The 674718-nt window shown below is 38.7% G+C and carries 546 protein-coding genes, 8 tRNA genes, 3 other RNA genes, 2 pseudogenes and 2 riboswitches; of the genes and pseudogenes, 234 read left to right on the top strand and 325 right to left on the bottom strand.

Annotation, left to right across the window (positions count from 1 at the left end):
- Positions 1-341: 341 nt before the first annotated feature.
- Positions 342-1145 (bottom strand): type I methionyl aminopeptidase, encoded by an 804-nt coding sequence (map, locus tag OQ268_RS08550; protein ID WP_265855703.1) that lies wholly within the window; start codon positions 1143-1145, stop codon positions 342-344.
- Between the two features lie 173 nt (positions 1146-1318).
- Between map and OQ268_RS08545 the strand changes: the two genes are divergently transcribed.
- Complete coding sequence (locus OQ268_RS08545) at positions 1319-1507, top strand: cold-shock protein (protein ID WP_265855702.1); 189 nt, start codon at positions 1319-1321, stop codon at positions 1505-1507.
- A 578-nt stretch (positions 1508-2085) separates the two neighbouring features.
- Here OQ268_RS08545 and OQ268_RS08540 read toward each other — a convergent pair.
- On the bottom strand, positions 2086-2565 hold the full coding sequence (locus tag OQ268_RS08540; RefSeq protein WP_265855701.1) for a hypothetical protein: 480 nt from the start codon (positions 2563-2565) through the stop codon (positions 2086-2088).
- A 194-nt stretch (positions 2566-2759) separates the two neighbouring features.
- Between OQ268_RS08540 and OQ268_RS08535 the strand changes: the two genes are divergently transcribed.
- From OQ268_RS08535 to OQ268_RS08520, 4 genes are all read left to right on the top strand, one after another.
- Entirely contained in the window at positions 2760-3836 is a 1077-nt protein-coding gene (locus OQ268_RS08535) for a PAS domain-containing sensor histidine kinase (RefSeq protein ID WP_265855700.1), read from the top strand.
- A 55-nt stretch (positions 3837-3891) separates the two neighbouring features.
- Positions 3892-4542, top strand: coding sequence for a response regulator transcription factor (locus OQ268_RS08530; RefSeq protein ID WP_265855699.1), 651 nt, complete (start codon positions 3892-3894; stop codon positions 4540-4542).
- 100 nt (positions 4543-4642) lie between these two features.
- Positions 4643-4894, top strand: coding sequence for a hypothetical protein (locus OQ268_RS08525; protein ID WP_265855698.1), 252 nt, complete (start codon positions 4643-4645; stop codon positions 4892-4894).
- A 41-nt stretch (positions 4895-4935) separates the two neighbouring features.
- Positions 4936-5706, top strand: a complete 771-nt coding sequence (locus OQ268_RS08520) for an SDR family NAD(P)-dependent oxidoreductase (protein ID WP_265855697.1) — start codon at positions 4936-4938, stop codon at positions 5704-5706.
- Between the two features lie 23 nt (positions 5707-5729).
- Here OQ268_RS08520 and mnmA read toward each other — a convergent pair whose 3' ends face one another.
- Together mnmA and OQ268_RS08510 are read right to left on the bottom strand one after the other, a co-directional pair.
- The gene (gene mnmA / locus OQ268_RS08515; RefSeq protein ID WP_265855696.1) at positions 5730-6821 is read right to left on the bottom strand and encodes a tRNA 2-thiouridine(34) synthase MnmA; all 1092 of its coding nucleotides are present in this window, start codon (positions 6819-6821) and stop codon (positions 5730-5732) included.
- A 461-nt stretch (positions 6822-7282) separates the two neighbouring features.
- Complete coding sequence (locus OQ268_RS08510; protein ID WP_265855695.1) at positions 7283-7507, bottom strand: CDGSH iron-sulfur domain-containing protein; 225 nt, start codon at positions 7505-7507, stop codon at positions 7283-7285.
- Between the two features lie 389 nt (positions 7508-7896).
- Between OQ268_RS08510 and OQ268_RS08505 the strand changes: the two genes are divergently transcribed.
- A complete protein-coding gene (locus OQ268_RS08505) occupies positions 7897-8727 on the top strand; it encodes a PRC-barrel domain-containing protein (protein ID WP_265855694.1) in 831 nt (276 codons plus the stop codon).
- A gap of 283 nt (positions 8728-9010) precedes the next feature.
- On the opposite strand, the gene OQ268_RS08500 is transcribed toward OQ268_RS08505, so the two are convergent.
- Together OQ268_RS08500 and OQ268_RS08495 are read right to left on the bottom strand one after the other, a co-directional pair.
- The gene (locus tag OQ268_RS08500; RefSeq protein ID WP_265855693.1) at positions 9011-9394 is read right to left on the bottom strand and encodes a hypothetical protein; all 384 of its coding nucleotides are present in this window, start codon (positions 9392-9394) and stop codon (positions 9011-9013) included.
- Between the two features lie 417 nt (positions 9395-9811).
- Positions 9812-9884: transfer RNA gene (locus OQ268_RS08495), tRNA-Lys, on the bottom strand.
- A 173-nt stretch (positions 9885-10057) separates the two neighbouring features.
- Between OQ268_RS08495 and OQ268_RS08490 the strand changes: the two genes are divergently transcribed.
- Positions 10058-11170: a formylglycine-generating enzyme family protein gene (locus OQ268_RS08490; RefSeq protein ID WP_265855692.1), complete on the top strand. Its 1113-nt coding sequence runs from the start codon at positions 10058-10060 to the stop codon at positions 11168-11170.
- A gap of 206 nt (positions 11171-11376) precedes the next feature.
- Positions 11377-11883 (top strand): D-glycero-alpha-D-manno-heptose-1,7-bisphosphate 7-phosphatase, encoded by a 507-nt coding sequence (locus tag OQ268_RS08485; protein ID WP_265855691.1) that lies wholly within the window; start codon positions 11377-11379, stop codon positions 11881-11883.
- An 84-nt stretch (positions 11884-11967) separates the two neighbouring features.
- Here the strand turns inward: OQ268_RS08485 and fsa are convergent, their stop codons facing one another.
- Positions 11968-12627: a fructose-6-phosphate aldolase gene (gene fsa / locus OQ268_RS08480; RefSeq protein ID WP_265855690.1), complete on the bottom strand. Its 660-nt coding sequence runs from the start codon at positions 12625-12627 to the stop codon at positions 11968-11970.
- 109 nt (positions 12628-12736) lie between these two features.
- An RNA gene (gene ffs, locus OQ268_RS08475) (signal recognition particle sRNA small type) lies at positions 12737-12836 on the bottom strand.
- Positions 12837-13243: 407 nt separating this feature from the next.
- On the opposite strand from ffs, the gene gltB reads away from it, so the two are divergent.
- The 3 genes from gltB to OQ268_RS08460 all read left to right on the top strand — a co-directional run bounded on the left by gltB (position 13244) and on the right by OQ268_RS08460 (position 20504).
- Positions 13244-17743, top strand: coding sequence for a glutamate synthase large subunit (gene gltB, locus OQ268_RS08470; RefSeq protein WP_265855689.1), 4500 nt, complete (start codon positions 13244-13246; stop codon positions 17741-17743).
- Between the two features lie 2 nt (positions 17744-17745).
- Positions 17746-19212 carry a glutamate synthase subunit beta gene (locus OQ268_RS08465; RefSeq protein WP_265855688.1) on the top strand — a complete coding sequence of 489 codons (1467 nt, stop codon included), beginning with the start codon at positions 17746-17748 and terminating at the stop codon, positions 19210-19212.
- A gap of 248 nt (positions 19213-19460) precedes the next feature.
- Entirely contained in the window at positions 19461-20504 is a 1044-nt protein-coding gene (locus tag OQ268_RS08460) for a metallophosphoesterase (RefSeq protein WP_265855687.1), read from the top strand.
- Here the strand turns inward: OQ268_RS08460 and OQ268_RS08455 are convergent.
- Positions 20490-21674 carry a sensor histidine kinase gene (locus OQ268_RS08455; RefSeq protein ID WP_265855686.1) on the bottom strand — a complete coding sequence of 395 codons (1185 nt, stop codon included), beginning with the start codon at positions 21672-21674 and terminating at the stop codon, positions 20490-20492. The two genes, OQ268_RS08460 and OQ268_RS08455, sit on opposite strands and share 15 nt — an antisense overlap.
- Positions 21675-21843: 169 nt before the next feature.
- Between OQ268_RS08455 and OQ268_RS08450 the strand changes: the two genes are divergently transcribed.
- A complete protein-coding gene (locus OQ268_RS08450; protein ID WP_265855685.1) occupies positions 21844-23319 on the top strand; it encodes a glycoside hydrolase family 130 protein in 1476 nt (491 codons plus the stop codon).
- 510 nt (positions 23320-23829) lie between these two features.
- Here the strand turns inward: OQ268_RS08450 and OQ268_RS08445 are convergent.
- Positions 23830-26100: a glycosyltransferase family 4 protein gene (locus OQ268_RS08445; RefSeq protein WP_265855684.1), complete on the bottom strand. Its 2271-nt coding sequence runs from the start codon at positions 26098-26100 to the stop codon at positions 23830-23832.
- A gap of 137 nt (positions 26101-26237) precedes the next feature.
- Between OQ268_RS08445 and ku the strand changes: the two genes are divergently transcribed.
- Positions 26238-27011, top strand: coding sequence for a non-homologous end joining protein Ku (ku, locus tag OQ268_RS08440; protein ID WP_265855683.1), 774 nt, complete (start codon positions 26238-26240; stop codon positions 27009-27011).
- Between the two features lie 52 nt (positions 27012-27063).
- A complete protein-coding gene (locus OQ268_RS08435; protein WP_265855682.1) occupies positions 27064-27309 on the top strand; it encodes a DUF3253 domain-containing protein in 246 nt (81 codons plus the stop codon).
- A 140-nt stretch (positions 27310-27449) separates the two neighbouring features.
- Here OQ268_RS08435 and OQ268_RS08430 read toward each other — a convergent pair whose 3' ends face one another.
- The 4 genes from OQ268_RS08430 to OQ268_RS08415 all read right to left on the bottom strand — a co-directional run bounded on the left by OQ268_RS08430 (position 27450) and on the right by OQ268_RS08415 (position 34526).
- A complete protein-coding gene (locus OQ268_RS08430) occupies positions 27450-28163 on the bottom strand; it encodes a class I SAM-dependent methyltransferase (protein WP_265855681.1) in 714 nt (237 codons plus the stop codon).
- 1605 nt (positions 28164-29768) lie between these two features.
- Positions 29769-29841 (bottom strand) — tRNA-Lys (locus OQ268_RS08425).
- A 424-nt stretch (positions 29842-30265) separates the two neighbouring features.
- Positions 30266-31111 (bottom strand): fumarylacetoacetate hydrolase family protein, encoded by an 846-nt coding sequence (locus OQ268_RS08420; RefSeq protein WP_265855680.1) that lies wholly within the window; start codon positions 31109-31111, stop codon positions 30266-30268.
- 187 nt (positions 31112-31298) lie between these two features.
- Positions 31299-34526 carry an amidohydrolase family protein gene (locus OQ268_RS08415; protein ID WP_265855679.1) on the bottom strand — a complete coding sequence of 1076 codons (3228 nt, stop codon included), beginning with the start codon at positions 34524-34526 and terminating at the stop codon, positions 31299-31301.
- A 72-nt stretch (positions 34527-34598) separates the two neighbouring features.
- Here OQ268_RS08415 and OQ268_RS08410 point away from each other — a divergent pair, with 72 nt between their 5' ends.
- From OQ268_RS08410 to rplT, 8 genes are all read left to right on the top strand, one after another.
- Positions 34599-36491 (top strand): RecQ family ATP-dependent DNA helicase, encoded by a 1893-nt coding sequence (locus OQ268_RS08410; protein WP_265855677.1) that lies wholly within the window; start codon positions 34599-34601, stop codon positions 36489-36491.
- A 58-nt stretch (positions 36492-36549) separates the two neighbouring features.
- Complete coding sequence (locus tag OQ268_RS08405) at positions 36550-37845, top strand: MFS transporter (protein ID WP_265855676.1); 1296 nt, start codon at positions 36550-36552, stop codon at positions 37843-37845.
- A gap of 31 nt (positions 37846-37876) precedes the next feature.
- A complete protein-coding gene (locus OQ268_RS08400) occupies positions 37877-38614 on the top strand; it encodes a (Fe-S)-binding protein (RefSeq protein ID WP_265855675.1) in 738 nt (245 codons plus the stop codon).
- A 118-nt stretch (positions 38615-38732) separates the two neighbouring features.
- Positions 38733-39632 (top strand): hypothetical protein, encoded by a 900-nt coding sequence (locus tag OQ268_RS08395; RefSeq protein ID WP_265855674.1) that lies wholly within the window; start codon positions 38733-38735, stop codon positions 39630-39632.
- A 393-nt stretch (positions 39633-40025) separates the two neighbouring features.
- On the top strand, positions 40026-41951 hold the full coding sequence (thrS, locus tag OQ268_RS08390) for a threonine--tRNA ligase (protein WP_265855673.1): 1926 nt from the start codon (positions 40026-40028) through the stop codon (positions 41949-41951).
- 17 nt (positions 41952-41968) lie between these two features.
- Positions 41969-42538 (top strand): translation initiation factor IF-3, encoded by a 570-nt coding sequence (infC, locus tag OQ268_RS08385; protein ID WP_051691975.1) that lies wholly within the window; start codon positions 41969-41971, stop codon positions 42536-42538.
- 29 nt (positions 42539-42567) lie between these two features.
- Complete coding sequence (rpmI, locus tag OQ268_RS08380; RefSeq protein ID WP_010600880.1) at positions 42568-42768, top strand: 50S ribosomal protein L35; 201 nt, start codon at positions 42568-42570, stop codon at positions 42766-42768.
- Between the two features lie 75 nt (positions 42769-42843).
- Positions 42844-43188, top strand: a complete 345-nt coding sequence (gene rplT / locus OQ268_RS08375; RefSeq protein WP_029285460.1) for a 50S ribosomal protein L20 — start codon at positions 42844-42846, stop codon at positions 43186-43188.
- Between the two features lie 167 nt (positions 43189-43355).
- On the opposite strand, the gene OQ268_RS08370 is transcribed toward rplT, so the two are convergent.
- On the bottom strand, positions 43356-44807 hold the full coding sequence (locus OQ268_RS08370) for a DUF294 nucleotidyltransferase-like domain-containing protein (RefSeq protein WP_265855672.1): 1452 nt from the start codon (positions 44805-44807) through the stop codon (positions 43356-43358).
- Positions 44792-45475: a 3'-5' exonuclease gene (locus OQ268_RS08365; RefSeq protein ID WP_265855670.1), complete on the bottom strand. Its 684-nt coding sequence runs from the start codon at positions 45473-45475 to the stop codon at positions 44792-44794. Before OQ268_RS08365 ends, OQ268_RS08370 begins: the two co-directional genes overlap by 16 nt.
- Positions 45476-45700: 225 nt before the next feature.
- Here OQ268_RS08365 and OQ268_RS08360 point away from each other — a divergent pair, with 225 nt between their 5' ends.
- The 19 genes from OQ268_RS08360 (at position 45701) to OQ268_RS08270 (ending at position 75855) form a co-directional block, all read left to right on the top strand.
- The gene (locus OQ268_RS08360; protein ID WP_265855669.1) at positions 45701-47986 is read left to right on the top strand and encodes a GH92 family glycosyl hydrolase; all 2286 of its coding nucleotides are present in this window, start codon (positions 45701-45703) and stop codon (positions 47984-47986) included.
- A gap of 366 nt (positions 47987-48352) precedes the next feature.
- Positions 48353-48961, top strand: a complete 609-nt coding sequence (locus OQ268_RS08355; protein WP_265855668.1) for a DUF4255 domain-containing protein — start codon at positions 48353-48355, stop codon at positions 48959-48961.
- A complete protein-coding gene (locus OQ268_RS08350; RefSeq protein WP_265855667.1) occupies positions 48958-50061 on the top strand; it encodes a hypothetical protein in 1104 nt (367 codons plus the stop codon). The genes OQ268_RS08355 and OQ268_RS08350 overlap by 4 nt, the downstream gene beginning before the upstream one ends.
- 17 nt (positions 50062-50078) lie before the next feature.
- Positions 50079-51863 (top strand): phage tail sheath family protein, encoded by a 1785-nt coding sequence (locus tag OQ268_RS08345; protein WP_265855666.1) that lies wholly within the window; start codon positions 50079-50081, stop codon positions 51861-51863.
- Positions 51864-51867: 4 nt separating this feature from the next.
- Positions 51868-53313: a phage tail sheath family protein gene (locus OQ268_RS08340; protein ID WP_265855665.1), complete on the top strand. Its 1446-nt coding sequence runs from the start codon at positions 51868-51870 to the stop codon at positions 53311-53313.
- Between the two features lie 22 nt (positions 53314-53335).
- Positions 53336-53770, top strand: coding sequence for a phage tail protein (locus OQ268_RS08335; protein WP_265855664.1), 435 nt, complete (start codon positions 53336-53338; stop codon positions 53768-53770).
- Between the two features lie 5 nt (positions 53771-53775).
- On the top strand, positions 53776-54231 hold the full coding sequence (locus OQ268_RS08330) for a phage tail protein (RefSeq protein WP_265855663.1): 456 nt from the start codon (positions 53776-53778) through the stop codon (positions 54229-54231).
- A gap of 2 nt (positions 54232-54233) precedes the next feature.
- Complete coding sequence (locus OQ268_RS08325) at positions 54234-54398, top strand: DUF5908 family protein (protein WP_265855662.1); 165 nt, start codon at positions 54234-54236, stop codon at positions 54396-54398.
- 2 nt (positions 54399-54400) lie between these two features.
- Positions 54401-55120 (top strand): CIS tube protein, encoded by a 720-nt coding sequence (locus OQ268_RS08320; RefSeq protein WP_265855661.1) that lies wholly within the window; start codon positions 54401-54403, stop codon positions 55118-55120.
- A 6-nt stretch (positions 55121-55126) separates the two neighbouring features.
- Positions 55127-56854, top strand: coding sequence for a type VI secretion system tip protein VgrG (vgrG, locus tag OQ268_RS08315; RefSeq protein ID WP_265855660.1), 1728 nt, complete (start codon positions 55127-55129; stop codon positions 56852-56854).
- A gap of 2 nt (positions 56855-56856) precedes the next feature.
- Positions 56857-57135 (top strand): PAAR domain-containing protein, encoded by a 279-nt coding sequence (locus tag OQ268_RS08310; RefSeq protein WP_265855659.1) that lies wholly within the window; start codon positions 56857-56859, stop codon positions 57133-57135.
- A 2-nt stretch (positions 57136-57137) separates the two neighbouring features.
- Positions 57138-57557, top strand: coding sequence for a GPW/gp25 family protein (locus tag OQ268_RS08305; protein WP_265855657.1), 420 nt, complete (start codon positions 57138-57140; stop codon positions 57555-57557).
- 3 nt (positions 57558-57560) lie between these two features.
- Complete coding sequence (locus OQ268_RS08300) at positions 57561-60848, top strand: baseplate J/gp47 family protein (protein WP_265855656.1); 3288 nt, start codon at positions 57561-57563, stop codon at positions 60846-60848.
- Positions 60849-64784, top strand: coding sequence for a hypothetical protein (locus tag OQ268_RS08295; RefSeq protein WP_265855655.1), 3936 nt, complete (start codon positions 60849-60851; stop codon positions 64782-64784).
- A gap of 12 nt (positions 64785-64796) precedes the next feature.
- Entirely contained in the window at positions 64797-68465 is a 3669-nt protein-coding gene (locus OQ268_RS08290) for a synaptonemal complex protein 1 (RefSeq protein ID WP_265855654.1), read from the top strand.
- Between the two features lie 9 nt (positions 68466-68474).
- A complete protein-coding gene (locus OQ268_RS08285) occupies positions 68475-69956 on the top strand; it encodes a contractile injection system tape measure protein (protein WP_265855653.1) in 1482 nt (493 codons plus the stop codon).
- Positions 69923-71302, top strand: a complete 1380-nt coding sequence (locus OQ268_RS08280) for an ATP-binding protein (RefSeq protein WP_265855652.1) — start codon at positions 69923-69925, stop codon at positions 71300-71302. The genes OQ268_RS08285 and OQ268_RS08280 overlap by 34 nt, the downstream gene beginning before the upstream one ends.
- Positions 71303-71305: 3 nt before the next feature.
- Entirely contained in the window at positions 71306-75292 is a 3987-nt protein-coding gene (locus OQ268_RS08275; protein WP_265855651.1) for an eCIS core domain-containing protein, read from the top strand.
- Between the two features lie 2 nt (positions 75293-75294).
- The gene (locus OQ268_RS08270) at positions 75295-75855 is read left to right on the top strand and encodes a hypothetical protein (RefSeq protein ID WP_265855650.1); all 561 of its coding nucleotides are present in this window, start codon (positions 75295-75297) and stop codon (positions 75853-75855) included.
- 44 nt (positions 75856-75899) lie between these two features.
- Here OQ268_RS08270 and OQ268_RS08265 read toward each other — a convergent pair whose 3' ends face one another.
- On the bottom strand, positions 75900-76892 hold the full coding sequence (locus OQ268_RS08265; protein ID WP_265855649.1) for an SH3 domain-containing protein: 993 nt from the start codon (positions 76890-76892) through the stop codon (positions 75900-75902).
- A 492-nt stretch (positions 76893-77384) separates the two neighbouring features.
- Here OQ268_RS08265 and OQ268_RS08260 point away from each other — a divergent pair, with 492 nt between their 5' ends.
- The 5 genes from OQ268_RS08260 to OQ268_RS08240 all read left to right on the top strand — a co-directional run bounded on the left by OQ268_RS08260 (position 77385) and on the right by OQ268_RS08240 (position 82390).
- Entirely contained in the window at positions 77385-78809 is a 1425-nt protein-coding gene (locus tag OQ268_RS08260) for a glycoside hydrolase family 125 protein (RefSeq protein WP_265855648.1), read from the top strand.
- A 188-nt stretch (positions 78810-78997) separates the two neighbouring features.
- Positions 78998-80182 (top strand): GAF domain-containing sensor histidine kinase, encoded by a 1185-nt coding sequence (locus OQ268_RS08255; RefSeq protein WP_265855647.1) that lies wholly within the window; start codon positions 78998-79000, stop codon positions 80180-80182.
- Positions 80179-80376, top strand: a complete 198-nt coding sequence (locus OQ268_RS08250; RefSeq protein ID WP_265855646.1) for a hypothetical protein — start codon at positions 80179-80181, stop codon at positions 80374-80376. The genes OQ268_RS08255 and OQ268_RS08250 overlap by 4 nt, the downstream gene beginning before the upstream one ends.
- 113 nt (positions 80377-80489) lie before the next feature.
- Positions 80490-81695 (top strand): sterol desaturase family protein, encoded by a 1206-nt coding sequence (locus OQ268_RS08245; RefSeq protein ID WP_265855645.1) that lies wholly within the window; start codon positions 80490-80492, stop codon positions 81693-81695.
- 2 nt (positions 81696-81697) lie between these two features.
- A complete protein-coding gene (locus OQ268_RS08240) occupies positions 81698-82390 on the top strand; it encodes a lysoplasmalogenase (RefSeq protein ID WP_265855644.1) in 693 nt (230 codons plus the stop codon).
- 173 nt (positions 82391-82563) lie between these two features.
- On the opposite strand, the gene pbpC is transcribed toward OQ268_RS08240, so the two are convergent.
- A complete protein-coding gene (gene pbpC, locus OQ268_RS08235) occupies positions 82564-84939 on the bottom strand; it encodes a penicillin-binding protein 1C (protein WP_265855643.1) in 2376 nt (791 codons plus the stop codon).
- 212 nt (positions 84940-85151) lie between these two features.
- On the bottom strand, positions 85152-90743 hold the full coding sequence (locus OQ268_RS08230; protein ID WP_456153993.1) for an MG2 domain-containing protein: 5592 nt from the start codon (positions 90741-90743) through the stop codon (positions 85152-85154).
- A 256-nt stretch (positions 90744-90999) separates the two neighbouring features.
- Here OQ268_RS08230 and OQ268_RS08225 point away from each other — a divergent pair, with 256 nt between their 5' ends.
- On the top strand, positions 91000-91422 hold the full coding sequence (locus tag OQ268_RS08225) for a nuclear transport factor 2 family protein (protein WP_265855641.1): 423 nt from the start codon (positions 91000-91002) through the stop codon (positions 91420-91422).
- 56 nt (positions 91423-91478) lie between these two features.
- Here OQ268_RS08225 and OQ268_RS08220 read toward each other — a convergent pair whose 3' ends face one another.
- The 3 genes from OQ268_RS08220 to OQ268_RS08210 all read right to left on the bottom strand — a co-directional run bounded on the left by OQ268_RS08220 (position 91479) and on the right by OQ268_RS08210 (position 95966).
- Positions 91479-91883, bottom strand: a complete 405-nt coding sequence (locus OQ268_RS08220) for a hypothetical protein (RefSeq protein WP_265855640.1) — start codon at positions 91881-91883, stop codon at positions 91479-91481.
- A gap of 72 nt (positions 91884-91955) precedes the next feature.
- Positions 91956-94520: a type I DNA topoisomerase gene (gene topA / locus OQ268_RS08215; protein ID WP_265855639.1), complete on the bottom strand. Its 2565-nt coding sequence runs from the start codon at positions 94518-94520 to the stop codon at positions 91956-91958.
- Positions 94521-94889: 369 nt separating this feature from the next.
- Positions 94890-95966 carry a serine hydrolase domain-containing protein gene (locus OQ268_RS08210; RefSeq protein ID WP_265855638.1) on the bottom strand — a complete coding sequence of 359 codons (1077 nt, stop codon included), beginning with the start codon at positions 95964-95966 and terminating at the stop codon, positions 94890-94892.
- Positions 95967-96281: 315 nt separating this feature from the next.
- Here OQ268_RS08210 and OQ268_RS08205 point away from each other — a divergent pair, with 315 nt between their 5' ends.
- A complete protein-coding gene (locus OQ268_RS08205; RefSeq protein ID WP_265855637.1) occupies positions 96282-96797 on the top strand; it encodes a glutathione peroxidase in 516 nt (171 codons plus the stop codon).
- Between the two features lie 306 nt (positions 96798-97103).
- Here the strand turns inward: OQ268_RS08205 and OQ268_RS08200 are convergent, their stop codons facing one another.
- Positions 97104-97595, bottom strand: a complete 492-nt coding sequence (locus OQ268_RS08200; RefSeq protein ID WP_265855636.1) for a YajQ family cyclic di-GMP-binding protein — start codon at positions 97593-97595, stop codon at positions 97104-97106.
- Between the two features lie 76 nt (positions 97596-97671).
- Here OQ268_RS08200 and OQ268_RS08195 point away from each other — a divergent pair, with 76 nt between their 5' ends.
- The 3 genes from OQ268_RS08195 (at position 97672) to OQ268_RS08185 (ending at position 101300) form a co-directional block, all read left to right on the top strand.
- Positions 97672-98256, top strand: a complete 585-nt coding sequence (locus OQ268_RS08195) for a hypothetical protein (protein WP_265855635.1) — start codon at positions 97672-97674, stop codon at positions 98254-98256.
- A 96-nt stretch (positions 98257-98352) separates the two neighbouring features.
- Positions 98353-100413 carry a polyphosphate kinase 1 gene (gene ppk1 / locus OQ268_RS08190; protein ID WP_265855634.1) on the top strand — a complete coding sequence of 687 codons (2061 nt, stop codon included), beginning with the start codon at positions 98353-98355 and terminating at the stop codon, positions 100411-100413.
- On the top strand, positions 100413-101300 hold the full coding sequence (locus OQ268_RS08185) for a Ppx/GppA phosphatase family protein (protein WP_265855633.1): 888 nt from the start codon (positions 100413-100415) through the stop codon (positions 101298-101300). Before ppk1 ends, OQ268_RS08185 begins: the two co-directional genes overlap by 1 nt.
- 161 nt (positions 101301-101461) lie before the next feature.
- Here OQ268_RS08185 and pgl read toward each other — a convergent pair whose 3' ends face one another.
- The 4 genes from pgl to OQ268_RS08165 all read right to left on the bottom strand — a co-directional run bounded on the left by pgl (position 101462) and on the right by OQ268_RS08165 (position 106080).
- The gene (gene pgl, locus OQ268_RS08180) at positions 101462-102187 is read right to left on the bottom strand and encodes a 6-phosphogluconolactonase (protein WP_265855632.1); all 726 of its coding nucleotides are present in this window, start codon (positions 102185-102187) and stop codon (positions 101462-101464) included.
- 94 nt (positions 102188-102281) lie between these two features.
- Positions 102282-103799: a glucose-6-phosphate dehydrogenase gene (gene zwf / locus OQ268_RS08175; RefSeq protein ID WP_265855631.1), complete on the bottom strand. Its 1518-nt coding sequence runs from the start codon at positions 103797-103799 to the stop codon at positions 102282-102284.
- Between the two features lie 22 nt (positions 103800-103821).
- Positions 103822-105237, bottom strand: coding sequence for an NADP-dependent phosphogluconate dehydrogenase (gene gndA / locus OQ268_RS08170; RefSeq protein ID WP_265855630.1), 1416 nt, complete (start codon positions 105235-105237; stop codon positions 103822-103824).
- Positions 105238-105333: 96 nt separating this feature from the next.
- Positions 105334-106080, bottom strand: coding sequence for an ROK family protein (locus tag OQ268_RS08165; protein ID WP_322973965.1), 747 nt, complete (start codon positions 106078-106080; stop codon positions 105334-105336).
- 631 nt (positions 106081-106711) lie between these two features.
- Here OQ268_RS08165 and OQ268_RS08160 point away from each other — a divergent pair.
- The 6 genes from OQ268_RS08160 to OQ268_RS08135 are packed head-to-tail and all read left to right on the top strand — an operon-like array spanning position 106712 to position 116245.
- Positions 106712-110038, top strand: coding sequence for a SusC/RagA family TonB-linked outer membrane protein (locus tag OQ268_RS08160; protein WP_265855628.1), 3327 nt, complete (start codon positions 106712-106714; stop codon positions 110036-110038).
- Positions 110039-110045: 7 nt separating this feature from the next.
- Complete coding sequence (locus OQ268_RS08155; protein WP_322973964.1) at positions 110046-111617, top strand: SusD/RagB family nutrient-binding outer membrane lipoprotein; 1572 nt, start codon at positions 110046-110048, stop codon at positions 111615-111617.
- 17 nt (positions 111618-111634) lie between these two features.
- Positions 111635-113143, top strand: coding sequence for a DUF5689 domain-containing protein (locus tag OQ268_RS08150; RefSeq protein ID WP_265855627.1), 1509 nt, complete (start codon positions 111635-111637; stop codon positions 113141-113143).
- A 58-nt stretch (positions 113144-113201) separates the two neighbouring features.
- Positions 113202-114614: a calcineurin-like phosphoesterase family protein gene (locus OQ268_RS08145; RefSeq protein ID WP_265855626.1), complete on the top strand. Its 1413-nt coding sequence runs from the start codon at positions 113202-113204 to the stop codon at positions 114612-114614.
- Between the two features lie 21 nt (positions 114615-114635).
- Entirely contained in the window at positions 114636-115529 is an 894-nt protein-coding gene (locus OQ268_RS08140; RefSeq protein ID WP_265855625.1) for a glycerophosphodiester phosphodiesterase family protein, read from the top strand.
- A gap of 26 nt (positions 115530-115555) precedes the next feature.
- On the top strand, positions 115556-116245 hold the full coding sequence (locus OQ268_RS08135) for a GDSL-type esterase/lipase family protein (RefSeq protein WP_265855624.1): 690 nt from the start codon (positions 115556-115558) through the stop codon (positions 116243-116245).
- Here the strand turns inward: OQ268_RS08135 and bioD are convergent.
- The 4 genes from bioD to OQ268_RS08115 all read right to left on the bottom strand — a co-directional run bounded on the left by bioD (position 116237) and on the right by OQ268_RS08115 (position 119350).
- Positions 116237-116845 carry a dethiobiotin synthase gene (bioD, locus tag OQ268_RS08130; protein WP_265855623.1) on the bottom strand — a complete coding sequence of 203 codons (609 nt, stop codon included), beginning with the start codon at positions 116843-116845 and terminating at the stop codon, positions 116237-116239. The two genes, OQ268_RS08135 and bioD, sit on opposite strands and share 9 nt — an antisense overlap.
- Before the next feature lies 1 nt (position 116846).
- Entirely contained in the window at positions 116847-117968 is a 1122-nt protein-coding gene (locus OQ268_RS08125; RefSeq protein ID WP_265855622.1) for an aminotransferase class I/II-fold pyridoxal phosphate-dependent enzyme, read from the bottom strand.
- A 75-nt stretch (positions 117969-118043) separates the two neighbouring features.
- Positions 118044-118496: a hypothetical protein gene (locus OQ268_RS08120; RefSeq protein ID WP_265855621.1), complete on the bottom strand. Its 453-nt coding sequence runs from the start codon at positions 118494-118496 to the stop codon at positions 118044-118046.
- Positions 118497-118573: 77 nt separating this feature from the next.
- A complete protein-coding gene (locus OQ268_RS08115; protein ID WP_265855620.1) occupies positions 118574-119350 on the bottom strand; it encodes an XRE family transcriptional regulator in 777 nt (258 codons plus the stop codon).
- Positions 119351-119483: 133 nt separating this feature from the next.
- Between OQ268_RS08115 and OQ268_RS08110 the strand changes: the two genes are divergently transcribed.
- Positions 119484-119834, top strand: coding sequence for a GIY-YIG nuclease family protein (locus tag OQ268_RS08110; protein WP_265855619.1), 351 nt, complete (start codon positions 119484-119486; stop codon positions 119832-119834).
- Between the two features lie 112 nt (positions 119835-119946).
- On the opposite strand, the gene OQ268_RS08105 is transcribed toward OQ268_RS08110, so the two are convergent.
- Together OQ268_RS08105 and OQ268_RS08100 are read right to left on the bottom strand one after the other, a co-directional pair.
- A complete protein-coding gene (locus OQ268_RS08105) occupies positions 119947-123120 on the bottom strand; it encodes a peptidase MA family metallohydrolase (protein ID WP_265855618.1) in 3174 nt (1057 codons plus the stop codon).
- A 143-nt stretch (positions 123121-123263) separates the two neighbouring features.
- Positions 123264-125714 (bottom strand): penicillin-binding protein 1A, encoded by a 2451-nt coding sequence (locus tag OQ268_RS08100; protein ID WP_265855617.1) that lies wholly within the window; start codon positions 125712-125714, stop codon positions 123264-123266.
- Between the two features lie 142 nt (positions 125715-125856).
- Between OQ268_RS08100 and OQ268_RS08095 the strand changes: the two genes are divergently transcribed.
- Positions 125857-126735, top strand: coding sequence for a polyphosphate kinase 2 family protein (locus OQ268_RS08095; RefSeq protein WP_265855616.1), 879 nt, complete (start codon positions 125857-125859; stop codon positions 126733-126735).
- Positions 126736-126741: 6 nt separating this feature from the next.
- Here the strand turns inward: OQ268_RS08095 and OQ268_RS08090 are convergent, their stop codons facing one another.
- Complete coding sequence (locus OQ268_RS08090) at positions 126742-127899, bottom strand: serine hydrolase (RefSeq protein WP_265855615.1); 1158 nt, start codon at positions 127897-127899, stop codon at positions 126742-126744.
- 170 nt (positions 127900-128069) lie between these two features.
- Positions 128070-128254: riboswitch (cobalamin riboswitch) on the top strand.
- Between the two features lie 95 nt (positions 128255-128349).
- On the opposite strand from OQ268_RS08090, the gene OQ268_RS08085 reads away from it, so the two are divergent.
- The 7 genes from OQ268_RS08085 (at position 128350) to OQ268_RS08055 (ending at position 134335) form a co-directional block, all read left to right on the top strand.
- Positions 128350-130230 (top strand): TonB-dependent receptor plug domain-containing protein, encoded by a 1881-nt coding sequence (locus OQ268_RS08085; protein ID WP_265855614.1) that lies wholly within the window; start codon positions 128350-128352, stop codon positions 130228-130230.
- Between the two features lie 39 nt (positions 130231-130269).
- Positions 130270-130860 (top strand): DUF6580 family putative transport protein, encoded by a 591-nt coding sequence (locus tag OQ268_RS08080; protein WP_265855613.1) that lies wholly within the window; start codon positions 130270-130272, stop codon positions 130858-130860.
- 94 nt (positions 130861-130954) lie between these two features.
- Complete coding sequence (locus OQ268_RS08075; protein WP_265855612.1) at positions 130955-131890, top strand: ABC transporter substrate-binding protein; 936 nt, start codon at positions 130955-130957, stop codon at positions 131888-131890.
- 9 nt (positions 131891-131899) lie between these two features.
- Entirely contained in the window at positions 131900-132586 is a 687-nt protein-coding gene (locus tag OQ268_RS08070; protein ID WP_265855611.1) for a Sir2 family NAD-dependent protein deacetylase, read from the top strand.
- On the top strand, positions 132576-133301 hold the full coding sequence (locus OQ268_RS08065; RefSeq protein WP_265855610.1) for a Dph6-related ATP pyrophosphatase: 726 nt from the start codon (positions 132576-132578) through the stop codon (positions 133299-133301). The genes OQ268_RS08070 and OQ268_RS08065 overlap by 11 nt, the downstream gene beginning before the upstream one ends.
- Before the next feature lie 128 nt (positions 133302-133429).
- Positions 133430-133918 (top strand): YMGG-like glycine zipper-containing protein, encoded by a 489-nt coding sequence (locus tag OQ268_RS08060; protein ID WP_265855609.1) that lies wholly within the window; start codon positions 133430-133432, stop codon positions 133916-133918.
- A 48-nt stretch (positions 133919-133966) separates the two neighbouring features.
- Positions 133967-134335 carry a Dabb family protein gene (locus tag OQ268_RS08055; protein ID WP_265855608.1) on the top strand — a complete coding sequence of 123 codons (369 nt, stop codon included), beginning with the start codon at positions 133967-133969 and terminating at the stop codon, positions 134333-134335.
- 272 nt (positions 134336-134607) lie between these two features.
- Here the strand turns inward: OQ268_RS08055 and OQ268_RS08050 are convergent, their stop codons facing one another.
- On the bottom strand, positions 134608-134859 hold the full coding sequence (locus tag OQ268_RS08050) for a hypothetical protein (RefSeq protein ID WP_265855607.1): 252 nt from the start codon (positions 134857-134859) through the stop codon (positions 134608-134610).
- A gap of 13 nt (positions 134860-134872) precedes the next feature.
- Positions 134873-135583 (bottom strand): DUF3291 domain-containing protein, encoded by a 711-nt coding sequence (locus OQ268_RS08045; protein WP_265855606.1) that lies wholly within the window; start codon positions 135581-135583, stop codon positions 134873-134875.
- A gap of 115 nt (positions 135584-135698) precedes the next feature.
- Between OQ268_RS08045 and OQ268_RS08040 the strand changes: the two genes are divergently transcribed.
- The 8 genes from OQ268_RS08040 (at position 135699) to OQ268_RS08005 (ending at position 141956) form a co-directional block, all read left to right on the top strand.
- The gene (locus OQ268_RS08040) at positions 135699-136175 is read left to right on the top strand and encodes a GAF domain-containing protein (protein WP_265855605.1); all 477 of its coding nucleotides are present in this window, start codon (positions 135699-135701) and stop codon (positions 136173-136175) included.
- 14 nt (positions 136176-136189) lie between these two features.
- Positions 136190-136798, top strand: a complete 609-nt coding sequence (locus tag OQ268_RS08035; RefSeq protein WP_265855604.1) for a DNA-3-methyladenine glycosylase — start codon at positions 136190-136192, stop codon at positions 136796-136798.
- 54 nt (positions 136799-136852) lie between these two features.
- Positions 136853-137341: a pyridoxamine 5'-phosphate oxidase family protein gene (locus OQ268_RS08030; RefSeq protein WP_265855603.1), complete on the top strand. Its 489-nt coding sequence runs from the start codon at positions 136853-136855 to the stop codon at positions 137339-137341.
- Positions 137342-137404: 63 nt separating this feature from the next.
- The gene (gene kynU, locus OQ268_RS08025) at positions 137405-138700 is read left to right on the top strand and encodes a kynureninase (RefSeq protein ID WP_265855602.1); all 1296 of its coding nucleotides are present in this window, start codon (positions 137405-137407) and stop codon (positions 138698-138700) included.
- Positions 138701-138703: 3 nt separating this feature from the next.
- Positions 138704-139564, top strand: a complete 861-nt coding sequence (locus tag OQ268_RS08020; protein ID WP_265855601.1) for a bestrophin family protein — start codon at positions 138704-138706, stop codon at positions 139562-139564.
- On the top strand, positions 139564-140466 hold the full coding sequence (locus OQ268_RS08015) for a histone deacetylase family protein (RefSeq protein WP_265855599.1): 903 nt from the start codon (positions 139564-139566) through the stop codon (positions 140464-140466). The genes OQ268_RS08020 and OQ268_RS08015 overlap by 1 nt, the downstream gene beginning before the upstream one ends.
- A gap of 33 nt (positions 140467-140499) precedes the next feature.
- On the top strand, positions 140500-141183 hold the full coding sequence (locus tag OQ268_RS08010; protein ID WP_265855598.1) for a pseudouridine synthase: 684 nt from the start codon (positions 140500-140502) through the stop codon (positions 141181-141183).
- Positions 141184-141221: 38 nt separating this feature from the next.
- Entirely contained in the window at positions 141222-141956 is a 735-nt protein-coding gene (locus tag OQ268_RS08005; RefSeq protein ID WP_265855597.1) for a hypothetical protein, read from the top strand.
- Positions 141957-141979: 23 nt separating this feature from the next.
- Here OQ268_RS08005 and OQ268_RS08000 read toward each other — a convergent pair whose 3' ends face one another.
- The 3 genes from OQ268_RS08000 to OQ268_RS07990 form a co-directional block, all read right to left on the bottom strand.
- Entirely contained in the window at positions 141980-143350 is a 1371-nt protein-coding gene (locus OQ268_RS08000) for an MATE family efflux transporter (protein ID WP_265855596.1), read from the bottom strand.
- Between the two features lie 75 nt (positions 143351-143425).
- Positions 143426-144055 (bottom strand): AlbA family DNA-binding domain-containing protein, encoded by a 630-nt coding sequence (locus OQ268_RS07995; protein ID WP_265855595.1) that lies wholly within the window; start codon positions 144053-144055, stop codon positions 143426-143428.
- A gap of 9 nt (positions 144056-144064) precedes the next feature.
- Positions 144065-144550, bottom strand: coding sequence for a DUF4442 domain-containing protein (locus OQ268_RS07990; protein WP_265855593.1), 486 nt, complete (start codon positions 144548-144550; stop codon positions 144065-144067).
- A 159-nt stretch (positions 144551-144709) separates the two neighbouring features.
- On the opposite strand from OQ268_RS07990, the gene OQ268_RS07985 reads away from it, so the two are divergent.
- On the top strand, positions 144710-144919 hold the full coding sequence (locus OQ268_RS07985; RefSeq protein WP_265855592.1) for a coproporphyrinogen III oxidase: 210 nt from the start codon (positions 144710-144712) through the stop codon (positions 144917-144919).
- Between the two features lie 217 nt (positions 144920-145136).
- Here OQ268_RS07985 and OQ268_RS07980 read toward each other — a convergent pair.
- The 5 genes from OQ268_RS07980 to OQ268_RS07960 all read right to left on the bottom strand — a co-directional run bounded on the left by OQ268_RS07980 (position 145137) and on the right by OQ268_RS07960 (position 148571).
- Positions 145137-145221 (bottom strand) — tRNA-Ser (locus OQ268_RS07980).
- Positions 145222-145315: 94 nt separating this feature from the next.
- Positions 145316-146305: a YihY/virulence factor BrkB family protein gene (locus OQ268_RS07975; protein ID WP_265855591.1), complete on the bottom strand. Its 990-nt coding sequence runs from the start codon at positions 146303-146305 to the stop codon at positions 145316-145318.
- Positions 146306-146314: 9 nt separating this feature from the next.
- The gene (locus OQ268_RS07970) at positions 146315-146728 is read right to left on the bottom strand and encodes an acyl-CoA thioesterase (protein ID WP_265855590.1); all 414 of its coding nucleotides are present in this window, start codon (positions 146726-146728) and stop codon (positions 146315-146317) included.
- Complete coding sequence (gene mltG, locus OQ268_RS07965) at positions 146728-147783, bottom strand: endolytic transglycosylase MltG (RefSeq protein ID WP_265855589.1); 1056 nt, start codon at positions 147781-147783, stop codon at positions 146728-146730. Before mltG ends, OQ268_RS07970 begins: the two co-directional genes overlap by 1 nt.
- 17 nt (positions 147784-147800) lie before the next feature.
- Entirely contained in the window at positions 147801-148571 is a 771-nt protein-coding gene (locus OQ268_RS07960; RefSeq protein ID WP_265855588.1) for a PASTA domain-containing protein, read from the bottom strand.
- A 213-nt stretch (positions 148572-148784) separates the two neighbouring features.
- Between OQ268_RS07960 and OQ268_RS07955 the strand changes: the two genes are divergently transcribed.
- From OQ268_RS07955 to OQ268_RS07945, 3 genes are all read left to right on the top strand, one after another.
- The gene (locus OQ268_RS07955; protein WP_265855587.1) at positions 148785-149771 is read left to right on the top strand and encodes a D-alanine--D-alanine ligase; all 987 of its coding nucleotides are present in this window, start codon (positions 148785-148787) and stop codon (positions 149769-149771) included.
- Between the two features lie 8 nt (positions 149772-149779).
- The gene (locus OQ268_RS07950) at positions 149780-150361 is read left to right on the top strand and encodes a Crp/Fnr family transcriptional regulator (RefSeq protein WP_265855586.1); all 582 of its coding nucleotides are present in this window, start codon (positions 149780-149782) and stop codon (positions 150359-150361) included.
- 109 nt (positions 150362-150470) lie between these two features.
- Positions 150471-150857, top strand: a complete 387-nt coding sequence (locus OQ268_RS07945; RefSeq protein WP_265855585.1) for a DUF983 domain-containing protein — start codon at positions 150471-150473, stop codon at positions 150855-150857.
- Between the two features lie 11 nt (positions 150858-150868).
- Here OQ268_RS07945 and OQ268_RS07940 read toward each other — a convergent pair whose 3' ends face one another.
- The 8 genes from OQ268_RS07940 to OQ268_RS07905 all read right to left on the bottom strand — a co-directional run bounded on the left by OQ268_RS07940 (position 150869) and on the right by OQ268_RS07905 (position 158254).
- Positions 150869-151624 carry a CPBP family intramembrane glutamic endopeptidase gene (locus tag OQ268_RS07940; RefSeq protein ID WP_265855584.1) on the bottom strand — a complete coding sequence of 252 codons (756 nt, stop codon included), beginning with the start codon at positions 151622-151624 and terminating at the stop codon, positions 150869-150871.
- Position 151625: 1 nt separating this feature from the next.
- Complete coding sequence (locus OQ268_RS07935; protein ID WP_265855583.1) at positions 151626-152150, bottom strand: hypothetical protein; 525 nt, start codon at positions 152148-152150, stop codon at positions 151626-151628.
- Between the two features lie 104 nt (positions 152151-152254).
- Positions 152255-152764 carry a hypothetical protein gene (locus OQ268_RS07930; RefSeq protein WP_265855582.1) on the bottom strand — a complete coding sequence of 170 codons (510 nt, stop codon included), beginning with the start codon at positions 152762-152764 and terminating at the stop codon, positions 152255-152257.
- A gap of 98 nt (positions 152765-152862) precedes the next feature.
- A complete protein-coding gene (locus OQ268_RS07925) occupies positions 152863-153639 on the bottom strand; it encodes a copper homeostasis protein CutC (RefSeq protein WP_265855581.1) in 777 nt (258 codons plus the stop codon).
- A gap of 32 nt (positions 153640-153671) precedes the next feature.
- A complete protein-coding gene (locus tag OQ268_RS07920) occupies positions 153672-154703 on the bottom strand; it encodes a N(4)-(beta-N-acetylglucosaminyl)-L-asparaginase (RefSeq protein ID WP_265855580.1) in 1032 nt (343 codons plus the stop codon).
- A gap of 57 nt (positions 154704-154760) precedes the next feature.
- Entirely contained in the window at positions 154761-155564 is an 804-nt protein-coding gene (locus tag OQ268_RS07915) for a nitrilase family protein (protein WP_265855579.1), read from the bottom strand.
- 22 nt (positions 155565-155586) lie between these two features.
- Entirely contained in the window at positions 155587-156732 is a 1146-nt protein-coding gene (locus OQ268_RS07910) for a methionine aminotransferase (protein WP_265855578.1), read from the bottom strand.
- 295 nt (positions 156733-157027) lie between these two features.
- Entirely contained in the window at positions 157028-158254 is a 1227-nt protein-coding gene (locus OQ268_RS07905) for a multidrug effflux MFS transporter (protein ID WP_265855577.1), read from the bottom strand.
- A gap of 163 nt (positions 158255-158417) precedes the next feature.
- Between OQ268_RS07905 and OQ268_RS07900 the strand changes: the two genes are divergently transcribed.
- A complete protein-coding gene (locus tag OQ268_RS07900; RefSeq protein WP_265855576.1) occupies positions 158418-159188 on the top strand; it encodes a queuosine precursor transporter in 771 nt (256 codons plus the stop codon).
- Positions 159189-159275: 87 nt separating this feature from the next.
- Here OQ268_RS07900 and OQ268_RS07895 read toward each other — a convergent pair whose 3' ends face one another.
- The 4 genes from OQ268_RS07895 to OQ268_RS07880 all read right to left on the bottom strand — a co-directional run bounded on the left by OQ268_RS07895 (position 159276) and on the right by OQ268_RS07880 (position 164785).
- On the bottom strand, positions 159276-160520 hold the full coding sequence (locus OQ268_RS07895; RefSeq protein WP_265855575.1) for a homoserine dehydrogenase: 1245 nt from the start codon (positions 160518-160520) through the stop codon (positions 159276-159278).
- Positions 160521-160598: 78 nt separating this feature from the next.
- On the bottom strand, positions 160599-161657 hold the full coding sequence (locus tag OQ268_RS07890; RefSeq protein WP_265855574.1) for a homoserine O-acetyltransferase family protein: 1059 nt from the start codon (positions 161655-161657) through the stop codon (positions 160599-160601).
- A gap of 33 nt (positions 161658-161690) precedes the next feature.
- Entirely contained in the window at positions 161691-163016 is a 1326-nt protein-coding gene (locus tag OQ268_RS07885; protein WP_265855573.1) for an O-acetylhomoserine aminocarboxypropyltransferase/cysteine synthase family protein, read from the bottom strand.
- A gap of 245 nt (positions 163017-163261) precedes the next feature.
- Positions 163262-163372, bottom strand: a riboswitch (SAM riboswitch).
- Positions 163373-163669: 297 nt separating this feature from the next.
- Positions 163670-164785 (bottom strand): trans-sulfuration enzyme family protein, encoded by a 1116-nt coding sequence (locus tag OQ268_RS07880; protein WP_265855572.1) that lies wholly within the window; start codon positions 164783-164785, stop codon positions 163670-163672.
- 124 nt (positions 164786-164909) lie between these two features.
- Between OQ268_RS07880 and OQ268_RS07875 the strand changes: the two genes are divergently transcribed.
- The 4 genes from OQ268_RS07875 (at position 164910) to OQ268_RS07860 (ending at position 168337) form a co-directional block, all read left to right on the top strand.
- Positions 164910-165404: a lipocalin family protein gene (locus tag OQ268_RS07875; protein WP_265855571.1), complete on the top strand. Its 495-nt coding sequence runs from the start codon at positions 164910-164912 to the stop codon at positions 165402-165404.
- A gap of 208 nt (positions 165405-165612) precedes the next feature.
- On the top strand, positions 165613-166806 hold the full coding sequence (gene mqnE, locus OQ268_RS07870) for an aminofutalosine synthase MqnE (protein ID WP_265855570.1): 1194 nt from the start codon (positions 165613-165615) through the stop codon (positions 166804-166806).
- A gap of 87 nt (positions 166807-166893) precedes the next feature.
- Positions 166894-167517: a histidine phosphatase family protein gene (locus OQ268_RS07865; protein WP_265855569.1), complete on the top strand. Its 624-nt coding sequence runs from the start codon at positions 166894-166896 to the stop codon at positions 167515-167517.
- Positions 167518-167611: 94 nt separating this feature from the next.
- Positions 167612-168337, top strand: coding sequence for a menaquinone biosynthetic enzyme MqnA/MqnD family protein (locus OQ268_RS07860; protein WP_265855568.1), 726 nt, complete (start codon positions 167612-167614; stop codon positions 168335-168337).
- Between the two features lie 80 nt (positions 168338-168417).
- Here the strand turns inward: OQ268_RS07860 and OQ268_RS07855 are convergent, their stop codons facing one another.
- The gene (locus OQ268_RS07855; protein WP_265855567.1) at positions 168418-168735 is read right to left on the bottom strand and encodes an HPF/RaiA family ribosome-associated protein; all 318 of its coding nucleotides are present in this window, start codon (positions 168733-168735) and stop codon (positions 168418-168420) included.
- Positions 168736-169121: 386 nt separating this feature from the next.
- On the opposite strand from OQ268_RS07855, the gene mutS reads away from it, so the two are divergent.
- Together mutS and OQ268_RS07845 are read left to right on the top strand one after the other, a co-directional pair.
- Positions 169122-171734 (top strand): DNA mismatch repair protein MutS, encoded by a 2613-nt coding sequence (mutS, locus tag OQ268_RS07850; protein WP_265855566.1) that lies wholly within the window; start codon positions 169122-169124, stop codon positions 171732-171734.
- A gap of 100 nt (positions 171735-171834) precedes the next feature.
- Positions 171835-172329, top strand: a complete 495-nt coding sequence (locus tag OQ268_RS07845) for a C40 family peptidase (protein ID WP_265855565.1) — start codon at positions 171835-171837, stop codon at positions 172327-172329.
- 50 nt (positions 172330-172379) lie between these two features.
- Here the strand turns inward: OQ268_RS07845 and OQ268_RS07840 are convergent, their stop codons facing one another.
- A complete protein-coding gene (locus OQ268_RS07840; protein WP_265855564.1) occupies positions 172380-173027 on the bottom strand; it encodes a YceH family protein in 648 nt (215 codons plus the stop codon).
- A 208-nt stretch (positions 173028-173235) separates the two neighbouring features.
- Between OQ268_RS07840 and OQ268_RS07835 the strand changes: the two genes are divergently transcribed.
- From OQ268_RS07835 to OQ268_RS07825, 3 genes are read left to right on the top strand one after another with little or no spacing between them, the layout of a single operon-like run.
- A complete protein-coding gene (locus tag OQ268_RS07835) occupies positions 173236-173859 on the top strand; it encodes a (2Fe-2S)-binding protein (protein WP_265855563.1) in 624 nt (207 codons plus the stop codon).
- Positions 173856-174842 (top strand): FAD binding domain-containing protein, encoded by a 987-nt coding sequence (locus OQ268_RS07830; RefSeq protein WP_265855562.1) that lies wholly within the window; start codon positions 173856-173858, stop codon positions 174840-174842. Before OQ268_RS07835 ends, OQ268_RS07830 begins: the two co-directional genes overlap by 4 nt.
- Positions 174842-176971 (top strand): xanthine dehydrogenase family protein molybdopterin-binding subunit, encoded by a 2130-nt coding sequence (locus OQ268_RS07825; RefSeq protein ID WP_265855561.1) that lies wholly within the window; start codon positions 174842-174844, stop codon positions 176969-176971. The genes OQ268_RS07830 and OQ268_RS07825 overlap by 1 nt, the downstream gene beginning before the upstream one ends.
- A gap of 72 nt (positions 176972-177043) precedes the next feature.
- Here OQ268_RS07825 and OQ268_RS07820 read toward each other — a convergent pair whose 3' ends face one another.
- The 4 genes from OQ268_RS07820 to OQ268_RS07805 all read right to left on the bottom strand — a co-directional run bounded on the left by OQ268_RS07820 (position 177044) and on the right by OQ268_RS07805 (position 180816).
- Positions 177044-178657 carry a S8 family peptidase gene (locus tag OQ268_RS07820; protein WP_265855560.1) on the bottom strand — a complete coding sequence of 538 codons (1614 nt, stop codon included), beginning with the start codon at positions 178655-178657 and terminating at the stop codon, positions 177044-177046.
- Positions 178658-178801: 144 nt separating this feature from the next.
- Positions 178802-179398, bottom strand: coding sequence for a DUF4142 domain-containing protein (locus OQ268_RS07815; protein ID WP_265855559.1), 597 nt, complete (start codon positions 179396-179398; stop codon positions 178802-178804).
- 100 nt (positions 179399-179498) lie between these two features.
- Positions 179499-180329, bottom strand: a complete 831-nt coding sequence (locus tag OQ268_RS07810) for an MBL fold metallo-hydrolase (protein ID WP_265855558.1) — start codon at positions 180327-180329, stop codon at positions 179499-179501.
- A 43-nt stretch (positions 180330-180372) separates the two neighbouring features.
- The gene (locus OQ268_RS07805; protein WP_265855557.1) at positions 180373-180816 is read right to left on the bottom strand and encodes a MarR family winged helix-turn-helix transcriptional regulator; all 444 of its coding nucleotides are present in this window, start codon (positions 180814-180816) and stop codon (positions 180373-180375) included.
- Between the two features lie 173 nt (positions 180817-180989).
- On the opposite strand from OQ268_RS07805, the gene OQ268_RS07800 reads away from it, so the two are divergent.
- Positions 180990-182219 (top strand): MFS transporter, encoded by a 1230-nt coding sequence (locus OQ268_RS07800; protein WP_265855556.1) that lies wholly within the window; start codon positions 180990-180992, stop codon positions 182217-182219.
- On the opposite strand, the gene OQ268_RS07795 is transcribed toward OQ268_RS07800, so the two are convergent.
- Complete coding sequence (locus tag OQ268_RS07795) at positions 182216-183229, bottom strand: LacI family DNA-binding transcriptional regulator (protein WP_265855555.1); 1014 nt, start codon at positions 183227-183229, stop codon at positions 182216-182218. The two genes, OQ268_RS07800 and OQ268_RS07795, sit on opposite strands and share 4 nt — an antisense overlap.
- Positions 183230-183564: 335 nt before the next feature.
- Here OQ268_RS07795 and OQ268_RS07790 point away from each other — a divergent pair, with 335 nt between their 5' ends.
- The 6 genes from OQ268_RS07790 to OQ268_RS07765 all read left to right on the top strand — a co-directional run bounded on the left by OQ268_RS07790 (position 183565) and on the right by OQ268_RS07765 (position 191800).
- The gene (locus tag OQ268_RS07790) at positions 183565-185394 is read left to right on the top strand and encodes a glycoside hydrolase family 2 protein (protein WP_265855554.1); all 1830 of its coding nucleotides are present in this window, start codon (positions 183565-183567) and stop codon (positions 185392-185394) included.
- Between the two features lie 26 nt (positions 185395-185420).
- Entirely contained in the window at positions 185421-187643 is a 2223-nt protein-coding gene (locus OQ268_RS07785; protein WP_265855553.1) for a glycoside hydrolase family 3 N-terminal domain-containing protein, read from the top strand.
- 191 nt (positions 187644-187834) lie between these two features.
- A complete protein-coding gene (locus OQ268_RS07780) occupies positions 187835-189319 on the top strand; it encodes a glycoside hydrolase family 30 protein (protein WP_265855552.1) in 1485 nt (494 codons plus the stop codon).
- 15 nt (positions 189320-189334) lie between these two features.
- Positions 189335-190162, top strand: coding sequence for an SDR family oxidoreductase (locus tag OQ268_RS07775; RefSeq protein ID WP_265855551.1), 828 nt, complete (start codon positions 189335-189337; stop codon positions 190160-190162).
- Positions 190163-190233: 71 nt separating this feature from the next.
- Positions 190234-191403, top strand: a complete 1170-nt coding sequence (gene uxuA, locus OQ268_RS07770) for a mannonate dehydratase (RefSeq protein WP_265855550.1) — start codon at positions 190234-190236, stop codon at positions 191401-191403.
- A gap of 163 nt (positions 191404-191566) precedes the next feature.
- Positions 191567-191800 (top strand): hypothetical protein, encoded by a 234-nt coding sequence (locus OQ268_RS07765; RefSeq protein WP_265855549.1) that lies wholly within the window; start codon positions 191567-191569, stop codon positions 191798-191800.
- A gap of 201 nt (positions 191801-192001) precedes the next feature.
- On the opposite strand, the gene OQ268_RS07760 is transcribed toward OQ268_RS07765, so the two are convergent.
- The 7 genes from OQ268_RS07760 to OQ268_RS07730 all read right to left on the bottom strand — a co-directional run bounded on the left by OQ268_RS07760 (position 192002) and on the right by OQ268_RS07730 (position 195969).
- Positions 192002-192075: transfer RNA gene (locus OQ268_RS07760), tRNA-Arg, on the bottom strand.
- 109 nt (positions 192076-192184) lie between these two features.
- Positions 192185-192622, bottom strand: coding sequence for a Fur family transcriptional regulator (locus OQ268_RS07755; RefSeq protein ID WP_265855548.1), 438 nt, complete (start codon positions 192620-192622; stop codon positions 192185-192187).
- Between the two features lie 9 nt (positions 192623-192631).
- Positions 192632-193081, bottom strand: a complete 450-nt coding sequence (locus tag OQ268_RS07750; RefSeq protein ID WP_265855546.1) for a hypothetical protein — start codon at positions 193079-193081, stop codon at positions 192632-192634.
- On the bottom strand, positions 193078-193518 hold the full coding sequence (locus tag OQ268_RS07745) for a hypothetical protein (protein WP_265855545.1): 441 nt from the start codon (positions 193516-193518) through the stop codon (positions 193078-193080). Before OQ268_RS07745 ends, OQ268_RS07750 begins: the two co-directional genes overlap by 4 nt.
- Positions 193519-194727, bottom strand: coding sequence for an ABC transporter permease (locus OQ268_RS07740; RefSeq protein ID WP_265855544.1), 1209 nt, complete (start codon positions 194725-194727; stop codon positions 193519-193521).
- On the bottom strand, positions 194727-195353 hold the full coding sequence (locus OQ268_RS07735) for an ABC transporter ATP-binding protein (RefSeq protein WP_265855543.1): 627 nt from the start codon (positions 195351-195353) through the stop codon (positions 194727-194729). The genes OQ268_RS07740 and OQ268_RS07735 overlap by 1 nt, the downstream gene beginning before the upstream one ends.
- Positions 195354-195579: 226 nt before the next feature.
- On the bottom strand, positions 195580-195969 hold the full coding sequence (locus tag OQ268_RS07730; protein WP_265855542.1) for a MerC domain-containing protein: 390 nt from the start codon (positions 195967-195969) through the stop codon (positions 195580-195582).
- 175 nt (positions 195970-196144) lie between these two features.
- Between OQ268_RS07730 and OQ268_RS07725 the strand changes: the two genes are divergently transcribed.
- The 3 genes from OQ268_RS07725 to OQ268_RS07715 all read left to right on the top strand — a co-directional run bounded on the left by OQ268_RS07725 (position 196145) and on the right by OQ268_RS07715 (position 199404).
- Positions 196145-198601: a TonB-dependent receptor gene (locus tag OQ268_RS07725; protein WP_265855541.1), complete on the top strand. Its 2457-nt coding sequence runs from the start codon at positions 196145-196147 to the stop codon at positions 198599-198601.
- A gap of 25 nt (positions 198602-198626) precedes the next feature.
- Complete coding sequence (locus tag OQ268_RS07720; RefSeq protein WP_265855540.1) at positions 198627-199067, top strand: PaaI family thioesterase; 441 nt, start codon at positions 198627-198629, stop codon at positions 199065-199067.
- 163 nt (positions 199068-199230) lie between these two features.
- A complete protein-coding gene (locus OQ268_RS07715) occupies positions 199231-199404 on the top strand; it encodes a hypothetical protein (protein WP_265855539.1) in 174 nt (57 codons plus the stop codon).
- 39 nt (positions 199405-199443) lie between these two features.
- Here OQ268_RS07715 and OQ268_RS07710 read toward each other — a convergent pair whose 3' ends face one another.
- The 9 genes from OQ268_RS07710 to trpS all read right to left on the bottom strand — a co-directional run bounded on the left by OQ268_RS07710 (position 199444) and on the right by trpS (position 211517).
- Positions 199444-200715, bottom strand: coding sequence for a nucleoside recognition domain-containing protein (locus OQ268_RS07710; RefSeq protein ID WP_265855538.1), 1272 nt, complete (start codon positions 200713-200715; stop codon positions 199444-199446).
- 167 nt (positions 200716-200882) lie between these two features.
- Complete coding sequence (locus tag OQ268_RS07705; protein WP_265855537.1) at positions 200883-203741, bottom strand: S9 family peptidase; 2859 nt, start codon at positions 203739-203741, stop codon at positions 200883-200885.
- Positions 203742-203921: 180 nt separating this feature from the next.
- Positions 203922-205721, bottom strand: a complete 1800-nt coding sequence (gene yidC / locus OQ268_RS07700) for a membrane protein insertase YidC (RefSeq protein WP_265855536.1) — start codon at positions 205719-205721, stop codon at positions 203922-203924.
- Positions 205722-205741: 20 nt separating this feature from the next.
- Entirely contained in the window at positions 205742-207358 is a 1617-nt protein-coding gene (locus OQ268_RS07695; RefSeq protein ID WP_265855535.1) for a CTP synthase, read from the bottom strand.
- A gap of 319 nt (positions 207359-207677) precedes the next feature.
- On the bottom strand, positions 207678-208217 hold the full coding sequence (locus tag OQ268_RS07690; protein WP_265855534.1) for a hypothetical protein: 540 nt from the start codon (positions 208215-208217) through the stop codon (positions 207678-207680).
- A 40-nt stretch (positions 208218-208257) separates the two neighbouring features.
- On the bottom strand, positions 208258-208821 hold the full coding sequence (locus OQ268_RS07685) for a hypothetical protein (protein ID WP_265855533.1): 564 nt from the start codon (positions 208819-208821) through the stop codon (positions 208258-208260).
- A 131-nt stretch (positions 208822-208952) separates the two neighbouring features.
- Positions 208953-209714 (bottom strand): 3-deoxy-manno-octulosonate cytidylyltransferase, encoded by a 762-nt coding sequence (gene kdsB, locus OQ268_RS07680; protein WP_265855532.1) that lies wholly within the window; start codon positions 209712-209714, stop codon positions 208953-208955.
- 107 nt (positions 209715-209821) lie between these two features.
- Complete coding sequence (locus OQ268_RS07675) at positions 209822-210436, bottom strand: deoxynucleoside kinase (protein ID WP_265855531.1); 615 nt, start codon at positions 210434-210436, stop codon at positions 209822-209824.
- Positions 210437-210518: 82 nt separating this feature from the next.
- Entirely contained in the window at positions 210519-211517 is a 999-nt protein-coding gene (trpS, locus tag OQ268_RS07670) for a tryptophan--tRNA ligase (protein WP_265855530.1), read from the bottom strand.
- A gap of 200 nt (positions 211518-211717) precedes the next feature.
- Between trpS and OQ268_RS07665 the strand changes: the two genes are divergently transcribed.
- The 6 genes from OQ268_RS07665 (at position 211718) to OQ268_RS07640 (ending at position 214824) form a co-directional block, all read left to right on the top strand.
- The gene (locus OQ268_RS07665; protein WP_265855529.1) at positions 211718-212446 is read left to right on the top strand and encodes a lysophospholipid acyltransferase family protein; all 729 of its coding nucleotides are present in this window, start codon (positions 211718-211720) and stop codon (positions 212444-212446) included.
- Positions 212443-212733, top strand: a complete 291-nt coding sequence (gene gatC, locus OQ268_RS07660) for an Asp-tRNA(Asn)/Glu-tRNA(Gln) amidotransferase subunit GatC (RefSeq protein ID WP_265855528.1) — start codon at positions 212443-212445, stop codon at positions 212731-212733. The genes OQ268_RS07665 and gatC overlap by 4 nt, the downstream gene beginning before the upstream one ends.
- A gap of 114 nt (positions 212734-212847) precedes the next feature.
- Positions 212848-213606, top strand: coding sequence for an ABC transporter ATP-binding protein (locus tag OQ268_RS07655; RefSeq protein ID WP_265855527.1), 759 nt, complete (start codon positions 212848-212850; stop codon positions 213604-213606).
- A 33-nt stretch (positions 213607-213639) separates the two neighbouring features.
- A complete protein-coding gene (locus tag OQ268_RS07650; RefSeq protein WP_265855526.1) occupies positions 213640-214188 on the top strand; it encodes a cob(I)yrinic acid a,c-diamide adenosyltransferase in 549 nt (182 codons plus the stop codon).
- A gap of 79 nt (positions 214189-214267) precedes the next feature.
- Positions 214268-214489 (top strand): DUF2795 domain-containing protein, encoded by a 222-nt coding sequence (locus tag OQ268_RS07645; protein ID WP_010603503.1) that lies wholly within the window; start codon positions 214268-214270, stop codon positions 214487-214489.
- Positions 214490-214665: 176 nt separating this feature from the next.
- Positions 214666-214824 carry a lmo0937 family membrane protein gene (locus OQ268_RS07640; RefSeq protein WP_109924584.1) on the top strand — a complete coding sequence of 53 codons (159 nt, stop codon included), beginning with the start codon at positions 214666-214668 and terminating at the stop codon, positions 214822-214824.
- A 129-nt stretch (positions 214825-214953) separates the two neighbouring features.
- Here OQ268_RS07640 and OQ268_RS07635 read toward each other — a convergent pair whose 3' ends face one another.
- The gene (locus OQ268_RS07635; RefSeq protein ID WP_265855525.1) at positions 214954-215619 is read right to left on the bottom strand and encodes a 2-C-methyl-D-erythritol 4-phosphate cytidylyltransferase; all 666 of its coding nucleotides are present in this window, start codon (positions 215617-215619) and stop codon (positions 214954-214956) included.
- A 68-nt stretch (positions 215620-215687) separates the two neighbouring features.
- Positions 215688-216737, bottom strand: coding sequence for a tRNA preQ1(34) S-adenosylmethionine ribosyltransferase-isomerase QueA (gene queA / locus OQ268_RS07630; protein WP_265855524.1), 1050 nt, complete (start codon positions 216735-216737; stop codon positions 215688-215690).
- 199 nt (positions 216738-216936) lie between these two features.
- Here queA and OQ268_RS07625 point away from each other — a divergent pair, with 199 nt between their 5' ends.
- Positions 216937-218181, top strand: coding sequence for an ABC transporter permease (locus OQ268_RS07625; protein WP_265855523.1), 1245 nt, complete (start codon positions 216937-216939; stop codon positions 218179-218181).
- An 86-nt stretch (positions 218182-218267) separates the two neighbouring features.
- On the opposite strand, the gene OQ268_RS07620 is transcribed toward OQ268_RS07625, so the two are convergent.
- Positions 218268-219464, bottom strand: a complete 1197-nt coding sequence (locus OQ268_RS07620; protein WP_265855522.1) for a pyridoxal phosphate-dependent aminotransferase — start codon at positions 219462-219464, stop codon at positions 218268-218270.
- Between the two features lie 112 nt (positions 219465-219576).
- Between OQ268_RS07620 and OQ268_RS07615 the strand changes: the two genes are divergently transcribed.
- Together OQ268_RS07615 and OQ268_RS07610 are read left to right on the top strand one after the other, a co-directional pair.
- Positions 219577-220563 carry a cation diffusion facilitator family transporter gene (locus OQ268_RS07615; RefSeq protein WP_265855521.1) on the top strand — a complete coding sequence of 329 codons (987 nt, stop codon included), beginning with the start codon at positions 219577-219579 and terminating at the stop codon, positions 220561-220563.
- The gene (locus OQ268_RS07610) at positions 220550-220999 is read left to right on the top strand and encodes an NUDIX domain-containing protein (RefSeq protein ID WP_265855520.1); all 450 of its coding nucleotides are present in this window, start codon (positions 220550-220552) and stop codon (positions 220997-220999) included. Before OQ268_RS07615 ends, OQ268_RS07610 begins: the two co-directional genes overlap by 14 nt.
- Positions 221000-221116: 117 nt before the next feature.
- Here OQ268_RS07610 and OQ268_RS07605 read toward each other — a convergent pair whose 3' ends face one another.
- The 6 genes from OQ268_RS07605 to OQ268_RS07580 all read right to left on the bottom strand — a co-directional run bounded on the left by OQ268_RS07605 (position 221117) and on the right by OQ268_RS07580 (position 225429).
- Positions 221117-221533, bottom strand: coding sequence for a VOC family protein (locus OQ268_RS07605; RefSeq protein ID WP_265855519.1), 417 nt, complete (start codon positions 221531-221533; stop codon positions 221117-221119).
- A 92-nt stretch (positions 221534-221625) separates the two neighbouring features.
- Positions 221626-221976: an MmcQ/YjbR family DNA-binding protein gene (locus OQ268_RS07600; protein ID WP_265855518.1), complete on the bottom strand. Its 351-nt coding sequence runs from the start codon at positions 221974-221976 to the stop codon at positions 221626-221628.
- Between the two features lie 127 nt (positions 221977-222103).
- The gene (locus tag OQ268_RS07595; RefSeq protein ID WP_265855517.1) at positions 222104-223477 is read right to left on the bottom strand and encodes an exonuclease domain-containing protein; all 1374 of its coding nucleotides are present in this window, start codon (positions 223475-223477) and stop codon (positions 222104-222106) included.
- A gap of 125 nt (positions 223478-223602) precedes the next feature.
- Entirely contained in the window at positions 223603-224232 is a 630-nt protein-coding gene (locus OQ268_RS07590; protein ID WP_265855516.1) for a hypothetical protein, read from the bottom strand.
- A 4-nt stretch (positions 224233-224236) separates the two neighbouring features.
- Complete coding sequence (locus tag OQ268_RS07585; RefSeq protein WP_265855515.1) at positions 224237-224599, bottom strand: response regulator transcription factor; 363 nt, start codon at positions 224597-224599, stop codon at positions 224237-224239.
- Positions 224600-224691: 92 nt separating this feature from the next.
- On the bottom strand, positions 224692-225429 hold the full coding sequence (locus tag OQ268_RS07580; RefSeq protein WP_265855514.1) for a LytR/AlgR family response regulator transcription factor: 738 nt from the start codon (positions 225427-225429) through the stop codon (positions 224692-224694).
- Between the two features lie 574 nt (positions 225430-226003).
- Here OQ268_RS07580 and OQ268_RS07575 point away from each other — a divergent pair.
- The 4 genes from OQ268_RS07575 to idi all read left to right on the top strand — a co-directional run bounded on the left by OQ268_RS07575 (position 226004) and on the right by idi (position 228726).
- Positions 226004-226282: a hypothetical protein gene (locus tag OQ268_RS07575; RefSeq protein WP_265855513.1), complete on the top strand. Its 279-nt coding sequence runs from the start codon at positions 226004-226006 to the stop codon at positions 226280-226282.
- Between the two features lie 202 nt (positions 226283-226484).
- Entirely contained in the window at positions 226485-227381 is an 897-nt protein-coding gene (locus tag OQ268_RS07570; protein WP_265855512.1) for a MerR family transcriptional regulator, read from the top strand.
- On the top strand, positions 227378-228214 hold the full coding sequence (locus tag OQ268_RS07565) for a phytoene/squalene synthase family protein (protein ID WP_265855511.1): 837 nt from the start codon (positions 227378-227380) through the stop codon (positions 228212-228214). Before OQ268_RS07570 ends, OQ268_RS07565 begins: the two co-directional genes overlap by 4 nt.
- Positions 228214-228726: an isopentenyl-diphosphate Delta-isomerase gene (gene idi, locus OQ268_RS07560; protein ID WP_265855510.1), complete on the top strand. Its 513-nt coding sequence runs from the start codon at positions 228214-228216 to the stop codon at positions 228724-228726. The genes OQ268_RS07565 and idi overlap by 1 nt, the downstream gene beginning before the upstream one ends.
- 190 nt (positions 228727-228916) lie before the next feature.
- Here idi and OQ268_RS07555 read toward each other — a convergent pair whose 3' ends face one another.
- Positions 228917-229297, bottom strand: a complete 381-nt coding sequence (locus OQ268_RS07555; protein ID WP_265855509.1) for a hypothetical protein — start codon at positions 229295-229297, stop codon at positions 228917-228919.
- Between the two features lie 104 nt (positions 229298-229401).
- On the opposite strand from OQ268_RS07555, the gene OQ268_RS07550 reads away from it, so the two are divergent.
- The 5 genes from OQ268_RS07550 to OQ268_RS07530 all read left to right on the top strand — a co-directional run bounded on the left by OQ268_RS07550 (position 229402) and on the right by OQ268_RS07530 (position 233310).
- Positions 229402-229590 (top strand): hypothetical protein, encoded by a 189-nt coding sequence (locus OQ268_RS07550; RefSeq protein WP_265855508.1) that lies wholly within the window; start codon positions 229402-229404, stop codon positions 229588-229590.
- Positions 229591-229684: 94 nt separating this feature from the next.
- Positions 229685-230476: a HipA family kinase gene (locus OQ268_RS07545; protein WP_265855507.1), complete on the top strand. Its 792-nt coding sequence runs from the start codon at positions 229685-229687 to the stop codon at positions 230474-230476.
- Positions 230454-230837: a DUF3037 domain-containing protein gene (locus OQ268_RS07540; RefSeq protein WP_265855506.1), complete on the top strand. Its 384-nt coding sequence runs from the start codon at positions 230454-230456 to the stop codon at positions 230835-230837. Before OQ268_RS07545 ends, OQ268_RS07540 begins: the two co-directional genes overlap by 23 nt.
- A gap of 29 nt (positions 230838-230866) precedes the next feature.
- A complete protein-coding gene (locus OQ268_RS07535) occupies positions 230867-232789 on the top strand; it encodes an IGHMBP2 family helicase (RefSeq protein ID WP_265855505.1) in 1923 nt (640 codons plus the stop codon).
- Between the two features lie 143 nt (positions 232790-232932).
- Positions 232933-233310, top strand: coding sequence for a response regulator (locus OQ268_RS07530; protein ID WP_265855504.1), 378 nt, complete (start codon positions 232933-232935; stop codon positions 233308-233310).
- Here OQ268_RS07530 and topB read toward each other — a convergent pair.
- The gene (topB, locus tag OQ268_RS07525) at positions 233303-235156 is read right to left on the bottom strand and encodes a DNA topoisomerase III (RefSeq protein WP_265855503.1); all 1854 of its coding nucleotides are present in this window, start codon (positions 235154-235156) and stop codon (positions 233303-233305) included. The genes OQ268_RS07530 and topB overlap by 8 nt on opposite strands.
- A gap of 166 nt (positions 235157-235322) precedes the next feature.
- Between topB and OQ268_RS07520 the strand changes: the two genes are divergently transcribed.
- Complete coding sequence (locus tag OQ268_RS07520) at positions 235323-235790, top strand: hypothetical protein (RefSeq protein WP_265855502.1); 468 nt, start codon at positions 235323-235325, stop codon at positions 235788-235790.
- Here OQ268_RS07520 and OQ268_RS07515 read toward each other — a convergent pair.
- Entirely contained in the window at positions 235778-236113 is a 336-nt protein-coding gene (locus OQ268_RS07515) for a MerR family transcriptional regulator (protein ID WP_265855501.1), read from the bottom strand. The two genes, OQ268_RS07520 and OQ268_RS07515, sit on opposite strands and share 13 nt — an antisense overlap.
- Positions 236114-236228: 115 nt before the next feature.
- Here OQ268_RS07515 and alaS point away from each other — a divergent pair, with 115 nt between their 5' ends.
- Entirely contained in the window at positions 236229-238847 is a 2619-nt protein-coding gene (gene alaS, locus OQ268_RS07510; protein ID WP_265855500.1) for an alanine--tRNA ligase, read from the top strand.
- A gap of 262 nt (positions 238848-239109) precedes the next feature.
- On the opposite strand, the gene OQ268_RS07505 is transcribed toward alaS, so the two are convergent.
- A complete protein-coding gene (locus OQ268_RS07505; protein WP_265855499.1) occupies positions 239110-239601 on the bottom strand; it encodes a hypothetical protein in 492 nt (163 codons plus the stop codon).
- A gap of 237 nt (positions 239602-239838) precedes the next feature.
- On the opposite strand from OQ268_RS07505, the gene gatB reads away from it, so the two are divergent.
- The 5 genes from gatB to OQ268_RS07480 all read left to right on the top strand — a co-directional run bounded on the left by gatB (position 239839) and on the right by OQ268_RS07480 (position 245979).
- Positions 239839-241305, top strand: a complete 1467-nt coding sequence (gatB, locus tag OQ268_RS07500; RefSeq protein ID WP_265855498.1) for an Asp-tRNA(Asn)/Glu-tRNA(Gln) amidotransferase subunit GatB — start codon at positions 239839-239841, stop codon at positions 241303-241305.
- 1 nt (position 241306) lies between these two features.
- The gene (locus OQ268_RS07495) at positions 241307-242419 is read left to right on the top strand and encodes a TlpA disulfide reductase family protein (RefSeq protein ID WP_265855497.1); all 1113 of its coding nucleotides are present in this window, start codon (positions 241307-241309) and stop codon (positions 242417-242419) included.
- A 103-nt stretch (positions 242420-242522) separates the two neighbouring features.
- On the top strand, positions 242523-243212 hold the full coding sequence (locus OQ268_RS07490; RefSeq protein WP_265855496.1) for a response regulator transcription factor: 690 nt from the start codon (positions 242523-242525) through the stop codon (positions 243210-243212).
- A gap of 214 nt (positions 243213-243426) precedes the next feature.
- A complete protein-coding gene (locus OQ268_RS07485) occupies positions 243427-244149 on the top strand; it encodes an RluA family pseudouridine synthase (RefSeq protein ID WP_265855495.1) in 723 nt (240 codons plus the stop codon).
- 39 nt (positions 244150-244188) lie between these two features.
- Entirely contained in the window at positions 244189-245979 is a 1791-nt protein-coding gene (locus OQ268_RS07480; RefSeq protein ID WP_265855494.1) for a chloride channel protein, read from the top strand.
- Between the two features lie 141 nt (positions 245980-246120).
- On the opposite strand, the gene OQ268_RS07475 is transcribed toward OQ268_RS07480, so the two are convergent.
- From OQ268_RS07475 to OQ268_RS07410, 14 genes are all read right to left on the bottom strand, one after another.
- Complete coding sequence (locus tag OQ268_RS07475; RefSeq protein WP_265855493.1) at positions 246121-247527, bottom strand: sigma-54-dependent transcriptional regulator; 1407 nt, start codon at positions 247525-247527, stop codon at positions 246121-246123.
- Between the two features lie 294 nt (positions 247528-247821).
- Positions 247822-248201: RNase P RNA component class A (gene rnpB / locus OQ268_RS07470), an RNA gene on the bottom strand.
- 57 nt (positions 248202-248258) lie between these two features.
- Positions 248259-248681: a c-type cytochrome gene (locus OQ268_RS07465; protein ID WP_265855492.1), complete on the bottom strand. Its 423-nt coding sequence runs from the start codon at positions 248679-248681 to the stop codon at positions 248259-248261.
- Positions 248682-248784: 103 nt separating this feature from the next.
- Complete coding sequence (locus OQ268_RS07460; protein ID WP_265855491.1) at positions 248785-249435, bottom strand: SCO family protein; 651 nt, start codon at positions 249433-249435, stop codon at positions 248785-248787.
- A gap of 55 nt (positions 249436-249490) precedes the next feature.
- Positions 249491-249883 (bottom strand): hypothetical protein, encoded by a 393-nt coding sequence (locus tag OQ268_RS07455; protein WP_265855490.1) that lies wholly within the window; start codon positions 249881-249883, stop codon positions 249491-249493.
- 2 nt (positions 249884-249885) lie between these two features.
- Positions 249886-250146, bottom strand: coding sequence for a YHS domain-containing protein (locus tag OQ268_RS07450; RefSeq protein ID WP_265855489.1), 261 nt, complete (start codon positions 250144-250146; stop codon positions 249886-249888).
- Positions 250147-250152: 6 nt separating this feature from the next.
- Complete coding sequence (locus tag OQ268_RS07445) at positions 250153-250614, bottom strand: hypothetical protein (RefSeq protein ID WP_265855488.1); 462 nt, start codon at positions 250612-250614, stop codon at positions 250153-250155.
- A 13-nt stretch (positions 250615-250627) separates the two neighbouring features.
- Positions 250628-251551 carry a transporter gene (locus tag OQ268_RS07440; RefSeq protein ID WP_265855487.1) on the bottom strand — a complete coding sequence of 308 codons (924 nt, stop codon included), beginning with the start codon at positions 251549-251551 and terminating at the stop codon, positions 250628-250630.
- Between the two features lie 9 nt (positions 251552-251560).
- Positions 251561-252607 (bottom strand): cytochrome-c peroxidase, encoded by a 1047-nt coding sequence (locus tag OQ268_RS07435; RefSeq protein ID WP_265855486.1) that lies wholly within the window; start codon positions 252605-252607, stop codon positions 251561-251563.
- A 5-nt stretch (positions 252608-252612) separates the two neighbouring features.
- A complete protein-coding gene (locus OQ268_RS07430; protein WP_265855485.1) occupies positions 252613-253464 on the bottom strand; it encodes an MbnP family protein in 852 nt (283 codons plus the stop codon).
- A 7-nt stretch (positions 253465-253471) separates the two neighbouring features.
- A complete protein-coding gene (locus OQ268_RS07425) occupies positions 253472-254470 on the bottom strand; it encodes a cytochrome-c peroxidase (RefSeq protein WP_265855484.1) in 999 nt (332 codons plus the stop codon).
- Between the two features lie 89 nt (positions 254471-254559).
- Positions 254560-255360, bottom strand: coding sequence for an MbnP family protein (locus tag OQ268_RS07420; RefSeq protein WP_265855483.1), 801 nt, complete (start codon positions 255358-255360; stop codon positions 254560-254562).
- A gap of 185 nt (positions 255361-255545) precedes the next feature.
- On the bottom strand, positions 255546-255920 hold the full coding sequence (locus OQ268_RS07415) for a hypothetical protein (RefSeq protein ID WP_265855482.1): 375 nt from the start codon (positions 255918-255920) through the stop codon (positions 255546-255548).
- Positions 255921-256106: 186 nt separating this feature from the next.
- Positions 256107-257843 carry a phospho-sugar mutase gene (locus tag OQ268_RS07410; protein WP_265855481.1) on the bottom strand — a complete coding sequence of 579 codons (1737 nt, stop codon included), beginning with the start codon at positions 257841-257843 and terminating at the stop codon, positions 256107-256109.
- 184 nt (positions 257844-258027) lie between these two features.
- Between OQ268_RS07410 and OQ268_RS07405 the strand changes: the two genes are divergently transcribed.
- Both OQ268_RS07405 and lysA read left to right on the top strand, forming a co-directional pair.
- Positions 258028-259341 carry an aspartate kinase gene (locus OQ268_RS07405; protein ID WP_265855480.1) on the top strand — a complete coding sequence of 438 codons (1314 nt, stop codon included), beginning with the start codon at positions 258028-258030 and terminating at the stop codon, positions 259339-259341.
- Positions 259342-259659: 318 nt separating this feature from the next.
- Positions 259660-260814, top strand: a complete 1155-nt coding sequence (gene lysA, locus OQ268_RS07400; RefSeq protein WP_265855479.1) for a diaminopimelate decarboxylase — start codon at positions 259660-259662, stop codon at positions 260812-260814.
- 55 nt (positions 260815-260869) lie between these two features.
- Here lysA and OQ268_RS07395 read toward each other — a convergent pair whose 3' ends face one another.
- From OQ268_RS07395 to OQ268_RS07380, 4 genes are read right to left on the bottom strand one after another with little or no spacing between them, the layout of a single operon-like run.
- Positions 260870-261082: a hypothetical protein gene (locus OQ268_RS07395; RefSeq protein WP_265855478.1), complete on the bottom strand. Its 213-nt coding sequence runs from the start codon at positions 261080-261082 to the stop codon at positions 260870-260872.
- Positions 261083-261132: 50 nt separating this feature from the next.
- Positions 261133-261942: a hypothetical protein gene (locus tag OQ268_RS07390; protein WP_265855477.1), complete on the bottom strand. Its 810-nt coding sequence runs from the start codon at positions 261940-261942 to the stop codon at positions 261133-261135.
- A gap of 18 nt (positions 261943-261960) precedes the next feature.
- Positions 261961-262341, bottom strand: a complete 381-nt coding sequence (locus OQ268_RS07385; RefSeq protein WP_265855711.1) for an SRPBCC domain-containing protein — start codon at positions 262339-262341, stop codon at positions 261961-261963.
- Between the two features lie 23 nt (positions 262342-262364).
- Positions 262365-263555, bottom strand: coding sequence for an acyl-CoA dehydrogenase family protein (locus OQ268_RS07380; RefSeq protein WP_265855476.1), 1191 nt, complete (start codon positions 263553-263555; stop codon positions 262365-262367).
- 111 nt (positions 263556-263666) lie between these two features.
- On the opposite strand from OQ268_RS07380, the gene OQ268_RS07375 reads away from it, so the two are divergent.
- Positions 263667-264029 (top strand): dihydroneopterin aldolase, encoded by a 363-nt coding sequence (locus tag OQ268_RS07375; RefSeq protein WP_265855475.1) that lies wholly within the window; start codon positions 263667-263669, stop codon positions 264027-264029.
- 6 nt (positions 264030-264035) lie between these two features.
- A complete protein-coding gene (locus OQ268_RS07370; RefSeq protein WP_265855474.1) occupies positions 264036-265445 on the top strand; it encodes an FAD-binding oxidoreductase in 1410 nt (469 codons plus the stop codon).
- Between the two features lie 42 nt (positions 265446-265487).
- Here the strand turns inward: OQ268_RS07370 and OQ268_RS07365 are convergent, their stop codons facing one another.
- Positions 265488-265979 carry an acyl-CoA thioesterase gene (locus OQ268_RS07365; RefSeq protein ID WP_322973956.1) on the bottom strand — a complete coding sequence of 164 codons (492 nt, stop codon included), beginning with the start codon at positions 265977-265979 and terminating at the stop codon, positions 265488-265490.
- 64 nt (positions 265980-266043) lie between these two features.
- On the opposite strand from OQ268_RS07365, the gene OQ268_RS07360 reads away from it, so the two are divergent.
- Together OQ268_RS07360 and OQ268_RS07355 are read left to right on the top strand one after the other, a co-directional pair.
- Positions 266044-266478 carry an Hsp20/alpha crystallin family protein gene (locus tag OQ268_RS07360; RefSeq protein ID WP_265855472.1) on the top strand — a complete coding sequence of 145 codons (435 nt, stop codon included), beginning with the start codon at positions 266044-266046 and terminating at the stop codon, positions 266476-266478.
- 187 nt (positions 266479-266665) lie between these two features.
- A complete protein-coding gene (locus OQ268_RS07355) occupies positions 266666-267982 on the top strand; it encodes a nicotinamide mononucleotide adenylyltransferase (protein ID WP_265855471.1) in 1317 nt (438 codons plus the stop codon).
- 5 nt (positions 267983-267987) lie between these two features.
- Here OQ268_RS07355 and OQ268_RS07350 read toward each other — a convergent pair whose 3' ends face one another.
- A complete protein-coding gene (locus OQ268_RS07350; RefSeq protein ID WP_265855470.1) occupies positions 267988-269010 on the bottom strand; it encodes a S66 peptidase family protein in 1023 nt (340 codons plus the stop codon).
- A 269-nt stretch (positions 269011-269279) separates the two neighbouring features.
- Here OQ268_RS07350 and OQ268_RS07345 point away from each other — a divergent pair, with 269 nt between their 5' ends.
- Positions 269280-270581, top strand: coding sequence for a DEAD/DEAH box helicase (locus tag OQ268_RS07345; RefSeq protein ID WP_265855469.1), 1302 nt, complete (start codon positions 269280-269282; stop codon positions 270579-270581).
- A 73-nt stretch (positions 270582-270654) separates the two neighbouring features.
- On the opposite strand, the gene OQ268_RS07340 is transcribed toward OQ268_RS07345, so the two are convergent.
- From OQ268_RS07340 to OQ268_RS07330, 3 genes are all read right to left on the bottom strand, one after another.
- Positions 270655-271938, bottom strand: coding sequence for an OmpA family protein (locus tag OQ268_RS07340; protein ID WP_265855468.1), 1284 nt, complete (start codon positions 271936-271938; stop codon positions 270655-270657).
- 435 nt (positions 271939-272373) lie between these two features.
- Positions 272374-272904: an RNA methyltransferase gene (locus OQ268_RS07335; RefSeq protein WP_265855467.1), complete on the bottom strand. Its 531-nt coding sequence runs from the start codon at positions 272902-272904 to the stop codon at positions 272374-272376.
- Positions 272905-272924: 20 nt separating this feature from the next.
- Complete coding sequence (locus tag OQ268_RS07330) at positions 272925-274076, bottom strand: galactokinase (protein WP_265855466.1); 1152 nt, start codon at positions 274074-274076, stop codon at positions 272925-272927.
- Positions 274077-274152: 76 nt separating this feature from the next.
- Here OQ268_RS07330 and OQ268_RS07325 point away from each other — a divergent pair, with 76 nt between their 5' ends.
- The gene (locus OQ268_RS07325) at positions 274153-275202 is read left to right on the top strand and encodes an aldose epimerase family protein (RefSeq protein WP_265855465.1); all 1050 of its coding nucleotides are present in this window, start codon (positions 274153-274155) and stop codon (positions 275200-275202) included.
- A 3-nt stretch (positions 275203-275205) separates the two neighbouring features.
- Positions 275206-275601, top strand: coding sequence for a DUF1398 domain-containing protein (locus OQ268_RS07320; RefSeq protein WP_265855464.1), 396 nt, complete (start codon positions 275206-275208; stop codon positions 275599-275601).
- A 65-nt stretch (positions 275602-275666) separates the two neighbouring features.
- Here OQ268_RS07320 and OQ268_RS07315 read toward each other — a convergent pair whose 3' ends face one another.
- The 4 genes from OQ268_RS07315 to ribD are packed head-to-tail and all read right to left on the bottom strand — an operon-like array spanning position 275667 to position 279097.
- Positions 275667-276530: a nucleoside phosphorylase gene (locus tag OQ268_RS07315; RefSeq protein ID WP_265855463.1), complete on the bottom strand. Its 864-nt coding sequence runs from the start codon at positions 276528-276530 to the stop codon at positions 275667-275669.
- A 47-nt stretch (positions 276531-276577) separates the two neighbouring features.
- Positions 276578-277192, bottom strand: coding sequence for an IMPACT family protein (locus tag OQ268_RS07310; protein WP_265855462.1), 615 nt, complete (start codon positions 277190-277192; stop codon positions 276578-276580).
- Positions 277182-278045 (bottom strand): DMT family transporter, encoded by an 864-nt coding sequence (locus OQ268_RS07305; protein ID WP_265855461.1) that lies wholly within the window; start codon positions 278043-278045, stop codon positions 277182-277184. Before OQ268_RS07305 ends, OQ268_RS07310 begins: the two co-directional genes overlap by 11 nt.
- Positions 278042-279097, bottom strand: a complete 1056-nt coding sequence (gene ribD, locus OQ268_RS07300) for a bifunctional diaminohydroxyphosphoribosylaminopyrimidine deaminase/5-amino-6-(5-phosphoribosylamino)uracil reductase RibD (RefSeq protein ID WP_265855460.1) — start codon at positions 279095-279097, stop codon at positions 278042-278044. Before ribD ends, OQ268_RS07305 begins: the two co-directional genes overlap by 4 nt.
- Positions 279098-279178: 81 nt before the next feature.
- Between ribD and prmC the strand changes: the two genes are divergently transcribed.
- Positions 279179-280042, top strand: a complete 864-nt coding sequence (prmC, locus tag OQ268_RS07295) for a peptide chain release factor N(5)-glutamine methyltransferase (protein WP_265855459.1) — start codon at positions 279179-279181, stop codon at positions 280040-280042.
- Here the strand turns inward: prmC and xerD are convergent.
- Positions 280017-280916 carry a site-specific tyrosine recombinase XerD gene (gene xerD / locus OQ268_RS07290; protein WP_265855710.1) on the bottom strand — a complete coding sequence of 300 codons (900 nt, stop codon included), beginning with the start codon at positions 280914-280916 and terminating at the stop codon, positions 280017-280019. The genes prmC and xerD overlap by 26 nt on opposite strands.
- Before the next feature lie 185 nt (positions 280917-281101).
- On the opposite strand from xerD, the gene aroQ reads away from it, so the two are divergent.
- Positions 281102-281515, top strand: coding sequence for a type II 3-dehydroquinate dehydratase (gene aroQ, locus OQ268_RS07285; protein ID WP_265855458.1), 414 nt, complete (start codon positions 281102-281104; stop codon positions 281513-281515).
- Positions 281516-281521: 6 nt separating this feature from the next.
- Complete coding sequence (locus OQ268_RS07280) at positions 281522-282241, top strand: peroxiredoxin family protein (protein WP_265855457.1); 720 nt, start codon at positions 281522-281524, stop codon at positions 282239-282241.
- On the opposite strand, the gene OQ268_RS07275 is transcribed toward OQ268_RS07280, so the two are convergent.
- Together OQ268_RS07275 and OQ268_RS07270 are read right to left on the bottom strand one after the other, a co-directional pair.
- Positions 282238-283251, bottom strand: a complete 1014-nt coding sequence (locus OQ268_RS07275) for a glycosyltransferase family 2 protein (RefSeq protein WP_265855456.1) — start codon at positions 283249-283251, stop codon at positions 282238-282240. The two genes, OQ268_RS07280 and OQ268_RS07275, sit on opposite strands and share 4 nt — an antisense overlap.
- Positions 283248-284129 carry a lysophospholipid acyltransferase family protein gene (locus tag OQ268_RS07270; RefSeq protein WP_265855455.1) on the bottom strand — a complete coding sequence of 294 codons (882 nt, stop codon included), beginning with the start codon at positions 284127-284129 and terminating at the stop codon, positions 283248-283250. The genes OQ268_RS07275 and OQ268_RS07270 overlap by 4 nt, the downstream gene beginning before the upstream one ends.
- 39 nt (positions 284130-284168) lie before the next feature.
- On the opposite strand from OQ268_RS07270, the gene OQ268_RS07265 reads away from it, so the two are divergent.
- The 4 genes from OQ268_RS07265 to bioB all read left to right on the top strand — a co-directional run bounded on the left by OQ268_RS07265 (position 284169) and on the right by bioB (position 288384).
- Positions 284169-284780: a WbqC family protein gene (locus tag OQ268_RS07265; RefSeq protein ID WP_265855454.1), complete on the top strand. Its 612-nt coding sequence runs from the start codon at positions 284169-284171 to the stop codon at positions 284778-284780.
- A 1-nt stretch (position 284781) separates the two neighbouring features.
- Positions 284782-285903 carry a magnesium/cobalt transporter CorA gene (gene corA / locus OQ268_RS07260; RefSeq protein ID WP_265855453.1) on the top strand — a complete coding sequence of 374 codons (1122 nt, stop codon included), beginning with the start codon at positions 284782-284784 and terminating at the stop codon, positions 285901-285903.
- Positions 285904-285964: 61 nt separating this feature from the next.
- On the top strand, positions 285965-287314 hold the full coding sequence (gene mgtE, locus OQ268_RS07255) for a magnesium transporter (protein ID WP_265855452.1): 1350 nt from the start codon (positions 285965-285967) through the stop codon (positions 287312-287314).
- A gap of 68 nt (positions 287315-287382) precedes the next feature.
- Positions 287383-288384: a biotin synthase BioB gene (gene bioB, locus OQ268_RS07250; RefSeq protein ID WP_265855451.1), complete on the top strand. Its 1002-nt coding sequence runs from the start codon at positions 287383-287385 to the stop codon at positions 288382-288384.
- A 58-nt stretch (positions 288385-288442) separates the two neighbouring features.
- Here the strand turns inward: bioB and OQ268_RS07245 are convergent, their stop codons facing one another.
- Entirely contained in the window at positions 288443-288853 is a 411-nt protein-coding gene (locus tag OQ268_RS07245; protein ID WP_265855450.1) for an organic hydroperoxide resistance protein, read from the bottom strand.
- Between the two features lie 386 nt (positions 288854-289239).
- Between OQ268_RS07245 and OQ268_RS07240 the strand changes: the two genes are divergently transcribed.
- The 3 genes from OQ268_RS07240 to OQ268_RS07230 are packed head-to-tail and all read left to right on the top strand — an operon-like array spanning position 289240 to position 293086.
- Entirely contained in the window at positions 289240-291657 is a 2418-nt protein-coding gene (locus tag OQ268_RS07240; RefSeq protein WP_265855449.1) for a gliding motility-associated C-terminal domain-containing protein, read from the top strand.
- A complete protein-coding gene (locus OQ268_RS07235) occupies positions 291657-292652 on the top strand; it encodes a PorP/SprF family type IX secretion system membrane protein (RefSeq protein WP_265855448.1) in 996 nt (331 codons plus the stop codon). Before OQ268_RS07240 ends, OQ268_RS07235 begins: the two co-directional genes overlap by 1 nt.
- A 2-nt stretch (positions 292653-292654) precedes the next feature.
- The gene (locus OQ268_RS07230; RefSeq protein WP_265855447.1) at positions 292655-293086 is read left to right on the top strand and encodes a hypothetical protein; all 432 of its coding nucleotides are present in this window, start codon (positions 292655-292657) and stop codon (positions 293084-293086) included.
- Here the strand turns inward: OQ268_RS07230 and OQ268_RS07225 are convergent.
- Positions 293076-295235 carry an FUSC family protein gene (locus OQ268_RS07225; RefSeq protein ID WP_265855446.1) on the bottom strand — a complete coding sequence of 720 codons (2160 nt, stop codon included), beginning with the start codon at positions 295233-295235 and terminating at the stop codon, positions 293076-293078. The two genes, OQ268_RS07230 and OQ268_RS07225, sit on opposite strands and share 11 nt — an antisense overlap.
- A gap of 805 nt (positions 295236-296040) precedes the next feature.
- Positions 296041-297252, bottom strand: coding sequence for a TCR/Tet family MFS transporter (locus OQ268_RS07220; protein ID WP_265855445.1), 1212 nt, complete (start codon positions 297250-297252; stop codon positions 296041-296043).
- A gap of 345 nt (positions 297253-297597) precedes the next feature.
- On the opposite strand from OQ268_RS07220, the gene gyrA reads away from it, so the two are divergent.
- From gyrA to OQ268_RS07205, 3 genes are all read left to right on the top strand, one after another.
- Positions 297598-300183: a DNA gyrase subunit A gene (gene gyrA / locus OQ268_RS07215; protein WP_265855444.1), complete on the top strand. Its 2586-nt coding sequence runs from the start codon at positions 297598-297600 to the stop codon at positions 300181-300183.
- 32 nt (positions 300184-300215) lie between these two features.
- Positions 300216-301304, top strand: a complete 1089-nt coding sequence (locus OQ268_RS07210) for a tetratricopeptide repeat protein (RefSeq protein ID WP_265855443.1) — start codon at positions 300216-300218, stop codon at positions 301302-301304.
- Between the two features lie 104 nt (positions 301305-301408).
- Positions 301409-302554 carry a tetratricopeptide repeat protein gene (locus tag OQ268_RS07205; protein WP_265855442.1) on the top strand — a complete coding sequence of 382 codons (1146 nt, stop codon included), beginning with the start codon at positions 301409-301411 and terminating at the stop codon, positions 302552-302554.
- Positions 302555-302848: 294 nt separating this feature from the next.
- Here the strand turns inward: OQ268_RS07205 and hemF are convergent, their stop codons facing one another.
- From hemF to OQ268_RS07060, 29 genes are all read right to left on the bottom strand, one after another.
- Positions 302849-303742 carry an oxygen-dependent coproporphyrinogen oxidase gene (hemF, locus tag OQ268_RS07200; protein ID WP_265855441.1) on the bottom strand — a complete coding sequence of 298 codons (894 nt, stop codon included), beginning with the start codon at positions 303740-303742 and terminating at the stop codon, positions 302849-302851.
- A 100-nt stretch (positions 303743-303842) separates the two neighbouring features.
- Positions 303843-305075 (bottom strand): MFS transporter, encoded by a 1233-nt coding sequence (locus OQ268_RS07195; protein ID WP_265855440.1) that lies wholly within the window; start codon positions 305073-305075, stop codon positions 303843-303845.
- Positions 305076-305320: 245 nt separating this feature from the next.
- Complete coding sequence (locus tag OQ268_RS07190) at positions 305321-305620, bottom strand: hypothetical protein (protein ID WP_265855439.1); 300 nt, start codon at positions 305618-305620, stop codon at positions 305321-305323.
- Between the two features lie 43 nt (positions 305621-305663).
- Complete coding sequence (locus OQ268_RS07185; RefSeq protein ID WP_265855438.1) at positions 305664-306221, bottom strand: hypothetical protein; 558 nt, start codon at positions 306219-306221, stop codon at positions 305664-305666.
- 185 nt (positions 306222-306406) lie between these two features.
- Complete coding sequence (locus OQ268_RS07180; RefSeq protein ID WP_265855437.1) at positions 306407-306829, bottom strand: hypothetical protein; 423 nt, start codon at positions 306827-306829, stop codon at positions 306407-306409.
- A gap of 108 nt (positions 306830-306937) precedes the next feature.
- On the bottom strand, positions 306938-308866 hold the full coding sequence (locus OQ268_RS07175; RefSeq protein WP_265855436.1) for a polysaccharide biosynthesis protein: 1929 nt from the start codon (positions 308864-308866) through the stop codon (positions 306938-306940).
- A gap of 19 nt (positions 308867-308885) precedes the next feature.
- Positions 308886-309944, bottom strand: coding sequence for a GNAT family N-acetyltransferase (locus tag OQ268_RS07170; RefSeq protein WP_265855435.1), 1059 nt, complete (start codon positions 309942-309944; stop codon positions 308886-308888).
- Between the two features lie 28 nt (positions 309945-309972).
- Complete coding sequence (locus tag OQ268_RS07165) at positions 309973-311010, bottom strand: GNAT family N-acetyltransferase (protein ID WP_265855434.1); 1038 nt, start codon at positions 311008-311010, stop codon at positions 309973-309975.
- A 33-nt stretch (positions 311011-311043) separates the two neighbouring features.
- Positions 311044-311541 carry a GNAT family N-acetyltransferase gene (locus tag OQ268_RS07160; RefSeq protein ID WP_265855433.1) on the bottom strand — a complete coding sequence of 166 codons (498 nt, stop codon included), beginning with the start codon at positions 311539-311541 and terminating at the stop codon, positions 311044-311046.
- The gene (locus OQ268_RS07155) at positions 311538-312509 is read right to left on the bottom strand and encodes a hypothetical protein (protein WP_265855432.1); all 972 of its coding nucleotides are present in this window, start codon (positions 312507-312509) and stop codon (positions 311538-311540) included. The genes OQ268_RS07160 and OQ268_RS07155 overlap by 4 nt, the downstream gene beginning before the upstream one ends.
- A gap of 12 nt (positions 312510-312521) precedes the next feature.
- Positions 312522-313328, bottom strand: a complete 807-nt coding sequence (locus OQ268_RS07150) for a phytanoyl-CoA dioxygenase family protein (protein ID WP_265855431.1) — start codon at positions 313326-313328, stop codon at positions 312522-312524.
- A gap of 48 nt (positions 313329-313376) precedes the next feature.
- Positions 313377-314531 carry a glycosyltransferase family 4 protein gene (locus OQ268_RS07145; RefSeq protein WP_265855430.1) on the bottom strand — a complete coding sequence of 385 codons (1155 nt, stop codon included), beginning with the start codon at positions 314529-314531 and terminating at the stop codon, positions 313377-313379.
- Between the two features lie 82 nt (positions 314532-314613).
- A complete protein-coding gene (locus tag OQ268_RS07140) occupies positions 314614-316017 on the bottom strand; it encodes a pectate lyase family protein (RefSeq protein WP_265855429.1) in 1404 nt (467 codons plus the stop codon).
- 214 nt (positions 316018-316231) lie between these two features.
- Positions 316232-317323, bottom strand: a complete 1092-nt coding sequence (locus OQ268_RS07135; protein WP_265855428.1) for an NAD-dependent epimerase — start codon at positions 317321-317323, stop codon at positions 316232-316234.
- A 109-nt stretch (positions 317324-317432) separates the two neighbouring features.
- The gene (locus tag OQ268_RS07130) at positions 317433-318509 is read right to left on the bottom strand and encodes a glycosyltransferase (RefSeq protein WP_265855427.1); all 1077 of its coding nucleotides are present in this window, start codon (positions 318507-318509) and stop codon (positions 317433-317435) included.
- A gap of 16 nt (positions 318510-318525) precedes the next feature.
- On the bottom strand, positions 318526-319425 hold the full coding sequence (locus tag OQ268_RS07125) for a glucosamine inositolphosphorylceramide transferase family protein (protein WP_265855425.1): 900 nt from the start codon (positions 319423-319425) through the stop codon (positions 318526-318528).
- A 12-nt stretch (positions 319426-319437) separates the two neighbouring features.
- Positions 319438-321282 (bottom strand): asparagine synthase (glutamine-hydrolyzing), encoded by a 1845-nt coding sequence (gene asnB, locus OQ268_RS07120; RefSeq protein ID WP_265855424.1) that lies wholly within the window; start codon positions 321280-321282, stop codon positions 319438-319440.
- A 19-nt stretch (positions 321283-321301) separates the two neighbouring features.
- Complete coding sequence (locus tag OQ268_RS07115; RefSeq protein WP_265855423.1) at positions 321302-322405, bottom strand: glycosyltransferase; 1104 nt, start codon at positions 322403-322405, stop codon at positions 321302-321304.
- A 3-nt stretch (positions 322406-322408) separates the two neighbouring features.
- Positions 322409-323011, bottom strand: coding sequence for a sugar transferase (locus tag OQ268_RS07110; RefSeq protein WP_265855422.1), 603 nt, complete (start codon positions 323009-323011; stop codon positions 322409-322411).
- Positions 323008-324285, bottom strand: coding sequence for a DegT/DnrJ/EryC1/StrS family aminotransferase (locus OQ268_RS07105; RefSeq protein ID WP_265855421.1), 1278 nt, complete (start codon positions 324283-324285; stop codon positions 323008-323010). Before OQ268_RS07105 ends, OQ268_RS07110 begins: the two co-directional genes overlap by 4 nt.
- A 30-nt stretch (positions 324286-324315) precedes the next feature.
- Positions 324316-325554 (bottom strand): O-antigen ligase family protein, encoded by a 1239-nt coding sequence (locus tag OQ268_RS07100; RefSeq protein WP_265855420.1) that lies wholly within the window; start codon positions 325552-325554, stop codon positions 324316-324318.
- Positions 325551-326645, bottom strand: a complete 1095-nt coding sequence (locus OQ268_RS07095) for a glycosyltransferase family 4 protein (RefSeq protein ID WP_265855419.1) — start codon at positions 326643-326645, stop codon at positions 325551-325553. Before OQ268_RS07095 ends, OQ268_RS07100 begins: the two co-directional genes overlap by 4 nt.
- A complete protein-coding gene (locus OQ268_RS07090; RefSeq protein ID WP_265855418.1) occupies positions 326645-327520 on the bottom strand; it encodes a glycosyltransferase family 2 protein in 876 nt (291 codons plus the stop codon). Before OQ268_RS07090 ends, OQ268_RS07095 begins: the two co-directional genes overlap by 1 nt.
- Before the next feature lie 14 nt (positions 327521-327534).
- The gene (locus OQ268_RS07085) at positions 327535-328692 is read right to left on the bottom strand and encodes a DegT/DnrJ/EryC1/StrS family aminotransferase (RefSeq protein WP_265855417.1); all 1158 of its coding nucleotides are present in this window, start codon (positions 328690-328692) and stop codon (positions 327535-327537) included.
- Positions 328689-330131, bottom strand: coding sequence for a lipopolysaccharide biosynthesis protein (locus tag OQ268_RS07080; RefSeq protein ID WP_265855416.1), 1443 nt, complete (start codon positions 330129-330131; stop codon positions 328689-328691). The genes OQ268_RS07085 and OQ268_RS07080 overlap by 4 nt, the downstream gene beginning before the upstream one ends.
- A 9-nt stretch (positions 330132-330140) precedes the next feature.
- Entirely contained in the window at positions 330141-331439 is a 1299-nt protein-coding gene (locus tag OQ268_RS07075; protein WP_265855415.1) for a nucleotide sugar dehydrogenase, read from the bottom strand.
- A complete protein-coding gene (locus tag OQ268_RS07070; RefSeq protein WP_265855414.1) occupies positions 331432-331980 on the bottom strand; it encodes a UpxY family transcription antiterminator in 549 nt (182 codons plus the stop codon). The genes OQ268_RS07075 and OQ268_RS07070 overlap by 8 nt, the downstream gene beginning before the upstream one ends.
- Before the next feature lie 333 nt (positions 331981-332313).
- Entirely contained in the window at positions 332314-334605 is a 2292-nt protein-coding gene (locus OQ268_RS07065) for a GumC family protein (protein WP_265855412.1), read from the bottom strand.
- A gap of 25 nt (positions 334606-334630) precedes the next feature.
- The gene (locus OQ268_RS07060) at positions 334631-335392 is read right to left on the bottom strand and encodes a polysaccharide biosynthesis/export family protein (protein WP_265855411.1); all 762 of its coding nucleotides are present in this window, start codon (positions 335390-335392) and stop codon (positions 334631-334633) included.
- 939 nt (positions 335393-336331) lie between these two features.
- Here OQ268_RS07060 and OQ268_RS07055 point away from each other — a divergent pair.
- The gene (locus tag OQ268_RS07055) at positions 336332-337012 is read left to right on the top strand and encodes an acetyltransferase (RefSeq protein ID WP_265855410.1); all 681 of its coding nucleotides are present in this window, start codon (positions 336332-336334) and stop codon (positions 337010-337012) included.
- 70 nt (positions 337013-337082) lie between these two features.
- Here the strand turns inward: OQ268_RS07055 and OQ268_RS07050 are convergent, their stop codons facing one another.
- Both OQ268_RS07050 and OQ268_RS07045 read right to left on the bottom strand, forming a co-directional pair.
- Entirely contained in the window at positions 337083-337475 is a 393-nt protein-coding gene (locus OQ268_RS07050; RefSeq protein ID WP_265855409.1) for a response regulator transcription factor, read from the bottom strand.
- Between the two features lie 43 nt (positions 337476-337518).
- On the bottom strand, positions 337519-338283 hold the full coding sequence (locus OQ268_RS07045; RefSeq protein WP_265855408.1) for a DeoR/GlpR family DNA-binding transcription regulator: 765 nt from the start codon (positions 338281-338283) through the stop codon (positions 337519-337521).
- Positions 338284-338443: 160 nt separating this feature from the next.
- Between OQ268_RS07045 and OQ268_RS07040 the strand changes: the two genes are divergently transcribed.
- The 3 genes and pseudogenes from OQ268_RS07040 to OQ268_RS07030 all read left to right on the top strand — a co-directional run.
- Positions 338444-340039 (top strand): glycerol-3-phosphate dehydrogenase/oxidase, encoded by a 1596-nt coding sequence (locus OQ268_RS07040; protein WP_265855407.1) that lies wholly within the window; start codon positions 338444-338446, stop codon positions 340037-340039.
- A gap of 20 nt (positions 340040-340059) precedes the next feature.
- The gene (gene glpK / locus OQ268_RS07035) at positions 340060-341550 is read left to right on the top strand and encodes a glycerol kinase GlpK (RefSeq protein WP_265855406.1); all 1491 of its coding nucleotides are present in this window, start codon (positions 340060-340062) and stop codon (positions 341548-341550) included.
- Positions 341551-341580: 30 nt separating this feature from the next.
- Positions 341581-342315, top strand: a pseudogene (locus tag OQ268_RS07030) (MIP/aquaporin family protein); the annotation flags it as partial.
- A gap of 183 nt (positions 342316-342498) precedes the next feature.
- Here OQ268_RS07030 and OQ268_RS07025 read toward each other — a convergent pair.
- The gene (locus tag OQ268_RS07025) at positions 342499-344700 is read right to left on the bottom strand and encodes a B12-binding domain-containing radical SAM protein (protein WP_265855405.1); all 2202 of its coding nucleotides are present in this window, start codon (positions 344698-344700) and stop codon (positions 342499-342501) included.
- 157 nt (positions 344701-344857) lie between these two features.
- Between OQ268_RS07025 and OQ268_RS07020 the strand changes: the two genes are divergently transcribed.
- Positions 344858-345574 carry a hypothetical protein gene (locus OQ268_RS07020; RefSeq protein WP_265855404.1) on the top strand — a complete coding sequence of 239 codons (717 nt, stop codon included), beginning with the start codon at positions 344858-344860 and terminating at the stop codon, positions 345572-345574.
- 21 nt (positions 345575-345595) lie between these two features.
- On the opposite strand, the gene OQ268_RS07015 is transcribed toward OQ268_RS07020, so the two are convergent.
- Positions 345596-346786 (bottom strand): BaiN/RdsA family NAD(P)/FAD-dependent oxidoreductase, encoded by a 1191-nt coding sequence (locus tag OQ268_RS07015; protein WP_265855403.1) that lies wholly within the window; start codon positions 346784-346786, stop codon positions 345596-345598.
- A gap of 53 nt (positions 346787-346839) precedes the next feature.
- Between OQ268_RS07015 and OQ268_RS07010 the strand changes: the two genes are divergently transcribed.
- Both OQ268_RS07010 and purE read left to right on the top strand, forming a co-directional pair.
- Positions 346840-347979 (top strand): 5-(carboxyamino)imidazole ribonucleotide synthase, encoded by a 1140-nt coding sequence (locus tag OQ268_RS07010; RefSeq protein ID WP_265855402.1) that lies wholly within the window; start codon positions 346840-346842, stop codon positions 347977-347979.
- A 54-nt stretch (positions 347980-348033) separates the two neighbouring features.
- A complete protein-coding gene (gene purE, locus OQ268_RS07005) occupies positions 348034-348531 on the top strand; it encodes a 5-(carboxyamino)imidazole ribonucleotide mutase (RefSeq protein ID WP_265855401.1) in 498 nt (165 codons plus the stop codon).
- Between the two features lie 44 nt (positions 348532-348575).
- On the opposite strand, the gene OQ268_RS07000 is transcribed toward purE, so the two are convergent.
- Positions 348576-349139, bottom strand: a complete 564-nt coding sequence (locus tag OQ268_RS07000) for a YqgE/AlgH family protein (protein WP_265855400.1) — start codon at positions 349137-349139, stop codon at positions 348576-348578.
- 45 nt (positions 349140-349184) lie between these two features.
- Here OQ268_RS07000 and pdxH point away from each other — a divergent pair, with 45 nt between their 5' ends.
- From pdxH to OQ268_RS06980, 4 genes are all read left to right on the top strand, one after another.
- On the top strand, positions 349185-349835 hold the full coding sequence (gene pdxH, locus OQ268_RS06995; RefSeq protein ID WP_265855399.1) for a pyridoxamine 5'-phosphate oxidase: 651 nt from the start codon (positions 349185-349187) through the stop codon (positions 349833-349835).
- Between the two features lie 130 nt (positions 349836-349965).
- Positions 349966-350862, top strand: a complete 897-nt coding sequence (locus OQ268_RS06990; protein WP_265855398.1) for a 3-hydroxybutyryl-CoA dehydrogenase — start codon at positions 349966-349968, stop codon at positions 350860-350862.
- A 31-nt stretch (positions 350863-350893) separates the two neighbouring features.
- On the top strand, positions 350894-351916 hold the full coding sequence (gene ruvB / locus OQ268_RS06985) for a Holliday junction branch migration DNA helicase RuvB (protein ID WP_265855397.1): 1023 nt from the start codon (positions 350894-350896) through the stop codon (positions 351914-351916).
- A gap of 183 nt (positions 351917-352099) precedes the next feature.
- Complete coding sequence (locus tag OQ268_RS06980) at positions 352100-353608, top strand: carbon-nitrogen hydrolase family protein (protein ID WP_265855396.1); 1509 nt, start codon at positions 352100-352102, stop codon at positions 353606-353608.
- A gap of 60 nt (positions 353609-353668) precedes the next feature.
- On the opposite strand, the gene OQ268_RS06975 is transcribed toward OQ268_RS06980, so the two are convergent.
- Entirely contained in the window at positions 353669-353875 is a 207-nt protein-coding gene (locus OQ268_RS06975; protein WP_265855395.1) for a hypothetical protein, read from the bottom strand.
- 152 nt (positions 353876-354027) lie between these two features.
- Here OQ268_RS06975 and queG point away from each other — a divergent pair, with 152 nt between their 5' ends.
- Both queG and OQ268_RS06965 read left to right on the top strand, forming a co-directional pair.
- Positions 354028-354930 (top strand): tRNA epoxyqueuosine(34) reductase QueG, encoded by a 903-nt coding sequence (gene queG / locus OQ268_RS06970; RefSeq protein ID WP_322973954.1) that lies wholly within the window; start codon positions 354028-354030, stop codon positions 354928-354930.
- A 60-nt stretch (positions 354931-354990) separates the two neighbouring features.
- On the top strand, positions 354991-355755 hold the full coding sequence (locus OQ268_RS06965; RefSeq protein ID WP_265855393.1) for a hypothetical protein: 765 nt from the start codon (positions 354991-354993) through the stop codon (positions 355753-355755).
- Here the strand turns inward: OQ268_RS06965 and OQ268_RS06960 are convergent.
- Together OQ268_RS06960 and OQ268_RS06955 are read right to left on the bottom strand one after the other, a co-directional pair.
- Positions 355752-357611: a M1 family metallopeptidase gene (locus tag OQ268_RS06960; RefSeq protein ID WP_265855392.1), complete on the bottom strand. Its 1860-nt coding sequence runs from the start codon at positions 357609-357611 to the stop codon at positions 355752-355754. The genes OQ268_RS06965 and OQ268_RS06960 overlap by 4 nt on opposite strands.
- A 69-nt stretch (positions 357612-357680) precedes the next feature.
- On the bottom strand, positions 357681-358634 hold the full coding sequence (locus OQ268_RS06955) for a 3'-5' exonuclease (RefSeq protein ID WP_265855391.1): 954 nt from the start codon (positions 358632-358634) through the stop codon (positions 357681-357683).
- Between the two features lie 171 nt (positions 358635-358805).
- Between OQ268_RS06955 and OQ268_RS06950 the strand changes: the two genes are divergently transcribed.
- Together OQ268_RS06950 and OQ268_RS06945 are read left to right on the top strand one after the other, a co-directional pair.
- Positions 358806-360779 carry a DUF3857 domain-containing protein gene (locus OQ268_RS06950; protein ID WP_265855390.1) on the top strand — a complete coding sequence of 658 codons (1974 nt, stop codon included), beginning with the start codon at positions 358806-358808 and terminating at the stop codon, positions 360777-360779.
- Positions 360780-362684, top strand: a complete 1905-nt coding sequence (locus OQ268_RS06945) for a DUF3857 domain-containing transglutaminase family protein (protein ID WP_265855389.1) — start codon at positions 360780-360782, stop codon at positions 362682-362684. It begins immediately after the preceding gene.
- Positions 362685-362829: 145 nt separating this feature from the next.
- Here the strand turns inward: OQ268_RS06945 and OQ268_RS06940 are convergent, their stop codons facing one another.
- Entirely contained in the window at positions 362830-364278 is a 1449-nt protein-coding gene (locus tag OQ268_RS06940) for an SDR family oxidoreductase (RefSeq protein ID WP_265855388.1), read from the bottom strand.
- A gap of 198 nt (positions 364279-364476) precedes the next feature.
- Between OQ268_RS06940 and OQ268_RS06935 the strand changes: the two genes are divergently transcribed.
- The 7 genes from OQ268_RS06935 to OQ268_RS06905 all read left to right on the top strand — a co-directional run bounded on the left by OQ268_RS06935 (position 364477) and on the right by OQ268_RS06905 (position 374087).
- Complete coding sequence (locus OQ268_RS06935) at positions 364477-365259, top strand: murein L,D-transpeptidase catalytic domain family protein (protein WP_265855387.1); 783 nt, start codon at positions 364477-364479, stop codon at positions 365257-365259.
- A gap of 97 nt (positions 365260-365356) precedes the next feature.
- Positions 365357-366157 (top strand): PorV/PorQ family protein, encoded by an 801-nt coding sequence (locus OQ268_RS06930; protein WP_265855386.1) that lies wholly within the window; start codon positions 365357-365359, stop codon positions 366155-366157.
- Positions 366147-368171: a helix-hairpin-helix domain-containing protein gene (locus OQ268_RS06925; RefSeq protein ID WP_265855385.1), complete on the top strand. Its 2025-nt coding sequence runs from the start codon at positions 366147-366149 to the stop codon at positions 368169-368171. The genes OQ268_RS06930 and OQ268_RS06925 overlap by 11 nt, the downstream gene beginning before the upstream one ends.
- Position 368172: 1 nt before the next feature.
- Positions 368173-370275, top strand: coding sequence for a ComEC/Rec2 family competence protein (locus OQ268_RS06920; protein ID WP_265855384.1), 2103 nt, complete (start codon positions 368173-368175; stop codon positions 370273-370275).
- A 61-nt stretch (positions 370276-370336) separates the two neighbouring features.
- Positions 370337-371113 carry an enoyl-CoA hydratase/isomerase family protein gene (locus tag OQ268_RS06915; RefSeq protein WP_265855383.1) on the top strand — a complete coding sequence of 259 codons (777 nt, stop codon included), beginning with the start codon at positions 370337-370339 and terminating at the stop codon, positions 371111-371113.
- 21 nt (positions 371114-371134) lie between these two features.
- On the top strand, positions 371135-371818 hold the full coding sequence (locus OQ268_RS06910) for a hypothetical protein (RefSeq protein WP_265855382.1): 684 nt from the start codon (positions 371135-371137) through the stop codon (positions 371816-371818).
- A 97-nt stretch (positions 371819-371915) separates the two neighbouring features.
- Positions 371916-374087 (top strand): S9 family peptidase, encoded by a 2172-nt coding sequence (locus OQ268_RS06905; protein WP_265855381.1) that lies wholly within the window; start codon positions 371916-371918, stop codon positions 374085-374087.
- Positions 374088-374278: 191 nt separating this feature from the next.
- On the opposite strand, the gene OQ268_RS06900 is transcribed toward OQ268_RS06905, so the two are convergent.
- Together OQ268_RS06900 and OQ268_RS06895 are read right to left on the bottom strand one after the other, a co-directional pair.
- The gene (locus OQ268_RS06900) at positions 374279-374989 is read right to left on the bottom strand and encodes a DUF3307 domain-containing protein (protein ID WP_265855380.1); all 711 of its coding nucleotides are present in this window, start codon (positions 374987-374989) and stop codon (positions 374279-374281) included.
- Positions 374970-375599 (bottom strand): hypothetical protein, encoded by a 630-nt coding sequence (locus OQ268_RS06895; RefSeq protein WP_265855379.1) that lies wholly within the window; start codon positions 375597-375599, stop codon positions 374970-374972. Before OQ268_RS06895 ends, OQ268_RS06900 begins: the two co-directional genes overlap by 20 nt.
- A 153-nt stretch (positions 375600-375752) precedes the next feature.
- Here OQ268_RS06895 and OQ268_RS06890 point away from each other — a divergent pair, with 153 nt between their 5' ends.
- The 4 genes from OQ268_RS06890 to pdeM all read left to right on the top strand — a co-directional run bounded on the left by OQ268_RS06890 (position 375753) and on the right by pdeM (position 381837).
- Positions 375753-376805 carry a ligase-associated DNA damage response exonuclease gene (locus OQ268_RS06890; RefSeq protein ID WP_265855378.1) on the top strand — a complete coding sequence of 351 codons (1053 nt, stop codon included), beginning with the start codon at positions 375753-375755 and terminating at the stop codon, positions 376803-376805.
- Entirely contained in the window at positions 376802-378403 is a 1602-nt protein-coding gene (locus tag OQ268_RS06885; RefSeq protein WP_265855377.1) for an ATP-dependent DNA ligase, read from the top strand. The genes OQ268_RS06890 and OQ268_RS06885 overlap by 4 nt, the downstream gene beginning before the upstream one ends.
- Before the next feature lie 225 nt (positions 378404-378628).
- Entirely contained in the window at positions 378629-381106 is a 2478-nt protein-coding gene (locus tag OQ268_RS06880; RefSeq protein ID WP_265855376.1) for a ligase-associated DNA damage response DEXH box helicase, read from the top strand.
- A 92-nt stretch (positions 381107-381198) separates the two neighbouring features.
- Entirely contained in the window at positions 381199-381837 is a 639-nt protein-coding gene (gene pdeM / locus OQ268_RS06875; protein ID WP_265855375.1) for a ligase-associated DNA damage response endonuclease PdeM, read from the top strand.
- Here the strand turns inward: pdeM and trxA are convergent, their stop codons facing one another.
- The 5 genes from trxA to OQ268_RS06850 form a co-directional block, all read right to left on the bottom strand.
- Positions 381838-382134 carry a thioredoxin gene (trxA, locus tag OQ268_RS06870; protein ID WP_265855374.1) on the bottom strand — a complete coding sequence of 99 codons (297 nt, stop codon included), beginning with the start codon at positions 382132-382134 and terminating at the stop codon, positions 381838-381840.
- Positions 382135-382196: 62 nt separating this feature from the next.
- Positions 382197-382811 (bottom strand): hypothetical protein, encoded by a 615-nt coding sequence (locus OQ268_RS06865; protein WP_265855373.1) that lies wholly within the window; start codon positions 382809-382811, stop codon positions 382197-382199.
- Between the two features lie 44 nt (positions 382812-382855).
- A complete protein-coding gene (locus tag OQ268_RS06860) occupies positions 382856-384190 on the bottom strand; it encodes a dihydrolipoamide acetyltransferase family protein (protein ID WP_265855372.1) in 1335 nt (444 codons plus the stop codon).
- Between the two features lie 47 nt (positions 384191-384237).
- Complete coding sequence (locus OQ268_RS06855; RefSeq protein WP_265855371.1) at positions 384238-385491, bottom strand: competence/damage-inducible protein A; 1254 nt, start codon at positions 385489-385491, stop codon at positions 384238-384240.
- 3 nt (positions 385492-385494) lie between these two features.
- Positions 385495-388170 carry a putative LPS assembly protein LptD gene (locus OQ268_RS06850; RefSeq protein ID WP_265855370.1) on the bottom strand — a complete coding sequence of 892 codons (2676 nt, stop codon included), beginning with the start codon at positions 388168-388170 and terminating at the stop codon, positions 385495-385497.
- Between the two features lie 74 nt (positions 388171-388244).
- Between OQ268_RS06850 and OQ268_RS06845 the strand changes: the two genes are divergently transcribed.
- From OQ268_RS06845 to OQ268_RS06835, 3 genes are all read left to right on the top strand, one after another.
- Positions 388245-389108 carry an N-acetylmuramoyl-L-alanine amidase family protein gene (locus OQ268_RS06845; RefSeq protein ID WP_265855709.1) on the top strand — a complete coding sequence of 288 codons (864 nt, stop codon included), beginning with the start codon at positions 388245-388247 and terminating at the stop codon, positions 389106-389108.
- A gap of 11 nt (positions 389109-389119) precedes the next feature.
- Positions 389120-389896 (top strand): N-acetylmuramoyl-L-alanine amidase family protein, encoded by a 777-nt coding sequence (locus tag OQ268_RS06840; protein WP_265855369.1) that lies wholly within the window; start codon positions 389120-389122, stop codon positions 389894-389896.
- A gap of 170 nt (positions 389897-390066) precedes the next feature.
- A complete protein-coding gene (locus OQ268_RS06835) occupies positions 390067-391020 on the top strand; it encodes an MlaD family protein (RefSeq protein ID WP_265855368.1) in 954 nt (317 codons plus the stop codon).
- Positions 391021-391196: 176 nt separating this feature from the next.
- Here the strand turns inward: OQ268_RS06835 and OQ268_RS06830 are convergent, their stop codons facing one another.
- The 5 genes from OQ268_RS06830 to OQ268_RS06810 form a co-directional block, all read right to left on the bottom strand.
- Entirely contained in the window at positions 391197-392102 is a 906-nt protein-coding gene (locus OQ268_RS06830) for a ribonuclease Z (RefSeq protein WP_265855367.1), read from the bottom strand.
- A gap of 69 nt (positions 392103-392171) precedes the next feature.
- Positions 392172-392549, bottom strand: coding sequence for an STAS domain-containing protein (locus OQ268_RS06825; RefSeq protein ID WP_265855366.1), 378 nt, complete (start codon positions 392547-392549; stop codon positions 392172-392174).
- Between the two features lie 35 nt (positions 392550-392584).
- Positions 392585-393529: a phosphoribosylaminoimidazolesuccinocarboxamide synthase gene (locus OQ268_RS06820; protein WP_265855365.1), complete on the bottom strand. Its 945-nt coding sequence runs from the start codon at positions 393527-393529 to the stop codon at positions 392585-392587.
- An 86-nt stretch (positions 393530-393615) separates the two neighbouring features.
- Positions 393616-393897 carry a hypothetical protein gene (locus tag OQ268_RS06815; RefSeq protein WP_265855364.1) on the bottom strand — a complete coding sequence of 94 codons (282 nt, stop codon included), beginning with the start codon at positions 393895-393897 and terminating at the stop codon, positions 393616-393618.
- A 61-nt stretch (positions 393898-393958) separates the two neighbouring features.
- Positions 393959-394918, bottom strand: a complete 960-nt coding sequence (locus OQ268_RS06810) for a PhoH family protein (protein ID WP_265855363.1) — start codon at positions 394916-394918, stop codon at positions 393959-393961.
- A gap of 103 nt (positions 394919-395021) precedes the next feature.
- On the opposite strand from OQ268_RS06810, the gene OQ268_RS06805 reads away from it, so the two are divergent.
- Positions 395022-395801, top strand: coding sequence for an SAM hydrolase/SAM-dependent halogenase family protein (locus tag OQ268_RS06805; protein WP_265855362.1), 780 nt, complete (start codon positions 395022-395024; stop codon positions 395799-395801).
- A gap of 261 nt (positions 395802-396062) precedes the next feature.
- A complete protein-coding gene (locus tag OQ268_RS06800; RefSeq protein ID WP_265855361.1) occupies positions 396063-396581 on the top strand; it encodes a hypothetical protein in 519 nt (172 codons plus the stop codon).
- A gap of 197 nt (positions 396582-396778) precedes the next feature.
- Here OQ268_RS06800 and OQ268_RS06795 read toward each other — a convergent pair whose 3' ends face one another.
- From OQ268_RS06795 to rpsO, 6 genes are all read right to left on the bottom strand, one after another.
- Entirely contained in the window at positions 396779-397729 is a 951-nt protein-coding gene (locus OQ268_RS06795) for a D-2-hydroxyacid dehydrogenase (protein ID WP_265855360.1), read from the bottom strand.
- A gap of 40 nt (positions 397730-397769) precedes the next feature.
- Complete coding sequence (gene serC, locus OQ268_RS06790) at positions 397770-398843, bottom strand: 3-phosphoserine/phosphohydroxythreonine transaminase (RefSeq protein ID WP_265855359.1); 1074 nt, start codon at positions 398841-398843, stop codon at positions 397770-397772.
- Positions 398844-399068: 225 nt separating this feature from the next.
- On the bottom strand, positions 399069-401465 hold the full coding sequence (locus OQ268_RS06785) for a TonB-dependent receptor (protein ID WP_265855358.1): 2397 nt from the start codon (positions 401463-401465) through the stop codon (positions 399069-399071).
- A gap of 189 nt (positions 401466-401654) precedes the next feature.
- On the bottom strand, positions 401655-402326 hold the full coding sequence (gene rpe, locus OQ268_RS06780; RefSeq protein ID WP_265855357.1) for a ribulose-phosphate 3-epimerase: 672 nt from the start codon (positions 402324-402326) through the stop codon (positions 401655-401657).
- 220 nt (positions 402327-402546) lie between these two features.
- Entirely contained in the window at positions 402547-404682 is a 2136-nt protein-coding gene (gene pnp / locus OQ268_RS06775) for a polyribonucleotide nucleotidyltransferase (RefSeq protein ID WP_265855356.1), read from the bottom strand.
- A gap of 176 nt (positions 404683-404858) precedes the next feature.
- Positions 404859-405143, bottom strand: a complete 285-nt coding sequence (rpsO, locus tag OQ268_RS06770) for a 30S ribosomal protein S15 (RefSeq protein WP_010600685.1) — start codon at positions 405141-405143, stop codon at positions 404859-404861.
- Between the two features lie 697 nt (positions 405144-405840).
- Between rpsO and OQ268_RS06765 the strand changes: the two genes are divergently transcribed.
- The 4 genes from OQ268_RS06765 to OQ268_RS06750 all read left to right on the top strand — a co-directional run bounded on the left by OQ268_RS06765 (position 405841) and on the right by OQ268_RS06750 (position 411495).
- On the top strand, positions 405841-406260 hold the full coding sequence (locus tag OQ268_RS06765; RefSeq protein WP_265855355.1) for an acyl-CoA thioesterase: 420 nt from the start codon (positions 405841-405843) through the stop codon (positions 406258-406260).
- 606 nt (positions 406261-406866) lie between these two features.
- Positions 406867-408291, top strand: coding sequence for an MATE family efflux transporter (locus OQ268_RS06760; protein WP_265855354.1), 1425 nt, complete (start codon positions 406867-406869; stop codon positions 408289-408291).
- 449 nt (positions 408292-408740) lie between these two features.
- On the top strand, positions 408741-410528 hold the full coding sequence (lepA, locus tag OQ268_RS06755; protein WP_265855353.1) for a translation elongation factor 4: 1788 nt from the start codon (positions 408741-408743) through the stop codon (positions 410526-410528).
- Between the two features lie 85 nt (positions 410529-410613).
- Positions 410614-411495, top strand: a complete 882-nt coding sequence (locus OQ268_RS06750; protein ID WP_265855352.1) for a bifunctional 5,10-methylenetetrahydrofolate dehydrogenase/5,10-methenyltetrahydrofolate cyclohydrolase — start codon at positions 410614-410616, stop codon at positions 411493-411495.
- Positions 411496-411637: 142 nt separating this feature from the next.
- Here OQ268_RS06750 and OQ268_RS06745 read toward each other — a convergent pair whose 3' ends face one another.
- On the bottom strand, positions 411638-411973 hold the full coding sequence (locus OQ268_RS06745; protein ID WP_265855351.1) for a Rieske (2Fe-2S) protein: 336 nt from the start codon (positions 411971-411973) through the stop codon (positions 411638-411640).
- Positions 411974-412079: 106 nt separating this feature from the next.
- Here OQ268_RS06745 and OQ268_RS06740 point away from each other — a divergent pair, with 106 nt between their 5' ends.
- The 3 genes from OQ268_RS06740 to OQ268_RS06730 are packed head-to-tail and all read left to right on the top strand — an operon-like array spanning position 412080 to position 415048.
- On the top strand, positions 412080-412703 hold the full coding sequence (locus OQ268_RS06740; protein ID WP_265855350.1) for a 7-carboxy-7-deazaguanine synthase QueE: 624 nt from the start codon (positions 412080-412082) through the stop codon (positions 412701-412703).
- Positions 412704-412741: 38 nt separating this feature from the next.
- The gene (locus tag OQ268_RS06735; protein WP_265855349.1) at positions 412742-414628 is read left to right on the top strand and encodes an OmpA family protein; all 1887 of its coding nucleotides are present in this window, start codon (positions 412742-412744) and stop codon (positions 414626-414628) included.
- A 3-nt stretch (positions 414629-414631) separates the two neighbouring features.
- On the top strand, positions 414632-415048 hold the full coding sequence (locus OQ268_RS06730) for a DUF6526 family protein (RefSeq protein ID WP_265855348.1): 417 nt from the start codon (positions 414632-414634) through the stop codon (positions 415046-415048).
- Positions 415049-415108: 60 nt separating this feature from the next.
- On the opposite strand, the gene OQ268_RS06725 is transcribed toward OQ268_RS06730, so the two are convergent.
- The 3 genes from OQ268_RS06725 to recQ form a co-directional block, all read right to left on the bottom strand.
- Positions 415109-415828: a YqjF family protein gene (locus OQ268_RS06725; protein ID WP_265855347.1), complete on the bottom strand. Its 720-nt coding sequence runs from the start codon at positions 415826-415828 to the stop codon at positions 415109-415111.
- Entirely contained in the window at positions 415828-416640 is an 813-nt protein-coding gene (gene kdsA / locus OQ268_RS06720; RefSeq protein WP_265855346.1) for a 3-deoxy-8-phosphooctulonate synthase, read from the bottom strand. Before kdsA ends, OQ268_RS06725 begins: the two co-directional genes overlap by 1 nt.
- 115 nt (positions 416641-416755) lie before the next feature.
- Positions 416756-418945, bottom strand: coding sequence for a DNA helicase RecQ (gene recQ, locus OQ268_RS06715; protein ID WP_265855708.1), 2190 nt, complete (start codon positions 418943-418945; stop codon positions 416756-416758).
- Between the two features lie 91 nt (positions 418946-419036).
- Between recQ and OQ268_RS06710 the strand changes: the two genes are divergently transcribed.
- On the top strand, positions 419037-420005 hold the full coding sequence (locus OQ268_RS06710) for a KpsF/GutQ family sugar-phosphate isomerase (RefSeq protein ID WP_265855345.1): 969 nt from the start codon (positions 419037-419039) through the stop codon (positions 420003-420005).
- Between the two features lie 14 nt (positions 420006-420019).
- Positions 420020-421111, top strand: a complete 1092-nt coding sequence (locus OQ268_RS06705) for a mannose-1-phosphate guanylyltransferase (RefSeq protein WP_265855344.1) — start codon at positions 420020-420022, stop codon at positions 421109-421111.
- Here OQ268_RS06705 and OQ268_RS06700 read toward each other — a convergent pair.
- Entirely contained in the window at positions 421108-421857 is a 750-nt protein-coding gene (locus tag OQ268_RS06700) for a DUF5995 family protein (RefSeq protein ID WP_265855343.1), read from the bottom strand. The genes OQ268_RS06705 and OQ268_RS06700 overlap by 4 nt on opposite strands.
- Positions 421858-421924: 67 nt before the next feature.
- Positions 421925-422692, bottom strand: a complete 768-nt coding sequence (gene rlmB, locus OQ268_RS06695) for a 23S rRNA (guanosine(2251)-2'-O)-methyltransferase RlmB (RefSeq protein ID WP_265855342.1) — start codon at positions 422690-422692, stop codon at positions 421925-421927.
- 200 nt (positions 422693-422892) lie between these two features.
- On the opposite strand from rlmB, the gene dnaB reads away from it, so the two are divergent.
- The gene (dnaB, locus tag OQ268_RS06690) at positions 422893-424458 is read left to right on the top strand and encodes a replicative DNA helicase (RefSeq protein WP_265855341.1); all 1566 of its coding nucleotides are present in this window, start codon (positions 422893-422895) and stop codon (positions 424456-424458) included.
- A 202-nt stretch (positions 424459-424660) separates the two neighbouring features.
- On the opposite strand, the gene chrA is transcribed toward dnaB, so the two are convergent.
- Both chrA and OQ268_RS06680 read right to left on the bottom strand, forming a co-directional pair.
- The gene (gene chrA, locus OQ268_RS06685) at positions 424661-425878 is read right to left on the bottom strand and encodes a chromate efflux transporter (RefSeq protein WP_265855340.1); all 1218 of its coding nucleotides are present in this window, start codon (positions 425876-425878) and stop codon (positions 424661-424663) included.
- A 16-nt stretch (positions 425879-425894) separates the two neighbouring features.
- Positions 425895-426230 carry a tetratricopeptide repeat protein gene (locus tag OQ268_RS06680; RefSeq protein WP_265855339.1) on the bottom strand — a complete coding sequence of 112 codons (336 nt, stop codon included), beginning with the start codon at positions 426228-426230 and terminating at the stop codon, positions 425895-425897.
- A gap of 61 nt (positions 426231-426291) precedes the next feature.
- On the opposite strand from OQ268_RS06680, the gene OQ268_RS06675 reads away from it, so the two are divergent.
- The 5 genes from OQ268_RS06675 to OQ268_RS06655 all read left to right on the top strand — a co-directional run bounded on the left by OQ268_RS06675 (position 426292) and on the right by OQ268_RS06655 (position 431442).
- Positions 426292-427029, top strand: coding sequence for an electron transfer flavoprotein subunit beta/FixA family protein (locus OQ268_RS06675; RefSeq protein WP_265855337.1), 738 nt, complete (start codon positions 426292-426294; stop codon positions 427027-427029).
- Between the two features lie 64 nt (positions 427030-427093).
- Positions 427094-428062 carry an electron transfer flavoprotein subunit alpha/FixB family protein gene (locus tag OQ268_RS06670; RefSeq protein ID WP_265855336.1) on the top strand — a complete coding sequence of 323 codons (969 nt, stop codon included), beginning with the start codon at positions 427094-427096 and terminating at the stop codon, positions 428060-428062.
- 65 nt (positions 428063-428127) lie between these two features.
- Positions 428128-428742, top strand: a complete 615-nt coding sequence (locus OQ268_RS06665) for a bifunctional nuclease family protein (protein WP_265855335.1) — start codon at positions 428128-428130, stop codon at positions 428740-428742.
- A gap of 181 nt (positions 428743-428923) precedes the next feature.
- A complete protein-coding gene (locus OQ268_RS06660; protein ID WP_265855707.1) occupies positions 428924-430309 on the top strand; it encodes a nucleoside permease in 1386 nt (461 codons plus the stop codon).
- 17 nt (positions 430310-430326) lie between these two features.
- A complete protein-coding gene (locus OQ268_RS06655) occupies positions 430327-431442 on the top strand; it encodes a DUF3667 domain-containing protein (RefSeq protein ID WP_265855334.1) in 1116 nt (371 codons plus the stop codon).
- A gap of 75 nt (positions 431443-431517) precedes the next feature.
- On the opposite strand, the gene OQ268_RS06650 is transcribed toward OQ268_RS06655, so the two are convergent.
- From OQ268_RS06650 to OQ268_RS06595, 12 genes are all read right to left on the bottom strand, one after another.
- Positions 431518-432807 (bottom strand): citrate synthase, encoded by a 1290-nt coding sequence (locus tag OQ268_RS06650; protein ID WP_265855333.1) that lies wholly within the window; start codon positions 432805-432807, stop codon positions 431518-431520.
- Positions 432808-432940: 133 nt separating this feature from the next.
- Complete coding sequence (locus OQ268_RS06645; RefSeq protein WP_265855332.1) at positions 432941-433474, bottom strand: DUF3347 domain-containing protein; 534 nt, start codon at positions 433472-433474, stop codon at positions 432941-432943.
- 101 nt (positions 433475-433575) lie between these two features.
- The gene (locus tag OQ268_RS06640; RefSeq protein ID WP_265855331.1) at positions 433576-434118 is read right to left on the bottom strand and encodes a hypothetical protein; all 543 of its coding nucleotides are present in this window, start codon (positions 434116-434118) and stop codon (positions 433576-433578) included.
- Between the two features lie 141 nt (positions 434119-434259).
- Positions 434260-434760 (bottom strand): hypothetical protein, encoded by a 501-nt coding sequence (locus OQ268_RS06635; RefSeq protein WP_265855330.1) that lies wholly within the window; start codon positions 434758-434760, stop codon positions 434260-434262.
- Between the two features lie 128 nt (positions 434761-434888).
- Entirely contained in the window at positions 434889-435806 is a 918-nt protein-coding gene (gene miaA, locus OQ268_RS06630; protein WP_265855329.1) for a tRNA (adenosine(37)-N6)-dimethylallyltransferase MiaA, read from the bottom strand.
- Positions 435799-436599: a hypothetical protein gene (locus tag OQ268_RS06625; protein ID WP_265855328.1), complete on the bottom strand. Its 801-nt coding sequence runs from the start codon at positions 436597-436599 to the stop codon at positions 435799-435801. The genes miaA and OQ268_RS06625 overlap by 8 nt, the downstream gene beginning before the upstream one ends.
- A 52-nt stretch (positions 436600-436651) precedes the next feature.
- Positions 436652-437014: a hypothetical protein gene (locus OQ268_RS06620; protein ID WP_265855327.1), complete on the bottom strand. Its 363-nt coding sequence runs from the start codon at positions 437012-437014 to the stop codon at positions 436652-436654.
- A gap of 48 nt (positions 437015-437062) precedes the next feature.
- Positions 437063-438151: an MBL fold metallo-hydrolase gene (locus tag OQ268_RS06615; RefSeq protein WP_265855326.1), complete on the bottom strand. Its 1089-nt coding sequence runs from the start codon at positions 438149-438151 to the stop codon at positions 437063-437065.
- A gap of 225 nt (positions 438152-438376) precedes the next feature.
- Entirely contained in the window at positions 438377-438556 is a 180-nt protein-coding gene (locus OQ268_RS06610) for a hypothetical protein (RefSeq protein ID WP_029285984.1), read from the bottom strand.
- Positions 438557-438718: 162 nt separating this feature from the next.
- Entirely contained in the window at positions 438719-439324 is a 606-nt protein-coding gene (locus tag OQ268_RS06605; protein ID WP_265855325.1) for a biliverdin-producing heme oxygenase, read from the bottom strand.
- 75 nt (positions 439325-439399) lie between these two features.
- On the bottom strand, positions 439400-439819 hold the full coding sequence (locus tag OQ268_RS06600) for a response regulator (protein WP_265855324.1): 420 nt from the start codon (positions 439817-439819) through the stop codon (positions 439400-439402).
- A 1-nt stretch (position 439820) separates the two neighbouring features.
- The gene (locus OQ268_RS06595; RefSeq protein ID WP_265855323.1) at positions 439821-442034 is read right to left on the bottom strand and encodes an ATP-binding protein; all 2214 of its coding nucleotides are present in this window, start codon (positions 442032-442034) and stop codon (positions 439821-439823) included.
- Positions 442035-442171: 137 nt separating this feature from the next.
- On the opposite strand from OQ268_RS06595, the gene OQ268_RS06590 reads away from it, so the two are divergent.
- Positions 442172-442540: a response regulator transcription factor gene (locus tag OQ268_RS06590; protein ID WP_265855322.1), complete on the top strand. Its 369-nt coding sequence runs from the start codon at positions 442172-442174 to the stop codon at positions 442538-442540.
- Positions 442541-442542: 2 nt separating this feature from the next.
- Here OQ268_RS06590 and OQ268_RS06585 read toward each other — a convergent pair whose 3' ends face one another.
- The 3 genes from OQ268_RS06585 to OQ268_RS06575 are packed head-to-tail and all read right to left on the bottom strand — an operon-like array spanning position 442543 to position 443896.
- Positions 442543-443352, bottom strand: a complete 810-nt coding sequence (locus tag OQ268_RS06585) for a mechanosensitive ion channel family protein (protein WP_265855321.1) — start codon at positions 443350-443352, stop codon at positions 442543-442545.
- A 5-nt stretch (positions 443353-443357) separates the two neighbouring features.
- On the bottom strand, positions 443358-443510 hold the full coding sequence (locus tag OQ268_RS06580; protein ID WP_265855320.1) for a hypothetical protein: 153 nt from the start codon (positions 443508-443510) through the stop codon (positions 443358-443360).
- A gap of 17 nt (positions 443511-443527) precedes the next feature.
- The gene (locus OQ268_RS06575; RefSeq protein ID WP_265855319.1) at positions 443528-443896 is read right to left on the bottom strand and encodes a SpoIIAA family protein; all 369 of its coding nucleotides are present in this window, start codon (positions 443894-443896) and stop codon (positions 443528-443530) included.
- Between the two features lie 147 nt (positions 443897-444043).
- On the opposite strand from OQ268_RS06575, the gene OQ268_RS06570 reads away from it, so the two are divergent.
- Positions 444044-445162, top strand: a complete 1119-nt coding sequence (locus OQ268_RS06570; protein ID WP_265855318.1) for an alpha/beta hydrolase — start codon at positions 444044-444046, stop codon at positions 445160-445162.
- 134 nt (positions 445163-445296) lie between these two features.
- Here OQ268_RS06570 and OQ268_RS06565 read toward each other — a convergent pair whose 3' ends face one another.
- The gene (locus OQ268_RS06565) at positions 445297-448647 is read right to left on the bottom strand and encodes a TonB-dependent receptor (RefSeq protein ID WP_265855317.1); all 3351 of its coding nucleotides are present in this window, start codon (positions 448645-448647) and stop codon (positions 445297-445299) included.
- A gap of 672 nt (positions 448648-449319) precedes the next feature.
- Between OQ268_RS06565 and lpdA the strand changes: the two genes are divergently transcribed.
- From lpdA to asnS, 8 genes are all read left to right on the top strand, one after another.
- Positions 449320-450708, top strand: a complete 1389-nt coding sequence (gene lpdA, locus OQ268_RS06560) for a dihydrolipoyl dehydrogenase (RefSeq protein WP_265855316.1) — start codon at positions 449320-449322, stop codon at positions 450706-450708.
- A 135-nt stretch (positions 450709-450843) separates the two neighbouring features.
- Positions 450844-451683, top strand: a complete 840-nt coding sequence (locus tag OQ268_RS06555) for an MBL fold metallo-hydrolase (protein WP_265855315.1) — start codon at positions 450844-450846, stop codon at positions 451681-451683.
- A gap of 64 nt (positions 451684-451747) precedes the next feature.
- Positions 451748-452107 carry a hypothetical protein gene (locus OQ268_RS06550; RefSeq protein ID WP_265855314.1) on the top strand — a complete coding sequence of 120 codons (360 nt, stop codon included), beginning with the start codon at positions 451748-451750 and terminating at the stop codon, positions 452105-452107.
- 185 nt (positions 452108-452292) lie between these two features.
- Positions 452293-452820, top strand: coding sequence for a ferritin (locus OQ268_RS06545; RefSeq protein ID WP_265855313.1), 528 nt, complete (start codon positions 452293-452295; stop codon positions 452818-452820).
- A gap of 427 nt (positions 452821-453247) precedes the next feature.
- Positions 453248-454693, top strand: coding sequence for a circularly permuted type 2 ATP-grasp protein (locus tag OQ268_RS06540; RefSeq protein ID WP_265855312.1), 1446 nt, complete (start codon positions 453248-453250; stop codon positions 454691-454693).
- Positions 454694-454703: 10 nt separating this feature from the next.
- On the top strand, positions 454704-455639 hold the full coding sequence (locus OQ268_RS06535; protein ID WP_265855311.1) for an alpha-E domain-containing protein: 936 nt from the start codon (positions 454704-454706) through the stop codon (positions 455637-455639).
- 41 nt (positions 455640-455680) lie between these two features.
- Positions 455681-456664, top strand: a complete 984-nt coding sequence (locus OQ268_RS06530) for a transglutaminase family protein (protein ID WP_265855310.1) — start codon at positions 455681-455683, stop codon at positions 456662-456664.
- Between the two features lie 179 nt (positions 456665-456843).
- Positions 456844-458292, top strand: a complete 1449-nt coding sequence (gene asnS / locus OQ268_RS06525; protein WP_265855309.1) for an asparagine--tRNA ligase — start codon at positions 456844-456846, stop codon at positions 458290-458292.
- 79 nt (positions 458293-458371) lie between these two features.
- Here the strand turns inward: asnS and OQ268_RS06520 are convergent, their stop codons facing one another.
- The 7 genes from OQ268_RS06520 to OQ268_RS06490 form a co-directional block, all read right to left on the bottom strand.
- On the bottom strand, positions 458372-459790 hold the full coding sequence (locus tag OQ268_RS06520) for a TolC family protein (RefSeq protein ID WP_265855308.1): 1419 nt from the start codon (positions 459788-459790) through the stop codon (positions 458372-458374).
- Positions 459774-461090, bottom strand: a complete 1317-nt coding sequence (locus OQ268_RS06515) for an HlyD family secretion protein (protein ID WP_265855307.1) — start codon at positions 461088-461090, stop codon at positions 459774-459776. Before OQ268_RS06515 ends, OQ268_RS06520 begins: the two co-directional genes overlap by 17 nt.
- A 12-nt stretch (positions 461091-461102) precedes the next feature.
- Positions 461103-462776, bottom strand: a complete 1674-nt coding sequence (locus OQ268_RS06510) for a peptidase domain-containing ABC transporter (RefSeq protein ID WP_265855306.1) — start codon at positions 462774-462776, stop codon at positions 461103-461105.
- A 1-nt stretch (position 462777) separates the two neighbouring features.
- Positions 462778-463458 carry a TetR/AcrR family transcriptional regulator gene (locus OQ268_RS06505; protein ID WP_265855305.1) on the bottom strand — a complete coding sequence of 227 codons (681 nt, stop codon included), beginning with the start codon at positions 463456-463458 and terminating at the stop codon, positions 462778-462780.
- A 198-nt stretch (positions 463459-463656) separates the two neighbouring features.
- Positions 463657-464151: a cytochrome c oxidase subunit 3 gene (locus tag OQ268_RS06500; protein ID WP_265855304.1), complete on the bottom strand. Its 495-nt coding sequence runs from the start codon at positions 464149-464151 to the stop codon at positions 463657-463659.
- A gap of 118 nt (positions 464152-464269) precedes the next feature.
- Positions 464270-464343 (bottom strand) — tRNA-Pro (locus tag OQ268_RS06495).
- 108 nt (positions 464344-464451) lie between these two features.
- Positions 464452-465456, bottom strand: a complete 1005-nt coding sequence (locus OQ268_RS06490; RefSeq protein WP_265855303.1) for an SDR family oxidoreductase — start codon at positions 465454-465456, stop codon at positions 464452-464454.
- A gap of 349 nt (positions 465457-465805) precedes the next feature.
- Here OQ268_RS06490 and OQ268_RS06485 point away from each other — a divergent pair, with 349 nt between their 5' ends.
- Positions 465806-466558 carry a LytR/AlgR family response regulator transcription factor gene (locus OQ268_RS06485; RefSeq protein WP_265855302.1) on the top strand — a complete coding sequence of 251 codons (753 nt, stop codon included), beginning with the start codon at positions 465806-465808 and terminating at the stop codon, positions 466556-466558.
- Between the two features lie 9 nt (positions 466559-466567).
- Here the strand turns inward: OQ268_RS06485 and OQ268_RS06480 are convergent, their stop codons facing one another.
- Together OQ268_RS06480 and OQ268_RS06475 are read right to left on the bottom strand one after the other, a co-directional pair.
- Positions 466568-468616 carry a tetratricopeptide repeat-containing sensor histidine kinase gene (locus tag OQ268_RS06480; protein ID WP_265855301.1) on the bottom strand — a complete coding sequence of 683 codons (2049 nt, stop codon included), beginning with the start codon at positions 468614-468616 and terminating at the stop codon, positions 466568-466570.
- Between the two features lie 481 nt (positions 468617-469097).
- Positions 469098-471521 carry an alpha-ketoacid dehydrogenase subunit alpha/beta gene (locus OQ268_RS06475; protein WP_265855300.1) on the bottom strand — a complete coding sequence of 808 codons (2424 nt, stop codon included), beginning with the start codon at positions 471519-471521 and terminating at the stop codon, positions 469098-469100.
- Between the two features lie 168 nt (positions 471522-471689).
- On the opposite strand from OQ268_RS06475, the gene OQ268_RS06470 reads away from it, so the two are divergent.
- The 3 genes from OQ268_RS06470 (at position 471690) to ssrA (ending at position 473817) form a co-directional block, all read left to right on the top strand.
- On the top strand, positions 471690-472085 hold the full coding sequence (locus OQ268_RS06470; protein ID WP_265855299.1) for a DUF1573 domain-containing protein: 396 nt from the start codon (positions 471690-471692) through the stop codon (positions 472083-472085).
- Between the two features lie 60 nt (positions 472086-472145).
- On the top strand, positions 472146-473345 hold the full coding sequence (locus tag OQ268_RS06465) for a pyridoxal phosphate-dependent aminotransferase (RefSeq protein WP_265855298.1): 1200 nt from the start codon (positions 472146-472148) through the stop codon (positions 473343-473345).
- Positions 473346-473451: 106 nt separating this feature from the next.
- Positions 473452-473817, top strand: a transfer-messenger RNA (tmRNA) gene (gene ssrA, locus OQ268_RS06460).
- A 940-nt stretch (positions 473818-474757) separates the two neighbouring features.
- On the opposite strand, the gene OQ268_RS06455 is transcribed toward ssrA, so the two are convergent.
- The 22 genes and pseudogenes from OQ268_RS06455 to OQ268_RS06350 form a co-directional block, all read right to left on the bottom strand.
- Positions 474758-475144, bottom strand: a complete 387-nt coding sequence (locus tag OQ268_RS06455; RefSeq protein ID WP_265855297.1) for a hypothetical protein — start codon at positions 475142-475144, stop codon at positions 474758-474760.
- Positions 475145-475270: 126 nt separating this feature from the next.
- Positions 475271-477295, bottom strand: a complete 2025-nt coding sequence (locus tag OQ268_RS06450) for an alpha-amylase family protein (RefSeq protein WP_265855296.1) — start codon at positions 477293-477295, stop codon at positions 475271-475273.
- A gap of 260 nt (positions 477296-477555) precedes the next feature.
- Positions 477556-478467: a ThuA domain-containing protein gene (locus tag OQ268_RS06445; protein WP_265855295.1), complete on the bottom strand. Its 912-nt coding sequence runs from the start codon at positions 478465-478467 to the stop codon at positions 477556-477558.
- A gap of 59 nt (positions 478468-478526) precedes the next feature.
- Entirely contained in the window at positions 478527-479711 is a 1185-nt protein-coding gene (locus OQ268_RS06440) for a glycoside hydrolase family 88 protein (protein ID WP_265855294.1), read from the bottom strand.
- Positions 479712-479713: 2 nt separating this feature from the next.
- Positions 479714-481225 (bottom strand): hypothetical protein, encoded by a 1512-nt coding sequence (locus OQ268_RS06435; RefSeq protein ID WP_265855293.1) that lies wholly within the window; start codon positions 481223-481225, stop codon positions 479714-479716.
- A gap of 2 nt (positions 481226-481227) precedes the next feature.
- Positions 481228-482391: an alginate lyase family protein gene (locus tag OQ268_RS06430; RefSeq protein WP_265855292.1), complete on the bottom strand. Its 1164-nt coding sequence runs from the start codon at positions 482389-482391 to the stop codon at positions 481228-481230.
- Complete coding sequence (locus tag OQ268_RS06425) at positions 482388-484859, bottom strand: glycoside hydrolase family 2 protein (protein WP_265855291.1); 2472 nt, start codon at positions 484857-484859, stop codon at positions 482388-482390. The genes OQ268_RS06430 and OQ268_RS06425 overlap by 4 nt, the downstream gene beginning before the upstream one ends.
- The gene (locus OQ268_RS06420; RefSeq protein ID WP_265855290.1) at positions 484859-485992 is read right to left on the bottom strand and encodes a glycoside hydrolase family 18 protein; all 1134 of its coding nucleotides are present in this window, start codon (positions 485990-485992) and stop codon (positions 484859-484861) included. Before OQ268_RS06420 ends, OQ268_RS06425 begins: the two co-directional genes overlap by 1 nt.
- Before the next feature lie 105 nt (positions 485993-486097).
- Complete coding sequence (locus OQ268_RS06415) at positions 486098-488731, bottom strand: glycoside hydrolase family 2 TIM barrel-domain containing protein (protein WP_265855289.1); 2634 nt, start codon at positions 488729-488731, stop codon at positions 486098-486100.
- 98 nt (positions 488732-488829) lie between these two features.
- Positions 488830-490575 (bottom strand): RagB/SusD family nutrient uptake outer membrane protein, encoded by a 1746-nt coding sequence (locus OQ268_RS06410; RefSeq protein ID WP_265855288.1) that lies wholly within the window; start codon positions 490573-490575, stop codon positions 488830-488832.
- Between the two features lie 11 nt (positions 490576-490586).
- On the bottom strand, positions 490587-493664 hold the full coding sequence (locus tag OQ268_RS06405; RefSeq protein ID WP_265855287.1) for a SusC/RagA family TonB-linked outer membrane protein: 3078 nt from the start codon (positions 493662-493664) through the stop codon (positions 490587-490589).
- Positions 493665-493702: 38 nt separating this feature from the next.
- Positions 493703-495424 (bottom strand): RagB/SusD family nutrient uptake outer membrane protein, encoded by a 1722-nt coding sequence (locus OQ268_RS06400; protein WP_265855286.1) that lies wholly within the window; start codon positions 495422-495424, stop codon positions 493703-493705.
- A gap of 1 nt (position 495425) precedes the next feature.
- A complete protein-coding gene (locus OQ268_RS06395; protein ID WP_265855285.1) occupies positions 495426-498623 on the bottom strand; it encodes a SusC/RagA family TonB-linked outer membrane protein in 3198 nt (1065 codons plus the stop codon).
- A gap of 772 nt (positions 498624-499395) precedes the next feature.
- On the bottom strand, positions 499396-500256 hold the full coding sequence (locus OQ268_RS06390; RefSeq protein WP_265855284.1) for an ROK family protein: 861 nt from the start codon (positions 500254-500256) through the stop codon (positions 499396-499398).
- A 7-nt stretch (positions 500257-500263) separates the two neighbouring features.
- A complete protein-coding gene (locus OQ268_RS06385; protein ID WP_265855283.1) occupies positions 500264-501442 on the bottom strand; it encodes a glycoside hydrolase family 76 protein in 1179 nt (392 codons plus the stop codon).
- Positions 501443-501468: 26 nt separating this feature from the next.
- Positions 501469-503823, bottom strand: coding sequence for a GH92 family glycosyl hydrolase (locus OQ268_RS06380; protein ID WP_265855282.1), 2355 nt, complete (start codon positions 503821-503823; stop codon positions 501469-501471).
- A 23-nt stretch (positions 503824-503846) separates the two neighbouring features.
- On the bottom strand, positions 503847-505052 hold the full coding sequence (locus tag OQ268_RS06375; RefSeq protein ID WP_265855281.1) for a glycoside hydrolase family 76 protein: 1206 nt from the start codon (positions 505050-505052) through the stop codon (positions 503847-503849).
- Between the two features lie 54 nt (positions 505053-505106).
- Positions 505107-506234, bottom strand: coding sequence for a SusE domain-containing protein (locus OQ268_RS06370; RefSeq protein WP_265855280.1), 1128 nt, complete (start codon positions 506232-506234; stop codon positions 505107-505109).
- Between the two features lie 13 nt (positions 506235-506247).
- Positions 506248-507870 carry a RagB/SusD family nutrient uptake outer membrane protein gene (locus OQ268_RS06365; protein ID WP_265855279.1) on the bottom strand — a complete coding sequence of 541 codons (1623 nt, stop codon included), beginning with the start codon at positions 507868-507870 and terminating at the stop codon, positions 506248-506250.
- Positions 507871-507894: 24 nt separating this feature from the next.
- Positions 507895-511044 (bottom strand): SusC/RagA family TonB-linked outer membrane protein, encoded by a 3150-nt coding sequence (locus tag OQ268_RS06360; RefSeq protein ID WP_265855278.1) that lies wholly within the window; start codon positions 511042-511044, stop codon positions 507895-507897.
- A 116-nt stretch (positions 511045-511160) separates the two neighbouring features.
- A pseudogene (locus OQ268_RS06355) lies at positions 511161-512528 on the bottom strand (sugar porter family MFS transporter); the annotation flags it as partial.
- A gap of 4 nt (positions 512529-512532) precedes the next feature.
- The gene (locus tag OQ268_RS06350; protein ID WP_265855276.1) at positions 512533-514308 is read right to left on the bottom strand and encodes a class I mannose-6-phosphate isomerase; all 1776 of its coding nucleotides are present in this window, start codon (positions 514306-514308) and stop codon (positions 512533-512535) included.
- Positions 514309-514703: 395 nt separating this feature from the next.
- Between OQ268_RS06350 and OQ268_RS06345 the strand changes: the two genes are divergently transcribed.
- From OQ268_RS06345 to OQ268_RS06320, 6 genes are all read left to right on the top strand, one after another.
- A complete protein-coding gene (locus OQ268_RS06345) occupies positions 514704-515438 on the top strand; it encodes a GntR family transcriptional regulator (RefSeq protein ID WP_265855275.1) in 735 nt (244 codons plus the stop codon).
- Between the two features lie 249 nt (positions 515439-515687).
- Entirely contained in the window at positions 515688-516440 is a 753-nt protein-coding gene (locus tag OQ268_RS06340) for an ImuA family protein (RefSeq protein WP_265855274.1), read from the top strand.
- Positions 516437-517933 (top strand): Y-family DNA polymerase, encoded by a 1497-nt coding sequence (locus OQ268_RS06335; RefSeq protein ID WP_265855273.1) that lies wholly within the window; start codon positions 516437-516439, stop codon positions 517931-517933. The genes OQ268_RS06340 and OQ268_RS06335 overlap by 4 nt, the downstream gene beginning before the upstream one ends.
- Before the next feature lie 12 nt (positions 517934-517945).
- Positions 517946-521176, top strand: a complete 3231-nt coding sequence (locus OQ268_RS06330; protein ID WP_265855272.1) for an error-prone DNA polymerase — start codon at positions 517946-517948, stop codon at positions 521174-521176.
- Positions 521177-521343: 167 nt separating this feature from the next.
- Positions 521344-523296, top strand: a complete 1953-nt coding sequence (locus tag OQ268_RS06325) for a glycoside hydrolase family 97 protein (RefSeq protein WP_265855271.1) — start codon at positions 521344-521346, stop codon at positions 523294-523296.
- 174 nt (positions 523297-523470) lie between these two features.
- Positions 523471-524184, top strand: a complete 714-nt coding sequence (locus OQ268_RS06320) for a DUF3891 family protein (protein WP_265855270.1) — start codon at positions 523471-523473, stop codon at positions 524182-524184.
- A gap of 128 nt (positions 524185-524312) precedes the next feature.
- On the opposite strand, the gene OQ268_RS06315 is transcribed toward OQ268_RS06320, so the two are convergent.
- From OQ268_RS06315 to OQ268_RS06300, 4 genes are all read right to left on the bottom strand, one after another.
- Positions 524313-525722 (bottom strand): TolC family protein, encoded by a 1410-nt coding sequence (locus OQ268_RS06315; protein ID WP_265855269.1) that lies wholly within the window; start codon positions 525720-525722, stop codon positions 524313-524315.
- Entirely contained in the window at positions 525709-528903 is a 3195-nt protein-coding gene (locus OQ268_RS06310) for an efflux RND transporter permease subunit (RefSeq protein ID WP_265855268.1), read from the bottom strand. The genes OQ268_RS06315 and OQ268_RS06310 overlap by 14 nt, the downstream gene beginning before the upstream one ends.
- Positions 528904-528991: 88 nt before the next feature.
- Positions 528992-530182 carry an efflux RND transporter periplasmic adaptor subunit gene (locus tag OQ268_RS06305; RefSeq protein ID WP_265855267.1) on the bottom strand — a complete coding sequence of 397 codons (1191 nt, stop codon included), beginning with the start codon at positions 530180-530182 and terminating at the stop codon, positions 528992-528994.
- A gap of 71 nt (positions 530183-530253) precedes the next feature.
- Positions 530254-530859: a TetR/AcrR family transcriptional regulator gene (locus OQ268_RS06300; RefSeq protein ID WP_265855266.1), complete on the bottom strand. Its 606-nt coding sequence runs from the start codon at positions 530857-530859 to the stop codon at positions 530254-530256.
- A gap of 385 nt (positions 530860-531244) precedes the next feature.
- Here OQ268_RS06300 and OQ268_RS06295 point away from each other — a divergent pair, with 385 nt between their 5' ends.
- A complete protein-coding gene (locus OQ268_RS06295; protein ID WP_265855265.1) occupies positions 531245-532441 on the top strand; it encodes a glycosyltransferase in 1197 nt (398 codons plus the stop codon).
- Complete coding sequence (locus OQ268_RS06290) at positions 532438-533262, top strand: glycosyltransferase family 2 protein (protein WP_265855264.1); 825 nt, start codon at positions 532438-532440, stop codon at positions 533260-533262. The genes OQ268_RS06295 and OQ268_RS06290 overlap by 4 nt, the downstream gene beginning before the upstream one ends.
- A 1-nt stretch (position 533263) precedes the next feature.
- Here OQ268_RS06290 and OQ268_RS06285 read toward each other — a convergent pair whose 3' ends face one another.
- The 35 genes from OQ268_RS06285 to OQ268_RS06115 all read right to left on the bottom strand — a co-directional run bounded on the left by OQ268_RS06285 (position 533264) and on the right by OQ268_RS06115 (position 588045).
- Positions 533264-534319: a glycosyltransferase gene (locus OQ268_RS06285; protein ID WP_265855263.1), complete on the bottom strand. Its 1056-nt coding sequence runs from the start codon at positions 534317-534319 to the stop codon at positions 533264-533266.
- A gap of 1 nt (position 534320) precedes the next feature.
- Entirely contained in the window at positions 534321-535649 is a 1329-nt protein-coding gene (locus OQ268_RS06280; RefSeq protein WP_265855262.1) for a bifunctional PIG-L family deacetylase/class I SAM-dependent methyltransferase, read from the bottom strand.
- Between the two features lie 2 nt (positions 535650-535651).
- Positions 535652-536782, bottom strand: a complete 1131-nt coding sequence (locus OQ268_RS06275; protein ID WP_265855261.1) for an acyl-CoA dehydrogenase family protein — start codon at positions 536780-536782, stop codon at positions 535652-535654.
- On the bottom strand, positions 536763-537866 hold the full coding sequence (locus OQ268_RS06270; RefSeq protein WP_265855260.1) for a glycosyltransferase: 1104 nt from the start codon (positions 537864-537866) through the stop codon (positions 536763-536765). Before OQ268_RS06270 ends, OQ268_RS06275 begins: the two co-directional genes overlap by 20 nt.
- 159 nt (positions 537867-538025) lie before the next feature.
- Complete coding sequence (locus OQ268_RS06265) at positions 538026-539381, bottom strand: alpha-amylase family glycosyl hydrolase (RefSeq protein ID WP_265855259.1); 1356 nt, start codon at positions 539379-539381, stop codon at positions 538026-538028.
- A gap of 136 nt (positions 539382-539517) precedes the next feature.
- On the bottom strand, positions 539518-540747 hold the full coding sequence (locus OQ268_RS06260) for a DUF2254 domain-containing protein (protein ID WP_265855258.1): 1230 nt from the start codon (positions 540745-540747) through the stop codon (positions 539518-539520).
- Positions 540748-541094: 347 nt separating this feature from the next.
- Positions 541095-542597 carry a glycoside hydrolase family 43 protein gene (locus OQ268_RS06255; protein WP_265855257.1) on the bottom strand — a complete coding sequence of 501 codons (1503 nt, stop codon included), beginning with the start codon at positions 542595-542597 and terminating at the stop codon, positions 541095-541097.
- A 90-nt stretch (positions 542598-542687) separates the two neighbouring features.
- Positions 542688-545381, bottom strand: coding sequence for a glycoside hydrolase family 2 protein (locus OQ268_RS06250; RefSeq protein ID WP_265855256.1), 2694 nt, complete (start codon positions 545379-545381; stop codon positions 542688-542690).
- Positions 545382-545488: 107 nt separating this feature from the next.
- Complete coding sequence (locus OQ268_RS06245; protein ID WP_265855255.1) at positions 545489-546100, bottom strand: acetate uptake transporter; 612 nt, start codon at positions 546098-546100, stop codon at positions 545489-545491.
- Positions 546093-546986: an ROK family protein gene (locus tag OQ268_RS06240; RefSeq protein ID WP_265855254.1), complete on the bottom strand. Its 894-nt coding sequence runs from the start codon at positions 546984-546986 to the stop codon at positions 546093-546095. The genes OQ268_RS06245 and OQ268_RS06240 overlap by 8 nt, the downstream gene beginning before the upstream one ends.
- Before the next feature lie 327 nt (positions 546987-547313).
- The gene (locus OQ268_RS06235; RefSeq protein WP_265855253.1) at positions 547314-548330 is read right to left on the bottom strand and encodes a LacI family DNA-binding transcriptional regulator; all 1017 of its coding nucleotides are present in this window, start codon (positions 548328-548330) and stop codon (positions 547314-547316) included.
- A 26-nt stretch (positions 548331-548356) separates the two neighbouring features.
- The gene (gene fucP, locus OQ268_RS06230) at positions 548357-549586 is read right to left on the bottom strand and encodes an L-fucose:H+ symporter permease (RefSeq protein WP_265855252.1); all 1230 of its coding nucleotides are present in this window, start codon (positions 549584-549586) and stop codon (positions 548357-548359) included.
- 71 nt (positions 549587-549657) lie between these two features.
- A complete protein-coding gene (locus OQ268_RS06225; protein WP_265855251.1) occupies positions 549658-550590 on the bottom strand; it encodes a prolipoprotein diacylglyceryl transferase in 933 nt (310 codons plus the stop codon).
- 80 nt (positions 550591-550670) lie between these two features.
- Entirely contained in the window at positions 550671-553709 is a 3039-nt protein-coding gene (locus OQ268_RS06220; protein WP_265855250.1) for a SusC/RagA family TonB-linked outer membrane protein, read from the bottom strand.
- Positions 553710-553767: 58 nt separating this feature from the next.
- Positions 553768-555531, bottom strand: coding sequence for a RagB/SusD family nutrient uptake outer membrane protein (locus OQ268_RS06215; RefSeq protein WP_265855249.1), 1764 nt, complete (start codon positions 555529-555531; stop codon positions 553768-553770).
- A 2-nt stretch (positions 555532-555533) separates the two neighbouring features.
- The gene (locus OQ268_RS06210; RefSeq protein WP_265855248.1) at positions 555534-558644 is read right to left on the bottom strand and encodes a SusC/RagA family TonB-linked outer membrane protein; all 3111 of its coding nucleotides are present in this window, start codon (positions 558642-558644) and stop codon (positions 555534-555536) included.
- Positions 558645-558688: 44 nt separating this feature from the next.
- Entirely contained in the window at positions 558689-559807 is a 1119-nt protein-coding gene (locus tag OQ268_RS06205) for a glycoside hydrolase family 43 protein (RefSeq protein ID WP_265855247.1), read from the bottom strand.
- A 38-nt stretch (positions 559808-559845) separates the two neighbouring features.
- Positions 559846-560835, bottom strand: a complete 990-nt coding sequence (locus OQ268_RS06200) for a DUF4961 domain-containing protein (RefSeq protein WP_265855246.1) — start codon at positions 560833-560835, stop codon at positions 559846-559848.
- 7 nt (positions 560836-560842) lie between these two features.
- Positions 560843-561274, bottom strand: coding sequence for a DUF5004 domain-containing protein (locus tag OQ268_RS06195; protein ID WP_265855245.1), 432 nt, complete (start codon positions 561272-561274; stop codon positions 560843-560845).
- A gap of 15 nt (positions 561275-561289) precedes the next feature.
- Complete coding sequence (locus OQ268_RS06190; protein WP_265855244.1) at positions 561290-563041, bottom strand: RagB/SusD family nutrient uptake outer membrane protein; 1752 nt, start codon at positions 563039-563041, stop codon at positions 561290-561292.
- A 329-nt stretch (positions 563042-563370) separates the two neighbouring features.
- A complete protein-coding gene (locus tag OQ268_RS06185) occupies positions 563371-564870 on the bottom strand; it encodes a sialate O-acetylesterase (protein WP_265855243.1) in 1500 nt (499 codons plus the stop codon).
- Positions 564871-564967: 97 nt separating this feature from the next.
- A complete protein-coding gene (locus tag OQ268_RS06180; RefSeq protein ID WP_265855242.1) occupies positions 564968-566488 on the bottom strand; it encodes a sialate O-acetylesterase in 1521 nt (506 codons plus the stop codon).
- A gap of 37 nt (positions 566489-566525) precedes the next feature.
- Complete coding sequence (locus OQ268_RS06175) at positions 566526-569471, bottom strand: galactose-binding domain-containing protein (protein WP_265855241.1); 2946 nt, start codon at positions 569469-569471, stop codon at positions 566526-566528.
- 25 nt (positions 569472-569496) lie between these two features.
- Complete coding sequence (locus tag OQ268_RS06170; RefSeq protein ID WP_265855240.1) at positions 569497-570612, bottom strand: glycoside hydrolase family 130 protein; 1116 nt, start codon at positions 570610-570612, stop codon at positions 569497-569499.
- A 26-nt stretch (positions 570613-570638) separates the two neighbouring features.
- Positions 570639-572858, bottom strand: a complete 2220-nt coding sequence (locus OQ268_RS06165) for a GH92 family glycosyl hydrolase (RefSeq protein WP_265855239.1) — start codon at positions 572856-572858, stop codon at positions 570639-570641.
- Positions 572859-572969: 111 nt separating this feature from the next.
- The gene (locus OQ268_RS06160) at positions 572970-573596 is read right to left on the bottom strand and encodes a hypothetical protein (protein ID WP_265855238.1); all 627 of its coding nucleotides are present in this window, start codon (positions 573594-573596) and stop codon (positions 572970-572972) included.
- A gap of 50 nt (positions 573597-573646) precedes the next feature.
- A complete protein-coding gene (locus OQ268_RS06155; protein ID WP_265855237.1) occupies positions 573647-574459 on the bottom strand; it encodes an alpha/beta hydrolase in 813 nt (270 codons plus the stop codon).
- Between the two features lies 1 nt (position 574460).
- On the bottom strand, positions 574461-576728 hold the full coding sequence (locus OQ268_RS06150) for a GH92 family glycosyl hydrolase (RefSeq protein WP_265855236.1): 2268 nt from the start codon (positions 576726-576728) through the stop codon (positions 574461-574463).
- A gap of 31 nt (positions 576729-576759) precedes the next feature.
- Entirely contained in the window at positions 576760-579096 is a 2337-nt protein-coding gene (locus tag OQ268_RS06145) for a GH92 family glycosyl hydrolase (protein WP_265855235.1), read from the bottom strand.
- Positions 579074-580465 carry an SGNH/GDSL hydrolase family protein gene (locus OQ268_RS06140; RefSeq protein WP_265855234.1) on the bottom strand — a complete coding sequence of 464 codons (1392 nt, stop codon included), beginning with the start codon at positions 580463-580465 and terminating at the stop codon, positions 579074-579076. Before OQ268_RS06140 ends, OQ268_RS06145 begins: the two co-directional genes overlap by 23 nt.
- A gap of 154 nt (positions 580466-580619) precedes the next feature.
- Positions 580620-583160 (bottom strand): glycoside hydrolase family 38 C-terminal domain-containing protein, encoded by a 2541-nt coding sequence (locus OQ268_RS06135; RefSeq protein WP_265855233.1) that lies wholly within the window; start codon positions 583158-583160, stop codon positions 580620-580622.
- Positions 583161-583163: 3 nt separating this feature from the next.
- Positions 583164-585317, bottom strand: a complete 2154-nt coding sequence (locus OQ268_RS06130; RefSeq protein ID WP_265855232.1) for a TonB-dependent receptor — start codon at positions 585315-585317, stop codon at positions 583164-583166.
- Between the two features lie 6 nt (positions 585318-585323).
- Complete coding sequence (locus OQ268_RS06125) at positions 585324-586223, bottom strand: ROK family protein (protein WP_265855231.1); 900 nt, start codon at positions 586221-586223, stop codon at positions 585324-585326.
- A gap of 86 nt (positions 586224-586309) precedes the next feature.
- Positions 586310-587119, bottom strand: coding sequence for a sterol desaturase family protein (locus tag OQ268_RS06120; protein ID WP_265855230.1), 810 nt, complete (start codon positions 587117-587119; stop codon positions 586310-586312).
- 8 nt (positions 587120-587127) lie between these two features.
- Positions 587128-588045 (bottom strand): sugar phosphate isomerase/epimerase family protein, encoded by a 918-nt coding sequence (locus tag OQ268_RS06115; protein ID WP_265855229.1) that lies wholly within the window; start codon positions 588043-588045, stop codon positions 587128-587130.
- 293 nt (positions 588046-588338) lie between these two features.
- Here OQ268_RS06115 and OQ268_RS06110 point away from each other — a divergent pair, with 293 nt between their 5' ends.
- Positions 588339-590489 (top strand): glycoside hydrolase family 31 protein, encoded by a 2151-nt coding sequence (locus OQ268_RS06110; protein ID WP_265855228.1) that lies wholly within the window; start codon positions 588339-588341, stop codon positions 590487-590489.
- Between the two features lie 48 nt (positions 590490-590537).
- Positions 590538-591299, top strand: a complete 762-nt coding sequence (locus OQ268_RS06105; protein WP_265855227.1) for an SGNH/GDSL hydrolase family protein — start codon at positions 590538-590540, stop codon at positions 591297-591299.
- Between the two features lie 125 nt (positions 591300-591424).
- Here OQ268_RS06105 and OQ268_RS06100 read toward each other — a convergent pair whose 3' ends face one another.
- The 4 genes from OQ268_RS06100 to katG all read right to left on the bottom strand — a co-directional run bounded on the left by OQ268_RS06100 (position 591425) and on the right by katG (position 598847).
- Positions 591425-592909, bottom strand: coding sequence for an SGNH/GDSL hydrolase family protein (locus OQ268_RS06100; protein ID WP_265855226.1), 1485 nt, complete (start codon positions 592907-592909; stop codon positions 591425-591427).
- A gap of 284 nt (positions 592910-593193) precedes the next feature.
- The gene (locus OQ268_RS06095; RefSeq protein ID WP_265855225.1) at positions 593194-594561 is read right to left on the bottom strand and encodes a sulfatase-like hydrolase/transferase; all 1368 of its coding nucleotides are present in this window, start codon (positions 594559-594561) and stop codon (positions 593194-593196) included.
- Between the two features lie 102 nt (positions 594562-594663).
- The gene (locus OQ268_RS06090) at positions 594664-595101 is read right to left on the bottom strand and encodes a sigma-70 family RNA polymerase sigma factor (protein WP_265855706.1); all 438 of its coding nucleotides are present in this window, start codon (positions 595099-595101) and stop codon (positions 594664-594666) included.
- 1469 nt (positions 595102-596570) lie between these two features.
- Positions 596571-598847: a catalase/peroxidase HPI gene (katG, locus tag OQ268_RS06085; protein ID WP_265855224.1), complete on the bottom strand. Its 2277-nt coding sequence runs from the start codon at positions 598845-598847 to the stop codon at positions 596571-596573.
- A 418-nt stretch (positions 598848-599265) separates the two neighbouring features.
- Between katG and OQ268_RS06080 the strand changes: the two genes are divergently transcribed.
- Both OQ268_RS06080 and OQ268_RS06075 read left to right on the top strand, forming a co-directional pair.
- The gene (locus OQ268_RS06080) at positions 599266-601350 is read left to right on the top strand and encodes a CehA/McbA family metallohydrolase domain-containing protein (protein ID WP_265855223.1); all 2085 of its coding nucleotides are present in this window, start codon (positions 599266-599268) and stop codon (positions 601348-601350) included.
- 242 nt (positions 601351-601592) lie between these two features.
- Positions 601593-601835 (top strand): hypothetical protein, encoded by a 243-nt coding sequence (locus OQ268_RS06075; RefSeq protein ID WP_265855222.1) that lies wholly within the window; start codon positions 601593-601595, stop codon positions 601833-601835.
- Positions 601836-601848: 13 nt separating this feature from the next.
- On the opposite strand, the gene OQ268_RS06070 is transcribed toward OQ268_RS06075, so the two are convergent.
- Positions 601849-602811: a glycoside hydrolase family 43 protein gene (locus OQ268_RS06070; RefSeq protein WP_265855221.1), complete on the bottom strand. Its 963-nt coding sequence runs from the start codon at positions 602809-602811 to the stop codon at positions 601849-601851.
- 220 nt (positions 602812-603031) lie between these two features.
- On the opposite strand from OQ268_RS06070, the gene folE reads away from it, so the two are divergent.
- From folE to OQ268_RS06050, 4 genes are all read left to right on the top strand, one after another.
- The gene (gene folE, locus OQ268_RS06065) at positions 603032-603679 is read left to right on the top strand and encodes a GTP cyclohydrolase I FolE (RefSeq protein ID WP_265855220.1); all 648 of its coding nucleotides are present in this window, start codon (positions 603032-603034) and stop codon (positions 603677-603679) included.
- On the top strand, positions 603676-604395 hold the full coding sequence (locus OQ268_RS06060; protein WP_265855219.1) for an SDR family NAD(P)-dependent oxidoreductase: 720 nt from the start codon (positions 603676-603678) through the stop codon (positions 604393-604395). Before folE ends, OQ268_RS06060 begins: the two co-directional genes overlap by 4 nt.
- A 29-nt stretch (positions 604396-604424) precedes the next feature.
- A complete protein-coding gene (locus OQ268_RS06055) occupies positions 604425-605036 on the top strand; it encodes a MarR family winged helix-turn-helix transcriptional regulator (protein WP_265855218.1) in 612 nt (203 codons plus the stop codon).
- Positions 605037-605104: 68 nt separating this feature from the next.
- The gene (locus OQ268_RS06050) at positions 605105-605941 is read left to right on the top strand and encodes a phytoene/squalene synthase family protein (protein WP_265855217.1); all 837 of its coding nucleotides are present in this window, start codon (positions 605105-605107) and stop codon (positions 605939-605941) included.
- 53 nt (positions 605942-605994) lie between these two features.
- Here the strand turns inward: OQ268_RS06050 and OQ268_RS06045 are convergent, their stop codons facing one another.
- The 9 genes from OQ268_RS06045 to OQ268_RS06005 all read right to left on the bottom strand — a co-directional run bounded on the left by OQ268_RS06045 (position 605995) and on the right by OQ268_RS06005 (position 619902).
- Entirely contained in the window at positions 605995-607152 is a 1158-nt protein-coding gene (locus OQ268_RS06045; protein ID WP_265855216.1) for a zinc-dependent alcohol dehydrogenase, read from the bottom strand.
- Positions 607153-607201: 49 nt separating this feature from the next.
- Entirely contained in the window at positions 607202-607402 is a 201-nt protein-coding gene (locus OQ268_RS06040; RefSeq protein ID WP_265855215.1) for a hypothetical protein, read from the bottom strand.
- A 239-nt stretch (positions 607403-607641) separates the two neighbouring features.
- Entirely contained in the window at positions 607642-609099 is a 1458-nt protein-coding gene (locus tag OQ268_RS06035; protein WP_265855214.1) for a RagB/SusD family nutrient uptake outer membrane protein, read from the bottom strand.
- Between the two features lie 4 nt (positions 609100-609103).
- Positions 609104-612157, bottom strand: a complete 3054-nt coding sequence (locus tag OQ268_RS06030; protein WP_265855213.1) for a SusC/RagA family TonB-linked outer membrane protein — start codon at positions 612155-612157, stop codon at positions 609104-609106.
- Positions 612158-612486: 329 nt separating this feature from the next.
- Positions 612487-613398, bottom strand: a complete 912-nt coding sequence (locus OQ268_RS06025) for a mechanosensitive ion channel family protein (RefSeq protein WP_265855212.1) — start codon at positions 613396-613398, stop codon at positions 612487-612489.
- 39 nt (positions 613399-613437) lie between these two features.
- A complete protein-coding gene (locus OQ268_RS06020; RefSeq protein WP_265855211.1) occupies positions 613438-615165 on the bottom strand; it encodes an APC family permease in 1728 nt (575 codons plus the stop codon).
- 337 nt (positions 615166-615502) lie between these two features.
- Positions 615503-615931, bottom strand: coding sequence for an EamA family transporter (locus tag OQ268_RS06015; protein ID WP_265855210.1), 429 nt, complete (start codon positions 615929-615931; stop codon positions 615503-615505).
- 183 nt (positions 615932-616114) lie between these two features.
- Positions 616115-617995, bottom strand: a complete 1881-nt coding sequence (locus tag OQ268_RS06010) for a 7TMR-DISM family protein (RefSeq protein WP_265855209.1) — start codon at positions 617993-617995, stop codon at positions 616115-616117.
- A 377-nt stretch (positions 617996-618372) separates the two neighbouring features.
- Positions 618373-619902 carry a DEAD/DEAH box helicase gene (locus tag OQ268_RS06005; protein ID WP_265855208.1) on the bottom strand — a complete coding sequence of 510 codons (1530 nt, stop codon included), beginning with the start codon at positions 619900-619902 and terminating at the stop codon, positions 618373-618375.
- Positions 619903-620214: 312 nt separating this feature from the next.
- Here OQ268_RS06005 and OQ268_RS06000 point away from each other — a divergent pair, with 312 nt between their 5' ends.
- On the top strand, positions 620215-621009 hold the full coding sequence (locus tag OQ268_RS06000; protein WP_265855207.1) for an SDR family NAD(P)-dependent oxidoreductase: 795 nt from the start codon (positions 620215-620217) through the stop codon (positions 621007-621009).
- A gap of 111 nt (positions 621010-621120) precedes the next feature.
- Here OQ268_RS06000 and OQ268_RS05995 read toward each other — a convergent pair whose 3' ends face one another.
- The 3 genes from OQ268_RS05995 to OQ268_RS05985 all read right to left on the bottom strand — a co-directional run bounded on the left by OQ268_RS05995 (position 621121) and on the right by OQ268_RS05985 (position 623795).
- Positions 621121-621894 carry a DNA-formamidopyrimidine glycosylase family protein gene (locus OQ268_RS05995; RefSeq protein ID WP_265855206.1) on the bottom strand — a complete coding sequence of 258 codons (774 nt, stop codon included), beginning with the start codon at positions 621892-621894 and terminating at the stop codon, positions 621121-621123.
- Between the two features lie 240 nt (positions 621895-622134).
- A complete protein-coding gene (locus OQ268_RS05990; RefSeq protein WP_265855205.1) occupies positions 622135-622887 on the bottom strand; it encodes a DUF72 domain-containing protein in 753 nt (250 codons plus the stop codon).
- A gap of 368 nt (positions 622888-623255) precedes the next feature.
- Positions 623256-623795, bottom strand: a complete 540-nt coding sequence (locus tag OQ268_RS05985; RefSeq protein ID WP_265855204.1) for a hypothetical protein — start codon at positions 623793-623795, stop codon at positions 623256-623258.
- Positions 623796-623944: 149 nt separating this feature from the next.
- Between OQ268_RS05985 and OQ268_RS05980 the strand changes: the two genes are divergently transcribed.
- Positions 623945-624835 carry a winged helix-turn-helix domain-containing protein gene (locus tag OQ268_RS05980; protein WP_265855203.1) on the top strand — a complete coding sequence of 297 codons (891 nt, stop codon included), beginning with the start codon at positions 623945-623947 and terminating at the stop codon, positions 624833-624835.
- A 378-nt stretch (positions 624836-625213) separates the two neighbouring features.
- Here the strand turns inward: OQ268_RS05980 and OQ268_RS05975 are convergent, their stop codons facing one another.
- The 16 genes from OQ268_RS05975 to OQ268_RS05900 form a co-directional block, all read right to left on the bottom strand.
- Positions 625214-628237, bottom strand: a complete 3024-nt coding sequence (locus tag OQ268_RS05975; protein WP_265855202.1) for a type I restriction endonuclease subunit R — start codon at positions 628235-628237, stop codon at positions 625214-625216.
- 6 nt (positions 628238-628243) lie between these two features.
- Positions 628244-628972, bottom strand: coding sequence for a hypothetical protein (locus OQ268_RS05970; RefSeq protein WP_265855201.1), 729 nt, complete (start codon positions 628970-628972; stop codon positions 628244-628246).
- Complete coding sequence (locus OQ268_RS05965) at positions 628965-630098, bottom strand: AAA family ATPase (protein ID WP_265855200.1); 1134 nt, start codon at positions 630096-630098, stop codon at positions 628965-628967. The genes OQ268_RS05970 and OQ268_RS05965 overlap by 8 nt, the downstream gene beginning before the upstream one ends.
- Position 630099: 1 nt before the next feature.
- Positions 630100-631494, bottom strand: a complete 1395-nt coding sequence (locus OQ268_RS05960; RefSeq protein ID WP_265855199.1) for a DUF262 domain-containing protein — start codon at positions 631492-631494, stop codon at positions 630100-630102.
- 69 nt (positions 631495-631563) lie between these two features.
- On the bottom strand, positions 631564-631881 hold the full coding sequence (locus OQ268_RS05955; RefSeq protein WP_265855198.1) for a hypothetical protein: 318 nt from the start codon (positions 631879-631881) through the stop codon (positions 631564-631566).
- A 15-nt stretch (positions 631882-631896) separates the two neighbouring features.
- A complete protein-coding gene (locus tag OQ268_RS05950) occupies positions 631897-633129 on the bottom strand; it encodes a restriction endonuclease subunit S (RefSeq protein ID WP_265855197.1) in 1233 nt (410 codons plus the stop codon).
- The gene (locus OQ268_RS05945) at positions 633119-634138 is read right to left on the bottom strand and encodes a virulence RhuM family protein (RefSeq protein ID WP_265855196.1); all 1020 of its coding nucleotides are present in this window, start codon (positions 634136-634138) and stop codon (positions 633119-633121) included. The genes OQ268_RS05950 and OQ268_RS05945 overlap by 11 nt, the downstream gene beginning before the upstream one ends.
- A gap of 1 nt (position 634139) precedes the next feature.
- Positions 634140-636479: a type I restriction-modification system subunit M gene (locus tag OQ268_RS05940; RefSeq protein ID WP_265855195.1), complete on the bottom strand. Its 2340-nt coding sequence runs from the start codon at positions 636477-636479 to the stop codon at positions 634140-634142.
- Between the two features lie 180 nt (positions 636480-636659).
- Complete coding sequence (locus tag OQ268_RS05935) at positions 636660-637178, bottom strand: thermonuclease family protein (RefSeq protein WP_265855194.1); 519 nt, start codon at positions 637176-637178, stop codon at positions 636660-636662.
- Positions 637179-637419: 241 nt separating this feature from the next.
- Positions 637420-638298, bottom strand: a complete 879-nt coding sequence (locus OQ268_RS05930; protein WP_265855193.1) for a hypothetical protein — start codon at positions 638296-638298, stop codon at positions 637420-637422.
- Between the two features lie 10 nt (positions 638299-638308).
- Entirely contained in the window at positions 638309-639307 is a 999-nt protein-coding gene (locus OQ268_RS05925; protein WP_265855192.1) for a hypothetical protein, read from the bottom strand.
- A gap of 136 nt (positions 639308-639443) precedes the next feature.
- Positions 639444-640196 carry a phospholipase D-like domain-containing protein gene (locus OQ268_RS05920; protein WP_265855191.1) on the bottom strand — a complete coding sequence of 251 codons (753 nt, stop codon included), beginning with the start codon at positions 640194-640196 and terminating at the stop codon, positions 639444-639446.
- An 80-nt stretch (positions 640197-640276) separates the two neighbouring features.
- Positions 640277-641338 (bottom strand): type I restriction endonuclease, encoded by a 1062-nt coding sequence (locus OQ268_RS05915; RefSeq protein ID WP_265855190.1) that lies wholly within the window; start codon positions 641336-641338, stop codon positions 640277-640279.
- 338 nt (positions 641339-641676) lie between these two features.
- Positions 641677-642342 (bottom strand): DNA-binding response regulator, encoded by a 666-nt coding sequence (locus OQ268_RS05910; RefSeq protein WP_265855189.1) that lies wholly within the window; start codon positions 642340-642342, stop codon positions 641677-641679.
- A gap of 10 nt (positions 642343-642352) precedes the next feature.
- Positions 642353-644017: a sensor histidine kinase gene (locus OQ268_RS05905; protein WP_265855188.1), complete on the bottom strand. Its 1665-nt coding sequence runs from the start codon at positions 644015-644017 to the stop codon at positions 642353-642355.
- Positions 644018-644106: 89 nt separating this feature from the next.
- Positions 644107-644331 (bottom strand): hypothetical protein, encoded by a 225-nt coding sequence (locus tag OQ268_RS05900; protein ID WP_265855187.1) that lies wholly within the window; start codon positions 644329-644331, stop codon positions 644107-644109.
- A 374-nt stretch (positions 644332-644705) separates the two neighbouring features.
- Between OQ268_RS05900 and OQ268_RS05895 the strand changes: the two genes are divergently transcribed.
- Complete coding sequence (locus OQ268_RS05895; RefSeq protein WP_265855186.1) at positions 644706-645863, top strand: hypothetical protein; 1158 nt, start codon at positions 644706-644708, stop codon at positions 645861-645863.
- A gap of 487 nt (positions 645864-646350) precedes the next feature.
- On the opposite strand, the gene OQ268_RS05890 is transcribed toward OQ268_RS05895, so the two are convergent.
- The 8 genes from OQ268_RS05890 to OQ268_RS05855 all read right to left on the bottom strand — a co-directional run bounded on the left by OQ268_RS05890 (position 646351) and on the right by OQ268_RS05855 (position 653536).
- Positions 646351-647091: an SDR family oxidoreductase gene (locus tag OQ268_RS05890; RefSeq protein WP_265855185.1), complete on the bottom strand. Its 741-nt coding sequence runs from the start codon at positions 647089-647091 to the stop codon at positions 646351-646353.
- Positions 647092-647169: 78 nt separating this feature from the next.
- A complete protein-coding gene (locus tag OQ268_RS05885; RefSeq protein ID WP_265855184.1) occupies positions 647170-648582 on the bottom strand; it encodes an MFS transporter in 1413 nt (470 codons plus the stop codon).
- A 590-nt stretch (positions 648583-649172) separates the two neighbouring features.
- Complete coding sequence (locus tag OQ268_RS05880; protein WP_265855183.1) at positions 649173-649736, bottom strand: polysaccharide deacetylase family protein; 564 nt, start codon at positions 649734-649736, stop codon at positions 649173-649175.
- A 175-nt stretch (positions 649737-649911) separates the two neighbouring features.
- Positions 649912-650655 (bottom strand): SDR family oxidoreductase, encoded by a 744-nt coding sequence (locus OQ268_RS05875; RefSeq protein WP_265855182.1) that lies wholly within the window; start codon positions 650653-650655, stop codon positions 649912-649914.
- Positions 650656-650665: 10 nt separating this feature from the next.
- Positions 650666-651562 carry an SDR family oxidoreductase gene (locus OQ268_RS05870; RefSeq protein ID WP_265855181.1) on the bottom strand — a complete coding sequence of 299 codons (897 nt, stop codon included), beginning with the start codon at positions 651560-651562 and terminating at the stop codon, positions 650666-650668.
- Positions 651559-652590: a zinc-dependent alcohol dehydrogenase family protein gene (locus OQ268_RS05865; protein ID WP_265855180.1), complete on the bottom strand. Its 1032-nt coding sequence runs from the start codon at positions 652588-652590 to the stop codon at positions 651559-651561. The genes OQ268_RS05870 and OQ268_RS05865 overlap by 4 nt, the downstream gene beginning before the upstream one ends.
- Positions 652591-652600: 10 nt before the next feature.
- Positions 652601-652897 (bottom strand): putative quinol monooxygenase, encoded by a 297-nt coding sequence (locus OQ268_RS05860; RefSeq protein ID WP_265855179.1) that lies wholly within the window; start codon positions 652895-652897, stop codon positions 652601-652603.
- A gap of 9 nt (positions 652898-652906) precedes the next feature.
- The gene (locus OQ268_RS05855; RefSeq protein ID WP_265855178.1) at positions 652907-653536 is read right to left on the bottom strand and encodes a nitroreductase family protein; all 630 of its coding nucleotides are present in this window, start codon (positions 653534-653536) and stop codon (positions 652907-652909) included.
- Between the two features lie 105 nt (positions 653537-653641).
- Between OQ268_RS05855 and OQ268_RS05850 the strand changes: the two genes are divergently transcribed.
- Complete coding sequence (locus OQ268_RS05850; protein WP_265855177.1) at positions 653642-654067, top strand: winged helix-turn-helix transcriptional regulator; 426 nt, start codon at positions 653642-653644, stop codon at positions 654065-654067.
- Between the two features lie 144 nt (positions 654068-654211).
- Positions 654212-654892 (top strand): GNAT family N-acetyltransferase, encoded by a 681-nt coding sequence (locus tag OQ268_RS05845; RefSeq protein WP_265855176.1) that lies wholly within the window; start codon positions 654212-654214, stop codon positions 654890-654892.
- Between the two features lie 1253 nt (positions 654893-656145).
- Here the strand turns inward: OQ268_RS05845 and OQ268_RS05840 are convergent.
- The 4 genes from OQ268_RS05840 to OQ268_RS05825 all read right to left on the bottom strand — a co-directional run bounded on the left by OQ268_RS05840 (position 656146) and on the right by OQ268_RS05825 (position 658679).
- A tRNA-Pro gene (locus tag OQ268_RS05840) sits at positions 656146-656219 on the bottom strand.
- 49 nt (positions 656220-656268) lie between these two features.
- Positions 656269-656342, bottom strand: a tRNA-Pro gene (locus tag OQ268_RS05835).
- A 91-nt stretch (positions 656343-656433) separates the two neighbouring features.
- Positions 656434-656520: transfer RNA gene (locus OQ268_RS05830), tRNA-Ser, on the bottom strand.
- A gap of 80 nt (positions 656521-656600) precedes the next feature.
- Positions 656601-658679 carry an HD family phosphohydrolase gene (locus tag OQ268_RS05825; RefSeq protein ID WP_322973945.1) on the bottom strand — a complete coding sequence of 693 codons (2079 nt, stop codon included), beginning with the start codon at positions 658677-658679 and terminating at the stop codon, positions 656601-656603.
- 118 nt (positions 658680-658797) lie between these two features.
- On the opposite strand from OQ268_RS05825, the gene OQ268_RS05820 reads away from it, so the two are divergent.
- The 8 genes from OQ268_RS05820 (at position 658798) to OQ268_RS05785 (ending at position 666699) form a co-directional block, all read left to right on the top strand.
- Complete coding sequence (locus OQ268_RS05820) at positions 658798-659655, top strand: SPFH domain-containing protein (RefSeq protein ID WP_265855175.1); 858 nt, start codon at positions 658798-658800, stop codon at positions 659653-659655.
- A 1-nt stretch (position 659656) separates the two neighbouring features.
- Entirely contained in the window at positions 659657-660181 is a 525-nt protein-coding gene (locus OQ268_RS05815; protein ID WP_265855174.1) for a hypothetical protein, read from the top strand.
- Positions 660181-660354 (top strand): Arc family DNA binding domain-containing protein, encoded by a 174-nt coding sequence (locus OQ268_RS05810; RefSeq protein WP_265855704.1) that lies wholly within the window; start codon positions 660181-660183, stop codon positions 660352-660354. The genes OQ268_RS05815 and OQ268_RS05810 overlap by 1 nt, the downstream gene beginning before the upstream one ends.
- 139 nt (positions 660355-660493) lie before the next feature.
- The gene (locus OQ268_RS05805; protein WP_265855173.1) at positions 660494-661672 is read left to right on the top strand and encodes an acetyl-CoA C-acyltransferase; all 1179 of its coding nucleotides are present in this window, start codon (positions 660494-660496) and stop codon (positions 661670-661672) included.
- On the top strand, positions 661673-662566 hold the full coding sequence (locus OQ268_RS05800) for a hypothetical protein (protein WP_265855172.1): 894 nt from the start codon (positions 661673-661675) through the stop codon (positions 662564-662566).
- 144 nt (positions 662567-662710) lie between these two features.
- Positions 662711-664306 carry a peptide MFS transporter gene (locus OQ268_RS05795; RefSeq protein WP_265855171.1) on the top strand — a complete coding sequence of 532 codons (1596 nt, stop codon included), beginning with the start codon at positions 662711-662713 and terminating at the stop codon, positions 664304-664306.
- 65 nt (positions 664307-664371) lie between these two features.
- Positions 664372-665853: a peptide MFS transporter gene (locus OQ268_RS05790; RefSeq protein WP_265855170.1), complete on the top strand. Its 1482-nt coding sequence runs from the start codon at positions 664372-664374 to the stop codon at positions 665851-665853.
- A 114-nt stretch (positions 665854-665967) separates the two neighbouring features.
- Positions 665968-666699 (top strand): polyprenol monophosphomannose synthase, encoded by a 732-nt coding sequence (locus OQ268_RS05785; protein WP_265855169.1) that lies wholly within the window; start codon positions 665968-665970, stop codon positions 666697-666699.
- A gap of 45 nt (positions 666700-666744) precedes the next feature.
- Here OQ268_RS05785 and OQ268_RS05780 read toward each other — a convergent pair whose 3' ends face one another.
- The 5 genes from OQ268_RS05780 to OQ268_RS05760 all read right to left on the bottom strand — a co-directional run.
- The gene (locus OQ268_RS05780) at positions 666745-667251 is read right to left on the bottom strand and encodes a YdeI/OmpD-associated family protein (protein ID WP_265855168.1); all 507 of its coding nucleotides are present in this window, start codon (positions 667249-667251) and stop codon (positions 666745-666747) included.
- Between the two features lie 225 nt (positions 667252-667476).
- Positions 667477-670491 (bottom strand): DNA polymerase III subunit alpha, encoded by a 3015-nt coding sequence (gene dnaE, locus OQ268_RS05775; RefSeq protein ID WP_265855167.1) that lies wholly within the window; start codon positions 670489-670491, stop codon positions 667477-667479.
- A 108-nt stretch (positions 670492-670599) separates the two neighbouring features.
- Positions 670600-671901, bottom strand: a complete 1302-nt coding sequence (gene dinB / locus OQ268_RS05770; protein ID WP_265855166.1) for a DNA polymerase IV — start codon at positions 671899-671901, stop codon at positions 670600-670602.
- Between the two features lie 379 nt (positions 671902-672280).
- Positions 672281-674239: an OmpA family protein gene (locus OQ268_RS05765; protein WP_265855165.1), complete on the bottom strand. Its 1959-nt coding sequence runs from the start codon at positions 674237-674239 to the stop codon at positions 672281-672283.
- Positions 674240-674282: 43 nt separating this feature from the next.
- Positions 674283-674718, bottom strand: a 436-nt coding sequence (locus tag OQ268_RS05760) for a type IX secretion system membrane protein PorP/SprF (RefSeq protein ID WP_265855164.1), incomplete at its 5' end; no start/stop codon positions are given.

Genomic DNA, 674718 nt, shown 5'->3' with positions numbered 1-674718 from the left:
TCAAAGTTCAGAGTTGAAAGTTCAAAGTTGAAAGTGAAAAGTTCAAGGTTCAAAGTGGGAAGTGCAAAGTAGATGGTTCAAATTATAAAACGTAACATTGGCGCTTAAGCATACATACTGAAACTATAAATACCTGGGGGTACTTGTTTAAACTTTCGCTATTCCGAAAATAACTTTACTGGCCCTGCCATCTAGGCCCGATGGGACGGAAATACTTTTTGTGGCATGCCCAATCCGCCGGCAACACCGCCCACAAAAAGATTGGAGGTACAGCGGGACCGAACCTAACATAAATGGCATTGAACTTGCCCTACTAATAACTGCAAGTAAAACGCGTAGCTTTAGGCGTAATAGGAGGTGTTGAGATTTCTATTTGCTTGTTCGGCTAGTTCGATAGGTTGATAGTTAGATAAGATTAACGCTTGCCCTTTTTTAACGCACACATCGTGTTCGAAATGAACAGAAGGTGATCCATCTGCGGTTCTAATGGCCCAGCCGTCTTCGTCTAGATAGACATCTTTTTTACCCATGTTAATCATAGGTTCTATGGCTAGGACTAAGTTTTCGCGAAGCAATGGACCTGCGCCTTTTTTTCCGTAATTTGGGACCTGAGGGTCTTCATGCATGTCTTTTCCAAGTCCATGGCCAACTAAATCTCTAACAACACCGTATCCATTCTTTTCGTTGTGGTGTTGTATGGCCCAACCAATATCGCCCATTCGTTTTCCAACAACGGCGTTTTCAATACCAAGGTAAAGTGATTCTTTTGTTATTTTTACCAGATCTAATACCTCTTTCGTAGTTTCGCCAATGATGAAGGTATAGGCATGGTCGCCATGAAAGCCATTCTTAATAGTTCCAATATCTACAGAAAGAATGTCGCCATCTTTTAATTCGTATTTCCCAGGTAGGCCATGTACTACCACATCATTTAATGAGGTGATGATATTCGATGGAAAACCATTGTAATTATAAAACGAAGGTATAGCATCATGATCTCTAATGTAAGTATTTGCAAGTTGATCTAGTGCGAGCGTAGTGATGCCTGGTTTAAGGATTTTGGCAATTTCTGCCAATGTATTACTTACCAGTTCTGCACTAATTTTCATAAGTGCTACTTCATCGTCTGTTTTATAAAATATCATGTGCAAATATAGCAAAAGCTACCTTAAGGGCTAAATTTGCCACAAAGTGTTTATTCAGAATTGTACGTTATTGCAACGCATACAAAATCTTTTATAAAATTAATGCGGTATGGTTTTATTTTAGGGATTTTAACAGTATTTTTATTTTATAAACTTAAAAGGAAATCATTACAATGAAAACAGGTACAGTAAAATTTTTTAATGCAGAAAAGGGATTCGGTTTTATTAAAGAAGAGGGCGGTTCGGAAATTTTTGTTCACGTTAGTGGATTGATCGATAAAATTAACGAAAATGATGTGGTAGAGTACGAGGTACAAGAAGGAAAAAAGGGGTTAAATGCGGTTAAGGTTAAATTAGCTTAATATAAATAATTGCTTTTAGATTTTTAACAGGCCTTAAAAGCCTGTTTTTTTTTTGATTAAGATTTAAATAAATCAATTAGTGGCAATAAAGAATACAAACTATCAGTTCGGCTCGTTATGCTCTGTTGATCTTTGCCGGTTGATAAAATACCAAAGCGTAATACCCCAGATTAATATTACGGTTGATATTCCTAATTCAGGGTCGGCTATTGAATTTGAAATGTAGATTAAGCCTGCTGTTATAAGACAAGCTATAAAGAAAATGGCTTTGTTTTTCATAACATCCTGATTTTAATGTGAATATAATTAAAAAAAGGATGAGAAACAATGGGTTTTTTCGAAAATATACGATTAATTTCTCAAAAGCTACTGGGATTTGAATAAATGCGATTTAAAAGATAACGTAAGTCTCTTTTAAAAAGTTAATTTACGTAGCAGATGGCTAACAGAAGCAGTAATCCGACAAAAACAGCGATTGCCATGAACTTATTTGATTCATCTATTTGCCTATGTCCTCTACCTTGATTCATTGTTTTTATTGAACAACAAAGTGCGTTGAGGTATTGTTTTGTTGTAGCTTAAATTTGTTGGGGTAGCTTCAGGTAGCTCTCAATAAGTTGATTTAGCTGTCTATCTGCAGTACCAACATCTTGCCTAACCAACTTATACTGCGACGAATTATACTTTTCTATGTATGTGGCTTCCCTTAAGTTGAACTTTAAATAACCTTGTTCGAAATACCTTTCTTCTACTTCGGAGGATGAGTCCATTGATCTAAACCATAGTTTAATAAGGGAACAAGATTTTTTCTCGAGATATAACCAATGGTAGATTTCTGATACATCTGCATGATCTGGTTTATCTGTCCGCATAATTTCCATTATAACGATTTCACTGGCTTCGAAGAGGTAAAGTATTTTATATAGAGGTGACATTGATGCAAAAATAACTTTCGAATTTGATATAAAGCGGATTTTCTCAAAATATAATGCCCCTAGAAATGCCGAAGTTCTCTTTTCTACTGGCAGATTGAAGGTGGTTAACAAGAATAATGTCATGTAAAAAACTTTTGTATCAACCAGAGAAATGATGGTTGACAACACCTCAAGGTAACTGTTTGGTATTCAATTCCCAGCTGGTAAAAAACGTCTATTGCACATAATAGCTAAACTTTCTTAGGATTTTTTTGTTTGAATATTGTTTCTTGCTAGAGAATAAATTTGATAAAACCACAGATTAAAATTATACGCTAATGCAAAATTTAGATAGCCTCTTTTGTCAATTGGGTGACATGTCTGTTGATGGATATTTTATTTATGATTTGGAAACGCATGCCCTCGTTTATTATAATGCGGGGTTTTCAAACATTCTTTCCAGAGACTTAGATGAGTTTAAACATTCCCCTTTGGAGTTGTTAGATATGATCCATCCGGATGATAGGGATTTGGTTGCGGATTGCTATGAGGAAATATTAACAGAATCAGGTTCCAGAAAATATGAGTTTAGATTGCTGCTTAAAGATGAAGTTGAGAAGTATGTTAAGCTAAGTGTCGGTAGGGTGAAGATTTCTGATAAGGCGGTCATTTGTGGGGTAATTGAAGATATTACCATTGATAAACATAATAAAATACATATTGAACAGATCAACTCCAGAAAAAATATTGCATTGGAAGTGCTATCACACGATTTAAAAGAACCATTTGGAATGATGAAAATGGCTGCTTCATCGATGGCAACAAATGTAGAGCAGCGAAGTGAAGCATATCTTGAGGAAGGATTAAACTTTATTATAGAGATGTGCGAGCGGAATTTAAAGATGGTTAGAAGTTTGATCAACCGTGAGTTTTTGAAATCTGCCGAGATTGAAATTAAAAAAGAACGGACGGATTTAATTTGGGAATTGAAAGATTTGATCCGTTTTTATAGGAGATCGCACTTAAAGGAGGAAAGAAATTTCTATTTGAATTGCAAATCAGATCGGATTTATTTAAGATTAGATACAATGAAATTTCTTCAGGTTTTGAACAATCTAATATCGAATGCGATAAAATTTACTCGAGAACAAGGTACCATAACCCTGGCCGCAGAAGAAAAGGAACAAAGTGTACTGATATCAGTATCTGATGATGGGATAGGAATCCCAAATGATTTGAAGAGTCATCTTTTTGAACGGTCGGCTATTGGCCTTAGGCTTGGTTTGAGGGGTGAAGAATCCCACGGATTAGGTATGGGAATAATTAAATCGATTGTAGATTTGCATGGGGGGAAAATTTGGTTTACCAGCGTGATTAATGAAGGTACAACCTTCTACATTGAACTCCCGAAATAAATAGCCCACATTATCTTATGCTTAACGAAAATAAATTAATACGCTAAAACTTAAAATGATTAAAATTATACTGGTAGAAGACCTCCAGATTGTTCGCAGGTCGTTATATGTATTGTTAAAACAACATCCAGACCTGGACGTTATTGCCGCTGTTGCGGGTGCAAAGGAACTTTTAACGCTTTTGGAAAATGGGGTAAGTGCCGATATTGTTATCTCTGATGTTTCTATGCCCGAGATGGATGGCATTGAGATGATTGCAGCGATTAAAAAAATTAAAGAGAGCATGCATGTTGTAATGCTATCTATTTTAGAAGATGAGAAATTTGCTGCCAAAGCTTTTGTTGCCGGGGCTAGAGGTTATCTCTCTAAAGATGTTGATGAAGCTGAATTGCTATTTGCGTTAAGACAGGTTATGGCAGGAAAACGATATCTATCAGCTGAACTAAGCATTGGGGTGCTGGAAAGATTCAATCACCAGCTTACCAATATGCCTGAAAAAGGTATGCCAAGGCTTGCGCTTTCTGATCGGGAGCAATTGGTTCTTGGACTTATTGCGAGTGGAATGACCAACCAGGAAATTGCTGAACAAGTTTTCTTAAGCAGGAGAACTGTAGAGGGTATCAGGCAAGCTTTGATTGATAGAACAGGTGCAAAAAATTCGGCGGCACTGATTCGCTTTGCGGTATTGAATGGTTATGTAAGCTAAGAATTTGGGGATTTTTAGCACACCACGGAAATTACATTGATTCATATTATATCTAAACACATTTTTTTCTTGCTAACATTTAAAGGAAAAATGAGGTTTAATGCAAACTTTCACCTTATTAAGTGGTTTGTTTGGTATGGAACTTACAGATCATCTTAAAGAAGATTATCCATCTGAGATTAAGGAAGTAAGGGGAAATGCTGATGCGCTTGCTATTACATTGGTAAAGGAAACCAATTTGAAAGATTTTATTGTAAAGCTAAAACTCCGATATAGAAATTTGATCCATCCTCGGGTTGTTTTTGTACGTAGCGAAGGCGAGCGTTCTGTGGAGAAAATTGTACTTGTTTAATCGTTTAAATTATATAATTAGCAAAATTGAATCATATGCAAATGGATCGTTTTAAAAACAAAACTGCTCTTATTACAGGAAGTAGTCAAGGTATAGGAGCCGCTTGTGCATTAAGACTTGCGAAAGAAGGTGCGAACATTATTTTAAACGGGAGAGACTTTGATGAGCGTGGTGAAAAGCTAATTAAGGAGATAGAAAATATGGGGCGCAAGGCGAAATTCATAGCTCAAGACATTAGCAAGACTGAAAATGTAGTAGCCTTAGTGAACGATGCAATTGCGGCTTTTGGCTCATTGGATATACTGATCAATAATGCGGGGCTCGAAACGAAAGCAAACTTTTGGGAAGTTACGGAGAAGGATTATGACCTTGTAATGGATACTAACTTAAAAGGTGTTTTTTTTGGAATTCAAGCATTCGTAAAGTATTGTATGAAGGACAAAGTTTCAGGAACGATTATTAATATGAGTTCCGTACACGAAGAAATTGTATTCCCTCATTTTGCTGCTTACTGCGCTAGCAAAGGCGGCTTGCGAATGCTGTGTAGGAATTTAGCTACGGAACTTGCACCGTTCAATATTAGAATTAATAACGTTGCTCCTGGTGCAGTTACTACTCCAATCAATCAGGATTTACTTAACAATAAAAAGCAGCTTGAACAGGTTTTGGAAAATATTCCGATGAAAAGGATGGGTACTGTGGAAGATGTAGCTGCTGTAGTAGCGTTCCTAGCATCTGAAGAAGCAGCTTACGTTACAGGCTCTACTTACTTTGTCGACGGCGGATTGACATATCACTACGAAGAGCAGTAATTAACCTTAGTTACTTTAAATAACTAGATAAGAAACCCACCGCCCAGTAAATCATTGCCTTCGTAAAAAACCGCCGACTGGCCTGGTGCAATGGCAGAAACATTGTGATCGAAGACTACTCGCATCTGGTCTTTTTCCTGTACAATAGTGCTTAACATTCCTGCATCCTTGTATCTTATTTTAGTGATTACATCGCTGAGCGGATCGTCAATACTGGCGTATTTGATGAGATTAATATTTCTAACCATAGCCTCGCTACGCTCTAATTCATCGGCTTTGCCTAATACAACAGTGTTGCTTTCTGGCAATATTCTGGTAACAAACATGGGTTCTCCGAAGGCAATACCTAAACCTTTACGCTGGCCAATAGTATAGAATGGATAGCCTTTATGTTGCCCTACTACCATTCCATTACTTAAAATGAAATTACCTCCCGCCACACGATCTTCCAGATCTTCCACTTTGTGTTTAAGAAAAGCACGGTAATCATTATCAGGAACGAAGCAAATCTCATAACTTTCCGATTTTTTTGCAAGCTCTTCCTGGCCCATATCTAGGGCCATTTGTCTTATATCTGCCTTTGCAAAGCTCCCTAACGGAAATTTCGTTCTAGAAAGATTTTCCTGAGATACTCCCCAAAGCACGTAGCTTTGGTCTTTGTTCTCGTCTTTGCCTTTAGAAATTACATATCTCCCGCTTTCTTGCTGGCGAATGTTCGCGTAATGCCCAGTTGCAATGAACTCACAATCTAGTTTGTTAGCCCGTTTTAGCAAAGCTTCCCATTTAATGTGCGTATTGCATAATACGCAAGGGTTTGGGGTTCTTCCAGCCAAGTATTCATCAACGAAGTTATCAATTACATAATCTCCGAATTCATTTCTAATATCTAAAATATAATGAGGAAAGCCATAGTTAACGGCGAGTGTCCGGGCATCATTAATGCTATCAAGCGAGCAGCATCCTGTTTCTTTACTACTCCCGCCGGCAGAAGCGTAATCCCACGTTTTCATTGTTAAACCAATGACTTCATAACCTTGTTCGTGCAACATTACTGCCGCCACCGAACTGTCAACTCCGCCACTCATGGCTACCAAAATTCTTCCGTGTTTACTCATCTTACTACTATTGCCTGCAAAAATAAGCTTTATTTATTGCACTTTATTTCTGTCAAGTCAGTTACTTGTAAAAACCGCTTTTCTCTTCGGATAACAGTTAAGGCTACTCAATTGACATACTTAGCTGGATTTATCTAGTATTCGAAGATCTTAACTACCATGCACAATATGGGCATATCCATGTTTTTGTAATAATTGCGAGGGTAAAAGATCTGACTTATTTTATCGAACGATTGTCAACTTTGACTCTCCATTGGATGCGAAGATGGTATGATAGATTCTTTTGTTTAATCTTTCCACATCAAAAGCTTTAGCCTAACGGGAAAAGCATCCTGAAAAGTTGAAAAAATGTATCCTTTGTTTTGGATGATTGTATAGGTGCCTGACGTGTAACCTCGCCATTCACTAAGGAAATAAAAGGATAAGACCTGGTGATTTTATCCTTTTATTTGGGGACCGTTTTACACTTTTTTTGGAGGTAAATCGAATGCAATCGCATCGTGTTCGAAGTGACCTCTGTGAGCTCCATCGCAAAAAGGCTTGTTCTTAGAAAGACCACACCTACAGATGGATACAATTTCTCTTCCTTGCAAACCATAAGCATTACCATTCTTATCGACAATCTCAAAATCACCTTCAATTTTTACCGACCCGTTGTTATTAATCGTTAATCTAGTTTTCGACATATTACTTTAGTTAGTTTGCTGCAAAAGTAATGGATTAGCCGTAGTTTTAAATTTATTTCTCAAAGTTTTAGTCACTTTCATCAAACAGCCGATATTTCGACAAATTGGATGCGATGGAATTGGCCTGATGACAAACTGAATAAATTCCTCATTTTTAAATCTTCGATGTCGAAAGCATGGGTAAATATTTGAGTATCCGTTTCCTGAATGATGGTTTTGATTAAAGACAGAAAATCCCTAGAAATAAGTAATGGCGAAAGAAGTAAAGGGGATTGATTTTTTATTTAAACTTTACAAAACCTGGCCACTTTTGATAAGGATCAAAACCATTTGAAATGGATCGTGTTGAAAAGATGGGTAAAAAGAATTACCCATTTAATTTACAAATTATGAACGCAAGAAATATTGAATATTTAAATCTTGAAGAACTATCGAGTGGTGATTACCGTGTTAATGATGGTGAAGCAGACATTACGGGCTGGATAGTTAAGGACGAAAGTTCAGCAGAAATAGGTAAAGTAAGGGATTTGTTGTTTGATCCAACACAAAACGCTATTCGTTATGTCATTGTTGATTTGAGGCCGGAGTTGGTTGGTGGGGAAGGAAAAGCTGTTTTATTCCCAATCGGATATGTAAATTTAGGTGATGATAAATCTGTAGTCTTACCTGTGATGCACGAGGGTCAGTACCAATCTATGCCTAATTATATCATTAATGAGGTTACCCGCGATACGGAGATGCAAATCAGAGCTGCCATTGGAAGTCCTGCGGCACTAAGAATTGAGGAAGAAATTGCTGAAGGAGCAACCGAAGATTTTTACCAACACCATCATTTTGATAGGGGAAACATCATCAGTAGGCACCAGTTTGCTGAACAAAGCAACCCATCTATTTTACCAGAGGAACGAGTAGAGGAATCGAATACGATACACGAATTGGTTGAGCGTTCATCAGGATTAAGTTCTGCAGAAGTAAATGCTGACTACCATTCTGAAAACGCAGATTATTTCGTAGTTGATACCACTTCTGGGAAATATGGTATTGAACCGCAAGATAATGGTACTTACCGCATTATTGATGGTGAAAGTAAAATTGGGGTAATTTATGCAGAAGCTGGCGAGAATGGTGTAAAGTGGCATACCATGGATGATTTGGAAGATAACTTTGTAAATACCATAGGTGAAGGCATTACAGCTTATCACAATCGTACCAGTTTATAACATAGACAGTAACACTTTTCGAGGATTGGTTCGGTACTGCTTCTATATAGCGTTACTGAACCATTTTCAAATCAAATTAACGCATTGCGCTTTGTTACGCTAGAAAATTTAAATTAGATAAGGAAGTCATCAACGTAAAAGTTATTAAAAGACTGTAGTTTTCACTTTAGGTAGTCAATATTTTACCATTGGCCCGAATTAGTAAACGATCATTCGACATTGACAGTTGGAAATCTACCTAGATAAAATTACACCTCAGTACTATTAGCGCTTCTGAGGTAATCTACCTTCTTATAAAGCGATATCCACAACCTTCGATACAAGGTGGATTCAGTGTAAGCATATTTGCCGTAGCTTTATATCTATAAACCAAAATAGTTTGATTTGCTTTTAAAGTGACCTCCATTCTTACACTATCTAAAATTCTGAAGGCGTTTAAATCTGGTAAAGCATCACCAGAGATGATGCCAGTTTTTGACAAGTTAAGAGATTTGTTTTCCTTCACCTTTTCATATTTTCCACTACCATCTCCCGGATCAAACAGCGTTTCAGTTAACTTCCAAGTACCATACACCTCACCAGGTCTATCACTAAGTGGGTTTTTGCCACACGAAAGCAGGACGATAATTGTTATACCAAGAACCATGTAAATTTTAAATTTTCTCATAACCAATCGATTTTATTTTAAAACGAAACCTTTAGGCCAATCGCTACAGCTCGATAGATATTTCAGTTAATTGCGGGGAAGTGTTTTCGAAATATCTATTGAGATAAAAGGGTTGCCAATTCAAGTTTACTGTTTTTCTGAAGTTCCAAAGTGCTTCCTAATAATACATATACCTTCAATAGTTCTCCTAATTGTAAAGTTGGTGATTATGAAAACCCTTTCTCGGAGGTATGTACCCTCGCATGAATGATAATATCATAAAAAACTTTCATTTCTGAAAGGTTTTTAGATCCTGGTAATCCCGCTGGGATTGGCTCAGACCCGCAACCCCGAACACAACCTTGAGCCTTTTACAAATCGAACCCGGGTTCGAATCCTTGTAACGAAAAAGCCTCCAACTTTCGTTAGAGGCTTTCGTGATCCCGCTGGGATTCGAACCCAGGACCACTACATTAAAAGTGTAATGCTCTACCAGCTGAGCTACGGAATCAACTTTTATTAAACAGTGTCTGTTTCTTTAAAGTGATGCAAATATAGCGTTCAAATGCTTTGGATGCAAATAAAAGTATTTCAAAACTGCTACTCTATTGATTTATAAGCTAATTAAATATTTATGTTCGGTTTTTTGTAGAAAATTTTTAATTTTAAAACTCAATAATTTGTATGTCATACCTGAAAAATGCCGTTGCTGTTGCTGTTGTTTGTGTTGTGTGGTCCTGCAGTGGGCCGAAAAAAGAAGATGACCTGAAGCGAAAACAGGATTCATTAGCATCTTGCGAGAAAAACTTACCCAGCAGATTTGGCGCCGTAAAAGATACATCGATTTTTAGTAGCCACAAGGTAAGCCATGATGGAATGGTATTTATAGACGCTGGTTCATTTAAGATGGGCGCTTCAGACCAAGAAGGAAGAGACGACGAATATCCTCAACACGAAGTTAAGTTGTCACCATTTTGGATCGATGCTACCGAAGTAACCAATGCAAGTTTTCAGAAATTTATTGATGAAACCGGATATGTTACTACAGCCGAAAAGAAGCCTGATTGGGAAGAAATGAAAAAGCAACTTCCACCAGGAACACCCCGCCCACCAGACAGTGTTTTTGTTGCCGCTTCCTTAGTTTTTTATCAGCCGCCCTCAATTACATCTCTAAATGATGCTTCGCAATGGTGGAGATGGGTAAAAGGTGCAGATTGGAGACATCCGCACGGACCGGGTAGCAGCATCAAAGGAAAAGAAAATTTTCCGGTAGTTCACGTATCCTGGGATGATGCTATGGCTTACTGCAAATGGGCGGGAAAACGTCTGCCGACAGAGGCAGAGTGGGAGTTTGCAGCAAGGGGAGGATTGAAAGATAATAAGTACCCTTGGGGCAACGAAGATATAGAAGCTGGCAAGGCAAAGGCAAATACCTGGCAAGGCAACTTTCCCATAAAAAATACCAATTGGGATGGAATCAAAGGGCTTGCCGCCGTTAAAACCTTTAAGGCCAATGGCTATGGCTTGTTTGATATGGCTGGTAATGTTTGGGAATGGTGCAGTGACTGGTACAGGCCAGATTACTACCAATCTTTGACCGAGGCTGTCACCAATCCTAACGGTCCAACAACCAGTTATGATCCAATGGAGCCTACCATACCTAAAAAAGTCGTTCGGGGAGGATCATTTATGTGCAACGCTTCCTACTGCAAGGGCTACAGGGTAACGTCACGGATGAAAACCTCTGTTGATACCGGACTGGAACACACAGGTTTTAGGTGTGTGAGCTCCAACTAGTATGCTTGTAAATCCGTAAGCATGCGTTGGTTAGTGGTGCATACGATCATACAATAGCAGTAAGCAGTTGCTTAGCGTTGCCAACAAGTAGATTTAACTATTTTATGTGTTTTTCGGGATTAAAACTGAGGCGTTTCCTTAGCATTTTTTTCTATTTTTGCCCACATGGGATGTAAGTGCATCATCCATTTACATTTTAATTGTTTATGAACAAAGCTATTTTTCTCGATCGTGATGGTGTTTTAAATCACGAGATTTACGACTATATCTGCAAAGTCGAAGATTTTCAGATCCTCAATTATCAGATACCAGTGCTAAAGAAGTTCTATGATGAAGGTTACTTGTTAATTGTAATTACTAACCAAGGTGGAATTGCGTTAAAGCGATACACTGAACAGGAATTAGCCATCATGCACCAAATGCTTAGGAATGCTTTTCTGGCTAAGGGTGCAGATATCGCAGGATTTTATTATTGTCCTCATCATCCCTCGGTGGGTGATGCATGTAAATGCAGAAAGCCGGCATCAGGAATGATCTTGGATGCCATCGACATGTACGACATTGATCCATCACAATCTGTCATGATTGGGGATAAGCCAAGGGATGTTGAGGCTGCAAATGGAGCAGGGGTGAAAGGAGTACTGATCGCTCCAGACGAGCAAATTGTTTACGAAAATATTAAAGAAGTTTTAAGTCGTCAGTCCCTAACTTAAATCTTCTCGAACACAAAAAATCCTGAATAGTTATTAATAATCATCAATTACTATTCAGGATTTATTTTTTCAGGATAGCAGGTATTATTTGCCAGCAGCCTTAGCATGATCTGCTAAGAACGTAGCTAAACCACTATCTGTTAATGGGTGTTTTAATAAGCCAACAATTGCTGCTAATGGAGCCGTAATTACATCTGCACCTAATTTAGCACAATTAACAATATGCAAAGGACCACGAATGGATGCAGCCAGGATTTGCGTTTCGTATCCGTAATTGTCGAAAATAGTCCTAATGTCTTCAATCAATATCAACCCGTCATTTGATATATCGTCTAAACGACCTAAGAAAGGAGAAACGTAAGTTGCACCTGCCTTGGCAGCTAATAAAGCCTGTCCCGCTGAAAATATTAAGGTGCAGTTAGTTTTTATTCCTTTAGATGAAAAATATTTAATTGCTTTTAAGCCATCTTTTATCATTGGAACTTTAACAACTATTTTCGGATTTAAGGCAGCTAATGCTTCACCTTCCTTAACGATTTCGTCGAAGGTAGTAGCAATCACTTCCGCACTCACATTAGCTTCAACAATGTCGCAGATTGCTTTGTAGTGGTTGATGACGTTCTCTTCTCCTGTAATACCTTCTTTGGCCATTAAGCTCGGGTTGGTGGTAACACCATCCAAAATTCCCAAATCATATGCTTCTTTGATCTGATCGAGGTTAGCTGTGTCTATAAAAAATTTCATGTTTATAAATTCTTAAAGTTTGAGTTTCAATGATATGAACCCTGAAGAATTTTATTTACCCTTCAGAGTCTACACCAACGTTCGTTGGTGGCACTAGGGAAAAAAGAAAAAAGGGCAAGCACCTTCTATCGCACCGCTACAACCTTCTACCCTTGCTATGTTCCCATCCTGGGGGAGTTCAAAGGGAGCTGGTCGTAAAAGACTTGCCCGGCACAAAGGTAGAAAAAGAAGTTGTTTTGCGAAATGCATTTTTCTGATTTTTTACCTCCTTACGCTATGTGGCTGATTGCTAAAACAATAAAATTTTCAAAAGATTTAGCTGCAATTATATTATCTCCAACTGCGGCAGGATAATTTACGCTAATGTTATATCCATTATATCATCAAATTCTTGATTAAAAACACGTCGCAGAACATCCAAAACAGTCGATTTAGCTCAAAACAAGGCATTATTAAAATGGCAATTAAACGATTATTATTTTGATAATTGACTAATTTATTTGCTTGTTATTGCGTAAAAACTAAAATTATTCTAAAAGTGATATTAACTCTGTAATCTGACTCCCGTTTTTTGTATCTTAGTGTTTCCTATACACTAACAACTAACGAGCAAAGAATGGAACCAAACAGTGGATTGTACGATGCGCAATTTGAACACGATGCCTGTGGCATTGGATTCGTTGCACATGTGAAAGGGCGAAAATCGCATCAAATCATCTCCGATGCACTTACTATTTTAGAGAATCTAGATCATAGAGGGGCATGTGGAGCAGAACCAAATACAGGCGATGGTGCCGGTATTATGATTCAGATTCCTCACGAATTTTTTTATGATGAATGTTTAAAAGCTGGCTTTAGTTTGCCGGAAACCAACAACTACGGCGTGGGTATGCTGTTTATGCCTAAAGATATCCGTTCAAGAGAAGAATGTAGAGAACTTATTTATCGTGCTGCAGAAAAATTGGGATTGGAAATTTTAGGGTTTAGAAAGGTGGATGTTGATACAACAGATATCGGAAACATGGCACTTTCTGTTGAACCTGAAATAGAGCAAGTTTTCATCGCCCGCCCATATACCATTAATCCGGGTGCCGATTTCGAGCGTAAATTATATGTATTTAAAAATTACCTCATCAAACTCATCGTAAACACCGTTAACGGGGGTAAAGACTTTTATATTGTATCATTATCTGCGCAAACAATTATCTATAAGGGACAACTTACGTCATTGCAGGTTCGCACCTATTTCAGCGATTTAAGCGATAAGCGGATGGTTTCTGCACTGGGTTTGGTGCACTCCAGGTTTGCAACAAATACTTTTCCATCATGGCGTTTGGCACAACCATTTCGCTTTATTGCCCATAATGGCGAAATAAATACCTTACAGGGTAACCTCAACTGGTTCAGGGCTGGTGTAAAATCCTTCGCTTCAGCATATTTTACACCGGAAGAATTGGATATGCTTCTTCCGGTAATCGACGAGACTAACTCTGATTCTGGCTGTTTAGATAACGTGATCGAACTTTTACTGCACGCTGGCAGAAGTTTACCGCATGTGTTAATGATGTTGGTACCAGAGGCATGGGACGGTAATGAAGACATGGACCCCCTCAAAAAAGCATTTTACGAATTTCACGCAACATTAATGGAGCCATGGGATGGTCCTGCTGCAATAGCATTCACCGATGGTAAAGTAATCGGCGCTACGCTCGATCGTAATGGTTTACGCCCATCGCGTTACGCAATCACTTCTGATGATCGGGTGATTATGGGTTCTGAAGCTGGTGCATTAGCTATCGATCAGAGTACCATCATCGAGAAAGGACGTTTAACTCCCGGTAAAATGTTTGTAGTAGACATGGAGCAGGGCAGGATTATCAGTGACACGGAAATTAAAACGCAAGTTTGCGGTAAAAGTCCGTATGCCGACTGGATTAATCAATACCAGATCCGTTTAGAGGAACTTCCCGAGCCAAGGGTAATGTTTACTGGTTTATCGGAAGAGTCTATTTTTAAATATCAGCAAGTATTTGGTTACAGCAGGGAAGATGTAGATCTTTTGCTTAAACCGATGGCTGTAGAGGGTAAAGAGCCAATTGGTTCTATGGGTACTGATACCCCACTGGCTATTTTATCCAAACGCCCGCAACACCTTTCCAATTATTTTAAACAGTTGTTTGCCCAGGTAACCAATCCCCCAATTGATCCCATTCGTGAGAAAGTGGTAATGAGTTTGGCGAGTTTTATGGGTAGCAATGGTAATCTGTTGGAAGAAAATCCGCTACAGGCACATTGCGTAGCCATTAAGCATCCTATTCTAACCAACCAGGAACTAGAGAAATTAAGAAGTATAGATACCGGCGTTTTCCAGGCAAAAACTTTGCAGACTTATTTTAGGGCAGATGGAAAGCCTGGTGCACTGGCAAAAGCCTTAGACCGACTTTGTCGCTACGCTGTAGATGCAGTTGAAGATGGTTTTCAGGTAATTGTACTAACAGATCGGGCTATAGATTCTGAACATGCCGCGATGCCATCTTTATTGGCAGTTTCTGCTGTCCACCACCACCTGATACGTAAAGGTTACCGTGGTGCTGTGGGCATTGTCATTGAGGCCGGAGATATTTGGGAAGTGCATCATTTTGCAACGCTGCTAGGTTTTGGTGTTACTGCCATCAACCCTTATTTGGCACTTGAAACAATTAGCGGTTTCGAAAAAGAATCAGGCTTGTCTGCCGCACAGTTGACTAAAAATTACATCTACGCGGTAAATAGTGGCTTACTAAAGATTTTCTCTAAAATGGGAATTTCTACCTTGCAGTCTTACCAAGGTGCGCAGATATTTGAAATTTTAGGCTTAAACAAACAGGTTGTAGACAACTACTTTACCGGTGCAGTTTCTCGTATTGGTGGCTTAGGTTTAGATGAAATAGCTAAGGAAACATTGGTGAAACACCATCGGAGTTTTGGTCCTGCCACGCAAACAGAAAATTTGTTGCCTGCAGGAGGAACATATAAATTCCGTCGTCGTGGTGAGGCGCATTTATTTAATCCACAAACGATACACCTTTTGCAAAATGCGACCCGTAAAAACGATTATCATATCTTTAAACAATATTCGAAACTGGTAAATGAGCAAACCCAACAAGCTTATACCATTCGTGGATTGTTTGATTTCAATTATTCACGCCCTTCAGTTCCATTGAATGAGGTTGAACCAACTGAAGCAATTTTGAAAAGGTTCGCTACAGGGGCAATGTCATTCGGTTCCATCTCACATGAGGCCCACTCTACATTGGCCATTGCCATGAACAGAATTGGTGGCAAAAGTAATACCGGAGAGGGAGGTGAAGATGAAATGCGTTATACTAAAATGGAGAACGGCGATAGTATGCGGTCGGCAATTAAACAGGTTGCTTCTGCTCGCTTCGGTGTTACAAGTTCTTATTTAACTAATGCTGATGAACTTCAAATTAAAATGGCTCAGGGTGCTAAACCTGGTGAGGGTGGCCAATTACCTGGTCACAAGGTGGATGATTGGATTGCCAAAGTTCGCCACTCTACTCCTGGAGTGGGATTGATTTCTCCTCCTCCGCATCACGACATCTATTCTATTGAAGATTTAGCTCAACTGATCTACGATTTAAAAAATGCAAACCGCACCGCAAGAATTAATGTGAAATTGGTTTCTAAAGCAGGTGTTGGAACTATTTCTGCAGGTGTTGCTAAGGCTCATGCCGATGTAATTCTGGTGTCTGGTTTTGATGGCGGCACCGGTGCATCTCCATTAACATCTATTCAACATGCCGGCTTACCATGGGAGCTTGGATTGGCAGAAGCGCATCAAACCTTGGTAAAAAATAAACTTCGTAACCGAATTGTATTGCAAACCGATGGGCAGCTTAAAACCGGTCGTGATATTGCTATTGCGGCACTACTTGGTGCAGAAGAATGGGGCGTTGCCACGGCAGCACTCGTTACCTCGGGTTGTATCATGATGCGTAAATGCCATCTTAATACTTGCCCTGTAGGTGTAGCTACGCAAGATCCGGAACTGCGCAAATTATTTACAGGCGATGCAGATCACGTAGTGAATCTATTCTATTTCTTAGCTGAAGAGTTAAGGGAAATCATGGCTGAACTGGGTTTTAGAACCATTAACGAGATGATAGGACAGGCAGATATCTTAAAAGTTAGAGAGTTACCAGCAGACGATTGGAAATTAAAATATCTTGATTTATCAGCAATTCTTTTCAAAGCGCCAGACAATGGCTTACCGCTCTACAACACCGAAGCGCAAGACCATGGTTTAACTCACGTACTCGATCATCAATTGATTGCCGCTGCACAGCCCGCCATTACACATAACGAGCCAGTGTTTGCCAGTTTTAATGTGAAAAATACCGACCGTTCGCTAGGTACGATGTTATCTAATGAGATTTCGAAAGTACATATGGGTGCTGGATTACCTCCGGATACAATCAACTTTAAATTTGTCGGGTCTGCCGGGCAAAGTTTCGGTGCATTTAATACACGTGGCGTAACCCTATCGCTCGAAGGAGAGGCAAATGATTACGTTGGTAAAGGTTTATCTGGTGCACGATTAGCCATATATCCATTCTCAAATGCAACATTTGTTCCAGAGCAGAATATCATCATTGGTAATGTGGCGCTTTATGGTGCAACATCAGGAGAATTGTTTGCCCGTGGTAAGGCAGGTGAGCGTTTTGCAGTACGTAACTCTGGTGCTACTGCTGTGGTAGAGGGAGTTGGCGACCATGGTTGTGAATATATGACCGGAGGTGAAGTACTTATTCTTGGCGATACCGGAAGTAACTTCGCAGCAGGTATGAGCGGTGGAGTGGCTTGGGTTTATGATGCCAATGGCACTTTTGCAAGGAAATGTAATAAGGAAATGGTTGATCTGGATCCCCTTCAGGCAGAAGACGAAGAAAGAATAATGGCATTGCTTAAAACACATATTCGCTTAACAGACAGTAAGGTAGCAGATTTTATCTTAAGCGATTGGAAAACCCAGTCAAACCACTTTGTAAAGGTATTCCCCAAAGAATACAAAGCAGTTTTAGCTAAACGCGGTCAACAAGTAAAAACACACTAACCATGGGAAAAGTAACAGGATTTCAAGAATACGATAGAGTTGCCCCCACAAGAGAAGCGGCTACAACTCGAGTAAAACATTACGGAGAATTTTTAAATGAATTGCCTCCTCAGGAATTAAATAATCAGGCTGCCCGGTGTATGGACTGCGGCGTTCCATTTTGTCAATCTGGTTGTCCGCTGGGCAACGTGATTCCAGAATTCAACGATGCCGTATATCAGGCCAAATGGGAAGATGCAGCGAATATTTTATTAAGCACCAACAACTTTCCCGAATTTACAGGTAGAATCTGCCCGGCACCGTGCGAATCGGCCTGTGTGCTGGGTATTAACCGCCCGCCCGTTTCAATTGAGGAAATTGAGAAACACATTATCGAAATTGCTTTTGAAAAAGGGTTTATCAAAGCGAAAAAACCTTTAATCCGTACAGGAAAAAAAGTAGCTGTGATTGGTTCGGGTCCGGCAGGTTTAGCGGCTGCTGCACAGTTAAATAAAGTAGGACATGAGGTTACGGTATTCGAACGCGATGATGCACCAGGTGGTTTGTTGCGGTATGGAATTCCTGATTTCAAATTGCAAAAAAACATTGTCGATCGCCGTATTGATTTAATGAAGGAAGAAGGCATCATTTTCAGGTGCAATGCGAATGTAGGCGAAAATATAGAGATAAGTACCATTCTTCGCGACTTTAGTGCGGTAGTTCTGGCCGGTGGATCTACAATCCCCCGTGATCTCCCCATTGAAGGCCGCAATGCGAAAGGGGTCCATTACGCTATGGACTTTTTAAAACAGCAGAATAAGCGTGTGGCCAATAGGGCTGTAGAGGTAGAGGATATATTTGCTTCTGGAAAAAATGTAATTGTGATAGGCGGCGGGGATACAGGTTCTGATTGTATCGGAACATCTAACCGACACGGTGCAAGTTCTGTTACCCAATTCGAAATTATGCCCATGCCGGCGCAGGCAAGAACTGAAAATATGCCTTGGCCAACCTACCCAATGCTACTTAAAAACACATCTTCGCACGAAGAGGGCGCCCAACGTGCCTGGTCGGTTAATACCAAAAAGTTTATTGCTGATGAGGCAGGAAACTTGAAAGCACTCCAGGTAATTGATGTGGAATGGGAATTGGATGCCAACGGCAGACCTGTAAAATTTAACGAGGTGGCTGGGTCTGAGCGAGATCTTCCTTGCGAACTTGTACTCCTGGCAATGGGATTTCTACATCCGCAGAAAGAGGGCCTGCTGGAAAAACTAGGCGTTGCGCTAGATAATCGTGGCAATGTGAATGCATCAGAACATACTTACCAAACTAATATTGCTAAAATATTCGCAGCCGGCGATGTTCGTCGCGGACAATCATTAGTTGTTTGGGCTATTTCTGAAGGTCGCGAAGCTGCCAGAAAGGTAGATGAATACCTGATGGGCAGTACCAAACTGGCATCGAGAGACGCTGTTGCATACGCTTAAATATTTTTAACGTTCTAATTTTTTTAGAGGATCGGGGGCTCAAATCCCGGTCCTTCTTTTTTATATAAAGCCGATGGGTCTTTTACTTCAGCGCAATCTCGATTCGTAACCATGAAGCGACTGCGATTGTTGACTTCATGCCAGATGGAAATGTTTCCGTTACAAGTTGGGTTTCGACTATATTTAGCTTAGTTTTAGCCTAAATGCGAAGATTATTACAAAAGTTGTTAGGTAACTGGGTTATCAGGATGGAAAACAAATTTGGTTCCCGGCCTAATCGTGAACGCATTCAAAATGCCTTAAGTTTGCTCTTCAAAACGATAGATACCCAACCTGGCAAGCGTGGTATTATTCTAGAAATCTCGGAACAGGATAAATTTATCATCTTCTCTGATCAACATAAAGGTGCCAGAGACTATGCAGACGATTTTTCGCTTGCGGAACCAAATTACATCCAGGCACTTGAATATTATAATAAGGAAAACTTCCACTACATTAACCTAGGCGATAGCGAAGAGCTTTGGGAAAATTTATTAGAGTCGGTAATCAACCATAATAAAGAAACTTTCGAAATGGAGAAGCGTTTCCTTAAGCGAGGTGCCTTTATCAAAGTTTTTGGAAACCATGATTTGTATTGGGATAACGATCCCCTTGCCGGGTTAAACCTGATGCGGATTTACGGTAAGAAGATTCCCATATACGAAGGGGTGATTCTTAAAATCGAAATCAAACATCAGCTGCTTAATATATTTCTTACCCATGGCCACCAGGGCGATTTGCAAAGTGATGGCAACTGGTTCAGCAAATGGTTTGTAAGCACAGTGTGGGCGCCGCTCCAATCTTACTTACAAATTAACCCGAACACCCCAGCATACGATAATCAGCTAAAAACCGTCCATAATAACATGATGTATAACTGGCAGGCTGAACAAAAAAACACAGCGCTGATTACCGGACACACGCATCAGCCTGTTTTTGCATCGCTCACCCATTTAGAAAGGCTTTACCTGGAACTTCAACAAGCCAATGCTTCGCATAATCAAGCATTGATAGCACAATTAAATGCAGAATTGAAGCTAACGGTCGCAGCAGGAGCGGACCCACCAGAATTAAAAACCTACAAACCCGGATATTTCAACAGTGGTTGTTGTTGCTTTAGCGATGGAGACATCACCGGCATCGAAATCGAAAACGGATTTATCCGGTTAATCAAATGGTCTTTCAAAAAATCAGGAAGCCCAGAGCGCATTTTGCTGGAAGAGATGCCCCTTGACAATCTACTTGATGGGTAACTCAACATAAAATGTCGTACCCTTGTTTGGCCCATCACTCTCTGCCCAAATACGCCCTTTGTGTAAATCTACCATCATCTTCGCTATGGCTAAACCGAGTCCATTGCCACGCTCGCTGCGTTCAGAAACGGTACTGAACTTGGCAAATTTTATAAACAAGCGGTTCAGGTCTTCTGGCGATAAACCCACACCTTCATCTTTTATAGAAACAGTTACCAAATTTTCCTTTACGATGAGACTTATGCCAATTAACGAACCGTAACCGCCGAATTTTATTGCATTAAGCAGCAACTGATCAAATAGATCCTTTAACTTCTCTCCGTCTCCATAGAGCGTGACTTGTTCCTTTGGCTCAAAAACCAGGGTCTGGTTGCGAAGGTTAAGTTCAGATTGCTGAGCGCATAGCTCATAAAGTACCTCATTTAAGTTTACTTTAGCTTTTTGCATCTTAGCTGTGCCATTTTCGTTTTTAGCTGAACTTAAAATGTTATTTAAACTGGCAACTATATTCTGCGATTGTTGATTAACCTTCGTTGCAATTTGAGCAACCCTGCCCTCGGTACCCGGCATTCGCCCAATCAACTCGGCCTGTAAAGAAATTGTGGTCATCGGGTTCTTAAGATCATGGATCAGCATATGCAAACGGTCATCATGTGCCCGCAAGGTTTTCCTTATCGCCTTCCGCAAAGCCAATTGCTCCATCACCACCACTGTAAGCTGTACCAGCATTTGTAACTGATGATCACTAATGTTATGGGGTTGATCATCTACAACGCATAAAGCACCCAATTGCAATCCAGCTGTGGTACACAGGGGTGCGACTGCCAAAAACCTAATCTCCAGGTCGCCAATTATTGGTTTGCTATCCCTTTCATTTTGCAACAGCAAATCTGAATATAAGGCAGCTTCCTGGTTTGGTAAAATAAGTTCAAAGATGCTGCCCGCACGCGCTACCTTTTGGGTTTTAAATTTTCCAGTACCTGCCTTCAAAAAAACTTCCTCTGCATCAATAAATGCAATGAAAGCATCTTTGAGGCCAAAAATGTTAGCCGCCAACGCGGCAATGGTATCAAAGAACGTTTCGGGTGGGGTGTCTAAAATATCATATTCATTTAAGCATCTTAATCTCACTAACTCGTTTGCTTCAGTTCTATTGTCTTGCTCAGGCATATTTACGGGCGGGAATTGTTTAAAATATGTGTGCTTTAGATCAAAACTGATGCCACGTTGCTTCGCGATTTAATGTCGAATATGTAAACAATTATCCTCGAAAAGAGTTATATACTTTTATGCATCAATTACGATTAAAGATGCATTCGGAAATCTAAACACAACAAAAATGAGATTATACATAGAGCGAAAACCGGTAAAGGTTAATCCTGATACGAAACGGGTAATAGCCCGCTTTTTTTTTAACGGAGAAGAAAGAGCACTTGAAGTCATCAGAAAAGTGCTGGAATTTTCCGACGATCGCGTGTTTGCGATCATTTCGCCGATTTTGCAGGAATATTCTAAACGCCATAGAAATATCACCAAAATTCTAAATCGCCACTGTAAAAAGCTCAAAAAACAGTTTACCATTCTGGGAACAGATATTGAAGAGTTGGATCCTTATACCCGTTTGCTTATCGGCGCATATTTTACCCACGAATACTCAATCGAGTCGGCGGCGTTTTTTAACCCCAGCATAATCGAGGATCCAGATCAGACCGATTTGGTAGAGGGCGAAAAAAGAGTTATTATAAGTTTTAGAGCGGTAGGCGAGGGCCACATTTCTTCCATTGTATTTAGGCGGGCGCTTATAGATAAGCACAACAACATCCAGGTTTTGCCTGTAGGTAATTATGTAGATGAAGCTGAAGTAGTTAAAAATGCTATTTATGTTAAAAAGCTTTTCTTTAAAAAAGCGGCCTATGCGCAAATAGATCCTACCGTGCTCGAAGAAATAGACGAGAAGCTGGAAGAGAAATTTGAATATACCAGTTTAAGTAATATCATTAAAGATGCAAAGAACCTCCACCAAGATAATGTTGCCCGTTTAATGGAGTACGACAAGGTGCTTTGGTTATCAGATACTTACCATACCATTTCGTTCTCTAAAGACACAGATATATCAGACCGGGTAATTTTCCCGATTTCTGAATTTGAAAGAAAAGGAATTGAAGATGCCCGTTTTGTTAAATTCGTTAAAGACGATGGCAAAATACTCTACTACGCCACTTATACCGCTTTCGATGGCTCTCTAATTATTCCTAAACTGGTACAAACATCAGACTTTTACGAATTCAAAGTCATTCCGCTTTATGGAGACGGTGCCCAGAACAAGAATCTCGCCCTGTTTCCGCGTAAAATTAACGGCAAATACGTGATGATGAGCAGGATAGACGGATGGAATAATTACCTGATGTTTTCTGATAAAGTGAATGTGTGGGAAAATCCAATCTTACTTAAACAACCACGTTACGACTGGGAATTGGTGCAAATTGGTAACTGCGGCTCGCCGATTGAGACCGATAAGGGATGGTTGGTTATTACACACGGCGTTGGGCCGATGCGTAGATATTGTATCGGCGTGGTGTTGTTAGATTTAGACGATCCGAGCAAAGAAATTGGACATTTAAAAGAACCATTAATCATTCCTAACAACGACGAACGTGAGGGATATGTACCGAACGTGGTGTACTCTTGCGGCTCAATTATCAGCAACGGAGAGCTGATCATTCCTTATGGTTTATCAGACTATAGCTCCTCTTTTGCCACGGTTAATTTAGAGTTGTTGCTTAATCGCCTACTCGAAAACGGAAAGACTGTATAATGTAAAGCTTTTAGCAATTAGAAAATGAGCGGGATTGTGTTTCATCGGGAAATGCAGTCCCGCTTTCTGTTACAATCTTTTTGCGATTGTGATGAGCAACGCTGAAAGTTTCAGCAGCAAAAAGTATTTACACGGCAATCGGGTTTAAACCGAGGGGTTCTAAGCACCCCCCCCAACCCCTGGGAGTTTTTCGCCCTCGATAACCATCAAGTTTTACCTAAGCGCATGGAAACCATGTATCAAGCACCGGCCGAAGTATTTAAACGGGATGGAAGCGGTATCGCCCAATTTTTCATTGGGCATTTAGCGTACAGCCCGGCTATCGCTACCGAAATACTATTGCCATTCATTTCCAAAAAAAAAACACTATTAGCGCTTATGAATTCTGCAGGTTGCATCTAGCGCTATTTATTCACCTGTAGATTAGCCACCCCTTTATGCGGCTTATTTGTGCATAAAAAAAGCCGATTTATCGCTAAATCGGCTTTGGAATATTGATGTTCTTTGGTGCTATACACGTTGGTCTACCTCAACAAGCGGGGAAGATAATGTTTCGTACTCGGCCTCGGCGGCTTTAAGCACCGCCAAATGTGAAACAAAGTATGCCAATGTACTTTCAGCGCCCTGATTTCGGTTAACGCTGTTGTACTGAAGGCCATCTGCACAGCCATGTGTTTCAAAATCGTAAAGTGGAATATGCAAACTGTTTTTTCCTAAAAACCATTCATAACTCATATGCATCTGGCTTAAATACTTGTCATCTTTAGTTACCTCATATGTTTTCGAATACAAGAGCACCATGGCCATTGTTTCTATCGCCTGCTGATCGTATATCGGGTTTTTACCATGCTTCTTCATCCAGCCAGCATTTCCAACCGGATTCAGGTAGCCATTCTCGAAAGAGAAACTATCTAAAAACGCAATGCTTTCCATGGCAATGTTGTAAGACTCCATACTGCCAACCACTTCATAATGATGTATCAAAGCCAGGGGAAGGATGGCGTTGTCGTAAGTTAAAATATCCTCGAACCAATGCCAGCTGCCATCTTTTTCAGTTTTGTAAGCATCAGTTAGCTGTTTAGCCAGTCGGTTGGCTTCCTTAAGCAAAAGCTCATCACCTGGATGCGTTTTTAGAAAGTAGCATAGGCCAATTAAGGTATTGGCCATACCCCTGAGGTGCTTTAAATCCTTAAAGTGTGGGATGGAATGAGAGAAAAGCTCTCTTCCGAATTCACGGTAAGAATTGTTTGGCGCCGCAGAAATTAAATAACCTAACGACCAGATAGTTCTACCGAAAGAATCTTCCGAACCTACCTCATCGAGGTAATTTCTATTGAAGCTTAAGAAGTTCCGGAAGTTTCCATCGTCTTTTTGCATGTACTGGATAAAGCTCAGGTAAATGGGCATCAACTTCAGCGCCTTTTGATTTTTATCTTGCTCGTAAGCCATCAGTGCCATAATCAAAGCCCTGGCATTATCATCAATGCAATAACCTTCTTTTAAATTCGGGATGCCAAAACGGGCATGCTGAATAATTCCGGTGTCGTCAGTTAAAAGCGAAATGTGGTTTAAGTTTAATGCAGGCATCCCCTCCACATCAATAATCGGTGGAATAACTCTTTGAGGCTTTTCGCCCGCTGCAACTGCAGCTTCCAAGGTATCTAAATAAACCTTGCCAATTGCAGGCCACCTTAGTTTAAGTCCGTAGTTAAAGGCGTTTTCCCTTAGCTTTTGGTATTTGTCACTATCGCCCAGCAATTCGTTTACAATCTTTGCCAGCGCCACGTGATCTTTAAAATCAAAAAGGCGCCCCCTGTTATCAGCCAATAATTCTTCTGCGTGCCAGTAAGGGGTAGAAACCACAGCAGCACCGGCGCCAATAGCGTAAGACAGTGTACCACTCGTAATTTGCGCCTCGTTTAAGTATGGCGTAATGTAGATCTGGCAAGCAGTAAGGTATTGATGCAATTCTTCTTCGGAAACAAATTTATTTACGAAGGCAATATTATTTTCTACGCCTAAGTCTTTTGCAAGGGTCTTGAGGCTATCCCGATATTCTTCGCCATTGTGTTTCACCACCCCAGGATGGGTGTTTCCCAAAATAACATAAAGTACATCTGGGTGTTGTGCCACAATGCTTGGCAAAGCCTTAATTACTGTTTCCAGTCCTTTATTTCTGCTGATTAATCCAAAAGTAAAAAGCACTTTCCTGTTTGCAAACAATGGGCTTTTTGCAATCTCGTTATTGGCAATGGGTTCCAAATCTGGCACGCCATGCTCAATAAGTTTTATCGCCTTACTAGGGATTTGATAAATACTGGTTAAAAACATCACCGCTTTTTTGCTCATCACCACAATTTTCGATGATTTGGAAGCAATTTCCTTGATAATGGTTTGCTGCATGAAATTCGGATCTTTCAATACCGTATGCAGGATGGTAATAAATGGTTTTTTTAAGCGATTGATAAATGACAATAGAAACACGCCGCTGTTACCACCGTAAATACCAAACTCGTGCTCAATAATGCAGGTATCGATATCGCTATTGTTAATGAAATCTGCCGCTTCTATATAATCCTGTTGGTTTTGTTGCCTGATTACGAATTTTACCTCCTTTGGGTATGCGTGTTCATTTAAGTCGTCAGATTCGTTCATGGCCACCACAAAACTCTTTTCTAAATCGTAGGTAGGGCTTAAACCGAGCGCATTTACTAAATTAGAATTAAAGGTAGCTAACCCACATTCGCGAGGTGGGTAAGTGGAGATATAGGCTATTTTCATATATGTATTTCGTAAGATTGACTATAGAAACAACATTGAAAATGCTAAATAGTTTTAGTAGCGCTATACTAAGAAACAGACACGCAAAACAAACGCTTTTAAAGCTTGTTACTAGGTAAATTCAAAATACTTATTATATGAGATCGATTTGGAAAGGTTCAATTGGCTTTGGACTGGTTAACATACCAGTAAAATTGTTTTCAGGTGTACAAACCACCCATTTAGATTTTGATATGCTTGATGAACGCGATCATGAAAAGATCCGCTACCAGCGGGTAAATGAAAAAACACATAAGGAAGTTCCTTTCGAAAAAATTGTAAAAGGCTTTTTCTTGAAAGATAAATATATCGTGCTAGATAAGCACGACTTTGAGGAGGCATCGCCCGAGAAAACCAAAATCATCGAACTCGAAAACTTTGTTGATATTAAAGAAATTAACCCGATTTATTATGAAACCTCATACTATACTGAGCCTGAGAAGCAAGGTAAAAAAGCCTACGCCTTATTGCTAAAGGCACTGGAAAAATCGGGTAAAGCCGGTGTTGCCCGTTTCGTATTAAGAAACACGGAAAATCTTTGCGTTATCCATCCCATGGACCATGTAATTGTGGTCACCAAAATCAGGTTCGAACAGGAGATCAGGAGTTTATCAGAGATTAACAAAGTCGACGATATTACCATCACAAAAAAAGAAATGGATGTTGGTTTGGCATTGATTAAACAGTATAGTTCGAAATTTGATTTAAGTGCATTTAAGGACGATTACAGTATAGAGCTGCTTAAAATTATTAAGGCAAAGGCAAAAGGCAAACGTGCTACGGTTAAAAAAATGAAGCCGCAAAAAGCTACCAGCGACGATCTATACGATCAATTGATGCAAAGTCTAAGTGGGAGTAAGAAAGGTGCTTAGTGATCACTTCTATTCAGATGCTGGTGTAATGATTGTCTAAATTTTTTTAATAATGTCTGAAGGACTAACCATTGCAGAAAAGATCTTATCTACCGCGGCACAGCGAGGACCCGAAAAAACTACTTGTCCCTCAGAAATTGCCCGCATGTTGTTCCCGGAGAACTGGCGTATGCACATGAAAGAAGTGCTACAAACCGCAATCGATTTACATCGGGATGGTAAAGTTGAAATAACTCAAAAGGGTGAAACCGTAGATGTAGATCATATTAAAGGACCTGTTAGGATTAGGATTGTTTAATCCATTCTGAATTTTGCTTAACGCGATATAAACACTAGTCCATTTTAGACTTACAAAGGCATATCGAAAATAAGATTTTTGGGTGACTGGCCAATTCTCCATTCGCAATAATTGCCTGTGGTCTTTATATCTGCATAAAATCAATTGCCCACCTTTTCGAAAAGTAAGAAATGTTGTAACGGTAAAAAGGCACCGTTCTTAACCAATTTAAATCCATTTGCCGCCAGTTCTTTTTTAGCTTGCCGAACACTCATTTTATGTTCAGGTTTAATAGCCACCGTTGGATCTTCCTCTTTATACTCTAACAAAAGAATTTGCCCCTTAGGTTTAAGCGCTTTCCTCAACGCCGCCAGATAGGCCTGCGGATGTTGCAGTTCATGGTAAACATCAACCATAAATGCCAGGTCGATACTATTGTCTGGAAGGTTTGGTGCCTTTTCAGTGCCCTTAATTACTGTAACATTTGAAAGACCATCTGCTGCTGCCTTTTTTTTCAGATAAGCAATGGCATCATCCTGGATTTCCACAGCATACACGCTACCTTTCGGAATTTTTTCGGCAACCCTAAACGTATAAAATCCAGACCCGGCACCAATATCAGCAACCACACTATTGGGTTTCAACGGGAGGGAAGCCAGGGCCAAACTTGTGTTCTCTTCTTCTGTTCTCGAATTCCGTTCTAACCATTCAACACCCTCGAAACTCATTACTTGAGCAATTTCTCTGCCCATGTAAATTTTGCCCGTTCCATTGGCCGACGGCCTTTTGTGTGTATAACTTGATTTGTCTTGCGCACAAGCCGAATGCATGGTCATAACGAAACACAAAGGAATTATAAGCTTTAGGATTTTCATAAGGTTTACTTTATAGGATGAACGAAGATTGGGACGTTAATGTTTGAATGCGGTAGCTTTTATTACGACTGTAGGTGAGGGTGCTATAGGTGGAATGTGGGGTAGTTGTTCTTCCTGACAAAGGAAACTCTTCTCCAATATACAGAAATTAAGCAAACAATGACACCATTATCTATACTTAATATAGTTACTTATAATCGACTGGAGAAGTGAGGGTTTAAATCTTGAAATGTATAATTAATTGATTTAAATATCCTAATTGTTATCTTCTTGTTTTTGATAGTTCTAATCCATTGAATATCTTTCATAATTTCCACTAACATTAGGGGGAGCTTAGAGATGAATATCACTTGGACTGCATATTTTCGATCCAACTAGCTAATTCGTCTATAGTAAACAATCTGCAATCAGACCAAAAGGATATTTATATAGGTGATGAGTTGTTGGAAAATCTGCACGATACTTTAAAAGATCAGGGATAAGTTGTGAAGTGAGCTGGATAACATAAGCATCTAAGGAGTTTTTTTTGGAGAATTTATGTAACTAGGTAAAGCTTTGAATAATGCTTCGAGAAGGAAGCAAAGTGCAAAAAAAAAATCGATTTGCCGTTTAAATAATTCATTTCTCCCTTATGGGTTAAATTTGTAAAATTTAAAAGATCTTGTAACTTATCAACTAGCCTACTGCAACCATCAACTAGCCTACTGCAACCATCAACTAGCCTACTGCAACCATCAACTAGCCTACTGCAACCATCAACTAGCCTACTGCAACTATCAACTAGCCTACTGCATTCATCAACTAGTCCACTGCAACCATCAACTAGCCTACTGCAACCATCAACTAGCCTACTGCAACTATCAACTAGCTTACTGCAACTATCAATTAGCCTACTGCATTCATCAACTAGCCTACTGCAACCATCAAATAGCTTACTGCAACCATCAACTAGCTTACTGCAACTATCAATTAGCCTACTGCATTCATCAACTAGCCTACTGCAACCATCAAATAGCCTACTGCAATCATCAACTAGCTTACTGCAACTATCAAGTAGCTTACTGCAACTATCAAGTAGCTTACTGCAACCATCAAATAGCCTACTGCGACAATAGATTAGCTTACTGCGTTCATCAATTAGCCAGTTATGTGATGAGAGGATAGTAGTAACTTAGATCTTCAGGATCACGGATAAGGCGCAAATGGACCATTAGGTACTAGTCGACTAACAAGAAGCTTGATCTACAGCAAATAATTAATCAAATTTTTCCGCTCTTTGCCGCGGGGCATCTCACTTTTTCCTTGATGAAAAAGTAAGCAAAAAATCAAGAAAGAACGATGCTTCCACCCTCAGGGCAAACACCTGGCCCGCCGTTCTTTCATCCCACCGCTCGAGGGATAGTGCTGGTAAATTGGGTTGAGGAGTTAATGAACGTTAGCTTGCGTCGTAATAATAAGGGCGGGGTATCATTAAGGTTTTCGTGATCCCGCTGGGATTGGCTCAGACCCGCAACCCCGAACACTACCTTGAGCCTTTTCCAAATCGAACCCGGGTTCGAATCCTTGCAACGAAAAAAAGCCTCCAACTTTCGTTAGAGGCTTTCGTGATCCCGCTGGGATTCGAACCCAGGACCACTACATTAAAAGTGTAATGCTCTACCAGCTGAGCTACGGAATCATTTCCTTTTGTTTAAGGAGGTGCAAATATAGAGATTAAAACTAATCAAGCAAATAATTTTTAAAAATATTTTTAAGCTTGTGCTATGCCATTCAAAATGTGCCTTGCAAGCTGCTGATTGATAGTTTTCTAAACTATTCTGTTAACAATTCACATCATTCCCGTTTGGATAAAAGCGTTGCCATTCCTTTACGAAGCGTATCATAAAATACCCAGAAAGTTCATGAACGGCATTCATACAAGACCACATACCTATCATACCGTATTGAAATACACAAGCCTTTGGGCAATAAACCCGATGGCGCCAAATAGCCCGCAGTGAGGCACGAACAAGGCTATAGGCAATAGCGGGACTGCCGAAGCCATATTAGGCTGGCTTTCATTTACTAAAAATCAAACTTTGCAATGCTATGAATTGCCCTGGTTAATAGGAGCGCACTGGTTGTTTACTGCTACCCAGGCCATCAATACCCAATTCCACCACGTCGCCAGGTTTAAGATACCAAGCTTCTGGCTTTTGACCAAGCCCTACGCCCGCCGGTGTTCCTGTTGTAATTACGTCGCCGGGTAGGAGCGTCATAAACTGGCTGATGTAAGAAACCAAAAATGGGACATTGAAAATGAGATTTGATGTATTGCCATCTTGTACAATTTTGCCATTTACGCTAAGCCAAAGGCGAAGATTATGTACATTTTCTATTTCGTCTGGCGTAGCAATAAATGGGCCGATGGGGGCAAAGGTGTCGCAGCTTTTCCCTTTCATCCATTGACCACCTCTTTCACTTTGAAATTCACGTTCGCTATAGTCGTTATGAAGCACATATCCTGCAATATGCTTTACTGCATCTGCTTCGCTGACGTAATTGGCTTTCCTACCTATCACAACAGCCAACTCAACTTCCCAATCGGTTTTTTTACTGTTTTTAGGGATGATTAAACCATCGTTAGGCCCAACAATTGCCGAGGTGGCCTTGAAGAACAAAATGGGTTCTGCAGGAATTGGCGAATTGGTTTCTGCAGCGTGGTCTCTGTAGTTTAAGCCCACACAAACTATTTTTGATGGTCGTGCCAGTGGTGGCCCAAGCCTTACTGATTGTTCTACTTCGGGAAAATCGCTTGTTTGTAAAGCTAATTTTAATTCTTCCAAAGGGTTGCCACCGAAAAACGTTTCGTTATAATCTGTAATCACCCGCGAAACATCGTAGTATTTCTCATTGATGATTACACCTGGTTTTTCTATGCCTGGCTCGCCAAATCGGATAAGTTTCATGGTGTTTTATTTAAAGCGATGAGGTGATACATTTTTTAACTAGGCATGGAAAGCATACCGTTTGAAGAAAACCTGTTAGAAGGATTATGGCTATAAAAAATCTTGCACTTATGCATCTTCTGGATCTAAAGTAAATTAACAGCTTGTGCCTGGCTTGCAAGCAGTTGTGTGCAGGCACAAACTGTTTTTAATCGCAATGCGGAACTGTAAATGTCCAGGTTTCAGATTCGCCCGTAGGCATCATAAGTCCGCTGTCTTTCATGTTTTCAAACCATAACTTGCTGCGTAACTTTTCTCTCGTTCCTACTTCATTCATAGTAGCACTATCATAAAGGCGACCATTGATCATTACAAATTTAATTTTCTCAGAGTTTCTGATATCGTCAAGTGGGTTGGCATCCATCACAACTAAATCGGCCAGTTTGCCTTTTTCAAGGGAACCAATTTCTTTGTCCATTCCCAGATATGCTGCGCCATTCAATGTTGCATTTCTGATGGCTTGCATGGGAGAGAAGCCACCTTGAACAAACATCCACAGTTCCCAATGCGCCCCTAAGCCCTGAATCTGGCCATGTGCACCTAAATTAACTTTGGTACCACCATCTGCAATTTGTTTCGTTGCCTTGGCAATATCGATGTGGTTATAGTCGCTATATTCGGATGTTGTTCTACGCCTTGCCCTTGCATCTATAATCGATCGTGGCGTGTAGGTCATTAACTTCTCATTCTCCCAAACATTGGTTCTATCGTACCAGTAGTTTTCGCCCCACTGTCCGCCATAAGCCACAATAAGTGTCGGTGTATACGCTACAGCTGTATTGTTCCAAAGCGTGGTTACATCTTTATAAACCGGCAAAACTGGAATACTGTGTTCGATGCCAGTGTGTCCATCTGCTACCATGTTCATGTTATGGAAGAAGGTAGAGCCGCCTTCTGGTACAACCTCCATTTTCAACTGGCGTGCGGCTTCTAAAATTTGCTGACGCTGTTCTCTTCTGGGTTGATTATATGATTTAACAGAAAAGGCTCCTACTGCTTTTAATCTCCTTAGATTCGCCAACGCATCTTCTAAGCTATTAATCACGACTTTAAAATCGCCATCGGCTCCGTATAAAATTGATCCGGTGGAGTACACCCTAGGGCCAATCATTCGTCCGGCTTTGAGCATTTCGCTCTGACTGAAAACCATTTCCGTATTGCTGGATGGATCGTGTGCGGTAGTTACCCCGAAGGCAAGGTTAGCCATGTAACTCCAATCAGTTTGCGGTGAAATACCATCCGGGCTAGTGCGTAGGTGTGCATGTACATCTACGATGCCTGGCATGATCGTTTTTCCGCTTACATCAACCACTTTGGCATTTGCGGGAATGTTAACTGCATCTGCTTTCCCTATTGCTGTAATTTTGTTTCCATCAGTTAAGATGGTGCCATTTTCAATTACTTCATCCCCTTTCATCGAAATAATTTTTGCCCCCTTCAAGGCAATGATGCCGGTAGGCACATCTGTTTTTAGAGAAAGATTAATGTCTATAGCGCTTGCCTGGGTTTTAGGCGTACTTCCATCGAAATTGAAAACGTTATTAACATCAATAGTAAAATATTTGGGACCTAAAGTCCAGTGCAACAACTTGCTATCGCCGCTCCATTGCATATAGGTTCCACCATCTGTGGTTACTTTTGCAACGGGAATAGCTTTGTTGCCTGCAGATGCATCTTGGGCCGTCCCAACATCAATCATCGGCGTGATATAAACATTAAAAAGCTCGTTGAAGGCCAACCATTTATTATCTGGACTTACCGCAAATTGGTTCGAATACTGGGAAGTGAAGTGCGTTCTTTCGTTAGCCCCGTTAATATCGATACTTTTTAAAGCTTTTTTGCCATCGGCATAACTTTGAAAGTAAATTCGTGTGTCTGCTTTATTGAATGATGGTTTTATTCCGTTTTCAGAAACCAGCGTTTTACTACCACCATTGGCCGGCATGATGAAAATTCCGGTTCCACGGCCATAATTGTAACCTAAAACGTCGTTACCGCTACCTTTTCTAAAAACAATTTTATCGCCTTTGTTGGCATATTGAGGAGAATAATAAAATCCTTTTTCGTCACTTAAGGTGATGGTTTTGCCTGATTTAAGTTCTGTTCGTTTGATTGCACCACGGAGCTCATCGCTCCAGGTAGTGTAAATGATAAATTTTCCATCAGGGCTGAAACTGGGTTCGAATTCAAAATCCAATCCGGTGCTTAATCGTTCAACTTTCCCGTTTGGCAACTCTTGCTTGTACAAATACCCGGCTGCGTTAAACACAATCATCTTTCCATCTGGAGATGTGGTAAGCTGCCGCAACATCTTTGCATTAAAATCCGTGCTATAAACATTTTGTTCAAAATGCAAAGCTTGCTGAACAGTTTGAATCGTATTTGCCTGAAATGGAATAATTGAATTGATAAGCGATCCGATTTCAACTTTTCTTATCTTACCTCGGGCATAAAAGATTAGGCTTTTGCTATCTGGTGTCCAGTTGAAGTTGGGATAGACGCCAAATATCGCCCAGGTTTCTTGCTGATCGTGTGAAAGCTCCTCGTTAATTGGCCATTCTTCACCGGTTTTAATATTCTGCACATATAAGGTAGATTTTAGTCGAACGCGTTTTACAAAGGCAATTAAATTTCCGTCTGGCGAAACTTGTGGCCTGCAGGCACCTCCTTGCTCATTAATCAGCGTAGTAAGTTTACCAGTGGTTAAATCCAGTTGGCGGATGGCATAAATGGTACCATTAGGATCTTTACTATATTCGAAATTAGGACCAGGGCTTACATCTTCACTAAAGTATAAATACCTGCCATCTGGCGATACATTTGGTTCGCCAGCATCTTGCTGATCATTTTTGCGTTTGGTTAGCTGTACACCATCTCCACCGTTGATATTGTACATCCACATTTCCCCGGCGCCTAAGGATCTACCAGCCGTATAGTGCTTCCGGGCAACGAGATATTCGCTATTCGGCATCCATGTAGCGTTGTTTAAGAGCCTGAAGGTTTCTTTAGTTACCTGCTTCTTATCGGTGCCATCCCGCTTCATAATCCAGATATTATCGCCCCCACTTTTATCGCTGGTATAAGAAATATACTTTCCATTTGGGCTGAATCGGGGCTGAACATCAAAGGCAATTCCACCACTAATTAGCTTCGCTACGCCTCCAGATATGGGCATGGTATAAATGTCACCTAGTAAGTCGAACACAATTTCTTGCCCATCCGGGCTTACATCCAGGTTCATCCAGGTGCCTTCATCGGTATTTAAAGTAAAATTTTTTGTCGTGCCTTGGTATTTTTCTATATCCCATTTCTTTTCCTGAGCTTGTACAGAAATAAATAAGATAGAAAGAAAACACAGGGTGTAGAGATGTTTCATCAATTTGAGGATTATTAGTGCTGCAATTTAGTAATATCAATAGGTTTTTTATAGTTTTGATACCGCGGATTTATGACAGCAATAGAGATTTTACAAAAATATTGGGGACATCAGTCTTTTAGACCGCTACAACACGAGATCATAAATGCCGTATTAGCGGGCGAAGATAGTTTGGCGCTTTTGCCAACCGGTGGCGGAAAATCCATCTGCTTCCAGGTGCCTGCATTGGTGAAAGAGGGAATCTGCATTGTTATTTCACCGCTTATTGCGTTGATGAAAGATCAGGTTGAAAACCTAAAAGCGAAAGGCATCGAGGCCGTAGCCATCTACGCAGGAATGGGAAAACGGGAAATAGATATCTTGTTAGATAATTGTATTTACGGGAAAATCAAGTTTCTTTATTTATCTCCCGAAAGATTACTATCTGAGTTGGTTCGCGTGCGGATTTCATACATGAACGTTAATCTCATTGCAGTAGATGAGGCACACTGCATTTCGCAATGGGGCTATGACTTTCGCCCGCCATACCTGCAGTTGGCTAAGTTGAGGGAAATACTTCCAGAAGTTCCGATTTTGGCGCTCACAGCCACCGCTACAGATTTTGTAAGGAAAGATATCGTCGAAAAGCTAGCGCTAAAGAATCCGCAGGTCTTTGTCAAAAGTTTTGCGAGGGATAACCTCAGTTACGTGGTGTTATCACATGAAGACAAGTATAAAAAACTGATTGATATCTGCAAGAATGTTAAGGGCACAGGATTGGTTTACGTGCGCAACAGAAGAGAGACAGCTGAGGTTGCAAATTTTATCAATCGGAACCATATCAAAGCCGATTTCTATCACGCGGGTTTAGAACGAGCAGTTAGGTTTCAGAAGCAGGAGGACTGGAAAGACAATAAAATAAGGGTAATGGTGGCCACAAATGCTTTTGGAATGGGTATCGACAAAGCAGATGTTCGGTTTGTGGTTCATTTAGACTTGCCAGAAAGTTTAGAAGCCTATTACCAGGAAGCAGGCCGTGCAGGTAGAGATGAACAACGTAGCTACGCGGTTTTGCTCGCCAATCCATCAGATGTATCAAGCCTCGAAGGTAGGTATATTAATAGCTTTCCAAATGCCGATGAAGTTAGAAAAGTGTACCATTACCTGGGGAATTATTTTCAACTGGCTTTTGGTGCAGGAGAGGGGGTAACCTTCACTTTCGATACAGCTGATTTTTGCAAACGTTTTAACCTGAGCGTTTTAAAAACAATCACTGCCCTTAAATTCCTAGAACACGATGGCTATATCACGCTTTCAGAAAGTGTTTTCCTTCCATCAAGATTAATGTTTCTAGTTGGACACGAAGATATTTACCGGTTTCAGATTGAAAATATTGCTTACGATGGAGTTATTAAAACCATCCTCCGTTCTTATGGTGGTGCTTTTGATGGCTTTGTAAAGATTAGCGAAGCAGACCTGGCCAAGCGTCTGGGCGTTTCTTTTAAAGATGTAGTTGTGTTATTAAATAGGTTACAGCAAGCAGAATTGCTTACTTACATTCAGCAAACCGACCAACCACAGCTGCAATTTACTCGCGAACGACTGGACATGGATCATTTCGATTTAGACGTAAAGTTTTTTGAGCAACGTAAACAGATCTTGCTTAGTCAGGTGGGTGCCGTAGCGAAATACGTAACAAGTTTAACTTGCCGGAGCATTCAACTACTGCAATATTTTAATGAGTACAACGCTCCTAAATGTGGCGTTTGTGATGTTTGTTTAGCTGAGAAAAAAGCTTACTCATCTTCGCAAATGCTCGCAGAAATAGAATTTGAAATTATTTCGTACTTGCAACAACAGCCTTTAGGTTTAGACGACCTCGTTAATCATATCAAAACCGGCAATGAAAACGAACGCATTAAAACCATTCAAGAATTATTAGATGCAAGCAAAATAAAATCTGATGGCAAGAAATACTACATTTGATTTTAGATTTGAAACTTGGCCTTACTCAATACCGTTTATTTATATTCAACGCTAATCCATGATAGAAAAGAACAATAAGAAAACCGTCCGCTCATGGGCTTTTTTCGACTGGGCAAACTCCGCTTATAATCTTGTTATTACATCCACTATCTTTCCTGTTTATTATGTGGCTATTACCACCACCGAAGCCCATGGAGATGAGGTAAGTTTTTTCGGGATCAAAATCATCAATACAGTGTTGTCAAACTATGCACTTGCTTTTGCATATCTCCTTATGGTATTACTGCTCCCGATTTTATCATCTTATGCAGATGCGAGGGGGAAAAAGAAATTCTTTATGCAGCTATTTACCTATGTGGGTTCCATTGCATGTATGAGTTTATTCTTCTTCAAATTGCAGACTTTAGAACTCGGCATCATCTGTTTTGTACTTGCTGCAATGGGTTATGTTGGCGGGGTAATGTTTAACAATGCTTACTTACCCATCATTGCATCAACAGATCATCAAGATCGCGTGAGTGCGAAGGGTTTTGCTTATGGTTACGTTGGCAGTGTTGTGCTTCAGTTAATATGTTTCGCATTTGTGCTTAAACCAGCGCTTTTTGGTATTACTGATAAGGCTTTGCCCGCACAAATATCCTTTCTATTGGTTGGGCTCTGGTGGGTTCTTTTTGCGCAAATCCCATTTAGGGCTTTGCCAGCAGACGTTCCCGCTGCTGCTTCTGTTGGTAAAGGTATCATCAAGAGTAGTTTCGGAGAGCTTGTTAAAGTGTTATCGCAATTAAAGCAAATGCGTTTTCTTAAAACTTATCTTATTGCTTTTTTCTTCTACTCAATGGGCGTACAAACCATTATGCTTGCTGCGGCTGGCTTTGGTGCCAAGGTACTAAAGCTAGAATCAAGTAGCTTAATTACGGTTATCTTAATTATTCAGTTGGTAGCTATTCTGGGCGCCTGGCTAATGTCTCTTCTTGCTAAAAAGATGGGAAACATCAATGTTTTAATTATTGTGGTTTTGATCTGGGTTGCCTGCTGTATTTATGGTTACAGTATTACTACAGAAATGCAATTTTATATTTTAGCCGCAATTGTAGGGCTTATTATGGGCGGTATCCAGTCTTTATCGCGTTCAACTTATTCCAAACACATTCCAGAAAATACCACTGAAACGGCGTCTTTCTTTAGTTTTTACGATGTTACAGAAAAGTTAGCCATCGTTATTGGCTTATTTAGCTTTGCCTATATCGAAAGCTTAACAGGCAATATTCGTTATTCAATAATTGCCCTAGCATCTTTTTTTATTGTAGGACTGGTGTTTTTAGCGCTGTTAAAAAAAATCGAAAACAAACATTAGCTAAAATCGTAAGTTTGTTGCCAGAAGTATTATGAAAGTAGAATTATTTATCCCTTGTTTTGTCGATCAATTATATCCTGAAACAGCATTCAATACCTTACGATTGTTAGAAAAATCTGGTTGCAAAGTAAACTACAATGCAAAACAAACTTGTTGTGGCCAACCTGCTTATAATGCTGGATATTGGGATGAAGCAAAAGAAGTTGGAACAAAATTTTTAAACGATTTTCCTGAAAATACTTACGTAGTGGCACCATCAGCATCCTGTGTAGGAATGGTTAAAGGCGGTTTTAACGATCTGTTTACCAATACTATCGTACATAATAAGTGTCGTACACTGCAGTCGAACATTTGGGAGCTATCTGATTTTTTAGTGAATGTGGCCAAAAAAGACTATTTCGGCGCCGAATTGGAAGGAAAAGCAGTATATCATGATTCTTGCAGCGCCCTCCGGGAATGTAAAATTAAAGATGAGCCACGCCAGTTGCTTTCTAAAGTGCATGGATTGGAAATGCTCGAAATCCAAGACCCCGACATGTGCTGCGGTTTTGGCGGAACCTTTGCCGTTAAATTCGATGCCATCTCATCAGCAATGGCACAGCAGAAGGTTAACAATGCACTGGCCCAAAATGCCGATTACATTATTTCTACCGATTTATCTTGCTTATTGCATTTGCAGGGGTACATAGACAAAAATAACCTTCCAATAAAAACCATGCACATCGCCGATGTGTTATGTAATGGTTGGTTAGAACCTATCGAGTATTAGCGTATTTACAGTTATAATTTGGTTTTAACATTTTTTAACAAGATTAGGCAATGATGTCTGATACCTTTGTTAAACCTTTTTCAAGTTTAGGCATCCAACAAGCAAATCATAAAACAAAATGAAAAAAATTTTTCTGGCGTTATTTAGCGTTTTAGCCATTGCATCTACCGCAGATGCGCAAAAGAAAACCTCTGGTGCCATTCAATTTGAAACCACCGTAGATCCGGCGGCAATGGCTTCTGCTAGCGGTATTCAAATCCCCGATCAGATGAAAGCAAGAATGCCTTCATCTAGTAAAAGCAATTTCGAGCTGTTGTTTAATGCAACCAATGCCAGTTATATGCCCGTAGAGGATGTAGAAGATAGCAATGGAGCAGGCGGCGGCGGTGGCGGCATTGGCAGAATGATGATGCGTTTCGGTGGAGGTGGCGGTAACCGTGAGTATTACTATACTTTTGCCGATCAAAAACTGACTGAGGTTTTCGATCTTAATGATACCACCTATTACATGCCTAGCCAGCTAACTTTGTCTACATCCGGGCCAGTGGGTTCATTTAGAATGGGCGGTAATCAAAACGATACCACAAAAGCAAAACCTGTTGCACCACCAAAAATAGAAGTAGTAAAAACCGATGCTTCCAAAAAAATAATTGGTTTCGATTGTAAAGAGGTAATCGTAAAATCTACCAGGTCTATAAAAATTATGGATATGGATAAAGAAGTAACAGAGGAAACACACATCTGGTACACTACCGATCTTGGTTTCAATTTCTCTCCAAATCCAAAAATGTGGACTGAAGGAACTGTTTTAGCTATCGAAGGTCGTGGAAATAGCACTGTAGCCAAAAGCATAGAATACAGAGGTGTAAGTGCTAAAGATGTTACGGCGCCCAAAAAAGCCAAACTCATCACCGAAGATGAGTATAAAACTAAAATGGAAAACATGATGAAACGTTTTAGACAAAACAGGCCAGCAGGTGGGGGTGGCGCTACCAGGTCAATTGTAATCGGTCAATAACCATCGTTTGGACATATTTTAACGCCTGTTCTAATTTATAGAGCAGGCTTTTTTTTTGAAGCGCAAAGCCAGTTATTCATAGGTTATTTTCTTCCTGCTGTTGTTTCAAATCCTCGCTGCGCTCCGGGTTTTCCACGTCCATCAGGGCTATTACACACCAGACTTTCGCCTATTTAAATGGATAAGCAATAGGGTCCAGATAGCTTTAATGTAATGCATTGGCCACCATCAATGTTTGGCAGAAGAGCGATTTTTCTTTGCACTTCCATACCAATAATTTCCTTATCTTCGCCACAACTAACAATCACTTGGTATGTGATTGAGAATTAATTTATTTTTAAACCGTTCCGAAATTTTAATCAACAAAGGATTAGGAACAAATCATAGTTGTAGATGATTAACATTACTTTACCTGATGGCTCCGTTCGTCAGTACGAAAAGGGCACTTCTGCCCATCAAATTGCATTATCCATTTCCGAAGGTTTAGCCCGCAACGTATTAGCCGCAGAGGTTAACGGCGAAGTTTGGGATGCTACACGCCACATTGAGGCTGATGCATCCGTAAAGTTGCTAACCTGGAATGATGCCGCCGGAAAATCGACATTCTGGCATTCCTCTGCCCACCTAATGGCCGAAGCGTTAGAAGCGCTTTATCCAGGTACTAAATTTGGTATCGGTCCGGCGATAGAAACAGGTTTCTATTACGATGTAGATTTTGGCGAGAAGGAATTTTCTTCAGATGATTTTAAAGCCATTGAAACCAAAATGATCGAGCTGGCTAAGCAAAAAGAAACCTTTACCCGCGAAAGCGTAAGTAAGGCTGATGCCATAAAATATTTCACCGAAAAGGGCGATGAATACAAACTTGATTTAATCGATGGATTAGAAGATGGTAAAATCACTTTTTATACTCAAGGTCAGTTTACAGATTTATGCCGCGGCCCACATATTCCAAACACCGGTTTTGTTAAGGCAGTAAAACTGATGAATGTTGCCGGTGCATATTGGCGTGGCGATGAAACAAAAAAACAACTTACCAGGATATATGGTGTAACCTTTCCGAAGGCAAGCGAGTTAACTGAATATTTAGCCATGATTGAAGAGGCTAAAAAACGCGATCACCGCAAGCTTGGCAAAGAGTTAGAATTATTTGCCTTCTCAGAAAAAGTAGGTATGGGTTTGCCGTTGTGGTTGCCGAAAGGAACGGCCTTGCGTGAGCGATTGGTGAACTTTTTAACTAAGGCGCAAGCTAAAGCTGGTTACGAGCAGGTTGTTACACCTCACATCGGCCATAAAAACTTGTATGTTACCTCCGGGCATTGGGAAAAATACGGTAAAGATTCTTTCCAGCCAATAAAAACACCACAAGAAGGGGAGGAGTTTTTCTTAAAACCGATGAACTGCCCGCATCATTGCGAAATTTATAAAACGAAACCTCGCTCTTATAAAGATTTACCTGTTCGTTTTGCAGAGTTCGGTACCGTTTATCGTTACGAGCAAAGTGGTGAGTTACATGGCTTAACACGTGTTAGAGGATTTACTCAAGATGATGCACACTTGTTTTGTATGCCAGAGCAAGTGAAAGACGAGTTCAAAAAAGTAATCGATTTGGTGCTCTATGTATTTAAATCTTTAGGGTTTGAAAACTATACGGCTCAAATTTCGTTAAGAGACCCAGATAATAAGGCAAAATATATTGGTTCTGATGAAAATTGGCGATTATCTGAAACAGCAATTATCGAAGCCGCTGCAGAGAAAGGGCTAAATACCGTGGTTGAATACGGAGAAGCTGCTTTCTATGGGCCAAAGCTCGATTTTATGGTTAAGGATGCCTTGGGTAGAAAATGGCAACTGGGAACCATTCAGGTAGATTACAATTTACCAGAACGTTTCGAGCTTGAGTATACTGGTAGCGACAACCAAAAACACCGACCGGTAATGATTCACCGGGCACCATTTGGTTCACTAGAGCGGTTTATTGCCGTATTAATAGAGCATTGCGCCGGAAACTTCCCACTTTGGTTAAGTCCGGAACAATTTATTATTCTTCCTATTTCAGAAAAATATGAAGATTATGCAAAAAAAGTTTTAGATGAACTAAATAATTCCGATATTCGCGGGCTGATTGACTTTCGTGATGAGAAAATCGGACGAAAGATCCGTGATGCTGAAGTTAAGAAAATCCCTTACATGCTCATTATCGGTGATAAAGAGATGGCTGAAAACAAAGTTTCAGTACGAAAACATGGTGAGGGAGATTTGGGCGAGATGACGTTGGAAGCATTCAACATAATACTAAGAAAAGAAATAACAGTTTAAATTAAATTAATACACATTTGGCATTAGGAAGACCAGGATTTAATAGGGGACCGCGTCCACCTTTTAAGAAAAAAGAAGCAGAACATAACATTAACCAGTACATTAAATCGCCTGAAGTGCGTTTGGCTGGCGATAATGTTGAACCAGGGATTTATCCTTTGGCCAAAGCTTTGGCACTTGCTGATGAACTGGAATTAGATTTGGTTGAAATCTCGCCAAATGCTGTTCCGCCAGTTTGTAGGATTATTGATTACAGCAAGTTTGTTTACGAACAAAAGAAAAAGCAAAAGGAAATTAAAGCCAATGCTAAACAAACTGTAATTAAGGAAATTCGTTTTGGTCCTAATACCAACGATCACGATTTTCAATTTAAACTAAAACATGCTGTAAGCTTTTTAGAGAACGGTGAGAAAGTTAGGGCTTATGTGCATTTTAAAGGTAGAGCAATTGTTTACAAAGAACAGGGAGAAATTTTATTATTAAAGTTTGCCCAGGCTTTGGAAGATGTAGGAAAAGTAGAATTGTTACCTAAGTTAGAAGGTAAACGTATGTTCTTAACAGTTGCACCTAAAGTAGCGAAAAAATAAAAATAGGTTTATAAATTAAAAAACAGGTTATGCCAAAAATGAAAACCAATTCCAGTGCTAAAAAGCGTTTTTCGCTTACTGGAACAGGTAAAATCAAAAGAAACAAAGCATACAAAAGTCACATCTTAACAAAGATGAGTACTAAACGTAAACGTGCGCTTGGAAATGCAGGAATTGTAACAGATGCAGATTCAGGTAACGTTAAACGTATGCTTTGTATCGGAAAGTAATTTATTAATTCACCAGGTATCAGGCTTTAAAGTTTCCGAGAAAAGGAACGCCGCTTACCAAAAAACAACAACAACATGCCACGTTCGGTAAACGCAGTAGCTTCGAGAAGAAGAAGAAAAAAAGTCCTAAATATGGCCAAAGGCTATTGGGGCGCAAGAAGTAAGGTTTTTACGGTTGCTAAAAACACAGTTGAAAAAGGTTTGCAATATGCATACCGTGACCGTAAAGTTAAAAAGAGAGAATTCCGCGGATTATGGATCCAACGTATTAATGCAGGTGCTCGTCAGCACGGTATTTCTTACTCTCAATTAATCGGTAAACTTGCTTCAAAAGAAATCGGTTTAAACCGTAAAGTATTGGCTGATTTAGCAATGAATCACCCAGAAGCTTTTAAAGCTGTAATTGATGCAGTAAAATAGAAATTTTCGCTTCGGCGACAATGATATTAAAAAAGGGAATCGATTCGGTTCCCTTTTTTTATTGGTTGCATTTTTCCGTAATTCCTGAGAAAAATACTTTAGGCAGTGTTATTTGATAAAGGGAAGTAAATGATAGCATTATTACTAAACTATGCTACAAAAGTAAGTTAGTTTAATGTGTTAGTGAATTTCATCCGCATGCCACTTTGGAAATTTAAGATAATCTTAAAGATTTCTACCAAGGTAACTTTCTCAATCTTTGTTAGGGAGTCTACCTCAATTAAATTGTTTGGCTCTGCATGTTGTTCAATGATCAGGTTTGCCTGGTGCTTTAATCGCAAAGCCATCAAATAATAGTAGGCATGGTTGAGGTCGTTATATTGTTGTTCGTTAAAAACATCGATTTGCTTTAGTCTTTTTAAGCGCTCACCAGTGTTTTCATTTTGAAAAATACGGTTTTGCAATGCGTATACCCGAGCCAGATCTACTATTGGTGTCATTGCTGTCTTAATATCAAAAACTTCTTTTTTTGCTATCTTTTGCGTTCTGATGTTCCTGAAGTAAGTTAGTGGGGGTACATACAGAAGGGCATTTTTTGCTAAATAAACATAGAACTTCTCAATGGGTTTCTGCAACTCATCATCTACGAAAGCCCGTAGCCTTTCCATTAAAGATAGGTCGCCATAAATTGCTCTGCAATCAAAAAATGCCGCAAATTTTACCGCAGTTTCTGGTAACGCTTCCTCTATCCAGTTTTTATAATTGTATTTCCAATGCGATAGGGAATGCGTCCAGTTGGGGTTCGTTGCCATATAGTCACCATCACAATATACAAAGCCCACATAATTAAGTTTATCCGATACCTGTGTCGCAAAATCCAGAAAATAGGATCTTACTTCAGCTCTTCTACTGTCCGTGGTGTCTTCGTATAAGATCGCATTATCCTGGTCAGTCTTTAAGCTCAATTCTTTTCGTCCCTCGCTGCCCAGCACCATAAACACGAATTTGACTGGCGGTGTGCCTAACTTAACAATGGTTTCTTCAATGATTTTAAAAGATATGGTATCAGCAATGGTTGTTACAATTTCGTTGACAATCTTTGCATGGACACCTCTGTCAAGTAATTGGGCAACGATATGCGGAACTTTTTGCCATTTGTTTTTTAAGTCTGATAAACTTGCAGCAGACTTTACCGATTGTATAAACACCAGTGGAGATTCTGCCTGCTCGCTCAACAACCTATTCCTGCTCAAAAAACCCACAAATGCACCATTATCCTCAACTAATAAGTATCTGGATTTTTTTCCAAACATCATCAGTATTGCTTCGTATACAAATGAATGTGGTGAAATGGTTACAATGTTCGGATCCATGATTGTACTCACCGAGACTTGTACGTCAAGTTGTTTCGCTATTACCTGATCACGCAAAATAATGTCGGTTATAAAACCTTTGAAGTTGCCTTCTTCATCTGTAATAAAAATACAGCTTGTTTTATTTTCCGCCATAATTTTAGCCGCCTCAAATATTGGGGTGCTGGCCATGCAGCTCACAATCTTTTTGAAAGTAATATCGCCAATCCTGGAAGTGTAAATGCGGTCTGCTAACTTATTATCCATGGAAAAAATCGTTTCGATAAGCGTTTAAGAAATGACTTCCTTCTATCTGCAAACGTCTCTGTAAAATTATGCTCTTGGGCATAAATGGAATTAACGCTAATCTTCTGAGTTGCTAAAAGGTAAAAAAATATTTTAGCGGTATGTTCGGCATCGGCAAGGGCATCGTGGGTATCATCCATTTCTGCATTAAATAGTATCCGGTAAAATCTTCCAAGTTTAAGAAATTTAATAGTAGGGTTGCGTACAAAGGCTGCACTCGCTTTCATCGTACAAAAAAATTGGGCTTGCTCGAATAGATTTGGCAGTTGTAATCTAAATAAGGAAACATTTACCATATGATAATCCAATTCAATAAAATGACCAATTACTAAAGGCTGGTATGCTAAAAAATCCAGGTTAAATATATTCATCACCTTTTCCAGGGGCTCACCATTGGTTTCCAGGAATTCGGGTGATAGCTTGTGAATCTTCTGTGCAGCTTTATCAATGATAATTCCATCCGCTTTAACGTAATAATTTTCTCGTTTAATTTCCTTAAAATTTCGATCAAATATGATCCACGCAATTTGAAGGATATGTGGCCAATTGGTCTCCGCAGAATAAGGTGCATCCCAATCTTTAGGCAAACCAGAAGTTTCAGTATCTACAAAAAGGTAAAAATCTTGCAATTGTAAAATAAATTATAATTAAACACCTAGCCCTGATACCAAATATAAAGAATTATGGCTTCATAATCCGTTAGCGTAACACTTGCAGGGATGCTAAAAGCAATATACAAGTTACATTTGTATTTTTTTGAATAATTAAAACGTTTTAGTGGTCTAGTCCATAAAGTTTAATGATATATTTTATACCTTAGGATTTTCAAAAACAAGCTCAATTCAATATCTATTATGATTAAAAAATTTCTCTTTTCATGTTGTATGCTTCCTGCCATGTTTGCTTCGGCGCAGCAGAATTTGGTACAGTATGTAAAACCAATTATTGGAACTTCGAAAATGGGACATACTTACCCAGGGGCTACGGTTCCTTTTGGTGCGGTACAACTGAGTCCGGAAACAGACACTTTATCTTATGAAGTTAATGGTAAATATAATGGCGACGTTTACAAATATTGTGCTGGTTATAAGTATGAAGACAAAACCATTGTAGGTTTCAGTCATACTCATTTTTCTGGTACAGGCCATTCAGATCTTGGCGATTTCTTGATTATGCCTACCCAAGGTAAGTTACAACTTAATCCTGGCACGGCTTCTAATCCAAAAGGTGGGTATCGTTCAGCTTACCAGCACGAGAATGAGAAAGCAGAAGCGGGCTACTACAAAGTAAAGTTAGATGACGATAACATTACAGCAGAGTTAACAGCTACCACACGGGTTGGGATGCATCAATATACCTTTCCGAAGTCAGATCAATCGCATATTATTTTAGACTTAATGGCTGGTATTTACAATTATGAAGAGAAAACCGTATGGACTTACGTTAGGGTTGTGAATGATACGCTCCTTACCGGATATCGCCAAACCAATGGATGGGCCAGGACCAGGACTGTCTATTTTGCCATGAGTTTTTCTAAGCCTTTTAAAAGCTACGGACGTAAAAGCTACGATGCAAAGCAAGCGTATAGAGGATTTTGGGGTAAGTTTAATCAGGAGCAAAACTTTCCGGAGATTGCAGGCAAAAAGATTAAAATGTTTTTTGACTTTGATACACAAGAGGGCGAAAAGATAAAAATAAAGTTTGCGCTATCTCCTGTTAGTCAAGAAAATGCACTGCAAAATATGCGTTCAGAAATTTCGGGATGGGATTTCGATCAGGTGAAAAAACAGGCGCAATCATCATGGAATAAAGAATTAAATAAGATTCAAGTCGCTACGTCTAATGATAATAAAATCAATTTTTATACCGCACTTTACCATGCTTTTATTAACCCAACTACTTATACAGATATTAATGGGGAGTACAAAGGGTTAGATCAAGGCGTTCATAAAGCTGATGGTTTCACCAACTACACCACTTTTTCTTTATGGGATACTTATAGGGCTTTGCATCCTTTTTTCAACATTATCCAACCAAGCCGTAGTGATGATATGGTGAAATCTATGCTAGCACATTACGATCAAAGTAGCCTGCATATGTTGCCTATTTGGTCTCATTATGCGAACGATAACTGGTGTATGAGCGGATATCATAGTGTTTCGGTTATTGCCGATGCGATTATTAAAGGCACTTACACGGGCGATCCGAATAAAGCATTGGATGCTTGCGTGGTAACTGCAAAGCACCGTGATTACGAGGGTATTGGTTTGTATATGGATAAAGGCTACATCCCGGCAGAGCGAAGTGGTGTTTCAGTTTCAAATACCTTAGAATACGCTTACGACGATTGGTCAATTGCCCAGCTTGCTAAGAATCTTAATCGAATGGATGTATACAATGAATTTATCAAGCGTTCGCAAAACTGGAGAAATAACTACGACAGTGCTTCTGGTTTTATGCGCCCACGTTTGGCTGATGGTAAATTCAAAAAGGCTTTTGACCCCAAAGACACAGAAGGGCAGGGCTTTATCGAAGGAAATAGCTGGAATTACAGTTTCTTTGTTCCACACGATCCTTCATCTTTAATAGAGGTAATGGGTGGCAAAAAGAAATTCGCTAACCGATTGGATTCATTGTTTAGTATGCACTTGCCTGATGAATTTTTTGCACATACCGAAGATATCACCAGGGAAGGGATTATTGGTGGATACGTGCATGGAAATGAGCCTGCACACCATGTTGCCTACTTATACAACTGGACTGACGAAGTTTATAAAGGACAGGCACAAATCCGGCATATCCTAAATATGCAGTACAAGCCAACCGCAGATGGGTTAGGCGGTAACGACGATTGTGGACAGATGAGTGCCTGGTACATGTTTTCAGCGATGGGTTTCTATCCTGTGGCACCAGGTTCAGACGTTTATCAATTGGGAAGCCCATTGGTAAACAAGGCTACCATTAACCTCGAAAACAATAAAACGTTTACAATAGAAGCAATGAATCAGAGCGATAAAAATGTATACGTACAGAAAGTAATCTTGAATGGTAAGGAAATCAAAGATCATAGCATCAAACATGCTGATATCGCAGAAGGTGGTAAGTTAACCTTTTACATGAGCGCTAAGCCAAAAAAATAAAATACGCTCCACATTGAGATCAAACCGCTGACTAAAATTCAGCGGTTTTTTTATGCTTTGTATTTTTTATAATACTGTAACTACTTGATTTTTATTTGTTTAATAATCTGTTTGATTTTGTTCCCCACATTCTTACGATCTTTTTTTATACTTTGTTTTGTCTTAACCATAACCAAAATGTTGATAACTAAATGATTAATTATTTGCTGAAGCGTTAAAAACAGGCTTAACATTCCTATTTGGAGTATTTTTTATAATTCTGTCGGTTGAAAACTTTTTTTTGTGATGTTAATAACTAATCGCACTCCAGTGCATAAGTTTATGATAATCACTTACTTGTCTAATGCTCACTCTATCAAAAAACAGATGATTAACACGGCTCTTGATTTTATTTCGAAAGAAGTTAATGCCCATCTCAACCACTTGGCTGGTACAACTGTAGATGATTATCTCGTGGTATCAAGTATCGTGTACGATGGGAAACTTGCCATTCCAGATAAGACATTGGGTCTAACTTTAATGAACATTGAAGAAGATCGATTTGCAAAAGATCAGCGGGTTACCGTAAGAAATGTTCAAGGAGATTTGGAGACCCGAAACCCGGATATTTACCTCAATTTATTTGTGCTTGTTTCAGCAAATTTTCACTATGAAGATACCGAAACACCGAGACTCGACTATCTGGAAGGCTTGAAAAGACTTTCCCAGGTGATTGCGTTTTTTCAAAGTAAAAGCGTATTTACGCAGTCAAATTCCCCAAGCTTAGCGGCGATAGATCGTAACATCGAGAAGCTTGCAGTAGAACTGTTCAGTTTCAACTTTGAACAGATGAACCACTTCTGGAGCATTATTGGTCACAGTTATTTGCCTTCAGTATTATATAAAATAAGGATGCTTACCATACAAGAAAATGTTCAGTTGGTTCCAGGTGGCATCATCGAGCGCATCCAACTCAACACAAAAACTAAATTATGACAGCTTACCGCAAATTTTTCTCGTTGAGTGTAAACCATAACTACTACGAAGATAATTTGTGTGAGGATCTATCCTTTATGCCAACAGCTGATAGCATGCGTATAATGCGAAACCAACATTGGCTATACAAGCCAATATCATCAGGGTTCGACCTAATTTGTGAAGTAGATGGCGACCTGAATGCCATAATAGAGATTGCAAAAACGCCGTTAACATTTGGAATTAAACTTAAGTCTGCAGCTAAGTTTTTGGGCATAACAAATTTACATAAATCGCCTTCAAAACAATTCGGTAGCAATAAGAAGATATACTTTACAAATACAGGTTTGGATCAGCGCCTCGAATACACCATTCTTGATGATGTTATTTCTAATGGCATTTACCTAGCGTTTATTGAAGAAGGCCATGAAAAGGTAAGTTTAAAAGTGAGTTCGGCAGCGAGCAGTAACCATATCGTTGAATACGATTCGGATGGAATGCCCATTTCAGGGCCATACGAAATAGCGAAAAACAATCAGAATCTATTTACCCGTTCACTTAACTTTTCAAAGCTGCCAGATGGCTTATATCAAATTTCAATTAAGAAATCAGCAGGAACAGGGGCAGACCTTCAGACCTACCAGGTTTATAAAAGCGCCGATTTGAGCAGTGCATCTATTTTTGGTGTTCTCGATCTTCGAATACCACCTGCAGATGATGTAATCACTGAAAATAAATTCCTGATGCAATTTATCAGGAAAGAGACCATTTGGAAATATTACATTGTAAATCGAACAGGAATAGACCTTGAGGATTTCAAATTACTTTTAAAGGATAATAGTAAGGATGGCACCCCAGAGGGAAATTCTGCCTATGCTAAGTACACATTTTCTGGCACAACTGTTCAGTCTTCAGATACCGAACCAATTAATAAAGTGGATGCAAACGAAAAAATCTTGTTTACGAGTAGCGCTAAAATTCCTTTTTTCAGTCGTGTAAAAACTGGATTGCAATTAACTAAAAAAGATCCCACCAACGAGGTAATTCTCATCAGTGATTTGCCTAACCCTAGGCCAGAAACGCAAGTTGGAGAGGAAAGTAAAATATACATATACGTTTAAAAAAAAACAAATACGATATGGCGCTAACATTCAAACATCCTGGAGTTTATGTTGATGAGATATCAACGATTCCATCATCCATTGCACAGGTTGAAACGGCAGTACCTGCTTTCGTAGGCTACACAGCCAAACGAGAGAAAAATGGCGTTGCTTTCGATATTAATATCCCGCAAAGAATTACTTCACTTCTTGAATATGAAATGTATTTTGGGAGCGGTTTCCCTGAAACTTTAGAGGTAATTATCGATGAACCTGATTTAGGATCGCAGGTACCCAAGGTTACAATTTCACCTGCAACAGCTTTATCGGGGTATGTATTGTACTACCATGTAAAAATGTTCTATGAAAATGGTGGTGGTACATGTTACGTTACCTCTGTTGGAACGTATAATGCTGGAGCACCCAATATTGATAAAACAGAACTTAAAAACGGTCTTATTGCTTGCGAAAAAGAAGATGAGGTTACGTTGCTGGCCGTTCCCGAGGCTACTGCCTTAACCGCTGCAGCTGAAACTAAAGAGCTGTATGATGCCATGCTATCTCAATGTTCAAAGCTGCAAGATCGCTTTGCTATCCTGGATGTAATACAACCAAATACACCAGCAACATTATTTCAAGTAGCGGATGCCTTTCGTAATGATTACGTGAGTGCCGATAATCTAAAATACGGAGCAGCATATTATCCTAGAATACAGAGTAGTGTTGTCTACAACCGGGTTGTAGATGAAATGATTTTAATTGCAGAAGACAACAGAGGTGGAGATAACCTTGGAATTTACAAGCCAGTTGGAGATGTTAAGAAACCAATAACAGACATCATAAAAGCCTCCGCTCAAACGGCTGTTGCTTCTACCGCTAAAATAACTATCAATGCCGATACCATTGATAGTCAATCTATAAGTATTGCTGGTATAAGTCTGGTTTTTGGTACGGAGGGTGTTTCGATTGCGTCATCCAATACAACTACAGCTAAAAATTTGAAAGATGCCATCAATAACAACGATGATTTGAAAACGATAATCGTGGCTGATTCCAGCGGAAAGGTAGTTACTATTACAGCGTTAAAAGCAGGAATATCGGGCAATGCCATTCCTATCGTTTACGATCCAAAGGGGGGAGCGGTAAGCATTTCTTTGGACGGTAACTTTTTACAGGGTGGCTTCGACGCTGTAAACTTTCCATTATTTTACCAGATCAAAAAGGCGCTTGATGGATATACGGTAGCACTTTATCCTTCAGGGATGGTGACAGGCGTTATGGCTCGTGTAGACCAGGAACGAGGGGTGTGGAAAGCTCCAGCTAATGTGAGCATTAGAACGGTAGACAAACCATTGCAGAATATTAGTGATGATGAACAGGATTACCTGAATGTTGACCCTACAAGTGGAAAAAGCATAAACGTAATTAGAAAGTTTGCAGGAAAAGGCACGCTAGTTTGGGGTGCAAGGACATTGGCCGGAAATGATAACGAATGGCGTTATGTTCCTGTACGCAGACTTTTCATAATGGTAGAAGAATCGGTTAAGAAAGCAACAGAATTCGTAGTTTTCGAGCCTAATGATGCAAAGACCTGGATGAGGGTAAAAACCATGTGTGAGAACTTTCTCAATCAATTATGGCGTCAGGGTGCATTGGCAGGAGCAAAACCAGAACATGCGTATTTCGTGAATGTAGGTTTGGGCATAACGATGTCTTCAATTGATATCCTGGAAGGCAGATTAATCGTTGAGATTGGAATGGCTGCTGTACGCCCGGCAGAATTCATCATTCTTAAATTTTCTCACTTACTAGCAAAATCATAAAACCATGGCAAAAAACTATCAAACTCCAGGTGTTTATATCGAAGAGATTAGTAAACTACCATCCGCTATTGCGCCAGTGGAAACTGCTATTCCAGCTTTCATGGGCAGAACTGAATTTGCCAGGGATGAAATAGGGAGTAATGTTTTGCCGAGTGCAGACAAACTACCAACACCCATACGAATAACTTCATTTTTAGACTATCAGCAACATTTTGGAGGTGCGAATGCAGAGACGGCCATTTTTGAAGCTACAGGTATGCCAACCATCACCGATTTGAAAGTCGGTGATGTGGTGCAATCCCGATCAATTACCTGCAATGTTAAAAAAGAGTCGGTAAGTGGAAAATACCTGTTTTATGCTATACAATTGCATTTTGGGAACGGTGGTGCACCTTGCTATATCGTATCTAGCGGTGATTATGATAGCAACTTTGATAATACTGCTGGCTCTGCTTGTTTGGATGCGATAGCGAAAGTGGATGAGCCTACCATCCTGGTTTTTACAGATAAGCATAACAGCATAACCAATTCAACCTCGGGCTACAGTACACTATACGATGCAGCTCTAGCACAGTGCAGGAAGTTGCAGGATAGAATTACCATTTTCGATCCCTGGGTAGTAACGGGCAATCCTTTTGATGATGCGGCAACCGTTCGTAAAGACATGGGTATGTCTGACTTAAAATATGGTTGTGTTTATTATCCATGGCTACAAACAACCCTGAATTATGGCTATAGCGAAGATTCAATTAAGATTAAACACGTTGTAAATGGTGGCCTAGGAACATATGATGGCAAGACATTATCCGCAATTCGTGCTATTGATCTAAATACGTACAGGTTACTAAAAGCCGAGGTGGAGAAGAATGTGATCGACCTTCCACCATCAAGTGCAGTAACCGGGATTATGGCAAGGGTAGATAATAACCGTGGCGTATGGAAGGCACCAGCAAATGAGAGTGTAAAAATGGTTTTGGGTCCTACTATTAAGGTTACGGCAACGCAACAAGAAGGTTTAAATGTTGATGCGTCGACTGGCAAGTCAATTAATGTGATTAGGTTTTTTACTGGGAAAGGAACAATAGTTTGGGGAGCAAGAACTTTAGCAGGCAACGATAATGAATGGCGATATATTTCAGTGAGGAGATTTTACAATTTTGTTGAAGAAAGCGTTAAAAAGGCAACAGAGTTTGTAGTTTTTGAACCTAATGATGCCAATACCTGGTTGCGGGTGAAAGCCATGTGCGAAAATTTTTTAAATCAATTGTGGAGGCAGGGTGCTTTGCAAGGTGCTAAACCAGATGATGCATTTTTCGTTAGAATCGGATTAGGTACTACTATGACTTCTTTAGATGTATTGGAAGGAAGGATGAATGTGGAAATAGGAATGGCAGTAGTGCGCCCCGCCGAATTTATCATCTTAAAGTTTTCCCATAAATTACAAGAATAGTACATCATAAATTTCCAACGATATGTCAAATAATTATCCATTGCCGGTATTTCACTTTCAGGTGGAATGGGGCGGTTCGAGAATTGGTTTTACAGAGGTGAGTGGCCTGACTGTAGAAACGCAATCAATTGATTATAGGGAAGGTAGCTCCCGTGAATATCACGTTACTAAAATGCCTGGCCTACAGCAATATTCGGCAATTTCAATGAAACGAGGTATCACTAAGGGAGATAATGAGCTTTTCCAATGGTTTAATACAGTTAGTTTAAACAAGATTGAACGCCGAGATTTAACCATAAGTTTACTTAACGAGAGTCATGAGCCGGTAGTGGTTTGGAAAGTTAGAAATGCATGGCCATCTAAAGTGGATGGACCAACATTAAACGCGACAGGCAACGAAGTGGCAATAGAAACGGTAGAGCTGGCTCATGAAGGGTTAAGTATAGAATTTACATAAACGCTATGTTGGCACCTTATCCACCTGTTGGTTTCCACTTCATTCTTAGAATTGATGGTTTGGAACTTGAATATCCTGGCATTGCCGATATTGGTTTTACCGAAGTAAGCGGACTCGATGCCCACATCGCAACAGAAGAATATAAGGAAGGTGGCGAAAATCGTTTTGCACATAAGTTGCCAACGGCGGTTGCATATAACAACCTGGTATTAAAAAGGGGGCTGCTAATCGGATCATCAGCATTGAAATGGTTTAAAGAATCTGTAGAAACATTTACATTTTCACCCAAAGACATCACGCTGCTTTTGTTAAATGAAGATCACCTTCCGCTGCAGGCCTGGAATTTTATTAATGCTTATCCTATAAAATGGACCGTAGAAGGTTTCAATGCACAGCAGAACGGAATCATTATCGAGAACATCGAATTTGCTTATCAATATTTCAGACGAATTAGTATTTAATCATGCCAGTAGAAATAAAAGAACTCAATATTACTGCAACTATTGTCAATAGCAGTAATACTGGAAATAACGCTAATGGCAATTCTGGCGGAGCGCTAAATAAACAAACATTCAAAAAGGCTTTGGCAGAATTGAAACAGCAGATTAAAAATAAAAATGAAAGATAGTTATGGCTTTAAGTCAGCTTTTTGGAGAATTAGGTAATTTAGAGAAGCTTATTGTGGATGTTTACACCACTGAAAACTTTTCGGGCTCTCCTTTAGAAAGTTTTCGGGTGTTGTACAACCCCAATACTTACTTTATTGAGTACAAAAACGAACTTGATAATAGTGTTCCTGCAAATGCAGCAGATGGAGTTGCGCAATTTAAATCGACTAAAGGAAAAGAATTAAAATTAGACTTGCTGTGGGATGCGACCTCTACATCCTATGCTGGTAGTTCTGCTTTTCAGGCCGATATACAAAAAGATAAGACAGTGCATAAGGCGATAGAGAAATTTATCGATAGCTGTTTCAAGATAAAAGACGACACTCACCGCCCCAATTATCTCAAGATTCATTGGGGCGAGCTTACCTTTCAAGGTATGCTTACAGCCATCAAAGTAACTTACACATTGTTTGATACCACTGGGAAGCCCCTAAGGGCGAAAACAGAGTGTACTTTTACAAGCTACACGTCGCTAGTTGAACAATCCAACGAGCTACAAAGAAATTCTCCGGATTTAACACATTATCGAAATGTAGAAGGTGATACCAAATTGCCGCTAATGGTACAACGCATCTATAATACAGACCGCTATTACTTGGAAGTTGCGAAGGCCAATGGCTTAAATAATTTTAGGAAATTAAAACAAGGATTAAATATTTCATTTCCACCATTGGATAAATAAAATGCTATGCCACAACCCACCGGATTACAAGGTTTTGATATCACCATAAATGGACAGGCATTGCCAAGTAGCGTAGGTATTCTGGAAATTTCGGTATCTAATGTGGTGAATAGCATCCCGAAGGCCAAGCTTGTTTTAATGGATGGAAACGCAGCTGCACAAACCTTCGATTTAAGCAGTGGAGATCTATTTGTTCCAGGTGCAGAAATTACAATTGCCGCTGGGTATGATGGGCAAACACATCAAATTTTTGCTGGCTTAATTCTTAGCCAAACGTTGAAAGTAGATGAGGGAGGGAGTAACCTCGAGATAGAATGTAGAGATCAAACCATAAAATTAACTGCAGGAAGAAAAAACAAGATATGGGAAGACACTACGGATGGAGATATAATATCCGAATTACTCGCGGCAAGAAACATAGCAGATGATATCAGTAGTTTGCAATTACAACATAAACAAATTGTACAATACAATTGTAGCGATTGGGATTTTATCATCACAAGAACCGAACTCAATGGAGCCTTACTCATTGTCGATTTGGGAAAGGTAATAGTTGGAATACCGGATTTTAACCAGTCAGTGATGGCCACCTATACGTATGGAACTGATATTTATGATTTTGAAGCCCAAATGGATGCCAGGACACAATATCCGGAAGCTGCAATGCACAGTTGGAATTATACCGATCAGGAGGTGCGTTCTGAAACTGCTTCATCGTCGATGCCGGTTATCCAAGGTAATTTAAGTGGAGAAGATTTAGCTGATGCTATAGGATGGGATAATAACAATTCATTCCATAGTGGCCAGCTTAGCGAGCCAGAAAGTGTTGCCTGGGCAGAAGCACAACTTTTTAGAAGTCGGCTTAATAGAATCACAGGCAGTTTACGTGTTCTGGGTAATGCCGAACTAAAACCTGGGTTAATGATTGAAATATTGGGTTTTGGTGATCGTTTTAACGGAAAATGCCTGGTAACCGGAATTCTGCATACATTCACAGGTGAAGCAGCATGGTACACACACATTCAGTTCGGATTAAATAAAGATCTTCATGCTTACAAGTTCGATGACATAATTGAAAAACAGGCATCAGGCATAATTCCACCCGTTAATGGACTACAGATTGGCGTTGTAACCCAGCTGGAAAGCGACCCCGAGGGAGAAAGCAGGATTAAAGTTCGACTGCCATTGGTAGCGCAAAACGGAGAAGGTATCTGGGCAAGATTGTCTGGAATAGATGCCGGAAATAACAGAGGTTGGGTATGGAACCCAGAAATAGATGATGAAGTAATTATAGGTTTTATCAATGATGATCCTCGTGATGCAATTATTTTAGGAAGTTTGTACAGCTCAAAGCATCCGCCGCACCTAGCACTTAAGGATGAAAATTTCCTCAAAGGTCTGCAAACAAAAAGTGAAATGAAAATCACCTTTGACGATGATAAGAAAATACTTCGGATCGAAACGCCAGCTGGCAATGAGGTCATCCTCGATGAGGAAGCTAAAAAAATAATGATCGCAGACCAGCATGGTAATAAAATCGAAACAGGCGATGGGGGCATCGTTATCGAGAGCATCAAAGACATCACACTTAAAGCATCTGGCGATATTAAAATTGCTGGAGTAAATGTTTCAGGTAAAGCCAGTGCACAACTAGGCTTGGTTGGCGACGGTGGAGCGGAGTTCAGTTCATCGGCAATAGTAAAAGTTAAAGGAAGTATGGTACAAATTAATTAGATATGCCAAATGCAGCAAGATTAGGGGATACAACTAACCATGGTGGAACGATAGTTGGCCCAGGAGTTTCAACGGTATTGATCGGAGGGCTTCCGGCAAGCGTTGTTGGTGATAATCACGTATGTGTGTTGCCGCCAAATTCACATCAGCCCACGGTTAGTGCTTTTCCTATGGGAAGCACAACCGTAACCATCGGTGGCATGCCTGCATTGCGCACTGGAGATGCCTGTATCTGTGGTGCTAGTGCAGTATTGGGTTGTTCAACTGTCTTAATTGGTTAGGTATGGAAAATGATAAGCTTTTTTTAGGAACCGGCTGGGCGTTCCCTCCTAAAATCACAAAGTATAAGGATGGAGGGCAATTCGGCACTGATATGGTTACGGCCTCGGTGGATATTAATCAGAGCCTGATTATACTGTTTGGTACAACAGTAGGGGAAAGAGTTATGCAGGCAGAATACGGCTGCAATCTCGAAGACCTACTCTTCGAGCCCATAAATGTAACGTTGGTAACCAGGATAACGGAAAGAATAAGACGAGCGATCGTTTACAATGAACCCAGAATAAAACTTGAAAAACTTGACGTATTCAAAAATGAGGAACTTGGAGTCATTAATCTGATTGTGGAATATACCATCAGAAGTACCAATACAAGAAATAATATTGTTTACCCTTTTTACTTAACCGAGGGTACAAATCTTTGATAAATGAGCGCCAATTGCAACAAAAATAGTGAACCAAGAAATGGTACCAACCGTTTAAATCGCTTTCCAAAAGCGTTGGATTCCAATTTTGTTGCCATCGATGAACGCGATCGAAGCGCACTTTATCGATTTGCAGATCGCCTGGGCGCTTACATTAACTATTATTATTATGATGGGATTGAAAAAAAAGATAACTGGCAGTCAGTTTTCAATTCCGCTGGCATTAAAAATAATGGCAACACCGAGCCGCACCTGGCGCTCTTCGATGCGTTTCTAGAATTGTATGCCATTGCGCAGAAAGATTTAAATCAGTTTACCGAAAAACACCTTAATTACTTCTTTGAGACTGTTTTAGGTTTTCAAAAAATCCCGGCAACCCCCGATCGTGTATATCTAAAAATAGAACTAGCCAAACACATCTCTGACTACGTTCTAACAGCTGGAGCGGCGTTCAAAGCTGGAAAAAATGCCGCAAAAAAGGATCAGTTTTATAAATTGCTGAATGATTTCAGCTTTAGCCATGCCGAAATAACATCTGTGAAATCAGTTTTGATCAATCAAAACAATAAGAGTCAAGTCTATGCTTCACCTATTGCCAATTCGGAAGATGGCTTTGGTGAAGATATTAAAAATGAAGATAAAAGTTGGAAACCATTCGGTTCGGTTGTACGTCCGTTAGCACCTCTCGGCTTTGCGCTAAGCTCCCCACTATTTAGGTTAGCTGAAGGGAAGAGAAAAATTACCATAACCATTGACTTCGTTTTAAGTGCCGCTGTAATACCTCAGCTATCAGCTGAAAATTTTGTGTGCCTCACATCTTCAGAAAAAGGATGGGAAGCCGTAAACGTCGTTTCAGCCGGCTTTATTTTGAGCAATAAATTGGAATTAGTTTTGTTTGCAGATGAAACAAAGCTACAGATTGTTGATTACAACAAGGCTTTACATCTTGAAGATTATCGATCGCCGTTTCCAGTGATCAAAATCTTGATCCAGCCAGATAGTAACATCTACAATTCACTCACCTTTGCCGCAATCAAACAAATCACTATTGCTACAGATGTTAAAGAAGTGAGAAATCTATTGGTGCAGAATAGTTTAGGGAAGCTAGATCCATCGAAACCAATGGAGCTTTTTGGAGCTATGCCTACAGTTGGTTCAAATTTCTATATTGGAAGTTCAGAAATTTTTCAGCATCGATTAAAATCACTCAAGTTGAATTTTGAATTTTTAAACTTACCAGGCATTGCATTTAATAAATATTACAAAGCTTATGCCCAACCATCGCTCATATCGCAAATAGCAGAAGTTGTGTTGGGTTTAAATACTGATAAGGTAAGTGCTGCAGCTGATGCAGTTTCGCAGGCTAAAAAGGCTGTTAAAAATAAAACAATATCGATTGAAGAAACTAAAAATACATTAGTTCAAAAAGAAGAAATCATAAGCAATAAGACACCAAGATATTGGGAAACTGAGGAATTCAGAACCTTGGTTAAAAATTATGTGAACAACAATAGCTTTAAAGCAGAAGTGTTTATTTTAGACAATAGAAGCTGGGTTCCATTGCCACCACCAACGCAAAAGGTAGATTTGTTTGGCACTTCAAACACTGCAGCACCTGCTGCAACATTCCAATCAGCACTAAATATACCTACTTCTTATGCAAACAATTACCAAACCAGCACTGGCGAAGGTTATGATCTCAATTCATCACGTGGATACTTGAAGCTTAGGTTTTCTGATGGTGATTTTGGGTATTCTGACTATCAACTGGCGCATACTCGTGCCATTTTGAATCATGTCAATGATGATCAATCTACCTTAGAATTGCCTAATGCACCTTACAAACCGCTCATCCAAAACCTTTACCTCGACTATTCCTGTGAAGAAATTATCGACTTTTCATCAGGCATCGCCAACCAAGCTTTTAAGGATGTGCCGCACAAATTTTTTGTTGTACATGCGTTCGGACCAGCCGAATTACACCCCGATTTAAATGCACAACCTATTTTTCTACTGCCAAAACTTGAAAACGAAGGCGAGCTTTACTTCGGTTTAGCCAATGCTGTAGTTCCGCAACACCTTAGTTTTTTAATTAAAGTGAGTGAAGGGACTGCAGATCCTGATTTTGAGAAAGCACGAGTAAGATGGTCGTACTTAAAAAATAATGTTTGGGTGGCTTTGGAAGATGCCGAAATCTTGCGAGATCAAACCAATGGCTTACTTACTTCAGGCATTGTTACTTTGGCTATACCAAAAAGTGCTACTACAGATAATACCATACTTTCATCTGGATTGATTTGGATAAGGGCTAGTGTTGAGAAAAATTATGCAGCCATTTGTGATATTATTTCGTTAACGACCCAGGTAGCAGAAGCGGTATTCGCTAACTATGATGATGTGCTGCCTGAGCAGACCTCAATTGCCGCTGCTACAATTTCAAAAACAAGTGAGCCTAACCCTGCTGTAAAGAAGATCATTCAACCCTTTGCTTCCTTTGGGGGTAGTGCGGCTGAGAGTGGGAAAGAATTTCATCTCAGAACAAGTGAACGATTAAGGCATAAGAAAAGAGCTATTTCACAATGGGACTATGAAAGGTTGATATTAGCTCAATTTCCAGAAGTATTTACTGCCAAGTGTATTAACAACTGTAATTACACCGGCACTGTAGGTAACTATAACTCGCTAGCGCCAGGCAAGGTTACTATAATAACGGTACCTAGTGTCTCTGTCCACCACTCTTCGAACCCGCTAAAACCTAAATTACCTAAAAATACTATTGAGGAAATCAAAGCATTCATCAATAAAAACAACAGTAGCTTTGCTGAAATCAGCGTTCAAAATCCTATTTACGAGGAGGTTAAAATCCATTTTCATGTTAAGTTAAAAACGGGATATGCTGAAAATGTGTACTTGCCACTGTTAAATGCAAGGTTAAGAGAATTGATATCGCCCTGGCTTTCCAATCAATTGGTACAGTTGGCATTCGGTGGGAAAATAGAAAAATCCAGTATCATTTATCACCTGGAACAGTTAAATTTTGTAGACTATATCACTTGCTTCAAAATGTATTTACTGCGTCCATCAGGTATGCCAGATATCTCAAATACCGATCTGGAATTTGCAGAGGCAGCAACTGCGGCCAGTGTATTAACATCTTATCCCAACCATACGATTATTAATATTGATGATTTGCAAAGTGGGAATGAAGCATGTGGGTGTAAAGACTGCGACGATAATGTGATTAAAACCAATAAACAAACCGATACCATAAACGAGTGTGGATGTAATTAGATGAATAATCAAAAAGCTATATCGAATAAAATTCCGCCATTGCAAAGTATGCAGTTTGATAGGCTGCGAGAGATTGGTTTAGCCCATATTCAGCAACTTAGTAAGGGCATTTGGACGGATTTCAATCTCCATGACCCCGGAATAACCACACTTGAAGCACTTTGCTATGCAATTACAGACTTAGGTTATCGCCTCACATTTGACTTACAAGATCTACTGGCTAGCAACCCAGATGATGGTGAAGTGCCTATCGACTTGAAAAATTTTTTTACCGCCAGGCAGATTTTGCATAGTGCTCCGGTTACTACCAAAGATTTTCGTAAGCTCTTGATGGATGTAAGCATTATTAAAGGAGAAGAAACGCTTGGTATAAAAAATGCCTGGGTAAAACCATCCGATACGGCTGAACAAAAATTGTTTATCAACCATCAACAAGATAAACTATCATATTTGCCTACCACAACTGATAACAACGGATTCTACGTAAGGGGTTTGTATAATTTTGTGTTGGAGTTTGATCATTCTACTGTATTTGGAGACCTGAATTCGAACACTTTAAATGGTGTTTACGTAACTAAAGAAGCCACCGACCAACAATTAGATGGAGTTGAAGTTAAAATAGATGTCCGTTTTTCAAGATGGGATGATTTGTCGATTGATTTAGATGAGGATGATCAGATCATCGCAAATATCAAATCAATAGAAATTAGGTTTGATGAACTACCCTCAGGGTATCAATTGAAAGCTAATTACGATAGCAATTGGAAAGTTAGCTTAAGTGGTACGAGGACAATTGCGGGTGTCTTGGTTGCACTGAATGGCCTGTCTTCTTTAAATAATCAGATTAATGATTTTATTTTTAAAGAGGTAAATGGAATTTTACAACGGTACAAGCAAAAGATATCTTTAGTAAAAGAAATTGTTACGCTTGCAGAGGCTAGACTTAACCAACATCGGCCGCTTTGTGAAGATTACCATCTAACCAAGGCATTAAAGATAGAGGAAATAGCCATTTGCGGAAACATTGAAATTGATCCCTTTGCCGATGCCTCGTTAGTTGCAGCGAAAATTTACTTTGAAATCTATAAGTTTTTATCGCCTAGTGTTTTATTTTACAGCTTGCCTGAAATGCAAGCAAAGCACAAAGCAATTGAAGATATCTTTGCCGGCCCGGCATTACTGCATGGATTTATTGATGATGATGAATTAGATGCTTCTGAACAGCGTTGTGCCATTCGTTCTAGCGACCTTATCCAAATAATAATGGATGTTGAGTTAGAGGGAAGAAAAGTTGTGAAGTCAATAAGTGGGTTGCAGCTAGCGAACTTCCCGGAAGATAATATTTCCAACATTGATCAACGAAGCGTGAAGTGGTGTTTAGAATTGGCTACAAATCAGTTTTATATACCTCGATTATCGCCAACACTCTCCAATTTGTCTTTCTACAAAAGTGCCTTGCCAATTGCTTTTGATGAAGACGCTATGATGCTTGAATATAATAGGTTTATTTCACAAGCAAGGAAGCGATATCCAATCAATCCGGTTTTGGATATTCCGATTCCCACGGGAGATTGGAGAGAAATTACCAGTTACACGTCAATTCAAGAAGATTTCCCTCAGGTGTATGGCATCGGCGCCAATGGAATACCGAACTTACCTGTTGATGCAGATGAACGTACGGAAAGAATTGTTAGTGCCAAGCAGTTCAAGGGTTTTCTGTGCTTTTTCGATCAGCTCTTGTATGGGTATCTGCAACAAATAAATGGACTGAAATTACTATTTAGCATGAGCCAGGAGGAAGATGAATATGGTGAGACACGCTTAAATAAAACATATTTTAATGCTTCCTTAATTAACGGTAATAACGAGATTGTACCTAGTGCTGTCGAGCAGCATATATTCAAGACAGACTATGATGCTCATCTTTCTAACATAACTGAAGACAAAACCACATTTGAAAACCGTAGGAATAGGTTTTTAGACCATATGCTCGCACGTTTCTGTGAGCAGTTTAGCGATTATGCATTAATTGCCTACACTTTAGATGGGCAAAAGGCAGGAGTGGAGCTGATAAAAGATAAGCTGTCTTTCTTAAATTCTTATCCTGAAATTAGTAACAATAGAGGCAAGGCATTCAATTACAAAACCGAGCTGTCCTGGCATGCTCAAAATGTATCTGGCTACGAAAAACGTGTTGCCTTGCTGCTTGGAATCAACCCACTAAAGGGTGATGGACTTCATTTCTCCAAAGCTTTCAGGATTTTACCTGTATCAGGAGTCTACAGAATAGAAAGCAAAGTTGGAGCCAAGCTTTACCTCGAAAATATTAAGCCCATAGCTACCCGAACCGATGCTAAGCTGCTCCTGGAAAAATGGATTAGTGCAGGCATCCACGAAAAGAATTATAGAATCTTAAAACATAGCTCAACCCACAAATTCAGCGTGTATTTGGTTGCAGATCATTTTACCGATGATGTGATTGCACAAAGCCATTATGATGGCCTAACAGCCGGCGCAGCGAAGTCTTTCGTTAAAGCCCATATTGAGCTCTGTCTTAATGAATTGTGTGAGAAACAGGGTTCAAGCAGGAGAAATTTAGCACTTCCGATATTAGATTATTTTGAGATCCTTACTCATACGGTAGACCACTCGAGCAGGCCATACCTGCATAAAATCAAATATCAGTTGTTCGATAAACCTATTGCTGATTCCACAGGAAAGGTTGTATTGGTAGGTGATGTGGAAGGGCCCGAAGTCCTTGGCAACGACGACGCTGAATCGATGCACCATACAGCTATTTCCTTATTTTGGAAAGTCATTAGATATGCTTCAGATGCAGATTATTATCGATACAATCCGGAGAACACACTAACTTATCAGGCAAATTATCATTTTGAAATAGTTGATCACTATGGAAACACGATCGCGAAGGATAGCGATAAAAACTATAACAAACCACTCGCTGATATATTAGAAAATAGCACCTATAAGCCTATTTTTAAAATTGTCGATTCACAGGATAATAATGGAACATATACGATAAAGAATACTGTTGCCATTGGGCCCAACATTAAAGTCGAAATTGATGAGACATTTCCCAGCAATGCACCCAATGGGAAATGTGTGTTCTCAGAAACCTTGCCAGTTCAGGTGGATCAATCCGGTAGGAGGATTATGGTTGGCGACCTAAATCTCAATGCCAGGATAAATGTTGGAGACGACATCAAGATATTATACGATGAATATAGTGTTGAAATTAAGGTTTATAAGTTAACTTATATCAATAACGAGTGGATGTTAATTACATCAACTCAAATTCCACCTGGCACTGCAACGCTAGTCCTTCGCAAAGTTTTTCCTATCAAAAGTATTAATCCAAAATCTATAATTATTAAAGCCGGAGGGGAAAAAGTTGCTGTAGAGAATCGTGTAAATTTCTTCAATAAGACCTTTATTAATGGCGAAGGTATCCACCTGGTTGAGCACCTGTTGTTAAGACCAAGAGTGTCTGGAGTAGATCGCTTAATGAATATTCATACTGATGTGGACTGTGAGCAATGTAAGATTGCAGATACCTACAGTTTTGTGATGACTGCCGTTTTACCCTACTGGCCAGACCGGTTTAGGGATCGAAATTTTAGGGCTTTTATTGAAAAAACACTCAGGCAGGAAGCACCAGCACATATTGCAATGAATATATGTTGGGTAAGCCCGCTACAAATGTATCAATTCGAAAAGGCGTATAAACTGTGGCTTATACAAGTTAACATGATCAATAATGATAACGAAGAGCGAGCAAAAGCCATGGAAGCATTAATCGTAATTATTCAGGAATTGAGAAGTGTCTATCCTGCCGGGAAATTGCATAGTTGCAAAGAGAACGAACAGCAGAAGAATACACTTGTTCTGAACCAAACCAATATTGGGATTTTTTAACATCAACAGGATATGGAACTTTTTAATACAACAACGGTTTTTGAGGAAAATCAGGTATTAACTGCAAATCAGCTAAATACCATGCAAGATTTTTTATTGCAGGAAAGCAGGCTTACCCGTACACGATTAATCGGAAGAGGCATTGCCTACGGACTTGAAGCAAAAGTTGACACTGAAAAAGTTAATATATCTAAGGGTGTGGGCGTTACCTCTTGGGGTTTTTTGATTTCATTGGGCGACTGCCAGCTTGGTTTTTATAAAGATTATGTTTTGCCTGATGGTTTGATCTATCCATATTTTAATGGTTTAGATGGAAAACAGGTTCCGTTAATTGAGTTGGTTTCGGCTGAACGTGCTGCTAATGCGGGTGCCAAACCTTTTGATGCGGGTTTAATATTGAGCAATTACGTAGTAGTTTTATTTCTGGAACCCGCTACAAAGAACCTCCAAAGCTGTTTAGGAAAAAGTTGCGACGATATAGGGATTGAGAAAACTTTTACAGTTCGAAAGTTGCTGATCAGTATTGATCAGTTGAATTATATCAATTTTGCAAATCAGAATGTTGGTGGTTCGTTATATCCCGGAATCTATAATCTAAAAACGATTGATCTTCCGAGAGCAGTGGTTTCCGCCGATAATCTGGCTACTTATGCATCCTTGATAAACAGCTACCTAAGCCCCGTGGCATCAGTAATAGATCAATTAACCGAGCAACTCGAGTTGATTTATCAATCGTTTCCCATTCTAAAAGCTGAATTCTATGCAGTAGACTTTGAAAGCATTAAGGCATCATGGCATGAAAAGTTATTGGATTTATCATCGCAATATTTAAATGGCGTTTCATATGGTTTCCAATATCTTTACGATGCTTTTGAAGATATAATTAAGTCTTATGAAGCCCTTAGATGCGCTATCATGCACTTAAATAGTAGTGTGTTACCTCAAGAAGATGCTTTTCCGTTACATCTAATGCTTGGCAGTGTGAGTTGTCCGCCTGCTTATAACCGGCAAGAGTTTGAATACGCTCCTTTATTTAATGATAACAAAGCTTGGAACAAGAAGGTGACCACAATTTTCGGAAGAACACTGGAAATGATTAACGGATTTTTTGATTATTTATCAAATAAAACACAAAAGTCAGCTTTGGTGACTCCAAGCAACGAAAAATGGCAATCAATTGGAAAGAGAGCGCTGCCAATTTATTTTAAACCAACCCAGCAAATGCTAAAGTTCTGGAATGAGTCGCTGTGTCATGGCTGCAATGATGAGAAGCCGCTAAGTTATCATTTTCAATTACCGATAGAGGCACAGGAGTATGGGTTGGCCAAAACAGAAGCCCCGCTTTACTATAATTTCAACGAATCAACCTTTCTGCGTGCAGAAGGCCATTTAGGACTACCACAAGAAACTGCGCTTAAACAATATAAAGCCATTCAGCGGAAATTTAATTTACCATTTAAGGTTAGAACAGTTTTTATTGGAGAAGGTAACGATACGAAAATGGATTGTAGCTATCCTGACCTGGATTTTCAATACGGAAATTGGAAAAATTCAATGTTGTTTTACCTTAATAATATCATTAAATATAGTAATCTGGCAGAGCGGATGACCGGTAATTTCGATGACCTGGCTAAAGCAATAGAGGATGCTTTCAATAATATTTCAGGTATTAAAACTGAAGCTCAACCGGCTACTGAGGCGCCCAAAACTGCACCCTCAACTACCACAAAGCCTGACGTTGCTTTTGAACGCATGAGGTTATTTTCAGATGTAAATAGAGGTTTCATCAAGATGGGAGCGCTTAGTGAGAATATAAACAGAACCAACTATGGCCGAATTACAGATACGAAAATAACCGCAGTGCAGGCAAAAGATGAAGTTCAGCGGGATGTTTTAAACTGGATGGCTAAGTTCAATAACGCCATTGAAGATTTAATAGCGAGCATTACGTTAAGCTTCTCAGATTTTAAGGATAATGATTTTAAAGCCAGATATAACGCATTTACTACAATCTATATCGATGGAATGAAAACGCTTGTTAAAATCATTAATCAGGAAAAAGACAAAGATTTACTTTCTTACTTAATGATGGCAGGGTTAGCGCATCGCGTAATTAACACCTTACTTATCAGGCCGTACCTAACTATTGGAACTCTTCTCGATATTCGAAAACAACGTAATGCTGCCCTTCGCATGAACAAATCGCTAAGCCAATACCTTAATGATGGTATAGCTGTAAATCATTTAGCTGGTGTTGAGAGTGGCAATACATTGTTGCTTCTTTATCATACAGGTAAAGAAAATAAGGCGGGAGATGTTAAACCCAGTCTCCCAGTAAAAAGTAAAAGCGCTATTCTTGAAGAATTAAAGGTCTCAGAAAAGACCATTCATGAAATGTATAAGGCGAAAATTGCTAGTTTAGAAGAGATCATAAATGCCAGAAAGGAAGAGATTCAAGTAGCGGAACGAGATCTCAAAAAGGCTTTGGACGTTCAAATTGCTGGTGTTAAAAACAGGATTGTACTAAACGATGATCAGGTTAAGAGAGCCGAACTTGAGCTGCAGAAAGAGTTGCTTAATAAAAAGAAACTATTAGTTAGAACAGTTTTATCCGAAAACCTGGCAAAAGCAGAAGAAGATATTAATAAGGCTTATAACGAAAAGATTTTGATGTTGCGTAAGAGTGCAGTCAAAAATGAAGCGAGCGAAATTAAGGAGGTTTCAAAAAATTTGCAATCAAACTTCGATGAGAAAGTACGAGCGGTTACGATCGAGGTAGATCGGTCTTCACTTGAAAAGATTGAGCTACAAAAAGAATATCAACAAAGGTTAGATTTAATCGAATTTAAACGCAACCAAGCTTCAGCTGCAGCGGATGAAGCTACTGATGTTAATCAAGAAATTCTTAAAACTAAATTCTACAACGTTTCTGATGAGAAGTTCCAAAAGAAATTTGCTGAATTGGTACAAAAGATAGGTACAACTGGGATCAAAAACCTTGGTACAAATGTGATTGCTGATTTTACTATCTATGAAGATGATAGCTGCTGTGAATGCAACCCGAAAAATGTAGCCAATAGGCCATTAACTCCTTTAGCGATGGATCAAGCTAGAGTAGTAGCGTATAATCGGTTGAAAACAACAACATCTAAAATACAAGTTTTAAACAACCTTTATGACCCCGCAGCTTTTGAGATTACATTAAAGTCCGAAGCTCGGTTTGGCACTCTAACATTTGAGGAAGAAGCTTACGAACCTGCACCATCAGCAAAACGTCAGTTGCTGGTTTACACCCTCGACCCTGATAAAGTTGACAGGAGAGCGCTTTCGCAAATGGTTGCTATTGATGAAGTGGAATATGGAATAAGGGAACGTAAAACCGATATTGAAGTGGGCACGGCAAAAATCAGCTTTTTCATCACCATTGGTAGCGTAAACACCACCACGTACGAGGTTTACGGCCAGGTAACGGGTGCGAAAAGCTATGCGGTAACTGTCAGACAAGCAAAGAATGTAGTTAAATCCCAGCAATTTGCCGGTGCGAATTTTACATTAACCCTAGAAGCGGGGGATTATGAAGTTACTGTAGCACCTACCATAGCTACCATCCCGCCGCAAAGCCAGAAGGTCACTATCGGCGAAAATGAAAATGTTTTAAATTTTGCATTTGGCAAAGTATAATGATCATCAATGGCAAAACATGTTATCCATACGCAAAGAATGTTACTGTCTCTCACGCATGAGCAGCATTGGCGACAGGTACAAACAAAGGTCAGTGAATTTTGCCAGAATGAGTTGCCTGGTATTTTCGACAAAGTTTTTAATGATTTTAGTAAAGAGGAAGATTTTCGAATTGATAAGCTGGATTTGAGGTTAGACGATATCGATATCAATCATTTATTGGAGTCATTACGCTATCAGGTATACAATCAGCTTGTCATTCAGCTAAAAGCATATCGGTCTGCTTCAAAACAAGTTGATAGGAAGATAATTCATCATCAACTAAAAGATGCTTTGGAATTTTCCCGATACAACAACATTCTTGAAGCCAGTACAGCAGCGACACCTAAATTATTGAAACAACAAAGTGATTTGTTCGACTCATTGCTGTACTACTGCGACTTCGGAATGAGACCGTGGTGGATGCCTAGCGAGGCAGAATTCAAACCTACATTGCTTTTGCTGAAATTGTATGATGATCGGTTACAATTTACACAATTGATTAGGACTGCCAAAGAATATCATTCTACTTTTAGGCGATTCAAAAATTTAATTACTAAAGCATTATTTTTTGGTCGGTATTTTCAATTTGATTTAGATGATCAATTTATAAGCTACTTTATATCAAATATAAAACAAGTATCATTTAATCAAATAGTTGATGGCTGGTTGCACGAAGAGACCATTGGTAAAGAAGAAATCCAATCGCGTGAATTTATAGCATGGCTAGATACAGTTATCATTAAGATTCCAGCGATAACAAGTGAAATACAGTCGATAGTTCATTCATTTTTAAGTAAATTAAATCATCAAAGTGGTGCAGTTTTACAGTTTGATTCTTTATACAGTATGATGAATAAAATTAGTGATGTTAAAAGTGGTATCAAAATAGCCGGTAATGAAGAAATTGCTTCTAAAGATCTTAAACAACCATATAAGAAGCTGGAATGGTCATCTTTGATAGTCTTTAATGGAGGATTAGTGCTTTTTTACCCTTTTTTAAAACAGCTGTTTACCAGGCTCTCGCTTCTGGAAGGTGAGTATTTCAAAGATACTTCATCGCAACACAACGCTGTATTATACCTGCATTACTTGGTGTATTCAATAGTTCCAGAAGATGAAAGCATGCTCCTGCTCAACAAAATTATTTGCGGCCTGCCACCTGAAACTGTTATCAATTTTAGTGCGGTTTCAATCACGCAAAATGAACAAGAAGAACTTAATGCCCTCAAAGATGCATTGATCACACAATGGACAACACTTAAAAGTACTTCTTTTGAAGGTGTACTGGCGGGCTTTGTTAGAAGGAATGGAGTTTTATCTTTTAAAGATGGAAATTGGCATTTAGCAATTGAGCGAAAAGGGGTAGACGTACTGCTTAATTCATTACCTTGGTCTATATCAATTATAACTTTTAAATGGAACAAATACTTGATACAAGTAGGCTGGTAAATACAGCGCTGGAAGCAAATGCGAAGGTTATCCAGGCCGAACTAAATTGGTTTGAGGAGGTGCTACAGCTCCGAAGTGCTATCAACTTTGGAAGTGCAGCGAGCGACGCAACAATTTTTGATGCGTTACCGCCTTCTATTGATCTCAATCAATCAACCTATGGGAGTTTTATTGCCCAGCATAATCTGGGCTTCGAAGAGCGTTTATTGCTTTTCCTTGCGATGGTAAGTCAGGTAAAACCACAATGCCTGGATATATTTCTTGTGCAAAATGCCAATACCGGGCAAATATTTACTGAATTCGGGGGGAGAAAGGGCAATGTATTTAGCGGTTTTTTACCAACTGCAGAGACGTTCTTGTTTCTTATGGCTGGAGACAATCTATCGAAACGATTTGATCTGTTGAAATACTTTGACGCCAAGCATCCATTGTTCGCCTTGAACGTATTAGAGTATGATCCCTTACCACCATATGAACCTATATCTAGTATTCCACTCCATATCAATAAAAACTGGTTTGAAGAATTCACTTCTGGTGAGCGCAGCAGGCCGCGATTTTCTACAGAGTTTCCTGCGCAGCTGATAGAAACCGCAATGGAAATCACAGACCTGGTTCTTCCTCAGCAGACCATGGAACAATTAGATTTAATAGATTCCTGGCTTAAGCATAATCAGACCTTAATGAACGATTTCGGTCTAAAGCAAAAACTCAAACCTGGATATAGAACCTTATTCTATGGTCAACCTGGAACAGGCAAGTCACTGGCTGCTGCACTACTCGGCAAAATACATGGACTGCCTGTGTACCGAATAGATTTGAGCCGAATTGTAAGTAAGTATATTGGTGAAACTGGAAAAAATCTTTCTAAAGTATTTGATGCAGCTGAAAACCAAGGCTGGATTTTGTTTTTTGATGAAGCCGATGCTTTATTTGGCAAGCGCACCAGTGTTAACGATGCTAGGGATCGTTATGCCAATCAAGAAACCAGTTATTTGCTACAAAGAATTGAAGATCACAATGGTTTAGTGATCCTGGCATCAAATTTTAAACAGAATATAGATCAGGCATTTCTAAGAAGATTTCAATCGATTATTGAATTTACTGTCCCGCAGGTGGACCAACGACTGAAGCTCTGGCAGCAAGGCTTTTCTCCGCTTACTAGATTGGATAGTAAGGTTAATTTAACAGAAATTGCTCAAAAGTTCGAGTTGTCTGGTGGTGTAATAATTAATGTTGTAAGGTATGCTACACTAAAGATGTTGAAGAATGGCCAAGGGGAAATTAAGCAAAAAGATATCATTGAGGGGATAAAAGCAGAATTAAAAAAATCGGGTAGAACAGTGTAATAAATGGGGTCGGCACTTGCATATGGCAATCACACTTTTAAGTCTGTTACACACAGCAGACCTGCAGCTGCTATTGTCCAGCCGAAGTTAAAAATTGGTGCTGTTAACGATCCCCAGGAGCAACAGGCAGATCAGGTTGCAGAGCGTGTGATGCGTATGCCTCAGCGCAGCGGGTTTACAATGGCAGGTTTCGATGGAACTGGTTCAAAGATGAACGTTCAAAGAAAGTGCAATTCTTGTAAAGGTAATGAAGAGATCGCTCGCAAGGAGGAAGAGATTCAAGGTATCGATCAGCCAGGTATGGTAAGAGCAAAGGGTGGTCCTGCATTTGTAGCTGGCGGGAACGCTCCGAGTATGGTACAATCAGGTATTGCAAGCACTAAAGGTGGTGGCACCAGTTTGCCCGCACACATCAACAATGATTTTAGTGGAAAGATGGGGGCAGATTTTTCAGGTGTTCGCATCCATGATAATATGCACGCCGCAAAGATGACTGCACATATTAATGCCAGAGCTTTTACTGTAGGTAATAATATCTATTTCAATAGTGGTGAATACAACCCGCACTCGCAATCCGGACGATTTTTACTTGCTCACGAGCTTACGCATACAATACAGCAAGGCGCCAGCGTGAAGCGCAAAACCGAAGAAACAATTCCGGAGACGCCAAGTGTGCAGCAGCCTGAGAGAATTGCTCGGTGTGCTTGTAATGATGAAAACATTCAACGATGGGAAATAGGGGATTGGTTGGCAGAAAGTGCGTGGGAAATTGTAGAAGAAATTGCGCCTCCCGCCTTTGTGGATCTGCTAAGGCAAATTAATAGTCAGGGAATTTTGAGCTTTATGCACGACAAATTGATGCAAAGTCTCGACAGCGTGTTTGATCGGTTTCCTGCAGCAGGCAATTTCATCAGCAATCTTATTACCGTTTTCGCGATGTTGCGAGAACGTGTATCTGCGATTATGCAAGCATTAATATCCGGAGATTGTGGTCCACTGCTTGCGGCAGCAAATGAATTGAAGGATGTCATTACCTCGATTGCTACAGATGCGTGGGCAGGGTTAACAGAGTTTGTGAGGCCTATTGGTGATTTCTTTTCAGGTCTTTGGAGTTCTTTTGGGGCACCCGTAGTAGACTGGCTTGGACAAACTGCTTCGGGTATATGGACCTGGATACAAGGAGTTGGCCAGAGCATCTGGGAATGGACTACCCCGGTGCGTGAATATGGATCGATGGCATGGGAGTGGGTTAAAGCAACCTTAGGCATTGGTACCGATGCAAATGGTGGAGAGAATGCCAGTGGTATTTTGCAGTGGATTACGGGTAAGGCAGAAATGGCCTGGATAACGATCAGGGAAACAGTAAGACCTGTAATAGAACCTGTACAACAGATTGCCAGTCAGGTAATGGAGATATTGCCGCTAAATGCAATATTCAATTTGAGAGATACGGTGGTTAATTTTGCTTCAGGAATAAATAGCATGGCAACTGCCATGGGTGATGACGGAAGTGGAGTTGCTGCCCAAGCACAGCAAACCTCGTTAAGGGAGGTGATTCTGCCCATGGTGCAGCTCAAGGTTGTCGAGGTCCAAGAAGGTATTCTTAATGCAGGATCGTGGATAGCACAAACAGTAGGAGGCTTCGCCCAGCAAATCACCTCTTTCTATCAATCCATTTCAGCTAGTGCAATATTTAGTAGCGTCGCTCCGGCAATTGGATGGATAAATGATGCTGCCTTAAGTCTGAGTACATGGATACAAACCGGCGTAGGCGCTCTATTCAGTTTAGCCAGCAATGGACTTGGTTATCTTGCCAGCTTTATACAGCCAATACTAAACGCTCTACAACGAATAATTGAGACGGTGAGCGACCTTGCAAACCGGGCTAGCGATTTTATTCTCGGACCTTTCATGCTTATACCCGAGTGCATTCGCATCCCGATAAAAAACTTTTTAATCGAACAGATACTGGCTAGAATTCCATTATTTAATCAGATTATGGCGATTGGCGATATTTGGGCAAGAGCACAACAAATTGTAATGACCATATTGTACCAGGTTTTTGTAGATGGAAATTTACCGGGTGCCATGTGGACCTTTTTTAGGGAGTTGCTAAGCCTGGTAGGTATTCCACCAGAACTTATTGTCTCTATTCTGGCAAATGCATCCCAAGCGGTAGTAGAGATTTTAGGGAATCCTGTTGGTTTTTTTGTTAATTTGCTGGGCGGCCTGAGACAAGGTTTTTCACAATTCTTTGGCAACATTTTTACACACCTGCTTTCAGGAGTAGTGAACTGGCTCACAGCAGAAATGCAATCAGTGGGTATTACACCACCAACAGACTTTTCTTTCGGTTCCATCTTCAATTTCATTTTACAAATTTTAGGGATAACGGTTGATAATATCTTCAACTTATTAGCCACAAGAATTGGTGAAGAACGTGCACAACGTTTGCGTGGCATGTTAGACATGGCCACAGGAGCATGGAGCTTTATAGCGGACGTCGTGGAACGGGGTCCGGCAGCAATCTGGGAGCGTATTCAGGAACAATTGAGTAACCTTTGGGATACGGTGGTGACAAATGTGGTGACCTTTATTAACGAGCGAATTATGGCACAGGCAACGGGTTGGTTACTCAGCTTGTTGGATGCCACAGGAATTATGCCAGTTGTTAACAGTATCCTGGCCATTTACAATGCCATAGAAAGCATGGTAGAATATTTTGTGCCCATTCTTCGAATCATTAACGAATACATTACCATGATAGCCGATGTAGCAAGAGGAAACATCGCGGGCGCAGCAAACTTCCTTGAAAATATTTTGGCAAGTTCGATGCCGGTCATGATCGGTTTCCTAGCCAATCAGTTTGGTCTTGGCGATATGGCTACAAGAATGCAAACAATACTAGAGGCCGTTAAGTTAAGAATCGATAATGGCATTCTATGGGTAATTGATCAAGCCATTAGTATTGGTGGGGCAATTATGAATGCCGGAAGGTCGGCTATAGATGCGATTAGGGGTTGGTGGAATAGGCGCAGGAATTTTGTTGCAGCAGACGGAGAACATCATGAAATGTACTATCAGGGTGAGGGAAGGGCTGCAGAGCTTTATGTTGCAAGTACAAATCCGCGTCCTGCACACTTGCTTATCAACATCTTACAGGCGCAGTATGAATCTGAAAATACCGGAAGGGGTGCTGTTAAAAAACAAAGAGCCGCGGAAGCAAGAGCGCTGTATGACAATGATATTGTACGTCTCCTAGCTTTGGTTAAAGCTTTGGATCAGCAGCCAGAAAACGAAGCGTTGATAGAGCAAAACCCTAACTATCAGGAGCTTTTGATTAAAGAAACACAATTGATGCAAATTCTATCTGAAATAATGGGAGAAGGTTCATTAGCAGATGTTAGAAGAAAATACCTGTATGAGGGCGCCGTTGGTACCTATACTGGTGTACCTACACCTACATTCGATAGTATTACACCAGATCATCAGCCACAGTGTGCAACCTTGAAAGCCGCATCGAGGATGGTTTTCGGTCCAGATAATCAATCTGTTTTTAATGAAGGAAATCCAATTTTTAACCTCACCAACGGCAGTCATTGCGGGGGGGCGTATGTTATTAATCTGCATAGTAACCGGCATAATTTTGGAGTTAGCCGAACATATGGCACTACGCCGCACACCGCAAATTTTATTGTGCGCACGCAACCTCAGTTAAGCATGGCACCTAATAGAAGGGCTGCTCAAGGGATTGTAATCAATGAACTAAGAACCGAACTCAATGCAGATGTGAGCCATATTAATAACAGGGTTATAAACATTGGTTTGGGTGGAGATAATGTATGGAGAGATATCGATGCCGACGATATGAATGGACTAACGCTATCGCTTTCCGACAAAACGGAACTTTACAATTATGTAAAAGCTAATATTGCCCAGGGGGAAAGACAGATCGCAAATCAGCCCTTAAATAATTTAATTACAGCATAACGATGGAAGATTTACAATCACTTTTCTCCAACCAAAAACCCATCAAAGCGCTTGAAAAAATTTTGAGACAGTATCACCACGTATTTGGATACTATCGCAATCAAGAAGGTTTGTTAATCTACAATGAGCGCATTACAAATAAAACGCAGATAAAATATTTGTTGCATGCTCAATCCGGATCATTGTTGCTGTTATATAATATGCACAACGAACAATTTTGGGATAATGCGGTGATCATCTATAACGACTCTTCGGGAGATCCCACCGCCATTGTAGCGAAATGTTTAAACGACTACATTAGTCTGCTATTTTATGGAGACGGCTTAATTTCCGAAGGACTCACCGCTGCAAGTTTGCATCGATTAGTACCTCAGGTTTATAAGTCGCCTCCAGAAGTTATATCGCAAGAAAAAATAACTTCGATAGCAGCATACACATCAGAAAACTATGCATATTTTCCAATGTTCAAAGCGATTTTGGTTGAGCAAGGATTTAAACCCATAGCCAATCCGATTAATTATATTTGGGATGCTATGAATATCACCGATTCATTATCACTTTGATTCGTACAGCTGATATGTTATGATTCTTATGGACGTTAGGGATACTACCTTATCGTTAAAAAGGTGGTCTTAACCCACTTGTTGTCGGTGTTAATTTTACTCCACCCGTTTTGCTGGTCTCTAATAAAAACTTCCTGGCCCTTGCTTAAACTCCCAACTTTTGGAAAGTTATTTTCTGCACCGCTCCGAACATTTAAAGTTGTTGCATTTACCGTAGCTAGCTTAACAGGTTTGGTATAGCTTGCATTAACCCAATGTTCTTGTGACCCTGATATCTTGTACCACCCATCTTTCTCCTGAAAAACACGCAGCACTGCGCCTAATAACGCTGGTGTTCTGTCTGCTACTTTTTTTGCCTGTGCATTGGGTTCTACCCTAATATTCAGGCTATCTGCCGTAACCAAAACATATTTTAATACGTTGCTTTCAGTAACACCTGAAATTACATTTCCATTGAGGGAGCTACTTACTAATGGTAGAAAGTTTTGCTGGCAATCTTCAACGCTATTCCCGCCAAAAAAATTAGTGCCCGGGCATGTTTTGTTATTCTTTGTTCCGTTATTTCTTGCGCCGGTACTTAAGTCGAACCAATGGTGATAAACTATTTTATCGGTATTCACTGGGATAGCAAATTTTTTACACAATGCTGCGGTTATGCTAATAATGGTTTCTCGGTGCTGGGGCGTCATGGTATCTTTACCTTTATCAAAGTTGCCAACATGTTCCATGCATATGGCATTAGAGTTGAAGCCGAGAATACATGCGGGTGATTTTTCTAAACTTCTTCCAGTAACGATAGATCCATCAGGAAAGGTTGTAAAGTGCTGCCCAATGTCTGCCCATCCATTTTCACTTACATGATAGTCTCGCATGCTTTTCTGCATTTCAAAGTGGTTGCTGCCCTTAAACTGGATGTAGCTTGGGCTCCATGTGTGGTGCTGTTGTAAATACAGAACGGTACGTGCAATCCGTAATTCACTAAGCCAGTTTTCAAATTCGTTAATGCTTAAATGTGTAAAGCCAAATTTAGTGTTCATTTTTTTTTGATTAGGGATTTATAAGGTGGCGATTACAGGATCTTGGATGAAAATTGGGCATTCTCTCCGCCATTTAAATATAATCAAAAATTTAATAACAAATTTTAAATCAATCAATTACACATAAGTGTGTATTCGTCTTTTTGATGTTATTATCATATATTATCTAGCCAAGCATTTTTTTTGGTTTCGTAGCTTTAGTTGGTTCGAATGACCGATACACGATGACAACCCTAGCTAGCTTTAAGTGGGCGGACAGGTTGGATTCTATTTCTACATCACATCCATCCATACGTTATATAAATCGATTTAGGAATATTACAATTGCCTTTTTTAATTTTGATGTTATGTAAATTATAATAATATTTGTGATAGCGCTAACCGAATAACTCTACAGCAATTAAGATTAAATTGAAAATCATGCGTTATCATTTTTAAGCATGATTGATATAAATTGAAAATATTGATAATCAAATCATAAACACAACATAAATGAAAAGACGAACCTTTCTACAAAACACTGCTTTTTTAGGCGCTGGAGTAGTTGCATCAAAATTCTCTTTCGCTGGTTCGCTGGCGGCAGATTTTCCTGTAGTGCGTGTTGCTGCAGGTAAAAGGCATTTCCAAAGTAAGGCTGTAGATTCAGCCATTAAAACTTTCCAGGCAAACGTTAAAAATCCTGAATTGGCCTGGCTGTTCGAAAATTGTTTCCCAAACACCTTAGATACCACTGTCTATTACGAAGAGAAAAATGGTCGTCCAGATACCTATGTTATTACCGGAGATATCGATGCCATGTGGTTGCGGGATAGCTCTGCGCAAGTATGGCCATATTTACAGTTTGTTAATGAAGATGAACCCTTAAAAAAACTAATCGCTGGTGTAATTATTCATCAAACACAGTGCGTTTTAAAAGACCCCTACGCGAATGCCTTTTACGGCGATCCGAATAAAGTAGGAGAGTGGAAGACCGACAAGACCACTATGCAGGCTGGCGTGCACGAACGGAAGTGGGAAATAGATTCGTTATGTTACCCTATCCGCCTGGCTTACCACTATTGGAAAAAAACAGGCGATAAAACCCCATTCGATGCCAACTGGAAAAAGGGGATTGAAGCGACGTTAAAAACCTTCAAAGAACAACAACGCAAAGAAAACAGAGGTCCTTATCATTTCCAACGCGAAACTACACAACCTACAGATTCACAGCCGATGGCAGGATATGGCTTTCCTGTTAATCCGGTTGGTTTAATCTGCTCAGCATTCCGCCCAAGTGATGATGCCACGATTTTTCCTTTCTTAGTACCGTCGAACTTTTTTGCGGTCTCCAGCTTAAAACAAGCTGCTGAAATGATCAAGGCGTTACAAAGCGATCAAGCACTGGAAAGCAACCTAATCAATCTTGCTAATGAGGTAAATGCAGCACTGCAAAAACATGCTATTGTAAGCCACCCTAAATATGGGAAGATTTATGCTTTCGAAGTTGATGGTTTTGGAAGTAGCTATTTAATGGACGACTCCAATGTGCCTAGTTTACTAAGCTTACCATATTTGGGGGCAATGAAAGTAGAAGATCCGATTTATCAAAACACCAGAAAATTTGCACTTTCAACAGATAACCCGTATTTCTTCAAAGGCACTGCGGCAGAAGGAATTGGTGGTCCGCATGCTGGCCAAGATATGATCTGGCCAATGAGCATCACTATGCGTGCCCTTACTTCTAAAGATGATGCTGAAATTAAAAAATGTATCGATATGTTAAAGAAAACGCATGCAGGCAAGGGCTTTATGCATGAATCTTTTAATAAAAACAATCCAGAGAATTTTACAAGATCGTGGTTTGCATGGTCTAATACATTATTCGGAGAGTTGCTTTGGAAAACTTATCATGAAAAACCTGCACTTTTAAAGGCATAACATTTTTCAGGAGATTGCATTTTTGTCTACGCTTTAAAGAGGGTGTAAATCAAACTTATAATGCAATCTCCTTCATTCTTCAATTTTATGGTTTGTGGCTATCAGCTGTTAAGTAACACATTTGTAACATGTCAAAATATCAGCTAAAAATATTTTTTTGTATTTTGCGGTATTAAGTCATCCTTACCTTGCAAAATCATCAATTAAATAGCTTTTCTCAAATCGAATCGATAAGTAAAGTTCCTGCCATTGCCAATATCTTAGAAATTGTTTGCAATACAACGGGCATGGGGTTTGCTGCGGTAGCAAAAGTGACCAGTTCCAATTGGACGGCCTGTATAGTTAACGATCGAATTGAATTTGGTCTTAAACCAGGCGATGAACTCCCCCTCGAAACTACGATCTGCAATGAAATTAGGCAGCATCAAAATCCTGTTCTGATAGAGCATGTTGCCGAAGATGAGCTTTTCTCTCGCCACCACACTCCCGAAAGATATGGTTTTCAAAGCTACATCTCCGTTCCTATTGTTTTAAAGAGTGGCGAGTTCTTTGGAACCCTTTGCGCTATTGACCCAAAGCCAGCAAAATTAAATAATGGTAGCACGTTAGAAACCTTTAAATTATTTGCTGAGTTAATCGCCTTTCATATCGACAGCATGGAGGAGCTATCGGCCGTAGAGAATAAACTGCAATACCAGATCGAGTTAGCAGATTTTAGAGAGCAGTTCATTGCAATTTTAGGACATGATTTGAAAAACCCACTTAATGCGGTTGCCAATAGTGCACAGCTTTTAGACAGAATTAATCAGGATGAACGCACACATAAGTTAGTAAAAATTATTCGTGATTCATCGTTTCGAATGAATGGACTAATCGAAAACATGCTTGATTTTGCGAGTGGGCGCCTTGGCGGAGGGATTTCTGTTGAAAGAACTGCCGATGAAGATCTGGAGGTTTTCCTTATCCAGGTAGTTGATGAAATAAAAGCCATCTTTCCAGATCGACAGATCGACACGTCGTTTAAGTTACATCATCCGGTAATTTCAGATGGCAAAAGAATAGCCCAACTATTTTCTAATTTGTTAGGCAATGCCATGAACTATAGTACTCCTGGAACTGCAATAGAAGTTATCGCAAACAGCACAGCTGATGGATTTACTTTAAGTGTTACCAATGATGGAAAGCAAATCTCACCTATAGTTATGAAGCACTTGTTTCAACCATTTTCTAGGGGAGCCGTTGCACCCAACCAAAAAGGCTTGGGCTTAGGCTTGTATATATCAGCGCAAATTGCCGAAGCTCATGGTGGCAAGCTAAATGTAACTTCTGAAGGAAACCGTACTTGCTTTACCTTGACCTTACCATCTATATGATTATCTTAAATAACGATGTTCCTACATCAACCGCTTTATCAGTTAAAATAGGAGATAAGGTAAGCGATGGAAAAAACTTAACCGGCATTGTATCAAATATTCAAATTGAAGAAACAGATGCATCACTGCTGCTGATTTTTAAACTTAATAGCGGCGAGGAGATCATTGTGAAAAAGATGCGTCAGGTTTGTTAATGATGTGTGTAAACATCTGGCTCAATTCTTAGCAAAAAGTAATCACCTTTTTATTTTTAAGAATAAATCGTTAACTTACTACCTCTCTAACCAAATATATTTTTTCAGTTCGAATGAAAGTGGATTACATTGCGTTATCTGTGCCGGTATTTTTTATACTCATTGGCATCGAGCTGACTTATACATTCTATAAAAAATTAAATTATTATCGCCTAAACGATAGCATTGCTAACCTCAGTCAGGGTATTGGCCAGCAGCTTACAGGTATCTTCATGAAAACAGCCCTATTTTTTGGGTACAAATTTATCTTCGAGCATTGGCGTATATTCGATATGCCTAAGGGTATTTGGGTTTGGGTGCTTTTGTTTATTGGTGTAGATTTTTTTTACTACTGGTTTCATAGAATGAGCCATCAAGTTAATGCACTTTGGGCTGCCCATATTGTTCATCACCAATCAGAAGAATATAACCTAACGGTTGCGTTACGCCAAAGTTGGTTTCAAGGTTGGTTCAGTTGGGTATTTTACCTTCCTCTTGCCTTTGTAGGTTTCGATCCCATCATGTTTTTAACGCTTAGTTCGTTCAATACGCTGTATCAATTCTGGATTCATACCCGGGCGATAAAATCTATGGGTGTGTTGGAGTATGTTTTTAATACACCATCTCACCACCGTGTACACCATGGCTCCAACCCAAAGTATATAGACAAGAATCATGCTGGCACATTAATTATCTGGGATAGATTATTTAATACCTTCCAGAAAGAAGAGGAGGAAGTTTTCTACGGCATCACCAAGCCATTGGCAAGTTTCAACCCCGTTTGGGCAAACCTTCACTATTGGGGCGATCTGATCGCTACGGCTCGTCGGTCTCCAAAATTAAGCGATAAAGTTAAGGTATTTATCAAACCACCAGGTTGGTTTCCCGCTCATCTTGGTGGTTTTCAACCCGCCGCTGAGGTAGATATTTCAACATATCACAAATACAATCCTTACTATGATGCCAAATTGAGCGGTTACGTCCTTTTGCAATTCACCATTGCTTTGGCTCTAGGTGCAGCACTTCTATTTTCCTATCAGAAAATGCAGATTGAACCTGTTATCTCGGCAACAATTTTTACAATTGCAACACTAGTTAGCTGTGGCGCACTGCTCGAACAAAAAAAATGGCAATTAATCTTCGAATATATTCGTCTGTTAATTAGCGTAATAGCACTTACGCTGCTAAAAGTGCCTGTAGGTCTTCTGGTAGTTCTTGCCGCTATTCAGGTAATATCGTTAATTTGGTTTTACAACCTGCAAAAAGGTAAACTTAAATAGGTATGAAAACCAAGTTATTTTCTTCAATTTTCGCATTAATATTCATTGTACAATTATATGCCGAAAGCGCTTCAATGCTGCCTCTAAAGAATACTACTAAACCACTCATTGTTATTTCGCTTCTTATTTGGCTAATTTCAGCTACAAAATTAAAAGGTCGTTTCCATAAACGCATTTTCACGGGTCTCATTTTTGCCCTCATTGGCGATGTGTTATTAATGTTTCAAACACAACATTCAAGCTATTTCACTTTCGGTTTGGTTGCCTTCTTAGTATGCCATATGGCTTATATCAGGGCCTTCATTCTCGATCATAAATCGAACCCCACCCAAAAAAATCCATATTTCCTTTGGGCAACAGGTGCACTGATTCTATTTTGTGTGGGCTTATTTTTTTATTTACAACCGTCTTTAGGTGGCTTGCAGTTTGCCGTTTTATGTTATGCAATTATCATTACATTTATGGCAATTATGGCTGTTAATCGATATAAAAAGGTTAACATGTTTAGCTTCCAAACAATTTTAGTTGGTGCCTTATTTTTCCTTTTTTCAGATAGTGTATTGGCTGTAAACAAATTTGCGCAACCAATTCCCCAAAGTGGTGTGCTCATTATAGCCACCTATATGCTTGCACAATTTTTAATCGTTTACGGCACAGTGGGTAGACAATTAATTGTTACTCGCACCGAAATTTAATTTTTTGGAAAGCAATGCCTGTTTTTATAGGTCTCGGCAGTCCTGCTATCGTTTCAATCTTTTTGTTAACGTTTATTATCTACTGATTGATTCCTGCTACAAAAAGGATTTCCACTTTATCAGGTTTATCAACCAAAACCTGTATAATAGATGTATGTAGCTAAATGCTAGCGCTACCTGTTTTTTTCCTTATTTAGTACCGTAAATGCTTGCACCAACCGTTCCCCGTTTTCATCAACCAATGTTAACGTATGTGTTCCCGGCTCTGGACTTATAGCCAGCTGATGAAAATTGACCGTTGTAGCAATATATTCCTGATCAATGTGCCAAAATATTTTTGAACGCTGATTGCGGTGCGCAGCATTCAGCACAACTTTACCTCTTGTGCCATCAAATTCGAGCGGAATGTATACGATTGCTCCATTTTTTGGGTAAATTAATTCCATTACGTTGTTTCCACCAAAGTTTTCGCAACCTGGTTTTAGTGGTGGCAGCGATTTGTAATTGCTATTTTTTATTTGGTAAAAGTATTCCATCGCTGGGGGCAAAATAAACCAATTTCTATGCACCATATTGGCAACACTTTCGCACTCGTCGGTTACCCGATAGGTTTCGGTACGGTCTAAATGAATTCGTTTGTGGAATGGACAAATAGCTGTTTTTTCTCCTGCAGTGGGTACCAATTCATCGGCCGTTTGAGTACAATATTCGCCAGCTTTGTAGCCGCTTTCCCTGCAAACTCTCATTTTTGCAAGTTTTGTATTTGGCGTTTCGAACCAAGGGCCTTTCGGTAGTAAATTAAAAATATCGAATAGTACGGGTGCCGCGGTTTCTACGCCAATAAGACCTGGCCTGCCTTCGCCATCTGCATTGCCCACCCACACGCATACCACATAATTTGGGGTAAGACCAATGGCCCAGGCATCTCTGAAACCGAAACTGGTGCCCGTTTTCCATGCAATTCGTTGAGATGATGAGAATTGTTCCCATAGCCCCTCATCTCCAGGCCGCATGACTTCTTCCATGGCATTAAAAGTTGCCCAAATAGATCCATGATCCAATAAAGAATTGCGCTCATAATTATCTGGTCCTTTCTTTTGCTGGTTAACGTATGAAGCAGATTCATAATCTTTTGGACTGTACTGCCCTTTGTAAGTGTTAAAATGATTAAGGGTCCTTGCCAAGCCCATATAGGTATTGGCTAGATCCCACATGGTAACTTCGCTACCTCCTAATATGAGCGATAAGCCATAGTGATCTGCTGGTTGATTGAGCGTAGAGATGCCCAGTTTTTTTAGCTTATCATAAAACCTTTCATACTTGTACTGTTGTAGCATCTTTACCGCAGGGATATTGAGTGAACGGCTCAACGCCTTGTCTGCGGCAATTGCACCGTCATAACCTAAATCATAATTTTGAGGAGAGTAACCGGCAATTTGAGTAGGAATGTCAGGTATTAAAGTATGTGGCAAAATAAAACCGTCATTTAACATACTTGCATAGAGCAAAGGCTTTAAGGTGCTGCCGGGGCTTCGTGGAGCTCTAATCATATCAACATGGCTTTGCAAATTAACTTCTTCAGGCTGATAAATATTTCCCACATAGCTAATTACCGAGCCCGATCGAACATCCAATACAAGAGCGGAAATATTGTTGATATCGTTTGCCCTATAGCGATTATTGTAACGCCTTAAGATCGTGTTGACCTTAAGTTGAACTGATTCGTTCAATGTAGATCGTATTCTTGTTGCACTTATTTCTAACTTCTTCCGCTCATTTTTAAAACGGTTAAGTAAATGTGGTGCATTTTGAGGTAGTTGCATCGGCTTTCCTGGCACTGGCTCCAGCTTAGATAAATTCGCCGTAAGTTGATCAATCATGCCTAATCTAGCCAGCTTATCCAATAGATCATTTCTTTTTTTTATCAACCTGGCGGTGTTTTTACCGGGATGGACTAAAGAAGGGCTATTCGGCAACACCGCCAAGGTTGCCATCTCACCCCAGGAAAGGCTCTGTGGCGCCCTTCCAAAATACCGCCAGCTTGCTGCCTCTAACCCTACAACGTTGCTGCCAAATGGTGCGTTAGCTGCATATAGCCCAATAATTTCGGCTTTTGAATATTTTACCTCCAACCTCAGTGCTAGAATTATCTCCAAAAGTTTTTGCCAAATATTTCGTTCCTGTTTTCTAGATAGGCGAATCACCTGCATGCTTAAAGTACTCCCGCCACTAACTACTCCTCTGGCGCTAATATTTTGCTTCATTGCTCTGCCCAGGGCTAAAAAATCAACTCCAATATGATCGTAGAATCTTTTGTCTTCAAACGCAATGATACACTGCTTAAACTTTACGGGAACAGAATCTGGAAGCGGAAACCTCCACTGTCCGTCAAGAGCAGTGGAGGCACTAAGTAAATTGCCATTGCTCGCTTCAATTACAAATGAAGTAGGCGAATGAAACAACCTGGCGGGTAAACTCAACAAAAAAATAATCAGCAGGGCAATGCAGCTTAAATCTGCAATAAAAAATAATCTCTCTTCTTTTATCATGCTTTAAACCAGGCATTTCCTGTTAATTGTTCAATAGCCGCTTGTAATTACTTCAATATATTACCGATGTATTCCGTATAAACAACGCAGTATCGGCATCTCGAAATTAAAGCTTATGCGCAAATTCAGCGAAATTGCTCCTTGCGATTTCAATGTTAAATAACCGAGTATTGTCATCAACCCTTGTTGCGCTTAGTCCTTTCCATTTCATTCTATTTAACAACCTCTACCCATTTGCCGTTCTGGGTTGCGGAAATTTCATTATTATACATGGCTTCACATTGCACAGCAGACAAGTAATATTTGCCTACGTAAGATGCATTCAATAAAACCTTAAATACTAAACGCTCATTTTCACGAATGTTAAAATAGGTAAATACCCGATCATCTCGAATGTCTTGATAACTAAAGGGAGATGAGGCTAAAATGCTTTGATTATCATTAACTCTGGTATTGATAATTTCCCACCCCGATGGGAAAATTTGTGTGAGTGCCATTTGTTCGTAGTAGCCCATTCTGCCTGGGTTTTTGATGCTCACCTCAGCATAGAAATCTGTTCCTTGCTTTATAGTAGTTGGATCAATCGCAGTACCATTCAAGCGTTTATAAGCAACCTCCATTTCTAGAATTTCCGGGCGGTTTGGTAGAAAGTTATTTTGGCCTGAAACTGGTTGGCCCTCTAAAACCAAACGTGCGAACAAAACATTGTTACCGTTATTGGTTACAGATGCAGTATTTCCTTTAAATGATACAGGTGTACTATTAAGGTATTGGTTACTGTTTATTGTTCCAGACTTACCATCTAACACGTATTGGTACTGTAGCTTATTCGATGATTGGCTCGTGCCACAAAACTTGGCAATGGCTAACAAACTGTACGCGGTAGTTTGTGTGCTATACCAGGTATTTTCACCAATTTTCGCTGCTAGCGGCTGTAATATGCTTGCTGCTTTGGCCTTTTGCCCAAGCAAAGTAAGCGTTTCCAGTATCATGGCCTCATCTCGTAGGTCTGAACCATAGGTTCCACCCAATTGTTTGTATGGCGCAACCGAAGTTGCTAAACCAGCTATCATGGTTTGGGCCACATTGTTTTGTCCGGCAAGCTTATAGGCCGCTGCAAGCCGCCACTTAGCTTGTGTAGAAAGGTATTCAAATGCTCTCAATCGATTCATTGCTGCAATTTCAGGTTTTCTGGCCAAGGCAAGCATATATAGCCGATAAGCCTGAGACAAATCTCCACCAAAGAAATTATTACTATTCGGCGCCCAATTAGTTGCCTTTGTTCGTTGATAGCGCAGCACTTCATCAAGTAAACCAACAGGAAGGTTATAACCTGCATCTTGTGCCTCCACTAAAAAGTGTCCTGCATAATTTGTTCCCCATTCATCAGCACCAGAATCACCTGGCCAATAAGATAAACCGCCATCGGTTGTTTGGAAACTTTTAAGCCTGTTGATGCCAGCTTTTATGTTCATTTCTATCTTTGACTTTTCCTGCTGACTAATTGCTGTTATCCGATCTAAATATAGTTGAGGAAAAATGCCAGAAGTGGTTTGCTCAATGCATCCGTGTGGATATTGAATAAGATAACTTAGGCGTTTCTTTAAGTTTAAAGCCGGAATAGATGATAACTCCAATGCGCCTGCGTTTGTACCAGACATCCCAATTGGTTGATAATTAATTGACCATTTTGTATGTGGCTGAATCGTTGCGGATACAACATTTGTTATGTATGGATTTGGGTTTCTAATATCCATTTCGACGTCGTAGACTGCCTTTTCCGCACCGCTCTGCACAATTACTTTCACTTTGGCAATACCCACATTATCCGGAGCCTTTACGTCAAAGTAGGCCATTTGCTCACCAGTTTTCTTATAATAAAGCTCTTGTCTGTTGTTGCCTTGGAGCTTTAAATTACTAGTTTGCACCTGTACAGAAACCTTTTTTAAGTTGTTTTCCATTGCGAAAACAGTTACTGGTAGCGTAAAGCTTTCTCCAGGGCCGATTACCCTTGGCAGGGTAGCTAACACCATTAGGGGTTTTTTTACCTGAACTGATTTTTCTGCAAATCCGTATGCGGCATCCTGGCCTGCAATTACCATTGCCCTAACTGCACCAATGTATTGGGGTAGGGTAAATTTATGTGTTTTGCTTTGTCCCCGACTTATTGTGTAAGGCCCCATAAATTTAACTACTGCCTTGAAGCGATTAGCCTTCGCAGGATTAAGGTTTTTATTAATGCTACCATCACCACCAATACTTAAAATGCGTTCGAGATTGCCTCCCCAGGCACCTAGTACATTATCAAACAAATCCCAGGATTTTACCCCTAAACCCTCCCTGGCATAAAATACACCATGCGGATCTGGTGTTTTGTAACGTGTTAAATCCAACAATCCTTCATCTACCAATGCAATAGTGTAGGTCATCGACTTACCGTTTTTTTCACCTACTGTGATGGTATTTTCAACCTCAGGTTTTATTTTATCCAACATCCTAATAGTGGGATTCAAAACAGTTTGAGGGTCTTCAACGAAGAGCGGTATGGCGCCATACATCCGAATGGGAAGGTCGTTAATGGTCTGTGCATGCGGTTGGAGCATGGTAATATTGGCAAAAACATTTGGCGCCATCTCTTTCTCAGCTTTAAACTTATACTGCGTTTGGCCAGCTTGGGTATTTATCCAGGTAGCTTTCAATACACGACTTCCATTTTCTATAGAAATCAATGCCCTTCCATTCTTCGCAGATGGAATTGTTAGCGTTATATCTTCACCGACTGTAAATTTCTGCTTGTTAGCTGTAAAAGATAACATTGATGCTTCCGTTGGGTTCGAGTTTTGTTCGCGTTGTGCCCAACCAGGCCAGTCTACATAAACCGATGTACCAGTTACATGTCCACCATTTAAATCTCTAACTAAAATTAGATAACGACCCCATTCTGGTTCATCAATACGCAAATTCCAATTCCCTTTTCCATTGGTAAGTTTTACCTGCCGAGTTTCGATAAGCTTGTTATATTCGTTTTGTGTGAAGTTAGCATAGGTATATTGGTCATCTTGTTCCCACCACCAACGCCACTGTGTCTTGTAAAGTTCCACCTGAACATTTTTGCTTCCTGATAGCAATTTTCCATCAGTATTTACATTTACAATTTCAACTTTGTGGTTTTTACCTGTTACCAACATCCCACTTAATCTATCTCCTTTTTCTGGACGAACGCCGAGGTAGTTGCTGTAAACGTGATATGGAATACTAAAGTTATCGATACTGAAATTCCCTCCAGGTTCGAAAACTTTAGTCGTGAAATTGGCCCGAAGAACGCCCGGAGCAGTGTTATTTTCATTTAGGTCTGTATTTATCTGGGCGCTCCCAGTTTCATCAAGCGTCCCCTCGAAAATCGTTTTTACTTGCGATTCAAACCTTACTGTTGGGTTATCGAAACTAAAATCGTCAAATCCTTTAAACTTTGTTTCAGTTGTATTTAGATTTACATCAACTTTTGCTTTCAAATTTTGCGCTGGTGTGCCAAATAGCCAGTTGACTTTCAGGGTTGCGGCGGATGTTCCAGCAGATAAGTAGGTTCTATTCCCAACATTGAAGTCGATTTTTAATTGGTTTGGCATTACCGTTTCTATTTTGAGCGTTTTGGTAAAGCTTGCACCACCAGCTTTTACTTTTGCTAACCAGTTACCAGTAGGAGAAGTGCTTTCTGTTGCAAGCTTGAAACTATAAAAACCATTAAGGGGTTTTCCGTTAATAAGACGTTTATAGAGTTGGCCTTGCGGGTTGTAAATTTCCATCGTTACCGGATAATGTGCCGGGAATTTCTTTAGCTTATCTTCCATAATAAAGGAAACAAATAAACTATCCCCAGGACGCCAAACGCCACGTTCGCCATAAATGAAACCTTTTAAACCATTTTGGACTACATCTCCTCCAACATCAAAACGGCTGAGGGGTAGTGAGCTTCCGTCATCCAGTTTCAAATATCCTCTTTCCGAACCTTGCCTGGCAATGAGTAAAAACGGATTGCGCTTAAGATCAAACCTCGCAAAGCCATCACCATCTGTTTTTGTAGTGAACATAATTTGCTTTTGGTAGTCCATCAGTTCCAGGCTTACACCGCTTAGTGGTTTGGCTGTTAGCAAATCCGTTGCTACAATCAACATACTATTGTCGTTCCCTCGTTTGGCTACCAATCCAATATTTGAGGCAATTAAATTTCTGCTTGCCCAACGTACTGCAGTATAGAAGGATGATTTGCAAGGGTTATCCTTGTCGCTCCAACGATAGTTATTAGGGTAAGAGTTATTATAACTTTGCCAAAATTCGTCATCTTCATCGATTTGATCTCCATAATAGTCACCATAGCTATCATATTCATTTTCATCATCATCATCAGAATTTGCACCATCCGAATTGCAATTAAAGGCATTATAAGACTTTCTGAAAGCAATAGTTACGCGATACATTGCACCAGGCTCAGTCCGAATCATTTTGTCTAGATCTAGCGTAAAACGATTTTTCTTATGTAGGTTAAGTGCCTTATCTTCATCAAGTCTGATGGTTTTCTGAAGAATTGGTTTTGCTACACGTCGCAGCTCGTTGCCATTGTTATATCCATTGGTTTGGAAAAATTGAGGAATGTTGTTTTCGTAGATTTTAATTACTGTAACATCTACTGCTTTCAAATTAACGGCCTCAAACGGTAATACTAATTTTCCGGTATTTGGAAGAATTGTGCCCGCACCCGCGATTGTTACCGCCGGTAGTTTATCTTCGAAAACCAGGTTAGCAGTTTTTCCAACAGATAAAGTTTTACCATTTATGTTCTCGATACCGCGACTTACGTTTAGCGCATAATTTCCTTTTAATTCTTCGGGTGCGTAAACTTTTACCTGGCTTGCATCAATGGTAAATCTTAAATCGCTCAAGTTACCAAATGAAATCATACCGGTTAAGTCTTGTCCAACCCCTACAGGCTCCGAAAACTGCACCAATGCATAATCTTCTTCACCTTGAACGGCTTTCATATTTAGAATTTCGAATTTATTTAGTGCGGGCACTCTAATGTTTTCTTCACCTTTCTGATCTGCGTCCAAAGCATCGCCATCCCAGCGTATTTTTAGCATCTGGTCTTTTTGCTTTTTCTTAATACTATCAATAGTAAATTGTGAAGTATTATTGGAGGGATCGTGCTGCCATTTAATTTTCAATTTCTGATCAAATTGTAGTTTGATAGTCTTCTCGATTTTATCGGATGTCTCTTGATCAGATGTACTTACCTCACCAGTTAATTTCATGTAATCTAAGGAGGTATTATTCTGAGAAACCAGCCCGTTTTGCGTGAGCATAATACCAGGAGAAATTACTTTAAATTTGAAATCGAAATTTTCTAGCTTTTTCTCTGTAGCTGAAACTTCAGACAAACGGAATGTGGCTTCGTATGTATTACCTGGCTGCAAAATTTCATCAGGTCGAAATTCCACTGTTTGTGGATCAATCCAGTACGTTTTCCCAGATATAGATGGGGAAAAATCAAAAAGCTCGCGAGCATCTGGTTTGCCCAAATCTTGCATTCCTGTTGCAGGATTTGTTAAATGAACCCTGATAAAACTCTTTTTCGAGATTGTTCCAGAGGTGTAGGCTTCAATGTATTTGGCATAGGCTTGTTTATCTTCATTGCTTTCTCTCTTTTTTTTGAAGAAAACAAATGCGATTGCAGCAATGGAGAGTGCCAGAAGACCTACAAATAAAAATTTCTTTTTGGAGGATGATTGGTAAGTAGATGGTTGTTCCATTTTAGAAATTGTGGTTGGTTGTACTAGAAAAGTAAGTAAATTTCTCATCAAAATACATGATGTTGAAAAGTTATTTATGTTAGTGCTTCCAATTGCTCTTGATGCCCCATATTTATGGTTTCGACTAGCAAGGAGGGTAGGTTTATCATCCGTTTACATCCTCAGTTAGCGTTACATAAACTGAAAATTGATACGACAGATTTGCTGCTTTGATCTGAATTGAATAAGTTTACATAGTCTAGCCATCTCTATAAAAATGATCAGGAAAATTATCTTAGTTTCTATTTTTTTAATGCTCGCTAACTTTTCATTTGCACAAATGGTAGAAGTAGAAACAACCGTAAGCAAGCTAAAGCAATTAATGATCCTGCCGGATAGTTTGGCATTAAATAAGCTTATCTCAAATCAATTGAGTTATGGGCATTCTAGCGGCAAAGTTCAAAATAAACAGGAGTTTATGCATTCGCTACTATCTGGAGAATCTGATTTCGTGGATATTGAGCTGAGTGATCAAAAGGTAACTATTGAAAATAACACTGCCTTGGTTAGACATACCTTGCTTGCCAAAACAAATGATAGAAATATCCCCGGTAATGTAAGATTATATATTTTACTCATTTTTACGAAGGAAAAAAACAGCTGGAAGCTGCTTGGTAGGCAAGCCGTAAAATTACCATAACTCTTATTGAAGATAACTCTGCCAGCATACCGAGATGCAGGAGTTAAAATAATAGATTACTTAATCATTACGCCGGGTCTATTTACCAACGGGATCTTCATCAAGTTCTCATCAACAATGCTTTCTGGCAAAAAGATAAATTTTTTGTCGTAAATCGTAGTGCCTATATAATAACTTAACCAATATTCATTCGTTAAGCCGAAAACTTCGGGATCAATAGATTCTACACCCTTGAAGTCATTCGCTGCCATATCGCCGATAAAATGCCTTAAGACAGAGGTTTTAACTTGCTTACCATCTTTTTCCCCATAACCTTTCGAACTGATTAAGACATTTGTAATGGGTTCGTTTTTTAGGTTAACAATGTACACTGTCCAGTTTTTCACTTCTGGAGTTTCGCCCATTAAAACAACCGCCATTGCGATATCTTCAACTGTATTTGCCGGTAAATCTGCTTTCAATTTTAATAAATTAACTTTTAACTAACGCTTCTTTTAATACAACGGTTATCTCGCTATTGAAATGCATTGTACTTATTTTTTCTTGGCAGCAGTAGCTTTTTTTGTAGGCGCTTTCTTTTTTGCGGGTGCCTTTTTCTTGGTTTCAAAAGCATTTGGAACTTGCTCAACAATCATTTTCTTAACTACTTCCAAATCAATATCTGCCAATTCTTCCGGTGTATATTTTTGTTTGGTAGTTTCATTATTGCGCAACTTCAACATTAACTTTCCGAAACGAATAAATGGTCCCCAACGGCCGTTTTCGATAGATATTTTCTCGGCTTCCCAAGTTTTAATGTAGCGGTTAGCCTCTTTTTCAACCTTCTTTCCGATCAAAGTCTCAATATCGCTTTGCGTCAAGTTGTCGAAATCGTAACCTTTTGCAGGGATGTTGATAAACAAGTCATTCCATTTAATAAAGGGACCAAAACGGCCTTTGCCCTTTGTAACTCCCAATCCTTCATAGTAGGCGATGGGCGCATCAGCATCCATCTTTTCCTGAATGATTTGCACTGCCCGCTCATAGGTAACAGAGAGGGGCTCTTCATTCTTTGGTAACGAGATAAATGCCTCACCCCATTTAACGTATGGGCCAAAACGCCCCACGCCAACGAGAACTTCTTTTCCTTCGAAATCTGGTAAAGTAAAGGGGAGTTTAAATAATTCAAGCGCATCATCCAAAGTGATCGTAGCCACCGATTGATTACGCATTAAACTGGCGTATTTCGGTTTTTCTTCTTCATCTAATTCACCAATTTGAACCAAAGGCCCAAATTTCCCTACCTTAGTATATACATTTTTACCGCTGGCGGGGTCTGTACCTAATAGACGTTCGCCAGTTGCACGTTCTGCAGTTTCTAAAGTGGTTTCTACCTCTGCATGAAATGGATTATAAAAAGCATGCAGCATCTTCGTCCATTCTTGCAAGCCTTGCGCAATCTCATCAAATTCCTTCTCTACCTTGGCTGTGAAGTTAAAATCGATAATGCCTTTAAAGTGTTCAACCAAGAAATCATTTACTACTTCACCGATATCTGTGGGGAAGAGTTTTTGCTTTTCCGCCCCGGTAATTTCCGTTTTATCTGCTGTTGATACTTTTCCATTTGCCAGGATAAATGATTTAAACTGACGCTGCTTACCATCCCGATCTTCCTTAACCACGTAACCTCTGTTCTGTACCGTAGAAATAGTAGGAGCGTAGGTAGATGGGCGGCCAATACCCAGTTCTTCTAATTTCTTCACTAAACTGGCTTCTGTATATCTTGCCGGCGGACGAGAAAATCTTTCCGTTGCCAACATTTCTTTTAACAATAGCACTTGTCCTTTAGCTAGTGGTGGCAAAATAGATCCGCCTTCTTTCTCTTCACCATCCTCCTCATCGGTAGATTCGAGGTATACCTTTAAAAATCCATCAAATTTTAAAACCTCGCCTTCAGCAACTAAATGTTCCTTTCTGGTAGAAGGGGTAATTTGAGCAGTGGTTTTTTCAAATAAAGCCTCACTCATCTGCGATGCGATAGACCGTTTCCAAATTAAATCATACAGTCGTCGCTCCGAAATGTCGCCATCTACTGTATGCTTGTCGAAATAAGTTGGGCGAATGGCTTCGTGTGCTTCCTGGGCACCGGCAGATTTTGTCCTGTACACCCGCTGTTGGTGGTATTGCTCACCATAGGCCGATTTTATCTCTGCAGCTGCTGCGTTTAAAGCCGTTTCAGATAAGTTTACAGAATCGGTTCTCATGTAAGTAATCTTACCTGCTTCGTAAAGTCTTTGTGCAACTTGCATGGTCCTTGCTACAGGAAAACCTAACTTCCTCGATGCTTCTTGTTGCAGGGTAGAGGTAGTGAATGGTGCAGCTGGATTTCTCTTTGCTGGCTTTGTTTCTAAGCTTGTAATCGCAAATTCGCCCGAAGCACAATCTTGCAGAAACTGCTCAGCATCTGCTTCGCTTTCAAAACGGTGCGGCAGTTCTGCCTTAACAACTTCCTTGCCCTTTCCAGTAGAGAATTGTGCCGTTATTTTAAATGCAGCGCTTGCGTTAAATTGTTGCACTTCTCTTTCTCTGTCAACAATTAATCTCACCGCAACAGATTGTACTCTGCCAGCAGAGAGCGATGGTTTCACTTTTTTCCAAAGCACAGGAGAGAGCTCAAAACCAACCAATCTATCTAAAACGCGGCGAGCTTGTTGTGCATTTACTAAATTATAATCAATTGTTCTCGGACTATCTATAGCTTTAAGTATCGCCGGTTTGGTAATCTCATGAAAAACAATCCGTTTGGTTTTTTCATTTTTTAATCCAAGTGTCTCAAAAAGGTGCCATGAAATTGCTTCCCCCTCACGGTCTTCATCGGATGCTAGCCATACCATCTCTGCATCTTTTGCTAACTTCTTAAGTTCGGCAACCAATGCTTTTTTATCAGCCGGAACCTCATATTTTTGAGCAAAATCGTTTTCGATATCAATCGCCATATCTCCCTTGGCTAAATCGCGGATGTGCCCGTAGCTAGATTTTACTAAAAAATCTTTGCCCAGGTATCCTTCTATAGTTTTAGCTTTTGCGGGTGACTCTACGATTAATAAATTTTTGGCCATGAAATAACGATTTTGTGCAAATAAAGCTATAATTAAAATATAAATCCAAAACTTAGTAATATTTAATACAATTTTTTTTTGAAAATATTAAATAATTGTGGTCAGTTTTTTGAGCCAGATTCATTTAAATGCTTGGTTTATATAGCTTTTATTTTTTGGAAAGCAATTGCAGTGTTCCAGCCGTTACGTTTAGCCCCGCTTTTCGTTTCAAATCCTCAACCTCGTTCCTCGGTTTCCGGGTTTTCCACTTCGCTCGGGTTTAGGTGGCCAATTTGTTCACATATTAGCATTGCCAAAAGCAATAGGTCAAAATTTATCGTTAGGAGCTTGTCGCTTCTCCATGGAGTGATTATTATGTTTAGATATGCACTAGTTGATTACTGCATTAATTTTTTGCCAAAGCGCATTATCAAATCCAGAAACGGCAAACTGGGGGTTAGCCAGATCAGATGCGTTACCCATTCTTACTACAACCATGTTCCGGCTTGGTATAACGTAAATGCGCTGGTCTGAAGCACCCATGGCAGCATACATATCGCTTGGCGCATTTGAAACTAGGCTGCCAGGAAAAACACTCTGGCTTCCAGGAACCATATAGCTGCTTTTTCCATTCAACCACCATAGATAACCATATGATGGATTAATTTTTTGAGAGGTGCTTATGCACTGTTTAAAGTAAGCCTCATTGATAATTTGCTCATTGCCCCATTTGCCTTTATTTAGTGCCAATAACCCAAACCGTGCCATACTTCGGGTATTACTATTATATATGTTAAAAATAACGCCGTCGCTCCAATAGCCATCCATGCCTATTTTATTTTTTAGCTTGGCATTAAAGTATGTTTCAAAAGGTTGTTTACTGGCTGCTGCCACAACATCCATCAATTTCTGAAATACATTTGCATAAGCCCAACGGCTTCCTGCATCGGCTACATAGGTTAGATTAGCCTTAATCACCAAATCATTTTCTTCACTCAGTCCAGAGGTCATCGTTAACAGGTTGCGCACAGAAATAAGGTTTTCCTTTGCTAAAGGTGCACTGGTCCAACCTTTGCCCAGGTATTGTGATGCTTGATCAGCTATAGTTAATAAGCCTTCTTGTTCTGCAATTCCTGTTACAGCGGCCGCTAAAGTTTTTCCCGCACTGTTCCACTGCCAGGTGGCACTGGCGCTATGCCCGTTGTAATATTCTTCCATTACAATTCTACCATTCACCAGAATCATAAACGACTTTGTGTTTTTTGCTGTGAGGTAGTTCCGAAGATCTGTAAGTGCGTTTTGATTCCAGCCTAAGCTAGCCATCGACTGTGTTTCCCATTCCGTTCCAACATTTCCCGGAAAATACATTGGCATTTCTGGTCCAGTTGGTTCTCCAGAATTTCCTTTTTTACATCCTTGAAAAAAAACTGCCAATACAGCGAATAAAAGAAGTATACGTTTCATCATTAGTTGTTTAGTTTGTACCTCTGAGACTTGTTTCAGTATTTGAGGTTTAATCGATATTATTTTTTCGCCATTTTTCGTATCGAAATGTGTTGCCTTTTATCAACTGAAAATTTTTTTAGTCAAAAACGACTAGTTATTTAGGTACAGCTAATACGACCGACATGATACTTTATTTCTTACTTACAGTCCATTTTTGTAAATAATGGTTGTGCAGTTAAGCCTAAAGCTAACACCTTACAAATTTATTACACTGAAAACCTAACTGAGAAAACTATTTGTACCTATATTCGTATATACAAAACAAAAAACACAGCGATGATCAGCACAATTCTAATTCTATTAAACTTTTTGGTTTCCAGTCCACCGAAAAACGTTTACGATTTCAGTTTCAAAACCATTGATGGTAAAGAAATTAAATTATCAAAATTTAAAGGCAAAAAAATCATGATTGTGAATACTGCCTCGAAATGTGGTTACACCCCACAGTATGAAGATTTAGAAAAGCTTCAACAAAAGTATGGCAACAAAGTGGTTTTAATTGGTTTCCCAGCAGGTAACTTTGGCGGTCAGGAATTTTCTACCAACGCGGAAATTAAAGAATTTTGTACTGGCAAATACAATGTTTCATTTTTGCTAGCCGAAAAAAGTAGCGTAAAAGGAAGCGACATTTCGCCGCTTTTCAAATACCTTACCTCGCAGACCAACACGGAAGAGCAAGGAGACATTAATTGGAACTTCGAAAAATTCTTGATTAATGAAAAAGGAGAGCTAGTACACCGTTTTCGCTCGAAAACTAAGCCGTTAGATGAGGCGATAGTTAAAAACTTGTAGTTATAAGCCAGGTGTCGCAACTTTATTAAAGTTTAGAAACCGATAAATTCATAAAGGTTAAATGGAACATAGCGTATGTTTTGTTTAACCTTTTTTGGTTTTATAACAGCGTTCCTGTGGTATTTTTATGTGCCAGGAATGTTGTCGTTGTTATTGATTGCTCTAGAAAGAGAAAGGGGCTTAAATCCTTAAGCCCCAAATAAACCAAACAAACTATTTATGAAGTTTATTTATAACGAATGATACTGATAAAAGTTTTAAAAAAAAAGTTTTTATCATAAGCCATTCAAACTATCATATACGGTGTTAATTTCTCATATTGATAAACTGCAGCGGCTGATCAAAATCTTCTGATCTGCATAAACTGATCACGGCTTGCAGATCGTCGATTTTTTTGGCGGTTACACGTACTTGGTCGTCCATAATAGCGGGCTGAACTTTAAGGCCACTTGCCTTAATTTTTGCAACTACTTTTTTTGCTGCTTCTTTGTCCAATCCTTCCTTTATCGAAATTTCTTTTCTTATCATGTTACCCGATGCTATATTTTCTTTCCCGAAATCCAAGCTCTTCGGATCGATGTTCTGTTTCATCATCCTGGAAGTAATAGCACCTTCAATAGCTTTCAAACGCATATCATCCTCGGTTAAAATTGTTACGATATTTGTTTTCTTATCCAGTTCTATAGTGCTTTTCGATCCGTTAAAATCAAAACGATTTAAAATTTCTTTTTTAGCATTATTGATTGCATTATCAAGGGTTTGTGCATCAACCTTACTTACAATATCAAAAGACGGCATGTTTTTAGCTTTAAATTAAAAAATTAACTAGATTTAATAGAAAATAAATCCATCTCACAAAAAAACGAAAAATTATATGAAAACCACCAAGACTAAATCTCAAAAAAAAGAGGTGAAAAAGGATGCAAAAAAACAGTTGGAACAATCACTAACTGCACAGTTTCTAGATGTGGTTATGAGTTTGGGTCATGATGCATCTGAAATAAGTACAGAAGTGGCCAAAGCAAGTAAGCGAGTGGCTAAAAAGCTTACTAAGAAATTCACCGTAATTAAGGCAGATGTTGGTCATAAAATTGATGGTATATTACACCAGCCAAAGGCGAAACCAAAGCAAGCAACTGCACCTGTTACTAAGGCGGCCAATAAGGCAGAAAAGGTAGTGAACAAAGCAATAGCTAAGGGTAAGCCTGTTGTTCAGAGTGTTAAAGTCGCTGCAATTGCATCGGCCGAGAAAGCTGAAAGTGCACTTAAGAAAACAGCAAATGAAGTGAAAGAAAGTTCGGCGAGATTAACAAAGTCGCAAAAACAAACAGAGCAGCAAGCCCCAAAAAAGGTAGCTCAAGTTAAGAAAACAGCAGTTGCGAAAGCAGTTGTGGCATTGGCACCAGAAAAGGCACCAAGGGCGGCAAATAAAACCGTTGCTAAACAGTCGAAAAAATAATTTGTTAACGTTAACGTGCAGATGAATTAACATGGAGTTAACAAATTAATTTGCAGTTTTGATCATCCCGGCTATGGAGGGATTTCTAATTTTTTAATGAGCAAAAAGAAAATACCTTTTTTTAACAGGGAAATAAGTTGGCTATATTTTAACGAGCGGGTACTGCAAGAGGCTGCCGATGAAACCGTACCCTTGATTGAGCGAATCAAATTTTTATCAATATTTTCTTCTAATCTTGAAGAGTTTTATCGAGTTCGGGTTGCCACAATGACCCGGCTAACCAATTTAAATGATAAGGCTAAGGCACTTTTGGGCTTTAATCCAAAAAAAATACTTAATGAGATTAAGAACATCGTTGTTAAGCAAGAGCGAAAATTCGATCAACTTTTTCAAGCCACACTGATTAATGAACTTGCGCAAAATCGCATTTTTATCTTAAACGATACCCAGCTCAATGTTAGCCGCGGAGAATTTGTCAAAAATCATTTTAGGGATAAGATTTTATCTAACATTGTTCCAATTATGTTGGATATGGATAAACCATTCCCCGAACTTAAAGACAGATACCTCTATTTCTTTGTAAAGCTTTCAAAAAAAGATACCAAGATAAGGGAAAAGTATGCCCTAATTGAGATACCGCCTAACTTACCCCGGTTTTTAGTATTACCGGAAACTAACGATCTCAAATTTATCATTCTTGCCGAAGATATTATCCGTTATTGCCTTGATGATATCTTTTACGTCTTTACTTACGACAACCTTGAAGCGTATTCCATTCAACTTACACGAGATGCAGAGCTGGATATTGATAAAAATATCAATGATAAATTTATTGAAGACTTAAAGAGTAGCTTAGAGAAGCGAAAAAAAGGAAAGCCGATGCGCTTGCTTTACGATTCTGCTATGCCGCTAAATATGTTAACGGTGCTAGTTAATAAGTTAAAATTAGAAGCTGATAGCCTTATCCCTGGCAACAGATATCATAAATTTGGCGATTTCATCGCTTTTCCAAACGTGGGCAAGAAAGAATTGGAATATCCGGCAAATATTCCTTTAAAAGTTCACGACCTGCACCGTACACAAAGCATGTTTACCCGGGTGGCACAACGAGATTATCTTGTTAACCTTCCTTATCAATCTTATGATTACATCATTTTGTTTTTAAGAGAAGCAGCCATAGACCCAAAGGTAACTGAAATTCAAATCACCCTTTATCGATTGGCCGAAAATTCTAAGGTGATTAATGCGTTGATCAATGCCGCAAAAAATGGAAAAATGGTTTCTGTGGTATTAGAACTCAAAGCCAGGTTTGATGAACAGGCTAATATCTTCTGGACAAGCAGATTAATGGAAGAAGGCGTGAAGGTTAACTATGGCTTAACAGACTATAAAGTACATTCTAAAATTTGTTTGGTAAAGAGAATTGAAAGAGAAAAGCCTGTTTACTACGCCAACCTTGCAACCGGCAACTTTAATGAAAAGACTGCGGGTTTATATTGCGATCATAGCATCTTTACCAGCAAAAAAGAAATAACAAATGATTTAGTGAAGCTGTTTGATGCGTTAAATAAGCGCACTGTGATTAAGGGATTTAAGCATCTCATTGTTTCTCCGCTAGAGAGCAGGTCGAAACTTGTTAATTTTATCAACAGAGAAATCAGAAACGCCAAAAGTGGCAAGATTGCATATATTATGCTAAAGGTTAATAGTTTAGCAGATGAAGGAATAATTGCGAAACTTTACGATGCTAGTAATGCAGGCGTGAAGATACAACTGATTGTACGTGGGATTTGTTGCTTAGTGCCTGGTGTAAAAGGCTTTAGTGAAAACATTACAGCGGTGAGTATTATCGATAAATTCCTGGAACACGCCAGGGTTTACATCTTTAGCAACAATGGGAAAAATGATATGTATTTATCTTCCGCAGATTTAATGAGCAGAAATTTTGAGCATAGGGTAGAGGTAGGTTTTCCAGTTCTGGATGCGGATGTTAAACAAGAAATTCAGGATATTATTGATCTGCAGTTGCAGGATAATACCAAGGCCCGACAAATTAATCCACTCAATAATAACAAATACCATAAAAACCGGCAGAGCAGAAAAATAAGAGCTCAAGTTGATATTTATAATTACTTAAAAACCAAGCACCAGTCCTAATGTTAAGATATGCAGCTATAGATATTGGTTCAAATGCAGTAAGGCTACTCATTGCTGATATTAGTAATCAAGATGGAAAATTTAAGTACAAAAAAAACACGCTGATCCGGGTTCCGCTTCGCTTAGGAGACGATGCGTTTCTTGAACAAAAGATATCGGAAAAGAAAGCCGGTGATTTGGTAAAAACAATGGCAGCGTTTAAAAACTTGATGGATGTATATCATGTATCTGAATACTTGGCCTGTGCAACTTCGGCAATGCGTGAAGCAAATAATGGGCAAGACATTGTTAAGTTGATCAAGGAGTCTACGGATTTAACCCTTGAAATTATTGAAGGTCAGCGTGAGGCAAACATCATCTATGCTAACCACATTGAAGCGAATTTAGATGCAGATAAAACATACCTGTATATAGACGTTGGAGGGGGTAGCACTGAGCTTTCTGTTTTCGTGAAAGGCATCCCTGAAGCATCAAAATCTTTCAACATTGGCACGATTAGGATGTTGGATAACCAGGATAAAGAAGAGACTTGGGAAGAGATGAAGGAGTGGGTGAAAGCGCATACAAAAGGCTACAAACAATTAGCGGCGATTGGTACTGGCGGAAACATCAATAAATTATTTAGAATGAGCGAAGAAAAGGAAGGTGCGCCGATGTCTTTACATAAACTAAATGCTCTTTATAATAAACTAAGTGGCTATTCATTAAAAGAGCGTATTCACACCTTGGGCTTAAATGCCGACAGGGCAGATGTGATTATCCCAGCAAGTGAAATTTATCTTACCCTGATGAAGTGGACAGGTATTAAGCAGATTTTTGTACCAAAAGTTGGCATGGCCGATGGAATAATAAATTTGCTGATTGAAGAAAAATTAAGCTTGTCTTAACTCTTTCAATCTCGGTGTGATACAGGTTAGTATATTTGATTATTACTTAATCTCTAAGGTCCTTATTCTCCAAATAAAAAGAGTCCTTAAAAAAAACGGAACATACCGATGGTTGTTCCGTTTTTTTATGTGCGCTTGCTATGTTACTTTTACCGATTCCGTTAATCTTCCAGAAGTTTTGTTGCAGCTTCATCTGTGAACCAGGTTAATTTACCATCGATTGGATCTATAAGCTGCGAGGGATATAAACTGTAATTTTTTTCTTTATCGCAAACCACATGCTTTAGTGCTTCTGCTTTATTTTCTCCGAAAACCAAAAAAGCTACATTATCAGCTTTATTAATAAGTGGTGCGGTAAAGCTAATGCGATAAGTATTCAGTTTTTCAACAAAGACAGATGCCACATTTACTTCTTCATTCGTAACCAAATCCGTCTGTGGGAAGATTGAAGCCGTATGCGCATCATCGCCCATACCTAAAAGAACTAAATCAAAAACAACTTCTTCTCCAGCAAAATGCTTGTCGATTACCTTTTTGTACTCAATTGCAGCTTTTTCAGGAGCTAATGATGTATCAACATAAAAAATATGTTCTTCTTTAATACCTAGCGGATCTAATAAAGCCTTTTTAGCCATCAGACCGTTATAGTTATCATCAGTGGCAGGCACATTTCGTTCATCACCGAAAAAGAAATAGACCTTTTCCCAATCAATTCTATGTTCGCAATCAGTAGCCAGCAACTCATAAAGCGCTTTTGGTGAACTTCCACCTGTTAAAACAAAATTAAAACGATTGTTCTCCTCGATAGACATTTCTGCAATTTTTATCACATAATCAGCGAGGTCTTGGTTTAATTCATCGAGCGTTTTATATATGAGTAAATTCATGTTATTTAAACTAAAATCAAAAAGTAATAATATCCTTACAGCGCTATTGTAAGCCGTTAAATCTATTTTATACTACTTCATGATAGATAAAATATTAATCCTGGTTATTTTTTAATGGCAAATTAAACCAATGAAAGCCATCTCTGGCTATAAGCGCCTCAGCCTCTTCAGGTCCCCAGCTATCTGCAGGGTAATTAGGGAAATTAATTGATTTTTTGCTTTCCCAAGTATTTAATATAGGCATTACCAACTCCCATGCTGCTTCAACCTGGTCTCCACGCATAAATAGCGTTTGATCACCCATCATGGCATCAAGTAGAAGTGTTTCATAAGCTTCCGGGGTATCGCCTTCATAAGTGCCTTTATAATCAAACACCATATCAACCGGGTTTAAAACCATATCTAAACCAGGTCTCTTGGCTTGCACCTGCATGCGGATGCTCATTTCGGGTTGAATACTGATTACTAAACGGTTTTGCTGCCAGTTTTCAGTCACTCCAGAAGAAAAAATCTGATGCGGAACATCCCTGAATTGAATCGTAATTAATGAGGAAGTTTGATTTAAACGTTTTCCGGTACGTAGATAAAATGGAATGCCTTGCCATCTCCAATTATCGATATGGAACTTAACTGCAGAAAATGTTTCGGTATTTGAATGCGGATCTACACCTTTTTCCTGGCGGTATCCGGGAACTTCCTTTCCTTCAACCCATCCTTTGCTATATTGGCCCCTAACAGTATTAAAACGAATATCTTCAGGAGAAAATGGACGCATTGCCCTCAAAACTTCAACCTTACGATTCCTGATTTCATCTGCATCGAAATTAATTGGCGCTTCCATACCAATCAGGCAAAGCAATTGAAGTAGGTGATTCTGAATCATATCCCGCAAGGCTCCTGCACCTTCGTAGTACCCGCCACGATCGGCTACACCTAATTGCTCCGTAACTGATATTTGTACATGGTCAATGTAAGATCGGTTCCAAAGCGGTTCAAATAAGGCATTTGCGAATCGAAATGCCATCATATTTTGAACGGTTTCTTTACCTAAATAATGATCGATGCGGTAAATTTGTTTTTCGGTGAAAATAGTACTTAACAATTTATTAAGTTCTTTAGCAGATTCAAGATCGTGGCCAAATGGTTTCTCGATAACGATTCTACTATTGTCTTCATTCTGCGTAAGCTTGTATTTCTGTAAGCACTCTGCTATTACAGGAAAGAAGTTTGGCGCAACTGCTAAATAAAAAATAACCTGCGTATCTGATCCATACTCTTTTTGGTATTTATCTACTGCCGATTTGAGGTTTTCGAACGTTTTAGGTTGTGCAAAATCAGTAGGGCAATAGTGTATGGTTTGTCCAAAATCTTTCCACTTTTCATCATCAGCTTTTCCAGAGCGAGAAAACTCATTCACTGCATCATTTAAGGCTTCCTTGTAAGTTTTATCGGTGAATTCTGTTCTGCCTGTACCAATAATGGCAAATTTTTCTGGCATGTAGCCCTCAATAAATAAATTATAAAGGGCTGGTGCTAGCTTCCTTTTATTCAAATCACCTGTACCACCAAATATTACAAATATTGTTGGGTGAAGTGCGGCTTTGGTTTTCATTTCTTTGTTAGTTCGTGTGTATTTATGACAGTTTGTTCCAATCAGCGTGGAAAGTACCCTCCTGATCTATTCTTTCAAAGGTATGTGCACCAAAAAAATCGCGTTGTGCTTGAATCAGATTAGACGGCATTCTTGCAGTGGTGATGGTATCGAAATAGGTTAACGTAGATGCAAATGCCGGAACACCGATCCCTGCATTTATACAAGCCGTAATGGTTTTGCGAGTACCTGTTAAACAATCTTTGATGATATGCTGAACTCCATCATCACCAAATAAATGTTCTAATAGATTATTTTTATCATAAGCTTGATAGATATCTTCTAGAAATTTAGCCCTTATTATACATCCTCCACGCCAGATCTTGGCAATCTCTTGCAGAGATAAATCATACTGATATTCTTTAGAAGCCTGAAACAGCAAATGCATACCCTGGGCATATGCGCTGATCATTGCGAAATAAAACGCATTTTCCAAATCATCAAGATTAATATCTGTAGCGGTTTTTTTCTCGCCAAATGCGGCTTCCAGAGTAACCCTTAACTGTTTGAATTTAGAAAGATCCCGGTTTGAAACAGCTTCGTTTATGGTTGGAATTGGTAACTGTAATTCCATGGAAACCTCCGATGTCCATTTTCCGGTGCCTTTGGAGCGTGCTTCATCTTTAATCTGGTCAACTAAATCACTACTGCTCACGGTATCTTTGTACAAGAAGATTTCTGCGGTAATTTCCAGCAAAAATGACTTTAGTTTTCCCTCATTCCACTTTTTAAACACTTCGTAAATCTGTTCATTTGAGTAACCCAAGCCATTTTTTAAAATGCCATAAACTTCTGCAATTAACTCCATTATGGCATATTCAATACCATTATGAACCATTTTTACAAAATGACCGGATGCGCCTGGACCAATATAGGTTACACAAGGGTCTGAGCCTACCTTGGCAGCAACAGCTTCAAAAACATCCTTTACAACATTGTATGCATCTTTGTCGCCACCCGGCATCATACTTGGCCCAAATCGTGCACCTTCTTCTCCACCCGAAATTCCCATTCCAAAGAAATGAAGTCCGTCTTTCTCCAATTCATCAACTCTTCTATTTGTATCGGTAAAGTGGGAATTCCCGCTATCGATGATAATGTCGCCCTTGCTAAGTAGAGGTTTTAGTTCAGAAATAACGCTATCAACTATTGGGCCTGCTGGTACAAGGAGGATTAAGGTACGAGGTGTTTGCAAGCTATTGATAAATGCATCAATATTATCAAAACCTTCGAGTTGGTGTTTTTGTCCTTCTTCCTCAAGTTTGGCAATCATCTTCCGATCTTTGTCGTAACCAGTTACAGCAAATCCTTTATCTGCCATGTTTAACAATAGGTTACGGCCCATGGTACCTAAACCTATCATTCCCAATTTGTAATTTTTAGATTCGTTATTTGACATTTGTTTTTTTATTTAACCAAAATTAGGGTTTCCAAATTAATTTAATGGATTTTGATGTTAAAAGATTGTAATAAATGGATCTAGTTAGTGTATAGTTTACACTTTTGGATTTACAGTGAAGATGTTAAACTTATCTGCGAGTTTCCAAAGCTTCGCACCACCTTTAATTCCATCTCTGTTTGAAACCAATTTAATGTTGCTGTCTAACTTAAAATCGATATGCTTGGCGTTGCCACCACCTATATACAACGTATCATAGTTAAATACAGTTTTATAGGTTTCGATTACCTTCTTTAGCCGCTTATTCCATCTCTCATTTCCAAGTTTCTCAAAGGCCTTGTTTCCAATGTAATCATCATAATCTTCTTCTTTGCTAATTGGGAAGTGTGCCAACTCCAAATGGGGGAGTAGGTCACCGTCGAACAATAGTGCAGTGCCAAAACCAGTTCCTACAGTAAATACGATTTCGAAGCCCTTCCCATCAACAACGCCTAGCCCTTGCTGGTCTGCATCATTTACGAGTCTTACGGGTTTATCAAGTGCATCAGCAACACGCTGTGCTAACGCTACATCATCCCATTTGTTTTTGGCTAAATTTGGAGCGGTTTTAACAATCCCATTTTTAACATAACCAGGAAAACCAATTGAAACCCTATTGAAAGTATTTGGAATTGGTTTGATTAGTTCTTGAATTCCTTCAACAATATCCTTAGGTGTTGCGCTATCGGGGGTTTTACTTTTCAGATAATCTGATAACATATTACCATACTCATCCAAAAGAACTGTCTTGATACTTGTTCCACCTATATCAATAGATAAGATATTCTGCTCGTTACTATTCATTTTCATTGTTATGCTTTTGTTTTTAAACCAACTGATGTTTGCAAATTAAATCAAACATTGATTATTAAACGAATTGTTGCCAAACTAATTTAATTATGTAAGCTTTGTAATCGACGCACATTCAACTACGCTTCACACTTTCTTTATGTTTCGATTTCAAGCAAACGAAAAAGTTACAATGATTTGGATTTCGTTTGCTTGAATAATTATTTGAAGTATTCTTAGGCGTTGTAATGAAATTATTACACACGCTTATAGCCTTTGTTGTCCACGAGGCTGCCCAAATAATTCTATTAAAGATAGGTCTATTATGCTCTATAAAGCCAATTTATTTAGGTGTTTGTGTTTTTTCATATGTGTTGTGAACACGTCTGGTGCTTTGATAACTTTCTCGTACAAAATTAATTTCCAATAAACTCGCTATTTTTTTTAATTTCGATTTGTTTTTTATATTTTTATAAAACGAAACATAAAATAACATAACAACTAACCAATCGTAACATCATTGAGCCCTTCCTATTCGTTAATAATCACGTAACATATTCTTAACACAAACACACTTACTTTGCGGGCAAATCCTGAAAGGGATAGGCCGAAATCGGAAAAAGCTTTAAAACTGGATATAATAATTATGATCAAAAATTCTACTCAACCATTTGCTCGATGTTTGCATGGAGATGTAGCAGTCAACTCGAACAGGCAGGTAATTTCACCTAAAAGGGTTAGCACCTTTCGTGGGAAATCTGGGACTCGAAACTCGTTTATTGCAAGTATTTTGCTCTTGATATTTTTTGTAGCAAGCGCACAGCTGTCTTTTTCTCAGCAAGCAAAACCAAACGTAGTCATAAAAGGAAAGGTATTGGATGATGATGATAGTCAACCACTAATTGGAACTACTATTTCAGATGCCAGTAGAAAAGTAGTAGGTGTAACTAATAGTAATGGTGATTTTTCCATTAATGTTCCAAATGGGAGCGCTATCTCTTTTAATATGGTTGGATACACGGTGGTTACTCGTAGTTTTGCAACCAGTCAGAACGGTATTTTGGTTCGTTTGAAGCCATCTAGTAGCACATTGAATGAAGTTGTAGTTACGGCATTAGGTATCAAAAGAGAAGAAAAGGCTTTAGGATATGCAACTACAACAGTTGATAGCACTGCATTAACGAATGCGGTGTCGAGCAACTGGACCGATGCACTTTCGGGAAAAGTTGCAGGCTTAAACTTGGTGAGGAATAGTGGCCCCGCTGCTTCAAATAAAATAATTTTGAGGGGCGAAAACAACCTTACAGGTGATAATGAAGCCTTGATCGTAATCGACGGTGTGGTAGCGAGCAGCTCTGCGAGACGCTCCCCAGCTTCTTCTGGAGGTGTATATGGTACCTCAGGAGATATTATGCCGCCAGATTTTGGTTCAGCTTTAAATGACCTTAATCCGGATGATATCGAAAGTGTAACTGTATTGAAGGGGCCTGGTGCTTCGGCATTGTATGGTCAACGGGGTGCTAACGGTGCTATTATCATCACAACAAAATCAGGCAGCGCTTCAAAGAAAAAACTAAGCATATCTTTTACTTCAAACAGCACTTGGGAATCAGTAAATAAAAATCCCGATATCCAAAGCGAATTTGGACAGGGGCAGTTCGGTGTGCCTTATTTTTCTTATGGAACAACTGAAGATGGACCTAGCACAAATGCTACTAGTGCCAGCTGGGGCGCACCATTTGGAACAGGCAGAAGTTTTTATCAGTACGATCCTGCCACGAAAACCAGGGGCCTTACAAGAACTCCATGGGTAGCTTATGAAAATCCAATAAAATCATTCTTTCAAACCGGGTTTGAGTCTTCCAATGCGGTAAGTTTAGACGGGGCTTATAAAAATGTCGGGATGCGGTTTTCTGCAAGCCACGGAAATAATGAATGGATTGTGCCAAATACCGGGCTAGAGCGCACCAGCTTAACCTTCTCTGCAAATAGTAATGTATCTAAAAAACTAAGCATCAATTTTAAAACCATATACAACAATAGGCATAGCGATAATTTACCAGCAACTGGTTATGGTAATCAATCGCTAATGTATTGGTTTATGTTTGCACAACCCAATGTAAATACGGATTGGTATAGAGATTATTGGGCACCAGATGCTACAAATATCCGATTTGTGAATATTACGACTACAAATCCGGAGAGCCCTTATGCTGTTTCAGAGCAATATTTAAATAAACAACGTAGAAATGGTGCATTAGGAAACCTTCAGGCAAACTATAAATTTAACAAAGAATTGAGTTTAATGGTTCGTGGATCTATTGATTACAATCATGAAATTCGAGAAACCCAGCGCCCTTGGGATGCCGCAGGAAATAAATTCGCTCAAGGTTCTTACCGAGTTCAAGACATTAACTCCTATGAAATAAATGCAGATTTCCTTTTGAAATATGATAAAACGATTTCGAAATCAGTTAAAATGAATGCTACAGTTGGCGGAAGCCAGATGCGCAACGAGTATAAAAAATCGGAGTTACGTGCAGATGGTTTAGTGGAGCCTGGTATTTATAGCTTAACCAATAATGCAGGACCGCTTATTTCAGTTCCCGATACTGCTCGTTATCGCATTAACAGTTTTTACGGAGCGTTATCATTCACCTTTAAAAACTTTCTATACCTGGATTTAACTGGTCGCCAGGATTGGAGCAGTACGCTTGCTACTCCTTTCAGAACAGATAATGTTGGTTTTTTCTATCCATCCGCAAGTACATCATTTGTAGTTTCAGATCTATGGGAACTTCCAAAGGCTATTACATTCTTCAAGTTAAGAGCCTCTGTTTCTCAAGTGGGAAGTGGCGGTACAACTCCTTACCGCACAGCTTATAACTACAGCTTAGCTGCCAATGGAATCTATCCAGATAGTGCAATGACTAATCCAAATATTTTGCCAAATCCAAATTTGAAACCACTTAAAACAACAACTATAGAGTTGGGTACAGAGTTACGCATGTTTAAAAACAGGTTTGGTTTAGACTTTGCCGCTTACATGGGCAATACCAAAAATCAAATTTTAAGCCGCATCGTAGATCGTGCCACAGGATATAATGTTGCTGTATTCAACGTTGGAAAGGTTGAGAATAAGGGTTTAGAATTGGCTATTAATGGTACGCCTTTGCAAACCAAAAAGTTTAAATGGCAGTTAACGGGAACATTTACGGCTAACAGAAATAAAATTACAGAACTTGCTGATAGTTCGGTAGTGTTAAGGACTGGTGCCTTGGGTGGTGGTCAGATCGTGGCAAATGTTGGTGGCAGCATGGGTGATTTATACGGAAGAGGGCTTATGCGTTCCCCAGATGGCCAAATCATTTTTGATCAGTCGACGGGAAACGCAAAAATTGGAACGACTGATTTAGTGTATTTAGGAAACACAATGCCTAAATTTAGATTTAGTTTCGGAACAACAATCACCATAGATCGCTTTAGTATAAATGGTTTATTTGATGCTCAAGTTGGTGCTGTAGCCCATTCCCTAACGTTTTCAAGAATGGCAGCATTAGGTAAATTAAAAATTACTTTGCCAGGAAGATATAATGGGGTAATTGGAGAAGGCGTAGTGCAAAATCCGGATGGTACATATAGACCTAATGATGTGGTAGCAACCAACCTAGAGAGCTTTTATACTGCCTTATATGGTTCAGACCAAGCGGAGGGAAGTGTCTTCAGCACAGATTATTTAAAATTTAGAGAGGCGAACATTACCTTTTCTTTTGGTAAACAATTTTTAAAATCAATAGGCTTCACCAAACTCACCATTGGCGCATACGGTCGTAACCTGTTTATCTGGTCACCTTGGCCAGCGTTCGATCCAGAGTTTGGAACGCTTTCAGGAAGTGATATTGTGCAAGGTTTCGAAACCGGTCAGTTACCTTCTACAAGAAGTTATGGTGTACGTTTAGTTGTGGGTTTATAATATAGAAATGATGAAAAGAGCAATTAGAATAAAAAGTTATACACTCTTGGCTTTATTTATTTCACTGAGTTTTTCATGTAAGAAGAATTTTAATGAAGTAAATACCGATCCGATTGGTAAATCAAAAGTGCAAGCCAGCCAGTTGCTGGCACCAGCATTAGTGAACGTTCTGTACGCAAACATGGTGCGTAATAGGGGGCTAAATAATGAGTTGATGCAGGTTACCGTAGATATTAGCGATGCTGAAGGCAAGGTGTTTAGGTACGATTTGAGGCGTAACCTCGCTGATTATACCTGGAATAACTGGTATGTAGAACTTACTAACTTAAGGGATATTTATACCATCGCTAATCAACCGGAATCCTTAAATTCATCTTACAAAGGAATATCACTTATTACGCAGGCGTGGGTTTTTCAACTCTTAACCGATGTGTATGGCGACGTGCCTTATAAGGATGCGAACAAAGGTAAAGAAGGCGTTTACGAACCTACCTTCGATAAGCAAAAAGACATCTATCTCGACTTATTTGCGAAACTAGAGGAGGCTAATAAACTACTTACAGAAGGAAAAGCAATTACCGCAAATTCAGATCCTGTCTTTCAGGGAGATATCAACAAATGGCGTAGATTTGGAAACTCTTTATACTTGCGGTTATTGCTTCGTATATCCGGAAAAGCAGAGGTAAGTACTCAAGCAGTTAGCAAAATTAAAGAAATAGCAGAAACCAATAAGGCCAACTATCCAATTATGGAGAACAACAGCCATACTGCAAAAATTCTTTGGAATGGCACCAATAGCAGTACAGCATTATATTCTTCTCCATTTATGATAAGTGTTAGGGCGGTTGACTTTAGAACGCCAGCCATCACAGACTTTTTTCTTGGTAACCTGGGCGCTTGGGTAGATCCACGCATCAATCCTCAATTAGGAAAAAACAACATCAGTAGGTTTGGTATCGCACCAGGTCCTGCCGGCTATGTTGGCGTACCTAGTGGTTATGATGCTGGTACATCAGTAGTAAAACAATCTTATTTTTACTCTGATGCACAAAATGCGGCTTATACCTTGCAAACTGATCCATATACTGGTATCATTATGAACTGTGCAGAAGTAGATTTCATATTGGCAGAAGCTGCTGCCAAGGGCTGGATTAGCGGGACTGGCGAAAGTTATTATAACAAAGGTATTGCTGATGCGGTTAATTATTGGATGCCAGAGCGTTTTACCAGTGGCACTGATCCGGCAGTTATATCATACATTAATGCGGCAGACATTGCCTGGAACAATGCATTACCATTAGATAATCTTACCCGTAATGCTCCAAGTAAGATGCAGCTTATCCACATCCAAAAATATTATGCTATGTTTTTGGTCGATTTTCAGCAATGGATAGAATATCGAAGAACACAACATCCATTCCTTCCTCAAGGAACCGGACTAGCAAATGGTGGTAAAATGCCAGCGAGACTAAATTATCCGATAGTAACACAATCAACAAACCCAACAAGCTATAGGAATGCTGTTGCCTCACAGGGTGCAGACGATATTAACACATTAGTTTGGTGGCAAAAACCGTAATCCATAAATAAAATATAATGAAAAAGATCATACTTTATATCTGTGCAATCTGCTTAATTGGTAGCACATGGATGGGTTGTAAACGAGAAACCGATTACTTTAATATTACTGTAAGTCCATATATTTCAAATTTCGACCTACGGAAGTTATTTACCAATGCTGATGTTCAATTAACAACCGCTAACATGGCAGGAGCCACAAGCATTAGGGGTGTTGTTATTTCCGATCAGAGCAATGGCAATTTACCTCAAGGCTTACTGATGCTGCAAAATAGTCGCAGCACCGGCAGTGGCATCGATTCTTTAAGAGGTATCGCAGTTAACATAGGTTCAGATGCAACGAAATATGTTCCTGGTGATTCCGTTCATATCAAAATCGATGGTGGAACACTAAAACGTGTGAACGGCACTTTACAGGTTGTTGGGGTATCTGCCGCAAATGTTACAAAGCTTGCTTCAGGCAGGGCAATTAAAATGCAGGCGGTAAATTCTGCTACCTTGGCGGCTAAACCCGAATTTTACGAAAGTACACTAATTACGATTAGCAAAGGTAGTGTTAATCCAGAGCCAATCGCAGGCGAAACGATTTCGGGTAGCAAAACCATTAATGATGGCTTTGGCAGCGCAACCGTATACACTGACCCATCCGCAAGTTTTGCAAATCAAGAATTGGTACCGCTAGCTGATTTCACTGGCATTGTGGTACTTAGTTCGACTGGAACACAACTTAGGCCACGTACCGCTGATGACGTTTTTGCCCTGCCGTTGATTAAGCCATCTGCATTAATCATTACAGGATATTTAACAGATCCGAGCGGCTCTGATGCCAATTACGAGTATATACAGTTTAAAGCCACTCGTGATATCAATTTTGCTACTACGCCATTTTCTATAGTTGTTGCAAATAACGCAGGTATTATTGCTGCGCCCACTAACGGCTGGGCATTTGGAGGGGTAAGAACTTATAAAATTAACATTACAACTGGTACCGTTAAAAAAGGTGATTTTTGCTATGTAGGAGGTAATAAAAATATTTACGGAGCTGGTTCTACCAACATTAGTTCTGCGGTATGGATAAGTAGTACACAATATTCTACTATAAATGGTGCAGATTTTGGTACGGCAACTACTAATTTACTTGCTAACAGTGGGAATGTTGCTGGTATAGCAGTTTTTGAAGGTATTCGAGTTGATGGAAACTCCGTTCCACTAGATGTTATTTTCTATGGCGGCAATGGTACTGTATATTCTGCCGGTCCTCCAGAAGCCGGCTACAGGATTACCAATACTGATAAATATAGTACTATTCAAAATAGGAAGAGTGTTGCCTTTTATGGTGCGGGAACAAATACCAGTAAATTCGCTTTTCCAAGCCCTACCGGTAATTTTGCAATGCTGGGAGGAGTTTATGATGTTGCTACCGGCTTATGGAGTACTGGTAGAGTTGCCAGGAACATTCCGTTAACATCAACATCGCCATTAAGCACCATAGAAGCCGCTGCTGGTTTCACTACGATTGTAAACTAAATTATTCCTCAAGCCACCATTAAAATTGGTGGCTTATTTTTATAGCTCGATATCTTATATGAACAGAAGATCTTTTATTCAAAAATCTGGATTGTTGGCCACAACTTTGTTTGTGAGTTTAAAATCGTATTCAGCGCTTTCACTTTTAGCCGTTGATCGTAAAATTAGTGGTAAAGTAACCAGTAAAGGTAAAGGTATTGCCAATGTTTTGGTATCTGATGGATTCAGTGTAATACCTACTGATAAAAATGGAAATTATTCAATAGAACTCAATGAGCTGGCAAGATTCATCTGGATCAGCACACCTTCAGGATACGAATTTACCACCAACAGCAACCTCGCCAAGTATTATGAAAAACTTGATGCGAGGAACGCCTTAAATTTTGAATTAAATCCGATGCGGATGAGTGATACCCGCCACAATTTTATAATCTGGGCAGATCCACAGGTAAAAAATAAAAAAGATGTTGCTCAAATGATGGCTACTGCGGTGCCGGATACTAAAAAGATAATTAAATCGATGGGCAAAATTCCGGTTCATGGTATTACTGTTGGCGATATTGTTTGGGATAATCACGAGCTATTTGCAGATTACGATCTGGCAGTAAAAGAGATGGGCATTCCATTTTTTCAATGCTTGGGTAACCATGATATGGATTACCGAATGGGTGGGGATGATACATCTGACCGAACCTTCCAGGAACATTATGGACCAACTTATTATTCATTCAATCGGGGAAAAGCACATTATGTTGTAATGGATGATGTGCGCTACCTAGGTGTGGAACGAAATTATGATGGATTTATCTCTCAGGCGCAATTAGACTGGCTGGCGAAAGATTTAAGCTTCGTTTCAAAAGATGCCTTAATCATTATCAATCTGCATATTCCGGTACACAATTCTGTAAAGAACAACGCCGATCTATATGCGTTGTTAAAGGATTTTACCAAGGTGCATATCATGTCTGGCCATACACACTACACCCGTAACGTAATAACTAACGGAATTTTTGAACACAACCACGGTGCGGTTTGCGGTGCCTGGTGGACGGGTCCGGTTTGCGAGGACGGGACCCCAAGAGGCTACGGAGTTTATGCTGTTGATGGTACGGATCTTAAGTGGTATTATCAGCCGACAGGCTTAGATAGAAAAGAGCAAGTTCATATCTATATTGATGAATTAACCAATCAAAAGCGTCTTATTGCAAATGTCTGGAATTGGGATCCCATGTGGAAAGTAGAGTACTTTTTAGATGGTAAAGCAATGGGAGAGATGGAAAACCAAAAGGGGTATGATCCGCAAACTGTTAGTTTATATAAAGGGCCAACTTTACCTGCAGGTAGAACATTTCCCGAGCCCCATTCTACAGAACACCTCTTTGTTGCTCATTTTGCGCCAAATGTAAACGTTGTAAAGGTAGTGGCTACAGATCGGTTTGGCGAAAAATTTGAAATAGAATCAAAAGGGTAGATTAATACGATTTATGATATCATGAAATACATCATACTAAGTCTAGCGACATTTTTTTTCGCCGGGAAAATGTTCGCTCAAGAATTGCCTTTCCCAACTTTTAGTGCCGAAGCACACAGAGGGGGAAGGGGGCTTATGCCTGAAAATACCATAACAGCCATGCTCAATGCCATGACGATTGATGGTATTACCACCTTGGAAATGGATACTCACGTTACTAAAGACGGTAAAGTGGTTGTTACCCACGATGATTATTTAAGTCCGGCATTTATGGTTAGCCCGAATGGAACTGAAATTCCAGCTTCTGATGCAAAGAAATATGCTGTGTTTGGCATGAAATATAAAGACCTTCGGAAATTTGATCTTGGGTCTAAATTTTACGATTTATTTCCATCGCAGAAAAAAATAAAAACGGAGATTCCCTTGCTTGGAGACTTGATCAACGCCGTACAAGCCGACATTAAACTGCATAAACGCAAACAGTTCTTTTATAATATCGAAACAAAGTGTAGCGAAAAGGGGGATGGTATTACAAACCCAACGCCAGAAGTTTTCGTTCAATTGTTGATGAATGTAATCGAGCACCACAAGATTGCCTCGTACGTGGTGATTCAGTCTTTTGATAAGAGAACTATTCAGATAATCAACAAAAAATATCCCAACATTAAAACTTCTTTTTTAGTTTCGAACAAGAAAACTTACGAAGAAAACATTTCCGATCTAGGGTTTAAACCATTTATTATCAGTCCGGCTTTTCAAATGGTTGATAAAAATTTTGTGGATAGCGCCCATGCAGATGGTGTTAAGGTTATTCCGTGGACTGCCAATACCACAACTGAAATTGTAAATCTCAAAGCCTTAAAAGTTGATGGAATCATATCTGATTATCCGGATATTTTGGTTAAGGCAAAATAAGTGGTTGCATTATAAAATCTATCAACATGAAATTATTTATTAAAGTTGCTTTTTTCATTCTTTTCTTTGGTTTACTAGCTAATGGGCATGCAAATGCTCAATCTTCAACATGGGATAGCACTTATCGACCAGGTAAATACGTAGAGTTAGTACAAAAATTTAAAAGTGAAAGCACCTCGAAAAAGGATTTTATTTTTTTGGGTAACAGCATAACTGCGGGAACCGACTGGGCTAAGTTGCTCAGTTTGCCTCAGGCTAAAAATCGAGGAATCTCCGGCGATATCACTTTCGGTGTTCTAGAGCGATTACAGGATGTGATTGATGGCAGGCCAGCTAAAATTTTTATCCTAATTGGCATTAATGATATTTCCAGAAATATACCTGATAGCATTATTTTAAGAAATTATAAATCGATGATTTCTAGAATCAGAGCAGGCAGCAAAAAAACCAAAATCTATTTCAATACGCTTTTGCCAGTTAACAGCACATTCGGTAAATTCAAAAATCATTATGGAAAAGATGCACACATTTTGTTCCTGAATGATGAGATAAGAAAGTTTGCAGCAAAAAACGTAACTGTTATTGATTTGTATCCCGTTTTCACCGACCAGGATCAACATCTTCGCTCTGAGCTTACTAAAGATGGCCTGCACCTAATTCCAGAAGGATACCAGGTTTGGGCATCATTCTTAAAAAAGAGTGGTTTCCTAAATTAGCAATGCATTACCCATCTTTTTAATTGCATCTTTATCAATAATATCTAAGCTGGGTACATAACCTAGCTTTTTTGCTTTGGTGTATTGAAGTATATAACGTTCAGACTCCTCATTTTCTTCGCCATTAAAGATAATTCCTTTAAGAGCAATCCCATATTGCTTTAGAAGATTTATAGAAAGTAAAGTATGGTTTATGCTGCCGAGGTAATGCTGAGAAATCAAAATAACTTGTACATCAAGCTGTTTAATTAAATCTATAATCAAATATTTTTCATTCAGTGGAACCATTAAACCGCCAGCGCCTTCAATAATTAAGCTATTCTTTGTTTCAGGAATTTTGAAATTTTCAAGTTCGATTGTTAATCCATCTAATCTTGCAGAAAGGTGTGGGGATAAGGGTTGGGTAAGCCGGTATTGCTCTGGGTGAATTACGGTAGTTCTGTTGCTGATTAAACTTGCTATCGTTTTGCTGTCACTATAATCCAAATCGCCAGATTGAATAGGTTTCCAATAATCTGCCTGCAGTTTCTCGGTTATTATAGCACTTATAATCGTTTTTCCGATACCTGTCCCAATACCGGTGATAAAATATTTAGTCATTTCAATTAAGTTCTTTCAGGTGGTCAATCAGGTTAATGATGTCCTGCCTGGTATTGTATGTATGTAAACAAATCCGTAGCCTTTCTTTTCCTTCAGGTACTGTTGGCGAAAGAATGGCCCTCACATCAAACCCATTCTGCTGTAAAAAAGCTGCTGCGCTTCTGGTTTGCTGGTTGTTTTTAAATATAATGCCTTGGATGGCACTTATGCTATTTAGCACAACGAGCTTGTTTCCCTTCGCAAGTTGCCTAAACAATTCAATATTTTCAATCAGGTCATTATTATCTGTCCTTTGAAGTAGCTGATAGGCAGAAAGGATAGCAACAATGGCATAAGGTGGAGCAGCGGTAGTATAAATAAACGATCTCGAAAAATTGATAAGATAGTCTCTTAGTTCCTTACTTCCAAGCACAATAGCGCCGTGTACACCTAAGGCTTTACCAAATGTAATTACACGAGCAAAAACCTCTTCTTCCAACTGATACTTGGTTACCAATCCTTTTCCCTGTACGCCAAATATACCTGTAGCATGTGCTTCGTCTACAATAAGGTTAGCTCCGTAGGCTTTACAAAGCCGTGCAAGCTCAGGGAGTGGCGCAACATCACCATCCATCGAATACACACTTTCTACTACAACGAAAACATTTCCTTTGGCTAGTTCCAGCTTAATTTTTAAGTCGCTTAAGTTGTTGTGATTAAATTTATATCGTGTGGCGTAACTAAGTCTGCAGCCATCTATAATGCTGGCATGAATCAATTCATCAGTAATAATTGTATCTCCGCGTTGCGGGATGCATGATAGTAAACCAACATTTGCATCGTAACCAGAATTATAAATCAAACCGCTTGGTGCTGCATGAAAATCAGCTACAAATTGTTCAACATATTCTGTAAAGGCAGTATTGCCGCTCAGCAAACGTGAACCTCCAGATCCATTCTTAAACGCTTTATTGATAGCCGTGTTTGTTGCTATCAGCTCTTGAAGTTCCTGTGATTTAGCAAAGCCAAGGTAATCATTAGAAGAGAAATCAATACGAGGAAAAACAGTAGTCAGTTTTCTTAGCGATTGGAGGTCTGCTCGTTGCTGAAGCCGGTTCGTAAGGAAATGCTCGATCTTGCTCATTGCCCAAAAATAACGAAAGCGTTCCAAAAAAATGGAACGCTTTCTGAAATATCGCCTATTATTTAACCTGATTACTTAGCCTTGAGTAGGCGGATTTGATACCACCGGTGGTTTTTCTTTTCTACCCGGGCGATCCATCCCTTTTCTCATCTTTCCAGCCTTTTCTCTCGCTTCTGATCTAAATGCATCCATTTTTGTTTTTTGCTCTGCCGTTAGAATGCCATCAACTTTAGCTTTTTGCTCGTCCATAGCTGCTTTACGTGCTTTCATTTTGCCTTTCATATCGCCCTGATCGGCAGATCTCCAGGTATCCATTTTCTTTGCGTTCTCTAATTCTACAGCATAAATCTTAGTTTTTTGATCTGCAGTCAAATTTAATTCCTTCTCTAATTTTGCCGTTACCTTTTCAGCACGTTGCTCTGCGCTCATTTTCGGCATTGGCCTTCTGGCTTTTTTAGTGCTGTCTTGTGCAAATGCAGCAGTAAAACCCATTGCTGCTATCGCGATTGTTAAAATTGCTCTTTTCATATCTCTGTTATTATGTGTTTGTTAGCTTATAGATATAAAAACAGTACAACAGTTTAATTGGGATAAGTTAAAAAGTGTTAATTTTTATTAAGTTGAGAAATGGATTTTTGCATTTGTGCCATCATCTGCGTTAGTGTTTCCATAGTGGGGTCGGGGGTAGGTTCTGGTAATGCGGTAGATATGTAAGCTTTAGCTCTCCAGATTTCCAAAATATCATCGGCTGCAATCGTGTATGGATCGTAAACCTTATTATCTGAAATCAATTTCAGATCTTTATTCTCTTTAAAGCGGTTGCCAGCTCTTTTGTAAACCACGCCTTCGTTTTTGCTGATGATGATATACGTCTCCCCGGTTTTAACTTCATTCCAATTATCTAAGTACTCCCCAATGATAATACTTCCTGGCTGTACCGGAAGCATACTATCGCCCATGATCTCAAATGCCCTGAATGTGCCTTGGCGCAAGGCCGGTAATGGCAGTTGGAATTTTGGTAAATCACTAATGTATTGCGGATCTGAAAATCCATTTAAGTAACCCGCGCTAGCTTTAACTGGAACCAATTCAATATTCTCTCTCTCATTTTGGTCTACGGAAATGCTTAGAACCCGCAGGTTAGCCCCTGAGCTCTTCGGCTTTGGTTTCCAGCTCTCATTTATCTTTTCATTGATGAATTCATCGATGGTAAGATCAAAATATTCTGCTATTTTCTTTAGTAAATCGTATTTCGGTTCTGCTCTATCTTCCTCATAAGCGCCAATTAAGGAACGCTTTATTTCCATAATATCTGCAAAATTCTGCTGTGTATGGCCTTTTTTCTTTCTGAGGTACTTTAGGTTATTTGAAATATTCGACATAAAAATAAATTTTAAAATAAGTTTGGAAATACTAAAATAGTTAGTAATTTTATGCTCATAAAGTTAGTAATATTATTTTGAATTGCAAGAGCGTATACTAAATAGTTTAGTTTATTTAAAAAATCCGATTATTATGAAAAAGTTTGTTTACATCGTTACTGACAGAAATCGTACAAGCATGCATGTTGGCATGAGTTCAGATCTTATTAAAACATTGGATTTTTATAAGCAAATGCCAAATCTTTTTTTCGATAATGGTAAACAACTTACGCGTCTAGTTTATTTTGAAGAGTTTAAAAGCGAGGCTCAAGCATTAGCCCGTTTCAAGTTGATTAGTAGGTTTACTAGAGCGCAGAAAGAACGCTTGGTTAGATCTTGCAATCCAGATTGGATAGATTTAACTATTGGCTTAGATTTCGAAAATATTCTGCTGCACCGCAACGTAACTAATCAAATTAATTTAGCTTTTACTAGTCTATCTTAACAGATTTAAAACATAGATAAAAAAAATTGTATTATCATTGTTAGAAAAAATTAAGCACTACCGGTGCTTAAAAAGGTCTGAAATGATAATATAATATATAGACATGGAGTTGTTACCAACCCGGTGCGAAGGTAAGTCCGAAAACGCCTCCTTTTACATCTTTACGTTGGAATGGGATAGCGTAATAGGGCTCTAGTACAAAATATCCGAATACATTCACCCGTAGCGAAATCCCAACGCTCATTACTGGTACACGTTCTGTTGTCGACTGAAATGTAACCTGGTTACCATCACTGTCTAATACAGGCTGTCCATTGTTATCTGTTAAAACCTCGGTAACGTAAGTAGGTTGGCTTTTGAACTTCACCTGGGTATCATTTGTCCATGCTAAACCAGCATCAAAAAATAAGTTTAAATCACTAAAAAGAAATTTCGACGGAATTGCAGCCAGTTTTTTCGGTCCGGTAAAAGGAAGTCTCATTTCGAAATTAAAGACCGCGATCTTGCTTCCTGTTAGTTGGTTAATATCAAATGATTCTGAAGATTGTGCTGAAGTTGTTTTATAAATCGAATTAGACTCGTAACCCCTAACTAAATATGGATAGCCAACGTACATTGGATACAACCGATCGGCATCTTTACCAATTCTGAGCGTGTTATAAGTTCTTGCTGCGAGTGTAATTGGTTTAAGTCTCCAGTATTTTCGTAAATCTGCAGTTACGCCTGCAAAGTTATAAGTACCTAAATACTTCTCTCCGCTTACCCTATACCGAAATCCATCTAACGGTCCGGTTAAACCAAATATGGAATTATCGCCAACAAAACTGGCATTTAATTGATATAGTGTAAATGAGTTGAAAGGTACACCATAATCTTGGGTAGCCTGCTCGTTAGAAATACGTTTTCTATCAGACCCAATGTAGAAGCCAGTAGAATTATAATAGTTACTGTAACGGTCTATCCTGTAGCTATATCTCGAAAAGGCACCACCAACTTCGAAACGGTGAATTTTGCTAAAAGGATAGGCGCCGAAAAGCTGTACCTGATCTTCAAATGTTCGAATAATGTCGGTGTTTTCTGCCAAGGCATCAATAGTGGTGTTATCTCCTACAGGAAGTTGTTCGTAACCATAGGAACTAAATCCAGAAACATAGGGGATATGGGAAACTGCTGCGCCCCAATTAATCCTACTTTTCTGATTGATATAGCCAACTAAACCACCGGCGTCATAAATTTCTCCATTTACCGATATATTGGCGATAATTTGATTCGTGCCCAAGATATCGCTAAACATACCTACAATACCGCCAGAAACACCTGTTCCAAAGCGACTAGTAGATACGCCCACACCACTATTTGCTAAATAATCTAACCTAAATTTTGGCTTATAGGGAACAGTTTTTAAAGAATCCGCAACAACCTTTTCGAACCTATCGAAGTTATTTAAGTTAGAATTGATGATGTTTACACCAATCGTTTCCATAGGAGGGAGGATGGCCGCATCAAAGTTTTCCTGTTGATTTCCAACACGCACGGCTTTGAAGCTATTTAACTTAGCATTATATAAGGTGTACCGCTGGTAACGGTAATAACTATATACAATATCATCTGTATTAGAAACTGAAATAGCCGGCGAAAATTCAGTAATGCCACTAATTCCGGTAAAATAATCGGTTAGTTGGTCTACCGTATTATCACTAAAGTTGTACTTGTAAAGGTTTCTGAATCCATCTCTGTTTGATAGGAAATAGAGGTGTTTGCTATCACTAGAAAATTGAGCATTTAAATTATTTGCACCAGAAAATACGTTAACATTACTTACAGACTTACTTTCAATATCATAAAGTGATAAATTTATTGGATTCACTGCAGTGATATTGTTAGCCTGGATGGCTGCTCTATCAGAAGAGAAAACAATCTTTTTTCCATCTGGAGAATAACTGGGGGCATAATCTGAATAGGCATCATTCGTAATCTGAGTGATTTGTTTGGTTTCAAGGTTGTAAGAAAAAATATCACTTTGACCTTCAACCATTCCTGAAAAGGCAATTTCTTTTCCATTGGGCGACCAGGTTAAATTGCCAAATTGCTGAACCTGTTCCATTGCATTTTGAGAGGTTGTGCTTCCATTAGATACATCAATAATCATCAATTGATTTTTCCCCCTGCTAAAAATACTAAATGCAAACTGTTTACTATCTGGCGACCAAGCCCCTGCAGATTCTATGAAGTTAAAGTCATCGATGTGGCCGTTGCTGATCTGGCTACTTAATTTTCTAATAATTCGGCCTGTTTTCGCGTCAGCCAAAAATAAATCGATACCAAAAAGATCTTTTTCTGACATGAATGCTACGTACCTTCCATCAGGACTTAGTGCAGGTGCCACGTTCATATTACCGGCATTTTTATTGTCGATAATTTTAGTTCCTGTGATGTTAATTTGCGAACTATCAGCCTTTAACATCGGCTTGTAGTGGGCATCTATCGCATTCTTCCATAGTCCTGAAAGTGTTTTATCATCGTAACCGAACGTGTACTTAATGGCGTTTTCATAGCCATACTTAGCCGTATTTTTGAAAAGAGGAACAATCGTTGTGTCGCCATATTGCGAGCCAATATAGGTCCAGAATGCCTGCCCGTAACGATACGGAAAATATTTATTGGAGTTGGTAAGGTCTTTCAAAGATGGAATATCCCTATTAAGCATTGCATCTCGCATCCACATAGAAGTAAATGCATCTTTCTTACCAATAGATAAATACTCAGCCATGCCTTCAACCATCCAAAGTGGCGTTTGACCAACATTTTCCAAACTGATAGAATCCTTTTCTAACAACGTATGGTATTGAAATGCATGCACTAATTCGTGCCCTAGCACGTGCCTGGTTTGGCTGTTCAACTCCATGATGGGCATGATTACCCTGTTTTTAAGCGCTTCAGTTACACCTCCCGTGCCGATACCAATCTCACCTTGTAGAGCTGTAGTTTGCTGAAAATCTGGGTGATTGTTGTAAAGGATAATTGGATTTTTGGTTAAAAAAGTATCTCTAAATACCTCTTGATGCATTTTATACCAGGTCTCCGCTTCCTGAGAAAATTTCTTTAATAATGCATCGTTTTTGATATAATAGTAAATTTCGAAGTGAGGAGTTTGCAGCACTTTAAAATCCAGTTTTTTGTACCTAACCTTGTTTTGGCCGAAATACTGGGCCTGTGCAAATACAGAACTTATCAGTAGCAAAAATAACGGAACATACCGGCGTATTAAAGTAGAACCTATTTTCATATGTAGAGTTTTATGGTTTTTTTATATACGATAAATCGTGAACGCAAGATTTAACTTTAAAAATAGCGATTGTTTAACTTACTATTAAATATTTAACACTTTTTGAAGGTGTGACGGATGTTTTAAGGCAACGTGCGCATCAATCAATTTCCGTTTCCTTGTTTCTTTTTTTCTCGTTCTTCCTGGCGTTCTTTTCTACGTTGCTCCCGCTCTTCTTTCTTCGTAAGGGGAACATTTTGTGCAGGCACGTTTTGAACTGGTTCAGTTTTTTTATCTTCTTTCTTTACTTCCTGTTCTGCAGGTGTTGTAGGTGTTACCTGATCTTCTGCTACCGGAACATCAAAATTTGTGGAGTCCACAGCCACTGTATCAGTTGCGGTAGTATCTGGTACATATTGCGGACTTGGGCAGTTGTAAGTTCTTGTAATTTCTACAGTCGCCTTCGGAAATGGCCCATAAGTATAACCGGTAGATGGATCTAGGTATACTTTTTCCATAAACTTTGCGAAGATAGGGAGTGCTGTTCTGGATCCTTCACCTTGTTCCCCGTTTTTAAAGTGCGCTGTTCTTTCATCGCAACCTACCCACACACCAGTAACCAAATCTTTTGTTAGCCCCATATACCAGGCATCAACATAATCTGATGAAGTACCTGTTTTACCACCAATCTGGTTGTTCTTTCTAAATAGATCCGGCCATTCCCAAAGCGCCTGGGAAGTACCCCGGGGCTCCTCCATACCACCGCGGAACATATATGTCATTAACCACGCAATCTCTTCAGATAATACTCGTTTGGTTTTTGGTTTAAACTCATCAATAATATTGTCGTCCTGATCTGTGATTTTTTCTACTAAAATCGGATCGGTTTTAATCCCTTTGTTCATAAATGTGCTATAAGCTTTCACCATTTCAAAAACGGTAACATCATTTGAACCTAAACTTACCGATGGAACAGATTCGAGGTGACTATCAATGCCACATTCATGTGCATACTTTACGACATTATCCCAGCCAACTTTTTCTGTTAATTGTGCCGTAACAGTATTTACCGATCTTGCCATAGCTAGCCTCAAACTCATATCCTGGTAGCTCACACTATAATCAGCATTTTTAGGTTCCCAATATTTTGTTTCCCCCTTATCCTGATAGGGGATTCTTACTGGTTTATCTGTTATTTTATCGCAAGGACTCATCCCTTGCTCTAAAGCCGTGAGATAAGCAAAAGGCTTAAAAGTAGACCCAGCCTGGCGTTTGGCCTGATTAACGTGATCATATTTAAAAAATTTATGGTCTATTCCGCCTACCCAAACCTTAATTTTACCACTGGTAGGCTCCATGGTCATCATCCCTGTATTTAGAATTTTTCCGTAATAACGGATGGAATCCATGGTAGAAAATGAGGTATCTCTGTCGCCCTTGTAGGTGAAGATTTTCATTTTCTTCTTCTTATTAAAATAGGCCATCACCGAATCGGGCTGGCTAGGGAATTTCTTCATTAACATACCGTAAATCGGCAGGTTTTTCATAGCACGATCTGGATAGTCAACTTTTTTCTTTTCTGAATCGTACCATGGATCTTCATTTCCCCAAACGCTGTAAAATCTACGCTGAAGCGTTTTCATCTGCTCTGCAACCGCGTCTTCAGCGTACTTTTGTAACTTGGAATCTATGGTCGTATAAATTTTCAATCCGTCTTCATAAAGATCGTATCCGTTGTCTTTGCACCATTTCTCCAAATAACGATCTACAGCCGCCCTTAAATAAGAATCTCCATCACTACCATCTTCTAGTGCTCCCTCTTTTATTGCAATAGGCTTCTTACTTAATGTAGATAAACTGTCTTTGCTCAGGAAATTATACTTGTTCATCTGGCTTAACACTACATTTCTTCTTTCCAAAGCACGTTCTGGGTTCTTTGTTGGGTTATATAGCGTAGTGCCCTTAAGCATCCCTACCAACATCGCCGCATCGGCCGTTGCTAAATCTTTCGCATCTTTATCAAAATAAATCCTACTGGCTGTTTTAATTCCGTAGGTGTTATTTCCAAATGAAACGGTATTCAAGTACATCGTGATGATATCGTTTTTAGAATAGTTGGCTTCCAGTTTGACTGCTGTCATCCATTCCTTAAATTTAAAGATGATGGTTCTTACTAACGGTATTTTTGCCAACAACCCTTGCGACTTATTATATCGTGTGCGATACAAATTTTTTGCAAGTTGCTGGGTAATGGTACTTGCGCCACCCTCTTTGCCAAAACCTATAACAGCCCTACCAACCGCTTGTGCATCTATACCCCAATGGTTATAAAAGCGAACATCTTCGGTAGCAATTAGTGCATTAATTACGCTTGGCGAGATTTCTCCAAAACTAACAGGAGTTCTATTTTCCTTAAAATATCTGCCGATTAGCTTTCCATCAGACGTGTATAGCTCTGAGCCAACCCGAAGGGTGGGCATTTTAATGTCGCGTGCACTCGGCGAATACCCGAAAAGCCATAAGAAATTGAGTTGAAGCGCAGAAAAGAAAATGATAACGAAAAATAAAAGTATCGCAGGATAACGTAAGTACTTGTTTTTTATCTCTTTAAACATATTAAATAAGATGATCTTTTGGTAAATGCTGTGGCGTTAAATATAAAAAACTCTCTATGCAAATTAAGGTATTTAATTTACTTATTTTTTAGTTCTATATTTAAAGTAACCATATAAAGATTTATACTTCACAACCACGCTTATGAAAGACGAGTTCGAAGACCTGATTATGCCAGGCGAAAAGAAAGTTTCACTAAAGAGTTTGAAAACAGGTTTTACTGGTTCTTATAATAAGGAAAAAGCGAAAGATGAGCTTATCAAAACTAAAATAGAAATCAGCCAGCTCCAGGAAAAACTTTACGCAAGTGGAAAACATTCTCTACTTATTATTTTTCAGGCTATGGATGCCGCCGGAAAAGATAGTGCCATTGAACATGTTATGAGCGGCTTAAACCCTCAGGGTTGCCAGGTCTTTACCTTCAAAGTTCCTACGGCAGAAGAGTACCAGCATGATTTTTTGTGGCGGCACTATAAAGCACTGCCAGAACGTGGGCGTATCGGTATCCATAATAGGTCGCACTATGAAAATGTGCTCGTTTGTAAGGTCCACCCAGAATATATTTTAAGCGAGAATATTCCCGGTTATGATGATGTTAAGAAAATTGGAAAAGATTTTTGGAAACAACGTTATGCAAGTATTCGCAATTTTGAAGAACACCTGATTGCAAATGGGACGGTTATCTTGAAATTCTTTTTAAATGTAGGCAAGGATGAGCAAAAGGAACGTTTCTTAGAGCGTATTGATGATCCCACTAAAAACTGGAAGTTCTCTTCTGGTGACATCAAAGAACGTGCTTTATGGGAAAAGTATATGGATGCTTACCAATTAGCTATTAATGAAACAAGTACAAAATCAGCACCTTGGAATATTATTCCGGCAGATAAAAAATGGTACGCTAGATTGGCTATAAGCAAATTGATTTTAAGCAGACTAAAAGATCTGGATTTACAATTCCCGAAAGTTACAGCAGAGGAAAGCGCTAAGCTTGAGACCTGCAAAGCATCACTTTTAACAGAATAAGGACTACTATCTGTAATCCATTTCAAATCTTGACAGGTCGGGCTTGTTTTTGGTACGGCTTCTCTCAAACTCGTAAATAACCCGACCTAGATTTTGCATGAATGGATAGCAAACTGTTTCATATTCATATTTATTGTCATTATAAATCCCATCTTCATTGCTTTGAATTACTGCGGTAAGAAAAAATTCGATACCACCTTTGAAATCAACTAAGAAAGCATTGTCGATAATAAAACCATAGCTATCGCCATACTTATTAAAAATGCGAATATTGTTGCTTGGGCTAGTATTTTTATCTCTACCAAAGTAAATCATTTTGGCATAGGTTGGCCAAAACTCCTCTGGACTGTATTTCGGAAAATTACTTTCCGAGGGATATTTACTCATGTAGGTATAAATCAACCGGTAATCTTCGGCAGTTAAATTAAATCGGTCTCGCTTCGAAAAACTTTCAGGAAACATGAGCTTGCGCATGAGCATCTGTTGGTCTTCAATAGCAAATGAATTTTTATTGTCGAAGCTAAAAGGTTCATTAATAAGCTGATCTTTAGCATCTAAGTAGCCAACACCTACACTTGTATTGCTCAATTGAATTGGATACTCGTTTGTATCATATTGAGCTGGTTGACTGTAGATTAACCTGTCGCCATTGTAAAATTTTATCGGATTAGTATGCTTTGAAGATTCACCTCCATCGCCAATGGCAAGCCTGTTTAAAATTCTGCTATTGTACAAGTCGTTTTTTTGCAATTTCTGGTTTATTTCCCGGCGACCAATAAATTCAAATAGCCTGTTAAACGCATCATTATCACTTGTAAGCAAGATCTTTTTAATGTAATGTGAAACAGATGGTAAGCCGTTTTTTGCTGAACTGTCTTTAGCAACTGTTGTTTGACCCACATACCCACTGTCAGTCAACATCGTGCTATTTGAAGTAACACCTAGTGTGGAAAGGGTGTTTATCTTTTCTAGCGCAAAAATAACAGCCGCAAGCTTTACTGTACTTGCAGGATAAAAATAGTGGTGGGGATTTAGGTTGTAGCTAAATGATTTAAATGTTGGTTTGTTAGATCTATCTCGTGTTACCTGCGTATATAAAATCTGTACTTCGTTTTTCTGGGGATGATTTAACACGCTGCCAAACAATTCCGGTTTAGATTCCATTAATTTTTTAAGAAACAAGGTGTCAGTTTTTTGTGCCATTGTTTGATTAATGATGAATGCGAGAAGGATTGAAAGGAAAAATTTCATGGTAGCTATTTGGCTTTAAAGATACCATTTTGTCTAAAAATTAAACTTTCATCACATTCATTTTACCAGTTCGTTTATTTTACTACTTTTGCAGCGCTTTTGGTTTCCGCTACTTGTATCGGAATTAAAAGGGAATGCAGTGAAACTCTGCAACTGTCCCGCAGCTGTAAGCTCTACAACGATTTTTAACTCTGTGCCACTGTTAAATTAATGGGAAGGCCAAAAATCGGGAGTAAGTCAGAAGACCTGCCTTTAGCATATAATTTCATAGCTTTCGGGGATTGAAGCTTGGATTGGAATACTACATTTATCGTATTTTATTTCCTTTTCTATCTGTTGGCTGTGGGCAAAACTCACAATCAAATGAACAAAAAAAGAATTTTAATTGCAGCAAGCCTGGGGCTTGTGCAATTAGGTGCTGGAACAGCCAGCGCACAAGACAGTTTGAGGTTAAAAGATGTCGTAATTACAGCTACCAAAAATGATCAGAAACAATCGCAAACGGGCAAGGTGGTTAGCATCATCAGCAAGGAAACCTTGGCCAGAAGCGTTGGTAAATCCCTGCCAGAGTTAATCAGCGAGCAAGCCGGTATCATTGTGGCCGGATCTGGTAGCAATCCGGGCTTAAATAAATCAGTGTTCTTCAGGGGTGCTGGAAGTGCTTACGCCGTTATCTTAATCGATGGTATTGTACAAAATGATCCATCTGGAAATGGCGGCGCATTCGATTTACGTCTGCTATCTATAGATCAGATTGATCATATCGAGATCTTGAGAGGTGGCCAATCTACTATTTACGGTTCTGACGCTATTGCTGGCGTAATCAATATCATTACAAAGAAAAGTGCCGCAAACGGAAATACCATTTTCGGTGTTGCCAGTGCAGGTACTTTTGAAACATATAAAGGTACAATAGGATTGAATGGCGGTGTAGATGGATTTACATATAACGTTAATTATACCCACCAAAAGAGTGATGGAATTTCTGAAGCGGCCAATCCGATAGGGGATAATACCGAGTTTGATAAAGATGGGTATAAAACTGATGGTGTTAATGCCAACTTTGGCGTTCAACTTAGTAAACAACTTACTATTAACCCATTTTTAAGGTACTATCGCGGAAACTACAAGATAGATGAGGGCGCCTTTTCTGATGGTATAGCAGATAATAATGCAACGTTAAAAAACTTTAGTGGTGGTTTAAACTCAAAATTCGATTTCGGTAATGGTAAAATTACCCTTAATTACAGCTATCAAACAACATCAAACAATACGTTAAGTAGCTATGCTGGTTTTCCTTACAATAGCATTGGTAAAGGAAATATTAGCATCATTGATTTGTTTTACAACCAAAAGCTTAACAATAAATTAGACCTTCTTGTTGGAATAGATAACAGAGAAATGAAATTATCTTCCGGGGCGAATAAGCCAGAAACCAATATTTTTGCCGCATATGGTTCATTTTTTCTACATGATTTGAGTGTCTTTAATCTGGAAGTTGGAGGGCGTTATAACAAACATGAACAGTACGGGGAAAATTATACTTACTCGGTCACACCATCAATAAATATCATAAAGCAGGTTAAGCTTTTTGGTACTATCTCAACTGCCTTTAAAATTCCTACACTTAACATGTTATTTGGGCGATATGGCGCTAATCTAGACTTAAAACCAGAGAAATCCCAAAATTATGAAGCTGGAGTGAACTTTAGTTTTGCCGATGATCAATTCTCACTACGCTTAGCAGGCTTTAAAAGGGACCTAACCGATGCTATTATTTACGATTTCAACATTGGTTACATCAACCAGGAAAGCCAAAAGGTAAAGGGTTTCGAGATTGAACCATCGGTAAAAGTTTGGAAAGTAGATATAAGTGGTTACTACGCATTTGTAACCGGAAATGAGTTTAATAGCGTAAATAATAAAGTGGAAGATTTTCTCTTTAGAAGACCCAAACACAGTTTTGGTGTAACCGCAGGCATTCAGGCTACAAACAACTTATATCTGAATACGAACTTTCGGTATTTTGGTACACGTACCGATGGAAACTTTAACACCTATGTAGTGGAGAATCTACCTGCTTACAAACTATTAAGTGCGTATGGTGAATATGCACTGGCCAATAAAAGAGTAAAAATTTTCCTAGATGCAAAGAATATCCTTAATGAGAAATATAACGAAATTATAGGCTACAATTCTTTGGGTTTCAACTTTAATGCTGGGGTTAGTTTTAATATCCGCTAAGAAAGTATAACTTTGTGTAATCAATTATCTTAAAAAAGAATGTCTAACTTAAAAATCAATCCTCGCAACTTAATCTTATTGTTGCTGATTTTAGCCATAACGGCTTTTCGTCTATTGGTCACGTTTAATTCTGATGCCTTACAATTTGCTAATTTCTCTTCAATTGGAGCTGTAGCACTATTTGGAGGAGCATATTTTAAGAATAACCTAAAAGCATTTGCTTTTCCAATTTTAAGCTTGTTTTTAAGCGACTTTGTTCTTGCTAATACCATCTTTAAACAATATAGTAATGGATTTTTATACGAAGGTTGGTATTGGACTTATATTGCTTTTGCATTGATGGTGCTTGTTGGAAGGCTAATGCTTGGAAAAATTAATGCCGCAACAGTATTGGGTGCTACTTTATCCATTGTTTTTATTCATTGGGTAGTTACCGATTTCGGAGTATGGTTCCACAATCCATCCTATACCCAAGATTTTGCGGGTTTTTGGTTGTGTTTAGAACGGGCAATTCCTTTTGAGATCAGATTTTTAGAAGGAACAGTGATATTTGGTGCAATATTGTTTGGTGCTTTCGAAATTTTAAAAGCAAAATATCCTGCACTAAAGTTACAAACACAAACATTATAGAAAGCTTTAGGCTTATATTAAATCCTCTTTTGGCTAAATTCAAAAGAGGATTTTTTTTTCTTCGTGCATTTCCTTCATCTTTAAAATCCTCTTTATGAAAGTTGTATCCTTTTTACCCGCTGCTACCAAAATGATCTATGATATGGGTCTAGAATCTTGTTTATTCGGCGTAACTTTCGAATGCCCTCGGGAGGCTAAAGCATTGCCAAAAGTTGTTCGGTGTGTATTAGAAGGTAAAAATTATTCAAGCATAGAAATTGATCGTATTTTCTCTGCATCAAAGGCCCAGGGCAAAAGCTTGTATTGGGTTGATGATGAGCTGCTAGCCCAAATTTCTCCCGATGTAGTTTTTACACAGGATGTTTGTGAAGTTTGTAATATTGATACTGCTTGTACTGAGAGCGCCGTAATGAAGTTAGCTAAACAACCTAAACTTGTTCCGTTATCTCCAAACAATTTGCAGGATGTTTATGAATGTGCAATCACCATTGCTCGGGCCATGGGGAAGGAAGAAGTTGCGCTAAATTACCTGGCTGGATTGCAACGTAGAACAGACCTTGTTCTCGATCAGTTGCGTTTACACAAAGCGCCACTTAAAAGGGCAATGTTAATGGAGTGGGTAGAACCTATTTATAATTGCGGACATTGGATTCCTTTTCAAATTGCTGCTGCCGGAGGTGTAGACATGTTATCTAACCCCGGCGGAGATTCTATCGTTACACATTGGGAAAAGATCGTGAGGTACAATCCCGAAGTACTGGTGATAGCACCTTGCGGTTTCGACATAAACCGGACGAGGGAAGAAATAAATCTGCTAATGGCGAAGCCAGGATGGCACGAGTTAACAGCTATCCGTAATAACCAAGTCTATCTTGCCGATTTCGACATGTTTACTCAGCCGAGCGTTGGTACATTAGTAGATGGCATTGAGGTACTTGCATGCATGTTTCACCCCGAAATATTTAAGGCAGATATGCGTATAGCCGAAAAGTTCGTTAACTTAAATCAAATGGATTTGGTAGTGCTTTAATTGATTGTTATGAAGATAGTGGTTTTGACTGGCGCTGGGATAAGTGCCGAAAGTGGACTGAAAACTTTCCGTGATGCTGATGGTCTATGGGAAGGTTATAATGTCTATGATGTGGCTACGCCTGAGGCATGGGAAAAGAATCCGGACTTAGTACAGCAGTTTTATAACGACAGGAGAAAACAGGTTATTGAAGCCAAACCTAATTCGGCACATATCGGTCTTGCTCGTTTGCAAGCTAATTTCGATGTGGAAATAATTACCCAAAATATAGACGATCTCCACGAACGTGCTGGTTCAAATAATGTAACCCATCTTCATGGGATCATCACAATGTCTCAATCGAGTGCAATGCCACATGTAACTTATCCAATAGAAGGACATACGTTAAAAATGGGCGAGACCTGTGGGTTCGGGTCGCAACTCCGCCCGCACGTAGTGTGGTTTGGTGAAGCCGTTCCAATGATCGAGGTTGCGGCAGAAATTTGTACCAAGGCTGATGTGTTCGTATTAATCGGAACTTCTTTAGCTGTATATCCTGCTGCCGGATTGATGGATTTTGTACCAACAAACATACCTAAATACATTATCGATCCTAATACACCAGATGTTAAACGATACAAAAATGTGATTAGCATTGTCAAAAATGCAGGGGATGGTGTACAAGAATTAACAGATATTTTAAGTAATGGCAGCTAAAAAGATTTGCATTTTCAATTGGAGTGGCGGTAAAGACAGTGCATTGGCTTTACATTATGCACTCCAAGATCCCTTAGTAGAGATTCGCTATTTGGTTACTACCGTAACGGAAGAATTCAACCGTGTCTCTATGCATGGTGTTCGCGAATCATTGCTCATTGCCCAAGCAGAAAGTATCGGTATCCCACTTTATCAAATTAGATTAGGGGAAATGCCCGATATGAAGACGTACGACGATATCATGCGGGACCATTTATTGAAATTTAAGGCGGAGGGAATTACCCATTCTCTTTATGGGGATATTTTCTTGGAAGATTTACGTAATTATAGAGAAAGTAAATTAGCAGAATTAGGTTTAATAGGATTGTTCCCCCTTTGGAAACGCGATACCACAAAATTAATTCATGAATTTTTAGCACTGACCTATAAAACAATCATAGTTTGCACTAAAGAAAGTCTAGCTTCATTCTGTGGCAAAGTTCTTTCTGAAGCTCTAGTAAAAGGGCTTCCACATGATATTGATCCATGTGGTGAAAATGGTGAATTTCATACTTTTGTATTTGAAGGTCCCATTTTCAGGAAAAAAATTCACTTTACACTTGGAGAAAAAGTATTTAGAAGTTATAAAACCCCTCAAACAGTTAGTGAAGGTGGCGATGTATGTTATTCACAATCAAGTTCTTATGGTTTTTGGTATATGGATTTATTAAATTAATTTCTAAAGATGCAAACATTTTGGCATCATTTTTTCTTTACTACACATAATTAACAAAATCACACATCAAAATGAAATCTGCTCATCTGGTTAGGATAGAAAGCAAGATTCATGTAAAGTAAAATGTTATGAAAAAGATATTTGTAGTAATCGCATTAAGTTCTGTCATGTTTGCTTGTAACAATAGAGCAAAAGAGGAGGCAGCATTGAAACAGCAGGAAGCTGAGAAGCAATTAGCAATCAAGGCTGTTAAAGACAGTTTACGTTTAGATAGCTTCAAAAGGGCTGAAACAGCTAAAGTTGAAGCAGAGAAAGAAGCACAACACCAGGCAGAGTTAGCTGCAGCTAGAAGAGCTGGAGCATCTTCATCTAGATCTTATGCTAGTTCTGGTGGTAGCTCAAGCGCTTACGGAGGTACAACCCAACCAACTGCAAAGAAAAAAGGCTGGAGTGATGCAGCTAAAGGTGCTGTAATCGGTGGTGCTGCAGGTGCAGTTGGTGGTGCATTAATTGATAAGAAAAAGGGCAGAGGTGCTGTTATCGGAGGTTTAGTTGGCGCCGGCGGTGGTTATTTAATCGGCCGTGGTGAAGATAAAAAAACTGGACGAGTACAGTAATTTCAATCAATATATTTAAAAGCGATTATGTAAATAGTCGCTTTTTTTATGCCTAAACTTTTATCTTCGGAAAAATCATTTAACATGGAAGAGGAAATTAAAGATCAAGCAACAATCCAACATTTCGTAATGTTCTGGCTAAAACCCCAATTATCGAAAGAAGAGGTAAAAAAATTCAGCAATTTTTTCGAAAGCTTAAGACCAATAAAAGAGATTAAGTCATTGAATTATGGACTCGCCGCCGAAACACCTACGAGACCTGTTACCGATAATTCATTTACCTACGCCTTAACCATAACCTTTAATTCTCTCGCAGATCATAATGCCTATCAAGATGACAAGGCTCACTTAGAAGCTGTCGCTAAATTTTCAAGTTACTGGTATAGGGTAGTAGTGCACGACACGGTTTTGAGTTAATTTGTTGCAAACCCACTAACACTCACCTGCTAAACTAGATTTCTTTTTTTCAGAAGAAATCCTTTAAGTGCGTATTTATTTGGCATCTTTAAAGGTCAGAATTTAATTTTGTTTACAAACTTAAAGCGATATTAATCAATGTTTTGTTTATCATTATATCAAGTTAAAAATGATATGAAATGTTGTTTTGCGGTAAAATGTAAGCAAAAATGCAAAATTAAATTTTGTAATGCAATATTAACCACTGTCTATCAGTGTGTTATGTCGTTTTATTAAAATTGATGCCTCTTATATGCTGCACTAAAATCTGTTCTCATTGTTCTGAACCTTGAAATGGCCGTGGCGATGAATTCCTCATCCAATATTTCAAATACATCATTTACCCCACCTCCGCTTAGATCAAGCTCAGCTAGCTTATAACTCTGCTCAAAACTACCTTGTTCGAATTTAACAATGTACTTCTGGTTCATCGAAAAGATGCTAATTTTACATTCTGGGTGTGGCAGTTCCGCGATTACTCTCATATCCTATTATGTTTTATTGTTTTTTCACTGGCAAATATTTTTCGATAGCTTTCCCATTTAAAGTGCCTACTTTCTCTATGATTGCGAATCGGGCAAATAGTTCCTCGCTATACCACTCTCTTGCTCTGGTGAGCTTGATGATATCAGCATGATTCATTGACTTGTATGCGTAATTCTTCATGTGCGTTGCATTGTCCCATATCGAAAAGGTAGCCTGATCGAAGAATGGGTTTTCGCCAATACCCGCTGATAATATGAAGCCTTCTGCGTTTCTCATGTCTTCAGCTGCCCTTTTAATATTACTTCTAAATTCTGAAAGCCTATTGAATTTAATTGCGGCCCGGGTAATTACGGCAATCTGTTCACTCGTTTCATGATTATTTTCGTCTACCTTAAAGGGTTCTTTACCAGACCATAAGCCATGACTCATTAAAGGTTTTAATACTATGGTAAACTGCTCTAATCCAAACCATCTAAACCATTTTGATACGAATGACGTTTTGTTAAACACGTCATAATCATCCTTCGTATCCCATGTCGACAGTATTGCCCAATGTTTGAAATCTGGTCCTAAGTCTACCCTCGCATCTTTTCCGCACCCCAATAACTTCCAAAACTTGCATTTGCTATTTAACATCATTGGAATACGCAAAATAGCCATGCCTAAAAAAGCAAATGGAATAGTAATACCTCGAAACTTGGTGATGGTTAGCGCAACAATCATATTAATGCATTTATTCAAGCCAAAACTAAACAATTAAGTAAATGCTTTCATTCAATTTTTTGTCATTATGATGCAGGTAAATTAAACTTTAGTAAATCCTCGCTAACTTTGCACTATGGCAGAAGATCTTAATATCAATCGAAATATTACCAAAGAAGAGCAATATCAATCTCTTATACCCCAGATTGAAGCTTTGTTGGCTGGCGAAAGCGATTTTGTTGCAAATATGGCTAACATATGTGCTGCACTCAAAGAACAATTCAATTGGTTTTGGGTTGGCTTTTACCTCGTAAAGGACGAGGAATTAGTTTTAGGTCCATTTCAGGGTCCGGTTGCTTGTACAAGAATAAAAAAAGGTAAAGGTGTCTGCGGAACATCGTGGCTGCAGAACCAAACCATCATCGTGCCTGATGTTGATCTTTTTCCAGGTCACATCGCCTGTGCTTCGGCATCAAAATCTGAAATCGTTTTACCTTTGATAAAGAACGATGAAGTTTTAGGGGTGCTTGATGTAGATAGTGAGTTCATCAGTCACTTCGATGATGTTGATAAATTTTATTTAGAGCAAGTTATAGGAATTTTGTTAAAGTGATAATTTAGGTGTAATTGAAGTTAACTATTGAATATTTCCGTCAGGATAATGTTATCGCGCTTGCCAAAGATTTGTTAGGTAAGGTCTTATACAGCAAAGTATATGGCGAAGTCACGGCGGGCGTTATCGTAGAAACCGAAGCATATTTTGGAATCAAAGATAAAGCCTCCCACGCTTATGCAGGAAGGAGAACTGCTAGAACAGAAACCATGTATAGTTTGGGTGGTGTAGCTTATGTCTATCTTTGTTATGGCATGCATAACCTTTTTAATGTGGTTTCCGGTAGAAATGATGATCCGCAAGCGATTTTGATTAGGGCGATTGAGCCCTTGGTAGGTTTAGATATTATGGAAAGAAGAAGGGGTATGGCTGTAAGTAAACCGGCCATAACAGCCGGTCCTGGTTCTATCTCAAAGGCACTAGGTATTGATCGTACATGTAATGGACATGATTTAACGGGCGATAAGATTTGGATAGCAGATGAGGGGATTAAATATCCTGACAGCGAGATTGTAAAATGCCCGCGTGTGGGTATTGCCTATGCCCAGGAACATGCATTACTGCCTTTGAGGTTTTTTGTTAGGGGTAATAAATATGTTAGTAAACCCAACAAGGTTGAATAGGTAATTTAAAACTTTTTTGGTTCGAAGCTGTTTTGTTATTCTAATAATTACGAAATGAAAAACGAAAAAAACATATCGATTTTAAAGGAAATGGCAGAAAGTGTTAGGACATGCATGTTCACAACATTTTCATCGGGCGATGAATTTGGCAGTAGGCCAATGGGTACCGCAAAAATTGAAGATGACGGTAGTATATGGTTCTTTACTAACGAATACTCATTAAAGTCCAAAGAAATTTCAAAAGATGGGAACGTGCTTTTAGCATATAGCGATCCTTCTAACAATACGTACCTTACCGTAAAAGGCAAAGCAGAATTGGTTGATGATCAAGTTAGAAAAGAGGCTTACTTTAATGTTTTCGTAAAGGCTTGGTTTCCTGATGGAGTAGAAGATCCCAGGTTAACATTAATAAAAGTTACACCAGAAGAAGCTGAATATTGGGACTCTTCATCGTCTAAAGTCGTTGTATTGTTTAGTATGTTAAAAGCAGTTGTTACTGGCGATACTCCAGATCTTGGAAAACATGACACTATCAAATTTTAATCTCACAAGATTTATCGAAAGCAGGATTGGAAACAATGCCTGCTTTTTTTGTATAATTGAGCAATGGATTTTAAAAACGATTTATCATTTGCAACAAGGCTAGATGAGGCCGATAAGTTAAAAGACTTTAGAACAAAATTTCTTTTCCCAAATACGGCAGATAAAAATTTTATTTACTTATGCGGCAACTCGTTAGGGCTTCAGCCTAAAGCAGCAAAGGAAGTTCTAAATCAGCAACTTGATAATTGGGCTAATCTTGCAGTCGAAGGTTGGTTTGATGGCGATCAACCATGGATGTTTTATCACAAAGATTTAAAGAGACTCATGGCGCCTATCGTAGGAGCTAAGCCCGAAGAGGTTTGCCCCCTGAATACACTTACGGTGAACCTTCACTTATTGATGGTCAGCTTCTATCAGCCTAAAGGCAAACGTGTTAAGATTATTATGGAAGGCGGGGCATTTCCATCCGACCAGTATGCGGTAGAAAGCCAGGTAAGATTCCACGGATTGATCCCAAGTGAAACTATAATAGAAGTTTTTCCCCGTCAGGGTGAAGAAACGCTGAGAACTGAAGACATTATTAACGTAATAAATAGTCATGGCAGTGAGATTGCGCTAGTACTTTTTGGCGGTATCAACTACTACACAGGTCAATGGTACGATATGAAGGCAATAACTGAAGCGGGACACAAAGTTGGTGCTATTGTAGGATGGGATTTAGCACATGCGGCAGGAAATGTTCCGTTAGCGCTTCACAATTGGGAAGTAGATTTTGCATGCTGGTGTTCTTATAAGTATCAGAATGCGGGGCCTGGTGGCATAAGTGGCATATTTGTACACCAAAAGCATTTTGATAATACCGAAATTAACCGCTTTGCAGGCTGGTGGGGTTATAGTGAAGAAAAGCGATTCAAAATGGAAAAGGGTTTTGTTCCCGAGCCAGGCGCCGATGGTTGGCAGGTAAGCTGCACCCAGGTTATGCCGATGGCACTATACCATGCATCCCTTAAAATTTTCGAACAAGCGGGATTTATCAGTGAATTAAGAAATAAAAGTATTGGTTTAACAGGATATTTAGAATTCCTTATAAATGAAATAAATAACGAAATTGGTTTTATTCAATATAACATTATTACGCCAACAAATGTCGAAGATCGAGGCGCCCAATTATCAATAGTTGCCACGCGAAATGGTAAACAAATTTTTGATGCACTTGTAGCTAATTACGTATTGGGAGATTGGCGAGAGCCAGATGTTATTCGCTTAAGCCCGGTTCCCTTGTATAACTCTTTTACAGATATTTATCATACTGGCAAGGTTCTATTAGCAGTTTCTAAAAACATTTTAAATGTCGATTAATAAATGATCAACTATAATCCAAAAGACTGGTTTACTTTTATTTTCCATATCCACAAAGCTGATACCTTTAGAAAGTTGTGGCCGTTGATGATCAGCGTTGCCATCTTCTCTGCATTAGTTGCTTTTCTCGAACTTAACGTATTTAAACTATCTAAAAGTGACTACGTTAACAACATTGGAATGATGCATAGTCTGCTGGGTTTTGTTATATCCATGTTGCTTGTGTTTAGAACAAACACTTCTTACGATAGGTGGTGGGATGGACGCAAGCTGCTTGGCGCCCTCACTAATGTTAGTCGCAACTTCGCTATGAAAGTGAAAGCACTCAAATTGCCCGATGAAGATGTTCGCTTCTTCGAGTATGCTATTCCCAAGTATTGTTTTGCATTGAAAGAGCATTTAAGAGAAAAGTTATACTTCGGAAAAAATAGCCTTTTGCTTGAAGTTGCAGAAGGTAAACATATTCCAAATCAGATTGCCAGCAGCATGATCTCCAGGCTATACAACCTTGCTTCGGCGGGCTTTGTATCTCAAGAGCAACTCATCGTACTAACTAATGATGTTAATCAGTTTACAGATATTTGTGGCGGTTGCGAACGCATAAAAAATACGCCAATACCATTTTCTTACAGTGCTTTTATTAAAAAATTTATCTTCGTTTATGTACTAACCATTCCAATTGGTTGGGTATTTAGTTTAGGATATTATTTGGTACTTATAGTTCCTTTTATTCTCTATGTACTAGCCAGTTTGGAGCTGATAGCTGAAGAAATAGAGAACCCATTTGGTGAGGATGCGAACGACCTGCCAGTTGATCAAATCTGCAACAACATTGAAAAGCACGTTGAGGAGATTTTGAACTGATGATAAAGATTGCCTGGCACCCTGTATATGCCCATCCACTTCCAGAAGGGCATCGTTTTCCTATGTTAAAATACGAATTGATACCAGGCCAACTCTTGCACGAAGGCACTATTGAACAGGAGCATATCTTTAGTCCCGAATTTGTTGATGAAAAATATATCACTATGGTACATCATCCCACATATTGGGCTCAATTAAAGCACCTAAGTCTGCCTGCAAAAGAACAACGGCGGATTGGGTTTCCTTTAAATGCTAAACTGGTAGAACGTGAACTTAGGATTACTCAGGGTACAATAGATGGGGCACATTTCGCTATGGAGAACGGTATTGCATTTAATGTTGCCGGTGGAACCCATCATGCAGGTAGCAATTGGGGAGAGGGCTTCTGCTTACTGAATGATCAGGCTATTGCTGCCAATTACCTTATTCATAATCAATTGGCTAGGAGAATACTCATTGTTGATTTAGATGTACATCAAGGTAATGGAACTGCTGAAATATTTAGGCAAAACAATAATGTATTCACGTTCTCGATGCATGGTGAGAAAAACTTTCCATTCAGAAAAGAGGTATCAGATTTAGATATTGGATTAGATGATGGTATTGATGATGAGCGATATCTTTCTATCCTGACCATTCACCTGAAAAAAGTTTTCGCCATGGCGCAGCCAGATTTTGTATTCTACCTTGCTGGTGTAGATGTTTTAAATACCGACAAGCTGGGTAAACTGTCTTTGAGCAAAGCAGGCTGCAAAGAGCGAGATCGTTTGGTTTTAAAAGCCTGCATAGATAGAAATTTACCCGTTCAGGTGAGTATGGGAGGTGGCTACTCCGCTGATATAAGAGATATTGTAGATGCCCACTGCAATACCTATCGGTTAGCATTTGATCTATTTGGGTAATCGCTTCCATGTAAATATTACTATCTTCGCCGCATGTTGGAAATTCTTTATCAAGACGACCATTTGGTTGCCATTAATAAACCCCATGGCTTGCTTGTTCACCAATCGTCCATTGCCAGAGATGCAACAGAATTTGCATTGCAGATGCTAAGGGATCAAATCAATATGCACGTTAGTCCTGTACATCGATTGGACCGAAAAACTGGCGGCATATTATTGTTTGCTTTAAACAAAGACGCAGAAGTGCAAATGCATCAACAGTTTATGAATAATCAAACCACAAAAACTTACCTGGCGGTGGTAAGGGGTTTTACGCCTGACGAGATGGAAATTGATTATCCGCTAGCAAAAGAAAATGGTACTATCCAGGAGGCTTTTACCAGGTTTAAAACACTTCAAAAAACCGAGATATCGGTTCCCTTTGGTAAGCATGATACTTCAAGATATTCTTTGGTTGAAGCCACTCCGAAGACGGGGAGGATGCATCAACTTAGAAGACATTTTAGTCACATCTTGCATCCAATTATCGGCGACCGCACGCATGGTTGTAATAAACAAAATAAGTTATTTCTCGAAAAATGGGACATGACCACAATGTTGCTACATGCTTCGCAGTTGAGTTTCACACATCCAATAACTTCTAAATTTATTACGATAAACGCAAAAGTTCATCCAGAGTTTCAACGGACATTAAATTTCATTAATATTAATCTTTAGCACAATTTTTGACTCCGAATTCTGTTTATAAACCATCTATGACTAAATACTTACGTTTTACATTTCCGCTTATTGCAATTTTCGCGAGCAGTTGCTCATCTGTTTACATGCCGAATGTGCCCAATACCCCTATGCTTAGCAAGCAGGGAGAGTTTAGTGGTGGCGGACATGTGTCGCTGAAAGGTAATGCTAGCATCAATGGTGCATATGCTGTTTCTGATCATATTGGTGTACTTTTCAGTGGATCTACCATGAATAATGATCGCAAGACCAAGGATTTTGCTCATAAGCTTATTGAAATTGGCGGTGGTTACTTCGATACATTCGGACCAGATAATAATAGAATCATTGAGATTTATGGTGGAGTCGGAAAAGGTTGGAGTGATATTACCTATAGAGATTACAAAAATGATGTGCTTATCAGCAGCGAACTACAGGAGGTTGATTACCGGAAATCATTTTTACAGGTGAACTATAGCTCCAAAAAGAACAATAATCTCCGCTTATTTGGCAAAGATTTTCCAATTAATTATGGTACTGCTTTAAGAATAAGTCACGTAAAAATGGATCGGTTTTTTCTAAATGGAATTGTGCAGCCCAAAGAAGATAATATATTTTTTGAACCTATCTTCTTTACCAGGATGGCTTTAAGTAAGGTTGTTCAACTGCAATATACTACCTCTAGCAATATTGGACTAAAAAACAGGGATTATATGACAGCCGGAAACTCCATATTTACAATTGGCTTAGTTGTGAATGTTGGCGGTAAATAGCCCTTGTCAAAAAAAATAACTTGTCAACTACTGGAAAGGTTATCGTTAAGCATCCTGGTTTTGTTTTGAAATCTAAAAAATAATAGGATCGACGCTGTTAGTAACCCCAGTGTTAGTCCGTACCAAATACCGTTTGCACCCAAATTAAAATAGAAGCCGAGGATATAGCCGACCGGAATACCTACTACCCAGTAAGCCAAAAATGTAATTAATGTTGGAATGTTTACATCGCCAAGTCCTCTAAGTACGCCCAAGCCTACAACTTGCGTACCATCGAACAATTGGAAAAAGCCAGCAATAAACAGCAACTCTGCAGCTATAGAGATTACCTTTAAATCTTCCGTGTAGATATATGGCATCAAGTTATTTGCAAAGATGAATAGAACAGCCGTGATTGACATGAATATCAAAATTACGTGATAGCTGGCAATAGCAGACTTTCTCAAGTCATTGAAATTTCTTTTACCCAAATTATTTCCCGTTTTGATTGTGGCAGCAGAAGCTACTCCACCGGCAATCATATAGGTCATGGCGGCCAGGCTTATGGCAATTTGATGTGCCGCCTGCTCTACCGCCCCAATAGTACCAATTAAAACTGCAGCGCCACTAAATGCACTAATTTCAAAAGCATATTGCATGGCCACGGGCGCACCGATCTTTAAAATTTTGATGGCGATCGTTTTTTCTATAAATGTAACTTTAAAATTTGTAAGGTATTTTTTGAAGTGCGCCGATTTAAGCACATAAATGGCCATAACTGTAGCCATAAGCGTTCTATCAATCAATGTACTTAAGCCCACACCACTTACTCCCATAGCGGGTATACCGAACATTCCTCTAACGAAAATGATGCCTAAGCTAATATTGAGTACATTCCCCCAGATGGAGATATACATGGCCTGTTTGGTAAATCCCAAACCCTCGGCGAACTGCTTAAATGTTTGAAACACCAACAATGGTATGATCGAAATAGATAATAATGCCAAATATGGTTTCGCATAGCGGACTACCGCAGGAGTTTGGTCGATATGATCGATTATGAGCAAGACTCCAAAATGAACAAGGCAATACAAAAACGCACCTGTAAATACATTGATAATCAGGCTATTTGAAAGGAGTCTGCCACATTCTTCATCGTTTTGTCGACCATTTTCTTGTGCAATAAGGGGCGTGAGACCATAAGATATACCCAAGCCAACAACCATGATTAAAATAAATAAGCTGTTGACGAGAGAAACTGCAGCAAGTTGCGTGGTATCAGTAAAATGACCAACAATAACACTATCTGCCATGTGTACCAAAGTATGCCCAACTTGCGAGCCTACAATAGGCAAGGCCAGGTGAAGGTTTTCCTTATAGTAAGGTTTATATTTGGCGTAAATTTTAGAAAGCATATGGCTGCAAAGGTCGCTATTTTTACCTCTTAATCAAGTGCTTTTGAACAGGGAAATCTTGAGGTAATTAATTTGCTATTTTACTGCTGTAAAAAACTCTTCTTTCTCAGAAGTATGAGCCCTTATTACGTTAGTTAAAATAAGGTTGACCAATATTTTCTGCGCCTTCCTGTATGAACATCTTAAAAGTTTGCTAAAATCTTTCAAAGTGATAGATTGATGATCATCTAAATATTGCAAAAGTTTTTTTTCATTCTCAGAATAGGAGATGAGCACACCTGATTCTTTACTTGACTGCTTTAAAACCTCAATAATAATCTTGCTAGCCAGTACACTTTTGTCATCGATACGGATGTAAGCCCACCATTTTTTCTGTTGATCTAATGCATAATGCGGCTTGGTGTTACTTTCAGGGATATTTACAACGAGCACGAGTTTTTCATCAACATAAATTTCTTCGAAAGAAGGTTCGACAGCTGGTTTACAAAATTGGTGTGCTGAAGTCAGGATCATGTATTTTTCTTCTTCCTCAGATTTCACGCCTTTTATAGTGCCATCATCTGCCACGCCAATAAGCAGCTGCCCCCCCTTGTTATTTGCAAATGCCACTAAACTTTTAGCGATCTTTTCAACGTTGGTAATTGTTTTCTTAAAATCCAAGCGAACGCCTTCACCCTGCAAAATCAAACTCTTAATACTCGGCATAATTATAAATTAGTAAGCAACACGTGGTGTTTCGCCCTTGTGTAAATTTCTGATATATACTTCATTCATAACAGTTGCACATAGCTCACCTGCTTGGTTGGTAATTTCCATTGGGTAAGCTTTTACAAACTTACCCACAGTATTTAATGCAATTTCTGCTTCATCTATCATTTCATCAGTTAATTTTATGGTAAAATACAAGCTAGAACGTCCGGGTTTTAGATATTGAATAGAAGCGCTTTTAAGCCAAACGCGAACTTTGAAACCCCTTCGCTGCATTAGCTGATCGAATAGTATGGCATAAAAGGGATCTGTAGCAGCATAAATGGTACCACCAAAGATAGATCCATTGTAATTCCGGTTTAAAAAACTTCTGCTTATTTTAACTGTGCAGCTTCTAAAATCACCCTCAAATTTTTGCACCCAAATGCGTTGAAAAAATAACGGTGGATAAAAACGCATCGCCCATTTTAGCGTGTTCTGAGAAATTACCATAGTTGCTAATATGGGAAAGTTTTACGGCTTTTGAAAGTTAAAATGGCTCCGTGTTTTATTTGCTTGCTTGAAAGTGACACAAAATTTAAGCACCGATACAAAATTTAAAACCAAATCTAAATCTTTTTGTTAGTGATAAAGAAAAACAATAAAAAACCTATGAAAAAAATAATTTTAAGTCTTGCTTTTGCTGGCACAATTATGATTGCCACTTCAGCATGCAATTCGTCGAAGAACATGGCTGGCTCATCAGACAGCACAATGATGGATTCTACAACTACTGCTCCAATGGATACAACACGTACTATGCCGGCTGACACATCTAAAACGATGCCACCAGATACGACAAAGAAAATGCCTCCAATGTAGGAATTATCAATCCAAAAAAAATAAAAGCCCTGAAAAGTTAAATATACTTTTCAGGGCTTTTTGTTATTGATCAAAATGAAATATGAATAACAAGGAAGTGCCTGAAATCTGCATTTTAAAAAAAATATGAGCTCGATTTGCTATCAAGCTCATATTTGTAACGAAAGTATTTTTGAATTTGCTAAACTTAGACTCAGTTTAATCGGGAGTGTTGATGCGGAAAGCGAGGGATTCGAACCCCCGGACCTATTACAGTCAACAGTTTTCAAGACTGCCGCATTCGACCACTCTGCCAGCTTTCCGGAGGCAAAAGTACAAACTCCCCTTAATTCTGCAAACTCTGATGTCGATTTTTTTTTATAAAGTTGGTAAATACTTAATATAGAGCATTAAAGATTATTTCCTCAGGAGGTTTCTATCGCTAGGTTCTGTTTTTTTAAATAGATTAAATGTAGGTCTGATGATTTTTACGCTTCTTTTGCTCACATCAACACTTGCATTAAGTTCGAAACCAATCAGCAAAATTAACGAGTTTAAGTATAGCCAAATCATGATAACAATGAGGGTACCAATAGATCCGTAAACTTTATTATAGGATGCAAAATGGTTAATATAGAATGAAAAGCCCCAAATAGTCAAAAATGCTAAAATTGTAGCCAGCCAAGACCCGGCGCTAAAAAGTTTCCACTTTTTTGTATGCGATGGTCCGTATCGGTAAAGTATTGATATGGTAATAAAATATAATATTGCTAAAAGTGCCCAGCGTGTAATCTGTATGGCGTAAACAGATAAGGTATCTTTTAAATGCAATTCATCTTTAATGTAAGTTAGGAGAATTGTGCCGAGTGCCATAGCGCTGATACACGCAATGATAGAAAAACAAATAATCGTTGTTAATACAAACGCAATTAATCGCTGCTTAAACCAACTCCGTGTTTCAACTATTAATGATGATCGATTAAATGCCTTCATTAAATTAGTAACACCATTGGTAGCGAAGAAAATAGCCGACAAGAAACCAAAAGACAATAAGCCGGTGTTTTGATTTTTTACGATATCCTTCAGTGTAGATTCGAATGCTTCGTACGCATTATGAGGCAAGACTAATTCTATAAAGTTTAATAGCTGATCTTGGAAACCATCAATGGGGATAAACGGGATAAGTGTAAACAGGAAAATTATTCCAGGGAAAATGGCGAGCATAAAACTGTAGGCCAATGATGAAGCTTTATTCACTAGCGTGTCTTTACCTATCTCCCTAAAAAAGAAAGTAGCAACGGTATACAAGGGCAGAGGGCTAAAGCCCGGTAGAACGCACTTTTTTGTCCACTCAATAAATCTCAAATAAAGTTTAAGATGTAATAATTGCCTATGTAACCATTCCATTTTATAATTTTATGCTGGAAAATATTTTCTAACGCCATCCATGAATTTAGCAGGTGGATGGCAAGGTCTGCGTGTATGTTTATCTACAAAAACTAGTGTGGTATAACCAATATTAATAAGTGCTTCCTGTTCGTTATAAATCTCATATGATACTGTTAGTCTCACAGTTGGCATTTCTTTTACGATGCATTTTACTGTTAGCAGCTGATTGTAAAGCGCAGGCTTCAAGAATTTCGATTGTAACTCTAATAGCGGCAACATTACCCCGTCTTCTTCCATCGATTGATAAGTAATTCCGGAGCAAGCTTCAAAGCATTCAGTTCGGGCAATTTCATAATAAAGTGCATAGTTTGCATGGTGAACTATACCCATTTGATCTGTTTCTGAATAGCGTACCCGCACTTTTGTTTCGTGTATGAACATTACCTGAAGATGTTTTTCTTATTTAATGCGTCGCGATATTTTTTCGCATTAATTTCGTGTTGAGCCTTTGTTTCGGCGAAATTATGGTAGCCAGAGAAATCTTCCTTGGCACACATGTAGATATAATTATTGTTGTCGTGGTTTAATACCGCATCAATAGCGCTAATACTCGGCATCATAATAGGACCCGGCGGCAAGCCAGCATATTTGTAAGTGTTGTAAAGCGACTGTACTTGCAATAATTTATTCGTGACTCTCTTTACCGTAAAATCATTATTAGCATAAATTACCGTCGGGTCGGCCTGTAGCAGAATTCCCTTGTTCAATCTGTTTAAATACAAGCCTGCAATAATGGGCATTTCCTTATCATAAAGTGCTTCTGCATCAACAATAGAAGCCAAAGTGTAAACCTGTGCCGGACTAAGATTCAAACTTGCTGCTTTTTGTTTACGCCCAGTGTTCCAAAATTTATCATATTCCTGGTGCATGCGCTCAAAAAATGCTATTGGTGTTACGTTCCAATACATTTCGTATGTATTGGGAATAAACATCGCATAAACATTGTCCTGGTTGAAACCATATTTAGAAAGAAGAGCGGTTGAATCCAATACGCCAATAAATTGCAGAGAATCGGCCTCCAGGTTACTGGCCAAGTAAGCGGCAAAGTTCTCCTTTTTACGGATGTTTTGAAATTTCAATTTTACCGGTTCTTGATTACCAGCTTTAATTAAATTGATTAGAGCCCGATTCGTCATACCTTTTTTTAGACGGTAACGGCCCGGTTTAACCGTATTTGTCAGATTCATTTTCTCAGCCGCTTTAGCGAATGATGATTCACTTTTTAAAATGGATTTTTCAGTTAATGTGGCAATCAACTGATTATAATCGCTACCAGTTTTAATATATAGATATTTTTGATTTTCGGTAACATTAGGGGCGAAGTATATCTTGTAAAAGTTTAAGGCAATATAACCGCCTACCAGAACTATTATAGCAAAAGCCACGAGTGCAATTCTTTTACCGCTACTCATACGCTGTTTTTCTTTCTCAATCATTTTTACGGAATTCGTATTTATTGTTCTTTGTTTGATAATGTAATGTTAATTCTGGTGCCAATAGCAACTTTTGCCAGCGAGTCTAATGGCATAGGGTCTTGTTTGGTAATTACTGCGTTGGCACTATCGGTAATAATGCCTTCGTAGATAATGGTACCTAACGCCAGGTTAGATCCACGTAAACTAAACTTTGCTTCATCAACGGTTAAGCCAACTAATTGCGGTACATCAACTTCTTCATTTCCTCTTCCATCTCCTAAAACAAGGTTGATTCTGGATCCCACCGGAATGATATCGCCCGGTTTTATCTGCTGCCCGCCAAAAGAAGCTTCGAGAACAACGTCTCTGCTTACATCTGGCTTATAGGTAGTATCACCCAATTTTAATCTCGAACTTTCAATAATGGCTTGTGCCTCTCTCAATGTTTTAAACGTAATGTCAGGAAACTTGGTATTCGGCGTTTTTCCAGCATTTATGGTGAGGTAAACTGTCCGATTATCTTTAACGAAGGTGTTCGGATCCGGATCCTGATCGATTACCATCCCGGCAGGCTGATCCATAATAAATACAGAATCAACTTCATATTTTAAACCAGCATCCTCCAATTTTTTAACTGCCTGTTCAAACGACAGGCCTTTAACAACAGGCACATTAAGACCCTGGCCATGTTTAGTATAATACCTTAAGCTAAAAAAGGCGATGAGTAATAATACTACAACAGTTAAGAATGCTGCTAGCAAATTCGATCTAAATGATTTCGTTTTTAAATATTCTATAAATTTAGACATCAATCTTAATTTGTGGGGTTATGGATGCAGATCAAAAGTAGCTAAATTAATGTGCTATTGATTAGGCTTTGCACACCTTTCACAATAATCACACCATATTGCTGTTTCGTTCTGTAAACAAATCTATTTCTAAAAATTAAACTTTGCGCAAAGATATTTATATTTTTGAGGATATATTTACAATACGTTTCTATTTATAATTACCATCTAAAAATGAAGAAAACTATAGCATTGTTAACAGGCGGCACCACAGGCGAATGGGTTGTTTCAGTAAAAAGTGCTGCTACAATTGCTCAAAACATCGATACAAATCTTTATGATGTGTATAAAATTATGCTTAATGATAAAGGATGGTTTTACGAGCCTGCAGACTCTGTTAAAATAGAAATTGATAAAAACGATTTTTCCATTCTTTTAGAAGGCCGGAAGATCAAGTTTGATGGTGTATTTATCGCTATTCACGGATCTCCAGGAGAGGACGGTAAATTGCAAGGCTATTTTGATATGCTGAATATCCCTTACACAACCTGCGATGCTTTAACTTCATCAATTACCATGAATAAAGGTTACACTAAGGCAATTGTTAATGGAATAGATAATTTATTCACTGCGAAATCTGTCCAGATATTTAAGAATGGAAACTACGATATTAATAAGATAAGGAAAGATTTGAGATTGCCTTACTTTGTTAAGCCAAATAGTGGAGGAAGCAGTATCGGCATGAGCAAAGTAAAACATGCTGATGAACTGGAGAATGCACTCGAAAAGGCTTTTAACGAGGATAGCCAAGTGTTAATCGAGGAATTTGTAAGTGGCCGTGAATTTTCGATTGGAGCTTTTGGGTCAAAAGGGGAAGTGATTGTATTACCAACAACAGAAGTAATCACTCAAAATGAATTCTTTGATTTCGACGCAAAATATACGCCAGGTGCTACACATGAAATTACGCCTGGCGAAATGAGCGATGAAGAATATTCTAGGGTACATCAAATTATTAAAGACGTTTACACTAAGCTTAATTGCAGAGGGATAGTAAGAATTGATTATTTCCTTGAGCATGAAACCGGCAATTTTTATTTCATAGAAATCAACACTATTCCAGGCCAGACAGCAACTAGTTTTATTCCACAACAAGTAGCTGCCATGGGTACTACATTAAAAGCTTTCTATACCGATTTAATGAAAGAAACATTAGGATAAATTATGCCATGAATTTCGAAAACCTGATTAACGATGGTTTTAAGACTAAAAAGTTCGCAAAAAATGATGTGGTCTATCGTGCAGGTACATTGCCGAAATATGTATATTTTATCGTAACTGGCGAGGTAAGAATGGTTACCATAAGCGAGGATGGCAAAGAATTTATACAAGGAATTTTTAAGGCCGGACAATATTTCGGAGAGCCTGCAATAATTGTAAATAGACGTTATTTAGCATACACCATTGTTAATGAAAGCGCAGAACTAATCCTGGCAACCCGGGCGCAATTTTTCCAACTTATCGAAAACACTCCTGGCTTTAGTATTACATTGATCCAAACTTTAAGCAACAGACTTTTTTATAAATCAATGATGCTTGAAGAACTTGCAAACGAAAGGGCAGAACACATACTCCTCACGCTTATTAAATATTTGCTGAATGATTTAGCAGCTGGCGAAAGCTTAAAGACAACTCGTAAAGAACTTGCGGACATGACAGGATTGAGAGTAGAAACCGTAATTAGGGGCGTAAAAGCGTTAGCGAAGCAAGGGCTAATTACTATCGAAAATGGTAAAATAGTTCGCACTTAAGCTCTCAACCTTTTAAAGCCATGCTTATATCATTATGATCATCGCTATGATTTAGATCATAAAAAACCATATTTCTTCGATGTATTTTTGTATTCAAATAAACAATAATATGGAAGAGCTTTCAAAATTTCAAGCATTTATAAAATGCAAGTGTCCAAGGTGCAGAAAGGGAGATATTTTTGAGGGAAATGCGTATGCCTTTAAATTGCAGAAAACAAATATCCATTGCCCGGTATGTAACTTAAAATTCGAGCGTGAACCCGGATTCTATTATGTTTCTATGTTTGTAAGTTATGCAATGAATGTAGCGGAAATTATAACCATTTCAATTGCATCTTATCTTTTTGGATTGGAATTAATTTACGAGAACCTTTGGTATTTTACTACAATAATAATCATTGGCGTTTTTCTATGTTCGCCATTTAATTATCGCTATTCGAGGGTAATTTTACTCCACTATTTAACCCCGGGGCTGCATTATAAACCAAAAATTTAGTAGCAGTCAACTTAAAAAACGTTGTAAACCTCATTCAGACAAGCTGTTAAGTTAAAAAGAAAATGAATGATAATACTGTACCAAATGGTATTCTCTCTAAGTCTTATAAATCCAAGAACTAACGCAAAGGGTAGTAACCAAAATACGGATATCAAACTAAAGTGAATGATGAAAAACAGCACGGATGTAATGTAAACAGCTTGCTGTCTATCTACCACCTTCAAAAGTTTTTGAAGAACGAAGCCTCTAAACGCAAGTTCTTCAAAAACCGCTGGAAAGATTGCGATAGATAGCACCATTAAATATTTTCCGTATGGATGATATTCGAATGTATCGTAGTAAGATTGTTCCTTTTGAAAAATGACTACATTTAGCTTACCGACAATGTATTGGACTGCAAGCGACGCAAGAATGGCGATGAAACTATAGAAGACAACCTTCTTTAATGAAAAACTCGGCCAGCTTAAGACCTTGCAATTTTCTCTCCAATTGTATCCGAAAAAAATTAAGCAAACAATTGCAGATAGCGTATCAAGCAATAAGGAGGACTCGATGTCATCTTGCTCGACTGCGAGGGGCAAAAGGCAAATCACAATCTGGGTAACGAAAAATAACGCAACTTGCTTTAAGCTCAACCATTTGGAATGGTATTCTACTTTGCAAGTTTGCAATTGGATTTCGCCACAGATGTTACAGAATTTATAACTTTCGGCAATCTCCGACTGACAACTATTGCAGGTTTTAATCGGATGTAGTTCTCCTTCCAAGTTATTTTATCTCGTTTTCTTTCTTTAATTTTTCGATATCTAACACCGCTTTTATTCCATTGATCAGGTAACCAATGATGATAATCTTGAAGATAATCCCAGAAAAAATAGATGCAGGTGCTACAATAAAATTTAAAATCTGGATAACAATGTAAAGAGACAGGCCAGATATCAAGGCAGCTGCAGGTTTGGTTTTACTCCAGGCCGCTAGGGACAAAAATCCACCCACTAAAATTACATTAGTGATTAATAACGCAAATGCTTCATTCCCATCACTAGTGGTAAAAAAGTTGATTGCTGTCCAGATAGCAGTAATTCCGCCAATCCAATAAAGAGAGTTTCGTGCTGAACCAACCTTGGCTTCTAACTCTCTTATATCTACTTCCGTGTGGCTTTTTTGAACAATAAAAGTTTTTTGCTCCACATCTGTACCTTGAATTGGGTAACCACAGCTGTTGCAAAATATGTCGGCTGTTGTAAATGGTTTATAGCAGTAATTGCAGTTTGTATTTTGTGTTAGTTCCATACTGAGCGATAATTTTTTAAAGATAAAATCTAATTTTAACATTTGCAATCGTACCGAAAGCGTTAGCTACTTTTCCAGTTGTTTCTTAAGATATCAATACTAGTTCATACCAAATAGCTGTTTCTATAATAAAGTGCTGCTTTTAACTTTATAATCTTCAAACTTGCGCTAATGCCTTTGGCGATATAATATATAACAAGAATTAATTCGAAAATTGTTCCTGACATGGGAAAGATGAAATAAACCAATAATCCCACAATAAAACTAGGCAAGGGATGATACTTGCTCCAAAGTGCCAGGCTGAAATATATTTCTAACCTAAGTGCCCCCTTAAACAATATTTGATATGCCTCATCGGGGTGTCTATTGGAGAAAAAATAAAATAATGTAATTACTAGCCAGCCGCCAGCCGTGATGAGAAAAAGATTTGTTACGAAATTAACACTCCGCTCATTGTCTTCAATATCTAATTCGAGATTTCGTTTTTGTACAATAAATGTTTTTTGTTCTTTTTCAGTACCATGTATCGGATACCCACAATGTTTACATACAAAGTCATTTGTTGAACAGGTGATGTTGCAGTAACTGCAATTTTCTTCTGCGATTTGATTCATCTTTGAGCGAAAATTTCTTAAATGTAAAAAATAACCAGAAAAAAATGAATGCTAATTGTGTAATGATTTAGTTATTTAGTTGATATCCAAACAGTGATTTAGGAAGTGATAGCCTCAACAATAGCTTTAACCTGTTCCAGAGATGTCAATTCATGTTGATATTCGTCTGTTACAGTGCCCATTTTGGTGCTTGTGTTGCGATACCGCATTTTGCTGGGTACAAAATCTTTAGCGGATGCATGAAAATTCATTGCACCGGTATTTTTCATTATTATTTTGATATTATTTGCATTAATTCCAGCACCTGGCATAACGGCTATTCTACCTTTGGCTTTTTCTATCAACCTGGCTAATTTATCTACACCCGCTAAAGCCGAGGTTTCGCCTCCTGAGGAGAGTACGCGTACTATTCCTAGGGATATTAAATCTTCCAGGGCCTGTTCCATGTCGTTAGTCATATCGAAAGCACGGTGAAAGGCAACCGGAAGTGGAGAAGCGAGATCAATCAGGATTTTACAACCTTCAATGTCGATGGTACCATCCTGGCGTAACAATCCGATAACTATCCCATCGCAATTTAATGATTTGCAGATTTTTATATCCTCCTTCATTAAGTTTAGCTCTAAATCATTGTAAAGGAAATCGCCACCTCTGGGTCTAATAATCGGCCAGACTTCTATGTTCAAATGCTTTTTAGTTAAAGAAATTTGAGCGTAGCTAGGGGTAGTGCCACCTTCGGCCAGGTTATTGCAAAGTTCCACCCGAGTTGCGCCACCCTGTTGGGCTATCCAGGCAGACTCATATCCATTTGCACAGATTTCTAAGTCAATGTTATTTGTTAATGTGCTACTTGTAACACTTCCGCTCAAATTCATTAATTTACCTCGAAGTATCTTTGGATGAACTATTAATAATAACTTTTGCCTTTTATAAGTAAATCTTGTTTATCTGCATTGCAAACCGCAAAGCTAAACCCCTTCTGTATGGCATAGGCACCATACTCGCCTTTTTTATTGATAGCCAAGAAACCTACCTGTATATCCTTAGCTGTTTCTGGTTTCTTTTTAATGATGCGCATTACCGCTTCTTTACATGCCGCTTCTGGGCTGTATCCTTGTCTCATTAACTCCACCACCAAAAATGAACCAACATTTCTCACTACCTCTTCACCAACGCCTGTTGATGTAGCCCCCCCAACCTCATTATCTACAAATAAACCAGCACCAATAATTGGGCTATCACCAATTCTTCCATGGAGCTTATAGGCCATGCCGCTAGTGGTGCATGCACCAGAAATATTACCTTTGGCATCTATTGCCAACATCCCTATGGTATCATGATTATACTGGTTACCAGGAAGTTTTTGAGGAGCTGCCTTATCATAAAGCTTGTTTTCAATATTCATAACAGGCTCATACTTGGCACTTTTTAGCCAAGTTTTCCAGGCCTTTTCGCTGGCTGGAGTTAATAAGTTCTCCTTCTTAAAACCCTGCTCTAGTGCAAATTGTAATGCTCCATCTCCAGCAAGCATAACATGAGGGGTCTTTTCCATCACTTTTCTTGCTACCGAAATAGGGTGCTTAATATGTTCAAGGGCAAGCACGGCTCCGCAGTTTCCTTTGTCATCCATAATGCACGCATCCAAGGTTACCCTGCCATCTCGATCAGGCAACCCGCCGTAACCCACTGTTTGGTTTTTCTCGTCAGCTTCCGGAACCCAAACGCCTTGCTCTACTGCATCTAAAGCTGTACCACCTTTAGCCAAAACTTTCCATGCATCTGCATTGGCAGCAATACCGAAATCCCAGGTCGAGATTACAATAGGTAAACTGCCAACAGCAGGTTTGCTCATTGGCATTTCAGCAAAACCAGATTTACTTATTGCTAAAACTGTAGCAGAGAGGGCAGAGGCTTTTATAAATTTGCGGCGGTTAAACATGTTTTAGTAATTCTTTATGTTTCGTGTACTGGCTTATAATTAATTTTTGTATATATTCTACTGAATGTTAAATTGGTCGGCATCCCGTAAAAAAGGAAATTGCCTGCGAATTTTAACTAGTTCCTCGTAATTAATGCTGAAAGTGTATAAATCTTCGTCTTCAGGTTTATAGTATACAGTGTTGCCATAAGGATCAATGCACATGGAGTGCCCGCTATGGTAAATTTGGTTTCCATCATGCCCCACACGGTTTACCGCTACAACATAGCTCTGGTTCTCTATTGCCCTTGCAGGAATCAGGGCTTTCCAATGCGCCGAACGCTTATCAGGCCAGCTCGCCACCAAAAGCAACATGTCATATTCCTCATTCACATTTCTTAACCAAACCGGGAAACGCAAATCATAGCATACGGCTAATCTAATTTTCCAGCCCTTCAATTCGACAATGAGTTTATCGTTTCCTTGGGTGAAATTTTTATCCTCATCACCAAGACCAAATAAATGGCGTTTATCATAATATTTACAGGTCCCGTCCTGGTCCATCCACACCAGGCGATTGTAAAAATTTCCGTTTTCTTTAATAATTAAACTCCCGGTAACGATACAGTTATATTGATATGCAATCTTTTGCATCCACTGCATCGTAAACCCACCCATTTCCTCGGCCAAGCCCTCGGCATTCATACTAAAACCGCTGTTGAACATCTCTGGTAAAACAATTACATCGGTTTTTTCCCTAACACCCATGGATAATCGCAAGGCTAGGTTTTGCAGATTTTTTTCTACATTTTCCCAGAATAGGTAAGCCTGGAAAACAGTTATCTTCAGGTTTTCTATTTGGGTGTAAACTGGTGTTTCCATCTGTGATTGTATTACATGTTAGTTAAACATTTCTTAATTTTTCGGCAGCCAGGGCAAGGGTTTCATCCTCTTTGGCAAAACAAAACCTAATGATACCATAATCAGTAGATTTTTGGTAGAATGCAGATATTGGTATTGCAGCTACGCCAAACTCTTTTATCAAACGCATGGTAAAATCAGTATCTTTTTCATCACTAATATTCTGGTAACTGGCACATTGAAAATATGAACCTTTGCAGGGCAATAACTCAAATCTACTTCCGCTAAGTAACGACTGAAAATAGTCTCGCTTATTTTGGAAGAAATTTGCTAAACCCATATAGTTGCTCGGTTCTGAAAGATAGTTTGCAATAGCTTCCTGCATCGGACTATTAACGCTGAAAACATTAAATTGGTGTACCTTTCTAAATTCTTTGGTCAAATGTTCTGGCGCCAGACAATACCCAACTTTCCATCCTGTAGCATGGAGCAGTTTACCGAAAGACGCTATGATAAAGCTCCTTTCGCGTAGCTCCTCGTAAAGCATCACACTCCGATGTTGTTCTCCGTCATAGATCAAATGTTCGTAAACCTCATCACTTAAAATCAAGATATCAGTACCGCTTACCAGCTTTGTTAAGGCCTTCATGTCATCATCAGTTAAGATACTTCCGGTCGGATTTTGCGGAGTATTTAGGATGATCATCCTTGTGCTGGAAGTAAATAGCTTTTTTACCATATCCCAATCAATGGCATAGTTTGGTGGCGCCAACTCGTACGTTTTAACTAAGCCACCCAAAAGTTTTACCGTAGGAGCATAGCAATCGTAAGCGGGCTCAAAAATAATCACCTCATCGCCCGAATTTATTACGGCAGCCAGCGCAGTAAAAATAGCTTGGGTTCCACCTGCTGTAATGGTAATTTCTGTATCACTGTTGTATTTTACTTTGTACAACTGATTCACTTTTTCAGAAATGGTTTCCTTTAGCAAAGTGTTGCCCGGCATCGGCGCATATTGGTTAAAGCCGTCTGTCATAGCCCGCGTAACCAGCTCAACTAATTTCGGATCGCATGCGTAATCTGGGAAACCTTGAGATAAATTGATAGCCTGGTATTCTGTTGCAAGCTTAGACATTACCGAAAAAATGGTTGTACCTACGCCTGGAAGTTTAGATGGTATACTTAACATGATCTTAGCGAAAATAGTAAAAAAAGACCGAAAGAAGGTAGATCGACTTATCCATCCCGTTTTAATATTTAGGAAAGCAATGTTGGTACCAACAATTAATGGATAGCCCTACTGTACACTATAGCCCTACACTTCGTTTCGGGGCTGCCGTTTCCATTAGGTTTAGGTGGCACGGCCAATCAAAATATTTACAGCAAGATCTAGTTCGCCGGTTCCATCTGTAAATAAAAATGAACTGTTTAATAAGGCTGCTTTAATAGCAAGTTGCTTTTATGCTGAGGCGCTATTGATGAATTTAGTGTGCAACAATTGTTCCTGTTGTTTCGGCCTTTATCTCTTTTTTTATTACTCGACTCCCTACAATCAGACAGATTAAGGCTATGGCGGCTGCCGAAGCCATTACAAGAGGCATTGGTACAACTGTAGTTTCGCTAAACAAACTCACAATAACCGACGCAAGCGCACCCAAACCCATTTGCAAAGCACCCATCAATGCTGATGCACTTCCTGCGTTCTTGGTAAAAGGTGCCAATGCCAAGGCTGAGGCATTTGGATTGATGAAACCTAAACAGCATAAAAACAATGCAATAAACAATATGGTGGGGTATAGGCTCAACCAACCATTCAATGCAAAAATTAAAAATATGAAACTTACCACGCACTGGGCAAGCAATGCCCAGTTCACAATTTGCTTACTACTAAACCAACGTAAAATAAAACTGTTTAATTGGCTGGATCCGATAAATGAAACGGAAAGCAAAGCAAAAATCCACCCGTAGCCTGTCTTATTAACCTCGTATATTTTCATAAACACAGTTGGAGATGAAGACACATAGGCAAACAAACCAGAAAAAGTGATTGCACTTATTAAAGCATAGGTTAAAAATTGGGGCTCTCTTAACACTACAAAAAAGTTTCTTAAAATGGGCTTGGGTTTTAACGAATAATTTGGATCTGGCTGATAGCTTTCTGGTAACTTAAAAATAGTTGCCAAAAGCATTAAAGTGGCCATAATCGCTAAAAAAACAAATACATATTTCCAGCCCAATGCAGAAATTAAATACCCGCCAGCCGTTGGTGCCAGCATTGGCGAAACTGCAATAACCAGCATTAAGGAGGCAAAAACTTTCGGACTTTCTTCCACTGAAAATAAGTCTCGCACCATAGCGATCGATGCTACGGCGGTAGCACAACTTCCAATTGCCTGTACAAATCTTAACACAATAAGCTGATTAACATCAGTAACTGCTAGGCAAAGAAACGACGACACAATATAGAGTACTAAACCAAAATAAAGTGGCTTTTTGCGGCCATATTTATCTAACAAAGGGCCGTAAAGCAATTGGCCAAACGAAATACCAATAAAGAAACTTGATAATGATAAGGCCACAGTAGATTCAGTACTGTGTAAATCTGTAGCGATATCTACAAAGCCGGGCAAATACATATCAATGGAAAATGGACCCAAGGCGGCCAAAGAGCCCAATATCAATATCAAAAAGAAGTGTTGTTTTTTTGCCATCAGGTTACCCATTTTATTAGAGGCGCAAAGATTGTGAGATTTATGCGCTAAACCTAACCGCTTAGTCGAACGAATGTAAAATATAAAAAGCTATTTGGCATAAGTGATAAAATATTTTCGTTGCAGATAAATGTGAAAAAGATTATTTCTAGATTTATGCACTATGACCTTTAAAACAAAAGAAAGCCGCTTACTCCTTATTTTAGGAAGTTTCTTTGTGGCTAATGCAATACTCTCCGAATTTATTGGTGTAAAATTATTCAGCGTAGAGGAAACCCTGGGTTTTAAAAAGTTCGACATTAACCTGTTTGGTGTTCCTCATCTTTCATTCAATATGTCTGCAGGCGTGTTAACATGGCCAATCATTTTTGTGATGACGGATATCATTAATGAATACTTCGGCTTAAAGCAGGTGCGTTTTTTATCTGTTCTTACTGCAGTTTTAATTGCATTTGCATTTCTGGTTGTGTGGGGCGCCATCCACCTTACTGCCTCAGACTTCTGGGTTATGAACAAGGTTAATGGTCGTAATTTAAATATGGTGGATGCGTTCGATGCCATTTTTGGGCAAGGGATGTGGATTATTGTAGGCTCAATTACTGCTTTTATTGTAGGGCAGGTTTTAGACGCGTATATTTTCCATCGAATAAAGAAGATTACTGGTGAAGGGGCGCTTTGGTTGCGTGCAACGGGTTCAACGTTAGTGTCTCAATTCATCGACAGCTTCGTTGTTATTTTTATTGCATTTTACATCAATCCAAATTATGATTACAGTTGGCAGATGGTATTTGCTATTGGTTTAGTCGGTTATACCTACAAATTTGTCGTGGCTATATTACTGACACCCATTCTGTACATCGTTCATGCTATTATCGACGGATATCTTGGTAAAGAACTCGCCAGAAAACTCATGGAAATGGCTGGAAGAGGATAGGCCTAAAAGATTGCTAACACAAAAGGTCGGAATCGCTCCGACCTTTATGCTTAACAACAAAACAAATAAAAAATATTTTCCAATAGCTTAGTTCTCTGCTAATGCTTCAGCATATGTATTACTCTCGAACTGTTCTTGCTTGTAAATCTGCCTGCCAGTGTAAGCAATAAAAACACGCTCATCAAGCAAAAGGTCTCTGTTTCTAATTAAATTCTCTAATTCAACCGTACCAATTACATATTTATATTCACTTGCGGCATAACGTTCGCTAATGTGATCAAATGCAAGCAGTTCGACCAAATCCTCGTCCGAATAACGGAGGTATATCTCGAGTAGGATGTTTTCTGTGTGCTTAACCCCGTTACCAGAATGATATTTTTTGTACTCATAACGGTAGTCATATCTTAGCGCAGCAATATCAGAAAGCACTGCAGCGCCTGTCGGATGACCGCCCGCACCCTTTCCAAAGAAAAACTGTTTGTCTGCAAAAGCTGCTTGGACAGTAACTGCATTGTATTCGTTTTCTACGTTATATAAAAAATCGTCTTTGGCAACCAATTTCGGTAAAACGTAAGTAACCACATCCTTGGTATTTACTTTTCTAGCGGTGGGCACCAGCTTAATTTTTAAATTCTTCTCTCGAGCGTATCTAATGTCGTGTTGTGAAAGGTTCTGGATGCCAATATTTAAAATCATATCCGGGTTGACAAAAAGTCCGTATGCATGTGCCGTAGCAATAGCCAGTTTATATTTGGGGTCGTATCCACCAACGTCCAAAATAGGATCGGTTTCTGCAAAGCCCAAATGCTGTGCCTCTTTAAGAGCCGCATCGTAACTCTGATTTTCATTAAATACTTTAGATAGAATATAATTAGATGAACCATTGAAAATGCCACTTAACGCATGGAAAAGCTCATTATCGTAGTATTCTTCCAGGTTTCTTATAATTGGAATACTACCACAAACTGCGCCTTCGTAAAGTAACGATGTTCCATATTGTTGCTGTAACGCTACCAGTTCTTTTAAATGGCTGGCAATCATTTTCTTGTTCGCTGATACTACATTTTTACCATTTTTTAAAGCAGTGGTTACAATATCATAGGCGGCATCCGCATCGTTGATTAACTCCACAACAGTGTTGATTTCCGTGTTCTCTAAAATCTCATTTTTATCCGTGGTGAAAAGATCTTGATTTAACGTTCTCTTTTTCCTAGGATCTTTAATTGCAATTTTAATTATCTCGAGGTTCAGGTTTTGACTTTGAATAATGTCAAGCAATCCTTGGCCTACTACGCCAAAACCAAATAAACCAATTTTTAAATTTTTACTCATGTTGTTTATGCTATCACTGCAACGCTAGAAAGCGCAGCAGTAAGTTTTATGTTTTTAATTGTTGATCTGACCGAAAAGTTAAGCTGTATGTTGCAGTTTAATAATTTTTTTATTGCTACTTTCCTTCATAAAGGTGCCAATGATGTTAGTAAGTACATTTGTTTCAATCAAGAAACCATCGTGCCCATAAGCCGAGTGAATTGCTGCAAACTGCGCATCTTTAATGTGATCAGCTAAATATTTTTGTTCCGAAATAGGAAAAAGAAAATCATTTTCAATTCCAATTACCAACGTATTTGCTAAAATCTGTTTAAGCGCTTCGGAAATACTTTTGCGGTTTCTGCCTACATTATGGCTATCCATGGCCTTGGTTAAATAGTAATAACTGTATGCATTGAAGCGGTTGGTTAACTTTTCACCCTGGTAATTTTGGTAAGAAGCAGCCCGGAATTGGTCAGTTTTATCATTAACGCTTTCTACTTGTGTGCTACCGTAGGCGTCGTAAGTTCTATAGCTCAAGAGTGCAATGCTCCTTGCAGCTTTCAATCCCTTTTCGCCGCCATTCGGTTGATTTGCAAAAAATGTTCTATCTGCAGTTATCGCTAAGCGCTGGCTTTCGTTGAAAGCAATTCCCCATGGCGAATGCACTGCATTTGTAGCTACTAAAATCAGGTTGGCAATCCGCCTGGCCTCTATAATAGCCCACTCAACCGCCTGTTGTCCGCCTAAAGAACCGCCAATTAATAACTTAATTTGGTCAATCCCAAGGTGTGTCGCCAGTAACTGGTGTGCAGAGACAAAATCGCGTACCGTAAATTGCGGAAATGCTAAATAATAAGGCAGACCCGTAACAGGGTTTGTGCTCAGCGGATTTGTAGTGCCATAATTGGAACCAAGAACATTAGCGCAAATGATGTAATGATCATTAGGATTAAATAAGGCATTAGCGCCAAATAAACCTTCCCACCATTCAAAAACATCTGCATTAGCGGTTAGCGCATGACAAACCCAAATCACATTGTCGCGGTTCGCATTCAATTTACCATAGGTTTGATAGGCAATTTGTAAGTTCTTGATTTTTTTGCCACTCTCTAGTTTAAACTGTTTACCGTAACTATATATTGATGAAATACTCATTGATAAAAGGAATCTTGTTTTTAAATGATAAGGTTAGCCTAGTTCTGTTTTTGCACCGGCCCCAGTAGCCTTAAAAGCCTGTTCAAAATCTGCTTTGATATCATCGATATGTTCGATACCAACTGAAACGCGGAGTGCATTAGGTTTCACACCAGCTGCGAGTTGTGCTTCATCACTTAATTGCTGGTGTGTTGTGGCCGATGGTTGTATAATTAGCGTTTTGGCATCACCCACATTTGCTAAGTGTGAAATTAATTTTAGATGATCAATTAACTGAGTGGCACTTTCTTTAGTTCCGTTAAGTTCGAAAGATAGTACAGCCCCGAAACCATTGCTAAGGTACTTTTTAGCGAGGCTATTGTATTTACTGCTTGCCAAGCCTGGGTAAGAAACTTCCTTAACTGCTGGATGATTTTCGAGCCATGTGGCCAATTCCAGGGCATTGTCTACATGCCTCTGTACTCTTAGGGAAAGCGTTTCCAAACCTTGCAACAGTAGAAAAGAGTTGAAAGGGGAGAGTGCTGGCCCTAAATCTCTAAGTCCTTCTACACGAGCACGAATTATGAATTGAATATTTCCAAACGGACCATCAACGCCAAAAACGTCGCTAAAAACCAGGCCATGGTATCCTTCAGCTGGTTGGCTAAATTGTGGAAACTTACCATTTCCCCAATTGTAGTTTCCACCATCTACAATCACACCGCCAATGCTTGTTCCGTGCCCGCCGATCCATTTCGTCGCAGATTCAACAACAATGTTTGCTCCATGTTCTAAAGGCTTAAATAAATAACCTGCGGCACCAAAAGTGTTATCAACAACTAATGGTAAATCGTATTTTTTAGCAATCGCTGCAATTTTTTCGAAATCTGGAATACTAAATGCAGGGTTTCCTATGGTCTCCAGATAAATAGCCTTGGTCTGATCTGTAATCTTTGTTTCAAATTCCTCCGGGTTATCTGGATTTGCAAAATCTACATGAATCCCTAATCGCTTAAAGGCGACTTTAAACTGATTATATGTACCGCCATATATATGGGAAGATGAAACGATACTATCGCCAGCCTCTAAGATATTATTTAATGCAATAAATTGTGCTGCCTGTCCAGATGCAACAGCCAAAGCAGCAACTCCACCCTCTAAGGCCGCAATTCTCTTTTCAAACACATCATTAGTTGGATTCATAATCCTCGTATAGATGTTACCAAACTCTTTTAGTGCAAATAAATTTGCACCATGTTCGGCATTCTTAAAGCCGTAGGAGGTAGTTTGATAGATGGGCACCGCTCTTGAACCGGTAGTTGGATCTATTTCCTGACCAGCATGAATCTGTAATGTTTCAAATTTATAGGTGTCTGACATTTTGATAAAGTTTAAGTGGAAACTGGGTTATTTTGCTTGGATCCTATAAAAGGAGCCGGCCAATGTTGCGTATCTCGAGTAAACGAGACCTTCCAATTTGAAGTAATTACAATAGAGGAAGTTTTATAGATTAGTACATGCAACAGCACATACCCGTAAACCCAATTAATTGAATAGAAAGATTTTTTACCTTATTCAGATGATGTTCGCCTTGCGATTGAAGATTTAATATTTTCATCAGTTAAAATTTATATTTCCAAATAACACCTTGTTAATTGGTCTGGAATTGGCACCTTCTCTTTCTGAGGGTTGCCAGTGGGTCAAAGAGCCAGTCTCTCGCCACTTCTTTATAAATCAACCTGAATAGATTGACTTTTATTTAGTTACCTACCAAATAATATTTCAAATATTCAAATTATTAATCAAACAACAAAATTAAATTCTGATATTTTTTTAAATACCTGAATTTCAGTGTTGTAATTTTTTAGATCAAATAGGATTAAACTTAATTATGCCTTATTAACATGACTCACATGCAAGTAGTCGGCAGTGTAATATGATCAGCACAGAACATGACCCCAACTTATTGTAGAATACATGCCACTGAAATGAGCAATCTTTAAAAAGTAATAAGCTTTATGAAATAATTTATTTTACGCCAGCGCTTGCGCTAAATCGGCGATAATGTCGTCTACATGTTCTAATCCTACAGAAATCCGTAGTAAATTCTTTGGCGTTTTGCTGTCTGGTCCTTCAACAGAATAGCGGTGCTCTATTAGACTCTCTACGCCACCTAGACTCGTAGCCTGTGCAAAGAGCTTAACTTTATTAACAACTTTGGATGTCGCGTCTACATCGCCCTTTACCAAAAAAGACATCATGCCGCCAAAAGCTTTCATTTGTTTCTTGGCAATGGAATGTTGAGGATGGCTTTCCAGTCCAGGATAAAATACGGCTTCAACATTTGGATGATTGACCAGATACTGCGCAACCTTTTCCCCGTTTTCGCAATGGCCTCTCATACGATAGGACAAGGTTTTTATACTTCTACATAGCAGAAAACAATCAAATGGCGAAGGCACCGCTCCACCTGTTTGTTGCACATTTCTTATCCTTTCCCACAGTTCATCCTTTTTCGCGGTGACAAGTATACCCCCTAAAATGTCGCTATGGCCACCCAGATATTTCGTGCTGCTATGCATTACAATATTAGCGCCTAACAAAATAGGATTTTGCAGAATAGGCGAAGCAAACGTACTATCGCAGGCTAAGGTTATTCCGCTATTCCTGGCGATTTTTGCAATTTCTTCGATGTCCGTAACCTTTAGCAATGGGTTCGATGGCGTTTCTATCCAAATTAGGGCTGTATTGGGCTTTATAGCAGATTTAATTAATTCGAGATCGGTCTGGTCTACAAAATCAAAAGAAAGCGTTTCATTGAAAATTGTGAGTAATTGTTTCTTAATTCCCCAATACATATCATCTGGCGCAATGATGTGGCTACCGGGTTTTAATGCCTGAAACAAGCTCATCCCGCAATTATTCCCCGATGCAAATGCCGCTGCGTCTTCACCAAACTCCAATTTAGCCACAGTGTTTTCTAAAGCAGACCTATTTGGGTTGCTCACTCGACTATACATGTGGCCACCAGGGTAACCACCATGCTCATCGCGAAAAAAAGTAGTAGATAAATTTATTGGAGGTGTAACATCTCCAGTTGTATTTTTTACAAGATTAGAGGCATGAATAGCAAGCGTTTCCGGTTTCATAACAGAAGTTGTAAGATCTAAATTAAAAGTTGTGCAATTTAATAATTTGGCGCTAAAATAAGGTACCAAATGGTTTTGGCAAGATTTATGTATTCACTTTGGCAAAAATTAAATTCTACAAAAAATGAGAAGATTATTTATAGCGATTGCAATTGCATGTTCTACATTGGTAATGTTACAAAGTTGTTCATCAACAAAAAATGCAACTACTGGTATTAACGGCGGTAGAGGAACCATTACCGGTACGTGGGTGTTAAGTAATATTGCGCTGGATGGATTACCTGATCAGGCTGTGCAAGGTTTATTTGGCGAAAAGTCTTACAAATGTTTTGAAGGCAGTACTTGGAAACTAACCAATAGTGGTAACGGATCATATACTTTACCTGCTTCGAGTACTTGTGGTGCAGTGATGCAAACGATTTTCTGGTCTGCAACTCCTGCAGAAGAAACATTTCAATTCAAAAAAATATTTGAAGGAGATAAAGCCAAGAACGTTACTGAAGGGTATCGTTTAGTGCTTACCCAATTATCAAAAGGCAACATGGTAATGAAATCTCCGATAGAGTTTGGTGGAAAAACGGCTAACATTATATTGACTTTCACTCCAGCTTCAAACTAATTCCGTCTCGATAATAACAATAAGGCACTTCTGAAAAGAGGTGCTTTTTTGGTTTTAATTAATGCTCTTGAAAGCTTTACTGTCCCAGATTCTTCTGTGTTTGAATTACTATTGATACCAGACGCAAATAGCGAAATTCACCGTTTGTTACAACAAAATGATTTTCAAATCGGCCCAATATTGTATTTTTGTTCAAAATCAATCAGGAATGAATACAACTGAGCAAGTTGAAAAAATATTAGCTGATGCATCATTATCGGCCGAACTCACACAGATCGCAAGGAAAGTCTTAAATAAAGCACGGATTACATTTGATGAAGGTGTTTATCTTTACGAACATGCTGAACTGGGATACCTGGGGATATTGGCCAATTATATCCGTACAGAAAAGCATGGTGATAAGACTTACTTCAATAGAAATTTCCATTTGGAGCCTACCAACCTTTGTGTTTACGACTGTAAATTTTGTTCGTATTCTCGTTTGATTAAGCAAAAGGAAGAAGGCTGGGCTTTAACGATGGATCAGATGCTCGATATCGTGAAGAAATACGATGCAGAGCCGGTTACGGAAGTGCATATTGTGGGTGGAGTTTTACCCCAGTACGACGTTGCTTTTTATTCGGCGCTATTTTCTGCCATTCGTGCCCATCGCCCAGATTTACATGTGAAGGCGCTAACACCTGTAGAATACCACTATATCTTCAAAAAAGCAAAGCTTGATTACGCATCTGGGATGAAGTTGATGAAGGAGGCTGGTTTACAATCGATGCCAGGTGGCGGTGCGGAAATATTTCACCCAGAAATACGCCAGCAAATAGCTAAAGATAAATGCACAGGGGAAGAATGGTTAGCAATTCATGAAGAATGGCATAACCTAGGTATGCGCAGTAATGCAACTATGCTCTATGGCCATATTGAAAGCTTTGAGCATCGTATCGATCATATGGAACGCCTGCGTATGTTGCAAGACAAAACTGGTGGTTTCCAAACTTTTATTCCACTAAAATTTAGAAATCAGCATAATCAAATGAGCCATGTGGCTGAATCTTCGGTAATTGAGGATTTGAGAAATTATGCGATTGCCAGGATCTACCTGGATAACTTCGATCATATAAAAGCGTATTGGGCAATGATTAGTCGGGAAACTGCACAGCTATCGCTCAATTATGGCGTTGATGATATCGATGGAACACTAGATGATACCACAAAAATTTACTCAATGGCGGGTGCAGAAGAGCAAACACCGGCAATGAGTACTCGAGAACTCGTAACCTTAATTAAACAAGTAGATAGAAAACCAATCGAGAGAGATACATTGTATAACGTGGTAACCGATTTTGAAAATGTTGTTTTTGAAGAAGAGAAAAAGCCTCAGTACTACAAGCTACCAGTCGTGAATTAATTAACTTACCAGTAACCTTTCCAAAGGGCATTATGCCTTGAAGATTGGCCATTGAGTTGGTCTGAAAACAAACATTGAATAACTTAAATGAAACAAATTTATATCATCCGCCACGGCGAAACAGAATTAAACAGACAGGGAATAGTGCAGGGAAGAGGTATAAATGCCGACTTAAATGATACAGGAAGAGCACAAGCGGAAGCTTTTTATCAAAAATATAAAGATATCCCTTTCGATAAAATTTACACTTCAGACTTGAAAAGAACTTGGCAAACCGTGCAAAAGTTTATCGATTCGGGTTTGCCATGGGAGAAGCTCTCGGGCCTGGATGAGCTAGCTTGGGGAATCTGGGAAGGAAAACCAAATTCTGAAGAAGCACGAGAAGCTTTTAGGACCATGTTGCAAACTTGGCAAGATGGAGATTATACAGCTGGCTTTGAAGGGGGTGAAAGTGTTCAGGATGTTTACGAGCGCCTGAAACAGCCTATGGAGTTGCTCGCGAACAGACCTGAGGAGAAAACGGTGTTACTTTGTATGCATGGGCGGGCAATGCGTGTGTTTTTATGTTTGTTACTTGGAAAACCCTTAAGCGAGATGACCGAGTTCCCCCATCAAAACACTGTTTTATACAGATTGGGTTTTGAAGATGGAAAGTTTTCAGTGCTCGAATTTAATAGTGTGCTACATTTAGATGGATTAGTGATCGGTTAATAGGTGATGTGCTCTTGCTAAATTTCTGCATCCTTTTATTCGCATAAGAGCTGAAAGAGATCTAGTGCAAGCGCTTAAATAAAGATTTATAAGCTTGAGTAAAATAAAAATATCGGCTGTTGCATATACCAACACCAAAGCATTCATTTACGGATTAGAACATTCTGCTATAATTGATAGCATTGACTTGAGTTTAGATATTCCTTCAGATTGCGCAGCAAAACTCATTGATGGCCAGGTTGATATTGGTTTGATTCCTGTAGCTGCGATACCATTAGTACCCAACGCAAATATTATAGCAGATTATTGTATTGGTAGCGATGGTGCAGTAAATTCTGTATTTATTTTTAGCAATGTTCCTATTGAAGAAATAAAAACGGTAAAGCTTGATGCGCATTCTAGAACCTCTAACAATCTTGCAAAAGTATTGCTTAAATTTCATTGGCAAAAGGTAGTAGCATTTACTACCGACCTTGATGCCAACACCGATGCGATGGTATTGATTGGCGATAGAACATTCGGCAAGAAAGATGATTTCGCCTATGCTTATGATATGGGTGAGGAGTGGAAAAATTTCACAGGCCTACCATTCATGTATGCAGCGTGGGTTGCCAATAAAGTAATATCGAAAGAATTTAAGGAGGAATTTAATGCAGCGCTTAGGTTTGGTTTGGCGCATCGCGATGAAGTTTTGAAAGCGTTAAAGCCCTCAAGAAATTTCGATTTGAGTGATTACCTTCACCACAAACTTCAATTTGATGTTACCGATGAGCGGAGAAAGGCCTTGAGCTTGTTTTTAGAATATATCCAAAAGCTCTAAGGCTAATCGATCATTATATTTTGCTTTGAAAAGCGTATCGTATAAACATAAAGGCAGCCTGCTTGGGCTGCCTTTATGTTTTAATGTGTTTTAAGTTTGCCGGATATCGTTTCCAGCTTACTTTTTAATTTCGTTAATGCACCCGCAATGGCCAAGTCGTAATTGTTGCCAAAGTTGGTAACTGCAATGGGCTCTTTGCCCGTAATTCTGGCTTCCAATAAGCATCTCTTATCTTCCAAACCGTCTTTACTTCCATTTTCGTCTGATAAATGTACCTCTAATCTGGTGATCAAATCATCGAATCTACCTAGTGCGTCGGCAATTTGTGTTTGAATCTTGTCTTCGTACTCTTGGTGTATGGTTAGGTTTTTGTCAGTATTAAGCTGTATCGTCATCATAAAATTATTAGGTTAAATGTACTAGATTAACAGCCGACTCTGAAAATCGTTTTCGATTAGCAATCTTTAATTTTAAACATTTAGCCTGGAGCATCCTTTGTTTCTAAACCTGATAGTAATGAAAATCTTTTTTGCTGCACGCATGGGGTGCATAGCTTTCCAAGATTGAAACAAACAGTAGCGAAATCTGTGCTTGTTCCTTAATCAAAAAAATTGTAATGTATAGCAGGGCTGCATTTTCCGAAGCGCAACTGCATGTTCATTTTCTGATCAAAAAATCTGTTTGGCGTTAGGTTGGTGAAGGTAAAACTTTCAACTTTTCAACAAAAGCGTTAGAAAATGGCTAATCGTGTTATCTTTATAGCTTTTGCAAATTAATTAAAGTTTTGGCTAAAGATACGAATAAGGAAACCCCTTTAATGCAACAATACAATGCCATAAAGGCAAAGTATCCGGGTGCACTTTTACTTTTTAGGGTTGGAGATTTTTACGAAACCTTTGGCGAAGATGCCATAAAAACAGCTCAGATTTTGGGTATTGTTTTAACCAGAAGAGGTACCGGACCAAATGGAGGTGCGTTGGAGCTTGCGGGTTTTCCGCATCATTCTTTAGATAATTACCTTTCCAAATTGGTTAGGGCCGGGCAGCGTGTGGCGATCTGCGATCAACTTGAAGACCCAAAGGCAACCAAAACCATTGTAAAACGTGGGGTTACTGAACTGGTTACTCCAGGCGTTGCCTACGGAGATAACATTGTTAACCAGAAATCTAATAATTATTTAGCATCGATTTATTTCGATAAGGCACAGATTGGTGTCTCATTTCTCGATATTTCTACCGGCGAATTTATGATTGCCCAGGGGAACAGCGATTATATAGATAAATTGCTGCAAGGGTTTAAACCGACTGAGGTTATTTTTCAAAAATCCAAGCGTCAGCAGTTTATGGAACACTTCGGCGATCGTTTTTATACCTTCGGCTTGGACGAATGGCCGTATACCGCTGATTATGCGCTGGAAACCTTAACCAAACATTTCGATGTTGCCTCTTTAAAAGGTTTTGGTATAGAGCGGCTGCAGAGTGGCATTATTGCCGCAGGCGTGATTTTGCACTACCTTGGCGAAACAGAGCACCGTAATCTTCAACACATTACTTCGATTAGCAGGATTGAGGAAGACCGTTACATGTGGCTAGACCGATTCACAATCAGAAATTTGGAATTGGTAAACTCGGCCAACGATAATGCTGTTACCCTGTTTGATATTTTAGATTACACCTGTACACCTATGGGTGCCCGGTTGCTACAGAAGTGGATTATAATGCCATTAAAAGAATTGAAACCTATACAGGAGCGCTTGGGGATGGTCGATTTTTTCGTTGGCAATACCGAAATACGACAGGAATTTTTGGTGCACATTAAGCAAATAGGCGATATTGAAAGGTTAATTTCAAAGGTTGGTTTACAGCGTGTTGGCCCGAGGGAACTGGTGGCTTTAAAAAGAGCGCTTATTCACATCGAAGCGGTTAAACATTTGGCCGCAAACTCAAAAAATCCTTTTCTTGTTAAAATTGCCGACCAGTTAAATCCATGTTTGTCTATTCGTGAACGTATTGAACGAGAGCTGCATGCTGAGCCTCCGGCTTTGCTGATTAAAGGCAATGTAATTAATGATGGCGTAGACGAGGAATTAGATCGACTGCGCAAGATTGCTTTTGGTGGGAAAGATTATTTGGTGCAAATTCAGAAAAGAGAAGTGGAAACTACCGGCATCCCATCTCTCAAAATTTCGTTTAACAATGTTTTTGGCTATTACCTGGAGGTTACTCATACGCACAAAGATAAAGTACCAGAAGGTTGGATTCGAAAGCAAACTTTGGTAAATGCCGAACGCTATATTACACCCGAACTTAAAGCCTACGAAGAGCAGATTTTAGGAGCAGAAGAAAAAATTCAGGCGATAGAAATTAGGTTATATAATGAATTGATGTATGAGACAGCGAGCTATATTAAGCCCATTCAGTTAAATTCGTTTCTAATAGCGCAATTAGATTGTTTGTTATGCTTTGCCCAGCTTGCAGAGAAAAACCATTATGTTAAGCCAACTGTAAATAAGGAAAAGGTTCTGGATATTAAAGGTGGTAGGCACCCGGTTATAGAAAAGCAATTACCTGTAGGACAGGAATACATTACCAACGACGTGTACTTAGATAGTGATGCACAGCAGATTATCATGATTACGGGACCAAATATGGCTGGTAAGTCTGCTATCCTAAGGCAAACTGCCTTGATTGTGCTGATGGCGCAAATGGGTTGTTTTGTACCTGCAAAGTCTGCTGATGTTGGCCTGGTTGATAAGATTTTTACAAGGGTTGGAGCTTCTGATAATATTTCATCAGGGGAAAGTACGTTTATGGTAGAAATGAATGAGACGGCCAGTATCTTAAATAATATTTCTGATAACAGTTTAATTCTGCTGGATGAGATTGGTCGTGGGACAAGTACCTACGATGGTATTTCGATAGCCTGGGCTATTGCAGAATTCTTACACCAGCACCCAACCTCGCGACCAAAGACTTTGTTTGCCACTCATTACCATGAACTAAATGAATTGGCTAATACCATGCCGAGGATTAAGAATTTCAACGTATCGGTTAAGGAGCTATCTAATAAGGTGATTTTTTTACGAAAGTTAGTTCCTGGCGGTAGCGAACATAGTTTTGGAATTCACGTAGCGAAGATGGCAGGCATGCCGCCGAAATTGGTAGGACGGGCCAATGAAATTTTAAAGAAATTGGAAATAGACCGAACAGAAGGGCAAAGTATTAAGGATAGCATAAAAAAGGTGCAAAACCAGGCATACCAGTTGCAGATGTTTGCGATAGATGATCCTGTTCTGGTGAAAATTAGAGACACTTTAAATAATTTGGATGTTAATGCCTTAACTCCAGTAGAGGCCCTGTTGAAATTGGATGAGATACAGCGGCTAATTAAGAATTAATAGATCCGTCACTTGGATTGGCCTGAGCTTCGAAGTCAGAATAATCCGTTGCTGTTTAATTGTTTACGCTGGTTCAATTGCAAGGCAAAATTAAATGATAATGAAAAGAAAATATTCGTTTTGGTTAATTCTATTGCTCTCAATAATTATTTCGGCTTGCGGAACTAGAAAATATACAGCCAAGAGTGATACGAAAGCAGCTAAAGCGGCCGATGCCATGTCTAACTTGAAGAGTAAACAGCTTTACAGGTTTATAACAGACTGGACGGGCGTGAAATATCGCTTCGGAGGATTAGATAAAAATGGAATTGATTGCTCGGGGTTTGCATTTCTACTCGAAAAGGAAATCTACGGCATTAATCTCCCAAGAATTTCGAGAGACCAAGCCAATGCGGTAAGAAGTAAAGATGTTTCACGATTAAAAGAAGGTGATTTGTTATTTTTCTCCTTTGGTGGTAGGGATGTTGACCATGTTGGAGTGTATCTTAATAATGGTTTTTTTGTACATGCCAGTACCACCCGGGGGGTAATTGTAGATGACTTAACCTTACCTGCATACCAACGAGTTCTGGTGAAGTCGGGTTCTGTAGATTAGCGATCATAAAAGATTTACTAACGCTGGCAATATTTGCAATCTTAATTACCTTATTTGTCCATTAGTAGGTTTACCAATTCTTTCAATTCAACCAACTCTTCCTCTAGCTTCGCGATTCGGGTTTCTAGCAGCGTGTTGTCTGGAATTTGATTCGTAGCGGCTTCTGCTTCTATGTCTACCTCATCAGCTTGTTCGCCTAATAGATGCTTGAATCGGGCTTCTTTTTGCCCTGGTTTTTTGATCATTTGTTTAACAAACGGTGTTTCACCTGTTGCAAGAATTTGCAGCTGTTCCAGCACCTCTTCAATAGTCTCAAACTCATGCAGTCTGCCAGAATTGCTATTAATTTCTCCAGGTGTCAATGGGCCTCGTAAAAGTAGTAAGCAAAGGATAGATAGTGATGCCGGCACTAAAGGAAAAACGATTCCCAGGTTATGTTTATATTTAATTACACGACTTGATCCTCCTGTTGCAGTCGATATCAGACCTTTTATCTTTAAGGAATTTAGAGTTAAGGTTACGGTTTCCTCATCATAGTTGACAACGGGATTTCGGGAGCTTTTTTGATTGCAGGCAGCAGTTAAACTATTTAATGTCATGGGGTAGTAGTCGGGGGTAGTTCTACTCTTTTCTATTAAAGAGCCTAAAACACGCTGTTCTGCTGATGATAAATCGGGGAGTGGTTTTGTATCTTCCATCCGATAAAAATAAAAATACGGTTAACAAATGCGAAATTAATTTGTTGTAATTCAATAATCCGAAACGGATTAATGATATCCACATACTGAAATGCCCCGTAGTTTTTGAATAATGGATATCCACTTAGAATTATTCTAAATTTTGCAATCGTGCAAATTTGAGCCATATATTAACGAACTTTAGAACAATACCCTAAAACATATTTTTATGCTATCATCCGATCAGGAACCACATAATGGCGACAGCAGGAGGGACTTCCTGAAGAAGAGTTCCCTAATTACGGCCATTGCGCTTACTCCATCAGTAGCGGTAAAAGCCGCAGAAAACCAGGCTGATGAACGTTTCGCAGCACTTTTTGAAAGAATTCCATTAAATATCACTGTAAATGGTACAGTGCACAAAGCCAGCATTGAACCCAGGGTAACGCTGTTGGATTACTTGCGTGAGGAACTCCATCTTACGGGCACAAAAAAGGGTTGTGACCATGGCCAATGTGGCGCCTGCACTGTTCATGTAGATGGCGAACGGCTGAATTCTTGCCTAAGCCTAGCGGTGATGAATGAAGGGAAGAAAATCACCACCATAGAAGGATTGGCCGATGGTGAACAACTTCATCCTATGCAAGCTGCATTTATCAAACACGATGGCTTTCAATGTGGCTATTGCACATCTGGACAAATCATGTCTGCAGTGGCCTGTGTAAATGAAGGACATACAGGATCGCGGGCTCAAATTAGTGAATACATGAGCGGAAATATTTGTAGATGTGGTGCCTATCCAAACATTGTTGATGCGATTGTTGAGGTTTCGAAAGGAGGAACGAAAGCATGATCAATTTCCAGTATTTAAGGACAACAACTGCTAAATCGGCACTGTCGCTTTTATCTAAGGATAAGAATGCTAAGTTTATTGCAGGTGGAACCAATTTGGTTGATTTAATGAAACGAGGGGTAAGCACCCCGGAGAAACTCATCGATATCAATCATATTCCGTTAAAAGACATTAGGCAAGTGGGCAATCAGATTATAATAGGAGCGCTTGCTACAAACACGGCTGTGGCCGAAAGTACCTTAATTAAAGATAAATTGCCTTTGCTTGCAATGGCGCTAAATGCAGGTGCATCTGCACAGTTACGTAATGCTGCAACTGTGGGTGGGAATATGATGCAACGCACAAGATGCGGATATTTTTATGATACTGAAATGCCGTGCAACAAACGCAAACCTGGCTCGGGTTGCGCCGCTATTGGCGGATTCAACCGAATGCATGCTATCTTTGCAACTTCAGAAAAATGCATTGCAGTTCATCCTAGCGATATGTGTGTTGCCCTCGCAGCGCTTGATGCCGTGGTTGTTGTAGCGAACCTTAAAGGAGAAAGAAAAATTTTATTCAAAGACTTTCATCGTTTAGCTGGTGATACACCTCAGCTAGATAACAATTTAAAAGCTGATGAATTGATTCTTCGAATAGAGATTCCACTAAACAATTTAGCTAAAAATACACATTACCTTAAAGTAAGAGACAGGGCTTCCTATGCCTTTGCGCTCGTATCTGTTGCGGTAGGAATGGAGCTTGTAAATAATAAAATTGCTGGTGTTAAATTGGCTATGGGTGGTGTTGCACATAAGCCCTGGCGATTAACGGCAGCCGAAGCATTTCTGGTTGGTAAAGAACCTAATAACGCCAACTTTGTGGAGGCTGCAAGGCTTTCCATGGATGGTGCAAAGGGCTTCGGTGAAAATAATTTCAAATTACAACTGGCACCGAATTCAATAATTGAGGCGCTAAATGTCGCAAAATCAAAAGCATCATAATGGAAAAAGTTAGATTAATTGATGAGAACGACCGCGTAGATGGTGTTTACAAGGTTACGGGAAAAGCCAAATATTTTGCCGAATATGATTTACCAGGCTTAACATATGGCGTTTTAGTTACAAGCAACATCACTAAGGGTAGAATAACCTCACTCGATACAAAGGCCGCGGCCAGTGCACCAGGCGTAATTTCAATAGTATCGCACCTTAATAAGCCCTCAGTGCCTGGTTATGAACAAGAGGGAGGTTCGCCGATGAAAATTTTTTATACAGATAAAATTTTCTTTAATGGTCAGCCTATTGCGCTGGTGGTCGCCAATACCTTTGAAAGGGCAACGTATGCAGCATCTTTGGTAAATGTGAGTTATGCTAAAGAGGAATTTAATACCGATTTTGAAAAAGCTGTTAAGGATGCTAAAGCTAAAAAGTTACAAGGCCAGCCAGATTATAAACGAGGTGTAGAGAACGCCTATCAGCAAGCTGAAGTAAAAGTACAATCTGAATACCATTTGCCGATTGAAACCCATAATCCGATGGAGTTGCATGGCATTATTGCCGATTGGCGGCCAAACAATCAATTAACAGTTTATGCAAAAACCCAAGGTGTAAAAGCCACCCAGGGAAGTATTGCAAATGTTTTTAAAATTCCTGCAGAGAATATCCAGGTAAATTCTGAGTTTGTTGGCGGTGGTTTTGGTATGGCCTTAAGAACCTGGCCGTTAGAAATGGCTACCATTATGGCTTCCAAACTTATCGCAAAACCAGTGAAGTTAGTGATTACAAGAATGCAAATGTTCACTATGGTTGGAAACAGACCTGCTGCTATTCAAACTGTGGGTCTTGGTGCTAATAAGGATGGTAAGCTTACAGGCATTACGCATCGGGCATTTGGTGAGAGCGCTGCTTATGAAAACTTTACCGAAGGCGTAGTGAACATGGCGAAGTTTATGTATCAATGTGATAATGTAAATACGCAATATACGGTAGTTCCGGTAGATTTAAGTGTGCCTATTTGGATGCGTGGACCAGGGGAGGCAACCGGTGCATTTGCGCTGGAGAGTGCAATTGATGAAATGGCACATGCACTAGATATGGACCCGCTTGACTTTAGGATCAAGAACGATCCTGAAAGAGACCAGCAGCGAGACAAGCCTTTTTCAGATAAAAATATTAAGGAAGCTTATCGAGTTGGGGCTCAGAAGATCGGATGGAACGAACGCAAGAACAAACCTGGAAGCTTGATAGACGGCTCGTGGCAAAGCGGATATGGTGTGAGTGTAGGTGTTTTTAACGCTAACCGTGGACGGGCAACGGTTAAAGGTACCTTAAATGCGAACGGAACACTCGTTTTGCAAAGTGCTACTAGTGATATCGGTCCTGGAACCGGCACGGGGATGACTTTAATTGCCAGCAAGGTAATGGGGATTCCAGCAAACAAGATTACTTTCGAATTAGGCGATTCGTCACTACCTCCTGCACCAAGTCAGGGTGGATCCGCTACACTTTCGACCGTGGGATCTGCTGTTAACGATGTTTGTGTAGCCCTAAAATCAACAGTTGCCGAGCTGGCTGCAAATGCTAACATGGATGCCACCGCAAATTTTATTGATGTTTTAAGAAAGAATAATCTCCCTTCAATTGAGGTAACTAAGCAGAGCCAGGCAGGTAAGGAACGAGATGAATTTTCGATGTACAGTTTCTCTATTCACTTTGTCAAGGTAAGTGTAAATAGCTTAACTGGCGTAGTTAAAGTGGATAAAATTGTTTCAGTTGGTGACTCCGGCAAGATTGTAAGCCCAAAAACAGCCCGAAGTCAGATGGTTGGCGGTGCAGTTGGCGGCGTAGGCATGGCCTTAACCGAAGAAGCCATCATAGATCACCGTTTTGGAAGGTACATTAATAACAATTTTGCCGATTACCATGTTCCTGTGAATGCAGATATTCCAGAAATTGAAGTTCACTTTATCGATAAACCCGATCCGCATATCAATCCTATGGGTGCTAAAGGAATGGGCGAAATTGCCCTGATTGGTTTCTCTGCGGCAGTAGCTAATGCGGTATTTAACGCAACGGGAAAAAGGATTAGAACGTTGCCAATTACCCCTGATAAAATTTTAAAAACAATCTAGAGAATCCAATTAATAAAAAAAGGCTCGAGATCAATTAAATTTAATGATCTCGAGCCTTTTTTTGATTATTAATTACTTGGCTGTTGATTTGCCTGTATAAGTAGCTGCTAATTTTAATGCCTGATAGGCATTTACAATTCCACCGCTTATACACAAGTCTGAAAATGGTACAGATACAGATTCGGCATTTTCATCATCGCCTTTCTTGTAAGATACATTATGATTCACTTTCGTTACCGACTTTACAATAATCTCTTTTACTTGTGCAGCAGATAATTTTGGATAGTATGAGCGAATTAATCCGGCTAAACCAGCTACAACAGGAGAAGCCATACTCGTACCATCGAGATTTTTATATTTCGAACCTGGAACGGTTGAGTAAATTTGTACACCAGGTGCAAACACATCAACTTGTGTTTTTCCGAAGTTAGAAAAACTAGCTTTAAGGCTTTCATCATCTTTAGGTCCAGATGCGCCAACAGTAATCCACGATGCGATCGTTTTATCATCCAAATCCTTGTGGTTCGGGAAATTGTTTTCTGTGTCGATATCTTTGTTTTCATTACCGGCCGCTTGTACAATCAGCACATCCTTTGAAGCAGCATATTTCATGGCATCATTTACTATTGCTTTATCCCAGCTATACGCCTTTCCAAAACTCATGTTAATCACCTTTGCACCGTTATCTACCGCATATCGAATTGAATTTGCAACATCTTTATCCCGTTCATCACCATTTGGCGTACAGCGAACGCCCATAATGGCAACATTATCTGCTACACCCATTATACCAAGGTTATTGGTACGGTCTGCGGCTATAATACCTGCAACATGCGAGCCGTGCATGGCATCAGGACCTGCCACATCGTTATTGCCATAGAACTTCTCTTTAGGATCATCTGGATTATCGCCTACTATGGAACGTGGGTTATAGTCTAAATTTAAGTTGTATTCCGCCTGGCGGGTATAGTAATCGAACCCTTCTTTAATCTGATCTTCATAGAAATCCTTAAAACTGCCGTTTTGTAATTGCTGTACCATTACAGCTTGTATGCGCTCTTCTAACTGGTTAGCCGGTTTCAAATTCTTAAAATCTTCCAAACTAGGATTTTCCTTACCTATTTTTTTAACAACAGCATCCAAGGCGGTTTTGAAACCTCCAATTCCTGCAAGCCCTTGTTTCGCCTCAGCTAATTGTTTTTCTAAATCTGCACGTCTTGCTTTAAAAGTTTCCCAGTCTTTTTTATCTTTTTCGGCTACACTTGCATCGGTGGTATTTCCAAACCGTTCCATGTCGCGGCGTACCAGGCGTGTCAATTCTAAGGTTTCATAATTAATAGATTCCTTTGGTCCCCCGATAAAATTCCAACCATGTATATCATCAGCGTAGCCATTCTTATCATCATCTACTCCATTTCCTGGCTTTTCTTTAGCATTCGTCCACATGATTCTTTTCAAATCTTCATGGGTATCAGCCACTCCGCCATCATTAACGGCAACGATGACTTTGGTCGATTTTTTACCTTTTAATAATTCTTTATATGCTTTCTCTGTGCTGATGCCAAAAGTGGAATCGGTTTTAAGATCTAGGTTTTGCCAATTTGGTTTCTGTGCATCTGCTATTAAAGGTGCAGCTATTATAAAGGTTGCACTTAGAAAAGTGTTAAAAATTTTGCGCTTATTCATTTATATTATTTTTCTTATTAACGTTGGAAAGTTAATTTTAATTTTCTTCATTCTGTTAATTTGTGTTAAAAATGTCGTCAGCATAGCAAAAAAAAATCCCAAATAGTCTTGGGATTTAGCATGCAAATGGGCTGGACTATTTTCTTATTTCATCTCCGAGGAAATTTTCTTAGCCATTTGATCGTGCTGCTCAATAACTTTTAAGGTGTTCGTTGCAAAAGTCTTAAGCTCCATGTCGCGATTCTGCATGCCCTCTTTAAACAAGTTTACCGTTTTTTCATGGTCGTTAACCATCATTTCCATATAATGCTTGTCGAAGGTTGCGCCAGTCATTTTCTTCATTGCATCTAAATGAATCTGTTCATCTGCAGGTAAACCATCTGGGGTGATAATTTTTTTGCTCGTGCTTAAGGCTTTTAATTCTGCATTTGCTTTAGTATGGTCTGTTAACATCTGTGCTGCAAAAGCTTTCACAGAAGGATTCATAGCATTTTGCTCGGCTATTTTAGCTGCTTCAACTTCCATTATACCCCCAATGGCTGCTTTTTTAAGGAAGGTAGCACCTGCTTCATCTAAACCCGATTCGGTGCTTTCGGCACCAGTTACGTGATTGCCATTTACCATAGAGGTATCGCCAGACACACTATCTTTTGTTGTCGATGATTTTTTATCTGCCGTTTGGCATGCTTGGAAGGTTAATGTAGCAGCTAAGGCTGCCGCAACTAAGAATATGTTTTTCATTTTACTTGATGATTAAATGTGAATAAAAAACACAACTAGCTTAAAAAGGTTTTGTTCTAATCCTGATCTCGCCCAGGCAAGGAGGTTTTTGACTTGAGCTTTAAAAGAGGTTGAGTTGCGCAGGCTGATATAGACTAGGATCAAAGAAGTACGCATCCTTTGCAGTTTGCTCAATGTAGAAAACGTTAGATTCCTGATGTCTGGAAGCTACCTCGACATGAATTTTTCCGGCCACATTTTTAAACAGCTGTTCAACCAGGGCAGGATCATTATTATCTTTCGAGAGGTGGCTGAGTAACAGGTGACTCATGTAGGATGGTCGGTGATTAAGAAATAACTCCAAAGCCTGCTTATTACTTAAGTGCCCATAACCGCTGGTAATTCTCCGTTTTAAGAAATACGGATAAGCACCTCGTTCTAACATCTCCACATCATAGTTAGCTTCTAAAAAGGCGGCGTGGCAGGTTTTAAATTGGCTGATTAATCGATCGCATACTGCACCAATATCAGTGAATACACCTACACGAACATCGCAACAGGCTATTGTGAAAGAGTATGGATCAGCAGCGTCATGGAATTTAGAAAATGCCGTTATTTCTAAGTTTCCTATAGTTATTTTTTGCGTGTGAGATAAATTAAAAATTTGTGATTCGTCGATAGACAGCCGGCTGCTTTTATATGTTGCAGTGCTGATATATACTGGTAGTTTATATTTTTTTGCTAAAACAGCTAAACCTTTGATATGGTCACTATGCTCATGAGAAATGAAGATCGCTTTTATACTATTCATGGAAAGCCCAAGTCTTTCCATTCTCCTTTCAACTTCCTTGCATGTCAGTCCTACATCAACCAATACGGCCTCGGTGTTATTACCAACATAATAACAGTTTCCATTGCTGCCCGAATTTATTGAAGTGAAATATAATGCCATTAGGGCTGCAAGATACGGCTAAATTGATTAGGTTAAAAGAAAACTATACAATGGTTTCGTTGTATTCTGCCAATCTGGATAGTAATGGCAAAAATGCCTGAATAAGCTGAATTTCATTTGGTGAATAAAGCTTTTCCATTGTTTTTACCAACCATTCCTCTTTTATCTTTCTAATGTCCAGGAGTTGGTCTCTTCCAAATTTTGATAGGGAAATAAAGATTTTACGTTTGTCTTCCTCACTTTGGAGTCTCACTATACACTTTGCGTCAAGCAAACGATTAAGAATTTGTGAGATGGCTTGCTTGGATACACGTTCCATTTCTGCAAGTTCAGTTGGTAATAAACGGATGTGCTGCTCTAAAAGAGACATGGTAAGCAATTCGGCATTACTATATGCTGCACCTACATTTTGTTTTCGCAATTGACGGGTTAGCCGGGTAACAGTACTTCTAAGTAAAGCAGCTACAGTTTCTGATGAGGTAGACATTATTATGGTTAATAAACTTTACAAATATATAAATTTAATCTAGATAGACTGGTGTGTTAAATTTGAATGATAAAACCCTTTATTATGTTTTTAACATGATAATTTGCTTTTGTTATGTTGCAAGAAAAAGAAGTTTCTTGTGTAACTTTGTAAAGTTACTTTACTAATAAAGCATGAGTATTTTTCGATCTTTAAAGCATTATAATTATAGGCTTTTTTTTACAGGCCAGGCAATTTCGCTCACTGGCACATGGATGCAGCGTGTAGCCATTAGCTGGTTAATTTACCGCCTTACGGGTTCTGCTTTTCTTTTGGGTTTGGTTACTTTCTTAAGTTTGATACCTTCCTTAATTTTAGCACCATACGCCGGTAGCTATACCGATAGGCATAATAAATACAAGATTCTTGTGATTACCCAGGTAATATTGATGTTGCAAGCAGGGGCTCTTGCCCTTATGATTTGGTTTAAGGTGTATGATGTATTCTGGATTGCCGCTTTATCATTGGTGCAAGGTTTAGTTAATTCTTTTGATGTTACCGCCCGTCAGTCGCTAATGGTTAATTTGATAGAAGATAAAGAAGACTTGCCAAATGCCATTGCGCTAAACTCATCAATGTTTAATGCAGCCAGGTTAATTGGTCCGGCTTTGGCTGGTGTGGTGCTAAGTACAATGGGAGAGGACATCTGTTTTCTGATTAATTTTCTAAGCTTTATCGCGGTATTGGCCTGTATGGTGATGATGAAACTCAAGATTACAGAACCACCTAAATCGAAAGAGAATATTTGGGTAGATTTAAGGAAAGGCTATCACTATTTAAAATCTTCTCCCGATTTGGCATCGATGATCTTAATGACGGCCGCTTCCAGTTTATTGGTTATCCCTTTTACTACTTTGCTGCCCGTGTTTGCCAAAGATATTTTTAATGGAGACGCAACTACCTTCGGGTGGTTTGAAAGTGCTGCTGGCTTTGGGGCATTCTTTGGCGCCATCTATATGGCTACGCTAAAGTCAAATCAGAACATCCAAAGAACTGTTATCATATCTGGTATTGTATTGGCTCTGGCAGTTATGGCGCTGGCATTGTCTTCATCACTTATATTGGCACTAATTTTTACAGGATTAGCAGCCTTGGGGTTGATGGCTCAGAACTCTTCTATAAATACATATCTTCAAACCCATGCAGATGATACGATGCGGGGCAGGACCTTAAGTTATTATATCATGGCATACCAGGGGGTTTTGCCTATTGGAAGTTTATTAATGGGCTTTATGGCACATCAATTCGGAGCGCAGACCGTTGTTGTTTTCGAAGGTGTTGCTGGTCTCGGTATTGCTGGTGCTTTTATTTATTACGAGAGGCATAGAAAAACAATTAAAGAAGTTCCAGCCTTTTCGGGCTAGTGGATGATAAGCTTGCAGTCCACCATAATTTTTTTGTAATCTGATCGGTCAATTTCCTGATTAATTAATCGCAACAGTAATTCAATTGCATTTTTCCCAACAGCCTCCGGATTTTCTTCGATAGATGCGATCGGAGGGGAATCCAGGTAGCTAATAAACGCATGATTGCCAAATCCGATACATTCTAATTTATCTAAACCTTGGTAATTGATTGATTTTAAATATTTTATGGCATCAAATAAAATAGGTTCCTTAAATGCAACAAGTGCCGTGGGCTCGAGCTTAGAAGAAAATAGTTTTTCAATAGCACTGTTGGTGTTGTCTTTATCAAAGTCTGTATAGGCAACCAATTCTGCTGAAAAAGGTAAATTGTTATCTTTTAAAGCATTGATGTAACCTTTGAACCGATCGTGTGTAAAGTTGTTCATCTTGGGCCCGCCCAAATAACCAATTTGCTGATGTCCGCGACTAATTAAATAGGATGTGGCGTCGTAACATCCCTGAAAAGTATTGCCAAGCACCTTGTGGCAGTTTAGGTTGAAGCTTGGGTTACGGGTATAATATACTACCGGAACGCCAATCTGCTCAAATTGATCTAAATGCGCAAAGTCTACAGTATTTTTAGATATGGCCACTATTAATCCATCAACCCTACTTTTTAAAAGCATGTTAGCCGACTGAATTTCTTTCTCCAGTGAATCATGGCTTTGGCTGATAATCACGTTGTACCCATTTTCTGTTGCAAATTGCTCAATACCGTAAATGCTTCGGGTAAAAAACTGGTCGAGTAGATTTGGTAAGATTATACCAATGATTCTCGATTTTCGCTCTTTTAAATTGATGGCAGATTTGTTCGGCGTAAAGTTCAGTTCCTTCGCCATTTCCTGAACCCTTTTTTTGGTATATTCGTTAATGGTAGGATAATTATTTAACGCCTTAGAAACCGTAGAAACAGACATTTTTAATTTTTCTGCCAAAAACTTAAGGGTAACAGGAGTATTAGGTATCATATTTTTCTAAACGGTGCACATAGATAACAAAAATTAAGCAATTATTTCAAACGTTTGAAACCTTTAACAAATCGAATACTGTTGAAATGGACACACTTTATAGCATCGTTTGCAGTTTGAGTATTTAAATTAGTCACGAAATATTTTCTGACATTCAATACACGAAGTTAGATGTATAACAGGTGATTTGATTTTTTAAGTATGTGATCAATATCAGTGAGAATCGATTTAGAAAAGGGAAAAAAAAGTCAATTTGACATCATTCGGAAGGATCATCTAATAATAAATTGCTAGTTTTGAAACTGTCAAATTCCTAAAATTTTTAAAAAATGACTATGCTTAAATCAACCTATTGCGTTCTTATAATTTTCTTATCCTTCTTTAGCACTGCTGCTGTAGCTCAAGTTAACGCCATACAAAATATTCAAGCAAGAAAGATTCAGTCTTTAAATGGTAAGTGGAACTACATCATCGATCCGTATGAGAACGGTTATTACGATTACCGACACGTACCTTTCGATCAGTCAAAAAGTGGTAGTGGTGGTTTTTTTGATGACCGGGTGCAGAAGGATAAGTCAGAATTAATTGAGTATGACTTCGACCACTCTCCAACAATGAACGTTCCTGGTGACTGGAATTCGCAATCAGAAAAACTATTATTTTATGAAGGTAATCTCTGGTTGCGAAGGAAATTCGACGCGAAACCAGAAAAAGGAAAAAAATATGCCATCTATTTTGCCGCGGTAAACTATGAAGCCCACGTGTATTTGAATGGAAAAAAACTTGGTGTTCATAAAGGAGGATTCACACCTTTTCAGTTCGATGTTACCAATAAATTAAAAATAGGAGAAAATAGCATTGTCGTGAAGGTTGATAATACCAGGAAGCAGGATGAAATTCCGACATTAAATACAGACTGGTGGAATTATGGAGGCATTACAAGAGATGTGTACCTGGCAGAATTTCCAGATCATTATATTAGCGACTATAAACTTCAACTTGTAAAAGGTAATAGCAGTCTGCTAAATTTCTCCCTCAAGTTAGCCGACGCTACATCAGGACAAGAAATAACCCTTTCTATACCGGAATTGAAGCTTGAGAAGAAATACAAGACAGATGGAGAAGGAAGAGTGTATGATGAATTTACCTGGAATAACCTAAATCTTTGGTCGCCTGAAAATCCTAAACTATATGCAATAAACATCAAAACCGATAAAGAAAATATTGATGATAAGATCGGTTTCAGAACTATTCAAACTAAGGCAGATAGCATTTACCTGAACGGGAAGCCAATATTTTTAAGGGGGATTTCTTTACATGATGAGAACCCCCTGTTAGCTGGTCGTTTACGTTCTGAAGGCGACATGCGAATGATGTTGCAATGGGCAAAGGACATGAATTGTAACTATGTACGCTTAGCGCATTACCCTCACAATGAAGAAATGATTAGGCTAGCAGACGAAATGGGCCTCCTGGTTTGGGCAGAAGTTCCGGTATATTGGACCATCAGCTGGACAAACCCCGCCACTTATGCAAATGCGAAACAACAGCTTTCTGACTTAATTTTTCGCGATAAAAATCGTGCAAGTGTGATTGTTTGGTCTATTGGTAATGAAACACCGCTGAGCGATGCAAGATTGAGTTTTATGACTAATCTCGCTGAAACAGCACGTAGTCAGGATGATACGCGTTTGGTAGCAGCAGCTTTGGAAGTTCACCGTGATGGCACTAACATTATTCTAAATGACCCACTTGGAGAAGTGATCGATTTGGTGAGCTTTAACGAATATGCCGGATGGTATTGGGGTGGTACGCCAGCTGAGATAACCAAGTACAATTTTGACATTAAATATAAGAAACCTGTGGTGATTACTGAATTTGGAGGAGATGCATTGGGTGGTTTTCATGCAGATGAAAATACACGTTGGAGCGAAGAGTACCAGGAAGCGCTTTACAAAAACCAAATTACTTTATTAAGTAAAATTCCTGCACTAAGCGGAATGACTCCTTGGATTTTAACGGATTTCAGATCGCCAAGAAGGCAACATCCAATCTATCAGAACTTTTGGAACAGAAAAGGACTCATTAGTGAAACAGGGAAAAAGAAGAAAGCCTTTTTTGTATTGAAAGATTACTACCAGCAAATGCAGGAAAAATATAAATAAAAAGCAAACCAAATATAACCTAGAAAATGAATAAATATAAGTCATTGGCCGTGGCATTAGCCATATCCTGTACCAGTGCATTTGCGCAAAATCAAAAGATCGATAAAAAGGTCGATTCGGTTTTAAAGCTGATGACCTTAGCAGAAAAAATCGGTCAGCTGAATCAGTATACAGGCGATAGTGATGCGACTGGACCCATCACCCCCAATCCAAATAAATTAAAGGATATTAAAGATGGGAAATTAGGTTCGATGCTGAATATTAAAGGCGCAAAAGAAACCCGAGAAGTACAAGAATACGCCATGCAATCGCGTTTGAAAATTCCACTTATTTTCGGTTTGGATGTGATTCATGGCTATCGGGTAACCTTCCCTATTCCCTTAGCAGAAGCGGCCAGCTGGGATCTGGCGGCGATGGAAGAAAGTGCCCGAATTGCTGCAAGGGAAACTGCAGCCTCGGGAGTGCACTGGACCTTTGCACCAATGGTTGATATTGCACGAGATCCGCGTTGGGGAAGGGTAATGGAGGGTGCAGGTGAGGATACTTACCTTGGTTCGAAGATTGCCTTTGCTAGGGTAAAAGGTTTTCAGGGTAAGGGATTAGGAAATTTAGATGCGGTAATGGCATGTGCTAAACACTTTGCAGCTTATGGTGCGGCAATAGCTGGTAGAGATTACAATGCTGTAGACATGAGTGAGCATACGCTATGGGAAACTTATCTTCCCCCTTTTAAAGCAGCTGTAGATGCTGGTGCAGCTACTTTTATGAATTCCTTTAATACTTTAAATGGGATTCCGGCTACGGGAAATGCGCATCTTCAACGCGATATTTTGAAGGGGAAATGGAAATATAATGGTTTTGTTGTTAGTGACTGGGGGTCGATTGGTGAAATGATCGATCATGGATTTGCCAAAGACAAAGCTCAAGCGGCTGAATTGGCTATTCTAGCTGGCAGCGATATGGATATGGAGAGCAGAAGTTATTTGCCAAACCTTGCTAAGTTGGTTGCCGAGAAAAAAGTTCCTGTGGCTTTAATTGATGATGCAGTACGGAGAATATTGCGGAAAAAGTTCGAACTCGGACTGTTTGATGATCCATACCGTTTTAGCAATGCAGCCCGCCAGGAAAAAGAACTCAATTCACCTGAAAATAGGAAGGCATCGCTATCCATGGCAGAGAAAAGCATCGTTTTACTAAAAAATGAAAATCAGCTTTTGCCCTTATCAAAAACCCTGAAGAAAATTGCGGTAATTGGTCCGCTAGGTAAATCTGAAAAGGACATGCAGGGATTCTGGTCTATAAGTTGGAAAGATGATCAACTAATTTCACTTTACCAAGGCCTAAAAAATAAGTTAGGAGACAAAACCGAGTTACTTTACGCAAAGGGTTGCGAGATAGCCGACTCATCTAAAGCAGGATTTGATGAAGCAGTTGCGGTAGCTAAACAGGCAGATGTTGTGGTTATGGCCGTGGGTGAAGCGCTTGATATGAGCGGTGAGGCTAAAAGTAGAGCTCACATTCGTATTCCCGGCGTACAGGAAGATTTGATAAAAGCTGTACAGGCAACGGGTAAACCTGTAGTTGTTTTAGTTATGGCCGGCCGTCCGCTTATTTTTAACTGGACTGCAGATCATGTGCCTGCAATTATGTACACCTGGTGGTTAGGAAGTGAGGCTGGAAATGCAATGGCAAATGTGCTGTTTGGAGATTATAACCCAAGCGGTAAACTCCCCATTACCTTCCCGAGAGATGAAGGGCAAATTCCAATTTATTACAATTATTTAAGCACCGGAAGACCATCCAAAAATGATAAAGATATCAACTATCGCTCTGCTTATCTAGATATGCCAAACAGCCCAAGATTTGCCTTTGGTTACGGCTTAAGCTATACCAGTTTCGACTATTCAGGTTTAACCATAAGCAAAAATCAAATTCATAGCAATGATAAAATTGTGGTCAATTTCACCTTAAAAAATACAGGTAAGTATGACGGAGAAGAGGTGGTTCAACTGTATTTGCAAGATAAGTTTGCTTCTGTTGTACGGCCAATAAAAGAGTTGAAAGACTTTCAAAAGGTTATGCTGAAGGCAGGAGAACAAAAAAATATTAGTTTTATTATTGATAAAGAGAAGCTTTCATTCTATAATCAGGCATTACAATGGGTTGCAGAGCCGGGAGATTTTAAACTAATGATTGGTACAGCATCTGATAATATTAAGCTGGAAAAAGATTTCAAACTGATGGATTAGCTCGAAATCAATCTACATTAACTCGTAAGTATTAAAAATAGATGCCTATATGACTAATGACTGCAAAAAATAACTTAAAAAATATTAACTATTTGAAGGCGCTTTAAACTAAGTGCACTTTAAATCACAAATATCGATGTCTGTTCTACAAAATGGAGCCAGGTCATCGTACAAAAATTAAAACAATGATAATGAAAAAACATCTGGGGATCTTACTCATGCTAGCAACGGCCTTTAGTGCCGCGGCTCAAAACAAAAAGGCAGCTAAAGCTGTATCGCAACCCGCATCAATATTTAGTGTGGGAGGCAAAAAAGTTACTATTTATACCACGGCAAATAAGTCTGATTACCGCATTACTAAGACTGGAACATTAACCTTTGTTGATAACAAGCAGCCCTTCGAGACAGAGCCTTGCATCTTTGTAGATCCTACTATTAAATACCAAACACTGGTTGGAATAGGTGGTGCGCTAACCGATGCCTCAGCAGAAACATTTGCTAAACTTTCGAAGAAAAATCAGCAGGAATTACTCACGGCTTACTATTCTCCAGACAAGGGGATAGGCTACACCCTGGCCCGCACGAACATTGCAAGCTGCGATTTCTCTACCGGCAGTTATACCTATGTACAAGATAACGATAAGGATTTGAAAACATTTAGTGTTGCACACGATGAGCAATTCAAAATTCCGCTTATTAAGCAAGCTACGGCAGCAGCAGGTGGTAAACTTCCCCTATATGTAAGTCCATGGTCGCCCCCCGCATGGATGAAAGATAACAACAGCTTATTACAAGGAGGCCACTTATTGCCTGCATACCGTCAAAGCTGGGCAAACCACTATGTTAAATTTATAAAAACCTACGAGGCCATGGGTATTCCAATTTGGGGATTATCCGTTCAAAATGAGCCAATGGCTAAGCAGAAATGGGAATCATGCTTATATACAGCAGAAGAAGAACGCGATTTTATCAAAAATTTTCTGGGTCCAACGTTGCAGAAATCTGGCCTTTCATCTAAAAAATTAATCGCATGGGATCACAACCGCGATCAGATTTTTCAGCGGGCAAGCACTATTTTAAATGATAAAGATGCTGCCAAATATGTTTGGGGCATTGGTTTCCACTGGTATGAAACGTGGACAGGCAGTGATATGCAGTTCGGAAATGTTCGCCAAACGCATGAAGCATATCCAGATAAGGCTTTAATCTTTACTGAAGGTTGCAAAGAAAAATACGATGTAAATAAATTAGACGACTGGACACTAGGTGAACGTTATGGCTACTCGATGATTAACGATTTCAATGCCGGAACCGCTGCCTGGACGGATTGGAATATCCTCCTTGATGAAAATGGCGGACCAAACCATGTGGGTAATTTTTGTTTTGCCCCTGTACACGCCGATGTAAAAAAAGATAAACTCATCTATACAAATGCTTATTACTATATGGGTCATTTTTCTAAATTCATTCGTCCGGGTGCTAAACGCGTGGGCACAGCATCTAGTAGAGATAAATTGGCTTCAACGGCCTTCCTAAATACCGATGGGAAGCTTGTAGTTGTAGTCATGAATCAATCTGATGATAAATTAGATTATAGTTTATGGATTAAAGGAAAAGCGGCCAATACCACCAGCTTACCTCATTCTATTACCACTTTGGTTGTCGAAAATAACTAATTAGTGAGTTGAACCATGAACAGAGATAATGGAATGCTTTTTTCTTTGAAGGATAAAGTTGTAGTGGTAACAGGCGCTACCGGTGTACTTGGCGAAGCCTTTATAAATGGCTTGGCCAGCGCAGAGGCATCGATAGTTGTGATTGGAAGAAATGAAGAGATTGCAAAGTTAAGGGCAGAAGAGGTTAATCTTGCCGGCGGAAAGGCTATGTATATTATTGCAGATGTATTGCAAGAGGAAGCGCTTAGGGATGCAAATAAACGAATCATTGAAACTTTTGGCAAGATCGATGCATTGGTTAATGCCGCCGGTGGCAATGTGAAAGAGGCTGTCATTCAACCAGGAAGCGATATCTTCGATCTCAATATCCCCGCACTGAAACAGGCCTTCGATTTAAATCTTTTTGGCACATTACTTCCAACACAGATTTTTGGGAGGGAAATTGCAAAAAGTGGTGGTGGCAGCATTGTCAACATTTCTTCGGTAACTGCAAGTCAGGCCATCACCCGGGTATTGGGATATTCCATGGCTAAAACTGCAATAGATTCTTATACCAAATGGATGGCTGTGGAGTTGGCCGCTCGATATGGCGATAAGATCAGGATGAACGCTATTGTTCCTGGATTTTTCATCACTAACCAAAACCGTGCACTTCTAACCAATGAAGACGGCTCGCTTACATCGAGGGGTGATGCTATCATTGGAAAAACGCCGTTTAAACGATTTGGAGACCCCAAAGAATTGATTGGCGCACTGATTTATCTGTTAAGTGATGCCTCAAAATTTGTAAATGGAACCAGCATTACCGTTGATGGTGGGTTTTGCGCTTATTCCGGAGTTTAAGGTAACCTAATGAAAGATCGGGCTTAGCAAATTGCCATAAATTTCTTTACCATTTAATTTACTAATGAATAATGAAATATAAAAAACTTGAACAAACCTGGCGTTGGTATGGTCCAAACGATCCGGTAAGCTTGCAGGATGTTAAACAAGCTGGTGCGACAGGGGTTGTTTCTGCCTTGCATCATATTGCCCATGGAGAAGTTTGGCCACTTGCCGATATCCAGGAGCGCAAGAACATTATCGAGGCCGCGGGTTTAACCTGGTCGGTGGTGGAGAGTGTACCTGTACACGAGGCTATCAAAACCAGGAGTGAAGGCGTAGATCGACTTTTGGATAACTATCGCATCACACTAAAAAACTTATCCGCCTGCGGTATAAAAACGGTTTGTTATAATTTCATGCCCGTTTTAGATTGGACACGTACCCAACTTGATCTGGAAATGAAAGATGGATCCAAGGCGTTGTACTTTAATTGGATCGATCTGGCTATATTCGACATCCATATTTTAAAACGCGAGGAAGCTTCGCATGATTATCCGGATTCTGTTCTAGCAAGAGCCGAAGCCAAATACAGCACCTTATCTGAAGCTGCACTTACGGCACTTCGGATAAACGTTCTGATGGGCATTCCAAATGAAAAGGAAATAGAATTAGAGACATTAAGAAATAGCATAAATACCTATAAATCACTTGGGGCAGAGGGTTTAAAAGAAAATTTGAAATTTTTTCTTTCTGCTATCGCGGATGTGTGTACAGAGGAAGGCATCAAAATGACCATTCACCCCGATGATCCGCCCTATCCAATACTTGGATTACCACGCATTGCCAGCACGCTCGAAGATTTTAAATATATTATGGGTGCGGTTAATCAGTCTTTCAATGGTGTTTGTTTTTGTACAGGATCTCTGGGTGCTGGCGTGGAGAATAATGCCCTTGAAATTTTCCATGCAGTTAAAAGCCGCGTTTATTTTGCTCATTTACGCAATGTAACCAAAGATGAAGACGGTAGTTTCTACGAAGCTGATCATTTAGGTGGTGATGTAAATATGTACGAGATTATGAAAGCACTTTCAGAAGAAAATTCACTGAGGGAAGAGGCGATCCCTTTTCGACCGGACCATGGTCATCAAATGCTAGATGATTTGAATAAGCACAGCAATCCAGGCTACTCGGCCATTGGTAGGCTGCGTGGATTAGCAGAGTTACGCGGCTTGGAACTTGGTGTAACGGGGAATTATTAAACGCGAAACAATACTGCAGGATAGACATCGCCATCCTGATTTTCTATAATATGATGTTAGGCTGTTGACTTAAATTATTCAGGCTGTCAAGTCAGCAGCCCTATATTTCTGGCTATTTTGCACCATTCAATGCTTGTGGCTTGAAATTTGTTTCCTTTAAAACATGGAACCACAATCACATCCCGAAAAAAAAATACTAAAGCCGAGTGTAATTCATGAAGACCTGCCAGAAGTCAAAAAACCAGAACACTTGCGCAAAACAGTAAGTAAACATGATGATTTATTACCTGAAAATCCAGAGAGAAATTATCACCACGAAGAGTCTAAGACCTTGTCTTCCAGTCATGATGAAGTTCGCCATGCCGACGATGACGTCTGGAATGGGGAAGATGCTTAGCTGAAAAATTTTTGAGAATAGAAAGGTAAGTTGTTCTGGTTTGCGCTCGCAGATTTGAGGTTAATAGTGTTCTACACCCAAACATTAATTCAACATTTAAATTGGGTGATGATAATTTTACGCCTTATAGTTACACTAAAGAAACCAGAACTGAGCTGAAATAAAAAAAGCTTCTAGTGTTAACTAAAAGCCTTTATAAAGTACCCCGGAAGGGATTCGAACCCCTGACCCACGGTTTAGAAAACCGTTGCTCTATCCAACTGAGCTACCGAGGCTCATTTTTTAATGAGCTGCAAATATAGAAGTTCTATTTATAAAGCGAAAATATATTTTAAAGAAATTCTATCCAATTTAGGGTGTTTTAAATAACGACTTCACAATTAACTAATTACCCAAACTACAATTTTTGCATATTCCCGAAACAATCAGATCCATATGGTTTATTTTAAAGCCTTTTTCGATGTTTAAGAGTGGAATAGTCACATCATCCAAACAATAAACCTTTAAACATTGGTTGCAGTTGAAATGTACATGCTCATCATGGTGCTCATGTTCGGTACAGGAATTAGAACAAATTGCATAGTTAGCTGTACCGTGGTTATCTAAAATGCGGTGGATAATGCCTTTCTCCTCGAAAGTTTTTAAGATACGATATAGTGTAACTCGATCAATGTTTTTACCAACCAGGCTTTCTAAATAAGGTTGGGAAGTGGCCGATTCACGATTGGATAAAATGCTCAAAACCTGCAAGCGTGCACCAGTTCTTTTAAGACTATTTTTCACCAGCAGATGCTCGTACGCTTTTATTTTTTCTTCTTCCATAATACAAAATTAAATAATCACTCGGGCATTTATAAGTGCAACTGGCGGTGCCTCGCTGGCACTTGTATTTGCCAGATCCAAGGTGCCTTTTACATGAACGGGCCTGTTTGTAAAATCAATAGTGTGGTTTAGCTTAACCAAAATCATAATTGGCACTCCATTTTTACCGCAAAAATAACACTGGTTAATGGGTAAGGTTGCCAGTAAAAACTCCTGGTGTTTCTTAGCAGCTTTCATTGGAATTATGTATCCACGTAAATCAAATTCGCGATGATGGAAACGCTTAATGGTGGCTCCATATACAGGTAGAAGCTCATTGTTTTCGGTAAGTTCAAATTTCACAGAACCGATTACATCCCAGTTCAAAGAAGTAATCTGATCACTGGTTCGATGTACCTTTTTCTGCGAAAAAACAAAGCCGGGTGATAACAAGCAAACTATCCATACAAGTTTTTTCATTGAATTTGTTTTGCATCTAATAAAAAGAAATCAGAACGGTTATCACCAGTGGTATTAATAACAAATTTCCCTTTAATTTTAATCGGCTTATCTGTAAATGGAATGGCTGATGCCATTTTAACCTCAATCATCGAAGGGATATCACCAGTTCCACAAAAGGGGCATGATTCTATTGGCACAATGGAGAGCATAAACTCAGAAAATTTTGCACCAACTTTTGTTGGATATATATAACCCGGAAGCTCAATAACCTTGTTATTTATCGCCATCAGTTCAGGTGGAAATATACTAATCCATTTTAGCGGCTTTACCTGCTTGTCGTAACGCAGCCCAATTAGGTTCCAGTTTGGCGTACGCATATCTTTGTGTACGGCCACCTGCCCGTTGGCTTTATTGAAACTAATTAATATTACGAAGGCGAAAAAAAAGTATCTCATCTATTTATCTTTTGAAAGTGTTTTGGCAATATCAACTTGGTAGGTTTGCAGTGCGGGGATAATCGCTGCAACAACGCCAATACCAATGCCAGCAAGAATAAGGTACAGCTCATCAGCAACAAAATATATCCCGGTTAATTTAGCCTGCGATGATTCCTGATAGTGTCCGATGAGTGATAGCGCTAGGTGACCAATTACTAAACCGAATAAGGCACCAATAATGGTAATCAATAAGCCTTCGAGCATCACCAGAAAAAAAACTTTGCTTTTTGATGCACCGAGGCAACGCAAAATAGCGAGGTCATATTTTTTTTCTTTCATGGCATTATACATGCTGATGAATACACTAAACGCCGAAATACCCATAATTAATATGGCAAACCACTTCAATGTTTCTACACCTACACCTATAAGAGAGAACAATCGGGCACTTTCCATCGCAGGCGAGGCAGCCTGCATGTTTGTGCTTTGGTTTACCAATCTTGGGAAAATGACAACAGACATAGGTGAACGGTACTGTATTAACAAAGCTGTAATTTCCCTTCCTGCAGTTTCCCCTGGTTTTTCTATTTTCGACACTTCATGGCGTTGCTCGGGTTCGTGCATTTGGTAAATGCTACCCATGTTGGTTAATATTAAATTATCGGTGACATTTCCCTGGGGTGATAAGATTCCGGTTACCAAATAGGCGTGATCCTTATGCTCATCGCTTGCATCGCTCAATCCGTGTGCTCCATAAAACTTATCTCCAACTTTAAGTTTTAACTCCCGGGCAGCATCAAATCCCAGAGTGGCCTCCAAATCAGCTTTCCAAAATCGGCCACTATTCAATTTAAGGCCATAAAGGCCGATAAAAGATGTATCGGTACCCACAATTCGATAGCCTTGGTAGTTATCGCCGAGGCCAAGTGGAACGGCACGTTTAACCATCGGATTATTCATGAGCTCCTGCGCATCTTCGGCAGGAATATTGCCAGTCGGAAAATCGATATGGTAAATGCTGCTTAAAATAAGCTGTAGCGGACTTCCTTTAGCGCCCACCACCAAATCTATATCTTTCGAATTGCTTTCTAATTTATTGCCGATCTGGGTAGAAGCCAAAAAAAGAATGGATAAAATACCTACACCGAAGGCTACCAAAACCACATTTAAAAAAGTGGTGAGTCTATTTCTCGATAAGTTCTTAGCACTTAGTTTTAGGATATTCATTATAGTAAGTATTCTTTGCTTAATCTGTTTCTAACTCTCGTATCATGGGTAGCTACAATGAGCGATGCATTGCTTGCAGCAGCTTGTGTGGTAATAAGCGATATTACGTTTTCGGCATTTGCGTCGTCTAAGCTAGAAGTTGGCTCATCTGCAATAAGTACCGAAGGGTTGTTTACCAAAGCCCTGGCAATAGACACCCGCTGTAACTGGCCCTGACTCAATTCATCTGAATATCTACTGGCCTTATCAGCAAGACCTAATCGATCTAAAAGTGCCATGATTGTTTCCTTGTGAATAGTTAAACCGGCCATAGAATTGGCAATAGCCACATTGTCGTAAATGTTCAGGCTTTTTATTAAATGTGGCCGCTGAAAAATAATCCCAATCTTCCGACCTCTAAATTTGTCCATCTTTTTTGTGGAAAGTTGATAGAGGTTGGTGCCATCTATTTGCACTTCACCTTTTGTGGGGCTGAGCAAACCGGATATAATATTTAATAGCGTACTTTTTCCGCTACCGGATGCGCCCAATAATAGCCACTGCTCTCGATCCTGAATTTCCCAGTCAGCAAAGCTTAAGTCGGGGTTAGTACCGTAACGATGTACTAAAGATTTAATTTTTATCATAGTTTTTTTTTGATCTCGAAACTATATTTTTGATGGCATACTTACGGTAGATTTCTTTGCCATCATTGGTATAGTGCCTGCATGCTGGATTCAGAAAGCTAATAAAGGTTAATGCAAAAGCAAATAGTAATTTTATTTTTCTTGGCATGTTTACAAAGATAGAATCCTTTTTTTGTTGCAACAAAGTTGAGTTAATATTGATACATTGGCATTCATTAGTTAAAATTTATGATCGGGCATGCCTGCATGTTTTGCTCAGTTTTAAGTTTACCAGATGGGCAATAGCGATACAAATCCCACCAATTGGGATGAGAATGGGTTCTAAAGCTTCAATAGTTGGCACATGACCCGCTCCAATGAGTGTAAAACCGACAATTAAAATCACAATCGGCTTAGGGTTTTGATGAACATTGCTGTAGCTTTTGGCCAATGACCATATCCCCAGGATAATTGAAAGACCAATCATCGCAATCTCGAAATGTATATCTGAAAGAAATCCTATGCCCCAAAATGGCAGAACAGTTATTACGAATGGTATCGCTGCGCAGTGGATGGCACATGCAGTTGATGCGGCAATACCAAATTTGTCTAAGCAAAGGTACTTGAGGTTCTTCATATTTTGATTTTAAGCCTCAAATATAAACGCAATCAAGTTGCATTTGAAATTTATTTTTTATTTAATTACGCATCATGGCTTTCGAATGATCTTTAGGCTGATAAAAAATAATATTTGATTTATATAAAAATAAATTTAGATTTGTCTAAATATTAATTTAGATATTTCTTTGTTTATGAAAACAATCTTAATCTTAACACTTTTATCCTTACTATCATATCGTGGATACAGTCAACAGTACATGATCTATGGACAGGTAAGGGGAGCAAATATCCCTCTGGAAGGGATTAATATTAAAGTTAAAGGGCAAGGAATATCCGTCAAATCGAATGTGTTAGGTAAGTATCGCATTGGCACGAATAGCAGCTCAGAAATAGAATTGCAATTTTCTGGTGTTGGATATCATAGCAAGAATCTAAAACTTAAAGTATTTTCAGATAGCCTGTTGCAAGATATGGAATTGATGCCTCAAACCTCCACCTTGAATGATGTGGTCATAACTGGTGTAAGCCGGGCAACGCAGTTAAGAAAGAGTCCAATCCCAATCGCCGTGCTCTCCAAGAAAACAATGGATCAAAATGTTAATACCAATCTCATTGAAGCAATTGTTAAAGGTGTGCCTGGTGTTACCGCGGTAACTACGGGACCAAATGTTTCCAAACCCTTCATCCGCGGGCTTGGCTATAATCGTGTGCTTACAATGTACGACGGCTTACGACAGGAAGGCCAGCAATGGGGAGATGAACATGGAATTGAAGTAGATGAATATGGCGTAGGTAGGGCAGAGGTGGTTAAGGGTCCTGCAAGTTTAACCTATGGCTCAGATGCATTGGCTGGTGTGGTTAATATGATTCCAACAAACCCGGATTTTGAAGGCAAAACATTAAAAGGCGATTTCACCTCCAACTACCAAACAAATAATGGATTACTTGGGGCTTCTTTGGGTTTGGCTTACCTTAAAAATAATTGGAAATACACGTTCCGAACCACAGGAAGAATGGCGCATGCCTACCAAAACCGTGCTGACGGGTATGTTTATGGTACAGCATTCAAAGAGTATAACCTGTCTGCCAGTGCAAGGGTAGACAAAGTGTGGGGGTTTTCTAAAACAGCCGTTACATACTATGATAATATGATGGAAATTCCGGATGGCAGTCGCGATTCGGTTTCCAGAAGATTTACTAAACAAATTCTGGATGATGGCGATGATATTAAAAACAGACCAATTGTAGGTGGCGACGCATTAAGTAGTTACAAAATAAATCCCTTGCATCAGCACATTCAGCATTTTAGGCTTTATAATACCAGTCAGTTCAAATTTAAAAATAGCGACTTAAATGTACTTATAGGCGCCCAACAAAGTATTAGAAGAGAATATAACCATCCAACATTACCTTCTCAATCAGGGCTACACGTAATACTGAATACTTTAAACTACGATCTGAAATACAATCTTCCAAATTTCTCCGGAATAGAAAGTACTGTAGGGATAAATGGAATGTTTCAAGGCAACAGAAGTAAAGATGCTACAGACTTTCCCATTCCAAATTACAGCTTATTTGATATTGGTGGATTTTATTTTGCAAAGAAGGAAGTTGGAAAACTTGCGGTTTCAGGCGGCATCAGGTTCGATCGAAGGAATACCCGTTGGGATAATTTTTACGTTGGCGTAAATCCAGCTACGGGGTTTGGGCAACAAGTTAATGGATCTGTTAGCAATGCCCAACTGCAGTTTCCAGCATTTAATAAAAATTTTTATGGCGTGTCTGGGAGTCTCGGCATCACTTACAACCTTACCGAGAAGCTACTTTTCAAAGCGAATATTGCTCGGGGGTATCGGGCCCCTAATATCAACGAAATTGGCGCCAATGGTTTGGATCCCGGCGCACACATTGTGTACCTCGGCAACCGTAATTTTAAACCAGAGTTTAATTTGCAGGAAGATTTTGGTTTACTTGCATATTTGCAGGATGTAGATTTAAGCGTGGAAGTCTTTAATAACAACATTCAAAACTATATCTATCAATCGAGATTAAGTGATGAGAACGGACAGCCGGTAATAATTGTTCCTGGCAATTTAACCTATCAGTATCAGCAAGCTACAGCCAAGCTTTACGGATTTGAATTTAGTGCTAATGTTCATCCCCAAGGTGCAAAGTGGCTTAATTTTAATAATAGTATGGCCTACGTCATTGGTTTGAATACCAACAAACAATCGTTGCTGGAGAATGGTGAAGCGGCAAAGTATCTACCATTTATACCTCCATTTCAGGTTCGCTCCGAGTTAAAAATTACCGCTCAAAAACCGATTTCATTTTTTAGCCAACCTTATGTAAAGGTTGATGTGACAGCTTTTGCCAATCAGAATAAGTTCTATGCCCTGGATGAAACAGAAAGCTTCACTTCGGGTTATGCCTTATTAAACGCTGGGCTTGGGTCTACTATAAAACAAAGTAGTGGCAAAGTCTTGATGGATCTTTTTATCCAAGTCGACAATATCTTCAATAAAAGCTATCAGTCTCACCTGAACCGATTGAAGTATTTCGAATACTATCAGAATGTACCAAATGGGCGCTCTGGTATTTTTAACATGGGCAGAAACATAAGTTTTAAGGCAATCTTTCCGTTTTAGTGCAGCAATATTTTAAATTTACTTCATGGAAGAATCATTAAGTGAACAGCGTTTAAATCTATTACGCCAATCTATAGGGCAGCCAATAACCGATTCACCGTCTAATTTTATGAACTGGTTGGCACCTGTTTTGGTGAATGCAGGTTATGGAATATTAGTTTGTAAGTATTTGATTAGAAAAGAGATGACTAATCCATATCAGATCTTACACGGTGGAGTTACTGCAGGCATTATAGACGACTTGATCGGTGCTACGGTTTACACTATGGGGCTGAACCATCGTTACACCACAATAAACAATTATATCGACTATTTTGCCCCTGCAGCAGAAGGCGATGAAATTGTAGCGGAGACAGCAATTGTGAAACACGGAAAAACCATATTGAATTTACAGTGTGAAATATATTTACCTTCAAAAAAACGTTTAATAGCTAAAGGTTATTCGAATATGTTAAACATAGGTTAAGCTATTTTTACCGGTTTTATAATTATTTATTAATTTGTTAAAACCAACGAAACATTCTCGATTATACTTTGTTGTAATTTAACCAAAAATATAATGAGCCATGTTAGAAAATTATTCAACCCTGCAATTTATTGTTAGAGGCAAGATTTTTAACGGATTTTGCATGCGCATTCAAGACGATTTTCATGAAACCTACGCTGTAGTTTTAGATGGTTACCATTCTTTCTGTATTTGGTTAGATAACAGGAATGAAAAGTGGTGTGCCTCAAAAAATGCTGCAATAGATCCTGATGCAATTGACGAAATTATCAGCCGGATTTCTTTTCCGGTTTCCTAAACATCAGCTGCCTAAATGCATTACTTATTTATTCTTCGATTATCCGAAGAATAAATAAGCTAATCCTATAGCTGTACATACGCCTACGAGGTCGGCAAGCAGCATGGCGCCAACTGCATATCTGGTATTTTTTATGCTTACAGAACCAAAATATACGGCAATAACATAAAATGTTGTATCCGATGCGCCTTGGAATATGCCCGATAATTTACTGGCAAAAGAATCAGCACCATAAGCGGTCATTGTATCAACCATCATTCCCCTAGCAGCACCACCACTAAGTGGCCTTATGAGTGCCGTTGGCAGGGCTTCTACAAAACGGGTATCGGCACCGATCATTACAAACAAATTTTTTATTCCAAGGATCACTACATCAAAGGTTCCACTTGTACGCAGCATGCTTATAGCTACCAGCATGCCCACAAGGTAAGGAATGATTTTAATGGCTGTTTCGAAGCCATTTTTTGCGCCATCGATAAAAGCATCAAACACATCAATTTTTTTATAAATGCCGCCTGAAACAATTAGCAAAAACACCAATAGAATTAATCCATTACTTAGCATTCCTGAAAAGGATCGAATGCCATCAGCATCTAAGGAGGTTACATAAACTACCAGCAAGGCGATAATCAAAGAAATTCCAAAAATCCACGACAAAATAACGGGTTGGAAAAGATTTATTTTTTGTCTTATTGATACAATCAACATTGCAGCCATTGTGCCTACGAAAGTCACAATTAAACAAGGAATGAAAACATCTGTCGGATCAGAAGCATTTTGGGATGCTCTAATGGCAATAACGCTTACAGGAATAAGGCTTAAGCCGGCAGCATGCAAGCAAAGAAACATTATTTGCGAATTACTGGCGGTATCTTTACTTGGATTAAGTTCTTGTAAACTTTCCATAGCCTTTAAGCCAAAGGGTGTGGCAGCATTATCAAGCCCCAATAAGTTAGCCGAAAAATTCATAATCATGTGTCCCATCGAAGGGTGTCCCTTCGGTATTTCGGGGAAAAGCTTTGAGAAAAAAGGTCCCACAATTCTTGATAACAGGCGAATACCACCAGCTCTTTCAGCAATACTCATAAAGCCCATAAATAACGCCAATATGCCGATTAGCTTTAGGCACAATTCTACCGATGTCCAGCAGGTTTCGATAATTCCGTTAACCTTAGTTAAATTGGTTGGATCATCTGCTTTACCAATAACCATCCAGCTAAAGACCTCGGTCTGTCCAAAGAAAATACACTTAACCGCTGCCACTAGGATGGCTACAATAATAAATGCCGACCAAATTCTACTTAATGCCATAAATAAGTGTTGTTTTTTCTGATGCGTGAAAATAGGGTTTTTACATCTAACTCCATAGTTCTAAAATCAAAGTATATCTAAACGGTTGCTAGATGTATGATAAAAGAAAAGCCCATCGGTTTAGCAGACGCTAAAGGCGATGAGCTTTTCGAAAAAAATTACCAATATTATGGTTTATCGTCAGTTAGCTCGAATCCCCAGGTTTTCCCTTTTTCGGTCGCTGGAATGCCAACCGTCATCCATATCGGTGCTTTAGCCCCTTTTAGGTAGTAATCAAAGAACTGCTGTTCCCGGATTTGAATATCCTTACGGTTTTGGCGTTGCACTAAATTGTGTGCTTCTCCATTGTAATTAAGCATCCACACTGGTTTTCCCAATCTGCGTAAACCTGTAAACATTTCTATACCTTGGTACCAAGGCACAGCACCATCAGCATCGTTAGCCATTACAACTACAGGTGTGTTTACTTTCGGGAACATAAAAAGTGGAGAATTTTCTATGTACAATTCTGGTTTTTCCCAAAGCGTTGCACCGATGCGACTTTGAGTTTTTTCATATTGGAATTGGCGGTTCATCCCACTTTCCCAACGGATGCCTCCGTAGGCCGATGTCATATTAGCTACAGGTGCGCCAGCCCACGCAGCCGCGTACATATTATTCTGGGTAATCAAATAGGCAACCTGATAGCCACCCCAACTTTGTCCCTGAATGCCGATTTTGGTTCCGTCTACCCAGTTATTTTTCTTTAAACTTTCTACACCAGAATTGATAAATTCTACTGCAGATTGGCCAGGATAACCTGTTTGGTAACTGATATCCGGAGCAAAAACCAAGTAGCCATTACTCACAAAAAAAGAAATGTTTAAACGCGATGGGGTAGGTGCAGGCGCTTGATAGCTGTATAACCCATCTGATAGTTTTTCGTAGAAATAAGCAATCATTGGATATTTCTTGTTGGGATCGAAGTTCTCTGGCTTGTATAAAATCCCTTCAGCCTTAAAGCCTTTTGGTGTGGTCCATTTAACCAGTTCTGCCGTACCCCAATTATAGTTCTGTTGTTGTGGATTTGTATTACTGAGTCTAGTTTCGCTCTTAAAATCGCTGGTTACGTATACATCTGGAGATTGTACATAGTTGCCTTTATCGTAAATGTAAACCGGAGCATCTTTGGCTTTAAGCAGGTTAGAATATTTCATCTTTGCCATAACCACTAATTCTGGTGCCTTTACCGAACCAATATTAGTACGATAAAAACCATTTTCTTTGGTGATGTTATTGAACCCATTTAACCATACAAGTTCGTTAGCTTTTACAAACTTGCCGTCTCCATTTCTCCCAGTTCTATTTTCTTGGTCTGTCCGTTCATATCTGAAAGTAATGTTGTTCGATCTGCCAAAACCTGCAGTAATATTTTTGGCTGCTGATTTACCATCTGGAGAGAACGACCAAATATCGTATCTATCATTTAACAACACCGCTTTATCATCCTCTGTCCACGTTGCTATACCATAAGCTGATGGTAAATCTGGCACGTCGTTTTCTTCATCAACAAATTTAATGTTTAAGCTTTCGGTAAGCGCTACAATTTTGCCAGATGCTACGTTATAAGTATACCAATTTGCATTTTTCCTATCAAAGTACAAAACATAATTACCCTTTGGAGAGGCCATGGCATAGCCGTTTAACTCGGAAATGATCTTTTTACGCTGGCCGGTCTTCGTATCAACTGTATAGTAATCTTTTGTAGTTGCACCACTCCACTGCGATTCAATTCTTCTGCCAAAATCTGTCGAAGCCAATACAAATCCTGCATCCCCTTCTGCAACCATATTTGCATCCGGAACATTCAAGTCAGTTAATGGAATCACTTTTGGATCGCTGCTGTAAACATCAATAACCGATAAATAGCTTTTCTTACTATCCCGATCGGCATTTTTAAGCTGCATAGGCTGTAAGTAATCATCCTTGTAATTCCATACATCAACTTTTGCAACCTCAAAATCTACAATTGTAGTGTCTTTTGGCTTTTTAACAGGTGATATTCCGAAAAATAATTTTTTTCCATCTTTACTAAACGATACTCGTCCATCACCATTTACAGACCAGTTTTGCGGTAATCCAGGCATGTCGTAATCCACAATCGTTTGCGCCGTATCCAAGGTTAGCGAGCTGTAGTAAACATTATAATTTTTTATCTCTTGCTTTTCAGGACTTTGCTCGCCAACAAAGGCCAGGTGCTCACCATCTTCATCGAAGGTAAAGTTTTTGAAATTGCCTTTGCCTTTTACAAGGGTTTTAAGCGTGCCTTTTTCAGTATCGAGCAGGAAAACGCCTTGTGGTGCATTCTTATCTTTCTTAGATCCACTGCAAGCAAAAATAAGCTGCTTTCCGTTCTTGCTAAAAGCATAGTCTGTTACGAATTTGTAGGTTTTTTCAGTTCCCAATAACAAATTTCTAACCACCATTTCTGTACCTTCCTCTGTTTTTCCTTTTGCTACTGGCTCGTCGTCAGCAAAGTCCATATCTAAATCTTTTTTCTCTGCTGGCCTAGTTATTTTCTTAGCCGTATCTGGTTTTTCGAATAGATAGGCAAATAATCCATTACCTTCTTCAGGAAATTTGAATGATTTTACGCGTGGAACTTTGGTTATCGTATTTGTTGTCAGGTTGGCAATACCCAAAGAGTCTTTAGGCATTTCATCCGATTTTTTCTTTTTGATTTTTGCGTTGCGAAGATCCTTATTCAAAGGACGAATCGTAAAAACAGCAAATTTAGAATCGTTGCTAAACTGGGCATTCATGCCACGTGCGATATTAAGTTTAGCACTTGTCTTGAGGTTGTTAATATAAAGCTGGGCATCACCTTCTTGTTGCAAGATGCTGTACACTGCCCATTGACCATTATTTGAAAGTTGCTTAGCACCCACAGACTCCCAGGTGTCATACACCGAGTGATCTAAAGGTTTTTTCTGTGCATAAGCAAGGTTGACAACGAAAAACAGGATAATTGTTAATCTCTTTTGCATTTTTTATGAATGAATTAATTTGTTGGTTTAATTTAATCTTCTAAAATTGGAATTTTCTCCTTGATTTAAAAGCTTGTATGCCAAATATTACAATTGCCGAGAGCGATTTAGATCATCTTTAGCAAAAAAAATCCCCGACTGTAAAAAACAATTGGGGATTGCAAGCGCTGTTACAGCCTATTATTTTTTAGCTTGTTGTTGCTGTTGCTGACGCATATAGTCGTCTAAGCGTTGTTGAAACTTAGATTTTTTCTTCTTTTCATCAGCCGGACGAGCTTTATTTTGTTGAATTAACGCATGGATCTTATCATCATCAACCATTTTGCGAATTAGAAACTGCTGTCCAAAGGTCATCAAGTTGGCCAAGAAGTAATAGTAGTTCAATCCGGCAGGGTAGCTATTTAAAACCCCCAAGAAAATAATTGGCATGATGTAACCGATGTATTTCATCTGCCCGGTAGCGCCAGAAACCTGGTTATTAAAATAAGTCATGATCAATGTCGAAACTGTCATCAACACGCACATTAGACTCAAGTGATCGCCAATGAAAGGTACCTTAAAACCAAATTTGATGAACTCATCATAGGTAGACAGATCCTTCATCCATAAGAAACTTTCTCCACGCAATTCGAAAAGGTTAGGGAAGAAAAAGAAGAATGCCATCACCAGCGGCAACTGCAAAACCATTGGTAAACATCCACCTAATGGATTCACACCAGCTTTTTTATATAATTTTAGATATTCTTGTTGTACTAAAGTTGGGTTATCTTCTCCAACCTTTGCCTTAATTTCGTCCATCTCAGGTTTTAAAACCCTCATTTTAGCCATAGATAAATATGACTTATAGGTAAGCGGCGATAGGGCAACTTTCAGTAAGATGGTTAGCACCAGGATAATCAATCCGAAATTCCACCCAAAGTTATTAAGGAAGTTAAATACGGGCAATACAATAAACCTATTAATGTATTTCAAAGGCCAGTATCCCATGTCAACTTGCTGCTCTAAATCGTAACCCTGCTCTTTTAACGTATGATATTTGTTTGTGCCAAAATAAAATTCCATTTGGTAAGTTTGGCTAGGCGCATGCGCATATGCCATTTGCATGTTTGCATCATAGGATTTTACCACACCTGGTGTTGTGGGCGTTTTAACCTCTAAACTTCCTTTTTCGAAAGGTTGTTTAGCAATTAACGATGCAGAGAAAAAGTGCTGTTTAAAAGAGAACCACTGGATTTTGCCTTTTGACAATTCTTCTTTTTCATCTTTGGAAACACTCAGGTGATCAACATCTCCATCCATAATTTTGTAGTATGGAGCAGAATAGCGATGCTCGCTTTCTATCGATTTCTCTTGCTGTAAAAGTGTAGTTTTCCAGTTTAAATCGATGGTATTTCCCGCAACCACTTGTTGTAAACCAACTAGATTAACGTTAAAATCAACTTTATTGCTCGCCGTTTTCAGATTGTAACCATACTCTATATAAGCATTCGATCCATAATCTGCACGCATGGTAACGGTATTACCTGCTTTATTTGCTTTGAAATATAAATCGTTTGTGTTTACAGTTTTTCCTGCCACATTTAAATTTAAGCCAAACTTATTGTCATCACCAGAAAATAACACTACCGGTTTACCATCGTAAGTTTTCTGCCCTTTAACCTGCACTGAAGTAATTTTACCACCTTTGTTGCTTAAAGTAATTAAGAGGTTTTCATTCTCTAACATCGTAGCTTCGGCGGTACCGGTTAATGCTGTACCAAATGGGCCTTTTAATGCAAGTGAATCTACTATTGGATTTGCAACAACGGCCTTACTTGCAGTATCCTTAACCACTGGTGCTACACCAGCTTTTTTCAGAGAATCTAAACGTTCTATCTCTTTGGCTTTATTCATTTCAGCCGTGCTGGGCTTCAAGAAGTAAAATGATCCAGCCAAGATGATCAAAATCAGGAATAATCCTGTAAAGGTATTTCTATCCATTATATATATGTGTACTGCTTTTAATTGGTTTTCTTTTTCGCAAACTCCATCGCAGCGGCGACAAATTTAACAAAAAGTGGGTGAGGATTTGCAACTGTTGATTTTAATTCTGGGTGAAATTGACCTCCAACAAAAAAAGGATGGTTTTTTAGTTCCACAATTTCTACCAGATTGGTTTGCGGGTTAATCCCTGAAGCAATCATTCCAGCGGCTTCATACTGCGCCAAGTAATCGTTATTAAATTCATAGCGGTGGCGATGGCGCTCGTTAATATGCGCTTTACCATAAATTGAAAATGCCTTAGTGCCTTTTTTAATATCGCATGGATAAGAACCTAAACGCATGGTTCCACCCATATTCACGATGTTTTTCTGCTCTTCCATCATGTTAATTACCGGGTTTACCGCATCGGCTTCAATTTCTGTAGTGTGTGCGCCTTTTAAGCCAAGTACATTTCTTCCAAACTCTATAACAGCACACTGCATGCCCAGGCAAATTCCAAAGAACGGAATGTTGTGCTCGCGAACATACTTAATGGTATCTATTTTACCCTCAATACCTCGACTTCCAAAGCCTGGCGCAACTAAAACGCCTTGTAAATGTCCAAGTTTATCTTTTACATTATCTGGAAAAATACTTTCAGAATGAATATATTCGACCCGTACCTTACACTCATTTTTAGAGCCGGCGTGTACGAAAGATTCAATAATAGATTTATAGGCGTCGGGCAATTCTACGTATTTACCAACCAAGCCAATTTTTACTTCGGCTGTAGGATTTTTTAAACGGCCTAGAAAATCTTTCCAGCTTTCCATATCCGGGTCGTTTTTGGTTGGTAGCTTCAATTTAGCCAGTACCGTTTTATCTAATTGTTCCTTTAACATTAGCAAGGGTACATCATAGATGGTCGATGCATCCATCGATTCTACAACGGCGTTGATGTTAACATTACAGAAAAGCGCTATTTTCTTTCTTAAATCTGGGCCTAAATGGTGCTCAGTTCTGCAAACCAAAATATCTGGTTGTATTCCATACTCCAATAAGGCCTTAACAGAGTGTTGCGTAGGTTTTGTTTTCAATTCGCCGGCAGCTGCTAAATAAGGTACCAACGTTAAGTGAATTACAATTGCATTTGTACTACCTTCTTCCCATTTAAACTGGCGTACCGCCTCAATAAATGGTAGCGATTCGATGTCGCCAACGGTGCCGCCAAGTTCTGTAATTACGATATCGTAGTCGCCACTTTCACCTAAAATACGCATGTTACGCTTAATTTCATCGGTTATGTGGGGTACCACTTGAACCGTTTTGCCCAGGTATTCGCCTTTACGCTCTTTACTAATCACATTCTGATAAATGCGGCCGGTAGTAATATTATTTGCCTGAGATGTTGGAACGTTAAGAAAACGCTCATAATGACCAAGATCTAAATCCGTTTCTGCACCATCTTCTGTTACAAAACATTCGCCATGCTCGTAGGGATTTAAAGTTCCCGGATCGATGTTGATATATGGATCAAATTTTTGAATGGTTACACGGTAGCCACGTGCCTGTAAAAGTTTAGCTAGAGATGCGGAAATGATGCCTTTACCCAAAGATGAAGTAACACCCCCCGTAACAAAAATATACTTAGTCATGTTTGTGATTTTTTACAGCAAATGCAAATATTGCTGCTTTTTGTACGGGATACAAAGGTATGAAAATTACTTGTTTCGATGCTTTAAAATGTAAGATAATTTAAAATTGATAATCTTGTGTTTATCAATTATTTAGTTGTCTGGTATAAGGTTAAACTTATTTTTGTAAAGCAGGTTCAGTAACCATATTGTCGTATGCTCCCGTTTTTCACGTTATCTTTTTTGCCAACGGATGGTTTCGATTGTAAGCTAATGCCAACAAAAAAGGATGCTGTTCCAACCGGGTTTAGTTACATAGTGAGTACTTTCTAATGCTGGTTTAGCAACATCTGTAGTAGATTTTTACCTGCTGTTCCTTTTCACTCCAGGCAATGTAAACATTACTTTCTTTTCCCAATCTATACTTGAAACCATTAAGCTTTGTTTTCTTCAATTCCTCATAAAATGCTTTATCTGGAACGTTTTTGTCTGCCTTATCTTCTGGCATTACGGCAGGCTCCAGAAAATTATCATCAGCGAAAAAATCGTCGGCAATCGTCTTTAAGAAAACCACCTGATCTTTTTCTTTAGTTAGATCTACGTTAGGATCTGTACTATCGAGTAGATCTGTGCCCTTCAATTTTGTGTGATAAATTTCCTTTCCATTAGCATTTTTAATGCTGAAATGAATAATCATTTCTCCTGGTTTGCTGCCTGTTAACTCAATTTTAAAAGTATCTGGTTGTGCTAAACTTGAAAATGATTTTGCAAGTATTTGATCCACATTTTTCGATGCTATAGCATCACTATCTGAGTTTTTTTCCGACTTGCATGCCGCAAATGTTAATCCGAAAAATAAAAAGAGCACTAAGTTTCTCATATTCAAAACTACAAATTTTCGTTTTCTATTTTTAAGTTGGTTAAAAAGAATAACCAACCGATAGGTTTAATTGTACGTCTAAATAGCCGCTTGGTTTGTTGGTTCCATTAAAAGTTTTAACATTATAATACTTACCATAGCCTAAACCTGTTGTTGTTTCCAGGAAGAACCTTCGCTTAGGTATAAAAAGTACTCCCAAAGTACCTCCCGCCCGGAAAGAATCTGCAATAAAATCCAAATCATGCCCCCACGCAAGGAAACCTGTTGGATGCTTGTAGCCGTTGTTTGCTACGATTTTCTTATTTAATACTCCAGCGTAAGCGCCATAAAATAAACTTGCTTCCTTTGCTTTAATTTCAGTAGTGTAAACTTTTCCCCTCATCAACACTCCTTCAAACTGATATTCCCTGCCCCAATTTAGCTCACCCTTTGCATAAGATAGTTCTATGCCATAACGTTTATTAAAGACTTTCTCAACTGCTATGGCAGGTTGCTTAGCCAGCAAATTTAGTAAATCGGTTTTTACATAAACACCAAGCGCACCCTGGGCATGTGCCAGGTTAACCAATAGGATGCATGAGAGTAATAAGCGGATAATTTTCATACTTTATAACTAAAGTAAAAAAATTCCTGAACTAAAAACATAAAATAAGTGTGGATTTATTTCGTTTTCTATTGGCAATTCTTCAAAACCTGCCAAAAATAAATGACCATTTTTGGTAAGTCGACTCTGGCTTACTTCAACGCTTCGATAAGCTTATTTAGTTTAACCAGATCTTCAGGTGTGTCAATAGCAACGGTTTCTATATTTGTAACTTTGGTTTGGATGTAATAGCCATTTTCAATCCATCGCAGTTGCTCTAAACTTTCGGCTATTTCCAGCGAGGAGGGCGGTAGCTTTGTAATTTCCTTTAACGAAGCAGTTCTATAACCGTAAATGCCTATGTGCTTATAAAATTGGTGTTTTTCAGCCCAAACACCTGGCTCTCCGTTCCTGATAAATGGAATAGGACTACGGCTAAAATACATCGCCCTTCCATTTACGTCAATTACAACTTTCGGGCTGTTTGGATTATATACGCTTTCCTGATTATGGATGGGTTTGATTAATGTGGCCAATTGTACTTTATCTTCAATAAAACAACTTGCCAGTAAATCGATTTGATCTGGTTCGATAAAAGGCTCATCACCCTGAATGTTAACAACAACATCAAAATCAGTAAAATGCTGCATTACTTCTGCACATCGATCGGTACCGCTTTGATGATGTGCTGCCGTTAAAACAAATTCGCCACCAAACCGCTGCACATCATTCGCAATTCGTTCATCATCAGTTGCAACAACTACCTTAGCCAAACATTTTGCTTTAACGGCTTGTTCATAAACCCGTTGAATCATCGTTTTGCCTGCAATATCTACCAGGGGCTTTCCTGGAAATCGGGTAGAGGCATAACGGGCAGGAATAATGCCAATAACTTTTGAATGTTCAGCTTCCATACACGAAGGTGTTTAAGGTGTAGAATGAAAGATCAATTAGCTAGGTATATAAGGGTGTTTTAGTCTAAATATCCCGTCAGGATTAACTTAAAAGTGGTTGCTAAAATTTAAAACAATCCATTGATTTCGGCTTCGATAGCTTGAATCACTGTACCTAAATCTTCCGGATTATTTGTAAAATCCAGCTTATCCTTATCCAGGATCAGTAATTTTCCCAAATCATAGCCTTTAATCCAGGCTTCATATTTTTCATTCAATTTCGATAAATAATCGATGCGGATTCCGGCTTCATACTCGCGGCCACGCCGCTGAATATTATTTACCAGAGTAGGAACAGATGCACGAAGGTAAACCAATAAATCTGGCGGTTTAATGAAAGACGTAATGTTATCAAAAATCGCCCTGTAATTATCATGGTCACGAGTGGTCATCAAGGCCATATCATGTAAATTTTCCGCAAAGATATGAGCGTCTTCGTATATGGTTCGATCTTGAATAACGTTGCGTTTGTTGATCTCAATATCAGTAATCTGCTGAAACCTGCTGTTAAGAAAATAAATTTGGAGGTTAAAGCTCCAACGTTTCATATCGCTATAAAAATCTTCAAGATAGGGGTTGTTATCCACCGCTTCATACAAAGCTTCCCAGCCATAATTTTTTGCCAATAAACCAGTTAACGTTGTTTTACCGGCTCCTATGTTTCCTACAATTGCGATGTGCATATATTTAAGCTATGAAATTGAAATTTGAACGCTAACAATGAGCAGAAGCTCATTAAGCTCGCATCACTCAATTTATTGAATATTAAAAACTTTTAAAACCGATTAAACTGCGAACTTCGCGAATGGTTCTTTGGGCGCTTTCGCGAGCCTTAAGTGCACCATGTTTTGCAACTTGTCTTAAGTACGCATCATCTTTTGCAATGTCTTGTATGCGCTCACGCATTGGGGCAGTAGCAAGAATCATATCCTCAGCCAATTGCTTTTTGAAATCGCCATATCTAATTTGCATTTTATTATACAAATCATCAAAATGTTGGTGCGTATCAGCACTAGACACCACTTTCATCAGATCGAACAGGTTTTGAATAGGTTCTGGTTTAGGCTGGTTTTCCTCGGTAGGGCCTCCATCGCTTACTGCTCTCATTACCTTTTTGCGTATGATTTCCGGATCATCAGAAAGATAAACTGCATTCGCTTCGCCTTCAGATTTTCCCATTTTGCCTTTGCCATCCAAACCAGGTACTTTTACCAGTTTATCGGCATAAGTGAACGCATAAGGCTCTGGAAAATATTCCGTTTCGTAAAGCCTATTAAAACGATTACCAAAGGTTCGGGCCATTTCTAGATGCTGTTCCTGGTCTTTGCCAACAGGTACTTTAGTTGCCTTATGAATTAATATATCTGCAGCCATTAGAACAGGGTAAGTTAACAGGCCTGCATTCACATTATCCGGGTTTGCCCTCACTTTGTCTTTAAATGAAGTACTGCGTTCTAATTCACCCATATAGGCATTCATATTTAGATAAAGATATAGCTCGGCAATTTCAGGCACATCACTTTGAATATATATGGTGCTATTTTCCGGATCGATGCCACTCGCTAAATATTCAACTAAAACATGCTTAATATTTCCATGCAAATCGGCAGGGGTAGGGTGCGTTGTTAATGAGTGTAAGTCAGCAATAAAAAAGTAACAATTGTAATCATGTTGCATTTTTACAAAATTCTGTATTGCACCATAGTAATTGCCTAAATGTAATTTTCCTGTTGAGCGAATCCCGCTCACCACTGTTTCTTTCATAATGGCACGAAATTAAAAATAAAATACCAGCAATGTATATGATATATTCAATTTTACGAAAAGAGATTTAACTTCATTGCTTCAATTGTGCATTCGGCAAAGAGGCTGATCATTTGCACCATCACTTAATTCAATTTGGTTGAATAATTTTCCCTTTCATCAGTTTATTTCTCGTGCTATTTTATATTTTTGAATCAACTATGATCAAATTTTTAAGGCAGGTTCATAGGGTTTGGTTTTTATTCTGGATCCTTTTGTTTTTTGCACTTTTCTATCCGCTTTATTACCTAACCTCGAGGCATGAGCGATATTACCTGCTGCTAAACGCCTGTAGAAGTGCGAATAGTTATTTATGTAGTTTTTTCTCAGGTGTCTTTTTTTCGTTCTCGTTCGAAGAAAAGCTAAATCCACAACAGACCTATATCTACTGTGCTAATCACAGCTCTAATCTTGATATTATGATTTTTTGTATCATGGCGCATGGTCGATATCATTTTATGGGTAAAGATGAGTTGCTGAAAAACCCTGTATTGGGACTTTTTTTTAAGACTATTGATATCGCAGTTAATCGCGACAGCAGAATTTCGGCATTTAGGGCGTTTAAGAAAGCGGGTGAAAATTTAGAAAAGGGGATGAGCCTGATTATCTTTCCCGAGGGAAAAATAGATGACCACTACCCGCCAAGATTAGGCGAATTTAAGAATGGACCGTTTAGGCTGGCTATCGATAAAAATATTCCATTAGTACCTGTAAGTATTACAAATGTTTGGAAAATAAATTGGGATGATGGCGCAAAATATGGAAGTAAGCCTGGAATTTGCGATATTTACGTCCACAAGCCGATTAATACATCGATATTAGCAATTGACGATTCAGATGTGTTGAAGGAAAAAGTTTTCAAACTCATAGAAAGTAAGCTAGCGAAATGAATTTAGATACACAAACTATTCACAAAATTGCAGATTTGGCCAGGATTCACGTCAATGATGAAGAAGTGCAACAGCTTATTCCCGAAATGAATAAGATTTTATCATTTATGGAAAAACTGAACGAGCTTGATACCAGCGATGTAAAGCCTTTGGTTTACATGAACGAATCTAAAAATGTTTGGCGTGAAGATATTGTCTTCCGGGAAATTTCGACGGCAGATGGTTTAAAAAATGCCGCCAAGCATACAGACCAGTTTTTCATGGTGCCCAAAATTATCGAAAAGTAAATTGTTTCTACGGACTTTACGATTCCAAACTTCGAAAGATTAGATCGTCAGTTTCATAATTTCGGCTTTCGCTGTAACATCTTATTACCAACCCTAGTCTAAAAAGAAAAAAACATGGAGAAATCACTCATCACGATAAAAGAAATTGGTCGGAAATATGTAATTGGTTCAGAAGTTATCCATGCGCTGAAATCGGTGTCTTTAGACATAAACAAGGGTGAGTTTGTGGCATTGATGGGACCCTCTGGCTCGGGAAAATCAACACTAATGAATATCTTAGGCTGTTTAGACACCCCTTCTACAGGCACTTATATTTTAAATGGTACCAATGTAAGTCAGATGAGTGACGATGCGCTTGCCGAGGTTAGAAACAAGGAAATTGGTTTTGTATTTCAAACATTCAACTTGCTACCCCGGTCTACTTCGCTGGATAACGTTGCATTACCATTAATTTACGCTGGCACCAGCAAAAAAGACCGCGATGCAAGAGCTACGCAAGCGCTCGAGAATGTAGGATTAGGAAACAGGATGGACCACAAGCCAAATGAGCTCTCAGGTGGTCAGCGCCAACGTGTTGCCGTTGCACGTGCTTTAATAAATAACCCATCAATCATTTTGGCCGATGAGCCAACAGGAAACCTGGATACTAAAACTTCCATAGAAATTATGGGTTTGCTGGAAGAGATACATAGCAAAGGTAACACGATTATTTTGGTTACCCATGAAGAAGATATTGCCCAGCATGCGCACCGCATTGTACGCATGCGAGATGGTTTGATTGAGAATGATTATCTAAATACGGAAGTAAAAAGTGTATCTCCAAGACTGCAGGCTTTAAAAGATAGTGGTAGCGATTGGGAGAAGATTAGCTAAAGATGAGGCTTGTGATAGACTATACCTTAGAAAATGAAAATTTACACCAAAACGGGCGATAAGGGCCAAACCTCGCTAATTGGAGGTACCCGAGTGCCGAAATACCATTTGCGCATTGAAGCGTACGGAACGGTAGATGAGCTAAATTCTCACATTGGTTTAATACGCTGCCAGGATATTGATCCAGCATACCAACTGCTTTTAAAGGAAATTCAAGACAGGCTATTTACCGTTGGTTCGTCGTTAGCAGCCGATCCTGAAAGATCAAAAATGAAAATTCCTGATCTTCATGATGAAGATATTTTGTTGTTGGAAAAGGAGATGGATAGCATGAATGATTTGTTGCCGGAGTTAAAGCACTTTATCTTGCCTGGTGGAAATACCACATCTGCTTATTGCCATTTAGCAAGGTGCGTATGCAGGAGAGCAGAAAGATTATCGGTAGAATTAGCAGAAAATAGTTTTGTTGATGAGCGGGTAACCATTTATTTAAACCGGTTAAGCGATTATCTGTTTGTTTTGGCACGAAAACTGACGATGGATTTGGAGGCGGAAGAAAACATTTGGATTCCGCGGATTTAATAGTTGAAAAATAAGTTTGTTTTGCTCAAAAATTTTAATATACTTTGCGCATTGTTAACACAAGAATTGAATTGAAGATATGTATTGGACATTAGAATTAGCATCGCACTTGGAAGACGCACCATGGCCTGCAACTAAAGATGAGTTAATTGATTACGGTATCCGTTCTGGTGCCCCGGTTGAAGTTATTGAGAACTTACAAGCATTAGAAGACGACGGTGAACCTTATGAGACGATTGAGGAGATCTGGCCAGATTATCCTACTAAAGAAGATTTCTTTTTTAACGAGGATGAATACTAAATAGATTTAAAAACATAAAAATCGCTTAATTGTTAAGCGATTTTTTTTTGATCTTTTTTTTGGAATTTCCGTGCTCACGAGGTAATAGGGCACGATTTTCAAATATATTTGACAATTTTTAAACAAAAGTTTATGTGGTCTGTTAATACTTCAACATTACTTAAAAAATTAACACTATGGGAAATTTATTGTATTTAGTAGCAGTAGTATTGGTTATACTATGGGTTATCGGATTTGTGTTCCACGGCTTCGGCGATGTAGGTGGAATCATTCACGTTTTATTGGTTATTGCAGTGATAGCAATCTTGCTAAAAGTAATTGGCAGGGCTGCTTAAGACATAGAACGAGCCATATTGATGTAAGCTTCGGCAATAATCAGTAAGAACTTAAAAGGGGGATATCAGTTAAACTGATTCCCCCTTTTTTTTAATGCTATTGGTAAATATAAACCTGATCAACCTCCATTATTTCTTAAGTAATAACTCTGCTAATTCGAGGTCTATTGGATAAGTAATTTTGATGTTATTCCGTTCGCCCTCGATAATATTTATTGTCTGTCCCATCGCTTCAACCACACTGGCATCATCTGTAAATTTGCTTGTAAATTCTTGTTTGTAAGCCTTTTTAAGGGTATCACATTCGAATGTCTGTGGCGTTTGTACCAAATAAATATCGTCGCGATTTAGCGCTTTACTTGTGTTTTCAGCAAACATTCTAACGCTATCGCTCGATTTTACGGCGGCGATTGCGTTTCCCATTGTTTGGGTCTGATTAAAACATTTATCAATCAACGCTGAGGAAACAAGGGGACGAACCGCATCATGGATAGCAACGTACCCGTTCTCGAATAATCTATCTACCGCATTTTTTACAGAATAAAACCGTTCCGTACCCCCGGTAACAACTTCATGAGGAATGTAAAAGTGAAATTCCTCACACAAACGTTTCCAATAATCTTGTTGTTCTTTTCCCAAGACTAAAAAAATTTTAGGCTGCGCATTACTTTGGGCGAATGCTTTAATGGTGTGCATGAGAACCGGGAGGTTCTGCAAGAGTAGAAATTGTTTTGGGGTTTCTGTTTGCATCCGATTTCCGGAACCGCCTGCCACAATTATAGCAAAATATTTCATTATTGCATTTATGCCGATCGAGAAAACAAGTATCACAAACATTCGTGATACTTGTTTTTGTACCGGATTTATATGATCAGCATGGCATCGCCATAGCTATAGAATTTATATTTTTCTTTTACAGCAACTTCGTAAGCATTCATAACATTTTCATAACCACCGAATGCACTTACCATCATTAATAAGGTAGATTCTGGCGTGTGGAAATTGGTAATCATGGAGTTGGCAATACTAAATTCGTATGGAGGGAAGATGAATTTACTCGTCCAGTCGTTTGCTGCTTTCAGTGTTCTATTTGCAGAAACAGCCGATTCAATAGCACGCATAGAAGTGGTTCCTACAGCACAGATTTTCCTTTTTTCTTCAATTGCTTTATTAACAATATTCGCATCTTTTGCTTCAATAATGAATTGTTCAGAATCCATTTTGTGCTTGGTTAAATCTTCTACTTCTACAGTTCTAAATGTACCCAAGCCAACATGTAAAGTAACTTCTGCAAATTCAATACCTTTAAGTTCAAGGCGTTTCATTAATTCTCTACTAAAGTGAAGTCCTGCCGTTGGGGCCGCTACAGCACCTTCATGTTTAGCGAAAATTGTTTGGTACCGTTCTTTATCTTCTGGTGTAGCTTTACGTTTAATGTACTTTGGAAGCGGTGTTTCACCTAAGATTTCAACATTTCTCCTAAATTCCTCATCTGTTCCTTCAAATAAGAAACGAATAGTACGGCCACGAGAGGTTGTATTGTCCACAACTTCTGCCACCAATAGGTCATCATCTCCAAAATAAAGTTTATTACCAACCCTGATTTTACGAGCCGGATCTACTAATACATCCCATAAACGTAATTCTTTATTTAATTCACGTAGTAAGAATACCTCTATTGTAGCCCCAGTTTTTTCTTTATTACCGTATAAACGTGCAGGAAATACTTTGGTGTTATTTAATATCATTACGTCTTTGTCATCGAAATAACCTAAAACGTCTTTAAAAATTTTGTGCTCAATTTTACCGCTGTCTTTATGTAAGACCATTAGACGAGCTTCATCGCGTTGTTCTGCCGGATTATTGGCAACTAATGATTCTGGTAAGTTGAATTTGAATTGTGATAATTTCATTCTTGATGAATTTTTTGAGGTGCAAAAATACTAATTTAATTTTTCTTTTCCTTATTTTATCAAACGCAAATCCGGTATATTATGTTTTGAGTGATTTAATTTCGTGTAAGCAAGCCGTCTAACACTTTTCCATTTAAAAATAACTAGTTTTGAACTTATATTGTAACGTTTTTTACGGTAATGCATCTAACTAATAATTATGATGATATTTAGGCTAATAGGAGAGAGTTTTCGTTTTGCGTTTGATGCATTGCGCCAAAATAAGATGCGAACAATGCTATCGCTCTTGGCTATAACTATAGGCATTTTCACCATCATTGCCGTTTTTTCTGCAGTAGATACCTTCCGGGGCAAATTACAGTCTAGCGTAGATAAGTTAGGCTCAAATACCATTTATGTTCAAAAATGGCCTTGGAGCTTTGGTGATAACTATCCATGGTGGAAATATATGAACCGACCTCAGCCATCTTTAAGAGACTTTGCCCAATTGAGATCTAGAATGGATAATGCGCAAGGGATCACTTTCGAGATTTCTACCAGTGACAGAACAATCAAGTATCGAAGCAATTCTGTTGAGGGAATTACCGTTTCTGCAGTTTCGCAGGATTTTGATAAAACCTGGAATTTTGAATTACAAGCGGGAAGATACTTTACCGAAAATGAGAGCAACAACGGATCGCCGGTATTGTTGATGGGTGCAGATATAGCCGACGGACTTTTCAATGGAGAAGAGCCGATAGGAAAGCAAGTTCAGATATTAGGGAGGCGCCTAACTGTAATTGGTATTTTTAAAAAAGAGGGTGAAGATATGCTTGGCACATCACTAGATAAAAATGTAAATGTTCCAATAAACTTCGCTAAAGGTGTTTTAGATATTCAGAATGAGCGCTATGGCCCGCAAATTACGGTAAGAGGAAAAGATAATGTTTCTTTAGAAGAAGTAGAAAGTGAGCTTCAAGGTTTAATGAGGTCTATCCATCGAATTAAGCCCGGTCAGGAAGAAGATTTTGCACTTAATAAAACAACTATTATCTCCAATCAATTAGATTCAATGTTTACAATGGTAAACTGGGCAGGATGGATCATCGGCGGATTTTCAATCTTGGTTGGGGGATTTAGTATCGCCAACATTATGTTTGTTTCGGTTAAAGAAAGAACTAATATTATCGGCATCCAAAAATCACTAGGGGCTAAAAATTATTTTATTCTATTACAATTCATATTTGAATCAATTTCATTATGTATTTTGGGGGGCTTGTTAGGACTCTTGCTTGTTTACCTTATAGCATTAGCACTAGGTCTGGCTACTGGCTTTTATATCATTCTCGGCCTAAACAACATCTTACTAGGCCTCTGGATCTCTGTGATAATTGGTACCATCTCAGGGTTTTGGCCAGCTTACTCCGCATCGCGTTTGGATCCAGTAGAAGCAATCCGGAGCTAGCACTAAATTTCATATTCAAATAATATAAACAGAAACGGGCTTACCTTATGGTAGAGCCCGTTTCTGTTTTTACTGAGGAGCACTATTTAAGCTAATTTTCCTAGTGCTTCCTTAATTCTACGTAATGCTTCTACCAAAGTTTCGTCTGATGCTGCGTAGGATAAACGAATATAATTATTGTTTCCAAATGAATCGCCGCCAACTGTCGCCACGTGTCCAACATTCAGAAGATATAATGCTAAATCTGAAGAGTCTTTGATTACATTGCCATCCGCATCTTTTTTTCCAAAGAATGAGCTGATCTCTGGAAAGAAATAAAAGGCACCATCTGGCAGGTTTGTTTTTACTCCTGGAATGTCGTTTAATAAGTCATATACTAATCCCCTACGACGTAAGAATGCTTCTTTCATTTTAAGTACGCTTTCTAACCCTTGCTCGTAAGCAACAATGCCAGCCCGCTGTGCAATAGAACATGTACCAGATGTTGTCTGACCTTGTAATTTATCATTGGCTGCCGCAATTTCTTTATTTGCCGCAATATAACCCAGTCTCCAGCCTGTCATGGCGAATGCTTTTGAGAAACCGTTTACGATGATAACCCTATCTTTTATAGATGCAAACTGTGCAATTGATTCATGTTGATCAACAAAATTAATGTGCTCATAAATCTCGTCAGAAAGAATATAAATGTTAGGGTATTTTTCGAAAACTGCAACTAAAGCTGCTAGTTCCTCTTTACTATACACTGATCCTGTTGGGTTACAAGGGGAAGAGAACATGAAAAGTTTAGACTTCGGTGTGATGGCTGCCTCTAACTGTGCTGGGGTGATTTTAAAATTGCTCTCAATATCTGTATCGATAAATATCGATTTACCCTCCGCTAGAACAACCATTTCAGAATATGAAACCCAATATGGTGTGGGAATGATCACCTCATCCTCAGGGTCGATCAATGTCAATATTACATTAGATAGCGATTGTTTTGCACCAGTAGATACAACAATCTCAGAAACATCATAATCTAAGTTGTTTTCACTTTTAAGCTTGTTTACAATAGCCTGGCGTAACTCTGGATATCCAGGAACTGGAGAGTAGCGGGTAAAGTTTTGATCCAATGCTTCTTTCGCTGCATTTTTAACATGGTCTGGCGTGTTGAAATCTGGCTCACCAACGCTTAAACTAATTACATTGATGCCTTTAGCCGCTAATTCACGACCAAGTTTAGTCATTTTAAGTGTTGCAGATTCTGATAAACTGTTGATTCTTTTAGATAAGGTGCTCATGGTTAAATACTTTGAGCGCAAATATATAAACCAAATATTATTCTGCACTAAAAAAGCAGACTTTTTCTGATTTAATTTCATTGATAAACGTATTTTTGTAAAAAAGAGCGTCGTGTCGGTAAAGAAAAGAGCCATCATCCTATCATTGGTTGTGAGTGTTGTATTAATGCTTGCTAAATTTGTAGCCTACTTCATCACAAATTCTAATGCCATCCTTACTGATGCTGCTGAAAGCATTGTAAACGTAATAGCTGGAAGTTTTGCGTTCTATAGTATTTACCTAACTACCAGGCCTAGAGACGAAAACCATCCATATGGGCATGGAAAGGTTGAGTTTTTTTCTGCTTTCGTAGAAGGGATTTTAATCCTCATTGCAGGTGTAATCATCATTTTCAAATCTTCATATAATTTGATATATCCGCACCCGGTTGGGCAGCTGATAGAAGGAACACTCATTATCGGCATCACTGGTTTGGTAAATATGGTTGTGGGTTTATATCTCGTTAAAATAGGTAAAGCCCAACACTCTATAACGCTTCAGGCAGATGGAAAACACCTCTTAACAGACACTTATACCAGTTTAGGGATCGTTGTAGGATTAATCTTAATCCAGGTAACAAATATAATTTGGTTAGATAGTGCTATTTCTGTTATCGTTGGTTTGTATATTGTGTATTCAGGTTATAAATTAACGAGGGGATCGGTTGGGGGTTTAATGGATGAAAGCGACTTCACCCTCGTTGAGGAGGTAGTGGCAGTTTTGCAGGGAAACAGGCACAATCCATGGATAGATGTTCATAATCTTCGAACACAACAATACGGTGCAGAATTTCATATCGATTGTCATGTAACCCTTCCATATTATTTTGATTTAAATAAGGTACATCGCGAAATCTCACAAATAGACGAGCTAATTAATACAAGCGGTGTAAGGAAAGCAGAATTGTTTATTCACGCAGACCCCTGCCTGCCAGAATGTTGCCACTATTGCCGAATGAGTGAGTGTCCGGTTAGGAGTGAAGCATTTAAAAAGGAAATTGTTTGGACACCTGAAATTGTGATCAAAAACAAGAAGCACTTCCAGAATGAGTTACTTTAACATTAGGGTTTATGGTCTACTCATCAATGCGGCAAATCAAGTATTGGTAAGTGATGAACAGGAGTACGGTTTCAGGTTCAGTAAATTTCCAGGTGGCGGACTTGAATTTGGAGAAGGACTTATTGATGGGTTAAAGAGGGAGTTTATGGAAGAGTGCAATGCCGAAATTGACATCATTTCTCATTTCTACACCACCGATTTTTATGAAAAATCTTCTTTTAATGACAGCCAGGTAATTAGTATTTACTATTTGGTAAAAGAAAAAGCACCCTTGCAATTAGCCTTCAAAACAAATATTTATGATTTTGACGAAGAAGGCGAAGTATTGCAATCTTTTCGATGGGTAAATATTCAGGATTTATCAGTTGATGAAATCACTTTCAAAACAGATAAGACGGTAGTTGTGCTCTTGAAGGATATTTTCGCAGATAACTAAATAGACAACGCAAGAGAGAAATTTTTATCAGGTAATAACGGCAGTCCCCGTTCGCTAACACAGGCATTTAGAAGCCTATCTACAGGGACTACCTTCAGTTTTGATAACGGTTTTATTTTAACCAAGCGGCATCTTGCTCATATCCATGTAGAGTATGCTCCAACGTTGACCATCCAAGTCTAAGAATCCGCAACCGTACATCCAACCATCTGCATACCCAGGCTCGCCATATACTTGCCCACCTGCAGCAACAACTTTCTTTGCCAGCTCATCAACTTCTTCCGGACTTTCAGCATCAAATGAGAATAATACCTCAGATCCAGAAGTGCGTTCAGGTAACGTTGTTCCCGCGAAACCTTCATACATCGATCGCTCAAAAAGCATAATCACTAACTTATCATTCCCCACCAAGAATGAGGCCGAATCTGTTCTAACACCATAAGCATCATTAGGTGTAAAGCCTATTGCGGTGAAGAAGGCCTTAGATTTTGATACATCTCTCACAGGCAAATTTATCCAAAGTGATTTTGTCATAACTATTATTATTTTTTGAGGTAAAGATAGTGGGTAATTAATTTACTAGACAGGCTAGAATGAGCAAAAATAGAGGGTATTTGAGACAGTACTTACTTCTTTACCGTTTTCTTCTTATACTTTTTAACCATGTCTTCTGGTGCAACTGTGCAATAGGCCAGAACCAATGCCTTTTCCAGTAACTCCTCTTCGATAAATTTAAGTTCAAAAATTGTCCAGCCTTGCTTTCCCCATCCGGCTTGTGCAGGATAGATTGCAGAAGGATCTAAATCTGAAAATTTACTTTGATCTTTTGGAGATAAACGAAAAACAGCCTTTAGGTTAATATTATCGATAGTAATAAAGATTTTATCATCTACTTTAAATGAATTTTTATTAGCATTGGGTGTTTCTATAACGTTTTCGAAAGATAGTGCTAGTGCTCTAAAAGAATCTGGACTCATAATATTTTATTTTTTATAAGTTAATAGCATTGCTATTGAACATTTGAAAAGGCAAACTTACGCCAATTTTAGTAAAATGGTCGGTTTATGGTTAAATAAAATTTGATGTTGAATATAATTTAGCCTGTTAAATTGTATATAGCTTGTGGGGAAACTGGGCGGCGTAATTTAAAATTAAATTTAAGATATAGCTATTAGATTGGTAAGTTGCAAGTTCTGTTTTTAAACTGGCCAGGCCATTTGATAGGTATTGCATGTCTGTAAAGTATCCCATGCCATAGAACTTTCCTTTTTCCACCATTAAACAGCTCAACTCATTCTCTTTTCTTCCATCGTCTACAATGGCAAAGCTGGGTTGCGATTGTTGAACTTCTGACAATGCCGAGTTTAATCTTTTATTATACACTGCAACTGTTTCTATTCCACTACAAGCGCCAAAGCATTGACCGTTGTCGTGCGCTAAGCATTTTGTTGCCGTTTTTTGCAGATAACATAATTTTGCGCACAGGTGATATTTCTCAACCAAATCATTTAGAAAATTATAACCCTCTAAAAGACTGTTAAAACTTTGTATGGCTTTGTTATTTTTTTTGTGCTTGTCAATCGCCAAGCGCTGATACCCATTTTGATCTTCAAAAACATACAAATCATATTTATGTTCGTAGCGCTTCATGGTCCTGTTATTTTCTGGCCAAAGCCTTTTAATTTCATTGGCTTCTAAAATTAGTGCCATCAGCTCAGTACCACATAAAACATAGTCTACGTGATGGATAGATTTTAAAAAATCTTGTCTTTGCTTATTTGGCCTATTGCCTGTAAAATGACTTGTTACCCTCTTTTTAAGATTCTTGGCTTTACCTACGTAGATGATTTTACCTTTGGCATCCTTGAAATAATAAACACCTGGTTGGCTTGGTAGGCCAATGATTGCTGCTCTGTCTAAGTGAGGCGGAAGCACCTGTTCCTTTGAATTCTTTTTAAGCATCTCGAAGATAACGCCATCCAAATCATGTGTTAACAACAAATTGAATAAGATACTGGTAGCATCGGCATCTCCGGCAGCCCTGTGCCTATTGCTTATGGGAATCTGTAAGACACTGCAAAGCTTGCCCAAACTATAAGAAGGTTTTCCGGGAATTAATTTCCTGCTTAGGCGAACAGTACATAATTTTTTACATTGCAAATCGTAACCTGCAGCGGCCAAGTGATGCTTTAAGAAAGAATAATCAAAATTTACATTATGAGCTACAAAAATCTTGTCGTGTAATAACTGGTAAATCTGATATGCTACATCAGCAAACGTTGGGGCGTCTACCAGCATTGCGTCATCAATGCCGGTTAATGCAGTTATATAAATTGGTACTGGTGTACCGGGATTGATTAAAGTTGAAAACCTTTCGACAACCAAATTACCATCATGTATGTTTATGGCAACTTCAGTAATACCATTTGCCGATGCGTGCCCACCAGTGGTTTCTATATCTACAACTGCGTATAACATTTACATTTATTGAAACACAAATATATGCTAAAAATGTTAGTATTAAAATACCTTTGATCCATTATTTAGCATAAAAAAAGCGACTGCAAATTAATGGAGTCGCTTTGGTATTCTTTTTAAGAATTTTACAGCTTGCTTAATAGCTTGCTCAAATTGGGTTTAATACCTACAGAAATGGGAACCGTGTTAAATACCCTGTTTTGTATTTTACTAAATCCATACATGTAGCTTGCTTCAACGAAGAGGTTGGCTCCGCCGATGTTGTATTCGATACCGCCGCCGCCTTCAGCAATACCGAGGCTATTGGTTTTGTTATCCATGATTACTTGTAACGTGTTTGCATTTACTGAAGCCTGTGGCGTAAGTATGAAGCCACCACCTGCACCAGCGAAACCATAAAACGCCCATTTGTTCACAATTTTGCGATACCCGAGCGCCACATTGAGAAGATACGTTGTTGCTCTTCCATCTTGAATGGTGTAATTAAAGCCTGCGTCAGGTGTGATTTGATTAAAAGTAAATGCATGTAAACTTACCTTCGGATAGAGGAAAAGACCACTATCTCCCAAACCTAGATTAATCCCTAAGGCAGTGGAAAATTTCGGCTTAAAATAATCAGCTGTTTCACCTACCGGAAATGCAAATCCAATTCCACTCATCGAGTATAATTTGTCAGGTCTTGCAGATTGCGCCATTGCATGTTGCGATATACCCATATAGAGCAACGCAATTGATGTTAGTACTTTAAATTTCATGTTCTTAGTTTTCAGTTAGTGCATTTACTTTATGCAGTAGTTCTTGTATATCGAATGGTTTTTCCAAATATTGATCGGGAATATATTGTTGAGAGGCTAAATACTTTTCATCGTATCTAGCCGAGGCCATAATTACCGGTATTTTTTCAGTGTCCGAATTGAGTCTAAGTTCTTTAAAAACTGCTCGGCCATCCATACCGTTTAGCATAATATCAAGTATGATGAGATCTGGTTGAAACTCCTTTATAGTTTTAAAAATATATCGTGGAGATAACAATGGATAGACATCGTATTTTTCCGCCTCTAGCGCTAGTTGAAAGACCTCTAATATATCTGGGTCATCATCTACAACTAAAATTCTTTTCAAGGTTTATAGTTATTAATATTAATGTAAGACTATGCTAATACAATATTTAAACTATAATGTTTGGTACAGATCGAAAAATATACACCCAAAGCCTAATTGGGTTGAGGCTGATTGCTTTGAATAAACTTGTTGAAATTAATCTGATGTGTATCTGCAATGGCAAATGAAGTTTCTTTCGACAACAAAATCTGGTTGCCTAATACACCTTTAATGTGTTGCTTGGAGATAATAACGTCATTGCTGATCTGGATAAAAGCCGGATGCTTTTGAAGCATATTGATCATCTTCACAAAATCTATCTTCGAACTTACAAAATTCAACTTTGAAGTGATAAAGGCTATTTCCTGATCTTTCTGCTCCATTGCAATAAGATCAATTAATTCAATGCGCAACAGGTCTCCGTTATCATTTTGAAACGGCACATAAAAAAAGTGATCATCAAAGATCGGGTAGGATATATGTTCCTGGTTACCTGCGGGATATAAATTGTTGATGGTTTTTGCGAAATTCAATATCGTATAAGGCTTTAACAAATACGCATCTGCATCTACTTTAAAGGCATCTAAAGCATACCTTGGATGAGCGGTAGTAAAGATCAAGTGTTTTGCTTTCTGCCTTAAAAGACCTGCAAGCTCGATTCCAGACAATGCAGGCATTTCTACATCCATGAAAATTATATCAACAGGCTTAGACATGGAAATTTCAGCAAGCGCCTGTAAGGGCTCAGTAAAAGTTTGTATAAGGTCTAATTCTGGAAGTTTTTCCATATAAGAAATTAGACTTTCTAAAGAATGAGGATCATCATCGATTGCGATGCAACTTATGGACATTTTAGCGGTTTAGATTGGTGCAAATTACGATTTACCGAAGAAAATCGAAAAAAAAGTTAAACATAGCTGAGATATAAAAAGGATATTATTTTTAACTGTTTAAATTTCACTTTATTATATCCAATCGCTAATTACACGGTCAAGTTGTACTTAATCACACATACAAGACACAAATTAATTATACAACCCTAATATCAAATTATTTCGAGTGATAATCGTTATTCATACTAGATGTTGACAAACGGATTGCAAAGAAAATGGTTGAAAACGTTGTCGCGAACAAGCTGAATGCACACAAATGTATATTAAATAAGATATTTATTGTAATTTTTATACGATTAAATACGTTAATCAACTTAAATTATCTGTAATATTACGGGAAGCGTTTCTGTATTATTAATAATTTATAAAAATGCCTAACTTCTCTAATTCATATTTTGAATAATTTGGAAGCCTTATGAAATGACCTTGGAGAAAAACAAAACAATTCTCCTAAATAATTGTATAACAATTGATTAATATTTTATTACACATCGAAGTGCTATTAAAATCAAATCGCCCTAAAATTGTCCTTATGAAAAACAGCACAAAAGCTAAATGCAGACTTAACGTCTCCATTACGAAGAAAGTTATCGAATTGCAGGAAAAAGGGTACGACTGCGACTTCCTTGTAATTTCTAACGAAAATCTCTTGTGCATGCAAACCAATACCTTATATCCAATGACAGCAGTTTCAATCAAGAATATGGAAAATGGTTATGATTTTTTCAGTCAATCATACAAAAACCTCCATATCATTGATACTGGAAATGGGGAGCGGGGTGTATTACTAAGCGAGCAGGACTTTAATTAAATCACTTTTTCCAGCGCTGGAATTATTCCTTTACCAAGGCCTATCTTTTTGTTGATGCACTTCGAGGTTCTTTTATTTTGGATGCCTCGAACCCGGTATGTCCTAATCATAATTTTGCTGTTACATCTATTAATCAAGGTGCGTTCGTACAAACTTTGCAACAAATATTTTGTTTAAGTTTCATTAGATAAATTTAAACAAAATGTCCTATTCAATATCAGATCTTGAGCGGCTTTCCGGAATTCAATCACATACTATTAGAATATGGGAGCAACGGTATAATGCCTTGGATCCTACTCGTTCGGTTGGCAATACGCGACTATACAATGATCATCAGCTGAAAAAGCTGTTAAACATTGCCAGTTTAAATAAATCTGGACTTAAGATTTCCAAGATCTGTAATTTGTCTGATGATGCGGTTGATAAGCTTTTAAATGCCCAGTATGCAGTAAACAATGTTCCGGAAGCCGATGATTTTTACATTTTACAGTTGGTAAATGCAGGTATTACTTTTGATGAGCCTATTTTTCATTCCATTATAAATAGTTGTTTCGAGCAACTAGGAGTACACCAAACTTATCGAAGAATTATTTATCCTTTGCTTGTTAGAATTGGTTTGCTGTGGCGCACGGATCATGTCTGTCCGTCTCATGAACATTTCCTATCTAATTTAATTAGTCAAAAAATAAGTGCAGCAATTGAGCTTATTCCACCTATTAAAGATAATAAGAACCCAAAATGGCTACTTTTTCTACCCGAAGATGAAACCCACGATATTGGGCTTCTATTTGCTAAATATATGCTTTTACACAAGCAACAAAATGTTATTTTCTTGGGAGCTCGTGTGCCTATCGACGCTATTGAAAGTGTGCTGTCGACAATTAAAATTGATAATATCCTCGTGTTTATGTCAGCCTTACAGCTACCAGATAAGGCCCAACAATATTTGTCTGCACTAACAAAACTTTGCACCAGTCAGCGAATGCACTTGGCTGGCAATGCAAATTTAATTGGCAAACTGGACAATATCGATCATATCAATTGGATTAAAAACGTCGATGATTTTGAGCGGCAAATCACTAAACCTACTGCAATATGAAACAACTTTTCGATAAAGTATCTGAGGAATGCAGTAAACTCACAACAAGAAAGTATAGCACAAGTTTCTCGCTGGGTATTTATTTCCTAGGTAAAGAATTACGTTCACCCATTTACGCCGTTTATGGCTTCGTACGTTTGGCTGATGAAATTGTAGATAGCTTTCACAACTTTGATAAAAATTATTTATTAGATAAATTTGAACACGATACATTCGAAGCGATTGAACAGGGAATAAGCCTTAATCCCATCCTAAACTCTTTTCAATGCGTAGTTAATAAATATAATATTGACCATCAGTTGATTAGGCAATTTTTAAAAAGCATGAGGATGGATTTAGTTGAATGTGAGTTTACGCCAGATTTATATGATGAATACATTTTAGGCTCTGCCGAAGTTGTAGGATTAATGTGTTTAAAAATTTTTACCAATGGCAACGAAAATGACTATAAAAAGTTAAAACCTTATGCCATGAAATTGGGATCGGCTTTTCAGAAAATTAATTTTTTACGTGATATCAAATCAGATTTTCAATCACTTAGTCGTTCCTATTTTCCCAACGTTAATCTCGCCGTCTTTTGCGATAGCCAAAAGCAATTGATTGAGGATGAAATTGAGGAAGAATTTGCCGAAGCGCTTGTAGGTATAAAAATGTTGCCTTCGAGTGCAAGAAATGGGGTATATTTGTCTTATATCTACTATAAAAAATTGTTTTGCAAAATAAAAGGGTTAAGTGCAGAACGTATTATGACAGAAAGAATCAGAATCTCTAACCATTTAAAAGTGGCGTTGATGTTCGATTCTATCATAAAACATAAACTAAATGTAATATAATGGTTGAGCATGTAATAGTTGTTGATGAGCATGACACTCCACTAGGAGAAATGGAGAAATTGGAGGCACACCAAAAAGGTGTGTTGCATCGGGCATTTTCAATATTTATTTTTAATTCCAGGGGAGAATTGTTACTGCAACAGCGTGCTGCAGAGAAATACCATTGCGCTGGTTTATGGACAAATACCTGCTGTAGCCATCCGCGATCTCATGAGACCAATGAAGACGCGGCCAAGAGGCGCTTAATGGAAGAAATGGGTTTGCGTGCCGAATTGCATTATGCATTTAACTTCCATTACCGAGCGGAGTTTGATGATGGATTGATCGAGCACGAGATAGATCACGTTTTTATTGGGGTTTCAGATCAAATCCCTTTAATGAATCCATTGGAGGTTGGAGGCTGTCGATATGCCGATTTAGCATCGCTACAAGAAGACATTTTTTATCATCCAGAACGTTATACGCCATGGTTAAAGATTTGCTTGGATATGGTTATCGCCCATCTCGATTAAAATGTCATCAATACCGTAACTGGCTAGTTATATATGGTAGAAGATGATTAAACTGTTAAGCTTGAAATACCACGGTGCTCAAGATACTTAAGACGAATAGGCCCAATTAGAACGGACCTTCTTAATGTGCTTAAGCGATCTGTTTTCATATTAATTTTCTACATATAATAGAGCCATCTTACCATCAAAATTAATCATTTTTAAGGGCTGATTCTTCTCTGGCAGCTTTGAGCTTCTCCTTTTTCAAATCTATTCTAATGATGTTATATAGACTCATATAAACATTTGCAATCCAAACGATAGCGAAAAATGCGATCAGGTATCCTCGCCAGTCGGCATACAAAAGGGTGAATTTTGTAATGAACAATAGCATTGCGGTGATGTAATGACTAAAACAATATTCACATGTAAAGACATAAAAAAATTTTCGTTTAACAAGCTTGTTACAACGCTTTGCTTTATCAACACAAAATTCTCTTGCCTCTCTAAAGATTTCTTCTTTTGTTACCGTCCATGCAATGCATGCTACAGGTAAAGCTAGTATGAAAATATAATAAATATGCTGTTCCATTCTGAGGTATTTATCTAATAACCTCTAAGGCTGCCAAATGTTTATTAACCTGCTTAAACATTTCAACTTCAGCTTTGTTAATACACTAAATAAATTTCAACGATATGGAAAGGCCCGAAATTATTGCGATGCTAGAAGTTATAAATCAGCAAGTCAGTTCTTCAATACTTGGCGGAATGGAAGCAAAATATGAGGAACTTGAAGCCATGGGTTTAATAAAGATCAATAGAGATTCTGTGCAGTGGGCAGCAACCATGACTCCCGCAGGAAATGAATTTCTTGGTCACGATTGAAACATTAATCTATCCTGAATTACAATTTATTTCTTCTAAATTTGCGGATACTTAGCATAGGATATACAAGTTTTATGTTTCTCGGTAACCGTATATGAACAATTTCCAGATTAGAACAGTGGATGTATGCCGATACGTAACACCATTACGTGAAGGTGGCTCTATGCCTGCCATTGCCGAAGCGAACGACGAATTTCTTTATGTCGTTAAGTTTCGGGGAGCGGGGCAGGGGGCACGAGCCTTGATAGCGGAGCTAATTGGAGGAGAAATTGCCCGTGTTTTAGGTTTAAAGGTTCCAGAAATAGTTTTTGCCAACTTGGACGAGGCATTTGGTAGAACCGAGCCTGATGAGGAAATTCAGGATCTGCTGAAAGCAAGCGTAGGCTTAAATCTTGCGCTTCATTATCTTTCTGGAGCCATTACGTTTGATCAAACCGTTACCATTCCAGATCCGATATTAGCTTCGCAAATAGTATGGCTCGACTGCCTGTTGATGAATATGGATCGGACCTGCCGAAATACCAATATGTTAATTTGGCATAAAGAATTGTGGTTGATTGATCACGGTGCAGCACTTTATTTTCACCATTCCTGGCAAAATTGGGAAGAGCAGGCAATAAGGCCGTTTGTTTTAGTTAAAGATCATGTTCTTTTGCCTTGGGCCAGTGAGTTGGAATCGGTCGATCAGGTGTTTAGGGAAGCACTTACTCCCGAAAAAATTATAGCTATTGTAGCCCTCATTCCAGAGGTTTGGCTAAGCGGAGAAAGCACCTTTTCGAGTATTGAGGAACACAAGGCAGCTTATGCACAATTCCTAATCAGAAGATTAAATCATTCAGAGATCTTTTTAAAAGAAGCACAGCATGCAAGAGAAATTCTTATTTGAGTATGCTGTAATTCGCGTTATGCCAAGGGTAGAGCGTGAAGAATTTATGAACGTTGGCATTATCCTTTTTTGTTCCAAGAAGAAGTTTCTTAAAAGTATTTTCCATCTTGAACCGAACAAAATCGCAACTTTCTCTCCTTTGGTAGATTGCTTCGATTTGGAAAGCAATTTAGATGCCTTTGTGCGCATTGCATCTGGTGTTGAAGGTTCTGGCCCCATCGGTCAATACGATCAGGCATCTCGCTTTAGGTGGTTAACTGCAACTCGAAGTACCGTCCTGCAATGTTCCAAAGTTCATCCTGGTTTCTGCGCAAATCCAGATGAGACACTTTTAAAATTGTATCAAGAGCTTGTTCTATAAACTGAGTTTACCGCATTAATTTACATCATTTGTCGTTATCATACTTTAAAACACTAGAAGATTTACTTGCCTTAGAACGCAAGGAAGATCTTAGGAACTATTCAGCGCTTACGGCTGGTACATCAGCTGCAGATCGTCGTTCACTTGGCTTAACCTGGTATCCCATAGCCATTAGAAATACCGAAATTGGGAGGGGAGAATACTTAACTTTAGAAGTTGAGCGTACTACCCATCATGACCTGTCCCATCAATTTAGATTTGGAGCTGCAGTAGCGATCTTTTCCAATCATCAACCTGATAGCGATAAAGTTGAGGGTGTAATCTCACACCTCAGCGGAAACAAAATGAAAGTTAGCCTGCGAATTGATGAGCTACCTGAATGGGCACAAGATGGTAAGCTTGGTGTAGATTTGCTTTTTGATAACAATAGCTATGATGAGATGCAGGGAGCGCTAAAAAGTGCTGCACTGATAACCGACAAGGAAGCCCAGCATCAGTTGATTGAGATATTAACTGGTAAGGAAAAACCTACTTTTACCGCCGGAGCAGGCAATGATACTAGCAATAAACTCAATCATGCACAAAACGAGGCAGTTTCAAAAATTCTTACTTCAGACCACCTTGCTATCGTTCATGGTCCTCCTGGAACGGGTAAAACAACAACTTTAATTCAGGCAATAAGCCTGTTGGCACAGCAATATGATGATAAAATCCTGGTTGTGGCACCTAGCAACACGGCTGTAGACCTGCTCACTGAAAAGTTGTCGGTTGCTGGTTTGAATGTAATTAGGGTAGGGAACCCTGCAAGGGTATCTGCACAACTCAGCAGCACCACGCTGAGCCATCAAATGGCCGACCATCCTGAGATGAAAAGCATTAAACAATTAAAGAAAAAGGCCAGTGAATATAAAAACATGGCTCATAAATACAAGAGGAGTTTTGGTAAGGCTGAACGAGATCAGCGGAAAGCGCTCTTTGCCGAGGCCCATAAAATCGGAAAAGAGATTGAAAAAATAGAGTCTTATATTATCGATAATCTTTTTGAAAAGGCGCAGATTATTAGCGCTACCCTTGTCGGCGCAAATCATTATACCGTTCGGAACTTAAAATACAGTGCCGTTTTTATTGATGAAGCAGGCCAGGCAATGGAACCTGCTTGTTGGATTCCTATTTTAAAAGCCAGTAAGGTGGTTTTAGCTGGAGATCATTTCCAGTTGCCGCCAACCTTAAAATGTGTAGAAGCAGCCAATAAGGGATTGGAAAACACATTAATGGAAAAATTAGTGGCCATACATCCCGAAGCAGTTACCTTGCTTACTGAGCAATATCGGATGAATGAACAAATCATGCTTTATCCCAGCCGAGCATTTTATGCTGATAAGTTGCAGGCGCATTCTTCCGTAAGTAAGCAATTGATTTATAAGGATGAAGATGCCCTTACTTTTATTGATACCGCAGGTTGTAGTTATGATGAAAAACTTGATGGTACGAGCACCACGAATCCCGATGAAGCAAATTTTTTAATCCTACATTTATCAATATTGGTTACGAAGTTATTGAACCACAATTCAGTAGAAAATTTCCCGACCATTGCTGTTATCTCACCTTACAAACAGCAGGTTGTGATTTTAAAGGAACTTTTAAGCGCAAATGATTTATTATCAAAATTGGAGCATAAGATTGCCATTAACACTATTGATAGTTTTCAAGGCCAAGAACGAGATGTGGTGTACATTAGTTTAACACGGAGCAATACCACCCATACAATTGGTTTTTTAAGCGATACCAGGCGGATGAATGTGGCCATGACTAGAGCGAAGAAAAAGCTTGTGGTCATTGGTGACAGTGCAACTTTAGCGAAGCATAAATTTTATTCGGATTTTATTGATCATGCTGAGAAAAACAATGCCTATCGAAGTGCATGGGAATTCCTGGCGGTTTACAGTTTGTGATAATGATAATCATTTTGGTTGAATTATTATTACATTTGAGCAATCACCCTTAACTCATTTATGTCCGCAACTGGCACTAGACCAAGTTTATGTTTAGCCTGCGTCTTGATGAGTAATGTGAGCAGATAAATTAATTATTCTCCATGCAAGAAGGACTCCATATTTTAATCGCCGATGATAGCGAACTCATGCGTGTGGTGATGAAGGGCTATTTCAAAAAGTTACTCACCTCTCCGCAAATCGTTGAAGTGTCCAATCTTATAGATGCATTTGATTTTCTTAATGCCCAACGCTTCGACTTTTTACTTCTGGATATAAATATGCCTAGAGGCGACAGTAATCCAGACACGGTAAGACAAGTGCTGTCCATTCAGCAAGACATTAAAGTTTGTATGTTTACTGGCAATGATAAGGCCTCGCTCCAGGAAGCATACCACGAAGCCGGAGCGATAGGGTTTATCCAGAAAGACGAAGACATGGGCTTATCCATAAAAGAGATCTTGGAAAGGTGTTTTAGCTAACATCAGCAGTTTTATCGTTTAATAATTTCGCTGAAATTGAAGCTCCCGCAACTAGCAGTTCATTTGTAATTAGCCTGGTATAGTTAGTAATCTCCAATTTAAAATCTGCAACCGAAGATCCAGACCTGATTTCCTCCAGTCTCTTTTCCCATTGTCCGGTAAGCTCGGCCTGCGCAATTTGTTTGTCTTTTACAACCTCGTAAACAGCCAGTCCTTTGTTCGTAGGAAGTAAATTCCGCTTCTCTCTAATAATATAATCTCTGGTAATTAATGTTTCGATGATGGATGCCCGAGTTGCTGGTGTACCTAAACCGCTATCTTTCATCGCATAGCGAAGCTCCTCATCTTCTATTTCTTTACCACAAGTTTCTAACGCTTTAAGTAATGATGCTTCATTATACATCGATTTGGGTTTAGTTTGCTTCTCTAAAAGTGCTTTTTCCGTAATTGGCAGTTGCTCGCCAGCTACAACTTTTGGCAATGCAGCATTGTCTTCGTCTTTCTTATCATCGTCTGTTTCGTTAAATACAGAACGCCAGCCAGCAGATCGAACTACTGTACCGTTGGCCATAAAAGCTAAACCGGCGTATATGGTAATTTTAGTTATTTCCTTCAGGCATTCCTGGTGAAAGGCTTCGATCATTCTTCCTACTACCATATCATAAACGGCTTGTTTATCACTCGTTAAGTTATGTGCTTGTTCACCAGTGGGTAACACCGCGTGGTGATCGGTTACTTTTTTGGCATTTACACTTCGTTTATTAAGTGCAACAGTCTGCAGAAATTGTGCCTGTTTGCCGAAATCGGGATGACTTACAAACTTGGAAATTAAATCTGGAACACCTGCAAAAACATCGTCGCCAATATACCTAGAGCCAGTACGCGGATAAGACACCAACTTGCTTTCATACAAACTTTGTAAGATATTTAATGTCTGGTCTGCGGTGAATCCTTTCTTCTTGTTTGCCTCTTGTTGCAAACTACTCAAATCGTGTAAGAGGGGTGGTGGCTCTTTTCGGGGTTTTGCCTCAACAGCTGTAATATTACCTCCATTATTGAAACCGGCATTTACGTCTTCAACTAAGGCAAAAAGTCTTTCTGCCTCCTGTTTTTCTTTAAAATTATTAACTGATATTGCCTTAAATAATTGTTCATCCTTGGATAACAAAATACTGATTTGATAATAGGTTTGGGGAACGAAATTTTTGATCTCTAAAAACCTGGTGCAAATCATGGCAAGGGTGGGCGTCTGTACCCTACCTAGAGATAGAACAGTTCGGTTCCCGGCAGAAATGCTTAGTGCCTGCGTGGCATTCATTCCCACTAGCCAGTCTGATTCTGAGCGGCAATGCGCTGAATTAAATAACGTATCGTAATCTGCACCGGGCTTTAAATTTCTGAAACCATCTTTGATCGCCTCATCTGTTTGCGAAGAAATCCACAACCGCTTAAACGGTTTTTTACACTTTAGATAATAATAAATGTACCTAAAAATAAGCTCCCCTTCACGTCCGGCATCTGTTGCAACAATAATTTCTGTAGCGTCATCAAACAATTTTTTAATCGTATCTAATTGTTTTCGAACCGCCGGATCTTCAACAAAACCATCTTTTGTTTTGATTTTTCTTACTGCAAGTTTAAATTTTGCCGGCAACATTGGTAAATGCTGTTTCCGCCAACCGATAAAACCGTAATCTTGGGGTGGCGCCAATTGAAGCAAGTGGCCAAAAGCCCAGGTAAACGAATATCCCTTTCCTTCAATGTATCCATCTCTTCTGGTGGTTGCTCCGAAAACTTTAGCAAGTTCGCGACCAACAGACGGCTTTTCTGCGATAACAATTTTCATCAATCAAACTTAATTTCTAAAGTTCAAAGATGCCTAAATATTCCATGCGTGCCCCAAAAAATTACTCACAAAGTAAACACCTGCCAGCTAAACAATTTACCTTCTGGCATGTTAGGTAGCCACATTGGTTGGTAACAATTGCAACCATATTTCATCTGATAACTTAATGGAAAAGCTTTTTTACTTTCAAGATTATAAAGTCAAAGTCAATTACGAACCCGGCATCATACGCGTTTGTAGTGATAATGAACTTTGGCAATTCTTAGATGGACAAGCATCGGTCCGTTTAGAAATTTTATCACAAGCAATTAAAACTCAATATCAGCAAATCTATAATAAAGCATTGCAAATCGAAACCGATTCACTGATTGTAGAGCTTGTAGCACATATTTATTGTGATTATATCGGCTTGGCATTTAACAAGATTGTTCCTATAAGGTACACACAACGAATTGTGGGTAAGCTGCTCAAGCGTGCAGAAATAATTGATTGTGGTGAAAAGGGACATGATAGCAATAGGTGGTTGTGGGATCTCCTTTCGGCATATAAACGCACAATTGTGATGGTACTACCAAAAAATCTTCACGCTAAGAAATTAAAACCTGCTTCTCCGGTCGGGGATTATAACTCCTGAGCCAAGTTCACTAAAAACCCTTTGAGCTTTTCTAGCGAATCAATAATCTTCTGATTTTCCTTGACATCGCTTTTATTGTTTTTCAAATATTCTTTTGCCCCTTTCAGTGTGAATCCCTTTTCATCGACCAAATTGAAAATTATTTTTAAGTTTTCTATGTCTTCTGGCGTAAACAAGCGATTGCCTTTTTTATTTTTCTTAGGTTGAAGAATGTCGAATTCTTTTTCATAAAAACGGATTTGAGATGCATTTACGCTAAACATTTCCGTTACCTCTCCCATGGTATAATACATTTTATTGATGTCTCTTTCCTTGTACGGCATATATCTTACTTGATTATGAGTGTATTATATCGATTAATTAAAGTATTCAAATGTAATGCGATTTTTCCTGATTAACGCAATAAAATTTTAATTTTGTTCCTCCAATAATACAACGATGACAGCACAAGACATAAGACAAGCATTCCTAAATTTTTTTAAAAATAAACAACACCAAATCGTTTCATCGGCGCCAATTGTGGTTAAAAACGATCCTACGTTGATGTTTACGAATGCCGGAATGAACCAGTTTAAAGATTTATTTTTAGGTGAAGCTACTATTAAATACCCCCGTGTAGCCGATACACAACGCTGTCTGCGTGTATCTGGTAAGCATAATGATTTGGAGGAAGTTGGAATTGATACCTATCACCATACGATGTTCGAGATGCTTGGCAACTGGAGTTTTGGCGATTATTTTAAAAAGGATGCGATTGCCTGGAGTTGGGAATTATTAACAGACGTTTACAAAATTCCTAAAGATAAATTGTATGTAACCTACTTTGAAGGCGATGAAAAAGAAGGTTTAGCAAAAGACCAGGAAGCTTACGACTTATGGAAACAATATGTAGACGAAAGCCACATTCTGCCCGGTAATAAAAAAGATAATTTTTGGGAAATGGGTGATACTGGTCCATGTGGTCCGTGTTCAGAAATTCATGTAGATTGCCGTTCGGATGATGAGAAGGCATCGGTTGATGGTGCTACCTTGGTTAACGCAGATCATCCGCAGGTGATCGAAATCTGGAATAACGTTTTTATGCAATTTAATCGTTTAAAAGATGGTTCCCTACAAAGTTTGCCTGCCAAACACGTTGATACAGGAATGGGTTTTGAACGTTTAGTGAGGGTGCTTCAAGAAAAATCTTCTAATTACGATACAGATGTTTTTCAGCCCATGATTCAATTTATTGCCGAGAAATCTGGAATTAAATATGGTGCCGATGAAAAAACGGATATCGCTATGCGGGTAATGGCAGATCACATTCGTGCAATTTCCTTCGTAATCGCCGATGGACAATTACCCTCAAATAATAAAGCCGGATACGTTATCCGCCGAATTTTACGTCGTGCAGTACGTTATGCCTATACATTCTTAAATTTCAAAGAGCCGTTCCTAAACCAACTGGTACCGCTTCTCGCAAATCAATTTAAAGGCGTATTCGATGAACTTTTTGCACAGCAGGATTTTGTTCAAAAGGTAGTGTTAGAGGAAGAGGTTTCCTTCTTGAGGACGTTATCCACAGGTATCCAAAGATTTGAGCGATATCAAACCAATGACAATATCGTAGAAGGGAGTTTCGCGTTTGAATTATCAGATACATTTGGATTTCCGATTGATTTAACGGAATTAATGGCAAGGGAAAAAGGTTGGACTGTAGATATCATTGGCTATGAACAATCGCTGAAAAAACAGAAAGACGATAGTCGTGCGGCTACGGCAATAGATACTGGAGATTGGGTAATGGTTAATAATGATGATCAAAGTGAATTTGTAGGTTATGACGACTTAGAGATTGAAACAGAGATTATTAAGTATCGGAAAGTTAAAGCAAAAGGTAAAGAACAATACCAGATTGTATTAAGGCAAACGCCATTTTATGCCGAAAGCGGTGGTCAGGTTGGCGATACCGGCAGGCTAGAAGACCACAGCCGCCAGTTCTGGGTTGATATTACGGATACAAAAAAAGAAAATGGTTTAACGGTACATTTTACCGATTTGCTTCCAGATAGTTTGGAAGGTAAATTCTGGGCGGTGGTTGATGAAGATAAAAGAATCCTCACAGATGATAATCATTCTGCAACGCATCTTTTACATGCGGCTTTAAAGCAGGTGTTAGGTAAGCATGTAAACCAAAAAGGCTCCTTAGTAAATGCAGACTATCTGCGTTTCGATTTTTCGCATTTTGCAAAAGTAACCGATGAAGAACTGGCACAGATTGAAGTGATCGTGAATCAAAAGATCAGACAAAATATTAAGTTAAAGGAGCAAAGAAATGTACCCTATCAAGATGCTATAGAAAGTGGTGTAACTGCGCTCTTCGGAGAAAAATATGGTGACTTTGTGCGAATGATTACCTTTGATGACCATTATTCTAAAGAACTATGTGGTGGAACGCATGTAAAAGCCACCGGCCAAATCGGCTCGTTTAAAATTGTCGCAGAAAGCGCAGTTGCTGCTGGCGTAAGAAGGATTGAAGCCATTACTGCAGATAAAGCTGAACAATACTTTTTAGACCAAAGGCGAGAACTCGGGCATCTGAAGTCGTTATTAAATGGTTCGAAAGATCTTTCAGCTGCTGTACAAGCGTTAATTGATGAAAATGCTAAATTGAAAAAAGAAATTGAGAAATCTACTCTGGAACGTGTCAACAACCTGAAGCACGAAATTGTACATCATGTAAGAGGGATCAATGGCGTTAATCTTATTGCTAAGCATATTGATCTTCAGAGTGCTGATGCAATTAAAAATTTGGCATTCTCGCTTAAAGACATGATCGATAATTTATTTCTAGTATTCACCACAGAAATTGACGGCAAACCAGGCATTACTGTTATGCTGGCAGACGAGCTTGTGAGGAAAGGGATGAATGCATCAAACATTGTAAGGGAATTGGGGAAAGAAATACAAGGTGGGGGCGGTGGCCAGCCATTCTATGCAACAGCAGGCGGGAAAAATCCGGCAGGATTGCCAACTGTGTTAGAGAAGGCAGAGGCGTTTATCAAAGTAAATTAACATTTTTTACATCTATTCCGATATTGTTACAGTTAGTTCACCTCTAAATAGGCAGGTAAACTAACTGTATCCTTGATGGCTTGCTAGCCTTTGCTGTGTGAACACATTATTCTGCCGCTCAGATTATAAAAATTTTCATTGGATTTGCGTCTATTATTAGCGTAGGATGAGACAATCGTTGTATTGAAGCCTATCCACGAATAGGAATAACACTTGGAAAAAGATTTTAAAACAAAAAAGAGGCACATGCCTCTTTTCTTATTTAATGCCTTCCTCTACCATGCCCCTTGCCATGATCATGTCTAGGTCCATGTCCCAAATTTCCCTTATACTTAGTCGGTTTATAATGTGCCTTCGGGGCAACATATCTTACCCTGTTGTATCCCCCGTATGACGAACGAACCACATTAACGTTTCTCGAATATCTTGTCCGGTGTATATTATAACTTCTGTACGGACTGTTCCCATGGACGACTATTTTCCGGCCGCGGTTCAAATCGTAACCTCTATATCTGGTAGGTAAGTACCTTGATCTGGTCCAACGGTTGCCGCTAAGGTAAACGAACTGTCTCTGCGGCACATAATAATATGATTGTACTTCTGGGAGATAATAATAATTTACGTTTTGGTAACCAACTGGAACCCAAGCCGGCTGTCGACCAATATTTACATTAACATTTACCTGAGCGCTAGATTGATTTGAGGTTAATCCTATGATTCCTACAATCGCAGAGATAATCAATAACTTTTTCATAATCGTTTCTATTTGTGTGTGTACACAATTTCAAACGTTGTGCCAAAAAAACTATTGTAACAGAAAATTGAAAAATGACAATTCCGTAAAGACCATTCCTTCGCAAAATAGCAGTTGGATTCAATCTGATAATTATTCAAATGGTTTCATTTGACATTCTTTAACTATATTTGAGGAAATTTTAAGCGGGATAATCAAGAATCCTAATCTTATTTATCTGTGGTTAACAACAATTAAATGCCTTTACAACAAAGAAGCCCACAACATCAGTACGAACTTGTTTCGGGACTTGAAATACATGTTCAATTAAATACGAATACTAAAATATTTTCGGCAGATAGCACCACTTTTGGTGCGCAGCCAAACCAGAACATCTCTACTGTTTCATTGGCACTTCCTGGAGCCTTGCCAAAGCTAAATAAAGAGGTGGTAGAAAAAGCTGTACGTATTGGCTTAGCTTTGAATTGCACCATTAACCAAACCAACCATTTCGATCGTAAAAATTACTTTTACGCAGATTTGCCTAAAGGCTACCAAATTACGCAAGACAATCAGCCTATATGTATAAATGGTTTTCTGGAGTTAGCGCTTGCCGATGGTTCTTCAAAGAGGATTGGAATTAATAGAATTCATTTAGAAGAAGATGCAGGAAAAAGCATCCACGATCAGGATGATAGATTCTCGCTTGTAGATTTGAACCGTGCCGGAGTACCTTTGATAGAGATTGTAACGGAACCAGACATCCGTACATCGGAAGAAGCATCAGCGCTGCTGAACGAAGTTAGAAAATTGGTACGCCATCTAAATGTTAGTGATGGGAACATGGAAGAAGGCAGTTTACGCTGCGATGCAAACATTTCTATACGACCAGTGGGCGCAAGTGAATTTGGCACACGCTGCGAGGTAAAAAACTTAAATTCCATGCGTAACGTACGTAGGGCTATGGATTTTGAATTTACCAGACAAATAGAGGTAATTGATAATGGCGGTACAATTTTGCAAAGTACTTTAAATTTCGATGCTGATAAAGGGACAACCTCGCCAATGCGAACTAAAGAAGAAGCCAATGACTATCGATATTTTGCTGATCCGGATTTACAACCCATTTATATTGCAGATGATTGGTTAAATGAGATTAAGAACGCAATGCCGGTTCTGCCAAACCAGATCTCAAAACAAATGATATCGGAGTTTGGAATTACTAATGCAGATGCTGCAATCTTTGCAGAAGACCTGGAATTGTTAAATTATTTCAATTCGGCATTGCCCTTCATTAACGTTAAAAAGAGCCTAATTAATTGGCTGATAGGGCCTATCAGGGCGGTTTTAAATGATAAAGCAATTACGATTAAACAATACCTGGTTAAACCCCAGCAGCTAGCAGCTACAATAAATCTAGTTGATAACAAGAAGCTGTCGCAAAAGGTGGCGGTTCAGCAATTGTTGCCCGCCATTGAGACACAAACTGAGCAAAACGATGTTGCCGCTTTGGCTCAATCGCTAAATCTACTAATTAGTGAAAACACCGATGAACTCGATGAATTTATTGAAACGGTGCTAGCTAATTACCCGCAGCAGGTTGAGGCCTTCAAAAAAGGTAAAAAGGGAGTGTTAGGGCTTTTTGTTGGAGATGTAATGAAGTTGGCGAAGGGGAAGGCGGATGCAAAAAAAATAAACGAATTGATACTTGAAAAACTAAAATAAAATGAAATTAAACAAAGTAGGCTTTTTTGCCATCATTGCATTAGCATTTACCGCTTGCAAACCGAAAGATAGTTTTACCATAGACGGCACTTTTAAAAATACGGGAACAGAAAATAAGGTGTATTTATTTGGAATGAACAACAGTAAAATGGTTGCGATTGATTCAACCAATCTATCTGAAAAAGGCGAATTTAAGTTTATTCGTAAAACACCTTCTGTTGATTTTTTCCGTGTTTCAATCGGTAATCATGAATATATGTTAATTGCCAAAAATGGCGATGATATTGATTTGGAGGCAGATTTAGCAGATAAAACCATGGCATACAAAATTTCTGGTGCCAACGAGGTTGAAAAATTATCTGAACTTAACAGCATTAGAAATAATTTCGCCCAACAGGTTGAAAAGCTTCAGGCAGATTTCGAAGCCAAAGTGGCTACCCAACCAGAAAACAGAGCCACCATCTTAGAACAGATGAAACCTCAATATGAATCTTACATCAATCAATTAAATACACAGATCTTAAAATTTGCGGCAGATAATAAAGGTACATTGGCGAGTTTTTATGCCATGAATACCTTAAGTCCACAAGAGTTTGAAGCCGAATTGGTTAAGTTTGCCGATGACGTAAAAGAAGAGATTAAAGGCAATGCAACAGTAGATACTTTTGTAAAACAAATGGCCTTGTTAAAAAGTGTTCAAGTTGGACAAATTGCGCCTGCATTTACCATTAATACAGCAGAAGGCAAGGCTATAAGTTTATCAGATTACAAAGGGAAATATGTTTTAGTAGATTTTTGGGCATCTTGGTGCCAGCCTTGTCGCCAGGAGAACCCTAACGTAGTGCGCATGTACAATAAATACAAAGCAAAAAACTTCGATGTGTTAGGAATTTCTTTAGATACAGATAAAGCAGCTTGGTTGGGCGCAATAAAGGCCGATGGTTTGACATGGACACATGCCTCAGAACTAAGCGATTTCAACGGCGCAACGGTAAAACAATACCAGGTACAAGCAATTCCAACATCATATCTAATTGATCCAAGCGGCAAAATTGCAGCGAAAAACCTTAGAGGGAACGAGCTAGATGCATTTTTAGCAAAAACGTTACGTTAAAAGAAACTGCATGTTAATGTATTTATACAGGTTAACAATTTCTTAACTTAGGCTTAACCAATAATTACATCAGAGCAAGTACTTTCGTAACAAATACTTAACTATGAACAACGCAGGTCAGAAAATATTAATTGTTGACGATGAACCAGATATTTTAGAGTTGATCGAATACAACTTAAAAAAAGAAGGTTATCAGGTATTCACTGCATCCAATGGACAAGAAGGAATTACAGTTGCCAAGAAAGTTCATCCTGATTTAATTATTCTTGACATCATGATGCCTAAGATGGATGGGATTGAGGCATGCAGAATCATGCGTGGAATTCCTGAATTTAAGAATACATTTATGGTTTTTTTAACGGCCAGAAGTGAAGAGTATTCAGAAATTGCAGGATTTAATGTAGGTGCAGACGACTATATTGCCAAGCCCATAAAACCACGTGCCTTGGTTAGCAGGATAAATGCGATTTTGAGAAGGAATTCGGGCACGGAAGAAATTTCAGAAAACAAGCTGGAAATAGGCGATTTGGTGATTGATCGCGAGGCATACCTCGTTTTCCAAGCAGGAACTAAAGTGGTGCTGGCTAAAAAGGAATTCGAATTGTTATACCTGTTGGCATCTAAACCGGGAAAAGTCTACACCAGGGAATCGATTCTCAAAAATATATGGGAAGATTCGGTAGTTGTTACCAACCGCACAATTGATGTTCACATTCGTAAACTCCGCGAGAAATTAGGTGAAACTTATGTGTCAACCGTAAAAGGTGTCGGATATAAATTTGAGTTATCTTAGTTGATATAAATAAGCCCTTACCTGGCTTAAGCACACAGTTTGATACAGCATTGGCATGTATTAAGCTGTGTTTTTTTTTTGGTAATCAATTTTAGTATCTCACAAATGCCTTCAAATTGATAACTGGTATCGTTAGAGCAGTCAAATAAATTTGAGCTTACAGTGCCCATCAAAAATTAAATCCGTATTTTTGCGATCATCAATCACATACAGCTTGAAGTATCCTAATTTTAAAGACCTTATTCTTTTCGAAGACAACGATTTCATCGTAATCAACAAACCACCATTCTTAGCTTCGCTCGATGAAAGAGGTGGATCTGGAGAAACCAATGTGCTAAGAATGGCTAAGCAGTATAGCTTCGATGCCCAGGTTTGCCACCGATTGGATAAAGAGACTTCTGGCGCTTTAATCATCGCAAAAAATCCTGAAGCTTACCGACATGCCTCGATGCAGTTCGAACGCAGAAAGGTAAATAAAACTTATCATGCTGTTGTAGATGGACATGTAATTTTCGATCAGTTGTTGGTTGATCTGCCTATTTTGAACGACGGAAATAAAAATGTAACCATTGATAGGGCAGAAGGAAAACGTGCTGAAACAATTTTTGACTCGTTAAAATACTATAAGCATTATACATTGGTAGAGTGCAAGCCAATTACCGGCCGTATGCACCAAATTCGGATTCACCTGGCTACACAAAGGGCGGCTATCGTAGGCGATGATATGTACAAAGGGAAACCTGTTTTCCTATCTGCTATAAAGCGTGGATATAAGCTTACAAAAGGAGAAGAAGAGCAACCAATTATGAAACGCTTTGCCCTTCATGCCAGACATCTTGTTTTCAAAGGACTCGATGACCAAGACATTATTATCGAAGCTCCATATCCTAAAGATTTTGCCACACTTATAAAACTGCTCGATAAATTTGATGCTTAGTGCAGAGAACTTAACCCAGCTAATTTAAAAACAAGAAAAATGTATATCCACTTTGTAAATTACCTTGATCAGATAAATCAGTTTCGAAAATCTAAAATATCAAATCGTAATTTCTTAGTGATCCTGGCTATTGTAGTAGGAATTTTGGCCGGATTGGCTGCTGCAGCGCTCAAAACGCTAACCCATCACATCGAAGAGTTTCTCCAATCAGATTGGCAATGGAAATATAAATACTACCTGTATCTGCTCTTCCCCATGATTGGGATTTTTTTAACGGTAGTTTATGTAAAGTATTTCATTCGTAAAAGTAAATTTGAAACAGGCCTAACGCCACTGCTTTATGCAATCTCTAAAAAATCCAGTCGGGTAGAACCACATAATATCTATTCGCAAATAATTACCGCCGCAGTTACAGTAGGCTTTGGCGGATCTACCGGATTAGAGGCGCCGATTGTAACCAGTGGGTCTGCCATTGGCTCTAACTTAGGTCGGTTTTTAGGTTTGTCTTATCGGGAGATCACCATGTTGGTAGCTTGTGGTGCAGCTGCCGGAATAGCGGGTGCCTTTAATAGTCCGATAGCTGGAATTGTATTTGCCATCGAAATTTTGCTTCCAGAATTCACTATTCCAGCTTTTATTCCATTGTTATTGTCGGCAGCAACTGCTGCTGTGGTTGCCAGGCTTTTCTATACCCAGCAATTATTCTTTTTGGTAACCGAAGGTTGGCAGGTTAACGCCTTGGTTTACTATGTGATTTTGGCGGTTTTAATCGGCTTGTTTTCTATTTATTTCACCAAAGCAAATTATGCTGTAAAAGGATTGTTTTATAAGATTCAACATCCTTATACAAAAGTGGTAGCGGGCGGTTTAATGCTAGGTGCCCTGGTATTTCTTTTTCCTACGCTTTATGGAGAAGGATATATTACAATCAAAAGCTTGTTGAAAGGGGATTATTTAGCCGTTATTAATAATAGTATTTTTTCTGATTTCAATACCGTGCCTGCGCTTGTTGTACTGTTTACCCTCGTAACAATTTTTATAAAATCTATTGCGACGCTGGTTACATTAGGCGCTGGCGGAAATGGGGGTACCTTCGCACCAAGTTTAATTATGGGCGGCTTAATCGGGTTCATCTTCGCATACATGGTGAATTTATCAGGATTTGCGCAGTTGAATGTATCTAATTTTATTGTGGCAGGCATGGCTGCAGCCTTGGGTGCTATTATGCATGCACCACTCACCGGTATTTTTCTTATTGCAGAAATTACCGGCGGTTATATTTTGATGGTGCCATTAATGATTACGACGGCCATTTCTTATGCCATTAATCGAAGCGCACAAAAGCATTCTATATATACTAAGGCACTGGCCGACAAGGGTGAATTACTTTCACATGAGGATAAAGATACCACCGTTCTAAACCAAATGAAATTAAAATACCTTACGGAAAAAAATTACCCGGTTTTAGAGATGAGCGACCTGATTTCGGTAAGAATGAATGACATTGTACAATCACATAAAAATATATGTGCCGTAACCGATGAGGCAGGTGATTTTAAAGGCATCGTATATGTAGAAGAGGTATTTAACGAGATGATGAAAAGTGAGCAAAAGGAAACACTTACCGCCGCACATATTGTTCACCCTGCACCGAGAACAATCAATGAATCAGATGATTTAAAAGTAGTGTTAGAAAAGATGGAGCAAGAGAACGCATGGACCTTACCCGTAATTAGCCCTCAAAACCAATATCGTGGATTTGTTTCAAAAACTGCCATCTTCAACAAATATCGGGCTTTGTTAATGAGACAGAACGATTATATGGGGTAAGTTACCAATTTAAATTCCTTTAACAGCCTCAGGGCAGCAAACCAAAAAAAAGTTGAAATGTATTAGCCTTAACCATACACCCCAACTTTTCTTATTCCAATCTTAAGAAGTCACTGTCAACCTTTTGCCTGCTAGGCTTTTTTATTCCGCCCGCTTTAGGCCGAATTTCTCGATTTTGCTGTACAGGTGACTTCGTTGAATGTCAATTTCATCTGCTGTTTTGGATACATTCCAATTGTTTTTTTCAAGTTTGAATTTGATGAATTCCTTTTCAGCGTGATCTTTATAATCTTGAAAATTATTGAAACTATCGAAAGTTGAACCTAATCCGGCACCTGTTGCAGACTGTGCAATCTGTGTGCTGCTGGCAGCGCCAATGTTTGTACCGCCGCCTGGATTGGCGAATGCACGAACATCATTTTCGGTAATTACTTTATCACTTAAGATAATTAAGCGTTCGATCATATTGTGCAATTCACGAACGTTACCCGTCCACGGTAATGCTTTAAGAGCAGCCATGGCACCGTCGTTTACTTTTTTAACGGGCATGCCATAGTCGTTACAAATATTTTCGAGAAAGTGTTGCGCAATTACAGGGATATCATCTGTTCGCTCGGTTAAGTGCGGTACATGGATGTTGATTACGTTTAACCGATGGTACAAGTCCATACGGAAATTACCATCTTCAATTTCTTTCAACAAATCTTTATTGGTTGCAGCAAGTACCCGTACGTTTACGTCGATCTCTTTTTCTCCACCTACACGAGATATTTTGTGCTCTTGCAAAGCCCTGAGTACTTTCGCTTGGGCTGAAAGGCTCATATCGCCAATTTCATCCAGAAATAAGGTTCCTCCATTGGCGAGCTCAAACTTACCAATACGTTGTTTTACCGCCGATGTAAATGAACCTTTCTCATGGCCAAAAAGTTCACTTTCTATTAACTCTGATGGTATTGCAGCGCAGTTAACTTCTATCAACGGACTATCTGCACGATTAGATTTCTCGTGCAACCACCGAGCAACAAGTTCTTTACCACTACCGTTTGCACCGGTTATGAGCACCCTGGCCTCTGTAGGAGCCACACGTTCTATGGTTTCTTTAATTTTAGATATGCTTTCAGATTCGCCGAGAATTTCGCGGGTTTTGCTTGCCTTACGTTTGAGGACTTTAGTTTCTGTAACCAGTGTACCACGATCTAAACCATTGCGAACCGTAATCAACAGGCGGTTTAAATCTGGTGGTTTAGAAATGAAATCAAATGCACCTTTTTTGCTGGCCTCAACCGCCGTTTCAACCGTACCGTGTCCGGATATCATGATGAAGGGCAAATCTGGTTTAAGCGCTTGAGCTTGCTCCAACACTTCCATACCGTCCATTTTGTTCATTTTTATGTCGCAAAGTACCAGATCGAAGTTTCCTTTTTTGATCATTTCTAGCCCATCGATACCATTATCGGTATCATCGACATCATAATTCTCGTATTCCAAGATTTCGCGTAAGGTACTCCTGATCGCACGCTCATCATCAATAATTAGTAGTTTGGCCATTTGGTTTTGTTTGTTCAATATATTATGCGAATATATCGTTTTTAAGTTAATGTATAGTTTTTAATACAATATTTAGCCTTTAAACCAGTATGAATGTAAAAGGTTTTAACCGAATGGAAATATTCTTTGGAAGTGAGAGCGATTGATAGAAGCAATTACCTGTGTATACAAACCCGATGGAAGCGGTATACTTTTTTGAAGCATAACGGATATAGCTTGCTGCAGGAACACAAAAAAGATAAAGCGTACAGCGGGAGTGAAGTTACCTAAGAGTTACTGCTATTGCTTTTCAAAAAAAAATGCAGGTCTATAAGCCGGGTTCTGTTGCTCAATTGCTTGAGATTTCTATCATTAATCTACTGCAAACGTTGCCGTTTACCTCTAACGACCTACCCACTAACATCGGACGGGCAGCCCTACATGCGTTAGCCTATTTGGTCTTTCAACGCTCGGGGTTTACAAACCACTACAGTCACCTGCAATGCTCGTGCGCTCTTACCGCACGTTTTCACCCTTACCAAAACCGAAGTTAAGGCGGTATATTTTCTGTTGCACTAATCCATAATTTAGGTTTTCATTCCTAAATTCCTTTCCGTTAGAAAGCGAGATGCCCTGTGTTGCCCGGACTTTCCTCTCTCTCGGTTACCCGAAACAGCGATAGAACAACCTGCATTTTTGCACAAAGATGAATGTTTTTTGATAGAAATAGGCGAAAAGATTTGATTTTTTTACTAGTTGCAATTCTGAAGTTGCGTAGCCACTTTTTGGTAAGGAACAAAACCCTGTTTGTTCCCAAAAGCGTTGGTTACGTACACCATTACCTGCGCCACATCTATATCGGGCAATTCCGGGAAACCAGGCATTTTTTCTGTGTATAATTTTCCGTTGATCACCAAGCTGTCGTTTATACCATTTTTAATAATACATGCCAAACGCGACTTGTTGTTTTTAAGAAACGTAGTATCGGTTAACGGGGGCGCCAATTGACCAAGACCTTCGCCCTTTTCGCCATGGCAGTTTTGGCATTTTGCGATGTAGATATCTTTGCCATTGGACATGTAATTTTGAAAATCGATTGTTTCTTGATTTTGGCAGGAAGTAATGACGGCAATTACCGAAATAAAAAATGCACTAATAATTAGATACTTACGCATATTTTTGAACAAGGTGGTGATCTCTGACTAGTAAATGAAACTGAAAAATTGCAGAAATGTTTATGATTTATTTACCATTATCGAATTGAGCATGGTAAGTATTCTATTTTTTATATTCTGCTAATAAAACTGGGATATCTTTCTTTAATTGTTCTACCTGTTCTTCTTTAGTACCATCGTAGGCGCCCCGGATTCTCCTGTCTTTGTCAACTAAAACTAAATAGCCCTGGTGGATATAACCATCTTTGGCAGTACTGTCTTCGCCAACGGCAACTAGATAGCTTTTTTCGGCTAAAGTATATACACTGTCTTTACTGCCGTACAAAAATTGCCATTGCGGACCATCTACTCCTAATTTTTGAGCATATTTTTTTAATGCGGCAGGTTTATCATATTTAAAATCTATCGTGTGTGAAATGAACATCACATCTGGATCTGACTTATATGCATTGTAAACTGTCATTAAATTTCTGTGCATAGTAGGGCAAATTGTGGTACATGAAGTGAAAAAGAAATCTGCAATATAAATTTTTCCATCTGTTACCTTATTCGTGGTTACAACGCTATCTTGATTTAGAAAAGACCAGTTAGGTATGGTTTGATAAACCGTATCAATTTTTTCATTTCCTGCGGCATCTTTAACCGTTTCAGCATGCCGCTCACCATAAAAAGGAAGCCGCTTTTCTTGCTGACAAGCGGAAAGTATAACGGCAAATAATACACAGGTTGATATAATAATATGATTTTTTAACATGTTTTGTTGATTTAATGTGACGGTAACTATAACTCTTAATTGCGAAATCTTTTAATTAATGAGGTTTTTCTTTACACAAACCCACAATTTGATGAAAGATATCGTGCAGTACTTTAATTTTATCCATTAGTTGCTTATCCGTAGCCTTATTTTTAACAAGCAGATTTAATTCTAAACTTGTGGTATTTAGCTTTTTAACGGAATTTCTAATTTCAGGCTTATTATAAGCTGCCGGAATTTGAGATTTCTGCAAAGCATTTGCTTTTGCAACCAGCTCTCCACTTCTCTTCTTTATGGGTTCTAAGTTCCCTTCTTCACTCGGATGAAATGTGGCGGACATTATATCGTGGAAATCTGACAACTTGGGCCACTGACTGAAAACAGTTTGTGAAAATGAAATGTTGGCAGCGCTAAAAAAGAGCAATAAACCGATAAATAATCTTTTCATATTTATTTTTTAATATAACTGGTAGGCTTGACAATAAATTTTTGCTTGCAGCCATCAGAACAAAAGTAGTAAGTTGTTTTGTTGTAAACTACATTTTTCGAAGAATTCGGCTTGATCTTCATTTTACAAACAGGATCTATCGTTTCTTTCTTCGTTGAGTCAGTTATTGCGATGGAATTTTCTACAGCAACATGACTAGCAAATGAAGGTTTTGATAATACAAACATAAAGAGAACTGGAATGATAATATTAATCGTTTTCATATATAGTTAGTGTTTATGATGGCTTGTTGAGGTTGATTGTGGTAATGAAATGCTGTAAACTTTTATAAGTGAGTCTGAGACCCGGGTAGACTGGATATATTCATCTTCCACGCCCCGGATTTTGATCATCTGTGATTGATAGTAAGCAAGATTTTCCTCTTCGCTTTTTCCTTTAAAATCGTCTTTAAAAAAATGCATCCAATCCATCATGTTTTCATCAGCCTTGTTTAGTCGATTAATGATGTCCGCTATACTTGCCGTATCTGCGGATTTCTTAGCTATTTGCTTTTGGAGCAATGTATCCAAAATCATTTTATTTTTGATCACTTTTTCACCGTCTATCATAACCTTATCATGGAGGTTAAGCACTTCTTTTCGAACGGCATCAGCGTCTGGTTGGGTTTTGCAGCTTGTAAAACTCATTATCCCGGCGAACGCAAGGATTGCGTAAATAGTTATTTTTTTCATGTTAAATTATGATTTAAAAAGGAACAGACATATGGAGCATTAATCTGTTGCCAGCAAACGCCCGGCCACCGGCCAATTTTTGTGCACGAACATTTTGATAATTTGCCCCGATAGAAAGGCCCTTCATTGCAATTTCTATTCCACCTACAGCCGATAGTGAATAGCCCCCAGACACATCTACAGTATATTTTTTACCCTCGACATCTTGCCCAGCGGTTTCGTATAACAAGCCAGCATTGGGTGCTACGGTAACTGCGTGGGCAATTCTAAATTTATAGTAAGCGAGTACATTAGCGGTGAATTTATTGCCATACCTGTAAGCATACTTATTTTCAGTGTTTACTTTATAGTTGAAATTGGTGTTAAGCCCCAAGTCATTTAAACGAACGTCGTAGGCAATATTAAATGTAAAATCGGTGCTTGCAGTACCCAGTTGGAAATTATTCGGAGATTCTGATATGGCAAGGCGCTCTGTGGGTTCGTACTTCCCGGTGGGCACTTTAATGCCTGCGCCTACCCATAATGACTGAACAAGTAGCTTATCGCCGAGTCCGCCACGCTGATTAAAAACGTTGTAATACCCCATTACTGCTATATCGCCGAGGCCTTGTTTTGTTCCTATGTCATCTTGGGTGCTACGTCTGTTGAAATTGTAAGGTACAAAAGCCAGCACCCGAAATTTTTGTCCGATGTTCCAGCCGCCCCAAATTTCTGCACTTTGATAGGTTTCATTGGCGGTTATCGGTGTGATTCCACCATCTGGCCCTAAATGAGTTCGCAGGGTTTTGTATTGATATCGTAAGCCAAGAAAACGTTTATTATATTCTGGCAAAATGCCGATGTAATAACTTCCCACGCCACAACCGCATATATCGCAAGCAAAACCGCTTAATGTTGAAACAACAAGTGCAAAGGTAAATATGATTTTTATCTTCATCTTCTAAATTTATTGTTCTGCCAGGCTACTGTTATTAATAAATGTCTCATCATTTAGCGTAGCTAAAAAAGCGATCAAGTTTGTTTTTTCTTCAGCTGATATATCAATACCAAGTTTGCCATTTTGGTTCAAAATAGGATCTAAATTCTCCAGGTGCTGAACCTGACTACTATAATGAGCCAAAACTGCATCTAAGGTTAAAAATCGACCATCATGCATAAATGGTGCTGTATATTTTAAGTTTCTTAATGACGGAACCTTAAATTTATATCGATCTGAAGTCAATAGGGTAGCCGTATATAAGCCCTGATCTTTTACCGGGCTAAGCGATAAGCCATTGTTTCTGAAAGTTCCGTCTGTAAACAGCGGTTCTTTGTGGCACGATCCACATTTTTCCTTAAATATGTTATAGCCATTGAGTTCGGCCTGCGTGAATGAAGTATTTCCTTCTTTTCGCATCACTTTATCATACTTGGAATTGCTGCTTACACACATCACCATGAATTGCGATAGGGCTTTCATGAATCTACTGGTATTGATTTCGTCAGAACCAAAAGCAGATTTAAATAATGCATTGTATTTTGGTAACAGACGGAGTTTCTTAAATACGTTTTCTAAAGTTTCGTCCATTTCCTCGTGGGCGGTAATTGGAACGATAGGCTGAAGGTCCAAATCGTATACGCCACCACCCCACATAAAAGCTTTATTCCAGGCTAAATTCATAATCGGGGGAGAATTCCTTGTGCCCAATCGATCGTCTATACCATGACTAACATCATGGCCATGCTGCGTAAACGCCGACGATTGGATGTGACATGAACCACAACTTATCGTGTTGTTTCTTGACAGCCTTGCCTCGTAAAAGAGTGCTCGCCCCAATTCGAAGCCTGGTTTGGTAACCGGATTGGCTGCAAAATTGTAACTGGTTTCGGGAAAATTGGCCGGTTTTTGAAAGCCCAGGAAAGTATCAATTTCTTCCTGTATGATGTCACTTTTTTTGCAAGCAACAACAAATAGGGAAATGCAAATAATAATTATCCAATGTTTCTTACTCATGGTTATCAATTTTCAGTATGATCGTGCTTGAACATTTGGCTTAAGTTGTTTGCGATGTTTACGCTATAGTCGCTGAACATCACATTCGGGTGATCTGCAATTTTAAAACTGTTCGAACCATTAAAAACCTTCATCGCATCTACAAAAAGGTGTACATTACTCTGTCTGTCTTTGCGTACCTTAGCGATACCTGCACTGGTTAAGTCTATCGTGATGGTTTTAATGTTATTTATTGTGGGAGCAGAATAGCCTCCGAAACCACCAATATGATATTTGAATTGCTTTTTGCCTGTAGGATCTCCATTCACGTCATCAGAAATCACATTAGAATTTCCTTCGAATCTGAAAAATATATAGCCAGAATTCCAACCCCAATACATACCTCCATTATCATGATCGCCATTTGAGGCCGGATCCAAAACTCCTGTTCGCTTATCAATACCCATAGTGCTGCGTAAACTGTCTACACCTAATGTAAAGGTAAGTCGGGTATAGTCTCCTTCAGGCACATTTACTTTGGCGAAGCGAGTAGCTTTATCTGCAGATTTAATCAGGAAGTAGCTATCATCTTGTTTTACAGCATATGTTTTACCATCTGCAGTGGCAAGCTTAATATTACTTATATAATATTGTAGCATAGAAATGGTGAAAGCCTCACCTTTAGCATTTATGTAAGGGGTAGCGGAGTTGTTGAAGCTCAGCGTTCTGTCGCCAACAATGTTATCGAACTCAACTGAAAAAGGTGCAAGATTTTTTTCTTCGAATTCGGGCACCGGGCTATCTTCTTTTGAACAGGATGCAAGCAATAAAATAGTCCAAAATGTGAGTAACGTCAATTTTATACTTAATTTGTTCATGATTAATTTAATTAGGGTTGCTAAATTTTTTATTGTTGATAAAAGTATGATCAGTTAAAGCCGAAAGAAATGATTTTATGGCCAGCTTTTCTGTTGATGAAATTGGAATTCCTGGATTTCCTGCATTTTGCTTTAGGCTTTGATCCAGCGTAGCTGATGCCTGGATTCCAGAATTGTAGTGATCTAGCACATCATCAATGGTGTTGAAACGGCCATCGTGCATGTAGGGTGCCGTCACCATCACGTTACGTAAAGAAGGTGTTTTAAATTTTCCCAAATCGTTAGGATTGAATGTAACCCTAAATCTACCTTGGAAAATACCTTCATGGTCGTCAGAGAAACTAGCATCAAGGCCATTATTATGATACTGGTTATCGGTAAACAACGCTCCAGAATGGCAGGAAGCACATTTCTCTTTCACTAATTTCATTCCAGCCAATTCTAGGTCGTTTAAAATTACGCCATCTTCATTCCTGATGTATTTGTCATATTTGGCATTGTCAGAAATTAACGTTCGCTGAAATTGGGCGAGTGATTTAACAATATTTGCCGATTTTATTTCTTCGCCAAATACAACTTTGAACCTTTTTACATAATCTGGTATTTGTTTCAACTCTGCCTCTAGCTCAGTCAGATTTTGATTCATCTCATCGGGATTTGTAAGAGGCCCAAAAGCCTGCGATTCTAAATTGGTTGACCCACCATCCCAAAACAAGCCCGTTTTAGACCATGCCAAGTTAAATAACGATGGGGTATGCCGGTCTAGTTTCCTTGCAGAAACTCCAATATTTGTTAAGGCAACTGCATCTGTAAAGGCAATATTTTGTCTGTGGCACGATGCACAAGAAACTCTGTTGTTTCCTGAAAGCTTCGTGTCATAGAATAAACGTCTACCTAATTCAATTCCTTCGGCAGACAGTGGATTATCAAAATCATCATCAACAGCAGGGAAATTAGAAGCTACAGGTAACTTCACATTGGTAAGCCTTGGTGTAATTTCTTCCATTGAATTATCCTTTTTGCATGCATAAAATATGCACGCAAAAAGGATACAGGCCGATAATCGCACCAATGCATTATTGCCTATGTACGTCATTAGTTGACCGATTTTACACTAAAAACATTTGTTGCATAGTTATTTGCTACAGTTGCCATTGCGGTAGCTTGGGCAGCACCAACAGATGGGGTGGCAATTATATCTACTCCGTTAAAGGCCTTAGCTAAATCAACATTTAATACAATGCTACTAGATTTTGACGAACCAATCTTAATGGTTTGAGGAAAACTTAATGATACTGTTTTGTAATTCGAATTTAAGCCTGTCTCTACTTTCAGGGTTTTACTAGTTGCACCATCTTTAACTGTTCCGGTTGCAGAAGTAAAAATGTAACTCGTTAACCACATCCATGAAACATTAGTCATTCCATTTAACTGTGATAGTTCCCCAGACTGAAGACTTAGGTTGTCGTTGTATTTCTGATCTACACCAACGCCAAATTTTATGGCTTTGTAGTCACCTGCAGGGATTTCTTTCAAAGAAACATCTTCTCTTTTTGTTGCCGGATAAATCGTTGTAGAAACTTCATTATTTACGCCAACCAGGTTTATAGCGCCAGTTTCTTCAATAAGATAGTAAGATCCAGCAACTTTTACATCCTCGCCTGCAGCATTTACAAGTATGACATTACTTACCCAGTATCTGAACTTATTAAAATTAAAAGTCTTTGTGCCTAGCGTAAAGTCTTTATTAAGAGCGAAATCCGTACCGTTAAAGGTGGCGTCGAAAGTTAAAGTTGTTTTTCCCTGACTATCCGTGGTTGCGATTAAATCGCCCTCTTTTGAGCATGATGAGAATAAACCTATTGCCAGCGTTAGACTTGTTAAAAATTTTTTCATTTTATATAATGTATTTTCCAAGATGTTGCCAGTGCATTTGTATGCCTAGCAAGACTAATTGTTAGTAATGTTAAATCGTGATTTTAGCGCTACAATTAAATAAATGTGTAGCATTTGAAACATGGCATGCTGAACCTATACATAATTAAATATGTCATAAGTCTAAAACGCCAGATAAATAGAAGTTACGAAACTAACTTAGGAGGCTGGAAAATAGAAAAATGCAAAGTCGGAAGGTCTTGCTGAATGAAGCCACTTTCCGATTTTAGTTCGAATGATGGGATGTAACCATTAATGGCAATAGATGTAAAGCTGGGATCGGATTCTACCACTCGCTTTAAATTATCTTGTATTTGTTTGTTTTTACCTTCAAGATCCTTCAGCTTTTTAGCAAGAAAGCACGTGCCATCACAATGTAACTCTGGGTGAGCCTTGTTAATACAGAAAACGCTGGTAATGTATTCCTTATTCATTTCATAACCAGAATATATGGCAAGCTGTATTGCACCCTGAGAAATGGTGAATACGATCAGCAGATATACGATTATGTTTTTGAACATGGTATTTGCTGCAAAACTAAACAAAGAAATTGAGAGCAGCAAAGAAAAGGTGGTAATGCCAATAATCTTTAGTTTTGTTACAACTGGATTTAAAAAAATCTAATAACTAGGAATAGGCATCTCTTTAAAACAAAAAATCCAGGTACAAAAATGCACCTGGATTTCTATTTATATCAGAGATAACTTTTATGCCTGTAAATCGGCCATAACAGCATCAATTTTTTGACCTAACTGTTGGTTAACCTTCTCAAAATCTCCACTTTCGTTTAATGGAGCATTTACGCTGCAGTAGAATTTAATTTTAGGTTCGGTACCACTCGGGCGGGCTGAAACAATACTTCCATCTTCAGTTATAAACTGCAGAACGTCAGAAGTTGGATAGTCCAGTTTGGTTACTGTTCCGGTAGATAGATCAGTTTCTTGACTTAATTCATAATCTTTCAACACCGAAACTTTAGAACCGCCCAATGTTGCCGGTGGATTTTCGCGGAATTTTACCATCATGGCCTTAATTTCTTCAGCACCAGTCTTGCCTTTTTTGGTAAGTGATACCAGATCCTCTTTGTAAAGACCATATTCCACATACATATCCAACAAAGCCTGGTATAAACTGGCTCCTTTATCTTTATAGTATGCTGTCATTTCAGAAATGAAAGCAGCAGATACTACCGCATCTTTGTCACGAACTAAATCCCCAATTAAATAGCCATAACTTTCTTCTCCACCACCAATAAAGTACTTTTTACCCTCTAACTCAGTCATTAACTGCCCAATGTATTTAAAACCGGTAAGGGTATTATAATAAGTTACATCTTTCTTTTTAGCAATTTCCTCAATAAGGTTTGAGGTAACAATAGTTTTCACAATAAATTGATTACCGTCGAGCTTACCACTTTCTTCCCAAGCAGAAAGTAAATAATTAATCAGCAGACTTCCGGTTTGATTTCCGTTTAACAGTACCCATTCTCCATCGTTATCCTTCACAGCAATACCTACACGGTCAGCATCTGGATCTGTAGCCAAAACTAGATCTGCATCAATCTCCTTTGCCTTTTTCATTGCCAGCGTTAATGCATCTTTCTCTTCAGGATTTGGATAAACAACAGTTGGAAAGTTGCCATCAGGCTTACTTTGCTCTTCAACAACCGTTACATTTGTAAAACCAAATTGCTCCAACGCTTTTGGTACAAGGGTTATTCCTGTACCGTGAATGGGAGAGTAAACAATTTTCAAATCGTGCTGTCTTTTTATTGCTTCTGGTGAAATGGAAAGTGCTGTAATCCCATCAAGGTATAACTTGTCGATGGCTTCACCAATCAATTCAATGTTCTCCTCTACGCGATCAAATCTAACCTCATCAATACTTTTAATTTTATTTACCTCGTCAATCACCAATTTATCATCAGGAGAGGTAAACTGACCGCCATCTGCACCATAGGCTTTATAACCATTGTATTCTTTCGGATTATGAGATGCCGTAAGCATCACACCGCTTTTACAACCGAAATGACGCACGGCGAATGATAATTCTGGAGTTGGCCTTAATGCCTCAAAGAAATAGACATGAATGCCGTTAGCTGAAAAAACATCAGCAGTAATTTTAGCGAAATAATCGGAGTTGTTACGGCTATCATGTGCGATGGCAACGCTTATTTGTTCGCCAGAATATTTGTTATTTAAGTAATTGGCTAATCCTTGGGTTGCTGTACCAATTGTATATTTATTTATTCGGTTTGAGCCAGCGCCCATTATTCCACGTAAGCCACCAGTACCAAATTCTAAGCTTTTATAAAAAGCATCGGTTAATTCGGTTGTTGCGTTATTATCTACTAAATTTTGGATTTCTGATTTTGTCTTATCATCGTAGTTTCCTTGTAACCACTGATTTATTGTGGCCTGGATGGTTTGATCAATTGCTTGCATTTAACTTTAATTTTAATTTATTATCTGGTAGTGAACAAAATTGGGGTTGTTGAAGTTTGGTTAGAATCAAAAATCAGTATTATTCCAAATTTTATTTTGTTGAGGGTGTTGCTTTTAAGCTGGTTTTGTTTATTTTCACGCCCCGATACAATAATAAAGAAAATTACATATTCCAGTATTAAAAATGAAAATATTAAAATTTGGGGGTACTTCTGTAGGTAGTCCCGAGCGCATGACAAAATTGTTGGATATCATTAATCCAAACGAAGAACAAATTGTGGTTTTATCAGCTGTTTCTGGTACTACAAATAGTTTAGTGGAAATTGCAAATCATTTTTTAGCCGGCGATAAGAAGAAGGGCAGCGAATGTGTAGAAAATCTGTATCAAAAATATAAGGACTTTGTTATAGAATTATTACCATCAGCAAACTACCAGGAAGAAGGCAATGAGGTAATTGATTATCATTTCGGATTTCTAGCAAGCTTAGCAAATGATTTATTCACCCCAATTGAAGAAAAGGTAGTTTTAGCACAGGGGGAATTGTTATCTACTACGTTGTATCATATTTACTTAAAATCTATTAATGTACCATCAGTATTGCTACCTGCCTTAGATTTTATGAAAACTGATGAAGATAACGAGCCTGATATTCCCTTTACCACAGCACATTTAATGCCTATATTGGCAGCTCACGAAGGCAATAAGTTATTCATCACCCAGGGGTATATTTGCCGAAACAGTTTTGGTGAGGTTGATAACTTACGCCGTGGAGGTAGTGATTATACCGCATCGCTTTTAGGGGCAGCCATCTTAGCGGAAGAAGTGCAGATATGGACAGATATTGACGGTATGCATAATAATGATCCTCGAATAGTTAAAGGTACCAAACCTATAGCACAACTGTCATTCGACGAGGCCGCTGAGCTAGCTTATTTTGGCGCAAAGATTTTGCACCCGCAATCGGTTTTTCCGGCACAGAAATATAAAATACCTGTTCGCTTGCTTAACACGATGGAGCCCACTGCCGCCGGAACGCTGATTACCCATAACAGCGAGAAAGGCAAAATAAAGTCCATCGCTGCGAAAGATGGAATTACAGCAATTAGAATTCAGTCTAGCCGAATGTTATTGGCTTATGGCTTCTTACGTCGCGTGTTCGAAGTTTTTGAGCGCTATAAAACGCCAATTGATATGATTACGACATCTGAGGTTGCCGTTTCGTTAACCATAGATGAAGTTGGGAACTTACCTAAAATCATAGCTGAACTGGAAAGTTTCGGAACAGTAGAAGTTGATACAAATCACAGTATTGTGTGCGTTGTAGGCGATTTCGGCTCAGAGAAACATGGGTTTGCAAGCCGTGTTTTAGAGGGATTGAAGCACATTCCAATTCGGATGATCTCTTACGGAGGAAGCAACTACAATGTATCTTTACTTATTTTAAGTGAGTACAAGACAGAGGCGTTAAGAAGTCTTCATAACAGGTTATTCGAATAGAAGATAGCAGCCACCTATTATTACCATTACGGCTACTAGGCAATGAAGTGCAAAGAAGCTTGATGGCAGTAAGTTGTTTTTATATTTCCGATAGGAATTAAATAGTCCCAAGGAGATAATGATGACAATAAATATAGCGGCTACAATTTTCATTTTTTAATGAATAGAAGAAATAATACAATTAGCAGTAGAACGATGAAAAATCGGATTTTTCCATTGTATTGCTTTTGGGTGATTCTTCCATGCTTCAAATCGAGGTAGTTACCCAAATAAATAAGCCCAAAGAATAGAATTAAAATTATAATAAGGAATTTGAACATGTTCGCCGATAAAGATATAGCAAAGTTTAACAATATAGAAACGCCTTTTTACTATTACGATACCGATTTGCTGCAGAAAACCCTCGAAGCGTGTGCTTCAGCGGCCAAACCCTATGGATTTCATATACATTATGCCCTCAAAGCAAATTTCAATCCGGTCATTCTAGATCAGATCAAAACCATTGGCTTTGGTGCAGACTGCGTTAGTGCAGGAGAGGTGAGAAGAGCTGTAGAAGTTGGGTTTGAAAATAAAAAGATTGTATTTGCGGGGGTCGGCAAATCTGACAAAGAAATAAATGAAGCCTTGGATCTAGACATCTTTTGCTTCAACGTAGAATCGATACAAGAACTAGAAGTATTAAATGAACTGGCAACGGCCAAAAGAAAAACTGCGCAAATTGCTATTCGTATCAATCCTAACGTAGATGCGCATACCCATCACAACATTACTACAGGTTTAGACGAGAATAAGTTCGGAATTAATTCCTGGGACTTACCAGCGTGTGCGGAAGTATTGAAAGCCTCAACAAACTTAGCATTTCTGGGTATTCATTTCCACATTGGTTCTCAAATCACCAATCTTGATGTATACAAGAATCTCTGTGTTAGGGTAAATGAGTTCTGCAATTGGTTTGAAGATAAAGGGTTTACAGTGGCCGTTTTAAATGTAGGCGGTGGGTTAGGAATTGATTATCATCATCCCGATCATCAAATCCCAGACTTTAAAGCTTACTTCAAAATATTTAATGATTTTTTGGAAATTAAGGCCAATCAGGAAGTTCATTTTGAGTTAGGTAGGGCACTTGTGGGTCAGTCTGCAGCATTAATAACCAGGGCTTTATACATCAAAAATGGTAAAAAGAAAAACTTTGTTGTTTTGGATGCAGGTATGACGGAATTGATGCGCCCAGCATTGTACCAGGCATACCATAAGATAGAAAACCTAACAAGGGGACACGGCAACGACCTAAGGTATGATATTGTTGGGCCAATTTGTGAAAGCACAGATTGCTTTGGAAAAGAAGTTGAACAGCCTGAATCTTTTAGGGGCGACGTGTTTGCCATTCGCAGTGCAGGTGCTTATGGAGAAGTGATGGCCTCCAAATACAATCTGCGAGATGAAATCAGGTCAGTTTACAGTAGCGAGATTTGATATGATATGTGCTTGTGACATGAATTCTTTCGCCACAAGCACATTTTCACATTTATTATTTTCGCTTTGCGGATACAAATACAACAACGCCAGCAATCAGTATAACCCCACCAACATAAGGCGGCCAGTTAACCGACTTTTCTTTGTCTGCCGATATCTGGATTGGCCCGGCGTCTACTAACTTTTCCTTTTTTGTATAGGTAAAACCGGTCCAAACCAGCATGGCTATACCAACAATTATTAATATCAATCCTACAGTTTTATTCATAATTTTCTCGTTTATTTCATCAAAACATAGCGCAGAATGATTTTGTTTGATTAAAACGAATAGCCGAGGGTAATTTTTCCAGAGTTGTTGCCTAAATTACTGCCACTACTTAGAATGCCGTAGACATCTTTAATCTTAACGAAAAATGAAAAATCGGAGGCAAGGCCGGTAAGTTTTTCTTCACCATAGTTGATGTTCCGTTGCAGGCCTAGCGTACTACCTAAAAATAAACGGAAACCATATTGTCTATCTTTGTTCTTGCTTCCAGACCATATCACTTCTGTTGAACCGCCTGAAGTAAACATTGTGGTTTGATCAGCCACTAAAGAGAGGGGATCTCTTTTAGCCTTTAAATTTTTCCTGAACGAGCTATAGTTTCCAGTTTCATAAACAAAGGCATTCTCCCAATTCAAGATCCTAAACTCCGTATTTCCGGATGTTTGCGCAACTCCAATTGATGTTCTTAGCCCACCACCAAAGAAACCCTTTCCATAGTAATCGTCATTAATTTTACGGCTCGCATTATCGTATCCACGAGTTGTTCCACCAAAATAAGTAAAAGCCCCGTAAGCAAAATTTAAATTCTTAAAAGTATGTGCCCGGTTGTAATTTAAGTAACCCATTGCAGCATCACCAGTCTCATAAGGCAAGCTATTGTTGGCAAAACTTGCACTAACATAGTTTTTTGCTTTTACACTGTCACTCGCCATTGGTTTAGGCATGTAAGTCATGTGATTTGAAGTTGCCGCTGGTGTGTAAAAAGCGGGCAAGCTGGTTGCTAAACTTCCACATGATAAATTTAAGACTGTCAATACCAGCATTGAGAAGGTATTTTTTAATGTTGAGAGGCGCATCATCATCTAAAGGGGTTAAAATAATTACTCGTCAAAGAAATCTACTAGTCCAGCAAGATAATATTCTTCGATACCCGCTGTAAACTCCTCATAATCTTCGTCGGGAATATTTGTTTGTTTATACTCAAGTGATGTACCTTTTTTATCTTCATGAAGCTTGATCGTAACGATAGACTGCTCTTTAGTATCTCCGAAATACCATTGCTGCACAATTTTCTTATTAGGCTCAAATGAAATGTTCTTTCCGACTATATCACCATCCCAGAAAGAAAACTCGGTATCTGGAAGTTCTTCAAATTCTACTTCGGCGCCTGTCCAAAGTTTAATACTAAGTGCTTTAGTGAGGGCCAGGTATACTTCCTCTGGACTAGCAGATATATAAGTGTATTTCTTAAAATCTTTCATCAATATAATAGTATCTAAAGTATTTATTTAAAGGCATTTAAGCCGGTAACATCCATCCCGGTTATAAGTAAGTGGATGTCGTGTGTACCCTCGTAAGTAACCACTGATTCTAAATTCATCATGTGGCGCATAATCGAATAATCTCCAGTTATTCCCATTCCGCCTAACATCTGTCGGGCATTCCTGGCAATATCAAGGGCAATTTCCACACTATTCCTTTTAGCCATAGATATTTGTTCTGCTGTTGCTCTACCTTCAGATTTTAACACACCCAGGCGCCAAACCAGTAACTGTCCTTTGGTAATTTCCGTAATCATTTCAGCCAGCTTTTTTTGCTGTAACTGAAAACCGCCTATTGGTTTGCCAAACTGAATTCTTTCTTTAGCGTATCTTAAAGCAGTATCGTAACAATCCATGGCGGCACCTAGTGCACCCCATGCTATGCCATAACGTGCCTGGTTTAAGCAACCCAATGGTCCTTTTAAGCCGCTTATTTCGGGGAAAACATTTTCCTTGGGTATTTCAACATTATCAAAAACTAATTCACCAGTTGCCGACGCCCTCAAACTCCATTTATTATGTGTTTCTGGTGTAGAAAATCCTTTCATCCCACGTTCCACAACCATACCACGAATTTTACCGGCTTCGTCTTTGGCCCACACCACCGCAATATCTGCAAATGGCGCATTGCTAATCCACATTTTAGCACCATTTAAAATGTAATGCGAACCAGCATCCTTGATATTGGTTACCATGCCGCCAGGATTAGAACCATGATCGGGTTCTGTTAGGCCGAAGCAACCCATCCATTCGCCAGCGGCGAGTTTTGGTAAATATTTCTTACGCTGTTCTTCGCTCCCGTAGGCGTATATAGGATACATCACTAATGAACCTTGTACCGATGCGGTTGAACGTATTCCCGAATCTCCACGCTCAATCTCTTGCATCAAAATGCCATAGGCGGTATAATCTAATCCGGCGCCACCATATTCAACGGGAATCGTTGGGCCAAATGCACCAAGCTCTGCTAAACCTTTAATTAATTGATCTGGAAACGCTGCCCTTTGTGCATAATCTTCTATAATAGGGCTTACCTCTTTTTTAACCCACTCTCTGGCGGTAGCTCTTATCAACTTATGCTCATCTGTAAGCAATTCATCCAATAAATAATAGTCTGGGGCCTCGTAAAGGTCTTTCTTAAGTGATTTGCTCATACCATTTATATATTCTGGTGAAGAAATTGATTAATTTCAAAGGTAACAATTTACCACAATGGCCATTGTATTCATCAATAAAAATTTAATTTTGCTAATCAAAGTTGCTAAATGAAGAATTTGAAACAGATCGTCGCGTTGAATGATGTAAAGTGCTTTGCCCTACACGGATTTTATCCAGAGGAGCAAATTATTGGCAATAATTTTATTGTAGATTTATCAACTGAATGCACGCCATTAGGTTTTGATGACGAAATTTCGCAAACAGTGAATTATGAAGATCTGAATCATGTTATTTTAACAGAGATGAATAAAACGCAAAAACTATTAGAAACTGTTTTGCACAACATCATAGCCCGGGTAATAGAGTTATACCCATTTTTAGATGCAATTAATGTAAGTATTAAAAAATTGAATCCACCTATGCCTGGGCAGGTCGGCTGTTCTAATGTTACATTATCTTATCATAAATAAACCGCAATGAACTTTACTAAAATAACGTCAGAAATATTAACAGAAATTAAGAACGCAATAGGCGCAGAGAAAGTTTTCACGGATATTGAAAGCCTCGATTATTATAGCCACGACGAAACCGAAGACTTACGATATCAACCTGAAATTGTTGTTAAGCCGACAAGTCCGCAAGACATTTCCGCATTACTGAAAATCTGTAATAGTCGCCACATACCTGTTACACCAAGAGGTGGCGGAACAGGACTAAGTGGAGCTGCGCTCCCAATCTATGGCGGCATTTGTTTGTCGATGGAAAAGTTCAAAGCGATTATAGAAATAGATACGGAGAACCTACAGGCTACAGTAGAACCCGGAGTGATTACTGAGGAATTCATTAATACTGTTGCAGACAAAGGTTTGCTTTACCCGGTAGATCCCAGCAGTAAGGGGAGTTGTTTTATTGGAGGAAATGTTGCACATGGTTCTGGCGGCCCCAGAGTAGTAAAATATGGCACCATTCGAGAATACATTTTAAATTTAGAGGTTGTTTTACCTAACGGAGAAATTATCTGGACTGGAGCTAACACTTTGAAGTACGCCTCGGGATACAATCTTACGCAAATGATGATTGGTTCTGAAGGAACCCTGGCAGTTGTGACCAAAATTGTGACGAAGCTTTTGCCAAACCCTTCTCAATCTGTTTTGATGATGGGCTCATTTTCTACAAACGAGGATGCTTGTGCAGCTGTATCTGCTATTTTTAGAGCAGGAGTATCGCCGTCTGCTTTAGAGTTCATGGAACGTAAAGGGGTAGAGTGGGTTATAAAGTTCGATGATGTGAAGTTTGACTTAAAGGATGATGTAGCGGCTTTATTAATGATTGAATTTGATGGCGATGATTTAGATGATATCTTCAAAAATTGTGAAAAAACCAACATTGTACTTGAGGAACATCATTGTACAGAGGTATTATTTGCTGATACGGCATCTCAAAAGGAAGAGTTGTGGCGGATGCGTAGAACTATGGCTGAATCTGTAAAAGCCAATTCCGTGTATAAGGAAGAGGATACGGTGGTACCTCGGGCAGCGCTTCCGAAATTAATAAATGGCATCAAAGAAATTGGGGCAAAATATGGTTTCGAGAGCGTTTGTTATGGCCATGCGGGTGACGGAAATCTTCATGTAAACATTATTAAAGCAGGAATGAGTGATGAAGATTGGCAGAATAAATTAAAATTTGGCATCGAAGAAATTTTTGAACTTACCACGGCCCTCGGTGGAACCCTATCGGGTGAGCACGGTATTGGCTTGGTACAGAAAGATTTTATGCCGATAAAGTATTCTGAAATACATCTTAACTTGATGCGTGGGATCAAAGCGGTTTTTGATCCAAAGGGAATCTTAAATCCTGGTAAGATTACGCCAGACATAAACTAGCAAAGATCATAGCTGCGCATAATTAAATATGCGCAGCTGAAATTATGCGCTCAATTGCTCAAACCCGATCATTTTTTGCTTTTCGGCTTCCGGAACCCCTGTGGGTTTTTTTGTTGCATAGTCAATGGCTATGCAAACGGTTTTTCCTTTGCTACAGATTACTTCTTCCGTTCCTTTAACCTTCACTATTTGGTAATCTAAGTCGAAACTCGAACTCCCAATTCTTGACGTTCGTATATGGATGGCAATCCGGTCATTCATCAAGATCGGTAAAATATAATCCATTTCCGCGTGTGCAATCACAATCCCAGTCTTCTTCCAATCCCACCTGATAATCTCCTCCCAGTAGTTCGTTCTGGCTATTTCTAGATAGGTAAAGTAAACTGAATTATTTACATGGCCCATCAAATCAAAATCTACAAACCGGGTATGTATATTCGTTTTGTAGTTAAAATTGCTCGAAAAAGTTAAATCATCTGTCAATTTGTCTTTATTTTTAGAAATATTTTGCCATAATGTCTTCAAAATCATCATAATTTGGTTTGGTATATAAGTTGAATATCGATTAGTATCAATTGAAAAAATAAAAATTAGCGATATGACACTAGTAAATTTTAACAACAGAACCCGCAACACAGCTCCTTACTTTAACAATGTTTTTGATTCATTGTTTAGCGATGCCATTACAAAAAATAAAATGGTTGCCCATTCACCTAACGTGAACTTATACGAAACGGAAAAGGCATACATAATTGAACTTGCTGCCCCCGGGTTAAACAAGGAAGATTTCCAAATTAACCTTAAGAAAAATACACTTTCTGTTTGGGCAGAAGTTAAAAAGGATGATCAACAACAAACCAAAGATTTTAGTAGAAAGGAATTCGACTATAGTTCGTTTGCCAAATCATTTACTTTACCAGAAACTGCCGATGGCGAAAACATCGAAGCGGCTTATAAGAATGGTATTCTAAACGTTATTGTTGGCAAAAAAGATGAAGCCAAAATACAACACAAAGAAATTGTGGTTTCATAATTTTAAAATATCATCAAGAGAGGGTTTTCATAATAGTTTAAGTTTAGGTTTTTTTAAGGTTAGTAACGGATGTTGCTAACCTTATTTGTTAATGCTATCCCTTACTTTATCAGCATAATCGGTGTTTAACCATAACAAATGGACCATTTGCAATTGAACTACTGATGCAATTTTGTACTTTTGCGGCATGGTACGAGAAATTCTAGATACAAAACGTAAAGCATTAAAAATAAATCTTGATCCACGTATTTACGGCACCTTCGCCGAAATAGGAGCAGGGCAGGAGGTTTCAAGAAATTTTTTTAACGCTGGAGCGGCATCTGGAACAGTTGCGAAAACGATGTCTGCATACGATATGACTTTTAGCGATGCCATCTATGGTGCTGAAACGAATGGTAGATATGTGTCGCAGAACAGATTGTTGCGGATGCTCGATCATGAATTTGGATTGTTAACTGAGCGACTATCTGGCGAGAAGTATGAAAGCCGTACTTTTTTTGCATTCGCTGATACAGTGACCACACTTAACTACAAACGAACAAACGAGCCCCACGGTTGGGTGGGCATTCGTTTCCAGGATAAACCTGGTGGCTTACCAAATGAGATTTTTTTCCACGTAAGGTTGCTCGATACAGATGTAAATATGCAACAACGCGTTTTGGGCATTATTGGTGTAAATCTTGTTTATGCCGCGTTTCATCATAATAATGATCCCAAATTGATGGTAGAATCGTTAGCTGACAACCTTACTATTGGCTCAGTAGAAATCGATTTGATTTCAGTAAAGGGCCCCGCCTTTCCTGGTGTAGACAATATTCTGCTTAACCTGTATATGATCATGAAGGATTTCTCTGCAGCAGCAATTTTCGATACCGATGCTCATCCAAGGCAGGCAAAGGATTTGTTGTATAAGAAAGACATCATGATCTTGAGAACCAAGTATGGTCAGAAATCATTACCAAACTTCAATTTATTTAACAAGGCTACAGATCAGTTTGTGCGTACCAACAATGTGCAAGATGGAAATTTAGCCATGATGATTGAAGTTTTGTTAACGAATGTTTTAACTGATGATAAAGATACGCCAGATGATATCGACTTGGAACTTGTAGCTAAGCGTGCTCAGGAAATGTGTGATACCGGCAATATTGTAATTGTTTCTAACTTCACCAGACACAATCGGTTAGCGAAATATTTAGCAAGATGTAAGCCTAAAAGCGTTGGGTTAGCAACAAATATTAATAACTTGAAATTTGTATTTAACTCTACTAATTTTAAAGGAGAGAACTACTCGGGCCAATTGTTAAGTTATGTAAATGATATGTTTAATACTAATGTGAGGCTATTTGCATATCCTTTTTTAGACAAAAAGACGAGCCAGGTCATCACAACTTCAAATATGCCTGTTACGGCCGAAGCTAAACCTTTGTTCGATTTTCTGTTAATTAACAAATACATTACTGATGTGGAAGATTATGCTGAAGATGAAGTAAAAACAGCTTAGCATATTTACGTTGCAATAAGCTTCGTTCCTGATTCATCTACCAACAACGAATGGGCAGTGCCGCATCTTAACGCGAAATTGTTTCTTTGGTGGCCAACTGGAAAGTCGAATGCAACAGGGTATTGATAATCTTGAACTTTTTCGTTCACAATTTCATAAATATCCTTTCCGAATTCCTCGCCAACATCATCAGGCTTAACTTTGAATCCGCCAACAATTAAGCCCTTTAGGTTTGATAGCTTACCGCTACGTTTTAGATTCCAAAGCATTCGATCGATACTGTAAAGATATTCACCTGTATCTTCTATGAACAAAATTTTATGTGCCGTATCTAAGTCAGACACACTACCAGCTAAAGTTTCGATAATACTTAGATTGCCACCAACTAAAATCCCTGAAGATTTTCCCGTTCTATTATTGATGTTTGGGGGTGCGTTATAACCCAAAGCTGTTCCAGTTAAAGCATTCTTGATTGACAATATGGTTTCCATTTGTGTTTGATCAGCGTTTTCCCAATCATCAGGAAAGCTATTGCACATTTTAGAATGGATAGACGCCACATGATGGTTCGCAGATAAATGACAGTGCAATACCGTTATATCGCTAAAACCAATAATCCATTTCGGCCTTCTGGCAAAGTTTTCAAAATTTAAACGGTCAATAATCCTAACAAAACCATAACCACCCCGTGCACACATGATCGCCGTGATATTTGGGTCATCTAACATCGATTGAAAGTCTTTTAACCGCTCATCGTCGGTTCCACCGTAAGTAAAATCCTTTTTACCAATGGTTTCTCCAATTTTAACTTTGAAACCCCAACGCTCCATTTCTATTACTGAAGATTGAATCTGGGCTAGCGTAATATAACCCGCCGGGCTTGTAATACCAATCGTGTCTCCAGGTTGTAAATACGGTGGTATTTTGAAAGTGAGGTTTTCAGTTGCGGTGATATTGGCAAAAGTTTTAAAACAAGGCAGTAAGGTAGTGGCTGCTGCAAATGAAGAAAGGAAAAGTTTTCTGTTCATCAGTAAAATTGGTAAACTTAAAACGCTAATATAAGGTTTAATCAGCCTGTTAAAAATAAAAGGGATTTATATCCATAAATCCCTTTTTTAAACCAAACAAATTAATCTGTAATAGATTAGTATAATGTGAATTGTATTAAAAACCTAAAACTGAGTAAAATGTTTTCTCGAGATTAAAATAACATCAATAACAGTTTTCCTATCTGGAAGATGAATTTGCTAAAAGCTTAATTATTTTAAAGATATTTGCAATTCCAAAACGAGAAGACGTGTCATTAGATAAATTAAAACTTAGTAAACCACTTGTAGCTGCGATGACTGAAGCAGGATTTTTAACTCCCAAAGAGATTCAAATCAGGACGATGTCGCGGATTTTAGGTGGTCAGGATGTGATTGCCATAGGGCCAGAAGGATCAGGAAAAACAACAACGTATGTTTTGGCAACGTTAATGAAGTTAAAATATGCCTTTGAAGAGGCGCCGCGGGCTTTGATACTCGTTCCTGATGCAGAACATGTAGATCATGTAATCGCCCAGTTTACTTTATTAAATAGGAACAATACATTCAGAATTTTGGGGATCGATAGTCGTGGAGCGGTAGAATCACAGATGAACGAAATAACAGATGGTTGCGATATTATAGTTGCCGTTCCAGATCGTGCCCGTGCGCTCTATCTAAAATTAGCTCTAAATACGAACAAAATTCAGTTATTTATCGTTGATAATGCCGAGTTAATAGTAAAGAAAGGTTTGCAATTACCTGTTGTTGAGCTTGCTAACAGCGCATACAAGTCTCAGCATGTAGTATTTACGGAAGTGATACACGAGAAACTCAATCACATGTTAGCGCCATTTATGAAAGACGCCACCGCAACAATAACAGTTGATGAGATAGGCGAAAAACAGGCTGAAGTTTATCCTCAGATGTTATATTTGGTTCCCAATTTTAGAACAAAGCTCAACTTACTTACTCTACTTCTTGATGATGTCGATTTTTTCGATAAAGTCATCATATTTGTAAATACACGTTTAACAGCGCAAACTGTTTTCAAAAATTTTAACCACCAAAAAGAGAACGAAATCGCTATCTATAAACCTTTATTTTTTGATGATCAAGGTTATGATGATATTGAAGATTTCAAAGCTAACGCTGAATCGAGAATACTTATAGTGGCTAATGAGAACCTTGGAGATTTGGATATTCAAGGTATACCATTTATCATTCATTTCGAATTGCCAGAACAGAAAGAAATGTTTATCCAACGAATTGTTAAAAATGATGAGAGCAGTGAGGTTGTAGCAATTACTTTTTCAACAGATATTGAGTTAGGAGAAGTGAAGAAAATAGAGCAAGCCATCGGCCACAGAATGGATGTAATTGATTTGCCAGATGATTTAAAAGTAGTTGATGTTGCCCCCAAGTCTAAAAAGAAAAAGAAAGACGATGATGAATTGGCTGGAGACAGGGGAGCTGCTTTCCATGAAAAAAAAGCCAGTAACTTAAAAAACTATAATTACAGCGCAGGCACTAAAGCAAAAATGACTTATAAAAATAAAAAAGGCCTTTCCTAATTGCCAATATTTTTTTATCAAAAAAAAGGCTCCCGATGAAAATCGGGAGCCTTTTTTGTAATCGTACTGTCGACTAATAAAGTGTAAACTCTACACGACGGTTTTCTTGACGACCAGCTGCTGTTTTATTTGTAGCAATTGGTTGATCAGGTCCGTAACCTGTAGCTTCAATTCTCGATGCATTTGCACCTTGAGAAACTAAATAAGCTTTTACAGACTCAGCTCTTTCTTTAGATAAACGTAAGTTCAATTCTCTTGATCCTGTAATATCTGTGTGACCAGCTAATTTTAAGCTGAAGTTCTTTTCTGTTAATAAACTTGCTACGCGGTTTAGAGATGAGTAAGATTTAGAACGAATTGTAGCTTTTCCTAAATCAAATTCTAAGTTAGCAATTGCATCTTTTACAACTTTACGGTCAGCTTCAGTAATAACAGTAGTTTCTTTAATAATTTGAGGTTTTGGTGCTGCTAAAGGACAACCTGAACCATCAACTACTGTTCCAGCTGCAGTACCGGCACATTTATCAAATTTGTTTGCTACGCCATCAGCATCATCATCAGCCATGTCTTTTGCGTATTGATCTCTATCACGTTGTGCATTTTGCTCTGCTGTAGATAATGCTCTTCTTAACTCTGCACTTTCTTCTGCACTTTGTTTACGAAGATCTGCAATTGCGCTATAGTTTTGCAGTTGCGATTTTTCTTTATCTCCAAGAGCAAGTTCAAGACCTACGTGTGAGTAAGAAAATCTGTTCTCTAGATAAGCATTCTTAACCGTTGGAGATGATTTGATAAAATTGATATCATAACCTAAATCGATGTTGATACCTTTTGCAACACCAAATTTAAATCCAACTCCTGTTGGGATATACCATCCTTCTCTATCCTGGAAAACTTGCGTAGCTCCAACTTCAGAATCTGAAGACATGTAACCAGCACCAGCTTTAACATATGGAATTAGAACTGCATTTTCAGTATTCAAGCTGAAGTTTGCGATGTTTAATACGGCTGTTAATGACCCAGACCAATTGATACTGTTTTTTTGTACAACGTTTGCAGGTGTAACAAAGGTTTTCATTTCACCACGTAGAAAGTCGGCTTGCAAACCTAAAGCAGGTAAAATTTGCTTTTTAAGAAAAGCACCGTAACCGAAGCTTTTGAATTCGTCTGCTCTAACGCTTGTTCCGCCTAAGAAAGTGTTTTGACTTAAGATACCTCCGTGTGCACCAACGCTCCATGTCCTTAAAGATTGTTTACCAAATCTCCCAGATGGGGTAGGTGTTTCTTGTGCAAATAATTGTGATGATAAGCTTAGTAAAGCAACCAACATTGTTGATTTTGTAATTCTCGTATTCATTTTTATTTTTTATTAATAATCACTTAACAGTTTTATTAGGTTACTGTTTCGTGCTTATAAGAAAAAACCCTGCCAAAAGAATTAAGATTACTTCAACATCCAATAAATCAAAAGATTACGAAAAATAAAATATTTCACAATAATGTTACCGTAGATAGGAAATTAAATCAAAAAGTGTATTTTATTCTATACAATTTACCTAACATCTAAAGCTAGAATACTATTGATCGAGCAAATTCTATCTGTATTGCGTGAAGATTCAGTTTTTTAATGCTTAATGCGGGTTATTTAATAAGCAGTTATCAAGCGCTTGCGCCAAGTATCCGTGAAAATATAGATCATGATTAAGAAAATGATTAAAACACAAGATAACTTTGATACCAAAATTGAATAGATAAGCGCTATTAATGCTAGAATTAATCTTGTGATTCCGGGTTATAATTTCAGTTTTGCGAAGAAATCCCAAAATACGATACCAGCTGAAATTACAATATTAAATGAATGTTTCGTTCCAAACTGGGGAATTTCGATACAGGCGTCGATGGTATGCATCACATCATCGCTCACGCCATCAACTTCATTACCAAATATCAGGGCGTATTTTTTGTTCTGGTCGGGAGTAAAAGTATTTAGCATGGTGCTATTTTCTGCCTGTTCAATAGCAATAATTTCGTATCCTTCAGCACGCAAGGATTCGATAGCAGACAAAGTGTCGGCATAATGCGACCATGCTACAGACTGGGTTGCACCCAATGCTGTTTTTTCGATTTCGCGGTGTGGTGGCTGGGCCGTAATGCCACAAAGAATTACCTGTTCCAATGCAAAACCATCGGCTGTACGGAAGATAGAACCAACATTATGCATGCTCCTAACATTATCAAGCACCGCTACTACCGGCAGTTTATCTTGCGCCTTAAACTCTTCAACATCCAAGCGATTCAGCTCATCTAATTTCAATTTCCTCATATCTTTATTGCTGGTATGGTCTAAAGTTTAACCGGGCCGTTGCCAATTTGGCTAATATATATTGCCGCTGGATAGCCAATTTTTGCGACGTAATAGTCGGTGAGATGTTTAGCAAAATCTTCTTCGAAACCCTTTTCAAGCAATGCGATGGCACATCCTCCGAAACCAGCACCTGTCATACGTGCCCCTATAACATTTGGGTAGGTATAACAAAAGTCGACAACCGCATCCAATTCTGGTCCGCTAACCTCGTAAAGTGTTCTTAGCGATTGATGGGAGGCATACATCAACCGACCAAACTCCTGCAGGCCGCCGGTATTTAATGCTTTGGCCGCCATATGTACCCGATCGTTCTCTTTAACCACGTGTGTAGCCCGGTCTAAGATGGTTTTATCCTCAATTAGGTGACTGTGGAGTGCGAATTTCTCTGCATTCAATTCGCATAAATTATTTAATTTGATTTCTTTGTTTAGCAGTTGCAAAGCAGATTGGCATTCGGCCACCCGCTCATTATATTTTGAATCTGCCAATTCGCGTGGCTTGTTTGTATTAATGATGGCAAGTACGTAATTTCCAAGATTAACATCAACCATTTTATATTTTAATGTTTCGCAATCCAATACAATAGCTTTATCCTTTTCTCCGAATGCAACGGCAAACTGATCCATTATACCCGAATTTAGTCCGATGAAATTGTTCTCAACGCTTTTGGCAATTTTTACCAGATCTAACTTATCATAGCCAAGATTTAAATAGTCGTTAAGTGCAAATGCGGTAGCAATCTCAATAGAGGCCGATGAAGATAAACCAGAGCCAATAGGGATATTGCCGTAAAATAGAAAATCCATACCAGAAATATCCTTACCATCTTTAACAAATTCATTAATAATACCAAGCGGATAATTGCTCCATAACCCCCCGTTTTTACTGTACGTTGATTTCGTATCTGCTTCAACAAACTCCTCAAAATTTACACTTTTAAATCTAAATTTCCCTTCTGTATTCGGAGCAATGGCAAGCCAGGTTCCCAAAGTAATAGCGCAAGGCATAACCAGGCCCCCGTTATAATCAATATGTTCACCTATTAAGTTTACCCTACCTGGTGTAAAATAAACAGCATCAGCATTTTTGTAATATTGTTCGGCAAATTTTTCTTGAAGGTTAATTTCCATTTGGTTAAAAATATTTATTAAAAGCAAGTAATATTGGTATGTTTGCTATGCAAACAAAAGCACTAAGTTACAATTTATGAGCGTTCAGCAAATACCAACAGGTAAAATTATTGATGGCGAAGAAGTAATAGCCATCGAGCTAACCAATAGCAGAGGCACTTACGTTAAAATATTCAATTATGGTGCAATCATTAACAAATTCATCGTGGAAAACGCCAGTGGAGAAAAGCAGGATATTGTATTGGGATTTGATGATTTTGGAGGGTATTTGGACCCTGCTTATATTGCCAATGGAGCCTACGTGGGCGCCGTTGTAGGACGCTATGCCAACCGGATTAAAGATGGGCAATTTACACTTGAAGGCAAATCTTATCAATTAGCCAAGACCACAGGTACCGATACCCTACATGGAGGGGTTGTAGGATTTGATAAAAAAGTATGGGAGGTAATAGAGGTTGGAGAAAATAATTCTAACAGCGTTACATTACAGTACGAAAGTGTAGCGGGTGAGGAAAACTTTCCAGGCAATTTATTGGTTGAACTCACTTTCGAACTTACAGAAAATGATGAACTTATTTTAAGTTATGAGGCAGAAACTGATCAAGCAACACCCATAAATCTAACTCATCACGGCTACTTCAACCTCTCACCTGCGGGAGGAAATGTAAAAGATCATCAACTACAAATATTTGGATCGAACTTTCTGGAACAGGATGAAAATTATTGTGTAACAGGTAAACTTATCCCGGTTAAAGATACGCCGTTGGATTTTACCACTTTAAAACCAATTGGTAAAGACTGGGATGAGGGCGAAGGTTACGACCAAACATTTGTATTGGATAAAACCTATGGTGAGCTCACATTAGCCAGTAAAGTCACAGAAGAACATAGTGGATTAATGTTAAGTGTTTATACCACAGAGCCCGTAGCCCATTTATATACATCAAAATACTTGCGGGTTAAGCATGCCAAAGGTGGGCGGGAATATACTGGGTTCGATGCTTTTTGTGTAGAGACCCAACATCACCCTAATGCCATCAACATTCCAGGCTTCCCCAGTACGGTGTTAGCACCTGAGGATTTATACACTCAAACCACAATTTATAAAGTCTCTTTAAATAAATAAACTATGTTTTCAATCGAGGATATTAAAGCTGCCGAAAATAAAATTAAAACAGGAACGGATTTCCCGAAGTTTATAGCAGAACTGAAGACACTAGGTGTGGTTAGAAACGATGTGTATGTATCAACCGGTTTATCTATCTATTTTGATGATGAAGATAATGTTCAACAAATAAGCCCGCAAGATTACCCATCCCTTGTAGTCAACGATGAGGTTTCTAAAGATAAACTGTCTCACGCATTGAACATACACCAACAAGGACAGACAGATTATTTCACGTTCTGCAAGCAAGCAGCTGATGCAGGGGTAGAGAAGTGGGTTATAGATCTGAATGCCATGACATGTACCTATCTTACCAGCCAGGCTGAAGAATTAGTTCAGGAACAAATACCTCATGTTTAAATTCATGCGATAATTAGGAAGTATATTGATTATCAACAAGCTAAACATTATTAGTACTTAATTATCTAGCAAATCCTTTCCAGCACGAGTTTTATGGCTCGATCTACAATTTCATTTGGGTTTTTACTAAATTCAAAGTTAACCCTGCTTGCTAAGATGGCATTTATGGAAAGTGCCTGGTGGCCTAAAGCCTTGGCTAAAGCATAGATGCCCGCTGTTTCCATTTCCAGATTGGTTATTCTTAATTCGCCGCTTCTAAAGGTATTGATGAGGTTAATAAATCCAGGAACGGCATTTTCCGCCCTTACTAACCGTCCTTGAGGTGCATAAAAGCCTGGAGCAGTCGCAGTGATTCCTGTAGGTAAACCTTTACCAACGCCATCTAAAAGACTACTACCAGCCGCGGTTAGGTAAGGCTTTATTCCTTCAATCTTATTAAAGTGATCTGCCACATCTACCATTATTCTTTTTTCTTCCTGAGATAGTTCGTACCTGTAATAACTCATCAATGCATCCATACCTAAACCGTATGAAGAGGCCATTATGGTTCCCATGGGAAGATCTGATTGAACTGCGCCAGAAGTGCCAATGCGAATGATGTTTAAAGAGGTAAGCTTATTTTTTACTGTTCTGCTCTGGAAGTCGATATTAACTAAAGCATCCAATTCATTCAACACAATGTCTATATTATCGGTACCAATACCTGTTGAAATTACGGTCAAGCGTTTCTTGCCTATGTAACCTGTATGGGTGATAAATTCGCGTTTCCCTTTTTTAAGTGTTATACTATCAAAATACTTACTTACTTCTGCAACACGATCGGGATCGCCAACAGTAATTACAGTTTCTGCAACATCTTCCGGCAGGAGATTAAGATGGTAAATACTCCCATCTGGATTAATAATGAGATCACTTTCCGAAATTTTCATAAGTTAATGATAAGGTTATTCACTGTTATACAACGAAATTTAGGCGTCTAGATAGTATGCAAATACCTAAGCTTGGTGTGTTCTAATTTACTAAATTTTGCCATAACTTGGTTTAATTGCGATTTACGAACTTCGAACATAATGGTGCATTTGATATCGAAATTTTGAGATAAAACATGAAGTTCCTCATCTTTGATCAACTTCATAACATCGTTCATTAAAATGTATTCGAAAGCTATTTCGTAAACATCATTTACGGTTTTGCTAACAACTTTGCTTGACGATAACGCATTAACTGTAGCGTTTTTATATGCATTAATTAAACCCGGCACACCTAGTAACGTGCCACCAAAATAGCGCACAACGACTACCAGGATGTTGGTAACATCTTCAGAAAGCAAACAATTTAAGATGGGGCGACCGGCAGTTCCTGAAGGTTCACCATCATCATTTACTCTAAAAACAGATCGATCGGGTGTGAGCCGATAGGCGTAGCAAAAATGCCTCGCTTTGGCATGGTCATTCCGTAGGTTTGCAATAATTGGTTTTAATTCAGTCTCGCTCTTAAAAGGATACCCGTATGCTAGAAATTTACTACCCTTATCACGATAAACCCCTTCAGATGTATCTATTATAGTTCTGTAAGTATCATCAAAAAGCATCCTGCGAAATTTTTATTAATACAATGGCCACAAGCGCCAAAGCAATACCAACATAATTTAGTTTATTGACTCTTTCTTTAAATACCAAAATACCAACCAAGCTTCCAACCATAATTACGCCTAAATTCATTGCCGCAAATACGGTAGAGGGATTTTTGGGCAACGCCTGATGTGCCTTGAGATAAAAAAGAATATTCCCGAAGTTGAAAATTCCCAAGAGAAAGCCACAGGCTATATTCACTAATTGCAGCTTCGCCATGCCCGATACCAACATATAGATGGTAATGATAAGTGCTACTAAGAAAGATAGACAGAAAACGACGAAAAGAGAGGTTGTGTAAGGAATTGCTTTATATAGTGCAATTTGTTTGAAAAGTATATCAATAATTCCAAAACCTAAGAAAACAACTATCGGAAGTAGCCAACTTCTTTGATTATCTTCTTTCTTTGATTTCCTTGCCAAGGTTAAAATAATAGCTGTGAAGCCTACCAGCAAACCGATGATTTTGTAAATATTGAATGATTCCCCAAAAATAAAATATGCCGCCAAAATGGGAATAAATAGCGACAAGCGTTGGGCAATATCGGTTTTCACGATTCCAATGTGCTTCACCGAGGCTGCCAATACGAGAAATATGGATGGTAGCAGGATCGCTAATCCAATATAGATATGCCAAGGCGAACTTGAAATCTCACTTGAAATGCTTGGCTTAAAAAATACCAAACAAAGCCCTAATGCTGTAAGATAGTTAATTGTAACAGCTTGGATGATACTGATGTTATAACGTTTACCCAATTTCAGGAATACAGCTACAGTTACACTACAAAAAACGCTTAGTAATATGTATATCATCTGTTTGCGTGATTCATATAAATAGAAAGTTCGTCTTTTGAAAGCTGTACACGTTCGATCAAATTACCTTTAATAACGGGTGAGGAAATTCCATCTGTCCAGCTGTCAGAAGACCTGAAGATCCTTGCCTCATCCCAAAGGTTATGATTGAGAAATTGTGTTAAAAGGATGGCACCACCTTCGACAATTACCGATTGGATATCCATGAGATAAAGTTGAAACGCTATTTTTTGCGCAAGATAAAACTGCATATCTTCCATTTGGATATAGTGGATATTCTCTACAACAGCTGTTTTATGCTCGTTAAAAATAATGGTTTTTGCTTCTCCATTGAAAATGTGATTCCCCTGTGGGACCTGCAAATTGCGATCGATAACAAGCCGAACTGGATTTTTCCCAGGAAATTCTCGTGAAGTTAGTTGTGGGTTATCCATAAGAGCGGTCTGTTTGCCAATTAAAATCGCATCCTCTTCGGTTCGCCACTGGTGAGCAAGTTTTTTAGATAGTGTCCCACTTATCCACTTTTGATGTCCGTTTGGTGTTGCAAAATATCCATTTGCAGTTTCAGCCCATTTGAGAATGATGTATGGTCGCTGTTTAACTACCCTTGTAAAAAAACGGCGATTGAAATGTTTGCACGCATCATCTAATACACCGCTTGCTACCACTATACCGGCATGCCGAAGTTTTTCAATTCCCTTGCCATCCACGCCAACGAAGGGGTCGCGGTTTCCAATAACTACTTTCTTAAGTCGATGCTTTACCAACAAATCGGCACAAGGCGGCGTTTTACCAAAGTGCGCACATGGCTCAAGATTTACGTATGCCGTAGCATCCTTCAATAAATTGGGCGCATCATTACCGTAACGATCGAAAACTGCTTTTATCGCATTGGGTTCGGCATGCGGCTGGCCATATTGTTGATGATAGCCTTCTCCAATAATTTTATCTCTGACTACAATTACGCAGCCAACCATTGGATTGGGACTTACCTTGCCCATACCTATGGCTGCCAGCTCCAGGCATCGATTGATATAAAATTCATCGCTCATTAGCGCAAAAGTAACAAAAAATGCCTGATAGATGATCAAATGATAGGATTGTTATCATCTCAAATAAGTAATTTTACAGCAATGAATATCGGCGAACTTGAACAGAAATACATTGTAGCATTGGCTTCAGAATACAGTGAAGAGGAGGCACAAACTTTATTCAGCTTTGCAGCAGAGCATGTTTTAAAGGTGTCTGCTTTGAAGTTGAAGTTGATAAAGCCCGAATTCATTGGCCCAGTAGATCTCCAAAAAATGCTGGCTATTCTTGAAGATCTATCCAGCGGAAAACCCATACAGTATATTTTGGGCGAAGCTCATTTCTATGGCGCTGTTTTCAAAGTGAACGAGAATGTGCTCATCCCCAGGTCTGAAACTGAGGAACTGGTAGATTGGATAATTACTGATCACTTAAATATGAGCGGTTCTATTTTAAAAATCATTGATATCGGGACCGGTTCAGGATGCATTCCCATTTCACTGAAAAAGTTCCTACCTAATTGCGATGTTTCTTCGTTAGATGTTTCTAAAAAGGCCCTTGCAGTGGCCCAGGAAAATGCAAATGCGATGGGTGTTTCAATAAATTTTATATCAGGGGATATAAGAAAATTTGAGACTTTGGATAAATTCGATATTATCGTCAGTAATCCGCCTTATGTTAGGGCATTGGAAAAAGCAGATATGCACAGAAATGTACTTGCGCATGAACCACACCTTGCACTATTCGTAAGCGATGAAAACCCACTCGTTTTCTACCATGCCATTGCAGATTTTGCATGTAAAAACCTTGAAGATAATGGAAAATTATACCTGGAGATTAATGAGTATTTAGCTGCTGATACAATTGAGATGTTATCAGCTAAAGGTTTCAAAAACATAACTTTAAGAAAAGATATGCAAGGTAAAGACAGAATGATTTTGGCTATGATCGGGGATGAAACTGCGTAATTACTTCCCTAAGATAATCTCGATCCAGATGGGTGTAGATTTCAGTAGTCGTAATGCTCGAATGTCCTAACATTTCTTGTACCGCTCTTAAATCTGCGCCACCTTCTATCAAATGTGTTGCAAATGAATGGCGGAAGGTATGCGGACTGATATTTTTTTTTAAACCTATTACCTGCGCCAATACTTTAATTATATTGAAGATAGAAATGCGAGAAAGTTTTGCGCCAAAGCGATTAAGAAAAATATAATCCTCATTTCCTTTTTTGATGTTTAGATGCACCCGAACGCTCGTCAAGTATAGGTCGATATACTTTAGTGCAACGCTGCCAATTGGTACCAGGCGTTCTTTATTTCCTTTTCCAATTACTTTTATAAACTCAATCTGCGGATATAGATTTGATATTCTGAGTTCCGTAAGTTCGGTAACCCGCAAACCGCATCCGTATAAAACCTCCATAATGCCTTTATTGCGCATCCCCTCTGGCGTAGACATATCAATCGCATCAATCAAGGCATTAATTTCATGAATGTTTAGCGTATCCGGTAATTTTCTACTTGATCTTGGAGCCTCGATCAATTCTGTCGGGTTGCGATCTATAACTTCTTCTAACATCAAGTATGTAAAAAATGCTTTCAGCCCAGATATTATTCTGGCTTGGGTGCTGGCAACCATCCCTAACTCGTTAATCCAACTAAGAAATGTTTTTAAATCATCAGAAGTAATCTGCGGCAGGGAAGGTGCCAACTGTTGCGATTGGAAATACTGAATGAGTTTATCTATGTCGCTCAGATATGCATCAATTGAATTTCCCGATAATGACCGTTCTAATTTTAGGTAAGACTTAAATCCTTTCAGGTATGATTGCCACACAATAGATAAAATGAATGTTTATAATAGTTAATCCGCAATCAAAGATAGTTAATCTTGGTTTGGTACGGCTAGAAATATGAACAATGATAGAAAGTTTAACAATAAATTTTAATATCAATTTGTATTATTGTAAAGTAATAGTTCTCGAATGAAATCATCTTGAACTGGCAATTATAGATCAATACAACATGCAAATACAAATCATTAACGGTCCAAATTTAAACCTTTTAGGTGTTAGAGAGCCATCAATTTATGGCAATACGAGTATCGAAGATTATATCAAAGAGTTAAAACAAATATATCCCTCGCTGTCGATCTCTTACTTTCAAAGCAATATTGAAGGGGAACTCATTAATAAATTGCATGAAGTAGGATTTACTTTCGATGGAATTATCCTAAATGCTGGAGGCTACACCCACACTTCCGTTGCCATAGCTGATGCAATTGCAGCCATCAAAACACCTGTGGTTGAGGTACATATATCAAATATCTATGCGAGAGAAGAATTTAGACATGTTTCGCTAACAGGTAAAAACTGCAAAGGTGTGTTAACCGGCTTTGGTATGAAGGGCTACCGCCTTGCAATCGAAAGCTTAATGTAAATTGATATGCTAACAAAGACGCTCTCTATCTTTTTTATTGTTATTTCCTCGTTTGCATGCGCTCAAGAGCAAGGAAATAACCGCAACACAATTAATCCAGAATCTGTAGTTAGGGGGGAAGATGGTATGGTTTATACCTATAAAGTCTGGAATAAATTAATGCAGACCGGCAATTATGCCCTTAAAAATAGGAATACGCTAACCGAAAACGGGCAGAAAGAATACATGATTGTTGAGTTAAAGGAATCGGAAAAAGCTGCATATTTTGAACGCATGCCAAAACCAAAACCTAGTGCCGCATTTGTTATTGATGAAACGTTCAATGGCGTAAAGGTTACCGATATAAATGGAAAAAAACATGACCTTAAAAATTTAGCTGGCAAAACGCTAGTACTTAACTTTTGGTTTGTAGATGGTTCTGTAAGTAACATGCAAATCCCGCAGTTGAATAACCTTCATCAAGAATTTGGAGACAATGATTCCGTTATTATGATTTCCTTTTGCAATAATAGCAAGGATGAGATTATTGCCTTTCTTAAGAACACACCTTTTCAATTTAATGTAGTTGCTGACGCAAGAGCGCTTGCCAAAAATTATAATGTTGACCGATATCCGACAACGATTGTGGTCGATAAAAATAACCAAATCAAGTTTAGTAGCGTTGGCCTTTCGCCAAGCACCGGATATTGGATTAAAAAAGCGGTGGATGAATCCTTAGCACATTAAGACAATTTAGAAAAGTATCGAACTTTTTTGATAAAAAATGCCCATACTACGCTGTTTTTGTACACACCAGCGTGTGTGGCAAAAGGTTTTTGATAAACATTCCTTTTTGCATTTGTTTTAGTTATGGATTTAATAAAATGCCAGTGCCCCTTGGTTACCGCCATGGTAAATTTAGGTTTGCCTGTTAGTAGAAAATGCCACCAGGCAATAAAATCTATACACATTCTCAGAAAAATTCTAAAAACAGCATCACCTGCAGGAAGGTTTTTCTGCATGATAATTAAATTATTTCTAAAGTTAAGATAGGTTTTGAAAGGATTTTCAGTTTGTAATGTACCGCCTCCAACATGGTAAACTGTAGCATCAGGACAATACATTACCTTGTATTTTAAATTTTTCAAGCGCCAGCATAAATCAATCTCTTCCATATGAGCAAAAAGATCGGCATCTAAACCACCTGCTTCTTGCCAGCATTTCCGTTTGATAAAAAATGCTGCACCACTGGCCCAAAATACTTCAGATTGCTGGTCATACTGTCCCTGGTCGAATTCATAAACATTAAATAAACGACCGCGGCAAAAGGGATAGGCATAAATGTCTAAATATCCCCCTGCAGCACCTGCATATTCAAATTGATTTTTATTATTGAAAGCTTTAATTTTTGGCTGTGCAGCAGCAATCGCAGGATCGAGCTCCATTAAATCAATTACTGGAGCAATCCAATTGGGGGTTACTTCTACATCGGAATTAAGGAGAATAAAGTAATCAGCCTCAACTTGTTCTAATACTTTATTGTAGCCTCCGGCAAAACCATAGTTCAGATCATTTTTAATAACCCTTACAGAGGGAAAATTTTCGGTTAAGAATACTACAGAATCATCAGTAGAAGCATTATCGCCAACAACCACCTGTAAGTTATCATATTCGGAATCTAAAACCCCTGGTAAAAATTGTTGCAAAAATGGTTTTCCATTCCAGTTTAGAATCACAACGGCTACTGATGGCTTCATGCGTATAAATCGGGTTTAAATTTCCACCGCTTATGGCTCCAGAGCCAATATTGGGGTTGTTCTTTTATAATATCTTCCAAAAATTGAAAGTGCAATTTAGTGATTTCATGATCAACTGTATGGGCAGGGCTTAAACACATTGGTATTACTTCCACATGGTAATAACCTCTTTTTGGAACCGTAACTTTGAAATAAAATACTGGTCGATTAGTAGATTTCGCTATTTTCTCTACACCAAGCAATGCAGCTGTAGGCTGATGGAGAAAGTCTAGGAAATACTTAGTCTCTTCCCTGGTAGGTGCTTGGTCGCTAGCAAAGCAAAGCAATGTTGGCTCATTTTTATAAGCTGCAATTCCCCGTAATGTTTGCCGCATAGAAATAAAAATATTGCCATATTTCGTGCGGAGCTGATCAAACCAACTTTCGAAAATTTTGTTATTGATGGGCTTGTAAATGACCATCGTTTTGGCAGAAATATTTAGCCCTAATGCTAAAGTGCCAAGCTCCCAGTTGCCATAGTGCCCGGTGCATGCTAGAACACTGCTGCCTGCTTTAAAATAGCTTTCCAGATGATCCAGTCCACTAAAAGTAACCCGTTTGTTTGCTTCCTGTTTCGAAATGGAATTCATTTTGATGATCTCGAAGATAAGGTCAGCAAGGTATTTGAAAAATTTTTTCTCAATGTCAAGAATATCATCTAGCGACTTTTCTGGAAAAGAATTTATCAAATTTTGGCGAACTGTTTTTTTTCTATAGCCAATAACGTAATAAAGGATATAATATAGTAATCTTGCAAAAAATAATAGTACTTCCAGCGGAAGGAGCGACAGCAGGCATAAAAAAAACACGCCCAGATGCGCAATTCCTCTTTTAATCATTATTTTTAAAACGTTTCGGCTACAAACATAAATTTTCAAATGCAGAATCTAGCAATACTTCCATTATTTTATCTACCTCCAGTTGGTTATTTTAGCACCGTACAAGCAATGGGCGATCGGTTTTTGATCGAAAAACATGAGCATTTGGCCAAGCAAACGTACCGGAACAGGGCAAGCATTTATTCACCAAACGGTAAGCTAGATTTAACCGTACCTGTAGTTAAAGGTGCTAAAACTCATACTAAAATGAAAGATGTACGCATCAGTTACGATTTTAAATGGCAACGCCTACATTGGTTGAGTTTAGAAACGTGCTATCGAAGTTCAGCTTACTTTGAATTCTATGAAGATGAGCTGGCTCGGTTTTATAATGAGAGATTTGAATTTCTATTTGATTACAATATGGAGCTTTTACTGTGGCTCGGAAAAAAACTTAAGCTGTCGACTACCTTTAACGTTACCGAAGACTACAGCGATGATGTAGCTTTAGAATTGGATTTTAGGGGGATGATGAATCCTAAAAAAATGGATGAAGTAGTAAACAATAAGCCTTACTATCAGGTCTTTGAAGACAGACATCAGTTTCTCCCTAACTTAAGCGTTGTAGATCTGCTGTTCAACCAAGGTCCACAAGCTAAATTGTATTTGTAAAATGGGAAAAAACAAGCCTCGTAATCGACATAAACACTACAAAGTTCCAGCGCCTGGCACTAGCCCGGGCTTATATGAAATAGATCAGGATGCGCTAAAACCGCAAATTGTATTGCACACTTATAATCAAAAATCTTATAAAAATGAGATCCTTGACGATATTAGTAATATTGACAAGCTGGTAGCCAATACAGATTTTAATTATTGGTTTGATATTAAAGGCTTGGGCGATAATGGTATGTTTGAGACTTTGTATGCGAAATTCGACATTAGTCGTTTGGTACTTGAAGATATAACCAGTTCTTACCAAAGGCCAAAGTTAGATGAATATGACAACGATAAATACATTTTTTCTGTAAGCCGACACCTTTACCTTGGGGAAAATAATATCTTATGCAACGATCAGGTTTCATTCATTCTATCTGAGCGCACTTTAATTACCTTCCAGGAAACTTATGCCGATTGCTTTGAACCTGTAAGAAAAAGACTCGAGGTTGGTAAAGGTAATATCAGAATTGCTGGAAGTAGTTATCTGATGTATGCTATCATGGATGTGATTGTAGACAACTATTTCTCGCTTTTAAATTTTTGGGGTGAAGAATTGGACGCCATTGAGGATCGTTTGTTCGACAATCCGGATAGGCGAATTATGTATGACACGCAAGCCATAAAGCGATCGTTAATTACAATTAGAAAAGTTGCCTGGCCAGAGCGAGATAAACTTAATGATTTGATCCGAACGGATAGCGTTTTAATATCTGACCTTACGAAAACCTATATCAAAGATGCTTACGACCACTGTATTCAAATTATTGATTTTATTGAGTCGCTTAAAGAAATTGCATCCGCCAATATTGATATGAATCTGTCTATCATTAGTAACCGGATGAATGAAATCATGAAAGTATTGACCATCATATCGTCGATATTTATTCCCCTTACCTTTATCGCCGGTATTTACGGAATGAATTTTAGCAGGGAAGACCCCGCAACCGGTAAAGTGCTCCCGCACAATATGCCTGAATTATATAGCCCTAACGGTTATATATGGACTTGGGTTGTGATGGGCATCATCGCAATTGTTCAGGTTATTTATTTTTGGCGCAGGGGTTGGTTTAAATAAATAAATGGTTCGGTTAAACTATTTATTTTGGTAGCTTTAAGCGTTTTTAGTTGGGTTATACATGCAGTCATTCGAAATAGACAAAAGAGATGTCCAGAAAGTAAAGAGCGCAATATCAGCTGGTGATGAAACCCTCCAACTGGTACTGTCAGAATATCATGCTTCGGAGATTGCAATTTTATTTGAGCGTTTAGATAAATCTGAACAGCAACATATCATCAATATCCTACCCGCAGAAATTGCCTCCGAGATTATCTCTGAAATGGACGAGGAATCGCATCCCGAAGACTTACTATTTCAGCTCCATCCAGATAAACGTACAGAGATTGTTGAAGAGCTTGACTATGATGATGCAACAGACATCATTTCCCAACTTGAAGACCATGAACAGAATGAAATTCTGGAAGACCTCCAGGATGAGCATGCATCAGAAATTAGAAACCTTTTAACTTACGACGAAAAAACCGCTGGGGGGTTAATGAACACTGAGTTAATCTGTGTAAATATCAACCTTACAAAAAAAGATGCCATAGATGAAATTATCCGCCAAAGCGAAGAGATGGAAGAATTTTATACCATCTACGTAGTTGACGATGAAGAGATTTTTAAGGGAATTGTTTCGCTTAAAGACATTATAAAGGCGAAGCACAATGCAAAATTGACAGAGTTGGTTAATGCTGATGCTGTATATGTACATCCAAATACAGACCAGGAAGAAGTCGCAAATTTAATTTCACAATATAATCTAACTAGTATTCCTGTTATTGATGATTATCAAAAACTATTGGGTAGGATTACTTTTGATGACGTTATTGACGTTTTAGAAGCCGAAAGCACGGAAGACATCCTAAAAATCTCCGGGGTATCGGAAGATGAAGAGTTGAGTGGTAATTGGATTGAAGCGGTAAAGTCACGTCTGCCATGGTTAATTATCAATCTAGGTACCGCGTTTTTGGCATCATCTGTAGTGCGTTCATTCGATCCAACCATAAAATTGATTCCATCTCTTGCAGCATACATGACAATAATAGCAGGCATGGGCGGTAATGCTGCTACTCAGGCACTTGCCGTAACTGTTAGGCGTATTTCGCTTTACGATCTAACGGATAAACAGGCTTACAGAACGGTGTTAAAAGAATTTACCGTAGGCTTAATCAATGGTGCGGTTAACGGTTTAATTGTATTTATTTTCGCTTATTTTTTTGATGGCAATCCTATGCTCGGCTTGGTTATCTTTCTGGCTATGACGGGCAATCTAATCATTGCAGGTATCACTGGTACGGGTATTCCACTTATTCTCAAACGAGTTGGAATCGATCCAGCCATTGCATCATCTATTATTATTACTACTTTTACCGATGTTTTTGGCTTCCTGCTAATATTGGGTCTTGCCAGCAAATTATTATTATAACATAGCTGTATGATAACAGCCGTAGCTAACAAAGTTTATAAAACCTAAATCCTAAAAATCTGATCATAATGCAAACAACGAGACACGATTGGACAAAAGAAGAAATATACGAAATTTACAATAGGCCATTTTTAGATTTGGTTTATGAAGCAGCCACTATTCACAGAGAAAATAAGGATTATAACGAAGTACAGGTAAGCTCTTTAATATCAATTAAAACCGGTGGCTGTGCAGAAGACTGTTCTTATTGTCCACAAGCTGCCCGCTACCATACCGACTTAGAAGTTCAACCACTTATGCAGGTAGGCCAGGTTGTTAGTGCCGCGGTAAAGGCAAAAGAGGGTGGGGCATCTCGCCTATGCATGGGCGCTGCTTGGCGTGAGGTTAGAGATAACCGAGATTTCGACCGCGTGATTGAAATGGTTAAGGCTGTGAATGATATGGATATGGAAGTTTGCTGCACACTTGGTATGCTTACCGAACACCAGGCACAACGATTGGCAGATGCTGGGTTATATGCTTACAACCATAATATAGATACCTCTGAAGACGATTATAAGCGTATCATTTCTACAAGAACTTATGATGACCGTTTGAATACGATCAAAAATGTGCGCAAGGCAAAACTTACGGTTTGTAGTGGCGGGATTATCGGATTAGGAGAAACTGTAGAAGACCGGGTTTCGATGTTACAAACATTATCTAACATGGAAAAACACCCTGAATCTGTTCCTGTAAATGCGTTGGTCCCGGTTAAAGGAACGCCATTGGCAGATCAACCCCGCGTACCCATTTGGGATATGGTAAGGATGATTGCTACAGCACGGATTGTAATGCCAAATTCGGTAGTACGGTTGTCTGCTGGAAGGAATGAAATGAGCACCTTAGAACAGGCGTTTTGCTTTATGGCTGGCGCAAGTTCTATTTTTGCGGGCGATAAATTATTAACTACACCCAACCCTGCATTTGTAGATGACATGGCTATGTTCGAATTGCTTGGTCTTAAAACCAGGGATGCCTTTAAAAATGGCAGACCAGAACGCACGCAATTGGCGCAGGAAACATTTTAAACATTTAACACTAAATAAAAAAAGCGGCTATTGCCGCTTTTTTTATTTATTTCACAATTTAAACTGCTGTTACTCTTACATCAATGTTTCCTTTTGTGGCTTTAGAATAAGGACAAACCTTATTTGCTTTTTCTGCCAAGGATTGAGACTCCTCTATTGAAATACCGGGGATGTGGACATCCAAATCTGCCGATAATGCAAATGAATTTCCATCCTGGTTAAAAGAAACTAATACTTTTACATTCGCCTCGCTAATATCCACACCTTCTCTTGCAGCTATCGAACCCAAAGCACCAAGATAGCAAGGGCCCCAAGCTGCTGCAAATAATTCTTCAGGATTTGTGGCTCCACCTTGTCCACCCATTTCTTTTGGCTTTCTAACATCAAAATCTAAAATACCGTCACTAGATTTAACATGTCCATCTCTTCCACCTGTAGCTGTAACTTCAGCCGTATATAGCTTTTCCATAATCTTTATTTTAATAAGTTAATTAAGTAACAGCCTTGGCTTGTATTTGTTTGCAGATGTACAATCACTTCACATTCATGTAAACAATTTCACGCCTTCATGTAAAAAATAGAGCCATTTCGTGTAAAAAAACATTTGCATTTACTGGTCGTTGATCAAATTTAAGTTTTACCAGAACACTCACAAGAACACATTTCTTGAGAGAAAAAACTTAATTGCCAATATGTTACATACAGGTATTAGTACATAGTGATAAAAACTATATATAATACTACTCAATTGTAAGTATAGGTTTTCGTGTAAAAAACGTCGCTTTCTGGTGAGCAGCAGATATCTGGATATACTAAAACAATATTTTTACATCATAACTGTTCAAAACTTGTATTGTGAAATATAGATTGTTGTGGATGGTGCTACTGACTAGCATGATTATTCCATCTAAATTATTTGGTCAAAGTTGTCCTGAAAATGTTGGTTTTGAAGACGGTAGTTTTCAGAATTGGAAAATCTATACTGGTACCACAACCATCAATGGAACGAAAAATTCGGTATCAAATATCGAAATACAAAAGCCAATACTAGGGAGGCATACCATCATGAGTGATAAGAGTCTCGTAGACCAATATGGCAAGTTTCCGGTAATCCCTAAAAATGGTGGAAATTTTTCGGTTAAATTAGGTAACAATGGTACCGGCTCTCAAGCTGATGGGATCTCATATTTGCTCAGTATTCCGACAGACAGGCCAGAATTCACGCTAACTTATCAGTATGCTATTGTTCTGGAAGACCCAAACCATCTAAATGAAGAACAACCTCGATTTATCGCCAGGATAAAAGATGTTGAAACAAATGAATATATTCAGTGTGCATCTTTCGAATATGTTGCCACTTCGGGTTTACCCGGGTTTAAGCAAACCAATACTTCACCGGCCATAATTTATAAAGATTGGACACCGGTAACAGTTAATCTGTCTGGCTATCAGGGCAAAAAAGTGATTTTAGAATTTATAAGTACCGATTGTGCCCTTGGCGGACATTTTGGTTATGCATATATTGATGTAAATAATGTGTGCGGAGATATCATTGCAGGGAACACCTACTGCGAAAATGCTACAGAAATTAATGTAGTAGGACCAAGCGGATTTCAGCAATACAACTGGTACAATGAAGATAGATCTAAAAAGTATGGTTCGGGTCAATCGCTAACGATAACACCCACCCCAGCAGAAGGATCTAAACTTCTGCTAGACCTCATTCCTTTTAAAGGCTTTGGCTGTTCTACCACCGTTTCTACAATCGTGCATGCCGTTAATTACCAGCTACGAGCTATTCCTAAAATTAAGGTTTGCGAAAATAGTGAACTGGATTTAACAGCTCCGGGCTTCATTCTAAATAAATCAAATGACTTTGAATATTTGGTATTTGCCGATAAAGACTTAACCCAACCAGTTGTTGGAAATGTTAGGGTAACGGGCAATAAAACTTACTTCTTTAAAGCAACAAACCATAAGGGTTGCGAAAGTTTTGCCAGCATTGATGTTTCGGTGTCCGAACTATCAAGTTTAACAATTAAAAATCCCACTCCGGTATGCTTCAACCAAACAGTCGATATTACCGACAACGCATTAATTGAAGGAGACATTGAAGGGTTAACTAAAGCTTATTTTATCGATGAGAAGGCGACTATGATTTTGCATGACCCCCAACATATTAGCACTGCAGGCAGGTATTACATCAAACTTAACAGTCAAAGTGGTTGTGAAAAAATTCTTCCTATTGAAATAAAGATAAGCGATAAACCCCAACTGAAAATTACTAATCCGATGCCGGTTTGCTTTCCTGCTACTGTTGATTTAACTGATATGAAAATCTTCGCCGGCAGTGATGCAGATCTATCTTTCGGGTTCTATCGTGATAGCACGATTAAAACAGAAATAGCTAATCCGAAAAATATGGGTATTGCAGGCACTTATTATGTTAAAGCAACCAATGCTAAGGGCTGTGCTGTTATAAAAAGCATTCGCGTAAGCATTAATGATCTACCTGTCCTGTCTATTACCAATCCAGAACCTGTTTGTTACCCAAATCAGGTAGATCTTACACATCCCTCGCTATTTGCAAACGCTGGTGCTGGCTTAACTTTTACATTCTATAACGATATCGACCTTAAAAATAAGGTCACAAACCCAAAGGCTGTCTCCAAATCAGGTATTTACTTTGTCAAAGCTACCAACGCGGGTGGTTGCTTTGTAGTCGGGAAGATGGAAGTTAAAATAAATGAGCTTCCAAAGATCGTGGTGCATAAGCCAAAACCAATTTTCGATAACGCAGCAATTGATTTAACATCAATGGCAATTATTGAAGGGAGTAGAGATTTTGTGAAAGTGAAATACTTCACTGATGCTGGTTTAACGCGTCCGGTAGCCGATCCTACCAGAGTCAATCAGGCTGGCACTTATTACATTAGCATTGAAAATGAGAATGGATGCAATGCCGCAACGGCACTTACGCTAGACATCCTTCCCAGGCCAAAGATAGTAGTACCTACTGCATTTACGCCGCAGAAAGAAACTAACAATCGCTTATACCCATTTCTGGTAAGCATCCAAAAGTTAATTAGCTTTAAGGTATTTAATAAGTGGGGAATTATGGTCTATCAAACCGAATCGCTAGAGAATGGCGGATGGGACGGACAGTTTCAGCGTAAGATGCAGCCTTTAGAAACCTTCTCCTGGTTTGCTGAAGGCGTGGACGTATTGGGTAGCAAGATTCAATCTACTGGCAAAACGATATTAATCTTGTAATGAAGAAAGCATTTGTTGTATTGTTACATTGCTTAATTGCTTTTTGCTGTCGAGCGCAAGACCCAAAATTTTCGCAATATTTTGCGGCGCCATTAACCTTAAATCCTGCATATACAGGGTTTTTCGATGGCGAATATCGAATTGCAGCGAATACCCGCCAGCAATGGGGAAATATGGGCGACCCCTACAACACTTATAGCGTTTCGGGAGATGTGAAACTTTCTGACGATGAAAATTTTACAAATTCTATTTTTAGTCTTGGTTTAAGTGGTTTGTTCGATGAATCCTTTAACAAAGCCCTAAAGTCTCAATACATTAGCGCAAGTTTTTCATATTATCAGTATCTCGATGTTGAACATCGTTATAAGTTTGGACTCGCCCCGCAGGTTTCATATGTTGTAAGATTTTTGGATTACAACCAACTTACCTTCGCGTCTCAGTATAATGGGAGTGGGTTTGATCAATCGTTGCCCAACTTTCTAGACTCGAAAAATGACAAAACCTCGTATTTTGATCTCAACTTAGGTGCAAATTTTTCGGCCAGCTTCGATCAATTCAGCGTTGCCATTGGGTATGCGCAATTTCATCTCACCAAACCAAGAGAAACTTTGCTAACCACAGGCAACCAGGAGATTGCAGCTCGTAAAACCGCTACCCTTGGGATGCTATACCTTGCAAATAACTATCTCGACATTAACTTAACTGGCGTGTATAACCTGCAAAAAAATAATAAAGACGCCATTTTGGGAACAGTGTTAGGCATTAAACCCAATGATGATAGCAAAATAAAGATCAATGTCGGTATATGGTATGGTTTCAACCAATCTTCTTTGTACCCTTATGTCGGCCTTGCTATGGGGAATATTAGCGCAGGCCTGAACTACACTGTATACGGCAACAAGATGTTGAATAGTACGCCACGTACATACGAATTATCATTTATTTACAGGCACAATAATTTTAAAGGGTTTAAAGTTGCATGTCCAAAATTTTAATTATGAAAATGAGGTTTATTATTTTTGTACTGATGCTGATAGCTGAATTTGCACATAGCCAAACGAAACAGCAGCTCGACTATCAATATTTTCGGGATGATAAAGTTTACTATGCATACGAACTTTTCCGAAATACGACAGGTACTAACCGTCAATTGATGCTTGATTTTACCGTAAATGTTGCTTTCAAGAAAATACAGAAGGTATATTTAATCTCAAATAAAAGTGAGATTAAGGTAGCATTCGAAATCAGGAATGAAGTCCTGAAATCAGATAATCCATCTCAGCATTCTTTTCCTATGGCCATGGATAAGGATTTCGATATCAGCATCGTACCATGTGATGCAAAAATCGTTTTCGTGCTGGATAACAAGGAAAGTTACCCTTTGCCATTCAGTGCCTGTGCAGTCACAGATCTGCTTATTAAATCTTAATTTTTGCAGAAAGTTTATAGATATCGTAAGCCACTTTCTGTATTAGATCAAATTGTTCTGGCACCAGATCTTCTCCTTTTTTGATATTTAATCCTGTATCGGTAACGCGGATAAGCGGTACATTGTCTAACTTCCCTGTACCTTCAGATAGGTTTTCGATTATCCTATCGAACAAATAATCGGTGTTATTAGACATCGGTTTTAATCCATCAAAATTATCGAATGTAAACTGATGTTCCTTGTTATACAATGAAAGTGTAGCAATGTAAGATGAAAGCAAATGGTTCAGTGTAGTAAATTGATAAACTTCTTTAATAAACAGCTGCTTACTTTTTGGTTCGGAAAACATCCGTTGAAAAAGTGATGCAAGGTTTGCTGTACTCACATAAACTTCCTTACGTGCAAGTTTGTATTCTGTTCTGTTATAAACTTTCTCAAAGTATAATTTAGAGACTTTATCATAGTAAGATTTGTTTGCTTTTAACAAGTTTAGCATCGCTTCCCTTAGCTTTTCGTGCTCCCAGGTTGGGAAGAGCGAATAACTTGCCAGCAGGGCAATTCCTGAGCCAATAAATGTATCATAAATTCGTTCGCGGGCAAGTGCCATTGAACCCATTCCCAAAAAGTCGAACAAAATAAGAATGTAAGGTGTCATAAAAAGCACACTCACTACATAGTTTTTCCTTTGGAAACTATAGCTTCCAATCATGCAAACCAATAGAATCCAAAAGAGTACGTTTTTATCATGGATATAGCTCACAACAGCCATCCCAATAAACGCCCCTAGGGTTGTCCCAATTAGCCTTTGGTAGTTTCGCTCTTTGGTTAAACTGAAACCAGGCTTGGAAATAACCAAGATGGTGAGTAAAATCCAGTAACTGTGTGAAAAAGCCAAAATCTGCGATACTACAAAGCCAAGAGACATCACCACAGTTACCCGCAAAGAGTGTTTAAAGGTAGAAGAGCTGTAAGTTAAATTTTCGGTAAAAAGTTTAAAATCGAATTTCTGACGAGTGATAAATTTTTCAGTATCTACTTCAGCCTGTCTAATGTCTTTGTTGCTTCTTACTTTAAAATAGCTGTAAATGTTTTTTACCCTAGCTAAAATGTTTTCGATATTTACTTCGATATTTTTTAAAGCAATAATGCCGATTGTGCTATATTCCTGATTTGTATTATTACTTTCGAGATGGTTTATTTTAATTTTTAATCGCTCGATTTCTATTAAAAGTCTTTTCGAGAGCACAGGTTTTCCACCACTCTTTAAAGCAAAAGCAATATCGTCTAGCGCATACGAAATTCGTTTAATTGCCATCTCATAGTCTTTCAAAATGCCGGCTTTGTCAAACTGTTCGTGCAGCTGTTTATAATTATAGTACGTAGACATTACCTGCTCGAACAAATCGACCATATCTACAAAAACCAGTAACAGAAATCGGCCTTCCGGACTAGAATCCCGTACCATTTCCCTCGTGCGAAAAAGTAGTTCCCTAACTGCATCTTGCTTTTCGTGTACAGATACCTGGAGCTGAATTAAATCAGCATACGTTTTCTCATAATTATTATCTTGATGGTAGAATTTTGCTTTCTCCCTTAAAAATTCCGCTACTTCTAAAATAGAATCGCTTAAAGACTGCTGCACAAGCCGAAAGGGCCTAAGGCGGTAAACAAAATAACTTAAGCATGTGTACCAAATGCTCCCAGCCAGAATCAAAAAGCTATATTTAATTACTTCATGCCATGGGCGAATATCATCTATACTCAATACAATAATTAGAAGCACAGCTGTGCCTACAGATGCCGCCCTAACACCATAGATGTAAAACATCGAGAAAACAAAACTGGCTGCTGCTAGTAGTACACCAATGAAATAATGGTTTTTGTTAGTTAAACCAGTTAATATTGAAAATACAAAGATTAGAACCGCTGTCACCAGCATGGCATTGCGTCTATGGGTAATTGGTCCTGGACTATCGACAACGCTTACGCACAATGCGCCTAATGATAAGGTCATACCAATTTTAAGCATCCCAAACTGCGCCAAAATTAAAGAGGGCAGTAAAACGCCCATTGTAATGCGAAGTCCATCTGCGAAGTAAGTACTTAATAAAAAATCTTGAACATTTCTGATGGGTTGCCTTATTTGCATGATACAAAAATAACATAATAGCCATATTTTTTGTTGTGGAAATTCGGAACTTTTCTACCAGAACACCTGCGACAAACTTTTAAAGCATAGCCTACTGACTGCTAAGGCATTATATCTTGTTAATAAAAATGAGAGATTAAATGTTGATAACAACCTAACATAAATAAAATCTTTATTTTTGCATCTGTTACCGCTATATCAGTTGTCGGTTTTCTTGGTTTCAAGTGGATAACTTTGTGCAAAAATTATTATTCTTTTCTATTGATAAATGTTGATTTGTGTATTAAATTAGATCATATCAAATACGAAGTACTTTGAACGCTGAGCTAACAAACTAAATAAGGATAAATGCCAAAAGGTGCTTATTCTTAGTATGTTAATAGGGATTGTAATCCATTTCTTTAATCGGGTTAAGCCCATTAGGAATATACATCATTATCGAAAGATGAGCGATATGAAATTTACGAAGGCCCACCAGCAATTATTGAACGCTAAAAAGTTTTCGAACAGATTAGTCGGAGATAAATTTTCACTTATTGTTAAAGTTTAGACACTAAAACAAGAAAGGAAAAATCAAAGTAAACAGTGTATGCGATTTCTTAATTGAAAACGAAGGTTTTTATTAAGGCTAAAACGGGGAACTAAATCGAAAGAATTAGATCCCCGTTTTATTTTCAGAAGCATCTAGAAATTAAATGGCTTCTAATCAGGCTAACTTATTAACATCTTACACCCATGCAAACCCCCAAGCAATCGGTAGAAGGGCAAAAAACGCTTCATTTATTACATTAAAAAGTCCGAAAACTTAATGATATTTCCTTAATGCCCTAATGGCGATAAATAAGCCAATAAGCGTAAGTATGGCACTAAGAATAAATGGGGCGCCGGGAAAATAAAAAGGTGTTCCATCTTGGATAAAATATACGAAGATATGACTTGCTGCAAAAGGACCGATTATTGCCGCCAAACTCTGCAAGCTAGTGGTAATACCTTGAATTTCTCCCTGAGCATTTTCTGGTACCTGATTTGAAATAATGCTCTGCATTGCCGGCCCACCAATTCCTGCCAAACAATAGGGAATAATAAATAACATCATCATTAATCCATTTGCGGCGAAAGCGAAACATATAAACCCAATAATATATAAGGTTAATCCAAGATAGATCGCCCTGCGATTTCCAATCTTCGGGATAATAACGCGAATTAATCCACCTTGCACTACTGCTACCATAATACCCACAACAGCAAGTGAATAGCCAATCATGGTGGGCGTCCATTGAAATTTCTCAATTACATAATAAGACCAATTGGATTGAACTGAATGACTGGCGATGTATAATAGCAATAAGGTAGCAAGTAAGCCTAAAATAGCAGGATATTTTGACGCATTAATGAAAGCACCTACGGGATTGGCTCGTTGCCAGGAAAAATCTCGGCGGTTTGCTTTGGAAAGCGATTCGGGTAAGATAAAATATCCATATAGCCAGTTAATTAACGACAGCCCAGCAGCCACCATAAAAGGAACGCGTAAACCGAATTGGCTGAGCAGACCACCACCAACCGATCCTAAAATAAAGCCTAAGCCAAACGCTGCGCCAACCATGCCAAAATTCTGCGCTTTTTTTTCTGGCGTGGATATGTCGGCAATGTAAGCCATACCTGTTGTAAAACTAGCGCCTGAGATTCCTGCTATAATTCTTCCAATAAAAAACCAAACAATAGAGGGCGCAAAAGACAGGAATAGATAATCCATTCCCAAACCAAACAACGAAAAGAGTAATATTGGACGTCTGCCATACTTATCGCTCAAACCGCCTAATATTGGTGAAAAAATAAATTGGGGCAGGGCAAAGGCTACCATCAAATAACCACCATAATCTGCAGCCACACTGGTGCTGCCACCGGTGAACTGCTTAATCAGATCGGGTAATACGGGGATAATAATCCCGAATCCGGTACAATCGATTAACAGTGTGATCATAATAAAGATCATCGCCGATTTGTTTTGCTTCGCCATTTTAGATATATCTTAACACACAAAAATATCAAATTGAGCCAATCATTTTATCGCGATCATACCAAACCTTGTATTATTATTGCTAATCTTTTATGCAACAGCAACTTCTAGTCGATAGCAAATAAATAATCCGGCCCGATAAGAAAGTATAGCCATTGATTCATAGATGTGCAAAATGATTTAAAATGCGTTGTAAGCGCTTAAAAAAATATCAACACTCAAAATGACTTATTCAGGGTCAAAACTTTTCCACAATACCTTATTTCGCCATATTTTTGCTAAATTCGCATGGTTATAATAATACCTTTTTTGAAATATCGTTTTTGACAACGAGAATAATAATTTATGGCAGAAGATTTAGAAAATCAACAAAACGACAAAGTTATCCAGATTAATATAGAGGAGCAGATGAAATCTGCCTACATTGATTACTCAATGTCGGTGATTGTATCCAGGGCCTTACCTGATGTTCGGGATGGTTTAAAACCCGTTCATCGTCGCGTACTTTATGGCATGCTCGATTTAGGAGTAACCAGCAATAAACCACATAAAAAATCTGCCCGTATTGTAGGGGAGGTATTGGGTAAGTATCACCCGCACGGCGATTCATCTGTATATTTTACAATGGTAAGGATGGCTCAGGATTGGAGCTTGCGCTATCCGATGGTAGATGGACAGGGAAATTTTGGACACATTGATGGCGATTCGCCGGCAGCAATGCGTTATACTGAAGCACGTTTTTCGAAAATAGCCGAAGAAATGCTTGCCGATATTAATAAGGATACAGTAGATTTCCAGTTGAACTTTGATGATACACTACAAGAACCTACCGTATTACCTGCAAAAATTCCTAATCTTTTAGTAAACGGTTCCTCGGGTATTGCTGTAGGTATGGCTACCAACATGGCACCGCATAATTTAACCGAAGTAATTGATGGTGTTGTAAACTATATCGACAATAGAGAAATAACAATAGAGGAATTGATGAAGTTCATCAAAGCACCTGATTTTCCTACTGGCGGTATCATCTATGGTTACACAGGCGTAAAGGAGGCTTTCGAAACAGGCCGCGGTCGGATTGTGATGCGTGCGAAAGCAGAAATTGAAAACCTGAAAGATCGTGAGGTAATCATTGTTACCGAAATACCATACCAGGTAAACAAAGCACAAATGATTGAGCGTACTGCTGAATTGGTTGGCGAAAAGAAATTAGAGGGAATCTCTAATATTAAAGATGAATCAAATAAAGACGGTATTCGTATCGTTTATGAAATTAAGCGTGATGCCAACGCATCGATCGTATTAAATAATCTTTACAAATATACCGCACTTCAAACTTCATTTAGTGTTAACAACATTGCGTTGGTTAAGGGTAGGCCGCAAATGTTAAATCTAAAAGATTTAATTGTGCATTTTGTAGATCACCGTCACGATGTAATTATACGCCGTACTAAATACGAACTTGCCGAGGCTGAAAAGCGTGCACACATATTAGAAGGTTATCTGATTGCCTTAGATCATTTGGATGAGGTAATCAAACTGATCCGTGCATCAGAGACTCCGGAAGAGGCTCGTGTAGGCTTAATGGAAAAATTCGGGTTAAGTGATCTTCAGGCACGTGCTATCCTTGATATGACTTTACGTCGTTTAACAGGACTAGAACGTGATAAAATTAAAGAGGAGTATGCCGAGTTGATGAAAACCATCGAATATTTAAAATCTATTCTAGCGGATGAAGGTTTGCGTATGCAGATCATTAAAGACGAGCTTGAAGAGGTTAGGCAAAAATTCGGTGATGAACGTAAAACTACTATTGTTCATTCTGCTGAAGATATGAGCATGGAAGATTTTATTGATGATGAAGAGGTTGTCATCACCATTTCTCACGAGGGTTATGTAAAACGTACCCCAGCTACAGAGTTTAGAGCGCAGGGCAGAGGCGGTAAAGGATCTAAAGGCAGTAACTCAAGAAATGAAGATTTTATTGAGCACATGTTAGTGGCTACTAACCATAATTACATGCTATTCTTCACGGAAGCAGGCAGGTGTTTCTGGCTTAGGGTTTACGAAATTCCAGAAGGTTCCAGAACCAGTAAGGGTAGGGCAATCCAAAACATCATCAATATTCCAAAAGATGAAAAAATAAAGGCTTACATCAAGGTTAAAAACCTGAAAGATCAAGATTATCTTGAGAATAATTTCATTATCATGTGTACTAAAAAAGGTACCATTAAGAAAACCTCATTAGAGGCTTATTCTCGTCCGCGTGTAAACGGAATTAATGCAATTAATATCAATGATGGCGATGTATTATTAGAAGCTTGCTTAACTAATGGCGAAAGCGAGATAGTAATGGCATTGCGCTCTGGAAGGGCAATTCGCTTTAATGAAAGCACTGTTAGGCCAATGGGCAGAACGGCTACCGGGGTTAGGGGAGTTAGGCTTGCACACGATAAAGATGAGGTTGTTGGCATGATTGCTGTAAACAATCCTGAAGTAACGGTGTTGGTAGTATCAGAAAAAGGATACGGCAAACGTACAGACATTGATGATTACCGCGTAACAAACCGTGGTGGTAAAGGTGTTAAAACCATCAATGTAACAGACAAAACCGGGCAATTAGTATCTATAAAAGACGTTACTGATAGCGAGGACCTAATGATCATAAACAGATCGGGTATTGTAATTAGAATCCCGGTTTCTGCTTTAAGAGTAATGGGCAGAGCTACACAGGGAGTGCGATTGATTTCCCTTAAAGGTGAAGATGAGATCGCTTCTGTTACTAAAATAGATCATGAGGAAGATGAAGAAGAAACAGTTGATCTGGAAAGCGTTATTGTAACCGACGGCGAAGAAATCGAAGCAGATAGTACAGAGGTTGATGACGCTGAAGAGCATGATGAAGAAACTGATGACGAAACGGAAAAATAAAAATAACTAAATTAAAGATTAGAATAAAGATTATGAAAAGAGTATTTCTAGGTATAATTTTAGCAGGAGCAGCAAGCTCTGCATTTGCTCAGAAAGGTGAAGTAACCGCGGCGAAAAATGCTTGGGGTATGTTTCAATTGACTTCATCAAATGCATCTACGCCTCTAGCTAAAAAATTAGAAACCATTAAAGGTGGTTTGGCGCATACAGATAAAGCTATTGCTGATGAAAAATCCAAGGTAATGCCAGAGGCTTGGAGCTATAGAGGTTTGTTTGCCTCTTCTGCTGCAATCTTAGATACAGTAGATATAGCCAATGCTGATGCAAATATCAAAATTGCACAAGATGCTGTTGCGGAAGCAAAAAAGCTCGACACAAAAGGAGCAGAGAAAGATAACATTGCTTTAGCTGAAACCAATATAGCTAATGCTGTAAGAAATGCTGGCGTAGTTGCTTACAATAAGAAAGACTATAAAACGGCTTATGCAAAGTTTGTTCAGGCAACTGTTATTAATCCTCAAGATACATCGATGTATTTAAATGCGGGTATTGCTGCAAGAAATATTGAAGATTATCCAGCTACCATCCAACAGTTTAAAAAGGTAATTTCACTAAATTCGCCACAATCGAGTGATTTATATAATGAACTGGTAGACATTACGTTAAGAAAACAAAAGGACACTACAGCTGCATTGGCAATAATTGATGAAGCCGTTGCAAAGTTTCCAGATAATGCGGATTTGATCAAAACTCAAACTCAAATTTACATCGATAGGGGTGATGAGGCTAAATCTGAACAAATGTTGAACGCGTTGGCTACCAAAGAACCAACTAACCCGAATTACCAAGTACTTTTAGGCAACATCTATTTTTCAAAAGCTTTAAAAATGCAGAATGAAAGAAATAAAATTGATGCGAAGAAAGTTAAAGAGTATAATGAGGTTACGGCTAAAATGAATGCATTGCTAGATAAATCATTACCTTATTACAAAAAAGCGTTGGAAATTGATAGCAAAAATGCTGGAGCTTTGGAGACGTTAAAAACGATCTACGCGTTTAGAAATGATACTAAAAATTACGAAGATATCAAGAAACGTTTAGACGCCCTTCCAAAGCAATAACGGTTTAGATACTTAAAAAAGAGTCCTGATTTTATCTCGACTCTTTTTTTTTGTTTATTTTTACCGCTGATCACATTTTTTACTGCAAAATATCCCCATATCCTATGCAAAAAGGTTTTAAATTTATAGTCGCTCTTTCATTAATGTTTTCATCGAATTTATTTGCACAAAAAAGTCAGATTTTGATTGCACGAAATTCTGTAGGAAAACTACAGGCTGCTATTGCTGGCAAAGAAAATGAGAAAAAGCAATTGTCAATTATCACCGAAGGTTTAAAAGCAATAGAATCTGCAGAAAAGGATAACAAGACAAAAAATTGGGCAGAGACCTGGGCCATAAAATCTTATCTAACATCATATGCATCGATCATTGAAACTGATGAGGGGAGTGCTGATAAGTTTTACAACGCTGCGAATGATGCGATCAAGCAGGCGAAAAGCTTGGATAAATATGAAGATAATTCAGGTTTAATTAAGGCTTCGCACCATAATATCCTTATCAAAAAGCAAGATATAGGTAATAGTTCTTATTTTAATAATGATTTTAAAGCAGCATATGAAGACCTTAAGGAAGTAAGTGATAGCTTTCCTACGGATACAACGTTGGCACTTAATACTGCAATTTGTGCGTTAAATATTCAAAATTACGATGAATCGCTTAATTACTTTAAGCGGGCAAAAGAAAATGGAATTAGAAATGCCGCTATGTTCCAGAAGCTCTCACAACTTTATGTTTCTAAATATGACAACGAAGCAGCTTTGAAAACGCTGGAGGATGGTTTGGCAAAAAATCCTTTCAACCATCAGCTTACTAACGATTATATTAACTTGCTGTTGGATACTGAAAATTATCAAAAGGCAGCTTCACTGATAGAGTCTAACCTGAAAGTTGAAAAAGGAAATAAGCTTTTATATTTCCTTTACGGATATTTGCAACAGGCGGGAGGAAATAACTCAACAGCAATTTTAGCTTATGATAAAGCGCTGGCCACCGATGCTAATTATTTTGATGCGCTTTACCAATTGGGTTTGGCATATGTTAATAATGCTAATGATGCGCTCAAGAAAAATGATGCCGACAAAGTTGCTAAGTACAATGCATTAATCAACAGAGCACAAATGGCACTACAAAGGGCTAATGAAATTAATCCAAACGACAAAAAAACGGTGCAATTGCTAGCGGATGTTTACAGCAGAAAGAGAGCAACCGACAAAGTCCAGGAGTTGAATCAAAAGCTGCAGGAATTATAATCTGGCTGAAATCATATTCATCAACGAGAATCCGATTAACTTCAGCAAAAATCACTCACATTGATCAAGTGTGTCCCTCGTGTTTTAATAGTCTAACCACATCACAGCTCGGGGCTAAATTATCGTTGCAGCAATTGTTGTAGGTAAGTCAAGCGAGGAGACACTTAAACATCAAAGTTTTATTCAGGATTTTGAACAAACCCGTAAGCTACATCAAGTATTCAACTTAACATAATATTAATTATAGGACATTTCTATATCGTGAAGATATTGTCGCTGGTTAGACCTGAATGACTAAATCCAGTTGATGCCTTTTTTTAAGAATTGCTGGGTTTTAAACTCATCTGAACCTTCATTTGGTTTTACATTGTAAGCCCAATTTGCCTGTGGTGGCAAACTCATTAAAATAGATTCGATACGGCCATTAGTCTCCAAGCCGAATTTAGTACCAGAATCGTAAACCAAATTGAATTCTACATAACGGCTTCGGCGTTGGTATTGCCATTCCTGATGCAAGTTGGTAAATGGCTTATCGCGATTGCGATCAATAAGTTCAGTGTAGATTGGCAGAAAAGTTTCTCCAATGTTGGTCGAGAAATCCAGAATTTCGTTCCAAGATAAATTCGTGTTATCCGGTTTCAGGCGATCGTAAAAAATTCCTCCAATACCACGTGTTTCTTCACGATGTTTGATAAAAAAATAATCATCAGCATGCGCTTTAAACTTTGGGTAAAACTCAGGATTAAATTCGTCGCAAGCATTTTTCAATTTATGGTGAAAAAAACGAGCATCATTTTCAAACACATAATGCGGGGTTAGATCGATTCCACCACCAAACCAACGGGTTTGCTCATTGAGTTCAAAGTACCGAATATTCATATGGATAATGGGTACTAATGGATGGTTAGGATGAATAACGATTGACACACCAGTTGCGAAGAAATCTTCTTCGGCAACTCCAAAAGCTTTTTTAACGGATTCTGGCAATTTTCCATGCACTGCAGAAAAGTTAACCCCGCCTTTTTCGATTATTGCACCATGTTGCATAATACGGGTACGACCGCCTCCCCCGCCTTGCCTTTCCCACAGTTCTTCCTCGAATTTACCTAAGCCATCAGCTAACGCTAAACCATCACAAATCTGGTCCTGAATTTCTTTATATCGCTCTGCAACCTCTTCTCTAAACATGGTCATTTCGTTTTGGTATGATGCAAACTTACGGCTATTACAAGATCTATAAATAATAATTTGGAGATAATACAATAGCTTGACATAGCCCTTAAACCCCTTACTCTTCCAAATAATTAAGGTCTTTGTTAAAGCTTTCTTTTAAGTATAGTACCGAGATCATGGCGATTGCCGTAACAATCCCCATCACGGCAAAGCCAGCTGTAATGATACCATAACGTTTAACGAAAAATTCAAAAAGGTAAGTAATTGGTATTAATGCGCCGCGTACAAAATTAGGCGCAGTAGTGGTTACTGTAGATCGAATATTAGTACCAAATTGTTCGGCAGCAATGGTAACAAATGTTGCCCAATATCCAACCGCAAAGCCCATAATTAAACAGATGAGCATAAAACTACTTTCCGTAAGCTGTTCGCGGGTAAGGTATAAGATCACAGTTAAAACCGATAACATTTGAAAAATAAGTACCGTTTTTCTTCTCGAACGAAGAATTTGTGCCAAGAAGCCGCAAACCACATCACCAATGGCAATACCAAAGTAGGTGTACATAATACCAGTTCCTGCGTTTAGGACATCAACAGCGCCTATCGCCTTGCCAATTTCTGGAGACTGGGTAACCAATATGCCTACTATAAACCACAGTGGCAGGCCAAGGCAAATACAGGCCAGGTATTTTAAAAACCGTTTCCGATTGGAAAACAGCATGAAGAAATTTCCTTTTGACACTGTTTTTGCCTGCTCTACATTCTTAAACATGCCAGACTCGAAAGTGCCAACACGTAGAAGCAAGAGTAGCAGTCCCATACCGCCCCCTACAAAATAGGATGTTTGCCATTGAAAATGCTTACCTATGGTTGCAGCAGCGGCAGCACCCAATAGCCCAATTCCGGCAACTACCATTGTTCCATAGCCCCGCTTTTCTTTATCCATGGTTTCTGTTACCAAGGTTATACCGGCACCAAGCTCTCCGGCCAAGCCTATACCTGCAATAAATCTGATGAGGGCATAAGTATGCACATCATTAGCAAAACCATTTGCAATATTTGCTATTGAATACATCAGGATGGATCCAAAAAGTACCTTTATCCGCCCAAATTTATCGCCAATTGTGCCCCATAACAACCCGCCTAAGAGGAGACCAAACATCTGCATGTTTATCACATATTCGCCATCTGTTCGCATTTGTTCTGGCGACACACCAATATCTGCGAAGCTTTTTAATCGTACAACAGAAAATAAAACAAGATCGTATATATCTACAAAATAGCCTAAAGCGGCTACAATAACAAGAAATATAACGTTGCGATTGGTTGCTTGGGATTGGAACTCCATCTACTATTTGGTTTAATTGATGAAAGTACAAATAACCACAAATAAATAAAATAACTTTTAAAAATAAAGCGGCAGATCTTCGTGGCATCCCTCATTTAAAGATGTATTGCAAATACTTTCGGAACGATTTTATGCGCCAAAAAAAAGGCTATCCCGTTGGAATAGCCAATAATTGAATGATCACTATGGGAAATAAATTTTATTGCCAAACATGCTAACTGAATAGGTGTTATAAATTTTATAGGCTATTTTTCGTTTACCATATCCATAAATATAGATTTTATGCCTTCGAGTAAATCTTTTCGCTTACTTGCTAATACCAATGGAAACCATTCGTCAGTATGCACTTCGACAACATAATCATGAATAATATAGTGCCTTCCCGCCCTTATTCTCCTCTTGTTGCCCGGTAAGGGGGTTCCCGATAATATTTTAACGATAATTTTGATAATTGTTCTGATGTATTTTGAAGATTCTTCGTGCTTGCAATCAATGAAGAGAATCCATAATTCATTCATCGTATTAAATTGAATACTAGCTTTCATTGAGCGGAAAAAGATTATTTGGTTAGGTTAGAAGCGGTTTCAGCTAACGCGTAAATCCCCACGCGATCCTAAAGCCGACAAAGTTGTTGTAGTTATCGCAATGATAAAATTTACTGTTGCTTTCAAAACGGAGGCCCGCATCGATATAATCGCGGGCGTGGAGATAAAAAATCATCCCAGCTTGTGGGGCATATACAAATGCTGCGTTTTTTCCTTCAACACATTTTGCTTTATTAAGGAGAAACGAAAAACCAATTTCTGTTTGAAAATAGAGGTTGCTTTTGTAAAAATATTTAAGACCTGCTTTAAATGGAACTAAGTGCAAATCGTCTACCAAACGTACATAGGTTGCGGTGGTAAAGATGTTATTGAAACCAGTGTTCACTGTTCCATACAACTCCCCTTCTAAAAAAGGGAACTCTGCTTGGACAGAAACTCCAAGAGTACCTTCATATTTTTTAGCAAGATAGCCTGTTGCCAAGCCAGTTTCTATGCCAGCACTATACCTGATGCCGGTGCCGTTGAATACTTGAGATTGTGCGAAAGATTTTGTAAATCCAAAAATTGAAAATAAGATAATTAGGGCGTTAAGCGTTTTCATAATTAATTTTATTAGGGGAGCAATACAGATCCCTTACCACAAGCAGTTGCAGTTTAGGATGATGTTAATGAAATATTAATTCGGAAAATTGAGCGCTATGTAGTCGATTGGGGTCCAAGCAAATTTGTAAGGGCCAGCAATACGATAGGCAGATTATTATTTATAAGTGCTAATAAGATTGATGCTTATTCATCATACGTGACAACAGAGAGCTCTCTCTTCACGTTTCTAGGCATAGCTTGTTCTGTAAGCTTTCTGTTTTCAGAAACATGACTTAAGATTTCGTTATATTTTTCCAGGAGTTTGATGTACTTATTCATCCAGAAATAAACCGAATTGGCATCCGCTTTAGGATTTTCCGTGTTATGGAAATCGAAAGCTTCATGCAAATTATTTCCGGCTTTGATGTATGATTCTGGAAGGTCAATCGAAAAATCGTGTCCAATTACGGTTCCTACCTTCCAAATAATTTCAGGGTTCAAACTTTTTTGGTCAAACCAGTTGTAAATAGTTCTTCTACTTACGTGAAGTTTTCTTGAAAGTTCGCTGATACCCATTCGGTCTCTACGCACAACGCGTTCGAGTACCTGACCTACGTTTACATTCATGGCGGTTAATTTAAGTTTTAGACTGTGTTAAACTAAACCAACACTCGGGACGAGTATGTACAATATAATGCTATAATTTAAACTAAGCAAGGATTTGAATGATTATTTTTAGTTTGCAACCAATAAATCTAGCTCACCATACCTGGAGTTGTTACTAATATAATCGGGAATAATTTCTTTCATCTTTTTTACCATATTGAAATCGTTTCCATCACTGTTAAGGTCGATTAAATCTTTAATAGATTTGTTAACGACCAGATAATTGTAAGACACCTTTTTTGATATTTTTATTTTAGGATGGTGTGTATCCAAAAGTTGCTCCTCAGATAGTAATAACTCTTCATGTAATTTCTCTCCTGGTCTTAAACCAGTGAAAGCTATGCTGATATCTTCATGAGGTACAAGGCCAGCCAAGCGAATCATATTCACCGCTAAATCGACTATTTTAATGGGTTTGCCCATGTCGAACAAGAAAATCTCCCCTCCTTTTCCCATTGCTCCTGCTTCCATTACCAATTGCACTGCTTCGGGAATAGTCATAAAATAACGGGTAATATCTGGATGCGTAACGGTGATTGGGCCCTTTTTCTCTATCTGACTTTTAAACCTAGGTATTACAGAACCGTTGGATCCCAATACATTGCCGAACCTGGTGGTAATAAAGCGGGTAAGTTTCGGTACTGTGTTATCGTTAATGGTTTCATCCACGTTATTATTTAGCGATTGAATGTAGATTTCTGCAAGCCTTTTTGAAGCACCCATAATGTTAGTTGGCCGAACGGCTTTATCGGTCGAAATCATTACAAACTTTTCTACCCCGAACTCCATTGAGATATCGGCCATATTCTTGGTACCTAATACGTTTGTTAATATCGCTTCGGCTGGGTTCTCCTCCATCATTGGCACGTGCTTATATGCAGCAGCGTGGAAAACAACTTCAGGCTTATACAATTCGAAGAGTGTTCTAATCCGATTTGGGTTTTGTACATCGGCCATAAAGAGCTTAATATTATCGGCCTGCATTTTATCTTCAAGTTCCAATTGCAACTCGTGGAGCGGTGTTTCTGCCTGGTCGCAAAGTACGAGGCATCGTGGTTGATATTGAATGGCCTGACGAACTATTTCTGATCCGATTGAGCCAGCTGCGCCGGTTATCAAAATGCATTTACCCTTCAAATCGGCTAAAATATTTTGCTTGTTTAGCTTAATCGGCTCACGTTCCAACAAATCTTCTATTTTTAAATCGCGAAGCTGGTCGGAACTGAGTTTCCCATAAAGCCATTTGTTAGGTGGCGGAACCATAATTACCTTTATCCCCAACGAAATACAAAGATCCATGATCTTCTTTTTATTTAAAGTATTCATCATGTCATCAGCGAAAAGAATTTTCTTAATTCCACATTTTGCTTTGAGAGATGACACTGCCGAGGAATGGTACACCTTTTTTTGTTCCAAGTATTTCGAAACCCGATCTCGGTTATCATCAATAAAACCAAAAACCTGCATGTGCGATTCCTTGCTATCTTCTATGGCTCTTTTGATGAGGATGGACTTTTTCTCTGATCCATAAATTAATATGTTTTCATTCTCCTGGTCGGTTTTCAGTTCCTTAAATAATAGGAAAACACTTTTTACCGAAATCCTAAGCAATATTAATATGGATGATGAAATGAAAAAATTTAAGATAAGCGCCTTATCCATCTGCGACCAAAGCAATTCGAAGCGTTGGGATAGAATTTTATTAAAGCCAACGAACAAGACGCTGGTAGCCAACACCCCAACAAAAATTCTTAAAATATCTTGTGTATTCGAATAGCGGATGATGCCCGTATGAATTCTAAGCGTTGTAAATACCCCTATTGCAATTGCACCATACAATGCTACATAAGCGTAATTTTGGTAGTTGAATATTTCTACTACATTTACCGTATTCGTAAGCAAAATCGAAATGAAGAGTGTCCATACGATAATGCATTGGTCGATGAGCAAAATTAACCACCTGGAGTGAACTTTATCTGGAAAGAAAAGCTTTTTCATAATTTGTAGTTCGTTAAGTTTAAGATTGTGTTAGTCTATACAGCGGGAAAAAATCTACATCGTTTTGAGGATCTTGCCCGTTGTCTTTTACAAGGGTTATGTATACATCTTTGTTGGCCACCAGTCGCCAACTTTTATAAGGTAAAGTGAGTTGAGAGAATCCCAGTTTCCATTCGAAAAGTGAATTTTCTTTAAAACCAAGACCGCCGCCTAAGTGATAGAATTGCATCCCAAGGGCTCGTCCGAGAATGCTAACCTCATCTACAAGCAATTTTGCCGGTGAATGGCGTAAGTATTTTTCGTTGGTTGCGATAAGGTGGCCTTGAATAATGCCATGGTTAAGCATGATGATACTACCGCATACAAGTTCCCCATCGTTTTTAATGAGTACCAGTTTGCATAGATACTCGTCAGTATTAATCAGTTTGGTAAAATATGCTTCATCAAATAGATAGAAGTCTGCCGCATGGATACGGTTCATGTTTTTTTGATAGAGCTGGGTAAATTCGGCGATATCATCCTGCGTAGCAGCTTCTACCATATTATACCCCAAACGACGGCATTTCTTAATGGCGTCTAACGTAGTTTGCCTATAGCCCTTTCGTTGTATTTCTACTGGTACCCTTAAATCAATGGCTACTGTTTTTCCATTATCAAACAGCCCATCAAAATTTCTTATCAGCACATCTTGCTTAAAAAAAGGATGTAATTTTGAGAAAACAGATACGCCATTTTCCTGCTTAATAAAGTCTAACAATGACGTTTTAAAACTCTTTAGCATTGCTGCTGGAACCTCATCGAAACTAAGATTAGATATGGGACCGGAATAGCCATAAACTGAGTGAAAATCATTGTAGTTGGTCCCCTCTATTTCACGCTGTAATAATGGAATCGCGATGAAATTATTATCTTCTACATACACACATAAAATTGGTCTGCCATTTTGAGCTAATGAATGGTAATGCCAGGTGTGGTAAAAATCTGAGTGGATGGCTTTTTTTACATAAGCAGTCCAATCTTCTTTTTCTGCGATAGTAATTTTTAAGATTGAGCTGAGCGTACTATTGATAATCGACATAGCTTAAAATGATTAATATGCATATACTTTAAGATGCAACTACAGGGCTTCTATATAGCGGGAAAAAATCTATGTTGGCATATTCTTCAATAGATTTTTGTTTGATTAATTCGTGGTAAACTTCGGTATTAGCAACATATCGCCAACTATTGAACTCGAAGCATAAATCTGAAAAGCCCTTCTTCCACCCAAACAAACTATCTTCTTTAAAATTGACTCCCCCACCCAAATTAAAATACTTAAATCCTAAATTTCTTCCTATTACGGTAATTTCATCGGTTAGTAGTTTTGCAGGCGACTCAAAGAGATGAGTGGTCCTGGTTGCAAGCAAATGTACTTGCATAATTTCGTTGGTACAGACTACCACGGCACCCGAAATGGCTACTCCATCTTTGTAAACCAGAAATAACTTGGTGTCGAATTCGTTAGAACGGAGTAGCTTGATAAAATAATCTTCATCAAATAAATAGCAATTGCTGGCACCAATACGCTTCATGTTATCGCTATAAATCTCACAAAAAATAGCAGCATCCTGTACATCAGTAGAAAGCACAACTTCGTAATTTTTCTTTCGCAGCCGCCTTATTCTCTCTTTAACACTTTTCCGGTAACCCGCCCTTTGAGATTCTATGGTTTTGGTTAAGTCTATAGCTACTGTCTTACCATTTGCATGAACGCCAGAAAACCTATCCATTAAGCATTCTTGATTAAAAAACGGATGGAGACGGGAAAACACACTTACCGTTTGGGCAGTTTGCAAAAATTGCAGAAAGCAAGCTTTGAAACGCTCCATAAATTCGGGCTCGAGTGCTTTAAAATCGTTGTTGCTAATTGGCCCGGTGTAACCATAAACAGAAGTAAAATCGAAAAATTGAGTGTTCGGAATGGCTCGTTTTAACAAAGGAAAGGCAATATAATCATCATCCTCCTGGTAAATAAACATGATTGGTGTGCCAGACCTTTCGAGACTATGATAATACCAGGTATGATAGAAGTCGTAGTGAAACGCATTTTCGACATAATAGGTCCAATCGGCCCTTTCTGAAATTGTAATTGTTCTATTCATTTTGGGAAGAGTTAATTTTGATAATAGATTTGTTTAAAGTGCACTTGCATGGAGTGTTGGCGCATCAATAGCCATTTTAATAAATCCATCAGTCTCTGAAATACGCTTGAAGCCTGCTTTTTTGTAAATTGAGTATGCAGCTGCATGATCTGCATGCACCTCTAGCGCAATATTTTTAAGATGTAGGGTGCTAAATGCATATTGAATTAACATGGTAGATGCCTGGTAGCCATAGCCTTTGCCCCAATGGATTTTTTCGCCTATAAACAAATGAAAATCGGCGCTTTCTGCAGTGATGTTAAGTAGTTGAATGTTACCGATGTATGCATCATCTTGTTTTAAGCAAATCGCAAATCTTCTTTCATTTGGCAACTTCATTTTCTTCGACAACCATTCCCTTTCAATTTGATGGGTAATTTCGGATTGGAGCACGAATTTTGTATAAGACCAAACCTCGGGATCATTTCTCCATTTGAATGAAGTTGCTGCATCTGCCAGCACTAGCGGCCTTAAGTATATTTCAGTATTCATAATATCGAGTTTAATACCTCCAGAATTGCTTTCATATCGGCTATGCCATATCTATGGTCTATTGGGATGGCGATTAAATTCTTCGTTAAGAAATGTTCAGTACTATCTTCACTGGCCCATTGTAATACATTCGGCCAATACGTAGGGATATAAACATTGCGTTCAATCAGCTTTTCCCGCAAACCCGGATGGTTTAGTAATAGCGGGTAAACCATTGGCACATCGTTAGGGCTCAATTCAAAGTTCAGTAGGTTTAGTGAGGCCAGGTTTTGGTGTAAGTATTGAAAGTTGCGTTTACGAGCTTCAATACATCTGGAATAATCGATGGCTGATAAAATTGATTGTGTTAGGCGAGACATTTTTTTAATCTCGTTATTTTCCAGTACCCGATTGTTTTCGATATAGTCCTTATAGCCGGTTTCAATATTAATATCGACACTTTTAATTAAGTGTGAAAAACGATCAATTGAGAGATCTTGTTGCAATTCTAAATGATGGGTTGTATCAATATATAGATAAGCACCATCTGGAACGCCAAAAAATTTTCTGCATGAATAAAACGTGTCGCAATTGGCTATTGGTTGGTTAAAAAAAGCTTGTGCATTGTCTATTATGATATTTTTGATAGAATGACTTAGCCTGGTAACCACGTCTGTTTTAACGCCAAAATAATTGGTATAAAGTAGGCAGGCATCATCTTCTATTTCAAAATCTATAATCGGTTCTAAATTGATGTCTATTTTGTAAAAGCGATGTTGGATATTCAGTCTTTTCAAGGGTTCAATAAGCACCTCGCAAGTATAATAAGGCAGGTAGATAAGCCGATAGCCCCTAACCCTGAGAATATATTCAAGGGCGTTTCGCCCGGTGTTTAGCGCAAGTAAGTTTTGGTGGTATGGTTCTGCTTCAATAAGTTGAAGACCAATAAAGCCTCCATAGGTTTTTGGTGTATCGGTTTGAGCGTTCATTATTTATGGTGTTTACCCTTGATCGGCCTTGTACATTCTTTGCGAGGTGGGTTGATAATATTCGTGCAAGCTGGCTGGAACCCTGGCATTGTATCCGATAATTTGTCTTAAATCGCTATTTAATGTTTCGCCAAATTCGTAACCTAGGAACCTGGGATAATCAAATTGTTGTTTGATGTATGGCTTAGTAAAGCCTAATGTAAGTGCTCGCCTTACCTTTCTTGTAAAATTAGTACCGCCAGCATGCCAAATGTTTGAATCGAATAAAATGATACTTCCTTTTTTTGCAATGGCTTGCTGGGCAAAAGCTTTGAAATGTTTCTCATCTGGCTTACAATCTAACTTATGAGATCCGGAGAGGAAATGCGTAGCGCCATTGAAAATTGTAAAGTCATCCAACACAATAATCATTTGGATCATCAATCTATTTTCTCCCGAAAAGGTTCTAACATCTCTGTGGATATTATGGATGTAGGTGTTTTTTGCTTTCTTTGAATTAATTACGCCATTGATACCATTAAGGATATAATTTCCACCAAGAAAATCTCTAATTTCTCTATGGCAGTAAAGTTTGCTAAGTAATTCTAACGAGAAATTATCTTTTTCCAGAAGGTGATGAAGTGTGCCTTCCATATTTACTTCAATACCATTTAGCATCTGGATTTCCCTTCGCATGCTGTAACAGGTATCGAAACTTGAAATGATTTCAGAGATGAGCTTTTGGTTGATGGCTTTTTCGTAAACAACCCAGCCATACTCATCAATGGCTTCTTTAAATTCGGCCAGTGTTGCTCTTTTGTAAACAAATGTATTCTTCACAATTTAAATTTTTAGGTAATTATTAAGGTTTAGTTGGTTTAACAGATGTTATGCCTCCAGCTGCATGATTTTGAAAATGTCTGAATTGATAAGATTTACATCGAATTTCTTTTTGGCGAAGGCCCTTCCCCTGCTGCCACAGTTGATAATCTCTTGCTTATTATTGATGAAATACTCCATTTTAGTCGCAAGTGCATTGGCATCTTTTATTGGAATCAAGAACCCGTTTTTGAGTTCTGGGTCGTTACTGATTGTTTCTCTACAACCAACAGAATCACTGGTAATTACTGCTCTTCCCATCGCCATTCCTTCTAAAACACTTCGGGGTACCCCCTCGCCATAATATGATGGCAATACCAGCACCGATGCGCTTTCTATTTCTGGGCGAACATCATCGAGTTGACCGAGGTAACGAATTACATTTCCGCAAGTTATTTCCTGGTATAATGCTGTACTAATGGCATCGATATTTGGTCCGTATGGTCCAACAAGCTTAAATTCCGTATTTGGGAAGCGGGCGCTAACCAATTTCGCAGCATCATAGTATTCTTGGATACCCTTCGCATTAATGAGCCTCGAAACCATCAAAAAAGTGATTTTCGACGTATTAGGCGTAGAGTATTGGTAATGACCTAAATCTACCCCAGACCCATTTACCACATAAACCTGGTGTTTTTTATTTAGGATTTTTAGGTCTACTAACCGGCTTGAATCATCTTTATTCTGGAAGATTATATTCAAACGTGGATGAGGCTTTAAACTAAACTTCAACAACATCCTGGTCATTCTCATCACCAGCTTATTCCCTGCCGCGTGATTGGTAAAACTATAACCAAGGCCTGTAAGCATTGGCGCAATTAAACCTACATTACATAATTTGGCTAAGAATGAGCCATATATTACCGGCTTGAAAGTGTAAGGAAAAAAGATATCAGGTTTAATTTTTCTAATGAGCCTATACAGAGAAAAGATAAATTTCAAATCTGATAAGATAGAAACGTTGCTGCCATCCAGGTTACTCTCGTAAGTAATTACGCCCAAATCTTTTAATCTTTCGCGTACGCTAGCTTGCTCAATTAGTGGCGTAAATACGTAAACCTGATTCTGCTGCTGCATTTTCTCTATTAACCTCCCTCTAAAGTCGAGTAGATTTCTTGAAGAATCGCAAACGATAAAAATCTTCTTACTGGTAAAAGTCATCATGTCAATTTGGTTATTTATTTAAACTGCAAAGCCACCCATCCGGGTGGCCTTGAAGAAAAAATATGAAGATTTTTTTATTTAATTATTTTGGTCCTGCGCCATTCATTACAATAGAAGGAACGCTTGCCGCATCATTTAAGTAAGCGCTATAACTGTATTCTGGTACCCAGTTGGAAATGGCTGTGGTAATCGCGTTTGATCCAGACTTGTCGTAAATATTGGTTGTTACACCACTAAAATATCCTTCAGGGTCTGTATTGATTTTCGAAACCAATGGCATGGCACAGTTTGAGAAGTACTCATTATCTGTTCTAACAATACCCCCAGCTCTTGCAGCAATCGAATAGCCTGAGTTGTTAAGGTGATAGTTATTAAACATGTGCACTCTTCCATAATTCATTGATGGCTCTCTCTCCGATACGTTGTACCAAAAATTGTGGTGCATTGTAACGTGGAGTTTTCCAGCGTCTGCTTCGTGTCCTGCAATACCACCACTAATCAACACAGATAAATTGGTATCGTGGAATTTACTCCAAGAAACGGTTACGTAATCTGCTTCCCGGGTGATGGTAATATCTTTACCCCAATAGTCCCAACCGTGGCTTCTATCGGTAGAAAAATCACAATGATCTACCCAGATGTGATGAGATCTTTCTTTGATCTGAAGCGCAGCATTAACCACATAATTTTTAAAGGTGATGTTTTGAAAAATAAGATTGTTAACCCCAAAGATGAAAAACTCTAAGCCTTCTAACACAGCCCCAGATCTTCCAATTAACGACTTATTAGATTTAGCATAAATAGGATCTTCACCAGCACCCTTAATAGTTCCACTTACGTACACAATACGCGTCACATTATCGCTCATTGCCGCTTTAAGCTGTGCCAATGTTGTAACAGTTGTTTCAACGCCACCCTGGCCGCCGGTTGTGGTGCCATTCACCATGGCATAACCCATTAAACCTGCTGTAGTTTCTGCACCACTTGGTTTACTTGTTACAGGTGTACTTGTTTGCGGTGGAGTAGCCGCGGCATCGGTAATTACAACACTGTATGTCCTGCCATTAGTACGGGGATTACTATTATCAGATGCTGAAAAATAGAGTGTATTCCCCCAATGGCGAAAACGTCCTTTACCTACATCCCTGATATCTGTTAATACCGAATGCGCAGGTCCTATTTCTACCCCATTTTCGTAAAGTTTCAGGGTAGATTTGTTTGGCTCCGTGTCGGTGTCACCATCAGAATTTACAGTAGTTGTAAAACTATATGCAAACCCTGCTTCTGCTTTAATCGAAGCTGCAGGAAGTTTTCCTGAATAATTAAATCCGATTAAACTTTTAGTTGTATCTGAAAATGTATCGGTAGTATCTACCACATCTTCAGCACCGCTAAATTCTTTTTTACAATTACTGAAAAAGATAATTGTAGTCAATAATAAACTGAAAAAAGTCACTTTTCTAAACAATTTGGTTTTTCTCTGCATTTTTGAATGTTTTTTTAAATTTACACCTTAACGCTATATGCGATAAATGAGTATATCTAAAAAAATGCAGGGAAATTTACATTAACACCTAATAATCAGACTAAAAGAAATTTACAATCACTGTAAACCAAAGATTTAACAAATGCAATTTGTAAACTTTAAATTACAGTATGTGAAATTTACAATTACCTTATGTTTACAGTTTAATGACAAACTAAACCGCTATTTTATGTGTTATAACGTCGTTTTTAGACTGGTAGTTGTAAAATGTTGTAAACCAATTCACGAAATTCTTTACACCTTGTTGCACAGATACAATGGGTTGATATCCTAGCTTCCCTTTAAGATCTTCAATATCTGCAGCTGTTTCTGCTACGTCACCATCCTGCATAGGCATGAAAACTTTTTGGGCTGAAATACCGGTCTCATTTTCAATTTCTTCAACAAAATCTAACAGTTTTACCGGTGTTCCTCTACCGATATTAAAGACAGCAAATGGCGCTTTAGACGTTGCAGGGTCAGGGTTTTGCGCATCCCAACTGTGGTTTGCAGTCGCGGGGTTATCAAATACACGAACAATCCCTTCAACAATATCATCGATGTAAGTAAAGTCCCTTCTCATTTCGCCATTATTAAATACTTCTATTGGCTTGCCGTCTAATATGGCTTTGGTGAATAAAAATAATGCCATATCTGGTCGGCCCCACGGACCGTAAACTGTAAAGAAACGTAAAGCAGTAGTTGGCAGGTTAAATAAATGGCTGTAAGCATGTGCCATTAATTCATTACTTTTTTTCGAAGCAGCATAAAGAGAAACCGGATGATCAACATTATCATGCGCAGAAAACGGCATGCTTTTATTTAAACCATATACGCTTGATGAACTGGCATACAGTAAGTGGCCAATTTTATGATGCCTGCTACATTCTAACACATTTAAAAAACCTTTGATATTGGCTTCAATGTAAGCGTCTGGATTGGTTAAACTGTATCTTACCCCTGCCTGAGCCGCTAAATTACAAACGGCATCAAATTGATAAGTTTTGAAGCAATGTTCTAAAGCATCCTTGTCGCAAATATCAACTTTAATAAAGGTATAATTTCCGTATACACTGCTTTGTTGTGGAATTCCGTAAGCTAAATTGTGATGATTGATACCAGTTTGATTTAATCTGGCATGTTTAAGGTTAACATCATAGTAATCATTAATGTTATCTATACCGACTACGGTATCTCCTCTTTCCAATAAACGTTTAGCAAGGTGGAAGCCAATAAATCCGGCTGTGCCGGTAATTAGAATTTTCATAATATTTAAGTTTTTGAGAAACGGTTACAAATTGACGCGGAGTGCAAAATTTGGGCACGGGAATATCATCTTGCATATAATGCAAGTAGCGTATTAGCCGTACAATTACTTAGTTTTTGATAAGGGTATTTACAATGGCTTTGCAGAATAAATCAGGTTTGCGGGCATTGAGGTATTCATAAATTATTCCCTGATTATTTGATTGATGGTTTATTGCATTTTCCATGGCAAGTGCGAGTTTGGGTACATCATTTACTGGTACTTTTTGGATGCCCGGTATTTCTTCTATCCCTCCTGCACATAAGGTAGAAATCACTGAACTATTAACAGCCATCATCTCTAGCAACACGTTAGGAAACCCTTCTTTTATAGATGATACCACGCAAAGTTTTGCATGTTTAAAATATGGTACTGGATTATCGATATGACCTTTCAGGAATACTTCATCATTTAAGTTGTTATCGGCAATTCGTGCCATTAGTGCATCTCTTTCTTTCCCATCTCCAAGGATTAATAATTTTAACCCCGGGTGCTTAATGCTCAATTGTTTGAATGCATCAATTAGGATATCAAATCCTTTTTCTGGGATTAATCTCCCTGCAGCACATATAAATGGCACGTTTGCATCACCATTCAAAATCTGCTGGTTAGATCTTGCCAGCACGCCGGAAAAATCAATAGGATTTGGTTGAACAAGGATTTTCTGGGCTGCAATGAAAGAGTTATGTTCCAATAACTGGTCCTTCATCGCTTCTGTCTGGCAAACTACTAAATTCACCCCTGGGTATCCTATTCTATAAAGAGCGGCATAAGTCCATTTTCTTATTCCCGAAAACCTGGTAAATACAGAAGTGCACTCTCTGGCAATTAATTTTGATCTGATGTAACCCATTCTTTTCAACATCCCTAAAATCGCATTCAAATAAGGGTGGGTACTCATAATGATCTCGTATGATGAAATCTTTCCTAACTTTGGAATCAGCTTCATCAATCCATGAGGAATGCTATTATCAGAAAGGTATTGAGCACTAACGTTTGCCGGAATTTTTAATCTATTTGTTTTGCCTTTGCGCAGAAATATCATATCTCCATCTGCCGCAGTAGCCGCCATTAGCAATACATTCTCTGCCCCGTTTGGCTCATCGGTGAGCGATATAAATACCATTTTTGATTTGTCTATATCCATGAGTTTTATCTTACAATTAGAACCTCATCCTTATTTTTCTAACCAATTTTTTAAGCGGAACCAATGCGTTTATGACTTTTCGCTTCCCATCAAATACAATTATCCCATTAGCGAAGCTGATATTATGCATGCCACGGTTATAATTTTGATCTGGCATAAGTTCGAATAATTCTGTGCTTTTAAAGTGTTTGTGACAGAGTTCAACAATTTCATTTATAATGATAGATCCACCATATCTGGCTGTCGGGTTCTGAGTAGGTCGGTAAATTTTTCCATTCACTTTGAAAAGATCACCAGCTGCTCTACACACCCGCCTTTCTACCGGAATTGGATTGAGCTGATGCGGTTTGTACTCACCGTCAAGCTCATCAGCGTAGTAAATATATAATTCAGTATGCTTCCCAGAGATAGTGGTAAATAGCCAGTATTGTTCGTTATGATGTAAGATGGAAGTATCGACAAAAGATTCTCCTTCAATGAGAACTTTCTGCTTAATTAACTGTGTTGGATCTTTTTGGTCGATCTGATAAAGCGCAATTTCTTTTGAAGCGGCAGTCTCTGGCACACAAAAGCATTTACCTCCACTATTAATTAAAAAAGGGTATGACAAATGAATTGATCCAGGTTTAATACCTTCTACCCTCTTTTTGTTCGTAAATGTGAAATCATCAATCATCATAATCTCACCTTTACCCTTCCAAAAATTCAGTTCTTCATAATATATCCTTGGCTTATGATCTACATCGATAACGAAAGGATCTGCAGCATAATCAACGTTATCCTCTTCAAGCCATTTTATCTGGGAATCTAACTTTCTGGTAGATATCAGTTCTTCTTGCGATTGGTAGACATAACCAATATTCCATTTATCTGCAGTAAACAATTTATTAAACAGATTAGCTGCAAGCCCTAGCATAGTATCATCAGGTTAAACGGCAAGAAGAGCCTCATTTTTTACGCTGCTTTTATTTTTATTTAGCCATTGCGACAGCACCAGCAATTTCCATATCTGCGGATAACGATTCCACTGACCAGACATGTGCTCGTTGATAATTTCCTGGGTACGTTTTATATGGATGCCAGGAATGTTTTTAAGATTGTCTGACGATAGATTATCCATCACGTACGATCTCAACTCGTTTCTAAACCAATGCTGAAAGGGCATGGTAAATCCCGCCTTTGGCCTGTCGAACATCTTAGCGGGTACATGCTCAAAAAGCAGGTCTTTTAGTATTCTTTTCTGGTTACCGCTGTTGTATTTGTAGGCGGTGGGTAAACTTCTGGCGAATTCAATCACCCGATAATCCATCAGAGGACATCTCGATTCTAACGAAAACGCCATAGATGCTCGATCTACTTTCGTATTGATGTCCCCATTGAGATAAGTCTTAATATCAAAATCGGAAATTCGTTCGAGTAATGGTTTCGATGGGTTTTTTAGTACATGCATCAATGGGTTGTGCTTAGCCAGATCGGGCTGCTTTACCCAAGAGTTCTCCATATTGCCAAACATTTTCACATAAAGCTTCTCTACATCTTCCATTGCAATACCCATTGCAATGAGTTTATGGCGGTAGCTTGGCGACTGGTTTATGATGCTCCCTAATGCTTTTCGAACGGCGTGTGGCGCATAAAACAAATTGTTCACTTGTTTTATCCACTTATAACGATGGTATCCTAAAAATGCTTCATCGCCGGCATCGCCACTTAATGCAACAGTGACATGTTTACGTGTATGTTTACTCAACAGCATCGTTGGTATAGCACTCGAATCTGCAAACGGTTCATCGTAGTATCTATTAAAGTTCTCAATGAGTTCGATGCCATCATCATAGTTGCATTCAATGGTATGGTGATCTGTACCTAAATGCCTGGCAACTTGTTCGGCATAAACACTTTCATCGAAACCTTTTTCATTAAATTTTATCGAGAAGGTTTTAACATGATCAATCTCTTTGGTGGCCATCGCCGCAATCAATGAAGAATCTATTCCACCAGATAGAAATACACCCAGTGGCACATCTGCATTCATCCTAATCTTAACCGAATCAGCAAGAATTTGCGATAAGCTATTTTTTGCCTCATCGTAAGAACCAGTAAATTTCTCTTTCCAACAATAATCCAATGTCCAATATTCATGAACCTTAAATTTTTTGTTTAATAAATCGTAGGTAAAAGCATGTGCTGCTGGAAGTTGTTTCACCTCATCCCAAATCGACTGAGGCTGGGGAACGTATCCCCAAATCAAGTATTGGCTTATGGCATCTTCATCTATATTAAGCTTTCTTCCAATGCTGATTTGCGAAGGCTGACTGGCAAACTCCAAACCATACGCATCTAATGCATAGTAAAACGGCTTTTTACCAAACCTATCTCTGGCGCCAAATAAAATACCTTTATAGGTATCGTAGATCACAAAAGCGAACATCCCGTTAAATCGATTAACGCAATCATTACCATATTCAAGGTAAGCTGCACAAATTACTTCTGTATCAGAGCTTGTATTAAACTTATAACCTTTTTGCACCAACTCCCTTCTAATATCTTGATAATTGTACACTTCACCATTGAACACAATGCGCAGGTGCATATAGGAAAAAGGTTGGTTAGAGCGGGGATCTAAATCGATAATTGCCAATCTATTATGGGCAAAAATTACTTTATCATAACGGGTTATTCCCGTAAAGTCCGGACCTCGAAAATTGATTCTGGCCATTTTTTCGCGAACTATTTCATCACCGTATTGGATGGTTGAGCCGTATATTCCACACATAATTTAGAGCTTAATTTGATTAATTGATGAGTTCTTCGTAACGTACACTAATTTTATCGAGCGCACATTTTTGATATACATTCTGCCTGATTTTAAGGGCATCCCAATGGGTTTGTGTACAGGCTGCAATTACCTTTTCTTTAAAGTTATTTAGGTCGCCTTGTTTGATAACGTAGCCATTAAAACCATCTACAATTAAACCTGGGATGCCGCTCACTTTAAAAGTTACTACGGGGAGTCCAACAGTAAGTGCTTCTAACACCACGTTTGGAAAACCTTCTGTATGTGAGCTTAGTACCATTAGATCATGTTCTGCCATAACCTGGTGGATATTCTTAATCTCTCCAAGGAAGGAAATTCTTGATCTCAATCCCATGTCATTCACCTTTTGCATAATCTTACCCTTCAACACCCCCGTTCCAACAAAATTGAGGTGGTAATTCTCGGGGAGCATAGCCATGATATCGACCATCCTGTCTAGCCCTTTTTCTAGCGCAAACCTGGCAACAATTAGTAATTTATATACTTTGGGTTGCGGCTTAGGCACCTTAATCTGTGCGGTAGGCAATACGGGGTTAGGGATTACCGTAATAGCCTGATGGTCTACGTTATAGGTTTTGATCAAAGATTGTTTCATTTCTTCTGATTGACAAACAATTTGTTTGTAACCACGGTAGCTCATGCTAGTAAAAAGTTCATAAAACCTCGATTTGAATCCTTCAAACAAACGTTGTTCATGAGGGATATTCGATGCTCTAGCAATCAGCATTGGTATATTCAGAAACCGCCCAACTAATGAAACTAAAATGTTAATATGGTCAGTAGTGGAAAATACGGCGTATGGTGCTTCATCTTTTAATACCCTGTGGAGCGCAAAAAATGATTTCGAAGCTTTCTTGGTTTTTAAATCAATGAACCTCACATCTGGTAAATCCATTGTAAAACAGTTAACAGTAGAATCCAGGATAACAATTGTGATGGCAAACTTGTCTTTGTCGAAACCCTGCGCCAGGTTCCAGAAAACCCGTTCAGAACCACCAGAGGCCAGAGAGCTTAAAACAAAAAATACTTTCTTCTTTTGCGCATAAAACGCTTCGGGGTTTGTATTTCGTAACGCGTTCATGGGTTAGTTAATTACAATTCTGTTAATGGTTAGCCAAATAATTTTAAAATCTGTGCGGATATCGTGCTTATAGATATAGCGCATATTCTGTTCAATTTTTGCGGGAATAATTCGCTCAATATAATACGCTTCCGGATCCTCGGCATGTTTCAGCAACTCGTTTTCATTACAAAATTCTACTGAAGCCCAATCTGTAATTCCTGGTTTGACCGATAAGACATAGCGTTGCTCATCATTGTAAAGATTTACATATTTCCTAACCTCGGGCCTTGGGCCAACAAAACTCATTTGCCCTTTTAATACATTTAGAAGTTGAGGTAGTTCATCAAGTTTATACTTCCTAAGCCAGTAACCGATTCGGGTAATCCGGCTGTCTGTATTACCAATGGTTAACAGGCTCCCTACTTGCTTTTGAACATACATTGTCCGAAATTTTACAAGATGGAAATCTCGCATGTTTTTACCAACACGCAATTGTTTAAACACGATTGGTCCCCTAGAATCGATAGCAATTAGAAGTGCTATTAAGATGAAGAGTGGCGACAGAAGAATCAATCCAAATATCGCGAATGTGATGTCAAATACTCTTTTACTATCTATCTTCATGATGCAACAGCCATTTGTATAAGTGGTTTAACATAAACTTCTTCTCCTAAATCACTAACTTGATTAAGCAGAATTTCCACACAGTTGATTACGGAACTTATAATAAATTCAATTTCATTCTGGGTGAGTTGAGGATATATTGGTAGTGAAATCTCGTGAACATAATTTTCAAATGCCCTTGGGTAGTTTGCTATGTCATAACCTAACTCCTTAAAATAGGTTAACATAGGCATTGGTATGAAATGTACATTCGCAGCTACGCCTAAAGCAGCTAAGTCATCTATAACCTGATCTCTTTGCGCTTCTGTTAAGCCTTTAACCCGTAGTGGAAATAAATGATAGCAAGTTTCTCTGTCGGTATTTTTTAATGGCGGTAGAATGAACCAGTCTTTATCTTCGAAGCCCTTACAATACATTTCTGCCACGTGTTTGCGTTGCGGCAACAAACTGTTGTTGTATTTTTTGATCTGTGCCAAGCCAATGGCGGCACAAATATCTGGCATGTTGATTTTGAGGCCAGGGAAAAGAATATCGTAACGCCAGCCCCCTCCTCTTGATTTGGCAAGTGCATCTTTGTTCTGTCCGTTTAAAGTGTACATTTTCAAATATTTGTATTCTTCTTCCGGATTAAATTGTTGAGGTAAATTTAAACATATTGCGCCCCCCTCTGCGGTTGTAATATTTTTTACAGCATGAAATGAAAAGATAGTAAGATCGCAGTTTACAGCAGCTGGTTTACCACAATATGTACTTCCGATAGAATGTGCCGCATCTGAGATTAAAAGAATCCTATTGAGCATTGTCTGCTTGGTGCTTTCGGGTTTAAACATTTTCATGACTGCCTGATCGTTCACAATCTCTCTAAGGGCATTGAAGTCGCAAGGCCAACCTGCAATGTCAACGCTAATAATGGCTTTCGTTTTTGTGGTAATGGCAGCTTTAACTTTCTCCGGATCGATGTTGAAATCATCCAGAACGTCTACCATCACGGGAATAGCGCCACAATGCAAAACACTTAACGCTGTTGCGCAATAGGTATATGCAGGAACGATCACCTCGTCTCCCGGTTTGATGCCAAACCATTTCATCATCAACATTGCGCCTGAGGTCCACGAATTAACACATACAACTGCATCAGATCCGGTTAGCATTCGTACTTCATCTTCCAATGCCTTAACTTTCGGACCAGTTGTGATCCAATTGTTTTTTAAGGTTTCCAGAACCTGATCAATAACCGATTGATCGATAAACGGTGGTGAGAATGGGATATTCATAAAAAATAATTAATAGGTTTGATTCAGATATTAGCTGATAGATGTACTTACTTGGTTTTCTTCAGAAGTGATGCGTTCGTGATCCTGAATTTTCGCAAGTTGCAGTATCGAAAAATATAGAAATAATGTCGGCCCGCTTACAGCTAAAAGCCACTCATTATGGAATAATGAATTAACAGATATGGAAACAAACGCTACAGACAAACAAGCTAACAGTGCATTATTTTCTGCTCGTATATTTAAAAAGGCGTGGATGATAATTTTTCCCACTTTAAAATACAGTAATAGCAATAAAATGAATGCTAGCAACGGGCCCAGGTAAGTAATGAACATGAGATAGGCATTGTGCGAGGTAATTACAATGGGCCCTTTTTTGTAAACGTAATTGTGTTGTACTACATCATTCCAGGTTTTGTTATAGAACATGAGTCCTAGTGGATAGTTAGAAATAATTTCCAAATTCTCACCCATTAAATCACCACGCTCCTCTTTACCTTTAGCATTCTCAACGTTTTTGTTTAGTATGTTCTTATTATTTTTTCCTTCAGAGAACTGCTCTACTGTTCCTTGCACCATAATAAACATTAATGCGAAAGCGCCAGCAATCAAGATTGATTTACCTCGATAGTAAAAGAGCACAAAGGCACCAACTGCAACACCGAATGCTACTAAAACCGACCGTTGCATACCCAGAAATATGAAGGCACCTGCCAAACCGCTTGCGGCCAAAACAACAAGCCAGTTCCTTTTAAATATTAAGGCTGCTACTACAATAAATGGTGTAACTGCTGCCATCTGGTATCCAAATGTGAAAATGGTAACTGATATACCGGATGGCGCTTGCAATACATCATCCATAACCAATAGAGACCTGATAGGCGCCACATTTACCTGGTGATCTACCAGCATGATGATACCGGAGAACACCAATAATGAAATGAATATGCTTACCGAAATTCGTAATCGCTGGATATTGTTACCTACCACAAAATTGAAGTAGAGTGCATAAGAGGATACCACGATCATGAGTGAAAAAAAACTGGCTATTTCTGATTGAGCAGCCGCATAAAAGACAAAGCCAGCAATAAAAAAAATTACCAGCGCTCTACCGTAAGTAAATTTTGCAGGCAATTCCCTGTAAAAATATATCAGCGGTGCTAAAAACACTACCGGGGCAGGAATTCTGAAAATACCTGTCATGAAGATATTGAATGTTGTTACGTAAATGAACATGAACAACAAAAACAGAAGCGTTAATCGATTAATCATGAGAAGATTAAATTTTCCCAGTTGAGGGTAATCTGTTCAATTGAATTGGTATGGTTGATTTGTTTTGCGTTATTGGAAAATTTCGCTTTCAATGATTTGCTGTCGAGTAACTTAGCTATCGCTAACGAAAGTGCTTGTGTATCTCCGTGCTTTACTAAGATTCCATTTACATTATGCTCGATAATTTCTGATGGACCAAATTCACAATCTACTGCTACGCAAGCACAGCCAGAACCCATTGCTTCTACTAGCGCATTAGGATAGCCTTCATTCCTCGAAGACAATACGAACAATTCTGCTTGCGCATAATAGTCTTGGAGATTAGATTTAAATCCAATTAGCAATACCCGATGTTGCAGACCTAATGCAGCAATTTGACTTTCGAGGTTTTTCCTTTCCGGCCCTTCACCCGAGATCAGCAGGGCTACATTCTTAAGGCCAAGTTTGTCATAAGCATCGATCAAAATATCAAAACCCTTTTGGTAATCTAACCTGCCAACGGCTAATATAAAACGTTCGGAGTGCACCATTTGGTACGATGGCCTTTTAAATGCATGGATAGGATTATTTATTGTAGTAAAATTTTGAAGACGTTGAAATAACATGTTCCTTTTAAAACCAACTCCCATTCCTCTTGCGGGCAAAACGATTGCTTTAGCTTTACGGTAAACCGTAAAAGAGAACCATTGGAAGAATCGATTGTATTTATTGATGGTATCGTCTGGTGTTGTACGTTCAGAAACCAGATATGGTAAACCTAATAAAAGGCAGCAAAAGCCCGAGTAAAGGTTTGCTGAAGTCATAAACGAAATGGTGCATGCTGGTTTTTCTTTATGCAGTATCTTAAGCAACCTGTAAAATGTTAACCATGCATATTTGATTCTATTTAAGGTGTTTGTGTTGCTTTTGCGTTTTACCAAGTTTATTATGTTGATGTGTTCATCAACCTCGTATTTAACAGCGGCAGTATTTAAACACAGTATGCTCACCTTGTAATTCTTCTTACTAAAACTGTTAGATAGATTACTGATGACTCGTTCTGCGCCTCCACCTTCGAGACTATTGATTACAAAAAAAATTTTCTTTGCCATTAGGATAGCGTGACGATGGTTTTAATGGTTTGGAAGGCATTGCTTGCCCGATTATGTTTCACTTCAAAAACAAAGTATTTTTTGAAATAGAAATACAATAATTTTAGCTTTTGGGGTAGTGTGTAAGTGAATATTTTCAAAATGATATAGAAATCGCTGAGCTGCATTTTTTTCAAAGGCACATAGGCCACCGGGCTCCAAACGCCTCCGGGATGCCTCCTATAACAGCTCATCACCTCTGGTAGAACATAAATTTTCTTACCTGTTGCCCAGGTAGAATAGAGTTTTAAAAACTTATCGCAGGCATGGCATTTTAAAAACCAATCGTTCTGGTATAGTTGCCTGATTTCATCAACATTACGGTAAACGATAGTGGCTGTACAAGTTTCTGTCTGCTTATTTACAATTAAATCACTAAAACTATATTCAAGCGGCACGGGATTAAAATCCATGTAAATCAATTCCGTTTCGTCATAATTAATTTCTTTTGTGTAATGACAGCACATGACATAGTCTGGGTGCTTTTCCAAGAAATCTACTTGTTTCTGCAACTTATATGGATCGATCCAATAATCATCGCCATCGCATGTGGCAACATATTTGCCCTTGGTTTCGAGCGCCACACGGATTACATTTTGTGTGGCACCAATATTCCTCGGGTAAATTAATCGCTTAATTCTGCCAGGATATTTAGCTACATAGTCATCAATAATCTGCGTAGTACCATCAGTGGAGCAATCATCGCCGATAATGATCTCAGTTTTAAAATTGCATTTTTGCATTAAAAACCCTTCGATTGCTTTGCCGATAAATTTGCTGTGGTTATATGTAATGCAAAAGATACTGACTAAAATATCTTCCTGTTTCTGTTCCATATTTAGCATCGTAATTAATTTCCGTTTACAACCATCCCTAAATTATTGTTAATTAAGGCACCATAATCTGCCAACTTAACCACTGGTTTTTTGCTGTAATTTTGAGTTCTTAAAATAATCCTTACTACCAGATCCTGATCGGCATGAGTAAGGGTGTGGTATAGTGGCAAGCACATAATTCTTTTGGCGATACTATCGCAAATGGGCATACTTACCTTATCAATATATGGCAGGGCAGAAAGTGAAGGATAGAAGTATCTTCTGCAATAAACCTGCACCATTTCAAGTTGCTTTTTACATTCCAGCATTAATTCTTCTGATGGAAAAATTACAGGGAAATAGGCATAATTAAAGGTTGTCTCCTTCTGGATCAGCTGAAATTGAGCATCAATTTTATGCAGTCTCATCATATAGTGTTCAGACTGTTCTTTTCGCCGCCTTAATATCTGCTCGATTTCTTTAAGGTTACACAGCCCCATGGCAGCATGAAACTCAGAATTTTTGGCATTGGTACCAACCTCAGAAAAAGTATCTACGCCGCTGTAGCCGAAGTTTCTCATGATGGCCATTTTCTTAAGCAGGTCGGGATTTTGTGTAAATACTGCCCCTCCTTCTATAGAATGAAAAAGTTTCGTAGCGTGAAAGCTGGTGGTGCTAATATCTCCGTAGGCAAAAATCGATTTGCCTTTGTATTCCGTGCCGAAACAATGTGCTGCATCGTAAATAACTTTGAGGTTATGTTTTCTAGCTATACAATCGATTGCTTCAACATCACACGGGTTACCGAATACGTGTGTAGCCAATATTGCAGATGTTTTTGGGGTAATTGCAGCTTCTATTTTATCAGGATCGATATTCAATGTTTCCTTATCGATATCGACAAAAACTGGCTTACAGCCTTGCCAAACAATTGTACTTGTTGTAGCCACAAAAGAAAAAGGTGTAGTGATAACCTCGCCCGTTATATTCAGGGCTTCCATTGCCAACTGTAAGGCAACGGTCCCGTTTGTAACATACAGCAGGTGTGGCAGATTCAGGTATTGTTGCAACTTAATTTCAAGCTCATTTACTAACGGACCGTTGTTGGTGAGCCACTGTCTGGCCCAAATGCTACTTACATAGCTTTTAAAGTCTGCTTGTTTAGGCAGAAATGGTTTGGTTACAGGAATCATTGTTTGAGAATTAATTGTTTAAAATCGACCATGGCTGTTAATTTTACCACATTGCTGATGCCCAGGTAAAATCCGCCGTAAATAATTGCAATGCAGAGTATTCGAAAAATGTTACTAACGTGGTAGGTCTCGAGATACCAATAATCAAGGTAAAAACACCCCAATCCTAAGATACCAGCCAGCAATAAAATCGGCATTACATCAACAAGCTGTTCTTTAAGCGGATAGTTAATTAGCCGACCACTATATGATGAATTGATGTAATAGGCAAAGACCGTAAAACATAACTGGAAGTATAACAATCCCATAATTCCAAATGGAATTACGCAAATAATACCAACTACACTCAGCACCTTCTTCACTATCTCCAGCTTTAGAAACTGCCCGCTTTTTCCTTTTACCTTTAAAATATTCAGATTGTATGAATGCACAGGATAAAGAACACCGGCTATGCACAATATTTGAAAATATGGAACGGCCTGCAACCATTTATCAGTTAGTAAAAGCAAGATTAGCGGCTCTGCCACAACCGCCAAAAAAATCAGGATTGGTGCATTCCAGAACAAAACCTGTTGCATTAATTTTTTATAAAGCGTTTTCAGCTTTACATCATCATTGGCAATGTTTGCAAACATGGGGTAGGCCACCTTGTTAATTGCCGCAGAGATAATACCAATTGGTAACTGGCTTAAGCTATCTGCCCGGGAATAGAACCCCAATTGCGCTGCGGCATAATATCTTCCAATAATGATGGTATAGAGATTTTGATATACCGTATCCAGCAATCCAGAAAGCGTCATTTTATAACCAAAATGAAAATGCCGTTTAAAGCTTTTCTTGCTAAAGACTAACATGGGCCTCCACGACGAAAAATACCAATGAAGCGCAGTAGAGATTGCGGAGTTGATTAAATTCATCCACACCAGGCTCCAGGTTCCATATCCGTTATTTGCTAAATAAACACCGAAGCATCCGCCAACCAAAACTGCAGGAATCTGTATAACTGTTTGTAATTTAAATTTGAGCTCCTTAGCAAGTAATGTACTCTGAATGCTAAAGAAAGCATTAATGATGAACGTTAAACCATAGACCCTAACAATATTTGTGAGTGATGGCTGCTTATAAAAAGTTGCTATTAACGGGGCAAAAAGAAATAAAAGAAGGTAAACTGAAAAACTGCCAATGAGGTTAAAAAAAAAAACAGTGGAGTAATCTTTCTGGCCTGCTAATCTGGTTCTAATTAATGATGAGGTTAACCCACTATCCATTAACGAGTTGCCAACTGCAATAAAAATGGCAAGCATGGCAATTAAGCCAAATTCTGCCGGAGTTAAAATCCGGGCTAGGATGATGGTGATAAAAAGACTGATGAACTTAACACTAAACTGCTGTCCAAGAGACCAAATAATACCAGACCTAGCTTTATAAACTAGACTCATAGTGATGTCTTATAAACAAACTGCTTCCATGGATTGAGGAAGAACGGATTTTATATCGTAAACTACGCAGTTTGGTTTGCGCAGGCTTTGTAAATCGTAACTATCAAAGGCAGTGTGGGCCACGGCAAGAATAATTGCATCGTATTGTCTGGTTTTAGAAGAGCCATTTTCGCAAATCACGCCGTAGTTGTGTTTAGCTTGTACTTCATTAGCCCAGGGATCGTGGATTGTAACTTTTACTTTGTACTCTTCCAGGCGCCTAACAATGTCTATTACCTTTGTGTTGCGTACATCAGGGCAATTTTCTTTGAAAGTGAATCCAAGCACCATCACTTCAGCCCCAACAATATGGATATCCTTAGCAATCATTTCCCTAATAAGCTGGTCGGCAACATATTTGCCCATGCCGTCGTTAACCCTTCTACCGGCTAAAATAATTTCTGGATGGTAGCCAGCTTCCTGCGCTTTTTGAGCGAGATAGTATGGATCCACACCAATGCAATGCCCACCCACTAAACCTGGCTTAAAGTTTAAAAAGTTCCATTTGGTACCGGCAGCCGCTAAAACTTCTGAAGTATTAATCCCCAATTGGTTAAAAATCATAGCCAATTCATTCACAAATGCAATGTTGATGTCGCGTTGGGCATTCTCGATAACTTTTGCGGCTTCTGCTACTTTTATGGATGAAGCCTTGTAAGTACCAGCCGTAATTACCGAACGGTAAAGCGCATCTATCCGCTCGGCAGCTTCTGGAGTAGAGCCAGAAGTAATTTTCAAAATATTTGCAACAGTATGGTTTTTGTCACCAGGATTGATACGCTCAGGGGAATAACCGGCAAAAAAATCTTTGTTAAAAACCAGTCCAGATCCTTTTTCCAAAATCGGCACACATTCATCTTCGGTTACCCCTGGGTAAACCGTTGATTCGTAAATCACGATATCGCCACGTGTAAGCACTTTGGCAACGGTTGCACTTGCTTTAATTAAGGGCGTTAAGTCTGGTCGATTGTTTTTATCCACCGGCGTTGGAACTGTAATAATATACACTGAACATCCACGTAGTTTCTCCAGTTCATTGGTACAATACAATCCTTTAAGTGTGGTGCATTCGAAAGTAAGCACCTCATTTAATGCTTGTTCCTCAATCTCAAGTGTATTGTCGTAACCTGCTTTAAGTTCGGCTATTCGCTGCTCTTGAATATCGAAGCCGAAGACTTTGTGTTTTTTTGCAAATTCTACAGCCAGCGGTAAACCAACATAGCCAAGACCAATCACGGCCATTTTCAAATTCTCTGATGGATTAAACATATTGTTGTTGATTTTTTATAGTTAAAGCAAGATTGTTAAGTGGAACTTTAGTAACCAATGCGCAATCAAGATGATCAAACGACATTAGGACATGTTTGCCTTGAATTTGGATAACTTCACCTTCCTGATCATGAAATAAACCACTTTTTATTCTTACCCGATCTCCACGCGATACTTCATTTAAACTCACCACTTCTACGCTGCTGTAACTATCCATAATATGTTTTAACTGATCTATTTCAGCATCTCTCACTATGGCAGGCTTACCCATATAGTTAATAAAGTTGAGCACACCTAAGGTGAAACGAACCTTATAAGCATCGCGTTCGCTGATTTTAATAAATACGTAACCATTAAATAAGGGTAGACTGACCATTTTTTTACGATCTGCCCACTGGCTTTCTACCTGCTTAACCGGACAGAAAGATTCGAAACCTTGTTCTTGTAGCAATCTGTCAACTTTTTTTTCCCAACGTGGCCGGGTATAGATCACTAACCAATTTTTTTTGAATGAGGCTTTGATGTTAATAATAGATTCCATTTGTGGATTTTTAGAGATGATTTAGGGGATTGTTTACAGCTTCGCTATATCACTTACAGTAGCTGTTATGATAGTTGGTGGTTAAACAGGTTTGGGTAATAGTAGTATGCAGCAGATACAGCTTCGCTATATCACTTACATGATGTTTTTAATTTGGATAAAAGCTATTGGCAAAAGTGCAAATAGGTATTTTGGTTTTTTTGATCTTAACGCTAGCGGAAAACTGATGCATAGTTTAGGCATCTCCACTTTGTATTAAGGGTAATCGACAGAATTAAAGAGAACTGGGACGTTTGTTTGGGTGTGCACACCATAGAGGTGTGGGAAATTATACTAAGTAGCCATTGCATAGCCGTAGCCACCGTAGCTATATTTTTCATTCTTTTCTCGCTTGGCGTCGTTAAAAACTACCATCGTGTTTTTGAGTTTATTGTTATCACATATGTCTTTAAGTATGCTTAACTGGTACTTATTTGTATAATTATAACGTACCAGGTAGATGCTAACATCTGCATAATCGGCCAAGCTAAAAGCATCGGCAACTTGGCCAACCGGGGAAGTATCAATGATAATGTAATCGAATCGCTCCTTCAAATCGGCAAACATCTGATCAATTTTTGGATTCATCATTACTTCTGCCGGATGCTCAGGAGATTTGCCACAGCCAATTACAGATACATTTGGAGATATCTTCGTACTTTGGATAATGTCTTCAAGATAGAGCCGATCATCAGAAAGATAATCGGTTATTCCTACTTTCTGTTTAAGTCCTACTTTATTAAGAAGGTCCGGCTTCCTCAAATCAAACTCTAATACAACTACCTTTTTATCGAGCATACCCAAGGTGGTTGCCAGGTTTACACTAAAAAAAGTTTTGCCTTCCCCCTTCATGCTAGAGGTAACCAGCATCACCTTATTTTCGCCATTATGAGACATTAAGCCAAGATTCATTCTGATATACCTGAACAATTCGGATATGGTAGAACGGTTATCTTTTTGAAATACAACAGTGCTTTTATCCAGGTTATGCGACAGCTCCCCGAGCATCCTTGCTCCAGTTAGTTCTATCGCTGATGCGTCTTTCACTTTGTTATTGAAGAAACTACTCACATAAATAATCCCGGCAGGAATAAAGATGCCGGCAACCAATCCGATGAGATAAAGCAAAGGCTGTTTTGGACTATCTGGAATAGTGATATAAGCTGGCTTATCTATGATTTGAGATGTCGGAACAGTTGCCGATAGCGATAAAGCCGTTTCTTCCCTTTTCTGGAGCAGATATTTATAAAGCCCCGATTTTACACCCTGTTCCCTGCTCCTCTCAAGCAACCCACGTTCTATAGTTGGTACCGACTTTATTTTATAATCTGTTTGGGCATAGCTCGAACGAACATTGTTTCGCTCGATGATAAAGCCCTGCTTGATATTAACTAGGTTTTCAAGAATATTGCTTCTCAGGTTTACAAGCTGCTCATTTAGGTTGATGACCAACGGATTTTCGGCATTGGCAGTGCGTAACATCCGGTTTCGTTCAAGCTGGGTATCATTATACCTGGAGATGAGTGAGTTGAGGATAGGGTCTTTTAACCCCATTGCACTTGGCGCAAGATTGCTTTGCTCCTGTTTGTTTCTAAAATAACGTTCCAGAGATTGTACAATTCTTAGCTGTATTGCAGCATTCTCGAGCATAGCATTATACTCCCTGGAGCGTGAGGAATTCATCTGTGCATCCATATTAATGTCTGTTACACGATTTTGTTGTTTGTATGCTTCAACATCTCCTTCGCCACCAGATAAATCACTCACTAAAAACTTCAACCTGTTGTCTATAAATTTGATGGTATTCCTGGCAATTAAATTTTTGTTGTTAACGTTATTGATGTTATAGGTATCGATAAGGTCAGTTAAAATGTCAACCCCTCTTTGTGGAATATTATCATTTAGGCTAATGGTAATGGTATTTGCATCTTTAGCCACAGGAACGATTTTCAGTTTCACAAGGCTGAAATTTTCCGTCATATTATAAAGGTTCTTAAATTGAATTTTGATTTTTCCGAATTCCTTTTTAAACGCCTGGCCTTTGTTAACACGAATTGTATAGTTTTTATTCTTTATTACCTCACCATATCTGGCAATATTGGTATTGGCACTATCGGTAATGAGGTAAGAGATATCATCTAAATAAGCTACTGCTATTTCTCTGCTGTAAGCATTTTTGCCTAGCGCCAAGGCGTCTACTTTTAAAGGACTTGTTTCACCATAAAGTTCTTTAAACCTTATACCTTGACGTTTAAAATATGAAGTTTCTAAATTTAGTTTTTTCAGCACTTTGAAGATCAAATCTCTTGATCTTAGGATCTCAATTTCGTTATCGACTGTTTTTACAGTCTGAAACATATTCAAATCACTAAAGGCTGTGCTGTTAGACATTGCCGCACCATTCTTATCGTCTGAGATAAGTAATGTACTGGAAACTTTATATTTAGGTGGGGTTATATAAATGAATGCATAAACTGCTGCCAGAGAAAGAAAAATACCTAAAACAAAGTATTTCCAATTTTTGACGAACCTGGTCATTGTATCGGCGAAATCTTTTGAGCCAGTATTTGAGCTTTGTATTAACATGGGATGTTTTTATTTGGAGCGTTTTTTATTTACTATTTAATACAGCTGTGATGAGTACAGCTACCGCCGATATTGAAGCGATGACAAGCGGCATGGCCCTCGTGCTCGAACTATATTCTATGGCTTTAGATTTATCTGGTTCAACATAGACAATATCGTTCTGTTTAAGATAGAAAAATGGAGAACTCAAAACTTCCTGATTGTTTAGGTTTAATCTTTTCATCTGGCGCTGCCCGTTTTGTTCCCTAATTACCAGCACATTTTCCCTTTTCCCATAAACGGTCATGTCTCCGGCCATACCTAAGGCCTCTAGTAAGTTAATGTTATCTCCCGGTACTGTAAAACTAGAGGGTCTGTTTACCTCTCCAATCACTGTCACTTTAAAATTTACAAGTTTGATATCAACAACCGGCTTTTTTACATATTTATCCAGTTCCTGTGAGATAGACATTTGCGCCTGTTCTATAGTTAGCCCCTGTAGCCGCATGGGTCCGATTACGGGAAGTACAACAAAGCCTTCTTTATTTACTTTATACCCATCAACTTTCATCTGAGAATCTGCACCGGGCATTCTATTATTAACTGCAAACAACACATTTGATTCTGGATTGAGGCTATTTACGCTTATACTTAAAAGATCGTTCTGTTGAATTTTTACTTCCTGACCTTGAAGTTTTTCTTCACTACTTACTTTGGCAAGATTGCTAAAGTAAACCAGATCTCTTTTAGGTGCGCAAGACAAGAGCACAGATGCATATATAGTTAGAAGTAGCGTAATTTTTTTCATGACTCAATCAATTAGATTTTGGCGTTTGTTTTAATAAGACTAAGCTAGAGATTTACTCTCCAAAGTTTTATAGCCCAACCCATGTTGCTTTTAAATTGTATAATTGCAAAACAACATTTACAATAGTTGAAAATCTCAAATACCACTATGCACACCATCTGTAAAAATTATCATCTCACAACTGTAAATTTTTAAACTATAACTCGGCGGTTGGCAATGATTTTAATTGGTGTACAACGTGTAATCAACCTTATATTTCTTCTTATTTTTAGTACTTCATCTAAAAAACCTGATTAATACTACAGGATTTTGTGGCACTTCCATTGATTGATTCATGTTAATTAACGTGTCATAATAAATCTTGCACTTATGTAAATAATCATCACAGAGGCTTGTATTTGACTGTTGTAACCTTCATTAATAGAACCTCTGGATTTTACAACACAATTAATTTAATAAGTCCTTTTGTGATTATGCACCTATAAATCAATAATCATAGTTAAAAATCAATTTGATTGAATTGGCAATTACACAGTGGAACTGGACCTAATAGTGAAGCCATGCACAAGTGGAATATCTTGTTTGCTGAAAAAAATAAAGTGAGCGATATCTATTCAACGTTCAGAATGCGCTGGCAATTCAAGTTAATGATCTGTAAACTCTGAGATACATTTTTCAGTTAATTTGCGGAGAGTAACTGCAGCGAGTCATGTACCATCGATGCCACAACACGAGGCATAAAACACCATCATCGGCTGAAAAAGCCATTTTACATCATTTAAAAAGAAATTACTCAGATTGATCCGGTCGGATAAATGCCAAGATTCTGGCTTGTAAACATGTGTAATTCAATTACCAAAACACTTCTGAAGTATAGCAGAAGCTTGTTTTACATTTAACTTTAGAATTATCTTTTTAAATACGCTTAATAATCAAACTATGAATAATTTAATAATTTATGGAACTGGAAAAATGGCAGAATTGATCTGTTACTCCTTTATTCATGATAGTCCGTACGAAGTTGTAGCTTTCTGCGTTGATGATGCCTATGTAAAACCCGAAGGCGGCAAACTGCTCGACATTCCCATATATAATTTTGGCGAGATACAGAAGCTATACCCGCCAAGCGAGAATAAAATGCATGTGGCTATTGGTAGAAATAGCGCCAGAACTGTAATATACAACAATGCGAAGACCGCCGGCTATAGTTTCGCCAATTATATCTCGTCTAAGGCAAACTTCTGGCCCGATTTGACCGTTGGTGAGAATGTATTTATAGATCAATGCTGTGATATTCAACCCTTTGTAACCATCGGTAATAATTGTATGCTAATCGGGTCTAGAATCGGTCATCATTCTAAAGTACACGATAATGTGCTACTTTCTGGAAACATTCTTGCCGGAAATGTAACCATCGGCAAAAATTCATTCCTTGGGATAAATTCTGCTGTTAAAGAAGATATTGTTATCGGAGAGAATAACATTGTTGGTGCTGGCGTCTTCATCAATAAAAATACAGAAGACAACAAACTTATCTCTAACCCTGCAACCCCACAACGCGTGAGCGATTCTAAAAGGTTTGTACTGTTTAATAAGGGCGTTGAAGTTAAGCAGGCATAAAACCCAATATAGAGATAAAAAAAAAGGAGGCGATTGCCTCCTTTTTCTTTTATAAAATTTCCAGTATTAGTTAACTATTGGTAACACTATTTTCTTTACTTATTTTCAGCTGTGCATTGATGCGAGCTAAAACATCATCAATATCAAATGGCTTACTAATGTAATCGTTTGCGAAAGCAGCTATAGCTTTTTGCTCACTATTATTCTGCGCAGACATCACAATGATCGGGATATGTTTGGTGAACATGTCAGTTTTTAAATCTTCGCAGATTTCTGCCCCATTTCCATCAGGTAACATTACATCCAACAAAAATAAGTCTGGCATGGCATCTTGAATATTTTTCTTTAATTCTGCAAATGTAGAAGATAATTGTAATTCGTAACCCTCTTCTTTTAAAAGAATTTCTATTACATTTCTTATTTCCTGGTCGTCTTCTAAAATGTGTATTCGTTTAGTTTCCATTTTCAAATTATATTGTTTTGGTTCAATTTGTAGCAGTTTTCGGCTACACAATAGTTACAGTAACACCCAAACTCTCCAAATGTTTTACAATTTGTTCCGAAATTCCCTTATCAGTAATAATATGGTCTATTTCTTCTAAACCGCATATCTTTCCAAATCCACGTTTACCAAATTTTGTAGAGTCTGCAAGCACAATAGTACGCTGTGCGGCACTAATCATTTTCCTATTTAAATGCGCTTCCATCGAATTGGTGGTGGTTAAACCGAAGTCGAGATCTATTCCATCCACACCCAAAAACAATTTGTTAAAGTAGAAATCCTGTAGAACTTGCTCTGCATAGCTACCCATTACAGATGAAGAACTTTTACGCAATAAGCCGCCAAGTTGTATCACTTCTATGCTCGGCTCCCTCATTAATTCTAACGCAACATTCAACGCAGAAGTTACAACGGTTAAATTTGTTGCCGGAGGAATGTTCTTAGCAAAATAATAAACTGTAGTACCAGAGGCAATTACGATGGAATCGTTATCATTGAGCATTCCTGCAGCTGCCAGACCAATTTTATTTTTTTCGGTAGATTGAATTTTTTCTTTCTCATTTACGGGCCTGTCAACAGTATAAGGGTTATTAACCGTAGCCCCGCCATGGGTTCTAAACAACAGATTTTTGTCTTCAAGGAGTTTTAAATCCTTTCTGATAGTTACCGACGACACTTTCAATTCCTTACACAAGTCTACAACATTAATATATTGGTCTTTCTGTAGGCGAGTTAAAATAAATTGATGCCGCTCAGCTAGATTCATCATAAACTTTTCTAATTAAGTGTGTCGCAAAATAATAAATAAAAAGCTGTATAAATTTGATTTATAAAAATATTTAACATTTTTTTAACCAGGATATAATATTATTTCGATAATGATTTCTTATAATTGCGTATTGTTTCGTTTTATTATTTTTTGGAAATAAATGGAAAGAGCGTATAACTATAATTTGCCAGAAGATTCTGTTTGGGATATCATTGTAATAGGTGGCGGAGCCACAGGCTTGGGTACTGCACTAGATGCAACTACAAGGGGGCTGAAAACGCTGCTGGTTGAACAATCAGATTTTGCAAAAGGAACTTCAAGTCGGAGTACGAAATTGGTACATGGTGGCGTAAGATACCTTGCACAGGGAGACATTAGCTTGGTAAAACATGCCTTGAAAGAACGTGGCCTACTTCAAAAAAATGCCAATCATCTCGTTAACAAAGAGCAATTTATCATCCCATGCTACGATTGGTTTTCGATTTTAAAATATTTAACTGGATTAACACTTTACGATTGGCTTGCAGGTAAGTTCAGCTTCGGAAAGTCCAGGTATTTTTCTAAAAAAGAAACCATACAAATGATGCCTGGCATAAAATCGAAAGGTTTAAAAGGAAGCATTAGCTATTACGATGGAAAATTCGATGATGCACGTTTGGCAATAAATATAGCACAAACGGCTGTAGAACATGGGGCACAATTGTGTAACTATACGAAAGTAATTTCACTCCTGAAAAACAGTAAAGATGAAGTAACTGGGGTTGAAGTTTTAAACACTATTTCTGGAGTTAAAGCAAAAGCATATGCGAAGGTTGTAATTAATGCAACGGGAGTTTTTGTTGATGATATTCTACAAATGAATAACCCACAATCCAGAAAATTAGTTAGACCGAGCCAGGGTGTGCATATCGTATTAAAGCATCAATTTTTAAATAGCAATGCAGCATTAATGATCCCCAAAACATCTGATGGAAGGGTATTGTTTGCTGTGCCATGGCATCAGCATCTACTGGTTGGCACAACAGATACACCGCTTGATGAACATAGCGTAGAACCTAGAGCGTTAAAGGAAGAAGTTGATTTCATCTTAGCCACTGCAAGTGCTTACTTTGTAAGCAAACCCGAAAAGAAAGACATCCTCAGTGTGTTCTCTGGCTTAAGACCTTTGGCAGCTCCTACACACGCAGGAGGAAATAGCACCAAAGAAATCAGCAGAGATCATAAGCTGATGGTTTCGGCTAAGGGGTTGATAACAATTACAGGTGGAAAATGGACTACCTATAGGCGAATGGCCGAAGAAACAGTGGATCTGGCAGTAAAACATGCTCATCTTTCAGCTGGGGCCTGCACAACTATGAATTTATCGATTCATGGTTGCAGCAATGTGGGTGGAAATCACCCTCTCGATAGCTATGGTACCGATAGGCAGAAAATCGAAGAACTTACAATTAAAGAACCATCACTATCAGAAAAACTACATCCAGATTTTGAATATACAGCAGCACAGGTAATCTGGGCTGCAAGATTTGAAATGGCAAAAACCGTCGAGGATGTGCTCAGCAGGAGATTACGTATCTTATTTATAGATGCAACCGCCGCAAAAGCAATGGCTCCACGTGTGGCGGCGCTATTGGCAAAAGAATTTAATTTAGATCATCAGTGGGAAGATAACCAAATCAATATTTTTAATACTTTAGCAGATGGTTATACCTATAACAAGGAAATTAATACCCCTGAACCTGCATTAGTCAAATAACCACTAACCAAAATTTAGTTATGAGTAAGTATATCCTAGCGATCGATCAAGGAACCACAAGTTCGAGAGCAATTGTTTTCAATCACAACGGAGAAATTAAGGCAATAGCCCAGAAAGAATTTACACAAATTTATCCCCAGGCAGGCTGGGTAGAACACGATCCTTTAGAAATATGGTCAACCCAGTTAGCCGTTGCTACAGAAGCGGTAACTAAAGCAGGATTATCAGTTGCCGATATCGACTCGATTGGTATAACTAACCAACGTGAAACAACTGTAATTTGGGATAAGGAAACCGGAATTCCCGTTTACAATGCCATTGTTTGGCAAGATAGGCGAACTTCTGCGTATTGCGACGAAGTTAAAGCCCAAGGCCTGGCAGATAATATTCAACAAAAAACAGGGTTAATAATCGACTCCTATTTTTCTGCAACTAAAGCCAAATGGATTTTAGAAAATGTAGAAGGCGCAAGAGAAAAAGCTGATGCCGGCAAGTTGCTATTTGGCACTATAGATACCTGGCTTATTTGGAAACTTACGGCGGGCGAAGTTCATATCACAGATGTGACCAACGCTTCGAGAACGATGCTCTATAATATTAATACCTTAAGTTGGGATGAGGAATTACTTTCTCAATTTGGCATCCCTAAAAACATGCTGCCCGAGGTAAAATCATCAAGCGAAGTATATGGATTAACTGCGGGAAAAATCCTTGCAGCAAAAATTCCTATTGCCGGCATCGCGGGCGATCAGCAATCAGCACTATTCGGGCAAATGTGCACGGAGGTTGGTATGGTTAAAAACACCTATGGCACCGGCTGTTTCATGTTAATGAACATTGGTAAAGCACCAAAAATATCAGCTAATAATCTGCTTACCACTATTGCCTGGAAAATCAACGGCGAGGTAAACTATGCGCTCGAAGGCAGTATTTTTATAGGTGGTGCAGTGGTACAGTGGTTGCGAGACGAAATGGGTCTCATTTCACGATCTGCCGATGTAGAAACACTTGCCAAAAAAGTAAAAGATACCGATGGCGTATATGTGGTACCAGCCTTCGCAGGCTTAGGCGCTCCACACTGGGATCAGCACGCTCGTGGAACCATAACAGGACTTACTCGTGGAACCAACAAATCGCACATTGCAAGGGCGGCTTTGGAGAGTATTGCTTACCAGACCATGGATGTGTTGAAAGCGATGCAGGCAGATGCCGGCGTAGAAATTGCCGAACTTCGGGTTGATGGTGGGGCTACTGCCAACAATCTACTCATGCAGTTCCAGGCAGACCTGCTTAAAAGCAAGGTTGTTAGACCAGAAATTACTGAGGTTACCGCACTAGGTGCAGCATACCTCGCAGGCTTAGCAACCGGATTTTGGGAAAGTATCGATCAAATAAGATCGCAATGGAAGATTGATCAGACTTTCGTGGCCGAACCAGGTATAGATAACGCAGAGCGGATTAAAGGATGGAACCGAGCAGTTAAAGCGGCTAGGGTAAATGCAGAAGACTAAAGACCAAAATATAAACTAACCAAATATTACGTCATGACAGAATTTGTCGCAGAATTTGTAGGCACAGCCCTATTAATCTTATTAGGCAACGGCGTTGTTGCCAACGTGGTACTTAACGGTACCAAAGGCCAAAATAGCGGATGGATTGTAATTACAACCGCCTGGGCTTTAGCGGTGTTTGTCGGCGTGGTTATTGCCGCTCCATACAGCGGGGCGCACCTCAATCCTGCGGTAACCATTGCCTTAGCAATTGCACAGAAATTTCACTGGATAAAAGTTCCCTACTATATCTTAGCACAGATTTGCGGGGCAATAGTGGGTTCTTTCCTGGTTTGGTTAATGTACAAAGACCACTTTGATGCCACAGATGATAAAGGTTTGAAAGCCGCTCCATTTGCAACGGCGCCCGCTATTCGCAATCTAAAGTCGAACCTTTTTTCAGAAATCCTCGGCACATTCGTCCTTATATTTGTGATTTTTTATTTTACAAATGCAGAAATGGGAAACGATAAAACCCCTATCGGACTGGGATCTTTGGGTGCAATTCCAGTGGCATTTCTAGTTTGGGTAATCGGCCTGGCTTTAGGTGGTACCACCGGCTATGCTATTAATCCTGCAAGAGATTTAGGGCCTCGTATTGTACATGCACTAATTCCCATGAAAGGTAAAGGAACCAGCGATTGGCCGTATGCATGGGTGCCTATTGTTGGGCCAATTATTGGTGCCAGCTTGGCTGCATTAGCGTATCTGGCCTTGCTAATTTAATGTCTAATATTTTCTTTTTTTTGGAAAGCAAGGCCTGTGCATGTAGGTTAAAGCAGCCCCGCCCCCACTTCTGCCCCGATGAAAAATCGGGGCATCTCGTTACGGTCGGGTTTATAAATCTAGGCTGTTCAGTTAGCTGAAAGGATTGGCCTCCGACGTAGAAATCTGAAAAGATTACTCCTGCTATAAAACCAATAAACCTGCCTGTCTAAGCGTATTTACTGGCTTGGCGTACCAAAACAATTCGAAATTTTGCATTCCAAGCTCGAAGTCTACTTTAATCTCTGCAAATGTGTAAACCTTCTCGCTACTAATATGGACCTTATCTAAAATCTTTGCCAACCAGATGCCTTCCTCTTTGCTGGTTTGAATAGTAAAGCTTTTTCGCTTGTCGTGAAATGTGAGGGTTGCCATCTCCCAGGTGTTGCCTTTTTTAGATTTAGTAACATAAGCTATGTCTGGTTTTCCGCCTAACCATATTACTTTGGCAGTGGTTTTCGTACTAAAATGAGCATCACTGTTTAATGCACTTTCAATAAAATTAGGTGCTATTTTTGTTCGCGGAATTTTGAAGTCGAACCAATCCTGTAGCTCATAATCAAAACAAAGGCCGTGCATGAAATTGAAAAGTGATTTTTTCAAGCCATAACTAAATCTGTTGTGGTCAATTCCAGTTTTGTCTGTATAGTTTATATCGTTATTAGCAAATGCCCCAACTTCAGTTGTTTGTTTCACAACATTAAACTGGTCAGGATACATTCCTACAGGGCTGTGAGCAGTCATGGCAAACTGGTGCCAAAACCCAGATTGGAGTGTGCCCGCCTCAAATAACTGCCGCACCATTTCCAAACTATCAACCGTTTCTTGCACAGTTTGCGTTGGGTAGCCATACATTAAATAGGCATGCACCATAATGCCGGCTGCAGTAAAATTCCTTGTTACTTTTGCCACCTGCTCTACCGTAACACCTTTGTCAATCAATTTCAGTAATCGATCCGAAGCAACTTCTAACCCTCCAGATACTGCAATACATCCAGATGCTTTCAAAAGCAAACACAAGTCGGCTGTAAAGCTTTTTTCAAATCGTATGTTAGTCCACCATGTAACAGTCAATTTTCTCCTGATGATCTCCAACGCCACTTCACGCATGAGTGCAGGCGGTGCAGCCTCATCTACAAAATGGAAACCATTCTGGCCGATTTTTGTACAGAGTTCTTCAATGCGGTCTACTATCTGTGCAGCTTGTACTGGCTCGTAAACTTTAATATAATCCAAAGAAATATCGCAAAACGTACATTTCCCCCAATAACATCCATGGGCCATGGTCAGTTTGTTCCAACGTCCGTCGCTCCACATCCGGTGCATCGGGTTTACAATTTCAATTACTGAGATGTATTCGCTTAACAACAAATCTGCATAATCCGGCGTACCAACGTCTGCCTGCTTGTAATCTTTTCTAAACGAATCATTTTTATATACAACCTTACCATTTTCCAGCAAAAATGTACGCTTATACATTTTCATTTCATCAGGGATCGAATCGCCAATGTTCTGAATTAATAATTCTATCGGCAGTTCACCATCATCAAGCGTTATGAAATCGACAAACTCGAATACCCTGCTATCTGTCAATGAGCGTAATTCTGTATTGGGAAAACCTCCCCCCATTGCAATTTTAATTTCAGGAAAATTGGCCTTAACCCATTGTGCGCACCTGAGGGCACTATATAGGTTACCAGGAAAAGGAACCGAGATCAAAAACAGTTTAGGTTCCAATCGGGCTAGTTTCTCTTGAAGGATCGAACTCAGAATGCGATCAATATAAGTTGGCGGATTTAATAGCGCAGCGTATAAATAATCAAAAGAATTGGCACTCCTCCCTAAACGTTCTGCATACCGGCTAAAACCAAAATTTTCATCAACACATTCCACAACCAAATCCGAAAGATCTTCTAAATAGAGCGTAGCTAAATGTTTTGCTTTATCTTGCGTGCCCATTGTACCAAAAGCCCAATCCAATTCTTCCAATTGTTCGAAGCGAGCGGCTTGTGGCAGAAAATCATCACCACATATTTGCAAAGCCAAAGTAGGGTTTTTGCCCTGCAAGAACGCAATAACAGCATCAATTGTTCTCAAATAATCGGCCTTAAGGGCATAAATCCGTTTGCAATTATCAGTTTTAGGCAAACAGAAGCGTTCTACATGGGCAAATAAGTCGGTTAAGCCACTTTTAGAAAAGAGTGCAAGAATTACTTCGATTCCTAAATCTGCCTGAAACGATAAAATACTTTTAGTGTTTAAAAATCCCTTAATATAGGCCGTTGCCGGGTAAGGAGTGTTTAATTGAGTAAAAGGTGGTGTTATGGCTAAGACTTCAGTTTTCAAAAGCAATTTTTTTTTACAAAAGTAATCGAATTTTAAGACTTAAAAATTATTAATGATGTATGGGTTCGATCTCTAGATCAAAGTAATGCCTGCATCTGAGACAAACTAAATTTGCTGTTTCAACGTTGTATAAGTAAATCAACACTTTTATTTCTGAATGAGGATTTTAAACTTATTACTGCTGTTACTTGTTGCAAACAGCGCTTTTGCTCAAAAGTCATTTTTCTTTCCAAAAGTTAAAACACAAGGCAATACCATTTCTCAACTCATCCCACCAGACTGGAAATTAATTAATCAGACCGCAGGTGATTTAAATAACGACGGTGCAGCAGATTTAGCTTTGATTTTCGAATCGGATAAGACGATAGATGAGACGCGTGCTTATGGCGATAATCATTCTGACATTATTAAGGAAACACAAAAGCCTAGAATTCTGGCAATATTTTTTAAGAACCAATCTTCTGGCAAATATCAACTCTCTACCCAGAACAATGATTTTATTTTACGTGCAGCTGAGGGCGGGAAATTGGGCGACCCACTCCATCAAATCGACATAAAAGACCAACAACTTTACCTGAGGTTTCAGGGAGGTGCAGAGTGGCGCTGGGAGTTGGGTTACACCTTTAAGTTTGAGAATAACGACTGGTTTTTAACAAGTGCTATTAATTTATACTTCAACCAAAATACAGGTGATATGACAGAAAGGGTTTACGATTTTAAAACCCGCGAGTTATTTACAACGGTGGGGAATTTACATCGCCGGGATATCGGTAACCGTAAAACTAGCGAGGTTTTGTATTTCTCGCAACTCAGAACTTTCAAATCATTTAAAAAGCCCTGGGCTTGGGAAATTATGCCAGATGTTTATTTGTGATAAGACTAAGTCAAATAAATACTAAAGTTGTTGCGCAATTACGAAACCACTAGCCCAGGCCCATTGAAAATTGTAGCCTCCTAACCAACCTGTAACATCGAGGCATTCGCCGCCAAAATATAGGTTGGGCAGCTTTTTACATTCGAGCGTTTTAGACGATATTTCATTGGTATCAATTCCACCACGCATCACTTCTGCTTTGTCGTAACCTTTATCGCCAGCTGGTTTTACCTTAAACTGGTGTATGGTTTTGCCTAATAGATCAATGTCGGCATTGTTTAACGCAGCAACGGGTTTAGTAAGTGGCAAAAACTTTCCAAGTGCATCGGTAAACTTTCTCGTATAATATCGATTTAATAGGCTTGATAATAATGTTTTCCCGTTGGTTCTGCGCTCTTCGTTAAGTATAGCTATGATATCATGTTGGGGCAGCAGGTTGATATTTACCAGCTCACCTCTCCGCCAAAACGAAGAAATTTGGAGTATGGCAGGCCCGCTAAGGCCCCAATGGGTGAATAGAATGTTTTCTTCAAAAGAAATTTCGTTATTGCTTACCTCACAGAAAACGCTGTTACCAGCAAGTTGTGCAAACCATTCTTCGTCTTTACCGGTGATGGTTAGCGGAACCAAAGCAGGTGCGGTTTCTATTATATTTAGGTTGTGCTTGCGTGCAAACCTCAAGGCAAAATCCGTAGCGCCCATTTTCGGTATAGGTAAACCACCTGTTGCTATCACTAATTTTTCAGCAGTCAAAAAAACCAGTTTTCCATTCTTCAAATAGCTAACCCGGTATGCATTGTCTACAATCTCGATGTCTTTTACATCAGCATTACATCTTATTTCCTGGCCAAAATCTGCGCAAATAGAAGTAAATACAGCTACAACGTCTCTTGCATTTTTATCAACAGGAAATAGTTGGCCAAGCGTCTTTTCTGATCCATTAATGCCGTAAGTTTCGAAAAAGCTTATGGTATCCTCTACTGTCCACTGCGTAAAGGCAGATTTAATAAAATGCTGGTTTTGTGATATAAATTGTGAGGCCGTAGCAAACTGATTGGTATAATTGCATCGGCCACCCCCAGAAATTAGAATTTTAGCGCCTGGTTTTTCATTTTTCTCGAGTACAATAACCTTCTTGCCGAGGTAGCCAGCCTGCACGGCACACATCAACCCGCAAGCACCTGCACCAATAATTATCGCATCAGCATTCATCAATAAAATTTTTATGGTTACTTTTGTGCAAAAGTAGCATTATTTTCAAGCGCATGGCAAAACAGATTAGCGAATTAAAACTAGGTATATTAGGTGGTGGGCAATTAGGTAGAATGCTTATCCAGCAGGCAATAAATTATAATGTTACTTCTCTAGTGCTAGACCCAGATCCAGATGCACCATGCAAGCACATCTGCAATTCTTTCGAAAATGGTTCAATTACCGATTTCGATACTGTTTACAATTTCGGGAAAAAAGCAGATGTAATAACTATCGAAATAGAAAAAGTAAATATTGATGCACTAGAGCAACTGGAAAAAGAAGGAAAAAAAGTTTTCCCTCAGGCAAGGGTCATCAGACTAATCCAAGACAAAGGAGTGCAAAAGCAGTTCTTCAAGGAAAACGATATTCCAACATCTCCTTTTCAAATTGTAAATACGAAAGAAGATTTAGAAAATAGCCAGATTCCTTTCCCTTATATTTTGAAGTTAAGGAAAGATGGTTACGATGGCAAAGGCGTAATGCGCATTAATAGTTCAGCTGACCTTGAAAACGCATTTGATGCACCATGTATCATCGAAAAACTGGTGGAATTTGAAAAAGAGGTTGCCGTTATTGTAGCAAGAAACAGTAATGGAGACATGAAAACATTCCCTATGGTCGAGATGGAATTTAATCCAGAGGCTAACCTTGTGGAATTCCTAATTTCGCCTTCTACATATGCAGAAAGTTTACAAGAAAAGGCAGATAATATTGCCAAGAATATTGCTTCATCAATGAATATTACCGGGATTCTGGCAGTCGAAATGTTTGTTTGCAGCGATGGCGAAATCCTTGTGAATGAAGTTGCGCCAAGACCACACAATAGTGGCCACCAAACCATCGAAGGAAATTATGTTTCGCAGTTTGAACAACACTTACGTGCCATTTATAATCTCCCCTTAGGCGATACCAGTAGTATTACAAATGCAATTATGATTAACCTACTTGGCGAAAAAGGATCTGAGGGGGTTGCGAGGTACGAAAACCTGGAAAAAGTTTTAGCGATCGATGGTGTATTTGTACATCTTTATGGTAAGAAATATACCAAGCCATTCCGCAAAATGGGCCACGTTACCATTGTAGATATTGATAGAGATAAAGCTATCGAAAAGGCCAGATATGTACAAAATACATTAAAAGTACTTGCCTAACCAATCAGAATTAAGACAGAAAATTTAAAACCAATAGCATAAATAAATCGCAACATGGAGCAACCGAAATCAGCCGCTTTAGTAGGAATAATTATGGGAAGTAAATCAGATCTGCCCGTGATGCAAGATGCGGCAGACGTATTAGGAGCGTTCGGAATCAGCTATGAAATAACCGTTGTCTCTGCACATAGAACACCCGAACGCATGTTCGACTATGCCAAAGATGCACACCAAAAGGGGCTAAAAGTTATTATTGCAGGTGCTGGCGGTGCTGCGCATTTACCTGGTATGGTTGCCTCAATTACTACCCTTCCTGTAATTGGCGTACCGGTAAAATCATCAAATTCTATTGATGGCTGGGATAGTATTTTATCGATTTTACAAATGCCAAACGGAATTCCCGTTGCAACGGTAGCGTTGAATGCCGCTAAAAATGCGGGTTTACTTGCGGTGCAAATACTGGCAACTGCTGATGAAACTTTAACCGCGATGATGCAGGATTATAAAGATGAATTAAGGAGGAAAGTTGAGGAAAGCGCTGCGGAAATGTAGCTCACCACAGCTATTGTTTTCGAGCCCCCGATTAGATCTAGTGTCTAGTTCAAGCTTGGGTCTATCGGGAAGTTACTTACATGCGCATATTTCGGACCCAAGTTTACAATTACATCTCTCCACAGCTGCTCATCATCTTTTCCAAAAATAACGTCTGTATGAAAAATGTCGCTCACCATCCAGGCATTTTGCTCAATTTCTCGTTCTAGCTGCCCGTTATCCCAACCAGAATAACCCATAAAAAATTTTACCTCATTTTCATCGATGGCATTATTATTTATGAGCATTTTCAGCGTGTCGAAACTGCCTCCCCAGTACAATCCATTGCCTATTGGCTCTCCGCTCTGTAATTTATCGTATGCGCAATGTATAAAGTGGAGTGTATCTGCAGCAACTGGTCCGCCAAAATAAATATTATGGTGTGCTTCCCACAAATCCAGAATAACATCTTTGAGAATCAAATTACCCACTTGGTTTAAAATATATCCTACAGATCCATCAATTCCATGTTCCGTTAATAAAACAACAGATCTTTTAAAATTAGGATCAGACATGAATGGTTCTGAGATCAATAAACGACCTGTTTTTGGTTTTATATTGTTAAGCATGACGATAATCATTTGCAGCACCATAAAAGATGCCTATTTTTGTTTATGCAAGTTACTAATGAATTTCTACAAAACCTGCGCCAAGATTATAAGGGCGCCACGTTAGATGCGTCTGACGTAGATAACAATCCTATTACTCAATTCAAAAAGTGGTTTGATGATGCTGTTACGGCTCAGGTTTATGAACCTAATGTAATGACGCTGGCGACCGCGGATAAATCTGGAAGACCTGATGCGAGAATCGTATTGCTAAAGGGTGTTGATGATGATGGATTCAGGTTTTTTACCAACTACTTAAGCGCAAAAGGTAAACAATTGAAACGCAACCCTTATGCCGCCCTTGTTTTCTTTTGGCCAGATTTGGAACGGCAGGTACGCATAGAAGGTGTTGTAGAAAAATTAGATAAAGAAACCTCAGAAGCTTATTTCATTACACGCCCAATTGCAAGCCAGATTGGAGCGGTAGCATCTCCGCAAAGCCAGGTAATTCCAGATCGTGCAGTATTAGAAGAAAGGTTTGAAGATTTAAAGAATAAAAGCGAAGGAAAGTTAATCACTAAACCAGCACATTGGGGCGGATACATTGTTAAGCCAACCAGAATAGAATTTTGGCAAGGCCGCCGTAGCCGTTTACACGATCGAATTAACTTTGAATTGATAAAAGGCAGTTGGGTAAAAAATAGGTTGGCACCATAACCGGCGCTTAGCGGTATGGGATCTTAGCACCTGTAGGTTCTAGATATGATGTATCTATCATCATTCCACAAATAAATAGTTATGACGGAAACAATCTTATCTCGTTTATAATACGATTAATACTAACCAAATGATAAATAACATTTCAGTAATAGGATCAGGAACAATGGGTAATGGTATTGCGCATGTATTTGCGCAGCATAATTTTAAGGTAAGTCTGGTTGATGTGAATCAGGATGCCCTGAATAAAGCGATCCAGACCATTAGCAAAAACCTCGACAGGCAGGTGGGTAAAGGAACCATAACAGAAGAGCAAAAGTTAGCTACCTTGAACAACATCAACACTTTTACCGCGATACAGCAAGGAGTGCAAAATGCCGATCTCGTTGTGGAGGCAGCCACAGAAAACAGCGATTTAAAATTAAAGATATTTAAAGAACTAGACACATTCGCACCGGCTGATTGTATTTTAGCTTCCAATACATCCTCCATATCCATTACTCAAATTGCTGCTGCAACCAATCGTGGAGAAAAGGTTATAGGCATGCATTTTATGAACCCGGTACCAGTAATGAAATTGGTTGAGGTAATTCGTGGTTACCAAACAAGCGACGAAACTACACAGACCATCATGGACCTTTCGGAGCATTTGCAAAAAGCCCCGGTTGAAGTAAACGATTACCCTGGCTTCGTGGCCAACAGGATCTTAATGCCGATGATTAACGAAGCCATTTATACTTTATTTGAAGGTGTTGCGGGCGTTAATGAAATCGATACCGTAATGAAGCTAGGCATGGCGCATCCAATGGGGCCTTTACAGTTGGCAGATTTTATAGGTTTAGATGTTTGTTTAGCCATTTTAAACGTCCTCCATCAAGGTTTTGGTAACCCTAAATATGCCCCTTGTCCTTTATTAGTGAATATGGTGGCAGCGGGTAAGAAAGGCGTTAAAACTGGCGAAGGATTCTATCAATATACCACTGGCACAAAAGATGTATTTGTATCCAGGAAATTTCAAAAATCCTAATTTTTTTAGCATTTAATTTTATATTTGCTTCATGAACGAAAATCTTGATCCAGACGCAAACAACCTTAGCCCTACCGATCGCGATATTGAACGGGTGCTAAGGCCACAAGCTTTTGAAGACTTTACCGGTCAGGAAAAAGTTATGGAAAATCTAAGGATCTTCGTTCAAGCTGCGAAACTTCGTGGTGAAGCCTTAGATCATGTTCTTTTACACGGTCCCCCGGGTTTAGGCAAAACCACGCTTTCCTATATTATTGCTAATGAAATGGGTGCCGGAATTAAGGTAACCTCAGGGCCTGTTTTAGACAAGCCTGGCGACTTAGCTGGGCTTCTGACAGGATTGGATGAGGGTGACATTTTATTTATAGATGAGATTCACCGTTTATCGCCATTAGTTGAAGAATATCTGTATTCTGCCATGGAAGATTTTAAAATCGATATCATGCTGGAAACAGGTCCGAATGCCCGTTCAGTGCAGATATCACTTAACCCATTTACATTAGTTGGTGCTACAACACGTTCGGGATTACTTACGGCGCCACTGCGGGCACGGTTTGGTATCAACTGCCGTTTGGCTTACTATGATGCCAAGCTGCTCACAACTATTGTACTTCGATCATCTGAAATATTAAATACACCAATAAGCGATGAAGGTGCTTTCGAAATCGCCCGTCGAAGTCGGGGAACGCCACGTATTGCCAACGCTTTATTGAGGCGTACCAGAGATTTTGCTCAAATTAAAGGTACTGGCAATATAGATCCTGCAATTGCAAATTATGCACTAAACGCACTTAATGTTGATGAACATGGTTTGGATGAAATGGATAATAAAATTCTCTCGACGATCATCGACAAATTTAAAGGGGGACCTGTTGGTTTAAAAACAATTGCTACGGCTGTTGGAGAAGATGAAGGAACTATTGAAGAAGTTTACGAACCATTCCTGATTCAGGAAGGATACATCATGCGCACCTCCAGAGGTAGAGAAGTGACAGAGGCCGCTTATAAACACCTGAAGAGAAATTTCCCCGGACAAACCGGAAAATTATTTTAATATAATTTGCGAAGCGACAAATTAATAAACAACTTTCTTCATTTTAATGATGAATGTTATGAAATAATAGTTGCTGCTATTTGGTGCTGCTATTGCTTTAACAGCTATCAGTCAGTTTGAATGATATCAAAATCTACAAACATTCCATAAACTTGTATGTTCATATGGTAGAAATCAAACATTATGAATATTGAAATACGTAAATTAACACTTGAAGACTATGCAGATTTAAAAGAATCGATGCTCCAGGCCTATGATAGCATGGGTGGATCGATTTGGCCTAAATCAAGCATCGCGAAGCTTATAAATATTTTTCCTGAAGGCCAACTTTGTATCGCAGTAGACGAGAAAGTGGTCGCTTGCTCATTATCTATTATTGTAGAGTATGACGAATATGGGGATAGACATACCTACAAATTAATCACAGGCGATTATTCATTTTCCACCCACGATCCGAATGGGGATACCTTATATGGAATTGAAATTTTCGTTCACCCTGAATATCGAGGACTGCGGCTTGGCAGGAGGCTTTACGAAACCAGAAAAGAGCTTTGCGAAAGTTTAAATTTGAAAAGTATTATCGCTGGAGGCAGAATCCCTGGCTACCACGCTCACGCAGATAGTTTAACACCGAGGCAATATATAGATAAGGTGAAAGCCAAGGAAATTTACGACCCAACGCTTACATTTCAAATATCAAATGATTTTCACGTTAGGAAGGTGCTTAAAAACTACTTACCTGGCGATAAGGAATCAAAAGAGTATGCCACGTTAATTGAGTGGAACAACATTTACTATCAAGGAATTGATGCATCTGCACGTTCTGCAATGACCATTCGTTTAGGTTTAGTACAGTGGCAAATGCGTTTATTCCCTGATATGGAGACATTCTATGAGCAGGTTGAATTTTTTGTAGATGCTGTTAGCGGCTACAAATCTGACTTCATTATGTTTCCTGAACTATTTAATACACCCCTATTACAACCATATAATCATCTTCCAGAAATTGAGGCAATGAGAAAACTCGCCGAAAAAACTGAAGAGATTGTACAGAAAATGCATGAGTACGCTTTGAGTTATAATGTTAATATTATTACTGGAAGTATGCCTTTGCTAGACGGCGGAAGACTGTACAACGCCACCTATCTTTGCCACAGAACAGGTAAAATTGACGAATATAGAAAGATTCACATCACACCAAACGAGCAGAAATATTACGGAATGGTAGGTGGAGATAAGGTAAAGGTATTCGATACCGATTGTGGAAAAGTAGGAATTCTTATTTGCTATGATGTTGAGTTCCCAGAGCTTAGTCGGATTTATGCAGACCAGGGAATGCAGATTTTATTTGTTCCTTTTTTAACAGATACGCAAAACGGTTACACACGGGTGAGGCATTGTGCACAGGCACGGGCTATAGAAAATGAATGTTATGTAGCAATTGCCGGCTGTGTAGGTAATTTGCCAAAGGTGAACAATATGGATATTCAGTTTGCACAGTCAGCAGTGTTTACACCATCAGATTTTGCTTTCCCTACTAATGCGATAAAAGCTGAAGCTACTCCGAACACCGAAATGGTGTTGGTTGTTGATGTAGATCTCCATTTGCTTGATGAGCTCCATCACTATGGAACTGTTAAGATTCTAAAAGATAGAAGAAAAGACCTTTACCAGGTTAACCTACTAAAATAGGCACAAAAAATGCCGGTTGCATCAACAACCGGCATCTCATTATAATTGATCTAAAGCTAATTATTTCCTTAAGGCAAACCACACAATAATGCCAATAATTACTGCGATTGGTAAAATCCATTTAAGTACCGAGCCGGCGCCATCTTCGTCTTTCTCTGTAACCGCAGGTTTAGCTGGTCCTGGATCTTGCTTATGATTTTCGTAATCTTTTTCTATCGGCTTAGGAGCTGCTCCTGATTCCGTATGTTGCGGATCTATGTTTTCCATTTTTTTAATAGCGTATGGTTAATATCTAAAGATAGAAACCCCAGTTAATTAATCTAGTTTCTGTAGTTAGAACAGCCGATTGATAAAAATGTTTTGATTGTAAGCCTTATCTTTGTGTTTCTGTGTACAACAATCCAGCGAAATATAGTCAGATGATTAAAGCCGAGGCTAAACGCCTGGGATTCCTGGACGTTGGTATAGCAAAGGCTGAATTTCTAGAAGAAGAAGCGCCCAGACTCGAGACCTGGTTGAAGAACAATCGGCATGGTGAAATGAAATACATGGAAAACTATTTTGACAAACGCCTAGATCCCCGATTATTGGTAGATGGCGCCAAGTCGGTAATATCCCTCTCGTTAAATTATTTTACAACAGCAACACAAAGTGATGAGGCCGCACCAAAAATCTCAAAATATGCATACGGGCAGGACTACCATACAGTAATAAAAACCAAACTTAAAGCACTTATCCATTTTATTGAGGAGCAAATAGGCGAGGTATGTGGGAGAGCTTTTGTAGACTCTGCACCGGTTCTAGATCGGGCTTGGGCCAAAAAATCCGGGATTGGGTGGATGGGTAAAAATTCAAACCTCATCAGCAAGCAAGATGGATCTTTTTTCTTTCTGGCAGAATTAATTGTTGATTTAGCGCTTGATTATGACCAACCATTTAAAACCGATCATTGCGGCACTTGTACGAGGTGCTTGGATGCTTGCCCGACTGAAGCAATTATTGCGCCTCAAGTGGTAGATGCAACCAAGTGCATTTCTTATCTCACAATTGAGTTGAAAAACGAAATTCCTGCAGAGTTCAAAGATAAGATGGATAATTGGATGTTCGGATGTGACATCTGTCAGGATGTTTGCCCCTGGAACAGATTCTCCAAGATTCACCGTGAAGAAGAATTTAGGCCACAAACAGGTCTTCTGGAATTAGATCATAAAGCATTGACTGAAATTACGGAAGATGTTTTTAAGAAGGTTTTTAAGGGTTCGGCGGTTAAGCGAACTAAGTATGCGGGCTTAAAAAGAAATATTGAATTTTTAAAAACCTAGATGAAGCGGTTCATTTTTTTATTTTTTTGCTTAATAAGCTTTAACCTGCAAGCGCAGGTTTTGAAGGTGAAAGATCGAAGTGAAAATGCCTTGGGTGGCACCGCCTTTGCGAAAGTCATCTCAGACGGCTCAATTAATTTAAAATCTCGGGAAAAGCTTATTTTTAAGGAAATAAGGCATGGAAATATTCCTAAATTTCTTAGGAAGCTTGTAAAATGTACCGACACGATTGAGGGCAGTGTAATTACTTTTTTTGTATTGCCAGATTATTTGGCAATAGGCAATGATACAGACTTTGTCTATATGCCTATGACACCGATCCTCGCTCAACGGATCGCTAACCTCACAAAGTGTACGCTGCCAACAAAGACACTGGTAGATCGCATTCACAAACATGCTGAAATCAAGCTTAAGCCACAACCCATCCCGCCCTCAGATCTTATGACGACTGTGCCGGTGTTTGTCGCACATACAGACAGTGTGCGAAAACAATTATCGACATTAGAAAGTTACGCTGGAAAACTAACCAGTGGAAATAAAAAAGATATCATAGTATCTAATAAAATTTATGCAGAACAAACAGCTAGAGTTGTTATCTACGGCTGGCACCAGCAAAATGGCAAACCAATTCAACCAGTCTACAACAGACACACCAATCTTTGGGCAGATTATAGCCACGGAATACGTTTGATACAAGATAAAATATACATCGACAATAAAAAAGCATCCCTTAAAAAAGCTATAAAGGATGTTCGCTTGTGGCGATTCTTTAGCGATGAGGGATTAATTGCTAAGCCATATTATCCAGTATCAAATAAATACTAGTTCACACTAAAACTATTGTCTCCTTTGGATTTGTCGGGAACATGACTGCTACCCATTACCACTTTTTTTAATTTTTTTACCGTTTTTACATCGACTTTAACCTCCTGCGCTCCATGTTCCCAAATGCCGATAGTCTGGTGTATATTTTCAACAGAACCGTCATCGTAAGTAAGCATCAAATCAATAGGAAGCGGCTTTGTGCCTTTATTTTGAACGGTTACAGCATATCCCGTGGAAGTTGTATCCACTGCTTTTATTCCAAGATCAAGAATTCCACCTTCAAAAAACCATTTCTTCCAAAACCAATCCAGGTTTTTTCTGCTACCCGTATTAATACTATTAAAAAAATCGTAGGGCATCGGATGTTTTCCATTCCAGTTTTTAATATAATGATGGAGTGCCTTGGTAAATAATTCATCACCGAGGTAATCTTTAACAAAAAGATAAGCTAACCCGGGCTTTGGATAAGAGTTAGTGAAGGAGCCAGAACCTTTCAAATCAGGTGTGAGGGTCATAATTGGGGTATCATCTTTGCTCCCTGAAGATGATGCAGTTGGCTGGATCCCATACTCATCTACGATACTAGAATCTATCATCGGTGAAATAAGCCACTCCCCTATTGTCGCCCATCCTTCATCCATCCAACCATACTTAGTTTCATTTATACCCATATAAAATGGGAACATAGTATGGAAGATCTCATGATCAGTTAGCGTAATGGCATCTTCGCGGTTATCAACGGGGTTGTCATTCACCATCATTGGATATTCCATTTGATCCAGACCATCAAAAATTGTTTCATGGCTGTATGGAAATGGCCATTTAGGAAATTTATAACTCATCGATTCCACAGTTTTACGAGCAAAATCGATAACCTCGTAATAGTCTTTGTGTTTTGCATTAAACACAGCATCTACGCGTGTTCGTCGTTTTGTTTCGGGATCGACCACAAGACTCGTCGACTTCCATAAATAATGATCGCTTAAAGCAAAAACAAAATCAGTAACATTGGTTGCCTCAAATTTGAATGTATTTAAAGCATTATCTCTGGTTACTTTTTTAGCAGACAAATCTTCCTTGGTAATGATATCTACTATGGCATCATTTTTCTCCGCTGAAGCCAGACGTGCTACAATTTTGGAGTCGAAAACTTCAGTAGCATTTTTTAAGTCGCCAGTAGCCCAAACGCCAAATCCACCAGGTACGGTAACCGATGCATTAAAATGATCGAAATCGTTATAAAATTCTTCTGCACCGGTATATGGATATTTATTCCATCCATCTATGTCGTCGTAAACGGCAATTCGGGGAAAGAAGTAGGCCACAAAATAAGATCCATCGTCCACCTGTCCGGTACGTAAGTGAGACCCTCTATTTAAGATGTAATTATAGTCAATATCGAAGGTGATACTTTTTTTTGGCAAGATTCTGGTAACCTTTACTATCATATTTGTACCATCGATTTTGAAGTCGCTGATGGATTTTCCCTGTGCAGACAGCTTTTCAATCCTCACACCATCACCTAAATCTGAATCTGCAATTTTTGACTTCCGCGGTGTGCCTTTCTGATACAAGTTTGGATACAACTTGAACCAAACTTCCGACAACGTATCTGGACTATTATTTGTATAGACAACCGAAACCTTGCCCTTTAACAACCTGGAAGTAGGATCAAAGTTAATTTTTAGATTATAATTAGCGTGGTTTTGCCAATAATTTCTCCCTGGCTTACCGCTTATATCACGTGTGTTTTTCTCATAAGCTTGCTTAAACCCTGCAGCTACAGGTAGTTCATTTTGAGCAATTGCAACAACGTTTAATGTAAGAAGTATAGAAAGTATTTTAATAAACTTCATAGGGTAATTTAATAGTAAAGGGAAAATGTAGCGCTACATTTTCCCTTTGGTTTAAAAATCGCTTTTAGCTTACTTTCCGAATTTCATCTTCAGTTGCTCAAGCATATCGGTATTGATAGGTTGCGCCGGCTTTTCTACTTTGGCTTGTGGTTTTGGTTGGTATTGCAGACGATTTCCTTGTGTGGGGTTTTGCGGCCTTGGTACCTTGTTTTCATTTTTCTTTGCATTAAACTTCGCCCACTCCTCATCTAATTTCTTTTTGGTGTACAGCGGAAAATCGCCATTTTTCATCCAGGCGTAATAACTAGGTTCAACCGAAAATACTTGGTCGGTTGTCTTGCCTTTGTGCTTACCAAAGTTAAAACAAACCTCATCTTTTTCATTGTAAACCAATCTTCCTGCGAAATCAACAGGTTTATTGATGTTAGTAAAGTCATGCAATGCATCTACATCGTTAACTACGGGTGTACTTTTCACGCCTTGTTTGTTCTCGAATTCTGTGTCTTTGTACATTTCCAATTGTCCAAGCAGCACTTTATAGGTTGCAATAACATCGGCTTCTGCCGCATGTGCGTTTACTAAATCTTTTTGACAATAAAATTTGTATGCTGCTTTCAAGGTTCGCTGTTCCATTTGGTGGAAGATATTTTGTACATCGACAAACTTCCTGTTAGCCATGTCAAAGTCTACCTCTGCCCTTAAAAATTCCTCGAGTAACATCGGAATATCAAATTTATTGGAGTTGTAACCTGCCAGATCGCTATCGGCAAGAAAGGCTGCTATGTCTGATGCGAGCATTTTAAATGTAGGCTCATGGGCAATATCCTCATCATAAATACCATGTATCAACGATGTTTGCAAGGGTATTGGCATTTCAGGATTTACACGCCAAGTTTTCACCAACTCCGACCCGTCGGGCATTGCTTTTAGAATTGCTATCTCCACTATTCGGTCTGCACCTACATTTATGCCTGTTGCCTCAAGGTCGAAAAATGCCAAAGGACGCTTTAAATTTAATTTCATCAGTTTCAATATCAGATAGAGGTGATTGCTAAGAAACACACCACCCGTTATTATAAGTTTATTCAAAAGTGCTAAAAAGGATTGATTTGTTTATAGCACAGCTTTATTAAATTTAAAATATATTTTAAAATCTAGTAACCTAAACTTAAATTGCAAAAAATTACGCTCCAAATGAAAAGCTTTCTAACCTTAATCTCTTTCTGTCTCCTTACAATATCTGTCTCCGCACAAAACTTCGATTTTGGAAAGATAACCTATGACGACATGGAGTTTGACAGAAAAAAAATTGACAGCAACGCAAATGCAATTGTTTTGAAAGAGTTTGGCACAACTTCAATTCAAATTGACGATGCTAGCGGCAAGCTCGAGGTAGTGCATGATTACCATGTCAAAATTAAAATCTACAATAAAGAAGGTTTTGAGTCTGCAAACGTTATTATTCCAACCTATAAGGATAATACTCGGGAGGAATTGATAATAGACATTAGGGCATCGACATTTAATTATGTTGGAGGTAAGTTTGTGGAAAGCCAGATGGATAAAAAAGCTGTCTTCAGTGAAAATAGATCAAAATACACGCAATTAACGAAATTTACACTTCCGAATTTGAAAGAAGGAAGCATTATAGAATACAGCTACAGACTTAAATCGCCAAGAATTTTTAATTTCAAAACCTGGGAATTTCAATCGGCGATTCCGAAATTGAGTAGTGAATACCTTGTTTATATTCCAGGCATTTATAACTACAATGTATCGCTAAGAGGATACCAGAAGCTTACAGATCAGAAAGTAGAGCTTTCGAGAGAATGTTTAAGGATCAATGGTGCAGTTATTGATTGTTCAAAAATTTCCTACTTAATGAAAAACATTCCTGCTTTTATTGAGGAAGATAACATGACAGCACCGAGCAACTTTAAATCAGCAATATACTTCGAGCTTTCTGATTTTACCAATCCAAACGGTGGAAAAACGTCGTACACCAAAACGTGGAAAGATGTAGATTTCGAGCTAACATCAGATAAATCTTTTGGAGGCCAGATGAAGAGAAAAGACATCTACACAAGTTTGTTGCCATCAATCATCAAAAATGCATCTGGAGAATTAGAAAAAGCACAGGCAATTTATAATTACGTTAGAAAGCAAATCAAGTGGAATGATTACTATGGTGTTTTTTCGGAGGATAATATTAAAAAGGCCCTGGAAAACAGATCTGGTAGTGTAGCAGATATCAATTTGAATCTTATTGCCGCCCTATCTGCAGCTAACCTGGATGCAGAAGCAGTGATACTTTCTACCCGGGAAAATGGGAACATCAACAAGCTTTATCCAGTAATAAGCAATTTTAATTATGTAGTTGCGAAGGTTAATATAGGCGACAAAAGCTATCTGTTAGATGCAAGTGAACCACTATTACCATTCGGACTGCTTCCGCTTAGGTGCATTAACGACCAAGGACGGGTAATTAATTTAAAAAAGGCTTCTTACTGGATTGACATGAAAGCAAGCCAGAAAGCCATTACCAGTTACGTGTTATTAGGAAAATTAACCAATGAAGGTAAGATTGTTGGAACTTTAACCACGCACACTCAGGGCTACGCCGCTTATAACAAAAGAAAGGAGATTAACAGGTCTGGCTCGGTAGATGAATTTGTAGAGAAACTAGATGAACGTTTACCCAGAATAAAGATCCTAAAACACCAGATTGAGAACGTAGACAGTATTGAGAATATCCTAACGGAAAAATACGAAGTTGAGTTTACCGTTAATGAAGGGTTAAATAATAAAGCGTTCTACATGAGCCCGTTTTTCATCAATTCAGTGAGCAAAAACCCATTTAACCTGAATGACAGAGCCTACCCTGTAGATTTAGGAGCGGCATCAGACGAAAGAATTATTATCAATATCGAGTTACCGGATAAATACGAATTATCAGAAAAACCGAAGGATTTAGCTGTGGGCCTGCCAAATAATGGTGGCAAGTATTTGCTCAAAACCGGCTTAGACGGCAATATGCTTTCCCTTAGCCAAGTACTCCAACTTAACAATGCTATTTATCAGCCAGAAGAATATCTATACCTTAAAGAATTTTATAGCAAGATCATTCAAAATCAGAAAAGTGAATATTTACTAAAAAAAGCAGAATAGATGCGTTTTATTTATAGCCTGGTCTATTGTCTTCTCTTTACCTGTCATGCTTTTGGTCAAACCAGTTATGATGTAGATTTATTAACGCCAAATTTAAGGGCAAGGGCTAACGCTTGCATTCGCAATGAAGAACTTATAATAGATATGCGGGCTAAGGACAACGTAATTAGCTACCATAAAAAAGTAATTACTGTTTTTAATGAAAATGGCGATGATGATGCCAGAATGATTATTGGGTACGATAAAAATATAGCAATAAAAAGTATTAAAGGGGAGGTTTACAATGCCGCTGGAATCGTCATGAGTAAATTTAATCAAAATAATTTTGCCGATGTAAGTGCCGCCGATGGATTTTCTCTATTCGTGGATAGTAGGATCAAATATTTCAGGCCTTCAATTAATCAGTATCCCTACACTGTAAGTTATCAAATTGAAACAAGGAATAAGCAAAATTTGATTATTCCAGACTGGACACCAATAATTGAAGATAATTTATCAGTTCAGGAGAGCTCGTATACGTTTATTTGCAAGCCAGATGACCAGATCAGAATTCAGGCACAGAATTATCTGGGCAAACCTATAGAAGTTGTTGACGAGAAGCAAAAAAAAACGACCTGGCTCATCAGTAATCACATGGCCACAAAATCACAACCTTATAGCCCCGATCCTGAAAAATACACCACCAAAATACAGATTGCTCCACAGGATTTCTACTACTACGGCTACAAGGGAAGCTATAAAAATTGGCAAGAATTAGGCAAATGGGTTTATGATGATTTACTTAAACAACGCACTGCGCTTCCTGCCACTACAATACAAATGGTTAAGAACCTGGTAAAGGATGAAAAAGATGATAAAGCCAAGGCCCGAAAAATCTATCAGTATTTACAAGATAAAACACGTTATATCAGCGTCCAAATCGGCATTGGAGGTTTCCAACCAGTTGAGGCAAGTGAAGTAGATCGCTTAGGATATGGCGACTGCAAAGCATTAGTAAACTATATGCAAAGTTTATTAAATGCAGCAGATATTTATTCTATGTACTGTGTAGTTGAAGCTGGTTCACTAAAACGAAGCGTAGATCCTAATTTCGCAAGTATGGCACAAGGCAACCACATAATACTTTGTTTGCCACTCAAAGGTGACACTACCTGGCTGGAATGTACCAATCAAAAGATTCCATTTGGATTTTTAAGCGACTTCACCGATGATAGGAATGTTTTTGCCTGTACGGCAGAGGGAGGGAAATTGCTTCGAACACCAAAGCTATCGATGAATGAAAACCTACAAATCAGAAAAGCTAATTTAGTGATCAGTAACGAGGGCGACGTTACAGGTAAAATGCATACCGTATTTTCTGGTTCTCAATATGATAATCGCGAAGCTTTGGTAGAGAAACCAAGTAACGAACAACACAAAGCACTAAAATCTGCCTATAACATCGACAATATAAATTTTGACGACATACACTTCATCGCAAAGAAAAACATTAACCCAGAACTTTCTGAAGATATCTCGCTAAATATTAAAAATTATGCGCCAATCAACGGGAATAAAATGTTTATACAGCCAAATGCTTTTAATATACAACCCGTTGTATCAGAAGTAAAAAACCGAACTTTACCGTTGTACATAAACAGAGGATTTACTGACGAAGATACCGTAGAATATATATTGCCAGCCAATGCAAAGCCTGAATCTCTAACGATAGCAGATAAACAATTTTCTTCGCCGTTTGGCACCTATGAACGGAAAGTTGCATTTGAGGGCCAGAAGATGATGTTTTATCGCAAAATTATGCTCCGCGATGGTACTTATCCAGCAGAACAATATGCAGCCTTTGTAAAGTTTGTTAATGATGTAAATGCTGCAGATCATCTAAAACTAGCCCTCAACTTAAAATAAGTATACCCAGGGCAATACCGATAATCATCACCAGGTACATTATAATTTCTGTCGAGGCAAATCTTTTATATTTAGTCCAAAATGAATAGTCGTGATCTTGATTAGGCATATCTGTTTTGCAAAACCAAATGTAAACAATATCCAGTTATTTTTTTGGTTTATAGGTGGTAATCTGCTTAGCCATACCCTTAAAAAGCACCAAGTGAAAAGGCCACATGGCATACCAATATATTCTTCCTAGAAGACCATGCGGCCTGAAAGTGGCAACCTGTGATAAAAATGCTTTTCCATGGAAGTTGATAAGTTTAAGTTCGAGCCAAGCCTCTCCAGGGACCTTCATTTCAGCATATAAAAGCAAACGCTTGTTTTTTTTATCAGCAAGTAATACTCGCCAGAAGTCTAACACGTCGCCAGCCTGGATATTGGTGTTACTTGTTCTTCCTCTCCTGGTACCAACACCACCAAACATCTTATCTAAGAAGCCCCTTAATTGCCAAAGCCAATCCATATAGTACCAACCCCTGTTGCCACCGATACTCCAAATATTATCAAACACTTCCTCGGCTTTCCTCTCGAAAGGCATTCTAACCTTGTACTCGAGTGTGCCATTTTGCGGAACCTTTATCTGATCCATAAAATCTGTTTGAAGATAACCTCTGTTTAGCGCATCTTTCCAGCTTGACACAATTGAATTCTGATCAATCTTTTCGAATGCCAGATGCAGTGCTTCTGCATAGGTAAGACATGTTCTGGGAACCACTTGCTTAATTCGATCATCTTTACATACCACCTCATTCTTCATGCTATCAACCAAACTCTTTGCTAAAGAGTAAGGAACGGGTGTTATCATATTTAGCCAAAGGGATGAGAGGCGTGGAGTTAAAACAGGTACCGTTATTATCCAGCGTTTTAGCTTTCGTTCATCAGCATAACCTTGCAACATTTCCCGATATGTTAAAATATCAGGTCCACCGATATCAAATGTTTGCGCTAAGGCTTGCTGATGGCCAAGCACTCCAATTAAATAAGCCAATACATCTCTAATGCCAATAGGTTGACACCTAGTGTTGACCCATTTGGGTGCTACCATAACCGGAATTTTTTCCGTTAAGTCTCTTATAATCTCGAACGATGCACTTCCCGAACCGATAATAATTGCAGCACGAAGAATAGTACATGGTATGTTTGACGATTTGAGCTCCTCCTCAACGGCTAACCTTGATCCGAGGTGCTTAGATAAATGTTGATCATTGGCAATTCCTGTTAGGTATATAACTTGCTTACAAGATGTTAGCTTAAGTGCTTGTGCAAAATTGCTCGCCGATTTTCGCTCCATATCAGAAAAGCCACTATCGCTAGCCGACATGGAGTGCACCAGATAATAGGCAGCCTCTATATCTGCGGGGATTTCATCAAGTGAGTCTCTGTTTAGTAAGTCACCTGATATAACTGTGATTTTCTCAATCAGATCTGACTCAGCAACAAATCGACGCTTATCCCTAACCATGCAGACAACCTCGTGGTTTTGTTCGAGAAGTAAAGGTAATAGCCTCGTACCTATATAACCATTGGCACCTGTTAACAGAATTTTCATATCAGCTTTCTTTGGTTTATTAACAGATGAACAGCTTATTTGTTAGCTGGTAAACTTAGTTTCATAAATGCTTATAAACAACTAATTATAGTTCTTTAAGTCATATAACAGTAAAACAATTATACTCGAAAAAATTGTTAGGGCAACAAAATGGCATTTATTTCGTGATAATTAGAATTCACACCAAACATCCCATTAATGAGAAAATACCATTTTAGCTTCTGCTTAGGCGCATTAGTATTAATCATTTTCACGAGCACAAGCTGGAAACCCATAGACAGCAGGCCTCAAATACAACAAGAGTTAACACCTTACGTAGATAGCCTATACCATAACTACATGAAAGATATTTATTTAACGGCTGATTTGGATTCGGCAGGTTTAGGGGAAGATGTATTTGAAAAAGCCCTAACAGGTTTTTACAACTTGAAGTCAATGGGGACTGTAAATCAAAAATCTATTTTAACAATAGCAGACTTTGACCAGGAGAGTGCCAAAAAGCGTCTATACATCATCGACATCGATCAGAAAAAATTATTGCTAAATACTTGGGTAGCACATGGTCAAAATAGTGGCGGCGATAAGCCAAATCACTTTTCTAATACTATAAATTCAAATCAAAGCAGTTTAGGCTTCTACCTAACGGGAGAAATTTATTATGGAAAGCATGGAAAATCTCTTAAACTAGATGGCATGGATGCAGGCTTTAATAATAATGCGAGGGCGAGGGCAATTGTGGTTCATGGGGCAGATTATGTCTGTCAGCAAACCATCGATCAACTGGGTCGGTTAGGGAGAAGCCAGGGTTGCCCCGCGGTGTCTTCAAACCTTGCCGAAAAAGTAATTGCCACTATTGCAGAGAAGACAGTACTTTTTATTAATAAATCTGAAGAAAGCTACAAATCAAAGTTCTTAAATGAAAGTTTGGCAGCTGTTGAGGCCTTAAGCCAGCAAGATATTCTTGCTTCCCAATTAGACTGATAGAGATATAAAGTTTTTTTATCTAAGGAATTTTTCGCTATTTTTAGAAGACAAACAAATCACTCTATTTTTTATACGTCCCAGTTAATGCTCGGCTATGAAAAATTTGTGGTTTTTGTTCATTGTTACGTTTAACAGCGCCGCCTTCTCGCAGTATAATTCTGGTGCTAAGCTTACCGGAATGGGTTATTCAGGCACAGCGGTACAAGACCCTTGGGTAGCACAATTTAACCCTGCCGGCATTACTTTTTTAACTAAGCCGGCTCTATCGCTAAGTTACGCCAAACATCTTTTCAGTAATGAAGTAAGCAGTCAAGGCGTGGCAGTTGTTGTTCCGATTGATGATAACGTTGTTGGTCTTAATTTTCAGCGTTACGGCTTTTCAGCATATCGAGAAAACAAAATTGGCTTAACCTATGCCAGGAAATTTGGGCCACACCTCTCTTTCGGACTAAATACAAATTACCAGGAGATCAGTATTCCTAACTACGGAACTACAAATGGATTTTCTGTTGATTTTGGAGCCCAATACAAATTCAATAAATACTTTATTCTAGGGGCAAATATCAACAATCTTGCTCGTCAGAAATATGCAAACAATGATATTGATGACATCATCCCCACCTGTTTTAGTATAGGTCTAAGCTATCATGCGTCTGACAAAGTCTTAATCGCAACGACTGTTGTAAAAGAATTAAATCAGTTGATAAACGTGCAAGTTGGACTAGATTATAAGCTTATTGAACTGTTTAGTTTAAGGGGCGGTATAAATGCTAGACCTTTTAAGCAGTTTGCCGGCTTCGGTATTTATTATAAGAAGTTTATGGTAGATATGGCAACAATCTACGACGCTAATCTTGGTTATGCACCTCAAATCTCATTGGGTTATGCGTTTTAAAGTAATTATCACTCTACTTATGCTGCTTGGGTTAGTAGTTAATGCCCAACAAAAGTTAAAAGATGTTGACTTACGTGATATTCTGGAAAGTATGGCTGAGACTTTGCCAGACGACTATGACATAACTGAATTGGTAGATGTTCTCAATCGCTACCGCAAACATCCGATAAACCTCAATAAAACCTCACCAGAAGAATTAAAAACCCTAATTTTCCTTTCGCCGTTGCAAATCAGCAATTTCTTCAATTACACTCAAGAAAATGGCAAATTCATAGATGTATTAGAACTCCAATCTATTAATGGTTTTGATCCAAACACCGTAGAATTATTAATTCCGTTTGTTACGGTAAACCCGATATCGGGATATGAGAAATTAAATGCTAAAAACCTTTTAAAGTTTGGAGAGAATGATGTTTTTCTTCGCTTTGCACAGGTTGTAGAACAACAAAAGGGATTTACGGATTTGCCTGGCAATAGGTATTTAGGAACTCCGCAACGCCTACAATCCCGGTATAGATATCATTACGGCTCTATTTTTTCTGCTGCCCTAACCCTGGATAAAGATGCCGGAGAAAAATCTACGTCAATTGATTTTCTTTCGGGAAATGTTGCCCTATTTAAATTAGGAACTATCAAAAAATTCGTTGTCGGAGATTACACCATGCAATTTGGTCAGGGCTTAACACTTTGGTCGGGGTTTTCATTTGGCAAAGCCCCCGATGTTACTAGTGTTGCCAAGAAAGATTTAGGTTTGAGACCCTACACCTCGGCCAACGAATATTCCTTTTTTAGGGGAGCTGCAAGCACAGTGCAAATCTTGAAGAATATCGATTTAACAGGATTTATATCCTTTCGGAAATTGGATGCAAGTCAGGATCAAAGCTCAGATGGAAGTTTGAAACAATCTACTATAAACCAAACCGGCTTGCACCGTACACCAACAGAAATCGAAAACAAGGATGCACTAAAGCAAGATATATACGGCGCTGTAATACAATACAACAATAATGATATTGCAATCGGAACCATTGCTTACAGAAGCAAATACGGCAATGAGTTTATTCCACAGGCAGCCCCTTATGATCAGTTTAGCTTTACAGGAAATAAACTTACAAACCTTGGCGTCTTTTACAACTACACTTATAAGAATATTTACACTTTTGGCGAGTTTGCAAAAAGTTTAGGAACTGGAATGGCAAGTGTTAATGGTGCATTGATAAGTCTTTCGCCCATAGTTTCTGCCGCAATCACCTACCGAAATTATGCAGAAAACTATCACAGCTTTTTTAATCAGGCCGTTTCAGAAGCCAGTGAAGCAATCAATGAAAAGGGATTCTATACTGGCTTAAATATCATACCGAATAAGCGCTGGTCTCTATCTTTTTATGCAGATTATTTCCGATTTCCATGGTTAAAGTACCGTGTGGATGCTCCATCAAAAGGTTACGAACTGTTAGCACAATTGGCTTACACGCCTACAAAAACTTTTAAGGTTTTGGGCAGATTCAAAAAGGAAACCAAACAGCAAAACACCGATTTGGAAGAGCCTATTTATTTTTTAGACGATGTAACGCGAAGTAATTATCGTTGCGAAGTAAGTTGGCAGATCAATAAGATCTGGAGCTTTCAAAACCGATTAGAGGTATCGCAATTTAAAAAGGGTGATGCTAACAATGAGTTTGGATATTTAGTCTATCAGGATATTGATTATTCACCAATGTTCTCTAAAATAACCGGTAATATAAGAATTGCGTATTTTTCAACAGCTAGCTATAACAGTAGAATATATGCTTATGAGGATGACGTGTTATATAGTTTTGCATTCGGTATGTACAGTGGAAAGGGTTTCAGAACTTATATCAACACTAAATTGAGCATAGCAAAAAGACTAAATTTATGGTGTAGATATGCCATGTTCTACTACCGAAACGTAGAAACTGTTGGTACGTACCTTGATGAAATCCAAGGCAATAAGAAAAGTGAGCTCAAAATTCAGTTAAGGTATCAGTTTTAAAATGTTTAAAACAGAGGTTGTTTTTGCAAGAATATTGGCGCCATTCATTTTTGGTATTGGCTTCGCCTATTATTTTGCGAGCAAAAATTTACTATGGGTTGCTGCTGCTTTTGTTTTCATATTGTTTTTTCTAGTGATAGTTAGCAATCTTTGGTATAAGAAATTAAAGGCTTATCGCAGTAAGGGAATATTAGGTATATCCATTTTAATATGCTTCTGCTCCCTTGGTGTTTTCTTGGTGATATTGAATAATGAGCAACTCAAGTCTACTTATTTTGGTAACCAAAATTTTAGCGCATTAAAAATTTACGTTAACGATGAACCTCAAATAAGTGGAGATATCGTTCGTTTTAAAGCCAGGGTAACAGCCGGGTACAATCATAAAAGAACTACGAAACTTACAGGGCAGTTGCTTGTTGCACTTAAGTTAGATAGTACGCGAAATTATAAAGTGGCCTATGGGGATGAATTTATTATGGTGTCTAAACATCTTTCGATAGACCCTCCATTCAACCCTGCAGAATTCGATTTCAAGCATTGGTTAGCTGCACAAAATATTTATCGCCAAACCTTCATCAACTCCAGCCAGATTATAGAAACTAGACGCAACGTAGGAAACAGCCTGGTAAAATTTGCAATTAATTCGAGAAAAAAACAAGTCAGCGCCTTCAAGAAAAACATTGTTAATCCAGAGGCTTTCGCAGTGGCATCAACTTTAATATTAGGCTATCGGGCAGATTTAAGTCAAGAAACCTTAAATGCATATTCCAAAACAGGAACTATCCATGCTTTATCCGTTTCTGGAAGTCATGTCGCCATCATCTTTTTCATTTTAGATTATTTACTAAAATTTATGGATAGGAAAAGGCGCCTTAAAATCGTAAAATTTATTCTTATCTGTTGTTTAATTTGGGCTTATGCTTTAATTACGGGCCTGTCTCCGTCTGTTGTTCGATCTGCGATAATGATTATGATTTTTATCGCTGGTAAGACATTTGCGAGAAATAAAAACAGTTACAATACGCTCGCCTTTGCAGCCTTCTGCCAATTGGTGTACAATCCATTTCTGCTTTGGGATGTTGGTTTTCAACTATCATATCTTTCGGTTTTTGGACTAATTTATTTACAGCCAAAAATTTATAACTGGGTTTACGTAAAGAATAGTTGGCTAGATAAGATCTGGTCACTCATTGCGCTATCTACCGCGGCGCAGGTCATCACGTTTCCACTATCAATATATTATTTCCACCAATTTCCAATGTATTTTCTGTTGGGGAACCTCTTTATTTCTATTCCGTTAATACTGATCATGGTGATTGGTATGCTCACACTCATTCCCTTCCTATCGTGGCTTTCCCCAACTTTAGAATGGATTATAAAATTTACAAACCTGATTTTAAAGTGGATCGCCGATCTTCCTTTCGCAACTGTGTCATCCATCTATATCAATTTGTTGCAACTTGCATTGCTTTCGTTGGCTTTAGGCATATTTATCTACGCACTCGCTTATTATAAACGATATTTGCTTTTGATTTCAGTAGTTCTTTATCTCGCTTATAGTTGCCTAATAGAATACGGCAATTGGAGTGCATTTCATCAGCGTAAGATAATCTTCTTTAGTCTTAGGAAGAACTATGCAGCAGCATTTATGTCGGGTACGAGAACCATTTTGATTACAGATTTGAAAACCACAGATAGAAGCTATCAATTTTTCATCGCACCCGCACTCGCACAAAGTCAGATTCGTGATGTTAAATTAATCACACTCGCAGAAGATAAACAACATGGGGATTTTACGAAGAACGGGCGTCAAATTATATTTAACAAGTATAAAATACTGATTATAGACAGTTCGTTAAATTATAAGATTATGCATGGCCGGGCTAGATTCGATGCAATATGGCTTACAGGCAATACCAAATTTAACATCAATGGTGGGGCAAAAGATATGACCTATTCCAATATCTTAATTGATGCAACCAACAACGATTACAAAATTGCCGCCTTTAAAAAATTCGCTGAAATTAATCGAATTCCCTTTCATATTTTAAAGAAAAATCCTGCATATTTGGTTCAATTTAGAAATAGCCAAATTTTAAAATAAGAAGGATCTATACACGTAAATGTGGATAGGGCTATTCGATTAATCAAATACGAAGAACCTGATGGAAAATTTAGTGCAATATGAGGTGGAGAATAGAATTGCAACCATAACATTAAACCGCCCCGAAAAACGAAATGCACTTAACCCCTCACTTATTAAAGCCTTAACTGAAAATTTTATCCTTGCAGAAGAAGATGACAAGGTCAAAGTTGTGGTATTGAAAGCCAATGGCGGTTCTTTTAGTGCTGGGGCAGACCTAGAATACTTACAACAACTACAAAATAATTCCTTTGAGGAAAATGTTGCCGACTCAAATTTGTTGAAAAAACTTTTCACAACAATATACTATTTACCAAAAATAGTAATTGCCCAGGTTGAAGGCCATGCGATTGCAGGCGGTTGTGGTTTGGCCACAATATGCGACTTTGTGTATGCTACACCTGAAAGTAAGTTCGGCTATACCGAAGTAAAAATCGGCTTTGTACCAGCAATTGTTTCATGCTTTTTAATGCAAAAGGTAAATGAAACCATTGCCAAAGAAATTCTACTCACTGGTAAAGTGTTTTCTGCTACAGAGGCCTTGAATTATAATTTGATAAATTTTGTAACAAATTCAACAGAAATTAATCTCACAGTTAAAGAATTTGCATTAAGTTTGTGTAGAGAAAGCTCAGGAAATTCCTTGATGATTACAAAGCAATTAATCGGTCAAACTGTAAATCCTTTATTAGAGAAAAAGTTAGAAACCGCAGTACAAATAAATGCCCGGGTAAGAGAAAGTAACGACTTTAAACGCGGTATAGCATCATTTCTAAACAAAGAACAAATCAACTGGTAAAAAACTAAACAGAAATAAATCATGTTCAAATCAATCAAAACAGGTGTGTTAGCCTTTATTTTAGTAGGTACTGCCGTTATCGCGCATGCGCAAAAGAAAATAGCAGAGGGAACAATTACTTATGGGCTGGAATATAAGTTAACTGATGAGCAGAAAGCTGCAATGGGTGGTCAAGAACCTCCTTCAGAGCTTAAAGTCAAATTTAATAATGGTTTAACCAGAATTGAGATGGAACAAGGACCTGCATTAATTGGTATTGTTTCCGATAATAATGATAAAACGGGCTTGCTTTTAATCGATGTGCCTATTGCACAGAAACAGTTTGCTGTAAAACAATCTAAAGAAGATATAGAGAAGGCAATGGGAACGCTACCTAAATATTCAGATTTCAAAGCTACAGGAGAGAAACAAACTTTAGGTGGTTACAATGCAGAAAAGTTCACATTTAAAGACGATAAAGGTGCTTCACACGAACTTTGGGCAACGAAAGATGTGGAATTACCAAACGTAGGTTCTCAGAATTACTTTCCTGGTTTAGCTGCTTTTCCGGTAAAATATACGTTAACACAAAGAGGCATCGAAACTACCACTACTCTGAAAGCAATTTCAGAAGGCAAAGTTGGTACAATTTCTAAAGATGTACCAACAGGTTACGAGGTGGTAACTATGGATGAATTAATGAAAATGCAAGGTGGTGGCGAATAGTTAACCGCAAATGCTTTAACATAAGGCTTTTTAACCGCCGGCTTTTTATTAAATTAGCCCGAAAGTTAAAAAGCTTTTTTTATGAACTAACTTTATTATGATTAAAAACTTATTCATCAAATTATCATTTGCATGTATTGTTTCTTTTTTAGCAATAAATGCAAAAGCACAAAATGTAAACTGGGCAGAAGATGGCAATGGATACTACCAAGTTGCAAGTGGCGAGGTAGTTTTAGTTACGCTTCCAAAAAGCGAACGAAAAACTGTTATATCTAGTGCATTACTTACACCATCAGGAAAAGGGGCACCAATCGCCGTAAGGAGTTTTCAATTTTCAAAAGATGGTAAAAAAGCACTTATCTATACCAATAGTAAAAAAGTTTGGCGTTACGACACTCGTGGCGACTATTGGCTGGCAGATTTAGCCACGAATAAAATTACGCAAATTGGCAAAGATAAGCCCGAATCATCTTTGATGTTTGCCAAGATATCTCCAGATGGCACTAAAGTGGCGTATGTTAGTCAGCATAATTTGTATGTAGAAAATATTGACGGCAGCGCGGGCAAAGCCCTAACTACAGATGGAACAGACCGGATGATCAATGGAACATTCGACTGGGTTTACGAAGAAGAGTTCGATTGTAGGGATGGTTTTAGATGGAGCCCTGACAGTAAAACAATTGCGTACTGGCAAATTGATGCAACTAAGATCAAAAATTTCCTGATGATCAATAATACCGATTCGATCTACCCTTATACCATTCCGGTAGAATACCCCAAAGTTGGCGAAAACCCTTCGGCCTGCAAAGTTGGCGTGGTAGATGTAGCTACAGCAAAAACCAATTGGTTAAATATTCCCGGCGATAATGTTCAGCATTATATTCCACGGATGCAGTGGGTTCCGAATAGCAACGAAATTATTTTACAGCAACTTAACCGCGAGCAAAATGAAAGCAAGGTGTTTATTTGCAATGCTAGCACAGGAACAGCTAAAGCCATATATTCAGAAGCGGCAAAAGCATGGATAGACGCTCAAAACGATTGGAAGTGGCTTGCAGATAATAAAGAATTCACCATCCTATCTGACAAAGATGGTTGGAACCACCTCTACAGGATCAGCCGCGATGGCAAAAAAACAACGCTGGTTACGAAGGGCGATTATGATGTAATCGATGTTAAACTAATTGATGAAAAAAATAATTATGTCTATTTCCTAGCTTCGCCGAATAATGCCACCCAAAAATACTTGTATAAAACCAAGTTAGATGGTAAAGGAAAGCTAGAATTGGTTACTCCCGCCACCTTACTTCCGGGCACACATAACTACGACATTTCACCAAGTGCTGCATTCGCCCGCCATAGCTACAACAGCGCTTTGGTACGGCCAATTACCGAGTGGATGAACTTTGCTACTGGAAATCCTTTTACAATGGATGGTAGCATCACCAATCAACTGGCTAAGCAACCTGCACCGAAAAACAAAGTTGAATTTTTCAAGGTAACCACAGAAGACGGTATAGAAATGGATGGTTGGATGAAAAAACCAGATAATTTTAATCCAGATAAAAAGTACCCTGTGGTATTTTACGTGTATGGCGAACCGGCCTCTCCTACTGCTTCAGACACTTATGGTGCTGGCATTAATTTCTTATATGCTGGCGACATGGCTAAAGATGGCTACATCTACATTTCTATGGATAATCGTGGTGCCCCTGTTCCAAAGGGTGCAAATTGGCGCAAAAGCATTTATAAAAACATTGGGGTAATTAATATCCGCGACCAGGCCATGGCTGCGAAAAAATTATTGGCCACCAATAGTTTTATGGATAAAGATCGTGTAGCTGTTTGGGGCTGGAGTGGTGGCGGTTCTTCTACTCTTAACCTGTTATTTCAATATCCCGAAATATACAAAACTGGCATTTCCATCGCTGCGGTTGGCAATCAGCTTACCTACGATAACATTTATCAAGAGCGTTACATGGGCACACCATTTCCCAGCAAAGAAGCATACGTGAAGGGCTCGCCGGTTACTTATGCCAAAAATTTACAAGGCAACCTACTTTACATTCATGGCACGGGAGATGATAATGTTCACTACCAAAATGCTGAAATGCTTATCAATGAATTGATTAAAAACAAGAAAGTTTTCCAGTTGATGAGTTATCCAAATCGTACGCACAGCATCTCTGAGGGCGCTGGTACCAGCGAACATTTGTCACTCACCTACACTAAATTTTTAAAAGACAACTGCCCTCCTGGTGCCAGATAACCTCAACTAATTTAGAAAAGCAATTACAGCGGGGATTCGGTTTCGATAGCCCCGCTTTTTATTTCAACCTTTTTGGTCGTGTTGCTGCTGCATTTCCTCTAAGTGCAACAAAAAGGGTTTTCATTTCAATCGGGTTTAGGTGGGTTAGTCTATGCTCCTATTTAGTGCCAGCTTACAGGTGGCAGATTAAGTTATGTTATTAAATGCAATGTAGTTAGCGCAACGCTTATTGCAATTCCAAAACTCAATAGGGTTCCAATTAATACATATTCTGTCAATCTTAGATCGTGCGCCTCTTTTAAATCGCCAAAGCGGAAGATCGATTTAGCAGCTAATAAAAATCCTACCGCTTCAAAATGATTGGTAAGGATAAATACAAAAATGAGCACCCGTTCTAAAATACCAATGTATTTTCCAGCGTTCTGCAACGATTTCGGACTATCATTATCGCTTTCTGGTAGCCATTTTGCAATAATTACTTTCATTATAATGGAAGTTGGCATCGATAAAAACACAACACCAGAGATTAATATCCAAGTATTGATCTCGTCGAACAAACTTATGTTTATGTAGCCTTTATAAAAAATATGCCAAACTAATACCAAAGAGGCAATGTGCATCACCTGGTCTATAAAAAAGAATAATCTTGCCGTCCGCTTGCGTTGCAACATTAACTTTAATACATCAATAGCCAAATGAAAAACACCTATTAGCAACGCCATCTTCCAAACGTTAAAACTCCAGAAGATGGCAAAAACTAAAATAATATGTACCAGCACATGTAAGTATAGTTTACCCGACTTTAATTTACGATGTTCTTTTTCCTTTACCCAACTTGTTGGTTGGAGAAAGAAATCGCCAATCAAATGTGCTACAATTAGCTTAACCAGGTAAATTTCCATTATCTAAAATTAATTTTTCTAATTTTTTCCGATAAAGCTTATCCATTTCTATAATCTCTGCGTATCTAGCACGTTTTAATGCTTCACTAACAGACGATTGTGTTCGCCCAGAAATGGCTGCTAATTCACTCTGAACTGCATTTTCATTTTCTAAGGCTAGTTTAACCATTTCTGATGCTACTATTCCCCAACTATCCATCGCAATTAAGGCAAGTTTTATCAGCACATTCATTTCTTCATCAAAATCAGTCCAATTGGTTTTTATAGCTAAATTCACTTTTGCTTGTTTTAGGCTATCAAATGCACTCCCCGAATTGACAAATGCATCCCCGCTAGATTCAGATAATTTTTTCCTTACACTTTTAACCTCACCAATTCCGATAGCCATTCTAACATCAGCCGGTCTGTGTAGTCTTATACAGGCTTTTAAATATGCAGCAGCTCTTAAGGCATCCGCTAACGGTACTTCTACCTGGAAACTATCTCCACGGTAAATCTCCCACTTATTATTTGATGTAGCAACCCATTTTAAAGCATTTTTCAAGCTTTGCAGCCAAATATCTTCAACCTTTCTTGAGCCTACTATGTCTCCGGTAATGATACAAATCATAACACAATATAGTGCATTTTATCTAAATATAAAAAATTATCGGGTAATTAGCCGATATTTTCAATTATCGGGTAATTACCCGATATTTCAGATTATCGGGTATTTAGCCGATATTGAACAAAAACTAATGGCTTAATTTGTTGTTAAGTATCTATGGCATTAATAGAATTTACTAAGAGAGGTATTTATTGCAAACAAGGCGATTTTTATGTCGACCCTTGGTGGCCAGTAGATTATGCGGTAACTACACACGGACACGCAGATCATGTGCGTTTTGGAAACAAATACTACCTTTGCCATACCTTAACAAAACCAATAATTAAACGCCGTATAAGCGAAGATTTAAATGTAGAAACACTTAATTATGGCGAAAGTATTGTCAGGAATGGTGTAGATATATCTTTCTATCCTGCAGGCCACATCATTGGGTCGGCCCAGGTAAGGCTAGAATATAAAGGTGAAATTTGTGTCATATCTGGAGATTACAAAACAGAAGATGATGGAATAAGTGATGTATTTGAGCCTGTTAAATGCCACTCTTTCGTATCAGAAAGTACTTTCGGATTACCTGTGTATAAATGGCAAAGGCAAAATATTGTGTTTGATAAGATCAAAAGCTGGGTAAATAACAATATAGCCGACCAAAAAACGAGTGTGTTAATTGCTTACAGCCTAGGAAAGGCACAAAGATTAATTAAAAATCTGGCTGGCGATGTTCCAATTTATGTGCACAATAGCATAGCTAATCTGAATGAAGTCATTATAGATGCAGGTGTTGCTTTACCTCAAACCATCCGCATAACGCCAGAAACCACAAAAGACGAATTACAAAAGGGTATTGCAATTGTTCCACCGGCCATGCGAGACAGTCGCTGGATTAAAAACCTCTCCCACCCGGTTACAGGCATCTGCTCTGGCTGGATGCAAGTAAGAGCGCACCGGCGCTGGCAAAGCGCAGATGCAGGTTTTGCATTAAGCGATCATGCCGATTGGCCAGGCCTAATGGATGCTATTACCGCAACTGGAGCAGAAAAAGTGTATGTAACCCATGGCTTTACCGCTGCATTTAGCCGCTTTCTAAACGATAATGGTATCGAATCGGAGGAAGTTATGACCAAATTTGGACAGGAAGACGATGAGGAAAACAAAGTTGACCTGGCAACATCTGAAAACAATCCAGAACCAGAAAGCACGAAACAAATATGAAACGCTTTGCAAAACTGATTCAAAAGCTTGAATTGAGCAACAAAACCAATGATAAAATTGCGGCGTTGGTAGATTATTTTAATTATGCCAATGATAAAGATAAAGTTTGGGTGATTGCATTGTTTACGGGTAAAAAGCCAAAAAGACCAATAAAATCTGCATTGATAAAATATTGGGCCATAGCCATTACCGAAACACCAGAATGGCTATTTGCCGAAAGCCATGCCAACGTTGGCGATTTGAGCGAAACCATTGCATTGCTATTGCCACCCGCAGAAAACACATCAGACTTACAATTGCACCAGTGGATCGAAGATTTGCACAGTCTGGAAGGCAAAGATGATGAAACAAAGAAAGCGTTCATCATAAACGCATGGAATAGGCTAGAAACCCAAGAAAGATTTATTTTCAACAAGTTAATATCTGGTAACTTTAGAATCGGTGTATCCAACAAAATGCTTGTAAATGCTTTGGCCAAGCAAAGTAATTTAGATAGCGCACAAATAATGCACAGCATTATGGGCAAATGGGATCCATATGAAATTACTTTTAATGAGCTTATAAATGGTATCCATGTTAATACCGATAATTCTTGGCCCTACCCTTTCTGTTTGGCTTATGCATTAGAACAAGAAACAGAGAAATTAGGTGAGATTGCAGAATGGCAGGCAGAATGGAAATGGGATGGAATACGCGGACAAATTGTTAAACGGAATGGCGAATTGTTTATCTGGTCTAGAGGTGAAGAACTGGTAACCGAACAATTTCCTGAATTGCATTTTTTAATTGATGTTTTACCAGATGGTGTAGTATTGGATGGGGAAATACTGGCAGTTTTAAACAAGCAAGTATTATCATTTAGCACCTTACAGCAACGCTTAAACAGGAAAACCATTAGTAAAAAACAACTTGAAGATGCGCCTATTGGCTTTTTTGTTTACGACATTTTAGAGTTCGAAGGCAATGATTTTAGGGAACAACCACTCTCTAAACGCAGGGAGGTACTGCAGAACCTCATTGGCAATTTAGCTGAAAGTGCTGTAATGCTATCGCCTGTTATAGAATGTAATACATGGGCCGAGTTAGCGGCACTTAGGCAAACGGCCAGAAGCATAAACAGCGAAGGTATTATGCTTAAAAAACTAAGCTCCCATTATCACAGCGGCAGAAAACGCGGCGACTGGTGGAAGTGGAAAATTAATCCCTACACGGTTGATGCTGTAATGATTTATGCCCAAAAAGGAAGTGGGCGAAGGGCGAACTTCTTTACAGATTATACTTTTGCAGTACGAGATGGAGAAAACCTGGTTACCGTTGCAAAGGCCTATTCAGGCTTAACAGATAAAGAGATAAAGGAAGTAAATAGCTTCGTTACCAGGAACGCTATCGAAAAATTTGGCCCAGTACGTACCGTAAAGCCAGAGCTGGTCTTCGAGATTGCGTTTGAAGGGATAGCAGAAAGTAAGCGACATAAAGCTGGGTTAGCCCTACGTTTTCCCAGAATTTTACGTTGGAGAAAGGACAAAAAAGCTGCTGAAATTAATACCCTGGAAGATTTACGACAGTTACTTGCTTCGACTTTTATCAACGAAGTTTAAATAAAACGATTGTTTTGATTGCAAAGGACAATGATATTTCATCGTATCTGCATGTTGAAATATAAATCAACTACACGCTGTTTATTTTAGGTAGGTTTACTTAACAGCATTAAACCCGACAGACGCGGAAATAACCCGATTTTTCTTCGGGTATTGTAGCAAATGGCGGGAGTATCGCAACCGAAGACTTGCTGAAATTGCTTTCCAAAAAAATTATAATATCAAATGGATCAAACGAAAACCAAAGGCTATAAAAAAATTAAGCAATGGCTTAAAGCTAATGGGCGTACGCCATTTAAATTCCAGGAAGATGCCTGGCAAAATTATTTGAACGGCTATAGCGGATTAGTTAACGCTCCGACAGGATTTGGAAAAACCTTCTCGCTTTTTTTGGCAGTAGCAATAGAAGCAATAAATGCATCGGCTGCCAACAACAAAAAAGCAAAAGATCGACTTCAATTAATTTGGATTACACCGCTGCGATCATTGGCCAAGGATGTAGCAAGAGCCATGCGAGAAACGTTGGCAGAGCTGGATTTAGACTGGCATGTAGGTGTCAGAAATGGTGATACCTCGCAAGCAGAGAAGCTGCAACAAAAAAAGTCAATGCCGGAAATTTTGCTTATTACACCTGAAAGCTTGCATCTTTTATTAGCACAGAAAGGATCATCGACACTATTTAAAAACCTAAAATGCATTGTTGCCGACGAATGGCACGAGCTTTTAGGTAGCAAACGTGGTGTATTGGTTGAACTTGCAGTATCAAGAATAAAAGGTTTACAGAAAGTTGAGAAAGAACAGCTTCTGCGGGTTTGGGGAATTTCTGCCACTATTGGTAATATAGAAGAGGCTTTGGAGGTACTGGAACCAAATGCCGAAGCCAAACGGATTATTGTGCGGGCAGACCTGGAGAAAAAAATTGAGATCAGGTCTATTATTCCTGATGATATTGAAACCCTACCGTGGGCCGGGCATTTAGGCCTTAAGTTGGCTTATAAACTTCTGCCTATTATTGCAAAAAGCAAGACTACCCTCATCTTTATAAATACACGCGGCCAATCGGAAATGTGGTATCAACATCTCCTTAATCTAGAACCTGAGTTGGCAGGGAGAATTGCAATCCATCATGGGTCGATAGATTTTGAACTTAGAAACTGGATTGAAGATGCGCTACATACTGGTCAGTTAAAAGCAGTGATTGCAACCTCATCATTAGATTTAGGCGTAGATTTTAAACCTGTAGATACTGTTGTCCAAGTTGGTTCGCCAAAAGGTGTTGCCAGATTTTTGCAACGTGCGGGCCGTTCGGGGCACTCGCCACATGAAGTTTCCAAAATCTATTTCTTACCAACCCACGCACTTGAATTAGTTGAAGCTGCCGCCATTAAGGAGGCTGCAAAAACCAACAATATAGAAAGCAGAGAGCCTTTTATTATGGTGTTTGATACCTTGGTTCAGTATTTGGTAACCTTGGCTATTGGAGATGGTTTCGATGATAAAGTTATTTATGAAGAGATAAAAAACACCCACGCATTTAAACTTATATTGCCCGAAGAATGGACGTGGGTAATGCAATTTATAACATCTGGCGGAGATAGCCTAGGCGCCTATAGTGAGTTTAAGAAAGTTACCAAGGATGAAGATGGACTTTGGAAAGTTAAAAGCAGGCAATTGGCAATGCGACATAGACTTCATATCGGAACCATAGTGAGTGATGCCATGCTGAAAGTGAAGTTCCTATCGGGGGGCTATATTGGGATGGTTGAAGAGTATTTCGTTACTCGTTTAAAAGCTGGAGATAATTTTAGATTAGCCGGCAGGGTGTTGGAGTTTATCCATGTAAAAGATATGACGGTTATTGTGCGAAATAGCAAGCAGAAAAATGCCATATCGCCAAGTTGGAACGGTGGAAGATTGCCCTTGTCATCTAATTTAGGTTCTGTTTTGCGAAAGAAATACAATGAAGCTTTAGATAAAACACACCAGGATGAAGAGTTAGATTCCGTTTATCCGCTTTTCTTATTGCAAAAACACCGATCTCATGTACCGAGAAACGATGAATTGTTAATCGAACTCATTAATAACAAGGAGGGATTTCACCTATTTGCCTATCCTTTTGAAGGACGTTTGGTTCATGAAGTCTTGGCTGCACTCGTGGCGTACAGATTAAGTAAACTTTTGCCCATTAGCTTTTCTATTGCCATGAACGATTACGGATTTGAACTGTTGAGTGAAACTGAAATCCCTATGGATGAGTCTATTGCTTATGAAGTTTTTTCTCCAAATAATTTAACTGAAGATATTACTTTGAGTATTAATTCAACTGAAATGGCCAGGCGAAAATTTCGGGATATTGCGTGTATATCTGGTCTGGTTTTTCAAGGCTATCCCGGAAAATATGTCGCTAACAAACATCTGCAGTCATCGGCAGGTTTATTTTTTAATGTTTTTAGTGATTATGATAAACATAATTTACTTTTGCGGCAGTCCTATGATGAGGTTTTCTATCAACAATTGGAAGAACCAAGGTTGGCAGCAGCTTTAGACCGAATTCAACATGGAGCGGTAGTGATTACCTATCCAAAAAGCTTTACGCCGCTCTCTTTCCCAATTAAAGTGGATAGTTTGCGTGAAAACATGAGTTCGGAGGAATTGGAACAGCGAATTGCTAGAATGAAAGCGGAATCAGAGAAAGTTAAATAATTAGAATAATCGTTGGCGTTGGAGATTTGGAATATTTGTTTGCCACATCGCCCATAGCACCGGTTGCAGCAAGTTAATACCAATTTATATTGATGACAATAACAAGCCATGGTGAAGAACTGATTTTAGATAAAGAAAGGGCGCTATATTTACCACAACATGGATTATTAGCCATAAGCGACCTTCATTTAGGCAAGACTGCTCATTTTAGATCAGCGGGTGTACAGGTGCCTGCTACCTTGGCTCAAAACGATTTACAAAGGTTAAGTTTGTTGATTTCAAAATATAAACCAAGTACACTTTTGATTAATGGGGATATGTTCCATCACGGATTGAACACAGATATCGATGAATTCGCGATTTGGAGGAAACAGTACCAACAACTAGAATTGTTATTAGTTAAAGGCAATCACGATCGCCTTGCACGTGCAGATTACGCCAGTATGGGCATATCAATTCACGAACCAAGCTTCTGTTTAGGACCTTTTTGCTTTATACACGATGCACCTCAATGTACCGAGGAAGAGTTATATCCCATAAGCGGGCACATCCATCCAGGTGTAACTATAGTGGGCAAGGCAAAACAGCGCCTTAAATTTCCATGCTTCTTTTTTGGCAAAGCATATGCTGTTCTACCTGCCTTTAGCACGTTTACCGGACTTTACAACATCTATCCAAAAAGCAATGAACAAATCTATGCCATTACCCCGAACCATGTTGTAGCGGTTTAATTACGAAAATGAAGCAATAATTTCTTTTAGTTGAGCAGCCTGCAAAACCCCACTTTGGCGCCAGACCTGCTTGCCATTTTTAAAAAGCATTAAGGTAGGAACACTCTTCACTTGATAAGCTGTTGCCGCTGCCTGATTTTTATCTATATCGACTTTGATAATATTAACAGCTGATCCTACTTGTGATTTTAACTGGGTTAGTATAGGTTTCATCATCTGACAAGGCCCACACCATTCGGCGAAAAAATCTACTAAAACGGGCTTTTCGCCATTAATCAATTCTGAAAATTTTGCCATGATATTTTTTTATTAAAAAACAAACTACCAGGAGCTTAGTTCTAGAATTCTGTTAAAAAAAATTAAGCATTAACAGGTAGCGATAGCTGTAAAGCGCCTACCCAGTTTTCGAATAAATGATGTTCTATTTTAATCACTTCAGCAGCATGAGTCTCCCAATCACTTGAAAACCCAACCAATTGATTAATCATTTCTTCCAGATGTCCTTCTTCCTCCAAGATGATAGATTTAACATTCACTTTGCTTTTTGCCGAATCAAGCACAACTTGGTAAACGGGATAGAGTTCATCTGCTCTAACTTCTATTGCATAGGTAACAAAAAGGTAAGCAGCAAATTTCAGCTCATAACCAGTCAGATTAAAATTTGCCTTTAAGTAACGGCAAACAGCAATATCCAGCGCATGTAAATAATATTTTGTCTGGTTTGGAGAAAGCAGCTCATCGTTGGTGTAAGTTTTACATAAACCCTCCCCGATTTTACTAATTTGTTTTTTTAGGTAATAAGCATGGCGATGTTCCTCAGCCGCGTGCTTAAGAATAATGAGGTTTACGTTCTCTTTATGTTCTGATGCTGATATCTTTTTTGCACCTGCATTTTCCATATAAGAAAGTGTATTTAACCATTTGGCATGCAGTATATTATCGTCTACTATCGTTTTTAAAATTGAATTTAACATCCTTGATAATTTATGGAAATTTAGGCTGAAGTTTTATTGCATAATTAAATTTCTCTATTGAGATCCCAAGCCTCTAAATAATCAGCTACGCGGCGAACGAACATCCCGCCTAATGATCCATCTACAACCCTATGATCGTAAGAGAGCGAAAGGAACATCATATGGCGAATGGCAATAACGTCGCCATGTTCTGTTTCTAATACAGCAGGTTTCTTTTTTATGGCACCAACAGCCAGAATAGCCACCTGGGGTTGATTAATGATTGGCGTACCCATTACATTGCCGAACGAGCCAACATTAGTAAGGGTAAACGTACCACCTTGCGTTTCATCTGGCTTTAGTTTAGAATTTCTTGCTCTTCCTGCCAAATCGTTTACAGCCTTGGTTAACCCAACAAGGTTAAGCTGATCTGCGTTTTTTATTACTGGAACAATTAAATTTCCACTTGGCAAAGCAGCTGCCATCCCAATATTTATATCACGCTTTTTGATAATTTGAGAACCATTTACCGAGACGTTAATCATCGGAAAATCTTTAATCGCCTTAGCAACAGCTTCCACAAAAATTGGGGTAAAGGTTATCTTCTCGTTCTCGCGTTTTTCAAAACTATTTTTCACTTTATTGCGCCAAAGCACCATGTTAGTTACATCAGCTTCTACAAACGAAGTTACATGAGGAGAAGTGGTTTTGCTCATCACCATATGGTCGGCAATGAGTTTACGCATTCTATCCATTTCGATAATCTCATCTCCGCCTGAAACTGAAGTTGTAGTGGTTTTATTTGCCGATGCCTGTATAGAAGCAGCGTTGGAAAATTGTTTTGGCTCTGATTTGGTGTCATCAGAGATAGCACCAGGAGCTCCACCTTTTTTACTGCCGATGTACGCCATTAAATCATCTTTATTTAATCGCCCCTCAGCGCCAGACCCTTTTATGGAATTCAGTTCTTCTATTGAAATATTTTCCTGGGCAGCAATGCTCTTTACTAAGGGCGAATAAAAGCGATCGCCAACTGAAATGTCACTTTTCTGAACGGGTGCTGCTTCTGGCAACTGTTCGATACCTGGAATTGGTTCCGGCTTAACATCTTCAACTACAGCTGTAGGTTCAGCTTCGTTCTGTTGACTATCATCATCGCCTTCGGTTTCGATGATCGCTATCACCTCGCCAACCTGTGCCACGTCATTTTCCTGAAACAATTGTTTTACCAATCTTCCTGCCACTGGTGAAGGGACTTCAGAATCTACTTTATCGGTTGCGATTTCCAAAATAGTATCGTCTAAGCCGATCATATCTCCAGGATGCTTTACCCATTTAATTACCGTCGCTTCAGCAACGCTCTCACCCATTTTTGGTAACAATAATTCGTATTGAGCCATATTAAATTACAGTATATTATATTGGTATTGCTGCAAAAATACAGTTTTTATTCGTTCAACTGGTCTTCCTTAAGTAGATTTAATAGCATGGTAAGTGCAGATACTGCCGATCTTTCTATATTTTGAATACGTTTATTACTGAAAGTAAAGACTTTAGCTACTGTTTTAGATTGATTAGAAATTGCAATCCAAACCGTACCAACCGGTTTATCATCTGTGCCACCATCTGGCCCTGCAATTCCACTTACGGCAATGGAATAGTCTGTTTTAAAATGTCTGATTGCACCTTCGGCCATCTCCTTTACTGTTTCTTCACTTACTGCGCCAAAAGTAGTTAGAGTGCTTTCTTTGACACCTAGAATTGACTCTTTCAACTCGTAGGCATAGGCTACCGCCCCACCCCAATACACCGACGAGCAGCCGGGATGTTGTGTTATCAAATGGGCAATGTAACCACCAGTGCAGCTCTCTGCCGTTGAAAGTGTTAAACCCTTTTTTCGCATCAGATCCAAAATCGCTTTTTCTAAAGGAATATCATCATCAATAACCACATACTTTTTTATGCTAGCTATGATCTGTGCGGCATACTCTTCAACCTCATTCTGCAAGGTTACCTCATCTGCTCCTTTCGCACTTAAACGCAGACGCACTTGCCCTAATTTTGGCAAATAAGCGAGCTTTATATGATTTGGCAATGAGTCTTCAATATCTTCAATCTCCTGTGCAAGAAAAGACTCTCCAATATTTGCCGTTAATATGGTCTTATGAACGATTACAGGTAGATCGAATTGATGCTTAATTCGAGGTAGGATTTCTTCATCCATTAAATACATCATCTCATAAGGTACTCCAGGCATCGATACAAAAACTTTTTCGTTTCGTTCGAACCACATACATGGTGCCGTACCATTCCTGTTTACAATAACTTCGCAACCGTCTGGAACATCAGCTTGTTGTACGTTTATATCTAAAAGTGGTCGTTTATATTTTTCGAAGATCTGTTTTACCATAGCCAACGCACCATCATCCCTTCGAAAGCCCATATTAAAATACTTCGCTAATGTTTTCTTTGTGATGTCGTCCTTTGTTGGCCCCAACCCTCCTGTAATAAGTATGATCTCGGCTCGTGTCTCTGCTGCCTTAAGAGCTGATAAAATGTGCTGTTCATCATCAGAAATTGAAGTTATCTGTTTTACTGAAACACCAATAGAATTAAGCTGTTTCGCCATCCAGGCAGAATTGGTATCGACGATTTGGCCAATGAGAATCTCATCGCCAATGGTAATAATTTCGGCTAACATAAATTACTGATAAGTATTGTAGAAACCTTGTCTTTTACTCAATTTTAAATCCTGAAGGATAGATGCTTTAACCTTTAAAGTTAATGAGTAACTCTTATAGGCGCCGTAAGGTACCCAGTTCACACTCATATCCCAACAATGTAAGTCGCGGTAGATGCCAATATTCATTGGAGTTAACCCATTATTCTGAAAATCGTAACCCGAATTAAAGGTGATTTTCCATTTGGGAGTTAGGTTTAAATCGCCATTGAAGTTGAGCGTGTTACTTACCGTGCTCTCACCCAAACTATTGCTGTACTGAAAACTGTAAGAAAATGAGAAATTCCATGGAATATTAAAATCGACGAACGCATTAGGATCTCTGCTAATGGCCGCCAATTGCTCGGATTGCAATGGCGAAAGTCCTTTTTGTTTAGCTGTTTCGCTAAGTTTATCATTAGCTTCATTTTTTCTTTTTAAAGCTTCGGGGTTTAAGCTGTAATCGAAAGAAAAACCAATTGATGTTAAACGTGCCAGCCTACCTCTGCTTAGCAAATAGTTATTACTTCGAACATAGATCGGCGAGCCATCTACGTTTCGTATGGGATTTCCGGTCGCGTCTATTGATGGTTCTAAATCATAAGGATCGAAGGTACCATTATAGTTAATACCTAGTTTATCTGTAAACTGCGAACGACCACTAAAGTTGAGCGTAGACAATTTGTTTCTTTCCGCCAGAAAATTATAGCTTCCGGTAATGCTTAATCCCTGAATAATCGGAATTTTTCGCTCACCTGTTCCAGTAGTATCTTTGCTTGATTTTACCTTCAATTCTACCGTATTATCTACGCCAAAACCAATGGAGGCAGATCTTCCCGGAAAAGAGCCCTGGTAAGCCATCCCCTGAAATATAGAATACGTTAGCGGGTTTCCGATATTATCTATTATAGGTTTATTATTTTGATCAAGTGCTTGTTCGAACGGTCCCCTTCCGGCTTTGGTAAAATCTGGGGAATAACTCATTGAAACATTCGGCGTCATTACATGCCTTAATGCTTTAATGTTTCCAAGGTTTTTGAAGACTTTAAGACCATAAATCTTTGTAGAAAGGCTCGTTGACAAGCTATAACTTCCAGCCCTTCTAAAGCCACTTACTGTATCAGTTCTAATAGTGTAGGTATTATCTGCGAACGATGTATAACGATTTCTGATAGTTTGGAAATTCCATACCTCATTGTAAGATCCACCTAGAGAAAAATTTAAGTATTTTAGAGCGGTGAAGGACATGTTAACTGGAATGTTATGAGAAAAACCGGATCTTAATCGCTTTAAGCCATCATTCTGAAAAAGTAAGCTATCTTTAGTATCAATGGCGTTCGTACCCAACAATGCATAACCTACCGTAATTTTCTGATACCATTTTTGTTCGCCAACACGTTTCTTGGAGTCAAATGGGCTAAATGTAGGAACGTTGAAAGTAGCCTCTGGCAGTCTGATGGATACATCACGAGTACTCAACGTCTGATTGGTCGTCATAGACAATGAGTAGTTCATGTTATTGGAAAAGGTTTTGGAATAGCTGATACTACTATTAGTTGTGTTATTTGCTATTGCCCTAATATCGTAAGTTTGGTTGGCAGCAGTATTGGTATAATAACTACTCGAAGTTAAGTTTACGCTGGCGCTAAATGTTGTACCAGGATTGGCATTGGCATTCTGCGAGTGCGACCACCTGATGCTAAAATCCTTGTTCGGATTTGCGAATGCCTCTGTGCCTTCTAAACCATTTTTTACACTAGCATAGTTTAACCCAATATTACCTGAATATTTATATCGCTTAATGTATTGTGAGTTTATACTCGTTTCATAAGAGCCATTGGTATATATACTTCCCAATATTTTCGCATCCCAATAATCGTTCAAACCTAAATAGTAACCACCATTTTGCAAGAAAAACCCTCTGGTTGCATCTTCACCCGGCGAGGGTAAGATAATGCCAGAAGTTCGTTTATTTGGTTTTGGGAAAAACGCAAAAGGTAAACCCAGTGGCGTTGGAATATCTTCAATAATCATATACACCGGACCGGTAATGATCTGTTTCTCGGTCACAATGCCTTTCGAAATCATGAGTCCAAAATGCGGATGCGGCAAATTACAGGTGCTATACATTACATTCTTAATGTGCAGCTCATCATCTATTTGCTTTTTGCTTTGTCCGCCAGAGAAAAAGCCGCCCTCTTGCTCAGAAAAAACACCAAAAACTTTGGCCCTTGTGGTTTCAGAATTGTAATATAATGAATCTGCAATTGCCGATCCTTCAGCGCCAGACTTGAAGATAGGTTTTCCGACATACCTGTTTGTTTTGGGATCTGTTCTTCCACTGGCAAATATTATTTTTTTATCAGAATCATATCTGATATAATCTGCATCAAGTTCAAAATCTCCGTATAGCACACGAGCATTTCCATATAAGTAGATGACGCTCTTGGTTTTATTAAACTTCACAGAGTCTGCTTTGTATTCCACTTTTTGGTCTAATCCGCTGTTATTCTTCCTTTCCGTTTTAGTGGTATCCCTTTTGGAAGTGTCTTGCTGAAGAATTTGTTGCAATGAAAAACCAGAAAATGCGTTAGCTTTACCAACACCATGTGTTAATAAAATGACAGAAATAAATAAAATAGAGCCCCTAAGAAGTTTCAAATTCGTATTTGAATGTTATTTTTGCACAGATGTTTAATCAAAAACGTTCAAAATTAGTGAAAAATATACCATTGATGTATCTTAAAACCATTTTAACACTTATTATTTGTTTTGTACTAGGCAATTCAATTGATAATCAAGCTATTGCACAGGAGTATAAAATTAAAACAATTGTAATTGACGCTGGACATGGCGGCAAAGATGGTGCTACCCACGGAGTTTATTCTAAAGAGAAAGATGTTGCATTAAAAACTGCGCTTAATCTCGGCAAGGCGCTTCAAGACAGTATTAAAGACATTAAAGTTATCTATACCAGAGAAACAGATATCTTCATTCCGTTATATGAAAGGATTAATATTGCAAATAACGCGAAAGCAGATTTATTTATTTCTATACACTTAAATGATATGCCGGTACGCGTTTCGCGGGTGGTTGATTATTACAAAAAAGTTAAAGGTAAAAGAGTTCCTGTTTACCGTACAATAGCGTCTAAAAGTACTTCTACCAAAGGTACTGAAACATTCGTTTCTGGAACAGGTAGGTTAAGTGAGCAAGACGAAGTAATAAAGCGTGAAAACGCAGCTATGTTCCTGGAGGATAATTATCAAAAGAACTATGAAGGATTTATAGCAAATACACCAGAAAACGATATTATGCTATCGCTGATGAAGCAGACCAATAGAGAACGGAGTTTGAAATTTGCTTCGCTTTTACAGCAGGAATATGTAAACGCCGGGCGCATTAATCGTGGTGTTCAAGAGAAAAGTCTTGCCGTTTTAGCACGGGCATCAATGCCTGCCGTACTAACTGAAATTGGTTTTGTGAGTAATCCTGATGAGGAAGACTACATGAATTCTCCAGAAGGGCAAAAGGAAATTGTAGACGGAATTATTAAATCAATTAAAAATTACAAACGTATTGCTGAAACATCGTTTTAAGTTCCTAATAAATGAATGTTAAACTTCTATTCACATCTATTTTCATTGCCTCACTCCTATCATTCCAGGGTTTTGCCCAGGGTTACAAAATAAAAACTATTGTTATCGATGCCGGGCATGGTGGTAGAAAACCTGGTGCCTCTGGAAGTTTCTCAAAAGAAAAAGACATTGCGTTGAAGGTTGCATTGAAACTAGGGAGTAAACTGAAAGCGGAAATGCCTGGTGTGAGAATTATTTATACCCGTACAAAAGATGTAGATGTCGATTTATACCGCAGGGCTGAAATTGCAAACGAAGCGAATGCAGATCTTTTTATCTCCTTACACTGCAATTCTATGCCTCCTGGAAATAAGCATATCAAAGGTGCGGAAACCTTGGTAGCTGGCTCTCATAGATTAAAGGAACAAGATGCTGCGATAAGGGAAAATGCCGATATTAAGTTAGAGAAGAATTATAAAAGCAAATACGACGGCTACGACCCGAATAATCCCAGCACTTTCATTTTAATGTCGCTACTTAAGAACACGTTTCGGGATAAAAGCATAAAATTCGCTAAGCTTATTCAGAATAGCTACATCAGCAGAGATAATAGAGCAAGCAGAGGTGTTAAAGAGCAAGGTGTATTGGTGTTACAACGATGCGGTATGCCTTCTGTTTTAACTGAGATTGGTTTTATATCGAATAAAGAAGAAGAAAAGTACATCAATTCTGAGAAAGGTCAAACGGAAATTGCCGCTTCGATCTTTGCCGCAATCAAAACATACAAGAAAGATATAGAAGTAAATTAATTTGGCATTATAAATGTTAACAAAATCATAATTAACAAGTAAAATAACAAATAGCAAACAAAATCGTTGATGCAAACATTATCTATTATAATACCTTTGCATTAAAAATTGATAGCGCTCAAGCAAATTTGATAAATCAACTCAACATTTGCAGCCGTAAATAGAAACAGATGAAAATTAAGAACGAAACCAAAGTAGGCATTTTAGCTGCATTTGCCATTGCTTTATTAATTATTGGGTATAACTTTCTAAAAGGAAATTCGATATTTTCAAGTGAAACCACCCTTTTTGCCAGATATACCAGCGTGGATGGTTTAACCGTTTCAAAACCAGTTTTAATTAATGGGTATCAAATTGGTCGTGTGGCAAAACTACAGCTTGAGCCTGGTGGCACAATCTTAGCAACCCTAAGTATCAACAGCAAATATGACATTCCAGAAAATAGCATTGCCAAATTAGAAGGTACAGATCTTTTGGGCAGCAAAGCAATTGTTATGTCGTTAGGTAATTCTAAAAAGATGGCAGAAGATGGTTTTACATTAAATGCTAATGTAGAGAAGGGTTTAATGGATCAGGTGCAACCAGTACAAAAGAAAGCAGAACTAATTATTGGCAAAATGGATTCTATTCTAAGTAGTGTAAACTCCATTTTAAATCCCAACTTTCAGAAGAATGTTGACAAGAGTTTTAACAGCATAGCAGGAACTTTGGCATCATTGGAAACTACCTCTAGAAAAGTTGACGGTTTAGTTGGCTCTGAAAGCGCTCGTATTGAAGCTATCTTTAAAAATGTAGAAGGCATTACGGCCAATCTGAATAACAACAACAAGAAAATTAGCGACATTCTTACCAACATTAATACGGTTACCGACAAGTTTGCCGCTGCTAACTTTAAGGAAACGCTAGATAATGCCAACAATGCCATCAATGATCTTCAAAGTGTTATTGCCGGCATCAAAAATGGTAAGGGATCGTTAGGCTTATTGCTTAATGATGAAAAAATGTATAATAACCTAAATAACGCCAGCAAGAACTTGGATGAGTTGATGATAGACTTAAAAGCTAATCCTAAGCGTTACGTCCATTTCTCTGTATTTGGTGGTGGAAATAAGAAAGATAAATAGTAAATCTATTAACAAGATTAGGGCCTCAGGTTTCACCTGGGGCCTTTTTATTGAATATTATTTCTTAAAGGTTTTCGAGTGGATTAATGAATGATAAACAGAAAGAACAACATCTACTTCAAGAGGTGGCTACCGATATTCGAGATGTAGATTCTTTTTGTCTGATTAGTAAAACCCTAAAGACTAAATGTTCTCCCCTCTACAGCCAATTCGGTATTTTGAAATACTGATTGGGTTTCTTCCAATAGCATTTGAAGCGTTTTATATCGAGAAGAAAAATGGCCAATAAGCAACTTTTTAGCGCCAACAATTTTGGCTACCTCACCGGCCTGAAGTGCGGTGGTATGATGGGTCTCCAAAGCCCGATCTATGAGTTCGTGTAGAAAAGTGGCTTCGTGATAAAGCGTATCGCAATCTTTTATGGCCTCGAAATAGCGCTTGTCTAACATCGTATCAGAACAGTACGCATAGCTTCTGGGTTCATCTGGTGGCGAAGTATAATCTATGCTTTTGATAATCCTTCCATCCGGCAACTCCACATCAACGCCTTTTTTCAGTGCGGTATAATATGCCATTGGTATCTGGTCTGTCTTTTCTTTAATAAGCTTACGCTGACGTGGCTTTTGTTGAAAAACAAAGCCAGTTGTGGGGATGCGATGATTTAAGACTACCGTTCTAACAATTAGATCCTGGTTTTCGAAAATCTGCCGTGGCATATCGGCTTCAATGGAAGTAAATTCAATGGGATAACGTAACGTGGTATCAGAATATTTAAATTGAATTTCTAAAATTTCTGATAAAGGCGCAGGCGCAAAAATCTGAATAGCCTTCGTACGACCATTGAGGTGCAAGCTTGACAGGAGACCAACTAGTCCGAAATAATGGTCGCCATGTAAGTGACTGATAAAAATATAATCTATCCGGTTTGCTTTTAGGTTGTATTTAGACAACTGTAGTTGAGTACCCTCTCCACAATCTATCAAATAAAATTTTTCGTTACAATTTAAAAGCTGCGCCGATGGATTTCTATTGTAAACAGGTGTCGCAGAGCTACTTCCAAGAATCGTTACCTCAAATTTCATTGTGCTATTGATATAAAAAGCCTCGTAGATAATGAATAACTACGAGGCTTAAGTTGTATTTTATAATCGCTATTGAGCGCCTCTAAATTCTTTTTCCAGCTCATCCATAAAGATGAAATCAGTTGCCTCTGCTAATGTATTAACAAACGTTACAGACTGGAATATGTTTGATAATTCTATAATTGGTGCAATCTGGTCGTTTATACCGGTAACGATAAACAAACCACCCGCAGATTTACATAATCGATCGCCCACTAAAAGGCAACTTAGATCTTGTGCATCTGTGCATTCTTTTACTTGACTAAGATCTACAATTATGTTTTTAAAACCTTCGGCGTTTAGTAAATACAATTCAGATTTTAATCCTGGAGCATTATCATTCGTAAACCTAGGTTCTTTTAACTTTAAGGTTACGTATTTATCGTGTTTATCAACTGAAAATTTCATTGCTTTTAATCTTTACGTTATAAATGTATAAAAATTTAAAGGGTTTCCAAAGCCTTAAGCACATTGCTTTCGATACGGGTTGAGATGGATTCGGCATCAGCTTTGACGAACTTTTCACCTACAATTTGCTCATATAGTTCGATATATCTTTCCGAAATAGAATTTACAATTTCTGGGGTCATCTCTGGAACAACTTGCCCGTCTTTGCCTTGGAAACCATTTTCGATCAACCATTTCCTAACAAACTCTTTTGATAGTTGCTTTTGGGGCTCATCGGCATCCTGGCGTTGTAGATATCCCTCTGCATAAAAATAACGCGAAGAATCTGGCGTATGGATTTCATCAATTAAGTAGATAACGCCATCGGCTTTACCAAATTCGTATTTAGTATCTACTAAAATTAAATCGCTTTTTGCTGCGATCTCAGTACCCCGTTGGTACAACTGATAGGTATATTCTTCAAGTTTTTCATAGTCTGATATTGAAACAATTCCTTTAGCCAGAATATCTTCTTTAGAAATATCTTCATCGTGCCCAACTGATGCTTTTGTGGTCGGCGTGATGATAGGTTGCGGCAGCTTATCATTTTCTTTTAGTCCTTCGGGTAAAGCAATGCCACAAACCATTCTCTTACCTGAGCTGTATTCCCGCCAGGCATGTCCAGCAAGATAGCCACGAATCACCATCTCAACTTTGAATGGTTCGCAGATCCTTCCAATTGTAACCATTGGATCTGGCACAGACAAAACCCAATTTGGAACGATGTCTTGAGTGGCTTCTAGAAATTTAGCGGCTATTTGGTTAAGCACCTGTCCTTTAAATGGAATCGCTTCTGGCAAAACCACATCAAAGGCAGATATCCTGTCTGACACTACCATTACCATAGACTGATCGGCAATTGTATACACATCGCGTACCTTGCCTTTGTAAAAATTGCTTTGATTTGGAAAATTAAAGTGAGTTTCTTTTAGTGCTTTCATGAGGGCATAAAAATAGGAAAAAGATATGAGTAGTACGATATGAGACTTGATTTGCGATCACGAAGTTTAAGGCAGAATTTGAAGATTTAAGTATTGCTAGCTTGCAGAATTTCCCTGAAAGTACTTGATGAGCTGATGCCAACAGATTTTTGTTTCACCAAAACTTCAATAACACCTCCTCTTTTGCTAAGCTGTAACCTCCCTTTAAAAAGATGAGTTTGGTCTTCTGCCAAAAAGTGCTGCAAATTTTTAAGCTTTTCTATTCTGCAAACCAATTCTTCATCGCCTTCAAAAAGGACTAACCTCAATTTATTCTCCAAAGCTTCAAAAGCTAAAGTGAATTTTTTATTGAGGATAAATTGGAGCATAAGATTGATGTCTTGCTAATTGATATTCAAATCTAGATCCTTCATTTGCAAACCTCAAAACTTACTGAATATCTCCATAAGCTTTCAAAATGTCTTTAACTAACTTGTGGCGAACTACATCTTCACCACTTAGATAAATAATATCGATTCCTTTTATGTCTTCTAGAATTCTTAGACCATTAAATAAGCCAGACATTTGTTTCTTTGGCAAATCGACCTGAGTTACGTCTCCTGTTACGATGAACTTAGCAGTTGGACCCATACGCGTTAAAAACATTTTCAGCTGCATGTCTGTAGCATTCTGGGCCTCATCCAATATAACGAAGCAATTATCAAGCGTTCGACCACGCATAAAAGCCAATGGAGCAATTTCAATCGTTCGGTTCTCGATATAAAACTTTAACTTCTCAGCAGGAATCATATCATCCAGCGCATCATAAAGCGGGCGTAAATAGGGATCGATTTTCTCTTTTAAGTCTCCTGGCAAGAAACCCAGGTTTTCACCAGCCTCAACCGCCGGACGAGTTAGAATAATTCGCTTAATTTCCTTGTTCTTAAGTGCTCTTACCGCAAGTGCAACAGCAGTATAGGTTTTTCCGGTACCAGCCGGACCAATAGCAAATAGAATATCATTTTTAGCAATGCTGCTTACCATTTTGCGCTGATTCGCTGTGCGTGCTTTAACGAGTAACCCATTAGTACCAAAAACAATTACTTCACCCCCTCCGCCTGTTGGCTGGTCTACCTCTTTTTTCTGTGTACCAATTGTTTTAGCCCCCAGAATCGATTCCACATCATTATTTGTTAATGAGCTATATTTCTCAAGATGTGCAACCAATTGATTAAATTTCTCCTCAAAAGTTTTAAGCTCTTGCTCATCCCCGAGTACCTTGACATCACTTCCTCTCGCTACCAGTTTTAACTTTGCGAAAGCGCTCTTAATCATTTCGTAATTCTCGTTGTTAGCACCCCAGAAGTGAGCTGGATTTACGGTATCTAGGGTTAATTTTAATTCGTTCAAACTGTAGTATTTTAAAAAGTTATCGGGGTATATTAATTAAAATTTGAATATTTGCAGACGCTTAGGCCTATGCACAAGAATAAGCAATAATAATGAATTTTTCATGGGGATAATTACTTTAACAACAGATTTAGGTTCGAAAGATTTTTACCAAAGTGCCCTCAAAGGTAGTTTGCTAAGTCTTATGCCTAATGTTAATTTAGTTGATATTACCCATGAAGTTCCATCATTTAATATTTCCTACGCTGCGTTTGTATTAAAAAATGCCTACCCATACTTTCCTAAAAACACGGTCCATCTTATAGGCATTGATTCTGTTTATAGTGAAAACACGAAGTACATCGCTATAAAACATAAAGATCACTTCTTTGTAGGTGCAGATAATGGAATATTTTCTTTGCTTTTCGATGATGTACCTGAAGACGTTGTAGAGTTAAATATCATGCAGGATTTGAAATACCTTCATTTTCCGTTGGTAGATATTTTTGTTAAAGCGGCAACTCACCTTGCAAAAGGTGGCAAACTTAAAGATATTGGCATACCTGTAGCAAATATTGAGCAAAAGATGCTTTTACACCCTGTAATTGAGCGAGATATCATCAGAGGAAGTGTAATTTATATTGATACATTTTGTAACGTGATTACTAACATTACAAAAGACTTGTTCACCAGAATTCAAAAGAACAGAGACTTCACTTTATACTTCAGAAAAAGTGAAACCATTACCCAACTTAGTTGGCATTACAACGAGGTTCAGGAAGGCGAGAAACTTTGTCTCTTTGGAATTAGTAACCATTTAGAAATTGCAATCAATAAAGGCAAGGCAAGTGGATTGCTTGGTTTGCATCTCGGCGATATCGTGAGGGTCGAGTTTCATTCTTAGGTTAACTTATTCACTCATTTTTAGTTCAATAGTTTATTGATAGACAGATTGCTATGTGAATAAGTTCATTGATCAGCTAATTACCTGGTTTCATCACTCTTGGAGTTTAGCGTGTTTTTTCAGCTTTTTATTTCGCTTTCAAAGTTTAATGTTTTGCTATATCGTCTTAAATGAGGGTGAATGGGAATATTGAAACCGGATACGCTCATGCCAAAGGAACTTGCTTTCAAACAACTTATACGCTTCTAACGTTTATATCGAATGAGGAAATATGTATGTTTACTATCGATCTTAATAATGGGCTACCAAACCTTCGCCCAACAAGATACTTCAAGCTACGCTGCTCAACGCGTTAAGGTTAATTCTTTATTAGCAGAGCGAAGTGCGAAGTTTGGGCAATACGATGAAAGCTTGACTAAAAGGACAGGAATATTTGGATGGCAAACGAAAAAAGATATCAAAAATTCAAACGAGATTCTTCGTCAGGTCGTATTGACAGACAATAATATTTTCAAGGAACTTAAGGTGCTAATGGACTATAAAGATCTAGAAAATCAAAAGAAAGTTTCGATAGCAGATAATTCACAGGAAAGAATTAACAACTACATGCTTACCATCAAGAAACTGCAAGACCAAAATGAAGAATTAAAGAAGGATATTGCAGCCAAGAATGGTAGTGGTATCTCTTATTACATCATCGCATTTCTACTATTAGTGATGTTTGGCGGAATGTATTTCTTCAATAAAAAACTGAAAAAAAATGAAAAAGCGACTATTTAAGGTGTTATTGAAATTGAACAATGCGATTTTGCCGAGCCTGATTAAAAAGGATCCAAATAAACTAACAACATTTGAAAAGGCAATTTTAGGCTATCGATATTGGGTATTAACCCAAGCTTTGGACTGATAAATATCGTTTTGAACTTGTCGAAATTACAGTTTCGTTTTCCAACAAGCTCAAAACGACAAAATGAAAGTTATTTTTTGAAATGCTCAATAATCAATGTTGCCAATTCCGTACCAATACGTTCTTGAGCTTCATTGGTAGATGCGCCAATATGTGGTGTTAATGATATTTTCGGGTGATTTAGAATTGCGGCTAAGGGAGTTGGTTCATTATCAAAAACATCTAACCCAGCAAAAGCAACCTTGCCAGAATCCAGTGCCGAAATTAGGGCTTGTTCGTCTAACGTTCCGCCACGAGAACAATTCACCATTCCAACACCATTCTTCATTTTTGCAAATTCATCAGCCCCTAAAATCGGCTTATCTGCAAATGGCGTATGCAAACTGAGGAAATCACTTCCTGAAATTACCTCTTCGAGTGAAACCGTTTTAATAGGTATGCTTACTGATTTACCTCCTTGAAAATCAAGGGTAATTTCAGATTCTGATGGATACAAATCATAAGCTAGAACATTCATACCCAAGCCCAAGGCTACCTTTGCTGTGGCACGGCCAATTCTACCAAAACCGATAATACCAATTGTTTTACCGCTTAATTCGGTTCCTTTGGCATAGGCTTTTTTAAGATTATTAAATTGGGAAGCGCCTTCTACTGGCATTTTTCGATTTGCATCTTGCAAGAATCTGATGCCGGTAAACAAATGAGAGAATACAAGTTCTGCTACTGATAATGATGATGCAGCTGGCGTATTAACTACGGCAATACCCTTACTTCTGGCGTATTCTACGTCAATGTTATCCATACCAACACCGCCCCTACCAATTAACTTAATATTAGGTACAGCGTCGATAAGTTCTTTACGTAACTTCGTGGCGCTTCTAACCGTAATTGCATCGTAACTTTTCAATGCTTCTGCCAAATCTTCCTGCGCAATGGTTTCTGTGTCTACTTGGAAACCTGCCTTCTCCAATAATTCTTTACCGATGGGATCAATTCCATCGTTTGCTAATATCTTAATCATTTTTTATGATGGTTCAACCTAAAGCTGTGTTTCTATTAAATTAATTTATTTTTGCCTGCTTTTCTTCGAAAGATTGCATCGCATCAATTAAAGCATGTACACTGGTAATTGGCAACGCGTTATACATCGACGCTCTAAAACCACCAACGCTTCTATGTCCTTTGATTCCCACAATCCCTTGTTCTTCAGCATGCTTTAAAAATGGCTTTTCAAGTTCCGCATTTTCCATCACGAAACAAATGTTCATTCTGGAGCGATCCTCTAGTGCACAAGTACCTTTAAATAAAGGATTACGATCAATTTCTCTATAAAGTGCCTCTGCTTTTTGTTTATTCTCTTTTTCAATTTCAGCTACACCACCTTTAGACTTTAACCAGCGTAGGTTTAACAACGCCACATAGATTGAAAATACTGGAGGTGTATTGTACATGGAGCCATTATCTATATGCGACTGGTAATTTAGCATCGATGGAATTTTACGGTCTATTTTACCTAAAATCTCATTCTTCACAATTGCAATGGTTAAACCGGCAGGACCAACATTTTTTTGTGCACCTGCGTAGATTAAGTCGAATTGCGAAACATCTATTACCCTACTCATTATATCAGAAGACATATCACAAACTACGGGAATACTGGTTTGCGGAACATTGAATAGCTCGGTACCGTAAATTGTATTATTAGATGTATAGTGAAAATATGCACTATCTGAGGGAATTTCAAAGTCCTTCGGGATAAAAGTATAGTTAGCCTCTTTGGACGAGGCAGCTATATTTACGTTTCCAATAAACTTAGCCTCTTTTAGCGCCTTAGTAGCCCAAACACCTGTATCCAAATAAGTTGCAGTTTGATCATCACCTAATAAATTCATAGGAACCATTGCAAACTGTAAACTTGCCCCACCTTGTAAAAACAAAACGGAATAACCAGAGGGAACATTTAATAGTTCCTTCACCAATTTTTCAGCTTCAGCAACAACAGCCTCAAACTCTGTTGTTCTATGCGAAATCTCCAAAATTGATAATCCATCGTTAAAATCTAAAACTGCTTGTGCAGCTTGTTTAAACACTTCTTGAGGTAAAATACAAGGGCCTGCGCCAAAATTATGCTTCATCTTATTATATAATGTTTTATGGGGGTAAATGTAAAATTTTAAAAGCATTTATGACTATAAAATCGCAATCTAAAAAATCAAAATTTGTTAAAAAACCTCTCGATTTCGGGTATTTTATTGATGTATTTTCAATTTCTGCAGCAAACAGAATCGAAATTTTACGTCGCAATGAAATTTAACGAAAAGTATGCCCAATGTGGTAATAAACAATCGATACAGTATATACTAATGCTTGTTTTTTAACTTAACAATTAACTTAAGGTTAAACTGTCGTCCGGTTAAATAGTTCGGTATAGCATATTGAAAGTTATCAACATCCTTAAGCCATAAATATGAGACCGTATTATTGATGTTAAGCATATTAAATACCTCAAAAAAGAGGATAAACGAATTGAAATTTTTATCGAGGAACTTGGGCTTGTGTAAAGCTGCATCATCTAGAAAATCTTTAGAAAATCCAATATCAACGCGTTTATAGGAAGGTATAAAAAACTTGTCTAAATATTTTGGGGTTTGTGAAGGGCCAATAGGTAGGCGTGATCCATATAAAGCATTCAAATGAACCTTATAAGTTGGGCTATTTAATAGCTTATCCTGAAAAAAAACGGAAAAATTTACACGCTGATCTGTAGGACGCTTCAAGAAACCCGGATAGACTGTTTCATTACTCTGGATATAGCTATCTCCAGCGATATCCTCATTTGCATGCATTATCGAAATGCGAAAATAAGATACCAAATCCTTCACGAACTCACCTCCAATACTCAAATCTGCGCCATAAGCGTAGCCTCTCGAAACTTCATTAGCCAAATATTTAATAGTTAGATTATCAATTTTATAAGGTATTAACCGGTCAGAATACTTGAAATAAACTTCTGAGGTAAATTTCAAACGGGTGCCGAATGCATCAAACGCATAATCGTACCCTAAAGAAGTATTATAAGATATCTGCGCTTTTTGACTAATATTTAATCTTCCTGATATATCTCTGATTGTACGGTAAGATGGTGGCTGCTTATAGACCCCAGCTGTAAACCTCAGGATTTTGTTGTTTGCATTAGGCCTATAAGCAAGCAAAATCCTTGGACTAATCATCAGCTCCCTGCTTAATGAATTGAAAGATGCACGGGCACCGAGTTGAAGTTCTGCAGCCGCAGAAAGGGAGTAACTATCTTGGATATAAGCGCTATAGTTTCTAATGTCAATATTATTCTCAACATCAATTAGATTTTGAAGGGTAATGTTTGAAGTGTTGTTTGGGAGAATATATCCAGCTGAATCGGTGTAGCTATACTCTTTTAGGCGGTCGTCGTATCGAGATTGATCGAATTTTAAACCCCATGAAAACACGTGATTATCAAAGTTTTGATCAACCTTTATCTCAGATGCTAAAATCCGCGTATTGAGGCTATTTCTGCCATAATTATAATAACTACCAATACCGCGGTTTTTGGTAACAGGCCCGAAATTTTCTAAGCCAAAAGTATTGTCCACCTCATTAAAGACGTAACTGCCATCAATATCGAACCGTTCTCTTTCAATAGTATTAAAAAAGCTGTTGATAAATTTGATTACTAAGTTTGGCTTAGGAACATATGAAGCCGTTATCGCTGTCCCCAAAGTCCGGTAATCATCTATCTCCTTCCCGGTATAGTCTACATCTAGGCGCAGTGTGGTACTTAGCGTTCCAAATTGTGTTTCGCGGTTTGTAGGGATTAACTTGAACTGTCCTAAATTAAAAGTTCCTAAAACGCTTAGGTTAAACTTTGGTGAAAAATCATACTGATATAACAGTTGTGCATCAGCAAAATTTGGGTTGTAACTACCTTTCTCATCTTGCCTGATGAGCACGCTGGTATTATTTTTATATCGTAATCCGGCAATCAGAAAGCTTTTTTTTAAATTTCTTTTAAATGTAAGTGAAGTATTCAGCAAACTCGTGCTTAATACGGTTTCATTACTATCTGGTTTATCATACCGAATATCAAGCACAGATGAGAGCTTATCGCCATATTTAGCTTCGAAGCCTCCTGCAGAAAATTTGGCCTTGCTTACCATTTCTGAGTTGATAAAGCTTAAGCCCTCTTGCTGTCCATTTCGAATCAGGACTGGTCGGTTTACCTCTACATCGTTAATATAGATTAGGTTTTCATCAAAATTACCTCCTCTAACACTATACTGTGCACTTAACTCATTGTTGGTAGATACCCCAGGAAGGGTTTTAAGCATCGTTTCAAAATTACCCGAAACCAATGGCATCGAGGCAACATCAGCAATGTTTATTGTTGTGGTATTACTAAGTTGATTTTGCTTATTGGTGATATTTACTTGTTCTAATTCGTTCACATTGGCAACAAGGTTAATCAATTGTGTAATCCTGGCACCAGATGGTTCGGTAAACTTTAAAGTTTTAGGTTGATATCCAAGTAAGGAATATTTTATGGCAAAGGATTTTGTTTTTGAATAGATGGTATAAACGCCAAATTCATCGGTAGTGGTAGATTGCGCCTGACCTAAAACAATAACAGTTACTTGTGATAAGGGTATTTTGTTTTCTGTGTAAACGATCCCTGTCACCCTTACCAAAGGTTGGGCAACAGCTACACCAAAGCTGGCTATCATAATGAGAAGAAATACCCGAATGCTTAACATCACTTAGATAAGAAAATTATTGGCTGCCAGAACATAAAGTTATATTATCTAATGAAAATGAGTCAACAAGCAATAAAACCTCCCTATTTGCATTTTGGTATCAAATGATTCACGGAACTATATCAACTAAATCTTTTAACTTATTTGTGAAAACGGAAGCTAGATGCTAGTGCCCATTGTCAGAACCTTTCCCATTTGTGCAATGGTTTCAGCCGGACTTTCAGTTGCGAATATAGCGTTACCAGAAACAAAAGCAGTTGCACCGGCCCGAGACAAATCTGCAATGTTTTGTAAGCCAACACCACCATCAACCTGAATCACTAGCTCTTCATTTACACCATAGATTAAATCTTTTAAGTCTTGTAACTTTTTGTAAGTGTTATGAATAAATTTTTGCCCTCCAAAGCCTGGATTAACCGACATGATTAAAACCAGATCTAAATCTGCAATCACATCCTGTAACAAACTTACAGGTGTATGGGGATTTAATGCAACTCCAGCTTTACACCCAGAACTTTTGATCAACTGGATAGTCCTGTGTAAATGTGTACAGGCTTCGTAATGAACAGTGATTCGATCTGCACCTGCCTGTGCAAATTCATGAATGTATTTATCAGGTTCAACAATCATCAGGTGTACGTCCAATTCTTTTTGAGCATGCTTTTTTACAGCAGCCATCACAGGGAAACCAAAAGAAATATTAGGTACAAAAACACCATCCATCACGTCTATGTGAAACCAATCGGCATTACTTTGATTAATCATATCGATATCTCGTTTCAAATTACCGAAATCGGCAGAAAGTATAGATGGGGCAATGATGTATTTCATTTGTCTTTAAAGGATTTCCGTCACTATGAGCCACGAAGCAATCTATTTTACTAAACTATTAAGACTGCTTCGTGCCTCACAATGACGAATTGGTTATACAATTTTACTAATACTGCAAGTTACAAAATCATTGTTAAACAAAATAGCCATCAACAAAAAACCCTCCCAGTAAAAACTGAAAGGGTTTATATCAAAAGTCTCCTTTAAGAGATTTAACGGCTTACGCTTTTGGTGCAGCTGGTTTCTCTGGTCTTGGCAATAAAACTTTGCGAGAAAGTTTCATTTTTCCTTGTTTATCGATGTCTAATAATTTAACCTCAATTTTATCACCTTCTTTCAACACACCATCCATTGTTTCTAAACGTTCCCAAGAAATTTCAGAAATATGTAGCAAACCATCTTTGCCTGGCATAACTTCAACGAAAGCTCCGAACGGCATAATTGATTTTACTTTACCTTGGTAAACCTCACCAATTTCTGGTTTTGCAACAATGTTACGGATACGGGTAACAGCAGCATCAATCGCAGCTTTATTATCAGCAAAAACCTCTACAATACCTTTACCATCAACTTCTTCGATAGAGATTGAAGCGCCAGTTTCACGTTGCATCTCTTGGATAATTTTACCTCCAGGGCCGATAATTGCACCAATAAATTCCTTATCGATGGTTAAAGACACAATCCGTGGAGCATGTGGTTTATAATCCTCATTAGGCTGGCTGATCGTTTTCTTCATCTCATTTAAGATGTGTAAACGACCTTCCTTAGCTTGCAATAAAGCTTTAGTTAGTACTTCATATGATAAACCATTGATCTTTAAGTCCATCTGACAAGCAACAATACCATTTTCTGTACCTGTTACTTTAAAGTCCATATCTCCTAAGTGATCTTCATCACCTAAAATATCAGAAAGGATAGCATATTTACCAGTTTTCTCATCTGTAATTAAACCCATTGCAATGCCAGAAACTGGAGATTTAATTTTAATACCAGCATCCATAAGTGCTAAAGTACCAGCACAAACTGTAGCCATTGATGATGAACCATTAGATTCTAAAATATCAGATACCACACGGATGGTATATGGATTTGCTTCACCTTGTGGCAATACTTTTTTCAAAGACCGTTGTGCTAGTGCACCGTGGCCAATTTCGCGGCGGCCAGCACCTCTGTTAGGTCTAACCTCTCCTGTTGAAAAACCCGGGAAGTTATAATGCAACAAGAATTTTTGGTAACCATTGAAAAATGCACCATCAATCATTTGCTCATCATCTTTACTACCTAAAGTAACCGATGTTAACGATTGCGTTTCTCCACGGGTAAATACTGCCGAACCGTGAGCTGCTGGTAAATAACCAACTTCACTCCAAATCGGGCGAATCTCAGTGGTTTTACGACCATCTAAACGAATTCCTTCGTCTAATAAGAGATTTCTAATCGCATCATACTGTACATCATGATAATAATGCTTAGCCATTGCCTTGGTTAAATCCTCGGTATCTTCTGGCATTGCATCGAAGAACTCATTTATAATTGCTGTAAAACCAACTTTACGTTCATCTTTATTCGAGCCAGATTTAGCAACTGCATAAACTTTATCATAAGTATCTGCATAAACCTTTGCTTTCAAATCCGCATCATGGTCTTCGTGGCTATATTCACGTTTCACCGTTTTGCCTGTTGCCTCAGTTAATTCAACCTGAATAGCACACTGAACCTTAATGGCATCATGGGCAAATTTTAATGCCTCAACCATTTCATCTTCCTGAATTTCATCGCATTCACCTTCAACCATACCGATATCGTTGGCCGAACCAGCAACCATAAATTCCAAAGTCGCACGCTCTAAATCACTAGCATATGGGTTAATAACCAACTTACCATCGATTTTAGCTACACGTACTTCAGATATTGGCCCATTAAATGGAATATCCGAAACGGATAATGCAGCCGATGCAGCTAAACCAGCTAAACAATCGGGCATTATATTTTTATCTGCAGAAATTAATGATATCATCACCTGGGTATCAGAGTGGTAATCTGACGGGAACATTGGGCGTAGTGCTCTATCTACCAAACGAGAAATCAACACCTCGTAATCAGATAATCTTGCCTCGCGACGTAAGAAACCACCAGGAATACGACCTGTAGCCGCATATTTTTCTTGATAATCAACTGATAATGGTAAGAAATCAGTTCCTGGCTTAGCACCAACAGTTGATACCACAGTTGCTAACAACATGGTGTCGCCCATTTTTACCACTACCGAACCATCAGCCTGTTTAGCCAATTTACCCGTCTCAATTTCTACAATTCTGCCATCGCCCAAATCGAACGATTTTTTTATTACATTCATTTAAATAGAATTATGGTGTGTTTTCCTCTTTCTACACACCGTTGTTTATATATGTTTTTGTTTTTGCAAACGAAGATAAGATTTAAAAAGCCTATCTATAACAAATCCCGTTAAAAATTTAACAGGAAATGTAAAAAGCCATTCCCTCAAGAATGGCTTTCGCTGATAAAATTCGCTTATTTTTGTTTGATGATATCACGAAGCTCTAAAGCTTTAATGATAGCACGGTAGCGCTCAATATCTTTTTTGTATAGGTAAGCCAAAATACCGCGGCGTTTACCTACTAATTTTTGAAGTGATAACTGTGTAGAAAAATCTTTACGGTTTTTCTTTAAGTGTTCTGTTAAGTGCGCAATACGGTATGTGAATAACGCTACTTGACCTTCTGCTGAACCAGTGTTGGTTTCAACTTCGCCGTGTTGTTTAAAGATTTCGGCTTTCTTTTCTGAACTTAAATACATTTCTTGAATAATATTAAAGCATTTAAAAAATTATTAATTGCGGCGCAAAGATAAGGCTTTTTTCTTTGCAAACAAGTGTATTTATTTTCTTGATCAGACAGCGCTAAATTCTTGATTATAAGGAAAGCAATGTTCTGCACTTATCGGTTGCAGCAGCCCCGCCCCCGCTACAATCTTTTTGCCTATTGTAATTCCCTTATCGTCCTTGCGAGGAGGAACATCAAAGAAATCTCAATCAGGAAAGTGTTGCAAAAAGTATTTACGCTAAGTCGGGTTTAGGGCATTTAAAACTGTGCAATAAAGTTAGTTCCTTGTGCGAATACGCTCCGATTGTAAAATATCAAATGGCCATTATGTTTATTTATCACTTTTTTTAGGAAGGTGGTTGTAACGAAAAAATCAAAAGACATGTTTGGAATTTTTTTTTCGGCTTGCTAAAAATTCCTTTTTACTTATGATGTTTTCAATGGTCTCCTGGTCTCTCTCCATTCATTACTACTGCTAGTCTATTAAGTTTGTTTTCTCGAACACTTTTTTCCAACAGAAAGCAACAGCAATTCGATTTCAATCTTCCTTACTATTATTCTCCTTTCAATATTAGAATTACATATTGTTAATCTAGTCACTGCTTAAAATAGATAAAAACTTAAAATACTTCTAATTTAAAAAACCATACTTTTGCACAAAACAATTACCCTTGGAAAAGAATCAATTCAGCATTTTTGAAAGCGAATTACGTGTGCGTCCGGATGATATAGACATGTTTAACCATGTGCACAACAGTAAATACCTTGATTATGTATTGGCTGCCCGTTACGAGCAAATGGAAAAATTCTACAACATGTCTTGGGAACACTTTACGAAATTAGGTTTAGGTTGGGTTGTTAGTCGGGTTCACATTAATTTTAAACGCCCGCTATTAATGAATGATTTAATGTTAATCAGAACTGGTATTTTAAGTGTGCATGATAAAGGATGTTCCGTTCAATTCGAAATCATCAATAGAAAAACGGGAAAGATAGCTTCAGATGGCATTTTTGACTATGTGCTTATTGATTTAAACACCAACCGTGGAACAAAAGTTACCGAAGAAATGATTAAGGCTTATAGTATTTAGCCAGGTGTTAGCTAACGGAAGTCCGAAGATATAGTTTAAGAAATATACTCTGTACCTAAGCCCGTGTCTCTACAAACTGAAACGAACCCCTTTTTCCAATCTCAAAAACATTTTCCCGTCATTTACGTGTCTCATTGACAAAAACATGAAAATCAGTTATAAAAGCTTGGAAATAAAAATTTCCCTGCGCTTTGATTGGTACTCCACAAACTGAAACGAACCCCTTTTTTCAATCTCAAAATACATTTTTCCGTGATTTCCGTGTTTCCGTGGCAAACCTGAAACTCAGCCATCAAAGTTTGACAATAGAAATTTTCCTGCGTTTTGATGAATATCTCTAGAAATTAAAACAGAAATCCATTTTTGAATCTCAAAAACATTTTTCCGTGAATTCCGTGTTTCAGTGGCAAACCTGAAACTCAGTAATCAAAGCTTGACAGTAGAAACTTTTATTTATCTTTGCCTCATCAAAAAGAAAAAATCATGATAGTTTCTGCAATCCGTTTAAGGTTTTAATTAATCCAGGATTTCCTTCCTAACAAACTCAAATTGAATGCTATTTTGTAGTGTTCGTAAAGGTTTATTCACTACATTTTACAATAATTTATGTCAGAGCCAGTAAAGACACAGGGCAAACTATCTTCTTTTTTTGATTTGCTATTACAATCGATTAGAGGTCACGAAGTTGATTTAACTTCAATTAGCATAAAGCGTGCAATAATTTTACTGGCAATTCCAATGATGTTGGAAATGGCAATGGAATCTGTTTTCGCATTAGTCGATTTATATTTCGTTGGACATCTCCAGAACAGCAGTTACGCCATACAAACGGTTGGTTTGACTGAATCTGTTTTAACAATTATTTATTCATTGGCCATAGGCTTAAGTATGGCGGCCACAGCAGTTGTTGCCAGAAGGATTGGCGAGAAAAACCCAGAAGCAGCAGCCAAAGCAGGTATGCAAACCATCGTAATCGCAGTTGCGATTAATATGTTAATCAGCATTCCCGGATTAATTTATGCCAGAGATATTCTTTTATTGATGGGTGCATCAACAGAAACGGCAGAACACGGAACAGCTTTCGTTCGGATTATGATGGGCGGTAGCATCATTATCGTTTTACTTTTCTTAATAAACGGAATTTTTAGGGGTGCTGGAAACGCCGCAATCGCCATGCGAAGTTTGTGGATAGCTAATATTACAAACATTATTCTCTGCCCAATTTTCATCAATGGTTTCGGGCCAATTCCTGCATTTGGTTTAACTGGTGCAGCAATCGCAACAACCATTGGTCGCGGATTGGGGGTAATATACCAGGTATATAATCTATTTAACGGGAAAAATGCATTAAAAATTAGTGTTAGTCAATTCATCCCCGATCTAGAACAGATAAGGGCCATTATTAAGATTGCTGCTCCGGCTATTTTCCAGTTTGTTATTGCAAGCTGCAGTTGGGTATTCCTTGCTGAGTTAGTTGCAACTACCGGCGGCGAAGATGGTTCGGCTGGCTACCAGACTGCATTGCGTTTAATGATGTTTTTCATGTTACCTGCATGGGGTTTAAGCAATGCTGCCGCTACCCTTGTCGGACAAAACCTAGGCGCAGGCTTTATCGATCGAGCGGAGCAATCAGTTTTTCAGACCTTAAAATATATTGTTATTTTCATGGCAATAGTATGCACCGTATTCCTAACTAGTGGACATCTGTTTGCATCTTTCTTTACAACAGACTCAAAAGTAATTGAAGTTGCTGGTCGGGCCCTCAAAATTCTCAGTGTAGGATTCGTGATTTATGGTGCAGCAATGGTTTTTATCAGTGCATTTAATGGTGCTGGCGATACATGGACACCTACCAAAATTAATATTTTCGCTTTTTGGTTGTTTCAAATTCCATTAGCCTACTTGCTGGCTAAATATTTCGAAATGGGGCCAACAGGAGTATTCATTGCTATTCCAACGGCTGAAGCTGGCATTGCGATCGCGGCATTTATCTTGTTCAAAAAAGGTAAATGGAAGAAAACTAAGGTATAATTTTTTCGATTTGCCACGCAAACAAGGATTTATACGGAATTAGGTTTTTATTTACCACAGATAAAAAGGATAAACACAGATGTATCGGAATGGTGCAGGAACTAAATTTCCCATGATTTCTGTGTTTCCATGTTAGATTTTATTTAATCGACTTCAAAGGTGAAAGTTTAGAAGAGTTTTTTTTTGTGTTAAATAAACCTGATTGAAGTGGAAATACTTTTACAATGCAGCAACTTTGAATATGCTGTCATGCTGAGGCACGAAGCATCTGCAAGCGACAAAACAGATGCTTCGTGCCTCAGCGTGACAGGTGTCGTTTGTAAAAGATTGCAACGAAAAGCAGGACTGCTGCAACCGAAAAATTACTGCTTTTGCTTTTCAGATATTTAAAAATCCAGCCATCTTTTCCACCTTAAATTTTCCATTAAAAAGCATATCTTTGCGCAAAGATGAAGCATATACGTAATTTTTGCATTATTGCACATATCGACCATGGTAAAAGTACTTTGGCCGATAGGTTATTAGAATATACCGCGACTATTTCTCAGCGTGAAGCACAAGCCCAACTGCTTGATAACATGGATTTGGAGCGTGAAAGAGGCATTACAATTAAAAGTCATGCCATACAAATGAACTACAAGGTTGGCGAGATTGAATACAATTTCAATTTGATTGACACCCCCGGACACGTAGATTTTTCTTATGAGGTATCGCGTTCAATTGCAGCTTGCGAAGGTGCTTTGTTAATTGTTGATGCATCGCAAGGGATACAGGCGCAGACCATTTCTAACTTGTATTTAGCGTTAGAGCATGACCTTGAAATAATCCCTATCTTAAATAAGATGGACTTGCCTGGTGCCATGCCAGAAGAAGTTAAAGATCAGATTATTGATCTAATTGGTTGTAAAAGAGAAGATATTATCCCGGCCTCCGGAAAAACAGGTATGGGAATTCCAGATATCATCCAAGCGATAGTAGACCGCGTGCCTGCACCAGTAGGCGATCCAGAAGCACCACTTCAAGCCCTAATTTTTGATTCAGTTTTCAATTCTTTTAGAGGAATTATCGCCTACTATAAAGTGGTAAACGGTGAAATTAAAAAAGGCGATAAAGTTAAGTTTATTAATACGGGCAAAGAATATCTTGCCGATGAGGTTGGTATTTTGAAGCTAGATATGGCACCTCGTAATGTGGTTAAAACGGGTGATGTTGGCTACATTATTTCGGGAATTAAGGAAGCTAGGGAAGTAAAGGTTGGTGATACCATTACCACCGTTGCCAGACCATCATTAGATGCTATTCAAGGTTTCGAAGAGGTTAAGCCAATGGTATTTGCCGGTATTTATCCGGTTGATACGGATGAGTTTGAAGAACTTCGCGAAGCCATGCATAAGTTACAGCTGAATGATGCATCTATTGTTTTTGAACCTGAGAGCTCTGCTGCATTAGGTTTCGGTTTCCGATGTGGGTTTCTGGGCATGCTACACATGGAAATTATCCAGGAACGGCTGGAGCGGGAATTTGATATGACTGTAATTACCACGGTTCCCAACGTATCATACATTGCACATACTACTAAAGGTGATGAAATTGTTGTAAATAATCCATCAGACCTACCCGATCCAAGTAAGCTTGATTCGGTAGAGGAGCCATATATCAAAGCAAATATTATCACTAAGGCAGAATTTGTTGGCCCAGTAATGTCTCTTTGTATTCAGAAACGAGGTATTATCGTTAACCAATCTTACCTTACATCAGATAGAGTAGAATTAATTTTTGAAATGCCTATGGGAGAAATTGTATTCGATTTTTACGATAAGCTAAAAACAATTTCTAAGGGTTATGCCTCTTTCGATTACCATCAAACCGGCTATCGCAAGTCGGATTTGGTTCGTTTGGATATGTTGCTTAACGACGAGCCTGTGGATGCATTATCGTCATTGATACACCGAAGCAACGCTTACGACTTTGGTAAAAAAATATGCGAAAAACTTCGCGAATTAATTCCACGCCAGCAGTTCGAGATTAAAATTCAAGCTTCTATCGGTGCAAAAGTTATTGCCCGCGAAACATTAAGCGCTTTACGGAAAGATGTAACAGCTAAATGTTACGGTGGTGATATTTCTCGTAAACGTAAGTTATTAGAGAAGCAGAAAAAAGGCAAGAAACGCATGCGCCAGGTAGGTAATGTTGAGATTCCGCAAACAGCGTTCATGGCAGTTTTAAAATTGGATTAAAAATAGAATGAAGGATAAAAGTATCAGTTAGCAAGACATCGTGTCTTTACATAATATTTGATACTTACTACTCGATACTTTGAAAATGAAATTATTAGACGGTAAATACGTTTCTGAAAAGGTTAAAGTTCAGATTGCTGAAGAGGCGGCAGCGTTTTTGAACGACTGCGGACGCAAGCCACACTTAGTAGCCATTTTGGTTGGTAATGATGGTGGAAGCGAAACCTATGTAGCCAGCAAGATGAAAAACTGCGAAAAGGTGGGCTTTAAATCTTCACTCTATAGGTACGACAATTCGGTTACTGAAGATGAATTGCTTGCTAAAATCGAAGAAATAAACCAGGATACTGAAGTTGATGGTTTAATTGTTCAGCTACCATTGCCAAAGCACATAGACCCTGAAAAAGTAACCGAAAAAATTGACTATAGAAAAGATGTTGACGGTTTTCATCCAGTTAATTTGGGTAGAATGATGCGTAATTTGCCTTGCTTTGTTCCAGCCACGCCTTACGGCATCATGTTAATGCTGCAAGAATACAATATTGATACAGCAGGTATGCATTGCGTTGTGGTTGGAAGAAGTAATATTGTAGGAAGCCCGATGAGCATACTCATGGCCAGAAACGCCAATCCAGGCAATTGTACAGTAACGCTCACCCACTCTCGAACTAAAGATTTAAAAGAACAGGTTTTACAAGCCGATATTATTATAGCAGCAATAGGCAAGAAAAATTTTATTACTGCGGATATGGTTAAGCCTGGTGCAGTTGTGATTGATGTAGGTATCAATAGAGAAACTTCATCTGAAACTAAGTCTGGTTTTAAACTCTATGGCGATGTTGATTTTGAAGGGGTTGCTCCAGTTGCGTCTTACATTACACCAGTTCCGGGTGGCGTAGGCTTAATGACTATTGTGGGTTTGCTTAAAAATACTTTGGCTTCTGCAAGAAAAGAGATTTACAAATAGTACGTAAAGAACATTGTCAGCCGCCTGTTGATAAAACAATGCTGATTTATCTGTTCTGCTAAGCACTTTTTTCGAGTGGCAATGCTAAGCCAATAATAATACGCAGGTTAATTAATTTCCTGGAACCAGCTGGCAGGCAATTCTATCCCCAGAGCTTGCTCCACCAACTTTCCCTGAAACCTATATATAATCCATCTGCTCTTATTTCTGTTGGATAAATTGTGATGAAATCGCCCTGGCCATCGGCACCTCTTCCTGTGTTTAAATCATATTCATAGCGATGAATGGGGCAAACCAAATAGCCGTTTTTGCACCACCCGCCTGAGAAGTGACCACCAGCATGAGGGCAATTGGATTGAGTGACTATTATTTGACCCGCTGTATTGATGATACAAAGTTGTTTCCCATTCACTTCCATGGTTTTAATCATATCATCCTTCGGGAGCTGATTTGTATTTAACGCCTTTAGCCAGATCATGATGCTAAAATAGGTATTTAAATATCAGCGTTATTTCATCTTTCGACTAAATTTTAAATCGGCAAGTGCTACACCATATTTTTTTAAGATATTTGCCAGCTCGAAAATGAAACAAGACATACCCGAAGACGGCACATTGCTTCCCTTAATGGAAGAATTTTACACCATACAAGGTGAAGGATTCAATACAGGCAAAGCCGCATACTTTATCAGATTAGGCGGTTGCGATGTGGGCTGCCACTGGTGCGATGTTAAAGAAAGCTGGGATGCCGAAATGCATCCTTTAACACACGCCGATACTATTGTAGCCCATGCAGATCGATATCCTGGAAAAGCAGTGGTTATAACCGGAGGCGAGCCATTAATATACAATCTAGACTACTTAACAAATCAGCTCAAATCACGTGGAATACTAACTTTTATAGAAACTTCAGGTGCGTACCCCTTGTCGGGTAACTGGGATTGGATTTGTTTATCTCCCAAGAAATTCAAAGCTCCGAGACCAGATATTACCCCGTTTGCGCATGAGTTAAAAGTAATTGTTTTTAATAAAAGCGACTTTAAATGGGCAGAGGAATACGCGGCAATGGTATCTCCAACCTGTAAGCTTTACCTTCAACCAGAGTGGTCTAAATCTAAAGAAATAACGCCTTTAATCATTGATTATGTTATGGCCAACCCAAAATGGGAAATTTCACTGCAGACACACAAATTTTTAAATATTCCTTAAAATAGTTTACATTAGCTATGATATCCAATTGTTAATGTATGAAGTACTGGTGTATCCTTTTCTTGTGCCTAACAGGCAATCTGGCAGTTGCTCAAATCTCGAGCAATAAAAAAGCACAGGCATTTTTCGAGAAGGCTGGGCCACTTATAGACAAGCAAGACTACTTATCTGCTGAAAAAAATTTAAGGAGTGCGGTACAGGAAGATCCGCTATTCCAAAACGCATACATTTTACTTGGTGGTGTTTTTAAGATTCAAAAAAAATATTCCGATGCGAAGGCTGCATATCAGAAAGCAATCCTGATCACCAAAACGGTAACACCCCAAGTTACCTTTGCGCTTGCTGAAACCGAATTTGCTACACAGGAATTTGAAAATGCTAAAATGCATTTCTTGGAAGTCGCAAATGTTGATTCAGGATCAGATCGAGGCAAGAGGGCAAAAAAATACTTATTAGATTGCGATTTCGCGGCGCAGGCGATAAAAAAACCGGTGAAATATGCACCTCAAAATTTAGGTAGCGGTGTAAATACGACTGACGCGGAATACTTCCCTGCATTAACCGCTGACGGCGAAACTTTAATATTCACAAGGCAAGTAAATGGTAATGAAGATTTCTGGACTTCGCAGTTCAAAAATAATTCATGGAATCTGGCGCAGCCACTTTCTACCAAAATCAATACAGCAACATATAACGAGGGTGCACAAACCATTTCTCCTGATGGGAAATATTTATTTTTCACGGGTTGCAATCGCCCTGATGGCTTAGGACGGTGCGACATTTATATATCACATCGCGAAGGAAAAGATTGGGGCGAGCCGTATAATGTAGGCAAACCTGTAAACTCCGAATACTGGGAATCGCAGCCAGCAATAAGTCCGGATGGGAGGACATTATATTTTATTAGCAATAGACCCGGGGGCTCGGGTGGATATGATATTTGGAAAAGTACTATCACTGATGATGCCAAATGGGGTCCCGCAATAAACTTGGGTCCTGAAATTAACACCGCATATGACGAGAATACGCCTTTTTTGCACGCAGATGGCAAGACGCTATATTTCGCATCTGATGGATGGCCTGGGTTTGGAAACAAAGATATCTTTTACAGCAGGATGAATGATGATGGAAAGTTCCAAAAGCCGGTGAACATTGGATACCCAATCAATTCCTTTGAAGATGAAAGTGGTTTAATTGTGGGTGCCAATGGAAGTTTGGGGATGTTTTCATCCAATTTAAAGAATGGTTTAGGAGGTCAAGACATTTATGCTTTCAATTTACCGGAAACGGCCATGCCACTAAAGGTTTCGTATGTTAAAGGTATTGTAAGAGATAAAGACACTAAAAAAACAATAGAAAGCAATGTTCAGGTAATTGATTTACGTAGTAACAAAACGGTGTTCGATGATTATACAGATGCTGAAACAGGTGAATTCCTGGCGGTAATGCCTGTTGGGAGCGATTACTTATTCAATGTAAATGCGGAAGGTTATTTGTTCTATTCAGAAAACTTCGAGTTGAAAAGCGGTAATGCCAACAAACCTTATCAAATTGAAGTATATATTGAGAAAATAAAACAAGGTGGAAATGTTACATTACGGAATATTTTTTTCGACACAAATAAATATAATCTTCTACCAGCATCAATTAGAGAACTCAATCTCCTGATAGATTTTCTCCAGCAAAACGAAAGCGTAGAGATTGAAATTCAAGGGCACACAGACAATATTGGAGATGTAAAATTAAATGAAAAATTATCATACAACAGGGCCAATGCCGTCTACGAATATTTAGTTTCCAATAAAATTGATCCTAAAAGGCTTACCTTTAAAGGCTTTGGAGCGAGTAAACCCATCGCAGATAATAAAACAGAGTTAGGCAGGAAAAATAATAGGCGTACCTCATTCGTCATCACCAAAATTTAATATATGGCACAGCAATACAATAACCACAAAAGATTTTACCCATTATTTCATTTTTTCACTATTCCACTTACTTTTATTGGTTTGTGTTTTGCAATTTACGGCTGTGTAAACAATCCGAACCTGTTGAGCACATTGGTGGTGCTTGCCTTTTTTTTGATTTTAATGGTTGCTCTGATTTCTAGAATGTCGGCATTGAAAGCACAAGATCGTGCGGCAAGAGCAGAGGAAAAGTTACGGTACTTCATACTTACAGGTAAACCATTGCCAAACGAGCTAAAGCTAGGTCAAATATTGGCACTCAGGTTTGCCAGTGATGAAGAATTCATTGATTTGACGGAGCGGACATTAAATGAAAATCTCTCACCAGATGAGATTAAAAAGAATATAAAAAAGTGGCGTGGCGATTATCACAGGATTTAAGCGTTTTATTGCAATATCTAATCAACAAATGTGATCGCCAACTGCAAACGAGGCTAGAATTTAAAATTTTCGACCTCTGAGGACCTTTATTTCAGAACCTTCTGCTAATATGACAGAGCATGGCTTTTCGTTATTTAGGTAAGAAAAGTCTTTCCCGTAGTTGATTTCAAAATCAACATCTATGATGTAATCTTTGATATTATAAACCTGCCATCGTGGATGTTGTACGCCGTATTCCGAAGTTTTATCTGGACCTAATTTAGTATATCCCCAATAATGTTCAGTAATAAATTCTGCTTCGCTACCTAGCTCCATTTCTACCGGCACCGGGTTTGCTTGTACAGAAAACTTGTGCCAATGCCGATTTTTCCAAAGGTAGTCTACCTCTATTTGATGTGCTTGCTCAATCCACACATGCTTCATAGGCAAGGTTTGGTATTTTTCTTTATAAACTGTTCTAGCTATGAAAGTAATTGCTGGTAATGGAACAATTTCTTTGATAAAAACCACGCCACGTTTCCACTCATTACCATGCTGATACTTGACATAAAAGCGAAGGTTAACTTCTTCAAAATTTGTATGAAAAGGAATATTGAAGCCTTTTAGCCGCACATCCAAAAACATGAAGCCAACTAAACTTACATAATACTTACCTTTCCAGTCGTCTAAAAGCGTACCTTGAGGTAAGTATTTATTTAAGATTTTTTCGTCTACTTCGTATTGGGCCATTGCCAGTTTGCGCCATTCTGCTGTTAGAAAAACGCCATTATTTTTTAACATTATACTATGGCTTGTCTAACTCGGATCAGTTTAACCAATGTTTCTTCGAGTAAATCCAAGTGTAACATATTGGCGCCATCAGATTTTGCGTTTGCGGGATCGGGATGGGTTTCAATAAATAATCCATCTGCACCTACAGCGATAGCGGCCTTTGCAATGGTCGAAATTAATTCAGGCTTTCCCCCTGTAACACCACTACTTTGATTCGGTTGCTGCAAAGAATGTGTACAGTCCATTACCACTGGCACACCAAAACTTTGCATCTCTGGCAAGCCCCGATAATCGACGATAAGATCCTGATAGCCAAAAGTATTTCCCCGGTCTGTTAAAATAACTTTATCATTTCCAGCCTCTTTAATTTTCTCTACCGCAAATTTCATCGAACCGGCAGATAAAAACTGACCTTTTTTTACATTGACAACTTTTCCTGTTTCAGCGGCTGCTATTAGCAAATCGGTTTGCCGGCAAAGAAAAGCAGGAATTTGAAGCACATCAACATAAGCCGCAGCCATTGCTGCCTCATCGCTCTCGTGGATGTCTGTAACCGTAGGCACGCCAAAAGTACGTCCGACTTTCTCGAGGATTTTAAGTGCTCTCTCATCACCAATACCCGTAAAAGAACTACCCTTACTCCTGTTTGCCTTGCGGTATGATCCCTTAAAAATATATGGAATTTGTAATTTATCGGTTATCGTCACAATTTTCTCGGCTATACGCAATGCAATCTCCTCTCCTTCTATTGCACAAGGCCCAGCCATTAAAAAAAAATTATGCGAATTGGTATGTTTGAGTTTATCTAAGTAATTAAGCATAAAAGCAATATAGAAGTTATTATTGATTGTAATTTTATAGAGCGTTGTTAAGGTATGCCGCTAGGATACAAGGATTGCCCATCACCTTGTTCCAGCTAGAAAAATTTACTTTGAATTAATTTCCCAATTCAGACATAAACTTAATTCTCATCAGTTGAATCTCTTCTCGGGTATAGTCCGTTTCTCCCAGTTCGTTCAGTGCCTCGTCAATAGAATCACTCTCTGCAGACCTAAAATAATCAAAAACCTCATCCTGCCTATCATCATCAATAACCTCATCGATAAAATAATTCAGATTAAGTTTAGTTCCGGAATTGACAATAGATTCTACCTCTCTCAAAATCTCTTCGTAAGTAATGCCTTTTGCATCAGCAATATCTTCCAAACCAATCTGCCTGTCTATATTTTGAATGATAGAGACCTTCATTTGAGATTTATTGGCTTGGGTCTTAATGATTAAGTCGATGGGCCTCTCGATATCATTGTCTTCAACATACGTTTTGATAAGCTCAATAAAAGGTGAACCAAACTTCATTGCCTTGCCAGAGCCCACACCAGAAATTTGGCGCATTTCCTCCATGGTTACCGGGTAGTGCGTACACATCTCTTCTAGTGATGGATCTTGAAACACAACAAATGGGGGGACATTTTTCTGTTTTGCAATCTTCTTTCTAAGGTCTTTCAGTAACTGAAGTAAATGCGTATCTAAAGCTCCGGTACCCTGCTTAACATCATCATCATCATCTTCAGTCCCGTTTTCAATAGGTTCATTGAGGATAAACTTTAAGCTGTATGGGTTAACGATATAATCTTTGCCTTGCTTGGTTAACTTAAGTAATCCATAGTTATCAATGTCTTTGTACAGATAATTGTTTAAAACCGCCTGCCTAATTACCGATTTCCAAAGCAATTCGCCATCCTGCTTGCCTACACCAAACTCTGGCAACTTACTATGCTCATAAGCAATAGTTTGGGCGGTTTCCAAACCTAAGAACACATTTAATAGATGTGCATCATCAAATTTTTCCCCTGTTCTTTCGATGAATTTTAACAACGTGGTTAACTGCTCCTCCGCATCAAATTGCTTTTTAGGTTTTTTGCAATTATCACACATGCAATTGCAGCCAGTTTCATTAAAATTCTCTCCAAAATAATGTAAAATCTGTTTTCGACGACAGACGCCTGATTCGGCATAATCAATTACTTCCTTAAGTATTTGGGTTCCAATTTCACGTTCAGAAACTGGCTTATCCTTCATAAACTTGGCTAACTTATCCACATCTTTTTGGGCGTAAAACGCGATGCAAACACCTTCTCCACCATCTCTTCCGGCCCTACCCGTTTCCTGGTAATAGCCTTCCATGCTTTTAGGCACATCATGATGAATTACAAAACGTACATCAGGCTTATCTATACCCATACCGAAAGCAATAGTAGCTACGATCACCTCTGCATCTTCCATCAAAAATTTATCCTGTGTCTCTGCCCTAACCTTCGGATCTAAACCTGCATGGTAAGGCAAGGCACTGATGCCATTTAAATTAAGGGCTTCTGCAACTTCCTCTACTTTTTTCCTGCTAAGGCAATAAATGATACCGGATTTCCCAGGATTTGACTTAATATATTTAATGATTTCTTTCGTGATGTCTCTTTTCGGGCGAATTTCGTAAAACAAATTTGGTCTGTTAAACGAAGATTTAAACAGCGTCGCTTCAGACATCCCCAGGTTTTTCATGATGTCTTGTTGCACTTTAGGCGTTGCTGTGGCGGTAAGTGCTATGATGGGTATGTTGTTGCCTAGGCCAGCTATCACTTGTTTAATTTTCCTGTATTCGGGCCTAAAATCGTGTCCCCATTCTGAAATACAATGCGCTTCATCTACTGCAACAAAAGAAATTTTAATTAAATTTAAGAATTCAATATTGTCCTGTTTTGCTAAAGACTCGGGCGCAACATATAGTAACTTTGTCTGCCCACTTAAAAGGTCAGACTTAACTTGGGTGATTTCAGATTTATTTAATGATGAATTCAGAAAGTGGGCAATACTGTCGTTCCCACCAAATGCCCTTAACTGATCAACCTGATTTTTCATTAATGCAATTAATGGAGAGATCACAATTGCAGTTCCTTCACTCATTAAAGCCGGTAATTGATAGCAAATAGACTTTCCTCCGCCAGTTGGCATAATCACAAAAGTGTTGCTGCCTTCTAAAATATTTGTAATGATCGACTCCTGATCACCTTTGAAATTATCAAACCCAAAGAAATTTTGCAGGTTATCAAATAACGACTTTTTCACGTCCATTTTGTGTAATAAAATATGCGATGCTATTTTTGTATCCAAAATAACATAATTTTACAAGAATTTAAAGTATCCACAAACAATTATTTTCTCTTTGAAAAGTAAAAAATATATAATCCAATCGGCCATAAGCACTTTAGAGCTAGAGGCGGCTGCAATATTGAATGTTGCGAAAAACATTAACGATGATTTTGAAAAAGTGGTATCTACTATCTTTAAATGTGATGGTCGGGTTATTGTTACCGGAATTGGAAAAAGTGCCATCATTGCTCAAAAGATTGTTGCCACCTTCAATTCTACAGGCACACCTGCAATTTTCATGCATGCCGCGGATGCTATACATGGCGACTTGGGTATGATACAGAGAAATGATATCATTATTTGCCTGTCAAAAAGCGGAAATACCCCCGAAATAAAGGTTCTTGTGCCCCTGTTGAAATCTGCCGGAAACACCCTTATCGGTATGGTTGGGGAATTAAAATCTTTCCTTGCAGAACAAGCCGATCTAACACTTAATACCTCTTTTGAGAAAGAAGCTTGCCCCCATAACCTGGCGCCAACTACCAGTACAACAGCACAATTAGCCCTTGGCGATGCGCTGGCGATCTGCCTTTTGGAATGTAGGGAATTCAACGAATTGGATTTTGCAAAATATCATCCAGGTGGTTCTCTTGGTAAAAAACTTTATTTGAGAGCTGGTGATTTGGCATCAAATAACGAAAGGCCGCATATAAACCCCGATGCAACCGTGAAAGATGTACTAATAGAAATTAGTAAAAACCGTTTGGGGGCAGTAGCTGTTGTTGATAGCGAACAAAGTGTTGTTGGTGTAATTACCGATGGCGACATTCGCAGAATGCTTGAAAATAACAGTGACATTCAAGGGCTTAAAGCTGCAGACATTATGGGAAAGTTTCCGAAAAGTGTGTCTTATGACGCCTTGGCTGTGGAAGCGCTAAACATCATTAAACAAAATAACATCACCCAATTACTTGTTCTTAAAGAAAATAACTACTTTGGAATCATCCATCTTCACGATCTACTTAACGAGGGGATCGTGTAATATAAAAACATAACATGAATAAAGATTACTACGCATTAATTATGGCTGGTGGCGTCGGAAGCCGTTTCTGGCCAGTTAGTAGAACAGAATATCCAAAGCAATTTATCGACTTTTTTGGGGTAGGAAAAACCTTAATACAAAGCACTTATGAGCGTTTTTTGAAGATATGCCCTCCTGAAAACATTTTCATTGTTACCAATGAAATTTATTCTGATTTAATCAAGAGCCAACTTCCTTCATTGAGCGAGAACCAGATTCTTGCAGAACCTCTAATGCGTAATACCGCACCATGCATTGCCTACGGCAGTTTTAAAATTGCGGAGTTAAATCCGAATGCAACGATTGTAGTGGCACCATCAGATCATACAATCGCAGATGTAGATGGATTTGTAGACTCCATTCAACAGTCTTTAGATGCAGCGTCCAAAAATGATTGCCTTATTACCCTCGGTATCAAACCGAATAGGCCAGACACGGGTTATGGATACATTCAGCATACAGATTACGTTTTAAATACTGATACTGATTTGCACCGTGTTAAAACATTTACTGAAAAACCAAATTTGGAACTTGCTAAATCATTTATCCAAAGTGGAGACTTTTTATGGAACGCCGGTATCTTTATCTGGTCTGCAAAGTCTATACTCAAATCGTTCGAAAAACACCTGCCAGACATGTTCGAAATATTTAATCTGGGAAGAACAGAGTTAAATAAAGGCGGGGAAAAAGAGTTTATTAACAACGCCTATTTTCAGTGCACCAATATATCTATCGACTTTGGAATTATGGAAAAAGCCGATAATGTTTACGTACTACCTTCTGATTTTGGATGGTCTGATCTGGGCACCTGGGCATCGATATATGAGATGGCGGAGAAAGATTATGTAGGGAATGCTGTAATCCCTTCTGAACAGGTTATTATGTTTGATTCATCTAACTGTATGGTTAACGTGCCAAAGGATAAGCTTGTTATTTTAAACGGTTTACACGATTATATCGTTGTTGAAAATAATAATACATTGATGATTTGCCCAAGAAACGAAGAGCAAAAAGTAAAGGAATTTGCAGCTGAAGTAAAATCCAGATTTGGGACGAAATTCAGTTAATCTTTCAAAAATTTTATGATCTCACCTACATCACTAGGTTCGAAAATCCTAACCGATCTCAATATTAAGCTTTGAGAGAAGTTAGGATTTATAATATTACGACCCACTTGGGAAATCTTCATATCTAATCCATTGATATAGGAATTGTATTCAACTTGCGGTAATGATGACAAGGCAACTGCATTAATCCAGGCAGTATTTCTGGCAGTCTGCATACTAAAGTTGATCACAGATTCCTTGTGTTTGTTATCTACATACTCAACCAGTTTCATCGGCATACAAATTTCTTGTAAGTCTGTTTGTACACTATTCACTAAGCTTCCAATTACATTATTGATGAGGTTGAAATCAGCCTTAAGAAGCTGTATGTCAGTACCCTTGCTTACCTCTGCTGCTGCAATACCTAAATCTAAATTGATGTGTGCATTCATCCCGAGAAGTAAATGTTGTATCACGGTAAAGGGCTGCTTTGTGGCTTCGAAAGCAGTTTTCCAAGATGATGTGATCTTATCTCTTTTGGCGTAACTATAGTAAGCGCTGATGTACCGGTTGGCGAAAATTACATCCAAGCGCTCCATTCTTTGTGCATCAGCAAAAAAACCGTCCTTTATTCCCCTATCCACATCCAACGTCATTTTCCGATATAGACAGGCAAAATAGCCTAACCTTGATTTTTGAGCAATGCTAGTATTGATAATTTCATCTAAACGAGAAACAACTTCGGCAATGGTTTTGGCGGGTAGCATAAGTGTGTAATTCTTATTAAAAATAGCAAAATATTTTAAATAAGAAAGCTAACAGCCTATTTATCAATTAGGTTGTTCGTTGCCTTATGGCCTCATATAAGATTACGGCAGCGGAGACAGATACATTCAGGGACTCAATTTTACCTGACATTGGAATTTTAGCCAAATGATCGGCAACTCTTAATAAATCATTTGAGATCCCTTCATCTTCCGAACCCATTACAATTGCCGTAGGCATTGTGTAATCTGGCGCATAAATTAAATCTGTAGTTTTTTCGGTGCATGCTACCACCTGCAAACCACTTTCCTGTAAAAACAAGCAGGTTTTATGCAAATTCGCATGTCTACAAATCGGAATACTAAATAAAGCACCTGCCGAAGTTTTAATCGCATCTGCATTAATTTGTGCGGCATTTTTCAACGGGACAACGATCGCGTGAACACCTACACAGGCGGCAGTACGGGCAATAGCACCCATATTGCGCACATCGGTTACGCTATCGAGCACCAAAATTAGTGGTACTTCACCACTTTCAAAAATCGCAGGAACAATATCTTCGATGTTCTGATAGGTTATTGGAGAAATTACTGCAATTACCCCTTGATGATTTTTTTGAGACATCCTGTTTAATTTCTCAACAGGAACAGCATTTAGGGGGATCAGCGTATCCTTAAGCAAGGCTTTAAGCTCTAAGAAAAGTTCACCACCTAAGCCACGTTGCTGGTAAATGGTTTCGATATCTCTGCCAGCTTTTACAGCCTCTATCACCGCCCTGATACCAAATACAAACTCGTTGTTCTCTTTTGGTCGCTGTGGTCTTCTAAAATTATCCATGATTTCAAATTGTTTGGCAAAAGTATTCAAATAATTGTTCTGGCACTAATCTAATAGGTGGCTTATTAACATTTAATTGTTTAAAATAACGATCTCGTCGTGCTAACCTTCCAAACCAAATTTCCTTATCAGGAAATTTGTTAACAAACTAGTAGTAACTTAATCGAACATGGAGTTAAACTTTTAATTACTTTTGTGAAATGAGTATCGATAACGGACAAGGCGGAAAAAATAGTTTAACAGCGAGAAAGGCACGACTGAATACCACGGTTAGCTCAATGGGAAAGCTACCACCACAGGCATTGGATTTAGAGGAAGCGGTGCTAGGCGCATTAATGCTGGAAAAAGATGCCCTATCGGCAGTAATTGACATTCTGAAACCAGAAGTTTTTTATCAGGAAGCTCATCAAAAAATTTTCGAAGCAATACACATGCTGTTCGAAAAATCTAAGCCAGTTGACATTTTAACCGTAACCGCAGAGTTACGCCAAATGGGGGCATTAGAAATGATTGGCGGTGCTTATTATATCACCAATTTAACCAACAGGGTTGCATCTGCTGCGAACATAGAATACCATGCCCGAATTATCTCTCAAAAATACATTCAAAGAGAGTTGATTAGAATTTCTACTGATATTATTACGACAGCATACGAGGATACTGCAGATATCTTCGACTTATTGGATCATGCAGAAAAAGGCTTATTTGATATTGCCCAAAACAACTTGCGCAGAGATACGCAGAAAATGGATGATATTATTAAGCAATCTTTGGCTACGTTAGAAGAGTTAAGAACAAAAACAGATGGTTTAACAGGCGTTCCAACCGGGTTTACTGGCTTAGATCGAATTACCGGGGGATGGCAAAAACAAGATTTGGTAATTATAGCTGCCCGACCTGCCATGGGAAAAACGGCTTTTGTTTTAACATGTGCTAGAAATGCGACAGTGGATTTCCAAAAACCCACAGTAGTGTTCTCATTGGAGATGTCATCTGTTCAGTTGGTGAATCGTCTAATATCTGGAGAAGCTGAAATTGAACAGGAAAAAATAAGGAAAGGAAATTTACAGGAGTGGGAATGGCAACAGTTACACAGCAAGATTGGCCGTTTAACGGAAGCTCCTTTACTAATTGACGATACTCCTGCTCTTAATATTTTTGAATTTAGGGCAAAATGCAGAAGGCTTAAGTCTCAGTATGATATACAATTGGTAATTGTGGATTATTTGCAATTGATGCATGGTAAAGGCGAAGGTGGTAAAGGTGGCGGTAACCGTGAACAGGAAATTGGTAGTATTTCAAGGGCGCTTAAATCTGTTGCAAAAGAATTAGATGTTCCAGTTCTTGCACTATCACAATTAAGCCGTGCTGTAGAGAGCAGACCTGGTTTGCAGGGTAAACGACCAATGTTATCAGACTTACGTGAATCTGGATCGATTGAGCAGGATGCGGATATGGTACTTTTCCTTTACCGCCCAGAATACTACGGGATAACTGAAGATGAGCAAGGCAGATCGCAAGCGGGTATTGGTGAGGTAATTATAGCAAAGCACCGTAACGGTGAAACAGGGATTGTACCCCTTCGCTTTATTGGGAAGTTTGTAAAATTTGCTGATTTAGAGGAAGATTTTAGCGCACCAAGTTCATTCGCAGCTGCAGACCCATCTGCTGGTATGTATCCATCGCAAGATTTTGAAAAACAAAGTAACGTCATCATTCGTCCATCTAAAATGGATGATTATAATGATGATGATCCACCGTTTTAGAGAAGCTTAGCACCTTATTAATATTGCAGGTTTTGATTCAGCTTTTGAATAAGCTAGAGGCACGTTGTTGTTGTATAGCAGTACTTGCTTTGGTATCTAAACCTGACAGTGCGGATACCGGCCTCGTGGCTAAGGCCTGCAGGCGTATAAGCGAATGGCAGGGCTAACGGTAATGAAAACGACTAGCTTTGCTTTTCTGATTTTAAAAAATGTAGCCAATCATTATTCCAGCCAGCACAATAAGTGGCGGACTTACTCTGGTAAAATTCAACAATAAAAATGTGACCGCCATAATGGCTAAAAATAGCCAATTAAAGCCCATTGGAATTAATAGAAGTATAAATGCAGCAATGATGAACCCTACACTTACGGCGTTTATTCCGGCCAGGCTATGTTTGATTCTGGAGATTTTTTTTAGATCATCCCAAAATGGCACGATAAATAAAACCAAAATTAACCCGGGTAAGTTGATGCCCACAACGCCGATAATACCCCCCAAAATTTGCCCCCAGGTGCCATAGCCAAATGTTTTCATACTTAAAGCGCCTAAGTAACTTGTAAAGGAAAATGTGGGACCAGGTAAGGCCTGCTGCAGCGCAAAGCCCGATAAAAAACCAGGGGCCTGCAGGTAATGTTTCATATCTACAAACTCCGTAAACATAAGCGGCACCAATACCTGGCCCCCGCCAAAAACAAGGATGCCATTACGATAAAAATTTTCTAGTAAACGGATGGGCAAACTGAAAGGCGAAGTTCTATTAATGATTGCCCCAACCATTGCAAAAAGTAATAAAGCTCCCAAAAAGTAAATCATTTTTTTTGGGTTGATATTAGAGAATAGCCTAACGCGAAGCTCAGACTCTTCTTTTGGAGCAGCTATCGCTGAGGAAATGATTGCGCCTACCAAAATCGCCAAGGGAAATACATAAGCATTTCTAAGTACAAAGGTGGCTACAACCGAACCGAAAGCTAGAAAAATGGCCACTTGGTTTGTGAGCACTTTTCTGCCTAGTTTCCAGGCTCCATATGCTACAATACCTAGCGCAATTGGTTGGATATATTCCAAGACATCGCTAAACTTTTGTTTTTGATCTAGTAAGGCGTAACTAATCGCAGCAAAAGTCATGATGGAGGCTGTAGGCAAAATCCAAATTAAGAATGTAATTATGGCTAATTTTAACCTGCCAACTTTCCAGGCTATTCCTACTAATGTTTGGGTAGACGCCGGACCAGGCAGCACTTGTGCCAAGGCGTTTAGTTCTAACAATTCTTCTTCTGAAATAAACTTGCTGCTATGTACAAAGTACTTTAAAAGCAACGCCAAATGTGCTTGCGCACCTCCGAAAGATGTGAAAGTGAAAAATAATACATTATGCAGAAAAAGCAACTGCTTTCTGGATGAGATGGGTTGGGTTTGCATGGGCTGGCTTTAGATACTAGTCATCTTCATAATCTAAACCCGCTGCTTTATTATAAGCACCCTGTAATTCTGAGAACGCATGCATATCTCGTTTGCCTCTGGCGATTTCCATTCCTTTCTGGTAGATTTCAATTGCTTTCTCTTTGTCTCCATCTTTTTCTAATAATTTGCCAAAATGGTAATAGGTTCCAACATAATCTGGATGTTCATTGGTTAACTTAAGGTAAAAAGCATACGCTTTTTCCATATTATTTTCAGTGTTATACTCTGTGGCTAAGGCATATAGAATAAAAGGGTCGTTAGGTTCACTTTCTAAAAACTCCAATAACTTTGCTAAACGGGTAGATGACATTTTATTTCCTTGCTTTTTTAATTAAATTTGCAGAAAGACCTTTAATATAAATTGTAATACTATGAAAATACTAGTTTGTATCAGTAATGTGCCCGACACCACTACAAAAATAACTTTTACCAACGATAATACCGAATTCAATACCACAGGCGTGCAATATATAGTTAACCCTTACGATGAAATTGCACTTTCTAAAGCTATAACCCTTACCGAGGGTGGAAAAGGTACTGTAACAGTGATTAATGTTGGTGAGGCTGCAAACGACCCGACAATTAGGAAAGCACTGGCTATTGGAGCAGACGATGCTGTACGTATTAATGCTGCGCCCCGGGATGCGTATTTTGTTGCGAAACAAATTGCCGAGTATGCTAAGGGCCAAGATTTTGATATGATTTTAACCGGGAGAGAATCTATTGATTACAATGGGAACCAGGTTGCAGCAATGGTGGGTGAGTTTTTGGATATTCCATCTATTTCTATTATTAAAAAACTGGAGTTGGATGGAGATACAGCTACAATTGAGCGAGAAATTGAAGGTGGCAAAGAAATAGTTCAGGTAACAGGGAAATTTATAGCCAGTTGCGCAGAGGGTGTTGCAGAACCTAAAATACCTAATATGCGTGGCATCATGAGCGCCAGAACGAAGCCATTGGCAGTTGTAGAGGCTGTTGAAGTAGCTGAAGTTACAAAGGTTACTAAGTATGAAACACCGGCTCCACGTGGTACAGTAAAATTGATACCGGCAGATGAAACAGCTTCTCTAATTGCTTTGTTGCATAGTGAAGCAAAAGTGATTTAATCTTTAATCAAAATAATTAATCAATCGTTTTTAAGATATCCATTTCGGATAAAGACATAATTATATGGCAATATTAGTATATGTAGAACAGGCTGAAGGAAAATTTAAGAAATCTGTTTTTGAGGCAGTTTCTTATGCCAAAGCCATCGCTAACCAACAATCAACAAATTTAACAGCTATATCAATTGGCGATGTTGCAGAGGGCGAACTTAAAGAATTAGGAAAATACGGTGCCCAAAAGGTACTTAACGTGAGCTCCGAGCAGTTGAAAACCTTTGTGAACCAGGCTTATGCAAGCGTGATTGCAGCGGCAGCTGCTCAGGAAAGTGCAGATATAGTGGTATTATCTAATTCTTTTTCTGGAAAAGGACTTGCGCCACGTATAGCTGTTAAACTAGAAGCTGGTTTAGCAGATGGCGCAGTAGAACTACCAAGCACCGATGGTAAATTTGCTGTCAAAAAAACAGCCTTCTCTGGAAAGGCTTTCGCAATTACAGAACTTACATCGGCAAATAAAGTTATCGCTTTAAATCCAAATGCCTTTGGTGTAAAAGAAAATCCGACAGAGATTTCTATTGAAAACTTTGCTGCAGATGTTAAACAATCAGATCTAGGCACTTTGATTAAGGATATTGTGAGGGCGACAGATAAAGTATCATTGCCTGATGCGGAGTTAGTTGTTTCTGCTGGCAGAGGATTAAAAGGACCTGAGAACTGGGGTATGATTGAAGAATTGGCAAACCTTTTAGGTGCGGCGACTGCTTGTTCTAAGCCTGTATCTGACGCTGATTGGCGTCCACATTCAGAACATGTTGGACAAACAGGGATTGCGATTAGTCCAAATTTGTATATCGCAATTGGTATATCTGGTGCCATCCAACACCTGGCGGGCGTAAGCTCATCTAAAGTAATTGTAGTCATTAATAAAGACCCGGAAGCACCTTTCTTTAAGGTAGCTGATTATGGTATTGTTGGAGATGCATTTGAAGTAGTTCCAAAATTGATTGAGGCTTTAAAGGCACACAAAGGATAATTTTGTCAGCGGTTAGTTGTTAGAACTTAAAATGATTTTGAACAATTAACCTGGCAACAAAGCGTATGAAGAAAGTTAAGTTAGATATTGTAGGATTATCTTACAGCCAGACCCAATCTGGTGCCTATGCCCTGGTGTTAGGAGAAGTGAACGGTAGAAGGCGTCTGCCCATTATAATTGGCGCATTTGAAGCACAGGCCATAGCAATAGAAATTGAAAAAATGACCCCAAGTAGGCCATTGACCCATGATTTATTTAAATCGATGGCCGATACGTTTCATATCAACATTCAGGAAATTATCATTTACAACCTCGTTGATGGTGTTTTCTATGCGAAACTTATTTGCAGTGACGGCAAAAACGTACACGAAATTGATGCCAGAACATCAGATGCAATTGCCTTGGCGGTTCGGTTTAATGCCTTAATCTATACCTACGAGTTCATTTTAGCTTCTGCCGGAATTGTGATAGAGGGCAATGATTTTCTTTTTTTGGAAAATATGGATGCCATTGCGAAGGAACCAGATGCAGATAGCACGCCCAATGTTGCTAAACAGCAAAATTTCGGCGATTTATCATTAGAAGAACTGCAGCAAAAATTGCAACAGGCTATTGCAGATGAGGCTTACGAAAAAGCGGCCAGGTTACGAGATGAATTGAATAAACGAGGCACATCTTAATAGAAATTTCTGCTCATGAAGCTGATAGAAATGCTGGTTTTTATCACTCACTAGAATAACAATAACAAAATATAGTAAGCGCCCAAATTGTGTAAAATAATTTGGGCGCTTTATTAAATTATGTTTCAAATAAGTTCTATATTCAGCCTTTACTTTCAAAAATCAAACAAACACTAATATGATGAATGTTAAGTTTCGCTTAACGCTGATGAGTTTCATGCAGTTTTTTGTATGGGGCGCATGGCTTATCACTATAGCAAATTATTGGTTCGGTACCAAACAATGGGATGGAACACAGTTCGGCGCTATTTTCGCCACAATGGGTTTTGCTTCGCTTTTCATGCCAACGCTTACTGGAATTATTGCAGATAAATGGGTTAATGCGGAAGTACTTTACGGAATCTTACACATCCTCTATGCAGCTGTTTTGTTTTACCTTCCCCAGGTAGAAACACCGAACGCATTCTTTTGGACAATACTCGTAGCCATGTGTTTTTATATGCCAACCATTTCATTAAGTAATTCTATATCTTATACTACCTTAAAGTCTGGAAACCTTGATGTTGTAAAAGATTTTCCTCCAATCCGCGTTTGGGGAACTGTTGGGTTCATCGCCGCCATGTGGATTACCAATTTAACAGGAAACAAGGCAAGTGCATATCAGTTTTACATTGCTGGTACTGGTGCTTTACTATTAGGTTTATCTTCCTTTTCTTTACCAAAATGCGTTCCAAGCAAATTAATTTCAGAAAAGGCATCCTTAATTCAGACGCTTGGTTTAGAAGCTTTCAAGCTTTTTACCAACTATAAGATGGCTTTATTTTTCATCTTTTCAATGTTTCTGGGTGGTGCATTACAATTAACAAATGCCTACGGGGATGTGTTTCTAGATGAATTTAAACATTTCCCAAAATATGCAGACTCTTTCGTAGTAAAGTATTCTACAATCATCATGTCGATATCTCAGGTTTCTGAAACTTTATTTATTTTGGCCATACCTTTTTTTCTGAAACGTTTCGGTATCAAAAAAGTAATGATTATTGCCATGCTGGCCTGGGTTTTCCGATTCGGCTTGTTTGCATATGGTAATCCTTCAGGTAATCTCTGGATGATTATTTTGTCGTGTGTTGTGTATGGCATGGCATTCGACTTTTTTAATATCTCGGGTTCCTTATTTGTGGAAACATCTACCACAGCAAAAACAAGATCTTCTGCGCAAGGGTTGTTTATGATGATGACAAATGGCTTCGGCGCTGTCTTTGGAAGTTTAGTTTCTGGGTGGATGATTGATAAATATTTCACAAAATCTTTCATAAACATCAGAGAAACTTCTGAATTTGTAGGCTCAGACCCTAGTAATAGCAACCTTATCGATTTTGTTAAAAGCCAGGGCGTGAGCATGATGGATAATGGCACGTTCGACAAGGCTATCCATATGAAAGACTGGCACCATATCTGGCTTTCTTTTACAATTTATGCATTAATCATTACCGTACTTTTTGCTGTTTTATTTAAGCATAAACACACTAAAGCTGAAGAAAAAGCCATTGATGCAATTACCCATTAACTTTCTCAAACTCATCTATGTCAACAGGTAAATACAGAAAAGAGCACAACTGCTTAAACTGTGGTTCGCATGTAGAAACCCATTATTGTAGCAATTGCGGTCAACCTAACCTAGAGCTCAAAGAAAATTTCTGGGGTTTTATTAGCCATAGCATTGCTCATTATTTTCATTTTGATAACAAGTTTTTTCAAACCTTAAAGCCACTACTTTCTAATCCTGGCCAGGTAACATTAGATTATCTGGCTGGAAAACGTGCTCGCTACATCAATCCCGTAAGTATGTATATTTTCGTTTCGATTGTATATTTTCTAATCGCATATACACCTAAGCATATAGGAACTAAACAGAATGGTACTAAAGTTAATGGTAAAGAAATAATAGACAGCACCAATAAAGAGCTTGAAAGAGCAGGATTGGCGAAAAACTCTCCAGCCATTGCAAATGAAGCGAAGAGCATAATTGTTGAGCGAATTGATAGGGAGACTTTCTATGATCAGTCGTTTATTGAACAAAAACGTGAGCTAGATGATTTAAGAGAACAAGCTAAAACAAATAATAGTGATTCCCTTAGGCAAATTATCGAGGACTACAACGATATCCATGCCAGCCGCAACGATAGTACGTATGAGGCATATCTCGCACGTCAGAAAACGTTACCTACTTCAAAAAGGGATAATTGGCTGGAACGCATGTTTAAGCAAAGATCTATCAAATTAAGCCAGAAGTCTGAAATTATACAAGAAACCTTAGAGCATAATAGACCAAAACAATATTTTTTATTGATGCCCTTATTGGCACTTTTTATCATGTGGAATTTCAGAAAAAACCACATTTACTACCTGGATCATCTTATTTTCACGATACATGGGATGACGGCATATTTCATTGTTCAAATAGTAGCAACGCCATTAACACATCGCGTGTTTGGAGAGCATTCCTGGGTAAGTGCAACCATCGGTTTAGCGGTAATTGTATACGTCTTATGGTACATGTTCAAGGCATTGTCTAAATTCTATAAAAGGAAAACCAGTACTACCATCTGGCGTATGATGTGGATATTTTTCATGTATGGCTTTGCTTTTTTAATTACTGAAAAGATCATGATTAATATCATTTCTTTTATTACAAGCTGACCAACACTCGTTTTAAACAAAAAGATCCCGCCAATTTTGAATGTTAGCAGGATCTTTTTTATGAGATTAGGAATATTATTTCCTATCGTTCAATGGCACAAATTTTCTGTCGGTTTCGCCAACATAGACTTGGCGAGGGCGACCAATTGGCTCCTTGTTCTCGTGCATCTCTTTCCACTGTGCAATCCATCCGGGTAAACGACCTAAGGCAAACAACACCGTAAACATTTCGGAAGGGAAACCTAATGCCCTGTAAATAATTCCAGAATAAAAGTCTACGTTTGGATAAAGCTTTCTATCAACAAAATATTGATCCGTCAATGCAGCCTCTTCCAGCTTTTTAGCTATATCTAGAATCGGATCATTAATCCCCAAATTTTCTAAAATATCATCACAAGCTTTTTTAATAATCTTGGCTCTAGGATCAAAGTTTTTATAAACACGGTGTCCAAATCCCATCATCCGGAATGGATCATTCTTATCTTTAGCTTTATTAATCCACTTTTCAGTATCACCCCCATCTGCTTTAATTAATTCAAGCATATCGATAACAGCTTGATTGGCACCACCGTGAAGTGGACCCCATAACGCCGCAATCCCTGCTGCAATAGAAGCATATAAATTACAATCTGAAGAACCTACAATACGCACAGTTGATGCAGAACAATTCTGTTCATGATCAGCATGTAATATAAGAAGTTTGTTCATTGCATTTACAACAATCGGGTTAACATCATAGTCTTCTGTTCGCTGACCGAAAGTCATCCAAAGGAAGTTGGTAACATAATCATATTTATTCTTTGGATAAATAAGTGGATGCCCAAGAGACTTTTTGTAGACGAAAGAAACAATTGTTGGGAATTTGGCGAGCAACTTAATAATTGTTAAGTCTTGTTCTTCGGCAGTTTGGTTTGGTTTTAAACACTCAGGATAAAAGGTAGAAAGCGAAAAAATAAGCGATCCCAGTTGACCCATAGGATGAGATTTTGACGGATATCCATCAAAAAATTTCTTCATGTCCTCATGAATGAGGGTATGTTTACTAATATCAGCCTGTAAAGCTTCTAATTGTGATTGCGTAGGGAGGTCTCCATAAATAATTAAATAGATAACTTCCAAAAAACTTGATTTTGCAGCAAGCTCTTCGATAGAGTAACCTCTGTACTTTAATATACCTTGCTCACCATCTAAAAAGGTAATTTTACTCTTAGTTGAACCTGTATTTTTAAATCCGGTATCTAATGTTACGAAACCAGTTAGATCTCTTAACTTTGAAATATCAATGGCCTTCTCATCTTCCGTTCCTGTAATTACTGGCAATTCTATAGTCTTACCATCAACTTTGATCTCTGCAATATCTGACATATTATTGTATTGTGTTTATAGCTTTCTAAATTATATAAAATTAATATACGAGCATAACAAATCTGTTAAATTTATATGAATAAACCGTCAAACAGAAGTAACAATCATGCTTATTTCGTCATCCCTAAAATTATCAATTTGATTTTATTTCTTCGATAACGCGGCCGCACTCTAGCATTTGATCGCCATAGTATGGATTTTTAATATCTTTTGCAGTTGATAGCCAATCTCCACCATCACCTTTATTAGCCATTGGGCAGTGTTGAATGTAAAGGGTACCGTTTTCAAGCGCTGAACTTTTCATTAATGCAATAAGGTCGGCACTCAATGCTGTAAAGTTTTTTCGCTGATCTGCCAGATTTTGAGTCGATGCTATCCGCTGAGCAATTTCAGCAGTAAGCTCACACCCTTCTAGCTTAGCCAGACTTCTCTGCAATTTAACAGCTTCACCTTGAGCGGCTACCTCATCAGATTTCACCAACGCATCTTTCAATGATATATATGCTTCAAGCGTTGTATTTTTTTTATCCTCTTTAAAGGATACAACATTTATTTTTGCCGAAGAATCACTGTTGGTTGAATCGCTACGTTGTACTGAAGATTTATGTTCCGATTGACCGCAAGCCAGCAAGGTTGCTAATATCGATAATCCGAATAATCGTTTCATGGTATTTGGTTTTCCGCTCAAAATAGCGATTTAAATTTTAAAATAATAAAAAAAGCCCCGCAAATTGCAGGGCTTCCAAATATATGATGATGTAATTATAATTACAATTTGAAATTGTAAGCCAGGCGCAATGCATACTGACCAGTTTTTGGGAAATAATAAGTTGATGCGCTATCGTTTACGTAACCTTCGTATCTCACGCCTGCATCAAATCCACCAAATTCGAAACCGAATCCACCAGAATAAATGAAGTTAGTTTTAGCACCGTCTTGGATGGCAAAACCTGCTCCAGCTTCAGTAGCAATGTACATTTTCTTAATTGGAAATACTTTAACACCACCTTTAACTGGGATGAAATCTGGATCAACGGTATTGTTTTTAGACATTAATTTAGTGTAACCACCAGAACCGGTTACAGCTACGTATGGTGTAAGGTCCCATTGTAATTTTAAATCGGCACCGTAGGCATAATCCATTGGAGATTTATCTCTAAAGATACCACCACTAACGCCAACACCAACTTTAAAACCCATTCCAGAGTTCATAGTAGCATCGGTTGTAGTCATTGTTTGTGCTTTTACGCCTGTTGTAGCGAAAATTGCAAGGGCTGCTGCTGTAGCAAAAAATTTAGTAATTGTTTTCATGATAGATATTTTTAAATTATTAATTAAGGGTTTTTGGAATATACGTAAACGCGGATGTTTTAGATTTGTTAATTTTCATTTTTTTCAGAATTAACAAAACTTAGAGAAATCCCAAGGTTGAGATTTCTCTAAGTTTATTGCTTACAGACTAAATCCGTAAGCTAAGCGGATGCCGGCAAAACCGATGCTTCCATTATTAGAATAACCTTCATATTTTGCGGCAAGGTCTAAACCATTGCTCCAGGCGTAACCAATTGCAGGAGAATAAACAAATGATGTTCCAGCACCTTTGTTAGTGCCAAACCCTGCACCAAGTTCAGCTAAACCATAGGCACCAGCACCAGAATCATTGAAAAAATATTTTGCACCAGCTTTAACAGGGATTACTCCGAAGCTTCCTCCACCAAAAGAATCTTTGATTGAAAAATTATTATATCCGGCAGTAACAGGAATAGACAGTTGCTTATCAACATTAAATTGATATCTGATATCTCCGCCTAATACTAGTCCATATCCAGTTGAGGTACCTGCTCCTACATTCAAACCGATTCCTAAATTGCGAGATTGTGCATTAACATTTGTTGATAAGAATAATGCCACTACAGCTGCTGAGGTAGCAAAAATTTTAGTAATTGTTTTCATTATAAGGTGATTATTTTAAAGTAAATTAATATATCACCCCAATTACAAAACTTGTGCCAAACGAGCGTTTTTAATATGATAAAGGGCTTTTTAGCATCGAGATTACAAAAAAACTGTTAAATATTTTTTTATAAAACTTTTTGCAGTAACTGCTGTTTTAGTAGATTGGTGTTCAGCGACGCGTTCAACCAATTGATTACAACACCATCTTTTTCCATTTTTCTAAAGAAGGTATTTTGTCGCTTGGCAAACTGGCAAATTGCAGTAAATAGATTTGCTCTCAATTCATCATATGTAATTACATTATCCAGGTAGCTAATAATGAATTTATATTCCAATCCATAAAATATTAAACTTTCCTTCGCTACACCCATTTTCAATAGGTTTTCTACTTCCTTAATCATTCCGTTAGCAAGCCGTGATTCAAGCCTAGTCCAAATTTTTGTACGTGTGTGTTGCACTTCGCTTTTTAAACCGAAGATAAGTGGAATAAGATCGGGACGTTGCACTTCCTTAAGCTCATGATGCTCCAGGTATGTGGCAATTTCAATAGCCCTAATCAAACGCTTTTTGGAACTAATATCTGCATGACTTGTGTTTTTTTGGGGAAAGTTGGCCAACTCCACCAGCAAATCCTCGCGATCCTTTTCAATTAAAGATGCCCTGAGATCGGGATTCACCGGAACTGCGGTGTATTCTTGATTTTGTAATAAACTATGAATGTACATCCCGGTACCACCACAGAGAATGGGCACTTTATTTCTGGAAATAATAGATTCATATGCCGTAAAAAAGTCATTCTTGAAAGCATCTACATGGTAACGTTCCCCAGGATTTAAGATATCAATCAAATGGTAAGGAACTTTGTTGGTTTTAAGCTGATATTCAGACAAATCTTTGCCAGTTCCAATATCCATATGCTTAAATATCTGACGACTGTCTGCGCTGATAATTTCACCATTTAATACATCTGCAACCTCGACTGCTAATTTGGTTTTACCCGATGCAGTTGCACCCAAAATTACAATCAAATTGAACTTAGACATCCGTTAACCTTAAAATAAATTTTAAACTGCCAGTGTTAGATACTGAAGTTACATTTAAACTATCAATTAGTCGACTCCGATGTAAATCAGCATCTATTGTAAACCTTTGCGGGGGTAGAATATCTGTGAGTTCAAAACCTAAACCAAAATAAGCGGCTCCAGCAGACCAGTCTCTATCAGCATAAGTCATTAAGTCATCTGGCTTGGTAAGGTCAACAAAAAAGGCGATTAGTTTACTCAAACCCCCATTAACAGAGTAATTTGATTTAACCGCAAACCGGATCAGTTCTGACGATCTAAATTTCTCACTATAGTTCATATTTCGAAGAGAAGCAAAAGTCGCAACTGCCACTAATTCATCTTTAAAGTAAAGCCCTAATTTATAACGACTATTTACGGCACCCTGTAAATGGTGTACATTTAAGAAATCGCTAGCTTGTTTTTTATCTATTTTCCTAACAATTGTTTGTCTACCATGAATACGCTTATTCAAACCCGTAAGTGATGTAATCCTGGCAAGAACTTGATTTGGCTTTGTGAGCCATACATCTTCCCAAAGGTGGCAAATTTGGATTCCTTTGATCGCGTAATACTCTTGAAACGAAATCATCTCCATTGGTGTATGTGCAGACCCAATTGAAACTAAATTTATCCATACGGGATGATCAGTAATTTTCAATAGAGAGAAATCCCCGTCTAAACATAAAAGACACTTAAGTCTGAGTGCGCTAATATGCTCACTCAAACTTAAATGCCAATTATAATTCTCGTTTAATAAACCTGAGTGTTCCAAAGCGTACTAAATTATCTGCAATGATGCAGGGTCAAATTTAGTCTTCTGGAGCTTAAATCCACTGCTTTTCTTTAAAATTGGCGTGAATTATTTCGATAAAAGTATGTATCTCGCGAAGTTGTTCATCATCTAGTTTATTGATCTTGAATCCATCTTTATCCATTTCAAAATTAACCAAATTATCGCTCGATGGACTAAAATCCTCCGTGTTTAACTTTACCTCTACCTCATTGCCATTTATATAAATTCCTACAAAAAAACGCTCAGTAACTTTCCTATCGGCTGTCTGAGTATTTTTCTCACTGTACAAGTCATATCCTGTTTCAGAATTTTCGTGAACTGTATACCCTCTGGTTGCAAAAGGCTGTACGCTTGCTCTTATGGTCTGAAAAATTTCTACAAGGTCTGTTTTCATCTTATTTTAATTTAGATTAAAACACCCACATCGCAGTATTGTTTAAGGTTATTGCCACCATTTGAACGTTGGCATATATTTTCCCAATATCACGCTCTCGCCTAATCTTGGCGTAACAATGGGCATACCTTTTTCTTGAGCCGCCGCAGTTACTTCTGAGATAGGTTCGTTCCAGGGATGCATGGCCAGGCTAAACTTTCCCCAATGCACAGGCAGTAATGCTTTTGCTTGTAGATCAATTGCAGCCTTAACAACCTCGGTGGGAAACATATGAATGTAAGGCCAGTAAGCATTATATTGACCGCATTCTAAAACAGCCAAATCAAACGGGCCGTAGGTTTTGCCAATTTCTCTAAAATGCGAATCATAGCCAGAATCCCCGCCTAGAAACAGCTGGTGCTGGTCTGATTTAAGTACAAAAGCCGACCATAACGTTTGATTACGTTTAAACTTTCGACCAGTAAAATGTCTGGCCGGGACGGCTGTAAACGTAAGTTTATTAAACACATTTATACTTTCATGCCAGCATAATTCTATGATTTGATTAGGGTTAATTCCCCAACGTTCTAAATGCGAACCTACTCCTACAGACGTGATAATCTTTTTAGCTTGCGGTGCAATTGTTACAACACTTTCATAATCGAGATGATCATAATGGTCGTGAGTAATCAACAATACATCTATATCTTTGAAATGCGTTGATTTTACCAATTCGGTGCCAGGAAACGCTTTGCTTCCAATAAACGAGAATGGGGATGCAGCCTTACTGAAAATAGGATCAACCAAAATCCGCAGTCCGTTAATTTTGACAAGATAGGAAGAGTGTCCAAACCAGATAATTTCTGGCAAGTTTTCTGCCGGAATCGAGGTTAAATCCGGCGTTAAAAATTCTAAAGCGCTAGCTGGCATCTTATTAGGATGATCTCCAAAGAAAAATTCTTTCAAAATTGTCAAGTAACCTACACCTTCTGGTTGCATTGGTGTTGGAGATAAGTTTTCAAGAGCTCTGCCCCTATAATTTGGAAGCTGATGAATTCTGGCAGCTCTTGCACCATCTGGCAAACGGCCAAAAACTGGTAAATTTAGGATGACTACACCTGCAATGATTAGAAAAAATAGAACGACCAATAATATCATTTTATATATGTTAAGCAGCTAAAATATAAAATAATTCAATATAGATTCTTAAAGTTTAGTCAAGCAAAAGCAAGATGACACTGATTTCCGAAATATTTTGGTTAATGTGACATGAGTCGAAAAACTTAGGTTAATTTTGTTTCCGAAAAAATGGTATTGAAAAAATTTATGGTAGCAAAAAGGCCCCGAAATTTCGGGGCCTTTTTGTTTCATACTCATGAAATATTATTTTTCAGAGTTTTTCTTTTCAGTTACTTCTGCACGGATTTCTTGTGCTAAAACTTTAAGATCTTGCATTGCTTTACGCACACGAGTACCAGCAGCTGCATTGCCAGCATTATAAAATTTTTCTACATCTGCTTCAATTGCAGCAACAGCAGCTTTAACTTTTGAGAATTTTTCCATCGCTAATTGATGTTTTTAAGGTTTAAAGAATTTATTTTTTTCAATTATACATATTTACCTTGAATTAACAACAGAAAGCAAATTTTAATTTAAAATAAGTTTTGCACATTTACACAATAAAAAAAATGCCCTAGCGATATAATAGAACTATTTTTTTGCAAATTAGGATGTTGATTTGTTTGATTGACTGAACTGTCTAGACAGATTAATCAGATTATCAAACGTGTTGTTAGCACTATCTACACAACGTTGGTAATCATCCTCACTTACCCTACTATTAAGTACATCTACAAACTTTTTCCATTTCATACCCAGTTCCCCACCATATACCCCATAGTAATTTAATCCACCTTCAACATCACTAAAATTCTCATTATCAAGCAATTGCTTTTTTATCACATTTCCACCTAAGGTAGCGCCTTCCAAAACATATAAAGCTCCCAACACTTCGGCGTTGTTTCTAGCTGGAATATATAACTCAAAATTAAGTTCTGGCAATGTAAGCGTATCTATGCCCCAATAATCTAAATCCTGTTCTAAAGCACCTAACTTCAGGCGTGAAGCCATATCGATCTCTTCGGCAAGACTAACATCCAACTTATTGGCCAATTCATTTTCTAATCTCTGGTGGATGATGTAGTTAATGGTAATTAATTTTTTGAATTCTTCCCTCGTGAGGGATTTGTTCATAATTTTATCTACAAACATAAGTTGCTCTAAGGCCTTGTGCTTTTCTGCTGTTTCAGCCCTTAAGATATTGGCAATCATAAAAAATCTAAAATGGTTTTAAAAACAAAAGATTCGGCTAATTACCGAATCTATAAAACTATGGATATGTAACTTCTAATTAACCCTGAGGTACTGGTTAAACCAAAAGTCGTGTACAGAATGAAGGCAGCTTACCAAGTTATCATAGCCATCTGGCTTGGTTAAGTAAGCATTGGCACCGAATTCTACACTGGCTTTTATATCATCAGGATTATCAGACGTTGAAAATAAGATAACCGGAATAGATTTTAAGTAAGGAATCTCCTTAATACATTTAAGCAAATCTAAACCCGAAAGACCGGGTAAGTTCAGGTCGAGCAAAATTAATTTTGGTTTAGTTTTCGTATCAACGAAGCTTTGAAGTTTGGAAAGGGCTTCTTTTCCATCCTCAACAATAGCTAAATTTAGTGTATCCTTAACTTCTTGAACAGCGCTTTGCATAAAAAATGCATAGTCGATGTCATCCTCCACGTAAAATATGTCTGGCGTATTCATGTTATTTATTCTTAAAAGCTACATAAAATGTAGATCCATGGTTCAATTTACTTTCGAACCAAACTCTACCCTGGTGTCGTTCCATTACACGCTTTACAATAGCTAACCCAACCCCTGTTCCTTCAATTTCTTTAACATTGTCCATGCGCTTAAATAGTTCAAAAACCCTGTCGTAATATCGATTATCAATTCCTATACCATTATCTCTAATACTATAAATAATTTCGGCTCCATCGGTAAATCCAGCAACCTCAATCCGAGGTGTTTCAACCATCAGGCTATACTTAACGGCATTACTAATTAAATTTGTAAACACTTGCGTAATTAAAGTTCTATCGCCTTGCACATCTGGCAAATGCCCTAAAATCAGCTCTACCTTGTCTGCTTTAAAAGCCGTCCACACATCGGTCTTGATTTCATTAATTAAATCACCCATGTTTATGGTCTCAGAATTAATCTCATACCTACCTACTCTTGCGAGATTTAAAATCTCTTTAATAAGGAAATTCATTTTCTCTGATCCGGTCAATATCCGGCCAAGCATTTTCCGAGCATTATCATCAAGACTTTTATTCTTTAGCATTAACTCGGCATAGGTCTTTATCGAAGTTAGTGGAGTTCGGAGGTCATGTGAAATGGTGTAACTGAAGGTATCCAATTCGTCGTAAGCTGCCTGCAGTTTCTCATTAAGTAACCTAATTTGGTTGGCCTTTTTATTGACGTCCGTAACGATTATTTCTCTAATCCTTAACACAGATGATACTTCTTCAGGCAACCACCTTTCTGATGTATTCTTCACCACTTGCGACCATGTTTCGAAAGATTTTCGAGGTGATAAACTCATTAATCCGTTGTCGGATAATGTCGCCGTCTTTTCAGGATTACCAGCCCAATTTACAGTTGTAATTATTTCTGGTTTGAACCAGATAATCATTTCGCCAAGTTCACGGCTTAGCGTACAAGCTAAAATTCCGGCCGCAATTTCTTTGTATTTTTTTGCTGGCGAATAAATTTCTGCCAGGCGATTTGTATGGTAAATGGTTTCGTCGCTGTTATCTTTCAACCAATTAATCAATGATAAAATTTCTTCATCTGAAGGAACAGCTCCTATTGTACTTAACTTATTCTCAAAAACTATAGCCGCACCACTTCCGTGCGTAACGTCTAAAATGTTGATATTGTGTTTTGTAATTGCGTCTATAAGGTATTTATCGCGGCTTAAATGTTCCGACAACACGCTTGCAGTGTCTCTGAATTTTTCAATAACTTCTGCATCTTCTACATCTTGTTTATATTCTAATGCTGAAGATAGAATCTGTCCCATAAGCTTGGCACCTTCTCTAGCCTTATAATCAATAAACTTTGGACTATAATTATGGCAGGCAATCAGACCCCATAACTCTCCATGCGAAAGTAAAGAAATACTGAAGCTAGAATAAACGCCCATATTTTTCAAATATTGAATATGGATAGGCGACACCGCTCGCAGTGATGCGTTAGTAAGGTCAAGTGGCTGATCTTCGTTATAAGTTAATATTGGCGCATCTGCCTGATTTACATCTGCAATTAAACGTGTAATATTAAGTTTATACAGTTCCCTCGCTTGTTTAGGAATATCAGAAGCAGGATAATGTAAACCAAAGAACGCCTCCAAATCATCATTTTTTTGTTCCGCGACTACTTCTCCATGTCCGTCATCCAAAAATTTGTAAATCATTACCCGATCATAATCGATTAACTTTTTAACTTCTTGTGCTGCTCCATTTAAAACGGTCGTAACATTTTTTCCCTGTAGAATCAAAGATGCAGAACGGCCAATTAAGCTTTGTATATCATACTGTAGGGTAACCGGCTCAAATTCAATTAGCCAGTGATTTACACTAGACGAAATGATCACATAATATGGATTTCCGTTGATCTCTACGGGATGGGGGCTAATGGCATCAAAACTTTTTCTGATGATGCCTAGATTTAAAAGGTCTACTAAGTTAAATTTAGGTTCTTGTTGAGTCAGGAATTGGTTGATAACCTCTAAATGCTGACCCAAGATCTTTGTTGGGAGCTGGTTTATAAATCCTGAAACGTTTTCACTAATATAATTAATAGTTAAGGAAGCTTGATCGACAGCTATTAGAAAACCATGAGACTGTACTTTTCCAGGAATATGGATCGGCTCTTTATCGCAATTGGTTAAGTCTACGGTGAATTGGTTCATGTTTTTCAAAATTACAAAAGTATGGCAACAATTCACTAAGCAAATATTAGCCCCATTTTTGTCAAAGTAATTAATTTTATTGTTGAGATTTTTTTTTATTTATCTTTGCCTAAATATTAAACACCCCTATCTCCCTCTTGGCAAAAAAAAACATACTGGTTATTGAAGATAACCATGCAATACTGGATGTGATTACCCTGATATTAGAAAGCGAAGCTTTTCATGTATCAGGCTTAAATAATGGTATCAATTTTTTTAACCATGTAAAACAATTTACTCCGGATGTCATTATCATGGACATCATGCTCCCAGATATCGATGGCAGGTTGTTGCTCAAGGAAATCAAAGAATCAGCAGCTACTAAACATATACCCGTATTAATGATTTCTGCCCGATATAATTCGGGAAATTATTCACTTGATGAGGTATATGCAGATGATTTTATGTCGAAACCATTCAACATAGATGAACTGATGGACAAAATTTATGCACTCTTAAAGTCTTAAAATTACTGTTCTGGCATTCCTGGAAGCTTTATACCTCCTGTTTTAAGGTTGCGCATTAAGAGCTGTTGAAATGAAAGCTTACTATCTGTAAAACCATGGGCTTTCAACCAAATATTCATGGCAACTTTATAGCCACTCTCTTCTAGAACCGATACACCTATTCTACGTTGCGGCAATTTTAGGCAGTCTTTAAACTCATCTACTGTTTTATTGAAAACCGACTCTACTAACCGATATTCTACTCCATAGTTAAATTTCAATTCAATATCCAGTCGCCTACTTCCTTCCCTACTGATGTTTATAATAACCTCATTAGAAAGTTTACTATTTGGAATAACTACTGTTCGGTTATCAAAAGTCTTTACCAGTGTATAGAATATTTGGATGGAGGTAACCGTGCCTTCCTGCCCCTGTGCAATAATATTATCTCCCACCGCAAATGGTTTTAGCAGCAGAATGAGTACGCCGCTTGCAAAATTCTGTAGGGTACCAGAAAGCGCTAATCCGGCAGCAACACCAATCCCACCTACCAGCACAGTTAGAAAAGTAAGCTGAAGGCCGATAATTTGCATTACGGTTAATATTAACAGCACACGTAAAACGATTACTACCAAGCTAGACAGAAAGGGAGATAAAGATGGATTAACTGCCCGCCTCTCCATACTTGCTTTCATCCATTTACTTAAGACGCCGATAAACCAAAAGCCTATAATTAAAACGAAAATACCAGCTATTATAGATGGACCCTTAAGTATAATCCATTCATATGCTCGATCGTAAATCTTACTAACACTAAACGTATTGAGATTCATTAATATTAAGGTTGCTCTTTTTTTGATGGTTGTTTTTTTTCTACGTTGACCTTTTTTGCGTCTTTCGCAGATGTTGTACTTTCTGCAGCGCCTTTGGCTTTCTCTTTTGGCAGTGCCGTAGCCTTGTTCTGCTCTTCCGTTGTTTTAGAATTTTTCATAGGTTCTTGTTTTAAGGTTAATCTTCAGCTGCCAACCAAGCTTTGGCCTGCTCTAATTCTTCTGGCTTAAATCCTTTCGACTGCCCCGGTGTAGCAATGGTAAATACATCTGTAAACCATTCCACTCCTTTCTCTTGACTTACCACGGCAATTTTTTTCCACTTAGTAAAGTTCTTCAAACCGGCTTTCGCATCTTGAATCCAAGCACCAGCTGTAAAATTTTTTACTTCCGTTTCCAAAACGAGCAAATATCTGATTTCCCCAAACCGATCCGCTGTTCTGCTGAGTCCAGGCAATAGCACATCTTTCAAATCATTACTGGTAACCTCTCCAGTTGCTCTTACCCCAAAAATATAATCAGGTAATCCTGTGATTTCTGTTAGCATACGTATATATCTTTTCTTTATGGTTTAACACGCTATTTGTTAAAGATGTTTTACACATCGCAGCAATTCTATAAAGTTGTAAACAGATTAAAACTCTTATCATGTTGATAATGTTATCGAAACAACGTTTACCATAATTATAATACAATGAAAAATAATTTCCTAAAAATTACTACTGCAGCATTCGTAGTAGCAGCGAGCGTTTCCGCTTGCACAAATGATTCTAAAACCGCAAATACGTCTGATTCTACAATGATGGATACAACGACGGTTTCTACATTAAAACCTGCTGGTCCTCCACCAGAATGGGGACAAAGTATAAAACCTGAAATGCAGGCTGTTATAGAAAAGTTGGCAAGTTACGGCGACAAGCCAATTGAAACTTTAAGCGCAACTGAGGCTAGAAAAAACCACACGCCGACAGATGCAGTAATGGATTTGGTTAAGGCGAATAATATTACAATGCCAGCACCTAAAGTAGATACTATGGGTAAGGACATAGATGTTAACGGTGCCAAAATTCATGTTAGGGTATATACACCAAAAACCGGAAACGGACCGTTTCCAGTAATTGTTTACTACCATGGAGGGGGATTTGTTATTGCAAACTTAGATGTTTATAATGCATCTGCCCAGGGACTAGCAGAACAGGTTGGAGCCGTTGTGGTTTCAGTAGCCTATCGTTTAGCTCCAGAAAACAAATTTCCAACAGCACATAATGACGCTTTTGCTGCTTACGAGTGGGTGGTAAAGAACGCTGTTAGTCTGAAAGGCGATCCGGCGAAGATAGCAGTAGTTGGGGAAAGTGCTGGAGGGAATCTTGCAGCGAACGTATCTATCATGGCAAGAGATAAAAAAATTATGGTTCCGGTGCATCAGGTACTAGTTTACCCAATTGCTCAAGCTAATATGAACACTGAGTCATATAAGATGTATGCAAGTGCAAAACCATTAAATAAGCCCATGATGAGCTGGTTTACAGAAAAATATTTAAATACGATGATTGAAGCGCAAAATCCGAAGATATCTTTAGTAAATGCAAATTTAAAAGGTCTGCCACCTACAACAATCATAACCGCAGAAATTGACCCATTGCATGATGATGGAACAATGCTAGCCAATAAGTTGTCAGCAGCAGGTGTTAAAGTTAACAGTCGCAACTATGAGGGCGTGACTCACGAGTTTTTCGGAATGGCGATTATAGTTCCAGAAGCTAAAGCAGCCCAAGCCTACGCATCAGATGAGTTGAAAGCAGCTTTTAAATAACTCTTTAACAATTTTGGTCTAATAGATCATTATCACATCAGTCTTAAGACAAAAAAAGCAGTCAGCTTAAAAACTGACTGCTTTTCCTTTATAACCTTTTAACCCAATGAATTTTGGGAAAAAAACTCTTTGTACTAGTTGAAGTTATAACGAACACCAAACTGCATGTAGTAAGTTGAAGATATTGTTTGAGTGGTACCAAAAGTATCACGAATTACATCTCCACCAGCAGTATTTAATCTGAAAGTAGGTCTAGTAGTGTTGGTAACTAAACCCGAATTGGTTGGAACTAAAACAGATGTACTGTTTACGAAATTTCTATTTCCCCATTTCCTATTCAACAAGTTTCCAACATTGAAGATATCAACTGTAAATTGAAATGAATTTTTTGTTTTTCCGTAATTTTTGAAAATTTCTTGAGTTAACCTAAAGTCAAATTGATTTCTCCAAGGTAAAGTTGCGCCATTACGTGTTGCATATTCGCCTCTATGTGCGTTTAAGTATTCGTCTTGTGCAATGTAATTTTCAAAGATTTGGCTTTGTTCCGGACCAGTAAATGTTCTTGTTACACCGTTGGTAGTAATACTTTGTGCAACAAAATCAATTTCACTTGCATTCCTTGGAATATACATTAAATCATTACCATTAACACCATCACGGTTAAAATCAGCACCATAAGTGTAAGAGAATCTACCTTGTTGAGCACCTTCGTAAAACACTGACACGTTAGTGGCCAAGTTTCTCAAAAATTCTTTGCGATAAGAAACGCTTGCAATTATTCTATCTGGTGTTAAGTTATTTGAATAACTTAGCGTAGGGTCGTTGGGATTTCCAGAAGTCTGAGGAATTGACCATAAGTTACCTAATTGATCACCAGCGCCATCACCATAATTCCGTTGGTCTGAGCGTGTGTAAGCAATCATTGCAGACATTCCACTTGTAAATTGTTTTGTTAATTGGGCTGTAACCTGCCAGTTGTAGCCACCTTTAGCATTTGTCATTTCGGTAACATTCAACGTTCCGGTTCCGTTTGCAGTTGGGATACCTGCAGCGTTAATATCTACCACTTGTCTTCCAGAAACAGAAGATGGAAACAATGGTCTATTATCTGGATAACCTGAAATGGCAAGATTTGTAGGATCAACAAGATTTACATTCTTAGCAACTGCAACCCTAAGATCTCTTCCGTAAATACCTTCTAAAGTACCCACAACACCCCAAGGTAATTTTGCATCAATTGCTAAACTAGATTTCCATGTTTGAGGGAATTTCAAGTCTGGAGACATTACACTTATGGTACCTGGAATAGAAGTTCCGGCTGCAGGTTTAGTTGCCGATAACAAATTTGGTGCTATACTAGGGTTAAAGAAAGGTGTGGTACTGCCCGAATATACTTGTAAGAACTGTAATAGACCAGCATCGCTTGATTGAGATACTATCCATACAAATGGAACTCGTCCGGTGAAAATACCAGAACCTCCACGAACTTGTAAAGAACGATCACCTAGCACATCCCAGTTAAAGCCTAAGCGTGGAGAGTAAGAAAGCGTGTTACCCGGTAAAACACCTGTATCTACTTTCTTGCCATTTGCAAAAGTTTGAGCAGCAACTAAAGGATGCGTTTGTATTTCTGCAGCATCTGGATAGGTAGCTTGCTCTACACGCAAACCAGCAGTTAACTTAAAGCGTTCAGATATTGAAAACTCATCCTGAATGTAAGCCGAATATTGTGCAAATTTAAAACTTGGAAACGCTTGAGATCCGTCTGCTGTCAATGGATAAGTTACTGAATATTGTAGGGGTCTTTGGTTTGTTATAAAATCATTCCAAGATCTAAAAGTATAAAAACCTGTACCAAAACGTTGGAAACCATTCTTTGTGGTACTTAACTCTGCTTGCAGACCAATTGTTAGGTTATGTTTTCCTAATGCTAAACTTAAATCATCGCTATAAGTATATCCAGTTACATCACGTAAGTTACCATATGTAAATGGCTCATAACCGAAAGTAGTTAAAACGTTTCCGGCATTTGCACTTGTTTGTGTACCATCTAAAATATCAACTAAGGGAAACTCTGCACTATCAGAGTTTCTAGGATCATTTTGATGTGAATACGTTACACGAGCAACGTTGGTAATTTTGCTACCAAAGTTTGAGTTTAATTCGGCAACGGCAGAGTATAAATTTGCTGCCTGATAATAGTTTGAATTATAAAAAGGTATACCTGCATTACGAGCAGTACCTGAACGCTGGTTATTATAAGACAGCGCTCCGGTAACACCAGAGTTGGTAACCGAAGTACTAGCGAACGAAGGAGATTGACTTTCTACTTGGTTATAACGTACACTGAAACGATGATTTTTATTGATATTCCAATCTAAACGAGCGAACATTTTCTCATTGTCGCTAACGTTTTGATAACCTTCGTATGGACCAGTTTGGTATCCGTATTTAGTGCTTAAATAAGATGACACTTCATTTAAGAAAGAAGCAGATGCCTGCACAACATTTGGATTTGCTGGACTGTATGGATTTGCTGGAGTAGCAGCGATGCGTTGTGTACCCGCTTCAGCCGTGTGTTTCTTTTCGTAGTTAACAAAGAAAAATAATTTATCCTTTACAATCGGACCGCCTAAGCTAAAACCGTAGTTTTTCTCATCTAGCGGCTGCAAAGTTGGGATTCTATAGGTATCGCCAATTCGTTTACCTTGATTATCTTCATTTCTCATGGTATAAAATGCATTTCCAGAGAAGTTATTTGTACCAGAACGGGTAACAGCGGTTACAGATCCACCAGTAAAACCTGTTTGACGAACATCATAAGGCGTAACGTTAATCGAAATTTGTTCTAACGCATCAATAGAAATTGGCGATCCATTAGCAGGAATGTTTTGACCAATACCGAACTGATTGTTAAAGTTAGCACCATCAACAGTAAAGTTATTTGATCTATAGTTACCTCCTCCAATCGATGTTCCGTTTGCTTGAGGAGTTAAACGCGTTAAATCATTAACACTTCTTGATATAGTAGGCAAAGCTTGTATCTGCTGCTTACCAATAACTGTTGAAGTACCATTTTTATTCGAGTTTAAGATACTGTTGGTACTTTGCCCAACCACTTTAACTTCTGCTAATGTAGCACTGTTGTCTACCAGAGTTAAATTTAAAAGATAGGGTTCACCCAGTTTTAAACTTACATCAGTTAATTTTTCAGGTCTGTAACCAACAAAACTAACTTCAATTGTATAAGGGCCACCAACACGCATACCGCCGATTGTAAATCTACCATCATTGTTTGTGGAGACAGAATAAACTGTTCCTGTAGGCGTGTGTGTAGCTTTTACACTTGCACCAGGTAAGGCGCCTTTGGCATCCTTAATGGTTCCTGTCATTGATGATGTAGTTACCTGTGCATTTGCACCAAAAGTAATTCCCACAAATGCAACAATAACGAGTACTAATCTTAAAAGTAAAGATTTCTTCATACTTTGTTTTTTAATTGTTTTTTGTTGTTAAATAATACCAAGAATGATTTTATTGGCGCAAATGTAGCTAATAAAAATTAACACATTTTAACATTCAATGTTAAATTATCGTTAAGCATTACAAAACTTTTCAACAATTAACACGCTATATACCTACTATAACTTACACTTTATCAATAACTTGAAAAAAAATATATAGATTTCTTACAAAAAGACGTAAAAAATTAAAATTCGAGAAGCGAAATGTTCAATCGAATATTATTTTGGAAATCATAAAAAGCTGCTATAAGTTGCATAATTGTTTGATCTACAATCTTGGCAAATTGTTTTTTTTTACAATTATTCAACACCTGGAACATGGAGAAATCCATAAATTATGTATTTATATCCTCAAAAAACCTTAAACTTATTATTTTACAGTTTTTCTGTCAGTAAATGAATTATCAACTTACCATTTGACAATTTTTTTTTAGTTTTGGCGGTCGTCTAAGAGATATAATTTAGGTATTATATTATCGCCAAGGTTATATGCTGACAGAATAGACCTTTATATAACCTTCATCAGGTTAAATAATGAATATAGATTATAGTATGAATGAATAGCGGATGAGTGTTACTATATTAAAGGTATAGGCTTAGAAATCATCTGACATTAAAATAAAAAGAAAACAAATGAATTACGACGTTATTGTTTTAGGCAGCGGCCCAGGTGGTTATGTAGCTGCAATCAGAGCTTCACAATTAGGAATGAAAGTTGCCATTGTAGAGCGTGAATCATTGGGTGGTATTTGTTTAAACTGGGGTTGCATCCCTACAAAAGCATTGCTGAAAAGTGCTCAAGTTTTTGAATACATCAACCATGCAGCAGATTACGGTATTACAACTGCTGATGCTACGGCAGATTTTTCTGCGGTTGTAAAACGCAGCAGAGGTGTTGCCGACGGTATGAGCAAAGGTGTTCAATTCTTGATGAAAAAAAACAAGATTGAGGTAATTATGGGAACCGGGAAAGTGAAGCCGGGAAACAAACTGGAAGTTAAAGGTGCTGATGGTTCTCAAAAAGAGCTAACCGCTAAAAACATCATCATTGCAACTGGTGCCCGTTCGAGAGAATTGCCAAACCTAAAGCAAGATGGGAAGAAAATAATTGGTTATCGCCAGGCCATGGTTTTGCCAGAACAACCCAAAAGTATGGTCGTGGTAGGATCTGGAGCTATTGGAGTAGAATTTGCTTATTTCTATGCTACAATGGGTACCAAGGTTACTATCGTAGAATTTATGGATAACGTCGTTCCGGTAGAAGATGAAGATGTTTCGAAACAGTTATTAAAAAGCCTGAAAAAAATCGGTATCGACATCATGACTTCGTCTAGTGTAGAGTCTGTTGATACAAGCGGAAATGGATGCAAAATTCAAGTAAAAACCGCATCTGGCATGCAAACTTTAGAAGCTGATATTGTGCTATCTGCAGCTGGTATTGTGTCAAACATCGAAAACATTGGGCTGGAAGAAACTGGCATCAAGACTGAAAAAGGTAAGATCGTAACTGACGAGTTTTACAATACATCAGTAAAAGGGTATTATGCTATTGGCGATGTAGTAGGCGGACAAGCTCTTGCGCACGTGGCATCTGCTGAAGGAATTATCTGCGTAGAGAAAATTGCTGGTCAACATGTAGAAGCGTTAGATTACAACAACATTCCTGGATGTACTTATTGCACGCCCGAAATTGCATCGGTAGGTTATACTGAGAAAGCAGCAAAAGCTGCAGGTTACGAATTAAAAATTGGGAAGTTTCCTTTCTCGGCATCGGGAAAAGCAAGTGCTGCTGGCGCGAAAGATGGATTTATCAAATTAATTTTTGATGCTAAATATGGCGAATTGCTCGGTGCACACATGATCGGTGCTAATGTAACTGAAATGATTGCAGAAATTGTTGTTGCCCGCAAACTGGAAACTACAGGTCATGAGATGATCAAATCTGTACATCCACACCCTACCATGAGTGAAGCAATTATGGAGGCAGCCGCGGATGCTTACGGGGAAGTAATACATCTATAAGCTATACATATTAAATGCTTAGGCTCAGTATCGAGCAGTTAGCGTTAAATTATAAATACATTTAAAAACCCTTCAGTTAAACTGAAGGGTTTTTGTAATTTTAAAGGTCTTTTTCTCTTAACCCCCTAAACCGTAATGAAACTTCATACTATAAATACCGGAATGTTTAAGCTTGATGGTGGCGCCATGTTTGGAGTGGTACCTAAAAGTATATGGCAACGCACTAACCCTGCAGATTCAAATAATCTTTGTACATGGGCCATGCGATGCTTATTGATTGAAGATGGTAAGAATTTGATATTGGTAGACACTGGTATCGGCGACAAGCAGGATGAAAAGTTCTTTAGCCACTATGATTTGCACGGAGATGACTCGCTTGAGAAGTCACTCCATAAACTAGGATTTTCTACGGAAGACATTACTGATGTTTTCCTCACGCATCTGCACTTCGATCATGTAGGAGGTGCAATAAAAAGGACAGGAGAAAAATTGATTCCTACGTTTAAAAATGCCCATTACTGGAGTAATGAAAAACATTGGCAATGGGCGATTGAGCCAAATGCTAGAGAGAAAGCATCATTCCTAAAAGAAAATATTATTCCAATTCAGGAGAGTGGACAATTGAATTTCATAGCAGAAGAAGTTAATAGTGCCTGGAAAAGAAACGTAGATATCAAATTTGCATATGGGCATACCGATGCCATGATGCTTCCAAAAATAAGCTACAAAGAGCATACGATTGTATATGTTGCAGATCTGCTGCCTTCTGTTGGCCATATACCACTACCCTACGTTATGGCTTATGATATGTTTCCGCTTCAAACTTTGAAAGAAAAAAAAGAATTTTTGACCGAAGCAGCGGCTAACAATTACATATTATATTTAGAGCACGATCCACTTAACGAGTGTTGCACTGTTGTACAAACCGACAAGGGAATTAGGTTATCTGAAAGTTTCGCGTTGAGTGAAATTTAATATAAGTTAAAAAAACATCCTTCTTTATTTGTATTTAATCTAAATAATAACAACTTTTGTATCAATGGAAAAAGCTTGCATTGATATTAATGAATTGGTTAACGTATTCACAAACGCAAACGGAGTAATCTATCAATCCGATAAACTGAATTGCTTCTTTGTAGATTTTGGTGGGAAGTTTGCGAAATACAATTGCCTGTCATTACAGAAATTGAAAAAAGTGATCGAGCATACTGATATTGAGGCTTTGTTGATGAATACAGACCGGGCCAATTTCGAGATCATAACATTTAATGGCTGTGAACATATCTATCTATTAAATGCATTAGAGATTATTGCTTTTAAGGATCTCCTTCAGGGTGCCTTTACCATGTTCAAATTGAACCACCTTATTAGCGACTGCTTATATAGATATGTTGTATAACTATATTACTCAAATCATTCTCCGAAAATTTTATATACTTTAGGCTGTCTTCACATATATTTCTCTTCCTATTTACAACAATACAAACATTTGCTGAGCAGCAATTTAGATTAATTTCATATTGTTAATAATATGTACAACTGAACAAAATCGTTTTAAATTTGTATAGTATAAAAAGCAATATTATGAAAGATTTAATGCGTATTAAATGTTTAATATCTCAAGATATAGAAGCACTTTTGAATCAACAGATTAAAAAAGAAGCCCACTCTTCATCCTTATATTTATCAATGGCATCCTGGTGTAATCAAAATGGTTACGACTTCTCTGCGGATTATTTTACGAAACAATCGGAAGAGGAACGTATGCACCAATTGAAGCTTTTCAAATATGTGCTAGATATGGGAGGCAATGCCATTTCTCCGGAAATTAACGGCATTAAAACAGAATTTATTGGTTTTAGAGAAGTTTTTGAAGATGCCCTGGAAGCAGAGATAGCCATCACGCAAAGTTTTAAAAATATTTATTCAAGGTGCCATAAGGAACAAGATTTTGTAACGATGGAATTTTTAAATTGGTTTTTAAAAGAACAACGAGAAGAAGAATACAAGGCTCGTCGTGCTTTGGAACTTTTTGAAGTTATTGGAGAGGAAGGAACAGGACGATGGGAAATTGATAAGCACATTAATAAAATAACATATACAGAAGACTAAAAGTCTCAATCGAAATAATCAAACCATCTTAAACCGATTTAAGATGGTTTTTTTTTATAAAGAACATAAAAAAGAAAGCTTCCAAATGCATATTTGGAAGCTTTCTTTTAGTTTAATTGTTTGGTTTATGTTGATTTATGAATAAGTCTTGAATTTTCTGTAAAAAAAGCGCCGTTTCCAGCGCTTTTTTTAAACCAAATATATAATAATAATTAACGAGCATCACAAAAGTAGCATTTATTATCATAAAATGAAATAAAATCTAAATAAATTTTATTTTTTTTTGACATTAATATCTTTTTATCTCAGTTAATAATAATTATACTTAAAATAATTAGTTTAATTTAAGTATTTATAGCTTTATTTTAAAAAATATAGAAATAAATCAGACAAAAATCCTATTTTGAACGAATATTTAAGTCAAATAATGGATAATCTCACTAAAAGCTACTTAAATCACCCCAAAACTTACGATGAAATGTTTTTAAATAGTGACAAATATAGAAGTCACTATGAAAATTTCATTAAAAACTTTTCCCAAGAATCATTAGAAAATCTAAACAAAAAAGAAGAGCTCGCTAGAAAACTTTTTATGAGCCAGGGAATCACCTTTACCGTTTATGATAGTGGTGAAGGAATAGAAAAGATTTTTCCATTTGATATTATACCCCGCATCATCACCTCAACAGAGTGGGCATTCATCGAGAAAGGAATAAAACAGCGTTTGAAGGCTCTGAATTTATTTCTGAAAGATGTGTATAGCAATCAATTTATTATCAAAGATCAGATTGTACCAATCAACGTAATTTACTCATGCCCCCACTTTTTGCGGGAGATGCATCAGCTTAACGTGCCTCACGACATTTATATACATATTGCCGGGATAGACTTAATACGAGACCATGATGGAACATTTTACGTATTGGAGGATAACTTACGTACGCCATCGGGTGTGAGTTACATGCTTGAAAACAGAGAAATTACCAAAAGGCTTTTCCCAGACCTTATTCCTCAGTGTGGTGTTCGTAGCGTTACAGAATATCCGGCTATCCTATATAAAAACCTGATGTCGCTTTCACCCCGAGCCGTTTCTAACCCTACAATTGTTTTGTTAAGCCCTGGCATGTATAATTCTGCCTATTATGAACATACTACCCTAGCCCGTTTAATGGGTGTAGAGTTAGTAGAAGGAAGAGATCTAGTAGTTAAAAATCAAAAGGTTTTTATGAAAACCACAACAGGTTTGCAGCAGGTAGATGTAATCTATCGACGGGTAGATGATGATTACCTTGATCCTTTGGTCTTTAACCCAACAAGCGTACTGGGTGTAGCCGGACTTATGGGTGCGTATCGGAAAGGAAATGTTGCCATTATTAATGCTGTAGGCAATGGTGTTGCAGATGACAAAGCCGTTTACACTTACGTACCAGACATGATCAAATATTACTTAAATGAAGAGCCAATTTTGAAAAACGTACCTACCTTTCAGCTAAGTAACCGCGATGAACTCGACCATGTCTTTGCAAACATTAACCAAATGGTGGTTAAAAAAACCAATGGAAGTGGAGGCTATGGCATGTTAATGGGGCATGCCGCTTCAGAAAAAGAAACTGAAGATTATAAGAAAGAGATTTTAAAAGATCCCAGAAATTTTATTGCCCAACCTACCATTAGCTTATCTTCAGCTCCATGTTTTATTAATGGTCAACTGGCTCCCCGACGAATAGATTTGCGACCATTTGCTTTAAATGGCCCCGATGGCATTTCTATTGTTCCCGGCGGCTTAACCAGGGTAGCATTAAAGGAAGGCTCTTTAGTAGTAAACAGCTCGCAAGGGGGAGGAAGTAAAGACACGTGGGTATTAACATCTTAAATTATACAATATGCTAAGTAGAGTTGCATCAAGCTTATATTGGTTAAGCAGATATGTAGAACGTAGCGATGGTATGCTACGTATGTTAAAAATAAATTATGCATCTTCTCAAGATACCATCCAGGAATTTACCTGGAAGCCAATCATCCGTATCTTTTCTTCTGATGATGAAAACGAGTTATTAAATATTCAGCATGACAGTCGGGCGGTTATTGAGTATTTGCTATTGAATAAAGATAATCCAAACTCAATTTTGAATATCGTAACACTTGCCAGAGAAAACGCAAGAAGTGTGCAAGAACATATCCCAAAAGATTTATGGCAGTGCCTTAATGAATACTACCACACTGTTAAAGACGATAAACTGCTGCGATACGTTAAACAGGATGATCCAATTACGGCCTTAGACTTGCTCATCAAACAGGTAATGCTCTATCATGGAACGGCTGATAGCGCAATGGAACGTGGTGAAAGCAGAAGTTTCATGAAAATTGGTAAACATCTTGAGCGCAGCATTCAATCTGTGGATATCTTGGATATCAAATTTAGTTCCATTAGTACCAACCCTGATCTCCTTACAGACATTGCCTACTGGAAACACCTGCTCCTATCGCTGGGCGGATACGAATTGTATCTAAAAACTTATCGGCAGGGCTTTGATGCCAAAAATATCATTGAACTGGTTATGTTAAATAACGATTTCCCCCGCTCCGCATTGTATTCAATGAATAATATCGAACGTTACTTTGGCCGTTTGAAAAGCGAAAGCAATATAGACCATTACAATAACCTATCCTTCAAAATTGGCAGATTAAAGAGCATGATCACTTATAGTTCTGTGAATACGATGGGCGAAGAACAACTACACCATTATCTAACAGAAATCAGGTCTGAGCTTTTCGGTATTGGAAACTTGCTCAACGAGTATTACTTCGCCAACTCTTAATAAAAAATCTATCCTGATTTTTAAATTTATAACACAAGCATATGCCAATATTTAAAATAAAACACATCACCAACTACAAGTATGAATCTCCTGTTAGGGATAGTGCGAATCAAATCATTCTATTTCCTATTAAGGATGATTTCCAAAAGGTAGTAAAACATGATCTAAACATTTCTGGAAGCCCGGAAATTGAAATATTTATAGACTATTATGGCAATGAAGTTGGAACGTTTACGCAGAATGAGCCACATAGCCAATTGAAAATTTTTTCGAAAGTTAGCGTGGAAACCTTCGCAAAACCTTTGCCGCAAGATGATATGTTTAGCGGTGAGCAATGGAATATTCTAACGTCGATGAAATATGAGGTGCCCTATATTGATTATTTAAACCAAGAATCTTTTGATGGGATTATTGAATTGAAGGAAACGGCTTTGCAACTAAAATCAGAAGAAGATACGCCTTACCAAACAGCAATAAAATATTGCGCTTATGTTTTTAACAATTTCGAATATATCAAAGGCATCACGGCGGTGGATACAACGATCGATGAAATTTTAAAACTCAAAGCTGGTGTTTGCCAAGATTTTGCTCATGTACTTACCGCTATGCTAAGACTCAAAGGCATTCCAGCCCGTTACGTTAGTGGGTATATTTGCCCGAATAGAGATGGAATGCGAGGTGAAGGTGCTACTCATGCCTGGGCCGAAGCTTACCTCCCAGAATATGGATGGCTTGGACTCGACCCGACAAATAACTGCATTGCAAATGAAAAGCATGTTCGTTTGGCAGTAGGTAGAAACTTTGCAGATTGTTCGCCAGTAAAAGGTGTTTACAAAGGAGGTTTTGAACATCTGATGGAAGTAAATGTATCTGTAGGCTACAATGATGAAGACTTTAACGACCATGACAATTATTTCCAGCCTAAAGAAATTAATTATACGCCACCCTCAGGTGCCACAATCTTAGCCAAAAAGCAAAATAGTTACCAACAGTACATGGCGGCCATGCAACAACAACAACAATAATTGGAAAGGCAAACACATACGCATTAAGCAACAAATATCTTCGTCGCCCAGCGGGTTTTGGGCCGATAGATGGCATGCTCAATTATATTTAACATTAAAATCAAACGAAAAATTGAGGGTATGTTAGGCATAGCGGTACCATTTTTTTTTCTAAATTTGCGGCTTTTACAAACAATAATATGATTAAGAGACAGCAAATTAAAGATTTATTAAAATCGACTGCATTTGATACAGAGGTAACTGTTATGGGATGGGTAAGAACTTTCCGTAACAATCAGTTTATTGCGTTAAATGATGGATCTTGTATGGCCAATATCCAGGTTGTTATCGATTTTAATAATTTGCCAGAAGAGCTGTTGAAAAGGATCACAACGGGAGCATCAATCTCTGCTACGGGAAGGTTAATTGAATCACTAGGTAAAGGACAAACAGTTGAAATTAAAGCTCATCAGGTCGAAATTTTGGGTGATAGTGATCCTGAAAAGTTCCCATTGCAACCAAAAAAACATAGCCTGGAGTTCTTACGTGAAATTGCGCACTTGCGTTTTCGCACCAATACCTTCAACGCAGTATTCAAAGTTCGGCATGCTTTGGCATTTGCTATCCACCAATTCTACAATGAAAGGAATTTCGTTTATATGCACACGCCGGTTATTACAGCAAGCGATGCAGAAGGAGCTGGAGAAATGTTTAAAGTTACTACATTAGATTTCGATAATACACCACGCAGTGATGATGGTAAAGTAGATTTCTCTCAGGATTTTTTTGCCCGTGCTACTAATTTAACGGTTTCCGGTCAGTTGGAAGGCGAATTAGCAGCCATGGCATTCGGGAAGATTTACACATTCGGACCAACCTTTAGGGCAGAAAACTCTAATACTACCCGACATTTAGCCGAGTTTTGGATGATTGAGCCAGAGGTAGCTTTTGCCGATCTGGAAGACAATATGCAACTTGCTGAAGACATGATGAAGTATGTGATAAAATATGCTTTAGATAATTGTAGAGAAGAACTGGAATTTTTAAATGGCAGATTAGCCGAAGAAGATAAACAAAAACCTCAAAATGAACGTAGCGAATTTAGTTTGTTAGAAAAGTTAGACTTCTGCTTAGAAAATGAATTTGAAAGGCTAACATATACAGAGGCAATTAGAATTTTAAAGTCTTCCAAACCTAACCAGAAAAAACAGTTTAAATATTTAATTGATGAGTGGGGCGCTGATTTACAAAGTGAGCATGAACGCTATCTGGTAGAAAAACATTTTAAGAAACCTGTGATTTTAACAGACTACCCGGCCGATATTAAATCATTTTACATGCGCCAGAATGAACCAGATGCGGAAGGAAGGCAAACGGTTGCGGCCATGGATATTTTGTTTCCTGGTATTGGAGAGATGATTGGAGGTTCGCAGCGTGAGGAGCGCTTAGATCGGCTTACCAAACGTATGAAAGATATGAATATTCCACAAGATGAATTGTGGTGGTATCTAGACACCCGTCGTTTCGGTTCTGCACCGCATGCGGGTTTTGGCCTGGGCTTTGAGCGCCTGGTGCTTTTCGTTACTGGTATGACAAACATCCGTGACGTGATTGCATTTCCCCGCTTTCCAAAAAACGCAGAATTTTAATCTCCAACATGCAATATGAAGCTTGGAAAACTGCATCAAATAATATGATTTTGATGCAGTTTTTTATGAATGTTTAGTTTTACGAACTGGTCTCACTACCAAAACTTGCACTTAGGAACTTCAACTCGTTATAGCTTTTTAAGAATTTATAACGCAACTCCAACATTTTCTCCTGTGCATCGATTAACTTGTTCTCCCTGGTGTTAATCAGAAATAAGGAGCTTTCGCCATTCTGATATTTCGTTTCTTCTGCTTCGAGTAGGCGGCTATAGTTGCCAATATTTTGTTGGGCAATATTAATCTGGGTTCTATAATTCGTTACCTCATTCACATAACTATTAATTTTTGCATTCAGCTCCTGGCGTTTTAAATCGGTATCTAAACGATTCTGCACTACCTTCGCCTTTGCCTGGCTATAATCTGCTCTCGCCTGTCTTAAAAATATCGGAATTTCTAATTTTAAACCATACTGATAATTATTCTGGAAAAGCGGGAAAAGGTTCGTCTGGTAATTCTCTTTGTTAAAAAAATTATACGTAAAATCAATCTTTGGTAGAAAACTCTGCCATTTTAGTTTACGTTCGCTTTCCAAGATGTTTTGCTTTTGCTGGTAATACACTAATGAAAGATGGGTATTAATGGGCTGTTGGTTAAGTTGTGCGATTAGTGCTCCATAGCTATTATAAGCATCGCTTGCGGTAATTTTTTCGGCTGGTAAAATAGGCTTAGATAATTCAAAAGGTTGCTGCCCGGCTTGCCATAGATAGACAGATAGATCCATTGTAGCCTTCACATACTGCAGATATGCATCTTCTTTCTCTAGTTCGAAGCCACGCAACTGAGACAATGTCTCGGTGGTATCTATAGCAGCCCTCTCGCCGTACTGAAAAGTTTTTAACGTTAGCGCTAACCTTTTTTGATTGATAGCCACGGCTTTTTGTTGCACCTTGTAAAGCTCGTAAAACTTTACCCACTCCCAGTAAGCATTCTCGGCATCTCTAAATAACTCGTTGGTTAATACCTGCTGCTCTGCCGCCGTCATAACTTGAGCAAACTTTGCCTGTTCAAGCAATGCTCTCCGTTTATCGTAAATTAAATTTTTTGCTAAGGGAACCGTCAATCCAAATTGAAAAAGTCCGCCACGTGTATCGCTATTATTTAAGCGTTGGCCATCAATGAAATTATAACTCCCGCTTACTTCAACCCCATACCATGTAGGTATAACCAAACCTGCATTGCTTTGCTCATAATAGTTGGTTCCGTCTATTGTTTTAGCTCCTTGTTTCGCATCAACTATCGGATCAAAATTTCCCCTTGCCTTTAACACTTCAGCCTCAGCAATGTTATTTTGCAGCCTGTATCTAAATGCCAGGGGGTGATATTTTTTTACAATCGACAAAAACTCTGGATGCGATAGCCTCAAGGTATCTTGTGCGGAAACTTGCTCAGCTAGCACACACAACAATACGAATATGATGGTTCTACTTAGCTTTTTCATCTCCTGATTTTGATTTCTCTGAATTTAAACCATAATAATCTGGCGGAAAGCCGTTGATATTTCGCCAAAGTTCGTACCAGATGGGTACGTCATTCAAGATTGCAATTCCTTTCACTCCTGCGCCAATCTTTATTTGTGGCGGCCATGGCTTTTGTCCTTTTTGTTCAATCACCAATGCTTTAAAGAGACCGTTCGTATTGATATTATTTTCAATAGCAATTACCTTACCCGAGAAAGTTCCATAGCTAGAATTAGGCCAACCAGAGAAAACGATCGCAGGAAATCCGTCGAAAATGCACATTACCTTCTGCCCTACTCTTAACAAGGGCAAGTCGACTGGCTTAACGTAAATTTCCACAGCATAGTCTACTTTTTTAGGCACAATTGTGCCAATACTCTCAGTTTCTTTCAAAATTTCTCCGATACCAGCTTTGTTTAATTGGATTACCTGACCGTCTTGTGAAGCCACAACTGAATATAAGCCTTGGCGGGCCTTGTAGTTGGCAGCCTGGTTCTCTAATTTGGCAATTTCTCCGCTACTGCCTTGTATCTGACCCATGCTTAGAAAACGTTCTCCTTCCGTTTTACTAACCTTTTCCATATAATCTTGGATGGTGGCATTCTGCTCTATATTAACGGTAGTAATTTCCTGGCGAGTTTGTGCTAGTTTATTTTCTACTGCAGTTTTTTTAGCCAGCGCATTCTGATAGGAAATGCTCCTTTGCTGGAATTGGGTAAGTGAAACTAAGCCCTCATCGTACATTTTTTTCTGCCTGTTATACTGGTCTTCGCTAAGCTTAAGTTCGTTGTTTACCGCTGCTAACTCGGCAGTTTCGGCCTCAACCTTATTATTCAGTTGGGCAATTTTTACTTTGAGCTGCTCTAATTTTAGTGTTCTTGCAGCATTGATTGCGCCGAGCTGTGTATTGGTGGCGCCAACCTTCGCCTCATAGTAATCCCTTACCCCCTTTTTAGCTGCAACCTGTTCCCTGGTACGCTCAAGTAGCTGAGGATCAAGATAATCTTCCTTCACTTCGGCCAACTGCAAAATGGTGTCACCTTTTTTCACGAAATCTCCGTTTTTGATGTGCCACTTTGTAATCCTACCAGGAATTGGTGAGTTGAGTTGCTGAGGTCGCTGTTCCTGGTAAAGGGTTGTTACATTTCCTCTAACCTGGATGTTTTGGGTCCATGGTAAAAATAGCACCACCACGCAGGATATAATAAAAATGAAAAACCATCGCTTTACGCGAGAATCTTTATGTATGTGATAAATTTTATCGAATGATTTGATATTCATAATCTGGCTAATTTAGGATAGATCGATGGTGATGGTTCCGTCATTAAGTTGGAATTTCCGATCTGCAATTTCAAGCAATTCTCTAGATCTCGAGATGATAATAATTGTACTATTGTTCTTAATCTTCATGAGATAGGCTAACATTTTCCGCTTAAATTCATCATCCATTCCGTAAAGAGGATCTTCCAGCATAATTAATCTGTTTTTACCTAACAAGGCACGTAAAAGCGTAATTTTCTTCTTCCCACTGTATGAAACTTCGGTATCTGTTTCGCTCAACTCCGTGTCAAAGCCATTGCTAAACTGACTGGAAAAAGTTCCTAAACCGATCTGGTCACACAATTCCATTATTTCCTCTGTAGAAATATCGTTTCTACCAAGTAGAATATTTTCCAGCAGCGTCCCTTTAATAATTACCATATCATGGGTATATAGGCCAATCTTGTCCCTAATAGCCATTTTATTTAAGTTTTTAAATGGAATCTTATCATACATAATCACGCCTGAAGTTGCTTCAAAAAATCCAGCCATCACATTTAAAAGCGTGGTTTTACCGGCACCCAAACTCCCTGATATCACATTTATGGTATTAGGCTTTACTTCAAAACTAATGTTCTTTAAAATTGGTTTTTGATCATTAAAAGCGAAATTAACATCTTGCAGACTCACTGCCAGGCCTTCTTGGACTTGTTCCAGAACAATATCTCCAGTTGTTTCCTCACTCAGATCGGTAACCTTATTTAGTTTTACCAATGCAGCTATAACATCGTAATAACTTTCTAAGCTTTTGATAAGGCTTTCGACCGCATTCATGATGGTAAGTACAACAATCTCGGTGGCAATGAAAGCGCCGATGTTAAGTTTTTGGTTAACTAGCAAATAGGTGCCAATCCCTAGCATCACCAAGGTGATAATAACCTTAAATCCGATAATTGCTTTGTATTGAAATTCTAAAACTTTAAAATGCTCTGTTCGGTTTTCCAGGTATTCTACCACACGTTCATCTGTACCAGTAAGATGCATATCGGCATTGGAATTGATCTTGAATGTTTTAATGGCACTGGCCACGTCTTCCAACCAGGACGCCACTTCATACTTCTTATCACTCTCTTCCAAACTGGATCTGATTCCCGAATTCATCGTAAACCTAAAAATAAAGATGACGATGATTACAACCAAAGCTCCAAAAACCAGAAACCAGGGATGATAAAAAGATAGAAGAAGAATCCCGAATGATATTTGTATTAATGCCGTTGGAATATCTAACAATATTTTTGATATGCCCTTTTGTAGGTTTTGAGTATCGAAAAATCTATTCACCAATTCTGGCAAGAAATACTTTTTTGTGGCCGACAGGTTTATTTTCGGTATCTTTTTAGCAAAGGCGATAGAATACTCTACAAAAATCTTTTGTTGAATTTTCTCAATAATTTGCATCACCTTAATTCTGAAAAATCCTGCTAAGAATGTCCCTAAAACTACGAAAGCAATAAGCAAGTATAGCGACGTTACCATAGTGGCGCCCATTACAAAACTTACAATAGCTTGTATCCCCAGGGGAATACTTAATTGTACAAGTCCACTCAAAATTGCATATACGTAGATTGCGGTTACATCTTTCTTTTCTTTAGTGATGTACTTAAACAGTGCAGTGCTGCTTACGGTAAAATCTTTTTCGTGGTACATATTAAGCCGGGCTAATGGTGTAGAATGTTAATCGGGTAAGGTATTTGAGCACATAATCTTTGTGATTCTCCCGCACTTGGTTGTCAGTCAATTTCGGCAAATGCTCGCTAAAAAAATGCTGATCATGGGCGGTTTCAATAAGAGTACTTGCCAACGATTTGGGATATGGAAAATGAGGATCTAATTTTAAAATCACTTCGCTGATGAACAAACAAAGGCTTTTTAACGGCGCAAACATCATTTCACTATTAATTTCATCAACTTCCTTAACCAGGTAGGATTTACTACTTTCAGAAATTACGATATGATGCAATTGGTCTAGGTTATAATTGTGCAAATGTGCATGTGTATCAATGTGGTGGGTAATGATCTCTAAAATCATGATCATTTTTTTGGTAGGATCATTTACCTCTGCCAAACGCATCTTACACACATACTCCACGTAGTTCCAGTACCAATTAAGAATATAAGTGAGCAGCTTATGTTTAGATGTGAAATAACGGTAGATGGTTGGTTCTGTAGAGTTGATCTTGGCGGCCAGTTTCCTAAATGTAAACTGTTCAAATCCAATTTCGAAAATTAGTTCTATTGCATTACTTACAATTGCCTTACCAATCTCGGTTTGTTCTGGATCTCTTAGATACAGGTGTTCATTAAGTTTAAATTTGAGTAATACTTCCATAATTCTGGTAACAACCCAAAAGTATAAAACAATCGCACCAAAATGTATTACTAAAATAGTAATTACAAAATTATTACAAATAATAGTATTACTATCATATAAGTTTGTTAGAACCTAGTTTAAATTGTTTGAATGAATTTAACAACTCTAAAATGTAGCAATTAGTTGATCAGAAGAGATTAAGTAGAAGCCTTGTTATTAGAATCCGATTAGCATGAGGAGATAAATGTAGATCCATAGCCCTCCAATGAAGTGCCAGAAGATTGCAGTTGTTTCCAAGCGCATCACATTTCTAATATCTCTAATGTTTGCTTTTTGTTTATTTAGCGTGTAAACAATCATGATCATGCCTCCAAGTACATGCAACAGATGGATGCAGGTTAGCATAATAATGTATAATTTTAGATTAGCAGTTGCGCCTACTAATTGCAAAATAACTAACCAAGAATACAATTGCAACATAAAAAATAAGGCACCTAATGAAAGGGTAATCCACAGCCAATATCTTTGCCGCTCGAAATTCAAGCGTTTTTCTGCATTTACACCAGCATTCATACTGTAACTGCTTGCAATTATAAAGCAGGAACTTATTGCAAAAGAGATGGGTAAATTTATCCTGTTTTCGAAAGTGAAGATAATGGCTCCAAAAATGCTAAAGAGTACCGCAGAGGCTAAAATGACTAGCCAAATCAAGAATTTTTTAGCTTTAAGATTTTGGACTTCTTTTTCCTTAAAGTGCATATTGGAGAAAGCTGATTGTCTGTTATGCAGAGCGAAGCGCAACATTCATGTAGAACAAGCACTTTTACTGTCGGGATGAGAAGATTCGAACTTCCGACCTCCAGCACCCCATGCTGGCGCGATACCTGGCTACGCTACATCCCGATAAAAGTAATTTCACGAAGATAATATGGAAAAGCTATATCCACAATATCTTCATGAAATTTTATTATCATTAATTAGAACCATTACGTCCCTTTATCATATTTGTAACTACGGTTGGCCCCCACCACCCATAGCGCCATAAACCTGGCCTGTAGAGTAGCTCGCTCCATTATCTGCTAGTTGCACATAAATCGAGGCCAATTCTGCTGGCTGACCTGGTCTGCCCATTGGCGTAGCTTCTCCAAACGTGGTCAATTTTTCATTTGTTGCGCCCCCACCAACTTGTAGAGGTGTCCAGATCGGGCCTGGAGCCACACCATTTACCCTTACACCCTTTGGCGCCAAAGATTTTGCCAATGACCTTACCGTACTGGTGTTTGCGGCTTTTGTTTGTGCGTAATCGAAAAGCTCTGGGGATGGATCTGTTGCCTGCTCGGATGTGGTGATGATAATGCTGGAACCAGGTTTCAAATGGGGTATTGATGCCTTTAGCAGCCAAAAAGGAGCGTAAATATTTGTTTTCATCGTGGCGTCAAAATCCTCAGTGCTGATTTCTAATATCGATGGCTTGGTTTGTTGTCTGGCAGCATTGCTCACCACAATATCAAGCCCGCCTAATTTTTTTACACTGTCTGCTACCAATTGCTTGGTAAATGATTCTTCTCTTAAATCACCAGGTATGGCATAACCTTTTCTACCCGCTTTCGTAATCCATTCAATTACTTCCTTAGCGTCTGACTCCTCTGCCGGCAGATAGTTAATTACCACATCAGCACCTTCGCGGGCGAATGCTATTGCAGCTGCACGTCCCATTCCAGAATCTCCTCCTGTAATTAACGCTTTCCTACCATTCAGCCTTCCCGATCCTTTGTAGCTTTCTTCACCATGGTCTGGGCGTGGATCCATTTTGCTCGCTAAACCTGGAAACGGTTGTTGTTGTGCTTTAAATGGTGGCCTCGGATACTTAGTAGTTGGATCTTCGAGTGCGGCCACGGATGCGTGTCCCATCGTCATGCCTTCTGCACCGAAAGCCGGGGATATAGCTAAACCGGCAATGCCAGCGCCAAGACCAGCTACGGCTTGTCGCCTTGTGATGTTATCATTGTTTTTCATGGTAATATGTTTTAATAATACTACAACAAATAATAGAAAAATGTTTAGTGCAGTATTGTAACGGCTAAGTGATAAAGTCTTTCTGATGGAGCTGTTGTGAAAGTATGGTAGTTTCAGAAATGTAAAAATCTATAAAACTGATGCGATTGCTGATAAAGAAGTGCGTGAATAATTTCGGAGCAAGCCAATTTGTATAAATTATCCTTCTAGAAGTTATAATACAATCAGATAGTTAACACAATACACGCACAGTAGTTAAAGCATCATAAAAATCATAATAATTTTAGTATTACAAGCTTTATCTAATATTTTTTACATTACATTTGGTTGTCCTTAAATACCTCCTCCAATGCTTTACAACTGCATAATTGTTGATGACAACGAAATAGAAAGAGATGCAATTGAAATGCATTTGAAAAAAATCCCATCATTAGCAATTGTTGCCAAATGTGCCAGCGGGTTGGATGCACTGCAGGTGTTGTCTACCACACAAATAGACATTGTCTTCTCTGATATTGATATGCCAGATCTATCAGGAATCGAATTGTCTAAAAGCATAAAAACTCAACCACTTTTTATCTTTATTACCTCTTATAGTCAGTATGCCGCCGAGTGTTACAACATAGATGCTATAGATTTTATCATAAAACCTGCAACATTTGAGCGTGCTGTAAAAGCAACCAATAAAGCTGTAGAGTATTTGGAACTCAAAAAAATAGCGCACAGTATCTCGCCACAAGATATTAAAAATGAAATTGGCGATAATGACTATTTTTTCTTCAAGGAAACCAAGGGGATTACTAAGTTGAAATACAGCGATGTAATTTATATAGAAAGTATGGGTGACTTCTCAAAATTATACACCCACACAGATAAGCACGTGATACTGGTTAGTTTGAAAAATCTGGAAAAGCAACTTCCTAAAACAATTTTTGCGAGGGTGCATAAACAATACATTATCAATACCAATCATATTGCTACCATAACGAACCATGAGGTGCAATTAAAATACAATTTCGTGGTGCCGATAAGTGCCTCTAATCGCCAAGAACTACTAGAGAGTGCTGTAGATAAAAAAATGCTATCAAGGTTTACAAAATAACCCAGCCGATTACTTCGGCAATAAAATCTTAAAAGTAGTTCCCTGAGGTGTATTGTTAGATGCGCTAATGGTGCCATCCATTAATGCAACAAACGTCCGGCATAACATCAATCCTAAACCGGTGCCCTTTTCTTTATCTGTACCAGGCGTACTCATTCCTACACCGAGGTAGCCAGAACTATTAAAATGGTTTAGCTGGTCTGGTTTCAACCCTAAACCATCATCTGCTACAATGATCGCAACATCATCTAGGAAATCTTGTACGGATATGGTGATATTTCCTCCATGGGCGGTAAATTTTACCGCATTACTGATCAAATTCCGCATCACTAAGGTTATCATATTTTCATCAGCCTTACAAACCTTATCAACCGACACATTGTTGTGAATGACTATGTCCTTCAAATCTGCATGATGCTGAACAGATAAGATTACCTCTTCAATAACTTTAGAGATTTCTAAACGCTCGAGATATGGATTAAAGCCCTGCATCTGGCTGGCAGCCCAATTTAGGAGATTTTCCATCATGGATGACGTATAAGTGAGATTATTTTTTAAAGTAGCGGCATATCGTGTAAGTTTATCCTGATCGATATTCCCACCCTCCAACAACTGTATGAAAGAGATAAGCGAATTAACCGGCGTTCTCATGTCATGACTCACAACACTAAAAATTCTATCCTTTACCTTACTAAGTTGTTCCAATTCTCTCTTTTGCTGATTGATTACCTTATTTAACCGCATTACACGTCGTTGGCTAAAAAAAACAAGAATAGCAATCAATAACATTAAGCCTACCGCAATTATTAAAAAAAACCTTACCCTCCAATCGAATTTTATTTGCTGTTCTTGTTTTGTAATTTGCTTATCACGCAACGACGTTTCATACTTTGCCTGCAATTTTGCTCGCTCAAAATTGCTGCTTTGTGTTTCCTTATCAATTTCTAAATCCAGCTGTTTTTTTAAAAATGTAAGGCGTTGCAGACTTTTTTCTTTGTCGCTCAAAGCCAACTGTTGTTTCCTTAAAAACAATTGCTGTTGCTGTTGCTTCGCCAATAATACCTGTTTCTGCAGTTCTACACTGGTTATTCTTTGTTTGAATAAATAGTCTTTCTCTTTAATACCAAAATCAATTTGCATTTGCCTTTTGGTGATTTCTCGTTCCTTATCTACATTAAAAATCTGACCCTTGGTTTCAACATAAGCCTTATAATATGATAAAGACTTATCATAATTCTTCAATCTTTCGAAAATATCACTCAAACCCAATGCAGCATTTTTTTTGTCTTCTAGCAGGTTATTATTGCTTGCAATTTGGAAGCAGTTGCTTAGAAATAAGATGGCATTCTCGAAATCGTTTCCTTTTTGATAATATGAACCTAATGCAAGGAGCGTGCTTGTGTAGTTAACCTTATCATCCAAAGGTTCGCTTAATTGAATTGCCTTTTTGTATGCACTCAAGGCAAGCTCCCTATTACCCATTTCAGCATATACATCACCGAGTAACTTGGTTGAAGATGCAATGATGGCTTCATCATTAAGAACTTCAGCAGATTTAAGTGATTTCTGAAAATATTCTTGAGCCAAGGTAAGCCTATCACTAACGCTCGTACCCATTTTCCCGAGCTCCGCGGCATCAGCATTTAAGTAAGCCAAACCAATATATTCATTTACAACTGCAACACCCCTGGCATTCTGGCCTTCCTTCAAAAATACCTTGAGAGCCATTTTTAAATAAACTAAAGATTGACTTTCATTACCTAAATCCTGATAAATACTTGCCAGGTTGGTATAGCAGCTTGCTAAGTCTTCTTCGTTATTCATTTTTTCGTAAATGGCTATGGCCTGCTGATTCACTTCCAAACATTTAGCGTAATCAGGAATAGCACTATACATTGCACCTAAATTAAGATATGTTCCACCAATCATATCCAAGTTATTTGAAAGTGAAAATTCTGCTATGGCTTTGTAGTAATTTTCTTCCGCTTTCGCAAAAGATGTTCTACCATGATGAAACATGGCCATTCTATAGTAAGCAAGACCCGATAAATTTCTCAATTTTAATTTTTGTGCCAGAACGACAGTTTTGTTGACGTACTCATCGGCGTTATCGCTATCTCTGAGTTGTAGATATTGCCGATAAATTGCTGTAAGTATAGTTGCCTTGACCGAATCCTGGCCTGGGTGCTTCTGGTTTACAATTAAAAGGCTATCAAGCGTTTGCCTTGCAACTTTCGTTTGACCGTAAGCAACTTGAGAAAATAATAAAATTAAAGAAAAAAGAAAACAGGGAGCAATCCTCCTAAAGAAATTTAGGAATAGACCAAAGCATACATTGATATTTTTAAACCTAAGGGACAAGTTTAGCTAGTTGGATAATAAGGAATTTAGGCACAGGGAGGTATAGGGCATGTAACGGGCGTTAATACGGCTATTATAATAAGGATGAAATTTCCATGAAGATAAACCATTTTAATAGATTTCAATTAAAAAAATGATTTATTGTGCCAAGAAAAATTGTATTTGAATCGGTATGTAATTAAAAAATTGGCGGGAATTGATTCGGGTGTGCTTCATGCATCATTCCACAAATCGTTTCTATAATATCATCTACTGAAGGTTTACTAAAATAATCGCCATCTGAACCAAATGGAGGTCTGTGCGGTTTCGCGGACAACGTTTTCGGTTTACCATCCAGCGTGAAATAGCCGTCCTGATCTTCTAACACTTTTTGTAAAATATATGCTGAGCCACCTCCGGGCACATCTTCATCTACGATAAGTAATTTATTGGTTTTTGCTAAGGAAGCTGCACATACTTTTTCGGTATCAAAAGGCAATAATGTTTGAGGATCGATGATTTCAACAGAAATACCCATAGTTGCCAGTTCCTCAGCCGCTTCTTGCACCAGGCGTATGCATGAGCCATAAGAAATCACGGTGATATCCTTACCATCTTCTATTACTTCGGCCTTGCCTAATGGAACGGTAAAATCCCCCACATTATTAGGAAGTCTCTCTTTCAGTCGGTAGCCGTTTAAACACTCAATTACCACCGCCGGTTCATCTGCTCTAAACAAGGTATTGTACATACCTGCGGCTTGGGTCATGTTTCTGGGCACACACAAATGCATACCACGCAAAGAACCCAACAACATACTTATTGGTGAGCCTGAATGCCAGATGCCCTCTAGACGATGACCCCTGGTACGCACCACAACGGGCGCTTTCTGAATTCCTTTGGTACGGTACGAAAGAGAAGCTAAATCATCACTCAATACGTTCAACGCAAAAATAAGGTAATCTAAATATTGAATTTCTGCGATTGGCTTCAAGCCACGCATGGCCAGGCCAATGCCTTGACCCATGATAGTCATTTCCCTAATTCCGGTATCGGTAATTCTAAGTTCTCCAAATTTAGCCTGCAGACCCGCAAAACCTTGATTAACATCACCAATATTTCCTAAATCTTCGCCAAAAGCTACCAAGCGTTGGTCGCGGGCAAAGTTTTCATTGAAACAGGCATTTAACACTTCTCTACCATCAACCATCTTAGAGAAATCATCATATATCGGCGCTACCACAGGAATATTGCCAGGTCGATCGATACCGTTGGTGTGGAGTTTAGAATTGTACCTGTCTATTGTTAACTCTTCCTGATTTTTATACCAGGTAAGCAAATCCGTGCGTTCAGCAGAATTAGATTTTGCAGAAATTCGAATGGCTTTTCTTGCTGCCATAAATACTTCGCGACGCTGTGCATCGGCAGTTGATGCGAGTTGAGCTGCAATTTTAGATAACTCTGGCTGGTGCTTAGCTAAGCCATTAATTAAATCTACCACTTGTTTTTGCTCTGGCTTGATGCTATCCAGAAATTCGTTCCAAGCTTCTTTTTGTGCATTTCTCACAAAAGCTTTAGCTTCATTTTCGATTTCAACAATCTCATCTTCTGTAGCTACTGCCGAATCGAGCATCCATTCACGCATCTTTAGGATGCAATCATGCTCATTTTCCCATGATAATCGATCCTTGGATTTATAGCGTTCGTGAGATCCAGATGTTGAATGGCCTTGTGGCTGCGTTAATTCAATAACGTGGATAAGGACAGGAACGTGCTCATCTCTACATACCTGGATAGCCTTCTCGTATACCTCGCAAAGGGCAGGATAATCCCAACCTTTAACTTTATAAATTTCGTAACCTGGCTGACCTTCTTCTCTTTGAAACCCTTTAAGAACTTCGGATATATCTTCCTTGGTAGTCTGATATTTTGCCGGGACGGAGATGCCGTAAGCATCGTCCCAGATGGAGATTGCCATGGGTACCTGCAATACTCCCGCAGCATTGATAGATTCAAAAAACACACCTTCAGATGTAGATGCATTGCCAATAGTGCCAAAAGCGACCTCGTTCCCGTTTACCGAAAAGTGTTTAAGATAATCCAATTCATGGTTATTTCTAAACAATTTAGAAGCATATGCCAAGCCTACCAAACGAGCCATTTGGCCGCCGGTTGGCGAGATATCTGATGAACAATTCTTGAGCTGTGTTAGATCGTTCCAGCTGCCATCCTCGTTGATCGATTTCGTGGCGAAGTGGCAATTCATTTGCCTGCCACCAGAAAAAGGATCGGCGCCAGTAGTGGGGTTGGCATATAGTTGTGCAAAAAACTCTTTTATAGTAGATATGCCTGCAGCGAACGCAAATGTTTGATCGCGATAATAGCCTGATCTCCAATCGCCTTTCTTAAAGGCCTTGGCCATGGCAATTTGAGGAACTTCTTTACCATCGCCAAAAATTCCAAATTTAGCCTTTCCTGTTAACACTTCCCTCCGCCCTAAAATACTAGCTTGCCTGCTTTCGAAGGCTATTTTATAATCGTTAAGTACAATAGATTTAAAATCGTTGAAACTAAGCTCGGAAGTATCAATAGAATTGGTTATAAACTTTTCATTTGGCATCATAAGCAAATATTGGTTGCGGCAAATATAAACAAAATAAAAAGTTTGCCTTTAAGTTGGAATGTAAAATTATATATGGAATTGGAAAATATAATTGGAATAGTTTTTGTTTTAGATAGAAAACATTAAATTTGTTTTAGTAATTTTTTGATAAAATATATCACACATCTCATGAAAAAGATCTTAGTATTATTCGCTTTCGTTTTAGGCTTTGGTGTTGTTGCGAATGCACAATCTAAACCAGCTGAATTTAAATTTGAATCGGAAACTCACGATTTTGGTAAAATCCCAATGGGTAAGCCCGTAACCTTCGATTTTAAATACACTAACGTTGGCGAAGAGCCATTAATTATCACAAAAGCAGAAGCAAGCTGTGGCTGTACGGTTCCCAAATATACCACTACCCCTATTAAAAAGGGTGAATCAGGTGTAATCTCTGTAACCTTTAATGCAGCAGCTGGTCCATCAGCTTTTTCAAAAGCGGTAACCGTTACTTCAAATGCTAAAACGCCTATTAAAGTACTTTATATCAAAGGCGAAACCATCACTTCAGCAACGTCTAAGTAATATTTTAATTAAACATATTCAAAGTCCCGATTTTCATCGGGACTTTTTTATTTTTGCACCATGCCAAAAATTTCACAAAAGGGAATGCAAATGCCTGCTTCTCCAATCAGAAAACTAACGCCTTACGCCGATAAAGCTAAAAAAGAGGGTAAAAAAGTATATCACCTCAACATTGGGCAGCCCGACATCGAAACACCCGAGGGTATGCTTAATGCCATTAAAAATATCGATTTCAATGTTTGGGCGTACACCCAATCTGAAGGTACATTAGCCTACCGTACAAAATTAGCCGAATACTACAATAAACTAGGTTATAACATTACCGAAGAAGATATATTGGTAACTGTTGGAGGCTCCGAAGCCATTACAATTGCCATGCAAACCTGCGTTAATGAAGGAGACGAAATAATTATCCCAGAACCTTTTTACGCCAATTATAACGGTTTTGCCTGCATGAGCAATGTAGTAGTTAAACCAATTTTATCATTTATTGAAAATGGATTTGCCTTACCTCCAATTGCTGAATTCGAAAAATTAATCACCGAAAAAACTAAAGCGATAATTATTTGCAACCCAAACAATCCTACAGGTTATCTTTATTCTAGAGAAGAGCTGGAAGCGTTAAAAATGCTTTGCAAGAAGTATGATCTTTTTTTGTTTTCTGATGAAGCCTATAGGGAATTTTGCTATGACGGACGGGAGTTTATATCGCCAATGCATTTGGATGGCCTGGATGAAAATGTAGTGATTATGGATACGGTTTCCAAACGCTATAGTGCTTGTGGTGCAAGATTGGGATGTTTAATCACTAAAAATAAAGCAGTTATTGCATCGGGATTGAAGTTTGCACAGGCCAGGTTAAGTCCAGGCATGGTGGAGCAGATAGCTGGTGCCGCAGCAGTGGATACACCAGACAGCTATTTCGAAAAGGTAAATACTGAATATACGTTACGTAGAGATACCTTGGTGGGCAGGCTGAATAGTATTGAAGGCGTTTTCTGTCCGAATCCAGGTGGTGCATTCTATGTGGTCGCTAAATTTCCTATTGATGACGCCGACTATTTTTGCCAATGGATGCTGGAAGAATTTTCCTATGAAAACCAAACCATCATGATGGCGCCAGCAACAGGATTTTATTCTACACCAGGTTCTGGAAAACAGGAAGTTAGAATGGCTTACGTTTTAAACACTGCCGATTTGAATGCCGCAATGGATTGTTTAGCAATTGCCTTAAAACAATATCCAGGGAGAACCATTTAAACCGAAAAATTAAAATCATTAATGCCAAATATAGGCGGAGACCTATTATTTGGCATTTTCTTTGTACCTTTACCCCTCGGTTGGATAACCATAACTAATTTAACATGGGGCCGTTCTTGGATTTGACAGGGTGGCGAAGGTTATGTTAGCATGCAGTGCGTTGTTCGGAGAGCACTTAAAGTGAACGATCACATTTTGATTGGCGAAAATACTTACGCCTTAGCTGCCTAGTTTAGAACTAGCTAGCTTTTGTCCCTCTAACTGCTGCATTGTTGGGTTAGAATCTGGGGCATCGAAACAACAAAGCTGGCCTTAAAGAGATGCGATTTAAGGTGAGATCAAGTATCTAAGGTTATAAACAAGGTCGGTTTCCAGCCCGTTTATCTCCCTAAAATTAATTGGAAAATAAGCATGTAGAAGGTATAATTTATCTCACAACTGGACAAGGGTTCGACTCCCTTCGGCTCCACAAATTTTACAACTATTAGCCACTTATTACCACAATAAGTGGCTTTTTTATTGCTAAAACATAGATTGCTAATATTTTTAGCAGTATATTCGTTAAATAATAGTACAAAAATCGAACACCATATTGACACCAAGTAAAATATTTACCGAACACCATGAACGCTAGCATTCGGCTCCACTTCACTTCTAAAATACAGCAATAAAGAACATCCAATAGTTCGTTTGATGTTTTTATTCCGCGGTGTAACTTTAGTATGTATAGCAGAAGCAGGAACACTTTCGTATCAGTCCCGAATTGGAAGAATGTTGAACGCAGTCCAGACTTAGCCATTGCTATCAACATGATGCATCATATGATAATGTATTTAGGGAGATTTTCAGCGAATCATTCTATTATTGAAGGCATCATGTATCGAACCGTCCGATTGTTCACCTAATATCATATAAACTACTCCAATCTGCTTTCGTATATAGTTCCAGAAAAGATAAGGTTAATATCCGGTACGAGATCCGCCTCTGATTTTATGTTTAGACGAATAAGCTGGACAGATTTGCTGAGCGCAAGATGACAACATCGACACCAATAGTATTGCTGCAATAATTTTTTTCATAACGCAAATTTCTTGAATATCTAATATTTGGTAAATAGTCTTTTAGGACTATCGCATATGCCTATCAATGTGGCAGTTCGGAAGTTTAGGCTAAGGTATACTGGAAATCGTATCTCATAATGAAGGCGCTTTTTCGTTGTCTGATATTAATTGATAATGCGTTAGCGAATAATGTCTGGCTGCTGAACTAAACACTCATTCAGCGAATACGCTTTTCGCTCAGACTTTTTTATTAATAGTCTTTTTAGTAAGCGAAACTGAAGTTGGGTTAATAAATTTAATAACTTTTGGTCAATCGAAAAAGCCAGACATTTCTGCCTGGCTCGTATCAAATTATTTTTGCCTTGTGATATGAAGGTTGTACGTCTCATGAATTAATTCATCAATGCGCAATAGCGATAAAATTACTCTTGGTGGAACTTCTTCGCCTACATTCCACTTCCAATAGACGTGATCTGGAACATGCTCAAAGTTTATAACCTGGTTACCAGATCGAAGCTTCCAGTAGTAGATAGTACCACCAATTGGTTGTTTATCATCAAGCACAAAAGTTTTAGTCTTTACATCTTCAACACTCACATGATCGGTTTCAAAATCAGATAATTTTAGTTTTTGTTCATGCTGTTTGGCTTTAATCCCTTTGGGTAAATAGAGGCCAGCAACTAATGAAATGGGTAATATAACTATCAGAAGGGCGATTAAGAGGTGTTTTAGTTTCATTGTTTGATAAAAATTAAATCACTCAAATTTACAGATCATAGAAAAATCCTTAAATAGCGATAAAGGGCCATTATCAAACAGCATTCTAAAATCATTAGATTAAGGGTCGTATGAGGGGATCTGCTCCTATTTCTTCAATATGATTTTGAACATTTTTGCCTGTTCGGGTCTGAGGGTTACAGCAAGGTCATTTTTAATATCAACCTGGTCTTCGGTTATTGCATCCTGGAGTTTTAAGATTTCAGAGCGATCAATTCCTAACCGTACAAAATCGAGAATAAGTTTGGCCTCTTGTTTTTCGTAATTGAATAAGGCTACATATCTTTTATTGCCAACTGCCTTCACAAACAGCTTGGACGCTCCACTGCCCGCATTACCTTCTACAGGTGTAAAGGATTTTCCATTTTTAATTATAGTTAGAAGCTCCTGATTCTGGAAAAGATTTTTAGCCCGATTTTTCCATGGTCCTGGTGTAGAAAAATCGTCGCCAACGATTAAAGTTCCGGTAACGATGGCTGATAAGGTTCTAGAGATATTGGTCGCTTCATTCTCGTTGCCCAATACCACATGATCGGCATCTATGTAATTGTACAGGTAAGTCTGCCACCAACCATTTGTGACACTGTTGAGCGTGTATTCGGTATCATTTATTCGCGAAAATGCGTCGCAAGCGATGCGCCTAACATGCACATACCTGCCAGAGGCCAGGCTTGGCGATATTGCAGCGTAAATAAGCATTTTATTATCAATACATTTAAGCAAATATTCCATTCCAACACGATATGCTTGCATACCTGTGGTTATGCTTGTATCGTAGAAATGGGTGGATTCTGCCGCGGCGTGACCCAAAAAGTCAATCTTAATCATTTCGAAACCACATTTTTTAAGGTTTGAGATGATAAAATTTATTCGTTGCTGGGTTCCTGGATGTGTGGGATCCAATGCCCGTGCACCGTCAAAATCATGGTAACCCTGGTTAATTTTTGTCCACATTTCGCCGAAAGTAAAATTGCTTCCAGGGGCTTTCCGATTGGCACTATGTTGAAAACCCCAATCAGTAAACGGTGCCCAATAGATTCCTGGCTTCAAGCCTTTCAATTTACAGTAATCGGCAAATCTCTTCAAAGTCGAATAATCATCGCCTTTAAGCATATTATCCCAATACGAATCCAGGTCGATATACGCTGCATTATCTACCCGAAGTCCTTTTAAGCTATCAGCAAAAAAATCTACAACCTGTGTCGCCTTCTCGTATGAAATTTTTTGCTGCATGGCTCCCCAACTGTTCCATCCAACGGGTGTTGGCCCTTTCCAATCTGGCAGGATTGGCTTTTCCGTTTTTCGAACAGCCGCTGCGTAAGTCTCCATTCCCGTCCGCCAGTCATTGAAATAGCCGACCAAAATTCTTGAACTGGAAATCTTATCTGCCATTATTTCACCGTGCTTAATTTTGTCTCTTGTGAGTTTAAAATCGGTGAAACCACAAGTTACACTTAAATTTAGTGCAGACTGGCTTACAAGTTGCGTAGTGATGCCTGTTTTCCATTGGTGATGATCTAAAGTACCTACAACAATCCCTATGCGGCTATCGTTACTGTATACGGCTGTGGCTTCGGAACTCACATTTTTCTGGTTAAGCTTGGGGACATCGTTGTGATATCGAATAAAGGCGTCATTATCAAAAGGTACAAATAGTGTCCGTTTGTCATCGAAATTATCACTTACAAGTTCAGCATTTAATGGAATCATTTGATTAGTATGCAAATTCTTCCCAACTATGCTCAGTGTTATTATAAAAAAATCTAACTTTTTGTAGGTACGGATTTCCTGAGTCAAGGTTAAACCATCAGGTGTAAGACCAACGAAATCATAAATAGCAGCGTTTCCAAGGACATCTTTAACAGTTTTTTTTACTTTCAAACTCATCTTTAAGCCCTTTGTACTAATCAAATGATTGTCAATCAGTAATTCAGAATATGCTTCATTTATAATTTTTTTACCGCCAATAAAGACGTCGAAGGCACCTTGAGCTGGTTGGACCATGATTATACCTCGACTACCAAACGAGATTCTTTGTGCAGATGCTATGTTAGAAAATACTGAGAGGAATAACAGAAAAGCGCAGGCCTTAATCTTGAAAAACAGTTTCATAGCGCATGTATTTTTTAAGCTAGCAGGATTTCAGGATAAACTAATTTTACAACCCCATCTTATTTTTGATTTTTCATCTTGAACAACCGCGGAGACGTCGATATCCAAGTTAATATTTGTAGTCTAAAACCCGACGCATTATTTACGTCGAGAAGGCTAAAATACCAAATAATTAGATAACGGCAAGTTAGACGCCGCTCAATAGGCATAAACCTTTTTTTATATAATTGATAATTCAATTAGCTCCCAGTTATGCATTATCAGTGCAGAGGCTTTGATTTTTTACCACTGCCAAGCCAGAGCAAACTATTCAAAATTAATTTGTTCTGCTCCGCACTATTGAAAGTACTGGATAAGCTTCGGTTAGAATTATCATAAAGGTGCTCGTAATCCATGTCGTCGTGTCCCATGTTCATGTAAACCATCCTATACTTTTTGTTTGTCCACACTACGGGATAATAGCCTTGGTTCCATATTTCATGTTGCTTTGGTCCTGTTCCAAGGGGAAAACTGCTGTTGTCGATAGACAATAAAATCTCAATATCAGGATTTGTTCTTAAGTCATTGCTCCATTTATACCATTCATTGGGCTGGCTTTTAAATTTCTGCGGGAGGCCAGCTGCTATGGGGTGCTTTGGACTTTCTATCTTCAAAATGGCAGATGTGGGCCGCCAGGTGTTGCTTACGTATGGCCCACAGGCTAAAAACTCGTTATGATACCAGTTCCAGTTGGTGTCGAACTTCGATTTTTCCATAGAAAACGCTGAAAAATGGAAGCCCATCCAGGCACCACCCGTTTCCATATAAGCCTGAAATGCTTGCCGCTGTTCGGGTTTTTCGGGTCTGGTATCTAAAAACAATACCACTTGATATTTAGATAGGAAATGCAGGTTCAAATTATCCCAATTTGATGTGGTATCATAAGTGAAATGATTTGCCCTGGCCATTTCAGGGAAAATTTTATTGGCTTCATTCACAAAGCTAATGTGTGCCAAATCATTCTTAGCAGTAAAGAATGCTATAACATTAAATCGATCTACTTTATTTTGAGCGAAACCATTTATCAAAATAAATTGCAAGAAACAAAACACGCCTAAAAAGCCAATTGAGAAAGTTTTAAGTGACCTTACTGGCGGAGCAGGTCGTTTTATTTCAATTTGCTGGCCATTCATTGTATTAAAAATTTAAGTTAAATAGGATAAAGTTACTCTTCAGAACAAGTCAAAACCATTTATTTAGCAAGCACCATATTTTTACTTCGCAGAAGTGCTTCGATGTAATAATAATCTGCATAATTGATGGGTACATCAATTTCTGAGTTTGCGGGGCGATGGCCGGTACTGTGTGCTAATAAGAACCCATAATTTGTTTGAGGTTGATTTACATATTGTGTACTCAACGATACCATTATTTTGTCGGCTGCAGACTCGTATCGCTTGCTATTTGCTTTGCTAAACTTAGCAAGTTCGTAAAGCGCAGATGCTGTAATGGCTGCTGCTGATGCATCTCTTGAGACGTTGGGAATTTTTGGATCGTTATAGTCCCAATAAGGCACACCATCTTCAGGAGTAATCTTGCTAGATAGGATGAAATTTGCAATCGCATCTGCCTGAGCTAAATAAGCTTTATTTTTTGTGTAGTAATAACAGCGTGTAAACCCATACAAACCCCAGGCCTGTCCCCTAGCCCAAGCTGACGAATTTGCAAAACCCTGCGCTGTCAGTTTGTTGCGAACATCACCAGAAACGGTATCATAATCAACAACATGATAAGAGCTAAAATCAGGGCGATAATGGTTTAATTTTGTTTTCTCTGCGTGAGAAATGGCAATTTTATAAAACGAAGAATCTCCAGTAAGTTTTGTAGCTTCGAACAGCAGTTCCAGATTCATCATATTATCGATTATTACCGGATATTTCCATTTATCTGTGTTATGATCCCAAGACTTAATTACGCCAGCTTTGGCATTAAAACGTGTAGAAAGCGACTTGGCTGCCTGAATAATAACATCTCGATAAGCTCCGTCTTTCGTAAACCTGTAGCCATTTCCGAAAGGGCAATAGATCATGAAGCCTAAATCGTGGGTACCTTTGTTATATTGTTCTTTTTTTATGTCCTCAGTATATTTTTTGGCCAACGCTAGCCATTTTTTATCTTTAGAATATTCATAATAAAACCACAGTTGAGCCGGAAAAAATCCACTGGTCCAATCTTTGGAAGCGACCATTTTGAATTCACCATTTTCAACTGTTCGAGGAGAAACTAAGTTCGGTTTCACTTTTCTGGCCGAATCAACATTTTTAACGAGCAATTCGGTTTGCTGCATTGCAGCTTGCATCGCATGCTTTACATCAGGCTTTTGTGCGAAAATTGTTGCAGATAGCAACATAAACAAGCCAACTAACTTTAATTTCATGATCATTTCCTATTTAATTCTAACTGTTTTAAGTACAAAGATTTGGGCACTAAACCCGGTTTATTAAGTCCTTCTACAATGCCCTTTGGCCTTCCTGGCAATCGCCCATCGTAAAGCGTCGCTATCAAGCCAAAAGCATAATTTTTGGCACTTACATACGGGTTTTGTATAGCAACCTTGCTAGCTGTACAGTTCCATAAAACCTGGTTTGCTCCCGCCCATCCATGACCGGTACCCCAGTTTCCCCGATCCTGGATATTGATTTCGCCATCCGTAACGATGTTATCAAACAATGTTCCTACTGCCCATCGATGATGCGGCCCAATGTCGGCTTTCGCATTTTCCGATTTACAATTAAAAAATACATTTGGTCCGGCGACTTTGGCTCCTGTTACGTAATCGTGTCTGCCTTCAGAAGCATAACAATTCATCACTAGATTCAGCTGGCCATCATTGTTAAAAGAATATCTTCTGCCACCAATAATTTGAGATTTGGGCGAAAGCGAGCGGCAATCTTTTACAGTGATCTGTTTACTAAAACCTCCTAAATTAACGGAAGAATACCCAAAATACTTACTTGTTACCCCGCTAACCCAACTATTTTCTATCCTATTAAACGATATGGCATCCCAGCCATGATCTTCGTCAGTATCGCCATTGTATTCTGAGGTAAGCAACATGTTTTCAATTCCAACTTCGTTTATTCTTCCATCGAAGTTATAGCGGTAAACCTCTCCACCACCATATTGCGTTTCCATTGCCATTACAATGGGATTATCAATACCTACCTGGTTGCCCTTGATTGATGTAATGGTTCGTTCAAATTCGAGGTTATAAGCTTCCGGTTTCCATTGCACTAAACCCTCTTTGTTTTCTATCTGATCCATTTTAAGATCTGCTATCCACTTTACAGTTCCTGGCCTGAACACAATAATTTTATCGCCAACTTTTAAACCTTTGGTGGTTGTTAAATTGAAAGATTTAGCACCGACAGGTACATATCGATCTGTTATTTTCAGCCTGGAACCCGGCACTTCAGTCCGATTCCCTTTACCCGAGGCTATAATTGTCTTGCGCTGACCTTTGCCAGTAGCAACGAGCACTGTTTCGACCCCCTCACCACGTAAGATAATCCCACTGGCAGGAATGTTAATACTACCGGGTATCTTGTAGGTACCTTTTTTTAATAAAATGGCGCCCCGAAGTCCATCCTTGTTAACCGGAACTTTTGCTAATTCGTCTATAACATGTTGAATGCGTTCCTGGTCTTGATTTCCGGTGGCAGAAATTGTGGCCACTATAGGAACGACAGGTATAGGTTTTCGATTCTGGTGGTAACCTACCCGGCTAAAATCTGGAATAACATTACCAAGTTCATCGGCCACGTAGGTCAGGCTGCCATCTTTCTTTTGCTGCACCAGCGCAGTGTTCCATGGTTTCTGCGCTGAAACGGTATGAAGGGTGCATAACAGCAGTGCGAATAAAATGCCTTTTCTTGTGTGAACTATTCTCATACTTATAACCAAATTAGTGGATGTCTGATTGGTAGATTTCTTATTACTTCTTCGACCTCAGGCTTCAGATCAAGGCGCTTCCAGGTATTAAACCAATCCTTGTTACCATTGGCATTAGCACCAAAAATCAAGAATGGTTGGGCTACAGGCCAGTTATCCCAAAACATCACATCAGGTTTCAATTGCCAGGCTGCTTTATTAGCAATATAAGGATAAAGATAGTTTATGCCTTTCATTATCGATTTGCCATCTTCGGTTTTGTAGTTCCAAAGGTCGTCTTTCGGAGATGATAAGATCTGACACAGCGTAGAAAAAGCATCAAGGTTGAAGATGGCGTAACCATAAGGCTTTGTTCGAGCGAGTTCCAGGGGAAAACTACCATCAGTAGCCATTTGGTTGGGCAGATACACATTTTTATATCTCCATCGCAGCGAATCGAGCATCTTTTGATCATTACATAATTTAGCAAAAGAAGCCACCTGCATTGCCCAGCAAGTACCATGGTTGTTCTTAGCAAGCTTCTCTGCAATGCCAGGCTTGCTGGTATTTAGCCACTGGATGTAATCGGCAAACCATTTTTTAACTGTTATAGTAGTATTTTTATCAAATGATTTGGCGTGTTGCATGATGATAATGCCTTGGGCAACCTCCATTAAATGAATGGTATCAATGATTCCCCAGCTTCTACCTGTAGAAACACCTTTTACTGCTTGGGCAAATAATAAATTAGGATTCATCATCGTACCCTTATTAACAAACCAGGCTTTAAGATGTAAGACGGCATGTTTTACATATTTTTCATCCTTGGTAAGTTGATAGGCTGAAGCTAGCGAACCAATGATTTCGCTAAATCTTATCATCGCTTTTCGATGAGCCACAAAATTATCTGGATTGGTTTCTCCATCTTTACTGATGTAAGGCCCATCCAAGTTTTCCGGATTGGGCCACCAATAATCTGCCTCAGAAAAAAAATCATTTTTACCTCCGGCGCTTCTCGGGGAGGTTTGCTCGGTTATGGTGACGGGTTTTTGGGCTAATGCCCAATTTGCCTCACTTAAAATTTGTTTTCTTAAAACCGCTGTTGCCTGGGTTTTAATATCATTGCTTTGTGCCTGCACGCCAGAGATGAGCATTAGACAAACACATATTAACCTTAATACTTTCATTGTGATAAATTTAAAAATGAAGTTGGAATGCCTTTCGACTGGACCGAGATTACGCTGTTAGCCTGATTTGTTTTCACCTTAATGATTGCCCTTCCGTTATAGAGTTGCACTTTAGATGAACCACTCGAAGTACCTTGATTTACAATTAATTCGCCATCTCCAATCAATTGAAAGGAAACCACATTTTGAGCATCCAAACATAACACATCTTGATCATCTAAAGCATTGACCTCTACAGTAGCAATGCCACCTGATTCTGTTATTTTCTTAATAGACATTTTTACCGGTTTACCCCATTTTTCTGTTTGATAAACTTGAGTTATTTGGTCGGTTACCACCGTTTTATTTTTCCTGGCAACCACTTTGAAAGTTTGCAATCCCTTAAACATAGGAACCTGCCAGCGTAAACCAGCAGCGGGGAAATCCTGACTATTTCGCTGCTTAACACCTAGACTTTTACCATTCAAAAATAACTCTGCTTCATCGCAATTGGAATAAACTTTTACCATCTTCTGTTCTCCATCATCACCCCAGCGTGTTGGCCAGCTGTGGCCATAGATATGAACCATCGGTTTTTCTGTCCAATAAGATTGGAACACAAAATATGCTTCTTTCTTAGTGAAATCTCTTTCGATTACCCCTTTTTGATTGACATAAGGCACTGGATTGTCTGGCCTAATGGGTGTTGAAAAATCTTTGAACGGCCAGTATGCCGAACCGCTAAGCCATGGCATGTTTTCCTGTTCTTTCAAGTGCCAGTCGATAAGGTTAACTATATAACTTTCACTCCAATCTCCATCTTTACTTACCCTTGCAGCGCCCCCATAAAGTGATGCATCTCCAGCCCTTTCATCAGCCCCGCCTCCCTTTTTAATCTGGCTTAAGGCTTTATCAGGATTTTCAGAATGCCTTCCTGCGTGACTATCGCCTCCCCATTCCACGTGAAGAAATCGATCTGTTTTATTGAATTCTGCAAGTGAGACATCTTTATATTCCGTATAGTCGCCACGATACCAACCTGCCCAGATCGATGGTGAATATACATCGACAATATCTTTGCAAAAATCACATCTTCTTATTGCGGTATTTCTAAGCGGGTCTAAATGATGAGATAAAGTATTTAACTCCATCATAAATGCTCTTATTTTATTCTGATCAAATTCCTCAAAATCTCCCGGCCAATCGTTTTCATTTCCCAAACCCCAAATGATAATTGATGGATGGTTGTAATGTTGTTCAATCATATTTGTAAGCATTTGCTTGGCCTGATCTTGATAAACCTGGCCACCTAATCCACCGCGACACCAAGGAATCTCCTCCCACACTAAAATCCCCAAACTGTCGCAAGCATTCAAAATGATGCGAGATTGCTGGTAGTGGCCAAGGCGAATAAAATTTACGCCCATTTCTTTCATCAGCTTCATTTCAGTAAGCATCATTTCCTCTGTCATAGCAGCACCTACATCTGCATGATCCTCGTGCCGATGGGTACCACGCAACAAAAGCCTTTTTCCATTCAGGGTAAATGGCCCTTTTTTTACAAACTCGAAACTTCGAAACCCAACTTTCTGTTTAATGGAAGCGTTTTCACCATCGGCAATAAGCTCTGCATCAACAGTGTAAAGTTCTGGCTGCTCGTTCGACCATAGCTTTGGAGATTTCAAAGTCAAATTGAGCAAAACAGAATCATTGGAAAAAGTCTTAACGCTTTTTGTTAAGCGATAAACAATCAATCCCTTAGGATCAATAATATTAATTTTTAATTGAGCACTAACGATGGTGTTATCAAAATGATGCAAACGTGCTGCAACTTTGAGTGTACCTGTATGATTGGTTTGGTTAATGGTGGCAGTTAAAAATAATTTATCGAAAGATACTTTGGGCGTATAAAGGAGATTGAGATACCTGTAAATGCCACCGTAGACATTAAAATCAGAAAGATTTGAAGGAATCATTTCTAAGTCTCTGCTATTATCGCAACGTACAATAATGGGCACCCTATTTTTAAATTGCGTTTTAAACAGCGGATTTTTTTTGAATTGAGCTACTGCATCGGTAATATCTGCGGTCCATTCGTCATATCCTCCTACATGGGTTGCAACTTTAGTGGTGTATACATAAACGCTTGTTTTTTGTCCAGCTCCCTCAAAATGCAATAGCGTATGTCCATTCTGGTATGGATTATTAATGTCCAGGTAAGTTCGGTACCATCCTGGACCTTGATAATAATTCACATCAGGATCAACAGCATCAGTAGCATTGAAACAATGTGGAAGGGTGACTTGGTGCCAAAAAGGTAATTCCTCAGGATTGCCAGCTTTAACAGGCCTTACAGCCTCCCATACGCCCCCTAAATCTTGGCGAACGAATTCCCAGCCGCCGTTTAACCGAGTACTTTGCTGCCCGTATACTAAATTTGATGCTGATATAAATATAATGAGTATGATCTGCCTGACTTGTTCTTTCATTATTTAAGTTCCTTTGCTATTTGATTCAATAAATATCCTTTCCTATCTGCGTTATACTCCCAAAACATTACGCCACCTAACTTATTTTGGCGCACATAATTACATTTTTGTGCGACGGACCATTCATCATCATAAGAAATATACTCCTGGGTAGTTGAATTAAATAGGTATGGTGCTTTGGCTGTTTCATCGCGATAAGCTTTGAAGCCTTTTTGGTTTATTAAACTGTCTTTCAGATAAGTGTAGCCTTTACCGTAACTATTCAATGAAGAAAGTATGGTATCTCCAAGCCCTTTTGAAGCTGTTGGAATCAACTTCAAATTCCTCCCATAAAAGGCGATGCCCATTACAATCTTATCTGCAGGTACACCTGCTGCCAAATAAGCCGTAATCGCCCCATCTGCGGATTGTTGATTAGATGAAACATTACTTCGGTAGAGGTTAGTATGGTGCCCGGCAACTTTGGCAGAGTAATAATCATAAGTCATTAAATTGATATAGTCAAGATAGATAGCCGCTTTACCCATTTCGGTATGGTTTAAAAAATCAGGAAAGCCGCCTGTAGCAGTTGTTAATAATTTCTTTTGCCCGGTTTCTTGTTCTAAAGCATCTAATTCCTTTCTAATGGCTTCGAACATCTTCGTAAAATTCGCTTTATCTTCAGGTCGAAAGATATTTCCATCCTCTCCCTGCATCCCTGGATATTCCCAATCGATATCTACACCGTCTAAGTGATGATCTCTTATTATCTTTACTGCGTTACGAGCAAAGCTTGCCCGCAATGAATCTGTTAGCACCGCATTGGAAAAATTTTCACTCCAAGACCAACCACCAATTGATATTAATATTTTTAACTGAGGATTCTTCAGTTTTAAACTATTTAAGCGAATAAAATTTGTAGAATCTCTTTTATAATCTTCTAAATGAGCTTGATTATTTCGAACATTCACGAAAGCGTAGTTGATGTGGGTAAGCTTTTGAGCATCGATATTGGCAACATCGATTAACCCATTATAGCCAGTTACATATCCAATGATAACATGTTTTCTTTCGGCTATTTTCATTCCTACACTTAAAGTGATAAGCAACGTTAATAATGCGCATATTGTAATTCGTTGAGTAATTGATATCATCTTTAATGGGTTATGTTGATTATTTTATATTGTTTTAATAGAGAAGATTGACTGCGTCGTAAAAAATTTACAGGTGTAAGCATAGCATAGTGGATATACGTTTTATCATTCAGCTCTTTTAATTTGCATTGCATTCAACACTGCTTTCCCTGAGGTACTTTGGAACAAGATACGAATACCATGATCATCTAAAACCGTACACTTAAATTTTCGATGCACAGCCGTTGCAAAACCAAAGGTGTCACTGAGATTGAAATCTTTAAGCACCAAAGCCCCATTCACAAAAACATTAAAAATGCTATGCTGTGGAATTTCTGTAGATTTGGTGACCGATCCATCCAAGTTGTAAGGCAAACCTGAAGACCCAGCTCCTGTTAGGTCAGCAAAATAGAATATGATCTCATAAGTTCCAACAGGTACATCAAACTGATATCCCTCCAAACCAAGCAATTGTGTTTGGTAAATCGGATCGTTCTGCGTACCAACTATGTTCTTATCGGTACCATAGGGTAAACGGGCATTGGCTTTTGCTTTGAAGGGTTCGCCACCAATGCTCCCCCAAGAGCCGCTCTCATACACCTTACTCGGAAGCCAAACCTTGTTTTGATTGTCTACAAACTGTCTTTCACTCCCCATTAGCAGATTCAGTTCGCCACTCTTGAAAGAAAACGGTATTAAGTTAAAATTAATCTTCACCACGTCTTCGAGTTTTCTTCCATTAACTATTGAAACTGCTCTAAGCTCATTTGTTTTATCCTTGAAAGGAAAATCCCAGTTGGTAATGCGATCAACCACTACTTTTTTTCCCAGGCTTTTGCCATTAGCAAAAAGTTCAACAGTATCGGTATTACTTAAAACCTGTACCATTTGGCTAACATGGTTCTCTCCTTTTTTGGCGATTCCACTCCGGTGCGCCCACGAGCCATTGCCAATTTTTAAAAAAGGAGAACGCTGAAAATATGCTTTATAGAGATAATAGGTATTTTTAGGTTTACGATCTATTGTTAGCAGCCCTTTATTATTGATATGTGGCATACTTTCTTCCCGTGATTCTGAATTGAAATCGGCTAAATTCCATACCGCAGCTCCGGCTACAAATTTTCTTTTTAGCAAAGCTTCGATATATATTTGGTGATAATGCATTCCATATTCTAAACTCTTATCAAACCTTAACGGATTGAAAGCATGTATTCTAGGATCCACATCGGCACCATACTCAGTAACTAGAATTGGTTTTTCTGGAAGCAGCTGATGAATTTTGTCTAAGTTTGGACCGAAATCCTCAGCCTTGCCGCCATACCATCCCTGGTAAAGATTCCAGCCAACCAACATAGGAATTTTTGTCAATCCAGCTTTGATGTAACCATTTACATCTCCATGGTTTGACATCATGGTGTAGCGTGTCGGATCAGTTGATCGCGTAATCTCCTCTAACTCCCGGGCTAAATTGGCAACACGTTCGAGATACTTCTTCTTATTTTCAGCATCATTAGTGTAATGCATCTTAAGTAATACTTCATTCATGTATGCCCAAATAATTATGCTTGTATGATTATAGTTTTGTTTAATCATTTCCAGCAACATCTTTTTCGCATTTGATGTGAATGCCTTGCTTTCGCTAATCTCATTAACAATAGGAATTTCCACAGATGTTAAAATGCCGAGACTGTCGCATGCGTTCAAAACAGCCTGATCTTGGGGATAATGAGCAACCCTCAAGAAATTCCCGCCCATGTCTTTGATCATTTTGATGTCTTTTACTTGCAGCTTCTTAGAGACTGCATTGCCTAACCCTGCGAAATCCTGATGTCTGCTCGTTCCGATTAATTTGCAGGGTTGGTCATTTAGAAAAAAACCGTCGTTTACATCAAAACGAAAAAACCTCAAACCAATGGGTGTCACTACCTCATCTAATATTGCGAGAGACTTTGCATCCAGTAGCCTGGTTGTACATCGGTACAGATATGGATGATCAGGCGACCATAGTGTAGGATTTGATACGTCTATTTTCGGCAAACGGAAGGCAATGTTACCTATGTTTCCACCTTTAGTTTTCATAGTCGATCTCCCAATAACTTTACCTTTAGCGTTAGTTAAGATGGAAACGACAAAAAACTGTTTATCAAAACCATTATTGTAAAAATTACCATTGATATATATATCTGCCTTAGATTTATTTACATTGGCCCCGTTGATGAAAACACCGCTACTGCCAAACGATCGATCACTAAAATGAGCTGGTTCTGAAATGATAAGAGAGACGCTTCTATATAATCCCCCAAAGAAGGTGAAATCGGCAGTTAATGGTGGTACATCATTATCGAAGCTATTATCTACCTGTACCATGATTTCGTCGCTCCCACTAAATTTCAAGCCAGATAAGGGAATGTTAAATCCCGTATAGCCTCCGGTATGCGTACCAACAGCTCTTCCATTTAAGAAGACTTTTACTTTTTGGTTAGCACCTTCAAAATAAAGCGACACCGATTTGTGTCTATAAATTGAGGGTATTGAGAGTTTTTTTCTATAGAACCCTACGCCCCTATAATAGCCTGGTACATCATCCATCACATCTTTTGCGTTCCAAGTATGTGGCAAGTTCACGGTGCTCCTTATCTTACTACCTGCTTTGTAAAATTGCCATCCAGTGTTAAGGTTTATTACTTTGCTCCCGTGTTGCGCAAACCCATGTGAAATGAATAGCAATAATATGAGCAAAAACGAGGTTATTTGACGCATAGGATCTGATAATTTAATGGTTGCAACAGAATGAAATTCGTTTCAGCTAATCATTTAAGGTAAACAAAGCGTAGTCGACTACGCTTTGTTTACCTACTTTAATAACCAGCATTTTGACCAAGTTTAGGTGATCTGTTTAATTCGTTCTGTGAAATTGGGTAAAGGTAGTTCCTAGCAGAAAACACTCTGTTATCAACCGTAAAACGAGTGTAGGTAAAGGTGGTAGCGGTTACTGGTGTAATTCTCATCCCAGTTACCTGTTTATTAAAAGTTGCTTCACCTTCCTTCCACCTCCTAACGTCGAAAAAGCGATGTTCTTCGAAGCACAATTCAACCCTACGTTCGTTTCTGATTCTTTTACGTAATTCTATTTGAGTTGGGGCTACATAGCCATTGCCTGCCGGATTAGCAGTTTGCAAAGCTGGCATTGCTACACCAGCTCTTGCTCTGATTAAATTTATTACCCTTAAAATTTCTGTAACCTGAGCAGCCCCCTGTGCCTCATTGAGTGCTTCTGCATAGTTCAATAAAACCTCTGCATACCTGAAGAAAATCCAGGGGCGGCGAATATTTGTGGTCGTTCCTGCCCAGGAGGCACTCTCACTCAAATACTTGCGCATATAATAACCGGTTTTGGTGGCGTTTACATTTAATCCTAAACCATCTTTACCCCCAACAAAAGTTTCAACAGGGCGAGATTTAAAGTTGGTAGCTGCTACTGCTGGTTGCACGGATGCGGAATTGAACAAAACCGTGAAACCTAGCCTGGGATCTCTGTTGGTATATGGCGCAGCTTCATTGTAGCCGGAAGATGCGTCTGTAATGGGTTTACCGGTTGTTCTCATCTCAAAAGCATCGACCATTTCCTGGGTAGGATTGGTGCGTCCGTTTGCGCCATCGTAACTAACCGGAGCATTATTGGTTTCAATAGACGTGGTATTCAAAGTAGCTGTAGCGAAAATGGTTTCGTTGTTAAATGCGCCTGCAGTATTCCACAACCAAATGTTAGGATAAGAGGAATAAATACCATGTTTCCCGGTATCCATTAAACGTTTGGCTGCATCAGCAGCTGCCTGCCATTTAGAGATATCATTTGTTAAGTTGTACTGTGGACTAGCAGCGTATAACAACAACCTTGCTTTTAATGCCATTGCCGCCGTTTGAGTTGCTCTTCCTCTATCTACTGTTCGCCATTCTACGGGTGATAAAGGTAATCTTGCAATTGCGGCTTCACAGTCATCAGAAATCTGCTTTACACATTCGTTAAAACTATTTCTTGGCAAATCAAGCTCATCGCTAACTGAGAGTGTTCTGGTAACAATTACAAAACTTCCATAACGCTTTAGCAATTCGAATTGAAAAAATGCCCTTAGAAAATAAGCCTGACCTAATAAACGTTGTATTTGAGCATCGTAGGTTTGATTGGCGGCAACATTGGCGGGCAGCACTTCATCGATAGGAATAATTGCACTACCATTAGCTTTTTCTAAAAACATATTTGCTTTTCGAATACCTGCATACATCTCACTATATACATCATCAACCGGTCTGGCTGCACTCCAAGTGCCATTGGTAAATGTGTTAATCCCCGAATTTAAATTTGAATTAACTGCTTCATCTGTTGCTGAAGCCAGAAGTGCTCCATCACCAAGGTTATATCTATCTGATAAAGATGCATAAACGTTATTTAAAAAATTTCGAGCATAATCTGGATTAGCCCATAATTGAGCTTCGGTAACATCATTGGTTCCACTGAACGATCCATCTTGAAGAAATTTATCTTTCTCGCACCCTGCTGTTAGTAAAGTTACAGCGAGCATTATGTAGTATATATTATTTTTCATCTTCTTAACCATTAAAATTTCAAGTTTAAACCAAATGAATAGATTTTCATATAAGGGTACGACGAGTTGTAGCCCGATTCTGGTAATTCTGGATCAATATCCAGGTTACCCAATTTATCAAAGGTTAATAGATTTAAACCGCCTACATAAAACCGCACCTGTTGCAGCTTGAGTTTTCTCACAAATGCATCTGGCAGCGCATAACCAAGCTCAACGTTCTTTAATCTTAGAAAATCTCCAGAACGGATCCAGAAATCTGAATTTACAGTGTTGTTTCCCCGATCTGATAGTAAAAGGCGTGGGAATGCTGCATTTGGATTGTCTGGTGTCCACCTATCTGTACTAAATTGATTTAAAAATCCATTATTAGTATTACCGGCGTTAACCAATTGCTGAATGGTTATCGAGCTGCCCAAAGTACCTTGAAGTAGAAAATTTAAATCGAAACCCTTCACCGCTATTCCGGCACCAAATCCAAACACGGATTTAGGCACAAAGTTAAAATCAGTTTTCACCCGATCTAAATCATTAATTAAACCATCGCCATTTTGGTCTACATACCTAATATCTCCTGGCTTAACAGCTCTTGAAAAAAGTTGGGTTGGTGCAGCATCTATCTCTGCCTGAGTTTGGAAAATACCATTGGAGATTAACATGCTGTTGATATAACCCGCACCTGTTGTTGCTGTAGCAGCAGGAGATATTACACTTGTAATTGGCCGACCCAAGGCCTTTTGATATTCAGGTAGGTTTGCAGCTTCATTGATGGCCAAAATTTTACTAACCTGATAAGTGTAGTTACCAAACAAATTCAAGTTAAATTGACCAATCTTTTTATTATAGTTGATACCGGTTTCAAATCCTTTGTAAGAAGCCTGACCTTCGTTGACAAAGACCAGGTTCTGTCCTAAAATGTTAGGCAATAGCGATCCCGTTGCTAAATCTTTTCTGTTTTCGTAAAAATAATCAGCACTAATGGAAAGTGTTTGTTTAAACATCTTTGCATCAAATCCTGCACTGGATTTATAGGCTTTTTCCCATGTTAAGAATGGATTTGCCAAGGCTAGCTGTGCCGAACCACCAACACCTGTGTAGCCTGTACCGAAAGTATATCCGGTTGAGCTTCTGGCAAAGAAATCATTGAAAGCAAATCTTCTGGCGTTACCGATCGCATCATTACCAACCAAACCATATGAACCTCTTAATTTTAAGAAATCAAGAAAGCTTGTTGAGCTTTGCATGAAATGCTCATCAGAGATGATCCACCCTGCTGAAACAGCGGGGAAGAAACCAAACCTTCTGCCCACTGCAAAATTTTCTGAACCAGAATAACCTGCCGTTAAGTCCATAAAATAACGCTGTTTAAAGCCATACGTCATCCTACCGGAAATGCCCTGGCGTTTCACATCTAAATTTCCGAAAGTGGAATAAACTTGTCTGGATATGCGGGTACTAAATTTGATATCATGTTCTCCGAAAGTTCTATCATAGTCGAAGCCGGCCCAGAACTCACTTTTCCTAATGTTGCCAGAAAAGCTATTCGGCTGATAATCTACTTTGTTGGCTGTGCCATACGTTTGATACAATCCGCTTGGCAACAGTTCAGAAGTTTCATAAGTTTGAGAGAACCCCGACCTGTATGCACCAGAAATATCATAAGCATAGAAAAGCTCTGCAGTTAATCCTTTCAAAATCCCATTCATTTTCTGTCTGGCACTAATCGTAGCGATCATATTTCTTACCAGGTCGGTGCTTGCGCCCCTGGCCTCTAACATTGCCTTAGGATTACTGGTTGGAAAAATCGAAGTACCTCCGTAAGAGCCATTCGGATTTATTACAGGAAAAGCATTTGCCGGTGTGCTATAAACGGCGTTTAAAAATGCACCAGTACCCTGGTTAGGGAAGGTTAAGTTTGTAATTCTTCCGCCAATGTCTAAAGCTACATCCAGATTTTTATTGACATGCAAATCTAAATTGGTTCGCAAGTTATACCTACTAAAGTTAGTGTTGGCATCATACGTTTCGTTAAATCCACCTTTGTAAAAACCGCCCTGCTGATAAGCGCTAAGCAACGTATAGTATTTAATGAATGCGTTACCACCACTAACGCTTGCTACATAACGTTGCGTTGGGGCTACCGATTTAGTAAAATCTTTAACAAAATTATTATTCGGATACTTGATTGGATCGGATCCTGTTTGGTATGCCTGCAAAGCGGTAGCGTCGTAAATTGCTGCACCACCACTGTTTATTGAAGCCTCGTTGTAAAGCGTTGCATAGGTAAAGGCATCAAGAGGACTCGCAATGTTTAATGGTGCTTGCAACCCAGCTTGTGCATCGAACGTAACTTTTGTTGATGTAGCACTACCACGTTTGGTTTTAATATAGATTACACCGTTAGCGGCATACATCCCGTACCAAGCCAAAGTTGCTGCATCCTTAAAAACACTTACACTTTCAATTTCACCCAAGTCCATGGCCGTGAAACTACGCTCAATACCATCAACTAAAATTAAAGGTTCCTGGTTACTGTTGTAAGATGACCTTCCTCTAATCAGAAAGCTGGATTCATCGTACCCAGGTTGCTGCGAACCACTTGGATAGATATTTAATCCTGGTAGGCGGCCCGTAAAAACATTGGTTAATGATGACGAGGGAATTTGAGCTAAGTTTTCTGCTTTAATCGTGCTAATGGAGGCGGTAACCTCCCGCTTTTTTCTTACACCAAACGGAATATATACCAAATCATCATCCCCGGCATCTATTAACGATCTAATTAAAGTTATCGATACGTTATTCACCTCTCCTGCTGGCTTATAGATGGTTCCGTAACCCATCATTTTAAAAACCAAAACGTCGCTAGTTGAAGTTTCGATGGTATACTCACCATTGGCATTGCTATTTGCAGTTCTATTTGTCTTATCTTCCTGGATGGAGATCACCACACCAGGGATTGGTTTTTTATCCTGATCAATCACCTTTCCTTTAATGGTAACTCGCTCATCAGGATTTTGTTGCCCATAAACGTTTAATACGGCCATCCATAGAAACAGCAGGCATATAATATATTTTAATTTTGATAATTTCATAATTGAATAAGATCTTATAACGTAGATGAATAGACAGCTTACTCCCAGCCCGGATTTTGAGTTAACACTCCTTTGCTTTTAAAGATCTCCGGACGAGGAATTGGGTAAAGATTTTGTCTTTCATTCCAGGTTTTCTGGAAATTGTTACCTAACGTAAATACGGTGTAGGTAAAAGAACCATTGCTATTCCTAAATACATCCATACCTTTCATAGGTACGCCAATGGTTGTGGCTCCAATCTTCCAGCGCATAATATCGTACCAGCGATGATCTTCGAAAGCCAGTTCAATAGCACGCTCATGTCTAATGGCTTCACGCATTTCAAGGGTAGTCATGTTATCTTTTAAGCCGTAACCATAAACCCCGGTACCTCTTTCGATACCAGCCCTCTGGCGAATAAGCACTAACGCATTGTAAACGCTTGCATCTGGAGCTGATAGAAATTCATTTTGTGCTTCTGCGTAATTTAATAGCATTTCTGCATAGCGGAAATAAATGTAATTGAGTAAAGTTGTACTACCACCCACAGTTCTGTAAACCTCTGGCCAGTATTTTTTGCAATAATATCTGGTCGCGGTATAGGTAATATTTCTTGGATCCCAGTCTACACCGTAAGATAAATTTGGCGCTGTACCGGTAGCCCACATTTGTATCCTTCTTCCCTGCCAGGGCAGATCGTTATAAATGATATTGGCATAAAAACGCGGTTCCCTCCCAGCATACGGATTGGCAGCATTATAGCCTGAGGTTGGATCCGTAATTGGCTTTCCATTGGCCATTTCGTACATATCTACATGGTTTTGGGTAGGATTCATCTGACCTTGAGCACCTCCAGAACCTGGAGACATGGAGAAATCCTGCATCATTTCTCCGGCCAAGGGTGTATTACCTTTTATCCTTATCATGATGTATTCTGGTGAATTTGGAAGATTTAAAATATCAGAATAGGATGCCTGCAAAGCGTATCTTCCGTCCATTAATACCAAAGCGGCATCTGCAGCAGCTTTCCATTTAGCTTTATCATTTGATGGATTGTTTAAAGGGCTTGCTGCATAAAGCAACACACGAGCCTTTAACGCCTGTGCAGCGCCAATGGTAGGCCGACCATAGTTAGATGCACCATATTCGTCATCAGTACCTAGCTTTGTAACGGCTATATTTAAGTCTGCCAAAATGAAATCGGTAATTTCTTGAAAAGATTTTCTTGGCAGATTGATATCATCATTTACTTCATACACCCTATCAACCAATGGCACACCTCCAAATCTCTTCGTTAACTCGAAATAAGACATGGCACGTATAAACCTCATTTCCCCTTCTACTCGTTTTGGATTAAAAATAGGAACTGTTGCATTTGGCGAAGGTGGTACATCATTAATTCTGGCGAGCATCTTATTAGTGATGGCTATCCCCATATACATTCTTTCCCAAATGTCCCCGATATCATTTAGTGATGCTTGTGTAGAATGCTCATGATATAACCCACGGTTTAAAGAGGTAACTGTTCCTTCAGAATTGCCAGAAACAGCTTCGTCTGATGCTTGAGCCACACAGCCACGGTGATCGTTAAAACGAACGTATTTATGAATAAGATAGTTATAGGCATTATCAGCGAACCTGGCGGCCAGCGCTGGATTTGCGAAAATTTCTTCTTCGCTAATGGCAACACCTGGTGTTCTTTCCAGGAAGTCTTTTTTGCAAGATACAAAGCCGACAATGATTAAGAGAACAGCTATATGTTTGAAATATTTTTTCATCATGTTAAAAATTAATGTTCAATCCAAAATTGTAAACTCTGGAACTTGGGTAAAGAGATTGCAGTGGAAAAGTCTGGTTTACCACATTCAAATTCTCAGGATCTAAATACATCTTAAATTTGGTCCATGTATAAATATTTTGTCCGTTTGTAAAAATCCTGATGTTGCTCAGCTTTAAAGCAGTAGACCAAGCTTTGGGTAGGTTGTAAGCTATTTCAACATTCCTGATTTTTAGGTAAGCAGCATTTTGCAGCGTAAAATCATTTAGTGCATAGTTTAATGATGCTGTACCTCTAGAGTGCAGCGCCGGCCAAGTGGCTGTTGCTGCGTTTTCTGGTGTCCATGAATTCAGCATGAATGGATACATCTGCTGACCATTATTCTGTTCCGATAGGATTACATTAGAACTTACATGGGCAGCGCCCTGAAACATTACGGATAGGCTGAACCCTTTAAAAGCAACCCGAGGTGTAAAACTGTAAACGTACTCGGGATTATTGGTATAGCCGATCGATGTTTGATCTAATGTAGTGATTAAACCATCGCCATCTAAGTCTCTCATTTTTAAGTCGCCAGGTATAGGATTAAAACCTTGCTGTTTTGGCGACGCATCTATATCTGCCTGAGAAGTATAAAAGCCGTCGGTTTTATATCCAATAAATTGGCCAACGCTTTTGCCTTTTCTAGCATCCCGATCTGGGAGGTTATCAGGTTCGTCATTCTCAACAATCTGGTTTTTTGCATAACCAACTTGGGCATTCAAACCAAGTGATACCTGCCCGATGTTAGCTTGATAATCCAATTCTACTTCATAGCCTTTATTGTAAACCTCACCCACATTCAAACGCGGATAGGCATGACCAAAAAGCTGGGATCCGCTCAGCGCCGCTGTTAAAATGTTTTTTCGCGTTTCGTCAAACAAGTCCACATTGAGTTTTAAATGATCTTTAAACAAACGGGCCTCTAGGCCGATGTTGCTTTTATAGCCAGTTTCCCACGTTACCTGATCGTTACCCAATGATGTGGAATTGATAAACAAAGTAGGAAAATTGGTTATAGATAGTGGATTTCCAAATGGGGAGGCAGCATTTGCTGAGTATGATGTAAGGAATAGAAATCGCTGGTCTGCAATTCTATCATTGCCAACCAAACCGTAGCTACCCCTGATTTTTAAATAGGTTAGCAGGTTATTCTTTTTGAAAAAGGATTCGTTGGTTAATGTCCATCCTGCAGAAATGGAAGGAAACAGACCGTATCTCAATCCAGGGGCGAAGTTCTCTGAACCGTTATACGTGCCATTTACCTCGACAATATATCGGCTATCATATTCATAGAATAACCGTGCCGCCAAACCCTGAGCTGCCCTGGGCGGTGCACTAAATGAGTTATCACCCGTAGTACGAATCAATTCTCTCCGAGCCAGAATCATTCCATTAACACTGTGTTTACCAAAAGTCCTTGCGTAATTAAATGAAGTTTGAATGTTCATGTTGGTGCTACCAGATGTTACACCTCCATTTTGTACAGCACCCAGTGGTTCATCTCTATTGCGTGTATCAGTAGATAAAGTTGCCTCCCTGGTTATTGGATTAAAAACATAGGCTGCCCAGTTGGCATTCCTTCTTTCAACATTGTTGTAATAAGAATCATATGCAAAAATGGTTTTAAACGACAAGCCCTTGGTAACAAAATCCAGTTTGTAATCTAAATTAAAAGTACTTTCAATCGTATTTATATCATCGTTACGGGTACCATAACGGGTAAGAATTGCAAATGGATTCCAGATATTGGTACCAACATTTGGATTAGCAGTAATTCTTCCATCAGGTAAAGTTACCGGATATGCGTACGCAGGTACCTGTAAAATCCGAGAGATCATACCTTCAATGGTATCGTAAGAGAAAGCAGAAGCAGATAACAAACCTGAAGGTTGGTATCGGTTAGCAAAACGACCTCCAAGTTTAATACCAACAGTGAAATCTTTATTCAGGGTTAAATCAACATTCGATCTGAAATTGTAACGGTTGTAATTTGGTACAGTGTTAATCCCATAGGGAGAATCAAACTTTTTAAAAATACCATCCTGAAATGAATAACCCGCAGATACGAAGTATTTGGCAATTTTTGTTCCGCCATTGATATTGATGTTGTGCTGCGTTTGAGAATAATATTTCCTGGTCAAATAGTCAAACCATTGCACGTCTGGGTAACCTATCGGATCAGATTTATCAGCAAATTTCCGTATGGCATCATCAGAAAAAGGCGCTGCCTTATTATCGTTCAAATATGCCCTATTTAGCAGGGTTGCATTCTCCAAAGCAGGCAAGCCAACAGCTAAACCGGTATAAGTTTGCGCAGCATAATTACCAGTGTAGGTAACCCTTGGTTTCCCGATCTTACCAACTTTAGTAGTGATTACGATTACGCCGTTAGCCCCTTTCAACCCGTATATCGCTGTGGACGCAGCATCTTTTAAAATAGATACCGTTTCTATCTCATTGGGATCTACATCTGCAAAACTTGGTCGCTCGATACCATCTACTACTACAATGGCAGATGCAGAGGCAGAATTTAAAGTTGCAATACCCCTAATTCTAATTGTAGAAGCATCTGCGCCTGGTTGACCACTCGTTTGTACTGCAATTAAACCAGGTAACCTACCAATAAGACTGTTGGTTGGGTTAGGCGTTGGCGATTTCATGATATCTTCCGAACTGATTTGCGATATTGCCGCGGTTACACTCGCTTTTTTCTGTGTTCCGTAACCCACCACAATCACCTCTTCTAGTCCCTTGGTATCTTCTTCCAATGTAATTTGCAGGTTCGTTCGTCCCTTAACTGCAACCTCTTGCTCTTTGTAACCTATGCTAGTTATAACCAGAATGTCATCTGGCGCAACATTTCGCATAGCAAACTTACCATCTTCATTGGTTGATACTGCATTTTGAGATCCTTTAACCCGAACACTGGTGCCGGGCAATGGGTAGCCCTGACTGTCTAATACCACCCCAGTTACATCTGCGAACAATAAAGAAGCTGGCGGCAGATTAGCTATTGAAGTTGATGAAATTAGATAGCTTGCCAGATGATTTAGCTCAGGCTTATTTGGGCGAGCAGCTAGTGCATTAATTTGCAGAAATAGACACCACATTATCAGTGCAGATATTTTCCGCAAAATTCTTTTCAGTAGAATTTTCCTCATACAGTTTAATTTGGTTGTTGATAGTCCAAAATTTTTGGCGAGGTAAATATAGAATATTCATTAGCTTAAATCCAAATAAAAATTATCGTAAATACCTGATATATAGATATTTATAAATTTTTTAATACGCTTAATGCACATTAGTATTTTTTAATAACTACTTGATTTACTTATAGATAATCACCGGTGAGAAAAATTCGGTAATACGCTAAAACCACATTAAAAAAAAGCGAAAAAATTATGGACACAAGCATTTAAATTCGGTTGTGGCATTGCCGGAAAATTAAAAGCCCCTTGCTGCATCTGTAATGAGGTGGTGTATCCAAGCTATTTTTATTTATTGCACTGCCTTTCCTATTCAGCCAGTTAAATTCCGGCATGAATGGAAAATAGTTTTAGGATCGCATTGTCCTCAGCTTGAACTGCTCAGTTATGTAGGAGATGAGCGATTGTAAGTTGGCGCATTCCACTTTCTTTACATTGATGATATTGTGGCTGCTAGCGTATCAGATCGACAGGAAAGATAATTATAACTTAGAATTTCAATACTTAACAAACTAGAAAGTTCTGCTAACGGCTTGCATTACTTACCACTGAACAACATTTTAGCTACCAGGATCTTATACAATAGTAAAGTTATTTAAATTCGCATTAAGCAAAAAAATCCGCAAACCTTTGGGCTGCAGATTCAATCGCTTTTAAAGTTTACGGCTAATGCCTGATGAGCACTAAGATTAATCCATGGGAAAACTTACAACTCCACTTAAACACTTCAGGCAATTGCACATGCAGCTCCAATTAAGGCGGCGTCTTCGCCAAGTTTAGAAATTTTTATAGGAAAGTCTACCGATCGTGCCTGTAAATACGATTGTAGTTGTGGGAGAAAAAGCGTAGAAGCTTTCGCGATGTTGCCGCCAATTACTGCACATTCAAATGATTGTTGCTTGTGCAATTTAGATAGGAAAGCCCCCAAGTTCATGCTGAATTCGTCGAAAACCCGCAACATGGGTTCAGCAATCTCTACTTCATCAATAATGGTTTTTACATCCATAATGGCCTTACCAGAATATTGCTGATACTTCGCCACAAACCACCTAGAAGAGAAAAATGTTTCGCAAGTACCACCCATGAAAGGATACTTCCAATATTCGGCATCCTGAGCCAACCCATTTATGCTTGTAGCAGAACCGAAGCCGGTACCGAGGGTGAATCCGATTACGTTGCGTTTATCTGTAACCGAACCGTGGTAAAGTTCTCCTTGAAGAAAGCAGGCTGCATCATTAATAAAAACAATGTTTTCTATAGGCATATTCAGAGCTTCAAGAATAAGCGATTTCACGTTTAAGCCATAAAGGCGATCAAACTTACCCAAATCTTTAACATAAGAAATCCCATTGTGGTAATCAAACGGGCCAGGCATGGCTATAGCTATTTTTCCAGCATGATCAGCACAGCCAAGACTCGCTTGCATAACCTTACACCAAGAACTTATAATCTCCTCTGCACTGCCTTGGGCATTTACTTTACTTCGTTGTAAAGAGCCATCTATGATGCAACCATTTTTTATATTGATGAGTGCGGCGGTAATATGTGAACCGCCAATATCTACACCCAAGACAACGTCTTTATTCATTTTTATTTTAGTCGTTTTTGATATTTAACAAACTTATTCTCGCATAGAGCTCAGCAATACAACCTTGATCTAAAAGCCACTTGGGTTTCTTTTTAGCTGCATCATCTGTAGCCCATTTCGCAGCTATTAAACCATATTTATCTTTTGAAGTTACCCATGCCCTATCTAAATCTTTAGTAATTGTTTTCAAGTATTCGGGATTATGATCAATGTGGTAAAGAGATTCATAACCGCGAAAAAGTACGGTAACGAACCATGGTAAATCAATCTGGAACTGTAGGTCTTTTTTCCCCTTGCTAACAGTGAAGAAATTGTAAGCATTTTTTGCAACCAAGTGCGCTTCATCCAAATAGTTTTTTTGTTTGGTAATATTGTAAAGTAAAACAGATGCTTCTAACATGGAACCTGTATTATAGGTGTAATACGTTGGGTTAGTTTTCCCATCCATCTTAATATCATTGTAATAAATGCCCTCCTTATTTCTAAGGTGCATAAACATCCATTGGTAAAAACGCTTACCCCAGTTTAAGTAAAGGGTATCATTTGTACATTGATATAATTTCAGTGCCGCTAATGTTGCCATTCCGTTACTACAAGCCGGTTTCTGATCTTTATGTCCCTCGAGCCAGTATACGCCTCCACCCAATTTTTCATCCCAGCCAGTGGTAATAAAGGAAAATACTTCCTTTGCCTTAGGGATATAACTGGCATCTCCGGTATTGAGGAAGCTTTCCGCATAATCTATGCAAACCAATGCATTATCGTCATAATAACGATCGGCCTTTTCTAATTTTGCAGGATAAGCCTGATAGCCTACCGGCAGTCGAGAGGTATCTCGATAAGCCAGCACTCCATGAGTTAGCGTATCTAAAAACTTAGTGTATCTAACTTTAAGTTTTGGGAACCTAATGAGCACATTAGCCGCAGAAAACATACCTGAAAATGGCCACAAGAAACTCACTGGTTTTTCATTAACCTGTGCACCCTGGAAATAATCCAGTGCTACATTTTTACCTGAGGGATAATTCTCCGTAAATAGCCCTGGATACTGTTTGATGTGGTAATAATTCCAGATTTTAACAAACATGCTATCTGCTCGTTGTGCATAAAGCTCGTTATAGTAAGCTTTTTGAGCGCTACCTTTCAGCGATAAAAACAAGATAGATACTAACAAAATATACTTCATCCACTTAGATTTTAAGCAACCTTATTTTACTGTTGCGATGGTGGAGCAAGTTTAGTACCCCAAGCTTTATTTGGTTTGCTGCCCATGGTAAGTTGCAGTGTGCCACCTTTCATTAAAATATCCCGGTAAAGCCACGCATTATTTAACACCTTGCCATTCCAAAGTGCCGACTGCACGTAAACATTCTGTTTGCTATTATTCTTTGTTTGCACGATAAGCTTTTTACCATTACCAAGGATGATCTCAGATCTATCGAACAACGGACTTCCAATCTGAATAGTTGGTCTGCTGTCGGTAAGGCCCTTCACATCAAACAAACCCATTGAAGCCATCACGTACCAAGATCCAAGTTGGCCTTGATCCTCATCCTGTCCATAACCATATCCATGGATGCTTTCTGTTCCGTAAAACTCGTTGCAAATTGCCCTTGTCCATTTTTGAGATAACCAAGGTGCACCAGAATAGTTAAACAACCAGCTAATATGCAAGTTGGGCTGATTGCCATGATTATAAAGCGATTGAATCCCTGCAAAAGCATCAATTGTTTTCCCGCCACCAAAAGCATTTTGTTGCGAAGTCTCGAAAATATTATTCAGCCTTTTATTGAACGTTTCTTTCCCAATTTCTTTAATTAAGCCATCAGGATTTTGAGGTACATAGAACGTATATTGCGTAGCATTCCCTTCTTGAAAACCCCTCCAGGCTTGAAGTGGATCAAATTTATCTACAAATTCTGTTGATGAAATTTTCGGACGTACTAATTTTAAATCTTTATCGAAGATGATTTTCCAACCGTTTGATAAACCAATTAATTTCTGATAATCGCTGGTTTTGCCTAAACTTTTAGCAAACTGTGCTGCAGCAAATGCGCTGTAGCTATATTCTAAGGTATGTGAACCAGAGAAATGTGAACCAGTAGCATCTGTTTTGTCGGCTTCTAAATAAGGTACAAAACCTTTCTCAACGAAGCTTTTTGTATCAAGCTTGCCGGAACCAACTAACCTATCTTTGTAGCCAAGTTCATTTCCCAACACAGCTTTGTAAGCGAGGTTTACATCATAATCTCTAATGCCCGCATTATAAGCGCCCGCAATGGCTAATCCTACAAAGTTGGTTCCAACACCTGAAACAAAATTGCTATTTGCAATTCCATCTCCAAACCAACCTCTTTCTTTATATATTTCAAGTTGCGTATGTACAAAATCGCTGTAATGTGTTGGGTAAGATAGCGCCCAAAGCTGTGTTAGGTTCCAAAAGCCTCCCCAAATGGCATCAGTATTCATAAAGTTGTAACTGAATTTGCCTTTCGCATCTTTAGGCAGTTGGCCAATGGTACCATCATGTCTTGGAAAATTACCATTTACATCGCTTGCTATTCCACGGCCTAGCAATGCATGATACAAACCGGTGTAAAACTTAACTTTATCATCGTTGTTATTTCCTGTTACTTTTAATTTTCCAAGTTGTGCCCTCCATTCGGTTTGTGCTGCAGCTTTTGCACTTTCAAAAGTTAGGTTGGCAGCCTCTGTTCCCAGGTTAAGCTTGGCATTGTTAATAGAGGTATAAGAAAGGCCGACTTTAATTTCTACCGTTTCATTCGCTCTAGTCTGATAATTAAGATAGAGACCTGCGCCTTCGCCTTTTGCCACACGGCTATTTTCATCCGTTTTAAGCTTATCAAAAGCACCCACGCCATTTGGTTTCTTATTTAATTCACCATAAAAATACATGGCAACCCTTCCGCCTTCATCATAGGTTTTCACATATTTTGGGTAAGTAATTACATAGCCCTCGAAATGGGTATCATCTATCATTTTTACTTCCGCATCAGTTACTGGGCCGCTTTCTCCCTGAACATTGCCGATAGATAAGATAATACGAGATTGGTTGCTCTGTGGAAAAGTATAGCGATGAAAACCAACACGCTCTGTTGCTGTAAGTTCTGCCTTGATTTTATAATCATCAAGCATCACGGAATAGTAACCAGGTTGTGCGATCTCATTTTTTCGATCAAAAGCCGACCTATATCCACTTCCCGGTGTTTCCAATGTCCCCGGTACTGTTTTTAAAGTTCCGCCAGTAGGCATAAAACTTACTCCACCAACCTGCCATTCATGGAAATGTACAAATCCTTCAATTGAATTGTGACGTGTGTCGTAGCCTACAGCCTCCCAGCCTTGCAGGTTACCGTAACTTCCGTTGGTAGATGGCGCTAATTTGGCCATTCCATAAGGCACGGCAGCAGGTGTGTAAAAGAACCACCTGCTATGTGCTGTTCCAATATTCGGATTTACAAATTTTAATAGATCTTGAGCATAGGATGCGGGAACTAAAAAAAGAGATAACGCTAAGATTAAGAGGGATTTGTTGACTATGTTCATGAGGTATAAATCGATTTTATTTACTAGTATTTAGAGAGTAGTGCCTGAAGACGTTGCATCCAGGCCTGATCTACAGTTTCTATTTCAGGAGACCTGCTTTGCCCATCAAAGCCTGCAAAGAAATAGTAACCTAAAGTTGTTGCATTTCTATTTGCTATATTTAAACGGTTGATGTTTTCCTTTGCATAAACCAACCAGCTTGGATCTTTATCTGTTTCATATAATCTAATCATCGCTTGCGACCCCCATGCACACCATGCGGGATTAATTCTTGTTTCGGCGGTGTTAAATACATAACCTTTGTAAACGGCATTCCATAAAGTAGTATTCATAGCCCTACCCAGGTTTTGTGCTTTTGTTAAATAAGATGGGTCGTTCATGATTTTGCTATACAAAAGAAAAGCCTCCACCATGATCGCATTATCGTATGTGAATTTATCATTGCGTTTAGTACCCTCACCTGCTCCGTCTATCTTCCAGATGTACAAACCTGTATTAATATCGAACATTTTTGAATTGATCCAATTGTTTACCTGTATGGCCCAGTCTCTATAAACGGTATCGCCTGTAAGGCTATAGAGTTTTAGAAATAACTGCAATGTTAATCCATTGGTTTGCGTTGGTTTTTCTGGCTTGGCAGTATTCCACCAAAATCCGCCACCGTATACATTATCCCATAACCCACTACTAATCAACCAATCTCCACATGCCTTAGCCTTCGCTAGATATGCCTGTTTGTCTGCACCTGTTGTAACTTCTGCAGCTTCAAGGTATACCATTCCGCTAAGCGCATTGTCATCAACATATTTATCGCCAGCGGCACCACTACCATCTAAATTTACTGAAGCAAAATATCCGCCACGTAAATCTCGCTTATCCCACATGTTTTCCATAAACTTAAATGTACTATTCATGTAAGCTAAGTAACTTGTTTCACCTATACCAACCATTGCGGCATCTGCATAAATCTGACTTACATTGTACCATTCGTAGCAATTATTGGAATGCGACGTGGTATTTGCCCTGTAACCATAGCTAGCGGTGAGCAAGTTATTCACTGTAAAAGTATGGGTCTCTTTAGCAAGCTTAAGATAATCTACCGGCGCACCAGGCACTACCGGGGGTTCTACAGGTGGTGGGGTAACGGGAACTTGAGTTGATTCTTTCTTACACGATATGCAAAAAAGCATTAACATGATGAATAAGTATTTTACGGGAAGTGTTTTCATGGCGAATGGTGATTTTATCCATCGGCAGCAAGCCACCGATGGAATTTAAATTTATTATTGTGTGGTAACTGTATGTGTGTAAGCACCAGTGGTACTTAGATTTACGGTAACTTTAACACTTTTATTATCTGCCGATGGATCAAATTTGTAAGTATTGTTCCATTGATCGTTTGTTACCGGATTTAGGTAGAAATATGGTGCGCCCTGCCCCGCCGGACTTACATTATTGACATTGCTGCTTCCTAAATAACGTATTCCGGAGTTGGTGTGCATGGCAAACTTGTAGCGCTCGTCTCTGCCCCAAGAAAATTGATAGAAAACAACCGGAATAGATGCCGACTGCCACGTACCGTTTCCATTGTAGGTTAACTGGCCAATCTCATTAGCATATGCAGACATGTACAAACCGAGACTTTGGATCTCCACCGCATCAACCACTGTTGCCACATTGAAATCATACTTAAGGTAATAAGGCTTTGTAGTTCCAGAAACGGTGATGGTTGATGTTCCTTCTTTCACTACCGCATTATCAACATAGAATTTTCTTCCGGCCGTTGTAGGCTTATCTGTAAGCTGGTAAGTTCCAGGTTTTAGCGAGGTGTAAATCTCGAAAACACCATCTTCAACCTTTTTCAATTTGATCGCCTTTGTTACATCATCTCCGGTTTCTGTAGCGGTACCCGTGATGTATAAGTCTGTAGGTACTTCAGCAAAACCAGCTGATCGTTCCAGTCTCAATGTTCTGCGGTCTTGCCCCATAACCTTGTTGCTAGCTTTGGATGCTAAAACGGTCCATTTTACATTACCTGTGCTCGATGAGCCAATCCCGCATAAGGCAGCTATTTTAGTTAAATCTTTGTGAGAGATGTTAACTTGTGACTGTATACCACCACCAGCAGAAACTATTTTGAAAACAGGCTTACTGAAATCGCCGCTTTCTTTGTCGAATACCACTTCGTAAAGTACTAAACCTCCATCGTCGCCACTAACAGGACTCCATTTAAACTGTAAGGATGCTGTTGCATCTGAAGGGGTTAACTTAAGGCTTTGCTGGTTTGCAGGTAATGACAAAGTGCTGTTTCCAGATAAATTCTCATTTAATGCACGAGTGTCCTTTTTACAGTAAGTAAATAAAATGGAACATAGTACCATTAGGACGGTTAATATTCTTAGATTTTTCATGTTGAATTGAATTTTAATATCCAGGATTTTGAGTCAAATTTTTGTTGAGACTTCTCTCGCTCGATGGAACTGCCCATAGGTAATCTCGCTGTGGGTTAAATTTCCTTTGTTGTGTTCTGATGTATCCATTGTCAATGGTTTGGTCCGTTGCAAACTTGGCACCATGTGCAAAACCGTTCATGGTAATTTCCGCTGTTCTCCATCTGCGGATGTCATCTACTCTTAAGCCTTCCATTGCCATTTCTGCACGACGCTCTCGACGTATAATATTCGTAAGATCAGCCGTAGGATATGCTAAAGCTGCAGGATCTGTAAAACCTGCTCTTGCTCTTAAGGCACCAATTGTTTTTGCCCAGATGGTAGCATCCATTTGCCCCAAACTATTTTTAGCTTCGGCGTAGCTAAGCAATACTTCGGCATACCTAAATAGATGCAGGTTATTACCAGAAACAAAACTAGATAATGCACTTGGATCAAAATATTTTCTCCAATAGTAAGCAGTTGCCGAAGCGCTCTGCGAACCCGGTGAGTACTCATCTAATCCTGGCTGAACAGGATCGCTGCCTGGTCTGATGTAGATGGTTTTAATGGTGTTATTCGCGTTAACCCACTGGTAACGATCGTATACAACCGTAGCAGTTAAGCGTGGGTCGCGGTTAATGTATGGGTTAGTTTCTACGTATCCTGATCCAGATTCTTTGATCCCTTTGCCGTTCAACATAATGTAATCGTCTACCAGTTCTTGTGTAGGTGCCATATTGCTCACCCGGCCGCCAACTGTTCTGGGTGCAAAGTCCCAAAAGTTCTGCCATGTTCTTACAGTTGGAACGTATTGGAGTGATAGTAAACTTTCGTTATTCGTTTTATTGGTTGTCGGATCGCTAAACAGGGCACTATAACTTGGTGCTAGCGAATAACTACCATAAGTAGATTGATTGTTAATTAACTTCTCACCAACGGCAACCACCTCGGCCATTTTGTTTCCCTGGTAAAGGTATGTTCTCATTTCTAACGCAAGTGCAGCACCTTTTGTTATTCTGCCATTTTCACTGGCAGACAGCTGATCTTTGCTCGGCAGATTTGGAATTGCGGCTTCAAGCTCTTTGATAATGAAAGCATTCACTGCATCTTTGCTGCTACGTGGAATAACTTGTGCTTCTTCTGGCGTAAGGTTATGGTCAGGAATTGGAACATCGCCATACCATTTGGTCAGGTTAAATAATGCAAAAGCACGCATGAATTGGTTTTCGGCTTTCATTCTTGCAATGGTAGCAGCGGGCAATGTTTTATTTTGATCGATATTTTCTAAAAAGATGTTAACCGATTTAATGGTGCGATAATAGCTTGCCCAATCGTTCTGAAACTTTGCAGTAAGAGCATTTGCATTTCCACTTGCAATGAGGTTAAGATCACCAGACGGAGAATAAGCATTATCTGATAGTGCTTCAGGCTCGAAGAATAACGAACTGTTATAAAGCAAACTGTAGTTGTTGTTTAAAGCATTGGTCACGTTGACGTCAACGGTCCAAAATGTAAGGTCAGAGAACCTGTCTGTGGGTGCGATGTCCAGTTTCTTGCAACCTGCAAGTGCGAAAACCGCAATGGCCATCATTATATTTCTGTTGAAGAATTTCATATCAATAATTCTAAACCGTTATTATTAAAAAGTTATATCAAGACCAGCACCGTAGAAAATCGGTAGCGGATACTGACGTGCACTGTTTGAACTTGAGCCAGTACTTACATTGTTACCAAACTCTGAAGTTTCCGGATCGATGAATTTAAGTTTGCTTAGGGTGAATAAGTTTTGGCCGATAAGGGAGACACGTAAACGCTCTATACCAATTTTTTTAGTGGTAGCCTGCGGAATAGTGTAACCGATATTCACATTTTTCAGCCTTGCATAAGCAGCATCATATTTGTAAAGATCAGATCCGGTACGCCAGTTATTGGTATTAGATGGCGAGCCGATGTTAGCCAATATTGGATAGCGTGCATCTGGATTAGATGGTGTCCAGTAATCCGTCATATGTTCATACAACGTTGCGCCATAACCATAATGGAAAGGTTCTACCAATTCTCCTCTTAAGAAAGTTTCTCTTTTACCTACACCTTGAATGAACAATTGTAAATCAAATCCTTTTACAGCCAACCTGTAAGTAAACCCGAAAGTATAACGTGGAAAAGGATTACCTAAAACCGTTTTATCTTTCTCGTCAATAATACCGTCATTATTTAAGTCTTTGAATTTTAAATCGCCAGGTACTACTAGGTTTCCTGCAATTTTTGGAGAGTTATTGATGTCTGCCTGATTCTGGAAGAAGCCGTTTGTTTCGTAACCGTAGTACTGCGTAATAGGTTCTCCTACTCTTCTTAGCAATTGAAACACATCCTGGTTGATAATTTGCTCGGTAGCGCCACCCGAAAGTTGTAATAATTTATTCTGGTTATCTGCTACGTTCACGCTAAAGCTTTGTGTTACATTCTCCCCACGAAGGTTATAGGTTAATGATGCCTCCCAACCTTTGCTACGTACTTTTGCCACATTATAATCTGGTGTAGCGGCTCCAAAAATAGCTGGGATATCTTGTCTTGGTTGAAGAATATCACGTGTAACTTTGTTAAAGTAATCGAATGAAGCCGTTAGTTTGTTGTCGAAAAACCCAGCATCAATACCAATATTAAATGTTGATGCCTTTTCCCATGTAAGGTCTCTGTTAGAAAGCAGCGTACCGGCACCACCTACTGGAACATTGTTAAAACCATAGGCGCTAGCATAGTTAAAGTACGTAGTTTGATATTGGAAATTACCTACATTCTGGTTACCTAACACCCCGTATGAGGCACGAAGTTTCAAGCTATTTACCGTTCTTTTAATAGATTGCATAAAATCTTCTTGGGTGATTAACCATCCAGCACTCACAGATGGAAAAAAGCTGCCGCGATTCCCTTTAGCAAATTTCGAAGATGCATCATAACGTGCTGTGGCTTCTAAAAGGTATTTATCATTATATGAATAATTTAATCTTCCAAATAGTGATAGTAAACTATTCGCGTTGATAGCCAAGCTATTATTTGAATTAATTGCATCTACTAAGGTGCCTGTAGTTGGTGTTCCTAACAATTGATCTGTAAGCGTTTTTTGTAACTGAAAACCTCTCTGAGAGTAGCTTTCGCTAGATGCACCGAATTGCGCTTTAAAGTCGTGTTGCGAAATCTTCTTAGCATATTCTAAATAAAGTTTCGTGTTAAATAATTGCGATTTACTGTTTGCATCTAAAACCGAACGATCATCACCATAAACACCTGAAGGCAAATAGTTTACTTGCGTTCTCCTGAAAAATGTACCATTGTTTTGCAATGTTCCACCAAACTCTCCAGTTATTTTAAGGTCATTGGTGATATTAAACTGACCATTGAACGATCCAAAAATCTCATCATTATCTGCCTGATTAAAACCACCTCTTTCTAGAACCCCATATTCATTATATTGAGAAGCTACCGGATTGGTGAGGTAATTTCCATTCTCATCCTGCCAACTATAATTTAAAGGAACCCTATTGGCATCAGCGAAGATATTGTTATCGCCAACACTATTGGTTTTGTTGCGTGTTTTAGTATAAAGGAGGATAAAATTGGTTTTGAACTTACCCATCACATTACTTTGGTTTAACCTCATGTTGTACTTTTGGTATCCAAAGTTTGCCCCATCGCCACCATTACCTATGAAATTGCTCTCTTGATTTTGATAACCCGCAGAAACATAGAAAGCGCTTTTCTCACCACCACCTGCAATGCTAAAGTTATGCGCCTGTTGTGGAGCAGTGCGTAACAAATGCTCTATATCCCAGGTACCATTTCCCTGGTCTTTAAGTTGTTGTATTTGGTCTGGCGTATAAGCCGGGCTTAAGCCTGAATTTACCAACGACTCGTTTTTGTAATAGGCATTCTCCCAGGCAGGTACTTTGTGTACCAATACATTCGCATCCTGAATACCGTAGCTTCCATTGTAAGAAACTGAAGTCTTTTGATTCAATTTACCGCTTTTTGTAGTAATTAAGATTACACCATTAGCAGCACGAGAACCGTATATAGCAGCAGAACCAGCATCTTTCAATACCGAAACACTTGCAATATCATTTGGGTTGATGGTGTTTAAGTTTCCACCGACAATTCCATCTACTACCACTAGCGGGGTATTATCTCCAAGGGTTCCTACACCACGAATATTAACTGTTACGTTACTACCCGGGTTTAAATTTGTTTGTTGGATGATTAAATTTGGCGACTCTCCCTGTAATGCCTGATAAGCATTTAAAACAGGCTTGTTTTCTATATTTTTGGCATCGATAGTATTTACGGCACCAGTAATAGAAACCCGTTTCTGTACACCATAACCAACAACCACTACATCATCTAACGTATTATTTGCATCTGGCTTTAGCTGAATGTTTATAGTGCTTCTACTAGAAATAGCTACCTCCTGACTAATGTAGCCTAAGTAAGAAAATGTTAGCGTACCATTGCGTTGGCTATCAGGCACCGAAAGCGTAAAGTTTCCGTCTGCATTTGTAACCGCACCGGCTGTAGTTCCCTTAACCTGTACGCTTACACCAGGTAAACCAAGCCCTTTTTCATCAGTTACCTTTCCAGTAATAGAAATATCTAACCGATTTGCATTGTGATAAGCGATAGAACCGATGCCTGTTGCGCTAGCATAGGTAACAGGCGCTAGTGCCGCTAACAGCACGACCAACGGCCGGAGCGGAAGTCGTTTTAATTTTTTAAGTCTGTAAAGTTTGGGTCTCATAACATTTTAATTAGTGTGGATGCCATTTGGCATTTGTATTATATGGTTAGGGGTATTAATTATTATTTAATTGATTTTGAATATTCATGTTGCCAGTGCGCATCAATTTCTTCTAAAGAGCGCCCCTTGGTTTCAGGAATAACTTTCCACGTAATGTAAAGTGCCGGTGAGCAGCAAATGGCAAAAATCCAGAAAGTCCAGGATGCGCCTAAACCCTCAAGCATAATTGGCGTGAGTTGGCCAACAAAGAAATTGCCAATCCATAAGGTTAACGTTGCCAGCGACATGGCTTTTCCCCTTATTCCGTTAGGAAAGATTTCTCCAATAACAACCCAGCAAACCGGCCCGAAAGAGAATGCAAAGCAAGCAATGAAAGCCAATATGAAAATAAGAATATATGGTCCAGAAGTCATTCCGGTACTAAAGAGAATACCGATAATAACTAAGGCAAGTACCGCACCACCAACACCAATGTAAAGCAGTGGTTTTCTTCCCCATTTATCGACAGTAAAAATGGCAACAAATGTAAATACTACATTAATTAACCCTATAGTTACCTGCCCCCCTAGAGCATTATTAAGTGTAAAACCTGCTTGCTCTAAAATACGTGGACCATAGTAAATTACAGCGTTTATGCCACATACCTGGGAAAGAAAAGGCAAGAGCAATCCAATCCATAGTGCTTTACGGTAAACGGGTTTAAAAAGCGTAGCCAAAGAACCCTCATCATCGCCATCTGCTCCTATTTTAAATGCACTGATTTCTTTTTCTGCTGATAATCTTCCATCGATTTTAGTTAGGATAACCATTGCCTTATCTTTTAGCCCTCTCGTTAAAAGCCATCTTGGTGATTCTGGAACCAGGAATAATGCAAGTAAAAAGATAAGTGCTGGTACTGCACCCAAGCCAAGCATTGCTCTCCAAACTTCACTAGAGAAAATTTTGGTTGCCATTAGGCCCTCATGAGCATCCCCAGCATGATCTGCCAGGTAGGCGTTTGTGAAATAAGCTACTACAATGCCAATGGTTAATGCCAATTGATATAAAGAAACCATTGTTCCTCTTAATCTGGAAGGTGCAAATTCTGAAATATACAAAGGCGATACCATGGAAGCTACACCGATTCCTAAGCCACCAACAAGTCTAAAAATAATTAGTGAGGTAAATGATGTGGCATACATGCAGCCCACAGCAGACACTAGGAATAGCGTTGCCGAAAGGATAAGTACGATTTTCCGGCCATATTTATCACTTAACTTTCCAGAAATTATTACGCCAATGATGCAGCCAAGTAGCGCACAGCTTACAAACCAGCCTTCACTAACAGCATTTAAACTGAAATCGTTTTTTACCAAACTAATGGTTCCAGAGATAACAGCTGTATCGAAACCAAATAAAAACCCACCAAGTGCGGCAACCAAACAGATCAGATAGAGATAAGTTTTACTGCTGCTCAGCGCTGTTTGTTCATTAAAATTGCTCATATGCTTATTTTAAAAATGCTTTAATTACTTTGGCACGTTGTTTTCCTTTGTTAACTATTTTATAATGCTTGGCAGCTGAAGGAACAACAAATGTTTCAGCAAAAGCAAAATGCATTTCCCTGCCATCTGCTGCACTTACAATAATCGACTCCCCTTCAACAAGCATTAATACATGGCAAAGTCCATCGGTAGCAATTTCTACTTCTGTATCAAATTCAACACGATGCACATCATAAAAATGATCTTGATGTGTTGGCAAATGGTAGCAGGTCATGTCGCCTTCGGTAGATAGTACGTATGGCTTGCTTATCAACTCATCAACTACTTTTTGTCCTTTTCTGCTGAAATCCAGATTATTAAAGGCATGCTCAATATTTATGGGGCGGGGTTGACCGTTAAGATCTAGCCTTACCCAATCGTACATTTTAAAGGTGAAGATGTAAGGGGTTGCGCTAATTTCGAGCACTAAATTTTGTGCGCCAGCGCTATGTACCGTTCCATTTGGAATTAGAAACAAGTCGTGTTTCTTAGCAGTATGCACTTGTACGTATTTTTCAATATCTATCGCTTCGCTCGTGGCGTTGCTCTTTTCTAACGCTTCACGAAAGTCGCTTGGATTTATATCATCCTGGAAACCAAGATAAACAGTGGCATCATCCTTACAGTCTAATATGTAGTATGTCTCATCTTGGGTAATTTGTTCGCCAAAATTTTTACGGATGTAGTTTAATGTTGGATGACATTGAATGGAAAGGTTCCCACCATCAAAAGTATCCAGAAAATCAAATCGTATAGGAAATTCATCGCCGTAAGTCTGGGCATGCTCACCCATTACATTATCACGTTGAGTAAACATTAACAGATCGAAAGATACTTCTAGCAACACGCCATTGCTTTCGAAAACCAAGCCATTTTCTGGAACAATTAATTCGAAAGACCATGCATAGTTTACTTCATTCCGATCAAGCTGTGGCATATGGTTTTTCATCCATTGGCCACCCCATGCACCAGGTGCGAACCATGGACGTGCCCTGAAAACCGAAGTAGACATGGCTTGTAAACCAGCTCTAATTTTCGCTCCAGTAGACCAAGAAATTTCTTCTTCCCACTGTGCATCAACAAAAACACTGATTTCATTTACCAAACCTTTCTTGTGTTCGTTTAGCACTACCCAGTCTACAAAGTAATACTGTTTGTACATTTCTGTTGGTACATCTGGCTGGGTTTTTCCTAGATTGCAAATCGCACCGGCACTCATTCGGTGCTGTAATTCATTTTTAGGAAGATCTACATAGATAATTTTTGCATCCCAATTAGATAAACTTGAACCGCAACCAATAATGATGTTGATGTCTGCAGATTGATCAATCTGTTTAGCAGTTAACGCATCCAGGTTAAAAAAATCTGAGAGTGTTAAAGAAGTTTTGGTTCCCCAAACCGCATCTCTCTCACCTAAAAAAGGTTTTACTAAATCATCAATCTGTTCTTCCTCCAATAAACACGAAGCTGCATCAACTATATTCAACCTCAATCCCCGAGCCTGTAACCTATCTTTCAAAGCGGTAGAAAATCTATTCCAATACACACCTATATAACCGTCAATTACAACAGTCTTTTGTTCAACAATATAATCGCAAAGCGAATCATAGCCACTAAAAATAGCCTTATCTCCAAGCGAAAAATAAGGGTAAATATCGTAGCCATCCGGGCTGGCTATCGATTGAGTGTTATTGGGCATGACCTCTTGCTCGGTCTTCCTCATTGGCTCTTCTATAGACATAGTTGTGTTCAAATTTTCCAAATTATTAAGTTAAGTCTCATTATATCTCTATATAATCAGCATAATAAATCTGTCATATGCTAAAGATGGACAGTTTCATTTCGATGCTTTTTACCCTTGTATAAATTGCTTTGTTGAACATGTAATCACAGCGATAATAATTTAATTGCCGGATACATTTTGCAAGACTGCACTGAATACTTGGTTAGATCATACATTCGATAGTATGTATATACAAATGTATTATTAAAAAACAATTTTGCAAATAATTTTTGATGAAATTATATTAAACACATCCATATGTTACATTCTGGCAGAATCATTCTATGGAAAAAACTAAAATTATGTACATACATGACTCAAAAACGGATTTTATTCATATAATTGTAATGATTATGAAACTGTCTATTGATCATAAAAGTCAAATTCCTTTACATGTTCAGGCCGAAGAATTACTTCGGAGACTAATTGAGTCGCCCGAATATGTTGATGGCAAACTGTTACCGAATGAGATAGAGTTATCACAAAAGCTAGCTATTTCACGTACAACTTTGCGTCAATCCATCAATAAATTGGTATATGATGGTTTATTAATCAGGAAGAAAGGCGTAGGTACAAGAGTAGCTGAATCGAAGTCTTTAAGTTCGAAATCTAAGAACTGGATGAGCTTTTCGCAGGAAATGAGTGCAAGAGGTATTCCGATAAAAAACTTTGAATTGCATGTAAGTTGGGTAATTCCAGAAAAACGGATTGCCAATTTTATGGGAATTAAAGAAGATAAAAAAATTCTGAAGTTAGTACGATTGAGAGGCAGACCAGAAGGACCATTTGTTTACTTCGAGTCCTATTTTCATCCTAATGTAGGGCTCACAGGCGAAGAAGATTATAAAGCGCCGCTGTATGAAATGCTTGAGAAAGAACATAACATTATTGCTATGGTTTCTAAGGAAGAAATAAGTGCGCTTGTTGCTGATCAGTTCATTGCCGATAAATTGGAAACAAAACCAGGTGCACCTATTTTGTTCAGGAAGCGCTTTGTATATGACATTGATGAAAAACCAATCGAATATAATTTGGGATACTATAAAGCCGATAGCTTCGTATACACCGTAGAAAGTAGACGAGAATAGTTGGGCCTGCTGTAACCCATCAAAGGCGCTTATATTATTTATGCACAACCCCTAAATTTCTTATTTAGCTAATATTTCCTGAAGCAATACTTGATCTTAACACTCCAATAGGATTTCTCACCCAGATTCAACACACTAGCAAAGCGAATTACTGTTGAAAACTTTACTAATTTAATTAGTATTTGCTATTATTTTTAGCATTATATTTGTTGTTATTAAGCTGCGTAATCCAACTTGCGCAATTACCACATGACAGCGGAAAAACAAGAAATATTGGCTAAACTTAAGCAACAACTCTTAGGGGTACATTTGCTTAATCCATCTTCTAGCAATAGCAAAGAAGATTTTGGTTTGGCAGAAATCGAGCATTGTTTTCCTGGAAAAGTTTTCCCAACCGGTACTGTGCATGAGTTTCTGGCAGATAACCAGGAAGAAGCAGCAGCTAGTGAAGGGTTTATTGCAGGTATTTTAGCTAAATTGATGCAACATGGAAATTGCTGTTTATGGATTAGCAGAAATAGAAAATTATTTCCTCCATCACTAGAGACTTTTGGCGTAGATCCGCAACACATCATCTTCATAGACCTCTATTACAATAAACAAATTTTATGGGTAATGGAAGAAGCACTGAAATGCGAAGGTATAGCATGTGTTATTGCAGAAATATCTGATGTAGGTTTCGCACAAAGCAGAAGGTTACAGTTGGCTACAGAGAAAAGCCAGGTTACGGGCATCTTATTAAGAAAAGAAGCAAAATTTGCACTATCTGCAACCACTTGTACTGCTCGTTGGCAAATTAAGCCAAAGCCTAGCCATTGTTTTGATTATGTTCCTGGGGTAGGAAATCCCTGTTGGGAAGTTAATCTCTTAAAAGTAAAGAATGGCCAGGGGGGTCAGTTTTTTATAGAATGGTCTGGAGATCGATTTAAATCATTAAATCTTAGAGTGATCGAAGGTGAAGGAGATACAAAAACTTTATCAGAAAGAGGGCTTACGGCATGAGCAGGTACTTAAGTATATATTTTGGTAATTTACTTACAGATTATCTGGCTATAAAAAAACCTGGTTTAAAAGACAAAGTTTATGTTTTTACGATGTCTCAAAAAAATCGGATTATGGTAACCGCTGCGTCCCGGAAAGCTGAGGAAATGGGCGTGTTTGCAGGAATGGTCTTAGCTGATGCAAAAGCGATTATCCCAGATATACTTGCCTTTGATGATGAAATAGATTTCAATAAAAAATTGTTGAAACGCATTGGTAAATGGGCCATAAGGTATACACCAACGGTTTGCCTCGATTTACCTGATGGGATCATCCTGGATACAAGTGGCTGTGCACACTTATGGGGCGGAGAAGACAAATACCTGGAAAGTATTCTAAAAAAACTTAATGATTCTGGCTATTGTTGCCGTGGTGCAATAGCAGATACCATTGGTACGGCGTGGGCCGTTGCCCGATTTGGAAAAAAAAATCCTATTATTCAGCCTGGAGAGCAATACAATGCAATTTTAAATTTACCTTCCACGGCACTTCGCTTAGAAAGTATTGTTGTAGAGCGTTTGGCCAAATTAGGTTTTGATAAAATTGGCAAGTTTATTCAACTGCCTACAGCAATGCTTCGCAGGCGTTTTGGACAAGATACTTTATCACGTATCGGACAAGCACTCGGTACTGAAAAAGAAATTATTACTCCTATTGTAGTCAAAGCACCTTTCGAAGAACGATTATATTGTCTTGAAGCCATACGCACTAAAACGGCTATTGAAATCGCGATTGAAAAATTATTACACAACCTCTGCAGTAAACTCCAGAAAACAGGTTTAGGCATAAGGTCTGCGGTGCTTAAGGGTTACCGACTCGATGGGAAAATTACTGAAACCAAAATCGGAACGAACCAACCTACCCACAAGGTACAGCATTTAGCTAAATTATTTGGTCTTAAGATTGATGAAATAGAGCCTGCACTTGGAATAGAACTGTTTGTTTTAACCGCTACTAAATGCGAACCTGTTCATGTACATCAAGAAAAATTTTGGAATGGAAAACCTGGGCTCACTGATCAAAGTCTGGCAGAATTACTCGATCGGCTTGCCGGCAAAATTGGCGCTCAAGCCATTCGGAGGTATATCCCTCAGGCACACTATTGGCCAGAACGGTCGCTAAGGGCAGCGATTTCCCTCGAAGAAAAAACGGAAGTTAAATGGCAGAAAGCAAATCCAAGACCCATGGAAATGTTGCAAAAACCTGCTGCGATACAGGTTACCGCCCCTATCCCAGATTACCCTCCAATGAATTTCCGATACAGGGATGAACTCCATCTGGTGAGCAAAGCTGACGGGCCAGAAAGAATAGAAAGAGAATGGTGGATGGAGCCTGGCGAGCATCGAGATTATTATATTCTGGAAGATGAACAAGGTCGCAGATACTGGGTATTTAGATCCGGACATTATAATCAAGACAAATCTGCATGGTTTCTCCATGGTTTTTTTGCATGAAAATCTTAAGATATGAGCTATTGTGAACTACAGGTCACCTCTAACTTCAGTTTTTTAAGAGGTGCATCGCATCCAGAAGAACTGGTAGAACAAGCTGCTGCTTTTGGATACCCAAAAATTGCCATAACTGATGTAAATACGCTCGCAGGAATCGTGAGGGCTCATGTTGCGGCACGAAAGCATGATATTTCTATCATCCCGGCCTGCCACTTAATGCTCTTAGATGGACCTGGCCTGCTCGCCTACCCCACAAACAGAGAAGCCTATGGTCGCCTATCGGCGATGTTGAGTGAGGGGAATTTCCGTGCCGAAAAAGGTAAATGTTTTCTTTATAAAAAAGATATTTACCTCAACCAAAAAGACATCTTGTTTATTGCTATTCCTCCAGAAGCATTAACAGATGGATCTCAATTCTCAAAGAACTTTTTGGCAGACTTACAGGATTACAAAGCCAATCTGGGAGCATCACTCTACCTTGCCGTCAATAAAAATTATCAAGGGCAAGATCAAAAGCGGCTTTTTAGGCTTCATGAATTAAGTAAAAAACTCGACATCCCTCTAGTTGCCACAAATGATGTGTATTACCACCATCCTCAACGCCGGGAACTTCAAGATATTTTAACTTGCGTACGGGAAAAATGTACCATACAAAATGCTGGCTTCAGGTTAATGATGAACGCAGAAAGGCACCTGAAACCCATTGAAGAAATGCAACGGTTATTCCGGATGTATCCTGATGCCATTGACCGAACGTTGGAAATTGCTGAGAAATGCCAGTTTACATTAGATAGCCTGGAATATGTTTATCCTGAAGAAATCATCTCAGGTGAGCGAGCGCCACAAGAAGAGTTAGAATACCTAACCTGGAAAGGTGCAGCAGAGATGTTCGGATCTCCCCTCCCAAAGAAGGTAATAGATAACATTAACCACGAGATGAAATTTGTACTGGAAATGAATTATGCAAGCTATTTCCTAACGGTATATGATATTGTAAGATTTGCCAGGTCGAAGAAAATTCTCTGCCAAGGTCGCGGGTCGGCAGCAAATTCTACCATTTGTTATTGCCTGGGCATTACTTCTGTCGACCCAACCAAATTCGATCTGCTTTTTGAACGTTTTATTTCCTCTGCACGTAATGAACCGCCAGATATTGATGTTGATTTTGAGCACGAGAGACGTGAGGAAGTTATCCAATACATCTACAATAAATATGGGAGAGATCGGGCGGCAATTGTAGCAACAGTTACACAACTTCATCAAAAAGGTGCCCTCCGCGATGTAGCAAAAGCTATGGGATTATCGAGTGATACCATCGATAGGCTATCCGCATCCATTTGGGAATTTACCAATGAATGGTTCGAAAGCAATCGCGTTATCGAGCAGGGCCTTAATCCACAAGATCCACTTTTGGTAAAAGTACTTGCTCTTACTAGCCAAATGATGGGTTTTCCACGTCAACTTGGGCAGCATACAGGTGGGTTTGTGATTACCCGTGGCAAACTAACTGATTTATGCCCTATTTTTCATGCCCGGATGGATAATCGCACCAATATAGAATGGAACAAGGATGATATTGATGCACTTGGTTTTTTGAAAATTGATGTATTGGCACTTGGCATGCTCACCTGTATCCGCAAAGGTTTTGATTTGGCCAAAGCCCATTACAATCTTGATCTTACCTTGGCCAGCATTAATAAAGAAGACGACCCAAAGGTATATGAAATGATCTCACATGCCGATACTATTGGGGTTTTTCAGATTGAAAGTCGGGCGCAACAACAAATGCTGCCCAGGTTGAAACCGAGTTGTTTTTACGATCTTGTAATCGAGGTAGCTATTGTTCGGCCTGGACCTATACAAGGCGATATGGTTCATCCGTACTTAAGAAGACGTAATAAGGAAGAGCCCATAGATTACCCATCAAAAGAGCTTGAAGAAATATTGGGTAAAACCCTTGGCGTTCCACTTTTTCAGGAACAGGCAATGAAAATAGCCATCGTTGCCGCCGGTTTTACACCTGCCGAAGCAGACGAACTTCGGCGGAGCATGGCAACCTTCAAAGTGCATGGCATGGTAACTAAATTCGAAAACAAGCTGGTTGAAGGCATGACTTCGAGGGGATATACCGAAGATTTTGCAAGGCGTGTGTTTAAGCAGCTCGAGGGCTTTGGATCTTATGGTTTTCCAGAAAGCCATGCCGCAAGTTTTGCTTTATTGGTATATGTTTCCTGTTGGATTAAATGCTATTATCCTGATGTTTTTGCTTGCGCTATTTTAAATTCTATGCCCATGGGCTTTTACCAACCTGCACAACTGGTTATAGATGCACGCAACCATGGCGTAACTGTTAGAGAAATTGATGTTAATGTTTCCCATTGGGATAACATTCTTCAGGAAAAATGCGGTAAATACTTCGCCTTGCGATTGGGATTTAGACAGATTAAAGGGATTAAGGAAGAAGAAATGTTAACCTTGGTTTCGAAACGGAAAATGGGTTACAAAAATCTTCACTCGCTGCTCGATGCAGGGGTTAGCTTAGGCTCGTTAGAGCGATTGGCAGATGCTGATGCATTTCGCTCAATTGGGTTAGACCGTAGGCAAGCACTCTGGGAAGTTTCTGCACTAAAAGACAGACCCATTGCATTATTTGAAGGGCAACCTTCATCATCAGAAAAAGAACCGCAAATAGAACTGCCATTGATGAGTAAAGGCGAGCATGTGGTGCAAGATTACGCTTCTACAGCTTTATCTTTAAAAGCACATCCGGTGAGTTTGGTTAGAGCGGAACTTAGACTTTTTAATGTTAAATCTTCCCAAGAAATTAGAGCAACTGAAAATGGTAAATTGGCCAAGGTTGCCGGGCTCGTGATTGTAAGACAGCGTCCGGGTACGGCTGGCGGCGTTTGTTTTATTTCAATTGAAGATGAGACAGGTTTTTCTAACCTGGTAATTTTCGAAAAGCTTTTCGAAAGCTACAGAAAAGAAATCCTCCATTCAAGGCTGCTTATGGTTGAGGGAAAGGTGCAAAAAGAGGGTGAGGTGGTAAATGTTATTGTTTCTAAATGTTTTGATTTCACTAAACTATTGAAAGGTTTAACTGCAAAAGATGATGAAAAACTGCCTATTCTTACACTTTCGAGAAGTGACGAAAGATCGCCGCCCTATCCAAGTGAAAATAAAAGATCGCAAGTACGCCAGCCTAGCCCACAGGAAATATTTGATGGTGGCAGAAATTTTAAGTAATCCTTTACTTGGAAAAAAAATGATACAAGATATTTGAAACCATTGTTCCTATATACAAGTACAAAAAATCTTTAAGAACCAGCCTATGTAACAAAAAAAGTAGCAGCCCTTACTTGCAATTAATGCCTTTATTGGCTTACTTAGCCCGCTGATACCAATGTAACAATATGAAAAAAATCATCCCTTTAACCACTTTACTGCTCTTAGTCTTAACCTCAGTTTTTGCACAAAAGAATTTAACGCTTTTATCACCCAATGGTGAAATCAAAGTTTCGATAATTATTGGCGACAAAATCAATTATTCGGTTAATTACCGAACTGAGGCCTTAATGACAGAGAATAGCCTTTCATTAGTTTTAAAAGACGAAACCCTAGGAAAAAACCCTAAGCTATTGAGCGCTAAAACAACAAAGAGCAGTAGCATTATTAAACCATATATTGCCTTAAAATATGCTAACGTAGAATCGAAATACAATCAATTGTTACTTAACTTCAAGGGTGGATTTGCAGTAGCTTTCAGGGCTTTTGATAATGGAATTGCCTATCAGTTTATCACCAATAAAAAAGGCGATATTGAAGTAATGGACGAAGAGGTTGCAATAAATTTCCCAAACGCATATAACTTACATGTACAACAACCCGGAAGCTTTAAAACTGCCTACGAAGAAAACTATTCAACCGTGAGCACAGATAGCTGGAAGGAAAAAATGAGCACCCTTCCAATTTTAATCGATACCAAAAAGAACTATAAACTACTCTTAAGCGAATCTGATCTTTCTGATTATCCTTGCCTGTTTTTCAAAGGAACAGGTGTAAATGCTATCAGATCTGTTTTCCCGAAAGCTCCACTAGCGTTTGGAGAAGATGGCGACCGGAGTTTAAAAATTACCAAAGAGGCAGATTACATTGCTAAAACCAGCGGAACACGTACTTTTCCCTGGCGGTATTTTGTGATTACCAATGATGATAAGCAGATCCTCGAAAACACCATGACCCTGCAGTTGGCATCAAAAAGCAAAATTGAAAACCCTAGTTGGATAAAGCCAGGACAAGCCAGTTGGGAATGGTGGAATGATGCAGCACCTTATGGGCCAGATGTAAATTTTGTATCGGGATATAACTTGCAGACCTATAAATACTATATCGATTTTGCTGCCAAGTATGGTTTAAAATATATCATTATGGACGAAGGCTGGGCAAAAAGCACAACCGATCCTTATACACCAAACCCCGATGTTGATGTTCACGAACTCATTCGTTACGGTAAGGAAAAAAATGTAGGTATAGTTTTATGGCTAACCTGGCTTACCGTACATAACCACATGGACTTGTTCAAAACTTTTAAAGAATGGGGAATTAAAGGTGTAAAAATAGACTTTATGGACCGAAGCGACCAATGGATGGTAAATTATTACGAACGAGTAGCCGTAGAAGCAGCAAAGAATGAGTTATTTGTAGACTTTCATGGAGCATTTAAACCAGCGGGGCTTGAATACAAATACCCCAATATACTATCTTACGAAGGCGTAAGAGGCATGGAACAAATGGGCGGTACACTTCCAAAAAACAGTTTATACCTGCCCTTTATGAGAAATGCCGTTGGCCCGATGGACTACACCCCAGGTGCAATGATTAGCATGCAGCCAGAATCTTATCGTGCAGAAAGGCCTAATGCCGCTAGTATAGGTACACGTGCTTATCAAATGGCGCTATTCGTTGTTTTCGAGAGCGGGATTCAAATGCTTGCAGACAACCCAACCCTTTACTATAGAAACCCAGATTGTACCGCCTTTATCACTTCGGTTCCTACCACCTGGGATGAGACGAAAGCTTTGACCGCCACAGTTGGCGAAGTAGCCGTGGTAGCTAAACGTAAAGCTGATAAATGGTTTATCGGGGGCATTTGCAACGGTACAGAAAAAACTAGGAACCTTAAAATAAACCTGGATTTTTTAGAAAAAGGTAAGCAGTATACCATGACCTATTTCGAGGATGGAATCAACGCCGGAAGACAAGCAATGGATTACCGAAAAAAAACTATCCAGGTGAAAAATGGAGATGAAATCGCGGTTAACATGGTGAGAAATGGCGGTTACGCAGCTGTAATTACTGCTAAATAATGATAATATACTTAAGCAAGTTTGATAGATATCTTCAGTAAAGTTGGATGAAGTAAAAATTGCTTAATTCGGGCTTCATTAAGGGTATATACACATTTTTAGCGTCAGCTAAACTTATGGTTAACAATCATGTTGTAGAGATAAATCAATTTAATTTTGATTTGCTAACTATATATGATTGCATCATACACAGAACAAGGTTGGAAAATAATAACGCAAAGGGCTCATGGCTTACTTGCTGGCCAGGTTTGTGCCCGTTGGAAGCGAGCGACCCAACCCGACCGTTGGATTGAAACTCTAATTGCTACAGCCGAACATGATGACGTTTACAATGAATTTGAGCGTAGCCCTTTGGTCGATAAAAATGGCGCACCCATTAATTTTAAACAAACAACTTTCGAGATTGATTCCGCCACCCGGTTAATGGGAATGGCACATAGCAAGAGTCTTTTTATTGCCTTACTCATCAATCGGCATATCAGGTTTGTATTTGGAGATGATCCGCTTGCTAAAGATTTTATCGCTGATTTAAAAAAAAATGAAAATAAGTGGCTTAAAGTGGCCCGTGTTAAGAAAGCCGAACTTGATGCAGCTTATGAACTTTTAGAGTTCTGCGATGCCTTTTCCCTTTTAATTTGCCAATCACTCGTACCACCAGAAGGCAGGAGAATTGAGATCAGTTGCGGCCCAGATGGCACGCCTTACACTTTATATCAAAAGGAAGAATCAATCATAGTTGAGCCATGGCCGTTTGATGCAGATCGCTTTGTTCTTTATTACGAAACCAGGTTGCTTAACCAACTTTGTTTCAGTGATGATGAAGACTTCAGAACAAAACTTAAAAATTGTGCTGTAGAAACTACGCTAGTCAATCTCGCCAAACATTAATATTGACAAATGTAAGCAGCATTTCTTTACAAAGCCAGCAATTTCAAACATAGGTAGCAAGCGATTCATCCCTCATTTTCTGTAGAGATGAATCGCTTTTTCTTTTGGATGATTTGAGGTCTTTTTACCTAGTTCCAGCCGCCGCCCAAGGAACGATATAAACCTACTACAGCAATCAGTTGCTCGGTTTTTAATGCAGTTAGTTCCAGTTCGCTTTGCAAAAGATTGCCCTGGGCGGTAATTACCTCCAGGTAATTTGCCATACCGCTTTTAAATAACAAATTGGCATTCTTTGAAGCATTTTGTAGTGTAATTGCCCGTTGTTGGGCAATACTGTATTGAGTTTTTAACTGCCCTACCCTCATCAGTTCATCAGAAACCTCGCCCACTGCATTAATTACCGACTGGCGAAACTGAATAACAGTTTTCTCGCGGTCGATGCTTGCCAGTGCCAAATTGGATTTAAGCTGTCCGCGTTGAAAAATAGGTTGAGTTATGCCTCCCGAAACTAATCCGAACAAAGACGCAGGCATACTGAACCAATTGCTGGCTTTGAACGAATTTACACCACCGCTGGCTGTGATTGTTAATGATGGATATAAACTTGCTTTAGCCACGCCTACGCGGGCATTTGCAACTCTTAGTGCCAGTTCCGCAGCCTTAATATCGGGCCTGCGGCTTAGCAAAGCTGATGGAAAACCTGCACTTAAATCTTGTGGAACAAGCATTTTTTCTAAACGGGTATCACGTTTTATCGCCTGTGGCAGCGTACCAATTAGCACACTTAACGCATTTTCCTGTAAACCAATATTTTGTGTCAAACGCGGAATGAGTTGGGCTGCATTCAATTGCTGCGCCTCTGCCTGTTGTATAGCCAAAGAGGTTACTTGTCCGGCATCAAACTGCAGATGTATTATTCGGAGGGTACTGTCGTTTAACATCAAGTTCTTTTTTGCAATCTCCAATTGGGCATCCAACATTAATAATTGATAGTAACCTTGTGCCACATTAGCTATCAAGCGGGTTTGGACCGCTTTTCTAGCTTCTTCTGTTTGCAAAAAACTCGCAAGCGCACCAGCCTTTTGATTCCTGATTTTACCCCAAATGTCGGCTTCCCAAAACACGCCAAGATTTGCAGTATAATCTTCTATATGGCTGGAGCCTGTAAATTGATTCAGGCTTAACCCATTTAAACTATTGTCGGATGGACGACTTGAGCTGACCGCTACCTGCAATTTCAAATCTGGCAAATAACCCAATTTGGATTGCTTAAATAATACTTCCGCGGCATCAATATTTTTCAATGCCATTTGCATGTCGTAGTTTCTAAGCAGTGCAGTATCAATTAGATTTTGTACTGTGAGGTCGCTAATAAAGCTTTTAAAAGGCATTTCGCCAACACTTGTTGAATCTTTTGGCATGGTACCCCTAAACATTTTTGGCGCCAGGCTTTGTGGTAATGCCAAATCTTTGGAAACCGAACATCCGCTCCAGATTACAGCCAGAAGCAATATGGTAATAATATTAAACCGTTTCATATACAATTTGATTGATAGCCGTTTCATGTTGATGATCGACGGCCAATGGTGATTTTCTTAAAAATTTCTCTTGGATAGCCTGGAAGATGACGAATAATACGGGGATGAAAAACAAACCTAGAACTACTCCTGATATCATACCTCCTGCTGCACCAATACTAATAGAATGATTTCCTTGTGCGGAAGGGCCAGTTGCGCCCATCATCGGGACTAATCCAACCACAAAGGCAAGCGAAGTCATAATAATGGGCCGTAACCTCGACTTCGATGCTTCTAAGGCAGATGAAATAAGGGGTTGACCGGCCCGACGACGTTGAAGAGCGAATTCCACTATAAGAATAGCATTCTTAGCAAGTAAACCAATTAACATAATTAGCGCTACCTGTACATAAATATTGTTTTCAATGCCAGTTATACCAATCGCTACAAAAACGCCAAATATTCCGGCAGGGATAGATAAAATAACTGCCAATGGCAAAATATAACTTTCGTATTGTGCTGATAAAAGAAAATATATAAACACTAAACACAGTAAAAATATAACTGTCGATTGTCCACCAGAAGATATTTCTTCACGCGTTTGGCCGGAAAACTCGTAACTGTAACCAGCCGGCAACTGCTTCTCTGCCACTTCCTCAATTGCTTTAATGGCATCTCCAGAACTAAAACCTGGTTTAGGTATCGCATTTATGGAGATAGAATTGAACAAGTTATACCTTGATGCAGTCTCTGAGCCATAAATTCTACTTAGTTTTACCAGGGTATTTAATGGAACCATTTCTCCACGATTGCTTTTGACGAATACATGGTTGATAGCAGATGCATCTGCCCGATCTTGAACGTCTGCCTGTACAACCACCCGATAATATTTTCCGAAACGATTAAAGTCTGATGCCTGGGCACTACCAAAATAGGTTTGCATTGTTTGCAGAATATCTTTGACATTAACCCCCAATTGATCAGCTTTTTCGTCGTTAATATCTAGTTGAAGTTGCGGATAGTCTGCCTTGAAACTGGTAAACGCTACGGCAATTTCCGGACGCTTCATTAACTCCCCGATAAACTGTTGCGAGATTCCGCTAAACTTATCTAGCTTGCCCCCAGTTTTATCTTGTAGCACCATATCTAACGCCTCAACATTACTGAAACCCGGAACGGTTGGAAAGCTAAATACAAAGAAACTTCCTCCAGAGATGGCGCCTAATTTTCCCCTCACCTGATTCATAATTTCCTCAATGTTTTTGACAGCACCACGTTCTTCATTTGGTTTAAGTAACACGAAAACCACAGCAGATGATGGACTGGTAGAATTGGTTAACAAGTTGAAGCCGGAAACAGCAGTAACATCTCTTGATGCATCAAGCTTGCTCAATACCGTTTCGGCCTGGGTCATTACTTTTTGAGTGCCATCTAAAGAAGTTCCTGATGGCGTATTTACAGCAATGGCAATAAAACCCTGATCTTCCGTTGGAATAAAGCCAGCGGGCGTGCTCCTAACCATCAATACGGTAACGAGCGTAATTAATGCTAACCCCCCCATGCTTAACCACTTATGTTTGATTAAAAACTTCAAGCCGCCAACATAACGGTTGGTTAAAGCATTAAAACTATGATTAAAGCCATTAAAAAATCGCTGCTTGAAAGTCGTTTTGGAACCAGGATTTTCATTTGATTTAGCGTGATTATCTTTCAGAAATAAAGCTGCCAAAGCAGGACTTAAGGTTAAAGCGTTTACAGCAGAAATAACAATTGCAATCGCCATAGTAAATGCAAACTGGCGATAAAAAACACCTGTAGATCCTTCCATAAACCCAACTGGTAAAAAAACCGCAGCCATAACTAAGGTGATGGAAATAATGGCACCGGTAATTTCATGCATTGCTTCGTGGGTAGCAGCCTTTGGCCCGAGGTGTTTATGTTCCATTTTAGCATGCACCGCCTCTACCACTACAATCGCGTCGTCTACGACAATCCCTATCGCCAAAATTAAAGCGAATAAGGTGAGCAAATTGATAGAAAACCCAAACAACTGCATAAAAAAGAAGGTTCCTAAAATGGCTACCGGCACCGCAATGGCTGGAATTAATGTCGATCTAAAATCCTGTAAGAATAAAAACACTACAATAAAAACCAATATAAATGCTTCAATCAGGGTGTGCTGAACCTGTGCAATAGACTGGTCTAGCGATACTTTGGTACTGTAAAAAATATTTTTCTTAATTCCTGCCGGAAAACTCTTTTCAGACTTGGCCATCAGTTTATTAATCGCCACCTGAATATCGTTCGAGTTGGATCCAGCCAGTTGAATGATACCAATCACGATGGCTTTTTTTCCGTTGATGCGGGTAATACTGTTATAAGAATAAGCACCAAGTTCTATTCTGGCTACATCTTTCAAACGCAAGATCGATCCATCTGCATTGGCACGTACCGCAATATTCTCGTATTCTTCAGGCTTGGTTAACTTGCCTTTATATTTAATTACATACTCAAAAACCTCTTTACTCTTCTCCCCGAACTTTCCGGGTGCCGCTTCTAAGCTTTTATCCTGGATGGCCCTCATAATTTCATTTGGCGTTACCTGATAAGTGGCCATTTGTGTAGGATTCAACCACACCCTCATCGAATAATCCTTAACACCACCAAATATAGCGGCCGATCCTACGCCACTTATGCGTTTGATTTCCGGGATGATATTAATTTGTGCATAATTGGCGATAAATGTCTGGTCGTATTTAGATTCATCATCTGTATACATGCCAATAGCCATAATGAAACTGTTTTGCTGCTTCGCAGTAGTTACGCCTTGCTGTACAACTTCTGCTGGCAGCTGACTGGTGGCTTGTGCCACCCGATTTTGAACGTTTACAGCAGCTTGATCTGCATTTGTACCCAATTTGAAGAATACGGTAATGGCCAGGGATCCATCGTTACTAGCCGTAGAACTCATGTAAGTCATATTCTCGACGCCGTTAATTGACTCCTCAAGCGAAGGCGCAACAGATCTTAAAACGGTTTCGGCATTTGCTCCTGGATAAATAGCCGTAACCAGAACCGAGGGCGGTGCAATATCAGGAAACTGTTGTAATGGTAATTTAGTTAGGCCAAGTACTCCCAGTATCACCAATAAAATGGAAATAACGGTTGCCAGTACCGGCCGTTGAATGAAGATTTTAAACATTTCTATTTTGATTTAATTAGTCTGCTCTAATTGCTCCACGGATAAATTCTAACTCAGAATATTTTTCCTTAGAGGTAGCGTATGATAGTTACAAGCTTGCTGCTTTATCTGTTAATTTTTCAGGTGTAATCACCTGTCCTTCCTGAAGGCGATCTAGACCACTCAATACGATCTCGTCGCCTGGCTTTATTCCATCTTTCACCAAATAGTTGTTACCGCTTTTCCCAACTATAGTGATTGGAATCTTACTCACTTTATGTTGTTTATTCATGGCGAAAACAAATACCTTATCTTGCATTTCGACCGTGGCGCCCTGTGGAATTAGGATTGCATCATCATGTTTTAATCCCAGGCGAAGCTTGCCAGTATTTCCAGAGCGCAGCAGCCCATTTGTATTTACAAAGCTGGCCCTGAGGGTTATTGCGCCAGTATTTTTATCAAATTGTCCGTCGATCATGTCAATACTACCCATAATTGGATATACAGTGTTATCTGACAAGACAAGGGATACTTTCGGCAGGTGCTTAATCCGATCGGAAGGACTTTTTCCAGGATAATTTAGGTTGAAGTTGTTGAAATCATTTTCGGCTAAGGCAAAGTAGACATGTACCTCATGGATGTCTGATAACTGTGTCAAAGGAACCTGATCAGTAGGTGAAACCAAACTTCCTTGTTTCTTTGGAATCCTACCGATATATCCACTTACTGAGGCTTTTACATTGGTATAGCTGAGGTTGATTTTAGCCGAGGCGACAGCTGCTTTTGCCTGCTCTGCATTTGCCTGGGCAATCTTCTGCGCTGTCTTGGCCGTTTTTAATTGAAAGGTTGATACCACATTATTTTGAACCAAAGGTGTCAAACGATCTACTTCAAGCTGTGCATTTAATACAGCTGCATCTGCAGCACGTTGGCTGGCATTTGCATTGTTGAGCGCTTCTCTAAAGCTATGTTCATCAATTTTGAACAGTGTTTGTCCTGCTAAAACATATGCACCTTCATTAACCAAGATCTGGGTTAAATAACCACTTACCTGAGGCCTCACTTCGATATCTGCTGCGCCCTCAATCGAGGCAGGATAATCAATAAATGTAGTTTCAGTACTGGCTGAAACAATACTCACGGGTAATATGGGTGGCGGCGGTGTGGCAGCTGCCTGGTCTGGGGCCGACGTACATCCAGCAATGGAAATGGAAACCGCGGAAAAAATTAAAAGTAACTTTACATGGTTAAATTGTTTAACACTGTTAAGTAAAATAAACAAACGATGGATAGCATTCATATTGATTTAATAATTATATAATTTATAGTGGATAAATAATCTAACAGTGTTAAATTAAGATTTAAAAAAATTTAACTATTGATAGAAAGTGTAATTCCCTTAATGGCGTCTTTCAAAATTTGTTGGTTAAGTTCATCTGTCGTCCTTCCATTTGGCCTTACCAAATTGATAGAGATTAAACCATGGATGATTGACCAATAGGTATAGTATTTCATACAGATATCATTCTCGTCTACTGGTTTCTTTTTAAATAAAGCTTCGATAGCATCACCTAACATACTAGAGACAGCTTCAGCCTCACTAAGCGCACTTTTTACAGTACAGCAAACCATATCTACGCCGTACATCAGTTGATAAAATTCCTTATGGGCAAAGGCAAAATTCCAATATGCCACCCACATCGCCTCCATTCTTTCCTCAGCGCTTTCTTTGAGATCCCTAGCTTCTCGGATATCCTTTGCTAAAATCTGGTATCCTCGTCTGGTAAGTTCCAGTAAAATACCGTCTTTATTCGGGAAGTATTCGTAAATGATTGGTGCAGTGTATTCAATTTGGTCAGCAATTTTACGCATACTCAAAGCCTGCCAACCTTCTGTTTGAACTATATTCAAGGCGGCATCCAGAATACTGGTCCTGGTTTCTTCTTTCAATCGTAAAATTCGTTCTTTGCTTCCCATGACTGGAATTACTAAGTGTAAATAATCTAACACTGTTAAGCAACAGTAAACTGATTTATATTAATCACAATCATCCGAATGTCAAATCAAAATTATCACCATTTAAATCACTACAAGGGCTTTAAATAATTCATAGAACCTAGGTATGACGAGGCAAGATCACTCAAATTATCGTCAGCACCAGTCCTCATTTAGCACTTAGTGAAAACGAGGCTAGTATTAATTTCCGTACAATTCGCATCAATCCAGATAAACAAAAGATCGTAAAGTGATGTTGTCAAAATACTGTGGGGAAAAGACCGGTTCGAAACAGTATTTATTTCAATGGCGTATTCCTCACTTTACTCACCTTCGATAAGTGCAGGTGCGATGCTAACCTAAAAACATGAATAAAAAATTGGATATAGATCACAACCTGCTCTTTAACGGACCAATCCGTCATCAATTAAAGCTGTCCGTAATTGTACCCGCAAAAGATGAGTCCGCTTTTATTACTGAAACATTAGATGCCTTACGAATGCAGCTGGATGACTTAGGTTTACCTGTGAATCCACATGAATATGAAGTATTGGTATTGGCTAATAACTGCTCAGATAACACTTACAGCATTTGTTCAGAATATCAGAAAAAGCACCAGGCATTTAACCTCCATGTGGCCGATATAAAATTGCCTCAAGATGCTGCTCATATTGGTACAGTTCGGCGGTTGCTGATGGATGCTGCTTATCATCGCTTAACGCAAGTTGTTGGTGCCCGTGGGATTATTGTTTCAACCGATGCAGATAGCCAAGTTGCTCCAGATTGGATTTACCATATCTTGAAAGAAATTAGTAATGGAGCTGATGTGGTTGGGGGAAGGATTTTGCCGAGAGATACACCTTCGATTAGTAAACGCCATCACCTCAGAGATGTAACTTATCGATTTTTAAAGAGTCGGTTAGAGTCTGCAATCGATCCATCAATAGCTAATCCTTGGCCAAGGCACTTCCAGTGTTATGGTCCGAGCCTGGCAGTTACTTGCGAAATGTATGAAAAAGCCGGCAGGTTGCCTGTTATCCCTTTTCTGGAGGATGAGGAATTTCGAAAGGCCTTGAACCGGGTTGATGCGAAGATTCGTCACTCGCCACATGTACGAATATACACCTCTGCACGCATGGACGGGCGTGTGAAATTCGGTTTTTCTGTACAGCTGAAAAACTGGTCTGAGATGAGTTTGAGGTGCGAAGAGGAGCAGGTAGAATCAATAGACACGCTTCTTTTTAAATTCGAACTTAAAAACAGGTTAAGACAAATCTGGAATGCAGGATTGGCCCTTTCCCCGGCTCAGAGTAGTTTTTCGGAACTGGCCAAATGGGCAAAGTTAAACCACTTAAGTTTAATGGATATTGCTTACTCCAGCGTCTATTTTGAAACAATCTGGGAAAATGTTGAAGAACTTTTACACCGTAAAGGGCGAATTGTTTACCAACCCATTGGCTCGGCAATAACTGCCATGCGCATGTACTTCCATCAAGTTAATAGCTGTACGCTACAACATGTTAGCAAAACTGCGATGATTCAGGAAGTAACAATAGGATCATGAAGCAAGTCCTCAAAACTTCGTTATTAACAATTGTTCATGGGAGAAAGAGCGCATTTTTCAACCTCTTACAGGGGATTGAACGCTCTAATACACTTCCTGATGAGCTGATAATTGTGTTCATGAATGAGGCCATTTGCGAATTACCATCGTTTTCCTTTTGCGTAAAGTGCTTTTCCATTTCTGATGATAGCCACTTGCCTTTGGCCGCAGCAAGGAACTTGGCAGCCAAAGAGGCATCAGGTGATTTGCTTATTTTCCTAGATGTTGATTGTATTCCCCACCCTAATTTAATAGGAGCTTATCTTCACAGTTCAAAAGCAAATACATTGCTTTGTGGTTCAGTTAGGTATCTAAATGCAAGTGCAACCGAACAAAGAAATTTCTTTGACAGGCTTGACCAATACAGCATCGCCGACCCTATTCGAGGGCAACTCCCAAACTTACCATACGAGCTGTTTTGGTCGCTTAATTTTGCTTGTGAGCGCTTAACTTACCAAGATATTGGTGGCTTTGATGAAAATTTTAATGGCTATGGAGCAGAAGATACAGACTTTAGTTTTACAGCAAGAAAGAAAGCGGTGAAGATCGCCACTATAGGTGCAGTAGCTTATCACCAACATCATGCAAGTTATGCACCTCCCTTAAATCACTTCAAAGATATTGTGGCCAATGCACTTACTTTTTATAACAAATGGCAAACCTGGGCAATGGAAGGTTGGTTAACTCAATTCGAATATCTAGGTTTAATCAAGAGAACACAAGATGATATTTCCATTATCAGATATCCTGAGAAAAAGGAAATTGCAAATGCTTTGAAATAAGCTATAAGAGTCTTATACTTTTCTTCGCCGTTTTTATAATGGTTTCTGCAATGATTTTAACAGCCATTGGATTAATTACACCTTGCCAATCAACCGGATGTATAGCAAGTTCAGCTAGTAAGTTAGACCAATTGGTATCCTGTAATTCCTTGGGTTGAATAATCTTGACTCCTCTTCGATCGTTGATCACCATCGCCTTCTCAACTTGTTCGTCAAATGGTCGCAGTTCTGGAATCCCGATTAAATGCTTATTTAAGCTGGCTGTCTCCATTACGGTATTATGGCCTGTGTTACCAATTACTAACCATGCCTTGGCCATCAGTTCACTAGCATCCTGGACATGACCATGGCAGAACAAATTGCTTAAATTGTGTTTGAAATTAGCCAAACCCAGCACATGAAACTGATATTCAGAACAGTTTGATGCTATTTTGACCAATAGCTCATGATTAATAGATGTTCCGCCCTTCCCTACCAGAACACAAACCAAATTTTGCTGAATTTTAGCACGATTCAGATGTTGGTCGAACTTTGAAAAACCACCAGTGTAGACCGTTTTAGAATCGAAATTTCCGGGATAATCAACACTCATCGATTCAGAATATGGCGCAATGATGATTTCTGCTGAGTCGTAGGCCAACTGATGGGGCAAGTCATCCCGCTTTCCATGTTGTTTAATAATGACAGATGGAATGCCCGCCAATCTGGCAAGAAGTGCCACCTCGATTGATACATCAACCACTAAAATTAACGGGTAGTATTGACGAAAAACTTCAGTCATTAATGCCACTCTATCCCTACTACCCTTAACCCCTAGCGGTGCGTAATGGAAACCCATTGGCGGGATACTTTCTGGTAACAAATCTTCATCAGAAGTTGGTACATCTGGCGGCAAATGAACAAGCGTAACATTAGATGGTACATCGACCAGGTTATCCAGTCCGCTCCCCATTAAAATAACCGGATATGCTTCAAGTGCGGCTACGATTTGCAATGTCCGCATCAAATGCCCTGAGCCATGGTGGTGTACATAAAATGCAATATGAAATTCGCTCATTTTACTCTTGCTGAAATACGTCAATCCGATAGTCGTCGCTTCTCTGGCCATGTACATGAATCAATGGCGAAGCTAAGAAATACTCATGTACTTGATCTCCTGAGATGGGATAATCTACTACAAAATGAGTCCAATGCACCAATACAAGTATTCCTTTCGATCTCATATGAGCCTGAATGAGCGATCGGGTTGTTGCTAAATCTTTCACAGATAAGTAATAACCAACTTCGCTCATTACGATTAAGTCAAAGGTATCTTTCGGAAAAGCAGATGGAATACCACCAAGTATAAATTTCACTTGAGGAAACCCAAACATGCGTTTTTTAGCCTTTGCCAAGGCTGTTTCACTGAGATCTATCCCTGTCAGCGCTTCGCAATAAGCTTCCAACTTCTCAGTGAACACACCAATTGAGCATCCTATTTCTAATGCATTTGAGTACCTATGTTTTGGTATAACGGCTAGGGTTGCCTCATATTTCCCCTGTTCGTAAGCACTGCTTTCAAACTTCCATGGGTCGTTATCAGTGCGATACAAGCTTTCAAAATAATCTTCTGGTAAACTAGCACTTGGATTTATTTTCGCTCTTTCCATAAAGTATTCGCGACCAGAAGTAAAGTTGGCAATCATATCTTCGTGCAACATAAATCCGCTTGGATCATCGTCAATCAATCGGCTTACCTGCGATTGATGTGCTGCAATACAACTACGTTTAAGATCGTTAAAAGATGAAACATCCAAATATCGCAGCTCACCTGGTTTCAGTTTTGGAACATCGCTTGATTCAGCATTTGCATAAAGCCAGATAGGATATTCCCAAATTGTAGGGCGACTGATTGGCCCTTTTTCTAAAGCTGCCATTAACAGCTGCCAGGTAGCACGATGATCGCAGTGCGGATCGAGCTCGTAGGGCACTAAAATTAAATCTGGCTTAAAATTTCCTAGATCTGCTGCAAGTTTTGCAACCAATTCTGAAAAACCAGAATCTCCACGTGCGGGCATAGACGCATCGGTGCATTGGTAGCAGGTTAGTAAACTTGGGCTCATTCCCATCAGTGTTAGGGCCTCTTCCAATTCCTTTTTGCGTAATTGCGCAAGTTTTTCTGCCGGATATTTCACCGAATTTGGGTGAGACCTACTGCCATCGGTAGTTAAAATAAATCTAAATTGTATCCCCCGTTCCCGAAGTGTGGCTACCAGACCTGCACAAGCAAGCGATTCATCATCTGGATGAGGAATGAGCACCAGGCAGCGGTTTATGAAATTTAAATCACTGTATTGAAGTTCAACAGCATCAGCCACAAACCCATCTATATCGAATGCATTATTCATGGCTACACTTGCTTATTAATAAAGTAATCGGCCACATGCAATCGTGTGGCATCAGGTGCAGGTTGGCGTAGGTAGAAAGATAAATCTCTAAACAGGCGTTCCATTTCGTATGGCGCCATCAGCCCGCGTGCACCAACGCATTTATTGCTTTCGTCCATAATTCGCAGGCAGATATCCTCAACGCTTACTCTCGTCATATTTGCAAATGCAATCAAATCCGTTGTATGTGCCTTGTTATCCACCCACTCATCGTAATGCTTCCCGGCCTGCTCGAGCCATAACTTTCCAGCTGCTAATTGCATCATCATATTGGATATCCGCATTCGCTGGATGGGATCATCAGTTCGTTTTAAATCTTTCAGGTATTGAATCGTATTATCGGCAATTGCTTCGGCACCACCCAAATGTACGGCTGCGAAGCGAATGGCCCCACCGCTGAAGTGTGGCTGGTTGAGGTAGATTCCGGGCTTTCCGAGCAATTCTGCTTCCTGCAATTTATAACCTGAAAAATCAACCGTATAACTTCCCGAAGCTTTCATTCCCAAAGGTTTCCAGCTATCACGATTTATTTTGTCGCTGGTAACTCGTGCCATATCTATAATTACCATCTGCCAACCTTGATGTTTGTTGAAGCTGATATTACCAGTAATAAGGGCCCTATTTACCAATGTGGCTCCTGAACAAAAGGTTTTAGAACCCGTAACATCGTAGGCTTCAGCATTTTTTGAAAATTCGATACCATTTTGGCTCTGCGTATTCCAAACACCAAATAGATGACCATCCTCCCGAACACCCCGGTACCATTCATCGCGTTGCTGTTGATCAGCGTATAAATGGATTAAATAAAGTGTATTGATGTGTCCCTCGAAAATACGGCCCACAGACAAATTGGCCTTTCCCACGGCCATGAGCAAGCTCAACAATTCGGGCATTTTCGCTTCGTTGAAATCAAGTGCCTCTCCGGGCAATACAATTTGCAAAGCCCCGGTTTGCCGTAGCCATTGGAACTCTTGCACTAATCCCTGCGGATTATTTTCTGAATGACTTGCCTGAGTACGAATTTTTTGAAGTACATGTTGAAATGCAATTTCATCAAATAGATACTGGGTCTTATCATGCATAGTTTCTATCATATAACGGATTTTTTATAGGTTGGTCTGCAATGATTTTTGCCATCATCTGCTCATATTTATCTACCATATTTACAATATCAAATTTGGATGCTTCACGTGCAATCTGTGTCCGATCGAGCATCCTGGCCTGTACAATTGCTTCAGCTAAGGCATTTGTATCTGGAAAATCTACCAAAACGCCGCACTTGTTATTAACTAGTTCGGGTAGCGCACCCATCTTAAAACCAGCTACCGGGGTACCGCAAGCCATCGCCTCGGCTACTACCAGGCCAAAGGGTTCTTGCCAGCAAGGCGTGATCAGACAGACCACAGCCCCACTAATCAACTTATTTAGTTGCCTTTGGTTTAACAATCCCAACTGCTCAATTGTACCGTCTAAGAGGGGTACAATTTTAGTTTCATAGTAACGTTTATCTGCTATTCCACCAGCAATCTTTAAGGAGATGCCAGCCCTTTTGCAAGCTTCAATTGCCAAATGTAATCCCTTATCAGGATGTATCCTTCCAAACCAGACAGCATAAGGTATTTCATCCGTCTCAGTACGGGCTTCCCAACAATCCATCTCAATGCCATTGGTTATTACCGAACAATTTTCAACTAGATCTTGCCAGTTGATGGCACTTTGCTTTGATACCGTTACAAAATTGATAACTGGTTGTTTACGCTCCGCACGGATAGCAAGATCTAGTTCGTAGAATGGAGGTGTATGTAACACCGTGAGCATTGGTGTTTTTATGGCATTGGCCATTGTGATGGGGATATAATGTAGCGAATTATTGAATACAATGTCAAGATCATAATCATCAATACTTAACATTAATTTAAAATAAGCGTGATGTTCGGCAACATATTCAGACGGTAAATCTCTCTTTCTTTCACGGATACCAGTTTTGGAATCGTAATGGTCATCGTTAAGAATCGCAACGAGCGGAAGGCCTGGATCAGATTTGGAACTCGCGAACAATAAAACTTCGTGCCCGCGAGCTACGAGTAAGCGTGTAATTTGATGTGTAAATACCTCTAAACCACCAGCAAATGGTGCAATAATGGGATGTTTTAAATGTGCGATAATGCCAATTTTCATAAATCGTAGGTGATGTTTCTCGTTATACGACAAAAGAAAATGGCATTCAGTTTTTTTTATATTCAAAACTGATGAGATTAACAGCTCATCACTTCATTCAATCAATTTTGTTTCACAAAATAATATACTATTTAAAGGTTTTTAATCAATCGTGATATCTTATTTTTCGACTACCAGATATTGGAAAGGCTTCAATTCCAAATCAATTGGGAGTTTAGTTTCAGTGCGGCTGAACGCATTGATCCACTGTCCTGATAAAGATTTCGGCAAGCGGCAAACTACTTTTCGGTCTCTTAAATTGGCAATAACCAACACCCTTTTACCATTGAGGCTTTTGGTAAATATGCAAACGTCATCACTATTATAAGAGATTAATTTACCCCTTCTTACAGTTGTACTTTTATTCCAAAAAGCAACTATTTTTTTATAATCCTGGAGGATATCCTCATTAGCCTTCGCCAAAGACCAATCTATAGACTTGCCTGTGAAGGGAAAAGTTAGACGAAACGGCGTTCCAATCTCTTGGCCATTATAAATCATCGGTATGCCTTTCATGTAAGCGGTAATTACAAAAGCAGCCATAGACCCGCTTTTGCCACCAAAAAGTTCGAGTGGGGTTCCGTCAGATCCGTTTACATCATGGTTGGTAAGGTAACGAACAACAGCTTGGCCCTCTTTTGCACCCTTAAAATCGATTACATTTAAACTATCTAGCGATTTAACTGATTTTTTATTGTTGAATATATTTTTCAGGTTACCAAAATAATTAAAACCAAAAAAATAATCGAAACCCACACCCAGGTATTTTGGACTGCCGCCCTCGGCCAGCATCAATAATTTATGGGTTTTAATGGCTTTGAGACTATCATTTACTTGCTTCCAGAAATCTAACGGAGGTCCATCGGCGTAATCGCAACGGAAGCCATCTATATTGGCTTTATATACCCATGATTTCATAGAATGAATCAATGACAGTCTAAGCTCCTGGTTTCGAAAATCCAGTTGAGCAACGTCCTTCCATGTTTCCGGGTATTTGATCTGTCCAAGACTATCCCGAAGGTAATAGCCGGGTTTATTTATCCAGGGATGATCCCAAGATGTGTGATTGGCAACGATGTCTAACATTACCGCAATGTTTCTGTTATGGGCGCCATCCACAAGCGCTCTCAGATCTGCCAAGGTTCCAAATTCTTTACCAACAGCATCGTAATCTTGAGTAGCGTAAGGGGAATTGGCGCCTTTGAGCTTTCCAACAGGATAGATTGGCATCAAATAAATTACATTTACTCCAAGTGATTTTATGGAATCGAGCCTGGCGGTTACCCCTGCAAAGTCGCCACTTTTACTAAAGGCCCTGGTATTTATTTGATAAAGAATAACATCTCTCGGATCTGGCACACCTTGAAATGGCTTTCCATACTGGGCGGGATATGACAGGCCTTGAGCAAAGCTTAAAATCGGTAAAATAAAAAACAAAAATGGGGCTGTAAATGCTCTTGAGAAGTTATTAGTCATAGTAAATTGTAATTAACAAATAGAAAATATTTTTATCTAAGAATTGCAAAAGCATTAAACATAAGCAAAAAGAAACGATAAAGTTAAGCGATTAGTTTATCGATGGTGGTTTCTCATTACTAAAGCAAATTATATACTAACGCTTTTCCATCTCAAGCCTTACAGCTTGCTTTGCCCGCTCTAAAATTGTACTTTCATCTTTAAGAACGTCGAGGGATTGAAGTTGTGAAAGCAAATTTAGCATTGCCTGCTGTATGTATAAATCATTTTTGCCATAATCCCAAATAGGTAAAATACAATCATTGAATAAGTCCTTAAACGTTCTTTCTGTAGTTATTATTCTTACCTTTTTACCGCTGTCTTCTGTAGTAAGTTTAGGGTGATGAGATAATCGATATGCAAACAAATCCATTAAGGCATTTAGACTTAACACTGCCGTTTCTGGGTCGTTTATACCTGGGCTAAGGGCCTTTAATGCAACCTCGGTAAGTTGGTGTAAACCATAATAGAAATTTTCCCCAACTGGCTGTCCTATATAAAAGTTAAAAGTTAGCAACACCTTTTCGATTTCTTCTTCAGTTAATTTTCTTCCATACCACTCCACCATGGGTTGTCCGTAAAGCAGATAGCTTCCTGGAGGATGAATTACTTTGACCAATCCACTGTATTCATTGGTTATTTTTAAAAGGGCTTTGGCGTCAAATCCCTGATAAGTTCCACTTGACTTCGTGAACAATATTTGAGGATCTTTCTCTACATCAATTGGTTGCTCGAGGGTTTCCGCATCACATCTTGCTTTTAGAGAAGCGAAGGTTTGTTGATGAACCCTGTGGATAATGGTTTCAAATTTTGCAGATTGGGTTACATAGTGTAGAAAGTAGATAAAGGTGAAAATATCTGTTATTGTTAGTAATACCAAAACGTAGATACTTAATGCGGGAACATACACACCAGAATCGATATCCCTGATTGTACTCAAAAGGAATAATGAATAAACTATTGTACCGATATAAGTCCCAAGCACAATTTGTTGAAAACGGTTGCCAATCATCCCCTCGAGCATTCTATTACTCATTTGAGATGCTGCCTGGTTGAGCAAAATCATTACCATTGAAAAACTAAATACCATCAATGATATAATGCCGCCTGTAATTGTCGAGACGATACTTCTGGCCGTGCTGGCGTCTTTCAACCTAATCCATTCATGGTTTGCTTTGATAAGTTTTCCAGTCTCGGAAAAATCCAACTCAAGCATGATCCACGAAAAAAATAGAAATACGATCGCGATGATTGCAGGGTAAAATGCAATACTCGTTACGATTTTCTTATATGTGCTCCTGAGCCATTTAACCAATCTTCCGTCCATAAAATTTAATCTTTGCTGCACCCCATGTTTTTGCCCAAGGCTTCACGGCACCTCTCAATTAGGCTTGGCGCTTAATTCCCTTCGATATGTGCAATTAGGGTGACATAAAAGCTGCCTTAACCATTCCAGGCATCATTTTTCTGTATTGAAAAATCAATTCTCATTCGATGACATTGACAACCCAAGATGAAAATAGAACATACCGAGTGCTTGACTAACCTAAACACCAAATGCGGGCAAATTGTTTATTTGATTGGCACCCAGGATGGCACAGCTTCACGAAGTTCGTAACATGATTTCCATGATACGAGACATGCAATCACCCAGAAGTAATTAAAATCTAATATCTAATTCTGTTTTAATATGAAGTTAGAAAAGCGAGCACGCATTTTATTGTCGCCCTGATAATGTAATCCAATTCGCGGACTCCTATCCCATTGTGCTAAATTGGTTTTCTTCAAATCTATTTGAACTGGTAATTTCTGCCAGCTCTGGTTACCCTGTTTAATACTGAAGAGCACATCACGGCCTTCGTTAACAGCAAGCATAAGCTTAGACGAGATGTTTTTATCGATTGCTCTTTGAAACAAAACACTAAATTTATTATCGATAACTTGCCACACCATAACATTATTATTCTTTACACCAATTCCAATTGCGGCATTAGCATCACCATAAAAACTAATACCTTTTAAGGCATCATTACTATTAACTACGGTTACCTGAGCCGAAAAGACCGCACTAGTTGGCCTCGTGGTTAGCACTATTCCTGCGTTGTTACCAACTTTTGTAACACCACCCAGATCTAACACCCCGTTATCTTGTTGGGTAAAAGGTGTTGAATTTCGAAAATCCCACTGCCATCTTTTGCTTAAGTTAGTTGATGCAAAATTATCGAAAATATCAATGGGCTTTGTGTTGGAAATAGCTTGTGCTTCGAAACTAGGCCAGCCATTATCACTTGACCAATTTAATTTTGAAATTAAGGCTTGCCTACCTGTAGAGACATTTGTTGCTTTATTGTATGCATGATGGAGGTAATAAGTTTGCTCGTTTGAGGCATTTACAAAGGTTCCATGACCCATACATTTCCAAACGCTGTTTTCGGAAAGGATAGGGTTGTTACTAAAATACTCATAAGGTCCTGCGAAGCTTTTAGAGCGTGCAACACCAATCTCGTAACTACAACCATCTCCGCAGCAGTTACCTGCTGAATAGAAAATATAATAATATTCCCCTCTTTTAATAATACTTTGTCCTTCCATCCCTTTCCGAGCGTCATCTCTTAGCAGTGTGAAGGGTTTGCCGATTACATTTAGTCCATCTGCCGAAAGCTCGCAAGCCAGTAACTCTACCGGGCGATTTTCCAATCCATACGCCTTAAAAGTAAGGTATAATTTTCCTTTATCTCTAAAAATAAAGGCATCAATGGCCTCTTTACCATGTGCTAAAACAACGCCATGATCCCGGAAATCTTTATTGGGATAGGTAGAAGTAGCAACGCCAATGTAACAAGCATTATCAGACTTGCGCCGAGCAGTGTAATACATATAATATGTCGACCCGATCTTGTAATATTCCGGAGCCCAAAACGATCCATTTGCCCAGTCTGGTGTTTTATTAAAAACGTAGCCACTTTGTTGCCAGTTTTTGAGATCTGTAGATTGATAGATTGGAAAATGAGGTGCCCACTCGGATGATGTGCCTACAGCAAAATATTGTTTTCCAACCTTTATGATAGATGGGTCGGCGAAATCACCTGGGATAACCGCTCCATCTCCGCTCTGGGCAAATAATCTAGTGAAGGTAAATAAACTAAGCATCAAAAATAGGAAAATTGGTCTTATCATGTTTAGTATGGCTAAAAATATCTATTATACAACCTCAGCGTTGCGATATGAGACAGAGCAGCAAGTTACAATTTCAACTGCACTTTTAGGCTAATTGCTGATCGCTAAAATACGTTGTTCCTTCTGTGCATATCTTTTTAATAATAAATTAACACCACCCTTCATCTGCGAAGCATTGCCTTCAAGTTTGATAATTTTTTCTTCTGCCGGCATCAATGTAAAATAGTTTTCTTCGGTAAATATTGGAAGAACCCGCTCATTTGTAACACGATTTACCACCCTTAATCTATTCCCAAATGCGACACTTTTAGACTCATTTTTTAAGGCCAGACTTAGTTTGATATTATCACCATCTACGATTTTATTGATCACCCGACAGGAAATATTTGCACCGGGTAAAGTGTTTAAATCCTTATAATTCAATCCCTGTTCGCTATTTCTCCAGTAAAAGTTAGTAGATAATAATTGATCCTGGCTGTCTTTAAGTTCAAGACGGATGAACTGCAGTGGGGAGGTCTTCTCGCTAATTAGCGTACTCAGATCAAGTACAAATGCTTCGTTAATATTACTAGCTAAAACATTTAAAGTTTTTGAATTATCTGCTTCGTAGATTTTTTCACCTTTGATGTTATAGATTGTAGCTTTTGCTTTTAAATTGCTAAGATTAGCTGAGGTTGTATTAATAACTTTCACACTATTATTGAGTGAATTCCATTGAATGTGTACAGGCTCGCAAGCTTTTTTCGCACCCCAATATGCTCCACTTGCGTCATAGTAGTAGTCATAAGTTTGCCAAACAAATGATGGGTAGGCAGATTGGCTCATCCAAATCAATATACCAGATGCATCATTCCACATCTTATCGTTCCAGGCTTCGTACATCCCTTTCATAACTTCAATGTTTAAATATTGCGCCTTTTCGGCAAATGTCTCCAAATTGCTCGATGTTCCAAACTGATCATCGACTGCCTTTTTATAGGCAATAGGATTAGCATTCGAAGCCTCTTTGCCAAAAAAATGCTTGTTCCAAACGTTATCATCGTTTTCTTTAAGTTCATTATCTGTTGGCAATGGCCATAATTTATCTTTCGGAATGAACTTTAGAATACTTTCGTAAGATGGAAATGTTGCTGTTCCAATTTCAGATCGCATGCCATAACCCCTATCTATACCATACGGATATGGCGGTTTATTCCAAGCCAGGTTACTCCCGGAAGTTTCAAAATGATGTTTTGGTGGCTGATTTCCCCACCATCCGCTTCCGGAAAGTCCATCTTGATTTGAGCTCGATTTATACATTCTATCGTTATGATCTTCAAGTGCGACTATTGATCGCAGGTAGTCATCTAGTTCAGCTTTCGGATGCGTTTCATTGGCTCCACACCATAGCGCAATGCTTGGATGGTTTCTCAACCTTTTCACCTTATCAAGGGCATTCCTTTTGAAATCTTCTGAATTCGCAACATCATTATAGGCTACATAAATCCAGAAATCATCCCATACCATAATACCATACTTATCGCAAGATTCATAAAAAGCATCATCGGTAACACAACCAGTCCATAGTCTGATCATATTGTAGTTAAGATCTTTGTGAAGTTTAACTTTTAGTTCATATTCTTTTGGATCGCAGCGTAACAAATATTCACTCATGCCCCAATTACCGCCTTTTATAAATAACTTTTGGCCGTTAATATAAAAGTTCATTACAGGGTATCCAGCAATGTTGCGCTCATACCTGTATTCATAACTTCTTATCCCAAAATCGACTTCCTTTGTATCAGAAATAACACCATCTACAGTTGCCGAAAGTTTACACGAATAAAGATCAGGGTTACCGTACCCATTTGGCCACCAAAGCTTTGGATTATTAACTACAAATTGTTCCACCTCTTTTCTGTTAAGCGTAAGTTTAGCTTCACCGAGAGCAGGAACGGTTATTCTCCTTGAAAATTCGATATTCCCAGGTTGAATAATTCCCTTAACTAAAGCTTCTCTTTTTTGTGTTGAATTATTCTTCAATACCGTAGAGAAAGACAAATAAGCTGTTTTGTTGGATTCCAGTTCAGACCTTATCCACGGATCTTCCATCACTACGTCTTGCGTAATACTGAGATAAGCATTGCCAGTAATCCCGGCTAATCGACCAGGGATGTAGGGCATCCAATCCCAGCCAGCAGCGGCCAAATAAGTTGGACTAGCAGTAATCCCAAACCCATCCTTGGCTTTTCTGGTCTTCTTCTGATCTGCATCGGTAATGAGGACGGCAACAGCATTTTTCCCATCGTTATTCAAAAGATCTGTAATATCATATTTTGTCCGCAGCATGTGTCCGCTAACATCCTTTGTAGAATTAGCCGTTCCGGAAAGTTTTTTTCCGTTGAAATAGAAATCGGCATATCGGTTGGTATTGTCGAAATTAAGCCATAAACGTTGCCCTTGTTTAAAGGATTTTGGTGTCACAAATTCTGTACGATACCAAAATGGCCGGTTATATTGTGTTTCATCCACTTTCCAGATATTGTCGCCATAATTTGGGTCTGGCTCTTTGCCAGCAGCAACGTAGGCGGTAAAAACCACACCAGGAACGATGCCTTTGATGGCATTTGAGAATTGGAATCCTGGTTTAGAGACTGTTAGCCCAGATACATTAACTTCAGATTGCGGCTTAATCTGCCATTCAATTTCAGGATTTGTGCTATTAATGGAATAAGTGATGGTTTGACTTTGAGATGTGCTTACTAAAAAGATAGCAAATAATAACGATAACGTTGATTTTAGCATGTTTGAAGGAATTTTGATCAGGAATTTAATCCACATAAAAGTGCAAGCCCTAGTTATTATTGGCCAGGGAAATGGTTTTCTAATTAATTTAGATTAGTCCTAAATCGTTAGTCAATTAGTGTAAGTGGAGTTTTGGACTTATTGGTATAGGTACCAATGGGTAGCAACGTCTCATCAAAAACCTCATTGATTATCGTTGCTGCAGCTAGATACAGCGCTGAAAGACCGCAGACGATGCCTTCGAAACCTGCAAATACTTTTAGACTTGAAGACCCAAACAACTCAGAAAATGCGAGGAGCAAGAAAAGCAAGGTTAGTAAAATAAAGACTACCATAAGTGCTTTGCTAATTCTGGTCGAACCAACCAGGAACATCGACGTAATCAAGGCCCAAACAAAAAGGAATGCAGTCATAGAGGGTGTTGATACCGCTTCAATAGCTGAAAATTTTTGCATGAGGATAAGAGCAACAAGAGTGAGCCAAAAACTTCCATATAATACAAAGGCAGTTAATCCGAAAGTGTTATTCTTCTTAGATTCGAGGACTCCGGCAATAAGCTGAGCTATGCCGCCAACAAAAATACCCATTGCTAATATCATTGCATCTAACTTAAACAAACCTGAATTATGCAGGTTTAACAGCACTGTCGTCATGCCAAATCCACATAACCCAAGCGGCCCCGGGTTACTTGTTAGCGTTGTGTTCAAATTCTCACTCATAAGTATAAATCGATTTAGCAACATCCTCAGAAAAAGAGCCAGCTCCTATCAGCGCAGCCTTTTCACCTAGGTTTGAAATTTTTATAGGGAAACTGTATCCCATTTTATCTAATAAGATTTTTCTTGTATCGTCCAGGAAGTAAGCTTCTGCCTTAGCGATATTTCCGCCAATTACGGCAGCCAAGGGCATTTTTTTTCTAATGAACTTATATATAAATTCTGCTAAATTGGCGCTGAACTCCTCAAATAGGGATTTAAAAGCTGGAGAATTCCGATGATTTGTAATAATGTCTTTAACATCAATCACTGAATGACCAGAAAGTTCTTCAAATCTATTGGTGAACCACCTGGTTGAAATATAGTCTTCTGCAATGCCTTTTTTGAACGGCATTTTCCAAAGATTGGAATCGTATACCTTGCCATTAACTGTATGCGATGTACCTAAACCTGTACCTAACGTCATTCCAATTGCCTGATCATAACTTGCAAGACTTCCAACATATAGTTCACCACGTAGAAAACAAGCAGCGTCATTTACAAAATCAATCTGATTCGGACTAAGACCAAGTTTATCGGCGAGCAGGAACTTAATATTTAAACCAAATAATGAATGATATTTACCCTGATCTTTGATTTTGCATATTCCATTGTGGTAATCCATTGGACCGGGCATAGCAATAGCTATCTTAGAAGGCTTGTAGGCATAACTGTCCATTGTTTTACAAATGGTCTCTGCCCATTTACTAATGATATCATTCGCAGAACCGCCAGAATTTAATTTGCTCCTGTTCCAGGTTCCCTCAACTTCAATTCGTTGATCGAGATCGATTAACATGGCAGTTATATGTGATCCGCCAATGTCAACTCCCATTACTAAGTTTTTCATTTTAATCTATATTTGGTTATAAATCGATTTAGCAACAATATTAAAAAATGCCCTATTCTAATCGCAATTTTCAATTCTCGACCAAAAAAACAGGTCGAATGTATAATAAATGTTGAGCAGAAGTCCTCTCAAGCCATGTTTTGGAACAGGTTATGATCATCAGGGTTAGATCTATTACCTATAAGCAAGATGACAACTTCACGAAACAAAATATTATTAAACAATAATAATTAAATAAATCGATTTAGCAAATTAATATTCATTTTTTATTTTCCCCCTTCAACGATCTATTTTGTATTGTTCACGGGAGGAAAATTGATGACAATGTTATTTTACGGAAGATTGTCGAACGTTCATCTTAGTTGGTAAAACTATTGTTTGAACCTTTTTGGATTTTGAGGTTCCATTCAGTTTTGCAAGCATCATGGTTATAATTTGATCAGACAATTGGTCGATAGGCTGTTCTATAGCAGTTATAGAAGGCTTATGCAATTCAAACAAGTCTTGATCATCGAAAACGAGCACGCCAATATCTTGTGGGATGGACAGTCCCAATTTGGCAATTGCTTTCAATCCGTATACTCCGAGGTAGTTTGTTCCAAATACCAGGCAATCTATTTCAGGTCTTCTCTGTAGAAAGGACTCTATATGTGCTATTACTTTTTCGGGTGGAGAATCGTAAGAGATTTCTTTCACGTATTGAGGTAAGCCTGCATCAATTAATGTTTTTTCGTAGCCAATTAATCGTTCACTCATTTGAGATTGTAATGAGTCTAGGGTAATAAAGGCAATATTTTTGAAGCCCTGGTCGATTAAGTGTTTAATAGCTACTGAAGTTGACTTATAATTATCGACAATAACAGCGTCTATATTAAGGTCTTTAATGTACCTATCAAAAAGCATAACTGGCTTACCACTCTCGATAAGTGTTTTTAATTCATCCTCAATTCCTTCTGGTGGAGCAATAATATATGCGTCAACATGTCTTTCGTCATAAATCCTCAACAATTCTTTAGTTTTTTCAGTACTATTTGCAGTACTGCTGTAGAGAATTTTGTATCCACTTTTATAAGCCCTTTCTTCAATATTTCTTGCGATACTCGAAAAAAACGGATCTGATATACTTTCAACCATCAATCCGATGATGTATGTCTTCCCAGTTCTTAAACTTCTTGCTAAACTGTTAGGTTTATATCCAATCTCATCTACATATTTTAGTACGCGATCTCTAATCTCATCACTAATTCGTTTTTCTTTTGCCCTACCGTTGAGGATGAACGAAACTGTAGTAGGCGAAACCTCCAATTGTTGGGCAACCTCTATAAGTGAAATCTTTTTCTTCAATTTGTTATGTATAAGAATTAAGCAAGCTAATTTACAGATTTAATCCTACTCAACCTCCATCCAAACAAGAAAATTATGATGTAACACAGAATTGGAAGGTAATAAGCAGTAGCTACATCCTTATCAGCAACAATCCCCATCAGGTATGGGAAGAACGCTCCGCCTACTACTCCCATTGAAATGTAAGAAGATGCCTGCTGCGTATGTTTACCTAGATTTTTGATACCCAGACTGTAAATGGTTGGGAACATGATGCTAAAGAAAAAGTTGATCATCAAAAGAGCTGCAAACGAAACAATGCCAAAGCTTTGTGCTACAATAATACATAACACAATATTTGCCAATGCAAATAATGCCAGGAGCCTATTTGGGGCAATGTACTTCATCAACAAGGTGCCGATAAATCTTCCCGCGAGCATCATTGCCATAAACAAAATCATAAAATTACCAGCCTTTTCGGCACTAAAACCCATTTTTTCTCTACCATAGATTATAAAAAATGCCCATGTTCCGCTTTGCGCAGCCACATTAAAAAATTGTGCTACAACTGCCCATTTGAAATGAGAATGTGCAAAAAGAGTCTTTCCTGGCTCGGCATCAACATTAAGTCCCGCTCCTATTTCCGTTTCAATGAGGTGGGGATCTGTAGTATTTGGAACCTTCACTAACGAGAATAATACAGCTATAAGGGCAATTCCTATGGCAATGGACATGTAAAGGGATTTTACAGGACCTAATCCTTCTAAGTTAGCATGATCACCGAGCAGGAAGTAGGTACCAAGAAAGGGTCCGACCATCGTACCAACTGCATTAAAAGCCTGCGCAAAATTTATCCTTTGATCACTGGTGCGTTGATCTCCTAATGAGGCTACAAATGGGTGGGCGACTGTTTCTAGTGTTGATAAGCCACAACCCAATACAAAAAGGGCCACTCTAAAAAACGTAAAGGACTGCGCATTTGCGGCTGGAATAAAAAGTGCCGACCCTATAGCAAATAAGGAAAGTCCTAAGAGTACTCCGTTTTTATACCCAAAACGCTTCATGAATAGTCCGGCGGGGATTCCCATTATAAAATATGCCCCAAAAATAGAAAATTGGACTAGACCAGACTGTGCTTTGTTTAAATGTAGCGTGTCTTTAAAATGTGTATTTAAAACATCGCCCATTGTAATTGCTATACCCCAAAGCATAAATAAGGAGGTTACAAATACCATTGTCATTAGATACTTTTTTTCTGTGAAGCGGATTTTTTCCATTTGTTGTGTGTGTGTATGATGTAAATTTTCTAAAATGATTTTGCGGTCGTTATCTCTTCACATGAAAGAAACTAATTTGTGTGATGTTGAATGTTTTTATTTTTTGCCCTACCAAATAATACAGTAATAAATATTACTAAACCCAGCATAATCATTATAGCGGAAACAATTTGAGCTTCACTTAAGGCAATTCCGAATACATGCATTTTGGGATTTATTCTAATAAATTCTATCAAAAAACGTTCTAATCCGCCTAAGATCAAGTATAAGCTAAACATTATACCAGGTTTCATTTTTTTACGGTAAAGGAAAAGTACTAAAAATAACAAAGTGATTATTACTACTTCATAAAAAGATGTTGGATAAACCGGGTAAGGTAACACCATGCAATGCTCTCCGAGGCAATCTTTAATCATATTTCCCTTATTAGCGGCATTATGTGGAAAATCGTATGCCCACATCCAATCTGGCAACCACGATAAGGCAGTAGGTTTTGATACAGAATTTACAAGACCCCAGTCTCCGTCTCCAGATAGCTGACAACCAATTCTACCAATGCCGTATGCAACGAGCATCCCTGGTGAGCCAATATCTGCTAGGTGAATGAGTTTCATTCCATATCTCTTACCGATAAAGAGATAAATAGCAGCACCAAAAACAAGCCCACCATAAAATGTGAGCCCGCTTACTGATGTTAATTGTTCCCAAGGATGCCTAATAAAACGATCATAATCTTCAACAAAGCTAAAGAGCTTCGCACCAATAAAACCGAAGAAAGCACACCAAAGTATCAATTCATCTACCAATTGGTAAGGGTGCACCAACTCCCCGTTTCTAATGATAGGCTTGATGTAACCTTGTTTCTCTTTCCTTTTAAACTCCGCCTTGAAAACAAAATACGATCCGACAAAAGCTAAGGACACAAAAAGCCCAAAAGTTTGCACTGGAAGTGGAAACGCTACGTTGAAAAGGTATTTGGTTAGATCTGATAGGGTTGGAAACATAGCTTTTGATTATGACAAAAGCCATTAACCTAAATTTAAAATAGGTTAATGACTGTATTTGATAAGCGCTAATAAATGTTTTAAAATCCGATTTGAACCCCAAAGTTTAGCACCCTTTGATTGAGATATGAATCTCCTTGAGACCCACTGCTAGACTCTGGATCTTGTTGATAAAGTGAGTAATTTGTCCAGGTATATAAATTGTAGGCACTGGCATAAGCGCTGATGTTATTAATATGAAACGGTAGCCACTTGCTTGGCAATTGATAGCGCAATTCTACCGATTTTAGCCTGATATACTGGGCATTAATCAAGAAAAAACTAGAGTTATAAAGATCAGGATTATTAATTGAATTTGATAGTGTTGTCAATCTTGGAAACTCAGCCGTTGATGCAGTTTCAGGTGTCCATCTTAATTGATGAATATCTTGAACCTGTGCTTGGAATGGCATAATTGCCCTGCTACCCAAGGATAGGCTATAGTTAAATGCACCCTGCAAAAGCACATTGAATGAAAACTCCTTATACCTGAAACCTAAAGGCATACCTATGGCTAGATTCTGTAAGTTTGGTCTCCCAATAGCAGAAATGTCTTTATCGTTAATGATTCCGTCGCCATTCATGTCTTTGTATTTCAGATCTCCAGGTCTAACGGGCAATGTACCAACTGGCTTAGGGCTAAGCGCTACATCTTCCTCATCTTTGTAGTAACCAACCCAAGTATATCCAAACGGTTGATTAAGCGGATAACCTGTTCTTAACAGATATGGAAAATCTGGAAAAGGTTCATCCATATATAAAATTTTGTTTTTGGCATAAGAGACATTCACCCCAAGATCCATTGAAAAGGCACCAACATTTGGTCTGTAGAAAACGCTTAGTTCATATCCCCTATTTAATACTTCACCAAGATTATCAGCAGGAAGGCCAACTCCAAGTACCTGCGACACCGAGTTTCTACTAATCAGCTGATCATACCTCACATTTCGAAATACTTCTGCTGTTATCGAAAGTTTGTTTTGGAACATATTAAGTTCTAAAGCAAGATTGAGCTCTCTTTGCTTTTCCCAGGTTACTAAATCATTGCCGAGCGGACCTTCATATAGGCCAGTGCTGCCCCGGGGCGTTTGCCCAAATTGATATTGGCCACCAGGCAGATACTCCTGAATAAAAAGGTATTTATTCCCAGCTACCTGATCTGATCCTACCAATCCATATGAACCACGCAGTTTTAAGAAATCTATAAACTTGAAGTTGTCTTTGATAAAATTCTCTTGAGAAATATTCCAGGCAGCAGATACAGATGGGAAATAGCCATAATGTTCTTTAAATCTGTCTGTACCATTATATGCACTATTGAAATCTATAAGGTACTTGTTTTTATATCCATAGCCAACTCTTAGACTATAACCACGGTAGTTAGTTGGTAAACTCGCTCCATCTAGTTGCTTGTTCTGATTAAATAAACCGAGTGCATTGACATTGTGGTTTCCAAAATCTCTATTGTATCTTAAAATACCTTGAATATTTACAGTTTTGCTATTTTGTGGCGCACCACCATTTAAAACAAATTGTGATAAAACAAATCGTGGCGTTCCAGGACGCATGGTATATGTATTATTCTGTGGATCGTAGCGATACGCTGGAGGAAGATCCAGACGTGTTAGTGACCTATTTATTCTGGTTGTACTAGCATAAGAGATACGAGGGTTGAATGAAAGACCAGGAGTGATAAAGTCTAGTTTTTGAACCCCATCTACTAAAATATTAAAGTCGCTACTTCTTTCCTTGTTGTAACCTTCGGTTGCCAATCTTGAATTTAAAGTTGGCAAATTATCAACCCCAGTAGATTTCGGATTATACGAGTAACTCCCATTCGGATTGATAAATGGTGCAGCATAGGGAGATATTCTGTTATAATTGTAAATCTCACCCATTAGTCCGCCTGTTTTAGGCTCATTAACTTCTCCAAAGCGCCCGGTAAGATCTATTCTGAAATCGAGAGTCTTGGTCGCTTTAACATCTAAATTGGTACGGAAATTATATCGGTTGTAATAAAAATTGCTGTTTACCTCAGAGCGTTCGTTAGAAAAATCTCTTACGGCTCCATTTTGTGTGAAAGCACCTGCGGAGATAAAATATTTTACATTTTGGGTACCACCAGAGATGTCAACATTGGTATTTGCCTGAAGAGATAGAGGCTTGAAGATTTTCTCGTACCAATTGATATCTGGGTGACCATACGGATCAGTTCCGCTTTGGAATAAACTGAGGTCTGTTGGCGTAAAATCAGGAGGAAGTCCGTCGTTGCTTAAGGCTTCATTTCTAAGCACTGCTGTTTCGTAGGCATTTGCGAATTTAGGTGTGCGTGAAGGATTTTGAATACCTGTTTCAAAACGTAAGTTTACTTTTGGAGGTCCAATTGCGCCTCTCCTGGTTTGTACAACCAATACCCCATTTGCACCTTTTATACCGTACACAGCGGTAGTTGCCGCATCTTTCAAAATGGAAATGTTTTCAATTTCATTTACATTTATTTGTGCCAATTGTTCGTAAGTAAATTCAATATCATCTACAATGATTAGCGGGCGGTTACCACCTGCATTTAGAGAGCTTATACCCCTGATGTAAAAATCCGAAGCATCTCTTCCGGGCTGACCAGACCGTTGCTGTGAGAAAAAGCCAGGCAAACGGCCTTGTAAAGTATTTTGAACACTAGAAGTAGGCACCGTACGTATCTTCTCTGCCGAAATTGTACTTACAGAACCTGTATTTGTGATCTTTGTTTTGTTGCCAAAACCCTGTACTACAACTTCATCTAATCCTTTGCTATCAGGAATGAGGTAAATATCATCAAGTACAGCCTTATTAGCTGGAACCTCCTGGGTTTTGTAGCCGATAATTCTTACAATTAGTGTTTTTGAATTACCCTTCAGATAAATTACAAACTTACCATCTGCATCGGTACTGGTACCGTTTTTAGGCATATTTTTTTCAACAATGGTTACTCCTGGCATCCCGCCTTTCTCATCTCTTACCGAGCCTGAGATTCTTTGCTGCGCAAATAGTTTAGCAGAGGCAGCAATGAATATTATAAAGAGTAAAAAAATTCTTTTCATCAGTTATTTGGTTATGATGTTAATCGCTATTTGGATAAAATCTCTATTTAACTAGTTACTACCAACCTGGATTCTGAACCAGTTTTGAGTTTCTTGATAATTCTGAAAACGGTATTGGGTATAAGTAGCGTTTAGTATCACCAAAATTTGTCTTTAAAACTTCTATCCCTGTTGTAGTTAGAACCCCCGCGTTCGATCTCAGAATCCTAAGTCCATGTAGATTGTTGGCGAGTACCTGCTGCCCAATTCTCCATCTCCTGATATCCCAAAAACGATGTTCTTCAAAAGACAATTCAATTCTTCGCTCGTTTCTGATAACAGTACGCATTTCATCCTTCGTCATATTATCCTTAAGCCCGTATCCATATGTTCCAGCGCCTTTGATTATTCCTGCCCGTTTACGCAGTTCAACTATCGCATTATACACTTCAGCATCTGGTGATCCTAAGAATTCGTTTTTAGCCTCTGCTAAGTTTAAGTATACCTCAGCGTATCTAAAAAGTGGAAAATTATGATATACAGAAGCATACTCAGCATTTTCAAAATTCCCCATAAACTTGCGTAGGTAATAACTGGTGTAGGTTTGCTGTAGCGCACCCCCAGGCTTGCTTACACCACCATCAAATGTTTGGATAGTAGTTTTAATCCATTGAGCACCATTATAAATTACGCTTAATTTAAATCTCGGATCGCGATTATTATAAGGATTATTCGCATCGTAACCACTTGGATTGGTAGCCGAAACAACATCTTCTGAAATCGGTTTTCCATTGATTGTTAAAAAGGCGTCGACGAACTCCTGTGTTGGACTGGTTCTTCCATTTCCCTGTACATTTCCGCTAAAGCCAACGGGACCATTTGTGTTCTCTACTGATGTATTGCTATTTGCGTTTCTGGCGAAGATAATTTCATTACTTAGTTGCTGAAGGAAAACATTGTTGTAACCAACAGCTAAACTGAATTTACCATAAGTTATAATATCCCTGGCGGCATCAGCTGCAAGCTTCCATCTGTTTGCGTCGAAATCGTTATAACCAGCTGCTTTCAGTTGAGCGTCACTTCCACTAGGCAAGCCACTATCATTAGCTGTATGATTGTACAAAGGACTTGCTGCATAAAGTAAGGCCCGTGCTTTCAATGCCAGAGCAGCACCTTTTGTCACTCTTCCAAGATTTGCAATATCTACAGGATCTACGCGAAGATCTTCCTTAACTGCATCGCACTCTGAAACAATATACGTGATACATTGATCAAACGTACTCCTGGGTAGCTGAACGTCATCAGTAATATTATAAATTTTATCACCCATTAGTGGCACACCGCCATAACGTTTCACCAGTTCAAAATAGTAATATGCCCGTAAAAACCTTGCTTCTGCTTTCCAATTCTTGTTGGCATTGGGAATTTTAATTGGCACCTTATCTATGTTAGCCATGAAAACTGATGCCGCCCTAATACCTTGATAAAAGCGGGTAAAGCCGTAACTTTCAAAAGAGTTGAACTGATCATAACCACCGCCCTGCGCAACTAAAGTTACACTTGCCGGGGTTGTTTGCGAAGAAACTGCATCATCCGTAGCTGCATCCAGATAGTCGCCATTAACCCTACTATAACCCTCAGGTACGAAACTATATACATGAGCCAGGTAACGCAATGCATTTGCACCCAAACTATCTTGCGTATCCCAAACATAGTCGTCGGAAAGTTGTTCAAGTGGTTCTGCCTCATAACCTTTTTTACAAGAAATAGCTATCGAACAACCTAAAAGCAAGAAAAGAAAGCTGAATTTATATTGTTTTAATTTATTTAACTTCATCATCATCGTTATAGTTTAAGATTGATACCCATGTTGAAAGTTCTTTGGATTGGATAAACCCCATACCCTCTTACCTCTGGATCAACCAGATCGTATTGTGCAAAAGTTGCCAGGTTGGTTGCACCAACAAAAAGGCGCAGACCAGAAATATGAACTTTTTTCATCACCTGAGCAGGAATGTTGTAGCCAAACTCGGCGTATTTTATTCTTAGATAGTTATTAGAAGCTCTCCAAAATGTCGACGTTAGATAGTTAAGTCCGCCACCGATTTGCAATCGAGGTAAGGTTGCTGTACTGGCCGTCTCCGGGGTCCAGCGGTTAACTAATCGGGCGAAACCTTGTTGGTTCTGACTTAGCTGAGCAGTATAATCACTAGTTTGAACGAAGTTGTTCTCTACGCCTTGAACCAGCATGTTAAAATCTAAGCCTTTAAAATTAAATCCTATAGTTGTACCATAGTATATTTTAGGTCTTGTATTTCCAATAAATACAAAATCAAAATCATCGATTATTTTATCTCCATTTTGATCTACATATACTACATCACCAGCCTTAGGTACTAACCCCCCAATACGAGGTCCATTACTAGCTTGGGCGTCAGTTTGATACAATCCATTTGCTATATAGCCAAAGTCTGCATTTGTTGGTAATCCGGTTCTGATGTTTGCATCATAAAGCCTACCAATTTCATCCTGAAAAACAATCTTTGAATTTTCTATGGATGCATTTGCTGATATAAAGTAGCTAAAATTACCTACCCTATTTCTGTAAGATAATTCAAACTCAGTTCCTTGGAACCGATTAATTCCTATGTTTTCATTTGGATAATTTAGACCAATGATTGAAGTGCTTTTACCACGTTGTTGAAGCAGATCGAAATATTTGTCGTTGTAGTAATTAGCCATAATGCCGAGCCTATTTTTGAATAAACTTACATCGATTGCAATATTCAATTTATAGGCTTTTTCCCAAGTTTGATTAACAGTATTCAGGGTATTACCTAACTCTCTTAAACCGGGCGTCATCACTGTCGTCTCTCCTCCAAACTTATATTCTTGCCCCGAATCGAAGGCATGACGATAAGTAAAATAGCCAATACCAGAGTTATTACCAGTTTTACCAAATGATGCTTTAAGTTTCAATAAATCAATCCAACTTACATTATCCTTGATAAAATTCTCTTCAGATAATTTCCATCCACCTGCAACTGCATAAAATAAACCAAAACGATTGCCTTTTTGAATTCTATCGTAGCCACTATAATTTAGCGCACCTTCAGCGAAATACTTATTAGCGTAACTATAAGCTACCTTTCCAGCAATATTTGTATTTAGTGATGGAAGATCGAAATTGGTGAGCGCCTGGCGTTGATCTGCAAAAGATAAAATGTTAATGGCGTGTTTACCAAATGTTCTATCTAATCCCAGCATAAACTGAGCATACCAAAACTGATAATTACTTGATAAATTAAAGCCATTTGTTTGAACAGAATTTTGACCATAAGGGTTATAGATTGTGTTACCATTAACACTTAATTGTTGATATACCTGGGCGGCTTCCGTTCTAATGGTAGTTGTGGTAGAACCCACCGTCGTGTTACCTTTCAGTTTAGCATATAATCCTTTCACCCAATCGTCAAATTTATAGGTTAAATCAAGGTTCGACATTACATCCCTACCGTAATCGATAGTGTAGCCAGAAGCAAATGCCCTCGCATAAAGGTTTGCCTGGAATAGGTTACTACCTCCATAGGTTCCATTTTGATTGTAAATTGGGTAGGCAACACTTGGTGTACGGTAGATATCATTAAGAAGTTCATTATAATTTGCACCAGGTTGATTTCCGTCTTGAATACGACCAAAAAGTTGTAATGCAACATTGAAATTCTTAGTTAAATTTACATCAACGGTAGAGTTAACGGTATACCTATTTAAGGTTAGTTTAGTAGAGTATGGTTTTACAGAAGATTCTTTAAATAAGCCTTCCTGATTAAAATACCCTAGCGAAACAACGTAATGTGCTGTTTTATTACCACCATTAAGGTTGAAATTAAAGCGAGATGTTGGAGCGGTTTTATTTAGAAGTTCTTTTGCCCAATCGACATTTGGATGAAGAAATGGATCATTACCATTTCTGAATGCATCAAAATCAGCTTGATTATATACTGCCGGATTGGTAAGGTTTTGCCCTTTTATCGCTTCATTATAAAGGTAAGCATATTCTTCAGGCTTAAGACGCTGAGGAGTGATTAACGAGGACTGAATGCCATACATTGCAGAGAAAGACATCCGCGGAGCACCTTTAACAGGCTTAACCGTTGTAACCAATAGTATTGGCCGTGAACTTCTTTGCCCCAAAAATATGGTTGACATAGCATCTTTTTGAATACTTATTGACTCGATATTCTCCAGATCGAGAGCCGTGAAATCACGTTGAACACCATCAATGATAATCGTAACACCCTGGCCTCTGGAAGATATAAGGAACTCTGTATTTTCATTACCAGTAAACCCGCTTCCAAATTGATTAACAGGTGTTCGAATTCCACTGAAAATGTTTACATCACCAAGAAGAGATCCTGTATAGGGGGTTTTAAATCCAGAAACTTGAGTTAATCTTAGTCCTGCAGCCCTACCTGCTAATGCATAGGTATAAGAGCTACCCGGAACATTGGCAATCTGCTTGCCAGCCACAGTTGATGTTGCGTTTATTGCATTTGCTGTTGCCACTTTACCGTAAAGCGTGTTTAATGTATCTGGTTGGCTCACGAAAGATTCAGATAACCGAATCTCGCCATTCGAAAATCCATCAGAGGATTTTTCCAATTCATAATATCCAGGATAAGAAACAACGATCTTACTACCTTTTGGTACGCTCAATTTAAAAACTCCTTCAAAATCTGTAGATGTTTTTATCTGTGGATTTCCCTTAACGCTTACAACCACACCTTGTAAAGGCCTACCAAAGGGATCTGTAACAGTTCCGGAGATTGTGACATCAACTAAAGTCTGGCGAAGGGCATTGAGCTTTACCGATTCCTTTGCAGAAACGGTTCCACCTGCCACGAGCGCTGCCAAGCTGAATGCCGAAATCCATTTTTTTAAGTAGCAATAATGCATAATATTGGTTTAGTTTATTCGGTTATTAGTTTGATTTAAATGATTTAACGAGTAGGCCTAGCCAACTTTGTAGTTGTAGATACCGCTACCCCCAAATCTGGAGTTCCATCGGCTTTCCAACCAATTTTCTGGATTACAGCAGATCGGGAACTACCACAACCAGATCCAGGAAACTGATTTGTGTCATAGATTATCCAATCTTCTGCATCGTTCCCAGACTTAAAGAAACCGTTGAAACCTGGTCCAAAAGAATCTACCCCATTACCCGTGAATACTGCATTCGTACTCTTAGTCCAGTCGGAAGCTACCATAGGGTCACCGCCCGTACGTAATGTCAATAAGCCTAGGCCAACATTGTCATTGGCGCAACTACCTGCTGTAAACGTCAGGAACGGTCTCCCTGTAGAGTTCTTTATTACTTCGGGATTTTGATTTAAAAATTGCGTGCTTACTGTTCCATTATTAGTCGTTGCATACTTCTCATAATCCAGCGTAGGATCGCTTATTTGTACTCTTGCTCCGGTAAGTGCCGTTGGACTTGCCATCCTTGAAATATATAAGCCTTGTTTAATGGTATTTACAGGCATTGTTGCCGTTGCCCAACCAGACCAGATAAAATACAATTGATTATTATATTGCAAAATTGTTCCATCTGTTGCCATAAAGTCGCTTGTTGGGTCGGCGAGTTTACCTTTCAGCGTCCAGGATCCCTCTAACGGATTGGCATTTGTATTTTCAATTACGTAAATCCTTTTCTGACCCAAAGAACCATCGCTATCAGCGCCAAAATAAATGTACCACCTGTCGTTTAAAAAATAAATCTCTGGTGAGGTTATGTTATATAATGGTGTATTTGAACCAGCTTTAGGATCATATGCAAAAATTGTTTTTGAATCGGCACTTCCAAGGTATTCGACCTTGGTTAGTACAGATAGTGAAATATAATTACCCCCAGATTTCATAAAATAGTATTTGCTATCTTTTTTATATAGGTAAGGATTATTTACACTTTGCTTAATTGGATTCGAAAAACGTAGTACGGTATCCGGTCTGTTGGCGGTGGGATCGGTTGAAGTTTGATGATCTTTAGCACAGCCTGCCGCAAATAAAAGCACACAGATGACCATTAAACCATTGAAATGTGGTTTTTTAATATGACTCATGATATTTTTTCTATTATTTATGGAAGATGGTAATCCTTTTAATTACAATTGAATCTATATATAAATGGTGTGTTTGCAAGTCCTCCGAAACCGACCCTCTGCCCTGTCTCATCCATAATAAAATATTCCATTCTGGAAAGAACTTGATCGTCTGTTAGGTTAAGAAAACCCCTGGGCCAAACCACCTTTTTAAAACGTTTTTGCTCGCCGGCAATGAACATTGATTTTTCATCAGCAATACAACGTTCAATAACTGCACCGGTAGTAGTATATCCTTTTACACATAAGTACACTTTTGAAGCCGAAGAAAGAGGTGTCGCAAATAGGTCGTTATCGTAAGCAATTGTGTAAAAATCATTGTCAACGCCCCTTAGCGGAGTGGTGGCAGCAAGTGGTTTGTTACAAAAGTCTATCCCATCACCAGTGCCACCAGTAACAGCAAAGCAATCTGTGAAAGTAACCTTAGAGTTTTCATTGTTCGTGCTCGCCCATCCTCCATCTGGAAATCCACCAACATAATAACCTAACTTCGTTAACATAGATTCTTCGCCTACCTTAGTTTTAATCTCGATCACATAGTTCACACTTTGGTTTGCATTATATGGCTTAGAATCTGACCAAAATACTACCCATTCGTGGTCGTCGATAAGATTAGGATTTCTGGTGGCATATGCTTTTTTCATTGCGGTTGGATAGTCATTTAATGGTTCACCATCTGGTTTCTGACCTGCAGGCACACGTACCAACACTCCATTTCCTTCATTAGATGAATAGGTCATTGTAGTATTAGCGCCTGCATTCCATCCCTTTGGTACAAAAAATCCCATAACAAACCGATAATTATTTGTACCAGGAGTTTTTTGAGTATAGTTGCCTTTTACCGTTATGGTAACGATACTGCCCGCAGCAGCAGAAGTAGGTTGAGTAATAGTTGGTTGAAACATACATTCGGCCTTGATGAAGATCAGTGCCACAGCAGTTAAAACCATTACTGCCCTATGGATATATTTTTTGTTCTTAATTTTCATAACTCAATTAGTTTGCTGGTTGTAATGTGTATGTATAAACATTTCTGTTGCATCCTAAATCGAAAGACATTATCATTTGACGCGTTGCGCCAACAATAGGGTAGGAAATCGAGGTGCTGACAGCGGTTCCACCATCTTGCTTAAAGGTAATAGCAAAGGGATAGTTAGGGTCACTAAAGCTCCATTCGCCATTCTTTTTCGCTAGGAATGGTAGCTCATTAGTTGCTGCATATTTACTCCCATTGAATGTAATTTTGTATTTAGTCAAATCCAAAAACGGGGTAAGATCTTCTCCATTTTGAGTAATCTTAATAATTTGCCAAGGACCGTTAAGCTCTTTTGTACTTTCAAGAGCATTATTTTGCACTACTTTCTTACAAGAAAGCAAAGCTGTTGCAGTTAAGAATATTACTGCCAATATGTTTAATCTACTTCTCATCGTAAGTTTGTTAAATTAGTAACCAGGATTTTGAATTAGGCCGCCAGGTTTAGATACTTCTCGCTGTGGAAACGGCCAAAGGTAGGTTGCCTTGCTAAAGACATGCTGTCGCACAAATACTTTCTTATAAGTGTAACCATTACCCACCTTTCTAATCTCCATTCCGTTCATTGGTCTATTTTCAGTGTCCTCAGCAATTTTCCACCTTCTTACATCCCAAAATCGGTGCTCCTCGAAAGCCAGTTCAATGCGTCGTTCGAGCTGAATGGCTTTACGCATTTCATCTTTACTCATGTTTGGTTTCAAGCCATAATTATTATCGGTGCCAGGGAGTATTCCTGCCCTTTTGCGGATTCTTGTGAGCATATCGTAAATCGTAGCACTCGGTCCAGAAAATTCATTTGTTGCCTCTGCATAATTTAGCATTACTTCAGCATATCTAATCAAAGGAAAGAATTGGTCTCTACCACTTAATAAGTTATAAGCAGCAGCCGAATCTCTCAGCATTTTATTTGGATAATAACCTGTTGACGTTCCAACATAGATTCCATCATTAGGTGCACCGAAATAAGTATATACAGGAAGATTTACGTTTGCTGGATAAGTATGTTTAGGGGCTTCATTTCTCATGACCGTATAATCTAACCTAGGATCTCTGTTGAGATAAGGATTATTTGCATCATAAGTAGTGTTGGTTGGATCATCAATCGCTTTACCGTTTGCAGAAGGAAAAGCATCAACTAACTCTTGATAAGGATATGTACCATTTAGGTTCCCCCGACCACCTCTAGATGGTGGATTGAAATCTTGTTCTACAAATACGCCAGCACCGCCGGGTTTCGACCCACGGAATATAAATTCATCATTAACTGCATTGTTCTCGTAGAACATACGAACAAAGCCGAGACCTTTCCTTGTTTCAGGTGGAACTGTCTGTATTTCTCTTAGCTTATATTTGTTTAGGTTCATCACCGCCAATGCAGCATCGGCAGCAGTTTTCCAACGGTTAGCATCATATGCATCGTAAGAAACTAAATTTTTAACAGGAGATCCAGCAAAAACTGATGCTCCAGGATCGTTGAATAACGGACTTGCTGCATACAGTAATACACGAGCCTTTAAAGCTAATGCAGCACCCCTCGTGGCTCTGCCGTAATTCAAAGGCTCATTCTCCAATAAAAGATATTTTTCTGCTGTATCACATTGATCTACCACATATTTTACTGTGTTTGCATAGCTAGATCGCACGGTAGGTATATCATCTGTACGGCCATACAGTTCGTCGCCAACGATTGGCACTCCGCCATAGTGTTTAAGCAACATAGAATAATACCATGCCCTTAAAAAGATAGCCTCTCCTTTAGTACGCCTACGCTGAGCAGCATCAAATTTGGAAGTTGATAGATTTTTAAGAAATTGGTTAACGGCTCTAATTTGCTCGTAGCTAGCAGTGAATACATCACTAGTAATGTTGTTCGGGTTTACTGATCCAGATACAAACTGCCTAAAATAATTTGACGAGTTCAACGGGCCTTCAGCTTCGTCGGTAGCGGCAGCTAAACCGGTTTCTCCAAAACGACGTGTATCCTGACTTAAGATTACATCTGTGTAGATGTTTGTTAAGAAATTCATCGTCCTTGTACTATCTGTAAATACATCTTTTTCACTAAGCCCGGTTAGTTGAGGATCGAGAAAACTCTGCTTTTTACAAGAAACAAAGCCAAGCGTAAAGCTTACGCAAAAAATGATTTGTAAAAATCTGTTCATTATGAATTGAGTATTAAATGTTTTTTAGTTTACATTTTTATACCAACAGATTTTACCCGGATGCAGATTCACGCTATCAAAGATATCGGTTCTTACTATCGCCTGCTCTAGGAGTAAAATTAATTCGTATAGTTTATATTTTGGTTAGGTGATTGTTAATCACATCACTAAATTATACAATAAAATCGTTTTAGCAAATTTATTTTATTTTTTTTAATTTATTTTTTTCAACATCACCTTCGAGAGCGTCCAGACGGTATATTTTAGCTTTTATAAATCAAAAAACTTGATTATACGTATGATTAATCGTTTTAGCAGAGTATGACTGATCACTCAGGCCAATTATCAGTTCTAAATGGAATGGCTGGTAACCCTGCGCTATTTTGAAGATTGGTAACCGCATAATTGGTAAAGGCATACCTCACCGCAACTGGCCGAGTTACAGTGTTGGTACTGAGAATAATTTTTTTTCCAGATATTTGAGCTTTTGCTGGATAAAACTTCCGATCAATTCCTGCGACCTCAAAGAATGCTGGTGACGACCCGTCGCGAGTGGTAAGGCCAGAGGCAACTGTTTCAGGTTTAAACATCACTTCAACCTGGCTCCCATTAAATTTTGCCTTTTGAAATTCTGGCCCCTTATAGATTACAGTATCAATATTGTAGGTTAGATTAAGTGCACTTTTAGCGAGGCGAACACCCAATGGTCCTTTATTTTTAGGATGCAAATCCTTTGCTTCTCCTACATCCATACTTACTACCATAGCGGTATTTTTTACTTTTGCTATCTTCTGCTGTGCTTCCCTAAAAAAAGCGTAGTCTGCAAGTTTAGGATCTTCTTTATCCCAAAAGAAAGGTGCTACCTGAACATAATAGAATGGCAGATTGCCTTGGTTAAATTGGGATCGCCAGGTAGTGATTAATTTCTGTGTTGCCAGGGTATAAGATTCTCGCTCAGTTCGGTTGCCCTCTCCCTGATACCAGCAAAAGCCTGTTATAGACAGAGGCGTAAATGGGTTTATCATTGCATTATACAATAGGAACGGCCTGGTCACTTTCTCAAAACTGAAACCACCATCCACCTTTTCTTTTGATTTAGGATCGGCTAGGTAAGGCTGGAGGTAAGTAGTATTTAAGAGTGGGTTACGTTGTAACACGTCCTGTGGAATAAAAGCTTCTACTTTTGAGGCGCCAATGCCAGAGAATACCAAGCCAACTGGAATATCAATCACCTTTTTAAGGTAGGCACCAAAATAATAACCAACTGCACTGAAGTCTTTGGCGGTTTGTGGTGCACATGTAGTCCACTTACCCTTTACATCGGAAATCGGACTTGCGCTAAAATTTAAGGCAGTATTGAATAACCTGATATTCGTATCAAGTGCTAATGGTAGATTGGCATCGGCATATTTATCTTCTTTTAGGCTGAATTGCATATTGGATTGTCCACTCAGGAACCATACATCACCAATAAGCAAATGGCTTAACTTTACCGTATCATTCGCCGTGTAAACCTGGAGCTGATGGGAGGAGTAATCTCCTTTGATAGCTTTAGGAACGCTAACTTCTACCATAAATCTTCCCGATTCATCTGCCCTACCATTCGAACTTGATTTGTTCCAATCTGTTGAAACAAACACCTGTTCGCCTGGACTTGCAATACCCCAGACTTTAAATGGTTTACCTTGCTGAATAACCATGTTGCTTTGCAAAATATTATTAACCATCAACCGCGATGTTTCCTGTGCAGATGACCAGCTGCTTATAGCGAAGATAAGCAAGCTTAAAATCTGCCAGCGTAGTTTGAACGTGTTTGACTTCTGTTTCATATTGATAAATATTTAAATTCTGGGTTATCTTACAAACTATGATTTTTATTATTGATCGGCGATTAAGCAATAAAATACAATTGTATTTAAAAGCCAATTATGGTTTCTCACCATTCACAAGAATGGGTTTAAATTCATACCGGTAAGGTGGACGATTTTCTGGCCAATTATCTGTTCTAAACTGTTCTACCGGTAAGCCGTCTTTGGTTTGAAGGTTAGTAATTGGATAATTGGTGAAAGCGTACCTCACTGCTACCGGTTTCGATACTTTATTGCTATGGAGAATAATCTTGTTATTTAAAATTCTGGCACTGGCCTGATGAAATATCTGATCATCTCCTGCAAGCATAAAATATTTCGGAGCCATACCATCTTTTGTGTCTAAACCCTGATTAACCGTTTTTTTATCAAAGCTAACAACGGCACTATCATCCGAATATGTTACATTCGAGAAAACGGGACTTTTATAATGAATTGTATTATAGCCGTAAGTTTGATTAAGAGCCATCCTGGATAATCGATCTGCAACCGCCTTTTTATTCTTAGGATGAATATCATTGATTTCACCTACATCAAGTGTACTTACCATCCCAGTATTTGTAACCTTTCTAATATTTTGCTGTTGTTCCCTAAAAAATGCATAATCATTAGCGTCTTCTTTTTGATTATCATAGTTATATGGTGCAATTTGAACGTAATAGAAGGGTAAATTACCTTGATTGAATGTTTCCCTCCACCCTTTTATAAGTGCGGAAGTTACGTTAGTGTAGCTTTCTCTCTCCTTTCCGTTAGACTCTCCCTGGTACCAAAGAAATCCCGCGATAGAAAGTTTCCTTAAAGGACTTATCATCCCATTGAATAATATGTATGGACTAGAAATTCTATCCCAACTAAATATACCATCTATTGGTTCCCTATATCTTTTGCTCTCTAAAAAGCCTTTTAAGTATGTAGAATTTAATTCTTTATCGTTTTCAAGAAATGCCCTCGGAACCCAGCCTTGAGCAGATGAACCACCAACATTAGAGGATATTATCCCAACAGGTACCTTTAATTTATTTTGAATTTCTTTAGCGAAATAATATCCGATTGCACTAAATTCAGGAGTAGTTTGTGGTGTACAAATTTGCCACGATCCAGTGAAATGATCTAATGGTTGTCCTGCCCAATAAAAACCCACTGTAAGAAACCTTACCGACGGATTGTTCGATTCGGAAATTTCCTGCTTGCTATTTAACAACTCTTTAACCTTAAATGCCATATTGGATTGCCCTCCACATACCCAAACCTCACCGATTAATAAATTTCTAAGGGTGGTGGCGTTTTTTCCATCAGTAATCTCTATCTGGTGTTGGTCATAATCTCCAGGTTTGGCAGATGGCACTTTTACAATGGCGGAGAAAGTGCTATCTTCTGCAACCTTTGTTTTAACAGGTTTTGCCCAGTCTGGCGAGATGGTGATCATAGCTCCTGGGATGGCTTTACCCCATATATTTAATGGTTTTTTTTGTTGGATGACCATATTATCTTGCAAAATACTTCCCAATTTTATTTGACCGGAAGAGGTTATGGTTAAAAAGATTATAGGCACCAATAATGTTAAAAATTTAAGTCTCATATCATCGTCGTATTTTACTGGTTATAGTTAATTCTGTTTATTGTGCTGTATAATTGTATGGTTTCACAAGGATTGTATATTTACCATCAGGAAGAAAACCCTTTTCGAAAGTGATCTCTATGTTTTTCCGCTCCCCTTTCAATAAAGTAAAATAATCATCATTCATTAGGGCAGGTAAAATACGTTCACCATCACTTTTCCGATAAGCTTGCACCTTCACTGCAAAAGCAGGTGTATTTCCTTTATTAATTATCGTAGCATTGATTTTGTATTGTCCATTTTTCAAAGTAATGGTAGAAGTTGTTGTCAGTTTCGCGGGAGGCATACTATTTAAAGCGGTGTAATCTGCACCTCGTTCACTTCTCCAATAAAAATTGTCTGAAATTAATTTCCCTTTTGCATCCTTCAATTGGAGTTTGATGAAATTCATTTTTGCTTTAGGAGGAGTAGGTGTTTCATAAACTTCAAAATCCCAAAGAGAATATCCATACATAGTTGCTCTGCTTGTGCCAAGAACACGTACGTACCTGCCTGTTTGGTTATTAATAGGAATCAGTTCGTATCCCCCCTTGGAATTGTCATTTTCGTAAACATCTTTCCATGATTTTGCGTCATCAGAGACTTGGATCTTATATTTGCTTGCATGCGCACTTTCCCAGTTTAGCACTACAGAATTGACAGTTTTTTTGGCCCCAAGATCTACATAAATCCATTCTGGATCAGAATTTCTACTTGCCCAGCGAGATGAAGGATTTCCATCCGTAGCGCTATTAGGGTTTTCGAGATTTTTTTCACCAGAGGATGCAAAAGTTTCCTTCTTGTGTGCGAGGTTAGGGCTATATTCATCAAAGGCAAGCTTGAAACAACTAGTTGCTTCATTAGACGGCGCATCAATTGTAGCTGATTTGCCCATTTGCTTCAGCATGCTACCGTCGATATTATATATGGCCGCAGATACGCTAAGATTTCTCAAATGCTCACCAGTAGTATTGATAACCTTAATTGAATTGTCGGCATAGCTCCATTGAACGTGAATAGGTTCACAAGCTTTTTTAACGCCCCAATAGGCACCATTTAAATCGTAATAGTAATCGTACGTTTGCCAAACTAAAGAAGGGTAAGCAGATTGACTCATCCAGGTAATTACACCTGAGGCATCATTCCACATGTTGTGTTGCCAACCTTCGAATAGCGCTTTATTAGTTTCGATATTTAGCAGTTGTGCTTTTTCGCAGAACTCGATGATGCTATTGGATTTGCCATAACTGCTATTGATTGTCCTTTCGTATGTATCGGGGCCGGCATTTCCCCCTGAAGAGCCGAAAAAATGTTTATCCCACATGCCATTGCGTGGCCACCAATTTTCTTTGGGCATAAACTTTTTAAAACTATCAAAAGTTGTAAACACCGCTGTGCCAATTTCTGACCGAAATCCCCAACCCTTCTCTCCTCCAAAGCCGTTTGGTGATTTATCAAAATACCAAATAGGGTGTGCATTAGTCCACGGACCACTTCCGGTTAATGCGTCTGAATGGGAATTGGGTTGATATAAACGGTCTCCACCATCAAAAACCAGTACATTTTCGCGTAGATAGTTATTTAGTGGTGGAAGTGGATAACCCTCGTTATCTCCACACCAAACGGCAATACTTGGATGATTTCGTACCCTTTGGATTTTTTCGATTGCGTTTGCGTTGAAATTCCCTACATCTCTGGGCAAATTCGGTTCAGAGTTTAGCCAGAAATCATCCCAAACCATTATTCCATATTTATCGCAAGCCTGGTAAAATTCATCGTCGGTAACTGATCCAATCCAATTACGAATCATGTTGAAATTCATCTCCTTATGGAGCTTAACTTTTAAATCATACTCACTACCGCGACACCTTAACATATATTCAGACATGCCCCAATTTCCACCTTTCACAAATATCTTTTTTCCATTTATAGAAATATGCAGCACATTTCCGATGGTATCATAGCTATACTTTTTGATTCCGAATTTAACCTGTTTCTCTTCAGAAACAATCTTATCATAAGTAAACTTGAAGTTAGCAGTATACAAATTTGGCTCTCCATAGCCATTTGGCCACCATAATTTGGGTTTTGATACTTTAAGTGCTTCGAATGCATCACTACCAAATTTTAGTGTACGCACCTGGTTGGGGAGCATTTTTACCTTTTGCTGCAGGTTGATATTTCCTGGTTGAATATTAACAGACAGAATTCCTTCTATAACCTTCGGTGAAGAATTATTTAATACCGTCTCTATGCCAAGTACAGCATTCTTTTCGTTCAGTTCAAGTGTTCTAATCCAAGGGTCTTCTATGGTTACTTTGTTTGAGGCGCTGAGATAAACATCATCTGTTATACCACTATTGAGACCTGGAACATACGGCATCCAGTCCCATCCGGCTGAGGAAATATAGGTAGGAGTAGCCAGATTAACCAGTGGCATCCTTGGAACACGAACTAAAACTGCTAATACGTTTGGCACCCCCTTTTTCACTAATGCAGTTACATCAAACTTTCCTCTCTGCATAAAACCATTTAAGTTCCCTAGCAGTTGATTATTTAAGTATACATCACCACTTCGATTAATTCCTTCAAAATTTAGCCAAATTTTTTCTTCGATAAATGTATCTGGAATGATGAATTTAAGACGATACCAAAAATCACGGTCGTACTTTTCTTTATTTACCTGATAAATGTTGTCGCCAAAATTTGGATCTTTCTCTAAACCTGCAACAACGTATGCATTAAACACCGTACCTGGAACTAATGCATTTATCCAGTTGGCATCTGGATAATCCATCTCACTCGGTCTATTTAAACCTTTCCAAGAATCTGTATCTGGACTAATCTTCCAGTTAATCGATTTAGCACTATTTAAATAAAAAAACTTTTGCCCTTGTGCAGGCCCTGCCAGTATTGAAAATACGGCAAATAGCAGCAGGGCCTTACATTGTTGATAAAATTTCATTTATTTATGATTGGTTTTATAGGGGTTATTTACTGCCACGTGGATCAAATATTGCAACGGCTACTCTAGAATCAGCACAGCCATAATACAGGAACCATTTTTGTTTAAAATACACCAGACCTTCAATAAATACAGTTCCAGCAGGATATTGGCCACTCTTTTCGAACGGCTCGGAAGGAATGAGGAACGGTTGATCAAGTCTGGATAGAAGTACTTCAGGATCTTGAGCGCTAAATAACGCCTGACCAGCACAATATGCATTTGCAGTATACCGCTCATCTCCATCTTTTCCTGGCAAGTTTTTACCGTTATACATAAGTACAATCCCTTTAGCAGTTAACACTGCAGGCGGACCACACTCAGTTAACTGACTATCGAAATAACCTTTTCGTGGTGAAAACAATACCTTTAAAGCTCCGCTCGTATTTACTACTGGGCTCCAGTTAATTAAATCTGTAGAGGTGGCACCATATACATTGGCCTCGCCCCAATACATCCAATATTTCCCTTTTATTTTTGTAATGGTTAATTTGTTATTGATTACCGAAGTAAGTATTGATGCAGACTTGGTGGGCAAATTGAAGAACTTTCCATTATATGCATACCTAAATGCCGGACCATGTTTTTTCCAAGTCTTTAAGTCTTTTGAGGTAGCAACAGCCAACCTTGGCACCTTATTGTTCCATTGTGTGTACATCATTACGTAAGTGCCGTTCGCGGTTACGGCAACTCTTGGATCTTCACAACCTCCAGCCCATTCAAATTCTTTCTGGTTATCATTTTTTGGGAAAAGTACCGGACTTTTAGCTCGCACCATAGCTGTACCATTTTTACTTTCTGCCAGCCCAATTCTTGAGGTGCGCTGGCCAATTCCTTTTCCTGATTTATCTTCCGCACGATAGAGAACATATATCTTTCCATCCTTTAAGGTGGCAGCGGGATTGAAGGTGTCATTGCTCTCCCAGTCTATTTGTTTTTGCTTTATCGGATCAAAAAACTTATTGGTAGAATCAGGAGAGATGATTGGATTCACATTCGTGGGACGAATAAACGGACCCAGTTTCCAATTTACAGGTACTTTCTGCTGTGCCTGTGCTCCAAAGCTTATTAGAAATCCAAGAACTAAAGTAATTTTTTTCATTTTATGTTGAATTAATCCGTTAAGTTTTATTGGTATGATGGAGGTGGACTGGCCAATCCCCAGCTTTTATTTGGTTTATCAGATAGTTTATATTCCAGCTTACCGCCCATGGACAGTTGTTTCCAGTTCAGCCATGTTTGGTTAAGCACTTTACCTTGAAACTTTACAGACTGAATATAGTTTAAATCTTTGTTGCCACCGGTTATGCTTAGGTTTTTACCATTTGGAAGTGTAATTATGATGCTGCTAAAGCTAGGTGAATTAATTGAAACCCCTCCTACCCCTGGAATTACCGGGAACAAGCCAATATTACCAAAAACATAGAATGCACCCATAGCCCCTAAATCGTCGTTACCAGGAAGTCCATTATCTTTGTTGCTATATTGCTCTTGAAGAATTTTCTTAACCAGGGCTTGTGTTTTATATGGCGCACCAACCCAGTTGTAAAGCCAAGGCACCTGAAAATCTGGCTCATTTCCTGCAGCGAACCAATCTTGCGAATAATCTGCATTGAGTTTCCGAAAGAAATTATCTAAACGTTCTTCAGCATTTTTATTGCCCCCAATAATATCAATCAGCCCTTTAACATTGTATGGTACCATCCAGAAGTAACTTTTATAATTTGCTTCCCTCATGCCGTCGTTCTGTCCCCTCCAGCTGCCATCTGATTCCTTGGATCTAATCCAACCTGACTCCCTGTCGAACTGATTCTTCCACCATGTAGAACGTTCAAGATATTTCTGATAAGTCGTTTGATCGTTTAGTGCTTTTTTTGCAAACATACCTATGGCAAAATCAGCAGAGGTATATTCCAAGGTCATAGATGCATCATTAACATAACCTTTTTGTAAATATTGCGCAACATGAGGTCTTGTTTCAATTGTTTGAGACTTTGCGCCTGGCACTTCTGCGCCCCTTTTCATTATTTTCAAGGCCTTTTGCGTATCAAAATCTGTGGCTCCAAAAGCATAAGCATTCGCAATAACAATCGCCGTAGGATCTCCTTGCATAATCCCAGTTTCAGTATTGGCTAAAACCCATCTTGGAAGACTTCCGCCAGATTGCTCAGCAAAGTTAATGGTCGATTGAATGATCTGACTGGTTTGTTTAGGCGCAAGCATTGCAATCAGTTGAATCTGTGTGCGATAAGTATCCCAATTACTGAAAGATGTGTAATTATCTCTTCCTTTAGACACTACATGTACTTTATCATCTGCCCCCATATATTGTCCATTAACATCGTTACTGATATTAGGATGGGTAAACACATGGTAAAGGTGTGTATAGAACTGCGTCACGTGATCAGCATCTTTTGATACTACTTTTATTCTCGAAAACTTATTGTTCCATGCCTGTTGCGCTTTAACCTTTATGGCTTCAAAATTCCAGTCTGGATTTTCTGCCTTTAAGTTTTGATAAGCATTTGCAATTGATACATAAGAGATAGCAAACTTATACTTAATGGTTTTCTGCTTTGAGACGTTAAATGTAAAAAATGCACCTGAGTTCGGGCCCTGCTCCCCCTTCGAATCTGGTTTAAGCACACCATCTTTCCAAGTTCCAGCGCTTTTTACAGGCTGATCGAATACTGCAACATAATACACCTTGTATGGCGTGGCAGAGCCGCAGAAAGAACCACCATCTGCATAGCCTTCCAAACTATTATTTCCAGTTATCTTTACACTGGCTTCTGAAATTTGTGTTGCATTTATTCCCGAACCAATTACCAGCGTAGCTTGCTGTTCTGATTTGGCAAACTCGAAGGTGGCCATTCCTGTCCTCTGAGTTACTGTTAAGTTGGCGTTAATATCATCTTTGGTAAGCTTAACCCGATATAAGCCTGCAACTGCTTTTTCTATTTTGAAGCCAGGCTTAAAAGATTTCATGTCGTTTGGTGAATCTTTAAGTGCTCCAGCCAGCGGCATAATTGGGAAATTTCCCATATGGTCGCAGCCTGCGCCGCTAAGTTGATTGACTACAAAGCCTTTGTTTTCTGCAAAAAAGGTATTGGTGAACTGAACCATTCCCATTGGGTACATCGCTCCTGGGAAAGTATAACCAGCTTCCAAGTATTGTTCATGTACACCATGCCCTTTTCCTTTGCTTCCAATAGTAGTATTTACCAAATCTGAATAATTCTTCTCTACAGATTTCTGAGCAAATGTTTTCGATATTGTAAACACTGATATAATGAAACCCAATTTTAGGTATCTAAATATCAGGGTGTTTTCTTGATTATATTTCACAATAAAATATTTTAATTGGTTAGAAGGTTAAAAATAGAAAGAAAAAACGATTTAGCAAATTATTATAGTTATTACAGAAATTACATAAGCGGATCAATCAGAAAGTACAAATCAATCTAAGATATCAAAGACCTCTCTCAGATCATTCAGTTTTTCGAGGCTTAAATTTCGTTCCCTTATCAGTTTTTTTATCTCTTTTGATTTGTTTGGATACTGTTTTTCTAAATTTTTAACATTTAGTCTTATCAAGCCTGCGTCTGATTTGAAATATAGATCATCTGCTGGTATAATTCTGTAATTAGGAAGTGACAAGTTGTAAATTCCACTAATTAACTTAACATTGGCAACTGAATTTTGACCGGCAGTTTGCGATGTGCCACCCATGCCGGCATTCGCAGCTGGAGGAATATACGAAGCCGTATGGTCTATATAGATAAGCCTATTTTTTACAGCGAATACTTCCAAAAAACGATCTTGGTCTAGCACAAATTTTTTATTTTCCAGGTATATTGTATCGATATTGGTATCATAGAGAGCAAGCATGCTGCCTTTGTTTACGAACACCATTTCATGAGTTAACCGATTGTAATTTAATTTAGCCTGGTTCGGACTTCCAGATTTGTATGAGATAGTACCTTCCCGAAAGTCGGGAAAAAGGTAATGCTGTGAAGGATTTTCTTGCCCACGGCCAATATTCCCACAAACTATCAATAAGAGCAACACAATAAAATTTTTCATAATTAGTTGGTTTTACTCATCAAAGACTTTTTGCTTTATCCTGAAAGAAATTAATTAGTTGCGAAAAAATCTGAGAAGTACACCATGTGATATTTTATTGAATTTGCCCAATATTCCCAACTATGGCCACCAGGTCTGCTGGTATAATCGTGAGGTATTTTCAAACGCAACAGTTCTTGGTGAAGATGTTCATTTACACCGTAAAAAAAGTCGTTGGTACCACAGTCGATGATTATGCCTAATTGAGGTTTGATCAAACCAACAAGATCTACTACACTATTATCCTTCCAGTTTTGTGGAAATTCGCTGTATGCACCAAGTCGCTTTGGTAAATCCCACCCGTTTGGAAAGGGCTTTATATCCACCCCACCGCTCATGCTACCCATTGCGCCAAACACATCTTGATGCTTAATTCCTAGATAAAGTGCTCCATGTCCACCCATGCTTAAACCTGTTATAGCCCGTCCTTTTCGATTGGCAATGGTACTATACTTTCTATCAATAATTTCGACTAATTCTTTGCTAACATAAGTGTCGTACCTGTAGGTGGAGTCTATTGGACTGTCGAAATACCAGCTGCTTTGATTGCCATCAGGGCAAACAATAATCATTTTATATTGATCTGCATAACCTTTTATGGCAGGAACTTTAGAAATCCAGTCTTTGTAATTGCCGCCTGCACCATGAAGAAGATAGAGTACCGGTAAACCAGTTCCTACCCGGTATTTTTCGGGTAGGACTACTGTAGCTTTGATCGTCTTATGCATCGATTTACTAAAAGTAGCGATGGTGTCTACTTTTGCTGCCTCAGCATATCCTGAGATAAAGATTGCTAAATAAAGTAGAATCAAAAATCTTTTCATCTTAATTGATCTTAGTTAGCGAGAATGGTTTATCAAGCATACCAATACCTCTGGTTTTTTGCGGCTTGTTACCCATTACTAATTTTAAAACGCCACCTCGTGTAATATCTCCATGCTTAATAAAATTTTTGGTATAAACTTTACCGTTTAAAGTAGCCGACTGGATGTACACGTTTTCCTTGCTATTGTTTACAGCTTCAACAATAAATTTTTTACCGTTTTCTAAGCTCAAAGACACCTTGTTAAAGACTGGAGATCCTAAAACATATTCATCGGTTCCTGGGCACACACTGTAAATACCCATAGCGCTAAGCACATACCATGATGACATCTGCCCCTGATCTTCATCACCTGGAAATCCATTTTCCGAAGCATTGTAGAGCTTATCCATCACCTGTCTAACATGATATTGTGCCTTCCAAGGCTGTCCGGCGTAATTGTAAAGGTAAATCATATGTTGAATTGGCTGGTTGCCATGAGCATATTGTCCCATGTTGGCTAACTTCATTTCAGTCATCTCATGAATCACCCCACCATATTTGCCAGGAACAATGGTATTGGGAATAGAAAATACAGAATCAATCTTGGAAACAAAATTGCTATTGCCACCCATTAAATTAATGAGACCCTGAACATCATGAAAAACCGACCATTGCCAATGCCAGGCATTGCCTTCAGTATAAGGACCGCCCCAAGAAAGTGGATCGAAATTTGGTGTCCAATCTCCACTTACCTGGCGGCCTCTCATAAAGCGGGTAGCCGGATCATAAATCATTTTATAATTGTACATCTGCCTACTGAAAACATCCATGTAGTATTTGTTACCAGTTTGCTTAGCCAATTGGTATCCACAAAAATCATCGTATGCTGATTCAAGCGTTTGTGACACTGAACCTTCAGACCCTGGATAAGGGATAAATCCAGATTGGTAATACTCTTTCCACATTGGTCTACCAGTGGCAGCACCACCAGGCCCCTTGTTAGTAGCCTCATGATAGTATGCGGCCAATGTTTCTTGAGGGTCTACGGTACGAATACCTTTAACCCAGGCATCAGTTATTAACGAAATAGCGTGGTTGCCTAGCATACCACCAGTTTCTCCTGGCTGAGACCATGCCGGAAACCAGCCGTACTGCTTTTGAGCTTCTAACAGGGCATGTACATATTGACCTTGCATTTTCGGGTGCATAATGGTATTCAATGGAAATTGAGCCCTGAATGTATCCCAAAAACCGTTATCAGTATACATGTAACCATCATGAATTTTACCATCATAAGGGCTATAATAGTAAGGATCACCCGCTTTGTTGATTTCAAAAAATCTGTGAGAGAATAAATTTGCACGAAACACGCAAGAATAGTAAGTGGCTTTTTCCTTTTCCGTTCCACCCTCTACCGCCATTCTGTTAAGCAAATTATTCCAAACTTTGAAAGCTGCATTCTTAGTATCCTCAAATTTGTTATAATTCCCTAATTCAGACTTAAGTGTAAGTTCTGCTTGCGCTACATCGATATAAGAAGAGGCAGTTTTTACCTGGACTGTGGCACCATCCTTAAACTTAACGTAAGCACCTATTCCTTTTCCGCTATCTTCATCATTATTATTGTTGATTTTGCCCTTTTCATTTTCCCATGTGCCATATGCCTCGAAAGGTTGATCGAACATAATCACAAAATAGTTCTTGAAATTGTCTGGCGCCCACCTTGCGTTATTTACCCACCCGGTAATTTTATTTTCTTTTGGATATATTTTAACACCACTCATTTTCGTATAGCCATCCAGAACAATATATGATGACTCGCCTTTAACGAACTGAAATTTAAGGTGTGCCCCCCTTTCTGTAGGCGACATTTCCGTAGTAATTCCATTATCGAATGTAACTTTGTAATAATTAGGCTTGGCAATCTCATTTGTGTGTTTAAACTTTGATGATCTGTCCTTATCTAACACCTTCAGCGCTCCACTAACTGGCATCAGGGTATAAACGCCATAATCATTTACCCAAGAGCTGCACTGATGGGATTGTTGGAAGCCTTTAATCTCATCTAGAAAATACTGATATTTCCAACCCTCGCCATTCTGGCCAGTGTGAGGGGTCCATGTATTCATGGCGAAGGGCATAGATACCATAGGATAGGTATTGCCGTAAGACAACTCATATTTAGAGTTGGTTCCCTGCAGGGTGTTAACATACTTTACCAAATCTGGCTGCTGTGCCATGGCGTAAGTTGTTAGTCCGGCTAGGAGTAGTGTAAATTTTAGTTTCATTGTGTGTATATGTGTGGTTTTTTTTAAAAAATTAATTTTTTCCCCAATTTTTATTAGGCTTATCGCCCATTACCAAGGCAAGCTCACCACCATTTGTAAGTACCTGATGAGTAATAAAACATTTATCATATGGCTTTCCGTTTAACTGAGCGCTTTGGATATAAATGTTTTTCGGTGAATTATTTTCAGCGGTGATCGTAAACGTTTTACCAGATGCATACTTGGGGTCTAGCTTAATTACAGCTTTTGCAAACACAGGACTTGTAATCTCATATCTGGGATCGCCCGGGCATACCGGATGTAGGCCTGTTGCTGCCAATACATACCATGCTGACATCTGTCCTACATCTTCATTACCAACCAATCCCTGAACACTATTCTTGTAAGCCCGCTGGCAAATTTCACGAGTTGTTTTTTGCGTTAACCATGGCGCACCAAGCCTATTAAACAAAAATGGAACGTGATGAACAGGTTCATTAGGATGGTTGTAGTAGTCATTCCACATCATGTTTTCTGGTGCCTTATCAAAAAATGAGCTTAAATCAGTAAGTACATGTTCTTTACCGCCCATCAAAGTAACCATCCCGTTCACATCATGAGGAACAAACCAACCCTGCTGATAGGGATTACTTTCGATGCAGCCATACCATTGTGTTAATCTTCCAGAATCTGGCCAGGCCAGCCATTTACCATTGCTGTCCTTTGGCCTGAACCAATTCTTCTCTTTATCGAAAATGTTGCGGTAAGATTGCCCTCTTTTATAATATTTGTCTGCATCGTCTTTTTTACCTAAAGCACTAGCAAATTGACCAACACACCATTCGAAGTAACCATACTCTAATGTATTGGCAATACTAAAAGGTTCAGGCGTAAATCCTCGTTCGCCATTTCCAAACTTTTCTACACTATTTACCGATAATTGATAGGCTTTATTGACATCAAAATTTCTGATTCCCTTTTGGTAAGCATCGGTTATAACAGAAACAGCAGGATTTCCAATCATGCATCCGCTGTAGGCGTTTAGCATTTCCCACCTTTCAAGGTAAGTTTTATCTTTTTCTGAGGCTAGGGTAACAAGTGAGTTTACCATATCATTAACCACAACCGGATTAATTATGGTTTGCAACGGCATCTGACTACGAAAAACATCCCAGCCACTAAAGATTGTTCTCTTTGTAAAGGTTTTCGAACGATGGGGGTTTCCATCGCCACCTGCATAATTGCCATCAACATCCTGAAATACCCTTGGATCTAGCATTGTATGATAAAGCGCAGTATAGAATGATATTTTTTCATCTTTAGTACCTCCGGTGATGTCAACTTTAGCCAAAGCATCATTCCATTTCCTTCTTGCACTTTGCTTCACAAGATCAAAATCCCAATCTGCAATCTCGCTCTCCAGATTCTCTTTAGCGCCATTTATGCTATTATATGAAATACCTGTTTTCAGTACAATTTGCTCATTGTCTGTTGTATTAAAATTAGCGAAGAAACCCAAATGTTTTCCAGACACTTCAGTTGGTTTCTCTATAATCGATGCTTCAGAAATCACTTTTTGATATTTATCGCTGGTTACATCATCTCGCTTTCTCGACCACTGTTCGGGAATATCGGCAGTCCAAACACCATAGTTAGTTAAGGGTTTAGAAAACTGAGCATAAAAATATACGGTATAATTGGCCTGCCCATCACCATTCCCCCAGCCCCCACCATCAGGCGTACATTTCATCCATCCGGCAATGGTATGGTCATCTACAACTTTTACCGATTGCATTGTGGAAGTTCCTCCAACGCGTCGGGCAAGATCAATTTGTATCCTAGACATTTCATTTGCCGGGAAAGTAAATCGCATCATTCCACTGTGTGGCGCAGCCGTGAGTTCAGCTTTTATATTATGGTCGGTTAGTTTAACAGCATAATAACCCGGACTAGCTTGTTCTGAAGACTTGTCGTATTTCGATCGATATCCATCTCTCACATTCTCTTTTCCGGGCGCCGTCTTAATTTTTCCAGCTGTAGGCATTACCAAGAAATTGCCCATATCTCCGAACCAACCCACACCGCTCATCTGCGTCAAGGCAAAACCTTCTATCGTTTTATGCTCATAGCTGTAACCAGATCCATTATCACCCCCTGTAATGGTGTTCGGACTAACTTGTACCATACCAAATGGTGTTGTAGCCCCCGGATAGGTTTTACCCAGCCCATGGTACACACCGGCATCATCAACATTAGTAGTAGCACCAATGAACGGATTAACATATTCCGCAAGATCATCCTTAACTGGTTTAACGCAAGCAAGCCACGCCATCGCCATCACGCCAGCGATGGCAATCCAGCTTTTGCTATATTTTTTCAAGTCTGACATGGTGAGTAACTGGTTTATTTATCGTGTAAATTTCATTTATTAACATTTCCATTTTCATCTTAACTTTGTCACCATTATCAACGATTTCATCGTAGTCTCCCTTTTTAGCATTTAACCACCCATTATTTTTCAGGTTATTTGAAATGGTATCTCTAGCTTCTTTACTATTATTGAAAAGTAATCCCTTTTGCTTTAAAAAGTTGTACTGGACCCAGAAGTAGTTTCGGTACTTAGCTTCTACTCCCCTACGCTCATTATTTAGGGCTAGAATTTTAAGCGCTTGTTTATATTGTGGTGTCTGCTTAATAACCGCCAGATTCACGCCCTCGGCCAGTTGTTTTGCAGACCATTCGCCCACTGTGGTGTTATCAATCTTAAGTCGATATCTTTTGCCTTTAAGGCCAGAAAATGCAATCAACTCCTGGTCGAACTCTTTAACAAATGGAATAACTTTGAGCGCTTCATCCTGAACCTGGTTATTTTGCCAAACTCTGGCTGCAGTATCAATTGGATATGGCAATGATTTCGCCAGGTAATCGAATGAGACCACATCTTTGCCGAACCGTATGCCAGTAACTTTTGCGTTGGTTGATTTTACCAATCGCCTGCTAGCTGCATCTACTTTCACATCTGCAATACTGCGACTAGCCAATCCTTGAGCTTTCAAAAATAAATATGCCATTATAAAATGTCCAGCGCTACCAGGGTGTATCCGATCAGGGCCCGTATTGGTATAAGCAGGTTGCGTAATTTGTTCCCTTTTATTAATTTCGGTCATTGGCTGAAAGAAATCTATAAAGCCCCAGTTATTGGCAATTGCAGATTGACGTTGAAAATCAATAATACCCTGCATGGTTTTAGCTTTACCAACAAATAAATTACCTGGTATCTTTGCGGTCTCATCATAAGGTGATGAACCGACTAGAATCGGCGAAATGCCAGGAATTTCCTTCAACTTAGCCTCTATCTTTTTATAACTTTTTTGAGACTCATCAATTATCGCTTTCCTTTTCTCGTCTGTTACGGGGTTCTTCTGATCTAGATATTCAAAATATTTGCTATCGTTCATACCGAAAGTCATCGCGAGAATATTTGGTTTCTTAATCAAAATATCCCCTTCTAACCTATCGAAAATTTGACCAGCTACATCACCACCAATGCCTGCATTAAAAATATCTATCCTGCTATTGGGAAAATGGGTCATATAATAAAGCCAGATATATGATTCATATAATCCTGCTTCGGTAATGCTATTGCCAGCAAACACTACCCTGTCTCCTGTTTTAAACGGTTTTAAAGGCTTTTGCGAAAAGCAAGTTAGCCAGCAACAAAACGTAATCGCTGCAATAAGGAAAATTTTGTACTTCATAAATTATCAGCTGGCAGCTATACAATTCAAATTAAGCTTTGTAACTGCCTGTTTATACTTGGTTAATTTTTTAAATATAATAACATAAATCGATTTAGCAAATTAAAAAGATTTAATATTTTATCTTAGTAATCAGATCGATCTTCATGCGTCATTACATTAGTATCCTAACTGTTTTTATCCCAAACTGCTGGATAGGAAGTTCAAATGAAGCCGAGCCATCATTATTTTTACGCACATCAAAACTCCGTTCCACTTTACCATTTAAAGAAATCGACAAAATTTTCTTATATGGCATTGACACTTTAATAATTGCATTCTTTGAAATTCTACTGGAATTAAAAACGCGAAAATTTAAACATTTATCGCCTGATGTGACCGCAGATATATCTAAAGCACGATCTGTTGTTTCCAGCAGTGAAAAAGAAGCAAGTTTGGCATTCTCGCTAGCCACAACTTTTAGAGGCTCATTCCACGAAACGCTTTTGGCCCAAACCGCTGCTGCATCCCATGTTTGTGCATGAGGTAGCAATGCATAATGAAATTTAGATGCCCCCTTGATTTCATAGTTTCTCCACCACAGTCCCATGCCCGAATATTGAAGGGTTAACCCAAGAATCCCACGCTCATCGTAGTTGTAACTACTGGTGTGATCTGTGAAAAGTGCCATTCCACGTTGATCCTTCCCGTCGTTAACATCAACCCAATTTAGAATGACGTTATTTTTAATGCTATCCCAAGTATTAAAGTATGTATTTTTGAGTTTACTCTCCATGACATCGAAAGGCGCATTTTTATGCACTTTTTGATTTTGAAACGTGAGCGGAAAAACAGCTTGAAGCTTTAAACTATCATTGTAAAATGCTTTCTTATAATCTTTTGCATCCCAACCCTTTTGCTGAGCGTAATTTTGTCCAATCCCTGGATTGCCTTGCCAATCCACATCGGTTTGTACATCGATTAACGCCGATCCATTCACGAATGTCACCAGTTGCCTGAAAGGATGAATATTAATTTTACCATCAATTTGTATTTTAACGCAAATAGGTCCTTCTTCAATTACAGTAATCTTGGCAGGTTGGTCTTTGCTGGAGTAAAATAAACTGTCTTTGTAAAAGTACCCTCTCATCTCATTGAAAGACCTTTCACTCTTTTGATTGATGTATTCCATGTTACCCACCTTTTTGGCTAAAAGTTGAACAATGGCTCCCCCTTTAGCAGGGTCAAAGAGTACTTCATATTCCGTAGTGCTAACCTTGGTTTTGCCCTGGTATTGTGTTACCTGTTGTTGGCTTGCCTTTTTTGAAACAGCAGCCACGCCTTCTTTGATTTTATAAGAGGCGAAGCCCATGGAAGGCACATCTGCAATAAAAAGCAAGCTACCATCTGCATTTGAGACCTGGGTATTAACCCTCGCACCTTTATCGTTTATAATAGTTGGATTTTTGATGGATGATGCCACTTTGTAGCGTACCAACTCTTGGCGCCGTTGACCTACTGTATTATAAATTTTAATTGTTGTAGACCGATTTTCATTTCTTGCTCTGCTCACATAAGAAATGCTATCAGCAATCCGACCAGATTCACTTGCCCAAAAATTTACCTGCTGCGCCCAATTCCACTTTTTCTCTTTGTTGACAATATTGTATGGTACGATCCAAGAATCGTGATGTTCTGCTAGCAGCAAATTTTCCCAAGCCTTATCGAAATTTCCTGAGGTAAAAGCCCCTTTATTATGTGCCGTCTCAATAGCAAAAATTTTCTCATCCATTACAAGTTTGTTTTCAGCAAGCCTCGTCTGTTGAGCCATCTGTTGGAGGATCTGAGCGCCCCAAACCAAACTTACCTGTAAATCCTCCTGATTGAAATTCCAAGTAGTTACTTTATTTTTGTCTGCTACGTTTGCAATATAATCTGCCCAAAGCATATACTGGAAATCTTTCGGCTTACCCAACCATGGTCCGTTTTCCCAACCAGCATCTTGCAGGCACATGCCTATTGGATTAATAATTCCTTGCTTTCGAGCACTATTAATATATGTTCCACTATTATTCCATGCGGTAGTTTGCCAGGTAGATTGCTCTAGCAATTGCTCACTTTCGTACCGTGGAACGGTAAGTAAGGAAGAACCATCTGATCCGGTCCAGTTTACCAGTTCGCCACCAAAAGCTCTTGTATAACCACCCCAGCAAGTATTAGGATTTTTTAAAGAAGCATATTGAAAGCCAAAAGACTTTAATATACCAGGTAAAGCACTTGTAAAACAAGGTTCTTCTGATGAATATGTTTTGAATTCTGCTTCAGGAAAGTGTGACTTTATTTTTTTTATTCCTAATTCAAACTGTCTGATAACGGACTCGCCCTGAACATTATACAGATAACTTTGTCCGTAAGCAGGATTCACAAACTCTACCCTACCCTTATGGGATTGATCTTTAACAATTTCTTTGAAGCGGACATAATTCGACGCATCATTTTGTTTTGCAAAATCCCATGTTACGGGCTCTATCTCTAAATTAATCCTCCAAAATGGATATTGATCGAGTTTGTCTGCTATAAAGCCGGTATATTTTGTAGGATAGTGACCCCAATAGCCACCATGGTATCCATCAATGAAGAATTTATCTTGTGCATGAACGGCAAATTGTACAGTACAGCAGAAAATACCAAGAACGATGCATTTAATTCTATTCATAACTTAATGATTAAAGGTGCTATCTCCAAAATTAACCAAAATACTTAAAAGGTAACCCCTTCTATTAGGCGGCAGAATCGGTTCCCTTCGCTCTCCGTTGTAAGCATAGCGATATCCATATACCTGGTTAAATCCTAAAACATTATTAGCTGAAAAATTGATAACAATAAATTTCTTATACCAACCAGGAAGGTAACTAATACCAACACTCAAATTTTGATTATTTTGAGTGTGATCTCCTAGGAAAACCGGATTGTTAGGATTAAAATAAGTTCTACCAGAACTGAATGTATATGTAGTTGATAGTTGAGACTTTAATTTCACGAGATACTTTCTAGCTACAAGGTTAATAGTGTGTTTTGGAACATAACTCGGTGTAGCCATGCCAGGGAAGTCTATGTAGTCCCTTTTCGTGTCAACAAAGGAATATGATACATAATATTCTCCAATTTTAAGTGATTTTTTATCTCGCCAGAACAAATCAAAACCTCTTGCATACCCATAACCCAGGTTATTAAAGTTATTGATAAAAACTGGCGGGCCATAGGCTTGGAAACCTGAGTACAAAGGTGTAACAATTTTAACAAGGTTATTGTAATCTTTATAATACGCTTCAACACGTAAGCTTCGATTATTTTTGTTAAACTCATAATCAACCGCATAATTGCTGGCGTTTTCAAAACCTATCTCCGAAGTTTGGGTTAGAAAGCTATCATCAGGTTTTTGATAAAACTTACCGTAGGAAAGCGTAAACTGATTGCTCTTATCGAGATATAAGGCTAAGGAGCCGCGTGGCGATAAATTAAATTTTCTCAAATATGACGAGTATTCAGATCTTAATCCCGCCCGTAACATGATATTATTGCTTAGATAGATTTCAGCTTCAGAAAAACCAGCAGAAACAACATCAGTATAAGCTCTAGAAAGAGAAGTATATCCTTCGTTGCGCTTGCTTTGGAACTGCTCAAGACCAAAACTAAGAATAGAGCTGGAACTAAAGAATTTAGAAAGAACAACCTTCTGCTGAAATAAATCATCATTTTGAAAATACTTATCATTATTAATCTTTCCATCTTCCCTGGTACCATTATGGGCCAGGCCGGTAAATATTTTCCAGGATGGAGCGATAAAACCTGTATAATTTAAATTTACATATAAGTTATTGTTGGTATTAGTTAATAGATCTTGAGCAACCTTATTGGGGTTTACAATATTGAATGCCAAGGTAGTACCGCTATAGTCTGCAAATAATTTAACTAAGCCTGTACTTCCAACCTTTTGCTTATAATTAATCATTCCTTGATATTGTCTTGGATTTTTATCCCAGTTGATGTTTTGTTTGAATAAGGTGTTGTTGAGATCGAAGTTGTAATATTTAGCCCCGACAACCAATGAACTATTTTTGAAACGCTCTGTATGTGCAGCCCCTACCCCCAAACTAATCAGCGAGAATTCTGTTGATGTTTTCTCGGCCAGATCTTTAGTATCCAGAATGAGGGCCGATGAAAGTGCCTGACCATACTTGGCAGAATATCCACTCGTGGTAAAAGCGGTCTCTTTGAATAAGAAAGCTGAAAAACGACTTCGGGTAGCCACATCGGGTAACCTGCTGCCAAAAGGATTTTTAACCAACATGCCATCAAAAAAGGCTTTAGTTTCGTTGCTAGAACCACCTCGCACGAACAGACCTGTTTCATTTCCAGCTGGAGCCGCCCCAGGTAAAGTTTGCAATGCGCCAACAACATCGGCAACCGCACCAGCGGTTGTAGCTACTTCGAATGCATTAAGCGCAGCACCTTTTTTAATGTCGGTAACTCTTATTTTGCGCAGATTGATAGACACGCCGCTCAAGTTATTATCCTTATCTCCCAATAAAAAATCAGTTTTTATACTATCTCCTGTCAGCTGTACATGAACACTATCGTCTACATACCCTATTGCCTTACAAAGTAAAATCCGTTTAGCTTTAGCTGGCGAACTAAACCTATAATAACCTAATGTACCTGAAGATCCTCCGTCTTTCGTTCCTTTAACCACAATTGAAGCGCCAATTATTGGCTGTCCGGCTTTATCCACCACCTTTCCAGTCAATACAACCTGCCCATAGCTAAATGCATTTAGCAAAATAAAAAAAGAGAGTGTTAAAAAGTTTTTCATTTCTAGTTAGGCTGACAGGATATTTAATTGTGTGATTGTTAAGGCGGAACTGGCTCCGATGAGAGAGGCATTATCCCAAAGTTTTGTTTTTCTGACTACTAGTTGAGGAAATGATGCATGCAGTTTGGTTTCAACACGAGGCAAAAATTCTGTAGCAGCGTTGGTTATTCCACCTCCAATAACTATTGCATCTGGTAGTTCCGCTTGAACAAAGTCCTGTAGAAAATCACTTAAATTGTTGGTAAACTCATCAAAGATCTGCTCTCTTGCTTTTGTAATGATGTTACCATTAAAGAGAGATTGCACATTATCTATTTGATTGCCTGTAAGTTGAAAATATCGCTCGATAAACCAGCGAGTAGAAAGGTATTCTTCAACAATTCCATCGAGAAAAGGGCTCGATCCCCGATTGACGTCTACAGCATGCATATCAGTGCAAACGGCCGATCCCACACCAGTACCCAAAGTGATGCCTATTACTTTTCTAAAACCTTTTGCTGCACCGCTAGTGGCTTCCCCTTGTACGAAACATTTGGCATCATTAAAGAATTGTATATTCTCAGGGCGGATATTTAACTGTTCTGAGAAAATGGATCTTATATTCAGACCGTATAAGGATTCATATTTTTGCATCCCCTTAATTAGGCTTATACCATTTTCGTAGTCAAAAGGACCTGGCATTGCCACAGCAATGGATGTATCGTACTGCTCCGGATCGCCAATCGCTTTTCTGATTGTTTCCAACCAGGTAGCTAAAATTGTCTCGGCATCTGCACCAGAATCTAGCTTCCTTTCGAAATATGAATCTTGAACAATCTGATCGTTGCTAACTTTTGCAGCGGTAATGTGCGATCCGCCAACATCCACCCCCACTATTTGAGCGACCTTATTCTCCCTAATATGCATTCCGGTTTATTTGATTAGATTTTACTGAAGATTTTAAATCGTTTTAGCAAAGATAATATTTAAACTTAAAAACAAAAATTTTTCAGCTAAGATATTTTAGACTGTTGCTTCCTTAAACTATTTGCCATTTTGTTCTGTTCCCGCTGCAATTGGATTTTGTCATAAAGCTGAATATAACCAGGGTGTTCAGTGCCCATTATTCGATCCCAAAATCTAAAATACAAACCATAATTGCCCTTAAACTTACTATGATGAAGATTGTGATATACCGATGTATTAAATATTTGAAATAGCCAGGTATGCCTTAACCACAAAGGGGCAATTTCATGTCCAAGATGCCCATAGACGTTAATTACGAAACCAATCAAAACAAAAAGTATGATGGCAAATGGATGAATGGGAATAAGGAGCACAATCAAAAGAAGGACAGCACCCTCGAAGAAAGCTTCAATAATGTGAAATGAATAGGAAGCAAATGGCGATGGATTGTTTGATTTATGATGTTCCAGATGAGTGTACTTGAAAATCTTCGGATGATGGAGCAGATAATGCATCCAATAGAAATAAGTATCATGAATGACTAAAGCCAGCAGCACACTCATAAAAAACCATAATTTTGAATGGAAGCGAATATCGGTGTAGATCAGTGTTTGACTTTTAAAATCTGTATGAAATATCAACAATCCGATTGTAGAGAGTACTATGGTAGTAAAAAGTGAGTTCACTACCTCATTTAAAATGGTTGAACTTTTTGCATGGTTTGCTTGAATTTTATTACTAGCGAAAGACTTAGGAAAAAATTTATAGAAAAACAGAAAAAATGCTCCGGCAATAAGAAAATATCTGATAACCGAAAAACTAAGTATTTTGATGAAAGTGTGTAGTATAAAATCCATATGATAATTTAACTAAGGCTTTGCTTTACCTTTTCCAATAATAACTTTGTTGCCAAAATTCCGTCGTGCTCACTTTTAGAATTTCCTTCCCATTCGATACCTACTATACCTCTAAATCCCGATTTCTTTATCATTTTAAACAATCGCACATAATCAATGTTAGGCTCGTAACCCCCGCTATCGAAATTAAATGTTTTCGCACTTATCCCTTTTGCATAGGGCAGCATTTCGGCTACTCCTTTGTACAGATCGTAAGTTTCCGTATCGCTAATTTTAAAATTGCCAAAATCTGGCAGCGTTCCACAATAGTTATCGTCTACCCTTTTCATCACATTAGCAATCCAGGCGCCGTTCGATGAGTACCCTCCATGGTTTTCTACAATAATCGAAATACCTTGTGCTTTAGCATACTTTGTTAGCGAACTCAATCCCTTTACTACTGCATCCTGTACTTCGTTGATAGGACCATTTCCGCTTGCGTTCACCCTGATTTTATCACAGCCTAAATACTTTGCGGCATCTACCCACTTATAATGATTTACTACAGCAGCGTTACGTTTTTCCTCGCTGAGATCGCCTAAATCTCCTTCACCATCAACCATGATTAGATGATTTCTAACCCCAAGATCATCAGTTCGCATTTTTAGCTCAGATAGGTAATTTTTGTTGGTTTCTTGCTTTTTGAAGAAGATGCTTACATATTCGACAATGTCGATATCAAATTCTCGTTTCGCTTTGGCAGGAAAATCTAAATTTGTTAAGATACCTTTAAATAACGATGCCTGAAGAGACCATTGAGCAAGTGAAATCTGAAACAACGGCGCCTTATCAAAACCTAACACGGACTTTGGAAACAGCATGCTTGTCCCACTGGCAATTGAAAGGGTAGACAAATTTTTTAGGAATTCCCGTCTGTTATTACTCATAATAATTTGGTTAGCTACTTATAAACGGTTTGATAATAAGTAGTTTTGGTTTTCAGCATTATAAAAGATACAAACTAATTGGTTATTTATATGGCCAATATATAAATTTTATAAATCGTTTTAGCAAAAATCCGATTTTTTTTTCACACCTGAATCCTTCATTCATCATTTTTAGTTTACGAAAGTGCATCTTATAAGATCTCTTAGAGTGTTTTTATAAAAAGAAATCGAAAATTTAAAGAAATAATTTGCTAAAACGATTTATTTTGACAACTTCGTGAAACCATTTTATTATGAGAAACTCTTTTTTTTGTATTATCCTACTGCTGTTTATTCAGTCTGCTAATGCGCAAACCAATAAGCCTGTACAGTATGTTACGATAACGGCGGGCGTTAGCACGGCTTCTTACGGGCAGCTAGATCCTTTTACCCCTTATGCTTTTTGCGATGCGAAACCGCAAACAGCTGCTATTGAAAAACTTCCAAAAGGTAAAATTCCTTTTTCACTTGCAGATATACGTATAACCGTTAATGACCGCGGAACAATTGTAGAAATACCCTTGGCAGACGATGAGGAACTCTATGGTTTTGGTCTCCAGATTGGTTCATTCAAACAAAAAGGCTTGCGTAAAAAACCAATTGTGAATGATAACCCATCCAACGATCTTGGATACACGCATGCCCCATCAACTTTTTATGTGTCTACAAAAGGATATGGCATATTGGTTAATACTTCAAGATATACGACTTTCTATTGCGGCACAACCAATCCGCTAAAAGGAGATATCAATTCTAAATCGTCAAATTTTGGGGGCTCAAATTCTGTAGAAGGACTCTACCAAAACCGCCAACCCGCATCAGGATATGTTGTAGCTGATGTTCCGGGAGCTAAAGGCGTAGAAGTGTTTATATTTGAAGGTCCGGATATGCTTACCGCATTGCAACGTTATAACCTTTTCTCGGGAGGAGGCGCATTGCCACCAATATGGTCGCTAGGGGTCAAATATCGGATGGATGCAAATTTTAATCAAAGCCAAGTCGGAAAGCTCGCTGATTACTTCAGACAGAACCACATCCCTTGCGATGTTATTGGTTTAGAGCCAAAATGGCAAACTACAGCTTATTCTTGTTCTTACGTATGGAATGAAAAATATTTCCCATCTCCCAACCTATTGATCGATAGTTTAGCAAATAAAGGTTTTAGATTAAATTTGTGGGAACACGCATTCGTAAATCCAAGTTCGCCGCTTTACCCAACTTTAAAGAACCGTGCGGGTAACTACCTTGTATGGAATGGTTTAGTCCCTGATTTCGCTGATAAAAATACTAGTGGATTGTTTGCAGACTATCACAAGCGTGTGTTTGTTGATAACGGAATTGCTGGTTTTAAACTTGATGAGTGCGACAACTCAAACCTAAGTTATGGAAGTGCTACCTGGAGTTTTCCTGAGCATAGTCGTTTCCCATCTGGTATAGATGGAGAGCAAATGCACCAGCTATTTGGGGTACTCTATCAAAAGAGTATTTTAGGAATTTACAGAACAGCCAATAAACGAACACTGCTCGATGTTAGGTCATCGAACGCGTTTGCCTCCTCCTACCCTGCTGCAATTTATAGCGATATATATGGGCATAAAGATTATATTGATATGATTGCCAATTCTGGATTTGCTGGACTAATCTGGTCGCCTGAGGTAAGAGAGTCTGGGTCTGTAGCAGATTTAATGAGAAGAAGTCAGACAGCGGTATTGTCTGCACAAACCTTATACAACGCTTGGTATTTGCAAAATCCACCATGGTTGCAGATTGATAAAGCTAAGAACAACAACGGTGAGCTGATGAGCAATGCCAAGCAAGTTGAAGATGATATTAGAACGCTACTTAATTTTAGAATGAGTTTAATCCCCTACTTGTATACCGCTTTTTCCGCATATCATCTAAATGGTATACCGCCGTTCAGGGCACTTGTGGTAGACTATCCTAATGATAAGGAGACCTATGGCATCTCTGACCAGTACATGATTGGGCAAGACCTTTTAGCGGCGCCCCTAACAGAGCGCAGTGATGAAAGAAGTGTATACTTACCAAAGGGTAATTGGTTTGATTTCAATACTAACAAGAAATACGAAGGCGGAAAGACTTATAAGGTGAAATTCGGATACACCGACTTACCCCTGTTTGTTAAAGAGGGTACAATACTCCCGCTTGCCAAACCCGTAGAATTTATTAAACCTGGCACTCCATTCGAAATTAATTGCAAAGTTTATGGAGACAACCCAAGGAAAACAATTTTATTTGAAGACGATGGTTTAACTTTCAACTACGAAAAAGGTATTTATGATGCTTTACACCTAGAATATGCTAAAGGTAAAGGTTTTACAAAGCGAGAAGGGAAAAACGTTAAAGCACTGTATAACGTAAAGTCATGGCAGAAAATTGATTAATTTTTGTATAGTTATAAATTTAAGAATTAGCAGATAAATTAAATTAAAATGATTTTAAAGAATAGTTTGAAATTTGGTAGTGCGTTATTGTTATGCCTAACCTTAAGCGCTCAAGCGCAAGAAACACCCGAACAAAAAAGGGCTAAAGATTGGGAAAACTTTCAAAAAATGCTTGAAGAAAGATATCACAAAGACTGGGCGTGGAAAAACCGTTACAAAGGAGATAATGCCAAGCTAACTGCACCGAAATCTGAAAAGCGTATCATCTTTCTTGGAAATTCAATCACGGAGGGATGGATTAATACCGACGCTGATTTTTTCAAGGGTAAACCTTACGTAAATCGAGGTATTGGAGGACAAACTACACCTCAAATGTTAGTAAGGTTTAGGCAAGATGTAATTGAATTGAAACCAGCAGTAGTAGTTATTTTAGCAGGTATTAATGACATCGCTGAGAATACTGGTCCATCAACAACGGCAGAAATTGCCGGAAATATCTTCTCGATGGCAGAGTTGGCAAAAGCGCATGGCATTAAAACAATTCTATCATCGGTGTTGCCAGCACGTGCCTTCCCGTGGAATTTGAAGATAGATCCCAGGGATTCAATCACCAAGCTTAATGGCTTATTGAAGGCTTATGCGATAAAAAACAAGCTTCAGTATATCGACTACTATAGCAAAATGGTAAATGAGGAACATGGCATGAAGGGAGATTTAGCTAGCGATGGCGTTCACCCTAACCTGGCGGGCTATAAAATTATGGAACCTTTAGCAGAAGAGAAAATAAAGGTAGCAATTGGTAGTAAGTAAGGTAGCGTTAACGAAAATCTTTTCCAGATTGATAAAATGTTAACGCTGAAATATCACTACAAAACAAGAGCCTGATCATTATCAATGATTCAGGCTCTATTTGTTTAGGCTCATGCTAAAACCGCCTAATTACTCTTCACAAGTTTAATCTGGTGCTTAACTGGTTTATTCATCGAATAGATTTCGTCTGTTAGTTTATCCATCTTATCTTGAAGGGCTTTTCTGTAGGCTGGTGCACTTGCTTTTTCATAAAAGTCATTGTTAATCCAACCATTTGTTTTTTTCAAATCACGCATTTTGGCCCATGATTCTGGACTGTTATCATTTGTTATACCATTAGGTCTGGCGAAATTATAAACCTGCACGGCGTAGTCTCTTGTTTCGCGTTCTGCAGCCCCTCGCTCCTCATTTTTCTTAAGAATTTCCATCGCCTGTAGGTATTGTGGTGTAGTTTTTATTGCTGCAAGGTTTACACCCTTTACAAGTTCTTCTGAGTTAAAACTACCAACACTTTGCCCATCAATCAATAGGTTATATTTACCAGCGCTTAAATTCTTAACTTTAACAATTTCTTGATTCAAATCTTCCATAAAGGGAATGAGTGTTAAGGCAAAAGCAGCAGTTTGTTTATCTCCGTTATGTTTAGTTTCATCTATTGGAAATGGTAAAGCTTTGGCGAGATAATCGAAACTAATGCTATTTTTATCTCCTTTAATATTGCTGATGGTACAATTAACCTGTGCAAGTGCTTTCTTACCTTTTGCATCTACTGCGAAATCTGCCACAGGTACGCCTTTCAGTCCTTGATCTTTGAGGTAAAGGTAAGCCCAAACCAGGTGCCCATAAGATTCTGGGTGAATTCGATCTCCACTACCGCTTAACGTAAAATTTGTATCACGTTGCTGATACTTCTTATTAAGCAAATCCATAGGGTGATAAATATCTATGTAATTCCAATTATTCGCTTTCGCCGCATTCTCCTGAAGCTTAACAATCCGCTCGAAGGTGGCTGGTTTAGCGGGAAATACATTATTCTTTATGATTTTCGTATTCAAATCATAAGGAGAACCCGACATTAAGATTTTCTGAATTTCGGGGTGTGCTTTGAGTTTTGCCTCAACCAACCTGAAAGCACTGTCACATTGATAAAACAATTTATCTGAAACTTTTGCGGGGTCTGCCATCATGTATTGGAAATAGCCAGAATCATTCATTCCAAAAGAAAGATTAATAATGTTTGGTTTCTTTGAAAAGATATCTTCTTCCAATCTATTATTGATGTTGGCAATAATATCTCCACCAACACCACCATTTAAAATGGTGAAACGAAGGTTTGGAAATCGTGTCATGTAATAGAGCCAGATGTAGTTATGGTATCTACCTCCGTGTGTAATACTGTTTCCCAAAAACATCACCCTATCATTGGGCTTAAATATTTTTTTCGAATAATCGACCTCGCTAATCGATTTTTGACCTTTTTTCTCTTGTCCCGCTGCTGAAAAACCCAGGTAAGACATCAGGAATGCTACAAGAAGCAGTTTTTTTAATAACGCTGATTGCGTACAAAATTGCATAGAATTAAATGGTTTAGAAATTTCTTTATAAGACATAACAATATGGTTAGAACTCAAATTTACAAAATAAATCGATTTAGCAAAATGAGATTTTGATATATGCCCGAAATTTTTACACTTTGATTTTTGTTCAATTTATTTTTGTGGTTTTGATTAATCCGCTGGGTATGCACGATGGCTTTTGAACACCACAAATACCTAAATAAAAGTCAAGAATTTAAGCCGCTTGACTCTCAAAAAAGCATCCAATTGATTGCGCAGCAATCGAAATAATGCACCTAAGGTAAATTGAAGACATTAGTAATTAAAGATTAATCCTCCTATTTCTGATTTACTACTTCTGAAATCCACTCTTTATATTTTTTTGTTAATCGATCTACAATATCTGGATGCTTCCCCGCAAGGTTAATTTTTTCGACGCTATCTGTTTTAAGATCAATCAACATGAATTTATTTTCATCTAGCTCAGTAGGTTTCGATTGTAGGGGATTATGCAATAATTTCCAGTTGCCTTCTCTAACAGCCCATTGCGGATTTTCTTTCGAACCTAAGCACTGCCAAAAGAAATCGGCGTATGGAGATTTTTCATCTGCCGAAGCGATCAGTCTGACGATGCTATGTCCGTCGATTTTTCTATTCGGAAGCGGGATGTTGCAATATTCTGCCAGCGTTGGGAACCAGTCAATATTCGCTGCGAATTGCGTGCGAACCGCATTTTCTGGAATATGCCCAGGCCAGCTTATAAAAGCTGGAACCCTGATACCTCCTTCAAACAGGCTCTCTTTCGAACCCCTATATGGTGCTGCAGAACCACCTCCTCCAAAAGTTCTATCCTCAGTTGAAAACCCTTGGTCATCTTGAAATACGATGATGGTATTCTTAGTTAAACCCAGATCGTCTAATTTCTTCAGCAGAGCACCAATTTTATCATCTAATGTGGATACATATGCAGCATAAATTCTTCTGGGCATGGGCAAGTCCTTATAAAATTCGAGCCATTTCACTTCTGGCTGTAGTGGATAGTGTGGTAAGTTTATAGCAAAGTACATTAAAAAGGGATCTTTTTTGTTCTGTTCCATGAACTTACTCGCCTCATCAACCATCAGATCAGGGAAATACTTTCCAGGCTCATACACTTCTACTCCATTTCGCCAAAGATCGTGCTGATTGGGACCTCCCCAATAATAAAAATGAGAATAGTTATCGATGCAGCCACCCATAAATCCAAATGAATATTCAAATCCTTGAGCATTAGGCATAGTTTCTTTTGTATAGCCAACATGCCATTTGCCAATGTGTGCGGTTTTATATCCCCCGTCTCTAAACATCTCAGCAATAGTATATTGATGACCAGGCATACCACCCCAACCATAAATGTTTCCCGCATTCCCGGTTAAGCCCGCTCTTTGCGGGTGCCTGCCCGTGAGCAGAGATGCTCTTGATGGTGAACAAACCGCAGATGTAGCATAAAACTGAGTGAAGCGTGTTCCACGCTTGGCCAGTTTATCCATATTTGGTGTGTTGAGGTCTTTTGAACCATAGAGATTGATGTCTGCATACCCTTGGTCATCGGTATATATGATAATGACATTAGGGTGGTTAGCGCCTAGTTTGGCACTCTTTTGCGCCGCAGACGGTTTGAACTGGCCAAGAATGGCCAAAATAATCATTAAAATTTTTCTTCTCATTTGATCTGGTTTCTAAATACTATCTTAATGTGGCCTATTTATTTAATGAAACTAATTTAACCTGATGGGTATTTGGTTTGTTAATAAGGTATATTTGATCTGTTAAAAGCCAATTTGTTTTTTGACGGTCTTATCAGAAATGTTTAATTGTTCAGCGATTTCTTTTTGCGATAATCCGTTCTCTCTGCTCATTTGGAATACTAATTTCATGCGTGGAGGGAGTTCATCTACACCTTTCTGAATCAGGTGATTCAAATCTTTATCTCTAATCACCTGATCTGTTTGATAAACTCCCTTATCTAGAAAGGCCTGCAAGGAGTCTAAATAATTAGTTTTTAATTTTTCCTTGGCAATTAGGTCAAAAATTTTGAATCTAACAGCTGCGTGAAGGTACGATGCCAATGATGATCTTATGTTTAGTGTTGACGCCCTTGCCCAGATGGAAATGAAAACCTCCTGAACAACATCTTCCCTATTCTCACTAGCGAGGTCAAATTTCATCGTATACGCATATAAAGCAGCCCAGTGACGTTCGTAAATTCAGTAAAAGCCTTCCGATCGTGTTGAGATAACAAGATTAGTAAATCACAATCCGGTAATTCAGCGTATGCTTTCATAGGCATGGATGATGACCACCGTAGTAAACGGTAGTATCATTACAAGTTTATACTGGTTATTTGTTTGCTAAAACAATTTATTGCGTTGTAAATATAGATATTAAATCGTCCAATTTTTAGAATTTGATCTTTGTATTTGGATTTTGGGGCGTTTTAACATCATATTTGCTCTAAATTTGTTCAGATGTGCTGCAGATACGGAAAATCTGAAATTTAAATAGCTAAAATGATTTAGCGTGATAATGGTTTTGTCTATCTAGATTTCAAGTAAAGAAGAACTGAATATCTAATTTGGTTGAATAAGTGGGGCATGTTATGCGAAGTTAAGTCTTAAAAAAACATGACTATAAATGTATCTTGACGCATGAGTTAGCATCTTCATTGTAAGTTACTAGCTTTTGTAGTATAATAATTGCCGATAGTTTTTCTGGTATCTTAGTTATAAGATGATTAGTCTCATACGCTAGGTTGCAACCATGAAGGTGTAAGGCTACCTTACACACAAAAATTCCGATCATCATTCGGTTGCTGTATTATTTACATATTTGTTTCGGGAGGTATAACTTAGAACGTATTCACGCAGAGCACATTCTGGTATAGGAGTTTAAAAGAATTTGGTTTTTTATTGTATTATAGTTTGCGCAGTTTGTTTCCCGCGGATTTCACGGATTAACGCAGAGCAAGTGTTGGTATAGGCGTTTAAAAGAGTTTGGTTTTTCGTTCTATCGTAGTTTGCGCAGTTTGTTTCCCACGGATTTCACAGATTAACGCAGAGCACATGCTGTTATAGGCGTTTAAAAGAATTTGATTTTTATTCTATAGTTGTTTGATGTGTACTTCCCCAGTGTTTCACTGATTTTGCGCAGGGCGTATGTTTGCACAGGAAATGATGAATTGCCTGGTTTTTCTTTTCCTGTTATTAGCAAAGTTTATTTTTCTAAAAACCAGCGAATTAACTCCGGCACAAAGTGAGGTATGACCAAAGCTAAATAGTTAGGGCCTAGCTGATCCTAAATTAGTTTCCCACTCATGCTTTTTTTGTGGCTTTCAAGGGTTAATGCAGAAGGTAGCGTTAAAATAATGAAATACTTTGAGGGGTGGGAAGCACCAAAAGCATTGCGGGTGTAAATGATTCAAACCCGAATGGTGCGGAAATACTTTTTGTAGCACCAGAAAGCCCAGGCATTTTTTTTATGCCTGGGCGGTTAGTTTTTTACTGCCTTTAACAAAAAGATTGCAGCCAATGCGGGACTGCTGTAACAAAAGCACCACTGCCACTGATTTTCTGATGTTATTATAACGAATACATGCTAATAACCATTCTTGAAGCACCTAAATTGGAGTATTCAAAGGATATCAAGTTGAAGATATCCTTTGTTTTCTCTTAAATGCTTAAGCCAGATCGAATCGATCAGCATTCATTATTTTATTCCAAGCCTTCACGAAGTCTTTAACGAACTTATCCTGGCCATCTGCGCTGGCGTAAACCTCGGCAATAGCCCTTAACTCTGCATTAGATCCGAAAACTAAATCTGCACGTGTGGCAGTCCATTTTGGTTGCCCTGTTTTGCGGTCAGTGCCCAGATATGTTTCCTTATCGTTGCCAGTTGCTTTCCAGCTGGTATTCATATCGAGCAAATTGGTAAAGAAATGGTTTGTTAATTTACCAGGAGTCTGTGTGAATACGCCGTTTTTGGATTGATCGAAATTAGTATCTAAAACCCGAAGCCCGCCTACTAATACGGTGAGCTCGGGTGCAGTTAGGTTAAGTAATTGCGCTTTATCTATTAAAAGTTCTTCGGTAGATACCGAACTGCGTGTTTTGCGGTAATTCCTGAAACCATCTGCCTGCGGCTCTAGGAAGCTAAAAGAAGTAATATCTGTTTGTGACTGGCTGGCATCCATTCGGCCCGGATTAAATGGGATGGAAATTTGATGACCGGCGGCTTCAGCCGCTTGTGCTATGCCAACATTACCAGCAAGTACAATTAGGTCGGCCATGGAAATTTGCTTGCCGTCTGCCTGAGCATTGTTAAAATTTGACTGCACGTTTTCTAAGGCACTTAAAACCCGTTGCAGTTGTTTAGGATTGTTCGCTTCCCAATCTTTCTGTGGCGCCAAACGAATGCGGGCACCGTTTGCTCCGCCGCGTTTATCAGACCCTCGAAAAGTTGATGCCGAAGCCCAGGCTGTAGAAACAAGTTCTGCTATGCTTAAACCTGAAGACAAGATTGCAGATTTTAAGGTAGCAACGTCCTCATCGTTTACTAATGGGTGATTTACTGCAGGAATGGGATCTTGCCACAACAATTCTTCTTGCGGTATTTCGGGGCCAAGATAACGGGCAATCGGTCCCATATCTCGGTGGGTAAGTTTAAACCAGGCTTTTGCAAAAGCATCAGCAAAGGCATCCGGATTTTCTAGGAAATGTCTTGAAATTTTTTCGTAAGCGGGATCGAAACGTAAAGATAAATCTGTAGTGAGCATGGTAGGCAAATGCTTTTTATTCACATCAAAAGCATCTGGAATAATAGCGTCCGCATTTTTGGCGACCCATTGATGGGCACCGGCCGGACTTTTACTGAGTTCCCACTCAAAAGCGAACAGGTTTTCGAAAAAATTGTTGCTCCATTGGGTTGGTGTGGTAGTCCAGGTTACTTCTAAACCACTGGTAATGGCATCTGCGCCCTTACCCGACCCATAAGAATTTTCCCATCCCATACCCTGACTTTCTATTCCCGCTGCTTCTGGTTCTTTGCCTACATGATCTGCAGATGCAGCACCATGGGTTTTACCAAAGGTGTGTCCGCCTGCAATTAAAGCTACCGTTTCCTCATCGTTCATGGCCATGCGACCAAAAGTATCACGAATATCTTTCGCGGCAAGAACCGGATCGGGATTACCATCTGGCCCTTCAGGGTTAACGTAAATTAAACCCATTTGTACAGCAGCTAGTGGTTTTTCTAAGTTCCGGGTGTGTATATCGCCATCGGCATCATCATCACTTACCAATACGCCATGTTCCTTACCTGCACCATCGGATCCATGGGCATAACGAACATCTCCTCCTAACCAGGTAGTTTCTGCGCCCCAGTATACCGATTCATCCGCTTCCCATACATCTTCCCTTCCACCGGCAAACCCGAAGGTTTTGAAACCCATCGACTCTAACGCAACATTTCCTGAAAGCACCATTAAATCGGCCCATGAAATTTTATTCCCATATTTTTGCTTAATTGGCCAAAGTAATCTTCTAGCCTTATCGAGACTTACATTGTCTGGCCAACTATTTAAGGGTGCAAAGCGCTGTAGACCTGCTCCAGCACCACCTCTCCCATCGCCTACGCGGTATGTACCGGCACTATGCCAAGCTAAGCGAATAAATAAACCACCATAATGGCCAAAATCAGCCGGCCACCAATCTTGAGAATCCGTCATTAAGGCTTGCAGATCTTGTTTCAGTGCATTAAAATCTAATGTATTAAAGGCTTTAGCGTAATCGAAATCTGGATCTAAGGGATTAGATAGGTTAGAATTTTGCCTCAGCATATTTGTTTTAAGCTGGTTAGGCCACCAGTCGCGGTTTCTAGTGCCGCTCCCAGCAATTCCTTGTTTCATACTTCCATTGTGAAATGGACATTTGCTGATATCATTTGAATTATCTTCCATTACTGCTGTAATTAGTTATACAATTGTTTTAGGTATTAGAATTGTTATTCGTAAAGATAGGTGTTAAGTAAATTAAATCACAATCGATTAATTTGATGATGAAATAGGCAAAATCTATTATGAATAATGATGATATAGAAATCGGTAATTTGCAGCTAGCTATTAATCCTAATCCAATCCTCAATTTTACAAATTGTGCATATCATCTATCTATATATGGCTAATCATTCGTCTATACGTCTCAATTGTTCGATGTTATATCTCATTCTGATATCTTTTTATACACCTCGGGCAAATAATTGATTTTGGTCAAATTTGCATCCTGGCATTTTTATCAAGAGGTTATATATTTGTTGTGCTAACCATCCACGAGAATAATTCGAAGACTTAACATGTTTCAAAATTATTTATACATCCTATGAAGAAAGCACTTACGCTATGCATGATATGTTTTTGTTTTATCATTAAAGCTCAGCAGACACCAGTAGATCTATCTAAATTCAATCAAAATGGTAATAAGGTAAGTGTATATCGTAAGATGCTTACCGTAGAATGGCCAGCTGGAAAGAGTGGTAAGGGAACGATAATATTGGATTTGAATGCTAACCGCCCGCTCATTAGCAGCATGCAACTTACAGATGCAAAAGGAAAGCATGAGATTGCCCGCAATTTGGATCCAGCGTTTGTGCTTACCATTGGAAAAAGAACTTTGAGTCCCTCGAGCGGTGGATGGGATGTTTTTTTTGATCGTGTGCCACGGAAGCCATATAAGTCTTTTCCAGTAAAGCTTGCGAAGGGAAATGCAAGCGTGATTACAAGTGGGCAACAAACAATTATTAGAATTTTAGGGGCTGAGGCTGATCGTTTTTCCGGAGCGTTAGAGATAACATTATACAACGGAAGTCCGCTGCTTAATGTAAGTGCTGTTTTGTCTACATCGCAAGATTCTACAGCAATTCTTTACGATGCGGGATTGGTTTCAAAGCAACCGGCATGGAATAGCCTGGCTTGGTCTGATGTTAATGGTAACATGAAGCAGGCAAAACCCATGGCAGCTGATACTGCCAGGAACTTAGAGGTAAAGTACCGAACGATTGTTGGCGAAAATCCTGGCGGAAGCTTAGCTTTGTTCCCAGCACCTCATCAGTATTTTTATCCGCTTGATGAAGCCTATAACCTGAAGTTTACTTGGTACGGGAAAGACTATCATAATTTAATTTCTGACTATGGGATTGGCATAAGGCAAGATCCTTTGGGAGATAATCGATACGTGCCATGGTTTAATGCCCCGCCTCTTACACAGCAAAGATTAAATTTCTTTTGTCTTTTGGATGCTGGAAATGGAGCTAGTGCTTTGAAGGAAGTAAGGCGTTTTACCAATGATGATAGCTATAAGCCAGTAAAAGGTTACAAGACCATGGCCACACATTTTCACAATGAATTTATTTCTGATGTTGTATTGGCTGGAAAACCAATCCCCGAGCAACCTGAATTCGTAAGCGTTCTAAAAAAACATGGTTTAGACATTGTTAAGTTGGCTGAATTCCATGGTCCTGGGCACCCAAAAGGCCCTGATGCCGATCGATTGAAAGAATTGAAAGCCCTATTTGAGCAAACCAAACGTTTATCTAATGATGGCTTTTTATTATTGCCAGGCGAAGAGGCAAATAACTTTTACGGTGGTCACTGGTTGGCATTTTTTCCAAAGCCTGTTTATTGGGTGATGTCGAGAAAGGAGAACGAGGCCTTTGTAACCACTGATGCGAGTTTAGGGAAGGTTTACCACATTGGGAACAAAGCAGAGATGCTGAAACTTTTAGAAACCGAAAATGGGCTGGCATGGACAGCGCATGCACGTACGAAAGGATCGACAGGTTTTCCTGACGCTTATAAAAACGAAGATTTTTTTAAATCCAACACTTTTTTAGGTGCAGCATGGAAAGCAATCCCTGCTGATTTATCTACGCCTACCTTAAGTCAGCGGGTGTTGAAACTGATGGACGACATGGCAAACTGGGGACTTAGGAAGCAAGTGCTTTCAGAGTCAGATATTTTCACCATTACAAATCAGAATGAAATGTATGCACACCTAAATGTGAATTATTTGCAACTGGACAGGCTGCCGAAATATGAAGATGGCTGGGATTCGGTATTGAAATGCCTTAGAGACGGTAAATTTTTCGTTTCTACCGGCGAGGTATTGATGCCTAAGTTTGATATTGGAGGTAAACAATCGGGAGAAACATTAACACTACGTTCAAACGAAAAGGCAATTGTAAATGTCGAACTCGAATGGACCTTTCCAATGCACTTTGCCGAAATTGTTTCTGGTGATGGCAATAAAGTTTATAGGGAAAAAATAAATCTAAACAGCACGCAAGCTTTTGGAAAACAAACCTTTAAGTGGCCAGTAAACTTAACAGGAAGAAAATGGGTACGCGTAGAGGCATGGGACATTGCAACCAATGGCGTGTTCTCTCAGATGATCTGGATTGACAAATAGAAAATGAACAAATAAAAAAAGGGTAATCAATCACTGATTACCCTCTTATCTAAATTAACGCTCTCAACTTATTCAGTTGATGTAGGGTCTCTCACCTCCCTACGCTGCAAACTTACAAATCATTTTCGTATTACGAAACTTTTTTTATCTTTTTTCGAAAGAATGTGCTTTAGCTGAAACCAAATCTTGAATTAGTTGTCTTTAACCATGGCTAATGTTAGCCAATTTAATATAAAACTATAATGGTTAAACGCGAATTGTTATCTGAAAACATTAAAGACTTTATGGACTACGCCATCGATACAATAAAGTTAATGGACGGTGCACCAGAACATAGTGAAGATCAACAGCAAAATATCGAAACACGACTAAGCCATTTAAGTGATTACCTGAATAATGTAAAGGTTTCTTATCTTGAAAACGTGCCCAAAGACGATAAGGAACAGGTAGATATGGAATACATTGCGCAAACTGGACACAGTTAATTTTAATCCAATTTTATGGTTTTTCTGCTACTAAATACCTGAAAGAATTTTCTTTAACGCTTAGCGAATCAGGTTCGTTCTTTTGATTGGTAAACCGCACCGAAATGATTGCTGTTTTACGCCTGCCTACCTTGCTCTCGTCTTCGTGGGTGTGAAAGACATATTTCAATCCAGTTGGTGTAGTTAGTAAGTCACCGTGTCCTGATCCATTGTGTTTTGTTTGCAACCTACTCAAGAAAGGAATAGAACCATGCTTTACCCATGGTCCCAAAGGATTCGTGCTTGTAGCAAAGCCAACCGCATAATTAGGGTTTCGAAAATCATTAGCAGAATATAATAAGTAGTAGTATTTTCCCTTTTTAATCACGGTGGGCCCTTCAGTTACTGGCCAGCCAGATGAGGCTGTATTCTCCCAAGGCATTGTGGCACTTACACATGCTCTGGCAGTTTCTTCTTTCAATGCCGACAGATCAGCTTCCATCTCTGCTACAAAAATGCGATTACCCTCCTGCAACTTTACGTAATATAGATAAACCAGATCATTCTCAATGAACAAAAATGGATCAATCATTTTGGAAGTTGATGAAATCGGTTTCTGAATGGTTTGTTTGAATGGGCCAAGTGGGCTGTCAGCCGCCGCTATTGCGATGTGTTCATCCGCGACGTAGGCCATATAAAACTTATCGTGGTAGTGAATTACCTGCGGGGCCCAAAATCCATGATGGCCGAATGAGCTTCCTTCAGTTAACACCATACCACGATTGGTCCAATTAAATAAGTCTTTGGAGGTGTAAACATCGAAACCCGCTGGCGAATTGCCACTCATAGTGCCATATAAGTAATAGGTATTGTCCTGGGCAAAAATAGTAGGGTCTGCCAAGCGGATAATATTCCCATTTTGAGCGCCAACATTAAAATTGAAAAAAATCAGAAGCGTAACTATATAAACGGATATGGGTTTGATGCTATTCTGCATGGACAAAGGTATTTAACTCAAATAAAAAGACTTTTCAACTTACTAAAATAACTTTATTTCCATCGAATTGGACTCAAACAACGCATTTTAATAACGATCATTGAAATTTTGAGTACGATGAAGATAACTGTCAGAGATTTACCATTTATTTTTAATTTAAGCGATTAAGTTTATTAATATACATTATATCTTTAACTTAGTACATAAATATACCGTAAAGATGTCTCTATCACCATTTGAAGATTTAGCAACCATTTCACAACACTTTGAAACACCCATAAAAAGCGATGCTTTTGACATTAACGATGACCGGAAGATAGAATTGATTGCTGAACACTTTGAAGGCATTTTAAATATTTTAGGGCTTGATTTAACTGACGATAGTCTACGAGATACCCCAAATAGAATCGCTAAAATGTATGTCAAAGAGATTTTTAGTGGTCTTAACCCTGCAAACAAACCAAAGCCCACGCTATTCAAAAATCCATATCGCTATAATGAAATGCTCGTTGAGAAGAATATTGCGGTTTTTAGCAATTGCGAACATCACTTTGTACCTATAACCGGCAAGGCTCATGTAGCTTATATCAGTAATGGAACTGTTATCGGCTTATCGAAATTGAATCGAATTGTTCAATATTTCTCTCAAAGACCGCAGGTACAGGAAAGATTAACAATCCAAATTGCAGAAGAAATTAAGCGTGTGATGGGCACATCAGATGTAGCGGTAATGATCGACGCAAGCCATCACTGCGTATCATCTCGTGGAATCCGCGATATTGGCAGTGCAACAATAACTACTTCTTATGGTGGAAAGTTTTTGGAACCTGAAACGAAAAATGAATTTTTAAAATATGTAAGCACATGAGGTTTAAAGACAAAAATATTCTTGTAGTTGGAGGGAGTTCAGGAATTGGTTTAGACCTGGTAAGTTTGTTAGCCAAAGAAGGAGCCAATGTCTATACCATTTCGAGAAGTGAAAATGGACTCTGGCCTTCGGAAGTTAAATACTTAAAGTTAGATATCCTTGGCGAACTTGATGCAGTTAAAGCATTTCTACCTGAACAGCTTCACGGTATGGCCTATTGTGTAGGTAACATTAACCTAAAGCCATTTTCCCGGGTTAGCGAGAAAGATTTTGTGGATGATTTCCGCCTTAACGTAGTGAGTGCCGCGATGATAATTCAGCTTGGCTTGAACGCAATGAAAAATGCGGGTAGTTCTTCCATTATTTTAATGAGCTCCGTAGCGGCAAAAACAGGTATGGGATTTCACGCAAGTATTGCTGCATCTAAGGCCGCGATTGAAGGTTTAGCCGTTTCCCTAGCTGCAGAATTATCATCGCAACACATTAGGGTAAACGTTGTTGCGCCTTCTTTAACGAATACGCCATTAGCTGAGCGATTGCTAAACACACCTGAAAAAATGGAGGCTGCCGCTAAAAGACATCCCTTAGGAAAATTTGGACAGCCAAAAGACATCAGTGCAACCATTGCTTTTTTACTTTCAACGGAAAGTGAGTGGATTACTGGTCAAATCATCGCTGTTGATGGTGGCATGGGCAGCTTGAGAACTAATCTCTAATTTAATATTTTCATATTAATTAAAAAGAAATGTTATACGATCTCATCAACAATCTTGTGTCGCTGGTTAAGGAATATGAGCAGGAAAATGACCAACCGTCTGAACGTATTGAAGACTTTCAGGCTTGGTTGAATCATCAACTGGTTAAACCTGGCGTTAATAAAAAATTGGAGCCAGAATGGGAAGGTAAAGTGAACGGACGCAGCGCTGATAGTGTAATAAATACCTCATTGGTGCATTTGTATCGATATGCCAAAGCGCATGCCAAGCATGCTATTATAGGCACTGAATTTTCGACGCCAGATGAATTTATTTACCTGATTAGTCTTTCATCTGCAGGGAGCATGAGTAAAACAGCTTTGATCAGGCTAAATGTTCACGAAAAACCAGTTGGTACGCTTATTATCAACAGGTTGTTAAAGAAAGGTTTTGTTTCTCAGAGCGCTACCTTAGATGATAAAAGAAGTAAACTGATCACCATTACGCCCGACGGGCTTAAGCATCTTTCTAACTGTTTGCAAAATATTAAAGAAGCTTCGGCTAATGTTACAGAACCCCTTTCTGATCATGAAAAAATGGAGTTTATTATCCTTTTGCAAAAACTGGAAGATTTCCATTGGGTACGTAACGGAGTAAAATAAAATTAATCATAGAAATAAAATTGACAAAGATATCACCGAATGAACGCTCGTGATATATTATAAATAGAATGAAGGAAATTTTCGATCATGTATCAGACGATTGTAGCAAACTGGTAACACGGCGATATAGCACAAGCTTTTCCCTTGGTATCCGCTTTTTGGCAAAAGAGTTGCAAGGACCAATATGTGCTATTTATGGTTTTGTAAGGCTAGCCGACGAAATTGTAGATAGCTTTCATGGATTTGATAAAGCCCAATTGCTAGCCAAATTTGATGCCGATTGTTTTGATGCCATAAAACATCACATCAGTTTAAACCCAATCCTCAATGCGTTTCAAAAAACAATAAACACATATAATATTGACCCTTTGCTAGTGAAAACTTTTCTCCACAGCATGGAAATGGATTTGGATAAAATCGAATATACTGAAGATAAATATGAAGAATATATCTTAGGCTCAGCGCAGGTAGTCGGGTTAATGTGCCTTTATATCTTTGTTGAGGGAAAGGAAGAGGCATACCAGAAGCTCAAAGATTCAGCAATGAAGTTGGGGTCTGCATTTCAAAAAGTAAATTTTTTACGCGATTTAAGCATGGATTATCAACTCCTTAACAGGAGTTATTTCCCTAATGTGGATGCCGGTAACTTCTCTTTAGCAGACAAGAAAGCTATAGAGGAAGATATTGAGGCAGAATTTATGGCAGCATTGTCTGGGATAAAGCAATTGCCAAAATCATCTCAGAAGGGAGTGTACTTAGCCTATACGTATTATTACCAGCTCTTTAAAAAGATAAGTAAAACGCCACCAGAAAAAATACTAGCAAAACGAATTAGAATATCTAATCCTCGTAAATTTGGGTTGATGTTTAGCGCCGTAGTAAGGTATCAAGTTGGAATGATGTAAACGTTATAAACGAAAGCCTGGAATATTTTAAAAAATTCCAGGCTCTCGATTGTTTAGGGTTTAAGAATAACTTTTACACAGTCATCTTCCTTTTCATCGAAAATTTTATACCCATGTGCGGCATCCTCCAAAGGTAAACTATGCGTAATGATATCATCGAGCACAACTTTACCCTCATCAACCAAGCCAATGAGCTTATCGATATAATTAATCACCGGAGCCTGGCCCTGTTTAATAGTGATGCCTTTATCGAAAATTCTGAATAGTGGGAAATTATCATAAGGGGAACCATAAACACCTACAATTGAAACTGTTCCCATACGCCTTACTGATTCGAAACACATATCTAATACTTTCATAGATCCTTTTTCGAAGTTGAAAGTCGCTTTTAATTTATCCATCAGGTTGCGCTCAGGTTCGAAACCAACGGCGTCCACGCATACATCGGCACCCCTACCTCCGGTCATTTCTCTTATGGCCTCTACCACGTCAACACGATGGGGATTTAACGTTTCTACATTGTTTGCCAATTTTGCTTTTTCTAATCGATAATCTAATGGATCAATAGCAATTACACGTGCTGCTCCATTTATCCAAGCAGCTTTTTGTGCCATGAGCCCAACCGGACCTGATCCAAAAATCGCAACGGTTTCCCCACCCTTAAGTTGAGCCCAGTCAATAGCAGACCATCCAGTTGGAAAAATATCAGTAAGAAAAAGCGACTGCTCGTCAGTTAAATGTTCAGGAACAATCCTCGGACTTACATCTGCATAGGGAACCCTTACATATTGCGCCTGGCCCCCAGAATACCCACCATATAGATCGGTGTAGCCAAATAAGGCAGCACCCTTTTGATCGGCGAGATTACCCGCTGGCCCATAATTTTTATAATTGGAATCCTCGCAAGCCGGAGAGGCATCGTGCGTGCAAAAGAAACACTTACCGCAGGCTATCGGAAAAGGAACCACAACGCGGTCGCCTACCTTCAAATTGGTGATTGCAGAACCTACTTCTTCTACAATACCCATAAATTCGTGCCCCATTACCATTGGATCTTTCTGCGGTACGGCACCACTGAGAATGTGCAAGTCGCTACCACAAATGGCGGTTGATGTTACTTTTAGAATCACATCTCTCGGATCTAAAATCTTAGGATCTGGTACATTGTCTACCCGGATATCTCCAGGTTTGTGAAAAACTGCTGCTTTCATAGGTTGATTTTTTAGGTTGATTTTTAATTAAATGAGCGCATTAGATAACTTATTTAGCAGCATCTGCGTCGCTACTATTGGTGTTTTCTTTACTTTTGGCTTCCTTACCATCATCTGTAGGTTGTCCAAAGTTTCCATTCTCATCGTATGCCTTATCAGCATCACTGGCTTCAATTTGTTCGACAGGAACTGCTCCTTTTTTAGGCTTTTTATCCTCTTCCTTATTGTTTTCCATGGCAATTACTTTCATTAATATACTCTTCCAACATTAATAAATGGAGATTGTTCAACTTTTCTCAACTATAATTTGGGAATTAGTTGTGGGATAAACCAAGGTTCGACTGGAAAGAAATGACGTAGCGGAAGCATTAAGAAATTATTCCGCAGCGGTAACGCTCTCGAAAGGATAAATGAAAATAAATGCAAAAAAGAACGGCAACCATCCGATTGCCGTAACTTTATAAAACCAAATATAAACCTTAAACCTGCCTAGTATCCTTTGTTTTGAACAATAAGCTTATTGGCATCGATTTCAGCTTGCGGAATAGGAAAAAGCACCTGCTCATCTCTTGCATTTACACCTCTTGCCCGTGCCTTCGAAATGAATTTTCCTTGCCTAATGAGGTCTTCTCTTCTTTTACCTTCGGTGATAAATTCCCAGCCACGCTCTCTCAAAATGGCATCGCGAAAAGCGTCCTGACTGGGCACATCGGCCAGTGTAAGGACCGGAATCCCAGCTCTTACTCGTACCGGATTAAGATAACTAAGTGCTTCCACACTTGGTCCCGAAGCTTCATTTAATGCTTCTGCTCTGCTTAACAGGATATCAGCATATCTTATGATCGGAAAATCATTACCATGATCGTTTTTTACAGCCGCATTATCAAAGAACTTCAAGCTTCGGGCATTATCTACCGTGGCCCTTAGATTAATTGTTGCGTTGGAGGTATTAGTATAAGTGCGCAATACAGTTACAAATCTTGCGTCATTGGCTGCAAATGTATTTACCAGCTCATCTCTCAGGCGATACATCGTTGCAAAATTTTGAATTCCAGCATTCCACCTGTATTCTGGCAATTGTGTTGTAGACAGAAATGCTGTAGGCATTGCTCCGGCTGACATCCAGTTGCCTTGATCTGTTTGATTGATGCATGGCATCACGAAAATCATTTCTTTGTTCCCTTCATTCTCCACCTTAAATAAATCTTTAAATACTGGAAATAGCTGATAGTAATTCAAGTCCATCACTCGTTTCGCTGCATCACTCGCCTTTTGCCACTGTTTCGTGTTTAACATGAATTTGGTTAACAATCCTAGTGCTGCGCCTTTAGTTGCCCTGCCAAAAGCTTCTTCCTTTCCGGGATCTGGTAAACCATCTACCACAGCATTTAATTCCGATTCGATAAAAGTTTTCATTTCATCATCACTTGCCCGGGCAAGTTCTGGCTCCTGTTTACTGCTTATCCTAAGTGGAACAGGACCATACCAGTTGTAAAGCGTAACATAAGCAAGCGCCCGCAAGAAACGAGCTTCAGCACCGATTTGTTTTTTAAAGGCATCTGTAGATTCTACAGTAGCAATACTTTCTAATACTAAATTGGCGTCTCTGATGATTCGGTAAGATGGCCCCCAATTAACCCCTTGAAACTGCGAAATGGATGGATCCCAGGCAAAGTTTATGAACTGAGTAAGATACAGGTTTTCATTTCCACCAGAATTAAAAGCCATGTCAGTTGTTACCTCTGCAAGGTTAATTACATCCCGCATATTTGGCTGCTCTTGATAATTTTGATAGGCAGAAAACAAAAGTGCCTTAACTCCAGCCTCTGAAGTTAAAACATTAGCTGGCGCAAATTCGGCTTCCGGCGTAACCTCGAGTATTTTTTTGCATCCCCCTGTTAATACTAACAGGCATACAGACAATGATATTATGATTTTAGATTTCATGATTTTACAATTGAAGATTTAACCCAAATAAATATGTTCTCGAGAATGGATAGGAGGCAAAATCGATTTTTAATACGTCATCTCCAGTAGAATTTACCGCCGGATCTACACCCTTATACTTAGTAATCGTGAATAGATTATTCCCAGATGCATAAACATTTAGACCCTTTAAAAATTTGCTTTTCAATGGTATGTTGTAAGATAAACGAGCAGATTGAAGACGGATATAATCAGCGTTTTCTACAGTTTTAGAGTTCACCTGCCGCTGCCCTTGCGATGTCGGGTTGACAAACGATGGATACTCATTCGTCGGATTAGTCGGCGTCCATCGGTTTAGATAAGGTTCTGCCAATTTGTTTCGTCTGAAACTAATGGGAAAGTAACTATCCACCATCATAGCGTTTAAGATGCTACTGCCTTTTGTACCTTCCAGGTAGGCGGTTAAAGCTAGTCCCTTATAAGATATGGTATTTGTAATGCCGTAATTTAAGTCCGGCAATGGCTTGCCCAGTATTACCCTGTCGGCATCTGTAATTGTTCCATCACCGTTTACGTCTCTATACTTAATGTCTCCTGGCTTTACTCTGTCCCTAACTGTTGTGAAATCATCGTTGGTTTGCCAGGTACCCAATATTTCGTATCCAAAGTAAGAATTAATTGACTCTCCGGGAATTAGTATTGATGCATTTGAAATAAAACCCGCACCCCCGGTTATAATTCTGTTCAGCGGACCTAAGTTGACTACTTCATTCTTTAAAAAGGATAGGTTGCCATCGATAGTCCATTTGAAATTTCCATTATCGATCACATTAGCACTTAACTGCAAATCGACACCAGCATTTTTCATGCTTCCGATGTTAACAGTTTGAGATCCAAAACCCGAACTGAGTGGTCGTGGCAAACTCAGGAGCAAATCGTCTGTATTACGTTTGTAGTATTCAATGCTACCCTTTAATTTACTTCTAAACAAGGCAAAGTCTAAGCCAAAATCAAATTGCTTTGCCGATTCCCATTTGAGGTCGGGATTTTCATTTCTTGAAGGCGCAATAGAAGTATATCTGCTAGATCCAAATATCGCATCACCGCTAATGCTATAAGTGGGAATGTATAAGTAATTTGCAATTCTTTGATTTCCGATTGCACCATAACTTACCCGAAGCTTAAGTTCATTGATAAAAGTATATTTCTTTATGAAATCTTCCTCATGCATTTTCCATGCTATGGCTCCAGAGGGAAAATATCCGAAGGAATTATTAGGCCCAAATCTCGAAGAACCGTCTGCTCTGAAGGAAGCTGTTAAAATGTATTTATTATTGTAGGTATAATTGACCCTCGCTAAATATGAAGCTAAAATAGATGATGCACGCCCACTACTTAATTGGTTCAAGGCTGCATTACCAGAACCCAAGGCATTGTAAGACAAATCCGGCAGCGCAAAACCTCTTGCATTTCCACTAAAAGAGTTCGATCCAAAATGCTCGTAAGTAACTCCTGCCACTGAATTAATTGCATGTTTGCCAATATCTTTTCGGTAGCTCACTGTAGCTTCGCCCATGTAATAATTAACATTGCCAGTGAGTATAGATGCTACACCTCCGGGAATACCCAGTGTGGTAGATGGATCTATAAAAACATTTTTCTGACTGGTGTTGATATCTCCGCCTATTCTTGCCTTTACCGAGATGTCGTGAGTAATATAATATTCTGCAAAGGCGTTTCCAAATGTCCTGTACGAGTCGCTATTGGCAGTTTGCCCATAAATCAATGCCACAGGATTGTCGATAGTCATGAAAGGAGATCTGAAATAACTTCCATTTGGATTGGTAACCGGAGATGTTGGATCGTAATAGATAGCAGAATACAATGCACTACCAGATTCGTTGATACCTGTACCTACAGAAGCAATTTTATCATTGATATAAGAGCTGGTCAGGTTAATGCCTACGGCATATTTATTGGCTACCGAATTTTCGAAATTTACCCTAGCGGTGTAGCGCTTTAAGCCGGAACTTAATACCACTCCATTTTGATCAAAATAACCCAGTGAAACATAGAATTTATTGTTCCCCCCGCCGCCTGAGATTGAAAGGTCGTGACTTTGGGTACCTGCCCTTCTAAGTAAAAGCGACTGCCAGTCGGTACCTGCTCCAATATCCTCGGCAACACGTTCTGCGGCAGAACCTCCACCGGCATCGATTATTCCGTTTAACACATTTTTATAGTCAACAGCATTCAATACCTGGGCTGTGTTCGCAACTTCCTGAAAGCCAAAATAAGCGTTGTATTCCACCTTCATTTGTCCGGCTGCGCCCCTTTTTGTTGTGATTAAAACCACGCCATTCGCACCACGTGATCCGTAAATCGCCGTAGCAGAAGCATCTTTTAAAATCTCTATTGATTCTATATCTGATGGGTTTAAAGTATTAAGCGGATTTCTTGGATTTGGATTTGCAACAAACTGCGCACCATTTCCAGTTACAGGAGCGCCATCATTTACCGGCATCCCATCTACTACATACAATGGATCATTGCCTGCAGAAATGGAACTAACGCCCCTGATTTTTACACTCATGGCACTACCAGGTTCGCCGCTTCGTTGCGAAATCTGAACACCCGCAGCTCGCCCCTGCATTAATTGCTGTACATTAACATTTGCGCCCGGTGTTAGCTCTGAAGCCTTCAGAGAAACTAGTGAACCTGTTACATCGCTCTTCTTTACTGTGCCATACCCAACCACCACAACATCCTCTAAAGATGTGCGATCTGGCTGAAGCGTAATCTTCAATTCTTGCTTAGTTCCTACATTGATCTCTTGATTGAGGTAGCCAACATAAGTTATAATGATTACCCCATTTACAGGAACGTCCATTCTAAATGTTCCTTTATTATCAGTTATTTGAGCAGCATTGGTCCCCTTGATCTTCACAGTTGCACCGGCAACCGGCAAACCAGTTTCTTCAACCACCACTCCGCTTACTCGATTTTGGGCGAAACCCAAAGTGGTAATCAGGACCATACAACAGACGCCCAAAAAAAATTTTTGATAGATTTTTCTCATAATTGGTTAGTTTGGTTATCGCAGGGAGGTTCCCGCGAGGTTTATTACAATAAAATAAAGTAAAAATGTTGATACAAAATGTTCATTCTTTCAACTATCTGTATCATATTGTAATAAAAAGGTAGCATAGATTTTGGATGATTCATCATCACAAAATCTATAAAGTCTTAAGGTAATTTCGGACAAGATAATCCCTTCAGATTACTAGAAATGTAAAAAATAGAAACAAATCCAACTCATCCTGTGGAAGGATAGCGGCCAGTAATAGTAAGTAAACTGAGTTAGTAAGCGATTGGGAGATCCTCCATCACCTCGCTTTAACAGCATTGTTAGTCTTCTTTAGCGATCTGGGTATCTGGTTGATAAGCATCTGATAAACAAACGCCACCTTTTATTCCAAAGTCCATGGTCCTTATTGGGAAAGGGATCATAATATTATGTTCATCGTATGCTTTTTTAATCTGGATAATGGCTTCGCTCCTAACCTCTAAAAAATTTACTTTTTCAGATAAATTAATCCACAGCCTGATGACATAGTTTATGGAGCTATCTGCAAACTCCGTATAAAACATCGTTATCGATTCCTCTTCTACCAAACCGGGGATGCCCTGCACAGCCGCAAGCGTAATAGCCTTTACATTTTCCAAATCTTCACCGTAAGAGATGCCCACGGTTAAATCAACTCGTCTTTTACCCAGTAAGGTATAATTTTCTATGGGATTCTGAAAAACATCTTTATTTGGAATAATAACCAGTTGCCCCTGGTATGTCTTAATTACAGTATCCCTGAGGTTAATTTCTTCTATGGTGCCCATGTAATCCTTAATTTTTACCACATCGCCAAGGTTTACTGGCTTTCTGATAGAGAGAAAAATGCCCGACATGAAATTTGCTGCGATATCCTGAAATGCAAAAGCAAGGGCTAAACCCAATATTCCGGCACCGGCCAGTATCGAGGTAACAGCCTTGTCTAGTTGAAGCACACTAAGGGCAATGAAAATTACGACCCCGAGTAAGAAAATATAAATAATGGAGCTAAAGAGGTTATCAAGGGTTTCGTTATGAATAATGCGACGAATAATTTTCAATATGAAAGTACGGATGTATTTTGCAATGAAAAAGCCAAACACCAATATAAGTGCTGCAAGCGCAATGTTTGGCAGTAACCTAATCAATTCTTTAAGCCAAAGTGTAAGTTTGGAACTTATTAATTCGTAAGCTTTATCTAAATCAATACCCATCTGGTTTATATTATAATTTTTAATTTGTTGTATAATCTGTTACATAATAAGTCTCACACCACCCAGTTCTGCAATGCGGTAAGGAAAGCGATCTCCGGGCGATCCCATGAACATAAAGTTCTTCGGGATTTTCCAGTCCTGTGATAATTGTTCGATTATTTCTGGTCCGAATTGGCCATCAATCTCCACAAAGTCAATATCGATTTCCGGGTAAGCCCGATCTAAAACTTCTATATCTCTCTTGAGATTATCATTATTGCTATGTTCATTGGCCAGGTGAACAATTTTCAGTTTCTTGGTTACCTCATTTTCTTCAACGTAAATCATAACACGGTTTAACACCGCAACGTTATCACCACGGGTGAAGAATACCAGCTCGTGGGCGTTAATTTTAACCAGAAGCCTATGAAGTTTCAGATTGCTAAATATCGACTTTTTGAAACGGTTGCCCATCTTCCCGATGCTGAATATTAGCCATTTTATAAGTTGTGCACGGTTTAGCATCACTAATATTAAAGCAATGGCTGGTATCAGGTATTTTAGGAACACAAAAAAAGAGACAATGTTAAGGTACATGTTTCCAATAAACGCAGCTATGGTGAAACTTATGGCAACCAGAACAGAGAATATAGCTGCTTTTTCTGGCCGAGGTAAACGCTGCCTTTTCGCCTTCAGCAACAAATTGCCAAGACCGAAAAGTGCCATTACAGCGAGGAATGAGAAAGTATATACTCCTGCAAGACTAGCTAAATCACCCTGGGTAACCAGGAGTATGGATAAACAAAGTACAAAGAAGCCTATTACAATGCGATAATTTACACCTCTTGCGTTTTTTTTAAGGAGGAAATTTGGCAATATCCTGTCTAATGCAATGCGCTCTCCGAGTCCGGTTACACCTACATAAGAAGTAAGTACTGCGCCTCCTAATACTAATACCGCATCTACAGAAATCAAATATGCGAGCCAATTTCCTCCAGCAGTTTGTGCTAGAAATGACAAAAGCGATTCACGATGTTCGTTTATGGAAATAATGGGTAAAATAGCCAAAGCAAGAAGTGCGATTGTGGGATTAAAGAAGCTCACCACACGCCACATATTTCTCAGAGTTTTAGGAAATACGCCATCCTTTTGTTCTTCAACAAAGTTTGCCGAACTCTCAAATCCTGAAATACCAAGCATGGCTGCTGAAAAACCTAATACAAGTGCCGTAACAACGCCACCTGCTAAAACCGGGGTATTCCAATTTAACTGAAAGATAGCCAATCCGTTATTGATGACGAACCAGATTCCTGTAATTACGAGTAAGCTTAAGGAAACCACATGCAAAATGAATATGCCCACCGCCACGTTCGCAGATTCGCCGATGCCAATAATAGTTAATGACATGAATAAAAGCAACACGCCTATTGTTGCCCATATCAATGGGATGCTGTGAATAATTTCGTGCAGGTAAAACATAGCCTCATAAGCCGAGATAACAGCTGTTGCCATGTAAGATAAGATGGTTAAGCAAGCCGCAAAGGAAGCGGTTTGCTTAGTAGTTGTATTTAAAAGAACATTATAAGCTCCACCGTTTAATGGTAGTGCACCAACAACTTCGGCATATATTTTTCTAAATAGGAATAGAACAAATGCCACCATCAATAGCGATACCCATGCATACTGACCCGCATAGGCAATTGTTAATGCAGAAACATACAAGCAGGATGAAGAAATATCATTCCCGCAAATTGCGGTAGCTTGTAATTGATTAAGTTTCTTTGACATCACAATAGATTATGCGCTGGGCGACAAGTATCGGGGTACGTTCGCTCGACGGTGAGTTACCTTATTTATTTCTCTAACACCTATAACGTACAATTGTTCTCATTTTTCCAAGAACGGGGATTGCAGTAGATATGAATTAAGCTGAAATTCGTGCTGATGGGTTGTTCAGAACCATCGCTTTGCAGTTTAATAAAACGAATTCTTTGAAAGCGAAAAACTGGAGCTATACACGGTTTCCAATGCATTGATTTCATCAAGCCGCTAAAACCTATGATGGGAATACGATGGGCTTCGATGACTAAATCGAGCATTATAAATTGTCTAATGTTGTATAAAGTTATTCGCCTGTATCTGAAACGGCAATGAGCACTGCCCCCGCTACCATTACCGTACCTCCAACCACAATTTGCCAGGTGAGTTTTTCTTTAAGAAAAATTACCGATAAAACGATTGCAATTACCAAAGACATTCTTTCGATAGTGGCCACATAAGAAGCAGGGCCCATTGATAATGCTTTATAAGAAAATAGCGTAGACAATGAAGTGAATACCCCTGCCGACAATAAAAAGATCCAGGCATTTTTTTCAATCCCTTTCCAAGCACTAAAATTACCCTGATAAACAACTACGCTCCAGGTAATCAATAAAATTAATACTGCCTGAATGGCAAAAGCCAGACTTGGATCCACATCCTTTAAACCAGCTTTGGTTAAAACAATTACAAGTGCAGCAGATATTGCTGCGAGCACGGCCCATAAAATCCACATAGTTCTGTTTTTTGGTAACTAACAGATAATAACCTCGAAAAGATTGTAACAATGAACTATACATCATCAATAGTATGTTTAGGCCATCGTTAGCGGAGAATTTAATTTTGGTATGGAAACTATACCTGTTCATTAACCAATACTATTGATTAGCTTTTGGTTTAAATTTCTTGTTTAACCTGCCTAGTTTTCTATGGGCGCAAGCAGTAATTTCATCCAGCCATCATCACCGGCCTGTTTAATCTCCTCTTTGCGTTGTACCAACAGTTTTTGCATCTTGGAATTGTAATTCCAGCAGGTACTCTGGCGGATAGAGAGGATCTCTGATAATTTATAGGACGAAATCGTACCCTTAGAATTATATACAAGAAAGAACATGTATAGGGCTTTATTAATTGGGATTCTGCTATTCTGAAAAAGCGTATACGCAATTGCAGATTCATCGTAGCCACACTTGGTACATCTTTTACTTGACGGTGTTTGTCCGGATAAGAAATGTGCATTCTGACATTTGCGGCAACTATAGCCCTCTTTCCATTTCAAATCGGCAATGTATTGCAAGCAGTTTTCTTTACCAGGATATATTTTATTGAATTCTTCAAAATCTAAACTTTTAGAGATTATTCTCGCCTTATTAACCTTTTCAATGCTTAAGTTGAGTTCGATATTATCTTTTTTAAGCATGCTATTCATAACGGAAATTTCGATATTTTGCTGCTCGATAATCTCGGCTTTATGTTGCAGCTCATAGGTACGATCTGCCACAAGCACTTGCAATTTTTCATTGAGTGCCCGTGTTAACTTCTCATTGATGCTCAATTGTTCGATAATTCTTTCCTGTGCCTGGCTTTTCTTTTTTCTAAGTGTTCGAATACTTGTTCCAATGGCAAATGAAATTAGAACCATCTCCACTACAAAACAAATGCTTAGGCTATAATAAGCCAATGTTCCATAAGGAATCCATTTCAGTAGAAGCATAATCTTGATGGTAAACCCGCATATTAATGCGCCATAGCCAAATAGCAGGAATAAGGCAGGTTTGTATCTTTTCAGATAACTTTGCAACGCGGCTGCAAAAACAAGCATTAATGGAAGGAATTCTATTAATTTAAAATTGTAAAGCGTCGTATCAAATAAACAGGCAATAAAAAATAAGCTCCTTAAAACAATCATTCCAACTAAAACCCGGTAAAACATTGGGGCCTTCGATTTAAGATAAAGAAAGTTAATGGTGAAAAGCATCCCGAAAATGCTGCTTATGAACAGGGCAATACCGAAACCATAGGTATTCATCTGCGGATAAGATGGCCAAAGGTATTGGAAAGCAATACCATCGTTACACATCTCATACAAACCGATACCTAGATTATAAATAACGTAATACAGGTATTGCTTTCGATTAATCGCGAAATACATCAAGAGATTATAAAGGCAAAAAACGATAATCATCCCGTAAAACAATCCGAAGAAAAAATATTCTCCAACGGCGTATCCTAAAAACCATCGAAGATCTCGCAGCACAATAATTGCACTTACCGGATTGGGAGATTTTATGCGGATGTAATATGTAGCAACCTGATTGGTTTTATTCTCCAGGTCGTAAGTAAAGTTTTTATGGCCATAAATCCTGCGAGAAAATGGATAGTCTGTTCCAAAGTGATTCACCTGGTAATTGCCTGCCTTATCAGGAACGTAAAGTTCGAGATCGTTAATGGATTGATCAAAAAACTCTAAAATCCACCGGTTAGCAGATGCGGAATTATGACCAATTCGAAAGCGATACCAATATGCGGAATGCTCATGCTCATTTTTTGGGATACGATTTTGATTGGGCTTAAATTTTGATTGCAGGCCTTTAGTCAGTACCTGGCTCAATGTAAGATTTCCGCCATTATCTTCCAAAACATCGATTTGGTTGAATGTTAAGATCTGGTGGGGCGTTCCATCATTAATAAAAACTGGAACTTGTGCTTGAACAGTAATTGATAGCAATGTAAGCAAGGCCTGAAATAGGCATAGCCTAAGGAAATAAGTATGAGTAGTTCGGAGGTTTAAAGCACGCATAAGTATCATTTTGGTTAGTTATGCTCATTATAGCCAAAACCTGGGAATTTACCTGCGCTGATATTTAGCTACTCCATCTTTTTTGGCACAAAACTCCTTTCAATCGATTGAAATAATTACCCTTATTTTGCTTAGATCGTGTAGCCTTTTTTTATCCCATATGAAAAATTTATAATGCGCTTTAAAGTTAAAGTGGAAGGATCTAAGCAATGCATCGGCAATTATAAAAAGGCTATTGCGATGTATAAATTTGGTGTGGCGAAAAAAGGAATAATATGTTTACGCTTAATAATAATCCGTTACATACCTTCACGATAGCGATCCTATTATCCTTCACATTTTGCTAGTGCAGGGAGCGAGATCCTGCTTACCAACATCTATACCGCAGTACGCATCGTCGCTCGTTTAAACATCACTTTTTCAATGAGTTGTTTCAACCGACTCCTATAATCTTCACCTAACCATTTTACATAGTTTCTGGTTACGGTACCAAGGCATTTGGCATATTGTTTAATTCGCCAGGTTATTTCCTTATCAAGCGTTTCCGCCAATTCTAAAGCCTGGCAAACGGTATCGGCATTATCGGCGCACATTAGTGCATGCTGCCTGATGGAATCCCTAAGAACAATTTTAGCTTTTTCTCCTTTTTCAACAGCAGCCTGATAAGCTCCGAGTACATCAAAGGAAATTCCGGTACTGTTTGGAAAAGCAGTGCGCATTTCGCCGGGCATCTGGTGAATTTCCCCGACTGCCCTGTGTAATTGCTGGTGATAGATGTCTGGATTTTCAAAAACATGTTTCCAGTCTATTGGCTCATCCCATTCGCCAAATCTTTCGCCATTATTTCCCAGGTCGATGATATTAAAGATCTTTTTGTTAGGTAAGCGCCTCGCTCCCCTACCAATCATCTGATGGTATAGTGTTAGCGATGTCGTAGCCCGGTTAAGAATTACAGATTGTACGGAAGGCTCATCGAAACCGGTGGTTAAAATAGATACCGATGTTAAAATGGCACCTTTTGTTTTTTTAAACCATTTTAAAATCTCAACCCGCTCTGCAGGCTCTGTTTTATTGTCGAGGTGCCGAATTGGAAGCCCTAAGCCTTCGAAACGTTCTAATACCTTACGTGAAGTGAAAATTCCGTTATTAAAAATAAGTGTCTTTTTCCGCGAGGAATGCTCCTGATAGGCATGCACTAAAAGGTCTAACATCGCCGGTGATGAATAAAGTTCATCAGAACTACTTACGGTGAAATCACCATGAATCCCCCTGGTAAGTGTATTAAGTTCTACCTCATAGCTATATGTTTTCGGTTTTGCCAGAAATCCTTGCGCTATCAAGCCATTTATGGGTTCGCCGACAATTAATTCCTGGTAAAAGCCATTCATAGGGCGGTTTACATCCGACGAGAAAGGCGTCGCAGTAACACCAATAACCGAAGCGTTCGGAAATTTATCCAGTAATTTGTGAAAAGAGTTGTGATGGGCCTCATCCACAATGACCAAGCCTACATTTTGCGCATCTATAAGACCATCCTTAATGCGATTTTTTAAAGTTTCTACCATGGCTACATAGCAGGTATAAAGATCTTTTTTCGCAACCCGCTTTACAGCACTATTAATTACCTTATTGATCACTCCGGTATTCTTCAATGCTGAAGCGGTCTGACTACAAAGTTCACGCCTGTGTGTAAGCACCACCACCCGTTTCCCATATTTTTTGATATATCGATCGGCAAGTTCTGAAAAGATCACCGTTTTGCCGCCGCCAGTTGCAAGCTGATAAAGTAATCGGCAGTTTTTCCCACCAGTAGAAAGCTTATCAAAAAGAATATTAATGTCGTTTTCCTGGTAATGATAAAGTCTGTTAATTCGCCTTGGCGTTATAACTGGGGATGAAATCTGCATGTTGATATAACCCTTGCCAAGAGAAGAAAGTTTGGCATATTAAGTTAGTTTCTGTTTTTTTTTTAACCACAGCAACTGGAGGTTTTAAATATTCAAAGTTAAAAACAAGTACATCAGTTTGCATCGTATTCAGTATCAAACACATCAGCATCAAAAAATACAGACTTTCAGATAGCCGGTTCACATTTGTCTTGTGTATCAAATTTATTTCGCCAGCTTTTGAAGGTGCTGCTACGATTTGCGATAAAGTGAAAAAAGGTAAATCTTTTTCATAAAGGATATGTTGAATTAGCGTATCTACCTATAAAAATTATGAACAACGAAAAACAGTTTGCGCTTATAACCGGCGCTACAAGCGGGATCGGCCTCGAGCTTGCGAAACTTTTTGCAAAAGACAAATTCAACCTCATCATTGTGGCTAGAGATGAACAAGCACTAGAATCTACTGCATCGACTTTAAAACAGGAAGGAATAGATGTGGTGTGCATCAGTAAAGACTTATTTGTACCGGGCGCCGCTACCGAGCTTTACCAGCAAGTACAATCAATGCAACTCGAAATAGATGTATTGGTAAATGATGCAGGCCAGGGTGTGTATGGTAAATTCATTGAAAACGATCTGGAAAGGGAGCTTAACATTATCCAGCTTAACATTTCTGCACTGGTAACCCTTACAAAACATGTAGCAAAAGACATGGTAGCAAAAGGAAGTGGCAAAATTCTGAATTTGGCTTCCATTGCTGGCAAAACACCAGGACCTTACCAGGCGGTTTATCATGGAACCAAGGCTTTTGTACATTCTTTTAATGAGTCCATTCGCAATGAACTGAAGGATACTGGCGTTAGCGTTACATCACTGTTGCCCGGAGCAACGGATACTGACTTCTTTAGAAAAGCAGATATGTTAGATGCGAAGATCGTGCAGGAAGGTGACCTTGCAGATCCGGTAAAAGTGGCCAAAGATGGTTATGAAGCACTAATGGCTGGCAAAGACATGGTGGTTTCAGGACTTAAAAATAAAGTGCAGGTTGCTATGGGGAATTTAACCCCTGATAGTATACAAGCGGCACAAATGGAGAAAGTGCAGGAGCCTGGAGACCAAAAGTAATTGAAAAGTGGGCGCAAACTTATAACTAATATCTCAGCCTGGAATGTTTAGGAATTTTTTGAAAACAAGATAATTCAATGCCAATCCAGGTATCCGAACGGGCTAAGGCAATCATTTAAACAATTGCTGTTCGGCAGTATAGTAACTTTTGCGTCCACCTATTTTCGTTGATAGGATTTTCTCTCCTTTATCCGTTTTTTCCATGGATGAACGGTGCACGTGCATAAAATCTCTCAATTCGCCCTTGAGTTCGTTGCCATTTTCTTTCGCAATTTGTTCGATTGCCGTACGCAGTGTTTCACCAATACTTTTAAAAAGCTTTTTCGCATGATTAGCAGGAATTGCTTTTGCGATAGAAAGAGGTGAGATCCCGGCCTGATACAATATTTCATCGCTATAACTATTGCCTATTCCCCTAATCAGGTGTTGATCCATTAAAAGCGTTTTTATTGTTGTTCGCTTCCTGGCAAGTAAATCCAAAAAATCTTTTTCCTGCAAATCCAGGGCATCGGGCACCGCTATTTTTTCGGGATTAAGCGTGGGTGTAGCATGCTTTTGTAAATCCACAAGCGAAAAAGCTTCACCACCTTCAAAGTGAAAGCCCAATATCTGGTAGCGGGGAGGCTCATCCTGGTCAAACAAAACCAACTCCCCTCGCAGCATTAGATGTAAACCCAATACCTGCGAGCCGGAAAAAATCAATTGTAAAGTTTTGCCCTCACGTTCAACATTCAGTAATTCTCTTCCCTCAAGTGCCTTTTTCAACGCCGTTCCTGTTACCTTTATTTTCTTTGCCACACTTACATCAAGCGTCTCCAACACCTTTCCCTGGAATCTTTTCGTGAGTATTTTTGCGAAAACAGTTAAATCTGGTAATTCTGCCATGGTTATATCATTGATAATAATTTAAATTATTTAAGAAATTACGCCGGCTTTATCCAATAGCCGCAAATTGAACGTTGTTGATTCAGCACCATATACCATCAAACAAGATTCGATTGCTTGCCCTTGCCAATTTGTTCGAACAAAGAACATAACTTATTATGTAATGTTTGATAGTTAATTGATCTTAAAAAAGCTGATGATGAATTTGCAAAATCAGCTTTACCCATTTCCCCTCTTCGCTCAATCCGATGATACAAACTGGTTTAATAATTCCAGGTTTGCATGCACATTACCCATCGTATTGTTAAAATACACATATACCGACTTACCTTCAGCAAGCCAGTCACGGATGTAGCCCGCGTATTCATACAAAACATCAGATTCATAACTTCCCCGATAGTTGCCTTCGGGTCCATGGAAACGAATATAAACTGGTCCTGCGCCTTTATTTTCAAAAGGACTCGTTGATATGCCCTTATCGTGAATTACCATAGCAAATCCTCCATCTTCCAACATTGCATACACATCGGCTACGTACAAAGAAGGATGCCTGAACTCGATGGCGATAGGCCATTTGCAGTCTGGATCAGAAGTTTTCAATGCCGAAAGGAGCCGTTGTATTGCCGGAAGCTGTGCAATGCGAATGCTAGGCGGAAATTGCACCAAAATGCATCCGCTCTTCTCCCCAACATTTGAAACCACCTGCATAAAATGTGCTAACTCATGAGCGTCGAAGGCTAACCCGGGTTGATGAGTAATGCCTTTGAATAGTTTGAAGGTAAACCGAAAATTCGCAGGTACATCATCCGCCCATTTTTTAATAGTCTGACTTTGTGGAATCTTGTAGAAAGAACTGTTTATCTCGATGCTATTACGCATCGATGCATAATAGTGAAGTCTGGAGCGCTCCTGAAACGCCTCGGGGTAAAATGCTTTATTAGGTACGGGAAGCAAAAGTCCACTCGTTCCACTATAATATCTTGTTTTTTCCATCTGGGAAGATTTGATTTGCCCTATTTCCTGCCCGTATATCACCTCCCAACCAGGTAAATACGCAATGCTGAAAAAACACTTCCTAGACTATTTGGTTTGATTTTGATCTTTTTTCCCCGGTACCAGTCATAAAAATGTCAAGCCATTTTGGCTGAGACCTCGATTTAAGATGTAAACGAGTGTAGTAGAAAGCAGATAAAGGAAAAATAACTGTTTTAATTTATCCATCATTGAGAAGGAAGAAAACTAAAAATGCCCAGCTGTTATGTTTCAGCCAGGCATCTTTATGAATTCACTTCATTTACCAACAAATGGGCAACTTAAAATAGGATCAGTTATATCATTTTCCTTTGACGATTACTTCCATACTAGCAGCCACCTTTAGGCGGAGCACGTTTATAAATTACGCTACCGTTAAATAAAACAGATTCGCCCCAGACAATTGGGTATGCGTAAGAAGGTGCCAAGGATACATGACGACCTTTAAGAATAAGTTTGTCGTTAACTTTTAGCATTTTTAATTGTCTTAACTGAGATGCATCAGGTTCCAGTTTTAATATGCAGTCGACACCATTAATTTTAGCCAACATCCCGAAACCCAAACGAGATCCCGGCGGAAGCGAAAGTGATGTAATTACAGCTTCCATTTCAGTCGAATCATTTAAGGCCTTGTTGATCTTCGCCGCACCTGCACGAATGTGCTTACCTGTCGGGGAAACTTTCCACCGTTTAAACTTAACGCCATCAGGACTAGCTTCCCATTTTTTTAACCCTTCTGCGCCATCAACTGTAGAAGCTGCCGCTGAGATTTCGCCTTCAGGCTGTTCCTTTTTCAATTCACGATTTGCAAATACCAATCCGTAGGCTGCAACCAAGACCAAAAATAGTGCATAAATAATTTTTTTCATATTGCTTAGGTTTAATGATCAAGCTATTGTCTAGTGTCCATTTTTCGACCCTTGAACTTGACTAAACAAAAATATGTGGATATATTTCGGGATGAATAAAGGATATTGTAAATAAAAACGTAAACTTTGTAAATTATAATTTTTACACGATGCTTATTGGTAAAAATCTGCCTTCTGGAAGAGGAAAATATTTGATTGGAGTCCTGTTACTTTCAACAGTGGCATTAGTAGGCTTAGCCTTTTTTACGACTCCTCATGACGAATTCAATATCGCGAAAAGAGAAATTTTACTCCGGAGAGTGGGCCATGAATTGCTTTTACAATCGGGCGACAGCACATCTACCGTTCTGCCAGTTGAAAAGATATCTAAAGACGAATACCAGATCCGCTTCGAGAAGTCCTTTGCTTTTCAATCTGATGCGCTCGTAAAAATTACCCAAATTATTTTAGCTCATGATCCTTACGCAAGTGATTATGTAGTGAACGTGCTCAAAACCAGCGAGCCTGGTGTGGCCTATGCCTATGCCATATCCAATAACCAAGACAATAACCTGATTTCTTGCGTTGGTCGAAAGCAAGCATTTGCACCGTACGTGCTGAGCGTCAAATTTAAACCGCCTGGTATGAACAACCTGGCTAAAGGATATCTCCTGGGTTGCTTACCTGTGCTGGCGTTTGTTGGCTTTATGTTCTGGCGTAATCCTAAATTGCATATTTCCTTGCCTAAAACTATCGATCCGGCTTCGTTAAATTTGGGTTCGATATTATTTAATACTTCGAAGCGTGAGCTCAGCATCAATGGGCATACCATAGCATTAACAGGGACTGAAACCCGTGTACTTCAGATCTTTGCGCTATCCCCTAACGTAATGATTGAACGTAGCAGATTACAAAAAGAAATCTGGGAAGACGAAGGCGTTATCGTTGGTCGAAGTTTGGACATGTTCATATCGAAGCTCAGAAAAAAGCTTGCTTTAGATCCAGATATAAAAATCGCCGTCATCCGCGGAAAAGGATACAGGCTTGAGATTGGTGGGTAGGTGATATCTGCAGTGGGATAGACTTGATTTTAGCATTTATGTTGCGCATTATTTTAGTTGTGCAACACTTGAATAGCTTTTCATCTTCATTGTCGCATAAATAATGCTACAAATTGCCTCGTCAACAAGTCTTTTATAAATTTTAAGGAATGCTATAACTAAAATCAAAGAAAATCTTCAAACAGGACGATAGCGAAACATACTCCTGACAAAATTTGCTTTACTGCAATCGGACACAACCAAATTTCAATGCTTAAGTGCATTGAATTGACTTCAAGTACCCTGATCAACCTCGCTCTAGCTTGAAAGGAACCTCTTTAAGTGAAGATAGGTTTTGTTTTTTAGTTTTGAAGAGTAGCATTGAAATTATGGGTGTGTTTATCTCCCAATATTAACCATCCTTTTCATCGTATCAAAAAATGCCTGATAAAATGCCTCGTCTTTCGCATAGAGCCTATATAAATCTAACTCGTTTTTGCGTTGCTTTGACATCACATCGTCTAAAATCTTTTTGAAAGCTAAATCTGAGGTATGCACATCAGCATTGTCAACTACTTTGGTCTGGAAATCGGGGTGTGCTTGAATGTACTTGCCCAGGGTTACAAACTTTACCCTTTGGTCTTCTGGTGTAGCTTCCCAGCCCTGAAAAAAGCGTTCATTGAAACTATTGATAATTAAATCGAGCGGATCTGCTTCTTCTGTACTTCCATGTGCACCTCTCAAATTAGGGTTTTGAGGATCGAGCAGGGTTTCATTATCATCTAAACCTATTGCCGCATTCAGCTTTACACGCTCTAAACCATAGGTAGATAAATCAACAGCATCCAACAATTCATCAATTTGGCTACTTGGATCAAGCACAATTAATTTGGGGATCAAAAACTTTAAGAACCAAAACAACTTTTCCCAAACCAACATTTCGTAAGGTAAAATGGCTGCCATTTGGCCATAAATTTTAACAAATTGTTTAGCCTTTATCTTAAAATCGGCTTTATCATTATCTTCAAGTGCCAAAGAAGAATTAAATCTTTCGGCAGCAGTGTCTATAATCGGACTTAACAACTGCGCATTAACACCCTTAAAATACTTTTCTACAAAATCCTCTACCTCTGCCCATTCATAAACTCCTACATCATCCATTATTGATTTAAGCTCGTGTAAAACATTTACATCCGTTGCCTTGCTCAAGGTAGTTGAAGTATAAAAAGGATCAAATGAATCTTTAATTTCATCTGTTGTATTAAAAAAATCGAGGATAAATAGGTCTTCTGTCTTTTTTCCTAATTTATTTGCAGCCCGATTTAGCCTAGATAATGCCTGAACCGCCAAAACACCCTGTAACTTCTTATCTACATACATAGCCGTTAACTTTGGCTGATCGAAACCAGTTAGGTATTTATTAGCCACAACCAATAAGCGATACTCATCCTCATTGAAACGATCACGGGTATCTTTTTCTGGAAAACCATTTAAACTATCTTCTGAATACTCTACACCTCCAACCGTTTTCTTGCCAGAAAAAGCAATTGCAATTTTAAATGGATTACCTTTAGCTACCAATATTTTTTTGATTGCTAGATAATACAGAATAGCAGATTCGATACTTTGGGTAACCACCATTGCTTTTGCCTTACCTTTTAACTTTTTGGCATTTACAATTTTGGTCATCAAATGATCAAGCATAATCTCTGCTTTGGTTGCAATAGTTTCTGGGTGACGTTCTACAAAAGCCCTTAACTTCTTCTGTGCTTTTGCCGTATCAAATAGCGGATTATCTTCTACTGATTTTTCAATTTCATAATAGCTTCTATAAGTGGTATAATTGGCCAATACATCTAAGATAAATTCCTCCTCAATGGCTTGTTTCATCGAATACAAATGAAACGGCTTAAAAGAGCCATTTGCTTGGGCTACCCCAAATTTTTCGAGCGTGTTGTTTTTTGGCGTAGCGGTAAAGGCTAAATAAGAAGCATTGTCTCTCATTTTACGGCCACGCATAGCCGATAAAATTTTATCTTGTGCATCATCGGTATCTTCCTCCGTTTCTGCACCCATTGCCTTGTTTAAATTATCGGCTGCAGAGCCACTCTGGCTGCTGTGTGCTTCATCAATAATTACGGCGAAACGTTTATCGCTTAAATCGGCAATACCGTTTACAATAAATGGAAACTTTTGAATGGTAGTGATGATAATTTTTTTGCCACTTTCTAAACTGCTTTTCAATTCGGCCGAAGTATAGGCTGGCGCAATGATGTTTTTCACCTCAGAGAATTCTTTGATGTTCTCTCGCAATTGTTTATCGAGCAATCTACGATCGGTTACCACAATTACCGAATCAAATAACGGATTACCTTTCCCCTTACTTCCCGGCAAATCATCGCTTTCTGGATAAACCTCTATCAATTGGTAAGCTGCCCAAGTAATGGAGTTAGATTTACCCGAGCCTGCAGAATGCTGAATTAAATAGGTTTGTCCCACTCCTTTTTCGCTCGCATCTTTTACCAAACGCCTCACCACATCCATTTGGTGGTAACGCGGAAAATATAAGGTTTTGCTATTTAGCGGATCGGTATCTTTGCCATCAAAACGCACAAAATGTTGGATGATATTGGCTACGCTTTCTTTGGTTAAAACCTCATCCCATAAATAAGAAGTTTTATGCCCAAAGGGATTGGTTGGATTGCCCTTGCCAAAGTTATTGCCCAAGTTGAATGGTAAAAAGAAAGTATTGGCACCATCTAGTTTGGTAGTCATGTAAACTTCATCGGTATCTACCGCGAAATGAACAATACAACGCCCAAAGTTTAACAGCGTTTGGCTAATATCTCGCTTAAATTTATATTGACTTTGTCCATGTACTTTGGCGTTTTGGCCTGTCCAATGGTTTTTTAACTCCATAGTTGCAAATGGGATACCGTTAATAAACAGCACCATGTCTATCTCTTCTAAGGGATTGCTTTGCGAGTATCGTAACTGGCGGGTTACGCTAAACTCATTGTTTTTAAAATTCTCTTTTACCTTTTCGCCACTACTGGCCAAGGGTAACACATAAAATAAGGCAAAATGCGCATCGTCCACGTCTAAGCCTTTTCTAAAGATGCGCAATATGCCATACTTTTTTACTAAACGATCAAAACGCTCCAGAATTTTTAATTTCCAATCGCCCTGCTTTTGCAATTTGGCTAACTCTTCTTTTTGCGTAGTCGCTAAAAAATGCCAAAAACGATTTTCATCAATCGCAAACTTTGGATTAAAATCTGAAGCCTGCCCAATGTAATAGCCATTGCCAGTTCTATACAATTCTAGAGGTTCGCTTAATAATTTGAGCTCTTCTAAGTTTGTACCACTCAATCTCTTTTCTATAGCGGCTTCTAGGGCTTGTTCGTTAGTTTGTGATGGCATAGGTTCTTATAATTCGTTTAAGATTTTATGTGCCGAATTAATATCATTATCTTGATTTGGATTTGATTTCTGCTCTATAGATGCAAGTTTTACAACCCCATCGATTTCATTAAAATAAACTCTTAAGGCAATTGGAGTGTATACTCTTAATTCATAAACTTTTGTTTTGTGATTTGTTTTTGTAACGTCTTTTATAATTTTCGTATCAGGATAAAAAGGAGTTTTTAATCCCCTAGCTTTTGCTTTCGCAAAATCTTCAATAATAGATTGTTGTACATCAGGTTTAAAATCAGCAAACATTTTTTCAAACTGCTTTGAAACAAGGCATTCTCCCATAATATCCTTCAATTTATCTAAATTTCCTAAAAGTGTTCTACAAAAATTCTGATATGAAGTGTCGTCTACAATTTGTTTTTGCAAAGCAATAGCCTGGTTTAAAAAATTTATTCCTGTAAAAGCAAATGGAAGAGATGTATCTAATTCGCGAGCTTTTTCCTCAGTATCAACATAAACTTCACTAGCTATATGTTGTTCCAAAAAAATTATAATTGCACTTTCAACAGGCCCGTAAGTACGAAATAACTCTTCGAAAATGTTTAGATTATAAATAGATTGATGTTTTAAAAACACATGATCCTTTTTCTTATCTATCGCAATTAATTCAGACATTCCTAGTTTAAATTCATTATAAGTTGGAATATCAATAGCAGCATTTAGCAAAAAGAAATTACTCATGCTTGCGTAAATTAAAAAGTTCAGCAAAATCTCTTTGACTCTGATCAAAAAAGCCTTTTGGCCACATAGAAAGTTCTCCTCTGTTATTAATTAAAATACTATCTATATGTGGCTGCTTTTCACTTTCTATTTGAGAAAAGAAATTTACCACAACATCTTCTGCGTTAATTTCATTTTTTGCAACCGATATTTGAATACCATTTAAAACATGGTCGCTATGGGTTTCAACGATTACATTTACTCCAGTATTAGCTACCATTGCTAAAAATCTACCAATTTTAGATTGAGCTGATGGATGTAAATGTGCCTCAGGGTTTTCAACTATTAAGTAAGTTCCTCTTACAGCAATTAAACCACTAACCAAAATTGGTAAAACATAACTGATACCAAATCCTATGTTTGTTGAGAGTGTTGGTTCTCCTTTAGTAAAATAATTATCTACCCTAACTTGTGCTGAATGAGTATCTGGATTATAACTCGAAGAAACTGAAACACCAGGCATCAATTCGTCAAGCCATGCATTAACTTGTTGCTCAAGATATGGACTTTTAGATGAATGGTGTTTTCTTTCTTCTTCAATTTTAATCTTATAATTATTATTAGTATCACCTAGTAGTTGGGCAACGAATTCACCTTGATAACCTGTATTGGGAAAATCGTAAAATTTTATGTTCTGTGTAATTCTAGGTCCTAGTCTCTCTGCATTTAAATAATAAAACTCTTGTTTAAAAAGCTCACTATAATCCGAGTTACCCATTATCTCTACTGGTGTTAACCAAAGTTCACCATCATTAGTATCATATCGAATGCTGTAATTATTTTCATTTTTTTTTACCCCTAAAATAATCTCATCTCTAGCTGCGTCTCTAGGTAAGACAAAATTACTATTTCCCAGAGCCAAGCAATACGCACCATTTAATTCTACGTTTAGACTATTTGGTATATCAAGAATATACTTTTCATCTTCCCATTTAGCACAATGTTCTATTGTTCTACGTAAATAAAGCAAAGCTTGTATAGTCGTACTTTTCCCATTTCCGTTTGCCCCAGCAAGTATCGTAAGCTTATTAAGGGGGATACAAGCGTCATAAAAACACTTGAAATTTTTTATTATAAGAGCGTTCATTTTAATAAATTAAGTGCTGATTTATTAGTTTTTTACATTCAGCAAAAACGTAAAGCAAGTTAGCTTTAGAGTTAGTTCCATATGATAGATAACCCCATAATTTCATGTCGTTTTCAATTATTGTAGCTAATGGCTCCAATAAACCTTTAATAGGGTTCTTTGATTTAATAATCTCAGGATCAAAGTCAGCTAATAGTACAGACCAACAGACAAATAGTGCCTTGTTAATAAGTTGCTTGTAAGCATTAGGCTTAATATCGTGTAATATCACTTTTCTAAAAGCATGTCTAGAACCAAACAAATATTCTGCATTTTGCATTGAATTGGAAAATAGACGAACATATTTTTCCAAATCTGTATTTCTAGTTTTTGATAAATTTTCGGTAAGATCATCTAAAGATGAATCCATATATCCAGAATAATTATTAATAGTTGGATCTTCAGAATGTAGATTATAAAAAAGAACAAATCTTAGCGCAACTTCTTGATCGTCCATCCTAGTAGGTTTTATGCTATAATCTGTTGCTACTTTAAATTCCTTTAGGCTAACCATTTCTTTAACCGTATCTCTAAGACCTCTACCGGCCAAACTATTTCTAATTTCTTGATTGTTCAGCGGTTTACCACCAGTATTAATCCTCCTGAAAATATCATATTTAACTTTTGGAGGAGAATTAGGGTCAATCACATTAACAGAAAATTGGGTCATATTAAACCACCTTAAATATTTTGCGTCAATACATGGCTTTCCATTTAATTCGCCATTTTTTTCTTTAGCTGTATAATATTTACCTTCACAGCTGTCCTTCAAATATTCCAAATTTTTCAAAGGAAACTTATTATCCATAAATTCTTTTATGGTAGTGAGCCTTTGTAATCCATCAACAACAGATATTTTCCCGTCTTCATCCTCAGAAAAGTAAAACATTGGTAATGGAATTCTTAAAAGGATGGATTCTATCAATCTCGATTTTTGAAGACTGTTCCAAACAAAATTCCTTTGATAATCAGGTGTAAAGTCAATATCTCCGTTGTCAATCATTTCATCTATAAGCTTTATGCTAAATTGCTTAGAGTGAACTTTGATATTATCAGGATTATATGGACTGGCTTCCTCTGTTAAGGTGCTTTCGGTACTTTCAGTACCTGACTGTTCAGCCTCAATAACTTCAAGAACCAGTTTATCAAGTTTAATTCGCAAATCATCATCACTATCGATTATAAGAATATCTTTGCCTATAATTTCAAATGAATTATTAATAAGCCTTAGCTCCATCCAACTCTTATTATTTTCATCAAAAAGTTCAAATATATTAGCATCAGCAGCCTCATTATTTTTTTTAATGGGGGATAACAGAATTTCTTTATCGTTATCAATTCTTAATTCAATATTCATTTATGGTACTTTTTATTACAATAATAATAACAAACTTTTACTTATTTGTTATGACAGAGACAGTCACTATTAGTCCTTGCCAAACACGCTTTCATAAGAAGTACTATCCTCATCAAAATCATCATCTCCTCTATTAGGAAACATTCTGTTTAGTTCATCATCGGCATCATAAAAATTTTGTTCACTTTTAAATGATTCCATTTTACTTTTTAACATATCTAACCTATCTAAATCATTATCATCCCAAACGGAATGTTTTAATGCTTCAACTTTTTCTAACAAAATATAAAAATCATCTTGTAGTTGATTTGGATCAAACTCCTCGTCATCTGCATTTACTTCTAATTGTTCAAATTGAGTGTACAACTCATCAATTTCTAACTCCATCTTAATATTTTTTAATTAACTTATTTTAACCTTACCTGTTACCACACTGTTTATTAAACTTGCCTTATATTCTTTTAATTTCTCTATCTCTTTTTCTTTTAGAGAAATAGCGGTGTCAATTTTAAGACTAAAATCTTCTAAATATTTAACTATTAAATTCTGCTCATTAACATTTGGGATAACTATTGGATGATTATTTAAATCACTTTGAGTCATACTTGGTAAAGCTGTTGCTGTACTGTAGAACTTAAACGGTATTGTGGTTGCTAAATAATGCAAAAACCTAACTGAATTCTTATATTTTGCCTGTGCATAAAACATTGTGTCCACGGCCCAAAACTTACCTTTAAAATACAAAGGCTTATCAATTGTTCCTTTTCTGCCTAAGAAAAGAACTTCACCATCATACATAAACTCTGTTGCATAAGCAAATATACCCCCAGATCCAATTACAGGATATCCACTTTCACTTTGAATATGCTTATAATCTGATCCATTATTTATTTTCACAACATGCTTCAACCTCTTCACCTCCCAATGCTCAGGTATTTCTCCAATCCATTCTACGCCACTATCTTTTAATTTTACATTTGGGTTAATGCCTTGGGTAACTGCTTTATGAATTAAAATTTGCCTGCGTTCTTTTAATAAACCGATTTGTTTTTGTTTAATGGTTATGGCTTGGTCTATTTTTGCTGTTTTATTATCCAAAAATTTGGCAATTGCGGTTTGTTCTTTTAAGGGTGGATTAGGTAAATTAAAATTTTTCAGCTCTTTATTACTCAATTCTAAAAACGTAGTACCAGTGCCAAGACCATTTAAAATTTTAGAATTTATCGAAAATAGGTAATACAAAAACTTACTATTAGTTTGATTATTTGCGATTATTGATTTACAACCTTGATTTGTACAAAGATTAACACCAGCAATGACAACTTTTCCAATCGGAGCTCTAGTAGTCAAGACAATAGAACCCTTGGGGATAAGAGTTGTTCCGCAGCTTTGATAGCCAAGAGTACTGATTTTTCGCTCAGAATTAACTATTGTAACCAGATTATTGATATCAGTAGGTGTTACCCATACAATGTCTCCATCCCAATATTTTAAATTTGAAGATGATGGTGTAGCACCATTTTTAACTAGACCTACCTTTTTAATACTTGTAACCTCCCAATGCTCCGGTATCTCCCCTAACCATTCTACTCCAGAATTTTTGTAGGCATCGTATTTCTTCAGCTTAATTTCCATTGTTTTTCTTTTTAAGCTGTTTAGTGCTTTGCTCTAAATGTTGCACAAAATCTTTTTCTACTTTAGAGAGCTCATTTTTTAGGCTTTCCTTGTAATTGTTGTATTCCTCTTTGGCTTTGTTTAAAGCTTGTTGGTGGCTAACGGTTCCAGCATGAGTTAAAATATCATTGCCGGTCATTTGTAAAAAGTCGTCTACACGGTGCAGCCAATCTTGCATGTGCATGGGTTTGCGGTTTAAGGCTTGTAATTCTGCTACCTCTAAATAGGCAGTTACCATACGGTTTAATACATTCAATTCTTGCTCATTTAAATAATTTTTGGCAATGGCAATTTCTTGCTGGGTAGGTTGTGCGCCTTTAAAGTTGGTTAAACCTAAAAAAGGTTTCGCGGCATCTATGCGGCTATACACTACTTCGGCAGCAGTTTGCCCATGTGCTGCCCAATGCATTTTGTTTTGTATGGTTTTAAAAAAGGTTTGCGAGGTTTCGGTATGTGGGTCGTAATCTATACTGGTTGCATACACATCCAATACTTTGCGCCAAAATACTTTTTCAGAAGAACGTATGTCTCTAATGCGAGCCAATAACTCCTCGAAATAATCGCCACCACCTGCTTGTTTCAGCAAATCGTCATTCATGGTAAAACCCTTCACCAAATATTCGCGTAACCTAGCGGTTGCCCATTGCCTAAACTTGGTGCCCTGCAAACTTTTTACCCGATAACCTACCGAGATAATTACATCGAGATTGTAGTAAGTTGTTTCAACTTCTTGGGTTTTATCTGCAATTGCACCGTGTGAAGTGGTATGTCGGAATTTCCGACTTACCAATTCTTTATCCAATTCTCCTTCTTTAAAAATATTGCCAATATGTTCAGTTATAGTAGTTCTACCCTTGCCAAATAGCTCTGCCATTTGAGCTTGGGTAAGCCAAACGGTTTCGTTTTCTAAACGGGTTTGTATTTTGGTTTGTCCATCTTCAGTTTGGTATAAAATTAATTCCGAACTCATATTAGGCTAGGTTTAAAATTTCACGAATTAAACCATCACTCTCATTTTCTAATGCTAAAATATCAGCTGTTACTTCTTCGATACTTCTTAAAGGTTTATGGCGATAGAAATATTTGTTAAAACTAATTTCGTAACCAATTTTAGTGGCATCTAGGTTAATCCAAGCTTCGGCAACATGAGGTTTAACTTCTCTTAAAAAGTAGCTGTTGATGTTTTCTTTTAAGGGTACATTTTCGGTATCACGTAAATCGCTTTCGGTTTCATAAGTTTGATGCTCACCTTTTTTGTTGGTGATAAAATAGCCGTAATCTTCCAGTTGATCGGCTGTGCAACCTAAACGAGTTAATAAATCGCTCAGTTTGTCGCCACTTAGCTTCACTATACTTTTCTTTACTTTTTCTGCTGTTTCATCATACCAACTTACCGCATTGAGTATGGCATTTTTTTCTGATGAAGAAAGTTTCAGCTTTAGTCTCCTAACCTCTTCCTCAACCTTATTCTTAAAAACATTAAAATCATTGTATTCATCACCACCTATGGCTTTAATTAAATCTTGCGCCAAGTTTAACAAATCCAACTGTTTTTGCCATATTTTGGTATCGCAAAGGATGGCCAGTTGTTTGGCATTCAAGTTTAGCTCTTCAGCATCCGCCCATTTGGCGATGTCTTTGGCAAACGGTCTTAAATCTTCGTATACCTTTTCTCCATATTGCTCATGCAAGCTAATCATTGCCTCACGTAAGCTTTTATCGTAACGTAAATCTGCTATTCGCTCTGCTGTAAATTGCGCTTTTAAACGTTTTGGTCTTTCTATGGTGACTTTGTAATAACCAAAATCGCTGTTATCAAACAGTTTGCTAGCCAATTGTTCTTCTTTTTTTACCTCCATTTGGCTATAAACCGCAACAATATCACTAATGTGCTGTGGCGAAAATTCGCAGTTTTTATTGCCCAAATTTTTGCGGAGTTTACGGAAAGCCTGTCCGGCATCAATCAGTTGTACTTTACCCTTTCTTTCATGGGCTTTGTTGTTGCTCAAAATCCAGATGTAAGTGGTAATGCCTGTATTGTAAAAAAGGTTATTTGGTAGTTGCACAATGGCATCTAACCAATCGTTTTCGATAATATACCTACGAATATTGCTTTCGCCCCCACCAGCATCGCCAGTAAACAAACTGGAGCCATTGTGTACCGATGCAATCCGTGTGCCTGCAGCACTTTGGGTTAATGGTTTCATTTTGTTTACCATTTCCATCAAAAACAACAATTGGCCGTCGCTTGAGCGTGGTGTGGCATCCACTTCTTCTTCAATTCCCCAATAATTTTTTAGTTTAATTTGAAAACGACTGTCGATAATGTCTTTGCCATCTTTAATGTATTTTTGCTCACTTGCCCAACTTTTGCCATAAGGCGGATTGGACAACATGAAGTCGAAAGTTGTTCCTGCAAATTCATCTGTAGAAAGTGTAGAACCTACGCGGATATTTTCGGGGTTGTTGCCCTTAATCATCATATCTGATTTGCAAATGGCGTAGGTTTCATCGTTTATTTCCTTTCCATACAAATACACATCGCCTTTGGCTTTGATCTCGCCGTCTTCATCTTTGATAAAGTTTTGCGATTCGGTCAACATCCCACCACTCCCACAAGCGGGATCGTAAATGGTCATTACTGGTGGAAGATTATTTTTAACCGGGTCGAAAATAATATGTGTCATTAAATCGATTACCTCACGTGGGGTAAAATGTTCTCCTGCTTCTTCATTATTCTCTTCGTTAAACTTACGGATCAGTTCTTCGAAAACATAGCCCATGCCCAAGTTAGAAAGTGCAGGCAATTTCCTTCCATCTCCATCGGTTTTCTCGAACGGTGTTAGGTTAATATTTAGCGAAGTAAATTTTTCGAGCACATCTAACAACACATCTTTAGCTGCCATGTGGCGTATTTGGCTGGCCAGTTTAAATTTGTCTATAATTTCTTTTACGTTTGGACTAAAGCCATTTAGATATTCTTCGAAATTGCTTAAAAGTAATTGTTGGTTGTTGGTGGCAGTATTGTGTAGCCGCTGCAATGTCCATTCGCTAGTGTTAAAAAATACATAGCCTGTAACTTCGGTTAAGCCCTTTTCATCCCACTCGGTAAAACCAGCTTCATCACGTTGAAAAGAAACTTCTTCCATTACGGCCTCTTTTGTTGGCTCCAGTAAAGCATCTAATCTGCGAAGTACGATCATTGGCAAAATCACATCTCTGTATTTGCCTCGGTTGTAAACATCTCTTAAACAATCATCTGCGATAGACCAGATAAAGGAAACTAATTTATTATGTACAGCTTGGTTCATTTATATTTTGTAATGAATATTTACATCAAACATTTCGGACTAAAATAGGAAATTTTAATGGTTGGAAGATCCCAAATAAAGGATAGGATTGCTCTTTTTCCATCCTGAAAAAGAAGTTTTGTATCTTATCACCGGACGAGGTAACAAGTAAAATTATGGCCTCACCTTCTATTTTGTATTTTACAACGTATTATTCTTCCGCCAGTCCCAGGGCGGTATTGGATTCGGATCTTGCCACAATCCTACGCTATTTTTTCTGGCCTCCGCCTCAAGTTGGTCATAAATAACAGCGGTAGAATAACGTTTAAAATGCCAAGCCATCCCCTGCTTGACTAGTTCTTGATTAACGATTTGCTTTTTGTTATTAATAATTACTGCTATTAACCTTCTATACCGATCGTACTTCTCGCCGTGTACCGTAACCAGCTGTTTGAAACATAAATCTGATAGGGCTTGCTTAGCATGATTTCCAAATGGTTGTTTGCCCCTCTTTTCTGGGCAATCAATATGAGCTAGCCTGATTCTTACGGGTGTGTCGTCATAAAGCACTTCCATGGTGTCGCCATCTATAATACGGATGACCTTAGCAATGAAAGTTTGGTTTTCGAAAGTGTTTCCAACAATAGGCAAATAATTTTTGTCTGCACTACAGCTCAAGATGAACATAGTCAGCAAAACTTGTGAGATTACTCTTCCCATTTGCATATCGTTTTACCTTGTTTTACAGCTTTATCTACTGTTGTTTTAATGATTTTTTGTCTGCAATTATTGAGCCCGCGACATTTTGAGTCGAAATGGTATTTCTTTGCGCTGGGGCTATCGCAGAGATAAGCGTTGGTAGGTGGGATGCAGTTGGAACTGAATAGATAAATTAGGAAAAATAGGGATTTCATATGTTTCTAATTGAGGCTAAGCAATCTCATAGAATAATTCTGATGACTTAATATTTTTTCCATTCGAAACTTTTAAATCCACTCTCCGTAGCCCACTTCTTCCATACCGCTTCAAGAATTTCATTGTCTCGTTGACCTTTAGGATATCTATAGCTTTGTGATTTTTCATTCTTATCTCTTTCATGCGTTTCGTATATATGGAGATTTATAAAATGATTTTTATTGCTTTTATTAGAAGGTAGACATAGCTTATTATTGGTTTGAAGTACTTTTGTTATATCCATATTTGTAGCAATAATCGACTTTCTAACCTTCTCAATTTCTAGTCTACCAAAATAAAATTGGCTATTGGCATCTTTATCTAAATACTCTAAATAACCATCTGTGAATATATAGACATGGTTTTCATAATCGAAAAAAGTGGTATCCACCCCATTCGCTAAATACTTATTTTCTTTTATTGTTAAATCATTATCAATCTTATCTATCAAAATGCTTATCAAATCTAAACCCTGATTTCTAGTATTGGCATAAAAACTTTTAGCCTTTTGTTCAAACAACCCAATTTGCATTTGTAAACCATCATTCTGATAAGGACCTGTGGAATTAACGAATTGTTGCTTTGCACTAGTCGTTTTAAATTTGTCTAGATCAATAGCTGCGACTAAGTCTCCTGAAAATCCTGAAAAAGAAATAGAAGATCGGTCACCAATTTTTTCACCAGGTTTAACACATTCGTCCTGGAAAAATTGAACGATTTTGTGAATTTCTGCAAGATCTTTCGGTGACTTATTATCTAGCCTACTTGACATATCAGATAAGATTATAATATTTTGGTATTTTAAATACCTATTTTGACACTCTGGATCAATTCGGCAAGATGTAAACAGTAAAATTGCTATACTAATTCTTATTGTGATTTTCATTTGCTATAGGTTAATTGTTGGCAATCAACTGTTCAATTTCCCTAACTCTACGGGCAACCTCGCCAGTAGCATAAAATTTAGGTAGATGTTCTATAAATCCAGAATTGTAGGCCATGATAACGCTTTCTAGGATTACGTCGGTAAATATCTTGCCGCTTAATATTTTGTTGTTAAAATCATCATAAATTAATTTCACCTCCCTTTGTAATTCCTGGTAACTATTTTCAATCTGATTTTGAATGTTATGGATCTGAAGTTCTAAATTGAGTATCATCCCGTTTTTACTATCGACTGTGTCATGTATAATCTTGATCCTGCTAAAAAGTGCTTCTTTCTCAGAAATAAAGTCTATCATTTCGTCGTCTAAGATTTGTATTTTTTTGTTCTTTTCAGCATCAACTAATTCTCTCTTTGATAGTCTATAAGCATTCGTGATATATTCAATTAAATAATGTGTAATAATTAATGGAACCATACCGAACATAAACAACATCCAAAACTCACCATGTTTTATAACTTCCCAAATTTGCATTTGAGATTGCTTACCTAGTAATAATGAGCTTATCTTGTCGGTATTGATGGCAATCATGCCTGCTACTGTAATATCAAATACCGCCAATCCAATCCAAAATAAAAAACCATTTACTAAGCTATTTTTACTTCCGAGCAACTTTATATTCGACAAAAGAATTGGGAAAAGAAAGAAAATAGTAGCGATAAATCCAAACAGAATCCCTTGCTGTCTGAATAGTTTCACAATTGCATTTGCATCAACCAACTTAGGCAAACCAAGATCCACACCTGCTTCTAAAGCGGCACTATATTCATTGCTTTCAAATAACATCTTATAAAAGGCAGAAGCGAAAAAGAATGACAAGTAAAATGTGAAAATAACTAGCAGAAAAGTGATAAACATCGTTCCCACGGACCAAAACTTTTTTACGATGAACGATTCTTCAATTGTTCTTCTTTCTAGTTTATTTTTTTCGATCTCTTTGTTAATTTGCAACAATCCTTTTTCACCGATATTTGGATTTCCCGTCTCCAGTATGAATTTATCTTTTTTTAAATCAGCTATTTTATCTCTAAGTTGTTTAGTATCTAAATCATGATCTCGCTTAGCCTCACTTATTTTGCCATGCTTTTCAACATCTAAGTCGGATTTCGTAGCTGTAAAAGCATTTAATATTGTTGGTTAAGATAATTTTTTTACTACTCAAACTATCATCTGTGGCGAAAGCTCTAATTTCCTCCTTGATATTATTATATTCTGCCTTGAAAATCTCTATACTACCTTCACTATTTTTTGAGGTTTCATATCCCTTAATTCTATATTCTTCCGTGTTAATTTGAGATGCAGAATAGACAAGGTCATGCAGCTGCTGAGAAAAAGCATCGATAACATTCATTGGTTTTAAAGTGATGGTTTTATTGGGCGTTGGTATTTTTGTATTTACATCTATGTTATGATCAATGTTATATCTTATCCTTTCGAATTCAGAGAAAAGCTGCCTATATGTTATTGGGTCATCAGAAACCTGTATATTTTCAACGTTGTTATTACTAGCATTATACGAGTAATTATAAGAGCCATTTATTGAAATTTTGTTATCTATAAGACAAAATTTATGATGCATCATTCCTCGATCATCACCGGTTTCAAAAGCGTGAACGCTAATTTCTGCGCCCTTAAACATTAGCTTTACTGTTTCATTTGAAGAATTGGATGAGAGAACAATATCTAGTGTTAGGCCTCTAGTTTTTGCTTCGATTATCGCACTTGCAATATCCCTATCAGTAAACCAAGCCATTGCAATGTAGATGCTTTTTTTAGCATTATTAATTTCAGCAATGATTCTTTGCTTAATCTCTGCTCCGTTGGTGATAATTTCATTCATTTATAGTATCGAGCTTTAATTTAGATGATTGGTTGGAAAATTCGATCCAGCTTATATTTAAATATTTATATTCACTTTAATCAATAATTACCCAAAGTCTGTTGCAACTGCTCCTTAAACCCATAAATCTCGTCCAAACTGCTTAACTGTATTTTCTCTCCAGCATCTTTACCTTTGTGAAAAAGTTCCAGGTATTTATTGGTCGTATTGAAGTGAAACCTGCAGATGGGTTTACGGTTATTATTATCTAGTAAAACCCCGAAATACGACTGCGTATCCCGGGGTGAGAGGCGTTGTGAAGGTATTTTTTCTCTTAGAATGGCCTTGACAATATGAAATGCTTCTAACTCCTCTTCGGTAGTTAACACCTTGTCTTCAGCCATAATTGGTTGTGCAGTAATTTTAGTCTCCTTGTCGTTGCTATTGGCTTCCTCTGTACCCAATGCTGTTTTTAATCGATCTGTTATGGCATCATTTAAAACCTGATTAGATGATCGCTGTACTAGCTCAGAGAATTGTGCTAAAATCTTTTCGGTGAGTTTGCCTTGATAAACCTGGTTGGCAAAATGTTTGACAAAAATGGAGGAAGGTTCCCTAAGCTCTGAAGTGATGAGCGCTTTAAGTTCATTCGTATATTTTAAATCTGATGCGGTATTAGAAATATTCTCTACATCAAAATAAGACTTATGAAATTTCTTTAACTCTTCAATTTGGGCGTCCTTTATTTCGGCAATGTTGAATTCGAAAAATGGTTTTTCATCCATCTTATTCGCATCGTTTAAGTCAGTGTAAAACCGGTAAACCAAACCATTTGTCAACAAACCAAACTTAGCTTTGCATACATGGAAATACCTAAACAACTGCGAATTATGCGGATCTAATTTCTCTAAATGATGTTTGCATTCGATGATGATAATGGGTTCGCCATCTTTCATAATAGCGTAATCTACCTTCTCCCCTTTTTTTATACCAATATCTGCAATAAACTCTGGGTTAACTTCAAACGGATCAAAAACATCGAAACCTAATAATTTGATGAACGGCATAATGAGTGCATTCTTCGTTGCTTCCTCCGTTTGTATTTGTGGTATCATCTTACTGGTTCTAATACCTAGCTGTTTTACCTCGTCTTTAAAATCCATGTTAACTTTGAATAGGGGATTAATTAACTAAACATGGTATCAAATGTAAACCCTTTAAACAATCATAATTTACGGGAAACCGTAACGCGACAAGATTTTAAGAAATTTATGGTAACGTTTTTGGTGAGATGCAATTTTATGATAACCAAGACATTAAATTATTAGTCTCCATAAGAATCCAATGGCTAGATAAATACCTGGGTTTTGCCCATAATTATTCAAATGGAGCAAAAACTAATCGCATCAGTGCATTCTCAAATCATCTAGGTTGATAATTTGACCTGCGCTTCTATCGCTTTGCACTGAATAAAAAAATTTGGATAATTGAGACCAGACTCCTAAATCAGCTTAATATCCTTACAGTAAGCAACTAACTGTTCGTTTTTAGTAAACTCCAGCGTTTCTTTAATTGCTTTCAATCGTTTTTCTATACTACTTAAGCTATAAGTAATTCCTATTCCCTGAAAATGTGCGGGAATTTCCTTTTGTGATTTGCCTTCCGCAAGCAGGGTAATGATAGCGATATCTATTGGAATAAAATCATAATCTTTTCCTGTTTCTGTTCGCTTTAAATTAGGTGAAAGATATTTCTTTCCTTTAGCAATAGCTTCTATGGCTAATTTCAAGTCTTGAGAATCTCTCCTCGCTTTCGGAACGTAAGCATCAATACCCAAGGTTTTCATTAATGCCGTAGCCACGCTGTTCCTTTTATCTACAGAAAAAACCAATACTTTTATCTCTGGTTGTATTTCTCTCGCAGCTTTAATTAATTCTTGACCGGTATTGATCTGCTGACCCGCTAGATCTTCCTCAAAAGACAAATCTGTGATAAGTAACTCATAAGGTTGTTGATCAACAATTGCTTTTTTAATTCTCAATAGAGCGTCATCGCAATAAAACACATAATTTCTAGGGTCATGTGGTATACCCAGATCCTGTAATGTTTTTTGAACGGAAATATTGATGCTCTCATGATCCTCCGCAATTAATACTTTTTTAAACATAAAACTCTAATTATGAATTTGGAAAAGAAATATGAATTTCAAGCCCTTTTTCGTTTTGCTGTTCAAAAGTAATGGTGCCAGATATATTTTTGATACGGTTTCCCGTACTGTTTAATCCGTTTTTAAATCTGGTAGTTTTTGCAAAGCCAATACCATTATCCTTGTAAAAAACGTGAATTGCTTTTGCTTCTTCCCTAAATAGCAAGCTTACCCGGTTAGCCTGGCTGTGTTTGTCCATATTAACCATCAGCTCTTGTAGAATATGTTCTATTTCATTTTTTGTATGTTCCTTAACATTTTGCCACAAGCTAAAGGTGTTCCCTTTAAGCTCAATTGATACATTGGCTGATGCAAAAGATTGCATCAAAGCTGTTATTCGATCAGAAAAGCTTAACGGATTAGCCTTCGGAGCTTCATAAGAAATGTCTCGAGACCTTTCATACATATATTCAATTTTGTCTAATAAATCTTCTTTATCCATCTCTGGCCGATTCTCGATTTCGGTCATTACCCTGTATAATCCGTTGGCAACCACATCGTGAACTTTTTTCGATGTCTTGAGCTGATTTTCTCTAATAGCATTCTGAGTTTCCTGCGCTGTTATTTGCTTTCTTTTTCTATACCAAAAGATGAAAATGATGACTGATGCAATAAGAATGACTAAACTGATTACAATGATTGCATCTCTTTTAGCAATCTGGAACTTTTTTTCATTATTGTCTTTTTGAAGTTTGAGCGTATCGTATCGAATCAGTGCGAATTGATTTTTTGCTCTAGCTCTAGCCAACTGTATGCTATCGTTAAGTTTTTCATATTGCACAAAATATTCTTTACTGTCTTTTGTTGAACTCAATTTAACCAATTTATACAGGGCTTCCAATTGATCATCTGGACTGTTAAGTTCTTTAGCAACCACATACATTTTCTTAGCATAAGAAATAGCTATGCTACTATTTTTTTGACTGTAAAAGTCTGCTAATCGGGCATAACAGAAGTTCTGCCCGAATTTTTCTCTCAACACTAAGTTAATATTTAATGCGACCAATAATTCTATTTCAGCATTATAAGCAGGATTTTTGAGCCATTTTGCTGAAGCTAAATTTGCTAAAGCTCGGGCATAATTTGTTGTTTCCTTCGGGATACTTCTTATAATAAGTGTATAAAGTTTGATGGCCTCACTATAATTCCTAAGCTCTTCATAAACTTTCGCCTTATTGTTCAGATATAAAAATTTGTCATCATTATTAGCAGCATATTTTAGTGCTAGGTTATAAAATCTTATTGCTGCTGAATAATTTTTAAGGCGATAATTTGCAATTCCGAGGTTATTATAATTGGAATGGATATACCAAAGATGATCTTTGTTCCTGTCATTCAAATAAGAAAGTCCAGCTAATGAAATTTCTTGTCCACCAAAATAATCGCCTTGATTAGTGCTGATGATTGCAATGCTAAGCATACTGTAAATTATTCCAATACTATCCTTTTGCATTATAAATTCATCTTTTGCAAGCGTGTAATATTTGAATGCACTGTCGGGTTTTCCCGCAATGGAATAATTATAGGCTTTACTTTGGTTTAGATTTTTTTGTCTTTTCGAACTTTTATTGGGATGCTCTTCGAGACAACCAAGTAGGAAAATAATTAAGAAAATAAGGGGAGAGAGTCGTTTCAAAATTTATCTTTTCTACTAAGGTATAGAATAAAAAGCCTCTCATAGCAATAAAATAAAAAAATGGGACGATTGGATCGTCCCATTTAAGATTATGGTCTTGGAGGCGGAGGTGGAGGATTTTGACCTGCTCCACCTCCAGTACCTGTTCCTGTACCTGGGCCATCATCGAGTCCGGGCTCTGGTTCTGTATCACCAGAATCTATGTTACCCCCATTAGCGGTATTAACCGCACTAGCTTGTGTATTACTATTGGTAGGATACGATGATGGGTTTACCAACCCTAAAAAAAGTGCAATAAAATAAGGTAAAAACATAACTCAAAAATTTTAGAATGATAGACATTGTAGTTCCCCTCGACCATTCGAGGGGTTTACTACGATTGTAAATCAGAAGGCCTTCTGAAATTTTTGGGAAGTAATGAGTTTCCATCGCGGGAGCTATATAACTGCTTCCCAAACCGGCTACGAACCACCGCGATATCGGCTCATTGTGAAATCTTCGAGATATTTACTTTGCTTGCCAGTAAACATCTACTTTGATTTCTGAAGCAAAGATGTGTGATGTAAAGACTTTATTGATAGAGAATTCCGTAGATTCCTATTTTACACTCATTATTCCGTTTGAATTCCGGAAAACCGTAAAAATTCTAAAAATTCCAACCTATATTTACCGGTAATCCCTTAAAATAATGCCTCAAGATTATCAAGAATTAGTAATAGCTACTTATAAAAGAAAGCTTACCGCTGGCGAACTTTCTTTGTCTCTATCCAATCCAACTACGGCAAAACTGAAAAAGGAGTGTCTTAAAGCTTATGATCAACGGTATACTCCTGAAGATGACGATATACTTTCCACTTTCTTTAATGTTGATAGAATAGGTAATGACTTTCGAAATGTGATATCACAATCGAATACTGGGGCTTTTAGGGCATTGCTAAATCATCTTTCAAACGATTCAATCAAAACAAATGAACGGAATAGTGAATTACTGGCCTGGTTGATAGATTTTAAACCCAGGCCAAGTTTTAGGTATTATCAATTCCTCCGCAATAATCAACTAAATGAAAATGACCAATCTGTTGAGCAACGCAAAGCAGAAAGTTCGATAAATAATGAAGAAGAAAGTGGAGATAGAGGAATAGGTTCTCCTACAACTTCAACCTGTGAAGTTGTCAATGGCGGTTCAAATCAAGGCCGTTTCCCAGGGGGAAAAGAAGATGTTGGGCAAGTTTTGTCAATTGAAAATGGTACCGATTCAGATAAGGGGGGCGTTGATGAATCTTCAGGTGATATAAAAAACACCTCAGCAGAAATAATTAGCAAACCAGACAAACCTGTCAAATTTAAGTTTATAGGTCAAAATCTAAATATTATCTTGTCAACGGTAACCTTGGCAATTATCGCAATTGGGGTACTTATATTTTGGCAGCATCAGACTGATCGGGAAAGGGTAACTAAGGATGAAAAATGTATGTATTGGACAGGAAATAAATACGAAGCGATTTCTTGTAACCTAGAGACTAGCACTCCAAAAATGGCATTAGATATTGAAAGATTGCAAAATTTTAAAAAAATCACAACACCAGATAAACTTACCAAATTAGATTTAGGGAAAGTTTGGTATTCGAAGGTGTATGGAAAGATAGAATTCTATACAGATAGTGGCATGCACCCAATTGACACAAACAAAGCACTAAAACCACTAACGGCTTACATGTTGCGGTCGCACGTTTCATATTATAGATATTTATTTAACATGGGCATCATAATAACTGTGATCATAGTTTCAATAGGTCTCATCATACCGCTTTCAATAAAAGCTTTTTTTAAAAAAAATAGGCGATAATAGTAATAGACGTCCTCTTAAAAAGACATAACTATTTTCCTAATAATGCTAACTACGTTTTGACATATCCTAAGCGTTAGGTAGTAGAGTTTGGTTATACACGTGTTTACAGTATCAGTATGTAAAAACTATTCAACCTTGTTCACTTTTTTGTTCGCATGAAGGAACAGAAAGTAAATAAAACAATGGATCCGATATAGTAGTTCTAGCGGCCGAAGCGAGGCAGTCAAAAATCCAATTAATGCAATAATGATAACGTTAGCGATGGCATAAGCTGCAATCACCCAAGATGTGTCTTCCAGAGTCGCACCAAGATTCCCGCTCATTTGAGAAAAGGCGACATTTACGATCGAAAATCTATAATTTCCATTACTGCTGCAAGCAGTACCGTAAATTAAGATGTTCTCTTTTGATCGGTGACACGTTTTGGCCAGTATGGTTATACAGTTACCAGAAACCTCTCAAAGAGGTTTCTGGCTTTGTTAGTTTAAGCTTTATTCATCATTTCAAAGGCGTTTTTTGGAGATGAAAAGAAAAGATCACGAAACTCTTTGGTTATCCCTGTGTACACTTCATAAGTGTCATTTTCAAGGCCTGCAATTAAATCGCTGGCTACTTGTTCAGGGGGCATACCATGTTCTTCCCCGCCGATTTCTTTAGCAAATTCAGTGTTTACGGTAGGTGGCATTAATTCAAAAACTTTAATCGCACTATTCTTTGCTAAAACATGGCGTAACGCCAATGTATAGGAATGAACTGCTGCCTTACTTGCCGAGTACGAGGGAATTATCGCTAATGGAGAAAACGCAACTACTGAACTCACATTTACAATTGCTGCATCCGGTTGCTCTTGTAGAATAGGGAGTAGTTTTTCAGTAAGACGGATTAGTGATAGATAATTAACATCAATCTCTTCCTTAGCTTTGATGTAAGCATCTGCGCTACCAGATAACTCGTAAACATAAGCTGCGCCTGCATTATTAATCAATACGCTTAAATCAGGATAACTTTGTTTTATCGTACTAAGCAGGCGGTCAATATCTGCTTCGTTTGTGATATCGCAGACGATCGCATCTGCGTTTTCAAGTACAGCAGCCGCATCCTTGATTTTATTTTCATTTCTTCCAATGATCAAAACTTTGTTGTTTTGACTAAGCAGTTTGGCTGTTTCAAATCCGATTCCGGAACCACCGCCTGTAATTAATACAGTTCTGTTATTAATGTTCATGATAATTAAATTATTGATTTTATGAATTGGTATAATGTGATATTTATTGACATGAATTGAACTCTATAAATATTTAAACTATTCTGCAAAGGCAATCTCAGTTACATCGCCATTGGGTAAGGCAGCTACCAGATATCCCATTATCGCTAGAATGAACAGGTTCGCTAAGGAACCATAAAGAAAGGCTTGCTGATATCTTGCTGATGTTGTTGAATGCTCTACCACTGTGAAAAATAATCCACCTACGGTAGCAACACCAAATGCACCTGCAACTTGCTGAGCAGTAGAATACAATCCAGCGGCCGCTCCTGCAAACTCATGCGGCACGTTCTTTAATGTTACGTTCATTAGTGTCGGATAGGTTAAACCAGCCCCTGCTCCATGAATTATTAATATGCCCAGTAATACTGGTAAATAAATGACGTCTCCGGTAAAAAAGCAGATCTGCAAAGCAACTGAGGTAAACATCAAAGCAACGCCAATAAGAACGGTTCTTCTTCCATTTCTTTTGACCAGTTTTATAGACCAAAGGGAAAATAGTAACATGGAGCTACCCCATACCACAAATGAGCTTCCGGAGCGTAAAGGTGAAAAACCGAAACCGTTCTGTAGCAATATTGCACTCATCATCAAGAATGAACTATGAACAATATAGCAACAAACTACAGCCAATAATCCGTAGTTAAGATCCTTTATCGCAAACAAAGAAATATCTATAAGAGGTTTTCCTCCTTGTTTTTTAGTTAGCCGCTGCGCATATAAAAACGACCAGAAAAAAAGGACAGATGCTAACAGTGAAATAATACACCATGATGGCCAGCCCAATTCTCTTCCTTGAATAAGCGGAATAATAATCGAAATCAATGACATCGTTAATAACAATATGCCACGTAAATCAAATCTTTGACTAACATCTTTTAAAGTTTCTTCCAGTTTCCAAACGGTTAGTAGCATCGCAGCTAAACCTACTGGAATATTAATGAAAAATATTAAACGCCAACCCTCAGTGGAAAAGTGGAATGTCGTAAGTACACCTCCCAAAAACTGTCCGAGCATACTAGCTAAACCTAGCGCAATACCATACCATCCAAACGCTTTTGTTCGCTCACGGGAATCAAGGAACAATAATTGAATAAAAGCGATTGTTTGGGGTACCATCATCGACGCGCTGACTCCCTGCATAAAACGAGCGATATTTAATTCAAGTGAAGATTGAGAAAAGCCACACAACGCCGAAGAAATTGTAAAACCTAGCATGCCTAAAAGAAATACTTTTTTTCGGCCCAGATAATCACCAAATCGGCTTCCGGTTACTAAAAATGAAGCATAACCTAACAGATAAACAGCAATTACAAGCTGAACTTGCGCCTCGGTAGCATGAAGTCCTTTTTTTATTGCCGGGATGGCGACGTTGATGATGAACACATCCAACACTGAAAGAAATGGAGCTGTAAGGATCAGTAATAAAGAAAACCACTTTGAACTTTTCATTTATAAAATTATTGTTGTGAAAACATTTACCTTTGATAAATGCTTTCACTTTGCAAGTGTAAATATCGTATTTTACTTTTAAAATGCAAGTATTATTTGCAGTTAACCAATGCGAATTGTTAAAGTTTTACTTTTTAATGTTATTCTTGTCTGGTCGCAAAAGGAATTAAATTATGTATTCGAGTATTGACAGATTATATTAGCTATTCGCGGATACTGGTTTTGTCCTTTAAGGTGATTTTCGCAATTTCATCCTTTCGTTTAAATACTACACCAGGGCTTTTTTCATATAGCTTAATAATTGATGAGTGGCCTGTACAATTTGCGGTGTTCCTCCAATCCTGACATGAAAAGCAATAGAAAGCTGTCGCCTGCGTTGCGCAGACTCAGAATACAGCTGATCAAATTCAAGCTTAACCTGATTTATAAACTAATCTGCGGAAAAATTGCGTAATTCAATACATGCAATGTCGTTGCAGCGTAACGTGTAGGGTACTACGGCAAAGTCCTTTTGATTAATCTGTATTATAAATGGTTAGTCGTGGCTTAAATCGTCAATATGATAGGTGAATCCTAATTCGTTTAAGATTTTAAGTGTATTTTCTCCACGACGCAGAAAATTTGCATACTAACCTATTGGTGGTACCGGTAATTTGCTTTATTGCCTCAGCACCGTCCCTTGTAAATTTCTTCTCCTCATCATTGGACATATTATATTGTGTGTTCCAACCCTTTCCATGGGCTGCTGCTTCATGGCCCCTATCTACTATTTCTTTAGCTAGTGCCGGATTTCTCAGTACCGCTGAACCAACCATATGAGAGGTTACCTTGATTCCTAACTTATCCCAATTATCAAGCATGCGAGGAATCCCTTCTTTGTAACCATACGCATACCAAGTTGAACCAGGCAGATCTTTAAATCTTGGAAGCATATTCGGCGGAAAAGGACTTTGCAAGTTGTCTGGTTCACCACCAGCTTCAAAGTGCATAGTTACAGAGACCACCAATCGTGAACCATCTTCCCATTTTAATTTTTTTTCTTCAAGATTGATGTGTTTTTCAGTAGGATGAGCTACAGAATGCTGACCTTGCGCAAGAACTCCGGCAACTTTAAGAATTCCGCTTTGTTTAATAAAATTTCTTCTACTGCTCATAATATCATTTGATTAGCAAATTAAGATTGGTGTTTGCTTTTTAACCGGAGTTTAACATTAATTTCATTATGGAAAACCCTACACAACGTACAAACTGCGTGTACTCTAACGATAAACATTTCCACAATAAATGATGTCACACCATTGTACATTCTATATTAATTTGTTATAGCTGTTACAGGAGATCTTTATTAAAATTATTAACAGCTGTCACAGGATCTGCAAAGTAGTCTGCATGTTGCTTACTAGTATCACCGACATAAATCTCAAAGCGATCCTGGTTGATTCCATTAAAAATATCTTCGGCAACAACGCTCGGTGGTAATCCATTTGCACCGCCCATATCTTTTGTGGCTTCGGTATCTATAAGAGACGGCATTACTTCAAAAAGCTTTATGTTGGTTTCTTTAGCTAATGTCAACCTTAATGCCACCGTATGGGAATGTAAGGCGGCCTTGCTGTCTGAATAAGTCGGTAGTACAATAAGTGGATGGAAAGAGACGTTTGAGGTAATATTTACAATTGCTGCCTCTGGCTGTATTTTCAATAAAGGCAGTAAGGACTCAATTAAACGCACTGGTCCAAAATAATTGGTTTCAAATTCCTGTTTAGATTTATCAAAAGCACCCGCACCTATACCTAATTTGTAAAGGTTGGCAACACCTGCATTGTTAATCAAAACGGCAAGGTCGCCAAATTCACTCTCAATTCGGGCAACCAGGTGAGCTACATCTTCAGCTTTGGTAACATCACAGGCGATTGCAGTTATGCCAAGTGCTTCACCTGCTTTTTTAATCTTTTCGGGATTTCGGCCTGAAATGATCACCTTATTTCCTTTTTCACTTAAATATTTGGCTGTTGCGTATCCGATCCCCGATCCGCCACCAGTAACTAGAATGGTCTTATTTGTAATTTTCATAACTAATTTTTTAAAGAATAAATTTGTTTTTATTATTGATAAGGAATTCATTTAATCTTTTTGGCTCCCTGCCTGTAGCTTTTTTGACATCATTACTTACAATATCAAAATTACCGGAACGCATGTTTAGATCGGTCATTACCACTGTTGGTGCAAAACCGGCTGGAATGCCAATGGCAATAAGTTCTTCCATGATAGCATTAATAGGAACCTGTAGAACAGAGATTGTTTTACCAAAAACTTCCGATGCTATACTGGCGATATCGTTAATACTTAGTGATTCTACACCTGATATATCAGGATATGTTTTACCAGTATTATTCATTAAAGCATTGGCGGCAGCTTGGGCCACATCTTCTCTTGGTATATATGGAATACGGCCATCTCCGGACACAGTTGGCCATTTTCCTGCTGAAATGATCTGTGGTAAAAATCCCATCAAGTTTTCAGCATACCAGCTTACCCGCAGGCTGGTAAAGTCCAGGCCACTGTTTTCAAGTGCCTTTTCCGTAGCCACGTGGTCTGATGCAAATGGGATATCATGCGCCTTTTCAGGGCTTGGCATCGATGTGTATACGATATGTTTAATGCCAGCTGCTTTAGCCGCCTTAATGGCGTTGGTATGCTGACGCACCCGTTTATCTGGGTTATGCAATTCATCCGTTGAAATTAACAACAGACGATCAATACCCAGGAAAGCATGTTTGAGTGTGCCCGGATCATCGAAATCTGCCTTTCTAACCTCGATTCCTTTTTCATTCAGGTCTCCCAATTTCAAAGGATTCCGTGAAGCAGCAACAAGGTTGATATAACCCTGCTCATGTAAGATTTCGGTAACTCTATGGCCTAGATGGCCACTTGCTCCAGCCACTAAAATCCTGGGCTGCACAGTTGAATTATCCTTCATAACGTTGATTGATTAAATGTGAAAAAGATTTTGCCGGGACGGCCACCTTTCATGGCGCTGGCGAATGCTTCCTTATATTGGTCGATTGAATATGTTCCACCCACAGTAGCAGATAACTTTCCGGTGTCCAGCATTTCATTTAATTGGTAAATCACTGTATCAATTTCTGTTTTAGGAGTCGTCTTGAACCAATCAATAACCCAAAAGCCATGATAGCTTAGTCTTCTGTAAAAAAGGTCAAAAGGGGCGATCGCTGGGGTTTGTCCGCTTTCGCTGGAATAACCAACGATGGCAGACCTGCTCTTTAAAAATTTCGCGATCTGTCCGACCAATTGGCCGCCCACGGTATCTAATACCAGGCTAAGTTGCTTGCCGTCCAGAATTTTTTCGATCTGTTCTTCGAGATATTCACCGATAACAACAACAGCGTCACCGCCTAGGCCGGAAACAAATTCTCCTGCTTCTTTCCTGCGAACAATATTCAGAGTTTTCATTCCCGCCATTTTAGCAAACCCAATCACATATTGCCCGACTGCGGAATTTGCCGCTGTCTGTCCGATCCAGTCGCCAGGCATCAGCTTAGCATATTCTCTCAGCGACAAATAGGCGGTCATCGCATTGATTGTCATTTGCGCCAATTGGGTAGCATCAGCGGATTCACTGACCTGAACGATATTTTTAAGCGGGAGCACGATGTGACTTGCCCAGGTTCCCTGCTCATAATAAGGCAGTATGACAACACGTTTTCCATGCCACTCGCTGTTAACAGATGATCCAATGGCGATCACGCGTCCAATTCCTTCTGCACCCAATACAGCAGGAAATGATGGTTTGATTCCATAACGTCCAGTAATCATCAGTATGTCCGAGATATGTATTGGCGCCGCTTCCATTGCAACGAGCACCTCATCTGCATTAATGGTTGAAATATGCCCTTTATGAATTTTGACAACTTCTCCCGCTTCGCCTAGTGCGGTTAATTGCAGTAACTTAACTGGCTGATCAACTGCCTTTAATTGTGTTTCCATAATATCAAGCCTATAATTCACTTAAAATAGTTGACACCGGTTTACCCGCCAGTTTTCCCTGCACATTGGCAAAAAATTCTTTAGTGTAATCTGCTTCCATGTGGAAGTCAAGGGCGGCCTTGGATGTAAAAACTTCAAAAAAGATTAAAGTATTTGGATCGTCATTCTTAACGGTTTGGTAAAACACTTCGCACCCGGCTTCCTTAAGCGTTGGAATAAGCGTAGCCGCAGAACAAGCTTTAACTGCTTCCAAGAATTCTGGTAGTACAGGAACTTCTGCAAGCACGATCACTTTTGAGTTTGCCATTACCTTACTTTAAATGGTTACAAAAATTTCTTCTTTAGGCTTGCGAACTTTAGGGATCGTCGCGAATTCGTCATCTTCTGCACGGTACCCGATAACGAAGATTAGGGCTGAAGTGAGGTTCTTTTCTCTCAGGCCTAAGATTTCATCAATCACTGCAGTGTCAAAACCTTCCATAGGCGATGCGTCAACACCTGCTGCAGCTGCTGCGCTTACAAATACACCAACGGCAAGGAATGCTTGCTTTTCTGCCCATTTAATTCGTTCCGCATAATCCAACTTGTTGATCATCATATTCACGAAACCTTCACGTTGTTCCAGGTTTTTGCGATCAGTCTGCCTTGCAACAGCTGCTTTATCAATATAACTGCCTATCGTTTTTTCGTCAATATTGGTTTCAACCGCCAATACCATTACATGAGCGCCGGTAGTAATTTGTGGTTGTCCATGCGCAGCTCTGCTAATCTCTTCCAGTTTGGATTCGTTCTCTACGATCAGAAATTTGTAAGGCTGCAATCCAAATGATGAAGGCGCAAGACGTACGATTTCTGTAAGATCAGCTAACAATTCCGCATCAACTTTTTTATTGATGTCGTATTTTTTTGTGGCATAGCGCCATTCGAATGCTTTTAGTAATGACATGATTTTTTTAATGTTTAAATAATTTGTAGATTTGCTTGCGGTTTGCAAGTGTAAAGGTAATGAGTTTTACTTTTTATTTGCAAGTGTTTTTAAAAATATATTTTTATGAAAGAGATTAAGATAAGATCTGGATGCCCGGTTAGCTTCTCACTTGATTTTATTGGTGATAAATGGACATTACTTATTCTCAGAGATATAATGTTACATGGGAAATCCACATACGGCGAATTCAGCTCTTCTAATGAAAGAATTGCCACTAATATTTTAGCAGACAGGTTGAGTATGCTGGAAGGCAATGGATTTCTTAATAAGCAAGTTGGTGAGGATAAGAAATCAAAATTCGTTTACAGTATGACAGAAAAAGGTATTGAATTAGTTCCTGTTATTATGGAATTGGCCCTATGGGGTTCGAAATTTAATCCTCCAGGAGATCTAAATTTATTAGAAGAACTTCTAAACGATAAGGTTGGAACTATAACAAAATATCAGGACAGACTTAGGAAATCTATTGTTTCAACACCCAACTCTTAGTTTAGCTAATGTTCTTCCGGCTCGTTTTACATCTGATTGTTCGCTTGCGTTAATTAATATTTCAGGGCTTGTTTAAGAGGAGCATATTAAGCCAGGATACCACCTACAATTTCACCAAGAGGTGAATTTATAACATCTTAAAATATGAGCCACTTACTCAATAACCCTGTTTGGGCAGCCTTGACATCAGGAAATGCAGATCTCGCGGTCGGTAATGATTTAGCGCGATATATCTCTCGCGAGATCTCACCATTTTCAGCCATAAAAGAGCTTAACCTTGCAAATTTTCAAGAGTTATACGACATGGTACCCTTCAAAGAGCCTATTGCCATTTTCAGTAACGAAAAGTTAATCTATCCTCAACCATGGAAAATCATCAATAGGATTGACGGCTTTCAAATGATTTATCCCAAAGTTCCCGCCCAGCAAGTTATCCAAACAGCGATAGTAAAGTTAAATGAACAACATGTTCCTGAAATGCTTGAACTAACCAAAAGTACAAATCCGGGACCTTTTCTATCCGAAACTATAAAATTCGGAAATTATGAAGGAATTCTATCTAACGGACAATTGGTTTCAATGGCGGGTCAAAGGTTGCATAGTGGAAATTATGTTGAGATTAGCGCGGTTTGTACCCATCCTGACCACGTAGGTAAGGGATATGCAAGAGCGTTAATAGATAGTCAAATACGCAACATCGTGTCACAGGGTGAAATCCCGTATTTACACGTTCGAGGCGATAATACTAGAGCCTTAGAAATTTACAAAGAATATGGCTTTAAGACTAGGTGTGAAATGATTATTTATATACTCAGCAAGAACTAGGATTTCATATCTAAAATAAAATGCAACGTAAGAAATAAATCTATGGGTTCAGACAGCAGTAAAACAGTGGAATCAGCAGGTGCTGAGGGCTGCCAAGCTACTAAATGTATTCATTCTTACCTCATATTTGCGATACCCATTTTATAAATACTACCTTGGCGATAGCACTCGTGTATGGGGCTACCTTAATCAAAATGTAAATATTCAATTAGTTAAACTGTTTATGATGAGCAAATACAAATATTAAATCTGTTTACCTGATTGCTCGCATGACAGGAAAAATATTATATATCGAAAAGGACTGGCCAGAACTAAAAAGCCCATAAATAGGGATATTTAGAGGCCTTTGTATCCTGATGAACTTGAAGTTGTCGGGATGGTAGGATTCGAACTTACGACTTCCTGGTCCCAAAGCATTTCGGTATAATTAAAAATAGCCGCTAAAATCATGGCTTTGTTAATACTTGTCAAAAATCATATGTTGATCTATCCGCTGCGCTAGAACTTTTATCCAGCGGTGAAAAGCCTATGCAAAAGCATAGATGAAGCATAGCTTAAGTAGGGATAAAGCATAGATAGAGTACTGTAATAGTACTAAAGTTCATTTTTACATCGCTTATGTAACCAAACCTTTGGGAAGTTTCCCAATATTACGCGGTATTTCAATCCGTATTGATGCGAAATTTTATAGTACCCTGTAACATGAAAAAGAAAAAAAACCGCCGAAGATGAGGCGGAAGAAAGATCTACCTCTGCTATCAACTTCAAACAGTAAACTCCCGCTATAGGCATTCTGCTCCGCGGCCTAGGAGATATTGGAAGGAAAAAACTTTAACGCTTTGTGCAGACTTATTCACAACCCTACCAAACTAGGCATCAATACTTGTGATGCCGAAAATAAAACTTTGACAAATTGATCCGGCAACAGATCCAAACCTTGAGTTATACCAGCGTTTGTATTATTCTCATTCGCTTTCATGCTTTCGCTATGCTCAGGTCTGCTACTTTTTCAGCAGGGAAAACGTAGAAAGCCGCCCCCTATGAGGCGTACAAAAAATTCAACTTAACTAGAAATATTGTTAAAAGTGTCGAAAAATACCCTCACACAGATGATCTCGGTTATGCTATTCCGAAGATCAGGTATACTGCTAGCCCCATCAAGGCAAACGTAAGCTATCGCTGCTCGCTTAAAACTAAAAAGCCCCTAAATCATATGATTCAGAGGCTTTCGTATCCAAATTGAATTGGATTAGTCGGGATGGCAGGATTCGAACCTACGACCTCCTGCTCCCAAAGCAGGCGCGATACCGGGCTACGCTACATCCCGAACTTGGTATCACCTTTATTGTTCTTTTGAAAAGTGAACAAAACTTTTGTCGGGATGGCAGGATTCGAACCTACGACCTCCTGCTCCCAAAGCAGGCGCGATACCGGGCTACGCTACATCCCGAACTTGGTATCTCCTTTTTTCCTTATTTCTAAGGGCTGCAAAGTAACGGTTTTAAAATGACAAATGCACTTTTTTTATTACTTTTTTTTCGCGGTGAGGGCGGGATTCGAACCCGCGGTACCGTTACCAGTACGACAGTTTAGCAAACTGTTCCTTTCGGCCTCTCAGGCACCTCACCGTTTAACCTCAAACGCCGTCATACCGACCTTGTTTTGAGGTCTGCAAATATAGTAAAACAAGTTATTCCACAAAAAAAAATTACAAAACTTGTTGATAATCTATGCGAACATGATAGATACTCATGAGCATCGTCTTGAATATCAATTTGATAGTTTCAATATCTTTTAATGTCAAATCGCAGTCATCTAGTTGATTTTGCTCCAATTTGTAGTTAATGATGCGCTCAACGATGTCATTTATGTTCTGCGCATCCGGATTTTTAAGACTTCTTGAGGCCGCTTCTACCGAATCAGCAAGCATCAACACACCTGTTTCTTTACTGAAAGGTATTGGCCCGGGATAACGAAAAATGTTTTCGTCTACAAATTTCTCCGGTGAATTTTTCAGAAACGATTGATAAAAATAATCTACCCGGGTATTGCCGTGGTGCGTCCTTATAAAATCAATAATGGTTTCCGGAATTTGATTTTTCCTTAAAATTTCAATGCCCTTATGCACGTGCTGGATAATAATTTGTGCACTTTGCTCATAAGGCAACTTATCATGCGGACTAACGGCTGTATTTTGGTTCTCTATGAAATACTGAGGGTTGTCTACCTTACCGATATCGTGGTATAGCGCACCTGCCCTTACCAGTACAGAATTGCCGCCAATTTTAAAGATCGCAGCTTCGGCAAGATTGGCCACTTGTAACGAATGCTGGAAAGTACCCGGAGCCTTGAAAGCGAGCTCACGCAGCAGTTTGTTATTGGTATTGGTCAGCTCAATTAAAGCGACATCAGAGGTAATTCCAAAAATTCTTTCGAAAAGATAAATCAAGGGGTAAGCCAGAAGCGATAGTAATACGCTGAATACAAATGGCACAAAATTAATCCATTCGATTTCCCTGAACGAGCCCTCTCTAAGCAAGGCAATGCCCACAAAAGCCACCAGATATGACAACAGAATAAGTAAAGCCGAAACCAGGAAACGTTCTCTTTTAACAAAATTCTTGATACTAAAGATCGCCACCATCCCGGCTGTAACCTGATAGAAAACAAATTCAAAGCTATTGGCCACGAAGAATCCGGCGATTAAGATGACCAACATATGGAGATAAAGCGCCAAACGGGTATCAAACAGAATCCGTATAATGATCGGAACTACGCAAAATGGAATGTAATACAAACTCGGTATCTCCATCTTGATGGCCCATGTAAGTGCCAGCAACATGCCTGTGGTTACAATCAGGATTAGGGAAAGCTGCCGGTTATCAGCAAAAATATCTTTGCGAAACAAAAACAGGAACGACATCAGGATGGCTACAATGAACGCCACCAAAATCACCTGCCCTAAATATACCAACGCCCGGCTGCCAATGGTCTTGGTTTGGGCATCGTATGTTGCTTTGTAAGATTCCAGCTTCTGATAAATTTCTTCATCGATCACATCGTTCTTAGAAACAATTAACTCTCCCCTTTGTACCATCCCTTTGGTGGTAGAAATATTATCTACAGTATTTTGTTGAATAACTTGTGTTAAACGTTCATCATACACAATATTCGGACTCAAGTGATCCTCCGCAAGGTTTGCAACCAAGTCACTCATCACTGGGTTTGGAGACTGGAATTTTGATTTAAAATACAGAAGCGCCGTTTCGGTAGTAAAAACATCCTGGGTATTTTTCTGTCGCGAGATGTTGCGCTCCATCAATGAAAAATCATAATTTTTCCCATTGGTCTGCTGTTTTGCGTTTAAACTGATTACACCTTTATTATAAATATCGGCCAGCAAAGCATAAGCGGTAGTTTTGTATTTTTCCTTGTCTTTCTCATCCAGTTGAGTGGATTTCCATTTAATATCAAACTCATTAGAAAACTGCTCCAAATTATTCTCAGCCAGCGATTTATCAAGTTGATATACAGGAAGCACATCTTTAAGGGCATTTTTCTTATCGCTGTTTACCTGTGGATTAGTTTTTAAGATCGCGAAGCTAAAGGGAGAAATCAGGTCTTTATTCATCCATACCTTTCCCTTTTCAAACTCATACCTAAAACGGGGCTGCTTGGGAAGAAACAAGGTGATTACGAAAACCGTAAAAAGCATCATCACATATTTCAGGTTCGATGAATATTTACGGTACAGTATTTTGTGGGAGTTCTTTTTGATTTTGGCCAAAATGATTTAATTATTGTACTGTCAAAATTAACAAATTTATCTAATATACATTTTACTCATTTTGTTTGCAATTACGGCAAATTATATTTTACTTTATGATATCAAATTAATATCAATCATGTATCAGGAAAAAATCATTAATCCGCCCTCAGGCTACCTTACTTTTGTGGCATCGCTAATTCTTTTGGGAGCAAGTATTTACTGCTTCATTATAACTTATTTTGTACTGGGAGGAGTACTGTTAACTGTAGACGTCTTTCTAATCTTTCCAGGTTTTCTCATTATTAACCCGAATCAATCGATGGTGCTTACCCTATTTGGAAAATACATTGGCACAGTAAAAGCCGACGGATTTTTCTGGGTAAATCCGCTGACGGCTAAGAGGCGCCTGTCATTAAAGGCAAATAACCTAAATGGCCAGCAATTGAAGGTTAACGACAAACTGGGTAACCCTATTGAAATTGCCGCTGTGGTGGTTTGGAAAGTAAACGAAACTGCTAAAGCGGTGTTTTCTGTTGAAAATTACACGCAATACGTTAACATTCAAAGTGAAGCGGCTGTAAGACACCTTGCCAACATTTTTCCTTACGATCATGCTGAGGGTGAAGAATCGAGCATTACGCTAAAAGACGGCGCAGAGCAGGTGAGCGAAATTCTTGAAAAAGAACTGAATGAACGGTTATCGAGGGCTGGAATAGATGTACTGGAAGCCCGTATTTCCCATCTGGCTTATGCCCCTGAAATTGCCAGTGCAATGTTACAACGCCAGCAGGCTACCGCAGTAATAGCGGCAAGGAAACTTATTGTTGAAGGTGCGGTGGGTATGGTAGAAATGGCCCTCGAAAAGCTCTCGCAGAAAGGCATTGTAGATTTAGACGAAGAACGCAAAGCCGCGATGGTGAGCAATTTATTGGTTGTGCTTTGTGGTGATAGACATGTACAGCCAGTAGTAAATACAGGTACGCTTTACAACTAGCATGGTATTTATAGAAAAACAGGGCTTAAAAATCTGGTGGTTATATTTGATTGCTGCAACAACCATCTTTCCAACAGTGGCTATCGCCCTTTTTTACAATGGCGGAATGGGCTGGAATGAATTAACCGCATCCTATTTTGCACCTATATGGGCGGGCCTGATACCATTCGCTTTGATTTACCTGTTAGCACAATGTAAGCTAACGCTGAAGATTGATGATGATGGAGTTTCCTATCGTTACGCACTGGTAAGCTGGAAACTTAAATACATCCCCTGGCGAGAAATTGACAAAGCCTACATCCGAAAATATGATGCGTTTTCGGAATACGGCGGTTATGGTGTAAGATACAGGCTTTGGTTCAAGCTAAAAGATAAAGCATACTTGTTAAACGACCATAATATGGGCTTGCAGCTCGAGTTAAAAAATGATTTGAAAGTATTGTTCAGCTCCAATAAAATTGAGGAACTGAACGTTTTCCTGGTGAACCTGAAGAAAGAGATTAACATACAAGCAATTCAGCAGTGATGGCGGAAAAAGAGAAAAAAGCATTTGTATTAAGGATAAGCCCCGGGTTGCTTAAAGATATAGAAACTTGGGCTGCCGATGAATTCAGAAGTACAAACGGACAGATAGAATTTCTCCTTACTCAAGCTTTAAAAGCAAGGAAAAAGGGAAAGGTAAAAGAAGAAGAAAAATAAAGCATCTTGTTCGAGCATGAGCGAAAGAGATAGCAAGGATGCATGTCATTTTACGCTAAATTAACCCAAAAGGCGTTATTGAAATAGGAAAAATTGATAACTTAGCAGCCTAACCAAAAATTCATAAAAATAATTATTCATGAGAGAAGTTGTAATCGTATCAGCTGTAAGAACCGCTATTGGTAGTTTTGGAGGCACACTGTCTCAATTTTCTGCGCCTCAATTGGGTGGTTTTGCCATAAAGGCGGCTGTAGAACAGGCAAACCTACAACCCGAACAAATACAGGAAGTGTATATGGGCAACGTATTGTCTGCCAATTTAGGTCAGGCACCTGCTACACAGGCTGCTAAGCTTGCCGGACTTCCTGATCTGCCTGCAACAACTGTTAATAAAGTTTGCGCTTCTGGCACTAAAGCCATTATGCTGGCGGCACAAAGCATCGCCACTGGGTTTATTGATATTGTGGTGGCTGGCGGTATGGAAAGCATGAGCAATGTTCCTTATTATTTAGATAAAGCAAGAAATGGTTACCGCCTTGGTCATAGCCAACTTACAGATGGATTGGTAAAAGATGGCTTATGGGATGTGTATAATGATTACCACATGGGTTCGGCAGCAGAACTTTGCGCAAGTACTTGTAATATCAGCAGATCAGATCAAGACCAGTTCGCGATAACATCTTACCAAAGGGCGCAAGCTGCACAGGCCGAAGGTAGATTTGCTAAAGAAATTGTACCGATTGAAGTAAAAGATAGAAAAGGTGATGTTTCAGTTATCGATACAGATGACGAACCAAGCGCTGTAAAGTTTGATAAAATACCAGGCCTGAAGCCCGTATTCCAGAAAGATGGAACGGTTACTGCCGCCAACGCCTCAACCTTAAATGATGGTGCCGCAGCCCTCGTGTTAATGAGTGCAGAAAAGGCAACAGAATTAGGCATAAAACCACTGGCCAAAATTTTAGGTTTTGCAGATGCACAACAGGCTCCCGAATGGTTTACCACCGCACCATCTAAAGCGATTCCGTTGGCATTAGCTCGTGCAAATGTGGCTATGGCTGATGTGGATTATTTTGAAATTAATGAGGCATTTTCTGTAGTGGCGATTGCCAATAACCAGGAGTTGAATTTAGATGATCATAAAGTAAATGTAAATGGCGGTGCGGTTGCATTGGGTCATCCCCTTGGGGCATCTGGAGCACGGATAGTAGTTACCTTACTTTCAGTTCTGGAGCAAAATAAGGGTAAGATTGGCGTGGCAGGAATTTGCAATGGAGGGGGCGGTGCCAGTGCGCTGGTTATAGAAAAATTAGCATAAATGAAGCGAAAGCACTTATTTTTTTTAGCGATTATATTATTGTGCCTGAACACTCAGGCCCAACAGGCAAAACCAGGTCTTGATGTATTTCAGGATTCCTTGGTAAAAATTTTCGATGCCACACTGGCTGCCGAGAGTGATGCAAAAAAGGCAGAATTAAATGGCAAGTTTATCAAAACGCTCGTAGAGGCTTTGAAAGTTTCTAACTCCTTCGATTATGGATTTGATTCTTTAAAGAGCGTGTCTGTAATTAAATCCCCAGACCAGGCCTTTAGATCCTTAAGTTGGTATGTGCCGCAAGAGGGTGGCACCTATCGTTACTATGGCACCATCCAAATGAATACAGGAAAGGGTCCGCTAAAGTTGTACCCACTGATCGATCAAAGCGATAATCTTAAAGATCCCAACATCATCACTACTAACCAAAATTGGTATGGCGCACGTTATTACGAAATTGTTCCGGTAACCGGAGCTAGTCGCCTCCCCTATTATGTGTTGCTCGGCTGGAAGGGAAATACCCAGGCCACCACGAAAAAAGTAATTGAAATCCTTACTATTGAAAAAGATGGGTTGAAGTTTGGCGCACCAGTATTTGATGGAAAAGATTTAAAAACAAAAAACCGGTTCATATTCGAGTACACGAAATCTAATGCGATGACTTTGAAAACCGATAAAAAAGCCGGAATGATTGTTTTCGATCACCTCGCTCCAATCGATCCTGAAATGGTTGGGAGATATGATTTTTACGGTTCAGACGGCACTTTTGATGGTTTTAAAATTATAGGCGGTAAATTGAAATGGCAGGAAGGCTTAGAACTGAACAATGATCCAAATGCCATGGATGAACAATACGCCGACCCGAAGAAAAATGTTAAACCGATTAGAAAGTTTTAACATCTTTAATCTGAACTACCCTCATTTTCAAAGCACTAACTTAAAATTTGTGAGTTTGGCAATCGCTGACTATATTGCGCCGTTCAAACTAACTTAAACAACACACAAATTCTGAAATCATCAACTAAAACCAATAAAAGTTTTATGCAAAAACATAACGAAACCATCGCTATTGACCACGATAAGGAGCTTGATCTCCATCTAGCTAGTCAGGGTGTATCGAGCGAGAAGTTATTTAGTCACCCTGTAGGCTTGTTCGTACTCTTCTTTACCGAAATGTGGGAACGTTTTAGTTACTATGGAATGCGTGCCATTTTGGTATTGTTTCTTATTAGCGACATTAGTAAAAATGGTTGGGGTTGGCCTCGCCCGGAAGCCTTACAACTTTATGCATTATATACAGGTCTCGTTTACTTTACGCCAATCTTGGGAGGACTAATAGCCGATCGGTTTACCGGATACAGAAAAGCGGTAATTATTGGCGCAGCCATCATGACTCTAGGTCACGCTTCAATGGCCTTAGAAGGTGTTAACACCAATTTCTTTTATGTAGGTCTATTATTTCTGATTATCGGTAATGGTTTCTTTAAGCCAAATATTTCATCAATTGTAGGAAAGTTGTATCCACCAATTAGTGATAAAAAAGACAGCGCCTATGCTATTTTTTATATGGGTATTAACTCTGGCGCTTTTATTGGGATGTTGATGTGTGGTTACATTGGCGAAAAAGTGGGATGGCATTATGGATTTGGACTGGCGGGTATTTTTATGCTCTTCGGGATGTTGCAATTTTATTTTGCTCAAAAAATTTTCGGGGTAATTGGCGCTTCAGTAGATAAAGCTGACCAAAAAGAAAAAGCAGACCCTACAGCCGTTGAAATCCCAAAACATGTGAGAACACAACGTTTATGGGTGATTGCCATTCTTTCGATCTTCACTATCTTCTTTTGGATGGTGTTCGAACAAGCTGGAGGATCGATGACCATCTTTGCAAAAGATTATACCTTAAGAAATCTTACCGGAGGTGCTGCAACAACTTTTAAATGGATTGACAGTATTTTAACCATTTTTCCATTGGTAGCGGTAACTGTGGTGCTCATTAGCTTAGCATCGAAGATCTTTAAAAAATACCCTGCTACAATTTTATTTACATTGTTAAGTTTTCTAATTATCTGGGCATTAGCGATTTGGAAGGTAGACAGGGAATTGGGTTCTGTAAGCACAGAGGTTCCAGCTTCTTGGTTTAGCGTGCTAAACAGCTTCTTTATCGTATCCTTGGCACCTATTTTTTCGAAATTCTGGGAGAGTAAATTTAATCCCAGCGGACCTGTTAAATTTGGTTTCGGGTTAATATTTGTAGGTATCGGCTTCGCCGGATTAGCATATGGAGGTTCGAATATTCCACAAGGTGCAACATCAGCACAGGTAAGTATGTTCTGGCTTATTTTTGCCTATTTCTTCCACACCGTTGGCGAGCTTTGCATTTCTCCGGTAGGCTTATCTTATGTAAGTAAATTGGCACCGGCAAATCTGGTAGGTTTGATGTTCGGTGTGTTCTTCACCTGTACCGCAATTGGTAATTACCTTGCTGGCGCAACCGGTTCTATGATCGATAAGATTAGTAGTGAATATTCAATTGCCACATTTTTCTTAATATTTACCATTATTCCAGTGGTAGCGGGCTTTATTATGTTTGCAATAAGCCCTATTTTACGTAAATGGATGCATGGCGTACACTAAAAATAGCTACAACAACATTAAACTAAAACCCGCTTCTACAGCGGGTTTTTCCTTTTAAATAACTGATGGAAAAAGAAATTACCATATCGCAGATTCAAAATTTCGAAGGGAAATACCCCAAGCAACTTTGGCATCTATCATTAGTTGAAATGTGGGAGCGCTTTTGCTTCTATGGTATGCGTGGCGTACTTGCCTTTTTTATGGTCGAACAACTGGGCCTAACAGATCAGCAGTCGAACTTACAGTATGGTGCTATCCAGGCTTTTGTGTATGCCTTTACCTTTATTGGTGGAATATTTGCCGATAAGGTATTGGGATTCAAGAAATCCCTGTTCTGGGGTGGCACATTGATGATTGTGGGCAATCTCATCCTAGCGTTTTCTCCAAAAGATCTTTTTTATATGGGCATTACGCTATCCATCATTGGCACTGGTTTCTTCAAGCCCAATATTTCTTCAATGGTAGGAGAACTTTACCACGAAAATGACAACAGAAGAGATGCCGGATATGGTTTGTTTTATGCGGGGATTAATGTGGGGGGCTTACTGGGCGGTGCTTTATGCATTTACCTTGGAAAATATTATTCTTGGCAATATTGCTTCCTATCTGCGGCACTGGTAATGGCTTTCGGTTTAGGCACCTTTATCCTCACCAAAAAACATTTAGGCCCAATTGGAAGCTCTCCCCTGCTACATTTAACCGCCTTCAAGCAGCGTTTTGCAGAGACTGCCGTATATATTGGGTCGTTACTCTGCATCCCGTTAATTTTTATCATGGTAAAAAACACAGCTTTTACCGACTATTTTATGTATAGTATTGGCGTGGTGGCACTTCTTTATTTTATCTATGAAACGGTGAAGATAAAGGATAAGACTGCCCAATACAAGCTAATGGCTGCATTCGTATTTATTTTCTGTTATTTCATCTTTATGGCAATTTCAGAGCAAAGCGGCGGCTCTTTATCTTTATTTGCAAAAGACAATTTAGACAGTAAAATACTATTCTTTAATATAGATCCTAACGTGGTTAACAATAGTGTTAATTCATTTTTTATCATAGTGTTTAGTCCGGTTGTCGGCATTTTATGGCTTGGCCTTTACAAGCGCAAGGTGGAGCCCAATACCATCGTAAAATTTGGTTTAGGCTTTATCCTGCTGGCGGCCAGTTTCTATGTGTTTTACGCAACAAGGTTTTTTGCAAACTCGGAGGGCATTAGTTCATTGAACGTTTTCACCTTCGCATATTTGTTATTAACCTTGGGCGAGTTGTGTATAGGCCCAATTGGCATGTCTATCATCACAAAGCTTTCTCCAAAAAGGATGTTTGGAATGATGATGGGTTTATGGTTCCTCTTCAGCGCTTTTGGCCAACTGGCAGCAGGCAAATTAGGCGCAGAAATGTCTAGTGTTGATGGCGCCTCTGGTGCTACCAGACTCATTGCCTATACCGATGGCTACAAGGATTTGGCGCTTTACTCGCTTATTGCTGGCTTAGGATTAATCCTTTTATCACAATTGATTAAAAAGTTGATGTACGAAGTTAGGTAAGCAATTGTGACAATATTAAAACCCGTATTAACAGACCTGATAAGGGTTTTTTCATAGATAATATTTACTTTCGCCCATTGAAACTTAAAGCCAGAAATTAATCAGGATAAAAACGTGTCAGACAGTTTAGTAATCATACCTACCTATAATGAAAAGGAAAATATCGAAAAGATTATCCGAAAGGTATTTTCTTTAACCCAGCCTTTTCATGTGTTGATTATTGACGATGGATCGCCAGACGGCACTGCTGGAATCGTGAAAGCTCTACAGGAAGAGTATGCAGGTCATCTTTTTATCGAAGAGCGTGCTGGGAAACAAGGACTGGGAACGGCTTACATTTATGGCTTTAACTGGGCACTTCAACGCGATTACGAATTTATTTTCGAAATGGATGCCGATTTCTCTCATAATCCTGACGATCTGAGCAAACTGCGGATGGCTTGTGTTAATGGGGCAGATGTTGCTATAGGTTCGCGTTATGTAAAAGGTGTTAATGTAGTGAATTGGCCCATGGGTAGGGTGCTAATGTCTTACTTCGCTTCGATGTATGTGCGCTTTATTACGCGGATTAACATCCAGGATGCTACCGCAGGCTTTAAATGTTACCGCCGACTGGTTTTGGAAACCATACCGCTGAACAAAATCCGCTTTGTGGGTTATGCCTTTCAAATTGAAATGAAATTTACGGCAATAAAATTTGGGTTCAAGGTTGTAGAAGTTCCTATTATTTTTACTGACAGGACAGAAGGAACATCTAAAATGAGCACCCGTATCTTCAGAGAAGCTTTTTTAGGTGTGATTCAAATGAAGGTTAACAGCTGGTTTCGGAAGTACGACCGAAAATAACTCCCTACGAAAATTCAGCTAAGTTGTTCGCTCCGCAGCGTTTGCTTATTTCTGCTTGCTTGCCCTGATCATTGTACCGAAATCCTGTAATTCTTCCATCGCTTTAATCGTCATGGTTAACCGCTTGGTTCTGGTGGTTTCTGTTTTGGCTTCATTTATCCACCTGATAAAGTAATGCTGGTGAGATTTAGGTTGTTTAAGAAACCGTTGCAACAATCCCTCTCCGTCAGCTAAACAAAGTTCCAGATCTTCCGGAAGCTCCATTTTAAAGTCTTTATCTTCTGCTAACCAAAGTTCAAGTTTATGACCAGCCTCTTTTTTTAGTTTTTTGCGCAGATCTGATTTTAGGGCAAGTATGAAGTCTCCATCACCCATTGGCGTGGTAGCCATTCCAGCGATCTCCGTTTGATCCATTAGCCCTTTTACCCGGAATGATACTTTACAATCAGGTTTAATTTGGGCTGCTACTGCCGCCGGGATAAAAACATAACTCCAACCTGTTTTTTCACCCATTTTATCAAAACGTTCTATCTCTGCTTGAAGGTAAATCATCAACTCTTAATTGTTAATAACGCATAAATGGTACTTCCCTCCTGGTCTGAATCATCCACCAGGAAAGTATATTCCTTTTGGAACAGCATCGGTACCTATCCAGCAAACCAAAACTAAACATTTTGTTTAATACTTTAAATTGCCTATCGTTATTTATGGAACAGTTATGGTCATTTCTGCCAAGCAATCATTTTTTAGATTGATCTTCAAAAGTCAAGACGCCTGCTAATTAGCAGCAACCGGGTTTACCTGAATATCTAATTTTGCAAACTTTAAAACCTCAACACTTTGAAAACCAAAATCTTCTACAATTTTGCCCAGGATGAGATAGCATCCTTTGCCTTTAAAGGGATACATCGGGGTGGCATTTGGAAAATGAACGGTATCAAAAAAATCTCCGTTGGCATCTAAAAATGTTCCAAACCACATCTTGCTGTTTTTGACTGTTCTAACGGTTTTTTCACAGACATAATTTCCAACCATTCTTACACTGCTACCAACATGTTTGTGCAGATCTGCAGCCATGACATCGCCACGATACTGCGTTTTCAAAAAATCGAACATCTTGAAGTTTAAAGGATATCCCAATAATTCCAGTTCGACGTAAGCATCTTCCAATGCCGAGTTATCAAGGTCTGGCAGTCGATAGCTTCGTTGTGTAGACTCGAAAAGCGCTAAGGTATTAGGTTGTTTCTGCTTATGCCCGAGGTAGTTATAAATTTCCCAGAGCAGCGTTTTCTTATCCTTACCCGTAAATCTTAAGGCACCAAGGCGAATTAATAAAATTGCTTGCTCTAGCGTAATTTGTGTGCGTTTAACGAAGGACCCTAAATCTTTGTATAGCCCGTTGCGCCTTCGCTCTAGTGGAATTAAGCCAATAAACTTATTTTCCAGCCCTTGGATGCCAATAAAACCAAGATAGGCATCGTTTCCATTGATATTTACAGCCTCATCGCTGTGGTTTACGCAGGGTAAATGCACCTGGGCACCCGCCTTTTGTAATTCGTAAACATATACCCAACGACTATAAAAACCACCATAATTATTCAAAACTGCCACCATAAACTCTTTGGGGTAATATGTTTTGAGAAACAGACTTTGGTAGCTCTCCACTGCGAAAGATGCCGAGTGGGCTTTAGAAAAGCTGTAGCCAGCGAAAGAGGAAATTTGTCGCCACACCTCCGTAATCAGTTCCATGGAATGGCCTTGCTTTCGGGCAGAGCTGAAAAATTTGTTCACCAATTCTTCGAAAGCCAGCTTCGATCGGTACTTGCCACTCATGGCCTTCCGCAACACATCCGCATCAGCTAAATCGAGGCCTGCAAAGTAGTGACAAACCTTTATCACGTCTTCTTGATACACCATTACCCCATAGGTTTCTTTAAGCTGCTCCTCCATTTCAGGACAGAGATAAACTACCTGATGCGGGGCATGATAACGCTCAATAAATGCTTTCATCATCCCGGAACTGGCCACGCCCGGGCGGATGATGGAACTGGCAGCTACCAACGTGATGTAATTATCGCAGTTTAATTTCTTAAGCAACTGCCTCATTGCTGGCGATTCGATATAGAAACAACCAATTGGTTGTCCTGCTTTGAGGATAGCATTCAAATTGGGATCATCTTTGAAACGCTTAAAATCGTGGATATCGACATTCACATTTTTATTCTGCCTGATGATTTGAACGGCTTCCCGAATATGCCCGATACCCCGTTGACTAAGAATATCAAATTTTTCATAGCCAATAGATTCGGCCTCATACATATCCCACTGCACCGTTGGAAAGCCTTTTGGTGGCAGATCTAATGCCGTGTAATAAGTGAGCGGCTCTTCTGATATCAAAATCCCTCCAGCGTGGATGGAACGTTGGTTGGGCATATCTTTAAGATGCTGATGTACGGCCAACAGTTGCTGATAAGTACGACTGTGAGCATGCTCATGAGCCCGTGATGGATCGCTATAACCATCGATTTCATCTTTTGGCAAACCTAAAACCTTACCAATCTCCCTGATTACTGCCTGATCTTTAAAGGTGCTCATTGTACCTAGAAAAGCAACATGCCACCTGGGGTATTTGTTAAAAATATAACGCTGGATGGTTTCCCTTTCATCCCAGGCGAAATCGATATCGAAATCTGGCGGACTTGTCCTCTTTTCGTGAAGGAATCGCTCAAAATATAGATCAAGATCGATTGGATCTACATCGGTGATGCGCAAACAGTAAGCCACAATACTGTTGGCACCAGAACCCCGGCCTACATGGTAAAACTTACATTTACCCATGGCGTAGCGAACAATATCAAACGTTATCAAAAAATAGGCACAATATTTTTTAAGCGTTATGATGCGAAGTTCCTTCTCCATTCTGGCTCTTGCCGTGGCATTATCGTTTCCGTATCGGTAAGCAAGGCCTTTGTATGCAATACGACGAAGCAAAAGTGTGTCAAAATTTGCACCTTCCTTTGTGTAAGAAAATCGATTCTTAGATTGCACATGTGGCTCGAAATAAGCACTTAAATCGCATGCATCCAATAGCGTTTGAGTGTTATCGATAATGAAAGGATAATGCTTAAACTGCTCTTTAACCTCCTCCTCTCCAATAAAACACTCTTTAGGGCTACAGGTTTCAGCCTCAGGAACCATACTTAGCAGGGTGTTTAGTGCTATTGCCCTGAGGTATTGATGAATCCGAAAAGCGACTTTATCACTAATCGTTATAGGATGCCATACTACCAGCTTATGCTTTTGATTAGGCATCAGCGGATGCTGGTAAAGTTGATTGAGTTGATTAGATCTGATGCCAACGAACTCGTTTTCGGCTAGTTCTCGTGTAAAAGTCCTGCTAAATGGATAGATGAAAAATGTGTCTTTTAGCTGTGGTGCCAGGACTGGTAACGGAATGCCATCTATATTGTGGGTGCTTAAAAATTCGTTCAGCAGCCGCATGCCGGTTTTACTCTTGGCAATGCCCACATAAAGCAATACCCCATCCGCACGAAATTCGATACCCGTGATAGGTTTGATTTCGTAAGGCAGGTTCCCGCTCTGGTTTTCATCGGCAGGTTTAGCAATTCCTTGTTGATAACAGGTTCGAATAAATTCTACGGCCCCACTTGAATTATTTATATCTGTTAGCACCATTTGCCCAATACCCAGGGCACGTGCTGTTGATACGAGGGTTGGAACATCCATCGTACCATATTTTAGACTGTATGAGGAATGTACATTCAGAAACATTATGCAATTATATTTTTAGTGACTGACACCTATTGTAAATATGTACATGGACAGCAGACCTGGCTGCATAACTTAGACCACTCGAATCAATTCATGGTGATAACCACCTCAGTTAAATTTGCTGCCGTGGTCGGTATTTATAAATGTTCGTATTCTGGATTTCTTTCTAACTTCTGGATCAACTTCATCATCAACTGGCTTAACCTTATTTTTTCGTGGATTATATTTGATCACTTTATTGTTTTCATCCTTTACGGGCGGATTGACAATACAGGCTTTTACAACAGATTCTATACCGTAGTTTGCCCGCACCCTATCCATGGCCTGGTATAAATCATATTCTTGTTCTGATGTGTGATACAAGCCTATTTGCTCAAAGCCGTTTACCAGATGCGAAAGCCTGACGCCAATTAAGCGCAATAGCATTCGCTTGGTATAAAGCCTTTTGAATAGATCTTGTGCCTTGGTAATGAGGAAAGAGTCGAGCGCTGTGTAAGGAATTCTGGCTTGCTGTGTTACCGTTTCAAAGTTAGAGTAACGAATGGTAACTGTAATGCATGCCGTTAATTTCTGTTGACTCCTGAGTTCGTAAGTTAAGTTTGTAACCATTCCGCTTAAAATGGATTTCATTTTTTCGATGTCCATGCTATCGCTTTCGAAAGTGGTTTGCGTGCCTATGGACTTCCGCTCGCGGTATGGCACAACCGGAGCGAGATCGATGCCATTGGCCTTCTGCCATAAGGATAAGCCATGCTGACCCAAAATCTTAAACATCAGCTCTCTTGGAATTTCTGCCAGGGTTTGTATTTTACGTACCCCCATTTCACTAAGCTTCTTATAAGTAGCATCGCCAACGCCGGGAATTTTATGTACGGCTAACGGATTTAGAAATGGTCTAACCTGTGGATAGGGAACCTCTAGCTGCCCATTTGGCTTACACTCGTTTGTACCGATTTTTGCAACCGTTTTATTGACAGATAAACCAAACGATATAGGCAAGCCAGTTTCCCTGATAATGGTTTGCCTTAGGTTTGAAGCAAATTTCATGCAGCCAAAAAATTTGTCCATACCAGTCATGTCAATATAGTGTTCATCAATGCTGGCTTTCTCAAAGAGCGGCACCCGCTCGGCAATGATTTCAGTGATCTCGTGGGAGGCTTTGGAATAATCGTCCATATTGCCGCGGACAAAAATGGCCTGCGGGCAAAGTTGCTTAGCCATTTTACCGGGCATTGCCGCATGTACCCCGAATTTTCTGGCTTCATAACTACAAGAAGTAACTACACCCCGATCTGCAGTACCACCCACAATAACCGGTTTACCCAATAGCTTAGGATTTTTCCGCAACTCTACCGATACAAAAAAGGCATCCTGATCCATGTGAATAATGTGCTTCTCTTTCTCTTCCACAACTTCAAAATTAAATAAACAACAAGCGCTAAATTACTAATATATTTAGTATTTTATCATCTTATGCGATGAGATTTATCCACATTTTGCCAACAATTTTGGTTGTTGATTAACAAGGTTGGTTGTGTCTTGGAGCTATTGTTTTTGCAGTTTCAGATGACGCGGTGGCAGGGAGAAAGTAGCCTGGTTAGCTAGACGGAGGTGTTTAAACCTGACCGAGTGTTAGCCCGGAGGTGAGGTACGAACCGAGGACTATTAAACGGAGGGCAGGACGGGTGTAACCCCTGTGCAGCAATTTGCTTTCCAAAAATAAAAGTTAAGGATATAAAAAAAGCCTTGACCTGTACGATCAAAGCTTTTGAAATATAGTTGGTTTGGTTTACTGTTTAACGATCTTAAATTCAGTTCTTCTGTTGAGTTGATGATCGGCTTCACTGCAATTAACGCCATTGCTACAGTTATTTAGGAGCTGTGTTTCTCCGTAACCTTTTGCAGTAATTCTGTTCTTTTCGATTCCGCGAGAAATGATGTACTGAACGGCAGACTCAGCTCTTTTTTGCGATAAAGACATGTTGTAACCATCTTTACCGCGACTATCAGTGTGTGAACCAAGCTCGATCCATATGGTGGGGTTATCGACCATGATTTTTACTAACTTATCTAGCTCAACGGCAGCATCCGGACGGATGTTCCATTTATCAAAATCGTAATAAATATTTTCGATCTTGATGCCTTTGTTGAGTTCGATTGGATCTAGATACAAGTCTTTAACCAACACTTGAGATTGATTTAGGCCTACAGTGGAAACATCTTCTACGCTGGCGCGATAACCCGTCATTTCTCCGGTGAGGCGGTATGATGCATCGGTAGCCAAGTTAAATTTAAAGTTACCGTTATCGTCTGCCTCAGCTTTCAGTTCGTTGCCGCTTACTTTGGCAAGGGTTACCAAAGCACCTGGTATCGGCTGGTTCGCTTTTTTATCGTAAACGCGACCTTCGAGTTTAAAGGCCAAAATTGCTTTTTGATCGATAACATAGATATCATCGTTACCTAAACCGGCGCTCCGGTTCGATGACAAGTACACGATACCACCTTTTTCGTTTAAGCTAAAAGCGAAATCGTCTTGCGGCGAATTAAAAGGATAGCGAAGGTTTTCGACCGGGCCAATTTTATCGCCCATTCTGAGGGCACGAAACACATCTAAGCCACCCATACCTATAAATCCATCGCTGGCGAAAAACAAATTATTATGGGCATCGAACACGGGGCTTCTTTCATTGCCTTCGGTATTAATCTCCTGCAGGTTAATTGGCTTTCCCCAATCTCCGGCCTCTGTTTTCATACACGCATAGATATCAGTACCGCCTTTACCGCCCGGCATATTAGAGGCGAAGTATAAACTCGAGCCATCTGCAGAAATAAAAGGATCGCCAACAGAGTAATGGTTGGAATCGTTGTATGGAAAAGGAATTGGTTTACTCCACGTTCCATCGACAGCTTTGTTGCTGCTGTAAATTTCTATGTTAACCGTGCTGGGTTTATTTTTGATTTTTTCTAAACGATCGGGAATTGGCGTCATGGTAAAAAACATGGTGTTGCCATCTGCTGTAAATGTTGCTGCGCCAACATGGTAGCGTGTACCAGTTTGGATGGGGAATAGCTTTAAGCTATCGTTTGGAGATTTGATATAGAGTTTAAGGTAGCCGTTCCCTGTCCATCCATAAATATTTTTATCGGGCATTTTAGCACCATCAAATTTTAAAAACGGTGTACCTTCTTTGGTTTCCATCCCGGTATTCGTTCTATCTGAAGTAAACACCACATTGCCCTGGTAGCTTACTGCCCCCCAGTCTGACTGCGAACTATTTAAATCTTTTTGATTGATTAACTCGATACTTGTGGGGTTCTTCATCCATTTCAGCGCAGAATCGCAGGAAGAAAGCCAGGCATTTCGCTGCCTGTCTGATACTGATTTGTTCTTGTCGATGAAATTGATGTATTGCACTTTTGCTTCGCTGTATTTAGAATTATTTTGCAAAGCCCTTGCGTAACCTAGCATATTTTCTGCGCTACTGCCTGGCATTTTTACGGCGATGGCATACCAACTTTCTGCCTGCTTGTAGTTGTTGGTTAATGCGTAGGCATTAGCTAAACGCTCTGCAGCATGCAAAGTTTCTTTCTTTTTGTATGCCTGCTCATACAAATCTATTGCCTTTGTGTAGTTAAATAATTCAAACTGCTGATCAGCTTCTTTGATTACATATTGCGCTTTAAGTGCGAAATTTGGCGCAAGAAGGCAGTAGAAGAGCAGAAATGTGCCTTGTAAAATCTTATTCATTGTTTGTTTGGTTAACGGCGTAAAATACTTAAAAATTTGAGATTTAAAAATACCTCGGCGTTGCTATCCTAACATTCGGTCTGAAGAAAGAATAAGCAATTGATATTTCGTGTGTACCGCCGCTGTAACCTTGTAACGGGCCGATGGAAAAATCGTAACCATAACCAATTCGTAGCTGCTGCGATGGAAAAATCTGTAGCGCCGCCACCGCAGAATTTCTCGGTGTAAGATCTCGTTGCAGGTAGCTCTTATCGTAAAGCTTAACACCTGTTCGGTAAGAACCTCCAACCCATAGGTAATCTTTGATAAGCAGGAATGCATTCAGGTCTAAACTGGTGGGACCACCCCTATCGTCTTTCAACAAAAACGATGGTTTGATACCAAAATCTTCTGACAGTGGAAAAAGTGCGCCTGCAGTAAGGTAATAGTGTGGCTTGGGCTGTGGAATAAATGCATACCGATCGATGTCGATGTAAGTG

The organism is Pedobacter sandarakinus (assembly GCF_026240095.1).
GTDB lineage: Bacteria > Bacteroidota > Bacteroidia > Sphingobacteriales > Sphingobacteriaceae > Pedobacter > Pedobacter sandarakinus.
The sequence above is the reverse complement of the archived record's forward strand: the minus strand, read 5'-3'. Positions and strand labels throughout refer to the sequence as shown.

Bases quoted from the DNA above. Each gene is read 5' to 3' on its own strand.
- OQ268_RS08395 (WP_265855674.1), top strand. From the start codon at position 38,733: ATGAAAAAAATTTTTCTGGCGTTATTTAGCGTTTTAGCCATTGCATCT.
- OQ268_RS08520 (WP_265855697.1), top strand. From the start codon at position 4,936: ATGGATCGTTTTAAAAACAAAACTGCTCTTATTACAGGAAGTAGTCAA.
- OQ268_RS08370 (WP_265855672.1), bottom strand. From the start codon at position 44,807: ATGGATAATAAGTTAGCAGACCGCATTTACACTTCCAGGATTGGCGAT.
- OQ268_RS07635 (WP_265855525.1), bottom strand. From the start codon at position 215,619: ATGAAATATTTTGCTATAATTGTGGCAGGCGGTTCCGGAAATCGGATG.
- OQ268_RS07265 (WP_265855454.1), top strand. From the start codon at position 284,169: ATGCAGAATCTAGCAATACTTCCATTATTTTATCTACCTCCAGTTGGT.
- OQ268_RS06075 (WP_265855222.1), top strand. From the start codon at position 601,593: ATGGTTAAACGCGAATTGTTATCTGAAAACATTAAAGACTTTATGGAC.
- OQ268_RS06390 (WP_265855284.1), bottom strand. From the start codon at position 500,256: ATGAATAAAGACGTTGTCTTGGGTGTAGATATTGGCGGTTCACATATT.
- OQ268_RS08490 (WP_265855692.1), top strand. From the start codon at position 10,058: ATGTCATACCTGAAAAATGCCGTTGCTGTTGCTGTTGTTTGTGTTGTG.
- OQ268_RS08415 (WP_265855679.1), bottom strand. From the start codon at position 34,526: ATGAAACATCTCTACACCCTGTGTTTTCTTTCTATCTTATTTATTTCT.
- OQ268_RS06680 (WP_265855339.1), bottom strand. From the start codon at position 426,230: ATGTCATCTACCCGTTTAGCAAAGTTATTGGAGTTTTTAGAAAGTGAA.
- OQ268_RS06360 (WP_265855278.1), bottom strand. From the start codon at position 511,044: ATGAGACCCAAACTTTACAGACTTAAAAAATTAAAACGACTTCCGCTC.
- OQ268_RS06830 (WP_265855367.1), bottom strand. From the start codon at position 392,102: ATGAAATTTGAGGTAACGATTCTTGGAAGTAGCTCTGCGACACCTGTT.
- rpsO (WP_010600685.1), bottom strand. From the start codon at position 405,143: ATGTATTTAAGTTCAGAAAAGAAAGCCGAAATCTTTAAACAACACGGC.
- OQ268_RS07845 (WP_265855565.1), top strand. From the start codon at position 171,835: ATGAAAAGAAAATATTCGTTTTGGTTAATTCTATTGCTCTCAATAATT.
- OQ268_RS06400 (WP_265855286.1), bottom strand. From the start codon at position 495,424: ATGATGAAAAAATATTTCAAACATATAGCTGTTCTCTTAATCATTGTC.
- OQ268_RS06575 (WP_265855319.1), bottom strand. From the start codon at position 443,896: ATGCTAACAGAAATCACAGGATTACCTGATTATATTTTTGGGGTAAGA.
- OQ268_RS06745 (WP_265855351.1), bottom strand. From the start codon at position 411,973: ATGATCTGGCTAAAGGCGTTAAATACAAATCAGCTCCCGAAGGATGAT.
- OQ268_RS06895 (WP_265855379.1), bottom strand. From the start codon at position 375,599: ATGATTTGTATCATTACCGGAGACATAGTAGGCTCAAGAAAGGTTGAA.
- OQ268_RS07425 (WP_265855484.1), bottom strand. From the start codon at position 254,470: ATGGAAGAAATTACACCAAGGCTTACCAATGTGAAGTTACCTGTAGCT.
- OQ268_RS06455 (WP_265855297.1), bottom strand. From the start codon at position 475,144: ATGAAACTAAAACACCTCTTAATCGCCCTTCTGATAGTTATATTACCC.
- OQ268_RS06490 (WP_265855303.1), bottom strand. From the start codon at position 465,456: ATGAAAAACAATGATAACATCACAAGGCGACAAGCCGTAGCTGGTCTT.
- OQ268_RS05890 (WP_265855185.1), bottom strand. From the start codon at position 647,091: ATGAACATTAATAACAGAACTGTATTAATTACAGGCGGTGGTTCCGGA.
- OQ268_RS07815 (WP_265855559.1), bottom strand. From the start codon at position 179,398: ATGAAAAACATATTCTTAGTTGCGGCAGCCTTAGCTGCTACATTAACC.
- OQ268_RS05860 (WP_265855179.1), bottom strand. From the start codon at position 652,897: ATGGCAAACTCAAAAGTGATCGTGCTTGCAGAAGTTCCTGTACTACCA.
- OQ268_RS06240 (WP_265855254.1), bottom strand. From the start codon at position 546,986: ATGAAAAACTTAGTAATGGGAGTTGACATTGGCGGATCACATATAACT.
- OQ268_RS06670 (WP_265855336.1), top strand. From the start codon at position 427,094: ATGGCAATATTAGTATATGTAGAACAGGCTGAAGGAAAATTTAAGAAA.
- glpK (WP_265855406.1), top strand. From the start codon at position 340,060: ATGAGTAAGTATATCCTAGCGATCGATCAAGGAACCACAAGTTCGAGA.
- OQ268_RS07990 (WP_265855593.1), bottom strand. From the start codon at position 144,550: ATGGTAATTTCTCAGAACACGCTAAAATGGGCGATGCGTTTTTATCCA.
- OQ268_RS05885 (WP_265855184.1), bottom strand. From the start codon at position 648,582: ATGAAAAGTTCAAAGTGGTTTTCTTTATTACTGATCCTTACAGCTCCA.
- OQ268_RS06725 (WP_265855347.1), bottom strand. From the start codon at position 415,828: ATGTTAAAAAATAATGGCGTTTTTCTAACAGCAGAATGGCGCAAACTG.
- OQ268_RS06740 (WP_265855350.1), top strand. From the start codon at position 412,080: ATGAAACAAGACATACCCGAAGACGGCACATTGCTTCCCTTAATGGAA.
- OQ268_RS08525 (WP_265855698.1), top strand. From the start codon at position 4,643: ATGCAAACTTTCACCTTATTAAGTGGTTTGTTTGGTATGGAACTTACA.
- OQ268_RS05960 (WP_265855199.1), bottom strand. From the start codon at position 631,494: ATGAATATTGAATTAAGAATTGATAACGATAAAGAAATTCTGTTATCC.
- OQ268_RS06950 (WP_265855390.1), top strand. From the start codon at position 358,806: ATGAAAAGCTTTCTAACCTTAATCTCTTTCTGTCTCCTTACAATATCT.
- OQ268_RS07825 (WP_265855561.1), top strand. From the start codon at position 174,842: ATGGAAAAAGTTAGATTAATTGATGAGAACGACCGCGTAGATGGTGTT.
- OQ268_RS05895 (WP_265855186.1), top strand. From the start codon at position 644,706: ATGCCTCAAGATTATCAAGAATTAGTAATAGCTACTTATAAAAGAAAG.
- kynU (WP_265855602.1), top strand. From the start codon at position 137,405: ATGGATTTTAAAAACGATTTATCATTTGCAACAAGGCTAGATGAGGCC.
- OQ268_RS08165 (WP_322973965.1), bottom strand. From the start codon at position 106,080: ATGAATAGTAACGAGCAGAATATCTTATCTATTGATATAGGTGGAACA.
- asnB (WP_265855424.1), bottom strand. From the start codon at position 321,282: ATGTGTGGAATATACGGCTCAACCATCCAATACGGTGATGAAATAGTT.
- OQ268_RS07490 (WP_265855496.1), top strand. From the start codon at position 242,523: ATGAACAACGCAGGTCAGAAAATATTAATTGTTGACGATGAACCAGAT.
- OQ268_RS07730 (WP_265855542.1), bottom strand. From the start codon at position 195,969: ATGAAGAACCTCAAGTACCTTTGCTTAGACAAATTTGGTATTGCCGCA.
- bioB (WP_265855451.1), top strand. From the start codon at position 287,383: ATGCAAACAACGAGACACGATTGGACAAAAGAAGAAATATACGAAATT.
- OQ268_RS06960 (WP_265855392.1), bottom strand. From the start codon at position 357,611: ATGAAGTTTATTAAAATACTTTCTATACTTCTTACATTAAACGTTGTT.
- OQ268_RS06520 (WP_265855308.1), bottom strand. From the start codon at position 459,790: ATGAAAAAGCTAAGTAGAACCATCATATTCGTATTGTTGTGTGTGCTA.
- pbpC (WP_265855643.1), bottom strand. From the start codon at position 84,939: ATGATAAAAGAAGAGAGATTATTTTTTATTGCAGATTTAAGCTGCATT.
- OQ268_RS05800 (WP_265855172.1), top strand. From the start codon at position 661,673: ATGAAGCGAAAGCACTTATTTTTTTTAGCGATTATATTATTGTGCCTG.
- OQ268_RS08075 (WP_265855612.1), top strand. From the start codon at position 130,955: ATGAAAGTTGTATCCTTTTTACCCGCTGCTACCAAAATGATCTATGAT.
- OQ268_RS06015 (WP_265855210.1), bottom strand. From the start codon at position 615,931: ATGTGGATTTTATGGGCCGTGCTCGCAGCAATATCTGCTGCACTTGTA.
- OQ268_RS06700 (WP_265855343.1), bottom strand. From the start codon at position 421,857: ATGCTACCCGCCAAAACCATTGCCGAAGTTGTTTCTCGTTTAGATGAA.
- OQ268_RS07675 (WP_265855531.1), bottom strand. From the start codon at position 210,436: ATGCACATCGCAATTGTAGGAAACATAGGAGCCGGTAAAACAACGTTA.
- OQ268_RS08500 (WP_265855693.1), bottom strand. From the start codon at position 9,394: ATGAGAAAATTTAAAATTTACATGGTTCTTGGTATAACAATTATCGTC.
- OQ268_RS07380 (WP_265855476.1), bottom strand. From the start codon at position 263,555: ATGAGCAAATCACTTAAGAAAGACCTTTACGAGGCCCCAGACTATTAT.
- OQ268_RS06120 (WP_265855230.1), bottom strand. From the start codon at position 587,119: ATGGATTTTATACTACACACTTTCATCAAAATACTTAGTTTTTCGGTT.
- OQ268_RS07835 (WP_265855563.1), top strand. From the start codon at position 173,236: ATGCTATCATCCGATCAGGAACCACATAATGGCGACAGCAGGAGGGAC.
- OQ268_RS08355 (WP_265855668.1), top strand. From the start codon at position 48,353: ATGATTAACACGGCTCTTGATTTTATTTCGAAAGAAGTTAATGCCCAT.
- OQ268_RS07685 (WP_265855533.1), bottom strand. From the start codon at position 208,821: ATGAAAATTATCCGCTTATTACTCTCATGCATCCTATTGGTTAACCTG.
- OQ268_RS07090 (WP_265855418.1), bottom strand. From the start codon at position 327,520: ATGGAACAGAAACAGGAAGATATTTTAGTCAGTATCTTTTGCATTACA.
- OQ268_RS07570 (WP_265855512.1), top strand. From the start codon at position 226,485: ATGTCCTATTCAATATCAGATCTTGAGCGGCTTTCCGGAATTCAATCA.
- kdsA (WP_265855346.1), bottom strand. From the start codon at position 416,640: ATGCTTAATTACTTAGATAAACTCAAACATACCAATTCGCATAATTTT.
- OQ268_RS07170 (WP_265855435.1), bottom strand. From the start codon at position 309,944: ATGTCGATTATCAATAGTACGCTCAGCTCAATCTTAAAAATTACTATC.
- OQ268_RS06615 (WP_265855326.1), bottom strand. From the start codon at position 438,151: ATGATATTATTGGTCGTTCTATTTTTTCTAATCATTGCAGGTGTAGTC.
- asnS (WP_265855309.1), top strand. From the start codon at position 456,844: ATGATTAAGAGACAGCAAATTAAAGATTTATTAAAATCGACTGCATTT.
- OQ268_RS06915 (WP_265855383.1), top strand. From the start codon at position 370,337: ATGGAAAATTTAGTGCAATATGAGGTGGAGAATAGAATTGCAACCATA.
- OQ268_RS08155 (WP_322973964.1), top strand. From the start codon at position 110,046: ATGATGAAAAGAGCAATTAGAATAAAAAGTTATACACTCTTGGCTTTA.
- purE (WP_265855401.1), top strand. From the start codon at position 348,034: ATGGAGCAACCGAAATCAGCCGCTTTAGTAGGAATAATTATGGGAAGT.
- OQ268_RS06420 (WP_265855290.1), bottom strand. From the start codon at position 485,992: ATGATATCAATTACTCAACGAATTACAATATGCGCATTATTAACGTTG.
- OQ268_RS08465 (WP_265855688.1), top strand. From the start codon at position 17,746: ATGGGAAAAGTAACAGGATTTCAAGAATACGATAGAGTTGCCCCCACA.
- mltG (WP_265855589.1), bottom strand. From the start codon at position 147,783: ATGATTGAGAAAGAAAAACAGCGTATGAGTAGCGGTAAAAGAATTGCA.
- OQ268_RS07280 (WP_265855457.1), top strand. From the start codon at position 281,522: ATGCTAACAAAGACGCTCTCTATCTTTTTTATTGTTATTTCCTCGTTT.
- OQ268_RS06010 (WP_265855209.1), bottom strand. From the start codon at position 617,995: ATGCGTGCTTTAAACCTCCGAACTACTCATACTTATTTCCTTAGGCTA.
- OQ268_RS05855 (WP_265855178.1), bottom strand. From the start codon at position 653,536: ATGTCATTACTAAAAGCATTCGAATGGCGCTATGCCACAAAAAAATAC.
- OQ268_RS08455 (WP_265855686.1), bottom strand. From the start codon at position 21,674: ATGCCTGAGCAAGACAATAGAACTGAAGCAAACGAGTTAGTGAGATTA.
- OQ268_RS08280 (WP_265855652.1), top strand. From the start codon at position 69,923: ATGGAACAAATACTTGATACAAGTAGGCTGGTAAATACAGCGCTGGAA.
- OQ268_RS06975 (WP_265855395.1), bottom strand. From the start codon at position 353,875: ATGGAAAACATAGATCCGCAACATACGGAATCAGGAGCAGCTCCTAAG.
- trpS (WP_265855530.1), bottom strand. From the start codon at position 211,517: ATGAAAGAAACAGTGGTGAGCGGGATTCGCTCAACAGGAAAATTACAT.
- OQ268_RS07880 (WP_265855572.1), bottom strand. From the start codon at position 164,785: ATGAAACCGGAAACGCTTGCTATTCATGCCTCTAATCTTGTAAAAAAT.
- OQ268_RS06210 (WP_265855248.1), bottom strand. From the start codon at position 558,644: ATGCATTATTGCTACTTAAAAAAATGGATTTCGGCATTCAGCTTGGCA.
- OQ268_RS06045 (WP_265855216.1), bottom strand. From the start codon at position 607,152: ATGAAAGCAGCAGTTTTTCACAAACCTGGAGATATCCGGGTAGACAAT.
- OQ268_RS08540 (WP_265855701.1), bottom strand. From the start codon at position 2,565: ATGACATTATTCTTGTTAACCACCTTCAATCTGCCAGTAGAAAAGAGA.
- OQ268_RS06730 (WP_265855348.1), top strand. From the start codon at position 414,632: ATGGCACAGCAATACAATAACCACAAAAGATTTTACCCATTATTTCAT.
- OQ268_RS08005 (WP_265855597.1), top strand. From the start codon at position 141,222: ATGACTAAATACTTACGTTTTACATTTCCGCTTATTGCAATTTTCGCG.
- OQ268_RS07165 (WP_265855434.1), bottom strand. From the start codon at position 311,010: ATGAATAGAACAATTACAATTTCAGAAAGGGCCGATTGGACCTATTAT.
- OQ268_RS08285 (WP_265855653.1), top strand. From the start codon at position 68,475: ATGGCAAAACATGTTATCCATACGCAAAGAATGTTACTGTCTCTCACG.
- OQ268_RS06220 (WP_265855250.1), bottom strand. From the start codon at position 553,709: ATGAAAAGAATTTTTTTACTCTTTATAATATTCATTGCTGCCTCTGCT.
- OQ268_RS07855 (WP_265855567.1), bottom strand. From the start codon at position 168,735: ATGATGACGATACAGCTTAATACTGACAAAAACCTAACCATACACCAA.
- OQ268_RS07055 (WP_265855410.1), top strand. From the start codon at position 336,332: ATGAATAATTTAATAATTTATGGAACTGGAAAAATGGCAGAATTGATC.
- OQ268_RS06485 (WP_265855302.1), top strand. From the start codon at position 465,806: ATGCTTTACAACTGCATAATTGTTGATGACAACGAAATAGAAAGAGAT.
- OQ268_RS08150 (WP_265855627.1), top strand. From the start codon at position 111,635: ATGAAAAAGATCATACTTTATATCTGTGCAATCTGCTTAATTGGTAGC.
- OQ268_RS07070 (WP_265855414.1), bottom strand. From the start codon at position 331,980: ATGGAATCTATTATTAACATCAAAGCCTCATTCAAAAAAAATTGGTTA.
- OQ268_RS07140 (WP_265855429.1), bottom strand. From the start codon at position 316,017: ATGCAGAGAAAAACCAAATTGTTTAGAAAAGTGACTTTTTTCAGTTTA.
- OQ268_RS07565 (WP_265855511.1), top strand. From the start codon at position 227,378: ATGAAACAACTTTTCGATAAAGTATCTGAGGAATGCAGTAAACTCACA.
- OQ268_RS08265 (WP_265855649.1), bottom strand. From the start codon at position 76,892: ATGAACACTAAATTTGGCTTTACACATTTAAGCATTAACGAATTTGAA.
- OQ268_RS06170 (WP_265855240.1), bottom strand. From the start codon at position 570,612: ATGAAAAAAATTACTTTAGTTCTTGGATTTCTAATAAGCTTTGGAGCA.
- OQ268_RS06610 (WP_029285984.1), bottom strand. From the start codon at position 438,556: ATGGAAAAATTCTCAAAAGTTAAAGCTGCTGTTGCTGCAATTGAAGCA.
- OQ268_RS05790 (WP_265855170.1), top strand. From the start codon at position 664,372: ATGGAAAAAGAAATTACCATATCGCAGATTCAAAATTTCGAAGGGAAA.
- OQ268_RS06155 (WP_265855237.1), bottom strand. From the start codon at position 574,459: ATGAAAAGATTTTTGATTCTACTTTATTTAGCAATCTTTATCTCAGGA.
- OQ268_RS07360 (WP_265855472.1), top strand. From the start codon at position 266,044: ATGACACTAGTAAATTTTAACAACAGAACCCGCAACACAGCTCCTTAC.
- OQ268_RS07020 (WP_265855404.1), top strand. From the start codon at position 344,858: ATGAGGATTTTAAACTTATTACTGCTGTTACTTGTTGCAAACAGCGCT.
- OQ268_RS06370 (WP_265855280.1), bottom strand. From the start codon at position 506,234: ATGAAAAATCTAAGAATATTAACCGTCCTAATGGTACTATGTTCCATT.
- OQ268_RS07985 (WP_265855592.1), top strand. From the start codon at position 144,710: ATGAAAAAAATAATTTTAAGTCTTGCTTTTGCTGGCACAATTATGATT.
- OQ268_RS06860 (WP_265855372.1), bottom strand. From the start codon at position 384,190: ATGGCTCAATACGAATTATTGTTACCAAAAATGGGTGAGAGCGTTGCT.
- OQ268_RS07610 (WP_265855520.1), top strand. From the start codon at position 220,550: ATGAGTTACTTTAACATTAGGGTTTATGGTCTACTCATCAATGCGGCA.
- prmC (WP_265855459.1), top strand. From the start codon at position 279,179: ATGAATATCGGCGAACTTGAACAGAAATACATTGTAGCATTGGCTTCA.
- OQ268_RS06020 (WP_265855211.1), bottom strand. From the start codon at position 615,165: ATGTCAAAGAAACTTAATCAATTACAAGCTACCGCAATTTGCGGGAAT.
- OQ268_RS08020 (WP_265855601.1), top strand. From the start codon at position 138,704: ATGATCAACTATAATCCAAAAGACTGGTTTACTTTTATTTTCCATATC.
- OQ268_RS07130 (WP_265855427.1), bottom strand. From the start codon at position 318,509: ATGGATATAGACAAATCAAAAATGGTATTTATATCGCTCACCGATGAG.
- queA (WP_265855524.1), bottom strand. From the start codon at position 216,737: ATGAAATTATCACAATTCAAATTCAACTTACCAGAATCATTAGTTGCC.
- OQ268_RS08405 (WP_265855676.1), top strand. From the start codon at position 36,550: ATGATAGAAAAGAACAATAAGAAAACCGTCCGCTCATGGGCTTTTTTC.
- OQ268_RS07210 (WP_265855443.1), top strand. From the start codon at position 300,216: ATGAAAAGAGTATTTCTAGGTATAATTTTAGCAGGAGCAGCAAGCTCT.
- OQ268_RS07725 (WP_265855541.1), top strand. From the start codon at position 196,145: ATGAAAACAATCTTAATCTTAACACTTTTATCCTTACTATCATATCGT.
- OQ268_RS06380 (WP_265855282.1), bottom strand. From the start codon at position 503,823: ATGAACATAGTCAACAAATCCCTCTTAATCTTAGCGTTATCTCTTTTT.
- OQ268_RS07915 (WP_265855579.1), bottom strand. From the start codon at position 155,564: ATGGAAACACCAGTTTACACCCAAATAGAAAACCTGAAGATAACTGTT.
- OQ268_RS06330 (WP_265855272.1), top strand. From the start codon at position 517,946: ATGAGCTATTGTGAACTACAGGTCACCTCTAACTTCAGTTTTTTAAGA.
- OQ268_RS06815 (WP_265855364.1), bottom strand. From the start codon at position 393,897: ATGCTCCAATTTATCCTCAATAAAAAATTCACTTTAGCTTTTGAAGCT.
- OQ268_RS08410 (WP_265855677.1), top strand. From the start codon at position 34,599: ATGACAGCAATAGAGATTTTACAAAAATATTGGGGACATCAGTCTTTT.
- OQ268_RS06635 (WP_265855330.1), bottom strand. From the start codon at position 434,760: ATGAAAACAATTACTAAAATTTTTGCTACCTCAGCAGCTGTAGTGGCA.
- OQ268_RS07530 (WP_265855504.1), top strand. From the start codon at position 232,933: ATGCAAGAAGGACTCCATATTTTAATCGCCGATGATAGCGAACTCATG.
- OQ268_RS07110 (WP_265855422.1), bottom strand. From the start codon at position 323,011: ATGAAGATAGATAGTAAAAGAGTATTTGACATCACATTCGCGATATTT.
- OQ268_RS08245 (WP_265855645.1), top strand. From the start codon at position 80,490: ATGAAAGTGGATTACATTGCGTTATCTGTGCCGGTATTTTTTATACTC.
- OQ268_RS08080 (WP_265855613.1), top strand. From the start codon at position 130,270: ATGTCTAACTTAAAAATCAATCCTCGCAACTTAATCTTATTGTTGCTG.
- OQ268_RS07185 (WP_265855438.1), bottom strand. From the start codon at position 306,221: ATGAAAACGCTTAACGCCCTAATTATCTTATTTTCAATTTTTGGATTT.
- trxA (WP_265855374.1), bottom strand. From the start codon at position 382,134: ATGGCAAAATTTTCAGAATTGATTAATGGCGAAAAGCCCGTTTTAGTA.
- OQ268_RS07505 (WP_265855499.1), bottom strand. From the start codon at position 239,601: ATGAAAAAGTTATTGATTATCTCTGCGATTGTAGGAATCATAGGATTA.
- OQ268_RS07555 (WP_265855509.1), bottom strand. From the start codon at position 229,297: ATGGAACAGCATATTTATTATATTTTCATACTAGCTTTACCTGTAGCA.
- OQ268_RS06335 (WP_265855273.1), top strand. From the start codon at position 516,437: ATGAGCAGGTACTTAAGTATATATTTTGGTAATTTACTTACAGATTAT.
- OQ268_RS06655 (WP_265855334.1), top strand. From the start codon at position 430,327: ATGTCAACAGGTAAATACAGAAAAGAGCACAACTGCTTAAACTGTGGT.
- OQ268_RS07745 (WP_265855545.1), bottom strand. From the start codon at position 193,518: ATGAGATACTTTTTTTTCGCCTTCGTAATATTAATTAGTTTCAATAAA.
- OQ268_RS07655 (WP_265855527.1), top strand. From the start codon at position 212,848: ATGGAGAAATCACTCATCACGATAAAAGAAATTGGTCGGAAATATGTA.
- pnp (WP_265855356.1), bottom strand. From the start codon at position 404,682: ATGAATGTAATAAAAAAATCGTTCGATTTGGGCGATGGCAGAATTGTA.
- OQ268_RS07205 (WP_265855442.1), top strand. From the start codon at position 301,409: ATGCAAAAAGGTTTTAAATTTATAGTCGCTCTTTCATTAATGTTTTCA.
- OQ268_RS07620 (WP_265855522.1), bottom strand. From the start codon at position 219,464: ATGAGCACCTTATCTAAAAGAATCAACAGTTTATCAGAATCTGCAACA.
- OQ268_RS07430 (WP_265855485.1), bottom strand. From the start codon at position 253,464: ATGAACAAATTAAGTATAAAATTGACGTTACTCACATTTTGGACTATT.
- OQ268_RS06920 (WP_265855384.1), top strand. From the start codon at position 368,173: ATGTTTAAAACAGAGGTTGTTTTTGCAAGAATATTGGCGCCATTCATT.
- OQ268_RS07125 (WP_265855425.1), bottom strand. From the start codon at position 319,425: ATGCTAGGGCTTGCAGCTAATCTGTTTAATAAATTGTTTACTGCAGAT.
- OQ268_RS07695 (WP_265855535.1), bottom strand. From the start codon at position 207,358: ATGACTAAGTATATTTTTGTTACGGGGGGTGTTACTTCATCTTTGGGT.
- OQ268_RS07720 (WP_265855540.1), top strand. From the start codon at position 198,627: ATGGAAGAATCATTAAGTGAACAGCGTTTAAATCTATTACGCCAATCT.
- OQ268_RS06605 (WP_265855325.1), bottom strand. From the start codon at position 439,324: ATGATTGCCAATATCTTAAGGGCTGAAACAGCAGAAAAGCACAAGGCC.
- OQ268_RS07830 (WP_265855562.1), top strand. From the start codon at position 173,856: ATGATCAATTTCCAGTATTTAAGGACAACAACTGCTAAATCGGCACTG.
- OQ268_RS07755 (WP_265855548.1), bottom strand. From the start codon at position 192,622: ATGGAAGAAGAAAAAATAAAAGCGTACGAGCATCTGCTGGTGAAAAAT.
- OQ268_RS06290 (WP_265855264.1), top strand. From the start codon at position 532,438: ATGAAGCAAGTCCTCAAAACTTCGTTATTAACAATTGTTCATGGGAGA.
- OQ268_RS06550 (WP_265855314.1), top strand. From the start codon at position 451,748: ATGGAAAAAGCTTGCATTGATATTAATGAATTGGTTAACGTATTCACA.
- OQ268_RS07775 (WP_265855551.1), top strand. From the start codon at position 189,335: ATGAACAGAGATAATGGAATGCTTTTTTCTTTGAAGGATAAAGTTGTA.
- OQ268_RS06925 (WP_265855385.1), top strand. From the start codon at position 366,147: ATGCGTTTTAAAGTAATTATCACTCTACTTATGCTGCTTGGGTTAGTA.
- OQ268_RS07350 (WP_265855470.1), bottom strand. From the start codon at position 269,010: ATGAACAGAAAACTTTTCCTTTCTTCATTTGCAGCAGCCACTACCTTA.
- OQ268_RS06845 (WP_265855709.1), top strand. From the start codon at position 388,245: ATGTATCTTAAAACCATTTTAACACTTATTATTTGTTTTGTACTAGGC.
- OQ268_RS06675 (WP_265855337.1), top strand. From the start codon at position 426,292: ATGAAAATACTAGTTTGTATCAGTAATGTGCCCGACACCACTACAAAA.
- OQ268_RS08065 (WP_265855610.1), top strand. From the start codon at position 132,576: ATGGCAGCTAAAAAGATTTGCATTTTCAATTGGAGTGGCGGTAAAGAC.
- OQ268_RS06980 (WP_265855396.1), top strand. From the start codon at position 352,100: ATGAATATTGAAATACGTAAATTAACACTTGAAGACTATGCAGATTTA.
- hemF (WP_265855441.1), bottom strand. From the start codon at position 303,742: ATGTTTAGAGAAGAGGTTGCAGAGCGATATAAAGAAATTCAGGACCAG.
- OQ268_RS06470 (WP_265855299.1), top strand. From the start codon at position 471,690: ATGAAAAAGATCTTAGTATTATTCGCTTTCGTTTTAGGCTTTGGTGTT.
- OQ268_RS06440 (WP_265855294.1), bottom strand. From the start codon at position 479,711: ATGAAATTAAAGTTAGTTGGCTTGTTTATGTTGCTATCTGCAACAATT.
- OQ268_RS07645 (WP_010603503.1), top strand. From the start codon at position 214,268: ATGTATTGGACATTAGAATTAGCATCGCACTTGGAAGACGCACCATGG.
- OQ268_RS07460 (WP_265855491.1), bottom strand. From the start codon at position 249,435: ATGTTAAAAAATCATATTATTATATCAACCTGTGTATTATTTGCCGTT.
- OQ268_RS07710 (WP_265855538.1), bottom strand. From the start codon at position 200,715: ATGGCATTAAGTAGAATTTGGTCGGCATTTATTATTGTAGCCATCCTA.
- mqnE (WP_265855570.1), top strand. From the start codon at position 165,613: ATGAATACAACTGAGCAAGTTGAAAAAATATTAGCTGATGCATCATTA.
- OQ268_RS05765 (WP_265855165.1), bottom strand. From the start codon at position 674,239: ATGAATAAGATTTTACAAGGCACATTTCTGCTCTTCTACTGCCTTCTT.
- OQ268_RS06645 (WP_265855332.1), bottom strand. From the start codon at position 433,474: ATGAAACGATTATTCGGATTATCGATATTAGCAACCTTGCTGGCTTGC.
- OQ268_RS08330 (WP_265855663.1), top strand. From the start codon at position 53,776: ATGTTGGCACCTTATCCACCTGTTGGTTTCCACTTCATTCTTAGAATT.
- OQ268_RS05945 (WP_265855196.1), bottom strand. From the start codon at position 634,138: ATGAGTTCGGAATTAATTTTATACCAAACTGAAGATGGACAAACCAAA.
- OQ268_RS07195 (WP_265855440.1), bottom strand. From the start codon at position 305,075: ATGGAGTTCCAATCCCAAGCAACCAATCGCAACGTTATATTTCTTGTT.
- OQ268_RS05995 (WP_265855206.1), bottom strand. From the start codon at position 621,894: ATGGCAGAATTACCAGATTTAACTGTTTTCGCAAAAATACTCACGAAA.
- OQ268_RS06050 (WP_265855217.1), top strand. From the start codon at position 605,105: ATGAAGGAAATTTTCGATCATGTATCAGACGATTGTAGCAAACTGGTA.
- OQ268_RS07050 (WP_265855409.1), bottom strand. From the start codon at position 337,475: ATGGAAACTAAACGAATACACATTTTAGAAGACGACCAGGAAATAAGA.
- OQ268_RS07135 (WP_265855428.1), bottom strand. From the start codon at position 317,323: ATGAAAATTCTAATTACCGGCACAGCCGGATTTATTGGCTTCCACCTT.
- OQ268_RS06310 (WP_265855268.1), bottom strand. From the start codon at position 528,903: ATGTTTAAAATCTTCATTCAACGGCCGGTACTGGCAACCGTTATTTCC.
- OQ268_RS07920 (WP_265855580.1), bottom strand. From the start codon at position 154,703: ATGTTTAACCGCCGCAAATTTATAAAAGCCTCTGCCCTCTCTGCTACA.
- OQ268_RS08070 (WP_265855611.1), top strand. From the start codon at position 131,900: ATGAAGATAGTGGTTTTGACTGGCGCTGGGATAAGTGCCGAAAGTGGA.
- OQ268_RS06410 (WP_265855288.1), bottom strand. From the start codon at position 490,575: ATGAAAAATAATATATACTACATAATGCTCGCTGTAACTTTACTAACA.
- OQ268_RS06225 (WP_265855251.1), bottom strand. From the start codon at position 550,590: ATGTTTCCAACCCTATCAGATCTAACCAAATACCTTTTCAACGTAGCG.
- OQ268_RS05970 (WP_265855201.1), bottom strand. From the start codon at position 628,972: ATGAGTAATTTCTTTTTGCTAAATGCTGCTATTGATATTCCAACTTAT.
- OQ268_RS08345 (WP_265855666.1), top strand. From the start codon at position 50,079: ATGGCGCTAACATTCAAACATCCTGGAGTTTATGTTGATGAGATATCA.
- OQ268_RS07105 (WP_265855421.1), bottom strand. From the start codon at position 324,285: ATGAATATCCCATTCTCACCACCGTTTATCGATCAATCGGTTATTGAT.
- OQ268_RS07905 (WP_265855577.1), bottom strand. From the start codon at position 158,254: ATGGCAAAAAAACAACACTTCTTTTTGATATTGATATTGGGCTCTTTG.
- OQ268_RS07600 (WP_265855518.1), bottom strand. From the start codon at position 221,976: ATGAGTCCAGATTCTTTTAGAGCACTAGCACTATCTTTCGAAAACGTT.
- OQ268_RS07270 (WP_265855455.1), bottom strand. From the start codon at position 284,129: ATGATTAAAAGAGGAATTGCGCATCTGGGCGTGTTTTTTTTATGCCTG.
- OQ268_RS07075 (WP_265855415.1), bottom strand. From the start codon at position 331,439: ATGTTTAATCCATCAGAGAATTTGAAAATGGCCGTGATTGGTCTTGGC.
- OQ268_RS08095 (WP_265855616.1), top strand. From the start codon at position 125,857: ATGAAAGACGAGTTCGAAGACCTGATTATGCCAGGCGAAAAGAAAGTT.
- OQ268_RS06385 (WP_265855283.1), bottom strand. From the start codon at position 501,442: ATGAAGTATATTTTGTTAGTATCTATCTTGTTTTTATCGCTGAAAGGT.
- OQ268_RS06535 (WP_265855311.1), top strand. From the start codon at position 454,704: ATGCTAAGTAGAGTTGCATCAAGCTTATATTGGTTAAGCAGATATGTA.
- OQ268_RS06305 (WP_265855267.1), bottom strand. From the start codon at position 530,182: ATGAATGCTATCCATCGTTTGTTTATTTTACTTAACAGTGTTAAACAA.
- OQ268_RS06665 (WP_265855335.1), top strand. From the start codon at position 428,128: ATGAAGAAAGTTAAGTTAGATATTGTAGGATTATCTTACAGCCAGACC.
- OQ268_RS08045 (WP_265855606.1), bottom strand. From the start codon at position 135,583: ATGATTGTTGCGCTAACCATCACCAAGTTTCGAGGTATTACTATTCCA.
- OQ268_RS06270 (WP_265855260.1), bottom strand. From the start codon at position 537,866: ATGAAAATTGGCATTATCGCACATTTAAAACATCCCATTATTGCACCA.
- OQ268_RS07115 (WP_265855423.1), bottom strand. From the start codon at position 322,405: ATGAACGCGTTACGAAATACAAACCCCGAAGCGTTTTATGCGCAAAAG.
- OQ268_RS06315 (WP_265855269.1), bottom strand. From the start codon at position 525,722: ATGAAACGGTTTAATATTATTACCATATTGCTTCTGGCTGTAATCTGG.
- OQ268_RS08335 (WP_265855664.1), top strand. From the start codon at position 53,336: ATGTCAAATAATTATCCATTGCCGGTATTTCACTTTCAGGTGGAATGG.
- OQ268_RS08090 (WP_265855615.1), bottom strand. From the start codon at position 127,899: ATGGAATCTAAACCGGAATTGTTTGGCAGCGTGTTAAATCATCCCCAG.
- OQ268_RS07705 (WP_265855537.1), bottom strand. From the start codon at position 203,741: ATGCAAAAGAGATTAACAATTATCCTGTTTTTCGTTGTCAACCTTGCT.
- OQ268_RS08195 (WP_265855635.1), top strand. From the start codon at position 97,672: ATGAAAACCACCAAGACTAAATCTCAAAAAAAAGAGGTGAAAAAGGAT.
- OQ268_RS08110 (WP_265855619.1), top strand. From the start codon at position 119,484: ATGAAAAAGTTTGTTTACATCGTTACTGACAGAAATCGTACAAGCATG.
- OQ268_RS06130 (WP_265855232.1), bottom strand. From the start codon at position 585,317: ATGAAAAACTTTTTAACACTCTCTTTTTTTATTTTGCTAAATGCATTT.
- OQ268_RS06345 (WP_265855275.1), top strand. From the start codon at position 514,704: ATGAAACTGTCTATTGATCATAAAAGTCAAATTCCTTTACATGTTCAG.
- OQ268_RS07235 (WP_265855448.1), top strand. From the start codon at position 291,657: ATGAAGAAAGCATTTGTTGTATTGTTACATTGCTTAATTGCTTTTTGC.
- OQ268_RS07885 (WP_265855573.1), bottom strand. From the start codon at position 163,016: ATGTCAGACACCTATAAATTTGAAACATTACAGATTCATGCTGGTCAG.
- OQ268_RS06265 (WP_265855259.1), bottom strand. From the start codon at position 539,381: ATGACTAATAACTTCTCAAGAGCATTTACAGCCCCATTTTTGTTTTTT.
- gatB (WP_265855498.1), top strand. From the start codon at position 239,839: ATGCCTTTACAACAAAGAAGCCCACAACATCAGTACGAACTTGTTTCG.
- OQ268_RS07790 (WP_265855554.1), top strand. From the start codon at position 183,565: ATGCTTAAATCAACCTATTGCGTTCTTATAATTTTCTTATCCTTCTTT.
- OQ268_RS06935 (WP_265855387.1), top strand. From the start codon at position 364,477: ATGAGAAAATACCATTTTAGCTTCTGCTTAGGCGCATTAGTATTAATC.
- ppk1 (WP_265855634.1), top strand. From the start codon at position 98,353: ATGAGCAAAAAGAAAATACCTTTTTTTAACAGGGAAATAAGTTGGCTA.
- OQ268_RS06705 (WP_265855344.1), top strand. From the start codon at position 420,020: ATGAATAAAGATTACTACGCATTAATTATGGCTGGTGGCGTCGGAAGC.
- OQ268_RS07060 (WP_265855411.1), bottom strand. From the start codon at position 335,392: ATGAAAAAAATTACGCTACTTCTAACTATATATGCATCTGTGCTCTTG.
- OQ268_RS07095 (WP_265855419.1), bottom strand. From the start codon at position 326,645: ATGGCAAAGAAAATTTTTTTTGTAATCAATAGTCTCGAAGGTGGAGGC.
- OQ268_RS07995 (WP_265855595.1), bottom strand. From the start codon at position 144,055: ATGCCGAGTATTAAGAGTTTGATTTTGCAGGGTGAAGGCGTTCGCTTG.
- OQ268_RS08460 (WP_265855687.1), top strand. From the start codon at position 19,461: ATGGAAAACAAATTTGGTTCCCGGCCTAATCGTGAACGCATTCAAAAT.
- OQ268_RS07040 (WP_265855407.1), top strand. From the start codon at position 338,444: ATGGAAAGAGCGTATAACTATAATTTGCCAGAAGATTCTGTTTGGGAT.
- OQ268_RS07010 (WP_265855402.1), top strand. From the start codon at position 346,840: ATGGCAAAACAGATTAGCGAATTAAAACTAGGTATATTAGGTGGTGGG.
- OQ268_RS08185 (WP_265855633.1), top strand. From the start codon at position 100,413: ATGTTAAGATATGCAGCTATAGATATTGGTTCAAATGCAGTAAGGCTA.
- OQ268_RS06055 (WP_265855218.1), top strand. From the start codon at position 604,425: ATGTTATACGATCTCATCAACAATCTTGTGTCGCTGGTTAAGGAATAT.
- OQ268_RS06475 (WP_265855300.1), bottom strand. From the start codon at position 471,521: ATGATGCCAAATGAAAAGTTTATAACCAATTCTATTGATACTTCCGAG.
- OQ268_RS07975 (WP_265855591.1), bottom strand. From the start codon at position 146,305: ATGGAATGGTTACATAGGCAATTATTACATCTTAAACTTTATTTGAGA.
- OQ268_RS06465 (WP_265855298.1), top strand. From the start codon at position 472,146: ATGCCAAAAATTTCACAAAAGGGAATGCAAATGCCTGCTTCTCCAATC.
- OQ268_RS07640 (WP_109924584.1), top strand. From the start codon at position 214,666: ATGGGAAATTTATTGTATTTAGTAGCAGTAGTATTGGTTATACTATGG.
- OQ268_RS07735 (WP_265855543.1), bottom strand. From the start codon at position 195,353: ATGATAAAAATTAAATCTTTAGTACATCGTTACGGTACTAACCCCGAC.
- lpdA (WP_265855316.1), top strand. From the start codon at position 449,320: ATGAATTACGACGTTATTGTTTTAGGCAGCGGCCCAGGTGGTTATGTA.
- OQ268_RS06800 (WP_265855361.1), top strand. From the start codon at position 396,063: ATGAGGAAATATGTATGTTTACTATCGATCTTAATAATGGGCTACCAA.
- OQ268_RS06425 (WP_265855291.1), bottom strand. From the start codon at position 484,859: ATGAAAGAACAAGTCAGGCAGATCATACTCATTATATTTATATCAGCA.
- dnaE (WP_265855167.1), bottom strand. From the start codon at position 670,491: ATGTTTCTGAATGTACATTCCTCATACAGTCTAAAATATGGTACGATG.
- katG (WP_265855224.1), bottom strand. From the start codon at position 598,847: ATGGAAGATAATTCAAATGATATCAGCAAATGTCCATTTCACAATGGA.
- OQ268_RS06030 (WP_265855213.1), bottom strand. From the start codon at position 612,157: ATGAGAAAAATCTATCAAAAATTTTTTTTGGGCGTCTGTTGTATGGTC.
- OQ268_RS07865 (WP_265855569.1), top strand. From the start codon at position 166,894: ATGAAACAAATTTATATCATCCGCCACGGCGAAACAGAATTAAACAGA.
- OQ268_RS08400 (WP_265855675.1), top strand. From the start codon at position 37,877: ATGAAAGTAGAATTATTTATCCCTTGTTTTGTCGATCAATTATATCCT.
- OQ268_RS06835 (WP_265855368.1), top strand. From the start codon at position 390,067: ATGAAAATTAAGAACGAAACCAAAGTAGGCATTTTAGCTGCATTTGCC.
- OQ268_RS07475 (WP_265855493.1), bottom strand. From the start codon at position 247,527: ATGGCCAAACTACTAATTATTGATGATGAGCGTGCGATCAGGAGTACC.
- gyrA (WP_265855444.1), top strand. From the start codon at position 297,598: ATGGCAGAAGATTTAGAAAATCAACAAAACGACAAAGTTATCCAGATT.
- OQ268_RS06955 (WP_265855391.1), bottom strand. From the start codon at position 358,634: ATGAAATTAAATTTAAAGCGTCCTTTGGCATTTTTCGACCTTGAGGCA.
- OQ268_RS08200 (WP_265855636.1), bottom strand. From the start codon at position 97,595: ATGCCGTCTTTTGATATTGTAAGTAAGGTTGATGCACAAACCCTTGAT.
- OQ268_RS07910 (WP_265855578.1), bottom strand. From the start codon at position 156,732: ATGTTAAGTATACCATCTAAACTTCCAGGCGTAGGTACAACCATTTTT.
- OQ268_RS07925 (WP_265855581.1), bottom strand. From the start codon at position 153,639: ATGAATTTGAGCGGAAGTGTTACAAGTAGCACATTAACAAATAACATT.
- OQ268_RS06650 (WP_265855333.1), bottom strand. From the start codon at position 432,807: ATGTCAGATATTGCAGAGATCAAAGTTGATGGTAAGACTATAGAATTG.
- OQ268_RS06375 (WP_265855281.1), bottom strand. From the start codon at position 505,052: ATGAAAACACTTCCCGTAAAATACTTATTCATCATGTTAATGCTTTTT.
- OQ268_RS07085 (WP_265855417.1), bottom strand. From the start codon at position 328,692: ATGATTCCTGTAACCAAACCATTTCTGCCTAAACAAGCAGACTTTAAA.
- OQ268_RS08015 (WP_265855599.1), top strand. From the start codon at position 139,564: ATGATAAAGATTGCCTGGCACCCTGTATATGCCCATCCACTTCCAGAA.
- OQ268_RS08350 (WP_265855667.1), top strand. From the start codon at position 48,958: ATGACAGCTTACCGCAAATTTTTCTCGTTGAGTGTAAACCATAACTAC.
- queG (WP_322973954.1), top strand. From the start codon at position 354,028: ATGATTAAAGCCGAGGCTAAACGCCTGGGATTCCTGGACGTTGGTATA.
- OQ268_RS08295 (WP_265855655.1), top strand. From the start codon at position 60,849: ATGAATAATCAAAAAGCTATATCGAATAAAATTCCGCCATTGCAAAGT.
- OQ268_RS07945 (WP_265855585.1), top strand. From the start codon at position 150,471: ATGGAAGAGCTTTCAAAATTTCAAGCATTTATAAAATGCAAGTGTCCA.
- OQ268_RS06405 (WP_265855287.1), bottom strand. From the start codon at position 493,664: ATGAAATTATCAAAATTAAAATATATTATATGCCTGCTGTTTCTATGG.
- OQ268_RS07330 (WP_265855466.1), bottom strand. From the start codon at position 274,076: ATGGAAATTAACCTTCAAGAAAAATTTGCCGAACAATATTACAAAAAT.
- mgtE (WP_265855452.1), top strand. From the start codon at position 285,965: ATGCAGTCATTCGAAATAGACAAAAGAGATGTCCAGAAAGTAAAGAGC.
- topB (WP_265855503.1), bottom strand. From the start codon at position 235,156: ATGAAAATTGTTATCGCAGAAAAGCCGTCTGTTGGTCGCGAACTTGCT.
- OQ268_RS07175 (WP_265855436.1), bottom strand. From the start codon at position 308,866: ATGAAAAAGCTTTTCTTTCCAGATAAAGTTCACTCCAGGTGGTTAATT.
- OQ268_RS06890 (WP_265855378.1), top strand. From the start codon at position 375,753: ATGGCATTAATAGAATTTACTAAGAGAGGTATTTATTGCAAACAAGGC.
- rpe (WP_265855357.1), bottom strand. From the start codon at position 402,326: ATGAAATACATCATTGCCCCATCTATACTTTCTGCCGATTTCGGTAAT.
- OQ268_RS06785 (WP_265855358.1), bottom strand. From the start codon at position 401,465: ATGATAGCCAGCTTTGGTGTAGCTGTTGCCCAACCTTTGGTAAGGGTG.
- rplT (WP_029285460.1), top strand. From the start codon at position 42,844: ATGCCACGTTCGGTAAACGCAGTAGCTTCGAGAAGAAGAAGAAAAAAA.
- OQ268_RS08120 (WP_265855621.1), bottom strand. From the start codon at position 118,496: ATGAAAAGAGCAATTTTAACAATCGCGATAGCAGCAATGGGTTTTACT.
- OQ268_RS06540 (WP_265855312.1), top strand. From the start codon at position 453,248: ATGGATAATCTCACTAAAAGCTACTTAAATCACCCCAAAACTTACGAT.
- OQ268_RS08250 (WP_265855646.1), top strand. From the start codon at position 80,179: ATGATTATCTTAAATAACGATGTTCCTACATCAACCGCTTTATCAGTT.
- OQ268_RS06040 (WP_265855215.1), bottom strand. From the start codon at position 607,402: ATGAAAGTAATTGCCATGGAAAACAATAAGGAAGAGGATAAAAAGCCT.
- OQ268_RS07495 (WP_265855497.1), top strand. From the start codon at position 241,307: ATGAAATTAAACAAAGTAGGCTTTTTTGCCATCATTGCATTAGCATTT.
- OQ268_RS08430 (WP_265855681.1), bottom strand. From the start codon at position 28,163: ATGAAAATCCTAAAGCTTATAATTCCTTTGTGTTTCGTTATGACCATG.
- OQ268_RS07310 (WP_265855462.1), bottom strand. From the start codon at position 277,192: ATGCTTTTTGATGATACTTACAGAACTATAATAGATACATCTGAAGGG.
- OQ268_RS06250 (WP_265855256.1), bottom strand. From the start codon at position 545,381: ATGCTAAAATCAACGTTATCGTTATTATTTGCTATCTTTTTAGTAAGC.
- OQ268_RS08530 (WP_265855699.1), top strand. From the start codon at position 3,892: ATGATTAAAATTATACTGGTAGAAGACCTCCAGATTGTTCGCAGGTCG.
- OQ268_RS08310 (WP_265855659.1), top strand. From the start codon at position 56,857: ATGCCAAATGCAGCAAGATTAGGGGATACAACTAACCATGGTGGAACG.
- OQ268_RS08160 (WP_265855628.1), top strand. From the start codon at position 106,712: ATGATCAAAAATTCTACTCAACCATTTGCTCGATGTTTGCATGGAGAT.
- OQ268_RS06285 (WP_265855263.1), bottom strand. From the start codon at position 534,319: ATGAGCGAATTTCATATTGCATTTTATGTACACCACCATGGCTCAGGG.
- OQ268_RS07385 (WP_265855711.1), bottom strand. From the start codon at position 262,341: ATGAAAGATTTTAAGAAATACACTTATATATCTGCTAGTCCAGAGGAA.
- OQ268_RS05950 (WP_265855197.1), bottom strand. From the start codon at position 633,129: ATGGAAATTAAGCTGAAGAAATACGATGCCTACAAAAATTCTGGAGTA.
- OQ268_RS06070 (WP_265855221.1), bottom strand. From the start codon at position 602,811: ATGCAGAATAGCATCAAACCCATATCCGTTTATATAGTTACGCTTCTG.
- OQ268_RS08435 (WP_265855682.1), top strand. From the start codon at position 27,064: ATGTCTGAAGGACTAACCATTGCAGAAAAGATCTTATCTACCGCGGCA.
- bioD (WP_265855623.1), bottom strand. From the start codon at position 116,845: ATGACTAAATATTTTATCACCGGTATTGGGACAGGTATCGGAAAAACG.
- OQ268_RS05845 (WP_265855176.1), top strand. From the start codon at position 654,212: ATGAGCCACTTACTCAATAACCCTGTTTGGGCAGCCTTGACATCAGGA.
- OQ268_RS05975 (WP_265855202.1), bottom strand. From the start codon at position 628,237: ATGCCATCACAAACTAACGAACAAGCCCTAGAAGCCGCTATAGAAAAG.
- OQ268_RS06060 (WP_265855219.1), top strand. From the start codon at position 603,676: ATGAGGTTTAAAGACAAAAATATTCTTGTAGTTGGAGGGAGTTCAGGA.
- OQ268_RS05870 (WP_265855181.1), bottom strand. From the start codon at position 651,562: ATGAAGGATAATTCAACTGTGCAGCCCAGGATTTTAGTGGCTGGAGCA.
- OQ268_RS07420 (WP_265855483.1), bottom strand. From the start codon at position 255,360: ATGAAAAAATTTTTAACAAGTCTAACGCTGGCAATAGGTTTATTCTCA.
- OQ268_RS05910 (WP_265855189.1), bottom strand. From the start codon at position 642,342: ATGTTTAAAAAAGTATTAATTGCGGAGGATCATGAGAGCATCAATATT.
- OQ268_RS07160 (WP_265855433.1), bottom strand. From the start codon at position 311,541: ATGAATACTGAAATATACTTAAGGCCGCTAGTGCTGGCAGATGCAGCA.
- OQ268_RS07225 (WP_265855446.1), bottom strand. From the start codon at position 295,235: ATGCAAATAAGGCAACCCATCAGAAATGTTCAAGATTTTTTATTAAGT.
- zwf (WP_265855631.1), bottom strand. From the start codon at position 103,799: ATGAAAACCAAAGCCGCACTTCACCCAACAATATTTGTAATATTTGGT.
- OQ268_RS07740 (WP_265855544.1), bottom strand. From the start codon at position 194,727: ATGAATATCCTAAAACTAAGTGCTAAGAACTTATCGAGAAATAGACTC.
- OQ268_RS06570 (WP_265855318.1), top strand. From the start codon at position 444,044: ATGAAAAATAATTTCCTAAAAATTACTACTGCAGCATTCGTAGTAGCA.
- OQ268_RS07325 (WP_265855465.1), top strand. From the start codon at position 274,153: ATGAGCGTTCAGCAAATACCAACAGGTAAAATTATTGATGGCGAAGAA.
- OQ268_RS08210 (WP_265855638.1), bottom strand. From the start codon at position 95,966: ATGATGAAACGTATACTTCTTTTATTCGCTGTATTGGCAGTTTTTTTT.
- OQ268_RS07000 (WP_265855400.1), bottom strand. From the start codon at position 349,139: ATGCTTAACAATATAAAACCAAAAACAGGTCGTTTATTGATCTCAGAA.
- OQ268_RS07065 (WP_265855412.1), bottom strand. From the start codon at position 334,605: ATGTTAATACAAAGCTCAAATACTGGCTCAAAAGATTTCGCCGATACA.
- OQ268_RS06905 (WP_265855381.1), top strand. From the start codon at position 371,916: ATGATTAAAAACTTATTCATCAAATTATCATTTGCATGTATTGTTTCT.
- OQ268_RS06200 (WP_265855246.1), bottom strand. From the start codon at position 560,835: ATGAAAATTAAGAACAAAAAATATATCCATAGGGCAGTAATGGTTTTA.
- pdxH (WP_265855399.1), top strand. From the start codon at position 349,185: ATGCAAGTTACTAATGAATTTCTACAAAACCTGCGCCAAGATTATAAG.
- OQ268_RS06115 (WP_265855229.1), bottom strand. From the start codon at position 588,045: ATGAGTAATAACAGACGGGAATTCCTAAAAAATTTGTCTACCCTTTCA.
- OQ268_RS06940 (WP_265855388.1), bottom strand. From the start codon at position 364,278: ATGAAAATTCTGTTAACAGGTGCCAATGGTTATATAGGTACGAGGCTA.
- alaS (WP_265855500.1), top strand. From the start codon at position 236,229: ATGACAGCACAAGACATAAGACAAGCATTCCTAAATTTTTTTAAAAAT.
- OQ268_RS07375 (WP_265855475.1), top strand. From the start codon at position 263,667: ATGAAGAATTTGAAACAGATCGTCGCGTTGAATGATGTAAAGTGCTTT.
- OQ268_RS07950 (WP_265855586.1), top strand. From the start codon at position 149,780: ATGAATTTCGAAAACCTGATTAACGATGGTTTTAAGACTAAAAAGTTC.
- OQ268_RS06080 (WP_265855223.1), top strand. From the start codon at position 599,266: ATGAAGAAAGCACTTACGCTATGCATGATATGTTTTTGTTTTATCATT.
- OQ268_RS07545 (WP_265855507.1), top strand. From the start codon at position 229,685: ATGAACAATTTCCAGATTAGAACAGTGGATGTATGCCGATACGTAACA.
- OQ268_RS07145 (WP_265855430.1), bottom strand. From the start codon at position 314,531: ATGATGACTTTTACCAGTAAGAAGATTTTTATCGTTTGCGATTCTTCA.
- OQ268_RS08010 (WP_265855598.1), top strand. From the start codon at position 140,500: ATGTTGGAAATTCTTTATCAAGACGACCATTTGGTTGCCATTAATAAA.
- recQ (WP_265855708.1), bottom strand. From the start codon at position 418,945: ATGGACGTGAAAAAGTCGTTATTTGATAACCTGCAAAATTTCTTTGGG.
- OQ268_RS07960 (WP_265855588.1), bottom strand. From the start codon at position 148,571: ATGTCTAAATTTATAGAATATTTAAAAACGAAATCATTTAGATCGAAT.
- OQ268_RS07955 (WP_265855587.1), top strand. From the start codon at position 148,785: ATGAAGAAAACTATAGCATTGTTAACAGGCGGCACCACAGGCGAATGG.
- OQ268_RS05900 (WP_265855187.1), bottom strand. From the start codon at position 644,331: ATGTTTTTACCTTATTTTATTGCACTTTTTTTAGGGTTGGTAAACCCA.
- OQ268_RS06140 (WP_265855234.1), bottom strand. From the start codon at position 580,465: ATGAAGTACAAAATTTTCCTTATTGCAGCGATTACGTTTTGTTGCTGG.
- OQ268_RS07590 (WP_265855516.1), bottom strand. From the start codon at position 224,232: ATGAAATTTAAAGTACTAACATCAATTGCGTTGCTCTATATGGGTATA.
- OQ268_RS06445 (WP_265855295.1), bottom strand. From the start codon at position 478,467: ATGAATGGCCAGCAAATTGAAATAAAACGACCTGCTCCGCCAGTAAGG.
- OQ268_RS06660 (WP_265855707.1), top strand. From the start codon at position 428,924: ATGAATGTTAAGTTTCGCTTAACGCTGATGAGTTTCATGCAGTTTTTT.
- OQ268_RS07970 (WP_265855590.1), bottom strand. From the start codon at position 146,728: ATGTTCATACACGAAACAAAAGTGCGGGTACGCTATTCAGAAACAGAT.
- corA (WP_265855453.1), top strand. From the start codon at position 284,782: ATGGGAAAAAACAAGCCTCGTAATCGACATAAACACTACAAAGTTCCA.
- OQ268_RS07765 (WP_265855549.1), top strand. From the start codon at position 191,567: ATGGAACCACAATCACATCCCGAAAAAAAAATACTAAAGCCGAGTGTA.
- OQ268_RS07575 (WP_265855513.1), top strand. From the start codon at position 226,004: ATGAAAAACAGCACAAAAGCTAAATGCAGACTTAACGTCTCCATTACG.
- OQ268_RS07890 (WP_265855574.1), bottom strand. From the start codon at position 161,657: ATGAGTATTTCATCAATATATAGTTACGGTAAACAGTTTAAACTAGAG.
- OQ268_RS06185 (WP_265855243.1), bottom strand. From the start codon at position 564,870: ATGAAACAGAAGTCAAACACGTTCAAACTACGCTGGCAGATTTTAAGC.
- OQ268_RS08260 (WP_265855648.1), top strand. From the start codon at position 77,385: ATGAAAAGACGAACCTTTCTACAAAACACTGCTTTTTTAGGCGCTGGA.
- OQ268_RS05990 (WP_265855205.1), bottom strand. From the start codon at position 622,887: ATGGAAAAAACAAGATATTATAGTGGAACGAGTGGACTTTTGCTTCCC.
- gltB (WP_265855689.1), top strand. From the start codon at position 13,244: ATGGAACCAAACAGTGGATTGTACGATGCGCAATTTGAACACGATGCC.
- map (WP_265855703.1), bottom strand. From the start codon at position 1,145: ATGATATTTTATAAAACAGACGATGAAGTAGCACTTATGAAAATTAGT.
- OQ268_RS05980 (WP_265855203.1), top strand. From the start codon at position 623,945: ATGCTTATTGGTAAAAATCTGCCTTCTGGAAGAGGAAAATATTTGATT.
- OQ268_RS07550 (WP_265855508.1), top strand. From the start codon at position 229,402: ATGGAAAGGCCCGAAATTATTGCGATGCTAGAAGTTATAAATCAGCAA.
- OQ268_RS08105 (WP_265855618.1), bottom strand. From the start codon at position 123,120: ATGAAAATAGGTTCTACTTTAATACGCCGGTATGTTCCGTTATTTTTG.
- OQ268_RS06175 (WP_265855241.1), bottom strand. From the start codon at position 569,471: ATGAAATTTTATCAACAATGTAAGGCCCTGCTGCTATTTGCCGTATTT.
- OQ268_RS05810 (WP_265855704.1), top strand. From the start codon at position 660,181: ATGGCGGAAAAAGAGAAAAAAGCATTTGTATTAAGGATAAGCCCCGGG.
- OQ268_RS07580 (WP_265855514.1), bottom strand. From the start codon at position 225,429: ATGTCCATAAGTTGCATCGCAATCGATGATGATCCTCATTCTTTAGAA.
- OQ268_RS07320 (WP_265855464.1), top strand. From the start codon at position 275,206: ATGTTTTCAATCGAGGATATTAAAGCTGCCGAAAATAAAATTAAAACA.
- OQ268_RS07665 (WP_265855529.1), top strand. From the start codon at position 211,718: ATGATCAAATTTTTAAGGCAGGTTCATAGGGTTTGGTTTTTATTCTGG.
- OQ268_RS05985 (WP_265855204.1), bottom strand. From the start codon at position 623,795: ATGAAAAAAATTATTTATGCACTATTTTTGGTCTTGGTTGCAGCCTAC.
- OQ268_RS05815 (WP_265855174.1), top strand. From the start codon at position 659,657: ATGGTATTTATAGAAAAACAGGGCTTAAAAATCTGGTGGTTATATTTG.
- fsa (WP_265855690.1), bottom strand. From the start codon at position 12,627: ATGAAATTTTTTATAGACACAGCTAACCTCGATCAGATCAAAGAAGCA.
- OQ268_RS06640 (WP_265855331.1), bottom strand. From the start codon at position 434,118: ATGAAAACAATTACTAAATTTTTTGCTACAGCAGCAGCCCTTGCAATT.
- OQ268_RS06515 (WP_265855307.1), bottom strand. From the start codon at position 461,090: ATGAATATCAAATCATTCGATAAAATTTATCACATACATAAAGATTCT.
- OQ268_RS06395 (WP_265855285.1), bottom strand. From the start codon at position 498,623: ATGAGGAAAATTCTACTGAAAAGAATTTTGCGGAAAATATCTGCACTG.
- OQ268_RS06095 (WP_265855225.1), bottom strand. From the start codon at position 594,561: ATGAGAAGAAAAATTTTAATGATTATTTTGGCCATTCTTGGCCAGTTC.
- OQ268_RS06280 (WP_265855262.1), bottom strand. From the start codon at position 535,649: ATGAATAATGCATTCGATATAGATGGGTTTGTGGCTGATGCTGTTGAA.
- OQ268_RS06005 (WP_265855208.1), bottom strand. From the start codon at position 619,902: ATGCAGATTTCATCCCCAGTTATAACGCCAAGGCGAATTAACAGACTT.
- OQ268_RS06595 (WP_265855323.1), bottom strand. From the start codon at position 442,034: ATGAACCAATTCACCGTAGACTTAACCAATTGCGATAAAGAGCCGATC.
- OQ268_RS07750 (WP_265855546.1), bottom strand. From the start codon at position 193,081: ATGAAAAAACTTGTATGGATAGTTTGCTTGTTATCACCCGGCTTTGTT.
- OQ268_RS07795 (WP_265855555.1), bottom strand. From the start codon at position 183,229: ATGATACCTAATACTCCTGTTACCCTTAAGTTTTTGGCAGAAAAATTA.
- OQ268_RS06585 (WP_265855321.1), bottom strand. From the start codon at position 443,352: ATGAATCTCAATACGTTTAGTGTTAGTAAGATTTACGATCGAGCATAT.
- OQ268_RS06245 (WP_265855255.1), bottom strand. From the start codon at position 546,100: ATGAGTGAGAATTTGAACACAACGCTAACAAGTAACCCGGGGCCGCTT.
- OQ268_RS06110 (WP_265855228.1), top strand. From the start codon at position 588,339: ATGAGAAACTCTTTTTTTTGTATTATCCTACTGCTGTTTATTCAGTCT.
- OQ268_RS07520 (WP_265855502.1), top strand. From the start codon at position 235,323: ATGGAAAAGCTTTTTTACTTTCAAGATTATAAAGTCAAAGTCAATTAC.
- OQ268_RS07155 (WP_265855432.1), bottom strand. From the start codon at position 312,509: ATGAACGCTCAAACCGATACACCAAAAACCTATGGAGGCTTTATTGGT.
- aroQ (WP_265855458.1), top strand. From the start codon at position 281,102: ATGCAAATACAAATCATTAACGGTCCAAATTTAAACCTTTTAGGTGTT.
- OQ268_RS06760 (WP_265855354.1), top strand. From the start codon at position 406,867: ATGTCAGAGCCAGTAAAGACACAGGGCAAACTATCTTCTTTTTTTGAT.
- OQ268_RS07810 (WP_265855558.1), bottom strand. From the start codon at position 180,329: ATGGCATTATATTTCACTTCAATAAATTCGGGCAGCAATGGAAACTGT.
- OQ268_RS05875 (WP_265855182.1), bottom strand. From the start codon at position 650,655: ATGAAAATTACAAATAAGACCATTCTAGTTACTGGTGGCGGATCGGGG.
- OQ268_RS07690 (WP_265855534.1), bottom strand. From the start codon at position 208,217: ATGAGAAACTTAGTGCTCTTTTTATTTTTCGGATTAACATTTGCGGCA.
- pdeM (WP_265855375.1), top strand. From the start codon at position 381,199: ATGACAATAACAAGCCATGGTGAAGAACTGATTTTAGATAAAGAAAGG.
- OQ268_RS08140 (WP_265855625.1), top strand. From the start codon at position 114,636: ATGAAATACATCATACTAAGTCTAGCGACATTTTTTTTCGCCGGGAAA.
- OQ268_RS06255 (WP_265855257.1), bottom strand. From the start codon at position 542,597: ATGATAAGACCAATTTTCCTATTTTTGATGCTTAGTTTATTTACCTTC.
- OQ268_RS06795 (WP_265855360.1), bottom strand. From the start codon at position 397,729: ATGATTAAGATATTAGCAAACGATGGAATTGATCCCATCGGTAAAGAA.
- OQ268_RS05865 (WP_265855180.1), bottom strand. From the start codon at position 652,590: ATGGAAACACAATTAAAGGCAGTTGATCAGCCAGTTAAGTTACTGCAA.
- OQ268_RS07625 (WP_265855523.1), top strand. From the start codon at position 216,937: ATGATGATATTTAGGCTAATAGGAGAGAGTTTTCGTTTTGCGTTTGAT.
- OQ268_RS06135 (WP_265855233.1), bottom strand. From the start codon at position 583,160: ATGAATAGAATTAAATGCATCGTTCTTGGTATTTTCTGCTGTACTGTA.
- OQ268_RS05850 (WP_265855177.1), top strand. From the start codon at position 653,642: ATGAAAGAGATTAAGATAAGATCTGGATGCCCGGTTAGCTTCTCACTT.
- OQ268_RS06620 (WP_265855327.1), bottom strand. From the start codon at position 437,014: ATGAAAACAGACCTTGTAGAAATTTTTCAGACCATAAGAGCAAGCGTA.
- OQ268_RS06900 (WP_265855380.1), bottom strand. From the start codon at position 374,989: ATGGAAATTTACCTGGTTAAGCTAATTGTAGCACATTTGATTGGCGAT.
- OQ268_RS06350 (WP_265855276.1), bottom strand. From the start codon at position 514,308: ATGTCTATAGAAGAGCCAATGAGGAAGACCGAGCAAGAGGTCATGCCC.
- OQ268_RS06990 (WP_265855398.1), top strand. From the start codon at position 349,966: ATGATAAATAACATTTCAGTAATAGGATCAGGAACAATGGGTAATGGT.
- OQ268_RS06600 (WP_265855324.1), bottom strand. From the start codon at position 439,819: ATGAATACGCCAGACATATTTTACGTGGAGGATGACATCGACTATGCA.
- OQ268_RS07900 (WP_265855576.1), top strand. From the start codon at position 158,418: ATGACCTTTAAAACAAAAGAAAGCCGCTTACTCCTTATTTTAGGAAGT.
- OQ268_RS07405 (WP_265855480.1), top strand. From the start codon at position 258,028: ATGAAAATATTAAAATTTGGGGGTACTTCTGTAGGTAGTCCCGAGCGC.
- OQ268_RS05930 (WP_265855193.1), bottom strand. From the start codon at position 638,298: ATGAAAATCACAATAAGAATTAGTATAGCAATTTTACTGTTTACATCT.
- OQ268_RS07605 (WP_265855519.1), bottom strand. From the start codon at position 221,533: ATGACAAAATCACTTTGGATAAATTTGCCTGTGAGAGATGTATCAAAA.
- lysA (WP_265855479.1), top strand. From the start codon at position 259,660: ATGTTCGCCGATAAAGATATAGCAAAGTTTAACAATATAGAAACGCCT.
- yidC (WP_265855536.1), bottom strand. From the start codon at position 205,721: ATGGATAGAAATACCTTTACAGGATTATTCCTGATTTTGATCATCTTG.
- lepA (WP_265855353.1), top strand. From the start codon at position 408,741: ATGAAGCATATACGTAATTTTTGCATTATTGCACATATCGACCATGGT.
- OQ268_RS06205 (WP_265855247.1), bottom strand. From the start codon at position 559,807: ATGAGTCATATTAAAAAACCACATTTCAATGGTTTAATGGTCATCTGT.
- gndA (WP_265855630.1), bottom strand. From the start codon at position 105,237: ATGTCAAATAACGAATCTAAAAATTACAAATTGGGAATGATAGGTTTA.
- OQ268_RS07340 (WP_265855468.1), bottom strand. From the start codon at position 271,938: ATGAATACGAGAATTACAAAATCAACAATGTTGGTTGCTTTACTAAGC.
- gatC (WP_265855528.1), top strand. From the start codon at position 212,443: ATGAATTTAGATACACAAACTATTCACAAAATTGCAGATTTGGCCAGG.
- OQ268_RS08325 (WP_265855662.1), top strand. From the start codon at position 54,234: ATGCCAGTAGAAATAAAAGAACTCAATATTACTGCAACTATTGTCAAT.
- OQ268_RS08510 (WP_265855695.1), bottom strand. From the start codon at position 7,507: ATGTCGAAAACTAGATTAACGATTAATAACAACGGGTCGGTAAAAATT.
- OQ268_RS06215 (WP_265855249.1), bottom strand. From the start codon at position 555,531: ATGATGATGAAGTTAAATAAATTAAAACAATATAAATTCAGCTTTCTT.
- OQ268_RS06150 (WP_265855236.1), bottom strand. From the start codon at position 576,728: ATGAAACTAAAATTTACACTACTCCTAGCCGGACTAACAACTTACGCC.
- OQ268_RS08420 (WP_265855680.1), bottom strand. From the start codon at position 31,111: ATGAAACTTATCCGATTTGGCGAGCCAGGCATAGAAAAACCAGGTGTA.
- OQ268_RS06325 (WP_265855271.1), top strand. From the start codon at position 521,344: ATGAAAAAAATCATCCCTTTAACCACTTTACTGCTCTTAGTCTTAACC.
- OQ268_RS05940 (WP_265855195.1), bottom strand. From the start codon at position 636,479: ATGAACCAAGCTGTACATAATAAATTAGTTTCCTTTATCTGGTCTATC.
- OQ268_RS08300 (WP_265855656.1), top strand. From the start codon at position 57,561: ATGAGCGCCAATTGCAACAAAAATAGTGAACCAAGAAATGGTACCAAC.
- OQ268_RS07455 (WP_265855490.1), bottom strand. From the start codon at position 249,883: ATGAAAAGATTATTTATCGGTTTATTGCTCTTTTTTAGCGCTGCCAAC.
- OQ268_RS08030 (WP_265855603.1), top strand. From the start codon at position 136,853: ATGAAAAACGAAAAAAACATATCGATTTTAAAGGAAATGGCAGAAAGT.
- OQ268_RS07800 (WP_265855556.1), top strand. From the start codon at position 180,990: ATGAGTATTTTTCGATCTTTAAAGCATTATAATTATAGGCTTTTTTTT.
- OQ268_RS08115 (WP_265855620.1), bottom strand. From the start codon at position 119,350: ATGTCGAATATTTCAAATAACCTAAAGTACCTCAGAAAGAAAAAAGGC.
- topA (WP_265855639.1), bottom strand. From the start codon at position 94,520: ATGGCCAAAAATTTATTAATCGTAGAGTCACCCGCAAAAGCTAAAACT.
- uxuA (WP_265855550.1), top strand. From the start codon at position 190,234: ATGAAATATAAAAAACTTGAACAAACCTGGCGTTGGTATGGTCCAAAC.
- OQ268_RS06865 (WP_265855373.1), bottom strand. From the start codon at position 382,811: ATGTTAAATTCAATTTTAAAAACGATAGTAGACGATAATATACTGCAT.
- OQ268_RS07220 (WP_265855445.1), bottom strand. From the start codon at position 297,252: ATGGCGAAGCAAAACAAATCGGCGATGATCTTTATTATGATCACACTG.
- mnmA (WP_265855696.1), bottom strand. From the start codon at position 6,821: ATGAGTAAACACGGAAGAATTTTGGTAGCCATGAGTGGCGGAGTTGAC.
- OQ268_RS08545 (WP_265855702.1), top strand. From the start codon at position 1,319: ATGAAAACAGGTACAGTAAAATTTTTTAATGCAGAAAAGGGATTCGGT.
- OQ268_RS07440 (WP_265855487.1), bottom strand. From the start codon at position 251,551: ATGAAGATAAAAATCATATTTACCTTTGCACTTGTTGTTTCAACATTA.
- OQ268_RS07785 (WP_265855553.1), top strand. From the start codon at position 185,421: ATGAATAAATATAAGTCATTGGCCGTGGCATTAGCCATATCCTGTACC.
- OQ268_RS07180 (WP_265855437.1), bottom strand. From the start codon at position 306,829: ATGAATGTAAACGTAGGTCAGGTACTCGAACGCGTTGTGCGTAGAGAC.
- OQ268_RS08535 (WP_265855700.1), top strand. From the start codon at position 2,760: ATGCAAAATTTAGATAGCCTCTTTTGTCAATTGGGTGACATGTCTGTT.
- OQ268_RS08040 (WP_265855605.1), top strand. From the start codon at position 135,699: ATGGCAGAAGATCTTAATATCAATCGAAATATTACCAAAGAAGAGCAA.
- ruvB (WP_265855397.1), top strand. From the start codon at position 350,894: ATGAACGAAAATCTTGATCCAGACGCAAACAACCTTAGCCCTACCGAT.
- OQ268_RS05820 (WP_265855175.1), top strand. From the start codon at position 658,798: ATGTATCAGGAAAAAATCATTAATCCGCCCTCAGGCTACCTTACTTTT.
- OQ268_RS06930 (WP_265855386.1), top strand. From the start codon at position 365,357: ATGAAAAATTTGTGGTTTTTGTTCATTGTTACGTTTAACAGCGCCGCC.
- OQ268_RS07390 (WP_265855477.1), bottom strand. From the start codon at position 261,942: ATGATGATGCGCCTCTCAACATTAAAAAATACCTTCTCAATGCTGGTA.
- OQ268_RS06825 (WP_265855366.1), bottom strand. From the start codon at position 392,549: ATGAAATTTTCAGTTGATAAACACGATAAATACGTAACCTTAAAGTTA.
- OQ268_RS07080 (WP_265855416.1), bottom strand. From the start codon at position 330,131: ATGAGTCTAGTTTATAAAGCTAGGTCTGGTATTATTTGGTCTCTTGGA.
- OQ268_RS06805 (WP_265855362.1), top strand. From the start codon at position 395,022: ATGGGGATAATTACTTTAACAACAGATTTAGGTTCGAAAGATTTTTAC.
- rpmI (WP_010600880.1), top strand. From the start codon at position 42,568: ATGCCAAAAATGAAAACCAATTCCAGTGCTAAAAAGCGTTTTTCGCTT.
- OQ268_RS06580 (WP_265855320.1), bottom strand. From the start codon at position 443,510: ATGAAAAATTCTAAAACAACGGAAGAGCAGAACAAGGCTACGGCACTG.
- OQ268_RS08145 (WP_265855626.1), top strand. From the start codon at position 113,202: ATGAACAGAAGATCTTTTATTCAAAAATCTGGATTGTTGGCCACAACT.
- OQ268_RS07370 (WP_265855474.1), top strand. From the start codon at position 264,036: ATGAACTTTACTAAAATAACGTCAGAAATATTAACAGAAATTAAGAAC.
- rlmB (WP_265855342.1), bottom strand. From the start codon at position 422,692: ATGGATAATTTTAGAAGACCACAGCGACCAAAAGAGAACAACGAGTTT.
- OQ268_RS08060 (WP_265855609.1), top strand. From the start codon at position 133,430: ATGAAAAAGATATTTGTAGTAATCGCATTAAGTTCTGTCATGTTTGCT.
- OQ268_RS05965 (WP_265855200.1), bottom strand. From the start codon at position 630,098: ATGAACGCTCTTATAATAAAAAATTTCAAGTGTTTTTATGACGCTTGT.
- OQ268_RS08050 (WP_265855607.1), bottom strand. From the start codon at position 134,859: ATGAGAGTAATCGCGGAACTGCCACACCCAGAATGTAAAATTAGCATC.
- kdsB (WP_265855532.1), bottom strand. From the start codon at position 209,714: ATGGAAGCTGAACATTCAAAAGTTATTGGCATTATTCCTGCCCGTTAT.
- OQ268_RS07015 (WP_265855403.1), bottom strand. From the start codon at position 346,786: ATGAATGCTGATGCGATAATTATTGGTGCAGGTGCTTGCGGGTTGATG.
- OQ268_RS08225 (WP_265855641.1), top strand. From the start codon at position 91,000: ATGATCAGGAAAATTATCTTAGTTTCTATTTTTTTAATGCTCGCTAAC.
- OQ268_RS05935 (WP_265855194.1), bottom strand. From the start codon at position 637,178: ATGGGAAGAGTAATCTCACAAGTTTTGCTGACTATGTTCATCTTGAGC.
- OQ268_RS07895 (WP_265855575.1), bottom strand. From the start codon at position 160,520: ATGAGTAAAAATTTAAAAATTGGTTTATTTGGTTTTGGCGTAGTAGGC.
- OQ268_RS06555 (WP_265855315.1), top strand. From the start codon at position 450,844: ATGAAACTTCATACTATAAATACCGGAATGTTTAAGCTTGATGGTGGC.
- OQ268_RS06750 (WP_265855352.1), top strand. From the start codon at position 410,614: ATGAAATTATTAGACGGTAAATACGTTTCTGAAAAGGTTAAAGTTCAG.
- OQ268_RS08125 (WP_265855622.1), bottom strand. From the start codon at position 117,968: ATGAGCAAGATCGAGCATTTCCTTACGAACCGGCTTCAGCAACGAGCA.
- OQ268_RS08085 (WP_265855614.1), top strand. From the start codon at position 128,350: ATGAACAAAAAAAGAATTTTAATTGCAGCAAGCCTGGGGCTTGTGCAA.
- OQ268_RS06735 (WP_265855349.1), top strand. From the start codon at position 412,742: ATGAAGTACTGGTGTATCCTTTTCTTGTGCCTAACAGGCAATCTGGCA.
- OQ268_RS07820 (WP_265855560.1), bottom strand. From the start codon at position 178,657: ATGAATAAGCGCAAAATTTTTAACACTTTTCTAAGTGCAACCTTTATA.
- OQ268_RS06125 (WP_265855231.1), bottom strand. From the start codon at position 586,223: ATGCATATTAGGGAGAATAAGGTCGCTCAAATAGTGGGGGTGGATGTT.
- thrS (WP_265855673.1), top strand. From the start codon at position 40,026: ATGATTAACATTACTTTACCTGATGGCTCCGTTCGTCAGTACGAAAAG.
- OQ268_RS07805 (WP_265855557.1), bottom strand. From the start codon at position 180,816: ATGTCTACCTCATCAGAAACTGTAGCTGCTTTACTTAGAAGTACTGTT.
- OQ268_RS08000 (WP_265855596.1), bottom strand. From the start codon at position 143,350: ATGCTTTCTAAAATTTACGCCAAATATAAACCTTACTATAAGGAAAAC.
- OQ268_RS06435 (WP_265855293.1), bottom strand. From the start codon at position 481,225: ATGAGAATAGTTCACACAAGAAAAGGCATTTTATTCGCACTGCTGTTA.
- OQ268_RS07435 (WP_265855486.1), bottom strand. From the start codon at position 252,607: ATGAGTAAGAAACATTGGATAATTATTATTTGCATTTCCCTATTTGTT.
- OQ268_RS07100 (WP_265855420.1), bottom strand. From the start codon at position 325,554: ATGATTAATCGATTAACGCTTCTGTTTTTGTTGTTCATGTTCATTTAC.
- OQ268_RS07355 (WP_265855471.1), top strand. From the start codon at position 266,666: ATGGTACGAGAAATTCTAGATACAAAACGTAAAGCATTAAAAATAAAT.
- OQ268_RS05805 (WP_265855173.1), top strand. From the start codon at position 660,494: ATGAGAGAAGTTGTAATCGTATCAGCTGTAAGAACCGCTATTGGTAGT.
- ku (WP_265855683.1), top strand. From the start codon at position 26,238: ATGAGATCGATTTGGAAAGGTTCAATTGGCTTTGGACTGGTTAACATA.
- OQ268_RS08360 (WP_265855669.1), top strand. From the start codon at position 45,701: ATGATTAAAAAATTTCTCTTTTCATGTTGTATGCTTCCTGCCATGTTT.
- OQ268_RS08485 (WP_265855691.1), top strand. From the start codon at position 11,377: ATGAACAAAGCTATTTTTCTCGATCGTGATGGTGTTTTAAATCACGAG.
- dnaB (WP_265855341.1), top strand. From the start codon at position 422,893: ATGAGTATCGATAACGGACAAGGCGGAAAAAATAGTTTAACAGCGAGA.
- OQ268_RS06295 (WP_265855265.1), top strand. From the start codon at position 531,245: ATGAATAAAAAATTGGATATAGATCACAACCTGCTCTTTAACGGACCA.
- OQ268_RS07875 (WP_265855571.1), top strand. From the start codon at position 164,910: ATGAGAAGATTATTTATAGCGATTGCAATTGCATGTTCTACATTGGTA.
- OQ268_RS08240 (WP_265855644.1), top strand. From the start codon at position 81,698: ATGAAAACCAAGTTATTTTCTTCAATTTTCGCATTAATATTCATTGTA.
- OQ268_RS06275 (WP_265855261.1), bottom strand. From the start codon at position 536,782: ATGATAGAAACTATGCATGATAAGACCCAGTATCTATTTGATGAAATT.
- serC (WP_265855359.1), bottom strand. From the start codon at position 398,843: ATGAAGCATAATTTTGGCGCAGGCCCTTGTATTTTACCTCAAGAAGTG.
- OQ268_RS07540 (WP_265855506.1), top strand. From the start codon at position 230,454: ATGCAAGAGAAATTCTTATTTGAGTATGCTGTAATTCGCGTTATGCCA.
- OQ268_RS06885 (WP_265855377.1), top strand. From the start codon at position 376,802: ATGAAACGCTTTGCAAAACTGATTCAAAAGCTTGAATTGAGCAACAAA.
- OQ268_RS07305 (WP_265855461.1), bottom strand. From the start codon at position 278,045: ATGATATACATATTACTAAGCGTTTTTTGTAGTGTAACTGTAGCTGTA.
- OQ268_RS05955 (WP_265855198.1), bottom strand. From the start codon at position 631,881: ATGGAGTTAGAAATTGATGAGTTGTACACTCAATTTGAACAATTAGAA.
- OQ268_RS06450 (WP_265855296.1), bottom strand. From the start codon at position 477,295: ATGAAACTGTTTTTCAAGATTAAGGCCTGCGCTTTTCTGTTATTCCTC.
- OQ268_RS06510 (WP_265855306.1), bottom strand. From the start codon at position 462,776: ATGTACCACGAAAAAGATTTTACCGTAAGCAGCACTGCACTGTTTAAG.
- OQ268_RS07780 (WP_265855552.1), top strand. From the start codon at position 187,835: ATGAAAAAACATCTGGGGATCTTACTCATGCTAGCAACGGCCTTTAGT.
- OQ268_RS06840 (WP_265855369.1), top strand. From the start codon at position 389,120: ATGAATGTTAAACTTCTATTCACATCTATTTTCATTGCCTCACTCCTA.
- OQ268_RS07190 (WP_265855439.1), bottom strand. From the start codon at position 305,620: ATGAAAGCTAGTATTCAATTTAATACGATGAATGAATTATGGATTCTC.
- OQ268_RS07365 (WP_322973956.1), bottom strand. From the start codon at position 265,979: ATGATGATTTTGAAGACATTATGGCAAAATATTTCTAAAAATAAAGAC.
- OQ268_RS06035 (WP_265855214.1), bottom strand. From the start codon at position 609,099: ATGAAATCTAAAATCATAATATCATTGTCTGTATGCCTGTTAGTATTA.
- folE (WP_265855220.1), top strand. From the start codon at position 603,032: ATGTCTCTATCACCATTTGAAGATTTAGCAACCATTTCACAACACTTT.
- OQ268_RS05780 (WP_265855168.1), bottom strand. From the start codon at position 667,251: ATGATTTACCTTCAAGCAGAGATAGAACGTTTTGATAAAATGGGTGAA.
- miaA (WP_265855329.1), bottom strand. From the start codon at position 435,806: ATGTCTAAGTTCAATTTGATTGTAATTTTGGGTGCAACTGCATCGGGT.
- OQ268_RS06910 (WP_265855382.1), top strand. From the start codon at position 371,135: ATGTTCAAATCAATCAAAACAGGTGTGTTAGCCTTTATTTTAGTAGGT.
- OQ268_RS08340 (WP_265855665.1), top strand. From the start codon at position 51,868: ATGGCAAAAAACTATCAAACTCCAGGTGTTTATATCGAAGAGATTAGT.
- OQ268_RS07315 (WP_265855463.1), bottom strand. From the start codon at position 276,530: ATGAAAATTTCGGAAAGTGATCTCATTATTAATCCAGATGGGAGTATT.
- OQ268_RS05920 (WP_265855191.1), bottom strand. From the start codon at position 640,196: ATGAATGAAATTATCACCAACGGAGCAGAGATTAAGCAAAGAATCATT.
- OQ268_RS06820 (WP_265855365.1), bottom strand. From the start codon at position 393,529: ATGAAAGCACTAAAAGAAACTCACTTTAATTTTCCAAATCAAAGCAAT.
- OQ268_RS05880 (WP_265855183.1), bottom strand. From the start codon at position 649,736: ATGAGCAGTAGAAGAAATTTTATTAAACAAAGCGGAATTCTTAAAGTT.
- OQ268_RS06545 (WP_265855313.1), top strand. From the start codon at position 452,293: ATGAAAGATTTAATGCGTATTAAATGTTTAATATCTCAAGATATAGAA.
- OQ268_RS06300 (WP_265855266.1), bottom strand. From the start codon at position 530,859: ATGGGAAGCAAAGAACGAATTTTACGATTGAAAGAAGAAACCAGGACC.
- OQ268_RS07930 (WP_265855582.1), bottom strand. From the start codon at position 152,764: ATGAATCAAATCGCAGAAGAAAATTGCAGTTACTGCAACATCACCTGT.
- OQ268_RS07045 (WP_265855408.1), bottom strand. From the start codon at position 338,283: ATGATGAATCTAGCTGAGCGGCATCAATTTATTTTAACTCGCCTACAG.
- OQ268_RS06530 (WP_265855310.1), top strand. From the start codon at position 455,681: ATGCCAATATTTAAAATAAAACACATCACCAACTACAAGTATGAATCT.
- OQ268_RS05795 (WP_265855171.1), top strand. From the start codon at position 662,711: ATGCAAAAACATAACGAAACCATCGCTATTGACCACGATAAGGAGCTT.
- OQ268_RS07395 (WP_265855478.1), bottom strand. From the start codon at position 261,082: ATGAATAAAACTGTAGGATTGATATTAATAATTGTTGGTATAGCCATG.
- fucP (WP_265855252.1), bottom strand. From the start codon at position 549,586: ATGGAAAAAATCCGCTTCACAGAAAAAAAGTATCTAATGACAATGGTA.
- OQ268_RS06320 (WP_265855270.1), top strand. From the start codon at position 523,471: ATGATTGCATCATACACAGAACAAGGTTGGAAAATAATAACGCAAAGG.
- OQ268_RS07275 (WP_265855456.1), bottom strand. From the start codon at position 283,251: ATGAAGCCATCAGTAGCCGTTGTGATTCTAAACTGGAATGGAAAACCA.
- OQ268_RS08100 (WP_265855617.1), bottom strand. From the start codon at position 125,714: ATGTTTAAAGAGATAAAAAACAAGTACTTACGTTATCCTGCGATACTT.
- OQ268_RS08320 (WP_265855661.1), top strand. From the start codon at position 54,401: ATGGCTTTAAGTCAGCTTTTTGGAGAATTAGGTAATTTAGAGAAGCTT.
- OQ268_RS06945 (WP_265855389.1), top strand. From the start codon at position 360,780: ATGCGTTTTATTTATAGCCTGGTCTATTGTCTTCTCTTTACCTGTCAT.
- OQ268_RS06855 (WP_265855371.1), bottom strand. From the start codon at position 385,491: ATGTTAGCCGAAATTATTACCATTGGCGATGAGATTCTCATTGGCCAA.
- OQ268_RS08275 (WP_265855651.1), top strand. From the start codon at position 71,306: ATGGGGTCGGCACTTGCATATGGCAATCACACTTTTAAGTCTGTTACA.
- OQ268_RS07935 (WP_265855583.1), bottom strand. From the start codon at position 152,150: ATGGAACTAACACAAAATACAAACTGCAATTACTGCTATAAACCATTT.
- OQ268_RS07840 (WP_265855564.1), bottom strand. From the start codon at position 173,027: ATGGAAGATACAAAACCACTCCCCGATTTATCATCAGCAGAACAGCGT.
- OQ268_RS07715 (WP_265855539.1), top strand. From the start codon at position 199,231: ATGCGCATTCAAGACGATTTTCATGAAACCTACGCTGTAGTTTTAGAT.
- OQ268_RS08445 (WP_265855684.1), bottom strand. From the start codon at position 26,100: ATGAAAATAGCCTATATCTCCACTTACCCACCTCGCGAATGTGGGTTA.
- OQ268_RS07245 (WP_265855450.1), bottom strand. From the start codon at position 288,853: ATGGAAAAGCTATATACGGCTGAAGTTACAGCTACAGGTGGAAGAGAT.
- OQ268_RS06160 (WP_265855238.1), bottom strand. From the start codon at position 573,596: ATGAAAAATTTTATTGTGTTGCTCTTATTGATAGTTTGTGGGAATATT.
- OQ268_RS08290 (WP_265855654.1), top strand. From the start codon at position 64,797: ATGGAACTTTTTAATACAACAACGGTTTTTGAGGAAAATCAGGTATTA.
- OQ268_RS08305 (WP_265855657.1), top strand. From the start codon at position 57,138: ATGGAAAATGATAAGCTTTTTTTAGGAACCGGCTGGGCGTTCCCTCCT.
- OQ268_RS06190 (WP_265855244.1), bottom strand. From the start codon at position 563,041: ATGAACAGATTTTTACAAATCATTTTTTGCGTAAGCTTTACGCTTGGC.
- OQ268_RS07335 (WP_265855467.1), bottom strand. From the start codon at position 272,904: ATGAGGAAATTGAAATTAGATGAGCTGAATCGCTTGGATGTTGAAGAG.
- idi (WP_265855510.1), top strand. From the start codon at position 228,214: ATGGTTGAGCATGTAATAGTTGTTGATGAGCATGACACTCCACTAGGA.
- OQ268_RS07650 (WP_265855526.1), top strand. From the start codon at position 213,640: ATGAAAATTTACACCAAAACGGGCGATAAGGGCCAAACCTCGCTAATT.
- OQ268_RS06505 (WP_265855305.1), bottom strand. From the start codon at position 463,458: ATGGAAGTATTACTCAAATTTAAACTTAATGAACACCTGTATCTAAGA.
- OQ268_RS08135 (WP_265855624.1), top strand. From the start codon at position 115,556: ATGAAATTATTTATTAAAGTTGCTTTTTTCATTCTTTTCTTTGGTTTA.
- OQ268_RS06415 (WP_265855289.1), bottom strand. From the start codon at position 488,731: ATGCGTCAAATAACCTCGTTTTTGCTCATATTATTGCTATTCATTTCA.
- OQ268_RS07445 (WP_265855488.1), bottom strand. From the start codon at position 250,614: ATGAAAAAAATAACTATTTACGCAATCCTTGCGTTCGCCGGGATAATG.
- OQ268_RS07595 (WP_265855517.1), bottom strand. From the start codon at position 223,477: ATGTTATACGCAGTTGTAGATATAGAAACCACTGGTGGGCACGCATCG.
- OQ268_RS07230 (WP_265855447.1), top strand. From the start codon at position 292,655: ATGAAAATGAGGTTTATTATTTTTGTACTGATGCTGATAGCTGAATTT.
- OQ268_RS08450 (WP_265855685.1), top strand. From the start codon at position 21,844: ATGAGATTATACATAGAGCGAAAACCGGTAAAGGTTAATCCTGATACG.
- OQ268_RS05915 (WP_265855190.1), bottom strand. From the start codon at position 641,338: ATGGATTTTAAAGACGAGGTAAAACAGCTAGGTATTAGAACCAGTAAG.
- OQ268_RS06195 (WP_265855245.1), bottom strand. From the start codon at position 561,274: ATGAGAAGTAGATTAAACATATTGGCAGTAATATTCTTAACTGCAACA.
- OQ268_RS06025 (WP_265855212.1), bottom strand. From the start codon at position 613,398: ATGGGTATTGATTTAGATAAAGCTTACGAATTAATAAGTTCCAAACTT.
- OQ268_RS06430 (WP_265855292.1), bottom strand. From the start codon at position 482,391: ATGAAAGTATTAAGGTTAATATGTGTTTGTCTAATGCTCATCTCTGGC.
- OQ268_RS07450 (WP_265855489.1), bottom strand. From the start codon at position 250,146: ATGAAAACGATTAATATTATCATTCCAGTTCTCTTTATGTTTGTATTA.
- OQ268_RS06105 (WP_265855227.1), top strand. From the start codon at position 590,538: ATGATTTTAAAGAATAGTTTGAAATTTGGTAGTGCGTTATTGTTATGC.
- pgl (WP_265855632.1), bottom strand. From the start codon at position 102,187: ATGAATTTACTCATATATAAAACGCTCGATGAATTAAACCAAGACCTC.
- OQ268_RS06000 (WP_265855207.1), top strand. From the start codon at position 620,215: ATGAACAACGAAAAACAGTTTGCGCTTATAACCGGCGCTACAAGCGGG.
- OQ268_RS07415 (WP_265855482.1), bottom strand. From the start codon at position 255,920: ATGTTCAAAAACATAATCGTATATCTGCTGATCGTATTCACCATTTCT.
- OQ268_RS08055 (WP_265855608.1), top strand. From the start codon at position 133,967: ATGCCTAAACTTTTATCTTCGGAAAAATCATTTAACATGGAAGAGGAA.
- OQ268_RS08505 (WP_265855694.1), top strand. From the start codon at position 7,897: ATGAACGCAAGAAATATTGAATATTTAAATCTTGAAGAACTATCGAGT.
- vgrG (WP_265855660.1), top strand. From the start codon at position 55,127: ATGCCACAACCCACCGGATTACAAGGTTTTGATATCACCATAAATGGA.
- ribD (WP_265855460.1), bottom strand. From the start codon at position 279,097: ATGAGCGATGAATTTTATATCAATCGATGCCTGGAGCTGGCAGCCATA.
- OQ268_RS07465 (WP_265855492.1), bottom strand. From the start codon at position 248,681: ATGCGTAAGTATCTAATTATTAGTGCATTTTTTATTTCGGTAATTGCC.
- OQ268_RS06565 (WP_265855317.1), bottom strand. From the start codon at position 448,647: ATGAAGAAATCTTTACTTTTAAGATTAGTACTCGTTATTGTTGCATTT.
- OQ268_RS06100 (WP_265855226.1), bottom strand. From the start codon at position 592,909: ATGTCTTATAAAGAAATTTCTAAACCATTTAATTCTATGCAATTTTGT.
- OQ268_RS08205 (WP_265855637.1), top strand. From the start codon at position 96,282: ATGATCAGCACAATTCTAATTCTATTAAACTTTTTGGTTTCCAGTCCA.
- OQ268_RS06260 (WP_265855258.1), bottom strand. From the start codon at position 540,747: ATGGACGGAAGATTGGTTAAATGGCTCAGGAGCACATATAAGAAAATC.
- OQ268_RS06365 (WP_265855279.1), bottom strand. From the start codon at position 507,870: ATGAAATTCTTCAACAGAAATATAATGATGGCCATTGCGGTTTTCGCA.
- chrA (WP_265855340.1), bottom strand. From the start codon at position 425,878: ATGCAAACCCAACCCATCTCATCCAGAAAGCAGTTGCTTTTTCTGCAT.
- OQ268_RS07480 (WP_265855494.1), top strand. From the start codon at position 244,189: ATGTATATCCACTTTGTAAATTACCTTGATCAGATAAATCAGTTTCGA.
- OQ268_RS07410 (WP_265855481.1), bottom strand. From the start codon at position 257,843: ATGCAAGCAATTGATCAAACCATCCAGGCCACAATAAATCAGTGGTTA.
- OQ268_RS08270 (WP_265855650.1), top strand. From the start codon at position 75,295: ATGGAAGATTTACAATCACTTTTCTCCAACCAAAAACCCATCAAAGCG.
- OQ268_RS07515 (WP_265855501.1), bottom strand. From the start codon at position 236,113: ATGCCGTACAAGGAAAGAGACATCAATAAAATGTATTATACCATGGGA.
- OQ268_RS06145 (WP_265855235.1), bottom strand. From the start codon at position 579,096: ATGTCAGACTTGAAAAAATATAGCAAAAGCTGGATTGCCATCGCTGGC.
- OQ268_RS06180 (WP_265855242.1), bottom strand. From the start codon at position 566,488: ATGAGACTTAAATTTTTAACATTATTGGTGCCTATAATCTTTTTAACC.
- OQ268_RS06880 (WP_265855376.1), top strand. From the start codon at position 378,629: ATGGATCAAACGAAAACCAAAGGCTATAAAAAAATTAAGCAATGGCTT.
- OQ268_RS08230 (WP_456153993.1), bottom strand. From the start codon at position 90,743: ATGGAACAACCATCTACTTACCAATCATCCTCCAAAAAGAAATTTTTA.
- OQ268_RS06340 (WP_265855274.1), top strand. From the start codon at position 515,688: ATGACAGCGGAAAAACAAGAAATATTGGCTAAACTTAAGCAACAACTC.